The following is a 908,873-nucleotide window of genomic DNA, read 5'->3' as shown; positions in this document are numbered from 1 at the left end:
CGGCCATTGGCGTGTCCAACTACTCGAGCTGGTGCGACAAGGACTTCGAGGATCTGATCCAGAAGGCCAAGACCACCCCCGACATGGCTGAGCGCACCAAGCTGTACGAACAGGCCCAGGTGATCTTCGCCAAGGAAGCTCCGGCATTCCTTCTGGCCCACTCGCAGGTCTACGCCGTGACCCGTAAGGGCGTCACCGGCTTCATGATGGACCCGCTTGGTCTGCACCGCTTCGACGGCGTCGACAAAGCCGAGTAACGGCACTCAGGCGGCGGCGCTGCACCTGCAGCGCCGCCTCCGCCCGCCGCATCCATGCTCAGATATTTCCTCAACAAGCTCGCGCTGATCATTCCGACACTGATCGGTATCACCATCTGCGCCTTCGCTTTTGTCCGCGTGCTGCCGGGCGACCCCATCCTTGCCCTCGCCGGCGAGCACGGCGTCTCGCCTGAGCGCTATGCGCTGCTCAAGGAGCAGTTCGGCTTCAACCTCCCCATCTGGGAGCAGTATTTCCGCTTCGTCGGCAACGCGCTGCGCGGCGATTTCGGCACATCCATCGCCACCCATCGCCCGGTGATCAACGAGTTCCTGGTGCTGTTTCCGGCAACAGTCGAGCTCTCGCTTGTCGCCATCATCATCGGCGTGGCAATCGGCGTGCCGGCCGGCATTTTCGCCGCCGTCAAGCGCGGCACCTGGCTCGATCAGACGCTGATGGGCACCGCCCTTGTCGGCTATTCCATGCCCATCTTCTGGTGGGGCCTGCTCCTCATCATCTTCTTTTCCGGCTACCTCGGCTGGACGCCCGTCTCCGGCCGCATCGGCCTGCAATTCTTTTTGAAGCCCATCACCGGCTTCATGCTGATCGATACACTGCTCCACGGCCGCGTCGATGCGTTCCTCTCGGCCCTGCGCTACCTGATCCTGCCCTCGATCGTTCTCGGCACCATCCCGCTCGCTGTCATCGCCCGGCAGACCCGCTCGGCCATGCTTGAGGTGCTGGGCGAGGACTACGTTCGCACCGCCCGCGCCAAAGGCCTCTCCGATTCCCGCGTGGTCGGCCTCCATGCCCTCCGCAATGCGCTGATCCCGGTGGTTACCACCATCGGCCTCTAGGTCGGCACGCTGCTCGCTGGCGCCATCCTCACCGAAACGATTTTCGCCTGGCCCGGCATCGGCAAGTGGATGGTCGATTCCATCTTCAAGCGCGACTATGTCGTGGTGCAGTCCGGTCTGTTGCTGATCGCGCTGATCGTCATGGCGGTAAACCTCATCGTTGATCTCCTCTATGCGGTGATCAACCCGCGCATCCGGGTGAGCTGATGACCACCGAAATCACCCCCGTCGCCGCGCAGAACACCACCCGCACCTCCGCTCTTAAGGAGTTCTGGCACTATTTCTCGATGAACCGCGGCGCCGTCATCGGCCTCGTGGTCTTCGTGCTGCTCGTGCTCATCGCCATCTTCGCCCCGCTCATCGCGCCCCATCTCCCAGAAGAGCAGGACAAGGCCTCGTTCCTCCTGCCACCGGTCTGGCAGGCCGGCGGCGACCCGCGCTATATCCTCGGCACCGACCCGGTCGGCCGCGACCTGCTCTCGCGCCTCATCTACGGCGCCCGCTATTCGCTGCTGATTGGCGCTGTGGTGGTGTCGATCTCGATGGTCGGCGGCATCATCCTCGGCCTCCTCGCCGGCTACTTCCGCGGCTGGGTAGATGTCATCATCATGCGCGTGATGGATCTGATCCTGAGTTTTCCCGGCCTGTTGCTGGCGTTGGTGCTGGTCACGGTCCTCGGCCCCGGCCTCTTCAACGCCATGCTGGCCATCGCATTGGTTCTCCAGCCGCACTTTGCCCGCCTCGTCCGCGCCGCGGTGCTGGCTGAAAAGAACCGTGAATACGTGACCTCGGCCCGTGTCGCTGGCGCGAGCCACATCCGGCTGATGCTGATCACCATCCTCCCCAACTGCCTCGGGCCACTGATTGTCCAGGGTACGTTGAGCTTTTCGAACGCCATCCTCGAGGCTGCAGCATTGGGCTTTCTCGGCCTCGGCGCCCAGCCGCCGACGCCTGAATGGGGCACCATGCTCGCGACGGCGCGCGAGTTCATCCTTCGCGCCCCTTGGGTCGTCACCTTCCCCGGCCTCGCCATCCTCGTCACCGTGCTCGCCATCAACCTCATCGGCGACGGCCTCCGCGATGCCCTCGACCCGAAGCTGAAGCGGAGCTGACCGATGCCGCTACTTGAGATCAAGAACCTCACCGTTGCCTTCGATACCTCAATTGGCTTGTTCCACGCCGTGCGCGGCATTGACCTCTCGGTCGATGCGCGTGAGGTGCTGGCCATCGTCGGCGAGTCCGGTTCGGGCAAGTCTGTCGCCATGCTCTCGGTCATGGGCCTCCTGCCGCAGAGCGCCACCGTCACCGCCGACCGCATGAGCTTTGACGGCCAGGACTTGCTGACCCTGTCGCCGCACGATCGCCGCCGGATCATTGGCAAGGATATCGCCATGATCTTCCAGGAGCCGATGGCGAGCCTCAACCCGTGCTTCACCGTCGGTTTCCAGATCGAGGAAGTGCTGCGCTTCCATCTGGGGATGGACAAGCAGGCGCGTCGCGCCCGCGCCATCGAACTGTTCGAGCAGGTCGGCATTCCCGATCCCGCCCAGCGCCTCAAATCCTATCCGCACCAGATGTCGGGCGGTCAGTGCCAGCGCGTCATGATCGCCATGGCGATCGCCTGCAACCCCAAGCTGCTGATCGCCGACGAGCCGACCACCGCGCTCGACGTCACCATCCAGAAGCAGATCCTCGACCTCCTCGTCGGCCTGCAGGCCTCACACGGCATGGGGCTGATCATGATCACCCACAATATCGGCGTCGTCGCCGAAACCGCCGATCGCGTCGTGGTGCAATACAAGGGCCGCAAGATGGAGGAGGCGGGCGTGCTCGAACTCTTCACTGCCCCCAAGAGTCCCTATACGAGAGCGCTGCTCGCGGCGCTGCCGGAGAACGCCACCGGTGATCGTCTCCCCACCATCACCGGGTTCAACCCCGACGAACTGGCGGTAAGCTGATGGCCCTCGTTCTCGAAGCCCGCAATCTCGTCCGCGACTACAATGTCGGTGGCTCGCTCTTCGGCGCCGGCCGCGTCGTCCACGCCGTCAAGAACCTCAGCTTCTCGCTCGAACAGGGCAAGACCCTCGCCATCGTCGGCGAATCGGGCTCCGGCAAATCGACCCTCGCCCGCATCCTCACCCTCATCGACCGCCAGACCGCCGGCGAACTCTTCCTTGATGGCGAGCCTGTCGATATCGTCAAGACCGGGGTCACCAAGGCGATGCGCCGCAAGGTGCAAATCGTTTTCCAGAACCCCTATGGCTCGCTCAATCCACGCCAGAAGATCGGCGACGTGCTGATGGAGCCACTGCTCCTCAATACCGATATGCCGGCCTCCGAACGGCGCGACCTCGCCATGCAGATGCTGAAGAAGGTTGGGCTCCAGCCCGAGCACTTCAACCGCTACCCGCACATGTTCTCAGGCGGTCAGCGCCAGCGTATCGCCATCGCTCGCGCCATCATCCTCCGCCCCTCGTTGTTGGTCCTCGACGAACCAGTTTCTGCCCTCGATCTCTCGGTGCAGGCCCAGATCCTCAACCTTCTCGCCGATCTCCAGGATGAGTTCGGACTGACCTATGTGTTCATCAGCCACGATCTCTCCGTGGTCCGCTACATCGCCGACGAAGTGATGGTGATGTATCTGGGCGAAGCGGTCGAATACGGCACCCGTGAAAAGCTCTTTTCCAATCCCGAGCACCCCTACACCCGCGCCCTCTTTGCTGCGACGCCCAAGGCCGACGTTGAGAGCATCAAGGCCCGGCTCGCACTGAAGGCGATGCAAGCTCAGGCCTGAGACACCCGCTATCCGGCTTAAACGGAAATTAAGCGCGCTGGCTTAGCGTCACCCTGATGTTCCGGGGCCGGTGACTCTTCTTGGCGAAAGCTGCAAAATCCAAAACGGTGGCCAAGCCGGCGGCGAATCCGGCTGCGGCGCGTTCTGCGCGCGGCAAGCCAACGCGTTCCAAAAATCCGCTGCGCACCTTCACCCTGTGGGTCGCCCTGCCCACCGCCATCGTCTACCTCGGCGGCTGCGCCCTCGTCATGCTGGCGCTCCACGCCATGAGCAGCGAGATGAACCGCATTGAGGCCGAGCGCGGCCGCAACGCCATCGCGGCCGCCATCCAGTCCGTAGTGCTCGCGCTCGGTGAAGGCGTTGCCGACGAAGCCACCTGGACCGAGGCGTATATTAACACCTATGTCCAGCCGAACCCCGCCTGGCTCGACTCCGCCTGGGGCGCCACCGCCCGCATCTCCGATAGCTACGACACCGCCATCGTCACCGATGTCGATGGCAACATCACCTTCGGCGAAACCAGCCGCGGCCCGATGGTCGGCACGCTCGCCGAGCATTTCAGCGGCGCCGCCGAGATGCTGACCCAGCTCGATGCGTCCATTGCCCGCATCGGCGATGACGCGACGGTCGAGCACCTCGCCCACAATGACCTGGGCGTGGTCGCTATCGCCGGCGCCGTCATTCACGGCAATACCGGGCAAGCCAGCATCCCCAAGGTCCAGCGCCGCATTCTCTGGCTCGCCCGTCAGGTCGACGAAAAGCTGCTCGACTCCACCACGGATCGCTTCCAGTTGCCAACCTCGCGCCTGGTGGAGCACCCCGAGGCCGGCGCCGACAGCATGCCGCTGATCGACGCAACGGGCCAGGCGGTGTCGACCATTGCCTGGCAGCCCCGCCGCCCTGGCGATCCCGCCTTCGCTCACACCGCCACCATCGCTTTCATCATCATGCTGATCTGCGGCGCCCTGACCTTCGCCGTCCTCGCCGCTTTCCGCTCCTCCATCCGCAGCCGCGCCGAGTCCGATGAGCGCGACTGGTACAATGTGCGCTACGACGAGGTCACCGATCTCTATAACCAGCTCGGCCTCGAAGAGAGCCTCCGCAGCCTCATCCCCAAGCGCCGCAACGACACGGCGCTTGCCGCCGCGCAGATCGGCATCGATGGCTTCACCGAGGTCGTAGGCTCTTATGGCCGCGACGCCGGCGACCAGCTCCTCGTCGCGCTTGCCGATCGTTTCGAAGCGCTCATCGAGGATCGCGTCTATCTGGCGCGCACCGGCCCCGCCGAGTTCACCATCGCGCAGGTCGGCGACGACGGCGCCGCTCTCGTCCACACCATCGCGGCAAAGCTTCAGGCGGGCAGCGGCGGACCCGTTTCCATCAACGAGTTGCAACTGCGCATCGGGCTCAGCGTCGGCCTCGCCGAGGCTGGCGTCAGCCGCGACACGGTGGGCGACGTGCTGCGCAATGCCGAAACGGCCCTGGCGCGCGCCCGCGAAACCGGCGGCGGTCACCTCGTCAAATACGACTCCTCGATCGAAGACGAACGCCGCCGCCGCCTCTCGCTCCAGGCCGATATTCGGCGGGGACTCGAGGCCAGCGAGTTCGATCTCGAATACCAGCCCATCATCGACTTCACCACGCAGTCCATTGTCGGCGTCGAGGCCCTGATGCGCTGGACGCGCCGGGCCGGCGGCGCCATGGGCCCGGGCGATTTCATCCCTGCCGCCGAGGCTTCAGGCCTCATCGACGACCTCGGCATGTTTGCGCTTCGCCGCGCCCTTGAGGATATCGGCCCGCTCGGCGAGCTCAAGATTTCGGTCAACGTCTCGGGCATGCAACTGCGCAATCCCGGCCTTCCCGAAACCGTCATCGATATGCTGCACGAGTGGGGCGTCGCGGCCGGCCGGCTGCAGCTCGAAGTCACCGAGACCTTCCTCGTAGCGCATCCCGATCGCGCCAAGCGCGCCCTCGATGCGCTGCGGGCCGAAGGCATCGCGATCGCGCTCGATGATTTCGGCACCGGCTACTCGTCTATCGGCTACCTGCGCCAGTTCCAGTTCGACCGGGTCAAGCTCGATCGCTCGATCGTCGCCGATATCGACCGCGACCAGGTGCAGGCTGCGCTGGTCGAATCCACCGTCACCTATGCCTATGCCATGGGCCTCTCGGTCACCGCCGAGGGCGTCGAGCGGCGTGAAGAGGCTGTGGTGCTCCAGCGCCTCGGCTGCCGCGAATTCCAGGGCTATCTCTTCGCCCGGCCGATGAGCCTTGACCGGCTCACCCGGCTGCTCGATACCCCGGCCCGCAAGGCCAGCTAACCGCTCTTTGCCTGGCACTCGGCACAATGGCCGCGCAGCTCGATCGTCGTGCGTTCGAGCCTGAATCCCGCCCCCGCTGCCCACTGCCCCAGCCGCTCGGCCACCTCCGCGTCGGCGAATTCGTCCACCCGCCCGCAATCGGCGCAGATCGCGAACGCTGCCGTCCCCTTGCTCCGCTGGTGGCAATCGGCATCGGCGCAGCAGACGAACGCGTTGATGGACTCAAGCCGGTGCGCAAGCCCCTGCTCGATCAGCTTTTCGAGCGCCCGATAGACCTGCAGCGGCGCCCGCAACCCGTCATCGCGCAAGCGGTCGAGAATGTCATAGGCCGATAGCGGCCCATCCGCGCCGTTCAGCGTCCTCAGCACCAGGCCTTGGTTGCGCGGCAGGCTGCCACTCGGCGCGTGGTGGTGATGATCGTCGTGCGAATGGCCCATCGCTTACTCCCCTACTTGCCTTCAAGCGCCGGCACCAGCAGCGCCACATTGTGCCTGAACATATCGAGATAGGTCGGCGCCCCTTCATCGGGCCGCGACAACGCGTCCGCATAAAGCGCCCCGCCCACGTTCGCCCCGGTCTCCTTGGCGATCTGCTCGACCAGCCGCGGGTCGCTCATATTCTCGATGAACAGCGCCTTCACGCCTTCGCTCCGCACCTGCTCGATCAGCTTGGCAACATCGGCCGCCGAGGCCTCGCTGTCGGTGCTGATCCCCTCCGGTGCGAGGAACTTCACTCCGTATTCGAGTCCGAAATAGCCAAACGCGTCATGCGTCGTGATCACTTTGCGCTGCGCCTCCGGCACGGCGGCGATCTGGGCCTTCACCTCGGCATCGAGGGCGGAAATCTCCGCCGAATAGGCAGCAGCGTTGGCCTCGTAAATGGCGCACCCGGCTGCATCCACGGCGCATAGGCCCTTTTCGATATTGGCCACATAGAGCAGCCCATTGCTGAGGCTCTGCCACGCATGCGGGTCGGTCACTGTCTGGCCGTCCTTATCCATGGTGTGGGTCTTGACCCCGTCCGATGAGGTGATCACCGGCCCCTTGAAACCCGTGGCGCCCACCAGCCGGTCGAGCCAGCCTTCAAAGCCCAGCCCGTTCACAAAAAAGATCTGCGTACCGCTCACTGCCGCCGCGTCAGCCGGGGTCGGCTCATAGACATGCGTGTCGGCGTTCGGTCCAACGATAGTGGTCACCGCCACGCGGTCCCCGCCAATACGCTGCACCATGTCACCGAGGATCGAGAAACTGGCCACCGCCTTGATCTCCGCCGTAAGGGCAGGGGAGGCGGCAAGCGCAAGGCCGACGGCGACGGAAGCAATGAGTAAACGCATCAGAAAAACCTCAAGCAATACGATGACGGGGAGACGTCATCCGGGTGCGGATCACGCCGCGCGCGCCTGCAAATAGCGAGCCGACATAGATCGCCCCGGCGACGAGGATGATGGCCGGCCCAGAAGGGATCGACCAATGGTAGGAAACCAGCAGCCCCAGATAGCTGGAGACGAGGCCAATACCCACCGCGACGGCGCACAGCGCCTCGAGGCTTCTGACCCAGAACCGCGCCGCGGCTGCCGGCAGCATCATCAGGCCCACCGCCAGCAAGGTCCCCAGCGCCTGGAAACCGCCGACGAGGTTGAGCACCACCAGCGCCAGAAAGATCAGGTGCACCGGCTGCCCGGCGCCCGAAACGCTGCGCAGGAAATTGGGATCGAGGCATTCGGCAAATAGCGGGCGCCAGATCAGCGCGAGCGACACAAGGCTGATCGTCGCGACGCTGCCAATCATCAGCAGCGCGTCATTGTTGAGCGCCAGCACCGTGCCGAACAGCACATGCATCAGGTCAACGTTCGACCCCCGAAGGCTCACCAGCATCACGCCCAGGGCCAGCGAAATCAGGTAGAATGCGGCAAGGCTGGTATCCTCGCGCTGGATCGTCAGCCGCGACACCAGCCCCGCCAGCACCGCGACAATCAATCCCGCGGCGAACCCGCCAATGGTCATCGGCAGCACCTGCAGCCCCGCCACCAGAAACCCGACACCCGCCCCCGGAAGGATCGCATGTGCCATGGCGTCGCCCGAAAGGCTCATCCGCCGCAGCATCAGAAACACCCCGACCGGCCCGGCGCTCACCGCAATGATCATCGCCCCCACCAGCGCCCGCGTCATGAACGCGTACTGGACGAACGGGCCAACCAGAAACTCATAGGCGTTCATCAGTGCGCACTCCCGTGCCGTGCCTCATGCCAGGGCGCATGTTCATCCCACGCCTCCGTCATCCGGCGGGCGCGCAGCAGGTTCTCCGGCTTCAGCGCCTCGCCCGTCTCACCCCAGGCGATCGGCTCACGCGCCATCAGCAGCGCATCGGGAAACACCTCCCGCACCATGTCGATATCGTGCAGCACCGCGATCACCGTCCGGCGCTCGCCATGCCAGCGCTGCACCAGCGCCACGAGGTCGCTGACCGTCCGTTCATCGATCGCTGTAAACGGTTCATCGAGAAGGATTAAATCGGCATCCTGCAGCATCACCCGCGCAAACAGCGCCCGCTGCGCCTGCCCGCCCGATAGCGTGTCGAGTGGCCGATGCTCGAACCCAACCAGCCCCACCGCCTCCAGCGTCCGCTCGATCGCCGCAAAATCCGGCCCGCTGATCGCCCCGAACAGCCCGCGCTTCGACCAGTGCCCGAGCGCCACGAGATCCGCCACCGTCGCCGGAAAACTGCGGTCAATCTCCGCGCTCTGCGGCAGGTAGGCCATGTTCCGCGTGCTGAGCCCACTGCGCTCGATCGATCCGCCAAGCGGCTTGAGGATGCCCGTAATCCCCTTGAGCAAAGTCGATTTGCCGGAGCCGTTCGGCCCTACCACCGCCGTCAGCGAACCGGGCGCAAACTGGCCTTCTAGGTGATGCACCGCCGGATGCCCGTCATATCCCAGCGTCAGGTCATTGAGCCGTATCGCCGCCGCCTGCCGTGCCATTACGCCACCAGCGGCAACAACGCCGCCCAGATCAAAACAACCAGCGCCAGCGCAATCCCCACCCGAACCCCAACCCCCTGCTGCGCCAGACTGAACCGCCGCCGCGGCGCAACCCGCGGCTTCAAATGGTCATGTCCGGCATGGGAATGGTCGTGCATCGAAACGCTCTCGCTCAAGTTATGAAACGTAATAACGTAACACTCTAAGCGAGGCAAGCCCTAGCGATCAAACGCTTATGGAACGAAGGCCCTCCCCACAGGGTCCCCTCGCCCCTCCGGGGAGAGGGACAGGGTGAGGGGCCGGCCACTGAAATTGGGCGCCGCCTCCCTACTTCAGCGGCCCCTTGAAGATAAAAAACGCCCCCGCAAAAATCAGCCCGAACCCCACCGCGTGGTTCCAGGTCAGCTTCTCGCCCAGCACAAACACCGCAAACCCGACGAACACGGTAAGGCTGATCACCTCCTGGATCGTCTTCAGCTCTGCCGCCGTATAGGTGCCATAGCCGATCCGGTTCGCGGGCACCGCCAGCCAGTACTCAGCCAGCGCGATGACCCAGCTGATCATCACCGCCGCCCAGATCGTCGCCTGCGGAAATTTCAGATGCCCGTACCAGGCAATAGTCATGAAAACGTTCGATCCGATCAGCATCAGGATCGGGAGGATGGCGGGGAGGCTCATTGGGCACCGAAGCAGCAGGTTAGTTTCGCATTCATCGCCGGATCATCCGCGGCATGCAAGGTCTGGCTCCTTTGCCGCGATTCGGACTAGAATCGCGCTCAACGTTCGGAACCTGTGGAGGGTTGCCATGCACCGCGTTTATTTTGCCGTCCTCGCTTTTGCCGCGATGAGCTCGCTCAGTTCCGCCGCCGAGGTAACCTGCGATGGCCCGCTGGCCCCTGACAGCAACGAGGCGGCGCTGATTGCGGCCTATGGCGCCGACAACGTCGTCACCGGCAATGTCGATGGCCCCGAAGGCACCACCATGCTGGCCACCACCTTGTTCCCCAACGATCCGCAAAAGAAATTCCAGGTCGTCTGGTGGGACGAAGCCACGCGCTCGCGCATTTCCTATTTCTCCGTCCCCGCTGATGCCACTGCGCCGGGCGGCGTCCGGCGCGGCATGACCATTGCCGAGGTCGAGGCGATCAACGGCGAACCGTTCACGCTCTACGGCTTCTGGTGGGATTACGGCGGCGCCGCCGGCTTCCAGACCGGCAAGCTCGCCGACCTCCCCGGCGGGTGCTTCCTCAACGTCACCTTCCAGCCCAGCAAGGACCTGCCTGCAGGCGTCGATCCAGCGCCGATCTCCGGCGACCAGGAAATTTCATCGAGCGAACCCATGCTGGCGCAGGTCGAGGCCAAGGTCGAAGACCTCTCGCTCGGCTATCCGGATTTCTCCGGCACCGAAGACTGACGCCGCAACGCCGTGCCGCAACGCTGCGCCAATTGACCGCGCCATCCAGTCGTGGCACTGCTGATCCCACATTGGTTCCCCGGACTCGCTTGGGCGAGGGGATCAAAAGGGAACACGGTGCGGCGTACCCATCAGGGACCAAATCCGTGGCTGCCCCCGCAACTGTAAGCGGCGAGTGATCTTCGACAACGCCACTGATGCGATCTGCATCGGGAAGGCCGGAGAGCACGATGACCCGTGAGCCAGGAGACCTGCCAATGTGCTCGGGAGTGTTTCAGGAAAAGTCGCTTGCGCTTTTCCACCTCGAAACACGACCTCGGGATAAACCGGGCGCAGAGCCCATTTTCATCCGCACGGAGGGTGCAGGTTCATGAATACGTCTATCACTACGTCTACCCATTCTGAGGCTCAGCCGAGCATTGCCAGCCTGTCGCTGTCGCAGCGGCTGGTCGCCGGGCTTCTGGCCCTCCTGCTCGGGGTCGTTCTCATTGGTGGCGTTGGCTTTGCCAGCGACATGCGGATCCACAATGGTGCGCACGATACGCGCCATTCGTTGGGCTTTCCCTGCCACTGATCTCGCCCCGAGACCGCGTCTGATCCGACCGTGCCGAGCGCCCGGGCGGCAACGCTTATCAGCCAACAGAATGTGATCCACCATGAAACTCTTCCAGCGACTTTTCTTCGCTGCCGTCCTCGCCGGGCTCATTGCCGGCATCGGCATGACCGCGCTCCAGCAATGGCGCGTAGCGCCCCTGATCCTCGCCGCCGAGGTCTATGAGACCGCCGAAGCCGCCCCGGCGCACGATCACGCCGCTTCCGCCGCGACCCCTGCTGCGGCTCCCGCTCACGAGCATGACGAAAGCGCCTGGGCCCCGCACGACGGTTTCGAGCGCACCGCCTATACCGTGCTTGCCGATCTCCTTGCCGCGGCGGGGTTCGCCCTGCTGTTGGGGGCCGTGTCGGTGCTGAGTGGCATCGAGATCACGCCCCGAAACGGCGTCCTGTGGGGCCTCGGTGGCTTCCTCGCTTTCCAGCTCGCCCCAGCCTTCGGCCTCGCACCCGAACTTCCCGGCATGCCTGCCGCCGATCTGGTCGCCCGTCAGATCTGGTGGATCAGCACCGTCATCGCCACCGGCGCCGGGCTTCTCGTCATCGCCAAATACCGCAACTGGACCGCCGTTGGGGCCGGGGCCGTGCTGCTGCTCCTGCCGCACATCATTGGCGCTCCCCAACTCGTTGCCGAGCAGGAAAGCGCCGTGCCCGCCCGCCTCGCCACCGAATTTGCCGCCTCCACGCTCACCGTCAGCGCCGTGTTCTGGCTCAGCGTCGGCCCGCTGCTCGGCTGGTTCAGCGGGCGCTTCGCCAAGTCCCCCAGCCTCGCTTTCAAGGGAGCTCACGCATGAGCGAAAAGATCCCCGTCACCGTCATCACCGGCTTCCTCGGCGCCGGCAAGACCACGCTAGTCCGCCACCTTCTTGCCCACGCACAGGGCGAGCGCATCGCGCTCATCATCAACGAGTTCGGCGAACTCGGCGTCGACAAGGATATCCTTGCCGGCTGCGGCGATGAAACCTGCCGCGAGGAGGATATGATCGAGTTGAGCAACGGCTGCATCTGCTGCACCGTCGCCGACGAGTTCATCCCCACCATGCAGACGCTGCTCGCCCGCCCCGACCGGCCCGACCACATCGTCATCGAAACCTCCGGCCTCGCCCTGCCGCAGCCCCTGATCCGCGCCTTCAACTGGCCGGAGATCAAGGCCCAGGTCACCATCGATGGTGTCGTCACCGTCGCCGATGCCGCTGCCCTCAGCGAGGGCCGCTTCGCCAATGACGAAGCCGCCGTCGATGCGTTCCGCTCGGCCGATGCCATGCTCGATCACGAAACCCCGCTGGGCGAACTGTTCGAGGACCAACTGATCGCCGCCGACCTCGTCATCCTCAACAAGGCCGACCTTGTCTCCGACGCCGCGCTCGCAACCATCGAGTCCCACCTCCGCGCCGAAATGCGCCCCGGCACCGGCCTCATCCGCGCCCGCAACGGCCACGTCGATGTCGCAGCGCTCCTCGGCATGGGCCTTTCCACCGAAGACAACCTGGCCGGTCGCGAAAGTCACCACGAACTCGAGCATGGCGGCGAAGGCCACGAGCACGACGACTTCGATTCCTTCACCGTTCACCTCGATGGCGTCACCGGCAAGGACCAACTCCTCGCCACCATCGAAGCCACCATCCGCGCCCACGACATCCTGCGTCTAAAGGGCTTCGCCGCTCTTCCCGGTGCCTCTGCCCGCCTCGCAATTCAGGCCGTGGGCCCCCGCGTCAGCGCCTATTTCGACCGCCCCTGGAAAGACAGCGAAGCCCGCGCCACCAACCTCGTCGTCATCGGCCAAAGCCCCCTCGACCGTGCGTCGATCACGACGAGCCTTCAGGGCGCAATCGCTGCGGCGGCTGCGTAAGGAAGATGGCGGACGCTGCCCACACAGTGACATTCGGGGCGTCCGCCGACTTTCTGGCCCTTGAGTTCAAGGGCGTGGAATACGACGAACCCGAGCCATATCGCTGGGTCCGGGTGCAAGTGTTGTTCCGGTTCGGGGCATTCAAGGGAAGCTTCCCGGCCAGTTTTCTAACTGGCGAGGTGCGCGATATGCACGCCGCAGTAAGGACGCTCCATTCTACCTTGCGCGGTGTTGTTGAGTTCAGCACATTGGAGCATCAGGTGCAATTTACCCTCGAGATGGCCACCACAGGCAAGCTCAAGTTTATGGGCCAGTTGACTGACAATGCAGCTGCGGCCAACCGGCTGAAGTTCGAGACGGAACTGGACCAAACATACCTTGTCCCTGTCCTCGCGGCGCTTGACCGCGTGGTTTTGGACCGCCTCTGATGCATCTTCTCGCCGCCCAGGCCGGCGCCCTGCAGCAGGAGGGCGAGGCCATCGATCTCGGCCAGACCCCCGCGCCGATCATCTTTGCCTCCGCCGCCGACAGCGAACTGATGATGCTCGCCGCCGCCGCCGACCGCGCCGGCACCGACGAGTTGCGCCTCGCCAATCTTCTGCGACTTAGCAACAACCTTTCCGTCGATCTCTGGCTTGAAAACACCGCCCAGCACGCCAGATTGGTCGTCGTCCGCCTCCTCGGCGGCGCCGCCTACTGGCAATACGGCGTCGACGAACTCACCGCCCTCGCGCTCTCTGGCAAGATCCAGCTCGCCCTCCTCCCCGGCGACGCCACCCCCGACCCCATCCTCCAGCAACGCTCCACCATCGACTCCGAAGCCTGGACCCGGCTCCACAGCCTCTTCACCGCCGGCGGCCCCGAGAACGCGGACACGCTGCTCGCCGCCTTCCGTGCGCTGGCCGCCCCCTCATCCGGCGCTACGCGCCACCTTCTCCCCGACGGGGAGAAGAATGGCGCCCCAATCGAGCCACAGCGTATTCCTCTCCCCGTCGGGGAGAGGGTGGATCGGCCGAAGGCCGAGACGGGTGAGGGGCTCTCCCTCGATCTCTCCCCCAAACCCTTCCCCCGCTTCGGCTTCTGGCACTCAAGCACCGGCATGGCCCCATCCCTGCCGCCCTCGCCCCACCCCAATGTCCCGATCCTCTTTTACCGCGCCGCCCTCGAAGGCGCCGGCACGGCGACGCTCGAAGCCCTGATCGCCGAGCTCGAGCGCCAGTCGCTCAACCCCATCCCCATCGTCGTTTCGACGCTGAAGGAAGGCGCCTGCATCCGCTTCGTCCAGGCCGCTTTCGCCGAGTACCGCCCGAGCGTCATCCTCAACCTCACCGGCTTCGCCCTCGGGCTGGATGGCCTCGATCCCAAGCTCAACCCCTTCGCCGGCACCGATGCGCCGGTGATCCAGCTGATCCAGGGTGGCCGCCCCGAGGCGCAATGGGCCGCCGACAGCCAGGGCCTCACCGCCAAGGACCTCGCCATGCAGGTGGTCCTCCCCGAACTCGATGGCCGCATCGGGATGCTGCTCATCGGCCACAAGCAGGACGCCGTCTGGCACCAGCGCACCCAGTGCCCGCTCTCCGCCTACGCCCCGGATCACGACGGCATCCGGCGCGCGGTAACCCTCGCAAAAAACTGGACCGCTCTCCGCCACACCGCTCCCGCCGACCGCCGCGTCGCCATCGTCCTCGCCAACTACCCCATCCGCGACGGCCGCCTCGCCAACGGCGTCGGCTACGACGCCCCACAATCAACGGTGGAGATTGTGAAGGCGCTGGAAGGGGCGGGGTACACTCTCGTCCCCTCACCCGGCGCTTCGCGCCACCCTCTCCCTCAAGGGGAGAGGCAAGGCAGTGTTCCGATTCTTCCCTCTCCCCTTGAGGGAGAGGGTGCCTCGCGCAGCGAGGCGGGTGAGGGGCAGTATCCCCCCGACGGCAACGCCCTCATCGCCCTCCTCCATTCCGGCCCCACCAATGCCCATCCCGAGCGCGGCATCGGCATCCTGTTCCCTGTCCCCCGCTACCGCGAACTCTTCGCGCAACTCCCCGAAAAGCTCCGCTCCGAAGTCACCGCCCGCTGGGGCAATCCTGAGGCGGATCCGTTCTGTCGGGATCCTCACCCGCAAAGCGGGGGAGGGGGACCGCCGGAGGCGGTGGAGGGGGCGCAACCCGCCTTCCACCTCCCGGCCGTCCGCTTCGGCAATCTCGCCATCCTCCTGCAGCCCGCTCGCGGCTATCATCTCGATGAAAGCGCCAGCTATCACGACCCCGATCTCGTGCCGCCGCATGGCTACCTCGCGGCTTATCTCTGGCTGCGCCGCGAGTTCGCCGCCCACGCCGTCATCCACAACGGCAAGCACGGCAATCTGGAGTGGCTCCCGGGCAAGGCCACCGCGCTCGATATAACGAGTTATCCTGCTGCCCTCTGGGCGGAGCTGCCGCAGCTCTATCCCTTCATCGTCAACGATCCCGGCGAGGGCACCCAAGCCAAGCGCCGCACCGGCGCGGTGATCGTCGATCACCTCGTGCCGCCGCTGACCCGAGCCGAAACCTATGGTCCGCTCAAGGACCTCGAGGCCCTCCTCGACGAATACTACGCCGCCTCCGGCATGGATCGCCGCCGCCTCGCCGGTCTCCGACAGCGCATCCTCGATTTCACCCGTGACACGCGCCTCGACCGCGATATCGGCCTCGGCGCGGACGACACCGAAAACCTCCGCCGCATCGACACCTTCCTCTGCGATCTGAAGGAAGCCCAGATCCGCGATGGCCTTCATATCTTCGGCCAATCCCCCACCGGCCGCCTCGAACGCGACCTCGCCATCGCGCTGGCCCGCGTCCCCCGCGGCGAGGGCCCCGGCGAAGCCTCCCTCATCCGCGCCCTCGCCGACGACCTGAAACTGGGGGTTGATCCCCTGACGGCCGGCCTCGGCGCCCCCTGGACCGGCCCGCCCCTTCCACCTCCTGCGTCGATTCCCAGCGGCGGGGATCACGGCGCGATCGTGCCCCCCGCTGATCCTCACCCGCAAAGCGGGGGAGGGGGACCGCCGCAGGTGGTGGAGGGGGCGGCACAGCGCACCCTCGGAGACGTCGTCGAATACCTCGAATCCCTCGCCGCCGATCTCCTCGATGGCACCGCAGCCTCGCCCGGCCCCGCAACCGCCGCCGTCCTCGAAACGATAGAACACGTTATCCGCCCCCGCCTCGCCGCCTCCGGCCCCAGCGAAATAGCGGCGCTTCTTGCCGGTCTCGATGGCCGCTTCATTGCCCCCGGCCCCTCTGGCGCCCCCTCTCGTGGCCGGCTCGATGTTCTCCCCACTGGCCGCAATTTCTACTCGGTCGATATCCGCGCCGTCCCCACACCCACCGCCTGGGAACTGGGCCAGAAATCGGCCGAAAATCTGCTGCTCCGGCACTTTCAGGATCACGGCACCCCGTTGCGCTCGCTTGCCCTGTCGGTCTGGGGCACCGCGAACATGCGCACCGGCGGCGACGACATCGCTCAGGCTCTCGCCTTCATCGGCGCAAAGCCAATCTGGGATCCATCCTCCCTCCGCCTCTCCGGCTACGAGATCATCCCGCTAGCGAAACTCGGCCGCCCGCGAGTCGATGTCACGCTTCGCATCTCCGGCTTCTTCCGCGACGCCTTCCCGGCCCAGATCGATCTTTTCGACAAAGCCATCCGCGCCATCGGCGCGCTCGATGAGCCCGAAGACCAAAACCCCATCGCCGCCCGCATGCGCACCGATGCGCTCGCCCTGATGAAATCCGGCGCCGATGAGCGCACTGCCGCCCTCGGCGCCGGCCACCGCATCTTCGGCTCAAAGCCCGGCGCCTATGGCGCGGGCCTCCAGGGGCTGATCGATTCCGGCTCATGGCAGACCAAGGGCGATCTTGCCGAAGCGTTCCTCAACTGGGGGCAATATGCCTATGGCGCCTACAGCGCCGGCATCCCCGCGCGCGAGCGCTTCGCGGCCCGCCTCTCCGATATCGAGGCGGTGGTCCACAACCAGGATAACCGCGAGCACGATCTGCTCGATTCCGACGACTACTACCAGTTCGAAGGCGGCCTTGCCGCCACCGCCGAAACCCTCACCGGCCACTCCCCCGCCGCCTATCACAACGACCACTCCCGCCCCGAACGGCCCCTCACCCGCACGCTGGAAGAAGAGCTGTCCCGCGTCATGCGCTCCCGCGTCGTCAATCCCAAATGGATCGACGGGGTCAAGCGCCACGGCTACAAGGGCGCCTTCGAAATCATCGCCACGGTCGACTACATGTTCGCCTTCGCCGCCACCACCGGCGCGGTCAAAACCCACCACTTCGACCTCGCCTTCGAGGCTTTCGTGGAAGACGAAGCGACGCGCGAATTCATCCAGCACAACAATCGCTTCGGCTACGACGAACTGATCGCCAAATTCAACGAAGCCCGCACCCGCGGCTTCTGGACCCCGCGCTCCAACTCGGCGTTCGAGTGGCTGGATAGGCCAGCCGAATGATCCTCGAACGCGATGTCATCCCTGCGAAAGCACGGCCCCAATTCTCAGCTTGCGCCAGCCGCGCCATTGGTCCCTGCTTTCGCAGGGATGACAGCGGTGCTGGTTGCACGATTTCCCGGAGCATCAAATGACCGAACGCACCCCGAAAAAGACCGACCTGATGACCGAGGCGGAGCGCGACGCCTATCACGCCGAAAAGATGAAAAAGAAGAAGGAGGCGCGGAACAAGATCCTCGCCACCAAGACCGAGGAGCGCGGTCTGCTCATCGTCCATACCGGCAAGGGCAAGGGCAAGTCCACCGCCGCCTTCGGCATGGTGTTCCGCGCCATCGGTCACGGCTTCAAGGTGGGCGTCGTGCAGTTCGTCAAAGGCGCCTGGGGCACCGGCGAGCGAGACGTGCTCGAAAAGTTCGCCGATCAGGTGACCATCAAGGCCATGGGCGAAGGCTTCACCTGGGATACCCAGGATCGCCAGCGCGATCTCGCCGCCGCGCGCGGCGCCTGGGAGATGGCCAAGGCGATGATCGCCGACCCGAGCTACAAGATGGTGCTGCTCGACGAGCTCAACATCGTCCTCCGCTACGACTACCTGCCGCTCGATGAAGTGCTCGATGTGCTGCGCAACAAGCCGCGCGACACCCACGTCATCGTCACCGGCCGCAATGCCAAGGACGAACTGATCGAAATCGCCGACCTCGTCACCGAAATGACCGAGATCAAGCACCCCTTCCGCGCCGGCGTAAAAGCCCAGGCAGGGATCGAGTTCTGATCCGAAGTTGATCTCCCCCTCACCTCTCCCTCTGGGGGAGAGGTCGGCCCAGAGGGCCGGGTGAGGGGGCCTTGCGGCTCGTTCTTAGCAGCCCACGTCAGCCCCCTTCAACGTCCGCACCAGCCGCTCGACCACCGGGTCCATAGCCGCCATATCCACAGTTGAATACTCCAGCCGGAACGCCGCATAGCTGCCATTGCAGAGCGCAATCATCCGCTCATAGAGCACCCGCTTGCCCTGCATTCCTGAAAAGCTGGCCCAACTCGGCGTCGTCGCCTCATAGGTGATGGCCCAGCCATCCGATGTCGCATAGCCGATCGCCGCCTTTGCCTCGCTCTCGAAATCGGCCTCGACGATGTTGCCGCCCCACACGGCCAGCCGCGTCGCGCCGCTGCGGAAGCTTCGCCCATCGCCATTGTCGGCCTCGGGCCCCCATTCGAACCCCGGCGGCACCTCGATCTCATAGCCAAACCGCGCATTGCCATAGCCCTCCCAATCCGCTGCCAGAGCCGGGGTAGCGACAGGGGAGACAAGGAGCGTGAGGATCAGAAAAAGGAGTGCGCGCATGACGGGAGGATGGCCGATTTGGCTCCCCCACTGCAACCGCCGCATTACACCACGACGATGCCCGAATGCTTGGCCTTTTCCTCGGGCTCGACATGGATGGTGATCTGCGCGTTCTCCACCGCCTCGCGGAGCTTGGCCTCGATCACGTCGCAGATCGCATGCGCCGCCTCAACGCTCATTGCGCCGGGCACCACGAGGTGAAATTCGACAAAGATCATCTTCCCCGCCTGCCGGGTTCGGATGTCGTGCGCCTCGATCGCGCCATCGGCATTGGCCGAGATAATGTCGCGGATCTTGCCGAGCACTTTGGGCTCCACTGCCACGTCCATCAGCCCGATGACGCTCTGCTTGATCAGTTCCCAGCCCGACCAGAGGATCGTCAGTCCCACCAGCGCTGCGAGCACCGCATCGAGCTGGTGGATACCCGTCGCCGCCGCCAGCAGCACCCCAACCAGCACGCCGACGGTCGAAACCACATCGGTCGTCAGGTGTCGCCCGTCAGCCACCAGCGCCGGCGAGTGGTTCTTCCGCCCCATCCGCAGCAGCCAATAGGCCCAGCCGGCATTAAGCGCGGTGGCCAACACGCTCACCCCCAGCCCCAGCGGATCGAGCTTGAACTCGCGCGGTGCGATAAAGCCAAAATATGCCTCGCGGAAGATCAGCAGCGCAGCGACCGCGATGAAAATGCCAATCACCACAGCCGAGAAATACTCGGCCTTGTGATAGCCATAGGGAAGGCTCGCATCCGCCGGCTTGGCCGAGAGCCGCACCGCCACCAGCGCCACCAACGCGGTCACCACATTGACCACGCTTTCAAGCGCATCCGAATAGAGCGCGATCGAGCCCGTCGCCCAGGCCGCGAAAGCCTTGAGCGCCAGCACGACAATTCCCACGGCAAGGCTGCCATAGGCGACGCGCACCACAATGTCGGATGATCCCTTTGCCATCCTTGGCCAATAGACTGCCCGGCCGGAGCTGGCAAGCCACTGTATTTGCGAGTGATTTTGAGAAGCGTTCCGATCTGGACAGTCTCGGCCCCGGAATCGTTTGACCCCTCCGGGGCGCCTCACTACAACCCCTTGATAGCGCAGCGTTCCTCAAGGGACTGAGAGTCACGTCCGGTGCGGTCGACCCAAATCGGGGACCAAACCCGGTGCTCGCGGATAAGTCTTTGCGAACTCTGCCTCTTTGAGGCAGGCACCCGAAACCTCCTGTTGGTTCCGGGCTCATGCCTGCCCCGAAAACGAGAGAGGCGAGAATGGAAAAATCCCTGAAATTGCCGTCCGGCACCGCGGTCATGCTCTGTGGCCACGGCAGCCGCAACCAGCTCGCCGTCGGCGAATTTGCCGTATTGGCCGATCGGCTGCGCGCGCGCCTCCCCGGCGTGCCAGTCGAATATGGCTATCTCGAATTCGCCAATCCGGTCATTCACCAAGGCCTCGACAAGCTGCGCGAGGCGGGCGCCACCCGCATCCTCGCCGTTCCGGGCATGCTGTTTGCCGCCGGACACGCCAAGAACGATATCCCCTCAGTCCTCAACACCTATGCAGCCGGCCACCCCGGCCTCACCGTGAATTATGGCCGCGAGCTCGGTGTTGATTTGAAGATGCTGCGCGCCGCCGGCGACCGCATCCAGGAAGCGATCGCCGCCGCGCCCACCGAAGTACCGCGTACCGAAACGCTGTTGCTCACCGTCGGCCGCGGCGCTTCCGATCCCGATGCGAACTCCAACGTCGCCAAGGTCATGCGCATGCTCTGGGAGGGCATGGGCTTTGGTTGGGGAGAGGTCGCCTATTCCGGCGTCACCTTCCCGCTCGTCGCCCCCGCGCTCGATCACGCCGCCCGGCTCGGCTACCGCCGCATCATCGTCTTCCCGTATTTCCTCTTCACCGGCGTCCTCGTCAAACGCATCTACGACGCCGTTGCCGAAGCGCGCCTCAAATACCCGCATATCGAATTCCTCGATGCGCCCTACCTCAACGACCACCCGCTGGTCGTCGAAACCTTCGTCGATCGCATCCAGGAAATGCTGGTCGGCCAGAACCTGATGAACTGCGCCATGTGCAAGTATCGCGAGCAGGTGCTGGGCTTCGAGGCCGAAGTGGGCCTCAAGCAGGAGAGCCACCACCACCATGTCGAAGGCATCGGCGGCGGGCTCGAAAACTGCCCCTGCAAGGGCGATTGCGACAGCTCCTGCCGCGACGAGGCCTTCTGCAAAAAGCACAACCTCCCCTGGACCCCGCTCCACACCCACGGCCAAAATGACCATGACCAAGATCATCATCATGATCACGCCCACCCGCACCCGCATTCCCACACGCACGAGCACGCCCCGCCGCGCCACGCGTTGCTCAACCCGGCCACCCCGCTGATCCGCCTCGGCCCCAGCCCCGATCACGGCCATGATCTGGCGCACGAGCATCCGCAAGATCACGCGCACCCGCACGATCATGCCGATCACCACCATCACCCCTATCCGCATGCCGATCACCCCCTCGGCCCCAAAACCCTGCCCAAGGTCCCCGGTCGGCTGGCGCGGGAGGAACAGGAGCGGTGACGGCCTATCTGCGTGATCCCGACCTGATCTACGCCCAGAGCTTCGCCACCATCCGGGCCGAGGCTGATCTGAGTCCTATCCCGGTCGAGCTGCACGACGCCGCCATCCGCATGATCCACGCCTGCGGCATGGTCGATCTCGCCGCCGATATCGTCGGCGATCCAGCCGTTGTCGCTGCCACGCGCACCGCGCTTCTCGCGGGCGCTCCGGTGCTATGCGATTGCGAAATGGTCCGCGCCGGCATCATCGCCCGCCACCTGCCGGCCACCACCGAGCTGGTCCTCACCCTCAAAGCCCCCAATATTGCCGAGCTGTCGAGGCTCCTCGCCACCACCCGCTCCGCCGCCGCCGTCGAGCTCTGGCGCCCGCGTCTTGCCGGCGCTGTCGTCGTCATCGGCAACGCCCCGACCGCGCTGTTTCACCTTCTCGATCTCATCGCCGACAAGGGCCCACGCCCCTCAGCCATCATTGCGGCCCCGGTGGGCTTTGTTGGCGCCGCCGAAAGCAAAGCCTTGCTCGCTGCCAATCAGCTTTCTATTCCATTCCTCACGGTGCGCGGTCGCCGGGGTGGCTCGGCCATCACCAGCGCCGCTTTCAACGCCATTTCGAGGGACCTTGCGTCATGACGGCTTGGCTTCACATCATCGGCGTCGGCGAGCGCGGCCCGAGCGAACTCCCCGCCTCGCTGAAACTGCTCCTCACCTACGCCGATACGGTCCTAGGCCCGGCCCGCTTTCTTGCCGATCTCGAGCCGGTCAATCGCGCCGGCGCCAGCGGCGATCTGTTCAACCCCGAGCTGGTCAGCAAGCGGAGCTTTGAGGCCGTCGCCCGCGCCCTCTCCGGTGAGGGCCCCGATCTCTCCCCCGGCGCCAGCTATGCCGACGGCCGCACCCTGATCGAATGGCAGTCCCCGCTCGATTCCATGATCGAGCAGGTGATGAAGCTCCGCGATTCGCCCACCGTCATCCTCGCCTCGGGCGATCCGATGTGGTTCGGCATCGGCGCCACGCTGACGCGCTACCTCGTCGCCAGTGAGTTCGTCATCCATTCCCATCCCTCGGCCTTCCAGCTCGCCGCAGCGCGGCTTCACTGGCCGCTGCAATCGGTGGCGACGCTGTCCTTGCACGGAAGGCCGGTGGAAGCCCTCCATCCGCATCTGGTGCCGGGTAACCGCATCCTCGCGCTCACCTCTGATCACACCACTGTCGATCTCGCCATCGAGCTCCTCGCCGATCGCGGCTATGGCCGCAGCCACGTAACGACGCTCGAAAACCTCGGCTCATCGATCGAAAAGATCACGACGGACGAGGCCGATGCATTCGACTCGCGCGAAGTCGAGGATTTCTATGTCCTCGCCATCGAGTGCGTGCCCGATTTCACCGCGCCGCTCCTGCCGCCCTTGCCCGGCCTCCCCGATGAGGCCTTCGTCAACGATGGCCAGTTGACCAAACGCGAAGTCCGCGCCGCCACCCTCGCCAAGCTGGCGCCATTCCCGGGCGCGCTGCTCTGGGACGTTGGCGCCGGCAGCGGCTCCATCGCCATCGAATGGATGCGCGCCGCGCGCGACGCCAAGGCCGTCGCCTACGAAAAGGAAGGCGAGCGGCTGCAGATGATCGCCGTCAACGCCGCCGCCCTTGGCGTTCCCAGCCTCGAAATCGTCAGTGGCGAGGCCCCCGGATCGCTGCAGCGTACCAACCTGCCCGATGCGGTGTTCATGGGCGGCGATCTCGCCAATCACGATCTCTTCGATGCCTGCTGGAACGCGCTGAAGCCCGGCGGCCGCTTCGTTGCCAATGCCGTCACCATCGAAGGCGAACAGGCGCTGTTCCTGCGTCACGCCCAGCTCGGCGGCGAACTTGCGCGCATCGATGTCTCGGTGCTCGATCGCATCGGCGGCCATCGCGTCTTCCGCCCGCGCATGAGCGTCACCCAATGGTCGGTGACCAAGGCGCTCCACGGCCTGGTGGTCAATCCATGACTGGCACACTCTATCTCGTCGGCGTCGGTCCGGGCGATCCGGAACTGCTGACGCTGAAGGCGGCACGGCTTCTGGGCACCGTGCCCGTGATTGCCTACCCGCTCACCGGCGAGGGCTCGGCTCTGGCGCGCGACATCGCCGCCCCGCACCTCAACCCGGCCGCCATCCACATCCCGGCCGCCCTCCCTATGTCCGTCGAGCGCGGCCCCGCGCAAGCCGCCTATGACGCAGCGGCTGCCGCCATCCTCGATCACCTCCGCGCCGGTCGCGATGTCGCATGGCTCTGCGAGGGCGATCCGCTGTTTTACGGCTCCGCCATGTATCTGGTCAGTCGCGTCGCCACCGAGGCGACGGTTGCCGTCATCCCCGGCATCACCTCGCTCACCGCCGCTGCCGCCGCCATCGGCCGCCCCCTCGCGGCGCGCAACGAAACCCTCAAAGTCCTGCCCGCGCCTTTACCCGACGATGTGCTGCGCCACGAACTGGCGCTTGCCCCAGCCGTCGCCATCATCAAGGTTGGCCGCCACTTCGACCGCATCCGTGCACTGCTTGCTGAAACAGGCCATGCCGCCGGTGCCGTTGTCGTCGAGCACGCCACCACCACCCGCCAGCGCATCACCCCGCTCGCTGATTTTGCGCATGCCGAGCGCCCGTATTTTTCGACGATCCTCTGCTATCGCGGCGATGAAGCCTGGGGCGCCGTCGCATGACCCCCCCCGCCATCATCGTCTTCGCCGACTCCGGCCGCGACACCGCCGAGCGCATCGCTGCAGCGACCGGCGGTAACATCCGCATCTGCGGGCAGGGCGGCGAAGACGCGCTCAAACTGCTGCCGAAGCTCTTTACCGAAGGCACGCCGATCATCGGCATCTGCGCCGCCGGCATCCTTATCCGCCTCCTCTCCCCGAGCCTAGAAGACAAGCTCAGGGAGCCACCGGTGCTCGCCGTCTCGCAGGATGGCTTCTCGGTCGTGCCGCTTTTGGGCGGCCATCGCGGCGCCAACAAGCTGGCTCGCCAACTCGCCGAAACCCTCGGCGGCATGGCGGCAGTCACCACCGCGTCCGACAGCAAGTTCCTCCACAGCCTCGACGAGCCGCCCGATGGCTGGGTGCTCGGCACCCAGGCCGAAGCCAAGCCCGCCATGATGGCGCTGCTGCTCGGCGCCAAGATCCAGCTCGATGGCTATGCCCCCTGGCTTGAAGCCGCAGGCTACCCGCTCTCCTCGATGGGTGCGGTCAAGGTGCTGATCACCGAGCAGATGCTGAAGGTCGACCGCGGAATCGTCTATCACCCGCGCACCCTCGTCGCCGGTGTCGGCTGCGAGCGCGGCGCCGCGGCCGAAGAGGTCATCAATCTCATCACCTTTGCCCTCAACAGCCAGAACCTCTCGCCCCGCAGCCTCGCCTGCATCGCCAGCCTCGATCTCAAGGGCGACGAACCTGCGCTGCTTGAGGCCGCGAAGCATTTCGGCGTGCCGCTCCGTCTGTTCACCGCCGCGCAACTGAGTCAGGAGCGCTACCGCCTGACCCAGCCCTCCGCCATCGTCGAAGCCGCCGTCGGCACGCCCAGCGTGTCCGAGGCCGCGGCGCTCAAGGCCGGGCCGCTTGTGGTCAACAAGCTCAAGTCGCAGCGCGCCACCTGCGCCATCGGTCGCGCGCTCCGCCCCATCGACGTCGAAAGCTTCGGCCACCGCCCCGGACTCCTCCACCTCGTCGGCATCGGTCCGGGCGAGCCCATCTCGCGCACCGCCTCAGCCGTCGCCGCGCTCGAAGCGAGCAGCGACTGGGTCGGCTATGGCCTCTATCTCGATCTCATCGGCGATCTCCGCCGCTCCCAGGAGGAGCACCGCTTCCCCCTCGGCGAAGAGGAAATCCGCGTCCGCCACGCGCTCGAACTCGCGGCTGAAGGCAGGGTCGTCTCGCTCGTCTGTTCAGGCGATGCGCAGATCTACGCTATGGCCTCGCTCGCCTACGAACTGCTCGACGCCACCGGCGACCGCGCCGTCTCCGAAATCGCCCGCCGCGTCGCCATCGAGACCCACCCCGGCATCTCCGCCTTCCAGGCCGCCTCCGCCGCCGCGGGTGCCCTGATCGGCCATGATTTCTGCTGCATCTCGCTCTCGGACCTGTTGACCCCGCACGACGATATCCTCCGCCGCCTCGAAGGCGCCGCAGCCGCCGATTTCGTCACCGCGCTCTACAACCCGCGCTCGCTCCGCCGCACCGATCTGATTGAGGACACCAAGCGTATCTTCCTCGCTCATCGCCCCCCGACCACCCCGGTGATCATCGGCTCCAATCTCGGCCGCCCTGAGCAGTCCGTCCGTATCGTCGAACTCTCGGCGTTCAACCCCGAAGAAATCGACATGCTCACCATCGTCATCATCGGCTCCTCAACCTCCAAAGCCTTCCCCCGCGCCTCCGGCCAGGTCGCCTACACGCCCCGCGGCTATGCAAAGAAGGCGGCTGCCGATGTGGGCTAGCACATTCGATCGTCCCCTCACCCGCCCTTCGGGCACCCTCTCCCTCAAGGGGGGAGGGACGACGCGGCACAACCCTGCCTTCCTTCCCTCTCCCCTTGAGGGAGAGGGTGGCGCGCAGCGCCGGGTGAGGGGAAGAGTCTCGCCATTCGCGCTGATTGAGAACCCAAAATGACCGTCTATTTCATCGGCGCCGGCCCTGGCGCAGCCGATCTCATCACCTTGCGCGGCCAACGTCTCATCGAACGCTGCGAGGTCTGCCTCTACGCCGGCTCCCTCGTCCCTACCGAAATCGTTGCTACCGCCCCGCCCGGCGCGCTGGTTCGCGACACCGCACCAATGCATCTCGACGAGATCATTGACGAAATCAATAAAGCCCATGACTCAGGCAAGGATGTTGCCCGCGTCCATTCCGGCGACCCATCCATCTATGGCGCCATCGCCGAACAGATGCGCCGCCTCGATGCTCTGGGCATCCCTTATGAGGTCGTCCCCGGCGTTCCCGCCTTCGCCGGCGCCGCCGCGCGCCTCGCCACCGAACTGACGCTCCCCGAAATCTCGCAGACCATCATCCTCACCCGCACCTCGGGCAAAGCCTCTGCCATGCCCGAGCACGAAAGCCTCGAAATCCTCGGGCAGTCGCGGGCGACGCTCTGCATCCACCTCTCGATCCGCAACCTCGCCTATGTCGAAACCGCGCTGACGCCCTATTACGGCGCCGATTGCCCGGTGATCGTCGTCTATCGCGCCACCTGGCCCGATGAGGAAATCATCATCACCACTCTGGCGGAGATGCGCGCCCGCGTCCGCGAGGAAAAGCTCACCCGCACCGCCCTCATTCTCGTCGGCCGCGTCTTCGGCGAGACCCGCTTCAAGGATTCCAGCCTCTACGCCGAAGACTTCAGCCACGTCCTCCGCAACGCCGGCAAGAAGAAGCTCAGGGCAGTGGTGTGAGCGCTAAGCCCCGATCGTGCCATAGCGTCACCTCTCCCTTTGGGGGAGAGGTCGGCCGCAGGCCGGGTGAGGGGGCCTTTCTACACGCTGCGAAATCGAACCTACTTCAACCGCAGCGCCGCAATCGCCTGCCCCACCGTAGGCACCTCATAGGCCGGCGGCAGCGCGGGCCGCGCGATCATGAACACCGGCAGCCTGAGTTGCAACGCCGCCTGCAGCTTGGCCTCGGTCTGCACCCCGCCCGAGTTCTTGCAGACGAGGTGGGTGATATCCTGTTCCTGCATCAGGGCCAGTTCGCCCCCCATGAAGAACGGCGGCCGTGCGATCACCGAAACCGCATTGATCGGCAGCGCCTTCTCCGGCGCCTCGATCGAGCGCACCACAAAGCTGCAATCGGTGCGGGCAAAAAAGGTCTCGAGCTTGGTATGCCCGACCGTCAGGAACACACGGGCCCCCTTGGGCAGCGCCGCCGCCGCTTCCTCGGCCGAGGCCATGTGCTTCCAGAACGCATATTGCGGCTCGGCCCAGGGCAGCCGGGTCAGCCGCACCAGCTTCAGCTCCGCCAGCGCCGCAGCCTTCACCGCATTGGCCTTGATCTCCACCGCATAGGGGTGCGTCGCATCGACAATCCGGTCGAATTGCTCGCTGATCAGGAAATTGCCCAGCCCGTCGCCGCCGCCAAAGCCGCCCACCCGCACATTGCCCTTGGGCAGCAGCGGGTCGCTGGTCCGTCCGGCGAGCGAAGTGGTGACGTCATGGCCCATGGCAACCAGCCGTTCTGCGAGCAGCCGCGCCTCTTCGGTGCCCCCCAGGATCAGGATCTTCATCGCCTAGTCGCTTTCCCCTACGATCGCGCCAGCGCGATCGATGATCAGCACGTCGACGCGCGTCGCGTCACCGACCACACGCTGCGCCGCGTCGCGCGCCTGCTGCGCCACGACTCCGGCCAACCCAAGCCCCCCGGCTTCGGCAAGCTGCAGCACGGCATTGGCTGTTTCGAGCTCCGCCGCGCGCGCTGCAATATAGTCGCTAGCGCCAAGATTTTGCAGGATTTTTACAAGGCTTTGCACATCGACGCTCGAACGTCCGGAATGCAGGTCCATCGCCCCGTTCGCGAGCTTCGCCAGCTTGCCGAATCCCCCGGTAATCGTCACCCGCTCTACCGGGTGGCTCTTCAGGTATTTCAGCACCCCACCGACGAAATCCCCCATGTCGAGATAGGCCTCGATCGGCAGCCCCAGCCGCGCCATCGCCGCTTTCTCCGAAAGGTCACCGGTCGAGCCCACCACATGCGTCAATCCCATCGCCCGCGCCACATCGATGCCGCGATGGATCGAGTGGATCCACGCCGAGCACGAATAGGGGATCACAATCCCAGTCGTTCCCAAGATCGACAGCCCGCCGACAATCCCGAGCCTCGGGTTCCAGGTCTTCTTGGCGAGCTCCGCCCCATCGCGCACCGCAATCGTGATGCGGAAGTCCGCCGCGATCCCCGCCGCCCCCGCCAGTTCCGCCACGACGCCCGTCATCATCTGCCGCGGCACAGGGTTGATCGCGGGCTCCCCCACCGCAAGGGGCAGGCCCGGCTTGGTGACAATCCCCACGCCTTCGCCGGCATGAAACGTCACGCCACTTCCTTGAGCGCCACGCTCGACCCGGGCCATCACCAGCGCACCGTGCGTCACATCTGGGTCGTCGCCGGCATCCTTGATGATCCCGGCTTCGGCAAATCCCGATCCCTCCAGTTCATGCGCCAGCGCAAATCCCGGCATCTGTCCGCCGGGCAAAGTGATGCTCACCAGCGACGGAAATCCATGACCAAGCAACGCCCCAAGCGCAGCTTTTGTCGCAGCCGTTGCACAGGCGCCGGTGGTCCAGCCGCGCTTCAGCGGCGCGCCGTTGGGGGCAAAATCATCACTCATCACCGCGCCTTATACGCCTTTGGAGCCTCGTAATGAACGGTCTCGTCATCGCCGCCCCGCGCTCGGGTTCGGGCAAGACCACCCTCACCCTCGGCCTCCTCGCCGCGCTCAGCGCCCGCGGCCTTGCCGTCGCCCCGGCAAAGACCGGCCCTGACTATATCGACACCAGCATTCTCGCCCGCGCCGCCGGCCGTCCGGCCATCAACCTCGATCCCTGGGCCATGTCGCCCGCCCGTCTCCACAGCCTCGCCGTCGCCCACGCCACCGGCGCTGATCTGCTGCTGGTCGAAGGCGTCATGGGCCTCTTCGATGGCGCCGCCGACGGTCGGGGCTCCACCGCCGATCTCGCCCAGATCCTCGGCCTGCCGGTGATTCTCGTTCTCGACGCCGAGCGCCAGTCCCAGTCGATCGCCGCGCTCGCCCATGGCTTTGCCACCTGGCGCTCGGACGTCCACATTGCCGGCCTCATCGTCAACCGCGCCGCCTCCACGCGGCATGAACTGATGCTCCGCGCCGCCCTTACGCCCCTCGCCATCCCGCTGCTCGGAATCATCCCCCGCCGCGACGCCCTCAGCCTCCCCGACCGCCACCTCGGCCTCGTCCTCCCCGACGAAGTTGCCCATTTCGATCAAGTCGTCACCGCCGCCGCCGAAGCCGTCGCCGACTTCATCGATCTCAATCTCCTCGTGGCCCTGTCAGCGTCTCCCTCAGTCGTCCCCTCTCCCCCCCGGGGAGAGGGTCAGGGTGAGGGGCCGAGCTCAAATGCCACCATCTCCCTTCCCCCCCTCGGCCAACGCATCGCCATCGCCCGCGACGACGCTTTCGCCTTCCTCTACCCCCACTGGCTCAGCGACTGGCGCGCCCAGGGTGCTGAACTCAGCTTCTTCTCCCCACTCGCCAATGAGCCGCCCGATTCCACCGCAGATGCCGTCTTCCTCCCCGGCGGCTACCCCGAACTCCATGGCGCAACCCTCGCCAACGCGACCACCTTCCAGCGCGCCCTCCACGCCAGCGCCGAACGCGGCGCGTTGATCTATGGCGAGTGCGGAGGCTTTATGGTGCTGGGCCAGAGCCTCACCGACAAATCCGGCGTCAACCATCCGATGACCGGGCTCCTCCCGGTCGAAACCCGCATCGACCGCCCCAAGCGCACCCTCGGCTATCGCCGGCTGAACCACGAGAGCCCGCTGCCCTTCCCGGCGCGGCTCAATGGCCACGAGTTTCACTATTCCTCCGCCCGCCAGACTCGCACCACCCCGCTCTTTTCCGCCACCGACGCGCTGGGCAAGGTCCTCCCGCCCATGGGCGCCGTCGCCGGCCGGGTCATGGGCTCTTACGCCCATGTGATCGACGTTGCCGACTAGCCCCTTTTGCGCGCGCCCCCGCTGTGGGAAAAGCGCCCCATCGAGAGGTGCACGATGACGGCGAAATCCCTGATGGTCATGGGCACCGGCTCCGATGTCGGCAAGTCGCTGCTCGTCGCCGGCCTTTGCCGCGCCTTCGCCAATCGCGGGCTGCGCGTCGCCCCGTTCAAGCCGCAGAACATGTCCAACAATGCCGCCGTCACCGCCGATGGCGGCGAAATCGGTCGCGCCCAGGCGCTGCAGGCGCGCGCCTGCCGCCTCGCCCCCGTCACCGCCATGAACCCGGTCTTGCTGAAGCCCGAACATGAGACCGGCGCGCAACTCATCGTCCGCGGCCAGCGCGTCGGCTCCATGCCCGCCCGTGACTACTGGAAAAAGCGCGGCGAACTGCTCCCCGATGTCGTCGCCGCCTTCGATGAACTCGCAGCCAATGCCGACCTCGTCATCGTCGAAGGCGCCGGCAGCGCCTCCGAGGTCAATCTCCGCCACAACGACATTGCCAATTTCGGCTTCGCCCGCGCCCTGAACCTGCCGGTGCTGCTGGCGGGCGATATCCAGCGCGGCGGCGTCATTGCCGCCCTCGTGGGCACTTTCGCGGTCATCGATCCCGCCGATGCCGCCCTCATCGTCGCAACGCTGGTCAACAAGTTCCAGGGCGATCCGGCGCTCTTCGAACATGGCAAGCGCTTCATCGTCGAGCGCACCCACGTGCCATGCCTCGGTCCCATCTCATTCTTTGCCGATGCCAGCAAACTCCCCGCCGAAGACGTGCTCGCCCTGGATCAGCCAGCGCAACCAGGGCAGGGGACATACCGCATCGTTGTGCCGCGCCTCCCCCGCATCGCCAATTTCGATGACCTCGACCCGCTCCGCCTCGAGCCCAGCGTCTCGGTCGAGATCGTGCCACCCGGCAGCCCGTTACCCCGCAACGCCGATCTCATCATCCTCCCCGGCTCCAAGGCCACCCGGGCCGATCTTGAGGCGCTGCGGCGCGAGGGCTGGGATATCGATATCGCCGCCCACCACCGCGCCGGCGGCCGCGTCCTCGGCATTTGCGGCGGCTACCAGATGCTCGGCCGCACCATTGCCGATCCCCTTGGCATCGAAGGCACCCCCGGCACCTCGCCCGGCCTCGGCCTTCTCGCCGTCGACACCGTGCTGGAGGAGAAAAAGCAGCTCCGCGTCGAGCACGCCCATTTCGCACAGACCGGCGATCCGTTGACCGGCTATCACATGCACATGGGCGTCACCTCCGGCCCCGATGCCGAGCGGGCCTTCGCCAGTATCGGCAATCAGCCAGAAGGCGCCATCAGCGCCGATCGCCGCGTCATGGGCACCTATCTCCACGGCCTGTTCGCCGCCGATGCCTTCCGCCGCGCCTTCCTCGGCACCGCCGCCGGCGCGGCTAGCGCCGCTGCCTATGAGGAGGGGATCGAGCGCACCCTCGATGCGCTTGCAGCCCATCTCGAAACCCATCTCGATCTCACTGCGCTGCTCGCCATGGCGCGCCTGCCGGAGCGCCCGTGATGTCCGCCCTCATCGCCCCTCTCGCGCTCCTCATCGAGCGCTTCACCGGCTACCCCAACGCGCTGTTCAAGGCCATCGGCCACCCCGTCACCTGGATCGGCGCGCTGATCACGCTGCTCGATCGCCGCCTCAACACTGGGTACAACCGCAAACGCAACGGCGTCCTCGCACTCGTCCTGATCCTCGCCGCAACGGCCCTCGCCACCATCCCCATCATGCTGGTCTGCCGTGCCGTACCCTTCGGCTGGATGATCGAAGCGCTGCTTGCCACCACGCTCCTCGCGCAAAAGGCGCTCGCCGATGCCGTCTGCGCCGTCGCCACTTCCCTCCGCCGCTCCTTGCCCGAAGGTCGCGCCGCTGTAGCCCATATCGTCGGCCGCGATCCCGAAGCCCTCGATGCCCCCGGCGTCGCCCGCGCCGCCATTGAAAGCCTTGCCGAATCCACTTCTGACGGCGTCATTGCGCCGCTGTTCTGGCTGGTGATTGGCGGCCTGCCGGGCGTTGCTCTCTACAAGGCCGTCAACACCGCCGACTCGATGATCGGCCACAAGACCGAGCGCCACCGCGATTTCGGCTGGGCCAGCGCCCGCTTCGATGACTTGTTGAACCTCATTCCGGCCCGGCTGTCGGCGATTCTGATCGCGGGCGCCGCCTTCTTCATCAAGGGCGCCCACCCCGAGGCCGCCTGGGCCACCGCGCTTCGCGATGCGAAAAGGCACGACAGCCCCAATGCCGGCTGGCCCGAAGCTGCCATCGCCGGCGCGCTCGATTTCGCCCTCGGCGGCCGCCGCACCTATGCCGGTGAAACCGTTGCTCTCCCCACCTTCGGCACCGGCCGCCCCGATCTCGGCCCGGACGACATCGACCGCGCCCTGAAACTCTACGCCATCACCCTCAACCTGGCCCTGGCGCTGACCACCGTCACCTGCCTGACGCTTTGGCGCTTGGCCTGACGCTACGAAGGAAGGCCCCCTCACCCGGCCCTTTGGGCCGACCTCTCCCCCAAAGGGAGAGGTAAACTGAGGCGCGATCGTGCCAACTCGTTACCTCTCCCTTCGGGGGAGAGGTCGAGACGCGAAGCGTCGGGTGAGGGGGCCTTTCCTCCATGCGATCGACTGAGAAACTAAGCCTCAAACACCCGCCGTTGCACCACCTCGTCCGCCGGTGCCTCGCCTTTCAGCGTCATCGGCAGGCCTGCCACGACGAAAAACACATCCGTGCAAATCTCCGCTAGCCGCTGGTGCGCCGCCCCCGCCAGGTCGCGGAACATCCTCGCCATGGCGTTATCCGGCACGATCCCAAGCCCCACCTCATTCGACACCAGCACCACCTGCGCCCTATCTATCGCCTCCAGCGTCTCGATCAGTTCATCCACCGCCTCGGCCACGTTGCGCTCCGCCATGATCAGGTTCGTGATCCACAGCGTCAGGCAATCAACGAGGATCACATCATGGTCGAGCGCTGCCTTGATCAGCGCCGTACTCAACTCCAGCGGCTCCTCAATGGTGAAGAAACGGCTCGCCCGCTGGTCCTGATGCGCCCGCACCCGCTCGCGCATTTCTGCGTCCAGTGCTTCGGCCGTTGCCAGATACGCCGGGCGTTGCCCCGCTCGCATCGCCAGCCGTTCTGCAAAACTTGTCTTGCCCGATCGCGCTCCACCCAGCACCAGCACATGGCCCATCGTCGCTCTCCTCATTGCGTCCTGTCCGCCACTCCCAGCATGCCGCGAATCCGCTCCGCATGCGAGCCATGCGGCAAGCCGCCTTCAACTGGTCGCGCAAACGCTTATTGTACTTTCGTCTAGCGTCCTTTGGCATTAAGGTCCGCGCCGGACTCGGGGGGCTCCGGGTCGGTCCAAACAAGTGGAGAACGCCAGTCGTGGCTAGGTATTATCTAGGGGTGGATGGTGGCGGCACCAACTGCCGCATTCGCCTCGCCGACGAAAACCTGGTGACCCTTGCGGATGCCGCAGGCGGGCGCTCCAATCTGCAGATCGAAGCGGGCGAACCCGCCTATCGCTCGATCATCACCGGCGCGCGCGACGCCTTCGCCAAGGCCGGGGTCGATTTTTCCGAAACCGCCAATACCCAGGCCTGCTTTGGCATGGCTGGCGGCCGCCTGCCGTCAGCGCGTGAAGCGTTCGAAAAGCGCCCCTGGCCCTTCGCCAACGTCAAGGTCTATGACGATATCGATATCGCCCGCGCCGGTGCCCACGGCGGCGCCGATGGCGGGGTGATCATCGTTGGCACCGGATCGGCTGCCCTCGCCATGGTGGATGGCCAGCGTCACCAGAGTGGTGGCTGGGGGTTCCATATCGGCGATCAGATGTCGGGCGCGATCCTTGGTCGCGAACTTGTGCGCCGCACCGTTGAGGCAGCGGACGGCCTGTCCACGGGCTCTGCCCTGACCGAGGCCGTTATCGACAGGCTGGGGGGATCGATCGATTCCATCATGTCCTGGTCGTTCCCGCCCGATACGCGTCCAGCTCCCGCGCCCACTGACGGTCAGGCTCCGGCCACCATCATCGGTCGTGCGCCCGCCGAGTATGGGGCCCTGGTCCCGATGTTCTTTGATTATTTCGAGAAGGGCGATCCGGTCGCCCGTGAGCTCATGGAACTCGAGCTGCAGTCAATCGACACCTACGTGAACTGGTTCAAGGCGCGCGGCGTCAAGACCATGGCGGCGGTCGGTGGCTTCGGCACCCGGCTTTACCCGCTGCTCATCGAGCGCTATGGCGATTTCATTGTGCGCCCGGTACACGAGCCGCTGCATGGTGCCGTCATCCTCGCCAAGCAGAACTTTCCGGGCGCTTGAGTTTTCCCGGCGCATGAACTTTCTCGGCCTATGAATTTTTTCGACAGGAGCTTACCCAGCGTGTCCAGCCGCATCATTCCCGTCCAGCCCTTTGACTACGTGGTGTTCGGCGCGACTGGCGACCTTACCCGCCGCAAGCTCATCCCGGCGCTCTACCATCGCTTCAAGGATGCCCAGTTCGATGAACAGTCGCGCATCATTGGCGTCTCGCGCACCAAGCTCACTGACGCCGAGTTCCAGAAGGCCGCACGCGATTCGATCGAACAGTTCGTCGAGCCCGAATATCGCGACGCTGCTACCATCGACCGCTTCATCGGCTGCTTTTCCTATGTCGCCAACGACGTCACCAACGAGGCGAACTGGGGCGATCTGAGCAAGAAGCTCCGCGACGATCCCAAGATCATTCGTGCCTTCTACCTCGCCATCGCACCGGACCTGTTCGGGCCGACCTGCGAATATATCCAGAAAAAGAAGTACTATCGCCGCGACGCTCGCGTCGTCATTGAAAAGCCGCTCGGCCACGACCTCGCCTCGTCCATGGCCATCAACGACGCCGTGTCCAAGATCTTCAAGGAAGATCAGGTCTACCGTATCGATCACTACCTCGGCAAAGAGACGGTGCAGAACCTTCTGGCGCTGCGCTTTGCCAATATCCTGTTCGAGCCCATCTGGAACTCGGCCCATATCGACCACGTGCAGATCACCGTCGCCGAGTCCGTCGGCGCCGGCACCCGCGGCTATTACGACGAGTCCGGCGCGCTGCGTGACATGGTGCAGAACCACATCATCCAGCTGCTCTGCCTCGTCGCCATGGAGCCCCCGGCCTCCGACGATGCCAACGCGCTCCGCGACGAAAAGCTGAAGGTGCTGCGGTCGCTAAAGCCGGTCACCGGCGCCGATGTCGCCCGCGCCACCGTGCGCGGCCAGTATCGCGCCGGTAGCGTCGATGGCGCCGCCGTCGCCAGCTACCAGGATGAGCTGCCCGCCGAAAAGAAGGGCTCCCACACCGAGACCTTCGTGGCGCTGAAGGCAGAAATCGAGAACTGGCGCTGGTCGGGCGTGCCGTTCTACATCCGCACCGGCAAGCGCCTCCCGAGCCGCGCGTCCGAAATCGTCATCCAGTTCCGCCACATCCCGCACTCGATCTTCGATCACGCCGAAGGCGCCCCGCGCGCCAACACGCTGGTGATCCGCATTCAGCCCGATGAAGGCGTCAAGCTCTTCCTCATGATCAAGGATCCGGGCCCGGGCGGCATGCGCCTGCGCGAAGTCCCGCTGAACCTCAGCTTTGCCGAGGCCTTCGCCGAGCGCACGCCCGAAGCCTATGAGCGCCTGCTGCTCGACGTGGTGCGCGGCCAGCAGACCCTGTTCATGCGCCGCGACGAACTCGAGGCTGCATGGACATGGATCGATCCGATCCGCGACGCCTGGAATGCGTCTCCCGATGCGCCGCAGCAATATATGTCCGGCACCTGGGGCCCCACCGCCGCCATCGCGCTCATCGAGCGTGACGGCCGCACCTGGCATGAGGATGGGAATTGACCCCAACCCGGCGCAGCTTTGGCACCAAGGAAGACCTGGCGCTCGCGTTGGCCGGCGCCGTTGCCGAACACCTCAATGACGGCATCGCCGCCCGCGGCAAAGCCGTGCTCGCCGTGTCAGGCGGCTCGACCCCGGCACGCTTCTTTGCCGTCCTGAGCCGCCGCAAGGATATCGACTGGGACAACGTCATCGTCACCCTCGTCGATGAGCGCTGGGTGCCCGAGACCGCCGATCGCTCCAATGCCGGCCTCGTCAACGAAAAGCTGCTGCAAGGCCCGGCGGCGTCAGCCCATTTCGTGCCGCTCTACTCGGGCGGCGACGAGCCGACCGCGCCGGCCATCGCCCGCACCAATATCGCGCTCAACGCGCTGCCCCGGCCCTTCGATGTCGTCATTCTCGGCATGGGCAATGACGGGCACACCGCCTCGTTCTTTCCGGGCGGCGACACCTTGACTGAAGCCTTGACCGGTGAGGGGCCGGCCCTGGCAATACGGGCACCGGGGGCAGGGGAGCCCCGCGTGACCTTTGTCCTTGATCGTCTGCTGGACGCCAAAGGGCTCTATCTGCATATCGAGGGGGAGGAAAAGCTGAAAACGCTGGAACTGGCGGCAGCGGAAGGTCCGGTCGAGGACATGCCGATCCGCGCAGTGCTGCGTCAAAGCCGAACACCACTGACCATCTTCTGGAGCCCGTAACCACTACGGGCTGCCCCCAAGGAGTTCCGAGATGTCCGTCGTCAAGACAGTCCAGGATGTGACCGACCGCATTGCGGCCCGGAGCGCTGGTACGCGTTCCGATTACCTCGATCGTATCGAGGCCGCTCGTAGCCACGGCGTCCACCGCGCAGCGCTCGCCTGTGGCAATCTCGCCCACGGCTTTGCCGCCTGCTCGCCCTCCGACAAGGCGAAGCTTGCGGGCTCCAAGGCTCTGAACCTCGGCATCGTCACCTCCTACAATGACATGCTGAGCGCCCATCAGCCCTACCAGTTCTATCCCGATATCATCAAGGACGCGGCCCGTTCGATCGGCCACACCGCCCAGGTCGCCGGCGGCGTGCCTGCCATGTGCGACGGCGTCACCCAGGGCCAGCCCGGCATGGACCTGTCGCTGTTTTCTCGCGACGTCATTGCCATGTCGACCGCCATCGCGCTCAGCCACAACATGTTCGATGCTGCCGTCTACCTCGGCATCTGCGACAAGATCGTCCCCGGCCTCTTGATCGGCGCCCTGAGCTTTGGCCACCTCCCCGGCGTCTTCGTGCCCGCCGGCCCCATGCCGACCGGCATTTCCAACGACGAAAAGGCCAAGGTCCGCCAGCTCTATGCCGAGGGCAAGGTCGGCCGTGCGGAACTCCTCGAGTCCGAGGCCAAGTCCTACCACTCGCCCGGCACCTGCACCTTTTACGGCACCGCCAACTCCAATCAGATGCTGATGGAGATCATGGGGCTGCACCTCCCGGGCGCGAGCTTCGTCAACCCCAACACCCCGCTCCGCGATGCGCTGACCCGCGAGGCGACCAAACGCGCGCTCTCGCTCACCGCTGAAGGCAACGACTACACCCCCATCGGCCACATCGTTGATGCCAAGTCCATCGTCAACGGCATGGTTGGCCTTCTCGCCACCGGCGGCTCCACCAACCACACCATGCACCTCGTCGCCATCGCGGCCGCTGCCGGGCTGAAGATCACCTGGGAAGATATGTCGGAGCTTTCCTCCGCCGTGCCGCTGCTCGCCCGCGTCTATCCCAACGGCATCGCCGACGTGAACCACTTCCACGCTGCGGGTGGCATGGGGTTCCTCATCCGCGAACTGCTCGACGCCGGCTACCTCCATGAAGACGTCAAGACCGTCTGGGGCGCCGGGCTCTCGGGTTATGCCGTCGAAGCCAGGCTCCTCGACGAAAAGCTCGCCTTCGAAGCCTCGCCCGCCCTGTCCGGCAATCCCAAGGTGCTCGCTCCAGCCTCCGCCGCCTTCGCCCAGAACGGTGGTCTCAAGCTTTTGAGCGGCAATCTCGGCAAGTCGGTCATCAAGATCTCGGCGGTTAAGCCCGAGAACCGGGTGGTCGAAGCCAGGGCCCGCGTGTTTCACACCCAGGACGGCATGCTCGCCGCCTTCAAGGCCGGCGAGATCACCGGCGATGTCGTCGCCGTCGTCCGCTTCCAGGGTCCGAAATCGGTCGGCATGCCCGAGCTCCACAAGCTCACCCCGGCCCTCGGCATCCTCCAGGATCGCGGCCACAAGGTCGCGCTCGTCACCGATGGCCGCATGTCCGGCGCCTCGGGCAAGATCCCGGCCGCCATCCACATGACGCCGGAAGCCTCTGACGGCGGCGCCATCGCCAAGATCCGCGACGGCGACCTCATCCGCCTCGACGCCGAGGCCGGCACCATCCAGTTCATCGGCGACGAAAAAGAGTTCCTCTCCCGTACCCCCGCCACCGAGGATCTCCGCCGCGAGCACTTTGGCATGGGCCGCGAACTCTTCGCCGGCTTCCGCGCCCTCGTCGGCGCAGCGGAGAATGGCGCGAGCGTTTTCGGCTGAGCGGCCGACACCACCAAATCTACCCTTCGCCCCATAGGGCGAGGGGCATGGCCCTAGCCCGCCCGCACCAATCCGCTGTGGATACCTTGCCACTTATCAACCGGTGCGTTGCCCTCCGCCCAAAAAGTTCTTTTCCTTACTTTAATGCGCATGCACTCTCCGCACCGAGGGGTGGTCACGCGGCGCGGTTGCGTCGCCGGCGGTCAACGGGAGGGAACCATGCTTGTTCGAATAGCTCTGGCGGCGAGTGCATCGCTTGCAATGATCAGTGGCGCGCTGTCCTTCGATGGCGCGCGCGCCTATCATTTGCGTCCCGAGGGCGCGAGCGACCTCAGCCTCACGACGACGCTCTTGGGCGCCACCGAAACCGTCAACTTCGGCGGTGGCGACGAGACCAGTGACCTCGGCGTGGGTGTCGTAACGCCGTCTTATCGCCATACCTTCAACCTCATGGGCAACGCCGGCACCATCCTGATCGGCCTGCCGCTCGGCAGCGCCTTCTATAGCACCTCGGCCGGCACCATCGATGTCGATACCGACTTCGCTCAGGGCGACATGTTCATAGGCGGCGTCTGGGGCCTTGTGGGCGCGCCCTCGATGTCCGTCATGGAGTATGTCCAGTACAAGCCCGGTTTCCAGGCCAGCGTCGCCGCCAGGCTGTTCGCGCCAACAGGTGACTATGACTCAAGCCGGCTGCTGAACCTCGGACAAAACCGCTGGACGCTCGAGGCCAGCCTGCCGATGAGTTACGCGCTGGGCGAGTCGATGATCGATCCCAACCTGATGACCTTCGAAGTCAGGCCCTTCGCGGTCGTGTTCAGCGACAACGACGATCCGTTCGGCGGCGCCGACGTCGCCAGCAAGGATCCGATCTTCGGGGTCGAGGGGCACATTACCCGCAACTTCGGCAACAGCGTCTGGGCTGCGCTCGATGGGTACTATGAAACCGGTGGGGAGACCTCAGCCGATGGGGTTGCTCAGGGGGATGCGCGCGAAAACCTGTCGCTTGGTGCCACCCTTGGCCTTGTGCTGAGCCCGTCCTATGCCGTGCGCATCAGCTACCGCGAGTCGGTGTATTCAAGCGCACAGGATGGGTCGGTCCGCGCTCTTGAGATCGCCACGGCGTTTCTGTTCTGATCACAAGAGGCCTCGGCCACTACCACGGCTCCACCCGCAACTGAGGCCAGGTGGCCTTCAACTGTACGCCCTTTTTCTCATGGAGCGGGCGGTTTTCGAGCGCATGGTTGGGCACCACGCGGAACGAAAACAGGTCATCGAGCCCGAAGGGCGCCATGATCGTGATCTGGTCGTCCGGTTCCAGCCGGGCCCCAACTGCATAGGCGCGCGCCGCATAGCGCCCCAGCATCTCTTCTGCCGACTGCAACGGGGTAAACGGCGCGCCGAACTTGCCCTCAAACCACAAATGCACCCGCGCCTGGTTGCGCACCTGCACCGGGATCGGCAGATGCGCAAAGCGTGCCGCGAGCCGCTGGATCGCCACGTCCTCGGCTTCGTAGCTCAGGTCCGCGTCGTCGAAAAAGAACACGTCTAGGTCATTGACGGTCACAAGCCCAGGCCGCCCCGCCAGCCGGTTCCACGCCATGTGGTAAAGCGCTCCCGCCACCAGCATCCCCTCGGGCAGGACCTCCGCCCGAATGCCCTTCAGCACCTCCATCAGCACCGGCTCATCACGCACCATCGCCGCCAGCACCTCGCGCTGCTGAGCATCCGGCAATCCCGAATATCGGAGGTGGTCCTGCATGCCATCGATGTTAGGCGATTCTTGTGCGGCGTGGGTGGCGCTAGGTGGCGGTCGCCGTCTCGATACTCCGCCGCATCCTCACCAGCCGCTGCTGCAGCTCCAGCACCCCCTCGAGCGTCTCGCCCGAGGCCTTGGCCAGTTCCAGTGCCATCACCTTGGCATCCACCTTCAGCGCCATGCCCTTGTCGGTCACTTCCACATCCAGCACCCGCTCGTCCTCGCTATTGCGCGTCCGCCGCACAAGGCCAGCAGCTTCCAGCTTCTTCAGCAGTGGCGTCAGCGTGTTGGATTCGAGCAGCACTTCGTCGCTCAGCGCCTTCATCGTGGTCTTCTGGCTTTCCCACAGCACCATCATCACCACGAATTGGGGGTAGGTCAGCCCCAGCCGGTCGAGCGTTGGCCGATAGAACCGGCTGAACGCATGCGAGGCGGAATACGCCGCAAAGCAGATCAGGTGGTCCAGCCGCAGTTGCTCCGCGATCTCCTTGTCGTCCATAGTCATCTCCTTTCAGGCCTCTATATAAGGCGTATGCGATTAAATCGCAAGCGACCTATGCATGCCAGCCATGCAGTTTCGTGCCTTCCGGATAATTCAATCGCGTGCGATCTAAATGTCATCGCAGTGAGCGACACACACTTTCAAACGGGAGATTGAAATGACCACATCCTCTGATTCCGCCCCTACCAGGACCGTTCTGTTCATCACCGGCGCCTGGATGCACACCTCCTCTTGGGACAAGTTCCGCTCGGCCTTCGAAGCCGCCGGCTACAAGACCCTCGCCCCCGCCTGGCCCTATCTCGATGGCAACCCGGCTGATCTCCGCCGCAACGTCGACAAGCGCCTCGGCTCGCTCACCTTCGGCCAGCTCGTCGATCACTACGCCAAGATCATCGATGGCCTCGGCGAACAGCCGCTGATCGTCGGCCACTCCATGGGCGGCCTCATCACCCAGCTGTTGCTCGATCGCGGCTATGGCGCCGCCGGCATTGCCCTCGATCCCGGCCCCATCGCTGGTGCCTTGCCCGGCCCGCAATCGCTGCTCGCCGCCATCCCGCCGCTGCTGGCCGGCTGGAGCAACACCTACCTGCTTGATCGCGCGGGCTTTGCGAAGAACTTCGCCAACACCGTTCCTGCGGCGGAACTTGACGCACTTTACGATGCCTATGTGGTTCCCACTTCGGGCCGCATTTTCTATCAGGCCGCTGGGATGATCGGCACCTGGACCAAGCCCAAGGCACGGAAGCAACCGTTGCTGATCACCGCCGCCCAGTTCGATCGCACCGTCACGCCATATCTCTCCAAGGCCAGCTACAACATCCAGAAGCAGTCGCCGTCACGCACCGACTTCATTGAATTCCCCAACCGCTCGCATTTCCTCGCTGGCGAAAAGGGCTGGGAAGAGGTCGCCAACTACGCCCTCGATTGGGCAAAGCAGGCCATCGGCTGACCCTGCGGACGTTCGGGGCGGCGCTGGTCGCTGCCCCGTCGACATTTCCGAACGCCATGGAATCCGCTACCCATTGTGGGACGCCGATTCCTGCCGTTCCCCGGGGACATTATGCGCAAGACCATCATCGCCTTGCTCGCGGTTCTGACGCTTGCCGCCTGTTCATCTATCCCCATCGGCACCGTCGCCCGCCTCCGCGCCCTCGACTATCTCAACGATGATCTTGCAAGCCTCTTGGTGGCGTTCGATGTGCCTTTGAGCCTTGAGCCCATCCCCAATGCCTCGGCCCTGAACTTCGATATCGCCACGCCGTCAAGCGGCGAACGCCACATCAGGGCCATGCTCGCCGAAACCGACCCCGGCGATCTCGCTGGCACCCTGCAACCGCCTGCGGACGGCCGGAACTATTACCTCTTTGGCTTTTCCCCCGCCGACAAGGCGGCCATCCGCGAAGCCCAGGCCTGGGCCAAAACCCTGCCACCCGGCGCAAACACGGTCACCCTCTCGCTCTCCCCCGACTTCTGCCGCACCGCCCAGATCGATCCGGCCAAAGTCACGGTCTCCGTCCTCGTCGCCCTTCCCGGCACCCCCAACCTCGCGCCCCTGATCAGCAACCAGCCTCTCAAAACCCTCCTCGCCACCGCCCCGGCAAAGGACATCCCAAGTTGCGCGGGCCACTCGGGCTAGGGTCTCGAAGTCGTCAAGGATAGGCACCGATGTCGCAGTTCCCTTCTCCCCTTGAGGGACAAGGTGCCCGAAGGGCGGATGAGGGTCCGCATCGCCATGGCGATGCGCGCTAGAAGCAAAGCGAAGAGCGACAGGAAGCCGCGGAAGTGAGTTCCCTAAAACCCGCCGCCAGTCTTGAAACCGCCGCTGGTGCGGTTGCCGCTTGAGCCGCTGCGGGGCCGTGAGAATCCGCCACCGCCGGCATTGCCACCGCCGAACCCACCACCACCACCGGCCCCGGGAAGCTTCCCCCAACTGCCGCCAAAGCCACCGGAATTGCCGCCCGAACTGCCACCACCAAAACTTGAATCCGGCCAGCTGAAGCCGCCCTGGTTGCGGCCGCCATTTCCGGCATTGCCGCCCCACGGTCCGCCCTGGGTTGGCCCGCCTTGGCTCACGCCGCCGCCGCTGCTCCAGTTCTGGCTCTGCCGCCAGCGCAGCCAATAGTCGGCCGCCGTGATGCCCCCGCGCAAGAAATCGTTGAGCAGCGTGCCCACCAGCTTGTCTTCACCAAAGCTCGACCGCGGGTTGTCAAAACCCTGTTTCTTGAACTCGTACTGGATATCTTCCAGTTCGCGCCGCCGCGCTGCCAGGGTCTTCAGCCGCGCCTTCTGATCGCGGGAATCGGCGTCTTCCTCGGCTGCCCGCTGCCGCTGATCGTCGATCTGCTGCACAATCGTGTCGTCCTGGCCGGTCTGCGTCGCCCGTGCCTCGGCCAGTAGCGTCTTGATGTCTTCCCGGCCCAGCACCTCGGCAAGGCCATTGATGGCCGACGCGAATTCCGGGCTCGAACCCTGCGCCAGCTGCCGCTGCTGGCGCGCCAGCGTATCGCGCTGGTCTTCGAGCTTTACCGTCTCGGCGTCGATTTCCGCAACGCGCGCCTCGGCCTTTTCCATCGCCAGCCGCACCGGCTTGCCGCCGGCCGCATCGAGTGCAGCCGTCTCGGCCGCGCGCAACTCGTCCGCCGCCGTCTGTGCAATCTGCTGCTGACGCTCGGCATGCTCCCGCAACCGCATCGGGATTTCGTTGAGCATGGCGAAATTCACCCGCGCCTCGGGAAACCCCACCATCCGCGCGATGAGACTGTCGAGATAGCTGATCAGGTTGTTTTCGCGATAGTTCTTGGTGCCGTAACCGCGCTCCCACAGGTACATGAACAGCGGATCATCCCGGTAAGGGCGCCCCTTCTGGTCGCGGTCGGTCTCCGCCTGCTGCGTCTTGCTGAGGCTTTCGCCGGCCACTGACGCGAGGGCGTCGGCCGCCTGCTTCTTCGACATGTAGTCAGGCGAGGTGCTGATCGTGCTGGACACCTTATCGGCCAGCGCTCGCAACTCCACCTGCGCCTTGCCTGCAGCTGCCACCTGTTCCGCCCGTTCCGTGCCCAGCGCGGCAATCTTGCCGTCAAGCGCCTTGAGCTGGTTTTCGGCCGCGCTCAGGTCGCTGCCATGCTGAGCCAGCATCTGCCGCGCCTTCAGCTCGGCCTGCGTCAGCTGGGTTGAAAGGTCCTTCTGTGTCGCCGGGTCGAGCCGCACCTGCGCCAACTGCCTGAACAGCTCGCTTTCGGTTTCCTTGAACTTGGTGACGAGTTCGGCGCTGCGCGCGAGGCGCTTTGCGATCTCGTCCTCTTCGCGACGGATGTCGCGCAGGGCTTCATCGAGCGAACGCAGGGCGTCAGGGCCACTTAGGGTCATGCCAGCACCTGCAAACGGGCCTGAGTCAGGCGATGGTTCACCACTTGGTCACCGCCCCGCCCAGCACTGGCATCACCCAATCCACATCGAGGAACCCGTATTCCTTCACGCCCAGCACCTTGTGCTGCACGATCCCGTCGTCGCGCTTGTCCGCTTCCACCGAGCGGTAAACCGATTCAGGTACGCGTACGCCCCAGATCGAAACGTTCTCGGTCACCGAGTTTTCCTCGTTGGTGATCGGCAGCGTTAGTGCCTTGCCGTCGGTGCCGATCGCTTCCACCACGACATAATAGTTGGTCGCCGCCGTGTTCACCTCGGGGAAGGTCCAGAATCCGGTCTTGACCCCCTCCCGGTTGACGATCGTCACCGAATATTCCTGCCGCAGTTCGTCGCGCAGCGCCGTCAGCTCCGCCACCGCCTTTTCGGCCCCGGGCCGGTCGCCCTCCGCCGCACGTGCCTTGCCGCGGGTGCGGATCGCCTCCGCATCGGTCACCGCCTGCTGCACTTTGGTATCGGTGTAAATGCTCTGGTAGAGCGCATCCATTTCGGCAGGGATCTTTTCCGAAAGCTCGACCCGCGCGCCTTCGACCTGCGCTTGCTGGAACGGCTGCCAGGCGAGGAAGTAGCCGCCCAGCCCCACAACCAGAACCACCGCGATGGCCAGCGCGAGCGGTCCCCATTTCTTCCGCCCCACATAAAGTCGCGCCAGGGTCACGCCGAGGCCGGGCTTGGGCGGCGTGTAGGCAAACCGGCTCTCAGCCAGCGCATTCACGCCCTCCTGCAGCACCGCATCCGTCACCTCAATGCCCTGCTGGTGGTAGATGTCGCGCAGCTTGTCGATCAGTTGCTTGTTGCGCGTTGTCTCATCCAGCTCGCGCTCGACCAGATCCTGCCGGTGGCGCAGTGTATCCACCACGTCCATTGCCAGCATCACTTCATCGAGTGGGGCCGCATCGGTCGGCGCCGCACCCGTGCTCATCGTCGTGCTCATGTCGGGCGAGCTCAAGCTGTCTCCGGATCAGCCCTATTTGGTTTCGAGCAACAGGGCATTGCCATCGGCTGCGAGTTGGGCGAGGCGGCGCTTGCCGTCCTCGACCGCATCGCGGATTTCAGCCGAATTCTTGGTCGAGGCATCGCGCATCTCGTTGATGATGGTGCGCGATTTCTCCTGAAACGACACCACCGAGTCGACCAGCTTCTTGACTGCGTCGGCGCGGATCGTCGGGCCGTACCCGGCCTTCACCGCCGCCTCACCAACCCGGTCGCCGATTTCGCTCAGCGTCTCGAGGCTCTTCGATACGCCTTCCTTCATGGCGTTCAGCGTCTCGGTCGATTCATGTAGCCCGAACAGCCCGGTGAACGAGGCCGACAGCGCGGTGAACACCGTTTCGTTGGTGGAAAAGAACGAGATCGCCTGCTGGTACACGCGCTCCTTGGCCTGCGTCGTCTGCATCAGCCGCGCCATCACCACTTCCGATGTGGAGTAGGAGATCGTCAGGTTGTCGCTCAAGTCCTTGGTGATCTGGTAGCGGCGCTCTTCGTTTTGCAGGTCGCGCAGCTTCTCGTCACGGTCCATTTCAAGCTTGGCACGGTCAGCGGGCGTCCCGTCCTTGAACGCCGTCAGCGCGTCGCTGGCGCCCGTGAGTGTCGTCTTCTTCTCATCGAGCTTCTTGGTCGCAATCTCCAAGAGCTCCAGCGCCATCACCTCGGACTGCTTCAGCGCGCCACGGAAATCGCGATAGGCCTCGAGGATGACATGCTCGCGGTCGACCTGGTTCTTGGTCTCCTTGGAGACCTCGAGATAGGTGCCGCGGATCTTGTCGAAGCGCTGGGCAATGTCGCCACGGCTGACCTTCATCCAGACGTTTGAAACGCGTTCCATCATGTCGAGCTTGCCATCATCGAGCTGGTCCACCAGCCCCTTGGCGTCGTCGCGGATGGAGTTGAAGGCTTCGGTGATGGTGTTGTAGCGCTCGCCGATGCTCATCGCAGCGACCTGGCTGCGCACCACTTCGTTGAACGCACTCGCCTGCGTCAGCGTGCGGCCGATCAGGATCACCTTGGTCTCGTCGAGCCCGGTGATCTCGTTGAGCAACCCCGTGATCGGCTGCTCGCCTGACTGCTCGGGCCAGATGCCGAGCTGCTTGATCGCGCCCATCGCCTTGTCGAGATATTGCAGCGGCTTTTCCATCACTTCAGTGGCCATCAGACGTCTATCCCTTTACCGGTCACCGACGGGTGACATGATTCCTCGTGTGCACCGAGCCTGACAATTCTTTGCGACAGTCAGGTCCGCTATTTTGCGCGATATGGTGCGAAAAAGCCTCACGAAAAGAGCGTTGCGCCAAGTTTGCGGCGTAAGTTGCCCGCAAGGCACAACCCGAGGCCCAACTCGTGGCACACCCCAATGCGGTTGTGCCACCGCCCGACGAGCACTACCTTGCGCCGCGGCCAGCTGCTTCGGCCCGGTGCGCTCAAGGAGCCCAGCATGGAATTCGGCGGCAGATACCGCTTTTCGGCCCCCCGTGACGCTGTCTGGGCCGCGCTCAACGATGCCAATACCCTCAAGGCCGCCATTCCCGGCTGCTCGCGCCTCGACTGGACGGGCGTGGGCACCCTCGAATGCGAGATCAAGGTCAATTTCGGCATCATGCAGCCCACCTTCACCGGCGACCTCGAGCTGCGCAATGTCGTGCCTGCCCAAAGCTACACCCTTGCCGGCCGTGGGCGGGGAGGGCTGCTTGGCAAAGCCGAGGCCGCCGCCGATATCGTCCTCACCGATTCCCCTGAGGCCGAACTCATGGGCACTGAACTGCTGTTCACCGCCCAGGGCGGCGCCGACGGCGGCATCATGAAGCTGGGCAAGGCGCTGATCGGCAATTCGGCGCAGAAAGTCATCGACGGCTTTTTCGAGCGCTTCGCCGAAGCCATGGGCGTCACCCTTGTGGCACTGCCCCGCTGACACCGCAGAATTTTTCCCGTTTGGTCAAAAATCCGCTGCTTTCCCTCTTGCAGAGCGGGACTTTGCAAGATTGTATTCCTCCCAACGCGGGCGGTCTGTCAGGCGGCCAATGGCCGTTGCCGCGCGCGAACCAGGGAGACTGATCCATGACCTCTTTCTCGCGCCACCTCGGTGCACTCGCCACCGGCGTCGCCATGACCGTTCTGGTCGCCGGCGCTGCCCTTGCCGACCCCGCACTGATCTATGACGGCGGCGGCAAGTTCGACAAATCCTTCAACGAAAGCGCCTATAACGGCGCCGAAAAGTACAAGGCCGAGAGCGGCGGTACCTATTCCGACCTCGAAATCACCGGCGACGCGCAGCGCGAGCAGGCGATCCGCCAGTTTGCCTCCAAGGGCTTCTCGCCGATCCTCGTTCCCGGCTTCTCCTGGGCCACTGCGCTGACCACGGTCGCTGCTGAATTCCCCGAGACCCACTTCGTCATCATCGACTCCGTCGTCGATCTGCCGAACGTGCGCTCGGTGGTCTTCAAGGAGCAGGAAGGCTCGTACCTCGTCGGTATCCTCGCTGCCATGGCATCGAAGTCCGGCAAGATCGGTGTTGTCCCCGCGTTCAACTTTGAGCTGCTCGAGCGTTTCGTTTGCGGCTACAAGGAAGGCGCCAAGTCGGTCAATCCGGCGATCGAAGTGCTGGAAACCTATGTCGGCGCCGGCTTTGAAGCCTTCTCCGATCCGGGCAAGGCTGCTGAAGTTACCAAGTCGCAGCTCGACCAGGGCGTGGACGTAGTGTTCCAGGTGGCCGGCGGCGCCGGTGCAGGCGTGCTTCAGGCCGCTGCCGACGCTGGCAAGCTCGGCATCGGTGTCGACAGCAACCAGAACTACCTCCACCCCGGCAACGTGCTGACCTCGATGATGAAGCGCGTCGACGTCGCCACCTACAATGCCTTCATGGATGAAAAGAACGGCAAGTTCACGCCCGGCACCGTCGTCCTCGGCCTCGCCGAAGAAGGCGTTGGCGCTGCGTTCGACGACAACAATGCCAAGCTGATCACGCCGGAAATGAAGGCTGCTGTCGAGGCTGCCACCGCCAAGATCAAGTCGGGCGAAATCGTCGTTCACGACTTCATGGCCGACAAGACCTGCCCGTCCTGATCTCTGGCAGGCACAGCCTTTATGGCAAACTCTGCCCAAACCTCTGCGCGGCGGCTGGAAACAGCCGCTGCACGTCCCCCGGCCATTGAGCTCGTTGGTATCAATAAGCATTTCGGCCCGGTGCACGCCAACCGCGACATTCACCTGACCGTCCGGCCAGGCACCGTGCATGGCATCGTTGGTGAAAACGGCGCCGGCAAATCGACCCTGATGTCGATCCTCTATGGCTTTTACACCGCCGACTCGGGCGAAATCCGCGTCAACGGCGTCCCCCACGCCATCACCGACAGCCGCCACGCCCTCAAGCTCGGCATCGGCATGGTGCACCAGCACTTCATGCTGGTCGATAATTTCTCCGTCATCGAAAATGTCGTGCTCGGCGCCGAGGATTCCGCGCTGCTCGCGCCAACGCTCGCCAAGGCCCGCGTGCAGCTCAAGCGCATCGCCACCGATTACGGCCTCGAGGTCGATCCCGACGCCATCGTTGAGGATCTCTCGGTCGGCCAGCAGCAGCGCGTGGAAATCCTCAAGGCGCTCTATCGCGGCGCTGAAGTGCTTATTCTCGATGAGCCCACCGGCGTGCTGACCCCAGCTGAGGCCGATCACCTGTTCCGCATCCTTCGCACCCTGCGTGATGAGGGCAAGACCATCATCCTGATCACGCACAAGCTGCGCGAGATCATGGCCATCACCGACGAAGTGTCGGTGATGCGCCAAGGCGCCATGGTGAAAACGCTTGTCACCGCCGATACTTCGCCGGGTGAACTCGCCGAGTTGATGGTTGGCCGCCGCGTGCTGCTGCGCGTCGAAAAGGGCCCTGCCAATCCGGGCAAGGTGATGCTCGAGGTCGAAAACCTCGTCGTCACCGACGATTTCAAGATCCCGCGCGTCAAGGGAGTGAGCTTCAATGTGCGCGCCGGCGAGATTGTCGGCATCGCCGGGGTCGCCGGCAACGGCCAGTCCGAACTGCTCGAATCCATTTCCGGCATGCGCGACCAGCAGTCGGGTGTCGTCCGCCTCAACGGCAATCCCCTCTCGCTCGAAGGCGACGACGGCGCTGCCCGCGCGCGCGCCGCCGGCCTCGCCCACGTGCCCGAGGATCGCCTCCGCATGGGGCTGGTGACCAATTTCCTCGAATGGGAAAACTCCATCCTCGGCTACCAGGAAAGTTATGGCGATGGCCTCGGCCTCGATATCGCCAAGGCAAAGGCTGAAGCGAAAGAGCGCATCGCCAAGTTCGATATCCGGCCACCCAATACCGAACTCAAGACCGCCAATTTTTCCGGCGGCAATCAGCAGAAGATCGTTCTGGCGCGTGAGATGGAGCGCAACCCGGATGTGCTGATCGTCGGCCAGCCCACCCGCGGCGTCGATATCGGCGCCATCGAGTTCATCCACAACCAGATCATCAAGATGCGCGACGCCGGCAAGGCGATCCTCTTGGTCTCGGTCGAACTCGACGAAATCCGCTCGCTCTCCGATCGCATCCTCGTCCTGTTCGACGGCCACATCGTTGGCGAAGCCGATCCAGCCACCGCCGATGAAGGCGAACTCGGCCTGCTCATGGCCGGCGTTCACGCCGGCGACAGCCCGGCCAAAAAAGACCCGCAACCAAAAGACCCGCAATCATGAGTGTCCGCGTGCCCTTGCCCCGCTGGGTCGATATCGCGCTCTTGCCGCTGCTCAACGTCACGCTCGCCTTTCTCATCGGCGGGCTGATCGTCCTCTCAGTCGGCCAGAACCCGCTCGATGCCGTGGGCATCATGCTTTACGGCGCCTTCGGCTACGGCTCGGGCTTCGGCTACACGCTCTACTACACCACCGATTTCGTTTTCGCCGGCCTCGCCGTGTCGCTCGCTTACCATGCGGGCCTGTTCAATATCGGCGCCGAAGGCCAGGCCTATGTGGCGGGCCTTGGCGTCATTCTGATCGCGCTGGCGCTCAACGGACAACCTTGGCAACTGGTGGTTCCGGCAATGATCGTTGTCGGCATGGTCTTCGGCGCAGTCTGGGGCTTTATCCCCGGCTACCTCCAGGCCAAGCGCGGCAGCCACATCGTTATCACCACAATCCTCTTCAACTTCATCGCCGTCTCGATGATGAGCTATCTCATCAGCCGGGTACTTAAGCCCGCCAATGTCGGCAATGACGAGAGCGCCCCGATCATCGTGGCGAGCCGCGTGCCCGGCCTCAAGGATTTCATCCCCTTCTTCAACCACTCGCCGGTCAACATCACCTTCATCATCGCCATCCTGGCGCTGGTCTTCGTCTACTGGCTGGTCTGGCGCACCAAGTTCGGCTTTGCGCTGCGGGCCCTCGGCCATAACCCCACCGCCGCCAACTATGCCGGCATCTCCAACGAGAAGATGATCATGATCGTCATGGCCATGGCGGGCGCTCTGGCGAGCTTTGTGGCGGTCAATAATGTCGGTGGCGTGCAGGGTCGGCTGATCCTCAATTTCGTCAATGGCGCTGGCTTTGTGGGTGTCGCGGTTGCCTTCATGGGCAAGGCCCATCCGGTCGGGGTCGCGCTTTCGGCGCTGCTGTTCGGGGCGCTCTATCAGGGCGGCCAGGAACTCGCTTTCTCTATGCCTGGCATCACCAAGGAAATGATCGTCACCATCCAGGCCCTGGTGATCCTCTTCACCGGGGCCATGGGCGATATGCTGCGTATCCCGCTTGAAAAGCTCTTCGCACCCAGACCCTCGGCGGGAGCCCGATGATGCAACTCTTCGTCGATCTCACGCTGATCCTTGATTCCACCGTGCGCCTCGCCGTGCCCGTGATCCTCGCCTGCCTCGCCGGCCTTTATTCCGAGCGCGCCGGCATTGTCGACATCGGGCTCGAAGGCAAGCTCCTCGCCTCCGCCTTTGGCGCCGCCGCAGCTTCTGCCGTCTTCGGCTCCGCCTGGATCGGCCTTGGCGTCGGCGTCCTCGTGGCGCTCTGTTTTTCAGCCATCCACGGCATTGCCTCGATCAACCTCAAAGGCAACCAGACCATCTCCGGTGTCGCGCTCAACTTCCTCGCGGCCGGGCTTACCACATTCCTCGGCCAGAGCTGGTTCCACCGCGGCGGCTACACCCCGCAACTGTCGGGCGATCAGCGCTTCAGCCCCATCACGCTGCCCTTCGCCGATCAGGTGAAAGACGTCCCCATCATCGGCGAAATCTACTGGGAGCTGATTTCGGGGCACAACATCATCACCTATTTCGCCTTCCTTGCCGTGCCGGTCACCGCCTGGGTGCTGTTCCGCACCCGCTTCGGGCTCCGCCTGCGTGCAGTGGGTGAAAACCCCAAGGCGCTGGACACCGCAGGCATATCGGTCGCCCGCATGCGCTATTCGGCCCTCATCATCACTGCCGTTCTCGTCGGCGTGGGCGGCGCCTACCTCTCGATCGCGCAGTCGGCCGGGTTCAACAACAACATGTCGGCCGGCCGCGGCTATATCGCGCTTGCCGCGCTGATCTTTGCCAAGTGGAAGCCCTGGCCGGCGCTCGGCGTCTGCCTGATGTTCGGCTTCCTCGATGCGTTGCAGTTCCGACTGCAGGGCCAGGATCTGCCCTTTGTCGGCCAGGTCCCGGTGCAGGCCATCCAGGTCTTGCCATACCTCTTGACCATCATCCTTCTCGCCGGCTTCATCGGCCGCGCCGTCGCCCCCAAGGCCGCCGGAATCCCATACACCAAGGACCGCTGATATGGTGACCGACGCTGAACTCTTTGCCGCCGCCGAGGCCGTCCGTGCCAAGGCCTACGCGCCCTATTCGAAGTTCCAGGTCGGCACCGCCATCCTCGCCGATGACGGCAAAGTCTATGTCGGCTGCAATGTCGAAAACGCCGCCTATCCCATCGGCAACTGCGCTGAGCCCTCCGCCATTGCCGCCATGCTGGCCGGCGGCGGCAAGCGCATCAAGCGCGTCTACACCACGGGCCCCGGCGCCATGCCCGTCACCCCCTGCGGCGGCTGCCGCCAGCGCCTCCGCGAATTCGCCGACCAGGACGTGGTGATTATCTCCCATGGCATCGACGGCGCCCCACTCCACCAAACCCTCGCCCAACTGCTTCCGCACTCGTTTGGCCCGGAGTTTTTAGGTAAGTAAGAGAGACCCCTCATCCGGCCCTTCGGGCCACCTTCTCCCCGACGGGGAGAAGAAATTCTGGGACGCTGGTGATGGGCACGCTATTCCTCTCCCCGTCGGGGACTTCGCAGCGTGCCGGAGGCCAAATCACGCCAGTGGCGTGATTTGAGTATAGAAGGCCGAGAGACCTATGGTCGAAGGGCCGGGTGGATCGGCCGAAGGCCGAGACGGGTGAGGGGCGCGAGCCCGCGAAAGATGAGCGACTGAACATGACCAAAGCCGCCAAAACCATTCGCCAGATCGTCGGCGACGTCACCCTCGATGCCGCGCTTGTCCTCGGCTCCGGCCTCTCCGCCCTTGGCGATGACCTTAAGGACAAGGTCGCGATCCCGTTTTCCGAGCTCAAGGGCTTTCCCTCGGGCGGCGTCTCCGGCCACGGTCGTGATCTGCTCATCGGCACCATGGGCGGCAAGCGCCTCGCCATCCTCACTGGCCGCCAGCACTACTATGAGCACGGCAACCCCGCCGCCATGCGCCCGGCGCTCGAAACCCTCGCCGAGCTCGGCACCAAGACGCTCCTGCTCACCAATTCCGCCGGCTCGCTCGATCGCGCCAATGGCCCGGGCGAGCTGATGCTGATCGGCGACCACATCAACTTTTCCGGCCTCAACCCGCTGATCGGCGAGCCAACCGACCGCCGTTTTGTCAACATGACCGGCGCTTACGATGCTGAACTCCGCGCCAAATCGCACGAGATCGCGAGCCAGCTCGGCATTGCGTTGAAGGAGGGGGTCTACATCTGGTATTCTGGCCCCTCATTCGAGACCCCGGCCGAAATCCAGATGGCCATCCGCCTGGGGGGCGATGCGGTGGGCATGTCCACCGTCCCCGAGGTGATCCTCGCCCGCATGCTCGGCCTTAAGGTCTGGGCCTGCTCGTCGATCACCAACATGGGCGCCGGCCTCTCGGACGAACAGATTTCGCATGAGCACACCAAGATCATGGCAGTGCAGGGCGCCGAAAAACTGAGAAAACTCATCCCTGCGCTGGTGGAGGCAATATGAACCTGAGAGTGGTCGATCCGCCCGCCAAGGCGCCGCAAAAGCCGCAAGCGCCAATACTCGAGACGCACGTCCCGCACCGGCGCAACCCCGGCTTCCCGCTCGATCTCGAATGGGTCGAGCGCACGGTGATGAACCGTTCCGCGCTCGAGCGCCGCGCCACCACCCTCCCCGCCCGCCGCTCGGTGAAAAAGGAGTGGCAGTCGGCCTGGCTGCTCAAGGCCATCACGCTGATGGACCTGACGACGCTCAATTCCGACGACACCCCCGGCCGCGTCGAGCGGCTCTGCGCCAAGGCCCGCCATCCGCTCCGCAGCGACATCGTCGCTGGCCTCGGTGTTGCCGAACTCAACATCCAGCCCGCCGCTGTCTGCGTCTACCATAGCTTCGTCAAGACCGCCGTCGCCGCGCTCGACGGCACCAATATCCCCGTCGCCGCCGTCTCCACCGCTTTCCCGCACGGCCTCGCGCCCGTAGAGACCAAGCTCAAGGAAATCGAATCCTCCGTCGCCGATGGCGCCAAGGAGATCGACATCGTCATCGAGCGCCAGATGGTACTCAACGGCGACTGGCAGGCGCTCTACGACCAGATCAAGTCCTTCCGCAAAGCCTGCGGCGACGCCCACATCAAGACCATCCTCGGCACCGGCGAACTCGCCACCCTCACCAATGTGGCCAAGGCCTCGCTCGTCTGCATGCTGGCCGGCGCCGATTTCATCAAGACCTCGACCGGCAAGGAAAAGGTCAATGCCAACCTCCCCACCTCGCTCGCCATGATCCGCATGATCCGCTGGTTCCATGAGGAAACCGGCATCGAAATCGGCTACAAGCCCGCCGGCGGCATCGCCACGGCCAAGCTCGCGCTCGATTACATGGCGATGATGAAAGAGGAACTGGGCACCCACTGGCTCCAGCCCCACCTTTTCCGCTTCGGCGCCTCATCGCTCCTCACCGACATCGAACGCCAGCTCGAACACGGCCTCACCGGCCACTACGCCGCCGATTACCGCATGCCGATGGTGTAAGACCCCTCATCCGGCGCTTCGCGCCACCTTCTCCCCGACGGGGAGAAGAATAAGGCGCCGACCTCGCAGTCGGCATTCCTCTCCCCGTCGGGGAGAGGGTGGATCGGCCGAAGGCCGAGACGGGTGAGGGGGAGCCATGCAGTCTGGCCCCTCGATCGGAGCACTACAAAATGAACAAGATCGCTGAAATCTTCACGTCCCTCGACTACGGCCCGGCCCCTGAGGCTGCCGATGTCGCGCTGGCCTGGCTCGCCGCCCACGACAACCGCTTCGGCCATTTCATCAATGGCACCTGGACCAAGCCAGGCAAGACCTTCGCCACCGAAAACCCCGCCAGCGGCAAGACCCTCGCGCAGATCACCGACGGCACTGCCGACGATGTCGATGCCGCAGTGAAAGCCGCACGCGCCGCCTTCAAGCCCTGGGCGGCGCTCTCGGGCTACCAGCGCGGCAAATACCTCTATGCTATCGCCCGCCTGATCCAGAAGCACTCGCGCCTCTTCGCCGTCCTCGAAACCATGGACAACGGCAAGCCGATCCGCGAGAGCCGCGACGTCGATATCCCGCTCGTCGCCCGCCATTTCTACCACCACGCCGGCTGGGCCCAGCACCTCGAGCGCGAGTTCCCCGACCACGTCCCCTATGGCGTCTGCGGCCAGATCATCCCGTGGAACTTCCCGCTGCTGATGCTCGCCTGGAAGATCGCCCCCGCGCTCGCCGCCGGTAACACCGTGGTGCTGAAGCCTGCCGAATTCACCTCGCTCACGGCGCTGCTGTTTGCCGAAATCTGCGAGAAAGCTGGCCTCCCCAAGGGCGTCGTCAACATCGTCACCGGCGAAGGCGACACCGGTGCCGCCATCGTCAACCACCCCGATATCGACAAGATCGCCTTCACCGGCTCGACCGAGGTCGGAAAGATCATTCGCGCCGCCACCGCCGGCTCCGGCAAGGGCCTTTCGCTCGAGCTCGGTGGCAAGTCACCCTACATCGTTTTCGATGATGCCGATCTCGATAGCGCCATCGAAGGCCTCGTCGATGCCATCTGGTTCAATCAGGGCCAGGTCTGCTGCGCCGGCTCGCGCCTTCTGGTCCAGGAATCGATCGAAGAGCGGTTCATCGCCAAGCTGAAAAAGCGCATGTCGAGCCTCCGCGTCGGCGATCCGCTCGACAAGGCAGTAGATATTGGCGCGCTGGTCGCGCAAGTGCAGGTCGAGCGTGTCCGCGATCTGGTGAAAAAGGGCGTCGCCGAAGGCGGCCAGCTCTATGAGCCCGATATCGATCTGCCCAAGTCTGGCTGTTTCCTCCGCCCCGCGCTTATCACCCACGTCTCGCCCGCCAATTCGGTGGTCGCGGAGGAAGTCTTCGGGCCGGTGCTGGTCGCCATGAGCTTCCGCACCCCCGAAGAGGCGGTGGCGCTCGCCAACAACACCAAATATGGCCTCGCCGCCACCATCTGGAGCGAGAACATCAACCTCGCTCTCGATATCGCGCCCAAGCTCAAGGCCGGCGTCGTCTGGATCAACGGCACCAACCAGTTCGACGCCTCAGTCGGCTTCGGCGGCTACAAGGAGAGCGGTTTCGGCCGTGAAGGTGGCAAGGAAGGCATGGCGAGCTATTTGAAGCCCGCCTGGGAAAAGGCGCTAAAGCCCTTTGTGGCGCCCGTCCTCAAGGCCCCCAAAGCCGCCAACCCGCTCGACGCAGCCTCGATCGACCAGACCGCCAAGATGTATATCGGCGGGAAGCAAGCCCGCCCCGATTCCGGCTATTCCCGCCCCGTCCACAGCCCTTCGGGCGCGCTGGTCGGCGAAGTCGGCGACGGCAACCGCAAGGATATCCGCAACGCCGTCGAGGCCGCCCGCGCCGCACTCGGCTGGGCCACCACCACCGCGCATACCCGCGCACAGATCCTCTATTTCCTCGCCGAAAACCTCGAGTACCGCGCCGCCGAATTCGCTGCCCGCATCAAGGCACAAACAGGCGAAGACGGTACTGCCGAGGTCGAACAGAGCGTCGAACGTCTCTTCGCCTTTGCCGGCTGGGCCGACAAGTACGATGGCGCCGTTCACAACCCGCCCTCGCGCACCGTCGCGGTCGCCATGGTGGAAGCCATCGGCGTCATGGGCATCCTCGCCCCGCCCTCGCGCCCGCTGCTGGGCTCCATCGCGCTGATTGCCCCGGCCCTCGCCATGGGCAACACCGTGGTCCTCGTCCCCTCCGAACGTTCCCCGCTTTCGGTCACCGACCTCTATCAGGTGATCGAAACCTCGGACGTGCCCTCGGGCGTCATCAACATCGTCACCGGCAACTCCGCCAGCCTAGCGAAGACGCTCGCCGAGCACGACGGCGTCGATGCCATCTGGTTCGCCGGCGATGCCGAGACCTCCGCCATGGTCGAAAAAGCCTCGGTCGGCAACCTCAAGCAAACCTGGACCACCCGCGGCCTCTACTACGACCTCGCCGACAAACAGAAGTTCGAAGGCGACTACCTTTTGAAGCGCGCCACCCAGGTCAAGAACGTCTGGATACCCTACGGGGCGTGAAGTCAGCGCAGAGGAGCCGGTTGAGCTCTATCTTCCTTCTCCCCTTGAGGGAGCAGGTGCCCGAAGGGCGGATGAGGGGTTCTCTCCTCCGCAACGGCCGCTCCTCTCGATGCTCGGATCGCGCAACACTAAGTGTTGCGAACCCCTCATCCGGCGCTGCGCGCCACCTTTTCCCTCAAGGGGAGAAGAAAGATCGCGGCGGGCGGGGCCTCTCACCCCGCCGAAACCTCCGCAATAAACCCCCGCACCAGTCGCTCGATCTCCGCCGCCGGCAGCCCGAACCGAGCCTCGGCGTCCGCCACGCCCATGTTCCCGCTGATCACGAACGCCCTCAGCCCCTTGCCCGCCAGCGCCTTGGCCTGCGCGATGCTGAGTCCGCCCACCACCTGCACCGACGCCACCGACCCAACCCGCTCGAACACCGCCTCGGCCACATCGGCCAGATAGTTTGAGCGGTAGAGTTCCGGATCAGCCCGCCGCGCATCAAGCTGCAGGTGAATGCCCACGCCATCCACTCCGGCCGAAACCATCTCGTCAGCCACCTCCACCGCGCGCGCCGCCGGCCCCTGGTGCGGCACGAGGATATCTGCAAACGCCAGCCGGGCGATGTCCGGCTGTTCGGCGCGAAACCGGTCCCTTACCCCGCAGACGCCTTTGGCGGTGGCGACGCCGGATGCAGCAAGGAAGTCGATGATATTGCCGCCGCCGCCATAAACCGCCTGCGCCTCGAACGCTCCGCCATCCATGGTCTTCATGTCCGCCAGTAGCAGCGCCTCGGGCAGGGCGGCGCGAAACGCCGGCACCACGTTGTAGACCCCGGCGCATTTGAGCAGCGGCGTGCCCATTTCCACCAGGTCCACCCCGCCGGCCAGTGCCGCCCTCGCGACGCTCAGCCCCAACGGAATGGCATCCACATCCACCGAAATCTGGAACGTGAACGCCTCCCGCATCCTTGCCACCACCCGCGCCGAAGCCGTCATCCCGTTTCTCCCCTCGATCGTCATTGTTCCCTCCTCGATCGCTCGGCCGCTAGAGCAGCCCGCGCAACCGCATCCAGTTCTCCAGCAGCACCGGCCAGATGTCGGACGTGAATCCGTCCTTGTTCATCCCCCAGCCATGCGCGCCATCGCCAAACACGTGCAGTTCCGCCGGCGCGCCCGCCTTGTGCCAATCCTCGTAGAGCCGGCTCGACGAGATCGGCGCCACCGATTTGTCGTCGTCCGAAATGATCAGGAACAGCGGCGGCGGCGATGCCGGAATGCCAAGTTCGGCGCGGTAAGCAGGATAGACGCCTACGGCATAGTCAGGCCGGCTATCGGCATCATGCGACATCGCCGCGCCCATCGCCACGCCACCACCCGCCGAAAACCCGGCAATGCCGATCTTGTGGGGGTCGATCCCCCATTCGGCCGAATGAGCTCGCGCGAAGCGGATCGCCTGCCGGCCGTCCTCTTCGCCCATTTTCCGAGCGTCCAGCATGAACGGACGGTTCGGCGCCGCCGTCTCGGTCTGGCTCGGCTGGCCCAGCCGCTTCTGCAACTCGTTGCGGAACACTTCCATTTCGGCGTCATTGTCCGGGCTGCGCATCAACCGGTATTTCAGCACCAGCGCTGTCACGCCGCGCTCCACCAGCCAGCGCGCCAGTTGGTGGCCCTCATGGTCGATCATCAGGAAATGGAACGCGCCGCCCGGCGCAATCACCATCGATGTGCCGTTCGCCTTGCCCGCCGCCGGCCGATAAACCGTCACCGTTGGGATCACCACATTGCGGGTATAGCGCATCTCGCGCTTGGCCCACGGCACCTGCGCCGTCCGCTCCTGCCAGTCCCAGCTCTCCGAGCCCGGCGGCACGCCATCGTCCGGCCAGATCCGGTGAACGCTCGCCGCCCCCGGCGCCTCTGCCAGAACGGCCGCCTCGAGCCCGGGATGGGTGCTGTCTGCCATGAATTCCTCCTCATATTTTCGGCCATTAGGCCACGCGGAGTCGCGCTGGTGCAAGGCGCGCTGGGCCGAACTCGTCTGAGTCTTTCGGGCGACACGGGCGTTCGCTGGGGAACGCGGTTGACCAACCAAAGGAGCACCTCTACCCAGCTTTGCGCGGTACCCGGCATGGCCTAAGGTCCGCGTGTCGGAGAGTCCAACCCATGTCTGCTGCCTCGGCCCTGCCTGTCGCCCGCCCGCTGGTCGGGGTCCTCATGGTCGTCTGCGCCACGCTCACCTTCGCCGTCGCCGATACGCTGACCAAGCACCTGGCCGGGCTCTATCCCGTGCCGGTGATCATGGCCCTGCGTTACTTCGTCAATGTCGTCCTCTTGGCGGCCATCTGGCGGGGCGACTTGCCAAAACTCTGGCGCGTCAATCGGCTGTGGCTGGTGCTGCTCCGCGGCCTCTGCCTCGCGGCCGCTTCTCTGACCGTGGGTCTTGCGCTCAAGCTGATGCCGGTGGGCGAAACCATCGCCATCATCTATCTCGCCCCCTTCGCCGTCATGCTGCTGGCCGGGCCAGTGCTCGGCGAGCGCGTCTCGCTCATCGGCTGGATCGGCTCGAGCTTCGGCTTTCTCGGCGTGCTGCTTATCGCCCGTCCCGGCGGCAATCTCGATCCGACGGGCGTCGTGCTGGCCCTAATCAATGCGGCGCTCTCAACCGCCTATCACCTGATGACCCGGCTTCTCGCCCGCACCGAAACCACCGTGGCCATGCTGTTTCACACTGCCTGGGTCGGGGCGGTGATCTTTGCCGTCCTCGCCCTGCCGGAACTCCCTACCTTTGCACCCACCCTCACCGATCTCGGCCTCATGGTGCTGCTGGGCGTCTTGATGACACTGGCGCATTTCCTCTTTACCGGCGCCTATCGCGAAGCGCCCGCCTCGCTCCTCGCGCCGGTCAACTATGTGCATCTGCTCTGGGCCGGTACGCTCGGCTGGCTGGTCTTTGGCCACTTGCCCGATGCGCTCAGCCTCGTCGGCATGGTGCTTATCGCGCTGGCTGGCGCGGGGATAGCTGTCCACACCCATCTCGCCACCTCCCGCCGCGTTGTCGAAGAGCTTCCGCCAGCCGCCGTGTAACTTGCCGCTGCGCCGCCCTGCCTCACTTGCCTTGCCCGCGCCGGTAGCGCAAAACATCGCCCATGACTTTTCTCCCGCAAGAAACCATAGCCAGAAAGCGTGACGGCATCGCGCTGGCTGGCGATGAAATCACCACCTTCATCGGCGGCCTCACCTCCGGCACCGTCTCCCATGCGCAGGCCGCCGCTTTCGCCATGGCAGTCTATTTCCGGGATATGACCACGCCCGAGCGCGTCGCCCTCACCCTCGCCATGCGCGACAGCGGCACCGTGCTCGATTGGTCCGATCTCGATGGTCCGGTTGCCGATAAGCACTCGACCGGTGGGGTGGGGGACAATGTCTCCCTGATGCTGGCGCCGATCCTTGCCGCCTGCGGCGTCTACGTGCCGATGATTTCCGGCCGCGGCCTCGGCCACACCGGCGGCACGCTCGACAAGTTCGACGCCATCCCGGGCTACACCACCAGCCCGGACAACGATCTCTTCCGCAAGGTCGTGCGCGAGGCAGGTTGCGCCATCATCGGCCAGACCGCTGACCTAGCCCCCGCCGACAAGGTCCTCTATTCGATCCGCGACGTCACCGGCACGGTCGAATCCATCCCCCTGATCACCGCGTCGATTCTCTCCAAAAAGCTCGCGGCCGGCCTCGGGGCCTTGATCCTCGACGTCAAGACCGGCTCCGGCGCCTTCATGCCTACCCTCGAGAAGTCGCGCGCGCTGGCCGATAGCCTGGTCTCGGTCGCCAACGGGGCAGGGCTCAAAACCGCAGCCCTGATCACCGACATGAACGAGCCGCTCGCCTCCGCCGCCGGCAACGCGCTCGAAGTGCGCAACGCCGTCGATTTCCTCACCGGCGCCCACCAGGACTCTCGCCTGCGCGAAGTCACGCTGGCCCTGAGCGCTGCCGCCCTCGAACTCACCGGCTTTGCCGGCGATGCCCGCGCCGCGGTCGAAACCGCGCTCACCAGCGGCAGGGCGCTCGAGCACTTCTCGAAGATGGTTTCGCTCCTGGGTGGCCCCACCGATTTCGTCGCCCGCATGGACACCCACCTGTCCCCGGCCCCCATCGTCCGTGATATCTTGGCCCCGCACGCCGGTTTCATCTCCGCCATCGACACCCGCGGCGTCGGCATGGGCGTAGTCGCCCTCGGCGGCGGCAGGCGCCTTCCTACAGACAAAATCGATTTCGCAGTTGGCTTCGATCAAATGCTTGGCCTTGGCCGAAAAGTCTCCGTTCAGGATCGGTTATGCCGCATTCATGCGCGTGATGAAGCTGCGGCAACCGACGCCACCGCCCGCCTCCTCGCCGCCTACCAGATCACCGACGCGGCCGGGCCGACTCACCCCCTGATTGCCGGCCAAGTCCCCCCTTCTGCCCCCTCTGCCCTCCGGGGAGAGGGTCGGGGTGAGGGGAAGTCCAACCCATGACCCGCGCCATCCTCTGCATCCTCGACAGTTTCGGCATCGGCGGCGCCCCCGATGCCGCCGACTATGGCGATACCGGCGCTGACACCCTCGGCCACATCGCCGCCAACTATCAGATTTCCCTACCGAATATGGACGCCCTTGGCCTCGGCGCCGCAGCCAAACTTTCCACCGGTACCACCCCGCGCGGCCTCACCGACCAGCCTCAGGGCGGACACTATGGCGTCGGCCGCGAAGTCTCAAAGGGCAAGGACACGCCATCGGGCCACTGGGAGATCGCCGGCGTCCCGGTCCCCTTCGCCTGGGGCTATTTTCCCCAGACCGAGCCCACTTTCCCGCCCGATCTCGTTACCCAGATCGTTGAAAACGCTCAGCTTCCCGGCATCCTCGGCAACAAGCACGCCTCGGGCACCACCATCATCGCCGAACTCGGCGAGGAGTCGATCAAGTCGGGCAAGCCCATCTGCTACACCTCCGCCGACTCGGTGTTCCAGATCGCCGCCCACGAGCAGCATTTCGGCCTCGAGCGGCTCTATGCCCTCTGCCAGACCGTCTTCGCGCTGACCGCCCCAATGATGATCGGCCGCGTCATCGCCCGCCCCTTCGTCGGCGAAAACGCCAGTGATTTCAAGCGCACCGGCAACCGCCGCGACTTCGCCATCGCCCCGCCCGAGCCCACCCTGCTCGATCGCAACAAGGCCGCCGGCCACCAGGTCTTTGCCATCGGCAAAATCTCCGACATCTACGCCGGCCACGGCGTCACCCACCGCATCAAGGCCAATGGCAACATGGCGCTCTTCGACCGCACCCTCGAAGCGCTGGAAATGGCAACCGACGGCGCTTTGATCATGACCAACTTCGTCGATTTCGATCAGGATTACGGCCACCGCCGCGATGTTCCGGGCTATGCACGGGCGCTCGAAGCCTTCGACGCGCGCCTGCCGGAACTGATCGCCAAGCTCCAGCCCGGCGATCTTCTCGTTCTCACCGCCGATCACGGCAACGACCCCACCTGGCGCGGCACCGACCACACGCGCGAACAGACCCCAATTCTGGCTTTTTCCCCAAGCCTATCGCCCGGAACCATTGGCATCCGGCCGACCTTCGCGGATATAGGAGAAAGCATCGCCCGCTGGCTCGGCCTCGCGCCCGGCAAGCACGGCCGTTCCTTCCTCTAGCCTTTGAGGTTTCTATGCGTGGCGTAACGGTCGTCGATCACCCGCTGATCCAGCACAAACTGACCATCATGCGCGACAAGGACACCTCGATCGCGGGGTTCCGGCGCCTGCTGCGCGAGATCGCGCACCTCCTCTGCTACGAAATCACCCGCGATCTACAGCTTGAACTGATCCCCATCGAAACGCCCATGGGCCCGATGCAGGCGCCTACCATCAAGGGGAAGAAGCTTGTTTTTGCTTCGATTTTGCGCGCCGGCAACGGCCTGCTCGATGGCATGCTCGACCTCGTGCCCGCGGCCCGCGTCGCCCATATCGGCATCTACCGCGACCACGAAACGCTGCAGCCGGTCGAATACTACTTCAAGGCCCCGTCCGAGCTCGACAACCGCCTGATCATCGTCGTCGATCCCATGCTCGCGACCGCCAATTCCTCGATCGCCGCCATCGACAAGCTCAAGGAACGCGGCGCCAACAACATCCGCTTCCTCTGCCTCCTCGCCGCCCCCGAAGGCATCGAAAAGTTCTCCGCTGCCCACCCGGACGTGCCGATCTTCACCGCCGCCATCGACAGCCATCTCAACGAGAAGGGCTACATCATCCCCGGTCTCGGCGACGCTGGCGACCGCATGTACGGCACCAAGTAGGTCCTCACGCGCTAGTCGCGCTCCGGACGGGGCGGCCGACGGCCGGCGTCCTCGCTCCGCTCTTCCGGACTGATCCTCCCCCGCATCGCGGGGGACTGCTGAGCGGCCCGCAGGGACAAATCGCTCCAGTGGAGCGATTTGAGCGAAGCAGGCCATGAGAGCTATGCTCGAATGGCAAGACCACGCGAAGCGTGGTGGAGGGGGGTGTGCGTGTGAGCCCCACGAATACCGCTACTTCTTCAGCGGCAATCCCAGCCCGATCAGTTCCTGCCGCAGCAGTTTAGGGTCGGTGAAATGGTGCGCGTGCATGCCGAACTTGCGCGCCGAAATCACGTTGGGCTCGCTGTCGTCGATGAACACGCAGCTATCGGGCGACAGCCCATAGCGCTCGCAGAACACCCGGTAGATCCGCGGATCGGGCTTCACCAGCCCCTCGAGACCCGACACCACCACGCCATCGAACTTGGCGAGGAACGGCCAGTCCGGCAGGCAGCTTACCCACTTTTCCCAGGAGAAATTGGTGATGGCGAAGGTCGGAATGTCCGCCGCGATCAGCTCATCGTGAATGGCGATCGTGCCTTGGATGAATTCGCCCAGCGTCTCTTTCCAGCGCTGGTCATAGGCCTGGATTTCGCGCCAATAGCGCGGAAACCGCGTCGTCAGCCGCGCCACGCCCTCGGCATAGATGTCGCCCGCGTCGAACTCGAGGTTCCAGTCCTTGGTGCAGATATTGTCCTGAAACCACTGGGCTTCTTCCTCGGTCTCAAAGAGCTTGCGGAACAGGTACATCGGGTTCCAGTCGACGAAAACGCCGCCCAGATCGAAAACGGGGATGATGGTATCTTGCATGGGAGGGGCCTTGCCGGAGAGGACAGGGCGGCTATCGCATGAAGCGCTCCGCCCGGCAAGCCGCGCGCGGGAAGCTCAGCTGCCGATGTCGATCTTGGCGGCAAACCGCGGAACGAAATACTCGATATGGCTAAGGTTGATCGTGTTCGGGATCACCACCCCATAGACGGGCTTATAGGGGTAGACGATCTCCGAAACGACGAGGTAACTGCCGCGCGCCACCTGGTTGATCTGCGTCGTGGCAGCCAGCGGAAAAGCCGCGTTGGCAACCCGCGGCGTCGCTCCATTGTAGGCGCGGCTCCAGTAGACAGTGGCAACGCCTGTCGAACTCACCGCAATCACCGACACCACCTGCGTCAGCGCAGTGGTCGGATAGGGGAGCATGACGCCCGAAGCTGCCGAAAAATACTGGGTGAGCGTTGCCGCAGGCAGCGTCCCGTTGGTACGCGAAACCAGGTCGCCCATGGTCCCCGCTACCGCCGCCACGCGCCGGTCGACCGAATACAGCGATGCCGCCTCGATCGTGCCGAAGTAAAGCGTCAGCAGCACCGGCATGATCAGCGCAAATTCCACCACGGCGACGCCGCGGCGGCTGCGCCCGAAACGGACAAGCAGGCGCTTCAGCCTCAGATACAATTGGTGCACCCGAACGGCTCGCTCTTGAACACCCGTACCGCCCCCAGTAGGCGTATGCCGCCCGGCTGGTTCTGCAGGTTGAACCCTGGCAGATCGACGATGGTCTTCCATTTGTAATACGCCTGCACGATCACAATGTCGCCGCCGCTGCCCGGCTGGTAAAGCGGCTGCAGCGTCCAGTCGCATGTCGTCGTGCAGTCCGTGCCCGTCTTGGTCGGGTAGGTGACTGTGGCATCGGCAAATGTGGCAACGGTCTTCACGTTGATCCGCAGCTGCGAGCAGTCAAAGATGCCGTAAAGTCCATTGCAGATCGCGGTCTGGAACGTGTCGGCATTGTAGTTTGCCGTCTGCGCCTGACCGGTGCGGACCAGCCGCGCGGCATCCTGCACGGCGCTGTCGAGGATCTGGCCAGCAAAGAACACCAGCGACGTCTCTAGGATTGCGTAGATCAGTGTGAAAAACGGCAGCGCCAGAATGGCGAACTCAATCGCGGTCGTGCCGTCCTCGTCGCGGCCGAACGCTGCGCCCCGCCGGATGGCGGGGGCCAACAGCCGTCTCAGCACTGAAGCAGGCTTGATCATCGCCGCACCCTAGACGTAATCGTGCCACCCTAGAACCTTGAGACTAACTCATGGTTAGCGGCGGCACGCACTTTGCGGGAGTCTGGGCCATGCAGTTAACGTCGGGTTAATTGCCGGCAAGGCCAGACACTGTCTGCGAAGATGCAGCAGAAGTGGAAGTGTAGTCGGGGTCATCGCCCAGCATGACAATGGGCTGGCAGGTCGGCGAGCACGACATGCTTGTCCGCTTGTTTCCCATATAGACCGTCACCAGGTCGGCCTGATCCTGCACCACCTCGACCAGCGTGTCCGCGATCGGGTTACCGACAGAATCGAGGACGATCAGGTTGGTCTGGCCATAGCTCTTGCCGGTCAACACCAGGGTCTGCGGGTCCTGGATGGTAACATCAGCAATCCCTGGGTTGCCGATGATCACGGTCGCCGCCGGGGCGTTGATCCTCAGGATGCGCGCCATATTGACCTTGACGCTTACCGGCGGACCATCGGCCAGGGCGGGCAGCGTCGGCAGCAGCAGGGCTGTTGCACTCAAAAGGGCGGCGAAGCTGCGGCGGAGGTTCATGGCGGACCCTGGGTTACTCTACTGAAACACCAACAGAGTGTTGCGCGGAATGGTGAATAAACCGCAAACGACCACAAGTTCCTGCACGGAGACGGCCGGCGAGCTGATGCAGCCCCTGCGTCTCCACGGTGCCAGCACCAGTACTTCGTAAAGGTTGCGTAAGATTGTATTTCCCAACGTTACCAACTGTTCAGGATATCCAGAAGCCCTGAGATCCGGGCCGTTCGAGGCGCCCGAATTAACTCAATTTCAAGAGGTGGCGACTAGCTTCATCTCATGTTCGATGTGTGACGTATCGAACGGTGCTGACGCATCACCTGATGCTGTCACTTAATGACGTGTGCAAGGAGCCAACAAATGAACACTGTCGCTCGTTTCGTGAATGACGAGTCCGGCGCTACCGCGATTGAATACGGCCTGATTGCCGCGCTCATCGCCGTCGGTATCATCGTCGCCGCCACCACTCTCGGTGGCAGCCTGTCTGGCCTGTTCAACAAGATCTCGACCAAGCTCGACGCCGCAACCACCAGCTGATTGCTCTCTGCAATCAAGCCACTGGAAATTACGAAGGGGGCTCCGCGGCCCCCTTCTTTCGTTTTGGCTTTATTAACCATGCCGGTTCAAGACTGCGGGTAACGGCCGGGCACCCGGTCCACCAGCCACCGGGCCGACATGCAAGCACTTCTTACCATTATTCCTCTGCTGGTCTTTCCGCTGTTGATGGCGTTCGCCGCCTCCTCGGATCTGCTGACCATGCGGATTTCCAATCGTGTGGTCCTGCTGACCACTTTCGGCTTCTTCGCCCTGGCGCTCATCGTCGGGCTGCCTCTCGCTGAAATCGGCATTCACTTGGCGTGCGCGGCGGTCGTTCTGGTCGTGGCATTCGCCTTTTTCGCCTTTGGCTGGATCGGGGGTGGTGACGCCAAGCTGGCTGCCGCAACAACGCTCTGGCTCGGCTTTTCCGCCATGCTGCCCTACATCGTTTATGCGTCGTTGCTGGGCGGCGCCCTTACCCTCTTGATCCTCGCGGCCCGCCGCTGGCCCCTGCCAGAGCGCCTGCGCGCCATCACCTGGGTCGATCGGCTGCACAACTCCAAGTCCGGTGTCCCCTACGGCATCGCGCTCGCCGCAGCTGGGCTGCTGGTTTACCCCGATAGCGTGATCTTTCAGCACTTCATGGCCTGAACAGCGGACGGGAAGTTCTCGTTAACTGTAATTGACAAGCAACGATTAACCAAACTTTGACCCTTTGCCCGGATAGTTGACTGCAGTGTACCGGGCGCAGGAGCGTTCGCTGGAGTGGAGTACAGGCGATGAAAGCCTCGCGCATTATCCTCTTGCTGGTGGCCCTGCTCGCAGGTGGCCTTGCGGCCTTCCTCGCCACCCGCGGCGATGCGCCCCAGACCGTCGAAGTCGCCGGTCCCACGCAGATCGTTCAGGAAGCCAAGGCGCAGATCCTGGTGGCCAAGACCGTTATCGGCGTCGGCCAGCGGCTCAGTGCCGAGACCGTCGAGTGGCAGGACTGGCCCGAACTCGCCGTGCGGCCCGAATACGTGAACAAGCAGGCGCTTCCCGATGCCCTTGACCAGATGAGCGGCGCCGTGGCGCGCTTCGAATTCTTCCCCGGCGAGCCGATCATGGAAGCTAAGCTGGTGCGCACCGAGCAGGGCTATATGTCTGCAGTTCTCGCTCAGGGTATGCGCGGCGTTTCCGTTCAGGTCGATCCAGGCGCTGCCGCCGGCGGCTACATCATGCCCAACGACCGGGTCGATATCGTGCTCAGCCACGCCTCCAGCAACAATTCCACCCAGTCCGAGACGATCCTGACCAACATCAAGGTGCTCGCCATAGACAAGCGCCTCGGTGAAACCGGTACCACCGGCCAGCCCAAGGATCCTGCCGATCCGACAGCCGATGTGTTCCAGCAGACCGCGATCGCAACCCTGGAGCTCACCCCGGCACAGGGCGAATTGGTCATCAATGCCACCAAGGTCGGCACGCTCTCGCTCGCCCTGCGCTCGATCGCTGACTACACCGTCGCCGCCGGCCAGGACCCTGTTCGCCAGACCAACAAGGCCATCCGCCTCATTCGGGCCGGCAAGGATAGCAACGTGACGACAGCCAGCGGCTCGGAACAGACCGCTGAGGTCAATACCGACGGCATGCGCCCGCCTGCGGTTGAAGTCACCCAAGGCCAGGTGAACTGATGCGTGAGGATATCGTGATGCACTCGACCCCCGCTCGCCGTTACATTCAGGCTAACGCCTTGCGACTGGCCGCCCTTGCCCTGGTGCTTGGCGGCGTCTGCTGCCTCGCCCCGCTCGGCATGAACCAGGCATTTGGCGCTGAGGTCAGCCAGATCAAGATCGCCTCGAACGCCATTGGCGCCACCAAGAGCGTCGCCATGGGGATCAACAAGTCGATCATCCTCGACCTGCCCGTGGACGTGCAGGAGGTCATCGTCTCCCAGCCGTCCGTCGCGAACGCAATCCTGCGCAGCAAGCGTCGCGCCGTGATCCAGTCGACCGGCTCGGGCGATACCAACATCTTCTTTCTCGATGCTGCCGGCCGCACCATCGCCGTGATGGATGTCAGCGTGAAGGGGGCCGCGTCGACTGTTGCCTCGGCCCTGCGCGAAACCTTCCAGCGTGTGCTTCCCGGCTCCCACATCGAGGTGGAGTCGGTACAACTGGTCGACAGTGACGGTAATGTCGTCAACCGCGTCGTCCTGTCCGGCTACGCTGACAGCGCCGATGACGTCAACAAGGCCGTCACCATTGCGACCCAGTTCGCAGGTGACGAAAAGAATGTCGCCAGTGTCGTATCCGTCGGCGGCCCGCAGCAGGTCATGCTCAAGGTCACCGTCGCCGAAGTGCAGCGCGAAGTCGTCAAGCAACTGGGGATCAATCTCACTGGCAGCTATGACGCTGGAAACCTCACCACCGGCATTGTCTCCACCCAGCCGCTGGGTGGTTCCTCCAACACCATCACCAACAACGCGCTGACAGCAGGCTTCAGCTCAGGTGGGCTCGATATCAAGGCTACCCTCAAGGCCCTGGAGCGCCACGGTGCGCTGCGCACATTGGCCGAGCCTACGCTCACTGCCATGTCTGGCGCCGAGGCGGAATTCCTCGCTGGTGGCGAATTCCCAGTGCCCACCGACGTCGATTCAAACGGCAAGATCACCTATACGTTCAAAGAGTTCGGGGTGAAGCTGAAGTTCACGCCGACGATCAAGTCGGGCGGCACGATCGGCCTTGTGATCGACACGTCTGTGTCTGAACCGACCACTGAGGGCGGCTTCACCGTCGGCAGTATCACCATTCCCGCCACCAAGAACCGCCAGGCCAAGACCTCTGTGGAACTTGGGGTCGGCCAGACACTGTCCATCGGCGGCATGCTGCAGGACAGCACGCGCCAGCAGATCAACCGGCTGCCGGGCCTGGGCGACATCCCAATCCTCGGCGCCCTGTTCCGCTCGCGTGACTACATCCATAGCCGTACCGAACTGGTGGTGCTCGTCACCCCCTATTTCGCCCAGGCCGGAGAAAAGCCTGCCTTGCCTACGGACGGTTTGACCTTTGCTGGTGACGCGGAAGCAACTTTCCTCGGGCATATGGAAAGCATGTACGGCGTCGGTCCGGCCGGGACGCGCGGCAGCTACAACGGCCAGGTCGGCTTTCTGCTGGATTGATGGAGTGAAGGTGTCATGAGTATCCTCAACCGCGACGGCGGCAAATCCGGCGAAGAAGCAGCGGTCGACGTCGCCATGGGCGCACGTCTGGTCCCCCGCATCACCATCCAGGCGTTCTGCGAGCATTCGCAGACCGCGCAACTGGTTGAATCGGCCGTGCACGACCGGCGCATGTCCAAGGTGGCGCTTACCACCCACAATGGCGGGCTGGATGGGGCGATCGAGACCTACAAGTCCAACCCCACGCCCAATCTGATCCTTGTCGAAACCTCGCTCCCGACCGACGAGATCCCTGGCGCCCTCGAGCGCCTCGCCGAAGTCTGCGATGCCACCACGCGCCTCATCGTCCTCGGCCACGTCAACGATGTGGTGCTCTACCGCGAACTGATCCGCTCCGGCGTCTCCGAATACATCGTGCTCCCCACCAGTGCCTCGGCCATCGTCTCGGTGATTACCGAGCTGTTTGCCGCCGATGGCGCAGCACCCATCGGCCGCACCATTGGTTTTGTCGCAGCCAAGGGCGGCGCCGGCTCCTCCACGGTTGCCCACAACACCGCCTGGGCCATCTCGCAATACCTGCGCCAGGATGTGCTGATCCTCGACATGGATTTCGCCTTCGGTACCGCCGGGCTGAACTTCAACCAGGACCCGCCCCACGGCATCGCCGACGCTATTGGCGCGAGCCAGAAGATGGACCAGACCATGCTGGACCGTCTGACCTCCAAGGCCGCCAACCACGTCAACCTGCTGACGGCGCCTGTGGTCCTCGACAAGACCTTCGATTTCGAGGAGCGCGAGTTCGAGCAGATCATCGAGCTGAGCCAGAAGACCACCCCCGTCGTCATCCTCGATATCCCGCACATCTGGAGCGCCTGGGTGCGCCAGACCATCGCTGCGATCGACGAGATCATCATCGTCGCCGAGCCCGATCTTGCCAACCTGCGCAACGCCAAGAACCTCTCCGACACCATCAAGGCCCTCCGCCCCACCGAGTCCGAGCCCCTCCTAGTCATCAACCGCGTTGGCGTGCCCCGCCGGCCCGAGATTTCCCCCACCGAGTTCGCCACCTCGGTCGAGTGCAAGCTCCTTGGCCAGATCGGCTTTGATGCGGCAACCTTCGGTACCGCCGCCAACAATGGGCAGATGATCGCCGAGGTCGCGGCCAACAACCGCGCCAACGAGATCTTCCGCCTGATCGGCATGCACGTGACCGGTCGCAACACTCCCGAGCGCAGCGCTGGAAAGGCGAGCCTCAAGCTCCCGTCGTTCCTCAAGCGCAAGCGGGCCTGAAAGGCTGGTTTTTAGATGTTCGGTAAGCGCACCACTTTCGGCGGTAACACCCCCGGCGCGATGTCTTCCACGCAACGGCCCACGCCGGCGCCGGTCGTGCAGGCGGCGCGCACCGAGTTGGCGCGCTCTGCCGAGGCGCCCAAGCGCGACAACGAAGTCATCGATGTCCGCACGCCCGAGGCCATTCAGCGCGACAAGGAATACTTCCAGACCAAGTCGGCGATCTTCAATGCGCTGATCGATTCTATCGATCTTAGCCAGCTTGCAACCATGGAGCAGGACGCGGCGCGCGAGGAAATCCGCGATATCGTCGCCGAAATCATCGCGCTCAAATCTATCGTCATGTCGATCTCCGAGCAGGAAGACCTGCTCGAGGACATCTGCAACGACGTGCTCGGCTACGGCCCGCTCGAGCCGCTGCTGGCCCGCGACGACATCGCCGATATCATGGTGAACGGGTCGCAGAAGTGCTACATCGAAGTCGGCGGCAAGGTGAAGCTCACCAACGTCCGTTTTCGCGACGACGCGCACCTGATGAACGTCTGCCAGCGCATCGTGTCCCAGGTCGGCCGCCGCGTCGATGAAAGCTCCCCGATTTGCGACGCGCGCCTCCCAGACGGCTCCCGCGTCAACGTCATCGCCCCGCCGCTCGCCATTGATGGCGCCGCGCTCACCATTCGTAAGTTCAAAAAGGACAAGCTGACCCTCGCCCAGCTCGTCAAATACAACTCCATCTCGCCCGAAGGCGCCGAGGTGCTCCGCATCCTCGGCCGTGTCCGCGCCAACATCCTGATCTCCGGCGGTACCGGTTCGGGCAAGACCACGCTCCTCAACTGCCTCACCGGCTTCATCGAAAAGGACGAGCGCGTCATCACCTGCGAGGATTCGGCCGAACTGCAGCTGCAGCAGCCGCACGTCGTGCGTCTCGAAACCCGCCCGCCCAACCTCGAGGGCGAAGGCGAGATCACCATGCGCGATCTGGTCAAGAACTGCCTGCGTATGCGCCCTGAACGCATCATCGTGGGCGAAGTGCGCGGACCGGAAGCCTTCGATCTGCTGCAGGCCATGAACACCGGCCACGATGGTTCGATGGGCACGCTCCACTCCAACAGCCCGCGCGAAGCCCTGTCGCGTCTTGAATCGATGATCACCATGGGCGGCTATTCGCTCCCCAGCCGTACCATCAAGGAAATGATCGTCTCCTCGATCGACGTCGTGGTGCAGGCCGCACGTCTTCGCGATGGCTCGCGCCGCATCACCGCCATTTCCGAAGTGCTGGGCATGGAAGGCGACGTCATCGTCACGCAGGACATCTTCCTCTACGACATCCTGGGCGAGGACTCGAACGGCAACCTGATCGGCCGCCACCGCTCCACCGGCATCACCAAGCCCAACTTCGCCGAGCGCGCCCGCTACTTCAACGAGGAAGCCAACCTGATCGAGGCGCTGGAGCGCTCCAATATCGAGCAGCAGGAAATCCTTGGTGCGTAAGGGTCCCCGATGAACGCAATTGTTTACGCTCTTCTCGCCGTTGTCTGCGTCGGAGCCTTGGGCTTCGCCCTGATCCCCTCCCTTCTCGGGGGCGGCGGCCGCGTCGACAAGCGCATCAAGGCCATGCAGGGCGACATCCAGGCCAACCGCCGCGAGAGCAGCGCCGCGCGTAATCGCGACACCCGCCGCAAGGACATCCAGCAGACGCTGCGGACACAGACTGCTGCGCTCGAAAAGCAGAAAAAGCGCATTCCGCTTCAGGCCCGTCTCTATCAGGCCGGGATGCGCCTCAAGCCCGCAGGGTTCATCCGCAACTCGGTGATCCTGGGTGTGGCGCTGTTTGCCCTGTGCTTTTTCCTTCAGGTCGAGCTGATCTATTGCCTGATCTTCGGGCTCGCCGGCGGCTATCTGCTGCCGCGCATGTATCTCAACCGCCGCCGCAAGAAGTTCCAGAACCAGTTTCTCGACGAACTTCCCAACGCCGTCGAAGCCATCGTGCGCGGTGTGAAGTCCGGCCTGCCGCTCAACGATTCGATGCGTCTCGTGGCCAAGGAGGCCAAGGAGCCCATCAAGTCCGAGTTCCAGAAGGTCATCGACCAGCAGTCCGTCGGCAAATCGATCCAAGAAGCAGTGGTGGTGCTGTTCGAGCGCGTGCCGCTGCCCGAAGTGAACTTCTTTGTCGTCGTCATCACCGTGCAGGGCCAGGCGGGCGGCAACCTCTCCGAAGCGCTGGGCAACCTCGCGCGCGTCCTGCGTAACCGCAAGAAGATGAAGCTCAAGGTCAAGGCGATGTCGTCCGAAGCCAAGGCCTCGGCCGGCATCATCGGCTCGCTGCCTATAATCGTCGCAATTCTGGTGTCGCTCACCACGCCGACCTATCTGCTGCCACTGGTCGAGACCCAGGTCGGCCAGATCTGTCTCGGCGTCGCAGCCGTGATGATGTTTATGGGCGGCTTCATCATGAACCGCATGATCCAGTTCGATATCTGAGGGCGAGACCATGCAAAGCCTGATCAATACCCTTACCGACCCAAAATTCCTCATCGCCGTGCTCGCTGCTGTGGCAGCTGCTGCTGCGGTGTTTTCGATCGGCGTGACGTTCTTTTCCGGCGGCTCCAACATGCGCCAGCGCATCCGCCGGGTTGCGCTGGAACGCGAAAAGCTCCGCGCCGAGGAAATGTCGCGCCTGCGAGGCACCGGCAAGGATCAGGGCCCCCGGTCCATCCGCCAGGCCGCCGGCCGCAGCTACATGAAGAACATCGTCGAGCGGTTCTCGCTCGAAAAGGCCTTCCGCGATGAGAACACTGCGGATGCCCTGGCCCGCGCCGGCTACCGCACGCAGGGCGCCATGACCACTTTCCTGTTCATGCGCTTCGTCACCCCCTTCGCGCTGTTCACCCTCAGCTTCGCCTGGATGAGCCTGTCGCTGTTTGCCGATCGGCCGCTGTGGATGAATGCGCTCTATGCGCTCTTTCTCGGGCTGGTTGGAGCCTACCTGCCTAACCTCATGCTGAAGAACAAGACCCAGAAGCGGCAGCAATCGATCCGCCGTGCCTGGCCAGATACCCTCGATCTGATGCTGCTCTGCGTTGAATCTGGTATGTCGGTCGAACACGCCTTCAAGCGGGTCGCCAAGGAAATCGGCAGTCAGAGCGTCGAGCTCGCCGAAGAGCTGACGCTGACCACCGCAGAACTGAGCTTTCTCGAAGACCGCACCCGGGCTTACGAAAACCTCGCCCGCCGCACCGGCCTCGACAACGTCAAGTCAGTGATGACCTCGCTCATCCAGGCCGATCGCTACGGCACCTCCGTCGGCACCTCACTGCGCGTCATGGCTGAAGAAGGCCGCGAGTCCCGTATGATGGAAGCCGAAAAGAAAGCCGCCTCGTTGCCGCCCAAGCTCACCGTGCCGCTGATCCTGTTTTTCCTGCCGGTACTGTTCATCGTTATCATCTCGCCCGCCATGATCCGCGTCTTCTCGCAGAACGTGCACCTGAGCTGACGTCACTGGGTGGGGACTAAAAACAAAGAGGGCGCCCGTGAGGCGCCCTTATTTTTGCATTGAATGCGCGGAAGGCTCAGCCTTGGCCCTTGGCGCCCTTTATCAGGTCCCACCGGTTCTGCTGGGTCAGTAATGCCCGGATATAGCTCATGTTGGCCTCCACCTGTGCCGGCGGCAATTCAGCGGCAAACATCGCCCGCGCCTCGTCGAACCGGCCCTGCAGGCCCACAACAAGCGCCAGGTTTTGCCGCACTTGGCTGGTGGCGCCGCGGAGCTTCACCGCGAGCCGCAACTCGGACTCTGCCTGATCGAGGTTGTTGGTCATCGCAAAGGAGAGACCAAGGTTGGCATGCAGCGACGGCTGGTCTGGCGCAATTTTCAACGCCGTCGCGTAGACGTCACGCGCATCGACGTTCTTGCCGCTCTGGTCGAGGATCGCGCCCTTGACCAGCAGTGCGTTCCAATCCGGATTGGTCGGATCGATCGCAGTCTCGATGATGTTCAGCGCCTGCTCGAACCGTCCCGCCGATGCCAGCGCCTTGGCGTAGGCGATCTCGATCGCCATGTCGTTCTTGAACTTGCTGATGCCCGCTTCGAGCACGGCGACGGCCTGCTCGTTCTGGCCATTGGCCCTGAGCGCCGCAGAATAATAGATGATCGTCGCCCGGTCTCCCGGGTTTTTCTTGTAGTGGGCCGCCAACTGCTGCAACGCAATCTGCCGCTGGTCAGGTGTCTGCGCCGTGAAGTCAGGCGGCGTGCCGATGCTGCCCGTCGTCGTCGGGTTCATGGCGCAGCCGGATAGCGCCAGCGCTGCAACGCCAACCAGCAACAAGCCGCGGAGCGGCGTCAGGATTTGAGATCTGCGGGACAACACGAAAACTTCCTCGGGTAAAGCCAACGCGACACACGTCCGAGCCCGACCCAAGCAATAAATGATTAACCCTAACAGCGGGTTAAAAGCCGGCCCCGGCGCAATTGCGCCGCCCGTGCCAAGGCGCTAAACCGGATGCACCGCTTTGCAATGGATATGTCCCATGGCCACCAAGTCCCTGCCACTGATCTGCGTCGCGGAAGGGGAGGCGGCCCCGTCAGGGATCACCCCCACTCAGTCCCGCTGGGCCGAAGCCAATGGCTTTTCGGGACAGCGCGGCCGCCTCTTGGCGCTCCCCGGTGAAGACCACGCGGTCGCCGGTTACCTCTTCGGCCTCGGAACCGCCGCCGGTCGTCCGCCACTGGTTCTTGGCCTCGCCGCAGCAGCACTTGAGCCCGGGCGCTACCATCTCGCCGGTGCTGTCGGCGATCCGCACCTCGCCGCACTTGGCTTCCGCCTCGGCGCCTACCGCTTCGACCGCTACCGCAAGCCAAAAGTCGCTGTGACGCTGGATACGCCGGAAGGTGCTGATGCCGCCGAACTGGACCGGCTCGTCGCTGCCGCTTTCCTCGCGCGCGATCTCATCAACACCCCCGCCAACGACCTCGGCCCCAATGCGCTCGCGGCCGAGATCGAAGCCTTCGCCACCCGCCATGGCCTCGAGCTCAAGTCGATCGTCGGTGACGATCTGCTCACCCAGAATTTCCCGCTGATTCACGCCGTCGGCCGCGCCGCCGCAGAGCCCCCACGTCTCCTCGATTTTTCCTGGGGTGATCCTGCCGCTCCCAAAGTCACGTTGGTCGGCAAGGGCGTCACCTTCGATACCGGCGGGCTCGACATCAAGCCGTCCTCTTCCATGCTGCTGATGAAAAAGGACATGGGCGGCGCCGCCAACATTCTAGGCCTTGCCCATACCATCATCAATGCTGGCCTCAAGGTCCGCTTGCGCGTCCTCATCCCCGTCGTCGAAAACGCTATCTCCGGCCCCGCTTTCCGTCCCGGTGACGTGCTCATCGCGCGCAACGGCACCAGCGTCGAAATCGGCAACACCGATGCCGAAGGCCGCCTCATTCTCGCCGACGCCCTGTCCCTCGCGGATGAGGAAAGCCCAGAACTGCTCCTCGACATGGCAACCCTTACCGGCGCGGCGCGCACCGCCCTCGGCCCCGAATTGCCGCCGCTTTACGCAACCGACGATGCCGTGGCCGCAGCCTTGATGACTGCTGGTATCACATCCGACGATCCCCTCTGGCACATGCCGCTCTGGGCCAACTACGAGTCGATGATCTCCTCACGCATCGCTGATGTGAACAATGCCGGGCAGGGCGGCTTCGCTGGCTCGATCACAGCAGCCCTGTTCCTCCGCCGCTTCGTCAGGAACGCCGCTGCCTGGGTCCATCTCGATATCTATGGCTGGGCCCCCGAGGCCCGCGCCGGCCGCCCCTTCGGTGGCACCGACCAGGGCATCCGTGCCGTCTACACCTACCTCAAACAGCGCTATAGTTGACATCGTCAACTAAATGAATGACCCTGTCATCATCATGGATGATGACGATCAAACCGACGCCATTCGCGCTTTCAACCGCTTCTATACGCGGCAGATCGGGCTCTTGAACGAGCACATCGTCTGGAGCCCTTTCAGCCTCACCGAAGCGCGTGTGCTCTACGAGATCAGCCATCTCGGCCACGCCACCGCCGCCGATCTCAGCCGTTCTCTCGGTCTCGATCGCGCGTATCTCAGCCGCCTCCTGCAGAAGTTCCTGGCGCTCGAACTTGTCGTCCTCTCGCCCATCCCGAACGATCGCCGGCAGAACAGCATCGCGCTGAGCCGCGATGGCGACGCGACGGTCGACTCTCTGAACGCCGGCTCCAATGCCGCAATGCGCGAAATGCTGGCGCCGCTCTCCGGTCCCGAGCGCGCCGAGTTGGTCGCCATGATGCAACGCATCCGCACCCTCCTCGGCGATTCCTCAGCCAGTGAAGGCGCCGTCGTCCTCCGGCCCGAGCGGGTTGGCGAACTCGGCTGGCTCATCCATCGCCAGGCGGTGCTTTACAATGAGCAGCACGGCTGGAACGCCGAGTTTGAAGGGCTCATCGCCCGCATCTACTCCGAGTTCCAGGCCGCGCCGAATAACCCGCCCCGCGCCCTCTGGGTCGCCGATCGTGGTGGCGAGGTGCTGGGCTCGGTCTTCGTCACCCCCCACGCGACCCGCCCGTCAACGGCGCAACTGCGCATGCTCTACGTTGAGCCTGCGGCGCGCGGCGCCGGCATCGGCACCATGCTCGTGGCGCAATCGATCGATTTCGCCCGCCGCAACTGCTACGCCCGTCTCCGCCTCTGGACCCAATCCGTCCTCACCTCAGCCCGCCGCATCTACTCCGCCGCCGGCTTCAAACTCGTCGAATCCGGCCCCCACCACAGCTTCGGCAAGGACCTTGTCGGCGAGTACTGGGAACTCGAGTTCTAGCCGCCTCAATACCCCCGCGTCCGGTCCACCACGCTGGGCAGCGGCCTTCCCGCCTCGAAGTCGACAATCGCCTTTGAAAAATATGCCACCCCGGTCCGCTCGCTCGAAGCGGCCGCGATATGCGGGGTGATGTAGCAATTGTCGAGTGCCCAGAGCGGGCTGTCCTGGGGCAGGGGCTCGACCTCGAACACATCGAGGCTCGCCGCCCCCAGCGTCCCATCGGTCAGCGCCTTGACGAGGTCCGCTTCCTTCTGGTGTCCGCCACGACCGGCATTGATCACCACCGGCCCCGTACCGTCGATCCCGCCACGCTTCAGCTTCGAAAACGTCTCGAAATTGAGGATACCCTGCGTCTCCGCCGTCAGCGGCAGCAGGTTGACGAGGATATCGGTCCCCGCAAGGAACGCGTCGAACTGCTCCGCACCGGCGAACGTCTCCACGCCCTCGATCTGCTTTTCCGTCCGGCTCCAGCCCCTCAACTTGTACCCGAACACCTTCAAATGCCTGATCGCGTCCGTACCGAGGCTGCCTAGCCCCATGATCCCGACGCTCGTGTCCCAGGCGGGCGCCGGGTAAAGCTGCTTCCACACGCGCGCCTGCTGGTCGCGCTTGAACCGGGTGAACAGCCGCTGGTGCATGGTCGCTTGCGCCAGCACATAGTCGCTCATTCGCCGCGTCAGGTCGTCATCCATGAACCGCGAAATCGGCACGCCATCGGGCAGCGACGGGTTGCGCAGCAGCGCATCCACACCCGCGCCCAGCGACAGGATCGCCTTAAGGTTGCTCAGCCCCGCAAAGGCGTCCGGCTTGGGCTTCCAGATGAAGATGTACTCGATCTCTTTCGGGTCGTAGGCGTCAGCCCGCGTCACCACCTTGTGGCCCGGCAGTGCCGCCGCGAACCCGTCCGCCCAGCGCCGTTCGTTGAAATCCGCCAGATGCAGCAGCAAGGCCATCACACTCTCCCTATAAGCGCGCAAACAAAAGCCGCACCCGTTGCTGAGCGCGGCTTTTTATCGATCAGCGTCGACTGGTCTCAGGGCGACGTCGCGGCAGGAGCCGCCGTTGCGTCAGCCGCCGGAGCAGCAGTTGCGTCAGCCGGCGGTGCTGCAGTCGCATCCGCCGCAGGAGCCGCAGTCGCATCCGCTACCGGGAACGGCACGGGTGTCGGCGAAAGCGTCTGCAGATAGGCGAGGATATTGGCGCGCTCGGCCGGGTCCTTGACGCCCGCAAAGCTCATCTTTGTCCCCTTCACATAGGCCTTCGGAGCCGTGATGAAGGTGTTCAGATTCTCGTAGGTCCAGATCTCGCCGGCCTTGTTGTGCTCCAGCATGCCCTCCGAATAGGCAAAGCCCTCGTGGCTGCCCTCGGGGCGCCCGACCACGCCGTAGAGCAGCGGGCCTGTCTTGTTGGCTTCGCCAGCACCGAAATTGTGGCAGCTCTGGCACTTCTTGACCGAAGCCTGACCCTGAACCGGGTCGGCGCTGGCCAGCAGCACGGCGAGCGGCACTTCCGCCACGGCAGGCGCAGCGGCTCCACCGGCTTCCGCCGCTTCTGGTTCGGGCAGGGCATAGCCTGCACCGCGACCCTCGATGGGGTGGTAGATGGCTTCCGCAAGGAACCCTACGCCCATGACGAACAGCAGGGTGCCGAGAATGGCGCCGATGATCTTGTTGAGTTGAAACGAATCCATTGAGGGTATCTCAGCCTTCTTCCGCCGGTTTTGCAGACGGCGGAACAGCGAAAGGCCCCAAAAGGCCCGCCCGGCGCTTCAAGCCCCTGTCCCGACGCGCGCGGAAGATAGTCTGTCCCCATCGGCCGCGCAACGGGGTTTCCCGCCTCTGCGACAATATCGGGCGGCCAGCTTTGGCAGCCCCGGTTGACTCGCCACCCGGCACGGCGGCATTAGTGCCGCGTTTGTCACCAAAGGCGCCGCACCATGACCAAGAAGATCGCATTCCAGGGCGAACCCGGCGCCTTCAGCCATGCCGCTGTGCACGCGCTTTTCCCCCATGACGAAGCGCTTCCCTGCGTCACCTTCGAGGATACGATCGCCGCCGTGCAGTCCGGTGCCGCCGATCGCGGCGTCGTGCCGGTGGAAAACTCGCTCTATGGCCGCATCACCGACATCTACCACCTTCTGCCCGAAAGCGGCCTCCACATTACCGGCGAGCACTTCCTGCGGGTCGAAATGAACCTCCTCGCCGTGCCCGGTGCCACCATGGCCGATATCAAGTCGGTACAGTCGCTGTCGGTGGCCCTCGGCCAGTGCCGCAAATTCATCTCCGAGCACCACCTCACCACCATCAATGGCGGCGATACGGCCGGCTCCGCCCGCGAAATCGCCGAGCGCGGCGACAAGTCCGTCGCGGCCATCGCCTCGCGCCTTGCTGGTGAAATTTACGGCCTCAATCTGCTGGCACCCAATATCGAGGACGCGGCGCACAACACCACCCGCTTCCTCGCCATCTCGCGCACCGCCGAGGAGCCGGCGCCTAGTGTCGAAAAGGTCAAGACCACCTTCGTCTTCCGTGTCCGCAACGTTCCTGCGGCGCTCTACAAGGCGATGGGCGGGTTTGCCACCAACGGCGTCAACATGACCAAGCTCGAAAGCTACATGCTGGATGGCTCATTCACCGCCACCCAGTTCTACGCCGATGTCGAGGGCCGCCCGACCGACCGGTCGCTGCAACTGGCCTTCGAGGAGCTGCAGTTCTTCACCGACCACTTCCATATCCTGGGCGTCTATCCCGCAGGAAAGATCTAGGTCGCGGCACTCAGTAGAAGTCGTCGTCCTCGTCATCGCCGAGGATAAATCCCTCGGCGGCAACGCCGTACTGGTCCTCGTCCTCATCGCGGCCGTGTTCTTCGGCCTTGAGAATGAGCGTTTCAAACGCCGGCAGATAAAGTGGCGCCCCGGCCTCCCGGCCCGCTGCCCTCTGCATCCGGCTCATCGCCAGCAATTCTGGCGCAACACGCATAGCTTTCATCCGACAACCTCCTGGCTGACCCCGAAAGGATGCCCCCCAGAACATTAACAAGCCCTGACCGCCGCAGCTGTCCGCTGTTCACGAAGCGGGAGGCATCCGGTCTTCGTCGGCCGCCGCCCCCACTCGATGTCATCCCAGCGAAAGCTGGGACCCAAGCATCAGCCGGCGCGGATGGAGAGTTGGGTCCCTGCCTTCGCAGGGATGACGTGCGGTGAGATGGAGAAATAGCGTTTCGAGAGCGCCGTATCCGTCACTTACCCCCACTTATCCCCACCCTCTCCACTTGCTGTATTCTCCTCCCACCCATCGCATCGAAGCGAGATGATGACGAGTGGTTGGTGTGAGGGGGATCGGGTGGGGTGCGGGTCGCTGCATTCCAGGCCCAAACCATGGCGGGATGCACCGGTTCGCCGGTGACGTCGCTACCAACGCGAGGGCTCTCCGATGCCGGAGGGTCCAGGGGGTCAAGGCTGCGCGGCATAACGCGGCCGGGACCAGCAGGACTCTTGCGGCTAGGCTGCCAAAGTTCTGCCCCCCAGACCTCTCGCGATGCGGCACGGATGCACCCGGCCTCCCATGGCATAAGCCCAAAACCCCGGTCGGCCGGCGAGACTCCCGAACGTTCGGCTTTGCCGACGAAAAGCTCCAGTGGAGCTTTTCGAGAGAAGGGAGGCCATGAGAGCTACGCTCGAATGGCTGGAGCCTCACCCCATTTGCGGTCTACCCGCGTCGAGGCCAACGCCTCGCCGGCCCCGCTTCACTGCCATCATCCCCGACGCCCATGGCGGTCGGGCGCTTCAACATGTCAGAAACAAGAAGACCTCCGGATCTGCATCCGGAGGCCAGTTGGGAGGTCGTCACGAAAATTCTGGGGCCGTCAGGCCGGGGTAAAGCTCAGCGCTACGCCGTTCATACAATAGCGGAGGCCCGTCGGCTGCGGGCCGTCGTCGAAGACGTGACCAAGGTGCCCACCACAACGGCGGCAATGCACTTCATTGCGCACATAGCCGAGCTTGCTGTCGGTGGATTGCTCTACGGCGTTTTCAAGCGGCTGGTAGAAGCTTGGCCAGCCGGTGCCACTGTCATATTTGGTTGCAGAGTCAAACAGCGGCAGGGCACAGCCGGCACAATCGAAGGTTCCGGCGCGGTGCTCGTTCAGAAGCGGCGAAGTGCCGGGATACTCGGTATCTTCGTGCCGGAGGACCTCGAAAGCCTCCGGCGAGAGCTTGGCCTTCCACTCGGCCTCGGTGAAGCTCACCTCGAACTTGCCCTCAGCGGCGCGGGAGCCGCCCACCGGGCGCAGGAAAACTGCCGCAGCAACGAGCGCAACTGCGGCTGTTCCTCCAGAAACCAGGAAACGACGAGAAATCTGCATGGGATCGACCTTTCTGGCGCGCAAGTGAGCCTAGCGAGTTACCGATGACGGTTCATCTCAAAAGAGCGTGTCCCGCCCCGATCTGGGACGGGACACGCCTTGGTGTCGATAACCAGTTCGCAGCAGAAGCTGCGAAGGTTACATCTTGGGGAGAAGCACCTTGTCGATGACGTGGATCACGCCGTTCGACTGAATCACGTCAGCGATCGTCACGTTGGCAACGCCACCGGTTTCGTCGGTGATGGTCACCTTGCCGTCAGCTGCCTTGAGGGCCAGCTTGCAGCCGCCGACAGTGTCGACCATGTGCACGCCGCCGTCATCCATCGCCATCTTCGTGATGTCAGCAGCGAGTGCCTTGGCGGGGATTACGTGGCACGCCAGGATCTTGACGAGCTTGTCCTTGTTCTCGGGCTTCAGCAGGTCGTCAACGGTGCCGGCCGGCAGAGCGGCGAAGGCTTCGTTGGTCGGGGCAAGAACGGTGAACGGGCCGGGGCCCTTCAGCGTATCGACCAGGCCGGCAGCCTTGACGGCAGCGACGAGCGTGGTGTGGTCAGCAGAATTGACGGCATTGTCGATGATGTCCTTGGTCTCGGACATCGGTGCGCCGCCAACCATCGGGTTCTCGGCATAAGCAACGCCAGCGATGGCGGAGATCGAAAGCACAGTCGACAGCGCAATAACGCGCAGGGTGGAGAGCTTCATTGTTTTGTTCCTTCCTTGGGTCCCGCTCTTGCAGCGGTTGGACATGAGGAACAACGGCAGGGGTTCAGAGAAAGTTTCGCTTCGATTGCAGATTGCGACAATGAATATTTTCTCTCCGAATGTGATCTGCCGCAAAGGCCGCATCGTAGCGCGCACCTTCGGTTGCTAAATAACAAATCGGAATCAGATTGCCGTTGCCGTGCCGGCGGCAACAACCGGGCCCTTGGGCGTGCCGTCAGGCGAGCCGCCCTTTTGTTCGAGCGTGATGGCCAACACAGCGCCTTCGCCGAAGCCCTTGAGGGCTGCTTCTGGGATTTTCACTTCGGAGCGCGCATTGATGGGGATCACGCCCATCGAAATCGGCGCATTCTTGCCTTCGATGGCCCAGAGCTCAAAATCTTTCTCCGGCACGGCAGCGCCACTGAGCGATGTCAAGCGGACACTTCCGGTGGCGGGATTGTAGAGCGCCACGAAACTCACGTCGCTGCCCTCGGCCTTGAGGGCGGCGACCAGTTGCGATGCCATGTCCTGCGGGCTGAGCCGCGGCTGCGCGATATTAATGCCCACAGCCACGACCGCCACGGCGAGCGCGGCACCAGCAAGGCCGCGCCACAGCGTCAGCGAGTTCCACCAGCCGGCAAGTCCCGTTGGAGCCGATGCGCCGAACAGACGCGTTTCGATCCTGCCGAGGACGGCGGAAGGTGGGGTGACTTCGGCAAACTCGGTGTCGAGGCTGCTCAGTCGTGAGTTCCAGATGCTCAATTCGCGGGCAAGCGCCGGCTCGCGCCGCAGCCGTGTGGCAACCAGCGCATGCTCCTCAGCGTTCAGCAGGCCGAGCGCATACTCGGCGACGAGGACCTGGTCCCCGTCCAAACCGCCGCTCTGGTCACTGTCCTGGCTCATGCCGAAAGACACTCTCTCAATTTCAACAGGCTCCGCCGGAGCCAGGTTCGCATCGTATTCAGAGGCACCTTATGGCGCTCCGCCAGTTCGTCGTAGCTGAAGCCATCGAGATAGGCTCCCCGTACGCAATCGGCCTTGTCGGCCTCGAGTTGTTCGAGGCAGCCGTGGATGCGCGTGCGCTCGGCCTGGTCGAGGGTCGCCTGCTCTGGGTCAGGCGCGCCATCGGCCACATCAAGCGCGAGCTCGATATCATCGCTAACCGGCTTGCGGGCCCTGAGGATGTCAAGGGCATGGTTGCGGGCGACCGCGACCAGCCAGCTGATCGGGCTATAGCCACCCACCACATAGCGGTCGGCGCGTTGCCAGATCTTGACATAGACCTCCTGGAGCGCCTCTTCGGCTTCCGATCTGTCCCTCAAGATACGCAGCGTCACGCCAAAAAGTTTCGCGCTGGTGCGGGCATAGAGATCGCGAAACGCTCCGCGATCCCGCAGCGCGGTGCGGGCGATCAAATCAGCAATCTCGGAACTGGCGATGGTCATCGAAAACAAGCTTAGCCTTAGGCCACGAATCTGCCTACCCCTGCTGGGACTTCTGTGGCCCTCCGTCACGAAATCTTCGCTATTGGGCTGTTGAAGACCGCAAGCGTCTAAAAGCGCTTTTCACCGGCCCACAATGCGCTATAGGACGAAGCCATAATGAGCAGCAAACGCGCCATGCCCGATATCGAAAGCTTCTCTCGCGACGCCGCAATTCTCTCGCAGGCCCTGCCCTATATGCAGCGCTACGAGGGTAAGACCGTCGTGGTGAAATACGGTGGCCATGCCATGGGCGAACTTTCGCTCGGCAAGGCCTTCGCGCGAGACATTGCGCTATTGAAGCAATCCAAGGTCAATCCGATCGTCGTCCACGGCGGCGGGCCACAGATTGCCTCGATGCTGGCCAAGCTCGGCATTGAATCGAAGTTCGAAGGCGGACTCCGCGTCACCGACCAGCGCACCATGGAAGTGGTGGAAATGGTGCTGGCCGGCTCGATCAACAAAGAGATCGTGGCGCTGATCAATGCCGAAGGCGAATGGGCCATCGGGCTTTGTGGCAAGGACGGCAACATGGTCTTTGCGAGGAAGGCCAACAAGACTGTCCGCGACCCGGGTTCGTCCATTGAGCGCGTGCTCGACCTGGGCTTTGTCGGCGAGCCGGCGGAAGTCGATCGCACGCTGCTCGATCTTCTCGCCCGCTCCGAGATGATCCCGGTCATCGCACCGGTCGCCCCTGGTCGTGATGGCGCTACCTACAATATCAATGCCGACACGTTTGCCGGTGCCATCGCCGGCTCGCTCGGTGCCAAGCGCCTGCTGTTCCTCACCGATGTCGACGGCGTGCTCGATGCCAAAAAGAAGCTGATCCCCGAGCTCACGGTGCGCGATGCCAAGGCCTTGATCGCCGACGGCACCATCTCGGGCGGCATGATCCCCAAGGTTGAGACCTGCCTTGAAGCGCTCGAAAGCGGCGTCGAGGGCGTGGTGATCCTCAACGGCAAGACCCCGCACGTGGTGCTGGTCGAGTTGTTCACCGAGCACGGTGCGGGCACCCTTATCGTCCGCTGAAAGCCAACAGCCGTTGAGATTTAAAGGGCGCCTACCGGCGCCCTTTGCATTTCGGGTCCGGACTTTGGGGGCTGTGGATAGTTACCTTTGGCTAACCAATCGCTTCGAATTTCCATCAAATGCCACATATGGGCCCGCTCCTGCCCTCAGTACGGCCCCGCCTCAATGCGACGAGGCGATCGAACGGACTGATTGGAGCATCTCCTTGAACAGCATCGCCACATTCGCCGCCAGCGCACTGGTTCTCTTCAGCTTCGGGCAAGCCCTCGGCGACCAGGCCAAGCAGCCCGCCAACTATCTCTATACCAGCGCCGGCGAGTTGCAGGACCATATGGCGATCCTGAAACGGCCCGACATTTCCGGGGTGCAAGTGGTCTACAACTGGCGGCTGCTGGAACCGAAGGAAGGCCAGTACGATTTCTCCATGATCGAGGCCGATCTCGCCGCCGCAAAGGCATTGGGCAAGCAACTGGTGATCCAGGTGCAGGACCGGTTCTTCTCGCCGCAAGCGCGGAACATCCCCGACTACATGCTGCGCGAGCGCAAATATGGCGGCGGACTGGTGCCGCAACAGGAGGAGGGCAAAGCAGAAGGCTATGGCTGGACCGCGATGCAGTGGAACCCAGAGGTCCGCGCCCGCTATCAGGCGCTCCTCACGGCACTCGGCAAGGCCTTCGATGGCCGCGTGTTCGCGGTCAACCTGCCCGAAACGGCGATCGATGTCAGCGAGGACCAGAAGCGGCCAGGGTTCTCCTGCGACGCCTATTTCAACGCGGAGTTGGAAAATCTCGGCGCTGCCCGCGCAGCATTCTCGCAATCGCACGTGGTGCAATACGTCAACTTCTGGCCGTGCGAGTGGGAGAACGACCACACCTACATGAGCCGCCTGTTCGCTTTCGCAGAAGCACACGACATCGGGCTCGGCGGCCCGGACATCGTTCCCTGGCGAAAGGGGCAGATGAAGAACTCATACCCGTTCTTCCATCAGTACAAAGGCAAGCTCGGCTTTGTGGGCATGGCGGTGCAGGAGCCAACGCTTGCCTATGTCAACGACAAGACCGGCAAGCCATTCACCCGCGACGAGTTCACCGACTTCGCAACCGACTACCTCGGCGTCAACGCCATCTTCTGGAGCGCGGAAACGCCATGGCTGAACCAATAGGGCGTCGCTGGGGGCGTGTGTGGGCGGCCCCTGATCAACATCAGGCCTCCACGGCAACCGTGACCGGCGGTCGGGCGGCCCCTTGCGGCGGCAGTTTGATCTTGAGGAACGGAACCAGCACCACGACGAGGCTGAAGGAGACGATCTGGTAGAGGATGGCGCTGCTGGCTGCGCTCGAAAACACCGCCTGCGCCTTTCCACCGGCGGCAAACCCAATGGACAAGAGTGGGAAGAATATCTCGCCCACCAGCGCAACGCCGATCGCGCCGCCCACTTGCTGGAATGACTGCAAGGCACCCGATCCAGCCCCAGCGTCACGCGGCGGAACGCCAGAGAGGATGGCCTGGAACAGCCCAGAAAAGCCCATGCCAAGGCCAATGCCCGCAACCAGCAACGGGGGGAGGAAAGCCCAGTGATCGGCGGTATCCCCAAGCCCGCGGATCACCACATCGAGCCAGGTAATGCCGATCACCAGCAGCCCCGCTCCACCGGCGAGGCGGGCCCGCAGATAGCGCTGCCCAAGCCGCCCGATGAACAGTGACACGGTCAGCACCCCAACCGAGAACGGCGTGTTGACCAGCCCCGACTGCAGCGGCGTGAAGCCGAAACCGGATTGGAGCATCAGCGAGATAACCATGAACATCGCCGGCACGCCCGAGGCAAAGATGGTGGTCACGAGGATGCCGAGCAGGAAATTGGGATTGGAAACCAAGCTATAGTTGAGCAGCTGCGGCGCCCCTGCGGTCGCCTGTCGGCGTTGCCAGAGAACAAACAGCGCGGTCAGAACCAGCGCAACGCCGATAAGGCCCCAGATCCAAAGCGGCCAACCGAGAGTACGGCCTTCAATGAGCGGGTAGACAAGGGCAACGCTGGCAAGGCCGAACAGGGTTATGCCGACGTAGTCGTTCTTGAGGTCGGGATGGCCGGGTGTGCGGGGGATGAGGTACCAGCCCGCAATGACGGCGAGGATGCCAATTGGAACGTTAACCAGAAAAATCGGACGCCAGTCGAGTCCGCCAATATCGCTCGCGATCAGCAGACCGCCGAGAATGGGGCCGGTGACGGCAGCAAGGCCGGCGCTGAGGCCAAACAGCGAAAAGGCCTGCCCCTTCTCCTCAGGTGGAAACGTCACCTGAGCAATTGCCAGAACCTGGGGAGTCATGATCGCACCGGCCAGCCCCTGCAGCACCCGCGCGAAAATCAGCCACTCAATGGATGGCGCCAGACCACAGGCCGCCGAGGCGACGGTGAAAGCCGCGACCCCGATCAGAAACATCTTGGTGCGGCCCACAATGTCGCCCAGGCGCCCAAACGGGAGCAGACCCAGCGCAAAGGCGAGAACATAGGCAGCAATCACCCACTCGATCTCACTGGGGTCAGCCCCGAGATTTTTCTGCAGGCTCGGCAAAGCGACGTTCACGATGGTGACGTCGATCAAATTCATGAAGCTGGCGAGCAGCAGTACGGCCAGCGCGATCCAGCGGCGGGGATCAGCATCGGCCTTCGACTGCGGGACATGAAAAGATTGAGACATCAGCGATTCCATGGTGGGAGGCTGGTATGATCTAGCAGACCAGATGACGAGCAAACAGTGAGGCAGTGCCCCTATAGGCAACCGAATGGCAAAGTACGTACCCGATGGGCGATCAGACCATCCTCCCAGGCCGATAAGCCATGCAGTACAAGCGCATTGGCCCCGACCCGGACCCCCGGTGATTTTGGTGACGCGATCTGGCACAATGCAATGATGACCAACATTCCTCCCCGCTCCCTTTCCCATGTCACCGACTGGGTGTTCGATCTAGACAACACGCTCTACCCCAGAGAGTGCAACCTGTTTGCACAGATTGACCTTCGGATTTCGAACTATGTGGTGGAGGTGACGCAACTGCCGTTCGCCGAGGCCCGGGCGCTGCAGAAGAGCTATTATCGCGAGTATGGCACGACGCTGAACGGCCTGATGCACCGGCACGAAGTGGATCCGGACCATTTCCTCAACACGGTACACGCCATCGACTATTCGCCCGTTAGCTCCCACCCGGACCTTGTGGCGGCAATTCGAGATCTGCCGGGCCGCAAGTTCATTCTGACCAATGGCGATGTCGGGCATGCGCGCTCGGTGCTGAAGCGTCTCGGCGACACCGATGGGCTGTTCGAGGACATTTTCGATATCCGGGCGATGAGCTACCGGCCAAAGCCGCTCCCCGAGGCGTACAAGGCATTCTTTGCGGCTCACGGCATCGACGCAAAGCGGGCGGCGATGTTCGACGATCTCGAAAAGAACCTCCTCGTTCCGCACCAGACCGGGATGTCGACCGTTCAAGTCGTGGCGGGCGCGGACTTTACCCATGACCAGGTCGAGGCATGGGAACTGGAACGCACCGGCGGCGAACACGTGCACCATGTCACGGCCGATCTCGCCGGCTTTCTGAGGAAACTGCCGTGAGCTGGTTCGAGCAGCCAGGAATTGTTCTGTTCACCGAGGACTATCCGCGGTGCCTCGCGTTCTACCGCGATGTGCTCGAACTGCCGGTGCTGTTTGCCACCGAGACCGTAACGGCACTGAAGTTCGGTGATGGCTATATCATGGTCGAGGGCGGCGGATTGGCAGCGCCACAGGCCAAGTCGCGGGCCCAGAGCCCGATCACGCTGCGCTTCAACGTCGCCGATGTGGACGAGCGGGCAGAGTGGCTGCGCGGCAAGGGCGTCACCATCAATGTCAGCCATTGGGACTGGGGCACGATCGGGACGTTTATCGATCCTGACGGGAACCGATGCGAGTTGCGCAACCACTTCGACGGCACGTTCGCCCCGAAGCGTTGATCGAGCAGTCAGTCCGCCAGCGTGACCGTCGGCAACTGGTAGTGATCCCGAATGACGTTCCAGCCGTCTTCGGCGCTGTCGACGACAGTGAACAGTTTCGGATCATCAGGACCAATGGTTCCAGCTTCGGCCAGCGCCTCGAAGTTGATCACCTTGTTCCAGAACTCCTTGCCGAACAGCAGCAGCGGGATGCGCTCCATGCGGCCCGTCTGGATCAGCGTCAGCGTTTCGAAGAACTCATCGAGCGTGCCGAAGCCGCCGGGGAAGATGGCGACGGCCTTGGCGCGCAGCAGGAAGTGGATCTTGCGGGTCGCAAAGTAGTGAAAGTTGAAGCAGAGTTCCGGCGTGATGTAGGTGTTCGGTGCCTGCTCATGCGGCAGTACGATATTGAGACCAATGCTGGGTGCGCCGACATCAGCAGCGCCGCGGTTGCCCGCCTCCATCACGCCCGGACCACCACCCGTGACCACCACGTATTCCCGGAAATCGAGCGCCTTGGAGGTGAGCGAAGCATATTGGGCGAAGCGTCGCGCCTCTTCATAATAGCGTGAGGCCGCCTCGAGATTGCGCTTCTGGGTGTCGTTGTGGGCGGCCCAAGCGGGCTTGCCGGGTTCGGGAATGCGGGCGCCGCCGAAGAGCACAACCGTGGAGTTGATGCCGCGCTCACGTAGGCGGAACTCGGTCTTCAAGTACTCAAGCTGGAAGCGGATGCCGCGGGTGTCTTCCGAAGTCAGGAAATCGGCATCAGCAAACGCGAGCCGAAACGCAGCGGCCGCCGTCTGGGCTGAGGGCATTGCCTCCTTGGTTGCCGCGATATCCTCACGAGAGGTGCGCAGAGGGGTATGGCGTCTGGCCATGGAAGTCTCCGATTCATACCCGGCCAAATTGGCAGAGGGGGGTTAAGGAGAGGTGGCCGCGCAGTTGACTCAGGGACACGCAGCGCTAATGTCCGCGCCGCTGACCCTCCGCAATGAAAGACCGTCCATGTCGTCGCACGCTGACCTTGCCGCTACAATCGATGCCGCCTTTGAGGCGCGGGCCGAGATCAGTTTTGCGACCAAAGGCGCCGTGCGTGAGGCAGTCGCGACAGCCCTCGACCTGTTGGACAGTGGCAAGGCCCGGGTGGCCGAGAAGGGGCCGGACGGGTGGATCGTAAACCAGTGGCTGAAGAAGGCCGTTTTGCTTAGCTTCCGCCTCAACGACAACACCCTGATCGAGGGCGCGCCGGATGGCGCACGGTGGTGGGACAAGGTACCGAGCAAGTTTGCCGGCTGGGGTGAAAACCACTTTCGCGAAGCTGGCTTTCGCGCCGTACCCGGAGCGATCGTGCGCAAGTCGGCACATATCGCGAAGGGCGTCATTCTGATGCCGAGTTTTGTGAACCTCGGCGCCTTCGTCGATGAAGGCAGCATGGTCGACACCTGGGTCACCGTCGGTTCCTGCGCGCAGATCGGCAAGCATGTGCACCTTTCGGGTGGCGTCGGCATTGGCGGCGTGCTCGAGCCACTGCAAGCCGGCCCGGTGATCATTGAGGACAACTGCTTCATCGGCGCCCGCTCGGAGATCGTCGAAGGCGTCGTGGTCGGCGAGGGCTCGGTAATCTCGATGGGTGTGTTCATTACATCATCGACCAAGATCGTCGACCGCAGCACGGGCGAGATCCATATGGGCAAGGTACCGCCCTACTCGGTCGTGGTCTCCGGCAGCATGCCCGGCAAGCCGCTCCCCAACGGCAATCCTGGCCCCAGCCTGTATTGTGCGGTGATCGTGAAGCGTGTGGATGAAAAGACCCGCTCGAAGACCTCGGTCAATGAGTTGCTGCGCGACTGACCGACGACTGGCGGGTGAGATGCGACTCTAATAGGTTGTGCCTTGCGGCGTGAGGGCGTCGCGGTTCACCAAGGGGAACACTATGGATTTCAAGTCGCTCTACACGACAACCGAAGGCCGCATTTCACGCAAGACGTTCTGGATCGGCGGGCTTGTGCTGGCGGTCATCAATGTTGTGATTTCGCTGCTGATCCTACCGCTTATCGGCCTCGGCGGTCCAAACATGGCTGCGTTGATGACGGCCGGCAGCGACCCTGCGCAGATGTCAGCCATCGCCATGGGTGCTGTCCAGATGTCGGCCTGGGGCAGTCTCGTGGTGCTGGCGATCTTTGCCTATCCTTACTATTGCCTTTCGGTAAAGCGACGGCATGACAAGAACAACAGCGGCCTCGACGTTTTGATCTATCTGGGGCTGTCTGCAGTCCTCGTGCTTGTGCAGGCCCTCGGCCTTGGGATGTCCATGGTTGAGGTGCAAGGCGTATCCTTGCCGATGCCGACTGGGCTCTTCACGGCGCTCGGAGCGATCGTTGGCATCTTCGGCATTTATCTTCTCGTCGTCCTGGGCTTCCTCAAGGGAGCGACTGGCCCCAATCAATATGGCGCCGACCCGCTTGACGGTGCGGCCTAAACTAGATCGGACGGGATATGCCCGGAACATCAGGGATTGATCCCGTCCACTTTCTTCAAGGACTGATCCGCCACCCATCGATCACCCCAACCGAGGCTGGGGTGATCGATGTGCTCGTAGCGGCCCTGGAGCCCCTTGGGTTCACTTGCACTCGGCTGCGGTTTGAGGGGGACGGCTCGTACCCCGTCGACAACCTGTTTGCGACGCGCGGAACCAGTGGCAAGCATCTGCTGTTTGCCGGTCACACGGACGTGGTGCCGCCCGGAGATGTTGCGGCATGGCGGCATCTGCCGTTTGCGGCAGAGATTGTCGACGGTGTGCTCTATGGGCGCGGTGCGGCGGATATGAAGTCGGGCATCGCGGCGTTCGTAGCGGCCGTCTCCCGTATCCCCGCCAATGGCACCGTATCGCTTGCCATTACCAACGACGAGGAAGCCGACGCGATCAATGGCACCGAGAAGCTGATGGCCTGGGCCGCGGCAGAGGGGCATCGGTTCGACTTCGCCATTGTGGGTGAGCCGAGCGCGACCGCAAGGGTTGGCGACAGTATAAAGATTGGGCGGCGCGGCTCGCTCAATGGCCAGATCCGGGTGACCGGGGTGCAAGGGCACGTGGCCTATCCGGACAAGGCGAAGAACCCGCTGCCGGTCGCCGCTGGGCTGATCGGGTCGTTGAGCGGCAAGCTCGATGATGGAGCTGAGCATTTTCCGCCTTCCAATCTCGAGTTCACCTCGGCCGATGTGGGGAACGAGACGACCAACGTCATCCCGGCGAGCGTGCTGCTGCGCTTCAATGTGCGTTACAACGACACCTGGACGCCGCAGACGCTGATTGCGGCGATCCAAGAAGGTATCGACAATCTCGATGCGCAGGGAACATCGATAGATTTCCGCGTTGTCGGGCGCCCCTCACGCTCCTTCATCTCTCCCATCGGTGGAGGCGTTGAGACGCTGATCGAGACGATCGCGCGGCAGACAGGCATCCCGCCTGAGCTTTCGACCGGGGGCGGCACCTCGGATGCACGGTTCATCGCGCAGTACTGCCCAGTGGTGGAGTGCGGCCTTCCCGGCCCATCGATGCACAAGGTGGATGAGTGCGTCGCGGTTAACGACGTTGAGGCACTTGCTGCGCTTTACGCGGCGTTCCTTTTGGACTTTGTGCGGTGAATGCGCTCACCGAGTTTCGTGATGCCTCGATAGGCTGGCTTGATCTCATAGCGGGTCGGGCCGGAGCGCTCGACAGGTTCAACCTGACCAGAGACGGGCTGACCAACGCTGCCACCGCATACTTCGTTCTCGCGCTGCTCAACATGGTAGTGCAGGTGGCGTTGCTCGGCTTCCCGGGCTGGCTGCAGATCGCGCTGGCGATCCTCATCAACGCGTTACCACTGTTTGCCATGTGGGCCGTGGTCTGGGCCTCGGCACGATTTCTGAAGCTCTCCACCATCCGGCTGCTGGTGCCCAATACCTATGCCATGGCGTTCATCCTCCTCATTGGCTTGCCTTTGACACTGTTCGATCAGGCCATGTTCACCAATGCCCTGATCGGGGCACTGGGCTTCATGCTCTACCGTTCAGCCCGGGTGGCAGGTGGGCTCAACATCGGGCTCGCTGTATCATTGGCGGTTGTGACCCTGCTGGCGCTTGTGGCGATGCCGGTTGCGCTCTACATGCTGGCGGCGCAATTGCAGGGGGCCGCTTAGTGCCGGACAACAGCTTGAGTTTCATCGATGAGGCCCAGTCGGCAGCGCGGGGCGTGATCGCCGTGCTGTTCGGCCAGCGCACTGCGTCAGGCTATTTCTCGTTTACCCAGCAGGGCCTAGTCAGCAGCTTCATCGCCATGCTGCTGATGACAGCGGTTGAGTTGGTGGCCGGATCGGCACTCGGCGCGACGGGATCGATCGCAAGTGCGGCACTGCAGACTGCGCTGGTTTACGTGCTGCTGATGGCAAGTTCCGCGCTGTTTTTCAGCATGATCGGCCGGCAGGATGCGCTGCGCCCATACATCGTGACGATCAACTGGTCGAACGCGGTGTTCGCAATTGTGCTGCTGTTGCTGACGGCGCTGGCGCCAGCCATTGCTGGGCTAGTGGCGCTGGCGGCCGGGCTGGTGATGGCCATCAATATCGGGCGCTTGATCACCGCGCTGCGGCCGTTGCACATCTTCCTGCTGATGGTGATGCAGGCGGTCGGCATGGTGGTTGCGGTGCTGTTGATCCTGATCATCTTTCCGCTGACACCCGAGCAGGTGGCCGCGCTCACCGCCGGCTAGTAGTCCACTTTCGTGAGGTAGAGCCCGTCGGGCGGCGCCAGTGGTCCGCAGCGCGAACGGTCGTGCGCATCGAGCGCCGCACGGAACGCAGCCGGCGTCCATCTGCCTTCTCCCACCAGCTTCAGCGAGCCGACCATGGAGCGGACCTGGGAGTGGAGGAAACTCCGCGCCTTGGCGATGACGACGATGATTTCGCCCTGGCGCGAAACGGTAAAGGTGTCGAGGGTTCGGATGGGCGAGTTGGCCTGGCATTCTGCGGCACGGAAGGTTGTGAAGTCGTGCTTGCCGAGGATCGATTGGGCGGCGAAGTGCATGGCGTCCACATCGAGGTCCATCGGCACATGCCAGACCTTGCCGGTATCGAGTGCCGGGCGGCCGCGGCGGTTGAGGATGCGATATTCGTAATGCCGGGCGGTGGCCGAGAAGCGCGCTTCGAACTCATCGGGCACCGCCTCGGCGGTGATGATGGCGATCGGGTGCGGCTTGGTATGGAAGTTCATCGCCTCGCGGATGCGAAACGGATCCCAGTCGCGGGAGAGGTCGAAGCTCACCACCTGGCCCAGCGCATGGACGCCGGAATCGGTGCGGCCGGCGGCCTGGATGCCGACGGTTTCGCCTGAGAAGCGCGTGATGGCCTCCTCTATCACCTGCTGGACAGAAAGCGCATGCGCCTGCCGCTGCCAGCCGCTGAACGGGCCGCCGTTATATTCGATGACCAGCTTGTAGCGGGGCATCAGTTCGCCACGGGCGGCAGAGTCCCGGCGCCACGGAGGAAAGTCGCGGCGTCCATCGGACCCTTGCCCTCACGCTGCACGGTGGTGAGGCGCACCGCGCCCGTGCCGCAGGCAATGGTGAGATCGGGAAGGACGGTGCCGGGAGCGGCTGACGCATCGGCAAGGGTCGAGCGGAGCGCCTTGATGCGGGTCGGCGTGCCGTTGAGATTGAGCTCGAACCAGGCGCCGGGGAACGGTGACAGACCGCGGATGAGGTTGTGCACCTCGCTGGCAGGCTTGCTCCAGTCGATGCGGGCCTCGGCCTTGTCGATCTTGGCGGCATAGGTGACGCCTTCGGTGGGCTGCGGCGTGAAATCGAGGCTGCCGCGTTCAAGCGCCGCGAGGGCACGGCCCATCAGGTCGGCGCCGACCAGCATCATCTTGTCATGGACTTCGCCGGCGGTGGTATCGGGACCGATCGGCATTTCCTCAATCAGGCCAACGGCGCCGGTATCGAGGCCTTCGTCCATCTGCATGACCATGATGCCAGTGCGCTTGTCGCCGGCCATGACGGCGCGCTGGATCGGGGCGGCGCCACGCCAGCGCGGCAGGAGCGAGCCGTGGAGGTTGAGGCAGCCGAGGCGCGGCGCCTCGAGGATCGGCTTGGGTAGGATCAGGCCATAGGCGACGACGACCCCTAGGTCAGCGTCGAGCGCGGCGAACGCCGCCTGTTCCTCGGCGCTCTTCAGCGAGCGCGGGGTGAACACCGGGATGCCGAAGCCCTCGGCCGAGACGTGCACCGGCGACTTGCGCTCAGCCTGACCGCGACCGGCCGGCTTGGGCGCACGCGTATAGACGGCGACGACCTCATGGCCTGAGGAAACGATATCGGTGAGAGTGGGCACCGCAAATTCCGGGGTGCTCATGAAGATGATGCGCATGTCGTCCCGGTTTCTCTGTGGTCGCCTTCTCCCCTTGTGGGAGAAGGTGGCGCGAAGCGCCGGATGAGGGGTCCGCGACACGAAGTGTAGCGCGATCCGAGCGGAGCGAGGAGCGGTAAGAGTTCGCCGAGAGAACCCCTCATCCGCCCTTCGGGCACCTTCTCCCACAAGGGGAGAAGGCGATCACGTCGACATCGAGTCTAGCTCGCCCGCTTTGAGAGGCGCTCGGCTTTCTGGAACTTCTTGAGCACGCGGTCGCGCTTCAGCCGGCTGAGGTAGTCGATATAGAGCACGCCATCGAGGTGATCGAGTTCGTGCTGGATGCAGATGGCGAGCCGGTCGGACGCGTCTGTTTCGACGGTCTTGCCGTCGAGGTCGGTGTAACGGACGGTGACTTCGGCCGGACGCTCGACATCGTAATAGAGTTCGGGGATAGACAGGCACCCTTCCTCGGTGGTCACGGTCTCATCGGAATATTTGAGGATTTCCGGGTTGATCATCACCAGCGGGGTGGGCGTCTCGCCCTCCTTGGCGAGATCCATGACGACGATGCGCTTCAGCTCGCCGATCTGCGGCGCAGCGAGGCCAATGCCCGGCGCGTCGTACATGGTGTCGAGCATGTCCTTGGCGAGCTGCTTGATGCTGTCGTCGATCTTTTCGATCGGATCGGCAACCGCGCGCAGGCGCTCATCGGGCAGGATCAGGATCGGGCGCGTGGCCATGTGAAGGTCCTTCATCGGAGATTGCCGCTGAATATGGTATTTTGCGCTCTGGGGTCAACCGCAGCGACGCGAACAAAAGGGAAACCGAATCGGATAGACTAGTCCGATGGATCGCGTTCTGTTCAGTCTTGGCGATATCGCCGTCACCGTGGAAATCGCCGCCTACGCTGCAGCGGCACTTTTCGCTGTCTTGCTCGTTGCCTTGCTGGTCGTGGTGGTGCGCCAGTCGCAGGCCCGGGCCGAGGAGGCGCAACAGCGCGCGGACGAGGCGGCGGCAGCGCGGCTCAAGGCTCAGGAGACCGAGCGCTACATCGCCGACATGCTGCGCGTGCAATCGGAAATGACCGGGCGCATGCAGACCATGTCGGAGATCTTTGGCTCGCGGACGTCCGATCTCGCCCGCCTGGTCAACGAGCGGCTCGACAGCCAGGGTCAGCGCATTGGCGCCGCCATGCAGGAGGGCAACGCCAAGACCAACGAGAGCCTGAGCAAACTTCAGGAGCGGCTGGCGGTGATCGACCGGGCGCAATCGAACATCACGCAGCTGAGCCAGGATGTGGTGTCGCTGCAATCGATCCTTGCCAACAAGCAGACGCGCGGTGCTTTCGGCCAGGGCCGGATGGAGACTATCCTCGGCGATGGGCTGGCGCAAAATTCCTATGCCTTCCAGGCGACGCTTTCGAACGGCAAGCGGCCGGACGCGCTGGTGTTCATGCCCAACAATGCGCCCTCGCTGGTGATCGACGCGAAGTTCCCGCTCGAGAGCTGGCAGCGGCTGGGCGAGGCGCAATCGCCCGATGAGTTGCGGATGGCCGCGACGGGCTTCCGCACCGATATGGGCGTCCATATCAAGGCGATCTCGGAGAACTACCTGATCGCCGGGGAGACGGCGGACACGGCGTTCCTGTTCGTGCCGTCGGAATCGATTTTTGCCGACGTGCATGAAAAGTTCGAGGACGTGGTGCAGCGGGCGCTGAAGGCGCGGGTGGTGATCGTGTCGCCCTCGATCCTGATGCTCTCGGTGCAGGTGGTGCAGGCGCTGCTGCGCGATGTGCGGATGCGCGAGGAAGCCCACAAGATCCAGAAGGAAGTGCGCGAACTGCTGCTCGATGTGGGTCGGCTCGATGAGCGGGTGCGGAAGCTGCAGACCCATTTCACCCAGGCCGCGAGCGACATCGGCGATATCGTCACCTCCTCGGGCAAGGTGGCACGGCGCGGCGAACGCATCGAGGCGATGGAGTTCGACGATGTGCGCCCCGAACAGCGGCTCGCCGGCGAATAGCATCGGCCGAATCAGCTAAATACGGGTTCGCGCCTTGAGCGCCTGGCTTAGCGTCCCCTCATCGAGATAATCGAGCTCACCGCCAACGGGCACACCATGGGCTAGCCGCGTGATCTTGATGCCCGAGGGCTGCAGGCGATCGGTGATGTAGTGCGCGGTGGTCTGGCCTTCGACGGTGGCGTTGACCGCGAGGACGATCTCGGAAAAGTCCGGTGCGCGGCGGATCAGCGCGTCGATCGAGAGATCATCTGGACCGACGCCGTCGAGCGGCGACAACACGCCGCCCAGCACATGGTATTTGACCGCGCCAACGCCCGCGCGCTCCAGCGCCCAGAGATCGGCGACGTCTTCGACGACGATCAAAAGACCCGATTCATTGCGGCGCGGATCGGCGCAGATATGGCAGGGCGAGCGCGTATCGACATTGCCGCAGACCGCGCAGACGGTCACCGCCTCGACAGCGCGATCAAGCGCCGCGGCCAGCGGAATCATGAGGGAGTCCTTCTTCTTGATCAGCTGCAAAACCGCCCGGCGCGCCGAGCGCGGGCCGAGCCCGGGCAAACGCGCCAAAAGCAGGATCAACTGCTCAATCTCAGGTCCGCCGTTTGCCACTCAATATCTCTCGGGTCAGTTCGTGATCGGGCGAGTATAACGCGGCCCGCAAAGGCGAGGATAACTAGAAGGGAAACTTCATGCCGGGAGGCAGCGGCAGGCCGGCGGTGACTTCCTGCATCCGGGCAGCGGTCTCGGTTTCGACCTTCGCTTTGGCATCGGCATGAGCGGCGATGATCAGGTCTTCGAGGACGGACACATCATCGTCTGTGAACAGCGTCGGATCGATCTTCAGGCCCTTGAGCTCGCCCTTGCCATTGAGCGTGACGCTGACCATGCCACCACCGGCGCGACCATCGACCAGCAGGTCGCCGAGGCTCTGCTGGAACTGCTGCATCTTGCCCTGCATTTCCTGGGCGGCCTTCATCATGCCCATGATGTCTTTCATTCGTCATCCTCCTCTTCGTCGCGGATCGCATCGGCATAGGCCTCGATCGGCACCTGTTCCTGCCGGACATGCACCTTGACGGTGGCGCCGGGGAAGGTTTCGAGGATGGCCTGCACCAACGGATCCTGATGCGCTTCGGCCTTGACGGCTTCGTGCCGTTCATCGCGTTGCTCGCGGATGGTGGGAACATGCGCGGCATCGCGGGCGATGGTGATCATCCACTGCCGGCCGGTCCAAAGCTTCAGCCGGGCCGAGAGGGTTTGAATGATGCCGGGATCGGCGTTCTGCACCAGCGCCACTTCCAGCCGACCGTCGCCAATCGAAACGGGACGCAGCGAGGATTCGAGCGCATGCTTGACGATCAGGTCGCGCTTTTCGCCGGCCAGCGCCACCAGTTCGGCATAGGTGCGTGGGGTTGCAAGGCCCTGCGGCGCGGGCTGGGGCGTCGCGATGCTTTGGAGCGCGGCTTGGGCCTGCGGGACCGATTGAGGCGGAGGTGGTGCGGATTCGAAGCGCGGCGCGACTTCGGGCTGGACCTGGCGGAGGGCCTGCGGACTACCGCTGCTGCCACCATTGCGGACGACGGGGCCGGATGGCAGCGCGGGGCTTGGCTGGTTGGCAAGCTTGGCGATCAGCTCATCCGGGGTGGGCAGATCGGCCGCATAGGCAAGTCGGATCAGCACCATTTCGGCGGCCTGGAGGCCATTGCCAGCGCGGTTGACCTCTTCGTGACCCTTGAACAATATCTGCCAGGTGCGGCTCAGGGCGCGCATGCCAAGCTTTTGCGCCAGCGACGCACCACGAGTGCGTTCATCGGGGGTGAGCGAGACATCATCGGCGGCGGCAGGCACGACCTTGATGCGGGTGACGAGGTAGGTGAAGTCGCAGAGGTCGGCGATGATAGTCTGAGGATCGGCGCCGGCATCATAAAGTTCGCGCACGATAGTGAGCGCATCGGCGATGCGGCCGCCCATCAGCGCTTCGAACAGATCGATGGTGCGAGCGCGATCGCCGAGGCCGAGCATGGCCTTGACGGTGGCGGCGGTGACCTTGCCGTCGCCGTGGGAGATGGCCTGATCGAGCAGGGACTGGTTGTCGCGCACCGAGCCCTCGCCGGCGCGGACGATCATGGCCAGCGCTTCGGGCTCGTAGTCGATCTGTTCTTTGTGCAGCAGATCGACGAGGTGCGTGCTCATGATATCGGGCGGCACGCGGCGCAAATCAAAGCGCATACAGCGCGACAGGATAGTGACCGGGACCTTGCGGATCTCGGTGGTGGCGAAGATGAACTTCACATAAGGGGGCGGCTCTTCGAGCGTCTTCAGCAGGCCGTTGAAGGCCGCGGTCGAGAGCATGTGCACTTCGTCGATGATGTAGACTTTGTAGGGCGCCGAGACCGGGCCGTACTTCACCGAGTCGATGATTTCGCGGATATCGTTGATGCCGGTGTTCGAGGCGGCGTCCATTTCGATGACATCGACATGGCGGCCTTCGATGATCGGGCGATCGTGGATGCCTTCCTTGGAGAAATCGAGCGTCGGATGACGGCCGTTCTCGTCCTCGTAGTTGAAGGCACGGGCGAGGATGCGGGCGGTGGTGGTCTTGCCCACACCGCGGACGCCGGTGAGGATGAAGGCGTGGTGGATGCGGCCGGACTTGAACGCGTTTCGCAGCGTCTGGACCAAGGCCTCCTGGCCGATCAGCCCCTCAAAGCTCAGCGGCCGGTATTTCCGGGCGAGCACCAGATAGGGCGACGATGGAGTCTCAGTCGCTGCCATGCTGACCTTGAAGATCGGTTGTGTGAGGGAATCCGCTGCGAGCCATGAGACCATCATAGGCGGAAGTAGGAGGCTGGCAACGACCCGTGAAGGTCTCGTTGGGGCTGCTTCCTTCCGGACCTGACCCGGTTGGCGAGGAACACGTCCGCGCCAACCTCCCAAGCCGGTATATGGCGCGGCAAGGCCGGGAAGGCAAGAGGCATGGCAGAGAGCATGTTGAAGCGCCCGACCGCCATGGGCGTCGGGGATGATGGCAGTGAAGCGGGGCCGGCGAGGCGTTGGCCTCGACGCGGGTAGACCGCAAATAGATGAGGCTGACGCCTCGCCGGCCGACCGGGGTTTTGGGCGTATGCCATGGGAGGTCGGGCGCATCCCGTGCCGCATCGCGAGGGGTCTGGGGGCAACACGCCTGCAGCCGCGCTGCAGATGTGCCGCTGGTCCCGGCCGCGTTATGCCGCGCGGACTTGACCCCATGGACCCTCCGGCAACGGAGAATCCCCGCGTTACTAGCGACGTCACCGGCGAACCGGTGCATCCCGCCATGGTTTGGGCCTGAGATGCAGCGACCCGCACCCCACCCGATCCCCCTCGCACCAACCACTCGTCATGATCTCGCTTCGATGCGATGGGTGGGAGAAGAATACAGCAACTGGAGGGGGCGGGGATAAGTGGGGGTAAGCCGCTGATGGGAAACACAAATACGATGTCATCCTGCGAAGGCAGGGACCCAACTGTCCGCCAGCTCAAGCCGATACGTGGGTCCCAGCTTTCGCTGGGATGACGAACAGTGTTTGGGATAGAGCAGGTGCTGACGCACACCACACCATCTTGCGCCGCGCTGCGAACCGCGCCATCTCTGTCGCATCATGAAACTCACCATCATACAGACTGGCGACGTGCCGCCGGCGCTGCGGCCGGACTTTGGGGCTTATCCGCCGATGTTCCACCGCATGTTCGAAGCGGCTGGCGCGACGTTCGAGTATGAGGCGGTCCCGGTCTTTGATGGGGCGGCTTTTCCCGATCCCGCAAAGCTTGACGCGATCCTGATCACCGGCTCGGCTGCCGGCGTCTATGACGACTTTACCTGGCTCGATCCGCTGCGGGCCTTCATTCGCCACGCCTACTCCACACGCACCCCTATGCTCGGCATCTGCTTTGGCCATCAGATCATGGCCGACGCACTAGGTGGCGATGTGCGAAAGTCGGAGAAGGGTTGGGGGCTGGGAAGGCATAAATATGAGGTAAAGAGCCGGCCGGAGTTTCTCGCGACCGACCTGCCTGCCCTCTCGATCGCCTGCTCGCATCAGGATCAGGTGATCACGCCGCCCAAGGAGGCGCAGGTGTTCATGGGATCGGCGTTCACGCCCAACGCCGGGCTGGTCTACGCCAATGGCGCGGCCCTGAGCCTGCAGCCGCATCCAGAGTTTACCGACGACTATACGCTGGCCCTCGCCGAACTGCGCCGGGGCAAGGCACCGGACGCGGTGGTGGAGGAAGCGGTGGCGTCCGTCAGCAAGCCCTCGCACAGCGGCGACATGGCAGGCTGGCTGGGGGCGTTCCTGCAGCGCTGACGCTCGCGGGTCCGCAGCAGTTACAGTCTACTGGTGCAGCAGCGCCAGGATTTCGGTGCGGAGTTCTTCCAGCCCGAACTTGGTTTCACTCGAGGTGATGATCAGGTGCGGGTGCGCGGCGGGGCGCTTGGCGATCTCGGCGCGGGTCTTGGCGATCGCGTCCTTCAACTCGGCGCTGTTGGGCTTGTCGGCCTTGGTCACCACCACCTGGTAGCTGACCGCCGCCTTGTCGAGCTCGTTCATCACGGACTGGTCATTGGCGTTGGGGCCATGGCGGCCGTCGATCAGCACATAGACGCGGCGGAGATTCTGCCGGCCGGTGAGGTAGGAGTGGATCAGCCGGGTCCACTGCTTGACCTTGGCTTCCGGCGCCTTGGCAAAGCCGTATCCGGGCATGTCGACGATACGGAGCGGGGCGTGCTGGCTCTCAAAGATGTTGAGTTCCTGCGTGCGGCCCGGGGTGTTCGAGGTGCGGGCGAGCCCGGTCGTGCCGGTGAGGCCGTTGATCAGCGACGATTTGCCGACATTGGAGCGGCCGGCAAAGGCGATCTCGATGCGGTCGGGCTCGGGCAGGTCGGCGATGCTGACGCAGCCTTTGACGAACACGAACGGCCGCGCAAACAGCAGCCGCCCGGCCTCGATCTCGGCATCGTTGAATTTGGGTTCGGTCATCGGCTTGCTCTAGGGGGCGCGGGCATTGCGCGCAAGGGGTTGGCTGAAAACACATCGGCCCTCCCGGGTGAGGGGAGGGCCGATGCAATTCAATGGAGATCGAGGATTAGCTGGCCTTAGTCTCGGCGGCCGGCTTGCGCTTGAAGGTCGCGAGGATGTTGGCGAGCAGGTTCACGTCGGCGCCATGGCGCTTCATGATGAAATACTGCTGCGTCACGGACAGCGTGTTGTTCCACGCCCAGTAGATCACGAGGCCTGCCGGGAACGTGCCAAGCATGAAGGTGAAGATCACCGGCATCCAGTTGAAGATCATCGCCTGCGTCGGATCCGGCGGCGGCGGGTTGAGCTTCATCTGCACCCACATGGTGATGCCCATGATCACCGGCCAGACGCCGAGGTGAAGGAAGTTGCCGAGGAACGGCAGCGTCGTCGGATCCCACGGGATCAGGCCGAACAGGGTGAAAATGTTGGTCGGATCGGGCGCCGCGAGATCGACGATCCAGCCAAAGAACGGGGCGTGGCGCATCTCAAGCGAGATGAAGATCACGGTGTAGAGCGAAAAGAACACCGGCACCTGGATAAGCACCGGCCAGCAGCCGGAGAGCGGGTTGATCTTTTCCTTCTTGTACAGCTCCATCATCGCGGTCTGCTGCGCAGGGCGATCATCCTTGAAGCGATCCTGAATCGACTTCATTTCGGGCTGCACACGGCGCATCGCCGCCATCGACTTGTAAGAGCGGCTGGCGAGCGGGAAGAACAGCGCCTTGACGATGACCGTCACCGAGAGGATGGCGAGGCCGAAATTACCGAGCACGCTGTAAAGGAACGTGATCAGGTAGAACATCGGCTTGGTGAAGAAGAACAGCCAGCCCCAGTCGATCAGCAGGTCCAGCCGGTCAAAGCCGTAGGTCTTCTGGTAGGCATCGAGTATGGCTTCCTTCTTTGCGCCGGCAAAGACGAAGCTCTTGGAGGTCGCGGTGCCACCAGCGGGCGCCACCACGGCCGCGCTTTCGACAAAGCTGGTCTGGTAGACGTCGGCGGTCGCTGACTTGGTATCGGTCAGCTGCGCGTTGATCTTGATAGCCGGGTCCGCGATGATCGCCGTTGCCCAGTACTTGTCGGTAATGCCCAGCCAGCCGCTCGTGTTGTCGTAGCGGTTGGTCTTGCCATCCTTGGCGTCGTTCTGGAGGTCCGTGTATTTCTTCGACACGAGGTTATTGGTGCCGAGGATGCCGAGCGGGCCTTCGTGCTGGACGAAGAAGTTCTGCACATGCGGCGTCCCCTGCCGCACGATGCGCGAGTAGGGGTAAAGCGGCACGTCGGCGGCGGTCGTGTTGTCGACCGTCTGCGTCACGGTGAAGAGATAGTTTTCGTCGACCGCGAAGGTGCGGTGGAAGACGAGGCCTGCGCCATTGTCCCAGGTCAGCGAAACCGGCGTGCCCACGCTGAGCTTGCTGCCGGGCTGATCCACGGTCCAGACGGTGTTGGCGTCCGGCGCCTTGACGGCGCTGGAGCCCGAGGCGACCCAGCCCTGCTCGACATAATAGCCGCCGGGCGCGCCCGAAGGGGCCAGGAGCGTGATGATCGGGCTCGAGGGGTCGACGGTCTCGTGATAATCCTTGAGCTGCAGGTCATCGAGGCGGCCGCCGATCAGGTTGATCGAGCCGGCAAGGGCAGGGGAATCGATCTGCACGCGGGCCGGTGTCGCGGCGATCGCGGCGTCGCGGCTGACAAAGGTCTGGTCGGCTGCCGGAACGGCGGCGGCGGGGGTCACGGTGCCATCGGCATTGACCGTCGGCGCGGCGAGCGTCTGGGTGGTGGTGGCCGCGGCAGCCTGCTGGGCCTGGATTTCAGCGCGCTTTTGCGCCTGCTGCAGTTGTGGCCCGGCAACGAAGAACTGCCATCCGAAGAGCACGACGACGCTCAGGACGATCGCAATGATCATGTTGCGGTTGTTATCGGACTGCATCAGCTCATCTTCCGGGCATTGATCTTGGTGAGGACGGCGGCAAGGTCGTCAACCAGCCGGTCGAATGGGATGCTCAGCGCCTCGCGACGTCCAACGAGCACATAGTCATGTTGGGGTTCGAACCCCTTCGCGCAAGCCTCTGCAGCGGCGCGCAGGCGCCGGCGGATACGATTGCGCTGGGGCGAGTTGCCCATCTGCTTGGTAACGGTGAACCCGATCCCGGGTTCGTCCTGCTCGCGGGCGATCGACTGCAGTGAAAATGCAGAGCGCCCGACGCGTTTGCCTCGGGCGGCTCCAACAAATTCATGCCGTTTCTTGAGGCGCCGCAACAGGGCCTCCCATGGCGTGGCCGTGAAGATCACGGCCCGTGGCCTTAGGCCGAGAGCTTCTGGCGGCCAACCGCACGGCGGCGGGCCAGAATCTTGCGGCCGTTCTTGGTGGCCATGCGGGCACGGAAACCGTGGCGGCGGGTGCGGACGAGCGTGCTCGGCTGGAATGTACGTTTCATGACATCAGACCACGCCGGCGCGCGGTTCCTCTTGTTCTTACTGTCGCAAGGTGCGTGCCGGCCGGGCCTTTAACGGGGCGCCATCGGCAGATTGGCCGGGCTTATAGGGAATTGCCGCACCCAAGTCAACGCGACTGGACGCCCAACCCGGTGCGGCCGACCGCCCTTTATGCTTGTTTCAAACCGCGATTTCCACATTGCACTGCTGCCATTGTCTGTTGTCGCACCAAAACGGGTGCTATTGAGGCCACGGGGCAGCGGTTCGGACGGGGCACAGGTCGAAATTGGCGGATTTTCTAACTCCCGACCTGTGCGTGATCGGGGCCGGTGCATCAGGTCTTGCGACCGCCGAGGCGGCGCGTGCCTATGGCGCCTCTGTCATCCTCATTGAACGCGACAAGCTCGGCGGAACGGCGCTCAATACCGGCGCCATGCCGTCCCGCGCCCTTGCTGCAGCAGCCGCCCAGGCGTCCCTCGTTCGCACCGCGCCGCCCTTCGGCATCAGTGTCGAGGGCGCTCGTATCAACTTCCGCAAGGTCCATGATCATCTTGAACAGGTGATCACCACCACCACTCCGCAAAGCGCAGCGGCGCGGCTGGAGGCGCTGGGCATTGAGATTGTCCGGGGCGAGGCCCGTTTCATCGACAAAAAGACGGTGGCTGCGGGCGACGTGCAGATTCGCGCCCGGCGCTTCGTCATTGCCACCGGCAGCCGCCCGTCGGTCGCACCGATCCCCGGGCTCGACAGCGTTCCCTATTTCACCACCGACACCATTCTCGACAATACGCGCAAGCTCACGCACCTGGTGATCATCGGCGCAGGTGCCACCGGGCTTGAACTGGCGCAGGCCTATAACCGGCTCGGCACGCAAGTGACGCTGGTCGAACATGGCATGCCACTCGAAGGGTCCGATCTCGATCTTGCCGCTGTCGCCTTGCGGCGGTTGCAGGAAGAGGGCGTCGCGATCCGGACCTGGGCTGAGGTCACCGCGATCCAGGCGCGCTCGATGGGGATTGGCGTCGCCGTGCGCACTGCCGATGGCGAGGAGCGGCTCGACGTTTCGCACGTGCTGGTCGCGAGTCCCCGCATTCCCAACCTTGAAGGCCTCGATCTTGCCAAGGCTGGCATCCAGCGGCTCAGGGCCGATCCGACGCGCATCCAGGTCTCGCGCGGGCTGAAAACCAGCAATTCGCGCGTCTACGCGGTGGGCGATGCGGCGGGCGGCAGCCAGTCGATGCAAGGCGCATTGCGCCAGGCTCAGGTGGTGGTGCGCGGCGCGCTCCTCGCCTGGCCGACCCATAATGATCCGCTGCTCGTGCCGCGCATCGTCTATACCGACCCCGAAATCGCAGAGGTAGGCCTTTCCGAGGCCACCGCGCGGACCCGGCACGGCATGCGTTTCAGGGTGACGCGCTGGAATTTCGCCGACAATGACATGGCGCGCGCCCGCCGGCAGACCTTCGGTTTGGCCAAGCTGATCACCGACAAGAGCGGCAAGATTATCGGTGCCGGTGTTGCCGGACCCGGGGCGGGGGAGTTGATCGCACTGTTCTCGCTGGCGATGGCCAGCGGCATTTCGGCACGTGACCTCGGCAAGTTCGTCGCGCCCGATCCCTCGCTCTCCCAGATCGTCATGCGGCTCGGCGCTGAGTTCTTACGCGAGGACGCCAAGAACCCCTGGGTGCAGCGCTGGGTGGCTCTGAACCGCTGGCTCGGTTAGCGCGACAACTGGCACCGGCAAAACCACGGCAGGCTGCTGGCACCGGCGCCATATCCCGGGTAATACTGGGCCAATGGCTACTCAACCCCGCGTCATGCCGGGCCTGTTTTCCGGGCTGTCGGTCAAGATCATCGCCACCATCATCGTGGTGATCCTCGCGGTCGAAGTGGTGATCTACCTCCCCTCGGCAGCGAACTTCCGCCAGAGCTGGCTGACCGACCGGTTGCGCGTCGGCATTGTTGCCGCCCGCGTGCTCGATGCTGTCCCCGACGCGATGAACCTGCCGCGCATGATCACCGACCGGCTGCTCAATTCTGCCGGTGCCCTCGCCATTGTCTATCGCCGCGAGGGCCAGAGCCAACTGATCGAGCTGGAAAACACCCCGATGCCGCGCGAGGCAGTGACGATCGACATGCGCGTGCGCGACCAGGCCACGCTGATCATGGGCGCCCTCGACACCCTGATGCTGGGGGGCGACCGGATGCTCCGCATCGTCGGCGAGGAGGAGGGGCAGGAGCAGAGCACGGTCGAAGTGCTGATGCCCGAGGCGCCGCTCAGGGCAGATCTGCTGGTCTATTCCCGCAACCTGCTTGTGCTCGCGCTCATCCTGGCCGCCTTCACCTCGGCAGTGCTCTACGTTTTCGTGTCGCTGATCCTGATCGCTCCGATTCGCCGCCTCACCGGCAACATGATGAGCTACCGCGAGGCGCCCGAAAACGCTGCGCTGATCGTCGCGCCGACATTGCGTCGTGATGAGATCGGCGTCATGGAGCGCGAACTGGCCTCGATGGAATCCGACATTTTCTCGATGCTACGCCAGCGCCGGCATCTGGCGGACCTTGGGCTGGCCGTTGCCAAGATCAATCACGACCTGCGCAACACCCTGACCTCGGCGCAACTGCTGTCCGACCAGGTGGCAACCCTTGACGATCCCAAGGTGCAGCGCCTCGCGCCCCGTCTCGTCCAGTCGATCGACAAGGCCATCGGCTTTGCCCAGTCGGTGCTGGATTACGGCCGCCAAAGCGTCACCCCGCCGCGGCCGGTAAGGGTAGAATTGCGGGTGATGCTCGAAGATGCCGCTTTCGATGCCGGGCTCGCCGGGCATCCGACAATCGGATTTGCGAACAACGTCCCGGAAAACGTCGCGATCTCTGCAGACCCCGATCAGTTGAGCCGTGTCTTCATCAATCTGATCAAGAACGCGCGCGAGGCGCTGGAAGCCGCCGGTGCCAAGGTCACAGCGCCAGTTGTGGACATCGGCTACGCCGCAGCGGGGGATGGGCTGACGATCAGCGTTGCGGATAATGGCCCTGGCCTGCCGCCGCGGGCCCGCGACAACCTGTTCGTCGCCTTCGAGGGATCGGCGCGCGCCGGCGGCACAGGCCTTGGCCTCGCCATCGCGCGGGAGTTGACCGAAGCCCACGGCGGGCGGCTGAGTTTTGTGGATCAGCCGGTGGGCACCCGTTTCGACGTCGTCCTTCCTACCGCGCTGCTGCTCGGTTAGTCCCGTCACGCGACCGTCAAATTCCTTGTGCCGATGCGCTTGCAATGCCGGACGGCCCCATGTATGGCTCTGCGCGTTCCGCCGGACTTGTCGTCCGGCCTGCGCGCCCGTAGCTCAGCTGGATAGAGCATCAGACTACGAATCTGAGGGTCGGACGTTCGAATCGTTCCGGGCGCGCCACTTATCTCATTGAAATATAAAATTTAAGAGGAAGTCTTCGGGCTCCCATTTGTGCATTCTTCTAGCAAGCGCATAAGCAATGCGACGGTGTTTCGATGCGGCCGGCCTCAGATGCTCCACTATTTCTAGGCCGTCCAAGAGCTGGAAAGCGCTTGGGTGGACTGGTTGCACGACGTTGCATTTCCCACGACGCGAAAGATTCTAGCCTGGCGATATGCGCTTCACTGTCGGCCTCTGCTACCGCAGCGAGAGCCATATCGACAGCGACGTTATGCCGGCGGCGGGCTGAACGGCTTCATCGACGGAAGGTATCTTCGGGTCGATGGTTATTGGGTGTTGTGATGCTGCGTGCGTTTGCTACCATCGGGGAGAGGGCGCGACGCTCGCGTCAGATCGTGATTGATTTCGCTCCCCTTTCGCCATTTGGAGGTAAACGTGACTGGGTCTCTTTCGCTCTTACAAAGGGCGACACCTGCGGATGTTAAGACTTCGCCATATCCCCTGCTGGTCCTAGACGGCGCCCTGCCAGTGGAGCTTTACACGGCGCTGGAAAAGTCGTTCCCCTCCACGCTTGCGATGGGAGTATATGACAAAAAGAACAATCATCGCTGGAACTACAGTAACTCTAAAGCAAGGCGGAACTGGCTTATTCCCCAGATTTGGAAGCAGTTTTTAGCATATCACTCGTCGCAACAATTCTATGATGAGATCATTGCACTGTTCGAAGGTCCCATCAAAAAGGCGTATCCCGGCCGTTTCGAAAACGGCGAGCTTGGCAAAATGCGCGCGGGCGCTCGGAATGTCGACCCAGAGGGGAGCCGCGACGTGTTCCTTGACGCAATGATCTCTGGAAACTCCCCTGTGACGGTCGCAAACTCGGTGCGCACAACCCATGTCGATGCAGGCGACAAGCTATTCTCAGGCCTTCTATACATGCGGCCGGATGGCTATGACGCTATTGGAGGCGACCTGACCATCAGCCGTTTCAGGCCGGAATATACGGCAGACAAGATGGCAAATTTCAGAGGACAATACGTCTATGATGAGGACCGTGTAGAGGTCATCGAGACCGTGCCTTACGCCAAGAATCGGCTGGTCCTTTTCATCAACACGCTCGACTCTCTGCACGGGGTGACCGTTCGGCAGCCGACCCGGCATCAGCGCTTGTTCGTGAACCTGGTCGGCGAAGTCGATCCGCCGCTTTACGGCCTCTTCGGTAAGAACTGAACCCAAGACCAACCAACTGCCAACATGCCCACGTCAGACTTTCAAACACTGTCAGGATCGGGCAGTCGCGGAGCGGTGATTTTCCGAATGCCAGAGCGAAGCGCATCCCCGTGAATGCCGCCTCACTGACCTGCAGAAAATCGCAGTTCCGAAAGCAGCCTGAATTCAGCAGTTTGAGAACTCGCGTCGCGCCAAAATGTGCAAAAATGCGCGAAACCAGCCGAACCAGAACGCGGGCAGCCCGGGGAATTCGCCTTGGAGAGATCCGAATTGCCACCCCACATCGCCCCGGCTAGGCAGAGACGTGAAACCCCCGTTTACCGATGCGAAGGAGATCAAGTTGACGCCGCCTTCTGACCGCTCAACAGTACCTCAAATGATCTCATATCCGAAGTCTGGAAAAACCTGGCTAAGGTACGCGTTCAAAATAGCGGGTGTCCAATGCCTGACAACTCATGCTGGCTACGGCTCAAACACTAAAAGTAAAAATTTCGGACGTACATTTTCAGGATTGTCAAATCTGCCGACAGTTAATAGAGGAATCCTGCTCATAAGAGATCCTATAGACACTGCCGTATCGCTATATTTCCAGATTCAGCTGCGTGATATGCCCGATACTGGATTGGTCAGGACAGCACGGCTTGTGCTTGGTCGACGGATTCCTCCGAAAGACCTTGTGACTTTTCTTCGCCACCCCGGCTTTGGGGTAAAAAGGGTTTGTCAATTCAACAGGGCGTGGATCGACCATGTCGGTTCAGATTCACGTTTCATTATAGTAAAGTACGAACTGATACGCCGTTCACCTGATGTGGAGTACAAAAGAATACTTGACCATATCGCGCCAGGACGCGGCTTTGACATAGAGAAAATTGTTAGAGAAACTTCATTTGAAGTTATGCGGAAGGTGGAAGAGTCAACCAACGATCAATCGCTAATGCTTGGCGCAAAAGGTAAAGATGATCAATCCAGAAAAGTAAGGCGCGGAAAGATAAAAGGATACGTAGACTACCTCGATGCAACGCAACGCAGTGAATTTGAGAAAATCAGGGATGAATTTAACCTTACGGAGAGTGCGTAGAATAAGTGTGGCACCTCCTAATATGTTGATCGTTACCGTGTAGGCGTAAAGTCTATCCTCGGTCTGCGATTGGGTGCCAGCGACGTGGGAAGGGGCACCCATTGTCGCGCAAATGAAGACAGAGCGCCCTGAGCGTGAGCCTGTTTTTGGCCGCTACGGACGCGCGAAGTTGATTGACGTAAGGCCGGGGTGTCACCTTCACCTTCACCTTCACCTTCACCTTCACCTTCACCTTCACCTTCACCTTTACCTCCACCTCACCTCCGCCGCCCAACCAGCCCCGACGAAAGTCCAAACCGAACGCAACTTGACAACGTGCCTCACCACTCAGTACCGTTCAGTATATGGTACGGTCGTTCCAAATATGGAACGAATGGAGGCGTGCTGAATGTCCGATCCAATATCCACACCCGTCCTCGAGGCGCGGCACATCACGCGCCATTTCGGTGCGGTCGTCGCCCTGGCGGATGCATCGCTGACGCTGAACAATGGCGAGGTGCTGGGGCTGGTTGGTGACAATGGCGCCGGCAAATCGACGCTGCTCAAGATCCTGAGCGGCATTGTCAGTGCGTCGAGCGGCGAAATCCTGACCGATGGCAAGCCGATCCAGTTGCGGCGCGCCCAGGACGCCATGGATGCGGGGATCGAGACGGTCTACCAGGACCTTGCGCTGGTCGACACGATGTCGGCGTACCAGAATGTTTACCTCGGTCGCGAGGAGCTTTCGACCAACCCCCTGGCCCGGTTCTTCAACCTCGTCGATGACAAGAAGATGCGAGCCAAGGCGCGTGATGTGCTGGACTCGCTCAAGGTCAAGGTGCCCTCGATCAATGTCAGCGTCAAAGGCATGTCGGGCGGCCAGCGCCAGTGCCTAGCGATCGCCCGCGCCCTCCTCTGGGGGCGCCGCATCGTCATTCTGGATGAGCCGACTGCGGCACTTGGCGTACGCGAAACCGGGCAGGTGCTCGAAGTCATCCGCGACCTGAAGCGCCACGATGTGAGCGTGATCATCGTCAGCCACAACATGCAGCAACTCATGTCGGTTGCTGACCGGATCACCGTTATGCGCCTCGGGCGCTCAATCGCGACCCGCGTCGTCAAGGACACCCAGGTTTCAGAAATTGTTGGCCTCATCACCGGGGCAATTCCCGGCGACAGCGAGGAGGTCGCAAGACTAGCCGTCCCCGCATGAAGCCGGAAAAACCGGCCCGCGTGGGAAATCTAGACATATCGCACTCTAAGGGAGGAACCCCATGTTGCGTAAGTTTATGCGCGCTATCGCTGTGATGGCGCTATCTGTTCCGTTACTTATCGGCTTTGTCGGTGTCTCGGAAGCCCAGACCAAGTTCAAGCTCGGAATGGCCGTTGGCGGCAACACCTGCTGCGAATGGATGAAATCGCAGGGTGACGTCGCCCGCGCTATCGCCGAAAAGATGGGTTGGGATTACGTCGAGCTTTCCAACAACAACGATCCGGCAACGGCACTCAAGAACGCCCAGATCTTCGTCCAGGAAGGCGTCAACGCGGTTATCCAGTTCAACGGCCAGCCGACCGCCAACCCCGCAATCGCACAGGTCCTGAAGGCCGCCAATATACCGGTCGTCACCTATGACATCGCCGACCCCGGCATGTACTTCGTCGGCATCGACAACCTCGCAGCCGGCATTGCCGGTGGCGAGCAACTCGGCAAGCTGATCAAGGAAAAGTGGGACTGTAAGCCTGACCTCGTGATCTCGTCCGAGGGCGCCGGCGCCGGTATCGTCAACGAGTGGCGTACGGGCGGCATGCGCACCGGCTTCAAGAACATCTGTCCGGACCTGCCTGCTGACAAGTACGTCTCGTTCGAAGGCGGCGGTGACGCAACCGGCGGCCTGCCGGCAGCGCGTGACCTGCTCGCGGCCCACCCCGATGCGGTCAAGATGGCCGTAGTCGGCCTGAACGACGGCGGCGTGCTCGCCCTGATCAATGCTGCTGAACAGCTCGGCCGCGCCGATGGCGTCATCGGCTGGGGCCAGGACGGCGCCTTCATCACCGGTGCCAACGTCAACCCGCATCTTGCCGGGTCGGTGTTCTACTTCCTCGAAGGCTACGCCGTTTACGCCATCCGTGACGTGATCGAGCCGATCTCCAAGGGCAACATCCCGCCGCTCAAGGCCGACGCCGGCGATCCGGCTTCGCGCATTGAACCCTGCCCGGTTTCTGCCGAACAGGCCAAGGCCGTGCCGGATATGCCGGAACGCGTCAAACAACTGCTTGCTGCCCCGGTTGGCACGACTGAATACTCGCTGTTCTGCCCCAACAAGTAACCTCTGAACACGAGCAGGCCGATGTCCCTTGATCGCACCATGGAAGCCGCCCCAACGGCGATGCCGCTGAAGGTTCGCTTCCAGGGCTGGGGCACCGGCCTGCTACTCCTCGCCGCGTGGCTGCTGCTGATCGCAGCCACCGGTCTCTATCGCCACGACTTCCTGTCGCATCAGACGGTACTGGCGATCTCTTTCACCATGTCGATCGTTGGCGTGCTGGCCATCGGGCAGGGCCTTGTTGCCATCTCGGGCGGCTTCATCGATCTGAGCCAACCCGCCGGGCTGATCATTGCGAGCCTCGTCACCGTACGCCTTTCCGAGGCTGGTATGCCGCTCTGGATCGTCGCCATCGGCGCAGTACTCGCCGGCATGGCCTGGGGCGTCTTCAATGCGTCGATCATCGTGTTTGCCAAGCTCAACCCGGTGATCGTGACGCTCGCCACCAATTTCATCGGCCTCGCTGTGCTGTTCCTGGTGTTCCAGCTGGCGCAGGTGCCGCTCAACGGCGAAATTTACAATTTCGGCCGCGCCAGCTTCCTTGGCCTGCCCGCCATTTTCTGGCCCATGGTCGCGCTGGTGCTGATCGTCGGGTTCCTGATACCGCGCACCCGCTATGGCCGCCGCGCCATCGCAGTGGGCGGCAATCGCACTGCCGCCAAGGCACGCGGCATTTCCCTCCGCGCCACCCGCTTTGCCATCTTCACCGCCGCTGGTGGGTTTGTCGGCTTCGCCGCGGTGCTGTTCGCAGCGACCGCCGGCCCGTTCAACCCGGGCTCCGGCAATACGCTGCAGCTCAACATCATCGCTGGGGTGATCCTCGCCGGTATCTCGCTCGCCGGTGGACGCGGCAATTTCTGGATGCTGCTGCTGAGCGTCGGGTTCCTCTCGACCATCCCCACCTCACTGGTGTTCTTCGGGCTGAGTTCGGACACCCAGTCGATCTTCCAGGGCCTGATCCTGATCATCGCCGTGGCCTTTGACGGCCTCCGCGCCCGGAGGGGCACACCGTGACCGATACTACCGCCAACAACGCACCAACGCCGAGCTACGTGCTGGCCCACCACCCGGTCCGTGACATGCTCACTGGCTCTGTCGCCAGCATTGCGTTCACCTTCCTCGCGGTACTGGCCGTCGGGCTGCTCTGGGTCGGGCCGAAATTCCTCAGTTTTGGCAACATCTCGATCATCGGCTCGTTCCTGATCGTGCCGCTTGTCGTCGGCGCCTTCGCCGGTTTTGCGCTTCTGTCTGGCGTTGTCGACCTCTCGATCGGCTCGATGGTCGGCTTTTCTTCCTCGCTGTTCGGGCTGCTCCTGACCATGGGCTGGGACCCGGCGTTTGCCGCACCCGTCACCCTCGCTGTCTGCCTTTGCTTCGGAGCCATCAACGCCATCGCCATCGTCGGTTTTGGCGCAGAGGCGATCGCCGCGACGCTCGGCATGCTAGTCGCGCTGCGCGGCATCTCCTGGGTACTGCTCGGCTCGCAAGGCGCCATCTTCTCGTTCAACGCCAACCTGTTTGCGCTGATCAATCAGCCGGTGTTCGGGCTGCCGCTGTTCTTCCTGCTCGCTATTGTCCTCACCATCATCGCAGCCATCATCGTCTCCAAGACGCGCCTTGGCAGGCATGTGCAGGCCGTTGGCGGTGATGACCGGGCCGCGTCGCGCGCCGGAATTTCTGTGCGCCGCGTGCGTGTGACGGCACTGCTGCTCTCAGCCTTTGGTGGCGGCCTCGGCGGCATCATCTATGCCGGCCAACTCGGCAGCGCCGCCCGCGCCACCGGCGTCGGCCTCGAGTTTCAGGTCTACGCGGCGCTGATGATCGGTGGCTACTCGATCCTCCGCGGCGGGGTCGGCAATCCTATCGGCGGGGCGCTGGGGCTGCTTGCTGTGGCAGGCGTTGCCAACATCTTGGACCTTAAGGCCATCAGCCCCTATTTCGTCAACATCATCGTCGGGTTACTGCTGTTGGCAGCAGTCCTCCTCGACCGTTTCCGTGGCGGCGACGCCTACGAATGACTTCATCGGTAACTTTATTTCGACAAGGCCAAAGCAAGTGAAAATCACCGACATCAGAATCAAGACCTTCAAGACCTGGGCCGACCGCTGGGACGTGGGACACGCCCTGCCGGTGCCCAAGGCGGACCTGATGCAGACGGTCCTCGCCATCGAAACCGACGAAGGCGTCACCGGCTATTATTTCGGTGGCGGCTCGCACGGCGACGCCGAAGGTCTGAACGTCGTCGACCAGCAGATGATCCGCGGCCGCATCCTGCCACTATTGAAGGGACAGGATCCGCTCGACCGCGAAATGGTGTGGAAGTGGCTCTGGGTTGCGAACATTCCGGAGAACGTCGCCAGCGTCATTGATAACGCGCTATGGGATCTCGCCGGGCGCAAGTTCAACACCCCGGTCTATAAGCTGATGGGCGGCGCCGGCCGCGAAAAGGTCAAGGCCTACGCTTCCACCTACCCCAATATCGGCGTGCCGCGCGTCTATGCCGAGCATGCGCTTGCCTGCAAGAACGAGGGCTACCAGGCCTACAAGATCCATCCGCACTACTTCTGGAACCCGGCCACCGGCCAGCCGACGCCCGGCCGTCCATCCAACATCAAGGCCGATATCGAAACCTGCCACCTCGTGCGCGAGGCGGTCGGCCCCGATTACGTGCTGATGTTCGATCCCTGGGGCACTTACATGACCATGGAAGAGGCCATCCAGGTCGGCCGCGAGCTCGAAAAGCTCAACTTCTACTGGTACGAGCATCCGATGCCGGAATACCGGGTCGAGAGCTACGTGCGGCTTTCCCGCGAACTCTCAATCCCGATCCTTTCGCCCGAGATTGTCGCGGGCGGTGTGTTCTCCCGCGCCGAATGGATCCTCCGCGGCGCCGGCGACATGAGCCGTATCGACGTCGTGCGTGGCGGCATCACCGGTGCCAGGAAGACCGCAATCGTCGCCGAGGCCTATGGCCTCCGCTGCGAAATGCACATGGCCGGCTGGGGCAACCTGCAGGTCATCGGCGCGACCTCGGAAGACACCTCGGAATACTATGAAAAGGGCCTCCTCGCGCCCGGCGTCGACTATGATGCCAAGCACCCCTACCTCAAGAACACCTGTGACGCGATCGACGCCGAGGGCTATGTGCACATGCCCACCGGCGCCGGAATGGGCTACGAAATCGACTGGGACTATATCGACGACAACCTGATCGATCCGTTGGCGCTCGAGAAGAAGTTCTGGTAGGCGCCCAAGCGAAAGGTCGCAGATGTCGAGTATCAAGCGCAGCGTGCAGGTGATGGAACTGCTGGCCAGAAAGAGCCCGCTGGGGGTTCGTGCTGTGGCGACGCAGCTCGGGCTGCCTTTGGGCTCGGTGCATCGGCTGCTGCTCGATCTCGAGGAAGAAGGCATCACCGAGCGGACGACAGCAGGCGAGTGGGAACTGTCCTTTCGCCTGCTGGAATTGACTGGGCTGCAGCTTGAGCGCATCGAGCTGCCGCGCCTCGCCCGGCCCTATGCCGAAAAAATCGCCCACGACACCGGCGAGACCGTGAACCTCAACGCCCTCAGCGGCCGACACGGTGTCTGCATCGACAAGGTACGTGGCAATGAGCGTATGCAGCTCGATATGCGGATAGGGTCGCGCGGTCCGATGCATTGCGGGGGCGCCGGCAAGGCGATGCTGGCCTACATGTCGCCCGAAGAACAGGCCAAGGTCTTTGAGCTGCCGCTGACTGCGTTGACGCCCAAGACCATCACAAATCTAGATGACCTGAAAGCCGAACTCGTCCGCATTCGCGCCCGTGGCTATTCGATCGACGACCAGGAAGTTGTGCTGGGCGTCTACTGCGTCTCGGTCCCCATCCTTGATCGCAACGGCCATCCAGCGGGGTCGATGAGCATCACGGGGCCATCGATCAAGAAGCCGGGGCCCGAGATCGAGCCGAAAGTCGCTATGCTCAACGAGGCCTGCGGCGCCGTTAGCCGGCGCATCGGTTATCTCGGGGCGTGGCCGCTGCTGACGCCCATTTCTCAAGTCGCATAGCGCGTTATCTGGACCAGGGAGTGCCGCAATGCGTATCGCATGGGTGATGAAGCTGAAGCCCGGCAACGAGGCGATCTACAAGCAGAGGCACGATGAGATCTGGCCCGAAATGCTGGCCAACATGCAGCGCGATGGCGTGCGCAACTTCTCGATCTACCGCTATGGGCTGTTGCTGTTTGCCTATCTCGAGCGCGACACCGCGCCGCCCGAAGGACAGCCGCATGATCCGGTGACCTTGCGCTGGTGGAAGATGATGGAGCCCTACATGGAATACAATTCAGACGGCACGCCATGGCAGGCGCCGGTCGAGGAAATGTTCCACGTTTTTTAGTCCTGTTATTACGCTCAAGAGTTGAGAACCCAGTATGTCCCTCCCCCCGCTGCATGGCGTCGTTCCAATCCTCGTCACTCCGTTCCACGAGGACGGCCGGATCGATGAGGAAAGCCTCGCCAACCTCGTCGAATTCAACATCCGGGCGGGCGTCCATGGGCTGGGCGTGGCGCTGGGCAGCGAGATCTTCAAGTTCACCGAGGCCGAGCGCGCCCAGGTTACGAAATGTGTGATCAAGGCCGCCAACAAGCGCGTGCCGATCGTGATAAATACCGGCGCTGCCGGCACTGATCTCGCGGTCGCCTATTCGAAGGCCGCCGAGGCCGCGGGCGCCGACATGCTGATGGTGATCCCGCCCTCCTTCATGCCGGTGAGCCCCGACGAGATATTCGACTATTACGTCGCCCTCGATCGCGCAGTGAACATCCCAATCATCCTGCAGGACGTGCCGCAGGCGCCCATCTCGCCCGGCCTTGCCCTGCGCATTGCCGATGCCTGCAAGACGGTGCGCTACATCAAGGTCGAGACGCTCCCGGTGACCGGCAAGGTCGCAGCCATGTCATCGCTGGCCGGCGATCGGCTGACCATTTTCGGTGGTGCCGGTGGCAGCTACTTCATCGAGGAGATGCGGCGCGGCGCACTTGGCACCATGCCGTTCTGCAGCCAGCCCGCCGACTTCGTTGCCGTCTGGGACGCGTTCCAGAAGGGCGACGAAGTGACCGCACGCCGCCATTTCGACCAGACGATCATGGCCATCAACCGGCTCGGCGCGCAAAGCGGCGATATCTTTTACGCCCTGCACAAGCGCTTCCTGAAGCGTCGGGGCATCATCCGCACAGCGGTGGTGCGCGGGCCCACCATGGCGATCGATCCGATCAGCGATCGCGAGATCGAAGAGTTGCTGTCCCTGTCCGTGCCGCAGGCGCAGTCCTTCCAGATGCTGGCCTGATCGACAAATGGACCCGTTCAAGCTCAGCAAACTCGGCCGCTCGAAAGTCATGCTGCCGCAATTGGGCTTCGGCGGGGCGCCGCTCGGCAACCTCTTCACGGTCGTGACGGACGACGAGGCCGAGTCGACGCTTTCCGGTGCCTGGGACGCGGGTATCCGCTTTTTCGACACCTCGCCCTGGTACGGTCGCGGGCTCAGCGAACATCGGTTCGGCCGCTTCCTCCGCCGCCAGCCGCGTCAGGAGGTGCTGCTATCGACCAAGGTCGGGCGCGTCTTCACTACCCCGGCCGATCCCGCCGCGTTTGCGAAAAGCGACCGCGCCTGGCCCAACGGCCTGCCGTTCGCCCACCATCACGACTACACCTATGATGGGATCATGCGCTCCTTCGAGGATAGCCTGCAGCGGCTGGGCATGGACCGGATCGACATCCTGATCATCCATGATCTCGACAGCGGCAATCTGGGCTCCGAGGCGCTGGTGACGGCCCACATGACTCAATTGGCCACCAGCGGGATGCGCGCCCTCGAAGAACTGAAAGCCAGCGGCCGCATCGCCGCGATCGGGGCCGGCGTCAACCGCCTCGGCACCATCCCGCGCTTTCTCGAAGTGCTCGATCTGGACTTCTTCCTCGTAGCGCTGCCCTACACCCTCGCTGAACAGCCGGTGCTGGATGAGGAGTTTCCACTCTGCGTGCAGCGCGGCGTGGGCGTTGTCATTGGCGGCGTATTCGCCTCGGGTATTCTGGCCACCGGCGCCGTGCCGGGCGCCAAGTACAACTATCACGACCCGACGCCTCAAGAGGCGCAGCGCGTGCGCGACATTGAGGCCACCTGCACACGCCACGGTGTGCCCCTCGCCGCCGCCGCCCTGCAGTTTACGCTCCACCATCCGCTCGTTGCTTCCGTCATCCCCGGCGGCATCCACCCCGATCAGGTGCGCCGAAACGTCGCCTCGATGCGGCACCCAATTCCGGATGCACTTTGGGCGGAATTGAAGCACCTCAGGCTGCTGCGAACGGACGCGCCAACGCCCTGACTTCAGGCAGAAATTTTTCCGCTGAGCGACGCAACCTCATGCGTGCAGGCGGAGTTATGTGACCTAGGGCTTTTCCTGGGGGACTTTGTGATTGAAGCTAATTTAAGCCGTGCGTACTCCCTTTTTGAGTTCATGCCCGGCTTTGTGGCCATCTTGCGCGGGCCGGATCACGTCTTCGAATACGTCAACGAGGCCTATCGCGAACTCACCGGGCTGAGGCAGTTTGTAGGCAACACGGTGCGGGAGGTGTTTCCCGACCTCGCAGGCCAGGGCTTCTATGAACTTCTCGACACTGTCTATGAAAGCGGCGAGCCCTTCGCCGCGCGGTCCATTGCGGTAAAGTTGGAGCGAGAGGATGGCGACCGGTTCGTTGACCTGCTCTACAATCCGACCCGTGACGCGAACGGCCTGATCGACGGCATCTTCGTGAGTGGATACGACACCACGGATGCCGCACGCGCTGAGCAACGATGGCGCGCCCTTGCCGAATTCAGTGAACGCCTTCGACTGGCGGACAGTCCCAACAGCATTCCCTACGAAGCAGCAGTGATCCTCGGGCAAAGCCTCGGGGTCAGCCGCGTCGGCTACGGAACGATCGATGATCCCACAGCGACACTCTATGTCGACAGGGACTGGACCGCTGAGGGCGTGGAATCGCTTTCCGGGGCAACCCAACTTCTCAGCTACGGCTCGTTCATAGAGAGTCTCCGCCGCGGTGAGTTCGTCGCGATCGAGGATGTTCGCCTCGATCCCCGAACCTCAATGGCATCGGAGGCCCTGGAAGCAAAGAGCGCCAGATCATTCGTCAATGTTCCAGTGCTCGAACACGGCAGGCTCGTCTCGGTACTGTTCGTCAATCATGCCGAGGTGCGGCACTGGCGCCCTGACGAACTGGAACTGATCAAGGATGTGGCCGAGCGGACGCGCACGGCGTTCGAGCGCGACCGCAACGAAAGCGCCAGGCGCCGCAGTGACGCTCGATACCGCACCCTCTTTGACGCCATCGAGGTCGGCTTCTGCATCATCGAGCTAAAGTTCGACAGCGACAACCGCAGCATCGACTATCGTCTCGAGGAAATTAACCCGGCTTTCGAACGGCAGACAGGTCTGCACGGCGCGGCCGGGAAGTGGGTCAGTGAGGCCGCACCAGGCCTCGAGCGGCACTGGTTCGATCTGTATGGCAGTGTCGCCCTCACCGGCGAGGCCATCCGGTTCGAAAATTTCGCCGGGGTGCTGGGCGGCGGCCGCTGGTACGAGGTGCACGCTTTCCCGGCTGGCAATTTGGGTGACAACCGCGTCGCGGTTCTCTTCAACGATGTCACGGCGCGAAAGGTCGCCGAGGAGCGGCTCCGTGAACTGAACACCACCCTTGAAGCCAGTGTGATTGAGCGCACCGCCGAGCGAAACCAGGTATGGACATTATCTCAGGACATGTTCGCCCGCGCGAACCTCGAGGGCATGATGTCGGCCGTCAGTCCAGGATGGACCCGGGTCCTGGGCTGGGCGGAGGCGGAACTGCTGAGCCGGCCCTACGCCACATTCATGCATGCTGACGACACGCAGCCGACGCTGGCCGCGCTGGCACGAATGGCCGAAACGGGACAACCGACCCGGTTCGAGAACCGCATCGCAACCAGCACTGGCGACTGGAAGTGGATCGAATGGACGGTCGTTCCGGAAGCTGAGGGCCGGAACTTCATCGCGGTGGGCCGCGACCTCAGTGAAGTAAAGACCCGCGATGAAGAGCTGGCCATTGCACAGGAGGCTCTCCGCCAGTCGCAGAAGATGGAGGCCGTGGGACAGCTTACGGGTGGGCTGGCGCACGACTTCAACAATATTCTTGCAGGGATCAGCGGCAGCCTCGAACTGATGAGCACTCGCCTGGCGCAAGGGCGCATCGCGGAACTTGATCGCTACATCAGCGGGGCAAGTGCGGCGGCAAAACGGGCGTCCGGTCTGACGCAGCGATTGTTGGCGTTCTCGCGCCGGCAGACACTCGATCCCAAGACGACCGACGCCAATGCGCTGGTGAACGGGCTGCTAGACCTGATCCACCGCACAGTAGGACCGGCAATAGAGGTAGAGACAGTTGGAGCGGCGGGCCTGTGGCCTACCTTCGTCGATGCCGGGCAGCTCGAGAACGCTTTGCTCAACCTCTGCATCAACGCGCGCGATGCCATGCCCGACGGCGGCAAGATCACCATCGAAACAGCGAACCGCTGGATGGACGCGCGCGGCTCCCGGGAGCGTGGCCTTGAGCCGGGCCAGTATATCTCGATTTGCGTGAGCGACACCGGCACCGGCATGCCGCCCGATATTATCGCGCGGGCCTTTGATCCGTTCTTCACCACCAAGCCGATCGGGCAGGGCACGGGCCTTGGCCTGTCGATGGTGCATGGGTTTGCTGGCCAATCCGGCGGCACTGCAAAAATCTATTCCGAGCTCGGGAAGGGTACCATGGTCTGCATCTATTTGCCCCGCCATGCGGGTTCTGAGGACGTCCAGGCAGTCGCAGATGAGTCAGCGGCCATTCCTAGGGCCCTGGGCACCGAAACGGTGATGGTGGTCGACGATGAGGCACTGATCCGCATGGTTGCCGTCGAAGCGCTCGAGGAGCTGGGCTACAATGTGATCGAGGCAGATGACGGCCCTTCGGCGCTGAAACTCTTGAACTCCGACGCGCGCATCGATCTGTTGCTCTCGGACGTTGGACTGCCGGGCGGCATGAACGGCCGCCAGCTCGCAGACGCCGCGCGTGTGAAGCGGCCCGAGCTGCAGATCCTCTTCATAACAGGTTATGCCGAGAACGCGGTTTTGAACCATGGGCATCTCGATCGCGGGATGCACGTTTTGACCAAGCCGTTCGAAATGGATGTACTGGCTCGCCGGGTGAAGGAACTGATCAGCGCCAACAGATGAGCCGGCCGTCAGTTCCTATCGATCAACCGGTAGCCAATCCCCGGCTCCGTGAGAATGAAGCGCGGATTGCCGGCGTCGTCGCCCAGCTTGTCGCGGATATGGCCGATCGCGATACGGAGATAATGGCTGTCCGCCTCGTGCGCCGGTCCCCACACCGCCGTGAGCAACTGGCGGTGGGTAACGAGGCGCCCGGCATGGTGCGCGAGGAGAGCGAGGACGTCGAATTCCTTGCGCGTCAATTTCACATCGTCTTCTCCCACCCGCACCAGATGGGCCGCAAGGTCGATGGTTAGCGCGCCGATCACGATGGTCGAGCGTTCGCTTTCGGGCGCCTTGCGGCTGCGGAGCAGGGCGCGGACGCGGGCGAGCAACTCCCCGGTCGCGAACGGCTTGGTGACGTAGTCGTCGGCCCCGGCATCAAGTGCGGCGATCTTTTCGGTCTCGGCATCCCGCACCGAGAGGACGAGGATCGGCACCTGACTCCATTCGCGGATCGCAGCGATCACTTCTTTGCCGTCGAGATCGGGCAGGCCGAGGTCGAGCAGCACCAGGTCCGGCGCTTCGGTGGCCGCTTTCTCGATACCCAACCGGCCGCGATCGGCCTCAATCATGGCAAAGCCGGCGCTCTCTATGGCGATCTTGAGAAAGCGCCGGATCGGGGTTTCGTCTTCGACAACGAGTATGCGAAACTCAGCCATGGGGGTCGTCCGGTGCCGCAGGAAGTTCGATCTCGATAATGGTGCCACGCCCAGCCGGCCCGGCCAGCGCCCGCACGCGGCCGCCATTGGCTTCAACGAACCCGCGCACGATGGCGAGACCCAAACCGGTGCCGGTCGGGCGCCTGTCGCCCTCTGCCACACGGTAAAACAGATCGAACACCTTGTCGCGCTCTGCGGCCGGAATGCCGGGTCCCTCGTCGGTCACCTGCAGCACAACGCCGTCGCGGCGTCCCGCAGCGCTGATGGCGATGGTCGAGTTCGCTGGCGCATACTTCACGGCATTTTCCAGCACGTTGCCGATCGCCTGCCCGATCAGCACCGGATCAACGTCGAGCTTGGGGAGGTCGGCCGGCAATGCCAGTTCTACCTTGTGCTGCGCCAGCACCCGCGCCAGATCGGTGCGCACCGCGCCGATCAGTTCGCGTAGGTCCGATGGCACTTTGCGCGGGCGCAGCGCGCCATATTCGATCCGCGTCATGTTCAAGAGGTTCTGCACATAGCGGTCAAGCCGCCGCGCTTCGTCGAGCCCGGTCTGGGTCAGTTCCAACCGGCTTGCAGCGGGCAGGGTGTCGTCGACAAGGCCTGAAAGCGCACCGATGATCGAGACCAGCGGTGTCCTGAGATCGTGGCTCAGGGAGTTGAGCAGTGCGGTCCGCAGCTTTTCGCCTTCGGCTTCGACGCGGAGGTTCTCGAGATCGGCCGCCATGCGGGTGCGTTCGATGGCGACGGCCACCTGATCCTCGACCGCCTGCAGCAACTGCCGGACCTCGGGGTCGGCGCCCCGCTTGGGATTGGCGAACTGCAGGCCAACTACACCCAGAAGGCTCGATCCAGATAGCGGCACGAACATCCAGCTCGAGGTGGGCAGCGTTGCGGTCCCGGCGCCGGCCGCCTCGCCCCGCTCGAAGGCCCAGCGGGCCGCAGCGACGGTGCGGGGATCGAGTTCCTCCTCGATGGTGGGGTAGCCCTGAACCTGTTCGAGTTCGCCCCCTTTGCTCGGCATCAGGATCAGCGAGCGGCAGTTAAGCGTTGCGGCGACATGGTAGGCGCCGGCATAGAGCACGTCATCGAGCTCGGATTTGGCCGCCACACGCTTGGCGAAATCGTAGAGCATCGCAGTGCGGCGCTGGCTGGCGCGCATCGCCGTCACCTGCGCCCTGAGGCGCCCGGCCAGCGTGCCGGTAAACAGCGCGCCGAGCAGAAACAGCACGATGCCGACGACGTCCTCGGCATGCTGGATGGTGAAGGTGTAGCGTGGGGCCGTGAAGAAGAAATTGTGGGTGAGAAAGCAGATGACGCTGGTGGCCAGCGCTGGCATCAAGCCGTAGCGCGCGCCGATAAACATCACAGTCACCATGTAGATGACAACCAGCGAGGTCGAGGGGACCAGCCCCCATAGATCGATTGGCAGCGCGATCAGGGTCGCGATGGCCGCCCCGATGGCCCCGGCCAGCAGCGATTGCCAGCTGATGGCGAGATCGATGCGCGGTAGCGCCGAAACACGGGACCGGTTGCCCTCGCCGGCAACGATCGTCACCTCGAAATCGGTTGCCGCATCGAGCAACTGGTCCGCCACCGGCTCGCGCAGCAAGCCAAGCGGCCAGCGGGCGCGAGGGCGGCCGATCAGCAGCCGCGAGACGTTGCGGGTGCGCGCAAAGTTGATGAGCTCTGACGCCGCGCCGCGATCGACATGCAGCGTCGCGACCTCCGCGCCGAGTGTTTCGGCAAGCTGCAGCGCTTCGGTGGTCAGCCGGCGCGCCGTATCGGGCAGGGCCTCGTGGCGGGCTGTGATCACGGTGGCGACGATCCAGCCCACACCGGCCCGCTCGGCCATGCGCTTGCCGGCCCGCACCAGCGATTTGGCGAGCGGGGATTCGTTGATGCAGACGAGGATGCGCTCCTGCGTCGGCCAGGGCCCCTTGAGGGCGCTGGCCTGCATCAGCCGCACCATCTCCTCGTCGACCCGGCTGGCTGCTGTGCGCAGCGCCAGTTCGCGCAAGGCGGTGAGGTTGGGCTTGGTGAAGAAGTTATCGAGCGCCCGCCCGATGGTGCCGGCGCGATAGACCTTGCCCTGGTGCAGCCGGTTGATCAGCTCCTCGGGCGGCAGGTCGATCACCTCGATCTCGTCAGCGCGCTGGAACACCTCGTCCGGCACCGTCTCCTGCACGCGCACCCCGGTGATCCGGGCGACCACGTCGTTCAGGCTTTCGATGTGCTGGATGTTGAGCGCGGTGATGACGTCGATACCGGCATCGAGCACCTCCATCACATCCTGCCAGCGCTTCAGGTGGCGGGAGCCGGGCACGTTGGAATGGGGCAATTCGTCGATCAGCGCCAGTTGCGGGCGGCGCGAGAGGAGCGCGTCGAGGTCGAACTCATCGAGCATCTGGCCGCGATACTCAACCTGCCGGCGCGGCAGCACTTCGAGACCGGCCAGCAGCGCTTCGGTTTCGGCACGGGCGTGGGTTTCAACAAGGCCCACCACCACATCTGCGCCTTCACGGACCCGCAGCCGGGCGGCCTCCAGCATCGCAAAGGTCTTGCCCACCCCTGGTGAGGCGCCAAGGAAGATCTTCAGCTTGCCACGGCCCTCTCCCCGCGTCGCAGCGAGGAGAGCTTCTGGGGTGGGGCGATCAGCTTCGGCCATAGATCACGGTTTCAGAGTGTCGAGCGCGAGATTGAGGGCGAGGACGTTCACCCGTTCTGCGCCAAGTATACCCAAATCCGGCCCCTGCACATGTCCCGTCACCAGCGAACGCAACTGGTCCTCGGGCAAGCCGCGCGCTGCAGCCACCCGCGATACCTGAATCAGCGCTGCCGCAGGCGAGATATCGGGGTCGAGGCCCGACCCCGAGGCGGTGACGAGGTCCGCCGGAACGTTGCTGCCGCCATAGACCGCGGCGCGTTCCTTGATAGCGTCGAGGAGCGGCTTGGAACTTGGGCCGTAGTTAGAGCCGGACGAGGTCGAGGCATCGTAATCCACGGCGGATGGGCGGCCATGGAAGTAGCGGTCGGTCTCGAATTTCTGGCCGATAAGCTCAGAGCCGATGGTCTTGCCACCAACATCGACGAGCGAGCCATTGGCCTGGGCCGGGAACAGCGCCTGCGCCGCCCCGGTCATCACGAGCGGGTAGGCGATGCCGGTGAGGAGCGTGAGGGCCAGGAGCAGCGTCACTGCCGGGCGAAGATTGGACAACATGGAAGCCTCCTTCAGGCGAGGTGCAGCAGGTCGACCAGGAGGTCGATCAGCTTGATGCCGATGAACGGGGCGATGAGGCCGCCCAGTCCGTAAATGGTGAGGTTACGGCTGAGCAGCGCCGAAGCCGACGACGGCACATACTTGACGCCCTTCAGCGCCACCGGGATCAGCGCCACGATCACCAGGGCGTTGAAGATCAGCGCCGAGAGGATCGCGGAGGCCGGGGTGCCCAGCCCCATGATGTCGAGCACGGCAAGTCCCGGGTAGGCCGTGACGAACAGAGCCGGCAGGATGGCGAAGTACTTCGCCACGTCATTGGCGATCGAGAAGGTGGTCAGCGCGCCGCGCGAGATCAGCAATTGCTTGCCCACCAGCACGATCTCGATGAGCTTGGTCGGATCGCTGTCGAGGTCGACAAGGTTGCCCGCCTCTTTCGCTGCGGCAGTGCCTGAGTTCATCGCCACCCCGACATCGGCCTGCGCCAGTGCGGGGGCATCGTTGGACCCGTCGCCGCACATGGCGACAAGGCGGCCCTCGGCCTGCTCGGCGCGGATCAGTTCGAGTTTCCGCTCCGGCGTCGCTTCGGCGAGGAAGTCGTCGACACCGGCCTCCGCTGCGATAGAGGCAGCGGTCAGCGGGTTGTCGCCCGTGACCATCACGGTGCGGATGCCCATCTTGCGCAGCTCGGCAAAGCGCTCGCGGATGCCCGGCTTGACCACATCCTTGAGATGCACCACGCCCAGAATGCGCGTGTCCTCGGCCACCACCAAAGGCGTCCCGCCGGACGACGCGATGCGGCGCACGATCTTGTCGAGCGCCGGCTCCATCTGGGCGCCAACGAAACGCAGCATCGCATCAGACGCGCCTTTGCGGATCGTCGTGCCGTCGACGAGATTGGCGCCAGACATGCGGGTCTGGGCGGTGAAGGGGACAAACACGGCATCCCGGGCAGCATCGGCGCGCACCGCGAACTTGTTACGGGCCAGCTCGACGATCGACTTGCCTTCCGGTGTGTCATCGGAAAGGGAGGACAGATACGCGGCCTCTGCCAGTTGCTGCTCAGAGACACCGGGCAGCGGGTCGAAAGCATCGGCCATGCGGTTGCCGAAGGTGATGGTGCCGGTCTTGTCGAGCAGCAGCACGTCGATATCGCCGGCCGCTTCGACAGCGCGCCCGGATTTGGCGATGACATTGGCCTTCACCAGCCGGTCCATGCCGGCAATGCCGATGGCCGAGAGCAGCCCGCCAATGGTGGTGGGGATCAGCGTGATGAACAAGGCTGCGAGGTAGATGACCGGAATCTGCGTGCCCGACCACATGGCGAATACCGGCAGTGAGACCACGACGAACAGGAACACCAGCGTCAGCGCAGCCAGCAGGATATCGAGCGCGATCTCGTTGGGGGTCTTGGCGCGCTTGGCGCCTTCGACCAGCGCGATCATGCGATCAAGGAAGGTGTTGCCGGGCGCTGCGGTGACCTTGACCACCAGCCAGTCCGACACCAGCCGCGTGCCACCCGTCACCGACGAACGGTCGCCGCCGGACTCGCGGATCACCGGCGCGCTTTCGCCGGTGATGGCGCTTTCATCGACCGAGGCGACACCCTCGATCACTTCGCCATCGGTCGGGACGATCTCGCCCGCCTCGACGAGGATCACGTCGCCCTCTTCGAGCGCAGCCGCATCCTTGGGATGGAAGATATCGCGCCGGCGTGGGTCGGCCAGCACCTTGGCGCGGGTGGTCGATCGAGTGGCGCGGAAGGCGTCGGCCCGCGCCTTGCCACGACCTTCGGCGATGGCTTCCGCAAAGTTGGCGAAGAGCACCGTGAACCACAACCAGACCGCGACCTGGATGCCGATTCCCAGCATCGGTGAGCCGATCACCGCGTCGCGGACGACGAGGATGGTCACCAGCACCGAGGTCAAGGCGGTGACAAAGATCACCGGATTGCGCATCAGTCCGCGCGGGTTGAGTTTCAAAACCGCCTGGCCGACGGCGCGGCGCAGGATCGGCCCGTCGAACAGACTGATTTCAGAGTTGGTCTTACTCATTTTGGATTGCCTCAAAAGCTCTGGCCGGCCGCGATCGATACCTGTTCGGCGATCGGACCCAGGGCGAGCACGGGGAGGAAGGTGAGCGCGCCGACGATCAGGATGGTCGCGACGAGCAGGGTGACAAACACCGGCCCATGGGTCGGGAACGTGCCAGCGGAGGCTGAGGCGGTCTTTTTGGCGCCCAGTGATCCGGCGATGGCAAGGATCGGGATGATGTAGCCAAAGCGCGCAAACAGCATGGCGACGCCCATCCAGGCATTGTGCCAGTCGACATTGGCGGTGAAGCCCGCAAAAGCCGAGCCGTTGTTGCCGGTGGCCGAGCTATAGGCATAGAGCAGCTCGGTGAGCCCGTGCGGCCCGGCATCCTGGACGCTGGTTTGGGCGGTGCCGAAAATGATGGCGAGCGCCGAAAAGGCCAAGACGCCGATAGGCATGATCAGCAGCGTCAGCGCCGCGAGCTTGATCTCCCGCGCCTCGATTTTCTTCCCCAGATACTCGGGCGTGCGCCCGACCATCAGCCCGGCAAGGAACACCGTGACGATCACCAGGAGCAGCATGCCGGTGAGGCCCACACCAACGCCGCCGAAGACCACTTCACCCAGCTCGATATTGAGCATGGCGACCATGCCGCCCAGCGGATTGAAGCTATCGATCATCGCATTGACCGAGCCATTGGACGCGGCAGTCGTGGCTTCTGTCCAAATGGCCGAGTTGGCGATGCCGAAGCGGACTTCCTTGCCTTCCATATTGCCGGAATTGGCGGCGATATAGGGGGCATGGAGCGGGTTGGTGGCGATCTCCGAGGCATAGATCCCGGCAAAGCCTAGAACGAACAGCACGCCCATGGCCGCAAGGAGCGCCCGACCCTGCCGCTTGTCACCGACCATGCGGCCGAAAGTGAAGCAGAAGGCCACCGAAATGGCGAGGATCGATACCATCTCGAGGAAATTGGCGATCGCCGTCGGGTTCTCGAACGGATGCGCCGAGTTGACGTTGAAAAAGCCACCGCCATTGGTGCCCAGCTGCTTGATTGCCATCTGGCTCGCAACCGGCCCCACGGCGATGGTCTGCTGGCCGCCTTCGAGTGTCGTTGCGACGAGGTTGGGCGACATGGTCTGCGGCACGCCCTGCCAGACCAGCACCAGGGTCAGGATGATGGCGATGGGGAGCAGGATGTAGAGCGTCGAGCGCGTCATATCGGCCCAGAAATTGCCGATGGTCTTCACCTGATTGCCCGCGAGCCCGCGGGCAACGGCCGCCGCGACGGCCATGCCGGTCGCTGCAGACACGAAGTTCTGCGTCGTCAGTCCGGCCATCTGGCTGAGGTAGGACATGGTGGTTTCGCCACCATAGGACTGCCAGTTGGTATTGGTGACAAAGGAAATGGCCGTGTTGAACGCCAGGTCCGCCCGCAGCCCGGGCAGGCCCTGCGGATTGAACGGCAGCAGGTCCTGGAACTTGAGGATCCCGAACAGCAGCACGAATCCGGCCGAGTTGAAGGCCAGCATCGCCAGCGCATAGGCGCTCCAGCTCTGGCCCTTTTCAGGATCGATGCCAGCGAGCCCGAAAAAGGGACGCTCTATTGCCGAGAGGAAGCCGGGCTTGCCCGCATAGATCCGCGCCATATAGGCGCCGAGCGGGATGGCGATGGCGAGCGTGACGGCGCAATAGAGTGCAAATTGAGTGAGGTCGGATGTCATGACGCCCTCAGAACTTTTCGGGGCGGATCAGCGCCGCCAGCGCATAGACGAGCACCGCGGCTGCAAACAGTAGGCCAAGGAAGATGTCGAGGCTCATCACAGCCTCCTAGCGGCGTTGACGGCCAGCCAGAACAGGCCAAAGCCTCCGAGCCCACCACCGAGGTATAAGAGATCAGCCAACATCGAACACTCCATCGACTTATGATGGAGCGGGCCTACGCCCTGGCCGCGTAAAGGCTCTAGGGCGATTTGCTGAGTGGTGCGTAAAGCCGTCGTAAAGATGCTGGGGGAAGGGGGCGGTGCCCCGAAAGGAAACGGCCCGCCCTCTTTCGAGAACGGGCCGTTTCAGCTGTGACTATGGACGACTAGAGCTCCGGCTTCACATCCGCAAGCTGCGCCAGCTTGACCTGGGTGAGCAGGCTAAGCTCGTCATAGACGTTCCATTCGTCGACGATCTTGCCGTTCTTGTAGTGGTAGTGGGTCATGCCCATGACCTGGACGCGCTTGCCGGTTGGGTGTTCGCCAAGGCTCTGCAGGATCCCGTAGCCAAGGTGATGGCCCTCGATGATCCAGCGCACGGAAACCTTGGTGCCACCCTCTTCGCTGTCGACCGAGCAGACATATTGCGGCGAATACGACGCGTCGGGCAGCGAACCGATGAGACCCAGGTGCTGGTGCGTCACGGCGGCAACGCCATAGAGCTCCTTCATCATCGGGCCGTGATACTGGCAGGTCGGCGCATAGACGTCCTTGATCTTGCCGAACATGCGCTTGTTGAACACCTCGTGCAGCCAGCGCAGCGTTTCGGCTTCAAGCGGGGTATTGGCGAGCGAGGTGTCGGCTTCCGCCTCTGGTGGATACTGGCCGAGGAGGCGCCGGTTCTCGCCGATATCGAGCGAGGTCTGGCCCCGGTCGAGCGCCGACTTGGCAAAGCGGGTCGCAAACGCATCGAGGTCGAGCCCGAGCTGGCTGATGATGGCGGCGGTATCGGCCACCACCCACTCGCGATAGATCTTGTTGTTGATGATCATGCAGTCAGCGATCGTGCGCGAGACGAACGGCCGACCCGTCGGCTGGCCGAGATGGCCGAACTGGGTATGGCGGCCTGAGCCGGTGACGAGGTGAGAGGTATAGAACCCATCCTTGTCATTGCCGTTCCAGATCACCTGGGTCGCCATGCCGCGCCGCTCAGGGAACGAGACGAGGCGCTGGATGGTGTCACGCACCACGTCCTCGCGGTTATAGATCGTCCCCATCGTGCCATAGAGCACGCAGTTATGGGTGTAGTGGGTGTAGATCAGACCGATATCGCGCTCATCCCATATCTTGTGGGTGCAGCGCACGATGTAGTCGACGATGTCGGTATAGACCTCGTCGAACCCCTCCATCGACTGGCTGCGCGGCCGGTCGGTTGGCGCCAGCTCCGGGTAGTCGCGGCGCTCGACCTGCAGCACGCTTTCCGCGGGCGCGTCGATGCGGGAAATACGGGCGGGCTTGGCGCCCTTGTTGTCGTCGCTCATGAGAACTCCTTGGCAAGTCGTGATGTTCGAGTCGGTTGCGTCAGCCATTCGCGCAGCAGGCGCGCGACTTCGTCGGGCTGGTCCAGTGTCAGGTAGTGGCCGGCGGCCTCAACGATCGCCAGCGTTGCGCCAGGAATGGCGCCTGCAATTTCTGCGCTGAGCTCGGGCGGGCATATGCCGTCCTCCGCGCCGCACGCGACGAGGACGGGCATGTCGAGCAGTTCAAGCCGGGGCCGGCTGTCGACGCGGTCAATCGCCATCTCGATCTGGTCGCGGAAGGCATCCATCGGCGTGTCCGTGGCCATTTGATGCAACTGCGCCCGAAGCTCCTGATCGTTACGCCGATGCGCGGGAACTGACGTCTGCCAAACCCCGTCAATGTAGCTTGTGAGCCCCAGACGTTCTGCAATCGGAACCGTCGCACGCCGCGCTGCAGCCTTCTCCGACGTCAGGTCGCGCGCATTGCAGCCAAGCAGTGCCAGCCGTTCGACCCGTTCGGGTGCCTGTGCGACGACCTCAAGGGACATGATGGCCCCGAGTGAAAATCCTATCAGCGTGAAGCGCTGAGGAGCGGCCGCGAGGATAATCCTTGCCATTTCTGTCGCGCTTGTCGCTCCGGCCATTCGCATCCACGTACTGGTCATTCCAAGCCGCTCAAGCACCGGCGCGAACACTGTGTCGTCGGCAAGCGTTCCAGGCAGCAGGAGCAGCGGCAGTGTTTCGGATGCCATGGCGGGTTGGTCGAGCATAGGTCCAGCCTAGACCCGCAGGCCGGACGAGGCACGCAAATCCCAGCGTTGCGGTGAACGCTGCGTGGAACCGGCGGCAATCGTGTGTGGTCCCTGCATCTCGTGTTTCCGGCGGCTGCAGGCCGCGACCAAAGGCGAAATGCCTTGCTGAAGAAAACACTGGCAAAAACTGCATACGTATGCAAGAGGTTTCTTGGCCGCCTTTAGCAGGGGCCAGACCGGGCCTAGCCGGGCCCGCCCCGTCCATTCCGTCGCTTCGCAACTCAGTTCCGGAGGCTGAGCCGTCATGTCCAATTCCACCTTCGCCCCCACGGGCATCAGCTTCGTCAAAGCGCCGTCGCGCAACCAGACAACCGACAACGCTTCGGTCGAAGATCTGGTGGGCGAGATCATCCGCAATGTGCGGGAGAACGGCGACGCGGCAGTGCGGGACTATTCGCTGCGCTTTGACAAGTCCGATATTTCCGTCTTCGAAGTGAGCGCCGAGGAGCGTGAGGCAGCCCTTGCCGAACTGGCTCCCCAGACCCGCGCCGACACCGAATTCGCCATCGCCAACGTACGCCGTTTTGCTGAAGCCCAGCTCGCGACCATCTTGCCGCTGGAGATCGAAACGCTCCCCGGTGTGCATCTGGGCCACCGCGTCATCCCGATCGAGCGCGTCGGCTGCTACGTCCCCGGCGGCCGCTATCCGCTGCTCTCGGCGCCGATCATGACCATCGTGCCGGCCAAAGTTGCGGGCGTTGATGAAGTGATCGCGTGCCTGCCGCCCAATGCGCACCGCGCCATGATCGCTGGCTGCCACCTCTCCGGTGCCGATCGCATCTTCAAGATCGGCGGCGCGCAAGCCATCGCCGCCATGGCGTACGGCACCGAGAGCGTCCCCGCGGTCAACAAGATCGTTGGTCCCGGCAATGCCTTCGTCAACGAAGCCAAGCGCCAGGTCTTTGGCCCGGTCGGTATCGACCAGCTTGCCGGTCCTTCGGAAATCTTCATCGTCGCCGATTCCACCGGCGATGCCGAAATGATCGCCACCGACATGCTGGCGCAGGCGGAGCATGACGTGCGCACCCGCGTCGGCCTCATCACCACCGACCGGGCGCTGGCCGAAGCGACGCTGAAGCAGGTGGAAGCGCAACTCGCGACGCTTTCAACCGCCAATGTCGCCGGGACCGCCTGGAAGGACTATGGCGAAATCGTCGTCTGCGACAGCGAAGCCACGCTGATCGCCTATTCCGACCACGTCGCCGCCGAGCATCTGCAGGTTCACACAGCTGACCCGCACGGCATGGCCAAAAAGCTCCGCAATTATGGCTCGCTGTTCATCGGCGAGCTGGCGAGCGTCGTTTATTCCGACAAGTGCGTCGGCACCAACCACACGCTCCCCACCATGGGCGCTGGCCGCTACACCGGCGGGCTCTGGGTCGGCGCTTATGTGAAGATCGCGACGCACCAGTGGCTCGATGAGCGCGGCGTGAAGACAGTAGCGCCCCCGGCCGCCCGGCAGAGCGCCAGCGAAACCCTTGAAGGCCACCGCCGCGCCGCGCAGTTGCGGCTGGATAGGCTGCAGGCGAAACACTGAGCGTGCTGTCAGGAATCCTCCCCCGCCCGCGGGGGAGGGGGACCGCCGAAGGCTCAGCGCTCCAGAACGCGCTGGGCCGCAGCGGCGAGGGTCTCCTCTCCCCACTGATTTAGGCTCTTGCCGGAGAGCTCCGCTGCGAGAACCGCTCGGGAATGCACGTCTGGTCCGACCCGCAGCATGAGATTTCCCGAATAGGGCTTTTGCGGCGTCTTGTTCAGTTTCGCGCAGGCTTCGAGATAGTCGTCCACCGCTTCATGGAACGCAGTCTTCAGGTCCGCCACCGTGTCGGCATGAAACCCCACCACATCGCGGATGCCTGCGATGCGCCCGGTAAAGATCTCGTCTTCGGCATCGAACTCAAGTCGCGCCGAGTAGCCGCGATAGGTCATGACGTTCATGGCTTAACTCCGATAAGCGACAGGAACTCGCGCGCATCGCGCACCTGATAGCGCTTGGCTTCCTTGGCAGGATGCGGTCGGTGAAAGCTGGCGATATGTCCGCCGCTGACAAAGCGAACGCGAGAACCGTTGCCTTCAACGACAGTGCACCCAACGGCTATCAGCAGGCTTTCGATATCGGCCCACGCGATGGCGCCCGAGACCGGGTCCTTGAAAACGGCGGTCAGTGTTTTGCGCTGCTTGCTGTTCACCCGCCCAAAGATAAGCTTGCGCCGGTCGATCTGCAATCAAAAAGTGCAATCACTTAATCTGATCAGCCTCGATCCAAGCCGCCCGCAGTTTCTCCACCGTGAACCCAGGCGCGCGCGCGGCCTTGAGGATGGGCTGTTCCTTGCGGATGACGATATCGATGGCAGCGGGCATCTGCTCGATGTGGGCTGCGGGGATCACCACAGCACCATGACGGTCGGCGTGTACCAGGTCGTTGGGCTTTACCTGCATGCCGAACACCGTGACGGGGATGTCAATGTCGGTGACATGGACGAAGGCGTGGCTGGGGCCGACCGAGCCTGCCACCACCTGATAGCCGGGGTCGAGCATGCCGAGGTCGCGCAACACGCCATTCGTCAGCGTGCCGGCAATGCCGAGGCCCTTGTGCTGGGCCACCTGCATCTCGCCCCAGAAGCCGCCGATGCAGTGCGGCCAGTCGGTATCCTCGATGACGACGATATTGGGCCCTTCGCCGCTCGCCACATACTCATAATAGGCCATGCGCAGGGCCCGCACTTCTGCCGCCGGCTGCTGGGCCGGCGATGAAGCGCGGATGCGGGCGGTGCGGGCAAAGCCCACGATCGGTGGCAGGCTGGGATCAGCAGAAACCACCGGCGACTTGGTGAACCCCTCCGCCGTGCGCCCGCCCATCACGTGCTCAAGCGCGTTGCAGATGGTGGGCGTGTCATTGCGGCGGAGAATGGCAAGGGTGTCGGCGGAAATGCTCATGGTCTGCCTCAGTGCAGGTTCAGTCGGTCGCTGACGAGCCCGGCACCCTCTGCGAGGGCCGCGAGTTTCATCCAGACGATGGTGCTGTCGACGGCGCCGAACCCTGCAAAGGTCGAAAAGCCGCAATCGGTGCCGGCGATGACGCGGTCGGCGCCGACGATATCGACATAGTGCATCAGCCGCTCGGCGATCAGTTCGGGGTGCTCGACAAAGTTGGTGGTCGAGTCGATCAGCCCGGGGATCAGCACATAGTCATCGGGGATCTGCACCGACTTCCAGTCCACCCACTCATGGGCGTGACGCGGATTGGCGCCTTCGAACAGCAGGGCGCGCGGCTTGGCGGTCAGAAGGGTGGGCAACACCTTGCTGAGCGCGATATCGCAATTGTGCGGGCCCTCGTAATTGCCCCAGCACACGTGCATCCGAACTTTACTGCCATCGATATTGCGAAGCGCATGGTTGAGCACCTCGATGTGCCGGCCGGCCGCCTTCACGAACCCGGCGTCATCGAGATCCTTGTACATCATGTGGCGCCCGAGCCCGAGATCGGGGCTGTCGAGCTGCAGGATGAAGCCCGCGTCCACTATCCCTTCGTACTCGAGCCGCATACCTTCCGCGACGGCCTCGAGATAGTCGTCCTGCGTCTTGTAGAATTCGTTGGGCTGGAACAGCGCAATAACGCCCGGCGTGGCCGAGTTCATGAAGCCAAGCTCGTACCCGTGCGTATCGAGCGCGGACTGGAAATTGGCGACATCGTCGTGCAGCGGCTGCAGGGTCTTGACGGTGATCTCGCCCACACATTTGGGGCGCTTGTAGCTGGGGGTGCCGCCTGATCGCGCTTGTCGCTCGAGAAAGCTCGGCACCAGCTCCAGATCCCTTGGCGGCTGCCGGGCGCTGTCGCCAGCAAACCCGGTGAGACGGTCCTTGATATAGGTGGCATAGCTGATCTTGCTCATCTCGCCATCGGACGGCAGGTCAACGCCCGCCGCCCTTTGCTTTCCGACGATATCGCCCACCGCTGCGGCCACGATGCGGTTGAACCCGGCCTCCTCGACGGGCACCCCGCCCTCGCGCGCAAAGACCAGGTCCGTGACCTGCTTGGACCGTGGGAGCGAGCCGACATGGGTGGTGCGAATGCGGCCCATTACTCGGCCGCCACGCGGTTGTCGGCAAACACCGGGGCCGCCGGACTGGCCGCACCCCGCACGACAAAGGCGATGACGTCAGCCGAGGTCGGGTTACGGAAGCCGTGGGCAAGCCCGACGGGGACGGTGAGCGTGTCACCGGCACCCATGATCAGCTTGCCGTCAGCCCAGGTCACCTCAAGCGTGCCAGACTGAACGAAAATCACTTCTTGTTCGGCGCGAGTATGAGCCGGGATGGTGGCGCCGGTTTCGAGCTTCAGCCGGCGCAGCGTGAAATCGTGCTTCCAGTGTCCTGAGATGGGGCCTGCCTTGAAACCGTCAGTTGCATCGACATCGCCGATCACCGGCGCTTCTTCGGCGCCCGGACCTGCCAGTGGCGAGTTCGGGTTGCCTTTGATGTCGCTGGCCTTGATGGCGTATTTCACCAGTTCCGTAAGCGGTGGGGTTGCCAGTTCCTTCAGTTTTTCTGCCGTCGGCGGCTGCTCGAGTTCGGCACCCTCGGGCACCTTTTCGCCCAGCGTCGTATCGATCAGCTTACCGCCCTTGAGCAGCTTCAGGCCAAAATCCTCGGCCATCTTGAACACCGATGGCGCCCAGACCACCTTGCCGGGATCGTCATGACCGAGAACGACGTAGAGGAAACCGGTACCCTCATCGCGTTTTTCAAAGCCGCGGAACATGTGGGTTGGCACCGTGGCGACGTCGCCCGGCTCCACATCGATATAGCCTTCGTCCTTGTTGGCGCCAAAGACGAACCGCCACTTGCCGGTATGAACGACGAACGTCTCGGCGGTCAGGTGGCTGTGCTGGCTGTTGGTGCAGCCAAAGGGCTGGCGTGCCGCGCCGACATTGAAGCCGTGCGCCTCGGGGATATGCACCACCTGCGCCGGGTTCTCGGAAACGCCCGGCCCGATGATGGTGAAGTTTTCCTTGCGGTCCGAACCGGGCGTCCGCGCGTCGATGAAGGCGTTGCGCAGCCCCTTGAGGTCGGCATAGCGAACGAGGCGCTTTTCCATCGCCTCCTGGGTCCATTTGGTCATGGGAAAGTCCTTTCGATCATAGCTTGGATGCGTGGCAGAGCGGTTTGGAACAGTTTTGCGTGAGACGGCGCATTCGTATGCACAGCGCGCGCTGACAACAGGCGGGTCATGACGTGCTCTCCGGTCGATAGAGCCGGCGGTCGTCTACGGTAACGATGCCGGACTTCGGCAGCCGGGCCGACGTGCGCACCACCATTTCGCCGGCGATCACCTTGTGATGGGCCTCGATCTCGCCCGACGCGATCTGGTCCATCAGGATGTCGACGGTCGCCTCGACCATTCCTTCGATCGGCTGGGTCACCGACGTGATGCCATAGGAGGGCCAGCGGGCCGGGCCGACATCGTCATAACCGACGATCGACAGATCGTCCGGGATCGAAAGCCCGAACTCGTAGCGCGCCACATCCATCACGGCGACAGCCATGTGGTCATTGGCAACGAAGATGGCCTCGGGGCGCTGCGGGAGCGACAGCAGTTCGCGGGCAGCGGCCTCAGCGTCGGTGCGGCTATAATTGCCGGTACGGATTTCGATGTCGGTGACGCCGTGGGCGCTCAGTCCCTCGCGAAACCCCGCGAAACGGTCGCGATTGGTCGATGAGTTTTCGAGGCCCGAAATATAGCCAAAACTCTTGTGTCCGCCTGCGATCAGGAACTCTGCGATCCGCCGTCCGCCCTCGCGGTTCCTGGTGGTGACGGACGAGGCGGTGTCGCGCTCGGTGGTCCGGTTGAACAGCACCACGGGAATGCCCGCGACCGTGCATTCCTCGGAAAGTTCGGAGGACAGCGAGGTCGAGGCGAGAATGATCCCGTCGACGCGATACTGCATCAACTGATCGAACACCGGATCGCTGTCGCGATCCATGAAGCCCGTGAACAGCAGCAAATGGTAGTTTTCGGCCGCGAGCCGGCGGCCAAGCTCTTCGAGCACGTCCGGATAGAACAGGTTTTCGAGATAGGCCATCACCACCGCGATGATGCGCGAGCGGTTGGTGATCAGCGAGCGGGCGATGGCATTGGGGCGGTAGCCAAGTTCCTTGGCAGCAGCCAGTACTTTGGCACGCGTTTTCGATGAGATCGACGCCCCGGGCGTAAAGGTACGCGATACTGCCGACTGGCTGACGCCAGCGTGCTCTGCCACCTGAGATGAGGTGACGGGGGACTTCTTGGTTATTCCGATGTCCATCCGCCATCCACCATGAGTGAGGATCCCGTCATCATCGCAGCGGCATCTGACGCGAGGAACACGACCGGCCCCATGATATCCTCGATGCGCCCCAGCCGGCCCAGCTTGATCTTGGCGAGTACCCAGGTCCGGAATTCAGGGTCGGCAAGGGTCTTCGATGTCAGTTCGGTTTCGATAAAGGTCGGGCAGATCGTATTGACGCGGATGTTATGCGGTCCGAGTTCAATCGCCATGGCTTTGCTGAGGCCTTCCACCGCGAATTTGCTGGCGGAATAAACGGCGCGCCGCGGCCCGCCGACATGACCCATCTGCGACGAGATGTGGATGATCGAGCCGGGCCGCTGGGTCTCGATCAGCCGTGCAGCAACCGCCTGGGAAACGAAGAGTGCGGACTTGAGGTTGAGGTCCATCACCGCCTGGTAGTCAGCCTCGGTGATCTCGAAAAAGCCCGAGTGACGCGCGCCGCCCGCAGAGTTCACAAGGATATCGAACGGTGCCACCCCGCCAATGAAAGCCTGCACGGCGGCGACATCGGTAACGTCAAGCACCGCGCCGGCCGCTGCCCGCCCCGCTGCCTGCAGCGCCCCCGAAGTGGCTGCAACATCGGCGGATGTACGCGACACCACTGTCACATGCGCACCGGCTTCGGCAAGAGCCACCGCTGCGCCAAGCCCGATACCGCGCGTTCCGCCGGTCACGAGGGCGCGCTTGCCGTCGAGACGCTGGTTCGGGGTGCGCGGCAGGATCATTGCATTACTCGGCGGCGGTCCGCGGTGTTGCCGCGGTGGCATAGGGAATATTGCGGCGACCATAGCGGCGGACGCGGATATTGCCCTGTTCGGCATGGCCGACAAAGCCCTCAAGCATCGACAGGCGCGACGCATATTCACCGATCATTGCCGAGGCCTCGTCTGTCTCGACGATCTGCCAGGTGCAGGTCTTGAGGAACTTGCCGACCCACAGTCCGCCCGTATAGCGCGCCGCCTTCATGGTGGGGAGAGTATGATTGGTGCCGATCACCTTGTCCCCATAGGCGACATTGGTGCGCGGCCCGAGGAACAGTGCGCCGTAGTTCTGCAACGTATCGCGGAACCACATGTCACGATCTGTCATCACCTGCACATGCTCAGAGGCAATGCGGTCGGCAATCTCGACCATTTCCTCGTAACTGTCGCAGACGATGACTTCGCCAAAATCGTCCCAGGACTTGCGGGCGACCTCACCGGTCGGAAGGATCGCCAGCAGGCGATCGATTTCCGACATGGTGTCGCGCGCCAGGGCTTCAGAGTTCGTCAGAAGGATCGCCGGCGAAGTCGGGCCGTGCTCGGCCTGCCCCAGAAGGTCGGTGGCGCAGAGCTCGCCATCCACCGTCCGGTCGGCGATCACCAAGGTTTCCGTGGGGCCGGCAAACAGGTCGATGCCGACCTTGCCATAGAGCTGGCGCTTGGCTTCCGCCACATAGGCATTGCCGGGGCCGACCAGCATGTCGACCGACTTGATGCTGGCGGTGCCGATGGCCATCGCGCCAATCGCCTGGATGCCGCCTAGGACGAAGATTTCGTCCGCCCCCGCCATATGCTGCGCTGCAACGATCGCCGGCGCCGCCTTGCCGTTGAAGGGCGGCGCGCTGGTGATGACGCGGCCGCAGCCTGCGACCTTGGCGGTGAGTACCGACATGTGGGCAGAGGCGAGGAGGGGATATTTGCCGCCGGGCACATAGCAGCCAACGGCGGCGATCGGCACATGCTTGTGTCCGAGCGTGACGCCGGGCAGGGTCTCGACCGTAAGCTCCTGCATGGTGGCTTTTTGCGCCTTGGCAAAATTGCGCACCTGGGTCTGGGCAAAGGCGATGTCGGAAAGGTCCTGGTCGGAGAGCTGCGCCATGCAGGCGTCGATCTCGGCCTGGCTCAGGCGGAAATCGGGCCGGTCCCAGCCATCATACTTGCGCGACAACTCGCGCACCGCGTCATCGCCCCGCTTTTCAATATCGGCGAGGATGGTCTCGACAGTCAGGCGCACCTGCTTGTTGGCCTCGGCGCGCTCCTCGACCGTTTTGCTCTTTTTCAGCCACTGTGCCATAGACAGCTCCTACCCGCGTGTTCTGATTAATAACCATGTTGCATACGTATGCAACATTGTAAATACGACCTACTGCGCAGTTCCGCTTGTGGTGATGTCCGGAAAGGACGGGCGCTGGGTAGCGTGATCGGTGCCCATCTCAAAGGCCTGTCCGATCGTGCAGATTCCTGCCTCATCGCCGTGCCGCCCGACAATCTGCATGCCCAGCGGCAAGCCCTGGTGAAAGCCAATTGGCAAGGCGAGCACCGGGTTGCCTGTGACGTTGAACGGGAAAGTCCGCATATGCGTCCATACCGAAGTCACCCCATCGAAGGCTGAAAACGGCAGGGCGGGTGAGAGCGTATTCACGGTCACCAGCGCGTCGAAGCGCGCAAAGATATCGGCATTGAATTGTCGCGCCAGTTCGGCGGCAGCTCGCCGCGCCAGCGCAACATCGTCATCGGTGAGCGCAAGGCCGGTCAACAGATTCTGAAACGCCAGTCGGCCATAGTCCTGTGGCTGGTCTCGTAACGCTGCGCGGTGGATGGCGAGGGCCTCCGCCTGCAACACCACGGCGCCGGTCGCTTCAAACAGTGCGTACTTGGGCAGTTGTACCTCTTCGACCACAGCGCCCAGCAGTGTCAGCGCCGATACGGCATCGTCCATCGCAGCGAGCACCGCTGGATGAGTCTCAGGATCAGTGGCAAACCAATTGCGGGCATAGGCAAGGCGCTTGCCTTCAATCCCGTCGTGAAGGCGCGACGCAGCGTCGGCGTCCGAAATGGCATCCAGCGTCAGCGCCGCCTCTTCGACGCTGGCGCTGATCGGGCCGACATGGTCGAGGCTGGGCGAAAGCGGGAAAACACCCTGACGCGACACTCGCTCGTAGGTTGGCTTCAGCCCGACGACGCCGCAATAGCTGGAGGGGCTGCGGATCGAGCCACCCGTATCGGTGCCGATCGCCGTGCGGACCAGCCCGCCCGCCACCGCTGCCGCCGAGCCGGACGACGAGCCGCCCGTAATATGGTCGACATTCCAGGGGTTCCGAGACACCGGGAACATCAGATCAAAGCTCGGCCCGACCAGCGCAAACTCATACGTCATGGTCTTGCCGATGAGCACCGCCCCGGCATTGTTCAACCGCCGCACGACGTCTGCGTCCTCGGCTGGAACGTGGTCTGCAAAGCGGCGCGATCCGGATGTGGTGCGGATGCCGGCAGTGTCGATCAGGTCCTTCAGCGCGATGGGGATGCCGTGCAGCGCCCCGCGATCAAGGCCTTCCGCGAGCTCCCGGTCCGCCCGTGCCGCGTCCTCAAGGGCACGCTCGCTGGTAACAGTAACGAACGCTTGATAGTGCGGCTCGCGCTCCGTGATGCGGTCGAGATGGTCCTGGGTCAGGTCCACAGAAGAGAGGCTGCCATCGCGGAGGCGTGCCCCTGCATCGGGGATCGATAGGTCGGCGAACGTCATTTTCCAAGGCCCGCCTTGCGCAACAGCTCGACGCAGCCCTTGAGCCAGTTGGCGCCCGCAATAACAGGCGCTTCCTCGCTCTTTGGAACCACAATGCCAGCCGCCTTTGCCGCCGCCAGCGCGCGCTTAGGTGTATGCTCGTCTTGCATCAGGCGACGAGGCGGGCGCCGGTCGAGCGGTCAAACACATGACACGCCGCAGCCGGCACGACGACACGCACCGCATCGCCGATTTCGGCGCGGTAGTCCTTGGTGGTCTTGACCGAAACCAGCTCGCCGCCGACCCGCATCGAGATCATCGTGGCCTCACCGAGCAGTTCCACTGAATAGATCGGCGCCGCGATCTGGGCATTCTCGCTGCCAAGGCTCGCGTCCTCAGCCCGGAAGCCGAGCGTCACGGGTCCGCGTGCGGCTTTCGCCAGGCCCTCGACCCGGATGTTCTCGCCGGAGAACACCCCATCCTGAATATCACCGGGCACGAGGTTCATCGCGGGCGATCCGATAAAGCCCGCAACAAAGGTGTTGGCGGGCTTGTCGTAGATCTCCATGGGCGTCCCCACCTGCTGCACCACGCCGCGGCTCATCACCACCACGCGGTCAGCCAGCGTCATCGCCTCGATCTGGTCATGCGTCACATAGATCGTGGTGCGCTTCAGCGTATGGTGAAGGTTCTTGATCTGCGCCCGCGTCGAGACGCGCAGCTTGGCGTCGAGGTTACTGAGCGGCTCATCCATCAGGAAGGCATTGGGCTCGCGCACAATGGCGCGGGCCAGCGCCACACGCTGCCGCTGCCCGCCCGACAGGGCCGCCGGCTTGCGCTGCAGGAAATCGTCGAGCTCCACCATCTTGCTCGCCGCCATCACCTTTTCATGGTGCTGCTCCTGCGGCACTTTCCGCACCCGGAGCGGAAAGCGAATATTCTCGTAGACGGTCATGTTGGGGTAAAGCCCGTAGCTCTGGAACACCATGGAGATGTCCCGGTCCTTGGGTTCGAGCTTGTTGACCAGCCGGTCCCCGATCCAGATCTCGCCGCCGGTCACATCCTCGAGCCCGGCGATCATCCGCATCGTCGTTGTCTTGCCGCAGCCTGAGGGGCCGAGCAGCACCAGGAACTCCTGGTCGGCGATATCGAGGTTGAAGTTCTCAACCGCAACGAAATTGGTCCAGCGCTTGGAAACGTTCTTGAGGCGGATCTGAGCCATGAGGGTTCAGCCTTTCACTGCGCCGGCGGTCAACCCGCTGACGATCTGGCGTTGGAAAAACAAGACGAGGATGAACAGCGGCACCGTTGCCGACACCACCGCTGCCACGGCGTACATGACGTTGCCCTGCTCCTGCACCGAGCCCAAAAAGCTCGAGATTTTCGGCACCATGGTCTGGTTGTCAGCCGAGAGCAGCATGGAGGTCGTGGCGAAGTCATTGTAGGCGAGAAGAAAGCTGAACAGCCCCGTCGTCACCACGCCCGGCCACATCACCGGAATGATCACCCGGCGGAACGCCTCAAAGCGCGAGCAGCCGTCCACCATGGCGCTCTCGTCCAGGTCCTTGGGGATCGAAAGGAAGAACGAGTGCAACATCCACAGCGTGAAGGGCTGGTTGATGGCGACGAGGACGATGATCGAGGTCGGCAGCACGCCCCAGATATTGAGCTGGAAGAACGGCAACAGGTAGCCCGAGACCAACGTTATGTGTGGCATGGCGCGGAACACCAGCGCTGCGATCAGGATCCAGAACGCATAGCGCTGGCCGGAGCGGGCCAACGCGTAGCCGCCGAGCGTGCCGAGCGTCAGCGAGATCACGGTGACCGAAACCGTCACGATTGCGGTATTGCCGACCGCCCGCCAGAACTCCCGCTTCACCCAGGCGCCATAATACCCGTCGCCGGTGAAAGCGGCGCCGGTCTCCTTGACCGTGTTGGTGCCGAAGATCGCATTCCACCAGCTTTCGCGGGAGAAGAAGTCGGCCTCGACCTTGAACGAGCCCCACACCGTCCAGATGAACGGGAAGGCTGCAAGGATCACCCAGAAGACGATGAACAGCCCGATGATGAGGTTAAGCGGCAGCGGCCGCCTCTGCGCGACGGAAACGGACATCGTCAGACCACCTTGCCGTTGAATTCACGCCAGGTGCGCACCAGCACCGGCATCAGGAGGATCACGACGCCCACAATGGTGAGCACCGACGTGGCGCCGGCCGAACCGAACAGCTGCGAGTCGCCGCTGAGGTCGTTGTAGATCAGCCAGCTCAGCGAGGTGGCATTGGCTTCAGCCGAAAAGCCGACAATGGGTTCGAACACGCGGAAATTGTCCATCAGCTGCACCAGCGCCACAAAGGTCGCGAGTGGCGCGAGGTGCGGCAGGATGACAAAGCGGATGCGCTCCCAGCGCGACGCGCCATCGATCATCGCACTTTCAAGCGTGTCGCCCGGCACGGTCTGCAGCCCGGCGTAAAACACCACGAACGAGAAGGGTGCGTTGGTCCACACGCCGTAAAACAGCAGAGAAATCCAGGTCAGCAGCGGCGAACCGCGCAGCGACAGGTTGGGATCGTTGAACACGTCCTGCAGCGTGGCACCGAGGATGCCCTGCGGGTGGATCATCCAATAAAGGATCAGCGAGCCGACCAGCGGCGTGATGATCATTGGCAGCAGTGAAAAGAAGATCACCGGCCCCTTGATCATCCGGGGGATGGTGTTGATCGCCAGCGCGATGACGAAGCCGAGCCCCATGGCGAGCGGTGTCACGACGAAGCAGAACACCAGCGTGAAGGCCAGCGCCTTGTAGAACGGCAGGTTGTACAGGCGGGTAACGATGTCCGCGATGCCGGTGTTCTTTGAAAGGATCGTGCCGATCTCTTCGACCGCCAGATGGCCGCGGTTGAGATAGGTGCCGATACCGTTGAACTTGCCCAGCGGCTGCTCAGTCTTCAGCTTGGCTGTGGCTTCGGAATCGACGCGCACCTCCTTGGTGCATCCGCCGAAGGGCTGGCAGTTCTCAACTTCGACGAGGATACGGCCGTGCTCGACATAGAACGATTGCACCACCACGGAAACGATCGGTAGCGCGATGAACAGCACCATCGCGATGAGCGACGGCAGGATGAAGGCGAAGAATGTCTTGTGGGGCATGCAGCGCCTCCTGGCACGAGTGGTGGAGGAGGGGAGGGGCGCTTTCGCACCCCTCCCGGTTGGTCGAGCTTAGAGGAAGCCGCCTTCCTTGGCAGCAGTGTCATAGGCTGCCTTGACGTCGGCCAGCGCCTGCGCTGCATCTTCCTTGCCGGCGATGAAGTCGGCCAGTTCGGTCGACAGCGCAGTGTGGAGGAGGCCCATATAGGGCTGCATCGGGTAGGCACGGGCGCCGCCATTGGCATTGGCGATCACGCCGACAGCTGCCGGGCCGGGGGTGTAGCCCTTGACCAGCCAGGTGGCGACAGCCGCGTTCTTGGCAACCATATCCGGGCTGATGCCGTGCATCATGGCCTGGAACGAAGCTTCAGCGTCGGCATCGGTGATGTTCTTGGCGATGGTGAACCCATCCCACCAGAGCGCTGCCGCGGGAATGGTGCCATCGCCGATCGTCGGGGCAGCAGCCAGCACGGTGTTGGCTACCACGCCATCAACCGCACCCTTGTCGTCGAGAATGGCGCCCGCGAGCGAACCCCACTCGTTCATGATGGCAACCTTGCCGGCTTCATATTCAGCCTGCAGGGAGTTGGCGTCAAAGGTCAGGTAGTCGGGGCTCATATAGGCGGTCATCGCCTTCATGGTCTCCAGCACCTTGAGGCCATTGGCATTGTCGATTGCGAGTTCGGCCGAACCCGGCGCGAAGAACTCGGCACCGGTGCCGAGATACGCGTTGACGAATTCAGCGGCGAGATCCCAGCCCGGCTTGACGCTGGCGGCCAGCGGGGTGTCCATCAAGCCGGCATCCTTGATCGCCTTGGCGGCAGCGAGGACGTCATCCCAGGTCTTGGGCGGCTGCACGCCGGCCTTCTCGAGGATGTCCTTGCGGTAAAACAGGTGCTGGCCGTTGCCCATGAAGGCGATGGCCATGACCTTGCCGTCGATCTTGATCAGCTGGTTTGGGGTCAACTGCTGGCCATACTTGGCAACCAGGTCGTCGAGCGGACGGATCAGGTCGCCATTGAGCAGCGGCACGATCGAATTGTTGGCAACCATCGCCACCGTATATTCGGCCGGGTTGATGCTCAGCGCCGGCACCTGGAGGTTCTTGTGCTCGGCAGTGGCGTTGTCGGTCACCGTCACGGCGGCCGAGGCGCATTCCTCGGCAGTCGTGCCGATCAGGCGCAAGGCCTCGAAATCGTTTGAAAGGATGCGCACCGACCCAGCGGCGATGCCGCAATCGGCGAAGGCTGCACCGGCGCCAAGGCTGAGCGCCGCGATGGACACGCCCAATGCCAGAAAATGCTTCATATCGTCTCTCCTGTGATGCGCCTGGAGACGTTCTGCGACGGCTCCAGATGTGTTCTCCCGCTTCGGATCTGCAGTCGCTCGGAGGTGGTCAATTCTCGTTTGTCCGGCGGTCGTCAGCCCTGCGATATAACGACGCTATGACACTTTTGCATACGAATGCAAATTGATTCTGCATTCGTATGCATCACGTTGCGTCACTGCCTTTTTTAGTGGCGAAACCGGAGGTGCCGACAAGAATTTTGTGTCCGCTCTGGAACCCTCAGCAACCCGGCCACGTTTCCAATCCCGAAACCGAAGGCGCTTGGGGCGCCCGGCAATAAGGAAACATCATGGGCATTCTCTGGACTATTCTGATCGGCTTCGTCGCGGGCGTCATCGCCAAATTCATCATGCCGGGTAGCAACGAGCCGTCGGGTTTCATCCTGACCACCATCCTGGGCATCGTCGGGGCGTTCGTCGCCTCCTATCTCGGCCAGGCTCTGGGCTGGTACGCGCCCGGTGAAGGCGCGGGTCTGATCGGGGCCGTCGTCGGCGCCATCATCGTCCTGTTCGTCTGGGGCATGCTCGCGCGTCGTCGGGTCTGATCCAAGACACCCGCTCCACCAAGTCCACTCAACGACATCCACCTCAAGGGAGACTGCAAATGTCGAACGGCATGCCGTCAATGCTCGCACTGCTTGGCCTCGTTGCAGTTGCGGGCTTCCAGAACCGCGACAAGATCGCCAACGCGCTCGGCGGGCTGACCAAGGAAGGCGGCGCCCTCAGCGGCGCCGCCAACTCCGGCGGATTGCTCGGCGGTCTTGGCGATCTCCTCGGTGGTTCATCAAGCTCCGGAGCCGGCTCCAATGTGCTGACTGGTGGCCTCGGGCAATTGCTCGACAGCTTCAAGGCAGCGGGAACCGAAAAGGTCGCCAACTCCTGGATCGACCCTTCGGTCCCCACCCAAGGGCTGACGCCTCAGCAGGTCGAAGCGGCGGTTGGCGCAGACAATCTCGCCGAACTTTCTCGTCGCACCGGTCTCTCCCGCGAGCAATTGCTGGAACGCCTCGCAAGTGCCATCCCAGCCACCGTCGACCAGTTGACCCCGGGCGGCCGCATGCCCACAGAATCGGAAGCTCGTGCTACGCTGCTACCGTCAGCCTGATCTTCGGCCCGTCGTCATGACGGGCCGATATCGTGCCCTGCAGCTCAAGGGGCAAACCATGACTTACGTGATAACCTACCGCCACAAGGGTGAAACCCATCTGCGCACCGCAGAAGCGAGTTCTGCCGCCGCGGCGCTGAAGTTCCACGATCATCTCGCCACCAGCGAAGCCGACATCATCTCCACCGAACAGGACGGCGAGGCGCGGAGCGTCGGCGAGCTGAAGAATATGGCAGGCCAGGAGGCCAGCAGCGGCTCCTAATACGGCAACGTCTGGCCGTGAAAGAACGGCGCCAGCCGCACATAGAGTTCGCGATAGCGCTTGTAGGCGGCATCATAGGTTATCGAGGCCGCGAGCGAAGGCTGCAGGGTCTCTCCCAGCCGGGACAGTTTGGTCACGTCCTGCCAGTCTGCCGCAAGGCCCGTGCCCATCGCCGCCACAAACGCAGCGCCCACCGATGAGCCGTGATGATTGTCGAGCAGCGTGACCGGTGCGCCCATCACATCGGCGACGATCTGCATCCAGACCCGGCTGCGGCTGCCGCCGTCGGAGGCGACATAGCGGCTGGGCGTATGGCCCATTTCGCGCAGCACATCGATATGGTGCCGGAAGCCGAACGCCACGGCCTCAAGCGTCGCCCGCCACAAATGCCCGCGGCTATGGTTGAGGCCCAGCCCGACAAATGTGCCGCGCGCCAGCGGATCGTGGATCGGCGTTTTCTCGCCGAGGAAGTAAGGCAGGCAGATCAGGTCGTCCGATCCCGGCGCGATCTCGTCGGCCAAGGCGTCGAGCATCTGGTGCGGCTTCTCGTTGCTCGCCACCGGCGTAATCAGCCCGCCGAGCCAGTTGAGCGCCGAGCCGGACGACGCCATGCAGCCATTGGGCGCATAAAGCCCCGGCACGAGGTGATAGTCGAGAAACAGGCGTGCATCGGGCACCGGATGATCGGTCGCCACCACGATGTCACCCGCCCCGCCGAACTTCAGCAGCACATCGCCCGATGCTACGATCCCGGCGCCCAGCGCCGAAACGATATGGTCCGCCGCGCCTCCGAATACAGGCAGGCCAACCGGCAATCCGGTCAGCGCCGCCGCCTCAGCGGTAACAATACCCATGCGCTCATGCGAGACGCTGCGCGTTGGAACCGCCGAACGCGGGATGCCCGCGAGTTCCACCAGATCGTCTGCAATCTTACCCGTCGCAAGATCGGTGAACCCGGCCTCCAGCGCCCAGTTCTGTTCGACCGCGCGCACCCCGGTCAGCCGGAAATTGATATAGTCGTAGGAGCCAAACACTGTGGCGATACGCCCGAACACCTGCGGCTCGTGCCGCCTGAGCCATCGGAGCTTGGCCGCCACCAACTGCTGGTTGATGCCGTTGCCGGTCCGCCGCAGGAACGCCGCTTCATCGAGTTCGGCAGCAAGCTCTGCGACTTCCACGCCGCACCGTCCATCCGATTGCTGGATCGAAGGGCGCAGCACCTTGCCCTCCGCATCGAGCAACACCACGGCAGGCAGCATGCCCGTGACGCAGATGCCGGCGATACGCGCCGCACCGACCGCTGCCACGACCTCGCGCAGCACCGCGACAGCATTGTCCCACCATTGTGCCGGGTCTTCCTCGGCCCAGCCGGCATGGGGTGATGACAGGGTCGTCGGTCGGCTCGCGACCGCGAGAATCTGGTCGGGCAGGCACACCGCAGCCGCAATGGTCGAAGTGGTGCCGATATCGAGGCCGATGACAACGTCCGGCTGGCTCATGAGATCATCCTGTGGCGCGGCCTGATATCAGGACGTCGGAAGCGGCGGGGCAAAGTGGACTTTGTCATAGCTGTCGAGCGATCCGAAGTGCCAGTCGGCATCCTCGATGAACAGCCCCCGCGCAATCCCCAGCACCAGCTTTGGCACGCCCGACTTGAGCCCGGTAATGCCGTTGCACACCGGCCCGAGGCTTGGCACCGCGCCATTGTTGAAGACGTGAATGTCCCGCAGGTAAGGCGCCTCACCGGGCACTTTCTCGGTAAACTCGAAAGCCCGCCCAAGATAGGGATAGTCGAGGAGATCCGGGTCGGCCTCGTCACCGGGGGGTGTGTAGCGGTCCGCCCAGGTGGCAATCTGCTCCACGAGGCCCGCCAGTTCAGGCCGGCGGTTGAGGTCTACGGAGTATCCCGTGCCCATCAGCAGGTGATCGACCTCAAACCGGCCTGCTGCCGTATCGAGCACCACGAAATCGCCTGCCATCTCTGCTGTCACATTGCCCGCGCCGAGCACCAGCCGGCAATTGGCGAACGAGGTCGCGCGCGTAAACATTTCCATGGTCGGCGGGGTGCGGAACGAGAACATCCGCCGCGTGAACCGATAGCGCTTGGCATCGTCGAGATCGGCGAAATGGTTGAGAAAGCCGGGAAAGTTCGACCAGTCGAGGATTTCTGTTTTCGGCATTTCCGCCGAGCGGGCAAAGATCGTCACCTCTCCTGCGCCCGCCTCGAGTGCCGCCACGGCAAGGTCGAAACTTGAGGCGGCGGCGCCGACGACACCCACCGATTTACCAGCAAGGCTGCTGGTATCAAAACTCTCGCCGCTGTGGTTCCAGCGTGACCGGGGCAGGATGCTGCTGATCGCGTCAGGCACATGCTGGCCGCCCGCGCCCTCGATGCCGGTGGCGAGCACGATCTTGCGGCACGCCAGACGCTCCTCACCCTCTTGTGTCGCGAGCAGCAGCGACAGGCCCACATCCTGCGGTTCGATGCGCTTGAGCCGCGTGCTGTTGCGCACGCTGATGCCCGCCGCGCCACGGAACCAGCAAAGATAGTTCATCCAGTCGACGCGATCGATCTTGTCGAGGCCCGCCCAGCTGTCTGCGCCATGCACAGCCTCATGCCAGGCGCGATAGGTGAGGGACGGCACGCCGAGATCGGGGCCGGTCAGGGTCTTGGGCGAACGCAGGGTGCGCATCCGCGCCGTCGTGACCCAGGGGCCTTCCTGCCCACGTGGTGCCGCGTCGATCACCACCACCCGCGCCACGCCCTGTCGCTTCAGCCCGAACGCAATGGCGAGACCGGAAAGGCCCGCCCCCACCACCACCACGTCAGTCAGCGGCACCCCATTGGCATCGCGCCGTTCCGGCACCCACGGCCGCAACGGAATCTCCAGCGTTTCCAGTTCATGGCGAACCCGCGCTTGAAGCGCGGCAAGGGCCGGTGAACTCATCTGCTCCGTCATGCTCACAAATCCTGCAGCAGCGCGCGCGCTGCTTCGCCATGTTGGTAGCGCAGTTGCGCCATGTCCATCCCCACCGGCGCGCCATCTGTCACCGTCCAGCGGCCCTGCACCATCACTCGGTCAGCGTGATGTGCACCGCACAAGATCAGCGCCGCCAGCGGATCGCCAGCGCCCGAAAACCGCAACTCATCGAGGCTGAAGAACGCGAGGTCCGCCTGCTTGCCCACCGCGATCTTGCCGATATCGCTCCGCCCCAGGCACGCCGCCGAACCCTCGGTGGCCCAGCGCAACACATCAAGATGGGTGATCGCCTCGGCGCCATAGCGGAGCCGCCCCAGCATCAGCGCGTGGCGGAGGCTCTCCATCAGGTTGGAATTGTCATTGGAGGCGGAGCCATCGACGCCAAGCCCGATCTTGCAGCCCGCCGCCTCCAGCTCCTTGGTGCGGCAGGTGCCTGAGGCGAGCACCATGTTGGAGGTCGGGCAGTGGCAGATCCCCACCCCATGCTTGCCGAGGCGGGCGATCTCGCTGTCGTCAAAATGGATCGCATGCGCGAGCCAAGTGCGCTCATTCAGCCAGCCGCACTTTTCGAGAAAATCCACCGCGTCGCAGCCGTGCTCGGCGCGGACGAAATCCGCCTCGGCCTTGGTTTCGACCAGATGGGTATGGAGCGCGCAGCCGGTCTCGCGCGACATGCGGGCCGTTTCGGTCAGGAGTTCGAAGCTCACATCGAACAGCGCATTGGGCGCCAGCGCCACCTGCAGCATCGCGCCGTCCGAGCGGTCGTGGTAGCGCGAGAGAATGCGCGTGCAGTCATCGAGCACCGCATCGGTATCCTGGATCACAGAGCGCGGCGCCACCGCCTGCTCGCCGTCGCCCGAAGCCAGATCCAGCGCCCCGCGCGTCAGCGTCATCCGCAGCCCCAGCGCACTCGCTTCCTCCGCCTCCACGTCCATCGAGCGTTCAAGGCCCTGGGTGAAGAGATAATGGTGATCCGATGCGCAGGTGCAGCCCGAGAGCATCAGCTCGGTCATCCCCAGCCGCGCCGCCACCCGGAACCGCTCCGGCGTCACGCCCCGCGCCCAGATCGGGTACAGCGCCTTGATCCATGGCCAGAGTGGCCGGTTGATCGCATCGGGATGCGCCCGCGTCAGCGTCTGGAACATATGGTGGTGGGTGTTCACCAACCCCGGCAGCACCACGTGTCGGGAGGCGTCGGAGGTCGCATTATATGGAGTCGTCGGCACTTTGCCCGATGGCACCAACTCCGCGATCCGGCCGCCGGAGACCACGATGCCGTTGCCCGCGCCTTCCGCAAGAATCGCGATCGGGTTCTTGATCCACAGACTCTCTGCGTGCGCTGCCATGGGGTGTCCTGATGCCTGTGCCGTTGGAAGATAACGGCCGCCCTAGCGTTGTAAAGTGTTTGATTATGTTATTTTCTGAGTGGAACGGCTGTGCACACGCCGATCATTGTCGCGAACGACAGTTCGACGAGCCCCGCTTTTCTCCCCTGGGCTGGCCTTGGGGCAGGGTGGATCGGTGCCTGAGACAGACAAAACATCAGGGAACCGTTGGATTGCCCGCTTGTTCGGCAAAGGTTGCACATTGATTGGGCGACCTGCTGTGGTTTTGCTCTGTTATGTGAGAATGAGTTACATTTTTCGGTTTTGATGTGAAATTATGTTTGACACGTGCCACCGCTGCGCTAGCGTTGCCCTCGGTTTTGCAACACGGACCAGGGCAGCATTGATGAAGAACAACTTCAGAATTCCGGGACTACGCACCACGAGCCTTCTGGGGGCAGGGCTAGTCGTCCTGCTTTCAACCACCGCCTACGGGCAGGACAAGCCGCTTGCCGGAGTCACGCTGACCCTGGCATCGCAGAACGACCAGTTTGGCGCAGTTCTCGCCAAGATGGCTCCCATGTTCAAGGAAGCCACCGGCGCCGATCTCAAGGTCGAGATCATGGACTACGGCACCCTCCTCACCAAGACGACCGCCGATTTCGTTGGCGATACCAAGGGTTATGACCTCGTCACGATGGATATCGTGTGGGCCGGCTCCTATGCCGAAAACGGCTATTCGGTCGACCTGACCGATTGGGTCAAGCGCGACGCCGCCGAGATTGACCTCGACGATATCTATCCGGTCGTTCTCTCCTCGCTCGGCCAGTATGAAGGTAAATACGTCGCCTTCCCGTTCGCGGCCTACGCCAACGTCCTCGCCTATCGCAAGGATCTGTTCGACGCCGCCGGCCTCGCCGTCCCGACCTCGATGGAAGACCTGGTCGAAGACGCCAAGAAGCTCACCGATCCGGCCAAGAACCAGTACGGCTTTGTCGCCAATGGCCAGAAGGGTCCTGCCGTCGCGCAGGACTGGATGCAGTACAACACCCAGATGGGCGGCTCCATTCTCGGGGCCGACGGCAAGCCGGCGCTGAATTCGCCTGAAAACGTCAAGAGCCTCACCGTCTACAAGCAGCTGTTCACCGATTCTGCCCCTCCAGGCGCCATCGAATATGATTGGGGCGGCCGCGAGGAAAGCTTCCGCCAGGGCATCGCCGCCATGATGCAGACCTGGTCGGTCGGCGCTCCTGGCTATTCCGATCCCGCCGTTTCCAACATTGTCGGCAAGGCAGGCATTGCGCCCGCTCCGGTCGGCAAGGGTCTGAAGCCAGAATACGGCGTCGGCGGTTGGGGCATGGCCATCAACGCCGATATCGATGACAAGCAGAAGGAAGCCGCCTGGACGTTCATCAAGTGGCTGGTCAGCAAGCCGGTCCACAAGGAGTTCAACCTCGAGGGCGCCGGCTCGTTCATGCGCAAGAGCGAAATGACTGATCCGGACCTGACGGCCAAGTTCGACTTCCTGCCGGTCGTTGCCACCACCTACGAAAACGGCAATGGCGAGTATCGTCCGCGTATCCCACAGTATCCGGAAATCCAGGACATCCTGGGCTCGGCCGTCAATGCCGTGTTGGCCGGAGCTGCCGAGCCGCAGGCGGCGCTTGACGAGGCGCAGGCCGAAGCCATCAAACTGTTCTAAGCCCCCGTCTTACCTCCGAGGGTTACGACGTCGCTCCCCGCCGCTGGCGGGGAGCGATCCCAACTCCAGCCGGCCAGAGTGCCCGACCAGAAGGATCACGATGAGCCAGCCCCTACAACCGGCGACCTCCGTCGCAGGTCACAGCGCAGCGGCCCGCTCCACTCCCCGCCGCAGCTTTTCCGATGCCCGGCGCTTCTTCATGTTCTTCATGGCCGCACCCGCGGTTTTGTACGTGCTTGCCGTTGGCGTCTGGCCCCTGGCGCAGGGCGCCTGGTACAGCCTGTTCAACTACAACCTGCTGAAACCCAAGCGCACAAAGTTCGTCGGCCTCGACAACTATGTCGAGATCTTCTCCGATCGCTCGGCCCGGCAGGCCATCATCAACACGTTCCAGTTCACCCTTACCAGCGTCACCATTCAGTTGATCCTCGGCTTCTGCCTCGCGCTGCTGCTGTGGCGCGATAGCCGCTTCAACCGCATCGCGCTGGCGTTCCTCCTGATCCCCGCCACCATCACGCCGCTTGTCGTGGGCCTCATCTTCAAGGCGCTGCTCGGCGCCGATTTCGGCCTCGTCGGCTACTTCCTCGCTGGCGCCGGCATCGGCCCGCGCAGCGGGCTACTCTCCGATGCCAGCACCTCGCTGGGAGTTTTGATCTTCATCGATATCTGGGAATGGACGCCGCTGATGGCGCTGATCCTCCTCGCGGGCCTCAAAGCCCTGCCGTCAGACGTGCTGGAGGCGAGCCGCACCGATGGCGCCACCGCCTGGCAGCGCTTTTCGATGGTCATCATGCCCCTTATGCTGCCCTCCATCTTCCTCGCCTTGGTGCTGAGGACCATGGACGCCTTCCGCGTCTTTGACTCGGTGTTCGTTACCACCGGCGGCGGGCCGAACGACGCGACCAACACGCTGATGGTGCTGGCGGTCAAAGAGGGGCTGCAGTTCTTCAACATCGGCTACGCCTCGGCCATCGGCAACATCACCATCCTGTTCATTGCCATCATGGCCGCAGTCCTGCTGCTGGTGGTTCGCGGCGCCGACGTGCGCATCAACGGGAAGTAGCGCCATGGCCCAAAGCTCGTCACACGTCTCCCGCCGCCAGATCATCGTCGAACGCACCGCAGTACTGATCATCACCGTGATCTTCCTCTTGCCCGTCGTCTGGCTGATCACGACCGCCTACAAGCCGTCCAACCAGATCTTCTCGATTCCGCCGCGGCTCGATTTCGCGCCGACCTTCGCCCAGTTCACCGCGGTCCTCAGCTATTTCGACGTCTTTTCGCTGGTGAAGTCGTCGGTGATCATCAGCATCGGCACCACCATCCTGTCGCTGCTGCTCGGCGTACCCGCCGGTTACGCGCTGGCCCGCTCGCGCTCGCGCTATGCGATCTTTTTCGCCTATTTCTTTCTGTCCATCCGCATGGTGCCGGCCATCGCTTCGCTGATCCCGTTCTACCTGATGATGCGCGACATCGGTCTCCTGGGCACCTGGTGGGCGGTGATCATCATCAACACCATGCTCAACTGCGCCTTCGTCACCTGGATGATGTTCTCCTATTTCCGGGCCCTGCCGCGAGACATGGAAGAAGCCGCCATGACCGATGGCTGCACCCAGATCGGCGCGTTCTGGAAGGTGGCGGTCCCCGCTGCCCGCTCCGGCATCATTGCCTGCGTGTTGTTCTGCGTTATGTTCTCCTGGAACGACTTCCTCTACCCCATGTTCCTCACCAAGCTCGACAGTAAGCCCATCTCGGTGGCGCTGCTGACCGCCTATGGCACCAAGGACATCACCTGGGGCTCGCTCGGCGCCCTGGCTCATTTTTCCACCATTCCCATCGTCATCATGGCTTTGTTCCTGAACCGCTACTTCGTTCAGGGCGCGACCAACGGCGTGCAATAGGAGGCCCGTTTCATGGCCCAGATCATCTTCGACAAGGTGTCGAAAACCTATGAGGGCGGCCATTCCGCTGTGCGCGAACTCGACCTTGCCATAAAGGATGGCGAGTTCATGGTGCTGGTCGGCCCGTCGGGCTGCGGCAAGACCACGGCGCTCCGTATGATCGCCGGGCTCGAAGACATCACCGGTGGTGAATTGCGCATCAACAACGAGGTCGCCAACGGCCTTGCCCCGCGCGACCGCAACATCGCCATGGTGTTCCAGTCCTACGCGCTCTATCCGCATTTGACCGTCGCCGAAAATATCGCTTTCGGCCTCAGGGTCCGGCACGTCGAAAAGGACGCGATCGCGATCAAGGTGCGCGAGGTCGCTGAATTACTCGAGCTCACCGACTACCTCAATAGGAAGCCCGCCAAGCTCTCAGGCGGCCAGCGCCAGCGCGTCGCCATGGGCCGCGCCTTGGTGCGCTCGCCCAATGCCTTCCTGATGGATGAGCCCCTCTCCAACCTCGATGCGCGCTTGCGTGGCCAGATGCGCGCCGAGATCGCCAAGCTGCAGAAGATGAGCGCCATTACCACCGTCTACGTCACCCACGATCAGGTCGAAGCCATGACCATGGGCGACCGCGTGGCGGTGATGAACAAGGGCACCCTGCAGCAGCTCGACACGCCGCGCATGCTCTACGACAAGCCGGTCAATCTGTTCGTCGCGAGCTTCATTGGCTCGCCCCCGATCAACTTCCTCGAAGCAACGATCGCCGCAGTCGATGGGGCGCCTGCTGCCATCGCCGGCAGCTTCACCCTGCCGCTGGGTGAGACCGGAGCGCGTGCCCACGCCCACATCGGCCGCAAGGTCATCCTTGGCATCCGCCCTGAAGCGCTTCGGCCCGTCCCGCAGACCACTGCTCCCGGCACGATCACCGCCCGCACCGCCTTCGTTGAAGATCTCGGCGCGACCCTCTTGGTCCATCTCGACGTCACCGACGCCACGGTGCTGCATGGCGGCATGATCGAGGACGAGGAAGACCTCAAGGTCATCCGCCCCCGCATGCGCGCCATGGTCGATGGTGTCCTGTCAGTAAAAACTGGCGACGCACTGAGCTTTTCCGTCACCCCCAACGCCATCCACGTCTTCGACGCCGAAACTGGCTTCGCGCTTTAGTCTGCTCCTCTGGGGCGGCTGCGCAAAGGCCCCCTCACCCGCCGCTGCGCGCCGACCTCTCCCCGAAGGGAGAGGTAGCGATGTGGCGCGATCTTGCCCCAACACACCTCTCCCTCTGGGGGAGAGGTCGGCCCAAAGGGCCGGGTGAGGGGGCCTTTCTTCTAGCTAACAGCTAGCTTGGGCTACTACCTATTGAGCAGCGCCGCCGGCCGCTCAAAGCTCAAGCGCCCCCGCTTCCAGCCTTTGACTGGTGCCGCCACCCGGCGCACCGCGTCCGATGGGCTCACGGCGTCGAGCAGCACCAGATCAGCCGCCGCACCCACCGCAATGCCATAAGGTCGCCCCATCATCCGCGCCGCGTCGGCACTGACCATGGCGAACGCCGCCTCGAGGTCCGCATCGCGGCTCAACTGCGCCACATTGGCGAACAGGTTCGCCATCCGCATCAAATTGGCGTCGCCATACGGGGTGAAGGGGTTGAGCACGTTGTTGGTCGCCACCGCCGTCAGCGCACCCTCAGCCCGCAGCGCCATCAGCGGAGCAAACCCCCGCGGCACCAACCCCGTGGCGTCGCGGCCAAGGAGAAACAGATCCGTCGCCGGCAACGTGATGACCCCGACACCCGCCTGCGCCAGCCGCTTTGCTATCGCAGTGACCTCAGCCTTGGGCCACGCCGCGAGCTTCGTCACATGCCCGCACGCCACCTTGCCAAAATAGCCACGTCGCTCCGTCTGAGTGACGATTTCTGGCAGGTCGGCATTGTTGGGGTCGAGGTTGAAATCGACGTGGAAATCCGCATCCACCCCAAACCGCTCCGCGAGGTCGAAAATCCGGCTGATGTGCCCCCTGGGGTCCGGGTCGGTATAGGAGCACCCGCCCACAAGGTCCGCCCCCTGTTCCAGCGCCGCAACCAGCATCGGCTCGGTCTCGGGCTCGTTGCTCAGACCCTCTTGGGCAAAGGCGCAAATCTGGATATCGATGAGGTGGGCGTACGCCGCCTTCACCTGCTTGATGGCGTTGAACGAGCGCATTCCGGCCCTGGGGTCGATCTCCACATAGGTGCGGATCGCCGTCGTGCCGTTGAGAACGGCGAGCTCGGCCACCCGGCTCGCTCGCCTGAAAACATCCTCTTCGGTGAACTGCGCCTTGGCCTGCGCCGTCTCGCGCACCGCTTCGCCCAGCGTGCCTTCCGCGATCGTCACCCGGTCGAGGATATCGGCCTTGTCGAGGTGGATGTGGCACTCCACCAGCCCCGCCGTCAGCAGTCTGCCATCAGCCGCTACCGGCGGCACCTCGGTTGCAATCTCCGGCGCGATGACGGCGATCCTGCCGCCCTCGACCCCGACGCTCCAGCGCCCCTCGCGGCCAGCAAGCACGGCGTCAGCAATCACCAGATCGAGCGCCATGCACCGGCTCCGTTATGACTAGAGGATACGACCGTCCTGCGCCACGAAGACGCCGCGCTTGAACACCCGCCGCGCGGAAGGAACAGCCACAACGGCCTCCGGCACATGCGCCGCCGCAAGCACTACGAAGTCGGCCTGCGCTCCGACCACCAGACCGTAGTCATCGAGACCCAGCGCCTTCGCGCCCGCCGCCGTCACCACGTCAAAGGCCGTCGAAAGGTCCGCGTCGGTATAAAACCCCGAGCGGTGCCCGACCATGTTGGCCCGGCGCAGCATGTCGCCATCGCCATAGGGCCACCAGCTATCGCGTATATTGTCAGAGCCCGCAAACACTGTCACCCCCGCTGCGCGAAGAGGCGCGACTGGCGGGAAGGCCGAGTTGGGTGGCGCAATGGTCATGATCGCAACGCCGCTCTGCGCAAGGATGTCCGCAATGCGTGCCAACAGCCCGGCATCGACCTGTCCCAGCGCATAGGCGTGGCTCACCGCCACCTTGCCGCCGAGCCCGAGCGCGCGGGTGCGCGCCGCGATCTGCTCGATCTCGTAGACCCCGAGCGTGCCGCTATCATGGAGGTGGATATCCACCCCGACGCCGCGCCGGCCGGCAATGTCGAAGATCACGTCGAGATGCTTTTCGATGTCGCGGTCGATCGTCGCCGGGTCGAGCCCACCGACGAGATCGCAGCCAAGCCGAACTGCCTCATCCAGCAGCGCCGCCGTGCCGGGGCTGGTAAGAATCCCGCTCTGCGGAAACGCCACCAGTTGAATATCGATCAGGTGCCGGTTGGCCTCGCGCACCTCGGCAATCGACTCGAAATGGCTAAGGCCCACGTCGGCATCGATCATCACGTGGCTGCGCATGCGGGTCGTGCCCTGGCGCACCGCCAGCTCAAGCTGCTTTTGCGCCCGCTCGCGCATCGGCGCAGCACTCGCGAGGTTCTGCATCTGGAATTTTACGCGCTCACGCACGGAAAAGCCGTTGGTGTCCGCGAGGTGCGGCTTCCACGTTTCGCCGTAAAAGCTCGTGTCGAGGTGGATATGCCCCTCGACAAACCCGGGCAGCACCAGTTCGCCACCAAGGTCAACGACCGCACCAGCCTCGGGCAGTGGCCCCGTCGTGGGCAGGATCGCCGCGATCTTGCCGCCGGCAACCCCAATGCGCTGCCGCTGCCCGTCGGGCAGTAGCGCATTGTCGAACACCGTGTCGAACGCCGCCATCCCTCAGGCCGCGTTCGGGAGCGAGCGGAGCTTGTCCATGAAGCGATTGACCCGGGCCGCATCGACCGCCTTCCAGGTGTCGCCGTCGATCTTGAAATGCGTGCCGATCACGCAGCCATCGGCGATCGACATGATGTCGGTGACATTGTCGATATTGACCCCGGTATTGGCCATCAGCGGCGTCGTGGGCAGTGCATCGCGCACCGCCTTGAGGTTGCTCATTTCGGCGGGCTGGCCGGTCAGTGGCCCCGACACCAGCAGCACATCGGCGAGTGAGGAGAACACCGCGCTCTTGGCGCGCATCGCGATCGTCCGGCTGTCGAGCGAGGAGGCAAACTCGGCGTTGATGTTGAACAGCAGCTTGAGGTCGGGCCGGGCGAGTTGGCGGCGGAGCCGCAGCGCCTTGGCGGCATTGGGCTGCCAGAGCCCCATGTCCGAGGCAAACAGCCCGGTGAAGATCTCGCGCGCAAAGCTGGCGCCGGTCGCCGCCGCGATCGCCACCGTAGCATAAGGGTCCCAGAGGTAGTTCACCCCGAACGGCACCTTGAGCACCGGTTTGACCGCCGCCACCACCGCTGTCATCGCGGCGATCGATTCAACCGATCCGGTCAGCTCGTACGGTCTGTCGTTCTCGTTGCCGAACATGATGGCATCGACGCCACCGGCCTGCAGCTTTTCGACATCGACAATGACATTTTCGATCAGCCGGTCCATGCCGCCATCCACCTCATAGAGCGGCGAGCCGGGCAGGGCGCCGATATGTGCCATGGCAACGACGGTTTTGCGGCGTTGGTCAAACAATTCCATTGGTCAGTGAACTCCAGTTGGGAGAAGGCAGGCGCCTCAGGTTGCGATGATGACCTTGACCCCGGCCGCGTCCAGTGCGGCGGCCAGCTCGCCTTGCGGCGCAGTCTCGGTGATGAGGGTGCCCACGCCGTCGAGCGGGGCAATCCGCGACAGGGCGCGGCGATTGAATTTCGAGGAATCGCACAGCACCACGACGTGGTCAGCGCTGGCCATGAAGGCGCGCTTCACCTCGGTATCCTCGGGCGAATAATCGTAGAGCCCATGCGCATCGAGCCCGGAAACACCGATGAACACCTTGTCGAGGAAATGGCTTTCGAGCGCCGCAATCGCCTGCGGTCCGATCACTGAAAACTCGGGAACGCGCACCTGCCCGCCAAGGATGTAGACCGTCGAGTTCCCCTCAGCCATCTGCATGCCGACGCGGAGGTTGTTGGTGAACACCCGGAGATCGCGCCGCGGCGCCAGCACATTGGCGAGCGCGAGGATCGACGTGCCCACATCGAGCCCTACCGATTCACCCGATCCGACCAGCCGCGCGGCAGCCTCGGCAATCGCCGATTTCTCCAGCGCCCTGAGCCGGATGCGCTGCTCAAAGGCCGGCTCTTCCGCGTCGAAGCTGAGCCCCGACAACGGCCCGACTGCCACCGCCCCACCATGCGTGCGCTCAAGCAGGCCGCGCTTGCCCAGCACATCGAGGTCGCGCCGGATCGTCATGCCTGAGACATTGAGTTCATCGGCAAGGCTGGTGATCGAGACAAAGCCGTTCTTTTCAAACGAGGCGATGATCCTGGCGTGCCGCAGCGCCGCCGGCATACGTCCGGCCTTGTCGTCGCCCACACTGAGGCTGGCCTTTTGTGCTGTCACGGATCGGCTATCGCTCACGCTCATGGCTCTCGTTTTGGGCGTCCCGGCCGGCCGGTCAGCCGCCCGGTCAACCAGTCCCTTTCGACCTGCCTAACACAGCACTTCACGTTAATAAAGGTTGTTTTCTGTTAGATAATGTTCAATAGTGCAAAAACCGTCCGAGGCCGCGCCCGACGGCTCAAAATCACGAAAACAGGAGACGTCATGTCGGAGTTCGCAGGCAAGTCTGTGGTGGTCACTGGCGGTGCGTCTGGCATCGGTTCGGCCATTGTGCGGGAGTTCCACAGTGCCGGCGCCGAAGTGACCATCCTCGACCTTGATCCGGCCCGCGCCGCTGACCTTGCGGCCGATCTCGGGGCCCGCGCCCACTCCGCTCCCGTCGATGTCCGCGACCGGGCCTCCCTCCAGGCCGCAATCGATGGCGTCATCGCCGCCCGCGGCGGCATCGACATTCTATGCGCCAATGCCGGCGTCTCCACCATGCAGAAATCCGTCGACCTCACCGATGAGGATTGGGATTTCAACATGGACATCAACGCCAAGGGCGTTTTTATCACCAACCAGATCGTTGTCCGCCACTTCCTAGCCACCGGCAAAAAGGGCGTCATCGTCAACACCGCCTCGCTCGCCGGCAAGGTCGGCGCACCGCTGCTCGCCCATTATTCCGCCAGCAAGTTCGCCGTGCTCGGCTGGACCCAGGGCCTCGCCCGCGAACTCGCGCCGGTCGGCATCCGCGTCAATGCCGTGTGCCCGGGCTTCGTGCGCACCGGCATGCAGGAGCGCGAGATCATCTGGGAAGGCCAGCTGCGCGGCATGACCCCCGAAGCGGTGCGCGCCGAATATGTCAGCCTTACCCCCATGGGCCGCATCGAAGAGCCTGAGGATGTGGCGGTGGTGGTGAAGTTCCTCGCCTCCGACGGCGCACGCTTCATGACCGGGCAGGGCATCAATGTCACCGGTGGCATCCGGATGGATTGAGCGGGGAGGCTCACAATGGATCTCAACATCGAAGGCAGCGCCACGGCCACCGGCAGCATCGTCCGCCACCCGCGCTCGGCGACCAAGCTCCGAACTCTCATTTCCGAGATCGGGCAACGGAGCGGTGAGTTCCCCGTGCTCCTCGCCAATCACCTCCCCATGGTTCTCGAAGCCATGGGCCGGCTCGGCGCGTCGCCCGAACGGCTCGACGAATATGCGGTCCACTACAACACCGCCCACAAGGTGCCCTTCCTCCCCGCGCCCGTCGCCGCGCTGGCCGAAGCCGATTGGCTGACGGCGCTGGGTCGGCGCTCGCGCGAAACCGATCTCCGCGATTTCTTCGCCGATCAGGTCTCCCGTTTCGGTGGCGACGAGACCATCGCGCGTTATCTCCCCACGCTGTTCCCCGGCGTTGCCGCCTCCGCCACCCACGGCCTGATGCGCCTCGCCTATGCCTTGCTGCGGCGCGACGAGGCCGAGATCGGCATTTCGCTCGGCTATTGGGCCGCGACCTACCTCGCCTTCCCCATCCGCAACGGCGCCGGCGCGCCCAACCCTGATCCACTGGTGCCGGTGCTCGCCATGCAGTCCGAGCCCAGCTTCCGCAACATCACGCTGAGCTCGACGCTTCTGTGGAAATTCATCGAGCACATGGGCACGCTTCCCGCTTTCCAGGCGCAACTGGGCCGGCTGCAACCCACCCCTGGCCTCCTCGAACGGCTCCGCCAGGCCTCGCTTGTGCTCTATGCTGCGACGCGCAGCTTTGAAGCGCTGCACGCCGTCACCGGCTGCCACTGGCTGCGGCTGGTGTCGCCCCATGTCGATCACTCCGAGCAACTGGCGGCGCACTGGTGGGAAGTCGTGATGTCGCTCTACGCCAGGATCGGCATGCCCGACCTGCCCGATGCGGCGACGCTCGAAGCGTGGCGGGCCCTGCCGGTGCCCTCCGATGCGGCCATCGCCGCCGCGGCCGTTGCGTCCGACGACGAGCACGACCACTCGCTGGTCTTTTCCGCCTTCGAGGAGTTCCGCGTCTTCGGCGATCCGCTTTACAAGGTGGTGGCTGCGCGCCGCGTTGGCCTCATCAGCTAACCCCTGCGCTACTCGCGCAGTCGGTCGTCCCCGCCAAACAGGTCGTGGCGCTCGACCATGGCTACTTCACCCGGCATGTGCAGGGCCGAGAGAATCCGGCCGAGCAGTCCTTGCTCAACCTTGCCACCATGCTGCTGCGTCAGTTCCACCAGCAGTGCCGATGTCGCGTCGAGCCGGGTCGCCATCATTTCCGCGATCGACATCGCCAGTTGCGGGTTCTGCTCGAGATAGGCGCGTGCTGAGCGGATCACGCGCACCGTCGAGCCATGCTCTGCCCTGACGGTCGCGCTGCTCGCCCGTCCCAGCACTACCGACATCTCACCCACCAGCGAGCCCGGCCGTGTCAGCGTCGCGATCCTGACGCCATCGCGCTCGACCACGAGTTGCCCATCTTCGAGGATGAACAGGTCACCTCCGGCCGCCCCCTGCGCGATCAGCGTTTCACCTGCTTCGAGCGTCAGTATCGGCTGCGACTGCGTCAACGTCAAAAGGCTGTCCATGTCCTCTCCCCACTTCCCGGCGAGGACACTAGCTGCTTGGTGCCATTCGCGAAAGGCCGCTAGCCAAGGTCGCGGAAGACTACAGCGCCTTGACCGAAATCACCCGAAACGCGTGCAGGCTGCCGTCGTCCTCGCGGATCGAGACATATTCGCCGGGCACAAAATGTTCCCGCTCCAGCCGGAAGCCATTTTCGTCATCGGCCGCGGCGTCCGGTGGGTAGTCGAAAATCCAGTGCCCGCCCGGCCCATGCAGGATCCGGCCACTGATCTCGGGTTGGTTTGGCCTGAGCCGACGCACCCGGCACGCCGCCCGCGACCGCCGCCAGCCCTCGGCATCGATCTCGCCGCCCGGCTTCAGCGGCAGGTAGAGATGGTAGGCGTGGTCCCGGTCGCCGAACGGGTGCCCCGGCTCCCGCGCCAGCTCCAGCGCAATATGATAAATCACCGGCGGCCGGCGTGCCGCTGGCGCGGAGTTCGTGACCAGTTCCGCGCTCATCGGCCGCCTCCCCGCCGAACCGCAACCGGCCTCGCCTGCACACGCACTGCCAATGCAGTCGTCAAAAGCAGCATTCCCGCCAGACTTATTATTTCGGGCACGACTATCCCTCCCATGGTTTTGCACACCCTCGCGCGCCCCGGGGGCAGGGTCTTTGACCTGCGTCAAATGCGGCACCGCGCATTTGCTTTGCGCCAGATCAAGGCGTGCAACGATGCGCTGTGGTTGAACGACCCCACCAACCAGGGAGCTTCGATCATGAGCGCCGACCCCAAGAACGCCGACCCCCAGAACGCCGACACCAAGAACGCCTGGAACACCTTCACCGAAGAGATTGAAGTGACCGGTCATCAACTCATGGACGAGATCAACAAGATCATCGCCCAGGGCAATGTGCGCAAGCTGCAGATCCGGTCTGAAGCCGGTGACGTCTACCTGACAGTGCCGTTGACGGCTGGCGTTGTCGCTGGCGGCGTCGTTGCCATTGCGGCGCCCTGGCTTGCGGTGATCGCAGCCGTTGCAGGCCTGTTCACCAAGGTGAAGCTTGAGGTTTTGCGCGAGGCCGAGGCCACTACTGCTCCGGAGTAGAGCCAGACCAGCGACGCCAAAGTGCCACTATCCTCCAACACAGCGCCGCTTCAGGCATAGTGAACTGGTGGCGCCAACTCACGAGCACTCGTGGCCTCCTCGGCCACGCCGCCTGAGACGTCTCAGGTTTCGCACGTCTCCCGGAACAGAGCCGCTCCGGCTGCGACCAAGCGCCAGGAGCGGCAACATATTGTATCTGTAAGGCGCCTAAAACTCATTCCAGTCTGCCGAGATCGCGGCGCTGCCCTGGCTGAGGTAGCGCCGTGTAGCAGGTCGCGCGGCAGCAGTGGTCGGCATACGCGCCGGTGCCGCCGCTACGTTTGTCGCTGCGCTGTCCGCGAGGCGGAACGAACCGACGATCCGGTCCAGATCGCTGGCGCGGGCTTCTGTTTGCTCGATTGCTGCGTTGGTTTCTTCCACCAGCGCGGCATTGTGCTGAACCATCTCATCCATCTGCCGCACCGCACCGGTCACTTCGGCAATGGCCGTTGCCTGGTCTCCGCTGTCACGCGCGATTCCGGCCATGGCTCCCGCGCTCTCTCTGACGAGCATCAGCATCTGATCGAGTTTCGCTGCCGCCTGATCGACCAGCATCGAGCCTGAACGGACTTCGTCGGCGCTTTGCTGGATCAGCACTTTGACATCAGCCGAGGCGGATGCAGCGCTTTGCGCGAGGCGCCGCACTTCCACCGCCACCACCGCAAAGCCCTTGCCGGCTTCGCCGGCGCGGGCAGCTTCCACCGAAGCATTCAGCGCCAGCAAATTGGTCTGGAAGGCGATATCGTCGATGAGCCCGATAATGTTGGAGATCTTGGCCGAAGACGTGGAAATCCGCTCCATCGCGCCAGTTGCATTGCGCATGACCACGCCGCCCTGCTCGGCCGCTTCGGAGGCGATCAGCGCCTTGCTGTTGGCCTCGTTGGCCTGCCTCGCGTTTTTGCTGACGGTCTGCGCCAGTTCCTCCATGGCAGCCGAGGTCTGTTCGATGGTGGCGGCCTGCTTGGTCGTGCGATCCGACAGGTCGTTGGCGCCCGCCAGAATTTCGCCAGTTGCCGTCTTCAGCCCCCCCGACGTCGAGCGCAGCTTGCTCACCACATCACTCAGGTTGTCGGCGACGGCATTGACGTCATCTTTCAGCCGCGCGAAGGCGCCCTCGTAGCGGCCGCTCATCCGCTTGGTGAGGTCCGTTTCTGCCAGCGCAGCCAGCACGGTCTCGGTTTCGCCAAGACCGCGTTCGACGGTTTCGACCAGCGTATTCACGCTTGCCGCGAGACCGTTGAGTTCCGCGTCATCGAATTGTGCCGTGATACGCGAACTGAAATCGCCTGCAATCGAGGCATCGACGACTGTTCCGAACGCGTCGCGCAACTCCCCCATCATCTTCCGGCGCGCTTCGCCGCTGGCCAAGAGATTGGCGCGCTCTGCCTCGCCCATCTGCTTGAGCTTCATGCCGTTCTCTCGGAAGATGTCAGCCGCTTTGGCGATATCCTTGAGTTCTTCCCACACACTCGATCCATAGACCGCGTTGGTGAAATCGCCTGCAGCAATGGCAGTCATCGTCCGCGACATGGCGCGGATGCGTCGCAGCGCGTAGCCCGCAAAGAACGCGGTCATCGCGGCGATGAAAACGACCAGCACAGCGTAAGTGACGAGCTGGATCAATGCCTGCTGAGACTGCTGCGCCTGAATGGCCGCGTGTTCTGCGTCGGCGGCCTCCGCAATTTCCGCGCCATTTGCATCGGCATCGCCCAGCATTGCGTCAACGCTTCTGCCGGCCTCCTCAGCGGCCCCATCAAAGGTCGGCATGAAGGCATTGCCTGCCTCAGGCCCACCGTCGATGTAGGCGTGGGCCATCTTCTGACCGTTCTCGTAGAACGGCACAAAGGCAGTGTCCACCTTCTGCAGCGCATCCAGCATGCTTGCGCGGTCAATATCGGTGGCGATCTGTCTCGCCTGGGCCATGTCGGTCTTGAAGGCTTCGGCGAAACTCTGCGCTTTGGCAAAGCCGTCATCCAGTCCGTCGAGCGCGCGGGTTGCCGATACGTCTGTCAGGAACTGCTGCACCTGCACTACATCCAGCTTGATGTTCAGCACGGCCTTGGCGAGGTCGCGGCTTTGGGTCAGCCGGTGCTCAACCTCGTTGATGACCGCTGTCTGTGCAATGCTTGATGCGCCTGCGGAAACGTTGAGATAGATCGCAAGGCCGCCCGCCGACAACGCGACGACGGTGCCTATGATGATCGAAAACCTTGCTAGCTTCATGCGTCCCCTGTGCCCGTTCGAGCTGTTGTGTGCTCAAGCGCAACGCGCAGGACATGGCCTCTCGTGAAGGCCGATATCCGCAATTGCCGCCCTGCATTCCCGGCAGCAAGAGTGAGGGGAAGTTATTAAATTCGTCTTACATATTTAAGCGATGATGGCCGTTGCGCGCTCTATTCCCGGTTGTCAGGCGATAGTCGCCGGAAACAGCGCGTCCACATTCATCAGCGCCACAAGTTGGCCCTCGTGGTTGACCATCGATGACACTTGGCTGCTGCGCGCACCATCTGCCGCAGCGCGGGGCACTGGCATCTGGTCCTGCGGTCGCACCTGGATGATGTCCGATACTGATTCGACCAGCACGCCCATCACCCGGTCTTCCAGCGACAGCACCAGCACGACGCTGCCGGCATTGGGTTCAAACGCCGGGCCACCCAGAAGTTTGCCGAGGTCGAAGACTTCCACCACCTGGCCACGGATATCGAGCACGCCGCGTGCCGAACTCGGGCGCTGCGGCAGCGGGGTTGTCGGCTGCCAGCTGCGGATTTCCTGCACCGACATCACGTCAATGCCGTAGCGGGAGTTCCCGGCGCGAAACGTCACGTACTGGGCGGGCTCGGCGGCCACATGGGCAGCGGCGCGGTGGTGCATCGGCTCGATGTTCATCAGAATGTACTCCAGTCGTCGGCGCTGCCGGCGGTTTCTTCCAACAGGTAGCGTGTTGCGGCGTCTTCAATGCGAATGCGGTCAGCCTTCGAGATTTCTCCCGTGGCAGGCGTGTCGTTCGGAAGGTTCTGCTCGCCCTCGATCTCAGGGACACCCACCGTATCGGGCGCTTCAACGTCGCCGGAATGATGTGATGTGGACAACACCTCGATACGCACCTTCTGCTCCGTCCGGTCCACGGACTCCGCGCCAACTTCTCTGGCGCCTCACGTTCGCCCGTTCTGGGCTGTTCGCGAGTGTTCCAATAGCTAGCGCAAATCCGTTCGAGCTCCATTCAGGCGATCGATACAATTGAATGCATCTTCAAAAGGAAATCTGCACCGGCCGCCGCCCCGCACCCAGCCGCGTCATTTGTATCGCGCCGCACACACGGCTATGAACAATGCAGCCGATGCAGCTTGGAGTGATGGCGATTACAGCAACCAGATGGGATGTCGGTATCGCCTGGCTCGCCGGGGCGGCAGCGATTGCCGTCGGTGGGCTCGCTCTGTCCCCCGATGCCGCACTCCCCTATCCCCTGCCGCAAGCGGCCTCCGCCGCGCTGTTGCTGGTCGTTCTCGCCGGCCTCTGGTGGCTGCTGCGCGCCACCCTCACGTTGCGCCAGACGGCGTCCGTCACCCAGACGCATCTGGCGGAGCGCGAAGCGCATCTGCAGTCGATTCTCGACACCGTGCTCGATGCGACTGTGGTGATCGATTCTCACGGCATCATTCAGTCCTTCAATGCCTCTGCGGTGCGCCAGTTCGGCTACGAGCCCGCCGAAGTCGTTGGCAGCAACGTCAGCATGCTCATGCCGGCCCCCTATCACGACAGGCATGACGGCTACCTGTCGCGTTACCTCGCCACCGGCGAAAAACGCATCATCGGTGTCGATCGCGTTGTCGTCGGCCGCCGCAAGGACGGGTCCACCTTCCCCATGAAGCTCGCCGTGGGTGAAATGCGCACCGCCGGGGGCATCTGCTTCACCGGTTTCATCCGTGATCTCACCGAACGCGAGCAGTCCCAGGCCATGCTCGATCAGGCGCGCAGCGAATTGGCGCGCCTCGCCCGCCTCAACGAACTCGGTGAGATGGCGTCCACTCTCGCCCACGAACTCAACCAGCCGCTCTCCGCCATCGCCAATTATGTGCAGGGCTGCCGGCGCATGCTGGAGAAGCTGGATGACGAAAATGCGAACCGGATGCGCGGCGCCCTTGAGGAGGCGGCCAAACAGGCCCTTCGCGCCGGCGACATCATCCGGCACCTCCGCGAGTTCGTCACCCGCGGCGAAACCGAAAAGCGACCCGAGGACGTCAAAGTGCTGGTGGAAGAGGCCGGGGCCCTCGCGCTGGTCGGCTCGCGTGAGCGCGGCATCAGGTCGGTGTTTGATTTCACCGCCGCCGACAGCACCGTCATCGCCGACCGTATCCAGATCCAGCAGGTGCTGATCAACCTGATGCGCAATGCCATGGAAGCCATGCGCGATAGCCCCGAGCGGGTGCTCACCGTCAGCACCAAGGTGGTGGGCGCGGATCGTATGCAGGTCCAGGTCGCCGATACCGGCCCCGGCATTGCCGAAGAGATCGCGCCGAAGCTGTTTCAGCCCTTCGTCACCAGCAAGGCCAGCGGCATGGGCGTCGGGCTGTCGATTTCCAAGCGCATCATCGAGTCGCATGGCGGGGAACTCACCGTCGAGCGTAACGATGCCGGCGGTGCTACATTCACCTTCACCCTGCCCATCCTGACCGAGGCCTCTGTTGAGCTCCGCTGATACCGTTGTCCACATCGTCGACGACGAGGAAGCCGTCCGCAATTCGCTGGCCTTTCTCCTCACCAGCTCCGGCTTTGCCGTCCGCGTGCATGAAAGCGCTACGGCCTTTCTCGCCGTGGCGCCCCAAATCACCAACGGCTGCCTGATCACCGATCTGAGAATGCCCGACATGGATGGGGTCGAACTGCTGCGCAAGCTGCGCGACAGCGGCGCCATGCTGCCCGCCATCGTCATCACCGGCCATGGCGATGTGCATATGGCGGTCGAGGCGATGAAGACCGGGGCGCTCGATTTCATCGAAAAGCCCTTCAGCGACGAAGTGATGATCGACTCGATCCGCCGCGCCGTTGATCGGGCGGCCGAGCGGCGACGGGGCGCCGCAGCCGCCGAACAGGTCCGCCAACGCATCGGCTCGTTGAGCGAGCGCGAGCTGCAGGTTTTGCAGGGTGTCGTCGCCGGGCAGGCCAACAAGACCATTGCCTTCGAGCTCGGCATCAGCCCTCGCACCGTCGAAGTCTATCGTGCCGGCCTCATGAACAAGATGCAGGCCAAAAGCCTCGCGGATCTGGTGCGCATGGTTCTCGACGCGGGCCCGCTGCCCACCGGCTCCGCCCTCGATTGATCTGCGTCAAATCACGCCCCGGGTTCCGGCCCTACGGTCTTTGCCAACTAACGATCTGCCGGAGCCGACCTGATGACCGTGGGACGTCTGCTTGTGATTGCCCCGGATCGGGACGTCCGCAGCGCCCTGATATTCACCTTGGAGGCCAGCGGCTTCGAGGTAACGGCGCGGGCCGATATTCCGCTGCTCGACTGGGCCCGCCAGCACCGTTTCGATTGCAGCGTGCTCGATCACAAGGCGCTAACTGGCTCGAACGAGACCGCCATTGCGTTCTGTTCCGTCGCCCAGCCGGTGCTTCTCCTCTCGTCCCGGCCGATCCCCTGGCTGGCCCCCTTTGTGGCCCAGACCGTCAGCCAGCCCGCCGCCGACGATTCGCTGATCGAAGCAATCAGATCCGCTATCGGTTGACCTCAAGCGCAGGCGCGGCGATTAGCTCACCCGCACCGCAGGCCGCAGTGTCGCGAAAAGTTCGAGTTCGTAGCGGATGTGCCGCCTGATCCCCTCAAAGAACCCACGCAGCATATAGCCTGTCGCTTCTGGCGCCAGCACCGCCAGGCCCTTGCCCATTTGCAGCAGTTCGTATTGCACCTCGTCGGCAAAGCACTCGTCTTCCACATGCTCGAGCCGCAGGTTCTCCACAACTTCTCCACCCCGCTCATGGGCGGCCGTCACGTTGGGAAACAGGTGCTTTTCCTCCGCCAGATGCGCATTCTTGATCAGCGGCCCGATCATCCGTGCCAGGTGCAGGCAGGTCTGCCGGTCAATCTGGCCGGGCAGCCGGTCTGCCAGGCCTTCCAACTGGTCGCAAAGGCTCATCTGCCGGTCAAACGCGAGCTGTAGCTCCGGCGGGAGATCGTGTGTGATGTGCATGCGGGGTCCCCTCGAACCAATGAGACCTGATCCTCATTCTGTTCGCCACTTTCCCGCCTTGATCTGGATCAAAGCCGCTCGCCTCCGCCGACTCTAAGGTGCGCCGTCAACAATTGCCTGACGACGGGGGCGGCTTTGCGAAATATTGGTTGGATCATCACACTGGCGGGGGCAGCGTTTGTAACGCTGCTGCTGTCGGCATTCGGGCAGGATTTGCCCTTCAGGACGCACATGGGCTTGATGACGGCGGTGTTTGCCATCGCCACCATCGTCCTCATGCGCATGCCGGACGCACCCGCCAATGCGGTGCCGATCGACAAGAGCAGCTATTTCGATGCGCCAATCCGCGTCGGCTCCATCCTCATCGTCTTCTGGGGCGCGGTAGGCATGCTGGTGGGCGTCGTCATCGCCCTGCAACTGGCTTTCCCCGATCTCAATTTCGGTCCGTGGTTCAACTTCGGGCGCCTGCGGCCGCTCCACACCTCGGGTGTGGTGTTCGCCTTTGGCGGCACGGCGCTGATCACCACCAGTTTCTATGTCGTCCAGCGCACTTCGCGTGCCCGGCTCCTCAACGACAACCTCGCCTGGTTCGTCTTCTGGGGCTACCAGGCGTTCCTGGTCATGGCCGCCACCGGTTACCTCCTCGGCATCACCGAGGGCCGCGAATATGCCGAGCCCGAGTGGTACACCGACATCTTCCTCACCGTGGTCTGGGTCGCCTACCTGGTCCTGTTCCTCGGCACGATCATCAAGCGCAAAGAGCCCCACATCTACGTGGCGAACTGGTTCTACCTGGGCATGATCGTCACTGTGGCGCTGCTCCACGTCGTCAACAACCTCTCGATGCCGGTGAGCTTTCTCGGCTCCAAAAGCTACTCGGCCTTCTCGGGCGTCCAGGATGCGCTGACCCAGTGGTGGTACGGCCACAACGCAGTGGGTTTCTTTCTCACGGCCGGCTTCCTCGGCATGATGTACTACTTCATGCCCAAGCAGGCTGAACGCCCGGTCTACTCTTACCGGCTGTCGATCATCCACTTCTGGGCCCTGATCTTTCTCTACATCTGGGCCGGCCCGCATCACCTGCTCTATACGGCCCTCCCCGATTGGGCGCAGACGCTGGGCATGGTGTTCTCGATCATGCTCTGGATGCCCAGCTGGGGCGGCATGATCAACGGCCTGATGACGCTACGTGGCGCCTGGGACAAGATGCGCACCGACCCCATCATGCGCATGATGGTCATCGCTGTCGCCTTCTACGGCATGTCGACCTTCGAAGGCCCGGTCATGTCGATCAAGTCGGTGAACGCGCTCAGCCACTATACCGACTGGACCATCGGCCACGTGCACTCGGGTGCGCTCGGCTGGGTCGGCATGATCTCGTTCTCGGCCGTTTACTTCATGGTGCCGCGCCTCTGGGGTCGTCGTCAGCTCTACTCGCTGCGCATGATCAACTGGCACTTCTGGCTCGCGACCGTCGGCATCGTCATCTACGCCTCGGTCATGTGGGTCTCGGGCATCACCCAGGGCCTGATGTGGCGCGAATACGATGACCAGGGCTTCCTCGTCTACTCGTTCGCCGAAACCGTCGCCGCGCTCCACCCCTACTACATCGCTCGTGCGGTGGGTGGGGCCATCTACCTCGCCGGCACGCTCGTGATGGCCTTCAACATCTGGATGACCATTGCCGGCAAGGAGCGCAACGAACGCCCCATTGCCACCGCGACCAAACTGCAGCCGGCCGAATAGGAGCAACAGAACATGAGCATTCTTGAAAAACACGGCGCCATCGAGCGCAATGCCTCCCTGCTCCTGACGCTCTCGCTGGTCGTGGTCTGCATTGGTGGCATCGTGGAAGTAGCGCCCCTGTTCTACTTCCAGAACACCATCGAAAAGGTGGACGGGATGCGCCCGTACACCCCCCTCGAGCTGGCGGGCCGCAATATCTACGTGCGGGAAGGTTGCTATGTCTGCCACAGCCAGATGATCCGCACGTTCCGAGACGAGACCGAGCGCTACGGCCACTACTCGCTCGCCGCAGAGTCGATGTACGACCACCCGTTCCAGTGGGGGTCTAAGCGCACCGGGCCGGATCTGGCCCGCGTCGGGGGCCGTTACTCGGACGTCTGGCATGTCGAGCATCTGCGCCATCCGCAGGCGCTGGTGCCGGAATCGATCATGCCGCGTTATGGCTTCCTCGAAACCACCGAACTCGACACCAGCCTCGTCGCGGCCTCCCTCAAGGCCAATCAGCTGGTTGGCGTGCCCTATACTGACGAAGACATCGCCAACGCCCAGGCCGACCTCGTGGCCCAGGCAACGCCCGATGCCGACACCTCGGGGCTCACGACGCGCTACGCCAACGTCAAGGCCGAGGACTTCGACGGCAATCCCAAGGCCATCACCGAAATGGATGCCCTGGTTGCCTATCTCCAGATGCTGGGCACGCTGGTCGATTTCTCGACCTACGACGCCAAGTCGAACTACCGCTAAGGAGGGTCCCAGTGAACACCGCACAATATGAGGCCCTCCGGCAATTCGCCGACAGCTGGGGTCTGCTCTACATGATGGCGATCTTCGTGGTCGTCGTCCTTCTGATCATCCGGCCCGGCGCCAAGTCCCTGGCACAAAGCGCCGCCCGCATTCCTCTCGACGATGATTTTCCCCTGGACCGGACCGACAAGAGATGAGCACCAAGGAAGTTGACGACGTCACTGGCGTCGAAACCACCGGTCACGAGTGGGATGGCATCAAGGAACTGAACACCCCGCTGCCGCGCTGGTGGCTGTGGACGTTCTACGGCTGTATCGTGTTTGCCCTCGGCTACTCGATCGCCTATCCGGCCTGGCCGATGATCACTGGGGCGACCACAGGCGTCCTCGGGTACTCTAGTCGCGCCGATTTCGACACCGACGTCGCAGCCGCCAAGGCAGCCCAGGGCGGCCTGACCGAAAAGGTCGCAGCGACCCCGGTCGCCGACATCGTCAAGGACGCTGACCTGACCCGCTTTGCCACCGCCGGCGGCAAGTCGCTGTTCAAGGTCTATTGCACGCAGTGCCACGGCACTGGCGCAACCGGCGGGGTGGGCTATCCCAACCTCAACGACGACGACTGGCTGTGGGGCGGCTCGATCGATCAGATCTACGCCACGATCACCCATGGCTCGCGCTGGATGGCCGATGCCGATACCCACTACAACATCATGCCCAACTTCGGCGCCGATGCGTTGCTTGAACCCGCCCAGATCGACGCGGTAGCCAAGCAGGTCGCGTCGCTCTCGGGCATCGAAGGGGGCGTTGCAACACCTGAAGGCCAGCAGCTCTTCACCGATAACTGTGCCGCCTGCCACGGCGACACTGGCGCGGGCAATCCGGAACTCGGCGGGCCATCGCTCACCGACAAGATCTGGCTCTATCAGGGCACCCTCGACAGCATCAAGGCGCAGATCCAGCAACCGCGACATGGCGTCATGCCTGCCTGGGCCTCGCGCCTCGGCGACACCGCGGTCAAGGAGCTTGCGGTCTACGTTCACGGACTCGGCGGCGGCCAGTAACCTGGTTTGCAGCCTAGGGGGGAGGGGGCGTCCGCAAGCGCCCCCTCTTTCGTTTTGAGGGCCCGGTTTGACCCAGATCAAGCCCATGGCCGTGCCCCCGTGGGACAACCAGCCTCGACCAGAGTCTTCAGAGGCCCATATGCTTGCGGATCAGCCAAATACCGAGCGCTACGATGTCGAGCCGGTAAACTCGCCCAAAAAGCGCCAGCCGCTCTACGCCAAGCGCACCAAGATCTTTCCCAAACGCACCAACGGCACCTTCCGCAAGTTCAAGTGGCTGGTGATGCTCATCACCCTGGGCATCTACTACATCACCCCTTGGCTACGCTGGGATCGCGGCCCGTTTGCGCCCGATCAGGCCGTGTTGATCGACCTTGAACACCGGCGTTTCTTCTTTTTCTTCATCGAGATCTGGCCGCAGGAATTTTACTACGTCGCCGGCATGCTGGTAATGGCGGGCATCGGTCTCTTCCTCGTCACCTCTACCGTCGGCCGCGCCTGGTGCGGCTACGCCTGCCCGCAGACCGTCTGGGTCGATCTCTTCCTCGTGGTCGAGCGCAGCATCGAGGGTGATCGCAATGCCCGCATGAAGCTCGATGCGGCCCCCTATTCGGCCAACAAGCTGGTCAAGCGGATCGCAAAGCACGCCATCTGGCTCGCCATCGGCGTGGTGACAGGCGGCGCCTGGATCTTCTATTTCGCCGACGCTCCGACGCTCCTTCAGGAGGTCGTGACCTTCCAGGCGCCGGCCGTCGCCTACATCACCATCGCGCTCTTGACCGCCACGACCTACACCTTCGGTGGCCTCATGCGCGAGCAGGTCTGCACCTATATGTGCCCCTGGCCGCGTATCCAGGGCGCCATGCTCGACGAGCATTCGCTAACCGTCACCTATAACGATTGGCGAGGCGAGCCCCGCAGTCGGCACGCCAAGAAGGCCATCGCCGAGGGCAAGCCGGTCGGCGATTGCGTCGATTGCAACGCCTGCGTCGTCGTCTGCCCCATGGGCATCGATATCCGCGATGGCCAGCAGCTCGAATGCATCACCTGTGCACTTTGCATCGATGCCTGCGATGACGTGATGACCAAGCTGGGCAAGGAGAAGGGCCTCATCTCCTACGCCACGCTCAACGACTACAACCAGAACATGGCCATCTCCATGGGCACCGGCGGCGTCGCCCAGCCGGCCCGCATCCGCGACAGCCTTACCGGCAAGCTGATCGCCGGCATCAAGCACACCAGCTGGCGCTCGATCGTCCGCCCCCGCACTATCGTCTACTTCATCGGCTGGGCCGCCATCGGGCTCGCCATGCTGACGGTCCTGTCGCTCCGCTCGCCGCTGGCGGTCAACGTTCTCCACGATCGCAACCCGCTCTACGTCGTCCTCAAGGATGGCACCGTGCGCAACGGCTACGACGTCAAGGTCCTCAACATGACTCCCGAGCCGCGCACGGTGACCCTCCACCTCGACGGCCTGCCCGGCGGCACCATCTCGCTCGCCGACAGCCGCGGCGCGACCGAGCAATCGATCGAGTTCGAACTCGAACCCGACAAGGTGCTGCCGTTGCGGCTCTACGTTCACGCCCAACCAGCAGACCTCCACGACTTACCAGCACACTTCCGCATCCTGGTGGACAGCACAGACGGCCTGCATGTGGTCACCGACGCCAACTTCGAAGCTCCGGGGAAATCCAGATGACCGACCTCAACCCCACCGCCGGCACCTTCACCGGCCGCCATATGTGGATGCTTGCCGTCGGCTTTTTCGGCATCATCATCGCCGTCAATGTCGGCATGGCGGTCATCGCTTCGACCAGTTGGACCGGTCTCGTCGTCGATAACGCCTACGTCGCAAGCCAACAGTTCGACGCCCGCCGCGACGCCCAGAAAGGCCAGCAGGCGCTGGGCTGGGAGGCAAACTTCACCTATACGCCAGGCCTTGCGCGCCTCACTATCCACGACGGCGCCGGCAAGCCGGTTGACCTCGGCACGGTGCACCTGCAGGTCAACCGGCCGGTCGGCGGCCACGAGGACCAGAAGCTCGATTTCGTGCCGTCGCCTTCCGGCGGCTACGAGGCCGTTATCACCATTGCGGGCGGCATCTGGGACATCTGGGTAACCGCCGAAAAGACTGCTGCCGGCCCCTTCGAACTCCACGAGAGGTTCAAGGTCAAGGTGACCCCATGACCTGCTGCGCCCCGACCGCCGAGGCCGCCCAACTCGCCGAAGCCTCCGGCGTCGAAACCGACGATCAGGCACTGCTCTCGCTCAGCCGCCGCCTTGGCGATGGCGCCCGCCAGCTCGAATTCGCTGTGCCCGACGCCCATTGCGCCGCCTGCATCCGCACCATCGAGACCAGCCTCAGCGCCCTGCCGCAGGTCTCTGCTGCCCGCGTCAACCTCACCCGCCGCAAGGTCCGCATTGTCTTCGATGCCGACAAGGGCCAGCCGTCGGACTTCACCCGCGCCATCCGCGCCAGCGGCTATCACAACTACGTCCTTGATCCCTCGCAGGATACCGCCGGTGATCCGGTCCTCAGCGAACTGCTCCGTGCGCTAGCGGTCGCCGGCTTTGCAGCCGGCAATATCATGTTATTTTCCGTCTCGGTCTGGTCCGGCGCCGACGCGGCGACGCGCGATCTCTTCCACTGGATCTCGGCGATCATCGCGCTCCCCGCCATCGCCTATTCTGGCCGCATCTTCTTCCGTTCAGCGTGGCGCGCCCTCCGCGTGGGCAAGACCAACATGGACGTGCCGATCTCGATCGGCATCACGCTTGCCACCGCGCTCAGCCTGTTCGAAACCATCGTCTCGGGCGCGCACGCCTATTTCGATGCCTCCACAACCCTGTTGTTCTTCCTCCTCATCGGGCGCACCCTCGATCACCTGATGCGCGAGCGCGCCCGCAGCGCCATCACCAGCCTTGCCCGCCTGCAGCCGCGTGGTGCAACACAGATCCTCCCCGATGGCCGCCGCGAATATGTGGCGCTCGATGAGGTCACCCCTGGCATGCGCATCGAGCTGCGCGCCGGCGAACGCGTCCCGGTCGATGCGACGCTCCTCTCCGATCTCGCGACCTTCGACTATTCGACCATTTCCGGCGAATCCGTGCCGCAGGAATTCCTCCGCGGCGCTGAACTCGCCGCCGGCGCCAACAATGTCGGCGGGCCGGTGCAACTGCTGGTGGTCCGCGCCTCGACCGATTCCTTCCTTGCCCGCATGGCCGGCATGATGGAAGCGGCCGAGAACGCCAAGACCAAGCCGCGCCGCATAGCCGATCGCGCCGCAGCCATCTACGCGCCCGTGGTCCACACCATCGCCATCTCGACCTTTATCGGCTGGGGCCTCCTCAGTGGCGATTGGCACGCTGCGCTGCTGAACGCAGTCGCGGTGCTGATCATCACCTGCCCCTGCGCCCTGGCGCTTGCGGTGCCGATCGTCCACGTCGTGGCCGCCGGGCGGCTGTTCGAAAACGGCATCCTGATGCGCGATGGCGCAGCCCTTGAGCGCGCCGCCGAGGCCGACTCCGTCGCCTTCGACAAGACGGGCACCCTGACGATCGGGCGTCCCCGTCTGATTGACGGCGAGGAAGCCACGGCCCTGGCCTGCCAGATCGCCGCCACTCTCGCCGCCGCCAGCAATCACCCGCTGTCGCGCGCCCTCACCGAGTCGTTCGAGAGCCTTGTCCCGGTCGATTGCACCATCACCGAGACGGCAGGGCAGGGGCTCGAAACCCGCATCGACGGCCATCTCTGGCGCCTGGGCAATGCCCATTGGTGCGGTCTGCCGCACAATCCTGCCACGACGCAGTCCGAGGTCTGGCTGACCGAGGACGGCGAGGTGCGCGGTCACTATCGTTTCGAGGATACACTGCGGGCCGATGCGCCCCAGGCGATGCGCGCCCTGCGCCAGCTCGGCCTATCGCTGCGCCTGCTCTCGGGTGATGCTGAAAAGCCGGTGGCCGCCATTGCCGCCGCTGCCGGCATCGAGCACGCCAGCGCCGGTCTGCGCCCCGAGCAGAAGGTTGCCGCCGTCGCCAACGGCCACACCATGATGGTGGGCGATGGTATCAACGACGCCCCCGCTCTCCGCGCCGCCTACGTCTCGATGGCCCCCTCCACCGCCGCCGATATCGGCCGCAGCGCCGCCGATTTCGTCTTCACCGGGGGTCGCCTCGTCGCGGTGCCCTTCCTCATCTCCACCGCCCGCAAGGCTGCGTACCTGGTCAACCAGAACCTGGTGCTCGCCATTGGCTACAACGCCATCGCCGTGCCGCTGGCCGTCGCCGGCCAGGTGACGCCGCTGATCGCCGCAGTCGCCATGTCCTCGTCCTCGATTGTCGTGGTGCTCAACGCCATGCGTCTGCGCTTCATGGCGGGGTCGGCTGGGGCAGCAGAGCAAGCCAAACCCGGCGCGTCGCAGCTCAAGGAGATCGCAGCATGAGTGGCCTGCTCTTGCTCATTCCGATTGCTATTATCCTGGGGTTGTTCGCGCTCGCAGCGTTCCTGTGGGCGCTGCGCTCGGGCCAGTACGAGGATCTCGATGGCGCGAGCCAGCGCATCCTCGACGAGGACTGATCAGTTGGAAGTCTGGCTGGCGTCAGCCGGCGCGACGCCTCAGCGCCTCGATATCCGGCACCTCGATATGCCGATGATTGGTCACCACCACGATCCCCTCATGCCGGAGCTTGCTGATCTGGCGTGATACCGTCTCGATGGTGAGCCCAAGGAAATCCGCCATATCGGCGCGGCCTAGCGGCAGTTCAAACGTCACCCGCTTGTTGCCACGCGCGCTCCGCTGCGCAATCAGCAGCAGCACACTCGCCACCTTCTCAGAGGCCGTCTTGCGCCCCAGGGTCACCATCCAGTCGCGCGCCTCGTCGAGGTCCTGCAGCGATTGGTTGAGCAGCCGCAACTTCAGCGCCGAGCTCGACGCGACCAGAGCCTCGAAGATTGCTTTTGGGATCCGGCAGAGTTCGACATCGGATGCCGCTTCGGCCGTCAGCAGGTTCTCGCGGCCATAAAGCCGCCCCATCAGGTCCGGTGCAAACTGCAGCCCAACCAGTTGCTGCCGCCCATCCTGCAGAACGCGGGAGAGCTTCACCACTCCCCCGGTGACGTTTGCATAACCTGTTATCTCGCTGCTCTCGAGCGCCAGCGCCTCGCCTGCATCGTGGCGCGTGTGCCGGGTATGGCTGGCGAGCGCCAGCAGCTCAACCGGCGTCAACGCCGAGCAGATGCCGTCATGACGCGCCGCGCAGCCTTCGCACACCAGTGGAATGGCGACGTGTTCAGTGTCGCGAACGCTCATTTGGGTCTCCGCAAGCTCGCCCATGGCCTCCTTGTCGCATGTCCAGTCTTGCCGGATTTGACGCGGATCAAAGCGGCAGCACTTGAGAACTGCGACACCATGGGAACGAGGAAACCCGATGCCCCAAAGCGTGACCACCGAAATGACCGAAGATCTGCTTCAGCGCTATGCGCGCCCTGTGCCGCGCTATACCAGCTACCCCACAGCGCCGCATTTTCACGATGGCATCGACAACGCCACTTATCGCAAGTGGCTGGGTGAGCTCCCCGCTGGCACCCCGCTTTCCGTTTACCTCCACGTCCCGTTCTGTGATCGCCTGTGCTGGTTCTGCGGCTGCCATACCAAGCAGGTGCTGCGCTACGACCCGATCGCCACCTATCTTCCTTCGGTCTTTCGCGAGATCGCGACCGTCGCCGATGCTCTCGATGGGCGCGGTCACCTCACCGCCATCCACCTCGGCGGCGGCTCGCCGTCGATGCTGAAGCCCGATGACATTCTCGGCCTCGCTGCGAGCTTCCGAGAGCACTTCAGCGTCTCCGATGCGCTTGAGTTCAGCATCGAGATCGACCCCAACGACATGACCGAGGATCGCTACGACGCCTTTGCGGCCGCTGGCATCACCCGCATCAGCATTGGCGTCCAGGATTTCGATCCGCGGGTCCAGGCGGCCATCAACCGTATCCAGACTGTCGAGCAGACCTGCGCCGTCGTCGATGGTATGCGCAAGCGCGGCGTAACCTCCGTCAATCTCGATGTGCTCTATGGCTTGCCATACCAGACGGTTGCCTCCGTCGAAGCCACCATCGATCAGGCCATCGCCATGCATCCCGATCGCATTGCGCTGTTCGGTTATGCCCACGTGCCGTGGATGAAGACCCACCAGAAGATGATCGACGAGACGGTACTGCCTGGCGTCGCCGCCCGTCTCGAGCAGTCGATAGCCGCCGCAAAGCGCCTGATCGCCGCCGGCTATGTCGCCGTCGGCATCGACCACTTCGCGCTTCCCACCGATGGTCTCGCTGCCGCAACCAGCACCGGCCGGCTGCGTCGCAACTTCCAGGGCTACACCACCGATGAAGCCCCGGCGCTGCTCGGCTTCGGCGCCTCCGCCATCGGCAGCCTGCCGCAGGGCTATGTGCAGAACACCGTCGCCACCGGAGACTACATCCGCCGCATGACCGAAACCGGCCTCGCCGTGACCCGCGGCATCGCGCTCAGCGACGAGGACCGCATGCGCCGCTGGGTTATCGAACGGCTGATGTGCGACTTTGCCGTTTCCGCGGTCGAGTTGCGTCAGGCCTTTGGCGCCGCCTGCAGCCCTGTGCTTGAGGAGATGCAGTACGCCGCCATGCTCAATACCGATGGGCTGGTGGAGTTCGACGGCCATCGCTTCGCGGTCACCGAGCGCGGCCGCCCCTACGTCCGATCCATCGCCTCTGCCTTCGATACCTATTTCGGCACGGGCACGGCCCGCCATTCGATCGCCGTCTAGGGGCTCGGTAGGCACACTAAGTAAACCCCCTAGGGCTGCGACCGGAATTTCGCTTCGACGTGCCCTGGGTCACCTTCGCGTTATTCCAACCGAGGGTTCCACCGATGCAGATTCAGCCGAGCTTCAGAGCCACTGCTCCCCAGGGCCGGACCACTGGTGATGTCAGCGACCTGCTGTCATCCATGGTACCCACTGCGGTGACCTTTTATGCTCCCGACCAGCCCATCTACGGGCAGGGCGACGCTGCTGGTCCCCTCTACCTCGTGGAGTTCGGCACTGTGCGCATCTGCCGGTTGACTGCCGATGGCCGCCGCCAGATCAGCGCCTTCCACACCGCCGGTGAAGTCTTCGGCTTCGAAGCGGGCATTGAACACGACTCGTTTGCCGAGAGTGTCGACGGCGCCGGGATCCGCGTCCTCCGCCCCAACTGCAATGGCCAGCCGACCGCCAGCCTGCTGCTCCTCGCGCTCAGAAGCCTCGCCCGCACCCAGCACCACCTGATGGTCCTTGGCCGCCGCAACGCCGGCGAACGCATGGCCGCGCTGCTGGTCGATCTCGCCGAGCGTCAGGGCAATGAGCCGGTGGTCAACCTCTCCATGCAGCGCAACGACATCGCAGACTATCTCGGCATCACCTTCGAGACAGTCTCGCGCATCCTCCGCACCTTCAAGGAACAGAAGCTGATCCGCCTGCGCTCGATCAGCCAGATCGAAATCCTTGACCTCGATACGCTCCAGGACATGTGCGAGTAAGCAAGGGTCTCGACAACCCGGTGGAACTGCTGGCTCAATCGCTCCCGTGAGAGGGAGTCACACCATGAAGTTCACCACCAACATCGCCCAGATGGGCAACAATACCGGCATTGTCGTCCCGCCCGAAATGCGTGACGCGCTGAAGGGCGGCAAGAACCCGCTCGTCCGCGTCACCCTCAATGGCTACAGCTACCCCAGCAAGATCGCCACCATGGGCAGTCAGCTGCTGATCGCCGTCAGTGCCGAGGTGCGCCAGAAAACCGGGGTCAAGGGCGGCGAGACCCATGAGGTCGAACTCACCCTCGACGACCAGCCCCGCATCATCGCACCGCCCGACGATCTCGCTGCCGCCCTCGCCGAATACCCGGCCGCCACTGCCGCCTGGGAAAAGCTCGCCCCCAGCCACAAGAAGGCGCACGTCCTTGCCGTCGAGGGCGCCAAAGCCGCAGAAACCCGCGCCCGACGGGTCGCCAAGGTCATCGAAACGCTGCTCGGGTCTTGACCCCACCCTGCAACTTCCGACTCTTGGGGCCATGCTTGAGTCGTTTGCCAAACCCCAGCTCCGCGATCCTGCGGAGATCCTGCGTTCCGTGTTCGGTCACGCGGCCTTTCGCGGCCAGCAGGAAGAGGTGGTGCGTCATTTGACCGGCGGAGGCGATGCGGTAGTGCTGTTTCCCACCGGCGCCGGCAAGTCGATCTGCTACCAGGTGCCAGCGCTCGCCCGGCCCGGTGTCGGCATTGTCGTTTCCCCGCTCATTGCGCTGATGCGCGACCAGGTCGAGGCCCTGCGCCAGGCCGGCGTCAATGCCGCGACGCTCAACTCATCGATCTCGGCCGAAGAGTCAGCAAAAACCTTCCGCGACCTCAAGTCCGGCGCGCTCGATATGCTCTATGTCTCGCCCGAGCGGCTGGTGCTGCCCGGCTTCAAGCAGATGATGCAGGGCGTGCCGATTGCGCTGTTCGCCATCGACGAGGCGCATTGCGTCAGCCAGTGGGGCCATGATTTCCGCCCCGAATACCGCCAGCTCGCCTCGATCGCCACCGACTTTCCGGGCGTCCCGCGCGTTGCGCTGACCGCCACGGCCGACCCCACGACCGCCGCCGATATCGTCGAGCGGCTGCAACTCACCGACGCGCGCATCTTCACCACCAGCTTCGACCGGCCCAATATCAGCTACGCCATCGTCGAGCGCGACAATTCCAAAAAGCAGCTCTTGAGCTTTCTCTCCAACCACAAGGGCGAGTCCGGCATCGTCTATTGCCTCAGCCGCCGCAAGGTCGAGGAAACCGCCGAGTGGCTGAACAAGGAGGGCGTGCGCGCGCTCGCCTATCACGCCGGCATGGATAGCCGCACCCGCGCCGCCAATCAGGATGCGTTCCTCAAGGAAGAGTCGCTCTGCCTCGTCGCCACCGTCGCCTTCGGTATGGGCATCGACAAGCCCGACGTGCGCTACGTCGCCCACATGGATCTGCCATCCTCCATCGAGGCCTATTACCAGGAGACCGGCCGCGCCGGCCGCGACGGCCTGCCGGCCGAAGCCTGGATGTGCTACGGCATGACCGACGTGGCGCAGCGTCGTCGCATGATCGATGAGGGCAATGCCCCCGATGAGGTGAAGCGCGTCGAGCGGCTGAAACTCAATGCGCTGCTCGCCGTCTGCGAAACCCCCGAATGCCGCCGCAAGTCGATCCTCGCCCACTTCGGCGAGGCCTACGCCGCCCCCTGCAACAATTGCGATACCTGCCGCTCACCGGTCGAAACCTGGGATGGTTCGGACGCTGCCATCAAGGCGATGGCCGCCGTCTACCGCACCGGCCAGCGCTTCGGCACTCAGCACATCGTCGACGTGCTGCTTGGCAAAAAGACCGAAAAGGTCGCCGAGTTCGGCCATGAAAAGCAGCCGGTGTTCGGGCAGGGCAAGGACATCGACCAGCGCACCTGGATGTCGGTGCTGCGCCAGTTGACCGCCATGGGTCTGATCGTCATCGACCACGCCTATGGCGCGCTGCATCTGAGCGACGAGGCGCGGCCGGTGTTCAAGGGCGAGCGCAAGATCACGCTCCGCCGCGACCGCCCCCGCCGCGCCACCGAAACCCGCCGCGCCCTGCAATCGGCCATCCAGCTACCGTCCGACGCCCAGCCGCTCTTTGATGCGCTCCGCGCCGAACGCGCCGCCATCGCCAAGTCTCAGGGCGTGCCGCCCTATGTCGTCTTCCACGACACCACGCTGCGCGCCATGGCGCTGGAACGCCCCAAGACCCTCGCCGAACTCGGCACCATCCCCGGCATCGGCGAAAGCAAACTCAAGCGCTACGGCGCAGAGTTTCTGGCCGTGCTGAAGGCGGGGTAGGGGGCTCAAGCGCACAATCGCGAAGGCCCCCTCACCCGGCGCTTCGCGCCGACCTCTCCCCCAAGGGAGAGGTAATCGGAGGCGAGATAGTGCCACAGCACACCTCTCCCTTGGGGGAGAGGTCGGATTGCGCAGCAATCCGGGTGAGGGGGCCTTTGTTTCCTCTAGTCTACCTAAGTCCCCCGCGGCTTCGCCCGCGCCGTAGCCGCCGCATTCACTGGGTCCTCCGGCCAGAAATGGCGCGGGTAGCGGCCTTTCAAATCCTTCGCCACGTCCTTCCAGCTGCCGCGCCAGAAGCCGGGCAGGTCGCGTGTCGTCTGGATCGGGCGATGCGCCGGCGACAGCAGCACCAGCAGCAGCGGCACCTTGCCGCCTGCAACGCTCGGGTGCCGGTCAAGCCCGAACAATTCCTGCACCCGTACCTCCAGCGCCGGCCCATTCTCCGCCGCATAGTCGATAGGAAGGTGCGAGCCCGAGGGCGCGGAAAAATGCGAGGGCAGCAGCCGCTCGATCTCCTGCTTTTTCGCCCAGGGCAGCAGCGCCTCCAGTGCGCCACCGAGGTCATCTGCCGTGATCTCAGCCAGCGCCGTGCGGCCCACAAGATGCGGCGTCAGCCAGCTCCAGTCGGCCGCCAGACCCGCATCCGTCAGGTCCGGCCAATCCTCTCCAAGCGTGGTCCGTAGATAACTCGCCCGCGCCCGCAGCGCCGTCTGCTCCTTGCTCCAGGGCAAGAGCCCCATCCCGAGCTCCGCTATCCCCGCCGCCAGCGCCTCAGCCGCCCTTTGGGGATCGGCGATCGCCACCGGCGCCTCATCGAGCCGCAACGCCCCCAGCCGCCGCACCCGCCGTGCCCGCACGCTCCTCGTGGCGCGATCGAAGGCCATCGTCACCTCATCGTCGATCTGGCTCGCAAACAGCTCCTCGATTGTCGCCCGCTCAATCGCTGCCGCGCTGCGAATCCGCCCAGTCCCTGCCGCCCCGGTGATCTCCGTCACCACCAGATAGGGCGCGCTGGCCAGCGCGTCGGTCTCCTCAAGGCTCGCCGCCCTTCCATTGGCCAGCCGAAACCGTCCGCGCCCCCCAGCCTGCTGCGCCACCCGGTCCGGATAAGCTCGCGCCAGATGTCGCCCCGTCTCGCCGCCCCACCTCTCCCTTGGGGGAGAGGTCGGCCGAAGGCCGGGTGAGGGGGCCTTCTCCGCGCCAGCCAGCGTCACCCAGCGCCGCGCCAGCCCGTGCGCCTCGTCGGCACGTTTGCCGCGCTCGCGTCCGAACCGCTCCAGCCGGTGCGTCAGGTCCACCCCGTCACCGCCCAGCCCGCGCTCGGTGAGCAGCACTGCCAGTTGCGCCGCCGTCAGCGCATCATCCTCCGCCGCTGCGCGATGGATCATGTGCGCCAGTCGCGGATGCAGCGGCATCTTTGCCAGCGCCTTGCCCTCAGGCGTGATCCGGCCCTCGGCATCGACCGCTTCCAGCCCTTTGAGCAGCGCCACCGCCTCGCTCCAGGCGGGCTTCGGCGGCGGATCGAGAAACGCCAGTTGCGCCGGGTCCGTCACCCCCCAGCCTGCAAGGTCCAGCACCAATCCGGCAAGGTCCGCTTCCAGCATCTCCGGCGCATCGAACGCCTGCATCCCCGCCGTCTGTCCCTCTCCCCACAGCCGATAGCAGACGCCCGGCTCGGTCCGACCCGCTCTGCCGCGCCGCTGGTCGGCCGCCGCGCGCGATACGCGCCGCGTCTCCAATACCGTCAGCCCCGTCGCCGGCTCATAGGCCGGCGCTCGCCGGAAGCCGGAATCGACGACGATCCGCACCCCCTCAATGGTCAGCGATGTCTCTGCGATCGAGGTCGCCAGCACCACCTTGCGCCGCCCGGCTGGCGCCGGCTGCACCGCCTGGTCCTGCTCTTCAGGGCTCAATTGTCCATAGAGGGGCGCGAGGTCGACATCCGCCGCCACCCGCCCGCTGAGCCGTTCCCTGACCCGTCCGATCTCCGCCTGTCCGGGCAGAAACACCAGCACCGATCCGGCATGCGAGCGCAGCGCTTCCACCACCACCGCCGCCACCTGATCCTCAAGCCGGGCCGCCGAGTCGCGGTCGCGATAGAGTGTTTCCACCGGATAGGCCCGGCCGAGGCTCTCGATCACCGGCGCATCGTCGAGCAACCGCGCCACCCGCGCGCCATCAATCGTTGCCGACATCACCAATACGCGCAGATCATCGCGCAGCGCCCGCGCATCAAGTGCCAGCGCCAGCCCTAGATCAGCGTCAAGGCTGCGCTCGTGGAACTCGTCGAAGATCACTGCGGCGATGCCCGAAAGCTCCGGGTCATCGAGGATCATCCGGGTGAACACGCCTTCGGTCACCACCTCGATGCGCGTGCGCCTGCTCACCTTGGCATCGAGCCGCACGCGATAGCCGACGGTCTCGCCCACCGCCTCGCCCAGTGTCTGCGCCATACGCCGGGCCGCCGCTCGTGCCGCGAGCCGCCGTGGCTCCAGCATCACGATGCGGCCATCGCTCCGCCACGGCGCACTGAGCAGCGCCAGCGGCACGCGTGTCGTCTTGCCCGCACCGGGTGGTGCCACCAGCACCGCGCAAGCCGAAGCGGCAAGCGCCGCCGTCAACTGGGGCAGGGCATCGTCAATGGGAAGCGGCGACAGGTCCATGCCGTGTCATCGGCAATAATGCTGCACGCCGCAAGAGCTGCCTTCATACCCTGGGCCCTGCGGGGCGAGCCAAGCGAGGCGGGTGAGCGGGAGTCCCTTGCAAAGCAGAGGCGAGGCCTCAGGTAACCGCCTTCAGCATATCCAGCAGCGAGCCATCAAAGCTCTCCGCTTCTTCCTTGGGCGGCTGTGTGGCCTTGGCCACTGCAATCTCCGACCAGCCGACCGCAATCATGATGCCGCCGACTTTCTTGTCGCCCGCATACCACGGGGAGATCACGGTGTTGAAAAGCACCGGCGTTGAACTCGCCTGCACTGCGTAGGGGCGCTTGGTCTTGACTGTCTGGCCTTTCAGCGCCGCCTCATATTCCTTGGCCTGGTCGTGCGGCGCCTCGGGGAACAGCTGATGCAGCGTCTTGCCCACCACTTCGCGGCGTTCGACGAACCGGTGCGCCTTGAGCCAGAACAGCGAGCAGTCCATCACCCTCAGATGCTCGTCGACGATCACCACGGGCGCCGGCATATCCGACACCATGTCCTGGACCAGTTGAAGCCGGCCCGCCGTCGCCAATTCGCGCTCGACTTCAGCAGTCACGTCCCGGCTCGCGCCGAACAGCCCCACCACCTTGCCGTCGCGAATGCGCAGGTCAGCGATGGTTTCGATCATCCTGATGTGGCCATCGCGGCGGTCGATGCGCAGCCGGCACTTGAAGCCACGGCGTCCTTCGAGCGATTGCGCGATCATCGCCAGCAGCTTGCCGCGGTCTTCGGCGACATAGAGCTTGACCATGTCCTGCAACGGCACCGGCTCGTCGCTCGGGGTCAGCCCCAGCGTCAGCGACAATTGGTCCGACATCCACACGCTGCCGGGAAACACCAGCTTCCACTGCCCGTAGCCGGTTTGCTCTTCGTAGAGCTGCAGGGCGCGATCGGCCTCCATCAGCGATGGCGTTGGCTCGATGTGAGCCAATGACTCGTGCGGAACCGCGCTAATGAATTTATCGTACATGTGGCGACACACCAACTAGGTTCTGGTTTCGCCCATATTGCCGCCAAGCCCTTAACTATCCGTACCTGACCGCTTGGCTGCCGCGATTTCTTGCGGCTCCGCGGGGCGCGCGCTCAAACTGCGCGTGGCAGCCAGCGCCCGCGCCTGCGCCGCGGGCAGCGGCTGGCTGAACAGGTACCCCTGCGCCTCGTCGCACCCCTCGGCACTCAGCATCAGCAACTGGTCCCAGGTCTCGACTCCCTCCGCCGTCACCCGGGTCTTCAGCGACCGGCCCAACCCGATGATCGAGCGTACGATCGCTGCCGATTCCTCACTGCCGGGCAGGTCAGACACGAACGACCGGTCAATCTTGATCTTGTCGAACGGAAAGCGGCGCAGGTAACTCAGCGACGAATAGCCGGTACCGAAATCGTCCAGCGCCACCCGGATGCCGCTGGCATGCAGCGCCTTCAGCGCCGCAATCGCCTCCGTGCTTTCGTCGAGCAGCACCGATTCCGTGATTTCGAGCTCCAGCCGCGTCGCGGGCATTCCCGTCTTGTTCAATGCCTCGGCCACGGTGCGGTTCACCGCCCGCGAGCGGAACTGCGCAGGGGAAAGGTTCACGGCCAGCCGGATGGCGTCGGGCCAGTGCATCGCCTCGGCGCAGGCCTCCTGCAGCACGAACGCCCCGATCTCATCGATCAGGCCGCTTTCTTCGGCGAGTGGAATGAAATCTGCCGGCGACACAGCGCCCCGGGCCGGGTGCTGCCAGCGCAGCAGCGCTTCAAACCCGTTGAGCCGGTTGCTCGCGATATCGATCTGCGGCTGGTAGACGACGAAAAGTTCTTTGCGCTCCAGCGCGCGTGAGAGGTCACGCTTCATCTCCCGCCGCCCCTTGAGCGCCAGGTCCATGGCCGGTTCAAAGAACCTGAAGCCGCGTCCATGTTCCGCCTTCACCCGATAGAGCGCCACATCGGCGCTCTGCATCAGGATTTCCGGGTTGGTACCGTTCCGCGGGGCGATAGCGATGCCGACGCTGGCCCCGATATTGACGGTCTCGCCTTCGATGATAAATGGGCGCGCCAGCGTCGCGAGGATAGCTTGCGCGACCAGCACCGAGTCCTCAGGCTTGTACACCTCAAACAGCAGCGCAAACTCGTCGCCACCCAGCCGGCCCACAAAGCCGGTACCCCCGGCACAGACCGCAAGCCGCGTCGCCACATCACGTAGCAACTGGTCGCCCGCTGGGTGACCCATCGTATCGTTGACCAGCTTGAAATCGTCGAGGTCGATCGAAAACACCGCCATCGATTGGAGCGGCTTCAGCCGCGCCAGCGCCGCGTCGATCTGCTCGTAAAAGTGCATGCGGTTGGCGAGCCCGGTCAGTGCGTCATGGCGCGCCAGGTGGATAATCTCGAGCTCGATGCGCTTGGCATCGCTCACATCGCTGGAAAGCGCCAACAGGCGCTCGATCCGGCCATCGGCACTGCGGATCGGCGAGATGGAAATATCCCACCATCGCGGCGATCCCTTCGCCGTCGGCCCAAACAGGGTCTGCCGCACCGTGTGCCCCTGCTGCGCAGATGCAATTGCATTGCGGATCGCCGGTTGCACCTGCTGCGGCCAGAAGCTGTCAAACGGCCGGTGCGCGATCCGCGCAAAGTCGTCGATCTCCATCAGCGCCTTGCCCGGGCCATTGATGAAGATCAGCCGGCCCTCGGCATCCAGCACCTCAATCGCGGTCGTACTGCTCTCGAGAATCGAGCGTGCAAATTCCTCGCTGTCGCGCAGCGCTGCCAGCGCCTGCCGGTGTGTGTTGATATCCGCCAGCGTGCCGTACCAGCGTACGATCCGGCCAGTGTCGTCCCGCCCAGGGGCGGCACGCGCCCGCATCCAAATGTACTCGTTCTTGATGGTCAGCAGCCGGTATTCCACATCGAGCGGCTCACCCGTCGCGATGCTGTGCGCCCATTGAGCGTGCACATAGGGCGCATCCTCGGGGTGCAGCCGTTCGCGCCAATGCTGGCCATATTCGCGCCCTTCAGCCGGGCCAGCGATCTGGTTCCACCGCGGCCCCACCTCGATCAGCTTCCCCTCCGCATTGGCGAGCCAGGGGATCTCCGGGTTCAGCGCCACGGCGTTGCGATAGTGTTCTTCGCTCTCGCGCAACGCCAGCTCGGCGCGCCGCGCCACGGTGATGTCGTGGACGATGATCTGTATCGGCTTGTCTTCGCCCTCTCCTTCTCCAGGAAAGAACGTCGCGCTCAGCGTATGCACACTGCCGCCGGTCGGATTGCTGCGAAATTCAAACCGGCCCGAACCGCCAGTTCGCGCGGCAGCCACGAGTTTGCGCTTCACGCGCGAGCGGTCCTCTGGATGGATTTGCTTGAGCGCCTGCTGGATCGGCACGCCCTGACCAATCGAACTGCCGCTGCCGGTGTGAAACACCTGGTTGTCGGCCGGTTGCCAGCGCCACACCGAAACACCGGCGATGTCACGCAGGTGCCTGAGCGTCTCCGACGAAAAGGCAGGATCGCCTTGTACGCGCTGCTCCTGCCCTTGGCCGGGCGGTGTGATTGGTTTGTGCATAGGCTCCAGTCCCATGCTGTGAATGCTATGCGTGCCGCCCCAGACAAATCCTTAATCCGGCAAGGGCCGCGCACCAAATTGCTGCCGCGGGGGGCGCACAACTGGGCGCGTGGTTAAGCCTTTATAACCACACCTCTCGCCGTACGGCAGCAATCACGCCCATTCACCCTTGCGCATCACCGGCACCGTCTGCCCATCCTGGGTGATGCCGTCGATGTCGATCTTGTCCGAGCCGATCATCCAGTCGATATGGATCAGGCTCTTGTTGCCGCCGCGCGCCGCGATTTCATCGCCGCTCATCTTGGTGCCGTTGACAAAGCAGTCCGCGTAGCACTGGCCGAGCGCAATGTGGCTGGCGGCGTTCTCGTCATAGAGCGTGTTGTAGAACAGCACGCCGCTCTTCGAGATCGGCGACGAATGCGGCACGAGGGCCACTTCGCCAATCCGGCGCGCCCCCTCATCGGTGTCCATCACCTTGTTGAGCACCGCCTCGCCCTTGGTCGCCTTGGCCGAAACGATCCGGCCGGCCTCGAACCTCACCTCGATATTCTCGATCAAAGTACCGTTGTGGCTCAATGGCTTGGTCGAGCGCACATAGCCCTCCACCCGGCGCGCATGCGGAGTGGTGAACACTTCCTCGGTCGGAATGTTAGGGTTGCAGGTAATGCCGTTCTTGGCCTCCGAAGCACCACCCTTCCAGCGGTGCTCGTCCGCGAGCCCGATGGTGAGGTCGGTGCCCGGGCCGGTATAGTGCAGCGCCGAGAAATTGTTGCCGTTGAGCCAGGTCCAGCGTTCCTTGAGCTTGGCATTGTGCGCCTTCCAGGCGCCGATCGGGTCCTCGACATCCACCCGGCTCGCCGCAAAGATCGCGTCGGCGAGTTTCTTGACCGCCACCTCTTCCGGATCATCGGGGAACACCAGCTTGGCCCAGCTGGCATTGGGGTAGGAAACGATGTTCCAGTTGATATCGAACCCGGTAATCTTTTCGAGTGCCGGCTTATAGGCCATCGAGGTCGCCCGGTTGGCGCGCGACACCTTGTCGGCATCCTGGCCCGCCAGCATCATCGGGTTATCGCCCGAAATCGCCAGCCGCGCCGCATTGCCCGAAAACGCCTTGGCCATCCCCTCATAGAGCCAGCCCGGCGCGCGGTCGAAACTCTCGTTGGCTGCGTATTTATAGCGCGCCAGCGTGATTTCTTCGTCCGCAAAGATCGGCTGTACAATGCCGGCGCCGGCCTTGTACGCATGCTCGACGATCCGCCGCACCAGCGGCAGCGCCGCCATCGGCGCCGTCAGCACCAGGTCCTGCCCGGGTTGCAACTGCAACCCCACCTTGATCGCGACTTCCGCGAGCTTGTCGAGTTTGACCGGATCGATTGGGGAGGCAGTCATGGCGAGCCTTTCGAATAGAACGTGCTGCCTTTTAGCGCGCAGGTAGGTAGCGGGCTAGAGGGCAGACGTCCGTCCTCAAAGCGGCCTTGGCGACATCCGGTTGAACGCATCGAGCGCCGCAATCTTGTAGGCTTCGGCAAGCGTCGGATAATTGAAGGCGTTCTCGACGAAATAGTCGACCGTGCCTTTGAGGTTGATCACCGCCTGCCCGATATGGATCAGCTCCGTCGCGCCTTCCCCGATGATATGCGCACCCAGCAGCCGCCTCGTCTTCAGCGAAAAGATCAGCTTCATCATGCCGCTCTGCAGCCCCATGATGTGCCCGCGCGAGGTCTCGCGGAACCGTGCGATGCCGCACTCGAACGGGATGCCCTTGTCCTTGACCTCTTGCTCGGTCATCCCGACCGTCGAGATCTCCGGCACCGCATAAATGCCGTAGGGAAAATACTCCGGCGCCGGCGGAATTGGCGCGCCAAACGCATGGCACGCCGCGATCCGACCCTGCTCCATCGCGGTGGAGGCGAGCGAGGGAAACCCGATCACGTCGCCCGCCGCATAGATGTGTGGCACGTTGGTCTGGAAGGTCTTCTGATCCACCTTCAGCCGCCCACGCGAATCCGCTTCGATGCCGCATGTATCGAGCCCCAGCCCCGCCGTCGCGCCCACCCGGCCAGCCGCATAGAGCAGCATCTCGGTGCGGATCTTCCTGCCATCGCTCAGCGTCGAAATCGCCCAGCCCTGCGCATCGAGTTCCACCGCATCGACGGTGACGCCCAACCTCAGTTGCATGCCGCGCTTGCGCAGCTCGTGCACGAACTCCTCAATGATCTCGCGGTCAATGAACTCGAGAAACTGCTCGCGCGGCTCCACCAGCGTCACCGGCACGTCCATCGCCGAAAAGATCGTCGCATATTCAAGCCCGATCACCCCGGCGCCCACCACCGTCAGGCTCTTGGGCACGCGCGGGTCAGCCGCGACATTGTCGCTGTCGAAGACGCTCGTCTCGTTGAACGGGATATGCGCCGGCCGGAACGGCGAGGTGCCCACCGCAATCACGATGGCCTTCCCCTCATAGCGGGTTTCGCTCTCCGGCCCGGTCTTGACCGCGATGGTGTGCGGGTCGACGAACCGCGCCTTGCCCGCCACCGTGCGCACGCCGTTGCGCGCAAACTGGTGTTCCAGCACGTCGATCTCGTGGTCGAGTGTCATCCGCAGACGCGCGCCGAGATCCTTGCCCTCGATGTCCTTTTTCACCCGGTAGGCGAGCCCGTAAAACCCGCGCTCGCGCCAGCCGGAGAGGTTGAGCACGGTCTCGCGCAGCGTCTTCGAGGGAATCGTGCCCGTATGTACCGACACCCCGCCGACACGCAGCCGGTTCTCGATCACCAGTACCGAGTGCCCAAGCTTTGCGGCCTGGATGGCGCTGCGGCGCCCCGCCGGACCAGAGCCGATGACGATAAGATCGTAGTTTTCCATGCCTGTCCCCCGGCCAACTTGCCCCTGGCCGGACTCAAGCTTGCCACGACTTCAATAACGAACCCATGTCACCCCACGCATGCCGGGGTTGCGTTGCCGCTCAGTACGTCTCCGGCACGTAGAGCTCAGGCGGCACCTCGTGGCGCACATAGTCCTCGTGCCGCACGCGCGGGGGCAGCTCGATCTCGGGCTTGGGCACGTCCTCGTACTTCACCTGCGATAAAAGGTGCGCAATCATGTTGAGCCGCGCCCGCTTCTTGTCCACCGCCTGCACCACCCACCACGGCGCTTCGGCGGTGTGCGTGCGGTCGAACATTTCTTCCTTGGCGCGGGTATAGTCTTCCCAGTGCACCCGGCTCTCGAGGTCCATCGGGCTGAGCTTCCACTGCTTTAGCGGATCATGGATACGCATCTTGAAGCGGAATTCCTGCTCCTCGTCGGTGATCGAGAACCAGTATTTGACGAGGATGATGCCCGAGCGCACCAGCATGCGTTCGAACTCAGGAACCGAGCGGAAGAAGTCCTCCAGCTCGTCAGGCGTGCAGAACCCCATCACCCGCTCGACACCCGCCCGGTTGTACCAGGAGCGGTCGAACAGCACCATTTCACCTGCCGCCGGCAGATGCGGCACGTAGCGCTGGAAATACCACTGGCCCTTTTCCTTCTCGGTCGGCGCCGATAGCGCCACCACCCGGCAGGTGCGTGGGTTCAGCCGCTGCGTCACGCGCTTGATCGCGCCGCCCTTGCCCGCCGAGTCGCGCCCCTCGAAGATCACCAGCATCTTCAGCTTCTTGTGCTGCACCCAGTCCTGGAGCTTGACCAGTTCATGCTGCAGCCGGAACAGCTCGCTGAAATACACCTTTCGGTCCAGCGTCTCCTCGCCCGGGCCCGACATGCCTTCGGCTACCAGCTCGTCGAGCCGGTCGTCCTCGAGTTGCATTTCCAGCTCTTCGTCGAAATCGTCAGCGATCGCCTGCTTGATCCGCTCAAGGTCGGAAAGCGCGCGTTTGTCGTTGTGGTCCATGGCGGCACCCTTCGAAAAGTTCGGCCGCCTGCGTGCCCGCTGCAGATGAACCTATTGTGACGGGGCCCGGCTTTTGTGACAGCGCCGCGCCTACTCCGGCAGACCCGCGAGACGCAGACCCTCAAGAATCGCCGCCAGCCGGCTCGGGTCCCGCTGCGGTTGCCCGGCCCAGATCCGCGAAACGCTGGCGCCTGGCGTCAGCCGCAACAGTGTCTCGACATGGCGGCGCGCTTCACCCAGCCGGCCCAGATGCGCCGTCGCCGCCGCCAGCATCCAGTGCGTGCACACGAAACTAGGTGTCGCCGAAAGCGAGCGCAGCGCCCAGGCGACGGCTGTCTCGTAGTCGCCCTTGATCATATGCGCATGCGAAATCGCGGTGAGCGGCCAGTGCGCGCCGTCAAGGCTGGGGCTCAGGCGGATGGCGTGTTCGGAATAGCGGATGGCGTCATCAATGCTGCCAAGGTGCAGTTGCGCGATCCCGGCAAAGATCATCACCGTCAGATTGTTAGGGTTGATGCTCACCGCGCGCCGGCTGAGCTCCAGCCCACGCTCATAATCCTTCATATTATGGATCAGCGTCATCGCGCAGAGGCTGAGCACCACCGCGTCATCGCGCGCATGGGCAAGGGCCTGCTCGGCGAGCCCGATCCCCTGGGTGTGGTCGTCCTCCCCGATCGGCGGCCAACCCTGCACCGCGCGGTGCAGCAGGGCATTGCCGGCATAGACCAGATAGGTTGGGTTATGCGGCTCGAAGGCGATCGCCTTCAACAGCAGCCGGATCGCCTCGGCATTGGCGGCCTCGGTCTGCGACAGGTGCATCGGCAGCGCTCGCAGATAAAGGTCATACCCCTCGACGCTATCCGGACGGTCGCGGCGCGAGCGTTCGATCTCGGCCCAGCGGATCGTCGGCTCGACGATCGACGCCACCGTGGCGGTGATCCGATCCTGGAAATCGAACACATCTTCCAGCGTGCCGTCGAACTTGTCAGCCCACAGGTGCGTACCGTCGGTCGCATCGATCAACTGCGCCGTGATCCGCAGGCGCTTACCCGCCTTGCGCACGCTGCCCTCAAGCAGATAGCGCACCCCCAGTTGCCGCGAAACCTCGCGCACATCGACGGCTCGGCCCTTGTAAACAAAGCTCGAATTGCGGGCGATGACCGCGAAATCCTTGAAGCGGCTCAGGGCCGTGATGATGTCCTCGACCACCCCGTCGGCGAAATACTCCTCTTCGGCATCGCCGCCCATATTGTCGAACGGCAGCACCGCCACCGATGGCTTCCGCGCCTCGAAGGGCTGCAACGTCGGCAGCACCGGAGCCGGAGCTACAGTGCTTCTCTCGCCACCGTCCGACACCACTTCGAACACCCGCACCGGGCGCGCGATGTTCTTCAGCTGCCGCTCGCCCAGATCGTGGAAGTCGGCGCGTGTCCGGTCGCGCACTTCCTCATAAACCTTTGACGAAACAACCACCGTCCCCGGCACTGCAATGGCCTGCAGCCGCGCCGCTATATTGATGCCATCGCCATAGATCGTCGATTCGTCATGCACCACGTCGCCCTGGTTGATGCCGATGCGGAACACCATGCGGCGCTCCGGAGGGATCTCGGCATTGCGTGCCGCCATCAGCGCCTGCATCGCCAACCCGGCTTCCACGGCCGATACCGAGCTCTTGAATTCTGCGATAATGCCGTCGCCAGCGAGGTAAATGATCCGCCCGCCATGCGACTCGAGCAGGCTGATCACCGCGCTCTGGTGTGCCTTGAGCTGGGCAATGGTCCCCGATTCGTCGGCCCCTACCAACGCGCTGTAACCGGCAATGTCGGCGCTCAGCACCGCAGCAAGGCGGCGCGACAGCAGGTTTTCCATGAGTTCCCGTCCCGCAGGCGTCCTCCGTCCCGCGAAACCTCAAACTAGTGCCAGACACAGCGCAGGAAAAGGGGGCGTTGCCTCGCTATAGCCCTTTGGGCAGCAAGCGGAAATCAGGAAGTTCGCGCAGTACCGTTTCCGGTCCCGCTGGTGAATAGACTACGAACAACTGCATCGGTCTCTTGCCGGTATTGAGCGTCGAATGAAACCGGCTCTCCGGCACAAACACCGTGCAGCCCGGCCCGACCTGTTGCACTACCGGCACCCCGTCCGGCGTCTCCACCATCTGCTCGCCTTCACCCGAGATTACGAAAATGATCTCTTCGGCCCCCGGATGGTTGTGCCGCGTATGCCCCTGTCCACTGGGCAGGTCCACCACGCCACCCGAAAACTTCGTCGCCCCATTTACCTCCGGCGCCACCGTCAGCGACAGTTTCCCCCAGTCAAACCCGAACGCCTGAACGTCCTTCGGATAGACAAAATTCTTCTCAGCCATCTGGTGTCCTCCTCAGCCCAAATCTCTCAAGTCCCCTCGCCCCTCTGGGGAGAGGGTGGCCGCGCAGCGGCCGGGTGAGGGGTCCGTCAAACTGCAACGCCCCCCTCACACTCCCGTCTTCAACCCCTTGAACCCCTCAACCTGCGCCTTGATCGCCACTTCCACCGGCAGCCGCTCCATCGAGCTCGCGCCGTAAAATCCGTGGCATCCCTGCACGCGGTCGAGAATGAACTTCGCGTCCTCCGGCATCGCAATCGGCCCGCCGTGGCAGAGGACGATCACGTCCTTGCGCACCCCGCGTGCAGCCGCCGCGATCGCCTCGATCTCGCCCGCGCACATTTCCAGCGTCTTCGCCGCCTTGGCGCCAATCGCCCCGCCGGTCGTCACCCCCATATGCGCCACGATGATATCGGCGCCCGCCTTGGTCATCGCCACCGCTTCGTCCGGGTTGAACACATAGGGCGTGGTGAGGAGGTCGAGTTTGTGCGCCTCGGCGATCATGTCGACCTCGAGGCCATAGCCCATGCCGGTCTCTTCAAAGCTCACCCGCATCACCCCGTCGAAGAGCCCGATAGTGGGGAAATTCTGCACCCCTGAAAACCCCATCGCCTTCAGCTCGGCGAGAAACTGCGGCATCAGCACAAATGGGTCGGTTCCGTTCACCCCCGCCAGCACCGGCGTATGCTTGACCACCGGCAGCACTTCGACCGCCATTTCCTTGACGATCTCGTTGGCATTGCCATAGGCCAGCAGCCCTGCCGCCGATCCGCGCCCGGCCATGCGATAGCGCCCCGAATTGTAGATGATGATCAGGTCGATCCCGCCGGCTTCTTCCGATTTCGCCGAAATCCCGGTGCCCGCCCCGCCACCGACGATGGGCACGCCACGCGCCACCATGGACTGGAATTTCTTGAGGATGTCGGCGCGGGCGATAGCGGCCATTTTTCTCGTTCCTGAACGTCTAGTGATGGAAAAGATCGCCGGCGATTTCGCGAAACGCCGCAACCGCAGCATCGGCGAAAGCCGGATCGTTGATGTGGTGCGGCACCCGGATGATCCGGCGCCTCGGCGTCTGCTCGATGGTTCGCTCCAGCGCCGCAAACAGCGCCGCATCGGCCGCCTCATCCCGGAACAAGCCGCCGGGGGCATCAAGCGCTGACACCCCACCCTCGGGGATCAGCAACCGCACCGGCCCGTCACACAGGTTGAGCTTGCCGCCGATCCATTCCCCGATCGCATGGTTCTCTTCTGCCGTCGTCCGCATCAGCGTCACATTGGCATTGTGCTGGTAGAACAGCCTTGCCGCATAGCGCTCCGGCACCGTGTCCCGGGCCCAGAAATTGATCATGTCGCAGGCGCCTACCGAGCCCACATACGGCACCTTGGTGCGCGCAATACAGTCGAGCCGGTCGGCCCCAGCCGGCAGCACGCCGCCAAAGAGGTAATCCGCGATCTCGGTCGTCGTGATATCAAGCACGCCGGCCAAAAGCCCGGAATCGACCAGCGTCTCCATCGTCCGCCCGCCAGTGCCCGTGGCGTGGAACACCACCGGCTCCACGTCCGCGCCAAGACGCTCGACGATCTGCGTCACCGCCGTCGTCGTCACCCCGAACATCGTGAGCCCCACCGCCGGCTTGCTCCCCGCCACCACCGGCGGATTGGCGCTCATCGCCACAATCGCCTGCGCCGCGTTCGAAAGCACCACCCGGCTGATCCGGTTGAGCCCCGCGAGATCGGTGATCGAGGGCATCATCACGATGTCGGAGACGCCCACATAAGGCGCCACGTCGCCCGAAGCGAGCGTTGACACCATCAGCTTGGGCAGCCCGATCGGCAATGTCCGCATACCTGCGGTAACGATCGACGTTCCACCGCCGCCGCCAATCCCGATCATCCCGGCAATGTCGCTTCGGCTTGAGGTGAATGCGGCAAACGCCTTGGCCATTCCCGCCACTGCAACCCCGCGGTCATCCCCGTCGAGAAGCCCTGGTGCACCAAAAGCCGCGACGTCGCTCGCGCTGATATCCGGTGTGATAGTGGCGGCGCGTGTACCCACGTCGACCACCAGCGGGTCAGCGCCAAGCGCCCGGATCTGGCCTGCCAGAAACGCCAGTTCCTCGCCTTTTGTATCGGCGGTACCCACCACGAATATACGCTTCACAGCGATGGTCCCCTGGCGCGGTTCGCCTCCTCAGGCAGCAGTTTCTGCCGCCCGTCCGCGCTCTCGTGCTCACCTTATAGGCAGAGCGTCGCCGCCATTGCAAAGCATTTTGAGATGTGCGTATCATTTCGATATGCAAGTCTCACCAGTAGACGACAGTCTTGAGCAGACCGAGTTGCGCGGCCCACGGGCCCGCACCAGAAAGCTCATGCTCGATACCGCGATCGCCCTGATGCAGAAGGGCCAGACGCCCTCGATCAGCGACGTCGCCGAGGCCGCGCAGGTGTCTCGCGCCACCGCCTACCGCTATTTCCCGAGCCAGGCCGCGCTGGTCCACGCCGTCGTCGATGCCGGCCTCGGCCCCATTCTCGAGTGGCATTCCGATAGCAACGACGCCGAAGTGCGCGTGCAGGACCTGCTCAAGACCTCGATGCCGCGCATTCTTGAGTTCGAGGCGACCTTCAAGGCGGCTCTCAAACTCTCGCTCGAACAATGGGCCGAGCGCCAGGCCGGCACGTTTGGAGACGAGCCGCCATTCAAGCGCGGCCATCGCGTAGAAATGCTGCAGAAGGCCATCGCGCCGCTCAAACACACGCTGACCGAGTTTCAATTCCAGCGCCTCGCCAAGTCACTGTCCTTGGTCTACGGCCTGGAACTTCTGCTTGTTCTCAAGGATATGTGGGGCCTCGAATTCGAGGAAACACAGGATATTGCCGCCTGGACGGCCGGTGCTCTGGTACGCACCGCCATCGCGGAGGCCGGTGTTTAGACTGAATTGCCGAAACGTTCGCAGTGTTGACTACGTCGTCACGAAAAATGCTAGCATGTTAGCTTGACGACAGGGAAAAAACCGTTGAACTTTAGGCAACAAGCATGAGGTCGAGGAGGAAGATCACATGCGGCGGGCGCTGAGGGGCGCCATGTTCTGAACTGCGTTGGGACCCAGAGGGAACGGGTGCCCATCCAGCCAGAACGATCCGGGACCTGGTCGTCCCGATCCGCTGCTTTGAAATGCGATCGCGATCACATCGGCCGTTCCGGCCGCTGGGTTTCGGGAGCTGCTGCATGCCCCCGGCACGGAGGAGGGGCTTCGGCGAGGCGCGTCAAACGCGTCAGCCGTTGTTATGAGCGCTAGAGGGAGGACCACAATGCGCACTGCAACCAAGGGCATGCTGGCCGGTTTGAGCCTGCTGCTGATGTCGGGAACGTCTGCGTTCGCGACCGAACTGACTATTCTCTGGGCCGAATGGGATCCGGCCAACTACCTGCAGGAACTGGTGAACCAGTACGAAGCCGAGACCGGCGTCAAGGTCACGGTCGAAACCACCCCGTGGCCAGACTTCCAGACCAAGGCCTTCACCGAGTTCAACGCTCAGGGGTCCGCTTACGATCTCGTCGTTGGCGACAGCCAGTGGCTTGGTGCGGCTTCGACAGGCGGCCACTACGTGGAGCTCACCGATTTCGTCAAGGCGCACAACCTGACTGAAACCATGGCTCCTGCGACCATGAAGTACTACTCGGAATATCCGGGCAGTTCAGGTCACTACTGGTCGGTACCGCTCGAAGGCGACGCCGTCGGCTGGGCCTACCGCAAGGACTGGTTCGAGGATCCGACCGAAATGGCCAACTTCAAGGCCAAATACGGTTACGACCTGGGCGTTCCAAAGACGCTCGCCAACCTCGTCGACATTGCCGAGTTCTTCAATCGTCCCACCGAAAACCGCTACGGCGCTGCCATCTACTCGCAGAGCTCGGGCGATGCACTCACCATGGGCGTTGAGAACTTCCTGTTCGGCTACGGCGGCTCCTTGGGCGACTTCGCCACCTACAAGGTCTCGGGCCTCTTGAACTCCCCCGAGTCCGTCGAAGGGCTGGAAGCCTACCGTAAGCTCTTCACCTACGGCCCTCCGGGCTGGGGCAATTCGTTCTTCGTTGAAGTGAACACGGCGCTGGCCCAGGGCCAGGTCGCGATGGGTATGAACTACTTCGCGTTCTTCCCCTCGCTTCTCAACGAGGCAACCAATCCCCAGGCCAAGAACATGGGCTTCTTCGCCAACCCCCCCGGCCCGCGCGGTGATGACTTCGCGGCTCTGGGCGGTCAGGGTATCTCGCTGGTCTCGTACAGCCAGAACAAAGACGAGGCGATGAAGTTCCTCGAGTGGCTGGTCAAGGACGAGACCCAGAAGAAGTGGGCTGAGCTCGGTGGCTATACCGCCGCCACGGCGATCCTCAAGTCCGACGAGTTCCAGAACGCCACGCCGTACAACAAGGCCTTCTACGAGACCATGTTCAAGGTGCGCGACTTCTGGGCGCTGCCGCAATACGCCGAGCTGCTCGATGAGAGCCAGCAGGGCTTTTACGACTATGTCGTGAACGGCAACGGTACCGCCAAGGAAGCTCTCGACAAGCTGACGGCAACCTGGGTCGAGTCCCTCAAGGCTGCCGGCTACGCAGCCGAATAATCCTGCGCTTGATGTCTGGGGAGGCGAGCCATCGCCTCCCCGTTCTGTTCGAATGGGGGCTCAGCCTTGGCGACAACTTTCATGACTAGTCTGGATCAGAAGTCGCGCGCCGCAACGCGCGGGTGGAGCGACCTCACGATCCGCAATGTATTCGTCATCCCAACGGTGGCGTTTCTGATTATTTTCAACGTTTTTCCGCTGCTCTATTCGCTCGGCTTCTCGTTCACCGACTTCCGCGCCTCGAGCAAGGACGCCGTCAATTTCGTCGGCCTCAAGAACTATACCGACGTTCTCGGCGACCCGGTGATCTGGCGCAGCTTTGCGACGACCATGTGGTACGTCATCGTCTCGGTAGCGGGCCAGTTCGTCGTCGGCTTCGGCATGGCGCTGCTGCTCAACCGCCCAATCCCCTTCAAGGGCTTCATCACCACGCTCCTGCTGCTCCCCATGATGCTCTCGCCGGTTGTGGTGGGGCTGTTCTGGAAGCTGATCTACGACCCCTCCTGGGGCATCCTCAACTACGCGCTTGGCCTCGGCAAAACCGCGTGGCTGACCGACACCAATCTGGCGCTCTACGCAGTCGCCATCACCGATATCTGGATGTGGTCGCCCTTCGTAATGCTGCTGTCGCTTGCGGGCCTCAGCGCCGTGCCCAAGCACCTGTATGAGGCAGCCTCGATTGACCGGGCCGGCAAGCTCTACACCTTCTTCCGCATCACGCTGCCCCTGGTCGCGCCGATCCTCATGATCGCCGTCATCTTCCGCACCATGGAGGCCTTCAAGACCTTCGACATCGCCTTCGTCATGACCGGCCAGCCGCAGGCCGAACTGATCTCCTCGCGCCTCTACAAGATGGCCTTCGCACAGTGGCAGACGGGACCCGCTTCGGCCCTCGCCTACATCATCCTGATCATGGTGCTGTGCATCACCAACATCTACGTCAAATACCTCAACAAGGCGAAGGAGCGCTGAGATGGCATCTTCTTCTCTTTCACCGGCGCGGCGCCTCCATCGCCTTCTCCCCTTGTGGGAGAAGGTGCCCGAAGGGCGGATGAGGGGTGGCCTCCGCCCGCATAATCGCCCGTCGCTACGCTCCGATCGCGCAACCTGCGGTTGCGAACCCCTCATCCGGCGCTGCGCGCCACCTTCTCCCACAAGGGGAGAAGGAAAGTACAGAAAGGCCTGCTGAGATGGCTGTCGTTTCGACAAGCGGAGCCCGGCTCGGCAACCGCATCGCAATTGCCTTTGTCATTGTGATTACCCTGGTCTTCCTGTCGCCGATCTACTGGATCACGACAACGGCCTTCAAGCCGCTGGTCCTGTCGACCTCGGTGCCCCCGACGGTCATCTTCGAGCCGCAGATCACGCCGTTCGTCAAACTGTTCATCAAGCGCGCGCAACTCACGGCACCAGTAAAGCCCGAGATTTACGAGGCCGCACCCTGGTGGGAAAAGCTGGTGCTGGATGGTGGCGAGCGGCTGGCGCGCGATGGCAAGGGCCAGGTGGTTTTCTCCGCCTATCCCGATCGCTTCGTCAACTCGCTGATCATTTCGATCATCTCGACGGTCCTCGCCGTCGCGATGGGCACCATCACCGCCTATGGTTTCTCGCGCTTCAGGGTGAAGGGAGAGGCGGATCTGCTCTTCTTCATCCTCTCCACCCGCATGTTGCCGCCCATCGTCGTCGCCATCCCCATGTTCCTGATGTACCGGGCAGTGGGGCTCAACGACACCCATCTGGGCCTCATCATCCTCTACACCGCGTTCAACGTCTCGTTTGCGGTCTGGGTGATGAAGGGCTTCATCGACGAGATCCCGAAGGAATACGAGGAAGCCGCGCTGGTCGATGGCTACACGCGCATGCAGGCCTTCTTCAAGATCGTCCTGCCTGAGGCGATGACCGGCATCGCCGCGACCGCAGTGTTCTGCTTCATCGCCGCCTGGAACGAGTATGCCTTCGCCCTGATCCTCACCAACCGCCGCGCCCAGACCGCGCCGCCCTTCATCCCGAGCCAGATCGGCACGGGCCTGCAGGATTGGACCGTGATTGCCGCCGGCACCGTGCTGTTCCTCCTGCCGGTTGCCATCTTTACCTTCCTGCTCCGCAATCATCTCTTGCGCGGCATGAGCTTCGGAGCGATCCGGAAATGAATATTCGCGTTTTCAATCAGCGCTTTCTCGAGCCCGGCTCCATGACGCTGATGGTCCTCGGCATCATCTGTCTCTGCCAGCCCTGGATCGAAGTGCTGCACCTTTACTCGGTGACCATCATGCTGATCGGCCTGATCGGCTTCAACTTCGCCGTCCATATTCCGGCGCCTGAAAAGACCGTCATCGAAGACGAACACCTCGGCCAGGGAGGCCCCCATGGCTGAGATAGAACTCCGTCACGTCGACAAGCATTTCGGCCCGGTTCACGTCATTCGCGACGTCAACCTGACCGTCAAGGACAAGGAATTCGTCGTCTTCCTCGGTCCCTCGGGCTGCGGCAAGACCACGACGCTGCGCGCCATCGCCGGGCTCGAGGAAATCGACACCGGCGATATCCTCCTCGATGGCAAGCCCATCCAGGATCTCCGCGCTGCCGATCGCGACATCGCCTTCGTGTTCCAGAACTACGCGCTCTATCCCCACTTCACCGTCTACGAAAACCTCGCGTTCCCGCTGCGCGCCGTCGGCACTGGCCGCGACGCCATCGATACGACAGTGCGCTCGGTCGGCAAGTCGCTGGGCATCACGCACCTCCTCAACGCGCGCCCCTCGGCCCTTTCGGGTGGTGACATGCAGCGCGTCGCCATCGGCCGCGCCCTGGTGCGCCGCCCCAAGGCCCTGCTCCTCGACGAGCCCATCGGCTCGCTCGATGCCAAGCTCCGTGAAACCATGCGCGTCGAGTTGAAGCGCCTCCACTTTGAGAACGGCTCCACCTCGATCTACGTCACTCACGACCAGGTCGAGGCCATGTCGCTCGCCGATCGCATCGTCGTCATGAATGATGGCATCCTGCAGCAGGTCGGCACCCCAACCGAAGTCTATCTCCACCCGGCCAACCTCTTCGTCGCCCAGTTCATCGGCTCGCCCGTCATGAACATCGCACCGACCAGGGTGAGCCAGGCAGATGGCAAAGCCCGCATCGAGCTCGAAAGTGCCAGCTTCGAGTTGCCGCCCGAACTGCTCGGCATGCTCGAGCAGAAAAAGGCCACCGGTGACCTCTCCCTTGGCGTCCGTCCCGAAGGCGTGCTTGTCAGCCATGACGACCAGCCCGGCTACCGGGCGGCCGAAGCGCACCTGATCCAGCCCTATGGCGGCTTCGACATCGTCGATCTCCGCATCGGCACCAAGACGCTCCGGGCCCGCACCACCTCGGGTTATGTCGGCAAGGTCGGTGATCGGGTCTTTACCCGCATCGCACCCTCCCAGGCCCACTTCTTCGACACCAAGTCGGGCGCCTCGCTCGACATCCGGCTAGGCGACTGACATGGCCCGTATCCGTTTCGAAAACATCTCCAAGACCTTCGGCCAGCACACTGCCGTCGAGGATCTCGATCTCGATATCGCCGATGGCGAGTTCTTCGTCCTCCTCGGCCCCACTGGCGCCGGCAAGACCACGACGCTGCGCATGATCGCCGGGCTCGAAAAGCCCAGTGTCGGGCGCATGTACATCAACGAGCAGGACGTCAACGACTGGGGCCCGGCCGAGCGCGACGTGGCGCTGGTGCTGCAGCAATATTCGCTCTATCCGCGCCTGACCGTGCGCGACAATCTTGCCTTCCCGCTCCGCTCGCGCGTTCGGAACCTGCCGCCCGCCGAGATCGAAAAGCGCATTGAATACGCCGCGCGGACCCTCCGCATTGGCCACCTCCTCGATCGCAAGACCGACCGGCTCTCGGGCGGCGAAATGCAGCGCGTCTCCATCGGTCGCGCCATCGTGCGCGAGCCGCAGGTGTTCCTGATGGACGAGCCGCTTTCGGCGCTCGATGCCAAGCTCCGCGAGGCGCTCCGCACCGAGCTCAAAGACCTCCAGATGCGGCTCGGCGCCACCTTCATCTTCGTCACCCACGATCAGGTCGAAGCCATGACCATGGGCGATCGCATCGCCATCCTCAATCGCGGCAAGATCGTCCAGGTCGGCACCCCGCAGCAGGTCTACTCCAACCCGCGCGACACGTTCGTTGCGAGCTTTGTCGGCTCGCCCGCCATCAACCTGCTCAATGGCCGCGTCAGCGGCAACGGTGCTGTCGTCACGCCCTCAACCTTCGAGCTGCCGCTCGGCGGGCAGGGCGCTTCCGAAGGCGCCTACACCTTCGGCATCCGCCCCGAAGACGTCCGCGTCGAATCCGGCGCGCCCGTCGAAGGCCGCGTCCACGACATCGAAAACCACGGCATCGAAAAGATCGTAACCCTGCGCGTCGGCGAAAACTTCGTCCGCGCCAGCGTTCCCGCCCGCGTCGAGGTGTCCCTCGAAGACCCCCTCCGCTTCGGCTGGAACCCGGAGAAAGTGATGCTCTTTGACGCCAAGACCGGCGTGAACTTGAGACATAAGGCGGCGTAGTGGCGATGCGGGGTCTTGTTGCCACATCCGGGCTCATCTCCCCCCTCCCCATCCCTCCCCGCAAGGGGGAGGGTGTCCCATCGGGGCTTGGGCACCATCGTGCCCGCCCACCAGCCGGCACCCTCCCCTTGACGGGGAGGGACGGGGAGGGGTGTGCCCCGAACTCGAGATTCGTAGATTATAATGAGGCCCTGGGAGGGGACGATGGCTGCAAACAACTACCCCAAACTCCATAACGCCGCCTGGCCCGGCATCGTCGGTAAGGGCGCGCCGGACAGTGAGCCGATCATCGCGCTCGATACCCTGTTGCGCCTCACCGCCAACGCCGAAGTCGATGGCCAGAAATTCGACGGTATCGATCTCTTCGTCACCGCCCCGCATTTCGATATCGACAGCGATGCCGGCGCGGTCCGCAAGATGACCGATCACATCGCCGGCTATGGCCTCAAGGTCGGCTCGTTCGTCGCCCCCATCTGGGGTGGCGCCGGCGGCGGCTCCGCCATGGGCGATGCCGATGACGTCAAGCGCTTCCTCAGCCAGGTCCGAAAGGCCTGCAACATTGGCAAGCAGATGCGCGACATGGGCATCCGCCCCACCGGCGGCATCCGCGTCGATAGCTCCGTTGGCGTCGAAGCCTGGGATGCCGATCCCGAGGGCAACACCAAAAAGATCGCCGCCACCTTCCGCGAAGCTGGCAAGATTGCCCAGGAATACGGCGAGTACATCGTCATCGAAGGCGAAATCTGCTGGGGCGGCATGCATTCGTGGCGCGAAAACGTCAAGCTGCTCGAAATGGTCGGCATGCCGGGAATCGTCGGCTACCAGGCCGATATGGCCCACTCGATGCTCTTCGTCCTCGGCGCCAACGCCGAAAAGGATCGCATCCTCCCCGCCGATTTCCAGTGGTCTGACAAGGCCGCGCTCGATGCCGCCTATCACAAGGTCGCCGATGCGCTCCGCCCCTGGACGCTCGATTTCCACGTCGCCCAGAACGACGGCACTACGTTCGGCTCTGGCACCCACGAAAAGACCGGCCGCCACTGCCAGATCGACGACCCCAACGGCCGCCTCGATGTCACCAAGCACGCCGGCTACTGGCTCCGCGACGACAAGGGCACCCTGACCAAAAAGATGCGCCACATCTGCTGGGACGGCTGCATGTTCCCCAATGCTGTCATGGAGCAGCAGGCCACCTGGAACAAGGTCCTCGGCGCCATGCTCAAAGTCCGCGAAGCCCACGGCTGGCGGGAATGATGCGCTGCGGCGCGATCGAGGCACCCCTATTCTTCTCCCCGTCGGGGAGAAGGTGGCGCGAAGCGCCGGATGAGGGGGGCTTTGTCCACGCGTCGCCATTGCAGATAATTCAAGGAACACACCAATGACCAAGAACCTCAATATCGGCATGGTCGGCTATGGCTTCATGGCCCGCGCCCATTCCAATGCCTGGGCCAACGTCTCCCACTTCTTCGATACCGGCTATCGCCCGGTGCTGAAGGCCGCCGCAGCGCGCAATGTCTCCAAGCTCCGCCACTTCGCCGAGCAATGGGGCTATGAGAGCCAGGAGGCCGACTGGCACCACATGGTCGAGCGCAAGGATATCGACGCCATCGATATCTGCGTGCCCAACGATCTCCACGCCGAAATCGCCATCGCCGCCGCCAAGGCCGGCAAGATGGTGCTCTCCGAAAAGCCGCTCGCCCGCACCGAGGCCGAGGGCCTGCCCATGGTCGAAGCCGTCGAAAAGGCCGGCGTCGCCAACATGGTCTGGTACAATTACCGCCGCGTCCCCGCCGTCATGCTGATCAAGAACCTCGTGGAGTCCGGTAAGCTCGGGAAAATCTTCCACTACCGCGCCAAGTTCCTTCAGGATTGGACCATCTCACCCGATGTCCCCCAGGGCGGCGCCGGCACCTGGCGTCTCGACGTCGGCGCGGCCGGCTCGGGCGTTACCGGCGATCTCCTCGCCCACTGTCTCGATACCGCCACCTGGATCAATGGCGGCATCACCTCCCTCACCGCCATGACCGAAACCTTCGTCAAACAGCGCAAGCACACCGACACCGGCAAGGTGCAGGAGGTCGGCATCGATGACGCCGCCGCCGTCCTCACCCGCTTCGAAAACGGCTCGCTCGGCACCTTCGAGTCTACCCGCTACGCCCGCGGCCACAAGGCGGCCTATACGCTCGAAATCAACGGCGAAAAGGGCTCGCTCGCCTGGGATCTTCACGATCTCAACCGCGTGCAGTTCTTCGATCACTCGGTCGAAGGCCAGCTCCGCGGCTGGACCAACATTCTCGTCACCGATGGCGATCACCCCTATCTCGGCAAATGGTGGGTGCCCGGTCTCATCATCGGCTACGAGCATAGCTTCACCCACCAGGTCGCCGATTTCCTCGAAGGCCTCAAAACCGGCAAACCCGCCGCCCCCACCTTCCGCGAAGCGCTGGGCACCAACCGCCTCTGCGACGCCATCATCGCCTCTGGCAAATCCGGCCAGTGGGTGAACATCTAGGGGAGAAAGACCCTTCTTACCTCTCCCTTAGGGGAGAGGTCGGCGCGCAGCGCCGGGTGAGGGGGCCTTCCTATTCTTCTCCCCGTCGGGGAGAAGGTGGCGCGCAGCGCCGGATGAGGGGTCTTTCTTTTCCTTCACCTCTCCCTGGGGGGAGAGGTCGGCCCGCAGGGCCGGGTGAGGGGGCCTTATCTTCTTCGCCGCGAGTGAGGGGCAGTTGCACAAAAGGACAACAACATGAAACTCGGCTTCAACCTCCTGCTCTGGACCTCGCACGTCACCGACGCCGATTGGCCCACCATCGAAAAGCTGCAGGCGACCGGCTATGACGGCGTCGAGATCCCGATGTTCGAGGGGGACGTCGCCCATTACGAAAAGCTCGGCAAGCGCCTCGCGGCCGCCGGCATCAAGTCCACTGGCATCGGCGTCATGCCCGGCGGCGGCAAGAACGCCATCTCTGCCGACAAGGCCGAGCGCGCCGCCGCGCTCGAGCATCTCAAATGGCTGATCAACTGCACCGCCGCCATCGGTGGCGATATCGCGGCCGGGCCCTTCCACCAGCCGCTCGGCGAATTCTCAGGCGCCGGCCCCACCGTCGATGAGATCGCCCGCTGCGCCGAAGTCCACCGCGCCGCCGCCGACTACGCCGCCCCGCTCGGCATCACACTCGCCGTCGAACCGCTCAACCGCTTCGAGTGCTACTTCCTCAACTCGGCCGCCCAGGCCGCCAATCTGGTCAAACAGGTCGGCGCCTCCAACTACGGCTACCTCTACGACACCTTCCACTTCAACATCGAGGAAGACTCGATCACCGCCGTGATCCCTGAGACCATCAAGCAGATCACGCATGTCCATATCTCGGAGAACAACCGCGGCGTTCCGGGCGCCGGGCACATCGATTTCCAGTCGGTCTTCAATGCGCTCAAACAATCGGGCTACGATGGCTGGATGACCATCGAAGCCTTCGGCGCCGCACTCCCCGGCCTCGCCGCCGCCACCAAGATCTGGCGCCCGCTCTTTGCGCGCTACGAAGACGTCTACCAGCACGGCCACACCCTCATGCGCACCGGCTGGGATCGCGCGCGGTAGGTCTCCTCAAGCGGAAGGCCCCCTCACCCGGATTGCTCCGCAATCCGACCTCTCCCCCAAAGGGAGAGGTGGGCAGTGGCAAGATCCCGCCTCCGATTACCTCTCCCTTTGGGGGAGAGGTCGGCGCGCAGCGCCGGGTGAGGGGGCCTTCGCCTGGCGTTCGACTGCTCCAGCTATTCGTCCCCCACATAACCCCTTCTCACCCCACGCTGCTTACTGCTAACTGCGGCAAACCGAACATCGAGTGTCATCATGCCCATCCTGAAGCTTCTCTCCGGCTCCTATTCCGAAGGCGCCCCCACTGGCCTCAACATCCTCGATTTCGATACCGCCACCGGCACCCTGAGCCTCTCCCACCCGCTGCCCGGCGCGCCGGACGTCTCCTTCTTCGCCTACGACCAAGGCACGCGCCGCGTCTACCTCACTGACGAGATGGGCCCCCGCGCTGGCGGCTTCTCCCTCGCCGCCGATCTCAGCGCCGCGATCCCGCTCGGCTACCAGCCCGCCGCTGGCCTCTATCCCTGCTACATCGCGCTAAGCCCCGATCGCACCCAAGTGGCCGTCGCCACCTACGGCAATGACGCCGTCGCCGTGCACGCCATCGATGCCAGCGGCGCGCTTAGCGCCAATCCCACGCTGCTCCACGGCACCCAGCCGTCCGACAAGGGCCACGCCCATTGGGTGCAGTGGTCGCCCGAAGGCGATCGGCTCTACGCCGTCGATCTCGGCCACGACGAAGTCCGCGCCTATCCTTATGCCAAAGGCGAGTTCGGCCCCGGCATCGTCGCCCATGCCCCGCCCAAGGGCGCCGGCCCGCGCCACCTCGCCTTCCATCCGGGCGGCAAGTTCGCGTACCTGATGACCGAGTATTCCAACACGCTCACCGCGCTCTGGCGCGAGGCGGATGGCACGTTGACACCGCTCCAGGTCATCACCACGCTGCCCGCTGGCTTTAGCGAAACCAGCTACGGCGCTCATATCCAGATCAACGCCGCCGGAACCGTGGTCTACGTCTCCAACCGCGGCCACAACAGCATCGCGTCGTTCCGCATCGGCGCCGATGGCCACCTGACCCCGTTGCAGACCATCTCCTGCGGCGGCGACTGGCCCCGCTTCTTCCTGCTGCTGGATCACCACCTGATCGTCGCCAACCAGCGCAACGACCTCCTCGTGGTCTTCACCGTCGCTGCCGACGGCACCCTGACCCCGAACGGCAAGACCCTGACGCTGGGCAAGCCCGTAGCGCTGCAGGTTCTCTAGAGCGTACTAGGCACGATCGCCCCGCCGCGTGACCTCTCCCTTTGGGGGAGAGGTCGGCCGAAGGCCGGGTGAGGGGGCCTTTTTAGTCCGTCAGCAAAAGCCCTACCGCATCCGCCGCCCAAAATCAGGCAACAGCACCGTCAGAAACCCCGCCAGCGGCAGGAACGAGCACATCTGGAACACGAACTCGATGCCATGCGCATCAGCAAGCGCGCCCAGCGCCGCAGCCGCAATGCCGCCGGCGCCGAAGGCAAAGCCGAAGAAGATCCCCGCGATCATCCCCACCCGGCCCGGCATCAGTTCCTGCGCAAACACCACGATGGCCGAGAACGCCGACGAGAACACCAGCCCGATGATGATCGTCAGCACCACCGTCCAGGTGAGGTCTGCATAGGGGAGGGCCAGCGTGAAGGGCAACACCCCGAGGATCGAAAACCAGATCACGAACTTCGCCCCGAACCGGTCCCCGATCGGCCCGCCGATGAACACCCCGACTGCCGAAGCGCCCAGATACACAAACAGCAGCAGCTGGCTGTCCTGCACCGCCACATGGAATTTCTCGATCAGAAAGAACGTGTAGTAGCTCGATAGCCCCGCCATGTAAGCGTTCTTGGTCAGCGTCAACACGGTCAGCACGGCCAATGCGATCAGCGTCGTCCGCCGGTCGAACGGCAGTACCATGCTGGCGGGCGCCTTGCCCACATTGGCGCGCCGGTGCGCCGCATACCACTGGCCGACGCGCGTCAGAATGAATATCCCGAGCAGCGAGCCGACGCCGAACCACGCCACGCTCCCTTGCCCATGCGGCAACACGATGAACGCCGCGAGCAGCGGCCCGATCGCCGAGCCGACATTGCCGCCCACCTGGAACAGGGATTGCGCCAGCCCGTGCCGCCCGCCCGAAGCCAGCCGCGCCACGCGTGAGCTCTCGGGGTGAAAGATCGCCGAGCCCAGCCCTACAAAGGCTGAACCGAGCAGCAGCAGCCAATAGCTCTGCGCAAAGCCCAGGATGATCAGCCCGATGAGGCTCGATCCCATCCCCACCGGCAGCGAATAGGGCAGGGGCCGCTTGTCGGTATACATCCCGATCATCGGCTGCAGCAGCGACGCTGTTACCTGAAATGTGAAGGTCAGCAGCCCAATCTGCACAAAGTCGAGCCCATAGCTCTCCTTGAGGATCGGGTAGATCGCCGACAGCAGCGATTGCATCGTGTCGTTGATCAGGTGGCACAGTGACACCGCCAGGATGATCGACAGCGTCGTCTTCTGCACCAAAGCGCGCTCAGGCGCCGCAACTGTTTCGCTCAATTGAAAATATCCGGAGAAGAGATGGCAATGCCGGTAACAGACACCGGCTGAGAACTGTCATCACCACTAACATGTCAGCCCCCGGCCGTCCCGACCGATCACTCCAAAACCGTCTTTCCAACCATCAATTCTCGTCCAGGCATTGCGGCCCTTCCCTCTTTCACCCTCCCCATTCTCAGGGGGAAGGGCCGGGGTAGGGTCAGCCCTCTCCGGCCCCACGCGAACTCACCGCCCCATCCATATTTCTAGCTTCCCCGGTACTATGGCGCTGTTCTCCTTGGCCACGAAGGTCCGCCCGATCACCTTCCACGCATTCAACTGATCGACCAGCGCGATTGCCGCCATCTCGTCCGCAGCGGCATAGCGCACCTCCGACAGGCCATCGGCGCTTGCCGTGCGCTCGCCGCCGCCTTCAACCCCTTGCACATTCCAGCCAGCGGTTTTCAGCTGGCGCATGAACTCCCGCACCGCGTCGCGGGTAATGGCGCCTGCGAACTGCACAAACACTTGCTGGCTGAACCCAAGCGCCGCCTCGCTGATCGGTGTCGCGGGCTTCGGGTCGAACGGAAAGGATGGCTTGGGATCCAACCCCATTGCTGACGCACAAAGTGAACCAGAGGAAAATCTCGCCGAAGCCACTTCCGCAACAGCCTGGTCGCTGCCCGGCTGTTCGGCAGCCTTGGCATCAGCGGCCGCCCGGCAGTTCAATGATGCAAGGCACACAACCACCGGGTTGTCCGGAAAGACCTGTGCTGCGGCAAAGGTAACCCCATAGGCGAGAGCAAACACCACGAGGCAACTGGCGACGATTGGCATCAGCACCCGATGCAGCACCACATACCCCAGCACCGCCACCAAAAATCCCAAACCCAGCAGCTTCAGAATGGCCGGCGTGTCCGAATTGAGATCGACCCCGAACGCGGCCACCATCGCCACCGCCGCGCATACGGCGATGCCCCCCAGGATCAGTCCGCCGGCCGCCGGGTTGGCCTTCATGAATTCCCTGATCACCTCAAGCTGCTTGTCCACCTTGCCCTCCGCCATGCAATGCCCGCGCTGGAGTCAGCGCATCATTTGTCTTCCGGGCCAGAGCGGATCAATACGAATGGGAACTACCCCGAGATCGATAGTTGACACCGTTTCATAGTGTGCTACATAACTACTACACTATCAAGGCATCACGCATGAGCCAATTCAACGATACCCAGCCGATCTTCCTGCAGATTGGCGAGAGGATTGCCGAAATGATCCTGAACAAGTCCGCCCGCGAGGGCGAGGCGCTTCCTTCTGTGCGCCAGATTTCTGCCGACCTCTCCGTCAATCCGCTCACCGTCACGCGCGCCTATCAGTCTCTGGTCGATCTCGGCATCGTCGAATCGCGCCGCGGCATGGGCATGTTCGTGCAGGAGGGAGCGCGCGAGCGGCTACTCACCCATGAGCGTGAGAAATTTCTGACCGACGAGTGGCCCCGCATCCGCGCCCGCATGGCGGCGCTTGAACTCGATCCCGCAAAACTGATGAGCGAAGGCAGCACCAATGAATGATCTGGCTCAACCCACGACTGCTCCGATCGTCTCGGCGCGCGGCCTCAAGAAGCATTTCGGCCGCACCGAAATCCTCCACGGTCTTGATTTCGATATCCCCGCCGGCCGCATCTACGGCCTCGTCGGCCACAACGGTGCCGGCAAGACTACGACGCTCAATGCGCTGCTCGGCCTGACCTCCTACGAAGGCACCATCCGTGTCCTCGGCGAGGACCCCTATACCAAGCGCGCCGAGCTGATGAAGAACGTCGCCTTCATCTCCGATGTCGCGAGCCTGCCGCGCTTCCTCCGTGTCCGCGAACTCTTCGCACTCCTCACCAACATCCATCCCAACTTCAGCCCCGACAAAGCCCGCAGCTTTCTCGAAGGCACCGATGTGAAGATGGAGGCGCGGATCAAGAACCTGTCCAAGGGCATGATCGCGCAGCTCCACCTCGCCGTGGTGATGGCGATCGACGCCAAGCTGCTGGTCCTCGACGAGCCCACCCTCGGGCTCGATATCACCTATCGCAAGCGCTTCTACCGGCGGCTTCTCGAAGACTACATGACGGAAGAACGCACGCTGCTCATCACCACCCACCAGGTGGATGAGATCGAGTTCATGCTCTCGGACATCATGTTCATCCGCGATGGGGACCTGATCCTCCACATGCAGATGGAAACAGTCAGCGGCAAGTTTGCCCAGGTGCTCGTCACCCCCGACAAGCTGGCTGAAGCGACCGCGCTTGGTCCCATCTACTCGGAAACCCGCTTCGGCCAGACCGCCATGGTGTTCGATGGCGTCGATCGCGAGCGGCTTGCTGCCTTCGGTGCCGTCTCCACCCCCACGCTTTCCGATCTCTTCGTCGCCCTCATGCAGCGCGGTCCAAAATGAAGTCGCTAGTTGCCCTCATCCATCGCGAATATCTGGAGCACAAGGGCGCGTTCCTGCTCGCGCCCTCGCTCATCATCGCGCTGCTCGCTGCGGTCCTTGTCTCGGGGCTCGGCTTCGGCCGCTTCCAGCTGCAGCAGAAGTTCATGCTGTTTCCCATCGTCAAGGTCTTCGAGTTCGGCTTCCTCGCCGTCGCCGGCCTCTGGTTCGCCTACATGATGGCGGCGCTGTTCTTTTACTACGCCGATGCGTTCAGCGCCGACCGGCGCAACAACGCCATGCTGTTCTGGAAATCCATGCCGGTCAGCGATTTCAAGATCCTCGCGAGCAAGATGCTGGCCGGCCTCACCCTGTTTCCGGCGATGATCTTCGTGGCCATGGTGATCTCCGGCGCCCTCATCCTCGTCGCCACCTATTTCAGCGCGCTGTTCCTCAACCAGGTCGTCCCCTCGCCGCTGCTGTTCCTGTCGAGCGCCGGGCAGGTCACCATGGTTGCCGCAGTTTATGTCGTCCTCGCGCTCCTTTGGTATGCGCCGTTCTTTGCCTGGGTGGGCCTCCTCTCCGCCCTGTTCCGCCGCTGGTCCATCCCGCTCGCCTTCCTCATTCCGTCGCTGGTCAGCCTTGCCGAAAACCTGCTCTTTAACGGCACCGGTCCGGATGGCGGCTATGTTGCCACCTACCTCCGCAACCGCTTCAGCTTCGGCGACCAGCGGAGCGATGTGGCGCTATCGATCTTCACGGACCTCCAGATCAACGGGCCCGATCTGGTCAGCCGCTTCCTCGCCACCGTCGATTGGCCGCAACTAGCCGGCGGCGTCATCGTCGCAGCGCTCCTCGTCTGGCTGGCCAGTGAATACCGGCGCCGCAACGTCGCCACCTGATCAATGCGCAATGCGGGCAAAACTGGCCCGCATTGTTGCATTTTAGTATCGAGTGCATGTCAGAGGCCGTCCGTGGCGCCACGGGCGGCTTCCGCTTATATCTGGCGGCAACAGAACCATTCACGCCTTGGGACAACCCACATGATCACCGTCGAATCGCAGCGCGCCGTCCGCTCCGCGCCCGTCCTGCCGCTCACCTCCTCGCTCGGCCCCGTCCGCATCGCCGTCACCAGCCGCGACAAGGCCCTCGCCATCTGGCAGGACGTTGTCGGTCTCGACCTCATCTCCGAAGATGCCGACGCACTGCACCTCGGCGTCGGCGGCAATGAACTGATCACCCTTGAGCTCGGCGCCAAGTCGCGCTTCCCCGATCGCTCGCTCGGCCTCTATCACGTCGCCATCCACGTCCCGACGCGTGCCGATCTCGCGCAGATGGCCGTCCGCGCCCTGCAGCGCCGTGTCCGCATCTCCCCCACCGATCACCTCGTTTCCGAGGCCATCTACCTCTGGGATGAAGACGCCAACGGCATCGAAATCACCTTCGAAACCCCGTGGCGCGGCGTCATCGGTGATGGCGAGGATGGTTTTTACGTCCGCACTATCGATGGTTCGCCCCATTCGGGCCGCGAGGCCATTGATCTCGACGACCTGCTCGGTGAACTCGGCCCCAACCCCGTGCTGCAGCCGCGCATGGCGCCCGGCACCCGCATCGGCCACATCCACCTGCATGTCAACGATCTCGAACTCGCCATGCGCTACTACCGCGACGGCATCGGCTTTGGTGGCCTGTTCATCATGCGCCGCTTCGGCATGGGCGATCTCGGGCTCGATTACCCCCCGCACACCATCGCCTTCAACATCTGGTCCGGCCCCAACGCCGCTCAGGCGCCGAAAGGCTCAGCCGGCCTCCGCTGGTTCCACATCAACGTCCCGGATGCCGCCACCCTCGACGCCATCCGCACCCGCCTCACCGCCATCAACGCCGCCTATACCGACACCAACGAAGGCCTCGAATCCCGCGACCCCGCCGGCAATCTGGTGAAGGTGGTCGTGGCGTAACGTCCCCTCACCCGCCCTGCGGGCACCCTCTCCCTCAAGGGGAGAGGGAAGTGGTGGCGAGTCCCCGCCTTTCGTCCCTCTCCCCTTGAGGGAGAGGGTGGCGCGCAGCGCCGGGTGAGGGGAAGGCCAACCACCAGCCTCCCCTCACACCACTCCCAAAAACCCTTCCACCTCAGCCTCCGTCGTCGCCCAGCTGGTCACCAATCGCACCAGCACCTCGTCGGCACCCACCGCGACCCCCGGCCATTCATGCGCCGCGCCGCCCGCCGCCCTCAGCCGGGCCAGTGCTGCCTTGGGGATCACCGCAAACACCTCGTTGATGTCGCTTTCCCAGCCCAGCCGCGCCACCGCGCTCGCCCGGATTCCGGCCCGTAGCCGCTCCGCCATCGCGTTCGCGTGCCGCGCCCGCTTCACCCAGTTCCCCTCGCTCAGATACCCCTCGAACTGCGCCGCCACGAACCGCGTCTTCGAGAACGTATGCCCCGCCCGCTGCCGCCGCGCCTCCATGTCCTGGAACAGCCCGGGTGAAAACACCACGATCGCCTCGGCTGCCCAGCAGCCATTCTTGGTGCCGCCAAAACTCAGGAAATCCACCCCCGCCCTCCAGGTGATCTCCGCCGGGCTCACCCCGAGCGCCGCCACCGCATTGGCAAACCGGGCTCCATCCATATGCACCTTCAGGCCACGCGACCGCGCGATCGCCGCTAGCTCCGTCACCTGCGCTACAGGGTAAACCGTGCCCCATTCCGTCGCGTTGGTCAGGCTCAGCCCCACCGGCACGCTGCGCCCACCCTCCGGGTGCCGCGCCAGCGTTGCGCTCAGTGCCGCCGGATCCATCCGCCCCAGCGGGCTCTTGACCGGTATCAGCTTCATCCCGCCTGATTGGAACTCGGTGGCGCCGCTCTCGTCGCTCATCACATGCGCCTCTTCCGCGCACAGCACCACGCCGCCCGGCCGGCTCAATCCCGCCAGCCCCAGCGAGTTCGCCGCAGTTCCTGTCGCGGTGAACCACACCTCCACCTCACGCTCGAACAGCTCCGAAAACCGCTGCACGACGCCGAGGCTCAGCGGATCCCCGCCATAGGCCGGCGCAAACCCGTGATTGTGCCGGATCACCGCATCCATCACTTCCGGGCTCGCCCCGGCCCAGTTGTCGCTCGCAAAGTTCACGCTGCAATCCTCTTCAAATCCCGCCCGTCATATCCCGGCAATCCGAGCCAGAGAAGGCGATAAAATCCGGCGCCGCGCTGGCTGTTTGGTCACTGACATGTTAGTGGCTGGCCATCACCATCCGCCGCAAACTGGAGATCCGATCTTGCGCGCCATATCCTGCACCGCCCCCCAGCAACTGGCCCTGGTCGATATCGCGCCGCCGGTGTTGCAGCCGGGCTGGGTGCGCGTCGCCATCCGTCACATCGGCATCTGCGGCACCGACTATCATATCTTCGAAGGCACCTTCCCCTTCTTCGAATACCCCCGCGTCATCGGCCATGAGTTGAGCGGCACCATCACCGATGCCAACGGCGCGGCCTTCGCCGTGGGCGATCCGGTGGTCATCAACCCCTACCTCCATTGCGGCCATTGCCCGGCCTGTCTCGAGGGCAAGTTCAACTGCTGCGAGACGCTCAAGGTGCTCGGCGTCCACACCGCCGGCGGCATGGCCGAAGAGATCGTGCTCCCCGCCATAAACGTTTATCCGGCCACCGGCATTTCGCTGCGCGACGCGGCCATGGTCGAATTCCTCGCCATCGGCGCCCATGCCGTCCGCCGCTCCGAGGTCAAGTCGGCCCAGCGCGCTCTGGTGGTCGGCTCAGGCCCCATCGGGCTTGGCGTGGCCTATTTCGCAAAGATCGCCGGTGCTGACGTCACCGTCGTCGATGCCGCGCCAGACAAGATCGAGGCCACCCGCGCCCTGGGCTTTCGCACCTTCAGCCTTGGCGACACAGAAGGCGCCGATTTTGCCGCGACCAAGGCTTCAGGCTTTGATGCAGTGTTCGATGCCACCGGCTCCATCCGCGCCATGAACGCCTCGATCTTTCACGCGCGAAATGGCGGCACCTACACCCTCGTCGGCGTCATCAAGGGTGATCTGGTCTTCCCAGATTCCGAAGTGCACCGCCGCGAACTCACCATCCGCGCCTCGCGCAATGCCACGCGCGAGGATTTCGAGCACGTCATGGCCTCGATCCGCGCGCGCGCAGTCCCCACCGACCGGCTCGCCACCCACCAGACCACCCTCGACCGCGTCCCCGCCGACATGCCCGGCTGGGCCCACGACCGCACCGGCGTCATCAAGGCCATTGTCACGGTGTAGAGCGCTCTCTGGGGGTCGTCTGTCCTCCCCCCACTTTTCAACCCGGCCCTTCGGACACCCTCCCCTTGACGGGGAGGGATGGGGTGGGGTGTGCGGAGCCGGTGAACAAGCAGCGTCGCAGGGGCTACTCACCCTCCTGGGGGCGCGATCACGCCACCGCGTTACCTCTCCCTTCGGGGGAGAGGTCGGCGCGCAGCGCCGGGTGAGGGGGCCTTCCACTTCAAAAGCGATAGCCCTGCCATTCTTAGGGGAGGGACAGTGCCGTAAACCCTACCCCCGCTTCATCTCAATCTGCGGCGTCACATCAATCGCCACCTCAACCCCCAGCATCCGCGCCACCACTTCCGGCGCTTCTTTCACTGTGAAGGCGCTGGCCAGCGTCTCGATGCGCGTATCCTTCAGCGCTTTCTTGACCGAGACAACATGCACCGGGTTGACGTAAATTGTGCCCTCATGGCCATCAAACTTCACCAGTTGCATTCGTCGCTCCTTATGCCCAGATGGCCAAACCGGCCGGGGCGTTCACCCCGATCATGACCCTTCGGGGAAAAGGACTGGTGAACGCGGCCGCCGATTTACCGCGCTGCGAGACCCCCGATGAAAACCGCTGACGATGTGCTCAACTTCTGGTTCGTCTCCCATGGCGAGGCCGATTGGTTCGGCGCCCGGCCCGAGTTCGACGCCGAAATTGCGCGCAATTTTTCCGAGACCCACGCCGCCGTCGCCCGTGGCGAAGCCAGCTTCTGGCGCACCACGCCCTCCGGCCGCCTCGCCGAAATCATCGTGCTCGACCAGTTCTCCCGCCAGTTGTTCCGCCAGCGCCCCGAGGCCTTCGCCACCGACCCCATGGCGCTCCGTCTGGCGCACGAAGCCGTGGGGCAGGGCGCCGATATGTTGGTCGAGCCGCGCCGCCGCGGGTTTTTCTACCTGCCCTACATGCACTCGGAATCGCTCGCCGTGCACGACGAAGCCATGCGGCTCTACGAGCGCTACGCCTATGGCGAAAACTTGAAATATGAGATCGCGCACCGCGATTGCCTCATCCGCTTCGGCCGCTATCCGCGCCGCAACGCCGCCCTCGGGCGCGCCTCCACACCGGAAGAACTCGAGTATATCGCCTCAGGAACCGGGATGCTCTGATCGGCTGCCGCGTCAGTCGAGCAGCCGGTGCCGGATCACCTCGGCCACCGTGTGCGCCCGGTTCTTGGTCCCGAGCTTGGCCGAAACATTGTCGACATGCTGGTTCACCGTCCGCGCCGACATGCCAAGCTGTTCGGCGATGTCCTGCGAAGTCAGACCGTCCGCAGATAGCGCCATCACCTCTTTTTCGCGCGGGGTGAGCGCCGGACGCGCCGTAACAATCCCGGCATTGCGCAGCGATCGTGCCTGGGCGAAAAGGTTATAGAGCACCAGCTGCAGCCCTGTCTGCTGCAGGCCGTCCAATTCGCGGTCACCGCACAGCCCGATCACGCCGACCACCATGCCGTCATAGCTCACCGGCACCAGCGTGCAGTCGATCATGTCGACTTTGGTGGCGAAAGCCAGCAACGGGTCATCGGGGCGCACGAACCGGCTGGCGTCGACACGTTGCACCCCGCCGCGTCCCAGCACCCTCGCGACCTCGGTCGTATCTTTGCGCAACCCGCTGGCAACATAACGCCCCCACCAGCCTGCGCGTGCCGGGCTGGTATCGAGAACATGCAGAGCCGACTTGATTTCGCTTGTATATTCAATGAGATATGCACTGCGGAAGCCGAGTTCATCCGCGATTTCCGAAAGAATGCTGACGATATCGTCGTCCGTGCGCGCCAGCCGAATATCGCCGAGATATCGTTCCACGAATGCCAGCATTGATGCCCCATCTGGTTCGATGCAGAACCGGTGATGTCTGGCCAATGCTAGCAGGTTGCTGGAAACTGTCACGATCTCATCGTGAAAAATCACAATGCAATAAATGCCAATGTGAGATTTACGGACGATGTTTGTGGCGATGGGACTTCTTGCACTGTCATTAGTGCCGATTCTCACTCGCGCATGAACCTGCCATATTGGCCCAGTCGGAGCCTCGCTTCGACGGGGAGGCGTCAATGGCAATGTTGCAGCGGGAGCCTGAGGTTCAGGATTGGGTGGGTTTCGACAACCCCTATCGCCTGACGCCGCGCGAACTCGAACTCTGCTTGTTGCTGCGCGATGCTGTGCCCCACTACCACATGTCGGCAATGCTGCATCTCAGCCCAGTTCTCATCGCCGCCACGCTTGGCCGGGTCATGCGCAAGACCGGAGCGCGCAACAGCGCCCATCTGCAGCACATCATCGCCACGCTGCATCGCTCGCCCGTCGAGCCCGTGTTTATCGAGGACATTTCGGAGCGCTTCGAGGCCGCCCCGCTTGATCCCTATGCCTATCAGTCGGTGGTCTTCGCCTAGCGCGTTTCGAGCAGACGCTAAACCAGGACCCTGGCTTCAAAGTCCGGCACCAACTGCGTCCACAGGTGGTCGGATCGGGGAGCGTCGCCTACCCAAAAGGCGGCGCTCCTTCTTCTTTTTACCAAGCAAGAACGCCCGCTAGCGCACCAGCGCCATATCGACCAGCGCACCCTTGTGCCCGATCACCACGCCCGCCACGCGATGCGCTTCCTTCGCCGCCTCGACCGGCGCCACGCCCCGCGCTCGCGCCGATAGATAACCGCCGTTGAACGAGTCCCCGGCACCTGTCGCATCCACCACCCTCTCCGCCTTCGGCGCTGGCACGAACACCTGCGCTTCTGCCGTCGCCACCAGCGCCGGCTCCGCGCCGTTCTTGACGATCACCTCCCGCGCCCCGATCCTCAGGTAGCGCTCCGCCGTCGCCTCCGGTGACGCGTCGCCAAACAGCGGCGCCTCGTCCGAATGCGTGGGCAAAACGATATCCGCAATCGCCGCCGCCGCCGTCAGTGTCGAGGCCATGATCTTCGGCGACGTCCAGAGCGCTGGCCGGAGGTTGGTGTCGAACACCACCTCGGCCCCCTTGTCGCGCGCCGCAACGATCGCCTTCATCAGCTTGCCACGCGCCCGGGGCGCGAGGATCGCCAGCGAGATCCCCGAAAAATACACCGTCGTAGCCCCATCCAGCGCCGCCGCCAGCGCCTCGGGGTCGTCCGCCACCAGCTTCGCCGCCGATTGCCCGCGCCAATAGGTGAAGTGCCGGTCGCCATCGGCCTGGTGGATCATGTAAAGCCCGGGGCGTTTCCCCGCGATTTCCCGCACATGCCCGGTGCCGATCCCCGCCGCCGCGATGAAGCCCCGCATGTCGCGCGAATAGATGTCGTCGCCCACCGCCGTCACATAGTCGACCGACCAGCCCTCGGGCAGCAGCGCCCGCGCATACCAGGCGGTGTTGAGCGTATCTCCGGCAAAGCCCTGCCGGTACATCCGGTCCTCGCCGCCGCTCATCTCGATCATGCACTCGCCGATGCTCACGAAGCGCTTGGTCACGTCCTGGTCCCCTTCAATCGTGAGAAGGTTTATGCCGGGCTTCCCCAACTCGCGCAACCGCACCTATGGTCGAGCGCGGCCGGCTTGGCTATGGTCGCGCCGCCATCCGGGAGGGCCCTTGTCCATGTCGCGCCTCAACACCGCCAGCCTCGCTTCAGCCTCCGTTCATCAACGGGGTGTTTCCGTGGCAAACTACGATCGCGCGACCATTTCACCCGGCATCGTCCATCTCGGCATCGGCGCCTTCCACCGCGCCCACATGGCCGCCTATGTCGACGATCTCCTGGCGCTGAACCCGACCTGGGGCATCATCGGCGCTTCCCTCCGCCGCCCCGATACCCGCGACGCCCTCGCCCCGCAGGATTTCCTCTATACCCTCGCCATTCGCGATGCCTCCGGCACCCATTGCCGCGTCATCAGCTCCATTCTCGATGTGCTCGACGCTAACACCCAGCGCCGCCAACTCATTGAAACCATGGCCTCTTCCGCCATCCGCATCGTCTCGCTGACCGTAACGGAAAAGGGCTATTGCCACGATCCGGCAACCGGCGAACTCGACCAGAACCATCCCGATATCGTCCACGACCTTGCTCACCCCGAAGCCCCTGTCAGCGCCCCTGGCCTCATCGTCCAAGCCCTTGAATTACGAAGGAAAAACGGGCTGGCGCCGTTCACGGTGATGAGCTGCGATAACCTGCCATCCAACGGCAAAACCGCCGGCCGCATCGTCCGCCGCCTCGCTGAACTGCGCAGCCCCGAGCTCGCCGCTTACGTCGCGACGGCCGCCTTCCCCTCCACCATGATCGACCGGATCGTTCCCGCCACCACCGACGCGGACCGTGAAATCGTCAAGGATATCATTGACTTGGAAGACGCTTGGCCGATCATGACCGAGCCCTTCACCCAGTGGGTGATCGAAGACCACTTCCCCCTCGGCCGCCCACCCTTTGAAACCGTAGGCGCCGAACTGGTCACCGATGTCGAGCCCTTCGAACTGATGAAGCTCCGCATGCTCAACGGCAGCCACTCCACCATGGCCTATCTCGGCTATCTCGCAGGCTACCAATATGTCAGCGAGGCCATCGCCGACCCGGCAATCCATAAGCTTGTTAATGGGCTTATGACCGAAGAGGCAATGCCGACGCTGCCCATGTCGCGCGCCACACTCGAAGCCTATCGCGACCAGCTCCTCGCCCGCTTCGCCAACCCCGCCCTCAAGCACCGCACCTGGCAGATCGCCATGGATGGCAGCCAGAAGCTACCGCAGCGCCTCCTCGGCACCATCCGCGACCGCCTTGCAAAAGGGCAGGGGATTCAACGCCTTGCGCTCGGTGTCGCGGCCTGGATGCGCTACGTCACCGGCATCGACGAACAGGGCAACGCCATCGACGTCAAAGACCCCCACGCCGCCCGCCTCCGCGCCATCGCCGACGCCGCCGCCCGCGATCCGGAAAAGCTCGCCGCCGGCCTCCTCGCCGTCACCGAGATCTTCGGCACCGACCTCGCCGGCAACAGCGCGTTCCGCACCGCCGTCACCAAGCACCTGAAATCACTGCTGGAATCCGGCAGTGCCGCGACTGTCGCAGCGTTGGTAGCGTAGGGGCGGCCGAAGCCGCCCCCGAGTCCATTGCGGAATAGCGTCGCTTACTGGATGACGATACGGCCTTCCACCATCTGGTGGATGCCGTTCTGCTGCACATACTCCATCACGTCATTGGCCATGATGTCGCCCTCGCGCGCCCCGATCAGCACCTTGCCAGTGCCGAGCGCCTTGTAGCCATCGCCACCATTGAGCATGAAGTCATTGGTAGCCACCTTGTAGGTCGCGGCCGGGTCCAGCGGTTTGTCGCCCACCAGCACAGACACCACACGCGAGCCAGCCGGCTTCTTGGAGTCGACTGTCACCGTGATGCCCGCCACCTGCGGGAAGCGGCCCGCACCCTTTTCCATCTGGCTGAAGCCATTCTCGAGCGCATCGAGGATCGCCTGTCCGCTGAGTTCCGTCACCACGGTCACATTGCCGAACGGCAGTTCGGTGAAGATGTCCTTGCGGGTGATGTCGCTGCCTGCCGGATACTCCTTGTCGGCGCGAATCCCGCCGCCATTGGTGATGGCAAGGTCAGCGCCATTTGCCGCCATCATGGCGTCTGCAATCAGGTTGCCCATCGCCGATTCCTGAGCGCGAACAACGTTGCGGCGGGAATCCAGCGGGCCTTCGGTGCTGCCGATCTTGACGTTGAGCTGGGTATCGAGATCAGCACGGTACTTGTCGACCAACACCTGCGTTTCCGCGTCTGCCGTGACCGTTGCGGTATCGATAAACCGGAAGTTCGGTGTCCAGCTGATCGTGCGCTTGCCGTCCTTTTCCTGCACATCGACATTGAGGTCGAGTGCGGTCAGGTAGTTGGCTTCCGTCGAAGTTTCGACATAGGCGGTGACCCCATCATAGGCCGCCGTGAAATCGTGGTCGTCGCCCGAGAGTATCGCGTCAAAGGCGTGGCTGCGCACCAGTTCCTGGTCGTAGTCATGCTCGGCCTGCACCACGCCAACCACGATCTCCGCGCCATCCGCGCGCGCCTGCTTGGCCGCTTCGATGGCCGACGACACCGTCGGGCCAAACTTCCAGTCCCCGGTGCTGGAGACTTCGGGCGAGGTGTCCTGTGCCACCGGAACCAGCGCGACCTTCAGCCCGCCGATTTCCTTGATCACCACCCCGCCCAAGCCGGGAACCGGCGAGCCATCGGCCTGCGTGATGTTGATCGCCGCCCACGGATACTTCGACTCACCCACGCGCGTCAGGAAGTTCTCCGTGCCGAAATCGAACTCATGGTTGCCCGGCACCGCGATGTCGAACGGCACGACATTGGTCAGCGCAATGGTGTTCGCGCCCTTGTCGAGACCCGAGATCAGCGAGGGTGACAGCATGTCGCCGTCAAACACATAGATCGTGTTGGGATTAGCGGCCTTCTCAGCCTTCGCCACAGCGTTCAGCCGGGCAAACCCGCCACGCGCCTTGCCACCCTCAAAATTGTAGATATCGCCCACGCCCAGCAGCGTGATCTTGATGGGCTCAGCCAGAGCCGGAAGCGCCGCAACACTGGTGAGGAGCATCGCCCCCAGCACGCTTGCAAAAGTCTTGGTAAACCGCTGCATGGTCTTAACTCCCTGAAAATGTTCGATCTCTTCGCCGCAGATGGGCAGGCTGCTGTCAGTGCCCGCCCAGTCTCGCGATATCGACAATCCAGTTAGCGGACTCTCATGGCGGCAGTGCGACTATTGCGCCTCTACAGCCGCCCCTCCATGGCCCGATCGAAGATCTCGAGCGCCCGCGCCTTGGTGAGCTCAATCGGGTTGCCGCCCGCCGTCGGGTCGACAATCGCCATGTCGCCGATCAGCTCGCGCTTGGTCCCATCGACCTTGAAGTCCTTGAGCGTGTGCGGAACGTTGAGCTTGGATCGCAGCGCACTCACCGCGTGAAGGAACGAGTCAAAGTTCGGCGCCAGCCCGCAATAGGCCGCGAGCCGCGCGATCTTTGCTTCGATCGCATCCCGGTTCACCACCAGCACATAGGGCATGAACACCGCATTGGTCATGCCGTGATGGGTGTCGTAGAGCGCCCCCACCGGATGGCTCAGCGCATGGATGGCGCCCAGCCCCTTCTGGAACGCCGTCGCCCCCATCGCCGCCGCGCTCATCAGGTGCCCGCGCGCTTCAATATCATTGGGATTGTGGACCACCTTGGGGAGGTTCTCCAGCACGAGCCGGATACCCTCAACAGCAATGCCGTCCGCCAGCGGGTGATAGCCCGGCGCGCAATAGGCCTCGAGGCAATGCGCCAGCGCGTCGAACCCGGTCCCCACCGTGATGAAAGCCGGCATCCCCACCGTCAGCTCTGGGTCGACGATCACCACCTTGGGCATCATCAGCGGGTGAAAAATCACCTTCTTGGTATGCGTCGTCTCGTCGGTGATGACGCCCGCGCGGCCCACTTCCGAGCCCGTGCCCGCTGTCGTCGGCACCGCCACAATCGGGAATATCCCCTTGGGGTCGGCCCGCGTCCACCAGTCGCCGATATCTTCAAAGTCCCACATCGGCCGGGTCTGGCCCGCCATGAAGGCAATCACCTTGCCCACGTCGAGCCCCGAGCCGCCGCCAAACGCGATCACCCCGTCATGCCCGCCCTTGCGCAGCACTTCGACGCCGGCATTGACGTTGGCCGAAATCGGATTGGGCTTCACGTCGGCGAACACGCCAACCTCTATCCCGGCATCCTTCAACAGCTTCAGCGTGCTCTGCGTCACCGGCAGGTTGACCAGCCCAGCATCGGTCACCAGCAGCGGCCGCGAAATCCCCGCCGCCTTCAGCGCCTCCGGCAGTTCCTTGATCCGCCCAGCGCCAAACTTGACGGCGGTGGGGTAGTTCCAGTTGGCTTTGGTGGCCATGATCTTTCTCGCTTCTGGCGCGTCGCGCCGCATCTACAGTGCCGCTCAGAGCTTCCTGAGGTGATAGCTCTTGGGCTGCGTCAGGTTCTGGTAGCCGATCTCGCTCAGCGCGCCGCCCTTGCCGGTGTCCTTGACCCCGGTCCAGACCAGCGCAGGGTCGAGATAGTCGCAGCGGTTGGCATAGACCGTGCCGGTCTCGACCTTGGCGCCAACCTTGGCCGCCGCATCAAGGTCTTCCGTCCAGATCGATGCGGAAAGCCCGTAAGGGCTGTCGTTCATCAGCGTGATCGCCTCCGCATCGTCGGCAACCTTCATGATCCCGACGACCGGCCCAAAACTCTCTTCCCGCATCACCGCCATCTGGTGGTTGACGTTCACCAGCACTTCCGGCGCGAGATAGGGTGAGCCCTCCTCGTCGAGGTCATGCTTGGTGTTGAGCAGCGCCGTGGCACCCTTGCGCAGCGCCTCAAGCGTCTGCCCGCGCACGAGGTCGGCAAACCGCGGCGTCGCCATCGGCCCAACCACAGTGTCCGCGTCGAGCGGATTGCCCAGCTTCCAGCCCTTCGACTGCTCGACGAAGCCCTCGATGAACTGGTCATAGACTTCCGCATGCACGTAGATGCGCTCCACCCCGCAGCAGCTCTGCCCCGAGTTGAAGAACGAGCCATCCACCAGGTTTTCGGCCGCATACGCCACATTGGCGTCCGCCCGCACATAGGCCGGGTCCTTGCCGCCGAGTTCCAGCCCGAGCGTCGCGAACGTTCCCGCCGCCGCCTTCTCGATCCGCCGCCCGCCTTCCACCGATCCGGTGAAGTTGATGTGGTCGATCTGACCCGAGCCGATCAGCTTTTCGGTGTCGGCATGGTTGAGCACCAGGTTCTGGAACAGCCCATCCGGCAGCCCCGCCGCCTTGAACGCCTCGGCAAACCGCTCACCCACGAGCAGCGTCTGCGACGCGTGCTTGAGGATCACCGCATTACCTGCCATCAGCGCCGGCACGATCGAGTTCACCGCGGTGAGGAACGGGTAGTTCCAGGGCGCAATCACCATCACGTTGCCCAGCGCCTCGCGCGCGATCCAGCGCTCGAACCCGTCCTTGGCCGGCCGCATCGAGGGCTTGAGGCTCTCCTCGGCGATCGCGATCATGTGCCGCGCCCGCTCTTCAACGCCGCGCTTTTCACCGCCAAACCGCACCGGCCGGCCCATCTGCCAGGCCAGTTCCGGCACGATCTCGTCGTTCTTGCCAATCAGAGCGTCGACAAAATGCTCAAGAAACTTCGCCCGCTCCTTGACCGTCAGCTCGTTCCAGACCTCGCGCGCCCGGCGCGTCTTGGCCACCGCCGTTTCGATTTCCGTGGCCGTCGCGATTGCCCGCTCGGCATAAACCCGCCCATCAATGGGCGAGACGATCTTGACCGTGTCGGCCATGGGTCACCTGCTGGTTGAATTGCTGCTGGTTCTTACGTCCGCTCGAACCCGCGCTTCAACTCCCAATCGGTGACGCGGCGGTCATATTCGAACTGCTCCCAGTTGCCGGTGTGCACATAGTGGCTGATCACGGGCTCGCCGAACGCCTCTTTCAGCATCTTCGATTTCTGCATCGCGGCAATCGCGTCGCGCAGCGTCTTGTGCACTTCGCGCAGCTTCTTGCCCACATAGGCGTCACCGGTGAAGGCGGGTTCGAGCTCCAGCTTATCCTCGACGCCTTTCAGCCCTGCCGCGATCAGCGCCGCATAGGCGAGATAGGGGTTGAGGTCCGCCCCGCCGATCCGGCACTCCACCCGCACGCCCTTGGTGTTTTCGCCGCAAAGCCGGAACCCCGCCGTACGGTTATCCGACGACCAGATCGCCTTGGTCGGCGCAAACGTGCCCGCCTGGAACCGCTTGTACGAGTTGATATAGGGCGCAAGGAAATAGGTGATGTCGCCCGCGTAAGTCAGCAGCCCTTGCATGAAGTGCTTCATCAGCGGCGACATGCCGCGCTCGTCCTTGCTGTCGATAAAGGCGTTCTTGCCGCCCTTGGCCAAGCTCATGTGGATGTGGCTCGATGAGCCGGCGAGGCCGAAATCCCACTTCGCCATGAAGGTCACGGCCTTGCCCTGGAAATGCGCGATTTCCTTGATGGCGTTCTTCATCACCACATGCCGGTCGGCCATGGTCAGGGCGTCCGCATATTTGACGTTGATCTCTTCCTGGCCCGGGCCCCACTCGCCCTTCGAATTCTCGACCGGAATGCCCGAGGCCTGGAGTTGCTTCCGTACCGCGCGCATCACCCCTTCTTCCTTGGTCGTCTGGAAGATGTGGTAATCCTCGATGTAGTAGCCGGCGGTCACGAGGTTCTTGTAGCCCTTGTCCCAGGCCGAGCGGAATCCCTCGTCAAACAGGTAGAATTCGAGTTCCGACGCAAAATTCGCCGTCAGCCCCAGCTTCTCGAGCCGCGCCAGCTGCGCCTTCAGAATAGCGCGCGGAGAATGCGGGATCGGGTCGTGGTGATGGTGGTCGACGAGGTCGGCGAGGATGATCGCCGTCCCTTCAAGCCAGGCCGCCTTCATCAGCGTTGAAATGTCGGGCTTCATGACGAAATCGCCATAGCCCTTGGCCCAGTTGGCCGCCTCGTAGCCGGGTACCGGCTCCATGTCGATGTCGTTGGCGAGCAGATAGTCGCAGCCATGCGTCTCGTCGATCGCGCCTTCGAGGAAGAACTCGGCCTGGAAGCGCTTGCCGATCAGCCGCCCCTGCATGTCGGGAAACGCCACCAGCACGGTGTCGATAGTGCCGGACTTCACGTCGGCTTTCAGTTGATCAAGCGAATAGGCAGCACTGGCCATGGCATTACTCCCGTCATGCGGATTGTTCTGGTTGGGGAGCCGCAGTTTTCCCGCGGCTCCCGGTTCTGTCAGTTACTCGGCATGACCATACTTGGCCTCAACCGCAGCAATTTCTGCCTGGCGCTTGGCAATGGCGTCGCCAACCGGCGGTCCCATGAAGCGCTTGTTCTCGAACACCACCCACAGGATGGCGGCGAGCACAAGGAAGGCCAGCGTGATCCAGAGCACATTGGCATTTGGCGGCTGGATTGCGATGAACACGATCAGGATCATGCCCAGCACGCTCAGCACCGCAAACAGCTTGTACATCCCCACGCCCATGTTCCAGGGCCCCATCTTCGGCCACTTCTCGGTCCCGATGGCAAAAAAGCCCAGCGCAATCGGAATGGTGAACGACAGGAACAGGAAGATCAGCGTGGCATTGACCACGATGGTGTAGATGTTGGTGCCGCCGATCGACACGGTCTGCGCCAGCCAGACGAACAGGAACTCGGCAATTGCCGCCGCCCAGATCGCCGCCACCGGCGTACGGTACTTGACGCTGACATTGGCGAGAGCCTTCGAAATTAGCGGCAGGCCGCCGTCACGGCTGAAGGCAAAGATCATGCGCGAAGCCGACGTAACGGTCGCAAGGCCGCATATCAGCTGTGCGATCAGGATCAGCAGGTACAGCAACGTCACCAGCCAGCCCGGCAGCACTGCTGTCATCGTGGCAAAGAACACGCTCCAGCCCTGCTTGGCGCCTTCAGCCATGTCCGGAATGGCCATCATGATCACGCTCAGCAACACCCAGCCGGCAAGCGAGGAAATGATCACCGACTGCACGATCGACCTCGGCACCGACGTCGAGGCCTGCTTGGTCTCTTCCGACGTGTGCGCCGACGCGTCGTAGCCGGTGATGGTGTAGATCGGCAGCAAGAGGCACAGCGAGAACAGGTAGAGCATGTTGTCGCTCTGCGGGAACACGTTGCCGCCGGTTTCGCCTGAGTTGTTGGTGAAGGTCCAAAGCCGCGTGATGTCGTGCGTTGGTGCAAAGATCAGCAGCAGGATGATCATCGCTGCGGTCGTGCCCAGGATGAGATAGCCCGAAAAGTCTGTTAGCTTTGCAGTGAGACTAATGCCGAGGTGGTTGATCAGCGCCTGGATTACCGTGATCACCGCGACGAACAACACGATATGCACCGGGTCGGCCGTCATTCCGATCATCGAGCCGAACGTGCCCTGAAAGAAAAAGGCCGTACCGATGTTGATGGCACCCAACACTGTGATCAGGCCAAGCAGGTTCAGCCAGGCCGTGACCCAACCCGTGAAGCGGTTGCCGAGAATTGAGCCCCAGTGGTAGAGCCCGCCCGCCGTCGGATAGGACGAGGCGATCTGCGCCATGCACAGGGCGAAGAACCCCGATACCACGCAGCCAACGATCCAGCCGATGCCGGCGCCAGCGCCGCCGATCGAGCCGGTAGCCTGAGCGAAGGAGTTGATGCCGCCCGACAGAATGCAGATGATTGAGAACGAAATCGCAAAATTCGAGAACCCGCTCATGCGTCGAGCAAGTTCCTGGGCATAGCCCATGGAGTGGAGGACTTTGGTGTCCTCCGTGTGATGGTCGGCCATAGTCAGTCCGTCCTTTCCGGTTACCCTCATGCCCCAGTGGAATGGTCAGGTTATGCCGCTGCCTTGCCGAGCGCCCCTCGCGCTGTTTCAAGACACCGGGCCAGACGGGCGGCCCAACTGGCCACCCCGTCAGGTTCGAGAATTTCGTTGTTGCGGATTTCAATCATCGTCGCCGCAAAGCCGCGCCGGTCGCTATGATGCTCAAGCGTGTAGGTCACGCCGTTGAGCGCCGAGTAGGGCTCATTCCAGCCCACGTTGAGCCCAGGATCGTCCGCCTTCAGCGCATCGCTCAAGGCGCGCGTAAAGCCTTCGTCGCGGGGGTGGATCAACCCGATCGGCCACGGTCGCTGCACGTCCTTGTAGACGGGAGTGAACGAATGCACCGTGACCAGCACCGTTTCCATCCCCGCCTGCTTCCGCCGCCCCAGCAGCGCCTCAAGCGCATTGTGGAAGGGGGTGTGATATTGCGTAATCCGCCGCTGCCGCTCGGCCGCATCAATCTCGAAATTACCAGGAATTTCGGTCCGCTCGCTCAGCAGCGGGATCAGGTCCGGCGCGCTTTCCTCGCGGTTGCAGTCGATCACCAGCCGGCTCACCGTCGAAGCCACCAGCGGCGCGTCGAGCAGGTCGACCAGCCGCAGCGCCACTGCCAGCGCGCCCGGGTCCCAGGCGATATGCATCAACCGCTGATGCGAGGTCAGACCCAGGTCGCCATAAGGCTCGGGGATCCGGTTTGAAGCGTGATCACAGGCCAGCACGAAGGGCGACTGCCCCTTTGCGTTGAAGACCTGCACTGGCGCGATGACGCTTGCTTCAAGGCTTGCGTCGACGTGCTGCCCCACCAGACCACCCCCTGCGGCCGCGGCCAAGCCCGCCACCGCATCCGCACGTTCCAAGACAGTAACTCGGCCAATTGCGGATCGTTAACAGGAAGTTGACGAGGTTTTTGTCCGTCTGTCAAACGGTTGCAGGAGCTCCCGGGGGGCTTAAGCAGAGATTTTTGACCAAACGGTCAGCCTGCTACATGTCGTAGCCACCCTTGCGGAACGCCTCCGCACTCACTGCGATGCGCGGATCGTTCGCGCCGATTAGCGCCTCGTCCTTGCCCTCGTACTCGATCGCATGCAGCACCGAGCGGATGACAGCGAGGTGCCCGCGCTTCTTGTCATTGTTGAGGATCACATGCCACGGCGCATGATCGCTGCTCGTCGCATCGAACATGCGATCGCGCGCCACGCTGTAGTCGTCGAACTTCTCCAGCGCCTTCATATCCACCGGGGACAGCTTCCACACCTTCAGCGGGTCATGCCGCCGGTCATGGAACCGCTTGATCTGCATCTCGCGGCCGATCGCCAGCCAGAACTTGAAGACGTGGATATCGTCGTTCACCAGCATCTTTTCGAAATGCGGCACTTCCTCAAGGAACTTGTCGGTCTGTTGCGGCGAGCAAAAGCCCATCACCGGCTCCACCCCGGCCCGGTTGTACCAGGACCGGTCGAACAGCACCTGCTCACCCGCCGCAGGCAGCCAATCGACATAACGCTGGAAATACCACTGCGTCTTTTCGCGATCCGTCGGCTTGGGCAGTGCCACGTCGATGTTGTAGCGCGGGTTGAGGTTGTCGAGATACGCCATGATCGCGCCGCCCTTGCCGGCCGCGTCCCGGCCCTCAAAGACGATCACGACTCGCCGTCCGGTCTTGGCCTGGTCGGCCTGCAGCAGCGCCAGTTGCTTCTGCACGGCCAGCATCTCGCCCTCGAACTGGTCGCTGTCCATCTTTTCGTCATAGGGGTAGCCGCCAGATTTCAGCGCCCGCTTGCGGATGGCCTTTGGCAGAACAGGGTTCTCAAGGTCGAAACCTTCGAGCGGATTGGCCATGGCGAAACTCCTGACATGTCATGACTGCGTCACAACCGTGCTATGAACAGACCCGTTCTGGCAAGCCACGCGAATCGACCGCCTTGCCACTCTTCCGGCACTTGGGAAGACGCTTGGGAAAGACCGCCTGATGGCTGACGAAACACAACGCGCGACTGTGGGGCTCGATACGGCCTTCGCCACCATCCGGACGCGCTTTTACGCCCGGCTGCTCCTGCTGCTGGCCGTCGGGCTGGTGTTTATGACGCTGGCCGGCACGCAGTTGATCAACTCGTTCATCGCCGTCCTGGCCTACGCCGTTGTGCTGCTCCTCGCCGCCATCATTCCCGATACGGGTGAGACCCGCCACGAAGGCGTTGGCGCCGCCGGTGCTGTGGACGACGCGTTTGCCGATGCCGTCCGCCATGTCGCCGATGCGCTCCCCGATCCCTGCATCATCGTCGATCGTCGCAGCGTCATCGTCCACATGAACGGCCCCGCCATGCGGCACTTCCCCAGCGTTGTCCTCGCCAGTCCCATCGCGTTCACCATGCGCTTTCCGGCGCTCCTCAACGCCATCGAGCGCGCCCGCACCGATGGCCCGCAGAAGGTCGAACTGCATCAGGCCGTGCCGACCGAGACCTGGTACAAAGCCATGGTGGCGCCACTCGCCGCGGGCGATCCCGTCAATGACGGCGTGCTGGTCATCACGCTCCAGAGCCTCACCGAGGAAAAGCGCCTCGAGTCCCTCCGCACCGATTTCGTCGCCAATGCCAGCCACGAACTGCGCACCCCGCTCACCTCGCTGGTCGGCTTCATTGACACCCTGCTCGGTCCGGCCGCCAACGACAAGGAAGCCCGCGAGCGGTTCCTTGGCATCATGCAATCGCAGGCCGCGCGGATGGCCAAGCTCATCGAGGACCTGCTTTCGCTGAGCCGCATCGAAATGCGCCAGCACCTCCGCCCCACTACCGAGGTCGACCTCACCATCCTCATCAAGGAAGTAGCCGAGGGCCTGCAACAGGTCGCTAGGGACGCCGGTGCCGCGCTGAAGCTCGATATCCCCGCTGCCCCCCTCGTCGTCAGCGGCGACCGCGACGAACTTTACGAAGTCTTCGAAAACCTCATCGACAACGCCATCAAGTATGGCGCCGAAGGTGGCGATATCGAAATCACCCTTGCCCCCACATCAGGCCGCCAGGGCTTTGATGCGCAACTCTCCGTCACCGACCATGGCGTCGGCGTCGCCCCCGAGCATGTCCCCCGCCTCACCGAGCGGTTCTACCGGGTCGATGCGGAGTCGAGCCGCAAGAAGAAAGGCACCGGCCTCGGCCTTGCCATCGTCAAGCACATCGTCAACCGCCACCACGGCCTGCTGACCATTCGCAGCCAGCCGGGGCAGGGGACTCGGGTCGAAGTCCTGCTCCGTAAATGACGGAATTGTTGCATATCCACAGGCCGACTTTTGTTTCGCGCTGATTAGTACAGCAAAATCAAACGATTAACCTGTCACATAACGGCAATCCAACCGTCATAAAAGCTTTGGTCAACGCCCATAGGTTCCGCCATGCAACGGGCGGCCTCAGTGAGCCGGACGTGCCTTACGGGCCAACCGCCCATCCTTTCCGAAAGGGACCATCATGAAGATTTCCGTTTTCGCGAGCGCCGCCGTCATCGCGCTTGCCTCCGCCCAGGGCGTTGCTTTCGCCCGCGACCAGATCCAGGTCGCCGGTTCGTCCACCGTTCTCCCCTACGCCAAGATCGTCGCCGAGTCGTTCGGCGAGACCTACCCCGACTTCAAGACCCCGGTTGTTGAGTCCGGTGGTTCGGGCGCTGGCATCAAGCAGTTCTGCGAAGGCGTTGGCGAAGACAAGATCGACATCGCGAACTCCTCGCGTCCGATGAAGGCCGAAGAGCTGGAAAGCTGCAAGACCGCTGGTGTCACCGACGTCCAGGAAGTCAAGATCGGCTACGACGGCATCGTGTTCGCCACCGACATCAACGGCCCGGATTTCGTCATCCAGCCCGTCGACATCTACAAGGCCCTGGCTGCCAAGGTCGTCGTTGACGGCAAGCTCGTCGACAACCCCTACACCAAGTGGTCCGAAGTGAACGCTGCCTTCCCGGCTTGGGATATCGCGGCCTACATCCCGGGCGAAAAGCACGGCACACGTGAAGTGTTCGAGACCAAGCTGCTCGCAGCTGGTTGCGACAAGGACGCGCTGGCCGCTGCCGGCGTTGCCGAAGCTGACGTCGCCAAGACCTGCATCGCGGTTCGCAAGGACGGCAAGGCCATCGACATCGACGGCGACTACACCGAGACCCTCGCCCGCATCGATAGCAACAAGACCGGCGTCGGCGTCTTCGGCCTGTCGTTCTACGAAAACAACGCCGACAAGCTGAAGGTCGCGACCGTTGGCGGTATCGTTCCCACGACTGCCACCATCGCTGACGGCACATACCCGGTCTCGCGTCCGCTGTTCTTCTACGTCAAGAAGGCACACATCGGCGTCATCCCGGGCCTCAAGGAATATGTCGAGTTCTTCCTGTCGGACGACATGACCGGTCCCGACTCGCCGCTCGCCACCTACGGCCTCGTCCCGGCTCCCGATGCCGAGCGCGAAGCCAACCGTGCCAAGTTCGAAGCTGGCACCACGATGTAATGACTGCCGGCGCGGACCTTCTGGTCCGCGCCACCTCCTGCCCCGTGCAGACCAGGTTTTTTAAGGTGAGGCGTCAATGTCCGCTGGTTGGTTGATTGCGATTATTCTCGGTATCGGTGCGGTGGCATACTTCTTTGCCGCCCAGCGTGCCCGCGTACAGGCCGAGGGCTCGACCCGCTCCGGCAAGGACGTTCCCCACTCCCTCCCCACCTATCATGGCTGGCTGGCCTTCATCGTTGCCACCATCCCCGCTTTGCTCTTCCTGCTCGTGTGGAGCGTCGGGACCAGTGCCATCCTTGAAGGCCGCGTCACCGCTGAAGTAACCAAGCATATCGCCGATCCGGCTGCGGCCAGCCTCTCGGTCGGCATGGTGCGCAACACCGCCAACGCGCTTGAGCAACTCGGCGTCACCTCCGCCGAAAAGCTGCCAAAAACCTTCGCTGATCTGAAGCAGCTGGCCAAGGGAACCAGCCTCACCCTCCCCGATAGTGGCGAGGACTATATGGTCGCGCTCGCCAGTTCGGTCAGCGCCGACACCGCCACCTTTCGCGTTATTGGCCAGATCCTGACGCTCATTCTCTCCCTCGCCGGCGCTGCGTGGTCCTACTCCCGCATCAAACTCCGGCTGCGCGCCCGCAACCAGGTCGAAACCGCTGTCCTCTGGTCGCTGGTCGGTGCATCCAGCATCGCTATCCTCACCACCATCGGCATTGTGCTCTCCATGCTGGGCGAAACGATCCACTTCTTTTCCGAAGTGTCCCCGTTCAACTTCTTCTTCGGCACCGTGTGGGATCCGCGCTTTGCCGCAGCCGGCGCTTCCAGCGATGGCGGCCAGTTCGGCCTCATCCCGCTCCTTGCCGGCACCCTTTACATCGCTCTGGTCTCGATGCTCTTCGCCGTCCCCGTCGGCCTGATGGCCGCCATCTACATGGGCGAATATGCCTCGAGCCGCGTCCGCTCCACCGTCAAGCCGCTGCTGGAACTTCTCGCCGGCATTCCCACCATCGTCTACGGCATTTTTGCGCTGGTGACCCTCGGGCCTTTCCTTCGCGATCTCTCTGCAGCGCTCGGCGGCGGCTTTGCCTTCATCCAGGCGCAGTCGGTCCTCACCGCCGGCATCGTCATGGGTGTGATGCTGATCCCGGTGGTTTCCTCGCTCTCCGATGACGTCATCACCGCCGTGCCCCGCGCCATGCGCGATGGCTCGCTGGCGCTGGGCTCGACCCGGTCGGAAACCATCGTCAAGGTTATCCTCCCCGCCGCCCTCCCGGGCATCGTCGGCGCCTTGCTGCTCACCGCCTCCCGCGCCATCGGCGAAACCATGATCGTGGTGCTGGCAGCAGGTGTCGCCGCGCGGCTCACCATCAATCCGTTCGAAGCCATGACCACCATTACCGTCAAGATCGTCAACCAGCTGACCGGCGACCTTGAATTCAACTCACCGCAAACCCTCGTGGCCTTCGCGCTTGGCCTCACCCTGTTCGCCGTCACCCTCGGCATGAACGTTTACGCGCTCTACATCGTGCGCAAATATCGGGAGCAGTACGAATGACCGAGGCCACCATGTCCTCTGCCGGAATGCAGACCGCCACTGCCACCAAGCGCGATTTCGGCCTCAAGCGCCGTCACGCTGCCGAAGCCCGCTTCCGCTTCTACGGCATCGCCGCCATCACCATCGGCCTCGTCTTCCTCGCCATCCTGATGTTCTCGATCTTCTCCAAGGGCTACACCGCCTTTGTGCAGACCGCGATCACCGTGCCGGTCGAGTTCTCCGCCGAAATCATCGACAAGGACAACGTCCGCGCCACCGATCCGCGGAAGCTCCTCACCGCCAACTATCCCGTAATCGCCCGCAATGCGGTGGCCCGTGCCCTCGGGGTTGATCTCAGCGACAAAGTGGCGATGAAGCAGCTGACCGGCCTCGTTTCGGAAGGCTCCCGTGCCCAGCTCCGCGACATCGTGGCCGCCGATCCCTCGGTTGTCGGTACCACCCGCAATGTGACGCTCCTCGCCGCCGCCGATATCGATAGCGCCAACAAGGGCCAGATCGATCTCACCGTGCCCGAAGCCAAGCGCAAAGTCTCCGATCAGCAGGTCGCCTGGCTGAGCCAGCTCAAGGCCGCCGGCCAGCTCTCGACCCCCTTCAACTGGGGCCTCCTCACCTTCGGCGCCTCCAGCCGGCCCGAAACCGCCGGTCTCGGCGTCGCCATCATCGGCTCGCTCTACATGATGCTGGTGGTGCTGGTCTGCGCGCTCCCCATCGGCGTCGCCGCCTCCATCTACCTCGAAGAGTTCGCCAAGAAGAACCGCTTCACCGATCTCATCGAAGTCAACATCAACAACCTCGCGGCTGTCCCCTCGATCGTCTTCGGTCTCCTCGGGCTCGCCGTGTTCATCAACTTCTTCGGTATGCCCCGTTCGGCGCCGATCGTTGGTGGCCTGGTGCTGACCCTGATGACGCTCCCCACCATCATCATCGCCACCCGCGCCGCCCTGCGGTCCGTCCCGCCCTCGATCCGCTCTGCGGCGCTCGGCATCGGCGCCAGCAAGATGCAGATGGTGTTCGATCACGTGCTGCCGCTCGCCACCCCGGGCATTCTCACCGGCACCATCATCGGGCTCGCCCGTGCGCTGGGTGAGACAGCTCCGCTCCTCCTCATCGGCATGGTGGCCTTCGTTGCCGACAAGCCGGCCACCCCGTTCGATCCCGCGACGGCCCTGCCGGTGCAGATCTATATGTGGGCCAACGAGGCCGAACGCGCCTTTGTCGAGCGCACGTCGGGCGCCATCATCGTCCTGCTGCTCTTCCTTGCCGTCATGAACATCACCGCCATTCTGCTGCGTCGCCGCTTCGAGCGCCGCTGGTAACCCTCGTTTCAGGATCACCGTCATGTCACTCGAAACCGCATCGTCCGCCGCTACCGCGTCCGCACCGCGTCCCAATGCCCCGCCCAAGATCACCGGCGAGAACGTCGGCGTGTTCTACGGCGCCAAGCAGGCCCTGTTCGACGTCAACCTTGAGATCGAGCAGTTCAACGTCACCTCGCTCATCGGCCCCTCGGGCTGCGGCAAGTCGACGTTCCTGCGCTCGCTCAACCGCATGAACGACACCATTGATGGCTGCCGCGTCACCGGCAAGATCCTGCTCGACCGGGACGATATCTACGATCCCTCGATCGACGTCGTTGAACTCCGCGCCCGCGTCGGCATGGTGTTCCAGAAGCCCAATCCGTTCCCGAAGTCGATCTACGAAAACGTCGCTTACGGTCCCAAGATTCACGGCATCGCCCGTGGCAAGACCGAACTCGATGAGATTGTTCACTCATCGTTGCGTCGCGCCGGCCTCTGGAACGAGGTCAAGGATCGTCTCAACGAGCCTGGCACCGGTCTCTCCGGCGGCCAGCAGCAGCGTCTTTGCATTGCCCGCGCTATTGCGACCAAGCCCGAAGTGTTGCTCATGGACGAGCCCTGCTCTGCGCTGGACCCGATTGCGACCGCCGTCATCGAGGAACTGATCGACGAACTGCGTGAGAATTTCACCATCGTCATCGTCACCCACTCCATGCAGCAGGCCGCCCGCGTCAGCCAGAAGACCGCGTTCTTCCACCTCGGCAAGCTCATCGAGGAAGGCAAGACCGAGGACATCTTCACCAATCCCAAGAATAAGCAGACGCAGGACTACATCACCGGCCGTATCGGCTGATCGCGCCCGTCCAGAGGAATTTCAGATGCCCACTTCGCTCAACGAGCACATCGTTACCTCTTACGAGGACGAACTGACCAACATGCAGAAGACCATCTCCGAGATGGGTGGCATGGTGGAACAGGCGATCACCGACGCAGCCACCGCGCTCCTTCGGCTCGATCACAAGGCTGCCCAGGATGTCCGCGCCTTCGACAAGAAGGTCGATGAGATGCAGCAGCGTATCAACGACATGGCGGTCTCGATCATCGCCCGCCGCCAGCCCATGGCCGCCGATCTGCGCATGGTGGTGACCTCAATCCAGGTCGCCAACGATCTTGAGCGCACCGGCGATATGGCCAAGCAGTTGGCCAAGCGCGCCCTGCAGATCGAAACGCTTGGTCTCGCGCCAAAATTCTACAACGGCGTCAAGCACATGACTGATCTCGTGGCACGCCAGCTGAAGGCTGCCCTTGACGCCTACGCACACCGGGATTCCTCGGCTGCCGTCGAGGTCTGCAATCGCGATGACGAAGTCGACGCCATGTACAATTCGCTGTTCCGCGAACTCCTCACCTACATGATGGAAGATCCGCGCAACATCACCCAGTGCACGCATCTGCTGTTCTGCACCAAGAGCCTCGAACGCGTCGGCGACCATGCGACCAACATCGCCGAAGCCGCCTACTATCTCGAAACCGGCCGCCACCTTTCCGCTGATGAACTGCAGCGGCAGCAACGCTAGGCTTTGACCGATGTCCGCATCCATCCTGATCGTTGAGGATGAGGCCGATCTGGCTGTCCTCCTGCGCTACAACCTCGAAGCCGAAGGCTTTCGCGTTGCGACCGCCGCTTCGGGCGACGAAGCGGTCGAGCGCATCCGCGACGGCGTGCCTGATCTGATCCTCCTCGACTGGATGCTGCCGGGCCTCTCCGGCATCGAGCTCTGCCGTCGCTGGCGCGCCCGTGAGGAAACCGCACGCACCCCGATCATCATGATCACTGCGCGCGGCGAAGAAGAAGAACGCGTCCGTGGCCTTGCCACCGGCGCCGATGACTATGTCGTCAAGCCCTTCTCCATCCCCGAATTGCTGGCCCGCATCAACGCACTCCTCCGCCGCTCAAGCCCGCAACTGGTCACCGCCGTGCTCAAGGCCGGCGATCTTGAGCTCGACCGCACCAGCCACCGCGTCCGTCGCGGCGGCCGCGAGGTCCATCTCGGCCCCACCGAATATCGCCTCCTCGAATACCTGATGCGTCATCCCGGCCGGGTCTATTCGCGCGAGCAATTGCTCGATGGCGTCTGGGGCAACGACGTCTATGTCGATGAACGCACCGTCGACGTCCATGTTGGCCGCCTCCGCAAGGCCATCAACCGCCACCGCGACGCCGACCCCATCCGCACCGTCCGCGGCGCCGGCTACGCCTTCGACGAACGCTTCGCCGCCATCAGCTGATTGTTCTTCTTGATCCTCCCCCGCATAGCGGGGGACTTTGCGGCCGGTCGACCGAAGGTCGATGAAAGGCTCCTGTGGAGCCTTTCAAGGCAAGAAGGCCATGAGAGCTATGCTCGAATGGCTAGGACCATGCGCAGCATGGTGGAGGGGGCAAGTGGGCCAGCGATTGTTCTCTTGCTCTTACCCACCGCGCGTCATCCCAGCGAACGCTGGGACCCAACTACCAGCCCGCGCACATGGAGAGTTGGGTCCCTGCCTGCGCAGGGATGACATCCAGTTTGTGTGTCCTGCCAGCGCTTTAGCACCACTTATCCCCGCGCCTTTTGACCGCGCTATACTCCCCTCACTGCCCCCGCGCTGGACGGGATCGCGAGCGAACGGTTTGCGGGGACAGGGTCGGATGGAGGGTGTCGCGCCCTCCTTGCCGAAGTTCCGGCCGGCCGGATGCTTTCTTCAGGGAGGCGAGGGCCGCCAGTGGTGTCACGGTCGCTTTCGGGCGGCCAGGGGCCGAGCTCCCGTCACGGGGAGCCGGGGTGCCTGCGCAGAAACGTCCGGGGTTTCGGCTCCGTGGATCTGGACTGCGGGGATAAGCCCCCTCCTTCGGGAGGCCGGTCGGAGCGATCCGCCGGTGGCCAGGCACTGCGGTTCCGGGGAAGTCCCCGCGGTCCGCCGGAGCGAGGTGGAAACGTCCGATCGCGCCGGCGAGGTCCGACCTCGCACACATTGCTGACTACCCGCCTTGAGGCCTGGGCCTCGCCGGCGCTCGTCCTCACTGGTTCTCACCCGAAGCCATGTGGCCAGCGGGCGCGTTCGCGTGTCTCAGGTCAGGTCGTGCTTCCAGCCCAGCATCCGCTCGGCCTTGCTGGAGTTGAAAAAACTCTGCCGCCCGGCAAAGTCACCCTTGATCGGCATCCCGGGAAAGTGCTTGGCGACGAGATCGCGGCTCGGCACATCGACGCTGGTATCGGGGCCCACGATGTAGAACACCTCATGCCCGGTATAGTTCGCCGTCAGGCTCAACAGGCACGCCCGCGCCGCTGCATCGAACCGCGTATAAGCCCAGAGGTGCTTGGCAAAATTGTCGCTATTCTCGGTGAACGCCCGCGCCGCCAGCTCGCGCTCCGGCACCACCCAGTGGAACCGCATGCTGGCGATCCGGATCTCTTCATGCCGCCGGGCAAAGCTGTCCGCCTGCTGCTCGCAGATCCATTTCGAGAGGCTGTAGGGCTCCTCCGAATAGTTCGGATGCTCCTCGTCGATGGGGAAGTAGTCATACCGCGGTGCGCGGCTATAGGAGTGCCCGATCGCGTTCACGCTCGACGCCTGGCAGATCTTCATGATGCCGTTGTCGACCGCCGCCTGCAGCGCATTATAGCTGCCCACGACGTTGTTGTTGTGGACCACATTATCCGGGTGCCGTCCGGGCGATGGGATCGCCGCCATATGAATCAGCGCGTCGCAGCCGGCAAACGCCGCCACGAGCTTTTCGAATTCGCTCATGTCGGCCTGCACGAAATGCAGCCCCTCGCGCTCTTCGAACTCGGGTGCGGTAACCCGGTCGATGCACACCAGCGTGTGTCCTTGGCGCAAGGCTTCGGCAACGATAGCGCGGCCGATTCCGCCGCTGCTTCCGGTGAGGGCAATCTTCATTTTGAAATCCTACTTGGCGTAAACAGCTTCCCGGAGACCCCGGATATAACCAATGGCGTAAAGCCGCCCGAACGACGAATAGCCCGCATTGGCGTTGCTATCGCCTTCGACAGTCGGAACGTGGTCGGGCCGCAGCACGCCCTCGAACCCGATATCGCGGTAGGCCTGCATGCAGGCCAGCATGTCGGTCTTGCCCGCGTCATGCCACGTCTCTTCGAACCTGGTCGGCACGCCCTTGACGTCGCGGAAGTGGACGAAGCTGATCTTCTTGCCAAACTTCTTGATCGCCTTGGGCAAGTCATCCGTCATCAGCGTGAAGTTGCCCTGGCACATGGTGATCGTGTTGTGCGTGCTCGGCACCATGTCGATCAGCCGCTGGTAATTGTCGATCGTCCGCATGATGCGGCTGACCCCCCGGATCGGCGTGATCGGCGGATCATCAGGGTGCATCGAGAGCTTTACGTTGGCCTTCTCGGCCACCGGCAGCACCCGCTTGAGGAAATACTCAAGATTGGTCCAGAGCTCCTCTTCGCTGATCGGCGGCTGGTTGGTGATGTTCTCGGGCACATCATTGGCATCGAAACTGGTCACCACCGAGCCACCGCGCGATGGCGTCGCCATGTTGGTGCGCACCCAGTTGAAGTCCGTCATCCACTCGTAGCACCACACCGGAACGCCGAGCTTGCCCATGCTTTCGAGCAGCGTGCAGACCACATCGATCTCTTCGTCGCGGCCAGCGAGACCGCGCTTGGCCTTGTTCAGCGGCGGCCGCGCCTCGATAACTTCGAGCTTGAACCCGCCCTCGGCATATCGATCCTGCATGCGCTTCAATGGCGCCAGATCCCCCACCTTCTCGCCCGCCTGCAGCGTGTCGAAGGGCAGGCCCCCAACCGCGAGATCGACGCCAGCTTGTTTCGCCAGCTTCCACAGTGGCGAGGGGGTCGGGTTGATGAATTCGGCAATCTCAAGCATCGGTCGGCATTCCTGACTTTCCCTGGCAGGGGCCGTGCGACGGCCGGAGAGGGCGGTACAAAAGGGCTGTTGGCAATCTGGTCATCGGGCCGCCGTCAACTTCCGGCACCCGGCAGTCTCCTCCGGCGCCGGCAGTCCTGCCGACGCAACGCATTCACTCCGCCGGCATCAGACCGGCAGCAATTCCGAAAGTCGCTCCGCCACGACCTTTGGCTGCTTGTCATAGAGGTAGCAGGCCGCAGCATGCGTCGGCTCGATCTCGTAAAGCGGCGGACGCGTGCTGCAGATGTCCATGGCCGACGGGCAACGCGACTGGAACGGACACCCGCCTGGCTTGCCACCCGATTCGCGCGCCTTGATCGGCTGCTCGCCCCAGCGCTGGTCGAGGTTCGGCCACGGGATCGAGTCGACCAGAAGCTTGGTATAGGGGTGCTGCGGGTTCTTGATCACCGCATCGACATTGCCCGCCTCCATCACCCCGCCGCGGTACAGCACGATGATCGACTTGGCGATGTGATAGGCGGTCGTGAGGTCGTGGGTGATGTAGATGATCGACACGCCATGGTCGCGCTGCAGGTTGCGCAGCGTTTCGAGGATATTGGCACGCAACGAAGCGTCCACCATCGATACCGGTTCGTCCGCAATCAGCAGGCGCGGCTTCAGCAGCAGAGCGCGCGCCACGTTGATGCGCTGGCGCTGCCCACCCGAGAGCTGGTGCGGGAACCGGCCGAGCACGTCTTCGGGGCGCAGGCCCACCGCGCTCAACGCCTCGTCCATTTTATTGCGTGCTTCAGCCCGCGACTTTGCCAGCTTGAAGCGCTTGATCGGCACCGTCAGCAGGTGATCGACCGTATAGAACGGGTTGAACACCGCAAACGGGTCTTGGAACACCGCCTGCACTTCGCGGCGATAGGCCAGCCGGTCCTCGCCATGAAGCGACGTGATGTTCTTGCCGCGATAGATGATCTCACCCGTCGTGGGCGTGATGAAGCCGAGCAGCAGCATCGCCAGCGTCGTCTTGCCGCTGCCGCTTTCGCCAGCGACGGTCATGATCGTCGGTTCGTCTTCCTTCAACGTAAGCGACATGTCCTGGAGCGCAATCGTCGCATGGGCGTTGATCAACCCACGCTGATAGACTTTCGAGACGTGCTTGAGTTCGAGCAGATTGGCCACTCTTTATGCCTCCTCGGTATAGAGGTGGCACGCCACACGGCGCCCGCTCTCAAGGGTCGTAACTTCGGGGCGTTCAACACTGCAGCGCGGCATTGCAGAGGCGCACCGGGGGTGGAAGGCGCAGCCCGTCGGGAGCCGCAGCAACGATGGTGCGAGACCGGGAATCCCCTGAAACACGCCCTTGTTGTCGAGGTTGGGCAGGCTGGAAATCAGCGCCTTGGCATAGGGGTGCTTGGGCTCGGTGAACATTTCGCGCACCGTGGACACCTCGACGAGGCGCCCGGCATACATCACCGAAACCTTGTCGACGAACTGTGCCATCAGGCCCATATCGTGCCCGATCAGGATCACGGCCGCATTGATCTGGTCCTGCACCCGATCAATCGTCTCCATCACCTGTCGCTGCGTCACCACGTCGAGAGCGCTGGTCGGCTCATCGGCAATGATCACCTGAGGGCTGAGCAGAATGCCGATTGCGATACACACGCGCTGTTTCATACCGCCCGACAATTCATGGGCGTACATGCGGAATACGCTCGGATCGAGATCCACCGATTTGAGCGCATGAACACAACGCTCTTCGATCGACGAGCGCGACTCTTTGGGCATGTGCGATTTGATCGCATCGACCAGTTGCGCGCCGATGCGCGTTACCGGGTTCAGCGAGTTCATCGCGCCCTGCGGGATATAGGCAATCTTGCTGAGCCGCGCGAGACGCATGCCCTCATCGCTGAGCGACATGAGGTCGGTATCGCCGACCAGCACGCGGCCGGCCTCAATGCGCCCTGGCGGCTTGATCATCCGCATCATCGCAAGCGCAAGGGTGCTCTTGCCCGATCCGGATTCGCCGACCATCCCCATCTTCTCGCCGGCGTTGAGCGTAAAGCTCACATCGTCGAGTGCCTTGGCGCGGCCGAGGTCGGTATAATAGGTGACCTCAAGGTTTTCGACGCGAAGCACCGGTGTCACATCAGTTGCTGCGAATGCCGCCGTAGCGTTGCGGGAGCCGGACTGGCTCGTCGTAGGTGTCGAGGTGATCATCGTCATTCCGTCCTGCGCACGCGCGGATTGGCAAGCTCATCGAGGCCCATGTTGATCAGCGCGAGCGAACCAAGGATCAGGATCATCGCCACCGATGGAGCGATCGGCCACCACCACCAGCCATTGAAGAACGCACCCTGCAGCTGCGCTGCCCAGATGATGTTGCCCAGCAGCGGTTCGCGCAGCGGGCCAAGACCCAGCACAGCGAGGTAGAACGACGCAAACACCGCCGAAAACACCTGTCCCACAAACGCCGCAGCGATGAAGGGGAGCAGATTGGGCAGGATCTCCTTGAAGATGATGCCGAGGTCACTCACCCCGGAGAGCTTTGCCACCGAAACGAATTGCCGCTCCTTCATGGTCAGCACCTGCGCCCGGATCACCAGCGTCGGTCCCATCCAGGCCAGCATCACGACGATGAATGCCATGGTGATGATTGTGACATCGCGTTTGTCGAGCGACCCAGCCACCACCACTTGGATCAGCAGCACGGGGATCGGTGTCAGGATCTGGCAAACGGTGCGGATGACGCCGTCGATCCAGCCGCCGAAATACGCCGAGATGAAGCCGAGGACTACGCCGATCAACGTACCCAGCCCACCGGCCAGTACACCAATCACTGCAGTTTGCCACATGCCCATCACCATCGCCGCGAGCAGGTTGCGTCCAAAGAAATCGGTGCCGAAGGGATATTGCAAACTGGGCGGCTTCCGCGTCGCGACAGCCAGCGGATAGGCCTGTTTGGGGTTGATGGTCATCAGCCCGATCGCCGTAAACAGCACGAGGCCAAGAAGGATCAACAGGCCTATGGCGAGCCCCTTGTTGCGGCGCAGGTAGCGCAGCAACAGCGTCAGGGCGCCAGGTTGCTCAACAGACTCACGGGAGGTGCCGGCGTCTTGGGTAGTTGCGGTAATCGTCGTCACTGTTCCGGCTCCTATTGGCTTCGCACGCGCGGGTCGAGCAGCGGATAGACGAACTCGAGCACCGCCATCAGCACGGCAATGGCGATGGTGATGAACAGCACGATGCCGTAGATGGTCGGAAAATCATTCGACCGTATCGCGTTGTTGAGAACCGTACCAAGTCCGGGCAGGCCAAACAGTCCCTCCACGATGATTGCAGATGTGATCACCGTACCCAGAGCCAGCGCCAGGCCTGTCACCTGCGGCAACAGCGTGTTGCGCAGGTAATAGTCCCGGAAAATACGGCCACCGGTAAGGCCCTTGTGCTCGGCAAAATTGACGTAGTCTTCGCCCTGAATGGTAATGCCCATGCCACGCATGGAGAGCACCCAGCCGCCGACCGAACCCAGGATCAAGGCCAGCGCAGGCAGCAACTGGTGTGTCAGCAGGTCGAAGACAAAGTCCCACGACCAGTTCGGAACCACACCAATCGAATAAGCGCCTCCAAGCGGCAGGAGCTTCAAGCGGAAGCCGATGAAAAACAGCAACAGCACACCCATGATCACGGGCGGCACGCCGGTCAGCAGCACGAAGGGTGTCGCAATCGTGCGGACCCAGCGCGGGGCCCGGGGCCAAGCCGACAAGGCGCCCAGGAGATTGCCGATCACGAAGCTGAGGATCGTGGTGACGAGGAGTAGAAAGAAGGTCCAGGGCAGCGCCTGGCCGATGATATCAGTTACGGTCGAGGGATAGCGGTTGAGCGAGTAGCCGAAGTCCAGTCGGAGGATATTGCCCAGATAGGTCCAGTACTGCTCCAGCAGCGGCTTATCGAGCCCGAATTGCGAGTTCATGTTGGCAATCAGCTTTTCCAGGTCGGAGCCGGAAAATCCACCGGTCCGCGCCAGATCGGCAAAACGCTCGCGGATGGCGTTGCGCGGCGACAGGCGGGGAACGAAGAAAACGATGGTTGACGCGGCCCAGATAACCAGGACCAGGAAGGAGAGACGCTTGGCGATGAGCTTGAAATTCACTCGGGCTACTCCGCACGGGGACGTTGAGGAGTGCGCGCTTGCGCGCACTCCGAAGTCTCGATTGTGGTGTTACTGCGCGCCCGAAGGCTGCAGAGCCGTAATCACGAGCGTACCAGTCTGAGCCCAGAACGCGCCGTTTGTTCCCATTGCGGGGCTAGCGGCTGTCGGCCAGTTCTTCCAGTAGTGCTGGTTGTAAGCGATACGGTGCAGCCACTGGATGATCGGAACGTCGATCTGGTCACGCCAGTAGATGCCGAGCGCCTTGGTCGCCCCTTCGATGAACTTCGGATCGTCCGACGAGAGCGGAGCAATCGAGTCGAGGATCGCATCGAATTCAGGGTTCTTGTAGCGCGACCAGCGGCTGTTGCCAGCTGCGGTGCCGATATTGGCGCTGTACTTACCGTGGAAGAGGTTGAGAGCTTCAAACGGATCGTAGAGCGAAGCACCGTGGCCGAACATGTAGAGACCAGCCTTGCCGTCGGCCATGTTCTGGTAAGCGTCCGGACCAAAGTTGATTGCGGCGTCGAAGCCAGCCGCGCGCAGCATTTCGACCAGGATCGGAACGATGTCGCCGTGGATGTTTTCGAAGCCCTGGATGGTGGCATCAACGGTCTTGCCGTCTTTTGCCCACAAGCCATCGCCGTTCAGAGCAAAACCGGCCTCGGTCATGAGCTTGGCGGACTCTTCGGTATCGAACTTACCGGGTTGATACTGCTCCTCAAGCGCCTTGACGCCAGGCGAGTCAGCAAATGCCTGCAGGTTCGGGTAGAGCGGGAACGGGTAGATCGTTGCGATCTTGGCGCCGTCATAGAGAACGTCGTTGATCTGATCGCGATTGATCGACAGGCTGATGGCACGGCGAACGCGGGCGTCGCTATAGGGCGCCAACTGAGTGTTCATCCACAGCGAGTTCGGCCACCAGTCGAGGTAACCAAAGGGCGACTCGTTGCCGGTGTGGGTCGTGACTTCCGGGTTCTGGGCAAGAATGTTGCCGATAACCGAAGAACGCATGTCGAGCGCCGAGTCGAACTCGTTGTTCACGATACGCTGCGCCACGGTGTCCATCGACACGCCGGTAATGTTGGCGATGATGATGCGCTTGACCGCAGGCTCGGCAATACGGCCGGCCTTCACAGCCCACCAGTCTTTGCGGTAATCGAAGATCTTCTGGTTCGAGTTCCACGCGATCAGGTCAAACGGACCGGAGTGCGGAATATCGGTTGAGCCAGCTGCCATGGTGTAGTCGGCCTGAGCCGATTCCCAAGCAGCGGGAACGATCGGGATACCCGTATCAAACTTCTCGGTCAGCACTTCGAACTTGAAGCGTGGCGCCGGAGTCTTGAACTTGACCAGCACAGTCAGATCGTCCGTGGCGGTCGTGGACTCAACGAACTGGGCGAAGTTCGCGTGGTAGGGCAGCTTTTCGTTATTGAGCTGACCGTCGAAGGTATAGACCACGTCCTTGGAGGTGACCGCTGTACCGTCGCTCCACTTGGCGTCTTTGTTGAGCTTAATCTCAAGCGACATGTAGTCGGTGCCGACATATTCCATGCTGTCTGCCAGCCACGGAATGAACTCGCCCTTGAAGATGCCGAAGTACATCAACGGCTCCCACATGAAGACGTTGCCTTCCTGGTGGGTGTAGCCCGGAATTGCCCACGGGTTCGTAACGCCGATCGGCGACGATGCCGCGACGCCCCAGCCGAGAACCACTGTCTGGTTCCGCGGCACTTCCGACAATGTTTCCGGAGCAATTTCCTTCGGCGCGGACGCCGCTAGGCTATCCTGCGCCATGCCAGCAGTTGGCACGACCGCCAACGCTGTCATCGCTGCAAAAGCAGCTGTAAGTAGTTTGAGTTTGACCATAAGACAGATTCTCCCTTGACTGTCGCTGGAAAGTATAACGTCACGTCGAACACGCGGAAGCGCCAGACGATAGTGATCGCCGGACCCTCCCTCGCCTCCCCAGACATGCATTTGCATGCCTGAAATCTCTTGGACGCTTTTGCGCCACTTTCATGCGCCGAGTTCACCTCGGCATCTTTGAAGCTCCGCAAACCGCACGGAGCATTGGTTCTCAGTCGAAATGGAATTGGACCGTCTACAGGGCGGAACCCGTGGCCGTGTCGATCACTTTGCGCCCAGCAATTAGGTCGCAAAAATGGTGCACAGCCAAACACTTCGCCAACTTGAAAGTGGTCGCGCTTCCCCTCCGTCAGTGTTCTTGCACCCGCTGGGTGCAGCACTGTTTTTATTGTTGTTTTCTGAACGTGACACACAGCGTCTGACGGTGTCAACGATGGATTGCGCCACCAGAAAACTTAAGCAATATCAGGACGATTTCCTCAAATTACCCTGCTCGCAACCTCTCGGCTGCTCCCGCAACATAGACACCCCGATGCATCGCATCGGACGAACCTATGTAGCAGCTTGATCCATATCATACACAATCCGTCGGATATAGTCCACCGGACAGATGCAGAAGACACAGCCGCCAGCGCCGTGCCCTCTGCTTTCAACCTATTTCGTAGGGATGGTCATGCCGTCCAGGGCAGGGGCGTCCGAGGGAAGCGCGCTGGAACCAACCCCCACGCCGTTCACCTGAAGAATATACGCCACGATGTCGGCATAGGTCTCCTCGGGCAAGGAGCCAGGCCGCGACGGGGGCATCTTGGTGTGGGCATACTCATAGAGAGCACCAACACTTTTGCCGCGCCACTTACCGTCGAAATAGGCGCCAGTAAGGGGCGTACCGTAGCTCCCACCGACAAGTCCGGGGCCGTGGCAGGCAACGCAGTTTGCCTCATAGGCGACGCGACCCCGATCAGCCTGCTCAGCTGTCAATGTGGGCAGTGACCCGGTTGCTGCAATCGCGCTTTCCGCAGCGTCAGGTGCGGCATCGGTAGATGATGCCGCTGCAACGGCGTTGGGGTTGTAGGTGAAAACCAGAATGGCCCCAGGATGCTGCATGGTTGTCGTCGTGCCGCCTGTCTTCGACTCGGTCAGCCCGCCTGGATCAGTCGCCACGTAGATGGTCTGCGCATCCGGGCCGACAGCGGTGTCACGGAAGCGGTCTTCAGACTGGAAGTAGCGCTCGATCGGCCCACGCAAAGTGTGACCGTCGTCGGCCAGCGGGATGCGGTAAAGCGAACCGCGTTTGAGCGTTGTGACGAGCAGCGAGTTTTCCCACCCGGCAATGCCGCCATCCTTCGGCATGTAGGTCTGGATGCTGGAAGCGGCCACCGTCGGCCAACAGATGAAGTCGACACCCCCGCACGCCGGATCTTGGAAGTTCCAGTCGCTGGGCACCGTGAACATGGTCACGACAGGATCCTGCATCGGTTCGGTCCAGGATGTCTCGTCCTCGACAGGCACTGACGGATCGATCTTGATGTCGCTGAACTGGAGTTGGTCACAGGGCGTGGTGGCGTCTTTCCAGCGGGCATACTGGTAGGCCTTGTCATCGCGGAAACCCGCGACATGGGGCCAACCGTAGTTGCCACCGGGCACGAGTATGTTCACCTCGTCGTCCGTCTTGGGGCCTTGTTCCGAAGCGTAGAGCGTTCCATCGGGCGCGAAGTCGATGCCCTGCATGTTGCGGTGCCCATAAGTGAACACGTGGCTGCGCACACCGGCGATTTCCGGGTTGTCGTCGGGAATGGACCCGTCAACGTTCAGCCTCAACGACTTGCCCTGATAGGCGACATAGTCCTTTGCGCTCAGCTCTGCCGCGGTCGGCAAGCGCTGCGCCTCGATGGGAATGCACCAGTTGCCAAGCTGGTTTTTGCCTCCGTCGCCGATGGTGTAGTAGAGCTTGCCATCAGGCCCGAACTTCAGTCGACCTGAGTTGTGGTCATTGCTGGCCGGCAGACCAGCGATCAAGTCGACAGGGTCGCTGAGCTTGCCGGTCGTCTCATCGTAGGTCAGCCGGATGATCTTGGTGTAGAGGTCATGGTATGGGCTGTAGGGGTCCGATACCGTGGGATCGCCGCCGCGCGACTTGTCTACATAGGTATAGGCGGTGAAGGCGTAGTTGTTGCCCGTGCCCTTCAACAGATCAGGATGCAGCGCCAGCCCGAGCAACCCATCCTGCCCCCCGGGTGCGGAAACCTCCGGAAGTTCGATGGCGACGGACTTCTCCCCGGTAGCCGGATCGATGCGGTCAATGCGCCTGCCGGTTCGCTCCGTGACCCACAAATAATTGTCTGGTCCCCACGTGAGCTCCCAAGGGCCCTCGAGACCTGTGGTCAAGACGTGCATGTCGAACTTGGCCGTACCAGGCACCACCGACGCTGGCGTGTCCTGGGCAAACGCTGGCGCGGTGAACATCGCGGCCAGCATCAGAGCTGAAATGAGCTTCATGAAATCCTCCTTTGGTGCCAAAGGTCCAACTCTTGAGGTGAGTTTTGGTTCTCTTTGGCGAGAAATGGGGCAGGCGCGGCTGACAGTCCGCCATGCTCCTAAATGGCACTTCTGGAACTCTGGCCGCTTGTCACGACACAGCCGGTAAGCACCGCATGACGCTACCCAAGCTGCACGTGAGCAAGACTTGCACATCACGGCGTGCGTGAAAAGCTAAGGGCCGGAATTGCTCCCGGCCCTTTGGCAAATGCAGTTTATCGCGAGACTAGCGTTTCTTTTTGTCCAACTGGTGGTAGGCGCGCCGCGAATGGAACTCGCAGTAAGGCTTGCCATCGTTGGAGTGCTGACCACAGAAATAGAAGTCCGGGGTGAGCGGATCGCCGATCGGCCACTTGCAGGTGGTTTCGCTCAGTTGCAGCAAAGTCAGCCGCTGCTCTACCGGGATGAACAGCTCGGCCGCCTGCGGTGCGTATTCCACACTCGCTTCAACATCTTCCGACATCTTGAGCGCCGTTGCGCCTTGAATCGAGCCACCACCGCCGCCCATGCCCCGCGACCGCAAGATCGCACCGCCGCTGGCGTTGCCGACTGCCGGGCGCACGTTGCCAGCCGGCGACGCCACGCGACGAGCCGCTGGCCGTGGCGCGGTCCGCACCCGAGGTGCAGAGTTGGCCGGCTTTGCCCGACCGCTGAGTTTCAGCCGGTGCACCTTGCCAATAACTGCATTGCGGGTAACGCCTTCGCCGAGCACACCGGCAATCTGGCTCGCGCTCAGCCCCTCAAGCCACAATTTCTTGAGCAGCTCGACGCGTTCTTCAGTCCAACCCATCGACAATAAGCTCCTAGCCGCCTCAGGATTCGACGGACTCCCCAATCGCACCGTCGACATTTATCGACAGCACTTAACGCTACGCATCGTAGGTCAGATGGGTCCGCCACACGAGATATCGTGTCCCAATGCGTTGATACTACACGGGTCGCGGAATCAGGATCAAGCGCCGTGCCGGTTTTACACGGGGAAAACCCACCCTGGTTTTTTGCCCCTTGGAAGCCGAGTCAAATCAGGCACTTGGGCCCAATCCGTTGACTTAACTACCACGTAAAGGCATATGGAAGCCCTGCAACGCGCCGCATTCCGCAGCGCGTTTTTGGTTTTTGTGGGTCTTTTGCAACAGTCCCACTCACTCGCTGTTTGCCCAAGGAAAGGGGTGCTTTGATGTCTGCGCTTTATGGGACGTATGCCCGGTCTGAACTCGCCTTCGAGCGGGGCGAGGGCGTGCGACTATTCTCGCAGGACGGAACACCTTTTCTCGATTTTCATTCCGGCATCGCGGTCAACGCGCTGGGCCACGGCAACCCGCATCTGATCGGCGCCTTGAAGGCAGCTTCCGAAAAAGTCTGGCACACCTCCAACGTCTTCACCATTCCCGAGCAGGAGCGGCTGGGCCAGCGTCTGGTCGACAACACCTTCGCCGACAGCGTCTTCTTCACCAATTCAGGCGCCGAAGCGCTCGAGTGCGCGATCAAGACGGCCCGGCACTATTTTTGGGCCAAGGGTGAGACCGACCGCTACGAGATCATTGCTTTCACCGGCTCCTTCCACGGCCGGACCCTCGGCACTATCGCTGCGGCGGGCAACCCGCACTATGTGGAGGGCTTCGGCCCGGCGCTCACCGGTTTCGTTCACGCGGCGCCGGGTGACCTGAAGGCAGTCGAAGCGCTCATTACGCCCAACACCTGCGCGATCCTGATCGAGCCGGTGCAGGGTGAGGGTGGCGTCACAGCGATGCCTGTCGAGTTCATGCGCGGGTTGCGCGCCCTCTGCGATAAGCACGGCATGCTGTTGGTCCTCGATGAGGTGCAGTGTGGTTACGGCCGCACCGGCAAGTTCTTCGCTCATGAGTGGTCGGGAATAGTGCCGGACGTCATGGCTGTTGCCAAGGGCATCGGCGGCGGCTTCCCGCTGGGCGCATGCCTCGCCAAGGGTGAGGTGGCCAAGTCCATGGTCCCCGGAACGCACGGCTCCACCTATGGCGGCAACCCGCTGGCTTGCGCCATCGGCAACGCGGTCCTCGATCAGGTCTTGGCCCCGGGCTTCTTCGCCCATGTCGATGCCATGGGTCAGCGCCTCGCCTGGCACCTGCAGCAGTTGCAGCAGCGTTTCCCAAACTATGTGCTTGAGCTGCGTGGCAAGGGCCTTCTGGCAGGTATCAAGATCGCGCCGCCGGTGCGGGAGTTCGTTGCCCGCCTGCGTGACGATCATCACATGCTGGCACAGGGCGCGGGCGAGAACGTTCTCCGCCTTCTGCCGCCGTTGATCGCCACCGAGGCCGATATCGAAGAGGCCGCGAACAAGCTCGCTGCCGCCTTCGAAGCCATCGAGCGCGAGGCCGTCGGCGCCAAGACGACTGCCTGACACCAGGCGCCTGCTGCGGCGGAGACCATCGGTTTCCGTCGCGCATGTCCAACAGAGGAGAGGTCGATGACCGCCCCGAGACATTTTCTGAATCTCGACGACTTTGACGCAACCGCCCTGCGCAGCATGCTGAACCAGGCCGTCGAGCTTAAGACCCGCCTGAAGCAGGGCGACAAGCCGCAACTGCTCAAGGACAAAGTCCTCGCCATGATCTTCGAGCGTCAGTCCACCCGGACCCGGGTGAGCTTTGATGTTGGCATGCGCCAGCTGGGCGGCGAAACCATCTTCCTGTCCGGCGCTGAAATGCAGCTCTCGCGCGAAGAGACCCTCAGCGATACCGCCAAGGTCATGTCGCGCTATGTCGATGCGATCATGATCCGCATCCTCACCCACGCCGATCTGCTCGAGTTGGCGGAAGCTGCGACAGTCCCTGTGATCAATGGCCTCACCCGTCGCGCCCATCCCTGCCAGGTCATGGCAGACGTGATGACCTTCGAGGAGCATCGCGGCAGCCTCAAGGGCGCGAAGGTGGCCTGGGTCGGCGACAGCAACAACGTACTTGCCTCCTGGGTCAACGCGGCAGAGCTGTTTGAAGCCGAACTGACTATCGCGGTTCCCGAGGACTATTGGCCGGAAAAGGACCTGCTGGCGGACATCCGAAAGGCCGGTGCTGCGGTCAAGCTGATCGAAGATCCCCGCGAGGCCGTCGAGGGCGCCGATCTGGTAATCACCGACACCTGGGTGTCGATGGGCGATACCGACGCTGCCGAGCGCCGGCGGGTCTTGAAACCCTACCAGGTCAATACCCAATTGATGGCCTTGGCGAATAAGGATGCCCTGTTCATGCACTGCCTGCCGGCGCACCGCGGCGACGAGGTGACCGACGAAGTCATAGACGGGCCGCAATCTGTGGTTTTTGATGAAGCCGAAAATCGGCTGCATGCGCAGAAGGCGATCCTGTGCTGGGCCCTCGGCCAGGACCAGCAAAACATCTAGCCTGAACGCAGGCTGGCACAACACTTGACGCGGCAGTCGCCGTCCGGCAACGGGCGGCGACATGTTTTCGCGAGATCGGGAAGACTGCAATGACTGAAACTCAATTGAGCGTGTACGGCCTCGACCGACCGGAAAGCGGCGATGATGTGGTTGTGCCGTTCACGCTGGAAGCGCTCGACGCACGCGGCCGTATCGTTCGTCTCGGGCCGGCGCTTGACGCCATCCTCATGCGCCACAATTACCCGGCGCCTGTAGCACGCCTGCTCGGCGAAGCGGTCGTTCTGGCCGCGTTGATCGGGTCTTCCCTGAAAATCCAGGGCAAGTTCATCCTCCAGACGCAGACGGATGGACCGGTGAACCTCCTGGTCGTCGACCTCGACGCGCCGGACGGCCTGCGCGGCTATGCCCGTTTTGATGCCGATCTGGTGCAGCAGGCGATCGAGCGTGGCGAGACGCAGCCTGGCCAGCTTCTGGGCAAGGGGCACCTGGCGATGACCGTCGACCAGGGCGTCCACACCGAACGCTACCAGGGCATCGTTGCGCTCGAAGGCGGCTCGCTTGAGGATGTGGCACACACCTACTTCCAGCAGTCAGAGCAGATCCCGACGCTGATCCGCCTGGCGGTAGCGCAGCACACCAAGCGCGGCGATCGCCGCCCACACTGGCGCGCCGGTGGTGCACTGGTGCAGTTCCTGCCGCCGCACGGCCAGTCCCAGATGCCCGACCTGCCGGGAGACGGGGACTACGACAACCCCGAGACGGCCGATCCGAACTATGTGGAAGACGATAAGTGGACGACCACGCGTGCGTTGATCCTCACCGTCGCAGATGACGAATTGGCCGATCCGGACCTATCGGGCGAGCGCCTGCTGTTCCGGCTCTTCCACGAAACCGGCGTCCGCGTCTTCGAACCAGTGAGCCTCGAAGAGCGCTGCAACTGTTCGGCCGAACGCATTGAGGCGATGCTGCGCGACAACTTCACCCCCGAGGATCGCGCCGAAATGCTGGTTGACGGCGAGATCGAGGTGATCTGCGAGTTCTGCTCGGCAGACTATCACTTCAAGCCGCACGAGTTCGGCGACGAGCCGCACCAGCACTAAGGTATTTCGCTGGCAAGCGATCACTCGCTCGCCAGTGCCACCACTGGGTCAAGGCGGGCCGCAGATCTCGCTGGCATGAAGCCGAAGGTGATGCCGATCAGCGTAGACGCAGCAAAGGCAGCAGCGATCGTTACGGGCGAGTAGATCATCGTCAGGCCGGACGCGAACTGGCTGACACCCGCCCCGATTGCGAACGACAGGGCGATCCCCGCCACGCCACCAATCAGGCACACCATCACGGCCTCGATCAGGAATTGTTGCATGATGTCGCTCTGGCGTGCGCCCACCGCCATACGCACCCCGATCTCGCGCGTCCGCTCCTTCACCGACACCAGCATGATGTTCATCACTCCGATTCCGCCAACGATCAGCGAAATCACCGCAATCGCCGAGATCAACAGCGTCAGCGTCTGCGAGGTGGACTGGATCGTCGAGCGGATCGTGTCGGTATTCTGGAGGTTGAAATCCACGATGCCGTGTCTTTGCTCCATCAGCGCCTGAATCTGGGATTGCGCCTCCGTGACATCGGCGCTGTCGGCAATGCGCACGGTGATCGAGCTGAGCCAACTCTGGCCCAGAATGCGGGACATCGCCGTGGTGTAGGGCATCCAGACGCTGATCGAATTCGACTGCGGCCCGAAATTGTTGGTACTCGCTTCCACAACCCCGATAACCCGGACCGGAACATTGCCGACGAGGATCACCTGGCCAATTGCATCCTGCCCGTCGGTGAACAGCGTATCGCGCGCCTTGGTGTCGATCACCGCCTCTTGGCTTAGCGCGGCAACGCCATCGGCGTCGAAGGCTACGCCTTCCACAAAGGTACGATTGTTCACCCGGAAAAAGTCCGGGCCCACGCCCACGAACTGCCCGGTGGCACTCACACTGCGATAGCGCACCTGGCCGCTGGAACTCACCTGCGGCGTGACGCTGTCGGCATAGGGTTCGGCCGCCAGCGCGGTAGCGTCCGAGGGTACGAGCGTACGGATATTGGATCGCCGATCGGCGGCGTTGGCGCCCGGTAACACGTTGATTGTGTTGGTGCCAATAGAACTGATGCGTTCGAGGACCTGCTGTTGGCTGCCCTGTCCCAGTGCGACCACCGACACCACCGAGGCTATGCCGATGATGATGCCGAGCATGGTGAGGAACGTGCGCAGCTTGTGGCTGGACAGCGCCCGCCACGCCATGCCGAACGCCTCGGCGCTGCGCTCCAGCGCCTCGCGCCAGCGGGGGATGCGCTTGATTTCCGGGGCGGCTTTAGCTGCGCTCACCGGCTCATCGACGGTCCGACGATCCGATACAATAACGCCATCGCTGATCTCGATCACCCTGTCGACCTGGGCTGCGATCGCCGGATCGTGGGTAACAATGATGATCGTATGCCCCTCGGCGTGCAACTCCTTGAGCAGCGTGATCAATTCCTTGCCGCTGCGGCTGTCGAGAGCACCCGTCGGTTCGTCGGCGAGAATGATATCGCCGCCATTGACCAGGGCGCGCGCCACGCTGACGCGCTGCTGCTGCCCGCCCGAGAGGGCGTTCGGGCGGTGCGTCATCCGATCACCCAGCCCAAGGCGAGCCAGAAGCCCCTTGGCCCGCTCTCGCCGGGCGCCACGCTGCGCACCTGCGTAAATAGCTGGAATTTCGACGTTTTCGATCGCGTCAAGGTCAGCGAGGAGCTGATAACGCTGGAAGATGAAGCCAAAATACTCGCGCCGTAGTTCTGCCAGTTCATCGGCCTTCAACCGCGCCACATCCCGCCCGCCCAGCCGGTACTCACCGGTCCAGCCATTGTCGAGGCAGCCGAGGACGTTCATCAGCGTCGACTTGCCAGACCCGGACTGTCCGATGATCGCAAGCAATTCGCCGGGGTTGATTGCGAGATCAATATCCTTGAGGACGGTGATCGTCTCGGTGCCCGCCGCGAACTCTCGCCTCAGGCCCTTGATTTCAATGATAGGTTCCATGATCGAGGCCCTCAGAACGGCGGCGGTCCGCCGCCCCCCAGCAAGCTCCGGTTGGCACTGGCCGTCCCACTGCGGGCGCCGCTTGCGGTCCCGGACGCGGTGGACGTGCTTGTCGTCACAACCTGATCGCCCTCCGCGAGCCCGGATTTGACCTCGGCGCTGACGTTGTTGTTGAGGCCAACCTCAACCTTCTTGGGTTCGGCCTTCTTGGCATTCTGGTCCCAGACCAGCACCGAGTAGCCCTGCTTGCCCATCTTGGTCAGTACCGAGGAGGGCACGGTCAAGACGTCCTCAGCCTGGTCGAGCACGATCGTCACTTGGGCCGTCATCGAGATGCGCAGCTTGTGGTCGGGGTTGGCGACATCGAACAAGCCATTGTAATATATAGCACTTGAGCTTGAAGACGATGTGGTGGTGTCGCTCGAAATGGAGTCCGGTGCCGGCTCCACGGCGCGCAGCGTGGCATCGATGCGTGTGTTGGGGTCACCAAGAATGGTGAAGTAGACCTTCTGGCCCGGCACCACGCGCGGCACGTCGGCCTCCGAGATCTCCGCCTTCACCACCATGTTGTCGAGATTGGCGAGCTTTACAATTGTCGGGGAGCTCGACGAGGCGTTGACGGTCTGCCCGACCTCGACTTCGAGGGACACAACGGTGCCATCCATCGGTGCGACAATCTTGGTGCGGCTGAGATTCAGCTTGGCAGACTCGACACTTAGCTCCGACTGCTGGATCTGCGCGTCGATGGCCTCGACTTCCGCTTCGGCGGTGGTGACCGCCAGCTGCGCGGACTGGTAGTCAGCATCGGAGATGAGCTGCTGGGGACTGAGTTTGTTCGCTCGAGTCAACGCCACCTGGGCCTGCGCCAAGGTCGCAGCCTGGATCTTGCGCTGCGCCTGGATGTTGGCGAGCGAGGCCTCAGCCGCCTTTACAGCGTTCTCCTGATTGAGAGAATCGATCTCTGCGATGACGTCGCCGGTCTTCACGCTGTCCCCTAGCGCCACGTTGACCGTCTTGATGCTGCCCGAGACTTCGGCGCCGACGCTGACCAGCGAACTCGCCTCGATTACGCCGGAGGCGAGGACAGTTTCCTCGACATTTCCGCGGGTTACGGGGACCGTGCGCGGAGCGGCTTCCTTGGCAGGGGATTGCAGCGCCAGCCAGCCACTGGCGCCAGCCACTGCCAGCACCAGAATAACCAACCCCCATCGGATCATGCGTTTCATACCAACCACCTCAAGCCGAACTCCATCCCGTAAGTAGGGACGAAGAGGCGCAAAGTCAGGTGAGGTATTGGTAGGCTAGATGAAATCTTGGAAAGGCTGGAAATATTTAGAAATATTGGACACCCTTGGTCACAAAATGACCTCAGACATGAACAGTATATGAACAAAAGACTGGAGCGGCGAGGAACGTGCCCCGGACGCCCCGATCAGATCTGGTCGAGCGCGTACCCGAGGTCCGCGATCAGATCATCGCCGTCCTCTAGACCGATCGACAATCGGAGGAGGCTGGGAGTGATCCCGGACTCGAGCCGCACCTCTTCCGTGAGACGTTGATGGGTCGTCGTGCGCGGGTGGGTGATGATCGACTTCGCGTCGCCCAGATTGTTGGAAATCAGGATCACCGCCAATGCGTCCGCAAGCTTGAACGCATCCTCCTGTCCGCCCTTGATTTCGAACGCCACGAGCGTCGAACCCGATTTCATCTGGCGCTTGGCCAACTCGAATTGCGGGTGCGAGGGATGGTGTGGGTAGATCACGCGTTTGATCTTGGGATGCGCCCCCAGAAAGTCGGCAATGCGGGTCGCGCTTTCGGTCATCTGCTTGACCCGCAATGGCAGGGTCTCGAGCCCCTTGAGCAAGACCCAGGCATTGAACGGGCTGAGCGATGGCCCGGTCTGGCGGAGGATGGTGTGCACATCGGCCGTGATCAGCTCCTTGGAGCCAAGCACCGCCCCGCCCATCACCCGGCCCTGGCCGTCTATATGCTTGGTCGCCGAATAGGTGACGAGATCTGCCCCGAGCTTGAGCGGGCTCTGATAGAGCGGCGTAGCGAACACGTTGTCGACCACGAGCCTCGCGCCGTGCGCGTGGGCAATCTCGGCGACGGCCGCGATATCGACCAGTTCCAGCGTCGGGTTGGTGGGCGTCTCGATGAACACCAGCCTGGTGTTCTTCTGCATCGCCTTCTCGAAGTTCTTGGGATCACGGCCATCGACCAGCGTCGATGTGACGCCCCAGCGCGGCATGAAGTCCTCGACCACATAGCGGCAGCCGCCGAAAAGCGCGCGGGAGGCAACGATATGGTCGCCGGCACGCACCTGGCTCATAACTGCAGCGGTGACCGCCGCCATGCCGGTCGCAAACGCCCGCGACGCTTCAGCGCCTTCGAGCAGCGCCATGCGGTTCTGGAACATCTCGACGGTCGGGTTGGAAAATCGCGAGTAGTTGTGGCCGACAATGTCGCCCTTGAAAAGCGACTCCGCGTAAGCCGAATTCGGATAGGTGTAGCCAGAGGTCAGGAACAGCGCCTCGGACGTCTCCCGGTGCTGGCTGCGTTCTGTCCCGCCATGAACCAGCATCGTCGCCGCCGAGCGGTTCTTGGGGTCGTTGAGCGGGTTGTTCGACTTGGTCATGTCTAGCCTCAAATACAAAAATGCCGGCGCGCGTCGTCTGCGGCCGGCACAAGGGTCCCTTTAGCGACTTGTTTTAGGTGGCTGCAATCAGACCGGCCAAATCACCACCATGCCGCGATTGTGACTGTTGGGTCACTGTCGGTACATGCCGTGGATATACGACCCATTGCGACTTGGCGTCAATCGCATGGGTTGATAGGCAAGAAGGGTAGGGTATTGCGGGATGCGAAATTTGGACAACGACTTGTGGGCGAAGGGCGTCTTTCCGGCGCGCTTCATCGAGCGCCTGGCCAAGCGCGGCGGCATCAGCACGGTACGTCCGTTTGACACTGACCAGGTGCAGCCCGCGAGCCTTGATCTCCGTCTCGGCGATGTCGCCTACCGCATCCGTTCCAGCTTCCTGCCGGGCCCCGAGCACACTGTTGCCGATCGCATCGAGACCCTGAAGCTGCACGAACTGGATCTGACGCGCGGCGCCGTCCTCGAGCGCGGCTGCGTCTATCTGGTACCGCTGCAGGAATCCCTCGCGCTCCCCGAAATGGTCAGTGCCGGCGCCAACCCCAAGAGCTCGACCGGTCGCCTCGACGTGTTCACCCGCGTTATCGGTGACCGGGCACGCGGATTTGACGTACTGCCCGCGGGCTACAAGGGCCCGCTGTTTCTCGAAATCAGCCCCCGCACCTTTCCGGTGCGCGTCAGGACGGGCTCACGCCTGAGCCAGATCCGCTTCCGCGTTGGGGACTCGCGGCTGAGCCTGTTCGAGCACAAGACGCTGCACAACGTCGAAACGCTGGTCTTCGAACAGAATGCCGAAGTGGGCGACGGTGTATTGCTGTCGATCGATCTGAAGGGCACCGACCGCAACGGGCTCATCGGGTTCCGCTCCAAGCGTCATACACCGGTGATTGATATGGATCTGAAGGACGTGCTCGACGTCCTCGACTACTGGGAGCCGCTGATCAACCGTGGCTCGGACGAGTTCATCCTCGATCCCGATGAGTTTTATATCCTCGTGTCGCGCGAAAGCGTCCACGTGCCACCGGCCTATGCCGCTGAAATGGTGCCGTTCGATCCGCTAGTGGGTGAATTCCGCGTCCACTATGCCGGCTTCTTCGACCCCGGCTTCGGCCATTCAGCCGCTGGCGGCACCGGCAGTCACGCCGTCCTCGAAGTCCGCAGCCGCGAAGTCCCGTTCCTCCTTGGCCACGGCCAAACCATCGGCCGCCTGGTCTACGAACGCCTCGCCGAAGCCCCCGACCGCCTCTATGGCGCAGGCGTCGGCTCGAACTACCAGGCCCAGACGCTGAAGCTCAGCAAGCACTTCAAGCCGTTTGCGGTGTGACGCGTTCGCGACCTTAGCTGGAATTGCCGCCGCGATGCGGTGCAACAATGTCCTGGGACGCGACGACCCGTGTGACCCCTATTCCTGAGGCGACGATGGACTGCAGAATCGCCATAAAAGTGGTCTCGACATGCTCAGGAAAGCTTCGTTCTATCTCCCTATAGGCCTCGGCGAACCGCAGCGTGGCTCTCTCAGCCTCAGCAATCGCATCTTCTGCGAATTCCCAGGTTATACCGGCACCTGCAAAGCGCGGCTGATACGTCTGCGGGTTGAACTCTTCCGAAGGGATACCTATGACAGGGCAACCACAGGCCAGCGCTTCGTAGATGGCCGAAGAGCGTTCATACGCGATCATGGCTCGGCACGAGCGATAGATTTCACCCAACTGCTCATGGGTTCGTGGCCTATGCGGTAGCACCAGAGTCAGCGGTGTCGCCCAAGATGGAATCGGCAAGGGTTGCGACGGCTTCCGCTTTGAACACAGCACGAAGCCGTTCCGCTTCCGGCCCGGTTCTTCACGGAAATAGTAGCGACGATCCACCAGTGGGACGAACATGTCGAAGGATGATCTACCTGGAGGCACGTGGCTCTTGTCGAACGAAATTATAAAGTCATCAGGTCCGTAGGTTGGTGTTACGTCCTCGGCAAGGACACCTGGCTTGTTGAGCAGAAAGCGCGTGACGTGGGCCGCGCCAAAGACGTTTCCGGGCTGGGCCTCTCCATAAATGGCGAGCACTTTATCGCCCGGAAGATCTGATCCGGTGGGGGCGATGAGGTGGGAGGGCACCCCGCCTCCCGGGTGCACGTAAGCTTGGAACCCTAACATATTCAACGTATGACAAAGCAAATAAAGAGCCCTGACCCCACCCGAGCGTTCATCGTAGGCATAGACCAGGATCTGGATATACAACTGCTTCTTCAGGTCGTTCATACTGTCGAATCTTGTAGCAATATCGCGCAGATCTATCTGGTCGCATGCACCAAAAAGCTTGTCAAAGGTAGAGGCGGAGCTCAGTCGAGCGGGCGCGTGGCTCCAGGCGCCAGACAAGTGGCTAGGTACGAGTGGCTGAAATTACTGGAAGGGCGCTGCGTTCGTTGCTTGCGCCCGGGGCGCGTCAGTATGTGCCGGTGTTGTTCGATTATTTTGAGCGGCCAGCATGACTTCTGGTCCACCGAACCGGCAACAGCCAAGTCAAGCCGTTCGCGGTGTAAAGTCCGTGGAGCGGTTGCGTGCTGCGCACTCGGCGAGGATATCTGTGAAGGTGCGCGAAATCTTGTCGGGAAGGTCGCTCTCGATACGATGGTAGACGTCGATAAACCGTTGTACGTCGGCGCTGGCAAGCGCCAATCCGGCTTCGTCTTGCGTCCAAGTCATACCCGCCCCACCAAATCTTGGTTGATACGTTTTCTGGTTAAAGCTGTCCGTGCTAAGGGCGACTATCGGGCACCCACAGCAGAGCGCCTCGTAGATGGCGGATGTTCGATCAAACGCAATAAGCGCGCGTGAAGCCCGATAGAGCTCCGCGAGCTCTTCGTGGGTCTTTGGTCGGTGGGGAACGACAAGGGAGAGAGGAGTCATCCACTGCGGCAACACGAGCGGCTTATCTGGCTTGCGCCTCGAGCAGATCACGAAACCATTGCGTGTCGTTCCCGCAGCTGGTGGGTGGTAGGTTGCACGGTCGACCACCGGCAAGAACATGTCCCGCGACCGGCGCCTCTCTGGCACGTGGCTCTCGTCAAAGTGCAGAAAGAAGTCGTTTGGTCCGTAGCTGTCACTGACCAAACTCGAAGCAATGCCCGGCCTGTTCAACAGGTAACGAACAACATGTCGGGCGCCAAGCATGTTGCTACTATAGGTCTCGGGATAAATGGCCAAGACATCATTTGCCCCGGACCTGGCATGGGCAAGGTCCTGCGTCGTTGCGAGCGGAGCCTCAAGGTGGCTGGGGACACTGCCGCCAAGTCCCACCATCCTAGCCCGGAATCCTAGGCGGTTAAGATGATGGCACAACAGGTGAAGTGCACGAATACCCCCCGACCCAACATCATAAGGGGGGGAACAGATGCAGATCAGGAAGGGCTCGCGTTGGTTCACAGTAGATGCCTGACTGAAATACGAAACGCGCTGAAATTGGAAAAGTCACTTATCACGCGCGTGGGCCATTTCCACCATACTGCTGCATGGTTGAACAATAGCTCTTCACGCGAGCCTCAGGTGACTAGGTCCAATTGATGTCCACAGCAAAACCAGGGGAGCTACGGCGCCCGAGAAAGGCCGGCTTGACGAAACCGGCAAGGGATGAAGGTATCTCCGGGCACTTGCCGTTGGACACAAAGATGCGCGGAACAGACTCAATAAATCACCCTGTTCTGGTCCTTGGTGCGCGCTCATATGCGGCCGTTTATGCTGACGTCCACGAAGCGGACGCGGCCTTCGAGATCGTGGGTTTTGTCGAAAACCTCGATCGGGCTTTCTGCGAAACTTCAATTCTAGACCTCCGGGTCTACTGGATCGATGACATCGCGTCGCTAGCCACGACCCACGCGGCAATCTGCTGCCTCGCAACGCCCCGCCGATCTGTGTTCATCGATCAGGTTGCCGCACTGGGATTTCCGTTTGCAACGCTGGTTCACGCAACAGCTGTCATTTCGGATCGGTCGAAATTGTCACAAGGGGTGAGCATCGATGTTGGAGTCATTGTCGCTGCATTCACCCAACTCGGTTCTCACGTGAGGGTTGGCAGAGGAGCTACAATCGGGCATCACACGGATATTGGTGCCTATTGCACAATCCACCCTGCAGCCAACATTGCGGGAAACTGCGTCCTTGAGCCCAAGGTTACAATCGGCATGGGTGCCAATGTCATTGACGGATGCCGTATCGGTGCGGGCAGTTTTGTTGCGGCAGGTGCCGTTGTGACCAAGGACGTCCCCGCCCGGTCGCTGGTGGGTGGCGTACCGGCGCGCGTGCTGCGGGAAAATTATGAAGCGCCGTAAAGAGCGCGGAACGGAGAATAGTAGTGGCTAGTGCAGGCGGGTCCGTAGACCGATATCGCCGGGGTTTTGTCATCAATGTCGCCTTGACCGGGGCAGTGGCCGATTTCCGCAAAAATCCAAACGTACCGGTGACCACCGCTGCAATTGTCGATCAGGCGCGGCAGAGCTACGCGGCCGGTGCGGCGATCGCTCATTTTCACGTGCGCGACGAAGAGGGCAAACCATCCTGCGAGCCGCAGCGCTTCGCCGCCGTTTTCGAGCAGCTTCGCGCCGACGACACAACGCGCGGACTGGTGTTGTGCGCCACCACCAGTGGCAGGCATGGACAAACCATCGATCAGCGCGCGGCCGTGCTGCAACTGCCGCTCGACATCCGCCCTGATATGGCGAGCCTGACGCTTGGATCGCTCAACTTCGTCACCGGCGCCAGCATCAACGACCATGATACCGTGCGCCGGCTTTGCGAGAAGATGCTCGAGGCCGGTGTCAAACCCGAGATCGAAGTGTTCGATCTGGGCATGATCGCCTTCATGCATCAGTTGATCCACGAGGGCCTGCTGGCGGCGCCGTTCTACGTGAACGTCTTGCTGGGCAACCTCTCCAGTGCGCAGGTCGATCCCGCTCACTTTGGCCTGATCAACTCGTATTTGCCAGATCAGGCGACCGTGGCGATCGCCGGACTGGGGCGCTACCAGCTGCAGGCCAATATACTTGGTCTCGCAGTGGCAGACGGTGCGCGCGTTGGCCTTGAAGACAACTTATGGTTCGATGATCGGCGCACCCCCGCCACGAACCCCGGATTGGTCTCCCGTCTGGCCGAAATGGCCAGCCTGGCGCAGCGTCCGCTGACCACATCCGTCGAATTGCGCCAGCGGCTCGGTCTGCGGGCTCGCAATTGAGCATGGTGACACCGGCATCGGCTGCCCAGATCCCTTTCTGTGTGCCGCCGCGTTCGCCCAATGAGCAGCGCTACATCGCGGAGGCGCTGGAGGCTGGGGTGCGGTCTGGTGACGGGAGGTTCTCGGCGTTGAGCCGCAAACTGATATCAGGCACGTCAGGTGGCGGCGCGGCGTTCCTCACCACCTCCGGTACCGCAGCGCTGGAGCTTGCCACTCTCATCATCGGGATCGGGCCGGGGGACGAGGTAATTGTCCCGTCCTTTACCTTCTCCTCGGTTGCCAATGCCATCGTTCTGCGGGGTGCGACCCCGGTGTTCGTGGATGTCGAACCCCGAACACTCAATCTCGACCCTGCTTGCTTTGAAGCCGCGATCACGCCGCAGACGCGCGCTGTTATCGCCGTGCACTATGCCGGCGTGATCTGCGACATGGATCGGATACTGACCATCGCGCGCCGCCACGGAATAGCGGTCATCGAGGACGCTGCGCATGCCATCGGCGCGCGAGATGCCGCGGGCAGGCCTGCCGGATCGTTCGGCGATTTCGCTGCCTTCAGCTTTCATTTCACCAAGAACATCACCTGCGGCGAAGGCGGGGCGCTCATCGTCAATGAGGCCGCTGCGCTGCCTAAGGCTGAGATTGCGTTCGAAAAGGGCACCAACCGCACAGCGTTCTTCAAAGGGGCGGTCGACAAATACTCGTGGGTTGATGCGGGCGCGTCGTTCATCCTCAGTGAATTGAATGCCGCGATGCTGGCGGGGCAACTCGAAGACCTCTCGCGCATCAATGGGGACCGGCTCTCCCTCTGGGCAAAGTATCATGCGGCCTGCAGCACTATGGCGGAAAGGTTTGCCGCGCCGTCTGTCGGCGTCGATTACGGGCACAACGCGCACATGTTTCAACTGATTTTGCCAACCGAGGCAGCTCAGGACGATTTCATCGCCTTCATGCGGGCGCGCAGCATCACCACGCCGTTTCACTATGTGCCGCTGCACTCTTCGATTGCCGGCAGAAAGTTTGGCCGGGCACAGGGGTCGATGGCCGTTACTGACTCGATGTGGAACCGACTTGTGCGCCTGCCGCTCTATCCGGCGCTCGGGGACGACGTGTACCGGGTGATCGAGTCCATCACTGAATGGTCGCGCCAATTCTAGATCGGCAGCACCCGCGAGTGTTTGATCTGGCCGAGCGAGAAGCTCGACTCGATTGAACTGACGCCTTCGACCTGGGTGAGTTTTTCCCTGAGGAATGCTTCGTAGGCGGCGAGGTCGGCGCAGACGACGCGGAGCAGGTAGTCGAACTGGCCGGTCATCAGGTAGCACTCCATGATCTCGGGCCAGGCCGCGATGGCGCTGGCGAAGCGGTCGAGTTCGAGGGAGCGCTGGCGCTCAAGCTTGATGGAAATGAACACCGAGACCGGCAGCCCCACTGCCTTCTGGTCGATGACAGCAGCATAGGCAGCGATCACCCCCGCCTTCTCCATCTGACGGATGCGTCTGAGGCATGGCGATGCCGAGAGGCCGACCCGGTCGGCGATGGCCTGGATGGTCATGCGGCCGTCTTCCTGCAGGGCGCGGAGGATCTTGCGGTCTATGGCAGTGATTTGAAATTTGGCAGATTCCACCAATTTTCTCCCATAGACTATCAACATCCTGCAAGGCAGCGCCGCAGAAGGGCTAAAATAGAGCAAAACCACCGCCAAAGGTAGCGCAATGTGATGGGACGGGAGCGACGGGGGAAGCGATGAGCGGTGTAGAGCGACAGGCGGACGATAAGGTCGTCATGCTCGAAGCGCTGACCCGCAAGGTGCTGTGGCTCTCCAACTGGATGATCCATCACGCCAACCACATCCGCCCCAATGTCGATGGCGTGAAGGTGGGCGGCCACCAGGCCTCGTCAGCCTCGATGGCGGCAATCATGGCAACGCTTTATTTTGGCGTGTTGCGGCCGGAGGATCGGGTGGCGATCAAGCCGCATGCCTCGCCGGTGTTCCATTCCATCCAGTATCTGTTCGGCAAGCAGAGCCTCGACAAGCTGCTCAACTTCCGCGGCTTTGGTGGCGCGCAATCGTACCCCTCGCGCACCAAGGACAAGGACGATGTCGATATCTCGACCGGCTCGGTTGGGCTCGGCGTGGCGTTCACCGCCGTTGCCTCGATGATCCAGGACTATGTGCGGGCCAAGCCCTGGGCCAATCCGTCACTGAAGGAAGGGCGCATGGTGGCGCTCGTGGGCGACGCCGAGCTCGACGAGGGCAATGTCTACGAGTGCCTGCTCGAAGGATGGAAGCATGGGCTGCGCAATACCTGGTGGGTGATCGACTACAACCGCCAGAGCCTCGACGGCGTGGTGCGTGAAGGGCTTTACGACCGCATCGAGGCGATCTTCAAGGCGTTCGACTGGAACGTGGTGACGCTGAAATACGGTGCGCAGCAGCGTCGGGCGTTTGCGGAGCCGGGCGGCGACAAGCTGAAGGCCTGGATCGATGCCTGCGACAATGCGCAGTATTCGGCGCTGATGTTTCGGGGCGGGGCCGCCTGGCGCGAGCGGCTGAGCGACGAGATCGGCGACCAGGGCCCGGTGACGGCGCTGCTTAACAGGCGCAGCGACGCCGAACTCGCTGACCTGATGGGCAATCTCGGCGGCCATTGCGTCGAAAGCCTGCTCGAGCAGTTCAACGCCGCGCCGACCGAGCGGCCGACCGTGTTTATCGCCTACACGGTCAAGGGCTGGGGCACGCCGCTGGCCGGACACAAGGACAATCACGCGGGACAGATGACCGGCGCGCAGATCGAGACGCTCCGCAAGGCCATGAATGTGCGCGAAGGGCATGAGTGGGAGCCGGGCGAAGGGCTGCCGTTTGACGCCAGGACGCTGCAGTACTTCCTCGACGCAGTGCCATTCAACAGCAAGGCCAGCCGCCGGCTGACCTCACCAAAGATTGCCTCGATCGGCCCGCAATTCGTCGGCACTGGCGCCACCTCGACGCAGACCGCTTTCGGCAAGATCCTCGATGCGATCGCGAAGACCGACAGCGAATTGGCCAAGCGCGTGGTGACCACCTCGCCGGACGTGACGGTGTCCACGAACCTCGGCACCTGGGTCAACCGCCGGCACCTGTTTTCAAATGAAGCGGCCGCCGATGTGTTCCAGGCCGAGCGCATTCCGAGCGCGCAGAAGTGGCAGTTCACTCCTGAGGGGCAGCATATCGAGCTCGGCATTGCCGAGATGAACCTGTTCCTGCTGCTGGGCGCAGCGGGGCTGTCGCATTCGCTGTTCGGCGAACGGCTGCTGCCCATCGGCACGCTCTACGACCCGTTCATCTCGCGCGGCCTCGATGCGCTGAACTATGCCTGTTACCAGGATGCGCGGTTTCTCCTCGTCGCGACGCCCTCGGGCGTCTCGCTGGCGGGTGAGGGCGGGGCGCATCAGTCGATCGCCTCGCCGCTGATCGGCATGAGCCAGGATGGTCTGGCTTCGTTCGAGCCGGCCTTTGCCGACGAGCTTTCGGTCATCATGGACTGGGCCTTTGACTATATGCAGCGCGATGGTGGGGCCCTGTCGGATAATGCGGCCTGGCCACGCGAGGCCTCGGGCGGTTCGGTCTATCTGCGTCTCAGTACCCGCGCGCTGGAGCAGGTGCCGCGACGGATGGATCCGGAGCTCTCGACGTCCATCATCCGCGGCGGTTACTGGCTGCAGCCGCCGACGCCATCGTGCGAGGTGGTGATCGCCTACCAGGGCGTGCTTGCCAGCGAAGCCATCGCTGCGGCAGGTATGATCGGCGCCGACAAGCGCAATGTCGCGGTCCTCGCCGTCACTTCGGCAGACCGGCTCAATGCCGGCTGGCACGCGGCGCAGCGTGGCCGCCAGCATGGCGACCGTTCCGCGACCTGCCATGTCGAAGAGTTGCTGCGTGACGTACCGCGCCATTGCGGGCTGGTCACCGCCATCGATGGACACCCGGCAACGCTCGGCTGGCTCGGCAGCGTCTTCGGCCATCGGGCCCAGACGCTGGGCGTCGAGCACTTCGGCCAGACCGGCACCGTCAACGATCTCTACGCCCATTTTGGCATCGATGCCGCCGCCATCGCCAACGCCGCAACCGGCTTTGTGGGGGCGCTGCGCTGATGGCCCAGTTTTGCAGCACTCCGAATGCGCTGCTGAAATCTTCGCCTTTTGGGCGGAATGGGCGGGAAGATCGGCTGGACAAGCCGAATTCCATTTGTCAGACATATGTCATTGGACAAGTAGCGGAGGTTTTTGCTGCTTGCTCGACAACGGTGGATGGGAGCGTTTTCCAGCCTGCCGATCAGGGGGTGCCGTGGCCGGAACCGGCGGCGGTATCGCATAGACGACGACTAGCTCTTCAGAACATCATGCTCTGCACAAAGGAGGGAGCTCAATGAATGCGTTGCTGAAATTTGTCGGCACGCTGGCGCTTGCTGTGGGACTTACCGCAGCACCGGCGCTGGCCGAGACAAAATTGACGGTGCCCGGCGGTTCGACCACCGGCACCTACATGGACTACATGAAGACCGTGTATGCCCGTGCATCTGGCGCCGAACTGTTGCAGCTGCCGCTCACCAGCTTCGACAACGAATACCAACTGACCCCGCTCGCCGCGGAAAGCTGGACCCAGTCTGCCGATGGCCTGACCTGGACGTTCAAGCTCCGCGACGGCCTCGTCTGGAGCGACGGCGTGCCCGTCACGGCTGAAGACTATGTCTTTGCCCTGCAGCATGCTGCCACCTCCGGCTATGACTTCGCCTGGTACTGGGACTTTGCCGGCGGCGTGAAGAACTGGAAGGAAGTCACCGAAGGCAAGGCCGACGCGTCGACGCTTGGCCTCAAGGCGGTGGACGACAAGACCCTTGAACTCACGACCAATGCCCCCAAGCCGTATCTGCCGAGCGTGGTGAGCCTCTGGTACCCCGTTCCCAAGCATCAGTTCGACAAGTTTGGCGACGACTGGTCGACCAACGTGGAAAACGTTGTGTCCTCCGGCCCGTTCAAGCTCAAGAGCTGGGAAAAGTCGAACAACTCGGTCGTTCTGGTCAAGAACGAGACCTATACCGGCCCCTGGCCCGCAGAAGTCGACGAGCTGACCATCGACCCCTCACTTGGCCTGCCTGAAGTCGGCATGCCGGCGTTCCTTGCTGGCGACGTGGCGTTCACCTACCTCAATGCTGGCCAGATCCCGGTCATGCAGCAGCGCGCTCCGGATAGCATCCGTTCCAACGCGGTGTTTGCGACGTCCTACATCTCGTATGACCTGAACTCTGCGCCCTTCGACAATGTCGATGTGCGCCGTGCCTTCTACTATGCCGTCAACCGTGACGAACTGACCAAGACCGTGCTCAAGGATATCGCGATCCCAGCCGGCTCGATCCTGCCGCCCGGCTACCCTGGGTACAACAAGGACATCGCCGCCGAGGCCGTGTTCGATCCTACGAAGGCCAAGGACTTCATGGCCAAGGCCGGCTACCCGGATGGCAAGGGCTTCCCGCCCGTAGAGATCTGGCTGCGTGAAGAAGGTGGCTATAACGGCGCCATCCTTCCCCCGATGGCTCAGTACCTGCAGTCGCAGTTCAAGCAGGTGCTTGGCATCGACATGCAGATCAAGATCATGCCCGGCAAGGACTGGATGGAAGGGCTGCTCCAGCACAAGAACAACCTGTTCCTGGCGCCCTACGAGTATGACTATCTCGATCCGTCCAACTTCTACGGCATCTTCTACAATGGCGGCCGTCACAACTACCACGTCGCGGACTACGACGCGGCAGTGGCTGCAGCCGACTCGAACCCGGTCTGGGAAGAGCGCCTGAAGCTTTATGCCAAGGCCGAGCAGATCATGATCGACCAGGGCCTGATCGTGCCGCTCGTGCACCCGATCATCAAGGCCGTGGTTTCCGACACCCTTGGCGGTGCCGGCGTGACCCCGAACTCGCAGGGCTTCACCCCGCTCGATCGTATCGGCAACTTCCTCTACTCCCACATCTCGGTGAAGTAAGAGGCCTTAACCTGCTCCCCGGCCTTCGGGCCGGGGAGTTCTCCCTCAGGGGACCCCATTTTCCAAAAGGAACCACTGCACCGATGAGCCTGGTGGACATCAAGGGACTGCGCGTCAGTTTCGCCCAGCACGGCGGTGTGGTGGATGCTGTCCGCGACATCAGCTTCACCCTCGCCGAAGGCGAAAGCCTCGGCATCGTCGGCGAATCCGGCTCGGGTAAATCCGTCACCTGCATGGCGCTGATGCGGTTGCTCAGCGACGCGGCGACCGTGAAGGCCGAGCGGCTGATGCTCGATGGCGTCGACGTGCTCCGCGCCAGCCGCGAAGACCTCAGCCAGTTGCGTGGCCGGTCGGCGGCGATGATCTTCCAGGACCCGATGACGGCGTTCGACCCGGTGTTCACCATCGGCCATCAGATCGTCGAAACCATCCGAACACATCGCAAGCTTTCCAAGCGCGACGCGCTGGCGGAGGCCGAACGGTTGCTCAAGCGCGTCGAGATCATGAACGCAGCTGACGTCCTCGGCTATTATCCGCACCAGCTGTCGGGCGGCATGCTGCAGCGGGCCATGATCGCCATGGCGCTGTCGTGCCGGCCCAAGATCCTGATCGCCGACGAGCCGACCACCGCGCTCGATGTGACCATTCAGGCGCAGATCCTGCAACTGATCAAGGAACTGCAGGCCGAGTTCGGCATGGCGCTGATCATGATCACCCACGATCTGGGCGTGATCGCCGAAACCGTCGACCGCGTCGTCGTCATGTATGGCGGCCGGGTGATGGAAGAGGGCCCGGTGCAGCAGATCTTCGATGCGCCCAAGCATAGTTACACCCAGTCGCTGCTGACGAGCCTCACGGCCAGTGTGGCCAAGACCGCCGAGAGCGCTCCAGAAGCGATTGCACCGGCACTGGAGCTTCGCGACCTCTCCAAGGTCTACGAGCTGCGCCGCCGCGGTCGCATCTTTTCAACGCGCGTCGACCACCATGCCGTGCGCGGCGTGAACCTCACGCTCGAGCGCAACAAGATCGTCGGCCTCGTCGGGGAATCCGGCTCGGGCAAGAGCACGACCGGCATGATGGCGATGCGGCTGATCGAGCCGACCGACGGGCAGATCCTCGTCGATGGCGCCGACATCAGTTCGATGGGGTCAGCAGAGCTCAAGTCTTTCCGCCGCCGCATGCAGGTGGTGTTCCAGGACAGCTATTCCGCGCTCGATCCCATGATGACGCTGACCCAGATCATCACCGAGCCGCTCGATATCCATGGCGTATTGCTGCCCAAACAACAGACAGAGATGGCGCTCGACTGGCTGGAAAAGGTCGGACTCGATCGCAGCTTCGGCCAGCGCTATCCGCACGAGCTCTCCGGCGGTCAGCGCCAGCGCGTGGCCATCGCCCGCGCCCTGATCCTCGGCCCCAAGGTGCTGGTGGCAGACGAACCCACCTCGGCGCTTGACGTCTCGGTGAAGGCGCAGATCATCGGGCTGCTCAAGAACCTGCAGCAGGAAATGGGGCTCTCGATGCTGTTCATCAGCCACGACCTCTCGGTGGTGCGCTCGCTGACGGACAGCGTGGTGGTGATGTATCGCGGCCGCATCGTCGAGCAGGCGCCGACCGCCGAGCTCTTCGCCAACCCGCGTCACCCCTATACGCGCGCGCTGCTCGATGCGATCCCCGCGACCAACCCGCGTGATCGCCGCCAGCGTCAGTTCCTCAAAGCCGCCGATATCGAGGCAGCGACGCCGCGCTTTTCCGCGGAAGCGCTCAACGACGGGACCAAGCCCTGGGACACCCCGCAATTGATCACCGTGGCCCCTGGCCATCTCGTCGAAGCCATCGTGACGGCATAGGGAGCACCTCAGATGATCGGATTTATCGTCAGACGCCTGTTCTCCATAGCGGTGACCTTCTTTGTGGTCTCGCTCATCGTTTTCCTGATGATGCATGCCGTGCCCGGCGGCCCGTTTGATGGCAATGACATGCCGGTCTCGAAGGCGGTACGCGACACGCTGATGGCCAAGCTGGGCCTCGATCAGCCGCTCTGGGTGCAGTACGTCAAGTACATGTCCGGCGTGCTGCGGCTCGATTTCGGCGTGCCATATCAGGCGCCGGGCGAGACGGTATTGAGTCTCCTCGCCAATGCCTGGCCACCAAGCCTGCTGCTGGGCGGGCTGGGTGTGCTGATTGGCGCGCCGCTGGGGATTCTCCTCGGCATGGCCGCCGCGTTGCGCCGCAACACCTGGATCGACTACCTGGCGTCCGCCGTGGCGACGGTGGGGCTGACGATCCCGGTCTTCGTCATCTCGATGGCGCTGATCCTGATTTTCGCGGTCTGGCTCAACTGGCTGCCGGCCAGTGGCTGGGGCAAACCCGAGCGCTGGGTACTCCCCATCATCGCCTACGCGATGATCCCGCTTGCCACTTACGCTCGCTACACGCGTTCGGCGATGCTCGATACGCTCAACCGGCCGTTCGTGACGGCGCTGCGCGCCAAGGGGTTGAGCGAGCGCCGCATCATCTTTCAGCATGTGCTGCGCAACTCGGCCATCCCGATGGTCACGGTGTTCCTGCCCATGTTCATCGGCACCGCCACCGGCTCGATCTTCGTTGAGGCCATGTTCCGGGTGCCGGGGCTCGGTTCGTACTTCGTCTCCTCGATCAACAACCGCGACTATCCGCTGGAAATGGCGCTGGTGCTGATGGTGACGGTGGCGTTCTGCCTCGCCTACCTGATCTCCGACATTGCCTATGCCTGGCTCAACCCGCGAATTCGCTTTGGGGAGCGTGCCCGATGACCGACACAGCTGTCACAGGCGCCATCGCCCCGGTAACGCAGCGCAGCCCGTTCTACTTCGCCATGCGCCGATTTGCGGCCAACAGGGCTGCCATCGGGGGCGGTATCGTGCTGGCGATCCTGGTGCTGGCGGCGATCCTCGCGCCACTCTTCACCAAGACTGACCCGACGCAACAGGCCTTTCTGACGCAGGCGCTGGCTTTCCCATCATCCGAGTTCTGGTTTGGCGTCGATGACCTTGGTCGCGACTTCTTCACGCGCATCGTCTATGGCGCGCGCGTCTCGCTCACCATCGGCTTTGCCGCCGCCACCTGCAGCGTCCTGATTGGCATTCCGCTCGGCGCGCTGGCCGGCTATTTCGGCGGCAAGACCGACTGGATCATCATGCGCATCATCGAGCTGTTCTCGGTGGTGCCGTCACTGCTGGCGGCCATGCTGCTGGGTGCGCTGACAGGCGGCGGGTTCCTCACCATCATAACCATCGCCGCGCTGTTCGGCTGGGTGCAGGTGTGCCTCCTCGTCCGCGCCCAGGTAAAGGCGCTGCGCGAAAAGGAATTCATCCGTGCGGCGCAGGCCCTTGGAGCCTCGCCCTGGTACATCATTCGCCGGCACCTGATCCTCAACTCGATCTCGCCGATCATCGTCGGCTTCGTGCTCTCGATGCCCAACGCCATGATGCTGGAAGCCAGCCTGAGCTTTCTCGGCATCGGCGTGCCGCCGCCGACCCCGAGTTGGGGGCAGATGATCAATGTCGGCATGAATTTCGTGTTCTTTTATTGGCACATGGCGGTGTTCCCCACCGCCGCGCTTGCCATCACCGTGCTCGCCACCACCCTGTTCGGTGATGGCCTGCGCGATGCTCTCGATCCTACCCTCAAGGGGCGTTGAAGTGTCTGATAATCTAGCGCGCCAGTTCCTCCTGCGCGACGACGTCGTCTTCCTCAATCACGGCTCGTTTGGCGCCTGCCCACGGCCGGTCTTCGAGGCCTATCAGGGCTGGCAGCTCGAGCTCGAGCGGCAGCCCGTGGCGTTTCTCGGTAGCAAGCTGCTGGTTGAGCGCCAGAAGGCGACCCGCGTCGACCTCGCGGCTGAGCTCGGCACATCGGCCGACAATGTCGTCGGGCTGACCAACGCCACGCTTGGGCTCAACATCGTGGCCCAGTCGCTCGACCTCAAGGAAGGCGACGAGATCCTCACAACCGATCACGAATATTCGGCGCTCGAAAAGACCTGGGCCTATGTGGCCCGTCGCACCGGCGCAAAGATCGTCGTGGTCAAGATCCCGATGCCGCTCCTCACCGAGGCGCAGTTCACCGATACTTTGATCGCCGCGATGACCGACCGCACGCGCGTGCTGTTTTTGAGCCACATCACCTCGCCCAGCGCGCTGGTCTTCCCGATCGAGCGCTCGGTGGCCGAAGCGCGGCGCCGGGGTATCTGGTCGGTGATCGATGGTGCACATGCGCCGGGCCACATCCGGCTCGACCTCGACAAGCTGGGTGCCGATTTCTACTCGGGCAACTGTCACAAATGGATGATGGCGCCCAAGGGCTCGGCCTTCCTCTACGTCCGCCCCGAACTGCAGGTCTTGATCAACCCGCTGGTGATCAGCCATGGCTGGACGGCTGACAACAAGGACCCGGGTGTCGTCGGGCCATTCGGCAATTCGCCATTCGTCGACAGCATCGAAATGCAAGGGACACGCGATCCGTCGGCCTGGTTCGCGGTGTCGGACGCGCTGAAGTTCCGCAACGACAATGACTGGTGGAACATCGCCGACCATTGCCGCCAGCTCGCCCAGGATACCGCCGCGCGCCTGCGTGAAATGACGGGTCTCGCGCCGCTCAGCGCCCCCGAATTCTGTGCTCCGCAAATGGTAGCGATGCCGGTTCCCGCCATCGAGGACCCGTTGGCGATCCATGACCAGTTGCTGGCCGACTATGGGATCGAGATCCCGGTGTTCAACTGGCAGGCGCATTCGATCGTCCGGCTCTCGGTACAGGGGTACAACTCCAAGCCACAGATGGATATTTTGCTCGGCGCGCTGAAGACAGTGCTGAAACTGTAAGGGCGGCGGTGCGGCGTGGCCGCCTGCTGACAAACCAGGCGAACTGTGATGAAGGTGCCCGCTGACAAGAGGAGAGCGGCCCGGTGAAACACGATGGTACGCTGAGCTATCTGGAACCGCTCGAAAGCCGCACGCGCGGCGCGGCGGTGCTGGACTCGCTTGCCGACATGATCGAGCGTGCCGGCCTCAAGATCGGTGACCGGTTGCCGCCTGAGATCTCGCTGGCGGCGACGCTCGGGGTGGGGCGTTCGACCATTCGCGAGGCGCTAAATCGCTGGGAGGGATTAGGGATCATCCGGCGCCGGCGCGGCGACGGGACCTATCTGTCGGCCCGTGTCCAGGCGACGCGGGGCCTCGCTCCGACGATGATCCGGCTCGAAGGCGAGGCGCTGCTCCGGCTGATCGAAGTGCGCCGGGCGCTCGAGAACTCGGTGGTGCGCCTCGCGGCGATCAACGCGACATCAGCACAGCGCGCACGGATTTCCGTGCTTTGCACCGAACTGATTGCCGAGGTCGATGCGCGCCGCAACTGGCACGAGGCCGATGCGGCGTTCCATGGCGCAATCTACGAGGCCTCGGGCAACCCGATGTTCGGGCAGATCCTCTCGAACCTCGATCATGCGCTGGAGCGCTCCAGTGAATCCCCGTTCGGTAGCGACGCGTTCGGGATTGCATCATTCCCCCCGCATCGCGATCTCGCCGATGCGATTGTCGATGGCGACCCCGACGGAGCGCAGGCAGCAATCACCCTCGTCCTCGATATCGTCGAGGACGAAATTAAGAGCCTTATCGCCTGAACCCTATTCGCGCAGGGCGTGCGACATGCGCTCGCGGATGGGCTGTGCCAGATAGTCGAAAAAGCTGCGTTCCGATGTGGTGATGAACGCCTCTGCCGGCATGCCGGGCAGGAGTTCGACATCGCCCAGTCGCTCCAACTGTCCGGGCGCAAGGTGAAGAGTAACCGGGAAATAGCTGGCGCGCGACACCGGGTCCTGGACGAGGTCCGCACCCACCATGGTGACGGTCGCATCGAGGTCTGGCGTCGTGGCGTGATTGAGCCCGGAGAGGCGGATGGTGGCGGACTCGCCTTGGTGAACCGCATCGACATCCTGTGGGGAAATCCGCGCCTCGATATCGAGCGCGCCGTCCGACGGCACGACGATCATCATGACATCGCCCGGGTTGATCACCCCGCCCACCGTGTGTACGGCAAGCTGATGGACGATACCGGCAACCGGCGAGCGGATTTCCGTTCGCACCAACTGGTCCGAGGCCGCCACTTGGCGCTCGGTGTATTCAGAAATGCCGCGCTCGGTGTCGCTAAGCGCGCTGCCCGCGTCCGCGACCGCGGTCTGGTCGATGCTGATCGCCTGCAGCCGCGTCTCGGCGATCTTGCCGCCCAATTCTGCGATGCTGGCAACGATCTGGCCGAGTTCGCCCTGCAGCCGGGCAACGCCACTCTGGACCTCACCGACCCGGCTCTGCGCAATATTGCCCTGCTGGAAGAGCGTGTGCGCCCGGTCGAGCTCGGTAGACGCCAGGTCCAGTTCGGTCTGCTTGGCCTTTTGCTGGGTGGTAAGGCCGAAAATCTGGCTCTCAAGCTGCTCTATGCGCTTGGCGAGCTGGTCCTTCTGTCCGTTCCGTGACGCAATGCGGATCGCGAATAACCGCTCTTCGGCTGCGCGAAGCGTCACCACATCCGGGTTGCCTTCGCGCCCGGCGAAGTAGGTGGGAAGTCCCAACATAGCCAGCCCGTCCCGTTCGGCCCTGAGACGGGCGGACGCCATCCACAACTCGTCGAGTTTGGACTCAACGATATCGAGATTGGCCTTCGCGGTGGTGGCATCGAGACTGACGAGTATCTGGTTCTCGGTTACCCGATCACCGTCATGCACGTGAATCGCCGCGATGGTGCCGCCAGTGGGATGCTGGATCTTCTTGACGCTGTCGGTCACCTCAAAGTGGCCCGAGGCGATCACCGCGCTCGAAAGCGGCGCCAGCGTGCCCCAGGCGACGAACCCCGCGCCGAAGAGGCCAATCAGCATCAGCCCAATGCGGCGGTAGCGGCGGATGGAGACGCCGTAGGGCGAGCCGGAATAGGCGAGACTGGTCATTGGGCGCGCCCCGCTTTGACGACGTGGACGGGAGAGGCAGCGGCTGCCGCAGGCTGTTGGCCCAGTTCGCGCAATACCCTGTCCTTGGGGCCGAACAGCTTGATGGTCTTGTCCATGACCAAAGCCACCTGATCGACCGAGTTGAGCGTCGAGGGGCGGTGCGTCACTACCACTGCGATGCCGCCGCGGGCCCGGACCCCGGCAATGGCGCGGGTCAAAGCCTCGTCGCCGTCAGCGTCGAGGTTCGAATTGGGCTCGTCGAGCACTACGAGGAACGGATCGCCATAAAGCGCGCGGGCGAGCCCGATGCGCTGGCGCTGGCCACCCGAGAGGAACGCACCGCCATCCCCGATGGGGGTGGAATAGCCGTCGGGCAGGGCGACGATCATTTCATGCGCACCCGCCGCCCTTGCCGCCTTGATCACGGCCGCAGACGTCGCTGCCGGATCAAAGCGCGCGATGGTCTCGGCGATGCTGCCCTCGGGCAGGGCGAGGTCCTGCGGAAGGTAGCCGACATGGCGGCCGAGCTCTTCGCGGTCCCACTGGCCGAGTGCTGCGCCATCAAGCCGGATTTCGCCCTTCGATGTGGTCCAGATGCCGACGAGAGCCCGGGCCAGCGATGATTTACCCGAGCCGCTCGGTCCGATGATCGCGAGCCCGGCGCCTTTCCCCAACGCCATTGACGCATTGGCGAGGATGGGGTCATGACGACCGGGGGCTACGAGGGTGATGTTTTCCACCCGCAGCGACTCGGCGGGCGTCGGCAAGGACATGTGCTTGGTGGTCGTGGTGATCGCGAGCGAGGTCTTGAGCCGCTGGTAGGCCTGCCGTGCCGCGACGAAATTGCGCCAGTTGCCGATCGCCGTCTCGATCGGCGATAGGGCGCGTGACACCATGATCGAGGCCGCAATCATCGCGCCGCCCGAGATCTCCTGCTGGATCACCAGGTAGGCGCCAAGCCCGAGGATGCAGGACTGGAGGATGACGCGGAAGATGCGGGCGACGCCCCCAAGGTCCGCCTGCACGTCACCGGCAGCGAGCGCGGCGTCGCGTGCGGCGCTGCTCAGCTTGTGCCAGCGGCCGGCCATGGCGCTGCGCATGCCCATGGCATCGATCGCTTCGGCATGCCGGCGCGCCGCATCGACGAACACATGCCGCCGCAAAACGCTCTCGCTGGCATCGCCCGCCCGGGTTCGCGCCGCGATCTCGGTGAGCGCAGTGAGCGAAACGATGATCACTCCGCCGCCGATGGCGAGGAGGCCTAGCCAGGTGTGGAGCAGGAAGCACCCGGCGACAAACAGCGGGATGAACGGAATATCGAAGAAGGCCGTGGGGCCCTGGCTGCCGAGGAAGCTCTTGAGCTGGTCGGCATCGCGAACCGGCTGCAGCGCTTCGGCGGGCGAGGCGCCTTGGAGAGGAAGGAGGGTTGCGGCGCGAAAGGCGGCGGGCGCCAGTTCTTCATCGATCCGGGCGCCGATGCGGCTCAGGATGCGCATGCGCAGCACGTCGATGGCGCCCTGAAGGCCAAAGGCGGCAAGTGCCAAGAGCGACAGAACCACCAGAGTTTCGACACTGCGGCTCAGCAGCACGCGGTCATAGACCTGCAGCATGTAGATCGAGCCGGTGAGCGTCAGAACGTTGACGACGCTCGAGAACAGCCCGACCGAGAGCAGGTCGCCCATCCGGCGACGCAACGCACTGCGCGCCAGCATGGGATCGGCTGCCGGCGCACCGATGCCGGCAGAAGAGGTCGCCGCGGCGTCTTGCTTCACTCTACGCTCCTGCGCGGTTCTGCCTGAACCGCCGCAGGCTAGAAGCCGCGAGGAGGATCAGGCGATCAACAGGAAATCGGCTGCCGTGAGGGCAAGGCCTTTGCTCAGCGTTGCAATCTGCTGCTGTGCCGCGCCGCCAATTCCGTCGGCGTCATAGTAGAGGGCACCGGTTGACGAATTGTAGATGAACCGGTCCGACGCGTCACCCGCCGAAGCGCCGGTGAAGAACTGGCTGGCATCGAGGGTGCCGAGGTTGAGGCTGGCCGCAGCGAAGATGGATTTGCTGAGCACGATCGTGTCGTCGGTGGCGTTGAAATCAACGATCTTGTCGACACTGCCGAGTGCTGTATCGAACACAAACTTGTCCTTGCCGCTGCCGCCCGTAAGCGTATCGATGCCGCCCTTGCCGTAAAGCGTGTCATCTCCATTGCCGCCGCTGAGTTTGTTGGCCGCTGCATTGCCCGAGAGGATGTTGTTGAGCGCGTTGCCCATGCCGTTGGCGGCGCTGGAGCCGGTGAGGTAGAGGTTTTCGACGTTTGAGCCGAGCGTGTAGGAGAAGCCCGCGTAAACCGAGTCTGTGCCGGCATTGCTGCCCTCGGTGACTGTGTCGCCGGAATTGTCGAGGTAGTAGGTGTCGTCGCCGGTGCCGCCGGCCATCTTGTCCCTACCAGTGCCGCCATCGATGATGTCGTTGCCGCCAAGGCCATTGAGCGTATCGTTGCCCGCAAGCCCGTTGATGGTATCGTTGCCGTCGGTCCCGTTCAGCGTGTTTGCGTTGCTGTTCCCCGCGATCACCGACGAAGCGGTCTTGAAGTTGAACGCATCAGGGGTCGAGAAACCGGCGAAATTATTGAGGGCGGTATCGTGGAACGCCGTCGAGTCGAGCGTGATGTAGTACGATTCCCCTGCCGCGAGGTTACTGGTGGGATTGATGGTCACGACTCCACCGGAGATCGACACCTGCGATGTGTCGTTGGCGCTGATGGTCATCAGCACATCGCCATTGGCATGGTGGATGACGATGGTGCCGTCGCCAGCCGCTACTGCTTCGCTGAACGTCAGCACCAGGTTGGCGCCAACTGCGACCGACTGCGAATTGTCCGCAGGCGTGAACGACTGCAGGGTGGGCGCTGTCGTATCGGGAGGCAGCGGCCCGACCAGACTCGAGATGGCACGGGTGCCATCAAGGAACGTCACGTATTCGACGCCGCTTAGCGTATCGAGGCCCTGCAGAAGGTTGCTGATGGAGAAGGTCAGGGTCAGGTCGTCGTAGGTGACGGTGCAGTCGACGAAATTGGCATTTATGATGCAGGTGTCGCTGCCATCGCCGCCGATGATCGTGTCGTTGCCCAGGCCGCCAGCAAGCGTGTCGTCGCCGCCATTGCCGCGCAGAATGTTGTTCGCCTGGTTGCCCGTAATGGTGTCATTGCCCGAGCCGCCATTGGCGTTTTCGATCAGCGAGGCAACGTTGCCGTTGTAGAGGTAGGCACTGGCGATGTTGCCGCGTGCATAGTGGCCATAGCCGAGGCTGGCGAGTTGTGTGGAACTCGTCGTCGTCCAGCTGCCGGGGCTGAGATCGACCGTCAGGTTGGTGGTGTAGTTGGAAAAATCGTAGGTGTCGTTGCCGCCGCCATCCCACAGCGTCATGAAAATCTTGTTGGCGGTCGGCGCGCCCTGGCCGGTGCCATTGATCGACATCTCGCCAGTAGTCGGGTTCCACGTGTAAGTGGTGTTGCCCGAGTTGGTGGTGTAGTTCGCGCCATACATGTACTGCAGCGCAGCGATGTCATCGAGCATCAGGGTCTGTGGAAAACTGCCCTGCGAGGCGGTGTAACCGTTGAGATCGGCACCGACGAACGAGCGGTAGGTCATCACCGAGTATTCGAGCGAGTCATGGTCTGTCGGCAGCGCTGCGAGCCCGTCCTGCCCGTGATCGAGGCCAAGGGTGTGGCCGATCTCATGCAAGAACGTGGCATAGGCATAGGTGCCCTTGAGCGGCGTGTTGTAGTCAGTGTGGTTGAGCCAGATATCGCCGCCCTGGATGGCAGCGCTTGGATAGTAGCCGTAGGCGGTACCGGCATTGTCTTCCTCGGCAAAACGTAGCGTGCCGTGCACTGTGGATGTCTCTGTCACCTCGGTGAACGTCAGCAGGGTGTAGGACTGGTACATCTGGAAGATGGCGCGCACAGCCGCCTGCTGGGTGGCGTTCATCGCCTCAAAACCGCTCTCGGTATAGCCCATCTGCGAGAGCAGCGTTGGAAAGCTGAAGGTCAGGTTGGGGTCGGTCCACTTTGTCCCCGACAGCACGCCATCGATATCGAAGTTGCCGGTGAGGCTGACTGAACTGGTGGACGGCATGACGATGAATTCCCCATTGCTGCCAGCCTCTGGACCCCTGGGCATGGCTTCAACAATTTATCGCAGCCAGAACTTAAAAGAGTCCCATCGTCGACTGCGAGAGTTCGCGCTCCAGCGCCAAGATTCCGGTAACCTTGTTGTTTGGTGACCTGCGGGTCAGGCCTCCGGGGAAGCGAAGCGCTTCATGGTGTGCGTCAGGTCGCCCACGACAATGGCGTCGATTGCTGCAGCCGCCTGCACGGGATCTCCGGCCTCGATGGCAACGACCAGGGCTTCGTGCCGCAGGGTAGAGGCGAGCCGCGTCTCATGCCGCTCGGCTAGGCTCCCCGACGTGGCGGCAAGCGCCAGTGTCAACTCGACGACACCAGTTACCGAACGCAGCAGCGGGTTGCGGGAGGTCTCGGCAATCAGCCGGTGCACTTCCAGATCGGCAAGGGCGTGCTGTTCCACACTGTCTGCGGACAGGTCCATCTGGTGCACCCAGTACTTGAGCAGGCGAACCTGTTCCGCCGTACGATGCCGGACGGCAAGGTCTGCGGCGCGACGTTCCAGCGCCTGCCGCACATCGAACAGGCTTTCGATAAAGCGCCGGTCTAGCTGCGCTTCGAAGTGCCACGACAGCACCTGCGCGTCGAACAGGTTCCAGCGGCTGGAAGGTGACACGCGGGTGCCGACTTTGGGACGGGCTTCCACCAGCCCTTTTGCTTCGAGGGTCCGCAGGGCCTCACGCAGCACGGTGCGTGAAACACCGTAGTTTTCCATCATCACTGCATCGGTAGGGAGGATCGAACCGATCGGGAACCGGCCCGTAATGATACCGGCACCGATTTCGTTAATGACAAAGGTGTGGAAGTTCCGCGCGGCAGGTCGCCCCGAAAGAGAGCGGATGAGGCTGCCAGCGTCGCTCATTCTACACTTTCTCGGGGGATTTCTCTCCCGGCGACGATGCCGCGAAGACCAGGCGCTGCAACACGATGAACACGAAGAGCAGAACGCCGATCACGATCTTGGTCCACCAGCTCGAAAGTGTCCCGTCAAAGATAATGTAGGTTTGCACCAGACCGAGCAACATTACTCCGACCAGCGTCCCCAGCACAAAACCATACCCACCGGTCAAGAGCGTGCCGCCGATGACGACCGCACTGATGGCATCCAGTTCCACACCGACCGCCGCCAGCGGATAGCCGGCCGACGTATAGAGCGAAAATACGATTCCCGCCAAACCCGCCAATACGCTCGACAGCATATAGATCTGGATCGTCGTCCGCGCCACCGGTACGCCCATCAGCGAGGCAGAAGTCGTGTTGCCGCCCAGCGCGTAGACAAAGGATCCGAACCGGGTGCGGTGCGCGAGCACGGCACCGAACAGGAACACCGCCACCATCAGCAGCCCCACAAGGCTCAGGCGCCCGCCCGCGGGGAGGCGGATATAGAGCGAGGATATGAGGGTGTAGAACTCGTGGTTGATCGGCACTGAGTCCTGGGTGATCACTGAGGCCCCGCCGCGCGCGAGGAACATTCCAGCCAGCGTTACGATAAAGGGCGGTACGCGCAGGTAGTGGATCACCAGACCCATGCCGGCACCGAAAACCGCCGCGACGCCCAGCGCGATGGCAAAGGCGATCAGCGGATGCACCCCGAACCAGGTGATCAGCACGGCAACGAGCACGCCGGTAAAGCCGATGACCGCGCCGACCGAAAGGTCGATGCCGCCGGACAGGATGACGAAGGTCATGCCGACAGCGGTGATGCCGAGGAAGGCATTGTCGGTGAGAAAATTGCCCAGCACCCGGGTCGACAGCATGCCGGGGAATTGCAGCACGCTCAGGCCGTAGGCGATGATGAAGATGATGACGGTTGCCGCCAGCGGCCTGAGGCTACGGTTCATTTGCCGGCTCCCTTGCGTCCACGGGCCCGGTACCAGTCCCCGACTTGCGCGGCAAAGGGCGACTGGATCAAAAGGATCAGGAAGATCATCCCCGCTTTGACCATCAGGTTGAACTCCGGGGGAAAGCCGGAGACCAGGATGCCGGTGTTCATGGCCTGGATGATCAAGGCGCCAATCACCGACATCGGGATCGAAAAGCGCCCGCCCAGCAACGACGTACCGCCGATCACCACGGCAAGGATGGCGTCAAGTTCGAGCCAGAGGCCGGAGTTGTTGGCGTCCGCTCCACGGATGTCGGCGGCAACGATCACCCCGGCGATAGCGGCGCAGAGGCCGCTGAGCGCATAGACGAGGAGGAGCAGGAGCCGGGTGCGGAGGCCCGCCAGCGTCGCGGCGGAGCGGTTGACGCCGACTGCTTCGATAAAGAGACCTATGGCAGTCTTGCGTACGAGGAGTGTCACGAGGACGAGAAGCGAAAAGGCAATCACCACCGCCATGGGGATGCCGATGAACGATCCGGTGCCGATGAAGATGAGGACCGGGTCAGAAAAGGTGACAATCGAGCCTTCGGTGATCAGTTGCGCAATACCGCGACCTGCCACCATCAGCACCAGGGTCGCGATAATCGGTTGAATATCGAGGATGGCGACGAGGAAGCCATTCCACAGCCCGCATAGCAGCCCGACGATGAGCGCGGCGCCGACCGCCACTGGGGCCGGATAGCCGGCAACCACCAGCGTCGCCGCGACCGCGCCGGCCATCGCCATAACCGCGCCGACCGACAGATCAACGCCCTTGGTGGCGATCACCGCTGTCATGCCAATGGCGAGAATGGCGACGGGCGCGCCACGGTTGAGCACGTCGATCAGGCTGCCGAACAGCCGGCCGTCCTGCCAGGTGATGTTGAAAAAGCCCGGAAACAGCACCCAGTTCAGCAGCAGCACGCCGGCAAGCGCCAGCACCTGCGTGTTGACGACGCGCGACAGCACAAACGCCCTCATGCCGCGTCTCCTGCATCGTGCGTGGCGATGGCCTGCACGATCACCCCGGGATTGATGTTCTCGCCATGCAATTCGGCGACCATCTTGCGGTCGCGCATTACGACGATCCGGGACGAATAGGCGACGACCTCGTCGAGTTCGGAGGAGATCACCACCAGCGCCATGCCGTCGTCGCGCAAACGGTTGATGGTGCGCACGATCTCGGCATGCGCTCCGACATCGATGCCACGCGTCGGCTCATCGAGGATCAGGAAGGCAGGATCGGTCGCTAGCCAGCGGGAGAGGATCACTTTCTGCTGGTTGCCACCGGAGAGCAGTTTCACCGGCATATCGAGCGACGCGGCGCGGATATCCATCGCCTCGCCAAACTTGCCGGCGATTTCGAGTTGCTCGTCGCGATTGAGCGCGCTGAACCAGCCGAGCTTGCCCTGCAGCGCTATGACAATGTTCTCGCGGACCGACAACTCGCCCAGAATGCCATCTGCCTTGCGATCCTCCGGGCAGAAGCCGAAGCCGTTGGCGATGGCATCGATGGTGTTGCGGATGGTGACGGACTTGCCGCCGATGGTGAGGCTGCCCTGATCGGCCGCATCGATGCCGAACATGGCGCGCGCCATTTCTGTGCGGCCGGAGCCGAGCAGGCCCGCTATGCCAATGACTTCGCCCTTGTGGATGGTGAGCGAGAACGGATGGACGCTGCGGCGGCGTCCGTAGCCCTGGTACTCCAGCAGTACGTCAGTGGGCGCCCGTTCAGCTTCGAGCGTCGTGGAGCCAGAAAAAGCGATGTCCTTGCCCAGCATCATCCGCACCACATCGGTCCGCGACAGGCTGGTCAGCGATCGGGTCTCAACCAGCTTGCCGTTGCGGAGGATCGTAACGCGGTCGGCGATGGCAAAGACCTGATCGAGGAAATGCGTGATGAAGACGATGGCGAGCCCGTCGCGCTTTAGGCCGGCAATGACTTCGAACAGCCGTTCGACTTCGTTGCGGTCAAGGCTGGCGGTCGGCTCGTCAAGGATCAGCACCTTGCCCGAGAGTTCGACGGCGCGCGCGATGGCAACGATCTGCTGTACGGCGACCGAATGGCTGCCAAGCTCGGTACTCGGATCGAGCTTCAGCCCGTAGCGGGCGAGGAGGACGCGCGCATCGCGATCCATCTTGCGCCGGTCGACCAGTCCGAAGCGGGTCGGCTGGTGCCCGAGGAACAGGTTTTCCGCGATCGAGCGATTGGGGAGGAGGTTGACCTCCTGGTACACGGTGCCGATCCCGTAAGACTGCGCGTGCAGCGGGTTGTCGAGGGAGACCTCGACCCCATCGACCAACACCTTGCCGCCATCTGGCTGGTAGGCGCCGGTAAGGATCTTGATCAGCGTCGATTTGCCGGCGCCGTTCTCGCCCAACAGCGCGTGCACCTCGCCCGGCAACAGTCCGAAATCGACGCCGTCGAGCGCGGTGTGCGTTCCGAACACCTTGGAAACCCTGCGGGCTTCCATTCTGAAGGCAACCTGGTCCAACTCATCCCCCCGAGATCGCCACAGCGCCGCACGTTCCTCAACGTGTATGCCCCGCCGTATGGTCCGGCGAGGCATGAGGCTAAGCCCGATCTGTTTAGTAACCCAGACCCTTGCGGCTGTCATACTCGCCCTGCGGGTTGTCCGCAGGCGTGTAGAGCTTGGACTCGGTGATGATGAACTTTGCGGGCATTGTGCCATTCTTGAGGTAGGCATCGAGCGCATCAAGGGCAGGGCCAGCCATGTTCGGGGTCAACTCGACCGTCGCATTGGCTTCGCCGGCGACCATCGCTGCAAAGATGTCGGGAACGCCGTCAATAGAGACCACCAGCGGCGAGGTGCCGGGCTTGAGGCCGGCGTCCTTCAGGGCCTGGATCGCGCCGACGGCCATGTCGTCATTGTGCGCATAAACTGCACAGATGTCCTTGCCGCCGTTTTCCGCCTTGATGAAACCTTCCATCACTTCCTTGCCCTTGGCGCGGGTGAAGTCACCCGTCTGGCTGCGGATGATGGAGATGTTGGCATGGCCCGCGATGGCGTCTTCAAAGCCCTTCTTGCGATTGATCGCTGGTGTGGATCCTACGGTGCCCTGCAGCTCAACGACCTTGCAGTCCTTGTCCTTGACGGTATCCACCAGCCACTGGCCGGCCACATGACCTTCCTTGACCTGATCGGATGCGACCGAGGTCAGGTAGAGGTCCTGAGGGGCATCGACGCCGCGGTCGAGCAGGATCACCGGAATATTGGCTTCCTTGGCTTCGCTGAGCACGTCTTCCCAGCCGGTTGCCACGACTGGCGCCACCAGGATGGCATTGACGCCCTGGGCGATGAAGCCACGGATCGCCTTGATCTGGTTTTCCTGCTTCTGCTGCGCATCGGCAAACTTCAGGTCGATGCCGCGCTTTTCGGCTTCGAGCTTGGTCACCGAAGTTTCGGCGGCGCGCCAGCCGGATTCAGAGCCGATCTGCGAAAAGCCGACCACCAGATCTGCCGCCATGGCAGTCGAGGTCAAAGCGGTAGCGAGGCTCGCCGCGATGGCGAGCTTGGTCAAAAAGGTCACGATTTCCTCCCTCAATGCCGTCGAGACGTGTTCGCCTTCGTCGGTCGCTCAGAGCTAGCAAAAGTACTATTATATGTAAAGTAGGGTCTGATGACCGTCTGCGAGGCGCCCATCCTCCCCCTCAAACATCGGATTTGCCAGAAGTTTTCGCGTGCCTTTGCACCCGGCTCGAAGGCGCGCTCGGATCGCTTCCGCAATTAAGGATGAGGTCAGACGCTCCGGCGTTGCGCCAGGTAGACGTGGTCACAGGCGAGCACGGTCTCGCCGCGCTGGTTGATCACGCGCACCTGCTCGGTGATCCGGCCTTGCTGCGGACGCTTCGGGTCAGGGTCGAGCGCAGTGATGGTCAGTTCGGTGTGGATGGTATCGCCGATGAACACTGGTTTGGGAAAACGCAGCCGTTCAAACCCATAGGTAAAGGCGAGTGGGTTGATCTCGCTCGCGGTAAGCCCGATCCCGATGGCAAACGTCATCGTGCCATGCGCGATGCGCTGTCCGAATTCGGAGGCTTTCATGAACTCGGCATCCATATGGTGCGGGAAGAAATCCCCGGTATGGCCGGCGTGCACGACGAAATCGGTCTCCGTGATGGTCCGCCCGGAGGTCTTGCGGTGCTCACCAACCTGATAGTCCTCAAAGTGCCGGGGCCGCTCCATCAGAAACTCTCCGCATAAAGCCGTTCGATGTCGGCGAGGATCGTTGCGGGAGGCACCCGATGTTGCAGCCCCGCGGTCAGCCGCTGTGCAGCCTGATCCTGAAAAGACATGTAGCCATGATGCCGTGGCCGCACGAAAGAGCGCTCGAGTGTCGTGCGCGTGGCGCGATAGAAGTCGTGCGTAGAGGCGTTCACGGCCTCTGCCTCCCAGGCCGTCGCATGGCCCGGCTGGCCGCCGGACGTCGCGTAGAGCCCGGACTGCACCGGGGCCGATGCCACCCAGTAGGCATAGTCCATCGCTTCGGCGCTGTGGCGGGAATAGGCCGAGACCGCAATGCCGGTGCCGCCCAGCGCCGAACCGCGCGCGCCGGGCAGCGGGATATCGGCAAACTGCAGCCGGTTGGCACGGAAGCCGTCGATCGCATAGCTGACATAGCCATAGCCCAGCGGCATGACGACGGCGCGAGGGGCTGCTTCTGCCAGCAACTCGGACGCCTTGATCGGGTCCATCGCGAAATCGGCAGCATCGAGATGGACGGCGACGGCTCCGAGCATCTCAATAGCTTCGAGCCCGGTCGCCGCATCCGTCAGCGGTCCGCGGCCGGTGTTGCAGGGTTTTCCCATGTTGGCGCAGAGGGTGAAAAAGCTCATCAGGCTGTGCGGCGGAAGCAAGGGGAAGACGACCTTACCCTGCTGGGCCAACGCCACGACTTCGTCCCAGGAGGCCGGCGGAGCAGCAAGATCGGGCCGGTAGGCCATCACCTGCGCCGCCGCATCGATGGGGAATGCCCACTGCCGCCCCGCATAGGTGTAGCTCGCAAATGAGCCGCCGACTGATGCTGCGGCAAGCGCCGCCAATTCTGCGCCATGGGCCGGGTCATCGAGCGGCGCGAGGCAGCCCTTGGCGGTCACTTCCCCCACGTGCGGGTGGTCGATGACGATCAGATCGTAGCGCCTGGCCAGTTCCTCCACCGGGAACATCTCGAAGTCCTGAAGGCTCCGCTTTTCCCAGGTGATGGTCACCCCGGTCTTGGCTGCCCAGCCCTCCGATGTGGCAACCATCGGATCGTAGCCGCGCGGATGGTTCCAGGTCATGCCAACAAGCTGCGTCATAGTCCGAACTCCGCGCGGATCGCTGCACTCTGTTCCCCGATCCGCGGCGCGGCCCGAGTTCCGGCGGCCCGTTGGCCATTGACCCGGATCGGCGAGCGTGTGGTGAGGATCGAGACATCGTCCTCGCGTGTAACGGTCTGCAGCATATCAAGCGCCTTGAACCCTTCGCTTTCAAGCAGTTCGGGCCAGCTCAACACCTTGGCGCACCAGATATCGGCAGGCTCGAGGATGGCCAGCCAATGTGCAGTCGTTTCGGTTTCGAGGCGCGCGGCGATAATCTGCTTGATCATATCGCGAGAGGTAAACCAGCTCTTCGGGTCGTCCCGAAAGGGGGCGAGGGCGGGCAGGGCGAAAAGGTCGGCGAGTTTGCCCAGCGGCGTCATCGCCACTGCGAGATAGCCATCGGCCGTTGGATAAACGCCGTAGGGTGCAGAGAGATAGGCGTGTGCCGACCGGAAGCCGGCTCGCTTCGGCAGCCGTCTGCCGTCGTTGAGATGCGTGGTCAGCACCTCGAACTGGAAATCGACCAATGCCTCGAGGAGGCTGGTTTCAATATGCGCCCCAGTTCCGGTGATGCCGCGCCGCACCAGCGAGGCGAGAATGCCCTGCGCCACCGCGGCGCCCGCCAGCATATCGGCAATCGCCAGCCCGAAGGGCACCGGACCCTGGCCATCATCGCCGTTGAGCCACATCACACCCGATCGCGCCTGCGCCAGAAGATCCTGCCCCGGCCGCTCGACCCAGGGGCCCTCGGTGCCGTAGCCTGTGATCGACGCATAGACGATCCTGGGGTTGATGGCTTTCACCGCCGCATACTCGAGCCCCAGCCGCTCAATCACGCCCGGACGGAAGTTCTGCAGCATGACATCGGCCTTACCCAGCAGCGTCTTCAGCGCCGCAAAATCAGCCGGGTTCTTTAGGTCGAGCGCCAGGCTCTCTTTGCTACGGTTGATGGCGTGGAACAGGGTCGAATCCCCGCCGATCTCGGTGTCGCTGAGATACAGACGGCGGCTGAGGTCGCCTCCATCCGGCCGCTCGATCTTGATCACCCGCGCCCCCAGATCCTGCAGTCGCAGCGAGGCATAGGGTCCCGAAAGGAACTGGCAGAGATCGACCACGACAAGGCCGGTGAGGGGAAGCTCGGTATCTTCAGACATGGAAAACTCGTTGGCCTGTGCCTGGGCGGCGCTCATGGCGTGGACTGGATTGGAGTTGCAGGATTGGCCGCCGATTGGAACGCGGCCTCAGCCATGGCCATAGTGTGCCAAGCGTCCTCCGCCGCCGTGACCAGCCGGTCGTCCTCACCGCTGGCATATCGTTGCAGGTTGCTCATCGTGCCGATGAACGCGTGCGGGAACCAGCGGCCCTGCAGTGGAACCTCGGTCCACTCCGCGCCGCTGGTGGTGATCCAGAGTTCGTCCGGTTCGCCTTCGGGATAGTTGAGCAGGAGGCCGAGCTTGACCATCGCGGCGCCCTTGGTGCCCTCGAAGCGAAAGCTCGCATCCTGAAAGCGCCGGCCGAAATCGTGGTTGTGGTTGATCGACAGCGTCACGCGCTGGTCGGGCGCGAAATCGAAGATCGCCGAGGTGCGGGTCTGCGCGAGATCGGTGGAGGGGTGCCCGAGCGTGCGCGCATGAACGCCGACCGGGTTGCCCATCAACGCCCGGATCGTATCGAGATAGTGGATCGAGTGCACCGCGATCTCGACCCGCGGCATGCCCTTGAGGAACGGGAACAGATGCCATGGCGTCACGAGGTTCAGATGCACCTCGACATCGATCAGCCGCCCCAAGAGCCCACGCTCCAGCGCATCGGCAGCCGCCAGCATCATTGGCGAAAAACGCAACTGAAAATTGACCGCAGCCTTCAGCGATTTCTTCTGGCAGAGCGCCAGGATGGCGCTCGCCTCCTTCAGATCGCGCCCCATCGGCTTTTGCAGCAGCACCGCGGCGCCATCGGGCAATAGCGGCAGCACATCGAGATGCGCGGCTGGGGGCAGGGCAAGATCAAAGACCGCGTCGGGGACCGAGAGCGCCTCTTCAAGACTGCCGAATGCCTGCGTCTCCCACTTCTCGGCTACGGCCCGCGCCTTGGCGGTGTCGAGATCGTACACTCCGGCGACGGGCAGGCCGGCCAGCCGATAAGCGGGCAGATGCGCGTCATTGACGATGCCGCCACTGCCGATAACCACAATGGGCTTGGGATTGGCGGGTTTGGGCCAGGCCTGGCGCAGTGGCGGGAGCGTGCCACTCATGAAGCGACGCGCCCCAGCCGGTAGATCCGTTCGGCATTGCGGTGGAAGAGCCTTGATTGCTCGTCGACGCTCGCGCCAGAAACGATCGCCTTGGTGGCATTGACCCAGCGCGTCAGATCGGCGGTCAGCGTGCAGACCGGGTGATCGGAACCCCATACGACGCGGTCCCAGCCGAAGCACGCGATGATGTGCTCGACATACGGGCGGAGCGTTTCAACCGTCCAGTCGGGCCCCGCATAGGCAATCACACCGGAAATCTTGGCGGCGACATTGGGCAGCGCCGCCAGCGCCTTGATGTCCGCGCGCCACGGGTCGAGCCCGGTGCCGGTGATGTCGGGCACGCCGCAATGGTCGAGGACAAACTGTGTATCAGGGCACTTCGCCACCAGCGCCGCGCCAAGCTTGAGCTGACGCGCTAGGACGCAGAGGTCGAAAGGCAGGCCCGCACTGCCGATGCGCCGGATGTTGTCGGCAAACAGAGGTGTTCCACTGAGCTCGTCTGGCGACGTGTGGAGGATGCGGCGGATGCCGTTGACCCCGACAATGGCTATTAGCCGCTCAAGAAAATCGGGAAAATCCGAGCTTTCGGGACGCGCCGCGGCGATCGCACCGCCGATGCGAGGATCGAGGGTCAGGACGAAACGGGTTTCGGCCTCCATTTCGGCTTCGGCAACATCCACCTCCATGTGCAGTGCGGTTTCGATGCCCAGGGGTATCGCCTCTGCAAAGTAACTCTCGGCCGTCCATTGCCGATTGAGCGCCGGCGCGCTGGCGAGCCAGGGGTAGGTCAGCCGGTCCTGATAGACGAGGTGGAGGTGTGTATCGACAATACGCATGTAGGGTTCCGTTCCGGCTCAGCCGACGACCAGCCGGTGTCGCTCCGAGACGGCACCACCGGCGATCTGAAGCAATTCAAGGGTTTGCTGCTGGCCGGGGGCCTCGGGCGCATCGAGCCGTTGCGTATAAGGGCAGGTGAGCACCGCGGTGACACTGCCGAGCGGGCCAAAGATCGGCACCGAGAGGTTGGTCACCCCCACCACCTGCCGGCTCTGCATGCTTTCGTATCCGCGCTCGCGCACCAGCTGCAGCCGCGCCTCAAGCTCCCGCGAAATTGGGTTGAGCTTCCGGGTTACCGGGTCCTCCAGCATTAGCCGGCGATCCTCCGCGGAGGCATAGGCGAGAAACACGTGGCCTGAGCCGGTGTTGACCATGCCCACCCGCGAGCCGACGCGGATTGAAACGTTCCAGTATCCAGGGCTATCCACCTGCGCCACCACCACCAGGATATTGCGGTCGTGGATGACCATGTGGATCGCCTGCTGCGAGTCCCGCGCAAACGTGCGCAGCACCGGCATCGACTGCGCCACTAGCCGCGCCACCGGCGGCGCCATATGCGCCAACTCGAACAGCTTCAGCGTCAGCTCATAGCGATCCTCAGGCGTCCGCCGCACATAGTCGCGCCGTACCAGCCGGTCGAGCATGCGGTAGATTTCGTTGGGCGTGCGATCGAGCGCCTTGGCCATCTCGGCCTGACTCAACCCCTCTACGGTCCCCGCGAGCAGCTCAAGAATATCCAGCCCCTTGTCGAGCGCAGGGGCACGGTACTTGTCGATATCATCGATACTGCTCACGCCCTCGTCCTCCCGATGGCAGGTTACCCACCAACGAATAGGATATTCATGTATGGGTGGGCAAGGGGGAAGACGCAGAGGTGCTTGCCTCACCGGAGGCGGAGGCTAGCCGAACACGGCGAAATTCTCCCGCGACATCGCCATTAGCATCGGGAGGTGGAACCGGACTGTCGCACTCAGGCTTTCCGTCTCATCGATGAACCGAATGATGCGCTGTTCGAGCAACTCCGAATGTAGAAGGTCCTGCGGCTGCACAAGCAGCCAGTCCGGAAGGTCGAAGTGTTCATAAAGTCCTTCGAATTTGCCCTGATATGTAATGCTGAGCGCCGGAACGGACATGCCGAGCGCGGCGACGGCAAGGTGCATGCGGCCTGTGACAACCCCATCCAGCAAGCCCGCTATCGCCTTCAACACAGAGGCTGTGTGCTCACCCTCAAGCAGCCGGACGACGTTGTCATTTCCCGACGAAAGGTTGGCGGCAATGGGAGCAAGGCATCGGGCATCGCGCTTTTCTTCCCGATAGTCGTGGGGCAAAAGCAGCCAGGCCACCGAGCGGCGTTCGCTGACGCGCCGCAGTGTCTGGCTCATAACTGCAATGATCTGCTCAATCTGGAGGACTGAGGCGTCCTTGATAAGCATGGGATGCACGTTCAGGCCGATGACCTTGCGCCCAGACGCCCTCGCCTCCGCGACCCATCGGGCAGTGTCAGACGGGGGTTCCCCCGGCGTCAGGCAGAAGGCGGCGTCGGTAACCAGATTTGCCTTTCGTCCACAAAACGCCTTGAAGCGGCGAAGCGAAATGGCATCGCGGACATTCAGTCTCACTTCGTCGTGCAGTCGGTCGAAGCCGGGCCGCATCAACGGGCTCGGCGACGCGTTGAGGCTAAACCCGAGCACTGTGGTGGGCACCCCTGCGCGGGCAGCAAGGTCGCACACCGCGAGTGTCTTTGTCGCGGAAACTGGATCGTAATACCCGTCCAGGATGTCTGCTCCCAGAGCCGCGACCACATCGAACTTCTGCCGATCCAGCAGCTTGGCTATGGCTCCAGGAAAATCGCCGTCTGACCAGATCTGTTCAGGGATATAGCCACGGATGCTGGCTTGCTGGCTTGCTGCTGAGGTCGAAGTCAGGGTGTGGATGGCAACGTCCGGGCCGTGAGCGCGAGCCACATCGACGCAGGCGGAAATCATTGCATCGTCGCCCAGCGATCCCGTCAGCGTGCTCGGATCGCCAGGCACAATGAGCAAGCGTCGAACGGGTTGACTGACGGCTCGAGTGCGCAACCGGAGTTTGGCCTCGTCCCAGTCGGCATGGACTCGGGCAACCATCCTCTCCGCGTTCCATTGCCGCATACCGGCCAGCGCGCTGGTCGGAACGACCTTCTTGATCAGCTGCTTGATAGTCATTGGATACCCACCGAAGAGCAAAGAAAGTCGCGTGAAGAGAGTTGTCAGGAAGGGTGCGGGCTTAGGCATTTGCTCAATAAAGTCTTGGTCGCGTCATGGCGGCGACCTTTTGGCACTAACGGCGACCCGGATACTGCCGATGACCTGCTGGCTGGCTTGCCTGAACGCAAACAGCATCACCGCTGCCCATGTTCCGATGAACACGACGACAAATGTTGGCAACGATAGATGTGGGCTCGGCACCAGTGAAGCTGCCACATAGCCAAAGAGGCTGGCGGCACCACCGGCTATCGTGGGCATCAGGAAATTAGCAGCGATTGCGCGGACCGATACGCCACACCGCTGTCGCAGCGCATAGGCGATGAAGCCGGACACGATAAGGCCTTTCAGCAACAGGCTGACTGCCACGGCATCGATGCCGAACGGCACCAACGCAATTGTCAGGAGTACCGACGCCAGAACCGACAGCAGATTTGCAGTGAGCAGATCGCGATAGTGGCCGGATGCCAGCAACGTCGGCAGTCCGAGCGTAGAGATGGTGTTGGCGAAGCCACTGAGACACGCGATCTGTCCCGCCAGTGTGGCACCGGCCCATTCGGCGGGAAAGATGTCCCCAAACAGGAACGGCAGTCCGGCGCCGGTCGCGAGGAAAGCGGGGACCGCCAATGCTGAGGCGTATTTGTGAAAGGCGACAAAGCTGCCAGCGACGTTCTTGCCCAAACGAACGTCTTCGGAAAAGGCAGGCAGCAGCAGCGACGCAGCGGGAGCTAGCGTCAGGGCAGTCACCAGCAGCATCATGTTGTAGCCCATTCGCCATAAGCCAACGGCGGCAACAGTGAGCATCGCACCAACGATGAGGTCGAAGACTCGGAGGTTCAACTGACCGAGGAACTGGGACGCGATCGATCCCGCGATCCGCCGTAGCTCTCCTACGTTGAGATCCGTCCGCTCAAGCAGGAGCGAACCGCGAACCGTGAACACCCCGATCGCGGCAGACACCGCCTGTGAAATCAGGTGGAATGCGATCAGGCTCAATGCGCTGTGCCAATTCAAGGCGATGGCGACGGCAATTGCAGCACCTGCCGCGGTTCCAGCGACCTTGCGCTGCGCCTGCATCCTGAACTGCAGCCTCCGCGCCAGAATTCCGTCTGGCACGGCAGATATGCCAGCAGCCACCACCACTAGGCTGTGGATCTGCAGCAGGTCTGCGAGTTCGGCGTCGCCCAGCCAAGTCGAAATGGCAGGCGCTGCGCTCCAGACAAGCAAGGCGAGCAAGATAGCCAGTCCGGTCGACGCCAGCGTCAGAATGCCGAACTTCCGCTCACTCTCCTCTGGCAATTGCACGATGGCATCGGAGATACCCTGCGGCACCGGCAGGGCTAAAAAGACGATGGCCATCGACAACGATGCGAGGCCGGTCTCGTGAACGCCGATGACCGGGGCCAGCGCCACCGTAAGCAAGGCGAGCGCAGCTCGATCGATGAAGCTGTAGACAAAGGCCCATGGCAGGTTTCGGATCGGCTCAAGTCGACGCGTTTCCGTCATGTTAGGCTTACCTGTTGCAGAACCTGCTGCGGGTATCTCAAACTAGCGACCCATAGGCCAGGCGAGAGATAGAGCGCCGCGGTGGTCATATGGCGAAGGTAGGAGCCGAGGTCAGGCTCGAAGATAAGCTGTGTCAACACATGCGCAGCAAACAGCAAGACCAGTAGCCTCTGCCGCGTGCCCATAACCCAGCCTCGCCCGGCGAGGACGGCGAACAGCAGTGATATTGCTGCAAGCGCGATTTCCTGAGCTCGCAAATTGGTCAACCAGCTGAAGTTCAGCCGGATGATTGCGTAGAGATAGTTGGGAACAAAGGTTTCCAGTCCATTGGGCTGCAGCAGGTTGAAGAAGGCGGTATTGGCCCCGAGCGCGTTCGACCCAACCCGCCCAACGTTGACCACATCCCGGGCCTGCTGAAATGCGGTCCAGATCTCGTTTGGAACAATAGCCAGCGCTGCAACTACGGCCAGTGTAACGTAGATGCGCGTGAGCCAGCCAAAAAGGAAAGTCAGGGCAAGGCCGCTGAAAACCAGGGCGATGATCAGGTAGTAGCTCCGAAACCCGAACCCATATCCGGCGTAAAGCAGCAGCAGGACAAGGACGCCGACCAGAGGCTGGCGCGCTCGCATCGTAACAAGGTAGCACGCGGTGACCAGGGCAAAGCTGGTCAGGTCTTTCTGGAATACACTCAGTCCCAGAATGGTCGCCGGGATGCTGATCATCTGGGCAGCTGCTGCCGAGGCCAAACTGCGAACTTGGCTGAAGAGCAGGATGAGGTAAGCCGATCCTACAAACAGGACAATGAGCGTCCGCATCCATGTAGTCGTGTTGGCGTAGATCATGGCCATCAGGGCGTAGTTGTTGCCTCCCCCCTCGATCGCACCTGATGCCAATCGCTCGATTGTCTGGTTGTCATTTTCGGCAGTAGCGACCAACGCAGCCGGACCAACTAAGACCACCACCACGAAAAAGCTCAACGCAGCAAGAAGCCCCAGATTGTGTACCAAATTGGCGCGCGATGGCTGGGCACTAACGGGCATTCACCGCCTCGTAGAGTGCGCTGAGCTTTTCGACCTGCAGCTCCAGCGTGAATTGCCGCGCAAACTTTAGCTGCCCTTGTGCACCCATCAGTCTGAGCCGCTCGCGCGTGAGGCCTGAGAGAGCGCGCGAGAGCGCGCCGGGCTCACCGACATCAACGATCAACCCGGTGATGCAATGGTCAATCAGTTCCGGATTGGAGCTCCGATCACTGGCAATAATGGGAAGTCCGGCCCGCATGGCCTCGATGCCTGTGATCGACAGCCCTTCCCACAGTGATGGAAGGACCAGAGCATCGGCTACTTTCATCGTCGCCAATACCGTCTCGCGCTTCACCCAGCCATGCAGCGTGACATTGTCCGGGATCGGCCCGAAATCTATTGCGGGCGACACCACTGGGCTGCCGCAGACATGGAACTGGATCGGCTTCCCCCTCAGCTCACGTGCCGCGTCAAGCACGTAGCTGAACCCCTTTTGCCGATCGAGGCGGCCCACGAACAGCACGTTGAGCTTGCCGTCCATCATGGGTAGATGCGGCGCGTCGCTCGCTCCGCCTGACGACGCCACGCCGTTATAGACCGTGGTCATCAGCCGTGCGGGTATGCCAAAACGCCGGCCAAGACTCGTCTCATGATCGGAGACGGTAATGATGGAAGTGGTGACCAGGCTCAGCAGCCGTTCAACAGCCGCAAACGCTGCCTTTCTGGGTGCTGCGGCATCGGCCGCAAATGACCACCCATGCGGGCAATAGACGACCTTGCCGGGCTGCAGCGGCAGCATGAGCCGCAGCAAGCGCACAACGCCGCCTGCGACCGAGCTGTGGAGGTGAACAATCTTGGGACGCCGGCTTGCGATCAGTCTGCGCGAGGCTGAAAGCAGATGCCAGGCGGCTCGAGCGTCGCGCCGTTCCCGCTCGAACGTGACGACGCAACTATCAGGGATCGAGGCGACGAACTCGCGGTGCTGGCGAGGGACCAGCACGACGACGTTCTCCTTGCCGTAGCGTCCGATCTGGTGCCTCACGACGTCTTCAACATGTGAAGCGATGCCGCCAATCAACGTCTCAGCGACATGCAGCACCTGAACCTCACTTGCCATTGAGGACGCCCTGATACATCCAGGAAATCTGCGATGCGGCTTCGGCAAAGGAGGTGGTGGGCTCAATGGGCAAAGCCCCGCCTGGCCCCTTGGAGGCGTGCGCAGCGATCAGCGCCCCGGCAAGCGAAGAAGCGGACCCAGCGGCGAAAAGCCAGCCTCCAGGTGGCGCGATCTCGTCGCGGAAGCCCGGCAAGTCCGAGGCTACGAGTTTCAGCCCAAACGCGCGACCAATGGAGGGCAGGGCTGATTGGGTGACTTGGGTGTAGGGCAGCACCAGCGTGCCCGCCTGCTCAAGCAGTTGCGCCACCTCGGGGTCGCTCAAGTAGCGATTTTCAAGGCGCACTCGGGTTCCCAGAGCGCCAATCTTCGTGCGCAAGGAAGGCGATAGCGGCCCAGGCCCCGCGATGGTTAGGGTGATTTCCTCAGGGGTCTGCCCAAGCGCATCGAGCAGGGTATCGAGGCCTTTGTAAGCCTCGACACGACCGAAAAAGAGCAAGCTTCCGCTGCGTGGAAGCCCTCGGCGGAAGCGGAGATAGTTGTGGGCGATATCGGCATGGGGGATGACGCTGATCTGCACATCCGAACCCAGCCGGCGCAGAACCTGTGGAACCTGAAACGATTTGTGCACATGAATAGCGCGCGCCCGGCGCATGGTATGCAGGGCCAGTATTTCATTGGCCTTGTCGATCGGGCTGCCCACATGGGCAACAGGATCGTGGACTGTCACGACGAGCGGTATCCCGGCCCTGGTCGCGAAAGCGGAGACGGCAAGGCAGTAAGGATAGCCCTCGCCGTTCAGGATGTGGATCAGGTCATAGCCACCCTGCGTCACCAGCCGGCGCAGCTTAAGATACGTTTGGGGGGCCAGAAAATGCAGCAGTTTGCGCAGGCGCGAACTGGCTTGCGGCGCGATGGTCAACTGCCGAAAGGGGAGGTCAGGTTCCTCGATCCGGTCCAGAACCAGAACCGACACCTCGACATGTGCGCTCAGTGCCTTGCACGTATCGAGGACATAGGGCCGCATCGAAAAGCGGGTTTGCGGAGCCACCAGCAGGACCTTGGGCACAACACTTGCCGGACGCCCAGTCTTTGCTGCCGATGCCGAAGAGAGCGTCATGATCTGCTCCGGTCGAGTGGGTGTGTCGAGGAGGTTCAATAGCGACGGGAGTGTCGTGGGCGATGGCCGTAGAAAATTGTCAGTCCATGCTCGTCTGCTTGAGCTTCAAACTCACCAGCAAGTTGAATGGTATCGATGGTCTCTTCGACAATGACGTCGCGCGCAAACACCACTCGCACCGCAAGGGCAGCGTCAGTCGGTGTAATTGTGATTATTTTTTCGAGATCGTTGTTGAGCTGAAACGAATATTGCTGAGCGCTCAATTGACGACCCCTGAACCAAGGCAAGTCTCGCCCATTCTCAGGGTTGGCGACTAGTTAGTAGGTTTCCGGACCCGCCGATGGTCGCTGCGCCGACCCACGCTCACGGCCGATCGTGAGATCAGCACGCCTCTAGGCTGTCGCGCCACCGGCCCAGCACCCAGTCGCCTGGACCCAGTCATGCACCAACGTCAAAATTGGATCACCCAGTGGAGGTGACCAAGTTCGACTGGTGCTGCAGTCACATCAAAAGCGGCGGGCAGGCACAAGCCGCGTCACAGAATGCGGGCATCGTGCCCGGGAACGCAGGCAGAGACGACCTACAACCCGTATTTGCCAAGGTCCGGGCGGGTCCGCAGGCCAGCTTCGGTTACCGTAGTCACATGGGCCAATTCTTCCCCGACCAGCGGCAGGCGTGGGGCGCGGGTCACGGGCGACGTGCCGCGGACCAGATGTTCGACCAGCTTGATATTCTGCACGAACTTGGGCCCGATATCCATGTGCAGCAGCGGCAGGAACCAGCGGTAGATTTCGAGGGCCTCGTTGATCCTTCCGGCCTGGACTAGCCGATAGATCGCTACGGTCTCCTTGGGAAACGCCACGACGAGCCCGGCGATCCAGCCAGTGCAACCAAGGATCAGGCTTTCGAGCGCCAGGTCGTCCACCCCGGTCAGCAACTGATAGCGGTCGCCAAGCGCCGCGATCGTCTCATTGATGCGACGCGTGTCTCCGGTCGATTCCTTGATTGCTGCGAACTTGGGTTCATCGGCCATCTCAAGCAGCATCTCGGTGCTGATATCGATGCCGTATGCGATAGGGTTGTTGTAGACGATCATCGGCAGGCCCGAAGCTGCCGCGATCGTCCGGTAATGGGCCACAACCTCCCGATCATCAGCCAGATAGCGCATGGCGGGGAGCACCATGAGCCCCTCGCAACCGATGCGTTCGGCCTCGGCCGCAAGCGCGGCACCGTTCCGGGTTGAGTCTTCGGCGATGGTCAGAAGCACCGGGACGCGCCCTGCTGCAGTCTCGATCGCGGCTTTGGCGATCGCGATCTTTTCCACCCGCTCGAGGCTGCTGGCTTCGCCCAGCGACCCGCATACGATGATGCCATCGACGCCAGCATCGATCTGGAAGGCCACGTCCGCCTTCACGGCCGCAAAGTCGACCTCCTGATCCGCAGTCATCTTGGTGGTGATCGCGGGCAGCACGCCGCGGAAGTCGCTCTTTTGCATCTGGCATCCTCGTCGCGCTTCAAACGCGATGTTCAGGGCTGGCCCCCACAAGGGCCGACGAAACACCGGCTCTTTTAGCGCGACTTGTGATTGTCGGCAAGTTGTCGACAATGCTGATTTGATTCCTGGCCGCGAGTCATCGTCACCTCTGCAGTGCAGCGACCGCGAGTGCCTACTTGCCGTAGTCGACCGTCAGATCGCGCGAGTTGCGCTCGCCCATGTAGCGCAGGAACCGCTGGTGAACCTCTTCGGCATGCTCATGGGCAAGCCGCTCGGCCAGCGCTTCATCACCCGCAGCAATGGCAGCAATCTGCGCGTCATGGGCGTCGCAGAGGCTCTCGGGCAGGGTATCGCCGTACGAGCGGAAGTAGAGCCGCAAGGTCCTCCGGCCCTCATCGAGAATGCGGCGATAGGTGTCGGTGAGGATCCGGTTGCGGCCGGCTGCCGCCATCGCGAGATGCAGCGTCGCGTTTTGCCGGATCATCCCCAGCGCGTCGTTGGCCCGCACATGAGTGCGAAACTCCTCGTTGGCGGCGCGGATGGACACGAGGTCCGCGTCGGAGTGATGGCGCGCCGCGAGGCGGAACACCGCACGCTGGATCAGGTCGAGTGCATCGACATAGGCGGGAAACTCGTCAAGGTTCAGTGGCGCGACCACCGTGCCTTTGTTGGGCACCGTGACGACAAGACCTTCTGCGGCAAGCCGCACCAACGCTTCACGTACCGGCGAGCGAGAGACCTCGAACCGGTCGGCGAGGTTTGATTCGTCGATCAACTGGCCAGGCCGTAGCTCCATCGACAGAATCTCGTCGCGCAGCCGCTCGAACACCAGGATCGCACCGAACCCGTGGGCGCGCTCCCCGGAACGGGGCTCTGGCTTGCCTTTTACTGCTGACCGTATCGCCATGGATCGTCAGTCCTCGCTCTCATCGGACGCGACCAGCCGGGCCGCCGCCAAATCCTCTATCGCCGCGCCTACCGATTTGAATAGGGTGATTTGCGCGGAGTTAGTTCGCCCCGCATGCGCGCCCGTCGCTAACGCGGCGAGATCAGCGACGACGTCACTCCACTCAAAGCGTTGTTCCCGCTGCGCCTGGATCAGATCCCCGGCCTCGACCTTGGCGCCCCCCAGGGTATCTATAAACACGTTGGAGCGCGCGACGGCTTCAGCATCCGCCTCCCGCATCTCGGGCGTGAACGCGCCGACGAGATCAAGATGGGTGCCGGCGCGGAGGCTCGTGCCTGCAATGAGCGGAACTTTGGAGAGAGTTGCAGCAGAAATGATGTCCGCCGCGCCTACAGCGCGATCGATATCGTCCACCAGTTCGCCTCCGACCGCATCGGCAAGCGCCTTGGCCTGCTCGGGACGGCGGGCCCAGACGAGGACGCGGGAGATCGGCCGGACCGTACGATGCGCTTCGACCAGAAGCCGTGCCATGCGCCCGGCCCCCAGCATGAGCAGTGTTGAGCTATCCGGGCGCGACAGGATGCGCGACGCCAGAGCCGACGTTGCGGCCGTCCGGCGCGCCGTCAGCGTGCCGCCATCAATCAGCGCGCGGAGCTGACCTGTGCGTCCGTCGAAAAGCACATAGGCGGCGCTGACTGCCGGCAGGCCGACCAGCCCGTTTGACGGAAAAATATTGGCAAGCTTGACGCCATAGATCTCCCCTTCGATCCAGGCGGGCATGAGCAACGCGGTCGCGTCCTCAGCGCCGGGTACGGCGATGCTGTGGATATGCCGGTCAGGGGCAACATGTGGCGACGCAAAGGCTTTTTCAATCGCTGCGAGTAAGCCCGGCCAGGGCGTTGCCTCTGTCACTGCGGCGGCATCGTAGCTGCGAAACGTCATGAAATCCGGCCTCTTGCGACCTGCTTGCCACATTGCATACAGTTTGCCTACTATACCTCATGGATGCCGGCAATCCTGCCGTGAAGTCATCCTGAAGGACTGGGGAGTAAACGAATGAAGTGGACACCGCTGGTTGCGACAGCAGCCTTCCTGACCATGCTCACGGTACCGCCGGCTTTTGCTGACAAGCTTGACGACATCATTGCTTCCGGCACGCTTCGCTGCGCCGTCGTGCTCGATTTCCCGCCGATGGGTTCGCGCGATAAAGACAACAATCCGATCGGCTTTGACGTCGATACCTGCAATGACCTCGCCAAGGCGCTTGGCGTCACCGCAGAGATCGTCGAAACACCGTTCCCGGATCGTATTCCGGCCCTCGTTTCCGGCCGTGCCGACGTTGGCGTTGCCTCGACCTCGGATACGCTGGAACGCGCCAAGACCATCGGCTTCTCGATTCCCTACTTTGCGTTCACGTTCAATGTCGTGACCCGCAAGGACACCAACGTCGACTCCTATGAGAGCCTCAAGGGTCACAAGGTTGGCTCGACCTCGGGCACCTACGAAGCCATCCGCCTCGAAGCCGATGTCAAAGCATGGGCGGACGCAGCCGGTTCCTTCCAGGCCTTCCAGTCGCAGGCCGACGTCTTTCTTGCGCTGTCGCAGGGCGCCATTGACGGCACTGCGGTGACCTCGACCGTCGCCTACGCCACCGCCAATGATCCTAACTTCTCCAACCTCAAGGTCGGCGGCGCAGCCCCCTATGCCATCGACTACGTGTCACTGATCTCGCTCCGCGAAGAATATGGGCTGATCAACTACCTCAACCTGTTCGTGAACCAGCAGGTCCGCACTGGCCGCTACAAGGAACTCTATAACAAGTGGATCGGGCCGGGCGAGCCGCCGAACCTCCTGGTCCCGGGCTCCTACTACTAAAGCCGCAACTATTTGCCGGGGGGCGCCCAAGGGCGCTCCCCTTCTTGGTGACACCGTGATTTGATCGGCCGATCGCGGGGTGGGGAACGATGTTCAAATACACCTTTCATTGGCGACCGGCGTTTCAAGCGCTGCCGCAACTGCTCGAAGGAGCGCTGGTCACGCTGCAGCTTGCGCTGATCTCGATGCTTATTGGCGTCGCGCTAGGAGTGATGCTGGCACTGATGCGCAACTCCAGGAGCCGCGTCCTGAATTTTATCTCTGCCGCCTGGGTCGAAATTGCCCGCAACACCCCGGCGCTGTTCCAGATCTACATGGCATATTTCGGTCTCGGCCAACTGGGCATCCACATCGGCAGCTTTGCGGCACTCTTGGCAGGGATCACCTTCAACAATGCGGGCTATCTCGCCGAGACCTTTCGCGGCGGGCTGAGGGCAGTCCCGATGACGCAGACGAGAGCCGCCCGCTCGCTCGGCTTTTCCGCACCCGATGCCTTTCGGCTGATCGTGTTGCCGCAGATGTTCCGCGTGGTCTTCTACCCCATGACCAATCAGGCCGTCTGGGCCATCCTGATGACCTCACTCGGCGTGGTGGTGGGCCTCAACAGCGACCTGACCGGCGTTACGCAGGAACTCAACGTCCTGACGTTCCGTACCTTTGAGTATTTCGCCATCGCCGCGGTGCTCTACTACATGATTGCCAAGGCCGTCACCCTCGGCGCTCGCCTCATCGGCTGGCGCATGTTCCGCTACTAGGGGGGGCGCGCAAAATGGGCTTCAAGACCGCAATCACCTTTAACGACCTCCTTTTTCTCGCCCAGGGCGCCGGATGGACCCTGATGATCACCGCTATCGCGGTGTTCTTCGGCACAATTCTGGGCGTGATTTTCGGCGTCTACCGGGCCGTCGTTCCCTGGTGGGCTAGCGTCATCCTCGGGTTCCTGCTCGATGTCTTCCGCTCGGTCCCGCTCCTGATCCAATTGGTGCTGGTCAACTCGCTGGTCCCGATGTTCGGGCTCAAGCTCTCGCCCTTCGCGGTCAGTTGCATCGTGCTGTCGCTCTATACGTCGGCCTATTGCTCGGAGATTGCCAAGGCCGGTGTTCAGGCGGTTCCGGTCACCACCCGGCGCGCCGCTCGCTCGCTGGGGATGACCTGGTGGCAGGACATGACCGAGATCGTCTATCCGCTCGCCCTCCGCGTCATGCTGCCGAGCTGGATCGGGCTGACGCTGGGCGTCATGAAGGACACTGCCTTGGTGGGCTGGATCGGCGTCATCGAACTGCTCAAAAGTTCGCAAATCCTCGTCACCCGCATGCAGAACGAGCCGCTGTTCATCCTCATGATCGTCGGCCTCATCTACTTCGTCATCAGCTTCCCCATTTCACGCTGGGGCGCCCAGCTTGAGCGCAGGTTCCGCGAAAATGATTGAGATCGACAACGTCAGCAAAAGTTTCGCAGCGCTCAAGGTCCTGGACGGCGTGAGCCTTACCGTTGAAAAGGGGCAGGTTGTTTCCATCATTGGCGGCTCAGGCTCAGGCAAATCGACCCTCTTGATGTGCATCAACGGGCTCGAGCCCATCCAGGGTGGTCGCATTCTCGTCGACGGCACGGAAGTCCATGCCAAGACCACCGACCTCAACAAGCTGCGCCGCAAGATCGGCATCGTCTTTCAGCAATGGAACGCCTTCCCGCACCTCACCGTTCTGGAGAACGTCACGCTGGCGCCCCGCAAGGTGCTGAAGAAGTCCCGCGACGAAGCCATCGTAATCGCCGAAAAGCAGCTCGAGCATGTCGGGCTGCGCGACAAACTGAACGTCTATCCGGGCAAGCTCTCGGGCGGCCAGCAGCAGCGCATGGCCATCGCCCGGGCGCTCGCGATGGAACCGCAATATATGCTGTTCGACGAGGTAACTTCGGCCCTTGACCCGCAACTGGTGGGCGAAGTGCTCGACACCATGCGCCTCCTGGCGCGCGAGGGCATGACGATGATCCTCGTCACCCACGAGATGGGTTTTGCCCGTGAGGTGTCCGATCGGGTCGCCTTCTTCAAGGCCGGCAAGATCCACGAGATCGGCACCCCAACCCAGATATTCGAGAACCCCCAGACGCCCGAGACGGCGGCATTCCTCAACTCCGTTCTTTAGGCCTCCGATGCGTTCCAGCAAGCTCGTCCATATTGTCTCCGCCCATGCCGAGGGTGAGGTCGGGGATGTCATCGTCGGCGGCGTCACCCCGCCTCCCGGCGCCACCATCTGGGAGCAGCGCAACTTCATCGCCACCGACGAAACGCTGCGCAATTTCGTGCTCAACGAACCCCGCGGTGGCGTCTTCCGTCACGTGAGCCTCCTCGTGCCGCCCAAAAATCCTGCAGCGCAGATGGGCTGGATCGTCATGGAGCCGCAAGACACGCCGCCAATGTCGGGCTCGAACTCGATGTGCGTCGCAACCGTGCTGCTCGATACCGGGATTCTCCCGATGAGCGAGCCGATCACGAGGCTGGTGCTCGAAGCCCCCGGCGGCCTGATCGACGTCACGGCCGAATGCCGGAACGGCAAGGCCGAGCGGATCCACGTCACCAACCATCCCTCCTTTGTCGACAAGCTCGACGCCATGATCGAGGTCGAGGGCATCGGCTCCGTCCGCGTCGACACCGCCTATGGCGGAGACAGCTTCGTGTTTGTCTCAGCAGCCCGGCTGGGCTTCAGCCTCGCCCCCGATGAGGCGCGCGACCTCGCAACCACAGGCATGAAAATTACCCGCGCCGCCAACGAGCAACTCGGCTTTACCCACCCGGTCAATCCCGAGTGGAACCACATCTCGTTCTGCCAGATCACAGCCCCCGTCGAGCGCAACGCCGATGGCATCCTCAGCGCCACCAATGCGGTCGCGATCCGGCCGGGCAAGATCGACCGCTCGCCCTGCGGCACCGGCTGCTCGGCGCGCATGGCGGTGCTCCATGCACGCGGCGAAATGCAGGTCGGTGAGCGCTTCATCGGCCGCTCGATTATCGGCTCCGAGTTCCATTGCCGGATCGAGCGTGCGGTCGAGATCGGCGGCCGCCCCGCAATCGTTCCGGTCATCTCCGGCCGTGCCTGGATCACCGGCACGCGGCAGGAAATGCTCGACCCCGCTGACCCCTGGCCGGCCGGCTACCGGCTATCTGATACCTGGCCCCTCGAAGGACGTTTCTGATGAAGATCACGGCAATAAAATACTGGCAGGTCGACCTTCCGCTGCGCGAAGGCCGCTACAAGTGGAGCGGTGGCAATTTCATCGACGTGTTCGACTCAACCGTCGTCGCCGTTGAAACCGACGCCGGCATCACCGGCTATGCCGAATGCTGCCCGCTGGGGTCGGCCTATCTGCCGGCCTATGCCAAGGGCGTGCGGGCTGGGCTCGAGGAACTGGGCCCCAAATTGATCGGCATGGACCCGACCGCGCTCGGACCGCTCAACCGCAAGATGGATGCGGTGCTCCGTGGCCACCCTTATGTGAAAGCACCGATCGACATCGCCTGCTGGGACATCCTCGGCAAGGTTTCGGGCCTGCCGGTCTATACGCTCCTCGGCGGCGCCGAGCAGGACGATATCAAGCTTTACCGCGCCATCAGCCAGGAAGACGCTGGCGTCATGGCGCAAAAGATCGCCGGCTACCGCGCCGAGGGCTACACCAAATTCCAGCTCAAGGTCGGCGGCAACGCCAACGATGACATCGAGCGCATCCGTGCCTGCCGTGCCATCCTCCAGCCGACGGATATCCTCGTCTGCGACGCCAATACCGGCTGGACCATGGCCGACGCGGCGCGCGTGGTGAACGCGGTGCGCGATCTCGATGTCTATATCGAGCAGCCCTGCATGAGCTACGACGAGAGCGCTTCGATCCGCCGCCGCACCTCGCTGCCGTTCATTCTCGATGAGAATATCGATGGCGTCGGCATGCTGCTCAAGGGCCTCGCAGAGGACGCCTTTGACGTCATCAACCTCAAGATCTCCAAGGTCGGCGGGCTGACCAAGGCCAAGCAGATCCGCGATCTCTGCGTCGCCAACCGCATCCCCATGACCATAGAGGACACCTGGGGCGGCGACATCGTCACAGCCACCATTGCCGCTCTAGCCCGCTCCACCCCGGAAGAGCTCTGCTTTTCGGCGACCGACTTCAACTCCTACGGCACGGTCGATATTGCGGATGGCGCCCCTAAACGTGTCAACGGTACCATGACCGCTCCAGATGTCCCCGGCCTTGGCATCACGCCAAAATTTGAACGTCTGGGAAAGCCGACAACCGTCAGCGTGTAGGGAGTGGGGAAGAGCAGGCCCGTCAGACTGGCTGCACAGCGGGCTCTTCTGCGCAACTGGCCGTCCACGAGGGCGATACCGCAGAGCCTGCACCCACCACCTTGACGCCCGCACCCATTTCCAGCAAAACGAGCGCATCGCGGGTGTAGCTCAATGGTAGAGCAGAAGCTTCCCAAGCTTACGACGAGGGTTCGATTCCCTTCACCCGCTCCAAGCACTCTGCTGGAAGTGTTGCGAACGGGGCCGGGGGCTTACAGGCCCGAGAGTTCGAGCGCGGGCAGGACCATTTCGCAGGTTTCGACTACCTTGCGCGTCGAGATCATTCCAGCGTCGTCGAACTCTGCCGTTGCCCCGCCCTCGCTTGCGAATGTGCGCAATGCCTCGCGATTTTGCAGCAGGGCTTCAAGGGCTTCGTCTCGGGTAAGTTTGGCTTTGGCTACAGCTAGGGCGGCAGGACCAATTTCGGCCGCGTCAGCCTGGCGAAGGGCACGAATTACTTCAGGAAATTTCTCGATCCAGCGATAGCCCGCCTGGCGCTCAGCCGAAATTTCGTTGAGCGCGTAGTGCACCGAGCCATCGCGGTCACCGAAGATCGGCCGATTTGTGCCGATCTCGTAAAGCCTTGACCAGGTATCCGGAGCGATCTCGCGAGCCTTCAGCCAGGTTTTTCCAAGCTTGATTGCAGCCAGCAGGTGCGGTGACTGGATCAACTGGTAGAAATCGGTCAATAACGTCAGAGCCCTGCCAGACTCGAGGCTCGCATAGGCGGCAGGCTCAAAGGCGCGTGCGGCAACAGGCTTGCCCGCTTCGTCGTACTGTTGCGCCCACGCGCCTTCCGGCGACTGGCGGTCAAGGAGGAATTGCGCTCCCCGGATAGCCGCCTCCCGATAGCGCGGCTCGTTGAACTCGTTAAAGCCGCGGATCAGGCTGGAAATAGCGGAAGTGGTCACGCCATCGTTGAGGGTGCTGAAGCTTGAATAGGATCCCAAGGAGAGCTTGAGCGGCCAGCCGCCATCCGTGTTCTGCGCATTGACGAGGAAATCCAGCCCAGCCCGGGCGGACATCTCGAAGCGCCTGCGGTCCTCAGGCTTCAGCTCGAGTTTGCGTAGGTCGAGAAGCAAGCCGATCGCTTGCGACGGTCCCCCCTCGTCGAGCGAGTCGGAATCGCCAATCGATTCCGGTGCAACTGGCGGCTCGACAGCGCTGCAATTTTCGGCAAGCACCGCAGCGGGAGCCCAGCCTCCGTCGCGACTCTGGGCACAAACTACGGCTTGCCCCGCCGCTATGGCGGCGGAATTGAAACGGTCTTCGGCGGTCACAGCGCCAAGACGCATCAGGCAGGCGCCGACCCGCGGAGTCGAACCGGATGGACGCATGACGATGGCGCGCGCCGCAATCGGTTTCTGGGTGGTCGCACGCTCATATCGCGTACCTGTTTTGGTGTCGATAAGGCCGGCATAGCCGCCATCAACGCCGGTTTGAATGAAACGATCCAGCACACCGGTCAGTGACGTGGTCAGGCTCCTGGTGCTGATCCCGTCAAGCAGGGCTCCATTGCGTATGTAGTGGTTGAAGGCGCTGCTGCTTCCAGCCTGTCGGTACGTGTCTGCGATTGTGGTTTCAATGTGTGGATCGACCCCGAACCTGCGAAACAACACCTGGCTCGGCCGGTACGCTGCGAGCACCACCGACACATCAGTCCAGTCGATATTTCCAGCGTGAATGCGCTTCCACGAGTAGACCGCCAGCTCAGGCGGCACTAGGAGGCGTGCACGGAAAGCGTCCATGGGCATATCAGTGCCCACCCAGCGACCGAGCGAGGCATAATGCGACAGGCTCCGCGTCGCCTCAAACCCAGGGTCGGCCTGCCAGCCATCTGGCGCAGTCGCCAGGGGGAATCCAAACCAGGCCGATCCGGCCAGGGCCGCCGCGGACACGCCGACGCGAGCAGTCCGAAAGCGCGGCTGCTGCAGAAAGGCCGACCAAGCGATACCTGTGAGCCAAGCTGCCGGAACCAGTAGCAGCAGAATCTGGTGTGACCAGATTGGCGTATGCTCGGCAAGCGATACCGTCGCGACCACCAGCCAGAGCAATGGGGCAATACCGGCTCTGAAGACCCCGCGCCAGCCCACAACGACACCGATTGCAAGCGCCACCAGCAAAGGCAGGTCGCGCTTGAGCTCATCGAAAATCGCGTTAAGGCTGCCCCAAAGTGAGTATTGGGCGCGCACCTGCGGATCGAGGTGGCTGCCGATCAATTGCGTCATTACCGGTTCGTTCGCGATGATGACAATCAAAGCAAATGTAGCGCCAACGCTCAGCAGCACGATCAGCAATGACAGCGATCGCTTGCGCCACGACAACGCCTGCCCTTGCGACCAGGCCAGCCAGAACAGCGCTGGCAGCGCTGCGAGCGTAAACAGCTTTGTCTGTAGCGACAGGCCCATCGCAATACCGGCCGCAATCAGCGCCCAGGGTACCTTTCGCCGGGGCAAGCCGGCCAGATCCATCGCCAGCAACGCCAGTGCAATTGCTGGCAGCCCGATCATCACGGAAACCGACAGAGTGGTGAACAATGCACTTGTTGCCAACAGCACTGTAGCCACGACGGCCCCGCCACGGCCTCCGACGCGGTGCACCAGCCGGTAGAGCGACCAAATGGTCAGGCAGCCGAACCCCAGGATAACTGCCCGAGCCGCCGCCACGTCACCGGGCGCAACCGATTGCAGGGCAGCCAGAATGTACGTCAGGAGCGGCGGTTGATCGTTCCACAGCCGTCCGTATGGGGGCGTACCGATCGCCACCAGCGCGGCCTTGCCCAGGTTCAGACCCTCGTCGGAGTTCTGCATGTAGATCGCCCACCAAGGGCTGGCGACTGAGGCCCAGACTACAAAGCCCAGGGCCATACTTGCACCCGCGAGAGAGGCGGGGACATCCCACTTTGTGGCTCGGGGTCCGAGACTGGTGGCAAGTTTCACGCCCATCCGGACCTTCCATGCGCAATCCAACTATCGCGAGGCGCAATACCACAGTTTGGGAGCGGGCCAAAGAGCCCTTCCTTGTCCATAAGTGCGCAGCGCCTGCCAGTTGTGCTACTTCTGCCGCGCCGAGAGAACCGGCTTTGGTGCGCAGTCGAAATGAGTGTTGAACGGGTCGGTGGGGTGGCTCTTGCGCAGTGAGCAGCATGAGCGCCAGCGGGGTCTACGCTCTCAATGTGCCGACCCGCTCTATGCCCGGCCAGCCCGGATCGCGGCATGCGTTGCATATTTTCAGGCACCATCATGAAGCTTGTGGATAGAAAATACCAACTGGATACCAATTCCGACGTCGCGATTAGAAATCGTGGCAAATAGCTTCTCGCGTTTGGATGAAAATATGCTTAGAACGCCTGCTTTTTGCGCATTAGTCTGATTTTTCAGCCATCTCGCCGGTGGTATGAAATGGTATTGCATTTTCGGTGAAATCGCGTTGACATATCGTCTAGGACGATCCTAGTCATTGAAAATGATTTACAGTGCACCAGGGGTCCGGGACGGGCGCTGGGCATACGACGCGGGCAGGTAGGAATATGAAGGTAGGCATCGTTGGTCTGGGTTTTCGCCTGGGCTACCTGGCGCGAGTTTTTTCTGCGCAGCACGAGGGCTTTGAGGTCGTCGGCTATGTTGACCCCCAGCCTGCCGGCTTGTCCTACACCCAGGAGCACGGTGTTTCCGTCGGCAAGTCCTACGCCTCGCTCGAGGACATGCTGGATGCCGAAAAGCTCGACCTCCTCATGGTCGGCTCCCCCAATCACATGCACCTTGAGCACATCCGCATCGGGCTGGAGCATGGCCTGAAGATCTTCACCGAAAAGCCGGTCGTGACGTCCGTGGACGAGACGCTCGCCCTGGCGCGGCTGCTGTCGCGTTATCCGACCGACCAGGTGATGGTCGGGCTCGTGCTCCGCTATGCCCCGCTTTACGTCGACCTGCGCAAGGCACAGGCGGATGGCCTCCTCGGCGACGTGGTATCGATTGAAGCCTCTGAGCACATTCCGCCCTATCACGGCGCCTTTTTCATGCGCGACTGGCGGCGGTACGAGCACTATTCAGGCAGTTTCATGCTCGAAAAGTGCTGCCACGACCTCGACCTCTACAATGGCGTGATGGGCTGTCGCCCGAAATACGTTTCGAGCTTTGGCGGCCGCAAGACCTTCATCCCCAAGAACGCGCCGCAGGCACTGGGGATCAACGACCTCGAAGTCTACTATCGCAAGCCAAGCGGCTGGATGGGCACCGACAAGGTGTTCGACAGCGACGGCGACATCATCGATTTCCAGACCGCCATCGTCGAATACGAGAACGGCTCGTCGCTCGCCTTCCACACCAATCTTAGTGTGCCCGACGATTTCCGGCGCTTTGCGGTGATGGGCGCCAAGGGTCAGGCCGAGGGTGATTTCGTCCGCAACTTCTTCAAGGTGCACGACTCCCGCACCTCCGCCAAGCTCATCGACAAGGTCTACACGGGCACCGAACTTTCGGTCCACTATGGGGCCGACGAGCAGATGGCGACTGACATTGCCGCGCACGTGCTTGAGGGTACGGCCCTGCCGGTTTCGGTGATCAACGCGCTGGAGGCTGGGTTACTCGCCATGAGCATGGACGAAGCGCGGCGGACCCATACGGTGATCGACATGACCTCTATCTGGCAGCGCTTCGACGCCGCACTCTCCGGTCAGGCGAGCTAGAACGGCGATGGTCTAGCACCGGGAACGCACCGACGCGGCCTGCAGAACACTTCACTAGCCTGCAATCAAGACCAGGAGCCGCAGCAACGGCGACGCCCCTCCCGGGGATTGATTTTCCCTTCGACTTGACCAGGATCCAATCATGACCAGCGGCCCCGTACTGCACCTCGCGACCATCTGGACTCCCGCTCAGGAGGGCTTGCCGCTCTCCTACACCATCCAGTTGACCAATAACGGGACGAGCCCGATTAGCGGCTTCAAGCTCGGCCTCAGCGGTCCGGCCCGCATCGACCTCACCGCCGAAGTCGAGGGCGGAACGCTCGAAAAGCGGCTCTCCAACCACTCGCTGTTTGCACCGTCTGCAGGCTACGTGCTGGCACCCGGCGCCACCTGGGAGATCGTCGCCCGCGGCCTCTCCTATGGCCTGCAGCACTGGAGCGACGGCGCCAACACCGCCTATGTCGTACTGACGGATGGCACCACGCTCCCCGTGGTGACCACTCCGACGCGGTCAACCGCCGCAAATGCCCCCCTGCTCAAGGGCGCTGCGCGATTCCCCGTTACGGCCAAGGCGCCGGTGCCGGTGTCGATCATTCCCTGGCCGAAGGAGGTTGCGGTGTCCGGCGCACGCACCGTGCCGGCAGGTCTGACTCTTATCGCCGATGGGGCAGAGGCGAGCGCCGCCGTCACCGCCTTCACTCAACTGGTCGCCGATCTTTTCCCGGTCGAAGCCCTTGTGCGCCCGACGGCCGAGGGCGGCTTCCCGGTCCATCTCAAGGCGGCGGCGGGACTGGGCAAGGAGGTCTATCAGGTCGCCTTCGCAGCAGACGCTGTCACCATCACCGCCTCCGCGCATGCCGGCTTTCTCTATGGGCTGATCACGCTCGGCCAGGTCCTTCGTGGCGCCAAACAGTACCCAAACACATTTGTGTTCCCGGTGGGCGGCACCATCACCGACGCGCCGGGCTTTGTCTGGCGCGGTACCCATCTCGACGTCGCGCGCCAGTTCTATACCGGCGCCGAGGTCAGCCAGTTGCTAAAGATCATGGCCTGGAACAAGATGAACCGGTTCCACTGGCATCTGTCCGAGGATGAGGCCTGGCGGCTCGAGATTGATGCCTACCCCGAACTCACCCGCATCGGTGCCTGGCGCGGCGAAGGCCTTGCCCTGCCGCCCATGCTCGGCAGCGGACCGGAGCCGACGGGCGGCTATTACAGCAAGGCCGTGGTCCGCGAGATTGTGGCGCTGGCTGGTAGTCTCGGCATCCAGGTGGTGCCGGAGATCGATATTCCCGGCCACTGCTACGCGCTTCTTGAGGCGCTGCCGCACTTGCGCGATCCCAACGAGACCGGCGAATATCAGTCGGTGCAGGGCTTCCCCAACAACTGCCTCAACCCCGCTCACGAGCCGGTCTACACCTTCCTCGAAACCGTGATCGGTGAAGTGCTGGAGCTCTTTCCGGGCGGCATCTTCCACCTCGGCGCCGACGAGGTGCCACTGGCCGCCTGGTCAGGTTCGCCACTGGCGCTGAATCTGCTCGAAAAACTCGCCGGTCCCGAAATGCGCAAGCGCCACGAGGGGCTGACCAACACCACGGGCAACCACGGCGGCGCCGATGCTATTGAGGACTCGCCCACCGCGATCCTCCAGGCGCATTTCATCAGGCGTGTCCACGCCATGATTGCCGCAAAGGGTGCCATCACTGGCGGCTGGGAAGAGGCCGCCCACGGCAACGCCGTCAACAAGTCGAACAGCTATCTGGTCGGCTGGCGCAACGTCGAAATCAACGCCGCGCTCGCGGCCGAAGGCTACGACATCGTCGTCGCCCCCGGCCAGCGCTATTATCTCGACATGGCCAATGGCCTTTCCTGGGCGGAGCCGGGCGCCAGCTGGGCCGGCTGGTCAGGCCCGGAAGAGACCTACGAGTTCGAGCCGCGCGAGGGCATGGGTCCCGACCAACTGAAGCACCTGCTCGGCGTCCAGTCCTGCATCTGGTCCGAACCGATGGTCGACCGCGCCATCTTCGACCGGCTGGTTTTCCCGCGCCTCTCGGCAGTGGCCGAAACAGGCTGGACCGTTCCGGAACGCAAGTCATGGACGCGCTTCAGCGCACTCGTCGGCCTGATGCCGATCATGTACGGCAACTGGGCAGACTGAACGCCGTCAGGCGGCGGTCTCTCCAGCAAACGGGTCATCCACCATCGGCCAGATCGTCCGCCGCGCCTTGCGGTAGTCGGTCGTGGCCGGCGTATTGGGGTAGGGGTGTCCTGCCGAGCAGTAGATGATCTGGGACGCGATCTTCGAGAACGAGCTGAAAAAATGGTTCGTCGACTTGATCAGCAGGATCTTCCGTGAGGTCGGATCAATCTCCAGGGCGCTGAAGAGGCTCGGGTCAAAGCTCTGCGCACGGGTTGAGTTGAGGATCACATCGATCCCGTCAAAGCTGATCCAGGCGGCATCGCCGAACGGCGCCATGCTCTCACCGAACTTCATCTCGGCATTGGCGACAAGCTTCCGCACAGTCACCCTTCGATCGATCGGGTTGCCTGTTTCTGGCGCAGACTTGGCACCGAACCGCAGGGGAATGACTGCGCCTTCGCCAGCCGCAAAGCAGATCTGAACCGCCATCGGATCCCAGATGGTGCCGACGGCAACATCCGTGGCGCCGCGCGCCATCAGCTCAGTGAGGATCACCGTGGCATCGCCCGCCGTGCCGCCGCCGGGATTGTCCCACACGTCAGCAATCACCACCGGCCCCTTGGGCGCCGCGAGCGCTGAGCTCACCGCTGCCTTTTCATCGAGCTGCGGCACCATGAACGTCCCACGCATGGCAAACAGTTCGCGGCCCAGCTTCTCAGCCAGCGCCGCACCCTTTTCCGGCTTGCCGTCGGTGACCACGATCATCCGCGTCCCCATCTCGGGCACGTCGGCAGCCATGAAGCCGTGGATCACCGAGATCGAGAGGATGTCCGGGTCGCTCTTTTCGAGCGTAAAGAGCCGGTCCACAAACGAGCGCATCGGTTCGCGCGACGTCGGGAACACGTCGATCATGCGGCAGTCGAACGTCGACATCACCGGCTTCACATTGCCCTTGAGGGCGTCCACGGCAATGCGCCACAGGTCGCGGGCGCGGTCGACGAAATCGGTATGCGGGAATTCCTTGAAGGCAACAAAGAAGTCTGCCGCCGCAACGCGCTTGGCCGTGAGGTGGCTGTGCGGGTCGAGTTCGGCACAGACGAGGATGTCGGGACCAACAATCTGGCGGACGCGCGACAGGAAATCGCCCTCCGGGTCATCATAACCATCCGCCACCATGGCGCCATGCAGCCCCAGCACCACACCGTCGACCGGCATCGCTGCCTGCAACTGCGCCAGGATTTCATCGCGCAGGCGCTCATAAGTCTTGCGGTTGATCAGCCCAGCTGGGTCTGCCCAGCAGGCCATCCCCTCGATCACCGTCCAGCCCTCGGCCTTGGCAACTTCGCGCCCGACCGTAATCGGTGCGGTGCAAAGGGTCGGCGTATCCGGGTGCTGGCCCGGCGGCGCATAGAGCGACGCTTCAAAGGCGCGGTGGTCGATGCTGATGGGGGAAAAAGTATTGGTTTCTGTGGCCAGGGCGGCGGTGAAGACGCGCACGACAACTCGCAATTTGCTGTTGGAAAAAGGCGCCCGAGCTAGGGCCCTCGATAGCGGACAGCTACCACGTGCCAGCTGCATAAATCACGCAGGAAATTTCGAGAACCGAAGGCAGGCGCCGGAATGCCGTGCCATTCAGTCGCCTTGCTTTTTTGCCCCAACGCGGCATCATGAGTGCCATGAAAATCCTCATTCTGGGCAGTGGCGTGATCGGCGTCACTTCGGCGTTCTACCTGTCGCGTGCTGGACACGAGGTGACGGTGATCGATCGTCAGCCCGGCCCCGGCCTCGAGACCAGTTTTGCCAATGCCGGCGAGATTTCACCCGGCTATGCTTCACCCTGGGCCGGCCCTGGCGTGCCAGTCAAAGCCATCAAGTGGCTGCTGATGCAGGATGGGCCGCTGGTCTTGCGGCCCAAGCTCGACCCCAAAATGTGGATCTGGGGCTTGCAGATGCTCGCCAACTGCACCCACAGGGCCTACGCCATCAATAAGGGCCGCATGGTGCGCCTCGCCGAATTCTCGCGCGACGCCATGATCAGCCTCCGGCAGTTGACCGGCATCGCCTACGATGGCCGGCAGCAGGGTACGCTCCAGCTCTTCCGCTACCAGAGCCAGATGGATCACGCTGGCGAAGATATCGCCGTCCTGAAGCAATACGGCGTGCCCTTCGAAGTGCTCGACAAGGCGGGCTGTGTCGCTGCCGAACCGGGGCTAGCCCACGCAGCAACGGATTTCGTCGGTGGCCTGCGCCTGCCCAATGACGAGACCGGCGACTGCAACATGTTCACCGAGCGGCTCGCGGCGCTCGCGACCGAGGCGGGCGTAAAGTTCCGCTATGGCGTCACCATCAAGCGCATCAATACCAGTGCCGGTGAGGTGACCGGCGTCGAGACCGATACTGGGCTCGAAACCGCTGATGCCTATGTCGTCGCCCTCGGCAGCTATTCGCCGATACTGCTCGCCCCGTTGGGGATCACTCTGCCGGTTTACCCGATCAAGGGCTACTCGCTGACTGTCCCGATCACCGAAGAGAGCGTTGCCCCGGTGTCGACGGTGATGGACGAGACCTACAAGGTGGCAACTACCCGCCTTGGTGACCGCATCCGGGTTGGCGGCACGGCCGAAATCGCCGGTTACGACCTGACGCTGCATCCGTCGCGGCGCGGCCCTCTGGACCGCTCGCTGCGTGACCTGTTCCCGGCAGCCGGTGACGCCAGCAAGGCCATCTTCTGGTGTGGCCTCAGGCCGATGACACCCGATGGTACGCCTGTTTTGGGCCAGACGAAGTACTCAAACCTCTACCTCAACACCGGGCACGGCACCCTCGGCTGGACCATGGCCGCCGGCTCCGGCCGTGTGCTCGCCGATATCGTTTCGGGCCGGACGCCCGAGATCGATGTCAGTGACCTTGGGATGTCGCGGTACAGCGCCTGAACGCTCTGCGCGCGTTCGCCCGTGTTCAGTCTTCGCCCAGAAATACGGTCGCGTCAGTAACTCCCACAGCGCCCGCACCGCCGCCACCGAGTGCAGCAACCAGTAGATCGGCAGCAATAACTGCTGCGGCAGCAGGTCGCGGCGATCAAGCCGCGCCAGGCCTGCCACGACAAGCGCAGCCGGCCCGCCATAGCCCACAAAGATTACTGCTGCCGTCGCGAGATCCCACGCGCTGAACGTCGCCGTGCGGTGCGGCAGAAAGCCAGAAACCACCGAGCTGATCAGAAAGATCGAATGCAACGGCGCCGACAGGATCATGCTGCCAACATAGACTTGGAACCCCAAAAAGCCGCGCCACCCTAAATCGCGAAGTAATTCCAATGGATTGCGGTTGTGCACGATGAAGGTCTGCATCCAGCCTTTCATCCATCGGGTGCGTTGCTTGAGCCAGGCACCCACCGAAATCGGCGCCTCTTCCCGGGTCTGGCTGGCAATGGTCTCGGTCTTGAGTCCGAGCCGCGCCAGGCGCAGCCCAAGGTCGGCGTCCTCGGTAACATTGAACGGGTCCCACCCCCCAACGCGGCGGAGCGCCGAGAGCCGGAAGTGGTTGCTCGTCCCACCCAGCGGCATGGGAAAGCCCAGCCGTGCCAACAGCGGCAGCATCAGCCCGAACTGCCCCGCATACTCCCCCGCAAACAGCGCAGCGATCGGGCTTTCGCGCGCATTGTCGATGGTCAGTTCGGCCTGCAGACAGTCGAGTTCGGGTCGCACGGCAAAGGTACTTGCCGCCAGCCGCAATTGCCCAGGATCGGGGATATCCTCGGCGTCATAAACTACCAGAAATGTGCCCCGCACCAATGGCAGCGCATAGTTGAGCGCCTTCGGCTTGGTGCGCGGATTCGCGTCAGGCACCACCACCAGCTCAAAGCGTGGGTCCCAGAGTTCAGCCACTGCCGCGGCCACCGTCGCACTGCTGCGCGCTTCGACGACAAAGCGGATATCCAGCTTTTCTGGAGGGTAATCGAGCTCCCGTAACGCGGTGCTCAACTGCCCCACCATCGCCGCCTCGTCGCGAAGTGGCAGCAGGATCGAGTAAACCGGGAGTTCGCTGTCCTCGAGCAGCGGAACCACCTCTTGCGCGCGCAGAGGGGCAAGAGCCGCCCAGAGGCGCAGGGCTGCGGGCAGCAACAGGATAGCACCAAGCAACGGCACCAGCACGGGTTGCGCCAGCACGGGTGCCAAGTAAGCCACAAGCAGCAGTCCGATGACCCCCAGTACAAACCCCACGCGGGCCCACTTTGAGAGATCGAGCCCGCCCGTGGCGCGGGGCCAGCGCCGCACCAGCCGCTGCCGCGCCTCATCGAGTAAGCTCGTTTGATAGTCCTCGGCGAGTTGCGCCCGAATGGCCGAGGCAGGGACCACGCACAGATGGCGCCTGAACGCCGGGTCCCGCTCAAACTGTTCCCGGAGCTTCACAAATTGCGTAAAGCGCGGTGCACTATAGACAATTTCCCGGTCGAACAATCGTGCCCTGACCGTGCGGATTTCGCCCAAAGTGTCGATGCGCTGGATGATCGGGCTGCCAGGGAGCGTATTTGGAATGCCCGGAGCAAAGGCAAGTCCAGCCCATGCCGCTGCCCGCTCCATGACCTCGGGCTCACCCAGCTCAAACCGGTTAGAGCAGTAATCCAAAGGATCGACATCGAGCTCAAGCGCGGCTTCAAGGTGACTGGTAACGTCACCACTGTGTTGCAACTGGTCGCGAAGGACATATGCCAGCAGTAGCTTTGCCTGCGACATCAGGTTCACCAATATTGATGCGATCAATAGAGAGAAAATTGTAAGCATATTAGTGACAGTGATGAGCGTGCCGTCAACTGAGAATGCGGACCTGAGGCCAGCGTGCCGCGCCTCTCGCCTTTGGCCGCGAATTGAGCGATAAGCCGGTACCTCGTTGCCGGATGCCCATGCGCGCCTTAGCCCTTGCCCTCGCCTTGTTGCTTGCCGTGCCGGCCGCAGCGCTCGCCCAGGCGCTGCCCTATCACGCCGATCCGAGCGCTCGCGAAATCGTCCCTAACCTGTCGTCGGTCCCCACAATCCGCTTTCTCACCACCGCGGACTTTCCCCCATTCAACTTCCGCGACGACAAGGGCGAACTGATTGGTTTCAATGTCGATCTGGCGCGCGCTATCTGCGCCGATCTCTCCGTCGCGTGCACGGTTCAGGCCTGGCCCTGGGAGCAGGCGGCCAAGGCACTTGAAGACAACCAGGGCGACGCGCTGATCGCCGGACTTGCCATGACACCCGAAACCGGGGCGACGTTCGATTTCTCGCAGATCTATCTCGAACTCCCCGGCCGCTTCGTCACCACCGTTGCGGCCGCCAAAGGCTTCGTGCCCTCAACGCTTGCAGGCAAGCAGGTGGCCGTGCGCAAAGGCTCCGCCCACGCCGAGTTCATGCGGCGCTACTTGCCCGATGCCAAGCTGGTCGAGTTCGACAGCGAACCCCTGGCGCTCGAGGCGGTGCAACAGGGCAAGGCCGATGCCTATTTCGGCGACGCGCTCCGCGCTGCCTTTTGGCTCAACGACAACCAGGGCTGTTGCGACTTCGCCGGTGAGCCCTATTTCCGGCCCGACCTCTTCGGTGGCGGCCTGACCATCGCCGTCCCCGCTGGCCGCGATGCCGTGCGGCTCGCCATCGACTACGGCCTGCGCCGGCTCAAGCGCTCAGGCGTCTATGATGAACTGTTCCTGCGCTGGTTCCCGGTGAGCTTCTACTAGCTCCGCCCCTGCTAGGCCTTGCGCATCCGGGCGCGGGCCGAGGCTTCGATCGCCGCTGTCACCAGCCGGTCAACCTCAAGCCGGTCGCGCACCATTTCCAGCAGCCGCAGTTCTTCCTGCGGCAATTGCACATCGACCACGGCCACCTCGACGGCGAGGGCATAGGCCGTGTCATGCAGCCGCTTCGGGATCGCGGCGAATGCCAAGTCCAGCACCCCGTCGAGGCCGGTCTTGTTGGTCTCGTCGACGGCGTCGTTGGCGACCTTTTCGAGCCGGGCAATATCGAAGCCGTCGAATACCGGTGAACGCTCGATCAGGCTGGCGATCACGGCCAGTTCGTGGTCGGAAATCCCTTCATCGGATGAAGCGGTGACGACCATCACGTAGATCAGTGCGTCCTGGGTGGACAATGCCATGGCAACCTCTGGGGCAAGCGAAGTGCCGCATACCTAAGGAGCACCGCGCCACTTGGCAAGCATTGGGGTGTGCCGCCCCAACGTGCCGCCCCAACGTGCCGCCCCAACGTGCCGCCATTGACGGGACGTTACGCGTGGTGCAATTGAGCGGCCTTCCAGACCTCCATAGCCCAAGGCCTTTGCCGTGTCCGCACCGCTGCCGACCCTCGACCCCGCCTTCTTCGACGCCGCACAAACGGCGCGCGCCTGGCCGTTCGAGGAAGCGCGGAAAATCGTCGCGCGGCTGCAGCGTACCGGCAAGACCGAGGCGCTGTTCGAAACCGGCTACGGCCCCTCGGGCCTGCCGCATATCGGCACCTTTGGCGAAGTGGCGCGCACCACCATGGTGCGGACCGCCTTCCGTCTACTGACCCGCGACGAGATCCCGACCCGGCTGCTGTGCTTTTCTGATGACATGGACGGGATGCGCAAGATCCCGGAAAACGTCCCCGATCGCGCCGCGCTCGAACCTTACGTGCAGATGCCGTTGACCGCGGTGCCGAACCCGTTTGGTGGCGACTACAAGAGCTTTGGCGACCACAACAACACCATGTTGCGGCGCTTCCTCGATACCTTCAATTTCAACTACGAATTCGCCAGCGCCACCGAATACTACAAGGCTGGCAAGTTCGACCCAATCCTGCTGCGCGCCGCCGAGCGCTACGACGAGATCATGGCGGTGATGCTCCCCACGCTCGGGCCGGAGCGGCAGGCGACCTATTCGCCGTTCCTGCCGATCTCGCCGCAAAGTGGCCGCGTGCTCTACGTGCCGATGAAGCACGTCGATGCCAAGGCGGGCACCATCACCTTCGACGATGAGGATGGCACCGAGACCACCCTGCCGGTGACCGGCGGGCATGTGAAGCTGCAGTGGAAGCCGGATTTTGGCATGCGCTGGGCTGCACTTGGCGTCGATTTCGAAATGTTCGGCAAGGACCACCAGACCAACGCCCACATCTACGACCAGATCTGCCGTATCCTCGGTGGTGTGGCGCCCGAGCACTATGTCTATGAACTGTTCCTCGACGAGAACGGCCAGAAGATCTCGAAGTCCAAGGGCAATGGCCTGACCATCGATGAGTGGCTGACCTATGCCTCGCCCGAGAGCCTCGCGCTTTACATGTTCCAGAAGCCGCGGGTGGCCAAGCGCCTCTATTTCGACGTCATCCCGCGCGCCGTCGACGACTACTACCAGTATGTCGCGAGCTATAGCGGCCAGGACGCCGTGGCGGCGCTCGACAACCCGGCCTTCCATATCCACTCGGGCAAAGTGCCCGTGCTCGATATGCCGGTCAGTTTCGGGCTGCTGCTCAACCTCGCGTCCGCTTCCAATGCGCATGACGTCTCGGTGATGTGGGGCTACCTCAGCCGTCGCATGCCGGGCGTGACGGCTGCGACCAATCCAGAGCTCGACCGGCTCGCTGCCTATGCCGTGCGTTACTTCCAGGACGAGGTGCTGCCCACCAAGAGCTTCCGCGCACCCACCGACAAGGAACGAGCCGCCCTGCAGGACCTTGCCGATCAGCTCGAAGGCCAGGACGCCCTCGGCCACAAGGAACTGCAGGATATCGTCTATGCCGTGGGCAACGGGCACCAGTTCGTGCCGCTGCGCGACTGGTTCGGCGCCATCTACGAAGTGCTGCTCGGCGCTGAACAAGGTCCGCGCTTCGGCTCGTTCATCGCGCTCTATGGCGTTCCGGAGACCCGCAAGCTGATCGCAGATGCGCTCGCCAGCAGGCTGATCAAGTCTTAGCGACGGGATCGGCTCGATTTTCATCGGCTTTGGGCCGGAAGGATTTGGAGAGGCCGTGATAGAGCCGCTCCTTGCAAACGATTGCGGCTACGCCCTCGGCGATGAGCGCGGTTGCAAACAACGCCAGTAACATGGCGTGGCTATCGGTCATCTCCATGATGATGATGACCGATGTCAGCGGAGCCCGGACCACACCAACGAAATAAGCGGTCATGCCGATGAGCGCGATCGCCCCCGGCGGCATGCCGCCGAATAGTGGTGCCAGGAGCCCGCCGAGACCTGCGCCGACCGAAAGCGACGGCGCAAAGATACCGCCCGGAATGCCGCTGATAGCCGTGGCGAGGGTCGCGAGGAATTTGGAGGGCGCGAACCATATCGGCTGTGAGGCACCTTCAATGAGAGTTCGCGCCGGCTCGTACCCGGTTCCCCAGGTTGAGCCCGTTGCAATCCCGATGATTGCAACGATCACACCGCAAGAGGCGGCGAACAGCACCGGATGACGCCGCACCGGTCCAAGTATCTTTGCGGTGCCGGTGGCAACAAACAGCACAACCCGCGAAAACAGAGCACCACCGATCCCGCCAATGACTGCGACAATCGGAATGACCAACAGGCCCGACTGGATCGACAACGTCTCATGCTGAGCGCCGAAATAGACGTAGTCGCCTGCGAGCCCGAGGCTAACGAGACCCGCAATCATCACCGCGGCCATCACCAACAGCGTCAGCCGCTGCTCATAGGCAGATGCCAGTTCCTCGACCGCAAAAGCGATACCGGCGAGGGGCGTATTGAACGCGGCGGAAACGCCTGCAGCGCCACCTGCAATCACCACTGCCGCGGACAGCGGCACGCCAAACAGCCGATGAACCGCGGTCATCAAGGCTGCGCTGATCTGAACCGTCGGCCCCTCGCGGCCCGATGATGCCCCCAGCAGCAGGCCAGCAATTGTCATCACGAGCTTGAACGCAGCCGTCTTCAACGACAGCATGGGTGACAGCTCCGGCTGGTGGAACTGGGCAGCGCCAATCACCTGCGGAATACCGGATCCCCGCGCGTCTGGCGCGCAACGGCGGGTCAGCCAAACGAGGGCGGCAAAGCCGCATGGCGTCAGAAAAAGCGTCGTCCAACTGAACGAGACAGCAAATCCCGCGAAAGCGCGCTGCGCAGCGTCCGCCATGTAGGCAAAGGCGAGCGCTACCAGTCCAATCAGGATCGCACCTGTAAGGGTTGCGACACGGCGACGAAACGTCTGTGCTAGTGCCGCCGAGCGGGTCATTGTCTGGGCCTGTCTGCTGTACATGTCGCTGCAATGCGTCACTCATGCGGCAAGCGTCAACCCGCAACGACAGTCAGACGCAAAGCCATTGAGGCTGTCGCAACCGCGTAGGTCTCAATGCCCTGTCGGTATGAGCCGTTGGCGGAAATACACAACGCGCTGGGTTTCAACAAAGCCGAGCGCGCTGTGCATGTTGTGGCTGTCGAGATTGTCGATCTCCGCGTCGGACGCGAACTCGCTGCACCCCTTGCTGCGCACCCAGTCTGCTGCCGCCGCGACCAGCGCCCGTGCGACGCCAAGCCGCCGAGCCTCCGGGCGCACGAAAATGCCTTCGAGAAAGCCCACCGGCGACGTATCGCAACCGTTGACGTAGTCGCGGCGGATCGCCGCTTCGGCAAAGCCGACGGCGCGTTCATCAGCACCTCGTGCTATGACGCAGAGCAGGTCGTCAGAGACGCGGATTGCCTCCATCTCACCCGGGTGGTCGTCGGGGCTCCCTGGCCACAACAGCGTCCGCAGTTCAAGCCAGTCGTCCCGATCTGCGGGACCCGCTTCTGCTATCCGCGGCGCTGCCTGGGGCATGCTCACTGGCTCGCCCAGATGATCCGCCCCATGCCCTCGATATCTTTGGCCTCGATGATCCGGGGCGCGTGCGCGGCATTGAGCGAGTGCAGTTCCACCTGCTTGGCGGTCTGCCGGTGGAGGATCTTGACCAGCACTTCGCCATCGCGCGTGCGCACCACCACACGGTCGCCACGGCGCGCCTGCGCGGTGGGCGACACCACGATGATGTCGCCATCGCGATACAACGGCAACATGGAATCGCCCGACACTTCAAGCGCGTAGCTGCCATCCTCGGTGGCCGACGGCAGCGGCACCTCATCCCAGCCCTGGCCCATCGGGAACCCGGCGCTGTCGAAAAATCCACCGGACCCCGCCTGCGCGAGGCCTAGCAACGGCACCGACGGGCGCGCCATTTCAGATGGCACCTGCAGATAGGCGCCGCCGCTGCTGAGGAACGCGTCAAAGCTCTCCCCCGTCGCCTCCAGCACCTTGGCAACGCTCTCGGTCGAGGGCCAGCGCTCGCGCCCATCCTTGCTGACCCGCTTGGATTTGTTGAACGCAGTGGCATCGAGACCGGCAAGCCGCGCCAGCGCCGAGGCCGACAGGCCATGGCGCTCCGCAACCGCGTCGATCGCGTTCCAGATGTCGATATGCGAGACCATGCGGAGGCGCGAACTCCTCAGAGGAAATTTGTCTCGACGGAGACACAAGTCCTATCTAGCCGACCGCGTTCCGCACGTAAAGCCGCGCGCTGAACTTGTGATCATTTAGGCAAGTCACTAGGGTCCGCCCGAACCCCAAATCGGGGTGCTCTCAACTGGTCGCACCGATGCAGCATCCTAACAATATCTACAAGGTCACCACGGGCGCCGTGTTCGAGGCGTCCCGCGCAGCAGGCCGATTCCTGGGCATGCCGGTGGACCACGCCGATGGGTACCTGCATTTTTCGACGGCTGATCAGTTACGTGAAACGCTGCGGCTCTACTTTGCGGGCGAGGCAGATCTTGTGCTGTTCGCGGTGGCGAGCGCCGATGTCTCCGGCGCGCTCCGTTGGGAGCCCTCACGCGGCGGGCAACTCTTCCCGCATCTGTTTGGCGACCTGCCGATGGGCCTCGTTGGAAACACGGCGACCATCTCGGTGGCAGCCGATGGCAGCGTCACGCTTCCGGAGTGGGTGAAATGATCCTTTCAGGCCTCTCGCCCTTCCTGAAGCTGCCGCTGCTGCAGAACCTCTCGCGTGAGGCGCTGCTGAAGATGGACCCGGAGATCGCCCATGGCGCCACCATCAGCGCTCTGCGGCTCGGTCTGGCACCCGAGCAGGACGGGGCTGATCCGCCCGAACTGAAGACCAGTCTGTGCGGGCTCGACCTCGCCAATCCGGTCGGCATGGCTGCCGGCTTCGACAAGAATGCCGAAGTGCCCAAGCCATTGGCACGTATGGGGTTTGGCATGGTCGAAGTGGGCACCGTCACGCCGCGCCCGCAGACCGGCAACCCCAAACCGCGGCTGTTCCGCATCGCCGCAGCCGAAGGCGTCATCAACCGCATGGGCTTCAACAATGAAGGCCACGAGGCCGCCTTCCAGCGGCTGAAGGGCGCCCATGTCGGCGCTGTACTGGGCGTCAATATCGGGGCCAACAAGGACTCCGAGGATTTCGTCGCCGACTACGTCAAGGGCGTCATCCGCTTTGCTGAAGTCGCCGACTATCTCACGATCAACGTCTCCTCGCCCAATACGCCTGGCCTCCGCAATCTCCAGGCCGACGAGGCGCTGACGCGGCTGCTGGCAGCGGTGCTGAAAGCGCGCTCCAAAGCCAAGGTGCGGGTGCCGGTGCTGCTCAAGATCGCGCCCGATCTCGATGAGCGCCAGCTCGATGATATCGCGCGGGTGGTGCTCGCCAGCGACCTCGACGGGCTGATCATCTCCAACACCACGCTCAGCCGCGATCCGGTGCTGGGCATGCAGAATGCCAATGAAACCGGGGGGTTGTCCGGCAAGCCGCTGTTCAACCTCTCGACGCAGCGGCTCGCCCTGATGCGCCAGCGGGTGGGGAAGTTGCCGATCATCGGGGTCGGTGGCATCCATTCGCCCGAAAGCGCGGTCGCGAAGTTCCAAGCCGGCGCCGATGCGATCCAGCTCTACTCGGCACTGGTCTTCGGCGGGCTCGATCTGCTCGAGCGTATCAAGCGCGGTCTGACAGCAGCAGTGCGGGCGGAAGGCGCAACCTCTGTATCGCAACTGACCGGCAAGAAGACAGACGACTGGGCAGCAGGCCGGGCGTCTCTCTAAGCGAAGAGCGCCGCCTTGCGCTTATCGAGCGCCAGCCAGTAGATCATCGCCCGGGCGGTGAAGAAGATGTGGATGGCCATCCACAGCCCTGTATTGCCAAACAGCGGCTGCAGTGCGACGGCCGAAGCCAGAAACACCAGCAGCGCCAGGACCATGCCGTTGCGCATCACCACATTCAGCGTCACGCCGACGAGAATTCCGTCATAGACGAAGGCGGGCATGCCGGTGATCGATGAGAGCGCTGCGATCCAGAGGAAGCCGCGCGCATATTCGCGGACCGGTTCGCTCGTGGTCATGAAATCGATGATGTACCACCCGGCCGCAAACCAGATCAGCGCCAGCATGATGGCAATCAGCGCGCCCCAGCGGAACGCAAGGCCGTAGGCGCGATCGAACGCGGGGCGCCAATTCGCCCCCACTGCCTTGCCGCACAATTGCTCGGCTGCCTGTGCCACGCCATCGAGAAAAAACCCGGAAAGCATGAGGAAGTTCAGCAGGATAGCGTTTGCCGCCAGCGGCACGGTGCCCATCCGCGAGCCCTGCGCGGCGAAATAGCCATAGACCGCCATCAACGCCATTGACCGGATCATCAGGTCGCGGCTGAGCCCGAACATGCGGCGGAGCGCCGTGGCATCGAGCAGGTCGACCGGCAGAAGTTGCGTGACCAACTGCCCGAACCCGCCGAAATGGCGGATCACGAGCACAAGCCCCACCACGCAGGCAGCGGCGTCGCCCACCAGCGTTCCCATCGCCACACCGGCGACGCCAAGGCCGGCACCGTAGACGAGACTGATCGAGAGCACGATATGGGTGCAGTGGATCAGCAGTTGCAGCAGCATGCCGGTGCGGGCCTGTGCGCGGCCATAGAACCAGCCCAGCAGCGCGTAGTTCACCAACGCGAACGGCGCTGCCCAGATACGAACATGGAAGTAGTCCGCGAACGCCGACTGCACCTCCGGATCAGGTGAGATGGCAAGATTAGCGAGGAAAAACAACGGTCCGGCCAGAGCGATCATGGCGAGGCCGACCAGCACGCCAATCGCGATGGCCCGTGCGGCGTGCAGCAATCCATCCCGCCGGTCACGCGCGCCAACCGCCTGAGCGGTGAGGCCGGCCGTACCGGTGCGGAGGAAATAGGCCAGCGAAAACACGAAGTCGAAGACCAGCGCGCCGATCACTACGCCGCCCAGAAGCGCCGCGTCACCGAGCCTCCCGATAACCGTGATGTCCACGAGGCCCGCCAGCGGCTCGGTGATGAAGGCCACCGAGGCGGGGAGGGCTATAGCCCACAGGTCGCGGGAGCGGACCTCGAAAGGGTAGGTGGGCCGGGTCAAGTCAGCGCTCGACGACGAGGTCGATGGCGAGGTCGGCGCGTGGGCGCGACCGATGGATGAGATCATAGTTCGCGAGGTCAACCCGTTCGATATGCTCGCGATTTCGCTCTTCGGAGAACAGGCCTTCCTCCGCGTGGCGGTGCATCAACCGGGCCCGCACCAACTCGCGCGGCACATCGATGAACACGGAGAGATCGAGCAGCGGTTTGATCTGCCACCAGGGGGAGTTGGCGAGCAGCAGGTAATTGCCTTCGACAACCAATAGCCTTGCCTCTGAACGGATTATGAACGCGTTCTGGACCACGTCCTCGATCTTGCGCGAGTAGCCCGGCCCATGCACCGGACCGGTCGCCGCTTTAAGGGTCGCAAGAAAGCTCGCGAACGCTGCGCCCTCGAACGTGTGTGGAGCGCCCTTGTCCTTGACGGTGCCCAATTGCTCGAGCTTGGCGTGCAGCATGTGGAAGCCATCCATCGGCACATAGGCGGCGATGCCGGGTTGGGTGGCATTGACGCGATCGACCAGTTGCGTCGCAAGCGTCGACTTGCCGACCCCCGGCCCGCCAGTGAGGCCGATAGCGACGCGCCCCGCATGCGCAGCCAGCAGCGCCACGGCGCGCTCGGTCAAATAGGTGAGCGCAGCCTCGGGTGTGAGGCTGAGAGCCAGTTGCTCGTTGTCGTTCATGCAATTCCTCCGACAGGCAGTCTACTACGGGATTTCGACCCGGGGGCAAATGACCACAAGTACGCAGAGGCTTGCCGCATAACGCTGACGTCACCATAATGTGCACAAATAGGGAACATCCTTTGCCTCTCTACCCCCAGATCGTTGACTGGTTTGCGCAGAAAGGCTGGGCGCCGCGCGCGCATCAGCTCGATATGCTGGAAGCCACAGAAGCGGGGGCTTCGGCGCTGCTGATCGCGCCGACCGGGGCCGGGAAGACCCTGGCGGGGTTTCTGCCCACCCTGAATGACTTGATCGCCAACCCGATGCCGGGCCTCCACACGCTCTATCTGTCGCCCTTGAAGGCGCTGGCGGTGGACGTGCAGCGTAACCTGATGACGCCAATCGGCGAGATGGGGCTGCCGATCCGGGTCGAGGCGCGGACAGGTGACACGCCCGCCTCGCGGCGGCAGCGTCAGCGCTACGACCCGCCCGCGATCCTTCTGACCACGCCCGAGCAGCTGGCGCTGCTCTTGAGCCATCCGGATGCGGCAACGCTGTTCGGCTCGCTGCGGCGGGTGGTGCTCGACGAACTCCACGCGCTTGTGACCAGCAAGCGCGGCGAGTTGCTGTCGCTGGGGCTGGCCCGCCTGACGACCCTCGCGCCGCAGTTGCGCATCACGGCGCTGAGCGCCACCGTCGCCCGGCCCGATCTCTTGCGCGACTGGATCGGCAACCTGTTGCCAAGCTCCGAGACGCGGCTGCTCTCTGCCAGCGGCGGCGCGCGGCCCAATATTGCGATCCTCAAGAGCGAGGAGCGCGTCCCCTGGGCCGGCCACTCGGCGCAATACGCCATCCCCGAACTCTATGAGACGATCAAGCAGCACCGAACCACGCTGCTCTTCGTCAACACCCGCTCGCAGGCCGAAATGCTGTTCCAGGAGCTGTGGCAGGCCAATGAGGAAATGATCCCCATCGCCATGCATCACGGCTCGCTGGCGGTCGAGCAGCGGCGCAAGGTCGAGGCGGCGATGAGCGAGGGGCGGCTCCGCGCCGTGGTCTGCACCTCTACCCTCGATCTCGGCATCGACTGGGGCGACGTCGATCTCGTGGTCCAGATCGGCGCCCCCAAGGGCGCCTCGCGCATGCTGCAGCGCATCGGCCGCGCCAATCACCGGCTCGACGAGCCCTCAAAGGCGCTGTTCGTTCCCTCCAACCGCTTCGAGGTACTCGAATGCGAGGCGGCGCTCGAGGCGGTTGAACGCGGCGACCAGGATAGCGAGGACCCAGTCTCGGGCGGTCTTGATGTGCTGGCCCAGCACATATTGGGCATGGCCTGCGCGGCGCCGTTCGAGCCGGTGGCCCTGCACGAGGAAATCTGCCGGGCCTGGCCCTATCGAGACCTGAGCTGGGAGCAGTTCGAGCGGGTGGTCGATTTCGTCGCCACCGGCGGCTATGCGCTCCGCGCCTACGAGCGCTACGCCAAATTGAAGCGCACCGAAGACGGCAAGTTCCGCATCTCTAATCCCGGCATTGCCCAGCAATATCGGTTGAACATCGGCACCATCGTTGAAGAAGCGATGGTCAAGGTGCGGCTGGTGCGGGGCAGGGGCTTCACCAAGGGCGCCACCACCGGCCCGATCGGCCGGGGTGGTCGCGTTCTGGGGGAAATGGAAGAGTACTTCTTCACCACTCTCACCAAGGGCGACACCTTCCTCTTCGGTTCCGAGATCGTCGCATATGAGGGCATGGTCGAGACCGAAGCCTATGTCAGCCGGTCCCAGGGCAAGGACCCGAAAATCCCCTCCTACATGGGCGGCAAGTTCCCGCTCTCGACCTTCCTCGCCGAAGGCGTGCGGAAGCTCCTCGCTCACCCCGACCAATGGCACCTCTTGCCCGATCAGGTGAGCGACTGGCTGCGCCTGCAGCAGGAGGTTTCGCTCCTGCCGCAGCCGGAGTCCTTGCTCGTCGAGACCTTTCCCCGCGGCGCGCAGAACTACCTCATCTGCTACCCGTTCGAGGGCCGGCTCGCCCACCAGACGCTGGGCATGCTGTTGACCCGGCGTCTGGAGCGGGCGCGTGCGCGGCCGCTGGGTTTCGTGGCATCCGACTATTCGCTCGCCATCTGGGGGCTGGGCGATATGGGCGCGCTGATCCGCACCGGTCGTCTCTCGCTCGATGACCTGTTCGACGAGGACATGCTGGGCGACGATCTCGAGGCGTGGCTGGATGAAAGCCAGCTGATGCGCCGCACCTTCCGCAACTGCGCCATCATCGCCGGCCTGATCGAACGGCGGCATCCGGGCAAGGAAAAGACCGGGCGGCAGATCACTGTGTCATCCGATATCATCTACGACGTGCTGTACCAGCACGAGCCCGATCACATCCTGATTCAGGCGACGCGGCGCGATGCGGCGCGCGGGCTGCTCGATATCGAAAGGCTGGGGCACATGCTGTCGCGGATCAATGGGCACATCGTGCACAAGCCGCTCGACCGAATCTCGCCTTTGGCGGTACCGGTACTTCTGGATATCGGCAAAGTGCCGGTCGACGGCGAGGCGCGCGAGAGCGCCATGGCCGACGCCGCCGACGAGCTGATCAGAGAGGCGATGGGACGCAATTGACGTCGAGATGGGCGACAGCCGCAAGCCTGCAGCCGGAGGCAGAGCCAGAAGCCGTGCTGCTGAACTTTGCCGGACAGAGTTTTGAAGCCTTGCCATCCGGCGCCCTCTACTGGGCCGCCGAGCAGGCGCTGCTGGTCGCTGACCTCCATCTCGAAAAGCTGTCGTCCTTCGCTCGCCGCGGCAGCCTGCTGCCCCCCTATGATACCGCCATGACGCTGAAGCGGCTCGAAGCCGACCTTGTCGCCACTGGCGCCGCCGAAGTGATCGCGCTGGGCGACAGTTTTCACCGCGACGTGGGCGCGACAACGCTGCTCGACGCCGATCGCCTGCGGCTCGACATGCTGATGGGCTGGGCGCGCTGGACCTGGATATCCGGCAACCATGACCGGGCGCCGCATGCGCTGGGTAGCACCGGCATCACGGTGCTCGAGCGCTCCGGGCTGACGCTCACCCATGAGCCGAGGCGCGGCACGCGCGGGCTGGTGGGCGGGCATCTTCACCCTGCTGCGCAGGTAAGCATTAACGGCCGTTCGGTGCGGCGGCCCTGCTTTGTCCATGATAACCAGACCCTGGTGCTGCCCGCCTATGGCGCCTCGACCGGGTCGCTCAACATTTTGTCCCCCGCCTTTCTCGATTTGTTTGACTGGTCAGCGCTCGAAGTCGCGATGATCGGCCGCGGCAAGGTCTACCCGGTGAGCCCCAGGCGGCTCGTCGCCGGGTACGACGGGTACTAAGGCCGCAACGGAGCATTTTATGATCACTATTCGCCCGGTCGCTGCAGCGGACCTTGACGCCTGCTACGAGATTGCTCTCAAGACCGGCGATGCCGGCAAGGATGCCACGGCGCTCCACAGCGACCCCAAACTGATCGGCCACCTCTACGTGGCGCCCTATGCGGTGCTGGAGCCCCGGCTGGCCATGGTGGCCGTCGATGACGAAGGCGTTGCCGGGTATCTCGTCGGGGTCACCGACACACTGGCCTTTCAGGCGCGGCTCGCCCGCGAGTGGTGGCCGGAGTTGCAGGCGCAATACGCCCCACCGGCAGGCGAGGGCGCGCCATGGACTGCCGCCGACACTGCCTACATCCACCAGATCCGCCACCCCGAACGGGCGCAGCCCGAAGTGGTGGCGCACTACCCCGCCCACATGCACATGAACCTTCTGCCCCGCCTGCGCCGGCAGGGCGTCGGCACGCGTCTGATGCAGGCCTGGCGCGAGGCCGCCGGTGACGCTGGCCGCAAGACCCATGTCGGCGTCAGCCGCACCAACCCCGGCGGCCGCGCCTTCTGGGAAAGCCAGGGCTTCCGCGAACTGATCTACCCAAGCCTCGCGGAGACTGGCGCGCTGTGGATGGGCGCCGACTGGTAGGGACTGCGACCTCAGGTCAGGTTCGCCAGGCGCCTCTCTGACGAGCGCCCCTCAGGCTAGTCAGTACTGTCTGTCGCCTGCCGCTTGAATGTCTGTCTTGCTTGTCATACATTTCCGACAAACAGGACATGTATGACAATGAAGACGGTGAGCGTTCGGATAGACGATGACGTCAAGCAGCGCTGGGCTGAGCTTGCCAAGGCGCACGGCTTGAACCCAAGTCAGCATATGCGAGACGCAATCATAGATCGGTTGGAAGAGCTTGAGGACTATTACGTCGTCAAAGAGCGGCTTTCGAAGCCGTATGAGACAATCCCGGATGACGAGGTATGGAAAATTCTCGGGCTGACTCCAAGTGCCGACCAGGGTTGAGTGGCACAGAAAGGCCCTGGAGGATCTGACGCACCTCGATACCAAGGTGCAGGAGCGTATTCGCCGAACCGTGGCTGACCTTAAACTAGTGGACGACGCCCGCCAAAGGTTGGTTCCGTATTCTGAAAATCTAGCCGGCTTCTGGAAGCTCCGGGTTGGGGACTACCGGCTGGTTTGTGAACTGGAGCGAGATGACCGGGGACAGTTCGTTCTGGTGGTTCACGTCGTCCATCGCCGCGAGGCCTACCTTGCCCGCAACGTCCGTCTGATCAAGCGGCGCAGCGAGGACTAGTCTCTACCGCTTGAACACCACGCCACCGAGCCAGCCGACGAACAGCGCCAGCACCACGCAAACCAACCCGTAAAGCAGCGGGAACTGGCGGGCGGATTGGCCGAGGAAGCGTTCGAAGCCAATCTTCCTGACCGAAAATCCATCGGTCTTTTCAGCAATCAACTGCTTGTCTTTGAAGAGATACGAGTGGGCGATATAGGCGCCGGGAGGCGCGTCACCGGGAAGGCTCACCTGGGCGAAGTAGAACGTGTCGGAGCGGAACACCACCGCCTGCTCGTTGAGCTTGAACTGGCCCTTTTGCTGCATCAGCCGCACCAGCTCGCTGCCGAACACCAGCGAGTTCCACCAGCCGGCCTTGGCCGAATAGCGCGCCTGGTTTTCGAGCGGGATCTCGCGCTCGGCCAGCGTCACCTTGTCGGTGATGTCGTCGATATGGGTGTCGGACAGCACCTGGTAGAACGAGGGGAAGGCCTCGAACGTCACTTCGGCGGTATTGAGCCAGATGCCGAACTCGTTAGTCTTTCGCCGTGCCACCCGGTTCTGCAGCGGGCCGGTGACGGTGATGATCATGTGGAACGGGCCGGACACAGCCTCTGTGGACCCCGCCTCGGGCTCGATCGAGCCGAACAGCGTCAGCGTTTCGCCAGTAAAACTAGAGGTGATGGCCACTTCTTCGCGGCTGACCTGCGAGATGATCTGCTGCGCGCCCGCAGGGAGCACCAGCACAAGCATCAATCCGGCCGCCAGGAGAAGCCTCATCTCAGCCCCCCGACCCCAGCACAGCCGTCGAATAGGCATCTGACGGAGCAAGGATCAGCGACAGGCCGAAGCGGATCGCCACCGCAAGCACAAGCAGTGCCAGGAGCGCGCGTAACTGCTCACCGCGCAGGTATTTGCCGGCCGAGGCGCCAAACTGAGCCCCGATCGTGCCACCGACCATCAGGCAGAAGGCGAGCAGGATATCGACGCTCTGGCTCGAAACGGCATGGAGGATGGTCGTTGCCGCCATCATCGCCACCACCTGTAGGAGCGAGGTGCCGATCACCATGTTGCCGGGCACCCGCAACAGGTAGACCAGCGCCGGCACGAGGATAAAGCCGCCGCCGATGCCCAACAGCGAGCCAACAAAGCCGATCGCCACGCCAAGCACGATCACCGGGATGACGCTGATGTAAAGCCGCGAGCGTTTGAAGCGAATGCGGAGCGGCAGGCCATGGAACCAGTTGTGCTGGTTGGGCAGCTTTTCGCGCACCACGATGCCGGCGCGGCGCTTGAGGATGGAGCGCACCGCCTCGATCATCATCAGCGTACCGACAAAGCCCAGCAGCACCAGAAAGCCCACGGAAATGACCAGATCGAGCTGGCCATTGGCGCGCAGCACCTGGAACGTCGCGACGCCGCCGAAGGCGCCTAGTACACCTGAGAGCACCAAATAGAGCGCCAGATGCAGGTCAATCAGCCCGCGTCGGTAATAGCTCAACGCCCCGGATGTTGAGGCCGCGACCACTTGGCCGGTTACCGAGGCGACCGCCACCGGAGCCGAGACGCCGGAAAAGATCAGCAGCGGGGTCAGCAGGAACCCACCGCCCACCCCGAACAGACCCGACAGAAATCCCACTGCCCCGCCGACCCCCACGAGGAAGAACAGGTTCATCGAAAGTTCGGCGATCGGCAGATAGATCTGCAACGGCTCGGGTCCAGCGCTAGAGCAGTTCCGGGCCTAGCGGGATGCGGCGTCGGAATTGCGACAATTGCGAAGAGTCAGTCGAGCTTTAGCAGCAATTTACGAAGGGGACGTTGCCAGCCAGCAGATTACACCGGCTGGCTGCCAAGCACGGCGAGGAGGCGCGGATTGACCGTGCCGGTCTCGTTCATGCCGGTCGCGCGCTCAAACGAGCGAATGGCGTCAGCGGTCTTCGGGCCGGCAACCCCATCGGGCACGCCGATATCGTAGCCGAGGAGGCCGAGGACGGTCTGCACGCCCTTGACCACGGCGATCGTGGCGATCGGCGCGCCGGGATCGAAGTTCGTCGTCCAGGTGCCGATCGGGGCAAAATTGGCGACGAGGTCGATGCTGATCGGCTTCCAGGCGGCGACTTCACCATTGAGGCGCTGCACGGTCTGTGCGTCGAGCGAGGCAGCGATATCGTCGCGCGCCTTGGCCGCATCCTTGTCGCCCTTGGCGGCAGCGAGCGAGAACCACTTGTAGGAGACTTCGAGGTTCTGCGTGACGCCGAGACCACGGGCATAGAGCATCCCGAGGTTGAACTGGCTGTCCTTCATGCCACGGTTGGCGGCTTCTTCGAACCACTTGGCGGCAGCGTCGAACTGCTGCGTTCCGAGCCCGCCACCGGCATAGAGCGCGGCGAGATTGTGCATCGCCATGCGGTTGCCCGCTTCGGCGGCGCGCTGATACCACAGGCGAGCCTGCGCCAGATCCTTTTCGACGCCATCGCCATGTTCGTAGAGGTTGCCGAGCCGGTATTGTGCCGGAGCAAAGCCCTGGCTGCCGGCCCGCTCGTACCAGATCGCGGCCGACTTCAGGTCCTCGGGCACGGCGCGGCCTTCGGTGTAGATCGCGGCGATCTCGAACTGCGCGCGCGCATCGCCACTGGCGGCGGCCTTGCGAAGCGAGTCCGGCCCGAGCGCCTCGGGCGGCATTTCGACCTGCACCGGGCTTTCGAGCGCCCCGGGAAGCGGCGCGACGTCGCTGGAAAGACTTGCGACTTCTGTCGCGTTCGGGTCGGCCGCTGCAACTTCTGTCGCAGCCACAAAGGCCGAATTGAGCGCCGGCATCTTGGCGGCCGGAACAAACCCCTGCGCGGCCGACGGGTCGATCGAACCGGTGGTCAGCGTATCGACCATCGGGATCTTGCGCGGCTCAGTGGCGATAGCGCCGGCCTGTTCGGCCATCGGGGTGGCGGTCAGCGCAGCGTCGCTGACAGTCTGCGCGGTGCCGTCTGCGGCGGTGTCGCCGCTCGGACCCTCGAGGCGCTTGTTGACCAGGTAGATCGCGCCGCAGGCGAACACGGCGAGCATGGCGGCCAGAATGATCGGGCGGCGGTGGCGCAAGAGGAAGCTTTCGCCTCCGGCGTCAGCCGCTAGGCTTGCGGCAGCGGTGTCCATGGCATCGAGCGACACCAGCGACGGCTCGGGCGCCGCCGGCAGCACACGCGGAGCGGCATCATCGGGCTGCCAGGCGGTGGGGGCGGGCTTATCGCCAGCAAGCTTGCGCTGCGGCTTGACCGGCTTCTCCTTGACCGGCTTGGCGGGCTTTTCTGCCTTGACCTTGGGAGCAATGGCCGGAGGTGCGGGCACGGGCTCGACCGGCTTCATCTCGGACGATTTGGCTTCAGCCGCGATGCGGGTGGCGTTGAAGCGGGCGAAGGCTTTGCCGATCAGCGTGTTTTCGGCCGCAGCGATCACGGGCTTTGCGCCGCTGGTCTGGCGCACAGCGCGGCGGTGCGCCTCGATGAAGGTGCTGCGTGAGGGCGGGGGCGGCGTATCTTCGGCCGGCTTGACGCTGGGCGCCGAAGGGGCAGCGGCGGCGGCAAAGCTCTCCACCACCTGCTCAAGGCTCGAGCGCGGCTGCGGCGGGCGCTCGATCGAGGCGGGGTCGAACACCGGACGTGCCGGGACGGCAGCCGGTGCATCGTCGAGGCCGGGATGGCGGGGGCGCGCTGTGGCGAAGGGATCGGGAATGATCGCCTGCGGCATCGGATCGCCGAACGGCTTGTCGCGCAGTGGCGCTTCGAGTGACGGGTTGGCCGGCATCGCATCACGGCGCGGGGCCGGGCTGGCGATGAGGGACGCTGCGGCGTCTTCGCTCTCGATCCAATCGAGCAGCGGGGCCAGCGGATCATCGACTTCTGCTACCGGCTCGACAGTCGGAGCGACGAGCGGTGCGGCCGCGGTCAAAGCTGTCGATTGAGCCGGCGCCGTCGAAACCGGTGTTGTCGCTTCCGGCTGCACCAGCGAGGCTTCGATGCGCTGCAGGCGCTCGCTGACTTCACGGATGGTGGAGTTCAGCGCCGAGATGTCTTCGCTCGGGCCTTCCTTGGCGGCCGAGGCCATGATGCGGGACACGCGCTTTTCGATCTCGGCATATTCGGGCTCACCAAAGACTGGGGCGGCCAAAGCCTCGGCGCGCGCCACCACTTCTGAGGTGCGCAGCGCCACGAGGTCGGCGAGTTCGGAGAGGTCCGGCCCGCGATCGGCGGGTTGCGAATAGAGCTTGGCAAGGCCGGTGAGTTGTTCGCCGGTCTGGTCCATGCGCGCCACCAGCTGGCGCACCTGGGCTTCGAGCTGCGCGGTACTGATCTCGGCTGGGCGCTCGCCCACCTTGTCGCTGAGATCGCCGATCTTCTGCTCGAGCGCGGCAAAGCGTGGCTCGATCGCTTCGGCCACCGCGCTGCGCAGCGCGCCGACGTCGAGCTGCAATCCACCCACTTCGGGGCTGTGGTTCTCCATGTCCGAAATGCGGACATTGAGCGCATCGATCAGCTCGATCAGCCCCTGCGGCTGCTGCTGCGGCGCCTTCATGGCGGCGGCAATCCTGCCCAACTGCTCGGTGATGTTGTCGATCTCAGCCGCCGGCAAGGCGACGGCCTGCTCGATGGCATCGATCCGGTCATAAATATTGCGCACGCCCGCTTCGATGGCGGTCATGCCGGATTTGAGGTCGCCCTCGGCAGCCGCCTTGTTGCTGTCGACGCGGTTGACGAATTCCACCTGCAGATCGGCCAGCCGGCCCACCGTCGCGGTGACATCGTCAAAGCGTTGCGTCAGGCCAGTGGTATCGCTGCGGCTCGCATACTGCATCTGCAGTTCAGCCAGCCGCGCCACGGTGGCGCTCACATCGTCGAGCCGCTGGTTAAGCCCGCTGGTGTCGGACTTGGCAGCCGACTGCACCTGGAGATCGGCGAGCCGGCCGACCGTGGTCGCCACATCGTCGAGCCGGCGCGTCAGCACTTCCACATCGACCTGCGGCCCCTGCGTCATCAGCTTGGCGAGGCCCGCGATCTGGCCTTCGAGGCGCTTGACCTGCCCGGTTTCACCGACCGCTCCTGCGAGCAGTTCGACGACATGCGAGAGCTGGCCGACCTGATCGGCGATCTCCTTGACGTTGGCGGTCTGGCCCTTGGACTGGACGCGCAACTCGCCTTCGAGCCGTTCGAGCCGCTCGGAAATTCCGCCGACAGCGCGTGCCAGCTCGTCAAAACGTGGTGCGGCCTCGGGAGCCCGTGCCGCCGGCGCAGCGGCCTGCCCTTGGGAGAAATGGCGGGCGCGAATCTGCTGGATCGCCGATTCGAGCGTGTCGCGCGATGTCCCGGTCGAAATCCCGGCGCCAAGTGCTTCGTCGCGATCACTGAAGCGGTCGATGGCGCGCTGCACCGAGCGCAGCGCCTCGCGGTGCCGGTTGTCGGGCTCGACGGCGGTCACCTGATGGCGCAGGTCACGCATCCGTTCGGCGAGGCTTTCCAGCCCCGGCTCGGGCTGACGCGCCCGGGAAACCTGGGTTTCGACCTGGTCGAGCAGCGCCACGAGTTCGCTGCGCAAATCCTGCCACTCGCCGGGATCCGGCTGGCCATACTCGTGCGGCTGGAACTGGGAACTTGCGCGGGCCATCGGTTGATCCCAAGCACCTGAATGAATCGGTCGGACCCGGCATGGGTCTTCACCATTCGGTTACTCTTGGGAAAACATGGTAAAGATCACGTTAAGCCCTCGTGCAATTTGCAACTTCCGCACCGGCAATTCCGGCTGCCACCTTTAGGGGGATACAAATACGGGCCTGCGCTTGCTAGAAGCATCACCAAAGGGGTTCAGCCGGTTCATGACTAAGCGCCGCATCATCATCGTTGACGACCACCCGCTGTTCCGCGCCGCCCTGCGCCAGACCCTCGCCGGTGGCGACCCATCGATTTCGGTCGAGGAAGCAGGCGATCTCTCCGAAGTCAGCACGGCGCTCGAGGCCGATCGCGATTGCGACCTGGTGCTGCTCGATCTCAACATGCCCGGCGCCCGCGGCTTTTCAGGCCTGCTGCTCTTGAGGGCGCAGTTTCCCGAAATCCCGGTGATGATCGTTTCTGCCGTCGAGGACGGCGGCGTCATCCGCCGCGCGTTTGAGCTTGGCGCTGCGGGCTATCTCCACAAATCGGTCGGTCCGGTCGATATCCGCCGCGCCATCGAGACGGTGCTGTCGGGCGAGGTCTACGTGCCCGAGGGCATGGAACTGCCCTCCGACGACTCGCAATCGGCGCTGATGCAGCGTCTCGCCTCGCTGACCCCGCAGCAGATCCGCGTGCTGATGATGCTGAGCGACGGGCTGATGAACAAGCAGATCGCCTATGAACTCTCGATCTCGGAAGCGACGGTGAAGGCGCACGTTTCGGCGATCCTCCAAAAGCTCGACGTCGATAGCCGCACCCAGGCGGTGATCGCGGCGGCCAAGATCGAAGAAGGCCAGTTCGCCGAGCTGCTGAACCGCCAGTAGGCGAGCCTACTCTTCCGCCCTGATGCCCTTCCGCGGCCGCTGGCTCGCGAGCCCGCTGATGGTGGCGCGGAGCGCCGCGGGCTTGACCGGCTTGGTAATCACCGTGATGCCGCGATCCTCGGCGAGCGAACGCACCGCCGCGCTGCGATCTGCAGTGACAAGCGCGGCGGGGAGGTGCCCGCCGACATTGTGGCGCAGCCACTCCACCGCATCGAGCCCCGAAGTCTGGTCGAGGTGGTAGTCCATCAGCACCAGGTCGGGCAGCCAGCCGACCAGCAGCCGGTCCTTGTCGATATCCTTGAGCGAGCGGGCTGAGCGCACATCGCACCCCCAGCCGCCGAGGAGGCCTTCCATAGCATCGAGAATAGCCCGCTCGTTGTCGACGCAGAGGATCCTGAGGCCATTGAGGTTGGAGCTCGTATCGCGCGCCACCGGCTCGATCTCGGCCGCCACCTTCTGTGAGCGCACAAAGGGGAGATAGAGCGAAAAGCGCGAGCCGCGCCCCTCGACGCTTTCCAGTTCCAGTGTTACCCCCAGCGCCGTCACCAGCCGCTTGACGATCGAGAGCCCGAGGCCCAGCCCCTGCGCCATGCGTGCGCCGTGCTCGAGCCGGCTGAACTCGGCAAAGATCAGCGCATGCTGGTCCTTGTTGAAACCGATCCCGGTATCGATGATGTCGATCCGCACCCGCTGGCCCTTGAGCCGCGCCCCGACCAGCACCCGGCCGCCCGGCCGCGTGTACTTGATGGCGTTGGAAACAAGGTTTTGCACGATGCGCGCCACCAGCGCCCGGTCGCCGAGTACCGCGAGCGAGGTATCGACCAGCCTGAGGCCAATTTCTTTCTTCACCGCCATCGGCGCGAATTCGACATCGATCTTCTTGAGCAGGTCGCGCACCTGGAACGGCATGGTCGCCGGCTTCAGCGCGCCCGCATCGATGCGCGAGATATCGAGCAGCGCCGACATGATCTCCTCGACCGCCGTCAGCGAGGCCTCGATCGAGTGCGCGAGGTCATCAAGTCCGGTGCCGCCCGCCCGCTCGACCAGCGTCGAGGTATAGAGCCGGGCGGCGTTCAGCGGCTGCAGTAGGTCGTGGCTGGCAGCCGCGAGAAAGCGGGTCTTGTCGCGGTTGGCGGCATCGGCCTTGGCGCGGGCGATTTCGAGTTCCGAGTTGACCTGCACCAGCGCCGCGGTGCGCTCTTCCACCCGGCCTTCGAGCGACTGGTTGACGTTGGCCAGTTGCGCTTCGGCGACCGTACGCGCGGAGACATCCGAAAAGCTGATCACCAGCCCGCCATCGGGGAGGCGTGAGGAGTGGAACTCGAGCGTCTGCCCATGGGCACCCAGCCGCTGCGTCACCGACGAGGGCGATTGCGTCAGCGTCTGCACGCGCTGCGCCGCTAGGAACGCCGCATCGCCTTCGCCGAGATCGCCCCTTCGGCCGAGGAACAGCGCAATGTCGTAAAGCGGCGTCGCGGGCGCCACCAGCCGCGCCGGCAGGTTGAGCAATTCGCTGTAGCGCTGGTTGGAACTGACCAGCCGCAGGTCCGAATCGAACACGGCAACGCCCTCGGGGATGAAATCCATCGCCCTGCGAAACGTTGTTTCCCGGTCTAGAACGGTCTCTGGCATACGCATTTGCTCCGCCGCCGAGTATCGGCCGTGCGCCTTATGTTCACAAGTTCACCTAAAGTCGCGGGGCGCAACGCCGCTGCCATTGCAATCGCCCCGCCGCTGGTAGAGTCTTGCACCCGTTGAGACCAGTGACAACCGCCGCCGAGGGCATGGGGGCTGTCCAACAGAACAGCAAAGGGGAAACTGCCATGTTCAAGGAATTCAAGGACTTTGCTCTCAAGGGCAATGTGCTCGATCTCGCCATCGGCGTGATCATCGGCGCCGCGTTCGGTGCCATCGTGTCCTCCGCCGTCGAAGACATGTTCATGCCGATCATCGGCCTGATCCTGAACGGCATCGATTTCTCGAACCTGTTCTTCGTGATTTCCAACCCCAACAATATCGCCGTCCCGTCCGTCGCCGCCGCCAAGGCCGCGGGCGTTGCGACCATCAACTACGGCATGTTCATCAACGCCATCGTCAAGTTCGCCATCGTCGCCTTCGTGCTGTTCCTCGTGGTCAAGGGCGTCAACCGCCTCCGCCGCCAGGAAGCCGCCGCGCCCGCAGCGCCCCCGGCCCCTACCAACGAAGAAAAGCTGCTGATGGAAATCCGCGACGCGCTGAAGACGCGCTGACGCAAGACGCGCCGAACAGGCGCGTGGATTTGAAGCGGCCCGGGGAAACCCGGGCCGCCTTTTTTTGTTGGTTGCGCACGTGAGCGGCCTCTCCCGCCGGCGCAAGTTTCTGGTTACGCTCATCGCCTCTCAAACCGGTGCAGGAGCGAGACGTGACCATGCTTTCCAAAACCAATGTGACGATCGAACTTGCCGACGGTAGCTGGGCGGTGCTGGAGGTCGATACCATCGCCCATGACGGCGGCTACTGGCTGGTGCCCAGTTGGACGCTCTCAGCCGATGGCGCGATGCGGCAGCCGGTACGGATGGTCTCCATGACCATGGCCGAAACCGGCGCCCCAGCCACCGAAGCCGAGGCCTTCATCGGCCTCCCCATCCCCGAAACCGTCCTCTCCGACGGCCACGTCCCATTGAGCCGCGACCGGCTGTTCCTGGTGCGGGAGTGCCCGGATGTGTGGGTAGAGGTGGCGTAGGAATAATATCCTTGACACATCCTTGTTCCGGTATCTATACCTAAGCTATCGTCGCTTCTCCTAAATACGTAGGGGTTAGTTCGGATGGCGAGAACACTTATGGCATGGTAGGGGCAAGTTATCACCTTGTTCCCGAAGGCAGGTGAGTGGCCGTCAGTGAGTATAGAATTGTCCACCGGGCAAATGGGTGGTGTAGGGAACGCGACCGGACGATCTGGCATCAATTGCATGATGTCATTGTTTCTGTCGGAGGGCACATGACCGAAAGTTTCTATTATTCGTCGTTCTTGAATCGCGATCGTCTGGTTCATATTCTTGATCCGGATGCGGCGACCTGCGAGGCGCTGAGTGTGCTGTTCAGGCTGGAAGGCTTCCAGACCGCGTTTTCGGTCGATGTTGCTGGCTTTCTGCTGGCCCTCGAGCGGCGGCGGCCAGATGTGGTGCTGGTCAATGTTCACATCGGTAAGGATAGCGGGCTCGACGTGCTGCGCCAGATCAAGGCGATGCGCAATGCCGCGCCGGTGTTCATTCTCGAGGATCGTCCCGAAGTCGATTTTGCGGTGGAGGCGATGAAGGCCGGAGCGGCCGATGTTGTCGCCAAGCCGATCGACACCGAAAAGCTGGTGAAGGCGGTGACCCATGCGCTGCGGCGCGACGTGCATGTGGGCGTGCCCGCGGCCGGACGCCGCCCGGTCGAGGTACGCGGTTTTGCGCAGCTGACGCCGCGCGAGCGCGAGGTGCTCGAACTGATCACCAACGGCCAATCCAACAAGGAAGCCGGCCGCGAGCTCGGGATTTCTCCCCGCACCATCGAAGTGCACCGGGCCCGCGTCATGGAAAAGCTCGGTGCGCGCAACACCGCCGACCTGATGCGGATCGTGCTGGCGGGTTGAGTCTCTTTTGACGCGTTTCCGAACCGGAAAACCGTCGCCACTTTTCCTGGAAACGCTTTAGATCGGCAGCGCGGCCGCCCAGGCGGTCGCCCGCTCCAACTCGCCCGGCTTCATCGGCCCCTCGGTGCCGCCGACGCGAAACCCTTCGGGCTCGCCGAGGAAAGTAAAACCCTTGCGCTTCAGCCCGGCCGCAATGCGGTCGGCGGCGTAGCCGCCGGCATGCACCACCCAGCGCAGCGGCGCCGGCTTGATGTCCTCAGGGTCGAGCCGCGTATCGAATGCGGCGGCCTTGCGCGCGGCCGCGAGAATGGCGTCGAGGCCCTCGACAAAATCGCTGGTCGAAGGCGTGGCGTTAAAGCCGCGGGTGGGCGAGCCGACGATCAGGCAATCGACGTCTGTCAGGTCGAGCCGCGCCGCATCGTTGACGCGCACCAGCCGCACCTCGCCCTTGCCCGCGAGCCCCACCGCGATGGCCTCGGCGATCTTCTGCGTGTTGCCGAATATGCTGTCGTAGACAATGACGATCGCCATGGGGACCTCCGTAAGGGAACGCGGCAACCTTATGGAAGGCGGAGGATGCCTCCTTGATATCGATCAACCCTTGGCGCGGTTTGGCGCCTCAGGCCTTGGCGGTCTCACCCGGATAGTCCGGCTGCGCCTCGGGAGCGGCATCGGCGAAGGCCTGCAACTCCCGGCAGGCCGCGTCGATCGCCACCAGCCGCGGATAGGCGGTGAGGTCGCACCCAAAGCGCCGGGCATTGGCCATCTGCGGCACAAGGCACGCGTCGGCCAGCGTTGGTGTCGCGCCAAAGCAGTAGGGCCCATCGCCGCCGCGCTGCTGCGACTGCGTTTCAAGGCTGGTGAACGTCACGGCCACCCAGTGCTGGTACCAGGCGAGCTGCCCCGCCTCATCCGCCCCAAGCTTTTCTGCGAGGTACTTGCGGACCCGCTGGTTGTTCACGGGGTGGAGGTCCGCCGCGATCAGATAGGCGAAAGCGCGGGTCTCGGCGCGCTCGATCGGGTCGGCGGGGTAGATGCTGGGCGCGGGGAACAGTTCTTCGAGCAGTTCGATGATCGCCATCGACTGCGCCACCACGCGGCCATCAATCTCCAGGGCCGGCATCAGCCCCTGCGGGTTCAGCCGCTGGTAGCCAGCGTCGCGGGGCGAGCCGATCGGCACATACTCATAGGCGATGCGCTTCAGGTTGAGCACGATCCGGACGCGCTGCCCGGCGGAGTTCTGATAGCGGGTGTGGAGGCGCAACTGCATGCGCGTACCCTAGGGTATTTTCAGGACAAATGCGTGACGGCGATCAGCCGCCGGCAGTGGAAAGCGTCAGGTCGCCGGTCGAGAGCCGCTCGGCGGTGACCTTATCTGTCGGCCGCTCGCGCGGCAGCTCGAGGCTGGCCCAGACGCTCACCAGCGCATGGCGCAGCTCGATGATCATCTCGTCGGTATGGAGCGGCGTCGGCGTGATGCGCAGCCGCTCGGTGCCCTTGGGCACGGTCGGGTAGTTGATCGGCTGGATGTAGATATTGTGCTTTTCGAGCAGCATGTCGCTCGCCGCCTTGCAGGCGCGCGCATCGCCCACGATCACCGGCACGATATGGGTGCTGGTCGGCATCACCGGCAGGCCGGCATCAGCGAGGATATCCTTGGTGGTCTGCGCCTGGCGCTGCTGTGCCGCGCGTTCGACCTGCGAGCTCTTGAGATGCTCGATCGACGCACGTGCCGCGGCGCAGAGCGCCGGGGGCAGGGCGGTAGTGAAGATGAACTCGGGTGCATAGGAGCGCACCGCATCGACAATCGCGCGGTTGGCCGCGATATAGCCGCCCATCACGCCAAAGCCTTTGGCCAGCGTGCCTTCGATGATGTCGATCCGGCCCATCAGCCCGTCGCGCTCGGCAATGCCGCCGCCGCGCGGCCCGTAAAGGCCCACGGCGTGCACTTCGTCGATATAGGTGAGCGCGCCGAACTCTTCGGCGAGGTCGCAGATCTCGGCGATCGGGGCGACGTCGCCATCCATCGAATAGACCGATTCAAAGCAGATCAGCTTGGGGCGCTTGCGATCGACGGCCGCTAGAAGTTCGCGGAGGTGCGCGACGTCATTGTGCCGGAAGATCTGCTTTTGCATACCCGACTGGCGCACGCCCTGGATCATTGAGGCGTGGTTGAGCTGGTCGGAGAAAATGATGCAATCGGGGAGGAGCCGCGCGATCGTCGAAATCGCCGCTTCGTTGGAAACGAACCCCGAAGTGAACACCAGCGCCGCATCCTTGCGGTGAAGGTCGGCGAGTGAACGCTCCAGCTCGACCAGCGGCCGGTTGGTGCCGGAAATGTTGCGCGTGCCACCAGCGCCGACGCCGAGACGACCAGCCGTCTCCTGCATCGCGGTGATGACCTTTTCGTTCTGCCCCATGCCGAGGTAATCGTTCGAGCACCAGATGGTGATCTCGCGGGCGTTATCCGCCGCATCGCGGAACACCGCGCGCGGGAACCGGCCGGCGATGCGCTCAAGGTCGGCGAAAACCCGGTAGCGCTTTTCCTGCCGGAGCGCATCCACGGCATCTTCGAACAATCCGCGATAGTCCATTGTCACACTCTCGATGCGGGCATCCGCACCCGCTGGCGACCCCACAGTCCGACGCTAGCTAGTCGGACCAAAGCCGCTTTGACATAGGTCAATTCGCCGCGCGACACCCTTGAAGACCTTGCCCGGCCTGCAAATCGACTTGGCAGATTGGAACCATCCTAAACCACAAGCGGTTAACTTCCAATCGACGGCCGCCTGATGGTGCACCGGGGGTACCGCTCCCAATGGCGTTCGGCAACAGCATTTTTGCCCATGCGGCGCTGCTTATCGGTGAGGGCGTTCAGCGAGCGTTCAGCCTCATAATGGGACCCCAGTACCGAAAGAAACCTCGTTTGGAGCCCGGCGTTGACCGGGGCCGTGCGTGGGTTAGTATCGCTGCCGAGGGAAATAGGGGGAAACAGGCCATGAAGAGCTTCTCGTCATCGAGTTTTGCGAGCGATCATGCCGAAGTGCTTGATCTGGCACTGGCCGCAGTCAATCGCCACCCGCAGGCACTTTTTACTGATTTCCAGTGGTTCCTCTACGAAGCGCGCGATACGGTGTTCTTCACTGCCGCGTCGAAATCGCATTTCGACAAGGATTCGATTGGCAACCTCGTCGCCGATATGGTGGCGCTGGCGCCGCAGCTGACGCACGGCTTCGTCGGCGCCCGCCCCGGCCACGCTTTCCCCAAGCACCTCCTCGATGCCATCACCCATGTCGAGGAAGTCGACGAGTTCGACGGCTATCCCGACAAGTGGGTGTCGAAATCCCCCGATATCTTCGAGCGCAAGGATCTGCCGCTGTTCCGCGTCTCCGCCGTGGTGCGCCGCGGCGGCCCCGATGAAATGGGCCGCGCCTCGATGATTCAGGTGCGTTCGAGCCACGCGCTGCTAGAAGGCTCCGACTCAGCGCTGTTGACGCGTTCGTCTTCGGCCGGCCACGGCGTCATGAGCGACAAATCCAACAAGGTCGCCCTCGGCGCCCGCATCAACGGCCTGCTCCGCGGCTGGGGCATGACGTTCATGTACGTCACCCTCGCCAACCTCCTCGCGCCGGCCGAAAAGCCCTGGGGCTTCAAGACCCTGGCGCTGAAGCGCCACCGCCTGCGGCTCCTCGCCAACAAGCTCGGCGTGCGCCAGCGCTCGCTGATGTTCGCGCTCGTCACCCACGCGCTCAACGGCGAGGGCGAAGAGCGGCACATGTCGAAAAAGGTGATCGGCGCCGCCTACACCATGCTGGATGGCAAGCGCCACGACGCCGATGACGATTTCTTCCGGGTTCGCGCGCTCGAAGCCAAGTTCGAGGTGATCGACGACTTCGTCGCCTATGTCCGCAAGGTCGACGACACCATCGACCAGATCGAGAAGAAAGACATCACCAAGTTCCAAGTGATGATGAACTCGATGTTCAAGGCGCTCAGGACGCTCAACCGCATCGCACCCTTCCTCCCGGGCAAGCGCTTCTGGCGCTTCAACGGCGGCGTCCACGTGGTGCTGACCCTGGTGCCGCCCCACCGCACCTACGGCCCGATGACCCACGGCATGATGGAGCCGATCTATTGCGGCGCCTGGCACCCCGCCGCCAACATCTGCACCTTCTGCCCCGGCCGCGAATACATCACGATGAACTTCTCGATGGAAACGAGGCATATCGCCAACGTCGACAAGATTACCGCGCTGCTGGAGCGGGTGGAAGCGATGGACGTGGTCCCCGCTGGTCGCACAGTCGCAGCCGACGATGAAGGTCTGTAGCGCCGGGTAGTTCTGTCAGGCGCGAAGGCCGCTAACCTTGAGCACCACCATCTCGTGGTCCGACAACACCTCGCCGTCGGGCGCGACTGCGGCGATGATCTCGCTGCCGGTCACAATAACCCCGCGCGTCAGGAACCAGTCGAGCTTGTAGGTACCCTTGGCGCCGCGGCTGACGCGGCTGGAACGGGTGGTGGTCTGCTCAAGCCGGCCCGAGTGACGCGCAAAGCCGCGCGAAGCAGTCAGCGCAAACAGCGGCTCCTTTTCGAAATCGCCGCCATCGGCGAGGCCGGTATTGAGGTCGCCACCCAGCACCACCGGCATATCGCCGACCAGCGTGTTGATGGTGTCGAGCAACACCTCCATCTGATGACCACGATGCGCGCCGTCGCCGCGGCTTTCGAGGTGCACCGACACCACGCAAACTGGCCCCTCGGTCGTCGCCACCACCGCCGCGATCGCGCAGCGGCTGCCGATGCGGGCTGTCTCTACTTCATGGTTGAACCAGAACATCTGATCGGGCAGGCGGATCACCACCGGCGTCTGCAGCGCAGTCGCGGCGAGCATGCCATTGCCGTGAAAGCCGTTGCGGTTGTGGTCATCGACGCAGAACTCAAGTTCGACGCCATTGCCAAGCTCCAGTTCCACAAACTCGACGCCATAGGCGTAGGCCATGCCCAGCAACCCCGCCATGTCGCGCGTCGTGTGGCGCTGGCCCGTCCGCGCCATGCCATTGTCCATCTCGGACACCAGCACCACCCCAGCGCCCGTGGTGGCCAGCAGCACCGCCGACGGCTCCACCGAATAGCAGCGCTCAAGGTTCCACGCGGCAACAGTCAGCGGAAATTCCAACGGCGCCAGCCGGCTGCCCACCGGCGCCTCGACGCGGTTGAGGCAGGCCAGAGAATCGAACGCCGCCTGATGAATCGCCTCACTCCGCTCAAGCTGCAGCATGGCGCTGCGGGTCACCTGATCGGGGGCGTGAAGGGGAGCCGTCTGCGCGGGCTTGACGATATCGTGGTGCATAGCAAACCGGAATCGGATGGTGAGCGATGGGGTCCGGGCTATCCCGCGCGGGTGTCAGCACGGTGACAGGGGGGGGGTGCTGCGACACCCCACACCCTCGCGATCATCTGGGCACCCTGAAGTGGGAGGAGCTGTCCGCCTTGGTGCTCTTCTCACTAAAGCCGACAGTCGATAGAAGGCAGCTCAGGCGAGCTGTTGCTGCCACAGCGAGTTCATTTTAGTGAGCCATCGGCGGGAGTATCGCCTCTGTGCGGGTTCGCTCTTTCGCCAATCTCCAGACTTCGTCTGCAAGCGTGTCCGGATCGACGACAGGGAAGGAATCGAGGACCATTCCAGCCGCCACGGCCGCCGCCATTCCCGTGGAGTTCTCGATCATGGCGCCGACATGCAGCATGCCCGCAAACACACCGTCTGGCTGAACTTCGTCATGCAACGTCATCACGTAGTTGCGGGTGGCGGCCATGGCAGGGCCAGGTCCGCTCATTCCGGCAATCGGGAGAACTGCAGAGAGCCCATCGGCCACGATAAACGCTCCATTGCCGCGCGAACGCATGCCTGGCATCACTGCATGCGCCAGCTCGATTGGTGCCCAGGTCAGCAGGGGTGAAACTGACTGCAGGTAGCTCGCTTTCAGATCAGCGGCCGGCACGAAATACGCGGTGCTGGAAATGGGGGAGAACAAGGCAACATCGATCGGGCCAAGCTGCGCTTCGATTGCCTGCACGAGGGATGGGATAGCTGCAAGGTCGGTCAGGTCGGCTGGAAAGCTGAATGCCTCGATCCCCCGCTCGGCCAGTTTGGCCTTGAGCTTATCAAGGCCGGCTGCGCCACGAGCGATCAGGGCAACCTTGTAGCCCTCCCGGCCAAATCTGGCTGCAACCGAAGCACCCAAGCCGGTGCCAGCTCCGAAGATCGCGATAGTTTTTTGGTCAGTCATCAGGACGCTCCAATGGCGGTATGTTTTCCTGACCACCTATGTGTGCTATCGCTCTTTGCGCACAAGAACGCAGAAATTTAGGGCCTAGTCAGATGCGTGTACCTACCCCTCCCGATCAGCCCGGCACCTTTCCGGCATGCCGGCAAGTGAACCAGATGCTCGGGCGCATGGGTGACAAGTGGACGATCATGACCATCACCATGCTGGTTCAGCAGCCCAGACGGTTCAATGAACTCAAACGCCTGATTGGCGGTATTTCTCAGCAGATGCTGACGCGGACGCTGAGGTCGCTGGAGGGGGATGGCCTGGTATCGCGGAAGGTGCATCCCAGTATCCCGCCTCAGGTTGAGTACAGCCTGACCCCGCTGGGACAATCGTTGGCGCAACCGCTGCTTGCGCTATCGGCCTGGGTTTTGGACAATATGGAAGCAATCCAGAACTATCGTGCGCAAACCGCGCGGGCTTGACGATATCGTGGTGCATAACAAACCGGAATCGGATGGGGAGCGATGCGGTCCGGGCTAACCTGTGTGGGTGTCAGCGTGGTGACAAGGTGGGGTGTTGATGTAGAGCAGGAAACTAACCGACCAGTTCGGCGCCGAGGCCGGTGCCGAAGTTCACCTCCTCTGGAATGACGGCGAGACCGAAGCGCTGCACCAGTGCGGCGGTCAGCGGGCGCATGAAGTTGCGCCGGTGGGCGCGAACCATGAAACGTCGACCCGTGACGTTCCACAGGAACCGGATCGCCTCCTTTGCCCTCTCCGCATTGGGGGCGATGACGTAGACGAACAGGGGTGCCGTCTCATATCCGGCCATCGCGCAGAAGGCCTGCAGCGTTGCGTAGGCGTTGGGAGCGATATCGCGCGTCAGGCGGCAGATCCGTTCGAAACCTGCCATGTCGTTTGCTGCGAGGAGCGCGCTGGCCTCGACGACCAGCAGGTAAACCTGGAAATGCGAGCCCGCCTCCGAGAGCTCAAGGCTGCGTTCCAGCAATTCTGTGCCGCGTTCGACGTCGCCGGCAAAGCCGGCCGCCTCACCGGCGAGCGCAAAGGCGGCCGCATGCGCCGAACTGTTGGACAGCACGTCATCGGCAATCTGGCGCGATAGCTGCAGATAACCACGATTGATGAACAGCAGGAGCTTTGCAACGGCGAGTTGCATGATGGGTTGCCGCTCAAAGCGTGCCAGGTTCGCGAGCGCAATCGCCTCCATGTCGTCCTCGATAGCGCGCCACTGGGCTTCGCCGACGATCTGCCCCGAGGGATCGTAAAAGCTCTGGATCAGCCAGGTGTAGAGGTTCAGCCCGCGCATCACCTCCATCACCGCATTGTCCGGGTCGCCCGCTAAAATTGTCTCCAGTCGCTCGGCGTTGGATTTCCACGTTAGCATATCTCCGTCCATCATCAGGGCCGCCTCGAACAGGCGCACCCAAGGTGGCGGTTCACTCGGCACCACATGGGTGCGGGATTCCGGCAGCGCGGCGCTCGACCAGATGGCATGGACAATGGCATCCGCGATGGTCGCGATTGCCGCGCCACTATCGCCGTCGCCATTGACCAGCCTGAAGGTGTCGAGGATGGCCGATGTCTCGCCGTGACGGAGAACCAGCGCCGCGTGCAGCCGCTGCCCATCGCCGTGGAAGCTGGCATCGAGCAGGAAGCTCGCCTTCGTCGCGTTGACACAAGCCTCTCCGGGGCTGGCTGAACGGCCGGAGCTCAGCCGGTCCTCCAGCACGGCGACCAGGCTTACGATCGAGGCCGTCGCGCCAGGGAGGTGCTCGCCATAAACCGAACCGAGGCGCAGTAATGACGGTTTCTCGTCGCGCTGCCGGACCTCGCCGATCCAGGTATAGCCTTCCCCATATTGCGTGCGGATGAAGCGCGGCGAGCGCGCGTCGTCGCGTAACTTGCGACGCAACTGGTTGATGAGAAAGTCGACATGGCGATCGCTGGCCGGTTCGGAGCCTTCGCCGCTGACGGCCGCGACCAGCACGTCTCGCGGCAGGAGTCGGCCGGCATTGTCGATCAGCCGCATCAACAGGGCGCGTTCCTGCCGGGTAAAGTGCAGCAGCGCGCCATCGGCGTGCGTCACTGACAGAAGATCGCGCCCAAAGACCAGATCGACGACGTTGTCGGCCTTCATCTCACCTCACAAACCCAGCGTTTCAGAGAAGTCAGCGCAACAATCTATGCGTCATGTGCATAGCAGCCATGCGGTGGGTGGCAATCTTACCCATAGGAAACAAATAGCGGCCAAACAGTCGTCTGCAACTCTTCCAGAACGAATGGCAGTAGGTCTCAGGATGCCCTTGTCTGTCCAGATGAATTTGAACTTGAGGCTGTTGCGCAACCGAGGAAGAAAACGACATGACGCCTCTACGCAAACTGGGCATCGCCAAACTGGGCATCGCTTTGTCCGTCGGGATTTTCGCAGTGGCCGCCGCGGGCTCGGCCTATGCACAAGCCAATGTCGCGGCGGGCCAGGAAATAACTAACGCAGACGCCGCGATAAAGCTGCTGCAGCCCCTCGGTAGCCAAAATCCGGTGGACCTGTCGAAGAACGGCATCGATACAAGCACCGATGCGAGCACCGATACCCAAGTCGTCTGGCCCGGGCCGATCTTCAATGCCGAAGGCGGACCACTGAAGATCTTCAATTGTACCGGGCAGACGATCAAGGTGAAGACCTTCAACTCCAACGATTCCGCCACACTGGTGGCGTTCCAAGAGAAGTCGATCGGCAATGGCAGCGCCCTCGGGCTGAAATGCGCCACCAAGAGCTGCAAGGTAAAGATCGGCAACGGCAACGTCTACTCAGCGTTGAGCGGTGCGCAGGTCCTGCTCTCGGGCGCCAAGCTGCAGACCACCAACTCGGCGGCGATCAACAGCGGATGCGCCGTGTACGTGAAGCCGAAATCGGGCCCGCGGACCATTGAGGGCGAGGCTGTTCAGGCAATCGGGAACTAGACCCGCTTCGGGCCGCCCCAGTCTGAAGGCAGTAGCCGAATTTCCGGCATTTTGATTTCCGTGGAGAGTGATGTGAAGAAATTTTTGACTGTAGCGCTGTCGTTGAATTTTCTCTTGCTTGCCCCGCCTCTGGAGCTTGTTCGGCCCGCGCTGGCACAGACGGTCTGTCCAAACGGCGTCTTAATGCCGGCAGGCCAGAAGTTTTGCCCCTCCGTCGCGACGCAGTGCCTCGATGGCACCAAAATCAATTCGAACATGACTTGGCAACAGGCTTGCGCAGACCACGGCGGAACGGCGCTTCGACCGGCCGCATTAAAGTGCTCAGATGGGTCTGTGGTGCCCAAGGCAACGGTCATCAAGGGCGTCAATGCAGTGCAGGCGTGGTGCGCGGCGGCTGCTGCCGAAGTAAAGTGCTCAGATGGGTCCGTGGTGCCCACGGCAACGGTCGTCAAGGGCGACAAGGCGGTGCAGTCGTGGTGCGCGGCGGCAGTAGCCGGCACCACGATGTGATGGTGAGCGCAACGGGTCGGGTGGCTCAACCGGCCCAGCCACGGGCGTGATGCACGCGGTTCGTACCACTCCCCACCTCCCCGCCCTTGCCCCGTCCCACCTCTCACGCTAGGACACCCGGCAAAACACCATTGCGGGGGAGCCCTATGTCCGATTTTGCCAATTATCCGAGCCTCAATAATCGTCCTGTCATCATCTCTGGCGGCGCCTCGGGCATTGGCGAGGGGATTGTGCGTGAGTTTGCCGCGCAGGGCAGCAAAGTCGGATTTGTCGATATCGCCGCCGATGCGGGCCGGAAGCTTGAGGCTGAGCTGACGGCCAAGGGCCAGACCGCCAAGTTCATTGCCTGCGACATCACCGATATCCCGGCTTACCAGTCCGCCATCCAGCAGTTCGAGGCCGCGCACGGCCCGGCCCTGGCGCTGGTCAACAACGCCGCCAATGACCTCCGCCACAAGTGGGAAGAGGTGACGCCCGAGTTCTGGGACAAGTCGATCGCCGTCAACGCCAAGCACGCGTTCTTTGCCGCGCAGGCGGTGCTGCCCGGCATGATCGCCGCAAAGCAGGGCTCGATCATCAATTTTGGCTCGATCAGCTGGATGATCCTCACCGGCAACCTTGCCGCCTACACCGCGTCCAAGGCCGCCATGCACGGGCTCTCCCGCTCGCTCGCCCGCGATGTCGGCAAGCACGGCATCCGCGTCAACACCATTGTCCCGGGCTGGATCATGACCGAGCGGCAGCTCACCCACTGGATCGATGAGACCGCCAACCGCCTCATCGATGAGCAGCAGGCGCTCGCCGGCCGCCTCTACCCTGTGGATATCGCACGGATGGCGCTGTTCCTCGCCGCAGACGACTCGAAGATGATCTCGGCGCAGGACTTCGTCGTCGACGGCGGCTGGGCGCACGGCTAAAGTTTGCCCTATTGGCAGCAGTCATCACGTTGCCGCCGCATTCGCTGACGAGAAACGGCCCAACCACATCCGGGGGAATCCGATGAAGTCGAAGATCTTGATAGCGGGCCTCGCGGCCCTGTCGCTGAGTGCCTGTACGTCAGTCAATCCCTATACCGGGCAGAGTCAGGTTTCGAACACCACGGGCGGCGCGCTCGTCGGCGCTGGCGGCGGCGCGGTTGTTGGCGCCCTGATCGGCAGCGCGACGGGCGGCGACGCGCGTGTTGGCGCCTTGATCGGCGCCGGCCTCGGCGGCATGACCGGTGCCATGGTCGGTAAGTACATGGATCAGCAGGAAGCCGAACTGCGGGCGCAACTGCAGGGCACCGGCGTTTCGGTGACGCGCGTTGGCCAGCAGATCATTCTCAACATGCCGTCCAACATCACCTTCTCGACCGATTCCTCGACCATCCAGCCGCAGTTCAACGAGACGCTGGTCTCGGTGGGCCTGGTGCTGCGCAAGTTCAACAAGACGCTGGTCGATGTGTACGGCTATACCGACAATACCGGGTCGGACAGCTACAACTACGACCTGAGCCAGAAGCGTGCCGTAGCGGTTGCCACCGTGCTCGCCAGCCAGGGCGTAATCCAGGGCCGCTTCCACATCACTGGCAAGGGCGAGGAAGAGCCGATCGCTTCCAACGCCACCGAGGCGGGCCGCTCGCAGAACCGCCGCGTCGAAATCCAGCTGTCGCCGATCCAAGGCTGACGGTAAAATACCGAATAGACGAAGGCCCGGGAGCAATCCCGGGCTTTTTTGTTTGGCGCAGATACATCGGTTGCCGCGCGCAAAGCTTCGCCCACCGGCAATTGGTGCGCATTTATATACCGATTAGTGACTTATTGCCCCTCATCGTACCATTCGGCCAGGTGTCCCGCGGCGTTTAGCGCGCGGTGACAGTCCAGAAGGGACGGGTGATGGTACGTTTTGTAGGGTTGCTGATCTCCCAGACGCACCAGCACGCCATTCGCGTCCTGCTGTTTATCGCGTTGTTCGTGCCGCTGCTGTCGCTGGCTTTCGCCGTGGTGGTCGGCCAGGTGCAGAACACTATCCGCATCGAGGCAGTGGGCCAGCTTGATGTAATGCGTTCGGCCCTTGTGAAGCTCCGCGATGTCGGCGATCGACTGCAAAGGGAAGCGATTGCCGAGCCCTGCTCGCCAGATTTCAACCGCCAGCTCCGCCGCATCGCCTACGCACCAGACGGCCTCAACGAGTTTCTCCTCGTCGCAAACCAGTCGGTGCTCTGCTCTGTGGGCACCATCCGCTACGATGCCCCCATTGCACTGGGCGCGCCCGACATTGCAAATCCAGAAACCGGCCTGCCGATCCTGTGGCTCGACCGGCCGCTCGACCGCTTCGGTCTTGAAGGCATGTTCGGCACGCTCGCCCAGATCGGCTCCTTCGCCATTGTCGTACCGCCGGGCGGCGGCGGCCCTTCGCCGCGCTGGATGACCACCGAGATGGGCTTTCTCATCGACGGCAAATGGTGGCACCGAAGCGGCGAGCCAGGGCTGTTCGAAGCAGCCGTACATGGACGAAGCGACGGCCTGCAACCCGCCGTTCTGCCCGATGCCTTCCGGCTCCTCCAATGCGACGAAACCGGGGTAACCTGCGTCGTGGCCGGGGCTCGGCTCGGCGATCTGTTCACCCTAGGCTGGCTGGCGATGGCGGCCATCGTCGCTGCAACCATCGTCGTCGCCGCATGGCTCTCCGCCCTGGTCCACCGCCTTATGCGCCGCTTCTTTGCCTTCGAAGCGCGCTTTCTGCGCAACTTCTCTGCCGACACCGTGATGTGCACCTATCAGCCGATCCTCAACCTCAGGACCGGAGAGATCGATGGGTGTGAGGTGCTGGTGCGCTGGCGCGATCTGGATGACCGCGTGGTCTTTCCCGACCAGTTCCTGCCCATCGTGGAAGCCCGCGGCCTCACGATGCCGCTGACCCGCTATGTTGCCGAAAAGGCCTTCGCCGAGCTGCAATCGCATGTGCCCGCGAACCGCAGCCTGCAGGTCAACATCAACATCTCGCCGCGCGATATCGATGCCAACAAGCTGCTGCCCCTGTTCACCGAACTGCAGCTCGACCCCCGCTTCCGTCTGGCAGTCGAGATTGTCGAGACGGAGTCCTTTGACGCCGTCGCTGCCCAGCGCGCCGTCGACCAGCTACGGCAGCGCGGCATCGCGACGTATCTCGATGATTTCGGCACGGGGTTCTCGTCCATCCACAGCCTCGGCGCGCTCAAGATCGATGGCGTCAAGCTCGATCGCGCTTTTGCCATGGCCAATGACGCGAGCCTCCTCGGCCAGATGCTGCCCAATGCCCTGCACATGATACACCAGACCGGCCGCGTAACTGTGGTCGAGGGTGTCGAGACCGCCGAGCGGCTAGCGCAACTGCGGGCATTGGGAAATGTGGACCGGGTGCAGGGCTATTTCATCGCCCGGCCCATGCCGATCGAGCGCTTCGTGGCGTTCCTCGCCGAACAGGACATCACCTCCGCCGAGGCCCGCCGCGTCGCGTGATCAGCGTGCCGCGAAGGCAGCGCGGGCGAGGTCGCGCAGCTTGAGCGACTCCTGCCAGCGGTCGGTGAGATCGGCGCCGTCTGCCCCTGATATGGCGTAGGGCTGGGGCCCCAGCTCGCACAGAAAGCTCAGCTCCGAATCCCCTGCCGCGCGCCCGCGCCAATCGGCAAAACCGCGCCGCCACCAGGTGCTGAACTGGTCGACCCAGCCCGCGTGCTGGGCAAACCCCAGCGGCACCTGCGCCTGCTCGCTCGACGCCACCCGGCCGTGAAAGGCCCAACTGTGGTGAAGGATCGTGGCGATCTGCTCCTCAAGTTCCCCCGACACCGGCAGCACGATCTCCCGGCCCACCACATAGTGCGAGAGGTCGGCGAGCAGCTTGAGCTCGGGCAGCGCGGCGATCAGTTCAAGCGTGAAGTGGAGGTCATTGGTCATCCGGTCGCGATGCGTTTCGACATAAACCGGGAAATCCACCTCTTCAGCGAGCCGCAGCCAGCCCTCCGCCACACTCACCGCCTCGGCAAGTTTCCGGGGGCGCAAGTTGGGCTGGATGTTGAGGTGATGCAGCCCGTGCTCCGCCCCCCATTCAAGCGCCGGCTTCAGGCTGTCGATATCGGTGGGAAAGCACAGCCCCTCGACCACCAGCCGCGCCGACTTCGCCTCAATGGCGACCCGGCGCGCCTCGTCGTGGTCGATCCATAGCGTCCCCAGCCCGTCGAACCCAGCGCCCGCGATCATCTCGATATTGGCACCGAGCGACCGCTCCGGCGGCGCATCCTTGAGCCCGATCATCGCCCACAGCGATTGCAGCACCAGCAGCTTTTGCATCTTTGCCCCCACAGCGAGCATCAAATGAGCACAACGCTTTCCTGCTCGTTCGGATCGGTCCGCGCAATCAGCGCCCGCGCCACTTTGTCGGTGGGGTTGAACGGCTGGTGCGGCACGCCCGCAGGGATATAGACGAAATCGCCTTCCTCCACATGGTCGAGGAACTCGAGGTTCGGCCCGTGCCGGAACGAGGTCTTGCCCTCGAGCATAAAAATCGCGGTCTCGTGCGCCTCGTGATAGTGCGCTTTGGCTTCGGCGCCGGGCGGCATGACCAGCATGTGCATGCAGATTCCCTCGGCATCGGCCGATTGCGCCGATACGCCGGCGAAATAGTCCAGCCCCTGCTTGCCGTGAAATCCCTCGCCGCCGCGAATGACCTTGCAGGCTTTCATCCTGTCCTCCCGTCTGAATCGGACGAGGAAGCTACTGTGCGTCGGGGCGCCGCGCCAGTGTGGCATCGAGCGAGAGCAGGTGCCCGGAGCGGAGAAGGTTGAGCCGCACCGTCCGTCCGATGGCGTCGGCATTGAGCATCCGTAGCAATGGGCCCGGGCCCTCGACTGGCCGCCCATCGAGCGTCAGCAGCACATCCCCTTCCTTCACCCCGGCGCGGTCTGCCGGACCGCCCGCAACAATCGAGTGCAGCACTGCCGCCGACCGCGTCGTGATCTTCGCCGCATCCGCCACCCGGCGCGGAATGGCGACGGTATCGGACGCGAGCCCGAGCCAGGCCCGGCGCACCGCGCCATGTTGCAGCACTTCGCTCAGCACCAGTTGCACCGTGTTGCTGGCCACCGCAAAGCAGATCCCCTGCGCCCCAGTGATCATCGCGGTGTTGATGCCGATCACCGCGCCCGAGCTCGCGACCAGCGCGCCGCCGGAATTGCCGGGATTCAACGCCGCGTCGGTCTGGATCACGTCTTCGATCGGCCGGCCGCTGGGGGAGCGGAGGCTCCGCCCGAGTGCCGAGATCACGCCAGCGGTGACGGTCGACTCAAACCCCAGCGGGTTGCCGATGGCGATGGCGATCTGGCCGCGCCGTAACGTGCCACTGTCCCCAAGCGCCGCGATGGCGAGCGCGCTGCCATCCGCCTTTAGGATCGCGAGGTCGGTATCCGGATCGCGCCCGAGCACGCGCGCCGAGAGCCGCCCGCCCTCGGGCAGGTTCACCCGCACCTCGTTGGCCTTGCCCACCACATGCGCATTGGTGATCACCAGCCCATCATGCGAAATGACCACGCCCGAGCCATGCCCCTTGCCCTTGATCGCCACCATGGCGACGGCCGGGCCGACATGATCGGCAACATCCGACACCGTCATCGAATAGGCATCGAGAAGGTTCTGGTCGGCGGCTGCGTGTGGTTCAAAGTTGAGCATGCTGCGCTCCCGGTTTTCCGTGGGTGGAAATGTGGGAGAGGCACGAGCGCATAAAACCCTGCCCATCTGGGGAGCTTTTGATGCATTGCACGCGACGCGTGGACATCCGGGCCGGAAAGGCCACCCAGACGAAAGCGGGCGCCCCAGTGGAGCGCCCGCAGCTTGTTCTCACGGTCTGCGCCCTCAGACCGCTGACGACGGACCCGTTGGGCCCGTTGGGCCCTGGTCGCCGGTGGAGCCGGTCGGCCCCTCCTCACCCACCGGACCCTGCGAACCTTCGTCCCCAGTCCCGCCGGGCTGACCAGCGGGGCCAGTGTTGCCCGTTGCGCCCGTTGGCCCTTGCGTGCCGGGGGCGCCGTCATCACCATTGGGGCCAGCATCGCCGATTACGCCCTTGGTACCTGCCGCCGGCTTGTGGTCACCGGGGCTCGCCCCGTTCCGCCACGTCGGCCGGCGACCGGTATCGCCGCTCTCCAGCATGGCCATCAGCTTGTCGAAGCACGCAGCAATCTCATCGTCGCGCATCGGGCGCTCAAGCATGACCGCCTGGCATTCGCGCGGCACCTTGACCATCGATTTCGCCATAACTGGAGCTGTGCCGAGGCCAAATGCCAAGGACAAACTCACCAGCCCGATCATTCCCGGCAGCATCGCATGAAGCGATTTCATCATCCGTCTCCTATCCACTTTGACACTGCGCGCCGGGTCCGGCGCGACAGCGTGCATGGGTGCTGTGTTGGGTTAGCCGGCTGCGCCAGTGGGACCAGTCGGCCCCGTCGCGCCAGTGTCGCCCGTTGGGCCGGTGGGTCCGGTATCACCGGTCGCCCCGGTCGGGCCGGTATCGCCCGTGGGTCCGGTGTCGCCGGTCGCTCCTGTGGGGCCGGTCGCTCCCGTAGGACCGGTATCGCCTGTCGCGCCATCGGCGCCTCCCGGCCCAGCGTCGCCCTTGGGACCTGCACCGCCGCCGCCATTGCTGCTGCCCGTATCATAAAAGACGATGGACTTGCCGCGCTGCTGCGCGATCAGCAACAGTACCTGCTTGAAGCACGCCTTGATCTCGGCATCGGTCATCGGCCGGTCAAGCTTGGTGGGAGCGCAACCTGCGGGTAATGCCGTCTGGCTTCCGGCGAATGCCGGTGTCGCGGAGAGCGACAGGACCGAGCACATGCCGATAAGGCCTGCCACCCCGCCGATCATGCCAAGCGTTTTAGTCATACGTAGTCTCCTGTTGTCGGCGGCGCAGTCGCGCCCACCAAGATGCTTCGAATCAGTAGATTATGGGTTAAATGGTTAAAATCGGTTAACCAAAGCAAGTATCGCTAAGCTTTGGGCAATATCGCTCTCGCGCAGCGTCGCTGATGCAGACAAACGGATGACCGGCGCGTTAGGGAACTGAAATGCCAAAAACCATCGGCTTGTCGATGATCGTGAAGAACGAGGCGCCGGTAATCGAGCGGTGTCTTGAGCGTGTCGCGCCGCTGGTCGACTATGTGCTCATTGCCGATACCGGCTCCAGCGACGACACGGTTGATCGGATCGAGGCCTTCCTCCTCCGCCACAACATCCCCGGCCACGTGGTCCAACACGCCTGGGCCAATTTCGCGCATAATCGCACTCTGGCCCTCAATGAAATTCAGGCACGGCCGGAGATCGACTACGTCTTCACCATCGATGCCGATGAACTGCTCGAAATCGACACTGATCTCGATCTTTCCGCCTTCAAGGCTGGCCTCAGCGCGGATCTTTACGAAATCGAGATGGGCAATGGCTCCCTGAGCTACGGCCGCTGGGCGCTCTACTCCAACAGGCTGCCGTTCAGCTACAAATCGGTGCTGCACGAATATCTGGATGCGCCGCCGGGCGCAGTGCGGGGCGGGCGACTAGCTGGCATGCGGGTGCGCTATACCTATGACGGAGCGCGCAGCCGAAACCCTGACAAGTTCAAGGATGACGCTCGGGCCCTCGAAGCGGCGCTGGTATCCGAGACCGATCCGATGCTGGTGGCGCGCTACACCTTCTATCTCGGCCAGTCCTATCGCGATGCCGGGCTGCGCCAACCGGCCTACGAGGCCTACCTTCGACGTGCAGAGATGGGTCACTGGGTCGAGGAGCGTTACGTCAGCCTCGTCAATGCCGGAAGTCTCGCTGGGGCGCTGGGCAAGCCGCTCATGGAGCAGGTCGGGCTCTTCCTTCAGGCCTACGATCTCGTCCCCGGCCGCGCTGAAGCCCTCCACGGGGCTGCGCGTGCCTGCCGGCAGGCCAAGCATTATCATCTGGGCTATCTGCTGGCCCGGCGTGGCCTCGAAATTGCCCGCCCGGATGCTGGCCTGTTCATCGACGACAGCGTCTACGCCTATCGTATGCTCGATGAGCTCCAGATTCTGGCCTACTGGTCCGGGCATTTTGCCGAAAGCGCTGATGCCGCCGCTACGCTCCTCGCCGACGGGCTGGTGCCCGAGGCGGATCGCCCCCGGCTCGCTGAAAACGCCCGCTTCGCTTTCGCCAAAGCCGGGCTGCCGCAGCCCTGACTCATAAAACCCTGCCCATCTGGGGAGCTTTCCGGGAGCGGGTGCCAGGCGCAGCTTTAGGGCAACAGCAGATTTTGAGGATAACGTCATGTCGTTTCCTGAGCTTGCGGCGCTTTCGGCCGCAACCACTGGCCTCGCCGCCAGCATCGCCCCGCGCCTGATCGCGGTGCAGGGCGCCGATGGGCGGCAGATGAGCGGATTCATCTGGCGCACTGGCCTCGCCGTCACCGCCCACGAAGCGCTGGAAGGCGAGGACGAGATCGCCGTGCTCACGGCCGATGGCTCGACCGCAACCGCCCAACTGGTCGGCCGCGATCCCTCGACGGACGTGGCGCTTCTCAAGCTCGACACCGACGCCTTTGAAGATTGGCCGGCCGCCGCCCTGCCGCTCCCCGGCGCGCTGGCGCTCCTCGCCGGCCGCAGCGAGAACTCTCTCATCGCCAGCCTCGCGTCGATCACCGAAGTCGGCCCCGCCTGGCGCAGCATGCGCGGCGGCGAGATCGACGCGCGCATCAGCATTGGCCTGCGCCTGTCGCCGCAAAGTGAGGGCGGCGTGGTGGTAGCGCCCGACGGCACGCTCATCGGCATGGCCGTCAACGGAGCGGGGCGGCGGACCCTTGCCATCCCCGCCTCGACGCTGGCCCGAGCCATAGCGACGCTGAGTGAAAAAGGCTATGTGCCGCGCGGTTGGCTGGGCGTAAGCCTGCATCCGCTGGGGCAGGGCGGCGGCGCCATTGTCGTTGGCCTCGAAACCGATAGTCCTGCCACCAAGGGGGGCTTCCTTGTTGGCGACATCATCACCACATGGGGGAGCGATCCGGTCGATACCGTGGCCGGAGTTGCCGATCGCCTGAATGCCGCAAATGTCGGCAGTAACGTCAAACTGGGAGTACTTCGCGGTGGCAGTGCATTGGAACTCGACGTCACTCTCGGCGAGCGCCCACGGGGCTGACAGCGCCCGGGCAGTTCTTGCTGCCCAGGTTCATGGTGTGGCTTTCGATCTGGTGGATGTGGCACTCGAACAGGTGCTGCGCACCATTGTCGAAGGGCGGCACGATTTCTATGAGGCTTCGCCCGAACAGGCGGTCGTCACGATCTCCGATCGCCCGCAATTCGAAAACGGGTTCGCCCATACCGGCCGCATCCTCCGCGTCGGTGGTGATGCCGGTCGCAATGCGCTCGAAACCCTCGATCCCGGGCTGATCCTCTCGGCCGCGTCGCTCATCGCGGCGGGCTATACGCTCGACAAGGAACGTGCCGAGCGTGAAGGCCGCACCTCCGGTGGTGGGCTCGTCCGTTTGAGCCAGCGCGAGCGGCAAGTCGCCGATCTCCTCGTCGATGGCGCCTCCAACAAGGTGATCGCCCGGGCGCTGGATATTTCCGTTCACACCGCCAAGTTCCACGTCACCGCCATCCTCGACAAACTCGGCGCCCGCAACCGCGCCGACGCGGTGTCGATTATTCTCCGTGAAGGACTGGTCGCGATTTAGCTGGAGGCAGCACTTGCCTTCTCCCCTTGTGGGAGAAGGTGCCCGACGGGCGGATGAGGGGTTCTCTCCGCACTAACCAGCCTCTCCTCGCTACGCTCGGATCGCGCGACACCAGGGTGTCGCGGACCCCTCATCCGGCGCTGCGCGCCACCTTCTCCCACAAGGGGAGAAGGCACTGGCGAGGCCGGGTTTCTACTCCCGAAACATCCCCGTCGCGATCTCGCGCAGCCCATCCCCATCCCGCACCATAAACAGCGCGCTGAGCTGAAGGGCTTCGGCCAGCTCAGGCCCCCGCACCTCGGCCAGCACCAGCAATGCTGTCGCCCAAGCGTCCGCCATCATGCACGATTGTGCGGCGACCGAGACTGATGTCACGGCGTTGTCGACCGGCGACCCGGTGCGCGGATCGATCGTGTGCGACACCCATTTACCGTCATGTTCGCGGAAATGCCGGTAGTCGCCAGAGGTGGCGAGCGCCAGATCGGCCAACTCCTGAATGCGTGCCACATCCCGCATCTTGCGGTCCGGCTTTTCGATCCCCACCAGCCACGGCTCGCCACCCGGCTTCAGCCCGCTGGCACGGACTTCGCCGTCGATCGACACGAAGTATCGCGTGATGCCGAAGCGCTCGAGGCACTCGGCGAGCTGGTCGACGCCGAAGCCCTTGGCGATGCCCGAGAGATCGAGCTGAACGGCCGAAGTCTTGCGCACACGCAGATTGGGCGCGTCAAGTTCGAGGCCGTCCGTCGATGGGCGGCGCGTCGAGGGGGCACCACCGATCTTGTTCTGATCAGCAGACGGCCCAGCAGCACCAAACCCCCAGGCATCGACAGCATCGCCGACGCCCATATCGAAAGCGCCGCCCGATGCCTTGCCGATATCGAGCCCCGCCACGAGCACAGTCATCAGCTCGGGTGGCACCACCTGCCACAAGCCGACCGGCGCGCGGTTGAGGCGGCAGAGGTCGGACTCGGGCTTCCACGTCGACATCTGGTTGTCGACCCGATCGACCGCCTGCTGCAGCGCGGTGCTGAGGCGAGGCATGTCGACCGGAGCCGAGCTATAGAACGCCGCCGAATAGCGGGTTCCCATGGTGGCCCCCGAGAGGGCGCCGCGCTTGAGGGGGGCCGGCGGAGCAACAGCCTCGATCGCACCACCCGCCGTCGCACTTACGGTCGAGACAGGCAGGGCGTAGGCGATATCAATAGACGTCTTCAAGATACCGCCCCTGGGCCCTGAGGTGATCGATGCTGTCGCCGAGCGGCGCCAGGATCTCGTCGATGGCGTTGGCCACGGCATTGGCCATGTCCTTGCTGCCGCAGATCAGGAACTGCGCACCCGATGCCACCAGTGCCCGAATATTTTCGGGGTCCGCCGCGATCCGGTCCTGCACATAGACATGGTCGGCGCTACGCGAGAATGCGTTGACGCGGGTGGCGAGGCGCTTGTCGGCGACGCAGGCCGAGAGGCTGTTGTCGTAGAGGAAGTCGGAATCGGGCCGGCGGCCACCCCAGTAGAGGTGCATCGGGCGCTTGCGCTTGTTGTTCCAGATAAAGCCCACGAACGGCGCGACGCCCGTGCCATTGGCGACCATCACCACGGGCTTCCGTCCCGGCGCCGGCCGGAAGTCACTGTTGTGCCGGATGAAGGCGTCGATCGTGCCGCCCTCGTCGAGACCGAACAGGAACTCTGAGCAGATGCCGCCCTGTTGCTTGCGCACACAGATTTCGATGAACCCATCCTTGCTGCCCGACGCCAGCGAATAGTAGCGCGGGATGGCAAAGCCGGACGGGACGATGCCGAGGAGATCACCAGCTTCGAACCGCGGCAGGGCAGGCTTACCAAGCCCGAACAGGCCGCGCTTTTCGGCGGGCAGTGCGAAACGCAGGATCACCGTCGGCGCCTGGATTTCGATGCCGTATTCGACACGGTCGATCAGCTGCAGCGGCACAGTCTTGGGCTGCGGCGGCACGTACTTCAGATGCAGCGGCTTGCCGATGCGCTGGCCGAGACTGACGCCCCACTGCGCAAAGGCCTGCGACGACTGCCGGTCGATGTGGCTGAGACTGTGGAAGCGCTTCCAGCCCATCTCGCTCAGCGAGCTGTCGACCAGTTCGGCATAGGCCGAAAAGTGCTGGAAGCTGTGATCGCCGAACCCAAGCACGGTATAGGCGAAGGCCGGTGCGGTCTTGAGCTTGGTAGCAAGCGCCAGGAAGCGCTTGGCGCTTGCCGGTGCCGTGCCATTGCCGAACGTCGAGGTGAGGATGATCAGCCGCGTGGCGCGCGGATAGCCGCGGCCAAAGCTGTTCATCTCCGCCGTGTGCACATTGGCGCCAGCCTTGCGCAACTGGTCGTGCAGCTCGGACGCAAAGCCCCACGTCGCGTTGCCCTCGCTGCCGACGAGAATGACGGTATCGGCCTGCCCAGGCGCAGCATTGCCGGCAAGGCGCGGCCGGTTGCGGGTGCGGGCCCACCAGACCAGCGCGCCGCTGACCGCCATCAGGGGCAGGGTGAGGGCAGTGACGCCGAGCACCAGCCCAAGCCACCAGATGCCCTGGCCGGTATGGAGCGTGTAGAAGGCCTGGTAGATGGTCTGGCCGATGTTGTTGGCCGTGAACTGCAGCATGTCGCCGGTCGATTGGTCGACATAGCCCGAGCCCGATCCGGTGGTGACTGTGAACACGTCAGCCGCATCGGTCGGCGAGGGGAAGACCAGTTCGCGGAGGTCCGTCAGCGAGATCGACTTCAGCGCCGAAAGTTCCGAGATGGCGACGGACGCCGTGCCGCTGCCAGCAGGCGGGAAGCTGAGGCCGAGCCCGGCCGTACCGTCGGAAATGAGCCCGAAGCTGACCAGCGACATGTAGACGCCGGTCAGCGCCGAAAGCATCAGCCCGAGCACGGCGATACGGCCTATATCGACATGCAGCCGCTGCCGCAGCGTGCCGCGGGCAGTTGCAAAGAGCTTCGCCCAGCCGCCCAGCCGCGACACCAGCATCAGGATGCCCGAGATCGCGAGGACCACCAGCGCCAGGGCGCCGACACCGGCTACGGCATGGCCAGCCTGGCCCAAAAACAGCGAGCGGTGGAGCTCGGTGAGGAAGCTGAAAAAGCCCGACGACTGATACGTGCCCAAATCCCGCCCGGTGGCCGGATCGACGAGGTTGGCAACAGCACCATTGGCGCCCGAGCTGTAGACGATCGTAGATCCAGACGCGGTCTCGACAATGCGCTGCACCCCCTCATGGGATGCCGCCACATTGGCGGCCAGTTCCGCAACGCTGACACTGCTCTTGGGCGCCGGCGTACCAAAATGCTCGAGCGCCGGCTGCAGCGACAGCAGCGCACCGGTGAGCGCCATGAAGGCAACCAGCACCGCAGCAATCAGACCTGGCAACGAGTGGATCTTGCGTAACATGATACTGGCCTAGAACTTGACCGTCAGGGTGCCGACATAGCCGGTCCCATCCACCGGCTGGCCCATGGCTGCCGTGGTAAGCGGAGCCGCCGCATCGCTCGAATACTGCCCGCCTTCTTCGACGGCGGTGTCGACATGGACTTCATAGCCCGCGTCGATCATCGAATCGGCGATGCTGGAGCTGACCGTCAGCGTCTTGCCGCCGCCAACGCTGGCGCCGGAAATGCCGTCGAGAGTGACCCCTGCAACCGACACGCCCTTGGCCCACTGGCGCAGCGCGCCGAGGTAGCGTTGTTTGCTGCCGGCAACCCACAGTGTTGAATTATAGCTGCCGTCCGGATTGGTGATATAGACGGCGGCATAGGCGGGGTAACCGCCGAACCGCGCCATTTTGACGTCGACAGTAATGTCTTTGGCAATCGCAGCGCTCGGGGCAACGAGGGCAGTTCCAAGCAGCAAAGCAGTGGTGAACTTGTTCATTCCAATTGGCCTTCATGGGTCTACTATGGTCATGAACAAACCAAATGAAGCTGACGCCACGCTGACGGCGATTTCGGCTGGACTTCAGCCAGCTGTCAGGTTGGAGCGCGACAAACGCGCCATCGGGGACCATTCACCTTGCGGGTATTGCTGATCGAAGACGACCATGTGCTGGGGGCGGCGATGCGCGATCACGTCGCGTCCGTCGGCCATAGCGTCGACTGGATGCTACGCATCGACGACGCGCGGCTGGCGCTGCAAACCGTGCAATACGAACTGGTGCTGCTGGACCTCAACCTGCCCGACGGCCGCGGCCTCGACCTACTCCGCGAGCTCCGCGGCAAGGGCGATACCGTGCCGGTGATCATCACCACCGCGCAGGATCAGATCGCCATCCGCATCGAAGGGCTGAATTCCGGCGCAGATGACTACCTCGTCAAGCCGTTCGACCTCAGCGAACTCTCTGCCCGCATTTCTGCCGTCGCCCGCCGCTATGCGGCCAGCCCCGCGCCAGGCATCGCCATCGGCGGTGTCAGCATCGACCTCGGCCGCCGCACGGTGACCGTCGACGGCGACAGCGTATCGCTGACCGCGCGCGAGTGGGCCGTGCTGGAACGGCTGGTGCGCCATCGCGGCGCCATCGTCACCAAGAACGAAATCGAGGATTCGCTCTACCAGTTCGGCGCCGAAATCGAGAGCAACGCCGTGGAAGTCTATGTCAGCCGGCTGCGCAAGAAGCTCGGCCGCGAGTTTGTTTCCACGGCGCGCGGCCTTGGCTACCAGGTGGCATCGGAAAAATGAGGCGACCCTCGATTGCCTGGCGGCTGGCCATCGGGCTGACCATCATGACGGCACTGCTCTGGCTCGGTGCCACGGCCATTGCCGGCCTCGTCATGCAGCGCGAACTCGATTCCGCCTACGACCAGCTGCTCGAACAGGCCGCCTACCGCATCCTGCCCCTCGCCATGCACCGCATCCGCGAGCCGGGCGAGGATGACGAACTGCGCATTGGTGGTCTCAATTCCAATGAGGATGACGAGTATTTCGCCTATTACGTCGTCCGCGGCACCGGTGCGGTGGTGATCCGCGCCGAGGACGTGCCGGATAGTATCGTGGCGCGCACCGTTCCGGATGGCTTCAGCGCCAGTGATGGCCGGCGGGTCTTTGCGCTGACCGATAGCCGGTCGGGTTACCGGATCGTCGTGCTCGAGCACACCGAGCACCGGGCCGCGGCGCTGACGCAGAGCCTTGGCGGGCTGCTCTGGCCGCTTCTGGCGCTGATCCCGTTGATCGTCATCGGCATCTGGTACGCTATTGGGCTGGCGATGCGGCCGGTGGCGGCGATGAGCCGCGACATTGCGGCCCGCGACCGCCGCAACCTCACTCCCCTCAACCTCGAGGGCCAGCCGGTGGAGCTTGCCCCGATCGCCGAGGCCGTGGCAGATCTCCTTGAGCGCCTGCGCTCCGCCCTCGCTGCCGAACGCGCATTTGCCGCGAGCAGCGCCCACGAACTGCGCACACCGATTGCGGGAGCCCTCGCACAGGTGCAGCAACTGGCGATCGAACTGGGCTCGTTGCCCGAGGCACACCGTCTGCGCGAGGTCGAGGCAGCGCTGCGGCACCTGGCGCAGCTGTCTGAAAAGCTGTTGCAGCTCTCACGTCTCGAGGCTGGCTTCGCCCGCTCGGACCGCGCAATGGACCTGGCGCCGATCCTGCAACTGGTCGCGCGGGATTTCCAGTCCTCGGCGCACTATCAGAACCGTGTCGCCTATGAGGACAAAAGCGCGGGAACCCTGCGCGGCAGCATCGATATCGATGCCTTTGCCATCGCCATCCGCAACCTCGTGGAGAACGCGCTGGTGCACGGCGCCTCCGACGGCCCGGTGGCGATCACTGCCGAGCCGGGCAATGTCGTGCGCGTGGTCAATGGCGGTCCGATCGTGCCCGCGGGCCTGCTCGAAACCATCGCCGAACCCTTCGCCCGCGGCGCCACCTCCGCCAAGGGCACGGGCCTCGGCCTCTCCATCGTCCGCACCATCATGGAGCAGACTGGCGGCACGCTGGTGCTGCATTCGCCTGCGACGGGGCGGGCGGACGGCTTCGAGGCGATCCTGACGCTCGCCTAAGCAAGAAACGCCGCGATCTCGCTCACAAACTGCGGATTGAGTCGTGCGCTGGTGTGATCGCCATCGACAAGTGCCAGCCACGCACCGGGAATCGCTGCAACGAGCACGTCCGGGTTGATCGCCAGCGGATCGCTGCGCCCGGCAATGATCAGCGTCGGCGCGGTGATTGTATCGAGCGCAATCGGCGCGGTGTTGATTGCCGAGGCGTGCGCCGCCAGCGCCAGCCTGTCGCTGCCGTTCTGGTCGATCCATTGGCGGAAGCCGCGCACCATCTCGGGCACGTCGCCGGGATCATCTGCCCGCAACGCCTGTTCCAGCACGCCGTTGTCCAGCGCCCGCGTGTCGACGCCACCCAGCAACACCACCGCTTCGCCCACCCCGCCGGCCACCACGCGCCGCAGCCGCCGTTCATGAGTGGCCGCGATCAGGGTGACAATGGCGCCCATCGAATAGCCGACGAGATCGGCCTCCTCTGCGCCGATTTCGTCGAGCAGCACGCCGATATCGCGCGCCATGCGGCGCTCGCCATAGTGGCGCGACTCATGCGGCGCGTCTGATTTCCCATGCCCCAGCGCATCGATGCCGACCACCGGTCGCCCCAGTTCGCCGAGCCGCGCGGCGATACCGCACTCGACCCACTCGCTGGCCGTCGAGGCAGAAAAGCCGTGCTGCAGCACGATCGGCCGACCCTCGCCTTCGGCTAACTCATAGTAGGCAAGGCGAAATCCGTCGGGCGTGGTGAGAAACTGCAAGGCCGGCTCCGGTCTGAGGTGAGTGTTCGCCCGAGCATACAGCAGTTCGCTGACATCGCACCGTCGTACCATCGTCATTGCGCGTTCACGGGGCTGAGACGGAAGCGTCAATAACCCCCGCTAGGAGTCCGGCTTCGCGGTTTACGCGATCTACGTTCCCGGAGAGCCCGTCCCATGAAACGCCATCCCCTCGTCGGCTCGGCCATTGCCGCTGCCACTATCATTTTCGCTTCCGCCCCCGCGCTGGCCGCCACCAAGTTCGACTTCTGGTACGGCCTGTCGGGCGATCTGTCCGACCGCATCCAGGACATGTGCAAGGATTTCAACGCGTCGCAGGCCGACTACGAAATCGTCTGCACCAGCCAGACCGACTACGACACCAACCTGCAGAACACGATCGCCGCGTTCCGCGCCAACAAGCAGCCGACGATCACCCAGATCTTCGACGCCGGCACGCTCGATCTGATGCTCTCGGACGCCTACATCCCGGTCGAGCAGTTGATGAAGGACAACGGCTACACCATCGACTGGTCGAACTATTTTTCGGGCGTCGGCTCGTACTACTCGACCTCGAAGGGCGAACTGCTCTCGATGCCGTTCAACTCGTCGACCGCGATGATCTATTTCAACACCGACGCGCTCAAGAAGATCGGCTTCGACGGCCTGCCGCAGACCTGGTCGCAGGTTGAAGACGTCGCCCGCAAGGAACTCGCCGCTGGCTACGAATGCCCGATGGGCTTTGATCCGGCCGGCGCCTGGCAGTGGTTCGAGCAGTTCTCGGCCATCCACAACCAGCCGATCGCCACCAAGGGCAATGGCTACGGTGGTCTCGACGCCGAGATGGCTGCCTCCAAGGGCCTCTTCGTCCAGCAACTGACCTGGATCAAGAAAATGTATGACGAGAAGCTCTTCGTCATCAAGAACAAGGACACCGGCCAGGTCGACCAGGACGCTTTCGCGGCTGGCACCTGCCAGATGTTCTCGGGCTCGATCGCCGGCCACGGCTCGGTGACCGCCAAGGCAATCCCGGATCTGCATTGGGACGTCGCCATGCTGCCGATGCTCGATGGCTACACCCGCACCAACAGCCTCGTGGGCGGCGCCTCGCTCTGGACGCTCAAGGGCAAGTCGGCAGAAGAATACAAGGGCGCCGCGGCGTTCTTCAACTTCCTCGCCACCCCCAAGCAGACCCAGTGGTGGTCGACAGTGACCGGTTACATCCCGGTCACCAACTCGGGCTTTGAGGCCATGAAGGCCGCCGGCTTCTACGACGCTGCCCCCTATAAGGGCCGCGAGAAGGCCATTGCCTCGCTGACCGCCTCGACCCCGACCGAGAACAGCCGCGGTATCCGCCTCGGCCACTACCCGCAGATCCGCGCCGAAATGGTCAAGACCATCCAGAACGTGCTGTTCAACAACGTTCCGGTCGAGCAGGCGCTGGCCGACTTCGACGCCAAGGGCAACGAGATCCTGCGTCGCTTCCAGGCGACCTACAAGGACGCCGTTCTCCCCTGATCGGTACCTGAGCAACGCGGGCGGCCAATGGCCGCCCGCACCTCGTCCACCATTCTCCGACGACCACGAGTGAACGCATGGAACGGCGCGCCTATTACCGCAAGAAGGGACTGCCCTGGCTGTTGATCGGCCCGCAACTCCTGCTGGTCCTGGTGTTTTTCTACTGGCCCACCTCGCAGGCGCTCTACTGGGCCTTCACGCTGGAGCAGCCCTGGGGCGGCGGCAACAGCTGGGTTGGCTGGGACAATTTCGCCCAGATTTTCCAGGACACCGAATACTGGGCCACCGTGCTGCGCAGCGCCTTCTACGCCTGCTGCACCACCCTGCTCTCCATGTTCATGGCGCTCACCCTCGCAGTCTTCGTCGACCGCCAGCTCAAGGGCACGTCGCTGTTCAAGCCGGTCTATGTGTGGACCTACGCCATCGCCGCGCCCGCCGCCGGCGTCGCGTTCCGCTTCATCTTCGCTCCCGAGGCCGGTCTCGTCGGCGCGCTCAACGACATCTGGCCAGGCGTCTGGAACCCCGCGATCAACGGTTGGCAGGCTCTGGCGATGATCATCGTTTGCCATGCCTGGCTCGGTATCGGCTACAATTTCATCTTCTTTCTAGCGGGCCTGCAGATGATCCCGCGCTCGATCAACGAAGCGGGCGCCATGGATGGCGCACGGCCTTGGCAGCGCATGTTCGACCTGCAGTTGCCGCTGATCGCGCCCACGGTATTCTTCCTCTTGATCATCAACCTGATCTCGAGCTTCACCGACAGCTTCGGGCTGATCGACACCATGACCGAAGGCGGGCCGTACGGCTCAACCGAGGTGATGGTCTACAAGATCTATTTCGACGGTTTTAAGGGCCTCGACTACTCGGGTGCTGCTGCGCAGTCGATCGTCCTCATGCTTCTCGTCATCGGGCTCACCTTTGTGCAGTTCCGCTTCGTCGAAAAGCGCGTCCACTACAACTGAGGTCCGGCCATGATCGAGCGTTCGCCCATCTTCAACTTCATTACCTACGTGGTGATGGCGCTTGGCCTGGTCCTCGTCATCGCCCCGTTCTGGATCACCTTTGTGGCCGGCTCCCAGAACCTTGCCGAAGTCAGCCGCGTGCCGATCGTCCTGTGGCCGTCGGGGCATCTGTTCGAAAATCTTGCCGAGGCCTGGGCACGTGCGGACCTCGGGCCGAAGATGCTCAACAGCTTCATCATGGCGATCACCGTCACCGTGTGCAAAATCTCTCTCGCCTCGATCTCGGCCTTTGCCATTGTCTTCTTCGATTTCCGCGGCCGCATGATCGCGTTCTGGATGATCTTCGCGACCCTGATGCTGCCCCTCGAAGTGCGCATCGTGCCGACCTACGCGATTGCCGCCAACGCGCTGCTGCCGTTCCAGGTGATCCTTGACACGCTTGGCATCTCCGGGCTCGTCGAGAACCTCATGGGGGTGCGCATCGCGCTGGAGTGGAACCTGCTCAACTCCTATCCCGGCCTCGTGCTGCCGCTGGTCGCCACGGCGACCGGCACCTTCCTCTACCGGCAGTTTTTCATGACCATTCCGGATGAGCTGGTGGAAGCCAGCAAGATGGACGGTTCGGGCCCGCTCCTGTTCCTCTGGGATGTGCTGCTGCCATTGAGCCGCACCAACATGCTGGCGCTCGCCACCATCCTCTTCGTGTCGACCTGGAACCAGTATCTTTGGCCGCTGCTGATCACCACTGACCGCGAGCATTTCGGCACTGTCGTGATGCAGCTGAAGTCACTGGTGCCGGCGCTTAACGGCACGCAGGACTGGAACGTCACCATGGCCGGTGCCCTCATCATCATGCTGCCGCCGCTGCTGGTCGTTGCGTTCATGCAGCGCTGGTTCGTGCGTGGCCTCATTACCAGCGACAAGTAACCGGAGACGACCAATGGCAGCCATTTCGCTCAGAGGCGTCAAGAAGCGCTATAACGCCAAGACTTTCGTTGTCCACGGGGTGGACGCCGAGATCGAAGCCGGGGAGTTCGTCGTTATCCTCGGCCCGTCGGGCTGCGGCAAGTCCACGCTGCTGCGCATGATTGCCGGTCTCGAGGAAATCTCGGACGGCGAGATTGCGATCGGCGGCAAGGTGGTCAACAAGCTCGAGCCGCGTGAGCGCGGTTGCGCCATGGTGTTCCAGAACTACGCGCTCTACCCGCATATGACGGTCAAGCAGAACATCGGCTACGCTCTGAAGGTGGCAAAAGTCGCCAGGCCCGAGCGGGAGGCGCGCGTCATGAAGGTCGCGCACTCGGTCGGGCTGGAGCCCTATCTCGATCGCCGGCCGGGCGAGCTCTCGGGCGGTCAGCGCCAGCGCGTCGCCATGGCCCGTGCCATGGTGCGCGAGCCGAAAGTGTTTCTGTTCGACGAACCGTTCTCCAACCTCGATGCCAAGCTGCGTGTCGCCATGCGGGCAGAAGTCCGGCGTCTGCACCGCGACCTCGGCGTCACCTCGGTCTTCGTCACGCACGACCAGATCGAGGCAATGACGCTGGCCGACCGGTTGATCATCATGAATGCCGGCAATGTCGAGCAGATCGGCAAGCCGACCGAGGTCTACAACAAGCCGGCCAGCCGCTTTGTCGCCGACTTTATCGGCTCGCCGGCCATGAACCTGTTTGAGGGCGAGTTCGACGCTGAGGGCGTCTTTGTCTATGGCCAAGGCGGCCGGATGAGCGTGCCGCAACTCAACGGCGTTCGCGCCCCGGGCCGCAAGGTGGTGCTCGGCGTACGCCCGGAATCTGTGCGTCGCACCGGGCCTGACGCGCAGGGCTCGATCCCTGCCGTTGTAGACTATATCGAAGAACTGGGCGCCTCGCGCCTGATCCATGCCGAAGCCAACGGCAGCCGCATCGTCGCCGTCGACACCGAGAGCAGCGAGATCAGCACCGGCATGCCCGTGCATTTCAGCGTCGACAATGACGCGCTCCACGTCTTTTCGGCCGAGAACGGCCGCCGCATCACGCACTAGTTCCAGCAGGCAGTGATCCAGCAAGGGAGATCATCATGAGCAACATCATCGGTACTGGTTTCAATGTCGGCTCGGAGGATGGCGAGATCGAAAGCCTCGCCGCCGACATGCGCGCACTGGCCGACATGGGCGTCGACACCGTCGAGATCGGCATCACCAGCCTTGATATCGTGGCGGGCGGCCGCATCATCGAAGAGCGCGCTGCAGCCCTCGTCGCGCTGACCCAGCAGTTCGACTTCCGCTACACCGTGCACGGCCTAGTCTCGTCCAACTTCATGGACCCCGCGACGGTCCGCTACCAGCTCGATGCCGCCAAGGCGCTCGTTGAGCTCTGCGACCGGATCGACGCGCGCGTCCTCGTCCAGCACGGTGGTGCGCTCAGGGCCGACCAGTGGCAGGACCGCGCCGATGCCGACCTCCGTGAACGCGATACGCTCACCGAACTGGCCGAGTTCGCCAAGCCCTATGGCGTCCGCATCGCGCTCGAGAATATCTTTTCGACCGAGCCCGGCCAGTACCGCCAGACCCCGTCGGAAGTGGCGGCAACGGTCCGCGCCGTGAACCACCCGAACGTCGTGGCGCTGATCGACTTCAGCCACGCCTACATCGAATCCACTTATCGCGGCCTCGATTTCCGCGCCGAACTGCGCGCCATGGCGCCGGTCGCCGGGCACCTGCATGTGCATGATTCATTCGGCCGTCCACAGGCCTTCTACAAGCCGTTCCACCCGCAGGAAAACACTGCCATGGGCGTCGGCGATCTCCACATGCCGCTCGGCTGGGGCGACATCGCCTGGGACGAGATCTTCGCCGAACTCAACTTCCTGCCCGACACCGTCCTGATGATGGAAATCGGCCGCCGCTATCGCCGCGAACAGCCCGCCAGCCTCGCCTGGGCCAAGCGGCTGGCGCGGATCGCAACGGCAGAAACCGCCAAGGCGGCCGAGTAACTCAACGTCCAAATGCGCAACTTCTGCCGGCTGATACCCAACCGGCAGAAGTTCACGACTTAACGACAGTCAAACAGCCTCCGAAGGACGGAAGATCGTCTCCTCCAGCACCGGCACGATGCGGTGGTGCGTCGCCTGCTCGTAGTCATAGGCGTACCCGAGCAAGCTCGCCTCGCTCCACATCGGCCCCACGAAAATCAAGCTGAACGGCGAGCCGCCAGCAAACCGACCCGCTGGCACGGTGACCCCAGGCAACCCTGCGATGTTGATCTCGGAAACAGTCGTTTCGGGGTAAAGCGCCTTATCGAAAACCCCCGGAATCGCCGCCGACATTTGCGGAAACACCAGCACGTCGAGATCGTGTTCCGCCATTACCGCATTGAAAGTACTGAGATAAGCCTCACGCGCGGCATGGAACGCACTGAGGTCAGGCGGCAGCGCCGGGTTCTCGATCGAGGCCCTGAACACTGGATCGGCAAGGTGTACCGCGAGCGGACCATCAGCTGCGAACGGATCAGAAGGGAGCAGAGGCGCAAGCTCCGCAATCGAGTTCGCCACCGCCCCCGGCCCCAGGCGCCGCAGGAAGTTCTCGAAATCGAACACCAGCGACTCGATGCCGCGCGGATCGAAACCCAAGTCTTTCTTGGAAAGGCTGGCAAAATCAGTCCCAACAAACGGATCGTCGACCAAGACAGCGCCACGAACCGCAATTTCCGCGATCGCGGCATCGTAAAGCGCCTGCGCTTCATCCCAGAGCGGCTCAGTGCGCCAACCCTTCCCATAAAGCCCGACGCGGGCGCCTTTGAGGGCGGTGGGGCTGAGTTTGCTGGTGTAGCCACCCTTGGGCAGCATGCCGATGGAAGCGACGGTCTTGGGGTCCGCCGAGGTGTAGCCAGCCAGCACATCGAGGAGGATCGCCGCGTCCATCACGGTCTTGGCGTGGGGGCCAACGACATCGCGGGTGGAACCTGCAAGTGGCATGACGCCAGTATTGGGGACCAGCGCGAAGGTCGGCTTGATGCTCACAAGGCTCTGCGCTGCGCCCGGATTCTGGATCGAACCGCCAGTTTCCTCGGCAAGGCCGGCGACTGCAAAGCTGCCGGACACCGCAGTTGCCGTGCCGCTGGAACTGGCGCCCGGAGCGACGGAGCGGTCCACAGCGTTGTAGGTCGGCCCGTCCCAACTAGAATTGGCGCGCGTACCATCATGGCTGAAGGCCGGGATATTGGTCTTGCCCAGGATCACCGCACCCGCTGCCTTGAGACGCGCTACGACTGGGGCATCAGTGCCGGGCATCAGGTCAACGCCGCCCGTTGCGCTGTGGAACCCTGCCCAGCCACCCGTCGAGGGCAGCCCGACAAAATCCATCGCTTCCTTGATCACAACCGGTACGCCTGCCAGGGGCCCAAGCACCTCTCCAGCCGCCCGGCGAGCGTCCATGGCGGCGGCGTCGGCAAGGGCGGAGGGGTTCATGAAGGTGAAGGCGTTGTAAAAGGGCTCGTAGCGCGCGATGCGGGCAAGGAACGCCTCGGTAAGGGACACCGAGGTGAAGCGCCCTTCCGCCAGACCCCGCTGAGCCTCAGTAATGGTGAGTTCGACAACGTCAATCGCATCTGTGGCAACGATCGGGGCTGAGGCGTTCATGCTGCGGCCTTGGCGGAAGCCGAGTCGTCGATCAGCCCGAGCAGGTGCGGCGTATCCATCACGTCGGCGAAGATCGTGTACATGCTGAGCAGTGTGCCCAGATGCTCCTCGTCGCTGAGCGTGGCGTTGGCGTCTGACATGAAGATCACGTTGTAGCCCATCTGCAGCGCATCGCGCGCCGTGCTCTCGCAGCAGCAATTGGTCAGCGTTCCGGTGATGATCAGCGTGTCGATGCCACGCGCCTTGAGCTGGGCGTCCATATCGCAGGTCTCGGGGATCAACGCGGAGAAGCGGGTCTTGTCGACGATTAGGTCTCCCGCCTTCACCTCCATGGAGGGGTGGATCTCCCAGTCAGGCATGCCGCGCGCCATCTTGACCTGCGCGTCGATCTGGGTCGGCCCGAGCGTATTGAACCAGTGCGCCCAGCTGTGTTTTTCGGCGAGATCGTAGGTGTAGCGGGTAAAGACGTTCACTCCGCCGCTCCCGCGCACGGCCTTTGAGATCGTGTTGATGGTGCCCGCGATCTCGCGGGTCATCGGCACTTCGATCGGCGCGCCCTCGGCGACGAAGCCGACCTGCATATCCACGATCACATGCGCGACCTTGGTCATGTCGAGACTCGAAAAGATGTGGTCCTGGCCGCGCACCTGACGGACGCGATCGACGATGTGCTGGGGGATGGAGACCTTGTGCATGGCACGTCCTTTCGGTGAGGCGCCGGCCACCATATGGCTTCGGCAAATGCTTGAGTGCAATCGATACAGATAGTCAAATATGAAAATATCCAAAATGCAAGGACTATCCGGCACGACGTGTTGCCTAAATTGTAAGCATATATGTCAGGCGATGAAATTTACATCAAGCGTTTGACAGGGCCTGCGTTGCGTAGCAGTCTCCTCGCTTCGTCGGGGTGTGGAAGTTCTGTCCAGAGGGGTGTCGATTTCGATCCTCGCTGCGGCGCAAATTGTGACGGGAGCTTGCCTTGGGACGTTCAAGCAACGGGCGGACGATAAAAGTAGGCATGTTGCATCCGCGCAGCGGTGTTGCCGGCATGTGGGCGCCCTCAATCGACGCAGCCGCGATCGTTGGCGCGGCGGAAGTCAATTCCACCGGTGGTATCCTGGGCGAAGAAATCGAACTGGTGTTTGCCGACAGCGGCTTTTCCATTGCCGAGGCGGTGAATGCGGTCGACACGCTGATCGAGGTGGATGGGGTCGACGCGATCGTTGGCGCGCACCCCAGCAATATCCGCGATGCCGTCAGCCGGCAGATTTCCAGCAAGGTGCCCTATATCTATACGGCGCAATACGAGGGCATAGCCTGCGGTCCGGCGACCGTCGCTACCGGCAGCACCGACTACGAGTTGATGGCCCCCGCTCTGGCATGGCTGCGAGCGGAAAAGCAGGCGGAGCGGTTCTTCTTCGTTGGTAACGATTACATTTGGCCCCGCATGGCATTGGGCACAACCCGCGGCCTGATGCGCCAAATGGGTACGTTCCTCGTGGGGCAGGCAATCCTTCCGATCAAGGTTCTGGACTACACCGCGCTCCTCCGCCAGATAGCTGGCAGCGGGGCGCAGATGGTGATCACCGCACTCGTCGGGCAGGCAGCGGTGGACTTCCATCGCGCTTTCGCAGCGGCAGGAATGGATGAAAAGATCCTGCGGTTTGGGCTGATTATCGACGAGACGGTGATCTGCGGCATCGGTGCGGAAGCCTCGACTAACCTGTTCACCGCATCAAGCTATTTCGCCGAACGGCATTCGCGATCCAACGACCATTTCCTCGAACTCTACCACGATGCCTTTGGCGCATTCGCGCCCCCGGTCTCTGCTGGCAGTGTCGGGGCCTATGAGGGTGTGCACGTCCTGGCTGGGCTCGCCAACGACCTGCAGACGCGCGATGCCCGCGCACTTGCGCACCATCTGGGGCAACTCCTGTCGCGGCCCAGCGTCCGCCACATGCTCGATGGCAAGCCCATGGGGCAGTGGCCGGCGGCCTATATGGGACGTGCAGACGGCGTCACACTGCGGGTAGTGGCGGATCTGACGCACTGACTTCAGGGGCGCAGCTAGCAAATTCATTGAAAATGAAATATTGTCAGTGTCTACTCGTGGTGGTAGGAAACCGCGAGTCGGAGTGCTGTTGCCGGTGGGAGAGCGATGAGGAGTCCGGGCGAACCGGGCCGATGCATCGAAAGGCCAGTAGCGGCTTTATGGTTGGAACGAGAAGCGTGAACGAGATCGACGCTAAGGAGGAGCTGCAATGGCCACCACACGCATGAAGGATCAGCTGGCTTACATGATCGCCAGCGTCAACCGTCAGCTCGAGAACGAGCTGGAGGAACGTCTGCGTCCCGGTGGCGTGCCCATCGAGCAGTTCCGTATCCTCGAGGTTCTGGATACGGCCGAGCCCTGCGCTATGGGCGAAATTGCCACGCAGTCCCTGATCGAGCCGCCCACGCTCACCAAGATTATCGACCGCATGGTTGCCGAAGCGCTGGTGTACCGCGCGCCCGATCCCAACGATCGCCGCCGCGTGCTCATCCTCACTGCGCCAGCCGGAAAGGCTCTGTTCAAGCGCCTGCGCGGCGTCTCGACGGCGCAGGAACAGCGCATTGTCGAACTGTTGGAGTCTGATCGCGCGACAGAGCTGCGCAACCTGCTGCGCGAACTTATCCAGTAGAGCCACCCACTCCCAGACAAAAAAAGAGCGCCTTGCGGCGCTCGAGTTGACTGGCTGGTGCAAACCGCCAGCGGTCGGGAAAGGTGTCTCAGATGCCGGGCGGGCGGCGGGTGTGCCAGTCGGTTGCCTGCTGATAGGCATGCGCCACCTTGAGCAAAGTCGCCTCCGACCCAGGCAGGCCCGCCAGCTGAAAGGCGATTGGGCGGCCGTCGGAGGTGAAGCCGCAGGGGAGCGTCACTGTCGGGGTGCCGGTGGCGTTGAAGGGCGAGGTGAACTTGCCGATATTGTTGAAGTCTTCGGCCACCTGCGCGCGCATTTCGGCCCAGGTTGGGGTGCCCAGCCGGTAGACCGGCATGACGAACACATCAAGTGTCGAGAACAGCGAGATCACCGCGCCGCGGAACTTCCGCCGCTCGATATTGCCATGGCCAGTCTGGGTCGGCGTGACATCGGCAACCTTCATCATCTCCTTGATGGCCGGACCATATTCGTCGGCTCGCGCTGGGTAAGTCGCCTCGTGTGCCGCCAGCAATTCGCCGATGGTGAGCGCCATGGTGTATTTGAGCAGCGCTTCTTGCGATGGGAAGCTGACCGGCGTGTTGATCGCGCCGAGGCTTTCGAGCACTGCGATAGCGTCCTTGATCGCCGCCACGGTCTGTGGCTCGGCATCGGTGGCGATGTAGTCCCAGTCGACCCCCACCTTGATGCCGCGCGCCCCATAGACGCCGTCGAGCGCTGCGAGATAATCCGGCACTGGATCTGGGAGTGTCGTGGTGTCGTTCTTGTCCCAACCCGCGAGCGCCTGCAGCATGGCGGCGGCGTCGGCCGCCGAGCGCGCCATCGGCCCCAGATGGTCATAGGTCGCCGCAAGGTCGAAAATGCCGTAGCGCGAGATCAGCCCCCATGTCGGCTTGACGCCGGTCAGCGCGTTGCTCGCTGAAGGAAAACGGATCGAGCCGCCTGTGTCCGACCCGATGCTCGCGTAGGTCAGGCCGGCGGCCGTTGCGACGCCCGAGCCGGATGACGATACGCCGGTCCAGAGGTCCGCCTTCCATGGGTTGACCGGCTCGGGAAAGCTCGGGTGATGTTCGAGGGTGGCTCCCTCGGTCATGTGGAGTTTACCCAGCAGCACCGAACCTGCGGCCGCAAGGTTGGTCACCACAGTGGCGTCATGGTCCGGCTTGAAATCGCGATGGATACTCATCCCACCTGAGGTCGGAATGCCTTTGGTAAAGCAAAGGTCCTTCACGGCGATCGGGATGCCATGCAGGGTCCCGCGATAGCGGCCAGCCATGATCTCCGCCTCAGCCGCCCTGGCCTGCGACATCGCCAGTTCTGGCGTGACCGTCGTGTAGCTCTTGAGGCCCGGATCGAGGGTCTCGATGCGCTTCAGCAGCGCTTCGGTGACTTCGACCGGCGAGATATCACCGCTCTCGATGTGCTTGGCGACGGTGGTCAGCGGCTGGAAGTGAATGTCGCTCAGGTACATGAACTGTAAACTCCGTGGGGATCAGGACAGGGTGGGGCGGCGGAGGTGCCAGGGCGTCGCCTGCTGGAAAGCGTGCGCGGCCTTGAGCAGTTTGGCTTCGCTCAGGTGTGGGCCGATCAACTGCATGCCGAGCGGCAGGCCGATGACATTGCTGCCGGTGGGGAAGGTGATGGTAGGCACGCCCGCCATATTGTAGGGCCCGCTGTAGCGACCAAAACTGGCGATGGTGGCGAAGATCTCGTCGAGCTGGTCGTAGCGGGCGCCGACCCAGGGCATGATCGGGGCAGGGACGACGTCCACATGCTCGAACAGTTCGAGCAGGGCGCCCTTGAAGCGGTCCTTTTCGATATAGGCCGCGGCAATCTCGGTGGACGAATACTTGAAGCCACGCTCGATAGTTTCGCGCAGGCGGCCAAAACCCTCGGGGTTGGTCCGGTAGTGCGCCTCGTGATAGCGCGCGCACTCGGTTTCCATGATGATGAACTGCGACCGCGTCACCGCATGGGTCGGCGGTACCTTGATCTCCACGAGCTTGGCGCCAATCGTCTTGAAGACATCAAGTGCGTCGCGGATCGAGGTGATGATCTCGGGATCGGTTCCCTCCTCGATATAGGCCCAGTCAACGCCGATCCTGAGGTCGCGGGCCCCAAGAATCCCGCTCTCAAGCGCCGCCAGATAGTTCGGCACCGGTGCACGCAGACTGGTGGGGTCGTTGTCGTCGTGTCCGGCAATGACGTCGAACACCGCAGCGGCATCGGCCGCCGAGCGCGCCATGGGCCCGACGGAATCGAGCGTATCCGCCAGCGTGAACACGCCATAGCGGCTGACTCGGCCCCAGGTCGGCTTGAGACCAGTAACGCCGTTGATGGCCGACGGGAAGCGGATCGAGCCGCCAGTGTCCGAGCCCAGTGCCGCAAAGCAGAGCCCGGCGGCGGTCGCAACACCCGAGCCTGATGAGGAGCCGCCCGGCCAGAAGCCAGCAACGTATGGGTGGCGCGGCGGTGGGCCGAACATCGGGTGATGTTCGGCCAGCGCCCCTTCGTGGAGCGCGAGGCGGCCGAGGATCACGGCACCTGCCGCGACGAGCCGGTCAACTACCGTCGCCGAATAGTCGGAGACAAAGTCCTTGTAGGCCGCCGACCCGAAGGTCGCGGGCGTGCCCGCGGTAAAGAACAGGTCCTTGATCGCGATTGGTACGCCATGCAGCGGCCCGCGATATCGACCAGAGCGGATTTCCGCTTCCGCCTGTCGCGCCTGCGCCAACGCACTTTCGCCGGTTACAGCGATGTAACTATGGAGTTCCGCGTCCACCGCGGCGATGCGCGCCAGCATGGCTTCGGTCAGCACGACTGGCGAAAGCTCGCCGGTCTTGACGCCGGCAGCGACATCGGTGAGCGCCATATAGGGCAGGGAACTGGTGTCGAGCATGATCGATCCTCTGGTCAACTGAGCGTGGGGCGACGGGTGTGCCAGTCGGTGGCCTGCTGGTAGGCATGGGCGGCCTTGAGCAAGCGGGCTTCACTGATGTGCGGACCGATCAGCTGCACCCCGATGGGCATGCCATTGCTGCCAATGCCGCAGGGGAAGGTGATCGCGGGAACGCCAGCGAGATTGTAGGGTGAGGTGTAGCCGACCAGTCCGTCGAGATCCTCGAGCGCGGCATCCATCTGGTCATAGCGAATGGCAACCTGTGGGTAGATCGGCGAAATCAGCATGTCGATGTCGCCGAACAGGCGCGTGATCGTGCCGCGGAAACGCGCCCGGGTGATGTAGGCGCCGGCGAGCACCATCGGATCCATGGCAAGCCCGCGCTCGATCGCCTTGCCGAGCGCCGGGCCATACTCATCCTTCTTTTCTGCATAGACCGGGTTATGCCACCAGGCCGCCTCGGTATCCGTGATGGTCAGCGCCGCCTGGATCGCATCGGTGCGATCGGGGACCGAGACAGGGACAAGCGTGGCGCCAAGATCTTTCAGCGTGGCGATGACGCCTGCGATTGCAGAAGAGACTTCCGGATTGATGCCCTTGGTGAGGTAGGTCTCGTCGATTCCGATGCGGAGGCCGCGCGCCCCGAGGACGCCGTCGAGTTCGCCAAGGTAGTCGGGAACCGGCGCATCGAGCGAGGTCGGGTCCATCGGATCGGCCCCGGCAAAGGCATAAAGCATCGCGGCGCAATCAGCGGCGGTGCGCGCCATCGGCCCGATGGTGTCGAGCGAATTGGCCAGCGCGAACACGCCATATCGCGACGTGCGGCCCCAGGTGACCTTGAGGCCGGTGACGCCGCAGGCGGCGGACGGGAAGCGGATCGAGCCGCCCGTATCGGTGCCCAGCGAGGCAAAACACAACCCTGCCGCTGTCGCTGAGCCTGAGCCCGAGGACGACCCGCCTGGCCAGTAGTCCTTGCCCCAGGGGTTGATGCAATTGCCCAACTTGGGGTGGTGCTCGCCGAAAGCCCCCTCATGCAAGTGCAGATGCCCCAGGATCACCGCGCCGGCTTTCTTCAGCCGGTGAATGATCGTCGCGTCCTTGTCGGAAACCACATTGTAGGCGGTGGTGGCAAAGGTAGCGGGGTCGTCCTTGACCTCGAACAGGTCTTTGATGCCGATCGGCACCCCATGCAGCGGGCCGCGCCAGCGCCCCTCGGCGATCTCGGCCTCGGCTATTTCGGCCGCCGCGACGGCGGCCTCAGCCTTGACCAGCAGATAGGCATTAAGCTGGGGGTTGAGCGCGCCGATCCGGTCGAGGATCTGCTTGGTGAGCGTCACCGGTGACAGCTCGCCACGGGCGATGAGGCCGGACACCTCCATCAGCGAGGAATAGTGGAGGGTGTCGGCGGGAGATTTTTCCAGCATGTCAGGCAGCCTTGGCATGAGTTGCGCGCTTGCGGCGGAGACCACCGGTGGCGTTCGCGAACACCTGACTAGGAGGCTGACTTGGGAAGACAGACGCAACAGGCGGCATGGCTGCACCTCAGGGTGAGATCATGCACCTTTCATACTACGGTTCCTGATAGTTGAAAATGATAATATTGAAAGATGAAATTAAAGGCGCTTTGCCCGTTTTTTGTACTGAACGGACCCTATCAAGCCGGTATCTCATTGCAAGATAGATGCTTTTGAAAGCCAACCTCTTGGGTGCCTGTTAGGTTCACTGTCCCTAAAGTGCTAGCGTTTTTAATATTTTAGCAGTTCGCTCATCTGCTATGCGTTGCGCGTGCCATCGGCTGGCACAACGCTTGCAACCCTGTTCTCCCGAGGGGCGCCATCCCGAAAGGCGCTACCGCTTGCAGGAGAGAAGCATCATGAAGGTTTCAAGATTGCGAGGCATGCTCTCGGTCGCGGCGCTTGCCGCGTTGACCGGCTTGAGCATGGCCGTCCCCGCCTCCGCGGAGACCGTTTTGCGCGTCGCCATGACTGCCGCAGACATTCCCGATTGGACCGGCGCGCCGGACCAGGGCTACGAAGGCTACCGGTTCGCCGGCTACACCATGTATGACGCGCTGGCCCTGTGGGACCTGTCGAGCTCCGACAAGGCCGCGGACATCGTTCCCGGCCTCGCCACCAGCTGGGAGATTGACCCCGCCGATCCGCTGACCTGGACCTTCCACCTGCGCGAAGGCGTGACCTATCACGACGGCTGCCCGTGGAACGCGGACTCAGCGCTCTGGAACTTCGATCGCGTCAAGACCTCCGGCTCGCCGCAGTTCAATGCGCGGCATGCGGGTATGCAGGGCTGGGCAGTCGCCAGCCTCACCTCATGGGAAAAGGTCGATGACCTGACCATTAAGCTGCACACCAATGTGCCCTCGTCCATGCTCCCCTACAGCATGGCGATGCTCTACATGATCTCCAACTGCGAGGTCGAAAAGCTCGGCAACGACTATACCAAGTTCGCCGAGCACCCGGCCGGCACCGGCCCCTACATGTTCGACAAGCTGGTGCCGCACGAGCGGCTCGAACTGGTCAAGAACCCCAACTACTGGAACAAGGACCGCATCCCCAAGCATGACCGTCTGGTCCTCTTGCCGATGCCGGAAGCCTCGACCCGCGCCGCGGCCCTCCTCTCGGGCCAGGTAGATTTCGTCGAAGCGCCGTCGCCCGACACCATTCCTGCCCTCAAGCAGGCCGGCATGAACATCATCACTGTGCCGTACCCGCACAACTGGGACTATCTGCTGAAGGTGGACAAGGGCCCGTTCTCCGACGTCCGCGTCCGCAAGGCCGCCAACATGGCGATCAACCGGCAGGATCTCGTGGACATGCTGCAGGGTGTGGCAACGCCAGCCTACAACACCCTGATCGAGAGCCAGCCCTGGTACGGCACGCCGCCCGTCTACGCATACGACACCGAAGGCGCCAAGAAGCTGCTTGAAGAAGCGGGCTGCATGCCGTGCAAGGTCAAGATCGGCATTTCGACCTCCGGGTCGGGCCAGATGCAGCCCTTGCCGATGAACGAACTGGTCAAGGAGCAGATGGACGAGGCCGGCTTCGATGTCGAACTGGTCCCGATGGACTGGAACGCCCTGATCAGCGTGTTCTTTGCTGGTGGCGCTGCCTCCGAGTTTGACGGCATCAACTTCTCGATGGCGCCGATCGATGCGTCCCAAGGTGTGGTGAACAAGTGGATGAGCAACATGTCCACGCCCAATTGCTGCAACTGGGGCTCTTACAAGAACCCCGAAGTCGATAAGCTCGGCCTCGAGGCCATGGCGGAATTCGACACCGCCAAGCGCGATGCCCTGCTGACTGAGATGAACAACCTCGTGATGGCCGATGCGCCGGAACTGTTCATCGTCCACGACCTCAACCCCCGTGCCCTGTCGCCCAAGCTGTCTGGCTTCGTCCAGGCACAGAGCTGGTTCCAGGACCTGACCCCGATCGTGGTCAATCCCTGATCGATACAGCTTCCGCGGGCGCTAATTGCGCCCGCGGTTTTCCAGGTCTGCCTAGGAGATTGAGACGTGTGGCTCTATGCGCTTCGCCGCCTGCTGATGACTATTCCAATTCTGATCGGGGTCACGGTCATCTGTTTCGCCCTGGTCAAACTGGCGCCGGGTGATCCAATCCAGAACCTGGTCCGCCCCGAAACCAGCGCCGCAGACATCGCCAAGCTCCGCGCCTACTACGGCCTCGATCAACCCGTCGTCATCCAGTATTTCGTCTGGCTCTGGCGCGTCCTCTCGGGCGACCTCGGCACCTCGATCGCCAACAATGCGCCGGTCGCCAGCGAGGTTCTTCGCGCCTTCCTCAACACCATCACCGTCGCCTTGATCTCGGTGGTCATTGCCTTCATCGCCTCCATGGGCCTCGGCATCATCGCCGCCACACGTCAGGGCGGTCTGGTCGACAAGTTCGTCACCGCCATCGCCGTGTTCGGCATCTCGGTCCCCACCTTCTGGCTTGCCGTGGTGCTGGTGATCTTTTTTGCGGTGAACCTCAACTGGCTGCCCGCCACCGGCATGGGCTCAAGCGGGTCGGACACCTTCAACTACTTCAAGTGGGACGACTTCAAGTTCGCCGTCATGCCGATCATTGCCCTGGCGCTGCCGCCGCTAGGTATCATGACGCGCACCACCCGATCAGCGCTCAGCGAAATCCTCAACCAGGATTTCATCCAGACGCTGCGCGCCAAGGGACTCAGCGAGTTCAGCATCATCACCCATGCGGTGCGCAATATCATGCCGGGCGCCATCGCCATGCTGGGCCTGCAACTGGGCTATCTGATCGGTGGCTCGGTGCTGGTCGAGACGGTTTTCACCTGGCCCGGCACAGGGTTCCTTCTCAATAAGGCGATCCTTACCCGCGATATCCCGCTGCTGCAGGGCACCATCCTCGTGCTCGCAACCGTGTTCGTTCTCATCAATCTCGTGGTCGATCTGATGCAGTCGCTCGTCGATCCGCGCATCAAGCGCATCTGAGGAGGCCCCCATGACCGATGTTCCCGCCGGCAGCCTGCCGATCGCCAACAGTCCGGGTGCCCAGGGCGCTCCCGCCAGCAAGGTCCGCTCCTACTGGGGCAACGTGTGGAACCGCCTGCGCTATGACCCCGTAACGCTGTTCTGCATGGCGCTGATCATCCTGATCGTGCTCGCCGCCATCTTTGCCCCGTGGCTGTCGCCGATGGATCCGGAAAAATCCAGCATGGCCAACCGCCTGCGCCCCATCGGCTACAAGAAGTACCTGCTCGGTACCGACGAGCAGGGCCGCGACATGCTGAGCCGCATGCTCTGGGGCGGTCGTGTGTCGTTGATGATGGGCATCCTTCCCGTATTCTTTTCGACGCTGATCGGCGGCATGTTCGGCGTCGTTGCCGGCTACTACGGCGGCAAGGTCAACATGGTGATCATGCGCACCATGGACGTCTTCTTCGCCTTTCCATCGGTGCTGCTGGCCGTTGCCATCGCCGGCAGTCTCGGTGGTGGCATTGGCAACCAGATGCTGACGCTAACCGTGGTTCTGATCCCGCCGATCTGCCGTGTGGCCGAGACCGCCACCAGTCAGGTCCGAGCTCTCGATTTCGTCGATGCGGCCCGCGCCAGCGGCGCCTCGACCATCTCGATCCTGTTCAACCACGTGCTGATCAACGTGCTCTCGCCGGTGCTGGTCTACTCGTCCACCCTGGTATCGATCTCGATCATCCTCGCTTCGGGCCTCTCCTTCCTCGGGCTTGGCGTGTCGCCGCCGACCGCTGACTGGGGGCTGATGCTTTCGACGCTTCGGCAGTCGATCTACGTGCAGCCGCTCGTCACAGCCATTCCGGGTGTCGCCATCCTCATAACCTCCATTGCCTTCAACCTCGTCAGCGACGGGTTGCGCCAGGCCATGGACGTCAAAGCCTGATCGAAAGGACCCCTCAGATGACCGATGTCACCGAAACCATCGAGGCCACATCCGCAGATCCGCGTGATCGCGGTGGTCCGGCCCAGCCGATGCTGATCGTCGAAAACATCAAGAAGTACTTCCCGATCCGGGCGGGCCTGCTCAACCGCAAGGTCGCCGAGGTGAAGGCTGTAGACGATATCTCGTTCTACGTGCTGAAGGGCGAAACCCTCGGCATCGTTGGCGAGAGCGGCTGCGGCAAGTCCACGCTTGCCCGACTGCTGATGTACCTGATCGAAAAGGACGAGGGGCACCTGGTGCTCGACGGCGACGCCGTCGGTGAGACCCGCGGCGTACCTCTCGACGGGCTCCGCCGCTCGCTACAGATGGTGTTTCAGGACAGCTATTCATCGCTGAACCCCCGCCTGCCCATCGAGCAGTCCATCGCCTACGGCCCAAAGGTTCAGGGCGCATCCGCCAAGGTAGCAAAGGAACAGGCGCGCGCCCTGCTCGAAAAGGTGGGGTTACGGCCCAACCTCTTTTCCCAGCGCTATCCGCACGAACTCTCCGGCGGCCAGAAGCAGCGCGTCAATATCGCCCGCGCCCTGGCGCTCGATCCGCGCCTGCTGATCCTCGATGAGGCGGTTTCAGCCCTCGACAAATCCGTCGAGGCGCAGGTGCTGAACCTTCTCGCTGACCTCAAGGAGCAGCTCAACCTCACCTACATCTTCATCAGCCACGACCTCCACGTCGTGCAATACATCTCGGACAGGGTGCTGGTGATGTACCTCGGCCAGGTGGTCGAGATCGGGCCGGTCGATAAGCTCTACGCCAACCCCAAGCACCCCTACACCCAGGCCCTGCTGGCCTGTCGGCTGAGCATGGACCCCGACGACCGGGTCGAAGCAGCGCCGCTGGCGGGCGACCCGCCCAATCCCGTGAACCCGCCTTCGGGCTGCCGCTTCCACACTCGCTGCCCCTATGCCGAGGACATTTGTATGTCCAAGCAACCTGTGCTGGGTGACGTGCTGCGCGCCACGCCCGACCAGCACCTCGCCGCCTGCCACATGACGACCGCGGGGTCGGGCCATTCGAAAGCGCCGCCGACGCTGGCCGAACTCTTTCCGAATTGATGGAGCTTGCCATGAACGACATGCAATCGCCCGATCTCAGCCTCGCCGAACGTGCCCGCCCCGTCGGCCCGCCCTTCGTCAACGTAAAGGACCTGAAGGTCCGTTTCGTCTCCCGCGAGGCGACGGTGAAGGCTGTCAACGGCGTCAGCTTCGAGCTGGCGCGCGGGCAGGTGCTCTGTGTCATCGGCGAGTCCGGGTCGGGCAAATCGGTGATGATGCGCTCCCTGCTTCGGCTGCATCCCAAGAAGCGGACCATCATCGAAGGCAGCATGCTGGTGGGCGACGAGGAGATCACCACTGTTTCTGAAAAGAAGATGACCGAGCTTCGTGGCGCCACAATCTCGATGATCTTCCAGGAACCGATGACCGCGCTCGACCCCCTCTACACAATCGGCGACCAGATCGCCGAAACGGTGATGCGTCACGAAAAGGTGGATCGCGACGCGGCCATGAAGCGCGCCTTCGAACTCCTCGAACTGGTCCGCGTCCCCTCGCCGGAGCGCCGCCTCAAGGCCTATCCGCACGAACTCTCGGGCGGCCTGCGGCAGCGCGCCATGATCGCCGTGGCACTAAGCTGCCGGCCGAGCCTTCTGCTCGCTGACGAGCCGACCACCGCCCTTGACGCTTCGGTGCAGATCCAGGTCTTGGTGCTACTGCGCAAGCTGCAGCGTGAACTGGGCATGTCGATGATCTTCGTGACCCACGATCTGGGTGTAGCCGCGCAGATCGCCGACAAGGTCGCGGTCATGTACGCGGGCCGCATCATCGAATATGGCGAAGCCCGCGACGTGCTGATGAACCCCCAGCACCCTTACACCAAGGCCATGCTGTCCTCGACCGTCAAGGATCAGCACAAGGGCGCGCCACTCGAAGCGATCGCCGGCACGCCGCCTGATCTGCGGGCGCTGCCGGATGGATGCAGCTTCGCGCCACGCTGCAAATACGCCACCGACGCCTGCCGCGCGGCCATGCCCGATCCGGTCAGCGATGAGAAGGGTCACTATGCCCGCTGCATCGGCGTCACCGCGGTGGCGGGTATGCTGCGGTTCGTCGCGCCAGCGCCGACACGGCTTGCCGAACCAGCCTGATCGCGCCCGATGTGTTGAGTGAAGAGCCCGGCCTCGCAACGACCGGTGGGAGGAGTTTTGCCGATGCTGGTCTGGTGGCAAGCGCAATCCCCGACGATGAAGGGGACAGTGCTGATGGTGACATCAGTGCTGTTCTTCTCAGTGCTGCTGGTGCTGATCCGCATCGTCGGGCAGGGGGTCTCGGTGTTCACGCTGGTCGTGGTGCGCCAGGCCATCATGCAGGTGATCATCCTCGCTACCGCCGGCAAGCAGGCGCGTCACATCCTCAAGACCAACAATCTCAAGCTGCAGCTCTGGCGCTCGGTTCTGGCGCTGGGCTCCACCCTTGGCATCTATATCAGCTTCATCTACCTGCCCCTGGCACTCGCCAGCGCCATCAGCTTTTCCGCCGTGCTGTTCGTCACCATGGGCGCTGCGCTGTTCCTCAAGGAGCAGGTGGACTGGAAGACGTGGCTCGCCACCATCATTGGGCTCGGCGGCGTGGTGATCATGCTGAGTCCGCGTGAAGGCGGCGATATGGTCTACGTGCTGATCGCCATCGCCGGAGCCATCGTCTCAGCTGGCACTATCCTCACGGTCCGCGTCTTTCATCCATCCGAGACCATCGGCACAGTGCTGACCTATCAAGGCGCGCTGGTGCTGCCGGTGCTCGGCATACCGATGCTGCTGACCTGGCAGATGCCGACGCCTACCGAATGGGCCCTGCTGCTGGCCATCGGCATCGTCAGCACGCTCGGCCATTGGACGTTCGTCGCCGCCTACCGGCAGACCGAGGCGGCACGGCTGGCGCCGCTCGATTTCCTGCGGCTGGTGCTGCTGTCCTTTGCCGGGTTGCTGTTTTTCAACGAGCATCTCGAGTCGACGCTGCTGGTTGGAATGGTCATCGTCATCTCCACTACCTTCTACATCATCCGCTCCAATGCCCGCGTCGCGGCCGAGCGCGCAACCGTCGAGGCAGCGACGCTCATATAGTTCATATTTCAGTATTTGAAATGTTGACTAACTGGCGTTGCGAGTGCCACTGTTTACGCTGTTGAGGCCGGCGACCCGAGGCCGGTTGGGGATCAAAGTCATGGCCAATCACCACCTTCTGCCCAGCGTCGAGACCTGCCACTACGGCTTTTTCGATGCGACCCTGAAGCCGGCGCTGAGCGTCAAGAGCGGCGATATAGTCACTATCGACACGGTGACGGGTTCGCGCGATGTACTTCCCGATCCAACCAAATTCCACATTCCGCCAGCGCTCGGCCCGATCCTCGACGCGCTACCGCCGTTCGGCCCGCACATCCTCACCGGGCCGGTCTATGTCGAGGGCGCCAAGCCCGGCAACGTGCTGGAAGTGCGCATTCACGACGTCAAGGTGATCCAGGACTGGGGCTTCAACCTCATCGTGCCACTGCTCGGCACCCTGCCGCATGACTACAACGAGATGCGCCTCACCAACATTCCCATCGATATAGAGCGCAATGTCGGCATTATGCCGTGGGGGCTGGAACTGCCGTTGAAGCCGTTCTTCGGCGTCATGGGCGTCGCCCCGCCGAAGGGCTGGGGCAAGGTCACCTCGGTCGCTCCCACCGCCATGGCCGGCAACCTCGACAACAAGGAACTGGTCGCTGGCGCAACGCTCTACCTGCCGGTATTCAACGAAGGCGCGCTGTTCTCGTGCGGTGATGGCCATGGGTGCCAGGGCGATGGCGAGGTCAACGTCACCGCCATTGAGACCGCGCTGCAGGGCACGTTCGAGTTCATCGTCCGTGACGACCTCACCTTCACCTGGCCGCGCGCCGAAACGCCCACCCACTACATCACTATGGGTATGGACCCCGACCTCGACCAATGCGCCATCAAAGCGCTGCGCGAGATGATCGCGCTGATCGGGGAAAGGACCGGGCTCTCCCATGCCGACGCTTACATGCTGTGCAGCCTCGCTGGCGACCTGCATGTCACCCAGACCGTCAACGGCTCCAAGGGCGTCCACATGATGCTCGACAAATCCTACGCCAAAGCCTGACCGGAGCGTCACATGAGCAAGATCCGCATCGCCCATCTGGCCGGTCCCACCGCCACCATCCAGAACACCCCGCCGCTGGTGACCTCCAACAAGGCCCGCCTCAAGGCCGGCCTGCCACCGATCACGGCCGGCAACGGCAATCCGGCAACCTTCGATCCGCTGCGCGCCCAAAAGTTAGCCGTGCCAGTGAAGGTCTATGTCGAGCAGTTCTCCGCCCACCCGCTCGAAGCTGACGCGGCAGAACTCTACAACGCACCTGATGGCTACATCAAAGCCGATGGAAGTTTCAGCAAGGACAAGACCAGCGACACCGACAAGCCGGTCTACGAAATCGAACTCACCCCTCAGGATGGCCTCTATCCGCTCCCCTACATGGCGCTGCAGCAGGACGGCTCCGCCTGGGAAGAAGAAGGCACCAAGCCGATGGGCATGGTCCACCGACAGGGCTTCTTTCCCGATGGATCTCGCAGCTTCGAGGAAATCGATCGCCTCTCGATTGGCGCCGACGGCAAGGTCAACATGATCGGCGGCCGCGCCGAGGTGGATTTCTACCGGGTCGCGCCACCCGGTGGCTTCACCAAGGGCCTGGCGCATGACAAGCGCGCCGATGAGGGCGAGGGCGATACCCCGGCCGAAGCCATGGGCTGGGACTTTTTCGGCTATAAGCCGTTCCACCTCGCCAAGTCGCCGCCCCGCCCGGTGCTCGCCAAGATCACCAATGACGTGCAGGCGGTTATGTCGTCTGGCAAATATGATGGCGCCATCTGGACCCAGGGCTCGCCCCAGGTCGAAGAGAGCGCCTACTGGTTCAACCTCCTGATTGATACCCAACTGCCCATCTGCTGCAACGCCGCGCAGCGGCCGCAGGGGCAGATCAGCAATGATGGTCCGGCCAATATCGTCGACTCGGTCACTTTCATCGAATCGGGGATCTGGAAGGATGGCAAGGGCGGCAACCGCGCCGGCACCGTCGTCATTCAGGAGCAGCAGTTCTTTGCAGCGCGCGAAGTCGCCAAGGTCGACGCCCGGCTCGGCGGCTATGTCGCAACCGGCGGGCATGGTGGCATCCTGGGGCAGGTGACCCATATGGGCGTGCCCTACATGATGTACGTCCCGGCCTATAAGCACACCGCCAATTCCGACGTGAACCTCACCAAGCTGCCCGCCAGCGTGAAGGCGACCCGGTCGGGGCGGAGCGGCATCGAAACCTACGATTTCAAAATCAAGGACGGTGCCGGCAAGCTCTTGGCCGACGCCATCCCCTCAGTCTCGATTGTCAAGGAGGGCGGTTATTTTGCCGACACCTTCGGGGACGACCCGGCGCCCGAGGGCGATCTCGACTTCCTGATCAGGCACAAACTCGCCGGCGGACGCCTCGGCGGCTTCGTCATCGAAGGCCTGGTGCCCTATGGCGCCGCCACCTCCGAACTTCGCGCCGGCATGCTCCGGCAGGCAAGCTTCATGGGCCTGCCCGTGGCGCGCGTCGGCCGCGGCTACCCCGAGGGCTTTGCCGACCCCGACCCGTGGACCATCGCCGGGCTGAACCTCACCTCCACCAAGGCGCGGCTGCTGCTGATGGCATGCCTGATGAAGTTCGGCAGCCTTCCCGTCGCCGCCGATCCCGCCAATCCCACTGACGTGGAGGTGGTGGCGCTGAAAGCCGCACTCGCCGCCTATCAGCAGGTCTTCAACACCCACTAGGAGACGACGCGAGTGCTGCGCTTGCATGGCATAGTCGGGCAGTCAGATGATCCGGCATTCAAGGCGGTGCTGCACCAGCTCGAGCACAGCGATGGCATCGAGCTGCTGTTCGTCCCGCCGTCCGATGCCGGGCGGAAGCGCTTCCGCCTCACCACCGATCGCGGGACGGATTGTGCAGTGAGCCTCGACCGCGACGAGGACCTGAGCGACGGCGCGGTGCTCTATGTCGATCCAGCCCGCGCCATCATCGCCCGCTTCGGGGAGCAGGAGGTCTGGCGTCTCAAGCCGCGCGATCAGGCTACCGCACTGAAGCTCGGCTGGAACGCTGGGAATCTCCATTGGCGGGTTCGGTTCGAGGACGATTGCCTGACAATCCTTCTCGACGCTCCGCTCCACACCTATCGCGCCCGCGTCCTGTCCCTGCTCGAAGACGGCGATGTCGAAGAGCTCGGCGATGTTTGACACAGCCGCCGCCCTCGCCCTGCTGCAATACGGAGACAGCGCCTACCCGGCCGGCGGCTTCGCTTTCTCCTGGGGCGTCGAGGGCCTCGCCGCCGACGGGCTTCTTGAAGGTCAGGGCCATCTCGACCTGCTTGTAGCAGAGCACCTTGAGGCCCGCTGGAACACCATGGATCGCATCCTGCTGCGCCGTACTTTCGCTGCCCCCGATCTTGCGGCGGCTGCTGCTGTGGACCGGTACGCAGAAGCCGCGACCCCCTCACAGCAATTGCGCGACGGCTCGCACCGCGCCGGCCGCGCCCTGCTGGGTGTGTCCGTTCGGCAATGCGGCCCACTCTCGACGAGCTATCGCGCGCTGATCTCAGCCGACGCCCGCCTTGGCCACCTCCCCATCGTCCAGGCGCTGGTCTATCGCGACGCAGGGATTGGGTTGGCTGCAGCCGAATTGCTGTCCGGCTGGACGCTGGTCACTGGACTGGTCAGCGCTGCCGTCCGACTCGGCACACTCGGCCATATCGAAGCCCAGCAGAGCCTCAGTTCAGCACGTGCCGTGCTCGAAACGCTGCTCGCTTCGGAGCCTGCACGAGATGCCGAGCCATCGAGCTTCACGCCACTCATCGATATTGCCGTATCACGCGGCCCCTCGCGGCATGTCCGCATGTTCGCCACCTAGCGCCGGAGGCCAAAAATGAACCTCACGCCCACCGAGATGGATCGCCTGACCATCTTCACCGCCGCCGAGATGGCACGCCGGAACCGCAAGCTCGGCATTCGTTTGAGCCACCCAGAGGCGGTGGCACTGATCACCGACGAGGTGATGCTCGCCGCCCGCCGCGACATGCCCTATGCCGAAATCCGCGACATGGCGAGCCGCCTGCTGACCACAGATGACGTCGAACCCGGCGTCGCCGAAATGGTGCCGATGATCTACATTGAGTGCGCCTTCGCCGAGGGCACCAAGCTGCTGGTGCTGTTCGAGCCGATTTCCATCGGCCACCTGCCGCTCCTTGAACCGACCTTCCCCGGCCAAGTCTTCACGCCCGAGGGTGAGATCGAGTTCTTCGAGGATGGTGAGAGCGTCACCCTCGACGTGGTCAACTCCGCTGACCGCGACGTGCAGGTGCGCAGCCACACCCACTTTTTTGAATCCAACCGCTCCCTCGATTTCGACCGCGCGCTGAGCTGGGGCATGAAGCTTGATCGCCCGGCGGGGATGGGCATCCGCTTCGAGCCCGGCGTTGCAAAGTCCGTCCGTCTCGTCCCCATCGCCGGCAAACGCGTCGTCATCGGCCAGGCGGGTCTCGTCAACGGCCCGCTGGAGGCAGACGGCGCCAAGGCGCGCGGCCTCGAACGCGCCCGCCAGCGCGGCTACAAGGGAGCCTGAAGCATGTCGAAACTCTCGCGCGAGGCCTATGCCCGGCTCTATGGCCCGACCAAAGGCGACCTCATCCGGCTCGCCGACACGGAACTGCTGATCGAGATCGAGCACGACTACGCCGTCTACGGGCACGAACTGGTGCTCGGCGCTGGCAAGAACCTCCGCGATGGCGAGGGCATCGCCCCTTACCTCAAGCCTTCGGACGGCATCCTCGACATCGTGATCTACGGCGCCACCATCGTCGATGCGATCACCGGCATCATCAAGGCCGATATTGGTATCCGCGACGGCCGGATCGTCGGCATCGGCAAGGCCGGCAACCCAGACACCATGCCCGGCATCACGCCCGAAATGCTGGTCGGTTCGACTACCCAGCAAATGAGCGGCGTCAACTACATCGTCACCGCCGGCGCCATCGAGAGCCACGCCCATATTGGCTCACCCGAGCAATCTGAGCACGCGCTGGCCGGCGGCACCACGACGCTCATCGGCTCCGGTCCGCTCGATGTCGGCAGCGGCACGACCCGCTCTTTCGGCCTACTGCTGCAGGGCATGGAGGAATCGCCGGTCAACTACGCCCTGTTTGGCCGTGGCAGTACCAACCCAGAGGCGGTCGAGGAATCCGTCGCCGGGGGCGCCGCCGCCATCAAGATCCACGAGGATTGGGGCGCCGCTCCGGCCGTCATCGATGGCTCATTGATCGCCGCCGACCGCAACGATTTCGCGGTGCACCTCCACACCGACACCATCAACGAGTTCCTGTTCGCCGAGGATACGATGGCGGCCTGCGAAGGCCGCACCATCCACATGTACCACGTCGAAGGCGCTGGTGGCGGCCACGCCCCGGACCTGCTCAAGGTCTGCTCCTACGAGAACGTCATCCCGTCTTCGACCAACCCCACCAACCCCTTCACGCAATACGCGATGGAGGAGGGGCTGCCGATGGCGATGATCGCCCACAACCTCAACTACAACACGCCCGAGGACCTGCTGTTCGGCGAAGCCCGCGTCCGGGCGGGCACCATCGCTGCGGAGGATTTTCTCCACGATATGGGCGCCATCTCGATCTTCGGTACTGACACCCAGGGCATGGGCCGGCTCGCCGAGAATGTCGCCAAGTGCTGGCAACTGGCCTCCGTCATGAAGGAACGCATCGGGCGTCTCCCCGAGGAGACCACCGCCCGCGCCGACAACGAGCGGGTCAAGCGCTACATCGCCAAGCTCACCATAAACCCCGCCATCGCCGTTGGTATCGACGATCATGTCGGCTCGATCGAAGTCGGCAAGATCGCCGATCTGGTGCTCTGGCCGCGCGCATCGTTCGGCGTTAAGCCATGGATAGTCATGAAGAACGGCGCCATCACCTGGCAGGCCATGGGCGATGGCAATGGCAGCCTCGGCCTTGCCGAACCACAGGTGCAAAAGACCATGTGGGGCGGCCTCGGCTCCGCCCGCCAGCAGGTGAGCTTCAATTTCATGAGTAAGCTCGCGATCGATGCGGGCGTCGCCGAGCGGCTGCACCTCGGCAAGCGCACCCTTCCGATCAAGTCTGTGCGACACCTGCGCAAGAAGCACATGGTGCGCAACGATGCTCTGCCTGGGATCGAGGTCGACCCGCAAACATTCGAAGTCCGCGCCGATGGCCGGCTGCTGATGTGCGAGCCGACGAAGCGTGTGCCGCTCATGCGGAGGTACATGCTCAGATGAACCAGTTCTCTCCCACACGTGTTATTGGCGCAAAGCCCATCGCTGCCGCACGCGTCGGCATCGGTGGCCCGGTTGGCTCGGGCAAGACCGCCATGGTAGAACGCCTGATCCCGGCGCTGATGGCGCGGGGCATCGATATTGCGGTGATCACCAATGACCTCGTCACCGCCGAAGACGCCGAGCGTGTACGTCGGTCTGGTCTGATCGACCCGGCTCGGGTCTCCGCCGTCGAGGCCGGTGCCTGCCCGCATACGGTGATCCGTGAGGACCCCACGCTCAATATCGAAGCGGCCGATGACCTCGAGCGGCGGTTTCCGGGAGTGGAACTGATCCTCATCGAAAGCGGCGGTGACAATCTGGCGTCGACGTTTTCCCGCGACCTCACCGATTTCTGGATGTTCGTTATCGATGTGGGCGGCGGCGACGACATTCCGCGCAAGCGCGGGCCAGGCGTCATCCGCGCCGATTTGCTGGTAATCAACAAGACCGACCTCGCGCCCCATGTCGGCGTCAACCTCGACCGCATGCACGCCGAGGCGCTGTCGGTGCGCGGCAACCGCCCGGTGCTGATGACCAACTGCCGGCGCGGCGAAGGGATCGAGGCGGTGGTCGACCTGATCGAACGCGACGTGCTGTTTCGCACGTGAACGCCCAACTGCCGCAAACGCTCGCCCATCTGGACCTGAGCTTTGCACGCCGGGGCGACAGGACGGTGTTCGACCGGAGGCTGTTCCGCTGGCCGTTCGTTCTGACCCGGACCTTCCATCTCGACACGACGCCCCGGCACATGCTGACGGTGATCCTGCAGACCAGCAGCAGCGCGCTGCTCGGCGAGGATCGCCTGCGGCAGCGGTTGGCATTGGCGGAGGGGAGCGCGGTGCACCTCACCACCCAGGGCGCCGCCACCGTTCACCGCGCTGTGCCGGGGCAGGTGGCTGAAGAACACGTCTCACTCACCGTCGGGGCCGGCGCCTATCTCGAATACCTGCCCCAGCCGCGCATCCTGTTCCCCGATGCTGCGCTGTCGCAATCGATCGAGGTGGACGTGGCCGCCGGCGGTGCGGTGATCCTCTCCGACGCCTTCACCGTCCATGATCCAACTGGTGCAGGCCGCAGCTTCCGCCGGTTGCAATCGGCCATCACCGTCCGCTTCGATGCGGACGAGCCAGTGGTCATCGATCGGCTTGATATCGCTGCAGCGCTCCAGCCCAAGGCCACAGCCTTCGCCTCAATGTTGCTGCTCACCCGTGGGCCGGTGCCCGTCGATCAGGCCCAGGCCCTAGCGCTCTCAGCAGCGCTCGCCGAACTGCCCGATCTCTACGGTGCCGCCAGCTTGTTGCCAGGCGACGCCGGTATCGGTGTGCGCCTGGCGGCTCGCGATCTGCGCGCCGTGCGCCTGGGTCTCGATCTCTGCAGCGCTGCTTTCCGGTACCACGCCACCCGCGATGCACATACCGCGGGCCGACAGTGACGACGATGGCCGTCTGCTAGTCCTGCATGGCGCCCGGCCCGGGAATGGCGCCGGGTGGGCATTTGCCCAGAATGATCATCCCCAGCACCTCGTCCTTGGTCACATCGGTAACCTTGGCCGTGCCGACGACGCGGCCGTTCTTCATCACCGCCACGCGGTCAGCCAGGTCGAATACGTCGTGGATATCGTGGCTGATCAGGAAAATGCCGATGCCCTGCGCCTTCAGTTGCAGGATCAGCTCGCCTACCTGCGCCGTCTCCTGCGGTCCAAGCGCTGCCGTCGGCTCGTCCATGATCAGGATGCGGGCATTGAAGTGGATGGCGCGGGCAATAGCTACAGACTGCCGCTGCCCACCCGAAAGCGACTTCACCGGCTCCTTGAAGCGGCGGAAGTTGGGGTTGAGCCGACCCATCACCTGCCGGCAGGCCGCCTCCATGGCGATATCGTCCAGCGTCCCCCAGCGGGTGCGCAACTCACGGCCGAGATAGAGGTTGGCGGCTGCATCGACGTTGTCGGCGAGCGCGAGGGTCTGGTAGATCGTCTCGATGCCCAAGGCTTTGGCGTCGCGCGGATTGTTGATTTCCGCGTCCTTGCCCTCGATGCGGATCGTGCCCGAGTCCCGCTTGTAGGCGCCCGAGAGCACCTTGATCAGCGTCGACTTGCCCGCGCCATTGTGACCGAGCAGGCCGACCACTTCGCCGGGGTAAAGATCGATCGACGCGTGATCCACCGCCTTGATGCCGCCGAAGGCGATCGATACGTCGTTCATTTCGACGAGGGGAGTACGTGCACTGCCGGCGTTTGCCGGAATGGATTCGACTGTCATGCGGTCCTCCCTACTTCACGCGGCGGCGGTAGGCCTGGTCTACAAAGACCGCCAGCACCAGCACAACGCCGACCACGATATTGGTATATGCCGAGTCGACATTGAGCAGCGCCATGCCCGACTGCAGCGACTGCATCAGCAGCGCCCCGACGATGGCGCCATAGATGGTGCCCACACCACCCGCGAGCGATGTGCCGCCGATCACTGCCGCGGCGATCACGTAGAGTTCGCTCAACGTGCCCAGCGCCGTGGTGGCTGCATCGAGGCGTGCCGAGGCGATCACTGCTGAAACGCCGACGAGGGCGCCCATCAGCGTGAAGACCATCACGGTCAGCCGCTTGGTGTTGACACCGGCCAGTTCCGCTGCCTCTGGGTTGCCGCCGGTTGCGAACACATAGCGGCCGAAGCGAGTGCGGCGGGCGATAAAGGTCATGATGATGCCCACGGCCACGGTGATCAGCACGGGGATCGGGTAGCCGGTCTGGAAGGTCAGGCCGTTGAGGCAGGTGACGACCTTGTCACCGGCCATGCAGATTGCGGCGCCTGCCTTGTTCTCGACGCCGGCCGGAATTGTCAGGTTATTGTCGATTGCCCAGCGCTCGGCAACACGGGTCGGCCAGAGATAGGAATTGACGACGGCAGTGGTGCCAAGCACGGCAGCACAGCCGATCACGCCGATCAGGATCTCGGCCCATACCGGTTTGGGAGTGAATTTGAAGCGCAACCTTTGCCGCCGCCCGCCAATGATCGCCGCAATAATGACGAGGCAGGCGATGCCGCCCAGTATCCAGCTCCACATCGGGCCGATCGAGGCCAGTGGTCCATTGCCACCAATCAGCTTGAAGGTCTTGTCCATCGGCGCAACAGTCACGCCGCTTGCGATCAGGAACGCCGCGCCGCTATAGGCGATAAGACCGCCCAGCGTCACGATAAAGCTCGGAATCTGGCCATAGGCGATTAGCACGCCGTTGAACATGCCAACGGCAGCACCCAGCGCGATGGCGAACAGCACAGCGATGATCCAGATGGCTGGGTGACCAATCCCGAGCATGGGGCCAAGGTTCGAAACCTGCAGCACACCCGTTGCCACGGCCACGACGCTGAGCATCGAGCCGACCGACAGGTCGATCTGCCGCAGCACGATCACCAGCACCATGCCGGTCGTCATCACCGCGATCACCGATGTCTGGACCAGAAGAATCCAGAGATTGCGCGAGGTCAGGAACGAGCCACCGAAAATACCACCGCTGCCTGGACGGATCTGGCCGCTGATGATGTCGAAGCCGACCCAGATGATCATCAGCGCGACAATCATGCCGATCATGCGCGTATCGATCTCGGTCGCCCGGATCAGGCGCTTCAAAACGCCGTCGTTCGATAGTGCCGGTCCGCCGGCATTGGTCTGCGTCGCCATACCCCACCCTTTGGCCGCTTGCCCGCAGCCTAAACTCCGCGATCAGGATCGCAGCTTGTCCTTTGTTTCAGCAGTCGCGGCACCGTGCCGTCACGCGCTGAAACTCTGCGTTACCAATAGAAAGGCCGCGCCACCGAAAGTCGGGCGACGCGGCCTGCATTCTTCAGATCAGGCTAGAGCGATCAGTTGCAAGCAGCAACCGAACCCGCTGCCACACCCGCGCAGGCTTCTGCCTTGCTGATCCAGCCGGCATCGATCACGTCGTTCAGGTTGTCCTTGGTGATCGGATTGGGAGCGAGCAGGATCGCGTTCACTTCAACGCCCTTGGCGCCGCCGCTGAACTTGGAAACGCCGGCCAGCGTGGTCGGGTCGGTGCCATCGGCGATGGCAACGGCTGCTTCAGCCGCAACCTTGCCCAGAGCGCGCGCGTCCTTCCAGACGGACACCAGCTGAGTGCCAAGAGCAACCCGGTTCAGCGCAGCCTTATCGCCGTCCTGGCCGGTTACAGGAACGGCACCAGCCATACCCTGAGCGTCGAGCGCAGCCACCACACCGGAAGCCATGCCGTCGTTTTCGGAGATCACTGCGTCGACCTTGTTACCGGTCGAGGTCAGGCACTGTTCCATGTTCTTCTGCGCGTTGTCCGGCTTCCAGCCATCGGTGAAGGTCTCACAGACGTTCATGATCTTGCCGGCGTCCATCTGGGCCTTCAGCACTTCCTGGATACCCTGGAAGAGGAAGGTGGCGTTCGGATCGCCCTTGTCGCCCTTGATGAAGGCGAAGTTGCCTTCAGACTTGCCCTTTTCGAGCATCGTCTTGGCCATCAGGCGGCCAACACCGACGTTGTCGAAGGTGACGTAGAGCGCGTTGGGATCTTCAACGAGCACGTCGTACGAGATCATCTTCACGCCAGCGTCAGACGCAGCCTTGAAGGAGGGCAGGATGGCGTCGGAGTCATAGGCGACCACGAGGATCACGTCGACCTTCTGCGAAATCAGGCTCTCGATGTCGGCGGCCTGCTTCTGCGCAGAACCCTGAGCATCGGTCGACACATACGTGTCGCCAGCAGCCTCAACGACGGACTTGATCGCAGCTTCGTCAGTCTTCCAGCGTTCTTCCTGGAAAGTCTTCCACGACACGGCAATGGTCTTACCGGCGGCCATCACGGCCGTCGACGTGGCGGTCATCAGCAAAGCGCCAGCCAAAAGAGTTAGTACCTTGAATTTCATCTGTTCGGTCCTCCCCGAATGCCACGGAACGTCTTGGCGCGACCAAAACGCAGGGGCAAACCGCGCCGTCATTCCGCAGCCTTGTGTGTCAATTTGCCCTGAGCAATGCTCGGGCGGACGCTGCAGCAACTCGCGTGGCCTGTCAATCGACATATCAACGCCTTAGCGAATTCTAGGGATTTCGAGTCAACCTAGACTTTTGTCGCGAGCATTGACCCGCCGACTGCGGTGCGGCAAAACGGTGGCAATAGATCGGCATGGCTTAAGCACCAGCTGGCAAATATTGGGGGAACTAATGAATATTCGTCGGGGAGTCGCGATCGGTTTGGTCGCAGTGCTGGGCTGGATGACCGCGTTGGGTGCACTGGCGGCGGAGCCACGGCCTGAAGCCAATGTTGCGCTGCGCAACTGGTTCAGCCTCATGCTGGAACTGGTGAGGCACACGCCCACTTACTCGCCGCCGGTGGCGAGCCGTGCTTTCGGATATCTGGGCGTCATCGCGTTCGAGTCACGGGTTGGTGGATCGACCGAGCTGGAGTCCCTGGTCGGACAGCTGGCAGGACTTGATGCTGTGCCGCAGCGTGAGCCCGGTGCCGTTTACGACGATGCGGTCATTCTCGACACCGCGCTGGCCGTCGCGATGCAGAGCTTTTTCCAGAACACCGGCCCTACAGGCCAGCATGCCGTTGCCGCCGCTGAAAAGAAGTGGCGCGACGAGACCAATGCCGGGGTCTCTTTGGATGTGGTCAAGCGCAGCGAGGCCTTCGGCCGCGCCATGGCCGAAAGCGTGATCTCGTGGTCGCAGTCCGACGGCGGCGCCAAGATCGAGAACATGGGCTTCCCGTTAAAGTACGACCTGCCGAAGGGCGACGGAAAGTGGGTTCCCACAAGTCTGATTTCCCAGCAACAGTTGCCACTTTTGCCGGCATGGGGCGACAATCGCACCTTCGTGATGCCGAGCGGCGCGACGTGCCCATTGACCCCGCCTTTTGCTTACAGCGAGAGCCCGGACTCCGACTTCTACAAGGACGCACTCGAGGTCTACCAGACGACAAAGGCCCTGGATGCCGATCAGACGGCGATCGCGCGGTTCTGGTCCGACGATCCGATGTTGTCGACCACGCCCCCCGGGCACTGGATCTCGATTGCCCTGCAGGTTGCCGAGCAAAAGCAAATGTCGCTCGACGACAGCGTCGATCTGTTCGCGCGGCTCGGAGTCGCGATGTCCGACGCCTTTGTCGGCTGCTGGCACCAGAAGTTCATCTACAACCTGGTCCGGCCGGTTACCTACATCAAGAAGTTCATTGACCCCAAGTGGGAGCCAATCCTTATCACGCCGCCATTCCCTGAATATCCAAGCGGTCACAGCACAGTTTCGGCCGCGGCAGCGACCGTACTGACCGCGTTCCTTGGTGACAATTTCGCGTTTGACGATGAAACCGGCGGGCGCGACGGACGGAAGCCAAGGCACTTCGCCAGCTTTCTGTCGGCCGCTGATGAGGCCGGGATCTCAAGGCTCTACGGTGGCATCCATTTCCGCGCCGCGATCGAGCGCGGACTGGAGCAAGGACGTTGTATCGGTGCCTATGCTGTCGCTCTGAGGACCCGCAAATGATCCGCTCATTTTTCCTTGGCGCCGCTGCGCTGGCAGTCTCGTTCACCGTAGCTGGCTTCGCTCGTGCCGAGTCAGTGACCCCGCCCACGGTCGTTCCCAAGTTCGTCGAAGAGACGGCGACATCCGGGATCACCTCCGCCTATGAGGGCGAGTGGTTCTTTATGGTGGGCGGCGGTGTCGCAGCGTTTGATTGCAACGATGACGGCTACCCCGACATGTTGCTGCCGGGCGGTTCCTCCAAAGCCACATTCTATCTGAACACCAGCGCCAAGGGCGGGCCGCTGACGTTTAAGCCGCAACAAAGCGGTCTGGAGTTCGACTCGGTGACCGGCGCCTATCCGGCAGACATCGACAGCGACGGGATCACTGATCTTGTGGTGCTGCGGGTAGGAGAGAACCTGGTCATGCGCGGTCTCGGTGCCTGCAAGTTCGAGCGCGCCAATGAATCCTGGGGCTTCGATGGTGGCGATGCGTGGACCGCGTCGCTGGCGATGACCTGGGAGCATGGGGCAACCTGGCCGACAGTCGCCATCGGCAATTACATCGATCGCAAGGAAGAGATTTCGCCCTGGGGCTCGTGCACCGACAACTGGCTGCACCGCCCGGCCGCCGATGGCGGCAAGTTCGCGGCACCACTGCCGCTCAAGCCCAGTTATTGCGCACTTTCCATGCTGTTCACCGACTGGAACCGCTCGGGCACGCCAAGCCTCAGGGTCTCCAACGACCGCGAGTACTATGAGGGCGGGCAGGAGCAGATGTGGAAGCTCGATCCCGGCAAGGATCCCGTTCTGCTCACCGAAGCCGATGGCTGGAAGCGCCTGCGCATCTGGGGCATGGGGATCGCCAGCTATGACATCAATTCCGATGGCTACCCCGACTATTTCCTCACCAGCATGGCCGACAACAAGCTGCAGATGATCGCCCCTGCCGCCGATGCCGCCGCCAAGCCGGACTACAAGGATGTCGCCTACGCCAAGGGTGTCACCGCCCACCGGCCATATACCGGGGGTGACTTGCGGCCCAGCACCGCCTGGCATGCCCAGTTCGACGACGTGAACAACGACGGCCTCGTTGACCTGTTCGTCGCCAAGGGCAACGTGGCTCAGATGCCGGACTTCGCCGCCAAGGACCCCGACAATTTGCTGCTGCAGGGCGCAGACGGCAAGTTTGTCGAGTCGGGCGACAAGGCCGGAATCGCCAACAACGGCACCGCCCGTGGTGCCGCGCTCGCTGACTTCAACATGGATGGGTTGCTGGATCTGGTCGTCGTCAATCGCTGGACCAGTGCGCAGGTCTGGCGCAACGCCAGCGCCGACCCCAGGAACTGGATCGAGTTGCGGCTGAAGCAACCCGCTCCCAACCTCGATGCCATCGGCGCCTTCATTGAGGTCAAGCACGGCGACGCTATAATGCGCCGCGAACTGACAGTCGGTGGCGGCCATGCCGGCGGCCAGCTCGGCTGGGTGCATTTTGGTCTCGGCGACGACACCAGGACCAGCGTCAGCGTTGTCTGGCCCGATGGCACCCGCAGCGACTGGGCCGATCTCGGCGTAAACGGCTTCTACGTCCTCGAAAAGGACAAGCCGGCCGCCGCGTTCACACCGCGCGACTAGCCGAGTTTCGGCGAGAACTGCACCCGGGCCGCGATGGTGGCGCCGGGTGCAAGGACGATCAGGCCTGTGTCATCGCGGCTCTGCACGAGGTTGAACGCATTGGTGATGTTGCTTACCGGCTCGGCGCAGAAGTAGGGCTCGCCCGCTGGCGTGTAGAGCGTGAGGAAACCCAGCGGACGCTCTGCGGACATCACGAGGCTTGCGTCGTACTCCGGCCAGTCGATCCGCGCAGTGCCAGACCATCCGGTGAACACGGTATCAAGCGGCACCTCTGCCGGAACCAGCCCGGCCGCTGGGTTGGCCGACGCCGAAACCGCCACCAGCCGCGTCGGCAGAACTTCTGCGTCGGTCTCCCACATTCCGGCCACATCAGCTGTGATGCGCGTCAGTGGTGTTGCCGGGAAATACGGGTGAAGCCCGAACCCCATCGGCATGGGTCTCGCGCTCAGATTGCGCATGCTCAAGGTGATGCTGAGGGCGCCCTGCGACACCGCGAACGCCTGTTCCGCCTCATACGCCCAAGGCCACGCGTCGGCGGCATGCCTGTAGCGCAGCACAAGGCGGTCGGGGTGCCGTTCCCCGATCGTCCAGGCATTCCTCCAGCCATGCCCATGCTCGAAATGGGGGTCCGTCGGCGGCGTTCCCGGCAGCGCCACATCCTGCCCGTCAAAGGTGAAGCGACTATTTTCGACCCGGTTCGAATAGGGGACGAGGGGAAAACAGCCCATGTTGCCGACGTCGCGCTGAGACAGCGCCTCGGGGCTCGCCGGCCGCAGCCAGTCGATCCGCCCTGATGTGCTGTTCCATCGATAGGACGCCACAGCGCCGCCTGCCTCCGGCGCAATCTCCACCACGCCGATCCCATCGCTGATTTGGACGAGCGACGGCGCGGATGACGTGTCTGCGGAAACCATGGCGGACCTTTCGAAGGGCTATTGACTCGTCCCAATCTGCACATAATACATATGATATGAATAGTATGAAGAATGAAAAATCGTTCAGTACCGCCCGTTCCCGGGCCTCTCAATCGGGGTCTTCGGGCCGGTCAAGTCTTCATGCCAGCGTCGTCGAGCAGATCGGCCGGCGGATCGTGCAGGGCGAGTTCCTGCCGGGCGAAGCGCTGCCCAATGCGGACGATTCCAGCGAAATGCTCGATGTCAGCCGCACCGTGCTTCGCGAGGCGATCAAGGTCCTCGCCGGTAAGGGTCTGGTCGAGTCTCGTCCCAAGACCGGCACTCGGGTCAGGCCGCGCGCCGAGTGGAACTTCCTCGATCCAGACGTCCTCGCCTGGCGCTATTCAGGCCCCATCGTTCCCGATGACGTAACCGCGCTATTCGAACTCCGGCGCGCCATCGAGCCGATGTCCGCCAATCTGGCGGCACTGCGCGCCACGCCCGCACAGCTGCAGCAGCTCAATGCCGCGCTCGCCGAGATGGAGATCGTCGCCGACGACGCCGAAACCTTCGCCAAGCCCGACCTGGTGTTCCACCAGACCATCCTGCGGATGAGCGGCAACGAACTGATCGGCTCTCTCGCAGCCCTCATCGAAACGGCGCTGCTGATGAGCTTTCGGCTCTCCAACGATCTGCCGGAAGGCCAGCGCCACTCCATGCCGCTCCACCGCCATGTCGCCGAACGCATTGCCGCGCGGGATGGGGCAGGGGCCCAGCAGGCTGTGCTGCAACTCATCGACAATGCCGAACTCGATGTGCGGCGCGGTGTTGAGAACCGTAACAAGCGCCGGAATGGCCTGGGAGCAAAACCGTGAGCGACGAAAAGCGCAAACTCCGCTCGGCGGCCTGGTTCGGTGGCGATGGCAAGAACGCCTTCATGCACCGCAGCTGGATGAAGAACCAGGGCATCCCGGATGACAATTTCGACGGCCGGCCCGTCATCGGCATCTGCAACACCTGGTCCGAACTGACGCCTTGCAACGCGCACCTCCGCGGCATTGCCGAGCACGTCAAACGCGGCGTCTATGAAGCTGGCGGGTTCCCGGTAGAGTTCCCAGTGATGTCGCTGGGCGAGTCCAACATGCGCCCTACGGCCATGCTGTTCCGCAATCTCGCGAGCATGGATGTCGAGGAATCGATCCGCGCCAACCCCATTGACGGCGTCGTGCTGCTGGTCGGCTGCGACAAGACGACCCCAGCCCTCCTGATGGGCGCAGCGTCCGCCAACCTCCCCACCATCGCCGTTTCGGGCGGCCCCATGCTCAACGGCAAATACCGCGGCCAGGATATCGGCTCGGGCACCCATGTGTGGAAGTTCGCCGAGGACGTGAAGGCCGGCCGCATGAGCGTCGAGGAGTTCCTTGGTGCCGAGCAGGGCCAGAGCCGCTCGGCTGGCAGCTGCATGACCATGGGCACCGCCTCCACCATGGCCTCGATGGTCGAAGCCCTCGGCATCGGCATGCCCGACAATGCCGCCATCCCCGCGGTGGACTCTCGCCGCCTCGTGCTGGCGCAGATGGCCGGCCGCCGCATCGTCGACCTCGTCAAGGCCGATACCAAGATCGCAGAAATCCTCACCAAGGACGCCTTCGAGAACGCCATCCGCGTCAACGGCGCCATCGGCGGCTCCACCAACGCCGTGCTGCACCTCATCGCCATTGCGCGCCGCCTCGGCGTCGAACTGTCGCTCGATGACTGGGACCGCCTCGGTCGCGGCGTGCCGACCATTGTCGACCTCATGCCGTCCGGCAAATTCCTGATGGAAGACTTCTACTATGCTGGCGGGCTGTCCGCCGTGATGGCCTCGCTCGACGATGTCGGCCTGCTGCATCGCGACGCGCTGACCGTCAACGGCAAGACGCTGGGCGAGAACATTCTCAATGCCCCCAACTACAATGAAAACGTCATCCGCACGCTCGACAATCCGTTGACCGCCGAGGGCGGCATCGCTGTGCTGCGCGGCAATCTCGCTCCCGATGGCGCGGTGATCAAACCGTCCGCCGCAACACCTGCACTGATGCAGCATCGCGGCAAGGCCGTCGTCTTCGAAAACATCGAGCACTTCTACGCCCGCATCGATGACCCCGATCTCGATATCGACGCCACCTCGGTGATGGTGCTGAAGAACTGCGGTCCGCGCGGCTATCCCGGCATGGCCGAAGTCGGCAACATGCCGCTCCCCGCCAAGCTCCTGAAGCAGGGCGTTTCCGACATGGTCCGCATTTCGGACGCGCGGATGAGTGGCACTGCCTACGGCACCGTCGTGCTGCACGTGGCCCCAGAAGCCGCTGCTGGTGGTGCGCTTGCTCTCGTCAAGGATGGCGACATCATCGAACTCGACGTCGCCGGAAGGCGGCTCGAGCTGATGGTCTCCGATGCAGAACTGGCGTTGCGCCGCGTCGAGTGGGCGCCGCCGGAGGCGCCAGTCGGCGGCTACCAGAGCCTCTATGTCGAACGCGTTCTGCAGGCAGATGCCGGCTGCGACTTCGATTTCCTCGTCGGCCGGCGCGACGCCGGCATTCCCCGTCACTCCCACTAGATAGAGCGCCCTATGAGCGACGATCAGAACCTCGCAGTCTACAAAAGCCTCGCCGGCAAGAGCGTCTTCATCACCGGGGGTGGCTCGGGCATCGGCGAAAGTCTGGTGCGCCACTTCGTGGCCCAGGGCAGCAAGGTTGCGTTTGTGGACGTGGCCGAGGTGCCGTCTCGGGCCCTTGTCGCCGAACTCGGTGGCAAGCCGCTCTTCATCCCCTGCGATCTCCGCAATATCGAAGCACTAAAGGCGGCGGTTGTCGAAGCCGTGGCTGCCAATGGCCCGATCGATGTGCTCTGCAACAATGCCGGCAATGACGACCGGCACCAGACCGCCGACGTCTCCGTCGATTACTGGGATGACCGCATGGCGGTCAACGTCCGCCATCAGTTCTTCGCCGCCCAGGCGGTTCGCCCCTACATGAAGGCGCAGGGCGGTGGCTCGATCATCAATTTCGGCTCAATCACCGTCATGGTGGGCGATGGCGATTGCCCCGCCTACGTCACCTCGAAAGCCGCCATCTGGGGCATGACCCGGGCGCTCGCCCGCGAATTCGGCCCCGAGCGCATCCGCGTCAACTGCATGGTCCCCGGCTGGGTGATGACCGAGCGGCAGATGCGCCTGTGGCTCAATGAGGCCGGCGAAAAGCAGATTGCCGAACGCCAGTGCTTACCTGATCGGGTGCAGCCATCCGACATCGCCCGGATGGCGCTATTCCTTGCTGCTGACGACAGCCGCATGTGCACCAGCCAGCAGTTCGTCGTCGACGCAGGCTGGATCTGACCGTGACCAATTCGCAGAAAGACCGGCCCGTGCGTCTCGTCCAGTATATCGCCAGCGACGGGTCTCGCCGTGTCGGCCGGGTCTCGGCCGATGGTAACCAGCTTCACCCGCTGCGCGACGCGGCGAGCGTCCGTGAACTGGCCGAGGACGCCATCGGTCGCGGTGTGCCGCTCGCCACCCTGATCGCAGAGCGCTCCGAACCCGCCGCGGTCGATTACGACGCTCTGCTGCGCACGGGCCAAGTCCTCTCGCCGCTCGACCACCCCGAGCCTGCACGCTTCCTCATCACCGGCACCGGCCTCACCCACACCGGCAGTGCATCGGCACGCAACCAGATGCACATTCTCACCCACGGCGACGACGCCGAGGAATCGGATTCGCTGAAGATCTTCCGCATGGGCCTCGATGGCGGCAAACCGGCACCGGGCACCCTTGGCGTCCAACCCGAATGGTTCTTCAAGGGCGTCGGCACCTGCGTCGTCCCGCCGGGTGCCGCGCTGCCGCTCCCGGCTTTCGCCAAGGCCGGCGCCGAAGAGGCCGAAATCGTCGGGCTCTATATCAACGGCCCCGATGGCCAGCCCTTCCGCATCGGCTATGCGTTGGGCAACGAATATTCCGATCACCTCACCGAGGCCGAGAACTATCTCTACCTCGCCCACTCCAAGCTCCGCGCCTGCTCGATCGGGCCAGAGCTGTTGGTCGGCGAACTGCCTAACGAGGTGCACGGTACCTCGCGCATCATCCGCGATGGCAAGGTGATCTGGGAGGAGCCGTTCCTTTCTGGCGAAGCGCATATGTCGCACTCCATCGCCAATCTCGAGCACTACCACTTCCGCTACCCGATGCACCGCAGGCCCGGCGACCTGCATGCGTACTTCTTCGGCGCGGCCGTGATGAGCTTCGCCTTCGGGGTCAAGACCGCCCCCGGTGACGAATACGAAATAGAGGCAAAGACCTTCGGTAAGCCACTGCGCAACCGGATGGAACTGGTGCCGGATGAGGGGCTGGTGAGCGTCACCGCGCTGTGACGTTCGGCAACTGCCGGCCGTGAGTATTTCGACAGAGCAAGGAGAACAGGGATGACGACATTCAAGAAGCTACTGCTCGGGGCGGCCGCTGCCGTTCTGGGTGTCTCGCTGATGGCATCGGCGGCGATGGCCGAGAACCTGAGGGTTCTGGCCTGGGACGGTTACGCCGATGAGGATTGGGTGAAGGATTTCACCGCCGCGACCGGCATTGGCGTCGATGTGGTGTTCATCGGCAGCGACGACGAAATCTGGGCCAAGATCAAGGGCAGTGAAGGCAAGGACTTTGACGTCTTCGCCGTCAACACTGCCCAGTTGCAGCGCTATATCCAGGCTGATCTCGTTAGCCCCATTGATGTGTCACTGCTGACCAACCAGAAGGACGTGCTGCCGCGCTTCCGCGACCTGAAGGCCGTCGGTGGCGTCACCAAGGGTGACGACGTCTATGGCATCCCGTTCGCCTTCGACTCGATCGGGCTGATCTACGACACCGATAAGGTGAAGCCCGCACCGACCTCGATGTCAGTGCTGTGGGACCCTGCCTACAAGGGCGAGGTGCTGGCCTACGACAATGGCGAGCACAACTTCTCCTTCACGGCGCTCACCCTCGGCTACACCGATCCGTTCCACCTGACCGATGAGCAGATGGCTGCCGTCAAGGACAAGCTGGTGGAGCTCAAGCACAACGTGCTGAGCTTTTACACCACTGCCGATGAAGCCCAGCAGATCTACCAGAATAACGACGTCGCGCTGATCTGGGCCAATTACGGCCAGCAGCAGGTCAAGGCACTGCAGGAAATCGGCGCCCACGTCGCCTACATCAACCCGAGCGAAGGTGCTTTGGCCTGGCTCGATAACTGGGTCATCTCCAAGGGCGTTCACGACAAGGCGGCTGCCGAAAAGTGGATCGACTTCATGATCACCAAGAAGGTCAGCTCTGAGCTCTCCGAGCGCACCGGCTTCGGCAATACAGTGACCGAAACCGGCAGTGCCGGCGGTAACGATAAGCTGGTCTGGCTCAACAATGTCGAAGACCCGCTGAAGCGCTCCGACATGTGGAACGAAATCAAGGCTGCGCCCTGATCGATCATTGGCAGCCCGGACTCGTCCGGGCTACCTCCCCGTCTGCGACACGAGTACCCGATGACCCAAGCGCCTGACCTCCTGAGCCTCAGATCTGTTTCCAAGGCCTATGGCCCGGTGCCGGTGCTGCACGAAATCGACCTCGCCATCCGCGACGGCGAGTTCCTCACTGTCCTTGGGCCATCAGGCTCAGGCAAGACCACCGTTCTGCGCCTCATCGGCGGTCTCGAGCCGACCAGTTCGGGCGAAATTCTGCTCGATGGCGCCGATATCAGCCGCGTGCCGATCAACAAGCGGCCCTTCAACACCGTCTTCCAGGACTACGCGCTGTTCCCGCACCTGACCGTCGCCGGCAATGTCGGCTACGGGCTCTCTGTGCGCCACATTCCGCGAGACCAGATCAAGACTCGCGTGGCCGAGGCGCTGGACCTGGTGCAACTGGGCAAGTTCGCCGAACGCTTTCCCGCCCAGCTGTCGGGCGGCCAGCGCCAGCGCGTCGCACTCGCGCGTGCCCTGATCTGCCAGCCGCGCCTCATCCTCCTCGACGAGCCCTTGGCCGCACTTGATCTCGAGCTGCGCCGGCAGATGCAGGAGTTTCTCAAGTCCATCCAGCGCGAAATCAAGACCACCTTCCTGTTCGTGACCCACGATCAGGAAGAAGCTATCAGCATGTCGGACCGCATCTGCGTCATGCAGGCCGGCCGCATCCGCCAACTGGGCACGCCGCAGGACCTCTACTACCGCCCCGAGAACGAGTTCGTCGCCCGCTTCTTTGGCGACAACAACCTGATTGCCGGCACCCTCGGCCCCCGCGACGGCGATAATCGCACCCTCGAGACGCCGCTTGGCCAGCTGGCTTGCGCTGTGCCAGGCAATGAAAGTGTTCTCACCGCGCCCGACGGCGCCAAGGCCTTCGCCGCCATCCGCCCGGAGGCGCTGCACCTGTCCCCAACTGATGGCGCGTCCAACACCATTGTTGGCGCCGTCCATGACCTCGCCTTCGCCGGTTCCTTCACCGTGGCCAATGTGACGGCCGGCTCTGGCGACACTCCGGTCCGGCTGCGTCTCCGGTTGGCCAGCCAGGTCCATGGCGCGAGCCTCGTTCCCGGTGAAACCGTGCGGCTATCGTTTTCGCCGCGCGAAGCGCATCTGGTGCTGGCGTGAGCGGGCAGGGAGCTGGCCGATCGTCTACGAGCCGATGGGATAACCTCGTCACCGTGCTCGTCTTCGCAGCGCCGGTGTTCTTCATCGTCGTGCCGCTCGCAATCTTTCTCGGCTACAGCTTCTTCAGCGTCCATGACGGCACCATCGATCGCGCGCTGACCATCGGCAACTATGTGCGCTTCTTCACCGATCCGGTGTTCCTGCCCGTCCTGTGGAACACCTGTCTCCTCTGCGCCGCCGTAGCCGTGATCTGCGTGCTGCTGGCCTATCCGACGGCCTATTTCCTCACCCAGCTCAAGGGCCGCTGGCGCTATGCGCTGCTCATGCTGCTGATGGTGCCGCTGCTGATGAGCTACGTGATCAAGATCTACGCTATCCGCAGCATTCTGGGTCAGAACGGCTTTCTCAACAAAGCCCTGATGGCGCTGGGGATCATCGACACGCCGTCCTCGCTGTTCGTGTTCAACATGAACGCGATCCTCCTCACCCTCACATTGCTGCTGATCCCGTTCGCCATCCTGCCGATCTTCCTGTCACTGGAGCGCATCCCGCAGATCCTGCTGCGCGCCTCCGATGACCTCGGGGCGAGTGGCGCGCAGACTTTCTGGCGCATCACCCTGCCGCTGAGCCTGCCGGGGGTCGCTTCGGCCGCGAGCTTTGTGTTTGTCCTCGCACTCGGCGATTTCCTCACCCCGCAAATGGTGGGCGGCACCAGCGGCTTCACCTTCGGCCGCGTGCTCTACAGCCAGTTCGGCACCGCCTTTAACTGGCCATTCGGTGCGGCTCTGTCGGTAATCCTCGCGCTGGTCGTGATCGTCGCCATCCTTCTCGGCGAGCGTATCGGTCGCGGTCCTGGAGTGGCCCGATGACCGCATTTATCCGCCCCTCGACACTGGTGCTGGCCGCGATAACGGCGCTCGTCGCCGCGCTGCTCTACAGCCCGCTCTTTGTGCCGATCGTCTCGTCCTTCTTCACCATCAAGGGCGGACAGGTCGATTGGGCCGCCCCCACCGCGTCTGCCTACATCGGGCTTGCAGGCAATGGCGAAATCCTCACCGCGCTGCGCACTACGCTGATCGTCGGCGTCAGTACCGTCATCCTCTCCGTCGTGTCCGGTACCCTTCTGGCGCTCTACACCCACGGGCGGCGCAAAGGCCGGCAACTGCTGCAGTTCATCATTTTCCTGCCGTTCCTGATGCCACCGGTGATCAGCGGCCTCGCGCTGTTGATCTTTTTCCGCGAGATCAACTTCGAGCGCTCCCTCGTCACGGTCGTCATCGGCCACACCGTCTTCGTGCTGGCGATTGTCTATCGCACCATCCTCACCCGCCTCGAGTCGATCAGCGACACCATGATCGAGGCGTCCTACGACCTCGGCGCCACCCGCTGGCAGACCTTCTGGCGTATCCTCATTCCGAACCTTTCGAGCGCCATGATCGGCGGCGCCATCCTCGCCTTCGCGTTGTCGTTTGATGAGACGATGATCACCATTCTGGTCACTGGCACCCAGACCACGCTGCCGGTGCGGCTCTGGGCGATGATGCGCCTGGGCTTTTCGCCCGATATCAACGCTCTGGTCGCGCTGATCCTGATCTTCACGATCCTCCTCTGCGTCCTCGCCGCCCGCTTCCTGGTCCCGCGACAGGCTACGCAGACCGCCTGACGCCAATCCAGCCTGAACTGCCAGGCCAGCCCCCGCGTACAGTAGGGCGAGGTTTGGAGTTTGAGCAGCATGACCATAGTGATCTTTGGCGGCACCGGTGGCATCGGTGCCCAGCTTGCGAGACGTCTTCACGCCTCGGGCGAAAGCCTCCATCTCGTAGGTCGCACGGTCGCAAAGCTTGAACTTCTCGCCCAGGAACTGGGTGCCAGCTTCTCAGTCGCCGATGTTCTCGACGGCGCGGCCATCGAAACCGCAGCGCTCGAGGCCGGCGTGACCCTCACCGGCCTCGCCTACTGCGTTGGCTCCATCACCCTCAAGCCGCTGAAGCGCCTGACGGCGAACGAGTTCCTCACCGACTATCAGTTGAACGTGGTTGGCGCCGCCCTGGCCGTAAAGGCCTGCCTGCCTGCGCTAACCGCTGACACCACCAAGCCATCGTCCATTGTGCTGTTTTCTTCGGTCGCCGCGTCCCAGGGCTTTGCCGCCCACGCCTCCATCGGTAGCGCCAAGGCCGCTGTCGAAGGGCTGACACTGGCGCTCGCAGCTGAACTCGCGCCGCGTGTACGGGTCAATTGTGTCGCCCCATCGCTGACACGCACCGAACTCGCCAAGAGCCTGACCGGCTCTCCCGCTCTCGCCGCCGCGATCGCCGAAGCCCATGCCATCCCACGCCTCGGTGAGCCCGATGACGTCGCAGCAATGGCCGCGTTCCTGCTTTCGCCGGATGCGGGCTGGATCACCGGACAGGTGTTCGGCGTCGATGGCGGGCGCTCGACTCTGCGGACCAAAGGCTGACGTTCACCGCGAGCCCTTAGGCGGTGGCGCAATAAATCCCGTGCAACGTCGTCAGTACCTTTTCCACCTCTGAAGACGCCAGCCGATAACGGATGGATTGGCCGTCGCGCCGTGCGGCCACCAGTTTCAGGGCTCTGAGCTTCGCGAGATGCTGTGAGAGCGGCGATTGCCCCAACTCCACCAGCTCTGACAGCTCGCCAACACTTAACTCCTGACCCAGCAGATGGCAGAGGATCAGCAGACGTTTCGGGTTCGACATGGCACCGAGCAGTTCGGCTGCGTCATCGGCCCGGGGGGCAAGTTCTTTTACATTCATATTGACACATTAGAATATTCGAATATATATGTCAACCAAGGCAGGGGGAGAGCCTTTCCCGCCACGGAGATCGTCATCATGCAAAACGTCGGAACCCCTGATCGCATCGCCCGCCTCGTCATTGGTGCGCTTCTGATCCTTGCGCCACTTGTCACCGGCTGGGCGCTTTTCACGAACCCACTGCTGATGTGGGGCAGCCTGATCATAGGCGTTGTTCTCATCGCAACGGCTCTATTCAGCTTCTGCCCCATCTATGCCGCTCTTGGCCTGAGCACCAAGCCCAAGCAGCTATCATAGGCAGAGTCGCCGCTCCCAACCACCCGCACAGCCGGTTGGCTACTATCGCTTACACCCCAACAGACGGACCCAATCATGTGGCCTTTCAACGCTAGCAAAGAGAAGAAATTGTCCCACCGTTCCATCCATCCCGATTTCGCCGTCGCCGGCCAACTCCAGCCCGACCAGATCGAGGCTGTCGCCGCCGCCGGTTTCAAGACCATCATCTGCGCGCGCCCCGACAACGAGGAGCCCGGCCAGCCGAGCTTCGCTGCGATCGCCGCGGCGGCCGAACGGGCCGGCCTGAAGACCGCGTATATCCCGATCTCGGGCAGCATCGGGGAAGGGGCGCTGATCCGCATGGAACAGGCGCTCAAGGATTTGCCCAAGCCCATGTATGGCTATTGCCGCTCGGGCGCGCGTGCCGGCTCGCTGTTCTCGGCCGCCCAGCGGGCGATGCAGTAGCAGGATGAACTACGGGGCTTGTTTGCACGTAAGCTGCTAGCCAGGCAAAAGATTGTGCGACACTAAACAGGCAGCACACCGTATCGACAACTGGCATAGTCATAGATGCGTGTCAGCGAGCGGTGCCGGTCTTCATGTCGTCCAAGCCCCCGATCTCAAGCCAGCAGCGCGGCCGGCGCCGGCGCCTCCTCTGGGCCGGCCTTGTGTTCGTGCTGCTCGCCGCCGGGACCGCCTACCTGGCGCTCTCGCGCCCCTGGGAGCCCAGGCCAATCGCCGTTACTGTCGAGACCCTGTCCCTCGGTCCGGTGTCTCGCGTTCTCGCCGTCAACGGCAGCGTCGCTGCCAAAACCTCGGTTGCAGTCCGTTCATCGGTTGCGGGACAGGTCATTTCAGTCTTGGTGGATGAAGGTGACGCGGTCGCCAAGGACCAACTCGCCATCGAACTCGACTCCTCGCAGCCCCGTGCCCTGGTCGCCCAGGCACAGGCCGCCTTTGAAGCCGGCAATGTGAAGTTGCAGCAGGCCCAGACTGACGTCGACCGGGCAAGGGCCCTCGGCGACAACACCCCGCGCAAGACTTTAGAGGACGCCATTCTGGCCTTGACCGCCGCCCAGAACGAACGCGACCGGCTCCAGGCGGCGCTCGATCAGGCTCAAAGCCAACTCTCGGAATATGAGATCAAGGCGCCACTTGCTGGCGTGGTCCTCGCCCGCAGCGTTGAGCCCGGTCAGATCGTCGATACCCAGACGACCCTCCTGACCATCGCAGATACCGGACGGCTGGTGGTCAAAATGGATGTCGACGAGCTTTATGCCGCGCAGATCCGCTCGGGACTGAAAGTGATCCTCGCGCCAGTTGGCGTCGACACCCCGCTCAATGGCACAATCTCGTTTGCCTCGCCCGTGGTCGATGCCACCACCGGGGGCAGGGCGGTGGAAGCCTCGTTTGACGAGCAGACCTCGCTCCCGGTCGGCCTGACCGTGATGGCAAACATCTTGGTCGACGCTGAAGCAGCGGCGCTCACCATACCGCGCAGTGCGCTGATCGTCGCCAATCGCACCGCGACGGCCTTTGTTATCGGCCCCAAAGGTGCCGAAGAGCGTCAGGTCAGCTATGTCGATTGGCCCGCCGACCGGGTGATCGTGACCTCAGGGCTTGCCGCCGGTGACCAGGTCATTCTCAATCCTACCGGCATCCGGGATGGCGCAGCGGTCAAGGTCAAGGCCAACTAGCCATGCTCTATGCCATCAAGATCGCGCTGCGCTATCTGACGGCCAACAAGGTGCAGTCGGGGCTCCTCATCGCGGGCGTCGCGGTTGGGGTATTTGTCTTTATCTTCATGAGCGCCTTGATCGGCGGCCTTGCCGAGTACCTCGTCCAGCGCACCGTCGGCGATATCGCTCACGTCACCATCGAAGCGCAAAGTCGCGATCCTGTGTCTCTGCTCCCCGTAGAGAGCGGCACCGTCCTTCTCGTCCGCCAGCGCGCGACCACGCAGACCAACCAGTTGCGCACTGCGGCCGCATTCCTCCCCGCCATCGAGGCGCGTCCCGATGTTATTGCCGCGTCGCAGCAGATCGTCGGCAACGGCTTCATTCTGAAGGGTGACATTACCGCACCCGTCGGCGTGACCGGCGTCGAGACCGACAAGGTCTCAGCCATTGCCAATGTGAAGAAGCGCCTCATCAGCGGCAGTGCCGATCTCACCAATGCCACCGTGCTGATCGGCGCCAGCCTTGCTGACGATCTGGGCATCAGCCTGGGACAGGTGGTGACGCTCCGTTCCGGTGCCGGGCTCGAGCGCACCATGGTGGTGGGCGGCATCTTCAAGTTCGGTCTCGATGCGCTCGATAAGCGCACCGCCTTTGTCAGCCTTGCTGCCGCCCGCACCCTGTTCGACTCCCCGCAGGGCGTGTCGCGGATCGAGCTCAAGCTGACCGACCTCAACCAGTCAGATGACGTCGCGCGCCAGATTGCCGCCGATACCGGCCTCAAGGCTACGCCCTGGACCACCGGCAACGCACAACTGCTCGATGGCCTCCGGGCTCAGGCGAGTTCGGGTAACCTGATCAAGGCCTTCGCGTTGGTCACCATCATCATTGGCGTGTCGAGTTCGCTTCTGCTCTCGACCTACCGCCGCCGGCCCGAGATCGGCATCATGCGCGCCATGGGCGCGAGTCGGTTCTTCGTCGTGCTGGTCTTTGTCATCCAGGGCGCCTTGGTCGGGCTCGTCGGCGGATTGGTTGGCGCCGGTCTCGGCTACCTCGCTCTCTCCCCGTTCCCCGTACCCGAACTGGCCCCACCCGGTGGACTGCCCGTCGACGTCCGCCTCGGGGCCTACAATCTCGCGATCATCCTGACGCTCGTGGGTGCGGTGGTGGCCTCGATCCTTCCGGCTCGCGCAGCCGTCCGCGTCGATCCGGTCTCGGTGATCGGGCAATGACCACACAACTGCTGATGGAGGTCCGCGACCTCGTCAAAACCTTCGGTGACGGTGAGACAGCCACCAAGGTGCTGAAAGGGCTGAATCTGCGCCTCGATACCGGCGAACTGACCGCGCTCCTTGGCCCCTCCGGCTCAGGCAAGAGCACGCTGCTGACCATCATCGGAACGCTGATGAAGCCCACCTCGGGCAGCCACACCATGCTGGGCGTCGATCTCACCAAGGCTGACGACCGCGAGGTCACCGACTTTCGCAACCGGCACATCGGCTTTGTGTTTCAGTTCCACCATCTCCTCCCAGACTTCACCGCGCTTGAAAACGTCATCTTCCCCTCCGCCGTCCGCGCCGGCCGCGAGACCGAGGCGATGCGGCAAAGGGGCAGGGAGCTGCTGGCTGAAGTCGGCCTCGAAAACCGGATCGACTTCAAGTCAACGGCCCTCTCTGGCGGCCAGAAGCAACGCGTCGCCGTGGCGCGGGCGCTGATGAACAAGCCCGAACTCGTCCTGGCCGATGAGCCGACGGGCAATCTCGATCGCGAGTCCGCAACGCAGGTGATGGAACTGATCGGGCGCATCAACACCGAACAGCAGACCTCGTTCCTGATCTCTACCCACGACGAAAAGATCGCAGCCACCTGCCGCCGGCACGTCATGGTCGCCGATGGCAAGGTCACCGGCTGAGCCCGCGAAACCCTGCCATGTCGCGCTGGCCCTTGCGTGTGACGGCGCGCGATGGTTTACCGGCCACCTTCCCGTCGCTGCGGTGCTCACTGTTTGCGGCCAGACCTCGCTACAGGGCCCGCCCGACATGATCCGTCTCGAAAATATCGGCAAGCAGAACGGCAAGCAGATCGTCTTCATTGACGCTTCGGCCGCCGTGCAGAAGGGCGAAAAGATCGGCCTCGTCGGTCCCAACGGCGCCGGCAAGACCACGCTCTTCCGCATGATCACCGGTGAGGAACAGCCCGACGAAGGCCAGGTTTCGATCGATCGTGGCGTCACCGTCGGCTATTTCAGCCAGGATGTCGGCGATATGTCCGGCCGCAGCGCTGTCGCTGAGGTGATGGAGGGCGCTGGTCCTGTCGGTACCCTGATGACCGAGATGGTTGAGCTCGAAGCCGCCATGGCCGACCCGGATCGCGCTGACGACATGGATGAGATCATAACGCGTTATGGCGAGGTGCAGGCGAAGTTCCAGGAGCTCGACGGCTACAGCCTCGACGCCCGCGCCCGCGAAGTTCTCAACGGCCTCGGCTTCAGCCAGGAAATGATGGATGGCGACGTCGGCGCGCTCTCCGGCGGCTGGAAGATGCGTGTGGCGCTCGCCCGTATCCTCCTGATGCGGCCCGATGCGCTGCTGCTCGACGAGCCGAGCAACCATCTCGATCTCGAAAGTCTGATCTGGCTTGAGGACTTCCTCAAGCGCTACGAGGGCGCCTTGTTCATGACCTCGCACGATCGCGAGTTCATGAACCGCATCGTCAACAAGATCATCGAAATCGATGCGGGCACGCTCACTTCATATACCGGCGATTACGAGTTTTATCAGCAGCAACGCGCCACAGCGGACAAGAACCAGCAGGCGCAGTTCGAGCGCCAGCAGGCGATGCTGGCGAAGGAGATCGCCTTCATCGAGCGCTTCAAGGCTCGCGCTTCGCATGCGGCACAGGTGCAAAGTCGGGTCAAAAAGCTGGACAAGATCGACAAAGTCGAGCCGCCCAAGCGTCGACAGGTCGTGAACTTCGAGTTCCGCCAGCCCAATCGGTCGGGTGAGGACGTTGTCATGCTCAAGAACGTTCACAAGAGCTATGGCAGCCGCTCGATCTATGAAGGGCTCGACTTCCACGTTCGCCGCAAGGAGCGCTGGTGCATCATGGGCGTCAACGGCGCCGGCAAGTCGACGCTGCTCAAGCTGGTCGCCGACAGCGCCAAGCCCGATGAGGGCAGCATTGCGCGTGGCCCGAGCGTCAAGATGGGCTACTTCGCCCAGCACGCCATGGATCTTCTCGATGGCGACCAGACGGTGTTCCAGTCGCTCGAAAGCGCCTTCCCCCAGGCGGGGCAGGCAGCACTCCGGGCGCTGGCCGGGTGCTTCGGTTTTTCGGGCGACGAGATCGAAAAGAAGTGCCGCGTGCTCTCAGGCGGCGAGAAGGCGCGGCTTGTCATGGCCATGCTGCTCTTCGACGCGCCGAACTTTCTTGTCCTCGACGAACCAACCAACCACCTCGATATCACCACCAAGGAAATGCTGATCGAGGCGCTGAAGTCTTATGACGGCACCATGCTCTTCGTGTCGCACGACCGGCACTTCCTCGCCGAGCTTTCCAACCGTGTGCTGGAACTTACGCCCGAGGGCATCCATGCCTATGGCGGCGGCTACACCGAATATGTGGCGCGCACCGGCCGAGAGGCGCCAGGGCTGAGGAGCTGAGCGCCGCCCCCCTGACGCCGCCCGCACCCGGCCAAGGCCGCACTACTCCGCCGGTGCGTCTTCGGGACGCGTGACCTTGGCCGCCTCGACAATGCGGCGCCGGTCGCGATAAGCCCCGAACTGTTGATCTGCGAGCACCCCGAGCAGGATCACCGACCCCATCACCGCAAAGTTCAGCGACGAGGGAATGCCGAGGAGGTTGACGAGGTTCTGCAACTCCTGCAGCAGCACCACTCCTAACAGCGCCCCGATGATCGAGCCTTCACCGCCGCGCAGCGAGAAACCTCCGAGCACCGCAGCGGCGATCGCATAGAGTTCGTAGAAATTGCCATGCGCCGACGGTGCGATCGAGCGGGTGTACATAGCGAAGTAAACTGACGAGATCACCGTCAGCACCTGGCAGATCATGTAAGCGCCGACGATCACCACGGTGGTCCGGATGCCCGAATAGCGCGCCGCCTCCTCGTTCTTGCCCACGGCGTAAAGGTAGCGCCCGAAGATCGACCGGTGCAGCACGACCCACATCACCGTCGCGACGATAATCAGCGCAATAAACGAGTTGGGCACCCCGAAACTGCGGCCGGCGGTGATGAACTCGAGTTCAGGAAACGTCTGCCCGAAGCCGAAGCCGGCGGTCGAGTCCCCGGTATAGAACCGCGCAAAGCCGCGATAGATCAGCAGGCCGCAGAGCGTCACGACGAAGGGCTGCATCTTCAGCCTTGTGATCAGCAGTCCATGCGCGAGCCCGATCAGCGCCCCAAGCGACAGCATCAGCGCCAGCGCTAGCGGCCACGGCACGCCGCGATTGGCGATCAGGTCGACGAACAGCACGCCGGTCAGCGCAATCACCGAGCCGACAGACAGCTCGATGCCGCCCGTCATGATGACGAAGGCCTGGCCCAGCGCGGAGAGCCCGAACATGCCCACGAGGTTTGCCGTATTGGCGAGGTTGATCGGCAGCAGGAACCGCGGATTGATCAGCGTGACCACCGCGCCCACCACGATGATCAGTATCAGAAGGCCAATGTCCTTCTTGGTCATGCCAGTTCCCCCTCACGCAGCGGCTTGCCGATGGCGAGCCGCATGACGTTTTCTTCACTGAATTGCGCGCGGCCCAGTTCCCCCGAGATCCGCCCCTCATGCATCACGGCGATCCGGTCGGAGACGCCAATGACCTCCTCCATGTCGCTCGAGATCATCATCACCGCGACGCCGGCGTCTGCCAGCCCGCGCATCAGCCGGTAGATTTCGGATTTGGCGCCCACATCGATGCCGCGCGTCGGCTCGTCGAAAATCATGATCTTCGGCTTCATCGCCAGCCATTTTCCTAGCACCACCTTCTGCTGGTTGCCGCCCGAGAGCGAACCGGCAAGCGTCGTGACCAGCGGCGCCTTGATCCCCAGCGCCCGCCGCTGCGTCTCGGCGGTGGCGTGCTCGCTCGTCTTGGTGACCATGAAATTGCGTGCGTGGTTGTCGAGGTCGGGCAGCGAGATGTTCTGCGCGATCGGCAGGTCCAGCAGCAGCCCCGCACCCTTGCGGTCCTCGGGCACGAGGAACACGCCCTGTGCCACCGCCTCCGATGCCTCGCGCGGCCGGAACCGCTTGCCATCAACCTCGAACACGCCGCCGAAGACCGGGTCGATGCCGAACATCGCGCGTGCCAGTTCCGTCCGCCCCGATCCCACGAGCCCGGCGATGCCGAGGATCTCGGCCTTGTAGAGTTGCAGGTTGACCTGCTGGCCCGGATAGGTCGACGTCCGGATGCCGGAAACCTGCATGGCGAGCGCTCCGCGCGCCGTCGGGGCCCCCGCATTCTGAACCTTGAGATCACGGCCGATCATCAAATTGACCATCCGGTCGTGCTCGATTTCGCTCTTTTCGAGCGTACCCGCCAGCGTCCCATCGCGCAGCACGATCACCCGGTCGGCCGCCCGCTCGATCTCGTGCAGGCGGTGCGAAATGAAGATCACGCTGATCCCATCGGCCTTCAGCGCTGCGATCACATCGAGCAGCTTGTCGGTCTCCGACAGCGGCAGGCTCGAGGTCGGCTCATCGAGGATGACGAGGCGGGCATTTGTCGACAGCGCCTTGGCGATCTCGACCATCTGCCGCTGCGCCAGCGACAGGGCGGAAAGCGGGGTCGACGGCTTGAACCCCGCACCAAGCCGCTCTAGCAGCGGCGCGGTCATTTCGCGTTGCTTGCGCGTATCGACGAGCTTCAGAAAGCCACCCGCCGCCGGCTCGCGTCCGATGAAAATGTTGGCTGCCACGTCGAGGTTGTCGAAGAGATTGAGTTCCTGGTGCACGAAGGCGATGCGCGCACCCATGCTGGACGCCACCGAAAGCGACCTATGCTCGAATCCATCGAGCGTGATTGTGCCGGAATCCGGTTCGATCACCCCGCCGAGAATCTTCATCAGGGTAGACTTGCCGGCCCCGTTCTCCCCTACGAGGCCGATCACCTCGCCCGGGTAGACGCTCATCGAAAAGTCCTTGAGGGCGACAACCCCCGGGTAGCTTTTGCGCACGCCTGAAAGGGTCAGGAAGGGCTCTGACGGAGCCGGTGCGACGGCGGCGGCACTGGTCATGATATACTGGTCCCGAACGACAGGAAGGTGGGCGGCCAGCCTATGGCCGCCGCCCACCTGCACAAAGAGGCTGGGCTTTTTACTTGCCCTGCATCGCCTTCAGGTTGGCCACATAGCCATCGACGTCGGCGGCGTGCAGGATCTGGCCGGGGACGATGATGACGCCATCAGCCGGAATGCCCGACTTGTCACCCTTGAGGTAGGCTGCCATCAGCTTGAAGCCCTGGTAGGCCCACTGGAACGGCTGCTGCACGACGGTGCCTGCAATCGAGCCGTCCTTGACGCCACCCAGCGTGATCGGATCATCGTCGAACGCAATCACAGTGATCTGGCCAAGCTTGCCCGCATTGCTGAGCGCCTGGTAGATCGCCGGAGTGCTGTACGAGTAGAAGCCCACCATGCAGGTGATGTCGGGGTTGGCCACCAGCACGTCTTCGACGTTCTTTTTGGCCGCCGTCTGGTCGCCGCCATCCGAACGGGTGTCGACGAGCGTGATCTGTGTGCCGGCAACGCCTTCGTTGAAGCCCTGCGCGCGTTCCTTGTAGTTGGCCGCATCGAGGTGGCCGACAAAGCCCATGCACTTGCCGCCACTCGGCATTGCCGCCTTGGCGATTTCGCCGGCCTGCTGGCCGAGCGACACGTTGGACGAGCCGATATAGGCGAGGCGCTTGCTCTGCGGCGCGTCGGAGTCGGTTGTGAACAGAGCCGTTTCACCGGCGATCTTGTTCAGGAAGTCGGTAGCACCGGGATCGATGGCCGAAACCATGATCGCCTTCACACCGGCCGTTACCAGGTCATCCATGATCTGGTTCTGGATCGCGACTGTCGACTGGTCCGGATATTTGAACACAAGCTGGTAGTCGGGCAGTTCTTCCTGGGCCTTCTTCATGCCGGCTTCCGCCGCTTTCCAGAAGTCGGCAGCGATGTTGACCACAAACGCCAGCTGCGGCTTGTCCTGGGCTACCGTCGGAGCAGCAAACATCATCGTGGCGGCCGCGATCGCGGCAGCCGAGGCAATATACTTCATGACTTTCCTCCCATTGATCCCTGCTCAGCAGGGTCTCTTGCGTTCCGCCTCGGTGGATCCGTTCCTCCCGTCCATCCGAGACATTACGCCGCACCAAATAGTCATATAATAGCGCGAGCCGAAAGTGGTTTTTTGTTTGCAAGTCAGCTTCAAATTACGTCGCACAAAGCAGCGCCGCCGCAAAAACGGCGCAAATTCGGCTACGTGCCAAGCAATTGCAGCGCCCAAAATTCCGTCCGGAACGCCGGCTGCTTGTCGAGTACGGACCGGCGTCTGTGGAAAACTCCGGCGCACCGAACGAAAATATAGAGCCAATTCAGCCCTCTAGCGCCAGTCGCAGCGGCGTCTTCTACATGTGCTTTCGCAAATCCAGCTCCACCTGCACCAGATCGGCTGCACCCGTAGCCGCCGCCTGGGTAAATCCGAGTGCCGCCGCCATCTGCAACATTGCTGTGTTCTCCCGCAGCACCGTGCCTCTGATACGGTGCAGGCCATCGGCCCGGGCATAGGCAATCAGGTGCCGCATCAGTCCCCGGCCGAGGCCGTTCCCCTGCAGATCCGAACGCACAAGGATGCCGAACTCGGCGGTCTCATGGTCCGGATCGGCGCTGATCCGAGCTATGGCGGCCAGCTTTCCGGATTGCGGGTTGAGCGCCACGAACGCCATTTCGCGGTCGTAGTCGAGCTGGCTCAGCCGCACCAGCATTTCGGACGAGATAGAGTTGGTCGGAACCAGGAAGCGGCGCCGCAGATCCTCCTGCGTAACGCGCTCGAGAAAGTCCGGATAGAGCAGCGCGTCCGCCGGGAGGATCGGGCGCACCTCGTAGCCGCCGTCACTGGCATCGATGCTGGTGTTCCAGTTGGTCGGGTAGGGCCGGATCACCAGATGATCGGGCGCCCCGGCGGCGCGCCCGATGTCGATCTGGATACGCGCGTCGAGCGCGATGGCTCCGGTCGCGTCGGCAAGCAGTGGGTTGATATCGACCGCGACGATCGCCGGAAAGTCGATCGCCAGTTGCGACAGGCCGGTGAGGGCTCCGATGATCGCGACCCGATCCGCCGGCTGGACATCTCTAAACCCGGCGAGAAGACGCGAAATCCGCGTCGCGTCGATCAGGTCTCCCGCCAGCACCTCGTCGAGCGGCACCAGCCCGGTCGCGGTGTCGTTGATCACCTCCACCCCCGTGCCGCCAGCGCCAAACACCACGATCGGACCGAAGCTTGCGTCAGTCGTGAGGCCGATCAGCAGTTCCTGGGCGCCGGGGCGCTTCACCATGGGCTGGACGGCAAAGCCGTCGAGACCTTCTGGATAGCGGGTCGTGACCCTCGCCGTGATCTGTTCGGCGGCCTCACGCGCCGCAATGGGTGTCGTGAGATTGAGCGCCACACCGCCAAGGTCAGATTTGTGCGTGATGGTTCGCGACAGCATCTTGACCACGACAGCGCCGTTCGTCTGCAGCATCCCTGCAGCGGCCCGCTCTACATCCTCAGGGCTCGTCGCCACCACGATCTGTGGCACCGCAATGCCATACGCCGCCAGCACCGATTTTGCCTCGGGTTCGGTAAGAATGGCGCGCCCTTCGCTGGCTGCCGTCTCAAGCACACGCGCTGCTGCAGCCTTATCAGGCTCACGTCCCTGCGTAGCGGCGGGAATGCGCTCCAGTTGCCGGCGCAACTCGGACCAGCGGGTCAGGAGCGACACCCCTTCGGCCGCCGCCGTGGGTGTATTGACCGTGGCGACCCCAGCGCGCCGGAGGATGGCGCGAGCCGGCTCTGCCACCTCGGCGCCGAGCCAGCAGGCCAGCAGCGGCTTGCCGTTGACCCGCCCGGCCTCCGCCAGCCGGCCCACCGCGTCTGCGGCCGCCAGCGGTGAAGCCACAGCAGTAGGGCAATTCATAACGAGGATCGCGTCAACGCCGGGATCGTCAGCCACAGCCGCGATGGCGGCCGTGTACCGTTCCGGCGGCGCATCGCCGATGATGTCCACCGGATTGCTGCGCGACCAGGTCGCGGGCAGCGCCGCATCCAGGTGCGCCATTGTTTCTGGCGAAAGCTCGGCAATGCTGGCCTTGCGATCGATCAGTTCATCGACCACCAGCACACCGGCGCCTCCGCCATTGGTGACGACCGCCACGCGACCTGAGCGCAGCGGCGAAAAGCGCGCGGTGATCTCGGCGGCGTAGAACAATTGCTCCAGTTCCTTGACCCGGATCACGCCGGCTCGATGCAGTGCCGCGTCCACCACATTGTCCGCGCCGGCCAGCGATCCGGTATGCGTCATCGCCGCCTTCGCCGCCTCAATGTGACGGCCGGGCTTGATCGCGATCACCGGTTTGATGCGGGCCGCCGCCCGCGCCGCGGACATGAACTTGCGCGGCGCCGGGATCGATTCAAGATACATCAGGATCGCTGAGGTCTCGGGGTCAGCTGCCAGCCAGTTGAGGCAATCGCCGACGTCGACGTCCGCCATGTCGCCCAGCGACAGGATCTGTGAAAATCCCACGTCCTCCGCTGCCGCCCAGTCGATCACCGACGAGACGATAGCGCCCGATTGCGAGATCAGACCGAGCTTGCCCGGACGCGGCGCCAGATGCGCAAAGCTGGCATTGAGCGCCACATGCGGAGACAGCAGGCCGATGGTGTTCGGCCCGATGATCCGCATCAGATGCGGCTTTGCTGCGTCGAGCATCGCCTGCCGCAACCCGTCGGTCGCGCCAACGCCAGCGGTGATGACTACGGCGGCTTTGCACCCCACTGCACCCAGCTCGGCAATGAGACCCGGCACCGTCGAGGGCGGCGTCATGATAATGGCGAGATCAGGGGGCGCTGGCAGGTCGGAAGGGCGGTGGTAACAGCGCAGCCCCTCGATCACGTCATACTTGAGGTTCACCGGATAGATTGTGCCGGCAAAGCCACCCCTGATGATGTTCCGCAGTACCACCGAGCCGACAGCACCCTCGCGGTTCGAGGCACCTACCACAGCCACAGACTGCGGCCTGAAGCCCAAATCCAGATTTCGAACCGTCATCGCTGTACCTCTGAGTCACTGTGGCGGCATCCTCACCACGCCGCACGCGCCAAGGGCTTGATTGAGATCAAGTCCCTGACCCTCCATTGAGAATGGTGTCGAGCCGACAAACGACAAGGGGCGCGGGCCCATCAGGCGCGCACCCCTCAAATGGTGTTGGCGAAAATCAGGCCGACGCCGCGACCTCGATCAGCACCGTCGCGATCTCGAACGGGCGGAGTTCGAGCGTAATGGTGTTGTCCACCACCTCGAGCACCGGCCCGGGCTGCTCTTCCATCAGGTTCACCAATCGCGCCGAAGCAACCGGCAGGCCGAGCGTGATCGTCGTCTTGGCGCGGCGGTTGGCGTGTTCGAACACGCGCAGCACTAGGCCGTCGCCCTTCTCCGCCTTCTTGATCGTCTCGATCGTCACATTGTCCGCATCGCTGCTGGCAAAGCTGAATGTCGAGGCTGGGGCAGGGGCACCGGGTTGGGGCGTGCCCACGAGGCGAACCGGGTTATTAAGCCGCTCCGCTGCGCGGTGCACCTGCTCCAGATCGCTGGTGCCGGCGTGCACCAGCAGCGCATAGCGCAACCGGTGCGTACCGACGTCGGCCTGCGGGTTGGGGTTAAGCGCCCCACGCACCAGCGTCAGGCGGAGCATCTGCTCCACCGCGTCATACGCATATTTGCAGTCGTTGAGCAGCGCCGCGCCGAAATCCGGCTCGCTCATGTCGATCCAGCGATGCATTGAGGCTTCGAACCGCGCCTTGTCCCAGCTGGTATTGCGATGCGTGGCACGTTTCACATGGCCAAACTGGATTTCCGACCGGATCTCCGAGACGTTGAGATCGAGCGGGAACAGGGCTTTGACGACCGTCGCCTTCTCCTGCCAGTCGATAAAGGTATCGAACTCGACCTGGCGCGCCCCATCGGCGAGCGAGATGACCTGCACGAAACGCGACTTCTGGTAGCTGCGCTCGATGCGGATCGCGGCCCGGTAGGGACCGGTCTCGACCACCTCGATTTTGGCCGGCTTGTCCGAAAGCGACCACGACTGCTCCTCGAAATACCAGTCGATGTCCCAGGCGTCCCAGTTCATCGATTTGTCTTCATAGGCGACGAGCCGGTTGGCGGTCTGTCCGCGCTGGATCAATTCACGCTTGCTGGCCTTGTCGAACACCGAAGTGATCTCGCCCGCCTTGTCGAAACTGACGCGCAGCAGGGCGTTTTCGAGGTGGCTGGCGGACACCCACAGCTGCGACGCGGATGCTGCCGCGCTTGCTGCGAGACTCACACCGGCCCAGCCCAAAGAGGGCAAGCCGGCGATCGGCGCCGCGACCTGGGTCTCCCCACCCGCGCCGACGATCGTCTGCAGCGGACGTGTGGTGTCTCCGACCACCAGCGCCTTGCCAGCAAGGCCAGTCGCGTCCAGCGTCACGAGTTCGCCATCGCGCGGCTGCGAGATGAAGTTGACGAGCCGGGCTTGATCCCGCGGCAGTGCCATCGCAGCGCGCGCCGCCGAGAGCAGGGGGCCATTCTCCGAGGCCAGCGTGCCGAACAGCTCGCCATACTCAGCATCGGAGTCGACATAGACTTCGGCAATCGAGGTGCCGGGCAGGATGTCGTGGAACTGGTTGATCAGCACCGTTTCCCACATCGTGTTGATCTGCTCGGCCGGATAGTTCTGTCCCGCCATGGCGTGGGCGAGGGCACTGACGAATTCGAGCTCCCGCATCTCGCGCTCGGCGCGCCGGTTGTTGGCCTTGTTCTTGGCGACCGTGGTCAGCGTGCCGCGATGGTATTGCAGGTAGAGCTCGCCATTCCAGCGCGGAAACTTCTCCGCGTTCTCGTCCATGCGCTTGCCCAGCCGGTCGAGGAACGGCACGATGCCTTCCATCCGTACCTTGGGCGCACCAGGAATGCCGCGCTCGAGCCGGATGCCGCGCTCGATCATGGCGCGGGTAGGGCCGCCACCGCCATCGCCATAGCCGTAGCAGATGACGATCTCGTTGTTGGCCTTCTTGGGTTCGTAACGCTTCCACGCCCCCATCACCTCGCTGACCGACAGGTCGGAATTGTAGGTGGTGAAGATCTCGTTGCTCTCGAGGCGCTGCGTGGTGATCAACTGCGCCTTGGTCTCGGTGCCGTCGATGCCGCGCCAGAAGAACGTGTCGTAGGGGTGCCGGTCGGTGTCGTTCCAGCTCAGCTTGGAGGTAATGAAATACTCAAGTCCCGAGCGCTCCATGATCTGCGGCAGGTTGGCCGAATAGCCGAACGTGTCCGGCAACCAGACGCACTTGGGAACGATGTTGAACTCCTCGAGATGGAAGCGCCGCCCGCGCATAATCTGGCGCACCAGCGACTCGCCCGAGACGATGTTGACGTCCGGCTCGACCCACATCGCGCCCTCGATCTCGAACTGGCCCGACTTTACCTTCTCCTTAAGCTTCGCCCAGATCTCGGGATAGTCGGTCTTGAGGAAGTTGAAGAGCACCGACTGGTTGTACATGAATACAAAGTCAGGGTACTCGGCCATCAGGTTCATCACCGTGGCAAAACTGCGGCCAGTCTTGTCCCGCGTGTGCATCACCCGCCACAGCCAGCCCACGTCGAGATGGGTGTGTCCCACCGCCGTCGCCACCGGCTGCACCTCGGTATCGACGAGGTCGTAGATCTTCGCCGCAATCGCCTCGGCCGCCGAAAGGCTCGCCTCCAGCTCAGGCGTCACTGCCCCACGCCGGTCCAGCGCCCGCAATCCCTCATCGACGAGGTTCATGATCGCATGCCGCCGCGCATCGGTCTGCGGCAAGCCCGTCGCCACTTCGAGTGGCGTCATCAGGTCGAAATAGAGCTTTTCCACCCGCTCGTTACGGACCAGATACTCCACCTGGAACCCCGCCAGCGGCCGGTCAAAGAACGTAAAGGCGTTGACCAGCAACAGGTTTTTGCTGCCCGGCACCGCGTTGCGGGTAATCACCAGTTCATTGTGGTTGCCATCAAGCGCCTGCGCCACGTGCCAGTCGAGATAGGCGAGACATTGCGGGTCGGTCGAGCCCGGGCGGTGCTGCCACTGCGAGGTAAAGCGCAGCACAAAGGTCTTGCCCGCAGCCTCCGGCGGCACCTCGATTTCGGCCGCAAACCATGTGTGGCCCTGCTTCTTGCTCCACACGGTGCGCTGAGTGAATGCTGGCCAGTCCTGCCACCGCGCCCCAAGCGCCTCCGCAGCGCTGAGATCGGCCTCCTGATAGCGCCAGGCGATCTCACCCGGCACTGGCGTCAGGATCTTGGCTTGCAGATCCGCGCACAGGCGCATCAGTTTGCCCTCCTGCTTGACGTCATCGTCCAGCAGCCCGAGGGCCTGCTTGAGGGGGTTCGAGAAACTCATCCTTTAACTCCAACACCGGCGAATCCCGTGTTCATGTTTCGCCGCAACAGGAAATAGACGCCGACCGCCGGCGCTGCGTAGAGAATTGAAAACGCTGCAAGAAAGCCGTAGTCGACGGCCCCGTTCTGCCCGAAGGCAGCGTAGAGGCCGACCGACATAGGAAAGCCCGCTTCGGTGCGTGAAAAGATCAGCGGCAGCAAGAACTCGTTCCAGGCGCCGGTGAAGGTGAAAAACCACACCACCGCGATGCCGGCCCTCGACATCGGCGAGACCACCTGCACGATGATCTGCCAAAGGCTCGCGCCATCGACAAAGGCCGCCTCCTCAAGCTCGATCGGCACCGTGTCGAAGAAGTTCTTCAAGAGCAGCAGCGTGAACGGCAGGTTGAGGATGGTGAGTGCCAGAATGATGCCCATCGTGTTGAGCAGCCCGGCCGATTGCGCCGTGAAATAGAGCGGCACGATGACACCGGTCGAGGGCAGCATGCGCAGCAGCACCAGCAGCCACAGGAAGGTGTTCTTGCCCGGAATGTTCATCCGGCTCAGCGGGTAGGCAGCGGCCGCTGCGACAATGACCGTGAGCGTCGCAGTGCCTGCCGCCAGAAACAGCGAGTTCATGAACTGCCGTCCGGCATTGCCGCTGATCGCTTCAACAAAATTGTCGAAGCCGAGGCTGGATGGAACGCGTAGCACACCGTTCGCCGACGGGTCGAATGCGTTGGTGAACAGCCACAGGAACGGGCTGACCCAGATAATCGCCATGAAGCTCAATGCAATGGCGAGCGGGCGGGAAAGACGGGTGCTGTCCATTTACTTGGGCTCCCTCAGAAGGCGGATGTAGAGCAGGGAAAGCACCCCGACGATGGCCAGCATCGCCACCGAGATGGCACTGCCGTAGCCGAGTTTGCCGATCTTGAAGCTCTGCTCATACATGAAGATGGCGAGCACCTTGGTCTGCGAGCCGGGGCCGCCCCCGGTCAGCGCGTAGATCAGCGGGAAATACGTGAAGGTCCAGATGGTGATGAACAGCAGGTTGGTCGCGATATGCGGCCTTATGATCGGCAGCACCACCTGCCAGGTGCGCTGCCAGGCCGTCGCACCGTCCACTTTGGCGGCTTCCACGATCTCTTTGCCGACAGAGTCGAGCGCGGCGATGAACAGCAGGTAGCTCCAGGCCGTGCCTTTCCAGATGTTGGAGAGGATCGCCACCTGCAGCGCGAAATCATTGAGGAAATTGATCGGCTGCATCCCGAACGGCGTCACCACGAGGTTGTTAACGAGGCCGGTCTTCGACGTCGTCGCCGACCACAGGAACGCCGCCACGATGTCTGGCAGCAGCCAGCCCAGCATGATCGAGACTTCCACCACACTGCGCAGCATGCCGCGATTGGTGCGGAGCGCGCTGGCGAGAAGGAACCCAAGGACCGACTGGCCGACAATGGCCGAAAAGAAGGTGAAGTTGATCGTCGTCCAGAGCGCCTCAAGGAAGCCCTTGCGGTTGAACAGGCGCTCGTAATTGTCGAGTCCAACCCAGCTCCAGTCGACCGACTTCTTTCCGACGAGTTCAAGGTTGGTGAAGGAGAAGGCGAAGGCCCAGCCGGTGAAATAGACCAGCGCACCAATCAAGATGACTGCGGGCAAGAGCCCGGCAAGCAGGAGCCAGCCATTGGAGGCCAGCCAGGGGCGCATCTGGCGTTGCATTGATGAAAATCCGAAAACGGGGAAGGCCGGGAGGCGACGCAACTTAAGGTCAGTCGCGCCGCCCCGGGAGGAGCCGGAGTATTGGCCCTTATTCGTAGGTCATGACGTTTTCTTCGCCGAATTCGTCGATGAGCCCTGCCTTGTACTCGGCAATCGCATCTTCAACCGATGAGCCGTCGAGGATCGCAGCCGTCATGTTCTGCACCAGGGCAGAAACGCGCTGGTAGCCCGGGTAGGTATCGCGACCAGTCGTCTCGGCAGCCATTGCGGTGGCCTTGGCGAGGTAGGCGTCGGCCGTGTACTCGGGCGACTGAGAGATGTCGGTACGGACCGCCATGCGCTTGTTGGCAACCGTCCAGGTCGTGAAGTTGCCCTTGTCGAAGATCGTCGTCAGCAGCTTCTGAGCCGCTTCCTTGTTCGCCGATTTGGCATTGATGCCGATGGCCCAGCCACCCGAAATATTGGTGGTTGCCTTGGTGCCGGGCTGGCCCGAACCTGGCCACGGAGCCCAACCGAGGATCGCGTCACGATCGGCCGGAGCCGGCGCATTCACGCCGTTGCAGTCCCACATGCACGCATATTCCCACGAGCCGGATGCAAGGATGCCGAGCTTGTTGCCGAGCATTTCCTGGTGCACGGCAGCGCCGATATCGGTGGCGTAGTTGATGGCCTTACCGGCAAGCTTCTGGTCTTGATAGACCTTTTTGTAGAGTTCGAGCGTACGACGAAGCGCCGGGCTGTCACCGATCCACTTGCCCTCTTTCCAGTTGCGGAGCCGGTTGCGATCGCCATCGGGCGTGTCCGCGCCGAGGAGCGCCATGTAAAAGCCCTGCATGGTTGCAGCTTCGCCCTGCTTGGTGCCGGCGGGCAGCAGGAACGCGTCTTCAACGCCGGTCTTGTCCTTGATTGTCTGCGCGGCAGCCAGCACGTCGTCCCAGGTCTTGGGCGCCCACGGCGTTGCAATGCCCGCCTGCTTGAACAGCTCCATGCTGTACCACAGCATGCGCACGTCGGTGTCGGTGGGCAGCGCGTAGACGTGGCCGTCATAGCTTACCACGTCGAGCAGACCCTTCATGTAACTGCCATACTGGTCCCAAATGGTGGCGAGGCTGTCGAGCGGCTCGACATAACCGGCTGATGCCAGTTCCGAGACCACGAAGCTGTCCATCTGGATGACGTCTGCGGCGGTGCCGGCCGACAGATCGAGCGCCACGCGTTCCACATAGCCGTCGCCCGGCAGCTTGATCGCATTGACCTTGTCGCCGGTTGCGGCCTCATAGTTCGCAATGCCCGGCTCGACCAGCGAGGCCAGCCAGTCTGCATACATGATTGATACTTCGGCGTGGGCCGGCATGGCCATGGCAGCCGAAAGCATAAGTGTGGCGATCGACGTCGCCAGTCTTCCCATACGCATCAAAAAATCCTCCTCTTTGCGACCGCAAGGCCTGCGCTCGCCGTCCGTGTGTGCCGGACATGCCCATAGCTAAGCGCATTTTTTGCAACGTTGCAATAGGACTGCATTGCAGCCATGCCGATACGAATGACAGACAAAAAATGATAAAGAACAATTCGTTATGAAGATATTGATGGCGCGGTCTTCCTTTGACACCAACGAAAAAATGTATCGTTGCAAAAACTGCGTAACTGGGATTTTCTGCTAGTGTTCAGGGGAGTCCCCAGCAGGGCGAAATGACGAAGACTGGAAAACCAGCGGACGGGCCGAGCCAGAGTGGAGGGCGCGCCACGCTCAAGACCATCGCGCAGATGACAGGCTTAAGCCTGTCGACGGTGTCGCTTTCATTGCGTGGCGGGTCGACGCTCAAGGAAGAAACCCGCCTCAAGGTGGCCGAGGCGGCGAGGGCCGTCGGCTATGTTCCGGACCGCGCCGGCGTACGTCTGCGCACCGGCAAGACCAACGTCATCGCGCTGGTGCTGGATGGCGCCGAGGACTCGATCAACTACGCCAGCCACCTGATCCGCGGGATTGGCAACGCCATCGCCGGAACCCGTTACCACCTGACCGTGATGCCAGAATTCGAGCGCACCGATACGGTCGAGACCATCAAGTACATCCTCGATGGTCGCACCGCCGATGGGGTGATCATCACCCATACCTCGCCGCGCGATCGGCGGGTGCAACTGCTGCTGGATGCGGACTTCCCGTTCGTCAGCCACGGCCGGACCGACTTCTTCGATCCGCATCCTTTCCATGACTATCACTCGGAAGCGTTCGTCACGCTGGGCGTGGCGCGCCTTGTCGCCCGGGGCTGCCGACGCCTGATGCTGATTGCCCATGACGACCGCACCTCCAACCACCATAACATCGTCACCACGTTCATGCGCGAGGCGGCCAAGGCGGGCCTCGACGCGGAGGTGGTAGAGGGACGAATCGCCGGTGGCGAGGTGCCGCAGATGCGCGATTTCGGTCAGCAGCTGGGGCGACGCGACAACCGGCCCGACGGCATTCTCTGTGACAGCGAACTGCGCGCTATCGCGCTGATCAGCGGTCTGCAGGACCAGGGCGTGATGCTCGGAGCAGGGGTCGAAGTCATCAGCAAGGAGACTTCCGGAATGCTCGCTGCCCTGTTTCCGAAGGCCGACAGCATCGAGGAAGATGTGTACGCAGCCGGCAGGGAGCTCACACGCCTGTTGATGCTGCGCATCAGCGGGGAAGACCCTCAGAAGCTGCAGACTCTGGGGGAACCTATCCCGCGTTGGCGCAGCTGACGGCAGCTCACACCATCCTGCGCGCAACAGCAGACCTAGCTCTCGCCGGGTCTAGGACAGCTGGCGAAACTGGCGGTCAAAATGCACCAGCGGCGCTCCGTCACCCACCAGTGTCAGGTCCGGGCAGGCGAGGAAGATCTCGTGCGTCGAGTACGCGATCCGCTCAACGACCCTGCAATCGAAGGCCGCAAGGGCCTTGTTGAGGATCGGCGGCGCATCGGCCCTTAGCTGCCACTGACTGTCGGTGAAGCGCTCGGCGCGTCTTTCGGCAGTGGTGAACCGTTCAAGCACATCCCGATGGTCAGAGCCGAGGATGTTGACGCAAAATCGGCCGTTTGCAGCGATCGTCTGGTAGGCCGACGACGATCGGCTGATCGACACCAGCAAGGTTGGTGGATCAATGCTGACCGAGCAGACTGCCGTCGCGACCAACCCCACCGGCTCGCTGCCCGTCCCGCCAGTGACGATGCAAACGCCCGACGCCAGCCTTCGCATTCCGGCACGGAATGTCTCGCTGGCGTCCAAAGTTACTGCATCCTGGCGGATAGGGGTGATGGCTGTCACGGGAGGGGCCTCAACCGTTCATGGCGTTGTAGCGGTAGGGTCGGTAGCTGCCCGACGGCGTGTGGGCCCGGTTGAAGGCCTCGATGTGGGGCTGGATCGCTGCAACCATCGCGCGTGCCTCGACCTCAGCCGCACTGGCAGGCCGGTCGAGCCGAGCCTTGATCTCCGCCAGCACGGCGTCGCGATCAACTCCGATGGCTCGCCCCTTGTCGACCACCAGCTTGCCCGCAACGAACACCTGATCCACGGCCGCTTTGGTGGCGCGCAGCACCACCGCATCCACCATGGCCGTATCCGGGTCGAGCCACGGCCGGGCCACCGCATCACGCGACAGCAGCACGATATCGGCCTCTTGGCCTGGCTCCAGCCGGCCGACGGTGCCGCCAAAGCCCGCTGTGCGTGCGCCGTGTTCGGTCGCCATCTGCAGGATATGCCCGGCGCCGGGGCGGTCGTTCCATAGCCCGGTCTCGCGGTGTAGCGCCCAGGCGAGCTTCATTTCCACCAGCATGTCGCGATCGTCCATGATGTTGGATTGGTCGATCCCCAGCGCCACCATCACGCCGCGCTGCCGCAACTGGTTCACCGGCGCAATGCCGCTGCCCAGCCTGAGACCTGAGCTCGCATTGTGGCAAACGCTGCACCCGCACTCCGCGAGGCGGTCGAGGTCATCGCGGCTCATCCAGTTGCCGTGCCCGAAGGTCAGTTCAGGCCCGAGGCAGCCAAGCGCGTGCAGATGTGCTACCGCCGAGCGACCGTATCGTTCCTGCGCAAACAGCGCCTGCCGCTCGGTTTCGACCAGATGCATATGAAGGTTCGCGCCTTCTGCCCGCGCCGTCTCGACAATCAACTGCAGGCTGTCGTCGGTCATCCAGTGGAGGTTCGCCGGCGCCAGGTGGTGCCGCACCAACGATCCGGCCTTTGCCGCCCATTTCGCCTTGCTCTCTTTGAAGAACGCCATGTACTCGGCGGTCGGTGTCAGTGCCGAGCTGATCCGCGGTTCGAGCCACGCCCGGAGGGGGGCAGGGAGGGTTGCCATCACCTCGGCATCGTCGTTGTAGGTCAAGACATTGCGGTCGCGCATCATGAACGAGAAGCCCGCCCGCATGCCGATTTCGCGGTAGGCGCCGATGACGCTGTCGACCGTGTCGTCCCATTCATCGGGATTCGGTGAGAGCCCGCCATGGATGTGGTGGACGGTCGTCGTGCCACTCTCCAGCATCTCGATGGCCGAATAGAGCGTGTCGAGCCGGTCGCCGACCCCGCGCATGGCGCGAAACTGCGGCAGCCACAGCTCAAGCGGCGCGAACGGTACGCCCATCATCAGCGGCGTCAGGCCGGAGTGGTGGTGGCTGTTGACCAGCCCCGGCATGGCGATCATGCTAGGCGAACCGTAGCGTTTGAGACCCCCGCTATTGCTGCCCACCGCGGCCAGTGGCCCGATCTGGGCGATCTTGCCCTCATGCACCCAGATCGCCACATCGTGCCGCATCTGCATTTTGCCGCTGGCATCGAGCCCACACAGAACCGTGCCCGCCTCGATGATACAGCTTTCAGTCGTGGTCATGCGTAAGCCTTGACAAGGCCGACGCGGCGAGCGGCGGCGAGTTGATAGAGCGGATCACCATATACCTTCATCTCTTCGCTCGCTGAAAAGACGAGGCTGATATCGTGCTCATCGTAGGAACTGGCGGCGGCGGCCTTTATCTCGGCCCAGTCCGGCACCGGTAGTTGGCGCCAGCGCTCGAGCGTCTCGGCATCGGGCAGCACGGGAAACCGCATCTCACCCATCAGCGCAGCCACGCACTGCCAGAAGTGCCGCAACAGGACATCCGGGGTCTCGCAATAGGGCAGTGTCAGCCGCGTCCAGTGCATGCCGGTAACGGCGTGAAGCGCGCAGAAATCCTGCGTTGCGGCAAACAGCGCGATGGAGGCGGCGGCCAGCTTTCTTGGAGTTTCGGGGGTGATTTCGAGCCAGTCGATGACCGGCGCAAAGGCAGGTGTCTGGCCGTTCTCGCTCATGTTTTGCCAAAGGAGTTCGTGCATCGGCAAACCGTGGAGGGCGTCGACGGCTGCAACACGCTGCAGGACCTCGACGGGGTCGTCGGTCAGAGGCGCTACTCCTGTGGAACGGGGCATCTCGAAGCCCGATGCGGCCCAGTAAGAAAGGGCAATGCCGATGTCGATGGGGTCACGCCGAATAAGACCATAGGCGGTCCGCATCAGCGCATGCAGCGCGCTGGCGCCCACATATGGGGCTAAGGTCGGCAGATAGGTCCGCAGTGCGCCATCGATACCAAGTGCGGAAACTTCCTTCGAAAAGAATACCCGAAGGTCCGCTTCCCGCTCGCGTTGCCCAATCGCATCGGTCCAGTTTGAGGTGTCGAGCGCTGCCACTGTCGGACCAACGACAAACAACTCCTTGTAGTCGCGATAGTGCTCGAAGAAGTCGCGCAACCGCTCCCCGGAGCCGCCCAGACGGTCGAGTGCGACCAGCACCATCGGCGCATGATTGGCGTAGGTCCGGGCAAACTCCGATCCCCATGCCGGCATCTCGTCCATGATGCTGTCCAGCGTGGTGGTCGCATCCAGGCTCATTGCAAACTCCTCGAGCGTCTTGCTTGAAACGATAGGGGCAATGGCGAGAAACGCAATCGGGGTTTCGAACGCAGGTCGAGATGCCGCACAGGCAGAAGAAGTGTTTAATTTCAGCGGGTTAGAACGCAGATTCCTCCCGCGTTGCCGCTTGGGCAACGGCGGATGCGGGGAAAAGGGGCGGGCATGGCAGCCCTGCAATCCCGCTCCGGATCGCTGAATCGACTGCAAAGCTTGACGATTTCCCACAGTCTCGCACCCGTTGCCGAAAACGCAACGGCACGTGATGCAAATGCGCACTTGTAAGCGCTGTGAACAATTGCTTACGCTTTGGTCGTCACTCAGCGATCGCCTAAAAAAGCGCCAAAGCTGTTGATTTGGCGCGGCGTCAGACCGGGCACAAACCCTGAATTGGGAGGAAAGAGATCAAGTTCGGCGCCCAGACGGCGCAGGAAGCGAGCATGCGTGGCCGAACTGGCGAGTGAATTCGGAATGGTTGCTGACCACGTTGGCATGGTCTATCGCCGCGGCAACCAGGAAACCCAGGCCCTCGTCGATTGCTCGCTGACCGTGCCCCGGGGCACCTGGACCTCGCTGATCGGTGCTTCCGGCTGTGGTAAATCCACCCTGCTGCGCATCTTTGCCGACATCGTCAAACCGACGCACGGCGCGGCGAGTCTCCATGGTGTGTCGCCGGCCGAAGCGCGCGCCAATCGGATATTCTCGATGGTGTCGCAGCAATCGACCATGCTGCCGTGGCGCAAGATCATGGAAAATGTCGAACTCGGGCTCGAAGTGGCCGGCGTCGACAAGGCTGCGCGCCGGAAGGCAGCGCAGGAGGCGATCGATCTGGTCGGCCTGCGCGGCTTTGAAAAAGCCTACCCATCGGAACTGTCGGGAGGCATGCGGCAGCGCGCGGCCATCGCCCGCGCCCTGACCCTTAAGCCACAGTTTCTCCTTATGGATGAACCGTTTGGCGCGCTCGATGAACTGACCCGCGAAAAACTCAATTTTGAGCTGCTCCGCATCCTCAAGGAAACCGGAGCGACGCTGCTCCTCGTCACGCACTCGATCAGCGAGGCGATCATCCTGTCGGATCAGGTGGCGGTGATGACGCCCCGCCCGGGTCGCATCTCACGCCTTGTCGATATCGGCTTCGGCCATGCGCGCTCGGCGGCCATGCGCGATGACCCGCGTTTTGCCGCCTACGAAACCGAACTCCGCCATTCGCTCTACGGCACGCCTGTCGCGAGCCCAGCGGAAGCCAACCAGACCTACGCCTGAACCCGAACCCAGGAGACGACCCAATGCGCCTATCCACTCTGCCTTTGCTCCGACACCTTGCTACCGCCGCGCTGCTCTCCACTGTCATCGCCACCGGGGCCATGGCGCAGGACAAGACCAAGCTCACCGTGGTGCTGGGCTATGTGCCCAATGTCGAGAGCTACGGACCGATCTACGCCAAGGCCAAGGGGTTCTTCGACGAAGCCGGGCTCGATGTGACGCTGGTTCCGGGCGGCAATGGTGTCGATAGCCTGCAGATGATCGATTCCGGCCTTGCCCAGATTTCCATCGGCGGCTCGGACGCTGTTATCGCCGCGGTCGACAAGGGTGTTGCGCTCAAGGTCTTCGCTGCTGAGTTCCAGTTCTCGCCGGTCGCCATGACCTGCCGCGAAGATTCCGGCGTTACCGAGCCTTCGATGCTCAAGGGAAAGCGGCTCGGTATCAAGCAGGCCGCGCAGCTTTATGCCGAGACGTTCCTGTCGAAGAACGGCCTCACCATGGCGGACATCACGCCGACCACGATCGGCGGCTCGGACGTCTCGACCATCATCGCCGGCAAGGTCGATTGCATGATCACCACCTTCGCCTTCAACGAGCCACGGCTGATCGCCAATGCTGGTGTGCCGGTCAAGGTGCTGCGCCTGGGTGACTACGGCCTCAACTCGCAGCCTGACGCCTATGCCGTGACGCAGGCCTTCTACGATACCCCCGGCAACAAGGAAATTCTCGCCAAGTACCTGACGGCCGAGGCCAAGGCTTGGGACGAACTGTTCAAGGATCCCGCTGCTGGTGCCAAGTTCATCGTCGAGGGCGGCTTCAACGACGGCCTCGATATCGACCAGCAGACCTTCCAGGCCGAGCAGCAGGTGACCTACATGGTCAGCGCCCTGACCAAGGAAAAGGGCATTATGTGGCTCGACCCCAAGACCTGGGCCGAGAACGCCGCCAACGCCCTTGCGGCAGGTTCGACCACCAAACTCGTCGACCCCGCATCCTTCCTCACCACAGAAATCCTCGAGGCCTCGACTCTGCCGAAATACTGATCCGACGCCTCAACATCGGCGGGCGCTCTCGGGCGCCCGCCATCCTCTCAAGAAGGAGCGGTGGCCCAGTGAGCGATAGCACGTTGAACATGGCCCTGAGATCACGCCTCGACAGCCGGACGGCGGAAACGGCGACCAAGGCCACGCAGAGCATCGTGCCGCCCGCACTGTTTCTGATTGCGCTTGTCGTGCTGTGGGCAATTGGCTCAGCCTACGGCGTCGTCCCGAACTATCTGCTTCCCTCACCCGCTGCCATCGCCAACGAATTCCTCAACAACTCCGCCGTGCTGCTGAAGCATGCGGCCGCAACCACGCTTGAGGCTCTGTCGGGGTTTGCGATCGGCTCCATCGCCGGCCTTGTGGCAGCGACGGCCCTGAGCTTCTCACCGGTGCTGCGCGAGGCGTTCTATCCCTACGCGCTGATCAGCCGGGCCATTCCCTTCATCGTTTTTACCCCACTCGTCGTCGTCCTGCTCGGACGTGGGCTCCCCCCGATCATCGCCATTGTCTCGTTCTCGGTCTACTTCCCGACCTTTCTCAACATGATGCGCGGGCTGAGCGCGGCAGACGCCGACTATCACGAGATGCTGCACACCCTCTCCGCGACGCCATTGCAGCGCCTGCGGCTTGTCGATTTCCCGGTGTCGATGCCCTACCTGTTCGCCGCCCTCAAGGTGAGCGCCTCAGGCGCCTTCATTTCGGCACTGGTGACCGAGTGGATCGGCGCCAATGTCGGCCTCGGCTACCTGGTCGTTGTCTCCGGCCAGTACTTCAAGCTCCCCATGATGTGGGCCTCCATCTTCACCTCGGCGTTCCTGACCCTCGCCCTGCTCGGGGCGGTCACCTTCGCTGAAAAGCTCCTCGGCCGCTTCACCGCCACCGCCAGCGAGATCGGAACCTGACGATGGCCGCCATCGAACACGCTCCCGGCACCCCACAGTTTCGCCTGGCGCTCAGCGAGGCATGGGGGCAAAGCCGCAAGGTGCTCCTGCCGGTCCTGCTGATGGTGCTGTTACTAGGCTGGTGGGAGTTCGTCGCGCAGGCGGGCATGGTCTCCAAGCTCGTCTTGGCTGGTCCCTCCGCCATTGCAGCCGCCATGGTCTCTGAGGCCCCCGCGTTGCTCGCCAATTGCGGCATCACGCTCGCGCAGGCCCTGATCGGCTTCACCATCGGCAACCTCGCCGGGCTCGTCGTTGCGGTGATCTTCGTCCATTCCGACCTGGCGCGCCGCACCATTTACCCGCTCGCTATCGGGGCCGAAGCCGTGCCGGTTGTTGCGGTGTTGCCGGTGCTGATCCTGTGGCTCGGCAACGGCATGGAGCCCAAGATCTTCATCACGGCGTTTCTCACCTTCTTCCCAATGCTGGTGAACGCCTTCCGCGGCCTCCGCAGTGCCGATTCCGAAGTGCGGGAACTGCTTTACACGCTCTCGGCGTCATCGTGGCAGACGCTGATCATGGTTCGCTTGCCGGCGTCCGTACCGTTCCTGTTCAATGCCCTGAAGCTCTCCGCCTGTGGCTCGGTCGTCGCGTCCCTTGTGGCCGAGTGGCTGGCCTCCAACCAGGGGCTGGGTTTCCTGATCATCCTCTACGGCCAGTCCTACAAGATCCCCGAGCTCTGGGCTGCTGCGATCGTCGCATCGGCCGCGAGCCTCGCGGTCTACGGCGCCGTGGTCTTTGCCGAGTACCGGCTCACGCCATGGCTCCGTGTCCGTCAGTCCGACCTCTGACGGCTTCCCTTCCTCAAACGACAAGAGTTCAAGCATGAGCACTTCCATTCCGAAATTCGGCGTCATGGATCAGGGCTGGGCTCCGCCGGAGGTCAGCGATGCAGACGCGGTAAACCGGGTGATCGCGTGCATCCGGCTCGCCGATGAACTCGGCTTTGATTCAGCCTGGGTAGGCGAACATCATCATCGCCGGCCGGACTCGCCGTTCTGGGGCAGGGTACCTGCCTCCGAGATCGTCCTCGGTTACGCCGCCGCGCAAACCTCCCGGATCTCGCTCGGCGGCGGCGTCCGCATTCTCTCAACCACACCGGCGCAGCGCACCGCCGAGGAAATGTGCATGCTCAGCGTGCTCACCGGCGGACGCGTCGATTTCGGCATTGGCCTAGGCTCCGGCCAGCACGGCATGAAGACGCGCGATGAAAAGGCGGCTGAGTTCCGCCGCCTGCTCGACGAGCTCCTGTCGGTGCTGCGCAACGACCCCAAGCTGGAAAGCCCGGACATCAGCCCGGTCTCCCCAGTCGATATCACGACCCGGCTCTGGGCAGCTGGCCGGGATGAACCGACCATCCGCCACCTCGCGGAAACCGGCGTCAACCTTGTGGTCGGCCAGGCGGAAATGGGCGCCGTGCAGGCCAACTATATCCGCCAGTACAAGGCTGCTGGTGGCAAGGGCAAAACCCGCGGCGTGCGGCTGGTGTTTGTCGCCGAAACTGACGCCCAGGCTATCGCCGACAGCACTGCCGCCGCAGATCTTTACTATTCGCTGATCGGCAAGGGCGCCTACCAGAAGGAAGCGCAGGCCAAGGGGCTTGTGGCTGCAGAACCCAAGACCCGCGAGGAAATGCTCGAGCAGGTCAACTACGTGGTTGGCTCGCCTGACACGGTGGCGCGAAAGCTCAACAAATACCTGCGCGAAACCGGGGTGGACCAGCTCGATGCGATGGTGAACATCCCGCGTGTCGGCGCTGACAATTTCACGCGCACGCTCCGCCTGCTGCAGCAGGAAGTGCGGCCACAACTAAGCTATGGTGTTGCCCCGGAGATGCTCTCGAGCGTCGCATAGCTGCCGAAAACGCAACGCTGCCCCGCGCTCGTGCTGATTGCTCGGCGGGGTCAGATGGCCCCATCGTGATGGCTGATCCTTGCGGGAGGCATCATGAGCAGAAGCTTCGTCCACGTACACCTGGTCGCGTTGCGCTATTTTGGGGAGACGGTGCGAACCGGCTCGATGCGGCAGGCGGCGGAGCAGTTGAACGTTGCTGCCTCTGCGGTCAATCGCCAGATTCTGAAGCTCGAAGATCAACTGCAGTGCAAGCTGTTCGACAGGCGTGCCGAAGGCGTGCGGCTGACCGCCGCCGGTGAAGTCCTCTACAACTATATCCTGCGGCTCGACCGGGACCTCGAACGCGCCGTCTCACAGATCGATGATCTGCGTGGCCTCCGCCGTGGCCACATCAGGCTTGCGTGCGAAGACGGCATCGGACGTGACTTCCTGCCGACTATCCTGTCTGAGTTCCACGCCGAATATCCCGGCATCACCTATACCGTCGATGTTGCATCGGCGCTCGATATCCTCGCTGCGGTCGCCGAAGGCGATGCCGATGTCGGCATCGCGATGGCGCCACCAACCCGGTCGGACGTCGCCATTCACGCCGAGGCGGCAATGCCTGTGGGGGTCATCGCCCCCCCGGGTCACCCGTTCGCGCGCCTGAGCAGCATCCGGCTCCGCGACCTGAGCGGCGAACGGCTGGTGGAGGCGCGGGACGGCACGGGGGGTGGCACCAGCTTTTTTACTCACCTCGGCAATGGTCTTCCCCGCTCCCGCTTCATTGAAACCAACGCGCCGGACCTGATCACAATTCTGGTGCAGGCTGGCCTCGGCGTGGGCGTGCGCACCCCCGTCGGCATCATGAACGATATTGAGACCGGCCGGATCGCCTTCCTCCCCATCTCGGATCGCGTCGTTGCGCCAACGCTCACGGTGTTCGGCAAGCCGCAAAGCACGCCATCCATTTCCGGCGCCGTGCTGATCGAAATGCTAAAGCAACGGCTGCCTGAGTTTCAACTGCGCGTTCAGGCGATCGCAGCGTCCGCTGCGGCGAGCGCACCGGCCGCTGGCTGAGCGTTGCCGCGACGGCAACACCCGTCCCCCAATTCGCTGCTATGTGCGAGCGCCGAACCGGCCAAGATGCAATCCTATCGGCGGGAATACGGCACCTCTCCTTAATCGGGTCTGGCGTCCCGCACAGACAGAGCGGAGAGCCGAATGACCACCCTCACCTTTACCACCGCCGAGCAGCGCCTCGCCGAACTCGCCGAGCGCGCGAGGGCAGAGCTCGACATGCTGTCCTTTGCCACCAAGCCCTGGGTGATCCCCCGCGAACATGACGGGGAGAAGATCCCCGATGTGGTGATCATCGGCGCTGGGCAATCGGGGCTGGTCGCCGGCCACGCCCTGAAACGCCGCGGCGTCACCAATATTCTGGTGCTGGACAGCAACCCCGAGGGCCATGAGGGCGTGTGGGAGACTTACGCCCGCAACTACGAGATCCGGTCGCCCAAAGAGATCATGGGCTCCGACCTCGGCCTGCCCAGCCTCACCATCCAGAGCTTTTTCACTGCCAAGCACGGCGCCGAGGCGTGGAGCCAGATCAAGCGCGTGCCGCGGCTCGACTGGATGGACTACCTGCGCTGGTATCGCCGGATCGCCGACCTGCCCATCGTCAACGATGTGCGCATCGTCGATATCGACTATGACGCAACCGGTGTGACCCTCACCTCCGACGCGGGCAAGACCTACCGCGCCCGCCTCGCCATCCTCGCCACCGGCATGGATGGCGGCGGCTCCTGGAACACGCCCGCCATCATTTCGGATAACCTGCCGTCCGACCGCTACAACCACGCCTGCGACATCTACGACGAGACCCGCCTCAAGGGCTTTGACGTGGGCGTGCTCGGCGCCGGCGCCGCGGCATTCGACACCTCGGTTGCCGCGCTGGATGCCGGTGCGAAATCGGTCTCGATGTTCATGCGGCGGCCCGAACTGCCCATGCTCGATCTTGCCCGCGAGATGGAGCACGGCGGCGGTCTCGATCACGGCTCGGAACTGAGCGACACCACCAAATGGGCCCTGTCGCGCCTGATGAGCGGGCTCAGCCAATCCCCGGCCGAACACCACTTTCTCAAGGCCTGCAACCACCCGAACTTCCGCATGTATCTCGGCGCCCCCTGGGATCGCGTCGGCATGGACGGCGACAAGATCAAAGTCACGACGCCCAAGGGCGATTTCGCGTTCGACCATGTCTTCGCCGGCACCGGTGTCGCCGTAGATATGGCCCGGCGTCCGGAACTGGCGAAGATCGCCGCCAAGGCCGCGCTCTGGCGAGATCGCTTCACTCCGCCCGCCGACGACCCGGCGCCAGGGCGGCTCAACTTCCCCTACCTCAACCGGCACTATCAGTTCACCGAGCGCGACCCTGGCTCAGCCCCCGGCATAGACCGCATCTTCGCCTTCAACGCGCTTGCCTCGCTCAGCATGGGCGGCATGTCGGCCGTGTCGATCAGCAGCCACCGCTACGGCGTGCCGCGGCTCGCCAGCGCCGTAACCGGCTTCCTCTTCCGCGAACAGGAAGACCAGATCATCCCCACCCTCCGCGCCTACAACACCCCCGGCATCGTCCTCACCGACCGCATCCGCGAAATGCTGGGGATGCCAGTTCCCGCGCAGCAGCGCGTGGGGTGAGGCGGGCGGACTTGCCTGTCGCAGGATCGCTCTTTGCTCGGCTCTTGCACGAGCCATCCTGCCCAGAGGCGCGTTCCGGCGGGAAAGAACGGCCCTTTCCTCACATCGTTCGTCATCGGCTGCCGGCCAACGCCTTTTTTGCCTTGCGCCGCAAAACACCCTGTGGCAGTAACCGCCCACGCCGGAGGGGAACCCTTCCCCGGCACCAGATGCTGCAGTAGCTCAGTGGTAGAGCACTCCCTTGGTAAGGGAGAGGCCGAGAGTTCAATCCTCTCTTGCAGCACCATTCTTTTCCGTTGAAATCCATGTATGCGTTGGTCTTTTCGTGTCGGATTGCGGGGACGAAAAGCGGCCTTGTTCGCACTTGCGAGATGCTACAAACATCACGCGTCCGGCCAGGCAACTCCAGTGCTGTCCGTCACTCTCCTGCCAGCGAAGGGAGCCAATTGTTGAGCAAGTCCGATGAGGCTGCGCGGCGGGAGCAGCGGTTGGCGGCTAAGCTGCGGGAGAATCTGCTGCGCCGGAAGCAGCAGGCGCGCGGCCGTGCCGCGGATGCAGGCCCCCCGGCAGAGCCTGAACTCTCCCCCGACATTGTGACCCCGGACGCGTTGAAGCCCGCCGCTGACTCGGATAGCTAGACACATTGGGCCACATTGGCCTCTGCAGGATTTGCACATGGATCGCATTCGACTGGTCGGCGGCAACGAACTCAACGGCGAGATCCCGATTTCGGGCGCCAAGAACGCTGCGCTGCCGCTGATGATTGCGTCCCTTTTGACCAAGGACCCGCTGGTCCTCGAGAATGTCCCCCGGCTGGCTGACGTCAACCAGCTCGAAAAGATCCTCGAAAATCATGGCGTGGATATCGCGGTGCACGGCCGCCGCAGCGCCAGCCTCGATGGCCAGCGCATGACGCTTCAGGCCGCCGAGATCGTCGATACCACCGCTCCCTATGAACTGGTCTCGACCATGCGGGCGAGCTTCTGGGTCATCGGCCCGCTGCTGGCGCGTGCGCACGAGGCGCGCGTTTCGCTGCCCGGCGGTTGCGCTATCGGCACGCGGCCGGTGGATCTCTTTCTCTATGGCTTAAAGGAACTGGGCGCCGAGATCGAGATCGACGAGGGCTATGTGGTGGCCCGTGCCCCCAAGGGCGGGCTCCGCGGGGCGCGGATCAACTTTCCTAAAGTGACTGTGGGCGCCACCCACGTAATCATGATGGCGGCAACGCTCGCCAAGGGCACCACGGTGATCGAAAACGCCGCGATGGAGCCCGAAATCACCAACGTCGCCGAGTGCCTCGTGGCGATGGGCGCGAAAATCTCGGGCATCGGCACGAGGACCCTCACCATCGAGGGCGTCGACGAACTGCATGGCGCCACCCACGCCGTGCTGCCCGATCGGATCGAGGCCGGCACCTATGCCATGGCCGCGGCCATGACCGGCGGCAACGTGCTGCTCAAGAATGCCCGCGCCCATGACCTCCAGGCTGCCCTCGATACGCTTGTCGAAGCCGGGGTCAAGGTCACGCCCGAGGCCAATGGCATCCGTATCATCCGCAACGGTAACGGCATCCGCGCAGTCGATGTCGAAACGCAGCCGTTTCCGGGCTTCCCGACCGATCTCCAGGCCCAGTTCATGGCGCTGATGACCATGTCGAACGGCGTCTCGCATATCCGCGAAACCATCTTTGAGAACCGCTACATGCACGTGGCCGAACTCGCCCGCTTCGGCGCCGACATCCGGGTCGAGGGGCAGGTGGCGACCGTCACGGGCGTTCCAGCCCTTAAGGGCGCACAGGTGATGGCGACGGATCTTCGCGCCTCGGTGTCCCTGGTGATCGCCGGTCTCGCGGCGCGCGGGGAAACCATCGTCAATCGCATCTATCACCTCGACCGGGGCTTCGAGCGGCTTGAGGAAAAGCTCTCGGGGTGCGGCGCGGAAATCGAGCGCCTCACCGGCTGATCCTGCCCGAGCCGTCCCGTGAGCGCATTGCTCCAGCGGCCGCAAGCTTGTAGATCGTCAGCCGGGCGCCCATCTAGGCGGCAATGTAAACAGTCCCGGATAGACACATGACCGACCTGAAACTCCTCGCGCTCGATGCTGAAGACCTCGAAGTGGTCTCCGCTGCCACGCAGGATGCCATCGTGCGGGTGGGCGACATGGGCTACGCCAAGGCCGATCAGCGCTTTGCCCTGCTGATGAACCGCTATGCATGGGAAGATGCCGCTGGCGGCAACAAGGGTGTGCGCAAGCGCGCCGCGCTGCATTTCGATCGCGTGACCGCCGTGAAGGTCACCGGCATCGATACCAATGCGCTTGAAGGCGCGCTGGATCTCCTGACCCTCAGCTTTACCGAAACCGATGCGCCCGGCGGCCATGTCGATCTGGCCTTTGCCGGTGGTGGCACGGTTCGTCTCGACGTCGAAGTGCTCGAAGCACGCCTGCAGGATCTGGGCGCCGCCTGGGCCGCCAAGATCAAGCCTGAGCACGCTGCCTGATGCCATCTCGTCTCGATAGCCGCGACCCGGGCTTTGCCAGGGATTTTGAGCTGCTGCTCAACTCCAAGCGCGAAGCCTCCGAAGAGGTTGGCGCGGTCGTCGCCGCCATCCTCGCCGATGTGCGCGCGCGCGGCGACGCGGCGGTTGTCGAATACACCCAAAAGTTCGATCGCCTGAGTCTCACGCCAGAGACTCTTGCCTTCACCGGCGCCGAAATCGACGCCGCCAGTGCGCGAATTCCGGCCGAAGTTCGCGCCGCTTTGCAATTGGCGCACGATCGCATCACGGCCCACCACCAAAAGCAGAAGCCGGTCGATCAGATCTACGAGGACCATCTCGGTGTGACCCTCGGTACCATCTGGACCCCGGTCGAAGCCGTCGGCATCTATGTGCCCGGTGGCCTCGCGGCCTATCCGTCCTCGGTGCTGATGAATGCCATCCCAGCCAAGGTAGCCGGAGCCACCCGCATTGCCATGACCGTGCCGACGCCGCGTGGCGAGGTGAACGACGCTGTGCTTGCTGCAGCCCGGATGGCCGGGGTCACCGAAATCTACCGCATCGGCGGCGCTCAGGCGGTTGGCGCGCTTGCCTATGGCACCGCGACTATCGCTCCGGTGTCCAAAATCACCGGCCCCGGCAATGCCTATGTCGCCGCTGCCAAGCGCCAGGTTTTTGGCACCGTCGGCATCGACATGATCGCCGGCCCCTCTGAGGTTCTGGTGATCGCCGATTCGTCCGCCAACCCCGCTTGGGTTGCCGCCGATCTGCTGGCGCAGGCCGAGCATGGCGGCGGCGCGCAGTCGATCCTTGTTACCACTGACCCGGCGCTCGCCGATGCGGTGGAAAAGGAAGTCGATCGCCAGATCGCGCTTCTGCCGCGCGCCGAGATTACGCGCGAGGGCTGGAACGAGTTCGGCGCGGTGATCACCGTTGGGTCGCTCGATGAGGCGGTGCTGCTGGCCAACCGCATCGCGTCCGAGCATGTGGAGCTGGCGCTGGATGATCCGCGTGTGCTGCTCCCCAGAATTCGCAATGCTGGTGCGATTTTTCTCGGGCATCACACGCCCGAGGCGATCGGCGACTATGTCGGCGGGTCGAACCACGTGCTGCCCACGGCGCGCTCGGCTCGCTACGCATCGGGGCTGGGGGTGCTGGACTTCATGAAACGGACGTCAGTCCTCGGCTGCGATCCCTCATCCCTCGCGGAGCTTGCCTCCGCCGCCATCACGCTTGCCGCCACCGAAGGGCTCGATGCGCACGGGCGTTCGGTTTCGATCCGGCTCAATCGCTAGATGGCGCTGCCCCCGCGCCAATTCGATCCTGAAAAAGATCGTCTCGTCGCGGTGACGCTTGATCCCAACACCATCACCTCGATCAATCCTGACGAAGTGCATGAATGGCGCATCGCCATCTATGACCTTGTCGAAGACAACAAATTCGCGCCCGCCCGGGTCACTGCCACGGGTCCCTACGCGCTGCACGTTTCGATCACCGGCAACTACATCCTGCTCGATGTGCGCAACCCCGATACCTACGAGCCGATCGCGGCGCATTACCTGTCGCTGACGCCCTTCCGCCGGCTGATCCGCGACTATTTCCGCATCCGCGACAGCTATTACGATGCCATCAAGACCGGCTCGACCTACCAGATCGAAACCGTCGACATGGCGCGCCGCGGTCTCCACAACGATGCCGCCGAACTGCTGCGCACCCGGCTCGACAACAAGCTGGAGATGGACCTCAACACGGCGCGCCGGCTGTTCACCCTGATCTGCGCGGTGCAACCCTTTGCGAGCCGCATCGACGAACGCGAATCGACGCTGCCCACTGTGCTGTTCGTCTGTTCGATGAACTCCGTCCGCTCGCCCATCGCCGCGGCGCTGGCCCGCCGGTTCTTCCCGGGCCGGCTCATCGTGCGCTCGGCCGGGGTGCGCTCTGGCAAGGCCGATGGCTTCGTGCACGAGGTGATGGAAGAGATCGGCATCGATATGTCCGTCCATACCCCCCACACCATGGACGAGTTGCTGGCCAACCATTTTGACTTGGTAATCACGCTCTCCGACGATGCCGCCGCAGCCGTCGTCGAGCGCCGGCTCGAGATGGGCGCCCATGAGCACTGGCCGATGCTCGATCCCACCGAGATGGAGGGCAATCGCGAGTCCGTGCTCAGCGCCTATCGCACGCTCCGCGACACGCTGCAGACACGCGTCCGCAGCCGGCTCGAAAAGCTGGTGGCGAGCCCGCCAAAGGCCGCTTGAAGCGCCCGCCTGTCTGGTCGCGATCAAACCGGCGCGCGCCGCTCCCGGGTGGTTCACAAAGCGTACGACATCCAGTATAGGATGCGCGCAATTTCCGGCCCCGACATTTGGTATCTGGTGTTCAGCGGGCCTTCTCAGGAGAGAGTATGGCTAAGGAAGAAGTGCTCGAATTTCCGGGCGTGGTCGTCGAATTGCTGCCCAACGCCACCTTCAGGGTGAAGCTGGAGAACGAGCACGAGATTATCGCCCACACTGCCGGCCGCATGCGCAAGAACCGCATTCGCGTCCTCGCCGGTGACAAGGTGCTGTGCGAAATGACGCCTTATGACCTGACCAAGGGTCGCATTACTTACCGCTTCAAGTAACCCGAAGCGTTTCCCCCGCGCGTCGTTCGACGCAGCCGGGCTGAGCAGCAGGAGCAGATCCCCACATGGCGAGCCGTCCGGAACTCATTCTGGCCTCCGCATCGCCGCGGCGTCTGGCGCTGCTCAACCAGATCGGCATCGAGCCCGAACACCTGGTGCCCGCTCACATCGACGAAACGCCAGAAAAGGGCGAACTGCCGCGCAAGCTGGCGCAGCGCCTTGCCGACGAAAAGGCCATCGCAGCCCAGCATAAGGCCCGCACCTCGGGTATCGCCGGCAATGCACTGGTGCTGGCGGCGGATACCGTAGTGGCAGTCGGCCGCCGGATACTGCCTAAAGCCGAAACCATGGAGGAGGCCTCCGAGTGCCTGCGCCTGCTTTCGGGCCGCTCGCACCGGGTTTTTACCGCGGTCACCATGCTCACCGCCTCCGGTGCCATGCGCAAACGCCTCGTCGAGACGCGGCTCCGTTTCAAGCGGCTCTCGGCGCGCGAGATCGAGTCCTACCTCGCCAGCGCCGAATGGCGCGACAAGGCCGGCGGCTACGCCATCCAGGGCATCGCTGGTGCCTTCGTCATCAAGCTCCAGGGCTCGTACTCGGCCGTCGTCGGCCTGCCGCTCAACGAGACGGTGTCGCTGCTCGCCGGCGAAGGCTACCCGGTGCACTTCAACTGGCTCAACCAGTCCAGCCTGACATCAGTATAGGGTTCTCCATGGTCGCGCTTTCGAACCGGAAAACCGCTTCGCACTTTTCCTGCAAGCGCTCCTGATGGCCGACAACGTCATTCGGCTGAAGCCAACCCGGCCCTGTCCGATCTGCGGCAAGCCCTCGACCCAGGCGCATCATCCGTTCTGCTCGGGGCGATGTGTGGATATCGATCTCAGCCGCTGGCTGAGCGGCGCGTACGTCATCCCCGCCGAACCGGTGGGTGACGATGACGCCGACGGCCCGCCAGTTCCGGATGAAGACGAAGACTGACTCCCTCGCGGTCAGGTGATGGCTGGCATGCGCTTAACCGCCTTGCTGACAAGGCCTGTGAGGAGTCTTCTGCGCCAAGCAAACTTCGAGCACAGGAGAATCCCAGATGGGCCTCTTTGACACCTTCCGAGCCGCGCTCCGCGCCCCCTCACGCGCCACTGCCGAACGCGACTACCTGAACCAGTCCGTCTCCCGCGCCGATCTCGGCCGGCGCATGGCTGAGATTGACCGCGGCCTTTTCCGGCACCTGCCGGGCGGGCGCTAAGGCTCAAAGCCACTACGGCATTAGCTGCCCGCCATTGACGTCGATGATTTGCCCGGTGATGTACCCAGACATCGCGGACGAGGCGAGAAACACATATGCGCCGACGCAATCCTCTGCGGTGCCGAGCCGCTTCATCGGGATCTGCGCCGCAGCGCTGTCGCGCACCGCCTGCGGCGTCTTGTCGTGGAACGGCGTGATGATGAAGCCCGGGGCCACGACGTTGACCCGGATATGATCAGCGGCAAACTCACGGGCCGCATTGCGGCTGATGGAGTGCACGGCGGCCTTGGCCGAAGCATAGACGGTTGAGCCCGCAAACCCGCCAAAGCGCCCGGCAACCGAGCCCGTGTTGATGATCGAGCCGCCGCCCGCTGCCTTGAGGTGTGGATAGGCCGCCTTGGTCACCGCCAGCACCGAGCGGACGTTGAGATCGTAGACCTGGTCGTACATGTCGTCGTCAAACCCGGCATTGGTGACCCGCTCGAGGATCGCCCCGGCATTGTTGATCAGGATATCCAGTCCGCCGAGCCCGGCCACAGCCGCGTCGACGATCTGTTTGGCCGCGCCGCGCTTGGCGACATCACCGACGACCACTCCGGCCTTGCCGCCCGCTGCCACGATTCTGTCCGCGACCGCCTTGGCCGCCTCGGCATTCTTGTTGCCATGCACAGCAACCGCCACACCCAGCCGCCCAAGTTCCAACGCAACCGCTGCGCCGATCCCGGTCGATGAGCCTGTAATCAAAGCGCGTTTGCCAGCAAGATCCGCAAGCATCGTATCTCTCCCTATCTTTGGCCTGAACGTGCTGCATCCTGCGGTGCCGTGCAAGGGCGGCGTCGCCTGCCAGCCCAGCACCGGGTTATTGAGAAGAGACCTGGCGTGGGGCAGGGCCGGATTGCGCGCCTGCCGCCTGGAAAAGCCTGACCTTGGGCAAGGCTCTTCTTTGTCGTGTTACAGCAGTGCAATAGCTCCCGATTTCAGCTTGCACCTCGCCAATTGTGCCCCTATAACCCGCCAGCGTTTCGGGCCGCTCAGCGGCCCTGTGCCCGGGTAGCTCAGTTGGTAGAGCAGCGGATTGAAAATCCGCGTGTCACTGGTTCGATTCCGGTCCCGGGCACCACGCATTTCTAAGACAAATCAATGATTTAGATATAGTTTCCTCGCTTGAATGGTCTGGCGCATGTCGCGACTGTGTTGCGTCCGGCTTCCGGGGATTCCGCGATTTTCCAGCCACTCCCGGAGCCTCCATGCGACACATTGCGCGACATGCCGCGCGAGTTGGGCGTTTCGCCTTTAGGCTGCACAAGAAACTCCGGCACCTATGACGAGCACGCGCCTCTTTCCCCGCAGAGACGACGGGGAGGGACTGGGCGGGGGAGGGGCATGCTCTTCTTCGAGGCGAACTTGAGTATGGTCTCGGCGCGCATTTCATAGCCGACCAAGCTTGTCTGTGGACGTCGACACTCAATTTGCCTTGGCTTTGGTGATCGCGGGTTTCGTTAGATACAACTGTCCTAGAGTTCATTTCACTATAGCCAAAGCATTTTGTGTATCGCATAAGTGGCCTTCAGCACATTCAAAGGGACCGCCATGCCGCCGGCTGTAGACGATCTAGATCTCAGCCAAGCCGTTGGGTATCACTACGACAAATTCCCCCCGAAGGACATCAACGCGCTTCGAATAGTGAAGCCGCTGTCGGCCGCAGCCTCCGCACTTGCCCGCTATGACCAGATGCTGAAGGGGATGCACAACAGCGAAATCCTCCTTGCGCCACTCAGGAATCAGGAAGCCGTAGTGTCCTCCAGAATGGAAGGCACCATCAGTACGCTTGAGGAGGTCCTCAGGTACGAGGCCGATAAGGAGGAGGGTGACGGTACGGATGACCACCGATATCGAAGTGAAGCGATTGAGGTGTATCTGTACTCACGCGCTCTGACGTCGGCCCAGGAATCGCTACAGGACGGCGCGCCGCTGTCGCCCCACCTGTTGCGTTCGGCACATCGGATGCTCCTGAGTTTCGGTCGCGGCGCCGCCGCCAGCCCTGGCCAGTTCAAGACCGAACAGAACTACCTTGCCGATCGTGGGCGCAAGCGAGTGCTCTTTGTGCCCATCAAGCCAGAGTTTCTGAACGATGGTCTCGAGAAGCTGTTCGCGTTCATCGCCGATGACCAATGGGAAATTCTAATCCGGACCGCCCTCGCTCATCTTGAGTTCGAGGCGTTGCATCCTTTCAAGGATGGTAACGGCCGCATCGGCCGCATGCTGATTACATTGATGCTCTGGAAATACCAGGCGATCTCCGCTCCGCATTTCTACATCAGCGGCTTTTTTGACGAACGAAGGGACGAGTACATAGACCGGATGCGAGACGTGTCAGCGACCGGAAACTGGACGGACTGGGTAGTGTTCTTCCTTGAGGCTGTCGAGCAACAAGCCATGAAAAACTTGGCGCAGGCGGAGGCCATCCGCAATCTCTACGAGGGGATGAAAGAAACCTTCAGGGACCTTCTGTCATCGCAGTGGAGCACCACTGCGCTGGACTTCCTCTTTAGCCGCCCCATCTTTCGAAACAATGTATTCACCGGAAGGTCTGGGGTCCCCTCTCAGACTGCCCACCGATTCACCAGAATATTGGCAGAACAAGGCCTCATCCAGACGCTTGAGCCTGCATCAGGCCGACGCCCGGCCCTGTACTCGTTCGAACCGCTGCTTGCACTGGTTCGCGACTAGGCGACAGGCCTGCGAGGGCGACATGTCTGCGAAACAACGCCAAAACGTCAAATAATTCCCGGCGCTGTGTCGGATTAAGTATCCGCGTGTCACTGGTTCGATTCCGGTCCCGGGCACCACGCAATTCTCCAGAAATTCAGTGTGCTCCGCCGCCTGCGCTCCATGCGCGGTACCACTCGATAAACCGTGTCACGCCGTCCTCGACCTCGGTCTGCGGCAGGGCACCGGTCAGTGCGCGGAGGAGCTCAACCGAAGCTGAGGTGTCGGTGACATCGCCGGGCTGCATGGGCAGGAAGTTGGCGTTGGCCTTTCGGCCGGCTGCCGCTTCGATGGCGGCCACAAAGCGCATCAGCTCGACGGGGCGGCCGCCAGCGATGTTCACCACGCGCCAGGGTGCCGTCGGCGAAACCGAGTCATCCGGGTGCACCTTCAGTCCCGTCTCCGGTGGTTTGGACATCAGCGCCATCAGCGCATCGACCACATCGGCGACATAGGTAAAGTCGCGCCGCATCCGGCCCTCGCCATAAATGTCGATGGGCGCGCCGGAGAGGATGGCGGATGCAAACTTGAACAGCGCCATGTCCGGACGGCCCCAAGGGCCGTAGACCGTGAAAAACCGGAGGCAGGTGGTCGGCAGATCATAAAGCCGGGCATACGAATGGCTCATCGCCTCGTTGGCCTTCTTGGTCGCGGCGTAGAACGAGACCGGCCGGTCGGTCGCATCCGTCTCCCGCGACGGGCTGCCGTCGGTCATGCCGTAGACCGAGCTGGATGAGGCGAGCAGCAGGTGCTGCGGTGGCTGCGCGCGCACTGCCTCGAGGATGTTGGCAGTGCCAACAAGGTTCGCGTCCACATAGCTCTGCGGTTGGTCGATGCTGTAGCGCACGCCGGCCTGCGCGCCGAGGTGAAAGACGATTTTGGGCCGGTCTGCAAATGCCGCTTCCACCGACGATCGATCCTGCAATTGCCCGATCAGTGGACGAAACGCCGGATATTGCGAGAGCATCGCGTGCCGCTGCTCTTTGAGCGCCACGCTGTAATAGGGCGACAGGCCATCAAGCCCGGTGACCTCGTGCCCCGCTGCCAACAGGCGCTGCGAAAGGTGAAAGCCGATGAAGCCTGCGCTGCCCGTGACCAGTACTCGCATGCATCCCCCAAGGGTCCGGTTTGTCCACCGCCCGGCTACAGCATACGCATTGCGAAGGCAAAGCGTTCCGACGGTGCAGTTCCAGGCGGGCGATTTTTGCTAGCCGTGCAACTCGCCGGTATCGCTTTGGTCTTTGGCTTGGAGCCGGTGGTTCGAACCGTAATAGCCGAGGAACATGTCGACAGCGGCCCCAACCACGTAGTCGATCTCCTTTGCGGGGAGCGGCTTTGGAAGGTTTCCGAACAACCTGCGTTTGAAGCAGGACGCCATGCTCAGCTCGAGGAACTGGCGTGACGCGAGATCGAGATCGTCGATGACCAGTTCGCCCGCCTCGACTTTGGGCTCTAGAAAGTCCTTGAGGGTCAGGTGCGCCGAAAAGCTGTTATCCCCGAAAAAGCGGGTGGCGATCTCCGGCATCCGTTCGGCCACGCCAAGAACCATGCGCTGGGCGCGGATCACTTCTTCCGAAGTCATTCGCGTCGTCACGTACACGCCAAAGCGATGGAGCGCGTCAGCCGTGGACGTGCCCTTTTCAAGCTCCTGCCGCGCTGCGGCCATCACAGCAGATTTTTCACGGTCTATCAGTCCCTTGAACAGGTCTGCCTTATCCTCGAAGTAGACGTAGAGCGTCCCTTTCGATACCCCGGCCTCGGCCGTGATTTCGTTCATGCTGGCTGCCTCGAAACCCAGGCTCATGAAGCAGCGCTTGGCGCCGTCCAGAATCTGGGCGCGCTTGACAGGATCCTGCCCCGCCACCCGGCGGCGCTGGCGCGCATCGGCCTTTTCGTCCCCCGGAATTTGCATGGCTGCTCTCCTGTTTTATTCGAACCGTGCGGTTCGATTGCACTTGATATGGGGCACCTAGGGGGCTATGTCAATCGAACCGACCAGTTCAGTTACTCATCTTATCCCCGGGAGGGATCGATGGCACAGTCCGAAAACCCGAAAAACGCCGACGCAAAGAACGTGCGCCCCTTCCCCAACGCGAAGGCCCACGCGGCGGACGCAGTTGTCACGCCGCTGAACGCCGAGGCAGTCCCGCTCGCTGACCCATCGCTTGCCCCGGGCAAGGATAGCGCCGTGGCCCCAGCGACCAAGCGCAAGACCTCCCGCCGTCCACTGATTCTTGCTGGCGTTGGCATCGTGGCCCTGCTCGCCGCCGGTTGGGTGGGAACCGATTGGTTCTTCACCGGCCGCTTCATGGTGGCAACCGACGACGCGTATATCGGTGGCGACATCGCGACCATTTCGTCCAAGCTCAGCGGCTATGTGGCAACGGTCAACGTGGTTGCAAACCAGACCGTCAAGGCAGGCGATCCGCTGATTACGCTTGATGATGGCGACTATCGCATCGCTCGCGATCAGGCCCTTGCCCAGATCGATACCCAGAACCTCACCCTCAAGCGCATCGATGCCCAGGTGACAGGCGCCGAGGCGTCCCTCGCCCAGGCCAAGGCGCAGAAGTTGTCGCTTGAGGCTGCACAGCGCAACGCTGCGCTGACGCAGACCCGTTCGGCTGAACTCACCGCCAAGGCGGTTGGTACCCAGGCCGCGCTCGACCAGGCCAATGCGGCGCTCGATCAGGCCAATGCCAATCTCGTTGCTGGCGACGCTGAGATCGCTTCCGCTGAGGCGGCGATTGCAGTGCTGAAGGGCCAGCGCGCTGAGGCCGAAGGTCAGCTCAAGACCCTGGGCCTGGCACGCGACAAGGCCGAGCGCGACCTCGGCTTTGCCGTGCTGCGCGCACCCTACGATGGCGTCGTGGGCAATTTGTCCGTGCAAGCGGGTGATCTGGTGTCCGCCGGCACGCGTCTGGCGGCCCTCGTTCCGACGACCGCGCTCTATATCGACGCCAATTTCAAGGAAACCCAGCTGTCGCGCCTCGCGGCCGGCGAAAAGGTCATCATCAAGGTCGATGCTCTCGACGGCGCGCCGATCACTGGCACGGTTGAGTCCATCGCCCCGGCCTCCGGTTCGGTGTTCTCACTGCTGCCTGCCGAAAATGCCACGGGCAACTTCACCAAGGTCGTCCAGCGCGTCCCCGTGCGGATCGCGCTGCCCGCCGATGCCCTTGCTTCTGGCAAGCTTCGGGCCGGCCTGAGCGTCACTGTCGAGGCTGATACCCGCACCGCGCCGGCCGCCGAGTAACCACATCGAACGCCTTCCCCTAGCGGGGAGGGCCGATCGGCAATCCGCCGAAGGGGGCAGGGCAGTATTGCCGCAGCTCCGAGGAGAAATGCCATGGCTGACACAGCAGTTATGAGCGCCAGTCCCGTCGCCCCCGCCACCGATGCCATGCCGGTCCGCCGTATTGTGGCGTTCTTCTTCATGGTGGTGGGCATGTTCATGGCCATCCTCGACATCCAGGTGGTTTCGGCCTCGCTCGCCGAAATCCAGGCTGGCCTCAGTGCAGGTTCCGATGAAATCGCCTGGGTTCAGACGGCCTATTTGATCGCCGAAGTGATCATGATCCCGCTCTCGGGCACCCTGGCGCGCATCATGTCGACGCGCGTGCTGTTCACCATCTCGGCGGCGGGGTTCACCATCGCGAGTGCCCTTTGCGCCACCGCTACCAACATCGACCAGATGATCATCTATCGCGCGCTGCAGGGCTTTATCGGCGGCGGCATGATCCCGTCTGTCTTCGCGGTCGCCTTCACCATCTTCCCGCCGTCCAAGCGCGCCATCGTTTCACCCATCATCGGCCTGGTCGCAACACTGGCACCCACCATTGGGCCAACTGTCGGCGGCTACCTCACCAGCGCCTTTTCGTGGCACTGGCTGTTTCTCATCAACGTCGTCCCCGGCATCATCGTCGCCTTCGCTTCCTGGACGCTCATCGATTTCGACAAGCCCGAGAAAGGCCTGATGGCGAAGTTCGACTGGTGGGGGCTGCTGGGCCTTGCCGCCTTTCTCGGCTCGCTCGAATACGTGCTCGAAGAGGGCCCGGGGCATGACTGGCTGGCCGACGAATCCGTGCTGCTCTTCGCCATCATCCTGGTCGTTGGCGGTGTGCTGTTCTTTTATCGCGCGTTCCGCGCCAGTTTTCCGATCGTTGATCTCAAGGCCTTCAGCAACGTCAACTTCGCCTTCGGCTCAGTGTTCTCGTTCGTGCTGGGCATCGGGCTCTACGGCCTCACCTACCTTTATCCCCTCTATCTGGGGCGTATCCGCGGCTATGATTCGATGATGATCGGCGAAACGCTGTTCGTCTCGGGTCTCTGCATGTTCCTGACCGCGCCGATCGCCGGGATCCTGTCCAACAAGATGGATTTGAGGATCATGATGATGGTGGGCTTCTTCGGCTTCGCCGCGGGCACGCTGGCAATGAGCCAGCTCACCGCTGACTGGACGTTTGGCGAGCTGCTGGTGCCGCAGATCCTGCGTGGCGTTTCCATGATGTTGTGCATGGTGCCGATCAACAATCTCGCGCTGGGCACGCTGCCAATGAACCGCCTGAAGGGCGCCTCGGGGCTCTTCAACCTCACGCGAAATCTCGGTGGCGCGGTGGGGCTGGCGTTGATCAACACCATCCTCACCAACCGCACCGCGCTCCATACCGAGCGGCTCTCCGAGCACGTCAACTGGAACAACCCAGAGGCCGTCAGCCGGTTCAACTCGATGGTCGCCAACAACGCCGCGCATGGCCTCGACGGTGCCGCCGCAGCGACCAAGCAACTGGCCAACATGGTGCGCCAGCAGGCCTACGTGCTGAGCTTTGTGGATGTCTTCCTGCTGCTTACGGCGCTCTTCGGCCTATTGGCCTTTGCCACCCTGTTGATGAAGAAGCCTGCCAAGGTCGCCGGGGGAGGGGGGCACTAGAGCGTTTTCAGGAAAAGTGGAACGGTTTTCCGGTTTGGAAACGCGACCAGAAAAGGCCTCCCCCCTCAGTTGAGGTGCATGGCGGTCTCGTGTCGCCGGTGGCGCAGCACCAATCCAACGGCACCCATACAGGCGCCGTTCTCGGAAAAATGGCTGCGCTTCAGCACGGTTCGTGCTTCCTCCGGCACATCCTCACGCTTGATCAGGCTGTAGCGCTCAAAGCTCTGCGACAGCGGCGACATCAGCATGTCACCCGCCATCGCCAGCCGCCCCCCGATGACCACCAGTGACGGGTTGAACACCGAGCCGATCAGCCCCAGCCCGCGCCCGCCGGCTTCGCCGGCCCTCGCAATCAGCGCTCCGCACACGGCGTCGCCGTCCAGCGCCCGCCGCACCACATCATTGACCCGCAAAGGCTCGCCGAACCGCTCCTCGGCCTCGGCGAGATAGGGGCGGAAATTGGCATAGACCTCAAGGCACCCACGGTTGCCGCAGCGGCAGAGCGGCCCGTCGGGGTCGATCACCACATGCCCGAACTCACCGGCGCCGCCTGCAATGCCGCGCATCACCTTGCCGCCCGAGACGATCGCTCCGCCGACGCCAAGGTCCAGGGTGAGGACGATGAAGTCGTCATGGCCCTGCGCCGCGCCCCAGGTCATCTCTGCGATGGCGGCGCAATTGCTTTCATTGTCGAAAAACAGCGGCGCATCGAACATCGGCCCGAACATCGCCCGTACGTCGCGCCCCACCCAGCGTGGCAGGCCACCACGCAAGACCTGCCCGTTGATCGGGTTCACCGGGCCACCCAGCGCAATGCCCACGCCCAGCAACCCTGCAGGCGAATGCCACTGGCCCGCATAAGCCTCCGCGATCATCTGGCGGACGATATCCTGAGCCTGTTCAGGCGGATAATCGGGCTCGAGACTCACCGAATGATCCGAGAGCACCGTGTGCGAAACGTCGGCGACGATCACCTGGATTTCGGTCTGCCCCACGAGGACGCCAATGCAGGTCCCTGCTCGCGGATTGAGCGTCAACGCGGTCGCCGGCCGGCCAACACTCCCACCCGAATCGCTGCCGACCTCGACCACCATGTCGGCCCGGCGCAGTTCGGATAGGGCGGTGGAAACGGTGGATTTGGCGAGGCCAGTGAGGCGCGCCAGTTGCGCGGCGCTCAGGCTGCCGCGTTCGCTAAGGGTGCGCACGATCCTCCCTGCTGGGGTCCCCAGGGCCTGATCGGTCAGCAGCGATTTCAATTCGATCTTGTTCACATCGGCGCTCCCCAGGCGCGTTGACAAGTTGAATATGTTCACCGTAGAACTAATCGGACGGTGCGAGAGGATGCGCACCGCCGGAAGAAAAGCGCAAGTGGCCACACTGTCGACCGCAGAGTCGGGTGGCGTGCTGCGCACAGGGAGAGAACCAATATGAATTCCAAGACCAAGGTCGCGGTTGCCGCGACCGCGTTGCTGACTGCTGCGCTGCTTTCGGGCACCGCCTATGCAGCCCCCAAGGTGCTGATGCTGCACCAGTGGGCTTCCGGCTCAGACGCTGCCTCGATCGCCAAGCTCGGTGAAATGTTCACCGCCGCTGGCGGTGAATGGCAGCAGACGGCCATTGCCGGCCACACCGCCAATACCCTCGCCAAGCTCCGCGCCGACGTCGTTGCCGGCAACGCCCCCGCTGCCGTGCAGCTGAAGGGCCCGGAAATTGCCGAATGGAACGCCACCGGCGGCACCGCCAACATGGATGACCTCGCAGCCGAAGAAGGCTGGGACAAGGTCGTTGCCTCGCAGCTCCTGCCGGTCATGAAGCCCGATGGGCATTGGGTCGCAGCCCCGATGAACATCCACCGCATCAACTGGATCTGGGGCAACAAGGCCGCCATGGCGACTGCCGGCGTGACCGAACTTCCCAAGACCTGGGCTGAGTTCAACGCTGACTGCGACAAGGCCATTGCCGCTGGCAAGATCTGCCTTGCGCACATGTCCGCCGACTGGACCGACGCGACGACTTTCGAAGTTGTCGTCTATGGCCAGGACAAGGACCTGTTCCAGAAGGCCTTCGTCGAAGGCGACGTCGATGCACTCCGCTCGGACGGCATGATCAAGGCCTTCGACCAGATGCGCCTGATGGTTTCCAAGTACATGGACCCGGCCATCGCCGGCCGTGACTACGACACCGCCTCCAACATGATGGCCAATGGCGACGCGCTGTTCTTCATCATGGGCGACTGGGAAATCGGCGTCCTCAAGGCCGTCAACCACACCCCGGGCGACGATATCCTCTGCGGCCAGGCTCCCACCGATTGGGGCAAGCCGGGCTTTATCCTGAACTCGGACTCGGTTGTGTTCTTCAAGCAGTCCGATCCCGACTACCAGGCTGGCCAGAAGCTCCTCGCTCACCTGATCCTGTCGCCTGAATTCCAGACCGTGTTCAACATCTCGAAGGGCTCGATCCCGGCACGCCTCGACGTTCCGCTTGGGGAAGGCTTCAACGCTTGCCAGATCCAGTCGCAGAAGGATCTCCAGGCGTCCATCGAAGACGGCATGCTGGTCCGCTCCATGGCCCACAACATGACCGTGCTGCAGAAGTATCGCGGCGCCATGATGGACACGATCACCGAGTTCGTGAACACCCCGGACATGTCCTCGGCTGACGCGGCCAACGCCATGGCCGACGCCGTCGAAGCACAGATGTAATCTCCTTCTTCCGGCCGCGGTGCCTAGCGCCGCGGCCGGAGCTCTGTTTTCGGCCTTGAGAGGGGGAGCATTTTGAGCAGCACCGGATTTACCGCCGTGCCAGGCGGCAACACACTTATGGACAAGCTGAAGCGCTGGGTGCCGATCTTCGTGCTCACCCCTTCGATCATTGCGTCCTTTGTCTACGTCTTCGTCTTCTGTGGCTGGACGCTCTACATCTCGCTGAGCGACTCGACCCTCCTGCCGACTTACGGCTTCAAGGGTTTGCAGGCTTATGCCGATCTCTGGGCCAATCGCCGCTGGGGCGTTGCCTACTCCAACCTCTTCTTCTTTTCGGTCTTCTACGTCACCATCGCGATGGCGGTGGGCCTGATGCTGGCCCTGCTGATCGACCAGAAAGTGCGCGCAGAATCCTTCTGGCGCACCATGTTCCTCTATCCCCTCGCCGTGTCGTTCATCGTCACCGGCACCGTCTGGCAGTGGCTCTATAACCCCACCAGCGGCATCGAGTTCTTTGTCCATCAACTGGGCTGGACCGACTTCCATTTTGCGCTCACCACCGATCGCAAAAACGCCATCTGGGCCATCATCATCACCGGCATCTGGCAATCATCGGGCTTTGCCATGGCGCTGTTCCTCGCCGGCCTGCGTTCGGTCGACGGCGATATCATCAAGGCCGCGCAGATCGACGGCGCCTCGACCTTCCGCACCTATCGCAAGGTCATCCTGCCCTCGATCACGCCGATCTTTCTCGCCGTGGCGGTCGTCCTGCTGCAGTTCGCGATCAAGACCTTCGATCTTGCCGTGGCCCTCACCAATTCCGGGCCCGGCATCTCCACCACGTTCCCCGCGACCTATGTCTACGATCTGATGTTCCAGCGCGGCGAAATCGCCGAAGGCGCGGCAGCATCGATCATGATCCTCGTCGCGCTGGCCGTCGTCCTTATTCCGTACTCGATTTATCTCGTCTGGCGCCAAAAGAGGGGGGTCGGCCGTGGCTGATGCTGTAATGACCAACGTCGCTATCGATCACGCCGCAGCGGCGGCCAGCCGCCGACACCTGATCAGCCGGATTGTTATCTACGGCCTCCTGATCGTGTTCTCCGCCATCTACATCGTGCCGCTCTTCGTGGTCGTGTTCAATTCGCTGCGGACGCTGCCCGAGATTTCCAAGAACGGCCTCATCGCCTTCCCGATGAGCTTCCATCTCGACGGTTGGCCGGCGGCCTGGAGCACGTTCTGCATAGGCGGCAACTGCGAAGGCATGCAGAACTACTTCTGGAACTCGGTGAAAATGGTGATCCCTGCGACCATCATCTCCACCCTGTTCGGCGCCATGAACGGCTACATCCTGTCCAAATGGAAGTTCCCGGGCTCCGAGATCATCTTTGGCTGCATGCTGCTGGGCGTGTTCATGCCCAGCCAGATCTCGCTGCTGCCCTGGGCCTTTATCCTCGGTAAACTCGGCCTCGCCAATTCGGTCTACGGCCTGGTGCTGGTGCACTGCATTCAGGGCCTGAGCTTCACCACCCTGTTCTGCCGCAACTATTACGTCTCGATCCCGGACGACCTGATCAAGGCCGCACGCATCGATGGCGCGGGCTTCTGGCGGATCTTCTACAAGGTCATCCTGCCGCTCTCGCCGCCGATCCTCATCGTGACGGTCATCTGGCAGTTCACCGGCATCTGGAACGAGTACCTGTTCGGCGTCGTGCTGAATTCCGGTTCCAACCAGCCGATCACCGCCGCTCTCGTGGCGCTGGCGCTTAATGGCACCACGGTGCGGACCTATGACGTGATGAGCGCTGCCGTGCTCATCGGTGCCCTGCCGCCGCTGCTCGTCTACTTCTTTGGCGGCAAGTATTTTGTGCGTGGCCTGACCCAGGGAGCGATCAAATGACCGGACGCGCGTCCCTCGCTCACCCGCTGTTCCTTTCGGAGATTTGTTTCAAATGGCATCGCTGACCATCCGCAACATCAGGAAGAATTTTGGCGCTGTCGAAGTTCTGAAAGGCATCGACCTCGAGGCCAAGGCCGGGGAATTCATCGCCCTGGTCGGGCCCTCCGGCTGCGGCAAGTCCACGCTGCTCGCCATGATCGCAGGCCTAGAAACGGTCACCTCGGGCGAGATCTGGATTGGCGACCGCATGGTCAACTCCGTGGCCCCCAAGGACCGTGACATCGCCATGGTGTTCCAGTCCTATGCGCTCTACCCCACCATGACCGTGCGCCAGAACATGGCCTTCGGCATGGAAAGTCGCGGCATTCCCAAGGACAAGCAGGCCGAAACCATTGCCCGCGTTGCGGCGTTCCTGCAGCTTGACCAGCTGCTCAACCGCAAGCCCGGCCAGCTCTCGGGCGGCCAGCGTCAGCGCGTTGCCATGGGCCGCGCGCTCGTGCGTGACCCTGAGCTGTTCCTGTTCGACGAGCCGCTCTCCAACCTCGACGCCAAACTGCGCGTCGATATGCGCACCGAGATCAAGAAGCTGCACCATCGGGTCGGCAAGACCACCGTTTACGTCACCCACGACCAGGTCGAGGCGATGACGCTGGCCTCGCGCATTGCGGTCATGCACAAGGGCGAAGTCCAGCAGTTCGACGAGCCCGATGCGGTGTACAACCGCCCGGCCAATGTTTTCGTCGCCGGCTTCATGGGCTCGCCGTCGATGAACTTCATCAACGCCGAAATCGGCACTGCCGACGGCAAGGCAGTAGCGAACTTCCCGCTTGCCAACGGCACCATGGCGAGCCTCGCGCTCCACAACGGGGTGGCTGCTCGTGCCAGCGGCAAGAAGATCATTCTGGGCATTCGCCCCGAACATCTGAGCCGGCAGAGCTCCATGACCCTCGGCAAGGAGGGTATGGCGACCCTGTCTGCCCCGGTCGAAGTGGTGGAGCCGACTGGCGCCGAAACCATGGCTGTGCTGAAGTTTGGCGATCGTGAAGTTGTCGGTCGCTTCAGCCCGGACGAGGCGCCCAGGATGGGCGAAGACATGCCGCTCGCCATAGACATGACCCGTGCCTGTCTCTTCGATGCCGCCACCGAGCGGTTGATCTGACCGGCTCGAACGAGGGGACTGCAAAATTACTGAGTTCGCCACCTACCCGAGCCTGGCCGGCCGCGTCGTATTCGTGACCGGCGGGGCCAGCGGCATCGGCGCTGAAATCGTGCGCGCCTTTGTTGCCAACAAGGCCAAGGTCGCCTTTGTCGATATCCTTGACCATGACGGCAACGCCTTGGCCGAAGAGACCGGCGCCACCTACCTCCGCTGCGACATCACCGAAGTCGCCGCCCTCCGCGCCGCCATCGATGTGGTCAAGACCCGCCTTGGCCCCATCGGTGTCCTCGTCAACAATGCTGCCAACGACGACCGCCATGCCATCGACGATGTCACCGAAGAGTACTGGGACAACTCGCTCGACATAAACTTGAAGCCGCAGTTCTTCGCCGCGCAGGCCGTTCGCCAGCAGATGCGCGAACTCGGCGGCGGCTCGATCATCAATTTTTCCTCGATCGCCTGGCGTGGCGGCGCTGAGAACATGGCCGCCTATGCGACCGCCAAGGCCGCCATCCATGGCCTCACACGGGCGCTGGCCCGGGGCTTCGGCAACGATAATATCCGGGTCAATTCTATCGAACCCGGCGCCGTCATCACCGAGCGCCAGAAGCGCCTGTGGTTCCCCAACCAGGATGCGATCGATTTCGTGGTCGCCCGCCAGGTCATCAAGCGCGAATTGCACGGCGACGAAATCGCCCGCACCGTGCTCTTCCTTGCCGCTGACGACAGCCGCATGATCACCAAGCAATCGATCACCGTCGATGCGGGATTGAGGTAACAGATGAGCCACCAGCAGAGAGGGACACGATGAGACTCACCACCGGGCTCAATCCATACGGCCTCACCTACTATCTTGGGCTGCAAGGCATGGGCACGCCCCGTCACAACCCCAATGGCACTGGCCTCGAAGGCTTTATCGCGCTGACCGAAGAACTGGGCGGCAAGGCGATCGAGCTTTGGGAAGGCTGGTTCAAGGACATGGGCGATGCCGAACTGGCCGCGCTCAAGGCACGGCTTGACGGCAAGGGCTGGAAGCGCGTGCTGAGCTCGGGCCTCCAGCATTGCGACATCGACCTGTTGATGCGCTGCGCCACCGCGCTCGACGCCAAATATGTGCGCCTCGCATTGACCCCCATCCTCTGCGGTGATCGCGCCGCCGCCGGGCAGGTCTGGCACGATCTCGTCCGCTCGGTGAACGAAAAGCTCGAGGCGTTAGTGCCCAAGGCCGAAGCAGCGGGCGTCGTGCTGCTGATCGAAAACCACCAGGATTTCACCAGCCGTGAACTGGTTGGCCTCTGCGACGAGTTCGGCCCGCACGTGCGCATCGTCTTCGATATGGCCAACACCTTCCCTGTCGCCGAGTCGCCGCTCGATTTCACCAAGGTGATCGCGCCTTACGTCCGGCACTGCCACGTGAAAGACTATCGCGCCGTCATCGAAGCCGATGGCTTCCGCCTTGTCCGTTGCCCATCGGGCGATGGCTGCGTGCCGCACAAAGAAATGTTCGATATCCTTGCCGAGCACAATGACGAGATGATCGCTTGCATCGAAATCGGTGCGCTCGATGATCGTCACGTCAAGCTCTACCGGCCCGAGTGGTGGCACGGCTACGCGCCCAAGCCCGCCGAGGAACTTGCGGCGTGCCTTCTCGCGCTGCAGAAGAACCGGTTCGAGCCGGGCGAAGAATGGCGCACGCCGTGGCAGCGCAATGCCGACCACGAATTGATTGATTATGAGCTGGGGCAGTACCGCAAGAGCGCCGCGAACCTCAAAGCTCAAGGTTTGATGTAATTGGAGGCCACAAGTGGCACAGGATCTTTCAGGTAAAATCGCTTTCGTCACCGGCTCTGGCCGCGGACTCGGCAATGTCATGGCCCGCAAGCTTGCCGCCCGCGGTGCCGACGTCGTGGTGCACGATCTGAGCTGGGACGCGACCTCGCGCTTTGGCGAAGCCAGCAACCTCGGCGAAGTGGTCAAGCAGATCGAGGCCATGGGCGTGCGCTCGATGGGCGTCACTGGCAATATCGGTGACCGCGACGCGGTTGCCGCCATGCGCAAGGAAATCGAGAGCAAGTTCGGCCCGGTCGAAATCCTCGTCAACTGCGCCGGCGGCGATATCGGCGCCTCGGGCAACAAGCCCGAGCCCAACAACATCCTCGGCATCACCTACGAAGACCTGACCACGCTGACCAACAACAATCTGATCGGCACCATGTTGGTCACCCAGGCTTTCGTTCCGCAGATGGTCGAACGTCAGCACGGCATCGTCGTCAACATCGCCTCGGTCGCCGCCCATATCGGCGTCTCCCATGGCGGCATCTACGCGACCCTCAAGGCTGCTGTGACCCACTACACCCGCTGCCTCGCCGATGAAGTTCGCGTCCATGGCGTGCGCGTCAACGCCGTGAGCCCCGGTCCGGCCAAGACCGCCCGCTTCCAGGCCACCCGCACCGTCGATCCGGACAAGATGAACTCGAACAAGGTCTCGCTTGATCGCTACGCCGAGCCAGAGGAAATCGCCGACGCCGTGGTCTTCCTCTGCAGTCCCGAGGCCAAGTTCATCCACGGCCAGCTCCTCCGCGTCGACGGCGGCCTGCAGCTCTACGCGGGTTGATACGCGCCGCCGACGGTCCCTTCTCCCCGTCGGGGACTTCGATGCGGCCCGAAGGGTCAAATCGCTCCTGAGGAGCGATTTGAGCGCAGAAGGCCTCGAGACCTATGGTCGAGTGGCAATGTGGCGCGAAGCGCCGGATGAGGGGCTCTTCACTTCCTGAAGCCCCTCCCTTGCCTCCCTCCCACCGCAACGCTAACGCTCTAGCCCTCGCTCCGGAGGCGCTATGCTCACCCTCGCCCTGATCGTCGTCCTGCTTTCGGGCGCACTCGCCTTCGGCGTCGCGTTGCTGGTCCGCCGCCGCGCCACCAAGCTCGGGCTCGTCCAGGCGCCCAACGAGCGCTCCTCGCATACCGTCCCCACACCCACCGGCGGCGGCCTCGGCATTGTCGCGGGCGGCACGCTCGCGGGCCTTCCCATGGCCACGCTCGACCCCTGGGTGGTCATTCCCGTCCTCATTGCCGGCCTGCTCATCGCAGCCATCGGCTATGCCGATGATCGCCGCTCGCTGCCGGTCTCGTGGCGCCTCGGCGGCCAAGTGCTGTTGATGGGCGCACTGGTTGCCCTCGTCCCAACCCCCGCGCTGCAGGCCGCAATCGGCCTGCCCATTCCTGATCTCGTGCTGTTCGTCCTCCTCGCTCTTGCCGGGGCGCTCTGGATCAACCTCTTCAACTTCATGGATGGCATCGACGGCCTCGCCGCCACCGAGACGATCTTCATCCTCTGCGCCGCGGTCCTCTTGGCCATTGCCAGCTTCCCCCAGCTCCAGGGCCACCCGCTCACCCTCTGGATGCTCGGCCTCGCCGCAGCGACCTTCGGCTTCCTGCTGCTCAACTGGCCGGCCGCAAAGCTCTTCATGGGCGATACCGGCAGCACCTATCTCGGCCTGCTCATCGCCTTTTTCGCCCTGGCGACGCTCGCCAGCGGCTGGCTCACCCTGTCGCAATGGCTGATCCTTCCAGCGCTCTTCCTCGCGGATTCCCTCACTACCCTGGGTCGCCGCCTGCTCAATCGCGAGCCGATCTGGCAGGCGCATAAGCGCCACGCCTATCAGGCACTGCAGCGCCGCTTCAGCTCGCACCGTACGGTGACGCTGCTTTACGTGGGCATCAATCTGGTGGTGTTGCTGCCCGGTGCCGCGCTCGCCGGGCTCTACCCGCAATGGGGCTGGGCGCTGGTGCTGACAGTGTATCTGCTGCTTGTGCCCCTGGCGCTGCTCGCTGGGGCAGGGGCGACGTTACAGCCAGAAACCGACAAATAGCGCGCTGGCCGCGACAATCGCCAGCGATGCTGCCATTGCGGCAAACAGCATGGTCTTGGCATGCGCGGCATGCCGGTCCAGTTCGCGCCTTGTGATGGCGCGCACGTCGAAATGTCCGAAATCGCTGTCGATAATCACTGCAAGCCCCTCAACCTGTAGTGATGAGGGTGCGCGCGACCAGGCGTTCCCGCCAGCGCGATGCAAAAACACCATTAATTAAGTTCAAATGCCTGCCATCCGCCCGCCCTTCACGCTGCGGTGTGGACTGCGCCACGTGATGGCCTTGTCAGCGCCAGAATTGGCAAGCTAGCCTAGGGCGCCTCGCACTCGGAACCCTTGGTTGCCATGTCATTCACGCGCCGCGGACTTATCGTCTTCTCGCTTACCTCTGTCGTTGCGGCCTGCTCGTCGGTGGTGCCGCCGATGGCCAACACCCGCAGCAGCACGTCTCCGGGTGAGTTGACCCAGTCGGGGATCATGGCCGCCATCAACGGCGCCCGGCGCGCCAATGGCAAACCGCCCCTGCGCTACAACGGCGCGCTCGAAGTTGCGGCGCGCCGTCAGGCCCGCCTGATGGCCGACAAGGACCAGCTCTCGCACAATCTCGGCGTCACCCTGCGCCAGCGCGTCAGCGACGCTGGCTACGAAGGCGCCGTGGGTGAGAACGTCGCCGGCGGACAGCAGACGCTGGAGCAGGCGATCGATGGCTGGCTGCATTCGCCCGCCCATCGCGAAACTCTGCTCTCGACCAAGTTCGTCGAGTTCGGCCTCGCCGAAGCCAGCGTCCCCTCGAGCCGTAAATCGAAATACCGCAACTACTGGACCTTCATCGCCGGCGGCCCGTTCGCGGCCTGGTACAACTGACGGCTCATCGCGTCGTCAAAGTCCGCTGCACCGCATCGCGCCACCCGGCAATTTTCCGCTTGCGTGTCGGCTTATCCATTTCCGGGCTGAAGCGCCGGTCGAGCGCCCAGGTCTTGGCAAATCCCGACATGTCCGGCCACACCCCGGCCTTCCAGCCCGCGAGCCACGCCGCACCAAGAGCAGTGGTTTCGAGAATGGTCGGCCTGTCCACTGGCGCATCAAGGATGTCGGCGAGAAACTGCATGGTCCAGTCCGAGCTGACCATGCCGCCATCCACCCGCAGCACCGTCTCAGTCGCGCCCTTCCAGTCCTTCTGCATCGCGTCGAGCAGGTCGCGTGTCTGGTAGCTCACCGATTCCAGCGTCGCCCGCGCAATCTCTGCCGCGCCGGTATTCCGCGTTAGCCCCAGGATCGCGCCGCGCGCGCCCGGATCCCACCATGGCGCGCCGAGCCCTACAAAAGCTGGCACCAGATAGACGTTCTGCGACGGATCGGCCGCCTCGGCGAGCGGACCCGTATCCGAAGCCTTATCGATGATCTTCAGCATGTCGCGCAGCCACTGCACTGACGCCCCCGCCATGAAGATCGCGCCCTCAAGCGCATAGGTCGTCTCGCCACCGATCCGATAGGCAATCGTGCTGAGCAGCCGGTTCTTCGAGCGCACCAGATCCGTGCCGGTGTTGAGCAGCGCAAAGCAGCCCGTGCCATAGGTCGATTTCAGCATACCCGGCTCGAAACAGGCCTGCCCGATCGTCGCCGCCTGCTGGTCCCCCGCCACCCCATAGATCGGGATCGCCGCGCCGAGGACGGCCGCGTCGGTCACCCCGAAATCGTCGGCATTGTCCAAAACCTGGGGCAGCAGCGACGCCGGAACGCGGAACAGCTTCAACAGGTCCTTGTCCCACTCATTGGTCCGGATGTTGAACAGCATCGTGCGCGACGCATTGGTCGCGTCCGTCATATGGCGCTTGCCGCCCGTCAGCCGCCAGATCAGGTAGCTGTCCACCGTGCCGAAGGCGAGTTCCCCCTTTTCAGCGCGCTTCCGCACCCCCGGCACATTGTCGAGTATCCACGCCACCTTGGTCGCCGAAAAATAGGGGTCGAGCAGCAACCCGGTGCGCTTGCTCACCATGGCTTCATGGCCATCTTTTTTCAACGTGTCGCAGAGCTTGTGCGTCCGCCGATCCTGCCAGACGATGGCGTTGTAAACCGGCTCGCCCGTCGCCCGGTCCCATACCAGCGTCGTCTCGCGTTGGTTGGTGATCCCAATCGCCGCGATCTCCTCCGCCCTCAGCCCCGCATCCGCCAGCGCCGTCGTCACGCTGGTCAGCACGCTCTCCCAGATCTCGTCCGGATTGTGCTCCACCCAGCCATCCTGCGGAAAGTGCTGCGGAAATTCCTTCTGCCCGCGCCCAACGATCTTCTGCGCCTGGTCAAAGATGATGGCGCGGCTCGATGTCGTGCCCTGGTCGATCGCGAGGATATATCCACTCACTGCACATTCCCCCCGACGCGTGCCGCCATGAACCCGGCGAGCCGCGCCTTCTCTTCCCCATTGAGCCGCAGCCCCTGCTTGGTCCGCCGCCACAGCACGTCATCGGCCGTCATCGCCCACTCATGGGCAATCAGATACTCGACCTCGGCCTCGTACAGCGTCCCCCCAAAGAACATCCCCAGTTCCGCCGGCGTCTTCCTGTCTCCCAGCAGCACCGGCACCTTGGTGCCGTAGCACCGCGTCAGCCGCCTGAGCAGCACCGGCGAGAGCTTCGGATACCGCTTCACACATCCCTCAAGCAGCGTCTCGAACCCCGTCGCCGGGAAATCGCCTCCGGGCAGGGTCCCCTTCGCGGTCCAGCGCGGCCCCTTGGCGCCGATCAGGCCCTCGATCTTGTCGACTACCTGTTCGCTCAACCGGCGGTGCGTCGTCAGCTTGCCGCCGAAGATGTTGATCAGCGGCCCGTCGCCTTCGCCCTCGGTCTTCAGCACATAGTCGCGCGTCGCTTCCTGTGCCGCGCTGGCGTGGTCGTCAAACAGCGGCCGCACGCCCGAATAGGTCCAGACGATATCGTCACGCGTCACCGGCTTCGCAAAATACTCGCTTGCCGCCGAGCAGAGGTAGTCGATCTCGCCGTCGCTGATCTTCACCGTCGCCGGGTCCTCGGCAAAGTCCTGGTCGGTTGTGCCGATCAGCGTGTAGTCGCCCTCATAGGGGATGGCGAAGATGATCCGGCCGTCCGGGTTCTGGAAGAAATAGCACTTGGGGTGGTCGAACAGCTTCTTGACCACGATGTGGCTGCCCTTGACCAGCCGCACATGGTGCGCGTCGTTCCGGCCCATCGCCTGGACGATCACCTGGTCCACCCAGGGCCCGCCCGCATTGACCAGCAGCCGCGAGATCACCGTCTGCCGGGATTTATCGCGCTGGTCCTCGAGTTCAATCGTCCACAACCCGCCGTCCCGCCGCGCCGACACCACCTTGGTCCGCGTCAGCACCGTTGCGCCCCGGTCCGCCGCGTCCCGCGCGTTGAGCGTCACCAGCCGCGCATCATCGACCCAGCCATCCGAATACTCGAACGCCGTGGTGTAGCCCGGCTTCAGCGGCTTGCCCGCGGGGTCGGTCGAAAGGTCCAGCGTCCGCGTCGCGGGGAGCAGCTTCCGGCCCCCGAGGTAGTCGTAGATGAACAGCCCCGTCCGTAGCAGCCAGGCCGGACGCAGCCCTTTGTGGTGGGGCAAAATGAACCGCAGCGGCCAGATGATATGCGGCGCCGATGCCCACAGCACTTCGCGCTCGATCAGCGCCTCCCGCACCAGCCGGAACTCGTAATATTCGAGATAGCGCAGCCCGCCATGCACCAGCTTGGTCGCTGCCGACGAGGTGCCCGACGCGAGGTCGTTCATTTCGGCCAGCATCACCGAATAGCCGCGCCCGATCGCGTCGCGGGCAATGCCGGTGCCGTTCACCCCGCCGCCAATTACGAAGACGTCGATGGGGGCGGTCGAGGCGGTCATGGTCGAATTCCGTGCGTTTGGGGCGTCAAATTGCCAATACCCGATCTATGAGACAATCCGGCTTGGCGGCAATGTCATATTGGTTCGGAAGGCGCATTGACCCTTACGCGCTTGGGGTGCAGTAGGGATCACCTCTCCTGGCGGCCCTCTATGCTCGCAATTCTCAATGTCATCATCCCGGTTTTTGCGCTGATGGCGCTCGGCTATTCAGCCGTGCGCTTCCGGCTGTTTCCGTCCGAGGGCGTGCGCGGGCTTGTGCTCTTCGTCAACAACTTCGCCACCCCGTGCCTGCTCTTTCACGCCATGGCGACGTCCGATTTCTCCACCACCTTCAACTGGGGTGTCATCGGGCCGTTCTATGTCGGCGCGGTGGCGTCGTTCGTCTTCGGCTCGCTGATCGCCATCCGTTTCTTCAAGAACCGGCCCGGCGAGGGCGTATCGTCCGGCTTTGCGGCCATGTTCACCAACACAGTGCTGATCGGTATCCCGATCATCCAGCGCGCCTATGGCACACAGGCGCTGGCCACCGCCTTCTCGATCATCGCCTTCCACGCCTCGGTGCTGATCACCGTCGGCATGCTCACCATGGAACTGGTGCGTCGCGATGGGGCGCCGCTCCACAAGGCGCTGTGGGTCGCCTTCATCCGCATCATTTCCAACCCCTTGATGTGGGGCATCGCCGCCGGCGTTGCGGTCAATCTCCTAGGCATCAAGTTGATCGAGTCCGTCGATGCCTTCGTCAACATGATGGCTGCCGCTGTCACCCCAGCCGCCCTCTTCGGCCTCGGTGGCGCCCTCAACGACTACAAACTCTCCGAGAACTGGGCCCAGTCGCTCTCTATGTCACTGCTCAAGCTGCTGCTGCAGCCGGCCATCGCCTATGTGCTGATGATCTACGTCCTCCACGTCGATCACGAATACGCCCGTTACGGCGTCCTGCTCGCCGCCATGCCCTCAGGCATCAACGCCTACGTCTTCGCCACCTACTACAACCGCGGCGTCAACGTCGCCACCAACACCATCCTCATCACCACCGTGCTCTCGGTTCTGACAGTCAGCGCGTGGCTGTATATTCTGGGGTTGTAGCCTCTAGCGTTGGTGGAGGGCTGGGAAGCGCGGCTCACACCATTCCTCTCCCCGTCGGGGAGAGGGTGGATCGCGCGTAGCGCGAGACGGGTGAGGGGTCTCCTACTGCGCCGCCTCAATGCTCATCGCTAGTACCTGCGGTGAACCCACCGCCGGGACCGAGCGCACCGGCATTGTCCCCACCGCATCGAGCCCTACTGCGACGCGCACATGGCTGTCGGTCGGGCAATAACCCAGCGTCGGGTCAAACCCGATCCAGCCCAGCCCATCATCCCAGGCCTCGGCCCAGGCATGGAACATCGCGGGCTCATCCTCGGATGCCAGGACGTAACCCGTCACATAGCGGGCCGGGATTTCCAGCGCTCGCGCTGCGCCGATAAAGGCGTGCGCAAACTGGCTTGCCGATGGCCGCTCCGCCTTGGCCTCACCCTGGCTCTGCGATTGCTCACCGCCACCTTGCGATTGTGATTGCGACGGCTCGGTCCCGCCCACCACTTCGCCAACGCGCGCCATCAGCGCATGCAGCAGCGGAATGCGATCCGGCACGCCCTTGGGCGCATTGCGAAATCTTGACGTGATCGCACCGACCGCCTTCGTCAGCGGCGTCGGCCGGCGATAGAGCCCCGGCGGCGCTTCACCGGCCGGTTTGCCGATCACCCCGTTGCGGTCGACCGTATCAACCACCCCGGCAATCTTGATCACCAGTTCCACCTCCGGCTTCAACTGGCTCACCAGTTGCGCGGCGTTGCCGAAGCCGTCGATGAACCGCGCGGCGTCGTCAAACCCCGGCATCTCGATACTCCACTCCCGCACAACCTGCGTTGGGCCGGTCTGTGGTGTCAGCAGCAGGTGCTGCACGCTGCGCGCAACGCCGGCGCCCAGTCCAAGGCTCAGTTGATGTCGGACGGTGATGTTCATCAGTAGAAATTATAGCTTTCGGAAAGCGCCTCGGTCATGCGGTTATTTCGCGCAATGAACTCGGTCAGGAACTCGTGGAGGCCATATTCGAAGATGTGGTCGACTGTGGTGCCTTCGAGCAGCGCGGTAACTTCCGCCGCAGCGTTCTGCCCGGCCGTCCGCGCGCCATAAATCTCCTCGAGCATGTCGATTGTCCGGTTGATCCACTGCACGCAAAAGATCAGCGAGCGCGGCATTTCCGGCCTGAGGATCAAATAGTCCGCAATGTTCCAGGCCTTGTAGCGGTCATGGTACACGTGCCGGTAGCTGCGATGCGCCGATGCCGCGCGGAGAATCATCGTCCACTGCTGCACATCGACATCGCCGCCCACCAACGTCGCCCGCGGCAGCAGCACATAGTACTTCATGTCGAGAATACGCGCCGTATTGTCGGCCCGCTCGACGAAGTTGCCGATCTGGCTGAAGGCATATCCCGCATCACGGAGAAACGTTGAAAGCAGTGCACCGCGATAGGTGTGGCTCACCTGCTTGATCCAGCCCAGCAGTTCCTGGAGCTTTGCCCCGGAGATATCGCGTGGCCGGATCTCGGCAAACTCCAGCCAGGCCGCGTTGATCGATTCCCACATTTCCAGCGTCAGCGCCGTTCGTACTGACCGCGCATTGGTGCGCGCGGCGAGGAGGCACGATTTCACCGACGAGAAGTTCTCCTCATCAAACAGCATGTAGTGCGCGACGCTCTGCACGTCCGCCTGCTTGTGCTTGAGCGCAAACCCCTCTTCGGCCTCTGCCGCCCGCAGCATCGAAACCAGATGCTCACTCGCCCCACCTTCGCGGCGCGATGTCAGGCTCATCCGGTACCCGACCTCGAACATCCGGGCCATATTCTCCGCCCGCTCGATATAGCGCGACAGCCAGAACAGATTTTGTGCGGTTCGCCCTAGCATTGCAAAGCCTCCGTCCCCTCACCCGCCTCGCTGCGCGAGGCACCCTCTCCCTCAAGGGGAGAGGGGAGGAGGGGGGCAAGATCGTGCCAAATCTTCACTCTCCCCTTGAGGGAGAGGGTGGCGCGTAGCGCCGGGTGAGGGGAAGAATCGAGCACAATCATTCCTCCAGCACCCAGGTGTCCTTGGTGCCGCCACCCTGCGAGGAGTTGACGACCAGCGAGCCTTTCTTCAGTGCCACGCGCGTCAAACCGCCCGGCGTGATCCGCACATCGTCTCCCACCAGCACATAAGGCCGCAAATCCACGTGGCGTGGGGCAATGCCGCGGTCGACAAAGGTCGGGCAGGTGGAAAGCGCCAGCGTTGGCTGCACGATGTAATTGTCCGGCCGCGCGAGGATTTTCTTCCGGAACTCCTCGCGCATCGCCTTGGTCGATGCCGGCCCCACCAGCATGCCGTAGCCGCCCGAGCCGTGTACTTCCTTGACCACCAGCTCTTCCAGATGCTCGAGCACATAGGCCCGCTCATCATCATCGGTGCAGTTATAGGTTGGCACGTTTTTCAGCAGCGCTTTCTCGCCGAGGTAGAACTCGATGATCTCCGGCACATAGGTATAAACCGCCTTGTCGTCGGCAATCCCGGTGCCCGGCGCATTGACCAGCGTCACATTCCCCGCCCGATAGGCATCGAACAGCCCCGGCACACCGAGCATCGAATCAGGCCGGAACGTCAGCGGATCGAGGAAATCGTCGTCGATGCGGCGGTAGATCACGTCCACCCGTTCGGGCCCCGTGGTCGTCCGCATGTAGACCTTGCCGTTTTCGACAAACAGATCCTGCCCCTCGCAGAGCTCAGCCCCCATCTGGTCGGCGAGGAACGAGTGTTCGAAATAGGCCGAGTTGTGGATACCCGGCGTCAACACCACGAGATTGGGCGAGCCGGATGAGTTGGCCGGCGCCACGCTCTCCATCGTCCGCCGCAGCGTTTCGGCATAACTCTCGACCGCTGCCACTTTGTAACGCTGGAACAGTTCCGGCGCGAGCTGCAGCATCGCCTCGCGGTTTTCCAGCATGTACGAGACGCCCGATGGCGTCCTGAGGTTGTCCTCGAGCACGTAGAAATCGTCTGGCCCGACCCGCACGATATCGACGCCGATAATATGCGAATACACGCCGCGCGCCGGGTCCAGTCCCATCATTTCCGGGCAGAACGCGGAATTGTTGAGGATCAGCTTTTCCGGCACCCGCCCCGCCTTCAGGATTTCCTGGCGGTGGTAAATGTCATGCAGAAAGGCATTCAGCGCCCTGACGCGCTGCTCGATCCCCTTGGAGAGCTTGCGCCACTCCATCGCGGAAATAATGCGCGGAATAATGTCGAACGGAATGAGCTTTTCGGAACCCTCATTGCTGCCATAGACGGCAAAGGTGATACCCAGCCGGCGGAACAGGCTCTCTGCGTCAGCCGACATCAGGCTCAGCGCCTGCGGAGGCTGTTCCTTCAACCACTCCTGCAAGATCAGGTAAGGCTCGCGGACTGTGCCGTCCGCGTTGTTCATTTCGTCAAAGGGCGTCGTTGAGGCCATTGCTCCTGCTTGAACTTGCGGCCGATCCCACTCGGTAAGTCATTGCTACACATTTGCGCGCAGCCCACAAGCGGGCTTCGTTACCCTCCTGCGATGAGTTCGCTGTTGCTCTCTACCGCGAACCACCTGTCGGATAAAACAAACCTTTGGCTGACTTCAAAGCGACCCCGTTTGGCTCTATGACTTTGCGGCCCACCAGAAGGACGCAAAGATGCCTGAAGAGATCCTCCAGACCCACAAACTGCTCGACCGCTGCGAGCGTTCGCTCGCCGAACGGTTCACCGTGCACAAGCTGCACGAGGCGGCGGACAAACAGGCCCTGATCCGCGACATCTCCCCCCGCATCCGTGCCATCGCTGGCGGCAATGTCGATGCGGCCCTGATGGACAAGCTGCCCAGGCTCGAACTCATCGCCAATTTCGGCGTCGGCTACGACTCGATCGACACCAAGGCCGCCCGCGAGCGGAAGATCCGCGTCACCAACACCCCCAACGTCCTCAACGACGCCATGGCCGAAATTACCATCGGGCTGATGGTGGCGCTCGCCCGGCGCATCCCGCAGGCCGATCAGTTCGTCCGCCAGGGCAAGTGGCTCAAGGGCAGCTTCCCGCTGCTCAGCGAACTCAACGGCAAGACCGTCGGCATCCTCGGCCTCGGCCGCATCGGCAAGGAAGTCGCCGCCCGCGCCCAGGCCATGAAGATGCGGGTCGTCTATCACGGCCGCAATCGCCAGCCCAACGAGCCCTTCATCTACTACGACAACCTCGCCGACATGGCCCGCGATGCCGATTGGCTGGTGCTGATCGCACCCGGTGGCAAAAGCACCGAAAAGATCGTCAATCGCGACGTGCTCACCGCGCTCGGCCCCGAGGGCTTCCTCGTCAATGTCGGCCGCGGCACCCTCGTCGATGAACCCGTGCTGGTCGAAATGCTGCAGTCCGGCGGCATCGCCGGGGCCGCGCTCGACGTCTTTGAGAAAGAGCCCACCGTGCCCGAGGCGCTGTTCGCGCTCGATAACGTCGTCCTCTCCCCTCACCAGGGCAGCGCCACCCACCAGACCCGCAACAAGATGGGTGACCTCGTGGTTGCCAATCTCGATGCGCATTTTGCCGGCGAGCCGCTCCTCAGCGCCGTCGTCTGACCCGCTTCGCGTCCTCGGCGTTCAACTGTAAGGTCCTGATCCTGCTCAGTGCCAAGCGCCGAGCAGGGCGCCCATCAGCACCAACGCCACGAGGTTGTGCCCGGCATTGATGGCAATCAGCTTCAGCGGCCGATTTTCGTATGCCCAGAGGGGCAACGATGTCGCCAGCACAAACCCGATCCAGATGAACACGCCAAGCAGAACGCCGCGCACGATGTCGATCTCCGGTGCGGTATGGAGCACATAGTAGAAGACAAACGCCATCAGCAGCGACATCACGGCATCGATGAAAATGGCCCTGCCCATCCCCGCCTTCATCGACGCCGGGGTCACGCCGCTCAGCGCCTGCCACGGTTTGACGAACAGCGCAGGCGAGTACCACGCCGTGCCCACCGCCATGCGGATGACCGCGGCCAGCAGGATGGCCAGCCAGTTGATCGGAATTGTCGGCATCATGTCCCCCAAAGACGCATGCGAGATAACTTCTAGATCAGAACTATTATTATCAAAAGCACCGCTCGCGACCTCGTGACCGTTTTGACGCCGCTTTTTCGCGCCAAGCAGTCACACGAAGGCATTGCCTTTCGAATCCGGCCCCACGACACTTGCAAATAACGAACCGACGGAGCGATCGATGACGGAATGGTGGCGCGGCGCGGTGATCTATCAGGTCTACCCGCGGTCCTTTCAGGATACCAACGGTGACGGCATCGGCGATCTGCCCGGCATCATGCGCCGGCTCGATCACATCGCGAGCCTCGGTGTCGATGCCATCTGGCTGTCGCCCATCAACCAGTCGCCGCAGGCCGACATGGGCTACGACGTCTCTGACTATAAGGAAGTTGATCGCCTGTTCGGCAGCCTCGAGGATTTCGACGACCTCATCAAGCGCGCCCACGCCCTGGGGCTGAAGGTCATCATCGATCAGGTGCTGTCGCACTCCTCCGACCAGCACCCCTGGTTCCGCGAGAGCAAACTCAACCGCACCAATGCCAAGGCCGACTGGTATGTCTGGGCCGATCCCAAAAAGGACGGCTCCCCACCCAACAACTGGCCGTCAGTCTTCGGCGGCCGCGCCTGGGAGTGGAACCCGAGCCGCGGGCAGTACTACTTCCACAATTTCCTGACCTCGCAGCCCGATCTGAACTTCCACAACCCCGCTGTGCAGGATGCGCTGCTCGACGTCATGCGCTTTTGGCTGGAGCGCGGTGTCGACGGCTTCCGCCTCGACACGGTGAACTACTATTTCCACGACAAGCTGCTGCGCAACAATCCGCCCGCTCGCCGCCCGAAACACTTGCCCTATGCAGTCAACCCCTACGACATGCAGGAGCACAAGTACGGCAAGAGCCAGCCCGAGAACGTCGCGTTCCTGAAGCGCGTCCGCGCGCTGCTCGACCAATATCCCGGCTCCACCACCGTGGGCGAAATCGGCGATAGCCATAAAGGCCTGCAGTTGATGGAGGAATACACCTCCGGCGGCGACAAGCTCCACATGGCCTACACCTTCGACATGCTGGGTAATGACTTCACCGCCGCCCACTTCAGGACCAAGCAACAGAACTTCTTTGCCGGCGCGCCGAACGGCTGGCCCTGCTGGGCCTTCTCCAACCACGACGTCAACCGCCACGTTTCCCGCTGGGCCGCTTCATCCGCAAGTCAAGCCGACCTCGCCTGCCAGGCCGCGGCCATGCTGCTGAGCTTCAAGGGCTCCGTCTGCCTCTATCAGGGCGAGGAGCTGGGCCTGCCCGAAGCCGATATCCTTTTCGAAGAGCTGACCGACCCGCCGGGCATCCGCTTCTGGCCTGAATACAAGGGTCGCGACGGCTGCCGCACCCCGATGCCGTGGGACGAGGGGGAGGCGCCGAACGGCTTCACCGCCGGCAAGCCCTGGCTGCCGGTCAAGCCAGCGCACTCAGCTCTCAATGTTGCGCACCAGGACGCCGATCCCAACTCGACGCTGGCCTTCTACCGCAAGGCCATCGCCTTCCGTCGCGCCCATCCGGTTCTGGCCGATGGCGACATCGAGTTCCTGAAAGTTGCCGAACCGCTCCTCGCCTACCGCCGCAGCGGCAGCAAGACCAGCAACGAAACCCTGACCTGTCTGTTCAACCTCTCTGCCGATCCCATCACGCTGACGGTGGAAGGCGCAGAGACAGCAGAACTGCTGCCGCTCTCTCAGGGCGTTTCGCGTAAAGGCAAAAAGCTGACCCTCGCAGCCAATGGCTACGCATTCTACGACAGTGGAGAGATCAGCTTGAAATTCGCTGGCACGAAGAAGCCGTCCTGACGGGCGGCTTCAATGTTCAGTCGAGGTTGAGCTTCAGCGCCTGGCCTTTGGCCAGCACGTCCGGGTCATAATATTCATTGCGGAAGCTGCCGTCGCCATTGGGGATCCACGCCTCGAGGCAACCGTCGCTGGTGCGACGCACCGACCGGGCGTTTACGCCCTGCTGGGCCAGCAGCATCTTGTTGATCTGCTCGTCGGTTTCCGCATCACGGTGTCCAAAGCTGATCGTCACGCGGAAATTGGCGCCCGGACTATTGGGAGCATCGCAACGTTCGCGGGCTGCGGCCGGCAGAGCCGAAGCGGCAATTGCAACTGCGGCAACTAGGGGCAGGGTCCAGCGCATCGTTTTCACTCCACTTCAGCTCTCATATGGGAACCGATGATTCTGGCAACAAGATGAGTTACCGAACCTTTCCAGGCTCATGTCGGTTCCGCTACCGGCTCCCGCACCAGCATGGCAACCACTGGGATGGCGATGGTCAGCAGCAGCAGGCGCATAACGTGATGGGCGGCAATGAACGCCGTGTCAAACCCCAGCGCAATCCCCAGCGACCCCATGCCCTCCAGAGCGCCCGGCGACAACCCAAGCCAGATCTGGCCGAACGGCATATCCACCAGCAACGAGGCGCCGAAAGCCACGGCCGTGACGATCGCAACCGTCAACAGCGTACCGGCAAAGCCGCCGATCGCTGCCCGCCTGAACTCCGCCCGCGTAATGCCGCTGAACCGCGATCCGATCAGCGCGCCGACAAAAATGAAGACCACCGTCAGCAGCGGCGGCGGCATCGCGCCATCGAAGAACCCTGAGAATTTCGCTGCCATCGAGGCCGCCATCGCCCCCAGCGCATAGGCCGCCGGCACTCTCAGGCGGGTGAACACAAACCCGGTGAAGCCACAGGCAATCGCCACCAGAACGATCGCCTCCGGGGCAATCCACGGCAGTCCCACCCCGCCCGCATAGTGGCCGATGGGGAGAAAGATTGCCCCGAGCGGCACACACACCGTCAGCAGCAGCAGCCGGATCACCTGGATGATGACGATCTGGCGCGAATCCCCAACTCCCGCAGCGGCAATGCTCATCACAAAGCTCAGGTGGCCGGGGAACGAGCTGAGATAGGCGGTGCCCCGATCCAGCCGAAACGCCTTGCGCAAGAAGTACCCGGTTACCCCGATGATCAGCACCAGTTCGAGCACCAGCGCCAGGAGCGTCACCGGCCACTGCGCCATCAGCGCCAGGCTGTCCCGCGAGACGCCCGCGCCCATCGACAGCCCGGTGAAAACGAACGTCGTATCCCGCAGCCAGTTAGGCAGCATCACCTTGGCGCCGAGCAGAGCGCTGACCGCCACCGCCACCGCGCCGCCCATCAGCCATGGTGCCGGCAAGCTCAAAATCTGCGCGACGCCACCCCCCGCCGCCGAAATGAACAGTGTCAGCAGCGTCCGTCGCGCGATGACGGCCTTGGAAAGTGCGGAAGCGGCAGCGGCTGACACGGTTGCGGTCTCGAAAGGAAAGTCGTTGACGCCCGGCGAAGCCGGAACGCCGTTGCGTCGGCAATCAGGTGCGCGAGGCGTTTTCCACCAGCTTCACCCAGTAGCTCACTCCAGCCGGGATCGCCTCGTCATTGAAATCGTAAGTGTCGCTGTGCAGCCCCGAGGAGGGGCCATTGCCGAGAAAGATATAGGCCCCAGGCCGCGCCTGCAGCATGTAGGAAAAATCCTCGCCGCCCATCGTCGCACTGGTGTCGGCGTCGACCTTCTCGGTTCCCGCCACTTCCACAGCCACCGCAGCCGCAAAGTCCGTCTGCCGCGCGCTGTTGGAGGTGACCGGATAGCCGCGATGGTAACTGACCTCGGCCTTGGCGCCGAACGTTGCCGCCAGCCCCTCGCTCACCATTTTGAGCCGGCTCTCCATCAGGTCGCGCACCGCCTCGTCCAGCGTCCGCACCGTGCCGGTGAGTTTCACGAATTGCGGGATGATATTGAACGCCTCGCCGGCCCTGAGCATGGTGATCGACAGCACCGCCTGCTCCATCGGATCCACATTGCGCGACACCAGCGTCTGCAGCGCGAGGATCAGCTGCGCCGCCACCACCACCGGGTCGACCGACTTGTGCGGCATCGCCGCATGCCCGCCAGCACCCTCGATGGTGATCTCAAATTTGTCGCTCGCCGCCATGATGCCGCCAGCGCGGATGCCGAAGCTGCCAAGCGGCAGGCCCGGCATGTTGTGCATGCCATAAACCTCTTCGATGCCGAAGCGCTCCATCAGCCCATCGGCCACCATCGCCTTGCCACCGGCCCCGCCCTCTTCGGCCGGCTGGAAGATCAGCACCGCCGTGCCGTCGAAGTTGCGCGTCTCGGCGAGGTACTTGGCGGCCCCCAGCAGCATCGCGGTGTGTCCATCGTGTCCACACGCATGCATGTTGCCCGGCACCGTGCTCGTATAGGGCTTGCCGGTCCGCTCCGCGATCGGCAGCGCATCCATGTCGGCGCGGAGGCCAATGGTCCGGCCCGGCCCGTGCCCCCGGATCACGCCCACAACACCGGTCTTGCCAATCCCCGTGACGATCTCGTCCACCCCGAACGATCTCAGCAGCTCTTCGACTTTCCCCGCCGTGCGGTGAACCTCGTAGCCGAGCTCGGGGTGAAGGTGGAAATCGCGGCGCCATCCGGCGACTTCATCGGCGAATTCCGCAATGCGGTTAATGACGGGCATAACAGACCTGGAATGGTTAAGGTCATACTGTGCCGTTGGGGCAGTGGGGCGTCAACCCGCTTGCGGGCATGACATTCTCTTCCATGGCCTTGAACGGGTCAGAATTTCTCCTCTCAAACTTGCCCCTGTGCCCGCGATTTGCGATGGAACGCCCCTGTCTGGGAGGCTGCCGATGAAAATCCTCGTTGCCGTCAAGCGCGTCGTCGATCACGCCGTGCGCATCCGCGTCCGCCCCGATGGCACCGGCGTCGAAACCGCCAACGTTCGCATGTCGATCAACCCCTTCGACAAACACGCCGTCGAAGCCGCAGTCCAGCTCGCCGAAGCCGGCCACGCGACCGAAATCGTCGTGGTCTCGATCGGACCCAAGCAATCGACCGACGTCATCCTCACCGCCCTCGCCATGGGCGCCCACCGCGGCATCCTGATCGAAACCGACGCCGCCGTCGAAACCCTCGGCATCGCCAAGCTGCTCCGCGCTGTGGTCACCGAAGAACAGCCCGATCTGGTGCTTCTCGGCAAGCAGGCCGTCGACGACGATTGCAACCATGTCGGCCAGATGCTCGCCGGGCTCCTCGACTGGCCGCAGGCGACTTTTGCCTCGGCAATCACCGTTTCCGGCCGCGAACTCACCGTCACCCGCGAAGTCGAGTTCGGCCGCACCGAAGTCGCCGTCACGCTCCCCGCCATCGTCACCGCCGATCTCCGCCTCAACACCCCGCGCAACGCCGCGCTTCCCATGGTGATGAAAGCGCGCCAGAAGCCGCTCGCGACCCGCCCCGCCGCCGCGTTCGGCATCGACCTCACGCCGCGCCTCACCATCGAAAAGGTTGCCCCGCCTCCAGAACGCGTCCCCGGCAAGACCCTCGCCACCCCCGTCGAACTCGCCGAGGCCATCGCCTCGGAAATCTCCCAGATGGAGGCGATCTGATGGCCGTCCTCGTTCTCGCCGAGCACGATCTCGGCCAGCTCTCCCCCGCCACCGCACGGCTCATCGCCGCCGCCAGCACGCTCGGCCCTGTCGACCTCCTCGTCGCCGGTGAAGCCGTCACTGCTATCGCCGAGTCCGCCGCCCGCATTGCCGGCGTTGCCAAGGTCCTCGTCGCAGACACTGCCAGTCTCACCAACCTCGCGCCCGAGCCGCTTACGGCGCTGCTCGAACGCCTCGCCCCCGGCTATACCCACATCGTCGCCGCCTCCGCCGCCCCCGGCCGCGATGCCATCCCGCGCCTTGCGGCAAAGCTCGATCTGATGCCGGTCACCGACATCATCGCCATCCACAGCCCCACCCGTTTCGATCGCCCGATCTACGCCGGCAACGCCGTCGAGACCGTCTCCTCTTCGCAGGCAACGCAACTCGTCACCATCCGCACCTCCGCCTTCCGCCCCGCCGGTTCGCAACCCGCTGCGCCCATCGAAACCATCGCCGCTGACGTCCCCGCCGTCGCCCGCTTCATCGCCGCCCACCGCACCCAATCCGACCTCCCCGATCTCGCCACCGCCCAGATCGTAGTCTCCGGCGGCGTCTCGTTCGGTTCGGCCGAGCATTTCAACCTCGTCGGTGATCTCGCCAAGCACCTCGGCGCCGCCATCGGCGCCACCCGCGCCGCGGTCGATGCCGGCTACGCCCCAAACGACTGGCAGGTCGGCCAGACCGGCAAGATCATCGCCCCCGATCTCTACATCGGCATCGGCGTCTCCGGCGCGCTCCAGCACCTTGCCGGCATCCAGGGCGCCAAAAAGATCATCGCCATCAACACCGATCCGGCCGCCCCCCTGATGCAGATCGCCGATTACGCGCTGGTGGGCGATCTATTCACCGTCATCCCCGTCCTCATCGCCGAGCTCAAACGGCTGGGTCTCAGCCGCTGAGCCCGTTGCAATTCCCCCCGCGCCGCCTATAAAGACCGCGCCTCACCTTTCCCCGGAAACGACCGATGTTTGAGACCCTCAAGAAGGCCACGCTCGACAAGATTTTCGTCCTCATGGCCGAGTACGCTGCCGATCCGCGCGACGGCAAGATCGACCTCGGCGTCGGCGTCTATAAGGACCCCAAGGGCGTCACGCCTGTGCTGAACTCCGTCCGCAAGGCCGAGCAGCGCATTCTCGATACCGCCAAGACCAAGGTCTACAAGGGCGTCGTCGGCAACAAGGAATTCTCCGCAGCCGTGGTCGATCTGGCGCTCGGCGGCGTGGTCGATCTGAAGCGCATCCGCTGCGTCAACGGCGCAGGTGGCACCGGCGCGCTCTCGATCCTGATGAACGTCCTGAGCCGCGCCCGTCCGGGCGGCCGCATCTTCATTTCCGATCCGAGCTGGCCCAACCACTGGCCGATGGCCGAACTGGTTGGTCTCAAGCCCGTCTACTACCCCTATTTCGACCACCAGACCCGGCTCGTCGATTTCGACGCCATGATGAAGGTCGTCGACGGCCTCACGCCCGACGACACGATCCTCCTCCACGGCTGCTGCCATAACCCCACCGGCGCCAACCTCACCCCTGCGCAGTGGGATATCGTTGCCGCGAGCCTTCAGCGCACCGGCGCCTTCCCCCTGGTCGACCTCGCTTACCTCGGCTTCGGCGACGGCCTCGAAGCCGATGCCTATGGCGTGCGCAAGATCGTCTCCTCGGTCCCCGAGTCGATGGTTGCGTTCTCGGCGTCCAAGAACTTCGGCCTCTATCGCGAGCGCGCCGGCGTCGCCATCGCCATCGCGAAGGACAGCGACTCGGCCGATGTCGTCTCCTCGCAGATGCAGAACGTCATCCGCGCCACCATCAGCCAGACCCCGGATCACGGCGCCGAAATCGTCCGCATTATCCTTGAAGACATGGACCTGCGCGCCGAGTGGGAAGCCGAACTCAAGGAAATGCGCGAGCGCATGCAGCGCCTCCGGGTCAAGCTCGCCGAGGCCATCCGCCAGCGCTCGAACTCCAAGGATTTCGATTTCATCGCCGAGCATTCCGGCATGTTCTCGCTCCTCGGTTTGAAGCCTGAAGTCGTCGAAAAGCTGAAGCTCGAAGACGCCGTCTACATGATCAACGACAGTCGCATCAATGTCGCAGGCATCCCCGAAGATCGCGTCGGCGAGTTGGCCGACAAGATGCTGGCGGCCATCGGCTAGCACCGGCGCGCCGCCGCGCCCATTTGGCTTTTCGGCGGCGCTGCACTACATTTACGAGGACGAACGGCGCGTCTTGCCCCGTAAACGAACGGACTATCCCGCGGGCGTTGCGCAATGCGGCAAACGGCTGAATAATCTGCTGAAACCCTAAGTCTCCTGGAGGAGCACACCATGAAGTTCTTCGTCGATACCGCTGAGATCAAGGACATCCGCGATCTCTATGAAACCGGCCTTCTCGACGGGGTGACCACCAATCCGTCGCTGATCGCCAAGTCGGGCCGTGACTTCAAGGAAGTGATCAAGGAAATCTGCGGCATCGTTCCCGGCCCGGTTTCCGCCGAAGTCGCCTCCACCGAATATGCCGGCATGGTCGCCGAGGGCGATCACCTCGCCAAGATCGCCGACAACGTTGTGATCAAGCTGCCGCTGACCATGGATGGCCTCAAGGCCTGCAAGTACTTCAGCACCAAGGGCATCAAGACCAACGTCACGCTGTGCTTTTCGCCCAACCAGGCGCTGCTCGCGGCCAAGGTCGGCGCCACTTACATCTCGCCCTTCATCGGCCGCCTCGATGACATCAACGCCGATGGCGTCGAGCTGATCGAAAACATCCGCACCATCTACGACAACTACGCTTTCGAGACCCAGATTCTCGCCGCCTCGATCCGTACGCCGAACCACATCACCGAAGTGGCGCTGGCCGGTGCGGACGTCGCAACGATCCCGCCCGCCGTCATCTACAAGCTCGCCGACCACCCGCTCACCAAGTCGGGCCTCGAGCAGTTCGTGAAGGACTGGAAGGGCACCGGCCAGAGCATTCTCTGATCTTTCTTGATCCTCCCCCGCAGAGCGGGGGAGGGGGACCAGCGAAGCTGGTGGAGGGGGGCTAGTGCGCCAGCTCTCTTTGCCTCCTTCTCCTCTGGTCCTGTGGACCGCCTTCTCCCCTTGTGGGAGAAGGTGCCCGAAGGGCGGATGAGGGGTGCTCTCCGCACGCACCTCGTTCGTCGCTTCGCTCCGACCGCGCAGACCGTGTCTGCGGACCCCTCATCCGGCGCTGACGACGCCTTGATCCTCCACTGTGGCGAAGCCACGGGGGAGGGGGACCACCCGGAGGGTGGTGGAGGGGGCGCCCGCCACTCATGAGGCAACCATGGCCAATGAACAAATCGCCGCCGCCGTTCGCACCGCTCTGAACTCCGTCGAAATCCCCGGCGGCGGCAGCCTCGCGGGCTATGGCGGTCTCTCCGAAATCATCGTCACCACCGGCGCCGTGGCCTTCGCCATCTCCGTCGCCCCCGGCATGGAGGCCGCCTTCGGCCCCACCCGCGTCGCCGCCCAGGCTGCCGCCGAAAGGGCCGCCGAGGGCCGCAAGGTCATGGTCTCACTGACCTCCGACCGCGCCCAGGCCGCCACCGGCCAGGCCAAGGCCCAGGGCCGCCCCGGTCCCGCCCCGCGCGAAGCCGTCCCCGGCGTCCGCCACATCATCGCTGTCGGCTCGGGCAAGGGCGGCGTCGGCAAGTCGACCGTCGCGGTCAACCTGGCCCTCAGCTTTGCCGCCGAAGGCCTGCGCACCGGCATCCTCGATGCCGATCTCTATGGCCCCTCGATCCCGAAACTCCTCGGCCTCGAAGGCAAGCCCGCCGTCCGCGCCGATGGCATCTTTTCGCCCCACGACGCCTATGGGCTGAAGGCCATGTCGATCGGCTCGATGCTGACCGCCAATCAGGCCGTCGTCTGGCGCGGACCGATGGCCACCTCCGCGCTCCGCCAACTCCTGCGTGAAAGCGATTGGGGCGGGCTCGATGTCCTCGTTGTCGATCTGCCGCCCGGCACCGGCGATATCCAGATCTCGCTCGTCCAGCAGGTGCCACTGGTCGGCGCGGTCATCGTCTCCACCCCGCAGGATCTGGCGCTGATCGACGCGAAAAAGGCCATGGACATGCTGCTGCGCACCGAGGTCCCCATCCTCGGCATCGTCGAGAACATGAGCTACTTCGTCGCCCCCGATACCGGCGCTCGCTACGACATCTTCGGCCATGGCGGCGCGAAAACCGCCGCGGCCGAGCTGGATATCCCCTTCCTCGGTGAAATCCCGCTAGTCATCTCGATCCGCGAAAGCTCCGACCAAGGCCGTCCAGTCGTCGCCACCACGCCCACCGGCCCCGAAGCCCAGGCCTTCCGCGCCATCGCCCGCGCCATCCTTGCCGCGGTGCCGCAACTCAGGCCCTGAGGGGCGGATAAGCCGCCCCGGCGGTCACTCGCAACTTCCCCTCAGGTGACAAGCGCGCCGGAGCCTGCTACCTGAAATCGATTACATCTGGCGCAATCAGGTCGAAAACGACCGGCCCAGCCAGCACCGTGCGGAGGAGAGACCATGTTTTCTATCGAGCGTAAGGACCTTGGCCCGAACTTCCTGTTCGGCACCGCCACCGCCGCCTACCAGATCGAAGGCGGGCAGGGCGATGGCCGCGGCCCCTCCATCTGGGACACGTTTTCCGCCACCCCCGGCAACGTCAAGAACGCCGATAACGGCTCGATCGCCTGCGACCACTACAACCGCTGGCCCGGAGACCTCGACCTCATCCGCGATGGCGGCTTCGATGCCTATCGCTTCTCCCTCTCCTGGCCGCGCCTCATCCCCGAGGGTACCGGCGCCGTCAACCAGCAGGGCGTCGATTTCTACGACCGCCTGATCGATGGCATGCTCGAGCGCGGCCTCAAGCCCTATGCGACGCTCTATCATTGGGATCTCCCGAGCGCGTTGCAGGACAAAGGCGGCTGGATGAACCGCGATATCGCCGGCTGGTTCGCTGACTACGCCGCCCTGGTTGGCTCGAAGTTCGGTGATCGGCTCGCCGCCACCGCGACCATCAACGAGCCCTGGTGCGTCGCCTTCCTCAGCCACTTCCTCGGCGTCCACGCCCCCGGCTATCGCGACGTCCGCGCCGCCGCCCATGCCATGCACCATGTGTTGCTGGCCCACGGCAATGCCATCGACGCGCTGCGCGGGCAGGGGGTCAAGAACCTCGGCATCGTGCTCAACCTCGAAAAGTCCGAGCCGGCGTCCGAAAGCGCCGAGGACCAGGTGGCCTTCGACTACGGCGATGCACTCTTCAACCGCTGGTATCTCGATGGGGTGTTCAAGGCCAAGTACCCCGAACTCCTCACCACCGCGCTCGCCCAGTATCTCCCTGCCGACTACGAAAAGGACATGGAGATCGTCTCCCGTCCGCTCGATTGGCTGGGCATCAACTACTACACCCGCGGCCTCTACAAGTCCGACCCCACCCGCCCGATCTTCCCCTACACCCAGGTCAAGGGCACTGAGGAAAAGAACGATCTCGGCTGGGAAATCTACCCCAACGGCCTCACCGATCTCCTGGTCCGTGTCAGCCGCGAATATACCAAGCTGCCCATCTACATCACCGAAACCGGCATGAGCGAAACCGACGACACCCGCCGGGTGAAGTTCTACGACGACCACCTCCGCGCTGTCGCCAACGCCCAGGCCCAGGGCGCCGACGTCCGCGGCTTCTTTGCCTGGTCCCTGCTCGATAACTACGAATGGGCCGAGGGCTATACGTCCCGCTTCGGCATCGTCCACGTCGACTACCAAACCCAGATCCGCACCCCCAAAGGCACCTACCGCGCCTTCCAGGGCATGCTCCACAACACGCGCTGAGATATTTCCCCGGCCCCGCCAGACTCCCTCCCCTTCTGAGGGGGAGGGCCAGGGAGGGCGTCAGCCAGCACAAGACCATCTGACAAACTCAGTATCTGTCGCACAGTTCTCACTCACCCACCGCGCGTCATCCCAGCGAATGCTGGGACCCATCCAACAGCCCGCGCAAACGGAAAGTTGGGTCCCTGCGTGCGCAGGGGTGACGCCGAGTTTGCGTGCGCTGTCAGTGACTTGGCACCACTTATCCCCACACCTTCCAGCAGTGCTACATTTCCCCCGTCCCCCACACGGACGCGGTCGCGACGAACGAACGGTGGGGGTATCGGGAGCCAGGGGAGTCGTCCTCTGGCGGGCCGATGGTATTGGCAACCGACCGACCGGTCAGGCTCCGTCTTGGTAACAAGTCGCGAGGCGCACCGGCCAGTACGCTCCCCGATGCCGGAGGCCTAACTCAGACCCCGATGATCCGGCGTGGCGACGGCCATACAAAATTGCGGACTACCCGCGTCGGCTTGTCGCCACGCCGGATCCGTCTACCCCCGAACCCCGAGGCCAACGGCCAGCGGGCGCTTTCGCACGTCACGATTGACTCTGGCCCCGCCTCCGCGCCAAACCACACCCATCCGCTCCCCCCGCGAGGATACTGCCTTGAGCCTTGTGCCGCCCACCGCCTCCGTCACCCCGATGACGGGTCCCAAGACCAATCCGGACGCCCCGCTCGACAAGAACTGGTGGCGCGGCGCGGTCATCTACCAGATCTACCCGCGCTCCTTTCAGGACCACAACGGCGACGGCATTGGCGACCTTGTCGGCATCACCGAACGGCTCGACTACGTCGCCGGCCTCGGGGTCGATGCCATCTGGCTCAGCCCGTTCTTCACCTCGCCCATGAAGGATTTCGGCTACGACGTCTCCAACTACCGCGACGTCGATCCGATCTTCGGCACGCTCGGCGATTTCGATCGCCTGCTCGAAAAGGCCCATTCGCTCGGCCTCAAGGTTATCATCGACCAGGTGATTTCGCACTCCTCCGACAAGCACCCCTGGTTCCAGGAATCCCGCCAAGCGCGCGATAATCCGCGCCACGATTGGTACGTCTGGGCCAACCCCAACCCCGATGGCACCCCGCCCAATAACTGGCTCTCGATCTTCGGCGGCTCCGCCTGGACCTGGGACAGCCGGCGCATGCAGTACTACCTGCACAACTTCCTCGCCTCCCAGCCCGATCTCAATTTCCACAACCCCGACGTGCAGGATGCGCTGCTCGCCGATATGCGCTTCTGGCTTGAGCGCGGCGTCGATGGCTTCCGCCTGGACACGGTGAACTTCTACTTCGCCTCCGAGGGGCTCGAATCGAACCCGGTCGTGAAGCCCGAGGATTTCAACGCGTCGACCGCCCCCGCCGTGAACCCCTACAATTTCCAGGAGCACCTCTACGACAAGTCGCGCCCGGAAAATCTCGAGTTTCTCAGGCGCTTCCGCGCTCTGCTCGACGAGTTCCCCGGCCGCACCTCGGTTGGCGAAATCGGCGATAGCCAGCATCAGCTCGAAGTCATGGCGCAATACACTGCCGGCGAAGACCGGCTGCATATGGCCTACACTTTCGACTATCTGGGCGGTGCGTTCGATGCCGGCCATTTCCGCAAGTCGATCGATATGACCGAGGCCCAGGCGCCCGACGGCTGGATCTGCCTCGCCTTTTCCAACCACGACGTCGTCCGCCACGCCAGCCGCTGGATGGCCAGCGGCGACCGTGAGGCCTTCTCGCGCCTCGCTGCTACGCTGCTCCTCACCATGCGCGGTTCAGTCTGCCTCTATCAGGGCGAAGAACTGGGCCTCACCGAAGCCGAGCTCTCCTACGAGGATCTGGTCGATCCCTACGGCATCGAGTTCTGGCCCGAGTTCAAGGGCCGCGACGGTTGCCGTACGCCGATGGTCTGGCAGTCAAACGCCCACCTTGGCGGCTTTACTACTGCCCCGAAAGCCTGGCTCCCGGTCCCCGCGGCCCATCTCGGCCACGCCGTCGATGCCGAGGAAAAGCGCAACGATTCAGTGCTCCACCACTACCGCGCCACGCTCGCCTTCCGCCACCAGCACCCGGCGCTGAGCAAGGGCAGCATCAAGACCCTCGATGCACCCGAAAATGTCCTGATGTTCACCCGCGAGGGCGACGGCGAGCGGTTGCTCTGCATCTACAACATGGGCACTGCTTCAGTTGATGTCCCCCTCCCACTCGGGATTGGTTGCCACCCCGCCGGGGCGCCCGGCGTCACCGTCGAGCCGGTCAATGGCGTCGTCAGCCTTGGCCCGCTCGGCATGTTCATCGGCCGCCTCGACTGAAGGCGCCACCACCTCCGGCGCCGCCTCAGGCGCCGGAGTGTCCTGCCCTGCAGATGGAGCCTCGGCCACCACGACTGGCTCGGATACCGGCTGTGGTACGGGCACGGGCCCTGGTTCGGACACAGGCTCTGGCTCTTGGACAGGTTCAGGCATGGCCTCAGCCACAGGCTGAGGGACGGGCACGGGAAAGGTCTCCGGGACTGGGGCAGGCTCTGGTTCTGGCACCGTCTCAGTCGCTGCCTCTTCAGCAACGCCGACAGGCACCTCGATCGTCACCTCAGTCTCGGGCTCGACGGCCGCCTCCGTAACCACTACTGCCGCCGGAATCGCCGCACTGATCGCCGCAATCGCCTCCTCGGCCGCAGCCGCCGTCTCGCTCATCACCGGCGCCTCGACAACTGCGGGGATCTCCACCACCGGAGGCACATACGGGTCAGGATAACGCGCCGCCACCAGCCGTGCCGTCGCTGCATGTTGCGGCGCCTCGGCGAGTTGCCCTGGCTTGCCGCCCTCGACGATCTGCCCCGCGTCCAGCACCAGTGCCCGGTCCGCCACCTGCCGGATCACTTCAAAATCCCGGCTGCCGAACAGCACCGTCAGCCCCTGGTCGGCCCGCACCCGGTTGAACAGCACGAGGAACGCGCTGCGCGCCACCGGGTCCATCTCGGCCGTCGGCTCATCGAGCACCATCAGCTTGGGTCGTCCCACCAGTGCGCGGGCCAGCGCCAGCCGCTGCAACTCCAGCACCGAGAACGCCCCCGGCAACTCGCCCAGCACCCACGGCCCCAGCTCCACCACCCGCAGCGCCTCAACCAGCCGGTCCGCCTGCTCCTCGACCAGCAATTGCTGCTCGAGCCGCAACGGTTCGGTCATCGACACGCCCACCGGCAGGTCCGGGTTGAACGCCGCCCGTGGGTCGGGAAAGACGAACGAAATACCCGCCAGCCCCTCGGGCGTCAGGTCACCGCCCCGGTAGCGCTGCCGGTTGAACAGCATGTGCCCGATGCTCGCCCGTCCGAGCCCCGCCACCAGCCGCAACAGTGTCGACTTGCCCGATCTGGCCGCGCCCACAAGGCCCACCGCCTCGCCCCGCCGCACCGAAAAGCTCACCCCGCTCAGCGCCGTATTCCCGGCCTGCCGCAATAGCGCATTCGCACCGAACCGCTTCGACAGGCCATTCACCTCGAGCAGGGGCTCCCCGATTGGGGGCCGCATCAGGGTCCGCGTCCGGGGGCGCTCCGCCGCCACCAGCCGCTGCGTCGCCTCGTGCTGGGGCCGCTCGCTCACCTCGGTGGCTGGCCCATCTTCGACAATCCGGCCCTCGCTCAGCACCGCCAATCTCGGCGCCACCGCTGCACCCAGCCGGATGTCCCGGCTCAAAACCACCAGGCTTATCCCCGCCATCCGGCACTGGGCTACAATGGCCCCAAGCAGCTCACGCTGCTCGGAGGGCTCAAGGTTTGCCGTCACCTCATCACAAACCAGCACATCCGGCTTGTGCGCCAACAGTGCTTCCAGCGGCGGTCGAACCGTCGCCGACAAATACGCAATGCGCTTGCCCCGCCACGCTGCCCGCCCGTGCTCGTCAACAGGGTACGCAGTGCCGCCCAGCGCCAGCCGTCCCGTTATCCGTGCGCCATCCGGCAGCAGCGCCGCAAGGCCCTGCGCCAGGAGCGATTTGCCACTCCCGGCCTCGCCGACAATCGCCAGCGCCTCGCCCTTGCCAAGCGTCAGGCCAATTTCGTGCAGTAGCGTCTGCCCGCCTAGGGTTACGTGCAGTCCTTCCGCCTCAAGCAAGGTCTCGGGCACTGGCTCAGCTGTCACGGCGTGCCCCCATCAGCCGCGACGCAGCAACGTTGAGTGCGAGCGCCAGCACCAGCCCGACCAGCCCCGGCGCCAATGCCGGCAGCGGCTTGAGCTGCAACAGCCCCTGCGCTTCCTGCAGCATCACGCCCAGGCTGATCGTCTGCGACGCAAAGCCGAGTCCGCCATATGACAGCGTCATTTCCAGCACCACCGCCGCCGCCAGGAGCCGCAGGCCGAGCCCGATCAACCGTGGCAGCAATTTCGGCACCACATGCCGCTGTGCTGCGGAAACCGCCGAAAGCCCGGCCAGCCGCGCCGCTGAAACAAAGTCGCGCTGCCGCAACTGGTCCAGTTCCCGCCGCGTCGCCTGCGTCAGTACCACGGCCCCCGGCAGCGCCACCGACAGGATCACCGTCACAAGGCCCGGGCTGCCCAGCGCCGTCAGCATCACGGCCATCAGCAGGGCTGGTGCGGCAAATCCTGCAACCGAATGCCAGGTCCTCGCCTGCGGCCACCCGCCCAGGCTGGCGAGCACCCCCGCAGGAACCCCGATCAGCAGGGCGATCAACCCAGCAAACAGGCTGGTCAGCACCGTCGCGCGCGTCCCGACCAACAATGCCGACAACACATCGCGCCCGGTCCGGTCCGTTCCGAGCCAATGTTCGGCCCCGGCATCGGCCAGCGGTGTCCCCAGGGCCGTCTCGGCATATGGCGTCCACGCTGCAGACATCAGGGCAGGGATGGCAATGGCAGCCGCGAGCACCAGAGCTGCAACCAGCGCAGCATCATGCCACCAGCGGCGCGTCATTTCCGCAACTCGCGATCAACCAGCAGCCGGCTCAGGTTGCTCACCAGCACCAGGCTCGCCCCCGCAACGACCATCACAAACAGGCTGCCGCGTAGCAGCACCAGGTCGTGCACCGCCACCGCGCCAAGAATCTGCCGCCCCAACCCTGGGAGATAAAACACGTTTTCCACCATTGCCGCGCCCGCGAGGATCGACACCCACTCCCTGCCGAGCCGTGCCGGCAGCGCCTGCACCACGGACGTCCAACCCAGCGCCCACGCCGCCGCTTGTCGGGTTTCGCCCCTGGCCCGCCGCGTCTCGATGGCCTGCGCCTCGGCTCCGCGGGCAAAATCGCGCCGCACCGCCAGCGCCGTCTGTGCCGCATGCGGCAGGCCCAGTGCCAATGCTGGCAACAGCAGCGACCCCAGCGATCCCATTGGGCTGCTCCACGGCACAAATCCGCCTGCCGGCAGCAGTTTCAGGCCCAGCGCCAGCCCCAGCAGCAGCACCATGCCCAGCCAGAACGGCGGCACCGCCTCGAGCACCAGAGCGACCGCGCTCGCCAAGCGGTCGGCGATGCGTCCCCGCGTCGCCAGCAATCCCAGCCCAAGTCCCAACAGTTTGGTAGTCACCAGCGCCAGCAGCGCCAACGGCAACGTCACCACCAGCCGCTCGGCTATCAGGCTGCCTACCGCAGCATTCTGGCTCACAGCCGTGCCAAACTCACCCGTGAACAGCCCGAAAAGCAACGAAACCGGCCGCAGCCATGAGGGCGTCTCAGCGCTGCTCGGCGCGTTCGGCAGCACATCCAGCAACAGTCCGAGCAGCAAGGCGGCACCAACCACCACTGCCATGAACACCAGCAGTTGGCGCAGCACAAACGCCCTCATGCGCACTCCGCCTGGTGCGGAGCCGTACCCAAAACAGGCCTTTGGCGCAGAACGCTCAATGCCGTTGCCGATCGCGTGAGAGATGAACTCAACCCATGCCGAGCTTAGCCAAGGTGCCAGCAATTTCCAATGCTTGCAGCACTTTCAGTCACAAGGCAAATGGCTCAGCGGTGGACGAGGTCCGCCGGGATGAGGAGCGAGAACAGCGTGCCCACCCCCGCCGTCGGATCGACCGACAGCGACAGCGCGTTCACGGCGAGCAGCGAGCGCGTCAGCGCCAGCCCGACGCTCGATCGCACCGGCGCCAGAGTCTCACCGTCCTTGCCGATGCCATCCCGAAACACCACGAACCGCTCGCCAAGGTCACTGCGGCTCTCGCCGCTGTCGCGGACATTCACCACCACGGCACCGTCGTCTTCCTGCTGCGCCGAAAGGATCACCGAACCGCCGACCGGCGTCTGGTCGATGGCGCTGGCGAGGAGGTTGAGGATCGCCTGCGTCAGAGATGCGGCGTCCGCCGTGATCCGTGGCAGGCTCTCCGACACCGCGCTGCGTACCAGCACCCGCGCCTCTGCAGCCTGCGTCCTCACCCGCAGCACGCAGCTGTCGAGCAGCTCCACGAGGTCGATGTCGTTGGCGGCGGGCGTGTAGCGGCCGTCACGCAGCCGCGCATAATCGTCCAGTTCGTCAACGAGCGTGGCAATCTCCAGCCCGGCCGTCCTGATGTCGCGGGCATGTTCGCCATGCCGCTGGCTTTCTGCGCTCCCCGGCGGGGCAGAGCCGATGATCTCGGCAAACCCGATAATCGTGTTGAGCGGCCTCCGCACCCCCCTGCTGATCCGCACCAGCATCGAGGGTTCGATGTCCTCGCCTGGACGCGGCGAAGCGGATACCGCCGTCGGGGTCGCTGCAGTTGCGACCTTTCGCACAAAGCCGAAATAACCCGCGACAATCCCCGCCTGCCCTTCGGCAAACAAGGCCAGCTCGGTACCGTTGCGAGTCCCGGGCAGCCGGATGCCTGGCCGCGCCGTCTCGGCGAAACGGGCCGGCCGTTCAAGGAACAGTTTGAGCTCGCCCAATGCACCCGGTTCAACCAGCGCCGCGACAGGCTTTCCAACGAGGTCGGCTTCGGTCAGCCCCAGAACGATCCGTCCATGCAGCGAAACCGTCGTGATCATCCCGGCCCGATCGGTCGCGATGAACCCTTCTTCGCCGACATCGGCAGAAAGCTCGGCAAAGGCCCGCACCGCGCCTTCATGCCCAAGCTGCGGCCCAGCAGAGCTGGCCGACAGCATCAGCGCAGGCTTGCCGTGCCAGGTGATCGATTGCAGCCGTGCATTGACTGCAGTCAGCGACCCATCGCGCCGCACCAATTGCGTCACCGGTCCCGCGCCTGTCGCATCCTCGGCCGGAAAGATCGACGTGAGCCCACCAGCGCGGACACTCTCGATGCTGTCATGCCCGGTCAACTCGGTCAGCGCCCGGTTGGCGAACAACACCTGCTGGTCTCGAAACACCAGAATCCCGAGCGGCAGCCGGTTGAGGATGAATGTCTCGCCCGCAAGGTTGATCAGCGACCCTTCGGCGCTGGCCGTGGCCGGGCGCTTTTCAACGCTGGCGGCACCGGCCTGCGGATTGGTCACTCGGTCGCTGAGAATGCGGCTCAGCTCATCGAAATTGTAGCGCGACACCCGGTCCACGGTCTCCGGGTCGGGCGCCGGTTGCGGCGCCTCGACCGGCTCCGGCTCTTCTTGGGGCTCGTCCGTCACCGTCGCGTCATCGCTCAGCGGTACAAAGCCCCGCCCGATCACGCGCCACGTCGTCGCACGCTCGGCCTCTGCCTCGCTCGCTTCGTCGGCCTCGGGTTCAACCGGGTCTCCATCGAGCGTCACGGGCACTTCGGCATGCTGCACGACTTCATTCTCGGCAGCTGGCTCCAGTGTCAGTTCCGCTGTGACCTCTCCTGCGGGCAGGTCCGCCGCATAGTCCGGCTCGTCATTGGCATATTCAATCAACGCGCCAATCGCATCGAAGGACACGACATCGTCGATCTCCATCGGCTCGCCAGCCAGTTTCGCCGGCGTTTCGATGGACTCGGTTTCGCTCAACGCCGGAGCGTCTGCGAAATCAGGGTCAACACCCTCATCGGCGCGCACGTCACCGATCTCAACCGGCGCTTCCGGCGCGGCTTCGACGAACACCGTTTCCGGGATCTCAGCCGGAGGGCCAGCAAAAGTCGCATCCGCTTCGGTCAGGGTGCCGTAAAGGCCATCATCGTCAGCCAGGCGATCAAACAGCGATGCCAGCGTTCCCGGCACTTCGGGCTCCGCCGGGGGCAGGGGCTCGACCCAGTCTTCGGTTCCGTCAGTTGGCTCGCCGGCGGGCTCGTGATCCACCGGCACCGGCTCCTCGGGGCCAAGCCCAAGCGGCAACAGCGGCTCGGGCGGCGCTTCAACCGCTCCGCGCTCAACCTGCGGATCGGTTCCCTCGTCGGCGCGAACGTCTTTGAGGCTCGGCGCTTCAGCAGCGGCAGGCTCGAACAACAGCAGCAGCGCGTCATGCGGGCTGGCCCGGTAGCGCGTCAGCGTCACGGGCTCGCCGCCAATGTCCACTACGCCGCTGTCGCTTGGCGGCAGGGCAGGCAGCCCCTCGCTCTCGATCTGTCCGGCATAGCGCTCAAGCGCCACGCGGGAGCCTGTGGCAACCTGGCTGTCATCACTGATCAGCAGGAACTCCGAGCCCTCGGGAAAAAGGCTAGAAGACATCGGATCGACCTGCCCCGGGGCCTGCGCCTCCAGCAATTCAGGCTCGATCGCGTCGACACCCACGATCAGCAGCACCTGGGCGTTGCCGGGCAGCTCCAGCGGCGTGCAGGTGCACGTGGTGGAGATCGGCCGGTCCCCAGCCAGAAACTGTATCCGGCTGAGACTCGATCGGCCGAGCGAGCCAAGCCGGATCAACCGGGCGATCTGCCCTTTGATCGGCACCGCCTCAGCCAGTTTGACGCCGTGCTTCTTGATCCTGCCATGGAAGAACCGAGCCGCCTCGTTGCGCCACAGCAGCTTTTCGCCATCCTGCGACCAGAGCCATGCCGGGCGCACGTCTGCCCAATGCACCAGCACACGGCGCGCCGTCGGCGATTTTATCCAATCTGCGTTCACGCACACTCTTCCCGGTCTGTCCCAAATTGGTACAAACCGCACTCGGAACTTAATAATGCCTTAGATATCCCGGGGCTCCGCGCCGGTCCATATCCGCAGGCTCCAACGCCGCCTCATTCGCTGCCGATGGTTAAGTTGGGTGCTTTTCATGCACTGCGAAAACGGCCAATTTCGTATCTTGCCAGCGCCGATAAGGGAAACTATGGTCCGGCCGAATTTCAGGCCGCCTTAGCTCAGTTGGTTAGAGCGCTAGATTGTGGATCTAGAGGTCCCCCGTTCGATCCGGGGAGGCGGTACCAGAAAGCCTTCCAGGCGCGGTGCAAACCACACCTTGCTATCGGCACCCATCCTCCCTATATAGACCGCATACGTTTTAGCCTCCTTGGCTCCTGACCTCCCGGTCATCCGGTTGTTTGGTTTCCCTGATTTGCGAGCGTTTAGGCCCCGATCTGCATGTGCAGGCGGGAACGAGACGGTTTGCCTCAGGGCCCGGCCTCACAATCGAAAGGTACGAGCCATGATCACCGGCGTCGTCAAGTTCTACAATTCCACCAAGGGTTTTGGTTTCATTCAGCCCGCCGACGGCAGCAAGGACGCTTTCGTCCACGCCACCGCTCTTGAGCGTGCTGGCATCTCCGGCCTGGCCGAAGGCCAGAAGGTGACCTACGACCTCGAAAACGGCCGCGATGGCAAGGTTTCCGCAGTGAACCTCTCGCTCGCCTGAGCCAATCTGCCGGATGCGCCAACAGCGCGTCCGGCTCTCTCCCTCCCGCCACTGCGCGGTTGAGGCAATCGAAAGCAGATCCGGCCTCTGAGTCGGATCGATAAAAAGACAACATGACACATATCGACTACTCAGCTCCCGCCGAGCTTTACCTCGGCCGCGACTGGGAAACCGCTGCCGCGCAGGGCCCGAGGGCCTTCCGGACGACAGCCAATGCCCTCCGGTTTGCGCTGGAACAAGCCGCGCCGGTCAGCCTGCGTGGCGCTCGCCTCAGGATCGGCTCCGACGTCTATCTCGGTGCAGACCTGGCGGACCTCTATCGCAGCCCGCTCTATCCCCTGCCGCGCTCACAAGCGCAGCCCCGCACCGTCCACCGCCCAAAAGGAGCTCGAAATGGACAGTTTCAACTACGGCGCCATGGCCGAACTCTATCCCAGCCGTCGCTTCGCCAAGTCGCAGCAGGCCCAGTATCGGCGCTTCAAGACAGCCGCTGAGGCCGTTCGTTACATGATCGAGGATATGCCGAGCTCCTGGCTCCCAGGCTCCTTCCTCGAAGTCAACGAGCAGCGCTTCGAAGGCCATTCCATCCGCGCCCTCTATGAATCGGCCGACTATCCGCTCGAGCGGCTGGAAGTCGTCGCTTAAGCCAGACACAGAGGTGGGACGCTTGGCGCCCCACCACCATTCCTCAGGCCCTGCCGAGGACCTCCGCGCTCGCCGCCTCAATTTCACCTCACCGATTAATCGAAGATGAACGCGCGGTTGGCCGTCTGTTCAACGCGAATGGTAGAGGATCGAAATCGCGCTTGGCACGTTTCTGTCTGAGCGAAAGCGAGGACCCACCATGAAGCGGCGCCTACAATCTCTGAGCGTTGTATCCACCACGAGCGAACGCATCTGGCAATTGCCGCGCCGAGCGATCCGTCGTCCGGTCGCCGTCGCGCCGGCAGATCACCCAGAACTGCCGATGCTGGTGCAATTTGAGGGTCTGACCAAGGCCGAACAACGCGCGGCGGTGGCTGGCTTTCCGGGCGGCCGCCGGTTCATTCTGCTGAACTGATCGACGCGCCGGGCAATCTTACAAAAACATCACTCGCCAGCGCGCAAAGCCGGTGCTAAGGCGGCCGCGCATCACCGGTTTTCGGCGGGGGCATCCATAATGCTGCGAGTGTTTTCGCGCGTCGGCGACCAGTTGGCGCAGTCTTCGGGTCTGGTCGAGGAACCAGGCAAACAGATCATCTGGATCGACCTGTTCTCCCCCAGTCCGCAGGAGGGCAAGGAGGTTGAGGCGTTCCTCGGCCTGGTCATCCCCACCCTCGATGAGATGAAGGAGATCGAATTCTCCTCGCGTCTCTATTTCGAGGACGATGCGGAGTTCATGACCTTCACGCTTTTGCATGCACTCGACACCGAGGATGTGCAGAAGACCCCGATCACCTTCATCCTGAAGCGTAATGTGCTGGTGACGGTGCGCTACGCCGAGCCCAAGCCGTTCATGGCCTTTTTGATGCGGGCCCAGCGCAATCATACCGTCGGGTACGAGACCGGCGAAGGCGTGATGCTCGGGCTGATCGAGGCCGTCGTTGATCGAGTGGCTGATGCGCTGGAGCGGATCAGCACCGAGGTCGATGGGCTCTCGCACCAGGTGTTCCGCAACGGCGCAACCCGCGCGAACAAGAAAACCAATGACCTCGAAAGCGTCATCTCGCAGATCGGCATCAAGAGTGACCTGGTGACCATGATCCAGGAGAGCCTCGTCAGCATCACTCGCCTCGCCGCCTATCACTCGGCTGCGGCCGGTCCGGAGCGCAAGGGTGCCAAGGACCCGAACCGGCAGCGCACCAAGCTGGTCGAACGCGACACCGCCTCGCTCCGCGAACACGCGACGTTCCTGTCGTCAAAGCTGACGGTGCTGCTTGATGCGACGCTGGGCATGATCAGCGTCGAGCAGAACAAGATCATCAAGATCTTCTCGGTCGCCGCCGTGGTCTTCCTGCCGCCAACGCTGATCGCGTCGATCTACGGCATGAACTTCCACCTCATCCCCGAGTTGAGCTGGGAGTTCGGCTACCCCTTCGCCATCGGCCTGATGATCCTCTCCGCCATCCTGCCCTACCTCTATTTCAAGACCAAGGGCTGGCTGTAGCAGCGGAGCGGCGCGTAGCGCCGGGTGAGGGGGCCTTCTTTGAAAGCCCCCTGCAGGGAAGAGAAATATCCGGCCCTACTGCGACAGGCGCAGGTTGGAGAGCTGGTCGGCGATGGTCTTGAACACCGTCACCAGTTCGGCAGAGGTGGTCGGGAAGAACGCCTTTGAGGAGTCCGTGGCGCAATCGGTCAGCATGTCCTCGGTCTTGGTGTTGGGTGGGCTGAGGCCGATTGTATAGATTGTAATGCCGGCCAGCTTGGCATTGGCGCACGCTTCTACAGCCCTTGTATCCATTGCTGCGGTGACTTCGGCATCACTAGAAGGCTCGGGATAGGTCGTGCTGTAAATACGGCCGTTGTAACCCCACGAGGGCGAGCCCGGGTAGCCGTACGGCATGTAGCCATTCGCCTTGTTCATATTGGACGAATTGTAGCCGTTCACGGTGTTCTCGCCGTCGGTCATGATGATCATGACCTTTGCAGTTGCAGCATCGTACGCCAGACCTTCGGTCAATGGTTCGCCCGGAGACAGCATGTGGAAGCCCCAGATCGCCCCCTGGTGCACATTGGTGTAGCTCTGGGACGACATGGCGTTGATCGCGGTACGAACCGTCGCCTTGGTGGCAGTCAGCGGCGTCAGTGGATTGGTGGGGCAGTCTTCGTTCGGGCCAGCGCTGCTGCTGGCCGTTCCCGTGTACTTGCACAGGCGCTCCTGAAGCTCGCGATCCGAGAAGGTGTATGAGCAGGTACGAGTGTAGGTGTTGTTGTAGCGCGAAGGGTTGCTGCCGGAGATCTTTGAGCCGATGTACGAGTCCGTGCAGTTCTTGGGCTGACCATTCACGGTGGCGGGCTCAGTCGCCGCCGCCGGCGTGACATTGGCTCCATCCTTGTCCTTCTGCACAGTCGTGGTCGTTGTCGTTCCGGTGCATGTGGCGTTGTTGAAGTTGGTCGCGTTGCCATTGCCATTGAGCGTGCAGGTGGTCTTCGCGATAGTCTTGACCCAGCTGCCTTGGTCTTTGTTGGTGCAGGCTGCGGGTCGATCTGTGAGATAGCTGTTCGTGTAGCCCGAATCAGGCTCATCCGGCGCAAACTCAGGGATAAACAAGGTGTCTGGAGTTGCTGTGCTTGGTGCGGTGTCGTTGGTATCGTAAGGATACTTCCGCGCCTCGACGCAGCCCTGCCAGGTCACCCCGATGTTATTGTACAGCGTGAAGCGGTTGACCGTACCGGTATAAGTTGTCGCGTCATTATCATCGCTGTCGAAATTGTCGTTGGCGAAGCTGTTGAGTCCGGTCTGGTCCATCCAGCCTGCGGTCTTGTTCCCGGGGCCGACGTTGACGAAGCCAGTGAACGGCACAATGCCGATCTTCACGTTGGTGTTGGTAGCAGCGAGCGGGTCTGTCGCCGTGAGCGTTGCGGTAGCGCAATCGGTGATGTTGTTGTAGAGCACGTCCATGGCGCAGCGCGCCGCGATCTTCAGGTTGGTCATGCGGCTGTAGCTCGCCATAGACCCCGAATTATCAAGCACCATCGCCACTTCGAGGTTGAGCCGCTTGCGCGTCGCCTCGGAGACGACTTTGGCCCGGATGGTGGGGAAGCCGACGAGGGCCACGAACGCCGTCGGCACGACAATCGAGGCGGTCAGCTTCAGCGTCCCGTCGGTCAGGTTGATGTTGACCGTATCGACCGAGGCTGTGATCGCCGCATCGTTGAGCCGTTCGGTCAGCAGTTGCAGTGCTTTGGGCTTGATGGTGGTGGCAGTGACGCCCGTCGTGAAGATCGTCGGCTGCAGCCCCAGCGCTGCCGAATCGAGCGCCTGCTGCGCGCGGGTGCGGGCCTGCTCGATCGCGGTGAAATCCACCACCGCGCCCGCCGTCGCGATCAAGACGATCGCCAGCAGCGCGAACATGATCGCAAAAACCCCGCGTTCGTCGGAGCGGAAGCGTTGTACCAGCCGGTAGAGATTGCGCATGACGCCTGAAGCCCGCCAAAACCTTTGGAAATCAGGCTTCAGGATGCCGCAAATTCCTAACTAAAGAACAATCACCTTGGCGCCAATTTTCACGCGCTCGTAGAGATCCTCGACGTCGTCGTTGACCATCCGGATGCAGCCGGACGACACATCATGGCCGATGGTCCAGGGCTCATTGGTGCCGTGGATGCGATAAAGCGTCGAGCCGATATAGATGGCGCGCGCACCCAGCGGGTTGTTGATACCGCCTGCCATATGCGTGGGCAGGCCCGGCCGCCGCTGCCGCATCTCAGCCGGCGGTGTCCAATCCGGCCATTCGCGCTTGTTCGACACGTGGTGCGTGCCGCTCCAGGAAAAACCATCCTTGGCCGTGCCGATGCCGTAGCGCAGGGCTTTCCCATTGCCCAGAACGAGATAGAGGAATTTTTCTTCTGTCGCGACGACGATGGTGCCGACAGGTTGGGTGGTCTGATAGGGCACCACCTGGCGCATGAACTTGGGGTCGAGCCGCACGGTCTTCGCGCGCAATTGCAGCCCATTGCGCGGGGTGCCATCGCTCAGCGTCATGCCCGGCGGCGGCGCAAACAGGAACTTGGCAGCCGATTGGGCCAGATCGACCGAGCCCAACAGGGCAAGCAGAACCGCAGCACCGCTCAGCGCGGCGCGAGACGAACGCAGCATGTTCAACACTCGTGGATGGTGGAGCCCGGTTGGGCGACTGGGACAAGTTATTGAGCATAATGAGAAACGGCCGGTGAAGCGGCGTGGTTAAGGATGGGTTGCGGGTATTCACGGGGCACCCCTTTCCTTCTCCCACAGGGGGAGAAGGCAAGCGGGCGATCGCTCCCTAAAGCAGCACCTGGCCATCATCGGTATCACCGAGGTCCGCCGGCAACTGCCAGCCACTGGGGATCAAGCGTCCCAAAGCGGATGAAACATGGCTCACCGTGAACGGCTTGGTCAGCACCTCATTGGCCCCAAGCTCCCGCGCCTTGGCGATGGTCTCTCGATGCGGATAGGCGGTGATCATGATCACCGGTAGCCGCCCATGATGCGAAAATCGCGGATCGCGGATCACTTCGAGCAGCGCCGCGCCGTTCATGTCCGGCATGTACCAGTCCATGAACATCACGTCGTAGCGTTGCGCGAGGATCGCACCGACGGCCGCGGCACCACTGCCCAGCTCATCGATATTGCCGAGGCCGAGCTTGCGCAGGGTTGTCGCGGTGGCAACGCGCGCATACGCATTGTCGTCGACAACCAGCGCCTTGAGGCGACTCGGAACGATCACGGATTTTTGCCCCCCAACGGCTGGGCACAACTATTGATGGGGAAGCCTTTATGTCAATTGCGACCGAACAGCGCCGCTGCAGCTGGGCGGGCTCCGATGCCCTGTACCAGGACTATCACGACAACGAATGGGGCCGCCCGGTCACCGATGACAACCGCCTGTTCGAAAAGCTTTGCCTCGAAGGCTTTCAGTCCGGCCTCTCCTGGCTGACCATCCTGCGCAAGCGCGAGAACTTCCGTGCTGCCTTTGTCGGCTTCGAGATTTCGCGCGTCGCCGAAATGGGCGATGCGGACATCGAGCGCCTTGTCCTCGATGCCGGCATCATCCGCCACCGCGGCAAGATCGCCTCGACCATCAACAATGCCAGGCACGCGCTGGCTATCCAGCGCGAGTTTGGTTCGCTCGCCGCCTATATCTGGCAGTTCGAGCCCCGCCGCAGCCCGGACGCACCGGGCGCGATCCCCGCCGAAACCGAAGCCTCCAAGGCAATGAGCAAAGACCTCAAGAAACGCGGCTTCTCCTTCGTCGGCCCCACCACCTGCTACGCCTTCATGCAGGCCATGGGGCTGGTGAACGATCACACTGAGCAGTGCTTTTGCAGGGGTGATGCAGAAGCCGCGCGGGCGGCGCTGGTGGTGCCGGTGGCGGTGCCGAAAGGGCGGTGATTTGGCGTCGTCGGCGCCAGCGCTCGCGGTGGTTCCCTTCCCCCCTTGAGGGGGAAGGTGGCGCGCAGCGCCGGATGAGGGGTGTCGCAACACCTTGGTGTTGCGCGATCCGAGCGTAGCGAGGAGCGGTCCTTGCGGAGGAGAGAACCCCTCATCGGCCTTCGGCCACCTTCTCCCACAAGGGGAGAAGGCAACCGAGAGGCCAGCGCCAGGCACCTAAGGCCGCTGCATCAGCATCGCCATCATGTGCAGCCGGGTGGTTTGGCCAACCGTCGGCACGCCCTTGTCGGGCGGCTTGCTGGCGTCCTTCGGCGGGAGTGTTTTCTTGCGTCGTCGCAATGGCGTCATGGCTCTCAAAATCTGGACAAGCATTCTCGTTTCCGGACGCGTCGCGTGCCGGCTCCTTGTTTGATTCAAACGGGTGTGGCGGCCCTGCCGCAGAGGGCAGGGCGCCTTAAGTTACTGGTGGTCCCAGTATTTGCTCCCCGGCATTTCGGGCGGCAGCCCGAGATCCTGCCGGAGATGCGGCGGCACAGGCGGCGATTTGCCCCGTCGCACCGGCCGCAGCGCGCGCCGGAGCAGGGCCCTGGCGCGTAACGTGGCAAGCAGCAGCTGCAGCTTGCCGAAAACGCCCTTCGGCTGGCGAGCGTCGTAGAAATGAACGGGGCGCGTTTCCGCCCGGCCTTTGAGGTCGAGAGTCATGATGGCGATCCGGGCACACGCCCGGTCCTCTGATGATGAGTCGGTTGGGGGACCCGCGGATCGCCGGATGCGCAAAAGCATCCGCCGCCGAGGGCCGGTTCAGGTTTGGACTAGGGTGTTGAAGAGCCGGTCAGGCTGCCCAAAACGGGCAAAACGTCAGTGGTGACGAGGACCGGTTCGATAGGCGCCTGAGCCACAGAGGGCGGTGAACTGATTCATGCTTCGCCTCCTTGGTTGGCGTTGACGAAGCGGTGATAGCTGAGGTCGCCCGACTCGCCAACCCCGCATGCGACGGCCTGTCGCACCTTGGCTGGAACTGTTGCCATTTCGACACAGGGCGCAGCAAGCGCGGCCCCGCGAGCCTAGTATGAGCGCTTGGCTTGAGTCACGGGGGGCTTTCCGTTACGAGACAACCAAGATTCCGGGCACCCACCGACAGCAGATCATGACCGAGAAAAAGAAGCTCATCGCGCCCAAACTGCCGCGCGGCTTCGAAGACCGCCTGCCCGCAGAGATTGCGGCCGTTGACGAGATGGTGCGCAAGATCCGCACTGTCTACGAACGCTATGGCTTTGACCCGGTGGAAACACCGCTGTTCGAATATACCGAAACGCTGGGAAAGTTCCTGCCCGATACCGACCGGCCCAACGCTGGCGTGTTCTCGCTGCAGGACGATGACGAGAGCTGGCTCAGCCTCCGCTACGACCTCACCGCACCGCTCGCCCGCCACTTCGCCGAGCACTTCAACGACCTGCCCAAGCCCTATCGCAGCTATCGCGCCGGCTACGTCTTCCGTAACGAAAAGCCCGGCCCCGGCCGCTTCCGCCAGTTCATGCAGTTCGATGCCGACACGGTTGGCGCCGCCGGCCCGGAAGCGGACGCCGAAATGTGCATGATGATGGCGGATACCATGGACGCGCTCGGCCTGGCCGGGAAGTACGTGGTGAAGGTCAGCAACCGCAAAGTCTGGGACGGCGCGTTTAACCTGCTCGGCGTTTCAGTCGATCAACGCATGACGGTTTTGCGCGCCATCGACAAGTTTGACCGACTTGGGCTGGACGGTGTCACCGAACTGCTGGGTGAAGGACGAACCGACGAGAGCGGCGACCGAACAGCCGGTGCTCGACTGGACAAAGCGTCTATCGGCCACATAGTCGACCTTTTGACACCGAAGAGCCTCGATGGCTGGGCCGCTGGCGAGGCAGCATCGTCGACGCCCTCGCGGGACCAGCTTTTCGCTCTGGAGCGCAGCGCCATATATGGCGTCGACCCTACCTTCACGGCCGGCGTTGACGAGTTGAAGGCGATGTCTTCGCTGTACGGCTCGGCAGGATTTGCTGACGGTAGAATAGTGATCGACCCCTCCGTCGTCCGCGGCCTCGAATATTACACCGGCCCGGTCTTCGAGATCGAACTGACCTTCAAGGTCCAGAACGAAAAGGGCCAGGACGTGGTGTTCGGCTCGGTCGGCGGCGGTGGCCGCTATGATGGGCTGGTAAGCCGCTTCCGCTCCGAGCCGGTGCCGGCAACCGGCTTTTCGATCGGCGTCTCCCGCCTCGCCAATGCGCTGAAGCTCACCGGCAATCTCGGCGCCGAGGAGCCAATTGGCCCCGTCGTCGTGCTGGTGATGGATAAGGAGCAGACCGCGCGCTACCAGGAGATCACCTCGCGCCTGCGCAAGGCCGGCATCCGCGCCGAAATGTTCATGGGCAACACCAAGAATTTCGGCAAGCAGGTCGCCTATGCCGATAAGCGCAACTCGCCTGCCGTGATCATCGAGGGCAGCCAGGAGCGCGAGCAGGGGATCGTGCAGATCAAGGACCTGATCGCCGGCAAGGAAGCCGCCAAGGCGATCTCCGACAATGCCGAGTGGAAGGCCGAGCGGCCCGGCCAGTTCGAATGCGCCGATGCCGATATCGTCGAAAAGATCTCGGCGCTCCCGGCCGTCCGTGCCTATCTGGATCGTACCAAGTGAAATCAGCCTCGGAACGCTACGCAGCGCTGGTGAGACTGGTCGAGTCACGCACCGTGACCCGCGCCCAGCCCGCCTTGCTGTTGCCGGCGGGTCCGTATTTCGATCTGGCAGGCGAGGAGTTCGGGCGCAACCTCTTGCTCACCACCACCAATAACGGCACCGAATATTGCCTGAGGCCCGATTTCACCCTGCCCATCGCGCAGGCCTATATCGAGGACGGGCTGATCGGTGCTCCGGCGGCGTTCACCTATCTCGGCCCGATCTTCCGCCAGCAGAGCTCGACCCCCGTCGAGTTCGAGCAGGCGGGGCTCGAACTGCTTGGCCATGCCGATGCCGATGCGGCGCTCGACCAGGTGCTGACTTTCGCCCGCTGGGCCCTCGCCATTTACGACATCACCGCGCCGCAGGTGCGGCTGGGTGGTGTGGGGCTGTTCGAGTCCTTCCTCGAAGCGTCCGGTGTGCCGCCCGCTTGGCGCGCCCGCATCCGCCACCGCTTCGGCCACCCCGAAGCGCTGCAGCGCCTGATGGATCGCCTCGCCAACCCCGAGGAACGCGTCCACGGCCCGGTGCCCGATAGCCGCGACACCGTGATCGAGATCGTCACCGACGCCATGCTCTCGGGCGGCCTCAGCCTCATCGGCAGCCGCACGCCCGAAGAGATTGCCGACCGCTATCTCGAAAAGCAGGCGCTCGACGCCGCCCCGATCCCGCCCGAGACCGTGGCGCTGCTGCAGAACTACCTGTCGATCTCCGAAAGCGCCGAAACCGCCTTCGAGCGCATCGCCATGCTTTGCAACGATGCCGGGTTCGATTTCAACGAGCCGATCTACAAGGTGCGCAACCACGCGGCCGCCCTCGCGGCGCTGTCGCCCAATGCCGATGTCATCTTCGATGCGGCCTTCTCGCCGCGCCTCGACTATTACACCGGCATCGTCTTCGAAATGACCGGCCGCGATGGTGAAGTGCTGGCCTCGGGCGGCGAGTATGACCGCATGCTCGAGCGGCTCGGCGCGCCCGAACCGGTCAATGCCTCAGGCTGCGCCCTCTGGGTCGATCGCCTCGAACGGGAGGCTGCCGAATGAGCCCCACACTGCCCGGCGGGCTGACCCTCGCCGTCCCCTCAAAGGGGCGTCTCGAAGAGATGACCCGCAAGTCCTTCTCCTCCTCGCGGCTGACCATCGCCCGCCCCGGCGGCGCGCGCAGCTATATCGGCTCGATCAAGAACCAGCCGCAGGTGACGGTGCGCTTTTACCCAGCTGCCGAGATCGCGCGCGAGCTGATCCTCGGCGGTGTCGATATCGGCGTCACCGGCTCCGACCTCATCCATGAAGCGTCCGAAAACGGCGAGGAGAACGTGCTGTTCGTCCGCGGCCTCGGCTTTGGCGAGGCCAACGTGGTGGTCTGCGTGCCTGATTCCTGGATCGACGTGCAGCAGATGAGCGATCTCGCCGACGTCGCCTCCGATTTCCGCGCCCGCCACGGCCGCTGGCTCAGGGTGGCGACCAAATATGTCAACCTGACCCGCCGCCACTTCGCCAAATATGGCATCGCCGAATACCGCATCGTCGAAAGCGCCGGCGCCACCGAAGCCGCACCCGCTTCGGGCTCGGCTGACCTTATCGTCGATATCACCTCGTCCGGCTCTACCCTTGCCGCTAACCAGCTTCGCGTGCTGGAAGACGGGCTGATCATGCGCTCCGAGGCCAACCTCATCGTCTCCCGCACCGCCGATTGGACCCCGCTGCGCAAGGCCCAGCTCGAAGCGCTGCTCTCCATCATGGGCGGGGTACCGCCGGGGATTTCGACGCTGCTCTAGCTCTTTTTGGGCTTGAAGACGACGAAGTGGGCTAGGCTGTAATTGACGACCATACCCACTGCCGTTCCGGCGGCCAGCCCCAGATAGGGCATCACGCCGTCGCGCCCGAGCACCGCCACGACGCTGCTATAGACGCCGTAGTTGAGTACGCCACCAAGTAGCATCGACGCGAAATATCGGCCTAACTCGCCCACCAGACTGTGGCGCCCCGTGCGGTCGGCGAAGGCAAAGTTGCGGTTGACCAGCCATGTGGTGACCACCGCAGCAAAAAACGAGCAGAGCCGCCCCAGGTATGGCCCTAACGGCCCCATGAGCAGTGTCAGCACCCCCACATCCACGGCAAAGCCTGTCGCGCCGGCAACCGCAAAGTGGAGAAGATGGACGATCTTGGCCTTCATTTGCGCTCGCGCGGCGCCGGGTGCGCCAGGTAGACCAACCGCTTGGCCTCGCTGCGGCCGGTGACGACGCCATCGAGGATCACCGCGCAGGTCGCGGCCAACGCCGCGCCGAGCATGATCACCGCCGCCGCCACCGCAGTGGGCAGGCGCGGCACGAGACCGGTCTCAAAAAACTCGATCACCACCGGCAGCCCGACCATGATCGACAGCACCACGCCCGCCGCCGCCAGCGTCAGATAGAACGTGCGCGGCCGTTCCAGCATATAGAGCTTCACGATGGTCTTGAGGATGCGAAACCCATCGCGCCAGGTCGTGAGCTTGCTTTCGGTCCCCTCCGCCCGCTCGCCATAGGCCGTATCGATCTCGCCATAAGGCGCGCGCAGCGTCAGTGCATGCACGGTGAGTTCGGTTTCGATTTCGAAGCCCTTCGAGAGGGCGGGGAAGGATTTGACGTAGCGTCTGGAAAAGGCCCGGTACCCTGACAACATGTCGGTGAACCCTTCGCCGAAGATCCGCGCCACCGCGCCAGTCAGCACGCGATTGCCCGCGCGATGTCCGAACCGATACTCAGCGCCAGCATCGGTCGCGACGCGGCGCCCCACTACCATGTCGAGCCCGCTATCGAGCACCAGGTCGATCATCGGGCGCGCCGCGGCCGCATCATATGTGCCGTCACCATCCGCCATCAGGTAGATATCGGCGTCGACATCGGCAAACATGCGACGCACCACATTGCCCTTGCCGCGGATGGCGACATTGAGCACCTGCGCACCCGCCGCGCGCGCCGCCTCGGCGGTGCCATCGGTCGAGGCATTGTCGAAAACGTAGACGCTAGCCTCGGGCAGGGCGGCGCGAAACCCGGCGACAACCGGGCCGATCGCCGCCACCTCGTTGTAGCAGGGCAGGATCACTGCGATGCTGTTGCCTCGGTATCCCGCCATTGCCTCATCCAGATATTCTCGCGCGGCAATGCTAGCGGGGGAACCTTCCGAAATGGTAACGGGGGGCGCAGTTCCGCGCGGTGTGCCCGATATGACCTTCGATCTGACCGTTCTTTTCGCCCTTGCTGGTGTGGGCGTAGTGGCCGGCTTTGTCGATGCCATCGCCGGCGGGGGCGGGTTGATCACCGTGCCGGTGCTGCTCTCGGTCGGCATCCCACCCGTCGCCGCCTTTGGCACCAACAAGCTGCAATCGGTGGTCGGCACCGCCATCGCCGCGACGACCTACTGGCGCAAGGGCTTCGTGGCGCTCAAGGCGCTGTCCTTCGCCATCCCTGCGACATTTGTTGGGGCGGTGCTGGGCGCCTGGGCGGTGAAGTCCATGGACACCAGCCTTCTCAACTATGCTGTTCCCGTCGCGCTGATCGGCATCGCCCTCTACTTCACCTTCGCCCCAAAACTCAGCGACGCGGACCGGCACGCCCGTCTGCAATTCGCGGTCTTTGCGCCGGTGATGGGATTTCTGATCGGGTTCTACGACGGCATTTTCGGGCCCGGCACCGGCTCATTCCTAGCCATGGGTTTCGTCACCCTGTTCGGGCTCGGCCTCACCCGCGCTTCGGGCAATACCAAATTCCTCAACCTCACCTCCAACCTCGGCGCGCTGGCGGTGTTCATTCCCTCCGGCGATATCATCTGGCCGGTGGCCATCGTCATGGCCCTGGGCCAGGTCGCCGGTGGCTACCTCGGCGCGATGACCGGCATCCGCTTCGGCGCCAAGTTGATCCGCCCACTTGTGGTCGTGGTCTCAATCATCCTGGCGCTGCGATTGCTGGTGTTCAGGTAGGGAGCAGGGGACTCTTACTCGATCAGTTCCTTGCGCACCGCCGAAGCAATAAACGCCGACCGCGTCTGCTTCCGCTGCCGCGCCGCAGAATCGATGGCCTCGAGGAGGCCAAGGTCGAGCGACACATTGATGCGGGTGGTCGAACCGAGATCACGGACGAGCGGGATCAGGGCAACCATCGCGCCCACTCTGTCTTCCTCAAACTCTGGGTCAGCCGCGATTTCATCGGCATTTCTAGCGTCCGGAATATCCTCGCCGTCGGCAAGCATGCCACGGACATGAAACGCCAATGCATCGCTGGCGCTCTCCAAAACCGCCTCCAGCGTATCCTCCGCAGCAATGCATCCAGGGAAATCCGGGAAGCTCACGCCGTAAATGGAGTCCGGGTCTTTGTGCACAAATGCAACATAGCGCATGGTTTAGTCGGCCTTCTTGAGCCATCCGGCTTGCCTGTAGATGGACCGCACCGTCCCGACTGAAATGTCCTTGCGGGGATGCGGCACCGTCACCCTGCCGGGGCGACTAGGGTGACGGAACTGGTGGTGGCTTCCGCTCACCTCAACCAACTGCCAGCCATCGGCTTCCAGCAATCGTATCAACTTGCGACTTTCACGCTCCACCAGAGCCTCCGTGTAATATAATACACACGAACGGATGCCGCAAGTATGACGGCCTCGGAAGGGACTTGTACTAGGTTCGTCGCCAAGGAAAACGGCGCGGGGGTTGCCCACCGCGCCGTCTTCAAAGTCCGTGACTGGGAAGTCGGGACTGAGTTTGTGAGAGCCGGACTTCTTAGAAGTCCATGCCGCCCATGCCACCCATGCCGCCGCCACCGCCGCCGCCCATCTGGGGCGCCGGGTCCTTCGGCGAGTCAGCAATCATGGCTTCCGTGGTGATCAGCAGCGAAGCGACCGAAGCCGCGTCCTGGAGGGCGGTGCGAACCACCTTCACCGGGTCGATGATGCCCATCTTGATCATGTCGCCATAGGTCGACGTCTGAGCGTCGTACCCGAAGGTCAGCGACTCGTTCTCGAGGATCTTGCCGACCACGACCGAGCCTTCATCGCCAGCATTGTTGGCGATCTGGCGGACGGGTTCCTGCAGTGCGCGCTTGACGAGGTTCACACCGGCCTGCTGGTCGGCATTGGCGCCCTTGACCTGCAGGTTTGCCGAAGCGCGGAGCAGTGCAACGCCGCCGCCCGGAACGATACCTTCTTCAACCGCAGCGCGGGTGGCGTTCAGGGCGTCGTCGACGCGATCCTTGCGCTCCTTCACTTCGACTTCGGTGGCACCGCCAACCTTGATCACCGCAACGCCGCCGGCGAGCTTGGCCAGGCGTTCTTGCAGCTTTTCCTTGTCGTAGTCAGAGGTGGTTTCCTCGATCTGCGACTTGATCTGGGCAACACGGCCTTCGATGTCGGACTTCTGCCCGGCGCCATCGATGATCGTGGTGTTTTCCTTGGTGATCTCAACGCGCTTGGCAGTGCCGAGCATGTCGAGGGTCACGTTCTCGAGCTTGATGCCGAGGTCTTCCGAGATCACCTGGCCGCCGGTGAGGATCGCGATATCCTCGAGCATGGCCTTGCGACGATCGCCAAAGCCCGGGGCCTTGACGGCAGCAACCTTGAGGCCACCGCGGAGACGGTTCACCACCAGCGTGGCCAGAGCCTCGCCTTCGATGTCTTCGGCAATGATCAGCAGCGGGCGCTGCGACTGCACGACCGCTTCGAGGATCGGCAGCATGGCCTGGAGGTTCGAGAGCTTCTTCTCGTGCAAGAGGATCACCGGATCTTCGAGCGCGGCGACCATCTTTTCGGGGTTGGTCACGAAGTAAGCCGACAGATACCCGCGGTCAAACTGCATGCCCTCGACGACTTCGAGCGTCGATTCGGTGGTCTTGGCTTCCTCGACGGTGATCACACCCTCGTTGCCAACGCGCTGCATGGCTTCTGCAATATCGTCGCCGATCTGCTTTTCGCCGTTTGCCGAGATCGTTCCGACCTGGGCCACTTCAGCCGAGGAGGTGATCTTGGTGGCGCGCGCCTTGAGGTTCTCGACGACTTCAGCAACGGCGAGATCGATACCGCGCTTGAGATCCATCGGGTTCATCCCGGCGGCAACGAGCTTGACGCCCTCGTTGACGATCGACTGAGCCAGAACGGTGGCAGTGGTGGTGCCGTCGCCGGCAACGTCGTTGGTCTTGGACGCGACCGAACGCACCATCTGGGCGCCCATGTTTTCGAACTTGTCTTCAAGTTCGATTTCCTTGGCAACCGTCACGCCGTCCTTGGTGATGCGCGGGGCACCGAACGACTTGTCGATGACCACGTTGCGGCCCTTGGGACCGAGCGTGACCTTGACGGCATTGGCAAGAATGTTGACGCCACGGACCATCTTGTCGCGGGCATCGGTAGAGAAACGTACGTCTTTCGCAGCCATGTGAGGCGCTCCTTACGAAGGTGAAATGGGCAAAGAAAGCGAGGCGGATGCCTTAGCTCTCGATCACGCCCATGATGTCGGATTCTTTCATGATCAGCAGGTCTTTGCCGTTGAGCTTGACCTCAGTGCCGCTCCACTTGCCGAACAGGATCCGGTCGCCGACCTTGACGTCGGGCGTGATGATCTTGCCAGCATCGTCGCGCGCGCCGGGGCCGACGGCCTCGACCACACCCTCGGAGGGCTTTTCCTTGGCAGTGTCAGGAATGATGATGCCGCCAGCTGTCTTTTCTTCGCTGTCGACGCGCCGGACGACCACGCGGTCGTGCAGGGGACGGAAAGCCATGTTTGCTCCTCAAAGAACTTTGTGAACTTGCGCAGTTAGCACTCACCTCGTGCGAGTGCTAACAGCTGGCGGGGATATAGGGGCGGCCCTTTTCCAAGTCAAGATCACGGGCTCTTGCGTGGTCCGTGATCGTCCGCGGCGCGTACCAACATGCCATTGCACAAAAAGGATTGCCCGTGCCACGCCAGTGCCTCGACAAGAATATCAAGATTTCCCCGGCCGACGGGCGTGTCAGCGTCATCTTCGACGGTCGGGTCATCGCCACCTCGACGCGGGCTTTGGCCCTCGACGAACCGGGCGCTCCCCTCCGCATCTATATTCCGCGCGACGATGTTGAAGCCGATGTGCTGGCCAACTCGGCGACCCAAACCACATGCCCTTACAAGGGCGAGGCGTCGTACCACACGCTGAAGTCTGCCGCTGCCGAGGCGAGGGACGCGGTGTGGTACTATCCCGATCCGTGCCCGCTGGTGGCGCCAATCGCCGACCACCTGGCATTCTGGGGCAACCAGATCCGTTACGAGACCGCCGCAGCCTGATTTCCGGGAACCGAACGCGCACCGCACTTGCGGTTTAGGGGCGCGGCGCGATATTGGGCGCCGCAGCCCATTGCATCCGGACCCGTTTCCCCGTGACCATCGAGTTCGACAAGCCCATCGCCGCGCACGAGACCTGGAACGCGCCCACGCTTGCCGTGATCGTGCCGAGCTACAACGAGCGCGAAAACGTGGCGCTGCTCTACGACAAGGTGACCACCGCGCTGGGCGACACGGTCTTCGAGTTCATCGTCGTCGATGACAACTCGCCCGATGGCACGGCCACAGTGGTAAGGGACATGGCGCAGCGCCACGCCAATGTGCGCTGCATCCGCCGCATCGGCCGTCGCGGTCTTTCCTCTGCGGTGATCGAAGGCATCCTTGCGAGCACGGCTCCCTATTTTGCCGTCATCGACGCCGATCTCCAGCACGACGAACGCATCCTGCCCGAAATGCTGGCCAAAGCAATCGCGTCCGACGATATCGTCGTCGGCACCCGCTATGGTGGCGAAGGCAGCGTCGGGGCAGGGCTCTCCAAAACCCGCGAGGCCGGCAGCCGCTTTGCGACGAGGCTCTCGGGGCTCCTGACCGGCAGGGCGCTGAGCGACCCGATGAGCGGCTTCTTTGTCATGCGCCGCGCCGTGTTTGACGAAGTGGCGCCGGCGCTCAGCGACGACGGCTTCAAGATCCTGCTCGATATCATCGCTTCGGCCGGCCGCCATGGCGGCCACGGCAAGCCGCTGAGCATCAGCGAGGTGCCCTACACCTTCCGCCCCCGCCACGCAGGCGAGAGCAAGATGAGCTCGATCGTCGTGGTGCAGTTCCTCGGGCTGATTGTATCGAAGCTCTCCCGCGGCCTGATCCCGACCAGCTTCCTGCTCTTTGGTCTCGTCGGTGGTTTCGGTGTCATCGTCCACATGGCAACGCTCTGGTTCGCCCACGAGGTGCTGGGCCAGAACTTCGTCTGGGGCCAGGTGCTGGCGACATTGGTTGCCATGACCTTCAATTTCATGGTCAACAACGAGCTGACCTATGCCAACAAGAAGCTGAGGGGCTGGCGATACCTCACCGGGCTTCTTACCTTCTATGCCGTCTGCTCGATCGGCGCGCTCGCCAACGTATCGGTTGCGAGCTGGATTTACGCCTTTGATGGCCAGTTCTACATGGCTGGCTTGCTCGGCGTTCTCATGAGCGTTGTCTTCAACTATTCCGTTACAAGGGTATTCACATGGCGCTGACAGAACTCGAGATCAAACTGCGTCGCACCGGCGGCAGCGGTCCCAACAGCCAGTGGACCTGGGAACTGGTCGATGCCGCCGGCAAGGTGCAGAAGTCCGGCTCCGCGCTGGGCGAAGAGCACAAGGCGTTTGCTACTGCCAAGAAGGCGCGCGAGAAGCTCGCCAAGGCTTAACTGGAGAAGGCCTGATTGTGGTAAGCGGCGTCCGCTTCAGGCGGCGCCGCGCCGTTCGTCCATCTCGGCCCAGGCCTGCCGCTTGCGGTAGATCGTCGATGGGCTGAGTTCCAACGCTGCAGCGGCCAGCGCCACATTGCCGGCAAAGCTGGCAATCGCTTCCTCGATGATCCGCTGCTCCTGCTGCCACATCGGCAGTACGGTGGGCTTTCGGCTGGGGCTTGCGTGGCTGACCTCGGCCGTTCCTGTATCGAGGTCGGCCGTCTGCACCATCTCGGCAGTCACTTCACTGCCTGCGTGCATCACCACCACCCGCTGCATCAGGTCGCGCAATTGCCGCACATTGCCCGGCCAGTCGCGCGCGTTGAGCAGCGTTGCGGCGTCGGGAGCGAGCCCGGTGAAAGTCTTGTGCTCGGCCTTCGAGAACTCGGCGAGGAAATGCCGGGCCAGCACCTGAACATCGCCCGCGCGTTGCCGCAGCGGCGGCAGGTGTACGGGGAGGACGTGCAGCCGGTAGAACAGGTCCTCGCGGAACCGCTTCTCGCTGATCAGGTGCATCGGGTTGTGCCGCGTCGCGCAGATGACGCGCACATCGGCCCGCCGCATCGCGCTCTCACCGACGCGCGTCAGCGTTCCTGACTGGAGGAAGCGCAGTAGCTTGCCCTGGAGGCTGAGGTCGAGTTCGCCGATTTCGTCGAGAAACAGCGTGCCGCCATCGGCCAGTTCCGCCGCCCCCTTGCGATCTTCCCGTGCGCCGGTGGTGGCGCCGCGGGTAACGCCGAAGAGTTCTGCTTCCATCTGCTCGCGCGGAATGGCGCGGCAACGGAGGGTGACGAGGCGGTTCTGCGACCGGGAGCCGAGTTCGTGCAATGCCTCCGCGCAAAGGTCCTTGCCGGTGCCGCTTTCCCCGGTGATGAACACCGGCGCCGTGGCTGTGGCAACGCGTTCGATCTGCTCGAACACCACCTGAATCTGGCTCGACGTGCCAACGAAACCGGCAAAGCGGCCATCTGCATCGGGCAATGCCACGTCAGAGGCGAGCGTCTGCGACTTGCCGTGCCGCTGCGCCAGTTCGGTGATGCGCGTCGCGACGGCACGTCCGCTCACCGGCCGCACCATATAGTCATGCGCACCCGCCCGCATCGCCGCCATCGTCGCCGAAACCGAGGCACCGTCCGACAGCGCAATCACCAACGCACCCGCCGCGAGCTTCACCAGCCGGGCTACTGCCTCTTCGGCCTCGGCGCAAAGATCAGTGAGGGCGATGAGGTCGAGCAGCACCACGTCAAAAGCATCGGCACGCAGCAGTTCGGAAGCGCGGCGGCCATTTTCCGCGCGCAGCAGGTCCAGCCCGGCACGCATGCTGGCGAGGAGGCCTGCCGCCATGGCGTCACCGCTCGCGACATCACTGTCGACGAGGAGAATGCGGGCGGCAGGGAGAGTACCGTGTCCGGTACGAGACATGGAGGGGCCTCAGGCGCAGATCGTGCTGAACGGAGTGTTGACGAACTGGGTAAACAATCCGTTCCTATCGGCTTGTTTTCTCACGCAAGGTGCTCCTCCCGCCACAATTCATCCCTGCGCCGTCCCCTGCGAAAACGGCCCAGCGGCTTCCTGCGCCACCCCGCCAATGCTATGACAAATTGCGCCGAATCCCGTCGTCCCCGAGAAAGCTCCGAGCCACGTGCAGGGCCTCGTCTACATCTTCATCGCTCTGGCTGCGCTCGGGGTCGCCGTCGCTGCCTATTTCGGGCTGACGTTTTCGCCCATCGAGGCGATTGTCACCGCACTCGCCTTCGGTTGCCTCGCCGTCATGCTGATGGAACGCAGCCTCCGCCAGCGCTCCGAAGCGCGGCTGGAGCGCGCCATCGAGGACTTGGCGCGCCTGCTCTCAACCGACGCGAAAGCCGGGCAGGTGCTGAGCCAGCGGGTGAATGCCATCACCGATACCAATGTCGGCAGCCGGCTTGAGGGCATCGAGGCCGATATCTCGGTGCTGGGCACCGTCGTGCGGCAGGTGGCGGAGGCCGTTGCCGATATCGAGGAAGCGCGCCGCGCTGGCGATTTCCCCAAGCCGACGACGCTGGAGCCGTTCAGCGACGACGAGGAAGAGGAGGAAGATGACGGCATGCCCGAGCCCGTCATCTCCGAAACCGAACTGCGCGCCGCGCTGACCCAGAATCGTCTCGTCTTCCACATCGAGCCTATCGCGGCGCTGCCGCAGCGCCGTCCGCTCGGCTACGATCTGGTGCCGCGCCTGATGCAATCCGATGGCAGCCTCGCGGACGCGCCCGATTTCATGCCGCGCCGGGGTGGCGAGGATCTGGTGCGCCGCATCGAAGCTCTGGCACTGGAGGAGGCGGTGGTGATCACCCGCCGCTCGCGCACCGCCGGCCAGCCGATCCGCCTGTTCATGCCGCTGACCCGCGCCACCGTGCTCGACAAGCGCGCGCTCGAAGCCCTGATCTCGACGCTTGGCGCCAACCAGGCGATTGCCCCCTCGCTCGGCTTTTCCATCCCGCAGCCCGAGTGGAAACAGTTCGGGCCAACCGAAAAGCGGCAGCTGTTCGAAATCCGCAAATCCGGTGCCTGCTTCTCGCTCACGGATGCGACCTCGCTGCGGTTCGACTTTGCCGAACTCGAAGGCATGGGCTTCACCTCGGTCCGCTTTGATGCCACCCGCTTCCTCCGCCAGCCCACCAGCTTCACCGATTTCCACACTGCCGACATCGCGCCATATGCCAAGCGCTTCGATATCGATCTCTGCGCCACCGGCGTCATCGATGAGCAGCAGCTGCTGAGCCTTTTTGAAGACGGCATCGCCCAGGCGCAGGGGCCGCATATCGGCCGCGCCGGCCCGGTGCGCCCCGACCTGCTGGTCGAACGCACGCCCGTGGTCCCCGAGCGCCGCGTCGAAGCCCAGGCCCAGCCGCTCCGCTAGGTGTTACGTTCGCGAAAAGACTGATCTCGCACACACTGGCCGAACGGATTGGTTTCATAAATCGGCGCCATGCTTTAGGTCTGGCGCGGCTCGGGACTCAGGGCCGACCACCGTGACTAAGTGGAGAGTTTGAATGAAGGCGCTTGAAGGCCTGCGCGAGATTGCTGGCCGCTATGACGCGGTGCTCAGCGATGTCTGGGGCGTCGTCCACAACGGCATCGCCGCGCACCCCAGCGCCGTCGAAGCGCTCGTCGAGTTCCGCAAGGGTGGTGGCCGTGTCGTGCTTATAACCAATGCGCCGCGCCCCTCGCCGCCACTGATCGAAATGCTGGACCGCCTGGGCGTGCCTCGCGACGCCTACGACGCCATGGTCTCATCGGGCGATGCCACCCGCGCCATGCTCGAGCCCTATCGCGGCAAGACCATCCATTACGTCGGCCCGCCCGAGGAGAACGATTCCCTGTTCGAAGGGCTCGATATCACTCTCGGCTCCGCCGAAGCCGCGCACGCCGTGGTGGTCACAGATCTCGACCACGACGATGACACGCCCGATCTCTACAACGACCGCATAACGCTCTGGCTCTCGCGCAACTTGCCCCTGATCGCCGCCAACCCTGACCGCGTCGTCGAGCATGGCGACCGCCTGATCTATTGCGGCGGCGCGCTCGCTGATCTCTACGAGGCGCGAGGCGGCATGATCCTCATGGCGGGCAAACCCTATAAGCCGATCTACAGCGAAGCCCTCCGCCTCGCCGAAGCCGCTGCCGGGCACAAGCTCGATCGCTCGCGCATTCTCGCCATCGGCGACTCGGTCCGCACCGACGCCATCGGCGCTGCCGGCGCCGGGCTCGACCTGCTGTTCATCACCGGCTCGATCCACGCCGCCGAACTCGATGCCTTCGGCACACCCGATCCGGCTGCGATCAACGCGCTGGTGGGGCCGAGCGGCGCAAATCTGGCGGGGTTTATGCCCCGTCTCGCCTGGTAAAACTGCCCCTCACCCGCCCTTCGGGCACCCTCTCCCTCAAGGGGAGAGGGAAAACAGGGGGCGCGATCTCGCCTGTCTTCCCTCTCCCCTTGAGGGAGAGGGTGGCGCGAAGCGTCGGGTGAGGGGACGGGCGCGCGGGGCAGTCATGCGTAAGTAGCACTGCGGCAAACCTTGCACCCCGGCAGGTTTCTTGCCATTTAGCCTTCACACTCTCGGCGGGTAGAACTTTGTCCGGTTTCATCAGGCTCGCTGGCCTCGACCATGTGCCGCCCTCCCTCAAAGGGGCAATGGTCGCGATCGGCAATTTCGATGGCTGCCACCGCGGCCACCAGCATGTGTTCATGGCGCTGAAGGCGCGGGCGAAGGCGTTGGGTGTTCCGGCGCTGGTCCTGACGTTCGAACCGCACCCGCGCGATGTCTTCGCGCCCGAACCCTTCATGTTCCGCCTCACCTATGCCGACCAGAAGGCCAAGCTTGCTGAAGCCATGGGCCTCGACGGTATCGTCGTGATGCCCTTCTCACGCGCCTTCTCGCTGATCGAGGCCGAAGACTTCGTCACCCGCTTCCTGGTTGAGGCGCTTGCGGTGCGTGGCGTCTCGGTCGGGTCCGATTTCCATTTCGGCCACCAGCGCAAGGGCACCCCGGCCTTCCTCAAGGACGCCGGCACGCGTCACGGCTTCGAGGTCGATATTCTCGATCTCCTTGATGAAGGCGACGACCACATCTCGTCCTCCCGCATCCGCGGATTGCTCGGCGAAGGCGATGTCGTCGCCGCCAGCCACCTCCTCGGCTACCACTGGTTCCTCTCGGGCGAAGTGGTCCGTGGCGACCAGCGGGGCAGGGAACTTGGGTTCCCCACCGCCAACATCGCCTCCCCCACCGGCTTCGGGTTGAAGCAGGGCGTCTACGCAGTCCGCGCCCGCCTCGGCAATCGCCTCCTCGATGGCGTCGCGAGCTTCGGCAAACCGATGTTCAACAACGAGCGCCCGCCCTTCGAAACCTGGATCTTCGATTTCGACGAGATGATCTACGGCCAGACGCTGGAAGTGGTGCTGCTCGGCATGGTGCGCGGCCAGGTGAAGTTCGCCGGCCTCGACGAACTCATCGCCGCCGTCAACCGCGACGCCGCCCAGGCGCGGAAGTATCTGCAGACCACGGTGCCGGTTTCGGAACTCGACAAGAAGCTCGGCTTCTTCCGCTAGGCACCCCTCATCCGGCGCTACGCGCCACCTTCTCCCCGACGGGGAGAAGAATTCCGAAGCCTCCGCGAACACCCCTATTCCTTCTCCCCGTCGGGGAGAGGGTGGATCGGCCGAAGGCCGAGAGGGGTGAGGGGTGGGCCAATCGCTCCGAAGCCCCGCCACATTCCCGCTGGCACCGCGCCCCCTCGCTTGCTAAAAGCCCGGCAACTTTCAAATCCAGAGTTCTTGTCCGATGAACGATCTCCTCAAGAGTGGCGCCGAGACTGATTACAGCGCGACGCTCTTTCTGCCCGAGACGGAGTTCCCGATGCGCGGCGGTCTCCCCGACCGCGAGCCCGTGTGGCTGAAGCGCTGGGAAGATATGGATATCTACGGGCGCCAGCGCGCCAACGGGGCCAACAAGCCCAAGTTCACGCTGCACGATGGCCCCCCCTACGCCAACGGCAACATCCATATCGGCCACGCGCTCAACAAGATCCTCAAGGATCTGGTGAGCCGGTCCAAGACCATGCTCGGCTACAACTCGGCCTATGTGCCAGGCTGGGACTGCCATGGTCTCCCCATCGAATGGAAGATCGAGGAGCAGTACCGGGCCAAGGGCAAGGACAAGAACCAGGTCGAGATCAACGAATTCCGCGCCGAGTGCCGCACCTTTGCGCAGTACTGGGTCGATACGCAGCGCGAAGAGTTCAAGCGCCTCGGCGTCGTCGGCGACTGGTCCAACCCCTACCTGACCATGAGCTTTGACGCCGAAGCCCAGATCGCCCGCGAAATCATGAAGGTGGCCGCCTCGGGGCAGCTTTATCGCGGCAGCAAGCCGGTGATGTGGAGCGTGGTCGAGCGCACCGCGCTGGCCGAAGCCGAGATCGAGTACGCGGATTACGAGAGCGACACGATCTGGGTGAAGTTCCCCGTCGCAGTTTCATCTTTTGAAGGTGCCGCCTACGTGTCCGGGCCAGCATCTGTAGTTATCTGGACCACGACACCCTGGACCATCCCGGCCAACCGCGCGATCTCCTTCTCCAGCAAGATCGTCTACGGCCTGTATGAGGTCACCGCCGCGCCAGCTGACAACTGGGCAAAAGTTGGTGAGAAATACATCCTCGCTGACAAACTCGCCACTGAGGTCTTTGCAAAGGCCAAGGTGGAAACCTTCGTACGTTTGGCAGAGGTAGCGCCAGCCGATCTCTTCAGTATTGTCGCCGACCACCCCCTCGCGGGCCTCGCCGACGGCTACAATTTCCCCGTCCCCCTCCTCGATGGCGAACACGTCACCGACGACACCGGCACGGGCTTCGTCCACACCGCCCCCAGTCACGGTCTCGACGATTTCGAGGTCTGGATGAATTCGGGGCGCCTGCTCGAACAGCGCGGCATCGATACGCGCATCCCGTTCCCCGTGGACGACGCCGGCTACTACACCGCCGACGCCCCGGGCTTTGATGGCGCGCGTGTCATCGACGATGCCGGCAAGAAGGGCGACGCCAACAACCGCGTCATCGCGGCGCTGGCCGAGCGCGGCATGATGGTGGCGCGCGGCCGCGTCAAGCACCAGTACCCGCACTCGTGGCGCAGCAAAAAGCCGATCATCTATCGGAACACCCCGCAGTGGTTCGTCTACATGGACAGGCCAATTGGCGATGCTAGTACAAAGCCGGAAAGCATCGAGCGGCGGAAAGAAGACACACTTCGCAATCGCGCCCTTGCCGCGATCGATGCCACCAAGTTCTACCCCGCCGCCGGCCAGACCCGCCTGCGCTCGATGATCGCCGACCGGCCCGATTGGGTGCTGTCGCGCCAGCGCGCCTGGGGCGTCCCCATCGCGGTGTTCTACAACATCGCGACCAACACGATCCTCAAGGACGAAACGGTCAATCACCGCATCGCCGCCGCCTTCGAGGAAGAGGGCGCTGACGCCTGGTTCAAGCCCGGTGCCAAGGAACGCTTCCTCGGCAACGCCGTGCCCAACCCCGATGAGTGGCTGAAGATCGACGACATCCTCGATGTCTGGTTCGAAAGCGGCACCACGCACGCCTGGGTGCTGAAGAACCGCCAGAAATGGCCCGATCTCGAATTCCCAGCCGGCATGTATCTCGAAGGCAGCGACCAGCATCGCGGCTGGTTCCATTCCTCGCTGCTCGAAAGCTGCGCCACCAACGGCTACGCGCCCTATAAGAGCGTCTTGACGCACGGCTTCACCCTCGATGGCGAGGGCAAGAAAATGTCGAAATCGCTGGGCAATACCACCGCCCCGCAGGACGTCATCAAGCAATACGGCGCCGATATCCTCCGCCTCTGGGTCGCCTCGTCCGATTATTCGGATGACCTCCGCATCGGCAAGGAGATCATCAACTCGACCGTCGATAATTATCGGAAGCTCCGCAACACCGTCCGCTGGCTGCTCGGCAACCTCGCCCATGCCAACAAGGGCGAAGCGGTGGATACCCGCGATATGCCCGAGCTTGAGCGGCTGGTGCTGCACCGGCTGAAGGAGCTCGATGGCGTCGTCCGCGAGGCCTACGAGCAGTACGACTACAAGCGCATCGTCGCGGCGCTCGCCAACTTCATGAACATCGAACTCTCGGCGTTCTACTTCGATATCCGCAAGGACGCGCTCTACTGCGACCCGATCTCGGCCACCCGCCGCAAGGCGAGCCTGACTGTGCTCGACCACGTCTTTGACGCGCTGACCGCCTGGCTGGCCCCGATCCTTGTCTTCACCATGGAAGAGGCCTGGCTCGAACGGCACCCCGGCGACGATTCCTCGGTGCACCTGCGCGAGTTCCCGGTGCAGCCGGCCGATTGGCTCGACGCCGCGCTGGCTGACAAGTGGGAGAAGGTGCGCGAGGTGCGCAAGGTCGTCACCGGCGCCCTCGAAATCGCCCGCCGCGAAAAAATCATCGGCTCCTCGCTCGATGCCGCCCCAAAGGTGTTCATCACCGATGCAGCCCTCCTCGCCGCCGTCAGCGACATCGACCTCGCCGAGGTCTCGATCACTTCGGGCATCGAGATCATCGCCGGCGAAGGCCCAGCCGACGCGTTCCGGCTCGATGAGGTCAGGGGCGTTGCCGTGGTCTTCGAAAAGACCACCGGCATCCAATGCGCCCGCTCCCGCCGGTTCTTTGCTGCGAGCGAGATGGACACCGAGTTTCCGGAACTCTCCAAGCGCGATGGCGACGCCATGCGCGAACGCCGGGCGGCGGGGCTGTAGGGCGGTGTTCCTACCGCACGACCCCCACCGTCATTCCCTCCCCCCAAGGGGGAGGGAGGTCCGGCCCGAGTGTGCGGTCAGTTTTGCGATGACTTTTCAGTCGTCTCCCTCCCCCTTGAGGGGAGGGACAAAGGGTGGGGGTCGTGAGGACGCGCACACATGACCCGCCCCTATCTCCTCTCCTCCCTCCTCGCCGGCATCGCCGCGTTCGCGCTCGATCGCGGGCAGAAGTTCCTGCAGATCGAAAGCTTCGGCTGGAAGGGCGGTGAGTTCGTTCAGGTCACCGATTTCTTCAACTACGTGCTGGTCTGGAACCCGGGTATTTCCTACGGCCTGTTCGGCGAACTGCCGGTCTGGGCGCTGGGGCTCGTCGCTGCCATTGCCATTGTCGGCCTCGGCATCTGGTGGTGGCGCACGCCGGATCTGCTCGTCCGCTACGGGCTGATGCTCGCTATCGGCGGGGCGCTCTCCAATGCGCTCGATCGGCTGCTCTATGGCGCCGTTGCCGATTTCTTTCATTTTCACTGGCAGGATTACTCGTTCTACATCTTCAACATCGCCGATATGGCGATCACGTTCGGTGTGGTGTTGCTGATCCTCGACTTCCTCGGAATCGGGCGTCAGAAGGCCCCGCCGAAGCCGGTCTGATCGTATTGGCGCCTCAATCTGGCCTTACGTCGCTTCATGGTCTATAAGGCCGGCGCGACGGATCTGGCGCGGGGAATAAGGGAAGTCTCATGCTGAGTGGTTTGACCGGGCGGCGGCCCCATTTCAAAGCCGTAACCCGGGGCGCAATGCTGTCGATCGGCCTCGTGGTCGGCTTGGGACTGAGCGCCTGCACCACCGTCGAAGGCACCAATGCCCTTACCGATCCGGCGACCTTCGAGCGCGAAGTGATGAGCGAAACGCTGCGCGGCGTCGGCATGATCGACAAGGAAACCAAAAGCGAAGAAATCAACCGCCGCGGCCCGCTGGTCCTGCCCAAGGCTGGCGCTCCGCTGCCCGCGCCGCAGGACGCTGACCCCGCGGCTGCCCAGTTGCCCACCGATTCGGACAAGGTCACCGTCGATACGGCCAACCTCAGCCCCGAAGACCTGCAGCGCATCAAGAACGCGCGGGTCGTCGACGTCAATTCGAGCTCGGGTCGCCCGCTGACCCCCGCCGAAATCCAGAAACTCACTGCCAAGATGAAGCAGCCGGTCCTCAACAAGGGGCCGCGTCCGCTTTACTTCCCACCCGAGGAATACTTCACTACCGTCAAGGGCCAGGACACCGTGTGTCTGGCGCCCAACGGTGAACTGGTCCCGCTGACTGATAAGGCGTGCCCACCCTCGGTCCGCAAGGCCCTGGAAGCCCAGGCCAAGTAAACATCAACTCGAAGATGCGCCGCCCCTAAGGGTCACGCAGGAGTACTGCCATGTCTGATTTCTCCGCCACTGCAGCGGATGGCGATCGTCTCGCCAAGGTCATCGCCCGTTCGGGCCTCTGTTCCCGCCGCGATGCGGAAGGCTGGATCAAGGACGGTCGCGTCACCGTCAACGGCCGCAAGGTGCTGACCCCGGCTTTCAACGTTTCCGAAAAAGACAAGATCAAGGTCGATGGCGAGCCGCTGGCCGCGCGCCAGGGTACCCGCGTCTGGCTCTATCACAAGCCGCCTGGCCTCGTGGTCACCGAGAAGGACCCCGAGGGCCGCGACACTATTTTCGAGCATCTCCTCGAAAAGGGCCTGCCGCGCGTCGTCTCCATCGGCCGGCTCGATATCAACACCGAAGGCCTGCTGCTGCTCACCAACGATGGCGGCCTGAAGCGCGTTCTCGAACTGCCCGCCACCGGCTGGCTCCGCCGCTACCGCGTCCGCGCCTTCGGTGCCGTCACCCAGGCTCAGCTCGACGGCCTCAAGGACGGCATCGAGATCGAGGGCATCCAGTACGGCCCGATCGAAGCCATTCTCGAGCGCACCCAGGGCTCGAACGTCTGGATCGTGATGTCGCTGCGCGAAGGCAAGAACCGCGAGGTCAAGAACGTGCTCGGCGAGCTCGGCCTCCAGGTCAACCGCCTGATTCGCGTCAGCTTCGGCCCCTTCCAGCTCGGCGATCTGCCCGAAGGCGAAGTCGAAACCGTCAACGCGCGCGTCCTCCGCGACCAGCTCGGCAAGCGCCTCGCAGAGCTCTCGGGCGCCGATTTCGAGAGCGAAATGCCCGAGATCGCGCAGCTGAAGCAACGCGCTGCCAACCCCAAGCTTCGCGCCGCCGCTCCCGGCAAGGACCAGCCCAAAGCCTCACCCAGGAAGGGCGCCGACCGCCAGTTCCGCTTCGAGGACGACGACACCGCCGAGCGCAACCGCGAAATGCTCGAAGCCATGCCGCGCAAGGATCGTCCGGGCCGTTCCGACGGCCGCCCGGCCCGTGCCCCCAAGCCCGTGCTGCCCGACGATTCAAAGACCCGCAAGGTGTTCTTCGAGGATGGCACCGAAAAAGAGATCAAGGTGCGTCCGCCCCGCAAGGAGCGCGAGCGCGAGGATCCCGATGACCGGCCGGCCCGCAGCTTCGGCCGCCCCATCAACCCCGCCGACAAGCCCAAGCGCTCTTTCGGCGACAAGGGCCGCGCCGCCGCCGCCAACCGCACCCGCAGCGCCGAGGACAAGCCCCGCAGCTTTGGCGACAAGCCCTACGGCGACAAGAAGCCTTACGGCGACAAGAAACCCTATGGCGACAAGAAGCCTTACGGTGACAAGAAGCCCTATGGCGACAAGCCCCGTGGCCCGCGCCCCGAAGGCAGCGACCGGCCGCAGCGCACCTATGGCGACAAGCCTTATGGCACCCGTCCGCCGCGCGACGGTGGCGATCGTCCAGTGCGCGGCGGTAACGACAAGCCCTGGTCGGCACGTCCCGCCGGCGATGGCGCCGCTCGCCCCAGCCGCTCGTTCGGGGACAAGAAGCCTTACGCACCGCGCGGCGACGGCGGCGATCGTGCCGGCCGTTCCTTCGGCGACAAGAAGCCCTACGCGCCGCGTGGCGATGGCGGGGATCGTTCGCCGAAGTCGTTCGGTGACAAGAAGCCATACGCTCCCCGGGGTGATGGCAGCGCACGTCCGCCGCGTGAGGGTGGCGATCGTCCCGCCCGCGTCTTCGGCAGCAAAACCTATGGTGAAAAGCCCAAGCCTTATGCCGGCAAGCCCAGCACCAGCAGCCGCGGCCCCAAACCGTTCGGCAGCAAGCCTTCCGGAAGCAAGCCGGCGGGCGACAAGCCGCGCGGCCCCCGCAAACCGCGGCCCTAAGCCATGCGGATCGTTGCCGGCAAGTTCCGCGGCAAGGCGCTGCTCTCGCCCACCGACGAGAGCATCCGCCCCACCTCGGACCGGGCGCGCGAAGCGATGTTCAACATCCTTGCAAGCCGTATCGGGGTCAATCTCGACGGCCTCAAGGTGCTGGATCTCTTCGCCGGCACCGGTGCGCTCGGCCTTGAAGCGCTGTCACGCGGCGCCTCAGGCGCCGTCTTCGTCGATATCGGCGCAGAAGCCCGCGGCATCATCCGCGACCACATCGAAGCCTTCGGCGCCGGCGGCATCGCCAAACTCCTCCGCCGCGACGCCACCGAACTCGGCGTCGCCGGCACCATGGGCCCCTTCGACCTGGTCTTCCTCGACCCGCCCTACGGCAAAGGCCTCGGCGAAAAAGCCCTCGTCTCCCTCGCGGCGGGTAACTGGCTCGCCAAGGATGCGACGATTGTGCTGGAGGAGGGGGCAGAGGTCACCCTCGACTTGCCCCCCGGCTTCGAAGTCAACGACCGCCGCGAATACGGCGCCGCGGCTGTGCATTTCATCCAGCAGATCTAGGCGCCCCCTCCACCAGACTTCGTCTGGTCCCCCTCCCCCGTTTCACGGGTGAGGATCACTGTGGCACGATCTCCCCTGATCCTCCCCCGCGCAGCGGGGGAGGGGGACCGCCAAAGGCGGTGGAGGGGGCGGCCACACCCACCGAACCTACCGCGTCCGCCCGAACAGCCGCTCGATATCGCTCTTTTTGAGTTCCACATAAGTCGGCCGGCCGTGGATGCATTGGCCGGAATGCGGGGTGACTTCCATCTCCCGCAGCAGCGCGTTCATCTCCTCGACCTTCAGCCGCCGGCCTGAGCGCACTGAGCCATGACAGGCCATGCGGCCGATGATGGCGTCGAGCCGGTCGCCGAGCGCCGCCGTCGTCTCCCACTCGGCCAGCCCATCTGCCAGATCGCGCACCAGCCCATCGACATCGGCCTGTCCGAGCAGTGCCGGCGTCTCCCGCACCGCCACCGCCCGCGCCCCGAAGCGCTCGAGATGCAGCCCCAGCCGCTCCAGAGTTGGCGCCACCTCCTCGAGTCGGGCGCAATCGTCCTCCGGCAGCTCGATCACCACCGGGATCAGCTGCATCTGGCTCGCCACCGGTCCCGCCGCCAGCTGCGCCTTGAACCGCTCATAGACCAGCCGCTCATGGGCGGCGTGCTGATCCACCAGCAACAGGCTGTCGCCGCTTTGCGCCACGATGAAATTGTCAAACATCTGCGCCCGCGCCGTGCCCAGCGGATACTCGGCCGGCTCCACGTCAGCCGCGGGCGCGACCTCCGCCTCATATCGCGCACTCGGCTCCGCAAATTCCGCAAAGCGCCACGAGGCCTCAGCCGAGGATCCTCCCCCGCGAAGCGGGGGAGGGGGACCGCCGAAGGCGGTGGAGGGGGGCACCACGCCCGCGGCCATCCCCGCCCCAAACTCCGGCACCCGGAACGCCCCGACCACATCCTCAGCCACCGTCGACGCTGCGCGATACCCCGCCGCCCCCAGCGCATCGCCGATGGCGCGGATCACCGCCCCGCGCACCCCGCCCGGGTCGCGAAACCGCAGCTCCGCCTTGGCCGGATGCACATTCACATCCACCTCCGCCGGATCGACCGCAATGAACAGCGCAATCACCGGGAACCGGTCGCGGAACACGAAATCCGCATAGGCCGCCCGCACCGCCCCCACCAGCACCTTGTCACGCACCGAGCGGCCGTTGACGAAGAAATACTGGCTCAGCGAATTGGCCCGCGTATAGGTCGGCAACCCCGCGAGCCCCGTCACCACCAACCCATGCCGGATCGTCGCCAGCGGCACCGCGTTGGTCTCGAAATCCCCGCCCAGCACATCAGCGAGCCGCGCCCGCAGCGCGCCTTCGCCAAGATGCCCCGGCCAGTTCGACGCCGTCCGGTCAGCGCCATCGAGCACGATCTGCACATGCGGGTTGGCCATCGCAAGGCGCTTCACAATGTCGGTGATGGCGCCGGCTTCACTGCGCTCCGATTTGAGGAATTTCCGCCGCGCCGGCACATTGCCGAAGAGGTCGCGCACCTCGACAATGGTGCCCCGGTTCATCGGCACCGGCACCGGCGGCACCCTGAGGCCATGCCGCACAGCGAGCCGCAGCCCGCTCGCTGCGCCCTCGGTACGCGACGAAATCGTCAGCTCCGCCACCGAGCCGATTGAAGCCAATGCCTCGCCGCGAAACCCAAGCGTCCGGATATCATCTAGCCCGTCATCGGCAAGCTTGGAGGTCGCGTGCCGCTCGACCGACAGCAGCAGGTCGGCCGCGTCCATCCCCACGCCATCATCCTCGATGCGGATCAGGCTCTGCCCACCCCCCGCCGTCGTCACCGCAATCCGCGACGCACTGGCGTCGATGGCGTTTTCGACCAGCTCCTTCACCACGCTCGCAGGCCGCTCCACCACCTCGCCGGCGGCGATGCGGTTGATAAGGTCTTCGGGCAACTGGCGGATGGGCAAAACCGATTCTCCTTGGGGCGAGAGTATAGGGGAGGGGCCCCTGCCGAACATCCGGATTTCCGCGACCCTGTCATAAGGAAGTGGCCAAGCGCGGCTAGGAGCAGGGCACGACCCGCCCCGGAGCCCGCCCATGTCTGCCGCCCTCTCGCCTTCCCTCTTGCCCTTCTCGCGCACCCATAATCCCAAGCCCCCCGCGCATCTTGGCAGTCGCTACAATCTCGCGGGCGTCTTTCTGCCGGAGCCCGGCAACACCATCGTCTGCCACCTGCAGCCGGGCTCTGAGACCGAGGCGGCCCTGATCGACGCGCGGGCGCGCTACCTCGCCATGCCCGAGGCCAGCCAGCTCGCCTTCACCCCAATCTCGTCGCTCCACATGACCCTGTTCCAGGGCATCATCGAAGGCCGCCGCGCGCTGCCCTACTGGCCGGCAGACGTGCCCTTCGACACGTCTATTCCGGAGATGACCCGGATCTTTACCGACCGGCTGAAAACGCTCCAGCCCGCTCCCGCCTTCAACGTCACGGTCACCGAAGCGCTCCCCACCGGGCTGCACCTCGAAGGCGCCACCCACGCGGATCGCGCCGCCATCGCCGAGTGGCGCAATCGATTCGCCGATCTCCTTGGCTACCGCCATCCCGATCACGACAGCTACGTGCTGCACATCACCTTCGCCTACGTCATCGAGCGTTTCGACACCGCAGCGCTCGCCATTTGGCAAACCATGCTCGACGAGGTAGCAGTCGATATCCGCGCCCGCGCTCCTGTGCTGCAGCTCAGGCCGCCCGCCTTCTGCAGCTTTGATGACATGAACCATTTCGAAGAGCTGCTGGTCTTCCAGCCCGGCTGACAGCAACAGCGGAACCGGCTAGAGCAGGGGCGTGAACACCACCTCGCCCATGCACCACGCCCTGTCGCTTGCCGAAGCCGCCGCCGCCGGGGGCGAAGCCCCCGTTGGCGCGGTGATCGTCGAAGGCGACCGGGTGCTCGCGGCCGAGCGCAACCGCATGCGCGAACTCAACGATCCCACTGCCCATGCCGAATTCCTCGCTATCCGTGCTGCGCTCGCCGCACGAGGCACCGGCCGGCTTGATGGCTGCGATCTCTATGTCACGCTCGAGCCCTGCGCCATGTGCGCCGGCGCCATCGCCCACGTCCGCCTGCGCCGGGTCTACTATGGGGCAGCGGATCTCAAGGCCGGCGCCGTCGACCACGGCGTCCGCCTCTTCGAAAGCCCCAATTGCCACCACCACCCCGAGATCATCGCCGGACTGGGCGAGCGGCGCTCGGAAGAGCTGCTCAAGGCGTTTTTCGCCGAGCTGCGCTGATCTGAGTCGCTTCAAAGCAAGTCCCCCTCACCAAGCGCTTCGCGCCGACCTCTCCCCCAAAGGGAGAGGTAAGCTGTGGCACGATCGCGCCACCTCACCACCTCTCCCTCGGGGAGAGGTCGGTCCGAAGGACCGGCTGAGGGGGCCTTTTTCTATAAATCTTTCGAAGGGCTCTACCGATCCTCCGCCCGATGGCTCTCTTCAGCCCCCGTGGCGTAAGCCTCGATCTTCCGCTCCAGCGCGCGCTTGAAGTTATCCTTGTCCTTTTCGACATGGGCAACGATCTCGCGCACCCGCCAGAACTCCAGCGCCCCGAAGGCGCTGAGATGCGGCCGGACGTAGATATCGGGCGGATAGGCGGCCATCATGTGCGCGGTGAGCGAATGCATCATGATCTGCGCCGAACCGAACCACACATCGAGCATCGAATGGTTTGTTCGGCTCAGTTGCTCCGACGGGTCGCCATTCACGTCGATGCCGATCAGGATATCGGTATCTGCCGAGGCCTGGTCGAGCGGCAACGGATTGACCACCCCGCCATCGACCAGGAGGTGATTGGCGAACGGCACCGGCTTGAATAGGCTCGGGATGGCGATCGAGCCCGCAATCGCATTGCGCAGCGGCCCGGAGCTGAACACCGCCTGGTGCCAGGATTGGAAATCGGTCGCCACCACATAAAGCGGCAGCTTCAGATCGCGGAAATCGTGCGGAAAATCTGGCGGCAGAAACGCGTCGACCACCGGCCCGGCGTCCAGCTGCACATTGAACCCCAGCGCGAAGAAATTACCGAGGTTCCGCACCTTGGCGCTCCACAACCGCCCGGCGATTTCGCGCATCGTCCCCAGCACGGCGAATGAATGGTCGCGCAGCTCCGCGCCGCTCATCCCGTTGGCCCAGCCGGCGCCGATCAGCGCGCCAATCGAGGTGCCGGCGATGACACTGGGCTTCAGCCCCATCTCGTCCATGGCTTCGATATAGGGGATGTGGGTCAGCCCGCGCGCGGACCCGCCGCCAAGCGCTACGCCGATCCGCGGGTTGGCAAGGCGAGGTTTCACTGCGCCGCTACTGAGGAACTCGCCCCGCAAGCGATGGACAATCTCCCGCCCTTGCTGCTGATGCAGTGCCGGCACGTTCTGAGCTGTCACTTCGTGGGTCACGATAAGGACGTAGGATGAACTTCGGAAGTTTATAAGAGGTTCAACTCTTCACCCGTGCCAGCGTTCCTCGCAATCATGCTTAAATTGCGGCTTATCCCTGCCGTTCACGGGCCACGGCGCGCCAGCCGATATCGCGTCGGCAAAAACCCTGCGGCCAGTCGATCTGGTCCACCGCCACGTAGGCGCGCTGCTGCGCTTCTTCGACCGTGCTGCCAAGCGCGGTGACATTCAGCACCCGCCCGCCATTAGCAATGAGCCTCCCGTCCCGATGCAGCGTGCCGGCATGAAAGACCTGGAGCGTCCCGCTATCCAGCCCCTCGGCGCCCCGGATCTCCGAGCCCTTGCCGGGGCTGACCGGATAGCCCTCGGTGGCGAGCACCACCGTCAGCGCCACCTCGTCGCTGAACTCCGGCGTCACCCGCTCAAGTTCGCCGCGCGCCGTCGCCTCCAGCAGGTCCACCGTGTCTGACTTGAGCCGCATCATCAGCACCTGGCATTCCGGGTCGCCAAACCGCACATTGTATTCGATCAGCTTGGGCCCTTCCGCCGTCACCATGATCCCGGCAAACAGCACGCCGGTAAACGGCGTACCGCGCTCGGCCATCCGGCGCACCGTCGGCCCGATGATCTGGGTCTCGATCCGTGCCGCAACCTCTGGCGTGATCACCGGCGCCGGCGAATAGGCGCCCATGCCGCCGGTATTGGGGCCTGTGTCCCCGTTGCCCACCCGCTTGTGGTCCTGCGCGCTCGGCAGCATCACGATGCTCTTTCCATCGCAGAGCGCAAAAATGCTGGCCTCTTCGCCCTCCAGAAACTCCTCGATCACCACCGTCCATCCCGATGCGCCGAATGCGCCGGAAAAGCAGTCCCGCACGGCCGCCTCGGCCTCACCAAGCGTCATCGCCACTGTCACGCCCTTGCCTGCCGCCAGCCCATCCGCCTTGATAACGATCGGCGCGCCCTGCTTGCGCACATAGGCGAGCGCATCCGCCTCGCTCTCGAACCGCCCGTAGGCGGCGGTCGGCACATTGGCCTCGTCGCAGATCAGCTTGGTGAACGCCTTCGAGCCCTCGAGTTGCGCCGCCGCCTTCGATGGCCCAAAGCACAAGAACCCCGCCGCTCGCACATCATCGCCCAGCCCCGCCACCGCCGGCGCATCGGGCCCGATCACCACGAAATCGATCGTGCTGGCCTTCGCAAACGCCACGACGGCCGCATGGTCGGTGATGTCGAGCGGCACATTCTCCGCAAAGCTCTCGGTGCCGCCATTGCCCGGTGCCACGTACAGCTTGCTACAGCGCGGCGACTTGGCGATCGCCCAGGCGAGGGCATGCTCGCGACCACCCGATCCAATCACCAGAATGCGCATCAGGCCGAGCTCCGTGTCCATGGGTTGGTCCGTCGCGCCCCCCTAGCACTAAGGACTACGACTCGCCACCCTTTGCCGCCTTGCACGCCGCGCCATTTCATGGCTGCCTTTGCCATCAACGCGTTTCGTCGTGCTCTCCGGTCGGATGGTAGACGGGATCATCGGGAGACGGGTCAGTGCCCACCAAAATCAGCAGAACCAGCGTCACCATGCCCATCTCGCGGCTCGGTGGCCCCAGCGGCCTGCCGCGTTTTCGCTGGCAGCAGCCGACGCTCGATAAGAACACCCCGCCCAATCGCGGCCTCACGCCCGAAGAGAGCTCCCACGGCTTCCAGTGGGGCAAGGATTCGATCCTTCCCTATCGCGTCTACGACGACTACGACCGCGACCAGACGACAGGGCAGATGCAGATTGCCACCATCGAGAACAGCCGCCTCCGCGTCTCAGTCGCCCCGCAATTCGGCGGCCGGCTCATGGAACTGCACGACCTGAAGCTCGGCCGCGACCTGGTGTTCCGCAACCCCGTCTTCCAGCCCGCCAATCTCGCCGCGCTCAATGCCTGGTTCTCGGGCGGTATCGAGTGGAACGGCCTGATCCCCGGCCACACGCCTTTCACCACCGCCCCGGTCTTTGCCGGCATCGTCGAAACCGAACGCGGCCCGATCCTCAGGCTTTATGAGTTCGATCGCATCGTCGAGGCCACCTGGCAGATCGACCTGTTCCTGCCCAACGACGATGACCGCCTCTTCGTCCACGGCCGCATCGTCAACAGCACCGACAGCGTCAAGCTCGCCTATTGGTGGACCAATGTCGCGGCCCCGATGAGCAAGGGCATGCGCGTCCTCAGCCCCGCCAGTTACTCGATCGAACATGTCCTCCCCGGCAATGAGCTGGCCCGCTTCCCGTTCCCCGATCCGTCCCGGTTCGATGGCTCCTATCCCGATCGCTGGCGCGACGCGACCTCTGTGTTTTTCCGCGCCCCCGACGCGGATCGGATGTTCATTGCCGCGCTCGATACGGATGGTACCGGCCTCGCCCAGACCTCGACCTCTGCGCTCAAGGGCCGGAAATTCTTCTTTTTCGGCACCGCCGCCGGCGGGCAGCAATGGATGGATTATCTCGCCCGGCCGGGGGAGGGCGACTACATCGAAATCCAGAGCGGCGTCGCCCCCACGCAGAACCAGCGTTTCGAATTGGCGCCCCAGAGCGAGCTGCACTGGACCGAGGTCTACGGCGCCCTCAGCGTCGATCCCGCCCGCGCCCACGACCCCGACTATCAGGTCGCAAGCGCAGCAGCCGGCGCCGCCATCGACGCCCGCTTCCCCTCCGCCGAACTCGGCGAAATCAACCGCTTTCTCACCGAAGCCTCGCGCCTGCCGCTCTCCAACCGCTTCTCGACCGGCGCCCCATGGGGCCTGCGGCAGGAGCAGTTGGCCGGGAAGGCGCTCGCCCCCGGCCTCGATTTCACGACCGAGCTGCCTGCCGATTGCTGGGATGACCTCGCCACCACCGGCCAGTTCTCGATCGGCAGCCTCGCGACGATCCCCTCGGATTTCGCGGTGTCCGAAATCTGGGTTGCCGCCCTCGAGGCCACAGCCGAGACTTGGCTCAGCACCCTGCTGCTCGGCATCGCCGCCCTCGATCGTGGCGAAACCGAGTCTGCCCGCGACCTGTTCGACCGCTCGGTTGCGCTCAAACCCACCTGGCTCGGCCTGCGCCAGCGCGCCCTCACCGCCGCCAGCCCGGATGCCGCCGAAACCGACTACCTCGCCGCCTGGGCCACCGGCGCTGCTCCGCCCGCCTTGGCTGCCGAAATCGTCGCCTTCTACGTCCAGCACAACCGTCACGCGCCGCTGCAGCCCTTCGTCGCCGCGCTGCCCGACTCGGCCCTAACCGATGAGCGCGTCCACATCGCTCGCGCCCGCGTCGCCAGCGAACAGGGCGATCTCGATCTGCTCGAGCGGCTCCTTGCCCGCCCCTTCGCCACTGTACGCGAGGGTGAAACCCTGCTCGACGAGCTCTGGGTCGCCCTGCAGCGCGGCCGCCTCCAGCAGTCGCTCGGCCGTGCGCCGACGCCAGATGACCTCACCCAGCGCCTCCGGCTTCAACCCATCCCGCCCCACCTCAATTTCCGCATGCGCGCCGCCGATGACTAGCCGCACTTGACGGACTCGTCCCTTTCGCTCACCTCTCGGGCATGGCCGAAATCCTCACCAACGCCGCTGAATTCACCGTCTCCGAGATCGCCCAGGCGGTTAAGCGCACCGTCGAAGACGAGTTCGGCCATGTTCGCGTGCGCGGCGAGATCTCCGGCTTTCGCGGCCAGCACTCCTCCGGCCATGCCTATTTCACCCTCAAGGACGAGAACGCCGTCATCGACGCCGTGGTCTGGAAGGGGAATTGGGCGCGCCTGATCTTCAAGCCCGAGGAAGGGCTGGAGGTCATCGCCACCGGCCGCCTCACCACCTTCCCGCGCTCGTCCAAATACCAGATCGTCATCGAGCAGATCGAGCCCGCCGGCGCCGGCGCGCTGATGGCGCTGCTCGAAGAGCGCCGCCGAAAGCTGGCGGGTGAGGGGTTGTTTTCCGCCGATCGCAAGCGCCAACTGCCCTATCTACCTCGCACCATCGGCGTCATCACCTCCCCCACCGGCGCCGTCATCCGCGATATCCTCCACCGCATCGCCGACCGCTTCCCGTCCCACGTGCTGGTCTGGCCTGTCCGGGTGCAAGGCGACACCTCCGCTGCCGAAGTCACCGCCGCCATCGAAGGTTTTAACTGCCTCACCCCCGATGGCCGCATCCCGCGCCCCGATCTCCTCATCGTCGCACGTGGTGGCGGCTCCATCGAAGACCTCTGGGGCTTCAACGAAGAAATCGTCGTCCGCGCAGTTGCTACGAGCCAGATCCCGATCATCACCGCCGTCGGCCACGAGACCGACACGACGCTGGTCGACTACGCCTCCGACTACCGCGCTCCAACCCCCACCGCTGCTGCCGAAGCCGCTGTCCCCGTGCGCGCCGAACTCATCGGCTATGTCGATGACCTTGGCAGCCGCCAGCGCCAGGCCTCGCGGCGCATTGCCGGCAACTTCCGCGACCGCCTGCGTGCCGCCAGCGCCGGGCTTCCCCGTCCGCTCGATCTGGTCGCGACCGCCCGCCAGCGCCTCGATCTCGCTGCCTCCAAGCTCGTCGCAGCGCTGCGCCATACCGGCCAGAAAAAGCAGAACGAGTTCGGCCGCGTCGCCACCAAGCTCGCCCCCCGCCTCCTCAGCGAGCGTGTCCGCACCGCCGATGTCCGCCTCGCCGAATTCGGCCGCCGCAGCCAGACGGCCGTCGGCCGCGTCACCGAACGCCGCGCCGCCGGCCTCACCGCCATCGCCGGCCGGCTGTCGCCGAAGGCGCTGCGCACCGAAATTCGCCACGCTCGGTCCCGCCTCGCCCCCTCCGCGAGCCGCCTCAGCCCGCTGATTGACGCGCTCATCGAGCGCCGCCAGCAGCAACTGGCCGGTGCGGCGAAGCTCCTCCTCTCCTATAGCTATAAGAACGTCCTCGCCCGCGGCTTCGCGCTGGTCACTGACCCCGACGGCAATCTCGTTCGCGACCCGCAACAGGTCGGCCCCGGCGATGGCCTCACCATCGAGTTCGCCAACGACCACAAGCTCGGCGTCATGGTCAGCGGCGCAACGCCCATGCCGAAAAAGAAGCCGCGCCCGCCAACTGAAGGCGGCGGGCAGGAAAGCCTGTTCTAGCTACGGCGCCTCACACTACGCGCCGTTTGCATCACGGCCAATCTGGCCTATATCTGCGACAAAGCGAGCCAGACCATGAACATCTTCGACAAAAGCTTCAGCCCCTCCGAGGCGCAGGTCCGTTACCTCGATGCCGATTATGTCGTGCTGAAGCCCGGCAGCTTCGTGCGTTGCGCCACCACTGGCGTCCCCATCCCGATTGACGAACTGACCTATTGGAACGTCGACCGCCAGGAAGCCTATGCCGATGCCGTTGCCGCCCACGAAGCGTTCAAGCGTTACGGGTTGAGCGGCCGCTAGCCGATTCAGGGCGTGAGGCGGGCGTGAGCCGGAAGGAAAGTCTCGTGGCCAAGACCGGATCCAACGACCCGCTCGGCGTGCGCATCCGCCGCGTCCTGGAAGCCGGGCTGCTGATCGGGCTGCTGAGCCTCGCGCGCCTCATGAGCATCGAGCGCTCAGCTGCCATCGGCGGCTGGGTCGGGCGCCACATCGCCGCGCCGCTGATGCGCAAATCCTCGACCATCGAAACCATCCAGATCGCCTTCCCAGAGCGCGACCGTGCGGCAGCAATCGAACTCATCGACGGCATGGCCGACAATCTCGGCCGCACCGTCGCCGAGTCCGCGATCCTCGAAAAGTTCATGGATGAGGCGGGCCGCGAGCGGTTCACCTTCGAGGGGCTCGAACACGTCGCCACCACCAAGGCCAGCGGCAAGCCGATCCTCTTCGTCTCGGGACATTTAGGCAATTTCGAGCTGAGCTTCGTTGCCATCCATCACCTCGGCTGGAACGCCTCGGTCGTCTCCCGCCGCCCCAACAACCGCTACATCGCCGATTGGTACGCCAACAAGCGAAACGCGATCGGCTATGACGCGCAGATCCCCAAGGGCCCCGAGGGCATGCGCCAGATGGTCAGCGTGCTGAAAAAGGGCGGCAATGTCGGCATGCTCATGGACCAACGCCTTACCGAGGGCATCCCGGTGCCACTGTTCGGGCGCGAGGCGATGACCGTCCACACCCCGGCCATCCTCGCCATCAGCCACGGCGCCATCATCCAGCCGCTCGCTGTACGCCGCAACCCCGGCTCCCGCTTCACCGCCGTGTTCCACCCGCCTATCCTGCCCCCCGGCCTCGGTAGCGAAGCACGCGACATCTTCGCCATCACCGAAGCCCTCAACGCCTTCGTCGAAACCGAAGTCCGCGCCCGCCCCACCGATTGGCTGTGGATGCACAAACGCTGGGCCCCGGCAAAGGAACTCTCCCGCCGCGCCCGACGCTTGCTGGCGGAACGGGTTCAGTGACGGTGACTTTCTATCGATTCAACACCTGCAAATCGCTACGCAACGGCCGCGAAGGGCCAAGGTTGAGCCACTCTCTGGTATTCCGCAAATCGCGAGTGTAGTTTTCGCTCATCCGGCGCCCCGGAGCGCTGGCGTATCCTCGTTGCGGGCTTGTTGAGGTGGACATCGAAGTCACTGGTGCGTTAATGCCACCTCGGAAACCTGAGGTGCCCCCCAAATGCTGGATCGGATAAATGTCGTCTGCTACAAATGGGGCACACGCTACGATGCGCTTGATGTGAACGTTCTGTATGCATCCATGAAGCGGAATATATCCGCGCCAATGCGCTTCTTTTGCATAACTGACGATGCGTCGGGGCTGCGGCCGGAAATCGAGTCCGTGCCGATCATGCGTGCTTCAATGGTCGGGAACGGCGCGAAGCTCTATACGTTTTCCGACGGGGCGCTGGGGCTGGATTCTGATGAGTATCTTGTCTGCATAGATCTGGACATGGTCGTCGTAGGCAGCCTCGATTTCCTGCTCGAACGCCCTGAGAAGCAATATATCGTCGCCCAGCACAGAAATCCGAAGTCGATCTCGCGGGCGCACACTGCGGTATATCGCGTGAAGGTGGGGTCACATCGAGAGTTCTGGGACAAATACATCGAGAACCCTGCTGCTGCGGCTGCCCGTTTCCCGGGGCGGAAGGACGTCAATGCCTTCAGTGACCAGAAGTGGATGGAGGACCTCTATAAGGGGCGCGACTTCGATTTCTTCCCATTCAACAAGGTCATCCTGTTCCGACGTGACTGCAAGGCGCGTGCCCCAAGCTTTCGGCTCGGCGAGAAGGCCGGGCGCTGGCTGAGCCTTGCCATGTTCGGTGAAGCGCGGCTGCCAGGCGAAGGCGAGGCTATCGTGTCGTTCGCGGGGCTCACCAAGCCGCGCGACGTGATCGACCACCATCACCTACACCTCAGACGCGCGCCTTTCGTGCAGCAGTTCTGGCACGAGTGAGCGTGGCTCGCGGGGGCCAACATTTGAACCTCTCGCCGTCGCTTTCCCTCAGAGCGCATCGAAGTCTCCAATCGGAATCAGTTCGCATCATGTGGCCTTTCGACAAGCAGAACGCCGACCTGTCCCCCAAAGTATTCGGCCTAGGACTGAGCAAAACTGGAACGTCAAGCTTGGGATTCGCTCTTGAGATCCTGGGGTTCACACACATGGGCTACCGGAGAGACTTGGTCAAAAGCTGGCACAGGAAACAGCTGGCGCCGATTGAAAAGGCTCTCAGGAACCATTCGGCGTTCGAAGATTGGCCCATGCCGTCGATGTTTGAATACGTGATGCGCAAGTTCGGCGCGTCTGCTTACTATGTGCTGACGATCCGCAGCTCACCGGAGGTTTGGCTCGAAAGCCTTAAGAAGCATTCCCTTCGCAGCGCCCCCAAAAATGCAAAGATTCGGGAACTCTGCTACGGCGTCGCCTATCCTCAGCAGGATGAGCAGCACTTTCTGGACTTCTACACCAACCACAACGCATCGGTCGTGCAACTTGCAGAAACACTGGGGCTGCAGGGCCGTCTGCGGGTGCTTTGTTGGGAAAACAACGACGGATGGGGAGAACTTTGCGAGTTTCTCGGTCGCGACGTACCAAATATGCCGTTCCCAAAGAAGAACCAGGCCATCGATCGCCCAATCTCGCAGCATTATGTAGCCCGAAACCTACACAACATCGCGCGGCTAAGCGGTTCGTAACTCCACCCTGCCTTCCGCAGCCAAGCGCGCCACCATCTCGCGTTCGCCTTGCCAATTGTGGTGACCGGTTTTCGCTGGGTAGAAGGTGGGGGTCTGCTTCCAATCGAAGCCAAAGACAATGACCTTCGTCGGTGTGAACAGTTCGAGCAGGGCCGCGAGAGCAATTAGTCCGCTCGATGGGTTTGAGCCAAGGGCCTGCCTCAGCCTCGTGTAGCTGTCCCGCGGCGTGATCGCGATCTCATCGATCCGCCTCAGGAAGCCGGACCCCATCATCTCTCTCCTGGCAGTCAGCCACCAGACTCGCGCGCCCGGAAATCCAGCATAGATGCTCTTCGGGCTAAGCCGCCCCGAAACCCCGACTATATCAGATCGGCTGCCTTGGTCCTCCGGCTGCCGGATAAAACCGAGATTGAATCGGAGCACGGTGTCGCAAGCGTCGATATCGGGTCCGAGGCCTGATCCAAAAATCGACTGGGCATTGCCAACAGCTGCCACGACCTTGCCGTCGATCAGCGGGCGCAGATGTGCCATCGAGGCTTCCGCAAATTCTTCGCTTCGCGTCTTCTTGATGGCAGTCGGGTATCTCGCGTGGATGAGAACGCGCTGTAAGCCCTGCAGAAGAGGCTTCGTCATGGCTCTGCCATCCTCCTGGCGTCGATACGGCCCGTGATACATGTGTTCTGAATGTGCACCGACAAGGCCACCACCATTGTTCAAGTGTCGTCCGCGCCACGTTCTGTCTATATAGTCTTTTGCGCTGCACCGCACGTTGCGCATGTTCCCAGCTGAGGCCTTTCGGAACAGCTGTAGCTCATCATTTGCCGCGCCCTTTTCCGGGGCAGTGCTTGCTGCTAGTGGAAAGCCCCGAGATACTGCGGAGATCCATTTCGTGTCGTTCTTGCGCAAAGCGCTGGCCTCACCCTATCGGCGGCACCTGCAACCGAGAACGATGGCTGCCCCGGGGACAGTCATCCTTTGGTGGGGAACCTATGGGTTTGCAGGCCGGCCGACACTGGGAGACGTGCAATCGGTTGAAAATCTCTCGCGTGAACTCGGTAGGCGAGGACACGAACACGCGATTCTAAGTCACCCCGAACTTGCCCTGCCAGGGCATTGGCCCGTCGCCGATATCTTCTCGCTGACCCAATCGATACGGCAACTGGCGTTTGTGTGCGGACCGCTCCTCGATCGCAGCCCGCTTCGTGACTTCCTTTACGTGCACCGCCGCGCGCGGAAGCTCGCATTGGGAGTCAGCATTCTTCCCAACAATGAGTCGATCACTTCGCGTTTTGACGTCATCGTCGCCCGCGACGGCATCTCTGACTCGACATTTGACTTTGCTGCCTCGGAGATTGTTCCCCCCGACCCGTGGCGCGCTAACGCCATCCGATCGGTAGGGCTCAGCCTGCGCGGGCCACAAAAGGAGTATGGTCCGAACCGCGTTGGCCAGTCGAAAAAATGCGAAGCGCTACTTCGCGACCTGGCCGCGCGTATGAGCATCCCGATTGTGCAGATCGACACCCGCATTTTGCCCGCAAATGACACGGCGAAAATCAAGGCGGACTTCGTTCGCAGTGACATAATATTCACCACCCGAATGCACGGAGCATTGCTCGCCCTTGCGCTCGGCAAGCCAGTCATCGCGCTGGACCAGATTCCGGGCACCGCAAAGGTTACAGCAGTGCTTCGCAAGATCGGTTGGCCGCATGTCTATTCGGCCGAGTTCGTCACGGCAGATATGCTGGACGCTGCTTGCTCGGACCTTGCTGGCCCCGCTGGGGTAGCGGCGGTGATAGCTGCGCAGGTGCGCATCGCAGAATATACGGAGGCAGCGGTGAAACGTGCCGCCGACGCGTTCTTGCCCGGATGAGTATCCCGATGCTGCCAATCTTCTACATCAACCTCGACTCGCGGCCCGACCGCAGGGTCTTCATGGAGCAGCAGTTCGACCGCCTCGGAATCTCCGCCGAACGGGTCCCTGCCATCACAAGCGGGGAGGTACCGGTCGCTCTGGTCGCGCACATCGCAAGGCCGGGGCACCTGTGGCGCTTGACCGCGGGAGATCTGGCCTGTGGACTGAGCCACCAGAAAGTCTGGGCGGCAATTGTCTCTCGAGGGCTGAGTGAGGCTCTGGTACTCGAAGATGATGCGGTCCTCGATGTGGCGTTGCTGCCGTTTCTCGAGGCGGGACACTTGCAAAAGCTCAATGCCGGGCTCATTCGGCTAGAGACGCGCCGCCAGCCGGTTGCGCTCGGGCGGCGCGAAGCGATTATCGGCGATGTCTCACTTAGGGAGTTGGGCTCGACCCACAACGGCACTGCCGCCTATTTGATGTCGCGCGACGTGGCCGCCAGTTCGCTGGGTCACCATCTCGTCAACCAAATGGCGCTTGATCGATTTCTGTTCGGCCATGGAGGGCCACATCTGTGGCGCACTAAAATCCTGCAAGCGGATCCCAGCCCGGTTCTTCAACTCGACAGGTTGCACGCCGACCTGTCCAGGGATGGAGCTGCAAAGAGCGACATCGCACTCCACAAGAAGCCCAGAACGTCCCGATCTCGCCTCATCAGCGACGTTTTTCGTCTGGAGGGCAGTTTGGTCCTGCCGCGGTTGCGCCAACTCCTGCGTCAACCTTCAATCGCCCGCAGGCGAAAACTGGTGGCCTTCACGGCAGACCGCTGAGCTCCCTGCTGCCGTTCGCACCAGAAAGATCCGCAGTCGATCAGACTCGCCAGTGCCGCTTCAGCCAACTTGCGGGTCTGGTGCTGCGCAGCAAGCCGGCTTCAAACCCTTCGACAGCTTCTTCCATTTTCGGAGAGCCGTGAAAGCACATCACCCGGCAGTCGAGCGGCAGGCGCGGTTCCATCATCAGGTTAAGTGGTGGAATACGGGCAGCATCGTATTTGAAACTACACACCATCGATCCCGGCAGATAATGCAACTGTCCGCGCCGGAACGCGCTCATTGAGGTGTAGTACTGTTCGCTGCCCTTGTTGCGCTCCACCGAGCCGACGGGATCGGCGGCAAAGTCGTTGTAGAGATAGCGGTGCAGGGCCGGGTCGAAGACGAATACCGAACCGTGCCCACCCGGCTGCCCCTTCCACTCATACCGCCACTCATGACGCATCGCGACCTTGTCGGGCGCAGCATCGACCAGCGGCTCCAGCCTCCCGGTGATGACCACGTCAAGGTCGAAGCCGAGTATCTGCCCCTCCATCCCACCGAGGCCGGGGCGGAACAGTGAGATCTTGCGCCAGGCACCCTTCCGCCCCTTGCGCTGCATTGCTGCCTGCAACTCACTCTCGAACGGCTCCACAGGCAGGTCGTGCAGCCTCACCCGGGGATCGATATCGTCTCCATTGTCGGTAAAGCAGTGGAACGAAAACGGCCTGTCGAGATACCGTGTGACACCGGAATACAGCCGGTTCACGTAGTAGGCCGGGTATTTGTCACCCCACTTGACGCATACGACATTGAGAGTGCGCTCGCCGCCAGCGATCATCGTGTTCCCCCATAAGCAGTGCCGGACAGATCCAGCTGACCTGCCAAAACCCTCCGCCGTACTCGCTGCCAGTCGGCCTCCGGAATGTGGAAATGTCCGTCAGAGCTGGTCTCGGTTCCGATATAATAGTCCGCCGCCAGGTACGACAGAAAAGCGTCCCGTAACTCCGGGTCGAACCCAATCCTGTCGGGGGCCGCAAAGACACTTCGCAGCGCTTCCGCGCTTGTCACCGGTTCTGCAAGTCCCGGAATCGCCCAGAATGCCAACCCCATTGCCACCACCAGTTTTTCCAGAAGCATCGCTTCGAGCCCAACCGATGAGTTCACCGTCACGACGAGGCGCGCGGCGCGGACCTGCGCAAACGTGTCGGTCGAGTTGTCGACATAGAGTGGCAGCCCCTCGTACCGGCGCAGCACGCTTTCGGCGCGATTGGTATCGCTGGGATGCTCCTTGAACCGGATATGCCAGCCATTGGGCAGCGACGGCGCAGCCGCAGCCAGTAGGGCGATTGTTTCGGCCACGCCACGGCATTCGATGCCGAACAGTCGCAATTGTGTGTCGCTCTGCTTTTGCAGCGGGACGAAGATGAAGGGCGCATCCAGTGGCGGCAGTTTGCTCAAGTCGCTCTCGCGCGTCACCCGGGGCGGTCGCTGTTTCAGGCGATCGGCGAGTGGGCGCCACGCTCCCGATGCATCGGGCCTCGCGCTGAGCCACTGGCGGAAAGTCTCCCCGTCGCGCGGCAGCCCATTGTTGTGATTGACCCCAACCGGGTCCGCTGTGAGGGTCTGGGGGAAGGGGCCGCGCTCCAAGAACAGCGTTTTCGCACCAGCGTCCCGCGCCGCCAGCATGAAGATACGCCGGTCGCTGACCAACCCGTTCCAGGTGACTGCGACCGCCCCGCTGCGATTCTCGAAGAATTGGCGCGTGGCGTCGTACTGGGCCGCAAGCAGCGCCCGCCGCGCCTCGAATAGCCAGCGCAGGCGCGGCTTCCGCGTGGCGGTCAGCAGAGCCTCCTCGGCGCGCGATTGCGCCTCGGCATAAGCCTTGCCTGTTGGCGGGAGCATCCCAACCCAGTGCAGCCGGTCGGTCGGGGCGAAGGCGGCGGCAACAATGGGACGTTTCTTGGCGATAAAGCGATAACAGTAGACATCGAGCTGCCCGCCACGGCTGGCCTGGTTCTGCATAGTGCGCTCTCTAGCCGTCCCGGTGGCGCTCAGGCCTACCTCCCCTTCGCCAGCGCGTCGAATGCCATCAACTCCGCCACCAGCGCGTCCAACTGATCCAGCGGGATCATATTCGCGCCGTCCGAGGGGGCGTTGTCGGGGTCTTCGTGGGCTTCGATGAACACGCCTGCCACACCCACCGCTACCGCCGCGCGCGCCAGCACCGGCGCGTACTCGCGCTGCCCGCCTGAGGTCTCGCCTCGGCCGCCCGGCTGCTGCACCGAGTGGGTGGCATCGAAGATCACCGGCTTGCCGGTTTGTGCCATGATCGGCAGCCCGCGCATGTCGACCACCAGCGTATTGTAGCCAAAGCTCGTGCCGCGCTCGGTCAGCAACACGCCTGAGGCGCCACCGGCATCGAGCTTGTTGGCCACATTGACCATGTCCCAGGGCGCGAGAAACTGGCCTTTCTTAACGTTGACGATCCGCCCCGTCGCCGCCGCCGCCAGCAGCAGGTCGGTCTGTCGGCTGAGGAAAGCCGGGATCTGAAGGATATCGACCATCTCGGCCGCAATCGCGCACTGCTCTTTTTCGTGCACGTCGGTCGTCACCGGCAGGCCCGTCGCCGCCTTCACATCCTCGAAGATGCGCAGCGCTTCTTCCAGCCCCGCGCCGCGAAAGCTCCGGCCGCTCGACCGGTTGGCCTTGTCGAAGCTCGATTTGTAAATCACCGGCACGCCGCGCCGCGCCCCGATCTCGGCGATCCGCGTCGCCGTCATCAGCGCGTGGTCGCGGCTTTCGATGACGCAGGGGCCAAGGATGAACGCCAGCGGTTGCTGCGTGCCGATGGTGATCAGGTGCCCGTCGGGCGCGGTGAGGGTAACGTCGGTCATCGTAAGTCCTGTCGCGCCGTCAGTTCGGGCGTTTGTCCCATTCCACTAGCCGGAACTGACCTTCCGAACCAGCCTCGATGATGCCATAGGCACCGGTCCTGAGCTTCAGCGAGGCGATGTCGAAGCCGAAGGCCAGCAACGCAAACCGTGCCGCACCATTGCTCGTCACCAGCAGAACGTCCTGGGGCAGGGGCTGCGCGGCAAACTCGCGCCAGCCTGCAATCCGGGCCTCTGCGTCAACAGTCCAGTCCGGCGGCGCAATCGCCTGGCGATCCCACGCCTCCAGCGCCTCTTTGCCGATTCGTGCTTCGACCCGCCCTTCGGTCTGGTCCTCGTCCGGCCCGTGATCGATTTCGGTCAGCAACTCCGAGGGCTCGACCGCGAGCCGCAGACCCATGGTCGCAAGAATCGTTTCCGCCGTCACCCGCGTCCGCTGCAGCTTTCCCGCTTGGCAGATGCCGAACACCAGGCCATCGGCTGCAAAGCCCCGCCCAAGCGCCACAGCCTGCGTAAGGCCCGCCGCCGTCAGCGGCAGGTCCGTGCGGCGCCCAACCCGGCGCGGCGCTTCTCCCGCTTCAAACGTATTGCCGTGCCGGATGATATAGAGCCGGGTCATTGCCGCCAGTCGATGAACGGGTCGCCATGCTCGGCGATCAGCGCCTCGGCGCGTGCGGCGTCCGCGGGGCTATCGACCCCGCTCATGGTGATCTTCGCGAACGGCACCTTGACCGCGTCGATCCGAAGGCCGAGCTCAAGGATGCGCAACTGTTCCAGCCCTTCCAGCACTTCATAGTAAGAAGGGCTGGCGGCTTCGAAAGCCTCCAGCGCCGCCCGGCGATAGCAATAGAGCCCCACATGCTGCAGCACCGGCGACAGCGGCTCGGCCTCGCGCAACGCCGCCTCCTTGCGCATGAACGGCAGCACGTCCTTGGAAAACCACACCGCACGTCCCGATGCGTCGCGGATGCATGTCGTGCCGCTCGCTGGCGTCTTGAGCTTGTGCTGGCGCATCGCGTCGAGCCGCGCCCAGTCGAGCTGAACCACCGGCGTCGTCACATCGGCGCTGCTCTGCCGCGCATGCCGCACGATCTCGACAATGTGGGCCGCCGCCGTAAAGGGCGCATCGCCCTGCAGGTTCACCACCAGCTCGGGTGTCCGGCCCGTCGCTCGCATCGCGGCCAATGCCCGTCCGGATCCTGAAGTGATGTCCGGCGAAGTCATCAGTGCTTCGAGGCCTAGGCCTTTCGCAGCCGTGCTGATCCGTTCATCATCGGTGGCGACGACGACGTCCGCATCGCCCAGTTGCCGCGCCGCATCGATGGCAATCGCCGCCACCCGCTCCAGCAGCAGCCGACCGGCAATCGGCAGCAGCGGCTTCCCCGGCAAGCGAGTCGAGCCATAGCGCGCCGGAATGACAATCAGGTCGGCCACGCCTCAGACGAGGCCCACGCGCAGGCAATCATGCAGGTGCACGATCCCCACTGGCTGCTCGCCATTCATCGCAAAGATCGCGGTCACTTTCGGCGTCTCGGCCGTCATCCGGCGCAGTGCCTCGCTCAAGAGCGCACTCGCTTCGATGGTCTTGGGGCGAGTGGTCATGATCTCGCCGGCCGTCTGGCGCAGCATGCCATCCGCCATATGCCGGCGCAGGTCGCCATCGGTGATGACCCCCAGCAGAGCACCATCGGGCGCCACCACCCCGGTGCAGCCAAACCCCTTGGAGGTCATTTCGAGGATTGCATCGGCAACGCTCGCGCCGGGCATCACCAGCGGCAGCCGCTCGCCCGAATGCATGGTCTCTGCAACAGTCAGCAACGCGCTGCCCAGCGTCCCGCCGGGGTGAAAGACATGAAAATCCTCGGCCTTGAAACCGCGATTGCGCAGCAGAACCACCGCCAGCGCATCACCCAGCGCGCTCATCATCGCGGTTGATGTGGTGGGCGCCGACGTGATCTCGCAGGCCTCCGCCGCCTCGGGCAGGCGCACGATGATATTGGCGGCGCGGCCGAGCCGCGAGGCGGGGTTCTGCGTCACCAGCGCCAGCGGAATATCAAACCGCACGCAGTAATTGGCGAGGTCTTCGAGCTCGCTCGTGCCGCCCGATTTCGAAAACATCAGCACCACGTCCGATGTAGTGATCATCCCGAGATCGCCATGGCTGGCATCGCCGCCATGAACGAATTGGGCCGGAGTTCCAGTGGATGCGAGGGTCGCTGCGGCCTTCCGCGCAATATGCGCGCTCTTCCCCACACCCGTCAGGATCAGCCGTCCCGGCGCCTTCTGGATCAACTCGACCAGTGCCACGAAGGCACCGTCGAGCGTCGCTGCGAGGGCCTCGAGTCCCTTGGCCTCCAAGCCAATCACCGCCCGCGCTTCGTCCAGCGCGCGCTGCTGCAGCTTGGCATCGATGGCGATCGGATAGCGCACGGATGGGCCCTTGGCTGAAACAGCCTGTGGCTTAGCAGCATTCCCGCAAGGCTCGCAAGCCGACCGGCCAGAAGGTTGAGTTAGACGCCACGAACGGCTAGCACAGCCGAGCCGGCTCCCTGCCGGATGGAGCTGCACTTGGCCGAGCGCCCGACCTTTCGCTGGAGAGCCTATGGCTGGCTGGTCGAGGCCTTGTCGTTCCTTCATTATGCGGTGCTGTCGCGCTTCTCGCAGAGCGATGAGGGTGGCACGGCCTGGCTGAACAAGCGCCGCAACCCGGTGCTGCCGGGACCAGCAGCAGGTCGCCGCATCTGGATTCACGCGGTGTCCGCCGGCGAGACCAAAGTCGCTGAACTCCTCCGCAGCGAACTGCTCCGCCAGGACCCAGGCCTGTCGGTCGTCCTCTCCGCCACCACCTATGCCGGCCACGCCCGCATCCGCGCCATCGCCGGCGACGCCGCCAGCTTCATCATGCCGCTCGATACCCCCGCTGCCCAGCAGCGGGTCTTCGCCACCGTCCGCCCAAACCTGCTGGTGCTGGTGGAATCAGAATATTGGCCCGCGCAACTGGCGGCAGCCGCCGATGCGGGCGTGCCGGTAGTGGTCGTCAACGCCACGGTCTCAGAGCGCTCTTTCGCCCGCCACACCCGCTTTCCAGCACTGTGCCGCCTGACGTTGATGCGCGCCGACCGCATCTACGCCCAGGACGCAGCAACGCTCGAAAGGTGCATCGCACTCGGAGTCGGCCGCGATCGGCTGGAAATCAGCGGCAACCTGAAACTCGCCTCACCCGTCCGCCCGCCAGGTCAGCGCACGGGCCCCCCGCTCATCACCTTCGGCAACGTCCATCGCGCCGAACTGCCCGCCCTCGCTTCGGCCATCGCCGAACTGGCCCGCCAGCTCCTTGATGTCCAGATCGCCCTGGTCCCACGCTATCCCGGCCGGATTCCCGAAGATGACCTGCGCACCGCGCTCGGGCCTGCACTTGCCATCATCACCGATGCAAAGGACATGGCGGGCTCCGGGCCATTGGTCTGGCTGAACCAGATGGGCATGCTCTCCCAAGTCTACGCCCGCTCCACCATCGGCGTGGTGTGCGGCACGTTCGCACCTATCGGCGGGCACGATCTCGCCGAGCCCCTGCAGCAGGGCGCCGCCAGCGTCTACGGCCCGCATGTCGAACGCCAGCGCGTCCTCGAAGCGACACTGGCCGAGCTTGCCGCCGGAACGCATCTCGCCTCCGCCGCCGACCTGCCCGCAGCCGTCGCCAAGCTGCTCGATGACCCAGCCGGGCGCGACGCAATGATCAATCGCTTCGCCACCGCCTCGTTAGCAGCAGAAAAGCGCTTGAACGAAATCGCTGCCGCCCTGCGCGCCCGTCTTTAGCCAGACATCGCACAGCCAATCACAGTCTAGCTGTGGCTTACTCGTCGTCTTCGGGGTTCAGCAGCCGGTGCAGGTGAACCACGAAATAGCGCATCTCGGCATTGTCCACCGTCATCTGCGCCTTGTGCTTCCATGCAGCATGGGCAGTCGCATAGTTAGGATAAAGCCCGACCAGCTCGACGGCATTGAGGTCCTTGAAGACGATCTCTTCACCGGCCTCGACCTCGCCACCCACCACGAGGTGCAAAAGCTGCTTCTTGACGGGGATCTTCTTGTCTTTGCTCACGGGTTCTGACGCTCCAGCTCGAGTTCCTGCGGCTGCGGGCAACCATAGACCTTCACCAGCGCCGCGTGCAGGGGCGCTTTTAGCGAAGGCTGTGCAAAAGCCGCAAGCGCTCCATGCCGGATTTCCGGGCGATTGAAGCGCAATGCACCTATGCACACATCCTCAATTAGAATCCCCGCCTCCCCAAGGATGCAGGCCGCGCCGGCGATATCCCAGTCGAGCGCACCGCGCCGCGTCACCGCAGCATCGAGCTTGCCGGTCGCCACCTGCACCAGCCGATAGGCGAGCGAGGGGTAGGCCGGGCCCCGCGTATACTCGAGACCTGCTGCCTGCAGTTCCTGGTGCACGGCACCCGGAGCAGGGATCAGCGGCGCCCGAAACCCCGAAGCTTCCACCCGCACCAGCGGCTTGCCATTGCAGCGTGCGCCGGCGCCCAGCACGGCGTCATACATCTCATCACGCGCGGGCGCATAGACCACGCCGCAAATCGGTATCCCGTCTTCAACGACCGCCAGTGAAACCGTCCAGCTATCTTCGCCGCGAATAAAACCGCGTGTGCCGTCGATGGGATCGACGACAAAGCAACGCTTGCGTCCCAGGCGTTCCGGGGTATCGACCGATTCCTCGCTGAGCCAGCCGTAGCTAGGGCGTGCCGTGGTCAGAGCCGCGTGGAGAAACTGGTCGAGAACAATGTCTGCTTCGCTCACCGGCGAGGCATTCTCCTTGGTCCAGTTCTTCACATCGCGACGGAAATAGCCCGACGCGATGATCCCGGCCGTCACCGCCGACGAGCGCAGCAGCTCGCAATCTTCTGCTGCTGTGGGGAGTTCAGGTGCGGCCATTGGGGTTCCGGCAATGCAATTGCGACGGGTTCTAGGCGCATCGTCCGCCCGTAACAAGCCCATTTGCCGAGGCTTCGGGCACCCTCGCCACACTCGTTAAAAGGTTCCGATCAGAAGCGATTAATACTGCCTTACACCCGGTGACAGACCGCTAACCCTTTCCAAAACAACCTAAACTTAACCCCGTTTCTTAAGCGGCCCGGCAATGGGAGCGGGTAGATTGGGTTCATCAAAGAGGGCAGCAAAACAATAAGCTCTCGAAAGTTGACAGTGAGGCGTTTTATGCACCGTAACGTTCAGATCGAAGGGTCGTCAGTCGTCATGCTGTTCGCAGACGGCCGCCCGCAGCGCAGCAATTTCACCAGCGCCCGTCACTTTGGCCCCGCCAACGACAATGGCCCCAGGGATCCGGTCAAGACCGTCACCGTCCGCCGCACGCTTGAAAAGAGCGGCGTCGCCATCAAGATCAAGGTGCCGGTCACCGAATTCGTCGGCGTCGCGGTCTCGACCTCCATCACCGAAGACGGCGTGCTGTCGAGCGCCATCGAACTGGTGCACGGCGATCCGGAACTGAATTACCGCGTCTTCGAAGAAGTCGGAAACGGCAGCATCGTCGCCGAATGGCAGAACTGGGGCAAGAAGCTCCGCCTGCCGCTGTTCATCAAAGCCGGCGACGGCAGCCTTCTCCCCTATTCGCAGCAGGTCGATGGCGTCGCTCTCGGCACCAACACCGACCGCCGCCGCACCGCCGCGGAAGCCAATCGCCGCCCGCACTTTCTCAACCGCCGCAAGCCCGGCGAAAGCTCGGCCTCATGATTTTGAAACGGGCTGCAACCATTTCCGGTTAACGCCCGTTAATACCTGTGAAAGCCGGCAACGATCCCATGCACGTTTGACCTGCCGGTCAATAAAGCGACCTCCAAAGCGCTGCAGACGGGGCTGATCCAAAAGGATCGGCCCCGAACTGTTTAGAGCGCCCAATCCGCCAACATCGCCAGCGTCAACAGCAGTCCGACCCAATGGTTGGCTCTGAACCGGACCAGCGCACTCCCCGCATCCTTGGGATGCAGCGTCACGATCTGCCATAGGAGCAGCGCGGCAACGGGAACGAGGCCCGCGTAAAACGGCCATCCTGCGCCCACCTGTTGCCCCGCCATTCCCCATAGCACCAGCGTCGCAGCATAGAACAATCCCACCAGCAGGCGTGTGCGTCGCCCGAACAACCGCGCCGTCGAACGCACCCCGATCAGCGCGTCGTCTTCTACGTCCTGCAGCGCGTAGATCGTGTCGTAGCCGATCGTCCACAGGATCCCTCCGGCATAGAGGAGGATTGCTGGTATCGCGACACTGCCGGTTTGGGAGGACCAGCCAATCAGCGCGCCCCAGTTGAAGGCGAGTCCGAGGAAGAGTTGCGGCCACCAGGTCACCCGCTTCATGAACGGATAGATCGCGACCAGCACCAGCGATGCGACGCCCAATAGGATGGTAGGGCCGTTGAACTGCAGCAGCACCGCCAATCCGACCAGCATTTGCGCGATCAGAAATTGCGCCGCCTGCCGCTTGCTGACCTGACCCGAAGGGATTGGCCGCGAGCGGGTGCGCGCAACTTTCATATCGATGTCGGTATCAACGATGTCGTTGAACGTGCAGCCCGCCCCACGCATCGCCACCGAGCCGATCAGAAACAGTACCAGCGCCCAGAGATCAAACCCGCGGGCCGGATCGGCGAGCGTTGCGAGCCCCAGCCCGAATCCGCAAGGCCAGAACAGCAGCAATAGGGGGATCGGCCGGTCCCACCGGGCCAGCCTTCCGTAGGGCTTGAGCCACTCCGGCGCATAGCGGTCCAGCCAGTTGTCACGCCGCGCATCGGCGACCCGGCCATCATCGAGCTTTTGGCTTGGCATGCTGAAAGTCCTGTGCGGTAATGTCGGCATTCCAGCCGCTCATTAGAGTTCACGCCTAGCACGATGCCCAGATCGCACAAAACCCTGTCGAGATTGTTTATCGACGCACCGCTGTCAGCCGGAGCGTCGGTTGAACTGGGCCGCGAGCAGACCAATTACGTGCTGACGGTGATGCGCATGAAGGCCGGTGAAGCCCTGGTGGTGTTCAACGGTCGCGACGGCGCCTGGATGGCCCGCATCGCCGATGCACACCGCAAGGGCGCAGTGCTGGAAATAGTGGTCCAGACCCAGCACCAGACACCCAAATCCGATCTGTGGTTCGGCTTTGCCCCGTTGAAGACCGGACGGCTCGACTACCTCGTGCAGAAGGCGACGGAGATGGGGGCAGGGGTGATCCAGCCCGTCATCACCCGCTACACTCAAGTACAAAAGCTGAAGGCCGACAAGCTCGTCGCCAACGTCATCGAGGCGGCCGAACAGTGCGAGGTGCTGTCGGTACCCGAGATCCGGGCGGAAGTCGGCCTCACCGAACTCCTCGCTCACTGGCAACAAACGCAAGGGCTTCGCCGGCTGGTATTCTGCGATGAATCTGCGCCAACGCATTCGCCGCTGCGACAATTGCGCGATCTCGATGGCTTGCCGATCGGCATTCTGGTTGGGCCCGAAGGCGGCTTTTCAGACGATGAGCGCAACCATCTGCTGGCGCAGGGCTTTGTTGTTCCGATCAGCCTGGGCCCCCGGATTCTGCGCGCCGACACGGCAGCGGTGGCGGCCCTGACGGTTGTTCAGTCGATCATCGGTGATTGGCGATAGAGCTTGCTTTGTCGCCGCCGGCGGCTATTGTCCGCCGCCAAACCGGCGTCAGTCCGGTGGTACCAACGCCCAAGAGAGTTTGTATGTCAGACGAAGAATCCTCCCCGCGCATCGAGTCTCGTGCCGATCTGATCGGGGTGATGTCTTCTGGCGGAAAACCCAAAAGCGAGTGGCGCGTCGGCACCGAGCACGAAAAGCACGTCTATCGCAAAGGCCCGATCCGCCCGGTTCCTTATGAGGGCACAGACGGTATCCATGCGCTGCTCGCGGGTGTCGAAAATCGCACCGGCTGGCATCCGTTCTACGACAAGGGCAACCCGATCGGCCTCCGCAACCTCGAGGCAGTGGGCGGGATTTCGCTCGAGCCCGGTGGGCAGTTCGAACTCTCCGGCGCGCCACAACCCGATATCCACGCTGCTGCCGCCGAACTCGATTCCCACCTCGAGGATTGTCGGGCTATCGGCGGGCCGCTGAACATCCACTTCCTCGGGTTGGGCGTCACTCCGATCTGGCCAGTTGCAGGCATCCCCGCCATGCCCAAGTCCCGCTACGGTATCATGACGCCGTATATGAACAAGGTCGGCACGCTCGGCACCTCGATGATGTATCGCTCCGCCACGGTGCAGGCCAACCTCGACTTTTCCGACGAAGCCGACATGGTCAAAAAGCTCCGCGTCTCGGTAGCGCTGCAGCCAATCGTCACCGCGCTTTGCGCCAATTCGCCGTTCGTTGATGGCAAGCCGTCCGAGTATCTAAGCTTCCGCTCGCATATCTGGCTCAACACCGATCGCGCCCGTACCGGCATGCTCCCCTTCGCTTTCGATGAAGGCTTCGGGTTCGAGCAATATGCCGACTATGCGCTGACGGTGCCGATGTACTTCGTCATCCGCAACCACGAGTATATCAATGTTGCTGGCGAGGATTTCCGGGCTTTCCTCGATGGCAAGCTCCCGCAGTTGCCCGGCGAAAAGCCGACCCTCAAGGATTGGGAGAACCATCTCTCGACCCTCTTCCCCGAAGTGCGGCTGAAGCAGTTTCTCGAAATGCGCGGCGCCGACATGGGCGATCGCAACCAGGTTCTGGCGCTCGCAGCCATCTGGACGGGCCTGTTCTACGATAGCGAAGCGTTGGATTGCGCCTGGGATCTGGTCTCGGACTGGACCAACGACGAGCGGGAGGCGTTGCGCAACCATGTGGCGCGCACTGCCATCCACACCCCGTTCCGCCACGGCACCATCGCCGATATCGCCCGCTTGGTGGTCGATATCGCAGGCGACGGCCTCCGCCGCCGCGCTCAGTTCCACAACGGTCAAGACGAGACCATCTATCTGGCCCCGTTCGAGGAAACTCTCAACCTCGGCAAGACTCCCGCCGAGCGCTGGCTCGACAAGTACCACGACGAATGGGCCGGCGATCTGACGCGTATTTTTGACGAAGCAGAGATGTAGGCCTCTGGCCCAAAGGTCGGGAAGGGGCACGAATGCCCCCTCTGGGTATCATTTGGTCTGCGCGGCCAGCACCCGGCTCCCAAGCCAGGCGCCCAGCACCACCAGAATCAGCGCCAGCACCAGCCCGATGCCGACAATCGGGGTGACGAACTCGCCCCGGAACACGGCACGCAGCGCTTCAACAATGTGCTTGAACGGATTGAAGTCAGAGACGATCTGCAACCATCGGGGTGCAAGAGTCATCGGCAACAGGATGCCAGACAGCAGCAGGATCGGCAGCGCTAGCGTATTGACCATCGGGGCCAGCGCGTCCTCGCTCTTGGTGGCAGTGCCGATGGCGTTCGAAATGAACGAGAACGCTGCGCCCAGAAGACCGATCAGCACCAGCGCCAGCAGCACAGCTCCCAGCGGCACCCTGAGCCCCATCAGGTATGAGGCCCCCATCAGGACGATCGCCTGAACCACGATCACCACCATATCCCGCAGAGTACGGCCGCTGATGATCGCAGCGCGGCTCGCCGGGGTGACCAGTTGCCGCTCAACCACGCCCGAGCGCCATTCGGCAATGATCCCGAACCCAACAAACAGGCCGCCGAAGATCCCAAGCTGGACGAGCAGCCCGGGCACGAACACCTGCCACGCATCGCCCTCAAAACCCGAGTTCGCCGCCACGGTCTGTAGCAGCGGGCCAAACAGGGTGAGGTAGAGTATCGGCTGCAGCAGCCCGATCAGCACCCAGAGCGGCTGCCTGAGTGAGAGCCGCATGGAGCGGGAGAAAATGACAATCGTATCGCGAACAAAGCTCATCATGGTCTCCATCAATCCCGCAGCGACCGGCCGGTCAGCGTCAGGAAAACGTCATCAAGGGTTGGGCGGTTGACTTCGACCCCGATCGCTTCGATCCCCGCGTCCAGGAGGCCCTTGAGCAGCACCGGCAGCGCCGAACCGCCATCGGTGACATGCAGCCGCACCACGTTCGCCTCGGTCACCGGCATGTCTGCTCCCGCGAGCGTTGCCGAGATCGCGGCGGAGCGCGACGCGTCTGCTTCATTGCGCAGCGTGAGCGTGATCGCATCACCCGAGACGCGCTTCTTGAGTTCGGCCGGGGTGCCCTCGGCGACAATCGTGCCATTGTCGATGATGAGGATCCGGTCACTGAGCGAATCCGCCTCATCCATGTAGTGGGTGGTCAGAAACACCGTGGTTCCCAACTCATCGCGCAGCTTGCGGATGTGGGTCCAGAGGTTGGCGCGGCTTTGTGGGTCGAGCCCGGTCGAGGGTTCGTCGAGGAAGACCAGCTTGGGCTGGTGGATCAGTCCCATCACGATATCGAGCCGCCGCCGCTGGCCACCCGAGAGCTTGCCGCAGGGCCGATCCCAGACATCGCCGAGATCAAGCGCCGCCAGCAACTCCTCGCCACGCATCTTTGCTGTGGCGCGGTCAATGCCATAGAGCTCGGCCTGCGACATGATCTCTTCGCCGGCCCTGGCCTCGGGGGAGGTCGAGCCGGCTTGGCTGACGTAGCCGATCAGCCGCCGCACCCCCACTGGATCGGCCCTGAGATCCGCGCCGACGACACGCGCGGTCCCGCCGGTCGGCTCCAGCAATGTGCAGAGCATCTTGAGCGTCGTCGTCTTGCCAGCGCCGTTGGGGCCAAGAAATCCGACAATTTCACCCTCCCGGACCACCAGGTCGATGCCGCGCACGGCCTCGATCAGCTCGCCCTTGGCGCCCCGCGCCTTAAACGTTCGCTTGAGGCCGCTGGCCTCAATGATTGGAAATCCCTGCACATGCGCCTCTGTGGTTGCGGGTTTGGTCGATGCTGCCGTGCTGGTACGCCGCAGCGGCTGGAACGGATGCGAAAACGCGCGCGATGGCATGGTCTGCTCCTCGCGATGGTCTCCCGGATGCGGCGATTTCTGCTTGATCGCGGTTGCTGCCATCCTGCGCCTCTGTCGAATCCATGCTAGAAATCTTGCAACGGCATATAATTTAATGTAAAAGTATCTTATGAATCAAGATATCAAAGAGTCAAGACAAAACTCAACTGAGGCCCTGTCTCGGCGTTTCGGGCTGGCGGTGCGCTCCAGTCAGGTCGCCAACGACATCTTTGATGAAACCCTCGCGCTCTTTCTGGGAGTTAATCGAACGGATGGGCGCTGCCTCGACATCATCGATCGCGCGGGGAGGGTAAGTGCCGGCCAGCTTGCCACCCAGAGCGGGCTCACGACCGGAGCCGTGACCACCGTAATCGACCGGCTGGAGGCCGCAGGCTACGCCCGCCGCATCCGCGATACTCATGATCGTCGGAAGGTCTGGATCGAGACCACCGAGGAGATGCGCTCGATCACCCGGCACATCTTTGGCCACTATGCCGAAAGCGCGCCGCGCCTCATGGCGCGGTTCACGCCGGAGCAGATCCTTGGCATCCTCGAGTTCCTCGAGATCAGTGCCCACGTCAACATGGCCCATGCCGGGACACTTCGGCAGCACCTCGACCCAACTGCGACCTCGGTAGCAGCCCGTCTCAACCAGGCCCTTGCCTTTGAAAGGGCTGTCGCCGCCGGTCAGTCGGCCATGGACACCGAACTCGCTAAGATAAGGTACGAGGCGGAGTAGGGATTACTCTGCTGCAACCGGCATGCTGTCCTTGCCGTCTAGATTGCCCATCGAGGCGACGATGTGGTTGGCGAGCGCATCGTAGATGCCGCCATAGGCGTGGCTGGCACGCATGATGGCGATTTCGGCGTCGCGCAGGCGCGGCAGGTCCCGGTCTTCCGCAATCACCCGCATCCCGGGCTGCAGCGCGCTCTCGGGCAAGAAGCCCACCGCGAGATCAGTCAGCACCGCGCTCGCGATCGCCATGGCGTTCGACGAGGTATAGGCCACGCGATAGTCGCGGCCGATCCGGTTCAGCACCTCGACGGCATTGTCCTTCCAGCAGCAATGGAGCCCGCCAGCGATCGGCAGCGGCTCGGTCGCCAGCGCCTGCCCGCCATGCGACGCCACCCAGAACATCCGCTCGGTGCGGAACAGCTCGCCATATTCGTGGTTCGTGCCCTGGGTGAAGACGATCAGGTCGTACTTGCCCTTCTTCATGCCATCGAGCAGTTCCTCGGACGGCTGGCAGCGGACGTCGACCACGATCTTGGGGTGGGTGCGCTGGAAGCTTGAGAGGATCACCGGCAACAGACGCACCGCATAGTCGTCCGGAACGCCGAAGCGGATCGAGCCCTTGAGGTCGCCATCCGAAAACACGTCAATGATCTCTGCGTTGATCCGCAGCATCCGCCGCGCCCGCGAATAAAGCGACTCGCCGTGCTCAGTCAGTGTCACCGTCCGGCCATCACGCGACAGGAGGTCCTGACCCAGCCGCTCTTCCAACCGCTTGATCTGCATCGATACCGCCGACTGCGTCTTGTTCACCCGGCGCGCCGCCTCAGTGAAGCTGCCGCAATCGGCAATGGCGCAAAAGCTCTGCAACTGGTCGAGATCGAGGGGCGCTGACATCGTTTTCTCGCATCACGAATTTTGATGATCTGGATGAAATCTATTTGTTGGACGAATGAAAGGCAAGCATCTAGATCACTTAACATCGGTGATCGACGATCATCGTCAACGCCCCCGGTACCCCTCCGGGAGCACCAGATACATCGGAGAACGACTATGGCTCACTTGCTATCCAGCGAGCGGCCTGCGATTGCGGCCGCGCCGACTAACCTGTTCAGCGCATTGGTAAACTGGTTCGCGGGCGTGCGTAAAGCACGTCACCAGCGCATCGCCCTCGAGTCGCTTCTCGACTACGACACGAATCTGCTCGCCGACCTCGGTATCAACCGTGCCGACCTGTTCGAGGCGCTCGATGCCCCCAGCCAGCGGCCCGGCCTTCGGCTGGCGCAGAAGCGTGCGCAGAGCGCCCGTCACTGGCTCAACCAGTAGTCGCAGTTTGCGGGCGGCTTCGCCGCTCGCTCCCCCATGGCTCAATTCCTGATTGTGCCATCTCGGCCGGTCCACCCACTGGCCTGTTTCCTGATAAACTGCCGGGCCAGGCCGTCCTGCCGACGACCAGCCCGGCTTTTTTGTGTCCGGGGCACTTCACGCCTGGGCATCGATCCGGTCGGCCACCATCTCCTGCAGCCGCCACAGGTGCGGATCGTGGATGCCCATCAGTTCAAGGTGCTGCACGGTGTGGAACAGGTACTCCGCCATCGAGCCACGCGAGCCCACGGCCCGCGCCAGCACATCGGCTATCTGGCCCTCGTCCAGCCCGCTCACGTAGCGCCCGCTGTTCCGATCGATGCAAAAGGTCACGGCGCGCACTGGCCCCCTTTCGCTCTCGACATTCACCCAGCGCGGCGGGAACGGTGAGGGCTTCAGCCCCATCTCGCGCCGGACCAGCAGGTCGAGGGATGCTTCGACCTTGTCAGGCGGCAGCCGGTAGAGAGCGCCCTTGCACCTGCCGCCGCGATCGAGCGCCAGCATCAGGCCGGGATTCTCGTCGGTCGCTCGAAACCTTGTTGTCCATCCGAGGCAGAAGGCGCGGTGCCAGCCATGCAGCAACCCGGTGCGAACCTCGACGAACTCGCATGCCGGCTTCCAGATCAGTGAACCATAGGCAAAGACCCAGACCTGACCGGAACCGTCGCTGCCGGCAAGGATGTCATGGACAAACTGGGCGAAGTCGGCATCGCTCGACACTTCAACACCCGGCCAGGAATCCGGTTCGGCAATATCACGCCGCATCCTCTCCACATGCGCCTCGGTCAGCCGCATCTGTATCGGTTTGCGTGGCATGGCAGCCGACTTCGTCCTTTATCAGGGCAGCTGCTTGAACCCGTCGCCAAAGCCCGTCAGCGACACAGGAATGCCGATCCCCTCTTCAGGGGTCTTGAATACCACGAAAATGGCGCTCTTGCCCGATGAGAGCTTGGCGATCAGCTGATCGTCAAGCACCACCTCTGCAACACAGCCATTCGGCAGGCAGCGCACGAAGGCGACGCGCCCGATATCCTTGCCGTCGATATTGAGGCCAAGCCCGTTTGGCAGCAGCACACCCAGCGGCGCCAGCACACGCAGCAGCTTTGCCTGCTGGTCGGCGGTCTTCAGCACGATCACCGACAGCCCGACATTGGCCTGGTCTTCCGCCGAAACGTTCTGGATCAGCGCACACTGCTCAAAGCTCGCACCGGGTGGCGTATCGCAGCTCATCTGCCAGTCGCCATATTGGGCCTTTACTACGCCCTGCGCCAGCGCGGGGCTGGCCACAAGGCCGGCGAGAAGGACGATAACAAGAGCAACCACTTGGTGCAGGCTATTCAGCTTCAAGAGCCGATCCACTTCTAAAGAATCGAGCGGCCGCAACCGGGCCGTCCCCTGTGTCGGTGACCCCCTGGGGCTTGTCAACACGACCGCCTGGCAGTCCCGGCGCCCTTCGCTTGGGCGGCGCGATACAGGCGCAACAAAAAAGGCGGGCGTGAGGCAAGAAAAATCCAGCACGAAAGCGCGTTTTGACGCATCATCGGAATGGAACGGTGAATTGCCTTGGCGAAGCCGATGTGGTTTAGACACTTTCTAAGTTTCAGCGCTCCGAGGTTGAGTCGGGGCGGCGTTGTCTATGCCGCAGAATAGCCTCAACCCCGCGTCGCAAAACCGGACCAGACGGGATCTCAAGGGGGTTATTAGGTGACCGGCAAACTACTCCGTTCGATGGGCGCCCTGGCCCCCGCCGCTGCACTGCTGCTTCCCGCAGCAAGCTCGGCTCAGGAAGCTGGCCAGGAAGTTCTGGGCCATGCCGCGCCCGGCCAGATCGACCTTCAGCAGTCGGTGACGCCGCTGATGGACTCGATCCGTGCTTTCCATGATGGCCCGTTGCTGATCGTGGCTGTGGGCATCGCCGTCCTCATTCTGGTGCTGCTCATCGTCGTGATGGTGCGCTTCAATGCCAAGGCGAACCCCAAGCCGTCCAAGACGACGCACAACACTCTGATCGAAGTGGTCTGGACCGTTGTCCCGATCCTGATCCTCGTAGTCATCGCCATCCCGTCCTTCTCTGTGCTCACCGACCAGCTGACGATGCCTGATGGGCAGCGCAAGTATCTGGGCTCAAACATCTTCTCGTTCGGCGAAGTCGAAGTTCCCGCTGTTGGTCTCACCATCAAGGCGACCGGCCAGCAGTGGTACTGGGACTATGAATACGTTGACGCCGGCAAGACGCTATCGTCCAACATTATGAGCGACGCCGACCGTCTGGCCAAAAAGCCGAACCAGCCGCGCCTGCTAGCCGTCGACAACGAACTCGTCGTTCCGGTTGATACTACCGTCCGCGTCCAGGTCACCGCCGATCCGTCGGGTGTGATCCATGCGTTCGCCATGCCGTCGTTTGGCATCAAGATCGATGCAGTGCCGGGCAAGCTCAACGAAACCTGGTTCAACGCCCGCAAGACCGGCCTCTATTATGGCCAGTGCTCGGAACTGTGCGGCAAGGACCACGCGTTCATGCCGATCGCGATCCGTGTTGTGACCCAGGACGAATTCACCAAGTGGATGGATGCGTTCAAGGCCGGCACGCTCGACGACGCCAACGCCACTCTGCCTGCAATCAGCTAAGGACCGCGCCCGGGCGGCAACGCCCGGCCAATCGCGCGACGCTAGGAATCAAAAGGGAACGCTGCAATGGCCGACATTCACGCACTGGAAGCCCATGAGGGTCATGCGCATGCCGAAGCGCACGATCATGGCCACCCGACGGGCTGGCGGCGGTATGTCTATTCGACCAATCACAAGGACATCGGCACGATGTACCTCATCTTCGCAATCTGCGCGGGTGTGATTGGCGGTCTTCTTTCAGGCGCCATGCGTCTCGAATTGCAGGAGCCGGGCATTCAGATTTTCCACGGCCTTGCGGCCATGGTCTACGGCGTCAACGGCGACGCTGCGCTCGATGCCGGCAAGCACATGTACAACGTGTTCACCACGGCCCACGCGCTCATCATGATCTTCTTCATGGTGATGCCTGCCATGATCGGCGGCTTCGGCAACTGGTTCGTGCCGCTGATGATCGGCGCGCCCGACATGGCGTTCCCGCGCATGAACAACATCTCGTTCTGGCTGCTGATCCCCGCCTTCCTGCTGCTCATCATGTCGATGTTCTTCGAGGGCCCCTCAGGCGCCATGGGAACCGGCGGCGGCTGGACCATCTACCCGCCACTCTCGACGACCGGCCAGCCGGGCCCGGCCATGGATTTCGCCATTCTCTCGCTCCACCTTGCCGGTGCGAGCTCGATCCTTGGCGCCATCAATTTCATCACCACCATCTTCAACATGCGCGCCCCGGGCATGACGCTGCACAAGATGCCGCTCTTCCCGTGGTCGGTGCTGGTTACGGCGTTCCTGCTGCTGCTGTCGCTTCCAGTTCTCGCTGGTGGCATCACCATGCTGCTGACCGACCGTAACTTCGGCACCACCTTCTTTGCACCTGAAGGCGGCGGCGATCCGATCCTGTTCCAGCACCTGTTCTGGTTCTTCGGTCACCCTGAAGTGTACATCCTGATCCTGCCCGGCTTCGGCATCGTCAGCCACATCGTCTCGACCTTCTCGAAGAAGCCGGTTTTCGGATACCTCGCGATGGTCTACGCCATGATCGCCATTGGCGCCGTCGGCTTCATCGTGTGGGCTCACCACATGTACACTGTCGGCATGTCGCTCGACGTGCAGCGCTACTTCGTGGCCGCCACCATGGTCATCGCGGTGCCGACCGGCGTGAAGATCTTCTCGTGGATCGCCACCATGTGGGGCGGCTCCATCTCCTTCCGCACGCCCATGCTCTGGGCCATCGGCTTCATCTTCCTGTTCACCGTTGGCGGTGTCACGGGTGTGGTGCTGGCCAATGCCGGTGCCGACCGCGCGCTCCACGATACCTATTATGTGGTGGCGCACTTCCACTACGTGCTGTCGCTCGGCGCCGTGTTCGCGATCTTCGCCGCCTGGTACTACTGGTACCCCAAGATGTTCGGCATCATGTACAATGAGAAGCTGGCCAACGCCCACTTCTGGATCACCTTCGTTGGCGTGAACGTCATCTTCTTCCCGCAGCACTTCCTCGGCCTCGCCGGCATGCCGCGCCGCTACATCGATTATCCCGATGCGTACGCGATGTGGAACCGTGTGTCCTCGATCGGCTACTACATCACCTTCGCCGGTCTGCTGCTGTTCCTCTACGTGCTGTTTGAAGCTGCCCGCAAGAAGCGTCCGGCTCCGGCCAATCCGTGGGGCGAAGGCGCAACGACGCTGGAATGGACTCTTCCGTCCCCGCCGCCGTTCCACCAGTTCGAAACCCTGCCGCGCATCACCAACGACGCTGCCGGTCACTAAAACTCACCAGCGCGGGGCCTTCGGGCCCCGCCGACAAGGCGGACTGCATTGGCCTATCTTGATGACACCACAGAGATCACGGCAGTCGCCGGCGGGGCGCGGGTAGAAGACTACCTCGCGCTGCTGAAGCCGCGCGTCATGTCGCTGGTGGTGTTCACGGCCTTTGTCGGCCTGCTGCTGGCGCCGGGTGGTATCAACCCGTTCGTCGGCTTTATCTCGATCCTCTGCATCGCCATCGGGGCAGGGGCCTCGGGCGCGCTCAATATGTGGTACGATGCCGATATCGATGCCGTCATGAGCCGCACCGCCAACCGCCCTATCCCGGCCGGTCGCATGGAACGTGACCAGGCGCTGGTTTTTGGCCTCATCCTCTCCGCCTTTTCGGTCGGTGTTCTCGGCCTTGCCGCAAACTGGCTGGCCGCCGGCCTTCTGGCTTTCACCATTTTCTTCTATGCTGTCGTCTATACGATGTGGCTCAAGCGCTCGACGCCGCAGAACATCGTCATCGGCGGGGCGGCTGGTGCCTTCCCACCCATGGTGGGCTGGGCCGCCGTAACAGGCACGATCAGCCTCGAGAGCTGTCTGCTCTTTCTGATCATCTTCCTCTGGACCCCGCCTCACTTCTGGGCGTTGGCGCTCTACAAGCAGTCCGACTACGGCGCCGCTGGCATCCCGATGCTGCCCAACGTCGCGGGCAATCAGGCGACCAAGGTGCAGATCGTCATCTACTCGGTCGTCCTCATTGCCGCGTCGCTGGTTCCCGGCCTCATCGGCTTCATGGGTCCGATCTATATGGTCACCGCCGCCGCGACCGGCGCAGCCTTTCTTTTTCTCGCCGTGCGGCTCTTCCTTACCACTGATGACAAGGCGATGCGCAAGGCCGGGCGGACGCTGTTCACGTATTCGCTCAGCTACCTCTTCGTCATCTTCCTCGCCCTGATCACCGATCATGTCGTGGGTGCATTGGGATGGATGTGATGACTGAACCAGCCAAGGTGCCCGCACCCAAGCTATCTGACGCCGAGTTCGCCGCTCGCCGCCGCAAGCGCTCGATCGCGCTCGGCCTGGCGCTGGGCGGTCTGGTCCTGATTTTTTACGTGCTGACCATCGTCAAGATGGGCGGCAACGTCTTTAACAAGGTCATGTGATGGCCATCGACACGCTGACGCCGCCGCAACGCAACAACAACCGTCGCCTCGCCTTCTGGCTCGGCCTTTTGGTCGTCTTCATGGTCGGCGCCGCCTACGCGGCCGTGCCCATCTACGCGCTGTTTTGCAAAGTCACGGGCTTCGGCGGTACGACCCAGGTCGCTTCCAGCAACCCAAAGGGCCTTATCGATCGCCAGATCACGGTGCGCTTCGATTCTAATGTCGATAGTTCACTGCCCTGGACCGTCGTTCCGGCGAAGCCTGTCACCGACAAAATCGGCAATGTCGAGACCGTCGTCTTCACCGCCCACAACCTCTCCAACAAGACTGTCACCGGTCAGGCCATCTTCAACGTCACGCCGGAAGCCACTGGCATCTATTTCAACAAGATCGAATGTTTCTGCTTTACCCAGCAGACGCTGAAGCCGGGCGAAACGGTCGATATGCCCGTCACGTTCTTCGTCGATCCGGATCTCGCCAAGAACGGCGATCTGAAAACTGTTCGCGACATTACCCTGTCATACACATTCTACGCCGAGAACAAGGGAAGCTGACCATGGCAGCGCATGCCAAGCCAAACCACGACTACCATCTGGTGAACCCCAGCCCGTGGCCGTTCGTCGGCTCGATCTCGGCCTTCATCATGGCCCTTGGCGCCATCCTGTGGTTCCACAAGATCGCTCCGCCTTGGATCCTGCTCGCCGGGCTCGTAGGCGTGCTCTACACCATGTACGCTTGGTGGAGCGACGTGATCCGCGAAGGCAAGGCCGGCGACCACACTCCGGTGGTGATGATGCATCACCGCTACGGCATGATTCTGTTCATTGCGTCCGAAGTGATGTTCTTCGTCGCATGGTTCTGGGCCTATTTCGATGGCTTCTTCAACCACGACGCCGTCGAGCAGTATGCCCGCGTCGCTGCCATGGGTGGCGTCTGGCCCCCGACGGGCGTGGAGCTATTCAATCCCTTCCACCTGCCGCTGTTCAACACGCTGATCCTGTTGACCTCGGGAACCACCGTCACCTGGGCCCACCACGCTCTGCTCCACAAGGACAAGCGCGGTCTCGTCTGGGGCCTTGTGCTCACTATCCTCCTGGGCGCGCTGTTCACCTTCGTTCAGGCCACCGAGTACTCGGAAGCCGGGTTCCAGTTCTCTGGCAACCTCTATGGCGCCACCTTCTTCATGGCCACCGGCTTCCACGGTTTCCACGTACTGGTCGGCACCATCTTCCTCATCGTCTGCTTGGTCCGCGCGATGCGCGACGAGTTCACGCCCGAGCATCACCTCGGCTTCGAGTTCGCCGCTTGGTACTGGCACTTCGTTGACGTGGTGTGGCTCTTCCTGTTTGCCACCATCTACGTCTGGGGCAGCTGGGGCGTCGCTCTCCACGCCGGCTGATCTCAGCCAAACAGACTTATCTTCCGAGGGCGTGGCGCAAGCCGCGCCCTCTGCATTTCCACCGCTCGCAACCCGCGACAGTGTCGCCATTCGACAACTCCCGCGCTCTGGCGTAACAGTCGGATCATGACCGAACCTGCTTCCGAACGCCTGCTGTCCCCCTTCGCGACCGGCCTTGCCTGCAAGTGCCCGCGCTGTGGCGAAGGACCGCTGTTCCAGGGCTTCCTGAAGCCGGTGAGTAAGTGCGAAAGCTGTGGCCTCGACCTCACCTTCGCCGCTGAAACTGAAGGCCCGGCGGTCTTCATCATCCTCCTCGTCGGCTTCGTCATCGTCGGCGCCGCTGCCACGGTTGAGGCGCTGTTCCATCCGCCGCCGTTCGTCCACCTCCTGCTCTGGCTTCCGAGCGTGGTGATCCTTGCCCTCGCTTTGATGCGCCCGCTCAAGGCGACCATGATCGCCATCCAGTACCGCCATCAAGCCGAAGAAGGCCGTGTCGATGGCTGACAGCAGTCCGGTGCCGCAACAGAGCCGCGGCTGGCGGCTGTGGGCGTTTGTCGTCTTCATGCTTTTGCTGATGGGGCTCTTCGTCGTCCTTGGTGCCTGGCAGGTTGAGCGGCTCGGCGAAAAAGAGCGGCTGATTGCCAGCGTCGCTGCGCGTGCGGACCTTCCGCCGATCTCGCTGCCGCCGGTCGCGGAGTGGGGCGCCTTTGATCCGGAGTCGTTCGACTTTCGCGCCGTTACCCTCACCGGAGAGTGGTTGCCGCAGCAGACGGTTCTTGTCTTTACTAGCCTCGATGAGCCAAAGGGCCAGCGCTCGGGCCCGGGCTACTGGGTGATGACGCCGCTGACGCTGAGCAGCGGCGGCACCGTCTACGTCAATCGCGGTTACATCCCCCAGGAATCCGCAGCAGCCTTCGCCACCGGTGGCACTGTGGCGAACGGAGAGGTTACGCTCACCGGCATTGCTCGCCTTCCGGAGGCCATCGGCGCCTTCACGCCCGCTCCCGATGCCGCCCATCGCATCGACTACGTCCGCAACCCGTTACGCCTCCACAGCTTCGACCGCACGCTCGCCGGCCCCATCGCGCCGATCTATGTTGATCTGCCTGCCGGTGACGCGGGTGCCCTGCCGCAGGGTGGAGAGACCGTCATGGAGTTCCCCAACAATCACCTGGGCTATGCCATGACCTGGTTCGGCTTTGCCCTCCTGGTGCCGCCTTTGCTGATCCTTTGGGTGCGCCGGCAACGGCCGGTTTCACCTAAGCCATGAAACTTGCGGCGCGGCCTCAGTTTCACTAGGGTGCGCGCCATTCCCACACGAGCATGCGCAGCAGGCATGCCTTAGCGAAACGGGGCATCCCCTCAATGCAGTTTGTATCGACGCGCGGCGGGGCGGCCGTGCTTGGTTTCTCAGACGCAATCCTCGCCGGACTCGCGACCGATGGCGGGCTCTACGTGCCCCAGACCTGGCCCCGGCTCACCCATGCGGAGATCGCAGGCTACGCCAATCGCCCCTATGCCGAAGTCGCCTTCGACATCATCTCGCGCTTCGTTGACGGCGAAATCCCCGATGCCGAACTGAAGCTGATCATCGACCAGGCCTACGCGACCTTCCGGCACCCCTCGGTCGCCCCGCTGGTGGAGATCGCTCCCGGTCACTTCATCATGGAACTGTTCCATGGCCCGACGCTCGCCTTCAAGGACGTCGCCATGCAGTTCCTCGCCCGGGTGATGGATCATATCCTCGCCAAGCGGCAGGCTCGCGCCACCATCGTCGGCGCCACCTCCGGCGACACCGGCTCGGCCGCCATCGAAGCCTTCCGCGGCCGTGCAGCCACGGACATATTCATTCTGCACCCTGAAGGCCGCACCTCAGAAGTGCAGCGCCGTCAGATGACCACCGTGCTCGATGACAACGTCCACAACATCGCCATCCGTGGCACGTTCGACGACTGCCAGAACATCGTCAAAGCCCTGTTCAACAACCAGCGCTTCCGCGAAACGACGCAACTCTCTGGCGTCAACTCCATCAACTGGGGCCGGATCGTCGCGCAGATCGTGTATTATTTTACTGCCGCAGTGTCGCTAGGCGCCCCCGGCCGCGAGGTGACCTTCGCCGTCCCCACCGGCAATTTCGGCGATATCTTTGCCGGCTTCTGCGCCGAGCGGATGGGCCTCCCCATCAAGACCCTCGCCATCGCCACCAACTCCAACGACATCCTCGCTCGCACGCTCGAAACCGGCCGTTACGAGACAGGCACCGTCTCGCCGACGATCAGCCCGTCCATGGACATCCAGGTCTCGTCCAACTTCGAGCGTCTGCTGTTTGAGTCGGTCGGCCGCAATGCTGAAACTGTGAGGGGCCTGATGGACAGCCTCAAGCAATCCGGCAGCTTCACCGTCCCCGCCGCCGGACTTGCCGCCATCCGCGAGCGCTTCGTCGCCGATCGTGCCAACGAGGCCGAGACCTCGGCGACCATCGCTGCGACCAAGAAGAACTCCGACTACCTGCTGGATCCACATAGCGCTGTCGGTGTCCACGTGGCCCAGCCGCTGCTGGGTGGCGCCGCGCCAGTCATCACCCTCGCCACCGCCCATCCGGCCAAGTTCCCCGCTGCCGTCAAGGCGGCCTCAGGGATTGAACCGGCCCTGCCATCGTGGTTGTCTGACCTTTACACTCGGCGCGAGCGGTTTACCGTGCTGAACAATGATCAAGGTGAAGTGGAAAACTTCATCTCGGCCCGTACGCGGGTCCTGGAGGAGCCGAAGTGACGGTCAAGAGTACAACGCTCGACAATGGAATGACCGTTCTCACCGACGACATGCCCCACCTCGAAAGCGCCTCCCTTGGCATCTGGGTCAAGGCCGGGTCGCGCAGCGAAACCGAAGCCGAGCACGGCATCTCCCATATGCTCGAGCACATGGCGTTCAAGGGCACCACCACCCGCAACGCCCTCGAAATTGCCGAAACCATCGAAAATGTCGGCGGCGACCTAAATGCCGCGACCTCCGTCGAGCACACCGGTTATTTCGCCCGTGTGCTCAAGGAAGACGTCGGCCTTGCCGCCGATATCCTATCCGACATCCTGCAGAACTCGCAGTTCGAGCAGTCTGAACTCGATCGCGAGCAGCAGGTCATCGTCCAGGAAATCGGCGCCGCCCGCGACAATCCCGATGATCATGTCTTCGATCTGTTCCAGCAGGCGGCGTTCCCGCAGCAGGCCATCGGCCGCACCATTCTGGGTACCGTTGAATCGGTGAACGCCTTCAAGCCCGACAGCATCCGCGCCTATATGGATCGCAACTATGTCGGCGACCACATGGTGCTCTGCGCCGCCGGCAATGTCGATCACGACGCGCTGGTCGATATCGCCAATAACCGCTTCCATTCCCTCCGCCCCACCGGCGCTCCGGCGCCGGAAAAGGCCGCTTACGTCGGCGGCGAGCAGCGCCTCGTCTCCGACCACGAGCAGGCCCACATCGTCTTGGGCATGGAAGGCCGTGCCTACAACGCCGATGGGTTCTACGCCGTCCAGATCCTTGCTTCCATTCTCGGCGGCGGCATGAGCTCGCGGTTGTTTCAGGAAGTGCGCGAAAAGCGCGGCCTCTGCTATTCGGTCTATGCCTTCCACTGGGCGTTCGCCGATTCAGGAATTTTCGGCGTCGCGGCCTCGACAGGCGAGGCGGAGGTCACAGACCTGATCCCGGTCGTGCTCGACGAGTTGCGCAAGGCCACCGAAAACATCACCGATGAAGAAGTGATCCGCGTTCGCAACCAGATCCGCGCGGGCCTCCTCATGTCGCTCGAAAGCCCAAGCTCGCGTGCCGGGCAGCTCGCCCGCCAGCAGGTGCTCTGGGGCCGACCGATCCCGCTTCTGGAAACGGTTGAGCGCATCAATCGTGTCACCGCCGATCGGGTCAAGCAGGTGGCGCGCCAGATTTTTGAAGCCGGCGAGGTCTCGCTCGCTGGCATCGGCCCTGTCTCCAACCTCCCGGACTACAAGACCATAGCGGCACAACTGAAGAACTGAGGTGGCGGCAGAAGCCGGTCTCATCCGATGATGCTTTCCTGGTTCTCCCGCGATGATACCCCGGTGCTGGTGGGTCCGCGCCTGATGCTGAGGGCGCCTCGCGCTGCCGACTATCAAGCCTGGCGCAATCTACGCCGTGTCAGCCGCGATTTCCTCAAGCCGTTTGAACCGCGCTGGAGCGAGTCTGATCTGGCCGCCGATGTCTACAAGGCCCGCCTCAAACGCAGCCGCGAAGAAGTGAAGGCCGGCACCGACTATTCGTTCTTCCTGTTCTTGCACTCCGAGCGTGGCGATGAACTGGTTGGCGGCATCACGCTCTCCAACATCCGGCGTCGCGCCGCCCAGTTTGTCAGCCTCGGCTACTGGATGGGCAAGCCCTATGCCGGCAAGGGCTATATGAGCGAAGCCGTCGGGCAAGTGGTGCCATTCTGCTTTGATTCCCTTGGGCTCCACCGCATCCACGCGGCGTTCCTCCCCGACAATATCGCCAGTCGCCGCGTCCTTGAAAAAAACGGATTCCGGGAAGAGGGCTACGCTGAGAATTATTTGCAGATCGACGGCAAGTGGGCCGACCACGTGCTGTTCAGCCTGACGCGCGAGCGCTATGAAGGTACCCATAGGCTTGGCAGGCCGTGAGCGCTTGTCGTCAGCGGGAAACCCCGATACCTACTCTCCCCAATATTGACCGCGGCAGGACCAATTTTCAGCTAATGCGCCACATCATACGGATCGCGATGTGCCTGGCGTATGTGCTGGCTGGAACACTCGGGGCGCACGCCTTCGACGTGATCACCGCGCCTGAGGACGTCAACGCCGTCAACCTGACCGGCGCCATCGATGTGCTGCCGGGCGAGGGCGGCAAGATCCAGCTCTCCACCGCCGCCGGTGAAGACGGCATCATCCGCCGCATCGAAGTGCTCGCCTCCGAAGGCGGCACCAACCCCAACTGGGCGCTGTTTGCGCTGCGCAACGATTCCGACGTTCAGCTCGAGCGTTTGCTCGTCGCGCCGTTCTTCCGCCTGCCGGGCTCCGGTGTCTTCCGCCCGGATCTCGGCAACGAGCGCATCAAGATCCTCACCCCCAGTGCCGGCTTGAGGCCGACCCGCCTCACCGACCGCGAGGCGGACGTCTTCGAGGTGGTGATCGACCCCGGCGCTACGGTCACCTTCATTGCTGAACTCTCGAGCGGGCAGCTGCCCGAGCTCTATCTGTGGAAGCCCGACGCCTACCGCGACTACGTGAATTCGTTCACCCTGTTCCGCGGCACCGTGCTCGGTGTCTCCGCCCTGGCAGCAGTGTTCCTGACCATCATGTTCGTGGTGCGCGGCCGCGGCATCTTCCCGGCCACCGCCGCCTTCTCTTGGGCCGTGCTGACCTATCTGCTGGTCGATTTCGGCGTTCTTGGCCCCTTGCTGGGCATTTCCAACGGCGCCATGCAGCCGTTCCGGGCGGCCGCGGAGGCGGCCATCGCCACGACTCTGTTCGGATTCCTGTTTATCTATTTGAACCTGCATCGCTGGCATTTGCGCTTCATCCACCTGGCGCTGGCGCTCGTGGTGGTGTTCCTCGCGCTGTTCGGCTTTGCCTTCTTCCAACCCTCGATCGCCGCCACTGTCGCACGCCTCGTTCTGGCGCTGCTCGGCATCACCGGCTTCTTCCTCATCCTGCTGCTCGGCCTGCGAGGCTACGACCGCGCCGTGCTGCTGGTCCCCACCTGGATCATCTATATCGCCTGGCTGTTCTATGCCTGGCTGGTCGTCACCGGTCAGGTCTCCAACGACGTTGCCCAGTCCGCCGTCGCCGGTGGCCTGGTGCTGGTTGTGATGCTCCTGGGCTTTACCTCGGTGCAGCACGCCTTCTCTGAAGGGCAGGTCTCGATCGGCACCCTCTCTGAAGTTGAGCGCCGCGCGCTGGCTCTTACGGGCTCAGGCGATTTCGTCTTCGACTGGAACATCGAGCGCGACCGCGTCTCGGTCTCCGATGAACTCGGTACCCGCCTTGGGGAGCGCCGTGGCGCGCTCAAGGGCTCGATCAAGCGCTGGCTCGATCGCGTCGCCCCCGAGGATCGCGACCGCTTCCGCACCGCCTTCGATACCCTCGTCGAACTGCGCCGCGGCAAGGTCTCGGCCGATGTGCGGCTCACTGCCCATGACGGCAGCTTCCGCACGTTCCGCATGCGCGTCAAACCGGTGCTCGGCGGCGATGGTCAGGTCAACCGCATTGTCGGCACCCTGCAAGACGTCAACGAAGACCGCGCAAGTCGTGAACGTCTGTTGCACGATGCTGTCCACGACAGCCTGACGGGGCTCCCCAACAAGGAGCTCTTCCTCGACCGCCTGGAGCGCGCGCTGGTGCGTGCCCGCCTGCCCAACGGCACCAAGCCGGCGGTGTTCCTCATCGATATCGATCGGTTCATGGAGCTCGAAGAGCGCGTCGGCCACTCCGCCGCCGATTCCGTGCTGCTGGCGATCTCGCGCCGCATTGCCCGCATCATGCGCCCGCTTGATACCGTCGCCCGGCTTGGCGGTGACCAGTTCGGCGTCATCCTCGGCTCCGAGCAGGCGGCCGGCAAGATCGCCGAGACTGCCGAGCAGATCCGGAAGGCGCTGAAGTCGCCGTTCAACTTCGGCGAACGCGACCTGTCGCTCACCGCTTCGATCGGCGTCACCATCTACGACGGCAATCCCGTCGGAGCGGCTGAAGTGCTGCGCGATGCCGAACTTGCCATGTACTATGCCAAGCGCCTCGGCGGCGATCGCATCGAAGCCTTCCGCGCCTCCGCTCGCTCCATCGCTGCCTATTCCAAGGCCAGCGAGGAGGATCTCGATCGTGGTCTTCGCCATGGTGAGCTGGCCGTGCTGTTCCAGCCGATCATGGATATCCACGCCGGCACCATCGCGGGCTGCGAGGCCCTGATGCGCTGGAACCACCCGCAGCGCGGCGTCGTTCCGCCGGAAGAATTCATTCCTCTCGCAGAGCGCACCGGCCTCATCGAGCGGCTGGGCCGCGTCGCCTTCGAACAGGCCGCAGGGCAGGCGCGTGAATGGGCCACCTCGCTGCCGTTGCCCGAGGATTTCTTCGTCTCGGTCAACCTCTCGCCCAGCCAGCTCGCGACCGAAACCCTGCTCAATGACCTCCGCGCGCTGGTCAACGACCACCGCCAGGTCGCGCGGCATTTGAAGCTCGAGATCACCGAGAGCCAGGTGATGAGCAACCCGGAGCACTCCGCCTATGTGCTCAACGCGCTGAAGGCGCTTGGCCTCCGGCTGGCGCTCGACGATTTCGGCACCGGCCACTCCTCGCTCAGCTACCTGCACCGCTTCCCGTTCGACACCATCAAGATCCCCGCGCCCTTCGTGCAACTGAGCGAAGAGAGCGGCATCGCACACACCCAGGTGCCGATCATCCGCGCGATCCTCACGCTCGCCAGCGAACTCGACCTGTCGGTGATCGCCGAAGGCGTCGAGACCATCGAGGAAATCGAGCGCCTCCAGCAACTCGGCTGCCAGTACGCCCAAGGCTTCGCCTTCGGCGCCGCCATGACCGGCGCCGACCTCGGCAAGCGGCTGGCAACACAGTTCAACGCGAAATAGCTGCCGGGCTCAGGCTCGCATGGCAGCGGCGGGCGGGAAACGGCCGTTGGGGTCTGTCGGGTTAGAGACCTGACTATAGTGGCTCAGGTGCATTTCGAACCTGCCCATGCCCTTTGACATGGCGCGCAGCGAATTGACGTAGCCGAACATGTTCGCGAGCGGCACTTCCGCCACGACAGTCTGAGTGAGCCCGTCCCGCTGCGTCGCCAGTATCATGCCGCGACGTGAGTTCAGATCGCCGATGACGTCACCGAAATAGTCTTCCGAGGTGAGAACCTCAACCCGCATGATCGGCTCGAGGATCTTCGGAGCAGCCTTCTGGATGGCTTCGCGGAAACCCGCACGACCAGCGATTTCGAAGGCGAGAACCGAGGAGTCGACGTCGTGGTAGGCGCCGTCCGTCAGCGTGAACTTCACGTCGACAATCGGGAACCCGATCAGCGGGCCGGAGCCCATGACCGAAGCAACACCCTTTTCGACACCCAGCACGTATTCCTTGGGAACGCCCACCACTTCCGATGTGAACGAGAAGCCGGCACCCGGCTCAAGGGGCTCAATACGGAACTTGATACGGGCGAACTGACCCGAACCACCGGACTGCTTCTTGTGCGTATAGTCGTGCTCGACCATCCGAGTAATCGCTTCACGGTATGCCACCTGCGGCTCACCGATATTAGCGTCCAAATTGAACTCGCCGCGCATGCGGTCGACGATGATGTCGAGGTGCAATTCGCTCAGGCCCGAGATGATCGTCTGGCCAGACTCTTCGTCGGTCTTGACGCGGAAATACGAATCCTCAGCAGCAAGACGCGCCAGCGCCAGGCCCATCTTTTCCTGGTCCGCCTTAGACTTCGGCTCAACGGCGATGTCGATAACCGGCTCACCCATGCCCGGCGGTCGCGCTCAGCGTCGCTCGCGTGATGCCCAGCCGTGCAAGCGCCGCGTCATAGCGGCTTTCAATGGGGAGCCCGAACAGCAATTCGCGCGAGAACGGCACCGTCAGCCAGCCATTGCCGCTGATTTCGTTTTCGAGCTGCCCCGGGCTCCAGCCGCAATAGCCGAGCGCGAATAGCGCCTCGTGCGGCCCGCCCTCGAAAGCCATGGCCTTGAGGATATCGAGCGTCGCGGTAAGGCAGATATCCTCGTTGACCGCGTAGGAATTGGTCTCGTTGAAATAGTCGTTCGAGTGCAGAACGAAGCCGCGGCTCTTCTGCACCGGCCCGCCACGCAGCACCTCGCGGTTCTTGATCGTGTCGGGCAAGCGGATGATGTCGTCCTTTTCGCCCAGCTCCAGCTCTTCGAGCACGTCGGCGAAATGCATATCTTCGAGGCTCTGGTTCACCACCAGCCCCATGGCGCCCTCGTCGCTGTGGCCCACGAGGTAAATCACCGTCTCATGGAACCGCTCGTCGCCCATTTCGGGCATGGCGACAAGAAACTGACCTCTGAGCGAATCCATGGGCATAACTCCAGCGCCGGCGCGGGCTGGCTGGTCCTTGAGGGCAAGCTCTGGCCGGATGACCAATAGTGTAGTCCCGCAAACCCGCTTCTGCCTAGCCGGGGTTCACGAACTCCTGATGCGCCTTCCCATCCGATCCCCGCTCCGCTATCGCGGTGGCATGCGCACCGCCCTTGCCCTCGCTCTCGTCGCCCTTTCGAGCCCCATCCTCGCCGCCGAAACCCCGTGGCAGAATGTGTCCCCTGGCGTCCGGCTGCGGCTCATCGCCGACAATGTGCGAGCGCCAGATGGCACAACGCTCATCGGGCTCGAAGTCGATATGCCCGCCGACCACAAGACCTATTGGCGCGTTCCCGGCGAAACCGGCATTCCCACCGAGCTCGATCTTGCCGGCTCCTCCGGCATCGGCGCACACCAGATGATCTGGCCGTTTCCAACACGCGACGAAACGGGCGGCTACACCGATTTTGTCTATTACGGCCCCACCGTCCTACCGGTCCGTGTGTCACTCTCCGGCGATGCCGCCGATCTCAAGGCCGCAGTCGTGATGGGCGTCTGTTCCGATATCTGCCTGCCGGTGCAGGCCACCTTCGAACTGCCGCTCGATTTCGTCCGTCCGTCGCGCGGGCAGGGGGTCCGCCTCGCCCAGGCCGTGGCGCTCGCCCCTCTGGCATGGGACAAATCCACACCTCCGGTGGCTGATGTCAGCTTCGACCCCGCCGCCAGGGCGCTAAACGTGCAACTGACGGATCCCTCGATCGATCCGGCCTCGCTGATCGCTGTGGGGCAGGGCGGCGCCGCGCTCTTTGGTGCGCCGCAAAAAAGCCCCGATACAAACCTAGTCCTCCTCCCGCTGCTGGGGGGCGACGCCGGCAACTCTCTTGTTGGCATGCCGGTGGATTTCACCTTCATGACCGATCGCGGAGCGTTTACAGTCACCCACCAGATTGCGGCAGCCGGGTCGACGCCTGCGCCGCAGTGATCTATGGTCCGGCGCCCGAAGGGGGCAATTTGGTGTAAACTGTCGAGGAGACGTACCAGCATGATCAAGTCAGGCGACAAGATCCCGTCTGTCCCCATCAAGCTGGTTGCCGCCGATGGAACCACCGATACCACGGCCGATGTCGCACTGGGCGATGGGCTGGTGGTGTTCTTCGGCGTTCCGGGCGCTTTCACCCCCACCTGCGATACCAGCCACCTGCCTGGCTTTGTGGCCAACGGCCGCAAGTTTGCCGATCTCGGCGTCAAGCATGTGATCTGCGGCACCGTCAACGATCACCATGTGGTTCGGGCTTGGGGCGAGCGGTCCGATGCGTTCGGCACTGTCGATTTCATCGCCGATTCCCACGCCGCACTTGCCGATGCCATGGGCCTCAGCAAGCAGATGGGTGACCTGGGCAAGCGCTTCTGCCGTTTCGCCATGATCATCGAAAACGGCATCGTTAAAGAAATCTACGTACAGGATGTGGCAGGAGTAACCGTCAGCGGAGCCCCCGCTATCCTGATGGCACTACAGTCGTCGCGCGTCAGCGCGTGAGGGAGACGATGATGACCATGCACAGTTTGTCCAACGCCGCGCCGGCCGTCCGGCTTGCAGCGATCAGCGCCCTGGCGCTGGCACTCTCCGCCTGCTCGATGGGTTCGATGTTCGCGCCCGCCGCCAGCAATACTGCGACCCTGCAGGACGCCAGCCCGGCGCAGCAGGATGTTGTCGCCGGCAGCACCACCGCACTCCCCGCCATCGCCACCGAATGCCCGCCGATCAAGGTGAAGCTTGGTGGCGAAGCGCTGTTCTATTATGGCAAGGGGCGCGTCGGGAATGCACGCGACCTGAACTACCAGGCCGTCATCGACAAGCAGTCCCGCAACTGCGTCGTCTCCAATGGCTTGATCACCGTCAAGATGGGCGTTGTCGGCCGCGTCCTGCTCGGCCCTGCCGGCTCGCAGGCCAGCGTTGATATCCCGATCCGCTTCTCGGTCGAGCGCGATGACGTCGCCATGTTTTCCCAGAAATACGACATCCCGGTCGCCATCAACCCGCAGACCCAGACTGCCGATTTCGTTAAGGTCGTCGAAAACGTCGCCATCCCGTACACCGGCGGCGAAAACATCATCATCTATGTCGGCTTCGACGGCTGATCGACGTCTTCAAACCCTGTTGAGCCCAGCCCGGCCGCATTGACTCTTTGCTCCGAACACGGCTTATCTGCTGGTGACTGCGGGAGAGACGGGTGAAAGCCCGGCGCCGAAGGAGCAACCGCCCCGGAAACTCTCAGGCAAACGGACCGCAGCCGCACTGAACTCTGGAAAGCAGGCCCAGGTCGCGCCCACAAGGCAACACCCAGGATCAGGCCTCACCGAAGGAGCAACTCGTCCATAGGCGGCGAGGAAATCTCTCAGGTTACCGGACAGAGGGGGCACGAACGCGAGAGCATCCGCTCGCGCGTAGTGTCGTCAACCCTTGGTGCTCAATGGCAGATGTTCCGGCAGCCGACCTCAAGACCGTCATTCTCAATGACCGCCACATCGCGCTCGGCGGGCGCATGGTGCCGTTTGGCGGCTACTCGCTTCCGGTGCAATATCCCACCGGCATCATCGCCGAGCACAAGTGGTGCCGCGAGCACGCCGGCCTGTTCGATGTCTCCCATATGGGCCCGAGCTTTCTCGTCCTTGACCAGAAGTCGGGCGATGGCGAAGCCGATCACACAGCCGTCGCCGCTCTCGTCGAGTCGCTCTGCTGCGGTGATATCCGGGGCCTGAAGCCCGGCCAGATCCGCTACACCCTGCTGCTCAACGAATCCGGCGGCACCTATGACGACCTGATGATCGCCCGGCCCGCGGCCGAAGGCTGGGGCGGCGCCCTCTATATCGTCGTCAACGCCGGCACCAAGGACGCCGATTTCCACCGCATCGCCAACGCAGCGGCCGGCAAGGCCACGCTCAACCGCTCCGACCATTGCGCGCTGCTGGCGCTGCAAGGCCCTGAGGCAGTAGACGTCATGCGCGCCATCGTCCCCGAGGCGGCTGAACTCGGCTTTATGCACTATGGCTCGTTCGCCTGGCGCGAAACCAAGCTGGTGATCTCCCGCTCCGGCTATACCGGCGAGGATGGCTTTGAAATCCTTGTCGATCCCGACCATGCCGACGCCTTCTTCGATACCCTGTTGATCGACGAGCGCGTCAAGCCGATCGGCCTTGGCGCCCGCGACTCCCTCCGCCTCGAAGCCGGGCTGCCGCTTTACGGCCACGACCTCGACGAGACCATCTCGCCGGTCGAGGCCGGTCTCAACTTCGCCATTTCCAAGCGCCGCCGCGAAGCCGCCGATTTCCCCGGCGCCCCGCGCATCCTCCACGAACTCGCCAACAAGCCCAACCGTATCCGCGTCGGGCTGACCGTAGAGGGCGCCCCGGCGCGCGAAGGCGCCGATATCACAGATGCCTATGGCGCCGTTATCGGCCAGGTCACCTCGGGTGGTTTCGCCCCGTCCCTGAGCCGGGCCATTGCTCTGGGCTTCGTACCCCCGGCCTATGCTGCCCCCGGCACCAAGCTCCAGGTTCTCGTTCGCGGCCGTGCCCAGGCCGCCGAAGTCGTCCCCACCCCCTTCGTCCCCCACCGCTACGTCCGGAAGGCCTCCTGATGACCACCAAATTCACCAAGGACCACGAGTACATCACTGCTGACGGCACGGTCGGCATCACGCCCTATGCCCAGGAGCAACTGGGCGACATCGTCTTCGTCGAACTCCCCAAGGTCGGCCAGAAGCTCAAGCAGGGCGATGAGGCCGCGGTGGTCGAATCCGTGAAAGCCGCCTCCGAAATCTACTCCCCCGCCTCCGGCACCGTCACCGCCGTCAACGACGCGCTCTCGGGCGAACCCGGCCTCATCAACACCGCCCCCGAAACCGACGGCTGGATCTTCAAACTCGCCCTCGACGCACCGTCCGAGCTCGACGGGCTGATGGATGCTGCGGCTTATGCGGCCATAACGGTCTGATGCCTTTGACAAGGCCCTCTCACCCGGCGTTGCGCGCCGACCTCTCCCCCAAGGGAGAGGTACGATGGGGCCAAATCGTGCCGCCGCACCACCTCTCCCTCCGGGGGACAGGTCGGATTGCCTAGCAATCCGGGTGAGGGGGCCTTCCTCTCTTTCTAGCGAGAACACCTGACCCATGCGCTATCTCCCCCATTCCGATCATGAGCGCGCCGAAATGCTCGCCGTCATCGGCGCCAAGACTGCCGAAGAGCTGTTCGCCCGAGTGCCGAAATCGGCGCTCCTGACCAAATCCGTCGACCTGCCGCCCCACGCGCCCGAATACCTTGTTGAAGCGCAGATGCGTGCGCTGGCCGGGCGCAACCACGCCGCGGGCGATGGTCCGTTCTTCATCGGCGCCGGCGCCTATCGGCATCACGTGCCGGCGAGCGTCGATCACCTGATCCAGCGGTCGGAATGGCTCACTGCCTACACGCCCTATCAGCCGGAGGTCTCCCAGGGGACGCTCCAGATGCTGTTCGAGTTCCAGACCCAGGTCGCGCACCTCACCGGCATGGATGTCGCCAACGCCTCGATGTATGACGGCTCGACCGGCACTGCCGAGGCCGTGCTGATGGCCCGCCGGGTCACCCGGCGCAACCGCATCATCCTCTCGGGCGGCCTTCACCCGCACTATCGCGACGTGGTCCGCACCTATCTCGGCGATGGCCCCGACCTCGTCATCATGCCAGCCTCGCCAGAAGGGCAGGGCGATATCCTCAACCAGATCGACGGCGATACAGCCGCCATCGTCGTCCAGACGCCCGATTTCTACGGCCACCTGCGCAACATCAAAGCCGCCGCCGATGCCGCCCACGCCGCCGGCGCGCTGCTGATCGTCGTCGTCACCGAGATCGTCTCGCTCGGCCTGATCGAAGCCCCCGGTACGCTGGGCGCCGATATCGTCGTCGCCGAGGGCCAGTCGATCGGCAACTCGCTCAACTTCGGCGGCCCCTATGTCGGGCTGTTTGCCACCCGCAAGGATCTGGTGCGCCAGATGCCAGGCCGCCTCTGCGGCGAAACCGTCGATGCCGATGGCAATCGCGGCTTCGTCCTCACGCTGTCGACCCGCGAGCAGCATATCCGGCGCGAAAAAGCGACCTCCAACATCTGCACCAATGCCGGCTTGTGTGCGCTGGCCTTCTCCATCCACATGTCGCTGCTGGGCGAGGCGGGGCTCAAAAAGCTCGCGCGCCTCAACCACGCCAATGCCGTCAAGCTGGCGCGGATGCTGGGCACAGTCCCCGGCGTCGAATTGCTCAACAAGAGCTTTTTCAACGAGATGACCATCCGCCTGCCGGTCCCCGCCGCGCCGGTGATTGATCTCCTCGCCCGCGCCGATGTGCTGGCCGGCCTGCCCGTCAGCCGGCTCGAACCGGATAACCCAGCCTGCGCCAACCTGATCGTCCTCGCGGCGACAGAACTCACCACCGACAGCGACATCGCCATGCTGGCCGAGTGCCTCCATGCCGCCTTGAGCGAGGACGTCCAATGAGCATGAACAATCAGGGCCGCCCCACCGGCACCGGCACCTCCGGCTTCGCCTCTACCTCGGGCTCGTCGCTCTTGCCCAATGAGCCACTGCTGTTCGAGATCGGCGACACCGAGCATTCCGGGGTGGACCTGCCGGATGTGACGATCACCTCCGAGTTCCTCGGTGGCCACGAGCGGAAGTCTGACATCGATCTCGCCGGCCTCACCGAGCCCGAGGCGATGCGCCACTATGTGCGCCTCTCGCGTCTCAACTACTCGATCGATAGCGGCATGTATCCGCTCGGCTCGTGCACCATGAAGCACAACCCGCGGCTCAACGAGAAGATGGCGCGCCTGCCGGGCTTCGCCGATATCCACCCGCTGCAGCCGGTCTCGACCGTGCAGGGCGCGCTGGAATTGATGAGCCAGCTCGGCCACTGGCTGATGACCCTCACCAACACTGCCGCGGTCGCTCTGACTCCCAAGGCCGGTGCCCACGGCGAAATGTGCGGCATGATGGCCATCCGCGCCGCCCAGGAAGCGGCAGGGCAGGGGCATCGCAAGGTGGTGCTGGTGCCCGAAAGTGCCCACGGCACCAACCCGGCAACCGCCGCCTTCCTTGGCTACTCGGTCAAGTCCATCCCGGCCCGCGCTGATGGCACCGTCGATGTCGAGGCGGTCAAATCCGCGCTCGGCCCCGACGTCGCCGCCATCATGCTGACCAACCCCAATACCTGCGGCCTGTTCGAGCCGGAGGTGATCGAGATCGCCGCCGCCGTTCACGCTGCCGGCGCGTTCTTTTACTGCGATGGTGCCAATTTCAACGCCATCATGGGCGTCGTCCGGCCCGGCGACCTCGGCATCGATGCCATGCACATCAACCTCCACAAAACCTTCTCCACCCCGCACGGCGGCGGCGGTCCCGGCGCCGGTCCGGTGGTCCTTTCCGAGGCCCTCGCGCCCTTCGCGCCTGTGCCGTTCGTGCGCAAGGGTGAACTTGTCGAGCACGCCGAGGGCCAGCACCTCGGCCGCATCACTGCCTTCAATGGCCAGATGGGCATGTATGTCCGCGCCCTCACCTACATGCTGAGCCATGGCGGCGACGGCCTCGCCCAGGCGGCAAAGGATGCGGTGCTCAACGCCAACTACGTCAAGGCGCGGCTGCAGCACATCTTCTCCGTGCCGTTCCCCGGCCAGCCCTGCATGCACGAGGCGCTGTTTGACGATAGCTTCCTCGAAGGCACCCATGTGACGACGCTGGATTTCGCCAAGGCCATGATCGATGAGGGCTTCCACCCCATGACCATGTATTTCCCGCTCGTGGTCCACGGCGCCATGCTGATCGAGCCCACCGAGAGTGAAAGCAAGCAGACCCTCGACCATTTCTGCGATGTGATGCTGGAACTCGCAACCGACGCCAAGGCCGGCAATTCCGCCCGCTTCACCTCGGCTCCCACCAAGGCCCCCCGTCGTCGCCTCGACGAAACCCGCGCCGCCCGCTCGCCGATCCTCAAGTGGGAACGGCCGGTGGCGCTGCCTCAGGCAGCGGAGTAGGGGTCAGGCAGATTTGGCCATACCGAGTGCCGTGGTGGTGGATTTCGCCATCACCTCGGCGACAAACCGTCCCAGCAGCGCGTTGAACGCCTCCGGCTGGTCCCAGAACGGCGCGTGTCCAGTATCGGGGATGATGTGGCATACGCCGCCCCATAAGGTGCTGTAGCGCAGCCCGGCAATATAGCTCAGCCGGGCAACCGGTTCGGCAGAGCCATTGACCATTGCCACCGGGACCTGCGCCTCTTCCACGGCCCGTTTCTGGTCAAATACAGCGCCATTCATCAGGCTGTTGGACACCTCGCGGCGCAGGCGTCCATCCGCACGACGGATGGATGCGAGGAACTTTGGCTCGCCTTGGCCGTGGTAGCACATCTCGTAAAACCGCTGCGCGTCGCGCTCGGTAAAGTGCACCTTGGCCGCCAGCAGGAGGTCGAGATTGGCCTGAAAGGCCTTCAGCATGCCCACGGCACCCGGGCTGACCGGCGGCGCCCCCACGACCATCAGCCCTGCAACGCCTGAGTGCCGGGCCATCAGCTCAATCCCGATATGGCCGCCAAGCGACCATCCCAGCACGCCAAACCGTGCGATAGACTTGCGCGACATCACCTCGGCTACGGTGTCGGCGAGCGCATCGACCCCGTACTGACCGGGCGCCGCAGCATCACTCGATTCCCCATGTCCGGGCAGATCGATGGCGACAAGACGGTAGCGGTTGGCGAGCGGGCTATCGAACTGCTTGGCAAAGACCTCCCGCGAGGCCCCCGATCCGTGCAGCATCAGCAACGGCTCGCCCGGCCCGTCGCTTTCGCTCAGGCGGATCGCCGCGCTGCGCGTCTGAACCGTACTGTGATGGATAGCCATTGCCGGGCCGTTCTTTTGGATCAGCCCGAATTCTGCCTGACAGTCACTACGTCCACGTCAACCAGAACGGTGAAGCAAAGCTAAAATCAACATGGTGCTTTTCTGGCGGATAGGCTGGCTGGTGTCCGTTAGTCCCTTGTGGCGGCACCCGCCCTTCCGTAGCGTGTCAGCCATCAGGGGCTAAGTCGCGGGGGGACATGGATCTGGTACTCGACATTATCGTGAGCGTGGTCAGCCTCGCTGTCGTGGCGCAATATAGCTGGGCGCTGAAGGCCCACTTCAACTCGCCGAAAATGCCACTCGGCACCGTGTTGATCTCGGTGGTCGTGGCAGCGACGACGCTGCTGGATATCGTGCTGCTATGGGCTGGGCCTCAGCCCCCCGCTGCGACACTGGTCGGGCTGATCCTGCAAGGCTTCTCACTCTGGCTCTTTTGGGCCGCGATACGGGCCTCGCGCGCTGCGCGGCTCAAGATGGCTTTTGATGTCCAGAACCCACACGCCCTCGTTACTGGCGGGCCTTACCGCTACCTGCGGCATCCCTTTTACACATCCTACCTGATCTTCTGGATTGGTCTCGCCATCGCCACCTGGTCTCTCCTCGCCCTCCCGCCCCTCTTCGTCATTGCCGCGATCTACGTCGCCGCGGCACTGGGGGAGGAGCGCAAGTTCGCGCGCACTGCCATGTCTGCCGAATACGCCGCCTACCGGGAGCGTACAGGCTTCTTCTGGCCACGCCTTCGGGTGTGATGGAGGGCTGCGCGTCAGCTCACGTCGTGCCCAAAAACGAAAATGCCCGCTTTCGCGGGCATCAATTCGCTATTGCTGGAACGTGAGCTCAGTTGAGCCGCGCTGCCACGTCCTTGATGGCCTGTTCGACGAGTACGTCGCCCTTGGCTTCCATCTGCTTGGTCAGCAGCACGCGGGCGGCCTCCACCGCGAGATCGGCCGACTTGGCCCGAACCTCGGCGACGGCCTGGGCTTCCGCCTGGGCGATCTTTTCGGTCACGGCCTTTTCACGGCGCGCGATCATCGTTTCGATCGACGTCTTCGCGTCAGCCGTGAGCCGGAAGGCTTCTTCACGCGCGGCATCGACGATGCTCTGCGCTTCCTTCTCGGCCTCGTCGCGGCGACGGGCATAGTCCTCGAGCAGCGCCTTGGCTTCGGCGCGCAGCGCCTCGGCTTCGCTGAGATCGGTTTCGATCTTCTTGATCCGCTCATCGAGCAGCTTGGTGACCATCTTGGGGATGCCGAAATACACGGCGATCCCGATGAAGATGACCAGCGCAATGGTCGCCCAGATGGTCGCGCCTGTCGTGGCGTCGGCTCCAAAGCTCCACATCGGCCTTACTCCTTGCTAACCGCCGTCACCGCATCCCGCGCTTCTTTAGCGGTAACGGTGCCGGAGATCTTGGCGACCAGCGCCTGTGCGGTTTCAGCGGCGATATCGCCGACATTGGCAAGCGCTGCGTCCTTGGTGGCAAGGATGCGGGCTTCCGCGTCTGCCATGCGCTTGCCGAGCTGGGCTTCGACATCCGCGCGGCGGTTGTCGATATCGAGCTTGATCGAAGCGCGGGTTTCTTCGGCGATGCCGTGGGCGTTCTTGCGGGCTTCGGCCAGCGCCGCCTCATAGGCAGCTGCGGCCTTCTCGGTTTCCTGGCGGAGCCGTTCGGCTTCCTTCAGGTCGCCTTCAATGCGCGTACGGCGGGTCTCGAGGATCGAACCGATGCGCGGCAGCGCCATACGGCTCATCACGATGTACAGAGCACCGAATGCGATCGCCAGCCACAACAACTGGCTGCCGAACGTTGACGGGTCGAACGGCGGAAACACCTCGGAATGTTCTTCCGTGGTGGCGTGCGTCTCAGTCGTACCTGCAGCCGTATGTTCAGCTGCCGGTGCCATGACTTCGCCTTCCTGCAGGGCGTCGCCCGATGCAGTCTCTGCCACGACAATGATGTTTTGGGCCAAACCCGCCATCTCGAAACCCTTTGTGACCGGCGGCTCCGGATAGCACCCGGAGCCCCCATTCAGTCAATTCTGGCTAACCGTCCGAACGGCCGCCGTCGCGAAATCAGACTGCGAACAGCAGCAGGAGCGCGATCAGGAACGAGAAAATGCCGAGAGCTTCGGTCACGGCAAACCCGAAAATCAGGTTACCGAACTGGCCCTGGGCCGCGGCCGGGTTGCGCAGGGCGCCCGACAGGAAGCTGCCGAAGATGTTGCCCACGCCGATAGCTGCGCCGGCCATGCCGACTGCCGCGATACCTGCACCGATAAACTTAGCTGCTTGTGGATCCATTATAGTCTGCTCCTTTTTGGGACCGATTGACGACGCTTGCCGTCGTCTCACTGTGAACCGGCCGATTAATGCGACGGATGGATCGCATCATTGATGTACATCGAGGTCAGCACCGCAAACACGTAAGCCTGCAGGGCCGCCACGAGGAATTCGAGCGCCGTGATCGCCACCGTCATCACCAGCGGCAGCAGGGCCCCCAGCCAACCAAGGAAGCCGAGGCCGCCCAGCGTCACGATGAACCCGGCAAACACCTTGAGGGTGATGTGACCGGCGAGAATATTGGCGAACAGACGAACCGAGAGTGAAATCGGGCGCGAGAGGAACGAAACCACCTCGATCGGCACCACGATGGGCAGCACGTAAGCCGGCACGCCCGAGGGAACGAAGAGCTTGAGGAACTTGAAGCCGTTCTTCCAGAACCCGTAGATGATGACCGTCGCGAACACCAGGATCGCGAGAGCGAACGTCACGATGATGTGGCTGGTCGCCGTAAAGAAGAACGGGATCATGCCGAACATGTTGGCCACGAGCACGAACATGAACAGTGAGAACACGAACGGGAAGAACTTCATCCCGGCCTTGCCCGCCGAGTCCGATACCATCTTGGCGACAAACTCGTAGAGCATTTCGGAGATCAACTGGGTGCGGTTCGGAACCAGGCTGCGTTTCTGCGTGGAGAGCAGCAGATACGCCGCAATCACACCAACCGTCGCCACCATGAACAGTGCCGAGTTGGTGAAGGACACACCGCCTTCGCCGAATGAGACGAGATTGGTAATCTGGAACTGGTGGATCGGGTCGACTTTATTCGGATCGGCCAACTTGGTTCCCTTTAGGCTCTCGCCTTCACTCGTCTTCTTTGTCGTCCGGCACGCGCATCGCGGCCGTGGGCGGTGGAGCCGCCCGGTTCATTTCGGCCGCGGAGCGCACCACGTTGAGCACGCCTGCCGCAAAACCGACCATAAGCATCACCAGCATGAGCCAGGGGCTGGTCTTCAGCCATTGATCGAGCAGGTAACCGATACCCGCGCCGACCAGGATGGCCGCAATGAATTCCGATCCAAGCCGCACACCGCGGCTCATCGCAGACATATCGCGGCTGCCCGACGCCGATTGCGCCGCTTCAGCCGCTTCTTCCTTGGCCCGCGCCTGCGCAATGCGCTTGGCAAGGTCCGAGGTCAGGGGCGCACCTTTGTCGTCACTCTGGATACGTCCGGTCTTGCGCGACGGCTTCATTGCGCTTCCCCTTCCGTCTCCGAGTCAGAACTTTAATGAGAGCCCCTCGAAGTCGCGCGCACCATAGTGTCACCCCAAAAGTGTGTCAAGGCTGGCTGCGGCGTTTTAAGTCTTTGATATATATGCGCTTTCTAGTCTTCGCCACAGGTGTGACATTCAGTCATGCGCCGGACCGCCCTCGACACTGCAGGATTCTCCCATCTATCGCCATGGCTTAGCCGCGAAGTTGCGCTTGCAGAGGCCTTCAGCTCGCCTGCCGCACCGCCGCTTCGGCAGTGCTGAGGTCCACCGACACCAGCTGGCTGACCCCGCGTTCTGCCATCGTCACCCCGAACAACCGGTCCACCCGTGCCATGGTGATCGGGTTGTGGGTAATCACCAGGAACCGCGTTTCAGTCCGCTCCGTCATCGTGTCGAGGAGGTTGCAGAACCGCTCCACATTGGCGTCATCGAGCGGTGCATCCACCTCGTCCAGCACACAGATCGGCGCCGGGTTGGTGAGGAACACCGCAAAGATCAGGCTCATCGCCGTCAGCGCCTGCTCGCCGCCCGAAAGCAGCGTCATTGTCGTCGGCTTTTTCCCTGGCGGCCGGGCGATGATCTCAAGCCCGGCCTCCAGTGGATCGTCGCTCTCGACGAACTGCAGTTCCGCCGTGCCGCCGCCAAACAGCGACGTGAACAACTCCTGGAAATAGCCGTTCACCTTTTCGAACGCCTCCGAGAGCCGCGCGCGTCCCTCCTTGTTCAGCGCCTGGATACCGCCCCGCAGCTTGGCGATCGCCGCAATCAGGTCGTCGCGATCCTTGACCATCAGGTCGAGCTTTTCGCGCACCTCCTCGGATTCCTTTTCGGCCCCGAGGTTCACTCCACCCAGCCGCTCGCGTTCTGCCTTCAGCCGATCGACCTGCGCCTCGACCTGCGCTTCCTGCGGCAGCGCATGCTCGGGCCGGATTCCCGCCGCCTGCGCGGTATGCGCTGCATCGATATTGAGCGTCTCGATCACTTGCCGCTCGATCTGGTGCCGCTGCGCCACGAGCCCCTTGATCCGCTCTTCGACGCGGGCCGCTTCCGCGCGGAACCCGAAGAGCGCATCCGCAGCGAGCCGCTGTGCCTTGTCGGCATCGCGATGCCGCGTCTCGGCAGCGCTGAGCGTATCGGTGGTCTCCTTGTGCGCCGCGCGCGCCTCGGCAATCTGCCCATCGAGCGCCTCGCGCCGCGCCGCAAACTGCTCAGGGGTCGCGTCGAACGTCTTGATCTGCTCGGCAATCTCGGCGGCGCGCGCACCAAGCGTCGCAAGCTGGCTCGCCGCCCCATCCCGCCGCCGCTGCCAGGCGGCACGGTCATTGGCGATCTGCCCCAGCCGCGCGGTGCGCATCCGCGCCGTCGCCTCAAAGCTCGCCAGTTGCACGCGCACCTGGTCCGCCTGTTGCCGTAGCGTGCTCAGTGCTGATTGCCGCGCCGCAGCAAGCGCTGCCGCCTCGCTTTCGTCGCCCGCCTCGGCCAGCAACCGCGCAGCTTCAGTCGCGCCTGCCACTGCCTCTGCAAGCGCCGCATCGAGCCGCGTCTTCGCATCGACCAGTGCCGTTTGCCGCGCCGCCAACTCGCCGATGGCGCGCTGCGCCCGGTCGACTTCGCCCTGCGCCGCGCCAATCTCACGCTGCGCCGTCCGCCAGGCTTCGCGCATCTGCCGCTCCGCCGCTCGTGCTGTTTCGAGCGCCGCCGCAAGCCCTGCCGCATCGGCCCGCCGCGCATTGTGCTTGGCCCGCGCTTCGCCCACCTCGGCTTCAAGCTCCGCGAGGCGGTTGCGCTGCGCCAGCCGCTCTGCTGCCGCCGTCGGTGCATCGGCCGCCGCGACGAGGCCGTCCCAGCGCCACAACCCGCCGGCCTTACTCACCAGCCGCTGTCCGGGCTTGAGTTCTGCCACCAGCCGCGCCGCATCCGTCGCCTCGATCAGCCCAATCTGCTCGAGCCGCCGCGTCAGCAGCGCGCTGCCCGACACCACCTCAGACAATGGCCGGGCACCCGCCGGCAGGGTAGGGTCGCCGCTCCCGTCAACCGCACCGGCCCAATGGATCGGCGCCCCGGCATCCGAGGACGCTTCAAGGTCATCCCCCAGCGCTGCCCCCAGCGCCGTCTCGTATCCGGGCGACACCTTCAATTGGTCCACAACCGCCGGCCATTTGCTGGCCCCGCCATGGTTGAGCACGCGCGACAACGTCTGCGCCTCACCTTCCAGCCGGTTCAGCGCCGCTTCGATCTGCTGCAGTTCCGGCCGCACCGCGTCCGCTGCAAGCTGCGCCGCAACCGCCGCCGCTTCGGCCTCAACCGCCCGCGCTTCTGCCGCCCCGGCCCGCGTCTGCGCTGCCTCAAGTTCGGCACGCTTGCCGCTCAACGTCGCGTCGGCAGCAAGCTTCCGCGCCACGTCCGCCGCTTCGCGCACCACATCGGCAACCTGTGCTTCAAGCCGGCTCACCCGGCCGCGGGCCTCGGTGACTCCCCGTTCTGCCGCCGCCCGCCGCGCGCGCACCTGCGCCAGTGCATCACCGGAAACCCGGGCCTCGGCCTCGGCCTTGGCCACCTCAGCCTGCACCGCCTCAACCGCGCGCCGCGCCGTCTCGAACGCCTGCGCTTCTCCGGCCGCTTCCGCTTCCAGCCGCACGCGCTCGTCCGCCGCTGCCTTCAGCGCCTCATCGCCCTCACCGACCAACTGCCGCTCGCGCATCGCGTCGGCCTCGATTTGCTTCAGCCGCTCGGCCAGTTCCCGCTGCCGCGCCGCCGCACGTTTGGCCTCATCGTCGAGCTGTTCGGCAAGGATCGTTAGCCGCTGCAGCACCGCTCCTGCCGCCGCTTCCCTGTCGCGCAAGGGTTGCAACGCCTGGTTTGCCAGTAACACGACCTTTTGCGCCTCAAGCTCTACATGCTGCGCATCGGCAAGGTCGCGGATTAGCTTGGCCTGCGCCGCCTCGGCATCCTTTTCGGCAAACCGCGCCGCGATCCAGCGGATATGGAACAGCGTTGCCTCGGCCTTGCGGATATCACTCGACAGCGCCCGATACCGGATCGCCAGCCGCGCCTGCCGCTTCAGCGTTTCGAGCTGCTGCTCCACCTGCGCAATGATGTCATCGACCCGTTCGAGGTTCTGCTCGGCAGCCCTCAGCCGCAGCTCCGCCTCATGCCGCCGCGAGTGCAGCCCGGAAATTCCGGCTGCTTCTTCGAGCAGCGCGCGCCGCTGCTGCGGCTTGGCGGCAATCAGCTCGCCAATCTGCCCCTGCCGCACCAGCGCAGGCGAATGCGCGCCCGTCGAGGCATCGGCAAACAGCAGTTGCACATCGCGCGCCCGCACCTCGCGGCCATTGACGCGATAGACCGAGCCCGCCTCCCGCTCGATTCGGCGGGTGACTTCCAGCACATCGGCTGTGTTGAGCGGGGCAGGGGCGGTGCGGTCCGAATTGTCCAGCACCAGCGTTACTTCGGCAGTATTGCGCGCCGGCCGGCTGCCCGAGCCGGCAAAGATCACGTCATCCATGCCCGAGGCACGCATCGCTTTATACGAGCTTTCGCCCATCACCCAGCGCAGCGCTTCAACGAGGTTGGATTTGCCGCAACCATTCGGCCCGACCACGCCAGAAAGACCGGGCTCCAGGAAGAGCTCGGTCGCATCGGAGAATGATTTGAAGCCGTGAAGTTTGAGGCGCGTGAATTTCATCGCGCGCCTCGTCTAAAGGCGGTCGTCTTAAGCGAGCAGCGGATCGATTTCGGCTTTGAGGGCCTCAAGCGAGCTTTCCCCGGTCAGCATCTTGCCGTTGATATAGAACGTCGGCGTGCCCTGCAGCTTGAATTCGTCCAGCGCCTGGTCACGTACCTTTTCCAAAGACGCGAACAGCGTCTGATTCTTCAAGGCCGCATCATAGGTTTCCTTGGTGAAACCGAGCTGCTGGGCAATTGCAAAGATCGCGTCATTGGGCGTCTGCGACGCCGCCCACTGGTCCTGCGTCTTGAAGAAGGTGGCGACGACCTCGTGGTACTTTGCCTCGCCAGCGGCTTCCGCCAGCATGAACACCACCGCATCGAGCACATTGCGCATGAACGGGCGCGGGATGAACTTGATCTTGCTGTTGTCGATGTACGCTGCCTTGAGCTGCGGGAACACGTCGTTGGCAAACGCCGCGCAGTGCGGGCAGGTCGGCGACAGGTACTCGATGATCACCACCTTGGCGTCCGCGCCGCCTTCGAAATGGTCCTTGTAATCGCCGGCCGGCGTCAGGAGCTTGGCCACGTCAAACGTCGCGCCAGGTGCGGGCGCCGGCACCGCGCCTGCTGCCGGTGTGGCGGCGTCCTCGGCGATCGCCGTTTCCGGCTTGGCGACGAGGTAATAGGCAGTACCCGCAACGGCGACGAGCGCGGCAGCGCCAGTCCCCATGAGAATGTTGCGACGGTTGGCCATATGAGAAACTCCAGTGTCTTTGGTTGTCTGCCTATATCGGGATCACCATAGCCCCCGCAAGTTCAACCGCAGATGAACACTTTGCGAGCAGCCCCCTTCTCCCTCCCCAGTAGGGGGAGGGTCGGGGAGGAGGGGGAGGGTCGGGGAGGGGGGCCCCATCCGCAATACCAACGGCCTAGCACCGCTCACTTCGGCTTCTTCTGCGCCATCGCTTGGCCCAGTTGCTTCAGCGCATCCCGCATCCCCGGGTCGCCCACCTTTTCCACCGCCCGCCCGATCCGCGCCCGTGCGACATCGCCGAGCGCCGGCTGCGTTTCGGGCAGCGCCTCCATCTCGCTGAACGGCTCAGCGCTCATCCGCACCTGGTTGACGAGAATATAGCCGAAATACCGGTTGATCGCGGCTGCCACCCGCGCCCCCTCATGCGCCAGCGCCAGCGCATGTCCCGGGTGGCAGCGCAAATACAGCACCGCCCCCTCGGCGCCTTTTTCCCCACGCGGCCAGCTCAGCTTGTCGGGTCGCGTCACCTTGTCATACGGGGCAGGGGCCATCGCCCCCCAATGCGCGAGAATGTCCCGGCTGGCAAAGCCGCGCTTTTTCAGCACTGGGTCCAGCGCCGCGCCCAGCGCCTCGCTTACCGAAACCGCACGGTTAAGCCGCCTGGGGGGCTCATCGCCTTTGGGTTTTGCCGCCATCTGGGGAACAACTCGCTTGCGCCGGCGAAGCCCGCGCGCCATTTCTCATTCCGATCATGCCAAATCCCGCGTCCCGAACAAACCCCATTCCGCTCGATAGCACCGCCGTTCTTGCCTGGTATGACCGCCACGCGCGCGATCTGCCGTGGCGAGTTGGCCCTGCCGATCACGCCAAAGGCCGCCGCGCCGACCCCTATCGCGTCTGGCTCAGCGAAATCATGCTGCAGCAGACCACTGTCGCCGCCGTCGGCAAATACTATGCGCGGTTCCTCTCCCTCTGGCCCACCGTCGGCGCCCTCGCAGCCGCCCCGCTCGAAGCCGTGCTCGTCGAATGGGCCGGCCTCGGCTACTATGCCCGCGCCCGCAACCTTCATGCCTGCGCCCGCGCCGTCGTCGAACGCTTTGGCGGCCAGTTCCCCGCTACCTCCGCCGAACTCCTGACCCTGCCGGGCATCGGCCCCTATACCGCCGCCGCCATCGCTGCCATCACCGCCGACGAACGCGTCGCGGTCGTCGATGGCAATGTCGATCGCGTCGTCGCCCGCTACCTGGCGCTGCCGGTTCCGGTCCGCGACGCCAAGGACATGGTCCGTGCCACCGTGCAGGAGGCAGTCCCCGCCCGCGCCGGCGATTTCGCCCAGGCGCTAATGGATCTGGGCGCGACCATCTGCGCCCCGCGCGCTGCGCTCTGCATGCTCTGCCCGCTGCAACCCGGCTGTGTCGGTACCAAAGCCGATCCGTTGCACTATCCTGTCAAAGCCGCCAAAGCCGATCGCCCCACCCGTTACGGCCACGCCTTCGTCATGCGCGACGCCGATGGCGACGTGTACCTCCAGACCCGCGCCGAAAAGGGCCTCCTCGCCCAGATGACCGAGACCCCGGTCTCCGCCTGGACACCAGCTCCCGAGCCCGTCGCCCACCCGCTCCCCGCCGACTGGCGTCACCACGGCCAGGTGGTTCACGTCTTCACGCATTTCCGGCTCGAGCTCGAGGTCTGGTCCGCCACCGTCGCGCCCGAAACGCTGACGCAAGGCTGGTGGGCCGATCCGCGCGAACTCGCGGCCGAAGCGCTCCCGAGCCTCTTCCGCAAGGTGCTGGCGATGGCGGGTCTGGAATAGCCTTCCCGCCCCTCCGCCATTAATCATCCCAGCACTTGCGATTGGCGGGACTCCCATCCGCAGAGTTATCTCTCAGTTGCCCGCAACTGGAGACGGCCGTGACTTTTGTCATTGATGACTATTCAACTATTGCAAGTGTCGAGATTTCATCGAAGCGCATAAGTGCGTCCGCAATGGCGTTCGAAGGCATCGAAGACAGTGCGCGCTGGGAACAGTTGCTGAACAGGGCCGATCGCGCACACAGCGTTCAGGCTTTCGGTTACGGGGCAGCGAAGGCCGCCAATGGTTGGCACGTCAGCCGCCAAGTGCTGTCGCTCAATGGTCAACCCGTCGCCATGGTGCAGGCGCTGGAAAAGCGCGTGCTTGGCATGCGGCTCGTCACGCGTATCAATCGCGGCCCGATGTTCCTGATCGATAACCCGTCCGACGAACTCATCGTCGCCACCTATCGCGCCGTACGCCGGCATTGGGCCATGGCCCCCTTCAGCATTCTGCTGCTGGCGCCGGCTCTCGAAGACAGCCCACATAATCGCAGCCTCCTCGCCAAAGCCGGCTTTCACAAGCGCAAGGGCAATGGATGGGGCTCAGCGCGCCTGAACCTCGACCAACCGATCGACGTCCTGTTCGACAGCTTCGAGCACAGCTGGCGCAAGGCCATCCGCGCGTCGGAAAAAGCCGGGGTCACCGTCCAGGTTGTTGACGGAGAGACCGAGCACCAGTGGATGATCGACCGGCACCTGCAGAACATGGCCGAAAAGGGATTTTCCGGGCACGACGCGGCGTTCCTGCGCAGCCTCCGGCAGTCTTCTGGCTCGGACTATGTGCTCTTGCAGGCCATGCACGAGGGCAGGCCCGTCGCTGGGCTCGTCATCCTCAAGTGCGGCCTCGTCTCGGACTCGATCGTTGCCTGGTTCGGCGAAGAGGGCCGCAAGGTCAAGGCCGGCAATGCCATCACATGGGCCGCGATCTGCGAACTCCAGCGCCGCGGTTGCCTCTCCTACGATGTCGGTGGCATCGGCAGCGGCAAGGGCTTTGCCAACTTCAAGAGCGGCATGAACGGCACCGAGTATTATCTGCCCGGCGAATATCTCGGCCTCTGATCACCCCAAATGAAAGCCGCCGGCGCTAAGAAAGCGCCAGCGGCAAAAGCGGCCTGAGAAGATTTTGGAGGTCAGTTCAGGCCGAAATCCGTTCCATCTGCGCCCGGATCTGGGCGCGGAAATTGTCAATGGGCTCAAACCGCTGGCCCTGGCGGGCGTGCCAGAAGGTCCAGCCGTTGCAGGCTTCCGCCCCTTGCACGAGGGCGCCGACGCGGTGGATCGAGCCCATGTGCTCGCCAGAAACCAGCGAGCCATCGGCCCTGACCAGCGCGCTCCAGCGCTGCCGCTCGTCATAGAGTTCTGTGCCGGGCGTGATCAGCCCCATTTCCACCAGCGAGCCAAACGCCACCCGCGGTGCCGAGCGCTTGGGCACTGCCGTCTCGATAGTTTCTGCCGACAGCGGCTTGATCGCCGCAATCCGCTTCAGCGCCCCCGCCACGTAGGCGTCCTCGCGCTCGATGCCGATGAAGTGGCGCCCGAGTTTCTTCGCCACGGCGCCGGTCGTCCCCGTCCCGAAGAACGGGTCGAGCACCACATCACCCGGCTTGGTCGTCGCGCTGATCACCCGATAGAGCAGGGCCTCGGGCTTCTGCGTCGGGTGCAGCTTGTCATCGTCCTCGTCCTTCAGCCTTTCGGCCCCGGTGCAGATCGGAAACAGCCAGTCCGAGCGCATCTGCACATCGTCATTGGCCTGTTTCATCTGCTCGTAATTGAACGTCACCCGGCTCTCGCGCGATTTCGCGGCCCAGATCAGCGTTTCATGCGCATTGGTGAACCGCGTGCCGCGGAAGTTCGGCATCGGGTTGGCCTTGCGCCAGATCACGTCGTTCAGCATCCAGAAATCGAGGTCCTGGAGCGTCGCGCCGACGCGGAAAATATTGTGGTACGAGCCGATCACCCAGATCGCGCCATCCGGTTTCAGGATGCGCCGAGCCGCCTTCAGCCAGGCATTGGTGAACACGTCGTAATGGGCAAAACTGTCGAACTTGTCCCAGGCGTCATCAACGCCGTCGACCCGCGATTGATCGGGGCGGGTGAGCCCCTGGTCAAGTTGCAGGTTGTACGGAGGGTCCGCAAAAACGAGGTCAACCGAGCCGGCCGGCAAGGCATTCATGTGCTTGATGCAATCGCCCACAAGGATGGTGTCGATGGGCAGTGAACGCCCTTCGGCATCGGCGGAGACCGCCGTACGCGCCGTACGCAACATACTGATAACCCTGACGCATTACTAACAGCGCCGGTTGTAACCTGTTAGGGTTAAAGGGGATTTAAGCGTTTCGGTTAGCGAAAGGTTAAGCTGACAACCTTGGTCATCCGCCGTTCAGCGTCCCGGGCCTATCCCGCTTCACGTTGAAGCTTGGGAGCCCTCTATGACCATCAATGTCCGGCGCACCAGATGGTGTGACGTTCCTCGTCGCGTTCTCGTCGAGCGCCTGCTCGACACCGCCCACTGGCCCGAATGGAGCCCCATGGAAACCGCCCGGATCGAGCGGCCCGGCCGCGACGGCTCGCCGTCCTCCCCCGGAGAAATCCGCCGCTTCACCTCGCGCGGCGTGACCGGCCGCGAGGAGGTTCTCGAAAGCGAAGGCGATGTCGTCCTCCGCTACCGGCTCCTCTCCGGCCTACCGCTGCGCGACTATGTCGGCGAAGTCACCATCGAGGAAATCGACGCCCGTACCCGTGTCACCTGGGCCTCCAGTTTCGAGCCGAAATTCGCGCTCACCGGCTGGCTGTACAAATTCGTCATGGCACGTCTGTTCGACCAGAGCATCACCGGCCTGATCGCCGGCCCGCGCTAGGCCGCAGCCGCCTTCATCCGGAACGCCTGCGCGCAGGGCGCGAAATCCATCCGGTGGTGGCGCCCGGGCCCATACTCTGTGAGCGCCGCCAGATGCACCGGTGCCGCGTAGCCCTTGTGGCTATCAAAGCCGAAATGCGGCTCTTCGGCATGCATGATCGCGCACATGCGGTCACGCGTCACCTTGGCGATGATCGAAGCGGCGGCGATCGACGACGAACGGCCGTCGCCGCCGACAATCGCCTCGCCGTTGCAGGGTAGGTCCTTTGGCAGCTTGTTGCCATCGATCAGCACGTGGTCGGCGGTCACACCCAGCCCCAGCACCGCCTGCCGCATCGCCCACAATGTCGCCTGGAGGATATTGAGCCGCTCGATCACCAATGGCGGCGCCACCACGATCGATACCGTCGCCGACACCATGATCTTGTCGTACAGCGCTTCCCGCTGCAGCGCCGTCAGGACCTTGGAATCGTTGAGCCCGTCGGGCACGCGTCGCTGGTTCAGCACCACCGCCGACACCACAACCGGCCCCGCCAGCGGCCCGCGCCCCGCTTCATCCACCCCGCAAACCACCCGCGCCCCACGCCGCTGCGCCGCGCGCTCAAAACTCATATCGGGGCCGGCCTGCGCCGGGATCGAATCAGCTGACATGCCTCCAGCATGGCGATTGCCGGCCGCTCGGCAAGCACGACGGTGCTAAACTTGCAGACCTTCCAGTAACTTCATCTCAATACCAGCGCCCTATTGGTCGTTGTCAAAGCAATGGTCTGCGCTGTCAGTCCCGACCAGAATAGTGCAGGGCGGGCAGTTGGCCGAAACTTTGGATCGGGGCAGAATGCGACCGAATGCGGGGCGAGATCGGGCTGCGGAGCTCAAGCGCACGCAGGCGCTGATGGCTGAGGCCTACCTGCCGCTGCACAAATCGGTTCTGATCACCGTCATCGTCTACTATTCCTATGTCACAGCCGCCCATTTCATCGACGAAACCGGCGGCGCCTTGGCGCTGCTCGCTGCGATGTCCGCCGTCACCGTGCTCTGTGGCGTGGTCGTGCTCGTTCTCACACTGCGGCGCGCCCTGACGCCGGTGCAACTGGAACTGGCGCAATGCGCGCTGCACCTGTGCATGCTCGGCAACGTCGCCATCTATCAGTTCCTCCACTACACGCCCGCCAAACTGGTGTATTTTTCCCTTCTCGCGGTGGCGTTCGCCCTCTCGGCCACCACCCTTCGCCTGGTTCTGCTCTGTGTCCTGTTCACGCTGGGCACCATGCTGGCAACCGTATGGCTGTTCGAACCCAGTGCCATCAGCACCTACATTTTTATCGCCATCGCTACCGGCTTTGCGACCATCGGCCTGTCGCAGTTCGTGCGCGGCGTCATCCAGCGCGAAGTGCTGGCTCGCATCAAGGCCGACAACATCGCCACCGAAGCCTTGGCCGTGTCGGCGGAAAACGCGCGGCTCGCCAAGGTTGACCCGTTGACCGGGCTGCCCAACCGCCGCCGCTTCTTCGAACTGGTCGATCTGGCGCTGGCCGAACATCCCGGCGATCCGGCCCTTCTGGTTGGTGTCGTCGATCTTGATGGCTTCAAGGCGGTCAACGACATCTTCGGCCACAGTACTGGGGATCGTGTGCTGGTCGGGGTGGGCGAGCGCCTTTCCGTCTCCGGCCGGCTTCCTGCCCTTGTCGCGCGCATGGGCGGCGATGAATTCGGCATTCTGGTGCGTGGCCGGCATCCGGAATCGCTGATCCGAGAATTTGCTGCCGATCTTGCCAGTGCCCTCGAGCCCGCCTTCCGCTTCGAGGGTGCCGTCGCCACGCTTTCGGGCTCCTTCGGTTTTTCGAGAGGCCAGCCGGGAGACGGAGCCGCCGATATTCTCGAACGCGCCGATTACGCCGCCTACGAGGCGAAAAGCAGCGCTCGCGGCAGCGCCGTGATCTTTTCTGCCGAGCACGAAGCATTGATCGTTGCCGAGCGGCAGCTTGAGCGCGAAATACTGCAAGCCGATCTTGAGGCCGAAATAACCCCCGTCTTCCAGCCTATCGTCGATGCCACCACCAACGAAGTGGTCGGCTATGAAGCGCTGGCCCGCTGGCATAGCCCCACGCTGGGCAGTATCTCGCCCGCCCGCTTCATCCCCATGGCGGAGCGCCTCGGCCTCGTGCCACGCATCACCCAGGCCATGGTGCGCAATGTGCTGGCCGCGATGCCCATGCTGCCCGAGAACACGCGTGTCTCGATCAACCTGTCGCCGCGCGATCTGAGTTCGCCCGCCGCCATGCAGGCCCTGGCCGGCATTCTCGGCACCGCCCCGCGCCCCTGCCGCATTGATTTCGAAATCACCGAAACCGCCGTCATGCGCGATATCGGCGAGGCCATCGAGGCGCTTCTCCGCCTCATGGCTTATGGCGCGCGCATCTCGCTCGATGACTTCGGCACCGGCCATTCCAGCCTCAGCCGCGTCCAGCAACTGCCGCTCGATCGCATCAAAGTCGATCAGAGTTTCGTCGCCGCTATCGAAACCGATCGCACCAGCCAGGCCATCGTCAAGACCACCATCGATCTCTGCCGCAACCTCGGGGTTTCCTGCGTCATTGAAGGCGTCGAAACCGAATCGCAACTCGCCGCCCTGCGCGCCCTCGGTGCCCGCTATTGCCAGGGCTATCTCTTCGGCCGCCCCACCCCCGCCGCCCAGATCTCCGCTGGTCGCCCGTCCCGCCTTATCGCCTGAAGATCGCAGCGCGAGACGGGTGCAGTCTTTCTCCCCCTCAGAACAAGTTCATCTGCCCATCATCCACCCGCGGCGGCATGAACAGGTCCACCCGCAACGGCGGCATCGGCTTGTTGAGCCCATAGCGCTCACGGCCTTTTTCTAGCCGCTGCCTGAGCAACACCGCATAGGCACCTTCGCCGATGAAGCGCGTGCCGAAATTGGGATCATTGTCCTTGCCGCCGCGCGCCTCGCGCACGAGGCTCATCACGTGCCCCACCCGGTCGGGGTAGTGCCTGAGCAGCCACTCGCGGAAAATGTCGCGCACCTCGCCCGGCAGCCTGAGCAGCACCACATTGGCGTCCCGCGCCCCCTGCGCTGCTGCTGCATCGAGAATCCGCTCGAGTTCCATGTCCGTGAGACCTGGGATCATCGGCGCCGCCATCACCGTCACCGGCACGCCAGCTTCCGACAGCAGCCGGATCGCTTCCAGCCGTTTTTCCGGCGTCGAGGCCCGCGGCTCCATCTTGCGGCTGAGCTTGTGGTCCATGCTGGTGATCGACAGCGCCACCCGCACCAGCCCCAGCTCCGCCATCGGTTTCAGGATATCGAGATCGCGCACCACCAGCGCCGATTTGGTCGTGATCGTAACCGGATGCCGCGTTTCGAGCAGCAACTGCAGGATGGAGCGCGTCAGCTTGTGCTTGCGCTCGGCCGGCTGGTACGGGTCGGTGTTCGTGCCCATGGCGATCGGCTTCGGCCGATAGCGCTTGTCCGCCAGTTCCCGCCGCAGCAGCTCGACCGCGTTGACCTTTACATAAATATCACGCTCGAACTCCAGCCCCGCCGAATGCCCCAGATAGGCGTGTGTCGGCCGCGCAAAGCAGTACGAACACCCGTGCTCGCAGCCGCGATAGGCGTTGATCGAGCGGTCGAACCCGATATCGGGGCTCTCATTGCGGGTGATGATGGTGCGGGCGCGCTCGACATGCTCGATCGTTTCGAACGGCTTCAGGTCCTCGACCTGGCCCCAGCCATCGTCAAACGCCTCGCGACTTTCCTTGTCGAAGCGGCTGGTCTTGTTGGTCTGCGCCCCGCGCCCCCGGTTCAGCGCCGGATCGATATAGGCACGCCCCACCAGGTCCGCGTCGCGGGTGCGGCTGAGCTTTTCCAATTGTTCGAACGAGGGGGCCACGCGCATTGCCATGAAGCGTCTCCAACGGTCGAAGCAGCGACTCGCCACCCCGGTAACGTTCCATGAGGACTACCAGTTGCGTGAGAACAGAACAAGAACAAACATGTTCTGGTTCGATCTATCAGTCCCCTCGCCCCTCCGGGGAGAGGGTGGCTCGGCCACGAGGCCGAGACGGGTGAGGGGCCGGCCACCCTGTCGCGACTGTGGGTTTAGCTATCTCACCTGCCCGCAAACCGTCGCTTGGCGCCCTCAGTCGCGGGCATGTACAGCGAAACCGCGTTCCCATCGGGGTCGCGAAACTGAAACGTCGTGTTGCCCCACGGCATCGTCTTCAGCCCGTGAACAAGCGGAACCTTGTCCTTAAGCCGGGCATATTCCGCATCGATGTTATCGACCTGAAACTCCAGCACGACGCTGCGGTTGGCGCGAGGTTCGGCGCTGCCCTCCTGCCATAGCGCCACCGTTTCCGCCGCGCCGATGGCCAAGACGGCGCCGGGAGTGACGATTTCCGCGAACACTGGTGCCAGCCATTGGGCGCTCACCTGGGTGATCATCTCGTAGAAACCAACCAGTTCCTTGATGTCTGCGGCGATGATGCGGGTCGAGGCGAATTTCATTGGGCATTCCTTTTTGACAACGCGGCGCTTGTGGCACAGCCCTGCTGCCACCACCATGGCAGCAGGAGTCAGCAGCCATGCGTCGCGCCGATCGATTGTTTCAGATCATCCAGATCCTGCGCCGGAGCTCACGGCCCAAAACGGCTGCCGCCATTGCCGAAGAGCTTGAGGTGTCAAAACGCACCGTGTACCGCGACATCGGCGATCTGATTGGCCAGCGGGTGCCCATCTCGGGCGAGGCAGGGTTCGGCTACCTGCTTGACCCGGCCTACAGCATGCCGCCCCTCATGCTCACGCCCGATGAGATCGAGGCTGTGATGCTCGGCGTGCAGTGGGTGATCGGGCATTCGGACAAGCTGATTGCCAACGCCGCACGCGATGTCATCGCCAAGATCGAAACATCCATTCCGGACCATCTGCGTCCGTTCATCGCCGAGCCGAGCATGGGCGTGAAGCCGGGCCTGCGCCCGCCGACCGAAGATGTCGACATGGCCGAAATCCGGACCGCGATCCGCCAGGGGCGCAAACTCTTGCTCTGCTACAAAGCCGAGAGCGGCGAGATCACCACTCGCATAGTCTGGCCGGTGATCCTCGGCTACGCCGAAACCCACCGGCTGCTCGTCGCCTGGTGCGAATTGCGACAGGATTTCCGGCACTTCCGCTGCGACCGGATCACAACGGCAACGCTAACCGAGGAGTCCATCGGCCTCCGCCCCGGCGAACTCCGCCGCAAGTGGCAGCTGTGGCGGGACGAGCAACTCGGTGGCCCCGCCGGAGCGAGGTGAGCACCGGTCAGTTCGGCCCGCGGCTCTCGGAGATTGCACAGGCCGCTAAGCTGTAGAAAGGCCCCCTCACCCGGCGCTCCGCGCCGACCTCTCCCCCTAGGGAGAGGTGGTTAGGTGGCACGATGGCGCCTCAACTCACCTCTCCCTTTGGGGGAGAGGTCGGCCGAAGGCCGGGTGAGGGGGCCTTTTCAGGCCTAGCGCAAGACAATTCCCCGCTTACCCCGCGACCTTCGAAAAATCCGCCACCAGCCGCATCGTGTCGCGCAGCTTGGCGAGGAGGTTGAGCCGGTTGGCCCGTACCGCCGGGTCCGGATCGTTCACCAGCACTGCCTCGAAGAACGCATCCACCGGCTGCCGCAACGTCGCCAGCGCCGCGATGGCGCCCTTGTAGTCGTCCGCCGCCACCTTCGCTGCCACCGCCGCATCGGCCTTCATGATCGCATCGGCCAGCGCAATCTCGCTGTCGAGCTTCAGTGCCTCTTCCTGAACCGGCTCGGCATAGCTCCGCCCGTCCTTCTTTTCCTCAGCCGCCAGAATGTTCGCCGCGCGCTTGTACCCGGCCAAAAGGTTCTTGCCGTCCTCGCTGGAGAGCAACTCCGACAACGCCTCGACCCGCTGGGTGATCTCCAGCATGTCGTCACTATCCTTGCCGATCACCGCATCGACAAGGTCATGCCGCGCGCCCGCGTCTCGAAGCGTCACCTTGAGGCGATCATGGAAAAAGCTCAGCAGGTCCGCGTCAACCTTCAGCGGCAGTTTCAGCCCATTATCCACCACGATCCGGATCACGCCCAGCGCCGCCCGCCGCAGCGCGAACGGATCCCTCGACCCTGTCGGCTTCTCGTCGATCGACCAGAACCCGGTCAGCACATCGAGCTTGTCGGCCAGCGCCAGCGCCACGGCCACAGGCTCCGCCGGCACCATGTCCGTGGGGCCTAGCGGCTTGTAGTGGTCGGCAATGGCGTTCGCCACCTGCCGGTTTTCGCCCTGCGCCAAGGCGTAGTAGCGCCCCATGATCCCCTGCAGTTCCGGGAATTCGCCCACCATACCGGTGGTCAAGTCCGCCTTCGCCAGCATCGCAGCGCGCTTGGCGAGGTCCACATCGGCTCCCACCAGCGGCGCAATCTCGGCCACCAGCTTCACCAGCCGCTCGACGCGCTGGAACACCGTGCCGAGCTTGGCGTGGAACACGCTCTCTTCGAGCTTGGGCAAGCCATGCTCCAGCGGCAGCGCCAGGTCGGTATTGTAGAAAAACCGCGCATCCGACAGCCGGGCGCGGATCACCCGCTCATTGCCACCGATGATGGTCGCGCCGCCATCGGCGGCCACCTGGTTGGAAATGATGATGAAATTGGGCGCGAGCTTGCCATCCGCGTCACGCAGGCAGAAGCATTTCTGGTTGGCGCGGATCGTCGCGATGATCGCTTCTTCCGGCACGTCGAGGAACTTTGGGTCGAACGACCCCATCATCACCACCGGCCATTCGACGAGCCCAGCCACTTCCTCGAGCAGCCCCTCGTCGTGGATCACAACCAGCCCCTGCGCGAAGGCGAGGTTGTCGGCATCGGCGCGGATGATCTCCTTGCGCCGGTCGATGTCGAGCACCACGCGCGCCTTCTCCAGCGCCTGCACATAGTCGTCGAACCGCTTCACCCGGATCGCCTGCGGCGCAAGGAACCGGTGGCCATAGGTGGTCTGCCCGCTGGTTATCGTGTTCGATTTGAACGGGATCACCACCGGGTCGTCATTTTCAGTGCCGAACGTCGCGGTAATCGCGCGCAGCGGCCGCACCCAGGTCAGCCCGCCATAGCCCCACTGCATGGATTTCGGCCACTCGAACCCGGTGATCACCTTGGGCAGCAGCGTCGCGAGAATATCCTCGGCGCCCGCGCCCTTCTTCTCGATATGCGCGACGTAAAAATCGCCCTTCTTGGGGTCGCTTTCGATCTTGGCCTCATCGATCGAATTGAGCCCGGCCGCCTTCAGGAACCCATCGATCGCCTGCTGCGGTGCCCCGACGCGCGGACCCTTTTTTTCTTCCCGCGTATCGGGCGAACGGGCCGGCAGGCCGGTAACGGTCAGCGCCAGCCGCCGCGGCGTCACAAACGCCTTGGCACCCTCATAGACCAGCCCGGCATCGACCAGTGCATTGGTCACCGCCTTCTTCAAATCCTCAGCCGCCTTGCGCTGCATGCGCGCCGGGATTTCTTCCGAGAACAGTTCAACAAGCAATTCGGGCATGGATCTTACCGGCGTTTAGGGCGCGCGAGGACTAGCAAGCAGCGCCCAGCTTGTCCATTACCACTCATCTTGATCCTCCCCCGCATGGCGGGGGAGGGGGACCACGCGATAGCGTGGTGGAGGGGGCTAGTGCCTCAATGGCAGCCACAAGTCTACCACCCCCCGCCGCCGCCACCCCCGCCGCCGCCACCTGATCCACCCCCGCCACCGCCCGAAAATCCCGAGCCCGACGACGAACTCGGCTGCGCCGCCATCATCGCGGCGCTCATCCCCGAGGCGACGGACGAGACCGTGTTCGAGAACCCGCCCGAACTCCAGTTGCGGCCCGAATAGAACCCCGGGTGATAGTTGCTGTCGGCGCCGGCCACCGCGTTGCGGCTGAGTTCGCCCTCAAAATGCTCCGACCACGGCTTTTCCACCCCCAGCGCAATCGCGTAGGGCAAAATCCCCTCGAACCGCTCCACCGTCATCGGCGGCTCGCCGACAATGTTCAGCCGGTTCTTTTCGGCGGTGTCGAGATACATCTTGAACCCGTCGATCTGATCCATCAGCCGCCGCCCCTGCACGGTCGGCGCCCGCATTAAAATCGCGAACGCCACGTTGATGATCACGATCGAGATCGCCGCGATCAGCGGCGTATCGATATTGAGCTGGCTCACGAACCCGGAAAACCCGCCAAAAAGGTTCGCTCCCGCGATCACCACCCAGGCAAGGATGATGAATTTCTGCAGCGCCCCGGCGTTCCAGATGCTGGTCGCAATCGAGGTGAAGAGCCCCACCGCCACCCCGCCGATCACCGCCACGAACAAAAACACCGGCTGCAGCACATCGAGCAGCACCAACGCGCCGAGCAGCCCCGCCGAAATCAGAAAGCCCAGCACCACATAGCCGCTGTTGTTCCGAAAATAGAGCTGCCGGTTCTCGCTCTCGATCGCCTTGATGAAAGCGCCGCGCGTCTCGTTGAGCTTGGGGCCATTGCTGGTGTCGACCGAAACGATCCCTTTCGACGCGATGTAGCTCTGGATGATCTGCTCGCCCTGCTGCAATCCCTCGCCGGATTTCCCCGTCGAGGTCACCCGCAGCGTCTTGGTCGAATTGTCGATCTTCACCAGCCCCTTGACCCCCAGGTCAAAGATCGCCGCGGTGAACGCCGTCCACCCCATCTTCTGCCAGCCCATGCGGTGGATGTAGTGCACCAGCCCAGGCGAAAATCCCTTGGGTGCATGGAAAAGCGGGATGATGGTGCCCTTCTTCGGGTCGCGCCCCACCGCGCTCCACGCAAATAGGTTATAAAGCAGCACAAGCAGCGCCGCGAACCCTGGCAGCACCAGATCGCGATGGTCGCTCAGCCAGTAGATCGCCTGCTGGCCGCTGTCCGGCGTCGTCAGAATGCCCTTCTGAAACGCCACCGCCACGCTCATGCCTTCGCCCGCACTCAGCGCCCGGTTCGCCCGCACGATCACCTGGTTGCCCTCGCCACGGGTGATCGTCACGGCCTGCTCTTTCGAGCCCGCCTTGCCGGTGTAGCCGACCACATTGCTCACCACTGCGCCCGGCGGCAGGGTGATCGAACTCACGGCCTTGGCGATCGGGAACACCCAGTAATTGCCCGTGGCGTTCCAGAAGATCTCGTCATGGTCGGCAAACCGCCGCGCCATCCGCGTCATCGTGTAGTGGATGGTGTAGCGGTGCACCCCGTCATCGAGGAACACATCGGCCGAACCGATCCGGATGCGCGTAAAGCCGTTCCCGATGCTCTCAAGCGCATAGGGCTCAGTGTTCCCATCCCGGCTCACCGATTTGACATCGAGCGTCGAGCGCAGCCGCGAATTATCGTCGTTGATCAGCAGCGTCGGGATATCCCGATAAATCCCCCGTCGGATCTCGATCCCCTGCGAGATCACTTCAATGGTCTCGGTCACATCCACCGACCCATCCACCCCCAGTGTCAGCGCCGATGAAAACGAAGTAATCCGCTCCTGCGCGAGGGCAGGGAGGGTGAAGAGGAGGGTGAGGAGAAGGAGTAGGGCCGGCAGCAGCCCGAGGAGGTGTGCACCACTTCCCTTCTCCCCTTGTGGGAGAAGGTGGCGCGCAGCGCCGGATGAGGGGTCCGCGACGCTTTCGTCGCGCGGCTCGAGCGTAGCGAGGGACGGCAGAGTTCGCGGAGATAACCCCTCATCCGCCCTTCGGGCACCTTCTCCCACAAGGGGAGAAGGCGAAAAGTGGCGGGCATTGTCCCGGCCGCGAGACGCAGAGTTGCCAGGCACAGCGATACCCACCGCAGCCAACCCCGCCTAGAACTTCACCGTCGGCACAGCCCGCTCGGCATCATTCTCCAGCTCGAAATACTCGCCCTTCACAAACTTGAAAAAGTTCGCGATGACGTTCGACGGGAAGCTCTCTACCGCCGTGTTGAGGTTGCGCACTGCGCCATTGTAATAGCGCCGCGACAGCTGGATTTCGTCTTCGACGCTCGCCAGCGCGGTCTGGAATTCCTGGAAATTCGTGCTCGCCTTGAGGTCTGGATAGGCCTCGGCAACCGCGATAAGCTTGCCCAGCGCGCCCGACAGCGCACCCTCAAGCGCGCTCCGCTCGGCCGGTCCGGCGTTCGCCCCCGCCGTGGCATTGGCGCGCGCCTGCGTCACCGCTTCGAGCGTTTCGCGCTCGTGCGTCATGTACCCTTTGACCGTTTCGAGCAGGTTCGGGATCAGGTCGGTGCGGCGCTTCAGCTGCACATCGATGCCCGACCAGCCTTCTTCCTTCAGCTGCCGCTTCGACACCAGGTCGTTATACGAGAAGATGGCCCAGCCAACGACGGCGATGAGAATGGCAAGAATAACTAGGCCGGTCATGGAGCCCCTCCGCTAATGACGCCTGAACGCCGCGGACATTGGCACCGCGGTCACTGGCCTTCAACTTCAATCGGGCCCGCTGAACCGCCGATGAACAGCTATCTGACGCCCCGAAACTGCTCCGGAGCGTCATTGTTGCGCTAAACCAAAAGTAGATTAACTGCCGAGATTAACCGCCAACAAGGCAATCAACTGTTTCCCAGCGCCATCTGCTCCGATGTGATCCTATCCATCAGCGGGTCGAGATCCATATTGATCGGCGTATTTGCCGCCAACCGCTGCTTCAAAAAACCGATCGACTCCGCCAGCACTTCATCGAGGTCCTCCGAGCACGAGAAGTTCCCCGCCACGCGCTTAACCTTCGAATTGTCGAACAGCGCCGACCAGGTCTTGTCCCCAACCAGCGGCCCGACCCAGGCCGGATTGTACTTCACCAGCGTATCCGTCGGCACATGCACGATCCTCGGAGTCAGCCCAACCCCGCGCCCGATCGCGTAGTAGATATCATCCCAGCTATAGGCGCGGTCGGAGGTGATGTGGAAATCCTCACCCAGCGCCGCCGCCTTGCCGAAGAGGCCCACAAACGGCACCGCAAAGTCCTTCGAACGCGTCAAAGTCCACGGCGACGTGCCGTCTCCGGCCACGATCACCGGTTTTCCCTGCTGCATCCGGCGGATCACGATATCGCCTTCGCCCATCATCGTCGGCAGCCCGGTGCGCACCGTGTGGCTCGGCCGCACGATGGTCCACTTGAGGTCCGGCGCACCCTCCAGCAACGCCTCCGCCGCAATCTTCGCCTGGCTATAGGGCCAGTAGGGATTCACCGTCGGCGTCTTCTCGGTGATGATGTAATGCCGCGCCGGCTTCTCGTAGACCGAGGCCGACGAGATGAAGATGTACTGCCCGGTCTTGCCCGAAAACGTCGCAATATCCTCAGCCATCTGCTCGGGCGTGAACACCATGAACTGGCAGACCACATCAAACCGCATGTCGCCCAGCGCCCGATAGGCGACCGGATCCTTCATGTCACCCACAATCGAGTTAACGCCAGCCGGCAACGGCTCACTGCGAATTCCGCGGTTGAATACGCTCACCTGATGCCCCGCCGCCACCGCCAGTTCCACGCACGGCAGCGAGATCTGTCCGGTCCCCCCGACAAACAAAACCTTCATCGCTCATCTCCCAAAAAAGTTCGCGCTCTCCCGGCGCACAATCCACCCAACACTGAACCACAACCCCCACCCCCGCAACCCAACCTTCGGCGACCATACTTCGCTTTATCAGTGTTCCCTCGGCACAGTTGCAACGGACCATCGGGGTCCGCCTTCTCCCCTTGTGGGAGAAGGTGCCCGAAGGGCGGATGAGGGGTACTCTCCACAAACTCCAACCTAACTCTATGCCGTTCAGTACGCGTCGCCTTGAAAACGCGGTCGGCGACCTGGAGACCCGCCCCAATCCCCCTCCGCCCTAAGTCCGACTAGACACCTGCGACAATAGCGCGCACTTACGCGCCGTCGCTCGCAACAGGGGACCACAATGTCGGCCATTACTGAAGGCAATGCAGAGCAGTACAGCACCAGCCAAAAACTTGCCGCACGCGCCCGGCTCAATCAGGAATACACCATCGCCCCAACGCCATGGTTCCCCTGGGTGGCCCAACACTTGCCACTCAAGTCCGGCGCGGCCGTCCTCGATATCGGCTGCGGCCCAGGCTGGTTCTGGGCAGCAACCGCAGACACCATCCCACCCGGCATCGACCTCACACTTGCCGATCAGTCCGCCGGCATGGTCGAGGAAGCCACCGGGCGCTGCGCCGGCCTCTCATTCCACTCCGTGACTGGCCAGCAAGCCGACGCAATGGCTCTGCCGTTCGCCGATGCCAGCTTCGATGTCGTGGTCGCCATGCACATGCTTTACCACGTCGCCGACCAGCCGCGCGCCATCGCCGAAATGGCCCGCGTTCTGAAGCCCGGTGGCACCCTTGCCGTCACCACCAATGGCGTCGGCAACATGGGCGCCATCTATGCGCTCACCACCGTGTTCGGCAGCCCTCCGGTTGATCCCGCCGGCACCGCCTTCGGCTTTGATACTGCGGAGCGCCTGCTGCGCGCCGAATTCGGCAACGTCTCCTTTGCCCTCCACCCGGCGAGCATGCGGATCACCAACCCCGAAGACGTGTTCCTCGCCCTCACCTCATACCCGCCCGGCGATGGCGCCCCGCCCGAGCAGCTCAAAGCCTTCCGCACCGCCATCGACGGCGCATTTCAGCGCGGCAATGGCGTCCTTGAGGTGGCAAAGGAAACCGGCCTGTTCCTCAGCCGCAAAGCGGGCTGAGTCAGCCGTCCTTGTCCTCTTCCACCACAATCGGCTTGGGGTGCTTGGCTTTGCGCGTGTAGCCTTTGGGGTCCGGCTCCACCTTGGGCTGAAACTGCCCGGCACGCAGCGACTTCGCCGCGACATTCTTCGGCGCCGTCTGCTTGCGACTGAGCGGAACCTTGTCGGGCACTTTCATTTCAAGCGTTCCCAGAAATGATTTAGCGCTCGTTGAGCCTTGGCATCAGTTCAACGAAGTTGCAGGGCATGTGGCGGCTGTCCAACTGCGCGCGCAAAATCCCTTCCCACGCGTCGCGGCAGGCCCCGCGCGAGCCCGGCAAGACGAACACGAACGTCTCTCCGATCAACCCGCCCGTCGCGCGCGACTGCAGGCTCGATGTCCCCACCGTCGTTGCCGAATACTGGTGGAACAGCACCGAGAACCCCTCCATCCGCTTCTGGAACAGCGGCTCCAGCGCTTCCGGCGTCACGTCGCGGCCCGAAAACCCGGTGCCGCCCGTCGTAATGATCGCGTCAATCTCGGGGTCGATCACCCAGCCCATCACCTTGGCGCGGATCTGGTGGATATCGTCGCGCACCACGGCACGCTCGGCGCAGATGTGCCCATCTGCTTCCATTAGCGATTTGAGCAGCGCCCCGGCGCCATCCGTCTCCAGCGTCCGCGTGTCGGAAACCGCCAGCACCGCGATCTTCAGCGGCGTGAACGGCTTGCTCATGTCGAGCTCGGTCTTGAACATCGTCTAGTCCTTGGGCGGTGTATCAGGCTTCGTGGCGGCGTCATCGCCGGCCGGCGGCGTATCGGTCTTGGTTTCTTCTTCGAGCACGATCATTGGCTGCATCGGGTCCGGCACCACCACTTCGGTAACGTGTGTTGCCGGCTGTGCCACTGGACGCGCCACGGTCTGCTGCTTTTCCTCGGCGCGCGGATCGAGTTCAACCGTTCCGGGCGAAACACCCTTTTCCGAGTTCATGGCGCGGAACCGCACCCGGCCCGTCGCATCGCGTACCGGCCGCACCTTCATGCGCAAAAACGCCGTCACCGCCAGCGCCCCATGGAAGGTCGCGGTCACGATGAACAGTCCCACCGGCGCAATCGCATTCATCACCCACGAGGCGATGATCGGCCCGATGGCAAGCCCGATCCCGAGGATCAGCAGCATGCCGCCGGCCACCCGCCCGAACTCGCCATCCTTGGCAAAGTCGTTCGCATGCGCCACCGCGATTGCGTACAGCGGATAGGCGCCAAACCCGTACATCCCGAACAGGATGAACATCACCAGCCCATTGCTGGGGTTCAGCAGCACCGTCAGGAAGCCCACGAGGCAGGCAAACCCGCTGAGCCCCACGATCACCAGCCGCCGATCGATCTTGTCCGACAGCCGGCCAAACGGCGTCTGCGCCACCGCGCCCACCACCGCCGTCACCGCGAACAGGTACGCGATAGTCGACGCATCGAGGTTCTGCTTGAACCCATAGACCGGTGCCAGCGTACCAAACGTGCCATTCGCCATGCCGCAGGCAAACGCCGCAATCACCGCCAGCGGGGAGGTCTTGTAGAGCAGCACCACATCGAGCCGCGCCGACGAGATCGGCCGCGGCTGCGGCGTCGAGGTCATGGCGCTCGGCAGCAGCGCGCAGATGAAAGCGATCGCCCCCACCACAAACGGCATGAAGCCAAACGTTCCCGTCACCGACATCGCCAGCTGCCCCACTGTCGAGGCGGCCATGTTGATCGTGGTGTAGATCGAAAAGATCGTGCCGCGGCTGCGGTTGTCCGCCACCTCGTTCAGCCAGCTCTCGACGATCATCGCCGCGCCGGCAAAGCAGAAGCCGGAGAACGCGCGCAGCACGATCCAGCCGACATCGTTGATCCAGAGCAGGTTGAGCAGGATCGTCACCGTCCCGATCGCCGCCATGATCGAGTAGGCGCGGATATGGCCCACCCGTTTCACCAGCATCGGCACGGTGATCGAGCCGGCCACGAACCCAACCGACCAGCCCGTGCCGATCAGGCCCAGCGCCGTCAGCGAAAAATGCTCTTCCGCCCCGCGAACACTCAGCAGCAGGCCCTGCAGCCCGCCTCCGAACATGAGCAGCGCCGAACCAATGAACAGGGCATAGATCTTGAGGGCGGAGGACATAGCGCTTTCTGCGTTCGTTGGGGTCCGAGTCCCGCTTGCCCAGCAAGTCAGACCAAATTCAGGCGATCCGCGCAACCGCCCCCGGAATAAATCGCACCCAAGCCTAAAGTCGAACCGAAGTGCCTAACGCAGTATTAAGCACCCACTGCCCCACTTAACTCTCAGTCGTCCCCCTCCCCCTTGAGGGGCTTCGAGGGGACCAGAAATCGATCCGGTGGATCGATTTCCCCCGAGAAGGCCATGAGAGCTGTGCTCGAATGGCAGATCAAGGGTGGGGGGCCCCACGCTCCGGCAGTCGAGGTCGATCGACCCCTCACCCAATCGCTCGCTTCAAACTCAGCATATCCTGCCAGGCCAGTGCCTTCGCCCCCGGCGTCCTGAGCAGATACGCCGGGTGCAGCGTCGCCAGCGCCCGCGTCGCGTGGCTCCCCACCGTCAGATCCCGCCATTGCCCACGCGTCCGCGTAATCCCCAGCGAGGTCTCGAACAGCGCCTTGGTGGGCACATTCCCCAGCGTCACCAGAAACTTCGGCGCCACCAGCTCCACCTGCCGGTGCAAAAACGGCGCGCAGAGCGCCAGCTCTTCCGGCGAGGGGTCGCGGTTGCCCGGCGGCCGCCACGGCACCATGTTGGCGATATAGACCTTGGTGCGGTCGAGCCCGATCGCCGCCAGCATCCGGTCGAGCAATTGCCCGGCGCGCCCGACAAAGGGCTTCCCCTGAATGTCCTCCTGCTCGCCCGGCCCTTCGCCCACCAGCATGATTTCGGCTTCGGGATTGCCATCGGCAAAGCAGAGCTGCGTCGCCCGCTTTTTGAGCGTGCAGCCCTCATAGGCATTCATGATCGCCCGCAATTCGTCGAGCGTCGAAGCCCCAGCCGCCAGGGCGCGCGTCTCTGCAGGGTCGGCACTCAGCGAGGCCGCCACGACCGGCATTTCCACGCTGCCTGGCTGCGGCACCAGCACCGGGGCAGGGCGGCTGCGCGGCGGCACCACCGATGCCGCAAAGCGGTCCACCGGCTCGTCGAGCACCGCCAGATCCACCCCGGCGGCCCGATACCAGTCGAGCGCCGCTGCGGCTTCGGCGTCATTTAGCGGTCGATTTGCGGACATGGAACCTGTTATGTCACAGCCCGCAAGCGGTTGCCACCAGCTTGCCACCACCCTGCCATCAGTTGATTGGGACCGTCCTTGGCCGACGCTTCGAACCGCGAAATCCTCGAGACCGACGTCGTCATCGTCGGAGCCGGCCCCTCGGGCCTTGCCGCCGCCATCCGGCTCAAGCAGAAGGCGCCGCATCTCTCAGTCACCGTGGTGGAAAAGTCCGCCGAAATCGGCGGTCACATCCTTTCAGGCGCCGTGATGAACCCCGTCGGCATGGATGAACTGCTCCCCGGCTGGCGCAGTATGGGCGCCCCAGTCGGACCCGATGTCACCAAAGACACCTTCCACTTCCTCGGCCCCAAGGCCGATTTCGCCTTCCCCGGCATGCTGGTCCCGCCCCAGATGCACGTCGATAACGGCGTCATCATCAGCCTCGGCGCGCTCGTCCGCTGGCTCGGCGACCACGCGCAAAGCCTCGGCGTCGATATCTTCCCGATGACTGCGGCCGTCGATCTGCTCACCAGCGACACCGGCGCCATCGAGGGCATCATCACCGGCGACCTCGGCGTTCACCGCGACGGCACGCCCAAATCCACCCACGCCGCCGGCATCGGCCTCAAGGCCAAGTATACTCTGATCGGCGAGGGCGCCCGCGGCTCACTCGCAAAGCAGCTCATCGCCCGCTTCGGCCTCGCCGCTAATCACGACCCGCAGCTTTACGGCCTCGGCATCAAGGAGGTCTGGGAGCTCCCCGCCGATCGCCACGAGCCAGGCCGCGTCGATCACTATCTCGGCTTCCCGCTCGATGACGCCACCTCCGGCGGCGGCTTCGCCTACCACGCCGAAGACCGGAAGCTCTATCTCGGCTTCGTCACGCACCTCAGCTATTCGGACCCCACAATCTCGCCTTTCGACGAATTCCAGCGCTTCAAGGCGCACCCCTCGATCACCCGCATGCTTGAGGGCGCCCGCCGCCTCACCTATGGCGCCCGCGCCCTCTCTTCGGGCGGCATCCAGTCGATCCCCGATCTTGCTTTCCCCGGCGGTGCGCTGATCGGCTGCGCGGCCGGCTTCATGAACGTGCCGGCGCTGAAGGCCATCCATTCCGCCATTCGCTCCGGCATCGCCACCGCCGATGAGGTCGCCGCCGCCATCGCCGCCGGCCGCGCCAACGACACGCTCACCACCCTTGATGCCGCCGTCCGCGCCACCGGCATCGCCGCTGAACTCACCCCCGTCCGCAACATGAAGCCGCTTTGGTCGCGCTTCGGTACGCTCTTCGGCGTGCTGCTGGGCGGGTTCGATCTCTGGTGCCAGGCGCTCTTTTCCCTCTCGCCCTTCGGCACCCTCAGCCACACCAAGGCCGATTTCGAAAAGCTCAAACCCCTCGCCGCGGTCACCCCGCGTGAGTACGAGCGGCCCGACGGCAAAACCACGTTCGATCGCTCGTCTTCCGTCTTCCTCGCCAACCTCAGCCACGACGAAGACCAGCCGATCCACCTGAAGCTGGCCGATCCCGCCGTCCCCGTGCGCGACAATCTCCCGCTCTATGGCGAGCCCGCGCCGCTCTATTGCCCAGCAGGCGTCTATGAAATCGGCGAGGAGGGAGGTGCCCCGGTCTTCCGCATCCACGCCGCCAACTGCGTCCACTGCAAGACCTGCGACATCAAGGATCCCGCCCAGAACATCACCTGGGTGCCGCCCGAAGGCGGCTCCGGCCCAAGCTATTCCGGCATGTAGCCGTCCCAAACTCACGCAAGCGTGCCTCACTCAGCCCACTTGCCCCTTGCGGCGCAGTCGCAAAATCGCCCATCTTTCGGCAACTAAGTCCAAACCTGACCTTTCCCGAGCGGAGCCATCGCGCCTGTGACCCAAACTGCCCGCCTGCTGACTGGCGCCATCCTGGCTCTGACGCTCTCCACCAGCGTTGTCATGGCCCTCGATTCCTCCGAGGCCATGCCGCTTTCCACCATCAGTGCCACCGGCAATTTCCTTGCTGGCCGACAGGCTTTGCAGGATCTGCGCACCGGCGATGCCGCCGAGCTCTTCAACGCAGCCGCGCAGGCCGATTGGGACAACCCGGTCACCGTCGAGCGCAGCTTCATGGCCTTCGCTGCCAACGGCCAGATCGAGGACGCAGCGCGCGTTGCCACCCACCTCATCGAGCTGACTGGCCCCAATGACATGGCAAGCCTCGTCATCGGCACTGAAGCGCTGAAGCAGCGCCGCTACGCCGCCGCCGCCAAGGCGCTCGAAAAGGCCGGCGGCGATACCTTCGCCGGCGTCACCGGTGGCATTATTCGCGCCTGGGCCCTCTCCGCCGAGGGCCAGGACGCGGAGTCATCCAAACTTCTCGACACCCTGGGGCAGGGCGGTCTTGAGGATTTCCTCGTGTTCCACCGCGCGCTGATGGCCGATGTCGCGGGGCGCAGCAGCGAGGCGCTGGATTTCGCCAAGAAGGCCTACGAGGGCGATCCCAACGTCGTCCGCGTCGTCGAGGCCTATACCCGCATGCTCGGCAATGCCGGCCGCTTCGATGAGGCTGAGGCCGTCATCGCCAAGTTCGATGCCACCGGTCTCGATCACCCGTTGATCGATGCGGTCAAGGCGTCGATCGATCTGAAGCAGCGCCCGGGGGTCTTTGCCACCAACGTCCAGGCCGGCGCCGCCGAAGTGTTCAACTCCATGGGCGTCGCGCTCGGCCGTGAAAGCGCCCCCGAGATCACCGCCGTGTTCCTGCAGCTCGGCATGTATCTCGATCCCAATGCCGATGCGATCGATCTGGTCTACGGCCAGTTGCTCGATGAGGCCGGCCAGCACGACGAGGCCAACGACGTTTACAATCACATCGCATCGACCTCGGTCATGAAGCCGATGGCCGTTGTCCGCGTCGCTGAAAATCTCGCAGCGCTGGGTGATCGCGACAAGGCGCTGACCCAGCTTGCCTCGATCGTTTCCAGCAGCCCCAAGGACGTCGACGCCCTCTCGGTGCTGGGCGACATGCAGCGCGCCGCCGAAAAGTTCGACGATGCCGCTGACAGTTATTCGAAGGCCTTGGCCATCGTTGGCGGTGAATCGCCCGCCGACTGGCGCTTCTACTATGTGCGCGGCATCTCCTATGAACGCGGCAAGCACTGGGACAAGGCCGAGGCCGATTTCAAGAAGGCGCTGGTCCTCAACCCCGACCAGCCGCAGGTGCTGAACTATCTGGGCTACAGCTGGGTCGACAAGGGCATCAACCTCATCCCCGCCCTCGATATGATCCAGAAGGCCGTCGATGCCTCGCCCAATGACGGCTACATCGTTGATAGCCTTGGCTGGGCCTATTACCGCCTCGGTCGCTTTGCCGAAGCCGTGACGACGCTTGAAAAGGCGGTGCAGATGCGCTCGACCGATCCCGAGATCAACGACCATCTGGGCGATGCCTACTGGCGCGCCGGCCGCGAACTCGAGGCCCGCTTCCAGTGGAACATCGCCTCCGCCGTCGATGAGCCCGATGGCGCCGTCCGGGCTCGCGTCAAGCTCAAGCTCGCTGGCGGGCTCGATGCGGTGCCGCAGCCCGGCACTGTCGCAGAAAGCGCCCCCCAGACCGAGACTGCTCCGGCTGCGCCGCCGGACGCGACTACCCCCAACTAGATGGACGGCGTCTTCTCCGAGGCCGCCCCCGCAAAGGTCAATCTCGCGCTCCATGTCACCGGCCGCCGGGCTGATGGCTACCATGAGCTCGAAAGCCTCGTGGTCTTTGCCGATGTGTCCGACGAGCTGACGGCGCGCCCTGCGAGGTCCGACACTCTCAAGGTCGGCGGCCCGTTCGCGGCCGCTGCAGGTGGTGGAGACAGCAACCTCGTCATGCGAGCCGTCGCCGCCTTCCGCGCCCGCTGGCCCGGCCACGTCGAAACCGGTCTCGCGTTCGAGCTGCACAAGAATCTGCCGGTCGCCGCCGGCCTCGGCGGCGGCTCAGCCGATGCCGCGGCCGCATTACGGCTGATGGCGTCGCTCGGCGAGGCCGAGATCGGGTTTGCTGAACTCAGCGAAGTCGCCCTATCCCTCGGCGCCGATGTGCCCGCTTGCCTCGTCTCGCGTCCCTGCGAAGTGCGCGGCGTCGGCGAAATCATCCACCAGCTCCACACCTTCCCTGCCAGTCACATCGTGCTGGTCAATCCGCTCCAGCCGGTGATCACTGCCGACGTGTTCCGGCGTCTCCAAAGCCGCACCAATCCGCCGCTGCCACCACTGCCGCAGCCCTTGACCCGCCCAGCCCAGCTCGGCCTCTGGCTCGGTGAAACCCGCAACGACCTTGAGCCCCCCGCCATCGCGCTGGTACCGGTCATCGGTGATCTGATTGCTGAATTGAGTAAGTTCGACGGCTGCATTCTCGCCCGCATGTCGGGCTCCGGCGCCACGGTCTTTGGCCTCTTCGGCTCCGCCGCCAAAGCCCACCAGGCCGCCCACGACCTCCGCGACACCCACCCCGGCTTCTGGGTCGCCGCAGCGCCACTTCTGGCGCCAGGCTGAGGCAGCACGGCAGGCCAATGCCCTTCTTCACCTCTCCCTTCGGGGGAGAGGTCGACGCGAAGCGGCGGGTGAGGGGGCCTTCTGGGGAATCGCGTCTAGGTCGCCCAGCACTAGTAAGCCCGCGCCACCGTCACTTCAGCGACGTCCCCCAGCAGCGTCTTCATCTCGCTCGGCGGCAGGCCCTTCAGCGCTTCCCTGGCGCGCCGCGCATGCGAAAAGGCCCGTTCGATGCTGCGGCCCAGCGTGTCGTAGCGCTCAAAGATCGCTACCACCTGCCTGAGGTCGCCCTCGCCGGCGCCGGGTTGTCCCAGCACGGCTACAATTGTCTCGCGCTCCGCCGGTGTCGCGTTTTCCAGCGCGAGGATCACCGGCAGCGTCATCTTGCCTTCGCGCAGATCATCGCCGGTATTCTTGCCCAACGTGCCCGCTTCGCCGCGATAGTCGAGTACGTCGTCAACCAACTGGAATGCAAATCCAAGTTCACGGCCATAGTCGCGCAGCGCCCGCCGTCCGGCCGCATCAGCGCCACCCGCCATCGCGCCCACTTCCGTCGCCGCCTCGAACAGCGTCGCGGTCTTGGCGCCGATCACCGTGTCGTAGTCCGCTGCGGTCGTCGTCAGGTCGCGCGCCTTGGCGAGCTGGAACACTTCGCCCTCGGCAATCACCGTCGCCGCCTTCGAGATCACTTTCAGCGCTTCGATATGGCCGGTGTCCACCATCATCGTGAACGCCTGCCCGAGGAGGAAGTCGCCCACCAGGACGCTCGCCTGGTTGCCCCAGATCATCCGCGCTGCCGCCCGGCCGCGCCGCATGTCGCTCTCATCCACCACATCGTCGTGCAGCAGCGTGGCGTTGTGCATGAATTCGACGGCCGCCGCGAAATTGATTTCGCTTCCCGCCGCCCGGCCAAACAGCATCGCCGCTGCAATCGTCAGCATCGGGCGCAAGCGCTTACCGCCGGCATCGATCAGGTACCGCGCGATCTCGGGCACGAGGTCAACATGCGACTCGGCTTTTGAGAGGATCATCGCGTTGACCCGGTCCATGCCGGGGCGCGTCGCTTCCACCAGCCGGTCGAGCGCACCGGCGCCCGTCGCCTCGTTTGCCGCTACCGCCGCTGACGCCATGAATTCCTCGGTTTATCGGACCGGTTTGCCGGCCTATAATCCACCGCTAAGCATTTTAGCGATGGTGCGATGTCCCTAGACCACACACCCGATCTTGTAAAACAACAATCGCCGACACGCGACGCCTTTTTGGGTGGCCGCCTCGCTGTGTCGCAGCCCGGCAACGGCTTTCGCGCTGGGCTGGATTCCGTGCTGCTGGGCGCCGCCGTCAGTCCCAGTTCGACCAGCCTCCTCGATCTCGGCACCGGCGTCGGCACCGCCGCCCTCGTCGCGCTCGCCGATCGCCCTCAACTCACCGCAACGCTCTGCGACAGTGACGCCGAAATGCTCGCCCTCGCAGCCCTCAACCTCACCACCAACGGCTTCGCCGAACGCGCTCGCACCCTGCTGCTCGACGTCACCACCAAGGGTAGCCTCCGAGCCGCTGCCGGCCTCCCGGCCGATCACTTCGCAACCGTCATCGCCAACCCGCCCTTCTTCGACCCCGGCCGTGGCTCCGCCCCGTCGCCCACCCGCAGCGACGCGCGCCACATGCCCGATGGTGAGCTCGATCTCTGGGTCAAGGCCGCCGCCACCCATGCTGCGCCCGGCGGCGAGGTGATCTTCATCCACACCGCCACCGCCCTGCCGCTGTTGCTCGCCTCCTTCACCGCCCGTTTCGGCGCCATCACCGTCCTGCCTCTGCTGCCGCGCGAGGGCGAGGCCGCCAGCCGCATCCTCATCCGCGGCATCAAGGGCGTGCGCACCCCCTTCACCCTCCTCGCCGCACGTGCCCTCCACGAGGCCTCCGGCCGTGCCTTTCGCCCCGCCTTCGATGCCATCTTCCAGGGCACGGGCCCGCTGATCTGGTAAAGTCCCGCCAACGCGCATACATCTGCCGCCGACACTAGCGAGGCAATGATGGGACTACGCTCGATTATCAAGCGCCTGATGGGTCAATCCGGCCCGATCATTCCCGTCGTCCGGCTGCAGGGCGTTATCGCCGCCGACCAGCGGCCGGGCCGGCTCAATATCGAAACCGTCGCCCCGCTCCTGAAGCGCGCCTTCGCCATCAAATCCGCCCCCGCTGTCGCGATCATCGTCAATTCCCCCGGCGGTTCCCCGGTCCAGTCCCGCCTCATCTCCAAGCGTATCCGCGACCTCGCCGACGAGCACAACAAGCCCGTCCTCGTCTTCGTCGAGGACGCAGCCGCCTCCGGTGGCTATTTCATCGCCGTCGCCGGCGACGAGATCATCGCCGATCCCTCCTCGATCGTCGGCTCCATCGGCGTCATCTTTTCCGGCTTCGGCTTCGTCGAGGCCATCGGCAAGCTCGGTGTCGAACGCCGCGTTCACACCGCCGGCCGCAACAAGTCCACCCTCGATCCGTTCCTCCCCGAAAAGCCCGAGGACATCGCCCGCATCAATCAGCTCGAAACGGACATTCACAAGGTGTTCATCGACTGGGTGAAATTGCGGCGCGGCACCCGCCTAAAGGCCTCTGACGATACGCTGTTCACTGGCGAGTTCTGGTCAGGCGTCCGTGGTCTCGACCTCGACCTCGTCGATCACCTGGGCGATCTGCGCGAAACCCTCCGCGCCCGCTACGGCGACAAGGTCGAACTGCCCGTCATCGCCCCCAAGCGCGGCCTCTTCAGCCTGCCGCGGCTGGGCATGGCGCTCCTCAACGACATCGAAGACCGCTCCGTCTGGGCGCGGCTGGGGCTCTAGACCATGACACTGATCCTCGTCCGCCTCGTCATTATCGTATTGGTTTTCGGAGCTATTTTCCTCGGCGCCCGCCGCATCTGGCGCGATTGGAAGGGCCAGTTCAAGCAGGTCGACCAGGCCCGCCACGACCGCGACCTGAAGGAACGCGCCCGCCCCGACGTCGTCACCCTCAAACGCGACAAAGACGGCAAGTTCCGCCAGCCCGACGACAAGTGATACGGCCGGCGTCCACTCAGCATTGACCGATCAAACAGATATGAGGTACGTACCTCATATTGGCAGGTCGCCATCGCCCTTCGTGCGGGGCGAGGTGCCGAGGGGACCGAACCTGTCAGAGGAACGCTTGGGAGGGCGCGCTAAGTGACTGAATTCAAAGTAAATCCGGATTTCAAGATCGCCGATGAAGCGGCTCTTCGGAGCCTGTTCCCAGCGCAAACCGCCCTCGCCATCAACAAGTGCCAGAACGCGCTCGACCACCACGCCCAGGCCTTCATCCAGCGCTCGCCCTTCCTCTGTCTCGGCACGCAGAACGCCGATGGCCGGGCCGATGTCAGCCCCCGTGGCGACCCGGCTGGCTTCGTAAAAATCCTCGACTCCAGAACTCTCGCGATCCCCGACCGCCCCGGCAACAACCGGCTCGACAGCCTCGCCAACATCATCGCCAACCCGACCGTCGGCCTGCTGTTCATCATCCCCGGCTTCGACGACACCCTGCGGGTGAATGGGCAGGCCAGCCTCGTGACGGATCCGGCCCTGCTCGAGACCATGATCGTCAACGATCGCGTCCCCAAGCTGGCTATCGTGATCAAGGTGGAAGAGGTTTTTATGCACTGCGCCAAGGCCTTCCGGCGCTCACACCTCTGGAGCCCCGTGCATTTCCAGGATCGCCGCCAGATGCCGTCGCTCTCCAAGATCATCCTCGATCAAACCACCGGCGCCCCAGCGGACGATGCCGAGATGCAGAAGATCGATGCGCAGCTGGAAGTCGATTACGACAAGTCGATGTACTGACCCGGCGGTACCCTAAACGGCGCGACGCTCATGGCTTGGTGCCACCGCGTCCATCACCCCGATCCGCTGGAACAGGGCAGGGATATCGTCCGCCGTCACCGGCTTGCTGATCAGATAGCCCTGCGCTTCATCGCAGCCCTGCCTGACCCAGTCATACTGCGCCTGCGTCTCGACGCCCTCTGCCGTCACCCGCAGCCCAAGCGATTGGCCGAGCCCGATTACCGAGCGTACGATCGCCTGGCCTTCCTCGCTCGCCGGCAGCCCGCTGATGAAGCTGCGGTCGATCTTGAGCTTGTTGAAGGGGAACCGCTGCAGATAGCCCAGTGATGAATAGCCGGTGCCAAAATCATCCAGCGCCAGTCGAATGCCGAGGCTGCGCAGCTTGCGCAGCGTCAACAGGTTCGCCCGGCTGTCCTTCAGCAGCACCGACTCGGTGATCTCGATTTCGAGCCGCGTCGGCGACATTCCGCCCAGCGCCTGCTCGATCATCTCCGTCAGCCCGCTATCGGCAAACTGCCGGGTGGAAAGGTTCACCGCCACCGAGACCTGCTCAGGCCACTTCGCTGCCTCGACGCATGCCGTCTTCAGTACCCACTCGCCAATCGGCACAATCAGCCCGCTCTCTTCAGCCAGATCGATGAATCCGGCGGGCGACACCATGCCCAACCGCGGATGCCGCCAGCGCAACAGCGCCTCAAAGCTGCAGATGCGCTCGGTCTTGAGCTCAAGAATCGGCTGATAAACCAGCTCGAACTCCCCGCGTTCCAGCCCCAGCCGCAGGTCTGCACGCAGTTGCTGACGCTCGATCAGCCCCGCTTCCATCTTGGGCTCAAACACGCAAAGCCCGCCGCGCGCTTCCGATTTGGCCGCATAGAGCGCGAGGTCGGCCTGCTTCATGATCCGGTCGGCATCGCCGCCAGAATCCTCCGATAGCGCAATCCCGATGCTGCCACCTACCAGCACCGCCTGGCCGTCGATCTGATGCGGCGCACGCGTCGCTGCGAGGATGTCACGTGCCATTCCGCGAACGTCCGAGACGCTGCCATAGTCGGCAATCACGACCGCAAACTCGTCGCCGCCCAGCCGCGCCACGCTCCGGGCATTCCTTGCTGAAGCGCCGAGGCGGTCTGCCGTGCCCGTTAGCACCGCGTCGCCCACCTGGTGGCCCAGCGTATCGTTCACCTCCTTGAAGTGATCGAGATCGAGCATCAGCACCGCGACCTGATGACCCTTGCCCAGTTCCTGCTGCAGTCGAGTCTGGAACAGCAGCCGGTTGTCGAGCCCAGTCAGCGCATCGTGGTGCGCCATGTGAGCGAACTCGTCCCGGATGCGGCGCTCTTCGCTGATATCGCGGAAAAAGATCGAGAGCCCCTCGGTAGTGGGGTAGGCGTGAATGCCCAGCCAGACCCCTCGGTCCTGGACAAAGATCTCGAACTCCGCCGCCTCGCCCGTCGCCACGGCCCGCTTGTAGTGATCACCCTCACCCGAAGTCTCTGCCGCCGGGAACAGCTCCCAGACGCTTATCCCCATGTGCAGCAGGTCGGCCTTGTTGATGGTGTGCGCCGCATTCTGGTTGAAAAACACCACCTTCCAGTCGCGATCGAGCACCAGAATGCTGTCCGAAGTGCTCTCGATCACCGATGACAGCCGGTCCTGTGTCGCCATCAGCTCGCTCCGGCTCCGCCCGATCGCGCCGCGCAACTGCTTTTGCACATGGATCATCCAGTGCTCGCGCAGCCCTACGACAGCGGCAAAGACCAGCGCCAGTCCGGCCGAAAACCACATCAGCGGCCCCTGGCCAAGCGCACCGCTCAAGCTCCCCGCGATCAGTACGATGGCAATCGCGAGCGCCGGTACTGTTGCTTGCGCTAGGCTGCGGTCACTGTGCGGCAGGTCGGCCCCTGCGCTCGCGCCTCCGGCCCGCTTCAGCCAAATCTGCTCCAGCGCCGCCCAGACGATCAGTCCTGCCGATGCGACCCAGAGCAACTGGCTCATCCCGCCAACGGTGAACGTCCCGCTCACCAGTTCCTGAGCATAGATCAGGTCGGCCCCCGATTCAGTCAGCACGGCCCCAATCAGCAGGATGAACGGCCAGGACCGGCTGCGGTGGCCGTAGACGAACATCGAGATCATGGCGAATGCCGCCACGCTGAACCACAGCGCGGGATAGAGGAACGCCACCGCCGTCCCAAACGGCGTCAGCACCGAACTCGACAGGTGGTCGCTGAGCGCAAACAGGCTCGCGAGCGCCACCGCCGCGAAGATCAGCACGAAATTATAGAGTTGCACCCGGCCGATGCGCTGGCCCAGCCGCGCATACTGGAAGATTCCAAGCGCAAACGCTCCCGCCATCGCGAAATAGGCTGCCTCGGGGATGGAGGGAAAAGCCACCTCCACGCCGCTCAAGAGTAGCGCGACATAGCCAATATTGCCCAACAGGTAGAGCGCTGACCCGATCGTGAAATAGCGCCATGCCAGGCGGTCCGTGCCCGTGCTGCCCCTTGCCGCGAGCACCGAACACACCACCGCCAGCGCGGGTCCGCCCATCTGGGCAACCGCTGCGAGCAGGCCAAGCCCCGCCGCATCGCCAGCCAACGCGTTGCGCACCAGCCAGAACGCGATCAGGCCGGCACTAAAGCAACAAAGCGCTACAAGGCGTCGAACGGAATGCATCCAGCTCACACGTTGGAGACGGGTTAGCAGCCGACTTTGCACCGCAAAACTGGCGAAACCCATAAGCCCGATGGCGAAAAATCCGTGAACGTGCCGGTAAACCGCCGCGCAACGACGCTCCCAACCCAGATTGACGAGCACAATTGACCCGTCCGCCTGCTGCCACTAGGTTCCGCGCGCCATTCCAACGCCGGAACGCCTACCCATGACCGATCGCCCCGCTCACATGGACCCGAAGAATTCCTTCCAGGGTCTCATCCTCACGCTGCAGAACTACTGGGCGGAGCAGGGTTGTGTCATCCTCCAGCCCTACGACATGCAGATGGGCGCGGGCACCTTCCACACCGCGACAACGCTCCGCGCCCTGGGCCCCAAGCCCTGGAAAGCCGCCTATGTGCAGCCCTCGCGCCGCCCCAAGGATGGTCGCTACGGCGAAAACCCCAACCGGCTGCAGCACTACTACCAGTTTCAGGTGATCCTGAAGCCCTCGCCCGACAACATCCAGCAGCTCTATCTCGATAGCCTCGCCGTCATCGGTCTCGATTCATCGCTCCACGACATCCGCTTTGTCGAAGACGACTGGGAGAGCCCGACACTCGGCGCCTGGGGCCTGGGCTGGGAGTGCTGGTGCGACGGCATGGAAGTCAGCCAGTTCACCTATTTCCAGCAGGTCGCCGGTTTCGAAACCAAGCCCGTCCCCGGTGAGATCACCTACGGCCTCGAGCGCCTCGCCATGTATGTGCAGGGCGTCGAGAACGTCTACGACCTCAACTTCAACGGCCGCGAGGGCGACGAGAAGGTCACCTATGGCGATATCTTCCTGCAGAACGAGCAGGAGTTCTCGAAGTACAATTTCGAGGCCGCCGACACCGACATGCTGTTCCGCCACTTCGCCGATGCCGAAGCCGAGTGCAAGGCGCTGTTGAAGAAAGGCGCCGTCGACAACCGCCAGACCCTCGCCGTCCCGGCCTACGAGCAGGTCGTCAAGGCCAGCCACAACTTCAACCTCCTCGATGCGCGCGGTGTCATCTCGGTGCAGGAACGCCAAAGCTACATCCTCCGCATCCGCGACCTCGCCAAAGCCTGCGGCGAAGCCTGGCTCCAGACGGCTGGTGGTGGGGCGGAATAGGCGTCTCAGCTGCTGTCGTCCCCTCGCCCCTCCGGGGAGAGGGCAAGTGTAGCTTAGGAGCGACAGCGACTTAGCGAAACTAGGGTGAGGGGGCCTTCCTTCCTCCTAATGGGGTGAACCAAATGCACCAGCCCACCCTCTCCGCCCTGCACCCCATTCTCACCGATCTCGGCCTCGCCGCGCCCATCGTCATCACCGACATCAAGGACGGCACCAACCGCGTCTTCCGCATCGATTTGGCTGACGGCACCGGCGTCGTGCTCAAGCAATACGACGAGCACTACAAGCACCACTACGTCGTCGCGGGGGAGACCTACGCCGAGCGGCTGCTGGCAAAGCTCGACCTGCCGATCACGCGCTACCTCCTGCAGGACGAGAGCCTGACCCGCCTGCCATACCCCTTCGCCATCACCAACTATCTTCCCGGCGCAACCGTGAAGTCACTGCGTGACGAGCCCGATATTGCCGATCTCTACCGCCAAATGGGCGCGCTGCTGCGCAAGCTCCACGCCGTGCCAGCCCCCGCCTACGGTCAGTTCGGTCCCGATGGCGTCATTGACGGCAAACAGACCAATGCCGAACTCATGCGCAGCGGCTTCGCCTATCACTTCGCGCAGTTCCGGAATTTCGGCGGCGGCGAGGCCCTCGCGGCGCGTCTCGAAGCCATCGTGGCCGATCGCTTCGACGCTATGACCTGGAGCCGCGGGCCGGTCTTTGCGCATGACGACCTGAACCCCAACAACGTGCTGGCTCAGCGCGATGCCAGCGGCCGCCTGCTCCTCACCGGTCTCATCGACTTCGGCAACGCCCGCGCCGGCGATGCGGTTTCCGATCTCGCCAAGAACCTGTTCAACACCGAACACGAACTACCCGGCTCCTCGCCCTTCATCCTCGAAGGCTACGGCCCCATCGACCACCCCGATCCCGAAGGCGCGCTGTGGTTCTACACCCTCCACCACCGCCTCGTAATGTGGTGGTGGCTCCGCCACGTCGGCATCATCCCTGATGGGGAGCACCACGACCTGATCGATGCATTGACGCAGATGGCTGACGAAGCCGAGGTCTGAGGCGATAGCATCTTCACCTCTCCCTTTGGGGGAGAGGTCGGCGCGCAGCGCCGGGTGAGGGGGCCTTTGCGGCTTAGGCAACGATACCGGCCCTTGCTTGCAACTCATCCCCGGCCCGCCAGTCCAACTGCCCCAAACCTGCGTGATTGCCCCAACTGTCGCTACGAAATCGCGTCGTCCGAAACCGGCCGCCCTTCGATGAAGTGCCCATAAAGCGTCGTCAGGATGCTCACCCCCACCATCAGCTTGATCCAGCCCGTAGCAAGCTGCCAGAGCCCCCGGACAATGACACTCACTAGGTCCATACCGAGCAGCAGAAACAGCGGCAGGTCGAGCACGAGCGAAGAAATCGTTGAAACCAATGCCAGTACCACAATGGCCCCGGTGGCATTCTTGGTCGCGCCCCACGCTTCTCCGAGCCGCAGTTGCTTCCCGATCGCTGCCGCCGGCAGAACCAAGGCAAGTCGGTAGTTGAGGATGAGCATGACGAAGACAATCAACCCCATGAGTGCAATGGCCAGCGCCGGCGCGGCCCCCGCGGCAAGCGTGACCAAGACCATGGCCAGGCCAACGACCATTGCGGCAAGAAACATGACGATGAAGAGCAGGAACGAGTTGCCGAGATAGGCGAGCAGGCGGTCACCGAGAAACTTGGGAATAAAGCCATTGGCCCCCTCTTGGAGCAGGATGAATCGATGCCAAGCCACCGCTACCCACATCCATCCGAGTGCCAATACCAGAACAGTGACAATCGCGACCAAGATCGTGAGAGGCTCCCGTTCAGCGCCCGTAGTCGTCAACTGCAAGAACCAGCTCACCAAAAACGCCGCCAGGTACAAGACCCCCGATATCCTCAAGGCCTCGCCAAAGTGCCGCGTAACCAGTCGAATTGAATGCAAAAAGATGTCGATGCCCACAGTCAGGCGCCCTCCGGCCAATGGTGATAAGTATCTGTGCGATAATCTAGAAAACGACCCAGGCAGCACTATTGCAGAGAGCTGGTGCGAGAGAAAAGGGGCCCGACAAGAATATTTGACGACAGTCGCTAAGCTGCCGCTTCCAGAGACCGAAGCGAGTTGGCACAAGCCCGACCTGATCGCAGTGACGCGCTTGGTGGACGAGAGGGGCGTGTGAGACGGTTCAGCCTTAGGTCGTCATCCCTACTGCACGAATGCGGTAGGTGTGATCCAAATGCGCAGTACGAAAACCAGGCAAATAAAGTCCGAGCTGCAACAGCTTCTTATCAATGATGTGCGCAACTTAGATAATTACCGATGAAAACAATACTGCTGGAGTGCAAATGGTTGGCCGAATCCTCCTCGGGACTGCCGCTATCGTTGTTCTGTTCGTTGGTTGGGGCGTCTGGATGCTTCTGGGCGGCCTCGTGCCGGGCGGCGGTACAATCGACCAGAATTCGGTCACCAAGCGCTACAAGATCGAAATGACCTTCGACGTCGCTGGCAAGACCGTCACCGGCAGCGGCGTCTTCATCGGTCGCTTCACCGCGCAGACCAACAGCCTCAAAAAAGTGCGTTACGCCTTTGTCGAACAATACTTCGATGCCGAAGGCATTGTGATCGACCTCCCGGATGGCTCCGTTCTGGCGAGTACGGTTAGGACCACGACCCAAATGGGTTCGCTAAATAGCCTTTTCCTGGATAGCTGCCGGCTGCCGCGCACGTTCAGCGATAAGTCCGGAGATGCCTGGCTCGCCAAGATAGAGGCCTTTCAAGGTCAGTGCGAATTGGAGAAAAGCTTGCTGCCAGCGTTAGTGCTATTCCCCGACAGAACGGTGCCGAAGGGCATCTACATCGACCCATCTGACAACGTACATGACATTCGCTTCGTATCTGGAAGTGTTTCGACGACGACTGACGACGTTCTGCATCGGATCACAACGGTTCTACCTTGGACTACTGATCCAAGACCTAATCTTGAAATTGACTACGGCAAAAGCCCTCTGGATCCGCGCGCGGAGATACAGGTAGCTCAATTCAACTGGCGCCTGGTCGGTGGCTCACCTACATCCCGGTGACTACCTGCACTCCACTACCACCCCATCCGCGCCCACAAACCGGAACACCGTGTTCCCCGCCTCATCGGTGCCGAACACGCCAGTCAGCCCCATTTCCTTGAGCGGCCCGCTCAGGGGATTGACGTCCGTCCCCGCCGAAGCCACCTGGCCCTTGCCGCTGCTGCCATCAGTCCGCGCAAGCGCATAGTCGCCCGCCACAAACAGGCTCAACTCCCCCAAAGCCGCCCCCGCACCATCCACGCACGCATAAACCCCCGGCGGCGGAAACTGCGCCAGGGCAGGGGAGGCGACGAGGGTGACGGCAACGGCAGCTAGGAGCAAACGCATGCCCCATCCTGCTGGTGAGCCCAGCCCTGCGCAACTCACAAGGGCGGGATGGCTGAGTTATAAGCTGGTCGCAATTTGCTTATAGCGGCGGGCCCGGGCGCTATTACCATTTTTGCGAAAATGGTAATAGCGGTGTCTGTGAAGCTGTGCTATTACCATTTTCGCGAAACTGGTAATAGCAATTATGAGCGCTGTCGATCTCTCTTATCAGGTCCTCTATTCCGAGCTCGCACAGCGCAGCCTCGATGCCTCGTTCACCTCGGAGTTTTCGCTGGATGGGCGTTTCATCAGCATGGAGAGCCGGGGGCGTCGCTACTGGTACTTCGACACCGCCAAGCGGGACGGCAAGCCCGGCAGCAAGCGCCGGATCTATGTGGGTCCGGTGGACGACGAGGAGATCAATCGCCGTGTCGCCACATTTAAGGACTTGAAGGCGGACTATCGGGCGAGGATGCGACTGGTGGCGACCCTGGTACGGGAAGCCTACCTGCCGCGCCCAGACCCTGTGACCGGAGAGGTTATAGACGCGTTGGCGCAGGCCGGCTTCTTCCGTATGCGCGGGGTGCTCGTAGGCACCGTCGCCTTCCAAAGTTATGCGGCTCTGCTGGGCGTTCGAATATTCAGTGGCACCATGCAGACCGGTGACGTCGACTTCGCGTTGTTTCACTCGATCGCCAACGCGGTGGACGACAGCATGCCGCCTATCCTCGAGTTGTTGCGGAATGTCGATCCGACTTTTCGAGAAGTTCCTCACCGGGCGGATGGCCGCTTCACGACGCAATACGTGACCCGTACAGGCTACAAAGTCGAGTTCCTCACCCCGAACACAAGCTCCAACGACTATTCCGACAAGCCTGCGCGTATGCCTGCGCTTGGCGATACGGCGGCTCAACCGCTGCGTTTCCTTGATTTCCTGATCCACCAGCCGGTGCGCGCCGTGGTGCTGCATGGCGCTGGCGTTCCTGTCCTCGTTCCCGCACCAGAACGCTATGCAATCCATAAGCTTATCGTGGCCAGCCGCCGTTTGGCCGATGACGATGGCATGGCGAAATCCCGCAAGGATTTGGCTCAAGCGCACAAGTTGATACACACAATGGTGGCGCAGCACACAGTGCCTGCACTTGCCGATGCCTTCATGGAGGCATGGGATCGTGGCCCGCACTGGCGCGACGCGCTGCGTGACGGCATCAATATGCTGGGTCCCGCGGAGGCCGTTCGAAAGGTTCTGGCCGATGGCGTCGTCAGGCTCGGGGCAGACCCGGCCAAATACGAATTGTCCACCCCCTAAACCGGCGGCATCAGCTCGTCAGCCCGCCCACGCCGCTTCTTGAACGGCTCCATGCCTTCATTGGCCAGCTGGTCTGCGCGCTCGTTCATTTCGTCGCCATTGTGGCCCTTGACCCAGTGCCAGTTGATCGTGTGGCGCCCCACGGCAGCGTCGAGCGCCTGCCACAGTTCCACGTTCTTGACCGGTTTCTTGTCAGCGGTCTTCCAGCCGTTCTTCTTCCAGCCGTGGATCCACTTGGTCAGCCCGTCCTTGACGTAATTGCTGTCGGTGTGGAGCTCGATCTGGCAGGGCCGCTTCAGCGCTGTCAGCGCTTCGATCGCCGCCGTCAGCTCCATCTGGTTGTTGGTGGTCAGCGGCGCGCCGCCCTTCAACTCCTTGATGGTGTCGCCATATTGCAGCACCGCGCCCCAGCCGCCCGGCCCGGGGTTACCCGAACACGCGCCATCGGTATGGATCACCACCGCGCTCATGCGGCCGGCCGGTTGTAGAGGAAGAACTGGCAGAGCTGCTCCCCCGGGGCCATCCCCACATGGGTCCGCGTCATGCCGATCCGCTCGAGCACCTTGATCGAAGCGTCGTTGCGCACATCAGCCAGCCCGATAAAATGGTCCTCGGTCTTGGCCTTGAAATACCAGTCGCGCAGCCCCGATGCTGCCTCGAACGCGTAGCCGTTCCCCCAATACTCAGGGTAGAGCGAATAGCCGATCTCGGCCTCGCCCGTCGGCGCGTAAATGCCGAACCCGGCCCGCCCCACCAGCACCCCATCGGACTTGCGTCGCACGCGGAGCTTGCCCAGCTGCCGCGTTTCGAAGAGTTCGATCCAGTGCGCCAGCGCCTTGTCCATCTCCTCGCGCGTCCATGGCCGGCCATGCGCCGTCAGCAGCCGTGCCACCACCGGGTCGCCATGCAGCCGCACCAGATCGCCGATCTGGTCAGCCCGCCACCCGCTCAGCACCAGCCGGTCGGTTTCAATCAGGTCGAGGTCACTCATAGGGTCGGCTGTGCCCTCAGTTCGCGCGGCAGGTTGAACACAATCGCCTCGCGCTGCTCGCCGCTCGCCCGCACCGCAATCTCGAAGCGCTGCGCAAACGCCTCGATCACCTCGTCCACCAGCTTTTCCGGCGCAGAAGCCCCGGCGGTGATCCCCAGCCGCGCGATCCCTTCGAACGCCGTCCAGTCGATCCGGTCGGCCCGCTCCACCAGCATGGCGCGCGGGCAGCCGTTGCGCTGCGCCACTTCCACCAGCCGCACCGAGTTCGATGATTCCGGCGCACCCACCACAATCATGGCGTCAACGTTCGGGGCCACGCGCTTGACCGCTTCTTGCCGGTTGGTCGTCGCGTAGCAGATGTCTTCCTTGTGCGGAAGCGCGATCGCCGGGAACCGCCGCCGCAGCACCTCCACCATGGCGCTCGTGTCATCGACGCTCAGCGTCGTCTGCGTCACATAGGCCAGCTTTTCCGGGTCGCGAGGCTCGAAAGCTTCCGCATCCGCCACAGTCTGCACCAGCGTGATCGCGCCCTCGGGCAGTTGCCCCATCGTGCCGATCACTTCCACATGCCCGGCATGGCCGATCAGGATGATCTCGCGGCCCTCGTTGTGCTGGCGCTGCGCCTCGATATGCACCTTGGAGACCAGCGGGCAGGTGGCATCGAGGAAAAACATCTGCCGCGCGCGCGCATCCGCCGGCACGCTCTTGGGCACGCCATGGGCCGAAAACACCACCGGCGCGCCCGTCGCGGGGATCTCGTCGAGCTCTTCCACAAACACCGCGCCCTTCTGGCGCAGGCCCTCAACCACATACTTGTTATGCACGATCGCGTGCCGCACATAGACCGGCGCGCCATACTTTTCGAGCGCCAGCTCCACGATCTGGATGGCCCGGTCGACGCCTGCGCAAAATCCGCGTGGCGCACAGAGCGTTATGTCAAGGTGTGGCCGTGTTTGCATCGCACAGCAAATGCGTTCAATACCCCCTGAAGTCAAGTGTTGCGGCCACCCCGCACGCCCGGCAATATGCCCGTTCCAAGCCTCATAGGTATCGCCGTGACCATGGCTCTCGAAATGTTCGCAATCGCCCCGGCAACGGGCAAGGCGAACCTTTACCTGAGCCAGGAAAGCCTGCTCGTCGGCAAGGCCAGCTGGCTCTATCGCGCCTGGTCGGCAGGCCTGCCCACCACCCCCACCATCGCCATCACCCGCGCCGCCTGGCAGGCATTGCAGGCCGAACGGCGCATGCAGGGCGAGCGCCTCCGCGTCCATTGGGTGGCGACGCTGTTCCGTCTCGTCGGGCGCGACAACACCACACCCTCGCTCGTCGTGCGCACCTCCGGCGCCGTGCACAGTTCCGGCCTCATGTCCGCCCGCGTTGGCCTGCCGCCACCGGCCAACGAGGCCGAATCGGTCGATCCGGCCCGCCCCCTCGGCCGCGCCATCACCGATGCGTTCGAGTCCTACCCTACCAATGCCGCCGATCCCGACCGGCAGATCGTCATCGTCCAGGCGATGGCTGAAGGCGAGTTGCGCCTGCTGCTGAGCCGTGACGCCCAGACCGGCGAAATGGGCCCCGCCGCCGCCAATGGCGCGCCCTTCGGCCCGCTCCCCCGCGCCGCGCGCGATCTCGTCGAATCGCTCGATCGCATCGCCGGCCAGCACCTCACCTGCCTTGTGGCTGTTCATGGCGACAGCGTCTCGCTGCTCTCGTCCCGCCCCACCCAGGCAGCTGCCGCCGCCGAGCTCGAAGCCGCCGTCGATCGCGTCGCCCGCCGCACCTGGACGCAGCGCGAGGCTGTCAGTCACATTGATCCCACCCGCCTGCAGCAGATGCTCCATCCGCGCCTCCGCGCAACCGAAGCCACCGCCGTCATCGCCTCGGGTCTCGGCGTCTCCCCCGGCGCCGCCAGCGGCGTCATCGTCTTTACGCCCGAGGATGCGGCGCGGATGAAGGCGCGCAGCCGCCATTGCATCCTCGTCGTCACCGAAACCGGCCCCGCCGATATCGAGGGGATGAAAGCCGCGACCGGCATTCTCACCGCGCGCGGCGGCATGACCAGCCACGCCGCCGTCATCGCCCGTATCACCGGCAAGCCCTGCGTCGCCGGCGTCCGCACCCTCAGCGTCAACCTCACCGAAATGACCTGCCGCATTGGCGACAAGGAGTTCCGCCAAGGCGACCGCATCACCATCGATGGTTCGGATGGCGCGGTCTATCTCGGCGCGCTGCCGCTTGCCCAGCCCCATATCGGCGGCGCCATGGGCACGCTCTTGGGCTGGTCCGACGCCTCGCGCAAGGTCGCTGTCCGCGCCAATGCCGAAACTGTCGAGGCCGTCACCACCGCGCTAAGCTTCGGCGCCGAAGGCATCGGCCTAGCGCGCTCCGAACACATGTTCTTTTCCCGCGAACGCATGGTCGCGCTCCGACGACTGATCCTCTCGGAGGATGCCGACGACCGCTCCAAGGCGCTCACCGGCCTCGTCGATTTCCAGACCGGCGATTATTCGCAGATCTTCACTGCCATGCGCGGCCGCCCGGTCACCGTCCGCCTCTTTGATCCGCCGCTCCACGAATTCCTGCCGCGCACCGACGAGGATATCGAGGAGACCGCCAATTCCCTTGGCCTCGCCGTCCGTGCGCTGAAGATCCGGCTCGATCGCATCGCCGAAACCAACCCCATGCTCGGCCACCGCGGCGTCCGCCTCGCCATCACCTATCCCGAAATCCTCAAAATGCAGATCGAGGCGCTGGCCGCCGGTGTCCGCGCCGCATCGGCCAAGCAGGCCGAACCGGTCACCCTCGAGGTCATGGTGCCGTTCGTGTCCACCGTCTCGGAAGTCGTCGAGGTCAAAAAGCAGGTCTATGCCATCATCGACGAAGCGGGCCTGCCACCCGAAGCGCGCGAACGCTTCTCCTTCGGCACCATGATCGAGCTGCCGCGCGCCGCCCTCCGCGCCGCCGAAATCGCCGAACACGTCGACTTTTTCTCCTTCGGCACCAACGATTTGACCCAGACCACCTACGGTATCTCCCGCGACGATGCCCCGGCCTTCCTCTCCGCCTACCAGCGCAAGGGCCTTTACGATTTCGATCCCTTCGTTACGCTCGACCAGAAGGGCGTGGGCGAGCTGATCTCCATCGCCATCGAACGCGGCAAGCGCGCCAATCCCGGCCTCAAGATCGGCATTTGCGGCGAACACGCCGGCGATCCCGCCTCGCTGCGCTTCTTTGCCGAACTCGATATCGACTACGTCAGCTGCTCCCCCTACCGCGTCCCCGCGGCAAGGCTGACACTCGCACAATAGGGTAGGGGCAAAAACAAAAAGGCCCCCCTCACTCAAGAGGAGGACCTTTGCTAGTATCCGGCGAGCTTAGAACTCGCTCCAGTCCTTGCTGACCGCCGCATTGCCCTGCGTCAGGTAAGATCTGGCCGCAGTCTTCACCTTGGCCTGCAGCGCCCTGATGCCGGAGGGCTGAGCTGTAGCGCGCACCGGAGCCGGTGCCGCCCGGCTTGACTCATCGACAATGAACACCTCGACGATCCGGTCGAGCTCATTGGCTTGGCCTTCGGTCTGCTCGATCGCCGCGTTGGTCTCTTCCACCAGCGCTGCATTGTGCTGGGTCATCTCGTCCATCTGCCGGATTGCCGTCGAAACTTCCGCAATTGCGTTCGACTGCTCGCGGCTGGCGCTCGAGATGTCCTTGATCAGATCGGCACTTTCCTTGACCGAGCCCAGCATGTCGGTGAGCTTCTGGGTGGCTTCGGCCACCAGCTTGCTGCCGGCAGTGACCTCGGTTGCCGATTGCTCGATCAGCGCCTTCACCTCCGATGAGGCGCTGGCTGCCGATTGCGCCAAACGCCGAACTTCAACGGCAACCACCGCAAAGCCCTTGCCCGCATCTCCCGCGCGCGCCGCTTCCACTGAAGCGTTGAGGGCGAGGAGGTTGGTCTGGAACGCGATATCGTCGATCAGCCCGATGATGTTGGAAATCTTGGCCGACGAAGAGCTGATCCGCTCCATCGCCTCGTTGGATTTCTTCATCACTTCGCCGGTCTGCGCCGCGGTATCGGACACATTCTGTGCCTTGCCGCTCGCCTGTTCGGCCCGCTTGGCGTTCTCGATCACCGTTGTGCTCAACTGCTCCATCGCAGCCGAAGTCTCTTCGATCGCCGCCGCCTGCTTGGTGGTGCGTTCTGCGAGATCGTTGGCACCCGAGAGGATTTCGCCAGTGGCGGTCTTCAGCGCGCCCGAAGTCCCCCGGATCTGTCCGACAATGCCGGAGAACCGCGAGACAGTGTCGTTGAATGCCGTACGAACCTCATCCAGCTCGCCAACAAAGTGCGTGTCGATCTGCGTCGTCAGGTCGCCTTCGGCCAGCTTGGCCAGGCCTTCGCCCAGCATGTTCACCGCAGCCTTGCGGCCCGTTATGTCGGTTGCGTACTTCACCACCTTGAATGGCTTGCCGTTCAGATCGAAGATCGGGTTATACGACGCTTGGATCCAGACCTGCCTGCCGCCCTTGCCGATGCGCAGATATTCCGCCGCCTGGTATTCTCCCCGGCCCAGCCGGTCCCAGAATTCGCGATATTCGCTGCCGGCAGCGTAGCTGGACTCGACAAACATCCGGTGATGCCGGCCCTTGATCTCGTCGAGCTGGTAGCCGAGCGCCTTGCAGAAATTCTCGTTCGCGTTGAGGATATCGCCATTCATGCTGAATTCGATCACCGCCTGCGACTTCGAAATCGCCGCCAATTGTCCAGCGGCGTCCGCTGACGCCAGCTTCTGCGCCGTCACGTCCGAGGCGATCTTCACGACCACCATCGGCTTGCCGTCAGGTCCCATCACCGGGTTGTACGACGCCTGGATCCAGACCTCTTTGCCACCCTTGCCGATGCGCTTGTACTCGGCAATATCGAAGGCGCCGTTCCGTAGGCGCTCCCAGAAGCCGCGATACTCCGCGCTTCCGGCATAGCCCGGCTCGACGAACATGCGGTGGTGTTGTCCAATCACCTCCGACAGCTCGTATCCCAGAGTCTCCAAAAAGTTGGAGTTAGCGTTCAGGATAGTGCCATCCATCGCAAACTCGATGATCGCCTGCGACTTGGAGAATGCCTCCATCGTCGCGTGGTCCTTAAAAGCCGTCGATTTCGCGACAGCAGATGAAAAAAATCCCAGTGCCATTCAGTTTGGTCCCCAATGACCGTTGCCAATGCAGATAAGTATTTCACCCAATGGAAATGAAACCGTTAACGCTTTCGGGGAAGGCGAAGCCGAAGAGAACTGCAGGAAAGCAACAACAGGAAACCGATAGTCTGCTATCAATTTGTGAGAAAACTGCCACTTTGGCGTCGGATGATAAATAAAACTCAGTAGAATTACAAAATGTCACAGTGAAATCGATTAATAATTGGAAAGAGGCGCGGTCTGGTGGGTTCGCATCCAAAAGTGTCGTGCTTGCGGCGGAACAAAATCAACGCGGCGTTGCGAGGCTGAGAGCTACCGAGTTCTGCAATAAGTCAGAAATCGCGAACAGATGGAGAAACCGGGATGACAAGACCGCATCCTCCATCTGAGTCACGCGAGGTCTGATCAAACAGCTGACAGCAGCCCGTTCCAGAAATCCTGTCCAGAAACTAGCTCCCGCCGAATTCTCGACGCTCGACGTCTTCATGATGCTTGCACTCATGTTTTCGCTGGCAGCCTGCTCGATCCTGACCTGGAGAGATCGTGACCTGCGCCGGCGTACTGGTTGCCCACCATTTCCTCTGCACAAAAACATGACCACCGCACGCCTTGCGACCGGCGCCGCTTCTCCGCTACTTTCCGGCCCTCGTGAAAGGGACGTGCATGTTCAGGCGTTTTTCGGTTTTCCTGCTCCTCCTCCTGCCCACCGCAGCCAGTGCCGAAGAGTGGTTCTACGAGGATGGCGGCGTGCCTATCGCCTATGCCGACAACGGCGTCGCGCAATTGCAGTTCGCCTGCCGTGGCGGCGATCTGACACTCGGCTTCTGGGTCCGCGCACCGCATCGGCAGGTAGCGGGCGCGCAATCGATGAACCTCGCGATCACCCCCGATCCCGCAGCCGGCACCGAAGGCTCAGCCCCTCCCGGCAGCAGCTTTGCGCAGGATATGCCGCTCATCCATAGCGACGGCACGTCAATGATCGTCCGCGGCCCTGTCGCAAAGCAATGGGCCCGCATTGCTCAGAAAACCAGGCATCTCGTCCGCGTCGCCTATGTGCACAAGAACGCCAAGGGCAATGTCGAGGTATTCGACAGCAACGCCTTCAGCGCCAAGGGCTCGGCCTCCGCCATCAGTAAAGTGCTCGATCGCTGCGGTTGAACGCTGGGCACTGCCTTCACCAAGGCTGGTTGGCCGGTCCCACGGTAAATTCATTGATGGTCGTATCTTCCGGCTGGTCGATCGCGAACGCGACCACACTGGCGATGCGCTCCGGCGCGATGCCGTACTTGTCGTAAAGTCCCTGCATAGTCTGCGCGATCCCCGGATCCCGGATCGTGCTGAGCAGTTCGGTGTTGATCGCCGCCGGATAGATGTTGGCCGTACGGATGTTCGTGCCCTCCATCGCCGACTCCATCCTCAGCACCTCCATGAAGTCGCGTAGAAACCACTTGGTGCCGCCATACACCGCGCCACCCGGATAGGCCTTGAGCCCCGCAACTGACGACGTCGCAATGATCTGCCCTGATTTTTGTCGCATGAACGTCGGCAGCACTGCGGCCACTCCGTTCAGCACGCCCTTGACATTGACGTCCACCATCTGGTGCCAGTCGTCGGTTTTAAGCGCCGAGAGCATCGAGTTCGGCATCAGCCCGGCGTTGAGAAAGGTCACATCAACGCCGCCAAACCTGTCGTGAGCCAGTTGCACGATCTGGTCATTGTCAGATTGCAGTGTGACGTCCATCTCCCGGAACGCTGCCTGACCGCCTGCTGCTGTGATTTCGGCAGCGATCTGTGCGAGCCTCTCGGCCCGCCTGGCGCCAAGCACAACTTTGGCGCCCTGGCCAGCCAGAAGCTTGGCGGTCGCTTCGCCAATCCCGGATGATGCGCCCGTGATGATAACGACTTTGTCCTTGATCATTTCTGTCTCTTTTTGATGGCAGGGATGGATGGGGCCGTTCAGACGGCATCAATGCGCAGCGGGAAAGTGCCGCGTGTCAGCAGTGGCCCGAAATCGTCAAAGCGCCCCAGCCGGATCAGGCCCTTCGAATAGTGATATCCAGCGTAAAACAGCGCCAGATTGCCCCAGGGCGAGTAGTAGCAGATGTCGCCGGGCCGCTCCTTGCTGAACGGCCTGCTGCCCTCGAGGCTCAATGTCTTCGGCAGATAGGCAATCTTCTCGTTGTCGGCATAGTCCTCGACGCCAATCTCGAGCGGCAGGAGTGAGAAGAAATCCCGGGCCGAAGCGTTGTCGTAGAGCTCGCCCCTCAGCACCTGCCCATTGAATGTCATGGTAATTTTCATGTCGCCTCGTTCCTGAGCGGCGGGGTCTGCCGTCTGTTGCGCGGCTGCTGGTACCGGGCCGAGCATCGCTCCCAGTCCTCCCAGGAGCACCGTACGGCGGCCGACCGATAAACCCGATCTGCCCACTTCAACCTCCCTCGCGATCTGAGGAGGCGAGAAGCGCCGTCAACGATGCGACAGCCAGCAGCGCCGCTGAAAACAGGAATGTGCTAGTCCAACCGGCAGCATCGAACAGCATCCCGCCCAGGAAGGCGCCCGCAGTTATGGCGCCTTGCACAAGCGCCACCTGCAAACCGCCCCCCGCTTCGAGTTCGCCGGGAATGACACGCGTCATCCACGTGCCCCACGCCACCGGGATCGGCGTGGTGAATATGCCCCATATCACAAGTATCGCGGCCACCGCCCACCCACTGTGCCCGAAGAGTACCAGCAGCAGGGCCAGCCCGGCCAGCACCGCCGGCAGCCCGGCCAGCGCGAGCTTCAGATGCCCCCGCAGCACAAAGCCGATGATCAGCGTGCCGGCCAATCCCCCCAGCCCGAGGCCGAGCAGCACCAGCGACAACGCCCCGACATCAAGTCCGGTCACCATTTCAAGGAACGGCCGCAAATAGGTGGAGAGGGCGAATTGCCCCATGAAGGCGAGCGCCGTTGCGGCCATCCCGAGTGCCACGGTACGGCGCCGGAACAGCCCCAGCATCGCCGACACCGAAACATGCCGGTCGGGTGCCATCCTGGGGATCACCACCAGTTGCCAGAGCAGCCCCGCGACCCCGATCGGTACCACCGAGAAAAACGCGCCACGCCAGCCGATCATCCCGCCGAGAAAGCTCCCCAGCGGCGCCGAAATCACTGCCGCCAGCGCGGTGCCACCCTGCAGCATCGCCATCGCCTTGGGCAGATCGGCCTCGGTTGCAAGCCGCGCCAGGATCGCCGTCGACAGCGACCAGAACCCGCCGATCGCCACGCCCACCAGCGCCCGCCCGGCCATGAACACCAAGTAGTCTGGTGCCAGCGCCACCATAACGCCCGAGGCGATCAGCACGCCTGAATAGAGCAGCACCACCGTCCTTCGATCGAGCCCCGATAGCAGCGCATTCCCGAACAGGCTGGTGACTATGGCAAACAACCCGCTGATCGCAATCGCCTGGCCCGCCTGGCCTTCGGTGATACCGAGCTCCCCCGCGATGGGGGTCAATAGGCTCACCGGCATGAACTCCGACGCAATCAGCACGAAGGTCAGCAGCGACATGCAGATGACCGCCCCCCACTGGGTGCGGTCCGATGTCAGTTTGGTTTGTGTGGCGGGCGATGCCGACATGGGGGCGTATTGTTCCATGCCCAGAAGCTACGCCATCAACACTCCAGTGATTAGCCGCCATAATTGGCAAGCACTTATCGGTTTGTGATATCAATCACGCCGGAGGTGCCCATGAAGCGTGAAGATCTGAACGACCTGCTCTGGTTCATGGCAGTGGCAGAGGACCGGAGCTTCACCAAAGCGGCCGCCCGCCTTGGCACCTCGCAATCCACCCTCAGCCACACCATCAAGCAGCTCGAGGCCCGCATGGGCCTGCGCCTCCTTACCCGCACCACCCGCAGCGTCGCCCCCACCGAAGTCGGTGAGCGCCTGCTGCGCGCACTGGCCCCGCGCATCGAAGATCTCGAAACCGACATCGATAGCCTGATGGCAGTGCGCGACAAGCCGTCGGGCACCATCCGCATCACGCTCTCCGACCACGCCCTCGATACCGTCGTCTGGCCCAAGCTGCGCGATGTGCTGCACGATTATCCCGATATCACCGTCGAGCTCTACACCGACAACGGCTTTCGCAACATCGTCGAAGACCGCTTCGATGCCGGCGTCCGGCTGGGCGAGAGCATCGACAAGGACATGATCGCGGTTCGCATCAGCCCCGATTGGCGCCTTGTTGCCGTCGCGTCGCCCGCCTATTTCGCCACCCGCCCCATCCCTGTTCATCCCCAGCAACTGGTCGAGCACACCTGCATCAACCAGCGCCATCTCCATTCGGGCGGCCTCTACGTCTGGGAATTCGAAAAGGCCGGCCGCGAGCTCCGGGTACGTGTCGAGGGCCAGCTCATCTTCAGCACCTCGGCCGCCCAGATCGATGCTGCCCTCAACGGCTACGGCATCGCCTACCTGCCCGAAAACCTCGTCACCCCCCACATCGCCAGCGGCCGCCTTATCCAGGTCCTCGAGGACTGGTCCCCGCTGTTTTCCGGCTATCACCTCTACTACCCCAGCCGCCGCCAAACCTCCCCCGCCTTCCAGATCCTCATCAACGCCCTCAGCAAACGCCCGGCCTGAACTCCCGCCTCAATGCGAGCTGATTGGACTTCTGATCATCGAAATCCCGTTTGCCTTTACCCCTGGTCCAGCCTAATTCCATCGGCATGGACCCGTTCCTCAGCCTCATCCGCCTTCTGCGCCCGCACGCCACCCTTTGGGGCGGGCTTGAGGGGGCGGGCAGTTGGGGCGTGTCGTTCGAACAGCGGGACGACCTGCTTTTCTGCTGGATCGAGCGCGGCATGGCCTACCTGGTGCGGCCCAACGCCGAACCAATTGTCCTCCAGACAAACGATTTTGTACTGATCCGGACGGTGTCCCCTTTCGCCCTCGTCTCCGCGCCTGACGCTGCGACCGAGGCGAGCGACGCCTTGGTTGCCGCTTCGCAAGACACGCGGTTTCGTGTGGGGCAGCGGACCGGTGCCGAGGTGGTGCTCCACGGTGGGCGGTTCGTTTTCGACACCGCGAACGAGGATTTGCTGGCCGGGTTGATGCCCAGCCTGGTCCACGTCCCAGCCGGTGACACCTCCTCCGCGCGCATTCGCGCCCTGCTGCAGATGAACCAGGGGGAATCCTCCGCGCCGATGCCGGGCCAACAGTTCGTCGTCGAACGCCTGATGGAACTGATCCTCGTTGAAGTCCTGCGCGGCACCGGCGCTTCGCCGCAAAATGGGGGGACCGGCCTCCTCGCCGGCCTGGCCGATCCGATCACGCGGCGAGCACTCTCCGCCATGCACGCAGACATCGTCCACGATTGGACGGTGGAGCAATTGGCTCGTCTCTGCGCTGTGTCGCGATCCGGCTTTGCAAACCGCTTCCGCGCGGTGATGGGCATGGGGCCCATCACCTACCTTTTGCGCTGGCGCATCGCGCTGGCGAAAGACCATCTGCGCACCGGCATCCTGAGTGTGGGCGAAATTGCCTTCCGCGTCGGCTTTCAGTCCACCAGCGCCTTCAGCACGGCCTTCAGCCGCACCACCGGCCTGTCGCCCACCACCTTCGCCGATCGCGTCCGCGCTAGTGATCACCGGGCCGCCGGTCAGCCTCGCTAGACCAGCGTCGCCCCGCCATCCACCACCACGCTCTGACCCGTCGTATAGTCGCTCCGCAGCAACGAAACATATGCTTCGGCGAGGTCCGCTGGCGTGCCGACACGGCCCACGGGCAGCCTGCTCCCCACATCGGCGAACATCTGTTCGCGCGCCGCCGGCGGGATCGCTGACCAAAGCTCTGTCGTGACCATTCCCGGCACCACCACGTTGACGCGCAGCGGCGCGAGTTCGATTGCCAGCGCCCGCCCCAGCGACTCCACCGCGCCGCTGATGCTGGCGCCGATGGCAAAGCCGGCGGGTGGCCGGCGTGCCGATGTCCCACCGGTCAGAACGATCGAGCCACCTGGCAGAATGAATGGTTTCGCCGCCTGCACAGCCTGCAAGACGCCCCAGAACCGTACGTCGAAATAGCCCCGCGCTGCGGCAAGATCGAGTTCGGCCACATGCGGTCCAAACGGGATTGGCTCGCCCGCCGTGTAGACCAGATGGTCAAACGGTCCAATGTCAGCGAACAGCTTTCCAATCGAGTCCGGTGACCGCAAATCCACCGTGAAGCCGGCCGTCCCACTGGGCAGCCGAGCCACCGCCGTCGCTACACTGGCGGCCTGGCTGGCGACCACCACGAGCTTGGCCCCTTCCGCAGCCGCCAGTTCGGCCACCGCCAGGCCAATCCCCCGCGACCCGCCCAGAACCACGACCTTCTTGTCCCGCAACATCACATTCGCTCCTTGCACCAATGCAGCCAGCCGCGTCATGCGCTTGCCGCTGGTTGGGAGATAGGTGGCGGAGATGAGACAGTCGATAATTCAGAGTCCACATTTGATTACTGAGCGTCCAAGCCGCAGCGCATAACGTGAACCGGATGCAGAACGTCGCCTGCGCCAAGCGCCCTTGCTGCTCGTGAGGGGAGTGCCCGTCACGCCGCCCCCGCACCCATTTACCCCGCGCTAACGCTCTTCCTTTCCGTGATCCACCGGTAGGTTTTTACTTACCCACTAGGTGGTAGGCAAAACCGAACACATCCGGGGGGTCCCATGTCACACGACGAAGTCCAACTCGCTGAGCTTGTCAGTGCGCTGAGCCATGCTCTGGATATGACCGAGGGCCAGCCCGTTGGCCATTCGATCCGCGCCTGCTGGATCGGCGTGCAGGTCGGCATCGACCTGGGGCTTAACTCCGCCGAGCTGACCGATCTCTATTACACCATCCTGCTCAAGGACATCGGGTGCTCCACCACCGCCGCCCGCGTCTGCCAGCTCTATCTGACCGACGACATCATGTTCAAACGCAAGGCCAAGTTCCTCGATCACACCGCACCACAGTTCCTGCGCTACCTGATCGCCAATGCCGGCATGAAGCAGAACCTGATCGACCGGTTCAAGCTCATCATCGATACCGCGCTGCAGACCGGCGAGATCAGCTTCGAGCTCACCGATACCCGCTGCCATCGCGGCGCCGACATCGCCCGCCAGATGCGCTTTTCCGAAGCCGTGGCCCAGGGCATCACCGATCTCGATGAACACTGGGACGGCAAGGGCCTGCCACGGAAGAAGACCGGCCCCGCCATTTCCCTCAATGCCCGTGTCGCCCTCATGGCGCAGGTGACCGACGTGTTCTTTGCCAGCGAAGGCGCCGCCGCCGCCCTCGCCGAAGTCAAGCGCCGCGCCGGCACCTGGTTCGACCCGCAATTGGTGGATGCCCTGATGCGCATCGGCGCCGATCCCGCCTTCTGGAGCTCATTGGCCGATCCCGCCCTCCAGGAGCGCGTCGTCGCCTTCGAAGCCATCAAGGACGCCCGTCCGGTCAACGACGACTATCTCGACGACATCGCCGCCGCCTTCGCCGAAGTCATCGACGCCAAGACGCCCTACACCAGCGGCCACAGCGATCGCGTGGCGCTGTTTTCCAACATGATCGCCGTCGAGCTCAACCTCTCCGACGACGAGTGCCGCCACCTCCGCCGTGCCGCGCTGCTCCACGATATCGGCAAACTCGGCGTCTCCAACTCCATCCTCGACAAGCCCGGCAAACTCGATGACGACGAGTGGGCCGAAATCAAGCGCCACCCCGCCCTCGGGCGCGCCGTGCTCTCCCGTGTCGCCGCCTTCCGCGATCTCGCCGAAGTGGCCGGCAACCACCACGAGCGGCTCGATGGCAAGGGCTACCCCGTTGGCATCGCCGGCGACGAGATCGATCTCCACTCCCGCATCGTCGCCGTCGCCGATGTCTTCGACGCCCTCACCGCCGATCGCCCCTACCGCAAGGCCATGAGCCCCGACCAGGCCCTCGCCATCCTCGACGAAATGACCGGCCCGGCCCTCGATGCCACCTGCGTCGCAGCCTTGAAAGCCGCCTTGATCACCATGGAGGCCGCGAAGGCCGCCTAGCGCCCCGGGAGCGTTTCCAGGAAAAGTGGCAACAGCTTTCCGGTTCGGAAACGCGACAAAGAGCTAAGTCAGCTTCTTCTCCGCCTGCACTGCCAGCGCCTCAGCAAAGGCCGCGCTGCTCCAGCCCGCCTCCAGCGCCCGGTGAAACAGCGCCTGCTGCGTTTCCGGCGCCAGCCCGCCAATCGGCGGGTCGCGGTCGAGGTTGGTGGGGAACGAATAGCCCTCCGCGCTCGCCGCAATCGCATTTTCCGCCTCGCGCGCCGAAATCGTCCCCGCCGCGAGCAGCCTCTGCACCGCCGGATAAAGCGCCGCGCTCATCTTCGTCCGGTCGACGCTCTCCATCGCCCGCCCATAAGCCGATGACACCTGCAACAGGTTCGCCATCCGCCTGATATCGGCCGAGCGGTTATTGCCCGCCGCATGAAACAGCGCCGGGTTGAAAAACGCCGCATCGCCCTTCTTGAGCGGCAACTGCACATGGTGCGCGGCGAAGTAGTCTTTGAACTCCTGCAGCCCCGTCGCGAGGTACCCATGGAGGTACGCCTGCGAGTATGGGAGGTAGAGCGTCGGCCCGCTTTCAAGCGGCATGTCGCAATGCGCCACCGCCCCCTGCAGCGTCAGCACCGGCGAAATCCGGTGCACATGCACCGGGTACCGCGCAATCGCCTCCGCCGACTGAAACCCCAGATGATAATCCCGATGCGCCGATTGCGCCGCCCCACCCGGGTTCACGCAGTTGACCTGCGACGTCACCTGATACGCCGGCCCCAGCCAGGCTTCTGAGATCAGCGCCACAATCTCGTTGCCATAATAGGCCGCAAACGCCTCGGGGTCCGCGAGGCAGAGTTTTTCCAGCGCATTCCAGATCCGGTCATTGGCCCCGGGCTTGGCAAAATGGTCACCCCCGCCGGTGCCACGCGCGTGCTGCTCGGCAATCAGCGCGTTGAACAATCCCGTCGCCACATCGATCGGCCCGGTGTCCTCATAAGCCCCCTTGAACACCACCACCCCCGGCCCATCCGTCATCGCCTCCACCCACTCAGCGAGAATTTGCCGGCGGGTTACAGGGTTGGCGGCAGCCGCCCGAACGGCGCTGCCCTCATAGATCAGAACGTTCTTCTCCACCCCGGCCGCAAACGGATAATCGGCAAGGTCCGTGCTCCGCTCGACGAGTGCGCGAAACGCCCCAATGTCGCACTGCGACTGATCCAGCCAAACCCGCTCGGCACGGGTTTGCGATAGGTGTTCGGTCATGGTGTCCTCCTTGTTGTGTTTGGTGGAGACCATAGCGTGACTGGGGCACCAGCGGAATCAGGGTTTCCGCACTGCGTTCTAGCGAGCGATAACGCTACCCAGCACTAGACAGACAAATCAATTGTCTGCAAACAGAGACAAGTCTGAGGAATGCAGAAGTGCTACTCACGACAAGCAAAAAAGGAAGAAAATGTTCAAGGTTGAGAAGGAACATTTTTTGCGAGCCGCAATCGAGATCGGGCATAGTGGCGACAACGATACATTGCCCTACGATTTGGAGGCGGCCTTTATCAAGGACAAGGCTGCCGATCTTGCGGCACTTTGCATGCACCTGTTTCAAAGCGTCGACAGCGGAGCATTCGGAAAGCCAGCGTCGTTCATGAACGGGCTAGCGATCGCGGCCGAGCGTCTGCTCGTTCCTTCAGGGCCTCATGGCTTTCGTTTTACTACAAAGATTCATTCATTCTGGAACCTATACCTCAACGGCCTTGGCCTAGCGATTGCAGAGGCAAACGAAGGTCAGAGAAGCCCCCGCGCGCACTCCTACCGCCTAGCAGAACAGGGGCCTGGCTTCTTTGATCGAACCAAGTCGTGGCGCGCCTATAAGCTCTCGACTCTGGGCGAGCCCGATCTGGACGATGACCACGCGGTTGTTATCCAAACCGATGTCGCGAGCTTCTATGAGCACATCTACCACCACCGCCTGGAAAATGCAGTCAAGGATCTAGCACCGGGGTCCACCCTTGCGTTGCAGATTGATCGCATCCTGAGCAAGTTAGCTGCGGGCCGTTCCTTCGGTCTTCCAGTCGGCGGTCAATGTGCGCGCATTCTGGCCGAAGTAATGATGACACCGATTGACCGGTCATTGAGCGATGCCGGTCTCGTCTGGCACCGCTACGTTGACGACTATACATTGATCTGCCGCTCGCAGCAGGATGCCTACAAGGCGCTATCAGCGCTGTCGCACACGTTGGCTGACTATGGTCTATCATTAAATCGCAGCAAGACGACCATCCTGAGTGCCAAACATTACAAGGACTTCATTTCAGCGCAGCTAGGAGAAGGGGAGAGTTCCAGTCTCGCGCTCCGCGAGCTTGATCTACATTTTGACCCATACTCGGATACGGCGAGCACCGAATATGAAAAACTCAAGCAATCGTTCGAGAAAATCGACGTTGCTTTTCTCCTCGATCTCGAGCGGGAGAAGTCACAACCAGATGCATTCGTTCTCGCGCAGATTGGACGTGCGCTCAAGTTTCAAGAGCCTGCTATCGCAGCGCAGCTGTGCGACACGCTGCTCGACCCGAAGAATCTAGACGCGTTCCGTGCATCGTGGTCAAAAATCATGCGCGGCGTGTATGCCGTGCGCTCAAACGACCAGTTCAAATCGATTTTCAGTACGATCGATGGTTTGCTTGATCGGATACCCGCTGCTGGCGGACATCTGCTCGTTCCCGAAGCCAACATGCTTCACTTCCTGCGGGCGCTTCGATTCGTCAGGACCGACTTGCGCGGCAGCTTCGTACGCCAGACCTACGATTCAACGTCATCTGCCTCGGTCCGTCGTGCCTGCATTGACTGTTGGAGGCATTGGTTGGATCGTACGAACTTCACGCGTTTGCGCAACCAATGGCAGAATCTTGGAGCCGGTGAGCAACGGATGTTGTGGCTGGCGGCTGGGGCATTCGGCGACGAAGGCCTGAAGACTAGGGACCAACTACGCGGGTCGCTTGCGCAGGTTTGGCAACTCGGGATCGAAGCGGGCGCACCGGGCAGTTTTGCGGCCTGTTATGAAGACTGGGTGAAGCATGCCGTTTAGTCGATCGCCAACCCGCGATCCACGCACCGTCGCGCGAGACATTCCCGGGGTTCTCGACATTCTGTTTCCGCGACTTACTGGCGGACTCGTCAATGCCCTGAACGCAAAAATGTTCTCCTTCTCCGGCATCAGCGCTATTCCGGCCGAGATGATTGACAAAAGTCAGCTTCAGAACGCGATGCTATTCGAACTCTCGATGGCACGCGCTGAAAGCGAGTTGCGGGACAAGCAGGTTGCGTCTTGGGAAGAATGTCTGACGCTTGCTTCGAAACGGCAGCGTCGACATTTCGACGCCCGAATTCCTGAAAAGCTTGAACAGAGCGACGTGTTGGTTGCAGACCACGCTTCTCGGAATCTTGTGGCGATGCTGCAGAGCGTTCAGGCACAGCAGTCGTCTGCCGTGTTGGAACACGCCCCCCTCATTCCTGGCCTCGGCTGGATAGCATCCGGTAACGGGGATTTCGCGATCGGCTCAACGCTTATTGAGGTGAAGCACATTGAGCGCAATTTTGGCGCGGGCGATTTCCGCCAAGTTCTGATGTATTGGCTTCTGCGCTACGCGCGAACCATCGAGAGTGACGCTGCAATATGGTCGGACGTCCTATTGCTGAACCCCCGGCGCAACGCAGCACTCCTCATCAACTTTGATCAGCTTCTCCAAGCTGCCTCCGCTTCGTCGAACCGCGTCGAGCTCCTCGAGTTGCTGAGGTTTGCTGTGGGGCAGGAGTTTGATCGGCGCTGAAAGCAGAGCCCGCGCTCAGCCAGGTCCTTTCGGTACGGCGAAAGTTGCACGCCAAGTTGCCTAGACCATCCCCCCTCCGCGCCTTAACCCCTCCCTAACCCTAACCGCGCATTATCAGGGTTGTCGGCATTTGCGTCACAGTTTCAGTGAAATGCCGGTGTGTGTGTTTGTTGCGTTGCGTTGGATAGTAAAGCGTTCTGATGGCCCAGTACCGGACCAGCCCAGCACAGCGGGCTTATCGCGAGCTTGTTGCGCTCAAGGCCCTTGGCGGCGTGACGCTGGCCATGCTCGCCTATGCCGGCTTCACCGGCGGGGCGAACGCGCCCGGCTTTGCCACCGCCGCGCTGGCCGCCACCGCGCCCCAGGCTTCCCTCACCCGCTCCGGTGAGGACATCATGATCACCGGCTCGATCGACCACATGTTTTCAACCGGCAGCTTTGCCGGCCCCAACCGCGCCGAAAAAACCGATCGCGCCCGCCCCACCGTCGATGTCGTCGCCGTCAGCCACAGCTTTGACGATATCCGCGCCCGCATCGCAGCGCTGCGCCAGCCCAAGATGCCGGCGATCATCTCACCGGTCGAAGTCGCCGCCGTCGCGCCGCCCGCCGCCGATGTCGCGCGCCCCATCGATGTGGCGTCCCTCACCGCGCCGCTCGAAAATCCCGCGCTCACCGCCATCGAGGCCGTTTCGCTCCCCGATACCGGCATCCCGGTGCCGCGCACCATGTCCACCAAGCTCGCCTACGCCCGCGCCGATCTGCCGGCCACGGTGTTCGATGGCTCGGTCGCCGACAAGTCGGGCAAGAAGGTCTCCCAGAAGGATGTGTGGTGCATGGCCACCGCCATCTATTTCGAAGCCCGCGGCGAGAGCTATCGCGGCCAGGTCGCGGTGGGGCAGGTGGTGATGAACCGCGTCGCCCACCGGCTCTACCCCTCCACCATCTGCGGCGTGGTGTTCCAGAACCAGAACCAGCGCAACGCCTGCCAGTTCTCCTTCGCCTGCGACGGCATCCCCGAGCGCGTCACCGACGACAAATCCTGGAAGCAGGCGATGACCATCGCCAAGGACGTCATCTCCGGCACCGACTACCTCCCCGAAGTCGGCCACGCCACCCACTACCACGCCACCTACGTCTACCCCCACTGGGCCCCGCGCATGAAAAAGGTCACCAAGATCGGCATGCACGTCTTCTACCAGTTCAAACGCGGCTGGCAGTTCGGCTGACTTCGAGCCGTCCCGTCAGGGCGAAAGGCGCCAGTGGCGCCTTTCGAGGGGAGAAGGCCATGAGAGCTATGCTCGAATGGCTAGACTGATCCTCCCCCGCGTGGCGGGGGAGGGGGACCACCCGCAGGGTGGTGGAGGGGGGTACGATCATTCCGACCTGCTCGCCCCCACCCCATTCAACCTCCATTCATCCCCGTGTTTCAAGTGTGGCAAACAGCGCCCTCTAAGCTGCCAATCCCCCGCCTCAGCTCCCGTTCAACCACCGTTCATCGCCAAGTCAAACCCGAGGCAACCCCTCGGTCCCAGCGCGCGCCCAGCCCCAGCTCCGGCGCCCCAACCCCCTGAAATCGCCACACATTCCCAACTTATCCCCCCGCCCTCCGGCGGTGCGATAATAGCTCTATCGTAACGAACACTCGGAAGCGTCGATGGGGGAGAACAGGATGGGGTGAGCCCCAAGCCGAAGAGCCGATGAAACCTAAAACGTCGCCAGCGCCCGCTTCACCTTCTCGATGAAGCCCGTCAGCCCCGCCTCGGTCTGGTTGTTCATGTCATAGAGCGCGAGATACTTCGGCGGCAGCGGCGTGCCGAACGTCGCCCAGGCCCAGCGGCGGGCCAGCCGGCGCGGCGGATCGCCCATCAGCATGGTGCGGAACCGGTCGCCACCATAGGTGGTCACGAACGCCACCTTCTTGATGTTCTTCATCCTGGGGATCAGCTTGCCCTTGTCCGGCCCGTCCCCACCCACCAGCACAAAGCTTACGCCGGGCAGGAATATGCGGTCAAAAAATCCTTTGAGGATCGCCGGATAACCGTAATTCCACACCGGATGCACGAAAACGATGGCATCCGCTGCGCGAACCCGGTCAACATACGGTTTCGTCAGGGTGGTCAGGTTGCCCGGCACATCGTGGTAATTGAGCCGTTCTTCGCGGCTCATCACTGCGTCGAACCCCTCGTCATAGAGGTTCATCCCGTCCACCTCGTGCCCCCCGGCCTTCAGCGTCTCCACCGTCGCCGCATAGAGCGCCCGGTTGAAGCTGGTCTCAACCGGATGGGCATGCACCACCAGAACCCGCATCAGGCGTTGCCGCCCAGCGTGTAGAGCCCGGTGAACAGCCAGGTACGGCCGCTGTCGAAGTCAAAGTCCGGGTCATCCCAGGCTATCATCTTGCCAGGGTTGAGAATTCCCTTGGGGTCGGCTTCCTTTTTGAACTGCAGCTGCGCCCGGTCCGTCCGCTTCATCCCACCCTCTTCGAGCGTATAGCGGTGCGGGTTGAACACCAGGCAGCCGTTCTCCTCGTGCAGCCTGATGATCTCTTCCAGCCGCTCTTCCGAGGTGTAGCGCACCACCGGCAGCCCCGAAAACACAACCCGCCCGTCAAACCGCGTCATCTCGATATGCATCGGCAACTCGTCGCCAAACGTATCGATCGCCCATTTGACATGCGCCAGGTCGGGGTACTGGGTCTGCAGATAGGTGATCGTCGGGTCGATCTTCAGCCCGCGTAAGGTCGTGTGATTCCACGCCAATTCGTAAACCGGCGGCAGCTTCGCCTTCTCTTCGGGCGGCAGCGTATCGCCCCGCAGAAGCAGGTCGCCCTCATGGAACGCGATGAAATCCACCAGCGCCGGCACCGCAGCCGGCGCCGCCATCAGCAGCACCACCGATTGCTCACGGCTGCGGATATAGGGGCGGTGACGGTTGAAATAGTCATGCGGCATCGGCGCCGCGACCGGCGAAATCTCCTTGCACAGCAGTCCATCCTGCAGCGCCACCTGCTCGGCGAACGCGCAGGCCTCGAGCGCCGTATCGAACCCCACAATCACATCGACCCAGTCGTAGTGTGCCGTCAGCGGCATCTCTACCTCGACGATGATCCCGTTGGTCCCATAGGCATGCGCCACCTTCAGAATGTCCGGACCTTTGAGATCCAGCACCCGCGGTTCGGCCTCACAGGTGATCACCTTCAGCCCCAAGATATTGCCAAAGTTACGCAATCCGCCCCAGCGGATCGACCCGACGCCGCCAGACCCACCAGCCACGAACCCGCCAACCGACGCCATGCGATAGGTGGAGGGGTGAAACCGGAGCTCGCCGTTCACCGCCGCGATTGTCGCTTCATCAAGCTTCTCGATGATGATCCCGGCCTCAGCCCGCACCCGGTCCTTCTCGATGAAGATCACCTTGTCGAGGTTCATCAGGTTGAGGATGGCGCCACCCGAGAGCGGCATCGCCTGCCCGTAATTGCCTGTCCCGGCACCACGCGGCGTCACCGGCACCTCATATTTGAAGGCCTCCCGCAGCACAGTCACCACCTCGTCCTGCGTCCGGGGCGACACCACGATCTCGGCTGTCACGTTCTCAAGCTGGGATTTGAGGCGCGGCGAGTACCAGTAGTGATCGCGGCTTTTCTGCTGCACGATCCGTGGGTTATCTTCGACCGGAATACCGCTGATCGCGGTGCGGAATGCTGAAATGTCCATCGTCTACTCCATCAGGTCGTCGAGTTCGCGGTAATCAGGTAGCGTGCGGTCGATCGCCTTGCCTTGACGCAGAACAATGCGGTCAGACTGCGGGCGTGAATTGAGCTCTGTCCAGCTACGCGCCCGGAACAGCAGCAGATCGGCGGGCCCCCCCACTTCGATCACCGCCTTGTAGGCAAACCCGCCATGGGCGGCGGGTGCCGAGCCAATGGCCCGCACCCAGTCCCAGGCGTCCGCCTGCGGGTGGTCGAACTGCAGGATGCGCGCACCCTCGCGGAACACTTCGACGCCGTCGAGGTCGCCATAGGCATAGAAGGGGTCGCGCGTGTTGTCCGAAGCAATTGCCACCTCGGCCCCAGCGGCCTTGAATTCGTTGAGCAAAGTCACGCCGCGGCGGATCGGCGTCCGCACCGTGCCGCCGCTGTTCTGCCGGTCCTGCAGGTAGATATTGCACATCGGCAGCGACACAATGGCAATCCCGGCCTCGACCGTCTTGTCGATGGTTGCCTTCACCGTGCGCTCGTCCTGCACAGTAAGCACACAGCAATGTCCGGCCATCACCTTGCCGGAAAACCCCGTCTCAACAATAGCTTCCGCGAGGTGCAGCAGCGCATGCGCCGCCGGATCGCCCGTCTCGTCGGTGTGGAGATCGACATCGAGCCCAAGGTTGCCGGCCTTGTCGAGCACTGCGAGCATAGCCTCTTTGGAGCGGTCATAGACCGCCACAGAGCCGCCCATCAGCCCGCCAGAGGCTTTCACCTGCCGCGCCACCTGGTCGAGCGCCACGGGGTCAACCAGCGTGTCCGGCCCGACAATCGCCGCCGCTTGCAACTCGATCCGCCCGGCCCACCTTTCGCGCACCTTCTCGAACAGCGTCCAACTGATCTCGTGCTGCGGTGGCGAGGAGTCGAGATGGGTGCGGATCGCCGCCGTGCCGTGCGCATACGCACAGCGCAGCGAGAACTCCATCCGCCGCTCCACGTCAGCGGCCGCCCAGAGGCTCTCCCTGTCCTCGTTCACCGCCACCAGCGCGCCGAGCCAAGTCCCGTCCGGGTTGACCTTGCGCGCCCAGATATGGCCCTTGTCGAGGTGGGTGTGGATGTCGACAAAGCAAGGCAAGATCAGGCCTTTATCGAGATCAAAGGCAGGCCCGTCGACGGCAGCCGACCCAGCCGGGCGAATGGCGCTGATCCGGCCTTCAGTGATCGTGATGTCCAGCTTTTGCACCGATCCATCGCCAATCCTGCCCAGCGCAGCGCTCGGAACGCTGGCATTGGTCAGCGTCACCGTGCCGGTTGAAAGGCTTTCAATTGCGGCCATCCGCTCAGTTCTCCCGCCGGATGGCGCTCTCATGCCAGCGATGCAAGGAGAACCATGAAATGAACGAGGTCAGCCCAAAGATCGCGATGCCTGTCGCCGTCAAGAGGATCAGTGCCGCGAACATGCGCGGGATGTTGAGCCGGTACTGGGCTTCCAGCAGTCGGAAAGCCAACCCCGAGCCTTCGCCTGCCGTGCCTGCAGCAAACTCAGCGACCACGGCCGCAATCAGCGCCAGCCCACCACCAATCCTGAGACCAGCCATGAAGTAGGGCATCGCCGCCGGAATCTTCAGGTAAATCAACGTCTGCCAGCGCGACGCGCCATAGAGATCGTAGAGGTTGAGCAGGTTGTGATCGACGCTCTTCAGTCCCGCCACCATGTTGGAGAGGATCGGAAAGAACGCCACGAGGAACGAGCAGATCAGCAGCGCAGTCTGGGTATCGGGCGCGTAGATCAGCAGTAGCGGTGTGATCGCAATAATCGGCGTCACCTGCAGGATCACTGCGAACGGGAACAGCGCCAGTTCAATCCAGCGCGACTGTACCAGGAGTATCGCCAGCGCCACCCCGCCCACCAACGCCAGGAAGAGGGCCGTGAAGGTGATCCTCAGAGTTACCCATAGCGCCGGCAGCAGCGTCGGGTAGTCGGTGAGCAGCGATTTTGCCACGTCGGCCGGGGCCGGCAGGATGTATTTCGGAATGTTGTTCAGCACCACCGTCAGGTGCCAGGCGATCACCGCGAGCACCAGCATGCCAATTGGTATGGCGATCCGCATGATCTTTTCGGAACGCGGCGTACGGGGCGCGAGGATCGCAACGGCGCTGTCAGTGCCGCTCTCATCATGCGCCGGAACGGCAGGCAGGGTGTCGCTCATCAGTGGTCTCCCCCGCCGATATGAATCGCTTCCTGCAAGGCGCGCGACACCTGGTGCGTCGTCGCCCGGTACTCTTCCGAGGTGCGATAGTCCGCGTTTCGCTCTGCCGAAGTGTGCAGCGGCACATCAGCGTACACCTGACCGGGCCGCGCCTTCATCACCACGATACGGTTCGATAGGTAAGCGCTCTCAAACACCGAGTGCGTCACGAAGATGACTGTCACCCCGGACTGCTTCCACAACCGGAGCACGTCGTCATTGAGTTTCTGCCGCGTAATTTCATCAAGTGCCGCAAAGGGTTCATCCATCAGCAGCAGCGTCGGCTTGGTTACCAAAGCGCGCGCAATGGAGACTCGCATCTTCATGCCACCCGAGAGCTCGCGGGGGTAGGATTTCTCGAAGTCAGCCAGCCCGACGGACGCCAGGGTCTCCATGATTTGTGGCCGGGCTGCAGCCTTGCTCACGCCTTTGAGGCGCAACGGCAGGTACACATTGCCGAACACCGTCTGCCACGGCATTAGCGTCGGTTCCTGGAACACGAACCCAATGTCGCCTTCAGGAAGGCCGCGTGAATTGATCTTAGACGACGGCCAGTCAATCTGCCCGGAACTGGCACCGCCAAGCCCCGCGATGATCCGCAAAGCTGTGGATTTTCCACAGCCTGAAGGGCCTAGGAGGCTGATGAACTCGCCGCGAAACACGTCGAGCGACATGTCCTTGAGGGCAAGGGTGCCATTGGAGAAGATCTTGTTCACGTTGCGCATGGAAACCACCGTGCGGCGCAACGGGGCCGCGCTGCCGGCGTCGGCGAGTGTCTGTTCGGTCAATTCGGGAGCCCAGATTAGGGTCAAAACGGCGCGGGCAGAATCGCCCGCGCCGACAGAGGTTTAGCTTACTTCACCAGCTCTTTGCCAACGCCGTGGCAGACGTCGTCCAGCACATAGGCCTGGGTCACATCGATCCCCTCGGGGAACATCCCGACGGCCTTCATCTGGTCATAGAACGACTGCCAGCGGTCGGCGGTCATGCAGCCGATACCGTTGGTCTCCGCGTCACCCGAAACGACAATCCCGAGTTCCTTCATCTTGGCGATGCCGAACGCGATCTGATCGTCGGTCATGTCCGGATTGTCTTTCTTGATCAGCTCGTTGGCCTTGGTATTGTCGCCGTAGAGGTAATTGTACCAGCCGATGATCGAGGCCTCGACGAAGCGCTTGGCGATATCCTTGTGCTCGTCATACCAGGGCTTCATCACTTCGATCGTGGTGGAGTAGGGCGCGTAGCCGTTGTCGGCCAGCAGGAACTCCTTGGGCTCCCAACCGGTCTGCTTCTTGATCTCGAGCGGCTCGGAGGTCACGTAGCCCTGCTGGATCGACTGCTTGTCCGCAATAAACGGCGCCGGGTTGAACGTGTAGGGTTCGAACTTTTCGTCCTTGAAGTCCGGGTATGCCGACTTCATCCACGGGAAGTACGAGATGAACCCGTCCTTGGAGAGGATGTACTTGTCGGCCTTGGCGAGGTCCGCAAAGGTCTCAAAGCCCGCATCCGGATGGGCCAGCAGTACCTGCGGGTCCTTCTGGAAGATCGAGGCGAGCGTCAGGGTCGGGATACCTTCCTTGACAGCGTCGATCGCAGTGGACATGCCGCCCATGTAGAACTCAATCTGGCCGCCGACCAGCAGCGAGCGGTTGGCGCCCTGCGGCCCACCCTGGCGGATAGTCACGTCGAGGCCATACTTCTCATAGGTGCCGTCGGCCACGGCTTGGTAGAAGCCGCCATGCTCTGCCTGGGCCAGCCAGTTCGTGCCGTAGCTGACCTTATCAAGCGCCAATGCACCGCCAGCACCCAATGCCAGCGTGAGCAATCCACCAGCAAATAGCTTGCTGAGATTCATCATCTTTAGTCTCCCTGTTCCCGTCTGGCCGCGCGTTGATCCGCCGGCCGGTAGGCGAAGCTGTGTGCGCAGAACGCACGCCCCCAATTCATTCCGCGCCACAACCAAAAAGGAAAGCCCAAAAACGCGCCATAATCCGAAATGCCGCAGGAATAGGCAGCTCAGATCAGATTGGGGCTTTCCTTCCCGATCGTTTGGCGCTTAGCTGAGCATACACATCGGGGTTCCTGTGCATAAGCCGCTTTCACCAGCCAGCATTCATCCGCCCTTCGCGCCGTACAGTCCTGGGCTCGAAGTCAGCTCTCGCTCGCGCCTCATCTTCTGTTCCGGGCAATTGGGCATCGCCAAAGACGGCTCGATCCCTCTAGATTGCGCGTCACAGACCGAACTGTGCTTTTCCAATATCGCGGCCATCCTTGCCGAGGGCGGCATGGGCCTGCGCGACATCGTTCGCATCAATGCATATGTGACGGGCCGCGAGCATCTGCAGCCCTATATGCAGGTACGCAACCGCCTGTTTGGAGAACCCTTTCCAGCCTCAACCCTGATGATCGTCGCCGGGTTCGCGCGCCCCGAGTTTGTCGTCGAAATCGAAGCCATCGCTGCCAGTCCTGGCTGAATTCTAAAGGACCCCAATGACTTACCGCAAGATCTGGTGGAATGACTTTTCCGCCGACGAATTCCATGGCCTGAATCCCGAGAGAACCATCGCCATACTGCCGGTGGCCGCAGTCGAACAGCACGGCCCGCACCTGCCAGTGGGTACCGACACGATCATCAATCAGGGGCACCTCGACCTTCTGGCTCAAAGAGCCCCTGCCGACATGAATCTCCGCATCCTGCCGGTGCAGGCGATTGGCAAGTCGAATGAACACATCTGGCAAGTCGGCACGGTCACCAACCTCGCCGAAGACCTGATCAGCAGTTGGACTCAGATCGGCCTCGAAGTCGCGCGGTCTGGAATCCGGAAGCTTGTCTTCGTCAACAGCCACGGCGGCAACGTTTCGATCCTCGACATTGTAGCGCGCGAACTCCGCGTGCGCGCTGACATGCTGGTCGTCAAGGCAGGCTGGAGCCACTTCTGGCCCAAGGACATCTACTCCGACATCGAGAACCGCTACGGCATTCACGGCGGCGATAGCGAAACCTCTCTGGTCATGCACCTGCGCCCGGAACTGGTGCACCGAGATAAACTGCAGGATTTCCCTTCGGTCGCCCAGCGCGACGAGCAGGCGTACAAATACATGCGCCCCACCGGGATGCTCAGCTACGCCTGGGTTGCCAGCGACATTCACCCTCTCGGCGCCGCCGGCGAAGCCAGCAAGGCAACCGCCGACAAGGGCCGCATCACGGTAGAGACCGCGGTGGATGGCTTCGTCGAGCTCTTGCGCGAGGTTGAGCGCTATCCGCTTCCTGCCCTGGCAAAATAAGTCTTTCGCCAGCGAGACCATAACATTGTGATCCCAAAAGGGTGCCAGCCACGTAACTTCCGTATAGGCTCGCACGAAATACGGTGCACATCCCCACGGAGCTTCAAATGCGTATTTCAGCAGTCCTCTTTTCAGCCGTGGCCGCGCTGACACTCAGTGTCTCGATGGCCAGTGCCCAGGTTGTCGTCTCGTCAAAGATCGATACCGAAGGCGGCCTTCTGGGCAACATCATCAGCCAGGTCCTGCAGGCCAATGGCATCCCGGTGACCGAGAAGATCCAGCTTGGCGGCACTCCGGTCGTGCGCGAGGCCATTACCACCGGCCAGATCGACATCTACCCCGAATATACCGGCAACGCCGCCTTCTTCTTCAACAAGGCCGATGATCCGCTCTGGAATGATGCGACCAAGGCCTACGAGGAAGCCAAGAAGCTCGACTACGATGCCAACAAGATCGTCTGGCTGAGCCCGGCCCCTGCCAACAACACCTGGGCCGTAGCGGTTCGTCAGGACGTTGCAGAGCCCAACAAGCTTGTGACCTTCACCGACTTCGGCAAGTGGGTGTCCTCGGGCGGCAACGTCAAGCTTGCGGCCTCTGCCGAGTTCGTCTCTTCGCCGGCCGCGCTTCCCAAATTCCAGTCGGTCTATGGCTTCACGTTGAAGCCCGATCAGTTGGTGACCCTGTCGGGTGGCGATACCGCAGCCACTATCGCTGCCGCAGCCCAACAGACCAGCGGCGTCAATGCCGCAATGGTCTATGGCACCGACGGTGCCATCGCCCCGTCCGGTCTCGTGGTGCTCGCCGATGATCTCGGTGTTCAGCCGGTATACGAGCCCGCGCCGATCATTCGCGAAGCTGTCCTCAAGGCCAACCCTACCATTGAGACCCTGCTCGCGCCGATCTTCGCCAAGCTTGACCTGGTGACCCTTCAGACGCTTAACGGCCGGATCCAGGTCGGTGGCGAGGCTCCTCAGGCCGTAGCAATCGATTGGCTGAAGTCGAACGGGTTCCTCAAGTAACTCGGAATGACCGCGCATATCGGTGCGAGGCCGCTTAGCGGCCGCCTCGCGCTGAACCGGTTGGGCGTGTTTCTCGCGGTGCTCGGCATAGCCGGGCTTACCCAGCCCTTTCTTGTCGTTCGTGCCAACCGCATCGCAGCAGGCGTCGGGCAGGGGCTGTTCTCAGCCTTGCCGGCCTGGCAGGCAATCCTGTTGCTAGGCGTTCTAGCGGCAGCGTTGGGTGCAACTCTGCTTCAACTGGCGGCCGTCTGGCGCGCCATGTCCAGCATTTTGGCGCTGCTTGGACTGGCTGCTGGCATAGGGGCCGCGGCAACGGCACTGACACCGCCGGGTGATGCGCTCATCCGCATCGCGCCCGGCACTGGTTTCTGGCTGCTGCTCCTAGCCTTTTCCCTACTCTCGGCGGATGGCTTCGCGCGACTTCGCCCCAATCCCTGGCAGCGCGTCGGAGCCTTGGTGGTCGTTGCCCTGGCGATCGCCTTGTTGTTGTCGATTGGCACGCTCAACGACATCTCCATTCTCCGCGAATACGCCACTCGAGCTGATGTGTTCTGGCGGGAGGGGCGTACGCATATCGAGCTGGCGCTTGGTTCTCTGGTCGCAGCGACCATCGTTGGTGTCCCGCTCGGCATCGTCTGCCAACGGACCGCCTGGCTTCGCGCACCGGTTCTCAACACGCTCAATGCCGTGCAAACCATTCCTTCAATTGCGCTTTTCGGGCTGTTGATTGCGCCACTCGCCTGGGTTGCCGCAACTGTTCCCGGCGCGTCGGTTCTGGGCATCTCAGGCATTGGCGCCGCGCCGGCGCTCCTAGCTCTCTTCGCCTATTCGCTGCTGCCGGTTGTGGCCAATACACTGGTCGGTATTGAAGGCGTTCCGCCGGCCGCCGAAGAGGCAGCCAAGGGCATGGGCATGACGGATTGGCAGCGGCTCACCCTCGTGCAGTTCCCTCTGGCTTTTCCTGTGATCCTCACCGGCATCCGCATCGTTCTCGTCCAGAACATCGGGCTTGCGACCATCGCCGCGCTGATCGGCGGCGGTGGGTTTGGTGTTTTTGTGTTCCAGGGCGTCGGTCAGACCGCGATGGATCTCGTTCTGCTCGGCGCCGTTCCAACCATTGCGCTGTCTTTTGCAGCGGCCATTGTTCTCGACGCTGCCGTCGAGTTGGCAACCCCTGGAGGCGTTTCGAGATGATCGAGATCGAGAATGTCTCCAAGACCTATCAAGGCGCGACCGTCGTCGATCACATCAGCCTGAGCGTGGCGGAAGGTGCGATCACCACGATTGTCGGCACCTCGGGATCGGGCAAGACCACCCTGCTGCGGATCATCAACCGGTTGATCGAGCCGAGTTCCGGACGGGTAGTGATCAACGGTCGCGACACCACCAGCATCCCGGCGTTCGAACTGCGCCGTCAGATTGGCTATGTCATTCAAGGCAATGGCCTCTTCCCGCACCGCACCGTGGCACAAAACGTCGCGACGGTTCCCAAGCTCTTGGGATGGGACAAGGCAAGAATCGTAGCTCGAGTCGACGAACTGCTGACCCTGTTCCAGCTCGACCCCGCCCTCTATCGCGATCGCCTGCCTGCGCAGCTTTCCGGCGGGCAGCAACAGCGCGTTGGCGTCGCGCGGGCGCTTGCAGCCGAACCGAAGCTGCTGCTGATGGATGAGCCATTTGGTGCGCTCGATCCGATCATCCGGGCCAAGGCGCGCGCCGACCTGCGTGACATCCAGCGCCGCTTTGGTACGACAGTCGTCCTGGTTACGCATGACATCGAGGAAGCCATCCACCTTGGGGACCGGATCGTCGTTCTCGACAAGAGCAAGCTGCTGCAGGACGCGCGCCCGATCGACATCGTCACCCATCCCGCCACCGATTTCGTCGGTGAACTACTGGGGAGCGGTGATAGGGCGTTCCGTCTTTTGGCCCTGCGACCTATTGCTGACTTCATTGAACCGGGCGACGCCGAGGGCACGCCGGTATCCGTGAGCCTCAGCCTCCGTGACGCGCTTGAAGAAGCCCTGTGGTCGGGCAGGGCAGCCGTGCCCGTTGCCGACGGGCATGGCGCCATTGTCGGGCGGGTGACCCTTGCGCAGTTGACCACGCTGGCGGCCCGGCCGAAATGAAGCCCGGGCTGATCCTGCGGCTGGTGGCTCTGGCTTTGCTCGTTGCGTTCATCGCTATGCCGGAGAGCTTCGCTTTCGTCTTTGCACCTCTTACCAAGAACGGTCAGCCGGCGATCTACGTGCAAAGTTCGCTGCTTGCATTGAGCCTGAGCCATTTGGCGATCGTCGCCGTTGCGACTGTGGCGTCAATCGTGGTCGCGGTTGGTCTTGCGATCTTCGTTACGAGGCAAGCCGGCTTAGAGTTCCTGCCGCTTAGTCGCTCCGTCGCCAATATTGGCCAGACATTCCCGCCAGTCGCCGTGTTGGCATTGGCGGTGCCTGTGCTCGGATTCGGCACCGCCCCAACACTGGTTGCGCTGTTTCTTTACGGGCTACTGCCGATCTTTGAGAACACCCTTACTGCCCTGACCACTCTACCGCCTGCAGTCATCGAAGCGGCGCGCGGCAGCGGAATGACCAATTCCCAGCGTCTGCTGCAGGTTGAAGTCCCACTGGCGATGCCGGTGATCCTCGCCGGCATCCGGCTTTCGGTCGTGATCTCGATTGCGACCGCAACCATCGGCTCGACGGTAGCTGCCAGTACCCTTGGGGAAGTCATCATCGCCGGGCTGCTGAGCAACAACCTCGCCTTCGTGCTGCAGGGCGGCCTGGTCGTGGCCACGATGGCCGTCCTGATCTACGACGCGCTATCGGCGCTGGAGCGCCAATTGCTCAAGCGCACCCGCGGTTTGTCTCAAGCATCCGATTAGGCCGTGCCGCCGAAAGGGGAACGGCCCTTCGACGCGCTAGTTCTTTGCCGCGCCAGTCTTTGCAGCCTTAGTCTCGTCGTACCACCAGGTCCCGGGGAAGCCGATCGAGTATTCCGGCAGAGTATCGGGGTGGCTGAAGCGGTCCCAGCGCGCGATGCGGGCTTTGCGCAGCGTGTAGGTCGGCACCAGATAGTGATGCGCCAGCAGAACGCGATCAAGGGCCTTGGTGGCTGCAATCAGGGTATCGCGGTCATCTGCGTAGACGATCTTGTCGATCAGCGCGTCAACGCCGTTATCGGAGATGCCGGCATAGTTCCGGCTATCCTCCTGCGTTGCCGAAGCAGAACCCCAGAAGTCACGTTGTTCATTGCCAGGTGACATCGTCTGCCCCCAGCCGGTGTAGATCATGTCAAAATCGCGAGACCGCACCCGCTCGATGTATTGTGGGGAGTCGACCGTACGGATGCTGGCGTTAATCCCGAGGCGCTTGAGGTTGGTCTGGAAGGTCGTTGCAATAGGCTCGATGGTTGGGCCATTGAGCAGGATCTCGAAACTCACCGGCTTGCCGCTCGGATCGTTCAGAGTGCTGCCGGAGAGCGTGTAGCCTGCACCGGTCAGCAGATCGAGCGCGGTCTTCAGGTTGCCACGAAGCTTTGACTGGTCGCCGTTCACCGGGTTGGTGTAGGGGGTCGTAAACACGATGGCGGGGATCAAGTCCTTGACCGAATTGAGGATATCCAGTTCCTCGCCCTCTGGAAGGCCCGAGGAAGCCAGTGGCGTGCCATAAAAGTAGCTGTTGATACGGTCGTACTGGCCAAAGAACCTCAACTTGTCGAGTTCCTCGAAGTCGAACGCATAGAGCAGCGCCTGCCTGAGCGTTTCATCCTGGAAAGTCGCACGCCGCAGATTGGGTACGAAGCCGACCATGATCCCGGAACTCCGGTAGGGGTTCTCGAATATTTCCTTGATGATCTTGCCTTCCGCGACAGCCGGGAAGTCGTACCCACCCTGCCAGCGGAGTGCGAGGTTCTCGTCCCACCAGTCGAATTCGTCGCCCTTAAAGCCTTCGAATTCGGCAGTCGTATCAAGGAAGAACTCGTACTTGATCTGGTCGAAATTGTTCTGCCCTACCGCAAAGCCTTCGTTCTGGGCCCAATAATTGGGGTCGCGCTGATAGGTGATCGAACTGCCTGCGCTGAAGCTTGCCAGCTTGTAAGGACCTGAGCCCATCGGCGTTTCGAGTGTCGGCTTGCTGATATCGCGCTTGGCGCCCTTGGCGTCCGTTCCCTCCCACCAGTGTTGCGGTAGCACCGTCAATTGCCCCATGATCTTGGGCAGTTCGCGGTTTCCGGTCTGGTCGAACGTGAAGGTCACCTCGCCGGGGGCCGTGACCTCAGCCTTTTTGACATTGGCGTAGTAGTTGGCCTGGCTCGGGTTCAGTTCTGTAGCCTTGTTGAAGGACCACGCCACGTCCTCGGCCGTAACCGGCTGGCCATCCTGCCATTTTGCCCGGGGGTTCATGCGGAAGGTCACCGACGAGAAGTCGTCCGGGAAAGTCGATGCCTCTGCCAACGCGCCATACTCAGTAGAGAGTTCGTCCTCTGAGGAGGTCGTCAACGTCTCATAGACGAGGCCTAGCCCTGAAGCCGGCTCGCCTTGGGGCAAGATCGGGTTGAAAGTGTCGAAGCCGCCCATGTCGCTCAGCCGCACCGTGCCGCCCTTGGGAGCATTGGGGTTAACATAGTCGAACTGCTTGAACCCCTCAGGGTATTTCGGCTCGCCGATCAGCGATGTCGCGTGATGCCACACTCTGTCATCGGAGAGGGCAGGGGAGATGGCGAGCAGCAGTGAAAGAGCGAGGGCGGCGATACGCATAGGAGCCTCCGTTGGGGAGATCGGGTGAGCCGAACTTACGGGCGATTGATTTCGGAATCGAGGGATTGCGGGTCGGTGCTGGATACGGAAAATGCAGCGGCCATGAGGGCGCGAGTATAGTCGGAGCGCGGCGCATCGAGGATCTGCGCCGCCGGGCCACTCTCGACCACTTTTCCATCTTTCATGACGAGGATATGGCTCGCGAGGGCCCTGACCACACGCAGGTCATGCGAGATGAACAGGTAGGTTAGGCGATGGCGGCGCTGCAGATCACGCAGCAAATCCACCACCTGCGCCTGCACGCTGACGTCGAGGGCCGAGGTGGGTTCGTCCAGCACAACAAACTTGGGCTCAAGCGTCATGGCCCGCGCGATTGCGACGCGCTGCCGCTGGCCCCCCGAGTATTCGTGCGGGTAGCGAAACCGTGCCTCGGGATCGAGGCCGACCTCAATCAGCGCCCGCACAACCCGGGCATCCCGCTCCGGCGCAGTGAGTTGTGGCAGGTGCACGGCCAAGCCTTCGGCAATGATCTCGGCGATCGTCATGCGCGGGCTGAGTGACCCGTAGGGGTCCTGGAAGACGATCTGCATGTCTTTGCGGAGCGGTCGCATGGCACGCGACGAGAGCCCTTCGATCGACTTTCCGAGATAGGCAATGCGGCCTTCCGAGCCAATGAGCCGCAGCACCGCACGTCCCAGGGTGGTCTTGCCTGATCCGGATTCTCCAACGACGCCAAGCGTTTCGCCCTGGCGGATCGCGAAGTCCACACCGTCGACGGCCTTCGTGTGACCAACGACACCGCGAAGCAGGCCTCGCTTGATCGGGAACCAGACGCGCAGATTGTGCGCTTCCATCACCACTGGTCCCGTCGCATCTGCCTCGGGTGGTGGGCCTTTGGGCTCTGCAGCGAGCAATCTCCGGGTGTAGGCATGCTGGGGGGACGCGAAGATCTGCTCGGTTGGGCCGTGTTCGACCACCTGACCTTCAGTCATCACATGCACAGTGTCGGCCATCTTGCGCACGATGCTGAGATCGTGGGTGATGAAAAGGATCGCCATGCCGCGATTCTGCTGCAGGGACTTCAGCAGGTCGAGGATCTGCGCTTGCACCGTTACATCGAGGGCGGTCGTGGGCTCGTCGGCAATCAGAAGCTGGGGTTCGTTCGCCAGCGCCATCGCAATCATCACGCGCTGCCGCTGCCCTCCGGACAGCTGGTGCGGGAAATCATCCAGCCGCGACAATGGGTTGGAGATACCCACTTCGCTCAGGAGTTCCAGCACACGCGCCCGTGCCGCGGTCTTGCTGAGGCCCCGGTGCAATTGCAGCGATTCCGAGATTTGCCGCTCCACCGTGTGTAACGGATTGAGCGACGTCATCGGCTCCTGGAAGATCATCGAGATGGCATTGCCGCGCACCGCCCGGATGGCACCATCGCCCGCCGCCAGCAGGTCGTCTCCACGAAAGAGGATACGGCCCTTTGGGTGGGAGGCTGCATGAGTGGGCAGCAGTTTCAGGATAGACAGGGCGGTGACAGACTTCCCCGAGCCGCTTTCGCCAACCAGCGCAACGGTTTGCCCCGGCACTATGTCGAAGGAGATTCCGCGCACGGCGTGCACGATGCGCGCGTCGACCTTGAAGTCGACATGGAGGTTCCCGACCTGGAGGAGTGGGCCCTCGGTCATCCGAAGGTCTTTCTTGGGTCGAAGGCGTCGCGGACCGCCTCGCCAATAAAGACGAGCAAAAGCAAGATCGTAGCGATCACGACAAAGCCTGTGATCGCGAGCCAGGGTGCGAAGAGGTACTCTTTCCCCTGGTTGAGCAAATCCCCCAGCGATGGCGAGCCCGAGGGGAGGCCGAAGCCGATAAAATCTAGCGCTGTCAACGTCGTAACCGATCCGGCTACAATAAATGGGGCAAAGGTGAGAGTGGCGACTGTCGCGTTGGGAAGGACGTGGCGGAGGATGATCGACGTATTCGAAACACCCAGCGCCCTTGCCGCGGCCACGTACTCAAAATTGCGTGCACGCAGGAATTCGGCTCGGACGATGCCTACCAGCGAAGTCCATGAAAAGACAAGCAGAATACCGAGCAGCACCCAGAAGCTTGGAACGATGACGCTCGAAATAATCAGCAGCAGATAGAGCTGCGGGATCGAGCCGTAAATCTCGAGGAGGCGCTGGCCGATCAGGTCGACCCAGCCGCCGAAATAACCCTGGATGGCGCCGACAGTGATGCCGATGGCGGAGGACAGAACGCTGAGGATGAGGCCGAAGAGCACCGAGATGCGGAAGCCGTAGAGGACGCGCGCCAGCACATCGCGGCCCTGATCGTCAGTGCCCAGCCAGTGGTAGTTGCCGAGATTGCAGGACGGGTCGTTGACGCCCTGGGCGAACAGCCCGCAGCGTTCCTCAGCTGTCTGCTGCCATGACGGCGCAGACGGTACGGGGACGGAAAGCGCTTCATCTACAGTACCATAGGAGTATCGGATGGGGGGCCAGATCATCCAACCATTGGCGGTGATCTCATCGGCGATGAAGGGGTCTCGATAGGCCGTGTCGGCGAGAAAGCCGCCGAACTTGGTTTCGGGGTAGTTGACCAGCGCCGGCACCAGCAGCTCGCCCTTGTAGGAGGCAAGCAGCGGCCGATCGTTGGCGACAAACTCGGATGCCATGGTGAGAATAAACAGCACCAGGAAAATCCAGAGCGACCACACACCACGCCGGTTGGACGTGAAAACGTTGAGCCGACGGCGGTTGATAGGCGACAGAAGTCTGCTCGAAGTCGGTGCATCGGCTGGCGCGAACACCACCACTGGGACGCCAAAGCCTGTCAATGCTGCCATCAGACGTTCCGGCTCTCAAAATCGATGCGCGGATCGACCCACATGTACATGAGGTCGGACACCAGCCCGAGCAGCAGGCCGGCGAGGGAGAAGATGTAGAAGGTGGCAAAGACCACGGAGTAGTCGCGGTTCACCACCGACTGGTAGCCGAGGTAGCCCAGCCCATCGAGCGAGAACACCGTCTCGATGAGGAGCGAGCCGCCGAAGAACGCGCCGACGAAGGCGGCGGGGAAACTCGCGATCACCAGCAGCATCGCGTTGCGGAAGACGTGGCGGTAGAGGACCTGCTTTTCGTTGAGGCCCTTGGCGCGGGCGACCATCGCATATTGCTTCCTGATCTCGTCGATGAACGAGTTCTTGATCAGCAATGTCGACGTGGCGAAGGCGCCGAGCACCATGGCGGTGATCGGCAAGATGATGTGCCAGAGGTAGTCGAGGATCTGGCTGTACCAGGGGAGGCTCGCCCAGTTCTCGGAAACCAGCCCGCGCAAGGGGAAGATGTCGAGGAAGTTGCCGCCGGCGAACAGTACGATCAGCAGCACGGCGATGACGAAATCGGGCAGCGAATAGCCGATTATGATGACGGTGGAGGTCCACACGTCGAAGCGGGAGCCGTCGCGGACGGCTTTGGCGATGCCAAGAGGAATCGAGATGGCGTAGGTGAGGAGGGTCATCCAGAGCCCGAGCGTCATCGACACCGGGAGCTTCTGCGCGATCAGGTCGAGCACCGGCACGCCGCGCGAATAACTGTCGCCGAAGTCGAAGCGCAGGTAGTTCCAGATCATCGCGAAAAAGCGTTCGACCGGGGGCTTGTCGAAGCCATATTGCTTTTCGATGCGCTTGAGGATTTCCGGCCGAACGCCGGCGGCGCCACGATAACCCGTTGCTTTCTGGTCGGTATCCTTGACCACGCCCTGGCCGGCGAAGTCGCCGCCTTCGCTGCCACCGACTGCAGCCGAACCGGCAACAGATTGCCCGCTGACCTGCGCGAGATAGTTTTCGACCGGCCCGCCGGGTGCGAACTGGGTGATGAAGAAGGAAACCACCAGCATCCCGAACATGGTCGGGATGATCAGCAGCAGGCGACGCAGGATATAGGCGCCCAAATCAGGCTCCGGTGGGTCCGAGGGGTCGGTGACAGGCTAGCAATGGTCTAGATTGGTCAGGAATGTGACAAATCACCAAGTCTTGATTTTAATCGCGCCCGTGAAAGCGCACGCCGGCTGCGTCGCCAGCGGCAAAGATGCGGTCACGGCCCGCGGCATATTCCGGCCCATCGAGGTGTTCGAGCAGCAGCGGGACCTCGCGCGGCATGCGGTCGAGTTCGCGCAGGTAGGTGCCGTAGTCGAGCATGCCGTCGCCGATCTGCACCTCGTCAAAATGCAGAGCTGCTTGCGTGCGCAGGGCTATATCCTTGGCGTGACAGGATAAAAGTCGGTCGCCCAGCTTTTCGAAACACTCGCGGATCAGCGCCCCATTGTTCCAGTAGACCCGTGGCGTCATGATCAGGTTGACCGGATCGAGATGCGCACCAAAGGCCGGCCGATCCACCGCCCGTATAAGATCGACATAGGAGTCGACGCTGTCGGGTAGCGAGTACTGCATCATTTCGAGCGCGAAGTTGGCCCGCCTGGGCTTGACCGCATCGATGATCAGCCGGGCCGTTTCGACGCAGGCATCGAATGCCCGGGGCCCAAAGTTCTCCGCGACGGAAGCATAGTCCGTCCCGGCCTTGAACGAGCCGATATAGCTCACCGCACATTTGGCGCCGACCGCCTCTGCGATGGCGAGGCGCTCGATGGCGTAGTCGAGATGGGCTTTGCGGACGGTGTCCTCAGGGCTGACGAGATTGCGCCAGATGCCGATCTCGGCCAGCATAACATCCTGGGCCGCAAAGGCTTTCTCGATTGCCGCAAGCCGGGCGGTGTCGTTGATCGAGACCTCTGGCACATAGGCTGCGCTGTAGCCGAAGGCCTTGTGTGCTTTCGCAAATGCCTCGGGATCGTCGGACGAAACCGGCAGCCCGTGCCCACCAAGACGGATCATCAGACGTGGTTCCGCCAGCTGTATTGCGGGTTGTAGTCGAGCATGCGCTTGGCCTTGTCGATCGAGAGCAGCGTCCCGTTAGGGGAGAGATTGCCCTTGTGCGGCACGTTGGGGAAGACTTCGGCCATCAGCGAGACGTTGGACCGGCTCATCACCGTGTCGGCATTGGCGATGATGAAAGGCTCGAAGCCCTTGAATTCGGCTTCGATTCCGCGCCGGACCGCCTGCGCGCCATCGCGCGCATCGATATAGCCCCAGAGGTTCCATTTGCGGAGGTGGGCGTCGGTGTTGAAGTTGGGGAATGCCTTGTAGTCCTCGATATCCATGACGTTGGAAAAGCGCAGGCCGACCATCTTGAGCTCCGGATCCCAGCGGCAATATTGCGCCGCCATGGTCTCGTCGAGCAGCTTGCCGAGCGAGTAGGCGGTTTCAGGTCGCGGAAAATACTCTTCATCTACAGGCACATAGGGCGGCGGATTGTCGAAGGGCAGGCCGAGCACGGTCTCACTCGATGCGAAAACCACATTCTTGATTCCCGCGAGGCGGCAGGCTTCGAAGACGTTGTAGCTGCTGGGGACGTTGTTCTTGAGGGTGTGGGCGTTGGCGAACTGGCCGGGGGCGGGGATGGCGGCGAGGTGGACGACGGCGTCGAACGGACCCTTGTGCTCGTCGATACCGCCGAGGATCGCGGCTGCGACCTGGCCGAAATCGGTGAGATCGATGCGGATGGAGCGGCAGATGGGATCCCTGGGGAGCGTCTGGTCGACGTTAAGGACCTGATATCCATTGGTAATCAGGTCTTTGACCACCGCGCGCCCGAGCCTGCCGCTGCCGCCAGTTACCAGAACCTTGGCCATCTGATCGTCTCCTCGATACGCACTGTTCGTGTCTGTTGGGGTGACCCTAGCATGGGTCGGGAAAAGGTAAATCGGTCTCTGATTGTGGCAGGCTTCACGATTTTGCCGCCGCCGAACCCCGCCGATGAACGAAAACTGAATGCTGACCTCAGGGTGGGTTCAATCCGAGGGGGGTAGGGTCGTCTCAACAAAACGAAATGCCGTTCCGAAAGGACCACCCAAATGAACAAGAACCAGGAAAAGCTGCTGGTCGCCACGCTCGCCGGTCTGGTGATTGCCGGCGCCGCCGCCTTCGCCATCCAGCCCGCGCTTGCCGCAGGCTATAACGTCGACAGCCCCGCCCTCGTGACGGGTGTGGCGAGCGACGACACGCTGAATGTCCGCATGTGGCCCGCTTCGTACTCGCAGCAGGTCGGTTCGTTCGAACCCGAAACCAGTGTCTGGGTGGAGCGCTGCATCGTTTCTCCCCAGGGTGGCTCGGACTGGTGCCTCATCGAGCGGCAGGACATCAAGGGCTGGGTGAACGCCAAGTTCCTGACCCAGATCTACGACGCCGATATCTGACAGCCGATTTGCCGGCGGCGCGCTCCAAACACGCCAATGGCCTCCTACGACGACCGACTGACCTCCCATGCATAGTGCCTGACCTCCAACGCAGTTGACTTTAGCGGCCCGGATGGTTCCTTGAAGGAAACCACCGGGCCCTTTTTCCATGTCAGCTAATCCCATTCTCGCCGAGCAGACGCGCGGCGGCGTTGTCGAAAACATCCATCGCGGCGCATTCGTGATTTCCGATGCCAACGGCAACATCATCGCGGCAGCCGGGGATATCTCGCGCCCGGTGTTCCCGCGCTCGGCGATCAAGTCGATGCAGGCCCTCGCCATGGTGACCTCGGGCGCTATCGACCAGTTTGCGCTGCAGCCCGAAGAGCTGGCGCTGGCCTGCGCCAGCCACCAGGGCGAGGAGTTCCATGTCGCGGGGGTGACCTCGTTTCTCGGCCATATCGGGCTCGCGCCGACGAACCTTGAATGCGGGGCGCATGCGCCAACTTTCGGCCCGGCGCGCGATGCGCTGCGTGCCCATGGCGAACAGCCGACGGCGCTGCACAACAACTGCTCGGGCAAGCACTCGGGTATGCTGAGCGTCGCCCGCGCGTTGGGAGTGCCGACCGAGAACTATGTCGAGCGCGACCACCCGGTGCAGAAGGCGGTGCGCGCCGCGATCGAGACGGTGACCGGCTCGGAGCTTTCAGTGGATCTCTGCGGCCGAGATGGCTGCTCGATCCCCACCTGGGCGGCGCCGCTTTCGGGCTTTGCGCGCGGCTTTGCAAAAATGGCGACGGGCGAAGGGCTGCCGGCCGATCTTGCGGCGGCAGCGCAGCGCATCTTTGATGCGGCAACCGCCTATCCACACCTTGTGGCGGGAACCGACCATCTCGATACGCTGGTGATGCGCGCCTTTGCCGGCCGGGTCATGCAGAAGGGCGGGGCGGAGGGCGTGCAATGCGGCGCCATCCGCAACAAGGGCTGGGGCTATGCCCTGAAAATCGACGACGGCAACATGGCGGCGAGCCAGGCGACGGTCGCGAGCCTGTTGCTGCGGTTTGGCGATCCCGATGACGACCAGCGCGCCGTGCTCGAACGCTTTTCACGCCAGAAGGTGCTGAATGTGCGCAAGTTCGAAGTCGGCGAGATGCGCGCCACGGCTGAGGTGAATAGCTGAACAAATGCGGCCGGCGCCCCAAGGATTGGGCCTTGGTCGCCGTCATAGGTTGAGTGGCAGTTGGGACGCGCGGGGGCGCGGCGCTGCCAGGGAGAATGATCGTGCGTTATCTCGTTTTGTCGGTTGGCCTGTTGCTGGCTTCCATGGGGCAGGCGACCGCCGGCGTGGCCTATGTGCCGCCCACGGTCGCCGCGGCTGACACGGTCGCCGCGCCTGAGGATCTCCGCGAGGACGCAACGGCGCTGCTGACGGCGGTGCGCGACAAGGACGTCGACGGGCTGGCCAAGTGGTTTGCGCCCAGGGTGATGACGATCAGCGCCGGGCTCGAACTGTCGCGACCGCGCGCCAATGACACAATCGGGCCGTTCAAGACCGCCGCCTCGCTGGTCGCGCAACTGGCACAGAACACCGGCGGCGACTGGGACGTGCCGCCCGATGTCGATGTCGCGGCCTTCCTCACCAAGATGGAACTCGACTTCATCGAACAATCGCTGACCGACGGGCAGGCCTGGGGCAGGGACCCGATGGTCAAGGACGCGATCTGCAGCTACGCTTTCGAGGCCTACGACCTCAAAGCCGTGGGCCGCGCCGCCACCGCGCTCGGCATCGAAAGCTCAGGCTTCCGCTCGGTGCTGAAAGAGCAGGTGCTGCGCGACGCGCCCAAGACCACTGGCAAGCCTCTCGCGACCTTCACCCCGGGCCAGCTCTACGCGCTGGACTACGACACCGATACGCCCACCGGCTGGACGGCGTTCCACCTGCCCGAAGGTGGCGTGGGCTTTGCCAAGGTCGGTGGGGATGACCTGGGCGTGCCGTATGTCTCGGGGCTGTGTTTCAGGCAGAACAAGGCGGGGGACTGGGTGGTGGTGGCGCAGGCGGCGACGGGGTTGTGAGGGGGGGCGGATCGATCTCTTCCGGTTGAAGTAGCGATCGCAGTTTGCACCTCTTCTTACCAAGAGTGGACACGACAGACTCAGAGCCTCGTTGGCGTCCGTGGCGGGTAGCATAGAGCAAATCCATTGTTTCGTACGAGAAAGATAAACTCGCGCGTCTCTGGAGCGAAGCGATGTTTGTCTATCAATAGTAATTTCGCGGTACGACGACAGGCCTTCCTATGACTATTTGTTGACGTAATCGTTCGCTCACTGTTTATTGACATTTCCGTAACCTATTTAGCTTCGAGGCGTTGGTATGGCGCTGCCTGAATTCTCCATGCGCCAGCTGCTCGAAGCAGGCGTCCACTTTGGTCACCAGAAGCACCGCTGGAACCCCAAGATGGAACGCCACATCTTCGGCGTGCGCAACGACATCCACATTCTCGATCTCTCGCAGACCGTTCCGGCCCTGCAGCGCGCCCTCCAGCTGATCTCGGACACCGTCGCTGACGGCGGCCGCGTGCTGTTCGTCGGCACCAAGCGTCAGGCCGCCCCCTTAGTCGCCGAGGCAGCTCGCCAGTCCGCCCAGTACTATGTGAACTCGCGTTGGCTCGGCGGCACTCTGACCAACTGGCAGACCATCTCGAACTCGATCTCGCGCCTGCGCGAACTCGAGGCTCAGGATGAGAGCTCGGGTTTCACCAAGAAGGAACTGCTGCTCCTCAGCCGTGAGAAGGAGCGTCTTGAGCGCGACCTCGGCGGCATCAAGGACATGGGCAACCTTCCCAACCTGCTGTTCGTTATCGACACCAACAAGGAAGCGAACGCCATCAAGGAAGCCAAGCGTCTCGGCATTCCGGTGATCGCGATTGTCGACTCGAACTCTGATCCCGATACCGTCGATTTCGCCATTCCCGGCAACGACGACGCCGCCCGCGCTCTCGAGCTCTATTGCAGCCTCGTCTCGCGCGCAGCCATTGACGGCATCGGCCGTTCGGCTGCTGGCCGTGGTGCCGACCTTGGCGCGGACGAAGGAGTCCCACTTGAGCCGGCTCTTTCTGGTGAAACAATGGCCGGCTCCGGGCTGCCAGGAAACTCTACGACACCGGCTCCGTACCCGCGTCCCGCGGCCAATCCGGGCGGCGGCAAGCCACGTCCTCGTTAGGAGGTGATAGTTGTCATCAGAACTCGCGAAGCTCTTTGGGAAGCAGTTTCTGGTAGGGTACTTAACGCCGCTAATAGTAATTATTGCAGTTCACTACCTAAATCATGCTTTTGTCCGGACTTGGGTCGATAGCGTTATACTTCCACTGACTGTGGATACAATTGCAACTGCGAGTCTGATTGCCGTCGTCATCTCAATAGTTCTGCTTGCAGTAAATATGACGTTTATCAGATTGGCTGAGGGATACTATGCAGAAAGCCTATTGACTCCGTTCCGAAATATTCAACTTGATAGATTTGACAGGCTTGCGATCTCAATCGCTCGATTTAGAGAGAATGCAAAAAAAGGTGAGCCATCTTCGGGTGCGGTAGCGCAGTATTCAAAAAATATAGAGGCATTGTCGACCGACTTCCCGTCACTTAGGGAGCATGTGCTCGCGTTCAAGCTCGGTAACATTATCAGGTCATTCGAATCGTACTCGGGGACCAAGTACGGCGTCGATGCAATTCCCGGGTGGAGTAGACTGGAAATGGTCGCTAAGACGGAAGACCTTCAGGCGGTGTCGGATGCGCGGACCCAATTCGACTTTTTCTTTAATCTTCATTTTCTTGGTACTGCAAGCGCTCTGGCCCTCCTCACGACTACTGACCTGCGTTCATGGCAGATCGTGTGGGATCTCGTAATTCTCTTCATTTTTGGTTGGCCAGTACGGTGGGCGATGCATCAAGCGGCGCGGAACTGGGGATCGTATGTGAAGGCATGTTTCGATGTAAACGTACCGAAAATCCAAGAAATGATGGATGCGGCGATGAAGGTTACGCCCGAAAAGGGGATTGCCACTTCGCAATGGTGGTTGTTCCGGTAGACCTTGAAATGGTGGGCAGTTAGCCATCAGCCGAATGCCCTCCACCGGCCGCGGTCGACCATCATTGCACGAGCAGTGTCGAAGTAGACCTGCACTGCTTCCTCGACAAAATATGCGGCGCCGTACGTCCGCCATCTTCGCCTCGGTTTTCCGATCGGTGGAAAGGTGCGTCCATTGGCGTGGACGCTCGAACGTACCAGTCGGTCGGACCACGTGACTGCGGAGCTGGCGGGGGTTTTGCGCAAGCTGCCATGATCGGATGATCACAGGGGGACGCCCGCCATGAAGGTCAACGTCGTCTATGCGCATCCGGCGGCCGACAGCTATAGCGCGTCGCTGCACCAGCGAATTGTGCGGACGCTGCGCGCCAGGGGTGACGAGGTTATCGATTTCGACCTTTACGCGATGAAGTGCGACCCGGCGATGGGGGAGGAGGAGTGGCGGGGGCGGGCCACCCGGGGCCGCGCTCTCGGCATCGCGCTGCTGCAGAACGAGAAGGCCGCCGCCAGGGCGAGCACTCTGCGGTCAAAGCGTCTGGAACATGACCAGCGCATCGACATAGCCCTGAGACGGGTGTTTGAACGCAAGCGGCAACCTTCCGACCGTCTCAAAGCCCAGCGACTGCCATAGACGCACCGCACGGACGTTGGTGCTGATAACAAAGTTGAACTGCATGGCACGAAAGCCCTTGATCCGAGCGTGCGCCACGGAATGCGCATACATGCGCCGGGCAACGCCACGACCGGCGGAGAGAGGTGACGTCATGTAGCCGCAGTTGCAGACATGGCTGCCGCCGCCCGACTGGTTCGCTCGTATGCAGTACGTACCAACGATCGTGCCGCCATCCTCGGCGACAAATGTTTCCCGGTCGGCGCCCATCCAGTAGCCAAGCGCATCGATCTCGGACATGTCCCGGTCAAGCGCATAGGTTTCACCTGCTCTGATCGTTGGACCGATTATGCCCCAGATGGCTGCAGCATCGCTGGCCCGCGCAGGACGGATGGAAAGATCATCAGCATCGCGAACGTGTTCCATCTGACTACCCCCGTTTCTTACCCACTTGTTGGTCTAGCGCTTCAGAGCGGTGTCACGGAAGACAAGTCCTTGCAGAAAAAGCGTGGGCCGGCGATCAAAGTGGGTCGCCGGCCGTGCGATTGAACCAGGTCAATGTGAGGTTGGTGATGACTGATGGACCCCCAAGGGGGAGGGGGGGTGAGAGGGAACGGCTGCTTTCGCCTACAAGATAAAATCCGCGGCCGTCAGGTCATAGTGCCCCCTGATCTGCACCTCGAAATCCGCCAGGCCATCGCCGTTGATGTCGCCTGAGACGATCGTCACCGCGCTGACGCCGTCGGAGGCGGTGGTCTGTTCGAAGCGGAGTTGGCCGGCGGTGTTGGTGAAGGCGGCATCACCAACGAAGGCGAAAGCCTGGTTGCCGGAGTGGAGGGTGTCGGCGTCGATTTTTCCGAGATTGAGGATATCCTGGCCTTGCTCGAAATCGGCGATGGTGTCGCGATTGAGCGCGCCGGCCGGCGTGTCGTCGATGCTGGTAAAGTCGAACCTGTCGCGGCCTGCGCCGCCATCGAGAATGTCCTGCCCGGTGCCGCCATTGAGGATGTCGTTGCCGGCTGCGCCAAACAGGTGGTCTGAGCCGGCTTCACCGAACAGGGCATTGCTGCCGCCGCGGTCGGTGAGGGTGTTGTCGGCATCGGTGCCGTGCAGCTGCCGTCCACCCCATTCGAACAGCTGTTCGGCGTTTTCGATGCCGGTGTAGTTCCGGAGGTCGATGCCGATCGAGGAGACGATCCCGTCGGCGCCGCTGCTGTCGATGATGGTGTCCAGCGTGCCGTCCCAGATGAGATAGCGGTCATCGCCTTCCCCGCCTTCGAGGATGTCACCGATGCCGTCGGCGTTGCCGATCAGCAGGTCGCCACCACCGAGTCCGTAGAGGTGATCGACCTGGCCACGCCGGCCGGAAATGAGATCTCCTTCCTCGGTGCCGTAGGTATTTGCCGCGTTCTCGCCGGCGATGATGGTGGCCATGTTTGTTCTCCTCCTCAGTGAACGCACCCGACATCGGCAGAGGTGTGCCGATCTGGACGTTCGGGGAGAAGGCTGGGCGCGCAGGTTGCCTGTCCGGAAGTGCGGGCGATGCATGGCTGCGCCGCGGCTGCGACATGGGAAGGCGAAAAAAGCGAGTAAACTCGTCGTTGCGCCTGCCTTGAAAAGTGGCATCGACAGCCTCGCTGTCCGCTGCTGCCGAATTTTGGGGCAACGGCGAAAGGCTATCGAAAGTGGGCGCGCGGAAAGGCCCCCTCACCCGGCCTTCGGCCGACCTCTCCCCCGAAGGGAGAGGTGAAGGGGCGCGCCGGTGGATTACGAGGTTCTTAGCGGCTTCAGGTATTGCATCGGTTCGGGGGAGATCAGGAGTTGGACTTCCTGTTCGCGTGACTGCTCGGCCAGCGCCTGGACGGTTTTGGGCGAGAGGCCGAAGGCGTCCTTGAAGGCGCGGGTGAAGGCAGAGGGGTGGCTGAAGCCGAGTTCCGTGGCGAGCTGGGAAATCCGCCCGCGCGGCTGCCGCGTGTCGGAGAGGAGGCGGAAGGCGTGGTTGAGCTTGCGCTGAGCGATATAGGCGCTGACGCCACCGAGCGGCTCGAACAGGCGGTAGAGGGTAGAGCGGGTGATGCCGAACGTGTCGAGGAGGGCCTGCGGGCCGAGCGTCGGCTCGAGGAGGTGCTGCTCGATGAAGGCCTTGATCGCGACCAGCGAGACGGTGTTGCGGCCGCTCTCGGCGGACTGGCGCGAGAGGGGCTCGAGACAGGCGACGACGAGTTGCAGCGCGGCGCCGGCGATGCCGCGGGCATCGACCACCGGCAAGTCTGCGCCAGCAGCAACGATGCCTTCCAGCATGCCGTAGAGCAGCTTCGAGAGGGCATCGCGCGGGCGAACGAAACCATGCGCGGCATCGAGGAACGGCACCATGGCCTCAAGCTTGCGGCGGGAGACCGCGAGGCTGATGTTGTCGACCAGCGGCGCCTCGATCGTTATCGCCTGCGACAGGTCGATGAAGGCGATTTCACCGGCTTCGACGCGTTTCGTCTCCCCGCCGGTCGTCATGTCGAAATGGCCGTTGCGGTAGCAGACGACGAGGATCTGGTCGGTGCCGCGGGCGGCAATTGTGCGCATCGTGCGGGTGAAGCGGCTGGCGGTAATTTTGGCCCACGAGACGGTGACATCGGGCAGAAAGAAGAGCTCGGTGCTGGCGGCGAAGGGCTCGGCTGAGGCATGGGCCGGGATCTCGAAATCGAACGCCGCCATCAGCACCTTGGTATATGCGGCGGCTGCCTCGGGATCGCCGGACCGAAACTCGGCGCCGTAGCACTCGATAAGGGCGGGCCGGGCAGTGGCGGGCAGCAGTTCGTTCATCTGACAATCGGGCCTTGGGGCGAAGGGGCAGGGTGGTGGAACGCGCCCTGCGCTCCGGCTATTCTACCCATCGTCTCAATTCCTTACCCCGAGGTCCCGGCGACCACATTGTGCGTGGGTGGCGTCGGCGGGCGGATAAAATAGCCCTTTTCAGGTCGCGGCAAGCACTGAGTGCCGGTATTTGATCGAACTGCCAGCCAGCCGTCGTTTACAATGGCGCCGCCATGCGATTGTTTGATCCTGCTGGAGGTCGAGCACATGTCGCGCACCATCATCGCTCCGGAGCATTTGCCCAAGGCGTCGCCCTACTTCAGCCACGCCGTAAAGAGCGCTGGACTGGTTTTCGTGTCCGGTACGGCCCCTTACTCCCCTGAGACGGGCAAGATCGTTGGGGAGACCATTCAGGAGCAGACCGCACAGGCGCTTCGCAATATCAGCGCAATCCTCGCAGCCGCCGGCACGAGCCTCGACAGAGCCGTGAGCGCGACCGTGATCCTTGCGGAAGAAGAGGACTTCGCCGGCATGAACGAGGAGTGGCTGAAGTGGTTTCCAGTTGACCCTCCGGCACGGCAGGGCGCGAAGCTCCCGGTTCGGGTGCCCGGGCTCAAGATATCGATTGCGCTGATCGCCGAGGGCTGAGGTCTTCTGCTGAGGGTTGGCGGAGGAAATCTGCACGACTGAGGCTCGGCTCCATGGCGCTCGATAGGGGCTTGCGCCGTGTGCGAGGGACTCATCGGGGCATCGACATTGCGGGCTAGTGCCAGGCGCATCGCCCGTCCGGCGAAATTGACCCATCGTCCCAATTCCTTACCCCAGCGTCCCGGTGGACACATTGTCCTTGAAGCTTGCCGTGCCGCGATGAAATTGCCTCTCGGTGTTGCTGCAAGGGGCGTTGAATGTCGGTCGTAGTGCTTGAGAAGTTGAGGCTCGCCCTGCTCGGCCTTCTGGTCCTTATCGGGCTCAGCCTCCTTTCAAATGCCGCTAGCGCACAGACGTATTCGTTTTCGTACACGGGCGCCAAGGAGACCTGGCAGCCGCCGGTAAGCGGCACTTACCGCGTCACGGCGATCGGCGCGCAGGGTGGCGGCAGCACAGGCTTTGGGCTGAAAGGGGGTCGCGGCACGGAGATTTCCGCCACCTTCACGCTCTCTGCCGGCACGATCTATTCGCTCGCTGCGGGCAAGGCGGGGGACACCGATGGCCGCGCCGGCGGCGGCGGTGGCGGCACCTTCTTCGTTGAAACCGGATCGGCCGACATGCCCCTGCTCGTGGCTGGCGGCGGCGGTGGCGCGGGCCTCAACTACACCGGTGACGATGCCGCGACGAGTTTCGTCAGCAGCGGCGCGGGGCTGGGCGGACAGTCATTTGGCGCAGCCTCCGGTGGTGGCGGATTCTATGGCGATGGCGGGGACGGCAGTGGCACCGGATCGGGTGGCAGGAGCTGGGCCAACGGCCTCGCGGCCGGTGCCGGCGGCCCCGGGAGCGGCAGCGTCAGGGGCGGTTTCGGCGGCGGCGGCGCGGGTTCTGGCGACTACCTGGCCGATGATCGCGTTTGCGGCGGTGGCGGTGGCGGCTATGCCGGTGGAAATGGCGGAGTGGCCGGCGGTCCCAGCACCGGCGGCGGCTCATTCAGCTCGGGGAGCGATACATCGATTTCCGCTGCCTCGTCGGGCGGTAGCGGCTCGCTGATCATCGAGTTCATTCCGGATGTCGATACGACGGCCGAGGCAACGAGCGCCATCGCCAGCTTCCTCACCAGTCGTAACCAGTTGCTCCTCTCCAGCCAGCCCGACATCGGCCAATTCATCGCCCGTTTTTACGGTACGTCATCGCCCGGAACCGTTAGCGTCATGGGCTATAGCGCCACCACCGGCCTGCCGCTCGATGTGCAGGTGGGCGAGGACGCAACCTCGTTCAGCTACAGCTCCGCCCGGGATGCGATCGATGGGGTAGCGCCCAGCGAAACTGTCAGGAACCTGGCATTCTGGGCCGAGGGCAGCTATGCCCGCGCGTCCGACGACACGTTGTTCGGCGTTGTCCACGTCGGCGGAGACTATCTGCTCACCGACCATGTCCTCGTTGGCATCGCCGCCGAGATCGACAGCACCCGGCAGGATGGCAACACCGCCACAGTTTCCGGCACCGGCTACAGCGTTGGCCCCTATATGACGATCAAGCTCTCCGAACACCTGTTCCTCGACGCCCGGGTGGCGGGCGGCCAGTCGTTCAACGAGATCACGCAAGACGGCGCGCCAACCGATAGCTTCACCGGCACACGCTGGCTTGGATCGACAACGCTGGCCGGCCAGTTCGACGCCGGTATCGTTCGCATCTCGCCCTCGGCCAAGCTCGCGGCCATCACCGAGACGACCGCCGCCTATTCCGATCACAATGGTGACACCGTACCGTCGGTCACCGCAACAACAGCGACGGTCGAACTTGGGCCCAAGCTCAGTCTCATCCCCGAGCAGCCGGGCGATTTTTCGCCCTATCTCGGCCTGAGCGGCATCTGGACGTTCTACAGCTCCGAGAGCGCCGGCACCGACCCCGATAGTGCTGCCCTCCGTGCTCGCGTGGAAGCCGGCTCAACGCTCGGATCGGCCAACGGCCTCTCCGCCCGCGCCAGCGTCTACTACGACGGCCTCGGCTCACAATGGCGCGCCTGGGGCGCAGGCCTCGGGATCGCCGCGGCGCTACACTGAGCGGCGCCGCCCCCGCGCCCCGCGGAGAGCGCCAAGGCTACGCTGGTGCGGGCCCCGGCAACCCATGCCAGCCGCTGGTGTCCGGCCCATTCGATCGTTCGCACACCCTAACCCAAAGTGGGGAGCAGCTCGTCGAGCGCCTCGAACTGTTCCGGATAGGCGCTGACGCTGCCCGACGCGATAGCTTCGTCGAGGGCGTCTTTCGACGGATAGCGGTCGGTGAGGACCAGGTGGGTCTTGCCGTCCCTTTCCTCGAGCGTCACCGTGGTCACGGCGCCGCCATCGCCTTCGTCATTGGTCCAGACGATGCGTGTAGGCGGTTGCACGTCGAGGTAGCGGCCGAAGAAGGCCATCGGCTGATCGGACTGCGGATGGCCGAAGACGAAGCGGTAGGTGCCGCCGGTGCGCACGTCCGCCTCGCAGGAGATGAAGGTGATGCCGAACGATTTCGGCGCCCACCAGCGCATCAGGATTTCAGGCGTGGTCCAGGCCTTGAAGATGAGGTGGGCCGGGCCGTCGAAGACTCGAGTGACGACGAGTTCGCGCTCGGAGCCCCGGTCCGTGGTTGTGGTGTTCTTGTGAGAGGGCTCAGTCGCCCGTTTTTCGTCCATTTTCCGTTTCCTCGTGTTTCAACTCTGCAACGATTTTGTCCAGTTCGTCGAAGCGTGCTGCCCATAGCTGGCGGTAACGTTCGATCCACGCCATTTCCTCCTCCAGCCCGCTCTTGCCGAGCCGGCAGGTGCGGACCCGCCCGACCTTTTCGGTGACGACGAGCCCAGCCTGTTCGAGCACGCTGACGTGCTTTTTCATGCCGGTGAGGGTCATGTGGAACCGGCCGGCAAGGTCGGTGATCGAGGCGTCCGAACGCCCCAGCTGCTCCAGCACGCCACGCCGGGTCGCGTCCGAAAGGGCGGCGAAGGAGACGTCGAAGCGGGTTTTCAGATACTGAACCATGTAGTTCACTATAGAGCGTGGTTTGCGAACTGCAAGGGCTATCTGAACGGTTGGCAGGCGCCGTGTCGACGAGGCTGGCGATAGTAGCGATGCCCGCGGCTTGCCCAGAGCCTCGGTTTATCCGATGGTTCGCCCAATCGAGTCTCGCCTTGTGCAGCGAGGCCAAATCCTTGGAGGACTGGATTGCGTTCCACCCTGATATCGCTCGCGCTGGTTGGCCTGTTGGCGACCGGATTTGCTGGTTCCGCGCTGGCCGGGGAGGCCTATGCGCCGATCAAGTTGGAGGCTGCCAAGAGCATTCAGCCTTCGCCTGAGTTGATTGCTGATGCGACGGCGTTGCTGGCCAATGTGAAAAAGGGCGATGGCGACGCGATCGGGCTGGGGCTGGCCAGCAAGGTGACCACCATCGACGGCAGCATCGACATGGCGTTTCCCCGCAACAAGGTGGTGATTGGCCCGTACAAGACCACCGAGGACATGCTGGTGGCGCTCTCCGGCACTATTGGCGGCGACGTTCCGACGGCGCCCGATGGTTCTGACGACCCCAAACTGCACATTGCGGCCGAGCGCGAGTTCATCGTGCAGTCATTGACCGACAGCCAGCCATGGGGCGCTGACCCGATGGTGAAGGGCGCGGTGTGCACCTACGCTTATCGCAGCTTTGACGCCAAGGCGCTGCAGAAGCTGGCCGACAAGCTGGGCATCCAGAGCTCGGGCTTTGTCTATGTGACGGCGCCCTACGAGCTGAAAAAGACCCCGGCCGATAGCGCCGCCGCGGCCGGAACGTTGGCGCCTGACCTGCTCTATGCGCTCGACTACAAGACGGACGCGCCGCGCAACTGGATCGCCGTGCACCTGCCCGAAGGCGGCACGGCTTTTGCGCGGATGAGCGTTGCCAAGTTCGACAAACCCTACGCCACGGGCCTGTGCTTCAACAAGAACAAGGCCGGCAAGTGGGTGGTGGTGGCGCAGGTCGCGACCAGCCTCTAGGGGGTAGCGAGAGACCGCTACTCGTCCGCGTCTGCAGCATTGAGCCCGTGACTGTCCCACTCCGCCTCTGGAATTTCCGGGCCGATGGCAAAGTCGAACGCGGTGACGCTTTCGAGGTCGGCGCCGACGGTGCAGGTGTATTGCGCCCTGAACCAGGTACGGCCGCTACGATAGGCGGCCCCGCTGGCGACGAGCGTTGCCTCGGTGGTCGTCGTATCGGCAAACGCCGGGGCGACAATCGCATCGGGGAAGGGCTTTGGACGCGCGATGCGGATCTGCTCAAGTGCTTCAATATTGCAGAGCTGGATGATCCGCTCGTCCGGCGCGAGGGCTGGCAGCGTGGTTCGGACCTGGCGGTTGGCCGGCTCTTTCAGCACGGTTGCTGAATAGAGCGTGGTGGCGTGGATTGTTTGCGGGAAGGGGGCGGTCATCGTTGCACTGGTTTCCGCAGATGAAGCGACGGCAGCGGCCGTGTCTGCAGGTTCCGAGGGGATCGCCGCTGGCTGGACCGGCACCGGAGGCGGCTGAGGCGTTGGCACCTTTGGGCCGGCCACCGCTGCGAACTGCGCTTCGCTGACAATTTCGACGGCGATGCTGCGTGGTGGAACTGGCGACAGTGCCCGCGTTACGGGCCAGGCGATCAACAGTCCCAGCGCCAGCAGATGCAGGCCCATTGAGGCCGGTACCGCACGCCGCCAGTCCCAATCCTGTCGAAGGGCAAGAAGCGCAACCAAGTCGGTCATTCCGGCTACCGCAATTGAGAGCCATTGCTGCCGTCCATTTGCGGCAAATGGATGTACTGCCATACGCAAGCTTGTTGCCCACATCGAGACCCCATAGGCTTCCCCTGCCCAGCCTGCGGAACGCGGCGGGCGAGGGAGAGAGCATGGCGCGGGATTTGACGGGTAAGGTTGCGCTGGTGACGGGCGCCAGTTCGGGGATTGGGCGGGCGATGGCCCTGGCGCTGGCGGCGCACGGGGTGCGCGTGGCGCTGACCGGGCGGTCGGAGGAGCGGCTCGAGGCCGTCGCGGCGCAGATCGGGGACGGGGCGCTGGTTTTGCCGGGGGACCTGACTCAGCCGGAACAGATCGCCGGGGTGGTCGCGGCTGCGACGGCGCATTTCGGGGCGATCGATATTTTGCTGCCCAATGCCGGGCTCTATATTCCGGGGGATATTGCGGACGGCGACCCGAACGCGTGGGATGAGCTTCTGACCGTCAACGTCAACTCGGTGTTCCGGCTGATCCATGCCGTGCTGCCGCAGATGATCGCGCGGCAAGCGGGGGATATTGTTGTTACCTCGTCGGTTTCGGGCCATCAGGCGATCCAGTGGGAGCCGATCTATTCGGCTTCCAAGCACGCCATTCAGTCGTTTGTGCATGGCGTGCGGCGGCAGGTGGCGCGGCACAATATCCGGGTTGGCGCACTGGCACCGGGCGTTGTGCTGAACGAACTCTGGGGGTTCAACGACCCGGCGGTGATCGACCAGAAGGTGGCGGCGCGCGAGGGCTTGCGGTCGGAGGATGTGGCGGAGGCCCTGCTGTTCATGCTGACGCGGCCGGCCAACGTGACCATCCGCGATCTGGTGATATTGCCGCAGAACCAGGATATTTGAGGGGCGGGGCTCTTCGTTCACCTAGAAACGAAAGGCCCCCTCACCCGCCGCTGCGCGGCGACCTCTCCCCCGAAGGGAGAGGTGAACTGGGGCACGATCGCGCCACCTCGTTACCTCTCCCTTTGGGGGAGAGGTCGGCCGAAGGCCGGGTGAGGGGGCCTTGCGCCTCGCCCTAGATCCCCGTGGGCTGCTTTGCACCCCATCCGGTGGCCTTCTCGATAGCGGCGCTGAGCGAGAGCAGGGCGTGTTCGCCGCGCATCGGGCCGACCATCTGGAGGCCGAAGGGCATGCCCTTGTCGGTGAAGCCGCCGGGGGTGACCAGCACCGGATGCCCGGTCATCGTGATGCGGCACGCCATGCGTTGCCAGAGGAAATAGCGCTCGAAACTGGTGCCGTCGATTTCCGCCACCCACTCGACCTCGGCCGGGGGCGCCGAGACCGGGGTCGCGGGGGTGATGAAGACGTCGTAGTTTTCGAGGAGCGCTGCGGTGCGCTTGAAGATCTGCGTGCGCTCGCGGATCGCCCAGGCGAGTTCCTTGGGGTCAGTCGCAGCGCCCTGGCGGATGTTGCGCACATAGTCTGGGCGGAACAACTCGGGGTTGGTGTGCACCAGCGGCGGGGAATCGGTGAAGAACCCGAACATCTCGATCGTTTCCCAGGCGTGGTCGGCGCTTTTGAGGTCGAGTTCGATGTCATCGATGGTGCAGCCGAGGCTGACCAGCGTGGCGCGGGTTTTGGCATAGGCGTCGCGGATTTCCTGCGACACGGGCAGGCCATCGGCATCCTTGCTCCAGGCAATGCGGACCTTGGAGAGGTCGAGATCGGCGAGCTTGAGGAAAGCGGTGGGGTCTGAGTCGATCGCGATCGGATTCTGCGGCGAGGGGCCGGCCATGGCGGCGAGCAGCAGTCCGGCATCGACGGCGGAGCGGGCCATTGGGCCGAGCACCGCATGGGGCGTCCAGCCGTCGCCCAAGGCCTCAAAGACGACGCGGCCGGGCGTGGTGCGGAGACCGACGGTGTTGCAGAACGAGGAGGGGTAACGGATCGAGCCGCCGCTGTCGCTGCCATCGGCGATGGGGACGAGACCAGCCGCCACGGCCGCGCCAGCGCCGCTTGACCCGCCGCCGTGCTTGCTGAGATCCCACGGGTTGCGGGTGATGCCAAAGACCTCATTGAAGGCGAGGGTGCCGACGCCGAGTTCGGGGGTGTTGGACTTAGCGATGACGATGCCGCCCGCCGCCTTGATCTTTTGCACAAACAGCGCATCGCGATCGGCGACCGGATTGGCTTTGCTGGAGCGCGAGCCGAAGCTGGTGGGGAAGCCCTTGACGGCGTTGAGGTCTTTGACGGCGGTGGGAAGGCCGTGAAGGATGCCGACGGCGTCACCTGAGGCCTGAGCTTTGTCAGCCGCTTCCGCGAGCTGCAGCGCCTCGCTTTCGGGCAGCAAAGAGACGAGCGCGTTCAGCTTGGGATTGACCTCCTCGATCCGTGCGAGGAACGCCTTCATCACCTCGACGGCGGAGATCTCGCGCTTGGCGATGCGGGCTGCAAGTTCTGTGGCGGGGAGATAGTAAAGCGGCAGATCGGACATCGGGGAATCCTGGGCAATAGCGTTCGGCGCGGAGCCTAGACCGCAGAGGCGGGAATGACCAAGGGTGGAAAGTGGGCGGCTGGGCAGGTTTGCGCTGGGCGCGCGACTGGACGGGCGGACATATTTCCATCGCGGGTAGAGGAAAGGCCCCCTCGCCCGGCGCTACGCGCCGACCTCTCCCCCAAAAGGGAGAGGTGTGCTGAGGCACGATCGTGCCACCTCGTTACCTCTCCCTTGGGGGAGAGGTCGGCCGAAGGCCGGGTGAGGGGGCCTTCTCGTTCTATCAATCTGCCGGCGGAGTCAGACCTTCTGCCCCGGATGGCCCTAGCTGGCGATGTTGCCGCTGAGGGTGATATTGGGAAACTGCGCGGCGTCAGCAGCAAGATCGGTGGACGTGACTTTGTCCCAGGCGCGACCTGCAATCGGGGTAGTGCTGCCGCTGATCAGATTGTTGCTGACACTGGCTTTGCCGGTTTGGGCCTCGTGCACGGTGCTGACGGCGATGCCGGTGGCGGTGCCGGAGATCGTGTTGGCATTGATGGCAACGTTTGAGAGAAACGGCCCGTTTCCGGCGAGGATGCCGATGCCGGGGACGTTGTCGATGGTATTGGACGCGACCACGGTATCTGCTTCGGCATAGATGCCAACGGGACGGGTGTCCGGATTGACGGCGGAACTGGCGCTGATGTTGCGCACGAGGTTGCCCGAGCACACTGCAAGCCGGCCACCCTGATCGAGGTTGGTGATCGAGATGCCGGTGGCCGCGCCATCGATAATGTTGTTGGCGATCACCGAGCCGGAAAAGGCGAACTCGGAAAAGATCGCGACCTCGCCCGACTTGCGGCAGACATTGCCGGTGACCGAGACGTTTTTGGTGCTGTTGAGGCGCACGGCGCTGAAGGCGCAATCGCTGATCTGGTTGTCAGAAACGATGACATCGTCGCAGCGGTAGACGTTGATGCCGTTGCCGTTCTGACCGTTGCCGCCGTTGGTCCAGCCGATGCCGGAAATGGTATTGCCCGAAACGATCGAACCGTCGTGGCGGCTCTTGCTGCCCCAGATCAGGATGCCGCCGTTTGAGCACGCCATGATGTGGTTGCCGGAAATGTCGAGCCCGCGACTGTCGGTGGAAAAGATCGCCGCGAGGCCATGGTGGGAGAATTCGCAGCCGGCGATGCGGGCGGAAGCTTCGCGCACCACGATGCCGTGTGCGAGCCCGCCCTGAAACGAACACCCCTCGATATCGACGGTGCTGCTGGCTTCGATTTCAACCAGCCCGCTATCGGGCTTATCTGGTCCGCCGGCAGCGGCGAGGAAGCTGAGCCCGGTGAGGCGGACATGGGCGCTGCCAGCGATGCGCAGCACCGCGTGCGCACCCGCCGAGGCGAGGATGGTATCGCCGGGAACGCCTTCGATGGTGAGGTTGCTGGGCACCTGCAGATTGCCCACGAGATAGGTGCCGGGGGGGACAAAGAGTGGGCGCCCGTCGGTGGCGGCCTTGATCAGGGCTTCTTGGAACACGGCGCTCTGGTCATCCGGGCTGTCGGCGACGAGGCCGAGCTTGTTGCCGCCCAACGCCTGCGCCAACACCGGCGCGGCGAGGGGCAGGGCGCCCGCTGCAGCGAGCCCGGCAAGCATCCGGCGGCGGTTCAGGAGCGGCTTCGACATGTATCGAGAGTATGACCAGATGGTTAACACGATATGACTGACAGGCTAGACCCGCCGGGGGCGGCTGTCTCCCGCTTTCATTTGGCACGGTGCCACCCCACGGCTATAGAGGTGGGCACCAATCGAATCCCAAGCGAGGCGTCATGCTCGTTCCTGACAAGATCTATCTGGGTACCAGTTCGCGGCCGGAATACCTGGCGCTGAAATATGGCAACCGCCACGGGCTGATCACCGGTGCGACCGGGACGGGCAAGACCGTGACACTGCAGGCGCTGGCCGAGGGCTTTTCGGCCGCAGGCGTGCCGGTGTTTGCCGCCGACATCAAGGGCGACCTCTCTGGTATTTCGTCGATGGGCGAGATGAAGGACTGGCAGACCAAGCGCGCCGCCGAGATCGGCTTTGACGACTACAAGGCCGACAAGTTCCCGGTGATCTTCTGGGACCTGTTCGGCCGGCAGGGCCACCCGATCCGCACGACGATTTCGGAAATGGGGCCGCTCCTGCTGTCGCGCATCCTGGGGTTGAACGACACCCAGGAAGGCGTGCTCAACATCGCTTTCAAGTATGCCGACGACAACGCGCTGCTGTTGCTCGATTTGAAGGACCTGCGGGCGCTGCTGATCGAGATCGCCAGCAATTCGGACAAGATTTCGACGAGTTACGGCAATGTCGCGACGGCCACCGTGGGCGCCGTTCAGCGGGCGCTGCTGGTGCTCGAACAGCAGGGCGGGGACAATTTCTTCGGCGAGAAGGCACTGACGATCGCTGACCTGATGCGGACGAATGTCGATGGCCGCGGCGTCGTTTCGATCCTCGCGGCGGACGAACTGATGGGCGCGCCGCAGCTTTATTCGACGTTCCTGCTCTGGCTGATGTCGGAACTGTTCGAGGCGCTGCCGGAAGTGGGCGACGTGGACAAGCCCAAGCTGGTGTTCTTCTTTGACGAGGCGCACCTGCTGTTCGATGGCGCGCCAAAGGCACTGGTCGACAAGGTCGAGCAGGTGGTCAAGCTGGTGCGATCGAAGGGCGTCGGCGTCTATTTCATCACCCAGAACCCGGTCGATATTCCCGAGAACGTGTTGGCCCAGCTCTCCAACCGGGTGCAGCACGCGCTGCGCGCCTACACGCCGCGCGAGCAGAAGGCAGTCAAGGTGGCGGCGGAGACGTTCCGGCCCAACCCGGCGTTCTCGACCGAAGAAGTCATCACCCAGCTCGGGATCGGCGAGGCGCTGGTTTCGGTGCTGGAGGACAAGGGCATCCCCTCGATGGTAGGCCGCACGCTGATCCGGCCGCCCTCGGGCAAGGTCGGGCCGATCTCACCCGAAGAGCGCCGTTCGATCATCGCCAATTCGCCGGTGGCCGGCGTCTATGACACCGCTATCGACCGCGACTCGGCCTTCGAGGTGCTGACCGCCAAGACCAAGGCGCGGCAGATGGATGAGGCCAAGGCGGCCGAAGCAGAAGCGGCCGCGAAGCAGGCTGCGGCGCAGGAAAAAGCGGATCGTGCCGCCGCGCCGCGGCGCTCGACCCGGGCTGATCCCATTGAAGCCGCCGTCACCTCGTTCGGCCGCTCCATGGCGACGAGCCTTGGGCGGGCGCTGGTCCGCGGCATCCTGGGAAGCCTGACTCGTGGTCGGTAACCTCCCCGCTGACGGCAGGCCGCTGCTGGCGGTATTTGCCTCCGACAAGGGACCGGGCGATGCCGAACGCGCCTCGATCATGACGCAGGCGGGCACGCTGATGGCGCGCCATGGGGCCCGCATCGTCTGCCTCGTCGATGGTTCGATGGAGACCATCCCGCTGGTCACCAGCGCGCGGGCGGCTGGCGGCGATGTGCTGATCCTTGCCGACGAGGCCTTCCACGCCCCACCGGCGCTGGCTGAGGTGCGGGTCGAACGGATCGAGGACCCCGAAGCGCGAGTGCGGCGGATTGGCGAGATGGCGCAGGCCTTTGTCGGGCTGCCGGGCTCGCTGGCCTCGGTCGCGGGCCTCTATCGTGCCTGGCAACGCGCCGGGGCAGGGGCGAGCAGGAAGCCGGTGATCCTGCTCAACCACCACCGGGCGTTTGAATCGATGCGCGGCTTTGCGGCGGACATCATCAGCCACTCGGTAAGCCATGCTGACCGCATCGTGACGTTTACCGACAATGTCGATGATCTGTGGAACAAGATCGCCTGGTCGCTGAACGTGACGGCCTGACGGGCTCAGTGCGTTGGCAGCGGACGCTCGCGGGTCCAGAGTGGGATGACGTTGCCGTATTGCGAGAAATCGGGGCGCTTGGGCGCAGCGCGTGCGGGCCGGTAGCCGGCGTTCTGCGCGGCGCGGCTGGCTAGCCGGGACTGCACCCGCTCGAGCAGGTATTTCGGGGACATCGGCTTGACGATGACTTCGTCAATGCCCGCCGCGATGCAGAGGTTCTTGGTTGCCGGGGTGACGCTGGACGCGAGCGCGATCACCTGGAAATCATGGCGCTCGATCGCGTCGTCGGCGCGGAGGTCGCGGGCGACCTGATCGGCCGGGGCGTGCACGCTGTCAAAGTCGGTGACAACCAGATCGACCGGCGCGAGCCGCATGTAAATCTGCAGCGCCAGTTCGCTGTCGAACGGTCTGACGCGCAGCGTTGGCACCGAGGCCAGCACCATGCTCAGAATCGAGCTCAGCGCCGGATTGGCGACAAGAACAGCAATGGTGCGCGCGTTGTGAGGCACAGACGGATCCAGTATGGTTAATCAAATGTTAACACTGGATGACGCCGGAGAGAAGAGCCGGCAATTGTGGATGTGGTGCGGAAACTATGTCGCATCACCTCGACGCGACTCTTGCACTATGGGTGAAGCAATGGCTGGGGGCCGCCGCGTGTCGAACGCCGGACAAAATCTGCGGGAAGTGGTGCGCGCGATCTGCGTGCTGGCGCTGCTTTTCCTCAATTTTGGCCACGCACAGACGGGCACCGTCGCCTATTCCGCTGATCTCACACCATATCTGACGACGGCGCTGGCCTCGGCCGATATCTGCCAGGACGCCGCGCCGACCGCCCCAGAGGAGCACCATGCTCCCTGCCATGCCTGCCGGATCGGAGCCGGCGCCGACTTGCCGCCCGCGCCATGCACAAACGTGCCGGCGTTTGTCGAGATCGAACGCACCGCCTACGCAGAACCGCTGCAGCCGGTCGTTGTCGGGGCCTATCCCCGCATCCTCGGGGCACAGGCCCCGCCCGTCGCCTGATCCCGAGTTCTTCGAACCGCCCGGCGTGAGCCGGGTCCAGGAACAAGACCGGCTATGCGGACAGAGTTCCGTCTTGCTGGTCAAGGACGACATCCCCACGAGCAATCTGATTGGCGCGGCGCTAGCCGCAGTGAGGCCAATCGCCTGCTTTCACCGGATGGCTGATCATCGCCGGATAGCCGGCAAGACAAGGAAAATACTATGCTGAACAAGACCCTGCTGGGCGCTGCGCTGGTGCTGCTGAGTGCAACCTCCGCCTTCGCCCATATTTCGCTGGAAACGCCCGAGGCGCCGGCCGGCTCGACCTATAAGGCGGTGCTGCGGGTGCCGCACGGCTGCGATGGCAATGCCACGACGTCGATCCGCGTGCAGATCCCTGAAGGCGTGATCAGCGTCAAGCCGCAGCCCAAGGCTGGCTGGACGCTGGCAACGACCAAGGGCGCCTATGCCAAGACGTATGACTACTACGGGACACCGCTCGCCGAAGGCGTCAAGGAGATCACGTGGTCGGGCGGCAACCTGCCGGATGAGTTCTACGACGAGTTCGTCTTCCGCGGCACGCTCGCGGGCGTCGAGGCGGGCAAGCCGATCTACTTTCCGGTGATCCAGACCTGCACAACCGGCGAGGAAGCCTGGATCGAGATCCCGGTGGAAGGCCAGCCGGCGCCCGAGCTGCCGGCGCCCGGCCTCAACATCATTGAAGCAACCGACGGTCACCACTAAGCCGGATGCCACGGGGCGTCGCTAACAGGCGGCGCCCCAAACTTGAGGTTGAAATGCGATTGGTCCTGAAGGCCGCCGTCTGCTTGCTGGTCTGGCTCGTCCTCAACGGGGCGGCGCTGGCGCATGCCTCGCTGATCAGCGCTAGCCCGGCGCAGAACACGGTGCTGGCCAATGCACCTACGCAGTTCGTGCTGACCTTCAACGAACCAGTGTCGCCGCTGGCGCTGACGCTGGTGGCGCCTGATGGCAGCAAGACCACGCTGGCAGAGTTCAAGCTGGTCGACAGCGCCATCGAGGTGGCAGTGCCAGCGGGGATTGGCAACGGCACGTTCGCTTTGAGTTACCGGGTGATCTCGACCGATGGCCATCCGGTGGCTGGGTCGGTGATCTTTTCGGTTGGCGCGCCGAGCCGTGGGGCCGCGGGGGCGGATCAGGCAGTGGACTGGGTGTTGCGGACCGCGATATGGGCCGTTCGCGTGCTGGTCTATCTCGGGTTGTTTTTCGGGGTCGGCAGCGTTGCGTTCCGGCGCTGGATGCAGCCGGAGGGGATCGACGCACAACGGCCCGGGCGGGTCGCGCTTGCGGGCGGGCTGGTGGCGGCGCCGCTGGCGGTTGGGCTGCAAGGGCTCGATGCGCTGGGGCTGCCGCTTGCTGCGATAGTGGATCCAAGCGTTTGGGCGATTGGCTTTTCGACCAGCCTTGGCCCGGCGATGACGATCGGATTTGTGGCGATGGCCCTCGCAGCATTGGCGGAATGGCGGGGCGGCGGCATCGGACGGGTGCTGGCTCTCGTGGCGCTGATAGGTGTGGGCGTGGCGCTGGCGGTGACGGGACATGCTGGGGCGGCCGAGCCGCAATGGCTGACGCGGCCGGCGGTTTTCGTGCATGCGGTAGGGATTGCGACATGGGCCGGCGCGCTGCTGCCGCTGTTTGCCGCGCTGCATGGACCGGTGCCCGATGTGGCTGCGCTGCGGCGGTTTTCGCGCTGGATCCCGGTCGCTCTGCTGCCGCTCATCGTGGCGGGTGCGGTGCTGGCGGTGATCCAGGTGGGCCGTCCAAGCGCGCTGATCGAGACCGCCTATGGGCAGGTGCTACTGGCAAAGCTCGTGCTGCTGGCGGGGGTGTTCGCGCTTGCAGTTTACAACCGCCTTCGGCTGACCGGGCCGGTGCTGGCTGGCGATGCCGTTGCGACGCGGCGGCTGGTGCGGACGATTGCCGTGGAGGCGGTTCTGATCGTGCTGGTGTTGTCCGTTGCCGCGCTCTGGCGCTTCACGCCGCCACCGCGCGCACTGGCCTTGGTGGAAGCTGCGCCGCTGTCGCTGCATATCCATACCGATGCCGCCATGGGCGAGGTGACGTTCGCCTCGGGCGCGACGGGGGAAACGTCGGCCGACATCGTGCTGATGACTGGGGATTTCGGTCCGCTGGAGGCCAAGGCGCTGACACTGGTGGCGAGCAACCCGGCGGCGGGGATAGAAGAGGTGAAGTATCCGGCGGTCAAACAGGATGACGGCAGCTGGCGGGTGGCGCCGCTGCAGATTCCCGTGCCGGGCACCTGGACCATCCGGCTGGATATCAGGGTATCGGACTTCGTGATGACGCGGATTGCCGATGACGTGGTGTTTTCGAACTAGGCAGTCAAGTTGCCCGTGAACCAGCTCTCTCAGTCGGGCTCCCTCCCCTTGACGGGGAGGGATGGGGTGGGGTGTGCGGAGCCGGTGAACAGGCTGGCAGGGCGCGGGCTCCTCCACCCCCACCCTTAATCCCTCCCCGCAAGGGGGAGGGAGATGACTGCGGAGCCGGTGGCAACCATATGAAAAGGCCCGCCTGCTGGTGCAGACGGGCCGGAAACTGATGCTGTGAGGCGAGCCTTACTTGGCTTCGTCGAACAGGAACTCGACGTGTTCCCAGTTCACCAGGTTGTCGAACCAGGCTTCGAGGTATTTCGGGCGCGCGTTGCGGTAGTCGATGTAATAGGAGTGTTCCCAGACGTCGACGCCGAGCAGCGGCTTGGCGTTGCCGTGAACCAGCGGCGACTCGCCATTGGCGGTCTTGGTGACCTGGAGCTTGCCATCCTTGAGGCTGAGCCAGGCCCAGCCCGAACCGAACTGGGTGGTGCCGGCGGCAATGAAATCGGCGCGGAACTTGTCGAAACCGCCGAGATCGGACTCGATCGCCTTGAGGAGCGCTGCCGGGACCTTCGAGGCACCGCCACCGCCATTGGGCTTCATCCAGTTCCAGAAGTGCACGTGGTTGTAGTGCTGGCCGAGGTTGTTGAAGAGGCCCGGATCCTTGCCGAACACTTCCTTGACCTGGTCCTCAAGCGGCAGCACGTCGAGACCCTTGCCCTCGGCGAGCTTGGTCGCGTTGGTGACATAAGCCTGATGGTGCTTGTCGTGGTGGAACTCGAGGGTTTCCTTGCTCATGTACGGCCCGAGGGCATCGTAGGCATAGGGCAGGGGGGGAAGTTCGTAAGCCATTGTATAAGCCTTCCTGAAGGATGGAGAAAAGTCGGCAGCTGCGCTGGATTGGATATAGGCGTTTTGGCGTTGCGCGCCAACACCGGCTTTAGGTCGATTATGCCTTTCCTACGCAGCTCAGCGCAAAGGCATAGCTCAGGGCTGTCTCCTTGAGCTGGTCGAAGCGTCCGGACGCGCCGCCATGCCCCGCTTCCATGTGCGTCTTCAAATACAACGGGTTATGGTCAGTCTTGGTTGCACGGAGCTTGGCTACCCACTTGGCGGGTTCCCAATAGGTGACGCGCGGATCGGTGAGCCCCGCAAGGGCGAAGATCGGCGGGTAGGACTTAGCAGCAACCTGCTCATAGGGGGCGTAGGACGCGATGCGGTCGTAATCGGCGCGGCTCTCGATCGGGTTGCCCCATTCAGGCCATTCCGGCGGGGTGAGCGGCAGCGTGTCGTCGAGCATGGTGTTAAGCACATCGACGAAAGGGACTTCGGCGATGATGCCCGCCCAGAGCTCGGGGCGCATGTTGGCGATGGCGCCCATCAACAGCCCGCCGGCCGAGCCGCCTTCGGCCACGATCTTGTCGGGTGCGGCAAAGCCCTGGGCGACGAGGGTTTCAGCGGCGGCGATGAAATCGGTGAAGGTGTTGGTCTTGAACTCGCGGCGACCCTCTTTGTACCAGCCATAGCCCTTGTCCATGCCGCCGCGGACGTGGGCGGTCGCATAAACGAAGCCGCGATCGACCAGTGAGAGTTTCGAGACGGAGAAGCTCGCCGGCATCGCCATGCCATAGGCGCCATAGCCATAGAGGAGCGCCGGAGCCGTGCCATCGAGGGCGAGGCCCTTGCGGTAGAGCAGCGTCACCGGCACTTCGGCCCCATCGGAGGCCTTGGCGAAGATGCGCCGGGTCTCGTAATCCGCCGGATCGTGGCCGGAGGGGACCACCTGCTCCTTGAGAAGCGTGCGCTCGCCGGTGACGAGGTCGAGGTCATACGTCCGCGACGGTGTGGTGGGCGAGGCATAGGTGAAGCGGATGGTGGTGGTGTCGAACTCGAACCCCGCCGACACGCCGAGCGAGTAGGCCTCCTCGTCGAACTTCACCGTCCACTCTTCCTGCCCCTCACCCGCCCCCTCGGGGGGCACCCTCTCCCCGGAGGAGCGGGGGGACAGCGGGCGCACCACGATGCGCGGCAGGCCATCGATCCGTTCGAGGCGGACGAGGTGGTGGCTCAGAAGGATCATGTCGAGGATCAGCACGCCTGGCTGATGCGGGACGAGGTCGACCCAGTTCTTCGGATCAGGGTCCGCGACGGGCGCGGTGACGATCTTGAAGTCCTCGGCGTCGTCGGCATTGGTGAGGATGTAGAAGGTGTCGCCGCGATCCTCGATGTCGTACTCGCGATCGGTCTGGCGCGGCGCGATGCAGCGCGGCGGGCCGCCGGTATGGGTGTCGATCACCCAGATCTCGGAGGTCTGGTGGTCGTGCGCGTCGATGACGATGTAGCGGCGCGACAGCGTTTCGTCGACACCGACGAAAAAGCCAGAATCCTTTTCCTCGTAGATCAGTTCGTCATCGGCCTGCGGCGTGCCCATCACGTGGCGGCGGACGCGATAGGGGCGGTGGTTGTCGTCATACTCGGAATAGTAGATGGCGCTGGAATCGGGGGACCAGACGCCGCCGCCGGCGATGTCTTCGAGCACCTCGCCGGTATCCTTGCCGGTCGAAAGATCGCGGATGTTGAGGGTGTAGAACTCCGAGCCCTGCCGGTCGGCGCTCCAGGCGAGGAGGCGGTGCGACGGGTCGTGGTCGCCGCCGCCAAAGCCGAAATAGCCCTCGCCGGCCTCGATATTGCAGTCGAGGAGGATTTCCTCGGGCCCGCCATTGCGCGGGGTGCGGACGAGGATGGGGTATTGCTTCCCCTCTTCCATCCGCGAGTTATAGGCGAACGGGCCATCTTCCGAGGCGATGCCGCTGTCATCCTCTTTGATGCGGCCGCGGATCTCGCGATAGATCGTCTCCTTCAGCGCCTCGTGGCCGGCCTCGAAGCGCTCCGCGAAATAGGCGTTCTCAGCCTCGAGATAGGCGCGGATATCGGCGGGCAACGCCGACGGCTCCTGCATCACCTCCTGCCAGTTGTCCGCGCGGAGCCAGTGATAAGGATCCTGCCGCGTGATGCCGTGATCGGTAACGGCATGCGGACGGCGTTCGGCGACGGGTTGTGTGGGCATGGGGGGTCTCGGTGACTTGGTTGCGTCTATATCCGCTTCCACTCCTGCGGCTACAAGTGGGCATGCTTGAAGTGAGGCCGGAACTGACATACCTTTAACGTAATTCGGGGGCAGGGATGGGTGATGAAACATGGACCGTGGTGTTTCATCCGGACTTCGTGGCGGAGTTTCGGGCGCTCGACGACTCGGTGAAGGTCGCGCTTGGTGCCTTGCTGGACAAGTTGCGTGACCACGGCCCGGCACTTCCGCGTCCCTTCGCCGATACGCTGAAGGGCTCGCGCTACGTCAATATGAAGGAATTGCGCTTTGGGCTCGATGATGACTGGTATCGCTTCGCCTTTGCTTTCGATCCAAAGCAGAAAGCCGTGGTCCTATGTGGCGGAGGCAAGGGAGGAATGAGTCAGACAAGGTTTTACGATGCGCTGATTGCCAAAGCGGATCGGCGGTTTGAGCGCTGGATTGAGGGAGTTTGATAGTGATGAAGGGTGCCAAGACATGGGAAGAGATACGCGCCGAGCTGCCGCAGGAGCTTCAAGATAAGATCACTGAGGGCGCCAAAGAGCTTGGCAAGACCATCCGCTTGCAGGAAATTCGTGAGCTGGCAGCAAAGAAGCAAGCGGAGGTGGAGGGGATGACCCAGGCGGGCGTGTCGCGGCTTGAGGGGCGGAAAGACTGGCTGGTCTCATCGCTCAACACCTACGTCCGCGGGCTTGGCGGAACGCTGAAACTGGTCGCTACGCTGCCGGATGTCGGAGACGTCGAGCTTGCCATTGGTCCCAACGGCAAGCTCGTCAAACAAAAAGCGCCGGCGAGGCGAAAGACCAAGCCGGCAGCCTAGATCAGGCCTTCGGCTCGAACTTCAGCGCCGTGCCGTTCATGCAGTAGCGCTCACCGGTGGGGTTGGGGCCGTCGGGGAAGACGTGGCCGAGGTGGGCGCCGCAATTGGCGCAGTGGGCTTCGGTGCGGACCATACCGTGGCTCTTGTCAGTGGTTTCACCGACGGCGCCATCGAGCGGCTTGAAAAAGCTCGGCCAGCCGGAACCGGACTCGTATTTGGTGGTGGCCGGGAACAGCGGGGCGTTGCAGGCGGCGCAGTAGTAAGTGCCGTCGCGCTTTTCGGTGTTGTACAGGTGCGACCAGGCGCGCTCGGTACCGTGTTCGCGAGCGATCTGGTAGAGTTCGGGGGTGAGTTCGGCGCGCCACTCGGCGTCGGACTTTGCAACCTTGAACGTTTCGGTCATGGAATTCCTCCGTTACGGCGCGAGATATAAGCATCGGGCTGCGGCTCTGCCACTCATGCGCTGCTCACAAAGCTGTGGCTATTGGGCCGGTTATACCCCGGGTGCTAAAGTGAGAGGCTAAGGTCGTCCAGTCGAATCCTGAGGCTGCCTTGCCCGTAACGCCAGAAACCATCGTCGCGCTGGCCGTGCTGCTGCCGTTTGTTGCGGCAGTGATGGCTCCGCTATTGCGGCGGGTGATGGGGGGATTTGCCGGCTGGGTTCTGGCGCTAGCGCCGGCCGTCGCCTTTGCGGGACTATGGACGTTGCTGCCGCAGATTGCGGCTGGCGGAAAGATCCCCGTGAGCTTTGCCTGGGCGCCGAGCTGGGGGCTGAACCTCAGTTTCATGATTGATGGGCTGAGCCTCACCTTTGCGCTGACCATTGCGGCGGTGGGGGCGCTGATCGTGCTCTACGCGGGCGCCTATCTCAAATCCGACCCGCATCAGGGGCGGTTTCTGTCGTTCCTGCTGATGTTCATGGGCGCGATGCAGGGGCTGGTGCTGGCCGATAGCCTGGTGGCGCTTTACCTCTTCTGGGAACTCACCTCGGTCACATCGTTCCTGTTGATCGGGTTCGATCACAGCCGGCAATCGGCGCGCCGCGCCGCGATCCAGGCGCTTGTGGTGACGGGGATTGGCGGGCTGGCGCTGCTGGCTGCGGGCGTGCTGATCCATGCGCTGGCCGGAATTTGGGAACTGAGTGCGGTCACGGCTGATCTGCGGAGCGGGGCAATGTATCCGCTGCTGGTTGGTCTGGTGCTGCTGGCGGCGTTCACCAAATCGGCGCAGCTGCCGTTCCACTTCTGGCTCCCCAACGCCATGGAGGCGCCGACGCCGGTGTCGGCGTATCTGCATTCAGCGACCATGGTGCAGGGCGGGGTGTATCTGGTGGCGCGGATGACGCCGCTGCTGGGCGGGTCCGCGATCTGGAACCTGACGCTGATGGTGTTCGGCGGAGCGACGCTGCTCTGGGGGGCGTTGGCAGCGCTGCGGCAGACGGATTTGAAACAGATCCTCGCGCAATCGACCATCGCTTCGCTCGGGCTGCTGATGCTGCTGCTGGGCGTGGGGACCGAGTTGGCGCTGACCGGTGCGGTGCTCTATTTCCTTGCCCATGCCGCCTACAAGGCGGCGTTGTTCCTGATCGCCGGGGCGATCGACCACGGCACCGGGACGCGCGACATCACCGAACTGGGCGGCCTGCGCGACAAGCTGACGGTGAGCTTTATCGGCACGATCATGGCGTCGGCGGGCATGATCGGGCTACCGCCACTGCTGGCGTTTTATGCCAAGGAAGAGATCTATGCAGCTGTGGCGACGGGCGATCTCGCCTCGCTCGTTGCGCTGGCGGTGCTGGTGATCGGCAATGTGCTGCTGGCGGTGGCGGGAATTGCGGTGCTGGTCCGGCCGTTCATGGGGGCGCTGATCCCCACGCCGATGGTGCCGCACGAGGCGCCGCCGGCTATGCTGGTGGGGCCGCTGGTGTTAGGCGTGCTTGGGATCGGGCTCGGCATCTTTCCCAAATGGGCAGGTGAATTTCTGGCGGCTCCCGCTGTATCGGCGATCTCGGGGCACGCGGCTGAGACTCACCTTGGCGCGCCGATAGACTTTCTCGGCGTGGTGTTCTGGCTCTCGGTGCTGACCTGGGCGCTGGCGATTGCGCTCTATGCCCGTTTCGACTGGGTACGGCTGGCGATGGGACGACTGGCTGCGCGAGTGGGCTGGAGCTTTGACGAGGGGTTCGACGCGGCCTATTTCGGGCTGGTGCGGCTGGCGGCGCTGGTGACGCGGCTGCTGCACCATGGGCGACTCGAACTCTACCTGCTGGTGGTCTTTGTGTTGCTGGCGGTGGCGGTGATCGTGCCGCTGTGGCTGCTCGGCGGCCTGCCCTGGATGCCGGCCTGGCCAGATCTGAAGTTCTACGAGTGGGGGGTGATTGCCATGGCGGCGGCGGGCGCGATGACCGTAGTCTTTGCCCAGACCCGGCTGTTCGCGATCCTTGCGCTTGGCATCCAGGGGCTGGCGATTGCCATTCTCTACATGCTGTTCGGCGCGCCGGATTTAAGCTTCACCCAGTTCATGGTGGAAATCCTCTCTGTGGTGATCCTGGCGCTGGTGATGACGCGCCTGCGGCTTGATGCGCGGGACAAGCGGCCGCTGGAGGACTGGCTGCGCGATGGCGGCGTGGCGCTGGTCGCCGGGCTGTCGATTGCGACGCTGCTGTTCGCGGTGCTTGAGGGGCCGCTCGACACGCGCCTCAGCGATTTCTTCAACGCGCAGTCGGGCCCGATCGCGCATGGGCACAATGTCGTCAACGTCATTCTGGTGGACTTCCGCGGGCTGGATACGCTGGGCGAGATCGCCGTCGTGATGACGGCTGGGATTGCCGTGCTGGCGCTGATCCGTGGGGCGCGGAAGCCGGCGCCCGTCGCTCCGGCCGAGCCTGAAGTTCCGACGAGGCCGAAGCGGCGGCGGAAGGCAGCAGCATGAACGCGCTGATCTTCCGCACCATCGCGCCGCTGTTGTGTGTCGTCATGCTGGTGTTCTCCGTGTTTGTGCTGCTGCGCGGACACAATGAGCCGGGTGGTGGCTTCATCGGCGGGCTGATCGCCGCTTCGGCGCTGGCGATCTACGGCATGGCATGCGGGCCGTCGGCGGCGCGTGCGGCGTTGAAGGTCGATCCGTTGGCACTGGCCGGCGGCGGACTGCTGCTGGCGGCTGGGGCAGGGCTGTTGTCGCTGCTGTTCGGGGTGCCGTTCCTCACGGGACTCTGGTCGGAGTTCACCATCGGCGACGCCAAGGTGACGATCTCGACCCCGATGGTGTTCGACATCGGGGTGTATCTCGTCGTCTTCGGCGCCATCTCCGCGATGATCCTTGGCCTTGAAGACGAGGGGGACGCGTAATGGACCACGCTGTTGCCGCGCTCTCGGGACTGTTTTTCACGGCGGCGATCTATCTGCTGCTGTCGCGCTCGCTGATCCGCATGCTGCTGGGGCTGACGCTGCTGGGCAATGCTGTCAACCTGCTGATCCTCGTCGCCGGGCGCCTCACTCGCTTTACGCCACCGATCGCGCTCAATGGGGCGGAGGCGCCGCTCGCGGATGCGGCCAACCCGCTGCCGCAGGCGCTGATCCTCACCGCCATCGTCATCGGGTTCGCGATGTTCAGCTTTTTGCTGGTGCTCGGCTATCGCGCCTACCAGGCGCTGGATGCCGACAATACCGACCACATGCGGGTGGCCGAACCACGAGGCGGGCCGCGACCGCCGATGAGCTATTGATGGACGCGATCCAGCAGACGGCCCCGACCTATGCGAGCGACTGGGTGGTGATCCTGCCGGTCGTGCTGGCGCTTGCCGGTGCGGCAACGCTTCTGGCGCTGCGCTCGGCGCGCGACCTGCAGTTCGCCTTTGCCCTGCTGGTGGTGGCGGTGGTTGGGTGCTGCGACGTGGGGCTGCTGCTGCGGGTGGTTGAAATCGGTCCGGTGTCGATGACCATGGGCCGCTGGCTGCCGCCATTTGGCATCAGCTTCACCGCCGATATCGTTGCGGCGGTGTTCGCGCTGGCGGCGGCGGTAGCGACGTTGCTGCTGCTGGTATATCTGCGCGCCGATATGCCCGACCGGGCGCGGCAGGACGGCATTTATCCGCTGATCCTGCTGCTGCTTGCTGGCGTCTCCGGCTCGTTCCTCACGGGCGACCTGTTCAACCTCTATGTCTGGTTCGAGGTAATGCTGATTGCCAGCTTCGGGCTGATGGTGCTGGGCGGGCGCAATCTGCAGATCGACGCCACGGTGAAGTATGGCTTCCTCAACTTCCTTGCGACGACGATTTTTCTCATCAGCCTGGGACTGATTTACGGGCTGACCGGCACCTTGAACATGGCCGACGTCCTCGCTCGTGCGCCGCTGGCGAACCCGGCGGCAATGGCGTCGGTGGCAGCCCTGCTGCTGCTGGCGTTCGGCATGAAAGCGGCAGCGTTTCCGGTCAATGCCTGGCTGCCCGCCTCGTACCACGCGCCACCGGCGGCCATCTCGGCGCTCTTGGCGGGGCTGCTCACCAAGGTGGGGGTCTATGCCCTGCTGCGATGTCTGGTGATGCTGTTGCCTGCATCGCGGACGGTGCTCGAACCGGTCCTGGCGATTGTGGCGTTAGCAACGCTGATCCTCGGACCGCTTGGCGCCATTGCCGAGACCAATCTCAGGCGCGCGCTGGGCTTTCTGGTGATTGGCGGTATCGGGGCGGTGATGGCGGGCATCGCGCTGCCCAACCCGGCCGGCCTCGCGGGCGCCGCGATCTATGTGCTGCATGCCATGCTGACGATCGCGGGGCTTTATATGCTTGCCGGGCTGATCGAGGCTGTGACCGGCGAGACCGATACGCGGCGGATGGGCGGGCTTTATGCGACCGAGCCGCTGCTCGGTGCGCTGTTCGTGGTGCTGATGCTGGCGGTGGCGGGCGTGCCGCCGTTCCTTGGCTTCTGGCCCAAACTGCTGCTGATCGAGGGCGGGATTGGCCAATGGCAGGCGAGAGGCGACGGCTGGGCGCTGGCGCTGTGGCTGGCTGTGCTCGGCAATGCGCTGCTCTCGCTGGTTGCCGTCACGCGCCTCTGGGCACACGTTTTCTGGCGCAATGGCGCTGAGGGGGCGGCATCAGAGGGCGTCAATCCGGGGCTGCGGCGGCTGTTTGGGCCGCCGCTTTTGCTGCGGCTGGGGCCGGCAGTGGTTTTGACGCTGATCGTGGCACTGGCCGGATTGTTCCCTGATCCGCTGCTGGAATTCGGCCGCCGTGCTGCCAATGCGCTGATGTCGCCGGCCGACTATGTCAGTGCGACCGGTCTTCAGGGGCAGGCGCCATGAACCTTGCGCTCCTGACCCTGTTATTGGCGCTTGGCTGGTCGGCGGCGACGGGCAGTTTTTCGCTGCCATCTCTGCTGTTTGGCGGACTGGTGGGGGCGCTTTGCCTCTTCGTGATCCGCGCCCAGGTCGCAAGCCCGACGCTGTTGCCGCGCGCCCGCCGCATCCTCGCGCTCGCGGCGCTGTTTGTGCGCGAGCTGGTGATGAGTGAACTGCGCGTGGCCAGGATGGTCTTGCGTCCGGACATGAAGGCGCACCTCCACCCCGCCATAATCGCGTTTCCGCTGTCGGTGAAAAGCGACGCTGAGATCACGCTGCTTGCCAATCTGATTACGCTGACGCCGGGGACGCTGAGCCTCGATGTCAGTGACGATCGGCAGTTCCTGTTCATCCACGCTATCGATGTCGTCGATCGCGAGGCGTTCATTCGGGATTTGAAGGACGGGTTCGAACGGCGCGTGCTGGAGGTGTTCCGATGAGCGGGGCGGAGACGCTGCACTTCGCGGCCCAGACTGCCATCGGCCTGCTGCTGGTGGCGCTGTTTCTGGCGGTGATCGGGCTGGTGCGCGGGCCGACTTTGGCGGACCGGATCCTGGCGCTCGACCTGATGACGACGCTGGCGGTGGGATTGATTGCGGCGATCACAGTATTGACTGGATTTGCGCTCTATATCGATGTCGCCATCGCTGTTTCGCTTGCTGGTTTTTTATCGACGGTGGCGCTGGCGCGGTATCTGCTGAGTCGCGGCAACCAATCCAAGGACGACGACAAGTGATCGCAGATTTATTGCTCCATGTTGCCGCACTGGTTCTGCTGATCGGTGCGATAATGGGTGTTTTGGCAGCTGTTGGTATCTTGCGGCTGCCTGATCTCTACACGCGACTCCATGCCGCATCGCTGGCTGGGGCCGGTGGGGCAGGGCTGATTGTGCTAGTTGTGGCAATGACTTCAGGCAACGGGGCGGTTACGATGCGGGCTTTGCTGGGAATTGTCTTCCTGCTGCTCAGCACGCCGGTTTCCGCCCACTTGCTTGCCCGTGCGGCTCGCCGCAGCGGTCTGGAACCGGTGCAGCAGACGAATATTGATCTGCCCGCAAAACAGATATAGTATGATTTCTGGTTATACTCAGAAACAAAAGTCTTATACGCATTTGCCTGCTAAGCAGTTGCCAGTTTCAGCAAAGACCCATAGATAGTCAATCAAGGGCATGAGGCTCCCCCTCCCATCCCCTTCAAAGCATTGTAAAGGACCCTAAATGACCGATCATTCGGGTGGCGTGAGCGCCACTGACAACGATCTCATCGACCTCAGCGCTGATATTGTCTGCGCCTATGTCAGTCACAACGCGCTGAGCGTCACCGATCTGCCTAAGCTGATCGCCGACGTACATCTGGCGCTGAAGAGCCTGCACACCCCCGTGGCAGTGGTTGTCGAAGAAGAGCTCAAGCCCGCCGTTCCGGTGCGCAAGTCCGTGGCTCCCGATTTCATCATCTGCCTCGAAGACGGCAAGAAGTTCAAATCGCTGAAGCGCCACCTGCGCACGCACTACAACCTGTCGCCCGAGGAATATCGCGAGAAGTGGGGCCTGCTGTCGGACTACCCGATGGTCGCCCCGAACTATTCGGCGACCCGCTCGCGCCTCGCCAAGGACAATGGCCTGGGCCGCAAGGCCGCCTGATCGGCCCTGCCCGAAACTGACAAACGGCCGTCCCCTGGGGCGGCCGTTTTGCGTTTTGGCGGTTGCTCTTGCCAGCCCCAGGAACCGCATTCATCCGGATTGCGCAGGAGGCGGTCGCGGCGCCAACGTGTGCGCAGCCTCGAAGCGCCCGGGCAGTATCGTGGGTCTTGGGTCCTAGCAAGTCGTTCTTCGAGCCATAAATGCGGCGGGCCAGGGATTTTCTGACGACGAATTCGCGTTGTCATTGATGGAGTTGACCCTACTTATCCCCGCGCCCTCCATTGCCGGTTATAGGAATAGTATCCTATAATCGGAGATGGCCATGTTTGACACAGCATTTGAGGGGCGGCGGACGCCCGTAGTGGGTTTGGGGCGCTCGACATCGGTAGTGATGTTCGAGCCGCCGGCGCCTGACCAGATGGCGCAACGCCTGCTGCAACTGGTGGCGCTTGCGCGTGGGGTGCAGCCATCGCAACTGGTGCACCGGGCGCGCTGCCGCTCGCGGGTGGCGGTGGCGCGGCAGTTGGCGATGTACCTGATGCATGTGGCGCTGGGCTGGCAGTACGCGGAGGTCGGCCAGTTCTTTGGCCGGGACCGCACCACGGTTTCGCACGCCTGTGCGGTGATCGAGGATATGCGCGAGGCACCCGGATTTGACGCTGAGGTCGAGCAGCTCGAAACGCTGATCGAGGCGCTGGCTACAATGCCGGGTCAACGCCATGGGTAAGCGCGCGATACGTTTTGTCCGCTGCCTTCTGCCGGATGGCGCAGCGAGTATGACCGGGTCCAGCTACGTCGCCTCCCGCGACGGACGGCAGGTGACGCTGCCGGTGGCGGAGGTGCGCGAGCTCATTGCCTCCGGTGTGCTGGACGGAGACGCTCGCACCTGCCGGGCCCGCCCCGAGGCGGCGCAATGGCTGAAGCGCGCCATGCTGGATGCCGACGCCTTTGCCGCGCAGCACCGGATTGCGGCGCCTGGACCAGAGGCAAGCACAGTCAACCTCGCCGAAAGCCCGCTGGCCCGCCTGGCATTTGCCACGGCCGGTGAAAGCGAAGCGTTTCTCAGCCCGCATCAGGTGGAGGCAGGGGAGCGGGTGCGGCGGCTGGCGGAACGAGCGCGGCTGCAGCCCCGGCTGACCATGAGCTACTCGGCCGCCCATGTGGCGACCAAAGGTGCTGGCCATGCTGCAGAGATCGGCGACCTCGCGGCCGATGCCAAAAGGCAGCTGGCAGAGATCCACGACGTGCTGCCGCGTGACTGCGCCGGGGTGGTGATGGATGTGTGCGGCCTGCTCAAGGGCCTGCAACTGGTGGAGGCTGAACGCGGCTGGCCGCGCCGCAGCGCCAAGCTGGTGCTGCGGATCGGGCTCGACCGGCTGGCGGAGGTCTGGGGAATCGGGGCGGTCGCAGTGGGGAGCGAGAGCCGAAGGGCGCGCAAGTGGATGGCGGGGGACCGGTTGCCGCTGTGAACGCTCAGGCGGCCGTCAGCGCCTTGGCCTCGCCGCGGATGCGGGTGACCATGGCAGCGAGGCCGTTGGAGCGCTGCTGTGTCAGGTGTTCGCGGAGCCCCAGCTCGTCGAAGAGCGCGATCGCATCGACATCTGCAACTTCCGCCGGGGGGCGGCCGGAGTAGAGGGCAACCAGCACTGCAACCAGCCCGCGCACGATCAGCGCATCGGACTCGCCGCGATAGCTGAGGAGTTCACCCGCGCGTTCCGACACCAGCCAGACCTGCGAGACGCAGCCATTGACCTTGGTGGCGCTGTTCTTTTCCGTCTCGGCCAGCGGCGGAAGCGCCTGCCCGAGCTCGATCAGATAGCGGTACCGGTCCTCCCAATCGTCAAGATAGGAGAAGTTTTCGGCGATGTCCTGGAAGGCCTGGGGGTGTGTCATGCCGCACTAGATAGTGCATTGGGCGTGCTGAAAGAAGCCAGTGCGCCAATCTGTCAGCCCGGTTGCGAGAATTTGGTGGGGCTGAGGAACGAACTCGCGATATTGGCGACGATGAGCCCATCCGCCTCAGACGCAGCGCGGGCCGTCAGCCACTCGGGATCGGAGACAAAGCCCGCCCACTTGGTCTCGCGTTCGGCCAATGAGTCCCAGCGCAGGAAATAGGTGAGGTCGTTGCTGGAGGGGCCGATGGCTGTGGTCCAGAACCCGGCCTGGCGAATGCCATGGCGGTCCCAGATCCTGAGGGTGTGCTCCTCAAAGCGCTTGAGCAGCGCCGGCATGCGGCCGGGCAGGCAGGTGTAAACGCGCAACTCGTAGATCATGGTATCCCCTCGCTAAACCAGAGGGTTGCACCATGCGGCGAGGGGTTTGGCAACCGGTCCAAAAGTTGAGCGCGCAAGGTTCTGCGCTCCAAAGTATTGCGCGCAAAAGCAAACCGCACGTGCGGGGCAGCGCACGTGCGGCTTAGGGCCAAGGGTCGGGTTGGAGTCGCGTCGGGGGAAGTGACACCGACCCCTGGCTTAACCCATCCGGTCTGGTCTCGGTCGGGGGAGCGGGACCAGAATGCTCGACGAATCCTGCATGGGGTTGTCAACGGATGGGGTTAGAGAGCCGGCGGTAAGGACTTGGAGGAGACCCTTGCCCCCGGCGCATTTGAGATCTGTGCACGGCGTTTCGAGGATTTCGCTGACGATGGCCCTCTGGCCGGCCGCAGCCGCCTCGGCGGCATAGCCGCTGACGGTGGCGCCCAGGTCGACATGCCGCGGCGCCATCAGAACGAAGGCAACCGTTAGCCAGAATGCTGACCGCAAGAGAAACATATTAAGCCCGAAGCTCCTCCGGAACGGCCCCTCGCCGCCCCGTCATAGCTCAACCCTAGGCCGGCCCCATTAAGTGGCTTTTCGAGATTTCGATAAAATTTGAGACGAATGCCAGCGGATTGGCGCGAGGCGAATGGCGCCAGAGGCCCGGACTGTGGCGCAATGGGGGCAAACCGTGCTGCGAGGGCAAGGAAGCGTTTACGCTATGCGGAGAAAGGCACCCCTTTGCAGGGTGGATAGCGGGGAGATCGGGGGTCGGGACGCTTCCCCTTAAACCTGTCTTAGGCGTTGCAGTGGGAGTTTGGCTCAACAAGAAGACGGGCGTCCAGTAGTGAGTTTGAGTAATGCGTAGCCTCTGGTCCAGGGCGAGGGATATCCTCAGTAAAGCCGCTCCGCGAGCGGCTGTCGGCCGGCCTGAGGCGACGCGGCGCGCCACCATTGCCATCAACTCCCGGATGATCCTCGTGGCGAGCAGTCTCGCCATGCCCTTTACCGTGCTCGCCCTGGTGCAGGGCGCCATGCTGCCCTTCGTCATCGCCACGATCGGTGCGGCAGCCGGCGTGTTGACGCTGGCCCTCAGCCAGCGTGGCCAGTTTGAGCGCGCCGCGGCAGGTCAGGCCTACGCGGCGCTGCTCGCCGGGCTGCTGCTGACGGTGGCTGACCCCGCTGTCGCCGACTTCGGTCTTGCTGTTGCAGTGCTGGGCCCGGTGCACGCCTCGCTCCTCGCCCGCTCGCCGGTCAAAAAGCGCAGCTGGGCCATCCTCGTCGCTGTCGTCGCGTTCGCCATGGTGTCGAGCTATCACGTCCTTGCGTGGCCGGAAGCCTGGGGCGCCCAGTCCATGCTGGTCGCGGCCGGAGTATTCGTGCTGGTCGCTGCGATGGTGGCGTTCTCCGCCCATCGGTTGAACCGCGTGTTCGAGGTTTATGAGAAGGGCCAGATCAACGCCTACAAGCACCTGATCGAGCATGTGCAGGACGCCGTGATGCGCTTTTCGAGCGACGGCACGCTGCTGTTCACCTCGCGCTCGTCGGAAAAGCTGTTCGGCTGCCGCCGCTTTGAACTGACGGGCAACGGGCTAGTGGAGCGTATTCATCTGCAGGACCGCCCGGCCTACATGACTGCTTTTTCGCAGGCTAATGCCGACGGGCGGACTCGCCGGGTGGAAATCCGCATGCGCCGCGATACGCCTGACAGCTCGGCGCTGGCCCCGAACTACGTGTGGGTGGAAGCGTCGCTTTCGCCGGTGCTCGACGTGGAGCAGCCGGGGGAACGCAACGAAGTGGTGGTGCTGTTCCGCGATATCACCGAACGGCGCGACCACGAAAACGAGATGAAGCTGGCGCGAAAGCTCGCCGAAGAGGCATCGAGCGCCAAGTCGCGGTTCCTTGCCACGATCGGGCATGAACTCCGCACGCCGCTCAACGCCATTGTCGGGTTCTCCGAGATGATGACTTCGGGCGTGGTGGGCGACCTGTCGCCCCAGCACAAGGAATACGCGACACTGATCCACCAGAGCGGCCATCACCTGATCGAAGTGGTCAAGATGCTGCTCGACATGTCGCGGCTCGAGGCAGGCAAGTTTGAACTGGTGACCGAGGCCTTTGCGCCTGAATCGCTGGTCGAACCGTGCCTGAAGATGGTCGACGCGATGGCGCGCGAGAAATCCGTGCGCCTGATGACCGAAATGCCGCGCAGCCTGCCAATGCTGGTCGCCGATGAGCGCGCTTGCCGGCAGATTCTGCTCAATCTTTTGACCAACGCGGTCAAGTTCAGCCATGAGCACTCGGTGGTGACGTTGGCCATGCGGCGGCAGGGGCGGCACCTTGCGATTGTCGTGACTGACCACGGCATCGGCATGGGCGAAGAATCGCTCAGCCATGTCGGCGAGGCGTTTTTCCAGGCCCAGGACGGGCTGGCGCGCCGCTATGAGGGCACGGGGCTCGGCCTTTCGATCGTCAAGGGGCTGGTCGAGCTGCACGACGGGACACTGCATGCCAGCTCTTCGCCAGGCGAGGGCACAGTGATGACAGTTTTGCTGCCCATAAACGGTCCGGAAACCATCGTGGAGGAGACTGGCGCCGTCACCCCCCTTCACCGGGATCCCGTTCCGCAGCAAATGCCCCCAACTATGACCACATGGCACGCAGACGAAAGAAAAAGAGCTCTATGACGGCAGCTAGCTTTAGCCGCCTGCCTCTGCAGGCTGGTGGCGTCGTCCTGGCCTCAGCGGGCCGGACGGCGCTTTGGATCATCGCGCAGTATATGCGCTCGCCGCTCACCAATACCGCGATAGCCGCACTGGTGCTGACCAGCGCCATGGCCGGCTCGAACGCCCTGTTCGGGCAGCGGCACGCCCACCCGTCGCCGTTGTTTGGCACCGCGCAGAGCGTCGACAAGAGTGTGGCGCCGGTTGTGCCCGCGACACGGCACAAGCAGACCGAAGCAAAGCCTGTGGCCAAGGCCACTGCCAACCTGATGCAGCCGGTGGACGACGCCACTCAGTCGGTGGATGGACCGATCGGCAACAAGGATGTCTTCGAAGTGCAGCGCAAGCTTGAGATGCTCAAGCTGTTTGTGGGCACGATCGATGGCTATTACGGGCCGCAGACGGCGCGGGCGATCAAGAAATTCGAAGAGCAGCGCGGGATGAAGCCGACCGGCATGCTGACGCGCGAAATCATGGACATGATCGCCAGCGCTCCGCTGTCGGCGCCTGAAGTGCGCCAACCTGCTGCGGAGCCGGTGGCCCCGGCGACACTGCAGTTGACGCCTGCCAAGGTCGTCGAGCCGGTTGCAGAACCTGTGGCAGAACCCGTGATTGCTCCCAAGGCTGTGGTGCAGCCGCTTGCTGCTCTGCCCGAGCCTGCGCCGCTGTCCACTGACATCCAGACCGGCTCCATTGCCAAGACCGCTGATGGTGCGTCGACCGCGCCGACGCTGTTGGGCCGGCCGGTGCCGCAATCGGCCGACGAGGCACTGGAAATGGCGGCTGACACCGCCGGCGATGCCATCGACACGATCATTTCGGGTGTGCAGACGATAGCCCAGACCAAGCCTGGCAAAGCTGCCGCGCTGCCGCTGGCGGCGACCAGCAAGCCGCTGGAAATGGCGGCTAGGCAGGTGGAGCAGGTCGAGCAGGTGGCGGATACCTCAACGCTCGCCGTGGCCCCGACGGCCACGCCCGGCGTGCCGCTGCAGATATCTGATGAGCCCGCCGATCCGCGGACGCAGGTCGCGGTGCTCGACACCAATGCGACGCCCGAGGAACTGGCTCCGGCATTTTCGGTGACCGATCCGGTGATCGTTGCCAAGGTGCAGCGCGGTTTGGGCAGCCTGGGCTTCCTGCATGGCCCAGCCGATGGCGTGGCCGGTGAAGCGACGGCGAAGGCGATCCGGAACTTCGAGGTCTACTTCAACTACAACGTGACCGGCCGCATCTCCCCCGAACTGATCGACCTCTTGGTCGACAACGGCGCATCAATCTAGAGCCTGGGGAGCAGATTTGTCTGGCTCCCGGGCGCGGTCTCGACCAGACTCATCGCATGTTCAGATCTGACATCTGGGTCGCCGCCTTCGTGCGGCGCCACAACGACATCGGCCATATGTGCGTGGTTTCCCGCCGCGGCGATCCGCTTGCCGGGCAGATTTTCATCGAGGTCGATCACCTCAATGGGACGGTATCGCTCTACGCACCCGCGCCGGCCGCAGCAGAGCGCGAGAACCAAGAGGAGCGAATCTTCCAGCGGCGGTTCGACCACGTCGAACAGGCCAAAGTCACCGACCGTCTGGCCCGCGAGGTCGATTTCGACCCCGACTTCTGGGTGATTTCGCTCGAACTGCGACAGGGCGACCTGGGCCTCTTGGTAGTGCCCTAGGCTTAGCTGGCCTTGGCGCCGATGCGGGCAAGCGCTTCTATGGCCTGATCGACGATGGGGTTGCGTTCGCGCGTCTGCGGCACCGGGATACGGCGGCGATCGGCCTCGAACGGCTTGTACTCGGGCTTGGTCATGTCGAGCAGGTTCACTTCGCCACGCCACGCGCTCATCAGGTAGGCCGTGGCATCGACGCTAACCGTCTCAAACATTTCTGAAAAGGTCGCGAGTGCCTTGGAACGGTCCTCGTCATGCGAGGTGGCGTGGATCAGCACCTTGAGCCCGTCCTGCACGGTGCAGCCAAAGGCACGCAGCACGACGAATAGCGCCGCACCGCTGTTGTCGTGGGCGATCTGGCCGCAGCGGACTTCATCGAGGCCCGTGATCTGGTGGAGGAGGCGGGTAATTTCGGGGCGCCGGTTCTCGGAAAAGAGCTTCATCAGAGCGCGGGTAAGCTCGCCCGTGGCGACGGACAACTGCTCGAGCGTACGCTTGATCGGCGCCTCGGGGGTAGCGCGGCGCGCGAAGCCGGCGATGACCTTTAGCCGGTCGGTCTCGTTGAGATCGAAGAAGGCCGGGGCGAGGAGCGCAGCATCGAAATCGTCGCGTGCGGCGAGCGACCATGCGACCTGATGATCCATCTGCGCGGAGCGGGCGAGGGCGCTGAGATAGGGGCCACGGGGAACGATCGAGGTATTGGTGGCGAGCGCGCGATAGACCTTGCGGCTGTTCATCTGGAACAGACGCCCGAGCACAGCGTTCGAAATGTCGCTGCGACGGGCGAGCGCTGCGCCGAGGGTGACGTCATTGGCCGAGATCACCTTGAGCATGGTGCCTTCGGAGAGCTTGGGCGCCGTGACGAGGAATTCGGCGAGATCATCGCCGAGGTGGCGGACGACGAGTTCTTCGAGTTCGGGAGAGAGGTTATCCGAGCGGCCGAGCGTTGCGGCGGCTTTGGCGCGGGCGGCAGGGCCAGCGGCGGGAAACAGGCGCTGGGACAAGACGGCGAACTGTTCCATCTCCGTCTGGGTCGGCTTGCTGCGGCGCGCATAGGCGTCGCAGGCGGCGCAGAGCAGGGTGTTGGTGCGATCGACCCCACCGGTCTCGATCAGCAGCTGAAACGTCTCGTAAGGTTGAAAGCCGATCATTTGTGTCCCGAAAAGGCACGGGGGATTCGAGCCGGTGCCTGACAAGGCGACTATTTCAGCCCAATCGTTAGCGAACTGTTAACCTTGACGAAGTCTTAATGATTTTTGCCGGGCCTGCGTCGCGCCTGGCATGTCGCGGCAATGGCGCCGCGATCTAACCCCCGCCGCCCGGAGGCAAGGTTGGGAAAACTTGTGCAATTTTCAAAGGGCGCCCGCCCCACCAGGCCGCGGCCCGAAGGTGACGCCACAGCCGAGGTCGTGCTGTTCACTGGCGTGCGCTACGAACGTGCCGGCAACACTCGGCCGGACAAACCCGCAGGCGCAGCCTCAGGCGGCAAGCGCCGCCGTGGCTAGACTTGCAGGCCTTGTTCGTGGCCTCACGCTGAGTATTCTTCTCGCGAGCCCGGTTACGGCGCAGCAACTGGGTGATTTCGGCCGCGTGCAGCACGGGTTCATCAATGACGACCTGATGCCCACCATCGACTATCTGGGCAAGGTGCTGACCAACCAGCCGCACTCGACATTCAATCTCACCGACGAAGAGGTCGAGATGCATGATCGCGTCTGGCGCTTCCTCGTCGCGCCGCACGCCAAGGACTGGGCCTTCCAGTATGGCTGGGAAATCAACAAAGCGCGGACCGGAACACCAGCTTCGCGGCACCTCGATAGTTACTATCGCTGGTTGCAGGGAACGAAGTTCGCCTCATCGCGGGCCCGCTATAATGCTGTTTCCGAGCACATCGCGTGGGATTTGGGGACGCTGCCCAAGGTGTTCCACATCATCTGCGTTGTGCTCGATATCGACCGCCAGCGCGGCGTGGCGGCGGATGGTATCGACGATATCGAACCGGCAATGGTCAAGGAACAGCGCGGCCGGGCGGCGGAGAACGAGGCCTATGTTGCGCACTTCGTCACGGCGCTCGCCTATCGCTACGACTCCTATGACTACGCGCTGAGCCGCCTGCTCGTCGAAACACCGCACAATGAGGCCATCAAGGTCGACGCAGCACTCAACCTGATGGCGCCGTGGATCGATCGGGCGGAGAGCCGGGACTTCTGCGCCGACGGCTGGCAGCCGGACTTGCGCGCCGAAGGGGCGATCCACGCCCGCGTGCAGATGAGCCCGCCCAGCGAGGGCGAATTCCGCAAATAGCTGTCAGGTCGGGATATTGCCGCACTTGAGGGCGGCGAGGGCCTTCTCGTAGCGCGGGCGCATGACCGATTGGGGTGGGGCGAGGCGGATCACGACCATGACGTCATCGTCATTGGCTTCAACGATCAGCAACCCATCGGCAACATCCAGCTTTTGTTCGGCAAGGAGCCGCGTCTGCGCGGGATCGAATAGGCCAAGATCAAGGCTGGTGCCGAGCCCGTCGCGATTGGTGGTGGAATAGACCACAGTGCCGCTGCGGTTGTAGACCGCAACTGACCAGAACGACTGGGGCAGGGTGCCGGCGACGGTGCCTGGGCCCTTGCGCAGATCGAGCTGGCAGACGGCATAGGCGAGCTCGGGATCGAGCCGCAGCGGGTTTGGCTCACCGGGCTTGATGGCAGGAAGGACAACTGGACCCGGTACGGCCCCAAGCGCGGTTACCTTGTCCCAAGCAACGGTTGAGGTAAGGGACGGCAGGCCCAGGATGACGGCGATGTGGATCACGCCGCCCAGCACCAGCCCGGCACAGCCCCATAACAACCAGCGGATCATGCGCAGCCCTCGCGGATGATCGAGGGCATGGTGACGGCATCGCTGCCGTTGCCGCTGAGCGTGGTGGTGTCGTAGAGCGTGAGGACCAGCGCGAACGGACCATCACCCGTGATTTCGAGCCAGTTCCGCGGACTGAGGTGCCGGCCGACATAGAGCTCGATGGAACCATCATCGGCGCGGGCGAGGCGGTCGCTTTCAAAGTTCGGTGGCGCGTCGGGACGGGTGATGATGGCGCCGGTCTGCGGCTCGACGGCCGCGAGGGTCCAGAACCGGGCGACCGGGGTGGTGCCATCGATGCGGTAATTGCAGCTTCGGTCGAGCTGGTGGTTGTCGCTATCGGCATTGGCGATGAACTGCATACCCTCACTGGCGCCGAGCTGCAGCCCGCCGTTCCGGGCGATGTAGGCGCGGGTATAGGGGTCGGGGGCGGGGCTGCCGACATCGCGCCAGGCGGTCCATGGACCGATGTCGATGGTGCCAAAGAAGGTGCCGCCGTTGAGCGTGTACCAGCTCAGCCCGAAGCCGAAGCAGAGGGCGATGCCGATCATCAGGCCAAAATTGAGCAGGAAACGCAACGGCTAGAGACTTTGCGCTGCCGGCGCCGCCGGCTCGGGGTCGAGAGCGGCCTCGGCCTTGGGGTCGGAGCTGGATTCAAGCGCCTGCTTCAGGCGATCGGCGACCTCGAGTAGTTTCTGAGCCGCCTCAGGCTTGAGGCTCGGCGGACGCTCGGTGGGGGTGGCGAGCGGGGTGGCCCCTTCGGCGTTGGCGATCACGAACGGCGCGGGCTGGAAGTCGACGCCGTCGACGGGTTTGATCTCGATATTGGTGTGGGCATAGGCCATGAACTTCTGCCACACCACGGTTGGCAGCGTGCCGCCGGTGACTTTGTTGGTCGGCTGGTAGTCGTCATTGCCAAGCCAGACGGCGGCGACGTAGTTGCCGGTGAAGCCGCAGAACCAGGCATCGCGATAGGAACTCGTTGTGCCGGTCTTGCCCACGGTGGGGACACCCTCGATCTGGGCGCGGCGGCCGGTGCCGTTTTCGACCACGGCCCGCATCATGCGGTTCATGAACTGCACGGTGTGCTCGCTGAGGATGCGCTCGCGCACCGGGTTGGGATCGGCCTCGTAGATCAGGTCGCCCGAGGTGGTGGAAATGCGCGTGATGCCGAAGGCGGTGGTCTTCAGCCCGTGGTCGGCGAACACCGAGTAGGACGAGACCATGTCGATGACGCTGACCGATGCGGCGCCCAGCGCGAGGGAGCGGGTGACTTCGAAATCGTTGGTGATGCCCATCCGGTGGGCCATATCGGCGATCGGCTGGCGGCCCATCTTGATCGAGAGGTTGACCGGCACGGTGTTGATCGACTGCGCGAAGGCCGAGATCAGGCTGATTCGGCCCACCGCATTGCCCGAGTAGTTGCGCGGGCACCAGTCGCCGATGCACTGGGTAGCCCCGCTGATCACCGTTTCGGGTGTGTAGTCAGGAATGTTCTCGAAGGCCGTGGCGTAAACGAACGGCTTCCATGACGAGCCGGGCTGCCGGTTGGGGACGATAGCGCGGTTGAACTGGGACTTGCCGTAGTCGATGCCGCCGACCATGGCGCGGATGGCGCCGTTGGGCTCGGTGACCACCATGGCGGCCTGGGAGACATTGAACTGCTCGCCCTGCTCGCGCACCACCGAGGTCACCGCGTCTTCGGCATAGGACTGCAGCACCGGATCGATTGTGGTGCGCACGACGAAGCTGTTGGAGGTGGTGTTGGACGCCTCGACCTGCTTTTTGACCTCTTCGAAGGCGTAGTCGAGGAAGTAGTTGGGCGAGTTCGCCTCAGCCGAGCGATCGACCGGCACGGCGGGGTTGCGGCGCGCCGCGGTCACCTGACCCTCAGTGAGGAAGCCGGCATCGACGAGGTTGGAGAGAACGAGGTTGGCGCGGCCACGGGCGGCGGCGAGATCGACGTGCGGCGCGTATTTGGTCGGCGCCTTGAACAGGCCCGCCAGCATTGCCGCCTCGGCGAGGTTTACGTCCGTGATCTTCTTGCCGAAGTAGAATTCGGCGGCAGCTGCAGCACCGAAATTGCCGCCGCCCATATAGGCGCGGTCGAAATAGAGCTTGAGGATTTCGTCCTTCGAATAGTGCCACTCAAGCCAGACGGCGAGGAACGCTTCCTTGATCTTGCGCTCGAGGGTGCGCTCAGACGACAGAAAGAGGTTCTTAGCCAACTGCTGGGTGATGGACGAGCCGCCCTGGGTCGAGTTCTCGCCCTGGGCGTTCGAGAGCAGGGCGCGGGCGGTGCCGACGAAATCGATGCCCCAGTGATCGTAAAACCGACGGTCTTCCGTAGCGAGCGCCGCTTTGACGAAATAATCGGGGAGCTTGTCGAGCGGATAGGAATCGTCCGAGCGGATGCCGCGCCGGCCCACCTCGTTGCCGTAGCGATCAAGGAAGGTGACCGAAATATCCTCGGCCTTGTTGAAATGGCCAGACGCGGTGGCGTCAAAGGCGGGGAGCGCAAGGCCCGTCACGAGGACGAGGCCGATCGCACCAAAGCTCATGGCGTCCGAGATGATCTCGACAAACAGGCGTTTGATGCCCGAAATGCGAAACCGCGAGAAGAAATCTTCAACCCGGGTATAGCCACGGCCCGCAGATTGCCAGAAATCATAAAGGGCAGAATCCAGCCACGCGTCCGCTGCCAGCATGCGGGTTTTCTTGCGGCGCTTTTCTTTGTGGTAGAACGGATCCTGCACCGATTACTCCGCGGCAGAGCCTTGAACTTGAATCTCCCCAATTCGGGGCGCATTGGCAAGGCAGTCGCTCGAATATGATCACCGCTGGTTTTGCGCAAGCGCCTTGCGGCAACAGGATAAAACTCAATGGCCTTCTGGGACGAAAAAACGCTGGAACAGATGTCTCAGACCGAGTGGGAAGCGCTGTGCGATGGCTGCGGCCGCTGCTGCCTGATGAAGCTGGAAGATGAGGATTCGGGCGACATCTATGTTTCCGATGTGCACTGCAAACTGCTCGATGGCGAAACGTGCAAGTGCTCGGACTATCCTAACCGGCAGGCCAAGGTGCCCGACTGCATCAAGCTGACGCCGGAAAACGTCAAGACCATTTCCTGGATCCCCTCGACCTGCGCCTACCGCCGGATTTCGGAGGGCAAGGGGCTGGCGTGGTGGCATCCGCTGGTTTCTGGCGATCCGGAAACGGTTGTGTCGGTGGGCGTCTCGGTGCGGGGCCGGACCGTATCCGAGCTGTCGATCAAGCCGGGTGAGTGGGAAGAGCATGTCGCCGACTGGCCCAACTGGGCGCCGCCGGATGTGATTTAGGCTTTTGGGGGCAGGCGCTCCAGCCAGCATTTTGTGCATTCCGACGAACTTGCGGGGCTAATTCCGATCACGTCCGCGTGATCACGGCGGGGGTCTGCCTAGCGCACCTTCTGAATAAGGCATGCTGAATGAACGCTTAACGGTGGCAAAGCAATTGCTTGGCGCCGCCCCGGCGCTGCCCGCCGCATTGCGACCGCATGGGGAACACACCGATGAACCGGCGGTGAACAGCGGGTTTATCCAAGATTCAGCCGCAGTCGATGCATAACGGGGTCACACCAACACAACCGCCCCTTTTGAGGAGACGCATCTCATGCACGTCACCCGACGACTCGCCATTGCCGCGCTGTCCCTGTTCATGGCCGCTGCGCCTGCTCTTGCTGCTGATCCGACGGGCTACTGGCAGACCACCGGAGGCGAGAGCCGCTACAAGGTGAGCTATTGCGGCGACGGCAAGCAACTGTGCGCCAAGCTGACCTGGCTGCGGCAGGACGCGCAGACCGCCGAGAACCTGGCTTACCTCAACCGCTACGTGGTCAAGGGTGCCGAACCGGCTGACGGCGACACCTGGGAGGGCCAGGTGAACTATGGTGGCGAGACGTTTGCCGGCAGTCTCGAGATGACCGGCAGTAATTCGCTGAAGCTTTCAGGCTGCAAGGGCGTGTTCTGCAAGACGATGGTCTTCAACCGCCTGCAAGAGGTTGCGAAACTATAGGCAGCCCACAAGAACTGCCGAACTGAGATCCCGCGTCCTCCGCCAGGATGCGGGATTTTTTATTGTGGAGCAGGCGAACGGCGGAAGTATTGCAGAAAAAGCGCCGTACGTACGGAGAGATAGCCTGTCCGATCACGGATTTTTAACCACCTTTAGAAAACACTCAGCCTTGGACGCAGGCCCTTGCACCGCTTTCGACGGGCAAGAGAATCAGGTTTCACTCTGACCAGGGCAGTCCCATGTCTGAAAATTCAAGCAACGACCTCAAGGCGCTGGAAGAGCGCCTGAGCTTTATCGGCATCGACGCGCAGGCGCGCGCGGACCTGGCTGTGGTCCAGAAGTCCATCGAGGCGAACCTCGGGCCCGCACTGGGGCTGTTCTACAAAAAGCTGATGACCGTTCCGGCGGTGTCCAGCTTTTTTGCCGAGGGCAAGCCGCAGGTTGACCGCGCGCAGGGCCGGCAGACGGGGCACTGGCACAACATCGCGGCCGGCAAGTTCGACGCCGAGTATCTCGAATCGAGCAAGAAGGTTGGCCTGCGCCATGCGCGCATCGGGCTGGAGCCGCGCTGGTATATCGGGGGCTATGGGCTGATCGTTGAAACGCTGATGAAGGGCGTTGTCGCCGACGTGCTCAGCAAGTGGGTCGATGAGCAACCTAAGGGGCTGTTTGCGAAAAAGCCCGAAGTTGCCGCCGTGTCGGACCAGCTGAGCCGATCGCTCAGCGCCATGGTCAAGGCGGTGATGGTCGATATCGACCTCGCGGTGACCGTGTATTTCGACAAGCTGACGGAAGACGCCGCCGAAAAGGATCGTATCGCCAAAGGCAAGGTTGAGCATGCGGTGACGACGACCGGCGAGATGCTGAACGCACTGGCCGAAGGCGACCTGACGGTTCGGATCACCGACGCGTTCGAGCCCGAGTTCCAGAAGATCAAGGATGACAGCAACGCTGTCGCCGACAAGTTCGAGACCATTGTCACTCAACTGCGGGAAACCTCCAACGCACTGAGGACCGCCACTGGCGAAATCCTCTCGGGCGCCAATGACCTCGCCGATCGCACCACCAAACAGGCGGCGACGATCGAGGAGACCAGCGCGGCAATGGAGCAGTTGCTGAACACCGTGACCGAGAACGCCCAGCGGGCCGAACAGGCGAGTGCCCGCGCCAAGGCTGCGTCGCAGCTGGCGGCAGAGGGCGGCGCGGTGATGCATGACGCCAATGGCGCCATGGAGCGGATCACCCAGTCGTCGGGCAAGATCTCCAACATCATCGGCATGATCGACGACATTGCGTTCCAGACCAACCTCCTGGCGCTCAACGCTTCGGTTGAAGCGGCGCGCGCCGGAGAGGCGGGCAAGGGCTTTGCCGTGGTCGCGGTGGAAGTGCGCCGGCTGGCGCAGAATGCTGCCCAGGCCTCCGCGGATGTGAAGGCGCTGATCGAGCAATCCGGTACGGAAGTCAAAGGCGGAACACAGCTGGTTGCCGACGCCACCGCCAAGCTCAAGCGTATCGTCGAGGCCGTGCAGGAAAATGGCGGGCTGATGGAGCAGATCGCCGCGGCCAGCGGGTCGCAGACCTCTGCTATTGGCGAAATCACCGTAGCGGTGCGCCAGATGGACGAAATGACCCAGCACAACGCAGCCCTGGTGGAAGAGACCAATGCGGCGATCGAACAGACCGAGGGGCAGGCCGTGGCGCTTGATCAGATCGTCGAGGTTTTCACCATCTCGGCGACGAGCAGCCAGACTCAAAGGCGCAGAAAGGCTGCATAAGCCTTTGTAAAATAACCAGAACACGGAAGTTATCCCCGCGTCACGGGGAGGGGCTATAGTTCTGGCACGGTCGAAGAAGTGGGGCTGGCGGCCTGAGGCGCGCCGGCCCCACGTTTTTTCAAAGACATTTGAGGTTGGGGCTCGGGCTGCAGTAGCGGCGCCGGGCCGGAGGCGTTTGTGGGGTGGGGATGTCGGACGTGCTGTGGGCTGAGGTGCGCGCGGCCTATGAGGCCGGTGACGAGAGCAAGAACGCGATCTGCGCCCGCTACGGGGTGACGCTGGCCGACCTCAACACTCGGGCGCGCCGCAACAAATGGGAAAGCGAGCTCAGAAAGCCCGTGCTGGAACGCGACCTGGTGATCGAGAAGCTGTTCTACGCCTTCGAGCGCCTGCTGATTCACATTGGAGAAAAGACCTTGAGCGAGGACGGCGAGAAGGAAGCCGCGGTGCTGCACCGGCTGACCCTGACCATGGACAAGCTGATGACCATCGATGGGCGCCATACGGGCAAGCAACCCACGGCGCGCCAATCGCGCGAAATGATCGAACTGCGTGCCCGCATCAGCAAGCGCCTCGATGAACTTCAAGTCCGTTAAGACGCTGCTCGCCCTCGTAGAGGATCGCGAGTTGGAGTCATTGCGGTTCGACTGGAGGACCTGGCACCGCGACAAGCAGATGCCGCCGCCGGGGGACTGGACGACTTGGCTGTTGGCTGGCGGGCGCGGATCGGGCAAGACCATGGCGGGTGCACAATGGGTGCGCGCGCTAGCGGCACAAGGCGAGGGACCGATTGCACTGGTGGGGGAAACCATCACCGAGGCGCTGGCCGTCATGGTGCGGGGGCCGAGTGGCATCCTGACCATTTCGCCACCCAACGAGAGGCCGGTGCTGAAGGGCAACATGCTGTTCTGGCGCAGCGGTGCCGAGGCCATGGTGCTAGGCGCGTCCGATCCGGAGCGTTTTCGTGGACCGCAGTTTTCGGCGGCGTGGTGTGATGAACTCGGCTGCGCGGCGGTCGACAAGGGTGCGAACCAGCCCAATGTGTTTGCCGACCCCAAGAGCGCCGAGGGCGGGAAGCCCTGGTTCTCGTCCGGGGCGCCGGATGCGTTGATGCAGCGGCAGGTGCTGCGGGCGCATCTGCGGCATTGGGGGAGCGATGCGAACCCGGTGTCGGAGATTTATGGCGGCCCGATGGTGGACACCGGCCGGATCTCGCTCTGGACCTGGGATGCGCGGCCCTATCCGGCGTTTCCGGCGCTGACGGACACCTGGTCGGATGCGGCCAATCACGCGACGGGGCATTGGCTGACCGGGCGGTTGGGTGGGCTTGCGAGTGACGAACTGATCGCGGCGGTGGCGGCGGATTTCGACGTCGAGGTCGCGGCGGCCGATGCGGCGCTGCCGTTTGTGCATGGGCTGGCGGTCGAGGCGGTTGGTTCGGCGCGCGATGCGCTGGCGCCGCTGCTCGGGGCGACGGGGCTCGGAGTGCGGGACGGAGTCGAGGGGCTGGAGTTTGCGGCCGCTTCGGCGCGGGGGGCTGTGGCGATTGCGGCGGACGATCTGGTTGTGACCGATGCCGCTCAGCGTTCGCGACGGCGGCCCGATCCGTCGGAGGCGGTGGGGCGGCTGGCGCTCGGCTATGTCGACCGGCTGAATGATTATCTGAGCGCCAGCGTCACTGCGATGCGGCCCGAGGGCGGGGCGGTGGCGGGGGAGAACACCGCGCTGGTGCTGGATGCTACGGGGGCGCGGTCTGCGGCCGAGCATCAGCTAATCGCGGCAAGTGCGCGGCGCGACACGCTGGAGCTGACGTTGCCGCCCTCGCTTGCGGCGCTGGAAGTGGGCGATGTGATCGATATCGCGGGCGAGGCCGATGGGCCGTTTGAGATCGCCGAAATCCGCGATGGGATGGCGCGGAAGATTTCGGCGTGGGCGCTGCCGCCGGCAATCCGTGCCGTGGTGCTGGGCGATGGGCCGAAACGGGCAACAGCAGCGGTGGTGCCGGGAGCGGTGCCGCTGGTGGTGGTGGCGCATTTGCCGCCTGATCCTGCCACGCCCGGCCAGTCACGGCTGGTGGCGGCCGCCTGGGCCTCGCCGTGGCCGGGGAATGTCGATCTGCAACTGACATCGACCGGCGCGCGGCTGGCGCGGCTCAGCAAGGCGGCCACGCTGGGCGAACTGGTGACGCCGCTGACGCCGGCGCCGATCCATCGCTGGGATCACCGGAGCCTGACCATTCAGCTCTATAGCGGGCACATCGCCTCGATCGACGAGAGCGCCGCGCTGGCGGGTGGCAATCGGATCGCGGTGGAGACCGACGCGGGCGAATGGGAGGTGCTGGGCTTTGCCGGCGCCGAACTGGTGGCGCCCGGAACTTATCGGCTGAGTGGGCTACTGCGCGGCCTCGGCGGCAGCGATGTCGCGATGGGGGCGAGCGCCGTGGGCAACCGCGTGGTGCTGCTCGATGACCGCGTCAGCGTGCTGCCGGTGGAAGCGGGTTGGCTGGGCGACACGCTCGGGCTGCGGGTTTTTGCCGGGCGCTGCGATGCCGAGGGGAGTGCGGTCGATGTGCCGCTGGACCTCGGCCCGGTGCTGCCGTTGCCGCCGGTGCATTTGCGGGCGCGGCGGGGCAGCGGCGGCGACGTGGCGCTGAGCTGGGTGCGGCGCAGTCGTGCCGACAGCGGCACCTGGTCAGCTGCCGATGTGCCGCTCGAGGTTTCGCCCGAGGCTTATCGGGTGACCATCCTCGATGGCGCGGCGCCTGTGCGGGCGTTCGACGTGACCGCGCCTGCCGCAACCTACACCGTCGCCGAGCAGACCGCCGACTTCGGCGCGCTGCCGGCGGCGTTCGATTTCACCATCGCGCAACTGAGCGCGGTGTTCGGGCCGGGCGCGGTCGGGGAGGGAGGTTTCGATGCCTAAGATGCTCCTCGACCGGCTCGGCGAAACCCTCCGCCGCCAGCAGCTGAACCTGCTGGCGGCGTTTCTTTCTCACAACCTACGGAGATTTCTGATGAACCTTGGTATTCTCGACGGCTTCAAGACCTATATCGTGGCAGTGGCCATGGTGGTGGCAGCGCTCAGCCAACTGGTCGGCGTCGACCTCCCGAACTTTGACGGCCACTCGGCCGGGCAGTTGCTGATGGAAGGGCTCGCGATCCTGTTCCTGCGGAAGGGGATCAAGGGGTAGGGCACATTTGGTGGGGCTGGACCGTTCATCCCCCATTCAGTGATCCTCCCGCATAAAGCGAGGATGGAACAGATGATCATCAGACTCGTCGCGGCTGCAGGCATTGCCTTGGCGCTGACGTCGGCCCTTGCGGGGCCGGCGGTGGCGGAGGAGTGTTTGAGCAAGCGCGAGATCCAGAGCCAGATTGATGCCGGGCAGTTGCGTCCGCTCGCTGAGGCGATGGCGGCTGCGGGGGTTGATGGCAAGATCATCAGCGCCGGGGCCGAAGTGTGCAAGATCGATGGCCAGTGGCAATGGCGCGTAAACGTCATGGATTCCAATGGCGAAAGCAAACCGGTGACCTTGCCCGCCGAGTGACACTCACTTTAGACTAGCGTTTGGCTCGGACGGGCGCCGAGGGATTTGGTGCGGCCAAGCGTCAACAGGGGACTTGTCGATGCGTATTCTGGTCGTGGAAGACGATGCCAATCTCAACCGGCAGTTGAAGGAAGCGCTGACTGAAGGCGGCTATGTCGTCGATGTGGCGTTCGACGGCGAGGAGGGGCACTTCCTCGGCGACACCGAACCCTATGACGCCGTGGTGCTCGATATCGGCCTGCCGCAGATGGACGGACTTTCGGTGTTGGAAGAATGGCGCCGTGCCGGCAAGAAAATGCCGGTGCTGCTGCTCACTGCCCGCGACCGCTGGAGCGACAAGGTGCAGGGGATCGACGCCGGTGCCGACGACTACGTGGCCAAGCCGTTCCATATGGAAGAAGTGCTGGCCCGCGTCCGAGCATTGGTGCGCCGCGCTGCGGGGCAGGCCTCCAACGAGATCAGCGCCGGCTCGGTGCGGCTCGATGTGAAGGCGGGCAAGGTCACCGTTGATGGCCATTCGGTGAAGCTGACCAGCCACGAATTGCGGCTCTTGAGCTATTTGATGCACCACAAGGGCAAGGTGATCTCGCGCACCGAACTGACCGAGCACCTCTACGACCAGGATTTCGACCGCGACAGCAACACCATCGAGGTGTTCGTTGGACGGTTGCGCAAGAAGCTGCCCGAGGATTGTATCCAGACCGTGCGTGGGCTCGGCTACCAGATCGCCGAGGACTGAGGTGGGGGCGCCGCGCGGCTATAAGGGCGCGCTTTGGTCGCTCCTCGCTTTGCTCGGATCGCGCATCGCGTGGCTCGCGTGCCTTTCGGCCAAAGGCCTCAAGGCCTTCTTCGCTCAAATCGGTCCACTGGACCGATTTGTCCCTTTGGGCCGCTCAGAAGCCCCTCATCCGGCGCTTCGCGCCACCTTCTCCCTCAAGGGGAGAAGGGAAGAGGTTGACAGACCCAGCGTGCCTGCCACATGCTGACGCTCGTTCGAAAGCTTGTTGAGCGGTTTCAGCGGGGGTCGATTGCGACGTCGCTGTTTCTGCTGTCGGCCGTGTGGCTGGTTGTGGCACTGGTGGCGACGGCTTTCCTCTTGAGCGAGCTCTATTCGCGGGCGCTTGATACGAGCCTCACCGAGACGCTCGAGTTTCATATCGAGACCCTGACCGACCTGACGCTGTTGAGCGATACGCCCAAGAGTGAGGACATCAAGGTCGCGGATCCGCGCTTCGATCGGACCGGCTCGGGCTGGTACTGGGCGATCCGCAACGATGCTGGCGAACTGCTGAACTTTTCCACCTCCTATGTCGGCATGGTGCTGGCGCCGCTGCCCGGGGCGTTCGACGCCACGAATACGAAGACGGCGATCATCTCCGACCCGTTCGGTATCAAGATCCGCGTGATCGAGCGGGAGGTGACAGTCAACGATGTGCCGCTCCACATCATGGTAACCGGCAGCCTCGATGAGATTTTGGAGCTGGTCGACCAGTTCCGCGGCCAGACGCTGATCGTCCTTGGTGCGGTGGCGATGGCGCTGGCGGTGATGTCGGCGATTGTGGCGCGCCTTGCGCTGAGACCCTTGCAGCGGCTGCGCAAGGAGGTTGAGCAGGTGCGTGAGGGCGAGGCCCAGGCGTTGACCGGTGCCTACCCCAAGGAACTGGCGCCGCTCTCGGTGGAAATCAATGAACTGCTGCGCTCGAATACGCAGGTGATCGAGCGGGCGCGCAACCAGGTGGGCAACCTCGCCCATGGCTTGAAGACGCCGCTGGCGGTGCTGCGCAACGAGGCGGGCGCTGATCGGAAGAATCCGCTGGCTTCCGTGGTGAATTCCGAAACCGACAAGATGACCCAACTGGTGACCACCTATCTTGACCGGGCGCGGATTGCGGCGCGGTCGGCGGTGGTGGGGAAGAAAGCGGACGCCACCCACGTCATGCTGCGGCTGACCCGCGTGATGCAGAAGCTCCACCCCAATGTGACCATTGCCATGGTGCGCCCGGATGCGTCGCTCCCCTGGTTCCGGGGCGACGAAAGCGATCTTGAGGAGATGGCGGGAAACCTGCTCGACAATGCCTGTAAATGGACCAAGACCTCTATCGGGGTGACGCTGCTGGCCGAACGCGATGCTGCCGGCGCCAAGCTGTTGATCAAGATCGAGGATGATGGGCCCGGGCTCACCGAAGACGAGGCCCAAAAGGTGTTGCGTCGCGGTGTCAGGCTCGACGAGAAGACCCCCGGCAGCGGGCTAGGACTGGATATCGTCAAGGAACTGGTTGACGTCTATGGCGGCTCGCTGCAATTGAAGCGCTCTGTCCTTGGCGGACTGCTCTGCGAATTGCGGCTTCCGGCTGCAAAGGTGGGCGGACTCCGCACTTTCGCCTCAATGCGTAAAGAATAAGGCCGTCGGCCACCCTAGAGAACCTCATGCAGCAGCTCCTTCGCGTTTCGCCTTTTATTGTTCTGGTTGCGCTTGCCGGTTGCAGCACCGGCGGGAGCGACGTCAACCTTGGGCCGACGCTGAACCAGCCCAACGCGGCGCTGGCTCAGCCCGCGCTGACCCCGACGACGAGCACGCCCACGGTGCAGGTGGCGACGGCGGCGACCGCGCTCAGCGACGTGACGGCGTTCATCGACCCCACCGCAATCGTCAAGCTGAGCCCCAAGGACAAGGCCGAAGCTTCGAGCGCGCAGTTCAACGCGCTGACCTTTGGCCGCCCCGGTGCCCCGCGTGCGTGGGCGGGCGACAGCGGCGCCACCGGCAATGTGCTGGTTGGCCCGTACGTGCGCGTCAACAACATCGATTGCCGTGATTTCACCCATACGGTGACCATTGGCGGCATGCCCTACGCGAAAAAGGGCACGGCTTGCCGCGAAGCTGACGGAACCTGGACGGTCAGCTAAGGCTCACGTTTCGACCGCGCTAACGAGTTTGTTTACCATCCGGATGTAGTTTGGGGCACGTTTGACCCGAACACTCGTTTGGTTACATGCCTGATTCTATCGAGCAGCATTCAGCAGCAGGTGGCGCACGCGGCGCGCACGCAACCTCTCGTCCGTTCGGCGGGCTGATCGATGCTGTGATCGTGCCCAGCCCGACCAGCTTCGATTTTGATGGTGCTGTTGCGGCCAAGCACGCCGAGGCGGCGTGGGTGTGGATGCATCGGGACCTGGCGCCGGACCTGCTGGGCGATCTGCCGGACGATGAAGAGGCGGCGCGCGCCCTCATCGATGGACATGTCCCGGTTCTGCTGCAGCGCGCCAAGGCGGCCATTGCCGATGCGGCGAACAAGCCGGAATCGCTGCGCCGGATCAAGGTGCAGTTTGGCGGCGAGCCGGCGTGGTTACGTCTGCCCGTGGTGCTGCAGGCGCTGAAGTGCCGAGCCATCCTGGAGAAGGCGCAGGTGTTTGGCCGCGCCGCAAACTCCATGACCGATGAGGCGGCTCTTGGCCTCGCGCTGCAATCGATGCCGCTCACCGACGCTGCTGTGACGGCACTGCTGATGCATGTGGCCGTTGGGCAGGTGAGCAATCCATCAAGGCTGACGACCGCGGTGCTGCGCATCGCTGGTTCGGCCTCTGAGGGCCCGGTGCACCGGGCGGGCTTTTCGCCGCTCATCGACGCGATGCTGTCGCATGCCCAGGCACAGTTGCCAGCGCTCGACCAGATCGGCGCCTTTGCCGATATCGATCTGGTCTGCCGTTCGGTGGACCGGTTCCATCGACTGGTACGGGCGGTGAGCGGCTATCTCGAACTCGGCCGCTTCAGCCGCTGGGCGATGATCATTGCCGGGCTCACCAAGACCATGTCTGAGCTGATCGAGCCCAAGCTGGCGAACGTCGCGCCGGACGTCAATCGCGCGCTGCGGCGCCGGGGGGACGGGCTGCCGGACCGCATCGACAGTGACCAGCTGCTGCAGGCGCTGAACGGCTGCTACATCCTCGCGACGGTGCGCGATTGCCGCGACTCGCTGGCGCTCAATGCGCTGTTTGAAAAGACCTGGACGCAGGTGGGCCAGACGATCGAGCTGCACATGCAGCGCAACCTCGATGCCTTCCGCGCCAACCCCGCCGACCATATTGCGGCAGAGCGGCTCGATGCGACCATCAAGATGGCCGAGCTGCGCTTCAACACGGAATATGCCGATGTGATCCGCAAGGCCCGCGACAGCGCCGAACGCCGGGCAGGCTAAAGCTTCAGCCGCTCTTGCAGTTTCACCGCCACGGCGCGATTGCTGTCGCGGACGTAGAGCGGTGCCTCAGGCTGTGGGGTTTTACTCAGCAGGGCGAACCCGCCAGCGGCGTAGATCACCCCGATGGCCTTGAGCGGATCGGTGGCATCGGAACTCTCGAACACCATGCAGCCCGGCTCGAACGCGCGTGCTGGCTCGGCAGCGAGGATGCAGCTGACGGGCTTGGGCCCGAACCGGCCTGTGAGGTACAGCGGCGGCCGGGGTGGGGTTTCGGCGGGAGCAGCGCTGGGCACCTGCCAGCCGATATCGGCAACATCGCCGCCGGTGATGCAGCGTTCCACTGCCACGGTCCCCGTGTCGCGCGCGAGGACCAGGCCCGTGGCGGTTGCCCCGGCGACGTCTCCGAGGCTGAGGGCGACGGGGCGGACAGCGAGATGTGCTACCCCATGCCGGCTGGCGGCAGTGGAACGGCGGGTGATCAGCGTCCAGCCGCCATCGAGATAAGCTGCTCCCTGGGTCGATGGCCGATAGGGCGCAACCGGGGTGGGCGCATCGGGGCTTTCGAACAGCACATCAATGACCGGATCGAGGATCGGCGCGCTGGACTTGTCCGCATCGACTGTGGTCCGGCCACTGGCGAGGCAGGCAGTCGTGGAGCGGTAGCCGGCGGCAGATCCGGCAAGCGCGATACTGGCAAGCGTTCCACGCGGGGCAAGCCAGTGGTTGTCGGCATCCCACGCGGCGCTGCCGCCTGCAGAGAGCCAGAGCGCGATATCGGGCTGCCAGGAGCCGGCGGCGATCAGCTGATCGGTTTCAATCGGGGTGGCGTCCTGGGTGATCTCGTCAATTGCTACCGCAAAGCTGACGCGCAGGCCGGGCAGGTTGCGCTTCAGCGTAAGGGCCTCGGCGACGACCAGCCCTGAAGCCAGCGTCAGTCCTGTCGCCTTGCAGAAATCAACGTAGCGGGTGGCGGGGTTGAGGCGGGTATCGGCGATGCGCTGCACTGCGATGCCGGCATCCTGCGCATAGAGCGCCAGCCGGTAGGTGGCGCTGTGCGGGGTGGCAAAGAGTGCGCGCTGGCCGGCCCAAACACCAAATCGTTCGGCGCGCTGGAAGGCGGCGAGGGCGCCGACCACACCGGGTGAACGGTTGCCCGGAAAGATCGGCAGCCGCTCGCGTGCACCGGTGGCGAGGATGATGCGGTCTGCGGTGATGGCGACCACGCGACCCACGGGGACGCCGTTTTCGACGCTGACCTGATGGGCCAGCACTCGGTTCGCCTCGACGCGAAAGGCCTCGGTACTGAGCAACTGGGTCAGGCGGGGATGAGACGCCAATTGTGCGTTGAGCCGAGTGAGGAGGGTATTCGGGTTTTCCTCATTGTCGACAGTGCCGAAAAAGCGGATGGCGCCGCCAACGCATTGGCTTCGCTCGATGAGGATGACGCGCTTGCCCAGCTCCAGAGCGGCCGCGACGGCGCTGAGACCGGCGATGCCGGCGCCGACGACCACAATGTCCGCGGTGAGCTGGAGTTCAGGCGGGGCGCTGAGCCAGGCGGGCGACGGGCTGCCGCCGCTGCCGAAGCGATGGTTGAGGGTGCGCCCGGGACCAACGACGAGGTTGCGGACGAGGCCGCCAAGCCCGTTGGACGCAAGAACGTCGCGGCGCTCGCCACGGGTCACATAGTCGACGCCGTCGAGGGCAGGCGTGCGCTCCATCGGCAGTTCGCGCCGGTCGCGGGCCGGGCCGCCGGCGAGGACGATCTGCGGGGCAAAGGACTCCGACAGGGCCAGCGGTATATCGCCTTGCCGGCCGGCGATCTGGATGCCCGAGGCGAGTGAGGCCGAGAGCACGGTATCGCCGGAAAATCCGGTGACGACGCGCCCGTTGAGGCGGAAGCGGAGGGGCTTGCTCCGGTCCAGTTCGGCGCCGCCAAATCCGTGTGCGGCGTCGGCGGCGAGGCGGTAGGGGCTCATGGGGTGGCCGCCTGATACTCGGCCGCATCAAGCCGCTGGTTGCCCCGAAGGCTGCCGCGTGCCGCGAACCACAGGGCTTCATCGGTGCTCGACTTGTCGACTACAAAGCGCGCGATGGCCGGAGCGAGAAAGGCCCCAGTGGCACCGAAGCCGGCCAGAACCATCGCCTTGCCGCCCTTGGCAGTGGTGACCAGTGGCGCCCCGTCGCTGGTGGTGACGCTGGTGAAAACCGTCTCGCCCGCCCGTCGCACGGGACCGCCGCGTGCGATAGAGGCCCCGAGACGGGCATGGACAGTTGATTGATCGCCGCTGACCACCGCGCTGACGCCGAAGCGGCCCTCTTGCTGGACGACCACGCCGCGATCAAGAAATGCCGTTACGGGGGCAGGCAGGGGCTTCCTGGGCTCGAGGAGGGTTGCGGCGGTTGGCACGAGGACCAGACTGCGATCCCGGGTCTCCTCTGTGAGGTGATCGATGATGGCGACATCGTCGGCGAGGATGACGGTTTTAGCGTCGACCACGAAACTGCCCGCTGCCAATCGCGCCGAGCCATCGCGGCGGACGGTGACCACAGTATCCGCACGCGACAGTCGTCGCACGTCGTGCCGTTCATACCAGCCCTCGAGGGCGGGGAGCAGCCGGGTTTGCGCAATCCGCATGACGCCGCGGATCTTCATCATCGTCGCATTTGGCAGGTCGCGATCGGCCTGCAGGTCAATGGTCAGACCAAGCGCCCGCCCCAGATGCCGAAAATGCAGCAGCGCGGCAGCGCTAGCTGGGGTTTCGGCGATGAACAGGGGATCGATTCGATCGACCAGCCCCTTGCCCAGTTCATTGAGAAGCTTGCTCGTCTCGGCGGTGACGCTGCGGAGGAGGATCAGGGTCTCCGGACGCGTGAGCACGGAGGCGGAGAGATCAAGCCCGCGTTGCAGTTGAAACGGGGAAGGAGCATCACTTACCAAGGCGACGCGGCGGCCATGCTGGGCTGCCAGGAGCCCTGCCAGCAGCGCCGCCAGCGGGGTAGAGCCGAGCACCGCGAAATCATAATCGCCATCGGCCATAATGGGTCAGCATCCCGCCGGAGTGGACAAGGCTGCGGCAATGCGCCATCCACACATCGACGTGTCGGGATGCATTTTTGGCGCAAATGCAATTATAGATCGGGCGCGCCGTTCACTGGTCCTTTGAGGCAGATCCCGTTCCATGCTGTTTTGGTCTCTCGCCCTCGTCGTCACAGCAATCGCCTGCGCTGCATTGTATTATGCGGGTGCAGGGGCAAGGGTCAACGCAGCGCAAGCCGCTGTCGACAGTCCTGAGATCGAACATATCAAACTACAGCTCAAGGAAATCGACTCGGATGCGGCGTTGGGACGGCTGGCGCCGGCTGAGGCTGTTGCAGCCAAAGGCGAAGTGGCGCGCGAATTGCTGCGGCTGAAGCAGAACAACTCAACAGCATCGGATAGTCGTCCGCGGCGTTTGCTGACCGGCGGCGCGGTGGCGCTGACCGCTCTGCTTGCGTTCGGCATCTACGGCGCGCTCGGCCGGCCGGAATTGCCAGCGGAACCGCTGTCACAGCGTGCCGACATTCCACCCGCTGAAATGACGCTGGACGATGCGGTGACCAAGATCGAGGCGCAGCTCGCCAAGACTCCCGAAGATGTGCGCGGCTGGACGGTGATCGCGCCCGCCTACATGCAGTTGGGACGCTTCGCTGATGCTGCGATCGCCCTGCGCAAAGTGATTGCGCTGAGCGGGGCGACGGCCGATCGCGAGACGGATCTCGGCGAGGCGCTGATGATGGCGGCCAAGGGCGATGCCACTGGCGAGCCGATGGACCTGTTCAAGAGTGCCGCGGCGCGGGACCCCCTGCATGTGCGCTCGCGCTACTACATTGCAGGCGAGCTGACACGCACCGGTGACTTCCCGGCTGCCAAGGCGGCCTGGACGGCGCTGCTGGCCATGTCCAAGGGCGGTGAGAGCTGGGTGGCATCCGCCGAGGCAGGGCTGGCTGCAGCGGAGGGCGGCAATAACGGCACCAACTCCACCGCCATCGCGGGCATGGTCGACGGCCTGTCCCAACGGTTGAAGGAGCAGGGCGGCACGATCGACGAATGGACCCGGCTGGTGCGGTCGCGGCTTGTTCTCGGTCAAAAAGACGCGGCGCAGGAAGCCTATGATGCGGCCCGCGCCGCCTTCCCGGACGCCAAGGTGCGCACCGAGCTGGATGTTCTGGCGGCAGATAATGGACTGGTAGCAACCAATTGACCCGCAAGCAGAAACGCTTTGCCATCATTGCCGGTATCGGCGCTGTTCTGGTGCTGGCCGCGACGCTGATCTTCATCGCGTTACGCGACCAGATCGTGTTCTTCTATTCGCCGTCGGAAGTGAAGGAACGCGCCGTGGCCGCGGGCACGCCGATCCGGCTGGGCGGGCTGGTCAAGGATGGCAGTTGGACATGTAAAGGCGACGAATGGGACTTCGTGGTGACGGATGGCGCAACCGAAATGGCAGCGCACTATGTCGGCCTGCTCCCCGACCTGTTCCGCGAGGGGCAGGGGGTGGTGATCGAGGGTGCGGTAACGCCCCAAGGGACATTTGCTGCGACCAATGTGCTGGCCAAGCACGATGAGAACTACATGCCGCGCGAAGTCGTCGATGAGCTGAAAAAGCGCGGCGAGTGGCAGAAGCCGGAAGCGACAAGCATAAGCAAGCCGAAGCCGACATGCTGAACAGCCAGGTGAAATGACGTGAGTATTGAACTGGGCCACTTCGCTTTTGTCCTCGCCTTCGCCATCGCGGCAGTGGCGGCGGTGCTTGGCCTCATATTCTGGCGGCGCGAACGGCTGGCGAGCTACTTGCAGCAGGCATCGATCCTGCAGTTCCTGCTGATTGCCGCGGCTTTCGCGTCGCTGATCCAGGCGTTCGTCACCTCGGACTTCTCGTTGAAGCTCGCCTATGAGCACGCCAACTCGGCGCAGCCGCTGCTGTTCAAGATTACTGCGGTCTGGGGCAACCACGAAGGCTCGATGGTGCTGTGGGTGCTGATCCTCGTGATCATGGGCGCCGCCGTCGCGGCCTTTGGCAAGGCGCTGCCCAAGGATCTGCTGGCACTGGTGCTGGCCATGCAGAGCCTCTTGGCTGCAGCTTTCATCGGTTTTACCGAGTTCACCTCGAACCCGTTCATCCGGCTTTCACCGGCCCCGTTCGAGGGGCAGGACCTCAATCCGGTGCTGCAGGACATCGGTCTCGCGGTGCATCCGCCGCTGCTTTACACCGGCTATGTCGGGTTCTCGATCTGCTTCAGCTTTGCCATTGCAGCGCTGATTTCGGGCCGCATCGATGCGGCGTGGGCCCGCTGGGTGCGGCCATGGGCGCTGGTCAGCTGGTGCTTCCTGACGCTCGGCATCGCGATGGGCTCGTACTGGGCCTATTACGAGCTCGGCTGGGGCGGCTGGTGGTTCTGGGACCCGGTGGAAAACGCCAGCTTCATGCCCTGGCTCGCCGGCACTGCGCTGCTCCACTCCGCGCTGGTGATGGAAAAGCGCAATGCGCTGAAGATCTGGACGATTTTTCTGTCCATCATCACCTTCTCGCTCAGCCTCCTCGGCACGTTCATGGTGCGCTCTGGCGTTCTGACGTCGGTGCATGCCTTTGCTTCCGATCCGACGCGTGGGCTGGTGATCCTCGCTTTGCTGGCGGCGTTCATCGGCGGAGCGTTCTCGCTGTTCGCCTTCCGCGCCTCCTCGCTGAGGGCGGGTGGTCTGTTCGCGCCAATCAGCCGCGAAGGCGCGCTGATCCTCAACAACCTCTTTCTCGCCAGTGCGGCGGCGGCAGTGCTGGTGGGCACGCTCTATCCGCTGCTGCTCGAGGCGCTGACGGGTGACACGATTTCGGTGGGCGCGCCGTTCTTCAACCTGACCTTCGGCGCCATCATGGTGCCGCTGCTGATCGTGCTTCCATTCGGGCCGTTCCTTGCCTGGAAGCGGGGCGACCTGATTGGCGTGACACAGCGGCTCGCAGGCATTGCCGCACTGGCGCTGTTCCTCGCCATCCTGTTCTTTGCGCTGATGGGAGCCTCGATTTCGCTGGCGCCGCTGGGCCTGCTGCTCGGCTTTTGGGTGGCGTTCGGCGCGCTGGCCGAACTGATCGACCGGGCGAAGTTCTTCCGCACCGATATGATCACCTCCTTCCGCCGCCTGTTCGGATTGCCCCGCACGGCGTGGTCGACTGCGCTGGCGCATATGGGCGTCGGCATTTCGGTGATCGGCATCGTTTCTGCCAGCGCCTGGCAGGTTGAACTCGTCACCACGATGACGCCGGGTCAGGTGGTCGAGATCCACGGCCAGTCCGTGACGTTCAAGGGGCTGACCAAGGAGCAGGGGCCGAACTACGCTGCCGATGCAGGCACCTTCATCATCCAGTCCAGTGACGGCGAGCAGCGCACCACGGTAGCCGAAAGGCGCGTCTACACTGAGAGCGGCATGCCGACGACCGAAGCGGCGATCGAGACTTACGGCTTCTCACAGCTCTATCTGCAGTTGGGCGAGCCCGGCGCCGATGGCAAATCGGTGGTGCGGCTCTGGTATAAGCCGTTCATCACGCTGGTCTGGTTGGGTGCGGTGCTGATGGCACTGGCTGGGTTCCTGTCGCTGAGCTACCGGCGGGCACGCATCGGGGCGCCGCGGCCGGCGCCGCAACGGGTGGCGGCCGAATGAGGGCGCTACTTGCGATCTTTGCGGTGCTGCTGCTGAGCCTGCCGGCGCTAGCTGTGCGGCCCGACGAGATGCTGAGTGACCCGGGGCTTGAGTCGCGGGCGAAGACCATCTCGGAGGGGCTGCGCTGCCTCGTCTGCCAGAACCAGTCGATCGAGGACTCTGATGCCGATCTCGCCCATGACCTCCGGGTCATCGTGCGCGAGCGGCTGACGGCGGGCGACACCAACCAGCAGGCGATTGACTACATCGTCGCACGCTACGGCGAATATGTACTGCTGAACCCAGTGCTGGCGCCGCATACGCTGCTGCTCTGGATCGCGGCGCCCGGCGTGTTGCTGATTGGCGGCGTTGTGGTGCTGATCGCCGCGCGGCGGAAGCGGCGGATCGCGACCGACGTGCCGCTGAGTGCGGAAGAGGCGGCGGCATTGCAGGAACTGGAAGAGCGGTAGGCTCTACCTCAACCGTTTCCACCCGGCCCCCTCGGCGAAGCGCTGCTCTGATTACATCTCAGCAACATTCCGCAACATTACCGAATATTAACGCCAGCGACACGCTGCCGAAAGGCTGGGGTCACCATAAATCGGGGCATTCAAGAGTGCCCGATTGAAGGAGACCATCATGCGCTCGACTTTCTCTTCCAGGACCAAGAAATTTGTGGGGGCGTCTGCCCTCGCCATTCTGGCCGGCATCGGCGGTGGCTCGGCTTTCGTGGCCGCTACCGGAACGAGCTCGGCCCAGACTGCAAAGCTCCTGCCTGCTGCGCAGATCACCGCACCGGCCGTCACCAACGCCCCGAACTTTGCCGACCTCGTCGAGGCCGTAAAGCCCGCCGTGGTCTCGATAATCGTTGAGGGCGGCGAAAAGGCCGATACGCGCGACCTGAAGCGCGGCGGCAAGCAGTTCAACTTCAACTTCCCCGATCTGCCCGATGGCAGCCCGTTCAAGGACTTCATGGACCAGTTCGGCCAGCAGTTCGGCCAGGGCGGCCCCGGCAATGACAACGCTCCGCAGGCGCCGCGCAAGTTCATGGCAGCCGGCTCGGGCTTCATCATTTCCGCTGACGGCTACATCGTCACCAACAACCATGTCGTCGAGAACGCCGACAAGGTGACCGTGGTGTTCGACAATGGCGACGAAGTGTCCGGCAAGGTCGTCGGCACCGACGTCAAGACCGACCTCGCGGTGGTCAAGATCGACGATGGCAAGGACCTGCCGTTCGTCAAGCTGTCTGAGACCGAAGCCCGCGTTGGCGAGTGGGTGGTGGCCGTTGGCAACCCGTTTGGCCTCGGTGGCACGGTGACCGCTGGTATCGTTTCGGCCCGTGGCCGTGACATTGCCGGCTCTGCCTATGGCGATTTCCTGCAGATCGACGCGGCCGTCAACAGCGGCAACTCGGGCGGCCCGGACTTCAACATGAACGGCGAAGTCGTCGGCGTGAACACCGCCATCTTCTCCCCAAATGGCGGCAATGTGGGTATTGCGTTTGCGATCCCCGCCAGCGTCGTCAAGCAGGTGAGCCAGCAGCTGATCGACTCTGGTTCGGTGACCCGCGGCTTCCTCGGCGTCGGCATCCAGGACGTCTCGACGGATATCGCTGAAAGCGTTGGCCTCAAGTCTGCTCACGGCGCGCTCGTCACCGAGCCGACCAAGGACAGCCCGGCCGACAAGGCAGGGATCAAGTCGGGAGATGTGATCACCAAGGTCGACGGCAAGGAGATCAACAACGCGCTGGATCTGAGCCGCACGATTGCGAGCAAGAACCCCGGCACCAAGGTTGAGCTGACTGTCTGGCGCGATGGCAAGGAAGTGCCGTTCACGGTGGAACTGGGGAAGCTCGACGAGACCCCGAAGGTCGCCGAAGAAAAGCCCGCTCCGGCTGACGAGCCCGCAGCTCCCGCCGCCACTAGCGTCGGCGTGACGCTGGTTCCGAACGCCGATGGCCCGGGACTACTGATCCAGGACATCGACCCGAACTCTCCGGCAGCCGAAAAGGGTTTTGCCGTGGGTGACACCATCCTCCAGGTCAACAACCAGGACGTGAAGACGGTCGATGAGTTCGAAAAGGCCATCCAGAGCGTGAAGGATGCTGGCCGCAACACCGCGCTGGTCAAGGCGCAGCGTGACGGCAACAGCCGCTTCATCGGCCTGCCGCTGAGCGCCAACTAAGCAAAGCTGCCGGCCCCGTAGTTTGATGCTACGGGGCCGGTTTCTATTAGGACTTCTCTTGTGCTGGTTTTGCTATGGTAGTGGCTGCAGTAGGGAGTGAAGAACCGGTGGGGCGCCGGGTCGCTGGATCCGCTGATGGCGGTCTTGCTTTGGGGCTAAACGACATGAAAATTCTGCTCATTGAAGACGACCGCGAGGCGGCAAGTTATCTGATCCAGGCGCTTGACGAGGCGGGGCACGTGACCCACCACGCCAGCGACGGCGAGACTGGTTACGCCATGGCGTCCTCGATGGACTATGATGTGCTGATCGTCGACCGCATGCTGCCGCGCCGCGATGGGCTCTCGATCATCGAAAGCCTCCGCGCCGAATCCGACCAGACCCCAGCGCTGATCCTTTCCGCCCTTGGCGAGGTCGATGACCGGGTGACCGGCCTGCGTGCCGGAGGCGATGACTATCTGGTCAAGCCGTACGCCTTTACCGAGCTGCTCGCGCGCATTGAGGTCCTGGCCCGCCGCTCGAGCCCGGCCGAGGCCGCCACCAGCCTTGCCGTCGGCGGGCTGGCGCTGGACCGGCTCTCGCGCAAGGTCGAGCGCGACGGCGAGAACATCCTGCTGCAGCCGCGCGAGTTCCGGCTGCTCGAGTACCTGATGAAGAACGCCGGCAAGGTGGTGACCCGCACCATGCTGCTCGAAAACGTCTGGGACTACCATTTCGACCCGCAGACCAACGTCATTGATGTGCACATGTCGCGGCTGAGGGCCAAAATCGACAAGGGGCATGCCAACCCGCTGCTGCACACCATCCGCGGCGCCGGCTACATGATCCGCGAATGAACCGGTTGGTCCGGCTGACGCAGCTCTGGCGGACGTCGACCGTCCGGCTGACGGCCGTTTTCATCCTGATCTTTGTGGTTTTCGCAGTGCTTCTGCTGGGTCTGATCACCTGGCAGTCGAGCGTGCAATTGCAGCAACAGCAGACCGACGCGATCGATCGCGAAGCCGACCAACTGATGAAGCTCGACAGCACCAAGGGCTTCCGTTCAACCATTATGGCGGTGAGCCGGTTGGCAGGACAGCCCGGTCCTGGCATCTATTATCTCGCTGATCCGACAGGGCAGATGCTGGTTGGCAATGTCAGCGACCTGCCGCCCGAAGTTCTGGCGACGCCTGGCACCTATAGTTTCAACTATGACAGGCAGCGTCCGTTCGGCGATCCGGGCGAGGTGCCCGGGCAGGGCAACGCGGTGGTGCGGTCGGAAAAGCTCGATAGCGGCCTGATCCTTGTGGTGGGACGCGACGTGGTGGAGCGTCGTGGCTACACCGCCATTATCTTCCAATGGTTTGCCCTGGGCGTCGGCGGGATCCTGCTGTTTTCGCTGGTAGCGGGCGTCCTGACGTCGGTGCGCGTGCTGCGGCGCATCGATACGATCACCTCGACGTCACGCAAGATCATGAGCGGGAGCCTGTCCGAGCGCGTGCCGGTGACACGGCGCAATGACGAGTTCGATGCCCTCGCCACCAGCCTGAACCGGATGCTCGACCGGATAGAGCAGTTGATGCAGGGGATGAAGGAAGTGACCGACAATGTCGCGCACGACCTGAAGACGCCGCTGACCCGGCTGCGCAACAAGGCGGAGTCGGCGCTGCGCGAGGGCCAGAGCGAAACGGCGCACCGCGAGGCGCTGGAGACGACGATTGCCGAAAGCGACAAGCTGATCAAGACCTTCAACGCGCTGCTGCTGATTGCTCGCGCAGAGGCGGGGACACCGACCGGCGCGCTCACGGAACTCGATCTCAGCGCGGTGGTCGCGGACGTCGCCGAACTCTACGGCCCGCTGGCCGAGGAGGAGGGGCTCGAGTTCGAGACCAATGTTGCCGAGAACACGCGGCTCAAGGGCAATCGCGAACTGCTTGGGCAGGCGCTGGTCAACTTGATCGAAAATGCGCTCAAGTACTATGAGCCGGTCGAGGGACGTACCGGGCGAATTGTCGTCGGCCTGCGCCGCGAGGGCGAGCGGGTGCTTATCGAAGTCTCCGACAATGGCCCTGGCATCGCCGAAGAAGACCGCAAACGTGTTGTGGAGCGGTTCGTGCGGCTTGAAAAGAGCCGCACCGAGCCGGGATCCGGCCTCGGGTTGTCATTGGTGGCGGCGGTTGCGCAGATGCATCACGGCAGCTTCCGCATCGAAGACAATGCTCCCGGCGTGCGAGCGATCATCGACCTGCCAGCGATCTAGCGCGCAAGCAGCGCTTTTACTTCGGGACTTGCGCAGACCCTTCGCCAACCCCGAAGCCGGCCACTTTGCCGCCGCTGATGAGGTACCCGATATACTGGACGTTGATCGAGGTGCCGAGTGCATCTCGGCCGGGCTCGTCGGCGCGATAGCTGATCGCGCCACCCTTGGAGGCGGCAGAACCGAATTTGGCCTTGAGGTCCGCCGTCGAGGCACCAAGGCCGGGGATCGGCAGATTGGGCAGCGTCAACTTGGCCGGAGCAGGCTCGCAGCCCGGTGTCACCTTGCTTGCCAGTTCGACGGCGACCATCATCACGAAGTCATGCCCACCAAGCGCGTTGGAAATGAACCAGATATTGGCCTTGGGGCCCTTGCTGCCATCGGTGGTGTAGCAAAGCCAATCGGCGCGGCCGCTGCCATCGCCTGACTGCAGAGGCGTGCCGCCGAAGGCCTTCTTCACTTCGCTGAGCCGGGTGTTCTGCAACACCACTTTCAGACCCCCGACGGTGATCGCTTCAACTGGCACGGTTGGAATGTTGGCCTTGTTGAAAGTGAAAGTGCTTCCAAAGATGGCCTTGCCGATGCCCGATAGCCCGGCTGCGGCCGCTGGAGCGCTGCCAAGGGCAAAAGCGGCAAACAGGGCGATGGCGGCGGAACTGAGTCGCATTGTTGTCTCTTCACCGGATTCGAGTGCGGCGAAACATAGCGGCGTCAATCGGGAAAGCTAGCCGCCAAATCGCGGTTTAGCTTCACCTTCTGTCGATTTCGGTGGCAGTCTTGCTCCGCAGCATCAGCCCCGATATCGATCGACCATGACAGTTGCCCTAGAAACACTGCTCGGCTCTGCGCCCTATCTCGCCGAACTGGTGCGCAAACACGCCGACTGGTTTGCCGCAGCGGACAAGATCGCCCCCGATGTTGCCCTGAAACTGGCCCTGGAGCAGGTGCGCGAGGCTGGTCGAAGTGCCTCGTCCGAAGCAGAACTCGTCCCGCTTCTGCGTACGGCCAAGGGTCGCATAGCACTGCTTGCGGCAGTCTCGGAGACCAGCGGCAAATGGACCACCGCACAATCGACCGCTGCGCTCTCCGATCTCGCCGACGCAGCCCTTGAGGCCGGGCTCGATCTGCTGATGCGGCTCGCCGCGGCCAAAGGGCAGATCGAGGCGGCATCTGCGAGCGCCGCGACGTCAGGGCTTGCGATCTTCGCGCTCGGCAAGCACGGCGGGCGCGAGCTCAACTATTCGAGCGACATCGACATCGTCGCCTTCTTCGATCCGAGGCTTGTTGAGATGCAGGATCGAGGCGAGGCGACCAAAATCTTCTCGCGCATTGTGCAGCGCCTTGCCGCGCTGATGCAGGATCGGGCAGGGGACGAATACGTATTCCGTACCGACCTGCGGCTCAGGCCCGACCCAGGCGCGACGCCGGTAGCGCTCTCGGTGGATGCGGCGCTCGCCTATTACGAAAGCCGCGGCCAGAACTGGGAGCGCGCCGCCTGGATCAAGGCGCGGCCCTGCGCGGGGGACATGCGGGTTGGGGAGGCATTCATAACTGAGCTGGCGCCCTATATCTGGCGCAAGCACCTCGACTTCGCGACCATCGCCGACATCCAGGCGATGAAGCGGCAGATCAATATCTCGAAGAATGTCGGCGATATCCGGGTGGCCGGGCACAACGTCAAGCTCGGATTGGGCGGCATCCGCGAGATCGAGTTCTTTACCCAGACCCAGCAGCTCATTGCCGGTGGGCGCGACAGGAGCCTCCGCGTGCGGCCGACGGCAGCGGCGCTGAAGGCACTGGCGGACGCCAACTGGATTTCGAAGAAGGCCGCAGCCGACCTGACGCGCACCTATTGGTGGCTGCGTGCTGTCGAGAACCGGCTGCAGATGCTGCGCGATGCGCAAACGCATGTGATGCCGGAGGCGCCGGACGAGATCGCAGTTATCGCGCGGCTGATGGACCAGCCGGATTTACCAGCATTTGAAAAGGCTTACCGAGCGGCGTTGAATCTGGTTGTCGGGTATTATTCGGACCTGTTTGCAGGCGGCGAAAGCCTCGCAGCGGGCGAGGGAAGCCTGGTTTTCACCGGCAGCGATGATGACCCGGAAACGCTGGAAACGTTGTCGCGCATCGGCTTCAAGGAGCCATCGCGCGCCATCGAGACAGTGAAGAAATGGCACTATGGCAGCTATGCTGCGACCCGTGCGGCTGCTGCGCGCGCACACCTGACCGAACTCTTGCCGGCGCTGCTGGAGACCATTTCCGAAGCCGGCAACCCAGACGACGCGCTGTTCCGGTTTGACCAGTTCCTCTCGCGGTTACCTTCTGGTGTCCAGTTGTTCGCGCTGCTGCGCAACCACGCCAACCTCCGCAGCCTGCTTGTTGCGCTGATGGCCTCGGCGCCGCGCATGGCGGAACAGGTGATCCACCGGGCCCATGTCATGGACGGGTTGATCGACCCGGCCTTCGCCGATGAAGTCCGGCGTGGGCTGGTGCTGAGGACCAAGATCGAGACGTTTCTGGGCGATGCGCGAGACTATCAGGAAACCATCGATCGTGCCCGCATCATCGGACAGGAACAGATCTTCCTGATCTCGGCCGGCCTTCTTGCCGGTGTCGTCGATGCGCAGCGCGCCGGCATGCAGTTCACCACCCTTGCCGAGACGTTGTTGCGACGATTGTTCGCTTCGGTGCGCTATGAGTTCGCCAAGCGCCACGGGCGCATTCCGGGGGCGCGAGTGGCGCTGCTGGCGTTCGGCAAGCTCGCCAGCCATGAGATGACCGCCCGCTCCGATCTCGATTTCGTCATCCTCTATGAGACCGACGAAACCGAGGAGTCTGACGGCGAACGCCCACTCGCCGCCAGTCAATATTTCGCCCGCCTGACCCAGCGCCTGATTGCGGCGGTGAGCGCGCCGACTTCGGAGGGCGTTCTGTACGAAACCGACATGCGTTTAAGGCCCTCCGGCAATGCAGGGCCGCTCGCTGCCAGCCTCAATGCGTTTGTGCAGTATCAGCGCGATAGCGCCTGGACCTGGGAGCACCTTGCGCTCAGCCGCGCCCGGGTCGCGATCGCCGATGCCGGTTTCGGCGAAAAGATCGAGAGCACCATCGAAGACGTGTTCGCGCGTCCGCGTGATGTGAAGAAGACCATCGATGACGTGCTGGCCATGCGCGCCCTGATGGCCAAGGAACGGCCGCCACGGCACGCGTTTGACCTGAAACTGGCAAGCGGCGGGCTGGTGGATCTCGAGTTCATCGCGCAATCCGCGCAACTGGTGGCGCGAGAAGCCATTGCGGCGCATCAGGCTGACACGGCGACCGTGCTGCGTCGGATGGGCGAGATCGGCCTTGTGCCTGAAGGGGCGCGGCTGGCCGAGATCCTTGGGATTTACGCGACGGTCCTGCAGGTGATGAGCGCGGCGCTCGCTGATCCGTTCAAGGACGAGGGCTGGACTGAAGCCTTCCGCGAGTTGCTGGCGCAGCGGACCAACACGCCGAATTTCGAGCGGTTGACCGAGGACTTGCGGGAGATGCAGGACGAGGTCAGCGCAGCGGCGGCGCGGTGGTATGAGCGGGCGCGGACGCTGGGTTGAAACTCGAGGCCAGGTGGACTAAGTTCGTGGACTAAGTTCATTGGACTGACTTGCGGAGCGCGGCATGGAAACCGTCAACATTCACGATGCCAAGACGCACCTGTCGCGCCTTGTGGACCGAGTCGCCAAGGGCGAGACCGTTATCATCGCCAAGGCCGGCAAGCCGATGGTGAAGCTGGTGCCGCTGGAGCAGCCTGCGGTGGATACCTCTCGGCGGCTTGGTGGCCTCGAGGGCCGGTTCAAGATTCCGGACGATTTCGATACCATGATGGCCGATGAGATCGCCGAAATGTTCAACGGCAAGTAATGCGGGTATTACTCGACACGCACTTGCTGTTGTGGGCTAAGACCGCGCCTAGACGACTGCCTGAAGCACTTCAGCTCTTCATTACGCAGCCGGATGTTGAGCCCCTGTTCAGCGCCGCCAGCATATGGGAAATCGCGATAAAGCAATCGCAGCTCCGTGACGATTTTCGGGTTGATGCGGCCGAGATGCGCGCCGAACTTCTCGACACGGGCTACGGGGAATTGCCCGTGCTAGGGGAGCACGCCATAGCCGTCGCAGGTCTGCCCTGGATACATAAAGACCCGTTCGATCGGCTTCTCGTCGCCCAGGCGATGGTTGAAAGTGTAGACCTGCTGACGGTCGATCGCCAACTCGGCCGCTACCCCGGCCCGATCCGCGTCTTCTAGGCCGCTTGTGCTTCCTGCTCCGTCATCAGCGGCAGTGACACTGCGACGGTTGTCCCCAGCCCCTGCCGGCTGTCGATGGCGAGGTGGCCGCCGCTGAGTTCGGCGATGGCGCGGGAGATGGCGATGCCCAGCCCGGCACCTTCGCGATCTCGGGTGAGGGCCGCGTCACCGAAGGCGAAAGGCTGCGACAGGGTTTCGAGTCGATCGTTCGACATGCCGATACCGGTATCGGTAATCTCGATGACCACTCCATCCTCGGCGGCATAGGCGGCCAGCGTGACGCGGCCACCGCGAGGGGTGAAGCGAAGAGCATTTTCCACCAGATTGCCAACCATACGTTCGAGGGCAAAGCGATCGGCCGAGAGCATCGCCTCGCAGGCGCCACCGAGGCCGAGCGTCAACCCGGCGCGCTGGGCCTGTGACGAGAAGCGGCGGAGGACGCCGATCATCAACTCGTCGGCGGTGAAGGCGTCGCGCTTCATCTCGCGGCGTCCGCCTTCGAGTTCGGCGAGTTCCAGGATCGAGGCGAAAAAGCTCAGGAGCCGCTCGCCGGAGCCTTTGACCGCTTCGACATAGTTGAGGTAGCGCGCGTCGCCCAACGGCCCGAATGGCTGCTGGCGCAGCATGTCGGTGAAGCCGATGATGTGGTTGAGCGGGGTGCGGATGTCGTGGCTGAGATGGGCGAGGAAGCTGGTCTTGGAGCGGCTGGCGGCTTCGGCGCGAAGCTTTTCCTCGTGATAGCGGCGGGCCAGAAGGCGCTGTTCCTCGCGGATCGAGGTGAGAAGCTGCGTGGTCCGCCGGCTCTCGGTGATGTCCATCACCAGCGTCACGAACCCTGACGTGGCAAGCGGGCGTTCCTCGATGAGGAGGGTGGAGCCGTCTTCGCGGTGCAGTTCCAGCAGCCGGTTCTGCGTGTCCTCGCGTACCGACTCCATGTAGCCGCCCATCGAGAGCGCCTTGACCACCTCGTGATAGGCTGCCCCGATCGGCAGTGCGCTGGGCGCGACGCCGAGGCGCTCGGCGAAGCGGGTATTGCTGGCGATCAGTCGGGCCTCGGCGTTCCAGCAGGCGACGCCGAATGGCATGGTCTCGATGAGGGCTGACTGGCTATCAGCCGGCTGAGCCTTGAGGCGCGCCAGAAGCCGCGTCAGCAGACGAATGGCGGTTGCGCGCAACCACCCCTGCTGTGCTCCGGATGGTGGCGCGCGGAATCGCTTCGCCCCGTCCCCGGATTGCTCCGTCGGCCGCATCAAGTTCTCCGCCAATGTGGTGTGGGACGACCCATTCGGCCCCGATGAGGGGACTTTGAATCTGCTTCGCCGTCGCTGTCCAGAGGCGGTTCGGGACAGTGGGACGACGAAGCCGGAATTCGTGAGTCGGCAGAGTCACTTGGGCACGAAGAAAAAGTTTTCTAACCGGTAACGCCTCGTTAACCAGCGAGGGTGCGCTCGAGGATATCAGCGGCGTTGCGGCTGAGCGTTCCGGACTCCTTGAGTGATTCCAGAGCCTTCTGCGCCGCCGATCGCCGGCCGGGCTCGAAACTTTGCCAGACGCGGAAGGCGGTAAGGACGCGTGCGGCGACCTGCGGATTGCGAGTGTCGACGTCGCCCACGAACTGCGCAACGAACCGGAATCCCTCGCCATCGGGCCGCGCGAACTGGGTGGGGTTGTTCATCCCGAAAGTGGCCATCACAGCGCGGAGCCGGTTCGGATTGTTCTTCGGGAAATCAGGGGCCGCGAGGATGGCTTTCAGCCGGTCGATCACAGCACCATCCGGCGCCATGGCGTTGAGCGACAGCCATTTATCGAGGACCAGCGGATCGGCGGTGAACCGGTCGCGGAAATCGGCAAGCAGCGGTTCGGCATCGGCCGTCCAGGCGTGAACGATGGTGCCGAGCGCGGACATGCGGTCGGTCATGTTGAGGGCGCTCTCGTATTGTTCGCGTGCGAGTTGCGCTGCGCCTGTGGCGCCACCGGCCACCAGCTGGGCGAGGGCGGTGTTCTTCATGGCTCGCCGGCCGGCCTGCTGGAAATCGGGCGAATAGGCGAGCCGGCTGTCATTGGTCAGATAGACCCGCTCCAGCGTTGCCGCATTGCGGGCGACGATCTCAGTGATGAACTGGGTGCGGACAGAATGGATGCGGTCGGGGTCGATGTTGGTCCCAATGGTGCGGGCGATCAGTTGCTCGGCCGGCAGCTGCAGGGCATTCGCCTTGAACGCCGGATCCAGCGACTTCGACAACAGCGTCTCCGCCAGCGCTTCGGCGAGCGCGGAGACCTGCGCATCGGTCCAGGGCTTCCCGCCGATGGCGCCGAGCATCAGGGCCATGGATGCATCCTGGAGCGCCTGCCAGCGGTTGAACGGATCGCTGTCGTGGCGGGCGAGGAAAAGCTGCTCCGTCATGCTCGCCTCGGAGCGGAGCTTGATCGGGGCTGAAAAGCCACGGAACAGGGACGGTACAGGCCGGTTGGGAATGCCCGCGAAGCTGAGGGTCAGCTTGCTCGTGTCCATGACGATCATATCGTCGCGCACGTCGCCGCCGCTCACGCTGTTCCAGGTCATCGGGCTGCCATTGGGGCCGATGAGGCCGAACTTGATCGGCAGCACCATGGGCTGCTTGGTCTCCTGGCCCTGCGTCGGTTGCGTCTCCTGGGAGAGCTCGATCGTGTAGGTCTGGGTGGCCGCATCGAACCGGTCGGTGACGGTCACCTCGGGGGTGCCCGCCTGCAGGTACCATTGCTGGAAGTGCTGCAGGTCGACGCCATTGGCGTCCTCGAACACCTTGATGAAGGCCTCGATGGTGGTGGCCTCGCCGTCGTGGCGCTCGAAATAGAGATCCATGCCCTTGCGGAAATTGGCCTCGCCAAGGAGTGTCGCCAGCATGCGGACGATCTCGGCGCCCTTTTCGTAGACGGTCGCCGTGTAGAAGTTGTTGATCTCCTTGTAGTGGTCCGGCCGGGCAGGGTGGGCCAAGGGGCTCCCATCCTCGGGGAACTGCACCTGCCGCAGCGCGCGCACATCCTCGATGCGGGCGACGGGGCGCGAGCGCTCGTCCATCGAGAATTCCTGGTCGCGATAAACCGTCAGCCCTTCCTTGAGGCAGAGCTGGAACCAGTCCCGGCAAGTGATTCTGTTGCCAGTCCAATTGTGGAAATACTCGTGCGCGATGACGCTCTCGATCGCCGCATAGTCGGCGTCGGTGGCGGTCTCGGGCTTGGCGAACACCAGCTTGTCGTTGAAGATGTTGAGGCCCTTGTTCTCCATCGCGCCGAAGTTGAAATCGGACACGGCGACGATGTTGAACACATCCAGATCATACTCGCGGCCGAAGCGCCGCTCGTCCCAGGCCATCGAGCGCTTCAGCGAATCCATGGCGTAGAGGCACTCGGCTTCCTTGCCGTGGGTGCAGTAGATGCCAAGCGCGACGGTGCGGCCGGAACTGGTGACGAAGCTGTCGTGGATTGAGCCAAGGTCACCGGCCACCATCGCGAACAGATAGGCGGGCTTGGGGAACGGGTCGTCCCACACGGCAAAGTGCTGGTTGTCGGCAAGCTTGCCCTGCTCGACCAGGTTGCCGTTGGCCAGCAATACGGGCGCCAGCGTCTGGTCGGCCTGCATACGGACGCGGAACGGCGCCAGAATGTCGGGGCGATCGAGATAAAAGGTGATGCGGCGGAAGCCCTCGGGCTCGCACTGCGTGCACCATGTGCCCGAAGAGCGATAGAGCCCCATCAGCCGCGTGTTCTTTTCCGGTTCGACCACGACCTCGGTCTCGAGCACGAAGCGCTTCAGCGGCGGCTCGGCGATCGTCAGCCCGGTCGAGGTCTCGGCATAGGCGGTGAGCGCCAGCGGTAACCCGTCAATCGCGATCGAACTGAGCTTCAACTCCTCCCCATCGAGCACCAATGGCGTGCCCGGCGCCGTGGACGGGCGCGGCGAAATGGTGAGAAAAGCGCGTACTCGCGAGCTATCCGGCGCGATCCTCACGTCGAGTTCCACCTTCTCGATCAGATAGGGGCCTTCGACGTAGTCCTTGAGGAAGACGGTCTCTTCGTTCTCGCCGCGCATCAAATGCTCCACAACATCAACTCGTTAACCGACTGTGGCGCGCCCGCAACAGCCGAATCCATGGTTTAGTGTATTCTATGTGGCTGACAATCAGCCTGTCAGTCGCAGATTCCCGCCAAATTGGGCAGTTTTGGGGTCTGTGCAGGCTGATCCTGCCAGCACGCACCTCCGGCCGCCATCGGCGTGTCGCGTGCGTCATCCAGATAGAGACGCGAGGGGCAATCCCTCAGACCCGCAGGCTTCGCTTGACCTCAACTGCTGTTGAGGTTGTAGCCGTTCTGCCGTGGGACGAGAAATAGGAGAGGGCCGATGTTTGCTGGCGTGTTCAAGTGGTTCGAGGCCAGGGTAGAGCCCTATCCGGCCGATGAGCCGACACAGCCCCCCAAGACCCTGCTCGCGTTCTGCCTGTACTACACCAAGGGCGCCAAGCGCTGGCTGCTGGCCATGACCATTCTGGGCGCGTCGATCGCGCTACTGGAAGTATCGCTGTTCGGCTTCATGGGCTCGATCATCGACTGGCTGGGCAATGCCGACCGCGCCACCTTCCTCGCCAACGAAGGCTGGAAGCTGGGCTTGATGGCGGTAGTGCTGCTCGGCGTGCTGCCGCTGCTGCAACTGACCGATACGCTGATCATCCATCAGGGGCTGCTGGGCAACTTCCCGCAGCGCATCCGCTGGATGGCTCATCGGTACCTGCTTCGGCAGTCGATGAGCTACTTCCAGGACGAGTTCGCCGGCCGCATCGGCGCCAAGCTGATGCAGACCTCGCTCGCCGTCCGCGAAGTGGTCATGAAGATCCTCGATGTCACGGTCTTCGTGGTCGTCTATTTCGCCGGTGCCGTCGTGCTGGCGGCGATGAGTGACCTCTGGCTGGCCGTGCCGTTCCTCGTGTGGCTGGCGGCTTACGTCGCGCTGCTCTGGTACTTCATCCCACGCCTGGGCAAGATTTCCGAACTGCAGGCCGATGCCCGCTCGCTGATGACCGGCCGCATCGTCGACAGCTACACCAACATCGCCACGGTCAAGCTGTTCTCTCACTCGCGGCGCGAGGAAAGCTATGCCCGTGAGGGGATGGATGAGTTCCTCGGCACTGTGCACGGCCAGATGCGGCTGGTGTCGCTGCTGCAGGTGACCATCACCACGATGAACTGCATCCTCCTCGCCTCAGTGGTCGCGGTGGGCATCTCGCTGTGGCTGAACGCGGCCATGTCGCCCGGTGCTATCGCGGTGGCGGCCTCGCTGGTGCTGCGCTTCCAGGGCATGAGCCAGTGGGTGATGTGGGAGATGTCGGCGTTGTTCGAGAACATCGGCATCGTGCGCGACGGCATCAGCTCGCTCTCCATGTCACGTGTGGTCGCCGATGCGCCGGACGCCAAGCCGATTGGTACGGTGAAAGGTGACATCAATTTCGAGAACGTCTCCTTCCACTACGGCAAGCAGTCGGGCGTCATCGAGGACTTCAACCTCCACGTGAAGGCCGGCGAAAAGATCGGGTTGGTCGGGCGTTCCGGCGCTGGCAAGTCCACCATCGTCAATCTGCTGCTGCGCTTTTATGACCGCGAGAGCGGCCGGATTGCCGTCGACAATTTCGACATTGCGACGGTCACGCAGGACTCGCTGCGCGCCAATATCGGCGTCGTCACTCAGGATACCTCGCTGCTCCACCGCTCGGTGCGCGAGAACATTCTCTATGGCCGCCCCGATGCAGGGGAAGCCGAGATGATCGCGGCGGCTCGGCTCGCCGAGGCCGACGCATTCATCGAGACGCTGGTCGATCTCAAGGGCCGCAAGGGCTACGACGCGCATGTCGGCGAGCGTGGCGTCAAGCTCTCGGGCGGGCAGCGCCAGCGCATCGCCATCGCCCGGGTGCTGCTCAAGAACGCGCCGATCCTGGTGCTGGACGAAGCGACCTCGGCGCTGGACAGCGAAGTCGAGGCCGCGATCCAGGACCAGTTCCAGCTATTGATGCGCAACAAGACCGTGATTGCCATCGCCCACCGGCTCTCGACCATCGCCATGATGGACCGGCTGGTGGTGATCGATCAGGGCAAGATCGTCGAGCAGGGGACGCACGCGCAATTGCTGGCCACCGGCGGGCACTACGCCAAGCTCTGGGCGCGGCAGTCGGGCGGTTTCCTCGAACTCGACGAAACCGAGGAGGCCGCGCAGTGATGATGCCTTCCCGTAGAGTAGATGCCACCACCTTTTATCCATCCCCAAGGGGATGACTGAGGACCTGCGATCAACCACCCAACGCATCCCAAGGAGGATCAGATGGAAACCACTAACCACCGCATTGACCAGAGCCCGCGTGCCCTTTTGAGCCACGTGAAAGTAAAACGAAAGCAACAACTTGTAGCCCTGACCTGACGTTACGTCAGAGATCGGGCTCGGAACAATGAGATCATTATGCTCAACCGAGTCATCGCCTGGTTCGACGCCCGCTACAGCCCAATAGCGCTGGCCGCGGACACGACGCCCCCGACGGGCGTCAACAAATTCATGTTCTATTTCATCAAGCAGTTCCGCGTTGCTCTCGGGCTGCGCATGGTGCTGGTTGCCGTCGGTTCTGTCGCCGACGCCATGATGCCGATCTTTGTCGGTCTCGTGGTCGGCATGCTGGCCAACACGCCCAAGGGGGAGATGTTCTCTCTCCACTGGCCGACGTTTTTGGTGATGGTTGCCGTGTTGCTCGGCGTTCGGCCGATCACCTTCGTCCTCGACCAGCTGGTGCGAAACCACGCCATCGTGCCCTCGATCGTCAACCTCGTGCGGTGGCAGAGCCATTGGCACGTCATCCGGCAGAGTTGGACTTTTTTCCAGAACGACTTTGCCGGGCGTATCGCCAACAAGATCATGCAGGCCGGTGAGGCCATCGAAACGGCAGTGAACCTGTCGATCGATGCCGCCTGGTATGCGCTGGTCTTTGTGGTGGTTGCCGTGATTGCGCTGGCTGGGCTCGACTGGATCCTACTGATCCCGGTCGCCGTCTGGCTCGTGCTCTATGGCATCCTGTTCGTCATCACCATGCCGCTCATTGCCAAGTATTCCGAGGATCTCTCGGAAGCCCGCTCCGTGATGACCGGCCGCATCGTCGACAGCTACACCAACATCCACACGCTCAAGACCTTCTCGACCGATGGTCACGAGGACAAGTACGTGTCGGATTCGGTGATTGACCACACGGTCGAGTTCCAGAAGCTGATGCGCGTCTTCACCTACATGTGGAGCGTGCTTTTCCTGCTCAACGCGGCGCTGGTGATCTCGATCACCTGGATGGCGCTCTCGGGCTGGAATACCGGTACGCTGAGCGCGGCGGCGGTGGCCACCGCGATCCCCTTCGCCCTGCAGATCATGAACATGAGCGGCTGGATCCTCGATATCGGCTCCAACATCTTCCGCCAGATCGGCACGGTGAAGGACTCGATGGATACCATCGCCCAGCCCATCGCCATGATTGATGCGCCGGGCGCACCGGCGCTCAAGGTGGAAAAGGGCGGCATCGTCTTTGACAACGTCAGCTTCAACTACTGGCGCGGCAAGGACGGCACCGTGATGGAGGATTTCAACCTCGAAATCCGCCCGGGCGAGAAGGTGGGGCTGGTCGGCAGGTCAGGGGCCGGCAAGTCGACGCTGGTCAACCTGCTGCTGCGGCTGTTCGACGTCGAAAGCGGGGCGATCCGGGTCGACGGGCAGGACGTGCGCAACGTCTCGCAGGAAAGCGTGCGGGCTGCAGTGGGTCTGGTGAGCCAGGATACTTCGCTGCTGCATCGCTCGATCCGGGAGAACATCAAGTATGGCCGCCAGTCTGCCAGCGACGAGGAGATGATCCGCGCCGCCGAGCAGGCCAAGGTCGCCGATGTGATCGCCGGGCTGCAGGATCTCCGCGGCCGCCGGGGCTACGACGCCCATGTCGGCGAGCGGGGCGTCAAGCTCTCCGGCGGCCAGCGCCAGCGCGTTGCCATCGCCCGCGTGCTCCTGAAGAACGCCCCGATCCTGGTTCTGGACGAGGCAACCTCTGCCCTCGACAGCGAAGTCGAGGCGGCGATCCAGGAGCAACTGGTGTCGCTGATGCAGGGCAAGACCGTGATCGCCATCGCGCACCGGCTCTCGACCATCGCCGCGATGGACCGGTTGGTGGTACTCGAAAAGGGCCAGATCGTCGAAGAAGGCACCCACGCCTCGCTTCTCGCATCGGGCGGCCACTATGCGCAGCTCTGGGAACGCCAGTCCGGTGGTTTCCTCGATCTGGGCAAGGCGGCCGAGTAGGCCAGTCAGAATGGGGCGGCGTCACTTGCGCCGCCCCAACTTGCTCCCCGCCACGGGGAAGGCGCGTGCGGCATTGGCGCTCCAACCGCAGATGTGGCATCCTGCTAACGCGGCCAGGTGCCGTTCGGAGGATGGCCAATGAGCGACGCTCCCAATATGTTCTCGGACGGCAAGGCGTATGAAAAGATGATGGGGCGCTGGAGCCGCATCGTCGGCGCCAGCTTCCTCGACTGGCTGGCCCCAGCAAGCGGGCAACGCTGGCTCGATTCCGGTTGTGGCAATGGTGCGTTCACCGAAGAGATCATCGCGCGCACTGCGCCTGCTTCGGTCGACGCGGTAGACCCGTCGGAAGGCCAGATTGCCTTCGCGCGCACCCGCCCGGCCACCCAGCTTGCGAAATTTGCCATTGGCGATGCGCAGAACCTGGCATTTCTTGACGACAGCTTCGACGTCGCCATCATGGCGCTGGTGATTGCGTTCTTGCCGCAGCCTGAAAAGGCTGCCGCTGAAATGCGGCGCGTGGTGCGACCCGGCGGACTGGTCGCGACCTACATGTGGGACATTGAAGGCACCGGCACTCCATTGACGCCGATGGCCGACGCGCTGACCGCGATGGGACTTACCCCCGGAGTAGTTCCAAATCCTCCCGCCTCGGGCCTTGAAGCGATGCGGGGGTTCTGGGGGGGAGCGGGGTTGCTGGAAGTGGAAACCAAAGTGATAGGCCTGACCGTGCGTCACGCCAGCCTCGACGAGTTCTGGGACTCGAACTTTGTCGCTGTCGGCCCGATGGGGGCCATGTTCGCTAAAATGGGCAAAGATGAGCAGCAGCAGCTCCGGGCCCGGCTCGCCGAGCAGTTGCCAATCGCCAGCGACGGCAGCATCGCGTACGAGCGCTTCGTCAATGCGGTGAAGGGCAAGGTGCCCCACTAATCTGCACGGCGCTCCTCGCGACTTCCTTCCCGTTGGCACCGCGCCAGAACCCGGCTAGAACCCGCAGCAGTTTGATCAATTGCGTGCTGGCACTTTCCGCAGCTCGCGCAGCGGAGGAATGAATGGCGAAGGCGTCAACTGCAGTGGCTTCCGCCGCAGCCGGATACAGCGAACTCAACCTCGCGGGCACATTCGCGCTCACTTCGCCGAAGCTGAAGATCAAGGCGCCGATCATCTTGCCGGGCGATGTCCACGGCGCGCTGCTCGCCGCCGGTGAGATCCCTGACCCCTACTACGGCGAGAACGAAACCGTCGTCATGTGGGTGCACGATACGCCCTGGACGGTCGAGCGAAAGTTCACCGCTGAGGCCGCCGATATCGATGGCTACCTCACGCTGACGCTCGAAAACGTCGACTGCATCGCTACGGTGTTCCTCAACGGCGAGGCCATAGGCGAGACACAGAACCAGTTCATCCGCTACGACATCGACGTCACCGGCAAGGTTAAAGCCGGCAACAACACCCTGCGCATCGAGTTCGCGGTGACCAAGGATGTCGCCAAGGCCCGCGCCGACGGGCATCCGTTCCCGATCCCTTTCACCTACAACTACCTCTCGAACGGCCTCCCCGGCGTACATATGAACTTCGTGCGCAAGGCTGCCTGCCATGCCGGCTGGGACTGGGGCATCTGCCTGATGCCCACCGGCGTCTATGGCTGCATAGCGCTCCGCAAGTCGCGCCTTGCTCGCCAGGAGAGCGTCGAAGTCACCCAGGCGCATGGCAAGAAGTCGGTCGAGCTCTCGATCCGGACCCGCGTCTTTGCCTTCGCCGAAGGCTCGGTGGAACTGAGCTACGAGATCGATGGCCAGACCATTGCCGACAAGGTGGTGGTACGGCCGGGCGAGAACGTCTTTACGCACAATTTGACGATCAGGAACCCGAAACTCTGGTGGCCGAACGGGCAGGGGGAGCAGCCGCTCTATCCGCTTGTCACCACCCTCGATGGCGAAGTTACCACCCGTAAGATCGGGCTCAGGAAGCTTGAGTGGGTGATCGAGAAGGACGCCATCGACCATTCGTTCAAGGTGCGGGTCAACGGCCGCGACATCTCGATGTTCGGCGCCAACTGGATCCCCGCCGACGCCATCCCCTCGCGCATCACCCCCGAGGTCATTCGCGACCTCCTGGAGAGCGCCAAGGCGGTGAACATGAACATGCTCCGCATCTGGGGCGGCGGGCAGTATGAGCCCGACTATTTCTACGAGATGTGCGACGAGCTCGGCATCCTGCTCTGGCACGATTTCATGTTCTCATGCATGAGCTACCCGTCCGATCGCGCTTTCCTTGCCGACGTGCGCACCGAGATCACCCAGCAGGTCCGCCGCCTCAGCCACCACGCGTCGATCGCGCTCTGGTGCGGCGACAACGAGGTGATCGGCTCGCTCACCTGGTACCCCGAGACGAAGGCCAATCGCGACCTCTACCTCGTCAACTATGACCGGCTGAACTCGATGCTGGGGTCCATCGTCGAAGACGAGGATACCTCCCGCCGCTTCTGGCCGTCCTCACCGTCGCTGGGCTACATGGATTTCTCCGACGGCTGGCATCAGGACACGCGCGGCGACCTGCACTATTGGGACGTCTGGCACTCGGCCAAGGACTTTTCGGCCTATCGCAGCGTCAACCCACGCTTTGCCTCCGAGTTCGGCTTCCAGAGCTTCACCTCGATGAACGTCATCGAGACCTTCTCGGCGCCCGAGGATCGCAACCCGTCCTCGCCGGTGATGGAAAGCCACCAGCGCAACACCGGCGGCAATGCCCGCATCCTCGAGACCATGACGCGCTATTTCCGCTTCCCGGTCGATTTCGAAAAGATGGTGTTCCTATCCCAGGTGCAGCAGGGCCTCGCCATCAAGACTGCCATCGAATACTGGCGCTCCACCAAGCCGCGCTGCATGGGCACGCTCTATTGGCAGATCAACGATATCTACCCGGTGGCGAGCTGGGCCAGCCTCGACTACGGCGGGCAGTGGAAGTTGCTCCACTATATGGCCAAGCGCTTCTTCCGGCCCATCAACGTGGTGGCGGTGCCCGATGGCGACGAACTGCTTTTGAAGGCGATCAACGACACCGCCGGCAAGGCCGATATCGGGCTCGAAGTGCACGCAGTCGATGCTAACGGCGGCGCTCGCATCATCGCCACGGCGAACGTCAAGACCAGCCCCGACAAGGCGGTGATCGCGACCCATATCGCGCTCTCCGACCTCGCGCCCAATGAGTTCCTGTTCTTTTCCTGGACGGACGAGAACGGAGCGCTGCTGGGCGAAAACGACTTCTTCCCTAAGCCCTACAAGAGCTACGACCTCGCCAGGGCAAATGTCACCGCCACGTGGTCGGGGAGTGAAGATGCTCCAATCCTGACGCTGGTTTCGGATGCGCCGGCAGTGTTCGTGACGGCAACAGTAGCAGTGCCCGGCCATTTCTCGGACAACGCACTGACGCTATTGCCGGGCCGGGAGGCCAGCCTGACCTTCACCCCGCGCCACGGCGCAAACGTGAGCAAGGCTGAGTTGGCCAAGGGGCTGAAGCTCAGCCACCTTCGCGAGACCTACTGAGGGCGGGGCACAGCTACAACTTTCGTTGCTGCGAACGCTTTGCCGGGGGCGTGGCATTGACAGGGAAGGGCGGCGCAGCCTTTGTGGCTGAACCGCCCCTTGTCTTGCGCGGCTCCGGATCCAGCCATGTCTTCGCCTATCGCCGCCGTCGAAGATCGCCGAAATCTCGGCATTGGCATCCTGCTGTTTGCCCAGCTGTTCTTCGCGACCCTCGACACCTCGGCCAAGTACCTCTCGACCTTCGGCATTCCGCTCGGCGAGATCGTTTTTGTGCGCTACGCCGTGCACGTGGTGCTGGCGCTGGTGCTCTTCCTGCCAGTGCAACGCAATCTCTTCGTCACCCGCAACTGGAAGCTTGAGCTGCTACGCGGGCTCTGCCTCCTCGGAGTGACCGCCGCCAATTTCCTCGCGCAGCGCTTCCTGCCGCTCACTGTCACCGGCGCGCTGATGTTCACCATGCCGTTGATGGTTACGGCGCTCTCCGGCCCGCTCTTGGGTGAAAAAGTCGGCTGGCGCCGTTGGCTCGCGGTTGGCGCCGGCTTCATCGGCATCCTCATCATCGTCCGTCCCGGCACCGAGGCGTTCCATCCCGCCTCGCTGATCTGCCTTGCCGGAGCGCTATCGGCTGCCTTCTACGGCATCATCACGCGCAAACTTGCCGGGGTGGATTCTGCTGCGACCCAGCAGGTTTATTCAGGGATCATCGCGCTCGCCTGCGTCACCCCGTTTGCCTTTACCAGCTGGGTCTGGCCATCGTCAGGTGGCACCTGGTTTGCCTTCATCGCCATCGGCATCACGGGCATGATCGCGCATCAGCTCAACACCATTGCGCACCGCTTCGCGCCTCCCTCGGCGCTGGCGCCGTTCAGCTATTCCGAGTTGATCCTCCTAGCCATCGCAAGTTGGCTGATCTTCCAGAACCCGCCCGATATCTGGTTCTACCTCGGCACGCCCTTCATCATCGGCTCGGGGCTCTACATCTGGCTGCGTGAGCGCAAGCTGCGGCGCGAGACCAGCGTGACGCCCGTGGAGGATTGAGCGTGGCCAGCGCCCTCAAGCCCGTCGAAGATCGCCGCCTCTTCGGTATCGGCCTGATGCTCGCGGCCTTCTTTTGCTACACGGTGATCGACAGCCTCGCCAAGATCCTGAGCGCGTCGGGCCTTCCCACCATGGAGGTGGTGTTCGTCCGCTATGCTGGCCAGTTCATCATGGTGCTGGCGCTGTTCGTTCCACGCGAAGGCCTGAGGTCGCTGACCCGCACGCGCAACTGGCGCATCGAAGTGGTGCGCGGTCTCGCGCTCCTGGGGTCCACGGTCTTCAATTTTATCGCCATCACCTTCCTGCCGCTCACAGTCACCTCGGCCATCTCGTTCACGATGCCGCTGATCCTCTGCGCCCTGTCCATTCCGCTGCTCGGCGAAACCGTAGGCTGGCGCCGCTGGGCCGCCATCGCGATTGGTTTCATCGGCGTGCTCATCATCGTCCGGCCGGGCACCGGGGCGTTTCATCCGGCGGTGATCCTGTCGCTGTTCACCGCCCTCTTCAGCGCGCTCTACAACCTCGCAACCCGCAAGCTCGCCGGCGTCGATACCACCACCACCCAGCAGTTCTATGCCTCTGGCGTTGCAACGCTCTGCATCGCGCCGTTCTCGTTCGGCGGCTGGGTCTGGCCTCATGAGCCAATGATCTGGCTGGCCTTCGTCGGAATCGGCGCGGCGGCGCTGGTCGGCCACCTGTTCGTCACCACCGCCCACCGCTACGCCCCGGCCTCGGTGCTCGCCCCGTTCGGCTATCTGCAGATCATCTTCATGACCGGCGCCAGCTGGCTGATCTTCAATCAGCCGCCGACCATCTGGCTGTTCCTCGGCGCCCCCATCGTCATGGGCTCCGGCCTCTATATCCTGCTGCGCGAGCGGCAACTATCAAAGTCGGTGGTAACCGAAACGGCGGTTCAGGACTAGAAGCCGAGGAAGATCATATCGAGCGCGGCGCGGATATCGTCGTGACGATGATCAAGGCTGCCTATCTGCGGCCCTAGGTCCTTCACCCTGACAGCTGCAAGGTACTGCGGGTTCATGGTGTAGATCGCCCCATCGATCTGTACCGTCGGATTGAGCCGCTTGTGTGCGACTGGTGCCGTATCGACCGGCAGCAGCGGGGCTACCAGACGGGTCGGAAATCCATCCAGTAGGTCAGTCTGGACATCGACGACCAAGGCACCTGCCACGCGATACACATCGTATCGCGCCACTAGAACATCCGGAACTTTTCAAGTGGCAGGCCGTACTTCTCGACATAGTCGATGTTGCTCTGGATCACGTCTGCGTTCTCTTTTGCCCAGACGCGGGCCCTTTCGGCGGCAACAGCACGTGCAATGCCATCCTCGGCAGCGCGGGAAAGATTGATCTTCATGCCCCGCGCCTCAACGAGGAGGTCAGCATCCAGAGAAAGATTGGCGGCCCGTCGGCTGGCTGCAGACATCAGAACACTCCATGCGCATTAACATGCGCATGTTTGCCTCTGGAACGTCAGATTGCAAGCGCTAAAGGCTTGTCGTCACAAAATCATAGAGCAGCTTGATGTTCAGGCCCGCGATGATGATCGCTACGGCATAGGCCAGCAGTCCCAGCCAGGCCGGCGCCACCAGTGCGCCCATCTTCTTCTTGTCGGTGGTGAACATCACCAGCGGGAACACCGCAAAGCTGAGCTGCAGGCTGAGCACCACCTGCGTCAGGATCAGCAACTGTCCCGTGCCGGACTCGCCGAACCAGATGGTGACCGCAGCCGCCGGAACGATGGCGATGGCGCGGGTGATCAGGCGCCGCATCCATGGCGGCAACCGGATCTGCAGGAACCCTTCCATGACGATCTGCCCGGCGAGCGTCGCCGTCACCGTGGAGTTCAGCCCGCAGGCGAGCAACGCTACCCCGAACAGCACCGGCGCAACCGAAAAGCCCAGCAGAGGGGCAAGCAGGCTGTGCGCCTGGCCAATCTCGGCCACCCCGCTATGCCCGCTGTTGTGGAACGTCGCAGCCGCGAGGATCAGGATCGAGGCGTTGATCAGGAGTGCGAACATCAGCGCGACGGTGGAATCAATCGTCGCAAAGGTGAGCGCCTCGCGCTTGTCCTTGATCGTGTCGCCATAGGCCCGGGTCTGCACGATGCCGGAGTGGAGGTAGAGATTGTGCGGCATCACGGTCGCACCGAGAATACCGAGGGCGAGGTAGAGCATTTCGGGGTTGGTGACGATCTGCGTGGTTGGCGCAAAACCGCGGATGACCTCGCCCCAGTTCGGGTCGGCCAGCGCAATCTGAATGCCGAAACTCACCGCAATCACACCCAGCAAGGTGATGACAAATGCTTCGACCCACCGGAATCCCATCTTCTGCAAATAGAGGATCAGGAACACGTCGAGCGCCGTGATGATAACGCCGATCTCCAACGGGATGCCGAAGATCAGATTGAGCCCGATCGCTGTGCCCACCACCTCGGCAATGTCCGTGGCGATGATGGCGATTTCGGCAAAAAGCCAAAGGATCCAAGCAACTGGCCGCGGAAAAGCGTCGCGGCAGGCCTGCGCCAAATCGCGACCGGAACCGATGGCGAGCCGCGCGCTCAGCGATTGTAGGATGATCGCCATGATATTGGAGATCAGCGCGACAACCAGAAGCGTGTAGCCGAACTTGCTGCCCGCCGCGATCGAAGTGGCCCAATTGCCGGGGTCCATGTACCCCACCGCCACCAGATAGCCCGGCCCGACAAACGCAAGGGCCCGGCGCCAGAAGCTGCCCGTCTTGCGCACTGCAACACTGCCATGAACATCGGAGAGCGAGGCATCGCCCCGGCCCTGGCGCCAGCCGGCGAACAGGTCATTGGCTTTGGCATCCATCGGGCGGCAATCCTGTCTGACTTTTCTCCGCACAGACCGGCATGCCGGTCGCGCGAATTGTTGAGAATGGTTCTTAATAGCAAGTAAGTTGCCGCCCTTGTCAACTCTTCTCAGGGAGATTGCTTTCGCGTCGGCTTTCGCTCACGATCCGAACAATTACCCAGTTGGTGAGCCTTCGATGCCCTCGTTCCGCCTGATCGACGCTAAGCTTCCAGAATTCGGCGTCCCGGCAGTACGCCCCGAACTTGACAGAGCGGTTTACAGAAAACGCTTTGCGGCACTGGGCAAGGCGCGGCGCGCAGCGGGCCTTGATGCGCTGGTCATCTACGCTGACCGCGAGCACGCGGCGAACCTGAGCTACATCACCGGGTTCGACCCGCGCTTTGAAGAAGCACTGCTGGTCATCGCACCCGACGCGACGCCGACCTTGCTGGCCGGACCCGAAAATCTCGGCCGGGCCGCCGCCGCACAGATCGAGGTCGAGGCGCGGCTCTACCCGCCCTTCGGCTTAATGGGGCAGGACCGCACCAAGACGCCCGCTCTGGAAGAGGTGCTGCGCAACGCCGGTCTGCGGCCTCAGCACCGCATCGGTGTGCTCGGGTGGAAATATTTCGGACCATTCGAGGCCGCAAAACCGGAAGCCTGGCTCGAGACGCCATCCTACATTGCCGACATTCTGCGTCGCATCGCCGGCCCTGATGGCCGCGTGGTCAACGCCAATGCCCTGTTGATGCACCCGGTAACGGGCCTCCGCGCGGTCAATGAGGTGGTGCAGATAGCCCAGTTCGAGTTCGGCGCCGTGGCGTGCTCAGAGGCGCTCAAATCGCTGATTGCCAATATCAGGCCGGGGATGAGCGAGTTCGAGGCGGCCCGCACTATGCAACTGGGCGTGCTTCCGCACTCGTGCCACACCATGCTCTCGTCCGGCGACCGCCTCGTCGGCCTCGACAGCCCCTCCAGCAAGCTACTGGAGCAGGGCGACCCGGTGACTTCGGCGGTGGGCTACTGGGGTGGACTGTCCAGCCGCATGGGATGGCTGGCCGAAGACGCCAACCAATTGCCAGAATCCGCACGCGACTATGTCGAACGCCTCGCTGGTCCCTATTTCGCCTGCGCAGCCGAGTGGTACGAGACGATCGGAATCGGGGTGACGGGCGGAGAACTGGATGCGTTGGCACGACGCCATCTTGGCACTCCGTTCTTCAATCTGGTGCTCAATCCCGGCCACCTCCTCCACATCGATGAGTGGATGAATACCCAGGTCTATCCGGGTTCAACCGAGCCCTTCCTCTCCGGGCAGATGGTACAGTGCGACATCATCCCCGCAGCTGGCCCGCCTTATTTCGGCGCCAACATCGAAGACGGAATCGCCCTGCTCGATGAAGCGGGCAGGGACCAGGTTCGCGCAGAATTCCCCGGTGTCTGGCAGCGGGTCGAGGCCCGAAGGGACTTCATGTCGGACGTTCTGGGCATCAAGCTCAAACCCGAAGTGCTTCCCCTCTCCAACCTCGCCGGGGCAATGCCGCCCTTCTGGCTGACGCCAAACCGGATCCTTGCCCGAGCGTGACGCTTTTACGCCTTGCTCTTGCCAACTTTGCGCCAGCCGATTATTTCATTTCGGATCGACATTTGGCTGACGTAAGGCCGTATGCCACCGCTTCCGGTCAGGCGCACGTTCAAGGGACTCCAAAGATCGACTGACCGGGCAGGGTGATCGTGATCATTTTGTCCCAGACCCAACCTGTGAAGAGGATCACCCTGATGCAAAAGGGCACCGTGAAGTTCTACAACGACCAAAAGGGCTACGGCTTCATCCAGCCGGACAATGGCAGCAAAGACGTGTTCGTCCACGCCACGGCTCTGCAGCGCGCCGGCCTGACCAACCTCGCTGAAGGCCAGAAGGTCTCGTTCGAGACCGGCGAAGACCGCCGCACCGGCAAGATCGCTGTCACCGAGATCTCGGCAGACTGATCTGTCGCTCATAGACATATTGGAAGCCGGGCGTGTCGCAGCGTCCGGCTTTTTTAGTTGGCAGTCGGCGCTATTGACTTCGTTTCGGTTGGCAGCAGGATGAGGGGCAGCTCATGATCGAAATCGTCACCGCGACACGTTCCGATGCGGCAACGTTCAGATCGGACGCAATGCTTGGGAAATCCCGCCAGCGCCTGCGATACAACCCCACTATTGCATGGCGCGTAGCAGTCTCCAATTCTGCAGGCCTGCCAAGGGTATACAATGCTGCTATCAGCGATAGCAACGAGCACGACATCGTCGTTTTCATCCACGACGACGTCTGGATTGACGATTATTTCTTCGGCCAGCGCATTGTCGAAGGATTGAAGAGCTTCGACGTTATCGGAGTCGCCGGCAACCGCCGCCGCGCGCCAAACCAGCGGTGCTGGTTCTCAACGTCGCCGAACGACTACTCGTTCGATACAGGCAACCTCAGCGGCATACTTGCGCAAGTAGTTGAGGAAACGCCCCAGGTCACCACATTCGGAGCTGTTCCGGCCCCGTGCGAACTTCTGGATGGTGTCTTTCTGGCGGCTCGCAAGTCGAAGCTGCTCGAAGCGGGCGTCGGCTTCGATGAGCGCTTCGACTTCCACTTTTATGACATGGACTTCTGCCGCAGCGCTCGTGCGGCGGGCCTCCGTCTGGGAACCTGGCCGATCGCTATCTCTCATCACAGCGCCTCGGTGTTCGGCGGCCCCGCCTGGGAGCAGCAAAAGGCACTGTACTTCGGCAAGTGGGGCGACTGAGCCGCTCCCTACTCCGCCATGGCGTGCGCCTGTTCAGCCGGGCTCGGCTTGGCCTGATGCCGCGGCGGACGGCGCAGTACGAAAACGATCGGGATCGAGACGAGCGAAACCAGCATCATCAGCCAGAAGTCATCGAGGAACGAAATCATCGCCGATTGCTGGGTGATGAGCCCGTTGAGCGTATTGATGACTGTGCTGTTGAACCCGCCATGGCTGGTAGCAAAATCACGGATCGGGCCGGCATCGAGCGTTACACGTTCCGCCAGTTCGGCGTGATTGACGACCTGCATGTTGGCCAGCACGCTGGTCACGATCGAGATACCCACGCCTGAGCCGACATTTCGCACTAGGCTGAACATGCTCGTCGCGTCGACCCGATACTTCGGGTTGATGGTTGCGAAAGCCAGTGTCGAGAGCGGCACGAACACCAGCCCCAGCCCCATGCCCTGCAAGGCGCCGCTGATCATGATCGGTCCGGTGCCCATCACGATATCGAACTGCGTCATCATGTAGAGCGACCAGGCAGTCAGCAGAATGCCCACCAGCACCAGCATGCGCGGGTCATACTTCGACACTAGCCGCCCGACGATGATCATGGACAGCATGGTGCCGACGCCCCGTGGTGCCATGACAACACCGGTTTCGATCACCGGGAAGCCCATCAGGTTCTGCAGCATCGGGGGCAGGAGGGCGAGGCCCGAGAACATCGTGATGCCGATCACGAAGATGAAGACGAGGCCGGAGGCGAAGTTGCGATCCTTGAACATCCCAAGGTCGATGAACGGATCTTGTGCCGTTGCACAGTGGATGATGAACGCCCAGGAGCCGGAAATCGCCAGCCCAAGGTAAATCCAGATTTCTGCAGACTTGAACCAGTCTGCTTGTTGGCCGCGATCGAGCAGTAGCTGCAGGCACGCCACGGCGAGCGCCAGCATGCCGAACCCAAAGAAGTCGAAGCGGCGGAGCTTGATCACGCTCTTTGGCATCAAAAAAAACAGGATGAAGAACGCCAATGCGCCCACCGGCAGATTGACCAGGAACACCGCGCGCCAGTTGAACGTCTCGGTCAGCCAGCCGCCCAGCGTCGGTCCGATGATCGGGCCGATCATGATCCCGGCGCCGAACACTGCCATTGCCTGGCCGAGCCGCTCACGCGGGTTGATATCCATGATGGTCGCCTGCGCCAGCGGCACCAGAACCGCCCCGCAAATGCCTTGTACGACGCGAAACAGCACCATCTGTTCAAGGCTCGAGGCAACACCGCAAAGCAGAGATGCCACTGTGAAGCCGATCACCGCACCCAGCAGGAGGTTCTTCCGCCCGAATCGGTCCGCAAACCAGCCGGTCAGCGGCGTCGCGATGGCGGACGCCACGATGTAGGAGGTGAGGACCCAGTTGATCTCGTCCTGCGACGCACCAAGACTCGCCCGCATGTGGGGCAGGGCGACGTTGGCGATAGTGGTGTCCAGCACCTGCATCACCACCGCAACCATGATACCTGCGGTCAGCAGGCCACGGTTCTTGACGATGACGTTGGGCTGCGAGAACGCTTGAACCGGGGCCTTTGCCATATCAGTGCGCCTGCGCAACTTCCGCTTTGGTGTCGACACTGACCACAGCACTCATTCCGGCGCGCAGCGGCTCGGAGTTCGCATCGTCGACGACGACCCGCACGGGAATGCGCTGCACCACCTTCACCCAGTTGCCGGTGGCGTTCTGGGCCGGGATCAGCGCGAATTCTGCGCCTGTCGCTGCCCCGATCGAGTCAACATGGCCCTTGAACTTTATACCCGGGAAGGCGTCGACGGTGATTTCAGCCGGCATCCCGGCGGCAAGACCACCCAGCTGGGTTTCCTTGAAATTGCCTTCCACCCAGATGTTGCCCGTCTCCACCAGGGTTGCGATCGTCGAGCCGGTAGCGATGAACTGTCCGACGTTGAGACTGCCCACCTGGCTCACGATGCCATCGGAAGGCGCGATCACGGTCGTCTTGGCAAGGTTGCGGGCTGCGTTCTGCTGGGCAGCAAGTGCCGCCAGCACTGCAGGATGATCGTCGGTCTTGATCTCGGGGTTCCCGCCGAGTGCTGCGGTTGCGCTGGCAACGTCCTGCTGCTCAAGCGCCACCGAACTCTGCGCCGCTTGCAGCGCCAACCGGACATCATCGAGGCTCGCCTCAGCGGCAAGCCCCTGGGTCTGGAGGCTCGACTTCCGATCCCATTCCTTCTGGCGGATATCCAGCGTCTGCTGTGCGGCCGTGAGCTTGGCGCTTGCCGTCGAAAGTGCCACGCGCAGCTGCTCCACGTTGACGCGTGCGGCGGCAAGCGCGGCGTCGGCCTGGCTGAGCGCGATTCGATAGGGCTCCGGGTCGATGCCGAACAGCACGTCACCGGCCTTGACCATCTGGTTATCCGTGACAGCAACGGAGACGATGCGGCCAGACACGTCAGCCGAGATCGAAACCTTGGGCTGCTGAACATAGGCGTTGTCGGTATCGATATACCGTCCGCCGGTAAGCCAGAAATAGCCGCCGACCGCTGCCAGCAGTACCGGGACCGAAACCATCAGCAGAAGCCGACGGCGGCCACCGGGCTTCTTGGCTGCGGGCGCGGGCCCCGCTGCCGCAGTAATGGGTGTCGACACCGGCTCGGCTTCACCGGGGGCAGGCGTCTTGGCGCGGGCGTTCATGGCTGCAATTCCTTCAAATCGGCTGCTGGGCCGGAAAGGTTTTCACGAATTTTGCTAAGGGCGGTCTCGACAACCTGCCGTTCCGCCGGCGTTACGCCCTCAAGGGCCGTTTCGTACATGGCAAGTCCAACGGATTTCGCCGTGGAATAGTGCTCTCTGCCGGCCTCTGTGAGCCGGGCAAACTTGGCGCGGCTGTCACTTGGATCGACAGTGCGCTCAATCATGCCGCGTTTTTCGAGCCGGTCGAGAATGCCGCTCATGGTCATCGGGTCGGTGTCGGTGAGGGCAGCAAGTGCTGCCTGCGATATCCCGTCGCTCTTTGCAATCTGCGCCAGCGCCCGCCACTGCGGCAGCGTGATGCCGTGCACCCGGGCTTCATCCTCAAACCGACGCTTCATCAGCCGCGCAACCTCATGGATGAGGTAGGCAAGCGAGACCTGCGGACGGGTTGATGGGGAATGATTCATAAGCGCACTTATAATAAGTGCACTTAGCAAGTCAACAGCGCCCTCGTGCGTAGTGCTAACCAATGATGAACCTGTGCCATCCGTATTGCGCCCGCCGGACTGGCAATTCTCCTCCCCTTGGCTTATCTCGGCATCCATGAGCCTCGACCTCGCAACAGCCCGCCGCTTTTCCGTGGCACCGATGATGGACTGGACGGACCGGCACTGCCGGTTCTTCCACCGTGCCTTGACGTCGCGCGCCCTGCTGTTCACCGAAATGGTGACAAGCGCTGCCATCATCCATGGCCCGCGCGAGCGCCTGCTTGGGTTCGACGCCGTCGAACAGCCGGTCGCCGTACAACTGGGCGGCTCCGATCCGAAAGAACTGGCAGAGGCTACCCGCGTCGCCGCTGCGTTCGGCTACGCAGAAATCAACCTCAACGTCGGCTGCCCGTCCGACCGTGTGCAGTCAGGCCGCTTTGGCGCCTGCCTGATGGCTGAGCCCGAACTGGTCGCCGAATGCGTTCGTGCCATCCGCGGCGTCACCGATGTGCCGGTCACTGTCAAATGCCGCATCGGCATCGATGATCAGGACACCGAGGAGAGCCTTGATCGCTTCGCCGATGCAATGGTGGAGGCGGGTGTTGCGGCGCTTTACGTGCATGCCCGCAAGGCCTGGCTCAAGGGCCTCAGCCCCAAGGAAAACCGCACCATTCCCCCGCTGGACTATCCCCGCGTCTACCGCCTGGCCCAGCGTCTCGCGCCCCTGCCGCTGCTCATCAACGGCGGCATCGAAACCCTCGAAGCTGTGCAGGCGCACCTCGTGAACGTATCGGGCGTCATGCTTGGCCGCGCCGCCTATCACGATCCAGTGCTGCTGAGCCGTGTCGATACGGAGATCTTCGGCGCACCGGGCGCTCCGTTCGACCTGAAGTCCGTGCTGGCCACTATGGCGGACTATGCCGAAACCCAACTTACTACAGGGGTCCGGCTTAACAACATCACTCGCCACATGCTGGGCCTCGCCAACGGCCGTCGTGGCGCACGCACCTTCCGCCAGGTTCTGAGTGTAGATGCCTGCAAGCGCGGCGCCGGTCCGGAAGTCCTTTGGCAGGCCTACAACGCGCTCGAACAGCACGAAAGTGCCGCGGCCTGATCGTGCCTTAGCCCTTGTTGGCCCAGAAGTCGGCCTGCAACTGCGACGCTTCTTCAGCGAGCAGAGGCCCGACCACTTCAGTGGGGCGCTGGCCAGCTTCGAATACTACGTGGCAAGGCAGGTCGAGCGTCGGGTTCTCGTCATGGTCCCCCGTCTGCGCCTTGAGGTCGCGTTCGGTCTGCCCGAACACGACGCGTCCGATCCCGGCCCAGTAGATTGCGCCCGAGCACATCGCGCAGGGTTCCGCCGAGGTATAGAGCGTGCACTGCGCCAGTTCAGCAAGGCTCAGGTTCTTGGCGGCCCATGACGAAAGCAGCTTCTCGGCGTGCGCAGTGCGGTCGCCGCCCTCAGACGTATAGCCATTCCCCTGTTCCATGATGACAAAGCCATTCTTGTCAGCCAGCACCGAGCCGAACGGATGGTCGCCGCGCTCGCGGGAGCGCCTCGCCACCGCGAACGAGCGGCGCAGCAGTTCTTCATCATAGGGGCGCAAGGTGACGTCAGGCATAGAGGTCTCCGGGTTTCGGGGGCACATAAGCACAAACCCCCAAGCACCGCCAAGACTCACAGGCAAGACTTGTAAATTAGTCCGTCAGTTCCAGCGACCGGCCGGCGACGGCATAGCCGCTGAGCGTTTTGAGAAACGTCATTCCCAGGAGGCTGGTCTCGAGCGCACCCTTGTCGGTGACAAAGGCCTGGATATTGCGCCGCACGATGCCGCCAACTTCGATCTTGTCGAGCACCACCTTGGCGGCACGGCCGGTGCCGTTGGCGGTCGAAACCGCTACGTTGTACACGAGCGTCTTGGTGTCGATGCCGGCCCGCCGCGCATCCACGTCGCTCAGCACCACTGCGCTTGCCCCGGTGTCAAACACGGTGTGGATCAGCGACCCGTTAATGTTGGCATTGATGGAAAAGTGGCCGTCCGCCCCGCTCCGAAACGTCACGGCCCCAGTCTTGGCATCAACCTCGGCAGCGCCCGGCACCACCTCACCGAAAACGCGGGTTGCCACCCCAGCCAACTCCTCGCGATAGCTGTACCCGACCAGTGACAGTGCGAAAATCCCGACCCATAGCACCACTCCGCCGACGAGCTCGCTGGCCCGGTAGCGGCGCGCGAACATGCCGCCCGCGATGACAATCAGGATGATCCCCAGCGGCAACGCATGCATCACCTGATCCTGCGTCACTCCGATCGCGGTCCCCGCGTCGCTGATCAGCAGCACCACGAGGCCAATGGCAACGGCGATAGCAATACCGATAAAAAACATCTGAGCTCGCGAGTAGATACCAGTGAGATAGTGGGTGACTATGGCTGAAATTCAAGCGCCGTCGTCACCGTGCCGCGCCTCTCGGTTCAGGCGAATATAAGAAGAATTGTCAGGACGGCGATCTCGATCAGTGCGTGTAGCGCGCCAATCAGGTCCCCCGTCTGTCCGCCGATCAGCTTGCGACAAACGATCGACCAGCCAAGGGCCACGCCGGCTGATGCGGCCAGCGCCAGCACTACCCCGAAAATGCTGGTGAACGGCGCCGCGAGAACGAATGTGATCAACGCGGCAAACACTGCGCCGATCCCGAACGACCGTCTCGTCAGCCGTCCGACGCTCGCCGAAGCACCGCCAGTCCGGGCCGCCGGCAGCTCAAGCGTCAACCATAGCGAGCCAGACCGCGCGACTACGGTTGCCGCAAGCCAGACTCCACCCGCCGCCAGCGGGTTTATCGCGGCCAATGCGCCAAGCGCAGTAACCCGCAGGATGATGTACAGCGTCAGCGCTGCGACCCCATAGGTCCCATGGCGGCTGTCCTTCATGATTTCCAGCCGCCGTTCGACCGTCGTGCCGCCAAACAGCCCGTCCGCCGCGTCGGCGATCGCGTCGTCGGCCATGGCGCCGGTTGCGACTAGCATCGCTGCGACGCCCAGTGCCGCTGCAAAATAGCTGGGAATGCCGAGCCAACTGGCGGCCATCACCAGCAGTGCGGGCAGGAACCCGATCACCACGCTCGCGAAGGGCAGGGCGAGCGCGATGCGGTTGAGTTCGGGCGCCTCATGGTCGCGGTCACCCGTGGGCAGCCGAGAAAAAAACCGCAGGGCCATCACCAGGTCGTCGCTCAACTTCCAAAGATGCGCCGCTTCGGGCTCTGGCCCCGCCGGTGGTAAGCCGTTGTCCTGTCGGGGTCTCGGTGGGGGCTGCAGGTCCGTCACGGGTGGCTCGCTCGCGGGTCTGGTGTGAAATCGCTTGTCCGATACATCGGGGTGCTTTGCAATCCACGCTGGCACTGGACTCTGCCCCCGGGACTCGCACATGAGTGGCGTCCCCGTTCCGGAGTCTCCAATGCCTTCGCCCTTCGCCGATATTGTCGACCTCCTGAATATCGTGCCCCAAGGCGATGAAGCCGCCGTGGCCGTGGTGCGTGCCCATGATGGCCAGCTCACCAAGCCGCCCGGGTCGATGGGCGAAATGGAGCGGCTGGTGGAGTTTCTCGCCCGCTGGCAGGGCAAGGGCCGCCCAACGCTCGAAAACCCGATGGTCGCGATCTTTGCGGCCAACCATGGCGTCACTGACCAGGGCGTGTCCGCCTTCCCGCGCGAGGTCACCGCGCAGATGGTCGCCAACTTCACCTCAGGTGGCGCAGCCATCAGCCAGATCTGCGCCCTGCACGAGTTGAACCTCAGGGTGTTCGAACTGGCGCTGGAATTGCCCACGGGCGACATCACTCAGACGGCGGCCATGGACGACAAGATGTGTGCCGCCACCATCGCCTATGGCATGGAAGCGATTGCGGGGAAGCCCGACCTCCTCGCTATCGGCGAGATGGGCATTGGCAACACCACCATCGCCGCCGCGCTCTACGCGGCGCTCTATGGCGGCACTGGCGCCGATTGGGTCGGGCGTGGCACCGGCGTTGACGATGCGGGCCTCAAGCGCAAGGCCGATGCCGTTGACCGCGCACTGGCGCTGCATAAGCCCGAACTCACCGACCCGCTCGCCATCCTCGCCCGCCTCGGTGGCCGCGAAATCGCCGCCATGCTCGGCGCTATCATCGCGGCGCGTCAGCAGAAGGTGCCGGTGATTGTCGATGGCTTTGTCGCCACCGCCGCCGCGGCCGTCGCCCATGCCGTCAATCCCGCAGCGATCGACCATTGCATCTTCGCCCACGTTTCAGCCGAACACGCCCACCGCGCCGTGCTCGAGAAGATGGGCAAGCGCCCACTGCTTGACCTCGGGATGCGCCTCGGAGAGGGGACTGGTGCAGCGCTGGCTGCCGTGCTCGCCAAGACCGCACTGCACCTCCATTCCAACATGGCGACTTTCGCCAGCGCTGGCGTCAGCGGCAAGGCGCACTAGTGAAGAGTGCTCAGCCGGCTTCGGAGTAAATCTCGAGTCCGCGCTTTTCGACCACCGGGGCCAGCGCATCCATGACGCGGGCGCGGGGGAAGGTGGCGATCACTTCGGTGCCGAAGCGCAGCTTCGAGAACAGATCGAACCGACCCTGGTGCAGTTCCATAATCTTCTGGACGATCGGTAGTCCCAGCCCGGCACCTTGCTCGGCGGTCTTTTGCGCCAGCGAGCCCTGGCCAAACGAGGACAGCACCGTCTCGATCTCGTCCTCGGGAATGCCCGGGCCGTTGTCCCGCACCGAGACCATCTGCCCGCCATCGCCCGAGCGGGTCACCATCAGGTGCACCTTGCCCGATTGCGGCGTGAACTTGATGGCGTTCGAGAGCAGGTTCAGCACCACCTGCCGGATAGCGCGCTCGTCGCCCCAGAGCTTGGGCAGGTTCTTGGCATAGCTCACCGTCAACTCGATGCCCTTGGCTTTGGCCCGGATCTCAAGCATGCGGCGGCAATCTTCGGCGACATCGGCCAGCGACACCGCCTCCTCGTTCAAGTCATACTTGCCAGCCTCGATGCGGCTGAGATCGAGCAGCTCGTTGATGAGGTTGAGCAGATGCAGCCCGGAGCTGTGGATGTCCCCCGCATATTCCTTGTATTGCGGGACCTGATGCGGCCCGAGCAGCTCGGATTTCAACACTTCGGAAAACCCGATAATGGCATTCAGCGGGGTGCGCAGTTCGTGGCTCATGGTCGCAAGGAACTGCGACTTGGCGATATTGGCCTGCTCGGCATGGCGCCGTGCCTCATCGCTCATCTCCCGCGCTTCCTCCAACTCATTGATCAGCGCATCCTTTTCCGATTGATGCGCAACCGTATCGAGTTCGGATTTGTAGAGTTGCTTGGCGAGGTAGACGAAGAAGATCTCGCCGCCGATGGTCACTGCCGCAAGCGACCAGTTCAGCAACCCGCCAGACATCAGCAGATTGATTGTCACCGTTGCCGCCGAGGGCAACGTGCTCATCAGCGTTGCGCCGGGCAACGTCCGCGTCGACACCGCGTTGGCCGCGACCCCGACCAGCGCCATGGCGAACATCGCCACGTGGAGGTTGATCGAGTCCGCCGCAACTAGGCTGAACAGCGACAGCATCGCCCAGGCGATGCCATTCACCGTCTCGGCGGCAATAAAGCTTGCTGTCCACCGCGCCGCATTGAACTTGCTGGGGTCCTCGCGCTTGAACTGGCGGCACACCAGGTACACGCCGGCATTGGCGAAGAGTACGAGGATCGCCCAGGCGGCAGCTGCCAGCGGCGTGACCCAGAGGCTTGAGAACAGCGCAAGGATAAACACTAGCCCGGCAATTGCAAACACGCCCGCTATACGGGTGTTGGCGTAGTCGTCGAGCAACTCGAGATCGAACGAGGCGCGCGTACCGGAACTGGAGGTGAGCCGCTGCCGCGCATCGAACACGGTTTTTTGCGAATTGCGTTTGAGCTCGCGACCCATCTGGGCGCGCACGTCACTGTCGTGCATCGCGGGCTTAAACGGCATAACGCAAAACTCAACCAACCACTTGCAGCGAACCAGAACGCGTTCGCAACGCTTGCGTAAAAACCCTATGCATCCCATGGTTAAGCAAGGGTGAACCAGCAGGTCCACGAATGCCGAAAACCCCAGCAAATCGGCGGCCATCCCGCATCACATCAGCGGCCATGCCGGTCTGGGCGACCGGCCGCCGCCGCGTGCTCACCGTTCGTCCCATGCGTCGGGTCTGGCTGTGGCTCCTCGCCGCGCTCGGCCTGATCATCGCGGCCTACCTCGGCACGCCGGAGACCCGGCTCGCCAACGGTTCTGGGCCGATCGCCGGAGCTGTAGACCGTGTCATCGACGGCGACACAATCGACCTCGCTGGGCAGCGCATCCGCCTCGCAGGCATCGATGCGCCGGAGCGCCACCAGACATGCGGCGCCGCCAATGGCGCGCGCTGGCCCTGCGGGGATACCGCCCGTATCCGCCTCACCGAACTCGTGCGCCGCCAGATGATCAACTGCCAGCCCCAAACTTACGATCGCTACGGCCGCCTCGTGGCGCGTTGCGAAATGGTGACAAATGATCTGGCGGGCCAGCTTGTTCGTGAGGGGCTGGCTCTGGCGACCGAAGGCTACGGACTCGAACAGGCCGATGCGATGCTTCACCATGCCGGCGTGTGGCAGGGTCCGTTCGAACGGCCCGCCGATTGGCGCAGGCGCGAGGGAGCAGGCAGTGAAGAGTCCGGTTCACCCAGCCGTTTCGATCGCTTCGTTGCGTGGCTTATCCGGCTTCTTGGGAGTTGACACGCGGAAGAGATTTGCGTTGTATCGCCCGCCAGACGGGGTATCGTTGCGCCGGCTTACGGTTTTAGACGTATATCCGAAATCTGATTTCAGGGGGCGATCATCGCTTTGGACAAGATAGACCGCAAGATTCTCGCGCTCCTGCAAAAGGATGCCACCACTCCGGTTGCAGAAATCGGTCGTAAAGTTGGCCTCTCTACCACCCCGTGCTGGCGCCGCATCCAGAAGATGGAAGAAGACGGCGTGATCAAGGGCCGTGTCGCGGTGCTCGATCCGGCTAAGGTCAATGCCGGGGTCACGGTATTTGTCTCAGTCCGAACCAACGAACATAACGAAGCCTGGATGCGCAAATTTGCGTCTGTGGTGGAGGACTTCACCGAGGTCGTCGAGTTTTACCGCATGAGCGGCGAAGTCGACTATTTGCTGCGCGTTGTCGTGCCCGACATCGGTGCCTACGACGCCTTCTACAAGCGCATGATTGCCAAGATCGCCCTCACGGATGTGAGTTCGTCCTTCGCCATGGCGCAGATCAAATACACCACCGCGCTTCCGCTGGAATTTGCCATCGTCACGGACGAAGACAAGTAGTCGGACAGTACCGGTCAGCCGCCTGTCACGCTCATGTGGCGTGACAGGGCAGGAGCGGTGTGGTCTCGGTCGAGCACGAAATCGTGCCCCTTGGGCTTGAGAAGCATGGCCTGGTCCAGCGCCGCATCGAGCGCCTCGGGCCCACCTTCCCTGATCGCCGCGCGGAGGTCCACCATGTCGTCCTGCCCAAGGCACATGTAGAGCTGTCCCGTTGCGGTGAGCCGCACGCGATTGCAGCTCTCGCAGAAATTGTGGCTCATCGGGGTGATGAAGCCCAGGAGCCCGCCGGTCTCCGCCACATAGTCATAGCGTGCCGGCCCGCCACTACGGTGCCCGGTCGGCTCCAGTGTGTACTTGGCGCCCAGCCGCTCCCGCAATTCCTTCAGCGGCAGGTAGCTGTCGACCCGGTCGATCCCGACTTCGCCCAGAGGCATCCCCTCGATCAGCGTCAGGCCAAAACCGCGACCATGCGCCCAGTGCAGCATCGGCTCGATCTCATCCTCGTTGACGCCCTTGATCGCCACCATGTTGATCTTGATTTTCAGCCCCGCATCGGCGGCCGCATCGATCCCGTCCAGAACATCCGTGATCCGACCCCGCCGGGTAATGTCGGCAAAGCGCTGCTCGTTGAGCGTATCCAGCGATACATTGAGCCGCTTGACCCCGGCGCGAGCCAGCCCATCGGCATAGCGGCGCAACTGGCTGCCATTGGTGGTGAGGGTCACTTCCTCGAGCCCGCCGCCGATATGTCCGCCGATCTTTTCGACCAGCTGCAAGATATCGCGCCGCACCAGCGGCTCACCGCCTGTCAGCCGCACCTTCCTGACGCCTCGGGCAACGAAGGCTGAAACGATCGTGTCGATCTCTTCAAAGCTCAGCACTTCGTTCCTCGGCAGGAACGTCATGTGCTCACTCATGCAGTAGACACACCGGAAGTCGCAGCGGTCCGTCACCGATACCCTGAGATAGGTAATCCGGCGCCCATAGCGATCAATGAGCGGTGCCGCTGTGCCTTTGGGCTCCAGATCGGGCTGTCGGATCAGGTTGGTGGTCATTCCCCTTACTAACGCCACGCGGCCGCTTTCGCCAAGCGGCGCTCAAACAAAAGTGCGCGCAAACAAAAACGGCCGGCCCGCATGGACCGGCCGCTCTCAAAACTGCGGAGCACTCTTACTGGTGAACAACCACCAGCGCACCAACCCGAACGCGCTCATAAAGATCAGCGACGTCTTCGTTGGTCAGGCGGATGCAACCGGAGGACACCGCCTGACCGATCGTCCAGGGCTCTGACGTGCCGTGGATGCGGTAGAGCGTCGACCCGATATAGAGCGCACGGGCGCCAAGCGGATTTTCCGGGCCGCCAGGCATATAGGCCGGCAGATCAGGCACGCGCTTGCGCATCTCGGCCGGCGGCGTCCAACCCGGCCACTCGGCCATGCGGGTGATCGTGTGCTGGCCGGACCAGCGGAACCCATCACGGCCAACACCGATCCCATACCGCAGAGCCTTACCATCGGGCAGGACCAGATAGAGCCGCCGCTCGCCAGTCTCCACGACAATGGTGCCGACTTTGAGATTGGTGTCGTAATCGACCGTTTCGCGAGGAATGGCGCTGCCGCGTTTTCCCTTTGCCACCTTGGCCACCGCAACTTCGGCAGGATCTTCCCAGCGGTTGGTTTCCGCGTTGTAGAACTTCAACGCGCTGGCTGGCGAGATCATCGAGAAGCTGACGATCGCTGACAGCAGCACGGCAATCAGAATTCTGAGCTTGGTCATTTGTATCAAACTGCGCCTCTTGACAGATTGGATGCCGAGCGCCTCGGGCCAATCGCTAAACTGCGTGATAAACTGTTCGGTGCATCGCGGAAAAGGCCCCGCGCCACGATTCCAACATACTGTGAACACCTAACCTGCATTGTGTTGCCATGAAGAGACAATTGCCGATCACCAATGCGTGAGGTGACGGCTTGACTTCCGGGGGCTCGCCCCTCTAGTTCCGAAAAACGTCTGGGGGCATCAATGGGCGAGGATTTCAAGCGATTGGCCGCGATTGCGGCGCTGGACGAAGTTCGGTCCGGCATGCGGCTCGGGTTGGGCACCGGCTCTACCGCCAGACACTTTGTCGATTTGATCGGTGAGCGGGTTGCCGCCGGCCTTGATGTTGTCTGCGTGCCCACCTCCGAGGTCACCGCCGCGCAGGCGAGGGCGCTCGGCATTTCGTTGACCGATCTGGAAACAACGCCCGAACTCGATTTGACCGTAGATGGCGCCGATGAAATTGGCCCCGGCCTAGCCCTGATCAAGGGTGCCGGCGGGGCGTTGCTGCGCGAAAAGATCGTCGCTGCCGCCTCGGCCCGCATGATCGTCATCGCCGACATCAGCAAGAAGGTCGCCGTGCTGGGCAAGTTCCCCCTGTCGATCGAGGCCAACCTGTTTGGGCTCGGCGCCACTTTCCGTCAGATCGAAAAGCTGCTTGTCACCATGGGTGCACAAGGCGGCCTTGTGCAGCGCAGACGCACAGACGGCAGCGCCTTTATTACTGATGGCGGGCACGTCATATTGGATGCATCGTTTGGCCGTATTTCCGATCCAGAAGCACTTGCCGATGCCCTGATCGACATTCCAGGTGTCGTGCAACACGGGCTCTTCATAGGCTTGTGTAAGAGGGCCTATGTCGCGGGTCCCGCTGGAATCGAGGTTCTTGACGCTTGAGTGCGTCACCGATAGCGGGCTAGTTAGGGGTGGACAACAAGATGACAGGCAACAAGCCGATGATTTCCAAACTCAAGCGCGCGCCGCTTATAGTCGCAGCGCTGCTCTCAATGATCCTGACCTCCTTCGTGTCACTCCCGGCCATCGGCCAGGAGATCTCGCCGGAGCATCTGGCGCTGGCGCGCAAGTATCTCGACCTCACCGATCATTCGGGTGTGTTCGAGGCAACGGTCGTGCAGGCCGGCATCAACACGTTCAAGACGTTGTCGGCGACGAACCCGGACATTACTGAGGCTCTCAACAAGGCGATCACGGATACGATCACAGAGTACAAGGGCCACAAGGGTGATCTGTTCGACCAGATGGCGCGCGTCTACGCCCTGACCTTCTCGCCCGAGGAATTGCAGCAGATCGTCGATTTCTACGGCTCGCCCATCGGCATGAAGCTCTCGAAAGCGAACGCCGAGCTTAATTCCACGATGCAGCGCATCATGAACGTCTACTCGGTGAACCTCAGCAGTGAGTTCTTCGCCAAGGTTCGTGCTGCCCTGAAGAAGGCCGGCGTCGACACTTGATCGATCGCACCCTATCTAGAGGGGGCCCTGCCTAGCGCGGGGCCCTTTTTGTTTGTGTCAGGCCCCTGTTGGGGCAGGGGATATCATGAGCTACGACTATGATCTCGTCGTCATCGGAGCCGGTTCTGGCGGTGTCCGGGCTGCCCGCATCGCCGCCGGCTACGGAGCCAAGGTGGCCATCGTCGAGGAATATCGCATCGGCGGCACCTGCGTGATCCGCGGCTGTGTTCCCAAAAAGCTCTACGTCTACGCCTCGCGCTTTGCGGACAGTTTTCAGATCGCCGGAAGCTTCGGTTGGACCGTCGATGCCAAGTTCGATTGGCCGACCCTTGTGAGCAACAAGGACAAGGAAATCGCCCGCCTCGAAGCCGCCTATGTGGCAGGACTGGAAAAGCCGGGTGTAGAGATCATCCGCGACCGCGCCACTCTCGTCGGTCCGAACACCATTCGTCTGGTTGCCGCCGATCGTGAACTGACGGCTGGAACCATTCTGATCGCCACGGGCGCACGCCCGTTCATTCCCGATATCCCTGGCAAGGAGATCGGCATCACCTCCAACGAGGCCTTCGACCTGCCCAGTCTGCCGCACTCGATCCTCATCGAAGGCGGCGGCTACATCGCGGTCGAGTTCGCGACGATCTTTGCCGGCCTCGGCGTCCACACCACCATTGTCTACCGCGGCGAGCGCGTGCTGCGCGGCTTCGACGAGGATATGCGCCTGGGGCTGGAAGCGGGTCTGCAGTCTCGCGGCATCCACCTGATGTACGAGACCACCATCACCGCGTTGCGCAAGGATGGAGATGACGTCGTTGCGCGCTTTGCCAATGGCGTCGAAGCCCCCTATGGCGCGGTGATGTTTGCCACCGGCCGCGTTCCCAACGTCAATGGCTTCGGCCTCGCCGAAGTTGGCGTCAAGCTCACCGACGGCGGTGCAATCGCGGTCGATGACCGGTCGCAGAGCTCAATTCCCTCTATCTATGCCGTCGGCGACGTCACCGGCCGGGCCCTCCTGACCCCCGTCGCCATCCGCGAAGGGCACGCCTTTGCCGATACCGTTTTCGGCAACAAGCCCACCATTGTCGATCACTCGATGATTGGCACCGCCGTGTTCTCCGAGCCTGAGATCGCCACTATCGGCTTCACCGAGACGCAGGCGGCGGCCAGAGGCGACATCGACGTCTATATCGCCCGCTTCCGCCCCATGAAGAACACCCTGTCGCAAAAGAGCGACCGCGTGATCATGAAGCTGATCACCGAGGCCAATGGGGGCAGGGTGCTCGGCCTCCACATCCTCGGCCCCGAGGCAGGCGAAATGGTTCAACTCGCTGCTGTCGCCATCGGCATGAATGCCACTAAGGCCGATCTTGACCGCGCGATCGCCATGCATCCCACCGCCGCCGAAGAACTGGTGACGTTCAAGGCCCCGACTTATGTCTACCGCGCCGGGGTAAAGCACTAGCGTTGCCGCGGCTTGGCAGCCACCCCATCCCCTGCTATGCCGCGCCAAACAGAGGTACGCGTTATGCCGACAAACACCTGGACGCCCACAAGCTGGAGATCGAAACCGATTTCGCAGGTGCCGGCCTATCCGGATTCGGACAAGCTCAGGTCGGCCGAAGCTCAGATCCAGAAGTTCCCGCCGCTGGTGTTCGCCGGAGAAGCGCGCGACCTGAAGCATCAACTGGCCGAAGTCGCCCGTGGCGACGCCTTCCTCTTGCAGGGCGGCGATTGTGCTGAAAGCTTTGCCGAGCACGGCGCCGACCACATCCGCGACTTCTTCCGCGTTTTCCTCCAAATGGCGGTCGTCCTGACGCACGGCGCCTCCAAGCCCGTCGTCAAGGTCGGCCGCATCGCTGGCCAGTTTGCCAAGCCTCGCTCCTCCGACACCGAAACCATCGATGGCGTGACGCTGCCGAGCTATCGTGGCGATATCATCAACGACATCGCCTTCACCGAGGCATCGCGCATCCCTGATCCCGAGCGCCTGCTGCTGGCCTACCGGCAGTCCGCCGCCACCCTCAATCTCCTCCGCGCCTTCGCCTCCGGCGGTTATGCCGACCTGACCCGTGTCCATGAATGGACCATGGGCTTCATGAAGGACACCAGCGCCTATCCGCGTTTCGAGGAGCTGGCCAAGAAGATCGACGACGCCATCGACTTCATGCGCGCCCTCGGCCTGACGCCCGACAACACGCCGTCGCTGCGCGAAACCAAGTTCTACACCAGCCACGAAGCACTGCTGCTGGGCTATGAAGAGGCGCTCACCCGTCGCGACTCCATCACTGGCGACTACTACGCAACCTCCGGCCACATGCTCTGGATCGGCGATCGCACCCGGCAACCCGATGGTGCGCATGTCGAGTACTTTGCCGGTATCAAGAACCCCATCGGCATCAAGTGCGGCCCGAGCCTCAGTTCGGACGACCTGAACCGCCTGCTCGACAAGCTCAACCCGCTCAACGAAGCCGGCCGCATCACGCTGATCGGCCGCTTCGGCTCCGATAAAGTCGCCGACCACCTGCCACGCCTGATCGAGACGGTGCAGCAGGGTGGTCGCATGGTCGTCTGGTGCTCCGACCCGATGCACGGCAACACCGTCAAGGCCTCCAACGGCTACAAGACCCGCCCGTTCGACCGCGTCTTGTCCGAGGTAAAGTCGTTCTTTGATGTGCATCGCTCCATGGGCACTTACCCCGGCGGCATCCACATCGAAATGACCGGCGACGATGTCACCGAGTGCACCGGCGGCGGCGTTTCTGCGGTAACGGAAGCCGATCTGAGCGATCGCTACCACACCTATTGCGACCCGCGCCTCAACGCCTCGCAGGCTCTGGAGCTGGCTTTCCTAGTGGCCGAGGAACTGCGTGCGCAACGTCCGGAGCGTTCGGCCAGGGTAGCGTTTGCCTGAGATCGCGGATTAACATTTTTAATAGCCAGTCGAACCACATCGACTAGTGTGACTTGGTGAAGTGGCGGGACATGGTGTGTCGCCACCTTGCAAGCATTGGCGGAGACCCACTTGCCCCATACGCTATTCCCCCGCGCCGATGCTGCCACCAAAGCGCGGCTCGAGGCGGACGAGTTGGTGCGGCTCGCTGATAATTTCGGCTGGGCGGAAACCGAACTCGGCCCCATCGCGACCTGGCCGGAGGCGTTGCGCGCGTCCGTACGCCTGATGATGGTGTCGGACGTTCCGATGGTTATGCTGGCGGGCGAGCGCGACGGCGTGCTGATCTACAACAGCGGCTACGCCCAGTTTGCCGGTGACCGCCACCCTCTGATCTTTGGCAAGCCAGCGCTTGAGGCGTGGCCGGAGATCGCCGATTTCAATCGCGAAGTCATGCGGCGCGGCTTCCTGGGAGAGTCCTGGTATGTAGCGGATCAGGAACTGGTCTTGAACCGGACCGGCCGCTTTGAACCGCTGTGGCTCAATCTCAACTACTCCCCTGTTCTCGACGAGAGCGGCACGCCACTCGGCGTTGTCGTCCTTGTGGTAGAAACCACCGCTCGTGTTCGCGCCGAGATGGCTCTCGCCAAGAGCCAGGAAAAACTCAACATGGCGCTCACCGCCTCTGGCATGGTGGGGACGTGGGATTGGGACGTTGGCGCAGACCTAGTCACCGCCGATGAGCGCTTTGCCCGCCTCTACTGCCTTGCACCTGACGAGGCAGAGCGTGGCTTCCCGATGAGCACGTTTCTGGCTGCCATCCATCCCGATGATCGTGAGAGGGCGCAAACCGAGCTGCAGGCTGCCGTCGCGACGCGAGGGCAGGCTCGTTTTGAGTTTCGGCTGCTCCAATCCGACGGGTCCATCCGATGGGTCGCCGCCTCGGGTGCCGTTTCATCGCCGAAGGGCCTGCGGTTTCCGGGCATCGTCGTTGATATCACCGAGCAGCGGCTCACCGCAGAACGCCTCGCCGAAAGCGAAGCCCGCTTCCGCACGCTCTCCGATGCCATGCCGCAGATGGTGTGGTCGACGCTCCCGGACGGGTTCCATGACTACTACAATGCGCGCTGGTACGAGTTCACCGGCGTCCCCGTTGGATCCACCGATGGCGAAGGGTGGAACGGCATGTTCCATCCTGAAGATCAGGAGCGCGCCTGGTCCGTCTGGCGTATGTCGCTTGCCACGGGCGAGCCGTATCGCATCGAGTATCGGCTGCGCCACCACAGCGGCGCCTACCGCTGGGTGCTCGGCCAGGCCTTGCCGGTTCGCAACGCTACCGGCGAGATCATCCGCTGGATCGGAACCTGCACCGATATCCACGAGGGGCGCCTCGCTGCAGAGGAACGCGAAATCATCGCGCAGGAGCTCAGCCACCGCATCAAGAACATCTTCGCGGTAATCGGCGGCCTCGTCAGCCTTGCCGCTCGCCAGCATCCGGAGGCCACCGCCTTCGCCGATCGCCTGCGAAGCCGGATTCTGGCGCTTGGTCGCGCCCACGATTTCGTGCGCCCCCACTCGCGCGCGTCGCAGCCGCGCTCCAACCCGAGTTCACTTAAGGCGCTGGTTCTCGAACTGCTCGACCCCTATCAGGACGCAGACCAGTCCCGTGTCACGTTTTCCGGCGACGACGCGACCATCGATGAGGGCGCGGCCACGCCGCTGGCCTTGCTCTTCCATGAGCTTGCCACCAATGCCGCCAAATACGGCGCTCTCTCCCGCCCAGAGGGACGGATCGAGATTGCGGCTTCAAGTTTCGGAGAAAACTACAGCCTTCACTGGCACGAACGCGGTGGTCCGGCCGTTGCAGAGGGAACGCAGGGGTTCGGCTCGCGGCTGATAAAGCTCAGCGTCGAGGGTCAGCTACGCGGCACGCTGCAACGCAACTGGACACCAGAGGGGCTGGATATTGACCTTGTCGTTCCGCTCGATGCGCTGAAGCGCCGAGCCGATCTCAGGCCGTCGCCTGAGCCGAAGGCCGATCAAAAAGCCTGAGGCGTCGGGGAGGGGTGACTGGTCCGGTCTGCCGACGCACCGACACGCAATAATCCAGCGCCTGCTTCAGCTCCTGGTCGTTCACCGGCTTGGGCAACACACCGATCGCCCCCGGCACGCCATCACCAAGCTGGGCTGGGTTGGCGGTCATATAGAGTACGGTCACGCCCCAAAGCGCCAAGTCGCGACCCAACTCGATCCCGGTCGGGCCGTCCACAAGGTTCAGGTCGACGAACGCCAGTTCGGCGTCCTTGGCCAGTTCCCTGGCGCGCTTGCTGTCCTGGGCCACGCCGATGGGCAGGTGTCCCATATCTTCGACGATGTTTTCGATTTCCATTGCCACGAGGATCTCGTCCTCAACGACCAATACCCGGCAACTCATAATCCTATTCCTGCACGATGATTTTCAGAGCATTTACACCATCCCAACTGTCTAGCGCGCCGATGGTTGCACCAATTTTACGCATACCAGCCGAGACCTTGGCGAACCGCTGCCATAGTTACCGGAACGTGGAGGGTCGGCGGCTGCAGCAACGGAAAGCTCCGATTGCATTTGCATCCAGCAACTGCGTTTAGCGGAACATTAACCCTAACGGGGCATGAATAGTGTCTCACACGCGTTTGTTTTGCGGAGTTCCCTATGTCCATCCTGGCCCCACGCCTTGCCACCAGCCTCGCCATTGTCCTGGCGGCGCTCGGCACCCCGGTCCTCGCAGCCGACTGGGCCGAGGATACCGACGACAGCGGTGGTTTCCGCGGCTCTTACTCCGACGAGCCCAAGGATTGGTCGGGACTCGGCGATCCCTCCGATGGCGTCCATCTCGAAACCGGCATTCGCTACTGGTATTCGATGGGCAAGCAGAACTTTCAATCGTTCGGCGCCGACTTCGAGAACAACGACAAGGCGTCTCTGGTCGAGCTCCACCTTCGGATCGACGACGACGCCAGCCGCACCTACATCACATCCAAGATCGGTTACTCCGCCGCCATCAACGGCACCTACACCGACGCGGACCACACCGACGCGACCATTTCCGATGGCAAGATCGGCTACGTCGGTGCCGATTTTGGCTGGAACGCCTTTGGCGATGGTCAGGGATCGGGAGTAGGGGTGTTCGCTGGCTACCAATACTGGAACGACTCGCCCCGCACGAGCCGCTCCAATTTCACCACCGCAAAGTCTGCGGAAGATGTGTCCTACGATCCCAGCACCGGCGAAGTCTTCCTGCCGTTTGACAGCGCCGATAACAATCTCGATCTCCACATGCTGCGCATGGGCGTCTCCGGTCGCGCTGAACTCGGTGGCATGTTCGACATCACGGCAGAAGCCGCAGCGATCCCTTACGCCTCGATCCACGGCATCCTCGGCGGCTCCGGCTTTGATCCGTCGACGACTACGCCGCTCGGCAACTACAGTTTCGTCAAATCGTCCGAAACCACCATTGATGGCTGGGGCTATGGCGCTGCGGGCGAAGTCATGCTGGGCATCACACCAGTCGAAAACCTGACGTTCCGCATTGGTGGGCGCGCCTGGTATGTCCAGGGCACGGCGGATCAGAGATACTCCGCAATCACACTGACCGACCCCAGCGACAGCGACGTCACCGCGGCGCCGAACTACGACACGCCGCCGACGGTCAGCAACCAGGGCTATATCGACACGGCCACACCCTTCTCGCTTTTCCGCTACGGCCTCCTCGCCGAGATGACCTACAAGTTCTGATCTTCGCGTTTTGCCGCGACCGGCTGTCCGCTTGCCCTCACCGGGGTGAGCGGATAAGTCTTGCCGCGTTCTCCCGACGCGGATTTTTCCAGTGACAGACCGTCTTCGCATCGCCCTCGCGCAGCTCAACCCGACCGTGGGCGCCATCGCGCAAAATCTGGCACTGGCGAAACAGACGCTGGCCGATGCAGCCGGGCAGGGCGCTGATATTCTGCTGTTTTCCGAGCTGTTTCTCACCGGCTATTTCCCCGACGACCTGCTGTTCAAACCGCGCTTTGTCGCCGACGCGATGGCCGCCGCCGAGGACTTCGCGAGCGCCACTGCCGGCACCACCGTCACAGCTATTCTGCCCACCGTCTGGCGAGAAGACGGAAAGCTCTTTAACGCCGCGCTGGTCTGCGAGAACGGCGGCATCACCGCCCGTCGCTACAAGCGTGAACTGCCCAACGACGACATCTTTTACGAGAAGCGCTACTTCGAGCGCGCCGACCTGCAGGAGCCCGTGACCATCAAGGGCATTTCGATCGGCATTCCGATTTGCGAGGACGTCTGGCACCCCGACGTTTGCGCCCATCTGGTCAACAACGGCGCACGCATCCTGCTCTGCCCCAACGGCTCGCCCTATTGGCGCAACAAGCAGGCCACCCGCTACAAGCTGGTCAAGGACCGCGTCGCCGAGGACAACGTGCCGCTGCTCTACCTCAACCAGGTCGGCGGCCAGGATGAACTGGTATATGACGGCGCGAGCTTTGCTATGGAGCCCGGCGGCCGGCTGGTAGTCCAGGCCAAGAGCTTTGAGCCGGAACTGCTGATGTCGAACTGGGCGCGCACTGCCGACGGCTGGCGCTGCAGCGACCCCCATGTCGCCCCGCTCTCCTCGGTCGATGAAGCACCGTGGCGCGCCTGTGTCATGGGCCTGCGCGACTATGTGAAAAAGAACGGCTTCAAGACCGTGGTGCTGGGCCTTTCGGGCGGCATCGACAGCGCAGTGGTCGCCGCCATGGCCGTCGATGCCATCGGCGCCGACAATGTGCACTGCCTCATGCTGCCCTACCGCTACACCTCGCCCGAGAGCCTTGCCGACGCGCACGATTGCGCCAAGCGCCTCGGCGTGCGCTACGACGTGGTTTCGATTGGCGACCCGGTGGAGGCTGCCCTTGCCGAACTTCAGCCGGTGTTCGGCAACCGGCCGCTCGATCTCACTGAAGAAAACATCCAGTCGCGCATGCGCGGCGTTTACCTGATGGCGGTCTCCAACAAGCTCGGCTCGCTCCTCCTCACCACCGGCAACAAGTCCGAGATGGCCGTCGGCTACGCCACCATCTATGGCGACATGAACGGCGGCTTCAACCCGATCAAGGACATGCTCAAAATGCGTGTCTACGAACTGGCCGACTGGCGCAACAAGCACCGCCCGGCAGATTGCCTTGGTCCAGATGGCGAAGTCATTACCCAGAATATCATCGACAAGGCGCCGACCGCCGAGCTCCGCCCCAACCAGAAGGATCAGGACTCGCTCCCGCCCTATCCGATCCTCGACGAAATCCTCGTCGGTCTGGTCGAGCAGGAACTGTCGGTCGCTGAAGTTGTGGCAAAGGGTGCGGGGCGCTTCGATCTCGCGCTGGTCAAGCGCATCGAAAAGCTCCTCAACATCGCCGAATACAAGCGCCGCCAGTCCGCCCCCGGCGTCAAGATCACCCGTAAAGCCTTCGGCCTCGGCCGCCGCTACCCCATCACCAACGGCTATCGCGACGAACATACGAAGGTTGAGGCCGTTGGCACGATCAATAGCAAGGGTCTCGAATGAGAGTGGGTGTCGCCACCACCCGCCACAAACGCGATCAGCACCTCCCCCTTGACGGGGGAGGCCGGGAGGGGGTGTGCAGCACACTCGATAAAAGAGAGTGCCCATGATCACCGTCCGCTACGCCCCATCCCCCACCGGCAAGCTCCATCTCGGTAACGCGCGCCCGGCCCTCATCAACTGGCTCTTCGCCAAGGCCAATGGCGGCACCTATGTGCTCCGCCTCGATGACACCGACACCGCCCGCTCAACCGAAGGCTTCGCAAAGGGCATCGAAACCGACCTCACCTGGCTCGGCGTCACCCCCGACCTCAAGGTCCGCCAGTCCGACCGCACCGCGCTCTACGATGCGGCGCGCGACAAGCTCGTTGCCTCCGGCCGGCTCTATCCCGCCTACGAAACCGAGGAAGAACTCGAAATCAAGCGCGGCCGCGCCCGTCTCCTCGGCCGCCCGCCCGTCTATGATCGCACCGCACTCGAACTGACTGCGGAGGACAAGGCGAAGCTCGAAGCCGAGGGGCGCAAACCGCATTGGCGCTTCAAGCTCGATGGCAAGCCGGTGCACTTCACCGACCTGATCAAGGGTCCCCAGACCGTCAACACCGCCTCGATGTCCGATCCGGTGCTGATCCGCGCCGATGGCAGCTATCTCTATACGCTTCCCTCAGTGGTTGATGACATCGACCTCGCCATCACCCACGTCATCCGCGGCGAAGACCACGTCTCCAATACCGGCACCCAGATCGAGATATTCGAGGCGCTTGGCGGCACCGTGCCCGCTTTCGCGCACCACAACCTCCTGACTGGTGCCGATGGCGAAGGCCTCTCCAAGCGCATCGGCTCGCTCTCCCTCGAAGAACTTCGCGTCGCCGGTTACGAGCCCATGGCCGTCGCCATCATGGCCACCCTCACCGGCACCAGCGTCGCCCTCGAGCCCTATCCGGACCTCGCGAGCCTCGGCAATGCGCTGACGCTCTCCATGATCTCCCATGGCTCGGCCCGCTTCGATCCTGCGGAACTCGATAGTCTCAACGCCCGCATTCTCCACCAGATGCCGTTCGAAACCGCCGCATCGCGCCTAGCCGCGCTCGGCATCACATCCGAACCCGTCTGGCTGGCCCTGCGCGGCAACCTCAAGCGCTTCGACGACATCGCCGATCTCAAGACCCTGATCGACGGCCCTGTCGCCTCGGTGATCGCTGACGAAGATCGTGAGTTCATCGCCAAGGCCGGCGAACTGCTCCCCGCAGAGCCTTGGGATCTCTCCACCTGGGACCTCTGGACCGCTGCCCTCAAGTCAGAAACGGGCCGCAAGGGCAGGGGGCTGTTTCACCCGCTGCGGCTCGCACTCACCGGCCGTGAACAGGGGCCAGAGCTTAGGTCCCTGTTGCCGCTGGTTGGGCGTAAGGCGTCACTGGCCCGACTATCCTGACGCGTTTGCCGCCGATGCTCACCACCTGCTGCGGCGCCCCCGTCGCTGCCGGCGCCGTCACCACCGCTACTGGCTTCGGCGTCTCGCCGGGCGCCGCCGGACGCACGCGCGGCATCGGCACATCGACATAGGCCTCTGCGACCTGGATTGGGGCCTGGATGATATTGGTGGTGCGCCCACGCGGATCACGCACCGGCAACGGAAACGTCGCGCCCTCGAAGTCGATCATCGCGCGCGTCGACCCATCCGGTAACTGCGCCAGCGAAATTGCACCGCCATTCTCCGTCGTCACGCACTTGCTCGTCGTGTCGAACTCGGTGCGGAACTTGAACGCCGAAGGCAACGATGAATAGCCTTCGCCAAACTGGTTGACTGCCTGCGCCGGCTCCTGCCCGGGGTTGTCGTAATAATAGAGGTCCACATCGAGGCTCGGGCATTGCGCCCGGCACTGCTCGGCATCGTTCCCCACATAGTCGACCAACGTCGAATAGCTGATCGGCCAGTAGAATCCGTCCGATTTCCGTACGCAGAGCGTGCGCACAGTGTGATAGTCGCCATAGGGGTTGAACTCGTCGCCGCGCACTTCGGCATCGGCGCCGCCGTTGATCCCATCGTTGATGGCCCCAAACAACTGCTCGAAGAGGTTCCCCCGGCTGGTGCGGTTCACATTGGCGCTCGACCCGCCATCGCAGTCAAACCGCGCCATCTCCTGCAAAACCGCTTCGCGCTGCTGCGACACGGCGTCAGCCGTATCGACTGCCTTGCTGACGTTTTCGAGGTCCTTGCGGCCCTGAAGGATGGTCTTGGCGAGTGCCCGGCACTCCGCGTTGAGTTTCCGCCCCGCCTTGGCGTCGTCATTGCAGCCCTGCCGCACATACGAGCTCTCGGAGCGTTGCAGGTCCCGTTGCATCCGCTTGGCGTCGCCGCGGTTGCCGTTCGATTGCTGGAAATCGTTGTTGCGCTCCAGCGTCTGCAATGTCGCCTGCAGCCTCGCGCAGCTATTGGCCTGCGCATAGGCCGTGGTCACATCCGCCAGCACCCCGGCAAACGCCGCGAGCGCGAGGATCAGCACCTGCAGTACATATGTGTTGACGCGAGCCATCGCCGGAAACCCTATTTGCAAGCTCCCTTATCTCCCCAATGCGCCTAAAGCGAGGTCCTAAGCCGAGGATTCGTCCGCAACGCTATCACAGCCTCACCTCTCCGATCGGCACGTCAGATTGCCACACGAGATAACGCAGCTGTGAAGATCCTGTTGCCGATTTTGACCCGATTGCCGATGTCATTTTCACATCATGCCGCTAACGTTTCAGCTATCGATTGCCAACCTCGCGAAAACGCTGGCAAAACTGCCGCCGACCCTATCGTCAATAACCACCGGAGCCTTTGATGCGTCTCAAAATTCTCGCCGTTGCACTCGCCGGCCTTTCCCTGGCTTCGGTCGCGGCTATCGCAGTGGCGCAGGACGCGGTTGTCGATCCGGCCATCGCCACCATGACCCCCGACCAGAAGGTAGCGACCCGTCAGGCGGCCATGAAGGAAGACGGCGGCATCCTCAAGGGCGCAGCCAAGCTCACCGGCGCGGATGCTGAAGCCGCTGCCGACACCCTGATCAAGAATTTCACCAACTTCCCCGCCTACTTCACCGCCGACACCAAGGACGTGGCGGGTTCCGAGGCCCTGCCGGCGATCTGGGACAATGTCGATGCATTCGACGCCATATTCGCCAAGGCCTTAGAAGGCGCCAAGGCCATGAAGGTCGCGGCGACGGCGGGTGATGCGGCAGCTTACGGCGTAGCCATGAAGACTATCGGCGGCACCTGCGGCGAGTGCCACCAGACCTACCGCGGCCAGTAAGTATCAGGCAAAAATGTGAAGGGCGGTCCGCTTTCGGGCCGCCTTTTTCGTTTCAATGCGTTTGGCCACGCTGGGGAAATATGGTTAGGTGCGGCCCACCGCGCCAGAGGCGCCCCCACTCCTCGGAGAGCCTGACATGACCTTCCGCATCGCCCTTGCCATCCTGGCAGGCTCGCTCACCATCGCCCTCTCGGCGCCCGTTTCGGCGCAGACCCCGGCCGATTTCACCAAGTTTTCCGAAGCCTGCCTTGGCGCGCAGACCTTCCTGATCGGCGAAGTCCCCGAGGGCACCGACCCCACGACCATCCTCACCCCGCTTTGCGCCTGCATTGTCACCGCCTTCGCGCCTCTCACCCAGCCCGAAGTCGATATGCTTGCCGCCGATCTCCGCGGCGAGTCGACCGAAGAGACTCACGCGGCCTATACCGACTACGCCGCCCTTGAGAACAAGGCCCGCGATGGCCTCACCAGCTGCTTTTCGAACCCCGAGATCCAGTCGTTGATGCCGGCAGCGCCTGCCGCTCCCGCCGCTCAGTAATCGAGCCGGGGCGAGCGCGGCGGAACCCCGCGCTCGCCCCTTGATTTCCCGCGCCATTGCAGTCAGATTGCCGCCCATGAAAACCGGCACCGCGATCTGTATTTCGGTCTGCATTATTATCCGCTAGGCATCTGCTGGCGGCGCGGTTTTCTTCATCCTGAAAATTTATTCCCGAAGAACCGGCCGCGAGCGTTCAACAACGTGCGCGAAGGAATTGGGGCTTTGGGCGAAACGACTTCATTGCGGCTCTACAACACGCTGACCCGGACCAAGGAGGTTTTCGCCCCCATCGATCCGGCCAATGTGCGCATGTATGTCTGCGGCCCCACCGTTTATGACTTCGCCCACATCGGCAACGCCCGCCCGGTCATCGTCTTCGATCTGCTCTTCCGCCTACTGCGCCATCTTTATGGCGCCGAGCACGTCACCTACGTGCGCAACATCACCGACGTCGACGACAAGATCAACGCCCGCGCCGTCCGCGATTTTCCCGGCCTGCCGCTGAACGAGGCGATCCGCAAGGTCACCGAAACCACCGCCGCGCAGTACCAGAAGGATACGCTCGCGCTGGGCGCACTCGAGCCCACTGTCCAGCCGCGTGCCACCGACAACATCCCGCAGATGCAGTCGCTGATCACGTCGCTGATCGGCAGCCGCCACGCCTATGAGGCGGCCGGCGAAGTGCTGTTCGACGTCAGCTCCATGCCCGATTACGGCAAGCTCAGCGGCCGCAACCTCGACGAAAATCTCGCCGGCGCCCGCATCGCCGTCGACGCCCACAAGAAGAACCCCGCCGATTTCGTCCTCTGGAAACAGTCCTCGGCCGAAGAGCCCGGCTGGGACAGCCCCTGGGGCCGCGGCCGCCCCGGCTGGCACATCGAATGCTCGGCGATGAGCGAGCGCTACCTCGGCCCGGTCTTCGACATCCACGCCGGCGGCCTCGACCTCATCTTCCCCCACCACGAAAACGAAATCGCCCAATCCCGCTGCGCCCACGGCACCCTCGTGATGGCCAACTACTGGCTACACAACGGCTTTTTGCAGGTCGAAGGCCAGAAGATGAGCAAGAGCCTCGGCAACTTCATCACCATCGATGACGTCTTGCGCACAGAAGTCCCTGTTCTGACCGCCGTGCCCGGCGACCACTTCGAACTTCGGCACACCTGGAATGGGCTGACGGCGCGTCTTTCGATGCTGCAGACGCACTACCGCGAACCCATCGACTGGACTGAGAAACGCTTCGACGCGTCCAGAGAGGAACTGATGGGCTGGTACGAGACGCTTCGCGATGTGTCATTCGACGCTGGCGTAACCTCCAAAGCAGCCCCGCAAGTGTGGGCCGCTTTGGCGGACGATCTCAATGCTCCTCTCGCAATTTCTCATCTGCGAGCCGCCGCAAAAACCAACCCACGCGCACTGGGGGAAGGGATGATGGCGTTGGGGTTACTGGATGCCAGCCTCATCGATCGCGACGATCTACTGCTTTTCGACCGCCAAGCGGGGGCCGACGACGGGCAAGTGCAGGAGAGCATCGCCGCCCGCCTAACCGCCCTCAACACGCGCGACTTCGCCAAAGCCGACCAGATCCGCAACGACCTCCTCGCCCAGGGCATCCAGCTCATGGACTACAAGGACGAATCCGGCCAGCGCCAGACCAAATGGGAGGTCAAGCGGTGACCCCCCACCCCCACGCGACCACAACACCGCCCCCTCCGCGATCGCCTTCTCCCCCTGTGGGAGAAGGTGCCCGAAGGGCGGATGAGGGGTTGTCTCCCCCCGCTCCGCCGTCCCTCGCTACGCTCGAGCCGCGCGACGAAATCGTCGCGGACCCCTCATCCGGCGCTTCGCGCCACCTTCTCCCACAAGGGGAGAAGGGGCAGCCGAGAGCGCAGCGCAAAGTGGTGGAAGCGAAGACACGGAGCTTTGCAAAGCGGCTCCGCTCCGCCGCCACCCCACACGAGGAGTTGCTTTGGCATTTGCTTAGGGATCGCCGGCTGGTCGGTTACAAATTCAGGCGGCAAGTGCCTGTCGGGCCGTACATCGCTGACTTTGCCTGCCATTCGGCTCGGCTGATCATCGAACTCGACGGCAGCCAACATGCCGAGAGCCTTCGCGACGAGAAACGCGATGCGGTTCTTCGCGCGCACGGCTACCGCATCCTCCGCCTCTGGAACAACGACTTGACCAAGAACCGCAACGGCGTGCTCGAAGCAATCTGGCAAGCTTTGCAGCCTTCCCCTCACCCGCCCTTCGGGCACCCTCTCCCTCAAGGGGAGAGGGATGAGGCGGCGCCATCTCACCCCACCGTTCTTCCCTCTCCCCTTGAGCGAGAGGGTGGCGCGTCAGCGCCGGGTGAGGGGACGGATAGCCAATCGCACCTCGGAGCATCAGCATGACCACCCTCGACCACATCTCCGTCTCCACCGCCGATTACCCCACCTCGCTCGCCTTCTACCAAGCCGCGCTCGCGCCGCTTGGTGTCACCACGCACATGAAGTTCGAAGGCCCCGATGGCAACGTCGCCGGCCTCGGTTCCGATCAGCCCTTCCTGTGGATCGGTGACGGCGGAGCGCTGACCGGGCGCTTGCATATCGCCTTGCGCGCCGACAACCGCGCCCAGGTTGACGCCTTCTATGCCGCAGCGATGGCAGCGGGCGGGCGCGACAACGGCGCCCCCGGCCTTCGCGCGCACTACCACCCCAGCTACTACGCCGCCTTCGTCCTCGATCCCGATGGTCACAACATCGAGGCGGTCTGCCATGTCCCCGAGTAAGGCGCCGCTGACCGGCGGCTGCCAGTGCGGCGCCGTGCGTTTCCGGGTCGGCCGTCTCGGCCGTGCCTCGATCTGCCATTGCCGCATGTGCCAGAAAGCTTTTGGCAGCTTCTTCGGCCCCTTGGTCACCGCGCACGATCTCGTCTGGACCCGCGGCGCTCCGGCCTGGTTTCAGAGCTCCGATCAGGTCCGGCGTGGCTTCTGCGCCGCCTGCGGCACACCGCTCGCCTACGACTACGGTGATCCCGCCGTCGAAGTCGCCATCGGCGCGCTGGACGACCCCGAACGCGCTGCCCCGGTCCTGCAGGTCAACCCGCACGACAAGCTCAGCTTTTTCGACAGCCTCACCGCGCTGCCTACCCGCCGGCCGGGCGAAGCCCCCGGCGCCGACGCGTTCGTTGCAAAGATCGTCAGCCACCAGCACCCCGACCACGACACCGAAACCTGGCCCCCCGCAAAAGGCGCTTCCGCGTGACCACCCTTCGCACCTACTATCCCGAGATCGAACCCTACGCCTCCGGCCACCTCGATGTCGGCAACGGCCACCAGGTCTATTGGGAACGCATCGGCACGCCGGGTACCAAGCCTGCGGTGTTCCTCCACGGAGGGCCGGGCGGCGGTCTATCGGTCAACCAGCGCCGCGTCTTCGATCCGGCCCGCTATGACGTCCTGCTGTTCGATCAGCGCGGCTGCGGCAAATCCACCCCGTTCGCCAGCCTTGAGCACAACACCACTTGGGACCTCGTTGCCGATATCGAGCGGCTGCGCGACATGGTCGGCGTCGACAAATGGCAGGTCTTTGGCGGCTCCTGGGGCTCGTCGCTGGCGCTCGCCTACGCCCAGACCCACCCCGATCGCGTCACCGAACTGGTGCTGCGCGGCATCTTCGCGCTCCGCCGCTGGGAGCTCCAGTGGTACTACCAGCACGGCGCCTCGTTGCTTTTCCCCGACAAGTGGGAAAAGTTCGTCGCCCCCATCCCCGAAGCTGAACGCCACGATATGATCTCGGCCTATCGGCGTCGCCTCATCAGCGACGATCGCGCCACCCGCCTCGAAGCCGCCCGCGAATGGTCGCGCTGGGAGGGTGAGACTATCACCCTGCTGCCCGATCCCTCGGTCAGCGACGCCTTTTATGGCGAAGAGTTCGCGCTGGCCTTTGCCCGCATCGAAAACCACTACTTCGTCCATGAGGGGTGGCTTGAGGAAGGCCAGTTGATCCGCGACGCGCACAAGCTCCGCGACATCCCTGGCGTCATTGTCCAGGGCCGCTACGATATCGCCTGCCCGCCGCAGACCGCGTGGGATCTCCATCGCGCTTGGCCCGAGGCCGAGTTCATCATGGTGGAAGGGCAGGGCCATGCCCTGAGCCAGCCGGGCATTCTGCATCACCTGATCGAAGCGACGGACCGTTTTGCCGGAGGGGCTAAATGAACGAAGACTACCGGTTCCGCGAGTATTCCGGCGGCTGCCAGTGCGGCGCCGTGCGCTTTCACGCCACCCAGTTGGTCGACAACCCGCACCTTTGCTATTGTCGCATGTGCCAGAAGGCGACCGGCAATCTGTTCGCGGCGCTCGTTGGCATCCGCTACGAACACCTGACGTGGACCCGCGGCACCCCCGCGCGCTTCCGCAGCTCGGGAGAGGTCGATCGCGGCTATTGCAGCGACTGCGGCACCTCGCTGTTTTACCATAACACCGAAGGCAAACACGTCTCGATGTCCATCGGCGCCTTCGACACGCCCCACCTCATCCCCGTGCTCTACCAGATGGGCATGGAGGGCAAGCACCCCTCGCTGGTTGCGCTCGATAGCGTCGAGGTCGTCGGCACCACCGAAGACTCAAACGACCCGACCTGGTGGACCGCCATCCGTCAGACCAGCCACCAGCATCCCGATCACGACACCGAAACTTGGCCAACCGACGGGGGTGGATCGTGAGCGAGTTTGCCACCGGCGGCTGCCAGTGCGGCGCCGTCCGCTACCGCTTTAGTCTCCCGTTTGAGGAAGTTAGCCTCTGTCACTGCCGCATGTGCCAGAAGGCGACCGGTGGCTTGTTCGGCGCCTTCGCCGGCGGCTTCCGCGGTAATTTCGAGGTGACCCGCGGCACGCTGAACCTCTTTCGCTCGTCCGACAGCGTTGAGCGCGGCTTCTGCGCCACCTGCGGCACGCCGCTGACCTTTGCGCGGGTTGGCGGCAAGCGAATCAGCGTCACCATGGGGTCGCTCGACCATCCCGAGGCGTATCCGCCGACCGAGCAGGCCGGCTGGACCGGACATCTTGCCTTTGTCGGTGCCCTCGCCGAGCTTCCGAACATCCCGCCGATCGAGGACGTGGCCCCAGACCTCGCGGCCACCATCCGCGCCAGTAATCACCAGCATCCCGACCACGACACGGCTGAATGGCCGCCCCGTCACTGAGTACCTACGAATGAGCAAAGAACGCCTCTACCTTTTCGACACCACGCTCCGCGATGGCGCGCAGACGGCTGGCATTGAGTTCTCCCTCGAGGACAAGATCTCGGTCACCGCGCTGCTCGAGCAACTGGGCGTCGACTACATTGAGGGCGGCTACCCGGGCGCCAATGTCATCGACGACAAATTCTTTGCAGAAAGCCGCACCCGCGACGCCAACTTCACCGCCTTCGGCATGACCAAGCGCTCCGGCCGTTCCGTCGGCAACGATCCCGGTGTCCAGGCCATCCTCAACTCCGCAGCCGACGCAGCCTGCTTTGTCGGCAAATCCTGGGATCGTCAGGTCGAAATCGCGCTCGAAATCACCCCCGAGCAGAACCTCCATAACCTCACCGAAACCATCTCGGCAGCCATCGAGGCGGGCAAGGAAGTGCTGATCGACTGCGAGCACTTCTTTGATGGCTTCAAGTCCAACAGCACCTACGCACTGAAGTTCGTCGCCGCCGCCCACAAGGCTGGCGCGCGCTGGGTCGTTCTCTGCGACACCAATGGCGGCACCATGCCGGCCGAGATCCAGTCGATCGTTGCCGAAGTGCTGAAGGTCGTCCCCGGCGATCATCTTGGAATCCACGCCCATGACGACACCGGCCAGGCCGTCGCCAACACGCTCGCCGCCGTCACCGCCGGCGTCCGCCAGATCCAGGGTACGCTCAACGGCATCGGCGAGCGCTGCGGCAACGCCAACCTCGTCACCCTCATCCCCACCCTGATGCTGAAACCCGGCTTTGCCGATCGCTTCGAGATCGGCGTCCATGCCGATCAACTGGCGCGCCTCACCTCGATCTCGCGCGCCTTCGATGACCTGCTCAACCGCGCCCCGGCGCGCCAGTCGCCCTATGTCGGTACCTCCGCCTTCGCCACCAAGGCCGGCATCCACGCTTCGGCGCTGGCCAAGGATTTCTCCTCCTACGAGCACGTCCCGCCTGAAACGGTGGGCAACGAACGCTCGATCATGGTCAGCCAGCAGGCCGGCAAGTCGAACCTCCTCACCGCCCTCAAGCGCCACGGCATCACGCTGGCCAAGGACGATCCGCGCCTCGAAAAGCTGCTGCGCCTCGTGAAAGAACGCGAAGCGCGCGGCTATTCCTACGATGGCGCCGACGCCTCGTTCGCGCTGCTCGCCCATGGCGTCCTCGGCTCGCTCCCGACCTTCTTCGAGGTCGAAAGCTACCGCGCCAGCGTCGAGCGCCGCCACAATGCCCGCGGCGAGCAGATCACCGTCACCGAAGCCGTGGTGAAAATCCGCATCGGCGACGACCTGTTCATGTCGGTGGCCGAAGGCAACGGCCCGGTCAACGCGCTCGATCTTGCCATGCGCAAGGATCTCGGCGGCTTCTCCGCCCGCATCGCCGATCTCGAACTGGTCGATTTCAAGGTCCGTATTCTCGACGGCGGCACGGGCGCGGTCACCCGTGTACTGATCGAAAGCCGCGATAGCACCGGCGAGCGCTGGTACACCATCGGCGTCAGCCCCAACATCATCGATGCCTCATTTGAGGCGCTTTACGAGTCGATTACCTATAAGCTGATGAAGACCGAACTGGCCTGAAGCGCGTCTGGAACAAACGGGGGCAGGGCCGTTTCGCGACGAAGCGGAGGCCGGACTGAGCCGGATCGTTGATCGACGCCCGCTCTATCTCACCCTGGCAGCTGCCGGGCTGACGCTGCTCGCAATGGCGGCCGTCATCGGCATTCCCACCATCGATTCCTGCGCCTCCGATGCGCACGGGTTGGTTGACTGTGTTCGCGACAAGATTGACCGCAAGTTCAACCTGACGTGGCTTTCAGACGAAGGCCTCCGCCCATCCTTCGGCACTCCGGGTCCAGCGTCGCCACCGAAGTCCCCTCCGCCTGCTGCGCCGGTTTCCGAGGTGTCGATGAGCCTCGTTGAAAGCGCCCACGCCTCCGAGCCGCCCGCAATTACCGTCCACTCCGCCGATCTCTCCCCGGAGATCGCTGCTGCTCCAATGCCAGTCCCTGTTCCTGCGGCTGAGCCGGCGCTGCCCCTCGCAGAACCGGCAAGCACCGTTGCGGCTCCCAAGCTCCCTGACGGCTGGCCCATCTACACCGAAGCCCCATCATCGCTTTTGCCGCCGCCCAGCCTAGCCCTCGCACCCGTGGAACCAACCGCTCTGCCCGACGCCACAGCGACGCAGCTCCCCCAGCCGCCAGCTTTGGCGCCGTCCGCGCCGCCTGAGTTCCCCCTCCAGGTCGCCGCAACCGCCCCCGTCACCCCACCCGCAACGCCGCAGATCACCGGGCTTCCCGTCCTCGCCCCCACCATCGACGCCATCCAGATCGAGGGCGACAGCAACTTCGTCGCCGGCACCGGCCCCGAGGGGACACACGTGCGGCTCTACATCAACGACCGCCTCATCGACGACAGCGAAGTTATCGAAGGCCGCTGGCTGATCGAAGGCGTCAACCTGCTCGATAGCCCCAGTTCCGTCCTCCGCATCGAAGCCTTCGATCCTGCCACCGGCGAAATCCTCGGCACCACCTCGGTCAGCGTCGAAATCGAGCTCCCCGCCGACGCTGCGCCAATCGCGCCGCCAGACCCAGCCCCTGCCGCCCCGCCTCCCGCTGATCCGCCTGTCGCCCCGCTGTCCGCGATACCCTCCGAACCAGAGGCCGCGCCTGAGGCAGTCAACGATCAGCAAGCCGAAGTCACGCCCGCTGTCCCGGCGTCGCCTCCCATCCCTCCGGCGCGTCCGGCCAAAACCCCCACCGCCGCGCCGACCGCGATCCCCAAGCTGACCCCCATCAGTCCCCGAAAGAGTTCCGCCTCCGTCAGCGTGCTGCCACTCCCCAAGGCTGACGCCTACCCAACCCTGCGCCGCGCCGGCCCCACCGCGCCCTCTGTGCAAACTCTCAACTAGCCGCACGGGCAGGTGGTTTGATCTTGCCTTGCACCGGCCGATCTTCTATCGCTCAAAGACGATGAAGCAGCAGATGCAGGACGATGACATCGCCAATGTGATGCGGGCACTGGGCCATCCAGTGCGCCTGAGCATTTTGCGCATCCTCGCCGAACAGGCCTCGGGCGATTGCTGCTGCACCGACGTCATCCAATGCCTGCCGCTCGCGCAGTCTACCGTCAGCCAGCACATCAAGGTGCTGCTCGATGCCGGCCTCGTCGAACGTCACCCCAAGGGCACGCGCAACTGCTACACGCTGTGTTCCGATCGCCTTGCGCAGTTTGGCAGCGCCTGGTCAGGCCTGATCTCCGGCCTCGTCTCCGATTCCCCGATCAAAGAACTGGCCTGAAATCATGGCGACCAAGACCAATGGCGAGCGCTCCACGGTGAGCGCCGAAGAAGGCAATCTGCTTCGTACCATCCGCAATCTCTGGCAATACATGTGGCCAGCCGGGCGCCCGGACCTCAAGTTCCGCGTCATCCTCGCCATCGCCGCGCTGATGGTTTCGAAGGTTGCCACCACCACCGTGCCGTTCCTTTACCGAGGGATCATCGATGGCCTTGATGGCACCGGCCCCAATGGCGCACTGATCCTCGGCATCGCCGTGCCGGTGGTGCTGGTCGTCGCCTACAGCCTTACAAACGTCATCGACGCCGGCTTCCAGCAGTTGCGCGATGTGCTCTTCGCCTCGGTCGGCCAGCACGCCGTGCGCAAGCTCGCCTTCCAGACCTTCGAGCACCTTCACCGCCTCTCGCTGCGCTTCCATCTCGGCCGCCGCACCGGCGGGCTGTCGCGCGTCATCGAGCGCGGCACCAAGGGCATCGAAACCATCGTGCGCTTCACGATGCTCAACACAGCCCCCACGCTGGTCGAGTTCATCATCACTGGCATTATCTTCATCGTCATGTTCGGGATCAGCTATCTCAGCGTCCTCGTCGTGACGGTCTGGCTCTACCTCTACTTCACCATCAAGGCCTCGAACTGGCGCATCTCCATCCGTCGCGACATGAACGACAGCGATACCGACGCCAACGGCAAGGCCATCGATAGCCTGCTCAACTATGAGACCGTGAAGTATTTCGCCAACGAGAAGATGGAGGCGCAGCGCTTCGACAAATCGATGGAAAAGTACGAGCGCTCCGCCATCCGCATCTGGACCTCGCTCGGGTTCCTCAACTTCGGCCAGGCGCTGATCTTTTACTCCGGCGCCGCCATCATCGGCGTCATGGCCGCCTATGGCGTCATCAACAAGGCCCTGACGCTGGGTGATTTCGTCCTGCTCAACACCTTCTTGATGCAGATCTATCGGCCGCTCAATTTCATCGGCTTCGTCTATCGCGAAATCCGCCAGGGCCTCACCGACATCGAGGAAATGTTCAAGCTCCTCGATAAGCCCGCCGAAATCGAAGACAAGCCCGGCGCCCAGCCCCTCGCCATCACCGGCCCGGTGGTGAAGTTCGAGAACGTGAGGTTCCACTACGACGCCGATCGTCCCATCCTCAAGGGCATCAGCTTCGAAGTCCCGGCGGGCAAGACCATCGCCGTGGTCGGCCCTTCAGGTGCTGGCAAGTCGACCATCTCGCGCCTCATGTATCGCTTCTATGATGTCATTGAGGGCCGCATCACCATCGACGGCCAGGATCTGCGCGATATTACCCAGGCGAGCCTCCGCGCCGCCATCGGCATGGTCCCGCAGGATACAGTGCTGTTCAACGACACCATCGCCTACAATATCCGCTACGGCCGTCCCGATGCGACCGATGAGGAAGTGCGTCGTGCCGCCGACCTCGCCCAGATTGGCAAGTTCATCGAAAGCCTGCCCAAGGGCTACGACACCCAGGTCGGCGAACGCGGTCTGAAGCTCTCAGGCGGCGAAAAGCAGCGCGTCGCCATCGCCCGCACCATCCTCAAGGGCCCGCCCATCCTCATTCTCGATGAGGCCACCTCGGCGCTCGATTCAAAGACCGAGGAAGACATCAAGTCCGCCCTCGATCTGGTCTCGGCCAACCGCACCACCCTCGTCATCGCCCACCGGCTCTCCACCGTCATCAACGCCGACGAGATCATCGTGTTGCGCGGCGGCGAAATCGCCGAACGCGGCACCCACATCCACCTGCTGCAACAGGCCGGCCTCTACGCCCAGATGTGGAACCGCCAGCGCGAAGCCTCCGAAATCGAAGCCCTCGCCCGCAAAGTCGCCAACGACCCCGAAGGCTTCATCCACCGCGGCGTGCCTGCGGCGGAGTAGGGGGTTACGGTCAAACTGGCGCATGACTCGAGACATTGCCTTCTCCCCTTGTGGGAGAAGGTGCCCGAAGGGCGGATGAGGGGTTCTCTCCGCCTACTCCGAGTTCGCGGCTTGCTCAGTCAGCGTTGTCGTCGAAGGGCGCGGTATGCGTGTTCAGCCAGACCTCGAGCACCTCTTTGCGGAAAGTGCCTGCCTCAAGGTGCCCGTATATAAACGCCTCAAGTTCGTCGTTGCTCGCAGCGATATCGGCGCCGTTGAGCTGCAAAAACAGTTCGACGCACGCATATGCGACGCGCTTATTGCCGTCCACAAAGCCGTGGTTCATCGCCAGACTCTCCCACAGCGCGGCCGCTTCCTCTATTAGGTCGGCATAATATCCCGTCTGCGGTCTGAGAAGTGCCGATTCAATTAGTCCCAAGTCGCGAACGCCCTTCGCACCCCCGAACTCCCGAAGCAGGATTTCGTGGATGCGAAGAGCCTCATCAAGGGTGATGTAGAGCGTCACTTTGTACTACTTAGCGAGGGCTTCGTAGAGAGACCGGCGACGCTCCACACTGCGAGCCATCAGGTTTTCGATGGCCGGTCGGACCTTTGGGGCGGCAGCGCTGGCCCTCAAGGCATTGAACTGCTCTGCCGACACCACGAAAGCCACATCGCGGCCGTTCTTCTGGATAGCAACCGGTTCGGACTGCGCCATCTCGAGCACCTGTCCAAATTTGTTCTTGGCGTCTGTCGCCGTCATCTCGGCCATTTAGGGCACTCCGCGTAACGCCGCCAAAATAGTCATTCTAGCTGTCAGCTACAATAGCTAATTTGGCTCAAACAAAAAGGCCCGAGGTCGCCCCCGGGCCTTTCAAATCTTTTCGCTGGCTTCTGCCTACTCGGCAGCCTGCCGCGTCACCACGGTCACGCCATCCTGCTCGGTCTCGACCAGTCCTGCGCCTTCGGTCTTGATGAACCGCTTGGAGCTGTCGAGGTCGGCCGGGATCGCGATCTCCGCACCCTCCGGCGTCACTGCAACCTGATGCTTGCCCTTGCCCGAAAGCTGGCGGAACGGCCAGCCCAGCACAGTGATGAAAACCCAACCAAACGCCCGGCCGACATAGCCCTTCCGGATCACGCTCGGTGCGGTGATCATCACTGGCACCATCACCAGCGTCAGCGCAGTGGAGACGAACAGGCCGGACACCAGCGCTGCCGAAAGGTGCGTGAACCACGAGCCGGCGAGGCCACCCATCACGATTTCGCGGCGGATGAAGTCGAACTCGATGTTCAGCGCCATCGGGATCACGCCCAGCGCCGTCACTGTTGCCGTCAGCAGCACCGGCCGCACGCGCTGCGCGGCAGTGATCAGCATCGCCTTGGTCGGTTCCACTCCGTCACCGCGGTTGTAGTGGTTGTAGGTGTCGATCAGCACGATGCCGTTCTTCACCACAATGCCCGCCAGCGCCACGATGCCTAGCCCGGTCATAATGGCCGAGAAGCTCATCCCGGTCACCACCATGCCCAGCATCACGCCCGCAATCGACATCGCCACGGTCGAGAGCGTCACCAGAACCTGGTAGAAGCTGTTGTACTCGAGCAGCAGCACCATCGCGATCAGGGCCAGTGCTGCGAGCAGCGCTGCGCCGATGAAGGCAAAGGTTTCGTTGGTCTGCTTGTCGGCGCCTTCGAACACGATCTTGGTGGTCGATGGGAACGTCTGCGCTTCCACCCACTTCTTCACCGCGGCCACCTTCTCGTCAGCCGCAACGCCCGGCTCAAGGTTGGCAGCCACCGTCATCTGGTAGAGGCCGTTCTTGCGGGTGATGTTGGCAACCTTGGGCACCGCCTCGCGCTTAATGAAGTTCGACACCGGCACGAGGCCCTGCGACGTCACGATCCTCAGCGAGTCGAGGCTGTCGAAGCTGCGCTCCTCCAGCGGCAGGCGCACCCGGATGTCGAGTTCGTCTGTCGAGTCGTCTGGCCGGTAGCTGCCGAGCTTCACGCCCGAAGTCACCAACTGCACATAGGGGCTGAGCTCACGCACGCCGATACCGTACTTGGCAGCCGCCGCGCGGTCGATCGTCACTTCCCAGTCGATGCCAGGGGAGGGGCGTCCATCTTCCACGTCAATGGTCTGGCCCAGATCGTTCTGCACGAAGTCGCGCAGCTTGGTCACCACCGGCACCAGGTCCGCATAAACCGTGCTCTCAACCGATACGTTCACTGCCTTGCCCGCCGGTGGGCCATTCTCTTCGGCAGCAATCTGCACTTCGAGGCCGGAGATCGACTTCACCCGGTCACGAATGTTCTGGAAGATTTCTTCCGCCTTCACGCGCTCGGCCCAGGGCTGCAGCTGCAGGCTGAACTGACCGATCGTGTCCGGCGGGCCGGAGCCGTTGGTCCCGGCAAAGGTCATGATCGAGTCCTGCACACCCTGCACCTGCAGGATCTGCTTTTCGACTTCGACGAGGAAGTCGCGGATTTCGATCGGCGAGTAGTTGCCGCGCGCGATCACGTTGACCGTGCCGAATTCCGGCTCGGACTTGGGGAACGCCTCGACGCCTGTCGGATGCATTGCATAAGTCGCGAAGGCCGCAACGACGAGCGCAAAGCCCACCGCCAGCGTGATGATCGGATGCCGGATCAGATGCTGCAGCGTGCGCACATAAACGCCCGTCGCCCCCTTCACCTTCTTCACATCGAACTTGTCGGCGTACATCACCACGTCGGCCGCTTCCTTGGCCTTGGGGTCAACATGCGTCGACGCAATGATCGCGCCGATCACTGGCATGAACACCAGGGCCGAAAGCAGCGAGGCAACCATCACCACGATCACGATGATCGGCAGGTAGCTCATGAACTTGCCGATGATCCCCGGCCAGAACAGCAGCGGGATGAAGGCACCCAGCGTCGTGAAGGTGGCCGAAACCACCGGCACGAACATCTTGCGCGCCGCCATGATGAAGGCCTCCCTCTTGGGAACCCCCTCCTGCAGCTTTCGTTCCGCATACTCGACCACCACAATTGGGTCGTCGACGAGCACACCCACCGCAAGCACCAGGCCAAACATGATCATCATGTTGATGGTCATGCCCATGACCTGCACCATCAGGAACGCTATCATGAACGAGATCGGGATCGAGGTGCCGATCATCAGCGCGGGGCGAACGCCAAGCGTCGCGACGCAAACCACCATCACCAGCGCAACCGCCGTCAGCACCGCCGCTTCAAGCGAACGGAACAGGTTCTTGGTTGTCTCAGCCTGATCGACGAGGAAACTGTGGCCGATGCCAGTCGGCCAGTCCTTGACCGTGTCGGCGGTGATCGCCCGGACCTTGTCCGAGATATCGATAACGTTGGTGCCGAGCTTCTTGATGACGCCCAGCGTGATCGCCGGCTCGCCATTCACATGCGCATATTCTGTCGCGTCCTTGAACGTGCGGGTCACCGTCGCCACATCGCCAAACGTGACGATATTGTCCCCGTCAGCCTTCAGCGGCAGCGAATAGACGTCCGCAGCCGAGGTAATCAGCCCCGGCACTTCGACGTTGAATGAACCCTGTCCGGTATCGAGCGTACCGCCCGGCACCACCATGTTGTTCTTGGCCAGTGCATCGAGCAGCTGGCTTGCGGTGAGGTTATAAGCCTCCAGCCGGTTCATATCGATGGTGACCGCGAGCATTTCGTCGCGCGAACCGGACAGGGTCACGCTCTGCACGGTCGGGATGGCCTCAAGCGCATCCTGCAGCGCCTTGGCGCGCTTGACCAGTTCACGTTCCGGCACCGAACCATAGAGCGCCACCGAAATCGAAGGCGTGTTGGTGAACGAAATCTCGGTGACCGTCGGGGCGGTCGCATCATCGGGCAGCTCGGTCGCGACGCCATCAAGCTTGGCGCGGATATCGGCCAGCGCCTTATCCTTGTCAGCGTTGACGTTGAACTCAAGGAACACCGACGCATGGCCGGTGGACGAAGTCGAGGTGTAATTCTCCAGCCCGTCGAGATCCTTCACGCGGTCCTCGATCGGCTTGGCGAGCAGCCGTTCCGCGTCATAAGGCGAAACGCCAGTCTGGCTGGTCGACACGTAGAAATACGGGATGTCGATCGCCGGGAAGCTCTCTTTGGGCAGTGTGGTGTACGCCGAGAAGCCGGCGAACAGCAGCAGCGCCATCACCGTCAGCACGACCCGCGGCATCCGCAGGACGCGCTCGAGGAAATCCATCATGACTGCACCCCTTCAGCAGCCGCTGCAGGTGCAGCCGGCGTTCCCGTGACGTTGGTGGCGTCGACCGTCTGGCCCGCCGTGACATATTCCTGGCCGACGGTAATCACGTCCACCGTGGCCGGCAGCCCCGTAACCCAGACGCCCTCGCGGGAGTCCGACACGATGGTCACCGGGTAGAACGACACAATCTTGTCCTTGACCGCCCGGACGCCGAGCACGCCATCATCGTCAAGCGTCAGCACCGACTGCGGCAACAGGTGCGCTGGCAGCGTGCCCAGCGACACGGTCGCCGTTGCGGTCACGCCCGAAAACACCTTGCCATCCGCATTCGGGATTTCGATTTCAACCGGGAAAGAGCGGGTCGAGTCGTCCGCGATCGAGGCGATGTAGCTCACCTTGCCCTCGACCGTCTGGCCGTTGATCGTCGTGACAGAAGCCTTGAGCCCGGTCTTGGCCAGCGCAATGCGAGCCTCCGGCACCGTGCCGATGAACAGCATCGGATCAAGCTCCACCACCGTTGCGCAAGCCTGGCTCGGCGTCAGCATGTTACCCACGCTCGCCAGCGGGTCCTGCACCACGCCGGCCACCTTGGTGATGACATTGGTGCGGTTGAACTCGGTCCTGGCGTTGTCGAGAGCCGCCTGCGCGGCCTTCAGCGCCACGTCGAACTGATTGACAGTATTGGCCGCTGCGAGGCCCTTCTTGCGCAACGCGGCATTGGTGTCGAAATCCGTTTGCGCCTGCGCCAGCGAAGCTTCCGCCTGCGCCACTGCCGCCGCCCGGTCACCCTGGTCTAGCGTGCACAGCAAATCGCCCGGCTTCACCGTCTGACCCTTGGTGACATTGACCGCCGTCACCACACCGGAGGTCTCGGGCGTGATCGTCACCGAATTCTTCGCCTTGGTCCGCCCACGCAGCGGCACCTCGATCGGATAAGCCTGAACCGTGAACGTCTCGGTCCGCACCGACTGCGGCGGCGTCGCCGACCCGGAGGTCTCGGCAACACGGTCGGCAATCGTCTTGGCCGGGTCGATTTCGCCCGCGGCATGGGTCTCGGCTTCAGCCACGTGCTGGTCGCCGTCCTTGCTCAACAGCGACACGATCGGCTTTTCGCCCTTGCCCGGCCCGTAGCCGCCGGCAACCAGCGTTCCGCTGCCCAGCCATAGTGCCCCTGCAACCACGACCAGCCCGGCCACGCCGTATGAAATTACTGCACGCATTGAAAAGCCCTCTATTCAGCGGCGTCAGCAGCGGCCACATCGGGCCGCGCCAGCGCAATCAGTTTGCCCCTGTGGGCACGGATGTAGTCACGCGCCGCTGTCATGCAAGCGCGTCCGTAATCGATCACCCAACAGTCGCCGGGGTGAGTGTCCGGTTGCTTCATGCGATCGAAGTCGCCAAGCGTCTCTTCAATCTCGACCAGCCGCTCGTTGAGTCGCTGGTCGACCAGCGTTTGCGGCAGTTCCGACGCAAACCTGAGGAACAGCAGAAACTCACTGCGAAACTCGTCATCGCCAAGTTTTTCAAACAGCGACTGAATGAAACTTGAACGCCCGGCCTCTGTGATCGAGTAAATTTTCTTGGCGGGCTTCCCGTCCTGCTGTTCAACCCGCGAGGTCACCAGCGCTTCTTGTTCGAGCCGCGCCAGGGCCGGATAAATCGAGCCGAAACTAGCGTCGATGAAGTACGAATACTCGCCTTCGACGCTCAACTTCCTGATTTCGTATCCGGTAGCCTCGCCGTCATAGAGAATGGCAAGGCAGATGGTTTTGACGTTCATGGACCCCTATCCGTTCGGCATATGCCGGACAAGCATATGTCGGGGCTATATATGGACGTTTGGTAATACGCAACAGGGGCGGAGGAGGATCAGCCATGCGGAATTTTCATGCCGCCGCGCCGTCTGTATCCGGCCTTGGGGCCGCTCAGGCCACCAGCCGGCGCATTTCCGTCACCGCTTCAAGCGCCAGTTCCTGGCTGGAAGCCGCGACAAAGAAGGGATTCAGGAACCTTCTGTCCGGGTGGCCACAAGTGAGCGGCACTCCGTCCAGCCCCAGTACCACACCCCCCGCAGCTTCGAGCACCGCTTGCCCCGCCGCCGTGTCCCATTCTGAGGTTGGGGTAAACCGCGGGTAAAGTTGCGCGGCGCCTTTGGCCAACAGGCAGAACTTCAGCGACGAGCCCACCGACACGTCCTCTTCCACCTTCAGCGTGGCGCAAAACGCCGCCAGCGCCGCATGCCCATGCGACCGGCTGGCAACGATCCGGATCGGCCCGCCCATCCGCACTGCCAGCGGCTGCGCATCGACGATCTCGCCGTCCTCGACCTTCCCGGCCCACGCGCCATCGGGGTCGCCCCAGTAGATATCGCCCGTCGCCGGCGCCAGCACCACGCCACGCACCGGCCGGTCATTCTCGCAGAGCGCGATATTGACTGTGAACTCGCCGTTGCGCTTGATGAACTCCTTGGTCCCATCCAGCGGATCGACCACAAAATAGAGGGCCCCCAATTCCGGTATCCGCCCCGCCGCCACGCTTTCCTCCGCCAGCACCGGGATCTGCGTCCGTGCCAGCATCGACAGGATGATCGCCTCGGCCCGCTCATCCGCCTCCGTTACCGGTGATCCGTCGCTCTTTTCATCGGCCACGAACCCGCGCCCGTAGACCTGCATAATCACGTCGGCGGCCGCAATCGCGGCACGGTTCATCAGTTCGGTCAGGCTGTCGGTCATCGGATTTCCACGTCCAGTCCAAGGTCGAGCGGCTTTGCGCCCATGGTGATCTGGCTCGACGAGATATAGTCGACGCCGGTTTCTGCAATCCCCCGCACCCGCTCCAGCGTCACGCCGCCCGAAGCCTCGAGCCGGGCCCGGCCTTTGTTCATCGCCACGGCCGCGCTGAGCAGGTCATTGTCCATATTGTCGAGCATCACGATCTGCGCGCCGGCCTCAAGCACTTCGGCCAGTTCCTCAAGGCTGGTGACCTCGATCTCGATCGCCACCAGATGCCCCGCCGCCGCCCGCGCGGCTCTATACGCCTTGCCCGCCCCGCCGGCCACCGCCACATGATTGTCCTTGATCAGGATCGCATCCGAAAGCGCATAGCGGTGGTTCCAGCCCCCGCCGCAGCGCACTGCGTATTTCTCAAACGCCCGCAAGCCCGGCAGCGTCTTCCGCGTATCGCAGATCCGCGCCCCGGTCCCCGCCACCGCCTCGACAAACCTGCCGGTCAGCGTCGCAATCCCGCACAAATGGTTCAAAAAGTTTAGCGCCGTCCGCTCCCCCGCCAGCAACGCATGCGCATCGCCCGAAACCACAGCCACCACGTCGCCGCGCGCCAGCCGGTCGCCGTCCGCAACCTGCGGATCAAAACTGATCCCGCCCACCTGCCGGAACGCCTCCGCCGCCAGCGCCAGCCCCGCCACGATCCCGGGTTCCCGCGCCGAAAGCGTCGCCGTCGCAATTGCGCCCTTCGGCACCACGGCAAGGCTCGTCAGGTCGCCCGCCAGCCCCAGGTCTTCCGCCAAAGCACGCCGCACCGCTTCTTCGACGAGATGAGGGGGCAGGGCCCCGATGCCGGTCGTCTCGCTCATCGCAACTCTCGTGCAGGTTTCCGGCGCCGGTTTACGCGTGCGGGCGGTGGCGCGCAATCGTTTGACTGCGCCTTGGGGCATTGGCCGTCATTGCCCCCCACTTATCCCCGCGCCTCCACCCCCACCTAAAATCGGCTCCAGAAAACCCGCGAGGAGCCTATGCCCAAAACCACCGCCCAATTGCGTCAACTCTGGCGCGCCTATGAGTGCAACGAGGCCGAAATGGCCGCCATCGGCTTCGGCCCCGATCGCATCCGCGTCGCCCGGCCCGCAGCCCGCGCCTTCACCGCGCTCGCCGAAACCATGACGCGCTACCGCTATTTCATCCGCCCCGCCGACACCGACAGCTACAACTGCCGCACCATCACCGGAGGCACGCTGAAAAGCCTCCACGCCTACGGCATCGCGCTCGACGTCAATTGGTCCACCAACCCCTATGTCGATCACCCGGGCACCCGCGGCCCGCGCTTCTCCCCAAAACCCACCCAGGCCGAACGCGCCCTCGACGTCAAAGCCGGCCGCGCCGATACCGATATGACCGAAGCGATGATCGCCGAAATCGAATCCCTGTGCACCGCCACCGGCCTCCAGCTCTTCAAATGGGGCGGCCACTTCGGCACCCTCAAGGACTCCATGCACTTCGAACTCGACATCGGCCCGGATGATTTGGCGGGAGGTCTGGCGTCGCGATAACGCGCCGCGTCTGGGGAGGGGCCGCTCCTATTCTTCTCCCCGTCGGGGAGAAGGTGGCGCGCAGCGCCGGATGAGGGGGCCTTCCTTCGAGCGAAATAGCCGAGGGCCTTCTTCAGCTTGAGACGTTCTCACTTCACAATTTGCAAACTTTCAAAAACTAGCTTTCTCTGCATCATCCTGCCTCCCCCACGCCCCAAGCGCGTGTATGTTCACCAAGAGGGGCAGGACAGGGGACGCAATGAACACCATTATCGCCGCGCTTGATCAGAAGCGCGCCGACGCTCGCCTTGGCGGCGGGCAGAAGCGGATCGACGCCCAGCACGCAAAGGGCAAGCTCACCGCCCGCGAGCGCATCGATGTGCTGCTCGATCCCGGTTCTTTCGAAGAATACGACATGTTCGTCACCCACCGCGCGGTGGAGTTCGGCATGGAAAAGACCATCATCCCCGGCGATGGTGTCGTTACCGGCTGGGGCACCATCAACGGCCGGCTGACCTACGTTTTCTCGCAGGATTTCACCGTCTTTGGCGGCTCGCTCAGCGAGACCCACGCCCAGAAAATCTGCAAGATCATGGACCTCGCGCTGCAGAATGGCGCCCCGGTCATTGGCCTCAACGATTCGGGCGGCGCCCGCATCCAGGAAGGCGTCGCGGCGCTCGGCGGCTATGCCGAAGTGTTCTGGCGCAACGTCCAGGCCTCGGGCGCCATCCCGCAGATTTCCGTCATCATGGGCCCCTCGGCCGGCGGCGCCGTCTACTCCCCCGCCATGACCGACTTCATCTTCATGGTGAAGGACACGTCCTACATGTACGTCACCGGCCCGGACGTCGTGAAAACCGTCACCTCCGAGATCGTCACCCACGAAGAGCTCGGCGGCGCCTCCACCCACACCAGGATCTCCGCTGTCGCCGATGGCGCCTTCGACAACGACATCGAGACCCTCCTCGAAATCCGCCGCCTCTTCGATTTCCTGCCGCTCAACGCCTCGACGAAGCCACCGCGCGTCGCCACCAACGACAAGATCGATCGCGCCGAGCCCAGCCTCGACACCATCATCCCCGATAGCGCGCAAAAGCCCTATGACATGCGCGAAGTCATCCTGAAGCTCGCCGATGAAGGCGATTTCTTCGAAATCCAGAAGGACCACGCCGGCAACATCCTGGTCGGCTTCATCCGCATCAACGGCGAAACCGTCGGCGTCATCGCCAACCAACCGCTGGTTCTCGCCGGCTGCCTCGATATCAATTCATCGAAGAAAGCCGCCCGCTTCATCCGCTTCTGCGACGCCTTCTCGATCCCGATCCTGACCCTCGTCGACGTCCCCGGGTTCCTTCCCGGCGTCGCCCAGGAATATGGCGGCATCATTAAGCACGGCGCCAAGCTCCTCTTCGCCTATGCCGAAGCGACCGTCCCCAAAGTCACCGTCATCACCCGCAAAGCCTATGGCGGCGCCTATGACGTGATGGCGTCGAAACACATCCGCGCCGACGTCAATTACGCCTGGCCCACCGCCGAAATCGCCGTCATGGGCGCCAAGGGCGCCACCGAAATCCTCTATCGCTCGGAGCTAGGCGACAAAGCCAAAATCGCCCAGCGCACGGCGGATTACGAAGCAAGGTTCGCCAACCCCTTCGTTGCAGCCGAACGCGGCTTCATCGACGACGTGATCTTGCCGAGAGAGACCCGGCGGCGGGTGGCACGGTCATTCGAAATGCTGAGGGGGAAGAAAGCGACCATTCCGCTGAAAAAGCACGGGAACATTCCGCTGTGACAGCTCGATCTAGCCAAGCCCACCAGCCGGACACCCTCCCCCTAGCGGGGAGGGCTGGGGAGGGGGGCGCAACTCGCTCCGGCCCCGCTACCCTGGCGCAGAAACTCCGTCTTCAGTCGACGGCCCCAGAGCGCCGCCTCTGGCGTTTGTTGTTCCCGTTCCGCACTGACGGCTTCCATTTCCGCAAGCAGCAGCAGATCGGAGCTTACGTCGTCGACTTCGCGTGCCTGCATGCCGGATTGATCATCGAAGTCGACGGCGAGACGCATGGCGGCGAGATTGCGCAATCGAACGATGCAGTTCGAGACGACTACCTTCGTGGCCGGGGTTTCCATGTCCTCGGTTCGGCAATGACGATGTGATGACCAACCCTGAAGGCGTCTACACGGTGATTTCAAACGTCTTGGAGACAAGCTGCACCAACCAGCGTGCCGCGCCCCCCTCAACCCTCCCCGCAAGGGGGAGGGTGCCCGCCGGTGAGGGTCGCACAGTCGGGCCTCAAGCACAGGTCGGCACCTCGGGGGCAGCCGCGCGCTCAAACCGCGGAGGAAACGAGTAATGTTCACCTCCATCCTCATCGCCAATCGCGGCGAAATCGCCTGTCGCGTCATCAAGAGCGCCAAGCGCATGGGCATCCGCACCATCGCGGTCTATTCCGACGCCGATCGCGACGCCGTGCACGTCAAGCTCGCCGATGAGGCCGTCCACATCGGCGGCTCGGCCGCCCGCGACTCCTACCTCTCGATCGAAAAAATCGTCGCTGCCTGCAAGGAGACCGGCGCCGAAGCGGTCCACCCCGGCTACGGCTTCCTCTCCGAAAACCCGCTCTTTGCGGCTGCGCTGGAAGCCGAAGACATCATCTTCGTCGGCCCCCCGGTCAAAGCCATTGAGGCCATGGGCGACAAGATCACCTCCAAGAAGCTCGCCGCAGCCGCCGGCGTCTCCACCGTCCCCGGCCATATGGGCCTCATCGCGGACGCCGAAGAGGCTGTCACCATCTCGCGCCAGATCGGCTACCCGGTGATGATCAAGGCCTCCGCCGGCGGTGGCGGCAAGGGCATGCGCATCGCCCATTCCGATGCCGAGGCCCGCGAGGGCTTCGAGCGCTCCAAATCCGAAGCCGCCTCAAGCTTCGGTGACGATCGCATCTTCATCGAAAAATTCGTCACCGAGCCGCGCCACATCGAAATCCAGCTGATCGGCGACCAGCACGGTAACGTCCTCTGGCTCACCGAGCGCGAGTGCTCCATCCAGCGCCGCAACCAGAAGGTCATCGAGGAAGCGCCGTCGCCGTTCCTCGATGCCGCGACCCGCAAGGCCATGGGCGAGCAGTCCGTCGCCCTCGCCAAGGCCGTCGGCTACACCTCGGCCGGCACCGTCGAGTTCATCGTCGACAGGGACCGCAACTTCTACTTCCTCGAAATGAACACCCGGCTCCAGGTCGAGCACCCGGTCACCGAACTGATCACCGGCCTCGATATCGTCGAACTGATGTTCCTCGCCGCCGCCGGCGAAAAGCTGCCGCTCACCCAGGCCGAGGTCAAACTCAACGGCTGGGCCGTCGAGAGCCGCATCTACGCCGAGGATCCGTTCCGCAATTTCCTGCCGTCGACCGGCCGGCTGACCCGCTATCACCCGCCCGCCGAAAACCTCATTGAACAGCCGTTCATCCGCAATGACACAGGCGTTCAGGATGGTGGCGAAATCTCGACCTTTTACGACCCGATGATCGCAAAGCTCTGCACCTGGGCGCCCACCCGCATCGAAGCGATCGATGCCATGCGCGACGCGCTCGACGAATTCGAGCTCGAAGGCGTCGGCAATAACATCCCCTTCCTTGCCGCCGTCATGGGGCAGGAGCGTTTCCGCTCCAGCCGCCTTACCACCGGCTACATCGCCGAGGAATTCCCCAATGGCTTCAGCGGCGTAGAGCTCGATCCTGAATCACTGACGCACCTCGCCGCGCTCGCCTGCTGCTCCGCCTTCGCGCTCGAATCCCGCGGCTTCGCCGATGGTTCAACCCTCAACATGCACCACATCGACCACAACCGTGCGGTGCTGATGGGCGGAAAACGCTGGGATTTCGCCGTCCGCGCCGACGGCATCGAGTACTGGCTCACCGCGCCGGACGGCAAGAAGCTCCTCGTCGAAACCGGCTGGAAGCCGGGCATGTCGCTCTGCATCGGCCGCGTCGACGGGCTCGTCCACAAGGCCCGCATCGACCGCGTCACCGGCGGCTTCCGCCTCCGCCATCGCGGCGCCGATCTCATCGCCAAGGTCCTCCTCCCGCGGATCGCCGACCTGATGCCGCTGATGCCGGTTAAGCTCCCGCCAGACCTATCGAAATTCCTCCTCTGCCCGATGCCCGGCCAGGTCGTCCGCATCGACGTGGCCGAAGGCGATATCGTCGAAGACGGCCAAACCCTCGCTATCGTCGAAGCCATGAAGATGGAAAACGTCCTCAAAGCCGAGAAGCGCGCCCGGATCAGCAAGGTCAGGGTCACCCCCGGCTCGGTGCTGGCGGTGGACGAAGTGATTTTGGAGTTCGAGGCGGTATGAACGCAATCGTCCCCTCACCCGGCGCTGCGCGCCACCCTCTCCCTCAAGGGGAGAGGGGAAGAGGCAGTGAGATGGTGCCCAATCTTCCCTCTCCCCTTGAGGGAGAGGGTGCCCCGCAGAGCGGGGCGGGTGAGGGGACGTTTCATGCCTAAATCACTGGATGAATGGCAAAATCTCGCCGCCCGCGAACTCCGCGACACCCCCGTCACCGCGCTCAACCGCGACTACGGCGCCCTCCCAATTCGCCCCGCCTACTTCCCCGACGACGTCACCGCCGATCCCGGCATTCCCGGCGTCGCGCCATATACGCGTGGCGTCCGCGCCACCATGTATGCCAATCGCCCTTGGACCATCCGGCAATATGCCGGCTTCTCCACCGCCCGCGAGAGCAACGATTTCTACCGCAAGGCCCTCGCCGCAGGCCAGAAAGGCCTCTCCGTCGCCTTCGACCTCGCCACCCACCGCGGCTATGACAGCGACCATCCGCGCGTCACCGGTGATGTCGGCAAGGCTGGCGTCGCGGTCGATTCCGTCGAGGACATGAAGATCCTGTTCGACGGCATCCCGCTCGCCGAAATGTCGGTCTCCATGACCATGAACGGCGCAGTGCTCCCCGTCCTCGCCATGTTCATCGTCGCGGCGGAAGAGCAGGGGGTCAAACAGGCCCAGCTCGACGGCACCATTCAGAACGACATTCTGAAGGAGTTCATGGTCCGCAACACCTACATCTACCCGCCCGAGCCGAGCATGCGCATCGTGGGCGACATCATCGCCTACACTGCCCAGCACATGCCGAAATTCAACTCCATCTCGATCTCCGGCTACCACATGCACGAGGCCGGGGCGACGGCGGTGCAGGAACTGGCCTACACCCTAGCCGATGGCCGGGAGTACGTCCGTGCCGCGCAGGCCAATGGCCTCGATATCGATGCCTTCGCCGGCCGACTGAGCTTCTTTTTCGGCATCGGCATGAACTTCTTACTGGAGGTCGCCAAGCTCCGCGCCGCCCGCACCCTGTGGTCCAAAATCATGACCGGTCTCGGCGCCAAGGACCCGCGCTCTCTGATGCTGCGCACCCACTGCCAGACCTCGGGCGTCTCGCTCACCGAGCAGGATCCGCATAACAACATCGTCCGCACCACCATCGAGGCGCTGGCTGCGGTGCTCGGCGGCACCCAGAGCCTCCACACCAACTCTTTCGACGAAGCCATTGCGCTGCCGACGGAATTTTCGGCCCGCATCGCCCGTAACACGCAACTGATCCTGCAGCATGAAAGCCGCGTCACCGATGTCGTCGATCCTCTCGGCGGCTCCTATTACATCGAGAGCCTCACCGCTGATCTCGTCGCCCGCGCCGAAGCGCTGATCGCCGAAGTCGAGGCCGCGGGGGGCATGACCGCTGCTGTGCAACAGGGCCTCCCCAAGCTCGAAATCGAGAAAGCCGCCGCAATCCGCCAGGCCCGCGTCGATCGCGGTGAAGATGTCATCGTCGGCGTCAACCGTTACCGTCTGGAGAACGAGCCGCCGATCGAGATCCGCGATATCGACAACGCCAAAGTCCGCGACGAACAGGTGGCCCGCCTCGCCGAAATCCGCCGCAGCCGCGACCAGGCTGCGGTCGAAGCCGCCCTCAAGGCCCTCCGCGGCGCCGCCCGCTCTTCCGGCAACCTCCTCGCCTTTGCGATCGATGCCGCTCGCGCCCGCGCCACCCTCGGCGAGATCTCGTCCGCCCTTGAGGATGTGTTCGGCCGTCACGCCGCGATCACCCGCGTCATCTCCGGCGTCTATGCCGAAACCTATGCCGGCGACCCGCAATATGCCGAAATGCAGCGCCGCCTTGGCGCCTTCACCACCCGCGAGCAGCGCCCGCCGGCCATCTTCATCGCCAAGATGGGCCAGGATGGCCACGATCGCGGCGCCAAGGTCATTGCGTCGGCTTTCGCCGATCTCGGCTTTGCCGTCCACATGGGCGATCTGTTCGAAACCGCATCGGAAGTCGCGACCCACGTTGCCGATCTCAAGGTCGATGCCGTCGGCGTCTCTTCGCTCGCTGCCGGCCACAAGACACTGGTGCCCGAACTCATTGCCGAACTGCAGGGCAGGGGCCTTGGCCATGTCACCGTCATCGTCGGCGGCGTCATCCCCGAGCAGGACTACGCCTTCCTCCGGGCCGCCGGCGTTGCCGAAATCTTCGGCCCCGGCACCAACGTGCTGGAAGCCGCCTTCTCGGTGCTGAGCCAGATCGAGGGAAGGTTGAGCAACAGATGACCGCCGATCGTTCCCCCCTCCGCCGGCTTTGCCGGCACCTCCCCCGCCCTGCGGGGGAGGATCTGCGTATGGCACGATCTCGCCGTGATCCTCCCCTGCGGAGCGGGGGACGGGGACCATGCGAAGCATGGTGGAGGGGGGGCCCCAGCGCTCGGTTCGCCCCATGATCGGCCGTCTCAATCACATCGCCATCGCCGTGCCCGACCTCGCCGCTGCCGCCGCGAGATATCGCGATCTCCTCGGCGCCGAGGTGCATCATCCACATGCGCTCCCCGAGCATGGCGTCACCGTGGTCTTCGTCCAGCTCGAAAACACCAAGATCGAGCTGATGAGCCCCCTCGGCGAGAACTCCCCCATCGCCAAATTCCTCGCCAGCAATCCCGGCGGCGGCATGCACCACGTCTGCTTCGAAGTCGCCGATATCACCAGTGCCGCCGAAACCCTCGTCGCCGGCGGGGCCCGAATCCTCGGCGACGGCAAGCCGAAGCTCGGCGCCCACGGCCTCCCCGTCCTCTTCCTCCACCCCAAGGATTTCGACGGCACCCTGATCGAGCTCGAAGAAGTCAAACCCGACCTCCAACCCGCCTGACAGTCTCCGGTTTTTCAGTCGTCTCCCTCCCCCTTGTGGGGAGGGATCAAGGGTGGGGGCCACAGCCGCGACGCTCCCAACTTATCCCCACCCCAAAAACCCGCCGTATCCTCAGCATACCAAACCTGAGGCACGCACATGACATCCTCCACCCACCTGAAACTCCCCTTCATCCTCCCCTCCCAGGCGCAAAAGCACATCACCCACAACGAGGCGGTCGCCGCGCTCGATACGCTCACCCAGCTCGCCGTCCTCGACCGCGACCTCGCCGCTCCGCCCCTCACCCCCGCCGAAGGCGACCGCTACATCGTCGGCGCCGCTCCCACCGGCGATTGGTCCACCAAAACCAACCAGATTGCCGCCTTCGATGGCGCCATCTGGCAATTTTACCCGCCCGAACCCGGCTGGACCGCCTATGTGGTCGACGAGGCGGCCCTCGTCCTCTGGAACGGCGCCGCCTGGGTCCCTGCCATTGCCACCACCCACACCTTCGGCATCAACACCGCCGCCGACGCCACCAACCGCCTTGCGGTGAAGTCCGATGCGGTGCTGCTGAGCCACGACGACGTCACCCCCGGTTCGGGCGATCTGCGGCTCAAGTTCAACAAGCTCGCCGCCGCCAACACCGCTGCGTTGCTGTTTCAGTCCAACTGGTCCGGCCGCGCTGAATTCGGCCTTACCGGCGACGACAAGCTGCATCTCAAAATCAGCCCCGACGGCAGCGCCTGGCACGAAGCCCTCGTCGCCGATCCAGCCACCGGCCACCTCGGCATCGGCATCGCCAGCCCCACCGTAGCGCTCGATGTCGATGGCCCCGTCCGCGTCAAAACCTACACCGTCGCCACGCTCCCCAGCGCCGCCGCCGGGGCAGGGCAGTTCATCATGGTCACTGACGAATCCGGCGGCCCCGTTCCCGCCTTCTCCGACGGCACCACCTGGCGCCGCGTCACCGACCGCGCCGTCGTCAGCTAGTCCGTGATCTTGCCGTGAGACGTTGCGAGTGCCGCATCGCCCCCTCTCCCCGTCGGGGAGAGGGATGGGGTGAGGGGTCTTTGCCCAGCCGCTGCTGCGTCGCAGCTTGGCCCCGCCGCCCCCATATGCTAGCCACCCTCCATGCAGCAGGTCATCCGCAGCGCCATCACCGATATTCGCACCGGCTTCGTGCTGCGCCGCGTCTGGTTCGCGCTCGCCGCCGAAGATATCGGCGATCAGCACCGCCGCACCACGCTCGGTCCCCTCTGGCTGTTGGTGAACTACCTGCTGTTCGCCGGCACCTTCATTTTCCTCTTCAACCCCAACCCCGCCGATCACAGCTATCCCATCTACGTCGCGACCGGTCTTCTCGTCTGGTACTACCTGATGGAAGCGCTCTCCCTCGCCGCGGGTCTGTTCCAGCGCGAGGAAAGCTTCATTCGCGGCACCACGCTGCCCATCTCGGTCTATGTGATGCGCACGGCGCTCCAGTGCCTCATCCGTGCGGCCTACGGCCTCATCGGCTGCGTCATGATCCTGATCATGGCCGGCGTGGCGCCCAACCCCGCCTGGCTCTGGGCCTTGCCCGGCCTGGCCCTCGTAGTGCTGGTCACCCCCGCCATGATCACCATCTTCGCGTTTGCCGGCGCCTGGTTCCCCGATAGCCAGTTCCTCGTCGGCAATTTCATGCGCGTCGGCATGTTCATTACCCCCGTCTTCTGGTCCGGCGCTGGCGAGACCGGTCTTCGTGGCGCGCTCTACTACTTCAACCCCTTCACCTACTTCCTTGAAATCGTGCGCATCCCGATCGTCGAAGGTCTCATGCCGCATGCCGCGTTCGCGCTCTGCGCCGCCATCACGCTCGTCGCCTGGGCCCTCGCGCTTTATCTCCTTGGCCGCTTCCGCCGCCAGATCGCGTTGATCCTCTGATGGTCGCCATCCACGTCGAAGGCCTGAAGCTGACTTACGAGGTGCGCGAAAAGCTCACCCTCGCCGCCCGCGATCGCCGCCTGCCGCAAACTGGCGGTACCATCACCGGCAACCGCCGCCGCCGCTACGTCACCGCGCTCGACGACGTGAGTTTCGACCTTGTTGCCGGCGATCGCCTCGGCCTAGTCGGCTCCAACGGCGCCGGCAAAACCACCCTGCTCAAGGTGCTCTACGGCATCTATGAGCCCACCGGCGGCCGCATCGATATCACCGGCCGCGTCGATGCCCTGTTCAACATCGATCTCGGCTTTCGCCAGGAAGCCACCGGCCGCCGCAACATCGTGCTGCGCGGCCTGATCAATGGCTGGGACATGGATCAGATTGACGCCTCAATGGGCGACATCATCGCCTTCTCCGAACTCGGCGAATTCATCGACCTGCCGTTCAAGAGCTACAGCCAGGGCATGGCCGCGCGCCTCGCCTTTGCCATCGCGACGACCCTGGAGCCCCAGATTCTGCTGATGGATGAGTGGATTGGCGCTGGCGACGCGAGCTTTCAGGCCAAGGCGCAGGAGCGCATGCAGCGCCTCGCCGATCACGCTGGCATCATCGTCCTCGCCAGCCACCAGAACGACCTCGTCGCCCGCACCTGCAACAAGGTGCTCGAACTCGAACACGGCCGCGTCAAACGCTTCACCACCGCCTCCGACTACTTCGGCAGTTCGCCCACGTAGACACCTGTGACGCTGAATGACGCCGGCTCTTCAGTCGACTCCCTCCCCTTGAGGGGAGGGATCAAGGGTGGGGGTGGGCGTGTGTGACGCCATTAGGCGACCCAGCTAGTCAGCGACCTGCGGGAGGCGTTCCGGGCCTACATCAGCCCCGTCATCATCATCAGCTTCTGCTTCAGCGACCCGTGCGTCAGCGGTTCGCCGCGCGATGTCACCAGCGCGTGGAACTCCGCGAACTCTTCCTCGCTGAGGAAGGGCGCGAAATTGCCCAGCTCGCCGATCTTGTAGATCGAGCGCAGCACCAGATCGAGCTTGATGATCGGCATCTCGAGATACTGTGTCAGCAGCAGCGAGCCCCAGTGGATCTGGCTGCCGCGATACACATAGCCGAGCAGGTCGCGCTGCAGCTCGCGCCGGTTCTGCTGGCTCAGTTCTGCGGCAAGCGCGTCCGTGGGCAGGGGCAGGGTCAGGCTGGCAATATCGAGCAGCGCCGACCGGCTGATCGGGAATTCGTCACGCATCGGCCGGCGCGCTTCACGGACCAGCTGCCGCAGCGGATTCAGGCCCTCATAGTCGCGCGGCATCTTGGCCGCCGAAACCGCAACTTGCCGCCAGTCCGCCTCATTGAGCGCCGCCTCAAGCCGCTGCAGCGAATAGATAACCTTTGGCCGGATCTTCATCGTGTCGAGGATCAGCTTGCTGAGCGCCGCCTCGCCCTTCCAGATCACGGTGGGGCGGATCTCGGTCGAACGGTAATCTTCCCAGTACTGGCGAAAGCGTGGATCGGCGACCACCTGCTTGCCGAAACTCACCGCGTAGCTGCCGATATGGTGCCGCAACTCGTGATTTTCGCTTGCGCCGACAAACGGTCCGCCACCGCAAAGCCCGGTGAAGAACGCCTTCAACCCGCGCGCTGCGTAATAGACGCTGTCGTTCAGCAGGATCACCCTGTCCGGCTTGTGTGTGTCGAGCACGTGCAGCACGCCGCGCCGGTAACCGCCGAAATCCCGACCGAAATTGCGGCGCTGGATGAACGTGTGGATGTGCGGCCGCAGCACGTCCAGGTCACCCGGCTGCAGCGGCACATTGCTGACCGCCACCACCTTCACCTGGAGCTCCGCCAGTGTTGCGATCGCCCGCACCACATTGGCCGACAGGCCACGCGGCTGGTAGAGGTGGAACACGCAGAACACGCCGCCGTCGTCTTTCGAAATCTGCTCGATCGACACCACGTCGCCCTGACGCGCCAGCCGCATCCGCGCCGCCAGATCATCCAGCATCAGGCCCGGCATCAGCACCGTACGGATCATCAGCCGCAGCAGCGGCAGGCACACATGCACATAGAAAAAGCGGATGAACTTCACGGAGTGCCTGTCATTTGAAGAGTTCGGCATCGCTGAGCAGCGGCGCCGCCGCATCCTTTCCGGAAAGGATCGGCGCCACACCCAGTGGCCAGTCTATCCCAATCGCCGGATCATCCCAGCGGATCGAGCGCTCACTCGCGCCGTGCCAGAAATCGGTGGTCTTGTACAAGAACTCGGTGCCCTCTTCGAGCGCCAGGAACCCATGCGCAAACCCGGCGGGGATCCAGAACTGCTTGCGGTTGGCCGCACTCAGTTCGATGCCCGCCCATTTGCCGAAAGTCGGCGAGCTTTTGCGGATATCCACCGCCACGTCATAGGCCGCCCCAACCGCCACGCGCACCAGCTTGCCCTGTGCATGTGGCTCCAGCTGATAGTGCAGCCCGCGCACCACGCCCTGTTTCGAAATCGAGTGGTTGTCCTGCACAAACCGCACGTCCGCGCCGGTCGTCTCGCGAAACCGTGTCTCGTTGAAACTCTCAAAGAACGCGCCGCGATCGTCCGCGAACACTTTCGGCTCGAACACCACCAGCCCGTCGATATCCAGCCTGGTCGCCTGCATCAGAAGCCGTCTCCGGCGAGGAGGCTCATCAGATACGTGCCATAGCCGCTCTTTTCGAGCGGCTTGGCCAACGCCACCAACTGCTCATCATTGATCCAGCCATTGCGCCACGCGATCTCCTCGGGGCAGGCGACCTTGAACCCCTGCCGCTTTTCGAGCGTCGCGATGAACTGCCCGGCCTCGAGCAGCGAGTCATGGGTGCCCGTATCGAGCCAGGCATAGCCGCGCCCCATCCGCTCGACGTTGAGCTCGCCCTTCTCAAGATACACCCGGTTCAGGTCTGTGATCTCCAGCTCGCCGCGCGGTGACGGCTTCAACGCCTTGGCGATCTCAACCACCTGCTCGTCGTAATAATAGAGCCCGGTCACCGCGTAGTTTGATTTCGGCACCTTGGGCTTTTCCTCGATCGAAACGGCCGTACCCTGCTCGTCAAACTCCACCACGCCATACCGGCCGGGGTCGTTGACGTGATAGGCGAAAACGCTCGCCCCCGTCGTCCGCGCATCGGCGCTATCCAGCAGCTTGCTCAGGTCGTGGCCGAAATAGATGTTGTCGCCGAGGATCAGCGTCGACGGCCGCCCCTTGACGAAATCCGCCCCCAGGATGAACGCCTGCGCCAGCCCATCCGGGCTCGGCTGCACGATATAGCGAAGCTCCATGCCCCACTTGCTGCCATCGCCGAGCAGCGTCTCGAAGCGCGGCAGATCGGTCGGCGTCGAAATGATCAGCACCTCCCGCATCCCGCCATGCATCAGCGTCGATAGCGGATAGTAGATCATCGGCTTGTCGTAGACCGGCAGCAGTTGCTTGGAGACAGTCAGTGTCGCCGGATGCAGGCGGGTGCCGGCCCCTCCGGCGAGGATAATGCCACGGCGTGTCATGATGTCGGCTCCGCAATCAGCGCGTCGAGAGTCAGGCGCACGTCGTCCTGCCAGTCCGGCAGCACAATGGAAAGCGCCTCCCGCAGTTTCCCGGTCGAAAGTCGCGAGTTGAGCGGCCGCTGCGCCGGTGTCGGAAACGCCGTCGTCGGCACCTTCAGCACCCGCTCCGGCGTCACCTTCATCCTTGCGCCGCGCGCCATCGCGTCAGCGATCGCAAACCGCGCATAGCCGTTCCACGTCGTCTCACCCGCCGCCGCCAGATGATAGATCCCGCTCGCCGGCGCGCGGCCCTCGCCGATCAGCTCGATCGCCTTGGCCGTCACCTCTGCAATCAACAGCGCACTGGTCGGCGCCCCCACCTGATCGTCAATCACCTTCAGCTCGTCACGTTCAGCCGCGAGCTTCAGCATCTTGGCGATGAAGTTGTTGCCGCCCGGAGCATGCACCCAGCTCGTCCGGAAGATCAGGTGCTTGGCGCCACTCTTCCCAATTAGCACCTCGCCATCCCGCTTGGTCCGGCCATAGACGCTGAGCGGCGCCGTTGCGTCCGTCTCCACCCACGGCCTGTCGCCGCTGCCGTCAAACACATAGTCCGTCGAATAGTGGATCAGCCAAGCGCCCGCTTTGGCCGCAGCCTCCGCCAGCTCACCCGGCGCCCCGGCATTGATCCGCGCCGCCCGCTCCGGCTCGCGCTCGGCCTTGTCCACCGCCGTGTAAGCCGCCGCATTGATGATCACATCCGGCCGCTCGCGCTTGACGATCTCGGCCAGCCGTCCCGGCACCTCAAAATCCGCGCCCTCGCGCCCCAGCGCCACCACGTCGCCCACCGCCGGCAGCAGCTTTTGCAGCGCAGTGCCCACCTGACCGTCGCGGCCGAGAACCAGCAGCTTCATGCGTACTGCCTCGCGATCCAGTCGCGATAGGCTCCGCTGGTCACTTCCGCCGTCCAGCTCTCGTTGTTGAGATACCAGTCGACGGTCTTTTCGATCCCGCCATCGAAATCCGCTTCCGGCGTCCAGCCGAGTTCGCTTTCGATCTTCCGCGCATCGATCGCATAGCGCCGGTCATGTCCCGGCCGGTCCGTTACATGCGTGATCTGGCTGGTATACGACGACCCATCCGCCTTCGGCCGCTTGGCATCGAGCAGCGCGCAGATCCGCTTTACCACCTCGATATTGGTCTTCTGGTTGTCGCCGCCAATATTGTAGGTCTCGCCGGGCTTGCCCGCTTCCAGCACCCGGCGGATCGCCGAGCAATGGTCGCCGACATACAGCCAGTCGCGCACCTGCAGACCATCGCCATAGATCGGCAAATCCTTGCCCTTCAAGGCGTTATGGATGATCAGCGGAATCAACTTCTCAGGAAACTGCAGCGGCCCGTAATTGTTCGAGCAGTTGGTAACGATCGTGTTGAGCCCGAACGTCTCGTGATAGGCGCGCACAATATGGTCCGACGACGCCTTGCTCGCGGCATAAGGGCTGTTGGGCTTGTAGGGGTTGGTCTCGGCAAACGGCGGCTCGTCTTTGGTCAGCGTGCCATAGACCTCGTCGGTCGAGACATGGAGGAACCGGAATCCCGCCTTCGAGTCCGCATCCAGCGTTCCCACATAGGCCTTCACCGCCTCCAGCAGGTGGAGCGTGCCCATCACATTGGTCTCAAAGAACGGCGCCGGCCCGGAGATCGACCGGTCGACATGGCTCTCGGCCGCAAAGTGCACCACGGCGCGCACCGCGTTGTCCCGGAGCAACTGGCCCACCGTCTCGCCATCGGCGATAGAGCCGCGCACGAAATGATGCGCGTTGTTGCCCTGCAGCGATGCCAGGTTCGCGAGGTTGCCCGCATAGGTCAGCGCATCGAGGTTGATCACCGGCTCGCCATTGGTCCTGATCCAGTCGAGCACGAAGTTGGAGCCGATAAATCCGGCACCGCCGGTCACCAGTATGGTCATTGCGAAACTCTATTCTTCAAGGCGGCGCGACCATAGCGACATTGCTGCCCCCGTGCCACCCCGCCGCCTCATTGTTCAAAGCTTGCCCAGCACCACCGCCAGATAGAGCAACGCCTGCCCAACCCGGCTCTGGCGGTACACTCCTGATTGCCGCAATGCCCTGAGCCGGGCGGGCAGGGACCCGCTGCGCGCCGCACGAAACTGCGCGATCCGCGCCCGCGCCTCCTCAGTCAACAGGTCAGCGCAGGCGTCGAGGGTCTTGAGATTGTGGTCGGTCCACCGCGTGAACCGCCCGCCCATCGCCGCACTCAACCGCTCCAGCCGCGCCGCCCAACCGGTGTTCGAGCCCACGAGATTGTCCCCGTGCTGTCGATACAGCACATGCGGCTCGGTCGAATAGGTCACCGTCCCGCCCGCGCCGCTGATCATCATGTAGCAAAACCAGTCATGGCTGACGAAGTCGCTCCGCCGCGCCGCCTCCCGCATCAACTGATGCGCCGCCTGGTTCATCACCATGGTGTTGCCGCCAGCGATCGATTGCACCAGCGCGTTGGCAAATCCCACCGGTTCCAAAAACAGCGGCGACCGGCCCACCTCCTTGCCGGCTCCGTCCGTAATGATCGTCCGCTCGCAATAAAGCGCTGGCCTGTCGCCGCTCATCTCCAGCACCGCCACCGCGGCCTTCAGCTTGCCTGGCAACCACACATCATCCTGGTCGCAGAACGCCACATAGTCGGCCGCAATATCCAGGCTCGCAACCAGTGCCCTGAAATTGCCTGCAAATCCCTGCTGCGGCCCCGCGAGCAGCGTGAACCTCCCCTTGGTCCATCCCCCCGCCCATTTCGCCAGCAGCGCCGGTGTATCATCGGTCGAGCCGTCATCGGACGCCCAGACGTCAATCCGCGCCCAGTCCTGCGCTGATACCGACTGCAACTGCTCGTCGAGAAAGCCCGCCCCATTTCGCGTCGCCAGCAGAATGGCGACCAACCCCGCCTCGCTCACGCCGGCCGGCCGAGTGCAGCTCTGAGATGCGCTTCCATCAACCCGACACCCCTCCAGCCCAGTTCCGCCGTCGCCTGCCGCGCCGAGCGGGTGTACCAGCGCTCGTCGCTGAGCTTGTCCATCTCCACCACCTCGGGACAGAGCGCCAGCATCAGTGAGGTCTCCCCAATCCCGGCATGGTCGAACGGGTATTGCTTGATCATCTCTGCCGTCAGCATCGGGTGCCCCTTGATCCAGTTGAACGGATCATCGCCAGTCGCCTGCTGGGCATAGTAATCCGCCATCTCGCCCTTGCCCCACCAGCCCTCACCACGCGCTTTCTCGAGCCATGCAAAGATCACCTGCCGCGCCGCCGCCTTGAACGACAGGTCCGTCGGCATCCCCACCGCGAAATTCTCAGACTGGTGGTGGATGAAGAAATGGATATTGCGGAACCCCACTCGCAGCAGGCTCGTGAACAGGTCCGCCGCAAATGGCGTCAGCGCCGTCGGTCCCACCTGGATCGAGCCATTCCCCTCAGGCGGCTCCACCGCGTAGCTCGCCGCGCCATAGTAGAACGGCGGCAGGATCATGAGCTTCAACTCGTCCTCAAGCCGCTCCAGCACCTTGATCACCACCAGCGTGTCCATGCCCACCCCCATGTGCTCGCCATGGTATTCGAGCACACCCAGCGGCAGCACCACCGGCCAGTTCTCGGTAATCGCGTGCCGGATTTGGTGCGGCAGCATCAGTTCATAACGCATCGAAGGTCTCCTCGCCTCTCAGGGTAGCGGGATGGCCCCTAATGGAAAAGTACCGCCGGCACCACTTCCCGCGCCGGTCAGCGTCGCTCCAGCCAATGCAATGGATTTCATTTATGGGTGAAGAACATATTCGCTTGCCAATGAATATTCGCCTGTCAAATGGCACTTGGTTGGGTTCAGCACCCCATCTTCTGATTGACTTCGCACAGGTTAGATTCCTACCATTGACTTAATCCCACGCAGAATGGGACCGCTCCCTGGGAGGGGTGAGCAACCGGTTTACCACCCATCGACGATGGGGCGCTGAACCGATCGTTGAACCTCCCGGCAAAGCGGCAAAGCGTGGGCAAAGACCTCGCCGTCCTTGGGACGGTGTGACAATGGGAGGATTTTCGTGAAAGTCGAACTCTATAACCAGATCATGGCCAGCCGCCGTGGTTTCATGCGCGGCGCTGCGGCTCTTGCCGCCGGCACGGCGCTCACCAGCACCATGGCGGGACGCGCCTTGGCGCAGGACAGTCTCCGCGCCCAGATCCTGCAGATTCCGGGCGTCGGCAAGGGCTCGCCCACCGATGCGGATTGGCAGAAGGTCGGCGAAATGTGCCTCGAGGCCACCAAGGCCAATGTGGCGCAGGGTGAATTCGCAGGCGTCGAGCTCACCTTCATGGGCCTCAACAACCAGAACCTGCACAACTTCCTTTTCCGTGGCTTCCTGAAGCCGTGGGAAGCCTATACCGGCGCCAAGATCAACTGGATCGACCTTGCGCAGGCCGACTACAATGCCCGCCTTCAGCAGTCGATTGCCACCGGTACCGTCGATTTCGATATCACCGAAATGGGCGCACCCTTCGAAGGCGACACCGCCGGCAAGGGCCTGCTCGACGAGATGCCCGATTGGGTCGCCAAGCAGATCGACACCACCGACCTCGTCGGCTACCTGCAGCCGCCGGTCGGCACCTGGGATGGCAAGACCTACCGCGTCAACCTCGATGGTGACACGCACACCTTCGCCTACCGCAAGGACTATTTCGGCGATGGCTCGATCAGCGGCCAGGCCGTCCCGACCCATTGGGAAGAGATCGCCACGCTTCCTGCCGCCCTCGCTGGCAAGAACGACCCGATCACCGGCACCCAGGCCTATGGCTTCCTCGACCCCCTGAAGTACCAGTGGGGCGGCTTCGGCTTTTATTTCCTGGGCGACCGCGCTGCCGCCTATGCCAAGCATCCGGATGATCCGGCATGGCTGTTCGATCCTGAAACGATGAAGCCCCGCGTCAACAACCCGGGTTGGGTCCAGGCCATTCAGGACGTTCTCGATCTGGTCAAGGCCAACGCCTATCCGCCGGATCAGCTGAATGCCGACCCCAACACCACCGCGTTCAGCCAGTTCCTCGGCGGCACCGGTGCAGCTCTCACCTGGTGGGGCGATGTGGGCTCGAACGCCCGTACCTCCGACACTTCGGTCGTCGGCGATGTCGTCGGCTTCTCGATCAACCCCGGCGCCAACAAGGTCTACAATTCAAAGACCGCCGCCTGGGAAGAGAAGGAAAACTTCGCTCCCAACCTCGCCTACCTCGGTTGGGGCGTCTACGTCACCAGCCGCGTCTCCGGCGACGAAAAGAAGCGCAAGGCCGCATGGTCCGCAGCTGCCCATCTCGGCGGCAAGGACATCTCGCTGTGGATGGCCGCTTATCCGTCAGGCTTCCAGCCCTACCGCAACTCGCAGTTCCAGTACGACGAGTGGGTGGCCGCCGGTTACGATCGTGCTTTCGTGGAAGACTATCTCGGGTCTAACCTCGACAGCTACAACCACCCGAATGGCGCCATCGAGCCGCGTATTCCCGGCATTTTCCAGTACTACTCGATCGCCGAGGACGAACTGGTCAAGGGCATCAACGGCCAATACAAGTCGGCTCAGGAAACCGCCGACGCGATTGCCGCCGCCTGGGAAAAGATCACCGACCAGATCGGTCGTGACAACCAGATCAAGCTCTACAAGGCCTCGCTGGGCATGTAGTGCCTCGCGGCAGAGCTGACTGACAAACCGTCGGCTGGTGACAGACCGTTACCAGCCGATTTCTTTGGGAACGATGGTTTTTAGACTGGGGCAAGGATGGCGATCGGAACCGATCATCGCGCCATAGCGCCGTTGCGCAGGGCATGGGGCAGGGCGCTGATCATCGGCGGTGTACTGCTGCTTATCCTCACCGCACTGGCACAGGCGCTCAACGCTGCGGGGATTCTCCAGCTCGGGCTCACCAACTGGCGGCCAACCCTCCTCGCCTTCCTGCTTTTTTCCGTCGCCCTCGGCGCCGGGCAGGTGTTGATGCGCGGCCAGGCCGGCTGGCGCGCGCTCTTCATCCTCCCGGCAGGCCTTTTCACCGCCGCCATGGCGATCTTCCCGACCCTCTTCGGCCTATCCATCGCCTTCACCGACTGGAACCTTGCGTCCCTAACTGGGCAGAAGTTCAACGGCCTCGATAACCTGTGGCAGCTGCTGCACGACCCCTTCTACTGGAACGCCATGCTCAACATGGTGATCTACCTGCTCTTTGTGCTGGTCGAATACGCCATCGCCTTCGCCCTGGCTCTCCTGCTGAATGCCGAAATCCGCGCGCGCAAATTCTGGCGCGTCGTCTTCCTCATTCCGCTGATGCTGTCGCCTGTCGCGGTCAGCTGGATGGTGGGCAAGTCGATGCTCGAATACCGCTTCGGCCCTGTCGCCCGCTTCGCCCGCTGGCTGGGCTTCCAGAACCCGAGCTTCTTCACCGATCCCTGGATTGCCCGCATCTGGATCGAGATCATGGACGGCTGGGTCTCCATTCCCTTCGTCATGATCCTGCTGCTCGCCGGCCTTCAGGCCATGCCCAAGGAAGTCATCGAGGCTGCCAAGGTTGATGGCGCTTCGCCGTGGCAGCGTTTCTGGCAGATCACCTTCCCGCTGATGCTGCCGGTATCGCTCACCGCCATCGTCCTGCGCATCATCTTCAAGCTTAAGCTCGCCGACATCGTCATCACCGTCACCTCGGGCGGTCCGGGCGGCGCCACCGATAGCGTGTCGAGCTTCATCTACCGCGAGTACCGCGATCGCTCGAACGTCGGCTACGGCACCATGCTCGCCATGTTCTACCTCGTCGCGATCGTGATCTTCATCACCTTCCTCCTCAACACCCTGTCCAAGCGTATGCGGAGGATGACCTGATGGCCGCCGAAGTCACCTCATATGTCGATAGCGGCGCCGCAGCGCGCCGCACCAAGTGGCTGCTTGGCCGCATCGGCATCTACACCGCGCTGGTATTCTGGGCGTTCGTGTCGCTGTTCCCGGTCTACTGGACGCTCACCACGTCGATGAAGATCGCCAAGGATGTGCAGCTTGGCCACCTGATCCCCTGGGTGGATTTCCAGCCCAACTGGCTCGGCTGGCGCTCGCTCGGCCTCTCCCCAGATACCATCGGCGCGGTCTCGACCGTGCGCGACGAGTTCGTCAACCGCTTCCTCAATTCCATCTACACCGCGTTCGGCGCCTCGTTCCTTGCGGTGCTGATCGGCGCGCTCGCCGCCTATGGCCTCAGCCGCTTCACCTACAAGTTCCTCTGGATGAAGAATCAGGACCTGTCCTTCTTCTTCCTCAGCCAGTTGATCCTGCCGCCCGTCGTCCTCGCGCTGCCGTTTCTCGTCCTCTACCGCGAGCTGGCGCTGCTCGACACCACGATCGGGCTGATCCTCCTCTACACGCTCACCGTGCTGCCCATCGTCATCTGGATCATGAAGGACCAGTTCGACACCATCCCGATCGAACTCGATGAAGCCGCCCAGGTCGATGGCCTCGGCCCCTGGGGCACCTTCTTCCGGATCATCGTCCCCATGGCGCTCCCCGGCATGGTCGCCGCCTTCATTCTGTCGCTGATCCTCTGCTGGAACGAGTATTTCTTCGCCGCGCTCCTCACCAGTTCGCAGGCCAAGACCCTGCCGGTGATGGTCGCCAGCCAGACCGGCTCGCAAGGCATCAACTGGTGGAGCATGGCCGCCCTCTCCACCGCGGCCATCGCCCCCCTGGTCCTGATCGGCATCGTCCTCGAACGCTACATCATCAAGGGCCTGACAGCCGGCTCAGTCAAAGGCTAGGCACGACCGCTTCATCTCCCTCCCTCAGCGGGTAGGGAGCACTTGTGGTGGCTAGCGCCAAGCTGCCAGTCGTCTCCCTCCCCCTTGTGGGGAGGGATCAAGGATGGGGGCGGGAAGCCCGTGCGCGATCAGCGCCTTACGGATACCGCTTCTCCACCTCCGCAAACACCGCCGCCGCCAGCCGCACAAACCCCGCGTGCCCGATCACAATGGGTTCCCCCACCGCAATCCCCAGCGCCGACTTCTTCGGATCAAGCTTGATCTGGCTGTCCCCCACCAGCTTGCCATCCCCATGCATCAATGAGTTACACAGCATGCGCAACTCATTCAACGCATTGCCGTCCTTCCCCTCCTGCCCACGCGCCCGGTGATCGAAATAATGATCCAGCGCCAGCACCAGATTGGCGAAATACGGCCCCTCAATCCCGGCCACCGCCTCGGCCCCGACGCTCTCCCTCAGCGCCGCAAAAGCCTCCAAACTCCCCCCGATTCGCCCCCGGACCGTGTCCACATAGTCCTGCTTGTAACTCGCAATCGACAGCATCAGCCTGCTCCCTTGTGCCTCGTCGACACTGTCGGCCGAGCCCCGCGGATTTTGACAAACCCTCGGTAACTGTCCAGTGCTTCATCTTCTCCACGCCAATCTTGCATTCTGCCCCATGGAGCGGTACATTGGTACATAGTGGAGTGCCGAGATGATCGGTGATTTTCGGGATGCTTGGCTTCGCGACTTCTTCATCGAGGATCGCCATACGCGGCACGTTCCACCCGACCTGGAGTCGCGGGTGTTTCGGAAGCTTCAAATGATTGACGATGCCACGACCGATGCCGATCTACGGGTGCCGCCGAGTAATCACTTCGAGAAACTGCAGGGCCACTTGGCCGGTTTGCACTCCATTCGCGTCAACCAGCAATGGCGGCTGGTTTTTCGCTGGGACAGCCGCAAGGGCGAAGCCAGCGGCCTTTACCTCGATGACCACAGCTACAGGTGACTAAAATGCTGACCACCAAACGCAAGCCGGCGACTATCGGTGAAATCCTGGTCGAGGAGTTCATGCACCCTCTTGGGCTGACCCAGACAGCACTTGCTACTGCAATGGGTGTGCCGCGAAAGCACGTCAACGAACTCTGCAACGACCGCCGGGCGGTGACGGCGGCCACCGCGCTTATTCTCGCCCGGGTGTTCGGTAATAGCCCGGAGTTCTGGCTGAACGTCCAGCGCCGCACCGACCTCTGGCAGGCAACCAACGACCCGACCGAACTGCAGCGCATCAACCGCGCCACCCCCTTGGTCAACGCCGCCTGACGCGCACTGCCTTCCCTCTCCCCTTGAGGGAGAGGGTTGCCGCGCAGCGGCCGGGTGAGGGGCAGCGTCTACCCCAAAGCCCGCATCAGGTCCTTGTTCCGCTCATACAGCTCCCGGAACACTCGGTACCGCCGCTCATAGAGCCCCGCTAACTCCCGATTGGGCACAATCTCCCGCGCCACCTGGTTCCACCGCCTTATATCGTCGCGCAACACATCCCCGATCGCCAGCGCGGCGATAAACGCATCGCCATACGACGCCCCCACCGTCTTCTCCCGCACGATCTGCGTCCGTCCCGAAATATCGGATGTCGCCTGTGCCCACACCCGGTTCTTGGTCCCGCCCCCCGCCGAGAGGATTGCCTTCGGCGGCTGCCCGGCATCGGCATAGGTCTCGAACACATGGTGCGTGCCGAACGCGATCCCCTCGAACACCGCGCGATAGATGTCGCCGCGTGTGTGCGTCAGGTCGAGCCCGAACAGCACGCCCTTGGCCTCGGTGTCGTGGATCGGCGTCCGCTCGCCCGAAAAATATGGTAGCAGCACCAGCCCGTTTGCCCCCGGCGGCGAACCCTCCGCCTCCTGCGCCAGGCTGATCACCGCGGTTTCCGGATCAAGCTCCTTGGCAAATTGCTCGCGGAACCAGTGGCTCAGCGTGCCGCTGGTCGCGAGGCCGGACATCGCCGCGTGCTGGCCGGGAAAGAACCATGGCGCATACCAGAGCCGCGCATCCGGTACCCGCACCGAGGTGATCTCGATGACGAAGATTGTCGAGCCATACATCAGCAGCATGTCGCCGCTGTCGAGCACCCCGACGCTCAGCGCCTCCGCTGCCGCATCGATGGTCCCCGCCGTCACGGGCGTCCCCACCGCAAGTCCCGTCGCCGCCGCAGCGGCCTCGGTCACCGTGCCGGCAATCTCGGTCGTCCAGATGATTTCGGGCAGCTTGTCGAGCCCGATGATGTCGTCCGCCAGTTCGTCCGTCCAGCTCAGCGTCTCGACATCATAAAGCGGCGACAGGTTCGCTGCCGAATAGTGGTCGATGACATAACGCCCCGTCAGCTTGTGGACGAGATAGGTCGTCGAGGTCAGGATCTTCGCGGTCTTCGCAAAAATCTCCGGCCGGTTCCGCTTCAGCCACAGGATCTTCGGCCCCACCGATTGCGACGTCAGCGCATTGCCGCAGCGCGCGAGCAGCACATCCTCGCCAATTCGCGCCGTCAGCTCCTCGATTTCCTTGGCCGCCCGCGTATCCACCCCATAGAGCACCGCGTTCATCAGCGGCTTGCCCGCCTCGTCCACCGGCAGCATGCACGGGCCGATGGCACTGGTCGCCACCGCCTTGATATCCCCGGGCGCAACGCCGCTATCGGCAAGCAGCTTGTTGGATAAAAAGGTGAAATCGTCCCACCAGTCCTCGTCCGCCCTGTGCTCGGCCCAGCCCGGTTGCGGCACGATCATCTTGTGCGGCTTGGCGGCGCTGGCCACGATCCGCCCCTCAGCGTCGACCAGCACGCCCTTGCTCTCAAACGTCCCGACATCGATGCCGAGATAGTAGCGCATCACACGTAGTCGTCCCGATCGAGGCTGAACTTGCTGTCGATCCGCGGCAGCGCCTCCACCAGCAGTGCCGTCAGTTGTTCGAGGTCCCTGAGGTCGCAGACCTCCACCGACGAATGCGAATAACGCATCGGGAACCCCACATCGATCGACGCCACGCCTTGGCCAACCAGTTGCACATAGCTCAAATCCGTCAGCGCCCCGATATGCGCGCTCCGCTGCAGCGGCAGCTTTGCAGCTGCGGCGCTGTCCTCGAACAGCTTCACCATTGCCGGGTGGGGCAGGGTGCCATTCAGCGTCCCCCGGCCATGGAACGAATAGAGTGACATCGCCGGCCCGCCGCCGAGCTTCACGTCGCCGCGCGCTGCCATGTCCGGCGTATCGGTCGCAAGGATCAGGTCGAGCTGGATCGCCACGTCCGGCATCAACACCTGCGCCGCCGTCACCGCCCCACGCAGGTTGAACTCCTCCTGCACCGAAAACACGAAGTGGATCGTCGGGCGCGACTTCACCTCGACCAGCGCCTTGGCCACCTCGATCATCACCGCGCAGGCCGCCCGGTCATCCACCGAGGTCCCCGCGATCCGGCCATTGGCGAGTTCGGTCACCTTGGGCGCATAAACGATGGGCGTTCCCACATCGATCCCCGCCGCCAGCACTTCCGCCGCACTCCCGAACCCCGCATCGACATAAAGCTCGGGGTAGGGCAACACCTTGTACTTTTCGTCTTGGCTCGTCGCATGGTGGCTCTTGTGCGCAATCAGCCCCACCACGTCGCGCCCTTCGCCCACGCAGAACAGCACCTCCTGCGCCGGCAGCGCCCGCTCGGGCACTCCGCCCAGCCGCTCCACCCGCACCAGCCCGTTGGCCTCGATCTTCCTGACGATCAGCCCCAGTTGGTCCATATGCGCAAACAGCATCACGCTCGGCGCACCTTTGTCGCCCGCCAGCGTCGCGATCAGATTGCCCATCCGGTCGGTGCGCGATGTGACCCCGAGCCCCGCCATCGCCGCCTTCAGATACTTGCGCACCCGTCCCTCGTGGCCCGAAAGCCCCGGGATCAGCATCAGGTCGACCAGCCATTGCTTCAGCGTCATCGTTCCCCCCGTGCGGTACCAGCGCACCGCACAATCCGGCCGCCCCTCCGCATCTATTGCTACTCAGGCGTCTCCGCCCGCATGCCCGGCAAACTACGCGATGCCGCCCTCCGGCACCATCGTCACAACGGCTAGAATTGACTTGATCATCGCGGTTTGCGCCTGGTGCAGAGTCGCCTTAAGGAGCGGGCGCATCCTTGGCCACCGGTTTGCTGCCAAACTTGCCAAGCGTCGCTTCCCAGTAAGTTGGCGCCGCCCGGATGGCCTCCCAACGCGCGCGCTCTGCCGCGTCCACGCTTTCGCCCGTGCCCTCGACAAACAGCAATTGCCCGGCCACGAACCCGGCAATGCCCTCGCCCTCCACCTTGCAATAGGTGCCTTCGTCAAAACACGCGATCACCTGCAGGCTGGTTCCGGCGGGCACTATGCCGAGCTGTGCAGAGGCCAACATCGGCGCCGCGCGCAGGATCGCTGCAGTACGGGTCGATGCCACATAATCTGCCGCCTCAACCAGTGTGGAAGCAGCTGCCAGCGCCATGGCAAGAAACAAGACTTTAAACAACCAAGGGTCTCCTGCCCGCCAGGCGTCGGGTTGGAAAAGTTACCACGGCAAGGCAGCGTTTCCGGTAACGCTAGCGTGTTCATCCCCAACTCTGGCACGCCCTACTGGGTTATCTATCGCGCCTGTGGCGCATTAGTGACCATTGTACACACCAGATATTAACCATGGTTAAGTACAATTACGCTTGTGCGCCATGGGAGTTCCACAATGGAACTGCTCTTCCTCGTTCTGCTTGTGCCGATCTTCTGGCTGCTGCTGCTGCCCTCGCGGCTGGCAGGCGCCGCCAAGCGCCACCGCTTTACCGGTGCGGGCATCATCGCCGCCCTCCTCGTGGTCGGCTATTTCACCATGCAGATCATCGCCGCCCAACCCGAGCAGCGCGCCGATTACACCCACGGCGACGCCGCCCTGCGCGCCATGCTGGAATAGACCTCAGCCGACGAGTCTCAGTTCGATCCCGACCATGAACAGAGCCGTGCTGATCAGTTCCAGTTGCGGGCTTACCGTACCCGGCACATAAAGCGTGCGGATACGGTCCCTACCCGCCATCAATCCCACCGCAATCGACACCCGCGTCGCATCGGCGAAGTAGAGTGCATTCGTCTGCACGGCCCCGAATGAAAAGCTCGCCGACGTGCGCGTCTCTGCTGAAACGAAATCCCCGTTCCAGTCCACCCGCATCGCAGCCATATCGCTCGAAGGAGGAATGCTGCCGGTCCCGCCGGCCCGCCCGGCAATCACGTCGATCTCGCCGGTGGAAAAATTGCGGTTCAGCCCGTCAACATTGCTGATCGCGACATCCGGACCGAGCACATGGCGAATGGCCGCAGCATAGTCATTGGCGATCTTCATGCTGCCAAACTCAAAGACCTCTGAACACAGGTGCGAGGTCAGGATAGCGACCGCCAGCGGCAGGCTCTGCGCGTTGAGGTCTATGCTGGTCCGGCGGAACTGCATCCTATTGAGCAGCGGCACCCCGTCCGTGTGGGTGTTGCTGACAAGGTCAATTCGGGTCTCGCCCAGGGGCGCGTGATAGGTGGCCGCGTAGCGCATCAATGCGACCTCTGGCTGAGCGTGAGTTCGTTCGGCAGACCGTTCGATGCAATGTGGCGGAACGGTATCTTGAGCTGCCGCTCCAGTTCGAACTCCGTCTGCCGCAAATCGTCATAGCCCTTCAGCGGCGCGGTCACGAGATAGTAGCAGTCACCGTCCTCGTCGTGGTCCGATAGCACCGACAACAGGCTGCGCAGCAGTGAACTCGGATCGAGCCCCGACAGCAGAACCAGCAGCTCCGCCAGTTCACTATACCGTTCCGAGCGCAGCACCCGCTCTCCTGGTTTGATGTTCATCGCCTTCCAGTCGAATGGTATCGCGCGGTCGATCTCGGTTTGCCGCACCGAGTTGAGCTGCAGTGGCACCCCCACCAGGGCCTCCGCTTCCTCCTTGATCCGCCGTCCCTTCTTGAGCCCGGTAACGGGCACAGAGCGGAAATAGATCGGCTGGTTGAGGCCTGCGCGACGGGTGAACAGGTCGCCCTCGATAATCTCCGACAATTGCTCCAGAAGCTCTGCATCAAGTCCTTCGTCCGGCCGCAGCGCGGCAACTGGCACGAGCACCCGCCAGCTGCCGGTATAGCCAGGGATCATTTCGGCAAGGCTATCGATCGACATCGGGTTGCGGCAGTAGACTTCGGCGTCGTTCGCCTTGGCCTCCTCCTCGAGGCCGCCGATACGCGCCCAGTCAAAGCTCGCCAGCACCCTGCTGCGCGCCGTCGCACCGCCCGACACCTGGTTGGATTGGCCGGTAATCGTCACATTGGTCGAGTGGAACCGCCGCAGCGTCAGGTAAGTCCCAGTGTGCACCACGTCGAAGCCGTTATTGGCAAGCCGCAGCGCCAGGTCGAGGTCCGATCCGAGTTGGAAACTCTCGTCGTAGGGCACCGCCCGCATCACGTCCGTACGATAAAGGCATGCGGGGTGTGCGGTGACCTTGCCAGTCCCCCTCATCAGGGTCGCGATAGAGCGCCGCTTGCCCTGGTTGCGCTCGATGATGCCGCTCGACTCGTCGAAATCGATCCAGCCGCCATGCGAGCCATGCACATTGCCGTCCTTGCGGAAGGCGAGCATATGGTCCGCCAATCGGTTCGGCAGCGCGATATCGTCATCGTCCACCACGCAAGTATAGCGTCCCCGCGCCATCTGCGAGATCGCATTGCGTGCCGCAGGGATCGAGGCGCGGTCTGTCGTCTCAAGCCGCAACTTGGTCCAGCGGATCTTCGCGAGGGTCTTTTCAAGCGCCAGCGAGTCGGACGCTGGTGATCCATTGTCGACCACCACCACCTCGAAATCGTTGTCGATCTGCCCGCGGAAACTGTTGATGGCCTCGAGGATCATCCGGTCACGCCCGGGCCTCGCCGAGGTGGCCACGGCCAAAGTCACAAGTGGCGACGCGCCCGAGAGTATCTGTGGTGTTGCCAGTTTCGGAAAGTTCGAGTGCCGGAATGCAAGCCGCCGGAAGACACTCTTGTCGTCCTTGGCTAGCTTCTGGTTCTGGTTACGCAGGCTGACAACGCCCGTCGCGTGCACGCTGGGCGCGTGCCAGATATGGAAAAGTTCCAGCCTTGACCGGTTGCCCCAATAGGTCTTAGCCCCGCCGAACCGCATGCGCTCGGCAAAGTCGTTGTCCTCGTTGCCCCATCCGGTAAATCGGGACTCATAGCCGCCGATCCTGTCCCAGCGAGAGCGGGTAAAGATCACCAATCCGCCCTGTCCCCAGCGCGGCCGCAAGCGACCAAGCGCCTGTGCCGAAAGCGTGGAGGTGCCCTTGGTGGATTTCGAGATCAGCTCATATGCTTCGTCTGTCGACACGCCCGATGGCAGGTCGCAGGCCTGGCCAATGGCGAGCCCGTACGTGCCATTCGCCACGCCCTCGGCCATCGCGTCGAACTCGGCGCGGCTGCGCCGCGAGATGATGAAATCGGCATCCGCCTTCGCGACGACGCTGTTCTGCGCCACCAACACACCTGCGTTGGTGGCCTCAGCGCTGCTCCATACCGCAGCCTCCAGCCGCAGCAGGCGAACCGGCAGCGTGCTGTCAGGTGCAGTAATCGGTACGGCGGAGCCGAAATCAACGATCACAAACTCGGAAAGCCATTTCGATCCGAGCTCAGTAAAACTACGTACACAGTAGTCGATGCGGTCCTGCGACCAGTTACGCGCTGGAATGATCAGGGTCAGCAATGGTGGCCTCATGCTCCTTGGGGGGAGCCCAGCAATCAGGCAGTAGAGCTGGTCGGAAATTGGTCCGCTGTCTTGCTGAGATCCAGCGAGACGATGACACGATTCTCCATCACGAAGGCGGCCTGATTTGCAGCACTCAGCGCTTCAAGCAGTTGCTGGACGATACTGAGGGCCATCGCCGGATCGTCCATCATGGCGATCAAATGGGCGATCTGGTAGTATTTGCCGCCGACCTTGAGCTGCTTGACGCCGAGATCGGAGAGTTTCACCAGGGCCGCGCGTGCGTCCGATATCTTGCCGCTCGACACGGTCGTGTTCAGATCCGCAATGAACTGCACCGCCGAGGTTTCAAGGCTGAAAACGGGAACCATGGACCCGGCTAGCAATGCAGTCGCAGCGATCGCCGCTGCGAGTAATTTCAATTTTTTGTTCCGCATTCACAACTCTCTAAATAGGAGGCACGTCCACGTGTGAGAGGTTGCGTCAGACCTGTTGAAGATTGATTGACATGATTGGTGCCAATTGATCACGTTTTCAGAAAATCAGAGACAAGACACCTGGGAGACTAAGCGCTAGTGCGCAACCTTGAGGCAAAAACTAAGCGCTATTGCGTAGTTTCAAGCCGCACGTTAACCCGCTGGTTTGAGGCGTCGTCGCTTCCAAAGGTCGACGTTGAACCGAACGGCACAATCGTCTGCGTGGTGAACTTGGCGCCCTGATAGGTCAGGTAATCGAGCACCAGTTGTGCCCTTATGCCCGACGCCTTGATGTTGAGGTCCTCCGCCCCACCCTGGCTCGCATATCCCGTCAACACCACGGCGCACTTGCCGCTGCGGGCCGCTGCGAGCAACGGCTCGAGCTGCTGGGCTTGGGCCTCCGTCAGTGCGGCCGCGCGCGACGCAATCCCCGTCACCGCAAGGCTCAGGCTGCAATCGACCGGGGCGGCAGCGGCGGGAGCAGGTTCCGGGGCAGGGGCCGCCTGTGCCACCCCAGCAATCCATCCCTCCGCTGGCGGTGGAGCCACAGCGGTCTCCAGCCCAGACCAGATCTCGAGCCGCCCCTGGCGCACCTTGCGGGCCACCGGCCCGTCCTTGTTCATGAGATGGAAGTCCTCAGGCGAGAGTTCCTTGCCGTTGACCCGCGCAAACAGCACGTAAAGGTTCCTGTCCTGCCCGGCGCCCTGCCACTTATCGTTGGTGAAACGCACCACCAGGTCCTTGCCCTCGGCGAGGACCGCATCGGGTACGTCAAACAGAAATGACGCCGGCTGCCCGTCTGGGGGCACCGGGTCGATCGTTCCGCTGCCGATCACGGTCTTGCCCATGCGCAACTCAAACGCTGGCCCGCCCTCGAACGCCGTACCCGACAGATCGATCGACAGTTCCGCGGCCGAAACGCTCGCCGTTGCCATCAGTGCGGCCGCAAGAGCCAAGGCCGTTTTCATCAATTCCCCCGACGCTGCCAACCAGCTTCAGACTCGCAATTCCCCACTAACATTTCGTTTACGCTGTTCTGTCGCTTGAGCTTTTTGCCCTCGGCACACCTCCCCGTCGCGCCCTCTTGCAATGTTGAGTAATTTGCGCATAACTAAACACAACAACTAAACACGCCAAGCGTGTCAGAGGAGCAATACCGGGCGCTGAGGGGCGTTCGTATCGGGGCCGGGTGCCGGTCTCGCCACAGGGAGGACATCATGAATCGGACGATCCGGACCGCTTTGGCGGCCGTAGCCTTTTTGTCTCTGGGAACCGCAGCGCCGCTGGTCACAGCGACCTCGGCCCAAGCCGAAACACTGACGCTGTGCTGGGCCGCATGGGACCCAGCCAACGCGCTCGTCGAGCTCTCGAAAGACTTCACCACCGAGAGCGGCATCGACATGAAATTCGAGTTCGTGCCGTGGACCAACTACGCGGACCGCTTCCTCAACGAACTTAACAGCAAGGGCAAGCTCTGCGACCTGATCATCGGCGACAGCCAGTGGATCGGCGGCTCGGCGGAAAACGGCCACTACGTCAAGCTCAACGATTTCTTCGCCAAGGAAGGCATCTCTATGGATGACTTCGTGCCGGCAACGGTCACGGGGTATTCCGAATGGCCCAAGGGCACGCCGAACTACTGGGCGCTCCCCGCCATGGGTGACGTTGTCGGCTGGACCTACCGCAAGGACTGGTTCACCAACCCCGAGCTCGCCGCCGAGTTCAAGACCAAGTACGGCTGGGATCTCGCCGCGCCCACCACCTTCGACCAATTGAAGCAGATCGCCGAGTTCTTCCAGAACCGCCAGATCGACGGCAAGACCGTCTACGGCGCTTCGATCTACACCGAGCGCGGCTCTGAAGGCATCACCATGGGCGCCATGGACGTTCTCTACAGCTACGGCTTCAAGTACGAAAACCCTGAAAAGCCCTATGACATGCAGGGCTTCGTAAACTCCGATGCGTCGGTTGCCGGCCTCGAGTTCTACAAGTCCCTCTACGATTGCTGCACGCCTCCGGGCGCCTCCAACAGCTACATGGGCGAAGGCGTCGACGCCTTCAAATCCGGCCAAGTCGCTCTCCAGATGAACTTCGCCTTCACCTGGCCGGGCCTGCAGAAGGACGAAGCCGTCGGCGGCGACAAGATCGGCTACTTCGCCAATCCCAAGGGCCCCAACGGCGATCAGTTCGCCCAGCTCGGCGGCCAGGGCATCTCGGTCGTCTCCTACTCGGACAAGCAGGAAGCCGCGCTCAAGTACATCAAGTGGTTTGCCGATCCCAAGGTGCAGGCCAAGTGGTGGTCGCTGGGCGGCTATTCCTGCCTCAAGGCCGTCGTGAACGACCCCGGCTTCGCCGCCACCCAGCCCTACGCGCAGACCTTCCTCGACTCGATGGCCATCGTGAAGGACTTCTGGGCCGAGCCAAGCTACGCCTCGCTCCTCCAGGCGTCGCAGAAGCGCTTCCACGATTACGTCGTCGCCGGCCAGGGCACGGCCAAGGAAGCTCTGGACGGGCTCGTCGCCGACTGGACTGAAGTGTTCCAGGACGACGGCAAGCTCTAGAACAATCTAGGCAACGTGGCTCCCCACCCCCACCCTCAGTCCCTCCCCACAAGGGGGAGGGAGGCGCAGGAACCTCCGATCCTGTGACCACTGTCTTTCAGTCGTCTCCCTCCCCCTTGTGGGGAGGGATCAAGGGTGGGGGTGCCCCACGCACAAATGTTCCGGCCTCCGCGCCCAACTGATCGAGTATCCCCCGTGACCGACACCAGAACATCGATGATCGATCGCGCCGCCGAGGCCGCCGCCCGCTCCACCCCCATCCGCGTCGTCAAACGCGTCACCGGCCTCTCCGACCGCTGGGTCGCCTGGCTCTTCATCGGCCCCACCATGGCCCTGTTGCTGGCCATCAACATCTTCCCGTTGTTCTGGGCGATCGGGCTGAGCTTCACAAACTACCGCGCCAACCGCCCCAATGAAGTGGTCAAGAATGTCGGGCTGCAGAACTACGAGCGTATCCTCGGCGACCAGGACATCTGGATCGCCATGCAGACCACGGCGCATTTCGTCTTCTGGACCATTGTGCTCCAGACCCTGATCGGCTTCAGCCTTGCCTACCTCATCGACCGCAAGTTCCGCGGCCACGCCTTCTGGACCACCATCATCTTGGTCCCGATGATGCTGAGCCCCGCCGTCGTCGGCAATTTCTGGCGCTTCCTCTACGAGCCGCAGATCGGCCTCTTCGCCTATGCGGTCAGCTTTGTCTCCGGCATCCCGCCAACCGAAATTTCGATGCTCGCCAACGTCAAGCTCGCGCCCTGGTCGATCATCATCGTCGATACCTGGATGTGGACGCCCTACGTCATGCTGATCTGCCTCGCGGGCCTGCGCTCCATCCCCGACTACATCTATGAGGCGGCCGAAGTGGACCGCGCCTCACCCTGGCGCCAGTTCTGGTCGATCACGCTACCCATGGCGCTGCCCTTCATCATGCTCGCCGTGCTGTTCCGCGGCATCGAGAACTTCAAGATGTTCGACATGGTCAACCTGTTGACCGGTGGCGGGCCCGGCTCAACCACCGAGGTAGCGTCCATCACGCTCAAGCGCGAGGCCTTCGAGAAGTGGCGCACCGGCTATAGCTCGGCCTTCGCCATCATCCTCTTCGTTGCGGTCTTTGGCCTCGCCAACATCTACGTCAAGGCGCTCAACCGGGTGAAACAACGATGAGCCTCACCACCGCACATTCCGTCGTCGTCCCCACCCCGATGAGCAAGCGTATCGCTGGCGTCCTCGTCATCGCCTACGCGCTGATCTCGATCGTGCCGCTGTTCTGGATCTTTGCCACCAGCTTCAAGACCCCGCCGGATTCGATCGCCTATCCGCCCAAGATCATGTTCCAGCCGTCCATCGAGGGCTACTGCAACCTCTTCACCACCCGCACCCGCCAGACGCCGGACTACATCAACAGCCTTCCGGCCCCGACCAACTTCTGCGACGAGGTGACCCGCAAGCGCAACATGGTCATCGCTGGCCCGTCCAACTTCGTGCCGCGCTTCATCAACTCGCTGGTCATCGCCTTCGGCTCGACCTTCTGCGCGGTCTTCCTCGGCACGCTGGCCGCCTATGGCTTTTCGCGCTTCAAGATCCCGCTCGCCGACGATCTGCTGTTCTTCATCCTCTCCACCCGCATGATGCCGCCCATCGCGGTCGCCATCCCGATCTACCTGATGTACCGCGAACTCGGCCTCTCGGACTCAGCCCTCGGCATGATCCTGCTCTACACCGCCGTCAACGTTTCGCTGGCCGTCTGGCTCCTCAAGGGCTTCATCGATGAGATTCCGCGCGAGTACGAAGAAGCCGCCATGATCGATGGCTACACGCGGCTCCAGGCCTTCTGGAAGGTCGTCCTCCCCCAGGCCACCACAGGTATCGCCGCCACCGCCATCTTCTGCCTGATCTTTGCCTGGAACGAGTACGCCTTCGCCGCACTCCTCACCTCAGGCACCGCCCAGACTGCCCCGCCGTTCATCCCAACCATCATCGGCGAAGGCGGCCAGGACTGGCCCGCCGTTGCCGCCGGCACGACGATCTTCCTCGTCCCCATCCTCGTCTTCACCATCCTCCTGAGGAAACAACTCCTCCGCGGCATCACCTTCGGCGCGGTGCGGAAATGAGCACCATTGTGGCTCCCCACCCCTCATCCGCCCTTCGGGCACCTTCTCCCACAAGGGGAGAAGGCGATCATCGAGATGCCTCGGCTCCGTCGTCCTTCTCCCCTTGTGGGAGAAGGTGCCGACAGGCGGATGAGGGGTCGCATCGCAAAGCGATGCGACCCCTGAGCGCAAGCGAAGGGCGACTGGAGGCTTCCCCATGACCCGCTGGCCCAAATTCCTCCGTCGCGGCCCGATGGAAACCACCGCCATCGCGCTCATTGCGCTCGGCTTCTTCATGCTGTTCCAGCCGTTCCTGCTCGCGCTCTACGGCTACTCGTTCATCACCATGCTGATCGGCACCCTGATGTTCATCGTCGTCTCGAAGTTTCCCGAATAGCCATGGCGCAGATCCGGGTTGAAAATCTCAGGAAGGAATTCTCCGGCTTCACCGCCGTGCAGAACTCGTCCTTCATCGTCGAAGACGGCGATTTCTTCGTCATGCTCGGGCCATCTGGCTGTGGCAAAACCACGACGCTCCGCATGATCGCCGGGCTCGAACTCCCCACCTCCGGCCGCATCCTGCTCGGCGGCGAAGATGTCACCATGAAGCGTGCCCGCGAGCGCGATATCGCCTTCGTCTTTCAGCTCTTCGCGCTCTACCCGCATATGAATGTCAGGAAGAATATCGGCTTCCCGCTCCTCGCCCAGGGCACCCCGCGCAGTGAAATCCGGGCCCGCGTCGACGAGGTCGCAAAACTCCTCCGCATCGATCACATCCTCGAAAAGCCCGTATCGGGTCTCGCCGGTGGCGACCGCCAACGCGTCGCGCTTGGCCGCGCCATCGTCCGCCGTCCGATGTGCTTTTTGATGGATGAGCCGCTCGGTACGCTCGATGCCGAATTCCGCGACCTGATGGTCCACGAACTGCGTGAACTCCACAACCGCATCGGCGCCACCACCGTCTACGTCACCCACGACCAGCTTGAAGCCATGTCGATGGCCGACAAGATCGCGGTGATGAACCACGGCATCATCGAGCAGTTCGGTTCCCCTCGAGAGATTTACGATCGCCCCCGCACCATGTATGTCGCCGATTTCATGGGCTCCCCGCCGATGAACTTCCTCAACTTTCACAGTGGCTTGGCCAGGGGCTCTGAATCAGTTTCCGTGCGCGGCGCCGATATCGTCGTGCCCCGCATCAACGAAGACCGCGCCCCCGCCGACCTCGCCCTCGGCATCCGCCCCGAACACATCCGCCTCGATGACGGCGCCAAACTGCGCGGCGAAGTGCTGGGGGCAGAGTATCTGGGCACCACCCAGATCGTCGTCGTCGAAACCGGCGAAGGCCGCCTCAAGGCCCGCATCCCCGCCAGCGACCATGTCACCGTCGGCGAAAACGTCGGCCTCGCCCTCAACAGCCCCCACCTCTCCCTCTTCGACAAATCCACCGGCCGCGCCATCGAAACCGCGCTCTACGAGGGAGGGGCTCATGGCTGAGATCGTGGTCAACCACCCCTCATCCGGCGCTACGCGCCACCTTCTCCCCGACGGGGAGAAGTACCGCTGTGGGTCGATCGTGGCACCATTCCTCTCCCCGTCGGGGAGAGGGTGGACCGGCGAAGCCGGGACGGGTGAGGGGCTGCACACTCAGGGCGCGCGACAGGAGCCTCACCATGGCTGAAATCACCCTCCGCAACGTCGCCAAATCCTTCAAATCCAACCACGCCATCAAGGGTCTCGATCTCACCATCGCCGATGGAGAGTTCGTCGTCCTGCTCGGCCCCACCGGCGCCGGAAAAACCACCACCCTGCGGCTGATCGCCGGGCTCGAACAGCCCGATGCCGGTCAGGTCAGCATCGGTGGCGAGGATGTCACCGCGCTGCCGCCCTCGGCCCGCGACGTCACCTTCGTCTTCCAGCAATATTCGCTCTACCCGCATCTCACTGTGTACGAAAACCTGGCCTTCCCGCTGCGCTCCCCCGCCCGCCGCATGGACAAGGCCGAGATCGATCGCCGCGTGCGCGAAACCGCGAAACTCGTCCGCATCGACCACAAGCTGGAAAACCGCGCCACCAAGCTTTCCGGCGGCGAAATGCAGCGCGTCGCCATAGGCCGCGCCTTGGTGCGCCAGCCCGCCATCTACCTCATGGATGAGCCGCTCTCCTCGCTCGATGCAAAACTCCGCGCTGACATGCGGCTGGAGTTGAAGCGCATCCAGCAAGAGCTTGGCGCGACTCTGCTTTATGTCACCCACGATCAGATCGAGGCGATGACCATGGCCGACCGCATCGGCATTCTCCGCGCCGGCGAACTGGTCCAGATCGGCACCCCACGCGAGATCTACACCACCCCCGCCAGTACCTATGTTGCAACTCGCCTCGGCCAGCCGGCGATCAACCTCCTGCCGCGCGGCCTCATCGCCGATGCGGCGCTGCCCGATGCCGCCCAGACCATCGGCGCCCGCACCGAGCACCTGACCATCGAAAAGGCCGCCAATGGCAACGCCGATGGCACGGTCGACTGGATCGAACATCTGGGCGACCAGAACTATCTCCATGTGCGCATCGGCGAGCGCAAGTTGATCACACTCGCCCCGCCTGATACGCCACTCAGCGCAGGCGATCGCGTGTTGATCCGCTACAACAATCCGCTCTGTTTCGATGGCAATGGCGACCGACTCTTGGGAGGCGCACAATGATCTCTGAGGTGCAACTCCGGGCCGCGATCCTCGCCATCGCCAGTACTATCTCGGCGCATGCCGTTGAGTTGACCGATCTCGACTCCGCCATCGGCGATGGCGATCACGGCGCCAACATGAAGCGCGGCTTCGATGCGGTCGCCGCCGATCTCGAGACCATCGTCGCCAAGCCCTTGCCCGATGCGCTCAAAGCCATCGGCACCAAGCTGGTGATGACCGTCGGCGGCGCCTCCGGCCCACTCTACGGTACCCTGTTCCTCACCCTCGGCAAGGAACTCGCCACCGCCCCCGCCGACTATGCCGGCGCCTTCCGCCGCGCCGTCGACGCGGTGGCCGCTCGCGGCAAATCCGAAACTGGTCAGAAGACCATGCTCGACGTCCTCTATCCGCTCGCCGACGCCCTGGCGGCGGGCAAGTCCAAAGCCGAAATTCTCGCCATCGTCGCCACGGAGGTCGCCGCCACCAAAGATCGCAAGGCCATCCGCGGCCGTGCCTCTTTCCTCGGCGATCGCTCCATCGGCCACATCGATCCCGGCGCCCGATCGACCCAGTTGCTCGCCGAAGCCGTAGCGGGAGTACTCTAGATGCAGAATGTCGGCATCGTCATCGTTTCCCACTCGGCCCTCGTTGCCGAAGGTGCCGCCGATATGGTGCGCCAGATGGTTGGCGACGAAGTCCCGCTCGCCTGGTGTGGCGGCAATCCCGAAGGCGGCCTCGGCACCTCGGTCGAAGCCATCATGGCCGCCATCGATCGCGCCTGGTCCGAACGCGGCGTTGCCATTCTGGTCGATCTGGGCGGAGCCGAAACCAATTCCGAAATGGCCATCGAAATGCTCGATGGCAACCGCGCCGCCAAGGTCGTCGTTTGCAATGCACCGGTCGTCGAAGGTGCGGTCATGGCTGCGACCGAAGCCTCGGGCGGCGCCTCGCTTGCCGAAGTCCGCGCGACCGCTGAAGAACTCTCGCCTGCCTGACGGGCGCGTCCCCGCGCCAACTATATAATGAAGAAGGACGAACCGACTTGGCTGACGCAAAGGTGCTCATAACCCACGATGTGGGCCTTCACGCCCGGCCCTCGGTCAAGCTCACCAAGCTCGCCAAGGGCTTTTCGTCCGCCGTGTCGCTGTCGCTGGCGGAAGCCGGTCCGTGGGTCGATGCCAAGTCGATCGTCAAGGTCATGGCCACCAAGGCCCCCAAGGGCGCGACGCTCTATTTCCGCGCCGAAGGTGACGACGCCGGCGATGCCGTCGCGGCCCTCGTCGGTCTGGTCGAGCGCGATTTCGATGAAGGCGAAGCCCATGCCCAGCGCCACGGCTAGCGCGGGCAGGGTGGTCGGCACCGTAGCCTCCATCGGCTACGCCTCCGGCCCGCTCTTCCGCCTCGACACTGAAGACGCCTCTTACACCCCGAGCGGCGACCCCGTCACCGAAGCCAACCGCCTCCGCGCCGCACTCGCCCGCGCCGCCATCGACCTCGGCGCGCTTATGGAACGCTCCGACGAGGAGTCCGCCGCCATTCTCGAGTTCCAGGTGGCGATGATCGAGGACGATAGCCTCTCCGAACCCGCCTTCGCCGCCATCGAAACCGGCACCGACGCCGCCACCGCCTGGAACAACAGTCTTTCAACAGAAGTTCATGGCTATGAGACCGCCGAAGACGCCTACTTTCGAGCCCGAAGTGCCGATCTTCGCGACATCGCCGCGCGCGTCCTCCGCGCCCTGACCGGCACCCGCGACCAGCAGCCCCCTACCGGCGCCATCATCCACGGCCGCGACATCACCCCCACCCAGTTCCTCGCCATGGACTGGTCAAAGGGCGGTGGCATCGTCCTTAGCGAAGGCAGCTCTGCCAGCCACGTCGCCATGCTTGCCCGCTCTCGCGGCGTCCCCATGCTGGTAGGCACCGGCCCCATCACCGCCGCCAGCGACGACCTCATCCTTCTCGATGCAGAGCACGGCCGCGTCGTTATCCTGCCCGATACCGAGGCGCGTCACGAGTTCCTCAAGGCCTCAACCGCGCACCTTCACCTTCTGCAGCACGCCCGCAGTCACCTCCGCGATCCCGCCGTCACCGCCGATGGCGCGCATATCGAAGTGCTTGTAAACATTGCCGAACCTGCCGACGTTGAAAACATCGACATCGCCACCTGCGATGGCGTCGGCCTCATGCGCACCGAGTTCCTGTTCGGCAAATCCCTGCCCGACGAGGAGACCCAGCTCGCCGCCTACCGCAAGGTGCTCGACTGGTCGAACGGCAAGCCCGTCACCATCCGCACCGTCGATGCCGGCGGCGACAAGCCCGTCCCCGGCTACACCGTCGAAGAGACCAACCCCTTCCTCGGCCTCCGCGGCATCCGCCTCTCGCTGAGCCGCCCCGACATCTTCCGCGTTCAGATCCGCGCGCTCCTCCGCGCTGCCCCGCACGGCGACCTCAAAGTCATGTTCCCCATGATCAGCGTCGTCAGCGAATACATTGCCGCCGCTACGCTTTTTGCCGAAGAGGCCGCAGCGCTCGCCGCCGCCGGCATCCCTCACGCCATGCCCCGGCTCGGCATCATGGTCGAGGTCCCTGCCGTCGCCATCGCGCCCGAGTCATTCCGCGACGTCGCGTTTTTTTCCATCGGTTCCAATGACTTGACCCAGTACGTCATGGCCGCCGGCCGCGACAACGGCGCCGTCGCTGCCCTCAACGATGTCCGCAATCCCGCTGTCCTGGCCCTCATCCATCAGGTCGCCAGCTTTGGCGAAGCCAACGGCATTCCAACCAGCCTCTGCGGTGACGCCGGCGGCGACCCCACCGCCATTCCGTCCCTCATCGCCGCGGGCCTCCGCGCCCTCTCCGTCACCCCTGCACAACTGCCGCTGGCCAAGGCCGCCATTGCCCAGTCCCGCACCACGGATGTGGTCGATGGCAAAGCCTGAAGCGCCCGTCGAAGGGCTCGAAGCCCATATCCGTGCCTATAAGGAAGTGCTGACCAAGGTCCTCGAAACCCGCCCGTCCGGCGCGCGCCAGCGCCTCGCCGATGCGCTGGGCAAGCACCGCAGCTTCGTAACCCAGATCACCAGCGCCAGCTATTCGACACCTATCCCGCAAAAGCATGTCGCCACCATCTTCGCGGTCTGCCACTTCAGCCCGGCCGAACGCGACGCCTTCATGGCAGCCTATCGCCAGGCCCATCGGGGAAAGCTCGATATTGGTGATCCCGCCCCGCGCACCCGGCACCTGACGCTGCTGGTGCCCGAGCTGGGGGATGCCAAGCAGAATGCCGCCTTCGACAAGGCGGTCACCGAATTCATCGGCAAGATGAGCGGCCTGATGCGACGAACAGGAGGGGACGAATGAAGAAACTGATGAATGGTGCCGATACGATCCTGGGCGAAAGCCTCGACGGCTTTGCCGCTGCTCACGCCGACATCGTCGAGCTCGGTGCAGAGCGCAAGTTCGTGCGCCGTCGCCACCTCCGGCAGGGCAAGGTCGCCCTGATCTCCGGCGGCGGCTCTGGTCACGAACCGCTCCATGCCGGGTTTGTAGGGCAGGGGATGCTCGACGCCGCCTGCCCAGGGCAGGTCTTCTCTTCCCCCACGCCCGACCAGATGCTGGCCGCCGCTGAAGCGGTCGATACCGGCGCCGGCGTCCTCTATATCGTCAAGAATTACGAGGGCGATATCATGAACTTCGAGATGGCCGCCGAAATGGCCTCCGGCGCCGTCGAAAAGGTCGTCACCAACGACGACGTCGCCGTCGAGGATTCCCTCTACACCACCGGCCGCCGCGGCGTTGCCGGCACTCTGGTCGTCGAAAAGCTGGTCGGCGCGGCTGCCGAAATGGGCGCCGATCTCGGTGTTCTCAAATCGCTGGGCGATCGCGTCAACCGCGCCACCCGCTCCATGGGAGTCGCGCTCACCTCATGCACTGTCCCGGCCGCCGGCAAGCCGATGTTCGAAATCGGCCCCGATGAAATGGAGTTTGGCGTCGGTATCCACGGCGAACCTGGCCGCCGCCGCGACAAACTGAAGAGCGCTGATGCCATCGCGGAGGAGATATGCGCCGCCATCTCCGGCGAGTTCGACGATCTGAAGGGTAAGCCCGCGCTGCTCTTCGTCAACGGCTTCGGCGGTACCCCCGCCATGGAGCTCTACGTCATGTACAACGCCGCCCGCCGCCTCTTTGCCGGCACCGGCATCGAGATCGCCCGCTCGCTTGTCGGTTCCTATGTCACATCACTCGATATGGCCGGATGCTCGATCACACTGACGGTGCTCGACGATGAAATGAGCCGCTTGTGGGATGCACCGGTGCTTACACCGGCGTTGCGCTGGGGCGTCTAGCCCAGCATCGATAGCGCGCCACGCGCCACCAGACCAACGGCTCCCCAGGACAAAGCTGCCATGGCCAAGATTACGAGCCCTCGCGGCTGACGCCCGATCCACTCCGCCGTTCGGCGCCCCACAAGATTTGGCCACATTCGAAGCTTCGCCCCGACCTGACCATCAAGCTTGCCGCTGGCGCCCACTGTGTTTGAGCGAGCCGTCTGTCTCATGTATTTGCCAATCTGCGGAACAGTTTACCCCAGGGCCGATCTACACTAACTGCCAACGACTCTCGCTGGCCCAATGCGCATAAAGTTTACGAAGCCTGAATGAATGAAACGGAAACAACAAGGCTAACGAATAGCCTTTTATTCGTTTTTTGCATATCAGATATGCGAATTTTTAGGGGCCAACGCCGCTTTCTGGCGGGGTCTCGAATAACCCCCGAGCGTCCCGCTTCGAGGCTCAAAGAGCCGGTCCGAAAGCGAAGCCGAAGAATCGGCATCTGGCGCTCGGCATGCAGTCGAAATGCAGTCTTCCTGCCGCTCCGTTCCCAGCATTCTGGAAGCGGGCGCGCTAATTGTGTGTTTCGCTAAAATTGCATCTATTTCTCAAACGGTCCCGAAAACTCGACCTGCCACATTGCTGCCATGGAGCGCCAGAAGGCGTATCGGGGCAATGAAATGCAGAAGACTTCCGGAGTTGGTTTTGGGCCGTTGCACAAAGCAGCAGCCATATTGACGTTGGCGCTGTTGTCTTCAGCCCCGACAGTTCCCGCCTGGGCCGCAGGCAAGCACGCGCCGCTCGGTTACCAGATCATGTGTCTGCGCAATCCGGGCGAATGCCGCGGCGGCGGAGCGGCTCACGTCAGTGTCACCAATGAATTGATGGTGACCCTCAAGCGGGTCAACGGCCAGATCAATCGCCAGATCAAGCCGCGGCGCGACAGTGGCGCCGACGTGTGGACCGTTGGTGCCACGTACGGTGATTGCGAGGATTATGCCCTCACCAAGCGCCGGGCGCTGATCCGGGCCGGTGTTCCCGCCAGTTCGCTGCGGATCGCCTACGTCAAGACGCGGTCAGGAGAAGATCACGCAATACTTGTGGTCAAGACCAACGGCAAAGACCTGGTTCTCGATAATCTATCGGCCAGCATCCGTCCTCTGAGCCAGACCGGCTACCGCGTCGTTTCCATGGCTGGGGCAAACCCGCGTTCGTGGAGCTGAGCCAACTCATTCGAGCATAAGGGTTTCCCCTCGTTTTGCTGTGCAGAACGGGGTCGAGCCATGCGTCCAATAGATAGCAGGTGTGCATTTTCGGCGGACGAAGTTGCTAAGTCAATGAAAAGTATTGCTAACAACTTTTCCACCGCGATGATTGCCGACGGAGGGCTTTAACGCGGTTGACCTGAGCTAGCAAATCCGCCAACTATTCGTCACGGCAATCAATCTAGATGGTGCTCAGAATGTCGAAATTCGTTATGATGCCTGCTCTGGTGGCCGCTTTGCTGTTGTCGCCGACTGTTTTGGCAGCGACGAACGACGTGCTGCCTGCAGGTTCTGCTCCTGTTGCGGCGACGCCTGAAGGTTTTACCAGCCGCGCGGATGTGATTGCGGCCTGTGCGGTCGAGGGCGCGACAAAGACGGGTTGTCAGGCTGTCCTCGCCGCTTACGTCGCCTATCTCGGTAAGCTTGGGCTGACCCCGGCGCAGGTTGATGCGGCTCTTTCAGATCTCGTCGTTGCGCTTGGTACTGCTGCATCTGGCTTGCCGCCAGACGTTTTCGCGGTGATCAAGGAAGTAGTGGCAGACGCCATCGCCACGGTCGCCTCATCGGTTTCCGATCCCACGCTTGCTGCGAGCCTCGCTGAAATCGGTCAGACCGTTGCCGATGCCACTTCCCCTGGTGACCTTGGCGATCTCGGTTCCATCGGCGAAGATCCGGCTAGCCCGAGCTAAGTCGTCAGCTGTCCCCGCCACTTTTGACGGGGGCTCGCGTGTTGGTTGTGGTTTTGCTGGTCGGGGTCTCAAGTGTCTAGTGGGCGCGGGACAGCAATCGCGTTGGTCGCTGCATGTAGCGGCATTCTATTCACGTCAGTGATTTTTGCTTACTCGGAAGTGTCGCCATATTTTATGGCAGGCTTTTCGAGCGAGCGTCGTTTTGCGTCGATCGGTTCGGGGCAATACGTCATGGGCGAGTCGCTCTGGTCGAAGGACTTGATCTTCCGCGATTGCCTCACAGATAGCAGCAGCCTGTTCTCCAAGGCGCAGCCCGGGTTGCGTCGGCTCGATTTCCTCACCGCCTGCCTCTCTCAGGCAAGGGAAGCTACGGCAGAAATGCCGCAATATGCCCGCGCCTGGCTCGTCGCAGCCGCGGTAGACATGGAACTTCAGCACCCCGAAGCGTTCCTCGCCGATCTGGCTATGGCCACCAAAGCCGCCCCCTCCGTGCAGTGGCTCGCAGAGCGTCGGTCCGAACTTGCGGAGCGCCACCTTGCCGTTCTTGATGCCGAGGCTCTGGCGAACCTCGATGCGGATACACTGGTCATGATGCAAAGTGACGTCGGCCGGCGCGCCCTCGCCAAGCGCTATTTCCAGCGGCCCGCCATCCGGGGCCGGTTGCAATCGGTCATCGCCAAGGCGCCCGCTGACGCACAGACTGATTTTGTCGCCAAATTCAAGCAGATCGCCCAGCAAACCCGATGACAGCAACCGGCGGATCGTCAGAAGACGGCAACAGCGTGATGTTCCCCCAAGTCGCCCCGCCGGAGCGTCTTGTCGTCCGATCCAGGCCGCAGCCTTCAGCCCGTGGCCTCAGCAACAGCCAATATCATCGCCTCAATAACCGGCTCGCCGTGGCGCTGGTCGCCGTTGTCGGTCTCGCAACCATTCCGCTCGCCAGTAACCGCCCCGCATTGTGGATGATCTGGAGCGTTGTCGTTTCGGCCATTGGCCTCCTCTACGGCGCGCGCCTGTTGTTGATGGGCGCCCCCGCCCGGGTTCCCCTCCAGCGCTTCGCTCTCGAATGCGCGCTGATCTGCGTGCTGTGGCTATATCTAGCCGTGCAACTGCTGCCGTTCGCCGGCTTCTTCCCGGCGCCTGTCACCCTCGCCGATGGCAGCCAGATCGTTTCCCCGAGCATCAGCTTGGCCCCCGGCGACACCGCCCTCATGCTGGTCACGATGGGCACGTTCGCGTTGCTCTTCTTCCTGTTCTCCCAGGTCGCGGCAAACCGCCGGCGCGCCCGCATCGCCTTGCGCGCGCTGTTTCTCATCATCGCCGCCTCGGCAATCTTCGCGCTCATCAGCCTGACCCAGTTGGGCGACACCCTGCTCGGCTTCGAGAAACGCTACTACCTCGGTTTCGCCACCGGCACCTTCGTCAATCGCAACTCCTTCGCGACCTTCCTCGCCTCCGGTCTCGCCATCGGCATCCCTGTGCTGCTCGATAGCGTCTCAACAGCGCTTGCCGAAAAGTCGTCGCGCCAATGGGTCTTCGTTGGGGTCGTTGCCGCAGGCATCGTCTTCATCGTCGCCGCTTTGCTGGCGTCCGGCTCCCGCATGGGCGTTTTCGCTGGCGGCGCAGGGGCCCTGGTCACCTTCGGCATCGGCCTCTTCACCATCCGCAACCTCGGCCGCTCCCGGCTGGTGTTTGTGCTGCTGGCTATCGTCGCCGCCGGCGCGCTGCTGATCTTTTATGGCAGTGGCGTCATGGAACGGCTGATCTTCACCCATGATGAAGATGGGCGCGGCGAACTCTATGCCCAGGTGTGGCAAGCCATCCTGCAGCGCCCGTGGCTCGGCTACGGCGGCGGTAGCTTCCCATCGACTTTTCCGGTCTTCCAGCATGCCCCGCTTGCCGGCGAAGTCGTCTGGGATCATGCGCATTCGACCTATCTGGCGCTCTGGTTCGAAATGGGCCTGGTATTCGGATCTATTCCGCTCCTGATCATCGCTTCGCTCACGGTGCGCTCTGTCCTGGGATTCAAAGATCGGTCCAACAATCTCCTCGCGCTGTCGGCAGTCGGTGTCGTCGTGGTCTTCGGCCTTCACTCGATCGTTGATTTCAGCGCCGAGATCATGGCCAATGCCTTCCTGCTCATCGCCGTTCTGGCGCTCGGCGCCGGCGCCCGGGCGCCTTCCGAGCAAGAGCAGAAAGCGTAATGTTCTCATGCTGTTGAAGAACTTGATCGATAAGCTCACCGGCGCCATTTCTGCGCCCGCCGAACCCATGTCCGCCCACCGCCTGAGCTTCGATGCGGACCCCGCCGCACTCTATGCCATCGGCGACGTTCATGGCTGCCTCGATCTGCTCCGCTCGCTCGAACGGCAAATCGCAGATGATGCTGCGCAACTGGGCCACGAGGCGTGGGTCATCCTCTTGGGCGATGTCATCGATCGCGGCCCGGCCTCCGCCCAGGTGCTCGATCACCTGCTGAACAAGCCGCCCGCCGGTTTGCGCCGCTTCTGCCTCGGCGGCAATCACGAAGCCATGATGCTCGAGTTCATGGCGCGCCCCCGGCGCGACAGTGACTGGCTGGCCATGGGTGGGCGCGAAACCCTGCTCTCCTACGGCATCCCGGGCCAGAAGCTGCTCACCGAAACCAGCCCGCGCGCCATCGGCCAATTGCTCGAGAGCTATATCCCCGAAGAGCACCGGATCTTTCTCGATGCCCTGCCGGTGCTCATCGAAACGCCCACCATGCTGTTCTCCCACGCCGGGCTGCGCCCCGGCATTCCGATCGAAAAGCAGTCCACCACTGATCTACAGTGGTTCCGCGATGGCTTTGCCGACGATTTCGCCGAGTTCGGCAAGATCGTGGTGCACGGCCACACCCCTCGCGAACAGCCGCTGGTCACCGCCCACCGGATTTCCATCGATACAGGAGCGTCCAACACTGGCCGCCTCACCGCCGTCCGGCTGATCCCGGGCCAGCCTCCGCTGATTTTCACTGCCGCTGCCGGTTTCGCCTAGTTCCCTTGCGTAAGTAATGCCAAATAGTCGTGTCAGATCAGTCGGAAAGAAAACATGGGCGCAGATAGCATAGACCTGAGAAGCGTCCTCCAGTTGCTGCGCCGCCGTATCTGGCTGATCGTCCTGACGACGTTGGTCTGCCTTGGTCTGTCCGGAGCGGCGCTCTTTGCTCTGAAGCCAGTTTACACCGCGACAGCCCTGGTGCTGATCGATCCGAGCAAGAAGAACCTCCTCGATGCCGATGCCCAATTGGCGGGCTCCAGCTCCGATTCCCTCAGGGTGGATAGCGAAGTCGAACTGGTGAAGTCCGAGACCACGCTGCTGGAGGTCGCCCGGCAACTCGATCTCGCCAACGACGTTGAGTTCGGTCCGCGCATCGCGCTGCGCGACATGCTCCTGTCGTTCTTCCGCATCGCCGAGCCCAAGTTGCCGTCAGGCGACGAGGCCCTTCGTTCGGTGATGTCCAACCTGCGCGACGCCATCACCGTGCAGCGGCGCGGCCTCACCTTCCTCATCGCCGTCAGTGGACGCTCCGCGCGGGCCGATTTTGCCGCCAAGCTCGCCAACGCCGCGGCGCGCACTTACATCGATCAGCAACTGGAGGCAAAGATCGCCTCCACCCTCGCCTCACGCGACAAGATCCAGGCGACCCTGTCGGAAGCCAGTGCCAATGTCGCCCGATCCGAAAGTGCTTTCGACGACCTGATCGACCAGAACCTGTCGCGGATCAGCGAGTCCACTGGCCGCACAGACCTCCTCGATCTCCGCCGACAGATCGATGACGCGGCCCAGTTCCGCACCGATGCAGCGTCCGCCGCCGCAACTGCCGAACAGAGCCTCAAGCAGCGCGACTGGGCCTCGGTCGCCTCCAGCCTCAAGGATCAGGCTGTCGCCAACCTCGAACGCCAGCGCGAAGCCCTGGTGGCGAGCCTCGATCAGGCGGAAAAAGGCACCCAGGCTGCGGTCGATCTTCAGGCGAGCCTCAAGGCGATTGAGGCCAGCCTCGAAACCACGGCGACCGCCGCGCTGTCCAACCTGCAGCAGGATGTGCAGCAGTCTCAGGGGCAGGTCTCCACCCTCCGTGGCCAGCTGCGAACGTCTGTCCTTGGCAGCGATCTGCCACCTGACATTTTGACCAGTATTTACGGCGCCCAGCAGGCCGGCAGCATCGCGCGCGCCCAGTACCAGATGCTGCTCACCCGGCAGAACGATCTCGATACCCAGGCCGCGCTTCAGGTGCCCGACGGACGGCTGGTCGCTGAGGCCACGACTCCAGCAGCCCCATCCTTTCCTAACCCGCGCCTGATCCTCATTCTTGCCGGCCTCGGTGGCATCGCGCTTGGCATCGGCATCGCGGTGCTGATCGAGAACTATTTCGGCGGCTTCACCTCCGATGGGCAGGCCGAAGCCATCCTAAAGCTCCCCGTCGCCGCCACCATTCCGCGCCTCAAGGAAACTAAGCGCGGCGGCGGTGAAATGGTCACCGTGGCCGACGCTCTCATTATGGCGCCGCTCTCGGTGTTTTCAGAATCGATCCGAAGGGTACGGGTTGGCGTCGATCAAGCCACGCGCCGCAGCGTGCCTCACGATGAGGAGACCGGGGCAGGGCGCGTCATCGTGGTTTCCTCCGCCGCGCCTGGCGAAGGCAAGACCACCACCGCTCTGTCGCTCGCCCGCGCCTACGCGCTGTCCGGTCTCTCGACACTGATTATCGACTGCGACCTGAGAAAGCCGAGCATTCACCGGCAATTGGGCATGGAGGCATCCGAAGGCCTGCTTGAGTATCTGGTCGCCGATAGCGATTCCGCTGACCTCAGGTCCATCATGACCATCGATGCCGGCAGCCGCGCCCAGGTGATCCTCGGTTCGCGCCGCAGCGACATTGCCACCGATCAGCTCATTGCGGGACGAACCTTCTCGCGCCTCGTCGCAGCCGCGCGAAAGAACTTCGACGTCATCGTGCTCGATACCCCGCCAGTTGGCCCGGTCGTCGATGGCCTCTATCTCGCCAGCATGGCGGATGCGATCGTGTTCGTCGTCAAATGGTCGAGCACGCCACAACAGGAAGTGCGCTCGGCCGTTGCCGCGTTGCTCGGTGCCAAGCGCCCCGAAACGGCAATTCTCGCGGTTCTGAACCAGCAGGATTCCAATCCGCGCGCCTACCGCGCAAAATACGCGGGCTACTACGGCGAGGCTTGAGTAACAGACACGCTGCCGCGCTCGCTGACGCGGCATTCTTTGGGACCAGTTGGATAAGCACGGTGTCTTTGCAATGAGCACTTCAAGCCTGATCGTACCTGTCATCCTCGCCGGGGGGCAGGGCACCCGCCTGTGGCCCATGTCCCGCTCGGCCCGACCCAAGCAGTTCCTGCCGCTGCTCGGCGAAACTTCGCTCTACCAGCAGACCCTGCAACGCGTCGCCGATCGCACACGTTACACCGCCCCGGTAGTGGTAACGAACGCCGACTACCGGTTTCTCGTCGCCGAACAGGCGCTAGAAATCGGTGTCACCGCCTCCGCAGTCCTTCTTGAGCCCGTCGCCCGCAACACGGCCGCAGCCATTGCTGCCGCCGCCGTCTATGTGTCCCGGACGTTTGGTCAGGATGCGGTGATCCACGTCCTTGCGTCCGATCACGCCGTAACGGTCGACGAAAACTATGACTGGAGCGTCTTGGTGGCCGCTGCCGCTGCGCGCTCTGGCCGACTGGTCACCTTCGGCATCACCCCCACCGCGCCAGAAACCGGCTACGGCTATATCGAGGCAGCCGGCGAGCTCTCGGAGGGGGTGCGGGAAGTCGCGCGCTTTGTCGAAAAGCCCGATCGCGCCACCGCCGAAAAGATGCTCGCCACGGGCGGCTACTACTGGAATTCGGGCACCTTCATGCTCGGCGTCAGCAGCTTCCTCGCCGAAGTCGAAGCCCTCAGCCCCGCCACCGCTTCTGCCGCGCGGGGCGCTGTAACAGCAGCACGCAATGATCTCGATTTCATTCGTCTCGACGCTGCCGCTTTCGCCGAAGCCCCGAGCATCTCGGTTGACTACGCGATCTTTGAAAAGTCAAAGCGGGTCGCCCTGGTTCCCGTGAACTATTCCTGGTCCGATCTCGGCGCCTGGGATGCCGTTTGGAAAGTCTCCCCCAAGGACGCCTCGGGCAACGTCACGGTCGGCAGTGTCACCGCCGGCAACTCGCGCAATTCCTTGGTGGTCACCGAACGTGCCCATGTCGCCATCGAAGGGCTCGATGATGTGTTCGTCATCGCCTCCGAGGATGCCATCTATGTCGGTCGGCTGTCGGAGGCTCAGCGCGTCGGCGCGGTCGTCAAGCACCTCAAGACCAGCCCCACGACACTGGGCCTGACCGAAATCCACAAGACCGCCTACCGCCCTTGGGGCGGCTATTCCTCGGTCCTCAGCGGCGACCGCTTTCAAGTGAAGCGGCTCTTCGTAAAACCCGGCAAGAAGCTCAGCCTCCAGAAGCATCACCATCGTGCCGAGCACTGGGTGGTCGTCTCCGGCACCGCCGAAGTCACCATCGATGGCACCGTATCGATGCTGAGCGAAAACCAGTCGATCTACCTGCCGCTCGGTTCCGTGCACCGCCTCGCCAATCCCGGCAAGATTTTGCTCGAACTCATTGAAGTACAAACTGGATCATACTTGGGGGAGGACGACATTATTCGTATTGAGGACGAGTTTGGCCGCGCCTGATAGCGTCAGATAAGGCCCACTTATCCCCGCCTTTCAGGCCGGTCCTATAGTGATGCTCCACAATTTTGGAGCAAAAGATGACCGAGAATTTTCAGGGGCGCGCCGACCAGCTCAGCGCCCCGGCGCGACGCGGTTTCGCCATTGCCGCCAGTGACGCGACCGATCTGACGGCGGAGACACGCGCCATCTATGTCGGAACCGGAGGCGATCTGTCTCTGGTTCTTGCATCGGGAGATCAGGTCACCCTGGCAGGTGTTGCAGGTGGCATGCTGCTTCCGGTCCGGGCGCGGCGCGTCAAGGCTACTGGCACCAGTGCGTCCCAACTGGTGGGGCTCTACTGATGCAAAGGAACGGAGAGTCAATTTGCAAGGCTGGCGACCGCATAGGAGGGCAGTGCTGATGGGCGCCGCAGCAGGAGCCGCGGCCATCGGGCTCGGCATCGGCCTCTCATGGGGCCCTTTGACCCGCCAGTGGGCTCGGCGTGGCGCCGTGCTGGATGCTGATTTCGGAAGCGTCCGTTTCGCATTGGCCGGTACACTATTTTCGACCCTCGATGAGTTTCTGGCTGCCGTAGGTGGCACAGAAGCCGGCGGTGCAGTGACCATCGGTCCTCGCGCACTGCCTGGCGCGGCGGAAATGGTCAGCAACGGCGATTTCTCTGGCGCAACCCAGTTGCTCTCCCATGACGGTGCGGCCGCCGTGATCGGCGCCCTTGCCAATAACGGCGATGGTACCTTCACCATCAGCACCAACAGTACCGGCCGGTTTTATTTCCCCCTGGCCTCGATGGTCGATGGTCGGGCCTATCAGGTCTTTATTGGCACCGTTTCGGCGCTGACCGGCGCCGCTGCCGTTGATCTCTGTGATGTCGCGACGTCCGGCATCAGCGCCAATGGTCCCTATATCGGCGCGCCGGTCGCAAAGTCCCACTACGACAACACCTTTCACTTCGCTGACATCGCCACCGGCCCCGGGCAGTCACTGACCATCACCGCGCCAAAACTGCTCTATGTTGAGGGCTGGGCCGCCGCCAGCGGCGGCTCGATCGCCACCAGTGGCGGAGTACTGACCCTCACCGGCAATGGGGGCAATATCCCGCGCTTCCAGCAGACCCTGGTACTTCAGAGAGGCCACGCCTACCAGTTCCGCGGGAAGCAGCGCGCCATCTCGCAGAACCCCTCATGGACCATTTCGTCCCACCCAGCGCTCTTTGACCCCACTGCCTGCCACCTTCCCGACAACTTGACGACGCTCCACGAGGTCGCCAGCACCTTCAGCGCCGACGCCGACACCATGAATGTCGGCGGCCGCTTCGTCGCCAACCCCTCTAGCGGCACCGCCGAGTTCGACGACGCCTCGGTCAAGGAAGTCCTGCCCTTCACCGGCTTCAACCAGGCAGGGTTTGCGGCCATCGTCTCCGGCATGACCCCTGCCACGCCATCCGGCAGCAAGACCATCTTCGAGGCCAGTTGCGGCGGTCTCGACACTGGTTTTGTCGGCCACGAACGCAACCGCATCCGGCTCGAGTGGGATGCCAGCAGTCACCTTCGCCTGCTCGTCACCAACATCGGCACCGACGTCGCCAACCTCGACCTCGGCATTGTCGCCCCGCTCACCCCCTTCCGGGCGCTGCTCTCGGTCAAGGCCAACGATTTCCGCGCCTCTTTGCTTGGTGGCCCCATAGCGGCGGACAATGCCGGTGATCTGCCGGGCCTCGCCAAGCTCTACCTCAAGCGCCAGAACGCCCCGGGCGCGACCTTCGATGGCACCTTGGGTCGCCTCACGCTGTTCCCCACGCCTTGGAGCGAGGCCGAGTTCTACGAGCAGCAGGCCGACGCCACCTCCATCGTCGCCTGGGGCGATAGCCTCACCGCCGGTGCCAACGCCACGACCGAAGCGGCCAACTACCCCACCGTCGCTGCGAAGGCCTACACCGCCGAGCGCAGCATCCTCAATCTTGGCATCGGCGGGCAGACCTCAACCCAGATTGCCGCCCGCATGGGTGCCCAGCCCATCGCCTGCACCGTAGCCGCCAACCAGATCCCTGCAGCGGGCGGCGTCGCTGTTACCGGCAAGACCATCAACGTCCTGTTCGGTTCCGGCAACTTCTACGGCGTGCAGATGGGCTGGCTCGCCGGAGTCTACGGCACCATGTCGACCGATGCCGCCGGCAACTGGACGTTCACTCGCGCCACACCGGGTGCCGTCACCGCTTGCCCTGCGGGCTCAGCATTTCTCCCCGAACTCGCCATCCGCACCCGCAACCGCGTCCAGTGGTTCTGGCTGGGCCGCAATGGCGCACAGAGCGGATACACCGTCGAGGGCGATATCGCGGCGGCCGTCGCCACTCTCGGCCATACCCGCTACCTGGTGGGCGCGATCCTGACCGGTTCGGGCGACGACGCCGGCGGCATCGCCGCGATCCAGACCCGTAACACCACACTCGCCGCTACCTACGGCTCACGCTTCGTCGATGTCTACACCGCCCTTCGCGCCGCCAACAACGGCTCCGCCAATGACCTGGCCGATCTCGCGGCCGGCTACATCCCGCGCTCCCTCCGCTCCGACGGCATCCATCTCAACGACGCCGGTTACGCCATCGTCGCCGCCACGTTCAAAGCCGCGAACGACGCGAAAGGGTGGTGATGGCCGGATCGCTTCCAGCCTAGGCCGCCACGCCCTTCAACAGCCCATCGAAATAGGCGATCGTCTTCTCCAGCCCCTCGCGCAGTTGCACCTTCGGCTCCCAGCCGAGGGTCTGCTGCGCCTTCTCGATATTGGGTTTGCGCTGCTTCGGGTCATCCTGGGGCAGGGGGCGCGTGACGATCTTTGAGCCGCTGCCGGTGATCTCGATCACCAACTCGGCCAGTTCCCGGATGGTGAACTCGTTCGGGTTACCGAGGTTGATCGGCCCCGTCACCTCGCCCGGCGTCGCCATCATTTTCATGAAGCCCTCGACCAGGTCGTCCACATAGCAGAACGAGCGCGTCTGGTCGCCCGCGCCGAACACCGTGATGTCCTCGCCGCGCAGCGCCTGCACGATGAAATTCGAGACCACGCGCCCATCGCTGGGGTGCATGCGCGGGCCATAGGTGTTGAAGATCCGCACCACCTTGATGTCGAGCCCATGCTGCCGCCGATAATCGAAAAACAGCGTCTCGGCGCAGCGCTTGCCCTCGTCGTAGCACGAGCGGATGCCGATCGGGTTGACGTTCCCCCAATATTCCTCGGTCTGCGGGTGCACATGCGGGTCGCCATAAACTTCCGAGGTCGAGGCCTGGAACACCGGCACCTTCAGCCGCTTGGCCAGCCCCAGCATGTTGATCGCCCCCACGACGCTGGTCTTGGTCGTCTGGACCGGGTCAAACTGGTAGTGCACCGGCGAGGCCGGGCAGGCGAGGTTGTAGATCTCGTCTACTTCCACATAGAGCGGAAACGTCACATCGTGGCGCATCAGCTCGAACCGCCTGTTGCCCACCAGCTCTTCGATATTGCTGCGCGTGCCGGTGAAGAAGTTGTCCACGCACAGCACTTCGTCCCCCCGCTCCAGCAACTTCCGGCACAGGTGCGACCCAATAAACCCTGCCCCCCCGGTCACGAGGATGCGCTTTGGCATGATGTTGTCTTTGCGCATATCTGCTCCCATCGGCGGGGGCAGACCCTCAGCCGAGCTTGTGCCCAGTCATCTCTTCAATACGGGCAATGATGGCCTGCTTGTCACTCATCCCGGCAATGCCGCGCTCCAGTTCCATCAGCTTGGCGCCCACCAGGAACCGATACCAGTACCCTTGCAGAAAGTGATAGATCAGCCCCTCGCGCCCGTCCAGAAATCCGAGCTGGAAGATGTAGCGGAACAGGAAATAAAGAAGGCTCGAAACCGTGAACGGGATCCGGTTATACACCTTCTCCTTGATCCACCGTTTCAGCGCCGCCTGCCGCGATACGCTGTCCGTCTCCAGCTCCACATCGCGCGCAAACAGCCCCAGCCGCTGGTTCAGCACGTCGATCGCCTCGCGCGTCGCGTACTTGTTGTGCTTGTCGGTGAAGAACGTCAGGTCGTTGAGGTTGTGGTCGGCAAACCCGCCGGCAAAATGCACCGTCCGGCCACCCTCCACCAGAATGTGCTCGTCCATCCACCGCTGTTCGATCCGCCCATGCCCCCGCCGGAAAATGCGCAGCAGCGTCAGCGGATACCGCCCACCATGCCGCACCCAGCGATCCATGAAGATGTGCTTGCGGTCGATATTCACCCCCACTACATCCGCCGGCAGCAAGGGCAATTCGGCGACGATCCGCGCCGCAAGATCAGGCTCAATCACCTCATCCGCATCCAGCCGCATGATCCAGGCGGCCTCGGTGGCCATGTTGTCCAGCCCCCACTGAAACTGGTCGGCATAGTTCTTCCACTTGCGGTGCAGAACCTTGGCTCCCAACCCTTCGGCGATCGCCACGGTACCATCGGTCGATCCTGAATCGACCAGATACACCTCCTGCACCACCCCCTCGAGCGCCCGCAGGCACCGCCCGATATGGATCGCCTCGTTGTGGGTCAGGATCAGGACGGCGATAGATGCGGACACTACGTTAGCCACCCTGTCTGCGTGTACGGATTAACCTCGCCGGGTTGCCAGCGTAAACGGTCCACGGCGCCAGATCTTTCACTGTCACGCCCCGTGCACCAAGGACCGCGCCCTCGCCGATGGTTACGCCCGGTCCCACAAAGGCCTCTGCCGCCACCCACGCGCGCGCCCCGATCATTATCGGCTTTGCCACCAGCTGAAAGCTGGGCTCGTCGATGAGGTGCGTTCCCGCACATAGATGTGCACCCTGCGAAATCACCGCGCGCTCTCCGATCGAAATCGGCGCCATGTTGTAGCAATTGGCGTGCGGCCCCAGCGCCGCATAGGGCGCCATCGTCAGGTTTGCCGGGTACCAGATCCTCGCGCTGCCATAAACATTCGCCCGCGCATCCACCTGCGCCCCAAACGCCCGCAACAGCCAGACGCGCCAAGGCCGAAGCGGCGGCGGCGTCCACGAGGCGAAAATCCCCCACACCCCCTGCCACAGCGCCCGCACCAACCTATGCCTCAACGTGAACGTTGCAGCGCCCGAAAACGGGTCATGCTGCGATGCGTCGCGGATATAGATATGGCCCGACATCTTCAGGGGGTGTTCGCCTCAGCTTGGATTAACTGCGAGGATTCTATCGTATCGCTCGATCATGCGTTGGGCCACTGAGGACCACAGATACCGTTTGGAATATATGCGGGCATTCAGCGACATTGTCTCCAGCTTTTGGTCACCCAGTCGTGACAAATTAGCGAAAGTAGCGTGAAGATCGCTGAAATCAGCAGAAATGCGTATCGCAATCTGGTCGTCAAACAGTTCTGGCAGGTTACATTGCTCGGTGATGACGGGGATACAACCGTACTGCAGCGCCTCCAGAACCGCCATCGGCAGGCCTTCGCTGAGTGATGGAAGAACGAAAAATCGCGCACGGCTGAAAGCATCGGCTTTTGCCTCGCCGTACAGTGATCCCACAAAAGAGACGTTCTTTGCGGTCCCAATGGCCGACCGGATACCAGTCTCATACCCTTGATCACCCCAGCCAGCGATGACCAGCGGCAGGTGTTGGAGGCGATCGTCGTCGGCCCAGGACTTTGCGAGTCCCAGTGTCTGCTTCTTGGGATGAAGCCGCCCTAGATAGAGCACGCTCTGCTCTCGCCGACCTGCGACCGGGGCGGCCTCAATGGTTCCATTGGGTATGGTGAAGGTCCGGGCTTCGGTCTCTGGCAAGTACGCTACCGTCGCTTGGCGCTCTGCCTCGCTCAGGACATGTATGTGCCCGCTGCGCATCAAGGGCCGCTCAAACAGCGCTCCGTGAACAGCTTTAAGGTGGCTTCTTCTTGCCAGGATCCAGGGGTCAAGCATTCCATGGGGGGAAACGACCGTCGGTATTCCGACAATGGACGCAACGCGCCCGTAGAGTGACCCAGCGCCCCATATTCCGTGAATATGAAGCAGGTCGGGTTTGTATTTTTGTATGGCGGCCATCACGCTAGGATTAAAGCCGTAGCCGCCGTGTGCAGGGAAACTCTGAACTTTCACGTTCCCCCATGCTGAAGCATCCTCTGCCAAGTGTTCGTCAGCACCGCCAAACACCATGACGTCGGCACCAGAATCCTTCAACGAAACTGTCAGTCCGGAAGCTGCACCAAAAACGCCGCCGGCAGTACGTGTGACCATCGCAATGAAGTGGGCTATCTTCATGAATTTCCCAGCACGCTGCCGATACTACCCTGCCAGCCCCAACGCCGGCTCAGTTATGCAGCAAAAAGCAACCAGCAGAAAAATACTGAGACCAACTTATCGCGCACAATATGGATACGTATACGTACTTATGTGCAAGATATCAAGTAAATAGGGGAAGATTCGAGCCGGAATTGGTGCGATCTGGTTAATTACGGGAGCAGTCGACCGGCATGCGGAGTGCCAGTTCTAACCAGCTCTGCATCGCCAGATCGTATCCTCCATTTTTGGTGTAATATTTTGTTCACCTTTAATGACTGCCGCTCGGACAATCATTCATGGTGATCGTACGTCGGGAGGTTTGCATCGGTAGCCTGATGCTATGGCAAGTGTATACGCCAGAGCTGCACCTGACCGGCAGCCAACGCAGACCGATAGGCCCCAACTAGGCAGGCGAACATCGGTGTTCTCTAGATGGCTCACGGACCCATCTGGAGGAGTTTCAAACCGCCGTTCGTGGGGCAGGGCCAGCTTGGTGGGGTCAAAACATAGGGCTAAGCGGCGGCTACAGGCCTCTCTCCCTCGAGAACTTTCTGGTAGTACACGATCATGTCCTGAGCGATCTGGGGCCAAAGAAAGCGGGTGGAGTACGCCTTCACCTTTTCGCTCAGTTCAGTGAGCTGGTTGTCCGGGAGTTGGAGCACTCCACTGGTGACCGCTGCCACGTCAGATAGATCCGTGGAAATCCGTCTTGCGACGCCGGCTGCAAAAAGCTCAGGCAAGTTGCAGTAGTCCGTTATGATCGGTACACACCCAAACTGCAACGCTTCAAGTACCGCCATAGGCAGCCCCTCGCTGAGGGAGGGCAGCAGAAGCGCTTTAGCCGAGCGAAATGCCTGGTGCTTTTCGGGTCCATAAAGCGATCCGATAAACTTGAGGTTCTGGTGACGCTGCGCCAGCGATCTGACGTTTGCTTCGTACTCAGGGTCTCCCCAGCCCGCCACCGTGAGGACTTCGTTCTGCAGGGCGCTCGAGGCAGCCCACGTTGTCATCAGCTCGAGCACCTGTTTCTTGGGGTGCAGTCGGCCTAGGTACAATGCCCCTGAGCGTTGAGGGCCAGCCGCTGAATCCACAAAGGTGATGCCGTTTGGAAGTATTAGCGAGCTGCGCTCCTGCCGACCGAGAAAGCTTCGGCAGGCGTCCAGCTCGGCAATATTTAGGGCGTGTAGGTTGGTTCGCCCTACCAGGTGGCGCTCAAACAGCGCCGCGTGGATAGACTTAAGCACCCGCCGCCGTTTCAAAATCCAAGGGTCGACCATACCATGTGGCGATACAACGACAGGTATCCCCTTGAGGCCGGCTATGCGGCCATAGACTGAGACAGCATTCCATGCACCGTGAACATGCACCACATCAGCCTTACTGCTGAGCATCGCGTTCACGCCAGCCCAGGCCAGGCCGTAGTTGCCTGCCTGATAGGTTGCAAGATCGAGGCCATTCCACATGTGGCGGTCAGCCTCATGGAATTGGTCGGCCGGGCCTATGACACGAACGCGAACGCCAGCACTCGATAGCGACTTAGCAAGCCCAGATACAGAATAGTATAGCCCGCCGGCAGATCGCGTAACGGACCCAACTACAAAATCAATGTCCATTTAGTTTTCCGCTCCAGTCGCGACATCGTTAACATCATTAATAAAACGAGATTTACGTCTCATGTAGAGAGTCGATAGTGTTGGTATAAGGCTGTAGACCAAAATAATAAGGTAGAAATAGCGCAGGCTATTGCGAATAGGATACTGAGAGGCAAACACCCAGCCAACAATAAAGAGTCCGCTCATGAAGATTGTCCACACCCCGCCGTATTTTGAAGATCTGGCAGCGAGATATGCCGCGAGAACAAGAACGAACCAAAAGGCGCAGAAGTAGACGGGGCCGAAAAGCCATGCTTCCCCGAAGGAGTTGAAGGGGACAAAGGCCAGGATCCGCTGCTCGGACGTCAGCTTTTCCGCCTGAAAGCCATCAATTGCGTCGACCGTAGGGAGGAAGGATAGCACCTTGTACAGTTCGGTGTACTTATCTGGACTGCCTGATCGGGCCACGGCTGCGGTAACGAACGGCCATGCGGCCACATTGTAGGCTACGTCGAGCAGCAGATCGGTTGTCTCAAACGACTTGCCTGCGTACTCCGCGAGGTATTGGAGGCCAAGGGTGTTGTGGCTGCGCGCTTCCAGCGAATAGCCAACCGAAAAGATGGTGAGGGCGATTGCGCAGAGCGTCAGGACCTTGCGCCTCAAGAGCATGGCGCTGATTGCGGCGATAGCGAAATATATGGCCGTGATCCGACTCGCTTCAGAAAAGCCCACTACGATCGCCGTTAGGATTGCTGGAAGGGCTGCCAAGAAGAACGCATTCCGACCAACCAGCAGGTGGGTCAGGGCAATGGGAATGAGTACCACAGTTGATAGTCGCAGCATGCTGCCGACGATTCTGCTTGCGTTGGCCGCCTCACCCTCGCCGCCTTTGATCGACCCGTAGCCGGTATAGGATATCAGCTGATCTATTCCAACCACGGCGACGGTATAGAAACTAAGGGCAGTACAGAAGAAAACAAACAGATACAAAAGCCACTTAGGCAACGACACAATGCCGGTTGGGTCGAATGAAATTGTTGTTGGTCTGGAAGCGGCCAAGACAACGATCAAGCTCATTGCAAAACTTACGCCTTCCGCCGAAAACGGGCTATCGCTGAGCTGCACGAAATTACGTAGAGCACCCATCATGTTGGATGGGCCTCCCTCACTAAGAGCAGAGTAATAGAGCCACCCCGCGACTGCTGTCAGAAACGCGAGTCCGCGTCCCAGCGGGCTAGATCTGGAAGGTGCGACTGCTATCAAGGCGGACAGCATAGTTATAAGCAAATAGTAGATCATGACGAGTGACCAGTTGCTTCGCCAGTCCTGACGCCTGGAGACGTCCAGCGGACAGCGCTCATCGATCCGGCCCCTCGACGCGTTTCAAGACGAGCAAGCATATCGCCGTCGCGACAACGCTGACAATCACATCCGCGAGCATAAACACTGCCAGCGCCGGCACGAGGCCAACGCAGGCGTTGACCGCCGCCGCACAGGCCGTCGCCACCGTCATGGCCAGGGCGGCGGTATGGAACCGCCTTATCGCCTGCAGGCCCTGTACGGCCGCCGCCGCTACCGCTCCGGCCACTACAGTCGGCGCCATGATCGCAGCGCTCATCGCCGCCGCAGCCTGGGTTCCCGTCAGCCACCCCTGCAGGATCAGCCCACCGGCAATCATGATGAGCGTACCGCCAATTCCAACCCAGGTCCCCACCCGTTGTGACGAGAACGTCTCGCGGACGAGGCTGCCCTTCGTGGACGTCAGCCGGACCACCAGATCAGGAAACTCGATGCGTCGCAGAAACGCAATCAGTTGCGCAAAGGCCGTGGCGATCTGCTTGGAATACAAGAACAGCGCCGTGCCATGCGTCCCGAGGAACAGGGTCGCCAGCAGCAACTGAAACCTGAAATACAACTGCCCGGGAAGCATGGTGAAAAACGCGCCCGCGCCATCCCGTGCCGCGCCGAGCACGCCCGCCCGGTTGGGCTTCACCCATCGCACCCGGTGCCCGGCCATCCCAACCGCGACCAGCTGCGCCACAACCGAGATCGCGTAGCCGAGCGTCAGCGCCCCGCCAAGCAGCGCCCCGCCATCCGCGCGGCCAAGGTTCATCGCAATTGCGAGGCTGCCCGCCGAAAGCACATAGGGCAGGGCGCCCACCACGCCCGCGACCCCACTCATCCGCAGCCCATCGAGAATACCAGCCGCATTGAACGGCCAGATCGCCGCAACCGGCAGCGCCCAGATGACATAGCTGCGCGCAAACGCGTCATCCGAGCTCACGAGGAAGATCGCCGCCCCCACCACCGCCACCAGACCCGCGCACAGGCGCACGACAGTCGCCCGCCCGTATGCCGTCCAGATCACCTCGTCTCGATCACCTGCAACCGCCGCAGCCGTTTCCCGCGCCAGGATTGTCTGCACGCCGAAATCGATCAGCAGCACCGCCAGGATCGCAAACGAGAACAGCGTGCCGAACGTCGCCAGCAGCTCGAGATGGCCGTACGAAACCAACAGCGTCTGGACGAGAAAGATCGCACCTTGCCCAGCCCCAAAACTGCCGATCAGCAGGCCGAGATTCACCAGCTTGCGCGCGCGCGTCTGGCTCGGGGGCACCGTGCCGGACACGGTCACCTCTGATGCCACCTCCCGCTCCATCAGCTATCCCCTCGCGAGGTGCCGACAACGATCGAAGGACCCGAACGGGCGAGCAGGCCGACCCCGCTCATAATCCGTTCATTCCAGTGGTACTTTTGTGGCAACGGCAGCATATGGCAGCGTCGGCGAGCGCAACGCTGCCTCCATCCGGCCCAGCACCTTGTCCTTCGCCCACCAATCCTCAGCCCGCGCTCGCGCCGCCCGCGCGGCTTCGGCCCACGCTGACTGATCGTCGATCAGCCGCTCGATGCCGTCTGCGAACGCGTCCGCATCGCCGGGCGTAACCACCATGCCGCACCCCTCGACCTCGCGCGCCAACCCGGTACCCGCGGCTGCAGTGGCCACCACGGGCCGGCCAGAGGCCAGCATGTTCGTCAGCTTGCTGGGCAGCACCAGGTCCGCCGCGCCCGCCATCTGGGGCAGAAGGTGGATCGTGGCGAGGCCCATCAGCTCGTTCAGCCGCTCCTTGGGCTGCAGGTCGTGGAACTTGATATTGCTCAGTCCCGCCGCCAAATCCTCCAGCCGCTGCCGGTTTGGGCCTTCGCCGCACACCACAAAAGTCAAGTCTTTCCGGTGCCTTAGCTTCCGCGCCGCATCCAGAACGATCTCGATGCCCTGCTTGTTCGCAATGTTGCCGGAATAGAGCGCCACCTGCTCGGTCGCGATCTTCCACTCCGCCCGATAGGGCGATGGTACCGACATCGGACGGATCGCGTCGACATCAGCCCAGTTGCGGAATTCCACCACCTTGTCGCTCGGTACGCCCTTGTCGATCAGCCGCCGGCACATCTCAGGCGAAATCGCGCTCACCCGATCAAAGCTCCTCAGCACCGCCGCCTCAAACTTCAACGCGACTTTCGCCAGACTTCCACCGTCTTTCAGCAGCTTAGTCGCGAACGATGCCTCGACTTCGAAGTCCTGTATATGCAGCCAGCTCCTGGCGCCGGCGACGAACGTCGCGGCTCTTGCCACCGGTGCCGCAATCAGCGACGGGGCTACGGTCATCACCACATCCGGCCGCCAGAACAGGGCATTCCATAGCGCCGGCAGAAGGGCTGCCGCGGCGAAACTAACGTGATGTGTCAGGCGCTTACGTCCCGTTGGCACCGCCGGAATGTAGTGCGGCACGCGCGTCACCGACACGCCATTCTCGTCCGTCTGCGTCAGGCTCCAGGCGTTGTGCCCATCCATAATCCGCCAAGCCGGATAATAGGGCTGCCCCGCCACCACCCGAACTTCGTGCCCCTTGGCCGCTAAAGCCTCGGCCATGCCGGTCGTATAGACGGCAATGCCGACCCGTTCAGGTGCATAGTTGAGACCGACGATAAGGACCCTCATGCCGCTTTCCCCTTCGCGTCATGCTCAAGGAACCACCTGTAAGTCTCTGCAATTCCGTCTGCTAGCGCCACGCGCGGTGCCCAGCCCATGCCCCTCAGCTTGTCTGCGCTCATCAGTTTCCGCGGGGTGCCATCTGGCTTGCTGAGGTCGTGTACGATTTCGCCCCGAAACCCCACCGTCTCGCACACCAGTTGCGTTAACTCGAGGATGCTGAGGTCATTGCCTGATCCGACGTTAACATGTTGTGCCGCCGAGTAATTCTGCAGCAGGAACACCAACGCGTCGGCGCAGTCATCCACATGCAGAAACTCCCGACGCGGCGTCCCCGTGCCCCACATGGTCAGCGTCGCTTCGTTGCGCATCTTGGCCTCATGCGCCTTGCGGATAAGTGCCGGCATGACATGGCTCGACTTGAGGTCGAAATTGTCGCCCGGGCCATAAAGGTTTGTCGGCATTGCAGAAATGTAGTCGCGCCCATGCTGCCGACGATACGCCTCGGCGAGCTTGATACCTGCGATCTTGGCGACCGCGTACCACTCGTTCGTCGGCTCCAGCGGGCCTGTCAGCAGGGAATCCTCCGCAATCGGCTGCTCCGCCAACCGCGGGTAGATGCAGCTCGATCCCAGGAACAGCAGGCGCCCCACATCGTTGGCATGCGCCGCTCCGAACACATTGGTTTCAATCACCAAATTGTCGAACAGAAAGTCTGCGGGGTAGGTGTCGTTCGCAACAATGCCGCCAACCTTGGCCGCTGCCAGCACGATCGCATCGGGTCGCGCGTCCTTGACGAACCGCTCCACATCGACCTGCCGCGTCAGGTCAACCTCGGCACGCGTCGTCGTCAGCAATGTACACCCTTCGCCAGCAAGTCGGCGCAGCACGGCGCTGCCCACCATTCCGGTGTGGCCAGCGATCCAGATGCGCTTGCCGGGCAGGGCGTACATCACACCTCCTTCAGAACGGACGCCGTCATCATCAGCTTGAGGTCTTCGCTCACCATTTCGCGGGCGATTTCCCGAGCCGATTTCTCGTGTCGCCAGCCGAGCTTGGTGTGTGCCTTCGTCGGGTCGCCGATCAGGAGATCCACCTCCGTTGGCCGGAAGTAGCGCTTATCAACCTCAACGAGGCACTGCCCCGTGCGCTGATCGTAGCCCTTTTCGTCAACCCCGGAGCCGCGCCATTCAAGCGTTACGCCAACATCAGAGAATGCCCACTCGACGAACGAGCGAACCGGCGTCGTCTCGCCGGTCGCGAGCACGAAGTCTTCTGGCTGATCCTGCTGCAGCATCATCCACATGCCGCGCACATATTCCTCGGCGTGGCCCCAGTCGCGCCGTGCGTCCAGGTTACCCAGAAACAGCTTATCCTGCTTGCCCAGGCGGATAGCCGCCGCGGCCCGTGTGATCTTACGAGTGACGAAAGTCTCGCCCCGCAACGGGCTCTCGTGATTGAAAAGGATGCCGTTGCAGCAATACATCCCATAGGCCTCGCGGTAGTTCACCACAATCCAGTAGGCGTAGAGTTTGGCGGCAGCATATGGCGAGCGTGGGTAGAAGGGGGTCGTCTCCTTCTGTGGGACTTCCTGCACCAACCCGTAAAGCTCCGAAGTCGATGCCTGGTAGAAGCGGGTTTTTTGCTCGAGCTTCAGGATCCTCATCGCTTCGAGCAGCCGCAAAGTACCGATAGCGTCGGCGTTGGCGGTATACTCGGGCGTCTCGAAGCTGACCTGCACGTGGCTCTGCGCGGCAAGGTTGTAGATTTCGTCCGGCTGCACTTCCTGCACGATGCGGATCAGGTTAGTTGCGTCGGTCATATCGCCGTGGTGAAGCACCAATCTCGGATCCGGCTCGTGAGGATCCTGATAAATGTCCTCAATACGCCCGGTGTTAAACGACGAGGACCTGCGCTTTATGCCATGAACCTCGTAGCCCTTCCCGAGAAGAAGCCGCGCCAAATACGCCCCGTCTTGCCCGGTGATACCGGTAACGAGTGCAACTTTTCTATCCACGGATACCCTCTACTCAAGTACTACGGTTAGGATTGGCAATACCTGCGCAAACCTTACAGGCCAGACCCGCTGACGAATTCGCGTTGTAGTGTCTGGATGATGATCTTGATGTCGAGAGCCACCGAGAAATTTTGGATATAGGCGCAGTCGTGATCGATCCGCGCCTTGGCGCTGGCAGCCTGGTCGGTGGGGCCGCGGAGGCCATTGGCCTGCGCCCAGCCCGACAGTCCCGGCTTCATCAGTAGCCTGTAATCGTAGTAGGGGACTAACTCGTGGTAGTCGCGCCCGACTGCCAGCATGCCGTATACCATCGGCCGCGGGCCAATGATGGACATGTCGCCCTTTACGATGTTCCACAATTGCGGCAACTCATCAATGCTCGTAGCCCGCAGGAAACGACCGACCGAGGTCACGCGCGGATCACCGGCGGTCGTTTGCTTGATGCCCGACAGGTCGCAGGAATCCTGTCGCATTGTTCTGAATTTTAGAAGCTCAAACGGCTCTCCGTTGAGCCCAGGGCGAGTCTGCCGAAACAGCACCCCGCCCTTGCTTGTCAGCTTGATCAGAAGTCCCACGATCAGGAGCAGGGGGGACAGCGCCACCAGCGCGCCCCCGGCCAGCACTACGTCCATAACGCGCTTCAATGCCAGCTGCGTTGACCGCTTCCGCGTTTCCACCGGCGCGGCCGGCTGTCCTCCGATGAACGTCAGTGAGAGGCCGCTTTGATCGCGCTCGACATAATAACCAGCACCGTCACGCCGGTATATCTCATGATCTGTCGTCAAATACGCACTTACGCCTAGGTGGCGATTGGTACGAAATTGGTCGTCAAAGCCATCCACTGCATCAGTCATGTCACGGACCTCGATTTAGTCAGCGGAATTCGGATCACTTATCGAGCGCCATCTGGCACCTAAAGCTAACAATTGAATAACGAGCGCAGTTTTGTGTCCTTGGCAAGTCCCGTAGTGTGAACAACATGCGACGCAAAAGCCGGTCCGCGTCGTCTCCGCGTGCTTCGGCAGCAGCTGTTTTGCGCATGTTGGGGCGCCGGCGCGACGAGGAGGTTCGGGTGGCAGGTAAGGTTCGTTTAATAGTTAACCTTCGCAAAACCAACGCTTTGTGGGGCCCGTCTGTGGGCTTGCACCCACCCTTCCTCGAGCGGGCCGAGCGCAGCGCTGGCACCTGAGGGGGGCCGCATCGACCGCTGACTGGCGCCATCTCCTTAACCGAGACCTGTGATTTTCGCAGCCCTGCCATGCCGATGTGCAGGGCCTTGCATCGGGCGGCAAAGACCCATGTGCGTGGAGCACGTGCAGCGCGACATCGGCGTTGCATGGTTCGTCAGGGACTTACGTCCGCCCGTCAGCGGTGCGTGGTCGCCAATCATGCGTTTCAGCTTGAGTCCCCATTATGAGGGTAAAGTGGTATTGGCGAAATTTCTCTCTCCGGGTTAACCGTGGTGCGCCCGATGCAATCGATTGAATTGTGTTTGCTTTTTTGTTTTCGGGATGACCTTCCGCCTGGGAAGAGGGATCGGGTGGCACCGTTGGTAGGCTCGGAACTGTTCGTGCCAGGCAGCCATTCCATGAGGGCAACGTCCTCATGCACGCAGGATACTTTTACCTACGGCGTCGAACCAGCTAACTACCTTACGGGCACCTTTGAACCCTGTGAATAGCCGCCCGGTTCACCAGAAGAAGAGTTTCCAATGAAGATCGCCGTATTTGGTACTGGGTACGTCGGACTGGTAACGGGCGCCTGCCTCGCAGAGGCGGGAAATGTCGTTACTTGCGTCGATATCGATGCGGCCAAGATCGCGCGGCTTCATGCCGGTGAAGTGCCCATTTACGAGCCCGGTCTCGAGTCGATCGTCGCCGCCAACCGTGCCGCTGGTCGCCTCCTGTTCACGACCGATATTGCCCATGGCGTCAATTCAGGCGACATCCTGTTCGTTGCCGTCGGTACCCCGCCGGATGAAAATGGGTCGGCGGACCTGCAATATGTCTTGTCGGTAGCCCGGAGCATCGGTCGCTCCATGACCGGTTTCAAGGTCATTGCCGACAAGTCGACCGTGCCCGTTGGCACAGGCGACAAGGTGGCAGCGGCGATCACCGAGGAGTTGGTGGCGCGCGGTTTTTCCGCCAATCCGGTGGAGCGCAAGGCACGCGGCGAGCCGGACTTTTCCGTTGTTTCCAACCCTGAGTTCCTCAAGGAAGGCGCGGCAGTCGCCGATTTTACGCGCGCTGATCGCATCATCATTGGCGTCGATGGAACCGAGGCTGGCAGCAGGGCTCTTCGTCTGATGAAGGCACTCTACGCCCCGCTCACGCTCAATCACGATCGCACTCTGGTCATGGATGTAAGATCGGCCGAGTTCACCAAATACGCAGCTAACGCCATGCTCGCCACGCGCATCTCGTTCATGAACGAGTTGGCCAACCTGGCTGAGGATATCGGTGCCGATATCGAACTCGTTCGCCGTGGTATCGGGTCAGATCCGCGCATCGGCTACAGTTTTCTTTATGCCGGAACAGGTTACGGCGGCAGTTGCTTCCCCAAGGACGTACAGGCCCTGCAGAAGACGGGCGAAGAGTACGGCCACAACCTGAGGGTCCTGGCAGCGGTTGAGGCAGTCAACTCCACCCAGAAGCAGGTGCTCGGCACCAAGATCCGCGCGCGATTTGGCGACGATCTGTCCGGCATGACCTTCGCCGTCTGGGGCCTGGCGTTCAAGCCAAACACCGACGACATGCGGGATGCCCCGAGCCGGGTTTTGATCACCGACCTGGTGCGGCGAGGTGCTCGGATTCGTGCCTTTGATCCAGTTGCAATGCACGAAGCAAAACGTGTCCTAACGCTCGATCTTGCCGCGACCCCTGGGGGACTCGAGCAGGTCGACTTCGTGCCAAACGCCGATGCTGCGCTCGAAGGCGCGGACGCTCTCGTGATCGTAACCGAATGGAAGATATTCCGCACGCCCGACTTCGAGACGCTCTGGCGCGCACTCTCAAAGAAGATCATCTTTGACGGGCGTAACCTCTTCGACCCTCAACTGGTTGAGGACGCCGGGCTGGCTTACCTCCCGATCGGTCGCCGCCAGGTGGAGCTCAGCTAGCCCTTCACAGCTCCCGCCGTCATGCCGGCCACGATTTGCCGGTTGAAGAAGAGATAGACCAGCAACGGTGGGATGGTGATCAGCAGGATGTTCATGAAGAGCAGGTGCAGCGACGTATTGAACTGCCCCTGGAAATTGAACAGCGTCAGCTGCACCGTGACGTTCTGCTTGCCCGGCAGGTAGTAGAGCGGGTTGGTGAAGTCGTTGAAGATGGCCACCGACTGCACCACGATCACTGTCACCACCACGGGCTTCAGCAGCGGCAGCACGACCTGGAAGAAAAGCCGGATCGGCCCCGCTCCATCAATGATCGCGGCTTCGTCGAGCTCGCGCGGAATAGTCGAGATAAAGGCGCGGAACAGCAGGATCGTGAAGCTCAGACCGTAGGCGACCTCGATCAAGATCATTCCGTGCAAGGTCTTGAACAGATTGACTGATTGCAGCACCCAGATCGTCGGAACCACCGCCGGCGGTATGATCAGCCCGGCCAGAATGAGGAAATTGACAATCGGCGTCCATCGGGACAGACGGCGCTGCAGCACAAAGCCGACCATTGCGCCGAGCACGACCAGCAGCGTTACGCTCGCGACAGTCAGGATGATCGAGTTGATGAACGCCGTCACCAGTTGATAATCCTGCGTTTTCAGCACTTCGACGAAATTGTCCCACAGGTGCCAACTGGTCGGCCAGTCGAACGAGCGCGTTGCCGCCTGCCGGCGGTCCTTGACCGCAGTCAGGATGATGAAGGCGAACGGCACGAGGAATACGACCACCGAGGCCGCGATGGCGATGCCGCCATAGATATAGCGCTGGACGTGCCTCACCGGTCGACCTCCCTGCTGTTGAGGAACATGGAGAGCGGCACGATGATGAGCGCCACCATCGCGAACAGCACCACGTTGCCGGCGGTCGAAAGCCCGTAGAACCCGGCCTGGTATTGCTTGTAGATTACCGAGGCAATGACGTCAGAGGTGAAGCCCGGCCCGCCCTTGGTCATCGACCAGATCATGTCGAACGACCGCAAGCCGCCGATGAAGCTGAGGATGATCACAGTCGCCGTCGCAGGTTGTACCAACGGCATCGTCACGGTCCAGAAGCGCTGCCACGCGGTGGCGCCGTCGATGCGCGCCGCCTCATAATATTCGAGCGGAATGGAGACGATGCCTGCGATATAGATGACGGTTGCAAGCCCCACGCCCTTCCACACGTCAACGAGCGCGACGGAGTAGAGGGCAAACCGCGGATCGGTCAGCCAACCCGGCCCCTTGATGCCGATCGCCGCCAGAGACTCGTTGATGAGACCCTGGGTGGGGTGCATCATCGCGGTGAACGTGATGCCGACGCCGACCGTGGAGACCAGCACCGGGAAGAACACCACGGCGCGAAGGTAACCGCGCCCGAAGATGTCGGAGGTTAGAAGCAGCGCCAGCAGCATTCCGAGCACGACCTTGGAGGCGGAGGTGACGACCCCGTAGATCAGCGTGTTGACGAGCCCCTGGAACAGAAACGGCTCGCGGAAGAACTGGACGAAGTTATCGAGGCCAATAAAGTCGGCCTTCTGCAGGCTCCATCGGGTCAGGCTGAAAAACAGCGACGCAAAGGTTGGCAGCATGAACAGCAAGGCAAATATCGCGGCCGCCGGGACGTAGAACCAGCTCGGGTATAGCCCGGCTGTGCGCGACCTGCGTCGTGGCTTGGTGACGGGCATTGAGCCCTCGGCAACCGCAACAGCCATACCCGTCCTCCTCAGGATTTGGCGTCCGACCCTTCGGCCGGACGCCCAGTCTCACACGCAGTTAGGTCGATTACCAGCCGGGCAGGCCAAGCTGCTGGGCCTGCTTCTTGACGTCTTCGTCGTAAAGCGCGGCGCCATCGGCGGCAGAGCGGATGCCTGAACCAACTTCAACCGTGATCTGCTCGAGCGCAGGGCCCTTTATCGGGGAGAGGAACTCAAGAGCCGGGGCCGAATGGCCGCCGTCCTGGAAGTAGGGCAGCAGGTCGGACACCACCGGCGGCACGTCAGTTGGTAGCGTGCAACCCTTCACCAGGTATGGGCCGGTCGCGCCGGCCGACTGGGTCTGGATATCGCAGCCTTCGACGCTGGCGACGAACGCGATGAATTCCTTGGCCTCTGCTTCGTGCTTGGTGGTCTTCGGGATGTAGAGGCCTGCTGGCATCCAGGTGGTGAGGCCATTGTTGGCGGCATCATCCCCGGGGATTGCGAAGAAGCCGACGTCGTTGACGTGCTCTGGCGCCAGTTCCTTGATGTTGGCGACTGCGAACGACAGCATCGGATAGTGCGCACCTTCACCGGTAGCGACCTTGGTCACGCCGTCTTCGAAGGTGGCCGCGGCGAAGTCTTCGTTGAGATATCCGGCCTTGAACACTTCCTCCTGGCGCTCGAAACCCTTCATCGCGGCGGGCGTCGAGGCGTACTTGGCCTTTCCGGCCGTATAGTCTGTGGCAAAGTTCGGGTCCGAGGCCAGCACGTTGTAGAAGTCGCCGAGGACGAACAGCTGGCTGGTCCAGGTGGCGCCGAAGGTCTGGATCACCGCGGTCTTGCCGGCCGTCTTGATCTTGTCATTGTTGGCCTCGAACTCCGCCCAGGACTTGGGTACGGAAAGCCCGAGTTCCTTGTAGATGGGGATGTTGTAGAGAATGCCGCCGCCCATGGCGGTGCCGATCGGCGCGCCGTAGACCTTGCCGTCGGTGCCGGTAACAACGGTCTTGAAGCTGTCGATCACGTTGGCTTGGAACGCTTCGCCGCTGAGGTCGACGAGGTTCTGCGTCGGGTTCATCGCCTGGAACAGCGAGCCTGAGTTATAGAGGAAAACGTCGCTCATCTCGCCAGTGGCGAGGCGCGTCTTGATGATGTTGTCGCCGTCACCGCCGCCCGGGCGGCTCTCGGTCTCTACATCGATATCGGGGTGCTTGGCCTCAAAGGCCGTGGCCAGGGCTTCTGCCATGGCGACGGTCGAGGGGGCATTGTCGAACAGGAAGGTCAGCTTGACCTTGTCCTGTGCGAGCGCAGAGCCCGCGACGGTAGACAGCAGGATTGCGAGCGCGACGCGCGTCGCCTTTCGCTTCAACATAGTTAGTCCTCCCCTGGCGGCCCCTGGGTTTGCAGTGGGCCTGTTGCGTTTGCCGTCGAGCTAATTGGGCTCTCAGGACCTGCTGATCCGGAAGGTCACCTTGTGTGACCCCGGCGCGAGCGGGCTGCGCGTTTTCTCTGCGTTTTCGGATTGGGCCAGCGGCGCGCCGTCGACTGTCGCTTCGCGGTAAGTCTTTGCGAGCACTAGCGTTCCGGTCGCACCGGCCGGCACGACGAGATCGTAGGTCACCTTGTCACCAGCGACGCTCCAACCGGCCTCGATACGCCCGGTTGCTGCATCATGGCTGGCGGCCACCGGCGACAATGCTGGCAGGATGACGGGCTCGTAGATCACGTGCTTGAACCCGGGGTTCTCCACATCCGGTTTGAAGCCGGCGACGGCTTCGAACAGCCATTGGCACACGGCGCCATAGGCGTAGTGGTTATACGAATTCATCTGCGGATCGAACGCCACGCCGTCCTCGTTGAGGGCGTTCCAGCGCTCCCAGATCGTGGTGGCGCCCATCTTCACTTGGAACAGCCAGCCGGGTAGTCCCTCCTGCAGGAACACAGCCCCTGCAAGGTCCGGTTCACCGACCTTTACCAGCGCGGGCAGTAGCGCGGGGGTGCCGATAAAGCCGGTGCCGATCCGGCCATGGGCCCGTGCCACCGTCTCGAGGAAATAGCCCTTGGCGGCGGCGATATGCTCAGCGGGGATCAGGTCCCAGAGGAACGCCAAAGCGTATGAGGTTTGATCGTTGTAACCGATGCGCCCAGCAGCGGTGATGAACTCACGCTGGAAGGCGGCCTTCACCGCTGCGGCCCGTTCCTGCAGGCGCTTCACTTGAGCAGCGTTGCCGATGACTTCGGCAGCCTTGGCCGTCAGCACCGTTGAAATGTAGAGGTAGATTGTTGCAGCTGCATCGTCCCCGATAGTCGGGTAGGGCTTGGCAAAGTCACCTTGCGGCTGCAGCCAATCGCCGAACGTGAAGCCGCGCCCACCCCAGCCTGACGGCGGGTGCACGATTGGCCCGTTGCTGATCGACCAGACGAAGTCGTTCCACTTGACCATCGCGGGCAGGGCTTCCGCCAGGATCTCGCGGTCACCGTAGTGCTCGTATAGCGCCATCGGGATCACGCAAATCGCGTCGCCCCAGCCTGTCGAGCCATAGAACCCAGGAATGATGTCTTCGTGGTTGCGCGTGGGGTCGGGGATGACATGCGGAATGGCGCCATCGGGACGCTGGTCTGCGATCATGTCCCGCACATACTTGCGCAGCATGCCCTGGCTCTCGTGCAAGTAGCAGGCAGTCGCCGCAAACACTTGCGCGTCCCCGGTCCAGCCCAGCCGCTCATCGCGCTGCGGGCAGTCTGTGGGTACCTCGATGAAGTTCGAACGCTGGCTCCAGATGGTGTTCTGCACAAGCCGGTTGACCAGCGGGTTCGCTGAAGTGAATGCGGCGGTCGGGGTGATCGCCGAGCTGATCGGGAGCATCTCGATCTTTGTGATGCGAGCCTTCCCGGTGATCGCGGCCCGCACGTACCGGAACCCGAAAAAGCTGAAGGTCGGGCGATAGGATTCCGGCCCGCCGCCCTTGAGCACATACTCTACGCGGGCTTCTGCGGACCTCATGCTGGCCCGGTCGAACTGCCCCAGATGATCGAGCAACTCTGCATGTTCGATCAGAAGCGATGCACCCGCCTCGCCCTCGACGGTGAAGGCGACATAGCCGCCGGCGTTCTGCCCGAAGTCATAGACCATGCGCCCTTCAGCATCGGCGAAGGACGCCGCCACCGGCAGACTGGTGAGCTCACGCACCCCGTTAACTTCGTGTGCAATCAATGTCGACTTGTCGAACGCGGCGAGCACCGACGTGCCGCCCATCACGGCGCCGGTTTCAGCGCGCGCATCATACCGCTCACCAAAGTAGATGCCTGACCTCATGATGGGGGTGAGGCCGCTCTGCCACGTGCTGTCGGTCGCGAGGAGCACATCGCCGGCCGCGTTGCGCAGTTCCGCAATGGCGCCGATCTTGTCGCCCCAGGTGTTCAGGATTTCCTGACGCGGCCACATCATCCGCGACCGGTACCAGCCATCACCGAGCCAGATATCAATGGTGTTTTCGCCGTCGCGGAGCAGCGCGGTCACATTGTAGGTCTGGTAACTCAACCTGTCCCAGTAGCTCGTCCAGCCCGGCGTCAGCAGGTCGTTGCCCACCCGTTGGCCGTTGATGAAAGCTCGATAGAGCCCGAGTGCGCTGATCCGGAGGGTCTTGGGACCAGCGCCAGAGGAAACCGTGAAGCTTTTGCGGACAAACGGTGACTGCCCGCCAACGCCGGGATCAGTCGTAGGGTGGATCATTTCCGCTGTAAACGGAACCTGCTGCACACCCTGGGTGAGGGCGTGCGGCGCCAGCCGCTCGTTCATCGATTTCCTCCAGGAGACCTTGATGGCCTCTCAATGTGTATCGTTCTATGTATATCGTTCTACAAAGACCGCCGCCCGTCAATCCCCATCTTGCGATGCGTCGACGAAGGGCAGGTGGCCTGCTAGAGACGGAACAGGAGCGAGGAAAAATGGCGCCAAGACCCAAGAGCGAAAGGGTGACAATCAAGACGGTTGCCGAAGATGCTGGCGTCTCCGTGGCGGCGGTGTCGAAGGTATTGCGCGATGCGTATGGGGTCAGCGAATCGTTACGTAGCCGGGTCAGGGACTCGATGCGCAAACTCGACTACCGCCCTCATGCGGCGGCCCGTGGGATGCGGGGGCAGACCTACACACTTGGTGTGCATTTGCCCGACATTCACAATCCGTTTTTCTCTGACATCATGTCCGGGATGAACACGGCGCTTGAACGGACGCAGTATCAAACGCTCGTTGGGATCAGTCAGTCCAGCGTGACCACGCAACAGGCACTGATGGACGCAATGATTGATCGCCAGATGGATGGGATCATCTTCATTGGACCACGTATGCCGCTCGATATGCTTGAATCGGTTGCCAACCAAATTCCCATGGTGCTGATCGCACATCACGCCAATATCGATGCCTATGACACTGTGAACAATGACGATTTTCTAGGCGGTACCCTCGCTGTGCAACACTTGGTGCATGCTGGGTATAGCAACATCGCCATGGTCAGCCTCGCTGTACCTAACCATGACGATACTCAAGTGACGGTGCGCCGCGAAAACGGCTATCGGCAAGTGATGGATGAGGCAGGCTTGCGGCACTACACCAAGGTAGTTCTGGCTGAGCAGACGCCACGCGAAATTCAGGCGGCCGTGCGCCAACTCTTGCGCAGCCGCGGTGCGCCGGAGGCGATTTTTTGCTGGACCGACTTTATCGCACTTGAAGTGCTGAGCGTGGCCAAGGAACTTGGCCTGTCAGTTCCCGGCGACCTGGCGGTAGTCGGATACGACAACACCTCGTACTGTGACCTCGCCCAGAACGCCCTCACCAGCATCGACCAATCGGGCCAGGTGCTTGGCCTGCAAGCGGCGCGCCTCCTGATCGAGCGCATCAAAGGCCGAACCGAGGCTGAGCACTATGTTGTCACGCCCCGCCTCGTCGCCCGCGCCAGTTCGCAGCCTAAGGTTGGCGCAAAGCTGACCTGAACGAAGGCCCCGCGATATGTCCTAGATCTGCGTGGCGAACAGCACCAGCCATTCGGGCATGATCTGCACGAGCCAGGCTTCGATGATGCGGTCCACTCCGGTCAACGCCGCAACGCCGATCACCACCAGCGCCGCACCGAAGATCATCCGTCCGAGACGCGCGCCCTGGCGCGTAGCTAGCCGCGTTTTCTGGGTTACCCGGCCTAGTAGAAAACCGGCAACTAGCAACGAAGTTGCTGCCCCAAGTGCGAAGATCGCCATGGTCAGCATGGCCAGCGCCAGGGTGCCAGACCCTGCGGCCAGCACCAGAGCCGCACCCAAGGTCGGTCCGACGCAGGGCCCCCACACCAGCGCCAGCAGCGCTCCAAGCCCGAACTGCCCAACGAGGCCAGTCGCCGGCATGGCGTTGGACAGCCGGTGACCAAGCGTCACCATTGGCGCAAGCACGCGTTCTCCGACTTCGGCAACGGCGGGCACTGCGATAGCGACGCCAACAATGATCATGGCGATCGAGGAGACGATCCGCAGCGCCAGGTTGTCGCCCAGTTCTGCGCCAAGCGACGCAATGACGCCCCCAGCTATGCCAAAAGTGACAGCCAGTCCCGCCGCTAAGGCCAGCGGTCCCCTGGCGTCCTTCGCCGCCGCTCCGGCCACTACGATCGGCACCAGCGGCAGCACGCAAGGGTTCAGGATTGTCAGAAGGCCGGCAACGAACGCGAGGAGAAGCGCGATCATTGCGGGCTAGTTGACGCTGGCCAGCACGTCCACCACCCATTGCTGGCTGGTGCCCCATGACTTCCGCTCCACCTCAGCGCCGCCCTTGTAGGTGATCAAGGTCGAGCGCGGCACGCCAAGGGCGGCGACAACATCCTTTTGATTGTCGTAATCGACGCGGAAATAGCTCGCTCCATCATAGGCTTTGTCAGTCGAAAGCCTATTGAGGATCGCCTCCTGAGCACGGCACTGAAGGCACCACGGCGCGAACACATGGACAACCACAGGTTTTCCCGTGGTAATCGCCTTGTTGACGACTGCCTGGTCATAGGCCTTGAACTCAAACGCGTTTGCGGCACCAGTGCTCAATAGTGCCAGCGCGGTGGCGGCGGCGATGAGGATCGAACGGCGAGAAATCATTGGAGTGCTCCCTTGGTGTTCTGTTGATTGTACGGCGCCGCTGGCAATCTGGACTTCACGAATGTGCGCGGCCCGCGCACCTCTTGGCGAGCTCGTCACCAGAACGAGGCTTTCCTTGACGCATCAAGCTTATGAGCGCATCCAGCCTTCTCACAAGGAGCACTCTTGATGGCACGCAAGCCGAACTACGATTTCGAGCGCAAGGAACGCGAGCGGATCAAGAACGAAAAAGCCGCCGCTCGCGCAGAAGCAAAGCGCCTAGAAACCGAGCAGTCAGCCCCGACGCCTGACAAGGACTGATCCGTTTCAAGGTGTCATCGCCGGCCGGTTCCGTAGGTCGGCTTTGGCGCCCCCTCATCCTGCAGCTTGCGCCAGCGTTCAAATCGGGCGGGATCGATCGTTCCCGCCTTCACTGCCGCCAGCACGGCGCAGCCCGGCTCGTGCCGGTGCGTGCAGTTGCGGAACTTGCAGTGCGGCGCCAGTTCGGTAATTTCCGCAAACAGCATTTCAAGCCCGAACACGGCGTCGGTCACCTGCAGCGTCCGGATACCCGGCGTATCGATGACCCAGCCGCCGCCCGCAATGCGATGAAGCGAGCGGGACGTCGTCGTGTGCCGCCCTTTGTTGTCGCCTTCCCGCGTGCCGCCAGTCAGTTGGGTTTCCTCAGCGATCAGGCGGTTGACCAGCGTCGACTTTCCAACGCCTGACGATCCTACTACCGCTACCGTCTGGCTGCCGCTGGTCCATTGAATCAGCGGTTCGCTGACCTCGCCATGCTTGGGATCGATGATCAGCACCGGCAGGTCGCGCTGCAGCGCCTCGGCCTCCGCCTTGAACCGCTCCGGGTCGGGGCATGTGTCGGCTTTGGTCAACAGGATCACCGGCGTCGTGCCCGCCTCGTTGGCAAACACCAGGTAGCGCTCGAGCCGGGCAGCGTTGAAGTCCTCGTTGCAAGAGGTGACAATGAACAGATTATCGACATTGGACGCGGCCAGTTGCGGCGCGCGGCTGCCTTCAGAGTTGCGCCGGAGCACCGTCCGCCGCTCGAGTCGGCGCACGACCAGATGGGTCATCGGCTCGGTCAGCACCCAGTCGCCCACGGCATAGTCGCCGGTGTGGGCCTTCGGGGGGAGTGTTAGCAGTCCGTCTTCTTGCCCGATCCCCACAAGCCGCGCCCGATGCACCTCCGAGATGCGGCATGGGATGAGCATAGTCTCGTCGGTCCCGATCTGGTCTGCGAAGAAACTCGACCAGCCCAGATCAGACAGTTCACGCGATTCGACCAAATGCGCACTCACGAACGCGCCGGTGAGATCAGGGATTCGGGGCACCGAACTGGTTCAGTGGCTCTGGGATGGATCACGGCCAAGGTTCCTCGCAACAGCACATTGTGCACGCAGAGACCGGAGCGGTGCCGGGGCCATATTGTCAACGGTGCACCTGACGCACTGAGGTGAAACGCCACTGGACGGCACCCCGTTCCCCCTAGCGGCGTGGAAAGCCGGTAGCCGCATCGTCAGCAATCGACGGTTCCGATTTCGTTGTCGGCAAGTTGTCGACAACGTAAGGATCAGCTAGATCGGAAGGCGAATTTGTTGTCGCATCACGTTCAGGGCAAGTCTCTGATAGCGGTGAATTTCGTGCCACGCCGCTCGGGGCACATCTTGGTTAGAGGGCAGGCAATGCGCTGGGCAAAGACAGTTACCATGGTCGAAGCGCACGCCGAAGGGGAAGTGGGCCGCGTCGTCACCGGCGGGGTGATCGACATCCCGGGCAAGTCGATCGCCGACAAGCTCCGCTACATCAACGAGGTCGATGACAGCCTGCGCCGCTTCCTGGTGTTCGAGCCACGCGGCGCTGCCGCCATGAGCACCAACCTGATCTTTCCGCCCTCACGCGATGACGCCGATATCGCCTTCCTCATCCTGCAGGGTGATAAGGCCCATGCCATGAGCGGCTCCAACTCGATCTGCCTCACCACCGTGTTGCTCGAAACTGGCATGCTGAAAATGGTTGAACCCGAGACCATCGTTCGCATCGAGACCGCCTCGGGCCTCGTCACCGCCCGCGCCCAGTGTCGGGACGGTCGCTGCGAGCGCGTGACGCTGACTATGAACCCGTCCTTCGCCTATGACCTCGATGTTTCACTTGATGTCCCCGGCCTTGGGAAAGTGAAGCTCGACATCGGATATGGCGGCATCTTCTATGCCCTGATTGATGCGGCCCAACTGGGGCTGGAGATCAGGCCGGATATGGCCAAGCGCCTCGTAGAAGCTGGCACGGCGATCCACCGCGCGGTCAATGCGTCGCTTGACATCAGGCATCCAGAGATCGAGGCGATCCGGGGCATCTCCTACACCATGTTCACCGGCCGCAATGCTGCGGGCGAGCTGAAGGGCGCGACCATCCTTCCCCCTGGCCGCATCGACCGTTCACCCTGCGGCACTGGCAATTCTGCGCGCCTCGCCGTGGCCGCAGCGAGGGGAGAGGCGAAGCTGGGAGACCGGTTTACCGCGCGCTCCATCATCGATTCTACTTTCGAGGTCGGCTACTCGGCCGACACCACCGTTGCCGGCCGCGCGGCGGTAGTGCCAACCATTTCGGGCCGCGGCTGGATCCACGGTATCCATCAGATCGGCGTCGATCCCACCGACCCTTATCCGCACGGCTACTCCGTTGCCGACACCTGGGGCGACGCGTTCGATCTGTTGAACTGATGGGCAAGCCACTTCCATCCGGCGCGACGATCGCGGTTGTCGGCGCGGGCATCATCGGTGCCAGCGCCGCCTTCGTCCTCGCCGAGCGCGGCTACAAGGTCACGCTCATCGATCGCGCCGAGCCGGGCCGCTCAGGGCCAAGCTTTGGCAATGCCGGTCATGTCGTCGGCTCGGCCATCCATCCCCTCGCGGAGCCCGGTATCGCGCTGGACGGCCTGCGCATGCTTGCCAACCCCGATGCGCCATTGAAGATTCCTGCCGCCTACCTCGGCAGGATCGCGCCGTGGCTATGGCGTTTCTGGCGCTCTAGCACCGGCTCTGCTTATCAACAGTCCCGCACGGCGCTCACCGCGCTCAACGCCGGAGCGGTCGACGAAACCGAGGCCCTGTTCGCCCGCGCCGGCATGTCCGAAAAACTGAAGCGCGCGCCCGCCCTCTATCTTTACGAGAGCGAAGCCTCCTGGCGTACCTCGCTCTCGGGCTGGGCCGACCGCGACAGGGCAGGGTTGGTCTCGACACAGGTGGATGCCGCCGAAATCCGGCGGCTTGAGCCCGATCTGGCGCCAATTTTTATCCACGGCATGCTGAGCCAAGAATGGGCAATCGTCACCGATCCTTTCGAGATCGTCACCCGCCTCGTCGCAGCCGCGCAACGGCTTGGCGTGGCACTGGAGCGGGGGCGGGTCTCCGCCATCCAGCCAACAGGCGAACGGGTCAGCCTGGGTATCGACAGCGCAACGCGCACCTATGATGCGGTTCTGGTCACGGCTGGGGTCTGGTCGCGCGACCTTGCCAAGACACTGGAAGAATACCTGCCGGTCGAGGCGGAGCGCGGCTACAACGTGACCTACTCCAGCGCCCCCGTGGGCATCCAGCGGCCGCTGGTTCTCGCTGATCGAGGCGTGGTCGCGACTGCCCTTTCACCCGGCCTGCGCATCGGCGGTTGGACCGAACTCGGCGGCATCAACCTACCGCCAAATCCGGCTCGTTGGGCCAAGATGCGCGCCATCAGCGCCGCTATCCTCCCCGGCATCGAGACAGCTCCGGCGGTCGAGTGGATGGGACATCGCCCATCGATGCCAGATTCCGTGCCAGTCATTTCACGCTCGCTCAGGCATCCGGCCGTATTCTACGCCGTGGGCCACGGCCACTATGGTCTGAGCTACGCGGCAAAGACCGCACGTCTGGTGGGGGAACTGATCGGCGATGCGGCCGACATCCGCCTTGCTGCCCATGGCATGATCCGTTTCAATCGACCCTAGGTCACCCTTTCACGAAGTCCACAGGCATCGAAAAGGTCCAGGTCGCGCGGTTCGCACTCTCCGGAATCGGTGGGAACGGCGCGGCCCGCCTCACCGTGGCGATCGCTTCCTTGTCGAGTGCAGGGTTGCCAGAACTCTTGACCACGCTGATCGACGAAACATCCCCAGACTGCGCAACGACGAAGTGAACAAGGACCTCACCACGGGCCTCTGCCGCCCGCAGCGCGCGGCGCAGCTTCCGCTGCACCAGCCCGGGATACTTGCTGACCTCGCCATTGCCCTCGCCAGCTTTGGAGGCCTTGGATGCAGCAGCCGCAGAACTCGCCGCATCTGCGTCAGCCGTGCCGCCCTTGCCTTGCTGAACCGGCGCTGCGGGCTTCTTGACCTTCTTGGGCTCGGTCTTTTTTGCGGCCTTTTTGACCGGTTCTTTCACCGGCTTGGCCTCCGGCTCTTCCTGCGCATCCAGTGACGGTGGGGGCTCAATGGCGGCTACCTTTGTCGTCTCCACCGGTTTTGCGGCGTCAGTAGCAACCGCAGGTGTGACCGCCACGGATTCTGCGACTGGCGCAGCCGCGACGGGAGCCGCATCCACCGCCTCTGCCACAGCGAGAGCCGACACGGGCGGGAGCGCGTCCGCTTCAACGGCTTCAGCAGTAACCGGTTTGACGGAACTCGGGGGCACGGCCTCGGCCGGTTCGTGCTCCGCTGGCTCCAGCATTTCGGTAGGTTTGGATGGCTGCACCGCGCTAGCGGAGCCGGCGCTGACAAGGGTTTGGCTCGCCGACATCGGCACGCTCTCGGCTGCGACGGTGACGAAGCTTTCGAGGCTGACGATATCCACCGCCACGGCTTCGAGCGACTGGTCGTCACTCGGTGCAGCGGCGCTCACCACCATCCACGCAGCGGCTAAAAGCGCGACGTGCAGTGCCATCGATGCGGGAAGCGCGAGACGCATTCAGGGGGTTCGCTCCGCCTCGGTAACCAGCCCAATACGCCCGAACCCAGCGCCGGACAGCGCCGCCATGATCTCCATGACCGCCCCGTACTGAGCTGTCGCATCGCCGCGGATCAGCAGCCGCTGGCTGTTGTCCCCTGCCGCGAGCGCCTGCACTCGTGCCACCAGGTCTGCTTGCGCCACAGGGTCCTTGCCGAGGAACACCTCGCCCTCAGGCGTGACGGAGATCGTAATCGGGCGGGCTTCAGTCTCAATGGCGCGCGCCTCTGCCTTGGGCAGGTCGATTGGCACTCCAGAACTGAGTAGCGGCGCGGCCACCATGAAGATGATCAGCAGCACCAGCATCACATCGACCATGGGTGTGACGTTGATCTCGCTCATCGGCGCCGTACGCCGACGCCCGCCTTTCGAACGTGCCTGCATCGACATCGCCATCAGGCGTTCTTTCCGCTGTCGAGTTGTCGTGACAGCAGCACTGCCAGCCGGTCTGAAAACGCCTCGAGTCGCCCCATCAGCCGTCCGGCACTGCCGGAGAGTGCGTTGTATGCAATGACTGCGGGGATAGCGGCGAGGAGACCCATTGCCGTCGCAAACAGCGCCTCTGCAATCCCCGGCGCCACCACAGCTAGGCTGGTGTCTTTGCTGGACGCGATGGAGGTGAAGGCGTTCATGATCCCCCACACAGTGCCGAAGAGGCCAACAAACGGGGCGGCGCTCCCTACCGTGGCCAGCACGGGCAAAGCGCGCTCCAGCCGGTCGCTCTCGTGTGCAATTGCAGCATCGAGCACGATCCGAAGCCGCGCCACGAGGCCCGCCGGGTTAGCCGCCGCCACCGCGTGGCTACCCTCCCACTCATCCATCGCCGCCACAAATAGCGCCGAATGGCCATGGGTTTTGCCGCTCCTGAGGCGTTGGTGGAGGCGGTCCAGCGGTTCGCCCGCCCCAAACGCCTTGTCGAAACGCCGCATTTCGGCGCGCGCACCCATGAAAGCAGCCAGCTTCGAAAAGATAATCGCCCAACACACGACCGAAGCCGCCAGTAGCCCCAGCATTACCGACTTCACCACCCAATCCGCCTGCGCAAACAGCGCAAATGGCGACATATCGATTTGCGCTACCACCTCAGCCGGCATGTCAGCCCCCGAACTCAGGCTTCACCCGGCTTGTGGTCCTCAGCCCCTCGAGACAGGCGCCGGGGTCAATTCCGTCGCCTTCGCAGGCTGTAACGTTGTTGATGAGCACCCGCGAGACGCTCTCGCAGGCAAGGCCCGCGAGAGCGAACTGCATCACCTTGGTCTTGCCCGGCGCCAACGCCTTGAAGTCCAGCGACACCAATCGGTCGATGGCGCCGCTGGCGTCAAACAGGGCGATTTCGAGCGTCACCTTGCCCAGTTCCGCAGTTAGTCCGTTGGTGGCGAGGAACGTGACCCGGCAGTTGTCCGTGTCGGGCTTCAGCGCGTTGAGCTCAACGGCAAGTCCGCCGTCTGCAGCCTGTGCGTGGCTGCAAAGTACCAGGGCAATTGCGAGGCTGCTCGCGGTGCGGTGGAGCATCATCTTGAGGTCTCTACTTGGTTAGGATCAGCTTGCCGGCGCGCGTGATGCGCAGCCGATAAATTGCTGCATCGTGGGAGATACGGATTTCGCTGCGCCGGCCGAACAACTCGCGCGTGTCGAGGTCGGCCGCGGCGTGCTCGTTCTTTGCCTCAGCGGGCACGGGCCGGGGTGGGGATGGTTCGGTCATAGAGGTGCGTAGGGTGCAAAGAGACTGGTCCCACCCGGCAGGGCATGACGTTGCAGCGCGCACCCGAACACCTGATGCACCATGGCCTCGCTGATGATCTCACCGGGAGTGCCGAAGCTCACAGCGTGCCCGTCCTGCATGGCCAGAACGCGGTCGGCGTAAAGCGTGGTCAGGTTGAGGTCGTGGAGAATCGCGATCACCCCGCCACCGGCCTTGGCAAAGGCCCGCGCCACGTCCATCACAGCAATCTGGTGCCGGATATCGAGGCTCGAGACCGGCTCGTCGAGCAGCAGGAAACGCCCTTTGCCATTCAACACCGGCTGCCAGACCTGGCAGAGTACCCGCGCCAGTTGCACCCGCTGCTGCTCGCCGCCCGACAGATCCTGGTAGAACCGTCCGCCGAACCCCGGCAGATCCACACGCGCCAACGCCTGTTGCGGCAATGATGCTTCCTGCGATGGCGAAACGCCGCTGAACCCGGCGACAAGGCCGAGGCGGACCACTTCGAGCACGGTGAACGGAAAGCTCAGCGCGGACGCCTGCGGCAGCACGGCACGCTGTGACGCTGCCTCATAAGGCTTGAGGTCGCGCGCCGAGCGGCCGTGGATCGATACCTCGCCCGAAAACGCAAGATCGTTGCACAACGCCTTGAGAAGAGTCGTCTTTCCCGAACCACTTGGGCCAATGATTGCCGTGATTTCTCCGCACTGGGCAGTAAAATCGACCCCATTGACGATCCGCTGCCGCCCGACATTGACCGAAATGTTGCGCGCTTCAATCATGCCATCACCATGCGAGGCCGCCGCGGCGGGCGAGGAGGATCCAAAGGAAAAACGGCCCGCCGACGATAGCTGTCACAATTCCGATGGGGAGCTCTGCGGGTGCCACGATCAGTCTTGCCACCGCATCGGCGCTAACGAGGAATGCCGCACCGAGCAGCGCTGAGGCCGGCAGCAGGTAGCGGTGATCAGGCCCGATCACCAGGCGGAGGAGATGCGGCACCACGATACCGACAAAGCCAATTCCGCCGCTCACCGCCACCGAAGCCCCGGTCGCTGCGGCAACACAGACGATGGCGAGCCGCTTCAACCGCTCGACGGGAATTCCCAGATGGTTGGCCGTCGCCTCGCCCAGCGTGAGCGCGTTGAGCGCGGCGCCCAGCGAGAAACATCCGGCGATGGCGAGGACGATGAATGGGCCGGACGACAACACCTTCTGCCAGTTAGCGCCGGCCAAGGAGCCGAGGCTCCAGAATGTCACGTCACGCAACTGCGCATCGTCGGCGATGTAAATCAGCACCCCGATCACTGCGCCAAGCAGCGCAGCCACTGCGATACCTGCCAGCAGCATGGTCGCAACCTGCGTCTGTCCACGCCGCGTCGCCAACCGATAGATCAGGATGGTCGTCGCCAGCCCGCCGAGAAAGGCGAAAATCTGGAGGCTGTAGTTGCCAAGCGCCGCGATCGCCGGCGCCAGCACGGTACCGCCCAGCACGATCACCAATACGGCTCCAAGCCCCGCGCCGGAGGACACCCCCACCAATCCGGGATCGGCGAGCGGATTGCGGAACAGGCCCTGCATCACCACGCCGGACACGGCAAGCGCCGAGCCGACCAGCATGCCCAGCAGCAGGCGCGGCAGGCGGATATCGAAGTAGACCAGCCGGTCCCGCGCTACCAGCGGATCATCGGACCCGCCGATGAACAGCCGTTCCAGCGACGCACCTGACGCCCCGGTCAAGAGGCTGAGCGCCATCGCAGCCAGCAGCACCGCCCCCAGCACCCACAGCGCGTTGCGCGCCAGGGCCGAGCGGTCGCCGGCTTGCGGAGCGTTCACGTCGAGGTCGGGGGAGGAGAGGGCGGTCACGGCCTGACGATCCTGTCACCATAGAGGTCTGCCGCAAGTTCGAGGATCGCAGCAGGCGTGCGCGGCCCGAACCCCAGCAGATATGCGCCATCCAGCTTGAGGATACGGCCATTGGTAAGCGCCGGGCTGGCTGCAAGGGCTGGATTTGCTGCGAGATCGGCCGAAAAATCGCCTTGCCCGCCATTACTCATCATCAGCACCACATCCGGGTTTGCCGCGAGCAGGGCCTCGTCGGAGAGCGTCTGGTAGCCCTGCATATCAGCCAGCGGGTTGATGCCGCCCGCCAGCGTGATGATGGCGTTGGCTGCCGTGTGTGAGCCCGCTGCACGGATTTTGCCGTCCTGGGCCGAAATCACGAACAGCACGCGCTGCCGCTCATCGGCCGGAATCGCGCTGGTTGCCGCCTCTGCCGCTGTCAGTTCTGCATCGAGCTTTTGTGCCAGCGCCTCGGCCTTGTCCGGCACGCCAAGCGCTGCGCCAACGGCGCGGACTTTGGCAAGAATGCCTGCATGGCTGAAATCTTCCGGCACCGTGACATACGGCACCGAACCCTTGGAGAGCACTTCAAGAGCCTCCGGCGGGCCGCTTCCCTCCACCACGAGCAGGGCGGTCGGGTTCACGGCCAGCACCCCCTCGGGAGAGAGCGCCCGCATATAGCCGACATCCGGCAGCGCCTGCGCCTCGGGCGGGTACACACCGGTGGAATCACGCGCCACGAGGCGTTTTTCTTCTCCCAGCGCATAGACCATTTCGAGCAGCGAGCCGCCGACGACGACCACGCGAGTAGCGTCGGCAAACGGCTGCACCGGATCCTGAGCCAAGCTAGGAGCCGACACGGCAGTGAGTGCCACAAGGGCGAGCGTGAGCGAGCGAAGCATCGATAATCCTCAGGCGGCGTTGGAGCGGTCGAGCGCCGGCAGACCGGCTATAAGGCCGCGCCATCCGGTGAGTTCGGCGTCGCCTTCGTGGCGCTCGCCAAAGCACTGAATGATCAGCTTCTTGTCAGCGCCATAGGCCTCGAACGAGGTCACATGCCCATCCGCCGTCGGCTTGCGCACGGCCCAGACCTCGGTGATCTGGTCGAGCCTGAGGTGCATGTGGAACGTCTCGTCCATGACGTTGAGCCATGGACCCATGGGGGCGACCTTGTGAATGGGACCTGTGTGAATCTGAATGCAGCCACGGCTGCCGATGAACACCATGATCGACACGCCTGAAGCTGCCGCACCATCGAACAGGGCCCGCGTCGCGCCCAGATCGAGCGAGGTTGCGAATTCGCTGTCGATCATGCTGACCGCCTGGTGGCGCGTCAGGTGCAGCTTGCGCAGCATGGGGAAGAACTGATGTGTGTCGGTGAGCTTTTCCCAGTGGGCGCGCAACTCGCCGGCGCTCGCCGCATCCGGCCGAACCGCTTCGCTCTCTTCGATCGGCGCAACGCTCACCGTCTGTGACTGCTCTTCGGTCCGCAACTGTGCCACCAGTTGGTCATAAGCCTCAAGGTTCGAAGCGGGCCGCAGGTGGATCTTGAACACCGCATCGCCGGCGCCGTCAAAGAACTGCAGCGAGCGCTTGGTGGCGCCCTCCTTGTCCGCTTTTTCGACTGCAAAGCCCGAAGCCCAGGCCTTGGGGAAAATTCTGAGATCGATCTGCTTGCCAAGAGCGATCGAGGCAGCCTCGCCGAAATTGGTCTTTTCGAACGGACCGATCTTTTCGTGCACTGCACTTTCGTTACGTGTGAGTGCCAGCACCTCGCCCAAGGCCGCTGCACCGGCGAGCAGCGTCGCTACGTCCGGACGCAACGCCACAACGCCCTCGCCGACATACGCGGCAACCAGTTCGGCCTCTGAAATCCGGTGGATGCGGGCGAAATCGCGTTCCCGCATCTCAGCGTGCTGGGCACGCAGGTGCCTGATTTCGGCGGGCGGGAGGGGGTGGGCTTGCGTCACTGCGGCGGTCTCCTTGTCCAGCGGCATCCGGTCGCCCGATGCCAATTTTATGTTGACACCACTACTCATGATTTATACCTGCTGCAATAGTGGAGTGTGGGAGTCATGTTAATTTTCCCCACCCCGATGCCAGCCAGCCCACCGCCAGCCAGCACGCATTGTGGATCGCAGAACCGGACATTTCGGGCCTGCACTTTGAAACTGGAGACTTTGACGATGGGGCTCGTGACACGCAGGACCGCGATCATCATGGGGGGCGTTGCCCTCGGTGCGGTGAGCGCTGGCATGGTGACGGCGGCGACCGTGACCGACAATTCGCAGTACATCACGCTGCTGGAGCGGCTGGTGATTGGCGCCGGCGCGCCCAAGGTAGCCGTCGATACGCCACAATCGGTCACCGTCGTCGACCAGGCCGATATCGATCAGAAGCAGGCCGGCACGATTGGCGAGATTTTCGAGAGTGTGCCCGGCGTGACCGTGGTCGGATCCGACAACCCGATGGGGCAGGGCTTCAACATCCGCGGCATCGGCAGCCTCGATTCGCCGACGAGTTCGGGCGACGCCTCCAAGATCATCGTCACGATCGATGGCGCGCCCAAGTTCTATGAGCAGTACCGCATGGGCTCGTTCTTTTCGGACCCGGAACTCTACAAGGCCGTCGAAGTGCTGCGCGGCCCGGCCAGTTCCACCCTTTACGGCTCAGGCGCCATCGGCGGCGTGGTCAACTTCACCACCAAGGATGCCTCGGACTTCATCCAGGAGGGCAAGACCGGCGCGCTCAAGCTCAAGACTCAGTACACGTCCAACGGCGACGGCACGATGCTCTCGGCCATTCTGGCCCACCGGCTTAGCGAGAACGCCGAAGTGCTGGCCATGGGCAACTTCCGCCAGTCCCAGATCCAGTCCCTTGCTAACGGCAACGACCAGACAGGTAGCGATTTCGAGACCTGGTCAGGGCTGATCAAGGGCACCTACCGGTTCGGCGATGATCTCGAGCAGGTGCTGCGCCTCAGCTACCAGCACTGGGATTCGGACGCCAACGACCAGCCCTACGTCCAGAACGGCTATTCGCCCGATTTCTCCGCCTTCGGCACGATCGACCGGCACGTCAAGGACGACACCGTCGTGCTGACCTATGAGAATCCCGTGGCCAGCAACGACCTGCTCGATCTGAAGGGCACGCTCAGCTTCTCGAGCACCGCCGTCGAACAGCGCAACGCGAGCGCCGCCATCGGCTCCATCGGCAACGCGGACTACGGCTATGCCACGTACCAGGGCACGCTCGAAAACACCTCGCACTTCGATGCGCTGGGCGCAGAGCACTATCTGACCTACGGCACGGCGCTGGCTTATCAGGATCGTACAGCCGAGCCGATCACCGGCGGCATCATCACTACCCACCCGGCAGGCACCCAGACCAAGGCAGGCTTGTTCGCGCAGGATGAAATCACCTGGGACGGGCGCTTCACGCTCACCCCTGGCTTCCGTGCCGATTTCATCCACCTTGACCCGTCCGAGCTGATCTCGGCCGATGTCGACACCAGGGACGACGTCGCGCTCTCGCCCAAGCTCGCCGCGCTCTACAAGCTCAACGATTCGGTGAACCTGTTCGGCTCTCTCGCCCATACCGAACGCGTGCCCTCACTCGATGAGATGTTCCAGTATTCGACCAACTCGGCGGGCACGATCATCACCCGCACCCCAAGCCTCGACCTTGAAAAGGAAAAGGCCGACAGCATCGAGCTTGGCGCTTCGACCCAGCTTTACGACCTCTTTGGCCAAGAGAACTCGGTCACCTTCAAGGGCACGGCCTTCTACAACGACGTCAAGAACGGCATCCGGTCGAACCCCAACTACATCAGCGCTTCGGCGACTCCGGGCCTGCCGTACTTCGTCAATGTCTCGCACTACGCCACATGGGGCCTTGAGCTCGAAGGCGCCTACGAATCCGAAAACATCTTCGGTCGCGTCGCCTATACCCTGACCCGCGGTGAATATCTTGAGGATGTCAGCGCCTCGATACTCTCGGGTGCCGTGCTGGATTCGATCGCCCAGGACAAGTTGACCATGACGCTGGGCGCTCGTGCCCTCGAAGGCCAGCTCGAATACGGAGCCACCGTGACCCTCGCCGCCGAGCCGCTGACCGAAATAACCTCCGCCGCCGGCGCCAATGGCGACTCCACCAATTGGGGCACGCTCGATCTGTTCACCACCTATAAGCCGGTGGACGGTTTCCTCGCCGGCACCTCGATCACCGCCTCGGTCGAGAACCTGTTCAACGCCGACTACCGCGAGAACCTCTCCTACGAACGCAGCAAGGAACGTACCTTCAAACTGACTTTGGCCAAGCAGTTCGACTACTGACAGGACTATCTTCGGCGATAACTTCGGCACCCCGGTCAGCAATGCCCGGGGTGTTTTCCTGTGGGGTCCCATGAGCACCCGGAACCGCGCCAACTTCCGCCCTTTGTACCAATGACAGGATAGGGCCGACGCGCTACCGTCCACGCGTGTGGAGGATGCCTGCTTGTTCCTCCGACCAGTTTAGCCACCCAGGAACAATCGATGTCGCCCAAGCCATTTCAGGTCCTTACTCCCGAGCAAGCCCAGCATTTTGTCGAGAAGGGCTACGTCCGCGTCAGCGGGTGTTTAGACCCTGACCTCGCGAAGAAATGGGTGACAGAAGCCTACAGCAGGCTTGGCTACGATCCAAATGATCGCTCGACCTGGGCCAAGGAAATCGTCTGGATGGATCGCAAGAACGTCGCGCCCATCTCCGAAATTTCCCCCAAGGCCTGGGGCGCTCTATGTGATGTCACCGGTGGCGAAGACCGCATCGATCACCGCATCATGGAAATCGAATCGCAGCATTTCACCACGATCAATTCAACCGAGTGGTCCGATGCATTCATCGTCAACTTCCGCCGCGGCGCCGACAAGCCGTGGATGAGTCCGTCCCCGGAAGCCGGTGGCTGGCACAAGGACGGCAGCTTCTTCCGTCACTTCCTAGATAGCCGCGAGCAGGGCCTTCTCACCATCGTCTACTGGTCCGACGTCGGGCATAAAGGCGGCGGCACATTCATTGCACCCGACTCGATCAAGCACGTCGCGCGCTACCTCGCCGATCACCCAGAAGGCGTGGATAACAGCGGCGACACGTTCGGCGACCTGATCGACCAGTGCGGAGAGTTTGTCGAAGTCACCGGCGAGATCGGCGACTTCATCATCCTCCACCCGTTCATGCTGCATGCCTCATCCAACAACCATTCGCCAAACGTGCGGTTCATGACCAACCCGCCGGTCGTGCTCAAGGAACCGATGAACCTCAACCGCGAAAACCCCGCCGACTTCTCGCTGATCGAGCTGGCAACACTGCATGGCCTGGGCGTCGATCGCTACGACTTCCACCCCACCGCCCCTCGCGACGAGCAGTGGCAGATTACCGGCTAAAGCAGTTAGTCGGGCAGGCCTATTGCTCCAGAGGCTGTGCACACTGGTTCTCCGGCTGGCCCCCGCGCCTTGTGCGGGGGCAGGGTCGTTCAACGCGATGAACGGCAATTTTGCAGACCCGAAACGTGGGCCGGATCGGGTGCTCAAGCAGTGGGGCGCTTCTTTAGGCCTGTGCGTTCTGGCGTTTGGACGAGATTTCCTGCGTCCCTTATCCATTGAGATTTGAGCTCAATTGCCGAGTTTGCTCCGCTGCCCCGCTCCGAGAGAGCTATGGATCTGACCAATAGAGACCTGATCGAACTTACTGACTTCAGACATCAGTTGCACCGGTATCCCGAGATCTCCGGCGAGGAGGCGGGCACCGCGCGCGAGGTAGTCGAATTTCTCTCGGAGAGCCACCCTGACGCCGTGATCTCGGGCCTTGGCGGCCATGGCGTGGCGGTGGTCTATAAAGGCCGCGCACCTGGACCAACCGTCTTGTTTCGCTCCGAACTCGACGCCCTGCCGATCGAGGAGGTGTCAGGAGTGCCTTACGCCTCACTTGTCCACGGTAAGTCGCACATGTGCGGACATGACGGGCACACTACCATACTCGCAGCCGTTGGTCGGCTGCTGGGGCGTCAGCGTCCGGAGATCGGTCGAATAGTGTTGCTGTTCCAGCCGGCAGAAGAGATAGGGTCAGGCGCTCGCGCGGTATTGTCTGATCCACGGTTCGCCGATATCGCGCCCGATTTCGCTTTCTCGCTGCACAACCTTCCTGGCGAGCCGTTGGGGGAGGTGCTGCTGCGGGCTGGTGTCGTAAACTGCGCCTCACGCGGTATGCGGATCAGCCTCGACGGAAAGACCGCTCATGCCTCGATGCCGGAAACGGGTGTCTCGCCTCTTCTGGCGCTGGGCGGATTGCTTCCTGCGCTCGGTGGATTGGGCAGCGGGACCTTCGAGGACGACGATTTTGCAATGGTGACCGTCACCCACGCAAAGATGGGCGAGCCCGTGTTCGGTATCGCACCGGGTAAGGCCGAGATTTGGGCGACGTTGCGGACGCGACTCGACGGTCGTATGGCGGCACTTTGTACCGCCGCCGAGGCACTGGTGGTAGAGACCGCGAAGGCGCATGGGCTCACCTTTCGTTTCGACTACCATGAGATCTTCTCTGCCAGCGTAAATGCACACGAGGCGGTGCAGCATCTCGCAGCAGCGCTGGACCAGGAAGCGATCACGCATCGTGAGGAGGGTTTGCCGATGCGTGCTTCCGAGGATTTCGGAGAATTTGGCGTTGGAGCAAAGTCCGCCATGTTCTTTCTTGGTGCCGGTGTCAGTCATCCGGCCCTGCATAACCCGGACTACGATTTTCCCGACGATCTGATCCCCATCGGGGCGCGCGTGTTCTTGCGGGTTGCGCGGAACCTGCTCGGATAGTTGGGCCGGCGGGATTTCCCCGCCGGCGCAAGAGGCTCAGCGTGCGAAATACTCGCGATAGTCGGTATCGTAGCCGAAGTACCGCGGACCGACGAGCGCGATGCCGGCCGGGGTAAGCCATTGCGGGTTGGACGGCATAGCCAGTGCCTTGAGGCGAAGGCCGTAGCGCAGCGCGTCGGTGGTCACCGGCAGGCCGGATTCTGCGTCGAGCACAGTGATCAGGTCCGGCGTTGTAAGGATGATTTTGCCGTCGCGCTCCGCCATCAGGAATTCGTTCTGGAAATCCAGCCGGAATTCGTGACCCTTCCATTCCTCGACGCCTTCGAAACGAGCGGCGCCGCGCGCAAAGCCACCGACGGTACGACGCTCGATGTCCTTGATGCGGCCATGAAAGACCACTTCGGCATCGAGCTTTTCGACGATGGCGTTGACCGGATCGACATGGCCGGCCTTGGCCTCGCGCAGGGTACGGCCGAGTTCGGAGCAGAGCGTGAGCGTGCCGCGCACGATGGCTTTCTTGGCCACCGCACCGGACATCGAATAAAAGGCGAGGAGGGCGGAGCCGCCCATTTCCACCGTCGCCGCGCGGGCAAGGCGCTCGGTCCAGGCATTGCTGACGGTCTCGAGCACCATCGAGTTGCCCTTGTCGTCGCACAGCACCATCGGCGTGGCGGAGACGCCATGCATGGTGAACGTGACCATCTGCAGTTCGGGATAAGCGCGGCCCATGCCGTCGCCATCGACCAGCGGCAGGCCGGCCATGGCGGCAACGACGAACGGCGTGGTCGAGTTGACCCCGCCAGCTTCGCCGCAGAGCACAGCGTCGATCTTGCGGCCGAGCAACTGTTCGAGCGCACGGAAAGCGTTGATCAGTTCCTCGCCCTGCGGCAGCTTCTCGGTCATCACGGTGGGCGCGCCCATCATCGCCACGGGGACAACCAGCGCGTCATCGGGCAGTTCGTCGATATCGACGAGGTTGACCGGGCCGTACTGTTTGATCGCCTGCTGGGCCATCAGCTTGCCGATATAGGGATCGCCGCCGCCACCGGTGCCGAGAATTGCTCCGCCAGTAGCGATGTCTTCCATATCTTCGGCATGGATGGTGCGAAGAAACTTCATGATGCGCTTCCTTTCGCCTCAGGCCACTTTGGGCTGGGACTGCAGCGGGTTGAAGGTGAGTTCGGGGTAGCCGAAGGCCGCCGGACCGACGACCTCCAGGGCTTTGGGTGTCTTCATCAGATCATGCGCCGGAAGCCCGATCACGGCGATGCGCTGGCCATAGCGCAGCACTTCGGTGGTGAGGGGCTCTCCAGTGTCAAGCTCGAGGTTGATGATCAGATCGGGCACCATGAGCACCGGAATGCCATCGACCCAGAGCACAAGGTTCTCGTTCTGGATGGCGATCTTCGCCTCAGAGCCCGCCCAGCCGCCGATGCCGGACAGAATCGCCTCGCCGCGGGCGAAGCCGCCAATGAGATGGCGGCGGATGTCGGTGATCTTGCCAGTGAAGAACAGTTTGCCGCCCGTCTCCTCGACAACCCTTTCGACGACGTTCTGGCGGGCCTTCCGCGCCTTGAGCACGGTGCGGCCGATCTGGACAGCCTGGGTGACGGTGGCGGGAACGGCGGTCTTGCGGACAAAATCACCCCGCATGGGCGGCAGGGCCAGCATGGCCGTTGCCCCCATATCGACGGTGGTATGGCGCGCCATACGTTCGAGCCAGAACATGTCGATGACGTGCTTGTAGACGACGACATTTCCCTTTTCGTCAGCGATTGCGGCCGGCGAGACGCTGCCCCCGTAGATGAAGAAGGTGCACATCTGCACCTCGGGGAAGGCACGGCCCATGCCGTCGCCGTCGACGACGCCAATGCCGAGCTTGGCCGCGGTGATAACCGGTTCCATGGCGTTGGCGCCGCCGATTTCGCCGGAGATCATGGCCGCCACCTCGATGCCGAGTTCGGCCTCCACGGCCGTCAGTGCGCGGGTGCCTTCGTCGCCCTGCTCGAATTTCTCGGCACTGACCACGGGAGCGCCGATGCCTCCGACCTCGCCGATCCAATCCTCTTCGGTAAGGACCTCAAGCGGGATGACCGGCACGGTCGCGCCCTGGCGGAATACCTCACGGGCCCGGAGGAAGCCGATATACGGATTGCCGCCACCGCCGGTGCCAAGAAGCGCTGCCCCGATGGTCAAGGCCTCAAGGTCATCGAACCCGAGGCGATAGCTCTCCTTGAGCGGTTTACGCGACATGCAATTCACCCACCGCCTTGACGCGGACGCGCGTAGCATTGCCAGGCAGATAGGCGAGCGGCACATCTTCCACATCGACGATTTCGATGGTGTCGGCCCTGGCGCCAGCGGCGATCGCCGCATCGGTGGCGCGCTGCTTGGCATCGGCGAGGGCAGCGTCACGGCTGATTTCGGCCAGGGCATAGACGCGGTCAACCTCACCCGAAACCTGGGCGATTGCGGCACCAACGGCGTTGGCGACGGCGAAGTGGTTCGGCTTGATCACCTCGAGGCCGCCGATCGGGCCATCGACGAGGATCGAGCCCCCGCCGACAACGATCACCGGCAGCGGATCGGGCGACAGGCGCGAGCGCTCGACGCAATCTTCCAGCATCGACATGATCTTGGCCTGCGTGCGGCGCATGAAGTCCGGCGTCAGGTGTGCGACCTTTGATTTGTCGCCCAACTCATAGCGGCCGGAGGCAACGACGACGTCGGAAGTGGTGAGTGTCTTGCCGCCGAAAATCAGGGATTCGGTGACAATTCGATAGCCGACCGAGGTGGGACCGACTTTGATGTCGCCACCCGATTCAACCACGTGCGAGCCGCCGCCCAGCCCGATCGAGAATACGTCGGGCATGCGGAAATTGGTGCGGACACCGCCCACTTCCACGGCAACGGTAGCCTGGCGGGGGAACCCCTTGTGCAGCGATCCGACATCGGAGGTGGTACCACCGATATCGATAACGATCGCGTCGGCCACGCCCGAGAGAAACGCTGCGCCGCGCATCGAGTTGGTCGGACCCGACGCGAAGGTCAGCACCGGGAATTTCTCGGCGAACTCGGCGTCCATCAATGTGCCGTCGTTCTGCGTCAGATAGAACCGGCCGCGAATGCCGATCTCCGTAATTGCCTTGCGGAAGGCCTCGATGACGTGCCGCGACAGATCGCGCAGGCAGGCGTTCATGATCGCCGCGTTCTCGCGCTCCAGCAGCCCGATGCGGCCGATATCGCTCGACAGCGTGATGTGCACGCCAGGCAGCGCCTTGGCGAAAATTTCGCCGGCCTGCTTTTCGAAATCATTGGTCACCGGGGAGAACACCGAGCTGATGGCGATGGTGTTGATGCCCTTGGACTTGATGTCCTCGGCAATGCCCAGGAGTTCCGCCTCATCGAGCGGGGAGATCACCCGGCCGTCAAATTCGTTGCCGCCATGGGCGAGGTAGCCCGTTCCACCGATCGCGACCTTCAGGTCGTCAGGCCAGTCTACCATCGGCGGTAGTGAGGCGGTGGCGGGAAGCCCAAGACGGACCGCAGCGGTCTTGGCAAGGTCGCGGCGCTGCACCACCGCGTTGGTGAAATGGGTGGTGCCGATCATCACCACATCGATGGCCGAGGCCTCCATCTTGCTGGCCTCGAGCACCGCTTTCAGCGCATTGACGACGCCGGTCATCACGTCGGCAGTGGTCGCGGCCTTCACGCCGGCAATGACGGTCGCGCCGTCCATGACGACAGCGTCCGTATTGGTTCCGCCCACATCGATGCCAATTCTGATCATTTTTCTGTCCTTTGGGAGGCTGATGCCGCTCCGGCCCGGAGCGCGATGAGTTGTTCTGCGGTTGGAATTTCCCCGTCGATCAGGGGGATCCTCGGCCGCATCGCCTCTTCCTCAGCCGAGATCACCGGGACGGAAGCGAGGAGGAGACGGGTGTAGTCGTGCTGCGGGTGCTCGAAGACCTGGTCGACCGGCCCGGTCTCGACGATCTGGCCCCGGTAGAGGACGCCGACCCGCTCCGCGAAATTCCGCATCAGGCTCAGGTCGTGCGAGATGAAGAGGTAAGTGAGGCCAAGCTCGCGCCCGAGATCGACAAGCAGATCAATGACCCGGGCCTGCACCGAGACGTCGAGCGCGGAGGTGGGCTCATCGAGGACGAGGAGCTTCGGCGCCACCGCTAGGGCGCGGGCGATGGCAACGCGTTGCTTCTGCCCGCCCGAGAGTTCATGCGGGTAACGCTCGGCAAAATTGGCGGGAAGCTGCACCATTTCGAGCAGCTCGGAGATGCGTTGACGGCGGGTCGCGCGCGGATGTCCATGAGCATCGAGCGGCACGGCGATGGAAGCGCCGATGCTGCGGCGCGGATTGAGCGAGGAGCCCGGGTTCTGGAACACCATCTGCACCTTGCGGCCATAGGCGCGGGTGCCGGACTGACCGCTGACGTTCTCACCATCCAGAACGATGTCGCCGGAGGTAGGCGTCGCGAGGCCCATGATCATGCGGGCGATCGTGGATTTGCCCGAGCCGCTTTCGCCAGCCAGCCCATAGATACCGCCCGTTTCGATCCGGAGGCTGACAGCATCGACGGCTTTTACCAGGCCTATCTGGCGGCCGAACCCATTACGGGTGGGGAAGTGCTTGGAGAGGTTCACCAGTTCGAGCATGGGCGTGGTCATTGGACCACCGCCTTCGCGCCGAAGCGGGTGCCGCCGGTGAGCCTCGGTACGGCGGCGATCAGCGCTTTGGTGTAATCGTCCTTCGGCGCCTCGAAAATCTGCGCGGTCGGGCCCTTTTCGACGACCACGCCCTTGTTCATCACATAGACGTAGGAGCTGGTTTCGCGCACGACGCCCAGATTGTGCGTGATCATCAGCAGCGCGAGCCCGCGCTCGTCGACGAGGTCCTTCAGGAGTTTGAGGATCTGCGCCTGGGTGGTGACGTCGAGCGCTGTGCCCGGCTCGTCGGCGATGAGCAGACGCGGCTCGGAGAGCAGCGCCATGGCAATCAGGACGCGTTGCCGCATGCCGCCCGAGAGCATGATCGGATAGCTCCTCGCCACCTGTTCGGGGTCGCGCATGCGGACTTGCGCCAGGACCTCATGGACCCGCTGCATGCGGCCGGCGCGATTGCGCACGCGTCCGAGCCGGCGGTCTGCGTACTTGAGGATGGTGCGCATCTGGTCGGCAATAGTGAAGACCGGATTGAGCGAACTCATCGGGTCCTGGAACACCATGGACATCTCTGTTCCGCGCAGTCGCAGCCGCTCGCGCGGCGGCATGGTGAGGAGGTCGCGGCCACCATAGGTGATTTCGCCCGAGGTTATGGTGGCCGGTGGATGGCGGAGGAGGCCCATGATGGCCTTCATCGTCACCGACTTGCCCGAGCCGCTTTCGCCCACAAGCGCGATCTGGCTGCGTTCGGGTACGTCGAGCGACACCGAATGGAGCACTTTGCTGACCTGGCCGTAAGTCGAAAACTCGACCGACAGGTCGCGGACCGAGAGGAGCGCGCTCATCGCACATCCTCCACGGCAAAGAGGTCGCGGAGGCCGTCGCCCAGCAGGTTGAAGCCGAGCGCGGCATAGAGGATGGCGCAGCCGGGCAGAACCGACTCCCACCAGAAATCGGGGAGGAACGCCGCGCCCTGCGCCACCATGGTACCGAGGTCCGGTGTCGGCGGACGGATGCCGAGCCCAAGGAAGCTGAGCGACGCTCCGACAAGGATGACGAAGCCCGCATCGAGCGAAGTCTTGACCGCCAGCGCGGAGACGCAGTTGGGCAGGATTTCACGGAACAGGATGTGGAGCTTGCTGGCCCCGAGGGTTTCCGCCGCCTCGACGAACTCCTGCGAGCGGAGCTGACGGGTGATCGAGTAGATAAGCCGGGTGTGCCAGGTCCACCACAAGGCGGCGATCGCCAGCATGGAATTGATGAGGTCGGGCGACAGCACGGCCGTGACCGCCAGCGCCATGACCAGCGGCGGGATGGCGAGCGCGACATCGGTCAGCCGCATGATGACGATCTCAACCCAGCCGCCGAAATAGCCGGCAACAAGGCCCAGCGTCGTGCCGATAGGAATGGCGGTGCCGAGCACGACAAGGACGAGCAGCAACGAAATGCGGAAGCCGAAGATGACGCGAGTGAACAGATCACGCCCGACATTGTCGGTGCCGAACCAGTGTTCGAGTCTGGGTGGCAGATGCCGCGCCTTGAAGTTCACCACCGAGCCGGCGTCCTTGGGAAAGGGCGTGATGTAGGGCGCAAGTATCGCCGCAAGGATGACCGAGATGACGATCAGCGCGCCGATTACGGCAGTCGGGTTGCGCGAGAAGCGGTACCAGTTCTGGTAGGCGTTGGAGAGCCGCTTGGGCTCGGCCTGCGCGGCCACGAGGTCGCTCATGTGCGGCGCCCCCGGATGCGGATGCGCGGATCGACGAACCCGACCAGCACGTCGATGACGAGGTTGACGATAACGAAGAATACCCCGGAGACCATCACCACCCCCATCACGGCGTTCAGGTCCTTCTGCAGGATTGTGCGGATGCCGTAGGCAGCCATGCCGGGCCAGGAAAACACCAGTTCGACGACAAAGGCGTTGCCGATGAGCGAGGCGAACTCGAGCCCGAGGATGGTGAGCGGCGCAACGAAGCTCGGCCGCAGCATGTATTTGAGCACTCGTACCGTTTCGGGCACGCCGAAGGCGCGGCTCGCCTCGATGTAGTCTTGGCTCGATATGTCGATCATGGCCGAGCGGGTAATGCGCGCCATCTGGCCCATGGTGGCGGCGGCGAGCGCGATGGAAGGCAGCAGCAGGTAGCGCAGCCCTTCGAGAAAGGCATCGAACCTGAGCTTCAGAATGCTGTCGAGGAGCACGAGGCCGGAAATGTCGGGTGTGAAGCCGAAATCATGCGGCATGCGCCCGGTAGTAGGCAGGATGTGGAGCACGTAGCCCGCGAGAATTTGCAGCAGCAGCGCGAGGAAGAAGCTTGGGGTAACGGCGGAAAAGATCGCGAAGAGGCGCACCAGATTGTCCGGCCAGCGATCCTTCCAGCGCGCGGCGATGATGCCGAGCGGCAGTCCCACGATGAAGGCAAGGGTGATGGTCGAAAGCACCAGTTCGAAGGTGGCGGCGAAGGTCTCGCGGATATCCTCGTTCACGGCGCGCTCGGTCAAAAGCGAGCGGCCGAGATCGCCGCGCAGGAGGCCCACCACGAAAAGCCCGTATTGTTCGATGATCGGCCGGTCTAGGCCCAGATTGTTCTGGAGTTCGACCACCTGTTCCTGCGTCGCTGTGGGGCCAAGCGCCATGCGCGCCGGATCGCCCGGAATCACCCGCGCGATGGTGAAGATCACGACCGAGAGCCCGACGAGCACCAGCAGCGACCACAACACCCGGCGAATGAGAAACAGCAGGAATTCCAAGCGAGATACCTTGTTATGAGCTAGCGCTCAGTCGAGACGGGTGTCGGAGGAACGTCATTCACACTCCGTCCCCGAACGTAGCCCAGGAACCCCGGCGAGCCGGGAGGTGGCGGCGGCCGACCTGAAGGCCGGCTGCCGCCGTCGATCATTTCCCGTGGCGGCTGTTCCGGCTCAGCAGGTCCAGCTGTAGTTGTGGAACTCATACTGGAACGACTGCATCGGCACGTATTCATAGCCGGTAAGGCACTTGTCGATGGCGTGCTGCTCGTTCTGCGTCAGCATGAACGCATCGACCTGCAGGTCCACCAGCTTGTGCTGCAGCTGCTTGTAGAGGTCGGCCTGCTTGGCAGTGTCGCCGGTCGCCCGGGCGTCGTCGATCAGCTTGTCGACATCGGCGTCCTGAAGCCATTCCAGCGAGGCCCAGGTGCCGGCCGCGCTCGAGTGATACTGGGTGAAGAACATCGAGTCGGGCGAGGGATAGGTCGGGGAAAAGAAGATCTCCGCGATATTGGGAGAGGTCTCGACCTTGGTGGCGAGTTCCGTGATGCGGTTCCACGGCTCCGGCTGCACATCGACGGTGATGCCGAGCTGCTCGAGATTGGCCTGCATCAGCAGGGCCACTTCTTCCTCGAACTTCAGGCCTGCGACGTAGGCGAGGCTGACCTTGATCGGCTGGCCGGCATATTTCGACTGGGCAAGCTCGGCCTTGGCGGCCTCGAGGTCGTAGACCGGCTTGGGCAGGTCTTCGGCATAGGCAGTCGCAAACGCCTGCGGCAGCGGGCCATTGAGCTCGCCGCCCGGGAAGATGGTCGAGCGGATGGTGTCGTAGTCGGTGGCGAGCGCGATGGCCTTCCTGACATGAATATCGTCGGTAGGCGCGGTCTTGGTGTTCAGCTTGAGGTTGAATACGGTCTGGGTCGGCTCGGTGCGGATGACGAAACGTTCGTTCTGGCCGAGCGAAGTGTAGGTATCGGGCGCCTGGGCCGAGCTTGTCATGGTCAGCTCGCCCGAAGCGGCCATCGACTTCACGGTCGCTTCGTCATTGGTAATGACCCAGTGGACCTCGTCGATCGGCTTTTCGCCCCAGCCACCGTAGTAATCAGCATTGCGCGAGATCACCATCGAAGCGCCACGATCCCAACTCGTCAGCTTGTAGGCACCGGCGCCCGCGACATGGTCGGCGAGATAGGTCTGGCCGTCATCGGTGCCCTCGTTCGCCTTCACCTCATCGGCATTGACGATCATGAAGGCCGGCACGGTGGTGAGGAAAGGTGCGAAGGTCTTTTCGAGGGTGAACTTCACGGTCTTGGCGTCAACGGCAACGACCGAGCCGGACTTGAGCACGCCGGCGAAGAGGCTTGCCGGGCCCTGGTTGATCTTGAGCAGGCGCTCGACGGAATATACAACGTCGCTGGCCTCGACAGGCGAGCCGTCCGAGAACTTGGCGTCGTCGCGGATCTTGTAGGTGACTTCCTTGGCGTCGTCCGAAACAGTCCAGCTCTCGGCGAGCTTGGGGACGATTTCGCCCTTGGCGTTCACGGTGACCAGCGCGTCATAGAGGTTCACGGCAGCCATATAGTCCGTGTAGTCCGAGATCTTGGCCGGATCGATGGTGCCGAAGATCTGCACCGTGTTCATGGTCACGGTCACCGCCATGGCGGGCGCCGCGCCCAGCATAAGAGCTGAGAGTGCAGTCGTTGCAAGTAGCCTGTACGTCGTCATTGCTGAGTTCCCTGTCCCGTTTGTCACCGCCCCGTCTGCAATTGCCCCGCAGCGGGAGGATGGGCCGGTTACGCCGGCGTCCTGTAGGTCTGGCGTCGCCTTGCGGTCGCGCCAGCCCGATAGACCAGCTTGGCGCGCCGCAGGCGCTGCCCTCAAGGCGCAACGAAGGCTAGGTTTTCGACTAAAACGTCTAGGTTCTAGCTCAGAAGGCCAAGCGCACGGGCGGCACTGATGGCCTCCCGCCGCCGCGAGCATCCGAGTTTGCGATATACGTTGGAGAGGTGGAACTTCACGGTCGCCTCGCTAAGGTCGAGGGCGTTGGCAATGAACTTGTTCGATGAGCCTTCGGAGATCATGATCAGCACCTTGGTCTCACGCCGGCTAAGGCCATTCTGGGCGCCGAGCGCCGAGTTGGGCAGGCCACCATCACGCAAGCGGCGCAGCACCTGCCGGACGGGGGCAGAAATCTCGAGATACTCGCCGATGCGGCGCTGCTCGATCAGCTCGCTGAGGAACACCCGCTCTTCGGCGAGGGGCGCAATTGCGCCCAGCCGCGCTGCCTCCTCGAAAACCTTCTGCAGCAGGGCGCGCGCCCGGGACAGGTTGCGCTGCCGCTTGTAGACGAATGCCAGCCAGACCTCAGCGCCTAGCCGTTGTCGGCCTGTAAGGTTGAGATTGCCGATGATAAAGCCAAGCTGCCGCTCAAGGTGAGGTCGGGTCGGCTGCTCGTAGACAATGTGGCGCAGCCACACCATCGCCTGGACGATGTCGTCGCGGTTCTTCAGCCGTTCCAGTTCCTCACCGGCGGCGGCGACCCAGGCGCGGGTGATCCGTGTACCGATTGCAGCTGTCTTTTCCGCCGCCTCCTGCCAGCGATTTGCGTTCTGCAGAATGGCCGCTTCGCGCAGCTCGATCATCACTCCGAACTGGCGGTTCGAGACCTGGTAGACGCGCCACCGGTCGAGGAAGTTGCGCGCTGCCAGGGTGGAGAAGTGCTCGCTGAGCGCTTGGCTGCCGTAGTGCAGGGCAAACTCGATCAGGCTGGGCCAGATTTCCCCGTGGACGAAGCCGTCGAGTTCGGTGCTGAGAAAACGGGCCAGCGGTTCGGGCTTTCCGCCCTCATAGTCGATGCAGGCATTGAGCAGGGCGAGCAGGCGCGCATCGCCCGGGCTGTCGAAGTCCACAGCGTCCAAGTAGCGTGCTGCCTGTTCGGCGTGCCGACGCGCACTGTTGGCATCGCCCATCAGCAGCCGCATCAGGGCTTGGTGCAGGCTGATGTAAAAGGCGAGCATTGGGACGCTCGCCTGCTCGTAGTGGTAGAGCGCACGCTGGGCGATGTCCTCGGCTGCCGCGAGGCGCCGACCGCGGATATAAAACTCCAGAACGGAGTTGTAGAAGCTGCCCCGCACGATGTGATCGTCGATCGACAGGTCGGCAAGGGTGCTGAAAACCTGTTCGAGCAGATCCTCTGTGAGCAGATAATCCTCGTAGATCAGCATGACGACCCGGAATGCGAGGAGGTCGGTACTGTAGCGCCCGCGATGGCTGAAGACGCTGTGAAGGTCATTGATACCGCTGCCGAAACGCTCAGCGATAAGGCGCCGAGCGCGTGTCACCTCGCCATGCTTGAGCGCCTGCATCGCAAGGCTCATCACCAGCGTGTCATTGCCGAGCGCGTATTCTGCGGGAAAGCCCGCCAG

847 protein-coding genes, 5 tRNA genes, 1 other RNA gene, 4 pseudogenes and 3 riboswitches (2 of these 860 only partly in view) are annotated in these 908,873 nt (G+C 63.3%); of the genes and pseudogenes, 478 read left to right on the top strand and 379 right to left on the bottom strand.

The features are described from left to right. The 6 genes and pseudogenes from ACO06J_RS13535 to ACO06J_RS13510 all read left to right on the top strand — a co-directional run. Positions 1-257 carry the final stretch of an ABC transporter substrate-binding protein gene (locus ACO06J_RS13535; RefSeq protein WP_421761248.1) on the top strand. The gene continues 1,336 nt to the left of window position 1, outside the view, so 257 of the gene's 1,593 nt are visible here — the last part of the coding sequence; its start codon lies beyond the left edge, outside the window; its stop codon occupies positions 255-257. Between the two features lie 54 nt (positions 258-311). Next, positions 312-1,319 (top strand): annotated as a pseudogene (locus ACO06J_RS13530) (ABC transporter permease subunit). Then, complete coding sequence (locus ACO06J_RS13525; RefSeq protein ID WP_421761247.1) at positions 1,319-2,224, top strand: ABC transporter permease subunit; 906 nt, start codon at positions 1,319-1,321, stop codon at positions 2,222-2,224. Before ACO06J_RS13530 ends, ACO06J_RS13525 begins: the two are co-directional and overlap by 1 nt. A 3-nt stretch (positions 2,225-2,227) precedes the next feature. After that, positions 2,228-3,070 (top strand): ABC transporter ATP-binding protein, encoded by an 843-nt coding sequence (locus ACO06J_RS13520; protein ID WP_421761246.1) that lies wholly within the window; start codon positions 2,228-2,230, stop codon positions 3,068-3,070. After that, the gene (locus tag ACO06J_RS13515) at positions 3,070-3,906 is read left to right on the top strand and encodes an ABC transporter ATP-binding protein (protein WP_421761245.1); all 837 of its coding nucleotides are present in this window, start codon (positions 3,070-3,072) and stop codon (positions 3,904-3,906) included. The genes ACO06J_RS13520 and ACO06J_RS13515 overlap by 1 nt, the downstream gene beginning before the upstream one ends. An 80-nt stretch (positions 3,907-3,986) precedes the next feature. Then, positions 3,987-6,227: a putative bifunctional diguanylate cyclase/phosphodiesterase gene (locus ACO06J_RS13510; RefSeq protein ID WP_421761244.1), complete on the top strand. Its 2,241-nt coding sequence runs from the start codon at positions 3,987-3,989 to the stop codon at positions 6,225-6,227. Here the strand turns inward: ACO06J_RS13510 and ACO06J_RS13505 are convergent. The 6 genes from ACO06J_RS13505 to ACO06J_RS13480 all read right to left on the bottom strand — a co-directional run bounded on the left by ACO06J_RS13505 (position 6,224) and on the right by ACO06J_RS13480 (position 9,882). Further along, positions 6,224-6,664 (bottom strand): Fur family transcriptional regulator, encoded by a 441-nt coding sequence (locus tag ACO06J_RS13505; protein WP_421761243.1) that lies wholly within the window; start codon positions 6,662-6,664, stop codon positions 6,224-6,226. The genes ACO06J_RS13510 and ACO06J_RS13505 overlap by 4 nt on opposite strands. An 11-nt stretch (positions 6,665-6,675) precedes the next feature. After that, entirely contained in the window at positions 6,676-7,560 is an 885-nt protein-coding gene (locus ACO06J_RS13500) for a metal ABC transporter substrate-binding protein (protein ID WP_421761242.1), read from the bottom strand. A gap of 10 nt (positions 7,561-7,570) precedes the next feature. Next, positions 7,571-8,443, bottom strand: a complete 873-nt coding sequence (gene aztB, locus ACO06J_RS13495; RefSeq protein ID WP_421761241.1) for a zinc ABC transporter permease AztB — start codon at positions 8,441-8,443, stop codon at positions 7,571-7,573. Further along, a complete protein-coding gene (aztA, locus tag ACO06J_RS13490; RefSeq protein ID WP_421761240.1) occupies positions 8,443-9,204 on the bottom strand; it encodes a zinc ABC transporter ATP-binding protein AztA in 762 nt (253 codons plus the stop codon). Before aztA ends, aztB begins: the two co-directional genes overlap by 1 nt. Next, complete coding sequence (locus ACO06J_RS13485; protein ID WP_421761239.1) at positions 9,204-9,362, bottom strand: hypothetical protein; 159 nt, start codon at positions 9,360-9,362, stop codon at positions 9,204-9,206. Before ACO06J_RS13485 ends, aztA begins: the two co-directional genes overlap by 1 nt. A gap of 169 nt (positions 9,363-9,531) precedes the next feature. Next, entirely contained in the window at positions 9,532-9,882 is a 351-nt protein-coding gene (locus tag ACO06J_RS13480; RefSeq protein WP_421761238.1) for a DMT family protein, read from the bottom strand. Between the two features lie 127 nt (positions 9,883-10,009). Between ACO06J_RS13480 and ACO06J_RS13475 the strand changes: the two genes are divergently transcribed. The 7 genes from ACO06J_RS13475 to cobO all read left to right on the top strand — a co-directional run bounded on the left by ACO06J_RS13475 (position 10,010) and on the right by cobO (position 18,340). Further along, complete coding sequence (locus tag ACO06J_RS13475) at positions 10,010-10,618, top strand: hypothetical protein (protein WP_421761237.1); 609 nt, start codon at positions 10,010-10,012, stop codon at positions 10,616-10,618. A gap of 55 nt (positions 10,619-10,673) precedes the next feature. Continuing rightward, a riboswitch (cobalamin riboswitch) is annotated at positions 10,674-10,891 on the top strand. Between the two features lie 97 nt (positions 10,892-10,988). Next, positions 10,989-11,192 (top strand): CbtB domain-containing protein, encoded by a 204-nt coding sequence (locus ACO06J_RS13470; RefSeq protein WP_421761236.1) that lies wholly within the window; start codon positions 10,989-10,991, stop codon positions 11,190-11,192. Between the two features lie 82 nt (positions 11,193-11,274). Further along, entirely contained in the window at positions 11,275-12,021 is a 747-nt protein-coding gene (locus tag ACO06J_RS13465) for a CbtA family protein (RefSeq protein ID WP_421761235.1), read from the top strand. Continuing rightward, positions 12,018-13,076, top strand: coding sequence for a cobalamin biosynthesis protein CobW (gene cobW, locus ACO06J_RS13460; protein WP_421761234.1), 1,059 nt, complete (start codon positions 12,018-12,020; stop codon positions 13,074-13,076). Before ACO06J_RS13465 ends, cobW begins: the two co-directional genes overlap by 4 nt. 5 nt (positions 13,077-13,081) lie before the next feature. Next, complete coding sequence (locus tag ACO06J_RS13455) at positions 13,082-13,504, top strand: WapI family immunity protein (RefSeq protein ID WP_421761233.1); 423 nt, start codon at positions 13,082-13,084, stop codon at positions 13,502-13,504. Next, positions 13,504-17,571 (top strand): cobaltochelatase subunit CobN, encoded by a 4,068-nt coding sequence (locus tag ACO06J_RS13450; protein ID WP_421761232.1) that lies wholly within the window; start codon positions 13,504-13,506, stop codon positions 17,569-17,571. The genes ACO06J_RS13455 and ACO06J_RS13450 overlap by 1 nt, the downstream gene beginning before the upstream one ends. A gap of 127 nt (positions 17,572-17,698) precedes the next feature. After that, complete coding sequence (gene cobO, locus ACO06J_RS13445; protein ID WP_421761231.1) at positions 17,699-18,340, top strand: cob(I)yrinic acid a,c-diamide adenosyltransferase; 642 nt, start codon at positions 17,699-17,701, stop codon at positions 18,338-18,340. Positions 18,341-18,424: 84 nt separating this feature from the next. Here the strand turns inward: cobO and ACO06J_RS13440 are convergent, their stop codons facing one another. Further along, positions 18,425-18,907 carry a hypothetical protein gene (locus tag ACO06J_RS13440; RefSeq protein ID WP_421761230.1) on the bottom strand — a complete coding sequence of 161 codons (483 nt, stop codon included), beginning with the start codon at positions 18,905-18,907 and terminating at the stop codon, positions 18,425-18,427. Between the two features lie 44 nt (positions 18,908-18,951). Beyond that, positions 18,952-19,854 (bottom strand): cation diffusion facilitator family transporter, encoded by a 903-nt coding sequence (locus ACO06J_RS13435; RefSeq protein WP_421761229.1) that lies wholly within the window; start codon positions 19,852-19,854, stop codon positions 18,952-18,954. 311 nt (positions 19,855-20,165) lie between these two features. Between ACO06J_RS13435 and ACO06J_RS13430 the strand changes: the two genes are divergently transcribed. The 6 genes from ACO06J_RS13430 (at position 20,166) to cobM (ending at position 26,875) form a co-directional block, all read left to right on the top strand. Next, positions 20,166-21,464 (top strand): sirohydrochlorin chelatase, encoded by a 1,299-nt coding sequence (locus tag ACO06J_RS13430; protein ID WP_421761228.1) that lies wholly within the window; start codon positions 20,166-20,168, stop codon positions 21,462-21,464. Continuing rightward, positions 21,461-22,090 (top strand): precorrin-8X methylmutase, encoded by a 630-nt coding sequence (locus ACO06J_RS13425; protein ID WP_421761227.1) that lies wholly within the window; start codon positions 21,461-21,463, stop codon positions 22,088-22,090. Before ACO06J_RS13430 ends, ACO06J_RS13425 begins: the two co-directional genes overlap by 4 nt. Further along, positions 22,087-23,442, top strand: coding sequence for a precorrin-6y C5,15-methyltransferase (decarboxylating) subunit CbiE (cbiE, locus tag ACO06J_RS13420; RefSeq protein ID WP_421761226.1), 1,356 nt, complete (start codon positions 22,087-22,089; stop codon positions 23,440-23,442). The genes ACO06J_RS13425 and cbiE overlap by 4 nt, the downstream gene beginning before the upstream one ends. Further along, complete coding sequence (gene cobI / locus ACO06J_RS13415) at positions 23,439-24,152, top strand: precorrin-2 C(20)-methyltransferase (RefSeq protein ID WP_421761225.1); 714 nt, start codon at positions 23,439-23,441, stop codon at positions 24,150-24,152. Before cbiE ends, cobI begins: the two co-directional genes overlap by 4 nt. Further along, a complete protein-coding gene (locus tag ACO06J_RS13410) occupies positions 24,149-25,924 on the top strand; it encodes a cobalamin biosynthesis protein (protein ID WP_421761224.1) in 1,776 nt (591 codons plus the stop codon). The genes cobI and ACO06J_RS13410 overlap by 4 nt, the downstream gene beginning before the upstream one ends. Positions 25,925-26,092: 168 nt before the next feature. Beyond that, positions 26,093-26,875: a precorrin-4 C(11)-methyltransferase gene (cobM, locus tag ACO06J_RS13405; protein ID WP_421761223.1), complete on the top strand. Its 783-nt coding sequence runs from the start codon at positions 26,093-26,095 to the stop codon at positions 26,873-26,875. A gap of 101 nt (positions 26,876-26,976) precedes the next feature. On the opposite strand, the gene ACO06J_RS13400 is transcribed toward cobM, so the two are convergent. Then, positions 26,977-27,702: a cobalt-precorrin-6A reductase gene (locus ACO06J_RS13400; RefSeq protein ID WP_421761222.1), complete on the bottom strand. Its 726-nt coding sequence runs from the start codon at positions 27,700-27,702 to the stop codon at positions 26,977-26,979. A gap of 3 nt (positions 27,703-27,705) precedes the next feature. Continuing rightward, positions 27,706-28,797: a cobalt-precorrin-5B (C(1))-methyltransferase gene (locus ACO06J_RS13395; protein ID WP_421761221.1), complete on the bottom strand. Its 1,092-nt coding sequence runs from the start codon at positions 28,795-28,797 to the stop codon at positions 27,706-27,708. Positions 28,798-28,829: 32 nt separating this feature from the next. Here ACO06J_RS13395 and ACO06J_RS13390 point away from each other — a divergent pair, with 32 nt between their 5' ends. The 3 genes from ACO06J_RS13390 to cbiB are packed head-to-tail and all read left to right on the top strand — an operon-like array spanning position 28,830 to position 32,641. Beyond that, positions 28,830-30,161 carry a cobyrinate a,c-diamide synthase gene (locus tag ACO06J_RS13390; RefSeq protein WP_421761220.1) on the top strand — a complete coding sequence of 444 codons (1,332 nt, stop codon included), beginning with the start codon at positions 28,830-28,832 and terminating at the stop codon, positions 30,159-30,161. Between the two features lie 54 nt (positions 30,162-30,215). Continuing rightward, entirely contained in the window at positions 30,216-31,688 is a 1,473-nt protein-coding gene (locus ACO06J_RS13385) for a cobyric acid synthase (protein ID WP_421761219.1), read from the top strand. Then, the gene (gene cbiB, locus ACO06J_RS13380; protein WP_421761218.1) at positions 31,688-32,641 is read left to right on the top strand and encodes an adenosylcobinamide-phosphate synthase CbiB; all 954 of its coding nucleotides are present in this window, start codon (positions 31,688-31,690) and stop codon (positions 32,639-32,641) included. The genes ACO06J_RS13385 and cbiB overlap by 1 nt, the downstream gene beginning before the upstream one ends. A gap of 170 nt (positions 32,642-32,811) precedes the next feature. On the opposite strand, the gene cobU is transcribed toward cbiB, so the two are convergent. Beyond that, complete coding sequence (gene cobU / locus ACO06J_RS13375; protein WP_421761217.1) at positions 32,812-33,369, bottom strand: bifunctional adenosylcobinamide kinase/adenosylcobinamide-phosphate guanylyltransferase; 558 nt, start codon at positions 33,367-33,369, stop codon at positions 32,812-32,814. Between the two features lie 197 nt (positions 33,370-33,566). On the opposite strand from cobU, the gene ACO06J_RS13370 reads away from it, so the two are divergent. From ACO06J_RS13370 to ACO06J_RS13350, 5 genes are all read left to right on the top strand, one after another. Then, a complete protein-coding gene (locus tag ACO06J_RS13370; protein WP_421761216.1) occupies positions 33,567-34,502 on the top strand; it encodes a BadF/BadG/BcrA/BcrD ATPase family protein in 936 nt (311 codons plus the stop codon). Between the two features lie 60 nt (positions 34,503-34,562). Then, the gene (gene zwf, locus ACO06J_RS13365) at positions 34,563-36,044 is read left to right on the top strand and encodes a glucose-6-phosphate dehydrogenase (protein WP_421761215.1); all 1,482 of its coding nucleotides are present in this window, start codon (positions 34,563-34,565) and stop codon (positions 36,042-36,044) included. Next, a complete protein-coding gene (pgl, locus tag ACO06J_RS13360; RefSeq protein WP_421761214.1) occupies positions 36,041-36,739 on the top strand; it encodes a 6-phosphogluconolactonase in 699 nt (232 codons plus the stop codon). Before zwf ends, pgl begins: the two co-directional genes overlap by 4 nt. A 31-nt stretch (positions 36,740-36,770) precedes the next feature. Further along, positions 36,771-38,585: a phosphogluconate dehydratase gene (gene edd / locus ACO06J_RS13355; RefSeq protein WP_421761213.1), complete on the top strand. Its 1,815-nt coding sequence runs from the start codon at positions 36,771-36,773 to the stop codon at positions 38,583-38,585. 219 nt (positions 38,586-38,804) lie between these two features. Then, positions 38,805-39,722: a transporter gene (locus tag ACO06J_RS13350; RefSeq protein WP_421761212.1), complete on the top strand. Its 918-nt coding sequence runs from the start codon at positions 38,805-38,807 to the stop codon at positions 39,720-39,722. A 19-nt stretch (positions 39,723-39,741) separates the two neighbouring features. On the opposite strand, the gene ACO06J_RS13345 is transcribed toward ACO06J_RS13350, so the two are convergent. Together ACO06J_RS13345 and ACO06J_RS13340 are read right to left on the bottom strand one after the other, a co-directional pair. Next, on the bottom strand, positions 39,742-40,347 hold the full coding sequence (locus ACO06J_RS13345) for a nucleotidyltransferase family protein (RefSeq protein ID WP_421761211.1): 606 nt from the start codon (positions 40,345-40,347) through the stop codon (positions 39,742-39,744). Between the two features lie 40 nt (positions 40,348-40,387). After that, complete coding sequence (locus ACO06J_RS13340; RefSeq protein ID WP_421761210.1) at positions 40,388-40,843, bottom strand: MarR family winged helix-turn-helix transcriptional regulator; 456 nt, start codon at positions 40,841-40,843, stop codon at positions 40,388-40,390. 160 nt (positions 40,844-41,003) lie between these two features. Between ACO06J_RS13340 and ACO06J_RS13335 the strand changes: the two genes are divergently transcribed. Together ACO06J_RS13335 and ACO06J_RS13330 are read left to right on the top strand one after the other, a co-directional pair. Next, on the top strand, positions 41,004-41,795 hold the full coding sequence (locus tag ACO06J_RS13335; RefSeq protein WP_421761209.1) for an alpha/beta hydrolase: 792 nt from the start codon (positions 41,004-41,006) through the stop codon (positions 41,793-41,795). Between the two features lie 111 nt (positions 41,796-41,906). After that, entirely contained in the window at positions 41,907-42,482 is a 576-nt protein-coding gene (locus tag ACO06J_RS13330; protein ID WP_421761208.1) for a lipoprotein, read from the top strand. Between the two features lie 155 nt (positions 42,483-42,637). Here the strand turns inward: ACO06J_RS13330 and ACO06J_RS13325 are convergent, their stop codons facing one another. Genes ACO06J_RS13325 through ACO06J_RS13315 form a run of 3 tightly spaced genes read right to left on the bottom strand, consistent with a single transcriptional unit; the run spans position 42,638 to position 46,418 of the window. Further along, positions 42,638-44,212, bottom strand: a complete 1,575-nt coding sequence (locus tag ACO06J_RS13325; RefSeq protein WP_421761207.1) for a hypothetical protein — start codon at positions 44,210-44,212, stop codon at positions 42,638-42,640. Positions 44,213-44,249: 37 nt separating this feature from the next. Beyond that, entirely contained in the window at positions 44,250-45,218 is a 969-nt protein-coding gene (locus ACO06J_RS13320) for a DUF6384 family protein (RefSeq protein WP_421761206.1), read from the bottom strand. A gap of 18 nt (positions 45,219-45,236) precedes the next feature. Further along, entirely contained in the window at positions 45,237-46,418 is a 1,182-nt protein-coding gene (locus ACO06J_RS13315) for a cell surface protein (RefSeq protein WP_421761205.1), read from the bottom strand. A gap of 282 nt (positions 46,419-46,700) precedes the next feature. On the opposite strand from ACO06J_RS13315, the gene ACO06J_RS13310 reads away from it, so the two are divergent. The 9 genes from ACO06J_RS13310 (at position 46,701) to ACO06J_RS13270 (ending at position 57,027) form a co-directional block, all read left to right on the top strand. Then, on the top strand, positions 46,701-47,174 hold the full coding sequence (locus ACO06J_RS13310) for a CoxG family protein (RefSeq protein ID WP_421761204.1): 474 nt from the start codon (positions 46,701-46,703) through the stop codon (positions 47,172-47,174). A gap of 146 nt (positions 47,175-47,320) precedes the next feature. Continuing rightward, positions 47,321-48,325 (top strand): BMP family lipoprotein, encoded by a 1,005-nt coding sequence (locus ACO06J_RS13305; RefSeq protein ID WP_421761203.1) that lies wholly within the window; start codon positions 47,321-47,323, stop codon positions 48,323-48,325. Positions 48,326-48,346: 21 nt separating this feature from the next. Then, the gene (locus ACO06J_RS13300; RefSeq protein ID WP_421761202.1) at positions 48,347-49,957 is read left to right on the top strand and encodes an ABC transporter ATP-binding protein; all 1,611 of its coding nucleotides are present in this window, start codon (positions 48,347-48,349) and stop codon (positions 49,955-49,957) included. Beyond that, on the top strand, positions 49,954-51,048 hold the full coding sequence (locus ACO06J_RS13295; protein WP_421761201.1) for an ABC transporter permease: 1,095 nt from the start codon (positions 49,954-49,956) through the stop codon (positions 51,046-51,048). The genes ACO06J_RS13300 and ACO06J_RS13295 overlap by 4 nt, the downstream gene beginning before the upstream one ends. Further along, positions 51,048-52,019, top strand: a complete 972-nt coding sequence (locus ACO06J_RS13290; protein ID WP_421761200.1) for an ABC transporter permease — start codon at positions 51,048-51,050, stop codon at positions 52,017-52,019. Before ACO06J_RS13295 ends, ACO06J_RS13290 begins: the two co-directional genes overlap by 1 nt. 1 nt (position 52,020) lies before the next feature. Further along, positions 52,021-52,422 carry a cytidine deaminase gene (locus ACO06J_RS13285; RefSeq protein ID WP_421761198.1) on the top strand — a complete coding sequence of 134 codons (402 nt, stop codon included), beginning with the start codon at positions 52,021-52,023 and terminating at the stop codon, positions 52,420-52,422. 248 nt (positions 52,423-52,670) lie between these two features. Next, a complete protein-coding gene (locus ACO06J_RS13280) occupies positions 52,671-53,465 on the top strand; it encodes a purine-nucleoside phosphorylase (protein ID WP_421761197.1) in 795 nt (264 codons plus the stop codon). Then, positions 53,462-54,487 carry a deoxyribose-phosphate aldolase gene (gene deoC / locus ACO06J_RS13275; RefSeq protein ID WP_421761196.1) on the top strand — a complete coding sequence of 342 codons (1,026 nt, stop codon included), beginning with the start codon at positions 53,462-53,464 and terminating at the stop codon, positions 54,485-54,487. The genes ACO06J_RS13280 and deoC overlap by 4 nt, the downstream gene beginning before the upstream one ends. 170 nt (positions 54,488-54,657) lie before the next feature. Further along, complete coding sequence (locus ACO06J_RS13270; protein ID WP_421761195.1) at positions 54,658-57,027, top strand: aldehyde dehydrogenase family protein; 2,370 nt, start codon at positions 54,658-54,660, stop codon at positions 57,025-57,027. A gap of 212 nt (positions 57,028-57,239) precedes the next feature. Here the strand turns inward: ACO06J_RS13270 and ACO06J_RS13265 are convergent, their stop codons facing one another. Both ACO06J_RS13265 and ACO06J_RS13260 read right to left on the bottom strand, forming a co-directional pair. Next, on the bottom strand, positions 57,240-58,031 hold the full coding sequence (locus tag ACO06J_RS13265; protein WP_421761194.1) for an orotidine 5'-phosphate decarboxylase / HUMPS family protein: 792 nt from the start codon (positions 58,029-58,031) through the stop codon (positions 57,240-57,242). Positions 58,032-58,056: 25 nt separating this feature from the next. Continuing rightward, entirely contained in the window at positions 58,057-58,971 is a 915-nt protein-coding gene (locus tag ACO06J_RS13260; RefSeq protein WP_421761193.1) for an alpha/beta hydrolase, read from the bottom strand. Positions 58,972-59,171: 200 nt separating this feature from the next. Between ACO06J_RS13260 and ACO06J_RS13255 the strand changes: the two genes are divergently transcribed. The 4 genes from ACO06J_RS13255 (at position 59,172) to upp (ending at position 63,338) form a co-directional block, all read left to right on the top strand. Further along, on the top strand, positions 59,172-60,092 hold the full coding sequence (locus ACO06J_RS13255) for a DMT family transporter (RefSeq protein WP_421761192.1): 921 nt from the start codon (positions 59,172-59,174) through the stop codon (positions 60,090-60,092). A 62-nt stretch (positions 60,093-60,154) separates the two neighbouring features. Continuing rightward, positions 60,155-61,519 carry a thymidine phosphorylase gene (gene deoA, locus ACO06J_RS13250; RefSeq protein WP_421761191.1) on the top strand — a complete coding sequence of 455 codons (1,365 nt, stop codon included), beginning with the start codon at positions 60,155-60,157 and terminating at the stop codon, positions 61,517-61,519. Beyond that, complete coding sequence (locus ACO06J_RS13245) at positions 61,516-62,694, top strand: phosphopentomutase (protein WP_421761190.1); 1,179 nt, start codon at positions 61,516-61,518, stop codon at positions 62,692-62,694. Before deoA ends, ACO06J_RS13245 begins: the two co-directional genes overlap by 4 nt. Positions 62,695-62,708: 14 nt before the next feature. Next, a complete protein-coding gene (upp, locus tag ACO06J_RS13240; RefSeq protein ID WP_421761189.1) occupies positions 62,709-63,338 on the top strand; it encodes a uracil phosphoribosyltransferase in 630 nt (209 codons plus the stop codon). Between the two features lie 231 nt (positions 63,339-63,569). On the opposite strand, the gene ACO06J_RS13235 is transcribed toward upp, so the two are convergent. The 4 genes from ACO06J_RS13235 to ACO06J_RS13220 form a co-directional block, all read right to left on the bottom strand. Further along, a complete protein-coding gene (locus ACO06J_RS13235) occupies positions 63,570-64,187 on the bottom strand; it encodes an HAD family hydrolase (protein WP_421761188.1) in 618 nt (205 codons plus the stop codon). A 75-nt stretch (positions 64,188-64,262) separates the two neighbouring features. Beyond that, positions 64,263-64,823 carry a TadE/TadG family type IV pilus assembly protein gene (locus ACO06J_RS13230; RefSeq protein ID WP_421761187.1) on the bottom strand — a complete coding sequence of 187 codons (561 nt, stop codon included), beginning with the start codon at positions 64,821-64,823 and terminating at the stop codon, positions 64,263-64,265. Further along, entirely contained in the window at positions 64,814-65,404 is a 591-nt protein-coding gene (locus ACO06J_RS13225) for a TadE/TadG family type IV pilus assembly protein (RefSeq protein ID WP_421761186.1), read from the bottom strand. The genes ACO06J_RS13230 and ACO06J_RS13225 overlap by 10 nt, the downstream gene beginning before the upstream one ends. Positions 65,405-65,510: 106 nt before the next feature. Continuing rightward, positions 65,511-65,963, bottom strand: coding sequence for a pilus assembly protein N-terminal domain-containing protein (locus ACO06J_RS13220; protein WP_421761185.1), 453 nt, complete (start codon positions 65,961-65,963; stop codon positions 65,511-65,513). A 357-nt stretch (positions 65,964-66,320) separates the two neighbouring features. Here ACO06J_RS13220 and ACO06J_RS13215 point away from each other — a divergent pair, with 357 nt between their 5' ends. The 8 genes from ACO06J_RS13215 to ACO06J_RS13180 all read left to right on the top strand — a co-directional run bounded on the left by ACO06J_RS13215 (position 66,321) and on the right by ACO06J_RS13180 (position 74,440). Beyond that, positions 66,321-66,497, top strand: a complete 177-nt coding sequence (locus tag ACO06J_RS13215) for a Flp family type IVb pilin (RefSeq protein WP_421761184.1) — start codon at positions 66,321-66,323, stop codon at positions 66,495-66,497. A 138-nt stretch (positions 66,498-66,635) separates the two neighbouring features. After that, the gene (locus tag ACO06J_RS13210; RefSeq protein WP_421761183.1) at positions 66,636-67,148 is read left to right on the top strand and encodes an A24 family peptidase; all 513 of its coding nucleotides are present in this window, start codon (positions 66,636-66,638) and stop codon (positions 67,146-67,148) included. Between the two features lie 128 nt (positions 67,149-67,276). Next, a complete protein-coding gene (gene cpaB / locus ACO06J_RS13205; protein ID WP_421761182.1) occupies positions 67,277-68,170 on the top strand; it encodes a Flp pilus assembly protein CpaB in 894 nt (297 codons plus the stop codon). Further along, positions 68,170-69,657, top strand: a complete 1,488-nt coding sequence (locus ACO06J_RS13200) for a type II and III secretion system protein family protein (RefSeq protein WP_421761181.1) — start codon at positions 68,170-68,172, stop codon at positions 69,655-69,657. The genes cpaB and ACO06J_RS13200 overlap by 1 nt, the downstream gene beginning before the upstream one ends. Before the next feature lie 15 nt (positions 69,658-69,672). Further along, positions 69,673-70,947, top strand: coding sequence for an AAA family ATPase (locus ACO06J_RS13195; RefSeq protein ID WP_421761180.1), 1,275 nt, complete (start codon positions 69,673-69,675; stop codon positions 70,945-70,947). 15 nt (positions 70,948-70,962) lie between these two features. Next, positions 70,963-72,438 (top strand): CpaF family protein, encoded by a 1,476-nt coding sequence (locus tag ACO06J_RS13190; protein ID WP_421761179.1) that lies wholly within the window; start codon positions 70,963-70,965, stop codon positions 72,436-72,438. 9 nt (positions 72,439-72,447) lie between these two features. After that, entirely contained in the window at positions 72,448-73,428 is a 981-nt protein-coding gene (locus ACO06J_RS13185) for a type II secretion system F family protein (protein ID WP_421761178.1), read from the top strand. A 10-nt stretch (positions 73,429-73,438) separates the two neighbouring features. Next, positions 73,439-74,440, top strand: a complete 1,002-nt coding sequence (locus tag ACO06J_RS13180; protein WP_421761177.1) for a type II secretion system F family protein — start codon at positions 73,439-73,441, stop codon at positions 74,438-74,440. A gap of 76 nt (positions 74,441-74,516) precedes the next feature. Here ACO06J_RS13180 and ACO06J_RS13175 read toward each other — a convergent pair whose 3' ends face one another. Beyond that, positions 74,517-75,311, bottom strand: coding sequence for a tetratricopeptide repeat protein (locus tag ACO06J_RS13175; RefSeq protein ID WP_421761176.1), 795 nt, complete (start codon positions 75,309-75,311; stop codon positions 74,517-74,519). A 163-nt stretch (positions 75,312-75,474) separates the two neighbouring features. Between ACO06J_RS13175 and ACO06J_RS13170 the strand changes: the two genes are divergently transcribed. Together ACO06J_RS13170 and ACO06J_RS13165 are read left to right on the top strand one after the other, a co-directional pair. Continuing rightward, positions 75,475-76,818: a leucyl aminopeptidase family protein gene (locus ACO06J_RS13170; RefSeq protein WP_421761175.1), complete on the top strand. Its 1,344-nt coding sequence runs from the start codon at positions 75,475-75,477 to the stop codon at positions 76,816-76,818. A gap of 13 nt (positions 76,819-76,831) precedes the next feature. After that, entirely contained in the window at positions 76,832-77,779 is a 948-nt protein-coding gene (locus ACO06J_RS13165) for a bifunctional helix-turn-helix transcriptional regulator/GNAT family N-acetyltransferase (protein WP_421761174.1), read from the top strand. 5 nt (positions 77,780-77,784) lie between these two features. Here ACO06J_RS13165 and ACO06J_RS13160 read toward each other — a convergent pair whose 3' ends face one another. Then, positions 77,785-78,732 (bottom strand): 2-hydroxyacid dehydrogenase, encoded by a 948-nt coding sequence (locus ACO06J_RS13160; protein ID WP_421761173.1) that lies wholly within the window; start codon positions 78,730-78,732, stop codon positions 77,785-77,787. Positions 78,733-78,812: 80 nt separating this feature from the next. Next, positions 78,813-79,469, bottom strand: coding sequence for a c-type cytochrome (locus ACO06J_RS13155; RefSeq protein ID WP_421761172.1), 657 nt, complete (start codon positions 79,467-79,469; stop codon positions 78,813-78,815). A 246-nt stretch (positions 79,470-79,715) separates the two neighbouring features. Here ACO06J_RS13155 and ACO06J_RS13150 point away from each other — a divergent pair, with 246 nt between their 5' ends. Continuing rightward, positions 79,716-80,543 carry a prephenate dehydratase gene (locus ACO06J_RS13150; protein WP_421761171.1) on the top strand — a complete coding sequence of 276 codons (828 nt, stop codon included), beginning with the start codon at positions 79,716-79,718 and terminating at the stop codon, positions 80,541-80,543. A 10-nt stretch (positions 80,544-80,553) separates the two neighbouring features. Here ACO06J_RS13150 and ACO06J_RS13145 read toward each other — a convergent pair whose 3' ends face one another. The 5 genes from ACO06J_RS13145 to ACO06J_RS13125 form a co-directional block, all read right to left on the bottom strand. Next, entirely contained in the window at positions 80,554-80,766 is a 213-nt protein-coding gene (locus ACO06J_RS13145) for a hypothetical protein (protein WP_421761170.1), read from the bottom strand. Between the two features lie 877 nt (positions 80,767-81,643). Beyond that, entirely contained in the window at positions 81,644-82,141 is a 498-nt protein-coding gene (msrB, locus tag ACO06J_RS13140) for a peptide-methionine (R)-S-oxide reductase MsrB (protein WP_421761169.1), read from the bottom strand. A gap of 138 nt (positions 82,142-82,279) precedes the next feature. Next, positions 82,280-82,843 (bottom strand): fasciclin domain-containing protein, encoded by a 564-nt coding sequence (locus ACO06J_RS13135; protein ID WP_421761168.1) that lies wholly within the window; start codon positions 82,841-82,843, stop codon positions 82,280-82,282. Between the two features lie 183 nt (positions 82,844-83,026). Continuing rightward, positions 83,027-83,746 (bottom strand): anti-sigma factor, encoded by a 720-nt coding sequence (locus ACO06J_RS13130; protein ID WP_421761167.1) that lies wholly within the window; start codon positions 83,744-83,746, stop codon positions 83,027-83,029. Then, positions 83,743-84,282 (bottom strand): sigma-70 family RNA polymerase sigma factor, encoded by a 540-nt coding sequence (locus ACO06J_RS13125; protein WP_421762508.1) that lies wholly within the window; start codon positions 84,280-84,282, stop codon positions 83,743-83,745. The genes ACO06J_RS13130 and ACO06J_RS13125 overlap by 4 nt, the downstream gene beginning before the upstream one ends. A 162-nt stretch (positions 84,283-84,444) precedes the next feature. Here ACO06J_RS13125 and argB point away from each other — a divergent pair, with 162 nt between their 5' ends. After that, a complete protein-coding gene (argB, locus tag ACO06J_RS13120) occupies positions 84,445-85,353 on the top strand; it encodes an acetylglutamate kinase (RefSeq protein ID WP_421761166.1) in 909 nt (302 codons plus the stop codon). A gap of 205 nt (positions 85,354-85,558) precedes the next feature. Beyond that, positions 85,559-86,515: a hypothetical protein gene (locus ACO06J_RS13115; RefSeq protein WP_421761165.1), complete on the top strand. Its 957-nt coding sequence runs from the start codon at positions 85,559-85,561 to the stop codon at positions 86,513-86,515. Positions 86,516-86,555: 40 nt separating this feature from the next. Here ACO06J_RS13115 and ACO06J_RS13110 read toward each other — a convergent pair whose 3' ends face one another. Continuing rightward, complete coding sequence (locus tag ACO06J_RS13110; RefSeq protein WP_421761164.1) at positions 86,556-88,049, bottom strand: DHA2 family efflux MFS transporter permease subunit; 1,494 nt, start codon at positions 88,047-88,049, stop codon at positions 86,556-86,558. A gap of 210 nt (positions 88,050-88,259) precedes the next feature. Between ACO06J_RS13110 and ACO06J_RS13105 the strand changes: the two genes are divergently transcribed. Both ACO06J_RS13105 and ACO06J_RS13100 read left to right on the top strand, forming a co-directional pair. Further along, the gene (locus tag ACO06J_RS13105; RefSeq protein ID WP_421761163.1) at positions 88,260-88,961 is read left to right on the top strand and encodes a pyrimidine 5'-nucleotidase; all 702 of its coding nucleotides are present in this window, start codon (positions 88,260-88,262) and stop codon (positions 88,959-88,961) included. Next, complete coding sequence (locus ACO06J_RS13100; RefSeq protein WP_421761162.1) at positions 88,958-89,338, top strand: VOC family protein; 381 nt, start codon at positions 88,958-88,960, stop codon at positions 89,336-89,338. The genes ACO06J_RS13105 and ACO06J_RS13100 overlap by 4 nt, the downstream gene beginning before the upstream one ends. A gap of 8 nt (positions 89,339-89,346) precedes the next feature. On the opposite strand, the gene ACO06J_RS13095 is transcribed toward ACO06J_RS13100, so the two are convergent. Further along, positions 89,347-90,195: an LOG family protein gene (locus ACO06J_RS13095; RefSeq protein WP_421761161.1), complete on the bottom strand. Its 849-nt coding sequence runs from the start codon at positions 90,193-90,195 to the stop codon at positions 89,347-89,349. 127 nt (positions 90,196-90,322) lie between these two features. Here ACO06J_RS13095 and dapD point away from each other — a divergent pair, with 127 nt between their 5' ends. The 5 genes from dapD (at position 90,323) to ACO06J_RS13070 (ending at position 94,067) form a co-directional block, all read left to right on the top strand. Then, entirely contained in the window at positions 90,323-91,168 is an 846-nt protein-coding gene (gene dapD / locus ACO06J_RS13090; protein ID WP_421761160.1) for a 2,3,4,5-tetrahydropyridine-2,6-dicarboxylate N-succinyltransferase, read from the top strand. Positions 91,169-91,250: 82 nt separating this feature from the next. Beyond that, entirely contained in the window at positions 91,251-91,796 is a 546-nt protein-coding gene (locus tag ACO06J_RS13085; RefSeq protein WP_421761159.1) for a DUF805 domain-containing protein, read from the top strand. A gap of 17 nt (positions 91,797-91,813) precedes the next feature. After that, a complete protein-coding gene (dapE, locus tag ACO06J_RS13080; RefSeq protein ID WP_421761158.1) occupies positions 91,814-92,962 on the top strand; it encodes a succinyl-diaminopimelate desuccinylase in 1,149 nt (382 codons plus the stop codon). Further along, a complete protein-coding gene (locus ACO06J_RS13075) occupies positions 92,959-93,498 on the top strand; it encodes a hypothetical protein (protein ID WP_421761157.1) in 540 nt (179 codons plus the stop codon). Before dapE ends, ACO06J_RS13075 begins: the two co-directional genes overlap by 4 nt. A gap of 14 nt (positions 93,499-93,512) precedes the next feature. Next, positions 93,513-94,067, top strand: coding sequence for a hypothetical protein (locus ACO06J_RS13070; RefSeq protein ID WP_421761156.1), 555 nt, complete (start codon positions 93,513-93,515; stop codon positions 94,065-94,067). Here the strand turns inward: ACO06J_RS13070 and truA are convergent. The 3 genes from truA to def form a co-directional block, all read right to left on the bottom strand. Further along, the gene (gene truA / locus ACO06J_RS13065; RefSeq protein WP_421761155.1) at positions 94,064-94,801 is read right to left on the bottom strand and encodes a tRNA pseudouridine(38-40) synthase TruA; all 738 of its coding nucleotides are present in this window, start codon (positions 94,799-94,801) and stop codon (positions 94,064-94,066) included. The two genes, ACO06J_RS13070 and truA, sit on opposite strands and share 4 nt — an antisense overlap. Continuing rightward, positions 94,801-95,721, bottom strand: a complete 921-nt coding sequence (fmt, locus tag ACO06J_RS13060; protein ID WP_421761154.1) for a methionyl-tRNA formyltransferase — start codon at positions 95,719-95,721, stop codon at positions 94,801-94,803. Before fmt ends, truA begins: the two co-directional genes overlap by 1 nt. 200 nt (positions 95,722-95,921) lie before the next feature. Continuing rightward, on the bottom strand, positions 95,922-96,443 hold the full coding sequence (def, locus tag ACO06J_RS13055; protein ID WP_421761153.1) for a peptide deformylase: 522 nt from the start codon (positions 96,441-96,443) through the stop codon (positions 95,922-95,924). 106 nt (positions 96,444-96,549) lie between these two features. Here def and ACO06J_RS13050 point away from each other — a divergent pair, with 106 nt between their 5' ends. Continuing rightward, on the top strand, positions 96,550-97,725 hold the full coding sequence (locus tag ACO06J_RS13050; protein WP_421761152.1) for a DNA recombination protein RmuC: 1,176 nt from the start codon (positions 96,550-96,552) through the stop codon (positions 97,723-97,725). A gap of 15 nt (positions 97,726-97,740) precedes the next feature. Here ACO06J_RS13050 and recR read toward each other — a convergent pair whose 3' ends face one another. From recR to ffs, 4 genes are all read right to left on the bottom strand, one after another. Beyond that, on the bottom strand, positions 97,741-98,337 hold the full coding sequence (gene recR, locus ACO06J_RS13045; RefSeq protein WP_421761151.1) for a recombination mediator RecR: 597 nt from the start codon (positions 98,335-98,337) through the stop codon (positions 97,741-97,743). 64 nt (positions 98,338-98,401) lie between these two features. Further along, the gene (locus tag ACO06J_RS13040; protein WP_421761150.1) at positions 98,402-98,725 is read right to left on the bottom strand and encodes a YbaB/EbfC family nucleoid-associated protein; all 324 of its coding nucleotides are present in this window, start codon (positions 98,723-98,725) and stop codon (positions 98,402-98,404) included. Further along, positions 98,722-100,503, bottom strand: coding sequence for a DNA polymerase III subunit gamma/tau (locus tag ACO06J_RS13035; RefSeq protein WP_421761149.1), 1,782 nt, complete (start codon positions 100,501-100,503; stop codon positions 98,722-98,724). Before ACO06J_RS13035 ends, ACO06J_RS13040 begins: the two co-directional genes overlap by 4 nt. A 63-nt stretch (positions 100,504-100,566) precedes the next feature. Then, positions 100,567-100,664, bottom strand: an RNA gene (gene ffs, locus ACO06J_RS13030) — signal recognition particle sRNA small type. 705 nt (positions 100,665-101,369) lie between these two features. Here ffs and ACO06J_RS13025 point away from each other — a divergent pair. After that, positions 101,370-102,074 (top strand): glutamine amidotransferase-related protein, encoded by a 705-nt coding sequence (locus tag ACO06J_RS13025; protein WP_421761148.1) that lies wholly within the window; start codon positions 101,370-101,372, stop codon positions 102,072-102,074. Positions 102,075-102,101: 27 nt separating this feature from the next. Here ACO06J_RS13025 and yihA read toward each other — a convergent pair whose 3' ends face one another. The 4 genes from yihA to rpmH all read right to left on the bottom strand — a co-directional run bounded on the left by yihA (position 102,102) and on the right by rpmH (position 105,223). Further along, complete coding sequence (yihA, locus tag ACO06J_RS13020; protein ID WP_421761147.1) at positions 102,102-102,746, bottom strand: ribosome biogenesis GTP-binding protein YihA/YsxC; 645 nt, start codon at positions 102,744-102,746, stop codon at positions 102,102-102,104. Positions 102,747-102,852: 106 nt separating this feature from the next. Further along, positions 102,853-104,715 carry a membrane protein insertase YidC gene (gene yidC / locus ACO06J_RS13015; protein ID WP_421761146.1) on the bottom strand — a complete coding sequence of 621 codons (1,863 nt, stop codon included), beginning with the start codon at positions 104,713-104,715 and terminating at the stop codon, positions 102,853-102,855. Next, complete coding sequence (gene rnpA / locus ACO06J_RS13010; RefSeq protein ID WP_421761145.1) at positions 104,715-105,044, bottom strand: ribonuclease P protein component; 330 nt, start codon at positions 105,042-105,044, stop codon at positions 104,715-104,717. The genes yidC and rnpA overlap by 1 nt, the downstream gene beginning before the upstream one ends. A gap of 44 nt (positions 105,045-105,088) precedes the next feature. Further along, entirely contained in the window at positions 105,089-105,223 is a 135-nt protein-coding gene (rpmH, locus tag ACO06J_RS13005) for a 50S ribosomal protein L34 (RefSeq protein WP_421761144.1), read from the bottom strand. Positions 105,224-105,507: 284 nt separating this feature from the next. Between rpmH and ACO06J_RS13000 the strand changes: the two genes are divergently transcribed. From ACO06J_RS13000 to ACO06J_RS12930, 15 genes are all read left to right on the top strand, one after another. After that, positions 105,508-106,944: a dihydrolipoyl dehydrogenase family protein gene (locus ACO06J_RS13000; RefSeq protein ID WP_421761143.1), complete on the top strand. Its 1,437-nt coding sequence runs from the start codon at positions 105,508-105,510 to the stop codon at positions 106,942-106,944. A 73-nt stretch (positions 106,945-107,017) separates the two neighbouring features. Then, the gene (locus tag ACO06J_RS12995; protein WP_421761142.1) at positions 107,018-108,448 is read left to right on the top strand and encodes a sensor histidine kinase; all 1,431 of its coding nucleotides are present in this window, start codon (positions 107,018-107,020) and stop codon (positions 108,446-108,448) included. Between the two features lie 103 nt (positions 108,449-108,551). Continuing rightward, positions 108,552-108,628: transfer RNA gene (locus ACO06J_RS12990), tRNA-Arg, on the top strand. A gap of 435 nt (positions 108,629-109,063) precedes the next feature. Then, complete coding sequence (locus ACO06J_RS12985) at positions 109,064-109,855, top strand: hypothetical protein (protein WP_421761140.1); 792 nt, start codon at positions 109,064-109,066, stop codon at positions 109,853-109,855. A gap of 340 nt (positions 109,856-110,195) precedes the next feature. After that, positions 110,196-110,933 (top strand): sulfotransferase domain-containing protein, encoded by a 738-nt coding sequence (locus ACO06J_RS12980; protein WP_421761139.1) that lies wholly within the window; start codon positions 110,196-110,198, stop codon positions 110,931-110,933. 388 nt (positions 110,934-111,321) lie between these two features. After that, positions 111,322-112,125, top strand: a complete 804-nt coding sequence (locus tag ACO06J_RS12975; RefSeq protein ID WP_421761138.1) for an ATP-binding cassette domain-containing protein — start codon at positions 111,322-111,324, stop codon at positions 112,123-112,125. A gap of 61 nt (positions 112,126-112,186) precedes the next feature. Further along, on the top strand, positions 112,187-113,239 hold the full coding sequence (locus tag ACO06J_RS12970; protein ID WP_421761137.1) for a sugar ABC transporter substrate-binding protein: 1,053 nt from the start codon (positions 112,187-112,189) through the stop codon (positions 113,237-113,239). Positions 113,240-113,260: 21 nt separating this feature from the next. Continuing rightward, entirely contained in the window at positions 113,261-114,250 is a 990-nt protein-coding gene (locus ACO06J_RS12965; protein ID WP_421761136.1) for an ABC transporter permease, read from the top strand. After that, positions 114,247-115,254 (top strand): ABC transporter permease, encoded by a 1,008-nt coding sequence (locus ACO06J_RS12960; protein WP_421761135.1) that lies wholly within the window; start codon positions 114,247-114,249, stop codon positions 115,252-115,254. Before ACO06J_RS12965 ends, ACO06J_RS12960 begins: the two co-directional genes overlap by 4 nt. Positions 115,255-115,291: 37 nt before the next feature. Beyond that, positions 115,292-116,482 carry an enolase C-terminal domain-like protein gene (locus tag ACO06J_RS12955; protein WP_421761134.1) on the top strand — a complete coding sequence of 397 codons (1,191 nt, stop codon included), beginning with the start codon at positions 115,292-115,294 and terminating at the stop codon, positions 116,480-116,482. A 22-nt stretch (positions 116,483-116,504) separates the two neighbouring features. Beyond that, positions 116,505-117,281, top strand: a complete 777-nt coding sequence (locus tag ACO06J_RS12950) for an IclR family transcriptional regulator (protein WP_421761133.1) — start codon at positions 116,505-116,507, stop codon at positions 117,279-117,281. Positions 117,282-117,309: 28 nt separating this feature from the next. After that, the gene (locus ACO06J_RS12945; protein ID WP_421761131.1) at positions 117,310-117,612 is read left to right on the top strand and encodes an L-rhamnose mutarotase; all 303 of its coding nucleotides are present in this window, start codon (positions 117,310-117,312) and stop codon (positions 117,610-117,612) included. A 34-nt stretch (positions 117,613-117,646) separates the two neighbouring features. Further along, positions 117,647-118,561 carry a dihydrodipicolinate synthase family protein gene (locus ACO06J_RS12940; protein WP_421761129.1) on the top strand — a complete coding sequence of 305 codons (915 nt, stop codon included), beginning with the start codon at positions 117,647-117,649 and terminating at the stop codon, positions 118,559-118,561. Between the two features lie 7 nt (positions 118,562-118,568). Beyond that, entirely contained in the window at positions 118,569-119,597 is a 1,029-nt protein-coding gene (locus ACO06J_RS12935) for an aldo/keto reductase (protein ID WP_421761128.1), read from the top strand. A gap of 42 nt (positions 119,598-119,639) precedes the next feature. Continuing rightward, a complete protein-coding gene (locus ACO06J_RS12930; protein ID WP_421761127.1) occupies positions 119,640-122,516 on the top strand; it encodes a PAS domain-containing protein in 2,877 nt (958 codons plus the stop codon). 8 nt (positions 122,517-122,524) lie between these two features. On the opposite strand, the gene ACO06J_RS12925 is transcribed toward ACO06J_RS12930, so the two are convergent. The 8 genes from ACO06J_RS12925 to ACO06J_RS12890 all read right to left on the bottom strand — a co-directional run bounded on the left by ACO06J_RS12925 (position 122,525) and on the right by ACO06J_RS12890 (position 132,457). Continuing rightward, positions 122,525-123,214: a response regulator gene (locus ACO06J_RS12925; RefSeq protein ID WP_421761126.1), complete on the bottom strand. Its 690-nt coding sequence runs from the start codon at positions 123,212-123,214 to the stop codon at positions 122,525-122,527. Further along, on the bottom strand, positions 123,207-125,882 hold the full coding sequence (locus ACO06J_RS12920) for an ATP-binding protein (RefSeq protein ID WP_421761125.1): 2,676 nt from the start codon (positions 125,880-125,882) through the stop codon (positions 123,207-123,209). The genes ACO06J_RS12925 and ACO06J_RS12920 overlap by 8 nt, the downstream gene beginning before the upstream one ends. 3 nt (positions 125,883-125,885) lie before the next feature. Then, on the bottom strand, positions 125,886-126,434 hold the full coding sequence (gene kdpC / locus ACO06J_RS12915; protein WP_421761124.1) for a potassium-transporting ATPase subunit KdpC: 549 nt from the start codon (positions 126,432-126,434) through the stop codon (positions 125,886-125,888). Positions 126,435-126,445: 11 nt separating this feature from the next. After that, on the bottom strand, positions 126,446-128,485 hold the full coding sequence (gene kdpB / locus ACO06J_RS12910; RefSeq protein WP_421761123.1) for a potassium-transporting ATPase subunit KdpB: 2,040 nt from the start codon (positions 128,483-128,485) through the stop codon (positions 126,446-126,448). An 11-nt stretch (positions 128,486-128,496) separates the two neighbouring features. Beyond that, positions 128,497-130,188: a potassium-transporting ATPase subunit KdpA gene (kdpA, locus tag ACO06J_RS12905; protein ID WP_421761121.1), complete on the bottom strand. Its 1,692-nt coding sequence runs from the start codon at positions 130,186-130,188 to the stop codon at positions 128,497-128,499. 7 nt (positions 130,189-130,195) lie between these two features. Further along, a complete protein-coding gene (locus ACO06J_RS12900) occupies positions 130,196-130,285 on the bottom strand; it encodes a potassium-transporting ATPase subunit F (protein WP_421761120.1) in 90 nt (29 codons plus the stop codon). Between the two features lie 268 nt (positions 130,286-130,553). Next, on the bottom strand, positions 130,554-131,708 hold the full coding sequence (locus ACO06J_RS12895) for an ester cyclase (protein WP_421761119.1): 1,155 nt from the start codon (positions 131,706-131,708) through the stop codon (positions 130,554-130,556). After that, positions 131,705-132,457, bottom strand: coding sequence for an alpha/beta fold hydrolase (locus ACO06J_RS12890; protein WP_421761118.1), 753 nt, complete (start codon positions 132,455-132,457; stop codon positions 131,705-131,707). The genes ACO06J_RS12895 and ACO06J_RS12890 overlap by 4 nt, the downstream gene beginning before the upstream one ends. A 286-nt stretch (positions 132,458-132,743) precedes the next feature. Between ACO06J_RS12890 and hisD (ACO06J_RS12885) the strand changes: the two genes are divergently transcribed. After that, positions 132,744-134,036: a histidinol dehydrogenase gene (gene hisD, locus ACO06J_RS12885; RefSeq protein ID WP_421761117.1), complete on the top strand. Its 1,293-nt coding sequence runs from the start codon at positions 132,744-132,746 to the stop codon at positions 134,034-134,036. Between the two features lie 53 nt (positions 134,037-134,089). Here hisD (ACO06J_RS12885) and ACO06J_RS12880 read toward each other — a convergent pair whose 3' ends face one another. From ACO06J_RS12880 to ACO06J_RS12820, 13 genes are all read right to left on the bottom strand, one after another. Beyond that, positions 134,090-134,434, bottom strand: coding sequence for a type II toxin-antitoxin system HicB family antitoxin (locus ACO06J_RS12880; RefSeq protein WP_421761116.1), 345 nt, complete (start codon positions 134,432-134,434; stop codon positions 134,090-134,092). Beyond that, a complete protein-coding gene (locus ACO06J_RS12875; RefSeq protein WP_421762507.1) occupies positions 134,431-134,685 on the bottom strand; it encodes a type II toxin-antitoxin system HicA family toxin in 255 nt (84 codons plus the stop codon). The genes ACO06J_RS12880 and ACO06J_RS12875 overlap by 4 nt, the downstream gene beginning before the upstream one ends. Positions 134,686-134,734: 49 nt before the next feature. Continuing rightward, positions 134,735-135,433 (bottom strand): RraA family protein, encoded by a 699-nt coding sequence (locus ACO06J_RS12870; RefSeq protein ID WP_421761115.1) that lies wholly within the window; start codon positions 135,431-135,433, stop codon positions 134,735-134,737. A gap of 8 nt (positions 135,434-135,441) precedes the next feature. Then, the gene (locus ACO06J_RS12865) at positions 135,442-136,578 is read right to left on the bottom strand and encodes a cobalamin-independent methionine synthase II family protein (protein ID WP_421761114.1); all 1,137 of its coding nucleotides are present in this window, start codon (positions 136,576-136,578) and stop codon (positions 135,442-135,444) included. Beyond that, positions 136,578-137,618, bottom strand: coding sequence for a cupin domain-containing protein (locus tag ACO06J_RS12860; RefSeq protein WP_421761113.1), 1,041 nt, complete (start codon positions 137,616-137,618; stop codon positions 136,578-136,580). Before ACO06J_RS12860 ends, ACO06J_RS12865 begins: the two co-directional genes overlap by 1 nt. A gap of 106 nt (positions 137,619-137,724) precedes the next feature. Then, positions 137,725-138,801 carry a LacI family DNA-binding transcriptional regulator gene (locus ACO06J_RS12855; protein WP_421761112.1) on the bottom strand — a complete coding sequence of 359 codons (1,077 nt, stop codon included), beginning with the start codon at positions 138,799-138,801 and terminating at the stop codon, positions 137,725-137,727. Beyond that, positions 138,786-139,550, bottom strand: a complete 765-nt coding sequence (locus ACO06J_RS12850) for an SDR family NAD(P)-dependent oxidoreductase (protein ID WP_421761111.1) — start codon at positions 139,548-139,550, stop codon at positions 138,786-138,788. The genes ACO06J_RS12855 and ACO06J_RS12850 overlap by 16 nt, the downstream gene beginning before the upstream one ends. Before the next feature lie 4 nt (positions 139,551-139,554). Then, the gene (gene hisD / locus ACO06J_RS12845) at positions 139,555-140,880 is read right to left on the bottom strand and encodes a histidinol dehydrogenase (protein WP_421761110.1); all 1,326 of its coding nucleotides are present in this window, start codon (positions 140,878-140,880) and stop codon (positions 139,555-139,557) included. Positions 140,881-140,949: 69 nt separating this feature from the next. Continuing rightward, a complete protein-coding gene (locus ACO06J_RS12840) occupies positions 140,950-142,329 on the bottom strand; it encodes an amidase (RefSeq protein ID WP_421761109.1) in 1,380 nt (459 codons plus the stop codon). A 148-nt stretch (positions 142,330-142,477) separates the two neighbouring features. Then, positions 142,478-143,530, bottom strand: coding sequence for an ABC transporter ATP-binding protein (locus ACO06J_RS12835; RefSeq protein WP_421761108.1), 1,053 nt, complete (start codon positions 143,528-143,530; stop codon positions 142,478-142,480). A gap of 6 nt (positions 143,531-143,536) precedes the next feature. Next, entirely contained in the window at positions 143,537-144,421 is an 885-nt protein-coding gene (locus ACO06J_RS12830; RefSeq protein WP_421761107.1) for a carbohydrate ABC transporter permease, read from the bottom strand. A gap of 2 nt (positions 144,422-144,423) precedes the next feature. After that, positions 144,424-145,455: a carbohydrate ABC transporter permease gene (locus tag ACO06J_RS12825; protein ID WP_421761106.1), complete on the bottom strand. Its 1,032-nt coding sequence runs from the start codon at positions 145,453-145,455 to the stop codon at positions 144,424-144,426. A 69-nt stretch (positions 145,456-145,524) separates the two neighbouring features. Continuing rightward, positions 145,525-146,760, bottom strand: a complete 1,236-nt coding sequence (locus ACO06J_RS12820) for an ABC transporter substrate-binding protein (protein WP_421761105.1) — start codon at positions 146,758-146,760, stop codon at positions 145,525-145,527. Positions 146,761-147,089: 329 nt separating this feature from the next. On the opposite strand from ACO06J_RS12820, the gene ACO06J_RS12815 reads away from it, so the two are divergent. Genes ACO06J_RS12815 through ACO06J_RS12805 form a run of 3 tightly spaced genes read left to right on the top strand, consistent with a single transcriptional unit; the run spans position 147,090 to position 148,166 of the window. Next, positions 147,090-147,344 (top strand): GlsB/YeaQ/YmgE family stress response membrane protein, encoded by a 255-nt coding sequence (locus ACO06J_RS12815; protein ID WP_421761104.1) that lies wholly within the window; start codon positions 147,090-147,092, stop codon positions 147,342-147,344. 59 nt (positions 147,345-147,403) lie between these two features. Further along, the gene (locus ACO06J_RS12810) at positions 147,404-147,904 is read left to right on the top strand and encodes a YidB family protein (protein ID WP_421761103.1); all 501 of its coding nucleotides are present in this window, start codon (positions 147,404-147,406) and stop codon (positions 147,902-147,904) included. A 58-nt stretch (positions 147,905-147,962) separates the two neighbouring features. After that, positions 147,963-148,166 carry a hypothetical protein gene (locus tag ACO06J_RS12805; protein WP_421761102.1) on the top strand — a complete coding sequence of 68 codons (204 nt, stop codon included), beginning with the start codon at positions 147,963-147,965 and terminating at the stop codon, positions 148,164-148,166. Here the strand turns inward: ACO06J_RS12805 and ACO06J_RS12800 are convergent. From ACO06J_RS12800 to ACO06J_RS12790, 3 genes are read right to left on the bottom strand one after another with little or no spacing between them, the layout of a single operon-like run. Then, positions 148,163-149,665 carry an FGGY-family carbohydrate kinase gene (locus ACO06J_RS12800; protein ID WP_421761101.1) on the bottom strand — a complete coding sequence of 501 codons (1,503 nt, stop codon included), beginning with the start codon at positions 149,663-149,665 and terminating at the stop codon, positions 148,163-148,165. The two genes, ACO06J_RS12805 and ACO06J_RS12800, sit on opposite strands and share 4 nt — an antisense overlap. 27 nt (positions 149,666-149,692) lie before the next feature. Continuing rightward, positions 149,693-151,126: an FAD-dependent oxidoreductase gene (locus ACO06J_RS12795; protein WP_421761100.1), complete on the bottom strand. Its 1,434-nt coding sequence runs from the start codon at positions 151,124-151,126 to the stop codon at positions 149,693-149,695. A 2-nt stretch (positions 151,127-151,128) separates the two neighbouring features. Continuing rightward, positions 151,129-152,493 carry an 8-oxoguanine deaminase gene (locus ACO06J_RS12790; protein ID WP_421761099.1) on the bottom strand — a complete coding sequence of 455 codons (1,365 nt, stop codon included), beginning with the start codon at positions 152,491-152,493 and terminating at the stop codon, positions 151,129-151,131. 385 nt (positions 152,494-152,878) lie between these two features. Between ACO06J_RS12790 and ACO06J_RS12785 the strand changes: the two genes are divergently transcribed. From ACO06J_RS12785 to ACO06J_RS12770, 4 genes are all read left to right on the top strand, one after another. Further along, entirely contained in the window at positions 152,879-154,174 is a 1,296-nt protein-coding gene (locus ACO06J_RS12785) for an ABC transporter substrate-binding protein (RefSeq protein ID WP_421761098.1), read from the top strand. A 199-nt stretch (positions 154,175-154,373) separates the two neighbouring features. Beyond that, positions 154,374-155,237: a carbohydrate ABC transporter permease gene (locus tag ACO06J_RS12780; RefSeq protein ID WP_421762506.1), complete on the top strand. Its 864-nt coding sequence runs from the start codon at positions 154,374-154,376 to the stop codon at positions 155,235-155,237. Between the two features lie 4 nt (positions 155,238-155,241). After that, a complete protein-coding gene (locus ACO06J_RS12775) occupies positions 155,242-156,075 on the top strand; it encodes a carbohydrate ABC transporter permease (RefSeq protein ID WP_421761097.1) in 834 nt (277 codons plus the stop codon). Positions 156,076-156,087: 12 nt separating this feature from the next. Next, a complete protein-coding gene (locus ACO06J_RS12770) occupies positions 156,088-157,233 on the top strand; it encodes an ABC transporter ATP-binding protein (RefSeq protein ID WP_421761096.1) in 1,146 nt (381 codons plus the stop codon). 185 nt (positions 157,234-157,418) lie between these two features. On the opposite strand, the gene ACO06J_RS12765 is transcribed toward ACO06J_RS12770, so the two are convergent. From ACO06J_RS12765 to ACO06J_RS12750, 4 genes are read right to left on the bottom strand one after another with little or no spacing between them, the layout of a single operon-like run. Beyond that, positions 157,419-158,639, bottom strand: a complete 1,221-nt coding sequence (locus ACO06J_RS12765) for an amidohydrolase family protein (RefSeq protein WP_421761095.1) — start codon at positions 158,637-158,639, stop codon at positions 157,419-157,421. Between the two features lie 18 nt (positions 158,640-158,657). Further along, on the bottom strand, positions 158,658-159,857 hold the full coding sequence (locus ACO06J_RS12760) for an amidohydrolase family protein (protein ID WP_421761094.1): 1,200 nt from the start codon (positions 159,855-159,857) through the stop codon (positions 158,658-158,660). 3 nt (positions 159,858-159,860) lie between these two features. Then, positions 159,861-160,664, bottom strand: coding sequence for a BtpA/SgcQ family protein (locus ACO06J_RS12755; RefSeq protein ID WP_421761093.1), 804 nt, complete (start codon positions 160,662-160,664; stop codon positions 159,861-159,863). A 36-nt stretch (positions 160,665-160,700) separates the two neighbouring features. Continuing rightward, complete coding sequence (locus ACO06J_RS12750; RefSeq protein WP_421761092.1) at positions 160,701-161,546, bottom strand: DeoR/GlpR family DNA-binding transcription regulator; 846 nt, start codon at positions 161,544-161,546, stop codon at positions 160,701-160,703. 186 nt (positions 161,547-161,732) lie between these two features. Between ACO06J_RS12750 and ACO06J_RS12745 the strand changes: the two genes are divergently transcribed. Further along, positions 161,733-162,506 carry an SDR family NAD(P)-dependent oxidoreductase gene (locus ACO06J_RS12745; protein ID WP_421761091.1) on the top strand — a complete coding sequence of 258 codons (774 nt, stop codon included), beginning with the start codon at positions 161,733-161,735 and terminating at the stop codon, positions 162,504-162,506. A gap of 15 nt (positions 162,507-162,521) precedes the next feature. Next, positions 162,522-163,598, top strand: a complete 1,077-nt coding sequence (locus ACO06J_RS12740; RefSeq protein ID WP_421761090.1) for a questin oxidase family protein — start codon at positions 162,522-162,524, stop codon at positions 163,596-163,598. Between the two features lie 8 nt (positions 163,599-163,606). Here the strand turns inward: ACO06J_RS12740 and ACO06J_RS12735 are convergent, their stop codons facing one another. Beyond that, positions 163,607-164,098, bottom strand: coding sequence for a Crp/Fnr family transcriptional regulator (locus ACO06J_RS12735; RefSeq protein WP_421761089.1), 492 nt, complete (start codon positions 164,096-164,098; stop codon positions 163,607-163,609). Positions 164,099-164,177: 79 nt separating this feature from the next. Then, positions 164,178-164,594 carry a hypothetical protein gene (locus ACO06J_RS12730; protein ID WP_421761088.1) on the bottom strand — a complete coding sequence of 139 codons (417 nt, stop codon included), beginning with the start codon at positions 164,592-164,594 and terminating at the stop codon, positions 164,178-164,180. 168 nt (positions 164,595-164,762) lie between these two features. Between ACO06J_RS12730 and ACO06J_RS12725 the strand changes: the two genes are divergently transcribed. Beyond that, positions 164,763-165,182 carry a DUF4342 domain-containing protein gene (locus ACO06J_RS12725; RefSeq protein ID WP_421761087.1) on the top strand — a complete coding sequence of 140 codons (420 nt, stop codon included), beginning with the start codon at positions 164,763-164,765 and terminating at the stop codon, positions 165,180-165,182. Positions 165,183-165,389: 207 nt separating this feature from the next. Here ACO06J_RS12725 and ACO06J_RS12720 read toward each other — a convergent pair whose 3' ends face one another. The 3 genes from ACO06J_RS12720 to ACO06J_RS12710 all read right to left on the bottom strand — a co-directional run bounded on the left by ACO06J_RS12720 (position 165,390) and on the right by ACO06J_RS12710 (position 168,325). Then, complete coding sequence (locus ACO06J_RS12720) at positions 165,390-167,444, bottom strand: methyl-accepting chemotaxis protein (protein ID WP_421761086.1); 2,055 nt, start codon at positions 167,442-167,444, stop codon at positions 165,390-165,392. Positions 167,445-167,627: 183 nt separating this feature from the next. Further along, complete coding sequence (locus ACO06J_RS12715) at positions 167,628-168,107, bottom strand: chemotaxis protein CheW (protein WP_421761085.1); 480 nt, start codon at positions 168,105-168,107, stop codon at positions 167,628-167,630. After that, positions 168,107-168,325 carry a hypothetical protein gene (locus ACO06J_RS12710; protein ID WP_421761084.1) on the bottom strand — a complete coding sequence of 73 codons (219 nt, stop codon included), beginning with the start codon at positions 168,323-168,325 and terminating at the stop codon, positions 168,107-168,109. Before ACO06J_RS12710 ends, ACO06J_RS12715 begins: the two co-directional genes overlap by 1 nt. Before the next feature lie 248 nt (positions 168,326-168,573). On the opposite strand from ACO06J_RS12710, the gene ACO06J_RS12705 reads away from it, so the two are divergent. The 3 genes from ACO06J_RS12705 to ACO06J_RS12695 all read left to right on the top strand — a co-directional run bounded on the left by ACO06J_RS12705 (position 168,574) and on the right by ACO06J_RS12695 (position 170,947). Next, positions 168,574-169,917 carry a PAS domain-containing sensor histidine kinase gene (locus ACO06J_RS12705; RefSeq protein WP_421761083.1) on the top strand — a complete coding sequence of 448 codons (1,344 nt, stop codon included), beginning with the start codon at positions 168,574-168,576 and terminating at the stop codon, positions 169,915-169,917. Then, positions 169,904-170,539 (top strand): response regulator FixJ, encoded by a 636-nt coding sequence (gene fixJ / locus ACO06J_RS12700; protein ID WP_421761082.1) that lies wholly within the window; start codon positions 169,904-169,906, stop codon positions 170,537-170,539. Before ACO06J_RS12705 ends, fixJ begins: the two co-directional genes overlap by 14 nt. Before the next feature lie 72 nt (positions 170,540-170,611). Then, complete coding sequence (locus ACO06J_RS12695) at positions 170,612-170,947, top strand: hypothetical protein (protein ID WP_421761081.1); 336 nt, start codon at positions 170,612-170,614, stop codon at positions 170,945-170,947. A 21-nt stretch (positions 170,948-170,968) separates the two neighbouring features. Here the strand turns inward: ACO06J_RS12695 and ACO06J_RS12690 are convergent, their stop codons facing one another. Beyond that, positions 170,969-171,409: a hemerythrin domain-containing protein gene (locus ACO06J_RS12690; RefSeq protein WP_421761080.1), complete on the bottom strand. Its 441-nt coding sequence runs from the start codon at positions 171,407-171,409 to the stop codon at positions 170,969-170,971. A 144-nt stretch (positions 171,410-171,553) separates the two neighbouring features. Here ACO06J_RS12690 and ccoN point away from each other — a divergent pair, with 144 nt between their 5' ends. The 8 genes from ccoN to ccoS all read left to right on the top strand — a co-directional run bounded on the left by ccoN (position 171,554) and on the right by ccoS (position 179,535). Next, positions 171,554-173,155 (top strand): cytochrome-c oxidase, cbb3-type subunit I, encoded by a 1,602-nt coding sequence (gene ccoN, locus ACO06J_RS12685; protein WP_421762505.1) that lies wholly within the window; start codon positions 171,554-171,556, stop codon positions 173,153-173,155. 12 nt (positions 173,156-173,167) lie between these two features. Further along, positions 173,168-173,899 carry a cytochrome-c oxidase, cbb3-type subunit II gene (gene ccoO, locus ACO06J_RS12680; RefSeq protein WP_421761079.1) on the top strand — a complete coding sequence of 244 codons (732 nt, stop codon included), beginning with the start codon at positions 173,168-173,170 and terminating at the stop codon, positions 173,897-173,899. Positions 173,900-173,910: 11 nt separating this feature from the next. Beyond that, positions 173,911-174,096: a cbb3-type cytochrome c oxidase subunit 3 gene (locus ACO06J_RS12675; protein WP_421761078.1), complete on the top strand. Its 186-nt coding sequence runs from the start codon at positions 173,911-173,913 to the stop codon at positions 174,094-174,096. Then, positions 174,093-174,959: a cytochrome-c oxidase, cbb3-type subunit III gene (ccoP, locus tag ACO06J_RS12670; RefSeq protein ID WP_421761077.1), complete on the top strand. Its 867-nt coding sequence runs from the start codon at positions 174,093-174,095 to the stop codon at positions 174,957-174,959. The genes ACO06J_RS12675 and ccoP overlap by 4 nt, the downstream gene beginning before the upstream one ends. A 139-nt stretch (positions 174,960-175,098) precedes the next feature. After that, positions 175,099-176,658, top strand: a complete 1,560-nt coding sequence (gene ccoG, locus ACO06J_RS12665) for a cytochrome c oxidase accessory protein CcoG (protein WP_421761076.1) — start codon at positions 175,099-175,101, stop codon at positions 176,656-176,658. Next, entirely contained in the window at positions 176,655-177,146 is a 492-nt protein-coding gene (locus ACO06J_RS12660; protein ID WP_421761075.1) for a FixH family protein, read from the top strand. Before ccoG ends, ACO06J_RS12660 begins: the two co-directional genes overlap by 4 nt. Further along, positions 177,143-179,401: a heavy metal translocating P-type ATPase gene (locus ACO06J_RS12655; protein ID WP_421761074.1), complete on the top strand. Its 2,259-nt coding sequence runs from the start codon at positions 177,143-177,145 to the stop codon at positions 179,399-179,401. The genes ACO06J_RS12660 and ACO06J_RS12655 overlap by 4 nt, the downstream gene beginning before the upstream one ends. Further along, positions 179,398-179,535 (top strand): cbb3-type cytochrome oxidase assembly protein CcoS, encoded by a 138-nt coding sequence (gene ccoS, locus ACO06J_RS12650; protein ID WP_421761073.1) that lies wholly within the window; start codon positions 179,398-179,400, stop codon positions 179,533-179,535. Before ACO06J_RS12655 ends, ccoS begins: the two co-directional genes overlap by 4 nt. 22 nt (positions 179,536-179,557) lie before the next feature. Here the strand turns inward: ccoS and ACO06J_RS12645 are convergent, their stop codons facing one another. Continuing rightward, a complete protein-coding gene (locus ACO06J_RS12645) occupies positions 179,558-180,268 on the bottom strand; it encodes a Crp/Fnr family transcriptional regulator (protein WP_421761072.1) in 711 nt (236 codons plus the stop codon). 142 nt (positions 180,269-180,410) lie between these two features. On the opposite strand from ACO06J_RS12645, the gene hemN reads away from it, so the two are divergent. The 4 genes from hemN to recQ all read left to right on the top strand — a co-directional run bounded on the left by hemN (position 180,411) and on the right by recQ (position 184,863). Then, a complete protein-coding gene (gene hemN / locus ACO06J_RS12640) occupies positions 180,411-181,760 on the top strand; it encodes an oxygen-independent coproporphyrinogen III oxidase (protein WP_421762504.1) in 1,350 nt (449 codons plus the stop codon). A gap of 104 nt (positions 181,761-181,864) precedes the next feature. Continuing rightward, positions 181,865-182,512: a helix-turn-helix domain-containing protein gene (locus ACO06J_RS12635; protein WP_421761071.1), complete on the top strand. Its 648-nt coding sequence runs from the start codon at positions 181,865-181,867 to the stop codon at positions 182,510-182,512. Between the two features lie 64 nt (positions 182,513-182,576). Further along, the gene (locus tag ACO06J_RS12630; RefSeq protein ID WP_421761070.1) at positions 182,577-183,014 is read left to right on the top strand and encodes a YdeI/OmpD-associated family protein; all 438 of its coding nucleotides are present in this window, start codon (positions 182,577-182,579) and stop codon (positions 183,012-183,014) included. 31 nt (positions 183,015-183,045) lie between these two features. After that, positions 183,046-184,863, top strand: coding sequence for a DNA helicase RecQ (gene recQ, locus ACO06J_RS12625; RefSeq protein WP_421761069.1), 1,818 nt, complete (start codon positions 183,046-183,048; stop codon positions 184,861-184,863). Between the two features lie 173 nt (positions 184,864-185,036). On the opposite strand, the gene hrpB is transcribed toward recQ, so the two are convergent. The 10 genes from hrpB to ACO06J_RS12575 all read right to left on the bottom strand — a co-directional run bounded on the left by hrpB (position 185,037) and on the right by ACO06J_RS12575 (position 199,518). Further along, on the bottom strand, positions 185,037-187,526 hold the full coding sequence (gene hrpB, locus ACO06J_RS12620; RefSeq protein WP_421761068.1) for an ATP-dependent helicase HrpB: 2,490 nt from the start codon (positions 187,524-187,526) through the stop codon (positions 185,037-185,039). A gap of 118 nt (positions 187,527-187,644) precedes the next feature. Further along, a complete protein-coding gene (locus ACO06J_RS12615; protein ID WP_421761067.1) occupies positions 187,645-188,532 on the bottom strand; it encodes a PAS domain-containing protein in 888 nt (295 codons plus the stop codon). 51 nt (positions 188,533-188,583) lie between these two features. After that, positions 188,584-191,100, bottom strand: coding sequence for a sensor domain-containing protein (locus ACO06J_RS12610; protein WP_421761066.1), 2,517 nt, complete (start codon positions 191,098-191,100; stop codon positions 188,584-188,586). Between the two features lie 153 nt (positions 191,101-191,253). Continuing rightward, positions 191,254-192,492, bottom strand: a complete 1,239-nt coding sequence (locus ACO06J_RS12605; protein WP_421761065.1) for an aminopeptidase — start codon at positions 192,490-192,492, stop codon at positions 191,254-191,256. A 75-nt stretch (positions 192,493-192,567) separates the two neighbouring features. After that, on the bottom strand, positions 192,568-193,968 hold the full coding sequence (gene sthA, locus ACO06J_RS12600; RefSeq protein ID WP_421761064.1) for a Si-specific NAD(P)(+) transhydrogenase: 1,401 nt from the start codon (positions 193,966-193,968) through the stop codon (positions 192,568-192,570). A gap of 100 nt (positions 193,969-194,068) precedes the next feature. Continuing rightward, positions 194,069-194,992, bottom strand: coding sequence for a polyphosphate kinase 2 (gene ppk2 / locus ACO06J_RS12595; RefSeq protein ID WP_421761063.1), 924 nt, complete (start codon positions 194,990-194,992; stop codon positions 194,069-194,071). A 90-nt stretch (positions 194,993-195,082) separates the two neighbouring features. Next, positions 195,083-196,861, bottom strand: coding sequence for an adenylate/guanylate cyclase domain-containing protein (locus ACO06J_RS12590; protein ID WP_421761062.1), 1,779 nt, complete (start codon positions 196,859-196,861; stop codon positions 195,083-195,085). 85 nt (positions 196,862-196,946) lie between these two features. Next, entirely contained in the window at positions 196,947-197,357 is a 411-nt protein-coding gene (locus tag ACO06J_RS12585; protein ID WP_421761061.1) for a cupin domain-containing protein, read from the bottom strand. 105 nt (positions 197,358-197,462) lie between these two features. Beyond that, the gene (locus ACO06J_RS12580) at positions 197,463-198,299 is read right to left on the bottom strand and encodes a phosphoenolpyruvate hydrolase family protein (protein ID WP_421761060.1); all 837 of its coding nucleotides are present in this window, start codon (positions 198,297-198,299) and stop codon (positions 197,463-197,465) included. A gap of 19 nt (positions 198,300-198,318) precedes the next feature. After that, entirely contained in the window at positions 198,319-199,518 is a 1,200-nt protein-coding gene (locus tag ACO06J_RS12575; RefSeq protein ID WP_421761059.1) for a Tm-1-like ATP-binding domain-containing protein, read from the bottom strand. 133 nt (positions 199,519-199,651) lie between these two features. Here ACO06J_RS12575 and ACO06J_RS12570 point away from each other — a divergent pair, with 133 nt between their 5' ends. The 11 genes from ACO06J_RS12570 (at position 199,652) to ACO06J_RS12520 (ending at position 211,386) form a co-directional block, all read left to right on the top strand. Then, on the top strand, positions 199,652-200,287 hold the full coding sequence (locus tag ACO06J_RS12570; protein WP_421761058.1) for a TetR/AcrR family transcriptional regulator: 636 nt from the start codon (positions 199,652-199,654) through the stop codon (positions 200,285-200,287). A 379-nt stretch (positions 200,288-200,666) separates the two neighbouring features. Continuing rightward, positions 200,667-201,980 carry an ABC transporter substrate-binding protein gene (locus tag ACO06J_RS12565; RefSeq protein ID WP_421761057.1) on the top strand — a complete coding sequence of 438 codons (1,314 nt, stop codon included), beginning with the start codon at positions 200,667-200,669 and terminating at the stop codon, positions 201,978-201,980. 66 nt (positions 201,981-202,046) lie between these two features. Then, positions 202,047-202,952 (top strand): carbohydrate ABC transporter permease, encoded by a 906-nt coding sequence (locus ACO06J_RS12560; RefSeq protein ID WP_421761056.1) that lies wholly within the window; start codon positions 202,047-202,049, stop codon positions 202,950-202,952. Between the two features lie 218 nt (positions 202,953-203,170). Next, a complete protein-coding gene (locus tag ACO06J_RS12555) occupies positions 203,171-204,130 on the top strand; it encodes a carbohydrate ABC transporter permease (protein ID WP_421761055.1) in 960 nt (319 codons plus the stop codon). Then, complete coding sequence (locus ACO06J_RS12550) at positions 204,127-204,354, top strand: hypothetical protein (RefSeq protein WP_421761054.1); 228 nt, start codon at positions 204,127-204,129, stop codon at positions 204,352-204,354. The genes ACO06J_RS12555 and ACO06J_RS12550 overlap by 4 nt, the downstream gene beginning before the upstream one ends. Further along, a complete protein-coding gene (locus ACO06J_RS12545; RefSeq protein ID WP_421761053.1) occupies positions 204,347-205,453 on the top strand; it encodes an ABC transporter ATP-binding protein in 1,107 nt (368 codons plus the stop codon). The genes ACO06J_RS12550 and ACO06J_RS12545 overlap by 8 nt, the downstream gene beginning before the upstream one ends. A gap of 1 nt (position 205,454) precedes the next feature. Then, positions 205,455-206,528, top strand: coding sequence for an ABC transporter ATP-binding protein (locus ACO06J_RS12540; RefSeq protein ID WP_421761052.1), 1,074 nt, complete (start codon positions 205,455-205,457; stop codon positions 206,526-206,528). Between the two features lie 204 nt (positions 206,529-206,732). Next, a complete protein-coding gene (locus tag ACO06J_RS12535) occupies positions 206,733-207,782 on the top strand; it encodes a TIM barrel protein (protein WP_421761051.1) in 1,050 nt (349 codons plus the stop codon). Positions 207,783-207,906: 124 nt separating this feature from the next. Beyond that, positions 207,907-209,040 carry a Gfo/Idh/MocA family protein gene (locus ACO06J_RS12530; RefSeq protein ID WP_421761050.1) on the top strand — a complete coding sequence of 378 codons (1,134 nt, stop codon included), beginning with the start codon at positions 207,907-207,909 and terminating at the stop codon, positions 209,038-209,040. Between the two features lie 234 nt (positions 209,041-209,274). Continuing rightward, complete coding sequence (locus ACO06J_RS12525) at positions 209,275-210,126, top strand: sugar phosphate isomerase/epimerase family protein (protein ID WP_421761049.1); 852 nt, start codon at positions 209,275-209,277, stop codon at positions 210,124-210,126. 252 nt (positions 210,127-210,378) lie between these two features. Continuing rightward, positions 210,379-211,386 carry a lactonase family protein gene (locus tag ACO06J_RS12520; protein WP_421761048.1) on the top strand — a complete coding sequence of 336 codons (1,008 nt, stop codon included), beginning with the start codon at positions 210,379-210,381 and terminating at the stop codon, positions 211,384-211,386. Between the two features lie 102 nt (positions 211,387-211,488). Here the strand turns inward: ACO06J_RS12520 and ACO06J_RS12515 are convergent, their stop codons facing one another. After that, entirely contained in the window at positions 211,489-212,694 is a 1,206-nt protein-coding gene (locus tag ACO06J_RS12515; protein ID WP_421761047.1) for an MFS transporter, read from the bottom strand. Between the two features lie 225 nt (positions 212,695-212,919). Then, complete coding sequence (locus tag ACO06J_RS12510; protein ID WP_421761046.1) at positions 212,920-213,723, bottom strand: hypothetical protein; 804 nt, start codon at positions 213,721-213,723, stop codon at positions 212,920-212,922. A 155-nt stretch (positions 213,724-213,878) separates the two neighbouring features. Here ACO06J_RS12510 and ACO06J_RS12505 point away from each other — a divergent pair, with 155 nt between their 5' ends. The 4 genes from ACO06J_RS12505 to ACO06J_RS12490 all read left to right on the top strand — a co-directional run bounded on the left by ACO06J_RS12505 (position 213,879) and on the right by ACO06J_RS12490 (position 217,049). Then, a complete protein-coding gene (locus ACO06J_RS12505) occupies positions 213,879-214,238 on the top strand; it encodes a GntR family transcriptional regulator (RefSeq protein WP_421761045.1) in 360 nt (119 codons plus the stop codon). Beyond that, complete coding sequence (locus ACO06J_RS12500) at positions 214,231-215,112, top strand: ABC transporter ATP-binding protein (protein ID WP_421761044.1); 882 nt, start codon at positions 214,231-214,233, stop codon at positions 215,110-215,112. The genes ACO06J_RS12505 and ACO06J_RS12500 overlap by 8 nt, the downstream gene beginning before the upstream one ends. Continuing rightward, positions 215,109-215,990: a hypothetical protein gene (locus tag ACO06J_RS12495; protein WP_421761043.1), complete on the top strand. Its 882-nt coding sequence runs from the start codon at positions 215,109-215,111 to the stop codon at positions 215,988-215,990. The genes ACO06J_RS12500 and ACO06J_RS12495 overlap by 4 nt, the downstream gene beginning before the upstream one ends. A 141-nt stretch (positions 215,991-216,131) precedes the next feature. Further along, a complete protein-coding gene (locus ACO06J_RS12490) occupies positions 216,132-217,049 on the top strand; it encodes a catechol 1,2-dioxygenase (RefSeq protein ID WP_421761042.1) in 918 nt (305 codons plus the stop codon). Between the two features lie 144 nt (positions 217,050-217,193). On the opposite strand, the gene ACO06J_RS12485 is transcribed toward ACO06J_RS12490, so the two are convergent. Then, entirely contained in the window at positions 217,194-218,219 is a 1,026-nt protein-coding gene (locus tag ACO06J_RS12485; protein WP_421761041.1) for a threonine aldolase family protein, read from the bottom strand. 145 nt (positions 218,220-218,364) lie between these two features. Between ACO06J_RS12485 and ACO06J_RS12480 the strand changes: the two genes are divergently transcribed. Next, complete coding sequence (locus tag ACO06J_RS12480) at positions 218,365-219,363, top strand: zinc-binding alcohol dehydrogenase family protein (RefSeq protein WP_421761040.1); 999 nt, start codon at positions 218,365-218,367, stop codon at positions 219,361-219,363. A 270-nt stretch (positions 219,364-219,633) separates the two neighbouring features. On the opposite strand, the gene ACO06J_RS12475 is transcribed toward ACO06J_RS12480, so the two are convergent. After that, positions 219,634-219,843 carry a hypothetical protein gene (locus ACO06J_RS12475; RefSeq protein ID WP_421761039.1) on the bottom strand — a complete coding sequence of 70 codons (210 nt, stop codon included), beginning with the start codon at positions 219,841-219,843 and terminating at the stop codon, positions 219,634-219,636. 117 nt (positions 219,844-219,960) lie between these two features. On the opposite strand from ACO06J_RS12475, the gene ACO06J_RS12470 reads away from it, so the two are divergent. After that, a complete protein-coding gene (locus tag ACO06J_RS12470; protein ID WP_421761038.1) occupies positions 219,961-220,503 on the top strand; it encodes a DUF924 family protein in 543 nt (180 codons plus the stop codon). A 12-nt stretch (positions 220,504-220,515) separates the two neighbouring features. Here the strand turns inward: ACO06J_RS12470 and ACO06J_RS12465 are convergent, their stop codons facing one another. Then, positions 220,516-221,214: a helix-turn-helix domain-containing protein gene (locus ACO06J_RS12465; protein WP_421761037.1), complete on the bottom strand. Its 699-nt coding sequence runs from the start codon at positions 221,212-221,214 to the stop codon at positions 220,516-220,518. 236 nt (positions 221,215-221,450) lie between these two features. Between ACO06J_RS12465 and ACO06J_RS12460 the strand changes: the two genes are divergently transcribed. Continuing rightward, positions 221,451-221,789: a hypothetical protein gene (locus ACO06J_RS12460; RefSeq protein ID WP_421761036.1), complete on the top strand. Its 339-nt coding sequence runs from the start codon at positions 221,451-221,453 to the stop codon at positions 221,787-221,789. A 138-nt stretch (positions 221,790-221,927) separates the two neighbouring features. On the opposite strand, the gene ACO06J_RS12455 is transcribed toward ACO06J_RS12460, so the two are convergent. Further along, entirely contained in the window at positions 221,928-222,836 is a 909-nt protein-coding gene (locus tag ACO06J_RS12455) for a sugar kinase (RefSeq protein ID WP_421761035.1), read from the bottom strand. A 124-nt stretch (positions 222,837-222,960) separates the two neighbouring features. Here ACO06J_RS12455 and ACO06J_RS12450 point away from each other — a divergent pair, with 124 nt between their 5' ends. Beyond that, positions 222,961-224,436, top strand: a complete 1,476-nt coding sequence (locus ACO06J_RS12450) for a mannitol dehydrogenase family protein (RefSeq protein WP_421761034.1) — start codon at positions 222,961-222,963, stop codon at positions 224,434-224,436. Between the two features lie 44 nt (positions 224,437-224,480). Here the strand turns inward: ACO06J_RS12450 and ACO06J_RS12445 are convergent, their stop codons facing one another. From ACO06J_RS12445 to ppk2 (ACO06J_RS12415), 7 genes are all read right to left on the bottom strand, one after another. After that, positions 224,481-225,989, bottom strand: coding sequence for a bifunctional metallophosphatase/5'-nucleotidase (locus ACO06J_RS12445; RefSeq protein WP_421761033.1), 1,509 nt, complete (start codon positions 225,987-225,989; stop codon positions 224,481-224,483). 131 nt (positions 225,990-226,120) lie between these two features. Then, positions 226,121-227,281: an iron-containing alcohol dehydrogenase gene (locus ACO06J_RS12440; RefSeq protein WP_421762503.1), complete on the bottom strand. Its 1,161-nt coding sequence runs from the start codon at positions 227,279-227,281 to the stop codon at positions 226,121-226,123. A gap of 42 nt (positions 227,282-227,323) precedes the next feature. Beyond that, positions 227,324-228,706, bottom strand: a complete 1,383-nt coding sequence (locus ACO06J_RS12435) for an aldehyde dehydrogenase family protein (RefSeq protein WP_421761032.1) — start codon at positions 228,704-228,706, stop codon at positions 227,324-227,326. A 32-nt stretch (positions 228,707-228,738) separates the two neighbouring features. Continuing rightward, positions 228,739-230,106 carry a glutamine synthetase family protein gene (locus tag ACO06J_RS12430; protein ID WP_421761031.1) on the bottom strand — a complete coding sequence of 456 codons (1,368 nt, stop codon included), beginning with the start codon at positions 230,104-230,106 and terminating at the stop codon, positions 228,739-228,741. 72 nt (positions 230,107-230,178) lie between these two features. Beyond that, entirely contained in the window at positions 230,179-231,720 is a 1,542-nt protein-coding gene (locus ACO06J_RS12425; protein WP_421761030.1) for an amino acid permease, read from the bottom strand. A 50-nt stretch (positions 231,721-231,770) separates the two neighbouring features. Next, on the bottom strand, positions 231,771-232,616 hold the full coding sequence (locus tag ACO06J_RS12420) for an N-formylglutamate amidohydrolase (protein ID WP_421761029.1): 846 nt from the start codon (positions 232,614-232,616) through the stop codon (positions 231,771-231,773). A 124-nt stretch (positions 232,617-232,740) separates the two neighbouring features. Next, positions 232,741-233,598, bottom strand: a complete 858-nt coding sequence (ppk2, locus tag ACO06J_RS12415; protein ID WP_421761028.1) for a polyphosphate kinase 2 — start codon at positions 233,596-233,598, stop codon at positions 232,741-232,743. A 130-nt stretch (positions 233,599-233,728) separates the two neighbouring features. Between ppk2 (ACO06J_RS12415) and ACO06J_RS12410 the strand changes: the two genes are divergently transcribed. The 7 genes from ACO06J_RS12410 (at position 233,729) to phoB (ending at position 241,379) form a co-directional block, all read left to right on the top strand. Beyond that, entirely contained in the window at positions 233,729-235,012 is a 1,284-nt protein-coding gene (locus ACO06J_RS12410) for an ATP-binding protein (protein WP_421761027.1), read from the top strand. Positions 235,013-235,217: 205 nt separating this feature from the next. After that, a complete protein-coding gene (locus tag ACO06J_RS12405) occupies positions 235,218-236,240 on the top strand; it encodes a PstS family phosphate ABC transporter substrate-binding protein (RefSeq protein ID WP_421761026.1) in 1,023 nt (340 codons plus the stop codon). A 76-nt stretch (positions 236,241-236,316) separates the two neighbouring features. Beyond that, on the top strand, positions 236,317-237,792 hold the full coding sequence (gene pstC / locus ACO06J_RS12400) for a phosphate ABC transporter permease subunit PstC (protein WP_421761025.1): 1,476 nt from the start codon (positions 236,317-236,319) through the stop codon (positions 237,790-237,792). Next, positions 237,789-239,108 (top strand): phosphate ABC transporter permease PstA, encoded by a 1,320-nt coding sequence (gene pstA, locus ACO06J_RS12395; protein WP_421761024.1) that lies wholly within the window; start codon positions 237,789-237,791, stop codon positions 239,106-239,108. The genes pstC and pstA overlap by 4 nt, the downstream gene beginning before the upstream one ends. A 22-nt stretch (positions 239,109-239,130) precedes the next feature. Next, entirely contained in the window at positions 239,131-239,943 is an 813-nt protein-coding gene (gene pstB / locus ACO06J_RS12390; protein ID WP_421761023.1) for a phosphate ABC transporter ATP-binding protein PstB, read from the top strand. Positions 239,944-239,968: 25 nt separating this feature from the next. After that, positions 239,969-240,667, top strand: a complete 699-nt coding sequence (gene phoU, locus ACO06J_RS12385; protein WP_421761022.1) for a phosphate signaling complex protein PhoU — start codon at positions 239,969-239,971, stop codon at positions 240,665-240,667. A gap of 10 nt (positions 240,668-240,677) precedes the next feature. After that, positions 240,678-241,379: a phosphate regulon transcriptional regulator PhoB gene (gene phoB / locus ACO06J_RS12380; RefSeq protein WP_421761021.1), complete on the top strand. Its 702-nt coding sequence runs from the start codon at positions 240,678-240,680 to the stop codon at positions 241,377-241,379. Positions 241,380-242,198: 819 nt separating this feature from the next. Here phoB and ACO06J_RS12375 read toward each other — a convergent pair. From ACO06J_RS12375 to ACO06J_RS12335, 9 genes are all read right to left on the bottom strand, one after another. Next, on the bottom strand, positions 242,199-243,029 hold the full coding sequence (locus tag ACO06J_RS12375; RefSeq protein WP_421761020.1) for an NAD-dependent epimerase/dehydratase family protein: 831 nt from the start codon (positions 243,027-243,029) through the stop codon (positions 242,199-242,201). A gap of 9 nt (positions 243,030-243,038) precedes the next feature. Next, positions 243,039-244,001 (bottom strand): mannonate dehydratase, encoded by a 963-nt coding sequence (locus tag ACO06J_RS12370; protein WP_421761019.1) that lies wholly within the window; start codon positions 243,999-244,001, stop codon positions 243,039-243,041. Positions 244,002-244,169: 168 nt separating this feature from the next. After that, entirely contained in the window at positions 244,170-245,174 is a 1,005-nt protein-coding gene (locus tag ACO06J_RS12365; protein WP_421761018.1) for an ABC transporter ATP-binding protein, read from the bottom strand. Between the two features lie 3 nt (positions 245,175-245,177). Next, the gene (locus tag ACO06J_RS12360; RefSeq protein WP_421761017.1) at positions 245,178-246,221 is read right to left on the bottom strand and encodes an ABC transporter ATP-binding protein; all 1,044 of its coding nucleotides are present in this window, start codon (positions 246,219-246,221) and stop codon (positions 245,178-245,180) included. Further along, positions 246,218-247,138, bottom strand: a complete 921-nt coding sequence (locus ACO06J_RS12355; RefSeq protein ID WP_421761016.1) for an ABC transporter permease — start codon at positions 247,136-247,138, stop codon at positions 246,218-246,220. Before ACO06J_RS12355 ends, ACO06J_RS12360 begins: the two co-directional genes overlap by 4 nt. 11 nt (positions 247,139-247,149) lie before the next feature. Further along, a complete protein-coding gene (locus ACO06J_RS12350; RefSeq protein ID WP_421761015.1) occupies positions 247,150-248,148 on the bottom strand; it encodes an ABC transporter permease in 999 nt (332 codons plus the stop codon). 69 nt (positions 248,149-248,217) lie between these two features. After that, the gene (locus ACO06J_RS12345; RefSeq protein ID WP_421761014.1) at positions 248,218-250,014 is read right to left on the bottom strand and encodes an ABC transporter substrate-binding protein; all 1,797 of its coding nucleotides are present in this window, start codon (positions 250,012-250,014) and stop codon (positions 248,218-248,220) included. 654 nt (positions 250,015-250,668) lie between these two features. Beyond that, positions 250,669-252,510: a glucose/sorbosone family PQQ-dependent dehydrogenase gene (locus ACO06J_RS12340; RefSeq protein WP_421761013.1), complete on the bottom strand. Its 1,842-nt coding sequence runs from the start codon at positions 252,508-252,510 to the stop codon at positions 250,669-250,671. Positions 252,511-252,775: 265 nt separating this feature from the next. Next, complete coding sequence (locus tag ACO06J_RS12335; RefSeq protein ID WP_421762502.1) at positions 252,776-253,339, bottom strand: GcrA family cell cycle regulator; 564 nt, start codon at positions 253,337-253,339, stop codon at positions 252,776-252,778. 387 nt (positions 253,340-253,726) lie between these two features. Between ACO06J_RS12335 and ACO06J_RS12330 the strand changes: the two genes are divergently transcribed. From ACO06J_RS12330 to ACO06J_RS12320, 3 genes are all read left to right on the top strand, one after another. Further along, positions 253,727-254,926 (top strand): aspartate aminotransferase family protein, encoded by a 1,200-nt coding sequence (locus tag ACO06J_RS12330; RefSeq protein WP_421761012.1) that lies wholly within the window; start codon positions 253,727-253,729, stop codon positions 254,924-254,926. A 66-nt stretch (positions 254,927-254,992) separates the two neighbouring features. Further along, on the top strand, positions 254,993-255,922 hold the full coding sequence (argF, locus tag ACO06J_RS12325) for an ornithine carbamoyltransferase (RefSeq protein ID WP_421761011.1): 930 nt from the start codon (positions 254,993-254,995) through the stop codon (positions 255,920-255,922). Between the two features lie 89 nt (positions 255,923-256,011). Further along, on the top strand, positions 256,012-257,022 hold the full coding sequence (locus ACO06J_RS12320) for an Hsp33 family molecular chaperone (protein WP_421761010.1): 1,011 nt from the start codon (positions 256,012-256,014) through the stop codon (positions 257,020-257,022). Between the two features lie 20 nt (positions 257,023-257,042). Here the strand turns inward: ACO06J_RS12320 and ACO06J_RS12315 are convergent, their stop codons facing one another. From ACO06J_RS12315 to metZ, 3 genes are all read right to left on the bottom strand, one after another. Beyond that, positions 257,043-258,992, bottom strand: coding sequence for a MacB family efflux pump subunit (locus tag ACO06J_RS12315; protein ID WP_421762501.1), 1,950 nt, complete (start codon positions 258,990-258,992; stop codon positions 257,043-257,045). An 8-nt stretch (positions 258,993-259,000) separates the two neighbouring features. Then, complete coding sequence (locus tag ACO06J_RS12310; protein WP_421761009.1) at positions 259,001-260,215, bottom strand: efflux RND transporter periplasmic adaptor subunit; 1,215 nt, start codon at positions 260,213-260,215, stop codon at positions 259,001-259,003. 206 nt (positions 260,216-260,421) lie between these two features. Further along, complete coding sequence (metZ, locus tag ACO06J_RS12305) at positions 260,422-261,627, bottom strand: O-succinylhomoserine sulfhydrylase (RefSeq protein WP_421761008.1); 1,206 nt, start codon at positions 261,625-261,627, stop codon at positions 260,422-260,424. 39 nt (positions 261,628-261,666) lie between these two features. Further along, positions 261,667-261,745, bottom strand: a riboswitch (SAM riboswitch). Positions 261,746-261,859: 114 nt separating this feature from the next. Here metZ and ACO06J_RS12300 point away from each other — a divergent pair. Continuing rightward, positions 261,860-262,969 (top strand): 2'-deoxycytidine 5'-triphosphate deaminase, encoded by a 1,110-nt coding sequence (locus ACO06J_RS12300; protein WP_421761007.1) that lies wholly within the window; start codon positions 261,860-261,862, stop codon positions 262,967-262,969. A gap of 13 nt (positions 262,970-262,982) precedes the next feature. Here ACO06J_RS12300 and ACO06J_RS12295 read toward each other — a convergent pair whose 3' ends face one another. Together ACO06J_RS12295 and ACO06J_RS12290 are read right to left on the bottom strand one after the other, a co-directional pair. Beyond that, positions 262,983-263,900, bottom strand: coding sequence for a hypothetical protein (locus ACO06J_RS12295; RefSeq protein WP_421761006.1), 918 nt, complete (start codon positions 263,898-263,900; stop codon positions 262,983-262,985). A gap of 261 nt (positions 263,901-264,161) precedes the next feature. After that, on the bottom strand, positions 264,162-264,845 hold the full coding sequence (locus ACO06J_RS12290; protein ID WP_421761005.1) for a hypothetical protein: 684 nt from the start codon (positions 264,843-264,845) through the stop codon (positions 264,162-264,164). A gap of 461 nt (positions 264,846-265,306) precedes the next feature. On the opposite strand from ACO06J_RS12290, the gene ACO06J_RS12285 reads away from it, so the two are divergent. The 3 genes from ACO06J_RS12285 to rffA are packed head-to-tail and all read left to right on the top strand — an operon-like array spanning position 265,307 to position 268,019. Continuing rightward, a complete protein-coding gene (locus ACO06J_RS12285; RefSeq protein WP_421761004.1) occupies positions 265,307-265,966 on the top strand; it encodes a hypothetical protein in 660 nt (219 codons plus the stop codon). A gap of 23 nt (positions 265,967-265,989) precedes the next feature. Next, a complete protein-coding gene (locus tag ACO06J_RS12280) occupies positions 265,990-266,865 on the top strand; it encodes a 3-keto-5-aminohexanoate cleavage protein (RefSeq protein WP_421761003.1) in 876 nt (291 codons plus the stop codon). A 2-nt stretch (positions 266,866-266,867) separates the two neighbouring features. Next, positions 266,868-268,019 carry a dTDP-4-amino-4,6-dideoxygalactose transaminase gene (gene rffA / locus ACO06J_RS12275; RefSeq protein WP_421762500.1) on the top strand — a complete coding sequence of 384 codons (1,152 nt, stop codon included), beginning with the start codon at positions 266,868-266,870 and terminating at the stop codon, positions 268,017-268,019. Here the strand turns inward: rffA and ACO06J_RS12270 are convergent. Next, the gene (locus ACO06J_RS12270; protein WP_421761002.1) at positions 268,016-268,489 is read right to left on the bottom strand and encodes an Lrp/AsnC family transcriptional regulator; all 474 of its coding nucleotides are present in this window, start codon (positions 268,487-268,489) and stop codon (positions 268,016-268,018) included. The two genes, rffA and ACO06J_RS12270, sit on opposite strands and share 4 nt — an antisense overlap. Before the next feature lie 119 nt (positions 268,490-268,608). Between ACO06J_RS12270 and ACO06J_RS12265 the strand changes: the two genes are divergently transcribed. The 7 genes from ACO06J_RS12265 to ACO06J_RS12235 all read left to right on the top strand — a co-directional run bounded on the left by ACO06J_RS12265 (position 268,609) and on the right by ACO06J_RS12235 (position 278,537). Then, on the top strand, positions 268,609-270,996 hold the full coding sequence (locus ACO06J_RS12265) for a transketolase (protein ID WP_421761001.1): 2,388 nt from the start codon (positions 268,609-268,611) through the stop codon (positions 270,994-270,996). A 274-nt stretch (positions 270,997-271,270) separates the two neighbouring features. Next, entirely contained in the window at positions 271,271-272,878 is a 1,608-nt protein-coding gene (locus ACO06J_RS12260; RefSeq protein WP_421761000.1) for a peptide ABC transporter substrate-binding protein, read from the top strand. A gap of 83 nt (positions 272,879-272,961) precedes the next feature. Continuing rightward, the gene (locus ACO06J_RS12255; protein ID WP_421760999.1) at positions 272,962-274,728 is read left to right on the top strand and encodes a dipeptide ABC transporter ATP-binding protein; all 1,767 of its coding nucleotides are present in this window, start codon (positions 272,962-272,964) and stop codon (positions 274,726-274,728) included. A gap of 12 nt (positions 274,729-274,740) precedes the next feature. Continuing rightward, positions 274,741-275,673 (top strand): ABC transporter permease, encoded by a 933-nt coding sequence (locus ACO06J_RS12250; RefSeq protein WP_421760998.1) that lies wholly within the window; start codon positions 274,741-274,743, stop codon positions 275,671-275,673. Then, complete coding sequence (locus ACO06J_RS12245) at positions 275,670-276,560, top strand: ABC transporter permease (protein ID WP_421760997.1); 891 nt, start codon at positions 275,670-275,672, stop codon at positions 276,558-276,560. Before ACO06J_RS12250 ends, ACO06J_RS12245 begins: the two co-directional genes overlap by 4 nt. A 1-nt stretch (position 276,561) precedes the next feature. Continuing rightward, a complete protein-coding gene (locus tag ACO06J_RS12240; protein WP_421760995.1) occupies positions 276,562-277,740 on the top strand; it encodes an aminotransferase class V-fold PLP-dependent enzyme in 1,179 nt (392 codons plus the stop codon). Positions 277,741-277,823: 83 nt separating this feature from the next. Then, positions 277,824-278,537: a FadR/GntR family transcriptional regulator gene (locus ACO06J_RS12235; protein WP_421760994.1), complete on the top strand. Its 714-nt coding sequence runs from the start codon at positions 277,824-277,826 to the stop codon at positions 278,535-278,537. A gap of 3 nt (positions 278,538-278,540) precedes the next feature. Here the strand turns inward: ACO06J_RS12235 and ACO06J_RS12230 are convergent, their stop codons facing one another. From ACO06J_RS12230 to ACO06J_RS12120, 23 genes are all read right to left on the bottom strand, one after another. Next, positions 278,541-279,854, bottom strand: a complete 1,314-nt coding sequence (locus tag ACO06J_RS12230; RefSeq protein ID WP_421760993.1) for an HlyD family type I secretion periplasmic adaptor subunit — start codon at positions 279,852-279,854, stop codon at positions 278,541-278,543. Further along, entirely contained in the window at positions 279,851-281,626 is a 1,776-nt protein-coding gene (locus ACO06J_RS12225) for a type I secretion system permease/ATPase (RefSeq protein ID WP_421760992.1), read from the bottom strand. The genes ACO06J_RS12230 and ACO06J_RS12225 overlap by 4 nt, the downstream gene beginning before the upstream one ends. A 57-nt stretch (positions 281,627-281,683) precedes the next feature. After that, the gene (locus tag ACO06J_RS12220; RefSeq protein ID WP_421760991.1) at positions 281,684-283,984 is read right to left on the bottom strand and encodes an Ig-like domain-containing protein; all 2,301 of its coding nucleotides are present in this window, start codon (positions 283,982-283,984) and stop codon (positions 281,684-281,686) included. 156 nt (positions 283,985-284,140) lie between these two features. Further along, on the bottom strand, positions 284,141-284,893 hold the full coding sequence (locus ACO06J_RS12215; protein ID WP_421760990.1) for a FadR/GntR family transcriptional regulator: 753 nt from the start codon (positions 284,891-284,893) through the stop codon (positions 284,141-284,143). Position 284,894: 1 nt separating this feature from the next. After that, positions 284,895-285,872 carry a galactofuranose ABC transporter, permease protein YjfF gene (gene yjfF, locus ACO06J_RS12210; protein ID WP_421760989.1) on the bottom strand — a complete coding sequence of 326 codons (978 nt, stop codon included), beginning with the start codon at positions 285,870-285,872 and terminating at the stop codon, positions 284,895-284,897. Beyond that, positions 285,869-286,873, bottom strand: a complete 1,005-nt coding sequence (locus ACO06J_RS12205; protein WP_421760988.1) for an ABC transporter permease — start codon at positions 286,871-286,873, stop codon at positions 285,869-285,871. Before ACO06J_RS12205 ends, yjfF begins: the two co-directional genes overlap by 4 nt. Then, entirely contained in the window at positions 286,870-288,366 is a 1,497-nt protein-coding gene (locus ACO06J_RS12200; RefSeq protein ID WP_421760987.1) for a sugar ABC transporter ATP-binding protein, read from the bottom strand. The genes ACO06J_RS12205 and ACO06J_RS12200 overlap by 4 nt, the downstream gene beginning before the upstream one ends. 115 nt (positions 288,367-288,481) lie before the next feature. Beyond that, on the bottom strand, positions 288,482-289,444 hold the full coding sequence (ytfQ, locus tag ACO06J_RS12195; protein ID WP_421760986.1) for a galactofuranose ABC transporter, galactofuranose-binding protein YtfQ: 963 nt from the start codon (positions 289,442-289,444) through the stop codon (positions 288,482-288,484). Positions 289,445-289,653: 209 nt separating this feature from the next. Then, positions 289,654-290,100: a MaoC family dehydratase gene (locus ACO06J_RS12190; protein ID WP_421760985.1), complete on the bottom strand. Its 447-nt coding sequence runs from the start codon at positions 290,098-290,100 to the stop codon at positions 289,654-289,656. Continuing rightward, the gene (locus ACO06J_RS12185; RefSeq protein ID WP_421760984.1) at positions 290,100-291,212 is read right to left on the bottom strand and encodes an extracellular solute-binding protein; all 1,113 of its coding nucleotides are present in this window, start codon (positions 291,210-291,212) and stop codon (positions 290,100-290,102) included. Before ACO06J_RS12185 ends, ACO06J_RS12190 begins: the two co-directional genes overlap by 1 nt. Further along, positions 291,209-292,369, bottom strand: a complete 1,161-nt coding sequence (locus ACO06J_RS12180) for a CaiB/BaiF CoA transferase family protein (protein WP_421760983.1) — start codon at positions 292,367-292,369, stop codon at positions 291,209-291,211. Before ACO06J_RS12180 ends, ACO06J_RS12185 begins: the two co-directional genes overlap by 4 nt. A 32-nt stretch (positions 292,370-292,401) precedes the next feature. After that, positions 292,402-293,466: a Gfo/Idh/MocA family protein gene (locus ACO06J_RS12175; protein ID WP_421760982.1), complete on the bottom strand. Its 1,065-nt coding sequence runs from the start codon at positions 293,464-293,466 to the stop codon at positions 292,402-292,404. Beyond that, positions 293,463-294,302, bottom strand: a complete 840-nt coding sequence (locus ACO06J_RS12170; RefSeq protein ID WP_421760981.1) for an amidohydrolase family protein — start codon at positions 294,300-294,302, stop codon at positions 293,463-293,465. The genes ACO06J_RS12175 and ACO06J_RS12170 overlap by 4 nt, the downstream gene beginning before the upstream one ends. A gap of 18 nt (positions 294,303-294,320) precedes the next feature. Next, positions 294,321-295,097: an IclR family transcriptional regulator gene (locus ACO06J_RS12165; protein ID WP_421760980.1), complete on the bottom strand. Its 777-nt coding sequence runs from the start codon at positions 295,095-295,097 to the stop codon at positions 294,321-294,323. A gap of 105 nt (positions 295,098-295,202) precedes the next feature. Then, on the bottom strand, positions 295,203-296,504 hold the full coding sequence (locus ACO06J_RS12160; protein WP_421760979.1) for a polysaccharide pyruvyl transferase family protein: 1,302 nt from the start codon (positions 296,502-296,504) through the stop codon (positions 295,203-295,205). Positions 296,505-296,597: 93 nt separating this feature from the next. Further along, the gene (locus ACO06J_RS12155; RefSeq protein ID WP_421760978.1) at positions 296,598-298,049 is read right to left on the bottom strand and encodes an oligosaccharide flippase family protein; all 1,452 of its coding nucleotides are present in this window, start codon (positions 298,047-298,049) and stop codon (positions 296,598-296,600) included. Further along, positions 298,046-299,089, bottom strand: a complete 1,044-nt coding sequence (locus tag ACO06J_RS12150) for a hypothetical protein (protein WP_421760977.1) — start codon at positions 299,087-299,089, stop codon at positions 298,046-298,048. The genes ACO06J_RS12155 and ACO06J_RS12150 overlap by 4 nt, the downstream gene beginning before the upstream one ends. Next, the gene (locus tag ACO06J_RS12145; RefSeq protein WP_421760976.1) at positions 299,079-300,185 is read right to left on the bottom strand and encodes a glycosyltransferase family 4 protein; all 1,107 of its coding nucleotides are present in this window, start codon (positions 300,183-300,185) and stop codon (positions 299,079-299,081) included. The genes ACO06J_RS12150 and ACO06J_RS12145 overlap by 11 nt, the downstream gene beginning before the upstream one ends. Then, positions 300,175-301,302 carry a glycosyltransferase family 4 protein gene (locus tag ACO06J_RS12140; protein ID WP_421760975.1) on the bottom strand — a complete coding sequence of 376 codons (1,128 nt, stop codon included), beginning with the start codon at positions 301,300-301,302 and terminating at the stop codon, positions 300,175-300,177. The genes ACO06J_RS12145 and ACO06J_RS12140 overlap by 11 nt, the downstream gene beginning before the upstream one ends. Positions 301,303-301,337: 35 nt before the next feature. After that, complete coding sequence (locus ACO06J_RS12135; RefSeq protein WP_421760974.1) at positions 301,338-301,565, bottom strand: hypothetical protein; 228 nt, start codon at positions 301,563-301,565, stop codon at positions 301,338-301,340. Between the two features lie 317 nt (positions 301,566-301,882). After that, a complete protein-coding gene (locus tag ACO06J_RS12130; protein ID WP_421760973.1) occupies positions 301,883-302,797 on the bottom strand; it encodes a dihydrodipicolinate synthase family protein in 915 nt (304 codons plus the stop codon). Positions 302,798-302,969: 172 nt separating this feature from the next. Beyond that, on the bottom strand, positions 302,970-303,704 hold the full coding sequence (locus ACO06J_RS12125; RefSeq protein WP_421760972.1) for a GntR family transcriptional regulator: 735 nt from the start codon (positions 303,702-303,704) through the stop codon (positions 302,970-302,972). A gap of 6 nt (positions 303,705-303,710) precedes the next feature. After that, a complete protein-coding gene (locus tag ACO06J_RS12120; protein ID WP_421760971.1) occupies positions 303,711-304,646 on the bottom strand; it encodes an ornithine cyclodeaminase family protein in 936 nt (311 codons plus the stop codon). Between the two features lie 114 nt (positions 304,647-304,760). Between ACO06J_RS12120 and ACO06J_RS12115 the strand changes: the two genes are divergently transcribed. From ACO06J_RS12115 to ACO06J_RS12085, 7 genes are all read left to right on the top strand, one after another. Further along, a complete protein-coding gene (locus tag ACO06J_RS12115) occupies positions 304,761-305,579 on the top strand; it encodes a transporter substrate-binding domain-containing protein (protein WP_421760970.1) in 819 nt (272 codons plus the stop codon). An 89-nt stretch (positions 305,580-305,668) separates the two neighbouring features. After that, entirely contained in the window at positions 305,669-306,334 is a 666-nt protein-coding gene (locus ACO06J_RS12110; RefSeq protein WP_421760969.1) for an amino acid ABC transporter permease, read from the top strand. 14 nt (positions 306,335-306,348) lie between these two features. Then, positions 306,349-307,008 (top strand): amino acid ABC transporter permease, encoded by a 660-nt coding sequence (locus ACO06J_RS12105; protein WP_421760968.1) that lies wholly within the window; start codon positions 306,349-306,351, stop codon positions 307,006-307,008. Beyond that, a complete protein-coding gene (locus ACO06J_RS12100) occupies positions 307,001-307,723 on the top strand; it encodes an amino acid ABC transporter ATP-binding protein (RefSeq protein ID WP_421760967.1) in 723 nt (240 codons plus the stop codon). The genes ACO06J_RS12105 and ACO06J_RS12100 overlap by 8 nt, the downstream gene beginning before the upstream one ends. Positions 307,724-307,730: 7 nt before the next feature. Then, positions 307,731-308,771, top strand: coding sequence for a trans-3-hydroxy-L-proline dehydratase (locus ACO06J_RS12095; protein WP_421760966.1), 1,041 nt, complete (start codon positions 307,731-307,733; stop codon positions 308,769-308,771). Next, complete coding sequence (locus ACO06J_RS12090; RefSeq protein WP_421760965.1) at positions 308,771-309,874, top strand: cis-3-hydroxy-L-proline dehydratase; 1,104 nt, start codon at positions 308,771-308,773, stop codon at positions 309,872-309,874. Before ACO06J_RS12095 ends, ACO06J_RS12090 begins: the two co-directional genes overlap by 1 nt. A gap of 139 nt (positions 309,875-310,013) precedes the next feature. After that, positions 310,014-310,087, top strand: a tRNA-Gly gene (locus tag ACO06J_RS12085). A 38-nt stretch (positions 310,088-310,125) separates the two neighbouring features. On the opposite strand, the gene ACO06J_RS12080 is transcribed toward ACO06J_RS12085, so the two are convergent. Further along, the gene (locus tag ACO06J_RS12080) at positions 310,126-312,723 is read right to left on the bottom strand and encodes a pectate lyase (RefSeq protein ID WP_421760964.1); all 2,598 of its coding nucleotides are present in this window, start codon (positions 312,721-312,723) and stop codon (positions 310,126-310,128) included. Positions 312,724-313,442: 719 nt separating this feature from the next. Between ACO06J_RS12080 and ACO06J_RS12075 the strand changes: the two genes are divergently transcribed. Together ACO06J_RS12075 and ACO06J_RS12070 are read left to right on the top strand one after the other, a co-directional pair. After that, a complete protein-coding gene (locus ACO06J_RS12075) occupies positions 313,443-314,600 on the top strand; it encodes a Gfo/Idh/MocA family protein (RefSeq protein WP_421760963.1) in 1,158 nt (385 codons plus the stop codon). A gap of 142 nt (positions 314,601-314,742) precedes the next feature. Beyond that, positions 314,743-316,758 carry a beta-N-acetylhexosaminidase gene (locus ACO06J_RS12070; RefSeq protein ID WP_421760962.1) on the top strand — a complete coding sequence of 672 codons (2,016 nt, stop codon included), beginning with the start codon at positions 314,743-314,745 and terminating at the stop codon, positions 316,756-316,758. 6 nt (positions 316,759-316,764) lie between these two features. On the opposite strand, the gene ACO06J_RS12065 is transcribed toward ACO06J_RS12070, so the two are convergent. After that, positions 316,765-318,237 (bottom strand): M81 family metallopeptidase, encoded by a 1,473-nt coding sequence (locus tag ACO06J_RS12065; RefSeq protein WP_421760961.1) that lies wholly within the window; start codon positions 318,235-318,237, stop codon positions 316,765-316,767. Positions 318,238-318,416: 179 nt separating this feature from the next. Between ACO06J_RS12065 and ACO06J_RS12060 the strand changes: the two genes are divergently transcribed. Further along, positions 318,417-319,673, top strand: a complete 1,257-nt coding sequence (locus ACO06J_RS12060; protein ID WP_421762499.1) for a D-amino acid dehydrogenase — start codon at positions 318,417-318,419, stop codon at positions 319,671-319,673. A gap of 285 nt (positions 319,674-319,958) precedes the next feature. On the opposite strand, the pseudogene ACO06J_RS12055 reads toward ACO06J_RS12060, so the two are convergent. Next, positions 319,959-321,320: pseudogene (locus tag ACO06J_RS12055) on the bottom strand (glycosyltransferase family 2 protein); the annotation flags it as partial. A gap of 320 nt (positions 321,321-321,640) precedes the next feature. Here ACO06J_RS12055 and ACO06J_RS12050 point away from each other — a divergent pair. Then, positions 321,641-322,453: a transporter substrate-binding domain-containing protein gene (locus tag ACO06J_RS12050; RefSeq protein ID WP_421760960.1), complete on the top strand. Its 813-nt coding sequence runs from the start codon at positions 321,641-321,643 to the stop codon at positions 322,451-322,453. Between the two features lie 11 nt (positions 322,454-322,464). Here ACO06J_RS12050 and ACO06J_RS12045 read toward each other — a convergent pair whose 3' ends face one another. Continuing rightward, entirely contained in the window at positions 322,465-322,869 is a 405-nt protein-coding gene (locus ACO06J_RS12045) for a tellurite resistance TerB family protein (RefSeq protein ID WP_421760959.1), read from the bottom strand. Between the two features lie 184 nt (positions 322,870-323,053). On the opposite strand from ACO06J_RS12045, the gene ACO06J_RS12040 reads away from it, so the two are divergent. Further along, positions 323,054-324,661 (top strand): lysine--tRNA ligase, encoded by a 1,608-nt coding sequence (locus tag ACO06J_RS12040; RefSeq protein ID WP_421760958.1) that lies wholly within the window; start codon positions 323,054-323,056, stop codon positions 324,659-324,661. Here ACO06J_RS12040 and ACO06J_RS12035 read toward each other — a convergent pair. The 3 genes from ACO06J_RS12035 to ACO06J_RS12025 all read right to left on the bottom strand — a co-directional run bounded on the left by ACO06J_RS12035 (position 324,651) and on the right by ACO06J_RS12025 (position 327,163). Beyond that, entirely contained in the window at positions 324,651-325,937 is a 1,287-nt protein-coding gene (locus ACO06J_RS12035) for a chloride channel protein (protein WP_421760957.1), read from the bottom strand. The genes ACO06J_RS12040 and ACO06J_RS12035 overlap by 11 nt on opposite strands. Before the next feature lie 114 nt (positions 325,938-326,051). Beyond that, positions 326,052-326,519, bottom strand: a complete 468-nt coding sequence (gene aac(6') / locus ACO06J_RS12030; protein ID WP_421762498.1) for an aminoglycoside 6'-N-acetyltransferase — start codon at positions 326,517-326,519, stop codon at positions 326,052-326,054. Between the two features lie 2 nt (positions 326,520-326,521). Beyond that, a complete protein-coding gene (locus tag ACO06J_RS12025; protein ID WP_421760956.1) occupies positions 326,522-327,163 on the bottom strand; it encodes a S24 family peptidase in 642 nt (213 codons plus the stop codon). A gap of 167 nt (positions 327,164-327,330) precedes the next feature. Here ACO06J_RS12025 and ACO06J_RS12020 point away from each other — a divergent pair, with 167 nt between their 5' ends. Together ACO06J_RS12020 and ACO06J_RS12015 are read left to right on the top strand one after the other, a co-directional pair. Beyond that, positions 327,331-327,684: a DUF952 domain-containing protein gene (locus tag ACO06J_RS12020; protein ID WP_421760955.1), complete on the top strand. Its 354-nt coding sequence runs from the start codon at positions 327,331-327,333 to the stop codon at positions 327,682-327,684. Next, positions 327,681-328,790 (top strand): quinone-dependent dihydroorotate dehydrogenase, encoded by a 1,110-nt coding sequence (locus tag ACO06J_RS12015; RefSeq protein WP_421760954.1) that lies wholly within the window; start codon positions 327,681-327,683, stop codon positions 328,788-328,790. Before ACO06J_RS12020 ends, ACO06J_RS12015 begins: the two co-directional genes overlap by 4 nt. Here ACO06J_RS12015 and ACO06J_RS12010 read toward each other — a convergent pair. Next, on the bottom strand, positions 328,787-330,124 hold the full coding sequence (locus tag ACO06J_RS12010; protein WP_421760953.1) for an MATE family efflux transporter: 1,338 nt from the start codon (positions 330,122-330,124) through the stop codon (positions 328,787-328,789). The two genes, ACO06J_RS12015 and ACO06J_RS12010, sit on opposite strands and share 4 nt — an antisense overlap. Position 330,125: 1 nt before the next feature. Next, a complete protein-coding gene (locus tag ACO06J_RS12005; protein ID WP_421760952.1) occupies positions 330,126-330,806 on the bottom strand; it encodes a nucleoside/nucleotide kinase family protein in 681 nt (226 codons plus the stop codon). Positions 330,807-330,904: 98 nt separating this feature from the next. Between ACO06J_RS12005 and ACO06J_RS12000 the strand changes: the two genes are divergently transcribed. The 5 genes from ACO06J_RS12000 to ACO06J_RS11980 all read left to right on the top strand — a co-directional run bounded on the left by ACO06J_RS12000 (position 330,905) and on the right by ACO06J_RS11980 (position 335,441). Beyond that, complete coding sequence (locus ACO06J_RS12000) at positions 330,905-333,409, top strand: ligase-associated DNA damage response DEXH box helicase (RefSeq protein ID WP_421760951.1); 2,505 nt, start codon at positions 330,905-330,907, stop codon at positions 333,407-333,409. Next, positions 333,406-334,143: a ligase-associated DNA damage response endonuclease PdeM gene (gene pdeM / locus ACO06J_RS11995; RefSeq protein ID WP_421760950.1), complete on the top strand. Its 738-nt coding sequence runs from the start codon at positions 333,406-333,408 to the stop codon at positions 334,141-334,143. The genes ACO06J_RS12000 and pdeM overlap by 4 nt, the downstream gene beginning before the upstream one ends. A 19-nt stretch (positions 334,144-334,162) precedes the next feature. Continuing rightward, on the top strand, positions 334,163-334,777 hold the full coding sequence (locus tag ACO06J_RS11990) for a GNAT family N-acetyltransferase (protein ID WP_421760949.1): 615 nt from the start codon (positions 334,163-334,165) through the stop codon (positions 334,775-334,777). A gap of 138 nt (positions 334,778-334,915) precedes the next feature. After that, the gene (gene relB, locus ACO06J_RS11985; protein ID WP_421760948.1) at positions 334,916-335,149 is read left to right on the top strand and encodes a type II toxin-antitoxin system RelB family antitoxin; all 234 of its coding nucleotides are present in this window, start codon (positions 334,916-334,918) and stop codon (positions 335,147-335,149) included. Further along, positions 335,133-335,441 carry a type II toxin-antitoxin system RelE family toxin gene (locus tag ACO06J_RS11980; RefSeq protein ID WP_421760947.1) on the top strand — a complete coding sequence of 103 codons (309 nt, stop codon included), beginning with the start codon at positions 335,133-335,135 and terminating at the stop codon, positions 335,439-335,441. Before relB ends, ACO06J_RS11980 begins: the two co-directional genes overlap by 17 nt. Before the next feature lie 3 nt (positions 335,442-335,444). On the opposite strand, the gene ACO06J_RS11975 is transcribed toward ACO06J_RS11980, so the two are convergent. From ACO06J_RS11975 to ACO06J_RS11965, 3 genes are all read right to left on the bottom strand, one after another. Then, complete coding sequence (locus tag ACO06J_RS11975; RefSeq protein ID WP_421760946.1) at positions 335,445-336,200, bottom strand: TIGR02186 family protein; 756 nt, start codon at positions 336,198-336,200, stop codon at positions 335,445-335,447. 1 nt (position 336,201) lies between these two features. After that, positions 336,202-337,128 carry a sulfite exporter TauE/SafE family protein gene (locus tag ACO06J_RS11970; protein WP_421760945.1) on the bottom strand — a complete coding sequence of 309 codons (927 nt, stop codon included), beginning with the start codon at positions 337,126-337,128 and terminating at the stop codon, positions 336,202-336,204. 125 nt (positions 337,129-337,253) lie between these two features. After that, positions 337,254-341,069 carry a peptidoglycan-binding protein gene (locus ACO06J_RS11965; RefSeq protein ID WP_421760944.1) on the bottom strand — a complete coding sequence of 1,272 codons (3,816 nt, stop codon included), beginning with the start codon at positions 341,067-341,069 and terminating at the stop codon, positions 337,254-337,256. Positions 341,070-341,277: 208 nt separating this feature from the next. On the opposite strand from ACO06J_RS11965, the gene ACO06J_RS11960 reads away from it, so the two are divergent. Further along, the gene (locus ACO06J_RS11960) at positions 341,278-341,937 is read left to right on the top strand and encodes a response regulator (RefSeq protein ID WP_421760943.1); all 660 of its coding nucleotides are present in this window, start codon (positions 341,278-341,280) and stop codon (positions 341,935-341,937) included. A gap of 6 nt (positions 341,938-341,943) precedes the next feature. On the opposite strand, the gene ACO06J_RS11955 is transcribed toward ACO06J_RS11960, so the two are convergent. Beyond that, on the bottom strand, positions 341,944-343,569 hold the full coding sequence (locus ACO06J_RS11955) for a hybrid sensor histidine kinase/response regulator (RefSeq protein WP_421760942.1): 1,626 nt from the start codon (positions 343,567-343,569) through the stop codon (positions 341,944-341,946). 191 nt (positions 343,570-343,760) lie between these two features. Here ACO06J_RS11955 and mscL point away from each other — a divergent pair, with 191 nt between their 5' ends. The 3 genes from mscL (at position 343,761) to ACO06J_RS11940 (ending at position 345,552) form a co-directional block, all read left to right on the top strand. Beyond that, the gene (mscL, locus tag ACO06J_RS11950) at positions 343,761-344,186 is read left to right on the top strand and encodes a large conductance mechanosensitive channel protein MscL (RefSeq protein WP_421760941.1); all 426 of its coding nucleotides are present in this window, start codon (positions 343,761-343,763) and stop codon (positions 344,184-344,186) included. Positions 344,187-344,338: 152 nt separating this feature from the next. Then, a complete protein-coding gene (locus ACO06J_RS11945; protein ID WP_421760940.1) occupies positions 344,339-344,659 on the top strand; it encodes a hypothetical protein in 321 nt (106 codons plus the stop codon). 257 nt (positions 344,660-344,916) lie between these two features. After that, complete coding sequence (locus ACO06J_RS11940) at positions 344,917-345,552, top strand: response regulator transcription factor (protein WP_421760939.1); 636 nt, start codon at positions 344,917-344,919, stop codon at positions 345,550-345,552. Positions 345,553-345,609: 57 nt separating this feature from the next. On the opposite strand, the gene ACO06J_RS11935 is transcribed toward ACO06J_RS11940, so the two are convergent. The 3 genes from ACO06J_RS11935 to hemA form a co-directional block, all read right to left on the bottom strand. Next, positions 345,610-346,083, bottom strand: coding sequence for a flavodoxin family protein (locus tag ACO06J_RS11935; RefSeq protein WP_421760938.1), 474 nt, complete (start codon positions 346,081-346,083; stop codon positions 345,610-345,612). Positions 346,084-346,171: 88 nt separating this feature from the next. Next, positions 346,172-346,822: a maleylacetoacetate isomerase gene (maiA, locus tag ACO06J_RS11930; protein ID WP_421760937.1), complete on the bottom strand. Its 651-nt coding sequence runs from the start codon at positions 346,820-346,822 to the stop codon at positions 346,172-346,174. 43 nt (positions 346,823-346,865) lie between these two features. Then, positions 346,866-348,146 (bottom strand): 5-aminolevulinate synthase, encoded by a 1,281-nt coding sequence (hemA, locus tag ACO06J_RS11925; RefSeq protein ID WP_421760936.1) that lies wholly within the window; start codon positions 348,144-348,146, stop codon positions 346,866-346,868. 404 nt (positions 348,147-348,550) lie between these two features. Here hemA and ACO06J_RS11920 point away from each other — a divergent pair, with 404 nt between their 5' ends. Continuing rightward, positions 348,551-349,879 carry a hypothetical protein gene (locus tag ACO06J_RS11920; protein ID WP_421760935.1) on the top strand — a complete coding sequence of 443 codons (1,329 nt, stop codon included), beginning with the start codon at positions 348,551-348,553 and terminating at the stop codon, positions 349,877-349,879. 15 nt (positions 349,880-349,894) lie between these two features. Here the strand turns inward: ACO06J_RS11920 and ACO06J_RS11915 are convergent, their stop codons facing one another. Both ACO06J_RS11915 and ACO06J_RS11910 read right to left on the bottom strand, forming a co-directional pair. Next, positions 349,895-350,902, bottom strand: a complete 1,008-nt coding sequence (locus ACO06J_RS11915; RefSeq protein WP_421760934.1) for an endonuclease/exonuclease/phosphatase family protein — start codon at positions 350,900-350,902, stop codon at positions 349,895-349,897. A 217-nt stretch (positions 350,903-351,119) separates the two neighbouring features. Continuing rightward, positions 351,120-351,839 carry an SDR family NAD(P)-dependent oxidoreductase gene (locus ACO06J_RS11910; RefSeq protein ID WP_421760933.1) on the bottom strand — a complete coding sequence of 240 codons (720 nt, stop codon included), beginning with the start codon at positions 351,837-351,839 and terminating at the stop codon, positions 351,120-351,122. 92 nt (positions 351,840-351,931) lie between these two features. On the opposite strand from ACO06J_RS11910, the gene ACO06J_RS11905 reads away from it, so the two are divergent. Then, entirely contained in the window at positions 351,932-352,306 is a 375-nt protein-coding gene (locus ACO06J_RS11905; protein WP_421760932.1) for a winged helix-turn-helix transcriptional regulator, read from the top strand. Positions 352,307-352,418: 112 nt separating this feature from the next. On the opposite strand, the gene ACO06J_RS11900 is transcribed toward ACO06J_RS11905, so the two are convergent. Further along, on the bottom strand, positions 352,419-353,981 hold the full coding sequence (locus ACO06J_RS11900) for a winged helix-turn-helix domain-containing protein (protein ID WP_421760931.1): 1,563 nt from the start codon (positions 353,979-353,981) through the stop codon (positions 352,419-352,421). A 224-nt stretch (positions 353,982-354,205) separates the two neighbouring features. Between ACO06J_RS11900 and ACO06J_RS11895 the strand changes: the two genes are divergently transcribed. The 5 genes from ACO06J_RS11895 to ACO06J_RS11875 all read left to right on the top strand — a co-directional run bounded on the left by ACO06J_RS11895 (position 354,206) and on the right by ACO06J_RS11875 (position 358,794). Beyond that, complete coding sequence (locus ACO06J_RS11895; protein ID WP_421760929.1) at positions 354,206-354,805, top strand: hypothetical protein; 600 nt, start codon at positions 354,206-354,208, stop codon at positions 354,803-354,805. Between the two features lie 336 nt (positions 354,806-355,141). After that, positions 355,142-355,315: a hypothetical protein gene (locus tag ACO06J_RS11890; protein WP_421760928.1), complete on the top strand. Its 174-nt coding sequence runs from the start codon at positions 355,142-355,144 to the stop codon at positions 355,313-355,315. A gap of 146 nt (positions 355,316-355,461) precedes the next feature. Then, positions 355,462-356,232 (top strand): SDR family NAD(P)-dependent oxidoreductase, encoded by a 771-nt coding sequence (locus ACO06J_RS11885; RefSeq protein ID WP_421760927.1) that lies wholly within the window; start codon positions 355,462-355,464, stop codon positions 356,230-356,232. A gap of 82 nt (positions 356,233-356,314) precedes the next feature. After that, on the top strand, positions 356,315-356,980 hold the full coding sequence (locus ACO06J_RS11880; protein ID WP_421760926.1) for an OmpA family protein: 666 nt from the start codon (positions 356,315-356,317) through the stop codon (positions 356,978-356,980). Between the two features lie 209 nt (positions 356,981-357,189). Continuing rightward, positions 357,190-358,794 (top strand): EAL domain-containing protein, encoded by a 1,605-nt coding sequence (locus ACO06J_RS11875; RefSeq protein ID WP_421760925.1) that lies wholly within the window; start codon positions 357,190-357,192, stop codon positions 358,792-358,794. Here ACO06J_RS11875 and ACO06J_RS11870 read toward each other — a convergent pair whose 3' ends face one another. The 5 genes from ACO06J_RS11870 to ACO06J_RS11850 form a co-directional block, all read right to left on the bottom strand. After that, positions 358,795-359,622 (bottom strand): sugar phosphate isomerase/epimerase family protein, encoded by an 828-nt coding sequence (locus ACO06J_RS11870; protein WP_421760924.1) that lies wholly within the window; start codon positions 359,620-359,622, stop codon positions 358,795-358,797. 20 nt (positions 359,623-359,642) lie between these two features. Further along, complete coding sequence (locus ACO06J_RS11865) at positions 359,643-360,014, bottom strand: cupin domain-containing protein (RefSeq protein ID WP_421760923.1); 372 nt, start codon at positions 360,012-360,014, stop codon at positions 359,643-359,645. A gap of 31 nt (positions 360,015-360,045) precedes the next feature. Continuing rightward, the gene (locus ACO06J_RS11860) at positions 360,046-360,996 is read right to left on the bottom strand and encodes a S1C family serine protease (RefSeq protein ID WP_421760922.1); all 951 of its coding nucleotides are present in this window, start codon (positions 360,994-360,996) and stop codon (positions 360,046-360,048) included. 183 nt (positions 360,997-361,179) lie between these two features. Then, the gene (locus ACO06J_RS11855) at positions 361,180-361,665 is read right to left on the bottom strand and encodes a hypothetical protein (protein ID WP_421760921.1); all 486 of its coding nucleotides are present in this window, start codon (positions 361,663-361,665) and stop codon (positions 361,180-361,182) included. A 72-nt stretch (positions 361,666-361,737) separates the two neighbouring features. After that, the gene (locus tag ACO06J_RS11850; RefSeq protein WP_421760920.1) at positions 361,738-362,211 is read right to left on the bottom strand and encodes a hypothetical protein; all 474 of its coding nucleotides are present in this window, start codon (positions 362,209-362,211) and stop codon (positions 361,738-361,740) included. A 182-nt stretch (positions 362,212-362,393) separates the two neighbouring features. On the opposite strand from ACO06J_RS11850, the gene ACO06J_RS11845 reads away from it, so the two are divergent. The 3 genes from ACO06J_RS11845 to ACO06J_RS11835 all read left to right on the top strand — a co-directional run bounded on the left by ACO06J_RS11845 (position 362,394) and on the right by ACO06J_RS11835 (position 365,014). Continuing rightward, entirely contained in the window at positions 362,394-363,524 is a 1,131-nt protein-coding gene (locus tag ACO06J_RS11845) for a glycosyltransferase (RefSeq protein WP_421760919.1), read from the top strand. A gap of 88 nt (positions 363,525-363,612) precedes the next feature. Further along, on the top strand, positions 363,613-364,476 hold the full coding sequence (locus tag ACO06J_RS11840; RefSeq protein ID WP_421760918.1) for a S1C family serine protease: 864 nt from the start codon (positions 363,613-363,615) through the stop codon (positions 364,474-364,476). A 37-nt stretch (positions 364,477-364,513) separates the two neighbouring features. Then, positions 364,514-365,014, top strand: coding sequence for a response regulator transcription factor (locus ACO06J_RS11835; RefSeq protein WP_421760917.1), 501 nt, complete (start codon positions 364,514-364,516; stop codon positions 365,012-365,014). A gap of 192 nt (positions 365,015-365,206) precedes the next feature. Here the strand turns inward: ACO06J_RS11835 and ACO06J_RS11830 are convergent, their stop codons facing one another. The 3 genes from ACO06J_RS11830 to ACO06J_RS11820 all read right to left on the bottom strand — a co-directional run bounded on the left by ACO06J_RS11830 (position 365,207) and on the right by ACO06J_RS11820 (position 368,909). Beyond that, on the bottom strand, positions 365,207-366,106 hold the full coding sequence (locus ACO06J_RS11830; protein ID WP_421762497.1) for an FAD:protein FMN transferase: 900 nt from the start codon (positions 366,104-366,106) through the stop codon (positions 365,207-365,209). Between the two features lie 109 nt (positions 366,107-366,215). Next, on the bottom strand, positions 366,216-368,429 hold the full coding sequence (locus ACO06J_RS11825; RefSeq protein ID WP_421760916.1) for a PepSY domain-containing protein: 2,214 nt from the start codon (positions 368,427-368,429) through the stop codon (positions 366,216-366,218). A 9-nt stretch (positions 368,430-368,438) separates the two neighbouring features. After that, complete coding sequence (locus ACO06J_RS11820) at positions 368,439-368,909, bottom strand: DUF2271 domain-containing protein (RefSeq protein ID WP_421760915.1); 471 nt, start codon at positions 368,907-368,909, stop codon at positions 368,439-368,441. 138 nt (positions 368,910-369,047) lie between these two features. Here ACO06J_RS11820 and ACO06J_RS11815 point away from each other — a divergent pair, with 138 nt between their 5' ends. Further along, positions 369,048-369,710 carry a response regulator transcription factor gene (locus ACO06J_RS11815; RefSeq protein ID WP_421760914.1) on the top strand — a complete coding sequence of 221 codons (663 nt, stop codon included), beginning with the start codon at positions 369,048-369,050 and terminating at the stop codon, positions 369,708-369,710. After that, positions 369,707-371,035 carry a sensor histidine kinase gene (locus ACO06J_RS11810; RefSeq protein ID WP_421760913.1) on the top strand — a complete coding sequence of 443 codons (1,329 nt, stop codon included), beginning with the start codon at positions 369,707-369,709 and terminating at the stop codon, positions 371,033-371,035. Before ACO06J_RS11815 ends, ACO06J_RS11810 begins: the two co-directional genes overlap by 4 nt. On the opposite strand, the gene ACO06J_RS11805 is transcribed toward ACO06J_RS11810, so the two are convergent. Further along, a complete protein-coding gene (locus tag ACO06J_RS11805) occupies positions 371,032-371,787 on the bottom strand; it encodes an alpha/beta fold hydrolase (RefSeq protein WP_421760912.1) in 756 nt (251 codons plus the stop codon). The two genes, ACO06J_RS11810 and ACO06J_RS11805, sit on opposite strands and share 4 nt — an antisense overlap. A gap of 174 nt (positions 371,788-371,961) precedes the next feature. Between ACO06J_RS11805 and ACO06J_RS11800 the strand changes: the two genes are divergently transcribed. From ACO06J_RS11800 to ACO06J_RS11780, 5 genes are all read left to right on the top strand, one after another. After that, complete coding sequence (locus tag ACO06J_RS11800; protein WP_421760911.1) at positions 371,962-373,302, top strand: extracellular solute-binding protein; 1,341 nt, start codon at positions 371,962-371,964, stop codon at positions 373,300-373,302. 77 nt (positions 373,303-373,379) lie between these two features. Then, positions 373,380-374,264: a carbohydrate ABC transporter permease gene (locus tag ACO06J_RS11795; protein WP_421760910.1), complete on the top strand. Its 885-nt coding sequence runs from the start codon at positions 373,380-373,382 to the stop codon at positions 374,262-374,264. A gap of 9 nt (positions 374,265-374,273) precedes the next feature. Beyond that, the gene (locus tag ACO06J_RS11790) at positions 374,274-375,191 is read left to right on the top strand and encodes an ABC transporter permease subunit (RefSeq protein ID WP_421760909.1); all 918 of its coding nucleotides are present in this window, start codon (positions 374,274-374,276) and stop codon (positions 375,189-375,191) included. 13 nt (positions 375,192-375,204) lie between these two features. Continuing rightward, complete coding sequence (locus ACO06J_RS11785) at positions 375,205-376,284, top strand: ABC transporter ATP-binding protein (RefSeq protein WP_421760908.1); 1,080 nt, start codon at positions 375,205-375,207, stop codon at positions 376,282-376,284. A gap of 35 nt (positions 376,285-376,319) precedes the next feature. Continuing rightward, positions 376,320-377,234, top strand: a complete 915-nt coding sequence (locus tag ACO06J_RS11780; protein WP_421760907.1) for a TIM barrel protein — start codon at positions 376,320-376,322, stop codon at positions 377,232-377,234. 69 nt (positions 377,235-377,303) lie between these two features. Here ACO06J_RS11780 and ACO06J_RS11775 read toward each other — a convergent pair whose 3' ends face one another. Next, positions 377,304-378,878, bottom strand: a complete 1,575-nt coding sequence (locus ACO06J_RS11775) for an amidase (RefSeq protein ID WP_421760906.1) — start codon at positions 378,876-378,878, stop codon at positions 377,304-377,306. After that, on the bottom strand, positions 378,875-379,573 hold the full coding sequence (locus ACO06J_RS11770) for a cysteine hydrolase family protein (protein WP_421760905.1): 699 nt from the start codon (positions 379,571-379,573) through the stop codon (positions 378,875-378,877). The genes ACO06J_RS11775 and ACO06J_RS11770 overlap by 4 nt, the downstream gene beginning before the upstream one ends. A gap of 287 nt (positions 379,574-379,860) precedes the next feature. On the opposite strand from ACO06J_RS11770, the gene ACO06J_RS11765 reads away from it, so the two are divergent. After that, positions 379,861-380,934, top strand: a complete 1,074-nt coding sequence (locus ACO06J_RS11765) for a substrate-binding domain-containing protein (RefSeq protein WP_421760904.1) — start codon at positions 379,861-379,863, stop codon at positions 380,932-380,934. 208 nt (positions 380,935-381,142) lie between these two features. Next, positions 381,143-381,562, top strand: coding sequence for a MarR family winged helix-turn-helix transcriptional regulator (locus tag ACO06J_RS11760; protein WP_421760903.1), 420 nt, complete (start codon positions 381,143-381,145; stop codon positions 381,560-381,562). 88 nt (positions 381,563-381,650) lie between these two features. On the opposite strand, the gene ACO06J_RS11755 is transcribed toward ACO06J_RS11760, so the two are convergent. The 3 genes from ACO06J_RS11755 to ACO06J_RS11745 are packed head-to-tail and all read right to left on the bottom strand — an operon-like array spanning position 381,651 to position 385,903. Continuing rightward, positions 381,651-383,051, bottom strand: a complete 1,401-nt coding sequence (locus tag ACO06J_RS11755; RefSeq protein ID WP_421760902.1) for an amidase — start codon at positions 383,049-383,051, stop codon at positions 381,651-381,653. Between the two features lie 21 nt (positions 383,052-383,072). Further along, positions 383,073-384,479: an amidase gene (locus tag ACO06J_RS11750; protein WP_421760901.1), complete on the bottom strand. Its 1,407-nt coding sequence runs from the start codon at positions 384,477-384,479 to the stop codon at positions 383,073-383,075. A gap of 14 nt (positions 384,480-384,493) precedes the next feature. After that, positions 384,494-385,903 (bottom strand): amidase, encoded by a 1,410-nt coding sequence (locus tag ACO06J_RS11745; RefSeq protein ID WP_421760900.1) that lies wholly within the window; start codon positions 385,901-385,903, stop codon positions 384,494-384,496. Positions 385,904-386,352: 449 nt separating this feature from the next. Here ACO06J_RS11745 and ACO06J_RS11740 point away from each other — a divergent pair, with 449 nt between their 5' ends. The 14 genes from ACO06J_RS11740 (at position 386,353) to ACO06J_RS11675 (ending at position 400,817) form a co-directional block, all read left to right on the top strand. Then, complete coding sequence (locus ACO06J_RS11740) at positions 386,353-387,945, top strand: ABC transporter substrate-binding protein (RefSeq protein ID WP_421760899.1); 1,593 nt, start codon at positions 386,353-386,355, stop codon at positions 387,943-387,945. A 66-nt stretch (positions 387,946-388,011) separates the two neighbouring features. Next, the gene (locus tag ACO06J_RS11735; RefSeq protein WP_421760898.1) at positions 388,012-388,968 is read left to right on the top strand and encodes an ABC transporter permease; all 957 of its coding nucleotides are present in this window, start codon (positions 388,012-388,014) and stop codon (positions 388,966-388,968) included. Positions 388,969-388,978: 10 nt separating this feature from the next. Beyond that, positions 388,979-389,890, top strand: a complete 912-nt coding sequence (locus tag ACO06J_RS11730; protein WP_421760897.1) for an ABC transporter permease — start codon at positions 388,979-388,981, stop codon at positions 389,888-389,890. Positions 389,891-389,907: 17 nt separating this feature from the next. Then, the gene (locus tag ACO06J_RS11725; RefSeq protein WP_421760896.1) at positions 389,908-391,002 is read left to right on the top strand and encodes an ABC transporter ATP-binding protein; all 1,095 of its coding nucleotides are present in this window, start codon (positions 389,908-389,910) and stop codon (positions 391,000-391,002) included. A 20-nt stretch (positions 391,003-391,022) separates the two neighbouring features. Then, entirely contained in the window at positions 391,023-392,090 is a 1,068-nt protein-coding gene (locus ACO06J_RS11720) for an ABC transporter ATP-binding protein (protein ID WP_421762496.1), read from the top strand. Between the two features lie 63 nt (positions 392,091-392,153). Then, positions 392,154-393,062, top strand: coding sequence for a DMT family transporter (locus tag ACO06J_RS11715; protein WP_421760895.1), 909 nt, complete (start codon positions 392,154-392,156; stop codon positions 393,060-393,062). 100 nt (positions 393,063-393,162) lie between these two features. Then, entirely contained in the window at positions 393,163-394,101 is a 939-nt protein-coding gene (locus tag ACO06J_RS11710) for an acetamidase/formamidase family protein (protein ID WP_421760894.1), read from the top strand. 12 nt (positions 394,102-394,113) lie between these two features. Beyond that, on the top strand, positions 394,114-395,802 hold the full coding sequence (locus tag ACO06J_RS11705) for an asparaginase domain-containing protein (RefSeq protein WP_421760893.1): 1,689 nt from the start codon (positions 394,114-394,116) through the stop codon (positions 395,800-395,802). A gap of 12 nt (positions 395,803-395,814) precedes the next feature. Then, positions 395,815-396,264 (top strand): urease accessory protein UreE, encoded by a 450-nt coding sequence (gene ureE, locus ACO06J_RS11700; protein ID WP_421760892.1) that lies wholly within the window; start codon positions 395,815-395,817, stop codon positions 396,262-396,264. Then, positions 396,257-396,934 (top strand): urease accessory protein UreF, encoded by a 678-nt coding sequence (locus ACO06J_RS11695; protein WP_421760891.1) that lies wholly within the window; start codon positions 396,257-396,259, stop codon positions 396,932-396,934. Before ureE ends, ACO06J_RS11695 begins: the two co-directional genes overlap by 8 nt. A 15-nt stretch (positions 396,935-396,949) precedes the next feature. Next, a complete protein-coding gene (gene ureB / locus ACO06J_RS11690; protein ID WP_421760890.1) occupies positions 396,950-397,645 on the top strand; it encodes an urease subunit beta in 696 nt (231 codons plus the stop codon). A gap of 3 nt (positions 397,646-397,648) precedes the next feature. Continuing rightward, on the top strand, positions 397,649-399,346 hold the full coding sequence (ureC, locus tag ACO06J_RS11685) for an urease subunit alpha (protein ID WP_421760889.1): 1,698 nt from the start codon (positions 397,649-397,651) through the stop codon (positions 399,344-399,346). Beyond that, complete coding sequence (gene ureG / locus ACO06J_RS11680) at positions 399,343-399,993, top strand: urease accessory protein UreG (protein WP_421760888.1); 651 nt, start codon at positions 399,343-399,345, stop codon at positions 399,991-399,993. The genes ureC and ureG overlap by 4 nt, the downstream gene beginning before the upstream one ends. Next, the gene (locus ACO06J_RS11675) at positions 399,990-400,817 is read left to right on the top strand and encodes an urease accessory protein UreD (protein WP_421760887.1); all 828 of its coding nucleotides are present in this window, start codon (positions 399,990-399,992) and stop codon (positions 400,815-400,817) included. Before ureG ends, ACO06J_RS11675 begins: the two co-directional genes overlap by 4 nt. Positions 400,818-400,833: 16 nt before the next feature. On the opposite strand, the gene ACO06J_RS11670 is transcribed toward ACO06J_RS11675, so the two are convergent. The 3 genes from ACO06J_RS11670 to ACO06J_RS11660 all read right to left on the bottom strand — a co-directional run bounded on the left by ACO06J_RS11670 (position 400,834) and on the right by ACO06J_RS11660 (position 404,286). After that, positions 400,834-401,643, bottom strand: a complete 810-nt coding sequence (locus tag ACO06J_RS11670; protein ID WP_421760886.1) for an ATP-binding cassette domain-containing protein — start codon at positions 401,641-401,643, stop codon at positions 400,834-400,836. Positions 401,644-401,653: 10 nt separating this feature from the next. After that, positions 401,654-403,057, bottom strand: a complete 1,404-nt coding sequence (locus tag ACO06J_RS11665) for a sugar ABC transporter permease (RefSeq protein WP_421760885.1) — start codon at positions 403,055-403,057, stop codon at positions 401,654-401,656. A 182-nt stretch (positions 403,058-403,239) separates the two neighbouring features. Further along, positions 403,240-404,286 carry a substrate-binding domain-containing protein gene (locus tag ACO06J_RS11660; RefSeq protein ID WP_421760884.1) on the bottom strand — a complete coding sequence of 349 codons (1,047 nt, stop codon included), beginning with the start codon at positions 404,284-404,286 and terminating at the stop codon, positions 403,240-403,242. Positions 404,287-404,620: 334 nt separating this feature from the next. Here ACO06J_RS11660 and ACO06J_RS11655 point away from each other — a divergent pair, with 334 nt between their 5' ends. After that, positions 404,621-405,901 (top strand): vanadium-dependent haloperoxidase, encoded by a 1,281-nt coding sequence (locus ACO06J_RS11655; RefSeq protein WP_421760883.1) that lies wholly within the window; start codon positions 404,621-404,623, stop codon positions 405,899-405,901. Continuing rightward, positions 405,898-407,514 carry a CRTAC1 family protein gene (locus ACO06J_RS11650; RefSeq protein ID WP_421760882.1) on the top strand — a complete coding sequence of 539 codons (1,617 nt, stop codon included), beginning with the start codon at positions 405,898-405,900 and terminating at the stop codon, positions 407,512-407,514. Before ACO06J_RS11655 ends, ACO06J_RS11650 begins: the two co-directional genes overlap by 4 nt. On the opposite strand, the gene ACO06J_RS11645 is transcribed toward ACO06J_RS11650, so the two are convergent. Then, positions 407,511-408,428: an aldose 1-epimerase gene (locus ACO06J_RS11645; RefSeq protein WP_421760881.1), complete on the bottom strand. Its 918-nt coding sequence runs from the start codon at positions 408,426-408,428 to the stop codon at positions 407,511-407,513. The genes ACO06J_RS11650 and ACO06J_RS11645 overlap by 4 nt on opposite strands. 65 nt (positions 408,429-408,493) lie before the next feature. Here ACO06J_RS11645 and ACO06J_RS11640 point away from each other — a divergent pair, with 65 nt between their 5' ends. From ACO06J_RS11640 to ACO06J_RS11600, 9 genes are all read left to right on the top strand, one after another. Next, complete coding sequence (locus ACO06J_RS11640) at positions 408,494-409,282, top strand: FadR/GntR family transcriptional regulator (protein WP_421760880.1); 789 nt, start codon at positions 408,494-408,496, stop codon at positions 409,280-409,282. Further along, on the top strand, positions 409,279-411,006 hold the full coding sequence (locus ACO06J_RS11635) for an IlvD/Edd family dehydratase (RefSeq protein ID WP_421760879.1): 1,728 nt from the start codon (positions 409,279-409,281) through the stop codon (positions 411,004-411,006). Before ACO06J_RS11640 ends, ACO06J_RS11635 begins: the two co-directional genes overlap by 4 nt. A 12-nt stretch (positions 411,007-411,018) precedes the next feature. Further along, on the top strand, positions 411,019-411,783 hold the full coding sequence (locus ACO06J_RS11630; RefSeq protein ID WP_421760878.1) for an SDR family NAD(P)-dependent oxidoreductase: 765 nt from the start codon (positions 411,019-411,021) through the stop codon (positions 411,781-411,783). A 29-nt stretch (positions 411,784-411,812) separates the two neighbouring features. Beyond that, positions 411,813-412,811, top strand: a complete 999-nt coding sequence (gene araD1, locus ACO06J_RS11625) for an AraD1 family protein (protein WP_421762495.1) — start codon at positions 411,813-411,815, stop codon at positions 412,809-412,811. A 51-nt stretch (positions 412,812-412,862) separates the two neighbouring features. Further along, on the top strand, positions 412,863-413,891 hold the full coding sequence (locus ACO06J_RS11620; protein ID WP_421760877.1) for an ABC transporter substrate-binding protein: 1,029 nt from the start codon (positions 412,863-412,865) through the stop codon (positions 413,889-413,891). A gap of 60 nt (positions 413,892-413,951) precedes the next feature. Beyond that, positions 413,952-415,055, top strand: a complete 1,104-nt coding sequence (locus ACO06J_RS11615) for an ABC transporter ATP-binding protein (RefSeq protein ID WP_421760876.1) — start codon at positions 413,952-413,954, stop codon at positions 415,053-415,055. Next, positions 415,052-415,924 (top strand): ABC transporter permease, encoded by an 873-nt coding sequence (locus tag ACO06J_RS11610; protein WP_421760875.1) that lies wholly within the window; start codon positions 415,052-415,054, stop codon positions 415,922-415,924. Before ACO06J_RS11615 ends, ACO06J_RS11610 begins: the two co-directional genes overlap by 4 nt. Continuing rightward, positions 415,921-416,718: an ABC transporter permease gene (locus tag ACO06J_RS11605; RefSeq protein ID WP_421760874.1), complete on the top strand. Its 798-nt coding sequence runs from the start codon at positions 415,921-415,923 to the stop codon at positions 416,716-416,718. The genes ACO06J_RS11610 and ACO06J_RS11605 overlap by 4 nt, the downstream gene beginning before the upstream one ends. Positions 416,719-416,787: 69 nt before the next feature. Next, positions 416,788-417,513 carry an SDR family NAD(P)-dependent oxidoreductase gene (locus ACO06J_RS11600; protein ID WP_421760873.1) on the top strand — a complete coding sequence of 242 codons (726 nt, stop codon included), beginning with the start codon at positions 416,788-416,790 and terminating at the stop codon, positions 417,511-417,513. Positions 417,514-417,529: 16 nt separating this feature from the next. Here ACO06J_RS11600 and ACO06J_RS11595 read toward each other — a convergent pair whose 3' ends face one another. Next, complete coding sequence (locus tag ACO06J_RS11595; protein ID WP_421760872.1) at positions 417,530-417,829, bottom strand: ArsR/SmtB family transcription factor; 300 nt, start codon at positions 417,827-417,829, stop codon at positions 417,530-417,532. A 78-nt stretch (positions 417,830-417,907) separates the two neighbouring features. On the opposite strand from ACO06J_RS11595, the gene ACO06J_RS11590 reads away from it, so the two are divergent. The 6 genes from ACO06J_RS11590 (at position 417,908) to ACO06J_RS11565 (ending at position 423,443) form a co-directional block, all read left to right on the top strand. After that, positions 417,908-418,126: a YgaP family membrane protein gene (locus ACO06J_RS11590; RefSeq protein WP_421760871.1), complete on the top strand. Its 219-nt coding sequence runs from the start codon at positions 417,908-417,910 to the stop codon at positions 418,124-418,126. A gap of 108 nt (positions 418,127-418,234) precedes the next feature. Further along, positions 418,235-418,570 (top strand): TIGR01244 family sulfur transferase, encoded by a 336-nt coding sequence (locus ACO06J_RS11585; RefSeq protein ID WP_421760870.1) that lies wholly within the window; start codon positions 418,235-418,237, stop codon positions 418,568-418,570. Positions 418,571-418,704: 134 nt separating this feature from the next. Beyond that, on the top strand, positions 418,705-419,802 hold the full coding sequence (locus ACO06J_RS11580; protein WP_421760868.1) for an efflux RND transporter periplasmic adaptor subunit: 1,098 nt from the start codon (positions 418,705-418,707) through the stop codon (positions 419,800-419,802). A gap of 2 nt (positions 419,803-419,804) precedes the next feature. After that, on the top strand, positions 419,805-421,013 hold the full coding sequence (locus ACO06J_RS11575) for an ABC transporter permease (protein WP_421760867.1): 1,209 nt from the start codon (positions 419,805-419,807) through the stop codon (positions 421,011-421,013). Next, the gene (locus ACO06J_RS11570) at positions 421,010-421,693 is read left to right on the top strand and encodes an ABC transporter ATP-binding protein (protein WP_421760866.1); all 684 of its coding nucleotides are present in this window, start codon (positions 421,010-421,012) and stop codon (positions 421,691-421,693) included. The genes ACO06J_RS11575 and ACO06J_RS11570 overlap by 4 nt, the downstream gene beginning before the upstream one ends. Before the next feature lie 127 nt (positions 421,694-421,820). Continuing rightward, positions 421,821-423,443, top strand: coding sequence for an ABC-F family ATP-binding cassette domain-containing protein (locus tag ACO06J_RS11565; protein WP_421760865.1), 1,623 nt, complete (start codon positions 421,821-421,823; stop codon positions 423,441-423,443). Between the two features lie 42 nt (positions 423,444-423,485). Here ACO06J_RS11565 and ACO06J_RS11560 read toward each other — a convergent pair whose 3' ends face one another. The 8 genes from ACO06J_RS11560 to ACO06J_RS11525 all read right to left on the bottom strand — a co-directional run bounded on the left by ACO06J_RS11560 (position 423,486) and on the right by ACO06J_RS11525 (position 436,567). Next, positions 423,486-424,484, bottom strand: coding sequence for an ABC transporter permease (locus ACO06J_RS11560; RefSeq protein ID WP_421760864.1), 999 nt, complete (start codon positions 424,482-424,484; stop codon positions 423,486-423,488). After that, a complete protein-coding gene (locus ACO06J_RS11555; RefSeq protein WP_421760863.1) occupies positions 424,481-426,031 on the bottom strand; it encodes a sugar ABC transporter ATP-binding protein in 1,551 nt (516 codons plus the stop codon). The genes ACO06J_RS11560 and ACO06J_RS11555 overlap by 4 nt, the downstream gene beginning before the upstream one ends. Positions 426,032-426,110: 79 nt before the next feature. Beyond that, on the bottom strand, positions 426,111-427,058 hold the full coding sequence (locus ACO06J_RS11550; protein ID WP_421760862.1) for a sugar-binding protein: 948 nt from the start codon (positions 427,056-427,058) through the stop codon (positions 426,111-426,113). 349 nt (positions 427,059-427,407) lie between these two features. Then, positions 427,408-430,086 carry a GNAT family N-acetyltransferase gene (locus tag ACO06J_RS11545; protein WP_421760861.1) on the bottom strand — a complete coding sequence of 893 codons (2,679 nt, stop codon included), beginning with the start codon at positions 430,084-430,086 and terminating at the stop codon, positions 427,408-427,410. A 166-nt stretch (positions 430,087-430,252) separates the two neighbouring features. Further along, on the bottom strand, positions 430,253-433,453 hold the full coding sequence (locus ACO06J_RS11540; protein WP_421760860.1) for an alpha-mannosidase: 3,201 nt from the start codon (positions 433,451-433,453) through the stop codon (positions 430,253-430,255). Further along, positions 433,450-434,262: a carbohydrate ABC transporter permease gene (locus ACO06J_RS11535; RefSeq protein WP_421760859.1), complete on the bottom strand. Its 813-nt coding sequence runs from the start codon at positions 434,260-434,262 to the stop codon at positions 433,450-433,452. Before ACO06J_RS11535 ends, ACO06J_RS11540 begins: the two co-directional genes overlap by 4 nt. Further along, the gene (locus tag ACO06J_RS11530) at positions 434,263-435,153 is read right to left on the bottom strand and encodes a carbohydrate ABC transporter permease (protein WP_421760858.1); all 891 of its coding nucleotides are present in this window, start codon (positions 435,151-435,153) and stop codon (positions 434,263-434,265) included. Between the two features lie 88 nt (positions 435,154-435,241). Further along, a complete protein-coding gene (locus tag ACO06J_RS11525; RefSeq protein WP_421760857.1) occupies positions 435,242-436,567 on the bottom strand; it encodes an extracellular solute-binding protein in 1,326 nt (441 codons plus the stop codon). 275 nt (positions 436,568-436,842) lie between these two features. On the opposite strand from ACO06J_RS11525, the gene ACO06J_RS11520 reads away from it, so the two are divergent. Further along, positions 436,843-437,880: a LacI family transcriptional regulator gene (locus tag ACO06J_RS11520; RefSeq protein WP_421760856.1), complete on the top strand. Its 1,038-nt coding sequence runs from the start codon at positions 436,843-436,845 to the stop codon at positions 437,878-437,880. Between the two features lie 51 nt (positions 437,881-437,931). Here ACO06J_RS11520 and ACO06J_RS11515 read toward each other — a convergent pair whose 3' ends face one another. From ACO06J_RS11515 to ACO06J_RS11505, 3 genes are read right to left on the bottom strand one after another with little or no spacing between them, the layout of a single operon-like run. Beyond that, positions 437,932-438,444, bottom strand: coding sequence for a flavin reductase family protein (locus ACO06J_RS11515; RefSeq protein WP_421760855.1), 513 nt, complete (start codon positions 438,442-438,444; stop codon positions 437,932-437,934). A gap of 10 nt (positions 438,445-438,454) precedes the next feature. Further along, positions 438,455-440,008 carry an amidohydrolase family protein gene (locus ACO06J_RS11510; RefSeq protein ID WP_421760854.1) on the bottom strand — a complete coding sequence of 518 codons (1,554 nt, stop codon included), beginning with the start codon at positions 440,006-440,008 and terminating at the stop codon, positions 438,455-438,457. After that, on the bottom strand, positions 440,005-441,039 hold the full coding sequence (locus ACO06J_RS11505) for a questin oxidase family protein (RefSeq protein WP_421760853.1): 1,035 nt from the start codon (positions 441,037-441,039) through the stop codon (positions 440,005-440,007). The genes ACO06J_RS11510 and ACO06J_RS11505 overlap by 4 nt, the downstream gene beginning before the upstream one ends. Positions 441,040-441,501: 462 nt before the next feature. On the opposite strand from ACO06J_RS11505, the gene ACO06J_RS11500 reads away from it, so the two are divergent. The 17 genes from ACO06J_RS11500 (at position 441,502) to ACO06J_RS11420 (ending at position 455,198) form a co-directional block, all read left to right on the top strand. Further along, complete coding sequence (locus ACO06J_RS11500; protein ID WP_421760852.1) at positions 441,502-442,320, top strand: ABC transporter ATP-binding protein; 819 nt, start codon at positions 441,502-441,504, stop codon at positions 442,318-442,320. 23 nt (positions 442,321-442,343) lie between these two features. Next, complete coding sequence (locus ACO06J_RS11495; protein WP_421760851.1) at positions 442,344-443,363, top strand: ABC transporter substrate-binding protein; 1,020 nt, start codon at positions 442,344-442,346, stop codon at positions 443,361-443,363. 68 nt (positions 443,364-443,431) lie between these two features. Then, a complete protein-coding gene (locus ACO06J_RS11490) occupies positions 443,432-444,265 on the top strand; it encodes an ABC transporter permease (RefSeq protein ID WP_421760850.1) in 834 nt (277 codons plus the stop codon). 2 nt (positions 444,266-444,267) lie between these two features. Further along, positions 444,268-445,092: an ABC transporter permease gene (locus ACO06J_RS11485; RefSeq protein WP_421760849.1), complete on the top strand. Its 825-nt coding sequence runs from the start codon at positions 444,268-444,270 to the stop codon at positions 445,090-445,092. Between the two features lie 34 nt (positions 445,093-445,126). Next, entirely contained in the window at positions 445,127-446,155 is a 1,029-nt protein-coding gene (locus ACO06J_RS11480) for an LLM class flavin-dependent oxidoreductase (RefSeq protein ID WP_421760848.1), read from the top strand. A 93-nt stretch (positions 446,156-446,248) separates the two neighbouring features. Then, entirely contained in the window at positions 446,249-447,214 is a 966-nt protein-coding gene (locus tag ACO06J_RS11475) for a LysR family transcriptional regulator (protein WP_421760847.1), read from the top strand. 144 nt (positions 447,215-447,358) lie between these two features. Continuing rightward, on the top strand, positions 447,359-448,834 hold the full coding sequence (locus tag ACO06J_RS11470) for an NAD(P)-binding domain-containing protein (protein ID WP_421760846.1): 1,476 nt from the start codon (positions 447,359-447,361) through the stop codon (positions 448,832-448,834). A gap of 211 nt (positions 448,835-449,045) precedes the next feature. Further along, positions 449,046-449,120: transfer RNA gene (locus ACO06J_RS11465), tRNA-Thr, on the top strand. A gap of 163 nt (positions 449,121-449,283) precedes the next feature. Next, complete coding sequence (locus ACO06J_RS11460) at positions 449,284-449,472, top strand: hypothetical protein (RefSeq protein WP_421760845.1); 189 nt, start codon at positions 449,284-449,286, stop codon at positions 449,470-449,472. A 37-nt stretch (positions 449,473-449,509) separates the two neighbouring features. Continuing rightward, complete coding sequence (murA, locus tag ACO06J_RS11455; RefSeq protein WP_421760844.1) at positions 449,510-450,796, top strand: UDP-N-acetylglucosamine 1-carboxyvinyltransferase; 1,287 nt, start codon at positions 449,510-449,512, stop codon at positions 450,794-450,796. A gap of 107 nt (positions 450,797-450,903) precedes the next feature. Then, positions 450,904-451,332: a DUF2948 family protein gene (locus ACO06J_RS11450; RefSeq protein ID WP_421760843.1), complete on the top strand. Its 429-nt coding sequence runs from the start codon at positions 450,904-450,906 to the stop codon at positions 451,330-451,332. After that, on the top strand, positions 451,332-452,624 hold the full coding sequence (hisD, locus tag ACO06J_RS11445; protein WP_421760842.1) for a histidinol dehydrogenase: 1,293 nt from the start codon (positions 451,332-451,334) through the stop codon (positions 452,622-452,624). Before ACO06J_RS11450 ends, hisD (ACO06J_RS11445) begins: the two co-directional genes overlap by 1 nt. Beyond that, positions 452,625-453,590 (top strand): UPF0262 family protein, encoded by a 966-nt coding sequence (locus ACO06J_RS11440; protein ID WP_421760841.1) that lies wholly within the window; start codon positions 452,625-452,627, stop codon positions 453,588-453,590. A gap of 146 nt (positions 453,591-453,736) precedes the next feature. Further along, complete coding sequence (infA, locus tag ACO06J_RS11435) at positions 453,737-453,955, top strand: translation initiation factor IF-1 (RefSeq protein WP_046138947.1); 219 nt, start codon at positions 453,737-453,739, stop codon at positions 453,953-453,955. A 65-nt stretch (positions 453,956-454,020) separates the two neighbouring features. Beyond that, on the top strand, positions 454,021-454,659 hold the full coding sequence (locus ACO06J_RS11430; protein WP_421760840.1) for a Maf-like protein: 639 nt from the start codon (positions 454,021-454,023) through the stop codon (positions 454,657-454,659). Between the two features lie 64 nt (positions 454,660-454,723). Beyond that, positions 454,724-454,933 carry a DNA gyrase inhibitor YacG gene (gene yacG / locus ACO06J_RS11425; RefSeq protein ID WP_421760839.1) on the top strand — a complete coding sequence of 70 codons (210 nt, stop codon included), beginning with the start codon at positions 454,724-454,726 and terminating at the stop codon, positions 454,931-454,933. 106 nt (positions 454,934-455,039) lie between these two features. Further along, entirely contained in the window at positions 455,040-455,198 is a 159-nt protein-coding gene (locus ACO06J_RS11420; protein WP_421760838.1) for a DUF3563 domain-containing protein, read from the top strand. 12 nt (positions 455,199-455,210) lie between these two features. Here ACO06J_RS11420 and ACO06J_RS11415 read toward each other — a convergent pair whose 3' ends face one another. Continuing rightward, a complete protein-coding gene (locus tag ACO06J_RS11415) occupies positions 455,211-455,972 on the bottom strand; it encodes an SDR family NAD(P)-dependent oxidoreductase (protein WP_421760837.1) in 762 nt (253 codons plus the stop codon). A 270-nt stretch (positions 455,973-456,242) separates the two neighbouring features. Between ACO06J_RS11415 and ACO06J_RS11410 the strand changes: the two genes are divergently transcribed. Then, a tRNA-Phe gene (locus ACO06J_RS11410) sits at positions 456,243-456,318 on the top strand. A 470-nt stretch (positions 456,319-456,788) separates the two neighbouring features. After that, a complete protein-coding gene (locus tag ACO06J_RS11405) occupies positions 456,789-457,928 on the top strand; it encodes a Fic family protein (RefSeq protein WP_421760836.1) in 1,140 nt (379 codons plus the stop codon). 136 nt (positions 457,929-458,064) lie between these two features. Here the strand turns inward: ACO06J_RS11405 and ACO06J_RS11400 are convergent, their stop codons facing one another. Together ACO06J_RS11400 and ACO06J_RS11395 are read right to left on the bottom strand one after the other, a co-directional pair. After that, a complete protein-coding gene (locus ACO06J_RS11400) occupies positions 458,065-459,075 on the bottom strand; it encodes an NAD-dependent epimerase/dehydratase family protein (protein WP_421760835.1) in 1,011 nt (336 codons plus the stop codon). Between the two features lie 99 nt (positions 459,076-459,174). Beyond that, positions 459,175-459,879, bottom strand: coding sequence for a TetR/AcrR family transcriptional regulator (locus tag ACO06J_RS11395; RefSeq protein ID WP_421760834.1), 705 nt, complete (start codon positions 459,877-459,879; stop codon positions 459,175-459,177). 120 nt (positions 459,880-459,999) lie between these two features. Between ACO06J_RS11395 and ACO06J_RS11390 the strand changes: the two genes are divergently transcribed. Beyond that, a complete protein-coding gene (locus ACO06J_RS11390; RefSeq protein ID WP_421760833.1) occupies positions 460,000-461,223 on the top strand; it encodes an HlyD family secretion protein in 1,224 nt (407 codons plus the stop codon). Positions 461,224-461,316: 93 nt separating this feature from the next. Next, positions 461,317-462,897, top strand: a complete 1,581-nt coding sequence (locus ACO06J_RS11385) for a DHA2 family efflux MFS transporter permease subunit (protein ID WP_421760832.1) — start codon at positions 461,317-461,319, stop codon at positions 462,895-462,897. Between the two features lie 65 nt (positions 462,898-462,962). Here ACO06J_RS11385 and ACO06J_RS11380 read toward each other — a convergent pair whose 3' ends face one another. Further along, positions 462,963-464,168, bottom strand: coding sequence for an ROK family transcriptional regulator (locus ACO06J_RS11380; RefSeq protein WP_421760831.1), 1,206 nt, complete (start codon positions 464,166-464,168; stop codon positions 462,963-462,965). Positions 464,169-464,324: 156 nt separating this feature from the next. Here ACO06J_RS11380 and ACO06J_RS11375 point away from each other — a divergent pair, with 156 nt between their 5' ends. The 8 genes from ACO06J_RS11375 (at position 464,325) to ACO06J_RS11340 (ending at position 472,530) form a co-directional block, all read left to right on the top strand. Then, the gene (locus tag ACO06J_RS11375) at positions 464,325-465,599 is read left to right on the top strand and encodes an ABC transporter substrate-binding protein (RefSeq protein WP_421760830.1); all 1,275 of its coding nucleotides are present in this window, start codon (positions 464,325-464,327) and stop codon (positions 465,597-465,599) included. Between the two features lie 117 nt (positions 465,600-465,716). After that, a complete protein-coding gene (locus tag ACO06J_RS11370; RefSeq protein WP_421762494.1) occupies positions 465,717-466,601 on the top strand; it encodes a carbohydrate ABC transporter permease in 885 nt (294 codons plus the stop codon). After that, a complete protein-coding gene (locus ACO06J_RS11365; protein WP_421760829.1) occupies positions 466,594-467,499 on the top strand; it encodes a carbohydrate ABC transporter permease in 906 nt (301 codons plus the stop codon). The genes ACO06J_RS11370 and ACO06J_RS11365 overlap by 8 nt, the downstream gene beginning before the upstream one ends. Positions 467,500-467,551: 52 nt before the next feature. Beyond that, positions 467,552-468,658: an ABC transporter ATP-binding protein gene (locus ACO06J_RS11360; RefSeq protein WP_421760828.1), complete on the top strand. Its 1,107-nt coding sequence runs from the start codon at positions 467,552-467,554 to the stop codon at positions 468,656-468,658. Between the two features lie 73 nt (positions 468,659-468,731). Continuing rightward, positions 468,732-469,436, top strand: coding sequence for an SDR family NAD(P)-dependent oxidoreductase (locus ACO06J_RS11355; protein ID WP_421760827.1), 705 nt, complete (start codon positions 468,732-468,734; stop codon positions 469,434-469,436). 29 nt (positions 469,437-469,465) lie between these two features. Next, on the top strand, positions 469,466-470,449 hold the full coding sequence (locus tag ACO06J_RS11350; RefSeq protein ID WP_421760826.1) for a sugar phosphate isomerase/epimerase family protein: 984 nt from the start codon (positions 469,466-469,468) through the stop codon (positions 470,447-470,449). A 13-nt stretch (positions 470,450-470,462) separates the two neighbouring features. Then, complete coding sequence (locus ACO06J_RS11345; RefSeq protein ID WP_421760825.1) at positions 470,463-471,272, top strand: SDR family NAD(P)-dependent oxidoreductase; 810 nt, start codon at positions 470,463-470,465, stop codon at positions 471,270-471,272. A gap of 223 nt (positions 471,273-471,495) precedes the next feature. Beyond that, positions 471,496-472,530: a hypothetical protein gene (locus tag ACO06J_RS11340; protein ID WP_421760824.1), complete on the top strand. Its 1,035-nt coding sequence runs from the start codon at positions 471,496-471,498 to the stop codon at positions 472,528-472,530. Here ACO06J_RS11340 and ACO06J_RS11335 read toward each other — a convergent pair. Beyond that, positions 472,507-472,668 (bottom strand): hypothetical protein, encoded by a 162-nt coding sequence (locus tag ACO06J_RS11335; protein WP_421760823.1) that lies wholly within the window; start codon positions 472,666-472,668, stop codon positions 472,507-472,509. The genes ACO06J_RS11340 and ACO06J_RS11335 overlap by 24 nt on opposite strands. A 207-nt stretch (positions 472,669-472,875) precedes the next feature. On the opposite strand from ACO06J_RS11335, the gene ACO06J_RS11330 reads away from it, so the two are divergent. Further along, complete coding sequence (locus ACO06J_RS11330) at positions 472,876-473,394, top strand: CAP domain-containing protein (RefSeq protein ID WP_421760822.1); 519 nt, start codon at positions 472,876-472,878, stop codon at positions 473,392-473,394. A gap of 4 nt (positions 473,395-473,398) precedes the next feature. On the opposite strand, the gene glpK is transcribed toward ACO06J_RS11330, so the two are convergent. Both glpK and glpD read right to left on the bottom strand, forming a co-directional pair. After that, the gene (gene glpK, locus ACO06J_RS11325; RefSeq protein WP_421760821.1) at positions 473,399-474,889 is read right to left on the bottom strand and encodes a glycerol kinase GlpK; all 1,491 of its coding nucleotides are present in this window, start codon (positions 474,887-474,889) and stop codon (positions 473,399-473,401) included. Then, complete coding sequence (glpD, locus tag ACO06J_RS11320; RefSeq protein ID WP_421760820.1) at positions 474,886-476,403, bottom strand: glycerol-3-phosphate dehydrogenase; 1,518 nt, start codon at positions 476,401-476,403, stop codon at positions 474,886-474,888. Before glpD ends, glpK begins: the two co-directional genes overlap by 4 nt. A 150-nt stretch (positions 476,404-476,553) precedes the next feature. Here glpD and ACO06J_RS11315 point away from each other — a divergent pair, with 150 nt between their 5' ends. Next, positions 476,554-477,489, top strand: a complete 936-nt coding sequence (locus ACO06J_RS11315) for an AEC family transporter (RefSeq protein ID WP_421760819.1) — start codon at positions 476,554-476,556, stop codon at positions 477,487-477,489. A gap of 102 nt (positions 477,490-477,591) precedes the next feature. Here the strand turns inward: ACO06J_RS11315 and ACO06J_RS11310 are convergent, their stop codons facing one another. The 3 genes from ACO06J_RS11310 to ACO06J_RS11300 all read right to left on the bottom strand — a co-directional run bounded on the left by ACO06J_RS11310 (position 477,592) and on the right by ACO06J_RS11300 (position 480,930). Further along, on the bottom strand, positions 477,592-478,407 hold the full coding sequence (locus tag ACO06J_RS11310) for a transglutaminase family protein (RefSeq protein WP_421760818.1): 816 nt from the start codon (positions 478,405-478,407) through the stop codon (positions 477,592-477,594). Next, the gene (locus ACO06J_RS11305; protein ID WP_421760817.1) at positions 478,407-479,351 is read right to left on the bottom strand and encodes an alpha-E domain-containing protein; all 945 of its coding nucleotides are present in this window, start codon (positions 479,349-479,351) and stop codon (positions 478,407-478,409) included. The genes ACO06J_RS11310 and ACO06J_RS11305 overlap by 1 nt, the downstream gene beginning before the upstream one ends. 157 nt (positions 479,352-479,508) lie before the next feature. Continuing rightward, positions 479,509-480,930: a circularly permuted type 2 ATP-grasp protein gene (locus ACO06J_RS11300; protein ID WP_421760816.1), complete on the bottom strand. Its 1,422-nt coding sequence runs from the start codon at positions 480,928-480,930 to the stop codon at positions 479,509-479,511. Between the two features lie 211 nt (positions 480,931-481,141). Here ACO06J_RS11300 and ACO06J_RS11295 point away from each other — a divergent pair, with 211 nt between their 5' ends. After that, complete coding sequence (locus ACO06J_RS11295; protein ID WP_421760814.1) at positions 481,142-482,071, top strand: 2-hydroxyacid dehydrogenase; 930 nt, start codon at positions 481,142-481,144, stop codon at positions 482,069-482,071. A 45-nt stretch (positions 482,072-482,116) separates the two neighbouring features. Here the strand turns inward: ACO06J_RS11295 and ACO06J_RS11290 are convergent, their stop codons facing one another. Continuing rightward, positions 482,117-482,524: a DUF1761 domain-containing protein gene (locus ACO06J_RS11290; RefSeq protein WP_421760813.1), complete on the bottom strand. Its 408-nt coding sequence runs from the start codon at positions 482,522-482,524 to the stop codon at positions 482,117-482,119. Between the two features lie 181 nt (positions 482,525-482,705). On the opposite strand from ACO06J_RS11290, the gene ACO06J_RS11285 reads away from it, so the two are divergent. Beyond that, positions 482,706-484,361 (top strand): alpha-glucosidase family protein, encoded by a 1,656-nt coding sequence (locus tag ACO06J_RS11285; protein WP_421760812.1) that lies wholly within the window; start codon positions 482,706-482,708, stop codon positions 484,359-484,361. 16 nt (positions 484,362-484,377) lie between these two features. Here ACO06J_RS11285 and ACO06J_RS11280 read toward each other — a convergent pair whose 3' ends face one another. From ACO06J_RS11280 to ACO06J_RS11270, 3 genes are all read right to left on the bottom strand, one after another. Then, entirely contained in the window at positions 484,378-484,704 is a 327-nt protein-coding gene (locus ACO06J_RS11280; RefSeq protein ID WP_421760811.1) for a hypothetical protein, read from the bottom strand. A 77-nt stretch (positions 484,705-484,781) separates the two neighbouring features. Continuing rightward, positions 484,782-485,852, bottom strand: a complete 1,071-nt coding sequence (locus tag ACO06J_RS11275; protein ID WP_421760809.1) for an AbrB family transcriptional regulator — start codon at positions 485,850-485,852, stop codon at positions 484,782-484,784. A 64-nt stretch (positions 485,853-485,916) separates the two neighbouring features. Continuing rightward, positions 485,917-487,077, bottom strand: a complete 1,161-nt coding sequence (locus tag ACO06J_RS11270) for a M20 aminoacylase family protein (RefSeq protein WP_421760808.1) — start codon at positions 487,075-487,077, stop codon at positions 485,917-485,919. 172 nt (positions 487,078-487,249) lie between these two features. Between ACO06J_RS11270 and ACO06J_RS11265 the strand changes: the two genes are divergently transcribed. The 7 genes from ACO06J_RS11265 (at position 487,250) to ACO06J_RS11235 (ending at position 496,221) form a co-directional block, all read left to right on the top strand. Next, complete coding sequence (locus ACO06J_RS11265; RefSeq protein WP_421760807.1) at positions 487,250-488,008, top strand: electron transfer flavoprotein subunit beta/FixA family protein; 759 nt, start codon at positions 487,250-487,252, stop codon at positions 488,006-488,008. Continuing rightward, positions 488,008-488,949 carry an electron transfer flavoprotein subunit alpha/FixB family protein gene (locus ACO06J_RS11260; protein WP_421760806.1) on the top strand — a complete coding sequence of 314 codons (942 nt, stop codon included), beginning with the start codon at positions 488,008-488,010 and terminating at the stop codon, positions 488,947-488,949. Before ACO06J_RS11265 ends, ACO06J_RS11260 begins: the two co-directional genes overlap by 1 nt. A gap of 65 nt (positions 488,950-489,014) precedes the next feature. Beyond that, a complete protein-coding gene (locus tag ACO06J_RS11255; protein ID WP_421760805.1) occupies positions 489,015-490,199 on the top strand; it encodes an aromatic amino acid transaminase in 1,185 nt (394 codons plus the stop codon). Positions 490,200-490,370: 171 nt separating this feature from the next. After that, a complete protein-coding gene (gene fsa / locus ACO06J_RS11250; protein ID WP_421760804.1) occupies positions 490,371-491,024 on the top strand; it encodes a fructose-6-phosphate aldolase in 654 nt (217 codons plus the stop codon). 325 nt (positions 491,025-491,349) lie between these two features. Then, positions 491,350-492,429 carry an Mrp/NBP35 family ATP-binding protein gene (locus ACO06J_RS11245; protein ID WP_421760803.1) on the top strand — a complete coding sequence of 360 codons (1,080 nt, stop codon included), beginning with the start codon at positions 491,350-491,352 and terminating at the stop codon, positions 492,427-492,429. Positions 492,430-492,573: 144 nt separating this feature from the next. Beyond that, positions 492,574-493,881 carry a GH1 family beta-glucosidase gene (locus tag ACO06J_RS11240; RefSeq protein WP_421760802.1) on the top strand — a complete coding sequence of 436 codons (1,308 nt, stop codon included), beginning with the start codon at positions 492,574-492,576 and terminating at the stop codon, positions 493,879-493,881. A 684-nt stretch (positions 493,882-494,565) separates the two neighbouring features. Next, the gene (locus ACO06J_RS11235; protein WP_421762493.1) at positions 494,566-496,221 is read left to right on the top strand and encodes an alpha-glucosidase family protein; all 1,656 of its coding nucleotides are present in this window, start codon (positions 494,566-494,568) and stop codon (positions 496,219-496,221) included. Between the two features lie 678 nt (positions 496,222-496,899). Here the strand turns inward: ACO06J_RS11235 and ACO06J_RS11230 are convergent. From ACO06J_RS11230 to ACO06J_RS11215, 4 genes and pseudogenes are all read right to left on the bottom strand, one after another. After that, positions 496,900-498,030 (bottom strand): annotated as a pseudogene (locus ACO06J_RS11230) (ATP-binding cassette domain-containing protein); the annotation flags it as partial. Positions 498,031-498,034: 4 nt separating this feature from the next. Continuing rightward, positions 498,035-498,835 carry an ABC transporter permease gene (locus ACO06J_RS11225; RefSeq protein ID WP_421760801.1) on the bottom strand — a complete coding sequence of 267 codons (801 nt, stop codon included), beginning with the start codon at positions 498,833-498,835 and terminating at the stop codon, positions 498,035-498,037. Beyond that, complete coding sequence (locus ACO06J_RS11220) at positions 498,832-499,704, bottom strand: ABC transporter permease subunit (RefSeq protein ID WP_421760800.1); 873 nt, start codon at positions 499,702-499,704, stop codon at positions 498,832-498,834. Before ACO06J_RS11220 ends, ACO06J_RS11225 begins: the two co-directional genes overlap by 4 nt. Positions 499,705-499,868: 164 nt before the next feature. Next, entirely contained in the window at positions 499,869-502,865 is a 2,997-nt protein-coding gene (locus ACO06J_RS11215) for an ATP-binding protein (RefSeq protein ID WP_421760799.1), read from the bottom strand. Positions 502,866-503,087: 222 nt separating this feature from the next. On the opposite strand from ACO06J_RS11215, the gene ACO06J_RS11210 reads away from it, so the two are divergent. The 5 genes from ACO06J_RS11210 (at position 503,088) to ACO06J_RS11190 (ending at position 505,735) form a co-directional block, all read left to right on the top strand. Beyond that, positions 503,088-503,164 (top strand) — tRNA-His (locus ACO06J_RS11210). A gap of 218 nt (positions 503,165-503,382) precedes the next feature. Further along, a complete protein-coding gene (locus ACO06J_RS11205; protein ID WP_421760798.1) occupies positions 503,383-503,589 on the top strand; it encodes a cold-shock protein in 207 nt (68 codons plus the stop codon). A gap of 393 nt (positions 503,590-503,982) precedes the next feature. Further along, positions 503,983-504,234 carry a hypothetical protein gene (locus ACO06J_RS11200; protein WP_421760797.1) on the top strand — a complete coding sequence of 84 codons (252 nt, stop codon included), beginning with the start codon at positions 503,983-503,985 and terminating at the stop codon, positions 504,232-504,234. A gap of 199 nt (positions 504,235-504,433) precedes the next feature. Then, positions 504,434-504,649 carry a hypothetical protein gene (locus ACO06J_RS11195; protein ID WP_421760796.1) on the top strand — a complete coding sequence of 72 codons (216 nt, stop codon included), beginning with the start codon at positions 504,434-504,436 and terminating at the stop codon, positions 504,647-504,649. A gap of 99 nt (positions 504,650-504,748) precedes the next feature. Continuing rightward, entirely contained in the window at positions 504,749-505,735 is a 987-nt protein-coding gene (locus ACO06J_RS11190; RefSeq protein ID WP_421760795.1) for a magnesium transporter CorA family protein, read from the top strand. Positions 505,736-505,810: 75 nt separating this feature from the next. On the opposite strand, the gene ACO06J_RS11185 is transcribed toward ACO06J_RS11190, so the two are convergent. The 3 genes from ACO06J_RS11185 to ACO06J_RS11175 all read right to left on the bottom strand — a co-directional run bounded on the left by ACO06J_RS11185 (position 505,811) and on the right by ACO06J_RS11175 (position 508,997). Continuing rightward, positions 505,811-507,706 carry a pilus assembly protein TadG-related protein gene (locus ACO06J_RS11185; RefSeq protein WP_421760794.1) on the bottom strand — a complete coding sequence of 632 codons (1,896 nt, stop codon included), beginning with the start codon at positions 507,704-507,706 and terminating at the stop codon, positions 505,811-505,813. Between the two features lie 60 nt (positions 507,707-507,766). Next, on the bottom strand, positions 507,767-508,387 hold the full coding sequence (locus tag ACO06J_RS11180; RefSeq protein ID WP_421760793.1) for a L,D-transpeptidase: 621 nt from the start codon (positions 508,385-508,387) through the stop codon (positions 507,767-507,769). Positions 508,388-508,553: 166 nt separating this feature from the next. Then, positions 508,554-508,997, bottom strand: coding sequence for a response regulator (locus tag ACO06J_RS11175; protein ID WP_421760792.1), 444 nt, complete (start codon positions 508,995-508,997; stop codon positions 508,554-508,556). A gap of 50 nt (positions 508,998-509,047) precedes the next feature. Here ACO06J_RS11175 and ACO06J_RS11170 point away from each other — a divergent pair, with 50 nt between their 5' ends. Further along, positions 509,048-509,662 (top strand): DNA-3-methyladenine glycosylase I, encoded by a 615-nt coding sequence (locus tag ACO06J_RS11170; protein WP_421760791.1) that lies wholly within the window; start codon positions 509,048-509,050, stop codon positions 509,660-509,662. Positions 509,663-509,878: 216 nt separating this feature from the next. Here the strand turns inward: ACO06J_RS11170 and ACO06J_RS11165 are convergent, their stop codons facing one another. Next, entirely contained in the window at positions 509,879-510,034 is a 156-nt protein-coding gene (locus ACO06J_RS11165) for a hypothetical protein (protein WP_421760790.1), read from the bottom strand. Between the two features lie 87 nt (positions 510,035-510,121). Beyond that, positions 510,122-510,364, bottom strand: coding sequence for a hypothetical protein (locus ACO06J_RS11160; protein WP_421760789.1), 243 nt, complete (start codon positions 510,362-510,364; stop codon positions 510,122-510,124). 445 nt (positions 510,365-510,809) lie between these two features. On the opposite strand from ACO06J_RS11160, the gene hisS reads away from it, so the two are divergent. The 3 genes from hisS to hisG are packed head-to-tail and all read left to right on the top strand — an operon-like array spanning position 510,810 to position 514,155. Beyond that, complete coding sequence (gene hisS, locus ACO06J_RS11155; protein ID WP_421760788.1) at positions 510,810-512,339, top strand: histidine--tRNA ligase; 1,530 nt, start codon at positions 510,810-510,812, stop codon at positions 512,337-512,339. Further along, entirely contained in the window at positions 512,336-513,421 is a 1,086-nt protein-coding gene (locus ACO06J_RS11150; RefSeq protein ID WP_421760787.1) for an ATP phosphoribosyltransferase regulatory subunit, read from the top strand. The genes hisS and ACO06J_RS11150 overlap by 4 nt, the downstream gene beginning before the upstream one ends. After that, positions 513,418-514,155, top strand: coding sequence for an ATP phosphoribosyltransferase (gene hisG / locus ACO06J_RS11145; RefSeq protein WP_421760786.1), 738 nt, complete (start codon positions 513,418-513,420; stop codon positions 514,153-514,155). Before ACO06J_RS11150 ends, hisG begins: the two co-directional genes overlap by 4 nt. Here the strand turns inward: hisG and ACO06J_RS11140 are convergent. Then, positions 514,152-514,553 carry a GtrA family protein gene (locus ACO06J_RS11140; protein ID WP_421760785.1) on the bottom strand — a complete coding sequence of 134 codons (402 nt, stop codon included), beginning with the start codon at positions 514,551-514,553 and terminating at the stop codon, positions 514,152-514,154. The genes hisG and ACO06J_RS11140 overlap by 4 nt on opposite strands. Then, positions 514,550-515,494 carry a glycosyltransferase gene (locus ACO06J_RS11135; protein ID WP_421760784.1) on the bottom strand — a complete coding sequence of 315 codons (945 nt, stop codon included), beginning with the start codon at positions 515,492-515,494 and terminating at the stop codon, positions 514,550-514,552. The genes ACO06J_RS11140 and ACO06J_RS11135 overlap by 4 nt, the downstream gene beginning before the upstream one ends. 91 nt (positions 515,495-515,585) lie before the next feature. On the opposite strand from ACO06J_RS11135, the gene ACO06J_RS11130 reads away from it, so the two are divergent. Further along, entirely contained in the window at positions 515,586-516,338 is a 753-nt protein-coding gene (locus ACO06J_RS11130) for a TSUP family transporter (RefSeq protein ID WP_421760783.1), read from the top strand. 14 nt (positions 516,339-516,352) lie between these two features. Here the strand turns inward: ACO06J_RS11130 and ACO06J_RS11125 are convergent, their stop codons facing one another. The 4 genes from ACO06J_RS11125 to ACO06J_RS11110 form a co-directional block, all read right to left on the bottom strand. Next, positions 516,353-516,754, bottom strand: coding sequence for a type II toxin-antitoxin system HicB family antitoxin (locus ACO06J_RS11125; RefSeq protein WP_421760782.1), 402 nt, complete (start codon positions 516,752-516,754; stop codon positions 516,353-516,355). A 3-nt stretch (positions 516,755-516,757) separates the two neighbouring features. Continuing rightward, positions 516,758-516,958, bottom strand: coding sequence for a type II toxin-antitoxin system HicA family toxin (locus ACO06J_RS11120; RefSeq protein WP_421760781.1), 201 nt, complete (start codon positions 516,956-516,958; stop codon positions 516,758-516,760). A gap of 172 nt (positions 516,959-517,130) precedes the next feature. Continuing rightward, entirely contained in the window at positions 517,131-518,777 is a 1,647-nt protein-coding gene (gene groL, locus ACO06J_RS11115; protein WP_421760780.1) for a chaperonin GroEL, read from the bottom strand. Positions 518,778-518,829: 52 nt separating this feature from the next. Next, positions 518,830-519,120, bottom strand: coding sequence for a co-chaperone GroES (locus ACO06J_RS11110; protein ID WP_421760779.1), 291 nt, complete (start codon positions 519,118-519,120; stop codon positions 518,830-518,832). Between the two features lie 176 nt (positions 519,121-519,296). Here ACO06J_RS11110 and ACO06J_RS11105 point away from each other — a divergent pair, with 176 nt between their 5' ends. The 3 genes from ACO06J_RS11105 to ACO06J_RS11095 all read left to right on the top strand — a co-directional run bounded on the left by ACO06J_RS11105 (position 519,297) and on the right by ACO06J_RS11095 (position 521,067). Beyond that, positions 519,297-519,659 carry a DUF427 domain-containing protein gene (locus ACO06J_RS11105; protein ID WP_421760778.1) on the top strand — a complete coding sequence of 121 codons (363 nt, stop codon included), beginning with the start codon at positions 519,297-519,299 and terminating at the stop codon, positions 519,657-519,659. Positions 519,660-519,751: 92 nt separating this feature from the next. Further along, positions 519,752-520,894 (top strand): glycosyltransferase, encoded by a 1,143-nt coding sequence (locus ACO06J_RS11100; protein WP_421760777.1) that lies wholly within the window; start codon positions 519,752-519,754, stop codon positions 520,892-520,894. Next, positions 520,885-521,067: a hypothetical protein gene (locus tag ACO06J_RS11095; protein ID WP_421760776.1), complete on the top strand. Its 183-nt coding sequence runs from the start codon at positions 520,885-520,887 to the stop codon at positions 521,065-521,067. The genes ACO06J_RS11100 and ACO06J_RS11095 overlap by 10 nt, the downstream gene beginning before the upstream one ends. 36 nt (positions 521,068-521,103) lie before the next feature. Here the strand turns inward: ACO06J_RS11095 and ACO06J_RS11090 are convergent, their stop codons facing one another. Further along, complete coding sequence (locus ACO06J_RS11090) at positions 521,104-522,531, bottom strand: sigma-54-dependent transcriptional regulator (RefSeq protein ID WP_421760775.1); 1,428 nt, start codon at positions 522,529-522,531, stop codon at positions 521,104-521,106. A gap of 220 nt (positions 522,532-522,751) precedes the next feature. On the opposite strand from ACO06J_RS11090, the gene ACO06J_RS11085 reads away from it, so the two are divergent. The 8 genes from ACO06J_RS11085 (at position 522,752) to rsmD (ending at position 533,244) form a co-directional block, all read left to right on the top strand. Then, complete coding sequence (locus ACO06J_RS11085; RefSeq protein WP_421760774.1) at positions 522,752-524,008, top strand: EAL domain-containing protein; 1,257 nt, start codon at positions 522,752-522,754, stop codon at positions 524,006-524,008. Positions 524,009-524,141: 133 nt separating this feature from the next. Beyond that, positions 524,142-524,996 (top strand): TIGR01459 family HAD-type hydrolase, encoded by an 855-nt coding sequence (locus ACO06J_RS11080; protein ID WP_421760773.1) that lies wholly within the window; start codon positions 524,142-524,144, stop codon positions 524,994-524,996. A 227-nt stretch (positions 524,997-525,223) separates the two neighbouring features. Then, the gene (locus ACO06J_RS11075) at positions 525,224-526,198 is read left to right on the top strand and encodes a bifunctional riboflavin kinase/FAD synthetase (RefSeq protein ID WP_421760772.1); all 975 of its coding nucleotides are present in this window, start codon (positions 525,224-525,226) and stop codon (positions 526,196-526,198) included. 232 nt (positions 526,199-526,430) lie between these two features. Beyond that, positions 526,431-529,409, top strand: coding sequence for an isoleucine--tRNA ligase (gene ileS / locus ACO06J_RS11070; protein ID WP_421760771.1), 2,979 nt, complete (start codon positions 526,431-526,433; stop codon positions 529,407-529,409). A gap of 159 nt (positions 529,410-529,568) precedes the next feature. Continuing rightward, on the top strand, positions 529,569-530,057 hold the full coding sequence (gene lspA / locus ACO06J_RS11065) for a signal peptidase II (protein WP_421760770.1): 489 nt from the start codon (positions 529,569-529,571) through the stop codon (positions 530,055-530,057). Positions 530,058-530,146: 89 nt separating this feature from the next. Continuing rightward, positions 530,147-530,776: a hypothetical protein gene (locus ACO06J_RS11060; RefSeq protein WP_421760769.1), complete on the top strand. Its 630-nt coding sequence runs from the start codon at positions 530,147-530,149 to the stop codon at positions 530,774-530,776. 50 nt (positions 530,777-530,826) lie between these two features. Further along, a complete protein-coding gene (locus ACO06J_RS11055; RefSeq protein ID WP_421760768.1) occupies positions 530,827-532,686 on the top strand; it encodes a pseudouridine synthase in 1,860 nt (619 codons plus the stop codon). A gap of 3 nt (positions 532,687-532,689) precedes the next feature. Continuing rightward, positions 532,690-533,244, top strand: a complete 555-nt coding sequence (gene rsmD, locus ACO06J_RS11050; protein WP_421760767.1) for a 16S rRNA (guanine(966)-N(2))-methyltransferase RsmD — start codon at positions 532,690-532,692, stop codon at positions 533,242-533,244. A 147-nt stretch (positions 533,245-533,391) separates the two neighbouring features. On the opposite strand, the gene mutL is transcribed toward rsmD, so the two are convergent. Continuing rightward, positions 533,392-535,203 carry a DNA mismatch repair endonuclease MutL gene (mutL, locus tag ACO06J_RS11045; protein ID WP_421760766.1) on the bottom strand — a complete coding sequence of 604 codons (1,812 nt, stop codon included), beginning with the start codon at positions 535,201-535,203 and terminating at the stop codon, positions 533,392-533,394. 130 nt (positions 535,204-535,333) lie between these two features. Here mutL and ACO06J_RS11040 point away from each other — a divergent pair, with 130 nt between their 5' ends. Together ACO06J_RS11040 and ACO06J_RS11035 are read left to right on the top strand one after the other, a co-directional pair. Further along, positions 535,334-536,050 carry a DUF1868 domain-containing protein gene (locus ACO06J_RS11040; protein ID WP_421760765.1) on the top strand — a complete coding sequence of 239 codons (717 nt, stop codon included), beginning with the start codon at positions 535,334-535,336 and terminating at the stop codon, positions 536,048-536,050. A 49-nt stretch (positions 536,051-536,099) separates the two neighbouring features. Then, positions 536,100-536,528 (top strand): nucleoside deaminase, encoded by a 429-nt coding sequence (locus ACO06J_RS11035; RefSeq protein ID WP_421762492.1) that lies wholly within the window; start codon positions 536,100-536,102, stop codon positions 536,526-536,528. Between the two features lie 173 nt (positions 536,529-536,701). Here the strand turns inward: ACO06J_RS11035 and ACO06J_RS11030 are convergent, their stop codons facing one another. Further along, positions 536,702-537,583: a patatin-like phospholipase family protein gene (locus ACO06J_RS11030; RefSeq protein ID WP_421760764.1), complete on the bottom strand. Its 882-nt coding sequence runs from the start codon at positions 537,581-537,583 to the stop codon at positions 536,702-536,704. 193 nt (positions 537,584-537,776) lie between these two features. Continuing rightward, positions 537,777-539,054 carry a phosphoribosylamine--glycine ligase gene (gene purD / locus ACO06J_RS11025; protein ID WP_421762491.1) on the bottom strand — a complete coding sequence of 426 codons (1,278 nt, stop codon included), beginning with the start codon at positions 539,052-539,054 and terminating at the stop codon, positions 537,777-537,779. Positions 539,055-539,230: 176 nt separating this feature from the next. Between purD and ACO06J_RS11020 the strand changes: the two genes are divergently transcribed. From ACO06J_RS11020 to ACO06J_RS10995, 6 genes are all read left to right on the top strand, one after another. Continuing rightward, positions 539,231-541,210, top strand: a complete 1,980-nt coding sequence (locus ACO06J_RS11020; RefSeq protein ID WP_421760763.1) for a DUF5107 domain-containing protein — start codon at positions 539,231-539,233, stop codon at positions 541,208-541,210. Between the two features lie 41 nt (positions 541,211-541,251). Further along, positions 541,252-542,805, top strand: a complete 1,554-nt coding sequence (gene xseA, locus ACO06J_RS11015; protein WP_421760762.1) for an exodeoxyribonuclease VII large subunit — start codon at positions 541,252-541,254, stop codon at positions 542,803-542,805. A gap of 75 nt (positions 542,806-542,880) precedes the next feature. Then, positions 542,881-543,105 (top strand): DUF2093 domain-containing protein, encoded by a 225-nt coding sequence (locus tag ACO06J_RS11010; RefSeq protein ID WP_421760761.1) that lies wholly within the window; start codon positions 542,881-542,883, stop codon positions 543,103-543,105. 44 nt (positions 543,106-543,149) lie between these two features. Beyond that, positions 543,150-544,106 (top strand): lysophospholipid acyltransferase family protein, encoded by a 957-nt coding sequence (locus ACO06J_RS11005; protein WP_421760760.1) that lies wholly within the window; start codon positions 543,150-543,152, stop codon positions 544,104-544,106. A gap of 217 nt (positions 544,107-544,323) precedes the next feature. Next, on the top strand, positions 544,324-545,100 hold the full coding sequence (locus ACO06J_RS11000) for a hypothetical protein (protein WP_421760759.1): 777 nt from the start codon (positions 544,324-544,326) through the stop codon (positions 545,098-545,100). 89 nt (positions 545,101-545,189) lie between these two features. After that, the gene (locus ACO06J_RS10995) at positions 545,190-545,840 is read left to right on the top strand and encodes a sulfotransferase (RefSeq protein WP_421760758.1); all 651 of its coding nucleotides are present in this window, start codon (positions 545,190-545,192) and stop codon (positions 545,838-545,840) included. On the opposite strand, the gene ACO06J_RS10990 is transcribed toward ACO06J_RS10995, so the two are convergent. Next, positions 545,826-546,473, bottom strand: a complete 648-nt coding sequence (locus ACO06J_RS10990) for a glycosyltransferase family 29 protein (protein ID WP_421760757.1) — start codon at positions 546,471-546,473, stop codon at positions 545,826-545,828. The genes ACO06J_RS10995 and ACO06J_RS10990 overlap by 15 nt on opposite strands. 256 nt (positions 546,474-546,729) lie before the next feature. Between ACO06J_RS10990 and ACO06J_RS10985 the strand changes: the two genes are divergently transcribed. Together ACO06J_RS10985 and ACO06J_RS10980 are read left to right on the top strand one after the other, a co-directional pair. Further along, positions 546,730-547,710 carry a polysaccharide pyruvyl transferase family protein gene (locus ACO06J_RS10985; protein WP_421760756.1) on the top strand — a complete coding sequence of 327 codons (981 nt, stop codon included), beginning with the start codon at positions 546,730-546,732 and terminating at the stop codon, positions 547,708-547,710. Between the two features lie 8 nt (positions 547,711-547,718). Then, positions 547,719-548,522 (top strand): glycosyltransferase family 25 protein, encoded by an 804-nt coding sequence (locus tag ACO06J_RS10980; protein WP_421760755.1) that lies wholly within the window; start codon positions 547,719-547,721, stop codon positions 548,520-548,522. Positions 548,523-548,562: 40 nt separating this feature from the next. On the opposite strand, the gene ACO06J_RS10975 is transcribed toward ACO06J_RS10980, so the two are convergent. The 6 genes from ACO06J_RS10975 to ACO06J_RS10950 are packed head-to-tail and all read right to left on the bottom strand — an operon-like array spanning position 548,563 to position 553,825. After that, positions 548,563-549,342, bottom strand: coding sequence for a hypothetical protein (locus ACO06J_RS10975; protein WP_421760754.1), 780 nt, complete (start codon positions 549,340-549,342; stop codon positions 548,563-548,565). Next, positions 549,339-550,526 (bottom strand): hypothetical protein, encoded by a 1,188-nt coding sequence (locus tag ACO06J_RS10970; protein WP_421760753.1) that lies wholly within the window; start codon positions 550,524-550,526, stop codon positions 549,339-549,341. The genes ACO06J_RS10975 and ACO06J_RS10970 overlap by 4 nt, the downstream gene beginning before the upstream one ends. A gap of 35 nt (positions 550,527-550,561) precedes the next feature. After that, positions 550,562-551,398 (bottom strand): 3-deoxy-8-phosphooctulonate synthase, encoded by an 837-nt coding sequence (gene kdsA / locus ACO06J_RS10965; protein WP_421760752.1) that lies wholly within the window; start codon positions 551,396-551,398, stop codon positions 550,562-550,564. A 19-nt stretch (positions 551,399-551,417) separates the two neighbouring features. Next, positions 551,418-552,014, bottom strand: coding sequence for a histidine phosphatase family protein (locus ACO06J_RS10960; RefSeq protein WP_421760751.1), 597 nt, complete (start codon positions 552,012-552,014; stop codon positions 551,418-551,420). Beyond that, positions 552,011-552,829: a 3-deoxy-manno-octulosonate cytidylyltransferase gene (locus ACO06J_RS10955; RefSeq protein WP_421760750.1), complete on the bottom strand. Its 819-nt coding sequence runs from the start codon at positions 552,827-552,829 to the stop codon at positions 552,011-552,013. Before ACO06J_RS10955 ends, ACO06J_RS10960 begins: the two co-directional genes overlap by 4 nt. A 3-nt stretch (positions 552,830-552,832) precedes the next feature. Further along, positions 552,833-553,825: a KpsF/GutQ family sugar-phosphate isomerase gene (locus ACO06J_RS10950; protein WP_421760749.1), complete on the bottom strand. Its 993-nt coding sequence runs from the start codon at positions 553,823-553,825 to the stop codon at positions 552,833-552,835. A gap of 138 nt (positions 553,826-553,963) precedes the next feature. Between ACO06J_RS10950 and ACO06J_RS10945 the strand changes: the two genes are divergently transcribed. Then, complete coding sequence (locus tag ACO06J_RS10945; RefSeq protein WP_421760748.1) at positions 553,964-555,211, top strand: 3-deoxy-D-manno-octulosonic acid transferase; 1,248 nt, start codon at positions 553,964-553,966, stop codon at positions 555,209-555,211. A 37-nt stretch (positions 555,212-555,248) separates the two neighbouring features. Here the strand turns inward: ACO06J_RS10945 and ACO06J_RS10940 are convergent, their stop codons facing one another. Both ACO06J_RS10940 and ACO06J_RS10935 read right to left on the bottom strand, forming a co-directional pair. Next, positions 555,249-555,497, bottom strand: a complete 249-nt coding sequence (locus tag ACO06J_RS10940) for a DUF4170 domain-containing protein (RefSeq protein ID WP_421760747.1) — start codon at positions 555,495-555,497, stop codon at positions 555,249-555,251. Next, positions 555,494-556,339, bottom strand: a complete 846-nt coding sequence (locus ACO06J_RS10935) for a 3'(2'),5'-bisphosphate nucleotidase CysQ (protein WP_421760746.1) — start codon at positions 556,337-556,339, stop codon at positions 555,494-555,496. Before ACO06J_RS10935 ends, ACO06J_RS10940 begins: the two co-directional genes overlap by 4 nt. A 282-nt stretch (positions 556,340-556,621) precedes the next feature. On the opposite strand from ACO06J_RS10935, the gene ACO06J_RS10930 reads away from it, so the two are divergent. Next, on the top strand, positions 556,622-557,155 hold the full coding sequence (locus ACO06J_RS10930) for a DUF6101 family protein (protein WP_421760745.1): 534 nt from the start codon (positions 556,622-556,624) through the stop codon (positions 557,153-557,155). Between the two features lie 152 nt (positions 557,156-557,307). Here the strand turns inward: ACO06J_RS10930 and ubiA are convergent, their stop codons facing one another. After that, positions 557,308-558,243: a 4-hydroxybenzoate octaprenyltransferase gene (gene ubiA / locus ACO06J_RS10925; protein ID WP_421760744.1), complete on the bottom strand. Its 936-nt coding sequence runs from the start codon at positions 558,241-558,243 to the stop codon at positions 557,308-557,310. Between the two features lie 63 nt (positions 558,244-558,306). Here ubiA and ACO06J_RS10920 point away from each other — a divergent pair, with 63 nt between their 5' ends. Both ACO06J_RS10920 and ACO06J_RS10915 read left to right on the top strand, forming a co-directional pair. Beyond that, positions 558,307-559,056 carry a 16S rRNA (uracil(1498)-N(3))-methyltransferase gene (locus ACO06J_RS10920; protein WP_421760743.1) on the top strand — a complete coding sequence of 250 codons (750 nt, stop codon included), beginning with the start codon at positions 558,307-558,309 and terminating at the stop codon, positions 559,054-559,056. A gap of 83 nt (positions 559,057-559,139) precedes the next feature. Further along, positions 559,140-560,504: a glutamate--cysteine ligase gene (locus ACO06J_RS10915; RefSeq protein ID WP_421760742.1), complete on the top strand. Its 1,365-nt coding sequence runs from the start codon at positions 559,140-559,142 to the stop codon at positions 560,502-560,504. A 48-nt stretch (positions 560,505-560,552) separates the two neighbouring features. On the opposite strand, the gene ACO06J_RS10910 is transcribed toward ACO06J_RS10915, so the two are convergent. Next, positions 560,553-561,311, bottom strand: coding sequence for an ABC transporter permease (locus ACO06J_RS10910; RefSeq protein ID WP_421760741.1), 759 nt, complete (start codon positions 561,309-561,311; stop codon positions 560,553-560,555). An 11-nt stretch (positions 561,312-561,322) separates the two neighbouring features. Then, positions 561,323-562,447, bottom strand: coding sequence for an ATP-binding cassette domain-containing protein (locus ACO06J_RS10905; protein WP_421760740.1), 1,125 nt, complete (start codon positions 562,445-562,447; stop codon positions 561,323-561,325). 136 nt (positions 562,448-562,583) lie between these two features. On the opposite strand from ACO06J_RS10905, the gene ACO06J_RS10900 reads away from it, so the two are divergent. Beyond that, positions 562,584-563,123 (top strand): MarR family transcriptional regulator, encoded by a 540-nt coding sequence (locus tag ACO06J_RS10900; RefSeq protein WP_421760739.1) that lies wholly within the window; start codon positions 562,584-562,586, stop codon positions 563,121-563,123. Positions 563,124-563,126: 3 nt separating this feature from the next. On the opposite strand, the gene ACO06J_RS10895 is transcribed toward ACO06J_RS10900, so the two are convergent. Beyond that, positions 563,127-564,014, bottom strand: coding sequence for a LysR family transcriptional regulator (locus ACO06J_RS10895; protein ID WP_421760738.1), 888 nt, complete (start codon positions 564,012-564,014; stop codon positions 563,127-563,129). A 156-nt stretch (positions 564,015-564,170) separates the two neighbouring features. On the opposite strand from ACO06J_RS10895, the gene ACO06J_RS10890 reads away from it, so the two are divergent. After that, positions 564,171-564,443, top strand: coding sequence for a hypothetical protein (locus tag ACO06J_RS10890; RefSeq protein ID WP_421760737.1), 273 nt, complete (start codon positions 564,171-564,173; stop codon positions 564,441-564,443). 156 nt (positions 564,444-564,599) lie between these two features. On the opposite strand, the gene ACO06J_RS10885 is transcribed toward ACO06J_RS10890, so the two are convergent. Continuing rightward, entirely contained in the window at positions 564,600-565,298 is a 699-nt protein-coding gene (locus ACO06J_RS10885) for a gamma-glutamylcyclotransferase (RefSeq protein WP_421760736.1), read from the bottom strand. A 21-nt stretch (positions 565,299-565,319) separates the two neighbouring features. Next, positions 565,320-565,823: an invasion associated locus B family protein gene (locus ACO06J_RS10880; protein ID WP_421762490.1), complete on the bottom strand. Its 504-nt coding sequence runs from the start codon at positions 565,821-565,823 to the stop codon at positions 565,320-565,322. 387 nt (positions 565,824-566,210) lie between these two features. On the opposite strand from ACO06J_RS10880, the gene coxB reads away from it, so the two are divergent. From coxB to ACO06J_RS10820, 12 genes are all read left to right on the top strand, one after another. Beyond that, entirely contained in the window at positions 566,211-567,110 is a 900-nt protein-coding gene (gene coxB / locus ACO06J_RS10875; RefSeq protein ID WP_421762489.1) for a cytochrome c oxidase subunit II, read from the top strand. A 66-nt stretch (positions 567,111-567,176) separates the two neighbouring features. After that, positions 567,177-568,874, top strand: coding sequence for a cytochrome c oxidase subunit I (ctaD, locus tag ACO06J_RS10870; protein ID WP_421760735.1), 1,698 nt, complete (start codon positions 567,177-567,179; stop codon positions 568,872-568,874). Positions 568,875-568,922: 48 nt separating this feature from the next. Beyond that, positions 568,923-569,852 (top strand): heme o synthase, encoded by a 930-nt coding sequence (locus ACO06J_RS10865; RefSeq protein ID WP_421760734.1) that lies wholly within the window; start codon positions 568,923-568,925, stop codon positions 569,850-569,852. After that, a complete protein-coding gene (locus ACO06J_RS10860; RefSeq protein ID WP_421760733.1) occupies positions 569,852-570,022 on the top strand; it encodes a hypothetical protein in 171 nt (56 codons plus the stop codon). Before ACO06J_RS10865 ends, ACO06J_RS10860 begins: the two co-directional genes overlap by 1 nt. Then, positions 570,022-570,576, top strand: a complete 555-nt coding sequence (locus ACO06J_RS10855) for a cytochrome c oxidase assembly protein (protein WP_421760732.1) — start codon at positions 570,022-570,024, stop codon at positions 570,574-570,576. The genes ACO06J_RS10860 and ACO06J_RS10855 overlap by 1 nt, the downstream gene beginning before the upstream one ends. 2 nt (positions 570,577-570,578) lie before the next feature. Next, positions 570,579-571,421, top strand: coding sequence for a cytochrome c oxidase subunit 3 (locus ACO06J_RS10850; RefSeq protein WP_421760731.1), 843 nt, complete (start codon positions 570,579-570,581; stop codon positions 571,419-571,421). Between the two features lie 126 nt (positions 571,422-571,547). Then, positions 571,548-571,925 (top strand): DUF983 domain-containing protein, encoded by a 378-nt coding sequence (locus tag ACO06J_RS10845; protein WP_421760730.1) that lies wholly within the window; start codon positions 571,548-571,550, stop codon positions 571,923-571,925. After that, the gene (locus tag ACO06J_RS10840; RefSeq protein ID WP_421760729.1) at positions 571,918-572,691 is read left to right on the top strand and encodes an SURF1 family protein; all 774 of its coding nucleotides are present in this window, start codon (positions 571,918-571,920) and stop codon (positions 572,689-572,691) included. Before ACO06J_RS10845 ends, ACO06J_RS10840 begins: the two co-directional genes overlap by 8 nt. A gap of 95 nt (positions 572,692-572,786) precedes the next feature. Next, entirely contained in the window at positions 572,787-574,193 is a 1,407-nt protein-coding gene (gene thrC / locus ACO06J_RS10835) for a threonine synthase (RefSeq protein WP_421760728.1), read from the top strand. Further along, positions 574,190-575,452: a M16 family metallopeptidase gene (locus ACO06J_RS10830; RefSeq protein ID WP_421760727.1), complete on the top strand. Its 1,263-nt coding sequence runs from the start codon at positions 574,190-574,192 to the stop codon at positions 575,450-575,452. The genes thrC and ACO06J_RS10830 overlap by 4 nt, the downstream gene beginning before the upstream one ends. A 27-nt stretch (positions 575,453-575,479) precedes the next feature. Beyond that, positions 575,480-576,088 (top strand): GNAT family N-acetyltransferase, encoded by a 609-nt coding sequence (locus ACO06J_RS10825; RefSeq protein WP_421760726.1) that lies wholly within the window; start codon positions 575,480-575,482, stop codon positions 576,086-576,088. 74 nt (positions 576,089-576,162) lie between these two features. After that, complete coding sequence (locus tag ACO06J_RS10820; RefSeq protein WP_421760725.1) at positions 576,163-579,045, top strand: EAL domain-containing protein; 2,883 nt, start codon at positions 576,163-576,165, stop codon at positions 579,043-579,045. 9 nt (positions 579,046-579,054) lie between these two features. Here the strand turns inward: ACO06J_RS10820 and fusA are convergent. Both fusA and ACO06J_RS10810 read right to left on the bottom strand, forming a co-directional pair. After that, positions 579,055-579,927: pseudogene (gene fusA, locus ACO06J_RS10815) on the bottom strand (elongation factor G); the annotation flags it as partial. Continuing rightward, positions 579,926-580,504, bottom strand: a complete 579-nt coding sequence (locus tag ACO06J_RS10810; protein ID WP_421760724.1) for a YqgE/AlgH family protein — start codon at positions 580,502-580,504, stop codon at positions 579,926-579,928. The pseudogene fusA and the gene ACO06J_RS10810, both read right to left, overlap by 2 nt. A gap of 118 nt (positions 580,505-580,622) precedes the next feature. On the opposite strand from ACO06J_RS10810, the gene ACO06J_RS10805 reads away from it, so the two are divergent. The 7 genes from ACO06J_RS10805 (at position 580,623) to gcvPB (ending at position 587,561) form a co-directional block, all read left to right on the top strand. Further along, complete coding sequence (locus tag ACO06J_RS10805; protein ID WP_421760723.1) at positions 580,623-581,486, top strand: protein-disulfide reductase DsbD domain-containing protein; 864 nt, start codon at positions 580,623-580,625, stop codon at positions 581,484-581,486. Between the two features lie 60 nt (positions 581,487-581,546). Further along, positions 581,547-582,041: a redoxin family protein gene (locus ACO06J_RS10800; protein ID WP_421760722.1), complete on the top strand. Its 495-nt coding sequence runs from the start codon at positions 581,547-581,549 to the stop codon at positions 582,039-582,041. 11 nt (positions 582,042-582,052) lie between these two features. Further along, a complete protein-coding gene (locus tag ACO06J_RS10795; RefSeq protein ID WP_421760721.1) occupies positions 582,053-582,643 on the top strand; it encodes a hypothetical protein in 591 nt (196 codons plus the stop codon). 70 nt (positions 582,644-582,713) lie between these two features. Continuing rightward, a riboswitch (glycine riboswitch) is annotated at positions 582,714-582,802 on the top strand. A gap of 173 nt (positions 582,803-582,975) precedes the next feature. Further along, complete coding sequence (gcvT, locus tag ACO06J_RS10790) at positions 582,976-584,142, top strand: glycine cleavage system aminomethyltransferase GcvT (RefSeq protein WP_421760720.1); 1,167 nt, start codon at positions 582,976-582,978, stop codon at positions 584,140-584,142. Continuing rightward, the gene (gene gcvH, locus ACO06J_RS10785) at positions 584,142-584,498 is read left to right on the top strand and encodes a glycine cleavage system protein GcvH (RefSeq protein ID WP_421760719.1); all 357 of its coding nucleotides are present in this window, start codon (positions 584,142-584,144) and stop codon (positions 584,496-584,498) included. Before gcvT ends, gcvH begins: the two co-directional genes overlap by 1 nt. A gap of 175 nt (positions 584,499-584,673) precedes the next feature. Next, positions 584,674-586,029 carry an aminomethyl-transferring glycine dehydrogenase subunit GcvPA gene (gcvPA, locus tag ACO06J_RS10780; protein ID WP_421760718.1) on the top strand — a complete coding sequence of 452 codons (1,356 nt, stop codon included), beginning with the start codon at positions 584,674-584,676 and terminating at the stop codon, positions 586,027-586,029. Next, entirely contained in the window at positions 586,026-587,561 is a 1,536-nt protein-coding gene (gene gcvPB / locus ACO06J_RS10775) for an aminomethyl-transferring glycine dehydrogenase subunit GcvPB (RefSeq protein ID WP_421760717.1), read from the top strand. The genes gcvPA and gcvPB overlap by 4 nt, the downstream gene beginning before the upstream one ends. A 3-nt stretch (positions 587,562-587,564) precedes the next feature. Here the strand turns inward: gcvPB and ACO06J_RS10770 are convergent, their stop codons facing one another. Further along, entirely contained in the window at positions 587,565-588,422 is an 858-nt protein-coding gene (locus ACO06J_RS10770; protein WP_421760716.1) for an alpha/beta fold hydrolase, read from the bottom strand. 197 nt (positions 588,423-588,619) lie between these two features. On the opposite strand from ACO06J_RS10770, the gene ACO06J_RS10765 reads away from it, so the two are divergent. Continuing rightward, entirely contained in the window at positions 588,620-589,171 is a 552-nt protein-coding gene (locus ACO06J_RS10765) for a methyltransferase family protein (RefSeq protein WP_421760715.1), read from the top strand. Positions 589,172-589,259: 88 nt separating this feature from the next. Here the strand turns inward: ACO06J_RS10765 and ACO06J_RS10760 are convergent, their stop codons facing one another. The 8 genes from ACO06J_RS10760 to ACO06J_RS10725 all read right to left on the bottom strand — a co-directional run bounded on the left by ACO06J_RS10760 (position 589,260) and on the right by ACO06J_RS10725 (position 597,098). Beyond that, positions 589,260-589,763: an ATP F0F1 synthase subunit B gene (locus tag ACO06J_RS10760; protein WP_421760714.1), complete on the bottom strand. Its 504-nt coding sequence runs from the start codon at positions 589,761-589,763 to the stop codon at positions 589,260-589,262. A 5-nt stretch (positions 589,764-589,768) separates the two neighbouring features. Further along, the gene (locus ACO06J_RS10755; RefSeq protein WP_421760713.1) at positions 589,769-590,401 is read right to left on the bottom strand and encodes a F0F1 ATP synthase subunit B; all 633 of its coding nucleotides are present in this window, start codon (positions 590,399-590,401) and stop codon (positions 589,769-589,771) included. A gap of 94 nt (positions 590,402-590,495) precedes the next feature. Continuing rightward, entirely contained in the window at positions 590,496-590,723 is a 228-nt protein-coding gene (locus ACO06J_RS10750) for a F0F1 ATP synthase subunit C (RefSeq protein ID WP_421760712.1), read from the bottom strand. Positions 590,724-590,788: 65 nt separating this feature from the next. After that, positions 590,789-591,544 carry a F0F1 ATP synthase subunit A gene (locus ACO06J_RS10745; protein ID WP_421760711.1) on the bottom strand — a complete coding sequence of 252 codons (756 nt, stop codon included), beginning with the start codon at positions 591,542-591,544 and terminating at the stop codon, positions 590,789-590,791. A 25-nt stretch (positions 591,545-591,569) separates the two neighbouring features. Beyond that, complete coding sequence (locus ACO06J_RS10740; protein ID WP_421760710.1) at positions 591,570-591,959, bottom strand: AtpZ/AtpI family protein; 390 nt, start codon at positions 591,957-591,959, stop codon at positions 591,570-591,572. A gap of 244 nt (positions 591,960-592,203) precedes the next feature. Beyond that, positions 592,204-595,665 (bottom strand): AAA family ATPase, encoded by a 3,462-nt coding sequence (locus ACO06J_RS10735; RefSeq protein WP_421760709.1) that lies wholly within the window; start codon positions 595,663-595,665, stop codon positions 592,204-592,206. Positions 595,666-595,692: 27 nt separating this feature from the next. After that, entirely contained in the window at positions 595,693-596,403 is a 711-nt protein-coding gene (locus tag ACO06J_RS10730) for a DsbA family protein (protein ID WP_421760708.1), read from the bottom strand. Between the two features lie 185 nt (positions 596,404-596,588). Next, on the bottom strand, positions 596,589-597,098 hold the full coding sequence (locus tag ACO06J_RS10725) for a DUF721 domain-containing protein (protein ID WP_421760707.1): 510 nt from the start codon (positions 597,096-597,098) through the stop codon (positions 596,589-596,591). A gap of 56 nt (positions 597,099-597,154) precedes the next feature. On the opposite strand from ACO06J_RS10725, the gene ACO06J_RS10720 reads away from it, so the two are divergent. Beyond that, positions 597,155-598,216 (top strand): A/G-specific adenine glycosylase, encoded by a 1,062-nt coding sequence (locus ACO06J_RS10720; RefSeq protein WP_421760706.1) that lies wholly within the window; start codon positions 597,155-597,157, stop codon positions 598,214-598,216. 98 nt (positions 598,217-598,314) lie between these two features. After that, entirely contained in the window at positions 598,315-599,316 is a 1,002-nt protein-coding gene (locus ACO06J_RS10715; protein ID WP_421760705.1) for a lipid II:glycine glycyltransferase FemX, read from the top strand. A gap of 76 nt (positions 599,317-599,392) precedes the next feature. Here ACO06J_RS10715 and ACO06J_RS10710 read toward each other — a convergent pair whose 3' ends face one another. Further along, positions 599,393-600,523: a site-specific DNA-methyltransferase gene (locus tag ACO06J_RS10710; RefSeq protein WP_421760704.1), complete on the bottom strand. Its 1,131-nt coding sequence runs from the start codon at positions 600,521-600,523 to the stop codon at positions 599,393-599,395. A 163-nt stretch (positions 600,524-600,686) separates the two neighbouring features. On the opposite strand from ACO06J_RS10710, the gene ACO06J_RS10705 reads away from it, so the two are divergent. Continuing rightward, positions 600,687-601,115: an SRPBCC family protein gene (locus tag ACO06J_RS10705; RefSeq protein ID WP_421760703.1), complete on the top strand. Its 429-nt coding sequence runs from the start codon at positions 600,687-600,689 to the stop codon at positions 601,113-601,115. On the opposite strand, the gene ACO06J_RS10700 is transcribed toward ACO06J_RS10705, so the two are convergent. Beyond that, positions 601,112-601,765, bottom strand: a complete 654-nt coding sequence (locus tag ACO06J_RS10700; protein WP_421760702.1) for a ribonuclease HII — start codon at positions 601,763-601,765, stop codon at positions 601,112-601,114. The genes ACO06J_RS10705 and ACO06J_RS10700 overlap by 4 nt on opposite strands. Positions 601,766-601,949: 184 nt before the next feature. Between ACO06J_RS10700 and ACO06J_RS10695 the strand changes: the two genes are divergently transcribed. Beyond that, a complete protein-coding gene (locus ACO06J_RS10695) occupies positions 601,950-603,845 on the top strand; it encodes a putative bifunctional diguanylate cyclase/phosphodiesterase (RefSeq protein ID WP_421760701.1) in 1,896 nt (631 codons plus the stop codon). A gap of 37 nt (positions 603,846-603,882) precedes the next feature. Here the strand turns inward: ACO06J_RS10695 and ACO06J_RS10690 are convergent, their stop codons facing one another. Together ACO06J_RS10690 and ACO06J_RS10685 are read right to left on the bottom strand one after the other, a co-directional pair. Further along, positions 603,883-605,031 carry a PA0069 family radical SAM protein gene (locus ACO06J_RS10690; RefSeq protein ID WP_421760700.1) on the bottom strand — a complete coding sequence of 383 codons (1,149 nt, stop codon included), beginning with the start codon at positions 605,029-605,031 and terminating at the stop codon, positions 603,883-603,885. Positions 605,032-605,237: 206 nt separating this feature from the next. Then, a complete protein-coding gene (locus ACO06J_RS10685; RefSeq protein ID WP_421760698.1) occupies positions 605,238-605,636 on the bottom strand; it encodes a VOC family protein in 399 nt (132 codons plus the stop codon). Between the two features lie 77 nt (positions 605,637-605,713). On the opposite strand from ACO06J_RS10685, the gene ACO06J_RS10680 reads away from it, so the two are divergent. Continuing rightward, on the top strand, positions 605,714-606,421 hold the full coding sequence (locus ACO06J_RS10680) for a helix-turn-helix transcriptional regulator (protein ID WP_421760696.1): 708 nt from the start codon (positions 605,714-605,716) through the stop codon (positions 606,419-606,421). 216 nt (positions 606,422-606,637) lie between these two features. Here the strand turns inward: ACO06J_RS10680 and glyS are convergent, their stop codons facing one another. The 4 genes from glyS to ACO06J_RS10660 form a co-directional block, all read right to left on the bottom strand. Continuing rightward, complete coding sequence (glyS, locus tag ACO06J_RS10675; protein WP_421760695.1) at positions 606,638-608,662, bottom strand: glycine--tRNA ligase subunit beta; 2,025 nt, start codon at positions 608,660-608,662, stop codon at positions 606,638-606,640. Positions 608,663-608,814: 152 nt separating this feature from the next. Beyond that, positions 608,815-610,866 carry a DUF2207 domain-containing protein gene (locus ACO06J_RS10670; protein WP_421762488.1) on the bottom strand — a complete coding sequence of 684 codons (2,052 nt, stop codon included), beginning with the start codon at positions 610,864-610,866 and terminating at the stop codon, positions 608,815-608,817. Between the two features lie 90 nt (positions 610,867-610,956). Further along, the gene (locus ACO06J_RS10665; protein ID WP_421760694.1) at positions 610,957-611,514 is read right to left on the bottom strand and encodes a LemA family protein; all 558 of its coding nucleotides are present in this window, start codon (positions 611,512-611,514) and stop codon (positions 610,957-610,959) included. 188 nt (positions 611,515-611,702) lie between these two features. Beyond that, complete coding sequence (locus tag ACO06J_RS10660; protein ID WP_421760693.1) at positions 611,703-612,686, bottom strand: SDR family oxidoreductase; 984 nt, start codon at positions 612,684-612,686, stop codon at positions 611,703-611,705. Between the two features lie 364 nt (positions 612,687-613,050). On the opposite strand from ACO06J_RS10660, the gene ACO06J_RS10655 reads away from it, so the two are divergent. After that, the gene (locus ACO06J_RS10655; RefSeq protein WP_421760692.1) at positions 613,051-613,848 is read left to right on the top strand and encodes a class I SAM-dependent methyltransferase; all 798 of its coding nucleotides are present in this window, start codon (positions 613,051-613,053) and stop codon (positions 613,846-613,848) included. A gap of 1 nt (position 613,849) precedes the next feature. Here ACO06J_RS10655 and ACO06J_RS10650 read toward each other — a convergent pair whose 3' ends face one another. The 4 genes from ACO06J_RS10650 to ACO06J_RS10635 all read right to left on the bottom strand — a co-directional run bounded on the left by ACO06J_RS10650 (position 613,850) and on the right by ACO06J_RS10635 (position 617,100). Further along, the gene (locus ACO06J_RS10650; RefSeq protein WP_421760691.1) at positions 613,850-614,026 is read right to left on the bottom strand and encodes a DUF7230 family protein; all 177 of its coding nucleotides are present in this window, start codon (positions 614,024-614,026) and stop codon (positions 613,850-613,852) included. Positions 614,027-614,048: 22 nt separating this feature from the next. Beyond that, positions 614,049-614,585 carry a molybdenum cofactor biosynthesis protein B gene (gene moaB / locus ACO06J_RS10645; protein ID WP_421760690.1) on the bottom strand — a complete coding sequence of 179 codons (537 nt, stop codon included), beginning with the start codon at positions 614,583-614,585 and terminating at the stop codon, positions 614,049-614,051. A 3-nt stretch (positions 614,586-614,588) separates the two neighbouring features. Next, positions 614,589-615,989: an MFS transporter gene (locus tag ACO06J_RS10640; protein ID WP_421760689.1), complete on the bottom strand. Its 1,401-nt coding sequence runs from the start codon at positions 615,987-615,989 to the stop codon at positions 614,589-614,591. A gap of 313 nt (positions 615,990-616,302) precedes the next feature. Beyond that, the gene (locus tag ACO06J_RS10635; RefSeq protein ID WP_421760688.1) at positions 616,303-617,100 is read right to left on the bottom strand and encodes a uracil-DNA glycosylase; all 798 of its coding nucleotides are present in this window, start codon (positions 617,098-617,100) and stop codon (positions 616,303-616,305) included. A 78-nt stretch (positions 617,101-617,178) separates the two neighbouring features. On the opposite strand from ACO06J_RS10635, the gene ACO06J_RS10630 reads away from it, so the two are divergent. The 3 genes from ACO06J_RS10630 (at position 617,179) to ACO06J_RS10620 (ending at position 621,606) form a co-directional block, all read left to right on the top strand. Further along, a complete protein-coding gene (locus ACO06J_RS10630; protein WP_421760687.1) occupies positions 617,179-618,831 on the top strand; it encodes a 4Fe-4S dicluster domain-containing protein in 1,653 nt (550 codons plus the stop codon). A 126-nt stretch (positions 618,832-618,957) separates the two neighbouring features. After that, positions 618,958-620,727 carry a tetratricopeptide repeat protein gene (locus ACO06J_RS10625; RefSeq protein ID WP_421760686.1) on the top strand — a complete coding sequence of 590 codons (1,770 nt, stop codon included), beginning with the start codon at positions 618,958-618,960 and terminating at the stop codon, positions 620,725-620,727. Next, on the top strand, positions 620,728-621,606 hold the full coding sequence (locus tag ACO06J_RS10620; protein WP_421760685.1) for a 4-(cytidine 5'-diphospho)-2-C-methyl-D-erythritol kinase: 879 nt from the start codon (positions 620,728-620,730) through the stop codon (positions 621,604-621,606). A 110-nt stretch (positions 621,607-621,716) separates the two neighbouring features. Here ACO06J_RS10620 and ACO06J_RS10615 read toward each other — a convergent pair whose 3' ends face one another. After that, entirely contained in the window at positions 621,717-622,733 is a 1,017-nt protein-coding gene (locus tag ACO06J_RS10615; RefSeq protein ID WP_421760684.1) for a polyprenyl synthetase family protein, read from the bottom strand. 69 nt (positions 622,734-622,802) lie between these two features. On the opposite strand from ACO06J_RS10615, the gene ACO06J_RS10610 reads away from it, so the two are divergent. From ACO06J_RS10610 to ACO06J_RS10595, 4 genes are all read left to right on the top strand, one after another. After that, positions 622,803-623,585 (top strand): tRNA1(Val) (adenine(37)-N6)-methyltransferase, encoded by a 783-nt coding sequence (locus ACO06J_RS10610; protein WP_421760683.1) that lies wholly within the window; start codon positions 622,803-622,805, stop codon positions 623,583-623,585. A 45-nt stretch (positions 623,586-623,630) separates the two neighbouring features. Next, positions 623,631-624,443: a S49 family peptidase gene (locus tag ACO06J_RS10605; RefSeq protein WP_421760682.1), complete on the top strand. Its 813-nt coding sequence runs from the start codon at positions 623,631-623,633 to the stop codon at positions 624,441-624,443. 3 nt (positions 624,444-624,446) lie between these two features. Continuing rightward, positions 624,447-624,659 carry a hypothetical protein gene (locus ACO06J_RS10600; protein ID WP_421760681.1) on the top strand — a complete coding sequence of 71 codons (213 nt, stop codon included), beginning with the start codon at positions 624,447-624,449 and terminating at the stop codon, positions 624,657-624,659. Between the two features lie 144 nt (positions 624,660-624,803). Continuing rightward, positions 624,804-625,454 (top strand): pyridoxamine 5'-phosphate oxidase family protein, encoded by a 651-nt coding sequence (locus ACO06J_RS10595; protein WP_421760680.1) that lies wholly within the window; start codon positions 624,804-624,806, stop codon positions 625,452-625,454. A gap of 12 nt (positions 625,455-625,466) precedes the next feature. Here ACO06J_RS10595 and ACO06J_RS10590 read toward each other — a convergent pair whose 3' ends face one another. Further along, positions 625,467-628,127, bottom strand: a complete 2,661-nt coding sequence (locus tag ACO06J_RS10590; RefSeq protein WP_421760679.1) for an EAL domain-containing protein — start codon at positions 628,125-628,127, stop codon at positions 625,467-625,469. 205 nt (positions 628,128-628,332) lie between these two features. Here ACO06J_RS10590 and ACO06J_RS10585 point away from each other — a divergent pair, with 205 nt between their 5' ends. Next, complete coding sequence (locus ACO06J_RS10585) at positions 628,333-629,256, top strand: glycine--tRNA ligase subunit alpha (RefSeq protein WP_421760678.1); 924 nt, start codon at positions 628,333-628,335, stop codon at positions 629,254-629,256. Positions 629,257-629,378: 122 nt separating this feature from the next. Next, a complete protein-coding gene (locus ACO06J_RS10580; RefSeq protein WP_421760677.1) occupies positions 629,379-630,323 on the top strand; it encodes a phosphotransferase family protein in 945 nt (314 codons plus the stop codon). Positions 630,324-630,484: 161 nt separating this feature from the next. On the opposite strand, the gene ACO06J_RS10575 is transcribed toward ACO06J_RS10580, so the two are convergent. Continuing rightward, positions 630,485-631,240, bottom strand: a complete 756-nt coding sequence (locus ACO06J_RS10575; protein ID WP_421760676.1) for a hypothetical protein — start codon at positions 631,238-631,240, stop codon at positions 630,485-630,487. Positions 631,241-631,623: 383 nt separating this feature from the next. Here ACO06J_RS10575 and ACO06J_RS10570 point away from each other — a divergent pair, with 383 nt between their 5' ends. Then, positions 631,624-632,358, top strand: coding sequence for a hypothetical protein (locus tag ACO06J_RS10570; RefSeq protein WP_421760675.1), 735 nt, complete (start codon positions 631,624-631,626; stop codon positions 632,356-632,358). Here the strand turns inward: ACO06J_RS10570 and ACO06J_RS10565 are convergent, their stop codons facing one another. After that, the gene (locus tag ACO06J_RS10565) at positions 632,359-632,685 is read right to left on the bottom strand and encodes a hypothetical protein (RefSeq protein ID WP_421760674.1); all 327 of its coding nucleotides are present in this window, start codon (positions 632,683-632,685) and stop codon (positions 632,359-632,361) included. 184 nt (positions 632,686-632,869) lie between these two features. Between ACO06J_RS10565 and ACO06J_RS10560 the strand changes: the two genes are divergently transcribed. Next, positions 632,870-633,973, top strand: a complete 1,104-nt coding sequence (locus ACO06J_RS10560; RefSeq protein WP_421760673.1) for a GSU2403 family nucleotidyltransferase fold protein — start codon at positions 632,870-632,872, stop codon at positions 633,971-633,973. On the opposite strand, the gene rnhA is transcribed toward ACO06J_RS10560, so the two are convergent. Genes rnhA through ispH form a run of 3 tightly spaced genes read right to left on the bottom strand, consistent with a single transcriptional unit; the run spans position 633,970 to position 635,923 of the window. Next, a complete protein-coding gene (gene rnhA, locus ACO06J_RS10555; RefSeq protein WP_421760672.1) occupies positions 633,970-634,443 on the bottom strand; it encodes a ribonuclease HI in 474 nt (157 codons plus the stop codon). The genes ACO06J_RS10560 and rnhA overlap by 4 nt on opposite strands. Beyond that, positions 634,440-634,964 (bottom strand): GNAT family N-acetyltransferase, encoded by a 525-nt coding sequence (locus tag ACO06J_RS10550; protein ID WP_421760671.1) that lies wholly within the window; start codon positions 634,962-634,964, stop codon positions 634,440-634,442. Before ACO06J_RS10550 ends, rnhA begins: the two co-directional genes overlap by 4 nt. Next, positions 634,961-635,923 carry a 4-hydroxy-3-methylbut-2-enyl diphosphate reductase gene (gene ispH / locus ACO06J_RS10545; protein WP_421760670.1) on the bottom strand — a complete coding sequence of 321 codons (963 nt, stop codon included), beginning with the start codon at positions 635,921-635,923 and terminating at the stop codon, positions 634,961-634,963. The genes ACO06J_RS10550 and ispH overlap by 4 nt, the downstream gene beginning before the upstream one ends. 102 nt (positions 635,924-636,025) lie before the next feature. Between ispH and ACO06J_RS10540 the strand changes: the two genes are divergently transcribed. Beyond that, positions 636,026-638,272: a putative PEP-binding protein gene (locus ACO06J_RS10540; RefSeq protein ID WP_421762487.1), complete on the top strand. Its 2,247-nt coding sequence runs from the start codon at positions 636,026-636,028 to the stop codon at positions 638,270-638,272. A gap of 66 nt (positions 638,273-638,338) precedes the next feature. Here the strand turns inward: ACO06J_RS10540 and ACO06J_RS10535 are convergent, their stop codons facing one another. Next, a complete protein-coding gene (locus ACO06J_RS10535) occupies positions 638,339-640,087 on the bottom strand; it encodes a methyl-accepting chemotaxis protein (RefSeq protein WP_421760669.1) in 1,749 nt (582 codons plus the stop codon). Between the two features lie 729 nt (positions 640,088-640,816). Here ACO06J_RS10535 and ACO06J_RS10530 point away from each other — a divergent pair. Next, positions 640,817-641,311, top strand: coding sequence for a hypothetical protein (locus ACO06J_RS10530; RefSeq protein WP_421760668.1), 495 nt, complete (start codon positions 640,817-640,819; stop codon positions 641,309-641,311). A gap of 16 nt (positions 641,312-641,327) precedes the next feature. Here the strand turns inward: ACO06J_RS10530 and ACO06J_RS10525 are convergent, their stop codons facing one another. The 3 genes from ACO06J_RS10525 to ACO06J_RS10515 all read right to left on the bottom strand — a co-directional run bounded on the left by ACO06J_RS10525 (position 641,328) and on the right by ACO06J_RS10515 (position 643,772). After that, the gene (locus ACO06J_RS10525; RefSeq protein ID WP_421760667.1) at positions 641,328-642,071 is read right to left on the bottom strand and encodes an SDR family oxidoreductase; all 744 of its coding nucleotides are present in this window, start codon (positions 642,069-642,071) and stop codon (positions 641,328-641,330) included. Between the two features lie 38 nt (positions 642,072-642,109). Next, the gene (locus tag ACO06J_RS10520; RefSeq protein WP_421760666.1) at positions 642,110-642,454 is read right to left on the bottom strand and encodes a cyclophilin-like fold protein; all 345 of its coding nucleotides are present in this window, start codon (positions 642,452-642,454) and stop codon (positions 642,110-642,112) included. A gap of 127 nt (positions 642,455-642,581) precedes the next feature. After that, positions 642,582-643,772, bottom strand: coding sequence for an MFS transporter (locus tag ACO06J_RS10515; protein ID WP_421760665.1), 1,191 nt, complete (start codon positions 643,770-643,772; stop codon positions 642,582-642,584). Between the two features lie 111 nt (positions 643,773-643,883). Here ACO06J_RS10515 and ACO06J_RS10510 point away from each other — a divergent pair, with 111 nt between their 5' ends. Beyond that, a complete protein-coding gene (locus ACO06J_RS10510; protein WP_421760664.1) occupies positions 643,884-644,780 on the top strand; it encodes a LysR family transcriptional regulator in 897 nt (298 codons plus the stop codon). An 86-nt stretch (positions 644,781-644,866) separates the two neighbouring features. Further along, on the top strand, positions 644,867-645,811 hold the full coding sequence (locus ACO06J_RS10505) for an AraC family transcriptional regulator (protein WP_421760663.1): 945 nt from the start codon (positions 644,867-644,869) through the stop codon (positions 645,809-645,811). On the opposite strand, the gene ACO06J_RS10500 is transcribed toward ACO06J_RS10505, so the two are convergent. After that, a complete protein-coding gene (locus tag ACO06J_RS10500; RefSeq protein ID WP_421760662.1) occupies positions 645,808-646,527 on the bottom strand; it encodes an SDR family oxidoreductase in 720 nt (239 codons plus the stop codon). The two genes, ACO06J_RS10505 and ACO06J_RS10500, sit on opposite strands and share 4 nt — an antisense overlap. A 318-nt stretch (positions 646,528-646,845) precedes the next feature. On the opposite strand from ACO06J_RS10500, the gene ACO06J_RS10495 reads away from it, so the two are divergent. Then, positions 646,846-648,198, top strand: a complete 1,353-nt coding sequence (locus tag ACO06J_RS10495; protein WP_421760661.1) for an HD domain-containing phosphohydrolase — start codon at positions 646,846-646,848, stop codon at positions 648,196-648,198. Positions 648,199-648,261: 63 nt separating this feature from the next. On the opposite strand, the gene ACO06J_RS10490 is transcribed toward ACO06J_RS10495, so the two are convergent. Further along, positions 648,262-649,452, bottom strand: a complete 1,191-nt coding sequence (locus ACO06J_RS10490; protein WP_421760660.1) for a phytanoyl-CoA dioxygenase family protein — start codon at positions 649,450-649,452, stop codon at positions 648,262-648,264. 190 nt (positions 649,453-649,642) lie between these two features. On the opposite strand from ACO06J_RS10490, the gene ACO06J_RS10485 reads away from it, so the two are divergent. The 3 genes from ACO06J_RS10485 to ACO06J_RS10475 all read left to right on the top strand — a co-directional run bounded on the left by ACO06J_RS10485 (position 649,643) and on the right by ACO06J_RS10475 (position 653,239). Beyond that, positions 649,643-651,271, top strand: coding sequence for an RNA-directed DNA polymerase (locus ACO06J_RS10485; RefSeq protein WP_421760659.1), 1,629 nt, complete (start codon positions 649,643-649,645; stop codon positions 651,269-651,271). After that, a complete protein-coding gene (locus tag ACO06J_RS10480; protein ID WP_421760658.1) occupies positions 651,261-652,013 on the top strand; it encodes a hypothetical protein in 753 nt (250 codons plus the stop codon). The genes ACO06J_RS10485 and ACO06J_RS10480 overlap by 11 nt, the downstream gene beginning before the upstream one ends. A 200-nt stretch (positions 652,014-652,213) precedes the next feature. Then, on the top strand, positions 652,214-653,239 hold the full coding sequence (locus ACO06J_RS10475; RefSeq protein WP_421760657.1) for a cell wall hydrolase: 1,026 nt from the start codon (positions 652,214-652,216) through the stop codon (positions 653,237-653,239). Positions 653,240-653,717: 478 nt separating this feature from the next. On the opposite strand, the gene ACO06J_RS10470 is transcribed toward ACO06J_RS10475, so the two are convergent. From ACO06J_RS10470 to ACO06J_RS10445, 6 genes are all read right to left on the bottom strand, one after another. Continuing rightward, complete coding sequence (locus ACO06J_RS10470; protein ID WP_421760656.1) at positions 653,718-654,320, bottom strand: NAD(P)H-dependent oxidoreductase; 603 nt, start codon at positions 654,318-654,320, stop codon at positions 653,718-653,720. Further along, entirely contained in the window at positions 654,320-655,726 is a 1,407-nt protein-coding gene (locus ACO06J_RS10465; RefSeq protein WP_421760655.1) for an FAD-binding oxidoreductase, read from the bottom strand. Before ACO06J_RS10465 ends, ACO06J_RS10470 begins: the two co-directional genes overlap by 1 nt. 3 nt (positions 655,727-655,729) lie before the next feature. Continuing rightward, positions 655,730-657,046, bottom strand: a complete 1,317-nt coding sequence (locus tag ACO06J_RS10460) for a cytosine deaminase (protein ID WP_421760654.1) — start codon at positions 657,044-657,046, stop codon at positions 655,730-655,732. 4 nt (positions 657,047-657,050) lie between these two features. After that, the gene (locus tag ACO06J_RS10455) at positions 657,051-657,920 is read right to left on the bottom strand and encodes an ABC transporter permease (protein WP_421760653.1); all 870 of its coding nucleotides are present in this window, start codon (positions 657,918-657,920) and stop codon (positions 657,051-657,053) included. Further along, positions 657,920-658,684 carry an ABC transporter ATP-binding protein gene (locus ACO06J_RS10450; RefSeq protein WP_421762486.1) on the bottom strand — a complete coding sequence of 255 codons (765 nt, stop codon included), beginning with the start codon at positions 658,682-658,684 and terminating at the stop codon, positions 657,920-657,922. Before ACO06J_RS10450 ends, ACO06J_RS10455 begins: the two co-directional genes overlap by 1 nt. 128 nt (positions 658,685-658,812) lie before the next feature. Further along, complete coding sequence (locus ACO06J_RS10445; protein ID WP_421760652.1) at positions 658,813-659,817, bottom strand: ABC transporter substrate-binding protein; 1,005 nt, start codon at positions 659,815-659,817, stop codon at positions 658,813-658,815. Positions 659,818-660,043: 226 nt separating this feature from the next. Between ACO06J_RS10445 and ACO06J_RS10440 the strand changes: the two genes are divergently transcribed. The 6 genes from ACO06J_RS10440 to ACO06J_RS10415 all read left to right on the top strand — a co-directional run bounded on the left by ACO06J_RS10440 (position 660,044) and on the right by ACO06J_RS10415 (position 665,141). Beyond that, positions 660,044-660,433, top strand: coding sequence for a RidA family protein (locus ACO06J_RS10440; RefSeq protein ID WP_421760651.1), 390 nt, complete (start codon positions 660,044-660,046; stop codon positions 660,431-660,433). 16 nt (positions 660,434-660,449) lie between these two features. Then, positions 660,450-661,244, top strand: coding sequence for a creatininase family protein (locus ACO06J_RS10435; RefSeq protein WP_421760650.1), 795 nt, complete (start codon positions 660,450-660,452; stop codon positions 661,242-661,244). Positions 661,245-661,351: 107 nt separating this feature from the next. Next, complete coding sequence (osmF, locus tag ACO06J_RS10430) at positions 661,352-662,263, top strand: glycine betaine ABC transporter substrate-binding protein OsmF (protein ID WP_421760649.1); 912 nt, start codon at positions 661,352-661,354, stop codon at positions 662,261-662,263. Positions 662,264-662,269: 6 nt separating this feature from the next. Further along, positions 662,270-663,457, top strand: coding sequence for an ABC transporter permease (locus ACO06J_RS10425; protein ID WP_421760648.1), 1,188 nt, complete (start codon positions 662,270-662,272; stop codon positions 663,455-663,457). Beyond that, positions 663,454-664,392: an ABC transporter ATP-binding protein gene (locus ACO06J_RS10420; RefSeq protein ID WP_421760647.1), complete on the top strand. Its 939-nt coding sequence runs from the start codon at positions 663,454-663,456 to the stop codon at positions 664,390-664,392. Before ACO06J_RS10425 ends, ACO06J_RS10420 begins: the two co-directional genes overlap by 4 nt. Beyond that, the gene (locus tag ACO06J_RS10415) at positions 664,389-665,141 is read left to right on the top strand and encodes an ABC transporter permease (protein ID WP_421760646.1); all 753 of its coding nucleotides are present in this window, start codon (positions 664,389-664,391) and stop codon (positions 665,139-665,141) included. Before ACO06J_RS10420 ends, ACO06J_RS10415 begins: the two co-directional genes overlap by 4 nt. Before the next feature lie 36 nt (positions 665,142-665,177). On the opposite strand, the gene ACO06J_RS10410 is transcribed toward ACO06J_RS10415, so the two are convergent. From ACO06J_RS10410 to ACO06J_RS10385, 6 genes are all read right to left on the bottom strand, one after another. Beyond that, complete coding sequence (locus ACO06J_RS10410; RefSeq protein WP_421760645.1) at positions 665,178-667,016, bottom strand: extracellular solute-binding protein; 1,839 nt, start codon at positions 667,014-667,016, stop codon at positions 665,178-665,180. Positions 667,017-667,051: 35 nt separating this feature from the next. Then, positions 667,052-668,698 (bottom strand): ABC transporter ATP-binding protein, encoded by a 1,647-nt coding sequence (locus ACO06J_RS10405; protein ID WP_421760644.1) that lies wholly within the window; start codon positions 668,696-668,698, stop codon positions 667,052-667,054. Further along, the gene (locus tag ACO06J_RS10400) at positions 668,695-669,858 is read right to left on the bottom strand and encodes an ABC transporter permease (RefSeq protein WP_421760643.1); all 1,164 of its coding nucleotides are present in this window, start codon (positions 669,856-669,858) and stop codon (positions 668,695-668,697) included. The genes ACO06J_RS10405 and ACO06J_RS10400 overlap by 4 nt, the downstream gene beginning before the upstream one ends. After that, on the bottom strand, positions 669,858-670,964 hold the full coding sequence (locus tag ACO06J_RS10395) for a microcin C ABC transporter permease YejB (protein WP_421760642.1): 1,107 nt from the start codon (positions 670,962-670,964) through the stop codon (positions 669,858-669,860). Before ACO06J_RS10395 ends, ACO06J_RS10400 begins: the two co-directional genes overlap by 1 nt. A gap of 88 nt (positions 670,965-671,052) precedes the next feature. Next, complete coding sequence (locus tag ACO06J_RS10390; RefSeq protein ID WP_421760641.1) at positions 671,053-671,904, bottom strand: sugar phosphate isomerase/epimerase family protein; 852 nt, start codon at positions 671,902-671,904, stop codon at positions 671,053-671,055. Continuing rightward, positions 671,904-672,761 (bottom strand): NAD-dependent epimerase/dehydratase family protein, encoded by an 858-nt coding sequence (locus ACO06J_RS10385; protein ID WP_421760640.1) that lies wholly within the window; start codon positions 672,759-672,761, stop codon positions 671,904-671,906. The genes ACO06J_RS10390 and ACO06J_RS10385 overlap by 1 nt, the downstream gene beginning before the upstream one ends. Positions 672,762-672,983: 222 nt before the next feature. Here ACO06J_RS10385 and ACO06J_RS10380 point away from each other — a divergent pair, with 222 nt between their 5' ends. The 6 genes from ACO06J_RS10380 (at position 672,984) to ACO06J_RS10355 (ending at position 678,019) form a co-directional block, all read left to right on the top strand. Beyond that, the gene (locus tag ACO06J_RS10380) at positions 672,984-673,325 is read left to right on the top strand and encodes an SH3 domain-containing protein (RefSeq protein WP_421760639.1); all 342 of its coding nucleotides are present in this window, start codon (positions 672,984-672,986) and stop codon (positions 673,323-673,325) included. Between the two features lie 148 nt (positions 673,326-673,473). Further along, positions 673,474-674,484, top strand: a complete 1,011-nt coding sequence (locus ACO06J_RS10375; RefSeq protein WP_421760638.1) for an asparaginase — start codon at positions 673,474-673,476, stop codon at positions 674,482-674,484. A 101-nt stretch (positions 674,485-674,585) separates the two neighbouring features. Then, the gene (locus ACO06J_RS10370; protein ID WP_421760637.1) at positions 674,586-675,377 is read left to right on the top strand and encodes a hypothetical protein; all 792 of its coding nucleotides are present in this window, start codon (positions 674,586-674,588) and stop codon (positions 675,375-675,377) included. Between the two features lie 298 nt (positions 675,378-675,675). Further along, positions 675,676-676,524, top strand: a complete 849-nt coding sequence (gene rpsB / locus ACO06J_RS10365; protein WP_421760636.1) for a 30S ribosomal protein S2 — start codon at positions 675,676-675,678, stop codon at positions 676,522-676,524. A gap of 10 nt (positions 676,525-676,534) precedes the next feature. Next, positions 676,535-677,389, top strand: a complete 855-nt coding sequence (locus ACO06J_RS10360; RefSeq protein WP_421760635.1) for a hypothetical protein — start codon at positions 676,535-676,537, stop codon at positions 677,387-677,389. Between the two features lie 282 nt (positions 677,390-677,671). Further along, on the top strand, positions 677,672-678,019 hold the full coding sequence (locus tag ACO06J_RS10355; RefSeq protein WP_421760634.1) for an NAD(P)H-dependent oxidoreductase: 348 nt from the start codon (positions 677,672-677,674) through the stop codon (positions 678,017-678,019). On the opposite strand, the gene ACO06J_RS10350 is transcribed toward ACO06J_RS10355, so the two are convergent. The 3 genes from ACO06J_RS10350 to ACO06J_RS10340 all read right to left on the bottom strand — a co-directional run bounded on the left by ACO06J_RS10350 (position 677,915) and on the right by ACO06J_RS10340 (position 680,815). Then, positions 677,915-678,424, bottom strand: a complete 510-nt coding sequence (locus ACO06J_RS10350; RefSeq protein ID WP_421760633.1) for a GNAT family N-acetyltransferase — start codon at positions 678,422-678,424, stop codon at positions 677,915-677,917. The two genes, ACO06J_RS10355 and ACO06J_RS10350, sit on opposite strands and share 105 nt — an antisense overlap. Positions 678,425-678,625: 201 nt before the next feature. Next, on the bottom strand, positions 678,626-679,432 hold the full coding sequence (locus ACO06J_RS10345) for a M10 family metallopeptidase C-terminal domain-containing protein (protein ID WP_421760632.1): 807 nt from the start codon (positions 679,430-679,432) through the stop codon (positions 678,626-678,628). A gap of 333 nt (positions 679,433-679,765) precedes the next feature. After that, entirely contained in the window at positions 679,766-680,815 is a 1,050-nt protein-coding gene (locus ACO06J_RS10340; protein WP_421760631.1) for a helix-turn-helix domain-containing protein, read from the bottom strand. Positions 680,816-681,073: 258 nt separating this feature from the next. On the opposite strand from ACO06J_RS10340, the gene ACO06J_RS10335 reads away from it, so the two are divergent. Next, on the top strand, positions 681,074-681,454 hold the full coding sequence (locus tag ACO06J_RS10335; RefSeq protein WP_421760630.1) for a RidA family protein: 381 nt from the start codon (positions 681,074-681,076) through the stop codon (positions 681,452-681,454). A 257-nt stretch (positions 681,455-681,711) separates the two neighbouring features. Beyond that, positions 681,712-683,517 carry an autotransporter outer membrane beta-barrel domain-containing protein gene (locus tag ACO06J_RS10330; protein WP_421760629.1) on the top strand — a complete coding sequence of 602 codons (1,806 nt, stop codon included), beginning with the start codon at positions 681,712-681,714 and terminating at the stop codon, positions 683,515-683,517. A gap of 107 nt (positions 683,518-683,624) precedes the next feature. Here ACO06J_RS10330 and ACO06J_RS10325 read toward each other — a convergent pair whose 3' ends face one another. Beyond that, positions 683,625-684,128 carry an SRPBCC family protein gene (locus tag ACO06J_RS10325; protein ID WP_421760628.1) on the bottom strand — a complete coding sequence of 168 codons (504 nt, stop codon included), beginning with the start codon at positions 684,126-684,128 and terminating at the stop codon, positions 683,625-683,627. Then, complete coding sequence (locus ACO06J_RS10320; RefSeq protein WP_421760627.1) at positions 684,106-684,471, bottom strand: ArsR/SmtB family transcription factor; 366 nt, start codon at positions 684,469-684,471, stop codon at positions 684,106-684,108. Before ACO06J_RS10320 ends, ACO06J_RS10325 begins: the two co-directional genes overlap by 23 nt. A gap of 183 nt (positions 684,472-684,654) precedes the next feature. Here ACO06J_RS10320 and ACO06J_RS10315 point away from each other — a divergent pair, with 183 nt between their 5' ends. After that, positions 684,655-685,461 (top strand): hypothetical protein, encoded by an 807-nt coding sequence (locus tag ACO06J_RS10315; protein ID WP_421760626.1) that lies wholly within the window; start codon positions 684,655-684,657, stop codon positions 685,459-685,461. A 17-nt stretch (positions 685,462-685,478) separates the two neighbouring features. Here ACO06J_RS10315 and ACO06J_RS10310 read toward each other — a convergent pair whose 3' ends face one another. Further along, entirely contained in the window at positions 685,479-686,204 is a 726-nt protein-coding gene (locus tag ACO06J_RS10310) for a DUF930 domain-containing protein (RefSeq protein WP_421760625.1), read from the bottom strand. Between the two features lie 143 nt (positions 686,205-686,347). On the opposite strand from ACO06J_RS10310, the gene ACO06J_RS10305 reads away from it, so the two are divergent. After that, on the top strand, positions 686,348-687,076 hold the full coding sequence (locus ACO06J_RS10305) for an SDR family oxidoreductase (RefSeq protein ID WP_421760624.1): 729 nt from the start codon (positions 686,348-686,350) through the stop codon (positions 687,074-687,076). Positions 687,077-687,248: 172 nt separating this feature from the next. Here the strand turns inward: ACO06J_RS10305 and ACO06J_RS10300 are convergent, their stop codons facing one another. Beyond that, positions 687,249-688,667 carry an amidase gene (locus ACO06J_RS10300; protein ID WP_421760623.1) on the bottom strand — a complete coding sequence of 473 codons (1,419 nt, stop codon included), beginning with the start codon at positions 688,665-688,667 and terminating at the stop codon, positions 687,249-687,251. Between the two features lie 324 nt (positions 688,668-688,991). Beyond that, positions 688,992-690,335, bottom strand: a complete 1,344-nt coding sequence (locus ACO06J_RS10295; protein ID WP_421760622.1) for a TIGR03808 family TAT-translocated repetitive protein — start codon at positions 690,333-690,335, stop codon at positions 688,992-688,994. 143 nt (positions 690,336-690,478) lie between these two features. Here ACO06J_RS10295 and ACO06J_RS10290 point away from each other — a divergent pair, with 143 nt between their 5' ends. Together ACO06J_RS10290 and ACO06J_RS10285 are read left to right on the top strand one after the other, a co-directional pair. Then, positions 690,479-691,975, top strand: a complete 1,497-nt coding sequence (locus ACO06J_RS10290) for a helicase HerA-like domain-containing protein (protein WP_421760621.1) — start codon at positions 690,479-690,481, stop codon at positions 691,973-691,975. Next, complete coding sequence (locus ACO06J_RS10285; RefSeq protein ID WP_421760620.1) at positions 691,965-692,534, top strand: hypothetical protein; 570 nt, start codon at positions 691,965-691,967, stop codon at positions 692,532-692,534. Before ACO06J_RS10290 ends, ACO06J_RS10285 begins: the two co-directional genes overlap by 11 nt. A 5-nt stretch (positions 692,535-692,539) precedes the next feature. Here ACO06J_RS10285 and ACO06J_RS10280 read toward each other — a convergent pair whose 3' ends face one another. Beyond that, a complete protein-coding gene (locus tag ACO06J_RS10280) occupies positions 692,540-693,043 on the bottom strand; it encodes a response regulator (RefSeq protein WP_421760619.1) in 504 nt (167 codons plus the stop codon). Positions 693,044-693,191: 148 nt separating this feature from the next. Here ACO06J_RS10280 and ACO06J_RS10275 point away from each other — a divergent pair, with 148 nt between their 5' ends. From ACO06J_RS10275 to ACO06J_RS10265, 3 genes are all read left to right on the top strand, one after another. Next, positions 693,192-693,560 (top strand): hypothetical protein, encoded by a 369-nt coding sequence (locus tag ACO06J_RS10275; RefSeq protein WP_421760618.1) that lies wholly within the window; start codon positions 693,192-693,194, stop codon positions 693,558-693,560. A 201-nt stretch (positions 693,561-693,761) separates the two neighbouring features. Continuing rightward, positions 693,762-694,283: a YcnI family protein gene (locus ACO06J_RS10270; RefSeq protein ID WP_421760617.1), complete on the top strand. Its 522-nt coding sequence runs from the start codon at positions 693,762-693,764 to the stop codon at positions 694,281-694,283. Positions 694,284-694,336: 53 nt separating this feature from the next. After that, entirely contained in the window at positions 694,337-695,917 is a 1,581-nt protein-coding gene (locus ACO06J_RS10265) for a copper resistance CopC/CopD family protein (protein ID WP_421760616.1), read from the top strand. Positions 695,918-696,154: 237 nt separating this feature from the next. Here the strand turns inward: ACO06J_RS10265 and ACO06J_RS10260 are convergent, their stop codons facing one another. After that, positions 696,155-696,763 carry a superoxide dismutase gene (locus ACO06J_RS10260; protein ID WP_421760615.1) on the bottom strand — a complete coding sequence of 203 codons (609 nt, stop codon included), beginning with the start codon at positions 696,761-696,763 and terminating at the stop codon, positions 696,155-696,157. A 97-nt stretch (positions 696,764-696,860) separates the two neighbouring features. Beyond that, positions 696,861-698,978 carry a S9 family peptidase gene (locus tag ACO06J_RS10255; protein WP_421760614.1) on the bottom strand — a complete coding sequence of 706 codons (2,118 nt, stop codon included), beginning with the start codon at positions 698,976-698,978 and terminating at the stop codon, positions 696,861-696,863. 116 nt (positions 698,979-699,094) lie between these two features. Between ACO06J_RS10255 and ACO06J_RS10250 the strand changes: the two genes are divergently transcribed. Continuing rightward, the gene (locus tag ACO06J_RS10250) at positions 699,095-699,451 is read left to right on the top strand and encodes a type II toxin-antitoxin system RelE/ParE family toxin (protein ID WP_421760612.1); all 357 of its coding nucleotides are present in this window, start codon (positions 699,095-699,097) and stop codon (positions 699,449-699,451) included. A 5-nt stretch (positions 699,452-699,456) separates the two neighbouring features. Then, complete coding sequence (locus tag ACO06J_RS10245) at positions 699,457-699,816, top strand: hypothetical protein (RefSeq protein WP_421760611.1); 360 nt, start codon at positions 699,457-699,459, stop codon at positions 699,814-699,816. Position 699,817: 1 nt separating this feature from the next. Here ACO06J_RS10245 and msrB (ACO06J_RS10240) read toward each other — a convergent pair whose 3' ends face one another. Then, positions 699,818-700,219, bottom strand: a complete 402-nt coding sequence (gene msrB / locus ACO06J_RS10240; protein ID WP_421760610.1) for a peptide-methionine (R)-S-oxide reductase MsrB — start codon at positions 700,217-700,219, stop codon at positions 699,818-699,820. A gap of 149 nt (positions 700,220-700,368) precedes the next feature. On the opposite strand from msrB (ACO06J_RS10240), the gene mbhE reads away from it, so the two are divergent. The 10 genes from mbhE (at position 700,369) to ACO06J_RS10190 (ending at position 708,261) form a co-directional block, all read left to right on the top strand. Next, positions 700,369-702,747, top strand: a complete 2,379-nt coding sequence (gene mbhE / locus ACO06J_RS10235; protein WP_421760609.1) for a hydrogen gas-evolving membrane-bound hydrogenase subunit E — start codon at positions 700,369-700,371, stop codon at positions 702,745-702,747. Continuing rightward, the gene (locus ACO06J_RS10230) at positions 702,744-703,163 is read left to right on the top strand and encodes a Na+/H+ antiporter subunit B (RefSeq protein ID WP_421760608.1); all 420 of its coding nucleotides are present in this window, start codon (positions 702,744-702,746) and stop codon (positions 703,161-703,163) included. The genes mbhE and ACO06J_RS10230 overlap by 4 nt, the downstream gene beginning before the upstream one ends. Then, positions 703,163-703,540, top strand: a complete 378-nt coding sequence (locus ACO06J_RS10225) for a Na+/H+ antiporter subunit C (protein ID WP_421760607.1) — start codon at positions 703,163-703,165, stop codon at positions 703,538-703,540. The genes ACO06J_RS10230 and ACO06J_RS10225 overlap by 1 nt, the downstream gene beginning before the upstream one ends. Then, positions 703,540-705,117, top strand: coding sequence for a proton-conducting transporter membrane subunit (locus ACO06J_RS10220; RefSeq protein ID WP_421760606.1), 1,578 nt, complete (start codon positions 703,540-703,542; stop codon positions 705,115-705,117). Before ACO06J_RS10225 ends, ACO06J_RS10220 begins: the two co-directional genes overlap by 1 nt. Next, positions 705,114-705,593, top strand: a complete 480-nt coding sequence (locus ACO06J_RS10215; protein ID WP_421760605.1) for a Na+/H+ antiporter subunit E — start codon at positions 705,114-705,116, stop codon at positions 705,591-705,593. The genes ACO06J_RS10220 and ACO06J_RS10215 overlap by 4 nt, the downstream gene beginning before the upstream one ends. Next, complete coding sequence (locus ACO06J_RS10210; protein WP_421760604.1) at positions 705,590-705,889, top strand: monovalent cation/H+ antiporter complex subunit F; 300 nt, start codon at positions 705,590-705,592, stop codon at positions 705,887-705,889. Before ACO06J_RS10215 ends, ACO06J_RS10210 begins: the two co-directional genes overlap by 4 nt. After that, the gene (gene mnhG / locus ACO06J_RS10205) at positions 705,886-706,221 is read left to right on the top strand and encodes a monovalent cation/H(+) antiporter subunit G (protein WP_421760603.1); all 336 of its coding nucleotides are present in this window, start codon (positions 705,886-705,888) and stop codon (positions 706,219-706,221) included. The genes ACO06J_RS10210 and mnhG overlap by 4 nt, the downstream gene beginning before the upstream one ends. Positions 706,222-706,369: 148 nt before the next feature. Continuing rightward, positions 706,370-706,792: a MucR family transcriptional regulator gene (locus ACO06J_RS10200; RefSeq protein WP_421760602.1), complete on the top strand. Its 423-nt coding sequence runs from the start codon at positions 706,370-706,372 to the stop codon at positions 706,790-706,792. A gap of 322 nt (positions 706,793-707,114) precedes the next feature. Next, positions 707,115-707,519, top strand: coding sequence for a helix-turn-helix domain-containing protein (locus ACO06J_RS10195; protein WP_421760601.1), 405 nt, complete (start codon positions 707,115-707,117; stop codon positions 707,517-707,519). A 49-nt stretch (positions 707,520-707,568) separates the two neighbouring features. Continuing rightward, on the top strand, positions 707,569-708,261 hold the full coding sequence (locus tag ACO06J_RS10190) for a DUF6456 domain-containing protein (protein ID WP_421760600.1): 693 nt from the start codon (positions 707,569-707,571) through the stop codon (positions 708,259-708,261). 4 nt (positions 708,262-708,265) lie between these two features. Here ACO06J_RS10190 and ACO06J_RS10185 read toward each other — a convergent pair whose 3' ends face one another. Next, positions 708,266-708,685 (bottom strand): SufE family protein, encoded by a 420-nt coding sequence (locus ACO06J_RS10185; RefSeq protein WP_421760599.1) that lies wholly within the window; start codon positions 708,683-708,685, stop codon positions 708,266-708,268. A gap of 53 nt (positions 708,686-708,738) precedes the next feature. Then, positions 708,739-709,065, bottom strand: coding sequence for an NIPSNAP family protein (locus tag ACO06J_RS10180; RefSeq protein ID WP_421760598.1), 327 nt, complete (start codon positions 709,063-709,065; stop codon positions 708,739-708,741). A gap of 842 nt (positions 709,066-709,907) precedes the next feature. Here ACO06J_RS10180 and ACO06J_RS10175 point away from each other — a divergent pair. From ACO06J_RS10175 to ACO06J_RS10165, 3 genes are read left to right on the top strand one after another with little or no spacing between them, the layout of a single operon-like run. Then, complete coding sequence (locus ACO06J_RS10175; RefSeq protein WP_421760597.1) at positions 709,908-711,734, top strand: PAS domain-containing sensor histidine kinase; 1,827 nt, start codon at positions 709,908-709,910, stop codon at positions 711,732-711,734. Then, complete coding sequence (locus tag ACO06J_RS10170; protein WP_421760596.1) at positions 711,731-713,050, top strand: peptidoglycan-binding protein; 1,320 nt, start codon at positions 711,731-711,733, stop codon at positions 713,048-713,050. Before ACO06J_RS10175 ends, ACO06J_RS10170 begins: the two co-directional genes overlap by 4 nt. 56 nt (positions 713,051-713,106) lie before the next feature. Next, positions 713,107-713,439 (top strand): DUF1491 family protein, encoded by a 333-nt coding sequence (locus ACO06J_RS10165; RefSeq protein WP_421760595.1) that lies wholly within the window; start codon positions 713,107-713,109, stop codon positions 713,437-713,439. Positions 713,440-713,441: 2 nt separating this feature from the next. On the opposite strand, the gene ACO06J_RS10160 is transcribed toward ACO06J_RS10165, so the two are convergent. Beyond that, positions 713,442-714,584: a DUF2336 domain-containing protein gene (locus ACO06J_RS10160; protein ID WP_421760594.1), complete on the bottom strand. Its 1,143-nt coding sequence runs from the start codon at positions 714,582-714,584 to the stop codon at positions 713,442-713,444. A gap of 192 nt (positions 714,585-714,776) precedes the next feature. On the opposite strand from ACO06J_RS10160, the gene ACO06J_RS10155 reads away from it, so the two are divergent. After that, positions 714,777-714,938 carry a hypothetical protein gene (locus ACO06J_RS10155; protein WP_421760593.1) on the top strand — a complete coding sequence of 54 codons (162 nt, stop codon included), beginning with the start codon at positions 714,777-714,779 and terminating at the stop codon, positions 714,936-714,938. Further along, positions 714,931-715,737: a hypothetical protein gene (locus ACO06J_RS10150; protein WP_421760592.1), complete on the top strand. Its 807-nt coding sequence runs from the start codon at positions 714,931-714,933 to the stop codon at positions 715,735-715,737. The genes ACO06J_RS10155 and ACO06J_RS10150 overlap by 8 nt, the downstream gene beginning before the upstream one ends. A 3-nt stretch (positions 715,738-715,740) precedes the next feature. On the opposite strand, the gene ACO06J_RS10145 is transcribed toward ACO06J_RS10150, so the two are convergent. From ACO06J_RS10145 to ACO06J_RS10135, 3 genes are read right to left on the bottom strand one after another with little or no spacing between them, the layout of a single operon-like run. Continuing rightward, positions 715,741-716,289, bottom strand: coding sequence for a DUF1254 domain-containing protein (locus ACO06J_RS10145; protein ID WP_421760591.1), 549 nt, complete (start codon positions 716,287-716,289; stop codon positions 715,741-715,743). Beyond that, the gene (locus ACO06J_RS10140; protein ID WP_421760590.1) at positions 716,286-716,864 is read right to left on the bottom strand and encodes a DUF1214 domain-containing protein; all 579 of its coding nucleotides are present in this window, start codon (positions 716,862-716,864) and stop codon (positions 716,286-716,288) included. The genes ACO06J_RS10145 and ACO06J_RS10140 overlap by 4 nt, the downstream gene beginning before the upstream one ends. 3 nt (positions 716,865-716,867) lie before the next feature. Beyond that, a complete protein-coding gene (locus ACO06J_RS10135; RefSeq protein WP_421760589.1) occupies positions 716,868-719,042 on the bottom strand; it encodes a transglycosylase domain-containing protein in 2,175 nt (724 codons plus the stop codon). 126 nt (positions 719,043-719,168) lie between these two features. On the opposite strand from ACO06J_RS10135, the gene ACO06J_RS10130 reads away from it, so the two are divergent. The 11 genes from ACO06J_RS10130 (at position 719,169) to ACO06J_RS10080 (ending at position 729,854) form a co-directional block, all read left to right on the top strand. Then, positions 719,169-719,624 (top strand): YcgN family cysteine cluster protein, encoded by a 456-nt coding sequence (locus ACO06J_RS10130; RefSeq protein WP_421760588.1) that lies wholly within the window; start codon positions 719,169-719,171, stop codon positions 719,622-719,624. Positions 719,625-719,937: 313 nt separating this feature from the next. After that, positions 719,938-720,339, top strand: coding sequence for a DUF2147 domain-containing protein (locus ACO06J_RS10125; protein ID WP_421760587.1), 402 nt, complete (start codon positions 719,938-719,940; stop codon positions 720,337-720,339). A 239-nt stretch (positions 720,340-720,578) separates the two neighbouring features. After that, positions 720,579-722,114, top strand: a complete 1,536-nt coding sequence (locus ACO06J_RS10120; RefSeq protein ID WP_421760586.1) for a methyl-accepting chemotaxis protein — start codon at positions 720,579-720,581, stop codon at positions 722,112-722,114. 188 nt (positions 722,115-722,302) lie between these two features. Further along, on the top strand, positions 722,303-722,710 hold the full coding sequence (locus ACO06J_RS10115; RefSeq protein ID WP_421760585.1) for a hypothetical protein: 408 nt from the start codon (positions 722,303-722,305) through the stop codon (positions 722,708-722,710). After that, positions 722,667-725,036 carry a baseplate megatron protein TIM-barrel domain-containing protein gene (locus tag ACO06J_RS10110; protein WP_421760584.1) on the top strand — a complete coding sequence of 790 codons (2,370 nt, stop codon included), beginning with the start codon at positions 722,667-722,669 and terminating at the stop codon, positions 725,034-725,036. Before ACO06J_RS10115 ends, ACO06J_RS10110 begins: the two co-directional genes overlap by 44 nt. Beyond that, positions 725,029-725,304 (top strand): hypothetical protein, encoded by a 276-nt coding sequence (locus ACO06J_RS10105; protein WP_421760583.1) that lies wholly within the window; start codon positions 725,029-725,031, stop codon positions 725,302-725,304. Before ACO06J_RS10110 ends, ACO06J_RS10105 begins: the two co-directional genes overlap by 8 nt. A 72-nt stretch (positions 725,305-725,376) precedes the next feature. Beyond that, the gene (locus tag ACO06J_RS10100) at positions 725,377-725,661 is read left to right on the top strand and encodes a hypothetical protein (RefSeq protein ID WP_421760582.1); all 285 of its coding nucleotides are present in this window, start codon (positions 725,377-725,379) and stop codon (positions 725,659-725,661) included. 79 nt (positions 725,662-725,740) lie between these two features. After that, positions 725,741-726,400, top strand: a complete 660-nt coding sequence (locus ACO06J_RS10095; protein ID WP_421760581.1) for a response regulator transcription factor — start codon at positions 725,741-725,743, stop codon at positions 726,398-726,400. A 240-nt stretch (positions 726,401-726,640) separates the two neighbouring features. Next, on the top strand, positions 726,641-728,062 hold the full coding sequence (locus ACO06J_RS10090; RefSeq protein WP_421760580.1) for a sensor histidine kinase: 1,422 nt from the start codon (positions 726,641-726,643) through the stop codon (positions 728,060-728,062). Positions 728,063-728,088: 26 nt separating this feature from the next. Continuing rightward, on the top strand, positions 728,089-728,565 hold the full coding sequence (locus ACO06J_RS10085; RefSeq protein WP_421760579.1) for a hypothetical protein: 477 nt from the start codon (positions 728,089-728,091) through the stop codon (positions 728,563-728,565). An 86-nt stretch (positions 728,566-728,651) separates the two neighbouring features. Then, positions 728,652-729,854 (top strand): hypothetical protein, encoded by a 1,203-nt coding sequence (locus tag ACO06J_RS10080; protein WP_421760578.1) that lies wholly within the window; start codon positions 728,652-728,654, stop codon positions 729,852-729,854. Here ACO06J_RS10080 and ACO06J_RS10075 read toward each other — a convergent pair. Both ACO06J_RS10075 and ACO06J_RS10070 read right to left on the bottom strand, forming a co-directional pair. Further along, positions 729,851-731,830, bottom strand: a complete 1,980-nt coding sequence (locus ACO06J_RS10075) for an FAD-dependent oxidoreductase (RefSeq protein ID WP_421760577.1) — start codon at positions 731,828-731,830, stop codon at positions 729,851-729,853. The genes ACO06J_RS10080 and ACO06J_RS10075 overlap by 4 nt on opposite strands. Beyond that, positions 731,827-732,891 (bottom strand): hypothetical protein, encoded by a 1,065-nt coding sequence (locus tag ACO06J_RS10070; RefSeq protein ID WP_421760576.1) that lies wholly within the window; start codon positions 732,889-732,891, stop codon positions 731,827-731,829. The genes ACO06J_RS10075 and ACO06J_RS10070 overlap by 4 nt, the downstream gene beginning before the upstream one ends. 142 nt (positions 732,892-733,033) lie before the next feature. Here ACO06J_RS10070 and ccmI point away from each other — a divergent pair, with 142 nt between their 5' ends. The 7 genes from ccmI to ACO06J_RS10035 all read left to right on the top strand — a co-directional run bounded on the left by ccmI (position 733,034) and on the right by ACO06J_RS10035 (position 740,950). Continuing rightward, positions 733,034-734,095 (top strand): c-type cytochrome biogenesis protein CcmI, encoded by a 1,062-nt coding sequence (gene ccmI, locus ACO06J_RS10065; protein ID WP_421760575.1) that lies wholly within the window; start codon positions 733,034-733,036, stop codon positions 734,093-734,095. Continuing rightward, a complete protein-coding gene (gene ccmE, locus ACO06J_RS10060; protein WP_421760574.1) occupies positions 734,092-734,559 on the top strand; it encodes a cytochrome c maturation protein CcmE in 468 nt (155 codons plus the stop codon). The genes ccmI and ccmE overlap by 4 nt, the downstream gene beginning before the upstream one ends. Positions 734,560-734,577: 18 nt before the next feature. Beyond that, the gene (locus ACO06J_RS10055) at positions 734,578-736,545 is read left to right on the top strand and encodes a heme lyase CcmF/NrfE family subunit (RefSeq protein WP_421760572.1); all 1,968 of its coding nucleotides are present in this window, start codon (positions 734,578-734,580) and stop codon (positions 736,543-736,545) included. Continuing rightward, positions 736,542-736,994, top strand: a complete 453-nt coding sequence (locus ACO06J_RS10050) for a cytochrome c-type biogenesis protein (protein ID WP_421760571.1) — start codon at positions 736,542-736,544, stop codon at positions 736,992-736,994. The genes ACO06J_RS10055 and ACO06J_RS10050 overlap by 4 nt, the downstream gene beginning before the upstream one ends. A 169-nt stretch (positions 736,995-737,163) precedes the next feature. Then, positions 737,164-738,711: a Do family serine endopeptidase gene (locus tag ACO06J_RS10045; RefSeq protein WP_421760570.1), complete on the top strand. Its 1,548-nt coding sequence runs from the start codon at positions 737,164-737,166 to the stop codon at positions 738,709-738,711. A gap of 164 nt (positions 738,712-738,875) precedes the next feature. After that, positions 738,876-739,547 carry a response regulator transcription factor gene (locus ACO06J_RS10040; RefSeq protein WP_421760569.1) on the top strand — a complete coding sequence of 224 codons (672 nt, stop codon included), beginning with the start codon at positions 738,876-738,878 and terminating at the stop codon, positions 739,545-739,547. Beyond that, positions 739,544-740,950, top strand: a complete 1,407-nt coding sequence (locus tag ACO06J_RS10035) for an ATP-binding protein (RefSeq protein ID WP_421760568.1) — start codon at positions 739,544-739,546, stop codon at positions 740,948-740,950. The genes ACO06J_RS10040 and ACO06J_RS10035 overlap by 4 nt, the downstream gene beginning before the upstream one ends. A 16-nt stretch (positions 740,951-740,966) precedes the next feature. On the opposite strand, the gene ACO06J_RS10030 is transcribed toward ACO06J_RS10035, so the two are convergent. Continuing rightward, on the bottom strand, positions 740,967-741,614 hold the full coding sequence (locus ACO06J_RS10030; RefSeq protein ID WP_421760567.1) for a hypothetical protein: 648 nt from the start codon (positions 741,612-741,614) through the stop codon (positions 740,967-740,969). 145 nt (positions 741,615-741,759) lie between these two features. Here ACO06J_RS10030 and ACO06J_RS10025 point away from each other — a divergent pair, with 145 nt between their 5' ends. The 3 genes from ACO06J_RS10025 to ACO06J_RS10015 all read left to right on the top strand — a co-directional run bounded on the left by ACO06J_RS10025 (position 741,760) and on the right by ACO06J_RS10015 (position 745,236). After that, entirely contained in the window at positions 741,760-744,543 is a 2,784-nt protein-coding gene (locus tag ACO06J_RS10025) for a bifunctional [glutamine synthetase] adenylyltransferase/[glutamine synthetase]-adenylyl-L-tyrosine phosphorylase (protein WP_421760566.1), read from the top strand. A 64-nt stretch (positions 744,544-744,607) separates the two neighbouring features. Then, entirely contained in the window at positions 744,608-744,850 is a 243-nt protein-coding gene (locus ACO06J_RS10020) for a type II toxin-antitoxin system Phd/YefM family antitoxin (protein WP_421760565.1), read from the top strand. Beyond that, entirely contained in the window at positions 744,850-745,236 is a 387-nt protein-coding gene (locus ACO06J_RS10015; RefSeq protein WP_421760564.1) for a type II toxin-antitoxin system VapC family toxin, read from the top strand. The genes ACO06J_RS10020 and ACO06J_RS10015 overlap by 1 nt, the downstream gene beginning before the upstream one ends. Here the strand turns inward: ACO06J_RS10015 and ACO06J_RS10010 are convergent. Beyond that, positions 745,233-746,411, bottom strand: a complete 1,179-nt coding sequence (locus tag ACO06J_RS10010; RefSeq protein WP_421760563.1) for a sensor histidine kinase — start codon at positions 746,409-746,411, stop codon at positions 745,233-745,235. The two genes, ACO06J_RS10015 and ACO06J_RS10010, sit on opposite strands and share 4 nt — an antisense overlap. Positions 746,412-746,665: 254 nt before the next feature. Continuing rightward, entirely contained in the window at positions 746,666-749,305 is a 2,640-nt protein-coding gene (gene pepN / locus ACO06J_RS10005) for an aminopeptidase N (protein WP_421760562.1), read from the bottom strand. A gap of 309 nt (positions 749,306-749,614) precedes the next feature. Between pepN and ACO06J_RS10000 the strand changes: the two genes are divergently transcribed. From ACO06J_RS10000 to ACO06J_RS09975, 6 genes are all read left to right on the top strand, one after another. After that, entirely contained in the window at positions 749,615-751,477 is a 1,863-nt protein-coding gene (locus ACO06J_RS10000) for an ABC transporter ATP-binding protein (protein ID WP_421760561.1), read from the top strand. 237 nt (positions 751,478-751,714) lie between these two features. After that, entirely contained in the window at positions 751,715-753,574 is a 1,860-nt protein-coding gene (locus ACO06J_RS09995) for an ABC transporter ATP-binding protein (RefSeq protein WP_421760560.1), read from the top strand. Between the two features lie 138 nt (positions 753,575-753,712). Next, positions 753,713-754,504, top strand: coding sequence for a class I SAM-dependent methyltransferase (locus tag ACO06J_RS09990; RefSeq protein WP_421760559.1), 792 nt, complete (start codon positions 753,713-753,715; stop codon positions 754,502-754,504). A gap of 122 nt (positions 754,505-754,626) precedes the next feature. Continuing rightward, a complete protein-coding gene (locus ACO06J_RS09985; RefSeq protein ID WP_421760558.1) occupies positions 754,627-757,119 on the top strand; it encodes a beta-mannosidase in 2,493 nt (830 codons plus the stop codon). A 126-nt stretch (positions 757,120-757,245) separates the two neighbouring features. After that, positions 757,246-758,157 (top strand): DMT family transporter, encoded by a 912-nt coding sequence (locus ACO06J_RS09980; protein ID WP_421760557.1) that lies wholly within the window; start codon positions 757,246-757,248, stop codon positions 758,155-758,157. Between the two features lie 2 nt (positions 758,158-758,159). After that, positions 758,160-759,080, top strand: a complete 921-nt coding sequence (locus ACO06J_RS09975; RefSeq protein ID WP_421760556.1) for a DMT family transporter — start codon at positions 758,160-758,162, stop codon at positions 759,078-759,080. Here the strand turns inward: ACO06J_RS09975 and ACO06J_RS09970 are convergent. The 3 genes from ACO06J_RS09970 to ACO06J_RS09960 all read right to left on the bottom strand — a co-directional run bounded on the left by ACO06J_RS09970 (position 759,077) and on the right by ACO06J_RS09960 (position 761,008). Next, positions 759,077-759,370, bottom strand: a complete 294-nt coding sequence (locus ACO06J_RS09970; RefSeq protein ID WP_421760555.1) for a CcdB family protein — start codon at positions 759,368-759,370, stop codon at positions 759,077-759,079. The two genes, ACO06J_RS09975 and ACO06J_RS09970, sit on opposite strands and share 4 nt — an antisense overlap. Beyond that, positions 759,370-759,600 carry a type II toxin-antitoxin system CcdA family antitoxin gene (locus ACO06J_RS09965; RefSeq protein ID WP_421760554.1) on the bottom strand — a complete coding sequence of 77 codons (231 nt, stop codon included), beginning with the start codon at positions 759,598-759,600 and terminating at the stop codon, positions 759,370-759,372. Before ACO06J_RS09965 ends, ACO06J_RS09970 begins: the two co-directional genes overlap by 1 nt. Before the next feature lie 61 nt (positions 759,601-759,661). Beyond that, positions 759,662-761,008: an Nramp family divalent metal transporter gene (locus ACO06J_RS09960; protein WP_421760553.1), complete on the bottom strand. Its 1,347-nt coding sequence runs from the start codon at positions 761,006-761,008 to the stop codon at positions 759,662-759,664. 178 nt (positions 761,009-761,186) lie between these two features. On the opposite strand from ACO06J_RS09960, the gene ACO06J_RS09955 reads away from it, so the two are divergent. From ACO06J_RS09955 to ACO06J_RS09945, 3 genes are all read left to right on the top strand, one after another. Beyond that, positions 761,187-762,575 (top strand): M24 family metallopeptidase, encoded by a 1,389-nt coding sequence (locus ACO06J_RS09955; protein WP_421760552.1) that lies wholly within the window; start codon positions 761,187-761,189, stop codon positions 762,573-762,575. Positions 762,576-762,769: 194 nt separating this feature from the next. After that, positions 762,770-762,979: a cold-shock protein gene (locus ACO06J_RS09950; RefSeq protein ID WP_421760551.1), complete on the top strand. Its 210-nt coding sequence runs from the start codon at positions 762,770-762,772 to the stop codon at positions 762,977-762,979. Positions 762,980-763,092: 113 nt separating this feature from the next. Next, positions 763,093-763,767, top strand: a complete 675-nt coding sequence (locus tag ACO06J_RS09945) for a glycosyltransferase (protein ID WP_421760550.1) — start codon at positions 763,093-763,095, stop codon at positions 763,765-763,767. Positions 763,768-763,775: 8 nt separating this feature from the next. Here ACO06J_RS09945 and ACO06J_RS09940 read toward each other — a convergent pair whose 3' ends face one another. The 3 genes from ACO06J_RS09940 to ACO06J_RS09930 are packed head-to-tail and all read right to left on the bottom strand — an operon-like array spanning position 763,776 to position 767,057. Further along, the gene (locus ACO06J_RS09940) at positions 763,776-765,338 is read right to left on the bottom strand and encodes a DHA2 family efflux MFS transporter permease subunit (RefSeq protein WP_421760549.1); all 1,563 of its coding nucleotides are present in this window, start codon (positions 765,336-765,338) and stop codon (positions 763,776-763,778) included. A gap of 1 nt (position 765,339) precedes the next feature. Next, a complete protein-coding gene (locus ACO06J_RS09935; RefSeq protein ID WP_421760548.1) occupies positions 765,340-766,452 on the bottom strand; it encodes an HlyD family secretion protein in 1,113 nt (370 codons plus the stop codon). After that, the gene (locus ACO06J_RS09930) at positions 766,449-767,057 is read right to left on the bottom strand and encodes a MarR family winged helix-turn-helix transcriptional regulator (RefSeq protein ID WP_421760547.1); all 609 of its coding nucleotides are present in this window, start codon (positions 767,055-767,057) and stop codon (positions 766,449-766,451) included. The genes ACO06J_RS09935 and ACO06J_RS09930 overlap by 4 nt, the downstream gene beginning before the upstream one ends. On the opposite strand from ACO06J_RS09930, the gene dusA reads away from it, so the two are divergent. After that, positions 767,056-768,054 (top strand): tRNA dihydrouridine(20/20a) synthase DusA, encoded by a 999-nt coding sequence (gene dusA / locus ACO06J_RS09925; protein WP_421760546.1) that lies wholly within the window; start codon positions 767,056-767,058, stop codon positions 768,052-768,054. The genes ACO06J_RS09930 and dusA overlap by 2 nt on opposite strands. A gap of 7 nt (positions 768,055-768,061) precedes the next feature. Here dusA and ACO06J_RS09920 read toward each other — a convergent pair whose 3' ends face one another. From ACO06J_RS09920 to ACO06J_RS09910, 3 genes are all read right to left on the bottom strand, one after another. Next, positions 768,062-768,562: a nucleoside deaminase gene (locus ACO06J_RS09920; RefSeq protein ID WP_421760545.1), complete on the bottom strand. Its 501-nt coding sequence runs from the start codon at positions 768,560-768,562 to the stop codon at positions 768,062-768,064. A gap of 76 nt (positions 768,563-768,638) precedes the next feature. Next, on the bottom strand, positions 768,639-769,325 hold the full coding sequence (locus ACO06J_RS09915; protein ID WP_421760544.1) for a retropepsin-like aspartic protease family protein: 687 nt from the start codon (positions 769,323-769,325) through the stop codon (positions 768,639-768,641). 86 nt (positions 769,326-769,411) lie between these two features. Next, a complete protein-coding gene (locus ACO06J_RS09910; RefSeq protein ID WP_421760543.1) occupies positions 769,412-770,152 on the bottom strand; it encodes an adenosylcobinamide-GDP ribazoletransferase in 741 nt (246 codons plus the stop codon). A gap of 238 nt (positions 770,153-770,390) precedes the next feature. Between ACO06J_RS09910 and cobT the strand changes: the two genes are divergently transcribed. Continuing rightward, positions 770,391-771,404 (top strand): nicotinate-nucleotide--dimethylbenzimidazole phosphoribosyltransferase, encoded by a 1,014-nt coding sequence (gene cobT, locus ACO06J_RS09905; RefSeq protein ID WP_421760542.1) that lies wholly within the window; start codon positions 770,391-770,393, stop codon positions 771,402-771,404. A 10-nt stretch (positions 771,405-771,414) separates the two neighbouring features. Here cobT and ACO06J_RS09900 read toward each other — a convergent pair whose 3' ends face one another. Further along, positions 771,415-772,944 carry an ATP-binding protein gene (locus ACO06J_RS09900; protein WP_421760541.1) on the bottom strand — a complete coding sequence of 510 codons (1,530 nt, stop codon included), beginning with the start codon at positions 772,942-772,944 and terminating at the stop codon, positions 771,415-771,417. 110 nt (positions 772,945-773,054) lie between these two features. Here ACO06J_RS09900 and ACO06J_RS09895 point away from each other — a divergent pair, with 110 nt between their 5' ends. Both ACO06J_RS09895 and ACO06J_RS09890 read left to right on the top strand, forming a co-directional pair. Continuing rightward, positions 773,055-773,726 carry a thermonuclease family protein gene (locus tag ACO06J_RS09895; protein ID WP_421760540.1) on the top strand — a complete coding sequence of 224 codons (672 nt, stop codon included), beginning with the start codon at positions 773,055-773,057 and terminating at the stop codon, positions 773,724-773,726. 108 nt (positions 773,727-773,834) lie between these two features. After that, positions 773,835-774,314, top strand: a complete 480-nt coding sequence (locus ACO06J_RS09890) for an Lrp/AsnC family transcriptional regulator (protein ID WP_421760539.1) — start codon at positions 773,835-773,837, stop codon at positions 774,312-774,314. Between the two features lie 14 nt (positions 774,315-774,328). Here ACO06J_RS09890 and moaA read toward each other — a convergent pair whose 3' ends face one another. Together moaA and ACO06J_RS09880 are read right to left on the bottom strand one after the other, a co-directional pair. Then, positions 774,329-775,369, bottom strand: a complete 1,041-nt coding sequence (gene moaA, locus ACO06J_RS09885) for a GTP 3',8-cyclase MoaA (protein WP_421760538.1) — start codon at positions 775,367-775,369, stop codon at positions 774,329-774,331. Positions 775,370-775,484: 115 nt separating this feature from the next. After that, positions 775,485-776,090: a L,D-transpeptidase gene (locus ACO06J_RS09880; RefSeq protein ID WP_421760537.1), complete on the bottom strand. Its 606-nt coding sequence runs from the start codon at positions 776,088-776,090 to the stop codon at positions 775,485-775,487. Positions 776,091-776,333: 243 nt separating this feature from the next. Between ACO06J_RS09880 and rpiA the strand changes: the two genes are divergently transcribed. The 5 genes from rpiA to ACO06J_RS09855 all read left to right on the top strand — a co-directional run bounded on the left by rpiA (position 776,334) and on the right by ACO06J_RS09855 (position 782,540). Beyond that, positions 776,334-777,026, top strand: coding sequence for a ribose-5-phosphate isomerase RpiA (rpiA, locus tag ACO06J_RS09875; RefSeq protein WP_421760536.1), 693 nt, complete (start codon positions 776,334-776,336; stop codon positions 777,024-777,026). Between the two features lie 41 nt (positions 777,027-777,067). Continuing rightward, positions 777,068-777,601: a DUF2059 domain-containing protein gene (locus ACO06J_RS09870; RefSeq protein ID WP_421760535.1), complete on the top strand. Its 534-nt coding sequence runs from the start codon at positions 777,068-777,070 to the stop codon at positions 777,599-777,601. Between the two features lie 82 nt (positions 777,602-777,683). Further along, on the top strand, positions 777,684-779,060 hold the full coding sequence (gorA, locus tag ACO06J_RS09865; RefSeq protein WP_421762485.1) for a glutathione-disulfide reductase: 1,377 nt from the start codon (positions 777,684-777,686) through the stop codon (positions 779,058-779,060). A gap of 63 nt (positions 779,061-779,123) precedes the next feature. Further along, positions 779,124-780,509, top strand: a complete 1,386-nt coding sequence (locus ACO06J_RS09860) for a class II 3-deoxy-7-phosphoheptulonate synthase (RefSeq protein WP_421760534.1) — start codon at positions 779,124-779,126, stop codon at positions 780,507-780,509. A gap of 111 nt (positions 780,510-780,620) precedes the next feature. After that, the gene (locus ACO06J_RS09855) at positions 780,621-782,540 is read left to right on the top strand and encodes a PAS domain-containing protein (RefSeq protein ID WP_421760533.1); all 1,920 of its coding nucleotides are present in this window, start codon (positions 780,621-780,623) and stop codon (positions 782,538-782,540) included. Here the strand turns inward: ACO06J_RS09855 and ACO06J_RS09850 are convergent. After that, the gene (locus ACO06J_RS09850) at positions 782,500-782,922 is read right to left on the bottom strand and encodes a response regulator (protein WP_421760532.1); all 423 of its coding nucleotides are present in this window, start codon (positions 782,920-782,922) and stop codon (positions 782,500-782,502) included. The genes ACO06J_RS09855 and ACO06J_RS09850 overlap by 41 nt on opposite strands. 258 nt (positions 782,923-783,180) lie before the next feature. Here ACO06J_RS09850 and ACO06J_RS09845 point away from each other — a divergent pair, with 258 nt between their 5' ends. The 3 genes from ACO06J_RS09845 (at position 783,181) to ACO06J_RS09835 (ending at position 787,499) form a co-directional block, all read left to right on the top strand. Further along, positions 783,181-784,263 (top strand): hypothetical protein, encoded by a 1,083-nt coding sequence (locus ACO06J_RS09845; protein ID WP_421760531.1) that lies wholly within the window; start codon positions 783,181-783,183, stop codon positions 784,261-784,263. Between the two features lie 91 nt (positions 784,264-784,354). Further along, positions 784,355-786,070, top strand: a complete 1,716-nt coding sequence (locus ACO06J_RS09840) for an NAD+ synthase (protein ID WP_421760529.1) — start codon at positions 784,355-784,357, stop codon at positions 786,068-786,070. 103 nt (positions 786,071-786,173) lie between these two features. Beyond that, positions 786,174-787,499 (top strand): glutamate--tRNA ligase, encoded by a 1,326-nt coding sequence (locus ACO06J_RS09835; protein ID WP_421760527.1) that lies wholly within the window; start codon positions 786,174-786,176, stop codon positions 787,497-787,499. Here the strand turns inward: ACO06J_RS09835 and ACO06J_RS09830 are convergent. Then, entirely contained in the window at positions 787,444-788,601 is a 1,158-nt protein-coding gene (locus ACO06J_RS09830) for a DUF2865 domain-containing protein (protein WP_421760526.1), read from the bottom strand. The two genes, ACO06J_RS09835 and ACO06J_RS09830, sit on opposite strands and share 56 nt — an antisense overlap. A 287-nt stretch (positions 788,602-788,888) precedes the next feature. On the opposite strand from ACO06J_RS09830, the gene ACO06J_RS09825 reads away from it, so the two are divergent. The 13 genes from ACO06J_RS09825 (at position 788,889) to ACO06J_RS09765 (ending at position 800,304) form a co-directional block, all read left to right on the top strand. Continuing rightward, positions 788,889-789,356 (top strand): c-type cytochrome, encoded by a 468-nt coding sequence (locus ACO06J_RS09825; RefSeq protein ID WP_421760525.1) that lies wholly within the window; start codon positions 788,889-788,891, stop codon positions 789,354-789,356. 136 nt (positions 789,357-789,492) lie between these two features. Next, entirely contained in the window at positions 789,493-789,894 is a 402-nt protein-coding gene (locus tag ACO06J_RS09820; protein WP_421760524.1) for a hypothetical protein, read from the top strand. 222 nt (positions 789,895-790,116) lie between these two features. Next, complete coding sequence (cysS, locus tag ACO06J_RS09815; RefSeq protein ID WP_421760523.1) at positions 790,117-791,571, top strand: cysteine--tRNA ligase; 1,455 nt, start codon at positions 790,117-790,119, stop codon at positions 791,569-791,571. After that, on the top strand, positions 791,553-792,290 hold the full coding sequence (locus ACO06J_RS09810; RefSeq protein WP_421760522.1) for an endonuclease domain-containing protein: 738 nt from the start codon (positions 791,553-791,555) through the stop codon (positions 792,288-792,290). The genes cysS and ACO06J_RS09810 overlap by 19 nt, the downstream gene beginning before the upstream one ends. Beyond that, entirely contained in the window at positions 792,287-792,667 is a 381-nt protein-coding gene (locus ACO06J_RS09805; RefSeq protein WP_421760521.1) for a VOC family protein, read from the top strand. The genes ACO06J_RS09810 and ACO06J_RS09805 overlap by 4 nt, the downstream gene beginning before the upstream one ends. After that, positions 792,654-793,142, top strand: coding sequence for a GFA family protein (locus tag ACO06J_RS09800; RefSeq protein ID WP_421760520.1), 489 nt, complete (start codon positions 792,654-792,656; stop codon positions 793,140-793,142). Before ACO06J_RS09805 ends, ACO06J_RS09800 begins: the two co-directional genes overlap by 14 nt. Then, on the top strand, positions 793,139-794,098 hold the full coding sequence (pip, locus tag ACO06J_RS09795; protein ID WP_421760519.1) for a prolyl aminopeptidase: 960 nt from the start codon (positions 793,139-793,141) through the stop codon (positions 794,096-794,098). Before ACO06J_RS09800 ends, pip begins: the two co-directional genes overlap by 4 nt. Beyond that, positions 794,095-794,604, top strand: coding sequence for a GFA family protein (locus ACO06J_RS09790; protein WP_421760518.1), 510 nt, complete (start codon positions 794,095-794,097; stop codon positions 794,602-794,604). Before pip ends, ACO06J_RS09790 begins: the two co-directional genes overlap by 4 nt. Next, positions 794,601-795,083, top strand: a complete 483-nt coding sequence (locus tag ACO06J_RS09785; RefSeq protein WP_421760517.1) for a GFA family protein — start codon at positions 794,601-794,603, stop codon at positions 795,081-795,083. The genes ACO06J_RS09790 and ACO06J_RS09785 overlap by 4 nt, the downstream gene beginning before the upstream one ends. Before the next feature lie 10 nt (positions 795,084-795,093). Beyond that, positions 795,094-796,686 (top strand): citramalate synthase, encoded by a 1,593-nt coding sequence (gene cimA / locus ACO06J_RS09780; protein ID WP_421760516.1) that lies wholly within the window; start codon positions 795,094-795,096, stop codon positions 796,684-796,686. A gap of 124 nt (positions 796,687-796,810) precedes the next feature. Continuing rightward, positions 796,811-798,016: a hypothetical protein gene (locus ACO06J_RS09775; RefSeq protein ID WP_421760514.1), complete on the top strand. Its 1,206-nt coding sequence runs from the start codon at positions 796,811-796,813 to the stop codon at positions 798,014-798,016. 28 nt (positions 798,017-798,044) lie between these two features. Next, positions 798,045-798,404 carry an ArsR/SmtB family transcription factor gene (locus ACO06J_RS09770; protein WP_421760513.1) on the top strand — a complete coding sequence of 120 codons (360 nt, stop codon included), beginning with the start codon at positions 798,045-798,047 and terminating at the stop codon, positions 798,402-798,404. Positions 798,405-798,408: 4 nt separating this feature from the next. Then, positions 798,409-800,304: an ABCB family ABC transporter ATP-binding protein/permease gene (locus tag ACO06J_RS09765; protein WP_421760512.1), complete on the top strand. Its 1,896-nt coding sequence runs from the start codon at positions 798,409-798,411 to the stop codon at positions 800,302-800,304. Between the two features lie 115 nt (positions 800,305-800,419). On the opposite strand, the gene ACO06J_RS09760 is transcribed toward ACO06J_RS09765, so the two are convergent. The 7 genes from ACO06J_RS09760 to nadC all read right to left on the bottom strand — a co-directional run bounded on the left by ACO06J_RS09760 (position 800,420) and on the right by nadC (position 808,106). Continuing rightward, positions 800,420-800,809, bottom strand: coding sequence for a type II toxin-antitoxin system death-on-curing family toxin (locus tag ACO06J_RS09760; RefSeq protein WP_421760511.1), 390 nt, complete (start codon positions 800,807-800,809; stop codon positions 800,420-800,422). A 6-nt stretch (positions 800,810-800,815) separates the two neighbouring features. Continuing rightward, a complete protein-coding gene (locus tag ACO06J_RS09755) occupies positions 800,816-801,055 on the bottom strand; it encodes a type II toxin-antitoxin system prevent-host-death family antitoxin (protein WP_421760510.1) in 240 nt (79 codons plus the stop codon). A 126-nt stretch (positions 801,056-801,181) separates the two neighbouring features. Further along, positions 801,182-804,514: an efflux RND transporter permease subunit gene (locus ACO06J_RS09750; RefSeq protein ID WP_421760509.1), complete on the bottom strand. Its 3,333-nt coding sequence runs from the start codon at positions 804,512-804,514 to the stop codon at positions 801,182-801,184. After that, a complete protein-coding gene (locus ACO06J_RS09745) occupies positions 804,511-805,734 on the bottom strand; it encodes an efflux RND transporter periplasmic adaptor subunit (RefSeq protein ID WP_421760508.1) in 1,224 nt (407 codons plus the stop codon). Before ACO06J_RS09745 ends, ACO06J_RS09750 begins: the two co-directional genes overlap by 4 nt. Before the next feature lie 11 nt (positions 805,735-805,745). Continuing rightward, positions 805,746-806,294 (bottom strand): PadR family transcriptional regulator, encoded by a 549-nt coding sequence (locus tag ACO06J_RS09740; protein ID WP_421760507.1) that lies wholly within the window; start codon positions 806,292-806,294, stop codon positions 805,746-805,748. Between the two features lie 145 nt (positions 806,295-806,439). Further along, positions 806,440-807,246 carry a 3'(2'),5'-bisphosphate nucleotidase CysQ gene (cysQ, locus tag ACO06J_RS09735; RefSeq protein WP_421760506.1) on the bottom strand — a complete coding sequence of 269 codons (807 nt, stop codon included), beginning with the start codon at positions 807,244-807,246 and terminating at the stop codon, positions 806,440-806,442. Beyond that, entirely contained in the window at positions 807,243-808,106 is an 864-nt protein-coding gene (nadC, locus tag ACO06J_RS09730; RefSeq protein WP_421760505.1) for a carboxylating nicotinate-nucleotide diphosphorylase, read from the bottom strand. Before nadC ends, cysQ begins: the two co-directional genes overlap by 4 nt. Positions 808,107-808,265: 159 nt before the next feature. Between nadC and ACO06J_RS09725 the strand changes: the two genes are divergently transcribed. From ACO06J_RS09725 to ACO06J_RS09685, 9 genes are all read left to right on the top strand, one after another. Next, positions 808,266-808,799 (top strand): M15 family metallopeptidase, encoded by a 534-nt coding sequence (locus tag ACO06J_RS09725; RefSeq protein ID WP_421760504.1) that lies wholly within the window; start codon positions 808,266-808,268, stop codon positions 808,797-808,799. Positions 808,800-809,037: 238 nt separating this feature from the next. Further along, positions 809,038-810,570 (top strand): acyl-CoA carboxylase subunit beta, encoded by a 1,533-nt coding sequence (locus ACO06J_RS09720; protein ID WP_421760503.1) that lies wholly within the window; start codon positions 809,038-809,040, stop codon positions 810,568-810,570. After that, positions 810,567-810,932, top strand: coding sequence for an endonuclease domain-containing protein (locus ACO06J_RS09715; RefSeq protein ID WP_421760502.1), 366 nt, complete (start codon positions 810,567-810,569; stop codon positions 810,930-810,932). Before ACO06J_RS09720 ends, ACO06J_RS09715 begins: the two co-directional genes overlap by 4 nt. A 196-nt stretch (positions 810,933-811,128) precedes the next feature. Further along, positions 811,129-813,129 (top strand): acetyl-CoA carboxylase biotin carboxylase subunit, encoded by a 2,001-nt coding sequence (locus ACO06J_RS09710; RefSeq protein WP_421760501.1) that lies wholly within the window; start codon positions 811,129-811,131, stop codon positions 813,127-813,129. Between the two features lie 144 nt (positions 813,130-813,273). Further along, complete coding sequence (gene scpA / locus ACO06J_RS09705) at positions 813,274-815,397, top strand: methylmalonyl-CoA mutase (RefSeq protein WP_421760500.1); 2,124 nt, start codon at positions 813,274-813,276, stop codon at positions 815,395-815,397. A 163-nt stretch (positions 815,398-815,560) separates the two neighbouring features. Next, positions 815,561-815,986 (top strand): methylmalonyl-CoA epimerase, encoded by a 426-nt coding sequence (mce, locus tag ACO06J_RS09700; RefSeq protein ID WP_421760499.1) that lies wholly within the window; start codon positions 815,561-815,563, stop codon positions 815,984-815,986. Positions 815,987-816,124: 138 nt separating this feature from the next. Beyond that, entirely contained in the window at positions 816,125-816,958 is an 834-nt protein-coding gene (locus ACO06J_RS09695) for a DUF2793 domain-containing protein (RefSeq protein WP_421760498.1), read from the top strand. Between the two features lie 141 nt (positions 816,959-817,099). Then, the gene (locus ACO06J_RS09690; protein ID WP_421760497.1) at positions 817,100-817,888 is read left to right on the top strand and encodes an ABC transporter permease; all 789 of its coding nucleotides are present in this window, start codon (positions 817,100-817,102) and stop codon (positions 817,886-817,888) included. Continuing rightward, entirely contained in the window at positions 817,888-818,622 is a 735-nt protein-coding gene (locus tag ACO06J_RS09685; protein WP_421760496.1) for an ABC transporter ATP-binding protein, read from the top strand. The genes ACO06J_RS09690 and ACO06J_RS09685 overlap by 1 nt, the downstream gene beginning before the upstream one ends. A gap of 137 nt (positions 818,623-818,759) precedes the next feature. On the opposite strand, the gene ACO06J_RS09680 is transcribed toward ACO06J_RS09685, so the two are convergent. From ACO06J_RS09680 to ACO06J_RS09650, 7 genes are all read right to left on the bottom strand, one after another. Continuing rightward, positions 818,760-819,983, bottom strand: coding sequence for a rhamnan synthesis F family protein (locus ACO06J_RS09680; RefSeq protein WP_421760495.1), 1,224 nt, complete (start codon positions 819,981-819,983; stop codon positions 818,760-818,762). A 10-nt stretch (positions 819,984-819,993) separates the two neighbouring features. Then, positions 819,994-820,542 (bottom strand): dTDP-4-dehydrorhamnose 3,5-epimerase, encoded by a 549-nt coding sequence (rfbC, locus tag ACO06J_RS09675; protein WP_421760494.1) that lies wholly within the window; start codon positions 820,540-820,542, stop codon positions 819,994-819,996. Beyond that, a complete protein-coding gene (gene rfbA, locus ACO06J_RS09670; RefSeq protein ID WP_421760493.1) occupies positions 820,542-821,423 on the bottom strand; it encodes a glucose-1-phosphate thymidylyltransferase RfbA in 882 nt (293 codons plus the stop codon). The genes rfbC and rfbA overlap by 1 nt, the downstream gene beginning before the upstream one ends. Next, positions 821,420-822,316, bottom strand: coding sequence for a dTDP-4-dehydrorhamnose reductase (rfbD, locus tag ACO06J_RS09665; RefSeq protein WP_421760492.1), 897 nt, complete (start codon positions 822,314-822,316; stop codon positions 821,420-821,422). The genes rfbA and rfbD overlap by 4 nt, the downstream gene beginning before the upstream one ends. Next, on the bottom strand, positions 822,313-823,371 hold the full coding sequence (rfbB, locus tag ACO06J_RS09660; protein WP_421760491.1) for a dTDP-glucose 4,6-dehydratase: 1,059 nt from the start codon (positions 823,369-823,371) through the stop codon (positions 822,313-822,315). Before rfbB ends, rfbD begins: the two co-directional genes overlap by 4 nt. Positions 823,372-823,446: 75 nt before the next feature. Further along, the gene (locus tag ACO06J_RS09655; RefSeq protein WP_421760490.1) at positions 823,447-824,358 is read right to left on the bottom strand and encodes a glycosyltransferase family 2 protein; all 912 of its coding nucleotides are present in this window, start codon (positions 824,356-824,358) and stop codon (positions 823,447-823,449) included. 11 nt (positions 824,359-824,369) lie between these two features. Then, entirely contained in the window at positions 824,370-825,116 is a 747-nt protein-coding gene (locus ACO06J_RS09650; RefSeq protein ID WP_421760489.1) for a creatininase family protein, read from the bottom strand. A 394-nt stretch (positions 825,117-825,510) separates the two neighbouring features. Here ACO06J_RS09650 and ACO06J_RS09645 point away from each other — a divergent pair, with 394 nt between their 5' ends. The 3 genes from ACO06J_RS09645 (at position 825,511) to ACO06J_RS09635 (ending at position 829,241) form a co-directional block, all read left to right on the top strand. After that, entirely contained in the window at positions 825,511-827,133 is a 1,623-nt protein-coding gene (locus ACO06J_RS09645; protein ID WP_421760488.1) for a sugar ABC transporter substrate-binding protein, read from the top strand. Between the two features lie 96 nt (positions 827,134-827,229). Beyond that, complete coding sequence (locus ACO06J_RS09640) at positions 827,230-828,318, top strand: carbohydrate ABC transporter permease (protein WP_421760487.1); 1,089 nt, start codon at positions 827,230-827,232, stop codon at positions 828,316-828,318. Continuing rightward, the gene (locus ACO06J_RS09635; RefSeq protein WP_421760486.1) at positions 828,318-829,241 is read left to right on the top strand and encodes a carbohydrate ABC transporter permease; all 924 of its coding nucleotides are present in this window, start codon (positions 828,318-828,320) and stop codon (positions 829,239-829,241) included. Before ACO06J_RS09640 ends, ACO06J_RS09635 begins: the two co-directional genes overlap by 1 nt. A gap of 136 nt (positions 829,242-829,377) precedes the next feature. On the opposite strand, the gene ACO06J_RS09630 is transcribed toward ACO06J_RS09635, so the two are convergent. Next, positions 829,378-829,785 carry a hypothetical protein gene (locus ACO06J_RS09630; protein ID WP_421760484.1) on the bottom strand — a complete coding sequence of 136 codons (408 nt, stop codon included), beginning with the start codon at positions 829,783-829,785 and terminating at the stop codon, positions 829,378-829,380. A gap of 151 nt (positions 829,786-829,936) precedes the next feature. Between ACO06J_RS09630 and ACO06J_RS09625 the strand changes: the two genes are divergently transcribed. Both ACO06J_RS09625 and ACO06J_RS09620 read left to right on the top strand, forming a co-directional pair. Continuing rightward, on the top strand, positions 829,937-830,233 hold the full coding sequence (locus tag ACO06J_RS09625) for a type II toxin-antitoxin system RelE/ParE family toxin (protein WP_421760483.1): 297 nt from the start codon (positions 829,937-829,939) through the stop codon (positions 830,231-830,233). Positions 830,234-830,238: 5 nt separating this feature from the next. Then, positions 830,239-830,547: a HigA family addiction module antitoxin gene (locus ACO06J_RS09620; RefSeq protein ID WP_421760482.1), complete on the top strand. Its 309-nt coding sequence runs from the start codon at positions 830,239-830,241 to the stop codon at positions 830,545-830,547. A gap of 68 nt (positions 830,548-830,615) precedes the next feature. On the opposite strand, the gene ACO06J_RS09615 is transcribed toward ACO06J_RS09620, so the two are convergent. The 3 genes from ACO06J_RS09615 to ACO06J_RS09605 all read right to left on the bottom strand — a co-directional run bounded on the left by ACO06J_RS09615 (position 830,616) and on the right by ACO06J_RS09605 (position 833,765). Next, positions 830,616-832,109, bottom strand: a complete 1,494-nt coding sequence (locus ACO06J_RS09615) for an FGGY-family carbohydrate kinase (RefSeq protein ID WP_421760481.1) — start codon at positions 832,107-832,109, stop codon at positions 830,616-830,618. Then, positions 832,109-833,203, bottom strand: coding sequence for a M42 family metallopeptidase (locus ACO06J_RS09610; protein WP_421760480.1), 1,095 nt, complete (start codon positions 833,201-833,203; stop codon positions 832,109-832,111). Before ACO06J_RS09610 ends, ACO06J_RS09615 begins: the two co-directional genes overlap by 1 nt. Before the next feature lie 178 nt (positions 833,204-833,381). Continuing rightward, positions 833,382-833,765: an SH3 domain-containing protein gene (locus ACO06J_RS09605; protein ID WP_421760479.1), complete on the bottom strand. Its 384-nt coding sequence runs from the start codon at positions 833,763-833,765 to the stop codon at positions 833,382-833,384. Between the two features lie 207 nt (positions 833,766-833,972). On the opposite strand from ACO06J_RS09605, the gene ACO06J_RS09600 reads away from it, so the two are divergent. Further along, positions 833,973-834,194, top strand: coding sequence for a hypothetical protein (locus tag ACO06J_RS09600; RefSeq protein ID WP_421760478.1), 222 nt, complete (start codon positions 833,973-833,975; stop codon positions 834,192-834,194). Positions 834,195-834,197: 3 nt separating this feature from the next. On the opposite strand, the gene ACO06J_RS09595 is transcribed toward ACO06J_RS09600, so the two are convergent. The 4 genes from ACO06J_RS09595 to ACO06J_RS09580 all read right to left on the bottom strand — a co-directional run bounded on the left by ACO06J_RS09595 (position 834,198) and on the right by ACO06J_RS09580 (position 838,448). After that, the gene (locus ACO06J_RS09595) at positions 834,198-834,818 is read right to left on the bottom strand and encodes a hypothetical protein (protein ID WP_421760477.1); all 621 of its coding nucleotides are present in this window, start codon (positions 834,816-834,818) and stop codon (positions 834,198-834,200) included. Then, positions 834,818-837,004, bottom strand: coding sequence for a glycosyltransferase (locus ACO06J_RS09590; RefSeq protein WP_421760476.1), 2,187 nt, complete (start codon positions 837,002-837,004; stop codon positions 834,818-834,820). Before ACO06J_RS09590 ends, ACO06J_RS09595 begins: the two co-directional genes overlap by 1 nt. 35 nt (positions 837,005-837,039) lie before the next feature. Beyond that, positions 837,040-837,441, bottom strand: coding sequence for a hypothetical protein (locus ACO06J_RS09585; protein WP_421760475.1), 402 nt, complete (start codon positions 837,439-837,441; stop codon positions 837,040-837,042). Positions 837,442-837,608: 167 nt separating this feature from the next. Beyond that, on the bottom strand, positions 837,609-838,448 hold the full coding sequence (locus tag ACO06J_RS09580) for a carbohydrate-binding domain-containing protein (protein WP_421760474.1): 840 nt from the start codon (positions 838,446-838,448) through the stop codon (positions 837,609-837,611). Between the two features lie 249 nt (positions 838,449-838,697). Between ACO06J_RS09580 and ACO06J_RS09575 the strand changes: the two genes are divergently transcribed. The 21 genes from ACO06J_RS09575 (at position 838,698) to ACO06J_RS09475 (ending at position 860,464) form a co-directional block, all read left to right on the top strand. Next, positions 838,698-840,041: an ABC transporter substrate-binding protein gene (locus ACO06J_RS09575; protein WP_421760473.1), complete on the top strand. Its 1,344-nt coding sequence runs from the start codon at positions 838,698-838,700 to the stop codon at positions 840,039-840,041. Positions 840,042-840,257: 216 nt separating this feature from the next. After that, positions 840,258-841,205: a carbohydrate ABC transporter permease gene (locus ACO06J_RS09570; protein WP_421762484.1), complete on the top strand. Its 948-nt coding sequence runs from the start codon at positions 840,258-840,260 to the stop codon at positions 841,203-841,205. Further along, positions 841,202-842,152, top strand: a complete 951-nt coding sequence (locus ACO06J_RS09565) for a carbohydrate ABC transporter permease (RefSeq protein WP_421760472.1) — start codon at positions 841,202-841,204, stop codon at positions 842,150-842,152. Before ACO06J_RS09570 ends, ACO06J_RS09565 begins: the two co-directional genes overlap by 4 nt. A 196-nt stretch (positions 842,153-842,348) precedes the next feature. Then, positions 842,349-842,528 carry a hypothetical protein gene (locus tag ACO06J_RS09560; RefSeq protein ID WP_421760471.1) on the top strand — a complete coding sequence of 60 codons (180 nt, stop codon included), beginning with the start codon at positions 842,349-842,351 and terminating at the stop codon, positions 842,526-842,528. A gap of 2 nt (positions 842,529-842,530) precedes the next feature. Continuing rightward, on the top strand, positions 842,531-843,628 hold the full coding sequence (locus ACO06J_RS09555; protein WP_421760470.1) for an ABC transporter ATP-binding protein: 1,098 nt from the start codon (positions 842,531-842,533) through the stop codon (positions 843,626-843,628). A gap of 176 nt (positions 843,629-843,804) precedes the next feature. Beyond that, positions 843,805-844,830 carry an ABC transporter ATP-binding protein gene (locus tag ACO06J_RS09550; RefSeq protein ID WP_421760469.1) on the top strand — a complete coding sequence of 342 codons (1,026 nt, stop codon included), beginning with the start codon at positions 843,805-843,807 and terminating at the stop codon, positions 844,828-844,830. Then, the gene (gene dhaL, locus ACO06J_RS09545; protein WP_421760468.1) at positions 844,827-845,414 is read left to right on the top strand and encodes a dihydroxyacetone kinase subunit DhaL; all 588 of its coding nucleotides are present in this window, start codon (positions 844,827-844,829) and stop codon (positions 845,412-845,414) included. Before ACO06J_RS09550 ends, dhaL begins: the two co-directional genes overlap by 4 nt. Continuing rightward, the gene (gene dhaM, locus ACO06J_RS09540; RefSeq protein WP_421760467.1) at positions 845,415-845,804 is read left to right on the top strand and encodes a dihydroxyacetone kinase phosphoryl donor subunit DhaM; all 390 of its coding nucleotides are present in this window, start codon (positions 845,415-845,417) and stop codon (positions 845,802-845,804) included. A gap of 47 nt (positions 845,805-845,851) precedes the next feature. Continuing rightward, complete coding sequence (locus ACO06J_RS09535; RefSeq protein ID WP_421760466.1) at positions 845,852-846,148, top strand: HPr family phosphocarrier protein; 297 nt, start codon at positions 845,852-845,854, stop codon at positions 846,146-846,148. Further along, positions 846,129-847,751 (top strand): phosphoenolpyruvate--protein phosphotransferase, encoded by a 1,623-nt coding sequence (gene ptsP, locus ACO06J_RS09530; protein ID WP_421760465.1) that lies wholly within the window; start codon positions 846,129-846,131, stop codon positions 847,749-847,751. The genes ACO06J_RS09535 and ptsP overlap by 20 nt, the downstream gene beginning before the upstream one ends. Further along, positions 847,738-848,172, top strand: a complete 435-nt coding sequence (locus ACO06J_RS09525) for a hypothetical protein (RefSeq protein ID WP_421760464.1) — start codon at positions 847,738-847,740, stop codon at positions 848,170-848,172. Before ptsP ends, ACO06J_RS09525 begins: the two co-directional genes overlap by 14 nt. Further along, positions 848,169-849,158 (top strand): dihydroxyacetone kinase subunit DhaK, encoded by a 990-nt coding sequence (dhaK, locus tag ACO06J_RS09520; protein ID WP_421760463.1) that lies wholly within the window; start codon positions 848,169-848,171, stop codon positions 849,156-849,158. The genes ACO06J_RS09525 and dhaK overlap by 4 nt, the downstream gene beginning before the upstream one ends. A gap of 632 nt (positions 849,159-849,790) precedes the next feature. Beyond that, positions 849,791-850,366 (top strand): transglutaminase-like cysteine peptidase, encoded by a 576-nt coding sequence (locus ACO06J_RS09515; protein ID WP_421760462.1) that lies wholly within the window; start codon positions 849,791-849,793, stop codon positions 850,364-850,366. A gap of 239 nt (positions 850,367-850,605) precedes the next feature. Then, entirely contained in the window at positions 850,606-851,097 is a 492-nt protein-coding gene (locus tag ACO06J_RS09510; protein WP_421760461.1) for a hypothetical protein, read from the top strand. 174 nt (positions 851,098-851,271) lie between these two features. Beyond that, a complete protein-coding gene (locus tag ACO06J_RS09505) occupies positions 851,272-851,844 on the top strand; it encodes a hypothetical protein (protein WP_421760460.1) in 573 nt (190 codons plus the stop codon). Beyond that, positions 851,841-853,301 carry an O-antigen ligase family protein gene (locus tag ACO06J_RS09500; protein ID WP_421760459.1) on the top strand — a complete coding sequence of 487 codons (1,461 nt, stop codon included), beginning with the start codon at positions 851,841-851,843 and terminating at the stop codon, positions 853,299-853,301. The genes ACO06J_RS09505 and ACO06J_RS09500 overlap by 4 nt, the downstream gene beginning before the upstream one ends. Positions 853,302-853,308: 7 nt before the next feature. Further along, positions 853,309-854,112: a metallophosphoesterase gene (locus ACO06J_RS09495; RefSeq protein WP_421760458.1), complete on the top strand. Its 804-nt coding sequence runs from the start codon at positions 853,309-853,311 to the stop codon at positions 854,110-854,112. A 54-nt stretch (positions 854,113-854,166) separates the two neighbouring features. Next, positions 854,167-856,311, top strand: a complete 2,145-nt coding sequence (locus ACO06J_RS09490; protein WP_421760457.1) for a Wzz/FepE/Etk N-terminal domain-containing protein — start codon at positions 854,167-854,169, stop codon at positions 856,309-856,311. Between the two features lie 73 nt (positions 856,312-856,384). Continuing rightward, positions 856,385-857,818: a mannose-1-phosphate guanylyltransferase/mannose-6-phosphate isomerase gene (locus ACO06J_RS09485; protein ID WP_421760456.1), complete on the top strand. Its 1,434-nt coding sequence runs from the start codon at positions 856,385-856,387 to the stop codon at positions 857,816-857,818. A 77-nt stretch (positions 857,819-857,895) separates the two neighbouring features. Then, on the top strand, positions 857,896-858,159 hold the full coding sequence (locus ACO06J_RS09480) for a spike base protein, RCAP_Rcc01079 family (RefSeq protein WP_421760455.1): 264 nt from the start codon (positions 857,896-857,898) through the stop codon (positions 858,157-858,159). A 58-nt stretch (positions 858,160-858,217) separates the two neighbouring features. After that, on the top strand, positions 858,218-860,464 hold the full coding sequence (locus ACO06J_RS09475) for an SGNH/GDSL hydrolase family protein (protein WP_421760454.1): 2,247 nt from the start codon (positions 858,218-858,220) through the stop codon (positions 860,462-860,464). A gap of 19 nt (positions 860,465-860,483) precedes the next feature. On the opposite strand, the gene ACO06J_RS09470 is transcribed toward ACO06J_RS09475, so the two are convergent. From ACO06J_RS09470 to ACO06J_RS09420, 11 genes are all read right to left on the bottom strand, one after another. Next, entirely contained in the window at positions 860,484-861,452 is a 969-nt protein-coding gene (locus tag ACO06J_RS09470) for a UDP-glucuronic acid decarboxylase family protein (RefSeq protein WP_421760453.1), read from the bottom strand. A gap of 28 nt (positions 861,453-861,480) precedes the next feature. Then, positions 861,481-862,398, bottom strand: a complete 918-nt coding sequence (locus tag ACO06J_RS09465) for a glycosyltransferase family 2 protein (protein WP_421760452.1) — start codon at positions 862,396-862,398, stop codon at positions 861,481-861,483. 4 nt (positions 862,399-862,402) lie between these two features. Next, positions 862,403-862,978, bottom strand: a complete 576-nt coding sequence (locus ACO06J_RS09460) for a putative colanic acid biosynthesis acetyltransferase (protein ID WP_421760451.1) — start codon at positions 862,976-862,978, stop codon at positions 862,403-862,405. 18 nt (positions 862,979-862,996) lie between these two features. Next, positions 862,997-864,088, bottom strand: coding sequence for a glycosyltransferase (locus ACO06J_RS09455; RefSeq protein ID WP_421760450.1), 1,092 nt, complete (start codon positions 864,086-864,088; stop codon positions 862,997-862,999). A gap of 533 nt (positions 864,089-864,621) precedes the next feature. Continuing rightward, entirely contained in the window at positions 864,622-865,722 is a 1,101-nt protein-coding gene (locus ACO06J_RS09450; RefSeq protein WP_421760449.1) for a glycosyltransferase, read from the bottom strand. Continuing rightward, positions 865,723-866,850 carry a hypothetical protein gene (locus ACO06J_RS09445; RefSeq protein ID WP_421760448.1) on the bottom strand — a complete coding sequence of 376 codons (1,128 nt, stop codon included), beginning with the start codon at positions 866,848-866,850 and terminating at the stop codon, positions 865,723-865,725. Positions 866,851-867,058: 208 nt separating this feature from the next. Then, the gene (locus tag ACO06J_RS09440) at positions 867,059-868,360 is read right to left on the bottom strand and encodes a hypothetical protein (protein ID WP_421760447.1); all 1,302 of its coding nucleotides are present in this window, start codon (positions 868,358-868,360) and stop codon (positions 867,059-867,061) included. Positions 868,361-868,438: 78 nt separating this feature from the next. Beyond that, positions 868,439-869,698 (bottom strand): WcaI family glycosyltransferase, encoded by a 1,260-nt coding sequence (locus tag ACO06J_RS09435; protein WP_421760446.1) that lies wholly within the window; start codon positions 869,696-869,698, stop codon positions 868,439-868,441. Beyond that, a complete protein-coding gene (fcl, locus tag ACO06J_RS09430; RefSeq protein WP_421760445.1) occupies positions 869,695-870,642 on the bottom strand; it encodes a GDP-L-fucose synthase in 948 nt (315 codons plus the stop codon). The genes ACO06J_RS09435 and fcl overlap by 4 nt, the downstream gene beginning before the upstream one ends. Further along, on the bottom strand, positions 870,642-871,706 hold the full coding sequence (gene gmd / locus ACO06J_RS09425; RefSeq protein WP_421760444.1) for a GDP-mannose 4,6-dehydratase: 1,065 nt from the start codon (positions 871,704-871,706) through the stop codon (positions 870,642-870,644). Before gmd ends, fcl begins: the two co-directional genes overlap by 1 nt. Before the next feature lie 53 nt (positions 871,707-871,759). Beyond that, positions 871,760-872,560 carry a sugar transferase gene (locus ACO06J_RS09420; protein ID WP_421760443.1) on the bottom strand — a complete coding sequence of 267 codons (801 nt, stop codon included), beginning with the start codon at positions 872,558-872,560 and terminating at the stop codon, positions 871,760-871,762. Between the two features lie 857 nt (positions 872,561-873,417). On the opposite strand from ACO06J_RS09420, the gene ACO06J_RS09415 reads away from it, so the two are divergent. Beyond that, a complete protein-coding gene (locus ACO06J_RS09415; RefSeq protein ID WP_421760442.1) occupies positions 873,418-874,824 on the top strand; it encodes a UDP-glucose dehydrogenase family protein in 1,407 nt (468 codons plus the stop codon). Here ACO06J_RS09415 and ACO06J_RS09410 read toward each other — a convergent pair. The 4 genes from ACO06J_RS09410 to ACO06J_RS09395 form a co-directional block, all read right to left on the bottom strand. Next, positions 874,821-875,648: a carbohydrate ABC transporter permease gene (locus tag ACO06J_RS09410; protein WP_421760441.1), complete on the bottom strand. Its 828-nt coding sequence runs from the start codon at positions 875,646-875,648 to the stop codon at positions 874,821-874,823. The two genes, ACO06J_RS09415 and ACO06J_RS09410, sit on opposite strands and share 4 nt — an antisense overlap. After that, positions 875,645-876,532 (bottom strand): carbohydrate ABC transporter permease, encoded by an 888-nt coding sequence (locus ACO06J_RS09405; RefSeq protein WP_421762483.1) that lies wholly within the window; start codon positions 876,530-876,532, stop codon positions 875,645-875,647. The genes ACO06J_RS09410 and ACO06J_RS09405 overlap by 4 nt, the downstream gene beginning before the upstream one ends. Before the next feature lie 97 nt (positions 876,533-876,629). Continuing rightward, positions 876,630-877,916 (bottom strand): ABC transporter substrate-binding protein, encoded by a 1,287-nt coding sequence (locus ACO06J_RS09400; protein ID WP_421760440.1) that lies wholly within the window; start codon positions 877,914-877,916, stop codon positions 876,630-876,632. A 72-nt stretch (positions 877,917-877,988) separates the two neighbouring features. Continuing rightward, the gene (locus ACO06J_RS09395; protein WP_421760439.1) at positions 877,989-880,343 is read right to left on the bottom strand and encodes a family 78 glycoside hydrolase catalytic domain; all 2,355 of its coding nucleotides are present in this window, start codon (positions 880,341-880,343) and stop codon (positions 877,989-877,991) included. Positions 880,344-880,519: 176 nt separating this feature from the next. On the opposite strand from ACO06J_RS09395, the gene ACO06J_RS09390 reads away from it, so the two are divergent. Further along, the gene (locus tag ACO06J_RS09390; protein ID WP_421760438.1) at positions 880,520-881,533 is read left to right on the top strand and encodes a LacI family DNA-binding transcriptional regulator; all 1,014 of its coding nucleotides are present in this window, start codon (positions 880,520-880,522) and stop codon (positions 881,531-881,533) included. Between the two features lie 21 nt (positions 881,534-881,554). On the opposite strand, the gene ACO06J_RS09385 is transcribed toward ACO06J_RS09390, so the two are convergent. Both ACO06J_RS09385 and ACO06J_RS09380 read right to left on the bottom strand, forming a co-directional pair. Next, positions 881,555-882,268: a cytochrome c biogenesis CcdA family protein gene (locus tag ACO06J_RS09385; RefSeq protein ID WP_421760437.1), complete on the bottom strand. Its 714-nt coding sequence runs from the start codon at positions 882,266-882,268 to the stop codon at positions 881,555-881,557. Between the two features lie 6 nt (positions 882,269-882,274). Then, entirely contained in the window at positions 882,275-882,667 is a 393-nt protein-coding gene (locus ACO06J_RS09380) for a thioredoxin family protein (protein WP_421760436.1), read from the bottom strand. Positions 882,668-882,835: 168 nt separating this feature from the next. On the opposite strand from ACO06J_RS09380, the gene ACO06J_RS09375 reads away from it, so the two are divergent. Beyond that, positions 882,836-882,967, top strand: coding sequence for a hypothetical protein (locus tag ACO06J_RS09375; protein ID WP_421760435.1), 132 nt, complete (start codon positions 882,836-882,838; stop codon positions 882,965-882,967). 14 nt (positions 882,968-882,981) lie between these two features. On the opposite strand, the gene rsgA is transcribed toward ACO06J_RS09375, so the two are convergent. Then, positions 882,982-883,953 carry a ribosome small subunit-dependent GTPase A gene (gene rsgA / locus ACO06J_RS09370; RefSeq protein ID WP_421760434.1) on the bottom strand — a complete coding sequence of 324 codons (972 nt, stop codon included), beginning with the start codon at positions 883,951-883,953 and terminating at the stop codon, positions 882,982-882,984. A gap of 396 nt (positions 883,954-884,349) precedes the next feature. Here rsgA and ACO06J_RS09365 point away from each other — a divergent pair, with 396 nt between their 5' ends. Further along, positions 884,350-885,384 carry a proline racemase family protein gene (locus tag ACO06J_RS09365; RefSeq protein WP_421760433.1) on the top strand — a complete coding sequence of 345 codons (1,035 nt, stop codon included), beginning with the start codon at positions 884,350-884,352 and terminating at the stop codon, positions 885,382-885,384. Further along, a complete protein-coding gene (locus tag ACO06J_RS09360; protein ID WP_421760432.1) occupies positions 885,384-886,646 on the top strand; it encodes an NAD(P)/FAD-dependent oxidoreductase in 1,263 nt (420 codons plus the stop codon). The genes ACO06J_RS09365 and ACO06J_RS09360 overlap by 1 nt, the downstream gene beginning before the upstream one ends. A gap of 1 nt (position 886,647) precedes the next feature. On the opposite strand, the gene ACO06J_RS09355 is transcribed toward ACO06J_RS09360, so the two are convergent. The 9 genes from ACO06J_RS09355 to ACO06J_RS09315 are packed head-to-tail and all read right to left on the bottom strand — an operon-like array spanning position 886,648 to position 893,181. After that, a complete protein-coding gene (locus ACO06J_RS09355) occupies positions 886,648-887,601 on the bottom strand; it encodes a TonB family protein (RefSeq protein WP_421760431.1) in 954 nt (317 codons plus the stop codon). Next, a complete protein-coding gene (gene tolR / locus ACO06J_RS09350) occupies positions 887,602-888,036 on the bottom strand; it encodes a protein TolR (RefSeq protein WP_421760430.1) in 435 nt (144 codons plus the stop codon). Further along, on the bottom strand, positions 888,036-888,734 hold the full coding sequence (gene tolQ, locus ACO06J_RS09345; protein WP_421760429.1) for a protein TolQ: 699 nt from the start codon (positions 888,732-888,734) through the stop codon (positions 888,036-888,038). Before tolQ ends, tolR begins: the two co-directional genes overlap by 1 nt. A gap of 1 nt (position 888,735) precedes the next feature. After that, positions 888,736-889,155: a hypothetical protein gene (locus ACO06J_RS09340; RefSeq protein ID WP_421760428.1), complete on the bottom strand. Its 420-nt coding sequence runs from the start codon at positions 889,153-889,155 to the stop codon at positions 888,736-888,738. 10 nt (positions 889,156-889,165) lie between these two features. Beyond that, a complete protein-coding gene (gene hemP, locus ACO06J_RS09335; RefSeq protein ID WP_421760427.1) occupies positions 889,166-889,342 on the bottom strand; it encodes a hemin uptake protein HemP in 177 nt (58 codons plus the stop codon). Beyond that, entirely contained in the window at positions 889,339-890,124 is a 786-nt protein-coding gene (locus ACO06J_RS09330) for a heme ABC transporter ATP-binding protein (protein WP_421760426.1), read from the bottom strand. The genes hemP and ACO06J_RS09330 overlap by 4 nt, the downstream gene beginning before the upstream one ends. A gap of 4 nt (positions 890,125-890,128) precedes the next feature. Further along, positions 890,129-891,208: a FecCD family ABC transporter permease gene (locus ACO06J_RS09325; RefSeq protein ID WP_421760425.1), complete on the bottom strand. Its 1,080-nt coding sequence runs from the start codon at positions 891,206-891,208 to the stop codon at positions 890,129-890,131. Beyond that, positions 891,205-892,086, bottom strand: a complete 882-nt coding sequence (locus ACO06J_RS09320; protein WP_421760424.1) for a heme/hemin ABC transporter substrate-binding protein — start codon at positions 892,084-892,086, stop codon at positions 891,205-891,207. The genes ACO06J_RS09325 and ACO06J_RS09320 overlap by 4 nt, the downstream gene beginning before the upstream one ends. Positions 892,087-892,095: 9 nt before the next feature. After that, complete coding sequence (locus ACO06J_RS09315) at positions 892,096-893,181, bottom strand: hemin-degrading factor (RefSeq protein ID WP_421762482.1); 1,086 nt, start codon at positions 893,179-893,181, stop codon at positions 892,096-892,098. Positions 893,182-893,370: 189 nt separating this feature from the next. On the opposite strand from ACO06J_RS09315, the gene ACO06J_RS09310 reads away from it, so the two are divergent. From ACO06J_RS09310 to ACO06J_RS09300, 3 genes are all read left to right on the top strand, one after another. Continuing rightward, positions 893,371-895,518 carry a TonB-dependent receptor domain-containing protein gene (locus ACO06J_RS09310; RefSeq protein WP_421760423.1) on the top strand — a complete coding sequence of 716 codons (2,148 nt, stop codon included), beginning with the start codon at positions 893,371-893,373 and terminating at the stop codon, positions 895,516-895,518. A gap of 201 nt (positions 895,519-895,719) precedes the next feature. Continuing rightward, positions 895,720-896,604, top strand: coding sequence for a phytanoyl-CoA dioxygenase family protein (locus ACO06J_RS09305; RefSeq protein ID WP_421760422.1), 885 nt, complete (start codon positions 895,720-895,722; stop codon positions 896,602-896,604). Positions 896,605-896,874: 270 nt separating this feature from the next. After that, positions 896,875-898,023, top strand: a complete 1,149-nt coding sequence (locus tag ACO06J_RS09300) for an amidohydrolase (RefSeq protein WP_421760421.1) — start codon at positions 896,875-896,877, stop codon at positions 898,021-898,023. 36 nt (positions 898,024-898,059) lie between these two features. Here the strand turns inward: ACO06J_RS09300 and ACO06J_RS09295 are convergent, their stop codons facing one another. The 9 genes from ACO06J_RS09295 to ACO06J_RS09255 form a co-directional block, all read right to left on the bottom strand. Then, on the bottom strand, positions 898,060-899,142 hold the full coding sequence (locus ACO06J_RS09295) for a DUF917 domain-containing protein (RefSeq protein ID WP_421760420.1): 1,083 nt from the start codon (positions 899,140-899,142) through the stop codon (positions 898,060-898,062). A gap of 18 nt (positions 899,143-899,160) precedes the next feature. Continuing rightward, the gene (locus ACO06J_RS09290) at positions 899,161-900,276 is read right to left on the bottom strand and encodes a DUF917 domain-containing protein (RefSeq protein ID WP_421760419.1); all 1,116 of its coding nucleotides are present in this window, start codon (positions 900,274-900,276) and stop codon (positions 899,161-899,163) included. Next, the gene (locus tag ACO06J_RS09285) at positions 900,266-901,813 is read right to left on the bottom strand and encodes a hydantoinase/oxoprolinase N-terminal domain-containing protein (RefSeq protein WP_421760418.1); all 1,548 of its coding nucleotides are present in this window, start codon (positions 901,811-901,813) and stop codon (positions 900,266-900,268) included. Before ACO06J_RS09285 ends, ACO06J_RS09290 begins: the two co-directional genes overlap by 11 nt. After that, complete coding sequence (locus ACO06J_RS09280; protein WP_421760417.1) at positions 901,810-902,706, bottom strand: ATP-binding cassette domain-containing protein; 897 nt, start codon at positions 902,704-902,706, stop codon at positions 901,810-901,812. The genes ACO06J_RS09285 and ACO06J_RS09280 overlap by 4 nt, the downstream gene beginning before the upstream one ends. Further along, a complete protein-coding gene (locus ACO06J_RS09275) occupies positions 902,703-903,545 on the bottom strand; it encodes an ABC transporter ATP-binding protein (protein WP_421760416.1) in 843 nt (280 codons plus the stop codon). The genes ACO06J_RS09280 and ACO06J_RS09275 overlap by 4 nt, the downstream gene beginning before the upstream one ends. Then, positions 903,542-904,429: an ABC transporter permease gene (locus ACO06J_RS09270; RefSeq protein ID WP_421760415.1), complete on the bottom strand. Its 888-nt coding sequence runs from the start codon at positions 904,427-904,429 to the stop codon at positions 903,542-903,544. The genes ACO06J_RS09275 and ACO06J_RS09270 overlap by 4 nt, the downstream gene beginning before the upstream one ends. Continuing rightward, positions 904,426-905,451: an ABC transporter permease gene (locus ACO06J_RS09265; RefSeq protein WP_421760414.1), complete on the bottom strand. Its 1,026-nt coding sequence runs from the start codon at positions 905,449-905,451 to the stop codon at positions 904,426-904,428. Before ACO06J_RS09265 ends, ACO06J_RS09270 begins: the two co-directional genes overlap by 4 nt. Before the next feature lie 171 nt (positions 905,452-905,622). Next, positions 905,623-907,173, bottom strand: coding sequence for an ABC transporter substrate-binding protein (locus ACO06J_RS09260; protein WP_421760413.1), 1,551 nt, complete (start codon positions 907,171-907,173; stop codon positions 905,623-905,625). 197 nt (positions 907,174-907,370) lie between these two features. Next, positions 907,371-908,873, bottom strand: partial view of a response regulator transcription factor gene (locus tag ACO06J_RS09255; protein WP_421760412.1) — the 3' portion only. The gene runs 444 nt beyond the window's last position; 1,503 of the gene's 1,947 nt are visible here — the last part of the coding sequence; its start codon lies off the right edge, out of view — the gene reads right to left on this strand; the stop codon is at positions 907,371-907,373.

It is taken from the genome of Devosia sp. (assembly GCF_965229025.1).
Classification (GTDB): Bacteria; Pseudomonadota; Alphaproteobacteria; order Rhizobiales; family Devosiaceae; genus Devosia_A.
This window is presented reverse-complemented; position numbering and strand designations above follow the sequence as displayed.

Bases quoted from the DNA above. Each gene is read 5' to 3' on its own strand.
- ACO06J_RS11530 (WP_421760858.1), bottom strand. From the start codon at position 435,153: ATGCAACGCCAGATGCGCCCCTGGCTGGCCTCCAATGGCTGGCTCCTG.
- ACO06J_RS13220 (WP_421761185.1), bottom strand. From the start codon at position 65,963: ATGAACCTCCGCCGCAGCTTCGCCGCCCTTTTGAGTGCAACAGCCCTG.
- ACO06J_RS11645 (WP_421760881.1), bottom strand. From the start codon at position 408,428: ATGGTTTCCGCAGACACGTCATCCGCGCCGTCGCTCGTCCAAATCAGC.
- hemP (WP_421760427.1), bottom strand. From the start codon at position 889,342: ATGACCGAACCATCCCCACCCCGGCCCGTGCCCGCTGAGGCAAAGAAC.
- ACO06J_RS10030 (WP_421760567.1), bottom strand. From the start codon at position 741,614: ATGCGACTCAGTTCCGCCGCCATCGCCCTGTTTGCCGCTTTTGCCCTT.
- ACO06J_RS10765 (WP_421760715.1), top strand. From the start codon at position 588,620: ATGGATCTGGTACTCGACATTATCGTGAGCGTGGTCAGCCTCGCTGTC.
- ACO06J_RS13085 (WP_421761159.1), top strand. From the start codon at position 91,251: ATGGATTTCAAGTCGCTCTACACGACAACCGAAGGCCGCATTTCACGC.
- tolQ (WP_421760429.1), bottom strand. From the start codon at position 888,734: ATGCCGGCTGAGGTGGTAGCGCAAATCGATATGTCGCCATTTGCGCTG.
- ACO06J_RS10425 (WP_421760648.1), top strand. From the start codon at position 662,270: ATGACCGCGCATATCGGTGCGAGGCCGCTTAGCGGCCGCCTCGCGCTG.
- ACO06J_RS11910 (WP_421760933.1), bottom strand. From the start codon at position 351,839: ATGACTGACCAAAAAACTATCGCGATCTTCGGAGCTGGCACCGGCTTG.
- ACO06J_RS09910 (WP_421760543.1), bottom strand. From the start codon at position 770,152: ATGGCCCTGCGGTTTTTTTCTCGGCTGCCCACGGGTGACCGCGACCAT.
- ACO06J_RS12810 (WP_421761103.1), top strand. From the start codon at position 147,404: ATGTCGAACGGCATGCCGTCAATGCTCGCACTGCTTGGCCTCGTTGCA.
- ACO06J_RS12725 (WP_421761087.1), top strand. From the start codon at position 164,763: ATGCGGCACCGCGCATTTGCTTTGCGCCAGATCAAGGCGTGCAACGAT.
- ACO06J_RS12565 (WP_421761057.1), top strand. From the start codon at position 200,667: ATGCGCACTGCAACCAAGGGCATGCTGGCCGGTTTGAGCCTGCTGCTG.
- ACO06J_RS11560 (WP_421760864.1), bottom strand. From the start codon at position 424,484: ATGACCAAGAAGGACATTGGCCTTCTGATACTGATCATCGTGGTGGGC.
- ACO06J_RS12590 (WP_421761062.1), bottom strand. From the start codon at position 196,861: ATGGAAAACCTGCTGTCGCGCCGCCTTGCTGCGGTGCTGAGCGCCGAC.
- ACO06J_RS11350 (WP_421760826.1), top strand. From the start codon at position 469,466: ATGAGACTCACCACCGGGCTCAATCCATACGGCCTCACCTACTATCTT.
- ACO06J_RS10640 (WP_421760689.1), bottom strand. From the start codon at position 615,989: ATGTCCTCCGCCCTCAAGATCTATGCCCTGTTCATTGGTTCGGCGCTG.
- relB (WP_421760948.1), top strand. From the start codon at position 334,916: ATGAAGACGGTGAGCGTTCGGATAGACGATGACGTCAAGCAGCGCTGG.
- ACO06J_RS09895 (WP_421760540.1), top strand. From the start codon at position 773,055: ATGCCGAAAACCCCAGCAAATCGGCGGCCATCCCGCATCACATCAGCG.
- cpaB (WP_421761182.1), top strand. From the start codon at position 67,277: ATGAAAGCCTCGCGCATTATCCTCTTGCTGGTGGCCCTGCTCGCAGGT.
- ACO06J_RS13300 (WP_421761202.1), top strand. From the start codon at position 48,347: ATGGCAAACTCTGCCCAAACCTCTGCGCGGCGGCTGGAAACAGCCGCT.
- ACO06J_RS12925 (WP_421761126.1), bottom strand. From the start codon at position 123,214: ATGGCTGAGTTTCGCATACTCGTTGTCGAAGACGAAACCCCGATCCGG.
- ACO06J_RS11640 (WP_421760880.1), top strand. From the start codon at position 408,494: ATGAAGAATGAAAAATCGTTCAGTACCGCCCGTTCCCGGGCCTCTCAA.
- upp (WP_421761189.1), top strand. From the start codon at position 62,709: ATGCGTGGCGTAACGGTCGTCGATCACCCGCTGATCCAGCACAAACTG.
- ACO06J_RS11375 (WP_421760830.1), top strand. From the start codon at position 464,325: ATGAATTCCAAGACCAAGGTCGCGGTTGCCGCGACCGCGTTGCTGACT.
- ACO06J_RS09990 (WP_421760559.1), top strand. From the start codon at position 753,713: ATGAGCGACGCTCCCAATATGTTCTCGGACGGCAAGGCGTATGAAAAG.
- ACO06J_RS09405 (WP_421762483.1), bottom strand. From the start codon at position 876,532: ATGCCCGTCACCAAGCCACGACGCAGGTCGCGCACAGCCGGGCTATAC.
- hisG (WP_421760786.1), top strand. From the start codon at position 513,418: ATGAGCCCCACACTGCCCGGCGGGCTGACCCTCGCCGTCCCCTCAAAG.
- ACO06J_RS12425 (WP_421761030.1), bottom strand. From the start codon at position 231,720: ATGGCCGACCATCACACGGAGGACACCAAAGTCCTCCACTCCATGGGC.
- ACO06J_RS12920 (WP_421761125.1), bottom strand. From the start codon at position 125,882: ATGGCCGAAGCTGATCGCCCCACCCCAGAAGCTCTCCTCGCTGCGACG.
- ACO06J_RS12945 (WP_421761131.1), top strand. From the start codon at position 117,310: ATGCGTATCGCATGGGTGATGAAGCTGAAGCCCGGCAACGAGGCGATC.
- ACO06J_RS11385 (WP_421760832.1), top strand. From the start codon at position 461,317: ATGGCTGACACAGCAGTTATGAGCGCCAGTCCCGTCGCCCCCGCCACC.
- ACO06J_RS11885 (WP_421760927.1), top strand. From the start codon at position 355,462: ATGTCCGATTTTGCCAATTATCCGAGCCTCAATAATCGTCCTGTCATC.
- ACO06J_RS11220 (WP_421760800.1), bottom strand. From the start codon at position 499,704: ATGAGGGCGTTTGTGCTGCGCCAACTGCTGGTGTTCATGGCAGTGGTG.
- ACO06J_RS13340 (WP_421761210.1), bottom strand. From the start codon at position 40,843: ATGGACGACAAGGAGATCGCGGAGCAACTGCGGCTGGACCACCTGATC.
- ACO06J_RS10920 (WP_421760743.1), top strand. From the start codon at position 558,307: ATGCCCAGATCGCACAAAACCCTGTCGAGATTGTTTATCGACGCACCG.
- ACO06J_RS09330 (WP_421760426.1), bottom strand. From the start codon at position 890,124: ATGATTGAAGCGCGCAACATTTCGGTCAATGTCGGGCGGCAGCGGATC.
- ACO06J_RS12160 (WP_421760979.1), bottom strand. From the start codon at position 296,504: ATGACTATCAAGCAGCTGATCAAGAAGGTCGTTCCGACCAGCGCGCTG.
- ACO06J_RS10755 (WP_421760713.1), bottom strand. From the start codon at position 590,401: ATGGCGGGTTTGGCCCAAAACATCATTGTCGTGGCAGAGACTGCATCG.
- kdsA (WP_421760752.1), bottom strand. From the start codon at position 551,398: ATGACCGACGTTACCCTCACCGCGCCCGACGGGCACCTGATCACCATC.
- ACO06J_RS09880 (WP_421760537.1), bottom strand. From the start codon at position 776,090: ATGACCAAGCTCAGAATTCTGATTGCCGTGCTGCTGTCAGCGATCGTC.
- ACO06J_RS12615 (WP_421761067.1), bottom strand. From the start codon at position 188,532: ATGTACGATAAATTCATTAGCGCGGTTCCGCACGAGTCATTGGCTCAC.
- ACO06J_RS12690 (WP_421761080.1), bottom strand. From the start codon at position 171,409: ATGCACATCACACACGATCTCCCGCCGGAGCTACAGCTCGCGTTTGAC.
- ACO06J_RS13395 (WP_421761221.1), bottom strand. From the start codon at position 28,797: ATGAGTGATGATTTTGCCCCCAACGGCGCGCCGCTGAAGCGCGGCTGG.
- ACO06J_RS10610 (WP_421760683.1), top strand. From the start codon at position 622,803: ATGTCCCTAGACCACACACCCGATCTTGTAAAACAACAATCGCCGACA.
- phoB (WP_421761021.1), top strand. From the start codon at position 240,678: ATGTCCGCATCCATCCTGATCGTTGAGGATGAGGCCGATCTGGCTGTC.
- ACO06J_RS11575 (WP_421760867.1), top strand. From the start codon at position 419,805: ATGCTCTATGCCATCAAGATCGCGCTGCGCTATCTGACGGCCAACAAG.
- ACO06J_RS13180 (WP_421761177.1), top strand. From the start codon at position 73,439: ATGCAAAGCCTGATCAATACCCTTACCGACCCAAAATTCCTCATCGCC.
- pstC (WP_421761025.1), top strand. From the start codon at position 236,317: ATGTCCGCTGGTTGGTTGATTGCGATTATTCTCGGTATCGGTGCGGTG.
- ACO06J_RS13095 (WP_421761161.1), bottom strand. From the start codon at position 90,195: ATGGCCAGACGCCATACCCCTCTGCGCACCTCTCGTGAGGATATCGCG.
- yidC (WP_421761146.1), bottom strand. From the start codon at position 104,715: ATGCAGTCCGATAACAACCGCAACATGATCATTGCGATCGTCCTGAGC.
- ACO06J_RS11705 (WP_421760893.1), top strand. From the start codon at position 394,114: ATGAGCAAGATCCGCATCGCCCATCTGGCCGGTCCCACCGCCACCATC.
- ACO06J_RS09455 (WP_421760450.1), bottom strand. From the start codon at position 864,088: ATGAAGATAGCCCACTTCATTGCGATGGTCACACGTACTGCCGGCGGC.
- kdpA (WP_421761121.1), bottom strand. From the start codon at position 130,188: ATGACATCCGACCTCACTCAATTTGCACTCTATTGCGCCGTCACGCTC.
- ACO06J_RS12840 (WP_421761109.1), bottom strand. From the start codon at position 142,329: ATGACGTTCGCCGACCTATCGATCCCCGATGCAGGGGCACGCCTCCGC.
- ACO06J_RS09305 (WP_421760422.1), top strand. From the start codon at position 895,720: ATGTCGCCCAAGCCATTTCAGGTCCTTACTCCCGAGCAAGCCCAGCAT.
- ACO06J_RS12070 (WP_421760962.1), top strand. From the start codon at position 314,743: ATGACCAGCGGCCCCGTACTGCACCTCGCGACCATCTGGACTCCCGCT.
- ACO06J_RS09940 (WP_421760549.1), bottom strand. From the start codon at position 765,338: ATGGCAAAGGCCCCGGTTCAAGCGTTCTCGCAGCCCAACGTCATCGTC.
- ACO06J_RS11620 (WP_421760877.1), top strand. From the start codon at position 412,863: ATGACGACATTCAAGAAGCTACTGCTCGGGGCGGCCGCTGCCGTTCTG.
- ACO06J_RS11540 (WP_421760860.1), bottom strand. From the start codon at position 433,453: ATGAGTTTCTCGAACCCCCTCAAGCAGGCCCTCGGGCTGCTGGACGAT.
- gcvPA (WP_421760718.1), top strand. From the start codon at position 584,674: ATGCGCTATCTCCCCCATTCCGATCATGAGCGCGCCGAAATGCTCGCC.
- ACO06J_RS12375 (WP_421761020.1), bottom strand. From the start codon at position 243,029: ATGAAGATTGCCCTCACCGGAAGCAGCGGCGGAATCGGCCGCGCTATC.
- ACO06J_RS11405 (WP_421760836.1), top strand. From the start codon at position 456,789: ATGCCGCCGGCTGTAGACGATCTAGATCTCAGCCAAGCCGTTGGGTAT.
- ACO06J_RS12870 (WP_421761115.1), bottom strand. From the start codon at position 135,433: ATGAGCATTTCCGCCGACACCCTTGCCATTCTCCGCCGCAATGACACG.
- ACO06J_RS09790 (WP_421760518.1), top strand. From the start codon at position 794,095: ATGAACGAAGACTACCGGTTCCGCGAGTATTCCGGCGGCTGCCAGTGC.
- ACO06J_RS10605 (WP_421760682.1), top strand. From the start codon at position 623,631: ATGATGGGACTACGCTCGATTATCAAGCGCCTGATGGGTCAATCCGGC.
- ACO06J_RS10600 (WP_421760681.1), top strand. From the start codon at position 624,447: ATGACACTGATCCTCGTCCGCCTCGTCATTATCGTATTGGTTTTCGGA.
- ACO06J_RS09775 (WP_421760514.1), top strand. From the start codon at position 796,811: ATGGCGGCCGTCATCGGCATTCCCACCATCGATTCCTGCGCCTCCGAT.
- ACO06J_RS10145 (WP_421760591.1), bottom strand. From the start codon at position 716,289: ATGATCCGCTGGTTGTTATGGGGCTGTGCCGGGCTGGTGCTGGGCGGC.
- ACO06J_RS11880 (WP_421760926.1), top strand. From the start codon at position 356,315: ATGAAGTCGAAGATCTTGATAGCGGGCCTCGCGGCCCTGTCGCTGAGT.
- ACO06J_RS10415 (WP_421760646.1), top strand. From the start codon at position 664,389: ATGAAGCCCGGGCTGATCCTGCGGCTGGTGGCTCTGGCTTTGCTCGTT.
- ACO06J_RS11315 (WP_421760819.1), top strand. From the start codon at position 476,554: ATGCTCGCAATTCTCAATGTCATCATCCCGGTTTTTGCGCTGATGGCG.
- ACO06J_RS10455 (WP_421760653.1), bottom strand. From the start codon at position 657,920: ATGAGCGACACCCTGCCTGCCGTTCCGGCGCATGATGAGAGCGGCACT.
- ACO06J_RS09995 (WP_421760560.1), top strand. From the start codon at position 751,715: ATGCTCAACCGAGTCATCGCCTGGTTCGACGCCCGCTACAGCCCAATA.
- ACO06J_RS10215 (WP_421760605.1), top strand. From the start codon at position 705,114: ATGAACCTTGCGCTCCTGACCCTGTTATTGGCGCTTGGCTGGTCGGCG.
- argB (WP_421761166.1), top strand. From the start codon at position 84,445: ATGAGCAGCAAACGCGCCATGCCCGATATCGAAAGCTTCTCTCGCGAC.
- ACO06J_RS11965 (WP_421760944.1), bottom strand. From the start codon at position 341,069: ATGGCCCGCGCAAGTTCCCAGTTCCAGCCGCACGAGTATGGCCAGCCG.
- ACO06J_RS11000 (WP_421760759.1), top strand. From the start codon at position 544,324: ATGCTGGATCGGATAAATGTCGTCTGCTACAAATGGGGCACACGCTAC.
- ACO06J_RS12360 (WP_421761017.1), bottom strand. From the start codon at position 246,221: ATGACGATGATCACCTCGACACCTACGACGAGCCAGTCCGGCTCCCGC.
- scpA (WP_421760500.1), top strand. From the start codon at position 813,274: ATGCCTAAATCACTGGATGAATGGCAAAATCTCGCCGCCCGCGAACTC.
- ACO06J_RS11725 (WP_421760896.1), top strand. From the start codon at position 389,908: ATGACCGATGTCACCGAAACCATCGAGGCCACATCCGCAGATCCGCGT.
- mscL (WP_421760941.1), top strand. From the start codon at position 343,761: ATGTTCAAGGAATTCAAGGACTTTGCTCTCAAGGGCAATGTGCTCGAT.
- ACO06J_RS10735 (WP_421760709.1), bottom strand. From the start codon at position 595,665: ATGAAATTCACGCGCCTCAAACTTCACGGCTTCAAATCATTCTCCGAT.
- ACO06J_RS13280 (WP_421761197.1), top strand. From the start codon at position 52,671: ATGACCAAAGCCGCCAAAACCATTCGCCAGATCGTCGGCGACGTCACC.
- ACO06J_RS12970 (WP_421761137.1), top strand. From the start codon at position 112,187: ATGTTGCGTAAGTTTATGCGCGCTATCGCTGTGATGGCGCTATCTGTT.
- ACO06J_RS12475 (WP_421761039.1), bottom strand. From the start codon at position 219,843: ATGCAACTGGTGAAGTTTGATGGCCATGAGGGCACAATTTACGTCAAC.
- ACO06J_RS12230 (WP_421760993.1), bottom strand. From the start codon at position 279,854: ATGACCAGTCTCGCCTATTCCGGCTCGCCCTACGGCGTCTCCATCCGC.
- ACO06J_RS09650 (WP_421760489.1), bottom strand. From the start codon at position 825,116: ATGCGTTATGAACTGATGCTGCCGCACCAAATCCGGCACGCGATTACC.
- ACO06J_RS11810 (WP_421760913.1), top strand. From the start codon at position 369,707: ATGAGGCGACCCTCGATTGCCTGGCGGCTGGCCATCGGGCTGACCATC.
- ACO06J_RS10295 (WP_421760622.1), bottom strand. From the start codon at position 690,335: ATGTCGAAGCCGCTCCTGAACCGCCGCCGGATGCTTGCCGGGCTCGCT.
- ACO06J_RS09965 (WP_421760554.1), bottom strand. From the start codon at position 759,600: ATGTCTGCAGCCAGCCGACGGGCCGCCAATCTTTCTCTGGATGCTGAC.
- ACO06J_RS11090 (WP_421760775.1), bottom strand. From the start codon at position 522,531: ATGTCTCGTACCGGACACGGTACTCTCCCTGCCGCCCGCATTCTCCTC.
- ACO06J_RS13255 (WP_421761192.1), top strand. From the start codon at position 59,172: ATGTCTGCTGCCTCGGCCCTGCCTGTCGCCCGCCCGCTGGTCGGGGTC.
- ACO06J_RS09695 (WP_421760498.1), top strand. From the start codon at position 816,125: ATGACATCCTCCACCCACCTGAAACTCCCCTTCATCCTCCCCTCCCAG.
- ACO06J_RS11590 (WP_421760871.1), top strand. From the start codon at position 417,908: ATGCAAAACGTCGGAACCCCTGATCGCATCGCCCGCCTCGTCATTGGT.
- ACO06J_RS11785 (WP_421760908.1), top strand. From the start codon at position 375,205: ATGGCAGCCATTTCGCTCAGAGGCGTCAAGAAGCGCTATAACGCCAAG.
- ACO06J_RS10335 (WP_421760630.1), top strand. From the start codon at position 681,074: ATGTCGCGCACCATCATCGCTCCGGAGCATTTGCCCAAGGCGTCGCCC.
- ACO06J_RS10460 (WP_421760654.1), bottom strand. From the start codon at position 657,046: ATGGCCGCAATTGAAAGCCTTTCAACCGGCACGGTGACGCTGACCAAT.
- edd (WP_421761213.1), top strand. From the start codon at position 36,771: ATGTCCGTCGTCAAGACAGTCCAGGATGTGACCGACCGCATTGCGGCC.
- ACO06J_RS12330 (WP_421761012.1), top strand. From the start codon at position 253,727: ATGTCTGCGCTTTATGGGACGTATGCCCGGTCTGAACTCGCCTTCGAG.
- ACO06J_RS09310 (WP_421760423.1), top strand. From the start codon at position 893,371: ATGGGGCTCGTGACACGCAGGACCGCGATCATCATGGGGGGCGTTGCC.
- ACO06J_RS13265 (WP_421761194.1), bottom strand. From the start codon at position 58,031: ATGACGATCGAGGGGAGAAACGGGATGACGGCTTCGGCGCGGGTGGTG.
- ACO06J_RS09290 (WP_421760419.1), bottom strand. From the start codon at position 900,276: ATGTCGCGTAAACCGCTCAAGGAGAGCTATCGCCTCGGGTTCGATGAC.
- ACO06J_RS12150 (WP_421760977.1), bottom strand. From the start codon at position 299,089: ATGCCCGTTAGTGCCCAGCCATCGCGCGCCAATTTGGTACACAATCTG.
- ACO06J_RS12765 (WP_421761095.1), bottom strand. From the start codon at position 158,639: ATGGCGCTCGATCTGGTGATTGCTGACGCCGTGCTTGCTGGCCGCGAG.
- ACO06J_RS11600 (WP_421760873.1), top strand. From the start codon at position 416,788: ATGACCATAGTGATCTTTGGCGGCACCGGTGGCATCGGTGCCCAGCTT.
- ACO06J_RS13235 (WP_421761188.1), bottom strand. From the start codon at position 64,187: ATGCAAGATACCATCATCCCCGTTTTCGATCTGGGCGGCGTTTTCGTC.
- ACO06J_RS12745 (WP_421761091.1), top strand. From the start codon at position 161,733: ATGTCGGAGTTCGCAGGCAAGTCTGTGGTGGTCACTGGCGGTGCGTCT.
- ACO06J_RS11305 (WP_421760817.1), bottom strand. From the start codon at position 479,351: ATGCTAGGGCGAACCGCACAAAATCTGTTCTGGCTGTCGCGCTATATC.
- ACO06J_RS09505 (WP_421760460.1), top strand. From the start codon at position 851,272: ATGGCAGGCTTTTCGAGCGAGCGTCGTTTTGCGTCGATCGGTTCGGGG.
- ACO06J_RS09745 (WP_421760508.1), bottom strand. From the start codon at position 805,734: ATGCGTGCAGTAATTTCATACGGCGTGGCCGGGCTGGTCGTGGTTGCA.
- cobO (WP_421761231.1), top strand. From the start codon at position 17,699: ATGACCGAACGCACCCCGAAAAAGACCGACCTGATGACCGAGGCGGAG.
- ACO06J_RS10375 (WP_421760638.1), top strand. From the start codon at position 673,474: ATGTCAGCTAATCCCATTCTCGCCGAGCAGACGCGCGGCGGCGTTGTC.
- ACO06J_RS11255 (WP_421760805.1), top strand. From the start codon at position 489,015: ATGTTTGAGACCCTCAAGAAGGCCACGCTCGACAAGATTTTCGTCCTC.
- ACO06J_RS12605 (WP_421761065.1), bottom strand. From the start codon at position 192,492: ATGACTGCCTCCCCAATCGATCCGGTCAAACTCGACAAGCTCGCGGAA.
- ACO06J_RS10860 (WP_421760733.1), top strand. From the start codon at position 569,852: ATGACTGAACCAGCCAAGGTGCCCGCACCCAAGCTATCTGACGCCGAG.
- ACO06J_RS10845 (WP_421760730.1), top strand. From the start codon at position 571,548: ATGACCGAACCTGCTTCCGAACGCCTGCTGTCCCCCTTCGCGACCGGC.
- ACO06J_RS12265 (WP_421761001.1), top strand. From the start codon at position 268,609: ATGAGCGGTGTAGAGCGACAGGCGGACGATAAGGTCGTCATGCTCGAA.
- nadC (WP_421760505.1), bottom strand. From the start codon at position 808,106: ATGAGCGAGACGACCGGCATCGGGGCCCTGCCCCCTCATCTCGTCGAA.
- ACO06J_RS10405 (WP_421760644.1), bottom strand. From the start codon at position 668,698: ATGACCGAGGGCCCACTCCTCCAGGTCGGGAACCTCCATGTCGACTTC.
- ACO06J_RS13040 (WP_421761150.1), bottom strand. From the start codon at position 98,725: ATGAAAGACATCATGGGCATGATGAAGGCCGCCCAGGAAATGCAGGGC.
- ACO06J_RS12555 (WP_421761055.1), top strand. From the start codon at position 203,171: ATGGCTGTCGTTTCGACAAGCGGAGCCCGGCTCGGCAACCGCATCGCA.
- ACO06J_RS12155 (WP_421760978.1), bottom strand. From the start codon at position 298,049: ATGACGGAAACGCGTCGACTTGAGCCGATCCGAAACCTGCCATGGGCC.
- ACO06J_RS09340 (WP_421760428.1), bottom strand. From the start codon at position 889,155: ATGATGCTCCACCGCACCGCGAGCAGCCTCGCAATTGCCCTGGTACTT.
- ACO06J_RS12835 (WP_421761108.1), bottom strand. From the start codon at position 143,530: ATGGCTCAGATCCGCCTCAAGAACGTTTCCAAGCGCTGGACCAATTTC.
- ccoO (WP_421761079.1), top strand. From the start codon at position 173,168: ATGAGCATTCTTGAAAAACACGGCGCCATCGAGCGCAATGCCTCCCTG.
- ACO06J_RS12790 (WP_421761099.1), bottom strand. From the start codon at position 152,493: ATGGCAGCGCACGCAGAGAGTCTGTGGATCAAGAACCCGATCGCGATT.
- ACO06J_RS13525 (WP_421761247.1), top strand. From the start codon at position 1,319: ATGACCACCGAAATCACCCCCGTCGCCGCGCAGAACACCACCCGCACC.
- ACO06J_RS09275 (WP_421760416.1), bottom strand. From the start codon at position 903,545: ATGAGCGCGCTCCTCTCGGTCCGCGACCTGTCGGTCGAGTTTTCGACT.
- rfbA (WP_421760493.1), bottom strand. From the start codon at position 821,423: ATGACACGCCGTGGCATTATCCTCGCCGGAGGGGCCGGCACCCGCCTG.
- ACO06J_RS12310 (WP_421761009.1), bottom strand. From the start codon at position 260,215: ATGAAACGCATGATCCGATGGGGGTTGGTTATTCTGGTGCTGGCAGTG.
- fsa (WP_421760804.1), top strand. From the start codon at position 490,371: ATGAAGTTCTTCGTCGATACCGCTGAGATCAAGGACATCCGCGATCTC.
- ACO06J_RS09580 (WP_421760474.1), bottom strand. From the start codon at position 838,448: ATGAAAACGGCCTTGGCTCTTGCGGCCGCACTGATGGCAACGGCGAGC.
- ACO06J_RS10270 (WP_421760617.1), top strand. From the start codon at position 693,762: ATGCTGAACAAGACCCTGCTGGGCGCTGCGCTGGTGCTGCTGAGTGCA.
- ACO06J_RS12100 (WP_421760967.1), top strand. From the start codon at position 307,001: ATGATTGAGATCGACAACGTCAGCAAAAGTTTCGCAGCGCTCAAGGTC.
- ACO06J_RS10660 (WP_421760693.1), bottom strand. From the start codon at position 612,686: ATGAAGGTTTTGTTTGTCGGGGGGACCGGACAGATCTCGCTGCCGTGC.
- ACO06J_RS13110 (WP_421761164.1), bottom strand. From the start codon at position 88,049: ATGTCTCAATCTTTTCATGTCCCGCAGTCGAAGGCCGATGCTGATCCC.
- ACO06J_RS13430 (WP_421761228.1), top strand. From the start codon at position 20,166: ATGGAAAAATCCCTGAAATTGCCGTCCGGCACCGCGGTCATGCTCTGT.
- ACO06J_RS10650 (WP_421760691.1), bottom strand. From the start codon at position 614,026: ATGAAAGTGCCCGACAAGGTTCCGCTCAGTCGCAAGCAGACGGCGCCG.
- truA (WP_421761155.1), bottom strand. From the start codon at position 94,801: ATGCCCCGCTACAAGCTGGTCATCGAATATAACGGCGGCCCGTTCAGC.
- ACO06J_RS13135 (WP_421761168.1), bottom strand. From the start codon at position 82,843: ATGAAGCTCTCCACCCTGCGCGTTATTGCGCTGTCGACTGTGCTTTCG.
- ACO06J_RS10885 (WP_421760736.1), bottom strand. From the start codon at position 565,298: ATGCCACGCAAACCGATACAGATGCGGCTGACCGAGGCGCATGTGGAG.
- ACO06J_RS13145 (WP_421761170.1), bottom strand. From the start codon at position 80,766: ATGAAAGCTATGCGTGTTGCGCCAGAATTGCTGGCGATGAGCCGGATG.
- ccmI (WP_421760575.1), top strand. From the start codon at position 733,034: ATGCTGTTTTGGTCTCTCGCCCTCGTCGTCACAGCAATCGCCTGCGCT.
- fmt (WP_421761154.1), bottom strand. From the start codon at position 95,721: ATGCGCATCATCTTCATGAGCACCCCGGAATTTGCGGTGCCCACTCTC.
- ACO06J_RS11470 (WP_421760846.1), top strand. From the start codon at position 447,359: ATGACCACCCTCACCTTTACCACCGCCGAGCAGCGCCTCGCCGAACTC.
- lspA (WP_421760770.1), top strand. From the start codon at position 529,569: ATGACCCGCCCCTATCTCCTCTCCTCCCTCCTCGCCGGCATCGCCGCG.
- ACO06J_RS12370 (WP_421761019.1), bottom strand. From the start codon at position 244,001: ATGCTTGAGATTGCCGAATTCATCAACCCGACCCCCTCGCCACTGTGG.
- ACO06J_RS12115 (WP_421760970.1), top strand. From the start codon at position 304,761: ATGAAGTGGACACCGCTGGTTGCGACAGCAGCCTTCCTGACCATGCTC.
- ACO06J_RS12860 (WP_421761113.1), bottom strand. From the start codon at position 137,618: ATGACCAAATGGACCCAGGAGGCGATGGAAAAGCGCCTCGTTCGCTAT.
- ACO06J_RS12645 (WP_421761072.1), bottom strand. From the start codon at position 180,268: ATGAGCGTTCGCGACACTGAACACGTCGCCATTCCACTGGTGTGCGAA.
- ACO06J_RS10045 (WP_421760570.1), top strand. From the start codon at position 737,164: ATGCGCTCGACTTTCTCTTCCAGGACCAAGAAATTTGTGGGGGCGTCT.
- ACO06J_RS10230 (WP_421760608.1), top strand. From the start codon at position 702,744: ATGAACGCGCTGATCTTCCGCACCATCGCGCCGCTGTTGTGTGTCGTC.
- ACO06J_RS09490 (WP_421760457.1), top strand. From the start codon at position 854,167: ATGGGCGCAGATAGCATAGACCTGAGAAGCGTCCTCCAGTTGCTGCGC.
- dusA (WP_421760546.1), top strand. From the start codon at position 767,056: ATGAGCCTCGACCTCGCAACAGCCCGCCGCTTTTCCGTGGCACCGATG.
- ACO06J_RS11395 (WP_421760834.1), bottom strand. From the start codon at position 459,879: ATGCAAATTCCGGGGGACGAAAAGGCCGATGCGCGCCAGCGCCGCCGG.
- ACO06J_RS13440 (WP_421761230.1), bottom strand. From the start codon at position 18,907: ATGCGCGCACTCCTTTTTCTGATCCTCACGCTCCTTGTCTCCCCTGTC.
- ACO06J_RS12345 (WP_421761014.1), bottom strand. From the start codon at position 250,014: ATGGTCAAACTCAAACTACTTACAGCTGCTTTTGCAGCGATGACAGCG.
- phoU (WP_421761022.1), top strand. From the start codon at position 239,969: ATGCCCACTTCGCTCAACGAGCACATCGTTACCTCTTACGAGGACGAA.
- ACO06J_RS09810 (WP_421760522.1), top strand. From the start codon at position 791,553: ATGGGAGGTCAAGCGGTGACCCCCCACCCCCACGCGACCACAACACCG.
- pstA (WP_421761024.1), top strand. From the start codon at position 237,789: ATGACCGAGGCCACCATGTCCTCTGCCGGAATGCAGACCGCCACTGCC.
- ACO06J_RS10175 (WP_421760597.1), top strand. From the start codon at position 709,908: ATGCGTAGCCTCTGGTCCAGGGCGAGGGATATCCTCAGTAAAGCCGCT.
- maiA (WP_421760937.1), bottom strand. From the start codon at position 346,822: ATGCAGTTGCGCCTCCACACCCGCTATCAGAACTCCGCCGGGCAGCGC.
- ACO06J_RS10350 (WP_421760633.1), bottom strand. From the start codon at position 678,424: ATGGAACACGTTCGCGATGCTGATGATCTTTCCATCCGTCCTGCGCGG.
- ACO06J_RS11245 (WP_421760803.1), top strand. From the start codon at position 491,350: ATGGCCAATGAACAAATCGCCGCCGCCGTTCGCACCGCTCTGAACTCC.
- ACO06J_RS11135 (WP_421760784.1), bottom strand. From the start codon at position 515,494: ATGGCGGGATACCGAGGCAACAGCATCGCAGTGATCCTGCCCTGCTAC.
- ACO06J_RS09260 (WP_421760413.1), bottom strand. From the start codon at position 907,173: ATGACGACGTACAGGCTACTTGCAACGACTGCACTCTCAGCTCTTATG.
- ACO06J_RS09565 (WP_421760472.1), top strand. From the start codon at position 841,202: ATGAGCCTCACCACCGCACATTCCGTCGTCGTCCCCACCCCGATGAGC.
- ACO06J_RS10550 (WP_421760671.1), bottom strand. From the start codon at position 634,964: ATGAGTGACCTCGACCTGATTGAAACCGACCGGCTGGTGCTGAGCGGG.
- ACO06J_RS11360 (WP_421760828.1), top strand. From the start codon at position 467,552: ATGGCATCGCTGACCATCCGCAACATCAGGAAGAATTTTGGCGCTGTC.
- ACO06J_RS12220 (WP_421760991.1), bottom strand. From the start codon at position 283,984: ATGCCGTCCACCAGTTCAGTCAGCCTCACCGGCAACTTCGATATCGAT.
- ACO06J_RS13195 (WP_421761180.1), top strand. From the start codon at position 69,673: ATGAGTATCCTCAACCGCGACGGCGGCAAATCCGGCGAAGAAGCAGCG.
- ACO06J_RS12815 (WP_421761104.1), top strand. From the start codon at position 147,090: ATGGGCATTCTCTGGACTATTCTGATCGGCTTCGTCGCGGGCGTCATC.
- ACO06J_RS10705 (WP_421760703.1), top strand. From the start codon at position 600,687: ATGACCATCAATGTCCGGCGCACCAGATGGTGTGACGTTCCTCGTCGC.
- ACO06J_RS11430 (WP_421760840.1), top strand. From the start codon at position 454,021: ATGGCGAGCCGTCCGGAACTCATTCTGGCCTCCGCATCGCCGCGGCGT.
- ACO06J_RS11280 (WP_421760811.1), bottom strand. From the start codon at position 484,704: ATGCGCTGGACCCTGCCCCTAGTTGCCGCAGTTGCAATTGCCGCTTCG.
- ACO06J_RS10320 (WP_421760627.1), bottom strand. From the start codon at position 684,471: ATGGTTCAGTATCTGAAAACCCGCTTCGACGTCTCCTTCGCCGCCCTT.
- ACO06J_RS11760 (WP_421760903.1), top strand. From the start codon at position 381,143: ATGGCCACCACACGCATGAAGGATCAGCTGGCTTACATGATCGCCAGC.
- ACO06J_RS12020 (WP_421760955.1), top strand. From the start codon at position 327,331: ATGCAGCATCCTAACAATATCTACAAGGTCACCACGGGCGCCGTGTTC.
- ACO06J_RS10025 (WP_421760566.1), top strand. From the start codon at position 741,760: ATGACAGTTGCCCTAGAAACACTGCTCGGCTCTGCGCCCTATCTCGCC.
- ACO06J_RS10050 (WP_421760571.1), top strand. From the start codon at position 736,542: ATGAGGGCGCTACTTGCGATCTTTGCGGTGCTGCTGCTGAGCCTGCCG.
- ACO06J_RS11265 (WP_421760807.1), top strand. From the start codon at position 487,250: ATGAAAATCCTCGTTGCCGTCAAGCGCGTCGTCGATCACGCCGTGCGC.
- ACO06J_RS09485 (WP_421760456.1), top strand. From the start codon at position 856,385: ATGAGCACTTCAAGCCTGATCGTACCTGTCATCCTCGCCGGGGGGCAG.
- ACO06J_RS13350 (WP_421761212.1), top strand. From the start codon at position 38,805: ATGCTTGTTCGAATAGCTCTGGCGGCGAGTGCATCGCTTGCAATGATC.
- ACO06J_RS11870 (WP_421760924.1), bottom strand. From the start codon at position 359,622: ATGCAAAAGCTGCTGGTGCTGCAATCGCTGTGGGCGATGATCGGGCTC.
- ppk2 (WP_421761063.1), bottom strand. From the start codon at position 194,992: ATGGACCACAACGACAAACGCGCGCTTTCCGACCTTGAGCGGATCAAG.
- ACO06J_RS13245 (WP_421761190.1), top strand. From the start codon at position 61,516: ATGACCCGCGCCATCCTCTGCATCCTCGACAGTTTCGGCATCGGCGGC.
- ppk2 (WP_421761028.1), bottom strand. From the start codon at position 233,598: ATGGCCAATCCGCTCGAAGGTTTCGACCTTGAGAACCCTGTTCTGCCA.
- cbiB (WP_421761218.1), top strand. From the start codon at position 31,688: ATGTCCGCCCTCATCGCCCCTCTCGCGCTCCTCATCGAGCGCTTCACC.
- ACO06J_RS11390 (WP_421760833.1), top strand. From the start codon at position 460,000: ATGGCACAGTCCGAAAACCCGAAAAACGCCGACGCAAAGAACGTGCGC.
- ACO06J_RS10980 (WP_421760755.1), top strand. From the start codon at position 547,719: ATGCTGCCAATCTTCTACATCAACCTCGACTCGCGGCCCGACCGCAGG.
- ACO06J_RS09740 (WP_421760507.1), bottom strand. From the start codon at position 806,294: ATGAACGTCAAAACCATCTGCCTTGCCATTCTCTATGACGGCGAGGCT.
- ACO06J_RS12185 (WP_421760984.1), bottom strand. From the start codon at position 291,212: ATGACGCAGCTTGTTGGCATGACCTGGAACCATCCGCGCGGCTACGAT.
- ACO06J_RS10615 (WP_421760684.1), bottom strand. From the start codon at position 622,733: ATGGCGTCAGCGGCGGTAGCGGCAAACGAGGCGACGGGCGCCGGTGCG.
- ACO06J_RS11165 (WP_421760790.1), bottom strand. From the start codon at position 510,034: ATGCTTGTCCAGATTTTGAGAGCCATGACGCCATTGCGACGACGCAAG.
- ACO06J_RS13390 (WP_421761220.1), top strand. From the start codon at position 28,830: ATGAACGGTCTCGTCATCGCCGCCCCGCGCTCGGGTTCGGGCAAGACC.
- ACO06J_RS11830 (WP_421762497.1), bottom strand. From the start codon at position 366,106: ATGGGAACCCGCTATTCGGCGGCGTTCTATAGCTCGGCTCCGGTCGAC.
- ACO06J_RS09435 (WP_421760446.1), bottom strand. From the start codon at position 869,698: ATGAGGGTCCTTATCGTCGGTCTCAACTATGCACCTGAACGGGTCGGC.
- ACO06J_RS12505 (WP_421761045.1), top strand. From the start codon at position 213,879: ATGAGCCAATTCAACGATACCCAGCCGATCTTCCTGCAGATTGGCGAG.
- ACO06J_RS11240 (WP_421760802.1), top strand. From the start codon at position 492,574: ATGTTTTCTATCGAGCGTAAGGACCTTGGCCCGAACTTCCTGTTCGGC.
- ACO06J_RS10850 (WP_421760731.1), top strand. From the start codon at position 570,579: ATGGCAGCGCATGCCAAGCCAAACCACGACTACCATCTGGTGAACCCC.
- ACO06J_RS12655 (WP_421761074.1), top strand. From the start codon at position 177,143: ATGACCTGCTGCGCCCCGACCGCCGAGGCCGCCCAACTCGCCGAAGCC.
- infA (WP_046138947.1), top strand. From the start codon at position 453,737: ATGGCTAAGGAAGAAGTGCTCGAATTTCCGGGCGTGGTCGTCGAATTG.
- ACO06J_RS11370 (WP_421762494.1), top strand. From the start codon at position 465,717: ATGGACAAGCTGAAGCGCTGGGTGCCGATCTTCGTGCTCACCCCTTCG.
- ACO06J_RS09480 (WP_421760455.1), top strand. From the start codon at position 857,896: ATGACCGAGAATTTTCAGGGGCGCGCCGACCAGCTCAGCGCCCCGGCG.
- msrB (WP_421760610.1), bottom strand. From the start codon at position 700,219: ATGACCGAAACGTTCAAGGTTGCAAAGTCCGACGCCGAGTGGCGCGCC.
- ACO06J_RS10095 (WP_421760581.1), top strand. From the start codon at position 725,741: ATGCGTATTCTGGTCGTGGAAGACGATGCCAATCTCAACCGGCAGTTG.
- ACO06J_RS13480 (WP_421761238.1), bottom strand. From the start codon at position 9,882: ATGAGCCTCCCCGCCATCCTCCCGATCCTGATGCTGATCGGATCGAAC.
- ACO06J_RS09720 (WP_421760503.1), top strand. From the start codon at position 809,038: ATGAACACCATTATCGCCGCGCTTGATCAGAAGCGCGCCGACGCTCGC.
- purD (WP_421762491.1), bottom strand. From the start codon at position 539,054: ATGCGCATTCTGGTGATTGGATCGGGTGGTCGCGAGCATGCCCTCGCC.
- ACO06J_RS12520 (WP_421761048.1), top strand. From the start codon at position 210,379: ATGCCCATCCTGAAGCTTCTCTCCGGCTCCTATTCCGAAGGCGCCCCC.
- ACO06J_RS12215 (WP_421760990.1), bottom strand. From the start codon at position 284,893: ATGAGCGACGCTGGCAGCCTCATCCGCTCTCTTTCGGGGCGACCTGCC.
- ACO06J_RS09710 (WP_421760501.1), top strand. From the start codon at position 811,129: ATGTTCACCTCCATCCTCATCGCCAATCGCGGCGAAATCGCCTGTCGC.
- ACO06J_RS12470 (WP_421761038.1), top strand. From the start codon at position 219,961: ATGAAAACCGCTGACGATGTGCTCAACTTCTGGTTCGTCTCCCATGGC.
- ACO06J_RS09400 (WP_421760440.1), bottom strand. From the start codon at position 877,916: ATGTTGAAGCGAAAGGCGACGCGCGTCGCGCTCGCAATCCTGCTGTCT.
- ACO06J_RS12465 (WP_421761037.1), bottom strand. From the start codon at position 221,214: ATGCTGGCATTCGTGGAACGATATCTCGGCGATATTCGGCTGGCGCGC.
- ACO06J_RS12495 (WP_421761043.1), top strand. From the start codon at position 215,109: ATGAAGTCGCTAGTTGCCCTCATCCATCGCGAATATCTGGAGCACAAG.
- coxB (WP_421762489.1), top strand. From the start codon at position 566,211: ATGGGCGCCCTGGCCCCCGCCGCTGCACTGCTGCTTCCCGCAGCAAGC.
- ACO06J_RS12855 (WP_421761112.1), bottom strand. From the start codon at position 138,801: ATGGACATCGGAATAACCAAGAAGTCCCCCGTCACCTCATCTCAGGTG.
- ACO06J_RS13160 (WP_421761173.1), bottom strand. From the start codon at position 78,732: ATGGCCTTGCTGCTGCATCTGGCGGATTTCAACGAACGGCGCTGGGCG.
- ACO06J_RS09725 (WP_421760504.1), top strand. From the start codon at position 808,266: ATGCCCAAAACCACCGCCCAATTGCGTCAACTCTGGCGCGCCTATGAG.
- ACO06J_RS09495 (WP_421760458.1), top strand. From the start codon at position 853,309: ATGCTGTTGAAGAACTTGATCGATAAGCTCACCGGCGCCATTTCTGCG.
- ACO06J_RS10015 (WP_421760564.1), top strand. From the start codon at position 744,850: ATGCGGGTATTACTCGACACGCACTTGCTGTTGTGGGCTAAGACCGCG.
- ACO06J_RS10225 (WP_421760607.1), top strand. From the start codon at position 703,163: ATGGACCACGCTGTTGCCGCGCTCTCGGGACTGTTTTTCACGGCGGCG.
- ACO06J_RS12965 (WP_421761136.1), top strand. From the start codon at position 113,261: ATGTCCCTTGATCGCACCATGGAAGCCGCCCCAACGGCGATGCCGCTG.
- ACO06J_RS10975 (WP_421760754.1), bottom strand. From the start codon at position 549,342: ATGATCGCTGGCGGCGAGCGCACTCTCAATGTCGTATGCGTCAAGTGG.
- ACO06J_RS13505 (WP_421761243.1), bottom strand. From the start codon at position 6,664: ATGGGCCATTCGCACGACGATCATCACCACCACGCGCCGAGTGGCAGC.
- ACO06J_RS11035 (WP_421762492.1), top strand. From the start codon at position 536,100: ATGCACCACGCCCTGTCGCTTGCCGAAGCCGCCGCCGCCGGGGGCGAA.
- cysQ (WP_421760506.1), bottom strand. From the start codon at position 807,246: ATGACCGACAGCCTGACCGAACTGATGAACCGTGCCGCGATTGCGGCC.
- ACO06J_RS11820 (WP_421760915.1), bottom strand. From the start codon at position 368,909: ATGAACAAGTTCACCACTGCTTTGCTGCTTGGAACTGCCCTCGTTGCC.
- ACO06J_RS12080 (WP_421760964.1), bottom strand. From the start codon at position 312,723: ATGCAGAACTCCGACGAGGGTCTGAACCTGGGCAAGGCCGCGCTGGTG.
- ACO06J_RS11010 (WP_421760761.1), top strand. From the start codon at position 542,881: ATGAACATCTTCGACAAAAGCTTCAGCCCCTCCGAGGCGCAGGTCCGT.
- ACO06J_RS11485 (WP_421760849.1), top strand. From the start codon at position 444,268: ATGGCCGCCATCGAACACGCTCCCGGCACCCCACAGTTTCGCCTGGCG.
- ACO06J_RS11270 (WP_421760808.1), bottom strand. From the start codon at position 487,077: ATGCCCGTCATTAACCGCATTGCGGAATTCGCCGATGAAGTCGCCGGA.
- ACO06J_RS10385 (WP_421760640.1), bottom strand. From the start codon at position 672,761: ATGGCCAAGGTTCTGGTAACTGGCGGCAGCGGCAGGCTCGGGCGCGCG.
- ACO06J_RS11340 (WP_421760824.1), top strand. From the start codon at position 471,496: ATGCTCACCCTCGCCCTGATCGTCGTCCTGCTTTCGGGCGCACTCGCC.
- cobT (WP_421760542.1), top strand. From the start codon at position 770,391: ATGCCTTCGCCCTTCGCCGATATTGTCGACCTCCTGAATATCGTGCCC.
- ACO06J_RS10890 (WP_421760737.1), top strand. From the start codon at position 564,171: ATGGCTCACTTGCTATCCAGCGAGCGGCCTGCGATTGCGGCCGCGCCG.
- ACO06J_RS12320 (WP_421761010.1), top strand. From the start codon at position 256,012: ATGACTGAAACTCAATTGAGCGTGTACGGCCTCGACCGACCGGAAAGC.
- ACO06J_RS10410 (WP_421760645.1), bottom strand. From the start codon at position 667,016: ATGCGTATCGCCGCCCTCGCTCTTTCACTGCTGCTCGCCATCTCCCCT.
- ACO06J_RS09635 (WP_421760486.1), top strand. From the start codon at position 828,318: ATGGCCGCCGAAGTCACCTCATATGTCGATAGCGGCGCCGCAGCGCGC.
- ACO06J_RS11855 (WP_421760921.1), bottom strand. From the start codon at position 361,665: ATGAAATCGCTTCATGCGATGCTGCCGGGAATGATCGGGCTGGTGAGT.
- ACO06J_RS11800 (WP_421760911.1), top strand. From the start codon at position 371,962: ATGAAACGCCATCCCCTCGTCGGCTCGGCCATTGCCGCTGCCACTATC.
- ACO06J_RS12130 (WP_421760973.1), bottom strand. From the start codon at position 302,797: ATGCAAAAGAGCGACTTCCGCGGCGTGCTGCCCGCGATCACCACCAAG.
- ACO06J_RS09575 (WP_421760473.1), top strand. From the start codon at position 838,698: ATGAATCGGACGATCCGGACCGCTTTGGCGGCCGTAGCCTTTTTGTCT.
- ACO06J_RS09560 (WP_421760471.1), top strand. From the start codon at position 842,349: ATGACCCGCTGGCCCAAATTCCTCCGTCGCGGCCCGATGGAAACCACC.
- ACO06J_RS12715 (WP_421761085.1), bottom strand. From the start codon at position 168,107: ATGAACATCGAGCCGATGCACCACCGCGCCGCTGCCCATGTGGCCGCC.
- ACO06J_RS12820 (WP_421761105.1), bottom strand. From the start codon at position 146,760: ATGAAGCATTTTCTGGCATTGGGCGTGTCCATCGCGGCGCTCAGCCTT.
- ACO06J_RS12190 (WP_421760985.1), bottom strand. From the start codon at position 290,100: ATGGAGCGGCCCCGGCACTTTGAGGACTATCAGGTTGGTGAGCACCGC.
- ACO06J_RS10070 (WP_421760576.1), bottom strand. From the start codon at position 732,891: ATGGCCGATGGCGATTATGATTTCGCGGTGCTCGGCTCTACCCCGCTG.
- dapD (WP_421761160.1), top strand. From the start codon at position 90,323: ATGTCGTCGCACGCTGACCTTGCCGCTACAATCGATGCCGCCTTTGAG.
- ACO06J_RS11510 (WP_421760854.1), bottom strand. From the start codon at position 440,008: ATGACCACGACTGAAAGCTGTATCATCGAGGCGGGCACGGTTCTGTGT.
- ACO06J_RS12800 (WP_421761101.1), bottom strand. From the start codon at position 149,665: ATGAGCCAGCCGGACGTTGTCATCGGCCTCGATATCGGCACCACTTCG.
- ACO06J_RS10210 (WP_421760604.1), top strand. From the start codon at position 705,590: ATGAGCGGGGCGGAGACGCTGCACTTCGCGGCCCAGACTGCCATCGGC.
- ACO06J_RS11860 (WP_421760922.1), bottom strand. From the start codon at position 360,996: ATGCTCAACTTTGAACCACACGCAGCCGCCGACCAGAACCTTCTCGAT.
- ACO06J_RS12795 (WP_421761100.1), bottom strand. From the start codon at position 151,126: ATGACGGAGCAGATGAGTTCACCGGCCCTTGCCGCGCTTCAAGCGCGG.
- ACO06J_RS11285 (WP_421760812.1), top strand. From the start codon at position 482,706: ATGACGGAATGGTGGCGCGGCGCGGTGATCTATCAGGTCTACCCGCGG.
- ACO06J_RS10035 (WP_421760568.1), top strand. From the start codon at position 739,544: ATGAACCGGTTGGTCCGGCTGACGCAGCTCTGGCGGACGTCGACCGTC.
- ACO06J_RS09915 (WP_421760544.1), bottom strand. From the start codon at position 769,325: ATGTTTTTTATCGGTATTGCTATCGCCGTTGCCATTGGCCTCGTGGTG.
- ACO06J_RS11535 (WP_421760859.1), bottom strand. From the start codon at position 434,262: ATGGACAGCACCCGTCTTTCCCGCCCGCTCGCCATTGCATTGAGCTTC.
- ACO06J_RS11055 (WP_421760768.1), top strand. From the start codon at position 530,827: ATGTCTGATTTCTCCGCCACTGCAGCGGATGGCGATCGTCTCGCCAAG.
- ACO06J_RS11060 (WP_421760769.1), top strand. From the start codon at position 530,147: ATGCTGAGTGGTTTGACCGGGCGGCGGCCCCATTTCAAAGCCGTAACC.
- ACO06J_RS09570 (WP_421762484.1), top strand. From the start codon at position 840,258: ATGATCGATCGCGCCGCCGAGGCCGCCGCCCGCTCCACCCCCATCCGC.
- ACO06J_RS11720 (WP_421762496.1), top strand. From the start codon at position 391,023: ATGCAATCGCCCGATCTCAGCCTCGCCGAACGTGCCCGCCCCGTCGGC.
- rfbC (WP_421760494.1), bottom strand. From the start codon at position 820,542: ATGCAGGCGACCAGGCTGGATATCGACGGGCTGGTGGTGTTCGAGCCG.
- ACO06J_RS10935 (WP_421760746.1), bottom strand. From the start codon at position 556,339: ATGGCCGCACCTGAACTCCCCACAGCAGCAGAAGATTGCGAGCTGCTG.
- ACO06J_RS12045 (WP_421760959.1), bottom strand. From the start codon at position 322,869: ATGGCATTGTCCACCCAGGACGCACTGATCTACGTGATGGTCGTCACC.
- ispH (WP_421760670.1), bottom strand. From the start codon at position 635,923: ATGCAAACACGGCCACACCTTGACATAACGCTCTGTGCGCCACGCGGA.
- ACO06J_RS09935 (WP_421760548.1), bottom strand. From the start codon at position 766,452: ATGAACGCCCGCGCCAAGACGCCTGCCCCCGGTGAAGCCGAGCCGGTG.
- ACO06J_RS13225 (WP_421761186.1), bottom strand. From the start codon at position 65,404: ATGATCAAGCCTGCTTCAGTGCTGAGACGGCTGTTGGCCCCCGCCATC.
- ACO06J_RS11935 (WP_421760938.1), bottom strand. From the start codon at position 346,083: ATGGCGATCGTCATTGTCTACGACAGCATATTCGGCAACACGCAGAAG.
- ACO06J_RS09900 (WP_421760541.1), bottom strand. From the start codon at position 772,944: ATGCCGTTTAAGCCCGCGATGCACGACAGTGACGTGCGCGCCCAGATG.
- ACO06J_RS10165 (WP_421760595.1), top strand. From the start codon at position 713,107: ATGTTCAGATCTGACATCTGGGTCGCCGCCTTCGTGCGGCGCCACAAC.
- ACO06J_RS10345 (WP_421760632.1), bottom strand. From the start codon at position 679,432: ATGGCCACCATCATCGCCGGCGAGAACGCGGCAAATACCTACGGCACC.
- ACO06J_RS11040 (WP_421760765.1), top strand. From the start codon at position 535,334: ATGTCTGCCGCCCTCTCGCCTTCCCTCTTGCCCTTCTCGCGCACCCAT.
- ACO06J_RS10185 (WP_421760599.1), bottom strand. From the start codon at position 708,685: ATGACACACCCCCAGGCCTTCCAGGACATCGCCGAAAACTTCTCCTAT.
- cobU (WP_421761217.1), bottom strand. From the start codon at position 33,369: ATGGGCCATGTGCTGGTGCTGGGTGGAGCGCGATCGGGCAAGACAAGT.
- kdpB (WP_421761123.1), bottom strand. From the start codon at position 128,485: ATGAGTAAGACCAACTCTGAAATCAGTCTGTTCGACGGGCCGATCCTG.
- ACO06J_RS09980 (WP_421760557.1), top strand. From the start codon at position 757,246: ATGTCTTCGCCTATCGCCGCCGTCGAAGATCGCCGAAATCTCGGCATT.
- ACO06J_RS09805 (WP_421760521.1), top strand. From the start codon at position 792,287: ATGACCACCCTCGACCACATCTCCGTCTCCACCGCCGATTACCCCACC.
- ACO06J_RS11630 (WP_421760878.1), top strand. From the start codon at position 411,019: ATGAGCGACGATCAGAACCTCGCAGTCTACAAAAGCCTCGCCGGCAAG.
- gcvPB (WP_421760717.1), top strand. From the start codon at position 586,026: ATGAGCATGAACAATCAGGGCCGCCCCACCGGCACCGGCACCTCCGGC.
- ACO06J_RS10355 (WP_421760634.1), top strand. From the start codon at position 677,672: ATGAAGGTCAACGTCGTCTATGCGCATCCGGCGGCCGACAGCTATAGC.
- ACO06J_RS09375 (WP_421760435.1), top strand. From the start codon at position 882,836: ATGGCACGCAAGCCGAACTACGATTTCGAGCGCAAGGAACGCGAGCGG.
- ACO06J_RS12630 (WP_421761070.1), top strand. From the start codon at position 182,577: ATGAAGTTCACCACCAACATCGCCCAGATGGGCAACAATACCGGCATT.
- ccoG (WP_421761076.1), top strand. From the start codon at position 175,099: ATGCTTGCGGATCAGCCAAATACCGAGCGCTACGATGTCGAGCCGGTA.
- ACO06J_RS12435 (WP_421761032.1), bottom strand. From the start codon at position 228,706: ATGGCCGACACGGTCAAGATCGTCTCGCCCATTGATGGGCGGGTTTAT.
- fcl (WP_421760445.1), bottom strand. From the start codon at position 870,642: ATGTACGCCCTGCCCGGCAAGCGCATCTGGATCGCTGGCCACACCGGA.
- ACO06J_RS12120 (WP_421760971.1), bottom strand. From the start codon at position 304,646: ATGACGTTTCGCAGCTACGATGCCGCCGCAGTGACAGAGGCAACGCCC.
- ACO06J_RS13025 (WP_421761148.1), top strand. From the start codon at position 101,370: ATGAAACTCACCATCATACAGACTGGCGACGTGCCGCCGGCGCTGCGG.
- ACO06J_RS10255 (WP_421760614.1), bottom strand. From the start codon at position 698,978: ATGCCCACACAACCCGTCGCCGAACGCCGTCCGCATGCCGTTACCGAT.
- osmF (WP_421760649.1), top strand. From the start codon at position 661,352: ATGCGTATTTCAGCAGTCCTCTTTTCAGCCGTGGCCGCGCTGACACTC.
- yacG (WP_421760839.1), top strand. From the start codon at position 454,724: ATGGCCGACAACGTCATTCGGCTGAAGCCAACCCGGCCCTGTCCGATC.
- ACO06J_RS09825 (WP_421760525.1), top strand. From the start codon at position 788,889: ATGCGTCTCAAAATTCTCGCCGTTGCACTCGCCGGCCTTTCCCTGGCT.
- ACO06J_RS11545 (WP_421760861.1), bottom strand. From the start codon at position 430,086: ATGACGGTTCGAAATCTGGATTTGGGCTTCAGGCCGCAGTCTGTGGCT.
- ACO06J_RS13470 (WP_421761236.1), top strand. From the start codon at position 10,989: ATGAATACGTCTATCACTACGTCTACCCATTCTGAGGCTCAGCCGAGC.
- ACO06J_RS09450 (WP_421760449.1), bottom strand. From the start codon at position 865,722: ATGGACATTGATTTTGTAGTTGGGTCCGTTACGCGATCTGCCGGCGGG.
- ACO06J_RS10690 (WP_421760700.1), bottom strand. From the start codon at position 605,031: ATGGCAATGCGCGTGGCCCCCTCGTTCGAACAATTGGAAAAGCTCAGC.
- ACO06J_RS10665 (WP_421760694.1), bottom strand. From the start codon at position 611,514: ATGACCGGCCTAGTTATTCTTGCCATTCTCATCGCCGTCGTTGGCTGG.
- ACO06J_RS11310 (WP_421760818.1), bottom strand. From the start codon at position 478,407: ATGAACATCACCGTCCGACATCAACTGAGCCTTGGACTGGGCGCCGGC.
- ACO06J_RS11330 (WP_421760822.1), top strand. From the start codon at position 472,876: ATGTCATTCACGCGCCGCGGACTTATCGTCTTCTCGCTTACCTCTGTC.
- ACO06J_RS11990 (WP_421760949.1), top strand. From the start codon at position 334,163: ATGATCACTATTCGCCCGGTCGCTGCAGCGGACCTTGACGCCTGCTAC.
- ACO06J_RS12830 (WP_421761107.1), bottom strand. From the start codon at position 144,421: ATGTCCGTTTCCGTCGCGCAGAGGCGGCCGCTGCCGCTTAACCTCATC.
- ACO06J_RS13435 (WP_421761229.1), bottom strand. From the start codon at position 19,854: ATGGCAAAGGGATCATCCGACATTGTGGTGCGCGTCGCCTATGGCAGC.
- ACO06J_RS09950 (WP_421760551.1), top strand. From the start codon at position 762,770: ATGCAAAAGGGCACCGTGAAGTTCTACAACGACCAAAAGGGCTACGGC.
- ACO06J_RS11555 (WP_421760863.1), bottom strand. From the start codon at position 426,031: ATGACCAGTGCCGCCGCCGTCGCACCGGCTCCGTCAGAGCCCTTCCTG.
- sthA (WP_421761064.1), bottom strand. From the start codon at position 193,968: ATGGAAAACTACGATCTTATCGTCATCGGCTCTGGTCCGGCGGGGCGC.
- argF (WP_421761011.1), top strand. From the start codon at position 254,993: ATGACCGCCCCGAGACATTTTCTGAATCTCGACGACTTTGACGCAACC.
- dhaL (WP_421760468.1), top strand. From the start codon at position 844,827: ATGATCTCTGAGGTGCAACTCCGGGCCGCGATCCTCGCCATCGCCAGT.
- ACO06J_RS10480 (WP_421760658.1), top strand. From the start codon at position 651,261: ATGCCGTTTAGTCGATCGCCAACCCGCGATCCACGCACCGTCGCGCGA.
- ACO06J_RS12950 (WP_421761133.1), top strand. From the start codon at position 116,505: ATGTCGAGTATCAAGCGCAGCGTGCAGGTGATGGAACTGCTGGCCAGA.
- ACO06J_RS10445 (WP_421760652.1), bottom strand. From the start codon at position 659,817: ATGATGAATCTCAGCAAGCTATTTGCTGGTGGATTGCTCACGCTGGCA.
- ACO06J_RS10325 (WP_421760628.1), bottom strand. From the start codon at position 684,128: ATGGACGAAAAACGGGCGACTGAGCCCTCTCACAAGAACACCACAACC.
- ACO06J_RS11185 (WP_421760794.1), bottom strand. From the start codon at position 507,706: ATGCGCAATCTCTACCGGCTGGTACAACGCTTCCGCTCCGACGAACGC.
- ACO06J_RS13200 (WP_421761181.1), top strand. From the start codon at position 68,170: ATGCGTGAGGATATCGTGATGCACTCGACCCCCGCTCGCCGTTACATT.
- ACO06J_RS10310 (WP_421760625.1), bottom strand. From the start codon at position 686,204: ATGACCGACTTGGTTGCGCTTCTTGCCCTTCGACAGGATTGGGACTGG.
- ACO06J_RS10730 (WP_421760708.1), bottom strand. From the start codon at position 596,403: ATGGCCAACCGTCGCAACATTCTCATGGGGACTGGCGCTGCCGCGCTC.
- ACO06J_RS10680 (WP_421760696.1), top strand. From the start codon at position 605,714: ATGCGTCGCGCCGATCGATTGTTTCAGATCATCCAGATCCTGCGCCGG.
- ACO06J_RS09525 (WP_421760464.1), top strand. From the start codon at position 847,738: ATGGCAAAGCCTGAAGCGCCCGTCGAAGGGCTCGAAGCCCATATCCGT.
- ACO06J_RS10590 (WP_421760679.1), bottom strand. From the start codon at position 628,127: ATGCATTCCGTTCGACGCCTTGTAGCGCTTTGTTGCTTTAGTGCCGGC.
- ACO06J_RS10510 (WP_421760664.1), top strand. From the start codon at position 643,884: ATGAAGCGTGAAGATCTGAACGACCTGCTCTGGTTCATGGCAGTGGCA.
- ACO06J_RS13335 (WP_421761209.1), top strand. From the start codon at position 41,004: ATGACCACATCCTCTGATTCCGCCCCTACCAGGACCGTTCTGTTCATC.
- ACO06J_RS11895 (WP_421760929.1), top strand. From the start codon at position 354,206: ATGACGCCTCTACGCAAACTGGGCATCGCCAAACTGGGCATCGCTTTG.
- ACO06J_RS12145 (WP_421760976.1), bottom strand. From the start codon at position 300,185: ATGGCAAGTGAGGTTCAGGTGCTGCATGTCGCTGAGACGTTGATTGGC.
- ACO06J_RS13050 (WP_421761152.1), top strand. From the start codon at position 96,550: ATGGATCGCGTTCTGTTCAGTCTTGGCGATATCGCCGTCACCGTGGAA.
- ureG (WP_421760888.1), top strand. From the start codon at position 399,343: ATGAACCAGTTCTCTCCCACACGTGTTATTGGCGCAAAGCCCATCGCT.
- ACO06J_RS10390 (WP_421760641.1), bottom strand. From the start codon at position 671,904: ATGATCCGTCTTGGTGGGCACGGGCTGCCGGTTTCGTCCGACGATCCC.
- ACO06J_RS10725 (WP_421760707.1), bottom strand. From the start codon at position 597,098: ATGGCGGCAAAACCCAAAGGCGATGAGCCCCCCAGGCGGCTTAACCGT.
- ACO06J_RS12000 (WP_421760951.1), top strand. From the start codon at position 330,905: ATGTGCACAAATAGGGAACATCCTTTGCCTCTCTACCCCCAGATCGTT.
- ACO06J_RS11160 (WP_421760789.1), bottom strand. From the start codon at position 510,364: ATGACTCTCGACCTCAAAGGCCGGGCGGAAACGCGCCCCGTTCATTTC.
- ACO06J_RS10995 (WP_421760758.1), top strand. From the start codon at position 545,190: ATGTGGCCTTTCGACAAGCAGAACGCCGACCTGTCCCCCAAAGTATTC.
- ACO06J_RS11450 (WP_421760843.1), top strand. From the start codon at position 450,904: ATGACCGACCTGAAACTCCTCGCGCTCGATGCTGAAGACCTCGAAGTG.
- ACO06J_RS10635 (WP_421760688.1), bottom strand. From the start codon at position 617,100: ATGTCCGCAAATCGACCGCTAAATGACGCCGAAGCCGCAGCGGCGCTC.
- gcvH (WP_421760719.1), top strand. From the start codon at position 584,142: ATGACCACCAAATTCACCAAGGACCACGAGTACATCACTGCTGACGGC.
- ACO06J_RS11400 (WP_421760835.1), bottom strand. From the start codon at position 459,075: ATGCGAGTACTGGTCACGGGCAGCGCAGGCTTCATCGGCTTTCACCTT.
- ACO06J_RS12050 (WP_421760960.1), top strand. From the start codon at position 321,641: ATGCGCGCCTTAGCCCTTGCCCTCGCCTTGTTGCTTGCCGTGCCGGCC.
- ACO06J_RS10485 (WP_421760659.1), top strand. From the start codon at position 649,643: ATGTTCAAGGTTGAGAAGGAACATTTTTTGCGAGCCGCAATCGAGATC.
- ACO06J_RS09515 (WP_421760462.1), top strand. From the start codon at position 849,791: ATGGAGCGCCAGAAGGCGTATCGGGGCAATGAAATGCAGAAGACTTCC.
- ptsP (WP_421760465.1), top strand. From the start codon at position 846,129: ATGCCCAGCGCCACGGCTAGCGCGGGCAGGGTGGTCGGCACCGTAGCC.
- yihA (WP_421761147.1), bottom strand. From the start codon at position 102,746: ATGACCGAACCCAAATTCAACGATGCCGAGATCGAGGCCGGGCGGCTG.
- ACO06J_RS10435 (WP_421760650.1), top strand. From the start codon at position 660,450: ATGACTTACCGCAAGATCTGGTGGAATGACTTTTCCGCCGACGAATTC.
- ACO06J_RS13165 (WP_421761174.1), top strand. From the start codon at position 76,832: ATGAATGACCCTGTCATCATCATGGATGATGACGATCAAACCGACGCC.
- ACO06J_RS11795 (WP_421760910.1), top strand. From the start codon at position 373,380: ATGGAACGGCGCGCCTATTACCGCAAGAAGGGACTGCCCTGGCTGTTG.
- ACO06J_RS12760 (WP_421761094.1), bottom strand. From the start codon at position 159,857: ATGGCGGCGTTCGACACGGTGTTCGACAATGCGCTACTGCCCGACGGG.
- ACO06J_RS12730 (WP_421761088.1), bottom strand. From the start codon at position 164,594: ATGAGCGCGGAACTGGTCACGAACTCCGCGCCAGCGGCACGCCGGCCG.
- ACO06J_RS12260 (WP_421761000.1), top strand. From the start codon at position 271,271: ATGAATGCGTTGCTGAAATTTGTCGGCACGCTGGCGCTTGCTGTGGGA.
- ACO06J_RS10805 (WP_421760723.1), top strand. From the start codon at position 580,623: ATGCGCCTTCCCATCCGATCCCCGCTCCGCTATCGCGGTGGCATGCGC.
- ACO06J_RS12410 (WP_421761027.1), top strand. From the start codon at position 233,729: ATGGCTGACGAAACACAACGCGCGACTGTGGGGCTCGATACGGCCTTC.
- ACO06J_RS10105 (WP_421760583.1), top strand. From the start codon at position 725,029: ATGCCTAAGATGCTCCTCGACCGGCTCGGCGAAACCCTCCGCCGCCAG.
- ACO06J_RS10770 (WP_421760716.1), bottom strand. From the start codon at position 588,422: ATGGCTATCCATCACAGTACGGTTCAGACGCGCAGCGCGGCGATCCGC.
- ACO06J_RS09615 (WP_421760481.1), bottom strand. From the start codon at position 832,109: ATGCGCTACTATCTCGGCATCGATGTCGGGACGTTTGAGAGCAAGGGC.
- ACO06J_RS10220 (WP_421760606.1), top strand. From the start codon at position 703,540: ATGGACGCGATCCAGCAGACGGCCCCGACCTATGCGAGCGACTGGGTG.
- hemA (WP_421760936.1), bottom strand. From the start codon at position 348,146: ATGGACTATCGCGGATTGTTCGAAGATGCCGTGGATGCGCTCCGGCAG.
- ACO06J_RS09470 (WP_421760453.1), bottom strand. From the start codon at position 861,452: ATGCGCAAAGACAACATCATGCCAAAGCGCATCCTCGTGACCGGGGGG.
- ACO06J_RS12535 (WP_421761051.1), top strand. From the start codon at position 206,733: ATGGCTGCAAACAACTACCCCAAACTCCATAACGCCGCCTGGCCCGGC.
- ACO06J_RS13465 (WP_421761235.1), top strand. From the start codon at position 11,275: ATGAAACTCTTCCAGCGACTTTTCTTCGCTGCCGTCCTCGCCGGGCTC.
- ACO06J_RS11780 (WP_421760907.1), top strand. From the start codon at position 376,320: ATGAGCAACATCATCGGTACTGGTTTCAATGTCGGCTCGGAGGATGGC.
- ACO06J_RS10960 (WP_421760751.1), bottom strand. From the start codon at position 552,014: ATGACCCGGCTCTATATCATCCGGCACGGCAATACGTTTGAAGCGGGA.
- ACO06J_RS11915 (WP_421760934.1), bottom strand. From the start codon at position 350,902: ATGCACCACGATATCGTCAAGCCCGCGCAGACGGCTCCCCTTCACGCC.
- ACO06J_RS09625 (WP_421760483.1), top strand. From the start codon at position 829,937: ATGATCGGTGATTTTCGGGATGCTTGGCTTCGCGACTTCTTCATCGAG.
- ACO06J_RS12780 (WP_421762506.1), top strand. From the start codon at position 154,374: ATGTTCTTCATGGCCGCACCCGCGGTTTTGTACGTGCTTGCCGTTGGC.
- ACO06J_RS09750 (WP_421760509.1), bottom strand. From the start codon at position 804,514: ATGATGGATTTCCTCGAGCGCGTCCTGCGGATGCCGCGGGTCGTGCTG.
- ACO06J_RS11840 (WP_421760918.1), top strand. From the start codon at position 363,613: ATGTCGTTTCCTGAGCTTGCGGCGCTTTCGGCCGCAACCACTGGCCTC.
- ACO06J_RS12180 (WP_421760983.1), bottom strand. From the start codon at position 292,369: ATGTCTGAAGATACCGAGCTTCCCCTCACCGGCCTTGTCGTGGTCGAT.
- ACO06J_RS13035 (WP_421761149.1), bottom strand. From the start codon at position 100,503: ATGGCAGCGACTGAGACTCCATCGTCGCCCTATCTGGTGCTCGCCCGG.
- ACO06J_RS13330 (WP_421761208.1), top strand. From the start codon at position 41,907: ATGCGCAAGACCATCATCGCCTTGCTCGCGGTTCTGACGCTTGCCGCC.
- ubiA (WP_421760744.1), bottom strand. From the start codon at position 558,243: ATGCCAAGCCAAAAGCTCGATGATGGCCGGGTCGCCGATGCGCGGCGT.
- ACO06J_RS13215 (WP_421761184.1), top strand. From the start codon at position 66,321: ATGAACACTGTCGCTCGTTTCGTGAATGACGAGTCCGGCGCTACCGCG.
- dapE (WP_421761158.1), top strand. From the start codon at position 91,814: ATGCCCGGAACATCAGGGATTGATCCCGTCCACTTTCTTCAAGGACTG.
- ACO06J_RS11770 (WP_421760905.1), bottom strand. From the start codon at position 379,573: ATGCACAAGGTCTCCATCCCCCAGCACATCGTCGATCGCGTCCGTCAG.
- ACO06J_RS10085 (WP_421760579.1), top strand. From the start codon at position 728,089: ATGCAGCAGCTCCTTCGCGTTTCGCCTTTTATTGTTCTGGTTGCGCTT.
- ACO06J_RS11775 (WP_421760906.1), bottom strand. From the start codon at position 378,878: ATGAACGCCTCAGCCCCGATCGTTGCCACAGATGCGATTGACGTTGTC.
- ACO06J_RS09920 (WP_421760545.1), bottom strand. From the start codon at position 768,562: ATGCCTGACGTCACCTTGCGCCCCTATGATGAAGAACTGCTGCGCCGC.
- ACO06J_RS10520 (WP_421760666.1), bottom strand. From the start codon at position 642,454: ATGAAAATTACCATGACATTCAATGGGCAGGTGCTGAGGGGCGAGCTC.
- ileS (WP_421760771.1), top strand. From the start codon at position 526,431: ATGAACGATCTCCTCAAGAGTGGCGCCGAGACTGATTACAGCGCGACG.
- ACO06J_RS12125 (WP_421760972.1), bottom strand. From the start codon at position 303,704: ATGGCGATACGGTCAGCAGTAAAAGGCAAGCCAGAGCCCCGTTCCGGG.
- ACO06J_RS09930 (WP_421760547.1), bottom strand. From the start codon at position 767,057: ATGGATGCCGAGATAAGCCAAGGGGAGGAGAATTGCCAGTCCGGCGGG.
- ACO06J_RS12610 (WP_421761066.1), bottom strand. From the start codon at position 191,100: ATGCACAAACCAATCACACCGCCCGGCCAAGGGCAGGAGCAGCGCGTA.
- ACO06J_RS11845 (WP_421760919.1), top strand. From the start codon at position 362,394: ATGCCAAAAACCATCGGCTTGTCGATGATCGTGAAGAACGAGGCGCCG.
- ACO06J_RS09315 (WP_421762482.1), bottom strand. From the start codon at position 893,181: ATGCCGCTGGACAAGGAGACCGCCGCAGTGACGCAAGCCCACCCCCTC.
- ACO06J_RS10090 (WP_421760580.1), top strand. From the start codon at position 726,641: ATGCTGACGCTCGTTCGAAAGCTTGTTGAGCGGTTTCAGCGGGGGTCG.
- ACO06J_RS12890 (WP_421761118.1), bottom strand. From the start codon at position 132,457: ATGCTCGACCAACCCGCCATGGCATCCGAAACACTGCCGCTGCTCCTG.
- ACO06J_RS10970 (WP_421760753.1), bottom strand. From the start codon at position 550,526: ATGCAGAACCAGGCCAGCCGTGGCGGGCAGCTCGATGTCTACTGTTAT.
- ACO06J_RS12015 (WP_421760954.1), top strand. From the start codon at position 327,681: ATGATCCTTTCAGGCCTCTCGCCCTTCCTGAAGCTGCCGCTGCTGCAG.
- ACO06J_RS13345 (WP_421761211.1), bottom strand. From the start codon at position 40,347: ATGCAGGACCACCTCCGATATTCGGGATTGCCGGATGCTCAGCAGCGC.
- hisD (WP_421761110.1), bottom strand. From the start codon at position 140,880: ATGGCACAGTGGCTGAAAAAGAGCAAAACGGTCGAGGAGCGCGCCGAG.
- ACO06J_RS11790 (WP_421760909.1), top strand. From the start codon at position 374,274: ATGATCGAGCGTTCGCCCATCTTCAACTTCATTACCTACGTGGTGATG.
- ACO06J_RS09960 (WP_421760553.1), bottom strand. From the start codon at position 761,008: ATGGATGCCAAAGCCAATGACCTGTTCGCCGGCTGGCGCCAGGGCCGG.
- gcvT (WP_421760720.1), top strand. From the start codon at position 582,976: ATGGCAGATGTTCCGGCAGCCGACCTCAAGACCGTCATTCTCAATGAC.
- ACO06J_RS10915 (WP_421760742.1), top strand. From the start codon at position 559,140: ATGTCAGACGAAGAATCCTCCCCGCGCATCGAGTCTCGTGCCGATCTG.
- ACO06J_RS10910 (WP_421760741.1), bottom strand. From the start codon at position 561,311: ATGAGCTTTGTTCGCGATACGATTGTCATTTTCTCCCGCTCCATGCGG.
- ACO06J_RS13520 (WP_421761246.1), top strand. From the start codon at position 2,228: ATGCCGCTACTTGAGATCAAGAACCTCACCGTTGCCTTCGATACCTCA.
- ACO06J_RS10475 (WP_421760657.1), top strand. From the start codon at position 652,214: ATGGCCCAGTACCGGACCAGCCCAGCACAGCGGGCTTATCGCGAGCTT.
- ACO06J_RS11615 (WP_421760876.1), top strand. From the start codon at position 413,952: ATGACCCAAGCGCCTGACCTCCTGAGCCTCAGATCTGTTTCCAAGGCC.
- ACO06J_RS09850 (WP_421760532.1), bottom strand. From the start codon at position 782,922: ATGAGTTGCCGGGTATTGGTCGTTGAGGACGAGATCCTCGTGGCAATG.
- ACO06J_RS10895 (WP_421760738.1), bottom strand. From the start codon at position 564,014: ATGTCAGCGCCCCTCGATCTCGACCAGTTGCAGAGCTTTTGCGCCATT.
- ACO06J_RS10720 (WP_421760706.1), top strand. From the start codon at position 597,155: ATGCCAAATCCCGCGTCCCGAACAAACCCCATTCCGCTCGATAGCACC.
- pstB (WP_421761023.1), top strand. From the start codon at position 239,131: ATGTCACTCGAAACCGCATCGTCCGCCGCTACCGCGTCCGCACCGCGT.
- hisD (WP_421760842.1), top strand. From the start codon at position 451,332: ATGCCATCTCGTCTCGATAGCCGCGACCCGGGCTTTGCCAGGGATTTT.
- hisD (WP_421761117.1), top strand. From the start codon at position 132,744: ATGTCCAATTCCACCTTCGCCCCCACGGGCATCAGCTTCGTCAAAGCG.
- ACO06J_RS10525 (WP_421760667.1), bottom strand. From the start codon at position 642,071: ATGATCAAGGACAAAGTCGTTATCATCACGGGCGCATCATCCGGGATT.
- cobI (WP_421761225.1), top strand. From the start codon at position 23,439: ATGACTGGCACACTCTATCTCGTCGGCGTCGGTCCGGGCGATCCGGAA.
- ACO06J_RS11225 (WP_421760801.1), bottom strand. From the start codon at position 498,835: ATGACGCGCCGCTGGTGGCATGATGCTGCGCTGGTTGCAGCTCTGGTG.
- ACO06J_RS12250 (WP_421760998.1), top strand. From the start codon at position 274,741: ATGATCGGATTTATCGTCAGACGCCTGTTCTCCATAGCGGTGACCTTC.
- ACO06J_RS11960 (WP_421760943.1), top strand. From the start codon at position 341,278: ATGACTAAGCGCCGCATCATCATCGTTGACGACCACCCGCTGTTCCGC.
- ACO06J_RS10265 (WP_421760616.1), top strand. From the start codon at position 694,337: ATGCGATTGGTCCTGAAGGCCGCCGTCTGCTTGCTGGTCTGGCTCGTC.
- rsmD (WP_421760767.1), top strand. From the start codon at position 532,690: ATGCGGATCGTTGCCGGCAAGTTCCGCGGCAAGGCGCTGCTCTCGCCC.
- ACO06J_RS11130 (WP_421760783.1), top strand. From the start codon at position 515,586: ATGACCTTCGATCTGACCGTTCTTTTCGCCCTTGCTGGTGTGGGCGTA.
- ACO06J_RS09835 (WP_421760527.1), top strand. From the start codon at position 786,174: ATGATCACCGTCCGCTACGCCCCATCCCCCACCGGCAAGCTCCATCTC.
- groL (WP_421760780.1), bottom strand. From the start codon at position 518,777: ATGGCTGCGAAAGACGTACGTTTCTCTACCGATGCCCGCGACAAGATG.
- ctaD (WP_421760735.1), top strand. From the start codon at position 567,177: ATGGCCGACATTCACGCACTGGAAGCCCATGAGGGTCATGCGCATGCC.
- ACO06J_RS09300 (WP_421760421.1), top strand. From the start codon at position 896,875: ATGGATCTGACCAATAGAGACCTGATCGAACTTACTGACTTCAGACAT.
- ACO06J_RS10560 (WP_421760673.1), top strand. From the start codon at position 632,870: ATGAGCGCTGTCGATCTCTCTTATCAGGTCCTCTATTCCGAGCTCGCA.
- murA (WP_421760844.1), top strand. From the start codon at position 449,510: ATGGATCGCATTCGACTGGTCGGCGGCAACGAACTCAACGGCGAGATC.
- ACO06J_RS12935 (WP_421761128.1), top strand. From the start codon at position 118,569: ATGGACCCGTTCAAGCTCAGCAAACTCGGCCGCTCGAAAGTCATGCTG.
- ACO06J_RS10740 (WP_421760710.1), bottom strand. From the start codon at position 591,959: ATGAAGCCGTCGCGCAAGACCGGACGTATCCAGAGTGACGACAAAGGT.
- ACO06J_RS10810 (WP_421760724.1), bottom strand. From the start codon at position 580,504: ATGGATTCGCTCAGAGGTCAGTTTCTTGTCGCCATGCCCGAAATGGGC.
- ACO06J_RS09690 (WP_421760497.1), top strand. From the start codon at position 817,100: ATGCAGCAGGTCATCCGCAGCGCCATCACCGATATTCGCACCGGCTTC.
- ACO06J_RS11900 (WP_421760931.1), bottom strand. From the start codon at position 353,981: ATGAAGGCCGACAACGTCGTCGATCTGGTCTTTGGGCGCGATCTTCTG.
- ACO06J_RS11480 (WP_421760848.1), top strand. From the start codon at position 445,127: ATGAGCACTTCCATTCCGAAATTCGGCGTCATGGATCAGGGCTGGGCT.
- ACO06J_RS13310 (WP_421761204.1), top strand. From the start codon at position 46,701: ATGGAATTCGGCGGCAGATACCGCTTTTCGGCCCCCCGTGACGCTGTC.
- ACO06J_RS12865 (WP_421761114.1), bottom strand. From the start codon at position 136,578: ATGGGCCGCATTCGCACCACCCATGTCGGCTCGCTCCCACGGTCCAAG.
- ACO06J_RS10495 (WP_421760661.1), top strand. From the start codon at position 646,846: ATGTCACACGACGAAGTCCAACTCGCTGAGCTTGTCAGTGCGCTGAGC.
- ACO06J_RS13315 (WP_421761205.1), bottom strand. From the start codon at position 46,418: ATGGCCACTGAAGTGATGGAAAAGCCGCTGCAATATCTCGACAAGGCG.
- glyS (WP_421760695.1), bottom strand. From the start codon at position 608,662: ATGCCCGAATTGCTTGTTGAACTGTTCTCGGAAGAAATCCCGGCGCGC.
- ACO06J_RS13185 (WP_421761178.1), top strand. From the start codon at position 72,448: ATGAACGCAATTGTTTACGCTCTTCTCGCCGTTGTCTGCGTCGGAGCC.
- ACO06J_RS09630 (WP_421760484.1), bottom strand. From the start codon at position 829,785: ATGCTGTCGATTGCGAGTTACAAGCAGGACTATGTGGACACGGTCCGG.
- ACO06J_RS13475 (WP_421761237.1), top strand. From the start codon at position 10,010: ATGCACCGCGTTTATTTTGCCGTCCTCGCTTTTGCCGCGATGAGCTCG.
- ACO06J_RS10905 (WP_421760740.1), bottom strand. From the start codon at position 562,447: ATGGCAGCAACCGCGATCAAGCAGAAATCGCCGCATCCGGGAGACCAT.
- deoA (WP_421761191.1), top strand. From the start codon at position 60,155: ATGACTTTTCTCCCGCAAGAAACCATAGCCAGAAAGCGTGACGGCATC.
- ACO06J_RS10130 (WP_421760588.1), top strand. From the start codon at position 719,169: ATGGCCTTCTGGGACGAAAAAACGCTGGAACAGATGTCTCAGACCGAG.
- rffA (WP_421762500.1), top strand. From the start codon at position 266,868: ATGGTGACACCGGCATCGGCTGCCCAGATCCCTTTCTGTGTGCCGCCG.
- recQ (WP_421761069.1), top strand. From the start codon at position 183,046: ATGCTTGAGTCGTTTGCCAAACCCCAGCTCCGCGATCCTGCGGAGATC.
- ACO06J_RS13130 (WP_421761167.1), bottom strand. From the start codon at position 83,746: ATGAGCCAGGACAGTGACCAGAGCGGCGGTTTGGACGGGGACCAGGTC.
- ACO06J_RS09945 (WP_421760550.1), top strand. From the start codon at position 763,093: ATGATCGAAATCGTCACCGCGACACGTTCCGATGCGGCAACGTTCAGA.
- ACO06J_RS12245 (WP_421760997.1), top strand. From the start codon at position 275,670: ATGACCGACACAGCTGTCACAGGCGCCATCGCCCCGGTAACGCAGCGC.
- rfbD (WP_421760492.1), bottom strand. From the start codon at position 822,316: ATGAAGCTGCTGGTTCTCGGCCGCGACGGTCAGGTGGGCACTGCGCTG.
- ACO06J_RS09280 (WP_421760417.1), bottom strand. From the start codon at position 902,706: ATGACCACGCCCATGCTCGAACTGGTGAACCTCTCCAAGCACTTCCCC.
- ACO06J_RS11295 (WP_421760814.1), top strand. From the start codon at position 481,142: ATGCCTGAAGAGATCCTCCAGACCCACAAACTGCTCGACCGCTGCGAG.
- ACO06J_RS11605 (WP_421760874.1), top strand. From the start codon at position 415,921: ATGACCGCATTTATCCGCCCCTCGACACTGGTGCTGGCCGCGATAACG.
- ACO06J_RS12035 (WP_421760957.1), bottom strand. From the start codon at position 325,937: ATGACCCGCTCGGCGGCACTAGCACAGACGTTTCGTCGCCGTGTCGCA.
- ACO06J_RS10075 (WP_421760577.1), bottom strand. From the start codon at position 731,830: ATGAGCCCCTACCGCCTCGCCGCCGACGCCGCACACGGATTTGGCGGC.
- ACO06J_RS10700 (WP_421760702.1), bottom strand. From the start codon at position 601,765: ATGTCAGCTGATTCGATCCCGGCGCAGGCCGGCCCCGATATGAGTTTT.
- ACO06J_RS11520 (WP_421760856.1), top strand. From the start codon at position 436,843: ATGACGAAGACTGGAAAACCAGCGGACGGGCCGAGCCAGAGTGGAGGG.
- ACO06J_RS12170 (WP_421760981.1), bottom strand. From the start codon at position 294,302: ATGCGTATTGTCGATACACACCTCCACCTCGTCTATCAGGACCGGCTG.
- ACO06J_RS10000 (WP_421760561.1), top strand. From the start codon at position 749,615: ATGTTTGCTGGCGTGTTCAAGTGGTTCGAGGCCAGGGTAGAGCCCTAT.
- ACO06J_RS12805 (WP_421761102.1), top strand. From the start codon at position 147,963: ATGACTTACGTGATAACCTACCGCCACAAGGGTGAAACCCATCTGCGC.
- ACO06J_RS13455 (WP_421761233.1), top strand. From the start codon at position 13,082: ATGGCGGACGCTGCCCACACAGTGACATTCGGGGCGTCCGCCGACTTT.
- ACO06J_RS11300 (WP_421760816.1), bottom strand. From the start codon at position 480,930: ATGGCCTCAACGACGCCCTTTGACGAAATGAACAACGCGGACGGCACA.
- ACO06J_RS09830 (WP_421760526.1), bottom strand. From the start codon at position 788,601: ATGGCTCGCGTCAACACATATGTACTGCAGGTGCTGATCCTCGCGCTC.
- ACO06J_RS13385 (WP_421761219.1), top strand. From the start codon at position 30,216: ATGACGGCGAAATCCCTGATGGTCATGGGCACCGGCTCCGATGTCGGC.
- ACO06J_RS09820 (WP_421760524.1), top strand. From the start codon at position 789,493: ATGACCTTCCGCATCGCCCTTGCCATCCTGGCAGGCTCGCTCACCATC.
- yjfF (WP_421760989.1), bottom strand. From the start codon at position 285,872: ATGAACCGTAGCCTCAGGCCGCTGGCGGCAACCGTCATCATCTTCATC.
- rpsB (WP_421760636.1), top strand. From the start codon at position 675,676: ATGGCGCTGCCTGAATTCTCCATGCGCCAGCTGCTCGAAGCAGGCGTC.
- ACO06J_RS09860 (WP_421760534.1), top strand. From the start codon at position 779,124: ATGCCGACAAACACCTGGACGCCCACAAGCTGGAGATCGAAACCGATT.
- ACO06J_RS12895 (WP_421761119.1), bottom strand. From the start codon at position 131,708: ATGAGCGACGACAACAAGGGCGCCAAGCCCGCCCGTATTTCCCGCATC.
- ACO06J_RS10825 (WP_421760726.1), top strand. From the start codon at position 575,480: ATGATGCTTTCCTGGTTCTCCCGCGATGATACCCCGGTGCTGGTGGGT.
- ACO06J_RS12585 (WP_421761061.1), bottom strand. From the start codon at position 197,357: ATGGCTGAGAAGAATTTTGTCTATCCGAAGGACGTTCAGGCGTTCGGG.
- ACO06J_RS11170 (WP_421760791.1), top strand. From the start codon at position 509,048: ATGTCAATTGCGACCGAACAGCGCCGCTGCAGCTGGGCGGGCTCCGAT.
- dhaK (WP_421760463.1), top strand. From the start codon at position 848,169: ATGAAGAAACTGATGAATGGTGCCGATACGATCCTGGGCGAAAGCCTC.
- ACO06J_RS11665 (WP_421760885.1), bottom strand. From the start codon at position 403,057: ATGGCGACGCAGACCAATGCCGGCGGACCGGCACTATCGAACGACGGC.
- ACO06J_RS10260 (WP_421760615.1), bottom strand. From the start codon at position 696,763: ATGGCTTACGAACTTCCCCCCCTGCCCTATGCCTACGATGCCCTCGGG.
- ACO06J_RS13295 (WP_421761201.1), top strand. From the start codon at position 49,954: ATGAGTGTCCGCGTGCCCTTGCCCCGCTGGGTCGATATCGCGCTCTTG.
- moaA (WP_421760538.1), bottom strand. From the start codon at position 775,369: ATGACCACCAACCTGATCCGACAGCCCGATCTGGAGCCCAAAGGCACA.
- ccoS (WP_421761073.1), top strand. From the start codon at position 179,398: ATGAGTGGCCTGCTCTTGCTCATTCCGATTGCTATTATCCTGGGGTTG.
- ACO06J_RS10330 (WP_421760629.1), top strand. From the start codon at position 681,712: ATGTCGGTCGTAGTGCTTGAGAAGTTGAGGCTCGCCCTGCTCGGCCTT.
- ACO06J_RS10305 (WP_421760624.1), top strand. From the start codon at position 686,348: ATGGCGCGGGATTTGACGGGTAAGGTTGCGCTGGTGACGGGCGCCAGT.
- ACO06J_RS09475 (WP_421760454.1), top strand. From the start codon at position 858,218: ATGGGCGCCGCAGCAGGAGCCGCGGCCATCGGGCTCGGCATCGGCCTC.
- moaB (WP_421760690.1), bottom strand. From the start codon at position 614,585: ATGTTCAAGACCGAGCTCGACATGAGCAAGCCGTTCACGCCGCTGAAG.
- msrB (WP_421761169.1), bottom strand. From the start codon at position 82,141: ATGCAGATTTCTCGTCGTTTCCTGGTTTCTGGAGGAACAGCCGCAGTT.
- ACO06J_RS09985 (WP_421760558.1), top strand. From the start codon at position 754,627: ATGGCGAAGGCGTCAACTGCAGTGGCTTCCGCCGCAGCCGGATACAGC.
- ACO06J_RS10180 (WP_421760598.1), bottom strand. From the start codon at position 709,065: ATGATCTACGAGTTGCGCGTTTACACCTGCCTGCCCGGCCGCATGCCG.
- ACO06J_RS11200 (WP_421760797.1), top strand. From the start codon at position 503,983: ATGGACAGTTTCAACTACGGCGCCATGGCCGAACTCTATCCCAGCCGT.
- ACO06J_RS12525 (WP_421761049.1), top strand. From the start codon at position 209,275: ATGAAACTCGGCTTCAACCTCCTGCTCTGGACCTCGCACGTCACCGAC.
- ACO06J_RS09600 (WP_421760478.1), top strand. From the start codon at position 833,973: ATGGAACTGCTCTTCCTCGTTCTGCTTGTGCCGATCTTCTGGCTGCTG.
- ACO06J_RS13485 (WP_421761239.1), bottom strand. From the start codon at position 9,362: ATGCACGACCATTCCCATGCCGGACATGACCATTTGAAGCCGCGGGTT.
- ACO06J_RS12140 (WP_421760975.1), bottom strand. From the start codon at position 301,302: ATGACGCTCTCTTCGGCATCGGCAGCAAAGACTGGGCGTCCGGCAAGT.
- ACO06J_RS12720 (WP_421761086.1), bottom strand. From the start codon at position 167,444: ATGAAGCTAGCAAGGTTTTCGATCATCATAGGCACCGTCGTCGCGTTG.
- ACO06J_RS13290 (WP_421761200.1), top strand. From the start codon at position 51,048: ATGCAACTCTTCGTCGATCTCACGCTGATCCTTGATTCCACCGTGCGC.
- ACO06J_RS09595 (WP_421760477.1), bottom strand. From the start codon at position 834,818: ATGCGCTACGCGGCCACCTATCACGCGCCCCTGGGCGAGACCCGAATT.
- ACO06J_RS12500 (WP_421761044.1), top strand. From the start codon at position 214,231: ATGAATGATCTGGCTCAACCCACGACTGCTCCGATCGTCTCGGCGCGC.
- ACO06J_RS09510 (WP_421760461.1), top strand. From the start codon at position 850,606: ATGTCGAAATTCGTTATGATGCCTGCTCTGGTGGCCGCTTTGCTGTTG.
- ACO06J_RS12090 (WP_421760965.1), top strand. From the start codon at position 308,771: ATGAAGATCACGGCAATAAAATACTGGCAGGTCGACCTTCCGCTGCGC.
- xseA (WP_421760762.1), top strand. From the start codon at position 541,252: ATGGCCGAAATCCTCACCAACGCCGCTGAATTCACCGTCTCCGAGATC.
- ACO06J_RS12295 (WP_421761006.1), bottom strand. From the start codon at position 263,900: ATGAACGACCTGAAGAAGCAGTTGTATATCCAGATCCTGGTCTATGCC.
- ACO06J_RS09555 (WP_421760470.1), top strand. From the start codon at position 842,531: ATGGCGCAGATCCGGGTTGAAAATCTCAGGAAGGAATTCTCCGGCTTC.
- ACO06J_RS11180 (WP_421760793.1), bottom strand. From the start codon at position 508,387: ATGCTGCGTTCGTCTCGCGCCGCGCTGAGCGGTGCTGCGGTTCTGCTT.
- ACO06J_RS12635 (WP_421761071.1), top strand. From the start codon at position 181,865: ATGCAGATTCAGCCGAGCTTCAGAGCCACTGCTCCCCAGGGCCGGACC.
- rfbB (WP_421760491.1), bottom strand. From the start codon at position 823,371: ATGACCATACTGGTGACCGGCGGTGCCGGATTTATCGGCTCCAACTTC.
- ACO06J_RS12785 (WP_421761098.1), top strand. From the start codon at position 152,879: ATGAAGAACAACTTCAGAATTCCGGGACTACGCACCACGAGCCTTCTG.
- ACO06J_RS12705 (WP_421761083.1), top strand. From the start codon at position 168,574: ATGGCGATTACAGCAACCAGATGGGATGTCGGTATCGCCTGGCTCGCC.
- ACO06J_RS11905 (WP_421760932.1), top strand. From the start codon at position 351,932: ATGCGTGTACCTACCCCTCCCGATCAGCCCGGCACCTTTCCGGCATGC.
- ACO06J_RS11730 (WP_421760897.1), top strand. From the start codon at position 388,979: ATGACCGATGTTCCCGCCGGCAGCCTGCCGATCGCCAACAGTCCGGGT.
- ACO06J_RS10195 (WP_421760601.1), top strand. From the start codon at position 707,115: ATGTTTGACACAGCATTTGAGGGGCGGCGGACGCCCGTAGTGGGTTTG.
- ACO06J_RS11505 (WP_421760853.1), bottom strand. From the start codon at position 441,039: ATGAGCCTGGATGCGACCACCACGCTGGACAGCATCATGGACGAGATG.
- ACO06J_RS13155 (WP_421761172.1), bottom strand. From the start codon at position 79,469: ATGGATTCGTTTCAACTCAACAAGATCATCGGCGCCATTCTCGGCACC.
- ACO06J_RS10655 (WP_421760692.1), top strand. From the start codon at position 613,051: ATGTCGGCCATTACTGAAGGCAATGCAGAGCAGTACAGCACCAGCCAA.
- ACO06J_RS11875 (WP_421760925.1), top strand. From the start codon at position 357,190: ATGGTACGTTTTGTAGGGTTGCTGATCTCCCAGACGCACCAGCACGCC.
- ACO06J_RS11715 (WP_421760895.1), top strand. From the start codon at position 392,154: ATGCTGGTCTGGTGGCAAGCGCAATCCCCGACGATGAAGGGGACAGTG.
- ACO06J_RS09845 (WP_421760531.1), top strand. From the start codon at position 783,181: ATGTCCATCCTGGCCCCACGCCTTGCCACCAGCCTCGCCATTGTCCTG.
- ACO06J_RS11495 (WP_421760851.1), top strand. From the start codon at position 442,344: ATGCGCCTATCCACTCTGCCTTTGCTCCGACACCTTGCTACCGCCGCG.
- ACO06J_RS12850 (WP_421761111.1), bottom strand. From the start codon at position 139,550: ATGATCCTGCCGCGCACCCCGAACCAGCGTCTCGACGGCAAGCGCGCC.
- ACO06J_RS12570 (WP_421761058.1), top strand. From the start codon at position 199,652: ATGCAAGTCTCACCAGTAGACGACAGTCTTGAGCAGACCGAGTTGCGC.
- ACO06J_RS10120 (WP_421760586.1), top strand. From the start codon at position 720,579: ATGTCTGAAAATTCAAGCAACGACCTCAAGGCGCTGGAAGAGCGCCTG.
- ACO06J_RS10530 (WP_421760668.1), top strand. From the start codon at position 640,817: ATGTTCAGGCGTTTTTCGGTTTTCCTGCTCCTCCTCCTGCCCACCGCA.
- ACO06J_RS12445 (WP_421761033.1), bottom strand. From the start codon at position 225,989: ATGCAGCGGTTTACCAAGACTTTTGCAAGCGTGCTGGGGGCGATGCTC.
- ACO06J_RS10585 (WP_421760678.1), top strand. From the start codon at position 628,333: ATGACCGATCGCCCCGCTCACATGGACCCGAAGAATTCCTTCCAGGGT.
- ACO06J_RS11595 (WP_421760872.1), bottom strand. From the start codon at position 417,829: ATGAATGTAAAAGAACTTGCCCCCCGGGCCGATGACGCAGCCGAACTG.
- ACO06J_RS13500 (WP_421761242.1), bottom strand. From the start codon at position 7,560: ATGCGTTTACTCATTGCTTCCGTCGCCGTCGGCCTTGCGCTTGCCGCC.
- ACO06J_RS10100 (WP_421760582.1), top strand. From the start codon at position 725,377: ATGATCATCAGACTCGTCGCGGCTGCAGGCATTGCCTTGGCGCTGACG.
- ACO06J_RS11920 (WP_421760935.1), top strand. From the start codon at position 348,551: ATGAAGAGCTTCTCGTCATCGAGTTTTGCGAGCGATCATGCCGAAGTG.
- ACO06J_RS11660 (WP_421760884.1), bottom strand. From the start codon at position 404,286: ATGAAATTCAAGGTACTAACTCTTTTGGCTGGCGCTTTGCTGATGACC.
- ACO06J_RS10300 (WP_421760623.1), bottom strand. From the start codon at position 688,667: ATGTCCGATCTGCCGCTTTACTATCTCCCCGCCACAGAACTTGCAGCC.
- ACO06J_RS11095 (WP_421760776.1), top strand. From the start codon at position 520,885: ATGGCGCTGACAGAACTCGAGATCAAACTGCGTCGCACCGGCGGCAGC.
- ACO06J_RS12340 (WP_421761013.1), bottom strand. From the start codon at position 252,510: ATGAAGCTCATTTCAGCTCTGATGCTGGCCGCGATGTTCACCGCGCCA.
- ACO06J_RS11205 (WP_421760798.1), top strand. From the start codon at position 503,383: ATGATCACCGGCGTCGTCAAGTTCTACAATTCCACCAAGGGTTTTGGT.
- ACO06J_RS10760 (WP_421760714.1), bottom strand. From the start codon at position 589,763: ATGTGGAGCTTTGGAGCCGACGCCACGACAGGCGCGACCATCTGGGCG.
- ACO06J_RS12775 (WP_421761097.1), top strand. From the start codon at position 155,242: ATGGCCCAAAGCTCGTCACACGTCTCCCGCCGCCAGATCATCGTCGAA.
- ACO06J_RS10515 (WP_421760665.1), bottom strand. From the start codon at position 643,772: ATGTCGGCATCGCCCGCCACACAAACCAAACTGACATCGGACCGCACC.
- ACO06J_RS10840 (WP_421760729.1), top strand. From the start codon at position 571,918: ATGGCTGACAGCAGTCCGGTGCCGCAACAGAGCCGCGGCTGGCGGCTG.
- ACO06J_RS10580 (WP_421760677.1), top strand. From the start codon at position 629,379: ATGCACCAGCCCACCCTCTCCGCCCTGCACCCCATTCTCACCGATCTC.
- ACO06J_RS10125 (WP_421760587.1), top strand. From the start codon at position 719,938: ATGCACGTCACCCGACGACTCGCCATTGCCGCGCTGTCCCTGTTCATG.
- ACO06J_RS12490 (WP_421761042.1), top strand. From the start codon at position 216,132: ATGATCACCGTCGAATCGCAGCGCGCCGTCCGCTCCGCGCCCGTCCTG.
- ACO06J_RS12175 (WP_421760982.1), bottom strand. From the start codon at position 293,466: ATGAGTGGCACGCTCCCGCCACTGCGCCAGGCCTGGCCCAAACCCGCC.
- ACO06J_RS09755 (WP_421760510.1), bottom strand. From the start codon at position 801,055: ATGGCCGAGATGACGGCGACAGACGCCAAGAACAAATTTGGACAGGTG.
- cbiE (WP_421761226.1), top strand. From the start codon at position 22,087: ATGACGGCTTGGCTTCACATCATCGGCGTCGGCGAGCGCGGCCCGAGC.
- ACO06J_RS11580 (WP_421760868.1), top strand. From the start codon at position 418,705: ATGTCGTCCAAGCCCCCGATCTCAAGCCAGCAGCGCGGCCGGCGCCGG.
- ACO06J_RS12900 (WP_421761120.1), bottom strand. From the start codon at position 130,285: ATGAGCCTCGACATCTTCCTTGGCCTACTGTTTGCAGCCGCGGTGCTC.
- ACO06J_RS11750 (WP_421760901.1), bottom strand. From the start codon at position 384,479: ATGCTCGACACCAGTTCCCTGCCCTATATGGCGCTCACCGATGTCGCT.
- ACO06J_RS12530 (WP_421761050.1), top strand. From the start codon at position 207,907: ATGACCAAGAACCTCAATATCGGCATGGTCGGCTATGGCTTCATGGCC.
- ACO06J_RS13260 (WP_421761193.1), bottom strand. From the start codon at position 58,971: ATGGCAGACAGCACCCATCCCGGGCTCGAGGCGGCCGTTCTGGCAGAG.
- ACO06J_RS12335 (WP_421762502.1), bottom strand. From the start codon at position 253,339: ATGGGTTGGACTGAAGAACGCGTCGAGCTGCTCAAGAAATTGTGGCTT.
- ACO06J_RS10535 (WP_421760669.1), bottom strand. From the start codon at position 640,087: ATGGAGGCATTCTCCAAGTCGCAGGCGATCATCGAGTTTGCGATGGAT.
- rnhA (WP_421760672.1), bottom strand. From the start codon at position 634,443: ATGAGCGCGGTGGTGATCCATACCGATGGCGCGTGTTCGGGTAACCCC.
- ccoP (WP_421761077.1), top strand. From the start codon at position 174,093: ATGAGCACCAAGGAAGTTGACGACGTCACTGGCGTCGAAACCACCGGT.
- ACO06J_RS09870 (WP_421760535.1), top strand. From the start codon at position 777,068: ATGACAGGCAACAAGCCGATGATTTCCAAACTCAAGCGCGCGCCGCTT.
- ACO06J_RS13325 (WP_421761207.1), bottom strand. From the start codon at position 44,212: ATGACCCTAAGTGGCCCTGACGCCCTGCGTTCGCTCGATGAAGCCCTG.
- ACO06J_RS11260 (WP_421760806.1), top strand. From the start codon at position 488,008: ATGGCCGTCCTCGTTCTCGCCGAGCACGATCTCGGCCAGCTCTCCCCC.
- ureB (WP_421760890.1), top strand. From the start codon at position 396,950: ATGAACCTCACGCCCACCGAGATGGATCGCCTGACCATCTTCACCGCC.
- ACO06J_RS10245 (WP_421760611.1), top strand. From the start codon at position 699,457: ATGAAGGGTGCCAAGACATGGGAAGAGATACGCGCCGAGCTGCCGCAG.
- ACO06J_RS12005 (WP_421760952.1), bottom strand. From the start codon at position 330,806: ATGAACGACAACGAGCAACTGGCTCTCAGCCTCACACCCGAGGCTGCG.
- ACO06J_RS11235 (WP_421762493.1), top strand. From the start codon at position 494,566: ATGACGGGTCCCAAGACCAATCCGGACGCCCCGCTCGACAAGAACTGG.
- ACO06J_RS12580 (WP_421761060.1), bottom strand. From the start codon at position 198,299: ATGGCCGCTATCGCCCGCGCCGACATCCTCAAGAAATTCCAGTCCATG.
- ACO06J_RS13305 (WP_421761203.1), top strand. From the start codon at position 47,321: ATGACCTCTTTCTCGCGCCACCTCGGTGCACTCGCCACCGGCGTCGCC.
- hrpB (WP_421761068.1), bottom strand. From the start codon at position 187,526: ATGGACCTGTCGCCGCTTCCCATTGACGATGCCCTGCCCCAGTTGACG.
- ACO06J_RS09415 (WP_421760442.1), top strand. From the start codon at position 873,418: ATGAAGATCGCCGTATTTGGTACTGGGTACGTCGGACTGGTAACGGGC.
- ACO06J_RS09955 (WP_421760552.1), top strand. From the start codon at position 761,187: ATGCCCTCGTTCCGCCTGATCGACGCTAAGCTTCCAGAATTCGGCGTC.
- ACO06J_RS12740 (WP_421761090.1), top strand. From the start codon at position 162,522: ATGGATCTCAACATCGAAGGCAGCGCCACGGCCACCGGCAGCATCGTC.
- ACO06J_RS11865 (WP_421760923.1), bottom strand. From the start codon at position 360,014: ATGAAAGCCTGCAAGGTCATTCGCGGCGGCGAGGGATTTCACGGCAAG.
- ACO06J_RS09395 (WP_421760439.1), bottom strand. From the start codon at position 880,343: ATGAACGAGCGGCTGGCGCCGCACGCCCTCACCCAGGGTGTGCAGCAG.
- ACO06J_RS10200 (WP_421760602.1), top strand. From the start codon at position 706,370: ATGACCGATCATTCGGGTGGCGTGAGCGCCACTGACAACGATCTCATC.
- ACO06J_RS09550 (WP_421760469.1), top strand. From the start codon at position 843,805: ATGGCTGAAATCACCCTCCGCAACGTCGCCAAATCCTTCAAATCCAAC.
- ACO06J_RS10080 (WP_421760578.1), top strand. From the start codon at position 728,652: ATGCCTGATTCTATCGAGCAGCATTCAGCAGCAGGTGGCGCACGCGGC.
- ACO06J_RS13450 (WP_421761232.1), top strand. From the start codon at position 13,504: ATGCATCTTCTCGCCGCCCAGGCCGGCGCCCTGCAGCAGGAGGGCGAG.
- rpiA (WP_421760536.1), top strand. From the start codon at position 776,334: ATGGGCGAGGATTTCAAGCGATTGGCCGCGATTGCGGCGCTGGACGAA.
- ACO06J_RS10420 (WP_421760647.1), top strand. From the start codon at position 663,454: ATGATCGAGATCGAGAATGTCTCCAAGACCTATCAAGGCGCGACCGTC.
- ACO06J_RS13105 (WP_421761163.1), top strand. From the start codon at position 88,260: ATGATGACCAACATTCCTCCCCGCTCCCTTTCCCATGTCACCGACTGG.
- ACO06J_RS09270 (WP_421760415.1), bottom strand. From the start codon at position 904,429: ATGAGCGACCTCGTGGCCGCGCAGGCCGAGCCCAAGCGGCTCTCCAAC.
- ACO06J_RS11415 (WP_421760837.1), bottom strand. From the start codon at position 455,972: ATGCTTGCGGATCTTGCTGGCAAACGCGCTTTGATTACAGGCTCATCG.
- hisS (WP_421760788.1), top strand. From the start codon at position 510,810: ATGACCGAGAAAAAGAAGCTCATCGCGCCCAAACTGCCGCGCGGCTTC.
- ACO06J_RS11110 (WP_421760779.1), bottom strand. From the start codon at position 519,120: ATGGCTTTCCGTCCCCTGCACGACCGCGTGGTCGTCCGGCGCGTCGAC.
- kdpC (WP_421761124.1), bottom strand. From the start codon at position 126,434: ATGTTGTCCAATCTTCGCCCGGCAGTGACGCTGCTCCTGGCCCTCACG.
- ACO06J_RS12460 (WP_421761036.1), top strand. From the start codon at position 221,451: ATGGCAATGTTGCAGCGGGAGCCTGAGGTTCAGGATTGGGTGGGTTTC.
- glpD (WP_421760820.1), bottom strand. From the start codon at position 476,403: ATGACCGCCTCGACCGCCCCCATCGACGTCTTCGTAATTGGCGGCGGG.
- ACO06J_RS11475 (WP_421760847.1), top strand. From the start codon at position 446,249: ATGAGCAGAAGCTTCGTCCACGTACACCTGGTCGCGTTGCGCTATTTT.
- def (WP_421761153.1), bottom strand. From the start codon at position 96,443: ATGGCCACGCGCCCGATCCTGATCCTGCCCGATGAGCGCCTGCGCGCG.
- ACO06J_RS10465 (WP_421760655.1), bottom strand. From the start codon at position 655,726: ATGGACATTTCAGCATTCCGCACCGCGATCAGCGGTATTCCGGTCGAA.
- ACO06J_RS12405 (WP_421761026.1), top strand. From the start codon at position 235,218: ATGAAGATTTCCGTTTTCGCGAGCGCCGCCGTCATCGCGCTTGCCTCC.
- ACO06J_RS11140 (WP_421760785.1), bottom strand. From the start codon at position 514,553: ATGAAGGCCAAGATCGTCCATCTTCTCCACTTTGCGGTTGCCGGCGCG.
- mce (WP_421760499.1), top strand. From the start codon at position 815,561: ATGATCGGCCGTCTCAATCACATCGCCATCGCCGTGCCCGACCTCGCC.
- ACO06J_RS12205 (WP_421760988.1), bottom strand. From the start codon at position 286,873: ATGAGGGCGTTTGTGCTGTCGCGCGTCGTCAACACGCAGGTGCTGGCG.
- ACO06J_RS09380 (WP_421760436.1), bottom strand. From the start codon at position 882,667: ATGATTTCTCGCCGTTCGATCCTCATCGCCGCCGCCACCGCGCTGGCA.
- ACO06J_RS09295 (WP_421760420.1), bottom strand. From the start codon at position 899,142: ATGAAGTTTCTTCGCACCATCCATGCCGAAGATATGGAAGACATCGCT.
- ACO06J_RS10115 (WP_421760585.1), top strand. From the start codon at position 722,303: ATGTCGGACGTGCTGTGGGCTGAGGTGCGCGCGGCCTATGAGGCCGGT.
- ACO06J_RS11695 (WP_421760891.1), top strand. From the start codon at position 396,257: ATGTTTGACACAGCCGCCGCCCTCGCCCTGCTGCAATACGGAGACAGC.
- ACO06J_RS12095 (WP_421760966.1), top strand. From the start codon at position 307,731: ATGCGTTCCAGCAAGCTCGTCCATATTGTCTCCGCCCATGCCGAGGGT.
- ACO06J_RS10380 (WP_421760639.1), top strand. From the start codon at position 672,984: ATGAACAAGAACCAGGAAAAGCTGCTGGTCGCCACGCTCGCCGGTCTG.
- ACO06J_RS12430 (WP_421761031.1), bottom strand. From the start codon at position 230,106: ATGGCCAGTGCTGCCTATTCGCTTGATCAACTGAAAGCCGACGTGAAG.
- ACO06J_RS09765 (WP_421760512.1), top strand. From the start codon at position 798,409: ATGGCGACCAAGACCAATGGCGAGCGCTCCACGGTGAGCGCCGAAGAA.
- ACO06J_RS12200 (WP_421760987.1), bottom strand. From the start codon at position 288,366: ATGGAAGCCCGCAGGGTTTCCAAGGTGTTCGGAACGCACACCGCGCTC.
- ureC (WP_421760889.1), top strand. From the start codon at position 397,649: ATGTCGAAACTCTCGCGCGAGGCCTATGCCCGGCTCTATGGCCCGACC.
- ACO06J_RS13150 (WP_421761171.1), top strand. From the start codon at position 79,716: ATGACCAAGAAGATCGCATTCCAGGGCGAACCCGGCGCCTTCAGCCAT.
- ACO06J_RS12545 (WP_421761053.1), top strand. From the start codon at position 204,347: ATGGCTGAGATAGAACTCCGTCACGTCGACAAGCATTTCGGCCCGGTT.
- ACO06J_RS10800 (WP_421760722.1), top strand. From the start codon at position 581,547: ATGATCAAGTCAGGCGACAAGATCCCGTCTGTCCCCATCAAGCTGGTT.
- ACO06J_RS12025 (WP_421760956.1), bottom strand. From the start codon at position 327,163: ATGGTCTCGCATATCGACATCTGGAACGCGATCGACGCGGTTGCGGAG.
- pepN (WP_421760562.1), bottom strand. From the start codon at position 749,305: ATGCGCGGCGAGAACGAAGAGACCGTCTTCCTCAAGGACTACGTCGAA.
- ACO06J_RS09440 (WP_421760447.1), bottom strand. From the start codon at position 868,360: ATGGAGCGGGAGGTGGCATCAGAGGTGACCGTGTCCGGCACGGTGCCC.
- ACO06J_RS12755 (WP_421761093.1), bottom strand. From the start codon at position 160,664: ATGGAATTGTTTGACCAACGCCGCAAAACCGTCGTTGCCATGGCACAT.
- ACO06J_RS10750 (WP_421760712.1), bottom strand. From the start codon at position 590,723: ATGGATCCACAAGCAGCTAAGTTTATCGGTGCAGGTATCGCGGCAGTC.
- ACO06J_RS09685 (WP_421760496.1), top strand. From the start codon at position 817,888: ATGGTCGCCATCCACGTCGAAGGCCTGAAGCTGACTTACGAGGTGCGC.
- dhaM (WP_421760467.1), top strand. From the start codon at position 845,415: ATGCAGAATGTCGGCATCGTCATCGTTTCCCACTCGGCCCTCGTTGCC.
- deoC (WP_421761196.1), top strand. From the start codon at position 53,462: ATGAACCTGAGAGTGGTCGATCCGCCCGCCAAGGCGCCGCAAAAGCCG.
- ACO06J_RS12255 (WP_421760999.1), top strand. From the start codon at position 272,962: ATGAGCCTGGTGGACATCAAGGGACTGCGCGTCAGTTTCGCCCAGCAC.
- ACO06J_RS12110 (WP_421760969.1), top strand. From the start codon at position 305,669: ATGTTCAAATACACCTTTCATTGGCGACCGGCGTTTCAAGCGCTGCCG.
- ACO06J_RS09365 (WP_421760433.1), top strand. From the start codon at position 884,350: ATGCGCTGGGCAAAGACAGTTACCATGGTCGAAGCGCACGCCGAAGGG.
- rpmH (WP_421761144.1), bottom strand. From the start codon at position 105,223: ATGAAACGTACATTCCAGCCGAGCACGCTCGTCCGCACCCGCCGCCAC.
- ACO06J_RS13285 (WP_421761198.1), top strand. From the start codon at position 52,021: ATGGTGACCGACGCTGAACTCTTTGCCGCCGCCGAGGCCGTCCGTGCC.
- ACO06J_RS13190 (WP_421761179.1), top strand. From the start codon at position 70,963: ATGTTCGGTAAGCGCACCACTTTCGGCGGTAACACCCCCGGCGCGATG.
- ACO06J_RS10250 (WP_421760612.1), top strand. From the start codon at position 699,095: ATGGGTGATGAAACATGGACCGTGGTGTTTCATCCGGACTTCGTGGCG.
- ACO06J_RS11740 (WP_421760899.1), top strand. From the start codon at position 386,353: ATGAAGGTTTCAAGATTGCGAGGCATGCTCTCGGTCGCGGCGCTTGCC.
- ACO06J_RS11650 (WP_421760882.1), top strand. From the start codon at position 405,898: ATGATCCGCTCATTTTTCCTTGGCGCCGCTGCGCTGGCAGTCTCGTTC.
- ACO06J_RS10540 (WP_421762487.1), top strand. From the start codon at position 636,026: ATGGCTCTCGAAATGTTCGCAATCGCCCCGGCAACGGGCAAGGCGAAC.
- ACO06J_RS12825 (WP_421761106.1), bottom strand. From the start codon at position 145,455: ATGCCCCACAAGACATTCTTCGCCTTCATCCTGCCGTCGCTCATCGCG.
- ACO06J_RS10505 (WP_421760663.1), top strand. From the start codon at position 644,867: ATGGACCCGTTCCTCAGCCTCATCCGCCTTCTGCGCCCGCACGCCACC.
- ACO06J_RS10855 (WP_421760732.1), top strand. From the start codon at position 570,022: ATGGCCATCGACACGCTGACGCCGCCGCAACGCAACAACAACCGTCGC.
- aztA (WP_421761240.1), bottom strand. From the start codon at position 9,204: ATGGCACGGCAGGCGGCGGCGATACGGCTCAATGACCTGACGCTGGGA.
- ACO06J_RS11710 (WP_421760894.1), top strand. From the start codon at position 393,163: ATGGCCAATCACCACCTTCTGCCCAGCGTCGAGACCTGCCACTACGGC.
- ACO06J_RS09355 (WP_421760431.1), bottom strand. From the start codon at position 887,601: ATGCGTCTCGCGCTTCCCGCATCGATGGCACTGCACGTCGCGCTTTTA.
- ACO06J_RS10570 (WP_421760675.1), top strand. From the start codon at position 631,624: ATGGTTGGCCGAATCCTCCTCGGGACTGCCGCTATCGTTGTTCTGTTC.
- thrC (WP_421760728.1), top strand. From the start codon at position 572,787: ATGCAGTTTGTATCGACGCGCGGCGGGGCGGCCGTGCTTGGTTTCTCA.
- ACO06J_RS12105 (WP_421760968.1), top strand. From the start codon at position 306,349: ATGGGCTTCAAGACCGCAATCACCTTTAACGACCTCCTTTTTCTCGCC.
- ACO06J_RS11420 (WP_421760838.1), top strand. From the start codon at position 455,040: ATGGGCCTCTTTGACACCTTCCGAGCCGCGCTCCGCGCCCCCTCACGC.
- ACO06J_RS11080 (WP_421760773.1), top strand. From the start codon at position 524,142: ATGAAGGCGCTTGAAGGCCTGCGCGAGATTGCTGGCCGCTATGACGCG.
- ACO06J_RS09800 (WP_421760520.1), top strand. From the start codon at position 792,654: ATGTCCCCGAGTAAGGCGCCGCTGACCGGCGGCTGCCAGTGCGGCGCC.
- ACO06J_RS10710 (WP_421760704.1), bottom strand. From the start codon at position 600,523: ATGTTGCGTACGGCGCGTACGGCGGTCTCCGCCGATGCCGAAGGGCGT.
- cobM (WP_421761223.1), top strand. From the start codon at position 26,093: ATGACCGTCTATTTCATCGGCGCCGGCCCTGGCGCAGCCGATCTCATC.
- cimA (WP_421760516.1), top strand. From the start codon at position 795,094: ATGAGCAAAGAACGCCTCTACCTTTTCGACACCACGCTCCGCGATGGC.
- ACO06J_RS11190 (WP_421760795.1), top strand. From the start codon at position 504,749: ATGCTGCGAGTGTTTTCGCGCGTCGGCGACCAGTTGGCGCAGTCTTCG.
- ACO06J_RS11525 (WP_421760857.1), bottom strand. From the start codon at position 436,567: ATGCGTATGGGAAGACTGGCGACGTCGATCGCCACACTTATGCTTTCG.
- ACO06J_RS11570 (WP_421760866.1), top strand. From the start codon at position 421,010: ATGACCACACAACTGCTGATGGAGGTCCGCGACCTCGTCAAAACCTTC.
- ACO06J_RS11565 (WP_421760865.1), top strand. From the start codon at position 421,821: ATGATCCGTCTCGAAAATATCGGCAAGCAGAACGGCAAGCAGATCGTC.
- ACO06J_RS09360 (WP_421760432.1), top strand. From the start codon at position 885,384: ATGGGCAAGCCACTTCCATCCGGCGCGACGATCGCGGTTGTCGGCGCG.
- ACO06J_RS10020 (WP_421760565.1), top strand. From the start codon at position 744,608: ATGGAAACCGTCAACATTCACGATGCCAAGACGCACCTGTCGCGCCTT.
- ACO06J_RS11745 (WP_421760900.1), bottom strand. From the start codon at position 385,903: ATGCTGGAAAAATCTCCCGCCGACACCCTCCACTATTCCTCGCTGATG.
- ACO06J_RS11440 (WP_421760841.1), top strand. From the start codon at position 452,625: ATGGCGCTGCCCCCGCGCCAATTCGATCCTGAAAAAGATCGTCTCGTC.
- ACO06J_RS10820 (WP_421760725.1), top strand. From the start codon at position 576,163: ATGCGCCACATCATACGGATCGCGATGTGCCTGGCGTATGTGCTGGCT.
- ACO06J_RS12995 (WP_421761142.1), top strand. From the start codon at position 107,018: ATGGCTACTCAACCCCGCGTCATGCCGGGCCTGTTTTCCGGGCTGTCG.
- ACO06J_RS11975 (WP_421760946.1), bottom strand. From the start codon at position 336,200: ATGAGGCTTCTCCTGGCGGCCGGATTGATGCTTGTGCTGGTGCTCCCT.
- ACO06J_RS11940 (WP_421760939.1), top strand. From the start codon at position 344,917: ATGACCGAAAGTTTCTATTATTCGTCGTTCTTGAATCGCGATCGTCTG.
- ACO06J_RS10990 (WP_421760757.1), bottom strand. From the start codon at position 546,473: ATGACGAAGCCTCTTCTGCAGGGCTTACAGCGCGTTCTCATCCACGCG.
- ACO06J_RS12695 (WP_421761081.1), top strand. From the start codon at position 170,612: ATGACCGTGGGACGTCTGCTTGTGATTGCCCCGGATCGGGACGTCCGC.
- ACO06J_RS12975 (WP_421761138.1), top strand. From the start codon at position 111,322: ATGTCCGATCCAATATCCACACCCGTCCTCGAGGCGCGGCACATCACG.
- ACO06J_RS09420 (WP_421760443.1), bottom strand. From the start codon at position 872,560: ATGACTGATGCAGTGGATGGCTTTGACGACCAATTTCGTACCAATCGC.
- ACO06J_RS11825 (WP_421760916.1), bottom strand. From the start codon at position 368,429: ATGTTACGCAAGATCCACTCGTTGCCAGGTCTGATTGCTGCGGTGCTG.
- ACO06J_RS09640 (WP_421760487.1), top strand. From the start codon at position 827,230: ATGGCGATCGGAACCGATCATCGCGCCATAGCGCCGTTGCGCAGGGCA.
- ACO06J_RS10470 (WP_421760656.1), bottom strand. From the start codon at position 654,320: ATGCGGGTTCTGGTGGTGCATGCCCATCCGGTTGAGACCAGCTTCAAC.
- ACO06J_RS10170 (WP_421760596.1), top strand. From the start codon at position 711,731: ATGACGGCAGCTAGCTTTAGCCGCCTGCCTCTGCAGGCTGGTGGCGTC.
- metZ (WP_421761008.1), bottom strand. From the start codon at position 261,627: ATGACCAAGTCGAACAACCCGCTCAACGACCCCAAGAACCGCTCGGCG.
- cobW (WP_421761234.1), top strand. From the start codon at position 12,018: ATGAGCGAAAAGATCCCCGTCACCGTCATCACCGGCTTCCTCGGCGCC.
- ACO06J_RS12060 (WP_421762499.1), top strand. From the start codon at position 318,417: ATGAAAATCCTCATTCTGGGCAGTGGCGTGATCGGCGTCACTTCGGCG.
- ACO06J_RS10190 (WP_421760600.1), top strand. From the start codon at position 707,569: ATGACCGGGTCCAGCTACGTCGCCTCCCGCGACGGACGGCAGGTGACG.
- ACO06J_RS10450 (WP_421762486.1), bottom strand. From the start codon at position 658,684: ATGCGCAACGTGAACAAGATCTTCTCCAATGGCACCCTTGCCCTCAAG.
- ACO06J_RS13515 (WP_421761245.1), top strand. From the start codon at position 3,070: ATGGCCCTCGTTCTCGAAGCCCGCAATCTCGTCCGCGACTACAATGTC.
- ACO06J_RS10930 (WP_421760745.1), top strand. From the start codon at position 556,622: ATGCACCGTAACGTTCAGATCGAAGGGTCGTCAGTCGTCATGCTGTTC.
- ACO06J_RS11125 (WP_421760782.1), bottom strand. From the start codon at position 516,754: ATGCGCTATGTTGCATTTGTGCACAAAGACCCGGACTCCATTTACGGC.
- ACO06J_RS13210 (WP_421761183.1), top strand. From the start codon at position 66,636: ATGCAAGCACTTCTTACCATTATTCCTCTGCTGGTCTTTCCGCTGTTG.
- ACO06J_RS09585 (WP_421760475.1), bottom strand. From the start codon at position 837,441: ATGCGGAACAAAAAATTGAAATTACTCGCAGCGGCGATCGCTGCGACT.
- ACO06J_RS09460 (WP_421760451.1), bottom strand. From the start codon at position 862,978: ATGTCGGGCCATATCTATATCCGCGACGCATCGCAGCATGACCCGTTT.
- ACO06J_RS10685 (WP_421760698.1), bottom strand. From the start codon at position 605,636: ATGAAATTCGCCTCGACCCGCATCATCGCCGCAGACATCAAGGAACTG.
- ACO06J_RS12540 (WP_421761052.1), top strand. From the start codon at position 205,455: ATGGCCCGTATCCGTTTCGAAAACATCTCCAAGACCTTCGGCCAGCAC.
- ACO06J_RS12075 (WP_421760963.1), top strand. From the start codon at position 313,443: ATGAAGGTAGGCATCGTTGGTCTGGGTTTTCGCCTGGGCTACCTGGCG.
- ACO06J_RS09610 (WP_421760480.1), bottom strand. From the start codon at position 833,203: ATGACGCTGAAGCAATGGCTGGTCGACCTGATGCTGATCCCGGGGCTT.
- ACO06J_RS10160 (WP_421760594.1), bottom strand. From the start codon at position 714,584: ATGATCGGCTTTCAACCTTACGAGACGTTTCAGCTGCTGATCGAGACC.
- ACO06J_RS09385 (WP_421760437.1), bottom strand. From the start codon at position 882,268: ATGATCGCGCTTCTCCTCGCGTTCGTTGCCGGCCTTCTGACAATCCTG.
- ACO06J_RS11550 (WP_421760862.1), bottom strand. From the start codon at position 427,058: ATGAAGTATATTGCCTCGGCTGCCGCGATCGCGGCCGCCACGATGATG.
- ACO06J_RS09320 (WP_421760424.1), bottom strand. From the start codon at position 892,086: ATGCTTCGCTCGCTCACGCTCGCCCTTGTGGCACTCACTGCCGTGTCG.
- aztB (WP_421761241.1), bottom strand. From the start codon at position 8,443: ATGAACGCCTATGAGTTTCTGGTTGGCCCGTTCGTCCAGTACGCGTTC.
- ACO06J_RS13270 (WP_421761195.1), top strand. From the start codon at position 54,658: ATGAACAAGATCGCTGAAATCTTCACGTCCCTCGACTACGGCCCGGCC.
- ACO06J_RS09285 (WP_421760418.1), bottom strand. From the start codon at position 901,813: ATGATCAGAATTGGCATCGATGTGGGCGGAACCAATACGGACGCTGTC.
- ACO06J_RS12940 (WP_421761129.1), top strand. From the start codon at position 117,647: ATGTCCCTCCCCCCGCTGCATGGCGTCGTTCCAATCCTCGTCACTCCG.
- ACO06J_RS11850 (WP_421760920.1), bottom strand. From the start codon at position 362,211: ATGACTAAAACGCTTGGCATGATCGGCGGGGTGGCAGGCCTTATCGGC.
- ACO06J_RS09500 (WP_421760459.1), top strand. From the start codon at position 851,841: ATGACAGCAACCGGCGGATCGTCAGAAGACGGCAACAGCGTGATGTTC.
- ACO06J_RS10040 (WP_421760569.1), top strand. From the start codon at position 738,876: ATGAAAATTCTGCTCATTGAAGACGACCGCGAGGCGGCAAGTTATCTG.
- ACO06J_RS12660 (WP_421761075.1), top strand. From the start codon at position 176,655: ATGACCGACCTCAACCCCACCGCCGGCACCTTCACCGGCCGCCATATG.
- ACO06J_RS10565 (WP_421760674.1), bottom strand. From the start codon at position 632,685: ATGCGTTTGCTCCTAGCTGCCGTTGCCGTCACCCTCGTCGCCTCCCCT.
- ACO06J_RS12880 (WP_421761116.1), bottom strand. From the start codon at position 134,434: ATGAACGTCATGACCTATCGCGGCTACTCGGCGCGACTTGAGTTCGAT.
- ACO06J_RS12770 (WP_421761096.1), top strand. From the start codon at position 156,088: ATGGCCCAGATCATCTTCGACAAGGTGTCGAAAACCTATGAGGGCGGC.
- ACO06J_RS09620 (WP_421760482.1), top strand. From the start codon at position 830,239: ATGCTGACCACCAAACGCAAGCCGGCGACTATCGGTGAAATCCTGGTC.
- hemN (WP_421762504.1), top strand. From the start codon at position 180,411: ATGACCGAAGATCTGCTTCAGCGCTATGCGCGCCCTGTGCCGCGCTAT.
- ACO06J_RS12285 (WP_421761004.1), top strand. From the start codon at position 265,307: ATGCGCGGAACAGACTCAATAAATCACCCTGTTCTGGTCCTTGGTGCG.
- ACO06J_RS11670 (WP_421760886.1), bottom strand. From the start codon at position 401,643: ATGACAGTCGAATCCATTCCGGCAAACGCCGGCAGTGCACGTACTCCC.
- ACO06J_RS11290 (WP_421760813.1), bottom strand. From the start codon at position 482,524: ATGCCGACAATTCCGATCAACTGGCTGGCCATCCTGCTGGCCGCGGTC.
- ACO06J_RS10695 (WP_421760701.1), top strand. From the start codon at position 601,950: ATGCGACCGAATGCGGGGCGAGATCGGGCTGCGGAGCTCAAGCGCACG.
- ACO06J_RS13170 (WP_421761175.1), top strand. From the start codon at position 75,475: ATGGCCACCAAGTCCCTGCCACTGATCTGCGTCGCGGAAGGGGAGGCG.
- ACO06J_RS11755 (WP_421760902.1), bottom strand. From the start codon at position 383,051: ATGTACCTGAGCGACATTCACTTCCAGCCGCTGACCACCGTCGCCAAG.
- ACO06J_RS13410 (WP_421761224.1), top strand. From the start codon at position 24,149: ATGACCCCCCCCGCCATCATCGTCTTCGCCGACTCCGGCCGCGACACC.
- ACO06J_RS10490 (WP_421760660.1), bottom strand. From the start codon at position 649,452: ATGACCGAACACCTATCGCAAACCCGTGCCGAGCGGGTTTGGCTGGAT.
- ACO06J_RS12550 (WP_421761054.1), top strand. From the start codon at position 204,127: ATGAATATTCGCGTTTTCAATCAGCGCTTTCTCGAGCCCGGCTCCATG.
- ACO06J_RS10500 (WP_421760662.1), bottom strand. From the start codon at position 646,527: ATGTTGCGGGACAAGAAGGTCGTGGTTCTGGGCGGGTCGCGGGGGATT.
- ACO06J_RS10290 (WP_421760621.1), top strand. From the start codon at position 690,479: ATGCTCGTTCCTGACAAGATCTATCTGGGTACCAGTTCGCGGCCGGAA.
- ACO06J_RS13400 (WP_421761222.1), bottom strand. From the start codon at position 27,702: ATGAAGATCCTGATCCTGGGGGGCACCGAAGAGGCGCGGCTGCTCGCA.
- ACO06J_RS10795 (WP_421760721.1), top strand. From the start codon at position 582,053: ATGACCATGCACAGTTTGTCCAACGCCGCGCCGGCCGTCCGGCTTGCA.
- ACO06J_RS11195 (WP_421760796.1), top strand. From the start codon at position 504,434: ATGAAGCGGCGCCTACAATCTCTGAGCGTTGTATCCACCACGAGCGAA.
- ACO06J_RS11955 (WP_421760942.1), bottom strand. From the start codon at position 343,569: ATGCCAGAGACCGTTCTAGACCGGGAAACAACGTTTCGCAGGGCGATG.
- ACO06J_RS12735 (WP_421761089.1), bottom strand. From the start codon at position 164,098: ATGGACAGCCTTTTGACGTTGACGCAGTCGCAGCCGATACTGACGCTC.
- ACO06J_RS09445 (WP_421760448.1), bottom strand. From the start codon at position 866,850: ATGATGGGTGCTCTACGTAATTTCGTGCAGCTCAGCGATAGCCCGTTT.
- tolR (WP_421760430.1), bottom strand. From the start codon at position 888,036: ATGGCGATGTCGATGCAGGCACGTTCGAAAGGCGGGCGTCGGCGTACG.
- ACO06J_RS12450 (WP_421761034.1), top strand. From the start codon at position 222,961: ATGTCGCGCCTCAACACCGCCAGCCTCGCTTCAGCCTCCGTTCATCAA.
- ACO06J_RS10400 (WP_421760643.1), bottom strand. From the start codon at position 669,858: ATGGCAGCATTGACAGGCTTTGGCGTCCCAGTGGTGGTGTTCGCGCCA.
- ACO06J_RS10340 (WP_421760631.1), bottom strand. From the start codon at position 680,815: ATGAACGAACTGCTGCCCGCCACTGCCCGGCCCGCCCTTATCGAGTGC.
- ACO06J_RS10620 (WP_421760685.1), top strand. From the start codon at position 620,728: ATGGACGGCGTCTTCTCCGAGGCCGCCCCCGCAAAGGTCAATCTCGCG.